The 665,509-nt window shown below is 63.0% G+C and carries 615 protein-coding genes, 10 tRNA genes, 26 pseudogenes and 2 riboswitches (1 of these 653 cut by a window edge); of the genes and pseudogenes, 342 read left to right on the top strand and 309 right to left on the bottom strand.

What is annotated here, in order from left to right; translation table 11 throughout:
• Window positions 1–548: 548 nt before the first annotated feature.
• The 3 genes from rpsT to mutM all read right to left on the bottom strand — a co-directional run bounded on the left by rpsT (window position 549) and on the right by mutM (window position 2,715).
• Window positions 549–812 (bottom strand): 30S ribosomal protein S20, encoded by a 264-nt coding sequence (gene rpsT, locus OKQ63_RS21050; protein ID WP_264211959.1) that lies wholly within the window; start codon window positions 810–812, stop codon window positions 549–551.
• Window positions 813–1,023: 211 nt separating this feature from the next.
• The gene (acuK, locus tag OKQ63_RS21045) at window positions 1,024–1,800 is read right to left on the bottom strand and encodes an acryloyl-CoA hydratase (RefSeq protein ID WP_264211958.1); all 777 of its coding nucleotides are present in this window, start codon (window positions 1,798–1,800) and stop codon (window positions 1,024–1,026) included.
• Between the two features lie 63 nt (window positions 1,801–1,863).
• Window positions 1,864–2,715 carry a bifunctional DNA-formamidopyrimidine glycosylase/DNA-(apurinic or apyrimidinic site) lyase gene (mutM, locus tag OKQ63_RS21040; protein WP_264211957.1) on the bottom strand — a complete coding sequence of 284 codons (852 nt, stop codon included), beginning with the start codon at window positions 2,713–2,715 and terminating at the stop codon, window positions 1,864–1,866.
• A gap of 86 nt (window positions 2,716–2,801) precedes the next feature.
• On the opposite strand from mutM, the gene ubiE reads away from it, so the two are divergent.
• From ubiE to OKQ63_RS21015, 5 genes are all read left to right on the top strand, one after another.
• Window positions 2,802–3,554 (top strand): bifunctional demethylmenaquinone methyltransferase/2-methoxy-6-polyprenyl-1,4-benzoquinol methylase UbiE, encoded by a 753-nt coding sequence (gene ubiE, locus OKQ63_RS21035; protein WP_264211956.1) that lies wholly within the window; start codon window positions 2,802–2,804, stop codon window positions 3,552–3,554.
• A gap of 3 nt (window positions 3,555–3,557) precedes the next feature.
• Complete coding sequence (gene ubiB, locus OKQ63_RS21030) at window positions 3,558–5,087, top strand: 2-polyprenylphenol 6-hydroxylase (RefSeq protein WP_264211955.1); 1,530 nt, start codon at window positions 3,558–3,560, stop codon at window positions 5,085–5,087.
• A 285-nt stretch (window positions 5,088–5,372) separates the two neighbouring features.
• Window positions 5,373–5,762: a response regulator gene (locus OKQ63_RS21025; RefSeq protein WP_264211954.1), complete on the top strand. Its 390-nt coding sequence runs from the start codon at window positions 5,373–5,375 to the stop codon at window positions 5,760–5,762.
• A 95-nt stretch (window positions 5,763–5,857) separates the two neighbouring features.
• Window positions 5,858–9,157, top strand: coding sequence for a chemotaxis protein CheB (locus tag OKQ63_RS21020; RefSeq protein WP_264211953.1), 3,300 nt, complete (start codon window positions 5,858–5,860; stop codon window positions 9,155–9,157).
• A gap of 304 nt (window positions 9,158–9,461) precedes the next feature.
• The gene (locus tag OKQ63_RS21015; RefSeq protein WP_264211952.1) at window positions 9,462–10,439 is read left to right on the top strand and encodes a sensor histidine kinase; all 978 of its coding nucleotides are present in this window, start codon (window positions 9,462–9,464) and stop codon (window positions 10,437–10,439) included.
• Between the two features lie 147 nt (window positions 10,440–10,586).
• Here OKQ63_RS21015 and OKQ63_RS21010 read toward each other — a convergent pair whose 3' ends face one another.
• Together OKQ63_RS21010 and OKQ63_RS21005 are read right to left on the bottom strand one after the other, a co-directional pair.
• Entirely contained in the window at window positions 10,587–10,973 is a 387-nt protein-coding gene (locus OKQ63_RS21010; RefSeq protein ID WP_264211951.1) for a response regulator, read from the bottom strand.
• Between the two features lie 265 nt (window positions 10,974–11,238).
• The gene (locus tag OKQ63_RS21005; RefSeq protein ID WP_264211950.1) at window positions 11,239–12,414 is read right to left on the bottom strand and encodes an acetyl-CoA C-acyltransferase family protein; all 1,176 of its coding nucleotides are present in this window, start codon (window positions 12,412–12,414) and stop codon (window positions 11,239–11,241) included.
• A 200-nt stretch (window positions 12,415–12,614) separates the two neighbouring features.
• Between OKQ63_RS21005 and OKQ63_RS21000 the strand changes: the two genes are divergently transcribed.
• Entirely contained in the window at window positions 12,615–13,181 is a 567-nt protein-coding gene (locus OKQ63_RS21000; RefSeq protein ID WP_264211949.1) for a helix-turn-helix domain-containing protein, read from the top strand.
• A gap of 20 nt (window positions 13,182–13,201) precedes the next feature.
• On the opposite strand, the gene OKQ63_RS26305 is transcribed toward OKQ63_RS21000, so the two are convergent.
• A complete protein-coding gene (locus tag OKQ63_RS26305) occupies window positions 13,202–13,399 on the bottom strand; it encodes a hypothetical protein (RefSeq protein WP_491546750.1) in 198 nt (65 codons plus the stop codon).
• Between the two features lie 81 nt (window positions 13,400–13,480).
• Between OKQ63_RS26305 and OKQ63_RS20995 the strand changes: the two are divergent.
• Window positions 13,481–14,723, top strand: a pseudogene (locus OKQ63_RS20995) (integrase core domain-containing protein).
• A 199-nt stretch (window positions 14,724–14,922) separates the two neighbouring features.
• On the opposite strand, the gene OKQ63_RS26300 reads toward OKQ63_RS20995, so the two are convergent.
• Window positions 14,923–15,063: a hypothetical protein gene (locus tag OKQ63_RS26300; RefSeq protein ID WP_491546753.1), complete on the bottom strand. Its 141-nt coding sequence runs from the start codon at window positions 15,061–15,063 to the stop codon at window positions 14,923–14,925.
• A gap of 334 nt (window positions 15,064–15,397) precedes the next feature.
• Here OKQ63_RS26300 and OKQ63_RS20985 point away from each other — a divergent pair, with 334 nt between their 5' ends.
• The gene (locus OKQ63_RS20985; protein ID WP_264211947.1) at window positions 15,398–15,604 is read left to right on the top strand and encodes a cold-shock protein; all 207 of its coding nucleotides are present in this window, start codon (window positions 15,398–15,400) and stop codon (window positions 15,602–15,604) included.
• Between the two features lie 64 nt (window positions 15,605–15,668).
• Here OKQ63_RS20985 and OKQ63_RS20980 read toward each other — a convergent pair whose 3' ends face one another.
• Window positions 15,669–16,070 (bottom strand): VOC family protein, encoded by a 402-nt coding sequence (locus OKQ63_RS20980; protein ID WP_264211946.1) that lies wholly within the window; start codon window positions 16,068–16,070, stop codon window positions 15,669–15,671.
• A 160-nt stretch (window positions 16,071–16,230) separates the two neighbouring features.
• On the opposite strand from OKQ63_RS20980, the gene OKQ63_RS20975 reads away from it, so the two are divergent.
• The gene (locus OKQ63_RS20975) at window positions 16,231–17,418 is read left to right on the top strand and encodes a glycine C-acetyltransferase (protein WP_264211945.1); all 1,188 of its coding nucleotides are present in this window, start codon (window positions 16,231–16,233) and stop codon (window positions 17,416–17,418) included.
• Window positions 17,419–17,432: 14 nt separating this feature from the next.
• Window positions 17,433–18,461 carry an L-threonine 3-dehydrogenase gene (gene tdh, locus OKQ63_RS20970; RefSeq protein WP_264213965.1) on the top strand — a complete coding sequence of 343 codons (1,029 nt, stop codon included), beginning with the start codon at window positions 17,433–17,435 and terminating at the stop codon, window positions 18,459–18,461.
• A 79-nt stretch (window positions 18,462–18,540) separates the two neighbouring features.
• Here the strand turns inward: tdh and OKQ63_RS20965 are convergent, their stop codons facing one another.
• On the bottom strand, window positions 18,541–19,269 hold the full coding sequence (locus OKQ63_RS20965; RefSeq protein ID WP_264211944.1) for a metallophosphoesterase family protein: 729 nt from the start codon (window positions 19,267–19,269) through the stop codon (window positions 18,541–18,543).
• Window positions 19,270–19,424: 155 nt separating this feature from the next.
• On the opposite strand from OKQ63_RS20965, the gene OKQ63_RS20960 reads away from it, so the two are divergent.
• Entirely contained in the window at window positions 19,425–19,817 is a 393-nt protein-coding gene (locus OKQ63_RS20960; RefSeq protein WP_264211943.1) for a hypothetical protein, read from the top strand.
• Window positions 19,818–19,879: 62 nt separating this feature from the next.
• On the opposite strand, the gene serA is transcribed toward OKQ63_RS20960, so the two are convergent.
• The gene (serA, locus tag OKQ63_RS20955; protein WP_264211942.1) at window positions 19,880–21,475 is read right to left on the bottom strand and encodes a phosphoglycerate dehydrogenase; all 1,596 of its coding nucleotides are present in this window, start codon (window positions 21,473–21,475) and stop codon (window positions 19,880–19,882) included.
• 63 nt (window positions 21,476–21,538) lie between these two features.
• Window positions 21,539–22,693 carry a phosphoserine transaminase gene (locus OKQ63_RS20950; RefSeq protein WP_264211941.1) on the bottom strand — a complete coding sequence of 385 codons (1,155 nt, stop codon included), beginning with the start codon at window positions 22,691–22,693 and terminating at the stop codon, window positions 21,539–21,541.
• A 279-nt stretch (window positions 22,694–22,972) separates the two neighbouring features.
• Between OKQ63_RS20950 and serB the strand changes: the two genes are divergently transcribed.
• From serB to OKQ63_RS20930, 4 genes are all read left to right on the top strand, one after another.
• On the top strand, window positions 22,973–23,848 hold the full coding sequence (gene serB / locus OKQ63_RS20945; protein ID WP_264211940.1) for a phosphoserine phosphatase SerB: 876 nt from the start codon (window positions 22,973–22,975) through the stop codon (window positions 23,846–23,848).
• Window positions 23,849–24,109: 261 nt separating this feature from the next.
• Window positions 24,110–24,430: an ArsR/SmtB family transcription factor gene (locus OKQ63_RS20940; protein ID WP_264211939.1), complete on the top strand. Its 321-nt coding sequence runs from the start codon at window positions 24,110–24,112 to the stop codon at window positions 24,428–24,430.
• 13 nt (window positions 24,431–24,443) lie between these two features.
• Window positions 24,444–24,881 (top strand): SRPBCC family protein, encoded by a 438-nt coding sequence (locus tag OKQ63_RS20935; RefSeq protein ID WP_264211938.1) that lies wholly within the window; start codon window positions 24,444–24,446, stop codon window positions 24,879–24,881.
• A 33-nt stretch (window positions 24,882–24,914) separates the two neighbouring features.
• Window positions 24,915–25,235 (top strand): YciI family protein, encoded by a 321-nt coding sequence (locus OKQ63_RS20930; RefSeq protein ID WP_264211937.1) that lies wholly within the window; start codon window positions 24,915–24,917, stop codon window positions 25,233–25,235.
• Between the two features lie 36 nt (window positions 25,236–25,271).
• Here the strand turns inward: OKQ63_RS20930 and OKQ63_RS20925 are convergent, their stop codons facing one another.
• Complete coding sequence (locus OKQ63_RS20925; protein ID WP_264213964.1) at window positions 25,272–26,270, bottom strand: asparaginase; 999 nt, start codon at window positions 26,268–26,270, stop codon at window positions 25,272–25,274.
• A 179-nt stretch (window positions 26,271–26,449) separates the two neighbouring features.
• Here OKQ63_RS20925 and OKQ63_RS20920 point away from each other — a divergent pair, with 179 nt between their 5' ends.
• From OKQ63_RS20920 to rlmN, 3 genes are all read left to right on the top strand, one after another.
• On the top strand, window positions 26,450–26,980 hold the full coding sequence (locus OKQ63_RS20920) for an invasion associated locus B family protein (RefSeq protein WP_264211936.1): 531 nt from the start codon (window positions 26,450–26,452) through the stop codon (window positions 26,978–26,980).
• A 102-nt stretch (window positions 26,981–27,082) separates the two neighbouring features.
• Window positions 27,083–27,478 carry a lysozyme inhibitor LprI family protein gene (locus OKQ63_RS20915; RefSeq protein WP_264211935.1) on the top strand — a complete coding sequence of 132 codons (396 nt, stop codon included), beginning with the start codon at window positions 27,083–27,085 and terminating at the stop codon, window positions 27,476–27,478.
• Window positions 27,479–27,587: 109 nt separating this feature from the next.
• Entirely contained in the window at window positions 27,588–28,775 is a 1,188-nt protein-coding gene (gene rlmN / locus OKQ63_RS20910) for a dual-specificity RNA methyltransferase RlmN (protein WP_264211934.1), read from the top strand.
• Window positions 28,776–28,828: 53 nt separating this feature from the next.
• Here the strand turns inward: rlmN and OKQ63_RS20905 are convergent, their stop codons facing one another.
• A complete protein-coding gene (locus OKQ63_RS20905; RefSeq protein WP_264211933.1) occupies window positions 28,829–30,070 on the bottom strand; it encodes a reprolysin-like metallopeptidase in 1,242 nt (413 codons plus the stop codon).
• A 331-nt stretch (window positions 30,071–30,401) separates the two neighbouring features.
• Here OKQ63_RS20905 and OKQ63_RS20900 point away from each other — a divergent pair, with 331 nt between their 5' ends.
• The gene (locus tag OKQ63_RS20900; RefSeq protein ID WP_264211932.1) at window positions 30,402–30,611 is read left to right on the top strand and encodes a hypothetical protein; all 210 of its coding nucleotides are present in this window, start codon (window positions 30,402–30,404) and stop codon (window positions 30,609–30,611) included.
• A gap of 31 nt (window positions 30,612–30,642) precedes the next feature.
• Here OKQ63_RS20900 and OKQ63_RS20895 read toward each other — a convergent pair whose 3' ends face one another.
• Window positions 30,643–31,491: an LOG family protein gene (locus OKQ63_RS20895; protein WP_264211931.1), complete on the bottom strand. Its 849-nt coding sequence runs from the start codon at window positions 31,489–31,491 to the stop codon at window positions 30,643–30,645.
• 149 nt (window positions 31,492–31,640) lie between these two features.
• Between OKQ63_RS20895 and OKQ63_RS20890 the strand changes: the two genes are divergently transcribed.
• From OKQ63_RS20890 to OKQ63_RS20875, 4 genes are all read left to right on the top strand, one after another.
• Window positions 31,641–32,561, top strand: a complete 921-nt coding sequence (locus OKQ63_RS20890; RefSeq protein ID WP_264211930.1) for a threonine/serine dehydratase — start codon at window positions 31,641–31,643, stop codon at window positions 32,559–32,561.
• A 38-nt stretch (window positions 32,562–32,599) separates the two neighbouring features.
• Window positions 32,600–33,199: a GntR family transcriptional regulator gene (locus OKQ63_RS20885; RefSeq protein WP_264211929.1), complete on the top strand. Its 600-nt coding sequence runs from the start codon at window positions 32,600–32,602 to the stop codon at window positions 33,197–33,199.
• Between the two features lie 110 nt (window positions 33,200–33,309).
• Window positions 33,310–34,137: a 2,3,4,5-tetrahydropyridine-2,6-dicarboxylate N-succinyltransferase gene (dapD, locus tag OKQ63_RS20880; protein WP_264211928.1), complete on the top strand. Its 828-nt coding sequence runs from the start codon at window positions 33,310–33,312 to the stop codon at window positions 34,135–34,137.
• Between the two features lie 254 nt (window positions 34,138–34,391).
• Window positions 34,392–35,759 carry a formimidoylglutamate deiminase gene (locus OKQ63_RS20875; protein ID WP_264211927.1) on the top strand — a complete coding sequence of 456 codons (1,368 nt, stop codon included), beginning with the start codon at window positions 34,392–34,394 and terminating at the stop codon, window positions 35,757–35,759.
• Here the strand turns inward: OKQ63_RS20875 and OKQ63_RS20870 are convergent.
• On the bottom strand, window positions 35,756–36,289 hold the full coding sequence (locus OKQ63_RS20870) for a HutD/Ves family protein (protein WP_264211926.1): 534 nt from the start codon (window positions 36,287–36,289) through the stop codon (window positions 35,756–35,758). The two genes, OKQ63_RS20875 and OKQ63_RS20870, sit on opposite strands and share 4 nt — an antisense overlap.
• Before the next feature lie 144 nt (window positions 36,290–36,433).
• On the opposite strand from OKQ63_RS20870, the gene OKQ63_RS20865 reads away from it, so the two are divergent.
• Window positions 36,434–36,781, top strand: coding sequence for a DUF8846 family protein (locus tag OKQ63_RS20865; RefSeq protein WP_027235759.1), 348 nt, complete (start codon window positions 36,434–36,436; stop codon window positions 36,779–36,781).
• Between the two features lie 9 nt (window positions 36,782–36,790).
• Here OKQ63_RS20865 and OKQ63_RS20860 read toward each other — a convergent pair whose 3' ends face one another.
• The 3 genes from OKQ63_RS20860 to OKQ63_RS20850 form a co-directional block, all read right to left on the bottom strand.
• Window positions 36,791–37,861 carry a transporter substrate-binding domain-containing protein gene (locus tag OKQ63_RS20860; protein ID WP_264211925.1) on the bottom strand — a complete coding sequence of 357 codons (1,071 nt, stop codon included), beginning with the start codon at window positions 37,859–37,861 and terminating at the stop codon, window positions 36,791–36,793.
• A 108-nt stretch (window positions 37,862–37,969) separates the two neighbouring features.
• Window positions 37,970–39,043 carry a Hint domain-containing protein gene (locus tag OKQ63_RS20855; RefSeq protein ID WP_264211924.1) on the bottom strand — a complete coding sequence of 358 codons (1,074 nt, stop codon included), beginning with the start codon at window positions 39,041–39,043 and terminating at the stop codon, window positions 37,970–37,972.
• 4 nt (window positions 39,044–39,047) lie between these two features.
• Window positions 39,048–40,619 carry a Hint domain-containing protein gene (locus OKQ63_RS20850; RefSeq protein WP_264211923.1) on the bottom strand — a complete coding sequence of 524 codons (1,572 nt, stop codon included), beginning with the start codon at window positions 40,617–40,619 and terminating at the stop codon, window positions 39,048–39,050.
• Window positions 40,620–40,928: 309 nt separating this feature from the next.
• On the opposite strand from OKQ63_RS20850, the gene dapE reads away from it, so the two are divergent.
• The 4 genes from dapE to rnr are packed head-to-tail and all read left to right on the top strand — an operon-like array spanning window position 40,929 to window position 45,504.
• A complete protein-coding gene (gene dapE, locus OKQ63_RS20845; RefSeq protein WP_264211922.1) occupies window positions 40,929–42,074 on the top strand; it encodes a succinyl-diaminopimelate desuccinylase in 1,146 nt (381 codons plus the stop codon).
• The gene (locus tag OKQ63_RS20840; RefSeq protein WP_264211921.1) at window positions 42,071–42,496 is read left to right on the top strand and encodes a GNAT family N-acetyltransferase; all 426 of its coding nucleotides are present in this window, start codon (window positions 42,071–42,073) and stop codon (window positions 42,494–42,496) included. The genes dapE and OKQ63_RS20840 overlap by 4 nt, the downstream gene beginning before the upstream one ends.
• Entirely contained in the window at window positions 42,493–43,173 is a 681-nt protein-coding gene (locus OKQ63_RS20835) for a TIGR04282 family arsenosugar biosynthesis glycosyltransferase (RefSeq protein ID WP_264211920.1), read from the top strand. Before OKQ63_RS20840 ends, OKQ63_RS20835 begins: the two co-directional genes overlap by 4 nt.
• Window positions 43,174–43,224: 51 nt before the next feature.
• A complete protein-coding gene (gene rnr, locus OKQ63_RS20830) occupies window positions 43,225–45,504 on the top strand; it encodes a ribonuclease R (RefSeq protein ID WP_264211919.1) in 2,280 nt (759 codons plus the stop codon).
• A 34-nt stretch (window positions 45,505–45,538) separates the two neighbouring features.
• On the opposite strand, the gene OKQ63_RS20825 is transcribed toward rnr, so the two are convergent.
• Both OKQ63_RS20825 and OKQ63_RS20820 read right to left on the bottom strand, forming a co-directional pair.
• A complete protein-coding gene (locus OKQ63_RS20825) occupies window positions 45,539–45,961 on the bottom strand; it encodes a DUF1801 domain-containing protein (RefSeq protein WP_264211918.1) in 423 nt (140 codons plus the stop codon).
• Entirely contained in the window at window positions 45,958–46,656 is a 699-nt protein-coding gene (locus OKQ63_RS20820) for a glutathione S-transferase family protein (RefSeq protein WP_264211917.1), read from the bottom strand. The genes OKQ63_RS20825 and OKQ63_RS20820 overlap by 4 nt, the downstream gene beginning before the upstream one ends.
• An 84-nt stretch (window positions 46,657–46,740) precedes the next feature.
• Here OKQ63_RS20820 and OKQ63_RS20815 point away from each other — a divergent pair, with 84 nt between their 5' ends.
• Complete coding sequence (locus OKQ63_RS20815; protein ID WP_264211916.1) at window positions 46,741–47,454, top strand: helix-turn-helix transcriptional regulator; 714 nt, start codon at window positions 46,741–46,743, stop codon at window positions 47,452–47,454.
• 62 nt (window positions 47,455–47,516) lie between these two features.
• Window positions 47,517–48,854: a lytic murein transglycosylase gene (locus OKQ63_RS20810; RefSeq protein WP_264211915.1), complete on the top strand. Its 1,338-nt coding sequence runs from the start codon at window positions 47,517–47,519 to the stop codon at window positions 48,852–48,854.
• Between the two features lie 125 nt (window positions 48,855–48,979).
• Here OKQ63_RS20810 and OKQ63_RS20805 read toward each other — a convergent pair whose 3' ends face one another.
• From OKQ63_RS20805 to OKQ63_RS20780, 6 genes are all read right to left on the bottom strand, one after another.
• Window positions 48,980–50,155, bottom strand: coding sequence for an ABC transporter permease (locus tag OKQ63_RS20805; protein ID WP_264211914.1), 1,176 nt, complete (start codon window positions 50,153–50,155; stop codon window positions 48,980–48,982).
• Window positions 50,156–50,160: 5 nt separating this feature from the next.
• Window positions 50,161–51,432 carry an ABC transporter permease gene (locus tag OKQ63_RS20800; RefSeq protein WP_264211913.1) on the bottom strand — a complete coding sequence of 424 codons (1,272 nt, stop codon included), beginning with the start codon at window positions 51,430–51,432 and terminating at the stop codon, window positions 50,161–50,163.
• 127 nt (window positions 51,433–51,559) lie between these two features.
• Complete coding sequence (locus OKQ63_RS20795; protein ID WP_264211912.1) at window positions 51,560–52,663, bottom strand: extracellular solute-binding protein; 1,104 nt, start codon at window positions 52,661–52,663, stop codon at window positions 51,560–51,562.
• A gap of 79 nt (window positions 52,664–52,742) precedes the next feature.
• On the bottom strand, window positions 52,743–53,843 hold the full coding sequence (locus OKQ63_RS20790) for an ABC transporter ATP-binding protein (RefSeq protein ID WP_264211911.1): 1,101 nt from the start codon (window positions 53,841–53,843) through the stop codon (window positions 52,743–52,745).
• A 367-nt stretch (window positions 53,844–54,210) separates the two neighbouring features.
• Window positions 54,211–55,605 carry an aspartate aminotransferase family protein gene (locus tag OKQ63_RS20785; RefSeq protein WP_264211910.1) on the bottom strand — a complete coding sequence of 465 codons (1,395 nt, stop codon included), beginning with the start codon at window positions 55,603–55,605 and terminating at the stop codon, window positions 54,211–54,213.
• Window positions 55,606–55,671: 66 nt separating this feature from the next.
• Window positions 55,672–56,358: a GntR family transcriptional regulator gene (locus OKQ63_RS20780; protein WP_264211909.1), complete on the bottom strand. Its 687-nt coding sequence runs from the start codon at window positions 56,356–56,358 to the stop codon at window positions 55,672–55,674.
• Window positions 56,359–56,500: 142 nt separating this feature from the next.
• On the opposite strand from OKQ63_RS20780, the gene OKQ63_RS20775 reads away from it, so the two are divergent.
• The 5 genes from OKQ63_RS20775 (at window position 56,501) to OKQ63_RS20755 (ending at window position 62,078) form a co-directional block, all read left to right on the top strand.
• Window positions 56,501–57,589, top strand: a complete 1,089-nt coding sequence (locus tag OKQ63_RS20775) for a polyamine ABC transporter substrate-binding protein (protein WP_264211908.1) — start codon at window positions 56,501–56,503, stop codon at window positions 57,587–57,589.
• A gap of 115 nt (window positions 57,590–57,704) precedes the next feature.
• Complete coding sequence (locus OKQ63_RS20770) at window positions 57,705–58,832, top strand: ABC transporter ATP-binding protein (RefSeq protein WP_264211907.1); 1,128 nt, start codon at window positions 57,705–57,707, stop codon at window positions 58,830–58,832.
• Between the two features lie 185 nt (window positions 58,833–59,017).
• The gene (locus OKQ63_RS20765; protein WP_434086027.1) at window positions 59,018–59,947 is read left to right on the top strand and encodes an ABC transporter permease subunit; all 930 of its coding nucleotides are present in this window, start codon (window positions 59,018–59,020) and stop codon (window positions 59,945–59,947) included.
• Complete coding sequence (locus OKQ63_RS20760; protein ID WP_264211906.1) at window positions 59,944–60,759, top strand: ABC transporter permease; 816 nt, start codon at window positions 59,944–59,946, stop codon at window positions 60,757–60,759. Before OKQ63_RS20765 ends, OKQ63_RS20760 begins: the two co-directional genes overlap by 4 nt.
• The gene (locus tag OKQ63_RS20755) at window positions 60,759–62,078 is read left to right on the top strand and encodes an NAD(P)/FAD-dependent oxidoreductase (protein WP_264211905.1); all 1,320 of its coding nucleotides are present in this window, start codon (window positions 60,759–60,761) and stop codon (window positions 62,076–62,078) included. Before OKQ63_RS20760 ends, OKQ63_RS20755 begins: the two co-directional genes overlap by 1 nt.
• On the opposite strand, the gene OKQ63_RS20750 is transcribed toward OKQ63_RS20755, so the two are convergent.
• The 3 genes from OKQ63_RS20750 to fliK all read right to left on the bottom strand — a co-directional run bounded on the left by OKQ63_RS20750 (window position 62,051) and on the right by fliK (window position 65,430).
• A complete protein-coding gene (locus OKQ63_RS20750) occupies window positions 62,051–62,827 on the bottom strand; it encodes a phosphotransferase (RefSeq protein WP_434086064.1) in 777 nt (258 codons plus the stop codon). The genes OKQ63_RS20755 and OKQ63_RS20750 overlap by 28 nt on opposite strands.
• Before the next feature lie 148 nt (window positions 62,828–62,975).
• Entirely contained in the window at window positions 62,976–63,653 is a 678-nt protein-coding gene (locus OKQ63_RS20745; protein WP_264211903.1) for a flagellar hook capping FlgD N-terminal domain-containing protein, read from the bottom strand.
• Between the two features lie 4 nt (window positions 63,654–63,657).
• On the bottom strand, window positions 63,658–65,430 hold the full coding sequence (gene fliK / locus OKQ63_RS20740) for a flagellar hook-length control protein FliK (RefSeq protein WP_264211902.1): 1,773 nt from the start codon (window positions 65,428–65,430) through the stop codon (window positions 63,658–63,660).
• Between the two features lie 128 nt (window positions 65,431–65,558).
• On the opposite strand from fliK, the gene OKQ63_RS20735 reads away from it, so the two are divergent.
• From OKQ63_RS20735 to flbT, 5 genes are all read left to right on the top strand, one after another.
• Window positions 65,559–65,852, top strand: a complete 294-nt coding sequence (locus OKQ63_RS20735; RefSeq protein ID WP_264211901.1) for a rod-binding protein — start codon at window positions 65,559–65,561, stop codon at window positions 65,850–65,852.
• The gene (locus OKQ63_RS20730; RefSeq protein ID WP_264211900.1) at window positions 65,845–66,204 is read left to right on the top strand and encodes a flagellar biosynthesis protein FlgN; all 360 of its coding nucleotides are present in this window, start codon (window positions 65,845–65,847) and stop codon (window positions 66,202–66,204) included. The genes OKQ63_RS20735 and OKQ63_RS20730 overlap by 8 nt, the downstream gene beginning before the upstream one ends.
• Before the next feature lie 201 nt (window positions 66,205–66,405).
• Window positions 66,406–67,215, top strand: a complete 810-nt coding sequence (locus OKQ63_RS20725; protein ID WP_264211899.1) for a flagellin N-terminal helical domain-containing protein — start codon at window positions 66,406–66,408, stop codon at window positions 67,213–67,215.
• Between the two features lie 78 nt (window positions 67,216–67,293).
• Window positions 67,294–67,665, top strand: a complete 372-nt coding sequence (gene flaF / locus OKQ63_RS20720) for a flagellar biosynthesis regulator FlaF (protein WP_264211898.1) — start codon at window positions 67,294–67,296, stop codon at window positions 67,663–67,665.
• 2 nt (window positions 67,666–67,667) lie between these two features.
• Window positions 67,668–68,072 (top strand): flagellar biosynthesis repressor FlbT, encoded by a 405-nt coding sequence (flbT, locus tag OKQ63_RS20715; RefSeq protein ID WP_264211897.1) that lies wholly within the window; start codon window positions 67,668–67,670, stop codon window positions 68,070–68,072.
• A gap of 267 nt (window positions 68,073–68,339) precedes the next feature.
• Here the strand turns inward: flbT and OKQ63_RS20710 are convergent, their stop codons facing one another.
• The 4 genes from OKQ63_RS20710 to OKQ63_RS20695 form a co-directional block, all read right to left on the bottom strand.
• Window positions 68,340–68,798, bottom strand: a complete 459-nt coding sequence (locus tag OKQ63_RS20710; RefSeq protein ID WP_264211896.1) for an IS110 family transposase — start codon at window positions 68,796–68,798, stop codon at window positions 68,340–68,342.
• A 795-nt stretch (window positions 68,799–69,593) separates the two neighbouring features.
• Window positions 69,594–69,920: a hypothetical protein gene (locus OKQ63_RS20705; protein ID WP_264211895.1), complete on the bottom strand. Its 327-nt coding sequence runs from the start codon at window positions 69,918–69,920 to the stop codon at window positions 69,594–69,596.
• A gap of 13 nt (window positions 69,921–69,933) precedes the next feature.
• Window positions 69,934–70,062, bottom strand: a complete 129-nt coding sequence (locus OKQ63_RS20700) for a hypothetical protein (RefSeq protein ID WP_264213970.1) — start codon at window positions 70,060–70,062, stop codon at window positions 69,934–69,936.
• Between the two features lie 568 nt (window positions 70,063–70,630).
• Complete coding sequence (locus tag OKQ63_RS20695) at window positions 70,631–71,959, bottom strand: FliI/YscN family ATPase (protein ID WP_264211894.1); 1,329 nt, start codon at window positions 71,957–71,959, stop codon at window positions 70,631–70,633.
• Between the two features lie 88 nt (window positions 71,960–72,047).
• Between OKQ63_RS20695 and OKQ63_RS20690 the strand changes: the two genes are divergently transcribed.
• Genes OKQ63_RS20690 through OKQ63_RS20650 form a run of 9 tightly spaced genes read left to right on the top strand, consistent with a single transcriptional unit; the run spans window position 72,048 to window position 76,627 of the window.
• On the top strand, window positions 72,048–72,437 hold the full coding sequence (locus OKQ63_RS20690; RefSeq protein WP_264211893.1) for a FlgB family protein: 390 nt from the start codon (window positions 72,048–72,050) through the stop codon (window positions 72,435–72,437).
• Window positions 72,438–72,450: 13 nt separating this feature from the next.
• Window positions 72,451–72,843 carry a flagellar basal body rod protein FlgC gene (gene flgC, locus OKQ63_RS20685; RefSeq protein ID WP_264211892.1) on the top strand — a complete coding sequence of 131 codons (393 nt, stop codon included), beginning with the start codon at window positions 72,451–72,453 and terminating at the stop codon, window positions 72,841–72,843.
• A gap of 22 nt (window positions 72,844–72,865) precedes the next feature.
• Window positions 72,866–73,168 (top strand): flagellar hook-basal body complex protein FliE, encoded by a 303-nt coding sequence (gene fliE / locus OKQ63_RS20680; RefSeq protein ID WP_264211891.1) that lies wholly within the window; start codon window positions 72,866–72,868, stop codon window positions 73,166–73,168.
• A 3-nt stretch (window positions 73,169–73,171) separates the two neighbouring features.
• Entirely contained in the window at window positions 73,172–73,444 is a 273-nt protein-coding gene (locus OKQ63_RS20675) for a flagellar biosynthetic protein FliQ (RefSeq protein WP_264211890.1), read from the top strand.
• Entirely contained in the window at window positions 73,444–74,160 is a 717-nt protein-coding gene (locus tag OKQ63_RS20670) for a flagellar hook-basal body complex protein (RefSeq protein WP_264211889.1), read from the top strand. The genes OKQ63_RS20675 and OKQ63_RS20670 overlap by 1 nt, the downstream gene beginning before the upstream one ends.
• A gap of 10 nt (window positions 74,161–74,170) precedes the next feature.
• Window positions 74,171–74,956 (top strand): flagellar basal-body rod protein FlgG, encoded by a 786-nt coding sequence (gene flgG, locus OKQ63_RS20665; protein ID WP_264211888.1) that lies wholly within the window; start codon window positions 74,171–74,173, stop codon window positions 74,954–74,956.
• The gene (gene flgA / locus OKQ63_RS20660) at window positions 74,956–75,378 is read left to right on the top strand and encodes a flagellar basal body P-ring formation chaperone FlgA (RefSeq protein ID WP_264211887.1); all 423 of its coding nucleotides are present in this window, start codon (window positions 74,956–74,958) and stop codon (window positions 75,376–75,378) included. The genes flgG and flgA overlap by 1 nt, the downstream gene beginning before the upstream one ends.
• Window positions 75,378–76,118, top strand: coding sequence for a flagellar basal body L-ring protein FlgH (flgH, locus tag OKQ63_RS20655; protein ID WP_264211886.1), 741 nt, complete (start codon window positions 75,378–75,380; stop codon window positions 76,116–76,118). Before flgA ends, flgH begins: the two co-directional genes overlap by 1 nt.
• A gap of 8 nt (window positions 76,119–76,126) precedes the next feature.
• On the top strand, window positions 76,127–76,627 hold the full coding sequence (locus OKQ63_RS20650; RefSeq protein ID WP_264211885.1) for a flagellar basal body-associated FliL family protein: 501 nt from the start codon (window positions 76,127–76,129) through the stop codon (window positions 76,625–76,627).
• A gap of 83 nt (window positions 76,628–76,710) precedes the next feature.
• Here the strand turns inward: OKQ63_RS20650 and OKQ63_RS20645 are convergent, their stop codons facing one another.
• The 9 genes from OKQ63_RS20645 to OKQ63_RS20605 form a co-directional block, all read right to left on the bottom strand.
• On the bottom strand, window positions 76,711–77,109 hold the full coding sequence (locus OKQ63_RS20645; RefSeq protein WP_264211884.1) for a hypothetical protein: 399 nt from the start codon (window positions 77,107–77,109) through the stop codon (window positions 76,711–76,713).
• Window positions 77,106–78,194 carry a flagellar type III secretion system protein FlhB gene (gene flhB, locus OKQ63_RS20640; RefSeq protein WP_264211883.1) on the bottom strand — a complete coding sequence of 363 codons (1,089 nt, stop codon included), beginning with the start codon at window positions 78,192–78,194 and terminating at the stop codon, window positions 77,106–77,108. Before flhB ends, OKQ63_RS20645 begins: the two co-directional genes overlap by 4 nt.
• Window positions 78,191–78,970 carry a flagellar biosynthetic protein FliR gene (locus tag OKQ63_RS20635; RefSeq protein WP_264211882.1) on the bottom strand — a complete coding sequence of 260 codons (780 nt, stop codon included), beginning with the start codon at window positions 78,968–78,970 and terminating at the stop codon, window positions 78,191–78,193. Before OKQ63_RS20635 ends, flhB begins: the two co-directional genes overlap by 4 nt.
• Window positions 78,967–81,000 carry a flagellar biosynthesis protein FlhA gene (gene flhA / locus OKQ63_RS20630; protein ID WP_434086026.1) on the bottom strand — a complete coding sequence of 678 codons (2,034 nt, stop codon included), beginning with the start codon at window positions 80,998–81,000 and terminating at the stop codon, window positions 78,967–78,969. Before flhA ends, OKQ63_RS20635 begins: the two co-directional genes overlap by 4 nt.
• Window positions 81,001–81,471: 471 nt before the next feature.
• On the bottom strand, window positions 81,472–83,925 hold the full coding sequence (locus tag OKQ63_RS20625; protein ID WP_264211880.1) for a hypothetical protein: 2,454 nt from the start codon (window positions 83,923–83,925) through the stop codon (window positions 81,472–81,474).
• Window positions 83,922–84,791 carry a flagellar motor stator protein MotA gene (gene motA, locus OKQ63_RS20620; RefSeq protein WP_264211879.1) on the bottom strand — a complete coding sequence of 290 codons (870 nt, stop codon included), beginning with the start codon at window positions 84,789–84,791 and terminating at the stop codon, window positions 83,922–83,924. Before motA ends, OKQ63_RS20625 begins: the two co-directional genes overlap by 4 nt.
• A 78-nt stretch (window positions 84,792–84,869) precedes the next feature.
• A complete protein-coding gene (locus tag OKQ63_RS20615; protein WP_264211878.1) occupies window positions 84,870–85,475 on the bottom strand; it encodes a MotE family protein in 606 nt (201 codons plus the stop codon).
• Window positions 85,475–85,921: a hypothetical protein gene (locus OKQ63_RS20610; protein ID WP_264211877.1), complete on the bottom strand. Its 447-nt coding sequence runs from the start codon at window positions 85,919–85,921 to the stop codon at window positions 85,475–85,477. Before OKQ63_RS20610 ends, OKQ63_RS20615 begins: the two co-directional genes overlap by 1 nt.
• Window positions 85,922–85,930: 9 nt before the next feature.
• Window positions 85,931–86,455: a flagellar basal body-associated FliL family protein gene (locus OKQ63_RS20605; RefSeq protein WP_264213962.1), complete on the bottom strand. Its 525-nt coding sequence runs from the start codon at window positions 86,453–86,455 to the stop codon at window positions 85,931–85,933.
• Between the two features lie 119 nt (window positions 86,456–86,574).
• On the opposite strand from OKQ63_RS20605, the gene fliF reads away from it, so the two are divergent.
• The 4 genes from fliF to fliP are packed head-to-tail and all read left to right on the top strand — an operon-like array spanning window position 86,575 to window position 89,873.
• Window positions 86,575–88,245, top strand: a complete 1,671-nt coding sequence (gene fliF / locus OKQ63_RS20600) for a flagellar basal-body MS-ring/collar protein FliF (protein WP_264211876.1) — start codon at window positions 86,575–86,577, stop codon at window positions 88,243–88,245.
• Window positions 88,245–88,844, top strand: coding sequence for a FliH/SctL family protein (locus tag OKQ63_RS20595; protein ID WP_264211875.1), 600 nt, complete (start codon window positions 88,245–88,247; stop codon window positions 88,842–88,844). The genes fliF and OKQ63_RS20595 overlap by 1 nt, the downstream gene beginning before the upstream one ends.
• Window positions 88,837–89,133, top strand: a complete 297-nt coding sequence (locus tag OKQ63_RS20590; RefSeq protein ID WP_264211874.1) for a FliM/FliN family flagellar motor C-terminal domain-containing protein — start codon at window positions 88,837–88,839, stop codon at window positions 89,131–89,133. Before OKQ63_RS20595 ends, OKQ63_RS20590 begins: the two co-directional genes overlap by 8 nt.
• Window positions 89,130–89,873, top strand: a complete 744-nt coding sequence (gene fliP, locus OKQ63_RS20585; protein WP_264211873.1) for a flagellar type III secretion system pore protein FliP — start codon at window positions 89,130–89,132, stop codon at window positions 89,871–89,873. Before OKQ63_RS20590 ends, fliP begins: the two co-directional genes overlap by 4 nt.
• A 434-nt stretch (window positions 89,874–90,307) precedes the next feature.
• Here fliP and OKQ63_RS20580 read toward each other — a convergent pair whose 3' ends face one another.
• From OKQ63_RS20580 to OKQ63_RS20560, 5 genes are all read right to left on the bottom strand, one after another.
• Entirely contained in the window at window positions 90,308–91,414 is a 1,107-nt protein-coding gene (locus OKQ63_RS20580; protein WP_264211872.1) for a flagellar basal body P-ring protein FlgI, read from the bottom strand.
• Entirely contained in the window at window positions 91,411–92,418 is a 1,008-nt protein-coding gene (locus OKQ63_RS20575; protein WP_264211871.1) for a flagellin, read from the bottom strand. The genes OKQ63_RS20580 and OKQ63_RS20575 overlap by 4 nt, the downstream gene beginning before the upstream one ends.
• 3 nt (window positions 92,419–92,421) lie before the next feature.
• The gene (flgK, locus tag OKQ63_RS20570; RefSeq protein WP_264211870.1) at window positions 92,422–93,870 is read right to left on the bottom strand and encodes a flagellar hook-associated protein FlgK; all 1,449 of its coding nucleotides are present in this window, start codon (window positions 93,868–93,870) and stop codon (window positions 92,422–92,424) included.
• Window positions 93,871–93,916: 46 nt separating this feature from the next.
• Window positions 93,917–95,206 (bottom strand): flagellar hook protein FlgE, encoded by a 1,290-nt coding sequence (locus OKQ63_RS20565; RefSeq protein WP_264211869.1) that lies wholly within the window; start codon window positions 95,204–95,206, stop codon window positions 93,917–93,919.
• A gap of 124 nt (window positions 95,207–95,330) precedes the next feature.
• Window positions 95,331–96,167 (bottom strand): flagellar motor protein MotB, encoded by an 837-nt coding sequence (locus OKQ63_RS20560; RefSeq protein WP_264211868.1) that lies wholly within the window; start codon window positions 96,165–96,167, stop codon window positions 95,331–95,333.
• A gap of 296 nt (window positions 96,168–96,463) precedes the next feature.
• Between OKQ63_RS20560 and nirK the strand changes: the two genes are divergently transcribed.
• Together nirK and OKQ63_RS20550 are read left to right on the top strand one after the other, a co-directional pair.
• A complete protein-coding gene (gene nirK, locus OKQ63_RS20555; RefSeq protein WP_264211867.1) occupies window positions 96,464–97,588 on the top strand; it encodes a copper-containing nitrite reductase in 1,125 nt (374 codons plus the stop codon).
• Between the two features lie 75 nt (window positions 97,589–97,663).
• Window positions 97,664–98,458 carry an SUMF1/EgtB/PvdO family nonheme iron enzyme gene (locus tag OKQ63_RS20550; protein WP_264211866.1) on the top strand — a complete coding sequence of 265 codons (795 nt, stop codon included), beginning with the start codon at window positions 97,664–97,666 and terminating at the stop codon, window positions 98,456–98,458.
• Window positions 98,459–98,798: 340 nt separating this feature from the next.
• On the opposite strand, the gene hemN is transcribed toward OKQ63_RS20550, so the two are convergent.
• Window positions 98,799–100,154, bottom strand: coding sequence for an oxygen-independent coproporphyrinogen III oxidase (hemN, locus tag OKQ63_RS20545; protein WP_264211865.1), 1,356 nt, complete (start codon window positions 100,152–100,154; stop codon window positions 98,799–98,801).
• 217 nt (window positions 100,155–100,371) lie between these two features.
• On the opposite strand from hemN, the gene OKQ63_RS20540 reads away from it, so the two are divergent.
• Window positions 100,372–100,458 (top strand) — tRNA-Leu (locus tag OKQ63_RS20540).
• A 112-nt stretch (window positions 100,459–100,570) separates the two neighbouring features.
• Here the strand turns inward: OKQ63_RS20540 and OKQ63_RS20535 are convergent.
• Together OKQ63_RS20535 and OKQ63_RS20530 are read right to left on the bottom strand one after the other, a co-directional pair.
• A complete protein-coding gene (locus OKQ63_RS20535) occupies window positions 100,571–102,058 on the bottom strand; it encodes a flavin-containing monooxygenase (protein WP_264211864.1) in 1,488 nt (495 codons plus the stop codon).
• An 11-nt stretch (window positions 102,059–102,069) separates the two neighbouring features.
• Window positions 102,070–102,513: a cupin domain-containing protein gene (locus tag OKQ63_RS20530; protein ID WP_264211863.1), complete on the bottom strand. Its 444-nt coding sequence runs from the start codon at window positions 102,511–102,513 to the stop codon at window positions 102,070–102,072.
• Window positions 102,514–102,639: 126 nt separating this feature from the next.
• On the opposite strand from OKQ63_RS20530, the gene OKQ63_RS20525 reads away from it, so the two are divergent.
• Complete coding sequence (locus tag OKQ63_RS20525) at window positions 102,640–103,686, top strand: AraC family transcriptional regulator (protein WP_264211862.1); 1,047 nt, start codon at window positions 102,640–102,642, stop codon at window positions 103,684–103,686.
• Between the two features lie 135 nt (window positions 103,687–103,821).
• Here the strand turns inward: OKQ63_RS20525 and OKQ63_RS20520 are convergent.
• From OKQ63_RS20520 to OKQ63_RS20510, 3 genes and pseudogenes are all read right to left on the bottom strand, one after another.
• Window positions 103,822–103,961, bottom strand: a pseudogene (locus OKQ63_RS20520) (IS3 family transposase); the annotation flags it as partial.
• A gap of 298 nt (window positions 103,962–104,259) precedes the next feature.
• Window positions 104,260–104,335, bottom strand: a tRNA-Thr gene (locus OKQ63_RS20515).
• 15 nt (window positions 104,336–104,350) lie between these two features.
• The gene (locus OKQ63_RS20510; protein WP_264211861.1) at window positions 104,351–104,590 is read right to left on the bottom strand and encodes a hypothetical protein; all 240 of its coding nucleotides are present in this window, start codon (window positions 104,588–104,590) and stop codon (window positions 104,351–104,353) included.
• Between the two features lie 467 nt (window positions 104,591–105,057).
• Here OKQ63_RS20510 and OKQ63_RS20505 point away from each other — a divergent pair.
• A tRNA-Leu gene (locus tag OKQ63_RS20505) sits at window positions 105,058–105,144 on the top strand.
• A gap of 6 nt (window positions 105,145–105,150) precedes the next feature.
• On the opposite strand, the gene OKQ63_RS20500 is transcribed toward OKQ63_RS20505, so the two are convergent.
• On the bottom strand, window positions 105,151–105,390 hold the full coding sequence (locus OKQ63_RS20500) for a hypothetical protein (RefSeq protein ID WP_264211860.1): 240 nt from the start codon (window positions 105,388–105,390) through the stop codon (window positions 105,151–105,153).
• Here OKQ63_RS20500 and OKQ63_RS20495 point away from each other — a divergent pair.
• From OKQ63_RS20495 to OKQ63_RS20460, 8 genes are all read left to right on the top strand, one after another.
• The gene (locus OKQ63_RS20495) at window positions 105,389–107,308 is read left to right on the top strand and encodes a M10 family metallopeptidase (protein WP_264211859.1); all 1,920 of its coding nucleotides are present in this window, start codon (window positions 105,389–105,391) and stop codon (window positions 107,306–107,308) included. The genes OKQ63_RS20500 and OKQ63_RS20495 overlap by 2 nt on opposite strands.
• A gap of 173 nt (window positions 107,309–107,481) precedes the next feature.
• A complete protein-coding gene (locus tag OKQ63_RS20490; RefSeq protein WP_264211858.1) occupies window positions 107,482–108,096 on the top strand; it encodes a ribonuclease D in 615 nt (204 codons plus the stop codon).
• On the top strand, window positions 108,093–109,061 hold the full coding sequence (locus OKQ63_RS20485; protein WP_264211857.1) for a KpsF/GutQ family sugar-phosphate isomerase: 969 nt from the start codon (window positions 108,093–108,095) through the stop codon (window positions 109,059–109,061). The genes OKQ63_RS20490 and OKQ63_RS20485 overlap by 4 nt, the downstream gene beginning before the upstream one ends.
• A 22-nt stretch (window positions 109,062–109,083) precedes the next feature.
• Window positions 109,084–109,683, top strand: a complete 600-nt coding sequence (locus OKQ63_RS20480; protein ID WP_264211856.1) for an LPS export ABC transporter periplasmic protein LptC — start codon at window positions 109,084–109,086, stop codon at window positions 109,681–109,683.
• Window positions 109,684–109,686: 3 nt separating this feature from the next.
• Window positions 109,687–110,199: a lipopolysaccharide transport periplasmic protein LptA gene (lptA, locus tag OKQ63_RS20475; RefSeq protein WP_264211855.1), complete on the top strand. Its 513-nt coding sequence runs from the start codon at window positions 109,687–109,689 to the stop codon at window positions 110,197–110,199.
• Window positions 110,199–110,957: an LPS export ABC transporter ATP-binding protein gene (lptB, locus tag OKQ63_RS20470; protein ID WP_264211854.1), complete on the top strand. Its 759-nt coding sequence runs from the start codon at window positions 110,199–110,201 to the stop codon at window positions 110,955–110,957. The genes lptA and lptB overlap by 1 nt, the downstream gene beginning before the upstream one ends.
• 270 nt (window positions 110,958–111,227) lie before the next feature.
• Complete coding sequence (gene hpf / locus OKQ63_RS20465; RefSeq protein WP_264211853.1) at window positions 111,228–111,785, top strand: ribosome hibernation-promoting factor, HPF/YfiA family; 558 nt, start codon at window positions 111,228–111,230, stop codon at window positions 111,783–111,785.
• A gap of 52 nt (window positions 111,786–111,837) precedes the next feature.
• Window positions 111,838–112,302: a PTS sugar transporter subunit IIA gene (locus OKQ63_RS20460; RefSeq protein ID WP_264211852.1), complete on the top strand. Its 465-nt coding sequence runs from the start codon at window positions 111,838–111,840 to the stop codon at window positions 112,300–112,302.
• A gap of 309 nt (window positions 112,303–112,611) precedes the next feature.
• Here OKQ63_RS20460 and OKQ63_RS20455 read toward each other — a convergent pair whose 3' ends face one another.
• The 8 genes from OKQ63_RS20455 to cysQ all read right to left on the bottom strand — a co-directional run bounded on the left by OKQ63_RS20455 (window position 112,612) and on the right by cysQ (window position 121,674).
• The gene (locus OKQ63_RS20455; protein WP_264211851.1) at window positions 112,612–114,048 is read right to left on the bottom strand and encodes a sulfotransferase family 2 domain-containing protein; all 1,437 of its coding nucleotides are present in this window, start codon (window positions 114,046–114,048) and stop codon (window positions 112,612–112,614) included.
• A 6-nt stretch (window positions 114,049–114,054) separates the two neighbouring features.
• Window positions 114,055–115,755 (bottom strand): DUF5927 domain-containing protein, encoded by a 1,701-nt coding sequence (locus tag OKQ63_RS20450; RefSeq protein WP_264211850.1) that lies wholly within the window; start codon window positions 115,753–115,755, stop codon window positions 114,055–114,057.
• Window positions 115,752–116,738: a glycosyltransferase family 2 protein gene (locus OKQ63_RS20445; protein ID WP_264211849.1), complete on the bottom strand. Its 987-nt coding sequence runs from the start codon at window positions 116,736–116,738 to the stop codon at window positions 115,752–115,754. The genes OKQ63_RS20450 and OKQ63_RS20445 overlap by 4 nt, the downstream gene beginning before the upstream one ends.
• Window positions 116,739–116,922: 184 nt before the next feature.
• Window positions 116,923–117,972: a glycosyltransferase family 2 protein gene (locus tag OKQ63_RS20440; protein WP_264211848.1), complete on the bottom strand. Its 1,050-nt coding sequence runs from the start codon at window positions 117,970–117,972 to the stop codon at window positions 116,923–116,925.
• Window position 117,973: 1 nt separating this feature from the next.
• Complete coding sequence (gene galE / locus OKQ63_RS20435; RefSeq protein WP_264211847.1) at window positions 117,974–118,957, bottom strand: UDP-glucose 4-epimerase GalE; 984 nt, start codon at window positions 118,955–118,957, stop codon at window positions 117,974–117,976.
• Between the two features lie 46 nt (window positions 118,958–119,003).
• Window positions 119,004–119,897, bottom strand: coding sequence for a UTP--glucose-1-phosphate uridylyltransferase GalU (galU, locus tag OKQ63_RS20430; protein WP_264211846.1), 894 nt, complete (start codon window positions 119,895–119,897; stop codon window positions 119,004–119,006).
• A gap of 179 nt (window positions 119,898–120,076) precedes the next feature.
• Window positions 120,077–120,877 carry a 3-deoxy-manno-octulosonate cytidylyltransferase gene (locus tag OKQ63_RS20425; protein ID WP_264211845.1) on the bottom strand — a complete coding sequence of 267 codons (801 nt, stop codon included), beginning with the start codon at window positions 120,875–120,877 and terminating at the stop codon, window positions 120,077–120,079.
• Entirely contained in the window at window positions 120,877–121,674 is a 798-nt protein-coding gene (gene cysQ / locus OKQ63_RS20420; RefSeq protein WP_264211844.1) for a 3'(2'),5'-bisphosphate nucleotidase CysQ, read from the bottom strand. The genes OKQ63_RS20425 and cysQ overlap by 1 nt, the downstream gene beginning before the upstream one ends.
• Window positions 121,675–121,786: 112 nt before the next feature.
• Here cysQ and OKQ63_RS20415 point away from each other — a divergent pair, with 112 nt between their 5' ends.
• Complete coding sequence (locus tag OKQ63_RS20415) at window positions 121,787–122,608, top strand: ABC transporter permease (RefSeq protein WP_264211843.1); 822 nt, start codon at window positions 121,787–121,789, stop codon at window positions 122,606–122,608.
• Window positions 122,605–123,210 (top strand): COG3650 family protein, encoded by a 606-nt coding sequence (locus OKQ63_RS20410; protein ID WP_264211842.1) that lies wholly within the window; start codon window positions 122,605–122,607, stop codon window positions 123,208–123,210. The genes OKQ63_RS20415 and OKQ63_RS20410 overlap by 4 nt, the downstream gene beginning before the upstream one ends.
• 90 nt (window positions 123,211–123,300) lie before the next feature.
• Here the strand turns inward: OKQ63_RS20410 and OKQ63_RS20405 are convergent, their stop codons facing one another.
• Window positions 123,301–123,903, bottom strand: a complete 603-nt coding sequence (locus OKQ63_RS20405; RefSeq protein WP_264211841.1) for an alpha-ketoglutarate-dependent dioxygenase AlkB family protein — start codon at window positions 123,901–123,903, stop codon at window positions 123,301–123,303.
• Window positions 123,904–124,117: 214 nt separating this feature from the next.
• Between OKQ63_RS20405 and dnaK the strand changes: the two genes are divergently transcribed.
• From dnaK to radC, 3 genes are all read left to right on the top strand, one after another.
• On the top strand, window positions 124,118–126,040 hold the full coding sequence (dnaK, locus tag OKQ63_RS20400; protein WP_264211840.1) for a molecular chaperone DnaK: 1,923 nt from the start codon (window positions 124,118–124,120) through the stop codon (window positions 126,038–126,040).
• Between the two features lie 78 nt (window positions 126,041–126,118).
• Complete coding sequence (gene dnaJ / locus OKQ63_RS20395; protein ID WP_264211839.1) at window positions 126,119–127,276, top strand: molecular chaperone DnaJ; 1,158 nt, start codon at window positions 126,119–126,121, stop codon at window positions 127,274–127,276.
• A gap of 351 nt (window positions 127,277–127,627) precedes the next feature.
• Entirely contained in the window at window positions 127,628–128,392 is a 765-nt protein-coding gene (gene radC / locus OKQ63_RS20390; RefSeq protein ID WP_264211838.1) for a RadC family protein, read from the top strand.
• Between the two features lie 100 nt (window positions 128,393–128,492).
• Here the strand turns inward: radC and OKQ63_RS20385 are convergent, their stop codons facing one another.
• The 3 genes from OKQ63_RS20385 to secA form a co-directional block, all read right to left on the bottom strand.
• Entirely contained in the window at window positions 128,493–130,046 is a 1,554-nt protein-coding gene (locus tag OKQ63_RS20385) for a phosphate ABC transporter substrate-binding/OmpA family protein (protein WP_264211837.1), read from the bottom strand.
• A gap of 23 nt (window positions 130,047–130,069) precedes the next feature.
• Window positions 130,070–130,975, bottom strand: coding sequence for a hypothetical protein (locus OKQ63_RS20380; protein ID WP_264211836.1), 906 nt, complete (start codon window positions 130,973–130,975; stop codon window positions 130,070–130,072).
• Window positions 130,976–131,258: 283 nt separating this feature from the next.
• Entirely contained in the window at window positions 131,259–133,958 is a 2,700-nt protein-coding gene (gene secA / locus OKQ63_RS20375; RefSeq protein WP_264211835.1) for a preprotein translocase subunit SecA, read from the bottom strand.
• A gap of 177 nt (window positions 133,959–134,135) precedes the next feature.
• Here secA and OKQ63_RS20370 point away from each other — a divergent pair, with 177 nt between their 5' ends.
• Genes OKQ63_RS20370 through mutT form a run of 3 tightly spaced genes read left to right on the top strand, consistent with a single transcriptional unit; the run spans window position 134,136 to window position 136,611 of the window.
• A complete protein-coding gene (locus OKQ63_RS20370) occupies window positions 134,136–134,987 on the top strand; it encodes a peptidylprolyl isomerase (protein WP_264211834.1) in 852 nt (283 codons plus the stop codon).
• Between the two features lie 2 nt (window positions 134,988–134,989).
• Complete coding sequence (gene argJ / locus OKQ63_RS20365) at window positions 134,990–136,216, top strand: bifunctional glutamate N-acetyltransferase/amino-acid acetyltransferase ArgJ (RefSeq protein WP_264211833.1); 1,227 nt, start codon at window positions 134,990–134,992, stop codon at window positions 136,214–136,216.
• Entirely contained in the window at window positions 136,213–136,611 is a 399-nt protein-coding gene (gene mutT / locus OKQ63_RS20360) for an 8-oxo-dGTP diphosphatase MutT (protein ID WP_286672686.1), read from the top strand. The genes argJ and mutT overlap by 4 nt, the downstream gene beginning before the upstream one ends.
• A 666-nt stretch (window positions 136,612–137,277) precedes the next feature.
• Here mutT and infB read toward each other — a convergent pair.
• The 6 genes from infB to pip form a co-directional block, all read right to left on the bottom strand.
• Window positions 137,278–139,764 (bottom strand): translation initiation factor IF-2, encoded by a 2,487-nt coding sequence (gene infB, locus OKQ63_RS20355; protein WP_264211832.1) that lies wholly within the window; start codon window positions 139,762–139,764, stop codon window positions 137,278–137,280.
• Between the two features lie 8 nt (window positions 139,765–139,772).
• Entirely contained in the window at window positions 139,773–140,393 is a 621-nt protein-coding gene (locus OKQ63_RS20350; RefSeq protein ID WP_264211831.1) for an RNA-binding protein, read from the bottom strand.
• Between the two features lie 26 nt (window positions 140,394–140,419).
• The gene (gene nusA / locus OKQ63_RS20345; RefSeq protein ID WP_264211830.1) at window positions 140,420–142,036 is read right to left on the bottom strand and encodes a transcription termination factor NusA; all 1,617 of its coding nucleotides are present in this window, start codon (window positions 142,034–142,036) and stop codon (window positions 140,420–140,422) included.
• Window positions 142,036–142,626, bottom strand: coding sequence for a ribosome maturation factor RimP (gene rimP / locus OKQ63_RS20340; RefSeq protein WP_264211829.1), 591 nt, complete (start codon window positions 142,624–142,626; stop codon window positions 142,036–142,038). The genes nusA and rimP overlap by 1 nt, the downstream gene beginning before the upstream one ends.
• A gap of 183 nt (window positions 142,627–142,809) precedes the next feature.
• Entirely contained in the window at window positions 142,810–143,655 is an 846-nt protein-coding gene (locus OKQ63_RS20335) for an ABC transporter substrate-binding protein (RefSeq protein WP_264211828.1), read from the bottom strand.
• On the bottom strand, window positions 143,652–144,632 hold the full coding sequence (gene pip, locus OKQ63_RS20330; RefSeq protein WP_264211827.1) for a prolyl aminopeptidase: 981 nt from the start codon (window positions 144,630–144,632) through the stop codon (window positions 143,652–143,654). The genes OKQ63_RS20335 and pip overlap by 4 nt, the downstream gene beginning before the upstream one ends.
• 50 nt (window positions 144,633–144,682) lie before the next feature.
• On the opposite strand from pip, the gene ubiG reads away from it, so the two are divergent.
• Window positions 144,683–145,429 (top strand): bifunctional 2-polyprenyl-6-hydroxyphenol methylase/3-demethylubiquinol 3-O-methyltransferase UbiG, encoded by a 747-nt coding sequence (ubiG, locus tag OKQ63_RS20325; RefSeq protein ID WP_264211826.1) that lies wholly within the window; start codon window positions 144,683–144,685, stop codon window positions 145,427–145,429.
• A 304-nt stretch (window positions 145,430–145,733) separates the two neighbouring features.
• Here the strand turns inward: ubiG and OKQ63_RS20320 are convergent, their stop codons facing one another.
• From OKQ63_RS20320 to OKQ63_RS20305, 4 genes are all read right to left on the bottom strand, one after another.
• Window positions 145,734–146,174 carry a MarR family winged helix-turn-helix transcriptional regulator gene (locus tag OKQ63_RS20320; RefSeq protein WP_019295272.1) on the bottom strand — a complete coding sequence of 147 codons (441 nt, stop codon included), beginning with the start codon at window positions 146,172–146,174 and terminating at the stop codon, window positions 145,734–145,736.
• On the bottom strand, window positions 146,174–147,004 hold the full coding sequence (locus OKQ63_RS20315; RefSeq protein ID WP_264211825.1) for a carbon-nitrogen hydrolase family protein: 831 nt from the start codon (window positions 147,002–147,004) through the stop codon (window positions 146,174–146,176). The genes OKQ63_RS20320 and OKQ63_RS20315 overlap by 1 nt, the downstream gene beginning before the upstream one ends.
• Before the next feature lie 15 nt (window positions 147,005–147,019).
• Window positions 147,020–147,277 carry a glutaredoxin 3 gene (gene grxC / locus OKQ63_RS20310; RefSeq protein ID WP_264211824.1) on the bottom strand — a complete coding sequence of 86 codons (258 nt, stop codon included), beginning with the start codon at window positions 147,275–147,277 and terminating at the stop codon, window positions 147,020–147,022.
• Between the two features lie 82 nt (window positions 147,278–147,359).
• The gene (locus OKQ63_RS20305; RefSeq protein ID WP_264211823.1) at window positions 147,360–148,088 is read right to left on the bottom strand and encodes a ComF family protein; all 729 of its coding nucleotides are present in this window, start codon (window positions 148,086–148,088) and stop codon (window positions 147,360–147,362) included.
• 13 nt (window positions 148,089–148,101) lie between these two features.
• Here OKQ63_RS20305 and OKQ63_RS20300 point away from each other — a divergent pair, with 13 nt between their 5' ends.
• The 3 genes from OKQ63_RS20300 to OKQ63_RS20290 all read left to right on the top strand — a co-directional run bounded on the left by OKQ63_RS20300 (window position 148,102) and on the right by OKQ63_RS20290 (window position 153,170).
• Window positions 148,102–148,923 carry a methyltransferase domain-containing protein gene (locus OKQ63_RS20300; protein WP_264211822.1) on the top strand — a complete coding sequence of 274 codons (822 nt, stop codon included), beginning with the start codon at window positions 148,102–148,104 and terminating at the stop codon, window positions 148,921–148,923.
• A gap of 105 nt (window positions 148,924–149,028) precedes the next feature.
• A complete protein-coding gene (gene hemH, locus OKQ63_RS20295) occupies window positions 149,029–150,090 on the top strand; it encodes a ferrochelatase (protein WP_264211821.1) in 1,062 nt (353 codons plus the stop codon).
• Between the two features lie 71 nt (window positions 150,091–150,161).
• Entirely contained in the window at window positions 150,162–153,170 is a 3,009-nt protein-coding gene (locus tag OKQ63_RS20290) for an aminotransferase class III-fold pyridoxal phosphate-dependent enzyme (protein WP_264211820.1), read from the top strand.
• Window positions 153,171–153,247: 77 nt separating this feature from the next.
• Here the strand turns inward: OKQ63_RS20290 and OKQ63_RS20285 are convergent, their stop codons facing one another.
• A complete protein-coding gene (locus OKQ63_RS20285; RefSeq protein ID WP_024092111.1) occupies window positions 153,248–153,430 on the bottom strand; it encodes a hypothetical protein in 183 nt (60 codons plus the stop codon).
• Window positions 153,431–153,568: 138 nt separating this feature from the next.
• Entirely contained in the window at window positions 153,569–154,186 is a 618-nt protein-coding gene (locus OKQ63_RS20280; RefSeq protein WP_264211819.1) for a L,D-transpeptidase, read from the bottom strand.
• 171 nt (window positions 154,187–154,357) lie between these two features.
• Between OKQ63_RS20280 and dalA the strand changes: the two genes are divergently transcribed.
• Complete coding sequence (gene dalA / locus OKQ63_RS20275; protein ID WP_264211818.1) at window positions 154,358–154,840, top strand: divisome-associated lipoprotein DalA; 483 nt, start codon at window positions 154,358–154,360, stop codon at window positions 154,838–154,840.
• Between the two features lie 59 nt (window positions 154,841–154,899).
• On the opposite strand, the gene OKQ63_RS20270 is transcribed toward dalA, so the two are convergent.
• The 8 genes from OKQ63_RS20270 to hslO form a co-directional block, all read right to left on the bottom strand.
• Entirely contained in the window at window positions 154,900–155,427 is a 528-nt protein-coding gene (locus OKQ63_RS20270) for a L,D-transpeptidase family protein (RefSeq protein ID WP_264211817.1), read from the bottom strand.
• 65 nt (window positions 155,428–155,492) lie between these two features.
• Window positions 155,493–156,302, bottom strand: a complete 810-nt coding sequence (locus OKQ63_RS20265; RefSeq protein ID WP_264211816.1) for an ion transporter — start codon at window positions 156,300–156,302, stop codon at window positions 155,493–155,495.
• Window position 156,303: 1 nt separating this feature from the next.
• Window positions 156,304–157,551: a class I SAM-dependent RNA methyltransferase gene (locus tag OKQ63_RS20260; protein WP_264211815.1), complete on the bottom strand. Its 1,248-nt coding sequence runs from the start codon at window positions 157,549–157,551 to the stop codon at window positions 156,304–156,306.
• 54 nt (window positions 157,552–157,605) lie between these two features.
• Window positions 157,606–159,453 (bottom strand): ABC transporter ATP-binding protein, encoded by a 1,848-nt coding sequence (locus OKQ63_RS20255; protein ID WP_264211814.1) that lies wholly within the window; start codon window positions 159,451–159,453, stop codon window positions 157,606–157,608.
• Entirely contained in the window at window positions 159,450–161,288 is a 1,839-nt protein-coding gene (locus OKQ63_RS20250; protein WP_264211813.1) for an ABC transporter ATP-binding protein, read from the bottom strand. Before OKQ63_RS20250 ends, OKQ63_RS20255 begins: the two co-directional genes overlap by 4 nt.
• A gap of 213 nt (window positions 161,289–161,501) precedes the next feature.
• On the bottom strand, window positions 161,502–162,653 hold the full coding sequence (locus OKQ63_RS20245; protein ID WP_264211812.1) for a CCA tRNA nucleotidyltransferase: 1,152 nt from the start codon (window positions 162,651–162,653) through the stop codon (window positions 161,502–161,504).
• Window positions 162,629–163,279 (bottom strand): CoA pyrophosphatase, encoded by a 651-nt coding sequence (locus tag OKQ63_RS20240; RefSeq protein ID WP_264211811.1) that lies wholly within the window; start codon window positions 163,277–163,279, stop codon window positions 162,629–162,631. The genes OKQ63_RS20245 and OKQ63_RS20240 overlap by 25 nt, the downstream gene beginning before the upstream one ends.
• Window positions 163,254–164,240 carry an Hsp33 family molecular chaperone HslO gene (hslO, locus tag OKQ63_RS20235; protein WP_264211810.1) on the bottom strand — a complete coding sequence of 329 codons (987 nt, stop codon included), beginning with the start codon at window positions 164,238–164,240 and terminating at the stop codon, window positions 163,254–163,256. The genes OKQ63_RS20240 and hslO overlap by 26 nt, the downstream gene beginning before the upstream one ends.
• Before the next feature lie 77 nt (window positions 164,241–164,317).
• Between hslO and OKQ63_RS20230 the strand changes: the two genes are divergently transcribed.
• Window positions 164,318–164,761: an NUDIX hydrolase gene (locus tag OKQ63_RS20230; RefSeq protein WP_264211809.1), complete on the top strand. Its 444-nt coding sequence runs from the start codon at window positions 164,318–164,320 to the stop codon at window positions 164,759–164,761.
• Window positions 164,762–164,852: 91 nt separating this feature from the next.
• Here OKQ63_RS20230 and OKQ63_RS20225 read toward each other — a convergent pair whose 3' ends face one another.
• Window positions 164,853–166,124 (bottom strand): PP2C family protein-serine/threonine phosphatase, encoded by a 1,272-nt coding sequence (locus OKQ63_RS20225; protein ID WP_264211808.1) that lies wholly within the window; start codon window positions 166,122–166,124, stop codon window positions 164,853–164,855.
• A gap of 169 nt (window positions 166,125–166,293) precedes the next feature.
• Here OKQ63_RS20225 and OKQ63_RS20220 point away from each other — a divergent pair, with 169 nt between their 5' ends.
• Window positions 166,294–166,617: an Hpt domain-containing protein gene (locus tag OKQ63_RS20220; protein ID WP_264211807.1), complete on the top strand. Its 324-nt coding sequence runs from the start codon at window positions 166,294–166,296 to the stop codon at window positions 166,615–166,617.
• Between the two features lie 15 nt (window positions 166,618–166,632).
• Here the strand turns inward: OKQ63_RS20220 and ilvA are convergent, their stop codons facing one another.
• Together ilvA and OKQ63_RS20210 are read right to left on the bottom strand one after the other, a co-directional pair.
• The gene (ilvA, locus tag OKQ63_RS20215; protein WP_264211806.1) at window positions 166,633–167,859 is read right to left on the bottom strand and encodes a threonine ammonia-lyase IlvA; all 1,227 of its coding nucleotides are present in this window, start codon (window positions 167,857–167,859) and stop codon (window positions 166,633–166,635) included.
• Window positions 167,860–167,931: 72 nt separating this feature from the next.
• Window positions 167,932–168,705: a hypothetical protein gene (locus OKQ63_RS20210; protein ID WP_264211805.1), complete on the bottom strand. Its 774-nt coding sequence runs from the start codon at window positions 168,703–168,705 to the stop codon at window positions 167,932–167,934.
• A gap of 137 nt (window positions 168,706–168,842) precedes the next feature.
• On the opposite strand from OKQ63_RS20210, the gene OKQ63_RS20205 reads away from it, so the two are divergent.
• From OKQ63_RS20205 to OKQ63_RS20195, 3 genes are all read left to right on the top strand, one after another.
• Window positions 168,843–170,069 carry an argininosuccinate synthase gene (locus OKQ63_RS20205; RefSeq protein WP_264211804.1) on the top strand — a complete coding sequence of 409 codons (1,227 nt, stop codon included), beginning with the start codon at window positions 168,843–168,845 and terminating at the stop codon, window positions 170,067–170,069.
• A complete protein-coding gene (locus OKQ63_RS20200; RefSeq protein ID WP_264211803.1) occupies window positions 170,066–170,530 on the top strand; it encodes a DUF1810 domain-containing protein in 465 nt (154 codons plus the stop codon). Before OKQ63_RS20205 ends, OKQ63_RS20200 begins: the two co-directional genes overlap by 4 nt.
• Window positions 170,531–170,609: 79 nt before the next feature.
• Window positions 170,610–170,894 (top strand): SCP2 sterol-binding domain-containing protein, encoded by a 285-nt coding sequence (locus tag OKQ63_RS20195; RefSeq protein ID WP_264211802.1) that lies wholly within the window; start codon window positions 170,610–170,612, stop codon window positions 170,892–170,894.
• Window positions 170,895–170,968: 74 nt separating this feature from the next.
• On the opposite strand, the gene OKQ63_RS20190 is transcribed toward OKQ63_RS20195, so the two are convergent.
• Together OKQ63_RS20190 and OKQ63_RS20185 are read right to left on the bottom strand one after the other, a co-directional pair.
• Entirely contained in the window at window positions 170,969–171,682 is a 714-nt protein-coding gene (locus OKQ63_RS20190) for a sulfotransferase-like domain-containing protein (RefSeq protein WP_264211801.1), read from the bottom strand.
• Window positions 171,682–172,590 (bottom strand): D-amino acid aminotransferase, encoded by a 909-nt coding sequence (locus OKQ63_RS20185; protein WP_264211800.1) that lies wholly within the window; start codon window positions 172,588–172,590, stop codon window positions 171,682–171,684. The genes OKQ63_RS20190 and OKQ63_RS20185 overlap by 1 nt, the downstream gene beginning before the upstream one ends.
• A 149-nt stretch (window positions 172,591–172,739) precedes the next feature.
• On the opposite strand from OKQ63_RS20185, the gene msrA (OKQ63_RS20180) reads away from it, so the two are divergent.
• Complete coding sequence (msrA, locus tag OKQ63_RS20180) at window positions 172,740–173,405, top strand: peptide-methionine (S)-S-oxide reductase MsrA (protein ID WP_264211799.1); 666 nt, start codon at window positions 172,740–172,742, stop codon at window positions 173,403–173,405.
• A 79-nt stretch (window positions 173,406–173,484) separates the two neighbouring features.
• Here the strand turns inward: msrA (OKQ63_RS20180) and OKQ63_RS20175 are convergent, their stop codons facing one another.
• Together OKQ63_RS20175 and OKQ63_RS20170 are read right to left on the bottom strand one after the other, a co-directional pair.
• Window positions 173,485–174,357: a ribokinase gene (locus OKQ63_RS20175; protein WP_264211798.1), complete on the bottom strand. Its 873-nt coding sequence runs from the start codon at window positions 174,355–174,357 to the stop codon at window positions 173,485–173,487.
• A gap of 6 nt (window positions 174,358–174,363) precedes the next feature.
• Window positions 174,364–176,619 (bottom strand): NADP-dependent malic enzyme, encoded by a 2,256-nt coding sequence (locus OKQ63_RS20170; RefSeq protein WP_264211797.1) that lies wholly within the window; start codon window positions 176,617–176,619, stop codon window positions 174,364–174,366.
• A gap of 301 nt (window positions 176,620–176,920) precedes the next feature.
• On the opposite strand from OKQ63_RS20170, the gene OKQ63_RS20165 reads away from it, so the two are divergent.
• Entirely contained in the window at window positions 176,921–177,754 is an 834-nt protein-coding gene (locus tag OKQ63_RS20165; RefSeq protein ID WP_264211796.1) for a flagellin, read from the top strand.
• 101 nt (window positions 177,755–177,855) lie between these two features.
• Window positions 177,856–180,486, top strand: coding sequence for a DNA mismatch repair protein MutS (gene mutS / locus OKQ63_RS20160; RefSeq protein WP_264211795.1), 2,631 nt, complete (start codon window positions 177,856–177,858; stop codon window positions 180,484–180,486).
• Window positions 180,487–180,579: 93 nt separating this feature from the next.
• Here the strand turns inward: mutS and OKQ63_RS20155 are convergent, their stop codons facing one another.
• Complete coding sequence (locus OKQ63_RS20155) at window positions 180,580–181,143, bottom strand: nucleotide exchange factor GrpE (protein ID WP_264211794.1); 564 nt, start codon at window positions 181,141–181,143, stop codon at window positions 180,580–180,582.
• Between the two features lie 9 nt (window positions 181,144–181,152).
• Complete coding sequence (hrcA, locus tag OKQ63_RS20150; protein ID WP_264211793.1) at window positions 181,153–182,217, bottom strand: heat-inducible transcriptional repressor HrcA; 1,065 nt, start codon at window positions 182,215–182,217, stop codon at window positions 181,153–181,155.
• A 143-nt stretch (window positions 182,218–182,360) separates the two neighbouring features.
• On the opposite strand from hrcA, the gene rph reads away from it, so the two are divergent.
• Genes rph through OKQ63_RS20130 form a run of 4 tightly spaced genes read left to right on the top strand, consistent with a single transcriptional unit; the run spans window position 182,361 to window position 185,190 of the window.
• On the top strand, window positions 182,361–183,074 hold the full coding sequence (gene rph / locus OKQ63_RS20145) for a ribonuclease PH (protein ID WP_264211792.1): 714 nt from the start codon (window positions 182,361–182,363) through the stop codon (window positions 183,072–183,074).
• Window positions 183,071–183,685, top strand: a complete 615-nt coding sequence (gene rdgB / locus OKQ63_RS20140) for an RdgB/HAM1 family non-canonical purine NTP pyrophosphatase (protein ID WP_264211791.1) — start codon at window positions 183,071–183,073, stop codon at window positions 183,683–183,685. Before rph ends, rdgB begins: the two co-directional genes overlap by 4 nt.
• Window positions 183,678–184,832: a radical SAM family heme chaperone HemW gene (gene hemW, locus OKQ63_RS20135; RefSeq protein ID WP_264211790.1), complete on the top strand. Its 1,155-nt coding sequence runs from the start codon at window positions 183,678–183,680 to the stop codon at window positions 184,830–184,832. Before rdgB ends, hemW begins: the two co-directional genes overlap by 8 nt.
• Before the next feature lie 4 nt (window positions 184,833–184,836).
• Window positions 184,837–185,190: a YbaN family protein gene (locus OKQ63_RS20130; RefSeq protein ID WP_264211789.1), complete on the top strand. Its 354-nt coding sequence runs from the start codon at window positions 184,837–184,839 to the stop codon at window positions 185,188–185,190.
• Here the strand turns inward: OKQ63_RS20130 and OKQ63_RS20125 are convergent.
• From OKQ63_RS20125 to OKQ63_RS20095, 7 genes are all read right to left on the bottom strand, one after another.
• On the bottom strand, window positions 185,180–186,073 hold the full coding sequence (locus OKQ63_RS20125; protein ID WP_264211788.1) for a ParB/RepB/Spo0J family partition protein: 894 nt from the start codon (window positions 186,071–186,073) through the stop codon (window positions 185,180–185,182). The two genes, OKQ63_RS20130 and OKQ63_RS20125, sit on opposite strands and share 11 nt — an antisense overlap.
• Before the next feature lie 26 nt (window positions 186,074–186,099).
• Window positions 186,100–186,909, bottom strand: a complete 810-nt coding sequence (locus OKQ63_RS20120) for a ParA family protein (RefSeq protein ID WP_264211787.1) — start codon at window positions 186,907–186,909, stop codon at window positions 186,100–186,102.
• Window positions 186,902–187,519 carry a 16S rRNA (guanine(527)-N(7))-methyltransferase RsmG gene (gene rsmG / locus OKQ63_RS20115; RefSeq protein ID WP_264211786.1) on the bottom strand — a complete coding sequence of 206 codons (618 nt, stop codon included), beginning with the start codon at window positions 187,517–187,519 and terminating at the stop codon, window positions 186,902–186,904. Before rsmG ends, OKQ63_RS20120 begins: the two co-directional genes overlap by 8 nt.
• Window positions 187,516–189,390 carry a tRNA uridine-5-carboxymethylaminomethyl(34) synthesis enzyme MnmG gene (gene mnmG, locus OKQ63_RS20110; protein ID WP_264211785.1) on the bottom strand — a complete coding sequence of 625 codons (1,875 nt, stop codon included), beginning with the start codon at window positions 189,388–189,390 and terminating at the stop codon, window positions 187,516–187,518. Before mnmG ends, rsmG begins: the two co-directional genes overlap by 4 nt.
• A gap of 13 nt (window positions 189,391–189,403) precedes the next feature.
• Window positions 189,404–190,690 carry a tRNA uridine-5-carboxymethylaminomethyl(34) synthesis GTPase MnmE gene (gene mnmE, locus OKQ63_RS20105; RefSeq protein WP_264211784.1) on the bottom strand — a complete coding sequence of 429 codons (1,287 nt, stop codon included), beginning with the start codon at window positions 190,688–190,690 and terminating at the stop codon, window positions 189,404–189,406.
• 30 nt (window positions 190,691–190,720) lie between these two features.
• Complete coding sequence (gene rho, locus OKQ63_RS20100; protein ID WP_264211783.1) at window positions 190,721–191,992, bottom strand: transcription termination factor Rho; 1,272 nt, start codon at window positions 191,990–191,992, stop codon at window positions 190,721–190,723.
• A 173-nt stretch (window positions 191,993–192,165) separates the two neighbouring features.
• Window positions 192,166–192,621, bottom strand: a complete 456-nt coding sequence (locus tag OKQ63_RS20095; protein WP_264211782.1) for a CopD family protein — start codon at window positions 192,619–192,621, stop codon at window positions 192,166–192,168.
• A 410-nt stretch (window positions 192,622–193,031) separates the two neighbouring features.
• Here OKQ63_RS20095 and OKQ63_RS20090 point away from each other — a divergent pair, with 410 nt between their 5' ends.
• The 4 genes from OKQ63_RS20090 to dnaQ are packed head-to-tail and all read left to right on the top strand — an operon-like array spanning window position 193,032 to window position 195,769.
• The gene (locus OKQ63_RS20090) at window positions 193,032–193,631 is read left to right on the top strand and encodes a Maf family protein (RefSeq protein WP_264211781.1); all 600 of its coding nucleotides are present in this window, start codon (window positions 193,032–193,034) and stop codon (window positions 193,629–193,631) included.
• Window positions 193,628–194,461 carry a shikimate dehydrogenase gene (locus OKQ63_RS20085; RefSeq protein ID WP_264211780.1) on the top strand — a complete coding sequence of 278 codons (834 nt, stop codon included), beginning with the start codon at window positions 193,628–193,630 and terminating at the stop codon, window positions 194,459–194,461. Before OKQ63_RS20090 ends, OKQ63_RS20085 begins: the two co-directional genes overlap by 4 nt.
• Entirely contained in the window at window positions 194,458–195,051 is a 594-nt protein-coding gene (gene coaE, locus OKQ63_RS20080; protein ID WP_264211779.1) for a dephospho-CoA kinase, read from the top strand. Before OKQ63_RS20085 ends, coaE begins: the two co-directional genes overlap by 4 nt.
• Window positions 195,044–195,769: a DNA polymerase III subunit epsilon gene (gene dnaQ, locus OKQ63_RS20075; protein ID WP_264211778.1), complete on the top strand. Its 726-nt coding sequence runs from the start codon at window positions 195,044–195,046 to the stop codon at window positions 195,767–195,769. The genes coaE and dnaQ overlap by 8 nt, the downstream gene beginning before the upstream one ends.
• A gap of 73 nt (window positions 195,770–195,842) precedes the next feature.
• Here dnaQ and secB read toward each other — a convergent pair whose 3' ends face one another.
• Both secB and OKQ63_RS20065 read right to left on the bottom strand, forming a co-directional pair.
• Window positions 195,843–196,331, bottom strand: a complete 489-nt coding sequence (secB, locus tag OKQ63_RS20070) for a protein-export chaperone SecB (protein ID WP_264211777.1) — start codon at window positions 196,329–196,331, stop codon at window positions 195,843–195,845.
• 56 nt (window positions 196,332–196,387) lie between these two features.
• Window positions 196,388–196,888 carry an FxsA family protein gene (locus OKQ63_RS20065; RefSeq protein ID WP_264211776.1) on the bottom strand — a complete coding sequence of 167 codons (501 nt, stop codon included), beginning with the start codon at window positions 196,886–196,888 and terminating at the stop codon, window positions 196,388–196,390.
• 115 nt (window positions 196,889–197,003) lie between these two features.
• Here OKQ63_RS20065 and OKQ63_RS20060 point away from each other — a divergent pair, with 115 nt between their 5' ends.
• Genes OKQ63_RS20060 through OKQ63_RS20050 form a run of 3 tightly spaced genes read left to right on the top strand, consistent with a single transcriptional unit; the run spans window position 197,004 to window position 199,297 of the window.
• Window positions 197,004–197,660: a Tim44/TimA family putative adaptor protein gene (locus tag OKQ63_RS20060; RefSeq protein ID WP_264211775.1), complete on the top strand. Its 657-nt coding sequence runs from the start codon at window positions 197,004–197,006 to the stop codon at window positions 197,658–197,660.
• Window positions 197,657–198,709, top strand: a complete 1,053-nt coding sequence (mltA, locus tag OKQ63_RS20055) for a murein transglycosylase A (protein ID WP_264211774.1) — start codon at window positions 197,657–197,659, stop codon at window positions 198,707–198,709. Before OKQ63_RS20060 ends, mltA begins: the two co-directional genes overlap by 4 nt.
• On the top strand, window positions 198,710–199,297 hold the full coding sequence (locus OKQ63_RS20050) for a Smr/MutS family protein (protein ID WP_264211773.1): 588 nt from the start codon (window positions 198,710–198,712) through the stop codon (window positions 199,295–199,297). It abuts the gene before it with no gap.
• A gap of 1 nt (window position 199,298) precedes the next feature.
• Here OKQ63_RS20050 and OKQ63_RS20045 read toward each other — a convergent pair whose 3' ends face one another.
• The 4 genes from OKQ63_RS20045 to hslV form a co-directional block, all read right to left on the bottom strand.
• Complete coding sequence (locus OKQ63_RS20045) at window positions 199,299–200,414, bottom strand: alpha/beta hydrolase (protein WP_264211772.1); 1,116 nt, start codon at window positions 200,412–200,414, stop codon at window positions 199,299–199,301.
• Window positions 200,415–200,492: 78 nt separating this feature from the next.
• Window positions 200,493–201,800, bottom strand: coding sequence for an ATP-dependent protease ATPase subunit HslU (gene hslU, locus OKQ63_RS20040; RefSeq protein WP_264211771.1), 1,308 nt, complete (start codon window positions 201,798–201,800; stop codon window positions 200,493–200,495).
• A gap of 13 nt (window positions 201,801–201,813) precedes the next feature.
• Window positions 201,814–202,884, bottom strand: coding sequence for a hypothetical protein (locus tag OKQ63_RS20035; protein ID WP_264211770.1), 1,071 nt, complete (start codon window positions 202,882–202,884; stop codon window positions 201,814–201,816).
• Between the two features lies 1 nt (window position 202,885).
• The gene (gene hslV, locus OKQ63_RS20030; protein WP_264211769.1) at window positions 202,886–203,449 is read right to left on the bottom strand and encodes an ATP-dependent protease subunit HslV; all 564 of its coding nucleotides are present in this window, start codon (window positions 203,447–203,449) and stop codon (window positions 202,886–202,888) included.
• Between the two features lie 222 nt (window positions 203,450–203,671).
• Between hslV and OKQ63_RS20025 the strand changes: the two genes are divergently transcribed.
• Complete coding sequence (locus OKQ63_RS20025; protein ID WP_264211768.1) at window positions 203,672–203,863, top strand: DUF1127 domain-containing protein; 192 nt, start codon at window positions 203,672–203,674, stop codon at window positions 203,861–203,863.
• Between the two features lie 53 nt (window positions 203,864–203,916).
• On the opposite strand, the gene OKQ63_RS20020 is transcribed toward OKQ63_RS20025, so the two are convergent.
• The 10 genes from OKQ63_RS20020 to regB all read right to left on the bottom strand — a co-directional run bounded on the left by OKQ63_RS20020 (window position 203,917) and on the right by regB (window position 216,684).
• The gene (locus tag OKQ63_RS20020; RefSeq protein ID WP_264211767.1) at window positions 203,917–204,288 is read right to left on the bottom strand and encodes a Lin0512 family protein; all 372 of its coding nucleotides are present in this window, start codon (window positions 204,286–204,288) and stop codon (window positions 203,917–203,919) included.
• On the bottom strand, window positions 204,285–204,632 hold the full coding sequence (locus OKQ63_RS20015; protein WP_264211766.1) for a Lin0512 family protein: 348 nt from the start codon (window positions 204,630–204,632) through the stop codon (window positions 204,285–204,287). The genes OKQ63_RS20020 and OKQ63_RS20015 overlap by 4 nt, the downstream gene beginning before the upstream one ends.
• A gap of 151 nt (window positions 204,633–204,783) precedes the next feature.
• Window positions 204,784–205,104 carry a thioredoxin gene (gene trxA / locus OKQ63_RS20010; RefSeq protein ID WP_019295334.1) on the bottom strand — a complete coding sequence of 107 codons (321 nt, stop codon included), beginning with the start codon at window positions 205,102–205,104 and terminating at the stop codon, window positions 204,784–204,786.
• A 62-nt stretch (window positions 205,105–205,166) separates the two neighbouring features.
• Window positions 205,167–208,520, bottom strand: coding sequence for a double-strand break repair helicase AddA (gene addA / locus OKQ63_RS20005; protein ID WP_264211765.1), 3,354 nt, complete (start codon window positions 208,518–208,520; stop codon window positions 205,167–205,169).
• Window positions 208,517–211,450 (bottom strand): double-strand break repair protein AddB, encoded by a 2,934-nt coding sequence (gene addB / locus OKQ63_RS20000; RefSeq protein WP_264211764.1) that lies wholly within the window; start codon window positions 211,448–211,450, stop codon window positions 208,517–208,519. The genes addA and addB overlap by 4 nt, the downstream gene beginning before the upstream one ends.
• Complete coding sequence (locus tag OKQ63_RS19995) at window positions 211,440–212,132, bottom strand: nucleotidyltransferase family protein (RefSeq protein WP_264211763.1); 693 nt, start codon at window positions 212,130–212,132, stop codon at window positions 211,440–211,442. The genes addB and OKQ63_RS19995 overlap by 11 nt, the downstream gene beginning before the upstream one ends.
• Window positions 212,132–213,130 carry an aminoglycoside phosphotransferase family protein gene (locus tag OKQ63_RS19990; protein ID WP_264211762.1) on the bottom strand — a complete coding sequence of 333 codons (999 nt, stop codon included), beginning with the start codon at window positions 213,128–213,130 and terminating at the stop codon, window positions 212,132–212,134. Before OKQ63_RS19990 ends, OKQ63_RS19995 begins: the two co-directional genes overlap by 1 nt.
• Complete coding sequence (gene tsaE / locus OKQ63_RS19985; RefSeq protein WP_264211761.1) at window positions 213,127–213,603, bottom strand: tRNA (adenosine(37)-N6)-threonylcarbamoyltransferase complex ATPase subunit type 1 TsaE; 477 nt, start codon at window positions 213,601–213,603, stop codon at window positions 213,127–213,129. The genes OKQ63_RS19990 and tsaE overlap by 4 nt, the downstream gene beginning before the upstream one ends.
• A gap of 49 nt (window positions 213,604–213,652) precedes the next feature.
• Window positions 213,653–215,200 (bottom strand): PAS-domain containing protein, encoded by a 1,548-nt coding sequence (locus OKQ63_RS19980; RefSeq protein WP_264211760.1) that lies wholly within the window; start codon window positions 215,198–215,200, stop codon window positions 213,653–213,655.
• A gap of 89 nt (window positions 215,201–215,289) precedes the next feature.
• Window positions 215,290–216,684, bottom strand: coding sequence for a sensor histidine kinase RegB (regB, locus tag OKQ63_RS19975; protein WP_264211759.1), 1,395 nt, complete (start codon window positions 216,682–216,684; stop codon window positions 215,290–215,292).
• A 116-nt stretch (window positions 216,685–216,800) separates the two neighbouring features.
• On the opposite strand from regB, the gene OKQ63_RS19970 reads away from it, so the two are divergent.
• Window positions 216,801–217,421, top strand: a complete 621-nt coding sequence (locus OKQ63_RS19970; protein ID WP_264211758.1) for an SCO family protein — start codon at window positions 216,801–216,803, stop codon at window positions 217,419–217,421.
• A 78-nt stretch (window positions 217,422–217,499) separates the two neighbouring features.
• Window positions 217,500–218,054: an ActR/PrrA/RegA family redox response regulator transcription factor gene (locus OKQ63_RS19965; protein WP_039126394.1), complete on the top strand. Its 555-nt coding sequence runs from the start codon at window positions 217,500–217,502 to the stop codon at window positions 218,052–218,054.
• A 3-nt stretch (window positions 218,055–218,057) separates the two neighbouring features.
• Here OKQ63_RS19965 and OKQ63_RS19960 read toward each other — a convergent pair whose 3' ends face one another.
• Window positions 218,058–218,654, bottom strand: a complete 597-nt coding sequence (locus OKQ63_RS19960; protein WP_264211757.1) for an HD family hydrolase — start codon at window positions 218,652–218,654, stop codon at window positions 218,058–218,060.
• Between the two features lie 224 nt (window positions 218,655–218,878).
• Here OKQ63_RS19960 and OKQ63_RS19955 point away from each other — a divergent pair, with 224 nt between their 5' ends.
• A complete protein-coding gene (locus tag OKQ63_RS19955) occupies window positions 218,879–219,193 on the top strand; it encodes a hypothetical protein (protein ID WP_264211756.1) in 315 nt (104 codons plus the stop codon).
• A gap of 151 nt (window positions 219,194–219,344) precedes the next feature.
• Window positions 219,345–220,733 carry an adenosylhomocysteinase gene (ahcY, locus tag OKQ63_RS19950; RefSeq protein WP_264211755.1) on the top strand — a complete coding sequence of 463 codons (1,389 nt, stop codon included), beginning with the start codon at window positions 219,345–219,347 and terminating at the stop codon, window positions 220,731–220,733.
• A 75-nt stretch (window positions 220,734–220,808) separates the two neighbouring features.
• On the opposite strand, the gene OKQ63_RS19945 is transcribed toward ahcY, so the two are convergent.
• The 6 genes from OKQ63_RS19945 to tsaD all read right to left on the bottom strand — a co-directional run bounded on the left by OKQ63_RS19945 (window position 220,809) and on the right by tsaD (window position 224,978).
• Window positions 220,809–221,450 (bottom strand): DUF899 family protein, encoded by a 642-nt coding sequence (locus tag OKQ63_RS19945; protein ID WP_264211754.1) that lies wholly within the window; start codon window positions 221,448–221,450, stop codon window positions 220,809–220,811.
• A 332-nt stretch (window positions 221,451–221,782) separates the two neighbouring features.
• Window positions 221,783–222,178 (bottom strand): DUF1761 domain-containing protein, encoded by a 396-nt coding sequence (locus OKQ63_RS19940; protein WP_264211753.1) that lies wholly within the window; start codon window positions 222,176–222,178, stop codon window positions 221,783–221,785.
• A gap of 47 nt (window positions 222,179–222,225) precedes the next feature.
• Window positions 222,226–222,648, bottom strand: a complete 423-nt coding sequence (locus OKQ63_RS19935; protein ID WP_264211752.1) for an EVE domain-containing protein — start codon at window positions 222,646–222,648, stop codon at window positions 222,226–222,228.
• Complete coding sequence (locus OKQ63_RS19930; protein ID WP_264211751.1) at window positions 222,648–222,920, bottom strand: YciI family protein; 273 nt, start codon at window positions 222,918–222,920, stop codon at window positions 222,648–222,650. Before OKQ63_RS19930 ends, OKQ63_RS19935 begins: the two co-directional genes overlap by 1 nt.
• A 1-nt stretch (window position 222,921) precedes the next feature.
• The gene (locus OKQ63_RS19925; protein WP_264211750.1) at window positions 222,922–223,884 is read right to left on the bottom strand and encodes an NAD(P)H-dependent glycerol-3-phosphate dehydrogenase; all 963 of its coding nucleotides are present in this window, start codon (window positions 223,882–223,884) and stop codon (window positions 222,922–222,924) included.
• Window positions 223,881–224,978: a tRNA (adenosine(37)-N6)-threonylcarbamoyltransferase complex transferase subunit TsaD gene (gene tsaD / locus OKQ63_RS19920; RefSeq protein WP_264211749.1), complete on the bottom strand. Its 1,098-nt coding sequence runs from the start codon at window positions 224,976–224,978 to the stop codon at window positions 223,881–223,883. The genes OKQ63_RS19925 and tsaD overlap by 4 nt, the downstream gene beginning before the upstream one ends.
• A gap of 74 nt (window positions 224,979–225,052) precedes the next feature.
• Here tsaD and OKQ63_RS19915 point away from each other — a divergent pair, with 74 nt between their 5' ends.
• From OKQ63_RS19915 to OKQ63_RS19905, 3 genes are read left to right on the top strand one after another with little or no spacing between them, the layout of a single operon-like run.
• Window positions 225,053–225,778, top strand: coding sequence for a uroporphyrinogen-III synthase (locus tag OKQ63_RS19915; RefSeq protein ID WP_264213960.1), 726 nt, complete (start codon window positions 225,053–225,055; stop codon window positions 225,776–225,778).
• A gap of 51 nt (window positions 225,779–225,829) precedes the next feature.
• On the top strand, window positions 225,830–227,137 hold the full coding sequence (locus OKQ63_RS19910; RefSeq protein WP_264211748.1) for a COG4223 family protein: 1,308 nt from the start codon (window positions 225,830–225,832) through the stop codon (window positions 227,135–227,137).
• A 10-nt stretch (window positions 227,138–227,147) separates the two neighbouring features.
• Entirely contained in the window at window positions 227,148–228,623 is a 1,476-nt protein-coding gene (locus OKQ63_RS19905) for a heme biosynthesis protein HemY (RefSeq protein ID WP_264211747.1), read from the top strand.
• A gap of 121 nt (window positions 228,624–228,744) precedes the next feature.
• Here the strand turns inward: OKQ63_RS19905 and OKQ63_RS19900 are convergent.
• A tRNA-Leu gene (locus OKQ63_RS19900) sits at window positions 228,745–228,831 on the bottom strand.
• Window positions 228,832–228,930: 99 nt separating this feature from the next.
• A complete protein-coding gene (locus OKQ63_RS19895; protein ID WP_264211746.1) occupies window positions 228,931–229,341 on the bottom strand; it encodes a globin domain-containing protein in 411 nt (136 codons plus the stop codon).
• Between the two features lie 229 nt (window positions 229,342–229,570).
• Between OKQ63_RS19895 and OKQ63_RS19890 the strand changes: the two genes are divergently transcribed.
• Window positions 229,571–230,560, top strand: coding sequence for a complex I NDUFA9 subunit family protein (locus tag OKQ63_RS19890; protein WP_264211745.1), 990 nt, complete (start codon window positions 229,571–229,573; stop codon window positions 230,558–230,560).
• 62 nt (window positions 230,561–230,622) lie between these two features.
• On the opposite strand, the gene OKQ63_RS19885 is transcribed toward OKQ63_RS19890, so the two are convergent.
• Entirely contained in the window at window positions 230,623–231,429 is an 807-nt protein-coding gene (locus tag OKQ63_RS19885) for an undecaprenyl-diphosphate phosphatase (protein WP_264211744.1), read from the bottom strand.
• Window positions 231,430–231,670: 241 nt separating this feature from the next.
• Between OKQ63_RS19885 and OKQ63_RS19880 the strand changes: the two genes are divergently transcribed.
• The 7 genes from OKQ63_RS19880 to OKQ63_RS19850 all read left to right on the top strand — a co-directional run bounded on the left by OKQ63_RS19880 (window position 231,671) and on the right by OKQ63_RS19850 (window position 243,069).
• Window positions 231,671–233,110 carry an NAD(P)-dependent oxidoreductase gene (locus tag OKQ63_RS19880; protein ID WP_264211743.1) on the top strand — a complete coding sequence of 480 codons (1,440 nt, stop codon included), beginning with the start codon at window positions 231,671–231,673 and terminating at the stop codon, window positions 233,108–233,110.
• A gap of 86 nt (window positions 233,111–233,196) precedes the next feature.
• Window positions 233,197–233,631, top strand: a complete 435-nt coding sequence (locus OKQ63_RS19875; protein WP_264211742.1) for a GFA family protein — start codon at window positions 233,197–233,199, stop codon at window positions 233,629–233,631.
• Entirely contained in the window at window positions 233,628–238,160 is a 4,533-nt protein-coding gene (gene gltB, locus OKQ63_RS19870; RefSeq protein WP_264211741.1) for a glutamate synthase large subunit, read from the top strand. The genes OKQ63_RS19875 and gltB overlap by 4 nt, the downstream gene beginning before the upstream one ends.
• A 240-nt stretch (window positions 238,161–238,400) precedes the next feature.
• Window positions 238,401–239,138 carry a monofunctional biosynthetic peptidoglycan transglycosylase gene (gene mtgA, locus OKQ63_RS19865; protein ID WP_264211740.1) on the top strand — a complete coding sequence of 246 codons (738 nt, stop codon included), beginning with the start codon at window positions 238,401–238,403 and terminating at the stop codon, window positions 239,136–239,138.
• A 65-nt stretch (window positions 239,139–239,203) separates the two neighbouring features.
• Complete coding sequence (gene fzlA / locus OKQ63_RS19860) at window positions 239,204–239,869, top strand: FtsZ-binding protein FzlA (protein ID WP_027235874.1); 666 nt, start codon at window positions 239,204–239,206, stop codon at window positions 239,867–239,869.
• A gap of 77 nt (window positions 239,870–239,946) precedes the next feature.
• On the top strand, window positions 239,947–240,990 hold the full coding sequence (gene queG / locus OKQ63_RS19855; RefSeq protein WP_264211739.1) for a tRNA epoxyqueuosine(34) reductase QueG: 1,044 nt from the start codon (window positions 239,947–239,949) through the stop codon (window positions 240,988–240,990).
• Window positions 240,991–241,062: 72 nt separating this feature from the next.
• On the top strand, window positions 241,063–243,069 hold the full coding sequence (locus OKQ63_RS19850; RefSeq protein ID WP_264211738.1) for a hydantoinase/oxoprolinase family protein: 2,007 nt from the start codon (window positions 241,063–241,065) through the stop codon (window positions 243,067–243,069).
• 151 nt (window positions 243,070–243,220) lie between these two features.
• Here the strand turns inward: OKQ63_RS19850 and msrA (OKQ63_RS19845) are convergent, their stop codons facing one another.
• From msrA (OKQ63_RS19845) to ade, 8 genes are all read right to left on the bottom strand, one after another.
• Entirely contained in the window at window positions 243,221–243,736 is a 516-nt protein-coding gene (msrA, locus tag OKQ63_RS19845) for a peptide-methionine (S)-S-oxide reductase MsrA (RefSeq protein WP_264211737.1), read from the bottom strand.
• Window positions 243,733–244,182, bottom strand: coding sequence for a peptide-methionine (R)-S-oxide reductase MsrB (msrB, locus tag OKQ63_RS19840; protein ID WP_264211736.1), 450 nt, complete (start codon window positions 244,180–244,182; stop codon window positions 243,733–243,735). Before msrB ends, msrA (OKQ63_RS19845) begins: the two co-directional genes overlap by 4 nt.
• Before the next feature lie 101 nt (window positions 244,183–244,283).
• Window positions 244,284–244,847: a DUF4202 domain-containing protein gene (locus OKQ63_RS19835; protein WP_264211735.1), complete on the bottom strand. Its 564-nt coding sequence runs from the start codon at window positions 244,845–244,847 to the stop codon at window positions 244,284–244,286.
• A gap of 111 nt (window positions 244,848–244,958) precedes the next feature.
• The gene (locus tag OKQ63_RS19830; RefSeq protein ID WP_264211734.1) at window positions 244,959–245,864 is read right to left on the bottom strand and encodes a DMT family transporter; all 906 of its coding nucleotides are present in this window, start codon (window positions 245,862–245,864) and stop codon (window positions 244,959–244,961) included.
• A gap of 61 nt (window positions 245,865–245,925) precedes the next feature.
• Window positions 245,926–246,549, bottom strand: a complete 624-nt coding sequence (locus OKQ63_RS19825; RefSeq protein ID WP_264211733.1) for a LysE family translocator — start codon at window positions 246,547–246,549, stop codon at window positions 245,926–245,928.
• Between the two features lie 169 nt (window positions 246,550–246,718).
• Complete coding sequence (locus OKQ63_RS19820) at window positions 246,719–247,006, bottom strand: HU family DNA-binding protein (RefSeq protein ID WP_019297532.1); 288 nt, start codon at window positions 247,004–247,006, stop codon at window positions 246,719–246,721.
• 140 nt (window positions 247,007–247,146) lie between these two features.
• Window positions 247,147–248,613: an AMP nucleosidase gene (locus tag OKQ63_RS19815; protein WP_264211732.1), complete on the bottom strand. Its 1,467-nt coding sequence runs from the start codon at window positions 248,611–248,613 to the stop codon at window positions 247,147–247,149.
• A complete protein-coding gene (gene ade / locus OKQ63_RS19810; RefSeq protein ID WP_264211731.1) occupies window positions 248,610–250,412 on the bottom strand; it encodes an adenine deaminase in 1,803 nt (600 codons plus the stop codon). The genes OKQ63_RS19815 and ade overlap by 4 nt, the downstream gene beginning before the upstream one ends.
• A 142-nt stretch (window positions 250,413–250,554) precedes the next feature.
• On the opposite strand from ade, the gene OKQ63_RS19805 reads away from it, so the two are divergent.
• Together OKQ63_RS19805 and OKQ63_RS19800 are read left to right on the top strand one after the other, a co-directional pair.
• Window positions 250,555–250,977: a VOC family protein gene (locus OKQ63_RS19805; RefSeq protein ID WP_264211730.1), complete on the top strand. Its 423-nt coding sequence runs from the start codon at window positions 250,555–250,557 to the stop codon at window positions 250,975–250,977.
• Between the two features lie 80 nt (window positions 250,978–251,057).
• Window positions 251,058–252,248: a hypothetical protein gene (locus OKQ63_RS19800; protein WP_264211729.1), complete on the top strand. Its 1,191-nt coding sequence runs from the start codon at window positions 251,058–251,060 to the stop codon at window positions 252,246–252,248.
• Here OKQ63_RS19800 and OKQ63_RS19795 read toward each other — a convergent pair.
• Entirely contained in the window at window positions 252,245–253,186 is a 942-nt protein-coding gene (locus tag OKQ63_RS19795) for a GlxA family transcriptional regulator (protein WP_264211728.1), read from the bottom strand. The two genes, OKQ63_RS19800 and OKQ63_RS19795, sit on opposite strands and share 4 nt — an antisense overlap.
• A 79-nt stretch (window positions 253,187–253,265) precedes the next feature.
• Between OKQ63_RS19795 and OKQ63_RS19790 the strand changes: the two genes are divergently transcribed.
• From OKQ63_RS19790 to OKQ63_RS19775, 4 genes are all read left to right on the top strand, one after another.
• On the top strand, window positions 253,266–254,429 hold the full coding sequence (locus OKQ63_RS19790; RefSeq protein WP_264211727.1) for an acyl-CoA dehydrogenase family protein: 1,164 nt from the start codon (window positions 253,266–253,268) through the stop codon (window positions 254,427–254,429).
• Window positions 254,430–254,432: 3 nt separating this feature from the next.
• Window positions 254,433–254,729: an Rdx family protein gene (locus tag OKQ63_RS19785; RefSeq protein WP_264211726.1), complete on the top strand. Its 297-nt coding sequence runs from the start codon at window positions 254,433–254,435 to the stop codon at window positions 254,727–254,729.
• Window positions 254,730–254,970: 241 nt separating this feature from the next.
• Entirely contained in the window at window positions 254,971–257,001 is a 2,031-nt protein-coding gene (locus OKQ63_RS19780) for an acetate--CoA ligase family protein (RefSeq protein ID WP_264211725.1), read from the top strand.
• 50 nt (window positions 257,002–257,051) lie between these two features.
• Window positions 257,052–257,837 carry a carnitinyl-CoA dehydratase gene (locus OKQ63_RS19775; RefSeq protein ID WP_264211724.1) on the top strand — a complete coding sequence of 262 codons (786 nt, stop codon included), beginning with the start codon at window positions 257,052–257,054 and terminating at the stop codon, window positions 257,835–257,837.
• Between the two features lie 292 nt (window positions 257,838–258,129).
• On the opposite strand, the gene OKQ63_RS19770 is transcribed toward OKQ63_RS19775, so the two are convergent.
• A complete protein-coding gene (locus OKQ63_RS19770; RefSeq protein WP_264211723.1) occupies window positions 258,130–258,765 on the bottom strand; it encodes a class I SAM-dependent DNA methyltransferase in 636 nt (211 codons plus the stop codon).
• Window positions 258,766–258,838: 73 nt separating this feature from the next.
• Between OKQ63_RS19770 and OKQ63_RS19765 the strand changes: the two genes are divergently transcribed.
• A complete protein-coding gene (locus OKQ63_RS19765; protein WP_264211722.1) occupies window positions 258,839–259,708 on the top strand; it encodes an SDR family oxidoreductase in 870 nt (289 codons plus the stop codon).
• Window positions 259,709–259,711: 3 nt separating this feature from the next.
• Window positions 259,712–260,032, top strand: a complete 321-nt coding sequence (locus tag OKQ63_RS19760; RefSeq protein ID WP_264211721.1) for a hypothetical protein — start codon at window positions 259,712–259,714, stop codon at window positions 260,030–260,032.
• A 71-nt stretch (window positions 260,033–260,103) separates the two neighbouring features.
• Here the strand turns inward: OKQ63_RS19760 and dxs are convergent, their stop codons facing one another.
• The 6 genes from dxs to OKQ63_RS19730 all read right to left on the bottom strand — a co-directional run bounded on the left by dxs (window position 260,104) and on the right by OKQ63_RS19730 (window position 265,428).
• Window positions 260,104–262,032 carry a 1-deoxy-D-xylulose-5-phosphate synthase gene (dxs, locus tag OKQ63_RS19755; RefSeq protein ID WP_264211720.1) on the bottom strand — a complete coding sequence of 643 codons (1,929 nt, stop codon included), beginning with the start codon at window positions 262,030–262,032 and terminating at the stop codon, window positions 260,104–260,106.
• 51 nt (window positions 262,033–262,083) lie between these two features.
• The gene (locus OKQ63_RS19750) at window positions 262,084–262,968 is read right to left on the bottom strand and encodes a polyprenyl synthetase family protein (protein ID WP_264211719.1); all 885 of its coding nucleotides are present in this window, start codon (window positions 262,966–262,968) and stop codon (window positions 262,084–262,086) included.
• A 3-nt stretch (window positions 262,969–262,971) separates the two neighbouring features.
• Window positions 262,972–263,214 (bottom strand): exodeoxyribonuclease VII small subunit, encoded by a 243-nt coding sequence (locus tag OKQ63_RS19745; RefSeq protein ID WP_264211718.1) that lies wholly within the window; start codon window positions 263,212–263,214, stop codon window positions 262,972–262,974.
• Complete coding sequence (locus tag OKQ63_RS19740; protein ID WP_264211717.1) at window positions 263,211–264,137, bottom strand: histone deacetylase family protein; 927 nt, start codon at window positions 264,135–264,137, stop codon at window positions 263,211–263,213. Before OKQ63_RS19740 ends, OKQ63_RS19745 begins: the two co-directional genes overlap by 4 nt.
• A gap of 80 nt (window positions 264,138–264,217) precedes the next feature.
• Complete coding sequence (locus tag OKQ63_RS19735; protein WP_264211716.1) at window positions 264,218–264,919, bottom strand: response regulator; 702 nt, start codon at window positions 264,917–264,919, stop codon at window positions 264,218–264,220.
• On the bottom strand, window positions 264,916–265,428 hold the full coding sequence (locus OKQ63_RS19730; RefSeq protein ID WP_264211715.1) for a MarR family winged helix-turn-helix transcriptional regulator: 513 nt from the start codon (window positions 265,426–265,428) through the stop codon (window positions 264,916–264,918). Before OKQ63_RS19730 ends, OKQ63_RS19735 begins: the two co-directional genes overlap by 4 nt.
• Before the next feature lie 162 nt (window positions 265,429–265,590).
• Between OKQ63_RS19730 and OKQ63_RS19725 the strand changes: the two genes are divergently transcribed.
• Both OKQ63_RS19725 and OKQ63_RS26175 read left to right on the top strand, forming a co-directional pair.
• Window positions 265,591–266,457, top strand: a complete 867-nt coding sequence (locus OKQ63_RS19725; RefSeq protein ID WP_264211714.1) for a branched-chain amino acid aminotransferase — start codon at window positions 265,591–265,593, stop codon at window positions 266,455–266,457.
• A gap of 713 nt (window positions 266,458–267,170) precedes the next feature.
• Window positions 267,171–267,365, top strand: coding sequence for a hypothetical protein (locus tag OKQ63_RS26175; RefSeq protein ID WP_350356290.1), 195 nt, complete (start codon window positions 267,171–267,173; stop codon window positions 267,363–267,365).
• A 72-nt stretch (window positions 267,366–267,437) separates the two neighbouring features.
• On the opposite strand, the gene OKQ63_RS19715 is transcribed toward OKQ63_RS26175, so the two are convergent.
• A complete protein-coding gene (locus OKQ63_RS19715) occupies window positions 267,438–268,274 on the bottom strand; it encodes a LysR substrate-binding domain-containing protein (protein WP_264211713.1) in 837 nt (278 codons plus the stop codon).
• 96 nt (window positions 268,275–268,370) lie between these two features.
• Here OKQ63_RS19715 and OKQ63_RS19710 point away from each other — a divergent pair.
• Both OKQ63_RS19710 and OKQ63_RS19705 read left to right on the top strand, forming a co-directional pair.
• Window positions 268,371–269,074: pseudogene (locus tag OKQ63_RS19710) on the top strand (SDR family oxidoreductase).
• Window positions 269,064–269,318, top strand: coding sequence for a DUF6552 family protein (locus OKQ63_RS19705; protein WP_264211712.1), 255 nt, complete (start codon window positions 269,064–269,066; stop codon window positions 269,316–269,318). Before OKQ63_RS19710 ends, OKQ63_RS19705 begins: the two are co-directional and overlap by 11 nt.
• Window positions 269,319–269,325: 7 nt before the next feature.
• Here the strand turns inward: OKQ63_RS19705 and OKQ63_RS19700 are convergent, their stop codons facing one another.
• Window positions 269,326–270,261, bottom strand: a complete 936-nt coding sequence (locus OKQ63_RS19700; protein WP_264211711.1) for a DMT family transporter — start codon at window positions 270,259–270,261, stop codon at window positions 269,326–269,328.
• Window positions 270,262–270,356: 95 nt separating this feature from the next.
• On the opposite strand from OKQ63_RS19700, the gene OKQ63_RS19695 reads away from it, so the two are divergent.
• Window positions 270,357–271,859, top strand: a complete 1,503-nt coding sequence (locus tag OKQ63_RS19695) for a malonate--CoA ligase (protein WP_264211710.1) — start codon at window positions 270,357–270,359, stop codon at window positions 271,857–271,859.
• Between the two features lie 15 nt (window positions 271,860–271,874).
• On the opposite strand, the gene OKQ63_RS19690 is transcribed toward OKQ63_RS19695, so the two are convergent.
• On the bottom strand, window positions 271,875–272,513 hold the full coding sequence (locus OKQ63_RS19690; protein WP_264211709.1) for a cation efflux transmembrane domain-containing protein: 639 nt from the start codon (window positions 272,511–272,513) through the stop codon (window positions 271,875–271,877).
• A 73-nt stretch (window positions 272,514–272,586) separates the two neighbouring features.
• Here OKQ63_RS19690 and OKQ63_RS19685 point away from each other — a divergent pair, with 73 nt between their 5' ends.
• Window positions 272,587–273,003 carry a MerR family transcriptional regulator gene (locus OKQ63_RS19685; RefSeq protein ID WP_264211708.1) on the top strand — a complete coding sequence of 139 codons (417 nt, stop codon included), beginning with the start codon at window positions 272,587–272,589 and terminating at the stop codon, window positions 273,001–273,003.
• A 71-nt stretch (window positions 273,004–273,074) separates the two neighbouring features.
• Here the strand turns inward: OKQ63_RS19685 and aroC are convergent, their stop codons facing one another.
• Window positions 273,075–274,175: a chorismate synthase gene (aroC, locus tag OKQ63_RS19680; protein ID WP_264211707.1), complete on the bottom strand. Its 1,101-nt coding sequence runs from the start codon at window positions 274,173–274,175 to the stop codon at window positions 273,075–273,077.
• Window positions 274,176–274,407: 232 nt separating this feature from the next.
• Window positions 274,408–274,499, top strand: a riboswitch (TPP riboswitch).
• Between the two features lie 32 nt (window positions 274,500–274,531).
• On the opposite strand from aroC, the gene thiB reads away from it, so the two are divergent.
• From thiB to OKQ63_RS19665, 3 genes are read left to right on the top strand one after another with little or no spacing between them, the layout of a single operon-like run.
• Window positions 274,532–275,509 (top strand): thiamine ABC transporter substrate binding subunit, encoded by a 978-nt coding sequence (thiB, locus tag OKQ63_RS19675; protein ID WP_264211706.1) that lies wholly within the window; start codon window positions 274,532–274,534, stop codon window positions 275,507–275,509.
• A complete protein-coding gene (locus OKQ63_RS19670; RefSeq protein ID WP_264211705.1) occupies window positions 275,485–277,041 on the top strand; it encodes a thiamine/thiamine pyrophosphate ABC transporter permease ThiP in 1,557 nt (518 codons plus the stop codon). Before thiB ends, OKQ63_RS19670 begins: the two co-directional genes overlap by 25 nt.
• Window positions 277,028–277,720 (top strand): thiamine ABC transporter ATP-binding protein, encoded by a 693-nt coding sequence (locus OKQ63_RS19665; RefSeq protein ID WP_264211704.1) that lies wholly within the window; start codon window positions 277,028–277,030, stop codon window positions 277,718–277,720. The genes OKQ63_RS19670 and OKQ63_RS19665 overlap by 14 nt, the downstream gene beginning before the upstream one ends.
• A gap of 79 nt (window positions 277,721–277,799) precedes the next feature.
• Here the strand turns inward: OKQ63_RS19665 and OKQ63_RS19660 are convergent, their stop codons facing one another.
• Complete coding sequence (locus OKQ63_RS19660) at window positions 277,800–278,237, bottom strand: 6,7-dimethyl-8-ribityllumazine synthase (RefSeq protein ID WP_264211703.1); 438 nt, start codon at window positions 278,235–278,237, stop codon at window positions 277,800–277,802.
• A 78-nt stretch (window positions 278,238–278,315) separates the two neighbouring features.
• Window positions 278,316–278,464: riboswitch (FMN riboswitch) on the bottom strand.
• Between the two features lie 50 nt (window positions 278,465–278,514).
• Window positions 278,515–278,811: an antibiotic biosynthesis monooxygenase family protein gene (locus OKQ63_RS19655; RefSeq protein WP_264211702.1), complete on the bottom strand. Its 297-nt coding sequence runs from the start codon at window positions 278,809–278,811 to the stop codon at window positions 278,515–278,517.
• A gap of 118 nt (window positions 278,812–278,929) precedes the next feature.
• Between OKQ63_RS19655 and OKQ63_RS19650 the strand changes: the two genes are divergently transcribed.
• From OKQ63_RS19650 to OKQ63_RS19635, 4 genes are all read left to right on the top strand, one after another.
• The gene (locus OKQ63_RS19650) at window positions 278,930–279,532 is read left to right on the top strand and encodes a glutathione S-transferase (protein ID WP_264211701.1); all 603 of its coding nucleotides are present in this window, start codon (window positions 278,930–278,932) and stop codon (window positions 279,530–279,532) included.
• 212 nt (window positions 279,533–279,744) lie between these two features.
• The gene (gene petA, locus OKQ63_RS19645; protein ID WP_264211700.1) at window positions 279,745–280,305 is read left to right on the top strand and encodes a ubiquinol-cytochrome c reductase iron-sulfur subunit; all 561 of its coding nucleotides are present in this window, start codon (window positions 279,745–279,747) and stop codon (window positions 280,303–280,305) included.
• A gap of 12 nt (window positions 280,306–280,317) precedes the next feature.
• Window positions 280,318–281,652 (top strand): cytochrome b, encoded by a 1,335-nt coding sequence (petB, locus tag OKQ63_RS19640; RefSeq protein WP_264211699.1) that lies wholly within the window; start codon window positions 280,318–280,320, stop codon window positions 281,650–281,652.
• A gap of 19 nt (window positions 281,653–281,671) precedes the next feature.
• The gene (locus OKQ63_RS19635) at window positions 281,672–282,460 is read left to right on the top strand and encodes a cytochrome c1 (protein WP_264211698.1); all 789 of its coding nucleotides are present in this window, start codon (window positions 281,672–281,674) and stop codon (window positions 282,458–282,460) included.
• Window positions 282,461–282,618: 158 nt separating this feature from the next.
• On the opposite strand, the gene OKQ63_RS19630 is transcribed toward OKQ63_RS19635, so the two are convergent.
• From OKQ63_RS19630 to dapF, 3 genes are all read right to left on the bottom strand, one after another.
• On the bottom strand, window positions 282,619–283,056 hold the full coding sequence (locus tag OKQ63_RS19630) for a glyoxalase superfamily protein (protein WP_264211697.1): 438 nt from the start codon (window positions 283,054–283,056) through the stop codon (window positions 282,619–282,621).
• 662 nt (window positions 283,057–283,718) lie between these two features.
• Window positions 283,719–284,981 (bottom strand): tRNA (N(6)-L-threonylcarbamoyladenosine(37)-C(2))-methylthiotransferase MtaB, encoded by a 1,263-nt coding sequence (gene mtaB, locus OKQ63_RS19625; protein ID WP_264211696.1) that lies wholly within the window; start codon window positions 284,979–284,981, stop codon window positions 283,719–283,721.
• Entirely contained in the window at window positions 284,978–285,820 is an 843-nt protein-coding gene (gene dapF / locus OKQ63_RS19620; RefSeq protein WP_264211695.1) for a diaminopimelate epimerase, read from the bottom strand. Before dapF ends, mtaB begins: the two co-directional genes overlap by 4 nt.
• A 187-nt stretch (window positions 285,821–286,007) precedes the next feature.
• Between dapF and OKQ63_RS19615 the strand changes: the two genes are divergently transcribed.
• Window positions 286,008–286,083, top strand: a tRNA-Lys gene (locus OKQ63_RS19615).
• Window positions 286,084–286,367: 284 nt separating this feature from the next.
• On the opposite strand, the gene OKQ63_RS19610 is transcribed toward OKQ63_RS19615, so the two are convergent.
• From OKQ63_RS19610 to OKQ63_RS19600, 3 genes are all read right to left on the bottom strand, one after another.
• Window positions 286,368–286,640 (bottom strand): DMT family transporter, encoded by a 273-nt coding sequence (locus OKQ63_RS19610; protein ID WP_264211694.1) that lies wholly within the window; start codon window positions 286,638–286,640, stop codon window positions 286,368–286,370.
• 33 nt (window positions 286,641–286,673) lie between these two features.
• The gene (locus OKQ63_RS19605; RefSeq protein WP_264213959.1) at window positions 286,674–287,138 is read right to left on the bottom strand and encodes a DMT family transporter; all 465 of its coding nucleotides are present in this window, start codon (window positions 287,136–287,138) and stop codon (window positions 286,674–286,676) included.
• Window positions 287,139–287,201: 63 nt separating this feature from the next.
• The gene (locus tag OKQ63_RS19600) at window positions 287,202–287,387 is read right to left on the bottom strand and encodes a hypothetical protein (RefSeq protein ID WP_264211693.1); all 186 of its coding nucleotides are present in this window, start codon (window positions 287,385–287,387) and stop codon (window positions 287,202–287,204) included.
• A gap of 189 nt (window positions 287,388–287,576) precedes the next feature.
• Between OKQ63_RS19600 and OKQ63_RS19595 the strand changes: the two genes are divergently transcribed.
• The 5 genes from OKQ63_RS19595 (at window position 287,577) to OKQ63_RS19575 (ending at window position 292,264) form a co-directional block, all read left to right on the top strand.
• Complete coding sequence (locus OKQ63_RS19595; protein ID WP_264211692.1) at window positions 287,577–288,275, top strand: fumarylacetoacetate hydrolase family protein; 699 nt, start codon at window positions 287,577–287,579, stop codon at window positions 288,273–288,275.
• A 323-nt stretch (window positions 288,276–288,598) separates the two neighbouring features.
• On the top strand, window positions 288,599–289,642 hold the full coding sequence (locus OKQ63_RS19590; protein WP_264211691.1) for a TRAP transporter substrate-binding protein: 1,044 nt from the start codon (window positions 288,599–288,601) through the stop codon (window positions 289,640–289,642).
• 81 nt (window positions 289,643–289,723) lie between these two features.
• The gene (locus OKQ63_RS19585; RefSeq protein WP_264211690.1) at window positions 289,724–290,305 is read left to right on the top strand and encodes a TRAP transporter small permease; all 582 of its coding nucleotides are present in this window, start codon (window positions 289,724–289,726) and stop codon (window positions 290,303–290,305) included.
• Window positions 290,302–291,807 carry a TRAP transporter large permease gene (locus tag OKQ63_RS19580; protein ID WP_264211689.1) on the top strand — a complete coding sequence of 502 codons (1,506 nt, stop codon included), beginning with the start codon at window positions 290,302–290,304 and terminating at the stop codon, window positions 291,805–291,807. The genes OKQ63_RS19585 and OKQ63_RS19580 overlap by 4 nt, the downstream gene beginning before the upstream one ends.
• 10 nt (window positions 291,808–291,817) lie before the next feature.
• Window positions 291,818–292,264 carry an acyl-CoA thioesterase gene (locus OKQ63_RS19575; RefSeq protein WP_264211688.1) on the top strand — a complete coding sequence of 149 codons (447 nt, stop codon included), beginning with the start codon at window positions 291,818–291,820 and terminating at the stop codon, window positions 292,262–292,264.
• Here the strand turns inward: OKQ63_RS19575 and OKQ63_RS19570 are convergent.
• Window positions 292,250–293,467, bottom strand: a complete 1,218-nt coding sequence (locus OKQ63_RS19570) for a winged helix-turn-helix domain-containing protein (protein ID WP_264211687.1) — start codon at window positions 293,465–293,467, stop codon at window positions 292,250–292,252. The two genes, OKQ63_RS19575 and OKQ63_RS19570, sit on opposite strands and share 15 nt — an antisense overlap.
• The gene (locus OKQ63_RS19565; protein WP_286672685.1) at window positions 293,467–294,492 is read right to left on the bottom strand and encodes a LacI family DNA-binding transcriptional regulator; all 1,026 of its coding nucleotides are present in this window, start codon (window positions 294,490–294,492) and stop codon (window positions 293,467–293,469) included. Before OKQ63_RS19565 ends, OKQ63_RS19570 begins: the two co-directional genes overlap by 1 nt.
• 147 nt (window positions 294,493–294,639) lie before the next feature.
• Here OKQ63_RS19565 and OKQ63_RS19560 point away from each other — a divergent pair.
• The 3 genes from OKQ63_RS19560 (at window position 294,640) to OKQ63_RS19550 (ending at window position 298,366) form a co-directional block, all read left to right on the top strand.
• Window positions 294,640–294,716: transfer RNA gene (locus OKQ63_RS19560), tRNA-Arg, on the top strand.
• Between the two features lie 429 nt (window positions 294,717–295,145).
• Entirely contained in the window at window positions 295,146–297,335 is a 2,190-nt protein-coding gene (locus tag OKQ63_RS19555; RefSeq protein ID WP_264211686.1) for a thiamine pyrophosphate-dependent enzyme, read from the top strand.
• Window positions 297,332–298,366 carry an ACP S-malonyltransferase gene (locus OKQ63_RS19550; RefSeq protein ID WP_264211685.1) on the top strand — a complete coding sequence of 345 codons (1,035 nt, stop codon included), beginning with the start codon at window positions 297,332–297,334 and terminating at the stop codon, window positions 298,364–298,366. The genes OKQ63_RS19555 and OKQ63_RS19550 overlap by 4 nt, the downstream gene beginning before the upstream one ends.
• Window positions 298,367–298,600: 234 nt before the next feature.
• Here the strand turns inward: OKQ63_RS19550 and OKQ63_RS19545 are convergent, their stop codons facing one another.
• The 3 genes from OKQ63_RS19545 to OKQ63_RS19535 form a co-directional block, all read right to left on the bottom strand.
• Entirely contained in the window at window positions 298,601–300,175 is a 1,575-nt protein-coding gene (locus OKQ63_RS19545) for a DUF427 domain-containing protein (protein WP_264211684.1), read from the bottom strand.
• Window positions 300,176–300,306: 131 nt separating this feature from the next.
• On the bottom strand, window positions 300,307–301,008 hold the full coding sequence (locus tag OKQ63_RS19540; RefSeq protein WP_264211683.1) for a winged helix-turn-helix domain-containing protein: 702 nt from the start codon (window positions 301,006–301,008) through the stop codon (window positions 300,307–300,309).
• The gene (locus tag OKQ63_RS19535) at window positions 300,980–301,273 is read right to left on the bottom strand and encodes a hypothetical protein (RefSeq protein ID WP_264211682.1); all 294 of its coding nucleotides are present in this window, start codon (window positions 301,271–301,273) and stop codon (window positions 300,980–300,982) included. The genes OKQ63_RS19540 and OKQ63_RS19535 overlap by 29 nt, the downstream gene beginning before the upstream one ends.
• Window positions 301,274–301,443: 170 nt before the next feature.
• On the opposite strand from OKQ63_RS19535, the gene OKQ63_RS19530 reads away from it, so the two are divergent.
• The 4 genes from OKQ63_RS19530 to OKQ63_RS19515 all read left to right on the top strand — a co-directional run bounded on the left by OKQ63_RS19530 (window position 301,444) and on the right by OKQ63_RS19515 (window position 305,478).
• On the top strand, window positions 301,444–301,959 hold the full coding sequence (locus OKQ63_RS19530; RefSeq protein WP_264211681.1) for a hypothetical protein: 516 nt from the start codon (window positions 301,444–301,446) through the stop codon (window positions 301,957–301,959).
• 104 nt (window positions 301,960–302,063) lie between these two features.
• Window positions 302,064–302,681: a ribonuclease HII gene (gene rnhB / locus OKQ63_RS19525; protein ID WP_264211680.1), complete on the top strand. Its 618-nt coding sequence runs from the start codon at window positions 302,064–302,066 to the stop codon at window positions 302,679–302,681.
• A 107-nt stretch (window positions 302,682–302,788) separates the two neighbouring features.
• The gene (locus OKQ63_RS19520; RefSeq protein ID WP_264211679.1) at window positions 302,789–303,892 is read left to right on the top strand and encodes a site-specific DNA-methyltransferase; all 1,104 of its coding nucleotides are present in this window, start codon (window positions 302,789–302,791) and stop codon (window positions 303,890–303,892) included.
• Between the two features lie 194 nt (window positions 303,893–304,086).
• Window positions 304,087–305,478, top strand: a complete 1,392-nt coding sequence (locus OKQ63_RS19515; protein ID WP_264211678.1) for an adenylate/guanylate cyclase domain-containing protein — start codon at window positions 304,087–304,089, stop codon at window positions 305,476–305,478.
• A 3-nt stretch (window positions 305,479–305,481) separates the two neighbouring features.
• On the opposite strand, the gene OKQ63_RS19510 is transcribed toward OKQ63_RS19515, so the two are convergent.
• Window positions 305,482–306,615: an alkane 1-monooxygenase gene (locus OKQ63_RS19510; RefSeq protein ID WP_264211677.1), complete on the bottom strand. Its 1,134-nt coding sequence runs from the start codon at window positions 306,613–306,615 to the stop codon at window positions 305,482–305,484.
• Window positions 306,616–306,699: 84 nt separating this feature from the next.
• Entirely contained in the window at window positions 306,700–307,764 is a 1,065-nt protein-coding gene (gene mutY, locus OKQ63_RS19505; protein WP_264211676.1) for an A/G-specific adenine glycosylase, read from the bottom strand.
• An 84-nt stretch (window positions 307,765–307,848) separates the two neighbouring features.
• Between mutY and OKQ63_RS19500 the strand changes: the two genes are divergently transcribed.
• The gene (locus OKQ63_RS19500) at window positions 307,849–308,376 is read left to right on the top strand and encodes a DUF721 domain-containing protein (protein ID WP_264211675.1); all 528 of its coding nucleotides are present in this window, start codon (window positions 307,849–307,851) and stop codon (window positions 308,374–308,376) included.
• Window positions 308,373–309,044 (top strand): DsbA family protein, encoded by a 672-nt coding sequence (locus OKQ63_RS19495; protein ID WP_264211674.1) that lies wholly within the window; start codon window positions 308,373–308,375, stop codon window positions 309,042–309,044. The genes OKQ63_RS19500 and OKQ63_RS19495 overlap by 4 nt, the downstream gene beginning before the upstream one ends.
• A gap of 84 nt (window positions 309,045–309,128) precedes the next feature.
• On the opposite strand, the gene lpxK is transcribed toward OKQ63_RS19495, so the two are convergent.
• From lpxK to OKQ63_RS19470, 5 genes are all read right to left on the bottom strand, one after another.
• Entirely contained in the window at window positions 309,129–310,130 is a 1,002-nt protein-coding gene (gene lpxK, locus OKQ63_RS19490; RefSeq protein ID WP_264211673.1) for a tetraacyldisaccharide 4'-kinase, read from the bottom strand.
• Window positions 310,117–311,310 carry a 3-deoxy-D-manno-octulosonic acid transferase gene (locus tag OKQ63_RS19485; protein ID WP_264211672.1) on the bottom strand — a complete coding sequence of 398 codons (1,194 nt, stop codon included), beginning with the start codon at window positions 311,308–311,310 and terminating at the stop codon, window positions 310,117–310,119. Before OKQ63_RS19485 ends, lpxK begins: the two co-directional genes overlap by 14 nt.
• 113 nt (window positions 311,311–311,423) lie before the next feature.
• Complete coding sequence (locus OKQ63_RS19480; protein WP_264211671.1) at window positions 311,424–312,227, bottom strand: inositol monophosphatase family protein; 804 nt, start codon at window positions 312,225–312,227, stop codon at window positions 311,424–311,426.
• Complete coding sequence (locus OKQ63_RS19475; RefSeq protein WP_264211670.1) at window positions 312,214–313,560, bottom strand: TldD/PmbA family protein; 1,347 nt, start codon at window positions 313,558–313,560, stop codon at window positions 312,214–312,216. Before OKQ63_RS19475 ends, OKQ63_RS19480 begins: the two co-directional genes overlap by 14 nt.
• Window positions 313,561–313,681: 121 nt before the next feature.
• Window positions 313,682–315,205, bottom strand: coding sequence for a DUF2125 domain-containing protein (locus tag OKQ63_RS19470; protein WP_264211669.1), 1,524 nt, complete (start codon window positions 315,203–315,205; stop codon window positions 313,682–313,684).
• Window positions 315,206–315,340: 135 nt separating this feature from the next.
• Between OKQ63_RS19470 and OKQ63_RS19465 the strand changes: the two genes are divergently transcribed.
• Genes OKQ63_RS19465 through OKQ63_RS19455 form a run of 3 tightly spaced genes read left to right on the top strand, consistent with a single transcriptional unit; the run spans window position 315,341 to window position 317,381 of the window.
• Window positions 315,341–316,090, top strand: a complete 750-nt coding sequence (locus OKQ63_RS19465) for an SDR family oxidoreductase (protein ID WP_264211668.1) — start codon at window positions 315,341–315,343, stop codon at window positions 316,088–316,090.
• A complete protein-coding gene (locus tag OKQ63_RS19460; protein ID WP_264211667.1) occupies window positions 316,087–316,698 on the top strand; it encodes an enoyl-CoA hydratase/isomerase family protein in 612 nt (203 codons plus the stop codon). The genes OKQ63_RS19465 and OKQ63_RS19460 overlap by 4 nt, the downstream gene beginning before the upstream one ends.
• Window positions 316,695–317,381, top strand: coding sequence for a VOC family protein (locus OKQ63_RS19455; RefSeq protein WP_264211666.1), 687 nt, complete (start codon window positions 316,695–316,697; stop codon window positions 317,379–317,381). Before OKQ63_RS19460 ends, OKQ63_RS19455 begins: the two co-directional genes overlap by 4 nt.
• 847 nt (window positions 317,382–318,228) lie before the next feature.
• Here OKQ63_RS19455 and OKQ63_RS19450 read toward each other — a convergent pair.
• Window positions 318,229–318,360 (bottom strand): annotated as a pseudogene (locus OKQ63_RS19450) (HNH endonuclease); the annotation flags it as partial.
• Window positions 318,361–318,428: 68 nt separating this feature from the next.
• On the opposite strand from OKQ63_RS19450, the gene OKQ63_RS19445 reads away from it, so the two are divergent.
• Window positions 318,429–319,628, top strand: coding sequence for a TIGR03862 family flavoprotein (locus tag OKQ63_RS19445; protein ID WP_264211665.1), 1,200 nt, complete (start codon window positions 318,429–318,431; stop codon window positions 319,626–319,628).
• On the opposite strand, the gene OKQ63_RS19440 is transcribed toward OKQ63_RS19445, so the two are convergent.
• The 5 genes from OKQ63_RS19440 to OKQ63_RS19420 all read right to left on the bottom strand — a co-directional run bounded on the left by OKQ63_RS19440 (window position 319,601) and on the right by OKQ63_RS19420 (window position 324,935).
• Complete coding sequence (locus OKQ63_RS19440) at window positions 319,601–320,191, bottom strand: glutathione S-transferase family protein (RefSeq protein ID WP_264211664.1); 591 nt, start codon at window positions 320,189–320,191, stop codon at window positions 319,601–319,603. The genes OKQ63_RS19445 and OKQ63_RS19440 overlap by 28 nt on opposite strands.
• Window positions 320,192–320,266: 75 nt before the next feature.
• Complete coding sequence (gene holA, locus OKQ63_RS19435; RefSeq protein ID WP_264211663.1) at window positions 320,267–321,295, bottom strand: DNA polymerase III subunit delta; 1,029 nt, start codon at window positions 321,293–321,295, stop codon at window positions 320,267–320,269.
• Window positions 321,292–321,807 (bottom strand): LPS assembly lipoprotein LptE, encoded by a 516-nt coding sequence (gene lptE, locus OKQ63_RS19430; RefSeq protein ID WP_264211662.1) that lies wholly within the window; start codon window positions 321,805–321,807, stop codon window positions 321,292–321,294. Before lptE ends, holA begins: the two co-directional genes overlap by 4 nt.
• Window positions 321,794–324,358, bottom strand: a complete 2,565-nt coding sequence (gene leuS, locus OKQ63_RS19425; RefSeq protein ID WP_264211661.1) for a leucine--tRNA ligase — start codon at window positions 324,356–324,358, stop codon at window positions 321,794–321,796. Before leuS ends, lptE begins: the two co-directional genes overlap by 14 nt.
• Before the next feature lie 88 nt (window positions 324,359–324,446).
• Window positions 324,447–324,935 carry a DUF3576 domain-containing protein gene (locus OKQ63_RS19420; protein ID WP_264211660.1) on the bottom strand — a complete coding sequence of 163 codons (489 nt, stop codon included), beginning with the start codon at window positions 324,933–324,935 and terminating at the stop codon, window positions 324,447–324,449.
• A 320-nt stretch (window positions 324,936–325,255) separates the two neighbouring features.
• On the opposite strand from OKQ63_RS19420, the gene OKQ63_RS19415 reads away from it, so the two are divergent.
• Both OKQ63_RS19415 and OKQ63_RS19410 read left to right on the top strand, forming a co-directional pair.
• A complete protein-coding gene (locus OKQ63_RS19415) occupies window positions 325,256–326,260 on the top strand; it encodes a porin (protein ID WP_264211659.1) in 1,005 nt (334 codons plus the stop codon).
• Between the two features lie 123 nt (window positions 326,261–326,383).
• Window positions 326,384–327,034: a YggS family pyridoxal phosphate-dependent enzyme gene (locus tag OKQ63_RS19410; RefSeq protein ID WP_264211658.1), complete on the top strand. Its 651-nt coding sequence runs from the start codon at window positions 326,384–326,386 to the stop codon at window positions 327,032–327,034.
• A gap of 54 nt (window positions 327,035–327,088) precedes the next feature.
• Here OKQ63_RS19410 and OKQ63_RS19405 read toward each other — a convergent pair whose 3' ends face one another.
• Window positions 327,089–327,601, bottom strand: a complete 513-nt coding sequence (locus OKQ63_RS19405) for a L,D-transpeptidase family protein (protein ID WP_264211657.1) — start codon at window positions 327,599–327,601, stop codon at window positions 327,089–327,091.
• Complete coding sequence (gene ribA, locus OKQ63_RS19400; RefSeq protein WP_264211656.1) at window positions 327,598–328,686, bottom strand: GTP cyclohydrolase II; 1,089 nt, start codon at window positions 328,684–328,686, stop codon at window positions 327,598–327,600. Before ribA ends, OKQ63_RS19405 begins: the two co-directional genes overlap by 4 nt.
• A gap of 173 nt (window positions 328,687–328,859) precedes the next feature.
• Between ribA and OKQ63_RS19395 the strand changes: the two genes are divergently transcribed.
• The 5 genes from OKQ63_RS19395 (at window position 328,860) to OKQ63_RS19375 (ending at window position 332,565) form a co-directional block, all read left to right on the top strand.
• On the top strand, window positions 328,860–329,546 hold the full coding sequence (locus tag OKQ63_RS19395) for a response regulator transcription factor (RefSeq protein WP_264211655.1): 687 nt from the start codon (window positions 328,860–328,862) through the stop codon (window positions 329,544–329,546).
• Between the two features lie 233 nt (window positions 329,547–329,779).
• Window positions 329,780–330,568, top strand: a complete 789-nt coding sequence (locus OKQ63_RS19390) for an exodeoxyribonuclease III (protein WP_264211654.1) — start codon at window positions 329,780–329,782, stop codon at window positions 330,566–330,568.
• A 213-nt stretch (window positions 330,569–330,781) separates the two neighbouring features.
• Complete coding sequence (locus tag OKQ63_RS19385; RefSeq protein WP_264211653.1) at window positions 330,782–331,708, top strand: tetratricopeptide repeat protein; 927 nt, start codon at window positions 330,782–330,784, stop codon at window positions 331,706–331,708.
• 27 nt (window positions 331,709–331,735) lie between these two features.
• Window positions 331,736–332,380, top strand: a complete 645-nt coding sequence (locus OKQ63_RS19380) for an LON peptidase substrate-binding domain-containing protein (protein WP_264211652.1) — start codon at window positions 331,736–331,738, stop codon at window positions 332,378–332,380.
• Window positions 332,377–332,565, top strand: coding sequence for a Trm112 family protein (locus tag OKQ63_RS19375; RefSeq protein WP_264211651.1), 189 nt, complete (start codon window positions 332,377–332,379; stop codon window positions 332,563–332,565). Before OKQ63_RS19380 ends, OKQ63_RS19375 begins: the two co-directional genes overlap by 4 nt.
• 261 nt (window positions 332,566–332,826) lie before the next feature.
• Here the strand turns inward: OKQ63_RS19375 and OKQ63_RS19370 are convergent, their stop codons facing one another.
• Entirely contained in the window at window positions 332,827–334,053 is a 1,227-nt protein-coding gene (locus OKQ63_RS19370; protein ID WP_264211650.1) for an FAD-dependent monooxygenase, read from the bottom strand.
• Window positions 334,054–334,163: 110 nt separating this feature from the next.
• Between OKQ63_RS19370 and OKQ63_RS19365 the strand changes: the two genes are divergently transcribed.
• From OKQ63_RS19365 to OKQ63_RS19350, 4 genes are all read left to right on the top strand, one after another.
• Window positions 334,164–335,495 carry an amidase gene (locus OKQ63_RS19365; protein ID WP_264211649.1) on the top strand — a complete coding sequence of 444 codons (1,332 nt, stop codon included), beginning with the start codon at window positions 334,164–334,166 and terminating at the stop codon, window positions 335,493–335,495.
• Between the two features lie 109 nt (window positions 335,496–335,604).
• Window positions 335,605–336,783 carry an aminotransferase class I/II-fold pyridoxal phosphate-dependent enzyme gene (locus tag OKQ63_RS19360; protein WP_264211648.1) on the top strand — a complete coding sequence of 393 codons (1,179 nt, stop codon included), beginning with the start codon at window positions 335,605–335,607 and terminating at the stop codon, window positions 336,781–336,783.
• A gap of 117 nt (window positions 336,784–336,900) precedes the next feature.
• Entirely contained in the window at window positions 336,901–339,930 is a 3,030-nt protein-coding gene (locus OKQ63_RS19355) for a DNA translocase FtsK (RefSeq protein ID WP_264211647.1), read from the top strand.
• An 80-nt stretch (window positions 339,931–340,010) separates the two neighbouring features.
• Window positions 340,011–340,595 carry a LolA family protein gene (locus OKQ63_RS19350; RefSeq protein WP_264211646.1) on the top strand — a complete coding sequence of 195 codons (585 nt, stop codon included), beginning with the start codon at window positions 340,011–340,013 and terminating at the stop codon, window positions 340,593–340,595.
• Between the two features lie 214 nt (window positions 340,596–340,809).
• Here the strand turns inward: OKQ63_RS19350 and OKQ63_RS19345 are convergent, their stop codons facing one another.
• Window positions 340,810–341,397: a transglycosylase SLT domain-containing protein gene (locus OKQ63_RS19345; RefSeq protein ID WP_264211645.1), complete on the bottom strand. Its 588-nt coding sequence runs from the start codon at window positions 341,395–341,397 to the stop codon at window positions 340,810–340,812.
• Between the two features lie 67 nt (window positions 341,398–341,464).
• Window positions 341,465–341,653 (bottom strand): annotated as a pseudogene (locus OKQ63_RS19340) (AEC family transporter); the annotation flags it as partial.
• A gap of 147 nt (window positions 341,654–341,800) precedes the next feature.
• On the opposite strand from OKQ63_RS19340, the gene hspQ reads away from it, so the two are divergent.
• Window positions 341,801–342,127 (top strand): heat shock protein HspQ, encoded by a 327-nt coding sequence (gene hspQ / locus OKQ63_RS19335; protein WP_039147423.1) that lies wholly within the window; start codon window positions 341,801–341,803, stop codon window positions 342,125–342,127.
• Between the two features lie 36 nt (window positions 342,128–342,163).
• Here the strand turns inward: hspQ and OKQ63_RS19330 are convergent, their stop codons facing one another.
• Window positions 342,164–343,738: a gamma-glutamyltransferase family protein gene (locus OKQ63_RS19330; protein WP_264211644.1), complete on the bottom strand. Its 1,575-nt coding sequence runs from the start codon at window positions 343,736–343,738 to the stop codon at window positions 342,164–342,166.
• On the opposite strand from OKQ63_RS19330, the gene OKQ63_RS19325 reads away from it, so the two are divergent.
• Window positions 343,737–343,859 (top strand): hypothetical protein, encoded by a 123-nt coding sequence (locus OKQ63_RS19325; RefSeq protein ID WP_264211643.1) that lies wholly within the window; start codon window positions 343,737–343,739, stop codon window positions 343,857–343,859. The two genes, OKQ63_RS19330 and OKQ63_RS19325, sit on opposite strands and share 2 nt — an antisense overlap.
• 192 nt (window positions 343,860–344,051) lie before the next feature.
• On the opposite strand, the gene OKQ63_RS19320 is transcribed toward OKQ63_RS19325, so the two are convergent.
• Both OKQ63_RS19320 and OKQ63_RS19315 read right to left on the bottom strand, forming a co-directional pair.
• Window positions 344,052–344,501 carry an ATP-binding protein gene (locus OKQ63_RS19320; RefSeq protein ID WP_264211642.1) on the bottom strand — a complete coding sequence of 150 codons (450 nt, stop codon included), beginning with the start codon at window positions 344,499–344,501 and terminating at the stop codon, window positions 344,052–344,054.
• 35 nt (window positions 344,502–344,536) lie between these two features.
• Window positions 344,537–344,881, bottom strand: a complete 345-nt coding sequence (locus OKQ63_RS19315) for an STAS domain-containing protein (protein ID WP_264211641.1) — start codon at window positions 344,879–344,881, stop codon at window positions 344,537–344,539.
• Window positions 344,882–344,976: 95 nt separating this feature from the next.
• Between OKQ63_RS19315 and OKQ63_RS19310 the strand changes: the two genes are divergently transcribed.
• The 10 genes from OKQ63_RS19310 (at window position 344,977) to OKQ63_RS19265 (ending at window position 357,193) form a co-directional block, all read left to right on the top strand.
• Window positions 344,977–346,149: a thiolase family protein gene (locus OKQ63_RS19310; RefSeq protein ID WP_264211640.1), complete on the top strand. Its 1,173-nt coding sequence runs from the start codon at window positions 344,977–344,979 to the stop codon at window positions 346,147–346,149.
• A gap of 94 nt (window positions 346,150–346,243) precedes the next feature.
• Window positions 346,244–346,699, top strand: coding sequence for a GAF domain-containing protein (locus OKQ63_RS19305; protein ID WP_264211639.1), 456 nt, complete (start codon window positions 346,244–346,246; stop codon window positions 346,697–346,699).
• Window positions 346,700–346,900: 201 nt separating this feature from the next.
• Complete coding sequence (locus tag OKQ63_RS19300; RefSeq protein WP_264211638.1) at window positions 346,901–347,470, top strand: helix-turn-helix domain-containing protein; 570 nt, start codon at window positions 346,901–346,903, stop codon at window positions 347,468–347,470.
• Window positions 347,471–347,479: 9 nt separating this feature from the next.
• Window positions 347,480–347,851 carry a GFA family protein gene (locus OKQ63_RS19295; protein WP_264211637.1) on the top strand — a complete coding sequence of 124 codons (372 nt, stop codon included), beginning with the start codon at window positions 347,480–347,482 and terminating at the stop codon, window positions 347,849–347,851.
• A 15-nt stretch (window positions 347,852–347,866) separates the two neighbouring features.
• Entirely contained in the window at window positions 347,867–350,317 is a 2,451-nt protein-coding gene (locus tag OKQ63_RS19290; protein ID WP_264211636.1) for a GcvT family protein, read from the top strand.
• Between the two features lie 192 nt (window positions 350,318–350,509).
• Complete coding sequence (locus OKQ63_RS19285; RefSeq protein ID WP_434086063.1) at window positions 350,510–351,502, top strand: GlxA family transcriptional regulator; 993 nt, start codon at window positions 350,510–350,512, stop codon at window positions 351,500–351,502.
• An 83-nt stretch (window positions 351,503–351,585) separates the two neighbouring features.
• A complete protein-coding gene (locus OKQ63_RS19280; protein WP_264211634.1) occupies window positions 351,586–354,036 on the top strand; it encodes a GcvT family protein in 2,451 nt (816 codons plus the stop codon).
• Window positions 354,037–354,294: 258 nt separating this feature from the next.
• Entirely contained in the window at window positions 354,295–355,416 is a 1,122-nt protein-coding gene (dnaN, locus tag OKQ63_RS19275; protein ID WP_264213957.1) for a DNA polymerase III subunit beta, read from the top strand.
• 62 nt (window positions 355,417–355,478) lie between these two features.
• Window positions 355,479–356,576 (top strand): DNA replication/repair protein RecF, encoded by a 1,098-nt coding sequence (gene recF / locus OKQ63_RS19270; RefSeq protein ID WP_264211633.1) that lies wholly within the window; start codon window positions 355,479–355,481, stop codon window positions 356,574–356,576.
• On the top strand, window positions 356,573–357,193 hold the full coding sequence (locus tag OKQ63_RS19265; protein ID WP_264211632.1) for a LysE family translocator: 621 nt from the start codon (window positions 356,573–356,575) through the stop codon (window positions 357,191–357,193). Before recF ends, OKQ63_RS19265 begins: the two co-directional genes overlap by 4 nt.
• Here OKQ63_RS19265 and OKQ63_RS19260 read toward each other — a convergent pair.
• Window positions 357,190–357,783, bottom strand: coding sequence for a TetR/AcrR family transcriptional regulator (locus OKQ63_RS19260; RefSeq protein ID WP_264211631.1), 594 nt, complete (start codon window positions 357,781–357,783; stop codon window positions 357,190–357,192). The genes OKQ63_RS19265 and OKQ63_RS19260 overlap by 4 nt on opposite strands.
• A gap of 108 nt (window positions 357,784–357,891) precedes the next feature.
• Here OKQ63_RS19260 and OKQ63_RS19255 point away from each other — a divergent pair, with 108 nt between their 5' ends.
• On the top strand, window positions 357,892–358,485 hold the full coding sequence (locus OKQ63_RS19255; protein WP_264211630.1) for an NAD(P)H-dependent oxidoreductase: 594 nt from the start codon (window positions 357,892–357,894) through the stop codon (window positions 358,483–358,485).
• Between the two features lie 84 nt (window positions 358,486–358,569).
• Window positions 358,570–360,987 carry a DNA topoisomerase (ATP-hydrolyzing) subunit B gene (gene gyrB, locus OKQ63_RS19250; protein ID WP_264211629.1) on the top strand — a complete coding sequence of 806 codons (2,418 nt, stop codon included), beginning with the start codon at window positions 358,570–358,572 and terminating at the stop codon, window positions 360,985–360,987.
• Between the two features lie 183 nt (window positions 360,988–361,170).
• On the opposite strand, the pseudogene OKQ63_RS26170 reads toward gyrB, so the two are convergent.
• The 4 genes and pseudogenes from OKQ63_RS26170 to OKQ63_RS19235 all read right to left on the bottom strand — a co-directional run.
• Window positions 361,171–361,641 (bottom strand): annotated as a pseudogene (locus OKQ63_RS26170) (M48 family metallopeptidase); the annotation flags it as partial.
• An 87-nt stretch (window positions 361,642–361,728) separates the two neighbouring features.
• Window positions 361,729–362,004 (bottom strand): annotated as a pseudogene (locus OKQ63_RS19245) (transposase); the annotation flags it as partial.
• A gap of 57 nt (window positions 362,005–362,061) precedes the next feature.
• Window positions 362,062–362,640: pseudogene (locus OKQ63_RS19240) on the bottom strand (permease); the annotation flags it as partial.
• 163 nt (window positions 362,641–362,803) lie between these two features.
• Window positions 362,804–363,121, bottom strand: coding sequence for an ArsR/SmtB family transcription factor (locus tag OKQ63_RS19235; RefSeq protein WP_264211628.1), 318 nt, complete (start codon window positions 363,119–363,121; stop codon window positions 362,804–362,806).
• Window positions 363,122–363,981: 860 nt separating this feature from the next.
• On the opposite strand from OKQ63_RS19235, the gene napE reads away from it, so the two are divergent.
• Genes napE through OKQ63_RS19205 form a run of 6 tightly spaced genes read left to right on the top strand, consistent with a single transcriptional unit; the run spans window position 363,982 to window position 368,591 of the window.
• Window positions 363,982–364,131 carry a periplasmic nitrate reductase, NapE protein gene (gene napE, locus OKQ63_RS19230; protein ID WP_264211627.1) on the top strand — a complete coding sequence of 50 codons (150 nt, stop codon included), beginning with the start codon at window positions 363,982–363,984 and terminating at the stop codon, window positions 364,129–364,131.
• A gap of 12 nt (window positions 364,132–364,143) precedes the next feature.
• Window positions 364,144–364,659 carry a ferredoxin-type protein NapF gene (napF, locus tag OKQ63_RS19225; RefSeq protein WP_264211626.1) on the top strand — a complete coding sequence of 172 codons (516 nt, stop codon included), beginning with the start codon at window positions 364,144–364,146 and terminating at the stop codon, window positions 364,657–364,659.
• Complete coding sequence (locus OKQ63_RS19220; protein WP_264211625.1) at window positions 364,656–364,934, top strand: chaperone NapD; 279 nt, start codon at window positions 364,656–364,658, stop codon at window positions 364,932–364,934. Before napF ends, OKQ63_RS19220 begins: the two co-directional genes overlap by 4 nt.
• A complete protein-coding gene (gene napA, locus OKQ63_RS19215) occupies window positions 364,931–367,429 on the top strand; it encodes a nitrate reductase catalytic subunit NapA (RefSeq protein ID WP_264211624.1) in 2,499 nt (832 codons plus the stop codon). Before OKQ63_RS19220 ends, napA begins: the two co-directional genes overlap by 4 nt.
• A gap of 8 nt (window positions 367,430–367,437) precedes the next feature.
• On the top strand, window positions 367,438–367,923 hold the full coding sequence (locus tag OKQ63_RS19210) for a nitrate reductase cytochrome c-type subunit (RefSeq protein ID WP_264211623.1): 486 nt from the start codon (window positions 367,438–367,440) through the stop codon (window positions 367,921–367,923).
• Window positions 367,923–368,591 (top strand): NapC/NirT family cytochrome c, encoded by a 669-nt coding sequence (locus OKQ63_RS19205; RefSeq protein WP_264211622.1) that lies wholly within the window; start codon window positions 367,923–367,925, stop codon window positions 368,589–368,591. The genes OKQ63_RS19210 and OKQ63_RS19205 overlap by 1 nt, the downstream gene beginning before the upstream one ends.
• Window positions 368,592–368,672: 81 nt before the next feature.
• On the opposite strand, the gene trhO is transcribed toward OKQ63_RS19205, so the two are convergent.
• Window positions 368,673–369,584 carry an oxygen-dependent tRNA uridine(34) hydroxylase TrhO gene (gene trhO / locus OKQ63_RS19200; protein ID WP_264211621.1) on the bottom strand — a complete coding sequence of 304 codons (912 nt, stop codon included), beginning with the start codon at window positions 369,582–369,584 and terminating at the stop codon, window positions 368,673–368,675.
• 178 nt (window positions 369,585–369,762) lie between these two features.
• On the opposite strand from trhO, the gene pncA reads away from it, so the two are divergent.
• From pncA to pncB, 3 genes are all read left to right on the top strand, one after another.
• A complete protein-coding gene (gene pncA, locus OKQ63_RS19195) occupies window positions 369,763–370,359 on the top strand; it encodes a bifunctional nicotinamidase/pyrazinamidase (RefSeq protein ID WP_264211620.1) in 597 nt (198 codons plus the stop codon).
• A 69-nt stretch (window positions 370,360–370,428) separates the two neighbouring features.
• Window positions 370,429–372,702 carry a PAS domain-containing hybrid sensor histidine kinase/response regulator gene (locus OKQ63_RS19190; protein WP_264211619.1) on the top strand — a complete coding sequence of 758 codons (2,274 nt, stop codon included), beginning with the start codon at window positions 370,429–370,431 and terminating at the stop codon, window positions 372,700–372,702.
• Between the two features lie 63 nt (window positions 372,703–372,765).
• Window positions 372,766–374,055, top strand: coding sequence for a nicotinate phosphoribosyltransferase (gene pncB / locus OKQ63_RS19185; RefSeq protein WP_264211618.1), 1,290 nt, complete (start codon window positions 372,766–372,768; stop codon window positions 374,053–374,055).
• Between the two features lie 155 nt (window positions 374,056–374,210).
• Here the strand turns inward: pncB and OKQ63_RS19180 are convergent, their stop codons facing one another.
• Genes OKQ63_RS19180 through OKQ63_RS19165 form a run of 4 tightly spaced genes read right to left on the bottom strand, consistent with a single transcriptional unit; the run spans window position 374,211 to window position 379,018 of the window.
• Window positions 374,211–375,662, bottom strand: a complete 1,452-nt coding sequence (locus tag OKQ63_RS19180) for an aldehyde dehydrogenase family protein (RefSeq protein ID WP_264211617.1) — start codon at window positions 375,660–375,662, stop codon at window positions 374,211–374,213.
• The gene (locus OKQ63_RS19175; RefSeq protein WP_264211616.1) at window positions 375,655–377,262 is read right to left on the bottom strand and encodes an ABC transporter ATP-binding protein; all 1,608 of its coding nucleotides are present in this window, start codon (window positions 377,260–377,262) and stop codon (window positions 375,655–375,657) included. The genes OKQ63_RS19180 and OKQ63_RS19175 overlap by 8 nt, the downstream gene beginning before the upstream one ends.
• A complete protein-coding gene (locus OKQ63_RS19170) occupies window positions 377,259–378,074 on the bottom strand; it encodes an ABC transporter permease (RefSeq protein ID WP_264211615.1) in 816 nt (271 codons plus the stop codon). The genes OKQ63_RS19175 and OKQ63_RS19170 overlap by 4 nt, the downstream gene beginning before the upstream one ends.
• Window positions 378,071–379,018 (bottom strand): ABC transporter permease, encoded by a 948-nt coding sequence (locus OKQ63_RS19165; RefSeq protein ID WP_264211614.1) that lies wholly within the window; start codon window positions 379,016–379,018, stop codon window positions 378,071–378,073. The genes OKQ63_RS19170 and OKQ63_RS19165 overlap by 4 nt, the downstream gene beginning before the upstream one ends.
• A 215-nt stretch (window positions 379,019–379,233) precedes the next feature.
• Between OKQ63_RS19165 and OKQ63_RS19160 the strand changes: the two genes are divergently transcribed.
• Window positions 379,234–380,352, top strand: a complete 1,119-nt coding sequence (locus tag OKQ63_RS19160; RefSeq protein WP_264211613.1) for an acetoin utilization protein AcuC — start codon at window positions 379,234–379,236, stop codon at window positions 380,350–380,352.
• 40 nt (window positions 380,353–380,392) lie between these two features.
• Here the strand turns inward: OKQ63_RS19160 and OKQ63_RS19155 are convergent, their stop codons facing one another.
• Window positions 380,393–381,871 carry an ABC transporter substrate-binding protein gene (locus tag OKQ63_RS19155; RefSeq protein ID WP_264211612.1) on the bottom strand — a complete coding sequence of 493 codons (1,479 nt, stop codon included), beginning with the start codon at window positions 381,869–381,871 and terminating at the stop codon, window positions 380,393–380,395.
• 163 nt (window positions 381,872–382,034) lie between these two features.
• On the opposite strand from OKQ63_RS19155, the gene panB reads away from it, so the two are divergent.
• The 3 genes from panB to glpK all read left to right on the top strand — a co-directional run bounded on the left by panB (window position 382,035) and on the right by glpK (window position 385,292).
• Window positions 382,035–382,865, top strand: a complete 831-nt coding sequence (gene panB, locus OKQ63_RS19150) for a 3-methyl-2-oxobutanoate hydroxymethyltransferase (protein ID WP_264211611.1) — start codon at window positions 382,035–382,037, stop codon at window positions 382,863–382,865.
• An 8-nt stretch (window positions 382,866–382,873) separates the two neighbouring features.
• The gene (gene panC, locus OKQ63_RS19145) at window positions 382,874–383,734 is read left to right on the top strand and encodes a pantoate--beta-alanine ligase (RefSeq protein WP_264211610.1); all 861 of its coding nucleotides are present in this window, start codon (window positions 382,874–382,876) and stop codon (window positions 383,732–383,734) included.
• A gap of 67 nt (window positions 383,735–383,801) precedes the next feature.
• Window positions 383,802–385,292 (top strand): glycerol kinase GlpK, encoded by a 1,491-nt coding sequence (gene glpK, locus OKQ63_RS19140; RefSeq protein ID WP_264211609.1) that lies wholly within the window; start codon window positions 383,802–383,804, stop codon window positions 385,290–385,292.
• 283 nt (window positions 385,293–385,575) lie between these two features.
• Here the strand turns inward: glpK and OKQ63_RS19135 are convergent, their stop codons facing one another.
• The 12 genes from OKQ63_RS19135 to OKQ63_RS19080 all read right to left on the bottom strand — a co-directional run bounded on the left by OKQ63_RS19135 (window position 385,576) and on the right by OKQ63_RS19080 (window position 395,684).
• The gene (locus OKQ63_RS19135) at window positions 385,576–386,832 is read right to left on the bottom strand and encodes a flavin-dependent oxidoreductase (RefSeq protein ID WP_264211608.1); all 1,257 of its coding nucleotides are present in this window, start codon (window positions 386,830–386,832) and stop codon (window positions 385,576–385,578) included.
• Window positions 386,833–386,926: 94 nt separating this feature from the next.
• Window positions 386,927–387,469 (bottom strand): isopentenyl-diphosphate Delta-isomerase, encoded by a 543-nt coding sequence (idi, locus tag OKQ63_RS19130; protein WP_264211607.1) that lies wholly within the window; start codon window positions 387,467–387,469, stop codon window positions 386,927–386,929.
• 152 nt (window positions 387,470–387,621) lie between these two features.
• Window positions 387,622–388,083 carry a c-type cytochrome gene (locus tag OKQ63_RS19125; protein WP_264211606.1) on the bottom strand — a complete coding sequence of 154 codons (462 nt, stop codon included), beginning with the start codon at window positions 388,081–388,083 and terminating at the stop codon, window positions 387,622–387,624.
• A 110-nt stretch (window positions 388,084–388,193) separates the two neighbouring features.
• Window positions 388,194–389,216: a P1 family peptidase gene (locus OKQ63_RS19120; protein ID WP_264211605.1), complete on the bottom strand. Its 1,023-nt coding sequence runs from the start codon at window positions 389,214–389,216 to the stop codon at window positions 388,194–388,196.
• A gap of 85 nt (window positions 389,217–389,301) precedes the next feature.
• Window positions 389,302–389,655 (bottom strand): cupin domain-containing protein, encoded by a 354-nt coding sequence (locus OKQ63_RS19115; RefSeq protein ID WP_264211604.1) that lies wholly within the window; start codon window positions 389,653–389,655, stop codon window positions 389,302–389,304.
• On the bottom strand, window positions 389,652–390,398 hold the full coding sequence (locus tag OKQ63_RS19110) for an SDR family oxidoreductase (protein WP_264213956.1): 747 nt from the start codon (window positions 390,396–390,398) through the stop codon (window positions 389,652–389,654). The genes OKQ63_RS19115 and OKQ63_RS19110 overlap by 4 nt, the downstream gene beginning before the upstream one ends.
• Before the next feature lie 66 nt (window positions 390,399–390,464).
• Entirely contained in the window at window positions 390,465–390,884 is a 420-nt protein-coding gene (gene arfB, locus OKQ63_RS19105) for an alternative ribosome rescue aminoacyl-tRNA hydrolase ArfB (protein WP_264211603.1), read from the bottom strand.
• 258 nt (window positions 390,885–391,142) lie between these two features.
• The gene (locus OKQ63_RS19100) at window positions 391,143–391,778 is read right to left on the bottom strand and encodes a queuosine precursor transporter (protein ID WP_264211602.1); all 636 of its coding nucleotides are present in this window, start codon (window positions 391,776–391,778) and stop codon (window positions 391,143–391,145) included.
• A gap of 192 nt (window positions 391,779–391,970) precedes the next feature.
• Window positions 391,971–392,882, bottom strand: coding sequence for an esterase-like activity of phytase family protein (locus OKQ63_RS19095; protein ID WP_264211601.1), 912 nt, complete (start codon window positions 392,880–392,882; stop codon window positions 391,971–391,973).
• On the bottom strand, window positions 392,855–393,724 hold the full coding sequence (gene mepA / locus OKQ63_RS19090) for a penicillin-insensitive murein endopeptidase (protein WP_434086020.1): 870 nt from the start codon (window positions 393,722–393,724) through the stop codon (window positions 392,855–392,857). Before mepA ends, OKQ63_RS19095 begins: the two co-directional genes overlap by 28 nt.
• Window positions 393,721–395,085, bottom strand: a complete 1,365-nt coding sequence (locus tag OKQ63_RS19085; protein WP_264211600.1) for an MFS transporter — start codon at window positions 395,083–395,085, stop codon at window positions 393,721–393,723. The genes mepA and OKQ63_RS19085 overlap by 4 nt, the downstream gene beginning before the upstream one ends.
• A gap of 50 nt (window positions 395,086–395,135) precedes the next feature.
• Window positions 395,136–395,684, bottom strand: coding sequence for an acyl-CoA thioesterase (locus OKQ63_RS19080; protein ID WP_264211599.1), 549 nt, complete (start codon window positions 395,682–395,684; stop codon window positions 395,136–395,138).
• A 134-nt stretch (window positions 395,685–395,818) separates the two neighbouring features.
• On the opposite strand from OKQ63_RS19080, the gene OKQ63_RS19075 reads away from it, so the two are divergent.
• From OKQ63_RS19075 to yaaA, 3 genes are all read left to right on the top strand, one after another.
• The gene (locus OKQ63_RS19075) at window positions 395,819–396,106 is read left to right on the top strand and encodes a YggT family protein (protein WP_264211598.1); all 288 of its coding nucleotides are present in this window, start codon (window positions 395,819–395,821) and stop codon (window positions 396,104–396,106) included.
• A 128-nt stretch (window positions 396,107–396,234) separates the two neighbouring features.
• The gene (gene recQ, locus OKQ63_RS19070) at window positions 396,235–398,292 is read left to right on the top strand and encodes a DNA helicase RecQ (RefSeq protein ID WP_264211597.1); all 2,058 of its coding nucleotides are present in this window, start codon (window positions 396,235–396,237) and stop codon (window positions 398,290–398,292) included.
• A gap of 30 nt (window positions 398,293–398,322) precedes the next feature.
• Window positions 398,323–399,087, top strand: coding sequence for a peroxide stress protein YaaA (gene yaaA, locus OKQ63_RS19065; protein WP_264211596.1), 765 nt, complete (start codon window positions 398,323–398,325; stop codon window positions 399,085–399,087).
• Window positions 399,088–399,441: 354 nt separating this feature from the next.
• On the opposite strand, the gene OKQ63_RS19060 is transcribed toward yaaA, so the two are convergent.
• A complete protein-coding gene (locus OKQ63_RS19060; protein WP_264211595.1) occupies window positions 399,442–401,736 on the bottom strand; it encodes a response regulator in 2,295 nt (764 codons plus the stop codon).
• Window positions 401,737–401,886: 150 nt separating this feature from the next.
• Between OKQ63_RS19060 and OKQ63_RS19055 the strand changes: the two genes are divergently transcribed.
• Together OKQ63_RS19055 and pbpC are read left to right on the top strand one after the other, a co-directional pair.
• Window positions 401,887–407,334, top strand: a complete 5,448-nt coding sequence (locus OKQ63_RS19055) for an alpha-2-macroglobulin family protein (RefSeq protein WP_264211594.1) — start codon at window positions 401,887–401,889, stop codon at window positions 407,332–407,334.
• A gap of 128 nt (window positions 407,335–407,462) precedes the next feature.
• Window positions 407,463–409,478: a penicillin-binding protein 1C gene (gene pbpC, locus OKQ63_RS19050; RefSeq protein ID WP_264213954.1), complete on the top strand. Its 2,016-nt coding sequence runs from the start codon at window positions 407,463–407,465 to the stop codon at window positions 409,476–409,478.
• Window positions 409,479–409,679: 201 nt separating this feature from the next.
• On the opposite strand, the gene OKQ63_RS19045 is transcribed toward pbpC, so the two are convergent.
• The 4 genes from OKQ63_RS19045 to OKQ63_RS19030 are packed head-to-tail and all read right to left on the bottom strand — an operon-like array spanning window position 409,680 to window position 416,409.
• Window positions 409,680–411,722: a hypothetical protein gene (locus tag OKQ63_RS19045; protein ID WP_264211593.1), complete on the bottom strand. Its 2,043-nt coding sequence runs from the start codon at window positions 411,720–411,722 to the stop codon at window positions 409,680–409,682.
• Window positions 411,723–411,731: 9 nt separating this feature from the next.
• A complete protein-coding gene (locus tag OKQ63_RS19040) occupies window positions 411,732–414,515 on the bottom strand; it encodes a DUF4159 domain-containing protein (RefSeq protein WP_264211592.1) in 2,784 nt (927 codons plus the stop codon).
• The gene (locus tag OKQ63_RS19035) at window positions 414,512–415,405 is read right to left on the bottom strand and encodes a DUF58 domain-containing protein (protein WP_264211591.1); all 894 of its coding nucleotides are present in this window, start codon (window positions 415,403–415,405) and stop codon (window positions 414,512–414,514) included. Before OKQ63_RS19035 ends, OKQ63_RS19040 begins: the two co-directional genes overlap by 4 nt.
• Window positions 415,402–416,409, bottom strand: a complete 1,008-nt coding sequence (locus OKQ63_RS19030; RefSeq protein WP_264211590.1) for an AAA family ATPase — start codon at window positions 416,407–416,409, stop codon at window positions 415,402–415,404. The genes OKQ63_RS19035 and OKQ63_RS19030 overlap by 4 nt, the downstream gene beginning before the upstream one ends.
• A 64-nt stretch (window positions 416,410–416,473) precedes the next feature.
• Between OKQ63_RS19030 and OKQ63_RS19025 the strand changes: the two genes are divergently transcribed.
• The 3 genes from OKQ63_RS19025 (at window position 416,474) to OKQ63_RS19015 (ending at window position 418,329) form a co-directional block, all read left to right on the top strand.
• Window positions 416,474–417,058, top strand: a complete 585-nt coding sequence (locus tag OKQ63_RS19025) for a DUF1285 domain-containing protein (protein ID WP_264211589.1) — start codon at window positions 416,474–416,476, stop codon at window positions 417,056–417,058.
• Window positions 417,059–417,168: 110 nt separating this feature from the next.
• Window positions 417,169–417,921, top strand: coding sequence for a hydroxypyruvate isomerase family protein (locus OKQ63_RS19020; RefSeq protein WP_264211588.1), 753 nt, complete (start codon window positions 417,169–417,171; stop codon window positions 417,919–417,921).
• A gap of 174 nt (window positions 417,922–418,095) precedes the next feature.
• Window positions 418,096–418,329 carry a DUF2798 domain-containing protein gene (locus OKQ63_RS19015; protein WP_264211587.1) on the top strand — a complete coding sequence of 78 codons (234 nt, stop codon included), beginning with the start codon at window positions 418,096–418,098 and terminating at the stop codon, window positions 418,327–418,329.
• Between the two features lie 337 nt (window positions 418,330–418,666).
• Here OKQ63_RS19015 and polA read toward each other — a convergent pair whose 3' ends face one another.
• From polA to OKQ63_RS19000, 3 genes are all read right to left on the bottom strand, one after another.
• Window positions 418,667–421,468: a DNA polymerase I gene (gene polA, locus OKQ63_RS19010; protein ID WP_264211586.1), complete on the bottom strand. Its 2,802-nt coding sequence runs from the start codon at window positions 421,466–421,468 to the stop codon at window positions 418,667–418,669.
• A gap of 131 nt (window positions 421,469–421,599) precedes the next feature.
• A complete protein-coding gene (locus OKQ63_RS19005) occupies window positions 421,600–422,085 on the bottom strand; it encodes a flavodoxin family protein (RefSeq protein WP_264211585.1) in 486 nt (161 codons plus the stop codon).
• Between the two features lie 43 nt (window positions 422,086–422,128).
• Window positions 422,129–422,323 (bottom strand): zinc-finger domain-containing protein, encoded by a 195-nt coding sequence (locus tag OKQ63_RS19000; RefSeq protein ID WP_264211584.1) that lies wholly within the window; start codon window positions 422,321–422,323, stop codon window positions 422,129–422,131.
• Between the two features lie 71 nt (window positions 422,324–422,394).
• Between OKQ63_RS19000 and OKQ63_RS18995 the strand changes: the two genes are divergently transcribed.
• A complete protein-coding gene (locus OKQ63_RS18995) occupies window positions 422,395–423,324 on the top strand; it encodes an ABC transporter ATP-binding protein (protein ID WP_264211583.1) in 930 nt (309 codons plus the stop codon).
• Window positions 423,325–423,455: 131 nt separating this feature from the next.
• On the opposite strand, the gene OKQ63_RS18990 is transcribed toward OKQ63_RS18995, so the two are convergent.
• Window positions 423,456–423,920, bottom strand: coding sequence for a DUF1203 domain-containing protein (locus OKQ63_RS18990; RefSeq protein WP_264211582.1), 465 nt, complete (start codon window positions 423,918–423,920; stop codon window positions 423,456–423,458).
• Window positions 423,921–424,154: 234 nt separating this feature from the next.
• Between OKQ63_RS18990 and OKQ63_RS18985 the strand changes: the two genes are divergently transcribed.
• The 6 genes from OKQ63_RS18985 (at window position 424,155) to OKQ63_RS18960 (ending at window position 433,577) form a co-directional block, all read left to right on the top strand.
• Window positions 424,155–427,082, top strand: coding sequence for an error-prone DNA polymerase (locus OKQ63_RS18985; protein ID WP_264213953.1), 2,928 nt, complete (start codon window positions 424,155–424,157; stop codon window positions 427,080–427,082).
• A 222-nt stretch (window positions 427,083–427,304) separates the two neighbouring features.
• On the top strand, window positions 427,305–428,822 hold the full coding sequence (gene gpmI, locus OKQ63_RS18980) for a 2,3-bisphosphoglycerate-independent phosphoglycerate mutase (protein WP_264211581.1): 1,518 nt from the start codon (window positions 427,305–427,307) through the stop codon (window positions 428,820–428,822).
• Complete coding sequence (locus OKQ63_RS18975; protein WP_264211580.1) at window positions 428,819–429,952, top strand: murein hydrolase activator EnvC family protein; 1,134 nt, start codon at window positions 428,819–428,821, stop codon at window positions 429,950–429,952. The genes gpmI and OKQ63_RS18975 overlap by 4 nt, the downstream gene beginning before the upstream one ends.
• Window positions 429,953–429,959: 7 nt before the next feature.
• Complete coding sequence (locus OKQ63_RS18970; protein ID WP_264211579.1) at window positions 429,960–431,291, top strand: S41 family peptidase; 1,332 nt, start codon at window positions 429,960–429,962, stop codon at window positions 431,289–431,291.
• Window positions 431,292–431,772: 481 nt separating this feature from the next.
• Window positions 431,773–432,837 (top strand): bifunctional transcriptional activator/DNA repair enzyme AdaA, encoded by a 1,065-nt coding sequence (locus OKQ63_RS18965; RefSeq protein WP_264211578.1) that lies wholly within the window; start codon window positions 431,773–431,775, stop codon window positions 432,835–432,837.
• Window positions 432,834–433,577 carry an isocitrate lyase/PEP mutase family protein gene (locus tag OKQ63_RS18960; RefSeq protein ID WP_264211577.1) on the top strand — a complete coding sequence of 248 codons (744 nt, stop codon included), beginning with the start codon at window positions 432,834–432,836 and terminating at the stop codon, window positions 433,575–433,577. The genes OKQ63_RS18965 and OKQ63_RS18960 overlap by 4 nt, the downstream gene beginning before the upstream one ends.
• An 18-nt stretch (window positions 433,578–433,595) precedes the next feature.
• Here OKQ63_RS18960 and OKQ63_RS18955 read toward each other — a convergent pair whose 3' ends face one another.
• The 3 genes from OKQ63_RS18955 to OKQ63_RS18945 form a co-directional block, all read right to left on the bottom strand.
• Window positions 433,596–433,973: a hypothetical protein gene (locus tag OKQ63_RS18955; RefSeq protein ID WP_264211576.1), complete on the bottom strand. Its 378-nt coding sequence runs from the start codon at window positions 433,971–433,973 to the stop codon at window positions 433,596–433,598.
• An 11-nt stretch (window positions 433,974–433,984) separates the two neighbouring features.
• Window positions 433,985–434,746, bottom strand: coding sequence for a DUF6478 family protein (locus OKQ63_RS18950; protein WP_264211575.1), 762 nt, complete (start codon window positions 434,744–434,746; stop codon window positions 433,985–433,987).
• A gap of 97 nt (window positions 434,747–434,843) precedes the next feature.
• On the bottom strand, window positions 434,844–435,665 hold the full coding sequence (locus OKQ63_RS18945) for a hypothetical protein (RefSeq protein WP_264211574.1): 822 nt from the start codon (window positions 435,663–435,665) through the stop codon (window positions 434,844–434,846).
• A 156-nt stretch (window positions 435,666–435,821) separates the two neighbouring features.
• Here OKQ63_RS18945 and OKQ63_RS18940 point away from each other — a divergent pair, with 156 nt between their 5' ends.
• The 3 genes from OKQ63_RS18940 to OKQ63_RS18930 all read left to right on the top strand — a co-directional run bounded on the left by OKQ63_RS18940 (window position 435,822) and on the right by OKQ63_RS18930 (window position 439,089).
• On the top strand, window positions 435,822–436,712 hold the full coding sequence (locus OKQ63_RS18940) for a CPBP family intramembrane glutamic endopeptidase (protein WP_264211573.1): 891 nt from the start codon (window positions 435,822–435,824) through the stop codon (window positions 436,710–436,712).
• Between the two features lie 63 nt (window positions 436,713–436,775).
• Window positions 436,776–437,726, top strand: coding sequence for an acetyl-CoA carboxylase, carboxyltransferase subunit beta (accD, locus tag OKQ63_RS18935; protein ID WP_264211572.1), 951 nt, complete (start codon window positions 436,776–436,778; stop codon window positions 437,724–437,726).
• A gap of 91 nt (window positions 437,727–437,817) precedes the next feature.
• Window positions 437,818–439,089, top strand: coding sequence for a bifunctional folylpolyglutamate synthase/dihydrofolate synthase (locus OKQ63_RS18930; RefSeq protein ID WP_264211571.1), 1,272 nt, complete (start codon window positions 437,818–437,820; stop codon window positions 439,087–439,089).
• Window positions 439,090–439,212: 123 nt separating this feature from the next.
• On the opposite strand, the gene OKQ63_RS18925 is transcribed toward OKQ63_RS18930, so the two are convergent.
• Window positions 439,213–440,118, bottom strand: coding sequence for a bestrophin family protein (locus OKQ63_RS18925; protein ID WP_264211570.1), 906 nt, complete (start codon window positions 440,116–440,118; stop codon window positions 439,213–439,215).
• Entirely contained in the window at window positions 440,115–441,191 is a 1,077-nt protein-coding gene (gene zapE / locus OKQ63_RS18920) for a cell division protein ZapE (protein WP_264211569.1), read from the bottom strand. Before zapE ends, OKQ63_RS18925 begins: the two co-directional genes overlap by 4 nt.
• 185 nt (window positions 441,192–441,376) lie before the next feature.
• Here zapE and OKQ63_RS18915 point away from each other — a divergent pair, with 185 nt between their 5' ends.
• Window positions 441,377–442,627, top strand: a complete 1,251-nt coding sequence (locus OKQ63_RS18915; RefSeq protein WP_264211568.1) for an MFS transporter — start codon at window positions 441,377–441,379, stop codon at window positions 442,625–442,627.
• Window positions 442,628–442,697: 70 nt separating this feature from the next.
• Here the strand turns inward: OKQ63_RS18915 and OKQ63_RS18910 are convergent, their stop codons facing one another.
• From OKQ63_RS18910 to fghA, 7 genes are all read right to left on the bottom strand, one after another.
• Window positions 442,698–443,633: an alpha/beta fold hydrolase gene (locus OKQ63_RS18910; RefSeq protein WP_264211567.1), complete on the bottom strand. Its 936-nt coding sequence runs from the start codon at window positions 443,631–443,633 to the stop codon at window positions 442,698–442,700.
• Window positions 443,630–444,547 (bottom strand): ornithine cyclodeaminase family protein, encoded by a 918-nt coding sequence (locus OKQ63_RS18905; RefSeq protein ID WP_264211566.1) that lies wholly within the window; start codon window positions 444,545–444,547, stop codon window positions 443,630–443,632. Before OKQ63_RS18905 ends, OKQ63_RS18910 begins: the two co-directional genes overlap by 4 nt.
• A 33-nt stretch (window positions 444,548–444,580) precedes the next feature.
• Entirely contained in the window at window positions 444,581–445,201 is a 621-nt protein-coding gene (locus OKQ63_RS18900; protein ID WP_264211565.1) for an HAD family hydrolase, read from the bottom strand.
• A 5-nt stretch (window positions 445,202–445,206) separates the two neighbouring features.
• A complete protein-coding gene (locus OKQ63_RS18895; protein ID WP_264211564.1) occupies window positions 445,207–446,169 on the bottom strand; it encodes a DMT family transporter in 963 nt (320 codons plus the stop codon).
• Between the two features lie 212 nt (window positions 446,170–446,381).
• Window positions 446,382–446,837, bottom strand: a complete 456-nt coding sequence (locus OKQ63_RS18890; protein WP_264211563.1) for a YaiI/YqxD family protein — start codon at window positions 446,835–446,837, stop codon at window positions 446,382–446,384.
• Window positions 446,834–448,327 carry a Si-specific NAD(P)(+) transhydrogenase gene (gene sthA / locus OKQ63_RS18885; RefSeq protein ID WP_264211562.1) on the bottom strand — a complete coding sequence of 498 codons (1,494 nt, stop codon included), beginning with the start codon at window positions 448,325–448,327 and terminating at the stop codon, window positions 446,834–446,836. The genes OKQ63_RS18890 and sthA overlap by 4 nt, the downstream gene beginning before the upstream one ends.
• An 18-nt stretch (window positions 448,328–448,345) precedes the next feature.
• On the bottom strand, window positions 448,346–449,179 hold the full coding sequence (gene fghA / locus OKQ63_RS18880; RefSeq protein ID WP_264211561.1) for an S-formylglutathione hydrolase: 834 nt from the start codon (window positions 449,177–449,179) through the stop codon (window positions 448,346–448,348).
• A 228-nt stretch (window positions 449,180–449,407) separates the two neighbouring features.
• Here fghA and OKQ63_RS18875 point away from each other — a divergent pair, with 228 nt between their 5' ends.
• Window positions 449,408–449,749, top strand: coding sequence for a cupin domain-containing protein (locus OKQ63_RS18875; protein ID WP_264211560.1), 342 nt, complete (start codon window positions 449,408–449,410; stop codon window positions 449,747–449,749).
• A 7-nt stretch (window positions 449,750–449,756) separates the two neighbouring features.
• On the opposite strand, the gene OKQ63_RS18870 is transcribed toward OKQ63_RS18875, so the two are convergent.
• Window positions 449,757–450,680 (bottom strand): AEC family transporter, encoded by a 924-nt coding sequence (locus tag OKQ63_RS18870; RefSeq protein WP_264211559.1) that lies wholly within the window; start codon window positions 450,678–450,680, stop codon window positions 449,757–449,759.
• 593 nt (window positions 450,681–451,273) lie between these two features.
• Window positions 451,274–452,248, bottom strand: coding sequence for an iron exporter MbfA (mbfA, locus tag OKQ63_RS18865; RefSeq protein ID WP_264211558.1), 975 nt, complete (start codon window positions 452,246–452,248; stop codon window positions 451,274–451,276).
• A 137-nt stretch (window positions 452,249–452,385) separates the two neighbouring features.
• Between mbfA and OKQ63_RS18860 the strand changes: the two genes are divergently transcribed.
• Window positions 452,386–453,003 carry a TetR/AcrR family transcriptional regulator gene (locus tag OKQ63_RS18860; RefSeq protein ID WP_264211557.1) on the top strand — a complete coding sequence of 206 codons (618 nt, stop codon included), beginning with the start codon at window positions 452,386–452,388 and terminating at the stop codon, window positions 453,001–453,003.
• Between the two features lie 30 nt (window positions 453,004–453,033).
• Here OKQ63_RS18860 and OKQ63_RS18855 read toward each other — a convergent pair whose 3' ends face one another.
• On the bottom strand, window positions 453,034–453,510 hold the full coding sequence (locus tag OKQ63_RS18855) for a c-type cytochrome (protein ID WP_264211556.1): 477 nt from the start codon (window positions 453,508–453,510) through the stop codon (window positions 453,034–453,036).
• Window positions 453,511–453,622: 112 nt separating this feature from the next.
• On the opposite strand from OKQ63_RS18855, the gene OKQ63_RS18850 reads away from it, so the two are divergent.
• From OKQ63_RS18850 to OKQ63_RS18840, 3 genes are all read left to right on the top strand, one after another.
• Window positions 453,623–455,311, top strand: coding sequence for a Y-family DNA polymerase (locus OKQ63_RS18850; protein WP_264211555.1), 1,689 nt, complete (start codon window positions 453,623–453,625; stop codon window positions 455,309–455,311).
• Between the two features lie 76 nt (window positions 455,312–455,387).
• Window positions 455,388–456,077, top strand: a complete 690-nt coding sequence (locus OKQ63_RS18845) for an ArsR/SmtB family transcription factor (RefSeq protein WP_264211554.1) — start codon at window positions 455,388–455,390, stop codon at window positions 456,075–456,077.
• 115 nt (window positions 456,078–456,192) lie between these two features.
• Window positions 456,193–456,537, top strand: a complete 345-nt coding sequence (locus OKQ63_RS18840; RefSeq protein WP_264211553.1) for a DUF2794 domain-containing protein — start codon at window positions 456,193–456,195, stop codon at window positions 456,535–456,537.
• 86 nt (window positions 456,538–456,623) lie between these two features.
• Here OKQ63_RS18840 and OKQ63_RS18835 read toward each other — a convergent pair whose 3' ends face one another.
• The 3 genes from OKQ63_RS18835 to OKQ63_RS18825 all read right to left on the bottom strand — a co-directional run bounded on the left by OKQ63_RS18835 (window position 456,624) and on the right by OKQ63_RS18825 (window position 459,281).
• Entirely contained in the window at window positions 456,624–457,448 is an 825-nt protein-coding gene (locus tag OKQ63_RS18835; protein ID WP_264211552.1) for a C40 family peptidase, read from the bottom strand.
• A 5-nt stretch (window positions 457,449–457,453) separates the two neighbouring features.
• Entirely contained in the window at window positions 457,454–458,836 is a 1,383-nt protein-coding gene (locus tag OKQ63_RS18830) for a leucyl aminopeptidase family protein (RefSeq protein WP_264211551.1), read from the bottom strand.
• Between the two features lie 85 nt (window positions 458,837–458,921).
• Window positions 458,922–459,281: a hypothetical protein gene (locus OKQ63_RS18825; RefSeq protein ID WP_264213952.1), complete on the bottom strand. Its 360-nt coding sequence runs from the start codon at window positions 459,279–459,281 to the stop codon at window positions 458,922–458,924.
• Window positions 459,282–459,459: 178 nt separating this feature from the next.
• On the opposite strand from OKQ63_RS18825, the gene OKQ63_RS18820 reads away from it, so the two are divergent.
• On the top strand, window positions 459,460–460,110 hold the full coding sequence (locus tag OKQ63_RS18820; RefSeq protein ID WP_264211550.1) for a carbonic anhydrase: 651 nt from the start codon (window positions 459,460–459,462) through the stop codon (window positions 460,108–460,110).
• A gap of 2 nt (window positions 460,111–460,112) precedes the next feature.
• Here the strand turns inward: OKQ63_RS18820 and OKQ63_RS18815 are convergent, their stop codons facing one another.
• Window positions 460,113–461,276 (bottom strand): DUF3095 domain-containing protein, encoded by a 1,164-nt coding sequence (locus tag OKQ63_RS18815; RefSeq protein WP_264211549.1) that lies wholly within the window; start codon window positions 461,274–461,276, stop codon window positions 460,113–460,115.
• 102 nt (window positions 461,277–461,378) lie between these two features.
• Here OKQ63_RS18815 and OKQ63_RS18810 point away from each other — a divergent pair, with 102 nt between their 5' ends.
• The 4 genes from OKQ63_RS18810 (at window position 461,379) to OKQ63_RS18795 (ending at window position 465,879) form a co-directional block, all read left to right on the top strand.
• On the top strand, window positions 461,379–462,551 hold the full coding sequence (locus OKQ63_RS18810) for an MFS transporter (RefSeq protein WP_264211548.1): 1,173 nt from the start codon (window positions 461,379–461,381) through the stop codon (window positions 462,549–462,551).
• An 82-nt stretch (window positions 462,552–462,633) separates the two neighbouring features.
• Entirely contained in the window at window positions 462,634–463,656 is a 1,023-nt protein-coding gene (locus OKQ63_RS18805) for an aspartate-semialdehyde dehydrogenase (RefSeq protein ID WP_264211547.1), read from the top strand.
• 123 nt (window positions 463,657–463,779) lie between these two features.
• Window positions 463,780–464,106: a hypothetical protein gene (locus OKQ63_RS18800; protein ID WP_264211546.1), complete on the top strand. Its 327-nt coding sequence runs from the start codon at window positions 463,780–463,782 to the stop codon at window positions 464,104–464,106.
• A 111-nt stretch (window positions 464,107–464,217) separates the two neighbouring features.
• Complete coding sequence (locus OKQ63_RS18795; RefSeq protein ID WP_264211545.1) at window positions 464,218–465,879, top strand: DUF4139 domain-containing protein; 1,662 nt, start codon at window positions 464,218–464,220, stop codon at window positions 465,877–465,879.
• Between the two features lie 198 nt (window positions 465,880–466,077).
• On the opposite strand, the gene OKQ63_RS18790 is transcribed toward OKQ63_RS18795, so the two are convergent.
• The 7 genes from OKQ63_RS18790 to OKQ63_RS18760 all read right to left on the bottom strand — a co-directional run bounded on the left by OKQ63_RS18790 (window position 466,078) and on the right by OKQ63_RS18760 (window position 472,950).
• Window positions 466,078–466,848: an HpcH/HpaI aldolase family protein gene (locus OKQ63_RS18790; protein WP_264211544.1), complete on the bottom strand. Its 771-nt coding sequence runs from the start codon at window positions 466,846–466,848 to the stop codon at window positions 466,078–466,080.
• Between the two features lie 15 nt (window positions 466,849–466,863).
• Window positions 466,864–467,664, bottom strand: a complete 801-nt coding sequence (hpaH, locus tag OKQ63_RS18785) for a 2-oxo-hept-4-ene-1,7-dioate hydratase (protein ID WP_264211543.1) — start codon at window positions 467,662–467,664, stop codon at window positions 466,864–466,866.
• Window positions 467,661–468,527, bottom strand: a complete 867-nt coding sequence (locus OKQ63_RS18780; RefSeq protein ID WP_264211542.1) for a fumarylacetoacetate hydrolase family protein — start codon at window positions 468,525–468,527, stop codon at window positions 467,661–467,663. The genes hpaH and OKQ63_RS18780 overlap by 4 nt, the downstream gene beginning before the upstream one ends.
• A gap of 2 nt (window positions 468,528–468,529) precedes the next feature.
• Window positions 468,530–469,939 carry a pyridoxal phosphate-dependent decarboxylase family protein gene (locus tag OKQ63_RS18775; protein ID WP_264211541.1) on the bottom strand — a complete coding sequence of 470 codons (1,410 nt, stop codon included), beginning with the start codon at window positions 469,937–469,939 and terminating at the stop codon, window positions 468,530–468,532.
• Window positions 469,940–469,978: 39 nt separating this feature from the next.
• Window positions 469,979–470,959, bottom strand: coding sequence for a 3,4-dihydroxyphenylacetate 2,3-dioxygenase (gene hpaD / locus OKQ63_RS18770; protein ID WP_264211540.1), 981 nt, complete (start codon window positions 470,957–470,959; stop codon window positions 469,979–469,981).
• An 87-nt stretch (window positions 470,960–471,046) separates the two neighbouring features.
• Window positions 471,047–472,558 (bottom strand): 5-carboxymethyl-2-hydroxymuconate semialdehyde dehydrogenase, encoded by a 1,512-nt coding sequence (hpaE, locus tag OKQ63_RS18765; protein WP_264211539.1) that lies wholly within the window; start codon window positions 472,556–472,558, stop codon window positions 471,047–471,049.
• Complete coding sequence (locus tag OKQ63_RS18760; protein ID WP_264211538.1) at window positions 472,558–472,950, bottom strand: 5-carboxymethyl-2-hydroxymuconate Delta-isomerase; 393 nt, start codon at window positions 472,948–472,950, stop codon at window positions 472,558–472,560. Before OKQ63_RS18760 ends, hpaE begins: the two co-directional genes overlap by 1 nt.
• A 113-nt stretch (window positions 472,951–473,063) precedes the next feature.
• Between OKQ63_RS18760 and hpaR the strand changes: the two genes are divergently transcribed.
• From hpaR to OKQ63_RS18735, 5 genes are all read left to right on the top strand, one after another.
• Window positions 473,064–473,504, top strand: coding sequence for a homoprotocatechuate degradation operon regulator HpaR (gene hpaR, locus OKQ63_RS18755; RefSeq protein ID WP_264211537.1), 441 nt, complete (start codon window positions 473,064–473,066; stop codon window positions 473,502–473,504).
• 272 nt (window positions 473,505–473,776) lie between these two features.
• Window positions 473,777–475,027, top strand: coding sequence for a sarcosine oxidase subunit beta family protein (locus OKQ63_RS18750; protein WP_264211536.1), 1,251 nt, complete (start codon window positions 473,777–473,779; stop codon window positions 475,025–475,027).
• A 16-nt stretch (window positions 475,028–475,043) separates the two neighbouring features.
• Window positions 475,044–475,331 (top strand): sarcosine oxidase subunit delta, encoded by a 288-nt coding sequence (locus OKQ63_RS18745; RefSeq protein WP_264211535.1) that lies wholly within the window; start codon window positions 475,044–475,046, stop codon window positions 475,329–475,331.
• Window positions 475,332–475,342: 11 nt separating this feature from the next.
• On the top strand, window positions 475,343–478,354 hold the full coding sequence (locus OKQ63_RS18740) for a sarcosine oxidase subunit alpha family protein (protein ID WP_264213951.1): 3,012 nt from the start codon (window positions 475,343–475,345) through the stop codon (window positions 478,352–478,354).
• A complete protein-coding gene (locus OKQ63_RS18735; protein ID WP_264211534.1) occupies window positions 478,347–478,928 on the top strand; it encodes a sarcosine oxidase subunit gamma in 582 nt (193 codons plus the stop codon). Before OKQ63_RS18740 ends, OKQ63_RS18735 begins: the two co-directional genes overlap by 8 nt.
• 35 nt (window positions 478,929–478,963) lie before the next feature.
• Here the strand turns inward: OKQ63_RS18735 and OKQ63_RS18730 are convergent, their stop codons facing one another.
• On the bottom strand, window positions 478,964–479,908 hold the full coding sequence (locus OKQ63_RS18730) for a LysR family transcriptional regulator (RefSeq protein WP_264211533.1): 945 nt from the start codon (window positions 479,906–479,908) through the stop codon (window positions 478,964–478,966).
• 100 nt (window positions 479,909–480,008) lie between these two features.
• On the opposite strand from OKQ63_RS18730, the gene OKQ63_RS18725 reads away from it, so the two are divergent.
• The gene (locus OKQ63_RS18725; protein ID WP_264211532.1) at window positions 480,009–480,989 is read left to right on the top strand and encodes a sterol desaturase family protein; all 981 of its coding nucleotides are present in this window, start codon (window positions 480,009–480,011) and stop codon (window positions 480,987–480,989) included.
• Window positions 480,990–481,014: 25 nt separating this feature from the next.
• Here OKQ63_RS18725 and OKQ63_RS18720 read toward each other — a convergent pair whose 3' ends face one another.
• Both OKQ63_RS18720 and OKQ63_RS18715 read right to left on the bottom strand, forming a co-directional pair.
• Window positions 481,015–482,019, bottom strand: a complete 1,005-nt coding sequence (locus tag OKQ63_RS18720; RefSeq protein ID WP_264211531.1) for a GlxA family transcriptional regulator — start codon at window positions 482,017–482,019, stop codon at window positions 481,015–481,017.
• Between the two features lie 92 nt (window positions 482,020–482,111).
• Window positions 482,112–483,458 (bottom strand): trimethylamine monooxygenase, encoded by a 1,347-nt coding sequence (locus tag OKQ63_RS18715; protein WP_264211530.1) that lies wholly within the window; start codon window positions 483,456–483,458, stop codon window positions 482,112–482,114.
• 163 nt (window positions 483,459–483,621) lie between these two features.
• On the opposite strand from OKQ63_RS18715, the gene OKQ63_RS18710 reads away from it, so the two are divergent.
• Complete coding sequence (locus OKQ63_RS18710) at window positions 483,622–484,938, top strand: ABC transporter substrate-binding protein (RefSeq protein WP_264211529.1); 1,317 nt, start codon at window positions 483,622–483,624, stop codon at window positions 484,936–484,938.
• A 179-nt stretch (window positions 484,939–485,117) separates the two neighbouring features.
• On the opposite strand, the gene OKQ63_RS18705 is transcribed toward OKQ63_RS18710, so the two are convergent.
• A complete protein-coding gene (locus tag OKQ63_RS18705) occupies window positions 485,118–485,843 on the bottom strand; it encodes a FadR/GntR family transcriptional regulator (RefSeq protein ID WP_264211528.1) in 726 nt (241 codons plus the stop codon).
• 477 nt (window positions 485,844–486,320) lie between these two features.
• Between OKQ63_RS18705 and OKQ63_RS18700 the strand changes: the two genes are divergently transcribed.
• The 7 genes from OKQ63_RS18700 to OKQ63_RS18670 all read left to right on the top strand — a co-directional run bounded on the left by OKQ63_RS18700 (window position 486,321) and on the right by OKQ63_RS18670 (window position 492,447).
• Window positions 486,321–487,610, top strand: a complete 1,290-nt coding sequence (locus OKQ63_RS18700; protein ID WP_264211527.1) for an ABC transporter substrate-binding protein — start codon at window positions 486,321–486,323, stop codon at window positions 487,608–487,610.
• A gap of 75 nt (window positions 487,611–487,685) precedes the next feature.
• Window positions 487,686–488,555 carry a branched-chain amino acid ABC transporter permease gene (locus OKQ63_RS18695; RefSeq protein WP_264211526.1) on the top strand — a complete coding sequence of 290 codons (870 nt, stop codon included), beginning with the start codon at window positions 487,686–487,688 and terminating at the stop codon, window positions 488,553–488,555.
• On the top strand, window positions 488,548–489,528 hold the full coding sequence (locus OKQ63_RS18690) for a branched-chain amino acid ABC transporter permease (protein ID WP_264211525.1): 981 nt from the start codon (window positions 488,548–488,550) through the stop codon (window positions 489,526–489,528). Before OKQ63_RS18695 ends, OKQ63_RS18690 begins: the two co-directional genes overlap by 8 nt.
• A complete protein-coding gene (locus OKQ63_RS18685; protein WP_264211524.1) occupies window positions 489,525–490,292 on the top strand; it encodes an ABC transporter ATP-binding protein in 768 nt (255 codons plus the stop codon). Before OKQ63_RS18690 ends, OKQ63_RS18685 begins: the two co-directional genes overlap by 4 nt.
• Window positions 490,282–490,989: an ABC transporter ATP-binding protein gene (locus OKQ63_RS18680; RefSeq protein ID WP_264211523.1), complete on the top strand. Its 708-nt coding sequence runs from the start codon at window positions 490,282–490,284 to the stop codon at window positions 490,987–490,989. Before OKQ63_RS18685 ends, OKQ63_RS18680 begins: the two co-directional genes overlap by 11 nt.
• A complete protein-coding gene (locus OKQ63_RS18675; RefSeq protein WP_264211522.1) occupies window positions 490,940–491,548 on the top strand; it encodes a tetratricopeptide repeat-containing protein in 609 nt (202 codons plus the stop codon). The genes OKQ63_RS18680 and OKQ63_RS18675 overlap by 50 nt, the downstream gene beginning before the upstream one ends.
• 242 nt (window positions 491,549–491,790) lie before the next feature.
• Window positions 491,791–492,447, top strand: a complete 657-nt coding sequence (locus OKQ63_RS18670) for a helix-turn-helix domain-containing protein (protein ID WP_264211521.1) — start codon at window positions 491,791–491,793, stop codon at window positions 492,445–492,447.
• Between the two features lie 310 nt (window positions 492,448–492,757).
• Here OKQ63_RS18670 and OKQ63_RS18665 read toward each other — a convergent pair whose 3' ends face one another.
• From OKQ63_RS18665 to OKQ63_RS18650, 4 genes are all read right to left on the bottom strand, one after another.
• Window positions 492,758–493,804: a heme-dependent oxidative N-demethylase family protein gene (locus OKQ63_RS18665; RefSeq protein WP_264211520.1), complete on the bottom strand. Its 1,047-nt coding sequence runs from the start codon at window positions 493,802–493,804 to the stop codon at window positions 492,758–492,760.
• A gap of 11 nt (window positions 493,805–493,815) precedes the next feature.
• Window positions 493,816–494,781, bottom strand: a complete 966-nt coding sequence (locus tag OKQ63_RS18660; protein WP_264211519.1) for a PDR/VanB family oxidoreductase — start codon at window positions 494,779–494,781, stop codon at window positions 493,816–493,818.
• Window positions 494,778–495,389: a dimethylamine monooxygenase subunit DmmA family protein gene (locus OKQ63_RS18655; RefSeq protein ID WP_264211518.1), complete on the bottom strand. Its 612-nt coding sequence runs from the start codon at window positions 495,387–495,389 to the stop codon at window positions 494,778–494,780. The genes OKQ63_RS18660 and OKQ63_RS18655 overlap by 4 nt, the downstream gene beginning before the upstream one ends.
• 72 nt (window positions 495,390–495,461) lie before the next feature.
• Window positions 495,462–496,598, bottom strand: a complete 1,137-nt coding sequence (locus OKQ63_RS18650) for an aminomethyl transferase family protein (RefSeq protein WP_264211517.1) — start codon at window positions 496,596–496,598, stop codon at window positions 495,462–495,464.
• A gap of 549 nt (window positions 496,599–497,147) precedes the next feature.
• Between OKQ63_RS18650 and OKQ63_RS18645 the strand changes: the two genes are divergently transcribed.
• The 9 genes from OKQ63_RS18645 (at window position 497,148) to folD (ending at window position 506,549) form a co-directional block, all read left to right on the top strand.
• Window positions 497,148–498,524: an ammonium transporter gene (locus OKQ63_RS18645; protein WP_264211516.1), complete on the top strand. Its 1,377-nt coding sequence runs from the start codon at window positions 497,148–497,150 to the stop codon at window positions 498,522–498,524.
• Between the two features lie 10 nt (window positions 498,525–498,534).
• Window positions 498,535–498,750 (top strand): hypothetical protein, encoded by a 216-nt coding sequence (locus tag OKQ63_RS18640; RefSeq protein WP_264211515.1) that lies wholly within the window; start codon window positions 498,535–498,537, stop codon window positions 498,748–498,750.
• 133 nt (window positions 498,751–498,883) lie between these two features.
• Window positions 498,884–499,780 carry a class II glutamine amidotransferase gene (locus OKQ63_RS18635; RefSeq protein WP_264211514.1) on the top strand — a complete coding sequence of 299 codons (897 nt, stop codon included), beginning with the start codon at window positions 498,884–498,886 and terminating at the stop codon, window positions 499,778–499,780.
• 1 nt (window position 499,781) lies between these two features.
• A complete protein-coding gene (locus OKQ63_RS18630; RefSeq protein WP_264211513.1) occupies window positions 499,782–500,465 on the top strand; it encodes a GXGXG domain-containing protein in 684 nt (227 codons plus the stop codon).
• Between the two features lie 17 nt (window positions 500,466–500,482).
• Window positions 500,483–501,814: an FMN-binding glutamate synthase family protein gene (locus OKQ63_RS18625; RefSeq protein WP_264211512.1), complete on the top strand. Its 1,332-nt coding sequence runs from the start codon at window positions 500,483–500,485 to the stop codon at window positions 501,812–501,814.
• 75 nt (window positions 501,815–501,889) lie between these two features.
• Complete coding sequence (gene glnT, locus OKQ63_RS18620) at window positions 501,890–503,221, top strand: type III glutamate--ammonia ligase (RefSeq protein WP_264211511.1); 1,332 nt, start codon at window positions 501,890–501,892, stop codon at window positions 503,219–503,221.
• A 299-nt stretch (window positions 503,222–503,520) separates the two neighbouring features.
• On the top strand, window positions 503,521–505,197 hold the full coding sequence (locus OKQ63_RS18615) for a formate--tetrahydrofolate ligase (RefSeq protein ID WP_264211510.1): 1,677 nt from the start codon (window positions 503,521–503,523) through the stop codon (window positions 505,195–505,197).
• A gap of 59 nt (window positions 505,198–505,256) precedes the next feature.
• A complete protein-coding gene (locus tag OKQ63_RS18610; protein ID WP_264211509.1) occupies window positions 505,257–505,562 on the top strand; it encodes a chorismate mutase in 306 nt (101 codons plus the stop codon).
• 96 nt (window positions 505,563–505,658) lie between these two features.
• Complete coding sequence (folD, locus tag OKQ63_RS18605) at window positions 505,659–506,549, top strand: bifunctional methylenetetrahydrofolate dehydrogenase/methenyltetrahydrofolate cyclohydrolase FolD (protein ID WP_264211508.1); 891 nt, start codon at window positions 505,659–505,661, stop codon at window positions 506,547–506,549.
• A 152-nt stretch (window positions 506,550–506,701) separates the two neighbouring features.
• Here the strand turns inward: folD and OKQ63_RS18600 are convergent, their stop codons facing one another.
• Window positions 506,702–507,541, bottom strand: a complete 840-nt coding sequence (locus OKQ63_RS18600; RefSeq protein ID WP_264211507.1) for a DMT family transporter — start codon at window positions 507,539–507,541, stop codon at window positions 506,702–506,704.
• A 180-nt stretch (window positions 507,542–507,721) separates the two neighbouring features.
• On the opposite strand from OKQ63_RS18600, the gene OKQ63_RS18595 reads away from it, so the two are divergent.
• Both OKQ63_RS18595 and OKQ63_RS18590 read left to right on the top strand, forming a co-directional pair.
• Window positions 507,722–510,091, top strand: a complete 2,370-nt coding sequence (locus OKQ63_RS18595) for a trimethylamine N-oxide demethylase (RefSeq protein ID WP_264211506.1) — start codon at window positions 507,722–507,724, stop codon at window positions 510,089–510,091.
• 29 nt (window positions 510,092–510,120) lie between these two features.
• Window positions 510,121–510,537 (top strand): group II truncated hemoglobin, encoded by a 417-nt coding sequence (locus tag OKQ63_RS18590; RefSeq protein WP_264211504.1) that lies wholly within the window; start codon window positions 510,121–510,123, stop codon window positions 510,535–510,537.
• Window positions 510,538–510,622: 85 nt separating this feature from the next.
• On the opposite strand, the gene OKQ63_RS18585 is transcribed toward OKQ63_RS18590, so the two are convergent.
• The 3 genes from OKQ63_RS18585 to OKQ63_RS18575 form a co-directional block, all read right to left on the bottom strand.
• The gene (locus tag OKQ63_RS18585) at window positions 510,623–511,885 is read right to left on the bottom strand and encodes a glycerate kinase type-2 family protein (protein ID WP_264211503.1); all 1,263 of its coding nucleotides are present in this window, start codon (window positions 511,883–511,885) and stop codon (window positions 510,623–510,625) included.
• 81 nt (window positions 511,886–511,966) lie between these two features.
• Window positions 511,967–512,944, bottom strand: a complete 978-nt coding sequence (locus OKQ63_RS18580; protein WP_264211502.1) for an HpcH/HpaI aldolase/citrate lyase family protein — start codon at window positions 512,942–512,944, stop codon at window positions 511,967–511,969.
• A 151-nt stretch (window positions 512,945–513,095) separates the two neighbouring features.
• Window positions 513,096–513,710, bottom strand: a complete 615-nt coding sequence (locus OKQ63_RS18575; protein WP_264213950.1) for a response regulator transcription factor — start codon at window positions 513,708–513,710, stop codon at window positions 513,096–513,098.
• 298 nt (window positions 513,711–514,008) lie between these two features.
• Here OKQ63_RS18575 and OKQ63_RS18570 point away from each other — a divergent pair, with 298 nt between their 5' ends.
• From OKQ63_RS18570 to OKQ63_RS18530, 9 genes are all read left to right on the top strand, one after another.
• On the top strand, window positions 514,009–515,259 hold the full coding sequence (locus OKQ63_RS18570; RefSeq protein WP_264211501.1) for a pyridoxal-phosphate-dependent aminotransferase family protein: 1,251 nt from the start codon (window positions 514,009–514,011) through the stop codon (window positions 515,257–515,259).
• A 24-nt stretch (window positions 515,260–515,283) separates the two neighbouring features.
• The gene (locus OKQ63_RS18565; protein ID WP_264211500.1) at window positions 515,284–516,483 is read left to right on the top strand and encodes a malate--CoA ligase subunit beta; all 1,200 of its coding nucleotides are present in this window, start codon (window positions 515,284–515,286) and stop codon (window positions 516,481–516,483) included.
• Window positions 516,480–517,373: a succinate--CoA ligase subunit alpha gene (sucD, locus tag OKQ63_RS18560; protein WP_174149633.1), complete on the top strand. Its 894-nt coding sequence runs from the start codon at window positions 516,480–516,482 to the stop codon at window positions 517,371–517,373. The genes OKQ63_RS18565 and sucD overlap by 4 nt, the downstream gene beginning before the upstream one ends.
• A 99-nt stretch (window positions 517,374–517,472) precedes the next feature.
• Entirely contained in the window at window positions 517,473–518,444 is a 972-nt protein-coding gene (locus OKQ63_RS18555) for a 2-hydroxyacid dehydrogenase (RefSeq protein ID WP_264211499.1), read from the top strand.
• The gene (locus OKQ63_RS18550) at window positions 518,444–521,104 is read left to right on the top strand and encodes a phosphoenolpyruvate carboxylase (protein ID WP_264211498.1); all 2,661 of its coding nucleotides are present in this window, start codon (window positions 518,444–518,446) and stop codon (window positions 521,102–521,104) included. The genes OKQ63_RS18555 and OKQ63_RS18550 overlap by 1 nt, the downstream gene beginning before the upstream one ends.
• Window positions 521,105–521,118: 14 nt before the next feature.
• Window positions 521,119–522,402, top strand: a complete 1,284-nt coding sequence (gene glyA / locus OKQ63_RS18545; RefSeq protein ID WP_264211497.1) for a serine hydroxymethyltransferase — start codon at window positions 521,119–521,121, stop codon at window positions 522,400–522,402.
• 419 nt (window positions 522,403–522,821) lie between these two features.
• Window positions 522,822–523,580, top strand: a complete 759-nt coding sequence (locus tag OKQ63_RS18540) for a DeoR/GlpR family DNA-binding transcription regulator (RefSeq protein WP_264213949.1) — start codon at window positions 522,822–522,824, stop codon at window positions 523,578–523,580.
• Window positions 523,581–523,740: 160 nt separating this feature from the next.
• The gene (locus OKQ63_RS18535; RefSeq protein ID WP_264211496.1) at window positions 523,741–525,417 is read left to right on the top strand and encodes a Na/Pi cotransporter family protein; all 1,677 of its coding nucleotides are present in this window, start codon (window positions 523,741–523,743) and stop codon (window positions 525,415–525,417) included.
• Between the two features lie 41 nt (window positions 525,418–525,458).
• Window positions 525,459–526,298 (top strand): DMT family transporter, encoded by an 840-nt coding sequence (locus OKQ63_RS18530; protein WP_264211495.1) that lies wholly within the window; start codon window positions 525,459–525,461, stop codon window positions 526,296–526,298.
• A gap of 55 nt (window positions 526,299–526,353) precedes the next feature.
• On the opposite strand, the gene OKQ63_RS18525 is transcribed toward OKQ63_RS18530, so the two are convergent.
• Both OKQ63_RS18525 and OKQ63_RS18520 read right to left on the bottom strand, forming a co-directional pair.
• Window positions 526,354–529,305: an ATP-binding protein gene (locus tag OKQ63_RS18525; RefSeq protein ID WP_264211494.1), complete on the bottom strand. Its 2,952-nt coding sequence runs from the start codon at window positions 529,303–529,305 to the stop codon at window positions 526,354–526,356.
• A gap of 205 nt (window positions 529,306–529,510) precedes the next feature.
• Window positions 529,511–531,850, bottom strand: coding sequence for a methyl-accepting chemotaxis protein (locus tag OKQ63_RS18520; protein ID WP_264211493.1), 2,340 nt, complete (start codon window positions 531,848–531,850; stop codon window positions 529,511–529,513).
• Window positions 531,851–531,930: 80 nt separating this feature from the next.
• On the opposite strand from OKQ63_RS18520, the gene OKQ63_RS18515 reads away from it, so the two are divergent.
• Window positions 531,931–532,086, top strand: a complete 156-nt coding sequence (locus OKQ63_RS18515) for a hypothetical protein (protein ID WP_264211492.1) — start codon at window positions 531,931–531,933, stop codon at window positions 532,084–532,086.
• A gap of 234 nt (window positions 532,087–532,320) precedes the next feature.
• On the opposite strand, the gene OKQ63_RS18510 is transcribed toward OKQ63_RS18515, so the two are convergent.
• Window positions 532,321–532,395 (bottom strand) — tRNA-Thr (locus OKQ63_RS18510).
• An 85-nt stretch (window positions 532,396–532,480) separates the two neighbouring features.
• On the opposite strand from OKQ63_RS18510, the gene OKQ63_RS18505 reads away from it, so the two are divergent.
• The 5 genes from OKQ63_RS18505 to hisD all read left to right on the top strand — a co-directional run bounded on the left by OKQ63_RS18505 (window position 532,481) and on the right by hisD (window position 536,362).
• The gene (locus OKQ63_RS18505; RefSeq protein ID WP_264211491.1) at window positions 532,481–532,636 is read left to right on the top strand and encodes a hypothetical protein; all 156 of its coding nucleotides are present in this window, start codon (window positions 532,481–532,483) and stop codon (window positions 532,634–532,636) included.
• A 6-nt stretch (window positions 532,637–532,642) separates the two neighbouring features.
• Window positions 532,643–533,911: a UDP-N-acetylglucosamine 1-carboxyvinyltransferase gene (gene murA / locus OKQ63_RS18500; protein ID WP_264211490.1), complete on the top strand. Its 1,269-nt coding sequence runs from the start codon at window positions 532,643–532,645 to the stop codon at window positions 533,909–533,911.
• A complete protein-coding gene (locus tag OKQ63_RS18495; RefSeq protein WP_264211489.1) occupies window positions 533,911–534,387 on the top strand; it encodes a DUF2948 family protein in 477 nt (158 codons plus the stop codon). Before murA ends, OKQ63_RS18495 begins: the two co-directional genes overlap by 1 nt.
• A 93-nt stretch (window positions 534,388–534,480) precedes the next feature.
• Complete coding sequence (locus OKQ63_RS18490; protein WP_264211488.1) at window positions 534,481–534,903, top strand: GNAT family N-acetyltransferase; 423 nt, start codon at window positions 534,481–534,483, stop codon at window positions 534,901–534,903.
• A gap of 157 nt (window positions 534,904–535,060) precedes the next feature.
• Complete coding sequence (gene hisD / locus OKQ63_RS18485) at window positions 535,061–536,362, top strand: histidinol dehydrogenase (RefSeq protein ID WP_264211487.1); 1,302 nt, start codon at window positions 535,061–535,063, stop codon at window positions 536,360–536,362.
• Window positions 536,363–536,607: 245 nt separating this feature from the next.
• Here the strand turns inward: hisD and OKQ63_RS18480 are convergent, their stop codons facing one another.
• Complete coding sequence (locus OKQ63_RS18480) at window positions 536,608–537,366, bottom strand: SDR family oxidoreductase (protein ID WP_264211486.1); 759 nt, start codon at window positions 537,364–537,366, stop codon at window positions 536,608–536,610.
• A gap of 159 nt (window positions 537,367–537,525) precedes the next feature.
• Between OKQ63_RS18480 and OKQ63_RS18475 the strand changes: the two genes are divergently transcribed.
• The 4 genes from OKQ63_RS18475 to OKQ63_RS18460 are packed head-to-tail and all read left to right on the top strand — an operon-like array spanning window position 537,526 to window position 539,446.
• Window positions 537,526–538,005: a UPF0262 family protein gene (locus OKQ63_RS18475; protein ID WP_264211485.1), complete on the top strand. Its 480-nt coding sequence runs from the start codon at window positions 537,526–537,528 to the stop codon at window positions 538,003–538,005.
• Between the two features lie 3 nt (window positions 538,006–538,008).
• The gene (locus OKQ63_RS18470; protein ID WP_264211484.1) at window positions 538,009–538,467 is read left to right on the top strand and encodes an arsenate-mycothiol transferase ArsC; all 459 of its coding nucleotides are present in this window, start codon (window positions 538,009–538,011) and stop codon (window positions 538,465–538,467) included.
• Entirely contained in the window at window positions 538,464–538,859 is a 396-nt protein-coding gene (locus OKQ63_RS18465) for a ketosteroid isomerase-related protein (RefSeq protein WP_264211483.1), read from the top strand. The genes OKQ63_RS18470 and OKQ63_RS18465 overlap by 4 nt, the downstream gene beginning before the upstream one ends.
• Entirely contained in the window at window positions 538,859–539,446 is a 588-nt protein-coding gene (locus OKQ63_RS18460) for a GNAT family N-acetyltransferase (RefSeq protein WP_264211482.1), read from the top strand. Before OKQ63_RS18465 ends, OKQ63_RS18460 begins: the two co-directional genes overlap by 1 nt.
• Window positions 539,447–539,485: 39 nt before the next feature.
• Here OKQ63_RS18460 and OKQ63_RS18455 read toward each other — a convergent pair whose 3' ends face one another.
• Window positions 539,486–540,406 carry a hypothetical protein gene (locus tag OKQ63_RS18455; RefSeq protein ID WP_264211481.1) on the bottom strand — a complete coding sequence of 307 codons (921 nt, stop codon included), beginning with the start codon at window positions 540,404–540,406 and terminating at the stop codon, window positions 539,486–539,488.
• A gap of 261 nt (window positions 540,407–540,667) precedes the next feature.
• Between OKQ63_RS18455 and OKQ63_RS18450 the strand changes: the two genes are divergently transcribed.
• From OKQ63_RS18450 to OKQ63_RS18415, 8 genes and pseudogenes are all read left to right on the top strand, one after another.
• On the top strand, window positions 540,668–541,546 hold the full coding sequence (locus OKQ63_RS18450; RefSeq protein ID WP_264211480.1) for a carbon-nitrogen hydrolase family protein: 879 nt from the start codon (window positions 540,668–540,670) through the stop codon (window positions 541,544–541,546).
• 83 nt (window positions 541,547–541,629) lie between these two features.
• The gene (gene infA / locus OKQ63_RS18445; protein ID WP_005978431.1) at window positions 541,630–541,848 is read left to right on the top strand and encodes a translation initiation factor IF-1; all 219 of its coding nucleotides are present in this window, start codon (window positions 541,630–541,632) and stop codon (window positions 541,846–541,848) included.
• Between the two features lie 181 nt (window positions 541,849–542,029).
• Window positions 542,030–542,611 carry a Maf family protein gene (locus OKQ63_RS18440; RefSeq protein WP_264211479.1) on the top strand — a complete coding sequence of 194 codons (582 nt, stop codon included), beginning with the start codon at window positions 542,030–542,032 and terminating at the stop codon, window positions 542,609–542,611.
• Window positions 542,608–543,630, top strand: coding sequence for a ribonuclease E/G (locus OKQ63_RS18435; protein ID WP_264211478.1), 1,023 nt, complete (start codon window positions 542,608–542,610; stop codon window positions 543,628–543,630). Before OKQ63_RS18440 ends, OKQ63_RS18435 begins: the two co-directional genes overlap by 4 nt.
• A complete protein-coding gene (locus OKQ63_RS18430; protein ID WP_264211477.1) occupies window positions 543,627–543,830 on the top strand; it encodes a DNA gyrase inhibitor YacG in 204 nt (67 codons plus the stop codon). The genes OKQ63_RS18435 and OKQ63_RS18430 overlap by 4 nt, the downstream gene beginning before the upstream one ends.
• A gap of 81 nt (window positions 543,831–543,911) precedes the next feature.
• A tRNA-Phe gene (locus OKQ63_RS18425) sits at window positions 543,912–543,986 on the top strand.
• A 94-nt stretch (window positions 543,987–544,080) separates the two neighbouring features.
• On the top strand, window positions 544,081–544,842 hold the full coding sequence (locus OKQ63_RS18420; protein ID WP_264211476.1) for a DUF6538 domain-containing protein: 762 nt from the start codon (window positions 544,081–544,083) through the stop codon (window positions 544,840–544,842).
• A 191-nt stretch (window positions 544,843–545,033) separates the two neighbouring features.
• Window positions 545,034–545,195 (top strand): annotated as a pseudogene (locus OKQ63_RS18415) (integrase core domain-containing protein); the annotation flags it as partial.
• A gap of 133 nt (window positions 545,196–545,328) precedes the next feature.
• On the opposite strand, the gene OKQ63_RS18410 reads toward OKQ63_RS18415, so the two are convergent.
• From OKQ63_RS18410 to OKQ63_RS18380, 7 genes are read right to left on the bottom strand one after another with little or no spacing between them, the layout of a single operon-like run.
• Window positions 545,329–546,060, bottom strand: a complete 732-nt coding sequence (locus OKQ63_RS18410) for a GNAT family N-acetyltransferase (RefSeq protein WP_264211475.1) — start codon at window positions 546,058–546,060, stop codon at window positions 545,329–545,331.
• Window positions 546,057–547,208, bottom strand: a complete 1,152-nt coding sequence (gene menC, locus OKQ63_RS18405; RefSeq protein WP_264211474.1) for an o-succinylbenzoate synthase — start codon at window positions 547,206–547,208, stop codon at window positions 546,057–546,059. The genes OKQ63_RS18410 and menC overlap by 4 nt, the downstream gene beginning before the upstream one ends.
• 26 nt (window positions 547,209–547,234) lie before the next feature.
• The gene (locus tag OKQ63_RS18400) at window positions 547,235–547,993 is read right to left on the bottom strand and encodes an ABC transporter ATP-binding protein (protein WP_264211473.1); all 759 of its coding nucleotides are present in this window, start codon (window positions 547,991–547,993) and stop codon (window positions 547,235–547,237) included.
• Entirely contained in the window at window positions 547,990–548,724 is a 735-nt protein-coding gene (locus OKQ63_RS18395) for an ABC transporter permease (protein WP_264211472.1), read from the bottom strand. Before OKQ63_RS18395 ends, OKQ63_RS18400 begins: the two co-directional genes overlap by 4 nt.
• Before the next feature lies 1 nt (window position 548,725).
• Window positions 548,726–549,433 (bottom strand): ABC transporter permease, encoded by a 708-nt coding sequence (locus OKQ63_RS18390; RefSeq protein ID WP_264211471.1) that lies wholly within the window; start codon window positions 549,431–549,433, stop codon window positions 548,726–548,728.
• Between the two features lie 42 nt (window positions 549,434–549,475).
• Window positions 549,476–550,252, bottom strand: a complete 777-nt coding sequence (locus tag OKQ63_RS18385) for an ABC transporter substrate-binding protein (protein ID WP_264211470.1) — start codon at window positions 550,250–550,252, stop codon at window positions 549,476–549,478.
• A 30-nt stretch (window positions 550,253–550,282) separates the two neighbouring features.
• Window positions 550,283–551,161 (bottom strand): MurR/RpiR family transcriptional regulator, encoded by an 879-nt coding sequence (locus OKQ63_RS18380; protein ID WP_264211469.1) that lies wholly within the window; start codon window positions 551,159–551,161, stop codon window positions 550,283–550,285.
• A gap of 482 nt (window positions 551,162–551,643) precedes the next feature.
• On the opposite strand from OKQ63_RS18380, the pseudogene OKQ63_RS18375 reads away from it, so the two are divergent.
• Both OKQ63_RS18375 and OKQ63_RS18370 read left to right on the top strand, forming a co-directional pair.
• A pseudogene (locus tag OKQ63_RS18375) lies at window positions 551,644–552,572 on the top strand (tyrosine-type recombinase/integrase).
• A 12-nt stretch (window positions 552,573–552,584) separates the two neighbouring features.
• Window positions 552,585–553,847, top strand: a pseudogene (locus OKQ63_RS18370) (IS91 family transposase).
• A gap of 491 nt (window positions 553,848–554,338) precedes the next feature.
• Here the strand turns inward: OKQ63_RS18370 and OKQ63_RS18365 are convergent.
• Window positions 554,339–555,379 carry an IS110 family RNA-guided transposase gene (locus OKQ63_RS18365; protein ID WP_264211467.1) on the bottom strand — a complete coding sequence of 347 codons (1,041 nt, stop codon included), beginning with the start codon at window positions 555,377–555,379 and terminating at the stop codon, window positions 554,339–554,341.
• A gap of 530 nt (window positions 555,380–555,909) precedes the next feature.
• Between OKQ63_RS18365 and ampC the strand changes: the two genes are divergently transcribed.
• From ampC to OKQ63_RS18335, 7 genes and pseudogenes are all read left to right on the top strand, one after another.
• Window positions 555,910–556,983 carry a class C beta-lactamase gene (gene ampC, locus OKQ63_RS18360; RefSeq protein WP_264211466.1) on the top strand — a complete coding sequence of 358 codons (1,074 nt, stop codon included), beginning with the start codon at window positions 555,910–555,912 and terminating at the stop codon, window positions 556,981–556,983.
• Between the two features lie 61 nt (window positions 556,984–557,044).
• Entirely contained in the window at window positions 557,045–557,371 is a 327-nt protein-coding gene (locus OKQ63_RS18355) for a hypothetical protein (RefSeq protein ID WP_264211465.1), read from the top strand.
• A 177-nt stretch (window positions 557,372–557,548) separates the two neighbouring features.
• Window positions 557,549–557,599: pseudogene (locus OKQ63_RS26165) on the top strand (hypothetical protein); the annotation flags it as partial.
• Window positions 557,600–557,659: 60 nt separating this feature from the next.
• Window positions 557,660–557,983 (top strand): LysR substrate-binding domain-containing protein, encoded by a 324-nt coding sequence (locus OKQ63_RS18350; protein WP_264211464.1) that lies wholly within the window; start codon window positions 557,660–557,662, stop codon window positions 557,981–557,983.
• Window positions 557,984–558,419: 436 nt separating this feature from the next.
• Window positions 558,420–558,782 carry a hypothetical protein gene (locus tag OKQ63_RS18345; RefSeq protein ID WP_264211463.1) on the top strand — a complete coding sequence of 121 codons (363 nt, stop codon included), beginning with the start codon at window positions 558,420–558,422 and terminating at the stop codon, window positions 558,780–558,782.
• 429 nt (window positions 558,783–559,211) lie between these two features.
• Entirely contained in the window at window positions 559,212–559,745 is a 534-nt protein-coding gene (locus OKQ63_RS18340; protein WP_264211462.1) for a helix-turn-helix transcriptional regulator, read from the top strand.
• 247 nt (window positions 559,746–559,992) lie between these two features.
• On the top strand, window positions 559,993–560,247 hold the full coding sequence (locus OKQ63_RS18335; RefSeq protein ID WP_264211461.1) for a hypothetical protein: 255 nt from the start codon (window positions 559,993–559,995) through the stop codon (window positions 560,245–560,247).
• 66 nt (window positions 560,248–560,313) lie between these two features.
• On the opposite strand, the gene OKQ63_RS18330 is transcribed toward OKQ63_RS18335, so the two are convergent.
• The 3 genes from OKQ63_RS18330 to OKQ63_RS18320 are packed head-to-tail and all read right to left on the bottom strand — an operon-like array spanning window position 560,314 to window position 563,694.
• Window positions 560,314–561,549 carry an ABC transporter permease gene (locus tag OKQ63_RS18330; RefSeq protein WP_264211460.1) on the bottom strand — a complete coding sequence of 412 codons (1,236 nt, stop codon included), beginning with the start codon at window positions 561,547–561,549 and terminating at the stop codon, window positions 560,314–560,316.
• Window positions 561,536–562,342, bottom strand: a complete 807-nt coding sequence (locus OKQ63_RS18325; RefSeq protein WP_264211459.1) for an ABC transporter ATP-binding protein — start codon at window positions 562,340–562,342, stop codon at window positions 561,536–561,538. Before OKQ63_RS18325 ends, OKQ63_RS18330 begins: the two co-directional genes overlap by 14 nt.
• Before the next feature lie 5 nt (window positions 562,343–562,347).
• On the bottom strand, window positions 562,348–563,694 hold the full coding sequence (locus tag OKQ63_RS18320) for an efflux RND transporter periplasmic adaptor subunit (RefSeq protein ID WP_264213948.1): 1,347 nt from the start codon (window positions 563,692–563,694) through the stop codon (window positions 562,348–562,350).
• A gap of 676 nt (window positions 563,695–564,370) precedes the next feature.
• On the opposite strand from OKQ63_RS18320, the gene OKQ63_RS18315 reads away from it, so the two are divergent.
• On the top strand, window positions 564,371–564,796 hold the full coding sequence (locus tag OKQ63_RS18315; protein WP_264211458.1) for a hypothetical protein: 426 nt from the start codon (window positions 564,371–564,373) through the stop codon (window positions 564,794–564,796).
• On the opposite strand, the pseudogene OKQ63_RS18310 reads toward OKQ63_RS18315, so the two are convergent.
• From OKQ63_RS18310 to OKQ63_RS18265, 10 genes and pseudogenes are all read right to left on the bottom strand, one after another.
• Window positions 564,705–565,058: pseudogene (locus OKQ63_RS18310) on the bottom strand (hypothetical protein); the annotation flags it as partial. The gene OKQ63_RS18315 and the pseudogene OKQ63_RS18310 sit on opposite strands and share 92 nt — an antisense overlap.
• 40 nt (window positions 565,059–565,098) lie before the next feature.
• Window positions 565,099–565,416 (bottom strand): annotated as a pseudogene (locus tag OKQ63_RS18305) (IS66 family transposase); the annotation flags it as partial.
• Between the two features lie 60 nt (window positions 565,417–565,476).
• A complete protein-coding gene (tnpB, locus tag OKQ63_RS18300; RefSeq protein WP_264211457.1) occupies window positions 565,477–565,638 on the bottom strand; it encodes an IS66 family insertion sequence element accessory protein TnpB in 162 nt (53 codons plus the stop codon).
• A 230-nt stretch (window positions 565,639–565,868) separates the two neighbouring features.
• Window positions 565,869–566,000 (bottom strand): annotated as a pseudogene (locus tag OKQ63_RS18295) (IS66-like element accessory protein TnpA); the annotation flags it as partial.
• A 265-nt stretch (window positions 566,001–566,265) separates the two neighbouring features.
• Window positions 566,266–566,870, bottom strand: a pseudogene (locus tag OKQ63_RS18290) (transposase); the annotation flags it as partial.
• A 70-nt stretch (window positions 566,871–566,940) separates the two neighbouring features.
• Window positions 566,941–567,639, bottom strand: coding sequence for a copper-binding protein (locus tag OKQ63_RS18285; protein WP_264211456.1), 699 nt, complete (start codon window positions 567,637–567,639; stop codon window positions 566,941–566,943).
• A gap of 40 nt (window positions 567,640–567,679) precedes the next feature.
• A complete protein-coding gene (locus OKQ63_RS18280; RefSeq protein WP_264211455.1) occupies window positions 567,680–569,038 on the bottom strand; it encodes a multicopper oxidase family protein in 1,359 nt (452 codons plus the stop codon).
• A 14-nt stretch (window positions 569,039–569,052) separates the two neighbouring features.
• Window positions 569,053–570,510 carry a TolC family protein gene (locus tag OKQ63_RS18275; RefSeq protein WP_264211454.1) on the bottom strand — a complete coding sequence of 486 codons (1,458 nt, stop codon included), beginning with the start codon at window positions 570,508–570,510 and terminating at the stop codon, window positions 569,053–569,055.
• Window positions 570,510–570,734: a hypothetical protein gene (locus tag OKQ63_RS18270; protein WP_264211453.1), complete on the bottom strand. Its 225-nt coding sequence runs from the start codon at window positions 570,732–570,734 to the stop codon at window positions 570,510–570,512. The genes OKQ63_RS18275 and OKQ63_RS18270 overlap by 1 nt, the downstream gene beginning before the upstream one ends.
• Window positions 570,735–570,817: 83 nt before the next feature.
• Window positions 570,818–571,429 carry a hypothetical protein gene (locus tag OKQ63_RS18265; protein WP_264211452.1) on the bottom strand — a complete coding sequence of 204 codons (612 nt, stop codon included), beginning with the start codon at window positions 571,427–571,429 and terminating at the stop codon, window positions 570,818–570,820.
• Between the two features lie 391 nt (window positions 571,430–571,820).
• Between OKQ63_RS18265 and OKQ63_RS18260 the strand changes: the two are divergent.
• A pseudogene (locus OKQ63_RS18260) lies at window positions 571,821–573,048 on the top strand (IS3 family transposase).
• 827 nt (window positions 573,049–573,875) lie between these two features.
• On the opposite strand, the gene OKQ63_RS18255 reads toward OKQ63_RS18260, so the two are convergent.
• A tRNA-Arg gene (locus OKQ63_RS18255) sits at window positions 573,876–573,952 on the bottom strand.
• Between the two features lie 365 nt (window positions 573,953–574,317).
• On the opposite strand from OKQ63_RS18255, the gene OKQ63_RS18250 reads away from it, so the two are divergent.
• Window positions 574,318–574,905, top strand: coding sequence for a GNAT family N-acetyltransferase (locus tag OKQ63_RS18250; protein ID WP_264211451.1), 588 nt, complete (start codon window positions 574,318–574,320; stop codon window positions 574,903–574,905).
• A gap of 49 nt (window positions 574,906–574,954) precedes the next feature.
• The gene (locus OKQ63_RS18245; protein WP_264211450.1) at window positions 574,955–576,724 is read left to right on the top strand and encodes an adenylate/guanylate cyclase domain-containing protein; all 1,770 of its coding nucleotides are present in this window, start codon (window positions 574,955–574,957) and stop codon (window positions 576,722–576,724) included.
• Window positions 576,725–576,817: 93 nt separating this feature from the next.
• On the opposite strand, the gene OKQ63_RS18240 is transcribed toward OKQ63_RS18245, so the two are convergent.
• From OKQ63_RS18240 to OKQ63_RS18225, 4 genes are all read right to left on the bottom strand, one after another.
• The gene (locus tag OKQ63_RS18240; protein ID WP_264211449.1) at window positions 576,818–577,363 is read right to left on the bottom strand and encodes a hypothetical protein; all 546 of its coding nucleotides are present in this window, start codon (window positions 577,361–577,363) and stop codon (window positions 576,818–576,820) included.
• A 146-nt stretch (window positions 577,364–577,509) separates the two neighbouring features.
• A complete protein-coding gene (locus OKQ63_RS18235) occupies window positions 577,510–578,808 on the bottom strand; it encodes a gluzincin family metallopeptidase (RefSeq protein WP_264211448.1) in 1,299 nt (432 codons plus the stop codon).
• Window positions 578,809–578,849: 41 nt separating this feature from the next.
• On the bottom strand, window positions 578,850–580,196 hold the full coding sequence (locus tag OKQ63_RS18230; protein WP_264211447.1) for a TfuA-like protein: 1,347 nt from the start codon (window positions 580,194–580,196) through the stop codon (window positions 578,850–578,852).
• On the bottom strand, window positions 580,193–581,398 hold the full coding sequence (locus tag OKQ63_RS18225) for a YcaO-like family protein (RefSeq protein WP_264211446.1): 1,206 nt from the start codon (window positions 581,396–581,398) through the stop codon (window positions 580,193–580,195). The genes OKQ63_RS18230 and OKQ63_RS18225 overlap by 4 nt, the downstream gene beginning before the upstream one ends.
• An 86-nt stretch (window positions 581,399–581,484) precedes the next feature.
• Here OKQ63_RS18225 and OKQ63_RS18220 point away from each other — a divergent pair, with 86 nt between their 5' ends.
• From OKQ63_RS18220 to OKQ63_RS18170, 13 genes and pseudogenes are all read left to right on the top strand, one after another.
• On the top strand, window positions 581,485–581,829 hold the full coding sequence (locus tag OKQ63_RS18220) for a hypothetical protein (protein ID WP_264211445.1): 345 nt from the start codon (window positions 581,485–581,487) through the stop codon (window positions 581,827–581,829).
• 184 nt (window positions 581,830–582,013) lie between these two features.
• Window positions 582,014–582,466: pseudogene (locus OKQ63_RS18215) on the top strand (IS21 family transposase); the annotation flags it as partial.
• A 12-nt stretch (window positions 582,467–582,478) separates the two neighbouring features.
• Window positions 582,479–582,712 (top strand): acyl-CoA dehydrogenase family protein, encoded by a 234-nt coding sequence (locus OKQ63_RS26160; protein ID WP_350356313.1) that lies wholly within the window; start codon window positions 582,479–582,481, stop codon window positions 582,710–582,712.
• Window positions 582,713–582,831: 119 nt separating this feature from the next.
• Entirely contained in the window at window positions 582,832–583,872 is a 1,041-nt protein-coding gene (locus OKQ63_RS18210; RefSeq protein WP_264211444.1) for an aromatic ring-hydroxylating dioxygenase subunit alpha, read from the top strand.
• Window position 583,873: 1 nt separating this feature from the next.
• Window positions 583,874–584,971: a 2Fe-2S iron-sulfur cluster-binding protein gene (locus OKQ63_RS18205; protein ID WP_264211443.1), complete on the top strand. Its 1,098-nt coding sequence runs from the start codon at window positions 583,874–583,876 to the stop codon at window positions 584,969–584,971.
• A gap of 150 nt (window positions 584,972–585,121) precedes the next feature.
• A pseudogene (gene hutU / locus OKQ63_RS18200) lies at window positions 585,122–585,958 on the top strand (urocanate hydratase); the annotation flags it as partial.
• Window positions 585,933–586,103: a hypothetical protein gene (locus OKQ63_RS26155; protein WP_350356289.1), complete on the top strand. Its 171-nt coding sequence runs from the start codon at window positions 585,933–585,935 to the stop codon at window positions 586,101–586,103. The pseudogene hutU and the gene OKQ63_RS26155, both read left to right, overlap by 26 nt.
• A 46-nt stretch (window positions 586,104–586,149) precedes the next feature.
• The gene (locus tag OKQ63_RS18195) at window positions 586,150–587,106 is read left to right on the top strand and encodes an ABC transporter permease (protein WP_264211442.1); all 957 of its coding nucleotides are present in this window, start codon (window positions 586,150–586,152) and stop codon (window positions 587,104–587,106) included.
• Window positions 587,107–587,176: 70 nt separating this feature from the next.
• Window positions 587,177–587,971, top strand: coding sequence for an ABC transporter permease (locus tag OKQ63_RS18190; protein WP_264211441.1), 795 nt, complete (start codon window positions 587,177–587,179; stop codon window positions 587,969–587,971).
• A 4-nt stretch (window positions 587,972–587,975) separates the two neighbouring features.
• Window positions 587,976–589,589, top strand: coding sequence for an ABC transporter ATP-binding protein (locus tag OKQ63_RS18185; protein WP_264211440.1), 1,614 nt, complete (start codon window positions 587,976–587,978; stop codon window positions 589,587–589,589).
• Between the two features lie 623 nt (window positions 589,590–590,212).
• Window positions 590,213–590,623, top strand: coding sequence for an IS66-like element accessory protein TnpA (tnpA, locus tag OKQ63_RS18180; protein WP_264211439.1), 411 nt, complete (start codon window positions 590,213–590,215; stop codon window positions 590,621–590,623).
• On the top strand, window positions 590,617–590,970 hold the full coding sequence (gene tnpB, locus OKQ63_RS18175) for an IS66 family insertion sequence element accessory protein TnpB (RefSeq protein ID WP_264211438.1): 354 nt from the start codon (window positions 590,617–590,619) through the stop codon (window positions 590,968–590,970). Before tnpA ends, tnpB (OKQ63_RS18175) begins: the two co-directional genes overlap by 7 nt.
• A gap of 54 nt (window positions 590,971–591,024) precedes the next feature.
• Window positions 591,025–591,796 (top strand): annotated as a pseudogene (locus OKQ63_RS18170) (IS66 family transposase); the annotation flags it as partial.
• 69 nt (window positions 591,797–591,865) lie between these two features.
• Here the strand turns inward: OKQ63_RS18170 and OKQ63_RS18165 are convergent.
• Window positions 591,866–593,387: pseudogene (locus OKQ63_RS18165) on the bottom strand (transposase).
• A gap of 56 nt (window positions 593,388–593,443) precedes the next feature.
• Here OKQ63_RS18165 and OKQ63_RS18160 point away from each other — a divergent pair.
• A pseudogene (locus tag OKQ63_RS18160) lies at window positions 593,444–593,828 on the top strand (IS66 family transposase); the annotation flags it as partial.
• Between the two features lie 9 nt (window positions 593,829–593,837).
• Here OKQ63_RS18160 and OKQ63_RS18155 read toward each other — a convergent pair.
• Genes OKQ63_RS18155 through OKQ63_RS18145 form a run of 3 tightly spaced genes read right to left on the bottom strand, consistent with a single transcriptional unit; the run spans window position 593,838 to window position 596,075 of the window.
• On the bottom strand, window positions 593,838–594,428 hold the full coding sequence (locus OKQ63_RS18155; protein ID WP_264211436.1) for a hypothetical protein: 591 nt from the start codon (window positions 594,426–594,428) through the stop codon (window positions 593,838–593,840).
• On the bottom strand, window positions 594,395–595,924 hold the full coding sequence (locus tag OKQ63_RS18150; RefSeq protein ID WP_264211435.1) for a recombinase family protein: 1,530 nt from the start codon (window positions 595,922–595,924) through the stop codon (window positions 594,395–594,397). The genes OKQ63_RS18155 and OKQ63_RS18150 overlap by 34 nt, the downstream gene beginning before the upstream one ends.
• Window positions 595,917–596,075, bottom strand: coding sequence for a hypothetical protein (locus OKQ63_RS18145; protein ID WP_264211434.1), 159 nt, complete (start codon window positions 596,073–596,075; stop codon window positions 595,917–595,919). Before OKQ63_RS18145 ends, OKQ63_RS18150 begins: the two co-directional genes overlap by 8 nt.
• 52 nt (window positions 596,076–596,127) lie before the next feature.
• Here OKQ63_RS18145 and OKQ63_RS18140 point away from each other — a divergent pair, with 52 nt between their 5' ends.
• The 3 genes and pseudogenes from OKQ63_RS18140 (at window position 596,128) to OKQ63_RS26150 (ending at window position 597,161) form a co-directional block, all read left to right on the top strand.
• Window positions 596,128–596,394 carry a hypothetical protein gene (locus tag OKQ63_RS18140; RefSeq protein WP_264211433.1) on the top strand — a complete coding sequence of 89 codons (267 nt, stop codon included), beginning with the start codon at window positions 596,128–596,130 and terminating at the stop codon, window positions 596,392–596,394.
• A pseudogene (locus OKQ63_RS18135) lies at window positions 596,379–596,594 on the top strand (transposase domain-containing protein); the annotation flags it as partial. The gene OKQ63_RS18140 and the pseudogene OKQ63_RS18135, both read left to right, overlap by 16 nt.
• A gap of 324 nt (window positions 596,595–596,918) precedes the next feature.
• Window positions 596,919–597,161 (top strand): hypothetical protein, encoded by a 243-nt coding sequence (locus tag OKQ63_RS26150; protein ID WP_350356288.1) that lies wholly within the window; start codon window positions 596,919–596,921, stop codon window positions 597,159–597,161.
• A 129-nt stretch (window positions 597,162–597,290) separates the two neighbouring features.
• On the opposite strand, the gene OKQ63_RS18130 is transcribed toward OKQ63_RS26150, so the two are convergent.
• Both OKQ63_RS18130 and OKQ63_RS18125 read right to left on the bottom strand, forming a co-directional pair.
• Complete coding sequence (locus tag OKQ63_RS18130) at window positions 597,291–598,463, bottom strand: IS5 family transposase (RefSeq protein ID WP_264211432.1); 1,173 nt, start codon at window positions 598,461–598,463, stop codon at window positions 597,291–597,293.
• A gap of 296 nt (window positions 598,464–598,759) precedes the next feature.
• Window positions 598,760–599,701: a LysR substrate-binding domain-containing protein gene (locus OKQ63_RS18125; protein ID WP_264211431.1), complete on the bottom strand. Its 942-nt coding sequence runs from the start codon at window positions 599,699–599,701 to the stop codon at window positions 598,760–598,762.
• Window positions 599,702–599,887: 186 nt separating this feature from the next.
• Between OKQ63_RS18125 and OKQ63_RS18120 the strand changes: the two genes are divergently transcribed.
• The 4 genes and pseudogenes from OKQ63_RS18120 to OKQ63_RS18105 all read left to right on the top strand — a co-directional run.
• Complete coding sequence (locus OKQ63_RS18120) at window positions 599,888–601,450, top strand: ABC transporter substrate-binding protein (RefSeq protein WP_264211430.1); 1,563 nt, start codon at window positions 599,888–599,890, stop codon at window positions 601,448–601,450.
• Between the two features lie 293 nt (window positions 601,451–601,743).
• Window positions 601,744–602,874 (top strand): aromatic ring-hydroxylating oxygenase subunit alpha, encoded by a 1,131-nt coding sequence (locus OKQ63_RS18115; protein WP_264211429.1) that lies wholly within the window; start codon window positions 601,744–601,746, stop codon window positions 602,872–602,874.
• 69 nt (window positions 602,875–602,943) lie between these two features.
• Window positions 602,944–604,080, top strand: coding sequence for an S-(hydroxymethyl)glutathione dehydrogenase/class III alcohol dehydrogenase (locus tag OKQ63_RS18110; RefSeq protein WP_264213947.1), 1,137 nt, complete (start codon window positions 602,944–602,946; stop codon window positions 604,078–604,080).
• A gap of 375 nt (window positions 604,081–604,455) precedes the next feature.
• Window positions 604,456–604,761 (top strand): annotated as a pseudogene (locus tag OKQ63_RS18105) (IS3 family transposase); the annotation flags it as partial.
• A gap of 75 nt (window positions 604,762–604,836) precedes the next feature.
• On the opposite strand, the gene OKQ63_RS18100 reads toward OKQ63_RS18105, so the two are convergent.
• Window positions 604,837–605,457, bottom strand: a complete 621-nt coding sequence (locus OKQ63_RS18100; RefSeq protein ID WP_264211428.1) for a TetR/AcrR family transcriptional regulator — start codon at window positions 605,455–605,457, stop codon at window positions 604,837–604,839.
• A gap of 118 nt (window positions 605,458–605,575) precedes the next feature.
• Between OKQ63_RS18100 and OKQ63_RS18095 the strand changes: the two genes are divergently transcribed.
• From OKQ63_RS18095 to OKQ63_RS18075, 5 genes are all read left to right on the top strand, one after another.
• The gene (locus OKQ63_RS18095) at window positions 605,576–606,541 is read left to right on the top strand and encodes a BMP family protein (protein WP_264211427.1); all 966 of its coding nucleotides are present in this window, start codon (window positions 605,576–605,578) and stop codon (window positions 606,539–606,541) included.
• A 74-nt stretch (window positions 606,542–606,615) separates the two neighbouring features.
• On the top strand, window positions 606,616–608,142 hold the full coding sequence (locus OKQ63_RS18090) for an ABC transporter ATP-binding protein (protein ID WP_264211426.1): 1,527 nt from the start codon (window positions 606,616–606,618) through the stop codon (window positions 608,140–608,142).
• Window positions 608,139–609,248 carry an ABC transporter permease gene (locus OKQ63_RS18085; RefSeq protein ID WP_264211425.1) on the top strand — a complete coding sequence of 370 codons (1,110 nt, stop codon included), beginning with the start codon at window positions 608,139–608,141 and terminating at the stop codon, window positions 609,246–609,248. The genes OKQ63_RS18090 and OKQ63_RS18085 overlap by 4 nt, the downstream gene beginning before the upstream one ends.
• Window positions 609,248–610,186 carry an ABC transporter permease gene (locus OKQ63_RS18080; RefSeq protein ID WP_264211424.1) on the top strand — a complete coding sequence of 313 codons (939 nt, stop codon included), beginning with the start codon at window positions 609,248–609,250 and terminating at the stop codon, window positions 610,184–610,186. The genes OKQ63_RS18085 and OKQ63_RS18080 overlap by 1 nt, the downstream gene beginning before the upstream one ends.
• Complete coding sequence (locus OKQ63_RS18075) at window positions 610,187–611,098, top strand: polysaccharide deacetylase family protein (RefSeq protein WP_264211423.1); 912 nt, start codon at window positions 610,187–610,189, stop codon at window positions 611,096–611,098.
• Window positions 611,099–611,357: 259 nt separating this feature from the next.
• On the opposite strand, the gene OKQ63_RS18070 is transcribed toward OKQ63_RS18075, so the two are convergent.
• Complete coding sequence (locus OKQ63_RS18070; protein ID WP_434086062.1) at window positions 611,358–611,585, bottom strand: transposase; 228 nt, start codon at window positions 611,583–611,585, stop codon at window positions 611,358–611,360.
• 618 nt (window positions 611,586–612,203) lie between these two features.
• Between OKQ63_RS18070 and OKQ63_RS18065 the strand changes: the two genes are divergently transcribed.
• From OKQ63_RS18065 to OKQ63_RS18020, 10 genes are all read left to right on the top strand, one after another.
• Window positions 612,204–613,766, top strand: coding sequence for an ABC transporter substrate-binding protein (locus OKQ63_RS18065; RefSeq protein WP_264211422.1), 1,563 nt, complete (start codon window positions 612,204–612,206; stop codon window positions 613,764–613,766).
• A gap of 144 nt (window positions 613,767–613,910) precedes the next feature.
• Window positions 613,911–614,891 carry an ABC transporter permease gene (locus OKQ63_RS18060; RefSeq protein WP_264211421.1) on the top strand — a complete coding sequence of 327 codons (981 nt, stop codon included), beginning with the start codon at window positions 613,911–613,913 and terminating at the stop codon, window positions 614,889–614,891.
• Complete coding sequence (locus OKQ63_RS18055; protein WP_264211420.1) at window positions 614,888–615,838, top strand: ABC transporter permease; 951 nt, start codon at window positions 614,888–614,890, stop codon at window positions 615,836–615,838. Before OKQ63_RS18060 ends, OKQ63_RS18055 begins: the two co-directional genes overlap by 4 nt.
• Before the next feature lie 4 nt (window positions 615,839–615,842).
• Window positions 615,843–616,838, top strand: coding sequence for an ABC transporter ATP-binding protein (locus OKQ63_RS18050; RefSeq protein WP_264211419.1), 996 nt, complete (start codon window positions 615,843–615,845; stop codon window positions 616,836–616,838).
• Window positions 616,835–617,878, top strand: coding sequence for an ABC transporter ATP-binding protein (locus tag OKQ63_RS18045; protein WP_264211418.1), 1,044 nt, complete (start codon window positions 616,835–616,837; stop codon window positions 617,876–617,878). Before OKQ63_RS18050 ends, OKQ63_RS18045 begins: the two co-directional genes overlap by 4 nt.
• 14 nt (window positions 617,879–617,892) lie before the next feature.
• Window positions 617,893–618,813: a LysR family transcriptional regulator gene (locus OKQ63_RS18040; protein ID WP_264211417.1), complete on the top strand. Its 921-nt coding sequence runs from the start codon at window positions 617,893–617,895 to the stop codon at window positions 618,811–618,813.
• A 521-nt stretch (window positions 618,814–619,334) separates the two neighbouring features.
• Window positions 619,335–620,540, top strand: coding sequence for a PAS domain-containing sensor histidine kinase (locus OKQ63_RS18035; RefSeq protein WP_264211416.1), 1,206 nt, complete (start codon window positions 619,335–619,337; stop codon window positions 620,538–620,540).
• 509 nt (window positions 620,541–621,049) lie between these two features.
• On the top strand, window positions 621,050–622,069 hold the full coding sequence (locus tag OKQ63_RS18030; protein ID WP_264211415.1) for a putative 2-aminoethylphosphonate ABC transporter substrate-binding protein: 1,020 nt from the start codon (window positions 621,050–621,052) through the stop codon (window positions 622,067–622,069).
• Window positions 622,070–622,199: 130 nt separating this feature from the next.
• Window positions 622,200–623,315, top strand: coding sequence for a putative 2-aminoethylphosphonate ABC transporter ATP-binding protein (locus OKQ63_RS18025; protein ID WP_264211414.1), 1,116 nt, complete (start codon window positions 622,200–622,202; stop codon window positions 623,313–623,315).
• A 5-nt stretch (window positions 623,316–623,320) separates the two neighbouring features.
• Entirely contained in the window at window positions 623,321–625,336 is a 2,016-nt protein-coding gene (locus OKQ63_RS18020; RefSeq protein ID WP_264211413.1) for a putative 2-aminoethylphosphonate ABC transporter permease subunit, read from the top strand.
• Window positions 625,337–625,355: 19 nt separating this feature from the next.
• Here the strand turns inward: OKQ63_RS18020 and OKQ63_RS18015 are convergent, their stop codons facing one another.
• On the bottom strand, window positions 625,356–626,348 hold the full coding sequence (locus tag OKQ63_RS18015) for a LysR substrate-binding domain-containing protein (protein WP_264211412.1): 993 nt from the start codon (window positions 626,346–626,348) through the stop codon (window positions 625,356–625,358).
• Between the two features lie 29 nt (window positions 626,349–626,377).
• On the opposite strand from OKQ63_RS18015, the gene OKQ63_RS18010 reads away from it, so the two are divergent.
• From OKQ63_RS18010 to OKQ63_RS17990, 5 genes are all read left to right on the top strand, one after another.
• Window positions 626,378–627,565, top strand: a complete 1,188-nt coding sequence (locus OKQ63_RS18010) for a 2-aminoethylphosphonate--pyruvate transaminase (RefSeq protein ID WP_264211411.1) — start codon at window positions 626,378–626,380, stop codon at window positions 627,563–627,565.
• 33 nt (window positions 627,566–627,598) lie between these two features.
• Complete coding sequence (gene phnA / locus OKQ63_RS18005; protein WP_264211410.1) at window positions 627,599–628,849, top strand: phosphonoacetate hydrolase; 1,251 nt, start codon at window positions 627,599–627,601, stop codon at window positions 628,847–628,849.
• Between the two features lie 11 nt (window positions 628,850–628,860).
• Window positions 628,861–630,309, top strand: coding sequence for a phosphonoacetaldehyde dehydrogenase (gene phnY / locus OKQ63_RS18000; protein WP_264211409.1), 1,449 nt, complete (start codon window positions 628,861–628,863; stop codon window positions 630,307–630,309).
• 75 nt (window positions 630,310–630,384) lie between these two features.
• On the top strand, window positions 630,385–631,731 hold the full coding sequence (gene pbfA, locus OKQ63_RS17995) for a (R)-1-hydroxy-2-aminoethylphosphonate ammonia-lyase (protein WP_264211408.1): 1,347 nt from the start codon (window positions 630,385–630,387) through the stop codon (window positions 631,729–631,731).
• A 102-nt stretch (window positions 631,732–631,833) separates the two neighbouring features.
• On the top strand, window positions 631,834–631,998 hold the full coding sequence (locus tag OKQ63_RS17990; RefSeq protein WP_264211407.1) for a hypothetical protein: 165 nt from the start codon (window positions 631,834–631,836) through the stop codon (window positions 631,996–631,998).
• 54 nt (window positions 631,999–632,052) lie between these two features.
• On the opposite strand, the gene OKQ63_RS17985 is transcribed toward OKQ63_RS17990, so the two are convergent.
• On the bottom strand, window positions 632,053–635,925 hold the full coding sequence (locus OKQ63_RS17985; protein WP_264211406.1) for an amino acid adenylation domain-containing protein: 3,873 nt from the start codon (window positions 635,923–635,925) through the stop codon (window positions 632,053–632,055).
• Window positions 635,922–636,119, bottom strand: coding sequence for an MbtH family NRPS accessory protein (locus OKQ63_RS17980; protein WP_264211405.1), 198 nt, complete (start codon window positions 636,117–636,119; stop codon window positions 635,922–635,924). Before OKQ63_RS17980 ends, OKQ63_RS17985 begins: the two co-directional genes overlap by 4 nt.
• A 153-nt stretch (window positions 636,120–636,272) precedes the next feature.
• Between OKQ63_RS17980 and OKQ63_RS17975 the strand changes: the two genes are divergently transcribed.
• From OKQ63_RS17975 to OKQ63_RS17950, 6 genes are all read left to right on the top strand, one after another.
• On the top strand, window positions 636,273–637,613 hold the full coding sequence (locus OKQ63_RS17975; RefSeq protein WP_264211404.1) for an MATE family efflux transporter: 1,341 nt from the start codon (window positions 636,273–636,275) through the stop codon (window positions 637,611–637,613).
• Entirely contained in the window at window positions 637,610–638,800 is a 1,191-nt protein-coding gene (locus OKQ63_RS17970) for a PLP-dependent transferase (RefSeq protein WP_264211403.1), read from the top strand. The genes OKQ63_RS17975 and OKQ63_RS17970 overlap by 4 nt, the downstream gene beginning before the upstream one ends.
• Window positions 638,797–639,666: an alpha/beta hydrolase gene (locus OKQ63_RS17965; protein ID WP_264211402.1), complete on the top strand. Its 870-nt coding sequence runs from the start codon at window positions 638,797–638,799 to the stop codon at window positions 639,664–639,666. The genes OKQ63_RS17970 and OKQ63_RS17965 overlap by 4 nt, the downstream gene beginning before the upstream one ends.
• Before the next feature lie 205 nt (window positions 639,667–639,871).
• Window positions 639,872–640,942, top strand: a complete 1,071-nt coding sequence (locus OKQ63_RS17960; protein WP_264211401.1) for a GNAT family N-acetyltransferase — start codon at window positions 639,872–639,874, stop codon at window positions 640,940–640,942.
• The gene (locus OKQ63_RS17955; protein ID WP_264211400.1) at window positions 640,942–642,243 is read left to right on the top strand and encodes a lysine N(6)-hydroxylase/L-ornithine N(5)-oxygenase family protein; all 1,302 of its coding nucleotides are present in this window, start codon (window positions 640,942–640,944) and stop codon (window positions 642,241–642,243) included. The genes OKQ63_RS17960 and OKQ63_RS17955 overlap by 1 nt, the downstream gene beginning before the upstream one ends.
• Window positions 642,244–642,455: 212 nt before the next feature.
• Complete coding sequence (locus tag OKQ63_RS17950) at window positions 642,456–643,010, top strand: sigma-70 family RNA polymerase sigma factor (protein ID WP_264211399.1); 555 nt, start codon at window positions 642,456–642,458, stop codon at window positions 643,008–643,010.
• Between the two features lie 77 nt (window positions 643,011–643,087).
• Here the strand turns inward: OKQ63_RS17950 and OKQ63_RS17945 are convergent, their stop codons facing one another.
• The 5 genes from OKQ63_RS17945 to ubiT are packed head-to-tail and all read right to left on the bottom strand — an operon-like array spanning window position 643,088 to window position 647,275.
• The gene (locus tag OKQ63_RS17945; RefSeq protein WP_264211398.1) at window positions 643,088–643,618 is read right to left on the bottom strand and encodes a DUF2478 domain-containing protein; all 531 of its coding nucleotides are present in this window, start codon (window positions 643,616–643,618) and stop codon (window positions 643,088–643,090) included.
• A 28-nt stretch (window positions 643,619–643,646) separates the two neighbouring features.
• Window positions 643,647–644,855 (bottom strand): NnrS family protein, encoded by a 1,209-nt coding sequence (locus OKQ63_RS17940; protein WP_264211397.1) that lies wholly within the window; start codon window positions 644,853–644,855, stop codon window positions 643,647–643,649.
• Window positions 644,852–645,757, bottom strand: coding sequence for a ubiquinone anaerobic biosynthesis protein UbiV (ubiV, locus tag OKQ63_RS17935; RefSeq protein ID WP_264211396.1), 906 nt, complete (start codon window positions 645,755–645,757; stop codon window positions 644,852–644,854). The genes OKQ63_RS17940 and ubiV overlap by 4 nt, the downstream gene beginning before the upstream one ends.
• 4 nt (window positions 645,758–645,761) lie before the next feature.
• Window positions 645,762–646,739: a ubiquinone anaerobic biosynthesis protein UbiU gene (gene ubiU / locus OKQ63_RS17930; protein ID WP_264213946.1), complete on the bottom strand. Its 978-nt coding sequence runs from the start codon at window positions 646,737–646,739 to the stop codon at window positions 645,762–645,764.
• Window positions 646,739–647,275 carry a ubiquinone anaerobic biosynthesis accessory factor UbiT gene (gene ubiT, locus OKQ63_RS17925; protein WP_264211395.1) on the bottom strand — a complete coding sequence of 179 codons (537 nt, stop codon included), beginning with the start codon at window positions 647,273–647,275 and terminating at the stop codon, window positions 646,739–646,741. Before ubiT ends, ubiU begins: the two co-directional genes overlap by 1 nt.
• Window positions 647,276–647,376: 101 nt before the next feature.
• Here ubiT and OKQ63_RS17920 point away from each other — a divergent pair, with 101 nt between their 5' ends.
• From OKQ63_RS17920 to OKQ63_RS17905, 4 genes and pseudogenes are all read left to right on the top strand, one after another.
• The gene (locus OKQ63_RS17920) at window positions 647,377–648,924 is read left to right on the top strand and encodes a UbiD family decarboxylase (RefSeq protein WP_264213945.1); all 1,548 of its coding nucleotides are present in this window, start codon (window positions 647,377–647,379) and stop codon (window positions 648,922–648,924) included.
• Complete coding sequence (locus OKQ63_RS17915) at window positions 648,921–649,499, top strand: UbiX family flavin prenyltransferase (RefSeq protein ID WP_264211394.1); 579 nt, start codon at window positions 648,921–648,923, stop codon at window positions 649,497–649,499. The genes OKQ63_RS17920 and OKQ63_RS17915 overlap by 4 nt, the downstream gene beginning before the upstream one ends.
• A 269-nt stretch (window positions 649,500–649,768) precedes the next feature.
• A pseudogene (locus OKQ63_RS17910) lies at window positions 649,769–649,904 on the top strand (helix-turn-helix domain-containing protein); the annotation flags it as partial.
• A gap of 57 nt (window positions 649,905–649,961) precedes the next feature.
• A pseudogene (locus OKQ63_RS17905) lies at window positions 649,962–651,483 on the top strand (transposase).
• A 1,187-nt stretch (window positions 651,484–652,670) separates the two neighbouring features.
• On the opposite strand, the gene OKQ63_RS17900 reads toward OKQ63_RS17905, so the two are convergent.
• From OKQ63_RS17900 to OKQ63_RS17865, 8 genes are all read right to left on the bottom strand, one after another.
• Window positions 652,671–652,747 (bottom strand) — tRNA-Pro (locus tag OKQ63_RS17900).
• 172 nt (window positions 652,748–652,919) lie between these two features.
• Window positions 652,920–654,023 (bottom strand): 3-isopropylmalate dehydrogenase, encoded by a 1,104-nt coding sequence (leuB, locus tag OKQ63_RS17895; protein ID WP_264211393.1) that lies wholly within the window; start codon window positions 654,021–654,023, stop codon window positions 652,920–652,922.
• A 113-nt stretch (window positions 654,024–654,136) separates the two neighbouring features.
• Complete coding sequence (locus OKQ63_RS17890; protein ID WP_264211392.1) at window positions 654,137–655,180, bottom strand: endonuclease/exonuclease/phosphatase family protein; 1,044 nt, start codon at window positions 655,178–655,180, stop codon at window positions 654,137–654,139.
• Entirely contained in the window at window positions 655,177–656,013 is an 837-nt protein-coding gene (locus OKQ63_RS17885) for a hypothetical protein (protein WP_264211391.1), read from the bottom strand. The genes OKQ63_RS17890 and OKQ63_RS17885 overlap by 4 nt, the downstream gene beginning before the upstream one ends.
• Window positions 656,014–656,384: 371 nt before the next feature.
• Entirely contained in the window at window positions 656,385–656,990 is a 606-nt protein-coding gene (leuD, locus tag OKQ63_RS17880) for a 3-isopropylmalate dehydratase small subunit (RefSeq protein WP_264211390.1), read from the bottom strand.
• Window positions 656,990–657,817 carry a glycosyltransferase family 32 protein gene (locus OKQ63_RS17875; protein ID WP_264211389.1) on the bottom strand — a complete coding sequence of 276 codons (828 nt, stop codon included), beginning with the start codon at window positions 657,815–657,817 and terminating at the stop codon, window positions 656,990–656,992. The genes leuD and OKQ63_RS17875 overlap by 1 nt, the downstream gene beginning before the upstream one ends.
• A gap of 17 nt (window positions 657,818–657,834) precedes the next feature.
• A complete protein-coding gene (gene leuC, locus OKQ63_RS17870) occupies window positions 657,835–659,238 on the bottom strand; it encodes a 3-isopropylmalate dehydratase large subunit (protein ID WP_264211388.1) in 1,404 nt (467 codons plus the stop codon).
• A 52-nt stretch (window positions 659,239–659,290) separates the two neighbouring features.
• A complete protein-coding gene (locus tag OKQ63_RS17865; protein WP_019297357.1) occupies window positions 659,291–659,404 on the bottom strand; it encodes a hypothetical protein in 114 nt (37 codons plus the stop codon).
• Between the two features lie 191 nt (window positions 659,405–659,595).
• Here OKQ63_RS17865 and OKQ63_RS17860 point away from each other — a divergent pair, with 191 nt between their 5' ends.
• From OKQ63_RS17860 to rlmH, 3 genes are all read left to right on the top strand, one after another.
• The gene (locus OKQ63_RS17860) at window positions 659,596–660,972 is read left to right on the top strand and encodes a mechanosensitive ion channel family protein (protein WP_264211387.1); all 1,377 of its coding nucleotides are present in this window, start codon (window positions 659,596–659,598) and stop codon (window positions 660,970–660,972) included.
• A 167-nt stretch (window positions 660,973–661,139) separates the two neighbouring features.
• Window positions 661,140–661,520: a ribosome silencing factor gene (gene rsfS / locus OKQ63_RS17855; protein ID WP_264211386.1), complete on the top strand. Its 381-nt coding sequence runs from the start codon at window positions 661,140–661,142 to the stop codon at window positions 661,518–661,520.
• Window positions 661,521–661,581: 61 nt separating this feature from the next.
• The gene (gene rlmH, locus OKQ63_RS17850; protein ID WP_264211385.1) at window positions 661,582–662,052 is read left to right on the top strand and encodes a 23S rRNA (pseudouridine(1915)-N(3))-methyltransferase RlmH; all 471 of its coding nucleotides are present in this window, start codon (window positions 661,582–661,584) and stop codon (window positions 662,050–662,052) included.
• 71 nt (window positions 662,053–662,123) lie between these two features.
• Here the strand turns inward: rlmH and OKQ63_RS17845 are convergent, their stop codons facing one another.
• Window positions 662,124–662,480 (bottom strand): hypothetical protein, encoded by a 357-nt coding sequence (locus OKQ63_RS17845; protein WP_264211384.1) that lies wholly within the window; start codon window positions 662,478–662,480, stop codon window positions 662,124–662,126.
• A 35-nt stretch (window positions 662,481–662,515) separates the two neighbouring features.
• Window positions 662,516–663,238: a DUF599 domain-containing protein gene (locus tag OKQ63_RS17840; protein WP_264211383.1), complete on the bottom strand. Its 723-nt coding sequence runs from the start codon at window positions 663,236–663,238 to the stop codon at window positions 662,516–662,518.
• An 80-nt stretch (window positions 663,239–663,318) separates the two neighbouring features.
• Between OKQ63_RS17840 and OKQ63_RS17835 the strand changes: the two genes are divergently transcribed.
• The gene (locus OKQ63_RS17835) at window positions 663,319–664,767 is read left to right on the top strand and encodes an FAD-linked oxidase C-terminal domain-containing protein (protein ID WP_264211382.1); all 1,449 of its coding nucleotides are present in this window, start codon (window positions 663,319–663,321) and stop codon (window positions 664,765–664,767) included.
• Window positions 664,768–664,812: 45 nt separating this feature from the next.
• Window positions 664,813–665,509 carry the 5' portion of an FAD-binding protein gene (locus tag OKQ63_RS17830; RefSeq protein WP_264211381.1) on the top strand. The gene runs 404 nt beyond the window's last position, so 697 of the gene's 1,101 nt are visible here — the first part of the coding sequence; its start codon is at window positions 664,813–664,815; its stop codon lies beyond the right edge, outside the window.

Raw genomic sequence — 665,509 nt, 5'->3', positions numbered from 1 at the left:
GCTGCGCCTCACGCGTCCCCAAAAAAGCAGCGGCCCATTTGCCGGGCCAGTTCTATCGCTACCCCCAACCACCCGGGGGGCATTCACGCACAGGGTCACCGTGTGCGGGCCAGCAGTGGCCGCATTACCCAAAGGTAAACGTTCGTCTGGAAACAGCAAAAACAGCCGCGGCAGGCGGCGGGTTTGCCGTCACGAACAGTGTCGCACACAATTGAGACAAGGCCGCTGACCATAACCGATACAGCAGTGGCTTCCGGCCAGAACAAAGCACGCAAATGCCGTCTGTACCGGACAACCTGACAACCTTGATGCCCGTCAAGATTGCCGCGAGCAGCCTGTCCCCCCAGCGAGTGAATCGCTGACTTAGTGGTAGCAATTTGACAGGGGCAGCAGCAACGAAACTATGATGTTGACTCTGCCTTTGGCCGCAAAGAATCTCTCGCTCCCGCAGCAGCCCGCCAAGGCTTTCCTAAAAAAACAAGGCGCTGCAATCTGCAGCGCCCTGACAACTTTTCAACAGGTCTTGAGCCCGCTCAGCGGGGCGAATCTCAGGCCAGTGCCTTCACCCGCGCAGCCAGGCGCGAGATTTTTCTGGAAGCGGTGTTTTTGTGATACACCCCCTTGGTGACGCCGCGCATCAGCTCGGGCTGAGCCGCGCGCAGAGCAACGGTTGCAGCGTCCTTGTCGCCGGAAGCGATGGCTTCTTCAACTTTACGCAGGAAGGTGCGGATGCGCGAACGACGGGCTTTGTTGACGGCAAAGCGCTTTTCGTTCTGACGTGCGCGCTTCTTGGCCTGGGGCGAATTTGCCATGGTGTCTGACCTTATCTTCGGGTTCTGTTTCTATCGGACGCAATGCCAGCCAAACCCGGGTCGGACCACCGGTGTGATTCTAGCCTGAGCGGGCTGCACGCGCATGTATGAGGGCGGCGTTTATCCAACTCCGTGCAGAATTGCAAGGGCGCCGGGCCTGAAAGCAAAACGGCGGGCTGTCCGGCCCGCCGCTCTAAGGGGTTTCCGGCGATTACTTGTCGCGGAACTGTGCTTCGCGCTTTTCCAGGAAGGCGGCCATGCCTTCTTTCTGGTCTTCGGTGGCAAACATCGAGTGGAACACCCGGCGCTCGAACAAGAGGCCTTCGTTCAGCGGCAGCTCGTAAGAGCGGTTCACCGATTCCTTGACGGCCATCGCTGTCAGCAGTGATTTCTCGGCGATCTTCTGCGCCGCGCCAGTGGCTTCCTCGATCAACTTCTTGGCCGGCACGACCCGCGACACCAGGCCCGCACGTTCGGCTTCTTCAGCGTTCATGAAGCGGCCGGTCAGGTTCATGTCCATCGATTTGGACTTGCCCACGAAACGGGTCAGGCGCTGGGTGCCGCCGATACCTGCGACCACGCCGAGATTGATTTCCGGCTGACCGAACTTCGCGGTTTCCGCAGCGATGATGAAATCGCACAGCATCGCCAGCTCGCAGCCGCCGCCCAGCGCATAGCCCGCCACCGCTGCGATAATCGGTTTGCGGATGGCCGAGATGCGGTCATTGGCATCGGCAAACAGGTTGGTGGAGAACACTTCGGTGAAGCTCATCTCCGACATCTCCTTGATGTCGGCACCGGCGGCAAAGGCCTTTTCCGATCCGGTCAGCACGATGCAGCGCACCTTGTCGCTGGCATCTGCCTCTTCCAGAGCGGCGCACAGCTCACCGATGAGTTCCTGGTTGAGCGCGTTCATCGCCTCTGGGCGGTTCAGTTTTATGAGGCAAACGTGGTCCTGCACATCGACGTTGATCGTCTCGTAGGCCATGATTTCTCTTTCGGTTGTTCCGTTCAGATCCGAGTCCTTACCAAAAGGGTCTCTCTGATCAAGCTATCTTTGACACTTTACACAGTAGAAGGAAGAGCGCCCGGATTGGGTGATTCTGGCAATTGACCCTGCGCAACCGGCTCGGCGGCAGGGCTCCCCCTCGCGCCCGTAGACATCGAAGGAGTGCTGGAAATATCCAAGTTCGCCAGAGGCTTGCCGGAAGTCCTTCAGCGACGATCCTCCGGCTTGGATGGCATCCTGCAGCACTTGGCGGATGACCGGCACCAGCGCTGCCACCCGCTGCGTGGCAATCTGCCCGGCCTTGCGGCGTGGCGAAATTCCCGCACGGAACAAGGCTTCGCAGACATAGATGTTACCAAGGCCCGCGATGATTCCCTGATCCAGTAATGCGGATTTCACCGGTGTGTTGCGCCCCTTGAAGGCGGCAACCAGGTGATCCTCGTGGAAATCATTGCCCAGCGGCTCCGGCCCCAGCACAGCCAGCAGCTTGTGGGAGCCTGCACTGGCGGTCTCCAGCAGATCCATCGCCCCGAACCGGCGCGGATCATTGAAGGTAATGCGGGCGCCGTTGTCCATGTCCAGCACCACATGGTCGTGCTTCTCCGCCTGCGGGTGCGCATGCGCGAACTGCCCCAGCGGATCGCCAGACACCGTCATCCGCCCCGACATCCCCAGATGAATGAGCAGCGTCTCGCCGGTATCAAGATCTGCCAGGATGTATTTCGACCGCCGCCTGAGCCGATTGACCCGCGCGCCGGTCAGCCGCTCCGCCATACGATCCGGAAACGGCCAGCGCAGATCCGGACGGTTCACCGCCGCCTTCACGATCACCGCGCCTTCCATCGCAGGTGCCAAACCGCGTTTCACCGTCTCGACCTCGGGCAATTCTGGCATTACACCCCTCCTGAACCAACGGGCCGCATTGTGCCTGCCCCACAGCGCCTTATAACAAGGGCCAAACTCAGCAAACGGCAAGTGGCATGAGCAACACCAGCGACAACACCACCCATTTCGGCTTTGAAACTGTGCCGGAAGGCGAAAAGGCAGGCCGTGTGCAGGGGGTCTTCAACTCGGTCGCCTCGAAATACGACATCATGAACGATGTGATGAGCGTCGGCATCCACCGGGTCTGGAAAGACGCGATGATGGACTGGCTGGCGCCGCGGCCCGGGCAGCGGCTGCTGGATGTGGCAGGCGGCACCGGCGACATTTCCTTCCGTTTCCTGAAACGCGCAGGCCACGGGCATGCCACCGTGCTCGACCTCACCCGCCCGATGCTGGAGGAAGGCCGCAAGCGCGCCGAAGCCGAGCAGATGGCCGGCAGCCTTGACTGGGTGACGGGCGACGCGATGAAGCTGCCGTTCAAGGACAACACCTTTGACGTCTACACCATCTCCTTCGGGATCCGGAACGTGACCCGGCCGCAGGAGGCGCTGAACGAGGCTTACCGGGTACTGCGCCCCGGCGGGCGGCTGATGGTGCTGGAGTTCTCGCAGCTGCCGAATGACGGGCTGCAAAAGCTTTATGACCTTTATTCCTTCAACGTGATCCCGCGGATGGGGCAGATGATTGCGGGCGATTACGACAGCTACCAGTATCTGGTGGAATCGATCCGCAAATTTCCGGATCAGGAGACCTTCCTGGGCATGGTCAAACAGGCGGGGTTTGAGAACGCCAAATACCGCAACCTGTCGCTGGGCATTGCCTGTCTGCACTCGGGCTGGAAAATCTGACCCATGCGCGGCCCTCACAACATCCTGCGCCTGATCCGCACAGGCGCCACTTTCGAGCGCACGGGCGCCATGCACTCGGTGCTGGAAGCCTTTGAAGCGCCGAAACCGCTGCGCATCCTCGCCCGCACCCTGGGCTGGCCGTTCAAATGGCTGGGCTACAAGGGCGATCCTTCGATGCCGCCGGAAACCCGCGCGCTGAACGCGCTGGGACCGGCCTATATCAAGTTCGGCCAGGTGCTTTCGACCCGCCCCGATGTGGTGGGCAAGGATCTGGCCAACCAGCTGCGGGTCCTGCAGGACAAGCTGCCGCCGTTTTCCCGTGCCGAAGCCCTGGCCGAGGTGGAAAAGGAGCTGGGCCGGCCGGTGTCCGAAATTTTCTCGGAGTTCAGCGACCCGATCGCCGCCGCCTCCATCGCCCAGGTGCATCGGGCGACACTGGCTGAAAGTGGCGACGAAGTTGCCGTCAAGGTGTTGCGCCCCGGCATTGAGCGCGCCTTCAACCGCGATGTCGACGCCTTCTATTTCGCCGCCCGCATTGTTGACCTGTTTGCCCCCGGCGCCCGCCGCTTGAAACCGATGGACGTGATCGAGCATTTCGACGGCGTGGTGCAGGGCGAACTGGATCTGCGGCTGGAAAGCGCCGCGGCTTCGGAGTTTGCCGCTAACACGGCCAAAGACGAAGGTTTCCAGCTGCCGGAGATCCGCTGGGGATATTCTGCCCGCCGGGTGATGACCATGGGCTGGGCCGACGGTGTTCCGCTGGGCGACAATGACGCGCTGGACGCGGCCGGACACGACCGCAGAATCCTGGCCGACCGGGTGCTGTCCCTGTTCCTCCGCCACGCGCTGCGCGACGGCTTTTTCCACGCCGATATGCATCAGGGCAATCTTAAGGTCGCGGCCAATGGCGATATCATCGCCTATGACTTCGGCATCATGGGTCATATCGACGAATACACCCGCCGGGTCTATGCCGAGATCCTGTATGGGTTCATCAAACGCGACTACAAACGGGTGGCCGAGGTGCATTTCGAGGCCGGTTATGTCCCCGCCAACCGTGACGTCGACGAATTCGCCCGCGCCCTGCGCGCGGTGGGCGAGCCGATCTTCGGCATGGATGCCTCGCAGATCTCGATGGGGCGGCTGCTGAACTACCTGTTCGAGGTGACCGAGCGCTTCGGCATGGAAACCCGTACCGAACTGATCCTGCTTCAGCGCACCATGGTCGTAGTCGAGGGCGTCGCCCGTTCGCTCGATCCGCATATCAACATCTGGGAAGCGGCCCGGCCGGTGGTCGAGGATTATATCAAGAAATCCATCGGCCCGCGCGCCGTCGTAACCGACCTCCTGGACACTGCCAAGGTGATGGCCCGTTTCGGCCCCCGCCTGCCCGCTCTGGTTGAACAGGCGCTGATCGCCCAGGCCGCGCAGAACAGCGTGCGGACCCGCGCCGGAAACGGCTGGATCATACCCGCGATGCTGGGAGCCGCCGGCGCCGCCACGCTCATTGCGGTCCTGGCACTGCTGGTCTGACAAGGTGGCGCAGCCACATTCAGACTGGCCTTCTTCGCGTTTTGCCAGCCCGATGCACGAGAGCTGAAATTCGTGCAATCACCCTAAAGCTGTTGCACGGCCGCGCCGGGCACATTGACCCCAGGTTGAATCAACAGCATGATGGGTCTGGGCTCAGGCTGGCCATTTCCTCCGAAATTTCGGACTTGATGGGAGGATCACTGGAACGGTTTGAATGCCCCAGAGACGGTTAAATGACCGAATTCCTGTTTCTGATCCCAACCGAAACAACAACGGAACCGGCCAATGAACAATCCGCGGAAAGTCCTGCTTGTCGAGAACGACGAGTTCACGCGTTACATGATGCGCGAAATAATTCTGGCACTCGGCGTGAATGTGGAAATTGCCGAGGACGGGCAGGAAAGCGTTGAAATACTCACCAACGCGCCTAATGAATTCGGCCTGGTGCTGATGGACCTGCACATGCCACGGGTGTCAGGGATCGAGGCAACCCGGCAGATCCGCCAGACTCCGCTGAACCCGCCCAGCAATGTCCCGATAATCGCGGTGACGGCCGACGTGTCCTACCACGACGATACGATTGTCAAGGAACTAGGTATGAACGGATTTGCCTCCAAACCGGTGACGCCAGGCCAGCTTCTGAAGCTTATCGACAAATTTTGCGCCGCAGCCTAACCGGGCATGCAACCACTGCGGGCATCGGCGGCTGGTAAAGCTATTTGACAAAGACTTTTGAGACGGCTTTGAGCATGGAAGACTTGGAACAGGAAATGACAGCCGGCAATACCGGTCCCCTGGCGGAAAAAAATGACCCTCAGAAAGCGACTGGAAGCAGCCAGCTGCGCGTGGTCGGCATTGCCGCCTCCGCCGGCGGTCTGGAAGCGGTCTCGCTGCTGGTGCAGAATCTTCCCCGTTCGGCCAAGGCCATCTACGTGATCGCCCAACATATGTCGCCGACTCACAAAAGCGTGCTGACTTCGTTGATTGCCCGGGAAACCACACTGCCGGTTGTGGAATTGGGCCGCGAAACCGATCCTGAGCCCGGCACGATCTATATCACCCCGCCCGACAACGATGTGGTGTACGAAAACGGCAAGCTGCGCCTCCGCAATCCCGCCGGCCACCATGCCACGCCCAAACCGTCCGCAGACCGGCTGTTCAAGAGCCTGGCCGAGGAATGCGGTGAAAGCTGCGTCGGCATCGTGCTGTCGGGAACAGGCAGCGATGGCAGCTATGGCGTGCAGTCGATCCGTGAAAACGGCGGCATCACCATCGCCCAGGAACCCAGCTCAGCCAAATATGACGGCATGCCGGCCTCGGCGATTGAAACCGGCTGCATTGATCTGACCCTGACACCGGAGCAGATCGGTGAGCACTTCGAGAAAATTCTTGCCCAGCCGCGCAATCTGGAGCTGCTGCGCCCGGCCGCCGACGAGCCCAGCAAGCTCAGCGAACTGTTCGGCATCCTCTTGGCCCGAACCCAGGTGGATTTTGCCAACTACAAGGAAAACACCCTGAACCGCCGCATTGCGCGGCGAATGTCGGCGCTGGGAATCGATGACTACGAGAAATACGTCGACTACTGCCGCTCGAGCGTTGATGAGGTGGACGCGCTGCACCGCGACCTGCTGATTTCCGTCACCCGCTTCTTCCGCGACCCGGAGCAGTTCCGCAAGCTGAACGAACAGCTGGAAAAGCTGCTGTCGGAGCGCGGCCCGGGTCCGATCCGGGTCTGGGTGGCCGGCTGCGCAACAGGTGAGGAAGCCTATTCCATCGCCATCCTGATCGCCGATATCCTCGGCGGCATTCACGCCCTGACCAAAAACAATGTGCAGGTAATTGCCACCGATATCGACCAGAACGCCATTGAAGTGGGCCGCAAGGGGATCTACCCGATCGCCGCGGCACAAGATATTCCGCCCAATTACCTGAAAGAGTATTTCGTTGTCGGCGAGGGCGACATCACGGTGCGCCAGGAGTTGCGCAATGTCACGCTGTTCTCGCGTCACAATGTGTTCCAGGACCCTCCCTTCATCAACGTCAACCTGATCACGATCCGCAACGTGCTGATCTACTTCAACCTGGCGCTGCAGGAACGGGTCCTCACCCGGCTGCATTACTCCCTGGCGGCAGGCGGGCTGCTGTTCCTGGGCACCTCCGAGAGCGTCGGCGAAATCAGTATCTATTTCGAGGCCCGTCAGGGTGCCGACAAGATCTTTGGCAAACGCCGAGGGATTTCCGGGGAACTGTCCGTTTTCCCCGGAACACAGGGCAACGCCTACCTTCGATCCCTCAGCCGGCGGATGTCCGCCGCGCAGACGGCAACCGAGCAGGCCGCACAGGCGGACCTGTCACTGGCCCGCGCTGTCGCTCCGAACGGCATGATCTGCACCAGAAACGGCGACATCATCGAGGTTCTGGGCGATATCAGCGTCTACAGCGAAATCCGGGCCGGCATGTCGACCTCGCTGAACGTCAAGATGCTGATCGATCCATTGCGCACCGAGGCCTCCAGTTTGATTGCCGTGGCTATCCGCAACGAGGAGCGCAGGGACGGCCGCTGGCATGATGTCTCCCTGCCAACCGGCAACCGGGTCCAGCTGCAGGCCTTCCCCTTTTTCAACCACAAGGGCGGTGAAATGCACTGCCTGCTGTCGATCACCTCAAGGTTTGAGGAACAAAAAGAAATCAACTTTGACGTGGCTTCCAACCGCGGCCAGCGCGACTATGTCGAGCGTATGGAACTGGAGATCCGCTCCACCCAGGAGGCGCTGCAGCAAACCATCGAGGAATTGCAGACCGCCAATGAAGAGCTGCAATCCGCCAATGAGGAACTGCAATCCACCAACGAGGAATTCCAAGCCACCAATGAGGAACTGGAAACTTCCAATGAAGAGCTGCAATCCACCAATGAAGAACTGCTGACCGTCAACGAAGAACTGCAGATCAGCTCGGCGGAGCGCCAGGCGCTGGCTTCGGAGCTGGAAGCCACGCTTGCCTCATCGCCCTATGCGGTTGCGCTTGCAGACCAGGCACTGATCATCCGCCGCCTGTCGCGGGTGGCTCTGGACGTGCTTGGAATTGGCGAACTTCCTCCAACCGGCCTGCACCTCAGCCAATGCAATCTGCCGCGCGGCTTTCCGGCCCTGGCACCTATTGCAAACACGGTGCTTCGGCTGCAAGAAACCCGGCGCATTCCGGTTTTGTCCGGTGGCGATTATTACTCTCTGGTGATGTCCCCGGTGCTGGACTTGCATCACAAGCTGATCGGCATCTCGATCACCATCACCCGTTTTGACAATGAACCTTTTAACAATATCCTGCGGCTGGTCGGACAGGTCGCCAAGGTCGGTTTCTGGACTCATAACCTGGATACAACGGAAACCCATTTTTCACCCGAAGCCCAGGCCGCCCTCGGAGTGGAGGATGCACCCTCCGTTCTGTCACTCGATGATTTCCTGGCCCGCGCCCACCCCGCGGACCGGCCGGGCTTGCAAGCATCATTGGACAAGCTGCTCAAAGAAGGCGGCTCCTTCGAATTCGAGGCCCGGTTCTTTGACGACGCCCGCAGCACCCGCAACCTCAAGGGCAGCATGACGGTATTCCGGGATTCGCATGGCGAATCCGTCCAGCTGATTGGTGTGTGCTGGGACAAAGCCCGGCAGGAAGAACGGGAACTTCTGCTGGAGTGCAGCGCGGCAATCCAGGGCCATCTGTCCATTGGGGTCTTTTCCTTTGACGTGCTGAATAACGTGCCGGTCTGGACCCCTCCGATGTACGAACTGCTCGGCTATGAGCAGGGAAAGGACGTTCCCTCCGTGGAAATGCTACTGAACCGGATCCATCCTGAAGACCGCAGTTCTGCCAAGGACGGGCTGCAGAATGTGCTGGTCCAGGGCCAGACCTGCCACCGGACCGTGCGGTTGCTGGCCAAGGATGGCGCATCTGCAGAAGCCAACCTGTTTGCCCAGGCCATGCAGGACAAGACTGGCCAGACAACCCATGTGTTCGGCGGCCTGCAACTGTTCAGGAGCGCTCTGGCACGGCAGGGCACGCAGGCAAGCCTGTAACGCCAGCCGCCAGGGAGGGACCACAGTATGACATTCCGTCTGACAGCTGATCGGCAGCGATCGGCGCGCAATGCAGCTCTCAGCCTGCATACTGCCAGCCGCCGCCCGGGTTGCAGTTTCAGGCCGCAGGCTGGTGATACCAGTGCCGCCTGAGCCGGCCGGCATGGACGCGGACGTCCTAGGCAATGCGTTTCTTGCGTCCCCTTACGCATCATTCATTCTGGATTGGCACGGCCTCATCCTGGTCTGCAATCGGCGGGCTGAACGCAGCTTCTGCCCCCCCGCACCGGCCGGCAGCAGAGACTTGACAGGAACGTGCATCAGCGAGCTGACCTTGTGGGAACGCGACACAGTGATCGCCCGGCTGAGGAAAGGCGCCGCCGCTGGCGCCACCTCGTTCCCGATGGCAGGCAGCAACCGGTTGACGCCGGCGCCGGAAACAGAATTCCGCGTGTCTCTTCTGAAATCGGCCACCAAAGGCGAGCGGCTGATCCTGCTGACACAGGACCAGTTGCGGATCACTGCGGACTCGCTGCGGCAGATGAACGAGCTGCGCGGCAAGCTGCGCGGCGAGTTGCGCAGCGCCAAGGATGCCAACCTGAAGCTGCAGGAAACCCTGCTGACAATGGAGGCCTTTGCCCATGCCGCCTCGCATGATCTGCGCACGCCAATCAACACACTCATCGGCTCGCTGCAGTTCTTTTCGGAACATTACAGCGGCGGGCTGCCGGACACCGCCCAGGAATTCCTGCAGCATATGTCCCGGGCTGCCCGGCAGATGGACCGGCTGACGACCGAGTTGCTGGAGCATTCAGTGTCGACATCCTCCAAGATTACCTTTCAGGATGTCGACATGCGGGAGGCTGTTTCCGAAGCCTGTGCCAGCCTGTCCCGGGAAATGCAGGCCTGCGGTGCTGTAATCAGGATCAGCGGCCCCGGCATTGTGCTTCACGCCGATCCGACTTTGCTGCAACTGGTATTGACCAACCTCTTGTCCAACGCGATCAAGTACAGGAACCACGCCCAGCCGCTGGAGGTCACAATCAGGATGTCCGGCACCGGCCGAGAACAGTGGAGACTGTCCGTCGCCGATAACGGAACCGGCTTTGATCCGGTAGACAAACACCGGATCCTCCAGCCCTTCCACCGGTTGCACCGCGAGATCGAAGGCAACGGGATCGGGCTGTCGACCTGTGCCGAGATCTGCCGCCGCCACAATTGGCAGCTTACCGCTGATGCGGAACCCGGCAAAGGCGCCGTCTTTACCATCGCCTTCGGCTGAGACCGTATCCGCACTTGCCCCGCCTGTGCACGCCCGCATGGCCGCACCCTGGGTCCGCTTACCCTGCGGCGGGCATGTCCTTGCTCTGCAGGAAATTGCCCTTTCAGCATTCAGGCCGGCCTGGGCCCGCAGCCCTGAGCCTCCGGATCAGCTTGCCGCGGCGGCGGCAACCCGGCCGGTCACGTGATCAACCATACTGAGGAGATCGGCCAGATTGACCGGCTTGCGCAGCACCCAGCGTATGTTGCGGCTCAGGGTGAACAGCTCGCCGCCGGCAAACAGCCGGCTGCCGGTTATATAGACCACCGGGATATCCGGACGGAGCAAAGCGGCGTAATCCGCCACCGGCAGCGACATTTCCTCACCTATCTTCAGGTCCAGCACCAGCACGTCGGGCAATGTCTCGGACAGAGCGGAAATGGCATCAGCACAGTTGGAGACAGCCCGCACATCATATCCTGCTTCCTGCAACGCCATATTAAAGGTGAAGCGGACACCGATATCATCTTCTAGAAGCAGAACCTTGGCTGTCACATTGACCCCTTCCCCGGCGAATGCACCGCACCGGGATAACGCAAGCACCACGCATTCCCGCCGGTTTTCCAAACCCCGAACAGGTCAGTTCTAGCGTAATTTCCGAAAGACACTGTGAATCGCCAAACGCTCTCAAGGGATAATCATCTCTACTTTAAATTGCATATTTTGTACACGGAAACGGCATTAATTTTTCACAAAAGCCCTGCCGCCGTAAGCTATTGCGGGCAGGGGTGCTGCACTATTCAGCCCCCTGCTTCCGCGATCAAAGCCGCTCGATCGCCAGTGCGATGCCCTGTCCGCCGCCGATGCACATCGTGATCAGCCCTTTGGTTCCGCCAATACGTTCCAATTCATATAGCGTTTTCAGAGTGATAATCGCACCGGTGGCGCCCACCGGATGGCCCAGCGCAATCGCCCCGCCATTGGGGTTCACCCTGGCCGGGTCCAGCCCCAGTTCCTTGTTCACTGCCAGCGCTTGCGCGGCAAAGGCTTCGTTCGATTCGATCACGTCGAAGTCTTCCGCCGACAGGCCGGTTTTCTCCAATAGATTGCGCACCGCGGGAACCGGGCCGATCCCCATCACTTCCGGCCGCACGCCGGCATGGGCATAGCCCAGGATCCGCGCCTTGGGCTTCAGTCCCGCCTTTTCTGCCGCCGTCGCCGTGGCCAGCACCATCGCCGCCGCACCATCGTTGATTCCGCTGGCATTTCCAGCAGTTACCCGGCCGTCCTTCTGGAACACCGCCTTCAGTCCGGCCAACGCCTCCGGCGTGGTGGCCTTGGGGTGCTCGTCCACCTCGAACGGCACCAGACCGCGTTTCACCTTCACCTCGACGGGGGTGATCTGTGATGCGAAATACCCTGCCTCGATCGCTGCCGCCGCACGGGTCTGGCTGGTGAGGGCAAACGCGTCCATCTGCTCGCGGGTGATATCATGCTCATCCGCCACGTTCTCGGCCGTCACCCCCATATGGCCGGTGCCGAACGGGCAGTTCAAGGCGCCCAGCATCATGTCGAGCGATTTCACATCCCCCATCTTCGCGCCCCATCGGCTTTGCTGGATGATGTAGGGACTGCGCGACATGTTTTCAGCGCCACCGGCAAGGGCGAACTCCGCATCACCCATCGCAAGCGATTGAAAGGATGAGATAATGGCTTGCACGCCAGAACCGCAAAGCCGGTTTACGTTCATCGCCGGCACCACCTCAGGCACTCCCGCCTGCATCGCGGCAACCCGGCTCAAGTACATGTCGCGAGGCTCTGTGTTGATGATATGACCAAAGACCACATGGCCGATCTGGCCGCCCTCGACGCCGGAACGTTCCAGCGCCGCCTTGGAGACGGTGGTGGCCAGATCGATCGGTGCTGTGCCCGCCAAAGCGCCGCCAAAAGTGCCAATGGCAGTACGGGCGCCGTCCAGGATCACGATGTCATTCATAATCTCTCTCCTCGTCAGATTTGCCCTATCATGCACCCGCAGCATAGTTCTGTCTGCTGATACGTGCCGTCATCAAAACGCCGCGTCAAACGCGCTCCCCCCCGTGCAACCCTGGTGCCCCCTCTGTACCGCTGCGGCGCAGCATGGCTTTGACACCGGAGCATTTGACAAACCGACGCCAACGGCGCAGAGAATCCGTCATGACGGAAAACACAGACGATATCCTGACCCTGCTGCCTGCCCGCCTGAAAGAGGCGCGCCGCGCCCAGGGTCTGAGCCTGGAGGCGGTGGCCAATCTGTCGGGCGTATCCCGCTCGATGGTGAGCCAGATCGAACGCGGGGAAAGCTCCCCCACCATAGCGACGCTGTGGAACCTGACACGCGCGCTGCAGGTGGATTTTGCCGGCCTTCTGGAAGCGGGCGACATGCAGGACCGGATCGAAGTCTTGCGCGCATCGGACGTGCCCAAGATCGAGAACATGGGCCAGGGCTGCCGCATCCGCATCCTGTCGCCGCCGGAAGAGGCCGGCGGGCATGAAGTCTATGACATCCGCTTCGACCAGGGCGGCGCGCTGATCAGCCAGCCCCACACCCGCGGCGCGCTGGAGCAGCTGACGGTTCTGGAAGGGGAGATCGCGGTGGCGTCCGGCAATGCCAGGGACCAGCTGCGGGCCGGCGACACTGCACGCTATGCCGCCGACGTGGCGCATTCGATAGCAGCGCCTGAAGGGCCTGCGCGGGTGTTTCTGATTGTGAAGAATGCCTGACAGGCGGGTAGAGTTTTCCATTACCCGGACGCTCTGGCTCTCACCTCATGTTTCACCGGCCTGCCACCTTCGAACTGGCACCGCAGCTCTTGTAACTTTTGAATCAGTTCAAGTTCGCCCGAAACATCCATCGCTTTCAGGCGCCGCTTGCCCAGCCTTCGGTCAGACATCCCGAGGGCGCGGGTTAGTGTGTGCTTTGAAGCAACAATTACTTCCATCGACAGGCTTAAGTAGTGACATGCTCCCCTGAAATGTCCGCGATTTGAAGTTAGCCTGTTCTCCAAGCGAGGAGGCAGACGATGCGGAAAAGCCGTTTCAGTGAGGAACAGATCATTGGCATCCTGAAGGAGCACCAGGCCGGAATGGGGGCGAAGGAACTGTGCCGGAAGCACGGCATCAGCGATGGCACGTTCTACAAGTGGCGTTCGAAGTATAGGGGCATGGAAGTGTCCGAGCCAAAAGGCTGAAGGCCCTGGAGGCAGAGAACGCCAAGCTCAAGAAGATACTGGCCGAGCACATGCTTGCGCTGAAAGAGATGCTGGGAATGGCAGCAGGCGAACGCCATGCGTTCGAGTGAGCCTGCGAACCCTTCTGAAGCCCGGTGCAAGGCGACGAGCTGTGGACTGGCCCATGACAGAGAAGAACTACAGAACTACAACCAGCGGCGGGCCTGTGCCCTGGCCAGGATCGATCCGCGTATCTACCGGCGGCAGCGGGCCCGGCCTGAGGACACCAAGTTGCGCGAGCGGCTGAAGGAGTTGTCCGGTGAACGGCGGCGGTTCGGCTATCCACTGCCCGGCAGTGGTTTGCTTGCAAACCATGAGAGGGGCGGCTGCACCTGCTGCTCGGCCGCGAGGGGTGCCGGATCTGCCGCGACGAGGGCCTGACGGTGCGCAAACGTGGCGGCCGCAAGCGCGCCATCGGAACGCGTGCGCCCATGGCGATCCCGCTAGGGCCGAACCAGAGATGGCCGCTGGACCCTCGCCATTGTCTCTCGGACCAATGGCGTTCCAATGGCTCGATGCCGGACAGCCTGTCCCCCTCTCGGGACATTGCTGCGCAATGCCCTGCCGGGCAAGGGATGGCCGCCGATTCCGGGTGCTGTGCGTCATAGACGACTTCAGCCGGGAATGCCCGGCCTGTGTGGTCGGCACATCGCTGTCGGGTCAGCGGGTTGCGCGGGAACTCGACAACATCGCCCGGCTACGCGGCTAACCCTGCATGGTGGTCAGTGACAATGGAACGGAGCTGACATCGAACGCCATCCTGAAATGGCAGGCGGAACGGTCCGTCGAGTGGCACGACACCGCACCCGGTAAACCCATGCAGAACGGCTTCGTGGAAAGCTTCAATGGCCGCCTGCGGGACGAGTGCCTGAATGAGCACCTGTTCCCCAACCTGCACCACGCACGGGAGCTGATCGCGGCCTGGCGCGACGACTATAATCACCACCGCCCCCGCACGAACCTCGACGGGCTCACCCCGTGGGAGTATCACCAACGGTCAAGAGAGGACCAAACCCTGAACAGAGCGAACGAATAACCGCGGACTCTACGGGGAACACGTCAGCAGCCGAAGAGATTCCTGCTGAAAAGTAGTGGTCAATGCTTCCGGATTGCCTGAGTGAGTCATCCGCTTCAGTAACAGCCGCCAGGTATCCACCGTACTGCTCCGGATCCCTGCAATCCTCGCAGCGCCGCTCTTCTTGCAGGCGCACGCTCTGCAAATAGCGCTGTCTCAATTAAGTGTACGGCCTCACCGAATGAATCCGCCGCTTGCCCGCTGTAATCCAGTCTTCACCCTGCCGGTCATGAGCGCGGCGGTAGCGGCAATTCCAAACGTCGCCCCGGTCGCGAACACTGCCAGCGAAGCCATCTTCAATGCGCAGTTTCAGTTTTCTCCACCACGAATGATCTCCAATAGCTTCGGCGGCTGACCTTAGATCGGGCTTAAAATTTCCGTTATCCTGACAATGAACGATAGCTATGCACTGTCTTAGGAACGAGAGCAGCAGACCGGCAAGAAAACCCCCTCTTCTTAGCTTTCCCGAACAAACCTCTTGAAAGACTCAGCCCATCGGACCATATGTGGATCGCTAACGTTATTCTTGTCGATCCACTGTCTCCCGCTCTGCGGCGTTTTCAGTCTCTCGATCCAGACCGACTACGCCAGGCTGCCGCACTTCCGCGGGCAGCATCTACTAGGAGACTACGGATATGGCCACCGGCACCGTAAAATGGTTCAACACCACCAAAGGCTTCGGCTTCATCGCACCCGACGGCGGCAGCAAAGATGTGTTCGTGCACATCTCCGCTGTTGAGCGTTCCGGCCTGACCGGCCTGGCGGACAACCAGAAAGTCACTTTCGACATCGAGCCCGGCCGTGACGGCCGCGAGTCGGCGGTGAACCTGCAGCTGGCATAAGCCGCGCAGCAGTGCAGATCGGAAGCGCGGTCCCTGGAAAGGGGCCGCGTTTTCTTTTGGCCTGTCAGCCCTTGTTCTTCTCGTCCCAGAGTTTGGGCTCCCACAGCTCCACCTTGTTGCCCTCGGGGTCCATGATCCAGGCGAAGCGGCCGTTTTCGTGGGATTCCGGCCCCTGCAGGATGGGGATGCCAGAGCCCGCCAGCTGTTCGAGCATGCCGTCCATATCATCGACCCGGTAGTTGATCATGAAACCGGCGGTGCTGGGGTCGAACCAGGTTCCGTCCGGATCGGCAGTGCCCCAAACGGTGAGGCCGCCGTCCTCTGCCTGATCCTGCTGCCAGTTGAGAATGACGCCGCCGAAGTCCGTCAGCTCCAGCCCCAGGTGGTCGCGGTACCATTCTGCCAGTGCCTTTGCGTCGCCGCGCGCTTTGATGAAAACTCCGCCTATTCCAGTGACCCGTGCCATGGCTGCATCCCCCTGTTTCCGGATCAGATAGCCCGGTTTGCCCGAATTTCCGCCGCAGATCCGGTTTCACGGATTTTTTTCCGCGATACTGAAATCCTGTATTTCGGAAACGTATCCGCTATGCTAGACGTGCGAGTCGAGACATCCAGGGAGTTTGCTCATGTCCAACGCATTTCTGACCGACATCTCAAACACGCTGGCCCGGATCGAGGCCGAGGGGCTGTACAAGCGTGAGCGAATGATCACCTCCCCGCAGGGAGGCGAGATTACGGTTGGAGACCGGCAGGTGATCAACCTCTGCGCCAACAACTATCTGGGTCTGGCCGACCACCCTGCCCTGATCAAGGCAGCGAAGGACGCAATGGAGCCGAAGGGGTTCGGCATGGCGTCTGTGCGGTTCATCTGCGGCACCCAGGACATTCACCGGGAGCTGGAGCAGCGGCTGGCAAAGTTCCTCGGCAAGGATGACGCGATCCTGTTTGCCGCCTGTTTCGACGCCAATGGCGGGTTGTTCGAGCCGCTGTTGGGGCCGGAGGATGCGATCATCTCCGATAGCCTGAACCATGCGTCGATCATCGACGGCATCCGGCTGTGCAAGGCCAAGCGCTACCGCTACCTGAACAGCGACATGAACGATCTGGAGGCCTGGCTGAAACAGGCGCGCGAGGACGGCGCGCGGCACATCATGATTGCGACGGACGGCGTGTTCTCGATGGATGGATATCTGGCCAAGCTGCCGGAAATCCGGTCGCTGGCGGACAAATACAATGCCATCGTGATGGTGGATGACTGCCACGCCACCGGCTTCATGGGCGCAGGCGGTGCCGGCACGCCAGAGCATTTCGGGGTGGATGTGGATATCCTGACGGGAACTTTGGGCAAAGCACTTGGGGGGGCCATCGGCGGTTACATCGCCGGGCCGCAGCCAGTGATCGACCTGCTGCGGCAGCGGGCGCGGCCCTATTTGTTCTCCAATTCGCTGCCGCCGTCGATAGTTGCTGCCGGGCTGGAGGCAATCCGGCTGGTGGAGGAAGGGGACGGGCTGCGGGCGCAGCTGTTCGAGAATGCGCAATACTGGCGCGCGGGGCTGGAGACGCTGGGGTTCGATCTGCTGCCCGGTGAACACCCGATCATCCCGGTGATGCTGGGAGAGGCGCAGCTGGCGCAGGACATGGCGGCCCGGCTGTTCGACGAGGGAGTCTATGTCTCTGGCTTCTTCTTCCCGGTGGTTCCGCGCGGCCAGGCGCGGATCCGCACCCAGATGAATGCGGCGCTGACACGGGACGAGCTGGACCGGGCCCTGGCCGCCTTTGGCAAGGTGGGCAAGGACCTGGGGGTGATCTCATGAGCCGCCCGAACACGATGAAGGCGCTGGAGAAGAGCCACCCGCAGGAAGGCCTGTGGATGGTGCAGGCGCCGGTGCCGGAGATCGGCCCGGACGAGGTGCTGATCAGGGTGAAGAAGACCGGCATCTGCGGTACCGACATCCATATCTGGAACTGGGACGACTGGGCGGCGCACACCGTGCCGGTGCCGATGATCACCGGCCATGAGTTCGCCGGGGAGATCGTCGAAATTGGCCGCGATGTAACCGGGCTTGAAATTGGCCAGCGCTGTTCCGGTGAAGGGCACCTGATCGAGCATGACTCGCGTCAGAGCCGGGCCGGCAAGTTTCATCTCGACCCCGGCACCCGCGGCATCGGGGTGAATGAACAGGGCGCCTTTGCCCAGTACCTGCGCCTGCCGGCCTTCAATGTGGTGCCGCTGCCGGATGACATTCCAGACGAGATCGGTGCCATTCTCGATCCCTTGGGCAATGCGGTGCACACGGCCTTGAGCTTTGACCTTTTGGGCGAGGATGTGCTGATCACCGGTGCCGGCCCCATCGGCATCATGGCCGCGGCAGTGGCGCGGCACGCGGGCGCGCGGCATGTGGTGATCACCGACATCAACCCGGATCGCCTGACGCTGGCGGCGCATGTGGTGCCTGCGGTGCGCGCGGTGAATGTTGCCCAGGAAGACCTGCAGGATGTGGTGCGGGAGCTGGGCCTGAAACAGGGGTTTGACGTTGGCCTGGAGATGTCCGGCAGTCAGGCGGCGCTGGATCAGATGGTGGAGGCGCTGGTGATGGGCGGCAAGATCGCCCTCTTGGGCATTCCGCCGGGCAAGTCGCCGGTCGACTGGTCGCGGATCGTGTTCAAGGCGATCACCATCAAGGGCGTCTACGGGCGCGAGATGTTCGAAACCTGGTACAAGATGATCGCGATGCTGCAGAACGGGCTGGATGTGAGCCGGGTGATCACCCACCGCTTTGGCGTGGATGATTTTGCCGAGGGCTTTGCCGCGATGAAATCAGGCTCCAGCGGCAAGGTTGTGCTGGACTGGGCATGAGCGCTGTTTGAGGGGGCGTTGCCCCCTCGCGCCTATGGCGCTCGCCCCCAGAGTATTTCCAGAAAGATGAAAGGGCCGATCAGGGAGCCAGCGGCACCCTGCCCTGTTCTGTCAGCAGCCAGCAGTCGCGGCCCTCGAAAACCGCAGCGGTCAGCGGACGGCCGTAGCCGGCGCCGCTGTCGAGGTTGATGCGGTTGCCGTAATGGCTGGGCTTGTCCACTGGCGTATGGCCATGCACGATCAGCTTCGGATGCGCGCCAGTGTGCTCGTGAAAGGGCTGCCGGATCCACATCAGATCGTTCTCATTCTGCTGGGACAGCGGCACGCCGGGACGAACCCCGGCGTGCACGAAGGCTAGATCCGGCGTTTCGTAGAGCGCGGGAAGGCCGCGCAGGAATTCAGCGTGCCGCACCGGGATCATCTCCTTGGCCCGGGCGTGCAAAGAGTCGAGCCGGGTGCGGTCTTCGAAGGTCAGCCCATAGCTGGCCAGGGTCTCAACCCCGCCGATCCGCTCGTGCAGCCAATGGTAGCCGATCAGCAGATGCGGATCGTGCCGGGGCGTTTCCTCCAGGAACCACTCGAACATCCGGTCGTGGTTGCCCTTGAGGCAGGTCCAGTCCCGGCCTTGCGCCTGTCCGGCGATCAGCCGCTCGAGCACCCCGCGGCTGTCGGGGCCGCGGTCGGTGTAGTCCCCGAGGAAGACGATGCGGGCGTCCGGCCCGCCGTCGGCCGCGATCCGGGCCAGCGCCTGCTCCAGCATCTCCAGCTGGCCGTGGATGTCTCCGATGGCGTAGAGTGGGGCGGACATGGCGGCTCCTTTGCGCGGGCTTCGGCGGAGTAATGGTGGATTACGGCACCGGGTTCAACCCCGGCAAAATCGGGCAGGCGGCTGGCAATCCGGCACAGGCGCTGCATTTTACAGGGCAGGACTCATGCAGACAGTCAGCGCCGGGAGGGTTGATCATGGAAGGAATTGCACGGTGGTTCATGCTGGCAGCGGTGGTTTCGGCGCTTGGCGGAATGGTCTGGGGCATTCAGATGACGGCAAGCCAGGACCATTTGCTGTCGCCGGCGCATGGGCATCTCAACCTGCTCGGCTGGGTCAGCTGCGCGATCTATGCGTTTTACTACCACCTGCTGCCCGCCGCCGCCGGAGGCGTGCTGCCGCGGCTGCACCTGGCCGCGGCGCTGCTGGCGCTGGGGCTGCTGGTGCCGGGCATTCCGCTGGCCATTCAGGAGCGGACGGATGTGCTGGCGCAGACGGGATCGCTGATGGCCCTGCTGTCGATGCTGATCTTTGCGGCGGTGGTTCTGCGCAGCCGCCCGGAAAAACCGGTGTTCGCACGTCAGCGCTGAGGCTGCGAAAAAACGCCCCCGCAGGTGTTGCGGGGGCATTCTTCATGGTCTTGCACGCGGCGTCAGGCGACGTCGAATTCCAGCGGCTTGATCTGGTTGAACAGCCCGGTTTCGGCTAGCTTGGCACGGGCTTCGGCCGGGACCTGATCATCCACATACAGCAGCGCAATGGCTTCGCCGCCGGCTTCGGACCGGCCCAGGGTGAAATTGGCTATGTTGACGCCGCTGTCGCCCAGGGTATGGCCCAAGGTGCCGATGATGCCCGGCACGTCCTCGTTGGTGGTGTAGAGCATATGCGCGCCCACATCCGCCTCGATGTTGATACCCTTGATCTGGATGAACCGCGGCTTGCCGTCGGAGAACACCGTGCCCGCCACCGAGCGTTCGCGCTTGGAAGTGACGGCCGTCACTTTGACGTAGCCGTCAAAGGCGCCGGATTTGTCCTGGTTGGTGGTGGAGATCTGGATGCCGCGCTCCTTGGCGACCACCGGGGCGGAGACCATGTTCACCTCGGGGTTGGCGCGTTTCATGATGCCGGCAATCACCGCGCAGTTCAGCGCGTCCAAGTTCATCTCCGAGGCCACGCCATCGTAGAGGATGTTGATCGCCTTGATCGGCTCATCCGTCATCTGACCCACGAAAGAGCCCAGATGGTCGGCAAGCTTGATCCAGGGGCCCATGACCTTGGCTTCCTCGGCGGTCACCGAGGGCATGTTGAGCGCGTTTTCCACGGCGCCGGTCAGCAAGTAGTTGGACATCTGCTCGGCCACCTGCAGGGCAACGTTCTCCTGCGCCTCGGTGGTAGCGGCGCCCAGGTGCGGGGTGCAGACCACGTTGGGCAGGCCAAAGAGGGCGTTTTCCTTGGCCGGCTCCACCGAGAACACGTCAAAGGCAGCACCGGCCACATGGCCGGAGGTCAGCAGTTCAGCCAGCGCGCCCTCGTCCACCAGACCGCCGCGGGCGCAGTTGATGATGCGCACCCCCTTCTTGGTCTTTTCCAGGTTCTCCTTGGACAGGATGTTGCGGGTCTGCTCGGTCAGCGGCACATGCAGGGTGATGAAGTCGGCGCGCGCCAGCAGCTCGTCCAGCTCCACCTTTTCGACGCCCATCTTGTCGGCTTTCTCGGTGCTCAGGTAGGGGTCATAGGCCACCACCTTCATCTTGAGGCCGCGGGCGCGGTCGCAGACGATGCCGCCGATATTGCCGGCGCCGATCACGCCCAGGGTCTTGCTGGTCAGCTCGGTGCCCATGAACTTGGACTTTTCCCATTTGCCGGCATGGGTGGAGGCGGAGGCCTCCGGCAGCTGGCGGGCGACGGCAAACATCATTGCAATCGCATGTTCGGCGGTGGTGATCATGTTGCCGAAAGGCGTGTTCATCACAATGACGCCGCGCTTGGAGGCGGCTTCCTTGTCGATGTTGTCGGTGCCGATGCCGGCGCGGCCGATCACCTTGAGGTTATCGGCATTCTCCAGGATTTTTTCCGTCACCTTGGTGGCGGAGCGGATGGCGAGGCCGTCGTACTGGCCGATGATTTCCGCCAGCTTGTCCTTGTCCTTGCCCACGTCGGGCAGAAAGTCGACGTCAATGCCGCGGTCGCGGAAGATCTGGACGGCGGCCTCTGAGAGTTTGTCGGAGATGAGAACTTTGGGAGCCATGTCTGTGGTCCTTAGAATGTCTATGCTGGGGCGGCGGGCGCACTCGCCCGCCCTAAAGGTTGCTCAGGCCGCTTCGGTCTGCGCGGCGATCTCGGCCTCAAAGGCCCATTTGATCCAGGGCATCAGCGCGGCCACGTCGGCGGCCTCGACTGTGCCGCCGCACCAGATGCGCAGGCCCGGAGGCGCGTCGCGGTAAGCGCCGATGTCAAAGGCTACGCCTTCGCTCTCCAGGCGCTTGGCCACGGCCTTGGCAAAGGCGGCGCCGTCACGGATGCGTTCGTCGGTGAACTTGAGACAGACCGAGGTGTTGGAGCGGTATTCCGGCTGTTCCGCCAGGAAGGCGATCCAGGGGTTGTCCTGCACGAAGCTCTGGACCGCGGCCAGGTTGGCATAAGCGCGTTCGCGCAGGCCCTCCATGCCGCCCACCGAACGTGCCCAGTCGAGCGCCAGCAGGTAGTCCTCCACCGCCAGCATCGAGGGCGTGTTGATGGTGGCGCCCTGGAAAATGCCGTCGATCAGCTTGCCGCCCTTGGTCAGGCGGAAGATTTTGGGCAGCGGCCAGGCGGGGGTGTAGCTTTCCAGCCGCTCCACCGCGCGGGGGCTGAGGATGATCATGCCGTGCGCCGCTTCACCGCCCAGCACCTTCTGCCAGGAGAAGGTGGTCACATCCAGCTTGTCCCAGGGCAGGTGCTGGGCAAACGCCGCGGAGGTGGCGTCGCAAATGGTGAGGCCTTCGCGGTCCGCCGGGATCCAGCCGCCGTTGGGCACCCGCACGCCAGAGGTGGTGCCGTTCCAGGTGAAGACGACGTCATTGCTGAAATCGACAGTGCCGAGGTCGACAATCTCGCCGTAGTCCGCGGTCTTGACGGTGGCATCCAGTTTCAGCTGTTTCACCGCGTCGGTGACCCAGCCGGAACCGAAGCTTTCCCAGGCCAGCATCTCGACGCCGCGGGCGCCGAGCAGGTTCCACATCGCCATTTCGACAGCGCCGGTGTCGGATGCCGGCACGATGCCGATCTTGTAATCGCCGGGGATTTTCAGGATCTCGCGGGTGCCTTCGATTGCCGCCTTCAGCTTCTCCTTGCCAACCGCAGCACGGTGCGAGCGGCCCAGTGGTGCGCCGGACAGTTTCGACAGTTCAAAGACGGGAGGTTTGGCGCAAGGCCCCGAGGAAAAACGCGGATTGGCCGGCCGCGTGACCGGTTGTGCAATAGCCATAAATGCTACCCTTCCAGATAAGCGCCCCTCGTTGGGGAGGGGTGTCCCGGTTACAGAGCTAGGCTGCTGCAGCGCGGCATGCAACAGAAAAATCAGCAGAATCCGGCTGAATGGATGCTTTTTGCGACACGTTTTTCCACCATCGGAAACTGCCGCGTCGAAAAGGCCGGAAGGAGGCCGCCTTATAATGGCCCCGCTTTTCAGCGGCATCGCGCAAGCTGGCCGTTCGCTTGGCGACCCGTTATGACAAGGTGAATCCCGACCAAACGGAGCCTGCCGATGTTTGTTGCCACCCTGCTTTGCAATCCTGTCAGCCCGGTGCTGGAACCAGCCCTGCCCGAATCGCTGCGCAACGCCTGGGGCGGCGGCGACGCGGTCTGGCTGGCGCCGGGGATAGCGGCGGAATTTCCTCTGGAACAGAGGCCGGATAACCAATGGGAGGTCTGGGCAGATCTGCAGCAAACAGGCGTGGATCTTGTGATCCAAGCGAACGGCGGACGCAGGAAGAAGATGCTTCTGGCCGACATGGACTCGACCATGATCCAGCAGGAATGCATCGATGAGCTGGCTGAGGAAGCGGGCGTCGGCGCACGGGTCAAGGAGATCACCGCGCGGGCGATGAACGGCGAGCTGGATTTTGAAGGCGCGCTGATTGAACGGGTCGGGCTGCTGCAGGGGCTGCCGGAGACAGTGATCGGAAAGGTTCTCGACGAACGCATCACCCTGATGCCCGGCGGCCGGCAGCTGCTGGCGGTGATGAAGGCAAATGGTGCTTATGCGGCGCTGGTCTCGGGCGGGTTCACGGCCTTCACTTCCAGGGTGGCGGCGGAGCTGGGCTTTGACGAGAACCGCGCCAACACGCTGCTGGCGGAAGACGGCAGGCTGACCGGCGAAGCGGCACGGCCGATCCTGGGCCGCGAGGCCAAGGTCGAGGCGCTCGAGCAAATTACCGCCCGGCTGGGAATTGGGGAGGCGGATGTGATTGCAGTGGGCGACGGCGCCAACGACCTTGGCATGCTGAAACGCGCGGGCGCAGGCGTTGCGCTGCACGCCAAACCCTCGGTTGCAGCGGAATGCGATATCCGCATCAACCACGGCGATCTGACGGCGCTGCTCTATATTCAGGGCTATACCCAGGACGATTTCAAAATCTGAAACCACCCTCTGGATCAGAGTCCGGGGGAGCTCCCGTGCCCGCAGGTGTGGCTGCTGCCGCAGCCACACCTTGGCGGCCTTGGGCCAGGCACCGCGCACGCGCGGTGCCTGGCCCAAGGGGAGGAGGCTTGTTCGCAGAACAGGCTGACGACGGGCGGGAGCCCCTCTCTGGCGGCAACCTGCAGCTGGCGGTTTCTGCCTCATTCCGCTGGAATTGGATTTTACGCTTCCATTAATTAACAAAAAAGTTAATAATAGGGCATGTCTCCGCTTCTGAAATCCTTTGCCGCCTTGTCGGACGAGACCCGCATGTCGATTGTCGACCAGCTGATCACGCAAGGCGAGCTGCCTGCAGGCGATCTGGCACCCGGCGCGGGCATCTCGGCGCCGGCCATCTCGCGCCACTTGAAGGTGCTGCGCGAGGCCGGCCTGATCACTCAGCGTGCCGACGGCACCAAGCGGCTCTATTCCGCCCGCCCTGAGGGGCTGCGGATGATTGCCGAGTGGACCCACTCCCGCAAAGCCTTTTGGCAAGGCAGCCTGGACCGGCTGGAAGCGGCCCTGATGGAGGATAACGCCTGATGGAGAAAACAGAATGAGTGATCTGCAGCTGCAAAGGATCTTTCCCGTCAGCCCGGAAAAGCTGTTCGATTGGGTGACCACTCCGGACAAGCTGCTGAAATGGTGGGGGCCGGAAGGCGTTCATATTCCGGAACACGATCTGGACCTGAGCCGCACCGGCCCGTGGTATTCCATCATGCAGAACCGCGATGGCCAGCGGTTTCATGTCTCCGGCCAGGTAACCCATGTGGAGGTACCGAAATCGGTCGGCTTTACCTGGGCCTGGCATGACGAGGACGGCAGCCGCGGCGCCGAAAGCCATGTGACCTTCACCATAACCGCTGCCGGGGACGGTGCCATGCTGCTGGTCGATCACCGAGAACTGGGCGGCGATGAGATCGCCGCGCGGCACGAAGAGGGCTGGACCTCGACCCTGCGCAAGCTGGAGGCCCTGCTCGCTTCAGAGTCCTAAGTCACCATCCACCGCAACCAAGGGAGAAGACCAATGCCACAGTACATTTTTGCCTATCACGGCGGCAAGACCCCGGAGAGCGAGGAGGAAGGCGCCAAGGTCATGGAGGCCTGGAAAAGCTGGATGGGCTCCATGGGCGACGCGCTGAAGGTGCCGGGCGCGCCAGTGGGCCTGTCCAAGACCGTCAGTGCCGGCGGCGTGGCGGACAATGGCGGTGCAAATCCGGTCTCGGGCTATTCGGTTGTGGAAGCGGCCGATCAGGACGCGGCTTGCGAAATCGCCAAGGGCTGCCCGATGGTGGCGGACGGCAGCGGCTCGGTCGAAGTGGCCGAAATCATCGATATGGAGATGTGATCGGGCGGCCCCGGTTCTTGACCGGGGCAGCCGGGTTCAGAACAGCAGCTCGGCTGCGGGGCGGACCGAACCGCACTCCAGCCCGCGGCGGCTGCAGAGCGTCTTGTTCATGTATTTGCGGGTCTCCGGGTGATCCGCCTCCAGCACGCCGAGGCTGACCATCAGCGCCGCAATCGCGCATTCGCTGGCGCGGGTGGTGCCATCGGCGATCTTCAGCGCGACGCCCAGCTTCTGCTCCGGCAGGATGGCGACGAACACCGCCTCGGCACCGGTCTTGATTGCCGCCTTGCCGCCCATCGCACGCATCAGGTTGGTGCAGCAGCGGGTCTCGCCGGCCACCAGATCGGGATGCGCGATCATTGCCGCCACCAGCTGCTGCGCCGCTTCTGATGCACGGTCGGAGCGGTCGCCTGCGCTGGCAAACCAGGCCATGGAACGGGCCAGCCCGGTGACCGTGGTGGCAAAGTTCGGCGCCGAGCAGCCGTCGATGCCGTAGCCGGGGCTGTCCTCGCCGGTGGTTTCCTCAAACGCCGCCAGACAGGCCTGCTGCACCGGATGGTCGACTTCGATATATTCCGCCCCGGCACCAAGATACTGAGTCAGGGTCAAGAAGCCCGCGTGTTTGCCGGAGCAATTGTTATGCACCTGGCAGGGGCTGCTGTCGGATTTGATCAGCTCATTGCGGGCGGGGATGTCGTCCGGCAGCTGCGGGCCGCAGCGGAAATCATCGTCCTTCAGCCCCAGCTGATCGAGCCAGGTGTTCACCCGGTCCGTGTGGATATGGGCACCGTTGTGGGACGCGCAGGCCAGCGCCAGCTGCTCGGACGTCAGGCCATAGCGCGCAGCGGCGCCGGAGGTGATCAGCGGCAGCGCCTGGATCATCTTGGCCGAGCTGCGCGGATAAATCACCGCATCCGGATCGCCCCAGCTGCGGACCACCTGCCCCGAGGCATCGCAAATGACGGCATGGCCCAGATGCAGGCTTTCCAGCAGCGGGCCGCGCCAGACTTCGGCCATGGGCACAGGTTTCGGCATCATGTCTCCCCTCATGTGTTGTTGGCGAAATCCTGCCAAAACGCTCTTTCGCCCGTGGTGCTTGTTACGTTAGTGTGCTTGTGTAGCGCAAGCGAGGGGATCGGGACCAGACAGCGGTTGAACGCTGCGGGCCCTTTGCTTGAATTTGAGGTAAAAGAACAGTCTTGGAGTCGGGACAAATGGCATTGAAACTCGCCCGCGTGGCTGCGGGCCTGAGTCTGGCAGCGTTGGCAACCACCGCAATTGCGCAGGAAACGTCGAACAACCGGGTCGCCGCCAAGGTGGACTGGAGTGTATTCGAAGGCGAAAACCCGGTCGAGTGCTGGGGGGTTTCCGCGCCGAAGGAAACGGTGAACACCCGCGACGGCCGTGTGGTTGCGGTGCGCCGCAGCGAGATCCAGCTGTTTGTCACCTTCCGCGATGCGACACCTCCCAAAGGGGAAGTCAGCTTTACCGGCGGCTACCCGTTTGCGCCGGGCTCCACCGTGAACATGGCGATTGGCGAGTCCGAGTTCGAACTGTTCACTGAGGATGAATGGGCCTGGCCGGCCACGCCGGCGGATGATGCCAAGATCATTACCGCAATGAAGCGCGGGTCAGATGCCGTGCTGACAGCCCGTTCAGCCCGCGGCACCCAGACCAAGGACACTTTCTCGCTACTGGGATTCACCGCTGCTGTTGAAGACGCGGAGAAACGCTGCAGCAAGTAAGCGCTGCCCCCGTGCGGAAACAAACCAGACCCCGGCCCCCGCCGGGGTTTTCTTGTTTGAAATCCGTAAGCGGCGTAGCATGAGTTGCAGGAGGTGCCTGCCATGTCAAACGCTGCCATTCTTCCATTCGCCTGCCTTGCAGTTGCACTGCTTGCCCCGCCTGCCTTTTCCAATCCGGCACTGGAGTGCGGTGACGGCAGTCAGGAAGAAGTCGGCTCCTGCGTGGCTGACGACGAAGAAGGCGTGGAAGCGGCTCTCACCAATGCGCTGCAGGCAGCCATGGTGACAGCTGCAAAAATCGACGCGGACAACGGCAGCAGCGAGGCCGTGCCGGCGCTGAAGGACGGCCAGACCGCCTGGGAGGCCTATCGTGTCGCGCATTGCAGCTTTGTCGGGGCTGCTCACGCCGTGCGCGAAGAGGCCGGGATCGCCACGCGGGCCTGCTGGACGACGCTGGGACGGGCGCGCGTGGAAGAACTGGTCCGGCTGAGCAAGTAGCCCCTGCCCGGACGGCCGCCTGAAAACCCGTGTTCACGGATTCCTTTTGATCTTCCGCCGAAATCCTATATAGAGCCGCATCCACCCATCAGCATCGAGTCTCAAGCCCATGACCGCCAGCACGCCGATCACCCAGGACGTATTGACCCTGCCCCGCAAGGAGCCTGAGGGCGGCAAGATCAATCTTGTGGGCCTCACCCGCGCGCAGATGCGCGATGCGCTGATCGAAAACGGCACCCCGGAAAAGCAGGCCAAGATGCGTGTCGGCCAGATCTGGCAATGGATCTATCAGTGGGGCAAGCGTGACTTTGGCGACATGACCAACCTCGCCAAAGCCTACCGCGCGCAGCTGGCTGAGACGTTTGAAATCCGTATCCCCGAGGTGGTGAGCAAGCAAGTCTCGACCGACGGCACCCGCAAGTACCTGGTGCGGATTGCAGGCGGCCATGAAGTCGAGGTGGTTTACATCCCCGAAGACGGCCGCGGCACCCTGTGCATCTCGTCCCAGGTGGGCTGCACCCTGACCTGCTCGTTCTGCCACACCGGCACTCAGAAGCTGGTGCGCAACCTGACCCCGGCCGAAATCGTCGGCCAGGTGATGATGGCGCGCGACGATCTGGAGGAGTGGCCGGTGCCCGGCGCGCCCAAAGAGGAGACCCGTCTGCTGTCGAACATCGTGCTGATGGGCATGGGCGAGCCGCTCTATAACTTCGAGAACGTCCGCGACGCGATGAAGATTGCGATGGATCCCGAGGGCATCTCGCTGAGCCGCCGCCGGATTACGCTCTCGACCTCCGGCGTGGTGCCGGAAATTGCCCGCACCGCCGAAGAAATCGGCTGCCTGCTGGCGATTTCCTTCCACGCCACCACCAACGAGATCCGCGACGTGCTGGTGCCGATCAACAAGCGCTGGAACATCGACGAGCTGCTGCAGGCGCTAGCGGATTACCCCAAGGTGTCGAATTCCGAGCGGATCACCTTTGAGTACGTGATGCTGGATGGCGTGAACGACACGGATGAGGACGCGCACCGGCTGATCGAGCACATCAAACGCTACAAGATCCCGGCCAAGATCAACCTGATTCCCTTCAACGAATGGCCTGGCAGCCCTTACAAGCGGTCGTCGAACAACCGCATCCACGCCTTTGCCAATATCATCTATCAGGCCGGCTATGCCTCGCCGATCCGCAAGACCCGCGGCGATGACATCATGGCCGCCTGCGGCCAGCTGAAATCAGCCACTGAACGCGCGCGCAAGAGCCGCAAGCAGATTGAGGCCGAAGCCGGGATGAAGTAACCCGGCCCCGGCCCCGCTGCGGCAGGGTCCCCGGCTGCCTTTTCCGATGCGCTTCAGGTGAACAGGAAATCGTCTGTGGTGACCGGGCCGGTATAATCGGCCAGCTTGATGTCGTGGTTGCCGTAATAACTGATGAAGGTATGACCGCCCTGCTGGGTGATGGTCAGATCGCTGAACTCATCCACTGAAGTGCCGGAGAACTCGATCCTGTCATTGCCGCTGCCGAAGTCCTTGATGACGTTCTCTTCCCAGTAGTCAGCTGACACAAAGACAAAAACGTCCGCGTGCTTTCCGCCGATCAAGACATCGGATCCATCGCCGCCGACTAAGCGGTCGTTGCCGTTGCCGCCATAAAGCGTGTCATCCCCGCGGCCGCCGAAAAGCTTGTCCTTCCCGGCATTGCCCCGCAGAACATCCGCTTCGCCATTAGCCCCCGAGTAATCGGACTTGTCCAGCCCGCCAATCAGAACATCCGCGCCATCGCCGCCCTTGAGAATGTCTGCGCCATAGTTGCCGGTGAGCCGGTCATCGCCATTGCCGCCGTCCAGATGATCATCCGCTTCGCGGCCGATCACCTTGTCCTTGCCGCCCCTGGCAAAAATCTTGGTGTCCTGGCCGGTCGCCAGGACCGTTTCAGACCGGCTGCTGGCCTTGATCACCACAACCCCGTCCGAGTTGGTGTAAGCGTTCCACCCCTTCGTGCCGCCGGTGCCGCCATAGAGGTGGCGCAGGGCCTGCACGTCAAACGAACCCAGTTCAGTGGCGTTGTAGCCGCCATAGTTATACGTCATCACGGTGTGCGCCTGGTCGTCCAGGTGGTCTGCCAGCGTCGCTTCGCCATCATGCGGGTGTTCTAGCCCCACCGCGTGGCCGATTTCGTGCAGAACCGTTTCATAACCATAGGATCCTGGCGCCATGTTGCTGCCTTCGATCGCCAGTTCCCCATCATTGGTGGAATAGGCGCTCGCCCAGGCAAGATCCGCCCAGCCCGCAGCGGAACCGCCGTTGTAGCCGAAAACATTGATCATGGCCGGTTCGTCTGTTTCGACAAAAATCAGCCCCGTGGCTTCCTCGAACTCGGCCAGGGCCTGACGGAAATAGCCGCGCTGGGTGCTATTGAACGCCCAGTAGCTATTTGCCCCATAGGGATCGTCGGCTGGATTGCCCAAGTCTCCGTTGCGGACAAAGCTATAAGTCACCACAGCCTGGGTGCCGAGCTTGACCTGGCTGTTCCAGCGGAAATTGCTGTTCGACGTATAGGCCAGAAGCGCCGTATAGTCTGTTACCTCAGCCATCAATTCTCTCCACTATTCCACCGCTGATAAGTTTTTGTTTGCAAATGCGGCCAAGTTTGGCCCGTTTCGCGGCGCGAACCGCGCAAAGACACGACAGTTTTCTGCAAATGGCAGGTTTCTGCGTGAACACAGCATAGCAGAGCGCGGTTTTCCGCCAGAATTCCTGACCCGACGGCAGCAGCCTCACTAGCCTGCCCGCTTGTTGCACTGCGGGCACAGTGCCTGTCTTAGCCCGGCCCGCCCCATTGTTTTCACATTGCGGCTCAAATTCCGCCGCTTGCTAGGGACAGTTTCCAGATCACGGACAATCATTTTTCAGAAGGAAGCACCAATGGCTCCGATGGAACACAAGTCTGCTGCGATTGAACCCAGTCTGCTGGACCTGATCCGCAGTGAACGGGAAAAGGCACTCAGCCCGCGGGAATGGAAATTCCGCCTGCGCGGCTATGGCTATGCCGTGAAAACGGTGGAAGGCACTCAGATCCTGACACGGCTGACCACTGGCGGCACTCTTGGCACGCTGCCGCCGGAATTCACCTGATCCCGGCCGCAGCTGAGTAATGCATGCCCGTTCAGCGCTCGCGTCCGGGCAGGCTGTCGCGCGGCGGCGCCGGCTCCCAGTTGTCGATGATCTCCACCGCCTCCTTGGCGGTGTCGACAAAGCGGAACAGGTCCAGGTCCTGATCCGAGATGGTGCCGGCATCGGCCAGCGCGTCCCAGTTGATGATCTTGTCCCAGAAGTCCTTGCCGAACAGCAGGAAAGGCACCCGCTCCATGCGGCCCGTTTGAATCAGGGTCAGGCTCTCGAACAGCTCATCCAGGGTGCCAAAGCCGCCCGGGAACACGCTGATCGCCCGCGCCCGCATCAGGAAATGCATCTTGCGGATCGCGAAATAGTGGAAATTGAAGCTGAGGTCCGGTGTGACATAGCCGTTGGGCGCCTGCTCATGCGGCAGCACGATCGACAGCCCGATGGACTGGCCGCCTGCATCCAGCGCACCGCGGTTGCCCGCCTCCATCACGCCGGGCCCGCCGCCGGTCACGATGACATTCTTTCGGCCGCCGCTTTGCTTTGACTTCTCGGTCATCAGCCGGGCGAACTCCCGCGCCTCATCGTAGAAATGCGACAGATCGGCCAGGGTCCGGGTCCGCGCCTGATCCTTGTGCTGCGGGTCCGGGATACGGGCGCCGCCGAACATCACGATGGTGCTTTCGATGCCATGCGCATTCAGCATCAGTTCCGGCTTCAACAACTCCAGCTGCAGCCGCACCGGACGCAGCTCCTCGCGGCACAGAAACTCCTCATCCGCAAACGCCAGCCGGTAGGCAGGCGCCTGGGTCTGCGGGGTGGCGGGCACATGCTCCGCCCGGTCCCGGTCGGAGTGGGCATCGCGTAAACGGCTGTGGCGGTCTTCAGTCATTGGCAATCCAAGTATAAAAATAACAGGGCTTCCTTTGTAGCCGCCCTTGGCTGTCCGCGCCAATCAAGAATGCAGAAATTGCCGCAATCCGCTTGCACGCTGCAACCGCGCAGCTAAGGTTCCGGCGCAGCAGACAGGGAGGATTGCGCATGAACTGGCAGCAGGACATCAAGGCAGCAGCAGAGCGCATTCGCCCCCATGTGCAGCAAACCCCGGTGATCCACACGCAGGGCTTCGGGCTGGCGTTTCCGGTGGAGCTGAAACTGGAGCACATGCAGCACACCGGAAGCTTCAAGGCGCGCGGCGCCTTCAACACGCTGCTCAGCCAACCGGTGCCTGCCGCCGGGCTGGTGGCCGCCTCCGGCGGCAATCACGGCGCCGCGGCCGCCTATGCCGCGCACCAGCTGGGCCACAAGGCGCGGATCTATGTGCCGGAAATGGCAGGCCCCGCCAAGATTTCCCTGATCGAACGCACCGGCGCCGATCTGCAGGTGGTGCCCGGCGCCTATGCCAATGCACTGGAGCAGGCGCAGGCCTATGAACAGGAGACCGGTGCCATGCAGGTCCATGCCTATGACGCGCCCGCCACCGTGGCAGGCCAGGGCAGCTGTTTTGCCGAATGGCAGGCGCAGGGGCTGGAGGCCGATACTCTGCTGATTGCCGTCGGCGGCGGCGGGTTGATTGGCGGCGCTCTGGCCTGGTTTCAGGGCGCAAGGAAGATCATCGCAGTGGAACCCGAAACCTCTTGCGCGCTGAACGCGGCTCTGGAGGCGCGTCAGCCGGTTGACGTTGAGGTCTCCGGCGTCGCCGCCAACGCCCTTGGCGCCAAACGGATCGGCAGTATCTGCTTCGAGCTCGCAGCGGCCCAGAACGTGACCGCGCTCACCGTGCCGGACAGCGCCATCACCAGCGCGCAGGCAGCGCTCTGGCGCGAGCGGCGGATCTTGGTTGAACCCGCGGGCGCCACCGCCCTCGCGGCGCTGATGTGCGGCGCCTACCGCCCTGCCCCGGGCGAACGCGTGGCGGTGCTGATCTGCGGCGGCAACATTGCCCCGGATCCGCTGGGATAATCCTTGCGGGCTGCAAGCCGCGCGGGTATCGCCAATACATGTCCGCAACCATCGCCGATACGATTTATCAGAGCTTGAGCGAGCGCATCATTACCGGCAGCCTGCCTGCGGGCGAGAAACTGCGGCAGGACCACATCGCACGCGCGTTCGAGGCAAGCCACGTGCCGGTGCGCGAAGCCCTGCTGCGGCTGGAGGCGCATGGCCTCGCCAAATCCGAACCCCGCCGCGGCACCCGCGTCAGCGCCCTGGACCCGTCCGAAATCCGCGAAGTGATCGAAATGCGGGTGGCACTGGAGGTGCTGGCCCTCACCCACGCCTTTGCCCGCCTGACGCCAGAGGATATCGAGGCGGCCGAGGCGGCCCGCCTCGCCTGCGACGCGGCAGAGGACATGGCCGGCTGGGAGCGGCTGAACCGCGCCTTTCACCGGGTGATCCTGGCGCCTTGCGCGATGCCACGGCTGCTGGCCTCGATCGACGATCTGCACATCGCTGCCGCCCGCCATCTGTTCGCCAACTGGCAGCACCAATGGACCCGCCGGGTGGATACGGATCACGCCGCCATCGTCCAGGCGATGATGCGCCGCGACCCGTCCGCAGCTTGCGACATCCTGCGCCGCCACCTGCGCCGGGTGCGCTGAAGGATGGCAAAACGCCGTCGGGGGCGGCAATTTGGACGCAATCCGGACATGACCTGCGGACAGATAGCCGCTATGAAGCTGCGAATCTAACGGATGCCGGAGGAATACCCATGTCCAACGCCCAGCTGGAAGCAGCGATCGAAGCCGCCTGGGAGGCGCGCGACACCATCACCCCCGCCACCACCGGCGAGCAGCGTGAAGCCATCGAAGACACCCTGAATGCGCTCGACAGCGGGTCCCTGCGGGTGGCCGAAAAGCTGGACAGCGGCAACTGGCATGTGAACCAGTGGGCCAAAAAGGCGGTGCTGCTGGGCTTCCGCATCAAGGACATGGAAATCCACGAAGGCGGCCCGCAGGCCGGCGGCTGGTGGGACAAGGTCGACAGCAAGTTCACCGGCTGGGGCGAAGCAGACTGGAAATCCGCAGGTTTCCGTGCGGTGCCGAACTGCGTTGTCCGCAAATCCGCCTATATCGCCCCCGGCGCGGTGCTGATGCCCTCTTTCGTGAACCTCGGCGCTTATGTCGATGAAGGCACCATGGTCGACACCTGGGCCACCGTCGGCTCCTGCGCCCAGATCGGCAAGAACGTGCACCTGTCCGGCGGCGTCGGCATCGGCGGCGTGCTGGAACCGATGCAGGCAGGCCCCACAATCATCGAGGACAACTGCTTCATCGGCGCGCGTTCCGAGGTGGTCGAAGGCTGTATCGTGCGCGAAGGCTCGGTTCTGGGGATGGGCGTGTTCATCGGCAAGTCGACCAAGATCGTCGACCGCGAAACCGGCGAAGTGATGTACGGCGAAGTGCCGCCCTACTCGGTCGTTGTGGCCGGCTCGATGCCCTCCAAGAACAATGTCAGCCTCTACTGCGCGGTGATCGTGAAGCGCGTCGACGAAAAGACCCGCTCGAAGACCGGCATCAACGAGCTGCTGCGCGACTGATTGACGTTGCGCTGCTGAAACAAGAAACGCGCCCCTAGCCGGGCGCGTTTTTCTTTTGCCTCCGGCAGCTGGGGCTTTGCCCCAGACCCCAGGATATTTTGAGCCAGATGAAGGCTGGATCCATCCTTGATCTGGTCCGAAAATACCCCGGGGTGAGGCCGCCAGGCCGAGGGGCAGCGCCCCTCCTCTGCAAAACCCTTGCCGCGCAATAAACATGCCGCTAATAGTATTACATCTACACATATGAGGGTCAGATGCAGACAATATTTGCCCAGCGCGCCCATTTGCCCCTGGGATGGGCCGAGAACCTCCGGCTGACGGTCAGTGACGGCCGGATCACATCGCTGGAAGCCAACACTCAGCCGCAGGCCGGGGACGCACGAGCGGATGTGCTGCTGCCGTCGCTGGGCAATCTGCATTCGCACAGCTTCCAGCGTGCGATGGCGGGCATGACCGAGTACCGCGCCGCCGGGAGGGACAGCTTCTGGACCTGGCGCGAACTGATGTACCGGTTCATGGACCGCATCACCCCAGAGCAGTATGAGGCCATTGCCGCGCTGGTCTTCGTGGAGATGCTGGAGGCCGGCTATGCCTCGGTGGGCGAATTCCACTATGTCCACCACCAGCCGGGCGGCGTGCATTTTGCTTCGGTCACTGAACTCAGCGAGCGGGTCTTTGCCGCCGCCGGGCGGACCGGCATCGGCCTCACTCATCTGCCGGTGCTTTATACTTACGGCGGTGCCGGAAAGCAGGCGCTGGATGGCGGCCAGCAGCGGTTCGGCAACTCGGTTGCGGAGTTCTCCCAGCTGGTCGCCCGCGCCCGTGACATCGCAGCCCGGGACCTTCCGTCCGACGCCCGTGTCGGCATCGCGCCGCATTCGCTGCGGGCCACCTGCCCCGGCGACCTGGCCGAGGTGCTGCAGATCCAGAACGGGCTGCCGGTACACATCCATATCGCCGAACAGCCAAAGGAAGTGGCCGATATCAGCGGATGGCTGGGCGCGCGGCCGGTAGAATGGCTGCTGGAGAACGCGCCCGTCGATAGCAAGTGGTGCCTGATCCACGCAACCCACATGACAAGTGCAGAAACCTCCCGCATGGCACGCTCGGGTGCGGTGGCGGGGCTTTGCCCGATCACCGAAGCAAACCTGGGCGACGGGCCGTTCAACGGGGTGGAATATCTCGCCCATGACGGTGCCTTCGGGGTCGGATCAGACTCCAACGTGCGGATTTCGCTGCCCGAAGAACTGCGCACACTGGAGTATTCCCAGCGCCTGCGCGATCTCGCGCGCAATGTGCTGGTGCCCCGCGAAGGCTCGGTTGGCGAGACTCTGTACCTGGGTGCCGCCAAGGGCGGGGCGCAGGCCCTGGGCCGGGATGCCGGGCGGATCGAGGAAGGCGCCTTGGCCGATCTGGTGGCGATTGACAGCAGCCAGCCGGCCCTGTGCGCCCTGAAACCGGAACAGCTGCTGGACGGGCTCTGCTTTGCCGCAGGTGACGACACGGTGACCGATGTCTGGAGCGCCGGCCGCCATGTGGTGCAGCAAGGCCGCCATATCGCGCGGGACAGCGTGGTTGCCGCGTACAGGACGGCAATCAAAGAGCTGCTCAACAGTCTCTAAAAAGGCAAAAACTGCACTTGAATGACCACACCGCCATGGGAGATTGCTCCCGTGGCGGTGTTCTCCGTCACGATCCCTTCCCCAGCTATGAAGCGGCCGGCCTCCCCTAGGTCCAAGCTGCCTGATACGACAAACAGCACATGCACGCCATTGACGGCAGGCACATCGCAGGCGCCAAGGATACCGGCACTGGCCGTCACCCGTGCCGGATCATAAATCACATTGAACGCCTTGCAGGGTCCGTTTCGCAGGCGGGTCTCCAGCTGCAAACCGCCGTCAAAGGACAAAGGTTCCAGCGGACGGGCCTCCAGCCGGGTCTTGCTGTTTGACAGGGTGTGGCCGTCTCCCTCCACGATGCAGTGAATGCGCGCAAGGCCGGGGAAAGCGGAAAACGGGCCGTCCCGGGTGATATCCGCAAGGCTGAGGCGCCAGATCATCTGGCCGTCTTTTTCGCGCAAGGCCAGTTCGCGGGTCACCCCGCCGCCGTTCTTCCAAGACACCGGCCGGGCAGCAAGGGCAGAAATACGCATTGGCTTGTCCTCTCGGAGACAGAATAAGCATAGACATAATATCTGGGACCAATAACTTGCAAGCCTTCGGATTTCAAACTCTCAAACCCAGGCACCACCGCAATTTGATTGACCATCCCCCTGCCCCGGCGCTATGGCGGCGGCATGGAAAAGAAGAAACCCTCCCGCCAGCAAGTCTATACCCTGCTCGTCCAGATCGGACGCAAGGACGGGGACGGGCTGCCCGACGGCGCCACCGGTGCGGCGCTGATGATCTATGCCTCCGGCGTGGATGAGGCCGAGGCGGTGCGGGAGACCGTGGCGATCCTCAAGCAGGCCGATACCGCGCCGCTGGATGTGACCGGCTATGGCACGCTGGAAGAGCGCGAGTCCGAAGGCCATGAAATCGGTGATGAGGAACGCGCGCTGATGCAGCGGGCGCTGGAGGAAAACGCGGTGATCGTCGCCCAGATGACACCGTTCTTCGACGGCGAGGAACCGGTTTTCCACTAGGGGCCGACGTCAGTTCTGGCTGCCGAACCATGTGCGGTAGAGGGCGTCATAACTGCCGTCCTCCTGCATCGCCAGCAGCGCCTGGTTGACCTCTTCCACCAGCGGCGAACCGGCCGGGAACACCAGACCGTAATTCTCGCGCAGGAACGGCTGTCCAATGGTGCGGCCGTATTGGTGGCCGCCCTGCTGAACATAGAAATTCAGCACCGGCGCATCAAAAACCAGCGCTTTCACTTCACCGCTTTCGAAAGCCGCCAGCATCCCCTCCAGACCGGCAAAGGCGGAATAGCCGATATCGCGCCGGTCGAGGAACCCCGCCGCTGTCGACCCGCCGATGGTGCCGACAGATTTTCCATAAAGGTCGTTCACCGAGTTCACGGACCCGCTGATCGCCTCCACCGTCATCACCGCGGTGATCTTGGCGACAAAAATTGACACGATGAACAGCGAGGACACCACCAGCACCACGCCGAACATGCGGCCCACGGGCGTGCGCGGCACCCGTTCCTCGAATCCGCCATTCACCACCAGGTTCAGCGCCCACCAGAAGGAGGGGAACCAGGCCTCTTTCAAGGGCCGGTCGAAATAGGGCTGGGCGCGGCGTTCAAACGCCCACATCAGCATGCCGCCGCCAAACAGCAGCAAAAATGCAATCCCGATAGCGGCGGCCAAGTCCCAGGACAACAGCGCCCGCAGCAGCGACGGCTGGCGGATCTCATCCGCTTGCACCAGGATCTGCAATCCGCTCTCGAAAATCGGATGACTGAAATCCATCTCCACTTCCCGAGAGGCGGTGATCGAGATATTGGCGGCAGCCAGATCGGCCTCACCATTGCGCACCCCGTCCAGCATCTCTGCAAAGCTGGCGGTGCGGTTTATCCGGATATCCCAGTCCAGACGCTCGGCGATGATCTTAAGCAATTCCAGCGAGAAACCAGTGTCACGCCCGCCTTTGTCACGCCCGCCTTCCATCATCGAAAACGGCGGTCGGGTGACAGTGTTGACCGTCAGCACCTGCGCAGACAGCAATTGGCCCCAAAACAGCAGGATGGCGGCGGTGATCAGGCGGAGAAACAGCACGGAAACGCTCGGGTCGGGCCTCGGGGACGGTTTCAATGTCTTTAGGTGCTTCACCTTTTTCACGCAAGCGCCATTGGCCTCAGTGCCGGATATGCGGATACCGCTGTGTCAGGCAGTCCGCCGTTCTGCCAGCACAACGGCGTCAAAGGCGCGCAGCACCGGAAATTTCGGCTGTCGGTGTTCGGGCAGCGCTGCGGCACCCAGCGATGCCAGCAGGCTGGCAGCCAGCCGCTGCGGGTCTCGGCGCAGGCGGCCCAGAAACAGGCTCTCGGTCATCGCGCCGGCTGCCAGCAGCGGCTCGTGATCCGGCAGAACCGCCTGGCGGTAGGTGATCAGCGGCGCTGCTGCCGTCCCAGGCAAGGCGGTGCCGGTTCCCAGCAGGTTGCCGGCAGGCACCAGGACAGCGGGCTGGCCGAACAGGTATTCGACTTCGGACCCGGACAGAACCAGCCGCTGGAACGGCGCCACATGAATGTCCTGCAGCAGCCCGAAATAGGGCGCCCGCAGACGCACCGGCGCAAAGGAACCAAGGGCCGGGACCTGCCGCTTCACCACTTGCAGAACGGGCACAGCAGCGCCGCCGCTGGTTAAAACCAGGTCGCCCCGCTGCAGGCCGCCAAGCACGCGGTAGCCATCGGGGGTGGCAATGGGGGTGGAAGGCAGCAGCGCTGGAGCCGGACCTGCGGGCTCTATGTTGCAGGACAGGGCCAGATACTCCACCGCCGGCGCCAAGTAGCCCTGCGGTCCGGACAAAGCCTGCAAATCACGCCGCCGCCAGGGCTTGGGTGCCGCAAGTGCCGCGGTCTGCATCTGGCTTCCGTCCGGCTGCTCGAGTGTCAGCAGCCCAATACGGGCGCGTGCGTCCCAGGCATAAGTCAGCCGCAGCCGCCCGGTACGTCCCAGGCCGGTCGGGTTCAGTGTCTGGTGCAGAACAGCACCGTTTTGCTCAAGGACAAAACTCAGCCCGCCGCCCGGCACCGCCTGCAGCGCCAGCCGCAGTGACCAGTCGCCATCCTGCGAATACAGGAGCAACGGTTCCGGCCGCGCGGTTTCCGGCAAGTGGAATTCCAGCATCATGGTTCCGCGAACCAGCAGGCTGTCGCCGTCAGGTACACCGGCCGACCGCAGCACCTGCGGATCAAACCAATTCAGCCCGCTGCCGGAGACCGCAAACCAGGACATGCGGTCAGGCTGCCTGGATTGCAGCCAGCAGCCGGCCTTCAAACGCTTTGAGAGCAGGACGCGCTGCTGCGCTGTAGCCCGCTCCGGTATCCGGGTCGAGTTCCGGGAACAATGCGCAGATCTCCTCCGCCACCGGCTGGTCGAACAGATTGACGATCTGCGGTCCGGGCAGGAAACTCTCGGTTTCCAGCCCTTCGGAATAGATCACTTGGTGGCGATCGAACATCAGGTGCACATAGGTGACCTCACCGCCCGGGCTACGGGCAATGCTGCGCCCGTTGACCAGATCCTTGGCCGCCACCAGCACTTCTTCCTCGCCAAAGAACAGTTCAGCATGGGCGCCGCGCACCAGCACCCGGTGCTGCGGCGAGACCATCAGCTCGCCATGCAGCCCGAAGGTGTCTGCAGCAATGCGGATGGGGGCAAAATCCCCTTCTGCCACGACTGATCGCCCGCCGGTCCAGCACACGGGCTGCGCACCTCCGTCACGGGTTTCCACCAGGTCGCCGGGCAGCAGCTCCTCTACAGGCACCTCGCCATCGGGCGTACGGATCCGGGTGCCCGCGACGAAACAGGGAATCGAGCTTGCGTTGACAAAGCCGGTGTCGGAGTTGACCCCGTTGTTCACCTGATAGGTGAAATTGAAATCCTCGATGTCGCCGTCACCAACCAGAGTCAGCGTGCCATCCGCATTCAGCTGCACCTCCTGGCCGGTATTCAGCGTCACCACCGAGCCCGCTGCAACTTCGCTGCCATTGATATGGGTGATGGTCAGGGTGCCGCCGGAATTGTTCACATCATTGGCCAGCACATCAATGGTCTTGCTGCTGTCCGGCGCCACATAAACGTTGTCGGTCATCGCCACGAGATCAGTCTGCACCGAGTCCGCAGCGATCAGCAGATTACTGTCGTAGCTGCTGTCGCTGACATCGGCGATGCCGATGCGGATATCGTTCTCCTCCCCCGGATTGACGCGCATCGTCAGCGTCATGGTGAGCGTGAGACCGTCCATCTCGGTGTTGTAATCGTCATTCGCGTTGTCGAGATAGAGGTTTTCGTTGATCGACGAACTGATGTTGCTGGGGTTGGCCTGGCCGTTGCCGATCTCCATCTGCACCTGCTCGCCATTGACCCAGACAGTGACCACGTCCTGATAGACCGAATTCTGGAACTCCGGGAATTCTTCGGAGGAGAAGACGAATTGCATCGTCATGACATCCGAATCGGGAATGAAGCGCACATCCAGATAAGAGGCATCGTAGGTATTCGTGCCCGCTGCGGCGTTGAAGTCCGGGTTGTTGTTTTCGCCTGACGTATTGGTCGAGGTCTGCGTGGACCGGTTGGGATCGCCGCCGGAGCGGGTAAAATGGCTGGCGCGCCCGGTCGACAGGATCACCCCGGAATCGCTGGGCGTGGCGCCCGGTGCCAGGGCATCGCCACCCGAATAGATCGCCGAAGACTGGCTCCATCCCGAATAGGAGGCACCGGTGACGGTGGCACCGTCACCGAAAATGGTCTGCGCCATCTGCTCTGCAGAGGCATTTGTCTGGTAGTTAAGCTCGCGTGCCCTGACCATTGTTCCCGCTGCTCCCGCAATACGAGCAGGTTCCCCCGCAGACAGGCTGGCCGTCTGCGTGGCCAGCGGCTCCACCGCCGGTCAAATGCGTGCGCCCCGCTGTTACGGTGGTGCTGCTCTCGGAGTACCCTGCCTCGGGTTTATCTTGATTAACATTTGCTTAACATGATTCTAGCCACACGGGCAGGGCTTGCGCAGCCCAATCGCAAAACCGCAGCTTTTGCGCCACATCTGCGGCATGACCTGTGAATTGCGCCGCGCCGCGATCCGCGCTAGGCCAGTTCAGACCAAAAGCTCAGGAGCCCGCCCATGCCGCAGACCGATCCCGCCCGCCTGACCGCCGATCTGATCCGGTGCCCTTCGGTTACGCCGGATGAAGGCGGCGCGCTGGTGCTGCTGGAAAACCTGCTGAGCGCGGCCGGTTTTGATTGCACCCGCACCGACCGCGGCGAGGTCTGCAACCTGTTTGCCCGCTGGGGCGCCAAGGGCCATGCCAGGACCTTTGGCTTCAACGGCCACACCGATGTGGTGCCCCTGGGGGATGAGGCCGCCTGGACCATGCCGCCATTCGGTGCCAAGGAGAAGGACGGTTTCATGTACGGCCGCGGCGCCACCGACATGAAGTCAGGCGTGGCCGCCTTTGCCGCAGCCGCCATTGATTTCGTGAAGGACACGCCGCCGGACGGGTCCATCATCCTGACCATCACCGGTGACGAGGAAGGCGATGCGGTGGATGGCACCACTGCGCTGCTGGACTACATGAGCCGCGAGGATGAGCGGATGTCCGTCTGCCTTGTGGGGGAGCCCACCTGCCCCAACGAGATAGGTGAAATGATCAAGATCGGCCGCCGCGGCTCGCTCACCGCCTGGTTTACCGTGACCGGGGTACAGGGGCATTCGGCCTACCCGCACCGTGCCAACAACCCGCTGAACGCGATGGCACGGCTGATGGACCGGCTGGCGAGCCATGAGCTGGACCAGGGCACCGCGCATTTCGACGCCTCCACCCTGGCGGTGGTCACCATCGACACCGGCAACACCGCCACCAACGTGATCCCGGCGCAGGCCACCTCTGCCGTCAACATCCGCTTCAACGATGCCCACTCCGGCGCCAGCCTGACGGAGTGGCTGCAGGGCGAGGCAGACAAGGTGGCTGCGGAATTCGGCGTTGAGATTGGAATGAACGTGAAAGTCTCCGGCGAAAGTTTCATCACCCCGCCCGGCGCGCTATCGGATCTGGTCTCGAAAGCGGTTGAGACAGAGACCGGCAGGACGCCGGAACTGTCGACCACAGGCGGCACTTCGGACGCGCGGTTTGTGAAAGACCACTGCCCGGTGGTGGAATTCGGCCTGGTCGGCAAGACCATGCATCAGGTGGACGAACGGGTTGAGGTTGCACAGATCCACCAGCTGAAGGCCATCTATACCCGTATCCTGCAGGATTATTTTGCATGAGCCTGCGCATCTCGGTCACCAAGGACCTGGAAACCTGTCTAGCCCTGCGCCACCAAGTGTTTGTCGAAGAACAGGGCGTGCCGGTGGAAGAGGAACAGGACGCGCTGGACGCCACTGCCACCCATCTGCTGGCGGTGCAGGACGGTATCCCGGTGGGGACGGCACGGATTGTCTTCAAGGAGGATACCGCCAAGATCGGCCGGGTCTGCGTGCAGCCCTCCGCCCGTGGCACCGGGCTGGGCGCCAGGCTGATCGAGGCGGCGGTCGAAACGGCTCAAGCCTGCCCCGGCATTGCCAGGGCCAAGCTGGGCGCGCAGGTTCATGCCATCGGGTTTTATGAAAAACTCGGCTTCACCGCCTTTGGCCCGGTCTATGACGATGCCGGCATCGATCACCGCGACATGGTGCTCAGCTTCACGTGAAACGCACCCTGGTGATCATGGTCAAGGAGCCGCGACCAGGGCGGGTGAAGACCCGCCTGGGACGGGACATTGGCGTGATCCCGGCAACTTGGTGGTTCCGCCACCAATCCGCCCGGCTGATCCGGCGTCTGCGCGACCCGCGCTGGCAGATCGTGCTGGCGGTCGCGCCGGACAGGGCTGTGGCTTCCAAGGTTTGGCCTGCCGATCTGCCGCGCCAGGCGCAAGGCGATGGTGATCTCGGCCAACGGATGAAACGGATGCTCAGGACAGCGCCCGGTGTTGCGACGTCCGGGCCGGCCGCTGGCCGGGCCGCGCCCGGCCCTCCCCCCGGGAGGGCGCCTACCCACCTACCCAGTGACAAGCGCGCTCCTTGGCACGTCAACACCCCCGTTTGCCTGATCGGCGCCGACATTCCCGCCATCACTCGCGCCCATATCGCCCGGGCCTTTGCCGCCCTTGGCGATCATGACGCGGTCTTTGGCCCGGCAGCGGACGGCGGCTATTGGCTGGTGGGCGCCAAACACCCGTCCCGCCTGCCCCAATCACTGTTTGGAAATACCCGCTGGTCCACCGGACATGCGCTGGCCGACACCTTGCAAACCCTGCCCGGCTGGCGCATCGCACTGACCGATACCCTGCACGACGTCGACACCGGCGCCGATCTGCCGCAGCGCTGAGCGCGCGCTTTTCACCATGACGCCGCCCCCGTGCCATGCTACGCGGAGTGTATGAGCCGTATTCCCTCCAAGGCCGAAATCCTCGACTGGATCTCCGCCAACCCGACCCATACCTCCAAGCGCGATATCGCCAAGGCCTTTGGCATCAAGGGTGCCGACCGCATCGACCTCAAGCGCATCCTCAAGGAGCTGGAGGGTGAGGGCCACTTGCAGAAACGCAAGAAGACCTACCGCGACCCGGATCAGCTGCCCCCCGTGACCGTGCTGCAGGTGAAAGCACCGAACGCGGACGGCGATCTGTATGGCCGGCCGCTGGAATGGCATGGCGAAGGAGTGGAACCGGTCATTCTGATCCTGACCCGCGCCTCCGACCCGGCGTTGGGTGAAGGCGACAAGATCCTCGCCAAGCTGCAGATGGTGCCGGATCAGGACCACAACTACGAAGCCCGGCTGATCCGCCGTATCGGCAGCAACCCGAAACGGGTTCTGGGGATCTTCCGCACCGGATCTGAGGGCGGCCGGATCGTGCCGATCGACAAGGCGGCGTCAACCGAATGGATGGTGGCCCCGGATGCCATCAATGACGCCAGGGACGGCGAGCTGGTCGAGGCGGAACAGGCCGGCCCCAAGGGCCGCATGGGCCTGCCGCGTGCGCGGATTGTTGAACGGCTGGGCGACCCTGCGGCGCCCAAGGCGGTATCGCTGATTGCGATTCATCAGCACGGCATCCCCGATCAATTCCCCGACAAGGTGATGGCGGAGGCGGATGCCGCCAAGCCGATGGGGCTGAAGGGCCGCGAGGATCTGCGCGAGCTGCCGCTGGTCACCATCGACCCGGCGGACGCGCGCGACCATGACGACGCCTGCTATGCCCATGCCGATGACGATCCCAGGAACCCCGGCGGCCATGTGATCTGGGTGGCGATTGCCGATGTGGCGGCCTATGTGCGCTCCGGCTCGGCGCTGGACCGCGAGGCGAGGAAACGCGGCAACTCCAGCTATTTCCCCGACCGGGTCGTGCCGATGCTGCCGGACCGGCTGTCGGGCGACCTGTGCAGCTTGCACGAAGGCGTGCCGCGCGCCTGTGTCGCGGTGCGGATGCAGGTGGATGCCGAGGGCAACAAGATCACCCACAAGTTCGTCCGCGGGCTGATGCGCTCCGTGGCCTCGCTGAATTACGCCGAGGTGCAGGAGGCGATGGACGGCGATCCGAACGAGAAGACCGCACCTTTCCTCAATGATGTGATCAAGCCACTTTACGCCGCTTATCAGGCTCTAACAACGGCAAGAGCCGAGCGCGAGCCGCTGGATCTGGACCTGCCGGAACGCAAGATCGTGCTGGATGACGATGGCCATGTCACCTCGGTTGCCTTCCGCGACCGGCTGGATGCGCACAAGCTGATCGAGGAATTCATGATCCTCGCCAATGTTGCCGCGGCAGAGACGCTGATCCAGAAACGCTCGCCGCTCCTGTTCCGGGTGCATGAGGAGCCGGCGCCCGAGAAGCTGGAAGCGTTGCGGGAAACCGCGCGCGCGGCAGGGCTGAACCTGGCCAAGGGACAGGTGCTGCAGACCCGGCATCTGAACGCGCTGCTCAATCATGCGGCGGGGACGGATGATGCGGAGCTGATCAATATCTCCACCCTGCGGTCGATGCAGCAGGCCTATTACAACCCGGAGAACTTCGGCCACTTCGGCCTGGCGCTGCGCAATTACGCGCATTTCACCTCGCCGATCCGCCGCTATGCCGACCTGATCGTGCACCGCTCATTGATCTCGGCGCATGGCTGGGGCGATGACGGCCTGACTGCGGAGGAAATCGAACGCCTGGAAGAGACTGCAACCCATATCTCCGATACCGAACGGCGCTCGATGATTGCCGAGAGGGACACCACGGACCGCTATCTTGCGTCCTATCTGAGCGAGCGGGTCGGCAACGAGTTTGCTGGCCGGATCAGCGGCATTGCCCGCTTCGGGGCCTTTGTGAAGCTGGATGAAACCGGGGCCGACGGGCTGGTGCCGGTACGCTCGATCGGGCGGGAGTTCTTCCATTTCGACCCCCAGGCCGGCACGCTGACCGGGTCTGACACCGGCATGACCCTGGCGATTGGCCAGCGGGTCACGGTGCGGCTGACCCAGGCGGCACCGGTGACCGGCGGGCTGGAGCTGGAGCTGCTGGCCATCGAAGACCAGCAGCTGCCGGAAGGCGGCGGAGCCCGCAAGGGCGGGCGGCGCAGCCCGGCAGGACGCACCCTGAAGCGCAAGGCGGCGAAGTCCAAGCACAAGGCCGCCAAGGTGAAGCGCAAGGTGGAACGCAAACGCCGGAAATGAGCGCCTGTCCCCGCGGGGACAGGGCAGTATTTTCTCAGACCGGGGTCTCCAGCGGCGGCCGGATACGGTAGGTGAGCGCCCGCCTGATCAGCCAGCCGTGGCGGATCGGCTCCACGTCCCGGGGGTCATTGAACAGCACCGCCCGGGTGCCCTCGAACCGGTCCCAGGCCGGGAAGGCCGCGGCGAATTCCGGGATCAGCCGGCTTTGACAGTGCACAAACAGCGCAAAGCGCGCATCCTTGGGCACGCCCAGCCGGAGGGTGGAGCCGGTCTTGCTCTCCGGCGTGAGATAGGAAGGCTGGCCCCAGCGCAAGGATTCCTCGATCCGGCCCGCTTCCGGCGTCTGGGCGGCGGTGTCAAAGATAAGCCGGCGCAGCGCCAGCAGGCCCGCGCGGGCCTGCCGGTCCGGGAAATCAAAGGCTGCTTCGACTTCGCGGCTGGCAAAAGGCGGGGTCATGGCAGGGGCACCGTTTCGAACACCCGGTTAACGTAACGCTTGAGCACCGCATCGTCGAGGATACGGGACACCAGCGGCGTGCGGACCGGAGTTGTCCCCATCGCCTGCAGCATCGAGGAAACGCTGAAATCGGCGCTGGAGATGTGTGCTCCGAACAGGAAATCCTGCCCCTTCAGCAGAGCGGTGATGGCCTGCAGATCCTGATCGATACGCTGGATCCGTTCCTCCTTGCTGAACCGCGCGGTGCCTTGGAACATCAGCCCCTTGTGCACCGAGCGGCGGATGGCGCCGGCGACCGGGCGGCGGATCAGGGCGGGAATCTCATGGAAGTACTTGTCGCGGATCGTGGGCCAGACGGCGTCATTGTCCCAGCGGTTGCACACCACATGGAAGTACAGCGTATCCTCGGCCATGCGGATAAGCATCCGCGCCTGCGCCCGGTCCCGCGTGCCGAGCGAAGCGTCGAAGTTGGTGCCCCGCCGTTCCAGCCAGGCGCGGATGGCGCTGCTGTCCGGCACCAGACCGCCAGGGGTGCGCAGCACCGGCAGCTTGCGGTGCGGCATCCCGCGCGGGTCGCTCAGGTCTTCGCGGGTCCAGCTTTGGCCGGAAAAAGCCAGTAACAGAGCCGCTTTGACGCAAAACGGGCTAAGGCTGAAGACGGCGCCGTTGCGGGGATAGGTCAGAAGGGTCAGCATGGGTGGCTCCTGTCGTTTCGGATCGGGGGCACCCTAGATCCGCATGGTGACAAAAACTGTCATCAGGCGTAGAGAGAATAGGCCATGTCCCGCACCCACCGCCTTTTTCAGCTGATGCAGTCCCTGCGCCTGGGCCCCGGTCCGCACACCGCGGCAGAGCTGGGCCGCGGCCTGGGTGTCTCGGCCCGCAGCATTCACCGCGATATCGCCACTCTGCGCGAGATGGGGGCGGTGATCGACGGCGAGGCGGGGTATGGCTTTACCCTGATCGAGGACAATGCGCTGCCCCCCATGGGGTTTCGCGATACCGAACTGGAGGCGCTGGTGCTGGGCCTGCGCGAGGTGGAGTTGATCGGCGACCCGGAACTGGCCACTGCGGCCTCCGAAGCGCTGCGCAAGCTGCAGGCGCGGCTGCCGCCGCGGCAGGCGCACCGGCTGCGCCATGCGGTGCTGGCCCCCTACCGGTTCGAGCGCCCCGTGCCGCCGGCGATTTCCGCACAGGACCTGCGGCAGGCGGCCTGGGACGAGGTGGAGGTGCGCTTTGGTTATACTGACGGCTATGGCGCGGTGACAGAGCGGCAGGTGAAACCCCTGAGCGTGGTCTATTTCGACCGCTCCACCGTGCTGATTGCCTGGTGCGGCCTGCGCGATGCGGTGCGGGTGTTCCGGCTGGACCGGATGCGGGGGCTGCAAGTGACCGGGCAGAGCTTCCGCCCGCACCGGGTGCCGATGCTGCGGGACGCGCTGGAGCAAATGCAGAAGGAGCGGCAGGCGGCGGCCCGCACATGCAGGGAGTGACCTCTTTACCCGGGCTCCGCCTCCGCTAGACTGGCGGGGAGCAGTGTATAATGAGGTGCATCATGCGCAGATGGGTTGCAGCGTCCCTGGTGGCAGGCGGAGCCATGGCGGCACAGGCCGCACCGGACAATACCGTGAGGCCCGCCCAGCGGCCGGAAGCGGTCACGCAGGAGGGACAGGATGAGAGCTATCGGCTTGCGTCCGCGGCCACGGCCACGGCCTTGAGACCGGCGGCGCGCCCCGCGGCCCATAAAGAGGTGGCGCCGGAGCCGGCAGCGGCAGAGCTGAATTTCCAAGGGTGGATCCAGGGCTTCCGGGACCGCGCCCTGGCCCAGGGCATCAGCGCACCGGTGCTGGACCGCGCCTTTGGCGGCGTCAGTTATGATCCGGAGGTGATCCGGCGCGACCGCAACCAGTCGGAATACACCAAGACGATCTGGGAGTACCTGGACAGCGCCGCCTCGGAGCTGCGGGTAAAGAACGGCCAGGCGGCGCTGCGGGACCACCAGGCGCGGCTGGAGCAGATCGAAGCCGAATATGGCGTCGAGAAAGAAGTTGTGGTGGCGGTCTGGGGGCTGGAAAGCAGCTATGGCACTTTCCGCGGCAAGATGGATGTGATCCGGTCGCTGGCGACACTGGCCTTTGACGGGCGGCGCGGGGAATTCTTTGAGGGCCAGCTGGTTGCGGCGCTGAAGATCCTGCAGGCGGGCGACGTCGCCGCCCGCAAGATGACCGGCAGCTGGGCCGGCGCCATGGGGCACACCCAGTTCATACCGACCTCCTACCTGGAATACGCGGTGGATTTCACCGGCGACGGCAAGCGCGACATCTGGTCGGACAATCCAGCCGATGCGCTTGCCTCGACCGCGGCTTACCTCAAGCAGTTCGGCTGGGTGAAAGGGCAGCCCTGGGGCGTGGAGGTAACTCTTCCCAACGAGTTTGATTACACGCTGGCAGACCGTGAGATCGAAAAACGCCCGTCGGACTGGGCCGCACTTGGCGTCCAAGGGCTGGACGGGCGCGCGGTGGCCGATCACGGCCCGGCTTCCATCCTTCTGCCGGCTGGCCGCGAGGGGGCAGCCTTCATGATCTTCGGGAACTTTGCTGTGCTGGAACGCTACAACACTGCCGATGCCTATGTGATCGGTGTCGGGCATCTGGCCGACAGGATCAGGGGCGGTGCAGCGATCCAAAGCGGTTGGCCGCGCGGCGACCGGGCTTTGACCCTGGCGGAGCGGGAAGAGATGCAGAGGCGGCTGACCAGCGAGGGCTTTGACACCGAAGGCATTGACGGCAAGATCGGTCCCAAGACAATCGGAGCGGTGCGCGCCTACCAGGCGGCAAACGGTCTGACACCGGATGGCTACGCGTCTCCGCAGCTGCTGCATCGCCTGCGGTAGCACGGACGCTGGGGAGCCAGCCCCCTCATGGCCTCACGGCCAATTCACCCCCGCGTTTTTTCATTGCAATGCATAGCAAAAGGCCCCGCAGAACGGGGCCTTTTCGATTGGGCATTTGCAGCGGATCAGCTGGGGGACATGCCGCGCAGCCGCTCCGACCGCCGGCGCAGCATTTCCACCGTGGCCAGCAGCAGGATTGAGATGGCCACCAGGATTGTCGCCACTGCCAGAATGGTCGGCGATATCTGCTCGCGCAGGCCCGTGAACATCTGCCACGGCAGGGTTTTCTGCCCAGCTGAACCCACGAACAGCACCACGACAACCTCATCGAAGGACGTGATGAAGGCGAACAGGCTGCCCGATATCACCCCTGGAAGGATCAGCGGCATCTGCACCCGGAAGAAAGTGGTGACCGGACCGGCGCCCATGTTGGCCGCGGCACGGGTCAGCGAGCGGTCAAAGCCCACCAGGGTTGCCGTTACCGTAATGATCACAAAGGGGATGCCCAAGGCGGCATGCGCCAGCACGACGCCGAAGTAGGTGCCTTGCAGACCGATACGGCTGTAGAAAAAGTACATGCCGGCAGCCGAGATGATCAGCGGCACAATCATCGGCGAGATCAGGATTGCCATGATCGCCCGGCGGAACGGCACATGCGGCTGGCTGAGGCCGATTGCGGCCAATGTGCCAAAGCTGACGGACAGGATCGTCGCCATCGGTGCAATCTTGATCGAGTTCCACAAGGCATTCTGCCAATCATTGTTGGTGAAGAAGTCATTGTAGTGCTTCATCGAATAGCCGGCCGGATCAAAGCGCAGCATTTCCGGGGTGAAGGTAAAGAAATCCTCAGCGTTGAAGCTGAGCGGCATCACCACCAGGATCGGGGTGATCAGGAACACGAAGATCGCGCCGCAAATCACCCGGAAGGCATAGTGCCACAGCACTTGGCCAGGTGTCAGATAAGGAGCCAGGTAAATCCGGTAGCGTGAAGCGGCAATCCAGAAGATGAACCATCCGGCAAACCAGCCGAACAGCGCGCCGATGACCGCAGCCGGGAGCCCGCCCGACAGATAGCCAAAGACCGCAAACACTGCGAAACTCGCCCAGCGCAGGGGCCTTTCCTGGCTCATCATCGACGCGAAGGCAAAGCCGATGACCGCCAGCACCGCCGCACCGGCAACAGCCCCGATCAGACCAGCGTCATTCGCGGTACCCACGAAGAGGCCGAAGATGGCCCCGGCGCCCGCAGCAACCGCTGCGGTAAAGCCGGGAGTTTGATTTTCAACAGGTGTCAGTGCCATGTGTCTTATCCAAGCTTCACGTTGTCGATGCCGACGATCTTGTCATAGGTCCAGTAGAGCAACAGGACGACCGCCAGCAGGATGGTGCCCAATGCCGCCGCCAGGCCCCAGTTGAGCGAGGATGAAATATGGTAGGCGATCCGGTTGGAAATGAAGACGCCTTTGGTGCCGCCGACAATTTCCGGCGTGATGTAGTAGCCGATAGCAAGAATGAAGACGAGGATCGAACCCGCGCCTATACCTGGCACCGACTGCGGGAAATATACCCGCCAGAATGCAGTCCAGTTGGTGGCGCCCAGAGATTTTGCCGCGCGCAGGTAAGTCGGCTGGATGGTCTGCATTACCGAGTACATCGGCAGGATCATGAACGGCAGCAGGATGTGGGTCATTGCCACGATGGTGCCGAACTGGTTGTTGATCATCACAAGGCGGGCGTCATCAGCCACGAAACCGAGCCACACCAGCACGTCGTTGATCACCCCCTGCTGCTGCAGCATCACCTTCCAGGCCGATGTCCTCACCAGGAGCGATGTCCAAAACGGGAGCAGCACCAGAATCATCAGCATGTTCGCGGTTCGGGACGGCAAATTTGCCAGAATCCAGGCAACCGGATAACCAAGCAGAATGCAGGACCCGGTAATCACCAGTGACATTACAAGTGTACGCATGAACAGCGTGATATAGATCTGCTGGTTTTCAGGCCGCATCTCGGCGCCGTCCGGCCCCTTCTGCATGTCAACAGAGTTCAGGAAATAGCCGTTGGTGTACTTCGGGGTGTAGGTGCTGATGGTCCGCCAGACTTCGATGCTGCCCCAATCCTTGTCGATGCTGAGGAACTTATCCTTGAAGGGCGCGTCTGCCGCCAGATCCCAGCGGCTGACCTTGCGGCCCGATTTTCGGAACAGCGAAGAGATACCGGTCAATTCGTAGTTCAGCCTGGTGCCAAGCCGGGTATGGGTTTTTTCCTTCGCGGCAACCTGCATATCAGCTGCAAGTGCGGTAAAAACTTCTTCGCCCGGCGCCTCGCCGCTGTCCGGATCCCAGTCCTGCAAGGCAACAACGGTCTTGGGCAGGGTATCGGCGACGATCCCGTTTTCAACGGAACGGAACAGCATATCCGCAATCGGAAAAATGAATGTCAGAAGGATGAACAATAGCAGCGGTGCGATCAGCATCAGCGCGCGCAGTTTCTGCATCCTGAGGGCACGGGCCAGGCTTCGCTTCAGCGGTGTCCCGTCTGCCGCAAGAACCGGGCCGGATTGGGTGATGTCACTCATGGTATTCCCTGTTGTTTGCCTGCCGTAAGACAAGCGCAGTCGAGCTCTTCGAGCCTTGCACGGCTCTTTTTGTGAAGGGCCTAAGCCAGGGGGCATCTGCTGCCCCCTGGCATCTTTTCAGAGTGGCTTACTTAGCCAGCCATGCCTGGAACTTGCCTTCGATATCATCACGGTAATCTGCCCAGAACTCATAGTTGTAGAGGAAGGTGTTCTGTGCGTTCGCCGGATCGGTCGGCATATGCGGCGCCATGTCGATGCCAAGGTCTGCATGCTTGCCGACCAGAGGAGCGGATGATGCACGTGCCGGACCGTAGGAAATGTAAGCTGCCTGGTCCGCCAGACGCTGGGTGTCGGTGGCAAACATGATGTAGTCCAGCGCGCGGGCTTTACGCTCCTCGCTCAGGCCGGCCGGGATGATCCAGCCGTCCAGGTCGAAGATCTGCGCATCCCACAGCATAGCAACCGGCTGCTTCTGCTCTTCGATGACAGAGAACAGGCGGCCGTTATAGGTGGAGCCCATCACGATTTCGCCGTCAGCCAGCAGCTGCGGAGTATCGGCGCCCGCAGACCACCAGATCACGCTGTCCTTGATGGTGTCGAGTTTTGCCAGCGCACGTTCCTGGCCTTCCTCGGTTTCCAGCACATCATAGACTTCGTCCTTGGCAACGCCATCGCAGAGCAGAGCCCATTCCATGTTGTTGATCGCACGTTTCTCCAGCGCGCGCTTGCCCGGATAGGCCTCCAGATCGAATACCGCGCAAACGTTAGTCGGCGGGGTGTCACCGACCAGATCTGTGCGGTAGCCAAAGGTGGTGGAGTAAACAATCTGCGGAATGAAGCATTCCGAAACCAGAAGATCGCCGAAATCTTCGGTCGCGGGGGTGCCGTCCGGCGCCGCCGCCAGTTGAGTATCGGCGTCGATTTCCATCGCCAGGCCTTCGTCGCACAGGCGCATCGCATCCGCAGCCACAACGTCGACCACATCCCAGGTGACATTGCCGGCTTCATTCATCGCACGCAGCTTGGCCACCGCCTCGGCAGAGGATTCATCGTTGATGATCTTGACGCCGGTCTTTTCCGAGTAGGGTTCGTGATAAGCCTTGAGCTGCGACTTGGAATAGGCGCCGCCCCAGGACACGATGGTCATTTCATCTGCCATGTCGGCTGCAAATGCCATCGGTGCGCACAGCGCAGTGGTTGCGGCCAAGGCAGTCAGTTTGGTGAGTTTCATGAACACTCTCTCCTTGTTGAATCAGGTTATTTAGTTGTTACCCCCGGTCATTACCTGCCGGGGGTTCGGCGCACGCGGGTCAGGCGTCCAGCGCGCGGCAGTCTTCCGGCAGCCAGCCGATTTCGATCTGCTGACCGGGCTGCAGCCGGACCTGGTCCGGGGCGTTCCGGGTCTTGATGATGAACTCATCATTGCCGGCAACCCGCAGACGGGTGCGGAAGATGTCGCCCATATAGATGAACTCCAGCACTTCCGCTTTGAGTGTATGAACGCCTTTCTGCAGGCGTTCCTTGTTATATTCCACCCGTTCCGGCCGGATCGACACGCGGGTACGCTCGCCCGGCTTTGACACGTTGACCGGTTTGCAGTCGATCAGCCCGCCATCATCCAGCTGCACCAGCGCGATACCCTTGTTGATTTCCTTGACGGTGCCTTCCAGCGTATTGTTTTCGCCGATGAACTGCGCAACAAAGCTGTTTTCCGGGCTTTCGTACAGCTGATCCGGCGGCGCGATCTGCTGGATTCGGCCGTCGTCAAACACCGCAACGCGGTCCGACATGGTCAGCGCTTCTGTCTGGTCGTGGGTCACATAAACCACTGTGATGCCCAAGCGGTGCGCCAAGTGGGTGATCTCGAACTGCATCTTTTCGCGCAGTTGCTTGTCAAGCGCGCCCAGCGGCTCGTCCATCAGAACCAGTTCCGGTTCGAACACCAGCGCGCGGGACAACGCGACCCGCTGCTGCTGGCCGCCGGACAACTGGGCCGGGCGGCGGCCGCCGAAGGCGCCCATTTCCACCATGTCCAGCGCGCGCTTCACTTTTTCCTCGCGTTCGGACTTGCCCATCTTGCGGACTTCCAGCGGGAAGGAGAGGTTTTCCGCGATCGTCATATGCGGGAACAGCGCGTAGTTCTGGAACACCATACCGATGCCGCGCTTGTGCGGCGGGATGTTGTTGATCGACGTCCCGTCCAGGCGGATGTCGCCATGGGTCGCGGTTTCAAAACCGGCCAGCATCATCAGGCAGGTGGTTTTGCCCGATCCGGACGGGCCAAGCATGGTCAGGAATTCGCCCTTGGGCATAGTGAGGTTGAGATCTTTGACAACGAGATTTTCGCCATCATAGCTCTTTTGGACGCGTTCGAATTCAACGAACGCATCAACGTTTGACGCATCAGCCAAAGCAGGCTCCCCGTAGTTTTGTCATTCTGGCAGATTTGCTCTGCACTTATTTGAAGTTAATCACACCAAAGCTATCAAGCGCTAGATATGAAAAAAATATTCTTTCAATGGCGAGCGTACGAAATTCATACTTCGGCCCTCTCCCCACGCGAAAAAGAATATCCGTGGAGAACTCTAGTCCTGATCCTGCAGACCGGATCGGACACTTTGCGGCACCCTTCGGATGTTTTGCGCCGCACTTGGCAAAACCAAGCACAAAAACGACGCTTTTGCCCCCGGAACCGAATGAATTGGCCCGGCAACGCTGTTGCCGGGCCGGGATGAGTCGCGGGCTGAAACGGCGCGACCGCGGTGCCTGAGAAATGGATCAGGCGCTGTGCAGCAAATCTTGCGCCTTCAGTTCGGTATAGCATTCATTCAGCGACGTTTCCGCACGTGCGATCAGAACGTCGATCTGCTCAGGGGTAATTACCAGCGGCGGCGAAATGATCATCCGGTCGCCGACATGGCGCATCACCAGATTGTTGGCAAAGCAGCGCTCGCGGCAGATATAACCGACAGTGCCCGCATCCGAGGCGAATGCCGCGCGGGTTTCCTTGTTCGGGGTGAGCGCGATCGAGCCCATCATGCCGACGATTTTAGCTTCGCCGACGAGCGGGTGCTCCGACAGCGCCTCCCATTTCTCTTTCAGGTAGGGAGCCGCCACATCGCGCACATGGCCCAGGATGTTTTCCTCTTCCAGGATGCGCAGATTTTCCAGCGCCACCGCGGCGGCCACCGGATGGCCGGAATAGGTGTAGCCGTGGTTGAATTCACCCCCCGCAATGACAGAGGCAACCTCGTCGCTGACAATCGAACCGCCGATCGGCGCGTAGCCGGAGCTGAGGCCCTTGGCGATGGTCATGATGTCGGGACGGATGTTCAGCGTCTCGCTGCCGAACCAGTTGCCGGTTCGGCCGAAGCCGCAGATCACCTCGTCGGCAATCAGCAGGATTTCATACTTGTCGCAGATCCGCTGGATTTCCGGCCAGTAGCTGTCCGGCGGCACGATCACCCCCCCGGCGCCCTGTACCGGCTCAGCAATAAAGGCAGCGACTCGGTCTTCGCCGAGCTCCAGAATCGCCTCTTCCAGTTCGCGGGCGCGCTGCAGTCCGAAATCTTCTGGCGGCATGTCGCCGCCTTCGGCCCACCAATTCGGCTGATTGATATGGTGGATATCCGGGATCGGCATGCCGCCCTGGGCGTGCATGCCGCTCATCCCGCCCAAGGATCCGCTGCCGACCGAAGAGCCGTGATAGGCATTCTTGCGGCTGATGATCACGGATTTCGACGGTTTGCCCTTCAGTGCCCAGTAATGGCGCACCATGCGGATGTTTGTGTCATTGGCCTCGGAACCGGAGCCGGCAAAGAACACATTGTTCAGATCGCCCGGTGCCAGTTCGGCAACCTTCGCCGCCAGCGCGATGGCCGGCACGTGGGTGGTCTGGAAGAAAGTGTTGTAATAGGGCAGTTCGCGCATCTGGCGCGCCGCCACCTCGGCCAGTTCATCGCGGCCATAGCCGATGTTGACGCACCACAGGCCGGCCATCGCGTCGAGAATCTGATGGCCCTCACTGTCGGTGAGATGCACGCCGTCGGCGCGGGTGATGATGCGCGCGCCCTTCTGCGACAGCTCGCCATTGGCGGTGAAGGGATGCATGTGGTGGGCAGCGTCCAGCGCCTGCAGCTCGGCCGTCGGCATGTGGTTGGTGATCACGGTCATGGGAGTCGCTCCTGAGAAAGACTGATTTGCCCCAGAATATGATCAAATTCTGAAGTGTCAATCGAATCAGTTAGCCCCTTTCAGCCCGTCGACCACATGCTCCATGCCCTGGCAGACGTCCCGATCCATCGCCAAAGCGGCCATTTCCGGATCCTGCCGCCGCAGCGCCTCCAGGATATCCTTGTGCCGGTCCGGAAAGCTCTGGGTTCCAAGCCGCCCGCTCACCACCCGCAGCGACGGGCCGAAGCGCAGCCACAACCGGTCGGCAATGTCGCTGAGGATCGGGGCATCCGCATGGGAATAGAGGGCGGTGTGGAAGCTGTAATTCTGCACCAGGTAACCCGCCACATCGCCGGTTGTGATGGCCTTGTCCAAGGCGTTGTCGATCCCCTCCAGCTCCTTTATGTGGGCTGCGCCGATGCGCATGGTTGCCCGCCGTGCAAGCTCACACTCTATTGTTTTTCTTGCAAAAATCAGCTCCTCCAAGTCCTCCGGCCCCAGCAGGGGCACTGAAACGCGGCGGTTGCCCTGGAACATCAGAGCACCGTCCGAGATCAGCCGCCGGATCGCCTCGCGCACCGGTGTCATGCCGGCCCCCAGCGTCTCCACCAGGCCCTGGATTGTCACCGCCTGGCCAGGCACCAGTTCTCCGAACAGAATCTGCGCCCTGAGGGTCTGATAAACGATCTCATGCGCGGGCTGCTTTGCCGGGCTTTCCTGTACCGCAGCGGATGGTGATTTCGTCTCTGCCACCTGTGGATTTCCTCCTCAATTTTGGCCAGCTTGCACCATCCTGAGCCAAGTGAAAACATAAAGAGTATTGCCGAACGCGGCAAAACTTGATCAAATCCTCTCACAGCCGGACCCGGAAACCGGCACGCACAGGGAGAAATTCATGACACTGAAAACGATGACCATGACCGCCGTCGTTGCCCTTGGCACGGCCGCCGCCGCATCCGCGGAAGAGGTGCGCGTCTACAATTGGTCGGATTATATTGATGAAAGCCTTCTGGAGAAATTCGAAACCGAAACTGGCATCGACCTGATTTACGACGTCTTTGACAGCAACGAGGTTCTGGAGACCAAGATGCTGGCGGGCGGCTCCGGCTATGACGTGGTGGTGCCGACCGGTTCTTTCTTGGCGCGGCAGATCCAGGCAGGCGCGTTCCAGAAGCTCGACTTCTCCAAGCTGCCCAACTCGGAAAACATGTGGGATGCGATCCAGGAGCGGACCGCCCGTTATGATCCCGGCAACGCCTACTCGGTCAACTACATGTGGGGCACCACCGGCATCGGAGTGAATGTCGGCAAGGTCAAGGAAGTGCTGGGAGAAGATGCCCCGATCGAATCGCTGGAACTGGTCTTCAACCCCGAAAACATGGCGAAATTGGCCAGCTGCGGTGTGCATTTCCTGGACGCGCCGGACGAAATGATCCCGGCGGCCTTGCAGTACATCGGGGAAGATCCCAACAGCGCGGACCCGGACGTTGTGGCCAAGGCCGAGCCGGTACTACTGGGCGTCCGGCCCTATATCACCAAGTTCCACAGCTCCGAATACATCAATGCGCTGGCAAATGGCGATATCTGCGTGGCCTTCGGCTGGTCCGGCGACATTCTGCAGGCCCGTGACCGTGCGGTCGAGGCGGACAATGGCGTCGAGATTGAGTTCAACGCACCCAAGGAAGGCGCGCTGATGTGGTTCGACCAGCTGGCCATCCCGGTTGACGCCCCGAACCCGGAAGGCGCGCACAAATTCCTGAATTTCATCATGGATGCGCAGAACATGGCGGCGGCATCGAACTATGTCTATTACGCCAACGGAAACAAGGCGAGCCAGGAGTTCCTTGAGGAGGATGTCATCGGCGATCCGGCAATCTACCCCAACGAGGACACCGTCAAGAACTTGTACATCAAGGAAAGCTACCCGGCGAAATTGCAGCGCAAGGCCACCCGCATGTGGACCAAGGTCAAATCCGGCACCTGATCAGCCGCACATGGCCGGCGGGGCGCAACTGCCGCCCCGCATTTCCCGACGCGCCTGGGCACTCCGGCGCGGCCAACCGAGACATTCGCGCACAACTTCGCAGAAGAGGCCCGGCTTGACTACTTCAGTCTTCGAACCCTGGAATGATCCTGAGGCTAAACCCCTGATTCACTTTCAGAACGTCACCAAACGCTATGGTGAGTTCACCGCTATCGACAACTTGACCATCGACATCTACGAGCGGGAATTCTACGCGCTTCTGGGCCCGTCAGGCTGCGGCAAGACCACGCTGATGCGGATGCTGGCCGGGTTTGAAACCCCGACCGAAGGCAAGATATTTCTGGCCGGGCAGGATATTGCCCCGGTTCCCCCCAACAAACGCGCCGTGAACATGATGTTCCAGTCCTATGCGCTGTTCCCGCATCTGTCGATCTGGGAAAACATCGCCTTTGGCCTGAAGCGAGGAGGTATGCCCAAGCATGACATCAACGACCGGGTCGAAGAGATGCTGCGTCTGACCCGGCTGGAGAAATTCGCCCGCCGCAAGCCGCATCAGATCTCCGGCGGCCAGCGGCAGCGGGTGGCACTGGCCCGGTCGCTGGCAAAGGCGCCGAAACTGCTGTTGCTGGACGAACCGCTGGGCGCACTGGACAAAAAGCTCCGCCAGGACACTCAGTTTGAACTTATGGACATCCAGGAAAAGACCGGCACCACCTTTGTGATCGTGACCCACGACCAGGAGGAGGCAATGACCGTAGCCTCCCGCGTGGCCGTGATGGACCACGGCAAGATCATCCAAGTGGCAACCCCGGACCGGATCTACGAGACGCCGAACTCGGTCTATGTCGCTGACTTCATTGGCGACGTGAACCTGATCGAAGGCACCGCCAAACCCAATGGCGGCGATACTTACGCCATGTCGTGGCACGAATCCCACCCGCCGCTGAGCGTGCAGTCGCCAAACGGGTTTTCCGATGGGCAGAAATGCCATCTGGCAATCCGGCCGGAGAAAGTCTCGATCAGCGCCGAACAGCCGGCCGGGGCGGACAACGCCGTTCAGGGCCGCATTCTCGACATCGCTTATCTGGGCAATATCTCCACCTATCATGTGGAACTGCCCACCGGCGCGGTAATCAAGGCGCAGACCGCCAATACCCGCCGCATCGCCCGCCGCGCCTTTACCTGGGAAGACACTGTCTGGCTGTCCTGGACCGCCACGGCAGGCGTTCTGCTGGCAGAATGATGCGCCGTTTTAATAATATTCTGATCGCGCTGACGCTTGCAGTTTTGGTACTCGGCTCCGCCTTGGGTCTGTTTTGGCTGATGCTCACCCTTTTGGGGGCAACCCACTTTGGCTTTGTGCCATCAACTGCTATCTTCTTGACACCACTGCTTGAGTATTTTGCTCAATCACTCATCCTAGGTGGGTTGGCATACCTGCTTTGGCAGTCACTCAGCGAATCTCAGAGATCTGCTGTATCCAAGAACCTTCTTATCGGGACACCTTATGTCTGGCTCCTGGCGCTGTTCCTGGTGCCGTTTGTCATCGTCCTAAAGATCTCGCTGTCGGACGCGGCCATCGCCCGGCCGCCCTATTTCCCGCAGTTCGATTGGGCCGAAGGGATTGCCGCCTTCATTGCGGAACTCGATTTCGAGAATTTCATCTGGCTGACCGAAGATGACCTCTACTGGAAAGCCTACCTCAGTTCATTGAAGATTGCCGTCATCTCGACCTTCTTCACCCTGCTGGCGGGGTATCCGATTGCCTACGGCATGGCCCGCGCGCCGGAGGAATGGCGGCCCACGCTGATGATGCTGGTGATCCTGCCGTTCTGGACGTCCTTCCTGATCCGCGTCTACGCGTGGATGGGGATTCTGTCGAACGAAGGTTTCCTCAATCAACTCCTGATGTGGACCGGGGTAATTTCGGAACCGCTGACCATCCTCAACACCAATTCCGCGGTCTATATCGGCATCGTCTACACCTACCTGCCGTTCATGATCCTGCCGGTGTATTCCGCGCTGGAGCGGCTCGACGGCTCGCTGATCGAAGCTGCCGAAGACCTCGGCTGCTCACGCCTGACGGCTTTCTGGCTGGTGACCATACCGCTGTCGAAAAACGGCATCATTGCCGGCAGCTTCCTGGTCTTCATCCCGGTGCTGGGTGAATTCGTGATCCCGTCGCTGCTGGGCGGTTCCGACACGCTGATGATCGGCAAGGTGCTGTGGGAGGAGTTCTTCTCCAACCGCGACTGGCCGGTAGCATCCGCCGTGGCAGTGGTTCTGCTGCTGCTGCTCATCATCCCGATCGTTCTGTTCCAGCGCAATCAGCAAAAACAGCAGGAGGCAGAGCAATGAACCGTATGAGCTGGTTTAACGCCGTATCGCTGACCCTTGGCTTTGCCTTCCTTTACATCCCGATGGTGATCCTCGTCATCTTCAGCTTCAATGAAAGCAAGCTGGTGACTGTCTGGGCCGGTTTCTCGACCAAATGGTACGGTGAACTGCTGCAGAACGAGGCGTTCCTGAACGCCGCCTGGGTGACCATCAAGGTTGCCGTGTTCTCCTCCACCATGGCCACCGTGCTGGGCACCATCGCAGCTTATGTGCTGGTGCGCGGCGGGCGGTTCATGGGGCGGACGCTATTCTCCGGCATGATCTATGCGCCGCTGGTGATGCCTGAAGTGATTACCGGCCTGTCGCTGCTCCTGCTGTTCATCGGCATCGGACTGGACCGCGGCGTGTTCACTATCGTGCTGGCGCATACCACATTCTCCATGTGTTATGTCTCGGTGGTGGTCTCCTCGCGGCTGGTGAGCTTCGACCGCTCGCTGGAGGAAGCGGCGCTGGATCTGGGCTGTTCGGCGGCCGAGGCCTTCCGCTTGGTGACCCTGCCGATCATTGCGCCCGCGGTGATTTCCGGCTGGCTCCTGGCCTTCACCCTGTCGCTCGATGACCTGGTGATTGCTTCCTTCACCTCCGGCCCCTCGGCGACCACCCTGCCGATCAAGATTTTCTCGGCCGTTCGCCTGGGCGTCAGCCCCGAAATCAACGCGCTTTCGACGATCATGATCAGCATCGTCACCATAGGCGTCATCACCGCCTCGCTGGTGACCAAGCATCAGGTGACCCGCCAGAAGCGTGAAGAACAAGCCGCAGTGCGCGCCTGATGCGGCGGATCTTTTCCGACTACGCCTATGGCCCCGGCCCGCGCAATAATTGCTGGTGGGACGAGACCATCGCAGCACCGGACTGGCCGGTGCTGCAGGGCGACGCCGTTGCCGATGTTGCCATCATCGGCGGCGGTTTCACCGGCCTGTCGGCGGCGCTGCACCTGGCGGAAAGCGGCGTCTCTGCCGCGGTGCTGGAGGCGGAAACACCGGGTTGGGGTGCCTCTGGCCGCAATGGCGGCTTCTGCTGCCTCGGCGGCTCCAAGCTCTCCGGCAGCGCCATGCGCCGCCTCTTCGGCAGTTCTGCGGCCGATACCTATGATGCCAGCGAGGTAGCCGCCGTTGATCTGGTGCGGGATCTGCTGGACACGCATGGCATCGTGGCAGACACCCATTCGCAGGGGGAAACCCGGCTGGCGCATAGCGAAAAGGCCGCTCGCCGCCTGCGGGCGGAAGCGGAGATGATGCGAAAGGCCGGGCAGACGCCGGATTTCCTGACCCGCGAGCAACTGGCGGGCAAGGGGCTGAACGGCAGTTTCCACGCGGCGCTGACAATGCCCGCAGGCTTTGCGCTCAACCCGCGCAAGTACCTGTTTGGCCTAGCCGGCGCCGCGCAAAAAACAGGCGCCGAACTGTACCAGCGCAGCGCTGCGCACGCCGTGGGGCAGATCGGCGGCGGCTACGAAACAGAGACTGATCAAGGGGTTTTGCGGACCTCCAAGGTCGTCATTGCCACCAATGGCTATTCCTCCGAGGACCTGCCCGGCTGGCTTGCCGGGCGCTACATGCCTGCGCAGTCCACGGTCATGGTGACCCGCCCGCTGGCTGAAGCAGAATTGCAGGCGCAGGGCTGGTTCTCGCATCAGATGGCCTATGACACCCGCAACCTGCTGCACTATTTCCGCCTGATGCCGGACAAACGCTTCCTGTTCGGGATGCGCGGCGGGTTGCTGGCCTCGCCCCGGGCCGAAGCCGCGATACGGTATAAGCTGCGGCAGGATTTCGAGGCCATGTTCCCGGCCTGGAGCAGCGTCGAAACCACGCACTGCTGGTCCGGCATGGTCTGCCTGTCGCGCAATCTGGTGCCCTTCATCGGCCCCGTTCCAGAGCATCCGGGGATGTTCGCCGGGCTTTGCTATCATGGCAATGGGGTGGCAATGGGCAGCTATGCCGGCAGGCTGCTGAGCGATTTGGTACAAGGACGCACTCCCGGCTTACCCTATTCTCCCGCAGTCCGGAAAATGGCGCGCTTCCCGTTCGGAAGGGCGCGCCGTGTTGTGATGCCGCCGGCCTATGCGGTTCTGGGCCTGATGGACTGAAGCGCTGCGCGCTCCAGCTCAAACGCCTGCCAGTCTTTCGCACCTCCGCGCTCGGCCCGCCACAGGCAATAGGATGCCATACGCCAATGGAACCAAGGCTTCAGGGCCAGGGTCCGTCCAGCAATCCGCGGATCGGGATAAGCCCGGAGAAACGCGTCTTCCTCCGCCTGCGACAGCGGCGCCCCCCGATACATCAGCTGCATAGCCGGCGACAGAAACAGGGACAGATCCTCAGCCGGATCACCGATTTGCGGGCATTGCCAGTCAATCAATGTCAGGGTGCCGTCATGCGCCAGCAGGTTGCCGGGCACCGGGTCGCCATGAATGAGCACCGGCTGCGGCAAAGGCGGTACCCGGCCCAGCGGGCGCAACGCCGCCAACTTTTCCCGGTTACTGCAATTTTCAAGGATTTCAACAGTTTGGTTTTCCAACGCCGTACTGCCATTTACCCCCAGCGGCAGCCCGGGCGGCGGTGCCAGATCGTGCAAACGCCCCAGAAGCTGCGCCACATGGCCGCTATCCTTCTGCCAAGGGCTGCCGTTCACATGCGCGTAACCCAGCCACCGCCGGCCCTCAAAGTCGCCAGTCTGCACAAGCGGCGGCACCATGCCGGTACCCGACAGTGTTGTCAGCACTGCAATTTCACGCGCAGGATCATTGGCAAACAGCGGGTTGGCGCCATCTCCTGCATATAGCTTTATCACCAGCCCGCCTGCCCGCCAGACATGGTTGGAACGCCCGCCCGCCAAACGCCGGGGAGCTGGCACATGCAGCCCAGATGCAGATAAATGCGCAAAAAGGCGGGCTTCGAACTGGTCAGACAGTTGTTGCAGGGCGGTCTCCGGTTTTATGCCGCCCTGTTCTTAGACAGTTTTCCCGCCCGCGCATACTGCCAGATCAGGTCTCAGGCTCGCGAAGCGCACTTACCGACGACGCCAGAACCACCGAACCGCCTTCGGTGATCAGGCCGACTTCACCGCCCTGCATCCGGGTTTCGTTCACCTTGAAATAAATCTCGGCATACTCCTGCAGCAGCAAGTCATCCCCCTTCCTGCTTTCGATGACAAAGGCATATTCGCCTGTCTCAAGCGGGTTGCCATCATCATCCAGCCCATTCCACCGATACGGCTCGGCCGAAACCGGCAAGGTGACGCGCTGAACTTCGGTACCGTTTTCATCCTGCACCACCAATGTTACCGAATCCGCGGCAGCAGCCGGATTAGGCGCAATGGTAACCGCGTTGCTGCCGTCGAAATAGCCAGGCGCCACGGCGCGTGCCTCCATCCCGACCCAGCCCGACAGCGCCGCCATATTGGCCAGTCCAAGCTGCGACTGCAGCCCCTCCAGAAGCGTGTTGCTCTTGGTCTGCTGTTCAACCATCGAGAATTGCGCCAGCTGCGCTGCATATTCGGTCGAATCCATAGGTTCCAAAGGATCCTGATTGGTCGCCTGCGCGGTCAGCATCTTCACGAAAGTTTCGAAATCCGAGGTCAGACCGGCAGTCTGCTGGGACGCGGCCCGCTGCGTAGAAGTTTGCCCTGCGGAGTAGCCCGCGGATGTTACTGCAGTTGTCATGTGATCAGACCCTCATGTCCACGCCGGCACTGCCATGCCGGAGGTTTTGTATTGCTGGTTCCCGGGTATCCGCAGCACCGGCACCAGGCGCTCCTGCCTCACCGCCGGCCTGCCCGGAGCCGCCATCCGGTTCTTGGCCCGACCGGTCGCCGCCGGTTTGGCCGCCACTGAATTCAAACGAAATATCCTCATACCCCATGCGGCGGAACTCTTCCGCCAGCTCATGTATGTGCCTGCGCATCAGGTCACCGGTTTCAGGGCGTTCCGTTTGAACAACCATGGTGATGCCTGTTTCGCTGGCCACCACGCGCATTTTGACATGGCCAAGCTCCTGCGGATTCAATGACACCTCAACCTTTTGTTTCCCCTTGGCCGCAAAGGCCTCGGCCAGTTGCGCCGCAATCATCCGCGGCACTTCCGGCCGGTGAGCAGCCTGTGTGCCGATGGACGCTTCCGCCAGCAGCTGCGTCAGCCCGGGCGCTTCGCTGGACAGGCCAAACGGTCCCGACAGCAGATCAGCGGATCTGGAAAACAGCTCCGCTTCCGCCGAGCCGCTGGCCAGCCCGCCCGCCATCAGAGGCTGCAGGACAGCAGGGCTCTGCGGAAACACGTGCCGGGCCGCCGGTACCTGCGCAACCTGTATGCCATCGCTGGAAGGCACCGCTGATCTCAGTCTGCCGGACGTGGCCGTCTCAGCTCCTGCCAAGGCCTCTCTTCTCAGCACCGGTGCGACAGGATCCGGCTTCTGGCTCGGCCCCTTAGGTGCAGGCAAACTTGCCGGAGTCGCCTGTGCCGCGGCTTGAGCCGCAGGCATGGCCGCCTGCGGCGTGCCGTCAGGCCGCCAATCTGCCTGCTGGGCCCCTGCCTGCATATTTACTGAACTGGAATTGGCTGGGGTGGAACCGGCAGGTATTTGGCTGCCCTTCGTGACCATGCTTTCCCGCCCTGAGGCAACAGCAGATTGCATCTGAGCGGTCTCACCCCGTGTTTTGCCCGGCCCCGCCGTCTTTGCCGAATCTTCTGGCTGCAAGGGGCCGGCACCGTCACCAGATTTCCCGTTTGCCGCCGACAGACTTGCATCTCCAATCTCCCGCACGGCTGCGCGCAATCCGGTCCCAGCCTCACCTTGCACTTGGTCCGCAGACAGTGCTTGGCCGGTTTCTGAACCCTTCCCAGCCTGGACTGTGGTTTGGCTGCCGCCGGCTGCCGCCAGATCCTGCTGCGAGGCAACTGCAGCAGCCCCGCCCGCGTCTTGGTTGGAACCGCCAGCTTCCGGCCGCGCAGCGGAGCCGTTTGCTTTGGACGGCAGCACGATGGCTGCCTCAGAATCCTCTGCAACGGGCTGTTCTTCAACTGGAAGGGACTGGTGTTCACCAACAGACACTCCCGCAGGAACAGACGCCGCCGGTTCCGCCGCAACATCTGTAGTGGAGATGGCCGGGATTTCTGATCCCGGCTCCGGTTCGTCTTCCGCCAATTCGGTCTCAGATCCGGATATTACATGTTCGGCATCATGTTCCGCCGGACCCATTTCGGGTTTTTCGCCAGATGCGCTCCAGCTTTCCGCACCAGAGCGGGAGCCTGCCTTGAGATCAGCTGCTGCAGATTCGCCGGCGCCTGGAGACTTCTCCGGAGACGAATTTTCTCGGTTGGAATCTGCAGATACGAATTCAGAGAAGTCACTGGAATTTGGTGATTTATTTGACGACTCTGCGATGGCAGGCGGCGCCTTGCCAACAGAGCGGGCTTCAAAGCCAAGGATCGAATTCATGTTCATGATCACTTTCCGGACATTCTATCTCGACCCGGACACACTTACCCAAAAGCGGTTACGGCAATTTTAACCGGTTCCTGCGCAGTCTTGGAAAAATCGATGCAATTCGACTTTTAACCGGAGAACCGGACATGCCAGATCTTCTGCCCACCTCGCTGCAGACTTCGTCTGCAGTTTCCCCAAAGCGGCCGACAAGCAGCGATCCGCTGCGCGAGGCCGCGATTGAGCTGGAAGCATCCTTTCTCGCCCAAATGCTGAAATCCGCGGGCCTCGGCGAATCCCGCGAAGGCTTTGGCGGCGGCGCCGGCGAGGAACAGTTTTCCAGTTTTCTCATCCGCGAGCAGGCCAATCAGATTGCCCGCGCCGGCGGCGTCGGCCTCGCCGAATCACTATATCACGCATTGAAGGAGACCCAAGGTGAGTAACCCGAAACCGCAGCAGCTCATTGACGAGCTTGATCAGATCCTTGACCGCGAACGCGCCGCGCTGATGGCCGGCGACCTCGGAAAACTGGAAGAGCTTCTGGCCAAGAAGGAGAAAGTCATCGGCAAGCTGAACGCAGTGACAGAGCTTGAACGCGGGGCGCTGGAGCAGGTTCAATCGAAGGTATCCCGCAACCAGCAGCTTCTGGACAGTGCAATGGACGGCATCCGCGCCGTTGCTGCCCGAATGGCGGAACTGCGCCGCATCCGCAAGGGATTGGATGTCTATGACCAGGCCGGGCGCAAGACCCGCTATCGCACCCGTGGTGCCACCAGACTCGAAAAACGGGCCTGAGCGCAATTTGGGGAAAATTCTAAAAAACCAAATCCCTGCATTAGCACTCCCTTAGCAACTCCTGCGCCAAAGTCGCCTTGCACCTCATGAGGGGTGGCGCGGAAGCCGGTCGGCGGAACGCACAGTCAGAAAGACGTCAATCAACGCCCAATGGGCACAGAATACCGGGGCTAAAACGCCTCACAGCTAAAGGAAAAAGCTATGACCAGCATTCTGACAAACAACGGCGCAATGGTTGCTCTGCAGACCCTGAAGTCTGTGAATAACAACCTGGAAGAGACCCAGAACCAGATCTCGACCGGTAAAGAAGTCGGCATGGCCAAGGACAACTCCGCTGTCTGGGCCATCTCCAAATCGATGGAATCCGACATCCAGGCCTTCGAATCTGTCTCCGACGCGCTGGATTTCGGCGAGGCCACTGTCGCGGTTGCCTCCTCGGGCATGGAACAGATCGTGGAAACCCTGAAGGAAATGCGTGAGCTGACTGTCGCAGGCGTTTCCCAGAACGTGGATCACGCCAAGATCGAAGCCGACCTGGCCAAAAAACGTGAACAGATCGACTCGATCATCAGCTCCGCGAACTTCAACGGTGCAAACCTGCTGGACACCGGTGTGACCTCGCAGCTGGACGTTCTGGGTGGCCTGAGCGCGACTGCCGACGTGATCTCCATTACCGGGATCAACTCGACGAATGCCATTTCCGGCACCATGGGGACCACGCTGGACTCGACCAACGCTGCCACCGTTCTGAGCGAAATCGAGGCGGCTCTGACCTTCGCGATCGACGCTGCGGCTCAGCTGGGTGCCGACAGCAACCGTCTGAGCGATCAGAACGATTTCGTGTCGAAACTGACTGACTCGCTGAAATCCGGGGTCAGCACCATGACGGATACGAACATGGAAGAAGCGTCGGCGCGATTGAAGGCCTTGCAGACTCAGCAGCAGCTGGCGGTGCAATCGCTCTCAATCGCGAACCAGGCGCCATCGACCCTGCAGCAGCTGTTCCGCTAACAGCCTGATCCGGGGCGCTGACGGCGCCCCGGTCTTCCCCTCTCAGAGAACCTGAAGAATAATACGTTAGGAAAACACGTGAATGCCCTTCTGAAGGCGAAGAGTGCCTATTCGGCGGCAAAGGCCCCGACCCGGACAGCAAAAAATTTCGAATATGAAGTGGTCGCCCGCGTCACCCGTCGGCTGATCACGGCGGCGAAAAACGGCCGCGATGATTTCAATGAACTTGCATCGGCATTGAACGACAACCGCAAGCTCTGGTCCATATTCACCGCGGATCTCGCTTCGAAGGGCAATTCCCTGCCCGACGATCTCAAGCGGAACCTGTTCGAACTGGCGGAATTCACGAGACAGCACACCAGCAAAGTGCTTCAGCGCAAGGCCAATGTCCGGCCTCTGGTGGAAATCAATACGGCCATCATGCGTGGCCTCCGCAGCGGAGCATCTTGAATATGAGCGGACTTGTCCTGAAACTTGCCCCCAAGGAGCGTGTCCTTGTGAATGGCGCGGTGATTGAAAACGGCGACCGCCGCAGCCGCCTGTCCATTGTTACCCCGGATGCCAACATCCTGCGCCTGCGCGATGCGATCCATCCGGAAGAAGCCAACACACCGGTGCGCCGGGTGTGTTATGCCGCGCAGTTGATCCTGTCCGGCGACGCCGATCCCGAGGAAGAGCGCCTGCCGATGCTGCGCCGGATCGAGGAGCTGAGCCAGGTTTTCACTGACCCGGACAGCCGTGCGTCGCTGGCCGAGGCAACGGACGCCCTGATCAGCAACAACCACTACCGCTGTCTGAAGGCGCTGAGGACCTTGCTGCCGCGGGAGGACCGCCTGTTTGCTGTCCGGCCCTCCTGACATTCAGCTCCTCTTGCCGGCAGCTGGAAATGAGGGCGGGACTTCCCTTCACGCCACATTTGACAAGCGGTTCGATGAACTTGCAAAGGGTGCGGTTTTGCAACGCGGGACAGTAGTAACCTTCCTGGAGCAGGTTCTCCAGGAAGGCTTCGGCATGAAGGGTAGCCCATTCAGCAGCTTGGACAATGCCTGATATTTGCAAGTCGGCAAGGCGTTCGAAATTGGTTCAGTGCCGTTACCCAAGACTGGCACTGGCCCCTCAATTCTTCAAAAGGGCTGAGATGCCCCTTTCTGGCGGGATATGCAGAGTGGATTGACGATTGCCATGCGCTTGCGGGCGGCGGAAATGATGAAGACTTTGCACGGCCTTCCCGCCTTCCGCAGCCGGTCTGCGAAGGGCTTCAGGACCGGGTTGCGATGCGCGGCAATGAGTGCGGCCTGGAACATCACGTGCCGCAACAACCGCCGCCCACTGCCGATGCTGCACTTTCCGCGAACAAATCTGCCGTTTCTTGCCTTCCGTGCGGCTTTATCAACGCCAGGAGCCGCTTGCGTTTCAATAAGTTGCCCCCGCTTGGACGCCAGAGCCCTGAGAGGGCGCAGCTGTTCATTAGAAAGGGCTCGCCCGGCCTCAGGGCGGAAGACGGTGAAGCGGGCGGTCAGCCCGGCATCAATCCGGTATAACTTTGTTCGGGGACCCCAGCTGGCCCCAAACGCCTTCGCCATCGCGCTCGAACCATTGGCGCATCCATGGCTCACTTCGTGCGGGTGGCAACTAGCCGGGTGGATATGCCCGCGGCATCCCAAACGGACCCGAGGCGCCGCTCCTGCCCGCTGGCCGCCTCAAAGCGGGCCGCAGCACATCTTATCTGGGCGGCCGCCGTTTGTTGCGCATGACCTTTCCGTGAATTCGGCAATCGAGGCAGGTGCCGGTCAGAAAGACAGTGGATGTACAGCCCGTCTCGGGAGCCATCAAAACCAATGATCGTCGAATGCAAAATTCTGCTCGTGCTCTCTTCCTTCTGGCCAGCGGTCCAGGCTGGCCGCATTCAATTGTTCGGATCAGTGAAAAGAGGCGGTGCTGGCTTGCTACGAAACGGGGTCAAACCCGCAAGGCACAGACCCCCCCGCGGCCGGCCTCCGCCAAGGCCAGCGGCGGGGGGGAGAATAACAAAGCTGAAAAACAACAAGGTCAGACTTCGTCACGGGACGATCTCAATCAAGCAGTTTAGCGCATGAGCAGTGATTCCGCCGAGACTGGGGATCGGCATTTGCCCCTGTCCGCAACAGGCTTTGACGCAGCCTCGCGCTGAGACCCCTGGGGCTCATGCTTCGGTCCGTGGCCGGCGCAAAGGACGCCAATCTGATGCTGGTTCGATGCAATTCCGGTGTGCCCATCTCATTGGCGTGCTTGGCGGATGCCGGCCGCAGTCCTGACCATGGCATCATCAGGCGGCAGCAAACCGGATCATCCTGTGCGAACTGGCGGACCTGTTCCTCAAGGCCAGCCAGTTCCTGACTTCACGCGGCCCTGGCGCGCAGCATGGGGGCTGTCGCCATCTCCAGCATGGCATTGCCACCCGACCGTTCCAGAATGCGGCTCCTGAACCGGCCGGAGACAACCACCGTGAAGCATATGCGGGAGCCCCAAGACATCCCGGCGACACACATCGTCTGCGCGCTCCCGTGCGCATCATTGCGGCCGGTCTTGTTCACTTGCGCCTGAGGAAGGCCTGCGTGTGGCGTGCCTCGATACAGACCACCGGAAGACGCGCACGCCAGACCTTCGAACACCCCTTGCAGCAGGGGGCCGGCTGCCAACCCGATCCGCTCGACATGGCTCGACATGGCTCCCTATGCCTCAGAATGCCAGAGCGAGATCTTCACGGTGGCTCGCAGCCCTCATTTCCAGGCAGATTTGACCGTCTTCGCCGGCAACGCAAATGGCGGTCTCTTTTGCTGACACATCCAATCCGGCATAATGTTTCACGCAGCATCTCTTTCCCTAGTGCTTGTGGCTGCCGCACGCAGACCACGTATTACCGTCAGTTCGAGATACAGCACCTTCCGGAGACCGAAGCTGGAAGAAGGTGCACGCCGAATACCCAATCTGACCCTGCCAAGCCCACGTCTGATCACATCTGCACCAAGCAGATACATGCCTTTGCGGTGGATATTGGTGAGCCAGCCCCCTTGATCCGTGCCGCAAGGCCCTATCCCGCCGCAGCCGACTATGCGGCAACATCATTGATCCGTCATCATGGATCAACCTGAGCTGCGCAGACGATCTGGAGCCATGTTGAATTGCCGCCGGGCCTTGCCCGGACTAGGGGCGGAGACAAGCAGAAAACGGTATTCGGCACCGGCGGTATTGCTGTATTTCCATTCAGGAGGGAAGGGCAAAACAGATCAGTACCTTTCTGGTCTGGCGGAGCATGGCCGGTTGCCAAAACCGAACACAGATGCTTCTGTTGCAAAGCAATTTGCTTCTACAATGGGCACTTCCGGTTCGGACTGGAAGCGCAGTTTCTTGTTTGAAATTCGAAATGGCCGAGGTTCTACCGGCCCGCCTTCGACCTGCGCAGAAGCAGAAGCAAGCGGTTGAAACTGCTGGTGATTCCTTCAGGATCCTCACGGCCGAAAAACGCATCCAATTCGGGCCACAATTTCACCGCCTGGTCCAGAACCGCGTCATTGCCTTCGGCATACAGGCCGGCCCGGATCATCACTTCCGACTGCTCATAGGCGCCCAGGAATTTGCGCACGTCTTTGATTGCTTCGTTCTCATCAGCAGTGGCAGCTGCCGGCAGGCTGCGCGACACCGACCGCGAGACGTCGATTGCAGGGAACCGCCCGCGTTCGGCAATTTCCCGGTTCAGCACGATATGCCCGTCCAGTACACCGCGCAGGATATCTGCAATCGGCTCATCCATATCGGAACCAGCCACAAGAACGCTGAATACCGCGGTGATATCTCCCTGCCCTTCAGCACCCGGCCCGGCCCGTTCGCACAGGCCGGTGATCAGCGGCGTCACCGAGGGCGGGTATCCGCGCAGCGCCGGCGCTTCGCCAGAGGCGGCCGAAATCTCCCGATGCGCCTCGGCAAACCGGGTTACCGAATCGGCCAGGAACAGGACATTCTTGCCCTGGTCGCGGAAATGCTCTGCCACTGTCATCGCGGACCAGGCGCAACGGCGGCGGACCAGCGCAGACTGGTCCGAGGTCGCAGCCACGACAACCGCCCGGCGCATGCCTTCTGGCCCCAGGACCTGTTCGACAAAATGGTTCACCTCGCGGCCGCGTTCGCCGATCAGGGCCATCACCACCACATCGGCCTCCATGCATTGGGCCAGTTTGGCCAGCAGCGAGGATTTACCCACCCCGGAACCGGCAAAAAGGCCGACCCTCTGGCCGCGGACAATCGGGAGAATCGTATTCAGCACCGCCTGTCCGGTGGCCAGCCGCTCCCCCATGGCCCGCCTGCCTGCCGCCTTGGGCGGTGCCGCCATCAGGTCCCGCGGCACGGCTCCCGCCAGCAGGGGGCGGCCGTCCAGTGGCTCGCCAAAGGGATCGATCACCCGACCGATCCAATGATCGCTGGGTGAAAATTCTGGCGAAGGGCGCAGAAGAACCGGATCGCCAATGGCGGCGCCATCCGGCGCCCTGTCAGGCAACATGCTGATATGATTGCCACTGATCTTCAGAACTTCACCATGCAGCTCATCCTGCGGACCGCGGCGCAATACCAACCTGTCACCGATTCGTGCGGCCTTGGCCAACCCGCCGATTTCGATTTCCCCGCCCGAGATCCCGGTCACCCGGCCCATCTGCGTCGCCAGGCGTTTGCCGGCAATTTGCCTGGTCAGTGCTTGCAGCTCTGCTTTCATTGCAGCGGCCTCCATTGATGTCCTGAAAACAATTTCTAAAGGAATCGGGGTTAAGCCTTGGTTGAAATCGATCAAGGGAGAAGCCCTGGTGTTCACAGAACTGAACGTATTCAAAATTGCCTATTCAATGGCGACCCATGCCGGCAAGCGCCAGGCATTGGTGTCCCAGAATATCGCCAACGCCGATACCCCCGGTTACCACGCCAAGGACATCAAGCCCTTTAAAGAAGTCTTTGCCGCCGGTGCCCGGCCAAGCAGCATGATCGCCACCCGCGGCAGCCATTTGAACGGCTCTGCAGGCAGCGGCATGGACTGGGCGGTTATCTCCACCGAGGCGGGCAGAGACCCCAACGACAATTCGGTCTCCGTCGAAACGGAACTGTTGAAAGGGGTTGAGGTCGAACGTCAGCACAAGCGTGCCATGGCCATCTACAAATCCTCCATGAACGTCCTGCGCGCCAGCCTGGGCAAAACCTGAGGGGGATTGAGCAATGAGTGAGTTTTCCAGAGCCCTTTCCGTTACCGCCAGTGGCCTCAAGGCGCAGGCTGCACGGCTGCGCCATGTTTCCGAAAACATCTCCAACGCGGATACGCCGGGCTACCGGCGCAAGACCGTGCCATTCGAAGCGGTGCGCGAACTGCAGACCGATGTCGAGCATGTACGCACAGGCCGGGTCACACTGGACCGCCGCGATCTGGAGGAAGTCTATGACCCCTCGCATCCGCTGGCCGACGACAGCGGTCATTACGAAGGCTCCAATGTCGACCTGATGATCGAAATCGCCGACGCCCGCGAAGCCCAGCGCAGCTACGAGGCCAACCTGAAGATGTTCGAGCAGACCCGCACGATGTCGGCTTCACTTATGGACCTATTGAGACGTTAACCAAAACTTTTGGAGATCCAGAATGGATATTCGCAGTCTTTCCGCCGCAAGCGGCTATACCGCCGCTCGTCCAGCAACCAAAGCTGATCCCAACCATGATGCCGCCGGCACTGGTGCGGGCGCCCATCTGAAGCAGAGCTTCGAAGATTTCGCCACGACCCTTCAGCAAAGCGAGCAGATCTCCGTGCAGGCGATGACCTCGCAGGCAGATCCCCACGCCCTGGTGCAGGCGCTGGCACAGACCGAACTGGCGGTCGAGACGGCTGTCACCGTACGCAACAAGGTCGTTGAGGCCTACCAAGAAATCCTGAGGATGCCGGTCTGAGCCATGATGAGCGAAAGCCTGTTTTATGACACCCTGCGCCAGGCCCTGTGGGCCGCCGTCACCATGTCGACGCCGATCCTGGCTGTCGCACTGGCGATAGGTCTTGCCGTCGGTCTGTTTCAGGCCCTGACCTCGGTGCAGGAAATGACCCTGACCTTCGTGCCGAAACTGGCAGCGATCCTGGTCGTTTTCTGGGTGACCATGGGTTTCATGACACAAACGCTGGTGGCCTTTTTCGACGGCCACATTGTTCCGATGATTGCTGGAGGTTCGTAATGGAAAATGCAGGCTACGCCACCCTTTCACGCCAGTCGGGCCTGATGCGGGAAATGCGCGTCATCGCAAACAATATCGCAAACTCCGCCACCACCGGTTACCGCCAGGAGGGGTTGATCTTTTCGGAATTCGTGCAGTCGTCGCCCGGGCAGCAGTCGCTGTCGATGTCGCGTGCGAATATCTTCAACACCTCGATGGAGCAGGGCCAGCTTACCAAAACCGGCGGGACGTTTGACTTTGCCGTGGAAGGCGATGGCTTCTTTATGGTCGAGACACCGCAGGGTGAACGGCTGACCCGCTCCGGGGCGTTTTCCCCGAATGCCGATGGCGACCTGGTGACCATGGATGGCTACAGGGTGCTGGATGCAGGCCGTGCCCCCGTTTTCGTGCCGCCGGACGCCGGCAAGATCGAAGTGGGCGCGGACGGCTCGATGAGCGCAAATGGACTCCTGCTGGGGCAGCTGGGCCTGTTCAAGCCGATGGAACAGCACACGCTGGTGCGCGAGGACGGTGTGATGTTCCGCGTCGACGGCGAGATCGAGGATTCATTCGATTCGAAGGTGCTGCAGGGTTTCCTGGAAGGCTCCAACGTAAACGCGATTTCAGAAGTCACCCGGATGATCGAAGTCCAGCGCGCCTATGAGATGGGCCAGAGCTTTCTGCAGGCGGAAGACGAGCGCATCCGCAATGCCATCAAAAACCTGATCAAGTCCTAGGAGAATCCAGATGCGTGCTTTGAAGATCGCAGCAACCGGCATGAGCGCCCAGCAATTGCGGGTGGAGACAATCTCCAACAACCTCGCCAATATGAACACCACCGCCTACAACGCGCGGCGCGCAGAGTTCGCCGATCTGCACTACCAGCAGATTTCGCGGGCCGGCACCGTCAATGCATCCGACGGCACCGTGCTTCCGACCGGTGTGCAGGTTGGCCTCGGCGTGCGCCCGGCCGCCGTTTCCGTGCATCTGTCGCAAGGAGCGCTGCAGCAGACCAACAATGATCTGGATCTTGCCATCGACGGCAAGGGCTACTTGGAAGTGACGCTGCCTTCAGGCCAGACCGCCTACACCCGCGACGGCGCCCTGAAGCGCTCTGCCGAAGGGCTGATCGTGACCTCGGACGGGTTTGCGGTATCGCCGGAAGTCACTATCCCCGACGATGCCACCAGCATCTCGATCAATGCTGAAGGCGAAGTCTACGGATACTTTGAAGAATCTGCCGAAGGCCAGCTCCTGGGCCAGTTCACCCTGGCAGGATTTACCAACCCCAAAGGGCTCGAGGCGATCGGCAGCAATCTGTTCACTGAAACTGAAGCCTCCGGAGCCCCTACGGTTTCCAACGCCGGCGAAGACGGGCTTGGTACCCTGCGCCAGGGCTATCTGGAAGGAAGCTCGGTCGACGCAGTGCGCGAAGTGACCGAACTGATCGAAGCACAGCGCGGCTATGAAATGAATGCCAAGGTCATCTCGGCTGTCGACCAGATGATGGGTGCAACGACACAGGTGCGCTGATGAAACTTGCCCTCGCCTTTCTGACCGCTGCCGCGCTGAGCGCACCGCCCGCCTGGGCGGAATACCTGATCCCGCTGCGCACAATCCGCGCAAAGGAGATCGTCAATGCCGAAGACCTGGCACTCAAGAAAGGCGAGATCCTTGGCGCGCTGTCGGACCCGGCAGCGGTTGCGGGCATGGAAGCCCGCGTCGCGCTGTATGCCGGACGGCCCTTGCGGCCCGGGGATATCGGCCCGCCGGCCATTGTTGAACGCAACGACCTGGTCACCCTGATCTTCCGCCAAGGCGTGCTGTCCATTGCCGCAGAAGGCCGCGCCCTGGGCCGCGGCGCTGCCGGCGAGGCCGTCCGGGTCATGAATCTCTCTTCCCGCACCACCGTCACCGGCCGGATCACGGAAGACGGCTCCGTAGAGGTAAACTGATGACAAAGAATTTCTCCCCCGTCACACCATTGCTGTTCGGACTGGCGCTGCTGACCGCCTGCGGCCGGATGGACCACTTGGGCAAAGCACCGTCCTTCACCCCGGCCAATGAAACACCGGAACATGTCGCGATGCTGTACCAGGGGCTGCCGGCACAGACCCAGACCCGGCGCACTGTCGATGGCGCCTCGCTGTGGAGCGGTTCGCAGCAATCGCTGCTGGGAGACCGACGTGCAATCAAGCGCGGCGACATACTGACAGTGGTGATCGAAATCGACGAGGAGGCGGAGATCTCCAACGACACCCAACGGTCGCGGTCGGGCTCCGAAAGCCTGAACATGCCGCACCTTCTTGGCCTGCCGCAGCGGCTGGACAGGAAGCTGCCAGACGGAGCCACATCCGCCGATGCCGTTGAGCTTGGCAGTTCCAGCGCGTCCGGCGGCAAGGGATCCGTCAAGCGCAGTGAAAAGCTGGAGCTGCGGGTTGCAGCAACTGTGGTCGACGTTCTGCCAAACGGCGTGCTGGCGATAAGCGGCACCCAGGAGTTGCGGGTGAACTTCGAACTGCGCGAGCTTCTGGTAACCGGCTATGTCCGGCCCCAGGACATCAGCCGCCAGAATGAGATCACCTATGACAAGATCGCCTCGGCCCGGGTGTCCTATGGCGGCCGCGGTCAGATCACCGATGTTCAGCAGCCGCGCTACGGCCAGCAGCTGCTCGACGTTGTCCTGCCGTTTTGAGGGTAGCCATGCTGACGAAACTCCTGCCAGTCATTCTGCTGATCATCGGGACCGGAGGCGGCATTGGCGCCGGCATCATGCTGGCACCTCCTCCCGAAGAAGAACACGCTGCCCCCGGAAGCAGCCAAGCCGCGCCTACGCCTGAAGAGGCCAAAGAAGAAGTCGCCGAAGAAAGCGAAGAGAATCAGCGCGAATACATCAAGATCACCAACCAGTTTGTGGTGCCTGTGGTGGAACGCGATCAACTGACATCGCTGGTGGTGATTTCGCTCAGCCTGGAGACCAGGAAAGGCACCAGCGAAAAGGTGCACGCCTATGAGCCCAAACTGCGTGATGTCTTTCTGCAAGTCCTCTTTGATCATGCCAATATGGGCGGCTTCCGCGGAGCGTTCACCCGCTCGGATGTGCTCGAGCCGCTGCGCACTGCCTTGCGCGAAGCCGCGCAGAAACAAATTGGCAAAGGTGTTTATGACGTTCTGATCATGGAGATTTCCCGCCAGGACGTCTAACCGGATGCAGCTGCCCAAATGGAAAAATTGAAAGCCGGTCCCTTGGGGCCGGCTTTCATTATTTACGTTGCAGCCCGGAGGTTTCAGCCTTCCAGCAGCCGGTCCAGGAAAGTCTTCGCCTGCTCAGCCTTGTGCCGCCTGCGTTCTACAGAAGCCATGGTATCCACCGCCTGCTTGCGCCCAAAGGCCTTGCGCAGCTGATCCATCATCCGCAGCTTTTGCGCGGTGGCCTGTGCCAGCTCCAGGTTCAGCTGCCGCCGGGCCCGGGTATGCCAGCCCTGCCATAGCAGGTCCGCCCCCACAGCCTTCATCGCGTGATCGCCGCCGGCTTGCTCCCGTGCGGCCTGCACCTGGGTGTTCAGCTTGGCCAGCTGCCCGCGCAGCTCTGCTTCACGGGCCAGCACAGGCTGTATCCGTGCATGCTCCTGCATATATAGCGCTGCGGTCACCGCCGCCATCTGATCCAGCATTTTCTGCTTCATGTGACCTTTCCTTTTGCACGCTTGCGCATCTCTTCGGCAAAGCGGATTGCCGCCGCCACCGGTGCATAATGCTCTTCCAGAATCTCATCGCCGATCTCGACCGCGGCATGCAGCGCCCGTGCCGTCGGCGGATCGCTGTGGATTGGCACAGCGTTTTCGCTTGCGACGCGCCGGATCGCCGCAGCGATTTCATCAACCCCCTTGGCTACACAGACAGGCGCTGCGCCTTTCTCGCGGCTCCATTGCAGGGCAACCGCGTAATGAGTGGGGTTGACGATCACCACATCCGCCTTGGGAACATCGGCCAGCATCTGCCCCATCGCAATTTGCTGCCCGCGCTGGCGCCGCTGGCCTTTCATGTGCGGGTCGCCCTCGGAATCCTTGATCTCATCCTGGATTTCCTTGCGCGACATCATGTTCTTGCGGCGGTGTTCGGCATGCTGAAAGGCGGCATCCACAACACCGATCGACAGCGCGATGACCAGAGCCAGAAACAGGAACTCCATCGCCAGCTGCGCCAGCATCAGGACCACCGATTGGGGGCCGGTACCGGCGGAGGCAATCATCTCAGGCAGCCGGTAGGACAAGTAGACACTCAAACATACCGAATAAAGAAGAAGCTTCACAAAGCTCTTGAAGAACTCGAACAAGCCAGAACGGCCGAACTTGTTCTTGGCATTGGAAATGACGGATATGCGCGACAGCTTCGGCTCGAGCTTGCTGGGAGCAAAGACCATCGCCCGCTGGCCGACAATCGACAGCAGCACCAGCGCAAAAGGCACCAGGAACCAAGGCATCACCGGACGGAAAGCACTGCCGATGAAACCACCTACGGGCGCCGCGGCAGACCCCTCGAAGAACAGAGGTGCCAGCCGGTCCGGCTGGTCCAGAAAGGCCATCAGCGCTGTACCGATCCCCTCGACGCTGCCGCTGCCGGACGCGTATAACGCGATGATCAGGCCCAGATAGGCCGCGGCCACCGAGAGGTCGGTGGATTTGGCTACTTCACCCTTTTCACGGGCCTTTCGGAGCTTCTGTTCCGTCGGCTCGAATGACTTTTCAGAATCGTCGTCCTGACCGCTCATGGCATTCCGCCCCCCGGATCCGCAAAAAAGGCCATCAGGGACCAGGACCAGACATTCAGGATCGTCGGGCTGCCGACCATCAGGATAAACAGCCCGATGAAGGTAATCACCGGTGCTCCAACCATTGCCACCATCAGCTGCGGCATCGCCCGGTTGATCACTCCAAGAGTCAAGTTATAGATCACCGCAGTGACCACGAACGGGGCCGCCAGCGTGAACGCCAGCGAAAAGCTCTGCGACACCCGGAAAACGCCCCATTCCGTCAGTCCGGCCGCGGCCGGGAACTGGCCCGCGGGAAACATCTGGTAAGAGCGGATCAGCAACTCCGCCACCCGTACATGCAGCCCCATCATGACGGCCAGGGCCACACCGGAGATCATCAGAACAGCGCCAAGCGCCGGCATCGGTTCAGCCCCGATACCGCCCAGAACCTGCGACAAAGAGGTGCTTTGGGCCGCCATCGCGCCTGCAGTCTGCAGCGCAAGCACAAAAATCCGGACACCGATGCCCAGGGCCAGCCCGATGAGAGCTTCAGTCACCGCAAACCGGGCGAAGGCCATGACACCATCCGGTTCGGGAAACGGCGCCAGCGCGGGGGCCACGACGAAGGTGAAGGCCGCTGCGACGGCCAGCTTGACCCGGGTGGGGACATACAGTTCGCCCATTGCGGGCAGCACCGATACCATTGCGGACACCCTCAGGAAGACAATAGCAACATGCCAGAATCCTGCCCCCGCCAGCAAAACGAGTTCTGGCGGCAGGAAATTCAGATTCATGCTTGCACCATCCCCACCAGGGAAGGCCGGGCCTCCAGTCCGATTTCCTCGAAGGACAGCACCGGGTTGGAGATGCCGCGTGATTTCAGAATGGTCCTGAGATAGCGGCGCCTGCGGGTCGACGTCACCACCGCGGCAAACACGCCCTGATCAGTGATCACCGACAATTTGTCTGTCAGACCATCGGCAAGCCGGTTGAACAGGTCGGGCGGCAAGGCGATATCCAGACCCGCACCTTGTGAGTCGACTTGGTAGGTCGAGAACTTGTCCTCCCATTCCGGTGCCAGCTGGACCAGCGGAATAGTGCCGTCTTCGCGCTTCATCTCGGCCACCAGCTGGAAGCCCAGGCGCTGACGCACATGTTCGCAGATCAGTTCAGGCTGGGTGGTGTGAAGGCGCGCTTCCGCAATCGATTCCAGGATCAGCGGCATGTTGCGGATAGAAACCCGCTCCTCCAGCAGAAGACGCAGCACTGCGTGCAGCGTATCCATCGGCACCTTGTCCGGCACCAGAGCATCAAGCAGCTTGCGGTTGGCCTCGGAACGGAAGCTGTCGGACAGCTGCGTCATTTCATCCAGCAGGCGGCGCAAGGATTTGAGCGTCAGCAGGCGGGCAAAATTCTGTTTGATAATCTCCAGAAGATGCGTCGCCAGGATTTCCGGCGGCGAAACAACGGTGGCCCCGGCCAGCGCCGCTTGTTCCTGTGACTTGGCGGAAATCCAGCGTGCCGGTGCGCCGTAAACCGGCTCGGTTACATCGGTTCCGGCGGGCAGCGCGTCGTGATTGTCCGGCATCAGCGCCAGAACCATTTCCGGGTGCAGAATTCCGCGTACCTGCTCGACCCCCTGCACCTTGATGACATAGGTGCCCCGGTCCAAGTCGTGCTGGTCGGTCAGCCGGATCTCCGGCAGGATCAAGCCAAAGGTGGTGGCGATATGCGAACGCATATTGGAGATCCGCGCGTCCAATCCGGTGCCCGCATCCAGTACCATGCTGACTAGGTCCGGCGCAAATTCCAGATGCAGATCGTCAAGATCCAGGATATCCCCCAGCGGCCGCGGCGCAGACAGGTCCGATGCTTCTTCGATCTTTCCCTCAATCTCGGCTTCCTCGTCATCCTGCTTCTTCTTTGCCATCCGGATCGCCGCATAGCCGAGCACACCGCCGCCGATTACAAAGGGCAGAAAGGGCAGCCCCGGCACCAAGGCAAACATCAACATCAGTACAGACACGGTGGTCAATGCCGCAGGGTGACGGCCGAATTGATCGAACAGCGCGGTATCAGTGGCGCCGGTGGTGCCGCCGCGCGCCAGCAACAGGGCCGCCGCAATGGAAATGATCACCGACGGGATCTGCGACACCAGACCATCGCCCACCGTCAGGATGGCATAAGTTTCAAAGGCGCTGCCCACTGGCATGCCATGGATCAGAACGCCCATGATCAGCCCCATCACCAGATTCAACAAGGTGATCAGCAGGCCGGCAATCGCGTCGCCTTTGACAAATTTCGAGGCACCGTCCAGCGAGCCGAAGAAGGTGGTTTCCTGCTGCTCTCGCTCGCGGCGTTCTTTGGCGGTCTGGTGGTCGATGGCGCCGGCGGACATGTCTGCGTCGATTGCCAGCTGCTTGCCCGGCATTCCATCCAGGGCAAAGCGGGCGCCGACTTCAGCCATCCGCGCGGCACCCTTGGTGATCACCATGAAGTTGACAATCAGCAGAACCCCGAAAACGACCAGCCCAAGAAACACACTGCCGCCCATCACAAACTGGGCGAAGCCTTCGATCACATCGCCGGCCGCATCGGTGCCGGAATGCCCCTGGCCGATAATCAGCTTGGTCGACGAGACGTTCAGCGACAGCCGCAGCATCAGCGATGCCAGCAGGATCGTCGGGAAAGACGAAAAATCCAGCGGCCGTTCGATGAACAAGGTGATGGTGAAAATCAGAATGGCGAGCGCGAAGGAAGCTGCCAGGCCGATGTCCAGCACCCAGGCCGGCATTGGCAGGATCATCATGACAATGATCGCCATCAAAGCCAGTGCCAGCAGGACAGTCGGGCTGAAAAGTTGTTCAGTGGTCAGCTTAGGCACTGTTCAAGCCCCATATTCTGCAAATATTCGTTTTGTTAAGCGCGTGGCCCGCCGCCGATGTTGTGATCCTTGGGCGCTTCGCCTTTCTGCGCCGCAAGGACGGCGCCAGCGGCACGTCAACAGCCCGAACCGCGGTGAAAGGCTCGGGCAGTGCAGGCCGGCGGTGAAAAAATGTGTTTAAAAGTTTCCGGGCTGAAACGGCCAGCGCTGCAGCTCCGCACTCTGGGCCAATTGCGCGCAGAATCGGCCCTTTCAGGCAATGTTTTGAGTAGTCTTCTGGCATTCTGCCCATTCCAAATCAGGATTCACCTGATCTTCAAGTTACCGGCAGCCCGTTGACAAAGAGTTATCACCACGACGCAAAAGCCGCCTCGAACAGGGCGGCTGCTACACTGCTAACGGAAAGTCTGATCACTGATCTTCTACGGAACCGCCCAGGTTTGTGCCGACCTTGTTCAAAAGGTCGGAGATACCGCCCCGTGTCCCCTGGCTGCTTTCAACCAATGCCCGGGCGTGGGCCAGCGGCGTCAAACCTTCCGGATCCTGCGCAGTTTCACTGATCTGCGTAGTGGCGGATGCAACGGCACCGAATTGCGCGTCATTGCCAGCTGCCATCGCTTCGATGGCGCCCAGATCCTCGGAATGCCAGAATCCGCGGGCCGCCGCGTTTGTCTCCTCTTCGGCCAGAAGATACTCTCCGGCACGGCCATATTCGCCATTGCGCCACAATGCTTCCGCACGCATCCGGTTGGCCTCGGAGCTTTCCAGCCCCATCAGCTCAACGAGTGCTCGGTGCGGTTTGTCCAGCATGAGCGCGGCTTCGGCCATCATCACGCGGCGGGTTTCGTTCTCCGTTTCCAGCGCAAGCTTGTTGAGCAGCTCCTGCGCCTGTTCGGCAAACCCGAGATCCAGCAGCCGGCGGGCCACAGCCGCGGCAACCGGTGCTGCCTCCGCCGAAGTTGACCGGCCTGAAAACACCAGTGAATACTGCAGGAAAGTCACGTCGTCCGCACGTTCTGCCAACAGCAGCATCAGCGGTTCCAGCGCCGCTGTCCGGGCATTCGGTCCATCCCGTTCCGTCAGGCTATTCAGTTCCAGGAACGCGTCGTGGAATTGCCCCATCAGCGCCAGAGAGGCGACCTGAGCCTGGCGCAGTTCTGCCCCAAGTTCCGTCTCGCGGCTTTCCAGCTCGTAGGAGGCAATCAGATCCGGCACATCCGGGGACAGCGCCTTGCGCTCCTTGACGCTGAGGGCAACCAGATCAATGAGCGCTTCCGGTGCATTTCCAGTCCGTTCGGCAACTTCGCTGGTCAATTCTTCAGCCACTTTTTCAGTGTCGCCCTCCAATTCGGCAATTGCCGCTTCGGCAAGGTTGATTTCCGGAACTTCCTCAACTCCGGTCCGTCCCACGGCTCTGAGCACGGCTTCGGCGGCGTGGTGATTTCCGGCTTCCGCAAACATCTTGCTGACACGCGGTCCCAAATGCACCCGCAGATGCGCCGGCATCCTTGAGAAAGCCTGCTGAACAGCATCAGTATTGGCGCTTTTCTTGATCACGCCATCCGCCAAAGCGCCCCAGAAAGCACTGTCGCCTTCACAGCTTTGCTGCCCGGAAAACGGGTGGTTGACCGGCAGCGTCGCGCCATCCATCAGCATCGCCATTGCCTGCAGCAAAGCGACATTCGGTGTGCTTTGCTCTTCCGGCGGCAGGATTGTCAGAATTGAACGGGCTTCCGCGCCGAATCCGAAATAGAGGTAGATCCGGGCCAGAGCGTAAACGCTCGCCGGGTTTACGTCATCGAATTCCCGGACCAGCGCGCTGCGCAACGGGCCGACCTGATCAGCAAAGCGGCTCTCATTGCCCCAGAAATGAATCGCAACATTCTGGTCCGGCAAGCAGTGTTCCGCCTCGCCGTTGCCATCCATCAATGCCGCCATCAGCCCGGTTTCACGGTCGATTGCCGAAGTGACAGATATGTGGTCAAGCGGGTTCAAGGGACGGTCCGATCGGCCTAGGGGATCCACCCCCGCCGCAATCTCTGCGCCAGGCAGCCCATCTGCCGCCACACTCAAAAGCCCCTGGTTCGCGGCACGTCCGATCTGCTGCAGCAACCGTTGTTCAGACTCGTTTACCACAGCCGCGCGTTCGGTTTCCTCCATGTTGAGCAAAATTCCGGTTTCGGGGAGCCCGGGAGCCGCATTGCCGACTTCAGCAGCTTCCAATGCCGGCAGCTTGCCGCCATCCAGCGGCAGCGCTGTAAAATTCGTCTGCTCTTGCCCCGGTGCGGAAGCTTTGCCGGCATTCGGCGCCTCATTGCTGACCTGAAGCCGGGCCGTTTGCGTCCGAGACGCTTGTCCGGCGCCAGCTGCTGCCAGCTCCAGTGCCATCCGCGCATCCGCAGCAGCTGATTGGGAAAAACTGAAGCGGTACCCGGTCCCGGATGCGGGCGTTGTAAGCGGCAGAATGCTGCCCGCCGCAGAAAACTGAGGCTGTGGTGCCGGCATTCCGCCATCCCGGATGTCGACGACCAGGTAACCATCCTCCTGCACATAGGAGGTAACCGTACACTCGCAGCCCAGCTGCAGCCGCAACGGCTGGCCTGGGCCGTTCTGCGCCAAAGATTGCAATCGGGTACGGGGGATCAGATTGAAGACACGTGATGTATCAAAAACCGCATCCGGAGCATCAATGTTCACAATCGCGGTTTTGCCGCTTTGCGTCAGCGACCAATCCGCCCCGCCCGGCAAACGCATCACCAGGCGCGTAAACCCTCGATGCTCGCCCGAGCGCGTCACAATGGTTTGTGCCTGAACGGTTACGGCCGTGAGAAGAGCAGCCGCAATGGCAAATACTCGCCAGATCATGCTGCGTCCTGTTTCACCGATTTGAGGGCTTCTTCAAGTTCCGAAAAGCCGGGGCGGAAATGCGATGGCGTATTCTGGCGGCCGACTTCGATACAGATGGCGGCCGCGTGGTTGTGCAGATTGGCGACCAGCACCTCGCGGATCAGCTGATAGAAATGGGCGTCTTCTTCAACCACGGCTTTCACCTTGCCTGCAAAGGGCGCAACCAGGCCATATGACAGGAACACACCGAGGAACGTGCCCACCAGAGCGCCGCCGATCAGCTTGCCCAGAACCTCAGGCGGCTGGTCGATCGAGCCCATGGTCTTGATCACACCCAGAACCGCCGCAACAATCCCGAGTGCCGGCAGGCCGTCGGCCATGGTTTGCAGCGCGTGGCTGGAGTGCAGCGCGTGATGCAAATTGGCTTCCATCCGCTTTTCCAGAACTTCCTCGACTTGATGCGGGTCGTCATAGTTCATCGAGGCCGAGCGCATGGTGTCGCAGATCAGGTTCACCGCTTCCTTATCCCCGAGGATCTTGGGGTATTTGTTGAAAACCGATGAGTTCTCCGGGTCTTCGATATGCTGTTCCACCTCAACCGGGTTGGCCCGTGCGATCCGGATCAAGGCAAACAGAAGGCACAGCAGGTCGCGGTAATCATCCGGCTTCCACTTGGGCCCTTTAAACACCTTGCCGATGTCCTTGATCGTGTGCTTGACGCCGCCCATATCATTGGCAATCAGGAACGCCCCTACAGCGGCGCCGCCGATCATCATCATTTCAAACGGCAGCGACTTCAGAATGATCGCCATCTTGCCGCCGGCCAGAAGGTATCCGCCGAACACCATGGCAAAGATCACCACAATGCCTACAATCCCGATCATAGGTCCACTCCGAATTCCGTTGCTTTTTATAAGTTTAGGCGAGTCTTCCTAAGGAAAGACTAAGCCACCGCGCCCAAGTTACTCCTTGGGCACGGAACCGTTGCGCCCAGCCAGGACCACACTGATGGTATAGGCTGCTTCCGGGCTGAGGCCCGCCATGATTCCCGCCGCAGCCTCGGGCTGCATCCGGGCGAGGAAGCCTGCCGCAAAGGCCGGGTCCATCTCCTCGAACAAGGCCGCGGCCTCCTTGGGCTTCATCTGCTCATAGACCGTTGTCAGCCGGGTCACATCCGCCTCGGTCGCGCCATCCGCCAAGGCTAAGGTCGCACGCAGTTTCTCTTCTGCCTGTTCCAGCGCCGCCAGCTTTTTTTCGATGGCCTGATCGGCAATCTCCAGCGCTTTCATCCGGTCTTGGATGTCCGCTTCGCGTGCGGCCAACGCCCGCTCCCGCTCCTGAAATGCAGCCAGCATTGTCTGCAGCTCCGCGGAGGTCGGCATCGAATCGCGCTGCGGCTCACCCTTGTGCGCCACCTCTTCGCCGCCCGGCTTTTGCAGGCTCGCCACTTCGCGGGCAATCGCAGGCCCGGCTTCAAGGCCCAGCCGCACGGCGGCAGAGCCCATTAGCAGAACCGCCAGCATCATCAGCGTACCGCCGCGCCGCAAACGCTTGGATTTCTTCGCCATCACGCCACCCGGTTCTGGCTGCGGCTATGGCGGACGAACATCAGGCCGGAGGGCTTGACCTCATCCTGCTCTTCCGCGGTTGGCTGCGATTCGGCCTCATAGGCGGCTGCCATCGCCTGGTCTTCGGCAGCGGACACGGCTGCTGGCGCCGCGGTGCCGGCCTCGGGGATGTCATGCATGGACGCCATCATCAGCTCCAGCCGCTGCGCCACCGTTTCGGCTCGTCCCGTCAGCTGCTGCAGCGCCTTGCTGGAGCCGTCCGATACCTGCTGTGCAGCCTGCAGCGACTTGTTCAGATCATCCACCTGAGCAGACAGAACGGCAACCGCGCCGCCCACACCTTTTTCCAGGTCGTTGAAACGCTTCAGCCGGCGCGACAGCACCAGGCAGTAAAACCCGGCGCCCAGCGCTCCTGCCGCAAGCAGGATATCAGCGATAATGTCCATCCTGTCCTCCTAGTTCAGTACGAAATCCATGATCAGCAGATCACGCACCCGGCCCTGGCCGGTGGCAATATTGATCCGCCGCAGCATCTGCGCCCTCAGTTTCGGCAGCGCCATCGGATCGGTCAGATCCTCAAGCTCCAGTGCTCTCAGGTAGCTGTTCAGGACATCGATTACCCGCGGGAGGATTTTCTCGACCTCGGCCTGATGGACAAGATCAACCTCTAACTGCGCACGGAACCGCAAATGCTTGATACCGCTGGCTTTGCGCAGGGTAATCACAATCGGGTCCATTTCGATAAAGGCGAGATTCGCGATATCCTCCGCCGTCTCACCTGTGTCCACGCCTCCTGGCGCCTCTTTGGCCGCATGCGCCGGTTCTGGCGCTGCCTTCCGACCAAAGGGAAGAAGGCCTGACTGTACGGCAAAGAATCCTCCGCCCGCCCCTGCCAGCGCCAGCACCACCCCGATGATCAGGGGCAGTTTGCTTTTCTTGGCCGGGGCTTCTGCTTCCGTATCTACTGCAGCGTCTGTCATGGCTATCCCTAAAACGTCGTGCATCATCTTCATAACCTGCGAGGGACTAACCGAATGTTAAGGCCGATCCGTCAAAAAGGTTGCACGCCGGAGAGAACGCCGGTGCGACGGAGGTTAATGTGCAGCAGATCAAGAATGTCTGGGCTGAAATGGACATGCGGAAGCGTCTGATTGCCGTGGGCGCCACGGTAATCATGTTTCTCAGCGTCATCGCGATGTCCCATGTGGCAAGCAAGCCATCAATGACACTGCTTTATGCCGGGCTGGAAAGCGGTTCGGCCGGAGACGTGGTGCGGGCGCTGGAACAGCGCGGCACCCAATTTGAAGTGCGTGGCGGCTCTATCTATGTACCGTCAACGCAGCGGGACGAACTTCGTATGACCCTGGCCAGCGAGGGCCTGCCGGCGAATGGCGGCAAAGGTTATGAGTTGCTCGATTCGCTCAGTGGATTCGGCACCACATCGCAAATGTTTGATGCCGCATACTGGCGCGCAAAAGAGGGCGAACTGGCCCGCACAATTGTCGCCAGCCCGCATGTGAGCCAGGCCCGGGTCCATATTGCCAATACCGGCTCGAATCCGTTTCAGCGCACAGTTGAGCCCACCGCTTCGGTCTCGATCGTGCCGATGGGATCGCCGATCACACCTGCACAAGCCAATGCCATCCGCTTCCTGGTTTCGTCCGCAGTGACCGGCCTTGCCGTAGAAAATGTGGCCGTGATCGACGCCAATGGTGCCTTGATCGGTTCTTCAGATACAACTGCGGCAGCCAACGCCGGCACCGATGACCGCTCGCAGACGATTCGCGAACGTGTCATGCGGCTGGTGGAGGCACGCGTCGGCCAGGGCAATGCAGTGGTCGAGGTAAGCGTCGAAACCGTCACCGACACCGAATCGATCCGTGAAAAGCGGGTGGACCCGAAAAGCCGCGTCGCTGTCAGCACAGACGTTGAGGAGCGCGCCGATTCCTCGACCAATCAGTCAGGCGAGGTCACGGTTGCCTCCAACATTCCCGATGGCGACGCCGCCTCCGGCCAGGGATCCAAGGCAAACACCAGCGCAACCCGGGAACGGATCAACTATGAAATCTCGGAGACCGAAAAGGAAATCCTGCGTGGTCCCGGTGCCATCAAGCGCCTGACCGTCGCAGTCCTGATCAACGGTACCGCCGTGACGAATGACGCTGGCGAAACTGTCTTCCAGCCCCGGCCGGAAGAAGAGCTGGCCGCCATGCGGGAGCTGATTTCCGCCGCTGTTGGTTTCGACGCGGACCGCGGCGATGTGATCACACTCAAGTCGATGGAACTGCCTGCGGTCGAGCCGCAAGGCTCCGTGGCAACTGCGTCTTTCATGGACCACCTCAATTTTGATGCGATGTCGCTGATCCAGATCGCGGCTTTGGCCCTTGTCAGCCTGATCCTGGGTCTGTTCGTTGTGCGCCCGATCCTGTCGAATCAATCAGCGCCGGTGGCGGCACTGGCCGGCCCGGATGAAGGCGGGCTGCCCGGCCTTCCAGGGATGGGCGGCGACGGCTTCATGACCGCTCCGGATCTGGGAGCGGGCCTCGCGCTCGATGGGGAAATCGAAAACAATGAGACCGGGCAATTCGAACCGATGGGCGGTTTGCCGGCCATGGGTACTGGCGACATGATGGGGGCAGCCGGCTTGCCGGGAATGGGCGGCGGCATGGATGATCCAGTCGACCGTCTGCGAAGCTTGATCGGCGAACGGCAGGAGGAAACCGTCCAGATCCTGCGCGGCTGGCTGGAAGAAAACAAGGAGCAGGCCTGATGACGATTGCACATTTGCTCGAAGACTTCGGAATGAACACTTCGGTGGAGCCGGCTCTGCCTGCCGTGTCCGAGGAACTCTTGGAAGAACAGCGGCTGGTGTCCTTTGAAAACGGTTACAGTGCCGGCTGGGACGACGCGGTAACCGCAAAGGACCAGGAAGTCAGCCGGATTTCGACTGAACTGGCCAGTTCGCTGGAGGATCTCAGCTTCACCTATCACGAAGCGCAGAGCCAGCTGCTCGAGTCGCTGGACCCGATGTTCAAGGTGCTGACCAGTGCCGTCCTGCCCGACGCAATGGCCGCGTCCTTCGGGCATCACATTGTCGACCAGCTTTCCGGGATGGCCAAAGGCCAGACCGACCAGCCGATGCAGATCGTGGTCTCCCCGGGCGAGGCGGCACCGGTGCGCAGCTTGCTGCCGGAAAACTTCTCTGTCCAGGTCACCGTGCGGGAAGACAGCGTGCTGACTTCGGGCCAGGCCTATCTGCGCGTCGGAAGTACCGAATGCGAGATCAATTGCGACGCCCTTCTAGAATCGATCCAGGACTCGATTGAGGCCTTCACCTATCACGCGAAAGAGGACAGCCAATATGGATGATGCTGCCGATCTGAACCTGAAATCCGCCGACGCAAACAATCCGTTTGTCTCGGTTCCTGTCGAAGTGGTTGTCTCGGTCGGCAAGGCCCGGCCGCTGATCCGCGACCTTGTCAACCTCGGCGAAAACGCCATCCTGACCTTGGACAAACGCGTCGAAGACCCGGTCGACCTCTATGTCGGCGACAGGCTGGTCGCCCGCGGCCAGCTTGAAGAGCTGGAAGGGGACCAGGCAGGCCAGCTGGCCGTGCGCCTGACGGAAATTGCCGATCTGCAAAGCGGTTTGGGATGACATACACGACCTTTGTGCGGGCGGCCTTGGTCTCAGCGCTGCTGCTGGCCCTGCCGCACACCGCCCTGGCTCAAGAACTGAGCCTTTCGCTGGCAGACGGCGAATCGATTTCGGCCCGTTCTATCCAGCTGATCCTGCTGATCACCGTGCTCAGCCTGGCCCCCGGCCTGCTGATCATGATCACCTGTTTTCCCTTCCTGGTGACGGTTCTGTCGATATTACGGCAGGGCATCGGATTGCAGCAGGCACCGCCCAACATGCTGATCATCAGCCTGGCTCTGTTCCTGACCTATTTCGTGATGGAGCCTGTCTTCACCGAAGCCTGGACCACCGGGATCAATCCGCTGCTGGAAGAACAGCTGGAACCGGGCGAAGCCATCACCCGCAGCCTGGAGCCGTTCCGCGCCTTTATGGCGAACCGGCTGGACCCGGACACGTTTTACGCCATCGCCGATCTAAGGCCGGAAACCCAAGGCATGGACCCGGTTCCCGAAGCGCCGCTGTCAGCACTGATACCCAGCTTCCTGCTGTCGGAAATTTCGCGCGCCTTTCAAATCGGCTTCCTGGTCTTCCTTCCCTTTCTCGTGATTGACCTTGTGGTCGCCGCAATTCTCATGTCGATGGGGATGATGATGGTGCCCCCGGCCATCGTGTCCTTGCCGTTCAAGCTGGCGTTTTTTGTGGTGGCGGACGGCTGGAGCCTGATCGCTACCGCTCTGGTGCGCAGCTACTACCCCTGAATATCCTATCTGAACCCTAGCAAAGCCCGGGCGCCCGCCGAGCCCGGGCTTTGTTGCTGCCGGTCGTTCGTCTCGGTGCGCTCAGCGGCATGCCAGCAGCTCCGCTCCTGAATCAAGCCGGACGGTATGCTCTCTCCGCTGCATCCGATTCAGGCAAGGCTTGCTGAAGCCAGGGCCTGACACGCCAAGCGGCATGCCCCATGCCGGGCCAGCAGGGCGCGCATCCCTGCCCTTTCCAGGCCAAAGACTCTTCTCGGCAGCATGCTTGGCTGGCGGAAATGCCATCTTAAGAAGTGTCCGGAAAAGATCATGGTTTCAGACTTGCCCATCAGGCCAGGCAATCGTGTCAGGCCAGGCAGCCCGGAGACCGGACACAGAAAAGCCCCGGCTCCAACAAGCAAAGCCAGGGCGTTTTGGAGTTTCTGTTCCAAGGATCAGCGGACCACGAACTCCGCGTGCAGGGCCCCGGCCGCCTTCAGGCTTTTTAGGATGTCGATCATGTCCCGCGGCGACACGCCCAAAGCGTTCAAACCAGAGACGACTTCAGAGAGCGAGGTCGTCTCCGGAACTTCTGCCAGCTGGATGCCCTCTTCTTCCTCGATTGCAGCACCTGTACGCGGGACGACAACTGGTTCGCCATTGGTAAAGGGATTTGGCTGGACCACCAGCGGCGTCTCTTCGATCCGCAGGGTAAGATTGCCCTGGGCAACTGCCACACGGGAAATCCGCACGTCACTCCCCATCACAATGGTGCCGGAGCGCTGATCCACCACAACCCGCGCCTTGCGCTGCGGCTCTACCAGGATATTCTCGATCCGGCCTACGGCATGTGCCGTCGATCGTGTATTGGTGCGGCGGATATCAACTTCCACGGTTCCGGAGTCCCGCATCAGCGCGACATTGCGGCCAAACTCATTGTTGATAGCCCGCTCGATCCGTCCGGCAGTGGTGAAATCCGGCTCCCGCAACGCCAGCCGCATGGAACTGAGCGATGCCAGGTCAAAGTCGATCTCGCGCTCTACCCGGGCACCCGAGGGGATCACACCTGCTGTCGGCACGCCTTGAGTCACCGTCGCCGCTTGCCCCTCAGCCACCGCTCCGCCCGCCAGGATTGTCCCTTGGGCCACCGCATAAATCTGACCGTCAGCGGCGTTGAGCGGCGTCATGATCAGGGTGCCGCCCAAAAGACTTTTGGAATCTCCGATGGCCGAAACCGTTATGTCGATGGTGCTTCCGACGCGGGCAAAAGGCGGCAGCGTGGAGGTCACAAAGACCGCCGCCACATTCTTCGGCCGGAATTGCTCGCCGGTCACATTGACGCCCAGCCGCTCCAGAATGTTGGACATGATTTCCTCGGTGAACGGCGAATTCCGCAACCCGTCACCGGTGCCGTCAAGGCCCACGACAAGACCGTACCCGACCAGGTCATTGCCGCGGACACCGTCAAATTCAACCAGATCCTTGAGCCGGATAGTATTGGCCTGTGCCGCTGCGGGCAGCAGAAACAGGCAAGTGAAGAGGAGGCGAAGAAAGACCATCATGAGATATAATTCAACAGGGAAAGCTGGGAGCTGCGCGCGGTGACCGTGTAGAGCCCCTCAAGCTGCGTCTGCGCCTCCTGAAGCCGGGTGTAGGTCTCATACGGATCAGCGGAGACCAAGTTGTTCTTGACGATGCTCAGGCTGGTTTTCGAAGCTTCGTTGCGGGTATTGACCGCCTCAAGCTGCCCTTCGATAAAGCCGACATCTGCCTGCAGCTGGATCAGCCGGTCCTCACTTTCGGAAAGCTCGCTGCTGGCCTGGAGGACCAGATCGATCTGCACGTCTTCGGCCAGGCCGAGGCTGGGTTCATCCGCCAAAGCCGTGATGACGTAGCTTTGCAGCGCATGTTTGACATTGTCGTCATCAGCCCGGATGCCCAGCGTAACCTGCTCGCCTTCGCCTACGGTGACAGGCTGAAGCGAGGTTGCGGACCCTTTGTACATGACAGTGTCGAATCCGGCCGGATCGTCGAACCAATCCTTGACGGCCTGAATGATGTCATTACTGGTTGTCAGGCCCGATACCTCCGTGAGGATGGCGCTCATCAGCGTGCCGGAGTCATTGAGCGGCTTGGTGTCCGTGGCCGTGCCCGCAAAAATCGTCCTGCCGCCCACGGACGTGTTCAACAAGTTTATGGCGCTGGACATTCTCTGCTTGGCCTGGCTTCCAAATTGCTCTGCGTTGCCGACATCCATGGCCGGCGACAGGGTCAGGATATCGTTCCGCATCGCCTGCACCTGGTTTTGCACCTTTTCGAGGCTGCCCTGCGTCGTGGTCGCGAACAGCTGCACCTCGCCATTGGCGACCATATAGCTTTCAATCCGGTTCAGGTTGTTTTCGAGATCGGCCAGATAAGTGAAATCACCGCCCAGCCGCTCAACCAGATTGGCCGATTTTCCGGTGGCAAACTCTTCGGACAGGGTGGTGATATTGTTCTGCAGTTCAGTGTTGCGGCTACGCAGAAAGAGGTGCTGAGCCATATCGCCATAGGAATTCAAAATCATGCGTCAGATCCTCAGAAGTGTTTCCATTAACTCGTCGACGACAGACAGTACCCGGGCGTTGGCGGCATAAAATTTCTCCACCAGCATCAGGTTCTGCAGTTCGGCATCAGTGTCGACACCCATCGCCAGTTCCGCCTGGCTCAATTCGTTGAAACTGGTGGCGGCAAAGGTCGCGCTGCGTGACGCCGTTTCATTGTCCTGGGCAAACCGCGACAGCAAGTTCGCGCCCAGCGTCGCGGCCGTCATATCTGCGGTACCCAACCCCACCGACGACACTGTCCGGGTGGTGTTCAGCGCGTCGGAATAGGCCTGCAGCAGGCTGGAGTCGCCAGGATCGCCAGGCGCCGCAGCATAAAGCCCATCACGGAACCTCCATGTTTCTCCGGTACCGTCCAGGGCAACCAGATCATTCAGTTCGATCCGGTTGGAGATGCCGACAGTGTTCACTGGGTCGAAGAACCCGCCGTCATCTGTGAAAATGCCTGCGTCGGTGGCGCCGATCGTGGCATCCAGCGCCGGGTCCTGGAACCGTTCGATCAGATCGGCGGCCATTGCATCCAGATCCTCTTGGGCCTCCACAGCGGTCACATCGCGGATTTCGAACTGCGCCGTCAGCGCACCGCCGCGCAGCGGGCCATCCGGGCTGGTATCAATGGCCTTGCCATTGACTTCGAGCCCGGAAATCAATCCGTTGCCCAGTGTCATATGCGGCATGATATCCCGCGACGGTGTAAAACTCAGTTCCGCCGCCTTGTGGTCCAGCAGCATTACCCCGCCGGTGGAATAGAGCGTCACCTGGCCGTTGTCGCGCCGGACAGCATTGACCGGAATGATTTTGTTCACCTGATCGATCAGCTGATCCCGCTGATCATGCATCGAAACGGCGTCCATACCGCCTGCCTCTACCACCATGATCCGGGCATTGAGCTTTTCGATTTCCTTCAGCGCCTGGTTCACGGTGTCAACCTGGGAACCAATCGCATTGTCTGCGTTTACCCTCAGATCGCGCAGCCCTTCGGCGGTGCGGGAGATCGAATCCGCCAGCGAGTTCGCCTTGACGGCCAGGTCGTTCAGCCGCGGTTGTGAATCCGGGCGCGAAACCGCTTCGATCAGGGAAGATTCGAAATCCGACAGCTGCGAGGCCAGCGACCTTTCGTCGTCCACCGAGCCCACCAGGTTTGACATCCGGTCAAAAAAATCGGCCTGTACCTTGGCAGAACCGTACTCGGCCTCTGCCACCCTGCGGTTGGAAATCAGCACCGGGTCATTGATGCGCTGAACATGCCCGACCCGGACGCCGGGTACCCCGGCACCGGGGCTGTTCAGGTCCAGAACCCGGCGCGTGTAGCCCGGCGTCAAGGCGTTGGCGAGATTCTCGGACACTACCTGCGAGGACCGGCTGGCCGCGCTCAGCCCGCTCATCGCGCTGTTCAAGGCGGAATAGATAGACATGTTCAGCCTGCTTTCGTGAAGCCAAAGTCAGGGGGCATCAAGCGCTTCAGCGCTTGATGTTGGTGGTTTCCTGCAGCATCTCGTCCACGGTCTGGATGACCTTGGCATTGGACGAATAGGCCCGCTGGGTCCGGATCATGTCGGTCAGCTCAGTCGCGACATCGACCGCGGATTCCTCCTGCGCATAGCCCAGGATTTCGCCAGTCGGCCCGTCACCCGCGTCCCACAGATAGAAATCCCCGGATTCGTCAGTGGGCATGTAGGTCTGGGAGTCCAGGGCCCGCATGCCGTTGATGTTGGAGACATCCGCCAACGGAACCTTGTAGATCACCTTGCTGTCGCCGGAGTCATACTCGGCAATCACTTCCCCGGCTGCGTTGATCTCGACCGCAACAAAGGAGCCAACGGCGTTGCCGTCCTTCACGGTGGTGCCCGGCACAAATTCATCGCCAAGCTGACTCAGGCCGGTATTGCCGCCGATTGTGCCGATGTTGATTTCGACCGGGCCGCCCGCGACGTTGATGGTCACCGAACCAGCGGTCGCATCATAGGCACCGCCGGTGGTGGTTACCACGCCCGCCAGAGATCCGCCGGTGGTGCTGCTATCGTCAAAGGTCAGCGTATACTCGCCAATGTTTGCCGCACCGGTTGCGGAGTCCACGATCTCCACGGTCCATTCATTGTCCAAGACACCGGTCGGCGTATAGGTGATGGTCAGCTCTTCTGACCGGCCCATGTTGTCAAAATACTGAACCACCTGCTCCACGGCAGCACCAGGAGAGGCTGCCAGAGCGCTGTCGGCGGGAAGGTTCGCAGCCAGGCTGATTTCGGTCGTCGGTTCAGCCGACAGACGGTTGAGGTCGATGTGGATGGGCTCCAGCGCATCGTCCGTATCACGCGCCGCGTCCGGAACAGTGCCGTCTGCCAGCGCGGGCCAGCCGAGCAGCACCAAACCGGATTCCGTCGTCAGATACCCGTTGGAATCGGTCCTGAAGGATCCAGTCGTGGTCAGCATCATGGACGGGTCGTTGCCGCTCTCCACCTCAGTGATCGAGGCGACCGGCAGCATGCCGCGGCCGCGCACCGCAAGGTCGGTTGCATTGTTGGTAGAGACCAGCGGGCCGCGCTCATCAATCAGGCGGACATTGGTGGTGCGCACACCACCCGCCGAATAGGTGCCGCCGGAGCCGGACAAGACCATGGAATGGAAATCGGTTTGCACCCGCTTGTAGCCGCGGGTCGCGGAGTTGGCGATATTGTCGGAAATGGAGGCCAACCGGCTGGCGTTGGCGCTCAATCCTGAAACGCCCGCGTTCAGCGACGAAGAAATGGTCATAGCACGCCTTTCTGCTGCATCTAATCATTCTGAGTGCAACAGCTAGCGCAGGAGCGATTAACGGGCGGCTAACAGATAAAATATGACCTATCTGCCAGCCGCCTGTTTCAGTGTTTCCGGGGGGTTATTCACGCAATAGAATGATTTCGATCCGGTCATTGCGGGCCGCCATCGGGTTTCCGACGGCCAGCTTGCGGTCGGCATGGCCCGTCACACGGTGAATGCGCCCCGTGGCCAGCCCGCCCGATTCGAGCAAGATGCGGGTCCGGTCTGCCCGGTCATGCGACAGTTCCCAAACCGGGTTCTTTGCCAGCACTACCGGATGCGAGCGGATATGGCCGCCAATGGCGATATTGCTGGTCACGCTTTCAGACACCCGGGCAATCATCCTGACCAGGTCACGGAACAGCGCTGTCGGCTCGGCCTGACCGTCCTTGAACAGCGGCATCTCCTCGGTTGCGAACAGCTCGATAATCAGCCCTTCGTCCGTAACCCTGGTGACGATATGCCGGGCCATTTCTACGGACACCATGCTCTCGCCGCCACGCCCGGAAAGCTGTTCCTCAATGGCGCGGAATTTGTCGTCTGCTTCCTCGCGTTTCTCACTGGATTCGACACCGGTTTCGCCCTGCGCCTTTTGAGCATCCATCGGATTGATATCCGTGGCCCCGGTGCCGGACTGCGGCTTGATTTCCTCGGTGAACATGCTGTCCCCCTGGAAGGCACCGTTGCCGCCGCCGGACACCCGGCTGAGCGGGATTGACGGCGAGAAGTAATCCGCCAGCCCTTTGCGTTGTTTTTCTGTCGTCGCGTTCAGCAGCCACATCAGCATAAAGAAGGCCATCATCGCGGTCACGAAGTCGGCATAAGCCACCTTCCACGCGCCACCGTGATGGCCATCGCCACCACTGACTTTTTTCTTCTTGATGATAATGGGCGCCACATTGCTCTGTGCGCTCATATCCACCACCACTATTTTCACCCACCACCGGAATAACAGGCGGCCCGTTAAACAGGGCTTAACAATTAAATTTGCCGGCAGTTCAGGGTTCAGCGGAACCTCTGGCTGTCGGTGGCTGGCGGGCAGCCGGCCGCGCCGGTGCGCAACCGGGCATCAAAATAATACCTGCATCTTAAAAACCACTTATCTCGACATCGAAGAATTTTATCGAAGGTTGATCGAGAGCAACCAAAGGCGACGAGGCCGGCGCTAGAGTCGGCTCGACACGGCACATGGGACACTGAAAGGAGAACATCATGCTGACCCGCAGAGCCGCACTGATGGGGGCTGCCGGCGTAGCAGCGCTGCCCGCACTTGCCAAAGCCGCCAAGGCCGAAAGCACCACCGTTCACGAGACCGCCGCGCCGGCGGACCTGTCCAGCCTGCAGCGCATCAAGCGAAAGCTGGTCGCGCCGCCTTTTGTGCATGAACACGAGCAGGTGGCACCTGGCGCGCCACGCATCGTCGAATTCGAGATGAAGATTGCCGAGAAGGAGATCGAAGTCGACCAGGGCGCCTATCTTCAGGGCATGACCTTTGACGGCTCCATTCCGGGTCCGATGATGGTGGTGCATGAGGGCGACTATGTCGAGCTCACCCTAATCAACCCGCCCGAAAACATGCTGCAGCACAATATCGATTTCCACGCGGCCACCGGCGCTTTGGGCGGCGGCGCGCTGACCCTGGTGAACCCGGGGGAGAAGACCGTGCTGCGCTTCAAGGCCACCCGCCCCGGCACCTTTGTCTATCACTGCGCCCCGGGCGGCCCGATGATCCCCTGGCACGTCGCCGCGGGCATGGCCGGCACTATCATGGTGCTGCCGCGCGAAGGGCTGTCGGACCACAATGGCAATCCGGTCAAATATGACCGCGTCTACTACATCGGCGAAAACGAATTCTACATTCCAAAGGACGAAAACGGCGATTACATCCGGTATCAGGATGTCGGCGAAAGCTATCCCGACACCCTGGAGGTCATGAACGGGCTGATCCCCAGCCACGTGGTGTTCAATGGCGCGGTTGGCGCCCTCACCGGCGAAAACGCCATGAAGGCGAAACAGGGTGAAAAAGTGCTGTTCGTGCACAGCCAGGCCAACCGCGACAGCCGCCCGCACCTGATCGGCGGCCACGGCGACCTGGTCTGGGAAGCCGGCAAGTTCAACAACGTGCCGGACCGCGACCTGGAAACCTGGTTCATCCGCGGCGGCTCGGCCGGGGCGGCGCTCTATGAGTTCCTGCAGCCCGGGGTCTATGCCTATGTGAACCACAACCTGATCGAGGCGGTGAACCTCGGCGCCACCGCGCATGTGGTGGTCGAGGGCGAATGGAACAACGACCTGATGGAACAGGTGGTCGCCCCGACTGAGTACACCGGCGCCTGACCTTCGGCCGGAGCGGAAACAGGACAGGGCGGCCGCACCACGCGGCCGCCCATTTTGCCCAGAGGGGATGCAGACATGAAAGTTGAGCTGATTGCTGCCGGGCTTGCCGGCGCCATTGGTCTGCCGGGGTTGTGGTTTACCGCAGCCAGGGAGCCGGCGCCGCTGACGGAAACCGTATCCATTGCCGCGGATAACATTGCCTACCGCCCGATCGGCAATTTCCACCGGAATGGCAAAAGCGTGTCAGCGCCGGAACACCAGCGCCACGTCGCAGCGTTCGAGATCATGAAACACCAGGTCTCGGCTGCGGAATATGCTGCCTGCGTGGCGGACGGTGCTTGCAAGGAGGCAGACGCCACGCCGGCAGAGCGCAGCCAGCCGCAAACCCATGTCAGCTGGCATGACGCCACCGCCTATGCCCAATGGTATTCCAAGAATACGGACCAGAACTGGCGGCTGCCGGACGACGCCGAATGGCAGCTGGCCGCAGCCGAAGTCTTTGCGGACGAAGCGGTTGAAAGTGACGATAGCGATCCGGCCCAGCGCTGGCTGCGCCAGTATGCCCGCGGGGTCACCCTGCGCGGCCTGCCGGGACCGGCGCAGAACCCCAAAAGCGAGCCCGGCGCCAACAGCAATGGTCTCACCGGCCTCGGCGGCAATATCTGGGAATGGACCGGCGGCTGCATGCAGAACGGCGAGGTGCAGAAGGACGGCAGCCTCAAGCTTGGCGACCCCTATTGCAGTGCCCGGATCACTGGCGGCCGCCACCGGGCCGTTGTGATCGATTTCATCCGCGATGCCAGCGTCGGCGGCTGCGCCGTCGGGCTGCCACCGGATTACCTGGGCTTCCGGCTGGTGAAAGGCAGCTGACAGAACTGCATACGGGACACTCCCGCGCCCGCAGGATCCCCGGCTGCGCCGGAACCCCTTGGCGGCCTTGGGCCCGGCAGCTGCGCTGCACCTTCTGCTGAGCGTCCGTTCAACGGCAAGCCTGCCGTAAACGGCCTTTCCAAGTGCTGGTTTGCCATCTCCCCTTCTCAAGGGAAAACCGCGCCGGAACGCGGCCGCCTGCGCGGCCCTCGCCTTGGCGACTGCGCGTGAGGCCCATGATGCGGAGAGCCGCGCTGTGCTTCGGCACAGCGCCATGCCCAACTGTGAGAGACCTCCCGCAGGAGGCCTCGGAACAGGCGGGAGCGCGCCGGAACCGTTTTCATGACGCCCGGCTGTAACGCACCCCTTCCGGCACATGCGCGTCCAAGCAGCTGGCGATGATCCGTGTCAGCGGGCGGCCCGCGGGCAGGATCTCCAGCGCCGCGCCGTCCAGTTTCACCAGATCGCCAAAGCGGGCCGCGATTTGGGCCATGTCCGCATCAAGCGTTGCCGCAAGATCACCGAACCGCTGCTGCAGCTGTTTCCGGTCCAGCCGGAAGTCGCACATCAGCATCTCGATGGCGCGGCCGCGCAGCAGGTCTTCCTGGCTCATCACATGGCCGCGCGCTCCGGTCAGCACCCCGGCCTCGACCCGCTGCACATAGGCAGGCGTGGCCGCGGCATTCTGGATGAAGCCGCCGGAAAAGCGGGAGATCGACGACGCGCCAAAGCCGATCAGCGCCGGGCAAGTATCGTCCGTGTAACCCTGGAAGTTCCGGCGCAGATGGCCGGTGCGGGCCGCCGCCTCAAGCCCGTCGCCAGGCTTGGCGAAATGGTCGATGCCGATTGCGGCAAAGCCCGCCTCGGCAAACTTTTCAGCTGCCAGCCCTGCCAGGTAATAGCGCGCCAGATCGTCCGGCAGCGTCTCTTCCTTGATCAGCTTCTGCCGCTTGGCCACCCAAGGCACATGCGCGTAGCCGAACAGCGCCAGCCGGTCCGGGTTCAGGCTCAGCACCTTTTCCACCGTGTCCGCCATCCGCGCCTGCGTCTGATGCGGCAGGCCATAGACAAGATCAGCATTGAGAGAAGTGACCCCCGCCGCACGCAGATCCTCGATAGAGGCCTTTGTCACCTCAAACGGTTGTTCCCGCCCGATTGCCTGCTGCACCAGCGGATCGAAATCCTGAATGCCGATGCTGGCACGGTTCATGCCTTCCGCCGCCAGTGCCGCGATTTTGCCCCGGTCGACCATGGTCGGATCGATTTCCACCGAGAATTCCCAGTCATCAGTCTGCGGAAAAACCGCCTTCACTGCCTGCGCCAGCCGGTGGATCAAAACGGGTGGCAGGATGGTCGGCGTGCCGCCGCCCCAATGCATCCGCCCCATCCGCAGCCCCTTTGGCAAGAGCGGCGCCACCAGCCGCAGTTCCTGCTCCAGCGTGCCGATGTAGTTTTCCACCGGACTCAGCGTCTGGGTGCCTTGCGTGCGGCAGGCACAGAACCAGCACAGCCGCTCGCAGAACGGGATATGCAGATAGACCGAGACCGGCACCTCCGGATCCAATGCCTGCAATTCGCGGGCCTGATCCGCGGCGCCCACGTCAGCAGTGAACACCGGCGCGGTCGGATAAGAAGTGTAGCGGGGCACCCGGCTGTCGAACAACCCAAGGGCTTGGAAGCGGTCAATCTGTTTCATGACTTTGCTATGCGCCTTTTAAGAAGGCCGTACTTTGCGCAGGATCAAACCGGTGCGCATTTTGCCACCCGCGCCAGCCTCGGGGAGATTGCGTCAACACACTGGAAAAGCTTGAGAAAACGAGTGGAGTACGAATTTCCCGGAAAATCCCCGATGACGCGCATTTTCCGTTTGACGCTGCCCGCGACTCCGCTTATACGCCCTCCTCACGACACCTGCCCAGGTGGCGGAATTGGTAGACGCGCTAGCTTCAGGTGCTAGTGTCCGTATGGACGTGGAGGTTCGAGTCCTCTCCTGGGCACCATCCCCCTCACTCGACATTCAAGCTGGTTCGGCAGGCCCGATAAGCCTCCACTGACTTGCTGCGCCCGCCGCAGTACGGCAGGCGCAGGCCAGGATTTTGCAGCTGGCGGCGCTCAGGCTGCGCTATATTGCGGCGTGGAGGCCAGAAAGCGGCCGTAAGCACCGGCATCAGGCGGCGCGAATTGCTCCGCCAGCGGGTTCGCGCGCTTCCACTGCGCCGCTCCCATATCCATCAAGAGCTCGTCGAAATGCTTGAAATGGAACGGCGCCGAACACAGCCCGCCATAGATTTGCGCGGCCGGGCGCTCCTTGCGGCGCCAGTCGAGCATCATCTGGATGTTCTCCTCCATTTCGCCGCGCGCGGGCTGCCGCGCCAGCTGGCCGTCGGCGTAGCGCACCAGCCAGTTCGCCACCATCTCCGCGGACAGAATCGTACAGAAGCTGGAATTGAAACCGACGAATCCCATCTCCGGGAGGTCCGGGTTCACAGCTAGCCGGTAGATGCGGTACTGGCCGTCCGGTTCGATCAGCTTGTCCAGGTGCCGCTGAGCCAGATAGGGGATCCCCAGTTTCCATCCCACTGCCGAGACCACCAGATCGGCGCCGATGCGCTGGCCGTTCTCCAGCACGATCTCATCGCCTTCATAGCGCGCAAAAGTGGAGCGGATGGGGACTATGGAGCCATCCTTGAAACCTTCAAACAGGCCCGGCGTCACAATCGGAACCGAGCAGGAGACGTCCTTTTCGATCGGCACATCGGGCACCATGTCCCATTTCCTCAGCCCCAGCTGCAGCTTCAAAAGCGTCTCTAATCCGCGGAAATTGGCCCAGATCAGCGGCTTGGCCATGCCATAAACCGCCCTGTGCAGCCAGCTGCGGCCCCAGCCGTTGAACTGCATCTCCTGCGCCCGCATGTAGAGCAGTTTCTTGAAGTTGATGCCGCCGACGAAATAGGGCACCCGCCAGACGTTCTGGCGGTAGACCAGATGCACCTGCCTGGCGCCATGCTGGGCCGCGTTCACCGCCACATCGGTGGCCGATTTGGAGCCGCCCAGTACGACCACCCGCTTGCCGCGCGCATGTTCCGGGTCGAGATACTCCGAAGAATGCACCACCTCGCCGCCTTGGGCGGTGAATTCCTCCTGCCCCGGATGACTGAGGATGTTCTTCTCCGAGAACTGGCCGGTGCAGACCACGGCAAAATCCACGTCCTGGACCCGGGTCTCGCCCCCTGCTTCAAGCATCAGCCGCCAGCCCGGCTGCCCGTCCGGACGCCGGTCCATCTCCAGCACATTGGTGTTCAGCCGGAAAAGGCGGTGCAGATCATGCTTGGCCGCATAAGAGTGCAGATAGGCATGCACCTGCGGCCCCTTGGGCCATTCAGGGTAATCCGCGGGCATCGGGTGGTCGGTGTAGCAGTACAGCTCCTTGGGCGATTGTGTCTGCACGCCGGGATAAGAGCGCGACAGCTCCCACACCCCGCCCAGATCGTGGCTGCGCTCGAAGCCAAGAACTTCATGCCCCTTTTCGGCAAAGGCTTTGGCCGCAGCCAGACCGCTTACTCCGCCGCCGATGACGGCGACCGTCTTGCGTTTTACCATGTCCGCCTCCCTTACTCAGACGGGGGCGGCAGGAAGTCGACTTCATGCAGCGCCGACAGCCGCACCAGCTCTTCCGGGTCGGTCACCCCGTCCAGCGCACAGAAGAGCTCAAACAGCTTTCGCGAGGGCGCCACCCCGAACACGCAGACGGCCTGCGCGCCGGAGCGGTTGAAAATGCCATGCGCCACGCCCATCGGCATCCGCACGGTGTCGCCCGGGCCGGCCTGATGAACCTCGCCGCCGAACTCCACCTCCAGCGTGCCGTCCAGCATGGTGATCCACTCATCCTGGGTGGGGTGCACATGCGGCGGCACAAATGTGCCGTCCGGAATGACCGCATGCCAGATAAAGGCGTTTTCGCTGTGCAGCTTGGGCGTGTAGATGTGCCCGACAACATTCCAGGACAGGCCTTCAAGCCCGCCGGACGCCTTGGTGATTCCCTGATCCAGAGCCATGGTTTCCTCCCTTGTCAGCTCGCCTCCCAAGCCTAGGGGCAGGTCCGCAAAAGGATTATCCAGAATGCGCAAAATAGCGCAGAACAGCGCGATTGCCTGACCGGGGATCCATGTTACGCTGCGAAAATGACCAGGCAGCAGGCAGAACACAAACGCGAGCCTTTGCGCGCGTGGCGGCAATTTCACAGCCGCGACGTCGACGAGGCACGCGCGCTGGTCGCGCGGAAATTCTGTGATCACCGCCTGCAGCCAAAGGGCCAGAGCCGTGGTTTCGGCACGCGTCACAACCACGTGCCCGGACGCAGCCTGTCGCTAAATTTCCTGAGCTACGGCGCTGCTGTGCAGATTGAGCCGGGCGAACTGCGGAATTTTTACCTAGTGCAAATGCCTCTCAGCGGCCGTGCCCGGGTGGCCAATGGTGCGGCAGCAGTGAACTCGGACCGCGGCCGGGCCACCGTGCTCAACCCGACACGGGAAACGCGGATGGCCTGGCACCGGGACTGCCGGATGCTGCTCCTGCAAATCGACCGGGACGCGCTGCACGGAATTGCCGAACACGCCGCCGGGCTGCCGCTGTCTGAGCCGGTGGTCTTCGACACCGCGGCGCCCATTGGCGCAGGCCCTCTGCAGGGCTGGGCCCAGCAGTTCATGGCCTGTGTCCACGCCACCGATGCAGAGGCCGGGTTTGGCAACTGGGGCGCCTTGCAGCAGCAGGTCATAGAAGAACAGCTGATCCTCGGCCTGCTGACCCATCAGCAGAGCAACATCCGCCATCTTATGAGCCAGCGCGCGCCGGAAGGCAGCTGTCTGCAGATCCGCCGCGCGCAGGACTATATCCATGCCAACGCCAGTGAGCCGCTGACCGTCTCTGCGATCGCCGCCGAGGCCGGCTGCAGCCTCCGCACCCTGCAAGCCGGTTTCCGCCAGCATTTCGGCCTGACACCGCTGGAGTACCTGCGCGACCTGCGGCTGGACCTGGCCCGCTACCTGCTGCTGTCCCGGCCCAGCGGAACAGCGGTCAGCAGCATCGCCTATGACAGCGGCTTCTCCCACTTGGGCCGCTTTTCACAACTCTACCGCACCCGTTTTGGCGAGTTGCCCAGCGCCACCCGCTCTGCCTCCACCAGGCAAACCGCGCGGTCCCCAATTGCGCGGCACAAACGCAGTGCTTAAGCCGCCACCACATGTTTTCCGCGCTGGCGGAGGACGGAACAGCTGCAGTTCAGCTGGGACAGGACGTCGTTTGTCTTGAGTGATAACTTTGACATTTCACCGAAAATGACGTGCTTCACTAGGTGTCCGCGTTTTTCAGTTCGCTCTGTTCAGGGTGCGGTCCTCTCTTGACCGTTGTGATGCTCCCGCGGGGAGAGCGCGTCGAGGCTCAACTGCGGGCGGTGATGATTGCAGCCCTCGCGCCAAGCCGCGATCAGGTCCCGGGCGTGGCGCAGATGGATTTTACGAGGGACCCGGCAGCCGGGTTTGAACTCAACGGTACCCGGAAAAGCCTGGGTCTGGATTTTTGCCAAGCGTGACGCCGTGCCTGTTATCGCCTGCATAGGTTCATGCAATCTGCAGAAAGCCTTCCCTCACTTCAACTTAGCAGGAAAGCGATCAGGTCCCCGCCGGATAAGTCCCAGACGCCCCTGAAATGCCCGGCATCAGGAAACAAACGTAAGGCTCTTGGCGGGGAAGGAAAATCCGAAACGATCGCAACACACTGTCTTTACAGCACATTTTCCGTAAAAATGGTGCCTCAAGAGGGACTCGAACCCCCGACCTTGTCCTTACGAAGGACCTGCTCTACCAGCTGAGCTATTGAGGCGATGCGACCGTCCGTTTAAACGCAACGAACGGCCCGATCAAGCAGATTCAAAAATGGAATCGTGTCTTGGGCATCCTTGGTGGATAGGCAGGCGAAAACCTCATCTTCGATCGGAATGCCGCTGCTGGTGGAAGCGATACAGTTCCAGTCACCACGCATACGGTTTAGCTTCCAGGGGATGGCTCCTGGTTTCCACGGAATATGCACGCCGCCAAAATCGATCGTCCAGATTTCCACCCTGCCGTCGATAATCACCTATGCCCCCTCATCGTTGAATTCGGAATCCTCACTGGCAGATGCCTTTTGCTTTCCGGGTTCAGGGCCTTTGTAACTTCGCCGCACCACTGGCAGAGGCCATGGCTTGACAGGCCCACAGTGGTTCAGAGTTTCCAGCCTCGCCCTGCCGGGCATAATGCCGGTGGCGCCGCCGGTGCGGAAGATCGCCCGGGCGCCAGGTCCGGCAGAAAGACGGTGCGGTACTTCGCGATTTCAGCCCCGGTTTGTCTGCTCTGTGTCCGGACAAACGCGTCTTCTTGACAGACCCGTGACAGCGTCAGTTTCCTCAGCCTGGCATCGACGCAAATGGCTTGGCTCCGGCCGGAAAGGATTGTGCGCCCCGTCCGCCGCCGCAAGTCCAGACGGCCTCTTGGTTCACCTTCCGGCCATGCCTTTTCCGTTTGACGCCCTAGGCGAACCGAATTATACGCGCCCACACGACACCTGCCCAGGTGGCGGAATTGGTAGACGCGCTAGCTTCAGGTGCTAGTGTCCGTATGGACGTGGAGGTTCGAGTCCTCTCCTGGGCACCAGTCTTTTCAGCAACAGCCTGTTTCCGAAAATACCTCAATAGCTGCTGAGGCAGTTTTCCCTGTATTATCAATCGGTTTAACGGCCCGGCCGGCGCTTGAGGTCAGGAAAAACGGGCTTTGAAAAATCCGCGGGAAACGATTAAAAGCCTTTAGATTGCGGCGATAATCGATATTTCCACCCTGAATTGCCGTCCATATGCAGCTCCAGCCGGCTGTTCGCGGCTGTTTGGGAGGATTTGTTTTCATGCGTTTCGATCACACCGGAAATACGGAAGTGCTTTCCGCAGCTACGGCTGAATTTGCCAGCATCCAAGAAACCTCGGACGCAATCAATGGGACAGGGACACGTTACAGCATGGCTGCCGGCGACACGTTTCAAGGCTCCCTGTCCAGCTCCGGCGACCGCGATTGGGTCGCGATCGAACTGACTGCAGGCGAAAGCTATACCATTGAAATGAGCGGCGCGGTCAGCGGCGGCGGCACGCTCGGCGACCCCTACCTGCGGCTGCACTCCGCGAACGGATCCCAGCTCCGCTATGACGATGACAGCGGACCCGGGTATGAAGCCGCGATAACCTTCACCGCATCCTCGACCGGCACCTATTACATCAATGCCGGCTCCTACCGCGACTCCGGAAGTGGCAGCTATACGGTTTCGGTTTCCGAGTACACACCGCCGGACCCCGGAACCCTCAATGACCTGGCCGGATACCTGACGCATGGCTTCTGGGAGGACCGCTCCCTGACTGCCAGAAGCTTTGACACATCAAGTGACAACGTTATCACCGTAAACCTGACAGGGCTGACTTCCGCGGGCCAAAAGCTGGCCCGCTGGGCGCTCGAGACCTGGGAAATGGTCGCCGGCATAGAGTTTTCCGAAACCCGGCAGGGCGCGGATATCAACTTTGATGACGGCGGCAGCGGCGCATATGCGAATTCCTCCGTATCAAACGGAAACATTCTTTATTCAACCGTGAACGTCTCCCAGGACTGGCTCGCCACCTATGGCACCAGCATCGACAGCTACTCGTTCCAGACCTATGTCCACGAAATCGGGCACGCATTGGGCCTGGGGCATCAGGGCAACTACAACGGCAGCGCAACCTACGGCATTGATGAGGAATTCCCCAACGACAGCTGGCAGTTGTCGGTGATGTCCTACTTCGACCAGGGCACCAACACCAGCGTGGACGCCAGCTCCGCGCTTCTGCTGACGCCGATGATGGCCGACATTATCGCGATACAGGACCTCTACGGAGCGCCGGACGGGGATGGTGCAACGGCCGGCAACACAATCTGGGGCCGCGGCAGCGGCCCGACCAGCGTGCTGAATGATTTCTTCGGCGATCAGGAAAAGTATGGGGGCTCTCCAGTCGCCTACACCATCTACGACCAAGGCGGCACCGATACCCTGGATGTCAGCCGGCATAACGAGAACAGCCGCATGGATTTAAGGGCGGCTCATTTTTCCGACGTGAACGGGCTGACCGGAAATATCGGCATTGCACGCGGAACTGTTATTGAAAACCTGATTTCTGGCTCCGGGCGTGACAGGGTCACCGGCAATTCTGCCGACAATTCCATCCGCACGCAGGCGGGCAACGACACTGTCAATGGCCGGGGCGGGAATGACACGATAAAAGGCGGCAGCGGGCATGATAAACTGTCCGGATCCTTCGGCGATGACAAATTAATCGGCGGGGCGGGCGGCGATCAGTTGTTCGGCGGCAGCGGCCGCGACAGGCTGGAAGGCAGCGACGGCAGCGATGGCCTCTACGGTGAAGAAGGCACAGACCGGTTGTACGCAGGCAAGGGCAGTGACAAGCTGGTCGGCGGCCTGGGAGACGACTTTGTATTCGGTGGAAAAGGCAGCGACCGCCTGAACGGAGGTTTCGGGAACGATGTGCTGACCGGCGGCCGGAATGGCGATGTGTTTGTGTTTCGGGGCAACCACGGCGACGACCGGATCACCGATTTCGACAGCGGAGCCGATCATGAAGCCATTGACCTCTCCAGCATCAGCACGCTGAACAGCATTGCCGATGTGCGCGCCGCCTCAGTCAATACGGCCGACGGCATGCTGATCACAACCGGCAGCGAAAGCTCGATCCTGCTGGAAGATGTGAGGATCAGAGACCTCGGGGCGGATGATTTCATCTTCTGATCTGCCGCCGGGCGGATCCTTGCCACTGCAGGCTGCAGTTCCATGCCCTGCAGCGCGGGGTGCTTGATCCTGCGCCGGCAGTTGCCTTTTGATGCGCAGTTGAGTTTGGCGGCCAAAGTACCTATTTCGTCTGCAGCACACCCCGGCGCAGTGTTCATCAAAAGGGAAATCCAGTGGCAAACCACCTGTACAAAAACGACCTGCCCGACGGGCTGGACCTCGGTCCCGTTGTCGCCATCGACTGCGAGACCATGGGCCTGAACCCGCACCGCGACCGGCTTTGCGTGATCCAGATGTCGGGCGGTGACGGCGACGCCCATATCGTGCAGGTGGAAAAGGGCCGGACCACGGCGCCAAACCTATGCCGGATGCTGGAAGACCCGGACGTGCTGAAGCTGTTCCATTTCGGCCGTTTCGACATTGCAGCCATGTATCACGCATTCGGCGCCCTGGCGGCTCCGGTCTATTGCACCAAGATTGCCAGCCGCCTGGTGCGCACCTACACCGACCGGCACGGGCTCAAGAATCTGACCCAGGAACTACTGGGCATCGACATCTCCAAGCAGCAGCAGATGAGCGACTGGGGCGCGGAAGAGCTGACCGAAGCCCAGCTCGACTATGCCGCTTCCGATGTCCTCCACCTGCACAAGCTGCGCGAGGCACTGGACAAGCGGCTGGCCCGCGAGGGCCGCACCGATATGGCGCAGGCCTGTTTCGGCTTCCTTCCCATGCGCGCCAAGCTGGACCTGGCCGGCTGGCCCGAAATTGACATCTTTGCCCACTCATGACCAATACAGAAAAATTCCTCGTCACCGCGCGGCAGGTGATCACCGATGAGGCCCAGGCGCTGAACACCCTGGCCGGGAGCCTCGACGCGCGCTTTGCCGAAGCGGCGCAGCTGATCCTGCAGGCCAAGGGCCGCATCATCGTCAGCGGCATCGGCAAATCCGGCCACATCGGCCACAAGATTGCGGCGACATTGGCCTCCACCGGCACGCCGGCCTATTTCGTCCACCCGGCTGAGGCCAGCCATGGCGATCTGGGCATGCTGTCAGAAGGCGACGTGGTGCTGGCGATCTCCAACTCGGGCGAGGCGCCGGAGCTGGCCAATCTGCTGGCCTTCACCCGCCGCTTTGCCATTCCGCTGATCGGACTCTCCAGCAAGATGGACAGCACCCTGATGAAACAGGCCGACGTGCATCTGCAGATCCCCTCGCTGGGCGAGGCCTGCGGCTTTGGCATGGTGCCGTCGATCTCCACCACGCTGACCCTGGCGATGGGCGATGCGCTGGCGATTGCGCTGATGAAGCACCGCGACTTCCGTCCCGAGAACTTCCGCGATTTCCACCCGGGCGGCAAGCTGGGCGCGCAGCTCAGCAAGGTGCGCGACCTGATGCACGCGGGCGACGCCCTGCCGCTGGTTGGCGCGGACACCCCGATGGCCGACGCGCTGATCGAGATCAGCCAGAAGGGCTTTGGCGTGGCCGGCGTTGCCGCCGCCGACGGCTCGCTGGCCGGCATCATCACCGACGGCGACCTGCGCCGCCACATGGACGGGCTGCTGGGCAAGACTGCGGCGGAAGTCATGACCGCCAGCCCCGCCACCATCCCCCCCGGTGCAATGGCGCAGGAGGCCGTTGCGGTGATGAACCAGCGCAAGATCACCTGCCTTTTCGTTGTTGATCCGGACAATGGCCGCAAGGCAGAGGGTCTTTTGCACATCCACGACTGCCTGCGCGCAGGCCTGGGCTGACTCGGGGCCTGGGGAACAGCAAATGGACAGCCACTCCAGAGCCGTCGCCTACCTAAAGGTACTGCTGCCGCTGACAGCCCTTGTTCTGCTGTCGACGCTGTTCCTGATCTCGCGCGGGGTCGACACCGAAGCGGTGATCCCGTTTGCACAAAAGGAAATCGAGGATCGGATGAAGGGTCAGCAAGTAACCGCCCCCTTCTTTTCCGGCACCACCGCACAGGGCGATGAGATCATGGTCACCGCCGCGCTGGCCAGGCCTGGCGGTAACGGCGCCCCCGCGGTTGCCAGCAGCCTTTCCGCCGACTTCAAACTTGCCCAAGGCGGCCGGATCACGCTGGCCTCCGAAACCGGCGCCATTTACCCGGGCCAGGATATGGCGCGGTTTACCGGCAGCGTGACAATCACTTCCGCCGACGGGCTTGTCGTCGAGACCGAAGAGCTGAACACCGCACTCAGCGGGCTAGAGGCCGACAGCCCCGGCCCGGTCCGCGCCACCGGCGCAATTGGTGAGCTGACCGCGGGCAATATGCGCATTGGCGTCAAAACCGAAGGCGGCCCGGTCCATATGCTGTTCAAAAACGGGGTGAAGCTGCTATATGATCCCCAGCAACCGGAAAGATAACCTGTGTCCTATTTGCGCGCTTTGATTTTCTGCCTGCCGCTGGCGCTTCTTCCCGGCCCTGCGGCAGCGCAAACGGCCTCCGTCGCCTTTGGCGCCGTCAAAGCCGACCCCAGCCAGCCCGTTGAAGTCACCGCCGACACCTTGGCGGTCAATCAGACCGATGGCTCTGCCGAATTCACGGGCAATGTGCTGATCGTCCAGGGCATCATGCGGCTTTCGGCTGACAAAGTGCTGGTGATTTACAAGACAGCAGGCGATGACGGCGCCAAGGCCGGCATCGAACGGCTGGAAGCCACTGGCAATGTGGTTCTGGTCAGCGGCCCCGACGCGGCCGAGGCACAGCGCGCCGAATACACCATCGACCAGGGCACCATCGTGATGACCGGCAATGTGCTCCTCAACCAGAAAAGCGGCACCCTGGCCTCGAACCGGCTGGAGGTGAACCTGACCTCGGGCACCGCAAGGATGGCCGGCCGGGTGAAGACCATCCTGAACCCGAACGGCGGCAGCAACTGATGGCGAAACCGAAACTGACCGTGACCGAAGGCTCCTCCGGGCTGCGTATCGAGAAACTGCGCAAATCCTACCGCAAGCGGGTGGTGATCCGGGATGTCTCGATGTCGCTAAACCGCGGCGAAGTGGTGGCGCTGCTGGGCCCCAACGGCTCCGGCAAGACCACAAGTTTCTATGCCATTGCCGGGCTGGTCTTCCCCGAAGCAGGCACCGTCAGCATCGACGGCCAGAACGTCACCGGCCTGCCGATGTACCGCCGCGCGCGGCTGGGCATCGGCTATCTGCCGCAGGAAATGTCGATCTTCCGCGGCCTGTCGGTGGAGGACAATATATCCGCCGTGCTCGACATCTCGCAAAAGCATGAGCACAAGCGCCGCGAACGGCTGGAAGAGCTGCTGTCGGATTTCTCGATCGAGCACCTGCGCCGTGCGCCCGCATTGGCGCTGTCCGGCGGGGAGCGGCGCCGGGTGGAAATCGCCCGCTGCCTGGCGGCAGACCCCAAGTATCTGCTGCTCGACGAGCCCTTTGCCGGGGTCGACCCGATCTCTGTCGGCGACATCCGCCACCTGGTCGCGGACCTGAAAAAGCGCGGCATCGGCGTGCTGATCACCGACCACAATGTGCGCGAAACCCTGGAGATCGTGGACCGTGCCTACATCCTGCACGACGGCCAGGTTCTGATGTCCGGCAGCCCCGAGGAAGTGGTGGAAAACGAGAACGTCCGCCGGGTCTATCTGGGCGACAATTTCCGCATTTCCTGAGCCTCCGCGCCGCGCGCAGACAACCGGAAAATATACCTGAAAGCCCCGGTTCTTTTTCAGCGATATCCATTGACTCTCCCGCTGTCTTGCCGTCGAATTGGCCCATGGCATACGCGCAGTCCGATGCAATCCGCTCTTCGGCCTTGGCAACAAGGCCCGGATGGATGCAGCCGGACGGCTGGCCTGCCCCCCGGTTCCGGACCTGACGTGACAGCGCCAAGGATTGCCTTGGCGGCGGGCCCGGCCGCAATAATTCGTGAAGGAGATCACATGCGTTACAAAATCAGCGGCAAACAGATCGACATCGGCGAAGCTCTGCAGACACATGTGCAGAATGAGCTGGGTTCGGCCGTTCAGAAATATGCCGAACGGCCGACCGACGCTGCCGTGGTCTTTTCCCGTTCGGCGCATGAATATGTGTGTGAAGCCACCGTCCATCTGTCGACCGGATTGAGCGCTCAGGCCAAAGCACATGCAACGGAGATCTATGCCGCGTTCGAGGCCTGCTGCGAAAAAATGGAAAAGCAGCTGCGCCGCTACAAGCGCCGCCTGAAGGACCACCACAAGGACCGCAGCGAGCCGGTTGAACATCTGGGCGCCAACTCGTATATCCTCGCCTCTGAGGAAACGGATTCCGAACCGGACTCCCTGCAGCCGATCATCGTTGCTGAAATGGAAACCCGCATTCCGTCTCTGTCGGTCGGGGAAGCGGTGATGCAGATGGAGCTGGCAGGTGCCCCGGTTCTGGTCTTCCGCAACGAAGGCAAGGACGGGTTGAATGTGGTCTACCGCCGCGAAGACGGCAACATCGGCTGGATCGATCCGTAAACACATCTAAGGCATCGGCGCCCCGCGGGGGGCGCCGGAACGGAGCAGACATATGCAGATTTCCAGCATCCTCAAGCCAGAGGCCGTCCGGGTGATCGGTGCGGCCTCGAGCAAGAAGCGCTTGTTCCAAGAAGTCGCGGATATAGCTCAGACCGCCTATGGCCTGGATGCCCAGGCCACGGTCGAGGCATTGCTGGACCGTGAAAGCCTCGGTCCGACAGGGGTTGGCCACGGCGTTGCCCTTCCCCATGCCCGTCTCGACAGCATCAGCGAGGTCTGCGGCGTCTTTCTGATCCTGGAAAAGCCACTGGATTTCGGCGCCGTTGACCGCCAGCCGGTTGATATCGCTTTTGCTCTGTTTGCCCCGGAAGATGCGGGTGTCGAGCACCTGAAAGCCTTGGCGCTGGTCTCGCGCACCCTGCGCGAGCAAAGCTTCTGCACCAAGCTGCGCGCCAACCACGACCCGGCCACCCTGTACACAATCCTGACCGAGGATCAGTCCGTCCAGGCGGCGTGAGACGTTTCCAGCAGTTCCGGCGGCCACTTTCCAGACCCAGCAGCACTACGTGCTGAGTATTCTGCTGCCAAGGGGCTGCCGCCCATCATCCACCGCCTGGCGGCAGCCCGCTTCCCGTTAGGCCGGACACGATCCGCGGCCAGCGGACCCGTACGGCTGCGCCCCATATCCAAGCCATGACTGGTCACAGGCCACGCCAAATCACGGCAAACCAGCGTCAGGCCCAGGCTGTTCCAGTTGTTTGGTCCCGCCAAACCGGCGGCGGTGGCAAGAAGTCCGCACCGGTTCCTGGGACAACCGGCGCCACATTTACCCCGTACGCCAAGGACCATATCCGAAGGCCAAATAATCGCGCTGGTAAACCGAGGCAATCTGCGCCTCCAGCTCCGCATCATAGATGTCCTGCAAGGCAAACGGCGCATCCCGGTCAGCCTCTGGCAGCGCAGCGGGCTCCATCCGCCCCAGCTTGCGTGCCAGGGCCGGCAGTTCCTCGCCCATCTCCGTCTCACGGATCAGAAGATCAGGGGAGCCAAGTTCGGCGAACCCTGCCAGCGCCTGGCTCTGAGTGGCCCATTCCGTATCCAGGCGGACCGAAGTCTGCCCCGCCAGATTTGCTTTGAGAAAGGCCAGGAACCCGGCAAAACACTCCCTGTGCTGTGCCAGCGAGTAGCCCGCATCCGGCCCTTCCTCCGGCAACTCCAGGCCAAACTGCCGTCGCAGCGTATTGCGGACCGGCCGGTAACTGCCCACACCGGCATTCAGGATCCGGCGGCAGAACACCGCATGTGCCCGCGCTGCCGGATGGCGCAGCACGGTGAAACTGCGGAATCCCTTGTTGCTGCGCTTCCACTGGCGCAGCTGTTTTTGATTCATGCCCTGAATCAGCCCTTCCGGCGCCACATGGTCCAGCCCGGCCATCCACTGCACAACCTCAGCCTCCGGTCCGCCCTTGAGCGGCAGATACAAAAGCGGCGTCACCACGCCCGCAACATACCCGGGCACCGCCGGACCGCGGCGCGGCTCGAAATTCGGCGTGCGGGTCAGATTGAACCGGTCCATGCCCGAGAGCGCCTCCTGCATCTCACCGGGGTTGGCCACCTTGCTCAGCACCGGCGCCGGGTTTTGCCGTTTGAGGCTTTCATCCAGACCGTCCAAACGCCCGGACAAGCCCAGCCAGCGGGCCAGCCCGTTCATGACCTCGACGCTCTGCAAATCTTCATACGCCAGGTAAAACGCTGTCTGACCCAGCGTCTGCAAACGGTTCAGAAGCGTGACCTGAAAATCCTGCAGCACTTCCACATGGGAGGAAAACTCAGCCGCATCGAACCACGGCTTGGCATCCTTGCGGCGCTTTACATTGGTCAGCTTCCACTGCCCGGTTTCCTGAGCAATCTTCCATGACACATAGCTGTCCAGCGGATTGCGGGTCAGCACGATCTTGGCGCAGCGCGGGTCCTCGAGCATCGGGTTCAGAATCCGCGGATCATGATCATGGAAATATCGGAAGCCCCCCAGCACACCGGTCTGCGCCTTGATCCCGTTGATCAGCCGCTCCGGATCCGCCTCCCGCATGGCCTGGGTCACTCCCAGCAGCTCTGTCTTGTTCGGATATCCGATGAAATGCGGATTGAACGCCTCGCCGTGACAGCTGAGCCCGTCAAACGCATTGAGGTTGGCCTCCAGAAAATTGGAGCCCGTCCGCATTTCAGCAAAGACAACGAAGTAGTCGAATGAGGAATCAGGCATCAGAATTCATCGCACCAGATAAGGTTTGCGCTGCGGTTTGGAGAGACTGACAGGGTTTTGCTCCACCGGGAAGTCCCCCATCAGATAAGGGTGCATGCCCTGGTTTTTCAAATTCTGCAGAAACTGCCCGAACCCTTCAAGGTTCGTCATCTTGGGCGCCTCGCTCAGATGCCGTGCAGCCAGAAGACCGATCTCATCGACGATGGTTTGCAAAGGCTCCATCGGCGCCTCCACAAACTCCGCCATGGTCCAGATCCGCACCCGTGCCTTGGTCCACTGCGAGCGCAGGATCTGCAGCTGCTCGGCCTCGACCTGCTGCAGCCTTGCAGCCTCTTGCCGGAGGTCCGCAAAGTTACGGTTGGATTTGAACAGCGGCACCGCCCAGGCGCCGCTGATCACCGAAACCTGGGCATTGGAATCCCGTGCCGCCAGCCAGTTCACAGCCTGGTTGTCGCGCGGCCCGAATTGGTAGCATTGGCGCTCGCCGCGGGTGTTCCAGATCAGACTGGTGAGAAAGCTCTCCGGATTGTAGTCACGGACCTTGGCATTGCCGTTGAGGCAGCCATTGACCAGGCTTTGCCCCTCGGAGAACTCCGCCCCTTCCGGCGCAAAGATATGGCCGTGCACCCGGGCGCCGGTTGTCCTGGCCAGCCAGGTCTCAAAATCCTCGAACAGTTCAGCAAACCCCTGAAACACCGAATACGGGCTGGAAGTGATGCCGTTTTCCGACCCATGGCCGGGAAAGCGGCTTTGCATGTACAGGCCGGGCCGCCCCCGCGTGCGCCGTTCCACCGCTTTGGCAAAGATCCGGTCGATCTTGCCCGGGTTCGGCTCGGTCCGCTTCATCGCGCCGGCGGGGTCGGTCAGAAAGGTTTGGTACAGCCGCTCTGCATGCGGCCAGATCTTGCGGGCAACAAAGCAGTCGGAACGGCGCAAAAGCTGCAGATGGTCGTCGTAGAAAATATGCGGCTTGCCCTGGAAGTCGAACTTCGACAGCGTCAGCGAGCGGCTTTCGATATTGCTGGAGTACTGCCGCACCAGGGTCTGGAAATAGCTTTCGTCCGGGATCCAGACCTTGCGGAAATAGGCATCATAGACCGGGCGCTCCGGATCTTCCAAAATGGCAGACAAAGTCTGCCGGGTCAGGCACCACCACTGGCTGCCCATGTGCGGCACCAGACCCGCCGGGATCCTGCGCTTGAAGCCCAGCTTGCGCTGCAGCGCCACATAGCGGTCGAACAGGTAGCGGTGTTTCTTCCAGGAAAACGGAAACCGCAGGGTGAATCGTTCATGGCTCAAGCCTCCGACAATCCAGGGCACATCGGCGGTGGTGGCGCTTTCGATGAAATCTGTGCGCGGACGGGCGGCCAGGTAACTGGTCAGTTCCTGGACCGGCCTGAGCGGCAGGCAGGAACCCGAAGCAAGGTAGACGTGGCGCACCCCGGGAAACTCCGCCAGCATCACTTCTGAGGCCGATTGCGAAGCGGCAACGATCCCCCAGGTGCCCCATTCGCAGCGGTGGCGGGCGGAAAAGCGGACAAGCGGATCCGCCGCCAGCGACTCGCGGAAGCGGGTGAACACCTGGCGGTCCACATTGCGGTCCACATGCAGCACCACCGGGCAGCCGCTGGCGGTCCAATGGCGCACCACCTGTGCCGCCCGCTCCAGCGCGGTGTGGACCAGCATGACAACCCCAACGGTGCTCATGCCCAGTTCCCCTTGGACATCAGCCCCAGGATCTCAAGCTGGCGCCAATTGATGTATTTCTCGCTCCACTTGCACCACAGTTCCGGCTGCTCTGCCAGCTTGCCGGCATAGGCCTTGTATTCCAACGATCCGGCATAATGCTGACCACGGTCCATTTCCTCCCGCGCCTTGGCGGTGAAGGTGTCGAGGAACTTGGTATGCAGCAAAGCGCCGCTGGCCTTCTCGCCGCCATCACTCTCATAGACCTGGTTCAGTCCCCGCGGCAGCAGCGCATGGGTGGAACTGGCATAGGCATAACGGCGGTGCCATTTGACCAGCGGGATCTTGTTCAGCGCCGGCGCCTTTTCAGGCTGGTCGGCAAAAAACACCCGTGCCCTCGGCCCGCCCTGGATCCACAGGTTGCCGTATTCCGGATTGCGGGTGATTGAATAATTGCCGCTGTCGAACCAATGGGCAATCTCCAGCGGGTTCTGCCCGGCCTGGTACGGCACCTCTTCAATCCGGCCTTTGGGATAGACATCCAGCAGCATCGCCGAAAAACTCCGGATCGCCGAGTTGTCCAGCCAGTCGGTCAGTGCCCGGATCGGGCGGGTGTCGCAGAACGGGTAGACAAAGAACTCATCCGGATCGACCACCAGCACCCAATGGCCATGCGCGTACTTGCGCTTGAGATAGTTCATCCAGTCGATGCCGAATCCCGCCCGCTTGTAACCGGCCGTGGTGTGCCACAGCGAGACATCCGCCATCCCGCGCAGGTAGTCCGCCGTGCCGTCGGTGGAGCCGTTGTCCACCAGCAGGAAGTGGTTGATTCCCATGCCGCGGTAGTACTGCAGGAAATATGGCAGCCGGATCTGCTCGTTGCGCATGGTGCAGACCAGCAGGATATCGCCCCGCTGGATTGCCCCGGTATGATCCTGAACAGGCGTCAGTTCACCGGATTTGCGCACCGCGCGCACAAGCCGCCGCTTGCGCCGCAACCGCATCCGGTAAGAATCCCAAAGCCCCACGTTTACTCCAAACCATTATCCAAGGAGCGCGCCCGACTGCCCAGGCCGCCCCGGACCTGTGGCAAGTTTCCGCACAATATGTCACGAGCACATTGTATTAACAACGAATTTAGAAACAGTTACGCAGTTCCAAGGCCCGGCTGCAACAGTTCTGCGGCCGTCAGGCGGCTCCCCAGTCCAACGGTGTCATCAGCCCCAGCTCCGCCAGCTGCTCAGGATCCTGGTACCGTACAGACCCGGGATGCCACAAGTCCGGCGCCGCTGCGATCCCATCGTAATAACCATCAAACTGCTGTGGTGTGTGGAAATGCTGCTGCCGCTGCTTCTCGGTTGCGGATTTGGAAACAATTTCCGGCAGGAATTTTGTGTGCAGAAGCACTCCCGAAGGCGAAGCGCCCCCCGGTCCGTCATAGAGAGCATTCATCTGCGGCGGCAGCAGGGAATGCGTGGAGTTGATGTAGGCATAGCGGCGGTTCCACCGGATCAGCGGCAGCTTGTTCAGCGTCGGCGAGCGCTCCGGCTGCGAATGGAAAAACACCCTCTCCCGAGCGCCGCCCTGAACCCACAGGTTGCGCATCGGCTGCTGTCGCACCGCCCGGTAAGGCCCGGTGTCAAACCAGTGCAGCACGCCGCGGGGATCCTGCCCTGGCGTGTAACTTTGGTCTCCCAGCGGCCCTTTGGGATAAAGATCCAGCATCAATGCGCCCAATCCCAAACAACCCTGCCGTTCCAGCAGCATTGTCAGGCTGTCCAGCCCGTGATCCTCCATCCCGGAATAGACCAGCAGCTCATCCGCATCCACCGTCAGGCACCAGCGCCCATGCCCATGGCGGATCAGCAGCCAGCCCAGCCAGTCGAGGCCAAAGCGCGAATTCCGGTAGCTGGCCGCGGTCTGCCAAAGGGAGACATCCGGCTGCTCTGCCAGCAGGTCCGCACTGCCGTCATCGCTGCCATTGTCGACCACCAGAAAATGCGCAGCACCCAACCGCCGGTAATAGTCGAGGAAGAAGGGAAGCCGGGTGATCTCATTGCGCAGCACGATGAAGGCAAGAACCCCCTCATCAGGGATCTGCGCGGTATGGCCTGCCACCTTGGCCATCTGACGGCGCGCCCGCAAAGCCCGCCACAGCATCCGCCGCCGCTTCCACCGCAACCGGTAGGCCCCGGTCAGGCCCAGCGGCGGCAGATCAGGGGCGGCCGGTTCTGACACTTCAACCCTCGTAATGGCCGGTCTTATGCCATTCCCAGGCGTCCGCGATCATCACTTCCAGGGTGGAACGCCGCGGCTCCCATCCCAGATCGGCGACTGCACGGGTCGAGCCCGACACCAGCTTGGTGCAATCTCCAGCACGGCGAGGACCGGTGCTGCAAGGCACTTTCCGGCTGGTCACGTCCTCGGCTTTGTCCATCACTTCACGCACCGAAAAGCCGGATCCGGTACCCAGGTTGAACACTTGGCTGCCCTTGCCGTCTTCCAGCCACTTCAAGCCCAGCACATGCGCGTCCGCCAAATCGCAGACATGAACATAGTCGCGGATGCAGGTTCCATCGGGCGTGTCGTAATCGGTGCCGAAAATAGTCAGCGCGTCGCGCTTGCCCGCAATCGCATCCAGCACCAGCGGCACCAGATGGGTCTCGGGGCGGTGGAATTCACCGACCTCGGCCTCGGGATCGGCGCCCGCCACGTTGAAATAACGGAAGATCACCGAACGCAGCCCATACGCGGCCCCGAAATCCTTGAGGATATCCTCCACCGCGCGCTTGGAGGCGCCATAGGCATTCAGCGGCAGCTGCGGAGTGTTTTCATCCAGCACCACATTGTCATGCTCGCCATAGGTGGCGCAGGTCGAGGAGAACACGAAGTCCAGGCAGCCCGCGGCCACCGCGGCCTCGATCAGGTTGAGCGAGCCGCCGGTGTTGTTGGCCCAGTAGCTACCCGGCGCGCTCATCGCTTCGCCTACCTGGCTGAGAGCTGCGAAATGCATCACTGCGGCCGGCTGATACTTGGCAAACACCTCATCCAGCCGGGCGCGGTCAAGCAGGTCGCCCTTCTCGAAGGGGCCGAATTTCACCGCGTCCTGCCAGCCGGTCACCAGGCTGTCATAGGTTACAGGAGTGTAGCCCGCCGCCTTCAGTGCTTTGCACGCATGCGAGCCGATATATCCGGCACCGCCGGTCACGAGTATGTTCACCACTGCCTCTGCCCCATGCTGGGCCGCCCAAAATGGGCGGCCAAAGTGGTTACTGCGCGGCTTGGCCGACCTGCGCAATCTCGGTGATGTAGTTCATCAGATCTTCCCGCAGTTCATCACGCGCCAATGCAAAGGCAACAGTCGCCTGCAGGAACCCAGACTTGGAGCCGCAATCGAACCGCTGGCCGCGGAAGCGGTAGCCGTAGACCGGCACATCCTTGGTGATATCCTCGGCAATCGCATCAGTCAGCTGGATTTCGCCGCCCGCGCCCTGCTTCATCTTGTTGAGATTCTTCAGCACCGACGGTGCCAGGATGTAGCGGCCAATCACCGCCAGGTTCGATGGCGCCTCTCCGGCTTTCGGCTTTTCAACCATGCCATTGGCCAGGACCACCTGGCCCATGTCCTCTTTCACATCCAGCACGCCATAGGAGGAAGTCTTCTCCGGCGGAACTTCCATAGCCGCAACCATGTTGCCGCCGGTTTCCTCATAGGCTTCTACCATCTGCTGCAGGCAGGGCTTTTCGGCCGCGATCACATCGTCGGGCAGGATCACCGCGAAAGGCTCATTGGCAATCAGCCGGCGGGCGCACCAGACCGCATGGCCCAGGCCCAGCGCCTTGTGCTGGCGCAGATAGGCGATTGCCCCGGATTCCATATCTGTGCTCTTCAGCACTTCCAGAAGCTCATCCTTGCCCTTCTTGCGCAGTTCCTGCTCCAGAACCGGCGAATGGTCGAAATAATCTTCCAGCGCGCCTTTGCCGCGCGAGGTGACAAAGATGAACTCCTTGATTCCGGCGGCGCGCGCCTCGTCGATGGCGTATTGCACCAGCGGCCGGTCGACCAATGTCATGATTTCCTTCGGGACGGACTTTGTTGCCGGCAGGAATCGGGTCCCCAGGCCTGCAACCGGAAAAATTGCTTTGGTTACTTTTCTGCGCATGGCGTTCTCTCAATACTCAAATTCCGGGACCGGCGGCGGGCTCCCGCGCACCGCGCGGGGACGCTGGCGCGCATCATGCCCGGCTATCTCCAACAAAATGTAAAGCAGCTGCCCGCTGCCTCCGGCTGCCGCTTCGCAGCTGCCGGCTGGTTGTTCTGTTTCTCATTACCATAATCCAGTCACTCGTGCCCCATTTTCTTCATCATGGCCTCCAGGCGTGGCACATCCTCAGGGTTGTTCAACTCCCAGAACTCACGCCCGCGCGCTTCAACCTCAACACACAGTACCTTGCGCCCGTTTTCCAGGAAGCGCAGCTGCTCCAGTCCTTCGAGTCTCTCCAGCGGCCCGGTCTGCCAGTCAGGATACGCCGCCAGAGCATCCGGGCGGTAGGCATAGACTCCGACGTGGTGAAAGACTGGCGTATTTTCGCCATCCTCAAAGACCTGTGCGCAAAAAGGCACCACCTCCTTGGAGAAATAGAGCGCACTGCGGTCTTCGGCAAATACCGCGGTCGTGCCGCCAACCCGACCGGCCTTGCGGTCAGCCAGGAGGCTGTTCAACGTCTCACCGTTGCAGCGCAGCACCGGCGTTGCCAGCCCCATGCCGGGCGCGGCACGCAGGCCCGCCACCAGGTCCTCGACAAACCAGTGCGGGGTCAGCGGCGCATCGCCCTGCAGGTTCACCACGATCTCGTAGCCGCCGCCCAGCGCCGCAAGCGCCTCGGCGCAGCGTTCGGTGCCATTGGCGCAGGATTCCGAGGTCATCACGACCTCGGCCCCGAATGCTTCCGCAGCCTGCTTGATGCGATCGTCATCCGTCGCCACAACCACCCGGTCCGCGCCCTGCACCGAGCACGCCGCCCGCCAGGAGCGCTCTACCAGCGAGCGTTTCTCGCCGGTGGCACCGGTCAGCGGCACCAGCGGTTTGCCGGGATAGCGGGTCGAGGCATAACGGGCGGGGATGACGATCAGGACAGACATCAGGCTTTCTTCAATTCCACAGCCGGTGCATAGGCGATGAAGAAGGGGTTCGCATAGCCCTCTTTACCGTAAACAAGCGGGGAATGATCGTCAAAACGCACCACTTTGCCGCCAGCCCCCGCGAGCACCGCGTGACCGGCAGCAGTGTCCCACTCCATGGTGCGGCCGACGCGCGGGTACAGATCCGCCTCGCCAGTGGCCACCAGGCAGAACTTCAGCGACGAGCCGGCGCTCTTGCTGTCCTTCACGCTGTACTTGCCGATGTAATCATCGGTCGCCTGGTCGCGGTGCGATTTCGACGCCACCACCATCAGTGCGGAATTGTCACTGTCCGCAACCCGGATCGGGCGGGTCTCGCCGATGGCCTCGGGATCAAAGGCTCCGGTTTCCTCGACTGCGCTGCCATCCGCCAGGGTAAAGAACATGCGCTGCTTGGCCGGTGCATAGACCACACCGCGGGTCGGCACGCCCTTTTCCACCAGTGCGATGTTGACGGTGAAATCGCCGCGGCGGTGGATGAACTCCTTGGTGCCGTCCAGCGGATCGACGATCAGGAAAGTATCGCCGCGCTCCTTGTGCGAAGCCGACTGCTCTTCGGTGACCAGCATCATGTCCGGGAATGCCGCCCGCAGGCCGGCCGAAATCAGCGCATCAGCAGCTTCATCCGCTGCCGTTACCGGGCTTTCGTCGGATTTCACCTTCACGTCGAAATCATCGGAGTTATAGATCTCCATGATCTTCGCACCGGCTTCGATGGCCAGGCGGCGGATCACGGGCACCAGGTCTTGATAAGTCACGCAGGTCTCCCTAACACGGGTTTAATTGAAAATTTGCCTCTTGCCCCTTATGATGCGCTGATAACAGAACGGCAAGCAGCCGCATCATTATCGAGCAGAGAATGCAGGTCTCATGTTTCAGCAGCGCACCCAGCAATCCTGGATTTCCGGATTTCTCACCCTCGGCGAGGTGGTGTTCCACTCGGTGGTGCGAAGTGTCCGCTCGAAGCACAACAACGCATTCCTGGCCCTCGGGCTGAACATCCTGCAGGCGATCCTTTTTGTCGGGGCCTTTTATGCCATGTTCGCCCTGCTGGGCCTGCGCGGCTCCGCCATCCGTGGCGACTTCCTGCTCTATGTCATGTCCGGCATCTTCCTGTTCATGGTCCACACCAAGACTGTCGGCGCCGTTGCCGGCGCCGAAGGGCCCAGCAGCCCGATGATGCAGCATGCGCCGATGAACACGATGGTGGCCATTCTGTCCGCCGCAATTGGCGCCCTTTACATTCAGGTGCTGTCGCTGTTCATCATTCTGTTTGTCTATCACGTCGCCTTCACACCCGTGCATATCGAGCAACCGATACCGGCTTTCGGCATGGTCCTGCTGGCCTGGGTCACCGGCGTGGGTGTGGGGCTGGTGTTTCTTGTTCTGAAACCCTGGGCGCCCGGCCTGGTCAGCATCCTGACCATGGTCTATCAACGTGCCAACATGATTGCCTCGGGCAAGATGTTTCTGGCCAACACGCTGCCCAGTTTCATGCTGGCGATGTTCGACTGGAACCCGCTGTTTCACTGCATCGACCAGTCCCGCGGTTTCGTCTTCATCAACTACAACCCGCATTTCAGCTCCTGGCAGTATGCCGCCTGGGTGGCACTGGTACTGATCGTGATTGGCCTTATGGGTGAATTCTATACCCGCCGCCACGTTTCCATCAGCTGGAGCGCGCGGCGGTGAGGCAGCTTGCCCCAGCTGCGCTGTTCTGGTTGCTCAGCACCATCCTGCCTGCCCTTGCGCAGGATTACCCTGCGCTGTTTCAGGTTACCGGTGTTGCCGCAAATGACGTGCTGAACATCCGCAGCACACCGTCCGCCAGCTCTCCGGTCATCGGCGCCTATTCTCCGGATCAAAGCAGCATCGAGGTCGTGGCACCGGACGGTTCCGGCACATGGGGGCAAGTAAACACCGGCGAAACCTCTGGCTGGGTAGCCCTGCGCTATCTCACGCGTGAACAGGCCGTTTCGGAACACCTGCGCTCCGCTCCGTTTGCTTGCTTCGGCACCGAACCTTTCTGGTCCCTGAATGTCTCTCCTGGCGGCACGGCCAAGTTCTCCACGCCTGAAAGCGTCGGAACACTGGACACTGGCGAGCTGAAAACGGCCGCCGGACGGCTGGACCGTTACGTCCTTGGATTGGCCAGCGGACAGGCTGCCGTGATCAGGCACGAAACCTGCAGCGACGGCATGTCGGACCGGGTTTATGGCCTGTCAGCAGATCTCCTGCTGCAACAGGACGGTATTGAATTGCTATCCGGCTGCTGCTCCCTCGCCGAACGCTGAGGCATTGAAGCCAAAGCCGCAAAACGCTCCCCCAAGACTTTTCAAAAAGTCTTGGCAAAAGTTTTTCAAAACTTTTGCACCCCGCCAGCGTCACGTGACCACGCGAAGCGTCAGGTTGATCCGCCCGCCCTTCGGCAACAGCCGCGAGGACTTGAACCGGATCCGGTCCAGACCATGATAGGCAAGCCGTGCCTCGCCGCCCATCACCACCACGTCTCCCGAATTGAGCCAGACCGACTCGGTCTTGCCGCCGCGGGCACGGTTGCCGATACGGAACAGCCCGTCATCGCCCAAGGAGATGGACACCACGGGATAAGAGAAGTCCGCCTCGTCTCTGTCCTGGTGCAGCCCCATCCTGGCGCCCTCGCCGTAGTAGTTCAGCAGGCAGCAATCCGGCTGCCGTTCCAGCCTGGTCAGATCCCGCCAGACTTCCAGCACCGCCTCCGGGACCGCTGGCCAGTCCAGACCTGACGGGTGCTGCTGCGCGTAGCGGTAGCCGGAGGCATCGGAATACCAGCCGAACCGCCCGGCCGAGGTCATCCGAACCGACATCCGACCGCCGCCCGGCACCTTGGGCGAAAACAAGGGCGCCGCCTTCAGCACCGGCCGCAAGCTGCCGATCAGCGCGGCTTGCCGGGCCGGGTCCAGATACCCCTTGTGAACATCAAATCCGCGCACCTTCAGCAGAGTCATCGCCGTTCATCCATCCTTAACCATAGCCCTTGCAAAAAAGCGCATTGAATCGCGGTTCCGGGCGCCTCTGAGCGCTTGCAGGGTCGTTTTCTGCTCCCTATATACGCCGGGACGCGGCAAGGTGCAGACCAAACCGCAACTTCAATCGGGGCCGGGATGCCGCAACGGGTTCAGGCCTCGGGTAATCGCCTTGAGTAAAAGTAAGGGATCGAACATGAGCAAAGTTATCGGCATTGACCTGGGTACCACCAACTCCTGCGTGGCCATCATGGATGGCTCCCAGCCCCGCGTGATCGAAAACGCCGAGGGCGCGCGCACCACCCCGTCGATTGTCGCCTTCACCGACGACGAGCGCCTGGTCGGCCAGCCCGCCAAGCGCCAGGCGGTGACCAACCCGGACAACACCATTTTCGGCGTCAAGCGGCTGATCGGCCGCCGGTTCGACGACGCGGCCGTCGCCAAGGACAAGAAAATGGTGCCGTTCGCCATCGTCAACGGCGGCAACGGCGACGCATGGGTGGAAGCGAAGGGTGAGAAATACTCCCCGTCGCAAATCTCCGCCTTCACCCTGGGCAAAATGAAGGAAACTGCGGAATCCTACCTGGGCGAGGAAGTCACCCAGGCGGTGATCACCGTTCCGGCCTACTTCAACGACGCCCAGCGCCAGGCCACCAAGGACGCAGGCAAGATCGCCGGCCTCGAAGTACTGCGCATCATCAACGAGCCGACCGCGGCGGCGCTGGCCTATGGACTCGATAAGGAAGACACCCAGACCATCGCGGTTTATGACCTCGGCGGCGGCACCTTCGACGTCACCATCCTGGAAATCGACGACGGCCTGTTCGAAGTGAAGTCGACCAACGGCGACACCTTCCTGGGCGGCGAAGACTTCGACATGCGCATCGTCAACTACCTGGCGGACCAGTTCAAAAAGGAAAACGGCGTCGATCTCAGCAAGGACAAGATGGCTCTGCAGCGCCTGAAAGAGGCGGCTGAAAAAGCCAAGATCGAGCTGTCCTCCACCTCGCAGACCGAAATCAACCAGCCGTTCATCTCGATGGACCCGTCCTCGGGCCAGCCGCTGCACATGGTGATGAAGCTGACCCGCGCCAAGCTGGAAAGCCTGGTCTCCGACCTGATCAAGCGTTCGATGGACCCGTGCAAGGCTGCGCTGAAGGACGCAGGCCTGTCCGCTTCCGACATTGACGAAGTGGTCCTGGTCGGCGGCATGACCCGGATGCCGAAAGTCATCGAAGAGGTGACCAAGTTCTTCGGCAAGGAGCCGCACAAGGGCGTGAACCCGGATGAGGTGGTTGCCATGGGTGCGGCCATCCAGGCCGGCGTTCTGCAGGGCGACGTCAAGGACGTGGTGCTGCTCGACGTGACCCCGCTGTCGCTCGGCATCGAAACCCTCGGCGGCGTCTTCACCCGCCTGATCGACCGCAACACCACCATCCCGACCAAGAAGAGCCAGGTGTTCTCGACCGCGGAAGACAACCAGAACGCCGTGACCATCCGCGTGTTCCAGGGCGAGCGTGAAATGGCGGCCGACAACAAGATGCTCGGCCAGTTCAACCTCGAGGAAATCCCGCCGGCACCACGCGGCATGCCGCAGATCGAAGTGACCTTTGACATCGACGCCAACGGCATCGTGTCGGTCGGCGCCAAGGACAAGGCGACCGGCAAGGAACAGCAGATCACCATCCAGGCATCGGGCGGCCTGTCGGACGAGGACATCGAAAAGATGGTCAAGGACGCCGAGGAGAACGCCGAGGCCGACAAGGAACGCCGCGAGCTGATCGAAGCCAAGAACCAGGCCGAATCGCTGATCCACTCCACCGAGAAATCGGTGGAAGAGCATGGCGACAAGGTCGACCCCTCCACCGTCGAGGTGATCGAACTGGCCGTGGCTGCGCTGAAAGACGAACTGGAGAACGAGAAATCGACTGCCGAGAAGATCAAGTCCGGCATCCAGAACGTGACCGAAGCCGCCATGAAACTGGGCGAAGCGATCTACAAGGCGCAAGCTGAAGCGGATAGCGAAGACGAACCTGCAGCCGCTGACGAGGCCGCCGGCCCGGCGGATGACGATATCGTTGACGCGGAATTCGAAGACCTGGACAACGACAAGCGCTAACGCCTGATACTCAGGCCATAGCGGGCCGGTCCGGACCCCGGACCGGCCCATTTTCGTTGGGGCAGATGGGGTTATCCGATGTCAAAACGCGACTACTACGACGTTCTGGGCGTGGCCAAAGGTGCCACCGCAGACGAAATCAAAAAGGGCTTTCGCAAGAAGGCCAAGGAACTGCATCCCGACCGGAATTCCGATAATCCGAACGCAGAGGCGCAGTTCAAGGAAGCCAACGAGGCTTATGACGTCCTCAAGGATGCCGAGAAGAAGGCAGCCTATGACCGCTTTGGCCATGCCGCCTTTGAAAACGGCATGGGCGGTGGCCAGCGCGGCGGGCAAGGCCAGGGCTTTGGCGGCGGCGACTTCTCCTCCGCCTTCTCAGATGTCTTCGACGACCTGTTCGGCGACTTCATGGGCGGCCAGCGCGGCGGCGGCGGGCGGCAGCGGGCCTCCCGCGGGGCCGATCTGCGGTATAATCTGCGGGTCTCGCTGGAAGACGCCTTTGGCGGGTTGCACAAGACGATCAAGGTCCCGACCTCGGTCTCCTGCACCTCCTGCGAGGGCACCGGTGCCGAAGGCGGGGTGGAACCAACCACCTGTCCGACATGCTCCGGCATGGGCAAGGTGCGCGCGCAGCAGGGCTTCTTCACTGTTGAACGCACCTGCCCGACCTGCTCGGGCCTGGGCCAGATCATCAAGAACCCGTGCAAATCCTGCCACGGCCACGGCCGGGTGGAAAAGGACCGCTCGCTGTCGGTGAACATCCCGGCAGGCGTGGAAACCGGCACCCGCATCCGCCTCGCCGGCGAAGGCGAAGCCGGCCTGCGCGGCGGCCCTCCGGGCGACCTCTACATCTTTGTCGAGGTTGGTCCGCACAGCCTGTTTGAACGTGACGGCAACAACCTCTATTGCCGCGTGCCGGTCAGCATGGCCAAGGCTGCACTCGGCGGCTCCATCGAGGTGCCGACCATCGACGGCGGCCGCGGCAGGGTGCAGATCCCCGAAGGCAGCCAGTCCGGCCGCCAGATGCGCCTGCGCGGCAAGGGGATGCCGGCACTGCGCGGCGGTGCCACCGGCGACATGTTCATCGAACTGGCGGTGGAAACCCCGGTCAACCTCACCGCGCGCCAGAAGGAACTTCTGCGCGAGTTCGAGGAAATGTCCGAGGACAACACCAACCCCGAATCGCGCAGCTTCTTCTCTTCGGTGAAAAGCTTCTGGGATGGAATGAAGGGGTGAGGAACACCCTGAAAACCATCCCGTGGATGGTTTTCAGCGACGAACGGGCGTTGCACCGGATTTTGCTGCAACCAGCTCACTCAAAAGCGCCCTCCAACCGGGGCGCTTTTCTTTTACCCCGGCCCGGTGGCGCTTTGGCTGCCTCTGGAGCACTCACTTACCGTGGATGTGCTTGGCCGGAATAATGCGGGCTCCAAAAACGAAGCAGCGCCACCCCGCGGGCAACCGCTGCCCCTCCTCTCACGCCGCACTGCAGTGGTGCATAGGGGGCACGCATGCCGCCCCCACTCTGCCGCCGCGTCGCGGCGTACGTTAACACTTCCTCAACCAAGGTGGCGGCACCATGGCGCCATGGCACAGGGCCCCTCATTTCAGGACATCTCCCTGCCGTTGTTTCCGGACAGCGGCGAAGCGCCTGCGGCCCCGCTCTCCCCCGGCCGCCTGCCGTCCTACATCAAGGACCATCGCGCCCGCTTGCGCGACCGTTTCATGCAGGGCGGCGCCGCAGCGATGCCGGATTACGAGCTGCTGGAACTGGTCTTGTTCCGCTCGATCCCCCGCCGGGATGTAAAACCTCTGGCCCGGCAACTGCTTGACGCATTTGGTGATTTCAACCGCGTGGTTGCGGCTTCACCGGAACGGCTGGCACAGGTCAAAGGTGTCGGCGACGCAGTGATAACAGACCTCAAGGTGCTGGAAGCAGCCGCCCACCGGATGGCCCGCGCCCGGGTGCTGCAACGGCAGGTCATCGCCAGCTGGGACGCGCTCCTGGACTATTGCCATACCACCATGGCCCACCGCGAAACCGAACAATTCCGCATTCTCTTCCTGGACCGCAAGAATGTGCTGATCGCCGACGAGGAACAGGCCCGCGGCACCGTCGACCACGTCCCCGTCTACCCGCGCGAAGTCGCCAAGCGGGCGCTGGAACTAAATGCCAGCGCCTTGATCCTGGTCCATAACCACCCTTCCGGTGACCCGACCCCGTCGGACAGTGACATCACCATGACCGACCAGATTCAAGCCGCCCTCACGGCCCTTGGAATCATCCTGCACGACCATCTGATCATCGGCAAATCCACCGAGCTCAGCTTTCGCGCTCACGGGTACCTTTAACGCCGCCGCACCGCACGCCCGTGCGGTGCATCGCCCAAGGGTTTGCAGGGCATCTTTGATGCCATGCCAAACGCGCGGGAGCCCGCCGCTGCCGCAGGGCCTAACGCACCCAGACCTCAACGCGCCGGTTGATCTGACGGCCCCATTCGCTGTCGTCGCAGGCCATCGGCAGCGCCTCTCCAAAACCTTCAGTGCGGATCTCTACCCGGCTGACGTCCGCCGTCTCCGCTGCCCTGATCACCGCCTCCCGCACCGCACCGGCCCGCTTCAACGCAATCTGCCGATTGCCCTCCGCCGGTCCGACACCATCGGAAAATCCTGCAAACACAAGGACCTTGGCGTCAAACTCCCCGGCTTCCAGCGCCCGGGCCAGCTGTTCGATATTGCTGCGCGACTGCGCATCGGGGCGCGCGGATCCCGGCTCGAAACGGAATGAGACCGTCAGCCGGCGCATGCCACCCAACGTTTCCACCAGACGTTGCAGTTCTGACAGTCCCGAATTCCGGTCCGCGGCCAATATCGCATTGGCCAGGCGGCTGCCCTGGCGGCTGACCGGAATCAGTTCCGGTGCCTGATCCACGAAACCTGCCCGGCGGATCACGGCCTGCGCGGCGGGCCCGCGCACATAGGCCAGGAAATCCCGCGCCACCTTGGGCAGCCGGCGGGCCGGCAGGTAAAGGAACATGGGAACCGTCAGCGGATAATCCTCGGTCTTTACCGCCCAGCGATTGGCCTGCAGCGAAAATCCGCACGTCCCTGTCAGCGTCAGAACCCGCGCCGCTCCCTTTTCGGCATAGCTGGCAATGCCGATTGCAAACGGATCTATCAGAACCCGGCGGACCAATGTGCTGCTGCGATCGTGGCGGCGGATTTCAGCTGATAGACCAGCCCCGAAAGGCACCATCAGCTTGTCCTCGACAGCCTGGGCAAGACCGGAACCGGACACCGGCATATGCATCGAAATCGGCGCATCAGGACCGTCAAGCTGCTGCCAATTGGTGATCTGGCCGGAAAATATCCCGGCAAGCTGCTGCAAGGAAATATCCCGGACCGGGTTGCTTGGCGCCACCACAGGCACGAAGGCGTCCAATGCCAGCACCCGGCTGCGGCCCGGTCCGGTCAGATCACCCAGCCCTGCTGCACGGGCGGCCTTTTGCTCGAGCGGCCGAATTTCCCGCAGGGCCATCGCCACATCCGCTTCATCCGCGACAAGCGCCGCGAACCCGGCGTCAGTATTGCTGGCCGCAAAGGTGAACCTCGCGGCCGGCTTCTGCCCGCGCAGCAGGACATGGCTGAAATTCCCCTCTGGCAGCGGTTCCCGGCGGGTCTGATAGCCATTGCGCAGCGCAAAGCCTTCTATCAGTGCGGGCAGCAGCACTTCGGACATGGCAGAGGAACCCGCCAGGGTGATCTCCGCAACAAAGCCGGACAGGCTGGGGCAGCCTGGTCCATCGCAAGTAACGCCTGAACCATCGACGGTGAGTTCGCCGAATTGGGTTTCCACCCGGTAAAATTCGCCATCGAAACCCAGCAGAGTGCCAGTGATCTCAACAGCACCATCTGGGGAAGACAGGGTGACATCCTGAGCGGCAAGCCCGCGCGCCAAAGCTGCCAGAAAAAGTGCGGCGCAAACGGCCGCACGAAAGAAGGTCATGTTGATACCTGAAGTTACCGCAATCAGTTGGCGGCGATTTTCAGGTCTTCCACCAGATTATTCAACACCAGAAAGCTGCCCAGAGCCTCGCAATCGGGCATCGCCAGCACCAGATCCCGGTTGCTGAGCTGCCCGCCGCGCAGTTGCAGCGCCTGGGCAGAGATATCGCGCCCGCAATTGATGCCGGTCACCTCGGCCTCAGCGGTCAGGGACACGATGCCGGATCGGCCCGGCAGTCTGACGGGCAGGCTGTATATCTCGACAACACGCGGCGCCAGCAGGCTGTCGTCGCCCAAACGCACAACCTGCCCGGCACCGGCCTTGGCTGCTGCCCCGTGCCAGACGTGGCCTGAATTTCCGTAGGCTGCGCCGAACTCCCGGGCGTGGAGTTCGAATCCGCTGTTGCCGCTCCATTGCAGGACCACGCGCTCGATCGCCTCCAGCCCGTCCACTTCAGCGACAGCGACAGCACCGCTGCCGCTTGCGGTCTCGGCGATGAAAACGGCTGTGCGCGCCAGCGCGGGGATCATAGCTGAATACTGTCCGGTATCGTCGAGTGCGGCAGTAAAGGACATGCCGCTGTGATGCACGGTCAAGCGCTCGTTGGCCCGGCAGGAAGCCTTGACGGACAAGCTGACCATAGCCAAGGCGGCCGCCTTGGCCGTGGCAGCCATCCGGCAGGTGGCCGGCGGCGCAATCTCGGCCGACTGACGTTCCGGCTCCGCCCGGGCCGTTTCAGGCGGCGCCGAAGTCAAAGTGATTTTTTCGATCAGCAACTGCGCCGCTTCCGGTTCACCCGGAAGTTCCGGATCAGCCGCTGCGGTTGACCTGGCCAGCCAGCCGGAACCCGAGGTCTGCATGAAAAACCCGATTCCCAGAGCGCACGCCAGCGTCATTCCGCTTGTCAGCATTGCCTGTTTGCTCAGCATGAGATCCTCCTGAACCTGCTTGGTTGAGGAAGCCTGCCCGGAAATGCCGGCCAGTTTGTGGCCGCCAGCTGAACAAAATCCGGCAATTGCGGCAACCCCGCCACTTTGGTTGCGCACCGGGAAACAATCCCGGGGACACTTTCGTGCCCGCGGGCGTCCTGGCCGCACCGGCAGCCCCCAATGGCAGCGGTCTTTGCAAAAATACCGCTGCCGCGCGGCAGGTCATCCGGCCGTGCAGGGCGCAGGCCCCGGGAGACCGGGCTCTGCCTTGGCAAAAAGGATATCAGGCGTGGCTGCCATGGCAGTGCTTGAACTTCTTGCCCGAGCCGCAAGGGCATTTGTCGTTGCGCGAGGGGTTGCCCCAGGTTGACGGATCATCCTCGGCAAACCCCGGAGCAGCATCCCCTGCCGCTGCTTCAGCAAGTGCGGGCTGGGCAGCCATCTGTTGCATGGCGGCCTGGCGGGCTGCCATCTCCATCAGCATCTGCTGCTGCTCTTCCTCGGTCATCGGGCGCACGCGGCTGAGTTGCCGGGAGACTTCTTCACGCAAGGAGTCGAGCATGCTTTCAAACAGCTGGAAGCTTTCGTTTTTGTACTCATTGAGCGGATCTCGCTGCGCGTAGCCGCGGAAGCCCACAACCGAGCGCAGATGTTCCAGCGTCAGCAGATGCTCGCGCCAATTCTTGTCAATTGTCTGCAGCAGCACCTGTTTTTCGATGTTGCGCATATTTTCCGGCCCGAACGCCGCGGCCTTTTCCGCCATCATCTTATCGGATGCTTCCACCAGGCGCTCGCGGATCTGTTCGTCATCGACGCCTTCCTCGGCAGCCCATTCGGCCACCGGCGCATCGATCGACAGCATCTCGCGCACCTGCTCCTGCAGCCCTGCGGTGTCCCACTGGTCGGCGTAGGTCTTGGGCGGCATATGGGTATCGAGCAGGTCGTCGATCACCTCGTGGCGCATGTCGTCGACGATCTCGGACAGGTCCTCGGCGGCCATGATCTCGCGGCGCTGGCTGAAGATCACCCTGCGCTGGTCGTTCATCACGTCGTCGAACTTCAGCACGTTCTTGCGCATGTCGAAGTTGCGGCCTTCGACCTTGGCCTGGGCGCGCTCCAGCGACTTGTTCACCCAAGGGTGAATGATCGCCTCGCCCTCCTTCATGCCCAGTGACGACAGCAGCTTGTCCAGCCGCTCGGAGCCGAAGATCCGCATCAGGTCGTCTTCGAGGCTGAGGTAGAAACGGGTACGGCCCGGGTCGCCCTGTCGGCCGGAACGGCCGCGCAGCTGGTTGTCGATGCGGCGGCTTTCATGGCGTTCGGAGGCCATCACGAAGAGACCGCCGGCATCCAGTACCTTCTGTTTCTCTTCGGCGTGCTTGGCTTCTTCAGCCGCCCGCAGCTCTGCCGGATCAGCCTCCGGGCTTGCTGCCAATGCCTCCAGCACTTTCATCTCGACGTTGCCGCCCAGCTGAATATCGGTGCCGCGGCCGGCCATGTTGGTGGCGATAGTGACCGCGCCATGGCGTCCGGCATCGGCAACGATCTGCGCTTCCTGCTCGTGGTGGCGGGCGTTCAGCACGTTGTGCGGGATGCCTTCCTGCTCCAGCATCTGGCTCAGCAGTTCGGATTTCTCGATCGAGGTGGTGCCCAGCAGGACCGGCTGGCCTTTTTCGTGCGCCACCTTGGCTTCCTTGATCATCGCCTCGTATTTCTCGCGGGCGGTGCGGTAAACCTGATCGTCCTCATCCACCCGCGCAATCGGGCGGTTAGTCGGCACCTCGACCACTCCCAGACCATAGATCTCGGCAAATTCCTCAGCCTCGGTCATCGCGGTGCCGGTCATGCCCGACAGCTTGTCGTAAAGGCGGAAGTAATTCTGGAAAGTGACGGAGGCCAGCGTGGTATTTTCCGGCTGGATCTGCACTTCTTCCTTGGCCTCGATGGCCTGGTGCAGCCCTTCGGACAGACGGCGGCCCGGCATCATCCGGCCGGTGAATTCGTCGATCAGCACCACCTGGCCATCGCGGACGATATAGTCCTTGTCACGCTGGAACAGCTTGTGGGCACGCAGCGCCTGGTTCACGTGGTGGACAACGGTGGTGCTTTCCGGATCGTAAAGAGAAGCCTCTTGTTCCAGCAGCCCCTGCTCGCGCAGCGTCTGCTCCAGATACTCGTTGCCGTCCTCGGTAAAGGTCACGCCGCGGGTCTTCTCGTCGATCTCGTAGTGCTCCTCCGCCAGCAGCGGGATCACCTTGTCGATGGTGGAATAGAGGTCAGAGCGGTCTTCGGCCGGACCGGAGATGATCAGCGGGGTGCGGGCCTCGTCGATCAGGATCGAGTCCACCTCGTCGACGATGGCAAAGTTGTGCTGCTTCTGGAACACCTGGTCCAGCGACGGCTTCATGTTGTCGCGCAGATAGTCAAAACCCAGTTCGTTGTTGGTGGCATAGGTGACGTCGCTGTTATAGGCAGCCATTTTTTCGGCGTCGGCCTGGCCGGACCAGATCACCCCGGTGGTCATGCCGAGCTGGGCAAACACCTTGCCCATCCATTCGCTGTCGCGCTTGGCCAGGTATTCGTTCACTGTGACCACATGCACGCCCTTGCCGGTCAGCGCGTTCAGATAGGCCGGAAAGGTCGCGACCAGGGTCTTGCCCTCGCCTGTCTTCATCTCGGATATGTTGCCCTGATGCAGGAACACGCCGCCCATCAGCTGGGTATCAAAGGCCCGCAGACCCAGCGCCCGCTTGGCCGCTTCGCGCACGTTGGCAAAGGCTTCGGGCAGCAGCGCGTCCAGGCTCTCGCCGCCCAAGGCGCGCCTGCGCAGCTCTTCGGTCTTGCCGGTCAGGTCTTCATCGCTGAGCTTCGCGAACTCCTCCTCCAGCGCGTTGATCTGTGCAATCAGCGGCCGTGTCGCCTTGACTTTACGGTCGTTCGGTGTGCCGAAAACCTTTTTGGCGATTGTTCCGAAACCCAGCATGTTTTCTCCAGCAATCCTATGTCCGGCCTGTGCATCGGGCAGGCTTGCCCGCCGTGTCCGCAACCCATAAACAATGGGGGAAAGACGATCCTGCCAATGGCCTCAAGGCGATGTAAGCGGCAGGGTATAGAGTGTCAACGGCAGGCCCCCTTGCGGCCAGGGAATAGGAAGGTTTCAATGCGTAAAGGTATCACTTTTCTGCGCAGCATGGCAGTGGCGGCTTTTGCCGCTATGCCACTGGCGGCAGCAGCAGCGCCCCATGCCAATACGGTGGTGGCCTCAGTCAATGGCGAGGAAATCACCATCGGCCATATGATCATGGCACGCGAAAACCTGCCGGCGCAGTACAAGCAGCTGCCCGATGACGTGCTGTTCAATGCGATCCTCGATCAGCTGGTGCAGCAAACGGCGCTGAAGCAGCAGCTGCACGGCGAGGTACCGCACTATGTGCAGCTTTCGGTCGAAAACGAAAAACGCGCCATGCTCGCTGCAAGCGTGATCGAGACGGTCATGGACAAAGCCAGCAGCGAGGACCAGCTGCGCACCGCATATGACGAGAAATATTCTTCAGGCGATGGCGGTGACGAATTCCATGCGGCCCACATCCTGGTCGAAAGCGAAGAAGACGCGCTGGACGTCAAGAAGGAGCTGGACGCCGGCGCCGATTTCGCAACGCTTGCCAAGGAGAAATCCACCGGACCCTCCGGCCCCAGCGGCGGTGACCTGGGCTGGTTCACCACCGGCCGCATGGTCCCGGAATTTGAAGACGCAGTTCTGAGCCTTAAATCGGGTGAGGTGTCCGGCCCGATCCAGACCCAATTCGGCTGGCATATCATCCTTCTGAACGAACGCCGGAAAACCGAAGCGCCCGAGTTTGAGGACGTGCGCACCGAGTTGGCCGACGAACTGCGCCAGAAGGCGGTGGAGGAACGGGTGAATGAGCTGACTGCCGCCTCTGAAATCGAACGGCCCGACATCGAGGACCTCGATCCGGCCATTCTCCAAGACCTGAGCCTGGTAAGGAACTGATCATGGCAAAATCCATGCCCGTCTCGCCGCTTGCACCTGCCGGTTTCCCCGATCTTCCGGTGATCAAAGGTGTGCGCTTTGCCTCTGCCTCCGCCGGTGTCAAATACCAAGGCCGGACTGACGTGATGCTGGCGGTGATGGATCCTGGCACCTCGGTGGCCGGTGTCTTCACCCGCTCCAAGACCCGCTCTGCTCCGGTGCTGGACTGCCAGGCCAAGCTGGGCGGTGCCGCGGATGCCGGTGCAGCCATCCTGGTGAATTCAGGCAATTCCAACGCCTTTACCGGCCATTACGGGCAAACATCCGTGGCAGAGATCACCGCAGCTGTCGCGGCAGAAACCCGCGTCCCGGCTGAGCGTGTTTTCACTGCCTCCACCGGCGTTATCGGCGAACCGCTTCCGCATGACCGCATCGTGGACAAGATCGGCAGCCTGAACGGTGCCTTGGATGAAGGCGCACTGGAAGGTGCCGCCAAGGCAATCATGACCACCGACACCTTCGCCAAAGGCGCCAGTGCCACCGTCGAGATTGATGGCAAGACCGTCAAGATCGCCGGCATCGCCAAGGGCTCGGGCATGATCGCGCCGGATATGGCGACGATGCTGGTCTATATCTTCACCGATGCCAAGGTCGAACAAGCGGCGCTGCAGGCGCAACTGGCGGAGATCTGCAACCGGACCTTCAACTGCATCACCGTGGACAGCGACACTTCGACCTCGGACAGCCTGATGCTGTGCGCGACTGGCGCCTCGGGCGTGGATGCCACCGGCAACGCGGAATTTGCAGCAGGGCTGGAGAAGGTCATGCTGGACCTGTCGCACCAGGTGGTGCGGGATGGCGAAGGCGCAACCAAGTTTGTGGAAATCCAGGTCACTGGCGCTGCTTCGGACGCGGATGCCAAGGTGCATGGCATGGCGATTGCCAACTCACCGCTGGTGAAAACCGCGATTGCCGGCGAGGACCCGAACTGGGGCCGCGTGGTGATGGCAATCGGCAAGTCCGGCGCGGCAGCGGACCGGGATCTGCTGTCGATCTCATTCGGCGATGTGCTGGTGGCCGAAAAAGGCTGGGTCTCGCCCGCCTACAAGGAAGAGCTGGGCGCTGCAGAGATGAAGAAGCAGGAAATCACCATCAAGGTGGACCTGGGCCTTGGCAGCGGTCTGGCCACTGTCTGGACCTGCGATCTGACGCACCAGTACATCTCCATCAACGCGGACTACCGGTCGTGAAGGTTGTTTTGGTTTCCGCCGTCGCGCTCATCGACGTGGACGGGCGCGTGCTGCTGGCGCAGCGCCCCGAGGGCAAGTCGATGGCCGGCCTGTGGGAGTTTCCCGGCGGCAAGGTCGAGCCGGGCGAAACACCGGAGGCGGCGCTGATCCGCGAGCTGCACGAGGAACTGGGGATCGGCACCTGGGCGTCCTGTCTGGCACCACTGACGTTTGCCAGCCACGCCTACGAGGATTTCCACCTGCTGATGCCGCTGTTTGCCTGCCGCAAATGGGAGGGCATCCCGCAGGCCCGCGAAGGCCAGACACTGAAGTGGGTCCGCCCGCAGGATCTGCGCGACTATCCTATGCCGCCTGCCGATATCCCGCTGATCCCAATTCTGCGCGACTGGCTTTGATTGCTTCCGCGTCCCCAAGCATGCGGGGACGCGGCAATCCTGGATTTGATTTTCGCTGCTTTGCCGGGCATTTAACTCCCCCGGAAGGACTGCGTGAACACTTTGTTAATCATTCTGCTCAAGCATGAAGGTACGAACGAAACGTACCACTCAGAATTGCAGCAGGGCGGATAAGACCATGCTTAGAACAATCGCAATAGGCAGTTTCTCTCTGGTTCAGGGCATTTTCATACGGGCACTCCCGGACGGGAAAATAGCGGTGCGGGTAGGCAAAAAAACATATGAAGGCCGACCAGTGCCATCAGTTGCCTGAGCCGCCACTCACGTAAGTCAGGCAAGGAAGGGGCAGCCGCATGGGCTGCCCTTTCGCCGTACCCGCGATTATGATCGGCATCGCACAGCAAACGCACCTGAAGAATGGGACACCCCCTCCTCTTGCCGCCGGAATCCGCCTTATTGTCAGCTGATTTTTGCCGCGCTCCGTTGGTATGATCAACCTGCAGCAGCGAAGGGCCTGCGTTGTGAAAACCGCTGCGACGGCATCCAGCGCAAACGCTTCGTCAGCTGCTGCACGAGATTGCACACGCCCGCTCTGCCCCGCAGACGCAAGAAAACAGGCCCTGGCAGCTGTGCCAGGGCCTGTTTTTCATCGCAAGTCCGTAAAAGTCAGTCCAGCGTGCGGGTGACTTCTTCACGCTCGAATATTTCGATAACGTCGTTCGGGCGGACATCGTCGTAGTTCTCAAACGCCATGCCGCATTCCTGACCGGATTGAACTTCGGACACTTCGTCCTTGAAGCGCTTCAGGGTCTTCAGCGTGCCTTCGTGGATCACCACGTTGTCGCGCAGCAGGCGCACGCCGGCCGAGCGGCGGGCAATGCCTTCGGTGACCAGACAGCCGGCAACTTTGCCAACGCCGGTGACCTTGAAGACTTCCTTGATCTGAGCGTAGCCGATGAAGTTCTCGCGGATCTCCGCCGACAGCAGACCGGAGGCCGCCGCCTTCACGTCATCCACCAGATCGTAGATCACCGAATAGTAGCGGATCTCGACGCTCTTCTGGTTGGCCGTGTTGCGGGCCGAGGCATTGGCCCGGACGTTGAAGCCCATGATCGGCGCACCGGAAGCTTCGGCAAGACCAACATCGGTTTCGGTGATAGCACCAACGCCCGAATGCAGCACGCGCACGCGCACTTCGTCATTGCCGATCTTCTCCATCGCCTGAACAATGGCTTCGGCGGAGCCCTGCACGTCAGCCTTGACCAGGATCGGCAGCTCGGAGACATTTTCGTCTTCCTTGGCCTTGGCCATCAGCTGTTCCAGCGTGGTCGCGGCACCGGCAGCGGCGCGCTTGTCCTTGGCGGCCTGCTCACGGTAGGCGGCGATCTCGCGGGCCTGCGCTTCGGTTTCGGTCACGTTCAGAACGTCGCCTGCCTCCGGAGTGCCGTTGAGGCCCAGGACCTCGACCGGGACCGAGGGGCCTGCCTCCTGCACGCGCTCGCCCTTGTCGTTGATCAGCGCACGGACCTTGCCGTATTGCTCACCCACAACAAAGATGTCGCCCTGGCGCAGGGTGCCGGTTTGAACCAGAACAGTTGCCACGGGGCCGCGGCCCACATCCAGCTGCGCCTCGATCACGGCGCCTTGGGCGGCGCGGTCGGGGTTGGCTTTCAGTTCCAGGATTTCCGCTTGCAGCGCAATGGCTTCCAGCAGTTCGTCCAAGCCCTGGCCAGTGACGGCGGAAACTTCGACGTCCTGCACTTCGCCGGACATGGCTTCCACAACCACTTCGTGCTGCAGCAGGTCGGTGCGGACCTTGGTCGGGTCTGCGGCCGGCTTGTCGATCTTGTTGATCGCCACGATCATCGGAACCTGCGCCGCCTTGGCATGGTTGATCGCCTCGACGGTCTGCGGCATCACCGCGTCGTCTGCGGCGACAACCAGAACCACGATATCGGTCACCTGCGCACCGCGCGAACGCATCGAGGTAAAGGCCGCGTGGCCCGGCGTATCCAGGAAGCTCAGCACGGTGCCGCTTTCGGTCTTCACCTGATAAGCACCGATGTGCTGGGTAATGCCGCCGGCTTCGCCCGCCACAACACGGGCATCGCGGATCGCATCCAGCAACGAGGTCTTGCCGTGGTCGACGTGGCCCATGATGGTAATGACGGGCGGACGCGGCTTCAGATCCTCTTCCTTGTCCTCGACCTCCTTGATCACGTCTTCGACGTCGGAGTCGGACACCCGGACCACTTTGTGGCCGAATTCTTCGATGATCAGTTCGGCAGTGTCAGCGTCGATGGTCTGGTTCTGAGTGACCATCATGCCCATGTTCATCAGCGATTTGACAACCTCGCCAACCCGCTCCGCCATACGGTTGGCGAGCTCCGAAACCACAATGGCTTCAGGCAGCTGGACATCACGGATGACCTTTTCGCGCTCGACCTGGCCGCCCATGGCCTTTTGCCGGGCACGTTCCTGCTTGCGCTTCATCGACGCCATCGAGCGCTGGCGGTTGCCACCGCCGCCGGTCGCCTGGCCCAGAGTCAGCTTGCCCGCCCGGCGCCCGTCGTCCTGGCCCTTGCCACGGTTCTGGCGCTGCTCGCGCTCACGGTCCGCCTTGCGCGGAGCCGCAGCGGGGGCCGGTTTGCTCGGAGCCGGGCGTTCTGTGCGCGGTGCATCCTTGACCGGAGCAGCCGCGGCGGCTGCGGCCCGTTCGCTCGCAACTTCGGCTTCGCGCTTCTTGCGCTCTTCTTCTTCGGCCTTCGCCTTGGCGCGCTCTTCGGCTTCGCGCTGCTCGCGCTCCTTGGCTTCCGCCTCGGCACGGCGGCGGTTGCGCTCTTCTTCACGCGCTTTTTCTTCCGCGGCCCGGGCAGCCGCTTCTTCGGCCTCACGGGCCTTGGCAGCTTGCAGCGCTTTCAGGCGGCGCTCCATCTCTGCGTCACTGATGCCGGCAGGCCGGCGCGATCCGGATGAGGAAGGCGCAGCACCGCCGCCGCCCTTGGCCGCACCCGGCTTGGGAACCACAACGCGTTTGCGCTTGGTTTCCACCACGACATTCTTGGTCCGTCCGTGGCTGAAACTCTGTTTCACGTTCCCCGGACGGGAACCCCCACGCAGACCCAGTGTCTTTTTGCCGTCACTATCGCTCATAAAGCTACTTATCCTTCCGTGCGGCCGTCGCCGCCCACCATTTCGCGCAAACCTTGCAGTCGTTGCGCCTCATCTACAACACGTTTGCTGAGTCCGCCAGAGGCGAGGGCGGCATGTATTGCAGTTTGGCGCCCAAATGCCATTCCCAGCTCGTCCGCCGTGAGGCAGCCGATGAATTTACCCTTGTAGGGCGTGCTCAGCTTCGACTTTCCGCGTCCGGATCCGTCGGAGGCCTGGATCAGCACCCGGGCCTCTTCCTTGGACAGCCAGTCCTTGACCCGTTCAAATCCGGACACTGCATCGCCCGACTTGCGCGCCAGGCTGATCAGTTCGACAAGCCGACGGGCAATCTGCCGTTCGACTTCCTGAACCAGTTCGGCAGACACCTGCACCTGAGCCTTGAACCCGCGGGCAAACAGCTTCTTCTTGACCGCGGTTTCCAATGCGCCCCGGCTGGAAGCCACATAGACACCGCGGCCCGGCAGCTTGCCCATCACATCGGGCACGACCTGCCCGTCAGGGCCCATCACAAAGCGGATGAGGCCCTGTTTGGGCTGGGTCTCGCCAGTAGCGATGCATTTGCGCTCGCTGCCGTCGGACCGGTCTTTTGTGGCGCCACCACGTGTCATTCAGCTCTCCTATGCAACGCCCGGGATCAGGCCTCGCCTTCCTCTTCGCCAGCGTCTTCGTCCTCGGACGCTTCCGCTTCCAGCTCCGCCGGATCGACCCAGCCCAGCATGATGCGGGCGGTCATCACCATGTCCTGAGCTTCTTCCAGCGACATGCCGAAAGGCTCCAGGATACCGTCGTCCTTGACCCGCTCGCCACCATCGTTGGTCCAGCCGCCAGCCAGTTCCCAGTCGGCGCAGGTGGCAAAATCTTCCAGCGATTTCACGTCGTCCTTGGCCAGAGCCTCGACCATCTGCGGGGTCAGGCCTTCGAACTGGATCAGGCTGTCCTCGGCGCCCAGTTCGCGGGCGGCATCCAGGGCTGCCTTGGCCTGGGCTTCCAGATAGTCGCGGGCACGGGCCTGCAGCTCCTGAGCGGTGCTTTCGTCGACACCATCGATGACCAGCAGCTCGTCGAGTTCGACATAGGCGACTTCTTCGAGGTTGGTAAAGCCTTCGGAGACCAGCAGCTGGGCAAAGAATTCATCCAGATCCAGGGTTTCCATGAACAGCTTGGTACGCGCCTCGAATTCCTTCTGGCGGCGGGCCGACTCTTCTTCCTCGGTCATAATATCGATGTCGAGGTTGGTCAGCTGCGAGGCCAGGCGCACGTTCTGGCCGCGGCGGCCGATGGCCAGGCTCAGCTGCTCTTCGGGCACCACGACTTCGATCTTGCCGGCTTCTTCATCCAGCACAACCTTGGTGACTTCTGCGGGCTGCAGCGCGTTCACCAGGAAGGTCGGCTGATCCTCGTTCCACGGGATAATGTCGATCTTTTCGCCCTGCAGCTCGTTCACCACGGCCTGCACGCGGGACCCGCGCATGCCCACACAGGCGCCGACCGGGTCGATCGAGCCGTCGTAGGAGATAACGGCAATCTTGGCACGCGAGCCAGGGTCACGGGCAACCGCTTTGATCTCGATGATGCCGTCATAGATTTCCGGCACTTCCATCTTGAACAGCTCGGCCATGAACTCGGGCGCGGTACGGCTGAGGAAGATCTGCGGACCGCGCGGCTCACGGCGCACATCCTTGATGTAGCAGCGCACGCGGTCGTTCGGACGGTAGCTTTCGCGGCCGATCTTCTCGTTGCGGCGCAGGATCGCTTCGCCCGCGCCCACATCGACGATGACGTTGCCGTATTCCTCGCGCTTGACCAACCCGTTGATGATGGTGCCGGCGCGGTCCTTGAATTCTTCGTACTGGCGGTCCCGCTCTGCTTCGCGGACCTTCTGCAGGATCACTTGCTTGGCCGACTGGGCGGCGATCCGGCCCATTTCAACCGGCGGCACCTCCTCGACGTAGGTCTGGCCCACTTCGGGGTTCGCCATGTACTGGCGCGCCTGCGCAACAGTCATTTCGGCCTGGTAGTTTTCCAGCTCCTCATCCGCCACCACGGTGCGCACGCGGGTAAACGTGGCGCGGCCGGTTTTACGGTCAATCGAGACACGGATATCCATCTCGGCGCCGTAGCGGCTTTTGGCGGCCCGGGCGAGACTCTCTTCCATCGCCTCGATCACCAGACCGGGGTCGATCATCTTTTCGCGCGCCACGGCCTCGGCGGTTTGCAACAGCTCCAGCTGGTTTGCAGAGGTGATAGCCATTACTTTTTCTCCTCTTCGGACTCTTCGGTCTCGATTTCGTCGAATGCGTCTTCGTTGAGCGTGCCCGCCTCTTTGCGCTGGCGCAGCATTTCCTTGATCAGTTCATCGGTCAGGACCAGCTTGGCATCGCTCAGCCAGTCGAATTTCAGGCCGATGGTCACGATCCCGCCCTGATCCTCGATGTTGATCAGAACTTCATCATCTTCGGTGCCCGCCAGCTCGCCCTTGAAGCGGCGGCGGCCGCCAACCATCTCGGCGGTTTCCAGCTTGGCCTCGTAGCCTTCGAACATCTCGAAGTCTTTCATCCGCGTCAGCGGACGGTCAATGCCGGGGCTCGACACTTCCAGAGCATAAGCATCGATGATCGGGTCCTCGACGTCCAGTGCCGCGCTGACCGCGTTCGATATCTCGGCGCAATCATCCACCTCGATCCCGCCGTCGGGCTTGTCGGCCATGATCTGCAGCGTTGTCGACTTCCCAGACATCAGCCGGATGCGCACAAGCTCATAGCCCAGATCCTCGATCACCGGGGTGACGATCTCGGCCAAGCGCCGGTCGATGGCGGCTTTGGCAATCAGGTCGTTGGTCATCAGACCTCCACTTGGAGCGTGCAGACAAGGGGTCTGCAAACACAAAAAAACGGGCGCGCGGCCCGTCGAAATTCCCGGTGGAGCCTTGAGCCAGAGGTTCAACGCGCCGCTGTTGTCAAAGCCATATAGGGGGGATTGGGGAAAACTGCAAGGCTTGTCTTTAGCGAGAGCCGCGCGGAGGCGTCAGACCCGCCACCAGCGTTCGGCGATGCGGCCGTCATCCAGCGGCGCGCTCTGGCCCACCTTGCGCGGAATACCAACATCGTGCCGGGCCGCCAGCGCCATGTCGCTGGACGAAGGGTGATACAGGAATTCCCCCCGCCGCAGCAGGCCGCGCGGTTCCGGCAGGGCTGCCACATCGACATAGCCGTCCCGCAGAGCTTCTGCGCGGACAGCGGCGTCGGGGATCACGATGATCTCCACCGTATCCGCCCAGCCTGCAGTGCCGGCCTTGTAATGATCCGCGGTTCTGGAGGCCCGGAAATGGCGGCCCTCCTGGGCGCGCTCCACCCTGTAGCATCCGGTGCCGACCGCTTCGGACAACGGCACTGGCAAGTCCCCGCCGGGGGCAATCACATGATCCGGGCCGGCCAGCAGATAAGGCAGATGCGGGTTGGGCCGCGTCAGCTCCAACAGCAGCTGATGACTGCCCAGCGCCGTGACTGAACGCATCTCTGCTCCAGTGATTCCCTGGACAGTAAGCGAGGCGGCGGCATCATCCGCAGTCAGCGGGGCACCGTCATGAAATGCCACGCCCTCACGCAGGTTGAAGGTCCAGGTCCGGGCATCCGCTGTGGAGTGCCAGCCGGTGGCCAGCTCGCCGCGCAGCAGCCCGTCGGGGGCAATTTCAGTCAGCCTGTCATAGATTGCGCCGCGGGCAGCCTGTTCCAGCATCCCGCCGTCGCGCGGAACCGCAAGGCGCAGAACTCCGCCTGACTTGGGAGAGGCATCGACCGACCCGCCAGCGGCGGCCAGCAAGGCAGCAGCAGCACCCGAGGTGAACAGCGCGCGGCGGTCAATGCGCGTCATGGCACAAGCTCTCCTGCAATCCGGTCCATCGCCCGGACCAGTTCTGCGCTGATTCCCGGCTCCGACAGAGCATGGCCGGCATTGCGCACCATCTTCAACTCCGCATTTGGCCACAGCTCGTTCAATCGCCAGGCGGAAGACGGCGGGCAGATCATGTCATAGCGGCCCTGAACGATCACGCCGGGGATATGGGAAATCCGCCCCATATTGGCAAGGATCTGGCCATCATAGTCGAGAAAGCCGCCATTGATGAAATAGTGGTTTTCGAGCCGGGCAAAGGCACGGGCATAATCGCCGGGACTTTCGCCGCTCTGGCCGTTGGAATGCACCGAAGCCAGCGCGTTTTCCCAGGCGGACCAGGCGCGGCCATAGCGGACTTCCTCATCCTGATTGCCGGAAAAAAGCCGCTTTTGATAGGCGGCGATCATGTCGCTGCGCTCACCATCGGGGATCAGCGAGACAAATTTGGCCCAGGTTTCAGGCCAGAATTTGCCGGCGCCGCCGCCATAAAACCAGTCCAGCTCTGCCTTGGTCATCAGGAAGACGCCGCGCAGAATGATCTGCTGCACCCGGTCCGGGTGGGTCTGCGCATAGATCAGCGCCAGGGTTGCCCCCCAGCTTCCACCGAACAGAATCCAGGAGTCGATGCCGAACTGACGGCGAATCAGCTCCATGTCGGCGACCAGATGCCAGGTGGTGTTGTCCTCGCAAGACGCATAGGGGCGCGACCGGCCGCAGCCGCGCTGGTCGAACAGGATGATTCTGTAGACATGCGGATCGAAATAGCGCCGCATCGCCGGGCTGCTGCCGCCGCCTGGGCCGCCATGGCACACGATCACGGGAATGCCATTGGGGTTGCCGCTCTGCTCGGCATACATGCGATGGCCCTGGCCTGCATCGATCATGCGCTGGTCAAACGGCTCGACCGGCGGGTAAAGATAATGCACAGCGCGCTTTTGGTCCGGGTATCTATCCATTACTGACCTTAGTGAAACGTCAGACTACAAAAGAGCACACGGAGACAGGAATGCAAGCGCCTCAGTCCACGGTCGACCCTGCGGAAATCGCCAAATTCGAGGCGATGGCAGCGGAGTGGTGGGATCCGAACGGCAAGTTCAAGCCCCTGCACATGCTGAACCCGTGCCGGCTGGACTATATTACCCGCCAGATCGCCGGAGAATTCGGCCGCGACCTGACGTCACAGCACCCGTTCGAGGGGCTGCGCCTCTTGGATATCGGTTGCGGCGGCGGGCTGCTGAGCGAGCCGATGGCGCGGTTGGGCGCAACAGTGGTCGGCGCGGATGCAGCTGAGGGCAATCTGCCGGTCGCACGCATCCATGCAGAGCAATCGGGCTTGGAGATCGACTACCGCCACACCACTGCCGAAGCGCTGGCAGATGCGGGGGAACAGTTCGACGTGGTCCTGAATATGGAAGTGGTGGAACATGTCGCCGACCCGCTCAGCTATCTGACCGCCACGCAAGCGCTGCTGAAACCTGGAGGCCTGGAGATCTGCTCGACGATCAACCGCAATCCCAAGAGCTTTGCGATGGCGATTGTCGGCGCCGAGGTGATCATGCGCTGGCTGCCGCGGGGCACTCATGAATGGTCCAAGTTCATCACGCCGGACGAGCTGTTCGAGCTGCTGCGCCAGGCCGGGCTGAAGCCGGCCGACCGCAAGGGCTTCGTGTTCAATCCGATTACCTGGAACTGGTCGATTTCCGAGCGGGACCTGTCAGTGAACTATGTGACCGCTAGCACAAAACCCGTCTGACCCCGCAGAATACCCAGGCCAAGCGGGCCGCCTATCCTAAAGGATAGGTGGTAATCCTTATGCGCTCTTTAGCCGCCGCGTCCTGCTTGCTATCGTCAGATAGCGGATTTGGAATACTTTCCGGTCTGTTTCGGGGCAAAGCCCCTGAACCGAGTGAATGCTTGCCACTGTTTCTGGTGGGTCCATCCCATGGGTTGCCGCGACCGCCACTCACGGACAGATGGGGACTGATGGGGAAGAAGGGCGCCTGCTTGCAGGCGTCCTTCTTGTTTTACAGGTACACAGCTGCCGTTCGCTGCTGGGCTCAGCCGCTTTCTTCCAGCTTGCCGCGCAGTTCGCGCAGGATCGGCAGGGTGGCGCGGACCCGGTCGCTGCCCAGTTCGCCCACAACTTCGGAAATGACCGGAATAATTCCCGCCAGCGCCGCATCGCGCGCCTGTTTGCCGGCCGGGCTGATCGCCACCATTTTGCGCCGCGCATCATCCCAATCGGGGCGGACGTGGATGTAGCCTGCCACCTCCAGCTTGTTCAGCGTGTTGGTCATCGCGCCGCGGGTCACGTGGAAGGCCTTCGCCAGCTGTGCGGGCGAACGCTCCAGCCCGGCGCGGGCCAGGTGGTTCAGCACCGAGAAATGCGACAGTTCCATCCCCTTGGGCAGCACTTTGCTGAGACGTGACCGGGCCAGCTGGTCAGCCATGAGTATCTCGCTGAACAGCGATACCGCCAGGGAATGGGTCTCGTCCATCAGGGTCCGTCAAACTCCCGGTCGTGGGTCAGGGAAGGCACGCGCTTGCGTGCTTCTGCCACTTTTTCGAGGTCGAGATCAATGTAAGTCACACCGGGCTCCTGGCCCGCGTCTGCCAGCACTTCGCCCCAGGGAGCCACAGCCAGAGAATGGCCATAGGTCTGTCGGCTCGGCCCGCGGGAGGCCGGGTGTTTGCCGGTTTGCGCTGGCGCCAGCACGTAACAGCCGGTTTCAATCGCCCGCGCGCGCAGCAGTGAATGCCAATGGGCGGCCCCCGTGACATAAGAAAACGCCGCCGGCGCGGTGAGGATCTGCGCGCCACCCTTGGCCAGCGCCCGGTGCAGATGCGGGAAGCGCACGTCATAGCAGATAGTCATGCCGATATTGCCAAAGGGCGTTTGCGCAACGACGGCTTTTGTGCCCGGGCGGTAACCATCGGACTCGCGGTATGTTTCCTCCGGTGTCACCTCCACATCGAACATATGGATCTTGTCATAGCGTGCTTTGATCTCGCCCTCGGGGGAAATCAGGAACTGCCGGTTGGCAAAGCGCCCGTCATCGCCGTGGGTCTTGATGCCCAGCGAGCCCAGCAGCAGCCAGATGCCCTGCTTGGCGGCTTCGTCACGCAGGGCGGCCAGGGTCGGGTCGTCCTCCTCATGGCACAAGACACCATTCTGATGCGTCCGGCTGCCGGAGAGGCAATTGGTGACCTCCGGCGTCAGCACAAAGCCTGCCCCTCCGCGCACAGCTTCCGCCATCATCGCCTTCACCGTCTCCAGGTTTTCGGCCGGGTTGTCGCTGGATGTCATCTGAAGCAAAGCTGCGCGCATATCTGTTCTCCGGGTTCAGGCCGCCAGCAGCGGGTCGAGCTTGCCCGCCTGCTCCAGCGCAAACAGGTCGTCACAGCCGCCGACATGGGTGCCGCCAATAAAGATCTGCGGCACGGTGCGGCCGCCATTGGCGCGCTGGATCATCTCTGCCTTGCGCTCCGGCTCCTCCAGCACGTTGACTTCCGAAAAGGCCACACCCTTCTGATTCAGCAGCCGCTTGGCAGCGTGGCAGTATCCGCACAGCGGCGAGGTGTAGATTTCGACCGTTTTCATTCAGGACCCCATAGTCTGGTTTCGAAGGTTGTGGAGGAATTGGGCATTCAATGCAACAATTGCCAGAGGCGGCCGGGCGGCCTCACGCTTGCGTGACCCGGGCCAGCACCGCCACCCGCACCTCTGCCGCGCCCGCCTGCAGACAGGCATCGGTGCAGGCGCTGAGAGTGGCGCCGGAGGTCATCACGTCATCCACAATCAACACATCGCGGCCCTTGATCCTGCCCTGCCGCCCCGGATGCGCCCCGATGGCCGAACCCAACAGCTGATAGCGCTGGTCCCGCGTTTTGCCCTCCAGAGCCGGGGTCTGCCGGATGCGGCGCAGCAGATCCGGGCAATGCTCCAATCCGGCACGGCGTGCCAGCGCTTCTGCCAGCAAGGCGGACTGGTTGTACTTGCGCTTGAGCAGCCGGGTCCAATGCAGCGGCACCGGGCAGATCAGCGGATTCTCCTGCAACAGCGGCTGCGCGGCGCGTTCCAGCCAGCCAGCCGCCGTGCGGGCAATCTCGGTCCGGTCACCGTGTTTCAGCCCCAGCACCAGTTTGCGCCCCTGTCCCTCATAGAGCAGCGCGGCACGCCCCTGGCTCCACGGCCGGGGCTGGCGCAGGCAGCTGTCGCACTCCAGGCGGAACCCGTCCGCCTCCCCCGGCAGCGGGGCGCCGCAGCCCTCGCACACGGTACCGCTGATAAAGTGCATGTCAGACCAGCACGTGCCGCACAGGCCAAAGTCGCTGCTCACCAGCCCGCCGCAGCCCAGGCATTGCGGTGGGTAGATCAGCGAAACAGCGGTTTGAATCCTGGCCAGCAGCATCTAAATAGCCTCCATGACACAAGCACCCGCACAGCTCTTCGACCGCCGCGCCCTGGCGGCCCGCCGCGCCCGGCGGCGGGCGGACGCCCTGTTCCTGCACCAGATGGCACGGGATGAGGCCGAGGATCGCCTGAGCCTGGTTAACAGAACCTTTACGGCACCTGCCGTGGTTGCCCCCTTCCCGGAGGTTTGGGAGGGATTTCAGCCCCGTGCCACAGTGGTGTCCGATGACGAAGTGCTGGCGCTTGAGGAAGGTGCGCATGATGTGGTGATCCACGCCATGTGCCTGCATTGGGCCAATGACCCGGTCGGCCAGCTGATCCAATGCCGGCGTGCGCTGAAAGAGGACGGGCTGCTGCTGGTCATCCTGCTGGGCGGCCAGACCCTGCACGAGCTGCGGGCCGCCATGGCCGAGGCTGAAACCGTGGTGATGGGCGGGCTGTCGCCCCGCGTCGCACCGATGGGAGAAATCCGCGACCTGGGCGGGCTGCTGCAACGGGCTGGTTTTGCCCTGCCGGTTGCGGATCTGGTGCCGCTGACGGCTGAGTACCGCGACCTCTCCCATTTGATCCACGATCTGCGCGGCATGGGTGAGACCAACGTCCTCGCCCAGCGCCTGAAACGCCCGGCGCCGCGGGGACTGTTTCAGCTGGCCGACCACATCTACCGCGCGCATTTCGCCACTGCCGACGGCCGGCTGCCGGCAACCTTTGAGCTGGTCTGCCTCACCGGCTGGTCGCCGTCGGACAGCCAGCAGAAACCTCTGCGCCCGGGATCAGCGCAAATGCGCCTGGCCGATGCGCTGAAGGTGCCGGAAACCAAACTCGAGCCTTGATAAGTTTGCGCTATAGCTGCGCCAATGTGATCCAATTGGCCTTCTAAGCGTAAAGACAGTAATTTCCCGCCAACTTCCGAATTCTCAGCCCCACAGGACCTGCCCATGCTGGACGCCGCCCGGACCGCCAAATGCCCTGCCCACGCCCCTGCCGATCACCCCAAGATCCCGGCAGAAAAGGTTGGCATCCTGCTGGCCAACCTCGGCACCCCGGATGATTATTCCTACTGGCCGATGCGACGGTACCTAAGCGAGTTCCTGTCGGACAAGCGGGTGATCGACTATCCCTCGTGGAAGTGGCAGCCCCTGTTGCAGCTGATTATTCTCACCAAACGCCCCTTCTCCTCCGGCGCCGCCTACAAGTCGATCTGGAACCACGAAAGGGGCGAAAGCCCGCTTATGACCATAACCAAGGACCAGACCGCCAAGATGGCTGAGGCGATGAAGACGCGGTACGGTGATCAGGTGATGGTCGATTTCTGCATGCGCTACGGCAACCCTTCGACCAAGTCCAAAGTGCGGCAGATGGTTGAGGCCGGATGCCAGAAAATCCTGTTCGTGCCGCTTTACCCGCAATATGCCGGCGCTACCTCCGGCACCGCCAACGACCAGTTCTTCCGCGCCCTTATGGAAGAGACCAGGCAGCCCGCCGCCCGGACGATCGAACCCTATTTCGACCAGCCCGCCTATATCGGCGCGCTGGCCCGCTCGGTTGAGGACGCCTATACAAAAGCGGACAAACGCCCCGATATTCTGGTGGTCTCCTACCACGGGATGCCGAAACGCTACCTGATGCAGGGCGACCCCTACCACTGCCAGTGCCAGAAGACGACGCGCCTGCTGAAGGAGCGGCTGGGCTGGGACGACACCCAAATCACCTCAACCTTCCAGTCAGTGTTCGGACCCGAAGAGTGGTTGAAGCCGTACACTGTGGATCACGTTGCGACACTCGCCAAGGAGGGTAAGAAGAACATCGCGGTGATCGCACCGGCCTTCTCGGCCGACTGCATCGAGACACTGGAAGAGATCAACGAGGAAATCCGCGAGAGCTTTGAGCACGCAGGCGGTGAGAACTTCCTCTATATCCCCTGCCTCAACGATGATGATGACCATATCGCTGCACTGGCCGGGGTTATCGGGCAGAACCTGAAAGGCTGGCTGGACTAAACCGCCGCTCCGGTCCAAATAGGATCCAATATTGGATCGCCGGGCGCACCGGCAAGCCGGGGAGAGATTGGATGACGCTTGCGCATTGGGCCGCTGCCCTCAAACAGCATTGGGGCATCGAGGCGGAACTGAGCCGTCTGGATGGGGAATACGACCTGAATTTCCTGGCCAAGGCGGCTGAAGGCGAGGGGTTTATCCTCAAGGCGATGCGCCCCGGCTGCGAGAACTGGCTGGTCGACATGCAGGTGAAAGCGTTTGAACATATCGCTGCGCGCCAGCCAGATCTGCCCTGCCCGCGCGTGATTTCCTCTGTGGATGGCGAATCACTGCTGACACTGCCGGGCGAGGACGGTCAGGACCGGCTCGTCTGGCTGCTGAACCAGCTTCCGGGGCGCTGTTATGCCAAAGCCGAGCCCAAAAGCGACGCGCTGATCCATGAGGTCGGCCAGGTGCTGGGCGGCTCAGCCAAGGCACTGGCGGATTTCCGGCACGAGGGTCTGGAGCGCGATTTCAAATGGGACTTGATGCGCGCGGGCTGGATCAAGGATCAGCTCTCCTGCGTCACAGCCCCTGCGCGTCGTGCGATCCTTGAAGGAATTTGCACGAACTACACCCGATTAGAGCCTGTTTTGGCGACACTGCCCAAACAGGCGATCCACAATGACGCCAACGATTACAACATCGTGGTGGCGGGGCAACTGGGAGAGCCGCGCCAGGTATCGGGCCTCATCGACCTGGGCGACATGTGCTCCGCACCGCGGATCTGCGACCTGGCGATTGCCGCGGCATATATCGTGCTGGACCATCCGGCGCCGGAGGCCGCGCTTGCAGCATTGGTGGCGGGTTATCACGAGACCTATCCGCTGACACCCGCCGAAGTGGACATGGTCTGGCCGCTGCTGCGTGCCCGGCTGGCTGTGAGCGTGGTGAACTCCACTCTGATGGCTGCGGAGAACCCGGAAGATCCGTATGTGACCATCTCGCAAGCCCCGGCCTGGCGGTTCCTGGAGGGCACCACGCTGCACGGCGGGCTGCTGACAGCCGGGCTGCGCGCGGCTTGCGGCATGCCGGTGGTGGACGGCGCCGACCGGGTAATGGCCTGGCTGGAGCGGGAACGCGGCAGTTTTGCCCCGCTGATGGGGCAGAACCTGGCGGAGGCACCCTTGGGGTCTCTGTCGGTGGAGCACTCCACTTGGCCGCAGAACCCCTTTCACATGCCGTTGGAGGAGGCCGCCAGGGTTGGCGAAGAATTTGAGGACAACGGCCGCATCTGGCTGGGCTGCTATCACGAGCCGCGGCTGATCTACACGGATGCAGCTTTCCGCAAAGGACCATGGAAAGCCAGCAACAGGCGCTCCGTTCATCTGGCAGTGGACGCCTTTGCCCCGGCTGGCACGCCAATGTTTGCCCCCTTGCACGGTGAAGTCTTCGCGGCTGAATACCGGGACGGGCATCTGGACTACGGCGGGGTGATCATCCTGCGCCATCAGACGCCGGAGGGTGATCCGTTCTATACTCTTTATGGCCATCTGGATCCGGAATTCCTCGGCCGCCTGAAGCCCGGTGACGTCGTGGAGAAGGGCGAGGAATTCTGCCGCCTGGGCAACCCCGGCCAAAACGGCGGCTGGGCGCCGCATGTGCATTTCCAGCTGGCGCTGACCACAGAGGGGATCGAGGCCGACTGGCCCGGAGTTGGCGATCCGGACGAAATGTACCTGTGGCGGGCACTTTGCCCGAATCCGGCGTCGCTGCTGAATCTGCCGGATGAAAAGGTGCGCTATCGCCCCACCAGCAAGGAAAAGGTTCTGGCCGGCCGCCGCGCGCATTTTGGCGGCAACCTCAGCCTCACCTACACCGATCCGGTGATGCTGGTGCGCGGCTGGAAGCACCACCTGTTCGACGAATGGGGCCGCCCCTATCTGGACGCCTACAACAACGTGCCGCACGTTGGCCACGCGCACCCGCGCATCCAGGCAGCCGCCGCCGACCAGCTGAAACGGGTGAACTCCAACACCCGCTATCTGCACCCGGCACAAACAGCCTTTGCCGGTAAGATCCTGACCAAGCTGCCCGGTCATTTTGAGGTCTGCTTTTTCGTGAACTCCGGCACTGAGGCGAATGAGCTGGCCCTGCGCCTGGCCCGTGCCCATACCGGCGCCAAGGGCATGGTGACGCCCGATCACGGCTACCACGGCAATACCACCGGGGCGGTCAGCATCTCCGCCTATAAATTCAACAAGCCCGGCGGTGTAGGCCAGGCGGATTGGGTGGAGCTGGTCGAAGTGGCCGACGACTACCGCGGCTCCTTCCGCCGCGGCGATCCGGACCGGGCGCAGAAATTCGCAGATCTGGTGGATCCGGCCATCGAAAACCTGCAGCGCAGGGGGCACGGCCTTGCCGGCTTTATCGCAGAAACTTTTCCCTCGGTCGGCGGTCAGATCATTCCGCCCAAGGGCTACCTGCCTGCGGTTTATGAAAAGATCCGCGCCGCAGGCGGTATCTGCATCGCAGATGAGGTGCAAACCGGCCTCGGCCGCCTTGGCGACTGCTACTTCGGTTTCGAGCACCTGGGTGCGCTGCCCGACATTGTGGTGATGGGCAAACCGATCGGCAATGGCCACCCTCTGGGCGTGCTGGTCACCACCAAGGAAATCGCTGAGAGCTTTGACAATGGGATCGAGTTCTTTTCCACCTTCGGCGGCTCGACCTTGTCGTGCCGGATCGGCAAGGAGGTGCTGGATATCGTTGATGACGAAGGGCTGCAGGACAACGCCCGGGTGATGGGCGGCAGGCTGATAAAGGGTCTGAAAGCACTGGAGCAAAAATACGCCTGCGTTGGCGATGTCCGGGGCATGGGGCTGTTTCTGGGGCTGGAATTGATCAACCCGGACGGTTCGGAAGCTACGGAGCTCTGCTCATACGTCAAAAACCGGATGCGCGATCACCGGATCCTGATTGGCAGCGAAGGCCCCAAGGACAACATCCTGAAAATCCGTCCGCCCCTGACCATCGAATCCGAAGATGTGATGATGATCATCAGTGTTTTGGACAAGATCCTGCATGAGACAGTACAGGGTTAGGTTAGGCTCCGCTTACCCTTCAGCCCACAAAAAAGGCGGTGGAGAACCACCGCCTTTTCTGTAACTGTGTGTCGAATTTAGTTCGATGCAACAGCTGCGCCAACCAGAACCAGCAGCAGCAGCGGCAGCAGGATGCCGCTGGAAGAACCCTGAGCTTCTTCCACGATGACCGGCGGTTCAACAACCGGCTCGGACAGGTTGCCAGCAGTGGCGGTCGAAGCAGCAGCAGTCAGCGCAGCAGCGATAACGAGTTTTTTCATGTTAACCTCCAGAATTTGCGCGGATCAAACATCTGAACCGCGCACCCAAGACTTACCTCGTATTTTTTTCTAACCAGCAAAACTACGGGATTGCAATTGCTTGTTATAGTTAACAGCTTAGCGCCCGCGCGCGTGTCGTCAAATTAGCAACACCTGAGTGCCGACTTTGGCCAGGCTGAACAACTGCGCGATATGCTCATTGTATAGCCCGATGCATCCGTTCGAGGACTTGCGGCCGATCTTGCGCGTATCATGGGTTCCGTGGATCCGATAAAACTTCCAGCTGAGGTACAGCGCATGGGTACCAAGCGGGTTATCCGGGCCCGGCGGGATGTAGGCGGGCCACTCCGGATTGCGCTTGCGCATGTTGGGAGTCGGTGCCCAGCCCGGCCCTTCCACTTTGCGCACGACTTTTGTTCGGCCGCGGCGGGTGAGATCATCAGACAACGGCACGGAAGACGGGAACAGCTTGTAGGTGCTCTCGTCTGGGGACCAGTAATGCAGCGCCCGGCTGTCGATATCGACGAGAATCGCCCCATTTCGCAGGTTGTCGAAATAGGGTTTCCAGGATTTGGCGCGGAAAGCGGAAATATTGCGCTGGACCGGCGGTTCCGGCTCCGGAGGCGGGCGCAGCGGATCGAAGGCCTGCTGAGCCTCATCGCCCTCCTCCTGCGCCAGGGCGGAGGAGGAAATTAGAGCAGCGCCGCCGGCAAGAAATTGCCGCCTGCTGAAGCTGTCAAATGGGATTCGGGGCATTGTTCATTCCAACTTGCGCAATCAGGATCCAGAGTGGCGCCATTTTATGGCCGGAAAGCCGCAGTCGCAAATCAATCCGTCAGGTGGATCTGCATATTTCTGCCGGTCTGTTTGCACCTGTGCCACAGGAAGGATAAATGCATCAGCAACTGACAGAGCGAGAGAGCAAAGATGAATCGCGTTTTTCTGCTGATGGCTGCTGCAATTCTAACCGTGGCGGCGGCCTGTACCCCTGCGACAGAATCCGGTGGATCTTACCGCATCAGGAATGCAGACAAGGTGCAAATCCGGATGCTCGATTCCGTTAACGCACTGCGTCAGGCTGCCGGCGCGCAACCGGTCCAGCTGAACGCCGAACTGACCGCGGCGGCTGCCACACATTCGCGCGATATGTCGGTTCAGAACCGGCCCTGGCATTTCGGCTCCGACGGCTCCTCGCCGCTGGACCGGGTCGCCCGTGCAGGCTACACAGGCAATCTGCTGGGCGAGAACATTTCGGAAACCTATGAAAACGAGCAGCAAACGCTGACCGCTTGGCTGGAACGGCCTGCCACCCGTGCGGTGATCCTCGACCCCAAGGCGGCGAACATGGGCTTTTCCTGGTTTCAGGAACCGAGCGGCAAGATCTGGTGGACAATGGTAATGGGGAGCTGAACCTCAGGGCGCCGGCATTGCCGGCGCAACTGCAGGCGCGGGAGCGCTCGACTGCCCGTTCAAGGCCGCAATGCGATGGCAGTGCCGTCCTGGACCATGGCGTAGATCTCTTCGATCGCTTCGTTTGACACTGCGATACAGCCCGCGGTCCAGTCATCCACCCGCGCCGCCCGCTTGCGCTCCTTAGCGTTGTTCGGCTGCCCGTGGATGAATATCTCCCCGCCAGGCCGTTTGCCCTGCGCGCTTGCGTTCGCCCGGTCCTGGGTGTTCGGATAGGAGATCCCTACCGACAGGTGATAGCGGCTGTTGGGGTTGCGCCGATCGATAACGTAAGTGCCTTCCGGGGTTTTTCCGTCACCTTCGACCTGCTTGTGCCCCAGCGGAGCAAAGCCCAACTCGACCTCATATTCCCGCAGGACTTCGTCATTGTGCAACAGGTACAGCTTGCGCGCCCCTTTGTTGATCACAACCGATGTGACCTTGGGGCCCTCATAAAATTGAAACCTGTTCACCGCGTTGCCCGAGCTGCTGCAGCCTGCCAGTGCAAAGCTCGCAGCCGCACTGATACCAAATGCCCTTCTGTTCATTATTAAGCCTGTTTTTCTTATTTGCCTCTAACCAGCCCATACCGCGAAACCGGCATTAAGAAAAATCACATTTTCCTGTCGGAAGCGGCCAAACCCGAAATCTTCTGCTCAATGGTTTCCAGCCTGCTCAGCACTTCGTCCCGGTAGGCATCGGTGCGCTCACCCTCTTCTTCGCCATGCGCATCCTGCATCGAATTCACAATCAGGCCGACCAGCAGGTTCACGACCGCAAAGGTCGTCACCATGATGAAGGGCACAAAGAAAGCCCAGGCGTGCGGATGCACCTCCATCACGGGGCGCACAATCCCCATCGACCAGCTTTCCAGCGTCATGATCTGGAACAGGGAATAGGCGCTGAGGCCCAGATCGCCGAACCATTCCGGGAATTCCTGGCCGAACAGCTTGGTGGCGATCACCGATCCGATATAAAAAATGATCGCCATCAGCAGGAAAACCGACCCCATCCCCGGAAGCGCGGTGATGAAGCCTTCGACCACCCGGCGCAGCCTCGGTGCAACCGAAATCACTCGCAGCACCCGCAGGATGCGCAGCGCCCGCAGCACCGAAAGCCCCTGGGTTCCTGGCGCCAGTGCGATACCGACGATCACGAAGTCGAAAACGTTCCAGCCGTTCAGAAAAAACCGCAGCCGCCGCACGAAAAGCTTGGCCAGAATCTCCACCACGAAAACCGACAGGCAGGCATAGTCGATAAGATGAATCAGCCCGCCGACCCTGGCCATGACTGAGGGTGCAGTCTCCAACCCCAGCGTGACCGCATTGACCAGGATGACAGCAGTGATAAAGCGGCCGAACCATTCACTGTCCAGTATGGCCGCCAGACGGCGGGTCGGAGGAGTTGCTTGGGTATCTGTCATCTCAGTCTTCCAGGGTGAATTGTGCAACCAGTTCCGTATGGGCCGACCAGCGGAACTGGTCAACAACCTGGACCCAGTCAAGGCAATAGCCCGCCGAGATCAATGCCTTGGCATCCCGGGCAAAGCTCACCGGATTGCAGGACACATAGGCGACCGCCGGGGTGCGCGCCTTGGCCAGCTGCGCAATCTGCGCCTCGGCCCCGGCCCTAGGCGGGTCGATCACCGCCGCCTCAAAGGCGGCGCCGAACGGGTTCAGGTCTTCCGGCAGCAGCGGATTTCGGAACAGGTCGCGGGTGGCGGTGGTAACTTTTTTCAATCCCTTGGCCTTGCGCCAGCCGGCATCCAGCGCGTCTAGCATACTGCGCTCGCCTTCCACCGCATGAACCTCGGCCGCCTGTGCCAATGGCAGCGAGAAAGTTCCGCAGCCGGCAAACAGATCGACAATCCGCTTGGCGCCCCTGGTGATTTCCAGCACGCCTGCCAGCAGGGCCGCCTCGCCCTCGCGGGTGGCCTGCAGGAAAGCGCCCGGCGGCGGGCAGACCCGGGCCGCGCCAAAGGACTGCACCGGCGGCTGCTCCATCGCAACCGGTTCATCCTCCCAGGTCAGCCGGGCAATCCGGTGCTGTTCGGCCAGTTGCGCCAGTTCTATACGCAGTCGCCCGTCCAAAGGCTTGCCATTCCGGACCAGCATATCAAGACCGGCGTCCGACGCGGTGACCGTCACCGCCAGCGGCGCCTTGCGGCTGGCTCCGGCCATGGCCAGCGCCTCCGCCACCGGGAGCGCCGCCAAAAGGGCCGGTTCCAGCAGCTGGCAATCGGGGATTTCTGTAATGACATCCGACGCCTGGCCATGAAACCCGGCCATAGCCCCCTTCTTGGTGCGCCGCACCGCAAGAGTAGCCCGGCGGCGGGACTGGGGCGGCGAAGTGTGAATGGGGCGGAATTCCGTCGCCAGCCCCTGCGCACTCAGCGCATTGCGCACTACATCCGTCTTCCACGCCGCCACAAAGGCATCGCTGGCATGCTGCAACTGGCAGCCGCCACAGGATTTGTAGTGGCGGCAGGGCGGCTGTACCCGGTGTTCCGAAGGTGTCTCGATGCGGACATTGGTCAACCGGCTGCCCTCGGCAATGCCGGAGACGGTCTCCCCCGGCAGGGTGCGCGGGGAAAACAGGGGGCCATCGGCGACGCCATCGCCCTGATGGCCCAGCCGGCTGATCGTTGCTGTGGTTCTGGCTGCGTCAGTCATGGCCGCTCAATAGCGCGGCACGGGGATCAGCAAAAGCAAAATGCGCCGGAACTTTTATTCAGCCGCCGCAGTCTGCTCTTCCTCGGTGCAGATGAAGCCTCCCGACTGGCGCGCCCAGAAGGTGGCGTAGAGCCCGCCCTTGGCCAACAGCTCTTCGTGGCTGCCGCTCTCGGCGATCCGGCCCTTTTCCATCACGATGATCCGGTCCATCTCGCTGAGCGTCGACAGCCGGTGGGCAATCGCCAGCACCGTTTTGCCTTCCATCACCCGGTGCAGCGCTGTCTGGATCGCGGCCTCAACCTCGGAATCCAGCGCCGAGGTGGCCTCATCCAGCACCAGAATGGGCGCGTCCTTGAGGATCGCCCGGGCCAGCGCAATCCGCTGCCGCTGCCCGCCAGAGAGTTTCACCCCGCGCTCGCCCAGGTAAGCGTCATAGCCGACGCGTCCCTGCCCGTCTTGCAGCTCCATGATGAACTCATGCGCCTCGGCCTTCTCCGCCGCAGCGAGCAGGTCTTCTTCAGATGCATCCGGCCGCCCATAGAGGATGTTCTCCCGCGCCGAGCGGTTGAACATCGCCGTTTCCTGGGTGACCATGCCAATCTGGCTGCGCAGCGAGTTCTGGGTGACCGTTGAAATATCCTGGCCATCGATCAGAATCTGGCCATTTTCCCCTTCATAGAGCCTGAGAAGCAGCGAAACGAGTGTCGATTTCCCGGCCCCGGAGGCACCGACAATGCCCAGCTTTTCGCCTGGGTGAATGGTCAGGCTGATGCCCTGCACCCCGCCGACATCACGCCCATAGGCAAACTCCACCTGGCCAAACTCAATCCCGCCTTCGTTCACTTCCAGCGGCTGGGCATCAGATGTGTCTTCCACCCGGTCGCGGACCGACAGGGTCTTCATGCCATTCTCGATCTCGCCAACGTTGGAATAGATCGCCATCAGCGTGAAGCTGACCCAGCCTGTCATCTGGGCAATGCGGATCGAGACCGCGCCGGCGGCCACAATGTCGCCCTCCGTTGCCGTGCCGGACTGCCACAATAGCAGGGTGGCTCCAATCAGCAGCACCGGCAGGATGCCGGCCAGGCACATCAGGCAGAACCGGAAACCGGCAGCCAGATAACCGAAATGAAGCGCCTTTTCGCGGAAGGTGACCATCGCGTCCTGGGCCGTGCGTTCCTCGTGGTCGGCATGGGCAAACAGCTTGACCGTCTTGATGTTGGTAATCGAATCCACGACCTGCCCGGTGACCGTAGCCCGCGCGCCGGCGCGGGCGCCGGACCGTTTACGGATGCGCGGCAGATACCAGCGGATCAATACAAAATAACCGGCCAGCCAGACCAGAAATACCGCGGTGATCCGGGCATCAATTGAGCCGAGCAGAGCCAAGGAGCCTGCCAGAGACGCCAGCGCAAAAGCAACAACGTTGATGACCTCCGTCGTCACCGAAGTCACCGCATTGGCCGTCTGCATCTGTTTCTGGGCAATGCGGCCGGCAAAGTCCTCGTCAAAGAATCGTACCGACTGGCCCAATGTCCAGCGGTTCAGACGCGACAGCACCAACGGGTTTACATTCGGGCCGACGATGATCGAGTTGGACGCCGCGGACAATCCGAACAGCACCGGGCGCACAAACAGGAAGAAACCCAGTGCCAGCGCAATCACCGCAACATTGCCAGCCGCGAAGAACTGCTCCGGGCCGCTGGCAATTGCGGTGTCGATCACCAGGCCCAGGATAAAGGCGGTGCCCGCCTCCATCCCGCCGGCCAGCGCAGAAAACGCCGCCGCCAGCAGCAGCATCGGCCAGGCGCCGGCCAGGCACCAGCGCAGGAAGGCCCCCAGCTGCTGCGGCGGCGGGCCCTCTGCCGGGCGGAAGGCGTCGATCAGGTTGCCAATGTTCATTCTGCTGCCTCGATGTTCAGGAAGCCGCCGGATTGGCGCGCCCAGAGCTGTGCGTAAAGCCCCTGCGCCTGCAATAGCGTTTCATGGGTGCCTTCTTCAACTATACGGCCCTGATCCATCACCAGGATACGGTCCATCTGCGCGATGGTGGACAGCCGATGTGCAATGGCGATCACCGTCTTGCCCTGCATCATGCCGTAAAGCGTTTCCTGAATCGCCGCCTCGACCTCGGAATCGAGCGCAGAGGTGGCCTCGTCCAGCACCAGAATCGGCGCGTCCTTCAGGATCACCCGCGCCAGCGTCACCCGCTGGCGCTGGCCGCCCGACAGTTTCACTCCACGTTCGCCCACATGGGCGTCATAGCCCTTGCGGCCCTGCGGGTCCTCCAAATCGAGAATGAACTCATGCGCCTGCGCCTGCTTGGCGGCAGCAACCATCTGCTCTTCGGTTGCGTCCGGACGGCCATATAGCAGGTTGTCCCGCACCGGCCGGTGCATCAGCGCGCTGTCCTGCTGCACCATGCCGATATGACTGCGCAAGCTGTCCTGCGTGATGCCCCGGATGTCCTGGCCGTCGATCAGGATCTGGCCGCTCTCAGCGTCGTAGAACCGCAACAGCAGCTTCACCAGGGTCGATTTGCCGGCACCAGAGCGTCCGATCAGGCCGATTTTTTCGCCCGGCCGGATGGTCAGGCTGATCCGGTCCAGCCCGCCGGCCTCGCGCCCGTAATGGTGCGAAAGGTTGCGCAGCTCGATTTCCCCCTCGGTGAGCCGCAGCGGTTCCGCATTGGCGGCATCCACCAGGTCGATGGGCTGGGCAATGGTTTCCATGCCTTCCGCCACAACCCCCAGCTGGCGGAAGAAAGAGGTCAGCGCCCACATGATCCAGCCGGTCATCGCATTGAGCCGCAGGGTCAGCGCAGTGGCCGCCGCCACCAGCCCCACAGAGGCGGTCCCTTGCGTCCACAGCATCACCGCCCAGCCGACGACGCCAACGATCAGCAGTCCGTTCAGCGTGACCAGCGCCGCATCCATGATGGTGAAGATGCGCATCTCTGTCTGGAACGTCTTCCGGGTGTTCTCGATCGCATCGCGGGCATAGGTCAGCTCGCGGTCGTGATGGGCAAACATCTTGACCGAGTGGATGTTGGAATAGCTGTCGACCACCCGCCCGGTCACAGTGGAGCGCGCATCAGACGACGCCTGGCTGGCCGGCCCGACCCGTTTAACGGTCCACATCACCAGGACGGCATAGAGGGCAAACCAGATTGCCAGCGGCAGCATCAGCCGCGCATCAGCGACCCACAGCAGCACCGCGGCGCCCGCCAGGTAGGCCAGCGAAAAAGTGATAGCGTCAAAGACCTGGAATATCACCTCCCCCGCGGCGGGCGGGGTCTGCATGATCCGGTTGGCGATCCGGCCGGCAAAATCATTCTCGAACCAGCCCACCGACTGGCGCAGCACGTGTTTATGCGCACGCCAGCGGATCAGCGTGCCGAAGTTCGGCAGGATCGCGTTGTTCAGAAGCACCACGTCCATGAACTGTATCAGCGGCCGCAGCAAGAGGATGAACAGGGCGACCAGGATCAGTTCAGTCCCATGCTCCTTCCAGACTTCGGCGGGCGTATCGGACATCAGATCGACAATCCGGCCCATGTAATAGATCAGCCCGACCTCAATCCCGGCGACCACCACCGACATCAATGCAGTCAGGATAAAGACGGTTTTGAACGGCTTGGAGTAGCCGCGCAGGAACGGCCACAGCCGCGTCGGCGGCGTGTTGGTCTCGGGGTAGGCGCAATAAGGGTCAATGAGGTTTTCAAAAAAACGAAACATGCGGGTGCTCCAGGCGTTCGAGCAATTCAGAAAACAGATGCAGACAGCGGGCCGCCCAAGGCTCCCACGTCACACGGGCAGGGTCTCAGGCGTTAGAGAAACCAGATCCCGTAATACATCAGCATTCCTCCGTCATGTGGTGGCTGCCCTATGGCTACGCAAGATTTTCCGTTTTGTCACCCCCCAAGGTTGTGACGCTGCTGACACCTCCTGTCAGCGGAGGGTGGCCAGCAGTTGAGCGCGGCTGAGAGTGAACCCTGATGCAATCCAATCCGCCTCCAGTTTCTTCAACGTTGCTCCCAGTACCGCCCCCTTGAGATCTGGCAGCAGATCCCGGGCTTTCACCGGGAAAACCGCGCCTGCGCCCACGGCAATATAAGTCTCGAAACCAGGAGAAAGCGGCTGTTCCAGCAGGGCAGCACGCAGCAGCAGCGCATCCATCGCCTGCTCCGCGCCCAGCCTGTAGCCCAGTTCCCCTGGCCCGGCAGTGCCAGCCGCGGCATTGCGGATTACCTCCAGATGAGAGGCCTGCGCCTTGCTCAGCCGCAAGGCCTCCTGCAGGCCGTCGCCGCCCAGCGCGGCAAGGCGGCGGATGCCGGATGCTGCACGGCCGGACTCCAGATGAATCAGGGGCGCCAGAGCCCGGTCGTCAGCACCGGGCAGAATCTGCGCCAGGACGCCAGTCTGACGCATCGCCGCAACCGAAGGCGCAGGATCGGGTGCCGCCAGCAGCTTAAGCAGCTCAGCCCCGACCCGCTCCTTGGACAGCGAGGCCAGCCCGTCCAGATTCGCCGCAATCGCAGCCAGCGCATCCGGATCAAAGCGTTCTGCGTGGTCGCCATACCAGGCGTGAAAGCGGAAATAGCGCAAGGAGCGCAGGTAATCCTCTCGGATCCGGTTTTGAGCAGTGCCGATAAAACGCACTCGGCGTTTGTGCAGATCCGTCATGCCACCCAGCGGGTCGACGACCTCCCCATCGGGGCGCGCATAGATCGCATTCATGGTGAAATCCCGGCGGCGGGCGTCCTCGGCAATATCGGCTGAAAACGCCACCACCGCGCGGCGGCCGTCAGTCGCCACATCCTTGCGGAAAGTGGTGATCTCATGCGGGATGCCGTTTTTGACCAGAGTCACGGTGCCGTGGCCGATCCCGGTCGGCACCGCCTTGATCCCGGCCCGGGCAGCCAGTTCCATCACCTTCTCAGGCTGCGCATCGGTGGCGATGTCCATATCGGACACCGGCTCACCCAGCAGCGCGTTGCGCACGCAGCCGCCGACAAACAAAACCTGCGCGCCCTCTGCCGCAACGGCCTCGCATACTGCCTGAGTTGCCCGGTCCTTCAACCAGGGCTGGTCAATCCGCATTCGTTCTCCATCCGTGCCGCAAAGCCGCGCAGCATCCGCGCAGTGGCACCCCAAATGTAATAGGGCCCATAGGGTACGGTATAATAGCGGCGGCGGCGGCCGCGCCAGCGGCGCGATTCGATAATGTAGTTTTCCGGCTTCAGGACATGCGCCAACGGCACGGAAAAGACCTCCGCCACCTCCCCCGCTTCCGGACGCGCGGTGAAATCCTGCCGGATCAGCGCCACCACCGGCGTCACCAGAAAGCCGGTTACAGTCTCATGCTCTGGCAGGCAGCCGATGATCTGCGGCAGGTCCTGCGGCAGACCGATTTCTTCCCAAGCCTCGCGCAGGGCGGCGGCGCAGGTATCCGCGTCGCCCGCGTCTACCTTGCCGCCGGGGAAGGCGATCTGGCCCGGATGATGCTTAAGCGCCGACGAGCGTTTGGTCAGGATCAGCCGCGGTGTGCCGGACGCGATGGTGATAGGCACCAGCACCCCGGCCGGCCGCAGTTTGCGCCCTTCGGGCAGCTCGGTACCGGGGTTGAGATCAAAATCGGACGAGCCGCCGCCCTGATGTTTCAGCGCGGCGGTAATTCTGTCCGTAAGATACCGTGCAGCCTTACTCACCAGACGGCTTGTCCGCATCAAAACCCACGCTTGCCGGATCCAGGTCATAATGCGCACCGCAGAACTGGCAATCGGCCGTCACCCGGCCATCCTCATTCGTCATGGTGCCTATGTCCTTGGCTGAATAAATCGAAAGGCTTTGGCGAACACGGTCCTCGGAGCAGGTGCAACCGAAACGGACTGCCTGAAAGTCATAAACCCGCGGTTGTTCCTCGTGAAACAACCGGATCAACAGGTCGGTCGGGGATACCGATGGCCCGATTAGCTCCAACGGCTCCACGGTATTCAGGAGAATGGCGGCCCGATTCCAATTTTCCTCCTGGTCGCCGGAGACAAGATCGCTCGCCTTCAGGACCTCTCCCGACCCTTTTCCTTGCGCAGCAAAGGGAGATGCTTTTGGCATGCTCTGAAGCATGATGCCGCCGGCGCGCCAATGCTCTGCCACACCCGGCTCGGAGGACTTGCCAAAGCTGAGCTTGAACATTGTCGGCAGCTGTTCAGACTGGGCAAAATATGCCTCGGCACAGGCGCGCAGCGAGCCGCCTGACAACGGGGTGATGCCCTGGTAGGGCTTGGAGCCATTGCCCTGATCGATCAGGATGGCAAAATACCCCTCGCCAACCTGCTCAAACGGATCGCCATCGGTCAGCCGGTCGCGGTCAAAGCTGGCGTAAGCGCGGATCTGGCCGATCTCGCCTTCCTTTTGCGGCGCGTAGTAATCGGTTGCGATCATCCGCACCGCGCCCTTGGACTGCACCTGCAGCGACAACTTCCAGCGCAGCGAAATGGTCTGGCCGATCAGCGCCGTCAGCAGCGCCATCTCGGCGACCAGCGCCTCAACCACCAATGGATAATTATGCTGTTTCAGAATACCATCCAGAACACCGTCCAGACGTGCCACACGGCCACGCATGTCCGATGCATCGAGCTGGAAGGGCAGGACGGTGTCGTCCCACGCGATTTTCGAACCAAGAGTCATGGGGTTTCCTTACGCGCCGGGGATTGGCATACCGGGGCTATATAGGAAAACTGACACCAGAGTGAAGAGGCCGAGCCGTGATCAGGCGATTTGGCGAGACCCCCAAAAGGGGCCAATACTACCGGAGACGGCCAGGGGCCTACGCGCTGCTGCCGCGGGACGGCAAGCTGCTGATCACCTGCCAGTACGACCCTGGTCCCGACCTGCAACTGCCGGGCGGAGGCATCGACCCCGGCGAATCGCCGATTCCCGCCCTGCACCGCGAGGTGTTTGAGGAAACCGGCTGGAAAATCTCCGCCCCGCGCAAACTGGGTGTATTCCGGCGCTTTGCCTATATGCCGGAATACGATCTTTGGGCCGAAAAGCTGTGTCATATCTATGTTGCCCGCCCGCTGCGCCGGATCGGTCCGCCGTTGGAGGCCGGCCATGAAGCGCTATGGATGGATCCGCAGGAAGCCGCCCTCCGGCTCGGCAATGCCGGCGACCGCCATTTCGCGGCCCGGATGGCAGCACACCTGTAACCTGCGTGTTTGGGCAGCTGCCCGACCAAACTCCGAAAGCACATAATCCCAGCCTAGGCCGGGATATCTTCGGACAGGATGTGGCGGCGGTTCAAGGGCCCTGGTATTCGAACAAGGTGGCCGAGACATCGTCCTCAAGACCGTGTTCCTTGCTCATCACCTGGGTCAGGTGCCAGTAGAGATCATCAAGAAACTCCTTGCCGCTCTGCCCGGCCCCGCATTTCTGAACCAGTTCGAGCAGGCCTTCGGGTTCGAGCATCGAGCCGTCCTCCAGCCGCGCTTCGGTAAATCCATCAGAAAAAAGCAGCAGGCGGTCGCCGCGTTCCATGATGAATTCCTCCTGACTGTAGCTGATATCGGGAACCAGCCCCACCGGCACGCCGCCCTTGCCGATGAACTCCAGTTCACCAGTCTTGCGCAGCAGCAGCGGATGCGGATGGCCGGCCTGCACCATCTTGACGACACCGCTGCGCAGGTCAGCGATGCAGTACGCCATGGTGAAGTATTCCTCGATGCCGGTATCTGCGATCAGCCGTGCATTCAGCAGGCTGGCCACATCCTCCGGCTGGCGCAGGGCATAGAAGCGATTGAACCGCTTCTCCATCCCGACATTCTGGTCGAAGTAATTCGAGGACAGGTAGCCACCCAATCGCGCCGTCATCATCGCAGAGGTGATTCCGTGGCCGGAAACGTCAATGGAATAGAAGCCGATCCGGTTAACACCCGGGCAGAACATCCCCACCAAATCGCCTCCGATATGGCCGCAGGGTTTCAGCAGCAGGCTGACGGTTGAAGAACCAAAGCTTTTGGAAAGTTCCGGCACCAGAGATTCCTGGATCTTTCGCGCCTGGATCAGATCCTTGTCGATCGCGTCATACACCCGCTGCAGCTCTCCCAGGGTTTCGGACACGATGCGGTTTTTTTCGGACAGTTCCCTCTGCATCCTGAGGATCCGCTCGCCCGCGGAGATGCGTGCGCGCAACTCGTCCGAGCTGACCGGTTTGGTCAGAAAGTCATCGGCGCCGGCGTCAAGCCCCTCGGCTACCTCGTTCTTTTCGCTCTTGGAGGTCAGTAGAATGAAATAGGCGTAGTCCTCGCTGGAGCGGGCGCGGAAGGCACGGCAGAAATCCAGCCCGTTCATGCCCGGCATCATCCAGTCGCTGAGGATCAAGTCCGGCGTTTCCCCCCGGCAGATCTCCATCGCCGCCTCGCCGCTCTCGGCCTCAACAACCTCAAAACCCCATTTTTTGAGTGAAGCCACAAGGATGCGTCTTTGCAGGCGGCTGTCATCAACAACCAGCACACGGCGTATTGATCCGGCCACTGTCTGGTCCTCGTCGTCAATCGAACGTTCTGGCAGCACCGAGGGCACCTCACAAATGGCAAAATCTGTTGAACTTGTGATACTATCGGTCCAGAAATTTAACAGGCGGTGAAACCTAAAATTTGAGCTTCCTCCTTTATTTCACTATATTTTTACTGCATTCAACTTAAGAAATTGCACAAGGCGACTGACCGTAAGGACGAGACACATGATTGACTGGCCGCGTGTTACCGAGCTGCGGGAAGAAGTTGGGGCCGAGGATTTCGGGGAAGTTGTTGAAATCTTTCTCGAAGAGGTTGAGGAGGTTATCGGCAAGCTGCATGACGGCGACCGGAGCCAGCTCGAACAGGATCTGCATTTTCTGAAGGGCAGCGCCCTCAACCTGGGGTTTGAGGACTTTTCCGCCTTGTGCCTGGACGGCGAGCGGAAGTCCGCACAAGGTCAGGCTCAGGGCGTCGACGTTGCCTCTATCATTGCAAAATTCCAGGATTCGAAGTCCGCTTTTCTGGCCGGCCTGTCGGAAAAATTCTGATCCCCGCCTTGGGCCTCAGATCACGAATTGCGCCAATGTCTCGTCTTGGGTGATATCCGTGAAAGTCATCCCGGCGGCATCCAGCCGCGCAAACAGCTGCTCAAAGTTCTCCGGCCGCTTGGTTTCGATCCCGATCAGCACCGATCCGAAATTGCGTGCCGACTTTTTCATGTATTCAAAACGGGCAATGTCGTCTTCCGGGCCTAAGATACCCAGGAACTCTTTCAGCGCGCCGGGCCGCTGCGGCAGCCGCAGGATGAAGTATTTCTTCACGCCGGAGTAGCGCTGCGCCCGTTCCTTGACCTCAGGCAGGCGTTCAAAATCGAAATTCCCGCCGGAGGTCACACAGACCACGGTCTTGCCGCGGATCCAGGAGCGCACATCCTGCAGCGCCTCAACCGACAGCGCGCCGGCCGGCTCCAGCACGATACCCTCGACGTTCAGCATCTCGATGATGGTGGCGCAGATCCGGTCTTCGGCAATGGCCAGCACATCCGGCAGCGGCACATCCTTCAGGATATCATACGGCAGATCGCCGATCCGCCCCACTGCAGCGCCATCGACAAAAGTGTCGACCCTATCCAGCGGCACCGGCTTGCCCGCCACCAGCGCCGCCCGCAGGCAGGCGCCGCCGTCAGGCTCCACAAACAGGCTGTGCACCTGGTCACCGAACCAGGAGGAGACTCCCGCCGACATGCCGCCGCCGCCAACGGGCAGCAGCACATGATCCGGCACCTTGCCCAGCTGCGCCTCGATCTCCACCGCGATTGAGGCCTGTCCCTCGATCACATCGGCATCATCGAAAGGAGACAGGAAATGCCCGCCTTCCTTGGCGCACCACTCCTGCGCAGCAGCCAGGCAGATGTCAAAGTAGTCGCCCACCAGATGGATCTCGATATTGCCGCCGCCAAACATCCGCGTCTTCTGGATCTTCTGCTGCGGCGTGGTGACCGGCATGAAGATCACCCCACGCTTGCCCAAGTGGCGGCACATGAAGGCAACGCCCTGCGCATGGTTGCCGGCCGAGGCGCAGACAAACAGCTCCTGATCCGGCTGCTTGCGCATCGCATTCAACGCGCCGCGGATCTTGTAGGAGCGGACCGGGCTCAGATCCTCGCGCTTGAGGTAGATATCGGCGCCGAAACGCTCGGACAGGTGCACATTGCGCTGCAGCGGCGTTGCAGGGAACACATCGCGCATCGCCTTTTCAGCGGCGCGGGCCTGGGTCTTGAAATCGCTCATGGCACATTCAGTGGCGCAACCCCGCCCCCAAGGCAAGGGGCGGCTGCACCGCATACATAAGAATACCGGATGTCAGACCGGGCGGCCCTCGACGTAGTGGCCATAGAATGTGGTTAAGACACTGACATTGACGAGAGTCATCACCAGCATGGTGAGCCCGGCAAAGGCAAACCCAAGCGGTGCAAAGACGGCTATCGACAGCCCAGTTACAATTTGCAGCGCAAACTGCATGGCACCCAGCAGGACCATAACCAGAATAATCGTTCCTCCTGAGCCGGTTGTCGCTTGCCAAGCTTCTTTAATCTTGAGTGGTTTTCCAATAGCCGCCGCCGGTAAAATCGGGGAAAACCGGTACATCGCGATGAGGAGAAAGATGATATAGCCAAAGGCAAAAAGCATCGACAGTCCGCTCCCTGTCTCTCCCGCTGCCATAGCTAAAGCAAAGAAGACCGCAAACATTGGAATCATGAGCAGGACCGCAAGCAGACCCATGAGCAAGCCGTGCCCTAGATAGGAGAGTATCCGACCACCCCGGAAACGGGGAAACCAGCCTTCTGGATACTCTTCCAGCAAAATGAACCTGTGCCAGGACACGAAAACCCAAAGCTCGACCACGAGCAGGATTAATGTCGCCAGAAAGAATGACGTCCCGAGTGTTCCAGACAGCATGGCCTCCCGCACCGCATCCTCGTCAGCCAGGACAGCAATCGACATGCCGGCCGAGCTGAGAACCGCATAAATCAGCCCGAACCCGACCAACACCGGTACCAGGGCAATCCGCACCGCCCATCTAATGTTCCGCGTCACCATTCCCACTGAATGGACGAAAATACTCCAGCCTTTCATACGGGCCTTCTCCAAAAGATTGTTCCGTTTTGACGCACACGTTATGCGTGCCCAGCTGATTAGGAAACCCCGGAAAACCTTGCCCTTCCGGGCAAAACCCGCTACGCCGCAGGCGTTCTGACCTGAGAGGGAATTCCATGTCCGCGCCCAAGAAAGTTGTGCTCGCCTATTCCGGCGGCCTCGACACCTCGATCATCCTGAAATGGCTGCAGACCGAATACGGCTGCGAAGTTGTCACCTTCACCGCCGATCTCGGCCAGGGTGAGGAGCTGGACCCGGCCCGCAAGAAAGCGGAAATGCTGGGCATCAAGCCGGAAAACATCTTCATCGAGGATGTGCGCGAGGAATTTGTCCGCGACTTCGTCTTCCCGATGTTCCGCGCCAATGCGGTCTATGAGGGGCTCTATCTGCTGGGCACCTCGATTGCCCGCCCGCTGATCTCCAAGCGTCTTGTCGAGATTGCCGAAGCCACCGGCGCCGATGCGGTTGCCCATGGCGCCACCGGCAAGGGCAATGACCAGGTGCGGTTCGAACTGGCGGCCTATGCGCTCAACCCCGACATCAAAGTGATCGCGCCCTGGCGCGAATGGGACCTATCCTCGCGCACCAGGCTGCTGGAATTCGCCGAGGCGCATCAGATCCCGGTCGCCAAGGACAAACGCGGCGAAGCCCCCTTCTCGGTCGACGCCAACCTCTTGCACACCTCCTCCGAAGGCAAGGTGCTGGAAGACCCGGCGCAGGAAGCGCCCGATTACGTCTACCAGCGCACCGTGCATCCCGAAGAGGCGCCGAACACTCCCGAATACATCGAAATCGGCTTCGAAAAGGGCGACGCGGTCAGTATCAACGGCGAGGCGATGAGCCCGGCAACCATCCTGACCGAACTCAACGAATACGGCCGTAAGCACGGCATCGGCCGCCTCGACCTGGTCGAGGGCCGCTTCGTCGGCATGAAGTCCCGCGGCATCTACGAGACCCCGGGCGGCACCATCCTGCTGGAAGCCCACCGCGGCATCGAGTCGATCACCATGGACCGCGGCGCGATGCACCTGAAAGACCAGCTGATGCCGCAGTATGCCGAGCTGATCTACAACGGCTTCTGGTACAGCCCCGAGCGCGAAATGCTGCAGGCCGCCATCGACAAGAGCCAGGAGTTTGTCTCCGGCACCGTGCGCGTGAAGCTTTACAAGGGCCTGGCCTCCACCGTGGGCCGCTGGTCGGACAACTCGCTCTACTCCGAGGCGCATGTGACCTTTGAAGAAGACGCCGGCGCCTACGACCAGAAGGACGCCGCAGGCTTCATCCAGCTGAACGCCCTGCGCCTCAAGCTGCTGGCCGCCCGCGGGCGCCGGATCAAGAAGTGAGCGATCACGAAGGCATGGACGGCGAATTCGAGGACGATTTCGCGGAAGAGCTGGATATGTTCGTCGAGGCTCAGGACACCGTCTGGGCGGCGGTCCTGAGCGAACTCTCGGCAGGACAGAAGACGAGCCACTGGATGTGGTTCGTCTTTCCCCAGCTGGCCGAGCTCGGACGCTCCCACATGGCGCAGCTTTACGGGATCGAGGACCTGGCGGAGGCCACCGCCTTTCTGAACCACGAAAAACTGCGCGCCCGCCTGATCGAGGTCAGCCAGCTTATGCTGTCCCACAAGGACAAAGCGCCCGAGCAAATCCTCGGCGGCGTCGACGCCAAGAAATTGCGCTCTTCGATGACGCTGTTTGCTGCTGTACCCAGCGCGCCGGTGGAGTTTCAGCAGGTGCTTGACGCCTTCTACGATGGCCATGCCTGCCCGCTCACCCAGAACGCGCTTGCCGGCGGGTAATCCGCCCGCTTCTCCCCAGGTAAACATTGCCCGCACCGCCCTGCCTGCCTAACGCTCACGTCAGGCAAGGGAGGAAAACATGGCGCTTCAAGATATCGCAGAAGGCATCCGCGAAGGATTGGCTGGTAAAAGCTTCGACGGCTCACTGAAATTCGATTGCGGCGGCGACGGCGTCATCGTGCTCGCCCAAGGCGATGCCACGACACTGGACCGCGACACCGATTGCACTCTTCGCCTGTCCGCGGACAACCTGCAAAAATTGCTCGCCGGCAAGCTGAATCCGATGACCGCCGTGATGATGGGCAAAATCAAGGTTTCCGGCGATATGGGGGTCGCCATGAAGCTGAGCAAGCTGATCGGCTGAACATCTTCTTCTGGCTGGAAATATCCTGGGGGGTGATCGCTGCAGGCGCGAGGGGGCAAAGTCCCCTCTTTCTATCAGATCTTCACGGCTTTCATCTGCTCATAACAGGGCATCGCCGCTTTCAAAACCGGCTGCAGCTCCTCCGGAACCTCCGGCAACGGGCCCTCGGCGCCGGCAAATCCGGTGGAATTCCAGACCGCGCCATACCAATGCGACGCCCACACGCCGTCATCCTTGTGGCCGCCCTTGGGCCAGTTCAGCATCTTTGGCGAATAGGGCAGCCCGATCGCCTCGCACAGCTGCTCGAGCTTGGCCGCCGGGTCGGCGCGGATATCGTGGCTGTCCACCACCACCGGCGCCTGCCCCCAGCCGCGCACCAGTTCAAACAGCTCTGCCTGCTGGCGGAAGCCGATATCCTCCAGCGTAGGGTTCTCCCGTTTCGCTGCGTAGGAGGCGATCACCCGCGCCGGATGGCGGATCAGAAAGACATTGGCCGCCTCGCGCATCCAGTCCCGCGGCACGCCGGGGATCATGTGCTGGGTCATGTGCTTCTGGTAGTAGTACGGCTTGGCCCCCGGCACCGGCCCCTGCAGCGCTTGGGCTACCGTTTCGGGATCCTGCGGCTGGCTGTCCAGAATTTCACTCCGCATCGGGTGGTCGAGACCGGTCATCGCCAGATAGGCAGCATAGAACGGCTCATCGACCACCGCGCAATCGCCGCGGTTGCCAAAGGCATACATCATCGCCGTCGACAGGTTCCGCGGGCCTGACCACATGGCAATCCGCATCACGCGCACTCCTTTTCAATCAGTTGCTTGTAAAGGCCCCGGAGGCGCTCTGTCACGGGACCCATCTGTCCACTGCCGATCTGCCGCCCGTCGATTTCCCCTACCGGGGTCTGTGCGCCGAAAGTGCCGGTGAGAAAGGCTTCCTCCGCTCCGTAGGTGTCCACCAGAGAATAATTCCGCTCATATACCGGGATCCCGTTTTCACGGCACAGATCGATCACCTTCTGACGGGTGATTCCGTTCATGCAATAATCCCCGGTCGAGGTCCAAACCTCGCCCTTGCGCACAATGAAGAAATTGCAGGCGTTGGTGGTGTTCACAAAGCCATTCACGTCCAGCATCAATGCCTCATCCGCACCGGCTTTCTCCGCCGCGATACAGGCGAGGATGCAGTTCAGTTTGGAATGCGAGTTCAGCTTGGGATCCTGGGTCATCGGCAAACCGCGGATATGTGGGACGGTGGCCAGCTTGATCGGGCGCGGCAGATCGGGCCGCGAGTGCTCCATGATGATGGTCATGGTCGGACCCTGCCGGGATAGCGAGGGGTGCTGGAACGGACGGGTCTTTACGCCCCGCGTGACCATCAGACGGGCATGGGCGTCCGTCGTCATGCCATTTGCTTTCTGTGTCTCTAACACTGCGTTTTTGACACTTTTCCGGTCCAGAGCGATGTCCAGATCAATGGCCTTGGCGGCCTCGAACAGCCGGTCCAGGTGCTCGTCAATGAATGCCCAGCTGCCATTGTAGAGACGCAGCCCCTCCCAGACACCATCGCCCAGCATGAAACCGCTGTCATAAACGCTCACCTTGGCCTCGGCCTTGGGAACAATTTCACCGTTCAAATAGATCATGATCTCCTCGTTGCGCTGATCTTCTTCGGCTTGGTGAGTGCTCATCTTTTTGGTCATGGAAACCTCCTGCTGGCAGCACGTTAGTAATATTGGATCCAATTTCCAAGCAATAACGTGATGTCACCTGTCCGTGAAAGCCTGCGCTGCCGGCTTGAGCGAGGCGGATACTGCCGGCAGGGTGGCATCAAAGCAGGATGGAGGCGGAGATGCGTGTTCTGGAGAGACTGAAACCCTTGACCCTGATGGGGCTGATTGCCATGGGCATTGTGGCGCAAACCAATCCGCTGCAGGCTCAGCCCACCAAAGTGCTGACCGTGGCCGGCGGCTGCTTCTGGTGCGTGGAAAGCGATTTTGAGGGCGTGCCGGGGGTGATTGAAGCCGTTTCCGGCTACACCGGCGGCACTATCGAGAACCCGACCTACAAGGACGTGACGCGCGGCGGCAGCGGTCATTACGAGGCGGTGCAAATCATTTTCGACCCGGCAAAAGTGTCCCGGGAGCGGCTGCTGGAAATGTTCTTCCGTTCGGTTGATCCGACTGACGGGGGCGGCCAGTTCTGCGACCGCGGCGAAAGTTACCGGACAGCAGTTTTTGTCTCAAACAAGGCCGAAGAAGCACTGGCCAGCAGGGTCAAAGCCGCGGCGCAGAAGGTTCTGAGGCAAGAGATCGTGACGCCGGTTTTGCCGGCGAAGACCTTTTATGAGGCCGAAGACTATCACCAGGACTACTACAAGGGGGAGAGTCTGGTGTTCACCCGATTCGGGCCCAAGCGGCAGGCGGAAGCCTATAAACGCTACCGCCAGGCTTGCGGACGGGACGCAAGGGTGGCGCAGCTATGGGGCGACGCAGCGCCGTTTGCCAGCGGACATTGAAACGGGGCGCTGCCCCCCTTGGCCTTCCGGCCAATTCCCCCGGAGTATTTTCAACCAGAAAGAAGCAGGCCGTTCCGGTTCAGAAGCGGGCGGTCTGGACTTCCTGCAGGTCCGGAATCACATCCGCGGTGCCGCGGCGGGTGACCATCAGCGCTGCGGCTCGGCTGGCCTGGGTCATCGCCTCTGCCATTGGCAGCCCGCGGTCCAGAGCTGACAGGACGTAACCTGTGAAGGTGTCGCCGGCTCCGGTTGTGTCAACCGCGGCGACCGGCAAGGCCGGTATTTCCAGAACGGCCCCGGTCTCCCCGTCGATATGGCGCGCGCCTTTGGCGCCAAGAGTGACGATCACATCCTTGACGCCGATTTCACCGGGGGTGTCGCCGGTGGCCTGCTGAAGCTGCTGGGCCTCGACCTCATTCAGGATCAGGAAGTCCAGATACGGCAGCACAGCCTGCACCGCTTCAGCATCGAACGGAGCTGCGGCATAACACACCCGCAGGCCCAGTTGGCGGCCCAGCTGCGCCGCCTCGGCCTGCAAGCTGGTTTCGTTCTGCATCACCAGAATGTCGCCGGCGTCTGCTTGCGTAAGCGCTTGGTCCAGCCGATCCCTGTCGAGCACGCGGTTGGCGCCGGGAAACAGGATGATCTGGTTTTCACCGCCAGGCTCCACAGCGATGATGGCATGGCCGGTGGGCGTCTCGACCTGGGCAATGTGGCCGGTGCCCGCGCCATAGGCCTGCAGCCGCGCGACCGCCCAAGCCCCATCGGGCCCCACCGCGCCGATATGATGCACCTTGCTGCCGGCGCGGGTGGCGGCGACGGACATGTTGGCGCCCTTGCCGCCGAGAAACCGGTCGAGGCGCAGGGCGGCCAGGGTCTCCCCGGCCGCCGGCAGATGCGGCATGGCATAAACCATGTCCGCGTTGATCGAGCCGAGATTCCAGATCGCCATATCAGATCACCCGATGTTGCAGGCCGCCAGCACCGCCATGTTCAGAATGTCATTGGTGGTCGAAGTGGTCGAGCAGATCTGGACCGGCTTGTCGATGCCCGACAGGATCGGACCGACCACGGTGGCGCCGCCCATCTCCTGCATCAGCTTGACCGAGATCGACGCCGAGTGGCGGGCCGGCACGATCAGGATGTTGGCCGGGCCGGTCAGACGCTGGAAAGGGTAGTACCGCTGCGCGCGCTCGTTCAGCGCCACGTCGACGGTCATTTCACCCTCGTATTCGAAGTCGACGCCGCGCTTGTCCAGCACGGTGGGGGCGACATGCATCTTTTCGGCCCGTTCCGACACCGGGTAGCCGAAGGTCGAGAAGCTGACAAATGCCACCCGCGGCTCAAGCCCCATGTGGCGGGCGACACCGGCAGCCCGCTCGGCGATGTTGGCGAGATGGTTCTCGTCCGGCCATTCGTGCACCAGTGTGTCGCCGATCAGCACGATCCGGCCCTTGTGCAGCAGTGCGGTCACACCGGCAACGCCATGATCGGCGTCGGCATCAAAGACATGGTTGATCCGTTCCAGAACATGCGCGGACTTGCGGGTTGCCCCGGTGACCAGGCCGTCACCATGCCCGTGTGCCAGCATCAGACTGGAGAACACGTGGCGGTCACGACCGACCAGACGGTGAATGTCCTTGTGGTCAAAACCCTTGCGCTGCAGGCGGTTGTACAGGAAATCCTTGTACAAGTCGAAATGCGGTGTATTGGCGGCGTTCACCACTTCCAGCTCGCGCACGGCGTCGCCAAGGCCGGCCTTTTCCAGCTTGGCGCGTACATCTTCCTGACGGCCCACAACCAGCGCCTTGCCGAAGCCGGAACGCTGATACATCACCGCGGCGCGTAGCGCGCGGGGGTCGTCGCCCTCGGCAAAGATCATCCGCGACTGGGCGGAGCGGGCCCGGGCGTTCAGGCCGCGCAGGATCGACGCGGTGGGGTCCATGCGGGACTTCAAGCCGACCTCATAGGCGTCCATGTCGACGATCGGACGGCGGGCCGCACCTGTGTCCATGCCTGCCCGGGCCACTGCCGGCGGGATCCGGTGGATCAGGCGCGGGTCAAACGGGGTCGGGATGATGTAGTCGCGCCCGAAGGACAGAGACTTGCCATAGGCCAGCGCCACCTCGTCCGGCACATCCTCGCGCGCAAGTGCGGCCAGGGCATGGGCACAGGCAATTTTCATTTCGTCATTGATGGCGCGGGCGTGGATATCCAACGCGCCGCGGAACAGGTAGGGGAAGCCCAGAACGTTGTTGACCTGGTTCGGGTAGTCCGACCGGCCGGTGGCGACGATGGCATCCACCCGCACTTCATGCGCCTCCTCCGGGGTGATCTCCGGATCCGGATTGGCCATCGCAAAGATCACCGGGTTATCGGCCATCGAGGCGACCATTTCCTGGGTCACTGCCCCTTTGACCGAGACACCGAGGAACACGTCCGCCCCGCGCATCGCCTCCTCCAGGGTGCGCAGATCGGTCTGGATCGCATGGGCCGATTTCCACTGGTTCATGCCCTCGGTGCGGCCCTGGAAGATCACCCCCTTGGTGTCGCAGGCAATGCAGTTTTCATGCCGTGCGCCCATGGCTTTCAGCAGCTCGATACAGGCGATGCCGGCAGCACCGGCACCGTTCAGGACGATCTTCACGTCCTCGATCTTCTTGCCCGACAGATGCAGCGCGTTGATCAGGCCGGCCGCGCAAATCACCGCGGTTCCGTGCTGATCGTCATGGAAGACAGGGATATCCATTTCTTCCTTGAGCTTCTGCTCAATGATGAAACATTCTGGCGCCTTGATGTCTTCCAGGTTGATGCCGCCAAAGGTCGGCCCCATCAGCTTGACCGCCTCGATGAACTTGTCCGGGTCTTCGGTGTCCAGCTCGATATCGATCGAGTTCACATCTGCGAACCGTTTGAAGAGAACCGACTTGCCCTCCATCACCGGCTTGGAGCCCAGTGCGCCCAGGTTGCCCAGGCCCAGCACGGCGGTGCCGTTGGAAATCACCGCCACCAGGTTGCCCTTGTTGGTATAATCATAGGCGGTTTCCGGGTTTTCCGCGATCGCTTCGCAGGGCACCGCAACACCCGGAGAGTACGCCAGCGACAGGTCCCGCTGCGTGGTCATCGGGACGGTGGCATTGATCTCCCATTTGCCCGGAGACGGCTCCAGGTGAAACGCCAGGGCTTCTTCATCGGTGATCTTGTTCTTGGGCATTAAATCAGTGTCCTCTCCTCGTCGCGGACCGTCTTAGCCCAGCCCACCGCGCCCCTCAATCCGGGGTTTCAAGAATCTGTATAGCCAGAATTAAGATAAATGCGGCTAAAAGGCGATGGATACCGTCAGGTTTTCGCCTTAAAGCAGACCACTGGATGCTGTATTTTCTTAATAGGTTTTAACCCGCACCTGCATGCAGGTGGCGCTGCGGCTCGACTCCAAAAGCCAGGGAAGCACACGTCAGAAGGACAACTGTCCGCCCGTACTCCGGGCATTCGGATCAAGAAAGGAACCTTGCGGAATGATAAGCTTCCACAATAATTCCGGTGCACTTGTTGCCTTGCAGACATTGGGTGGCGTCAATAGCCAGCTGAACACCGTCCAAGACAGCATCTCCACCGGCCAGGACGTCAATACAGCCCAGGACAACGCCGCCCTCTGGGCGATTTCCGAGCTGATGAATTCGGATATCTCAGGATTGAGGTCGGTCTCCGATTCCCTCTCGATGGGCGAAGCCACCGTGGCGGTGGCCTCCGCCGGGGCGGAACAAATCACCGAAACCCTGACCGAGATGCGGTCGCTCGCAGTGATGGCCAGCAGCGGCATGGGTGACTTCAGCAAATTCGAAGCGGCCATGGCGCAGAAGACCGAGCAGATCAATTCGATCATCTCCGCCTCCGGCTTCAACGGAGTGAACCTGCTGAAAACGGATGTCGACGGTGCCGGCGGAACCTCGCTGACCGTTCCCTCCGGGCTGTCGGGCACAGGCAGCCTGTCGACTCTGAGTGTTGATGGCGTGGACTTCGAAGGCAGCCCGCAATTCGACCTTGGCAACCGCACCGCGATCACCGACGGCGCCAGCGCGCTGACGGCCCTAGGAGAGATCGAAGGCTTTCTGTCCTACGCGATCGACAGTTCGGCCGCATTGGGCGCCAGCGCCAATCAGCTTGCTGATCAGGGGAGTTTTGTCAGCAAGATGTCGGATTCGATTACCCAAGGCGTCAGTTCCACGATCGACACCAGTATGGAGGAAGCAGCGACCAAGCTGCTGGCCCTGCAAGCGCAGCAGCAGCTGAGCACGCTGTCGCTTTCCATTGTCAATACGATGCCTGACACCCTGCGCAACCTCTACTGACAGCAGGCTGCCGCCGGCGCACCCGGTGGCAGCCACATCCGGGTTTTCCTCGGACCGCCCCCATTGTAGATGTCTGACAACGACGACCCGGGGGACCTTTCATGACCGTAACGCCCATGATGGCGCAATATCTGGAGATCAAGGCATCGCATCCGGACGCGCTGCTGTTCTACCGGATGGGCGACTTCTACGAGATGTTCTTTGAGGACGCCGTGAACGCGGCGGAAGCGCTGGACATCGCCCTGACCAAACGCGGCAAGCACAATGGTGACGACATCCCGATGTGCGGCGTCCCGGTCCATGCCGCCGAGGGCTACTTGCTGACGCTGATCCGCAAGGGCTTCCGCGTGGCCGTGGGGGAGCAGCTGGAAAGCCCGGCTGAGGCCAAGAAACGCGGCTCCAAATCGGTGGTAAAGCGCGATGTCGTGCGGCTGGTGACACCCGGCACCCTGACCGAGGATTCCCTGCTGGAGGCGCGGCGCCACAACTTCCTGGTCGCCTATTCCGAACTCAGGGACGCGGCCGCCCTGGCCTGGGCCGATATCTCCACCGGGGCGTTCCACGTGATGCCGGTTGCGCGGGTCCGCCTGTCACCGGAACTCGCGCGTCTGGCCCCGTCCGAGCTGATTGTCGCCGATGGCCCAGCCTATGACGCTGCCCGCCCGCTGGCCGATGAATACAAAATCCCGCTAACGCCGCTTGGCAAGGCCAGCTTTGACAGCACCGCAGCCGAGAAACGTATCTGCAGCCTGTTCAATGTCAGCGCGCTGGACGGCTTCGGCAGCTTTACCCGCGCCGAGGTCTCAGCTATGGGCGCGCTGATCGACTATCTGGAGATCACCCAGAAGGGCAAACTGCCGCTGCTGCAGCCGCCCCAGCAGGAAGCGCAGGACCGGGTGGTTCAGATCGATGCCGCCACCCGCCGCAATCTGGAACTGACGCGTTCGCTATCCGGCGGCCGAGCCGGCTCGCTGCTGTCGGTGGTCGACCGGACCGTTACCCCCGGCGGCGCCCGCCTGCTGGAACAAAGGCTCTCCAGCCCGTCGCGCAGTCTGGACACCATTCAACGGCGCCTTGCCGCCCTGGACTTCGCGGTGGAGCACACTCAGACCGCCGAAGACCTGCGCGCCGCTTTGCGCAAGACACCGGACCTGGACCGGGCTCTCTCCCGCCTGGCCCTGGAACGCGGCGGGCCGCGCGACCTGGCGGCCATCCGCAATGGCCTGTCCCAGGCAGAGGTGATCGCGGAGCTCTGCGCAGGCAAGGACCTGCCCGCGCTGATCGCCGGTGCGATCTCGGATCTGCAGGGCTTTGACGATCTGCTCTCTCTTCTGGACGCCGCGCTTGTCGCCGAACCGCCCCTGCTGGCACGGGACGGCGGTTTCATCGCAGCCGGTTATGACCTGGACCTGGACGAAGCGCGCACCCTTCGCGACGAAGGCCGTTCGGTCATCGCCTCCATGCAGAAGAAGTACGCGGAACATACCGGCGTCGCGTCTCTGAAGATCAAGCACAACAACGTGCTGGGCTATTTCATCGAAACCACCGCAACCCACGCGGACAAGATGATGTCGCCGCCGCTGAATGAAACCTATATCCACCGCCAGACCACCGCCAACCAGGTGCGTTTCACCACAGTCGAGCTGAGCGAGATCGAAACCCGCATCCTGAACGCCGGAAACCTGGCGCTTGAGATTGAAAAGCGGCTCTATGCGAGGCTTTCCAGCGCCATTATGGACGCAGCCGCCCGTCTCAGCACCGCAGCGCGCGGGCTGGCTGAGCTGGACCTTCTGACCGGGTTGGCCGACCTCGCCCGGGGGGAAAACTGGACCCGGCCCAGGGTCGACAACAGTCGCGCCTTCCACGTGGAAGGCGGCCGCCATCCGGTTGTGGAACAGGCCCTGCGCCAGCAGGCCGGCGAGACTTTTGTGGCCAATGACTGCGACCTCACTGCCCAGGACGGCGCCGCCGTCTGGCTGCTGACGGGTCCCAACATGGCCGGTAAATCGACCTTTCTGCGCCAGAACGCACTGATTGCCCTGCTGGCGCAGATGGGCAGTTACGTCCCGGCAGAAAACACCCATATCGGTCTGGTCAGCCAGCTGTTCAGCCGTGTCGGTGCCTCCGACGATCTGGCCCGCGGCCGCTCCACCTTCATGGTGGAAATGGTCGAAACCGCCGCCATCCTCAACCAGGCAGACGACCGCGCCCTCGTTATCCTCGATGAAATCGGCCGCGGCACCGCCACATATGACGGCCTCTCCATCGCCTGGGCCACGCTGGAACACTTGCACGAAGTGAACCGCTCCCGCGCACTGTTTGCCACCCATTACCACGAGCTGACCCAACTCGCCGCCAAGCTGGAAGGTGTCGACAATGCCACTGTCGCGGTCAAGGAATGGGAGGGCGAAGTGATCTTTCTGCATGAAGTGCGCAAAGGCGCTGCCGACCGTTCCTATGGTGTGCAGGTGGCACAGCTCGCAGGTCTCCCCGCCACGGTCGTCGCACGGGCCCGCAACGTGCTTGACATGCTGGAACAAGGCAGCCGCGAAGGCGGATCGAAAATCCGGATCGACGACCTGCCTCTCTTTGCCGCTGCCCCGCCGCCGCAGTCCTCCCCCCCTTCCGGACGTTCCCCTGCCGAAGAAATGCTTGCAAGCATCCACCCCGACGACCTCTCTCCACGGGAAGCGCTGGAGGTGCTCTACAAGTTGAAAGAAGCGGCAGTCTGAAACCAGAAACAGCGGCCCCGAAACGGAACCGCTGTTTCATCTTTCCGAAAATTCTCCCGCCGAAGGCACAGGCCCGTCAGGGCCTGTTCACAATCAGCTTGCCGGTGTCGAAGACACACCGACCTGCGCCGCCCGCAGCAGCCGGTCGTGCAGCATGAAGCCTTCAGCGGAAACCTGGATGATGTCGCCTGCCTTGGTTCCCGGCACCGGCGCCTCGAACATCGCCTCATGCACCTGCGGATCAAACTTGTCGCCGACCTCGGGCGAAACAATCCGGACGCCGTGCTTTTCAAACACGCCCAGCAGCGAACGCATGGTCAATTCCACGCCCTCGATCAGCGCCGCGGACACCTCGCGCTGCTCATCAGTTGCGGCCTCAATCGCGCGTTTCATGTTGTCATAGACCGGCAGCATGTCGCGGGCCAGTTTCGAGCCGCCATACTGCTCTGCTTCCCGCCGCGCCTTGTCACCGCGCTTGCGGGCGTTTTCGGCATCCGCCAGCGCCCGCATGAAGCGGTCCTTCAGCTCATCCCGTTCCGCCCGGAGGGCATCGATTTCCAGCGAGGCATCGTCGAATTCCTCGGTCTGCGCCGCCAGCTCTTCAGCCTCCGCGGCGGCGATGTCATCCAGAAAGTCTTCGTCCTTGAGCTCTGCCATGTTTCACCTCTAACTCCGGTCCGACAACAGTTTGCCGACCAGTTGCGCCGTGTAGTCCACAATCGGCACAATCCGTCCGTAATTCAGGCGCGTCGGGCCAATCACACCCACCGCGCCGATGATCTTTCGATCCGCGTTCATATAGGGAGACACCACCAAAGAGGAACCCGAAAGTGAGAAAAGTTTGTTCTCCGAACCAATAAAAATGCGCACGCCCTCGCCTTCCTCGGTCAGTTCCAGAAATTCGGCGATATCGCGCTTGCGCTCCAGGTCATCAAACAGGGTCCGTATCCTCTCCAGCTCCTCCGCCACACCAGTTTCTGCCAGTAGATTCGCCCGGCCGCGCACAATCAGCCGGGCCTGCTCGCTGCCGTCATCTTCCCAAACCGCCAGCCCGCTTTCAATCATTGCGTGTGCGAGACTGTCGATTTCCTGCCGCCGCGCCGAGATCTCCTTTTGGATCTGCCGCTGCACTTCACTCAGAGTTCTGCCCTCGATCAGCGCATTGAGGAAATTGGCCGCCTCCCGCATCGAGCTGGGCGTCTGCCCCGGCGGCGGGGTGAACAGGCGATTCTCCACATGCCCGTCCGAGAACACCAGAACCACCAGCGCCCGATCATGCGCCAGCGAGACAAACTCGATATGGCGGATTTCGGCCTCATGCTTGGGGGTCAGCACCAGCGAGGCCCCCTGTGTCACCCCCGACAGCGCAGCCCCGACCCGGTCCAGCATTCCGCCCACGTCGCCGGCATTTTTGCCCAGCGTCGCATCAATCTTCTCACGGTCCTTCATGTTGAGGTCGCCAACCTCAAGCAAACCATCGACGAACATTCGCAGCCCCATCTGGGTCGGCACCCGCCCCGCACTCACATGCGGGCTGTCCAGAAGGCCGAGATATTCCAAGTCCTGCATGACATTGCGCACGGTTGCCGCGCTCACCTTCTCGCTCAGCGAGCGGGTCAGCGTCCGGCTGCCCACCGGATCGCCGCTCTCCAGGTAGTTTTCCACCACCGCCCGAAACACTTCCCGGGAGCGGTCGTTCATGTCCTGCAGAATGTTGATCGCATCGCTCATGGGTCTTCCAGCATTTTCTGGGGATTCAACATATGAACCCGGCATCAGGATGTCATTAAAGAGCACAGCGGCAAAAGGTCAATCGGGCTTGCATAGCCCTGCGCCCGGGGGATATCCCCAAGCCAACAGAAAAAGGATCTGCCATGCGACCCTCAGGAAGAGAACTGAATGAAATGCGCCCTGTCTCAATCGAGACCGGATTCACCAAACACGCCGAGGGCTCCTGCCTGATCAAAGCGGGCGACACCCACGTTCTATGCACCGCCACTATCGAGGACCGGGTGCCGCCCTTCATCAAGGGCACCGGCTTGGGCTGGGTCACCGCTGAATATGGCATGCTGCCGCGTGCCACCAACACCCGGATGCGCCGCGAAGCCGCTTCTGGCAAACAGGGTGGCCGCACCGTCGAAATCCAGCGCCTGATCGGCCGCGCCCTGCGGGCAGGCGTCGACCGTGTGGCTCTAGGCGAGCGCCAGATCACCGTCGACTGTGACGTGCTGCAGGCGGACGGCGGCACCCGCTGCGCCTCGATCACCGGCGGCTGGGTGGCGCTGCGCCTGGCGGTCAACAAGCTGATGAAAGCCGGCGACGTGCAAATCGACCCGCTTCTGGATCCGGTCTCAGCGGTGTCCTGCGGTATCTACGCCGGCCAGCCGGTGCTGGACCTGGACTACCCCGAAGACTCCGAGGCCGGCGTTGACGGCAACTTCATCATGACCGGCTCCGGCAAGCTGATCGAAGTGCAGATGTCCGCCGAAGGTTCCGTCTTCTCCCGCGTTCAGATGGAGCAGCTGATGGACCTGGCCGCCAAGGGCACCGCCGAACTTGCTGAAATGCAGAAGGCCGCCTGCAAATGACCCGAAAACTGGAAGGCGGCAAGCTGCTTGTCGCCACCCACAACCAGGGCAAGCTGAACGAGATCGCCGAGATCCTCGCCCCCTATGGTGTGACTGTGATCGGGGCCGGCGAGATGGATCTGCCGGAACCGGAGGAGACCGAAGACACCTTTGTCGGCAATGCCCGGATCAAGGCCCATGCCGCGGCCAAGGCAACCGGCCTCCCTGCCCTGTCCGATGATTCCGGCATCACCATCGACGCCCTGAACGGTGCCCCCGGCGTCTATACTGCTGACTGGGCGGAATCGCCGGAAGGCCGCAATTTTGTAATGGCTATGAACCGGGCAAACGATGAGCTGAACGCGGTCGGCGCGCACGCCCCCCGTACCGCCCAGTTCCGCTGCACCCTGGTCATTGCCTGGCCGGATGGTCATGACGAGGTATTCGAAGGCGTGATGCCGGGCCAGCTGGTCTGGCCGATCCGCGGCGAAAACGGCTTTGGCTATGACCCGATGTTCCAGCCGGACGGCTACAGCATCACCTGCGCCGAAATGGACCCGGCGGAAAAAAACAAGATCAGCCACCGCGGCCAGGCCGTTGCCCACTTTGTCCAAGGCTGTTTCGGTGGATGACTGGCGCAATGGGGGCTTTGGCCTTTACGTGCATTGGCCCTATTGCCAGGCCAAGTGCCCCTATTGCGACTTCAACAGTCATGTCTCCGCAAAAATAGACCAGAAACTATGGGTTCGGGCCTATCTGGCTGAGCTGGACAGACTCTCGGAACAACTTCCGGGACGATTGCTGAACACGGTTTTCTTTGGCGGCGGCACCCCCTCTCTGATGCAGCCCGAAACCGTGGCCGCGATTATCGGCCGTGCACGTGAAATTTGGCCCTTTGCCAATGACATGGAGATCTCACTTGAGGCGAACCCCGGATCTGTCGATGCCGGCCGCTTTGCGGGATACCGTGACGCAGGGGTCAACAGGGTCTCCATGGGCATTCAGGCTCTGAACGATGAGGACCTGCGGCGGCTTGGCCGCATCCACAGTGTCTCAGAGGCCAAGGCCGCCTTTGACATCGCCCGAAGCTGTTTTGACCGGGTCAGCTTTGACCTGATCTATGCCCGTCAGGGGCAGACACTGGACGCCTGGAAAACAGAGCTGCACCAGGCCCTTTCCATGGCGATTGACCACCTGTCCCTTTACCAGCTTACAATCGAAGACGGCACCGCATTCGGTGACCGCTATGCCCGTGGCAAACTGCGCGGACTGCCGGAAGACGACACTGCAGCGGACATGTATCTGGCCACCCAGGAGATTTGCGCTGGCTTCGGCATGAATGGGTATGAAATTTCCAACCACGCCAGGCCCGGGTCTGAATCCCGCCACAACCTGATTTACTGGCGTTATGGCGACTACGCCGGGATCGGCCCCGGAGCCCATGGCCGCCTGACCTTGGGCGGTACTCGGTATGCCACCGAAACCCACTTGGCACCCGGAGCATGGCTGGAAGCGGTTAACAAAGGCAACGGAGAATCCCTGCGAGAGTCCCTCTCCCCCGTAGATGCTGCGGCAGAATACCTGATGATGGGGATGCGCCTTTCCGAAGGACTGGATATGGGGCGCTATACCCAGCTTTCGGGCCAGAAACTGCCAGAGAGGCGGCTCGAAGACCTTGTACAGTTGGGCATGGTCACTATCTCTGACCAGAGGCTTCGCGCGACGGATCAAGGCCGCGCAGTATTGAATGCGGTGCTCCGCGAACTGTTGACGGATTGATGCTATGCGTTTTCTTTATGCCGGCTTAGGACTGCTCTGTGTCGCCTTGGCCGTCATTGGGATAGTCCTGCCTCTCCTGCCCACTGTTCCTTTCCTGCTCCTCGCTGCGTTCTTCTTTGCCAATTCCTCGGAGCGGCTGCATGCCTGGATCGTTGATCACAATATTTTCGGCCCGATGATCATGGATTGGCGGGACAGGGGCGCTATTCGGCCAGGCGCAAAAAGGGCGGCAACCTTTTCGATTGCCGCCGTATTTGCAGTATCTTTGTTGCTTGGCGCCCCCAATACCGTATTGGGCATTCAGGCAGTGGTTCTTTCAGCCGTGCTTATCTTTATCTGGAGCAGGCCTAGCGGCTAAGCAGATTGCACAGCGCATCCAGCTGATCCAGGTTTTCATAGCTGATCGTTACCGAACCAGCCTCCCCGCCCGCCTTGTGGTCGATGGACACTTTCATCTTCAGCATCGCCGACAGGTCGCCTTCCAGCGCCCGGGTGTCCGAATCTTTCTCCGGCGCTTTCCGAGGCTTCTTCGCTGTCGTGCTTTGAACACCCGCGGCGTCCTTCTTGACCAAAGCTTCCGTTGCCCGGACTGACAGCCCGCCTTTGACAATCTTCACTGCCAGGTCGGAAGCGTTGTCCGAAGTAATAAGCGCCCGCGCGTGGCCGGCCGACAACTTGCGTTCATGCACCAGGATCTGCACATCCTCCGGCAGATGCAGCAAACGGACCAGATTGGCAATGTGGCTGCGGCTCTTACCAAGTGCCTCTGCCATCTTTTCCTGTGTATGGCCGAACTTTTCCATCAGCTGCTTGTAGCTCTGCGCCTCTTCCATTGCGTTCAGATCCGAACGCTGGATGTTTTCGATGATGGCAACTTCCATCATCTCAAGGTCAGAGTAATCCCGGATCAGAACCGGAACTTCATGCAGCTGCGCCGCCTGGGACGCCCGCCAGCGGCGTTCGCCAGCCACGATCTCGTATTTCCCGCCAGACCGCGGCCGCACGATCAAAGGCTGCAGAACGCCCTTTTCCTTGATGGATGCGGTCAGATCGTCCAGATCTTCCTGCAGGAACTGCCGGCGCGGCTGGTTCGGGTTGGCAACAACATTTTCGATCGGCACCAGAATTTCCGCATTCCGCGGTGCCTCAGCCTGCGTGCTCACCGGCGCAGGGTTCACATCTGCCATCAACGCTGACAATCCCCGGCCCAGCCCGCGTGGTTTTGTTCTTTTGTCTGCCATGGTTGCCTCCGGTAAGTGTTCTGCATTTACGCCGCTATCTTGTGATGTTTATTCAGGATTTCTTCCGCCAGAGCGCGGTAGGCCTGTGCGCCCAGGGAGTTTGTATCGTAGTTCAGAACGGGCTGCGCATATGACGGCGCCTCGCTAACCCGCACATTGCGCGGAATCTTGGTTTGGAACACCAGATCTCCCAGATTCTCCCGGGCGTCCTGCTCAACCTGCTGCGACAGATTATTCCGGCGGTCGTACATCGTCAGGACAATTCCCTCGATCCGCAAATTTGGATTCGCAGACTGCCGGACTTCTCGGATCGTCAGCATCAGCTGGGTGACCCCTTCCAATGCAAAAAACTCGCTTTGCAAAGGAACCAGAACTGAATGCGCTGCCACCATCGCGTTGACCGTCAGAAGGTTCAAAGACGGCGGGCAGTCGATCAGAACATAATCCCAGTCATAATCGTCCATTGCGGTCTGACGGAGTGCATCATGCAGCAGAAAACTGCGCTTTTCATTGGTGAACAACTCAATATCCGCAGAGCTTAGGTCCACCGTCGCCGGGATGATGCACAGATCTTCGATCTCTGTCCGCCGGATGACATCGGTCAGAGAAGCATCCTCTACGAGAAGATCATAAGTGGTCAGATCCCGGTCCGAAGGCTCAATCCCCAAACCAGTGGAAGCATTTCCCTGCGGGTCCAGATCCACAACCAAAACCCGCAGCCCGCATTCCACCAGAGCGGCCGCCAGGTTTATGGCTGTCGTTGTCTTTCCCACCCCGCCTTTTTGATTTGCCACCGCGATAATACGAGGCCCCTCCGGGCGGGAATAATCAGACACGTGCCACTCCCCAAATTTTCAGGATTACTGCTTCTGGTTCTGTCAAACTTTTAACCGGTTCCGCGTTGAACTGCCATCGCTGCCGCGCGTTATCCACTTCTTTTTTCCATCTTTCCCCTTTCGGGAAAAGGGCAACTCCGTCCCGGTCCAAGTGCCGCTCGGAAAACTCCAACAGCATCGGCAGATCGGCCAGAGCGCGGGCAGACAGAACCCCTGCCTGTTGCGGTTCAGCCTTCTCAATCCGCTGCGTCAAGACATTCACGGCCACTCCGCATTCGCGCGCGGATGTTCTCAGAAACGCAGACTTGCGCTGATCGCTCTCGATCAACGTCATTCTCATCCCTGGCGCTTCTTCCGCCGCAATTATCGCAACGATCAACCCGGGAAATCCGCCACCGCTACCAATGTCCACCCAATGGCTTGGAGCATCCGTGCAGCGGAATATCTGAATCGAATCAGCGATATGCCGTGCCCACAGGTGCTCCAAACTGGCTTTGGACACCAAATTGATCTTCGGGTTCCATTTCCGGATCACTTTCTCAAAGACTTCTAGGCGCAGCATTGTTTCACGTGAAACATCGAGCGCTCCAAAAATTTTCTCGAGATTCATGCCGATTTTTCCTGCCTGGCCGCATCCCGTCTCAATCGTGCGAGGAGCAAAGCCAATGCCGCAGGCGTCATCCCGTCAATACGCGCCGCCTTGGCCAGAGTTTCCGGACGCGCGCGGATCAGTTTCTGCTGCAGTTCTTTTGACAGCCCTTCAATCCCGTCGTAGCGGAACTCCCGGGGAATCACATACCCCTCATCCTTCTTCAATGCCGAGACCTCACGCTCTTGCCGTGAGATGTAATTCGCGTACAGGGCATCGCGTTCCACTTGCCGGCGGATCTCTCCTGTGACATCGCTCAACTCCGGAACCAGGGGCAGAAGATCTTCAAAAACCACGTCGGGGAAGGCGAGGATATCCAGGCCTGTCCTCCGGTTTCCGTCCTGATTGACGCGAATTCCCGCTTCCAAGACCTGCTTTGGAGTAAAGCTTTCCGCCTCCAACACACCTCGGGCTGCAGCCAGTTGCTCACTTTTTCTCAGAAACGCGTTCCGGCGGTCTTCGCCGGCGCAACCAAGGCCAATAGCCAAAGGCGTAAGACGCTGATCCGCATTGTCAGCGCGCAAAGACAGGCGGAACTCAGCACGGGAGGTGAACATGCGGTAGGGTTCGGTAACACCATTTGTTGTAAGGTCATCAACCATGACACCGATATAGCTGTTTGAGCGGCTAAAGGTGACTGGCTCCTCCCCCCGGGACCTCCGGGCGGCGTTTAGGCCGGCCACCAGACCCTGAGCAGCGGCTTCCTCGTATCCCGTTGTCCCATTGATCTGACCGGCAAGGTACAACCCAGGCACATCTTTGAGGGACAACTCACGAGTCAGCGCCCTCGGGTCAACATAATCGTATTCAATCGCGTATCCGGGTTGCAGGATGACGGCCTGCTCCAGCCCCTCGATCGAACGGACATAGGCCTCCTGCACGTCCTCGGGCAGACTGGTGGAAATGCCGTTCGGATAGACTGTATGATCCGAGATGCCCTCCGGCTCCAAGAAGATCTGGTGCGACTCCTTATCTGCGAAGCGGACAATCTTATCCTCAATAGACGGGCAGTACCGGGGCCCCACCCCCTCGATATGACCGCCATACATGGCCGAACGTTCGAGGTTCTGTTGAATGATTTCATGCGTCCGGGCGTTGGTATGGGTGATTCCACAGGAGACTTGCCTGGCGCTCAGGGACTTAGTCAGGAAGGAGAAGAAGACGGGGTCCGCATCGCCGGGCTGTGCATCCAGGATGTCCCAGTTGATTGTTCTTCCGTCCAATCGTGGCGGAGTTCCGGTTTTCAATCGGCCCAGTGGCAGCTCGAAACTGTCGAGGCGTTCAGCGAGTTTAACCGATGGGTTGTCTCCCATCCGGCCGCCGGGCTTCGAAACATCGCCGATGTGAATAACCCCGCGCAGGAAAGTTCCCGAGGTCAGAACAACAGATTGACTAGAAATTCCGCTGCCATCAGCCAGGATCACACCTGAGACGGTGTCAGCATTCATGATGAAGTCGACAACTTCACCTTCAATTACGTCCAGGTTGGGTTGCGCGTTCGTCAGCCTCAGCATCTCTCTGCGGTAGATAGACCGGTCGGACTGCGCCCGCGGCCCTTGCACTGCGGGCCCCTTGCGTCGGTTCAAAAGCCGGAATTGAATGCCGGCCAGGTCAGCCACACGCCCCATGACTCCGTCAAGCGCGTCAATTTCCCTGACAAGGTGCCCCTTCCCCAATCCGCCAATGGCTGGATTGCAGGACATTACACCGATCCCCTTATGGTCCAACGTCACGAGAGCTGTCCTGACCCCCATGCGGGCGGCAGCATGGGCCGCCTCGGTGCCGGCATGGCCGCCGCCAACAACTATCACGTCATATGCTGAATGTTTCACGTGAAACACTCCTTCATTTTCCCAGGCAGAAACTCGAGAAAATCTCATCCAGGAGATTTTCAACCCCAATCCGACCAACCAGCATTTCCAGCGCCCGAATGGCTGAGCGCATTTCCTCGGCTGCTATATCATAGAATTCCGGGCCGCGCCGCAGGATATCCTGCGCATCCGTCAGGTTGGCAAGCGCCAGCAACATTGCATCTCGGTGCCGCGCCCGGGTCGCAATACTGGCCTGGCCTGAACGGTTTTTCAGAACCGATGAGACATGATCGACAAGCCTGTCGACCCCCTGCCCCGAGCGTCCGGAAACAGCACCCTCGTCGTCGGACCGCAAGTCAGCCTTGGGACGCAGCCGAATATCGCCAACGCGCATTTCCACATCGAGGATTTCGTCATCCTCCGCCAGAAAGACACGCAAGTCCGCGTCCTCTGCCCGTTTCCGAGCAAGCGCGATTCCGATGCCCTCGACGTGATCCTCAGTGTCGCGCAGGCCGGCAGTGTCGAGCAAAGTGACCGGCAATCCGGAAAGATCCATACGCACTTCGATAATATCCCGGGTGGTGCCGGCGTACTCCGAGGTGATGGCTGCCTCCCGCCCGGCCAACGCGTTCAGAAGCGTGGACTTGCCAACATTCGGTGCTCCTACAATTGCCACTTCAAACCCGCTGCGGATCCGTTCGGCAATCCTCACGCCAACGGATTCTTTTTCGAGGCCGGCCTGAACATCTGCCAAAAGCGCAGTGACTTCGGGTGTGACGTCTACCGGAACCTCTTCATCTGCAAAATCGATGGTTACTTCGATCAAGGAAGCCGCACGGATCAGTTTGGCTCGCCACCCCTCGGCCAGCTCCCCCAACGCGCCGGCAAGAATGGCCTGCGCCTGTTTGCGCTGTGCTTCGGTTTCGGCATCAATCAGATCGGCAAGCCCTTCGACCTGCGCCAGATCGAGGTTGCCGTTTTCCAGCGCCCTGCGGGTGAACTCGCCGGGTTCGGCCATCCGCAATCCATCGGTTCGGCCCAGCGAATCCAGCACTGCAGCCACCACCGCAGTACTACCATGTGTCTGAAATTCAACGGTATTTTCACCGGTAAAACTGTTGGGAGACGTAAATGTCAGGACCAGGGCTTCGTCCAGGCGTTCACCTGCCTCATTCTTGAGAATTCGCAGGCTTGTGCCCCGTGCCGGCAGTTCATTGCCGCAAAGCTGCGCGCCGGCCTCAAGCGCCAAGGGGCCAGAGACGCGGATCACCGCGACCCCTGCCTTCCCCTGGGCGGAGGCCAGCGCAAAGATCGTGTCCATCGGGTGGCCCTTCTCTCTTGCCGGCCCGGATCAGGTATTCATCGAGTCGAAAAACTCAGTGTTCGACTTGGTCTGCTTCAGCTTGGATAGCAGGAACTCAATTGCGTCCGTAGTCCCCATCGGGTTCAGGATCCGGCGCAGAACAAAAGTTTTGGCCAGGTCGACCTTGTCGACCAGCAGGTCTTCCTTGCGGGTGCCGGACTTGAGGATGTCGATGGCCGGGAAGACGCGCTTGTCGGCAATCTTGCGGTCCAGCACGATTTCCGAGTTACCGGTGCCCTTGAATTCTTCGAAGATCACTTCGTCCATGCGGCTGCCGGTGTCGATCAGCGCGGTTGCGATGATGGTGAGCGAACCACCCTCTTCGATGTTCCGCGCGGCACCAAAGAAACGCTTGGGGCGCTGCAGGGCGTTGGCGTCGACACCACCAGTCAGAACCTTGCCGGAAGACGGCACAACGGTGTTAAAGGCCCTACCAAGTCTTGTGATAGAATCGAGAAGAATCACAACATCTCGCTTATGTTCTACCAGGCGCTTGGCTTTCTCAATCACCATCTCGGACACCGCAACGTGGCGCGTTGCCGGCTCGTCAAAGGTCGAGGACACGACCTCGCCCTTCACCGAGCGCTGCATGTCGGTTACCTCTTCCGGGCGTTCGTCGATCAGCAGAACGATCAGATAGCATTCGGGGTGGTTCTTCTCAATCGAGTGGGCGATGTTTTGCAGAATCACAGTCTTGCCGGTCCGCGGCGGTGCCACGATCAGCGAACGCTGGCCCTTGCCGATGGGGGCCACCAGGTCGATCACCCGGGCGGAGCGGTCTTTGATGGTAGGATCCTCGACCTCCATCTTCAGACGCTCATCCGGGTAGAGCGGCGTGAGGTTGTCAAAGGCGATTTTGTGGCGCGCCTTTTCCGGCTCTTCGAAGTTGATCATGGTGACATTGGTCAGCGCAAAATAACGTTCGGTTTCCAGCGGCGCTTTGATCTGGCCTTCCACCGTGTCACCGGTGCGCAGGGAGTACTGGCGGATCATGTCCGGGGAGACATAGATGTCGTCCGGACCCGGCAGATAATTGGCTTCAGGCGACCGCAGAAAGCCGAAACCGTCCTGAAGCACTTCCAGCACCCCGTCACCGCCAATGTCCCAGCTTTCATCTGCACGTTCGCGCAGGATCTGGAACATCATCTCGCCCTTGCGCATGGTCGAGGCGTTTTCGATCTCCAGCTCCTCGGCCATTGCCAGCAGCGCTTTGGGGCTTTTCGCCTTGAGATCGGACAGATTCAGGGATTGCACGGTCATATGGATACGGCCTCTACTCCCCGCTCACCCGGGGGTCGGTCACACGACAAGTTTGGAAAACACGGTTGCCCGGACGGGCCCGTTGAGAGCCATACATAAGGACTCGTTCCTGGTGAGTCAAACGCCGGCTGCGAACATTCGGGCACTGCTGGGCCTGTTTCTGCACCTCTGCGTCAGAATTTGAAGATCACGGACACAACAATCACCGCCATCAGCACCGTGGGCACTTCGTTCATCAGTCTGAACTGCCGCCCCGTCAGTCTGTTCCGCCCTTCTTTGAAGTCGCGGTGGCGGAACAAAAGCCAATGATGGAACCAGGTCATGGCTATTACCGACACCCCTTTGGTCCAAGGCCAGAGATAGGTCCAATCGACAATCCCAGGCGTCAGCACAATGAACAGCCCCGCCGCCCAGGACACGTACATGGCGGGACGCATGATGACCCTGAGAAGCTTTTCTTCCATCTGCAGGAAGATTGGCACGGTGTCCTGCACATTCACAGCTTGCTCCACGTGATACACGAACAGACGCGGGAGATAGAAGAGACCTGCCATCCAGCTGAGTACAGCCATGATATGCAGAGACTTGGCATATGGGTAGAGCGTGAACATCACGTGGCTCAGGTCCATGGGCAGTTCTCTCCGATCTGGTCTGATCACCCTAATAAATAAAGAAGTATTAGAAGGATGATGTTTTTGTAGTGTGCATGGATTCCGGTGGATAAGTGAATCCTCCTCCGCTTATCCCCAGCAAGGATAAGATTCCAGCGTGGACGGGACAGGAGGAGAGGAATTTCCGCCGGCGCCAAGAAAATAAGGCGCATTAGGGATGTCTTAACTTTCCCGTGCTTGGGGATAACAGCGGGATGATCCGGGGAGAGCCGGCATATCCACGAAAACAAAGTTATCCTGACTCACAAAGGACGACTCAGCGGGCTGAATCCTGAGATTTGCGTCAACCCCTGGAGTCTTTACTTAACCGCCGAAAACCATACAAAACGTTCTGAAACCGTCTGCTTCTTTCCCACGGGGTTTTCCACATGACTGCCCACATTGTGCTGGCTTCTGGTTCTGAAATCCGGGCGCATCTGCTGCGTCAAGCGGGGGTCGATTTCGATATTGACGTACCCCGTCTGGACGAGGAGGCGATCAAGGCCGCGCTGCTGGCCGAAGAGGCGCCGCCGCGGGACATCGCCGATGCGCTTGCAGAGGCCAAGGCGCGCAAAATCAGCGGAAAGCATCCTGGAAAACTTGTTCTTGGATGCGATCAAGTTCTTGATTTTGATGGTAAAATTCTTTCAAAATCGGTGAATGCCGAGGTTGCGTTGACTCAGTTGAAGGAGATGCGGGGCAAGCGTCATATGCTGCTGTCAGCGGCTGTCATCTATCGCGATGGTGAGCCCGTCTGGCGCCATGTTGGACAGGTCCGGCTGGTCATGCGCAGATGCACGGACGCGTATCTGGAAGACTATGTTGCCCGGAACTGGGACAGCATCCGCCACGCGGTGGGGGCTTACAAGCTGGAGGAGGAAGGCGTGCGGCTGTTTGCCAGCATCGACGGCAGTTACTTTAATGTCTTGGGATTGCCGTTGATGGAGCTTATCAGTTACCTGGGTCTGCAAGGGGTAATCGAGCAATGACAGAAGCAAAAATCCCGCTCGCCGGCGTGATCGGCTGCCCGGTTGCGCATTCCAAATCCCCGCAGCTGCACCGGCACTGGCTGAACACCCACGGCATTGCCGGCCATTACGTGCCGATGCACGTGAAGCCGGAGGATCTGGCCGACACCATCCGGATGATGCCGAAAATGGGGTTTGTTGGCGCCAATGTCACCATTCCGCATAAGGAAGCAGTGATGGGGATCGCCGACAAGGTCACCGACCGGGCCAAGCTGATCGGCGCGGCAAACACTCTGATCTTTCGCAGCGACGGCACTATCCTGGCCGATAATACCGATGGTTACGGCTTTATCACCAATCTGCACCAGGGCGCGCCGGAGTGGGATCCGCAGTCCGGCCCTGCTGTTGTGCTGGGGGCTGGCGGTGCTTGCCGCGCGGTGGTTGCCTCTCTGATGGAGGCCGGCGTGCCTGAGATCCTGCTGTCCAACCGCACCCGGGAGCGGGCGGATCAGCTGCACAATGAATTTGGAAGCCGCATCCGCGTGGTGGAGTGGGTTCAAGCCGGCAATGTCATTGAGGAAGGCGCGCTGATCGTGAATACCACCTCGCTCGGCATGATTGGCAAACCGCGTCTGCGGGTGCCGCTGGACGGGCTGCAATCCAATGCAGTGGTGACGGACCTGATCTATGCGCCATTGAAAACCGGCCTGCTGCAAGCAGCGGAGAACGCCGGCTGCACCGTGGTTGACGGGCTGGGCATGCTGCTGCACCAGGCAGTGCCGGGGTTCGAGCGCTGGTTCGGACATCGTCCCGAGGTTGATGCGGCTACAAGGGCAGCGGCGCTGAGATGAGTTTCAGTCTCGGCCTCACCGGCTCCATCGGCATGGGCAAGAGCACAACGGCAAGGCTGTTTGCCGATCAGGGTTGTGCGGTTTGGGATGCGGATGCGGCCGTTCACCGGCTCTATGGCAAAGGCGGCACAGCTGTTGCACCCATGCAGGCCGCCTTTCCCGATGCCATTGATGATGGCGAGGTCAGCCGCGCCGCGCTGAAACGGATCATTGGCGCAGACCCGGAGGCGCTGAAACGGATCGAAGCCATCGTGCATCCCCTGGTCGCGAAGGACCGGGCAAAATTCCGGGCTGACGCGCAAAGCGATATCCTGGTCTTTGACATTCCGCTGCTGTTCGAAACCGGCAGCAACGCGGAAATGGATGCAGTTGCTTGCGTGACCGTGGATGCGCAGACCCAGCAGGAACGGGTGCTTGGCCGCGGGACAATGATGGTTGAGCAATTCCGCCATATCCTGCAGAAACAGATGCCGATCGAGGAGAAGATGGCCCGCGCCGACTATGTGATCGAGACTGATACGCTCGAACATGCCGCGGCGCAGGTGGCTGAGATCCTCGCAGAAATCAGGAGCAAACTGAGCCATGCGTGAAATCGTTCTTGATACCGAAACCACCGGGTTCGATCCTTTCTCCGGCGACCGGATCGTGGAGATTGGCGCGGTGGAGCTCTACAACCACATGCCGACCGGCAAGACGTTCCACGAGTACATCAACCCGGAACGCTCGATGCCGGCAGAGGCGTTTTCGGTGCATGGCATTGGCCCCGACCTGCTGGAGCCGCCGCAGAAACCGCAACCGGGTGCGGTGACGCTGCGGGACAAGCCGGTTTTTGCCAAGATCGGACGGAAATTCCTGGATTTCGTGCAGGACTCCAAGCTGGTCATTCACAATGCCAGCTTCGATATGAAGTTCTTGAACGCGGAACTGGATTGGATGGGGCTGCCCAAGCTGCCGATGGATCAGGCGCTCGATACGCTGGCGATGGCGCGCAAGCGGTTTCCGGGGTCGCCGGCGACGCTGGATGCGTTGTGCCGCCGCTTCAATATCGACAACACCAACCGGACCCTGCACGGGGCGCTGCTCGACTCCGAGATTCTGGCGGACGTATATCTGGAACTGATCGGCGGGCGGCAGCCGGATTTCGGCCTGTCAACGCAATCCTCGTCCAGCGCAACGCAGATGGAGGACGACTGGCGCCCTGCCCCGCGGCAGACGCCGCTGCCCGCGCGGATCACGGCTGAGGAGCAGGCCGCACATGAGGCTTTTGTGGCCAAGCTGGGCGATGAGGCACTGTGGAAAGCGTCCTGACTTCAGGCCATGCTGCAAAAAGAAAAACGCCGCTGAAACCCAGCGGCGTTTTCTGTTTCGAAGGCCCGAGACCTTACTGCGTGGGCGCTGCTGCTACCGCTTCTTGCTGACGGCGGGCCAGTTCGTTGCGGTAGATGGCCACAAAATCGATGTTGTCCAGGTTCAGCGGCGGGAAGCCGCCGTCGCGGGTCACGTCCGACACGATGCGGCGCAGGAACGGGAAGGTCATCCGCGGGCATTCGATCAGCAGGAACGGATGCAGCTGATCTTCCGGCACACCGGCGATGTTGAACACGCCAACATACTCCAGCTCCAGCACAAACAGGACGTTGCCGCTTTCCTTGTTCTTGGACTCGACGGTCAGCTTGGTGACAACTTCATACTGGTTCTCGGTTGAGCGTTTTTTCGCATCCAGGTTCACCTGCACACTGACATCGGGTTGAACCTCGCCGCCGGTGCCTTTTTGCGCCATCACGTTTTCGAACGACATGTCGCGGATGAACTGGCCCAGAATGTTCATCTGGACCTGCGGCTGCTGCTGGGCGTCGCCGTTTTCGGCCATCGGAGTACTCCTGAAAATATGCTTTTGACCGTGCTTAGCAGCTTGGCGGGGCTTGCTCAACGGGGGCCGTCAACCCAGCCTGACGGGCCGATGGGGCGCTGACCAGGGGTCACGTCTTTGCAATCGCCGTCGATGATGTCATCAGGCTGGCCCGAGGTTCCGGGATAGTGGCGGCCATGCATGCTGCCCGGTCCCATCTGGAACTGCGCCACTGTGACACGGGCGCGCAGGTAGCGGTAAACTGCCAGCCTCACTGGCGGCATCAGCAGGGCAAAACCGAAAGCATCGGTAAAGAAACCCGGGGTCAGCAGCAGCGCGCCGGCAAACAGGATCATGGCGCCATGGGCCAAAGGCTCCGCCGGATCAGACAATTGCTGGAACGAGGATCTCAGCTGCCCCATCGCCATGCGTCCTTGGGTTTTAACCAGCCAGGTGCCCAGCACCGCGGTCAATACCACGATGGCCAGGGTCGGCCACAGGCCGATGGCACCGCCGACTTGAATAAACAAAGCGATTTCAATGATGGGAACCATCAGAAAGGCCAGGAAGAGATACATGCGGGTTTCCTTGCGATCATACACCCGGGCGGTAGACTTGCCCCCGCCCGTCACCTACATAAGGTCTGACCGCTTTGGTTTCAAACAAAGCACGAACGCCTAGCATGAGGTATCCATGGAGTCGCCTGTGATTCAGCTTTTGGTTCTGGCCGGTATCGCTGTGTTTCTGATCCTGCGCTTGAAAAGCGTTCTAGGAACACGCGAAGGTTTTGAAAAGCCGCCGCTGCCGCAATCGGAAGCGCGGAGCCGCCGTCCTGATCTGGAAGTTATCGAAGGCGGTCCGGACCGGGACATCACCGACTATGTGGCCGAAGGAAGCGCCCAGGCCCATGCCTTGGCCGCGATGAAGCGGATTGAGCCGTCCTTTCAGGTGCAGGAATTCGTTCAGGGCGCACGCAGCGCCTACGAGATGATCCTGATGGGATTTGAGCATGGCAACCTGGATGACATCCAGCCGTTTCTGGCCGAGGATGTTTTCGAGAGCTTCGTTGAAGCCGTCGCGCAGCGCGAGGACCAGGGCTACAAGATCGAGGCTGACTTCATCGGCGTGCGCGAAACGACTGTGGCGGATGCCACGTTTGACACGCAGTCAGGCCGCGCCGAGATCACCATGCGCTTTGTCGGCGAGATGACGTCCGTAGTGCGCGACCGCGGCGGCGACATTGTCGAGGGTGACGCCAAAGCGGTGAAGCGGCAGAAGGACACCTGGGTGTTTGCCCGCAACATGGGCAGCGACGATCCGAACTGGCAGCTGGTCGCGACGGACGCATGATTGCGGCGCTTCGGGGGGCACTTGGGGCGGCTGCAATTGCAGGTGCCGCGATGACCGCCTCCGGGGCGCACTCTGAGACCGTGTCCAGCATCCTGGACTTTGCCCAGCTGGATGGCTGGGCGGAGGACGACCATGCCCAGGCGCTGAAGGTCTTTCTGGGAACCTGCAAGGACCTTAAAGATCCCGACTGGGCTGCTCTGTGCAAGGCGGCGCAGTCGCAGACGCCGGAAGGTGCAAAAAAGTTTTTTGAACTGTTTTTCCGTCCGGTTCTTATTGAGGACGGCAACCCGGCGCTGTTCACAGGCTATTTCGAGCCGGAGCTGAACGGTTCCCGCTATGCCACAGGCCGCTTCCGCTATCCGGTCTACAAGATGCCGCCCGAGGCCCGCCGCACCGATTTGTGGCTGCCGCGCAGAGACATTCTGAGCAGCGGCGTGATGGATGCCCGCGGGCTGGAGATTGCCTGGGTGGATGACCCGGTGGAGCTGTTCTTTCTGCAGATCCAGGGGTCCGGCCGGATCCGCTTGCCGGATGGCTCGACCATTCGGGTCGGCTATGGCGGGGCCAACGGCCACCCTTACAAATCCATCGGCAAGGAACTGGTGCGCCGCGGCGTCTACAACGCGCATCAGGTGAGTGCCCAGGTGATCAAGTCCTGGGTGCGGCGCAATCCCGCAGACGGCAAGGAATTGCTGTTTCACAACCCGTCTTATGTGTTTTTCCGCGAAGTGCGCAAAGTAGCTGCCTCAAAGGGGCCGCTGGGCGCGATGAACCGTTCGGTCACGCCGATGCGCACCATTGCCGCTGACCCCGTCTATACCCCGCTGGGGGCGCCGGTCTGGGTGGAAAAGGACGGGGTTTTGCCCCTGCGCCGTTTGATGGTGGCGCAGGACACCGGCTCGGCCATCAAGGGCGCGCAGCGGGCCGATATCTTTGTCGGCACAGGCGATGAGGCCGGCGAAACTGCAGGAACGATGAAAGACCCGGGACGGATGGTGGTGCTGCTGCCGATCCAGAGGGCCTACGCGATGCTGCCGGAAGACCTTTGAATGACACGGCGGAAATTGACAGAAGACGAGATCGACCTCTGGCAAAAGGTCGTGAAACAGACTGAACGTTTGTCTCCGGGAGCGCATTCCACACCGCCCTACCCGCCAAAGCCAAAACCGAAACCGACCAACCAGCTCGAACCGCGGCTGGATCCGTTCGAGGTCGGCAGCCGGGCGAGGTCCAAGCCGGAAAAACACGATCTGAAGCCTTCGATTGCCAGCAGCCTGGCTAGCGATCCGCTTCAGATGGACAAAAAATCCTTCCGCCGGATGAAAGGCGGCAAACTGCGGCCGGAAGGCAAGTTGGACCTGCACGGCATGCGTATTGACACAGCACACCCCGCACTGACCAGATTCATCCTCTCTGCCCAGGCCGCTGGAAAACGTCTGGTTCTGGTGGTGACCGGAAAAGGCAAGGAACGGGACGAGCCGGGCCCAATGCCGGTTCCGCGCGGGGTGCTGCGCCACAAGGTGCCGCAATGGCTGTCGCTGCCTCCACTGTCGCAGGCTGTAATGCAGGTCACACCTGCTCATTTCAGCCATGGCGGCGAAGGTGCCTATTACGTCTACCTCAGGCGCCGCCGCTGACTTACCTGTTGTCCGCAGGATGAATTTCCAGCGCAACTTTGACCGTATTGTCTCGAATAACGATCTGCCCTGGCAGGATCTTCTGCCGCACGTCCCTTCCACGTCCGAATGTGTCTGCTGTTTGCCGCGCACCATTCAGCAGGGCAATCAGCGCCGGCGACGAAGCCGCCACAAAATGCTGTGATTCCGCTTCATCGGCAAACGCCGTGGTGTCGATCACTTCAACCGGCAGGCCGCGAACTGCTTCGATGTTGTCCAGATTGCCCAGCCTTTCACGCCCGTTCAGCCCGCGCAGCCGTTGGGACAGTGTCAGGATATTGTCTTTGCGAGAGACAAAGATGAGGAACGGCTGCGGCACTTGGGTAAAGCGCCGCATCTGGGATTTGAACACATCAACGTCCAGATCCGGTGACATCAGAATGACACCGCCCAAATTTCCTGCGGTCCAGCCCGGGGTTTTGATCTCGATCTGGCGCAGAGCTTCCATGGTCAGCAGTCCGCCCATGGAATGGGCAACCACCACAATCCGCCTGGCCCCCGATGACCGCAAGTTGCGCAGCAGCAGCTCCAGCCCGTCACGGGCAAACAGCACGCTGTCAGCATCATAGGCATAGCCAAGCGGCCTGCCCTTGCTGGGCCAGGAGTAAATTAGAGTGGCCCCTGGAATATCAATGTCGTGGGTCAGCTGTGCGGCTCGGAACGCCGTTTCCGCTTGGGTGGAGTTGAAGCCATGCACAAAAACCGTGACATCGCGCTCCTTAGGCGGGAATTTGGCAAGCTCCTGCCGCAGCCGGGCCGAGAATGCCGCTTCGGTCCCGAACTTCTTGCGCCCGGCCATGGTGAATTCCTTGGACGGATCCGGGTTCCTGTAGCCGAATTTCAGTGAACCGGGTTTATGGTCCGGCGGGATCGAGACGGTAAGTTCCAGAAGGCTGACGCCCTCGGTGCGATCCGACCCGAATGTGCCATCGGGCAGCGGATCACGGTTTGTGGCAGCAAAGATAGTCTTAGCTGTGCCCAATTCCAGAGCTTCTGGAACGGTCGGTGTGAAGGACCTGTCTGTGCAGGCGGCCAGAAGTACCAGCATCACACCGTAGATCAGGCGCAGCCCTTGCATATTGTCCACCTCGCCCATTTGGCGGCAGGCTACTGCACCTGCCGCCAATGTCCAGAGACTGCTAACAGTGCCGGCGGTTTACAGCACGTAGCGGCTGACATCAGCGGAGCGGCCAAGCTCGCCCAGATTCTTTTTCACAAATGCTGCATCCACCGTCACCGCTTCGCCTGAACGGTCCGGCGCGGTGAACGACAGTTCCTCGAACACCCGCTCCATCACCGTGTACAGGCGCCGTGCGCCGATGTTTTCCACGCTCTGGTTTACTTCGGCCGCGATTTTGGCCAACGCGGCGATGCCGTCTTCTGTGAAAGTAACCGCGACGTCTTCCGTGCCCATCAATGCCGTGTACTGGAGGGTCAGCGCGTTGTCGGTCTCGGTCAGGATGCGCACAAAATCCGCTTCGGTCAGCGCCCGGAGGCTCACGCGGATCGGCAGACGGCCCTGCAATTCCGGCAGCAGATCCGAGGGTTTGGCGATATGGAAGGCGCCGGAGGCGATGAACAGGATGTGGTCGGTCTTGACCGGGCCATGCTTGGTGCTGACGGTGGTGCCTTCGATCAGCGGCAACAGGTCGCGCTGCACCCCCTCGCGGCTGACGTCACCGCCGCGGGTTTCCTGGCGCGCGCAGACCTTGTCGATTTCGTCCAAGAAGACGATGCCGTTCTGCTCCACAGATTCCAGCGCGGTGCGGGCAACCGTTTCATCATCCAGCAGCTTGTCGGCTTCCTCGCCGATCAGCACTTCGTAGCTTTCCGAGACGGTCATCTTCTTGCGGGTGGTGCGCCCGCCCATGGCTTTGCCGAACAGATCACCGAGGTTCAGCGTCCCCATGTTGCCGCCGGGCTGGCCGGGAATTTCGAACATGCCCATCGGGTTGGAGGTATCGGCCACATCCAGCTCGATCACGGTATTATCCAGCTCACCCGATTTCAGTTTCTTGCGGAACATTTCGCGGGTGGCTTCCCGGGCGTCGCTGCCGGCAATGGCCTCCACGACCCGGTCCTCTGCGGCCTTGTGGGCATTGGCCTTCACATCTTCGCGCATGAAATCGCGGGTCTGGGCAATCGCGCTGTCAACCAGATCGCGGATGATCTGTTCCACATCGCGGCCGACATAGCCGACTTCGGTGAATTTGGTTGCTTCCACCTTGATGAAGGGTGCCCGCGCCAGTTTGGCCAGGCGGCGGGAGATTTCCGTCTTGCCGACGCCGGTAGGGCCGATCATCAGGATGTTTTTCGGATATACCTCGTCACGCAGATCGTCGGCCAGCTGCTTGCGCCGCCAGCGGCTGCGCAGAGCAACGGCCACGGCACGTTTGGCTTCTTTCTGGCCGATGATGAAACGGTCCAGCTCAGAAACGATTTCGCGAGGGGTCAGATCAGTCATGGGTTTTTCCGTTTCAGTGTGAAGGCGGCAGCCGGTCAAGCGGCAGCACGCCAGACAAAAGTGACAGCAGCACGGCGCGGATACGGCTCCAGAAGGCTCCCAGAGCCACTAGAAACACGCCGAGCGCCAGAACCGTAATGGCCGTGCCCTCTCCATTGAAGACTGTGCCTGCAAGCGTAACGCTGTAGCCGATGGCGGCAATCAGGAACGAACGCCTGTCAATGATGATTGCGGTGACCGCAAAGAGCAGCAGGACACCCATCAGCAGCATGTTGGCTTCAGGGGTGCCCGCGTTTAGAAGGCTAAGTGCAATTGTATTTACCAGTGCCGGCGCCGCAACGACGTGCAGCCAGAATCCTTGGGCTGACCGCCTGGTGACCCGGTGGGGATCACTGAGGTCAAAGCCCATGGCTGCAGCAAATACGGCAAATCCCACGGCCAGGGTAATCCAGGCAAACGGCCCGCTGGCGGACAGCAGAAACAGGTCGCTCATGCCGGCGGGCGTTCCTGCCTGAATTGCACCCGACAACAGGGCAAGAACAAACACACCCAAAGCGATCAGCGCCATCGCAAAGGGAACGCGAAAGCGAAACCAGAATACGGCGACAGCGGCTGTCGCCAGGGCAAAGGGAACTGGAAGGCTTGAAAAGTCGCTTTGCGCTATCATGAAGGGCTGGGAATACTCCGCCGAAAACCCGGCTCCGGCGTTGGCGGCCCAAAGCAGGGAAAGCGCGATGGCAGGCGCAACCATCCGGCGGCGGCGAATGAAGTATTCAGACAGGATCCAGAGGACGGCAGCGGCGGCAAGGGCGGAAATGACAGCCTTGTCCTGATAGCCGCCTATTGTTCCAGCAAGATCAATCGCCGAAAAAGCCATCCAGCCGGAGGCAAGGATCAAAAGCCCGATCACAATGAAAATTTCATTGAATCCTTTGAACAATTCAAAGGGCTCGTCACCTGCGGCAAGGTTCTCCCTTGCGCCTTTCCGGCTGTGGGCCAGAGCCAGAAGCGAGGCAGCTTGTGCCTCGGACAGCAACCCGGACCCAACGGCAGCGCGAAGATCATTTTGGTCAATCTCAGTCACTTCAGCGTTCCTGACCAATACTCTCAACAGTCAGATTGCCATTGGTATAGACGCAGATGTCGGCGGCGATAGCCATCGCATCACGTGCCACTTCCTCAGCGGATTTGCTGCTGCCCATCATGCCGCGGGCGGCAGCCAGGGCAAAATTTCCGCCGGATCCGATGGCGGCGACATCATGTTCCGGTTCCAGCACGTCGCCGGCGCCGGTGATCACAAACATGTCCGCACCGTCGGTGACGATCAGCATCGCCTCCAGCTTCTGCAGGTATTTGTCGGTGCGCCAATCCTTGGCCAATTCCACGCTGGCCCGGGCCAGCTGGCCGGGCGTTGCTTCCAGCTTGGCTTCCAGCCGCTCCAGCAGGGTGAATGCATCCGCGGTCGAGCCGGCAAATCCGGCCACCACGTCAAAGCCGCCGGGCGACAGGCGGCGCACCTTGCGGGCGGTGCCCTTGATCACTGTCTGCCCCAGCGACACCTGGCCGTCGCCGGCGATGACCACCTGGCCATCCTTCTTCACACCGATGATGGTGGTGCCGTGCCAGCCGGGGAATTGATCGTCTGCCATTTATGCCTCCGTGTGGTTGCCCCTTATATGGAACCATCCCCCCGCAGGCACAAGTCAGCGCGCGGGAAACAAGGAACAGCCGGCGGCTGCGGGGCTGTCTGCCGCTATGCAGCAATTGCAGATCGGGGCTGATGAACCGGCAATTGTGGGACTCAGCCGCACATCCTACATGAGGCTCACAACCGGCACAGGGTCGGCTGTTTCTCAGAAGGATATGCGCACATGACGACCGCAAACATCTACGCGCCGCTCGGAGCAGTCACCGTTCTCCGCGTGGTCGACGCATTGATCAGCGTGAAAAACACCGTGGTGGAATGGAACGAGACCCGTGAAACCCGCAAGGCTCTGTCGCAGCTGACCGACGCTCAGCTGGAAGATATCGGCCTGGACCGCTCTGACATCGCCAAGCTCTGACACCCCGATGATCCAGAGTCCTGAATGAGCCGCCCTGCTACGGGCGGCTTTATTCATTTCGGAGTGCTGGTTTTGTATTTGCCGGCCTGATCCGGCAGCCAGGCTTCGATCGCAGCGGTGGCAACCACATGGCGGGTGCCGGCCCCGGCGTCCTCCACATCCAGCCCGCCTTTGACCGCGCACACGCTGGCCCGGCCCCGGGGCAGATCCTGTGCCACAAGACCGCAGTCCACCGCCTCAGGCTGCTGCACACCGATGGTCACCTCCACCCGAATGTCGCCGTGGCTGATCCCCAGTTTTGAAAACAGGGTGATTGAGGAATGATGCAAGGCGTCCTGCACTGCACGGCGGGCGGCCTTGGTATAGTCCTGGCCATAAAGGTCGTTGCCGGTGCCCATTTCCAGAATGATGCGTTTTTCACTCATTCCGCGGCCTCCATGTCAAACGACACAATCACCGCCGCATTGGCGATCACCGTGCGACCGCCATGGGGTTTTTCAATGTCGAGCCCGCCTTCCACAATCCGGATGCTGGGCCGGCCGTAGGGGAAGATCTCCAACAGCGCGTCCTGGTCTACCGCTTCCGGTTTCCGGACCCCGATCTCAGCGTCGATGATCATGTCTTCTTTCGAGAAATCAAACAGTTCCGCCATACTGACGGAGTTGTGCCACAGCGCATCCCTGATCGCGCGGCGGGCGGCTTCGGTGTAGTCTTCGCGCCTGAGCGATGTGCCCATGCCGAATTCCACCAATACCCGTGTCTTGGCCATGTCGCCTCCTCTACCCGTTCCCGGGCGGAGCGTTGCAGGCAAAGGGTGCAAAGGAAAGAGCCAGTTTGAGGCCGGCTGTCGCCCCAGACAGTAGAGACAAAAAAGCTGCCCCCGCGGGGACAGCCCTCTGAAATCCGAAATGGGATCAGGCTCAGATCGATTCTTCGATCCAGCTCTGCAGCGCGGCTTTGGGAGCGGCGCCGGCACGGTTCGAGATCACCTGACCGTCCTTGAAGATGAACAGCGCCGGGATGCCGCGCACGCCCATGGCGGCAGCAGAATTCGGATTGCTGTCAACGTCGACCTTGGCAATCTTCACCTTGCCGCCGAATTCTGCGGCAAGCTCTTCCAGAGCCGGGCCGATCTGCTTACAGGGACCGCACCACTCAGCCCAGAAATCCACCACAACGGGGATATCGGAGTTCTTGACTTCGGCGTCAAAAGTGGCGTCGGTGACGGCTACGGTGGACATATGCATGTCTCCATGAGTGTGTGGCAACTGGAGTCGGAACCTAGGTACGGCTTAACCGATCGTCAAGGTTCCAGGCGCCGCATCAGGGCGCCTGTCACAAGATCGTGCGGCAACTGCATCAGGACCGCGTTCCGGGTCCAGAGCAGCGCGGTTTCAATGGTGCGGCCCGGGTAGATCTGGGCCAGCGCATGGGCATAGGCGCCCATCTGCCGCAGCAGCCCCTCGGGGCACTGCTCCGGTGTTGCCGGCACGGTGGCGTTGGATTTGAAATCCACCGCCAGGACCTTGTCCGGCGTGACGATCAGCCGGTCGATGATGCCATGCAGGCGGGTGCCGTGCAGGTCTGCAGTGATGGGCACCTCCGCCAGCGTATCCGGGCGGAACACATTGGAAAGGAGGGCATTTTTCAGAACGGCTGAAGCCTCTGCCAGCAGCTCCGCGCTGTCGTCGGCTTTCTGCAGCAGGTTCTGCGCCAGCTGCGGCCAGTCCGCTTCCGGCCGGCCGGGCAGGTGCTCCAGCAGCAGGTGCAGACGGCTGCCGCGGGCCTTGGCGGTGTCCTCATCCATTCCCTGGTCGCCGGGCAGAGCCTTGGCCCCGCCCAGGTCAGAGGGGCTGAGTGCCGGCGCCGGCGCTGTGTAAGGACCGGCCGGGCGGGTGAAGACGCTGGGCAGAGTATGTTTTTCAACGTCAGGAATGGCGGGCTCGACCAATGGCAATCCGTCCCAGTCGCCATGCTGCAGGCGCAGGCCGGTGCCACCTTCGGTGATCAGTTCCACTGCGCCGCCGTCTTGCATGGCGCGTTCCGTCATGCGGTACCAGCTGTCGCCTTGTTCACCCACTTCGCCGGCAGCGGCGACGATCAGCCACTTTTCCGCCCTGGTCAGTGCCACATACAACAGCCGCAGCCGTTCATTCTGCAATTTTTCCTGGGCGGCCTCACGGGCCGCCAGCATGGCAGCAGGCATCTGCTCCTTGGGAAGTTTCCAGACCGGCGTGCCATTGGCCAGCATGATTTCGGCGTCCCGCGGTGGCTGCCGTTTGGCAGTGTCCGGCAGGATCACGATCGGCGCCTCCAGACCCTTGGAGCCATGCACCGACATCACCCGGATCATATTGCCGGCCGCACCCATCTGGCGTTTGATTTCCAGATCGTCGGTCTGCATCCAGACCAAAAAGCCGGTGAGGCTGGGCACATCGGTTCGCTCATAGGCTAGCGCCTGTGACAGCAATGCGTTGATACCGTCCTCAGCCTCCGGGCCCAGCCGGCCTAGCAGTTTCTGGCGGCCGCAGTGACGGGTCAGAATACGTTCGATCAGATCATAGGGACGCAGGAAATCCGCATTGGCACGCAGATCGTCCAGCACCGTCATGGTTTCAGGAAATTCCTCTGCCCGCTCGCGCAAAGCCGGCCAGAGATACATCGCCTCACGCCGGTGGGCGAGATCAAACAGCGCTTGCTCGCTCCAGCCGAACAGCGGCGATTTCAGAGCCTCTGCCAGCGACAGAGAATCCTCCGGCAGCGCCAGGAACCGCAGCACCGCGGCGATATCCTTCACCGCCAGTTCCGCGCCTACCTTGAGCCGGTCGGCGCCGGCAATGGGCAATTCGGCCTTTTTGCAGGCGCGGATGATTTCCGAAAACAGGTCGGAGCGGCGCTGCACCAGGATCAGGAAATCGCCGGCCTGCACCGGGCGGCGCTGGAAGGTGCCGCGCTCGGGGCCGTCCTCGGGAATGGTGACGCCGGAGTTGATCATCTGTTTGATCGAGTGCGCGATGCGCTCCGCCAGGATCACCGCGTGATGGCGGCTGCTGGGGCGGTCGACCGGGCTGGTCCAGTCAGGATCCTCGTCATCCTCGACCTTGCCGACCACCGGCCACAGGTCCACCCGGCCCGGCAGATCGGATTTGAAGGCCCGGTGCAGTGCGTCCTTTCGGAAACCGGCGCGCGGGCTGTCGCGGAACACCAGATCGACCAGCTTCAGGATCGCGGCGGAAGAGCGGAAGGAGAAATCGAGCGAGGCATCCTGCAGCCCTGCCCCGGTTTCCGCCAACCGGTGGCCGAACTCCTGCTGCATCCGGTCAAAGGCGTCGGGATCGGCGCCCTGGAAGGAATAGATCGACTGTTTCTTGTCACCGACCACAAAGATCGTGCGCTCCACGTCCGAGCGCGCGCCCTCGCCGGCGGTGAATTCCTGCGCCAGCTTTTCGATCACGTCCCATTGCACTGGGCTGGTGTCCTGCGCCTCGTCCACCAGAATGTGGTCGATGCCGCCGTCCAAGCGGTACAACACCCAGGCGGCAACGCCCGGGTCGTTCAGCAATTGCCGCGCCTTCAGGATCAGGTCGTCAAAGTCGAGCCAGCCGCGCAGCTGCTTGCGGCGCTCGTATTCCGGCAGGAAGGCAGCGGCAAAGCGGTGCAGATCGTGGCTCTTGCGCGCGGCGGCGAGGGCCAAGCGCTTGGCCCGCGCATCCTCCACCCGCCGCATCAGCGGTTCCAGCTGATCCATTAGCGGCAGATGGGCTTCGCGCAGTTTCTTGGTCGGGAACTTGTCTATCTTGGCCGTGAACGGTTCCTTGGCGCCGGCCCCGGTCAGAAAGACGCTTTCAAGCGTGCTCAGATCGGCGAGCCCGGGCTTGCTGATGCCCGCGAGTTTTGCCGCCGCCTTCTGGTCCGTGGTGCCGCCCTGCCCCAGCATTTCCCGGGTCCGCTGCAGCAGCTCTTCCTCGCCGCCCAGAAGTACCAGCGCCTCCAGCGCGGTCTCGTCAAAACCTCCGGGCAGCTCGAACAGCTCCAGCAGCCCGTTCCAATTCAGCGGCTGGCCGAAATCGGCGCGGCGCTGGCAGATGGCAGCAGTGAGCGTCTCGAAATCGCTGTCACTGACATGGCGCGCCAGGACATCGACCAGCGGCGTTTCCGGGCCTTGGGCAAAATCCTCCATGATCTCTGCCCGCAGCAGCTGGCCCGCGCGGTCGTCCATCTCGGAAAACTGCGGGCTGACGCGGGCCTCCAGCGGGAAGCGGCGCAGCAGCGAGGCGCAGAAGGAATGGATGGTCTGGATTTTCAGCCCGCCCGGCGTCTCGATTGCGCGGGCAAACAGGGTGCGGGCCTGGGCCAGATCTTCGGCAGCGGTGTTGACCTCCCCCAGCTCGGTCAGCGCCGCGATCAGCGCCGGATCGTCCAGCATCGCCCATTCCCCCAGCCGTTTGAACAGCCGGTTCTGCATCTCGCTGGCGGCGGCCTTGGTGTAGGTGAGGCAGAGGATATGCTGCGGCTGCACACCCTGCAGCAGCAGCCGCGCCACCCGGTCGGTCAGCACCTTGGTCTTGCCGGAACCCGCATTGGCCGCCAGCCAGGTGGAGGCATCGGGCCGGGCGGCGCGGAACTGCGCCTCAGAGGCGGCGTCGCGGATGGTCATGTCAGATCCTCCGGCTGCGGTTCGGCGCTGCGGTCCCATTCGCCATAGCGTGCGAGGTGGTCGTAATCGCCGGCGATGTCATCCCGGTGCACCATGCGGCGGCTCGAATATCCTTGATCAGGCTCGAAATAGGCCCCGATTAATGTGCGCAGTTCATCCCAGATCTTGCAGGGCGGCTCGTCTTCCAGCGGCGCGCGCACTTCGCTCAATTTGCTGCCCAATCCTATGAACAGCGCGCGGGCAACCTCCGCCGGGCCAAATTCCTCAAAGGCACCTTCTTCGGCCATTGCGGCTTCGATCAGCAGCTGTTTTTCGAATTTCTTCTGCTGCGCCTCGCTGGGCGGGGTGCCGGTCTTGTAGTCGTAGAGGTGCAGAAAACCGCGGTCGTCCATGTCGATCCGGTCGGCGCGGCAGGCGATGGTGAAATCCAGCGGATCCAGCCGGGCACTGCCCTTGGCTTCGAACGCCACAGGTTTTGCGCGGGCCTGGCGCTCTTGCTCGGCGAGCACGAAATCGCTGGCAATCTTGCGGATGCGGCTGTGCCACAGAATGCGGGCGACGGGCCACGGTACATGGGTTTCCAGCAATTCGCGGGTCTTCTCGACCAGGTGGCTGGCGGTCAGCACGCCCGGGTTGGCCTGGGTTTCCTTGATGAAATGCTCAAACACCTCATGCACCACGATGCCGCGCAGCAGGGCATCCGGCTCCTGCACCAGAGGGTTAAGCGGTTTCAGCCGCAGCACATGTTTGGCGTAGATCGCATAGGGGTCGCGGATCAGCCGCGGGATTTCGGTGATGGTGAGACGGCGCGGGCGGGCTGCCACCGGCGGGCAGGGGGACGGGCGGGGATACTGCGGGATCGGCGTGGGTTCTTCCAGCGCCTCCGCCCAGCCGAGCCACTGGCGGCCTTTGGTCCGCATCATGTCCAGCGCATCACGGCCGCCTTGCTGCGGCAGCCCGGACAGCAGGTTGGTCAGCCGGTTCAGCCAGCGCGAGGGCACGGTGTCGGCTTCTTCCGAGCGTTCGGCGCGGGTCAGCCAGACCTCGGGCGCGGCGATTGCCTGCTGGAAGTCATGCGCCGACAGGCCGATGCGGCGTTCGGGCAGCAAAAGGCCCGCCTGGTTGCGCAACTGGCGGTTCAGCCAGGGATCGGGGCTGGCGGCTTCGGGCCAGCTGCCTTCGTTGAGGCCGCCGAGTATCACGAGATCGGCGCCCTGCACACGCGCCTCCAGCGTGCCCCAGATCATGATCGAACCATAAGGCGCATCGCGGTCGCGGACCTCGCCCTGGCTCAGCAGCGCGCCCAGCAGGTCGGCAAAATCGCGGGCGGACATCTCGCCGCCATAGGGGGCCTCAGCCTCCAGGTTTTCGATGCAGGCAAGCGCGGCCTGGCCGGCTTTTTTGTCCCACAGCGTGCCGGGACCCTCGGCCTGGCTGCCGGCAGCTATGCTTTCGGCCAGTGTGCGCAGACGCTGGATCCAGCCTGTCAGGGGCAGGGTGCCGGCAGTCTCCTGGCCGGTAAAACAGTTGCTCAGCCAGCCTGTCCAGCCAGGCGTCAGCCCACGTCCGTGTTCAAAAGCAGCAAAGGCAGCGGCATCGGGGAAGGGCGGGCCGTTGCGGCGCAAGGACAGCTCCAGCTCCCGAGTCTGGCGCAGATGGTTGCCGCGGTCCGCGCCGTCATGGGTGAGCGGGTGTTTCAGCAAGGTCAGCAGGCTGTCGCAGGCCAGCGGTTTGCAGAACAACCCCGCCACATGGCGCAGGAACCGGCCCGGCGGTGACAGCTGCAGCGGCTGGCCGGCAGAGTCATCGGGCAGAATGTCCCAGCGGTCCAGCGCCGCGGCGATCTGGCGGGTCAGCATCCGGTCCGGGGTGATCAGCGCCGCGGTCTGACCGTCCTCCGCTGCCTGCCGCAGACGCAACGCAATGGCCAGCGCCTCGGAACGAGGGCTGGGGGCCTCGACCAGAGTGACGTTTCCGGTGGCCTTGTCCAAGCCGGTCAGCTGCGGACCCTCGCTCATCCAGGCGTCGGTCACCGGGGCAGGGCGCAGGGCCAGCGACACCAGACGGTTGCGCTCGGGCGAGGCTGGCGGGGCAAGTGTCCAGGGCTGCACGTCGCCCGGGGCAAGCTCCAGATCCTTCATCAGCCTGTGGAACCGGTATTGCGGGTGATCCTCGGACATCATCGGATCATCCAGCCCGCTCCAGACGCGGTCCGGTTGGTCAAAGTCGAACCCGGGCAGCACCACTGCACCCTGCGGCAGCCGCGCGATTGCCTGCATCAGCATCAGCGTTGTACCGCGCGAACCGGTGGAGCCTGCCAGGATCACCGGATGCTGCGGCGGGGTGTGCTGCCATTGTCCGATCAGGTTCAGCACCACCTGGCGCTGCCGTGCCTGAGCGTCCATCGCGCCCTCGTGCAGGCCGGCGAACTCGTCCGCAATGCCGATAAAGGCCTGTGCGCGTGCCCAATGGCCGGACATGTCAGAAACATCCAGATCGCGGATCACATCGGTGCTGACGCCTTCGCCCTGCATTTCATCGATCAGCGCGGCGAGGCTGTCGGACAGGTCATAGAGAGAGGCGCGGGAGGCCAGGTCAGGCTGTGCGTCCAGCAGCTTCGCAATCAGCTGCGACAGCTCCAGCCGGCGCCGCAAAGGGGGCAGGGCGGGCGGCAGGCCGTCCATCGCGGCGCGCTGGTCCAGATCGGCCAGCAGCAGCATCCGCGGCAGCAGCATGGCAGGGCCCGCATCAAACAGGCTGCGTACCCGGCGCGCCATACGGGAGGTGTTGACGATCAGTTCAGTCCGCGCCAGTGCCTCCGGCGGCAGATCCTGGCTGCGGCTGCGCAGGCCTTCGACCAGAGCACACGGAAAATCGACGCCGCAGGGCACGGCAAACAGGCGCGGTTTGGCGGATGGTTCAAACATCATCTGCGGCAATCAGGTCCTCGGCCATTATGATCCCTTCAGGATGGCCCACATCGCACCAGCGGCCGGGATATTCCAGCGCAAACAGGCGGTCGGCCGCCGCCATTTGGTTCCAGAGCACGTTCAGTGAGAAAACCCGGTCCTCCACCTGATGCAGCGTGTCCGTTTTCAGGATCTGCACCCCGCCATAGACCAGTTGGCCGCCGCGGCTGATCCGGCCTTCGGCATCTGCCGAGAAATCGCCGTCACCAGCACGGCCCACGGCACGCGCCAGCGGCACGCAGACCAGGAGTGCGTCCATGCGCTCCGGATCCCAAGCCTCCCGGGCCAGTTGCAGCGGGTTCGGTCCTTTCCAGATGGCATCGGTGTTCATGGTGAAGACCGGGCCGTCCCCGAGTAGCGGCAGGGCATGGCGCAACCCGCCGCCGGTGTCGAGAATGTCTGGAGTCTCAAAGCTGAGGCGCACGTTTTCAGGCTCCAAGAAGGCCTTCAGCGGCTCAGGCCTGTAATGCAGATTTGCGGCGATCCGGACCGGTTGGATCGCCCGGGCGAGCTCCAGCGCATGGGCGATCAGCGGTTGGCCAGCTACCTTGATCATCGGTTTCGGTGTGTCGCGGGTCAGCTCACGCATCCGGGTGCCAAAGCCTGCGGCAAACAGCATGACGGCGTCGGGAGAGTGCCGCATCAGGGTCTCAACCTGTCCAGGTTTTCAGGCGTTGGCGCCGGCAGGCAGTCCTGCAGGAGCCCCGCCACCGGAGCCAGAGCCGGGTGGTCCAGCCCGCGGACGAAATGGTCCCACACCCGCGGGATCAGGTCGACGTAATGGGGCTTGCCGTATTCCTGGCTGAGCCGGGCAAAGACGCCGAGGATGCGCAGGTTCCGCTGCACCCCGAGCACGGCATAGGCGGTGCGGAAGCCCGACTCGTCCACGCCGGCGGCCGTGATGTAGCGGCTCATCATATGCATCTCGATTCCGGCCGGCACGTCGCGGCGGGCATCCTGCAGAAGCGAGACCAGATCATAAGCCCGGTGGCCTGAGCGGGCGTCCTGAAAATCCAGCAGGCCAACGCGGGCCACCCCGGTGCGGTCCGGCAGCCACAGCAGGTTTTCAGCGTGATAGTCCCGCTGCACCAGCACGGCATCGCACTTGACGGTTTCACGCAGGATATCTTCAAACAGGTCCTCGAAGCGGGACTGCAAGTCCGCGTCATGGCCGCCAAGAATGCCGTCGCGGTACTTCGACAGCACCAGCCCTGCCATTTCGGACATCATCCGCGGCCCGTAAGGTTCCAGATCTGGCATCGGCGCCCGGTGCAAGGCCACAAGAACATCGGTTGCTGCCTCGTAAAGGGGCTTCTCAAGGGCCGGCTCGCGCAGGACCACGCGGGCAAATAGATCATCGCCCAAGTCTTCGAGCAGCAGGAAACCGTGTTCGACGTCCTGTGCCAGGATTGCCGGAGCGCTGAGGCCTTGGGCGCGCAGGTATTCGGCAATGCGGACGAAGGGACGGGCATCCTCGCCCTTTTCCGGCGGCGCGTCCATCAGAACAGCCGTTCCGCCGCGCGGCCCCGCAAGCCGTTCGTAGCGGCGGTTGGAGGCATCGCCGGCCAGCGGGCCGCGCTGCCACTCTGCATACGGGGTGGCGGAGAGGAAAGCCCCGCACAGGGTTTCGCGGTCTGTCATGCCCAGAGGCGCTCCATCAGGGGCTGCCATTTCGGATCGCTCCAGCGGAGCGTCAGATGGCGGCGGTCTTCGTGTTCCGGGTCCAGTGCCAGCGTCAGGTGCAGGGCGTGCGCAGGTGTCAGCTCGGCCAGCCGGCCGGGCCATTCGACCAGGCATATTGCGGTCTCGAATGCCTCGGTCAGTCCCAGTTCCTCCAGTTCCTCCAATGCGGATAACCGGTAGAGATCGGTGTGCCAAAGTTCTCCCGCAGGCACGTCGTACGTCTGTACCAGCGTGAAAGTCGGCGACGGCACGTCTTCCGGGACCTCCATCAGAGTTTGGATCAGATGCCGGGCGAAATGGGTCTTGCCTGCGCCGATAACCCCGTCCAGCAGCAGGCAATCGCCGGGGCGCAAGGCCTCGGCGATCCGTGCGGCCAGCAGGGCCGTGTCATCCGGTGAGTTCAGCGTGCAAGCCGCGGTATCCGTGGTCATGCCGGTACAATGGCGCCGCCAGAAGGCTGCTGCAAGCCGGTTTCCCGGCTCAGCCCTGGCTGATGGCAGGGAAGCGCTCCTCGCCTGCCGGCAGCGCCGCGGTTTCCGGGGTGCGGAAGCTGATCATAGTGGCACCATTCTGAATGGCGGAAACCCTGCAGAGCAGCGGTTTGCCATCACGCAGATGCACACGGGACCACCAGGGATCGCGGGTTTCGCAGCCGGCAACAAAGTCGCGGATCTCGCCCCAGACCGGAGTCGGCGCGCAGGTGTCCTGCCAGATCCGGCTGGCATCCATGATCGACACTTTGGCAAAGCTGGCTTCCGGGTCCATCTGCCAGAGGCTGCGGTATGCACTGTTGGAAAAGCTCAGGCTGCCGTCGTTGGCAAAGACAGCAATGGCTTCCTCCATCTGGTCGAGGATCGACTGGCCCACTTCCAGCTCGGAGCGGAACTGGCGGGTGAGTGTGACCTCGGCGGTGATGTCCTCGAACAGGAAGGCAATGGCGCCGTCCGGGTGCGGCCTTCCCGACACCTTGTAGACGGAACCCGATGGCAGCGACCAGGTTTCCTGGTACCGCCCCTCGGCGGCTGCCTCCAGCAGGTCAGCCATCTGGTGGCGCCAGCTGGAGTAGCTTTTGGGTTCCGGCATCATCCGCTGGTCGCGCAGCCGGTCAAAGAAGGTGAGCAGGTTCGGCCGCGAGCTGAGAAAATTTGCGGGCAGGGCGGTCAGGTCGATCAGAACCGGGTTGAACAGCACCAGTTGGCGGTTGCGGTCAAAGATAGCGAGACCGATCGACAGCTGGGCAAAGGTTTTGGCTAGAGTCTGCACGAAGTTGCGCTGGGCAACCTCGGCGTCGACCACGGCGTTCACGTCGACCGCATGGCACAGCCAGCCGGCCTCGGTTTCGGTGGTCGAGACGTTGTACCAAAGTTTCTTGCTGCTTTCCGGCAACGGGATGTAAATTCGTTCCGGCTTGCCGCTGGTCATCGGATCATGGAGATCGGTGAACAATGGGTCGGAAAAATCGGCATTGCGGCCGCGGATCTTCTGGCGCAGGTCGTCATAGGCGAGATTGGACCAAGTGACGTTGCCTTCTTCCGACTGCAGCCACACGGGGTAGGGCGCCTGATGCACTGCGGCACGCAGGGTGGTTAGCTCCTGATCGAGAGATTTGTTCTGTTCTTCCAATGTGCTGCGGCGCAGCTGCACACGGGTGACCCCGTCGATCCATTCGCAATGCGCTTCGCGGCTTTCAGCAGACGCGGTACCCGAGAGCACCAACGGGCCGACATCCTTGAGGAATCCCGGCGATTGCGGCAGGCCCGGGTAGCTGCGGGCGAGCTGGTCGCGCAGCATGCCCCAGTCAAAGTTTTCCGCCTGATCGCCGATGAATCTGCGCGCGCCCGAGGACCAGCCGATCAGGCTGTTGTCATCGAAAAGGAAAACCGCATCGGTGCGTCCGTCGCCGGCCAGCAGGTCGTGCTCCATGCCGTGGCGGCGCGGATTGGGCGACAGCCACCAGACCGCAGCCGCCGCTGTTGCAGCGCACAGTGCCGCCAGTACAAACCATTCGATCGAAGCGAAGTCCTGCATGTTGTCCTGTCCAGTTCAGCTCTCGTTTACCCGCATGGTTCCCTAATAATGGTTAAATGAAGTTTAATTGGTTGCCCAAAAGTGAATAGTTAAATTTCTAAAGGTAAATTTTTTCCGATGACAGGCCCCCCGTCCGCCATGGCGTCGATCTTATTGCGCGGCCAGGCGACCTCGACAATGGCGCCGTGCCGTTCGCGGTAGGGGCTGAGGGTCTGGAACGGGTCCGCCCCATTGGCGAATCTCAGTTGTGCCCCGGTGCGCTGCAGAAGGGTTTTAGCTATGAATAGGCCCAGGCCCATGCCTTCATATTCGGGCCGCTGCTTAAGCTCGCTTTCCCCCCGGCGGCGGCGCACAAAGGGATCGCCGATGCGGCCCAGCAGGTGCGGCGGGAATCCTTGCCCGTCATCGCAGATCCGCAGGACAATCCGGTCGTCGTTCCAGGCAGCATCAATCCAAACGGTGGACTGGGAAAAATCGACCGCATTCTGCACCAGATTGCGCAGGCCATGAATTATTTCCGGCTTGCGCATGACAGTCGGCTGCTGGAAATCACCGCCCTCCAGCGGCTCTTCGTGGTAGATGACGGTTTTGCCGCGGTTCATATGCGGTTCCGCGGCCTCGGTTATCAGCGAGGAAAACGGTGCCTGCCGCAGGTGCAGGTCGTCTTTGCCGGCCCGGCCCATGCCGCGGAGGATATCGCGGCAGCGGTCGGCCTGTTCGCGGATCAGCGCGGCGTCCTCGCGCAGGTCGGGGCGGTCGTCCAGCTCTTCGATCAGCTCGGCGCTGGCGAGCTTGATGGTGGCGAGCGGCGTGCCCAGTTCATGCGCGGCGGCGGCTACCACACCGCCCAGGTCGGTCAGCTTCTGCTCGCGTGACAGGGCCAGCTGGGTGGCGCTCAGCGCATCCGACATCGACCGCATCTCGTTGCTGACACGGAAGGAATAGGCGCCGATGAACAGGATGGCGATGACGATGGCGATCCAGTTGCCGAAGATGAACACATCGGGGATGCGCAGGACAAAGCCCTGTTCGGTGCGCAGCGGCAGGTGAAACTCCGCCATCAACGTGACCAGGATGATGGCAGTGGCGCCGATGATCAGAGTGGACCGCAGCCCCATCACCGCGGCGGAAATCGTCACCGGCCCCAGCACCAGCAGCGCAAAGGGGTTGTTCAGACCGCCGGTCAGGTACACGAGGAATGCCAGCTGCAGCAGGTCGAACAGCACCATCAGGAAGTTTTCGAACTCGGTCAGGCGCTTGTTTTCCGGGAAGGCGAAGATGGCGATCAGGTTGCCCGCGGCCGAGATGCCGATGGCCAGGTAGCACAAGCCAAGCTCCAGTTGCAGGTTGAACCGGTACTGCGCCACCGCAATGGCGGTGACCTGTCCGGCAATCGCTACCCAGCGCAGCAGGATCAGCGTCCGCAGCCGGATCCAGTGGCTTTGGCCGTGGCCGCTCATCAGCCTGAAGATGCGATCGCTCATTTGGTCCGGTGCTCCCGCAGATGTGACGCCGTGCGCCAGTTGCATCGGCTGTATTTCTTGATAGGTCTGGCACCGCAAACGATCAACAACCCTTCCCTCACGAAAAGTGTGATCTCATGACCCGCGTTTATGCTCTTTTTGCTGCTGCTTTTGTTGCTGCCCTGGTGGGCGGCGCCTGGTTTCTGACGCAGGGAGGCAATGGGGGTGACAAATTCGCACAGTGCCGCAGCAGCCAGATCGCCGGCGGTACCGATACCATTGGCGGGCCGTTCGAGCTGGTCAACGCCAGGGGCGAGACCGTCACCGACAAAGATGTGATCACCGAGCCGTCAATTGTCTATTTCGGTTACACCTTCTGCCCCGACGTCTGCCCGATGGATTCAGCCCGCAACGCCGATGCCGTCGATGTGCTGGCCGAGCGCGGCATCAGTGTGACTCCGGTGTTCATTTCCATCGACCCGGACCGCGATACCCCTGAAGCTGTTGGTGATTTTGCGGAAAACCTGCACGAAAAGATGATTGGCCTGACGGGTTCCCTGGAGCAGGTAAAGGCGGCCAGCAAGGCCTACAAAACCTACTTCAAGAAGAATGAGGGTGATGAGGATTACTATCTGGTCGACCATTCCACCTTTTCCTACCTGGTGCTGCCCGAAGAGGGGTTCGTGGAGTTCTTCCGGCGCGATGAAACGGCAGAGCAGATGGCTGACAAGACCGCCTGCTTTGTCGGGAAAATCTGAAGCAGGATAGCTGTTTGACCTTTCCCCTTGCCCGGACATATTCTTGCGTGAACTGAAAAACTTCGCGGAGGACCGGGCATGGCCGAAACTGCTCTGCAGGACATTGGACCCGACAAGACGCTGCTGCTGGTCGATGACGACGAGCCGTTTCTGCGGCGTTTGGCCAAGGCAATGGAGAAACGCGGCTTCGAGGTGGAGACTGCTGGCTCCGTTGCCGCAGGCAGCGCTATCGCCACCGCCCGCCCGCCGGCCTATGCGGTGGTTGATTTGCGGCTGGAAGACGGCAACGGCCTGGATGTGGTCGAGGTGCTGCGCGAGAAACGGCCCGACAGCCGGGTTGTGGTGCTGACCGGCTATGGCGCCATCGCCACCGCGGTCGCCGCGGTCAAAATCGGCGCAACCGACTACCTGTCCAAGCCCGCCGATGCCACCGACATCATGAATGCGCTGCTGGCCAGCGGCGATGAGCTGCCGCCGCCGCCGGAAAACCCGATGAGCGCCGACCGGGTGCGCTGGGAGCATATCCAGCGGATTTATGAGCTGTGCGACCGCAATGTCTCGGAGACCGCACGGCGGCTGAACATGCACCGCCGCACGCTGCAGAGGATCCTGGCCAAGCGCAGCCCCCGCTGACCGTCAGAGCTGTGCCATCAGATCCGCGTGGCGACCGAGAAATGCCATCCGGGTTTCGACTGGCGGACGCAGCACGATGTCCAGGCCGTCCACGATCTCCGGTTTCGGGCGGCCGAAAAAGCGGCCCGCTTCCTGCTGTGAAAACCCGGCGATCTGCACAGCCTCCATCCAGGCGCTGACCTTGTCGGCGCGCTTGATCTGCGCCTTCACTGTCTTGGGCAGGGCTGCGGGCAGCCCGAACCGCAGATGGATGGCTGCGGTCAGCCGCTGGTCCAGCTCGCCATAGCCCGGACCCACTGCGGCTTTCACTGGCGAAATCATGTCGCCGATCACATACTCCGGCGCATCATGCAGCAGTGCCGCCAGCCGCCATTTGACCGGAGCGTTGGGGTGCATCCGGCCATAGATGTCCTCCACCAGCAGCGAATGCTCAGCCACCGAATAGGCAAAATCGCCCATCGTCTGGCCGTTCCAGCGCGCCACAAAGGCCAGCCCGTGGGCAATATCCTGGATCTCTATATCCACCGGTGTCGGATCCAGCAGATCCAGGCGGCGGCCGGAGAGCATACGCTGCCAGGCGCGGGCGGGTTTGGCGGGCATGTGCGTGTCCTGTCACTGTAATCTCCTTTCTGACTACCTGCTGAAGCAGGGCCGGGCAATGCCTGCTGCTGTGGCACGAACACGGATGGAAACGGGGTGTTTACGCCCCGCGGGTTTGAAAAAGATGCCGCCTGCACCAATATTATATGTATCCAAGGGGCACCGCCCCCACCCTGCGGCAAACCCCTTTTCGTGATGTGACACGCAACAGAAAGGAGTTTGTCATGTTCAAGCGTCTACTTGGTCTTTCCCTGTTGTTCGGCATGGCTGCAACAGCGCCGCCTGTCTGGGCAGCCAGCTGCGGCGACCGTGAGATCATGACCCAGAAGCTGGAAAGCGGATACTCCGAACGGCTGACCGCCGGCGGATTGCAGAAAAGCCGGCCCGAAGCCACTGTGATCGAGGTCTGGTCGTCGGATGAAACTGGAACCTTTACCGTTTTGGTTACACATGCAAACGGGATCAGCTGCGTTGTTGCAACCGGTTCCTCCTTTTTCCACATTACGGACAAAGCGCCGGATCCAGGCACGCCAAGCTGACTTTGGCAGCCTGACAGGCTTCCCCCTACAGCCTGACCGACAATAAAAAGCCAGGGCCTGAGGCTCCGGCTGCGGGTATCTTCGTTGAATATCAACAATTGCAGTGTTACGCCCTGCTGCAAGTGTACTCGTAACCGGAATGGAGCAGACTATGGCCGGGGATTATATCGTCAAGGACATCGCGCTGGCAGGCTTTGGCCGCAAGGAGCTGGACATTGCCGAAACCGAAATGCCGGGACTGATGGCCCTGCGCGAGGAATACGGCGAAAGCAAACCGCTGAAAGGCGCGCGCATCGTCGGCTCGCTGCACATGACCATCCAGACGGCGGTGCTGATCGAAACGCTGGTGGCGCTGGGCGCGGATGTGCGCTGGGCGTCCTGCAACATTTTCTCGACACAGGACCACGCCGCCGCAGCAATTGCCGAAGCCGGCATTCCGGTTTTTGCCATCAAGGGCCAGTCTCTGGAAGAGCATTGGGATTACCTCGACAAGTCCTTCATGTTCCCGGAAGGCGCCAACCTGATCCTCGACGACGGCGGCGACGCCACGCTTTATGTGCTGCTGGGTGCGCGGGCTGAAGCCGGCGAGGACATCATCCCGGTGCCGCAGTCCGAGGAAGAGGCCGTCATCAAGGCGCAGATCGCCAAGCGCATGGAAGCCTCGCCCGGCTGGTTCACCAAGACCCGCGACGCGATCCTCGGCGTTTCCGAGGAAACCACCACCGGTGTTCACCGTCTGTATGACCTGCAGAAAAACGGCCAGCTGCCGTTCCCGGCGATCAACGTCAACGACTCGGTCACCAAATCCAAGTTCGACAATAAATACGGCTGCAAGGAATCGCTGGTCGACGGCATCCGCCGCGCCACCGACACCATGATGGCCGGCAAGGTTGCCGTGGTCTGCGGCTATGGCGACGTGGGCAAAGGCTCTGCCGCCTCCCTGCGCGGTGCAGGCGCCCGGGTGAAAGTCACCGAAGCCGACCCGATCTGCGCGTTGCAGGCCGCGATGGACGGTTTTGAAGTGGTGCTTCTCGAGGACGTCGTGTCCTCTGCCGATATCTTCATCACCACCACCGGCAACAAGGACGTGATCCGCATCGAGCACATGCGCGAGATGAAGGACATGGCGATTGTCGGCAACATCGGCCACTTCGACAACGAGATCCAGGTCGCGGCGCTGAAGAACCACAAGTGGACCAACATCAAGGACCAGGTGGATATGATCGAGATGCCCTCGGGCAGCCGCATCATCCTGCTGTCCGAAGGCCGCCTGCTGAACCTCGGCAACGCCACCGGCCACCCGTCTTTCGTGATGTCCGCCTCCTTCACCAACCAGGTTCTGGCCCAGATCGAGCTGTGGACCCGCGGCGACCACTACAACAATGACGTCTACATTCTGCCCAAGCATCTGGACGAGAAAGTCGCCCGGCTGCACCTGGGCCGCATCGGCGTCAAACTGACCGAACTGAGCGCCGAGCAGGCCGCCTATATCGGCGTCAAGCCGGAAGGCCCGTTCAAGCCGGAGCACTACCGCTACTAAGCTGGTGTGTCAGGAAAAGTCAGCGCCGCTGGAGCGGTCCGGCGGCGCTTCTTCTTTGCGGTCAGCCTGTCGGCCCTAGCTGGGCATGTGGCCGCCGCGGCCTTCGGGCGTGAGGTCGAACAAGTTCCACATCGGCCACAGGGCATCGATATGGCGCGGTTGCCATGGGCTGGGCTCAAAGAACATTTCAGACCCCCAGAAATGCCGGATGCCATCCTCGGACTTTGCGAAGACGTGCAGCATCGGCAGCTGCGCGCCGCCGTCGTCCTCTGCCAGATAGTCCCGCTGGTAGCTGGTGGCCTCTGCGGAATAGAGCGGCAAGTCCTGCCAACCTTTTTCCGCCTGCAGCATGGCCAGCCGCTTCGGCGAAGATTGTGCGACAACCGCAAAACCCATACGCGCCTCCACGTGGGAGATCTGCCCGCGCATGCCGTCCAGAAAGGCGGAACACATCGGGCAGGCCTTTTTGGCGCTTGGCCCGTACATAAGTGAGTAGATAGCCAGCGTGTTGCGGCTGCCAAACAGGTCCTGAATGGACATTGCAGTACCGCTGGTGCTGCGGAATATGTAATTCTCCGCAATCTTGCCGCCGGAAGGAAGGGCACGGCGCAGTCTGGCAACTTCTTCGGTCTGCGCCCGCAGTGCGAGTTCAGCCTCCAGCAAATTTTTGCGGGCGGCTCGGTAGGCGGCGCTTTCGTTGGGGAGGCTAACAGACATGACGTGCCCTTCCTGGCTGGCAAGCAATATAATTAACTATATTGTTAAATATAGGCGCTGCCTGTCAAGAGGCGCGCTGCTGCCAGAAGGGTCCCTTAAGAATCGCCGAGCCCTGGAGGCGGTTCCGATTTAACTCGCATTGTCCGGGTTATTGCTTTGCGGAATCGGGCACAGAGCGCCTATACCTAAGACACCGGCCAGGACGGCCAGGAACCAGATTTTCATACGCGTGTGGTGGATTGTGGAGCACGCGGGGTGGAAGGGAAGGTCCTGATTGTCCTCAGGTCCTTCCCTTTTTCATTTCAGACCCCTGACATTTTAAACCTGTCACCTCAAAACAGGGTCAGCACCAGGCCGGCGGCTGCGCAGGCCAAAGTAGCATAGCCGCCGTCGATCAGCGTCAGCTTAACGGGACGCATCCCATACATGTTGTTGAGTGCAATCCAGGGGCTGATGAAGAACAGCCCGATGCCGGCGCCGCCAATCAGCCCGGCGCCCAGGGTGTCGATGCCGGACAGGGTGAACACGTGGCGCATCATGCCCGCCACGATCAGCTGCAGAACAAAGGCCAAGGCAAAGATCACCGGGCTCTGGCCGCCCTTCGGTCTGCCGGTCTCGTCACACTCGACACCGGACGCCTCGACCCAAGGTTTGGCCAGGGCGCCATAGTAGCCGGCACCCAAGGCAAATGCCGCCGCTGCCGCCGCAATCACATTCAGAAATTCCATGATGCTCCTCTCAATGGTGTCAGCCACTTGAGGAGCAGATTGGCAGATCAGCCGGGATCTGTCTCCCCCAGCGCGCAGACGGCGGCCCACTCGGCCTCGCTCACCGGCTGCACCGACAGGCGGGAATTCTTGACCAGAACCATCTCCTCCAGACGCGGATCGGATTTGATCTGATCAAGACTCACAGGCTTGCTAAAAGGGCGCACCGCCTTGATGTCGACGCATTCCCAGCGGTCGTCAACGGTTGTGCTGTCGGGATGGGCCTCGGCGCAGACCTCGACAATGCCGACCACTGCTTTTTCCTTCTGCGAGTGATAAAAAAAGCCGCGGTCGCCAATTTTCATTTCGCGCATGAAGTTGCGCGCCTGGTAGTTGCGCACGCCGTCCCATTCCTCACCCGCGCTGCCTTTGGAGACCTGGTCATCCCAGCTCCAGGTGGAGGGTTCGGACTTGAACAGCCAGTAGCGCATCAGCCGATGACCTTTTTCCAGGTGATCAATTCGACAGCTTCAAAGAGGCCCGCCTTGCTGTAAGGGTCGTTTGCCGCCCAAGCCTCGCCGGCTGCCATGTCTTCGACGTCAAGGATAACCAGAGATCCCGCCATATTGCCATCCTGATCCAGCAGCGGGCCTGCCTGCGCCACGGCTCCGGTGTCGTTGATATAGGCCAGATGGGCGTCACGGTTGTCCAGGCGGGTCTGCAAATGGCCGGGTTTGTCGCGGGCGATCAATGCGATGAGCATTTTATTCCTCTTTTAATGGTCTTTTAAGCAAATGTGCCGCAGCTTCGCTGATCGTCAAGCGCTGATCGAGCAAATTGGTTACCGTCTGGGTGACCGGCATGTCCAATTGCATCCTGTCTGCCTTTTCCGCCACGGCCCGCGCTGTGGCAGCGCCCTCCACCGTAATACTGGAATCAAAGGGCTCTCCCCGTCCGATGGACAGGCCCAGCCGGTAGTTGCGGGACAGGTCGGAGCTGCAGGTCAGGGCCAGATCGCCAAATCCTGATAGCCCGGCAAGTGTTTCGGGTTTGGCGCCGCAGGCCAGCGCCATACGCTGCATCTCCGCGTAGCCGCGTGTCATCAGGGCTGCACGGGCGCTGTCGCCCAGCCCGGCGCCGATCACCGCGCCGCAGGCAATGGCCATCACGTTTTTCAAAGCGCCGCCCAGCTCCGCACCGATGATATCAGTGGTGCGGTATAGCCGCAGGTTGGCTGTTGTCAGCTGTTCCTGCAATATCTTTCCCTGGTCTGCTTCGCTGCAGGCAAGGGTCAGCGCGGTCGGCAGACCACGGGCGATATCCGCCGCAAAGCTCGGTCCGGTCAGCAATGCCGCAGAGGCGTCAGGAAGGACATTCCGGATGACCGCTATCGGGCCAAGTCCGGTGTGCAACTCGATTCCCTTGCAGCAGGCAACCAGCGTTTTTCTGGTCAAGTGATCCTTGTGCTCTTCCAAGGAACTGCGCAGCATTTGCATTGGAACCGCCAGCAGCAGAATGTCAGACCGGCAGGCTGCCGCAATATCAGCAGTAATGGAGATGGCTTCAGGCAGCGCAACGCCAGGCAGGCGGGTTCCGTTGCGGCGGCTGTCCTGCATCGCTTGCGCCTTCATCGCATTGCGTGCCCACAGAGTCACCTGGCTGTTGCCGGCCAGAGATATCGCCAATGCGGTGCCAAAGGCTCCGGATCCCAATACCGAAACACTCATGCTTTGGCTCCTTTGCGGCCGGATCCAATCAAGGCCGGACTGCTCTGATCCAGCGGCCAGCGGGGGCGGGCGGCCAGGTCCATCCTGTCGCGCGCGCCGGCCTTGAACCGCTCCAGCCCGGCATAAGCGATCATTGCCGCATTGTCGGTGCACAAACGCAGTGGCGGTGCGGTGAAGGCGGCGCCTGCCTCCGCGCAAACAGCCTCCAACGCTGCGCGAATGGCACTGTTTGCCGCAACGCCGCCGGCGGCGGCAACGGTTGGCTGCTCAGGTTGCTCTTCCAAATACAAGCGGATCGCACGGCGGGTTTTTTCAGCCAGCGTGTCGACAACCGCGGCCTGAAAACCGGCACACAGGTCCGCCCGGTCTTGGCGGGTCAGTCCGCCTTTCTCTGCGGTGATTTGATCCCGCATCCGCATCAGCGCGGTTTTCAGGCCCGAAAAGGACAGGTTGCAGTCCGGACGGTCAAGCAAAGGCCGCGGAAAGCGGAAGCGCTTTGGATCGCCGGTTTCCGCTTCCGCCTGCACCGACGGGCCGCCCGGCTGCGGCAGACCCAGCAGGCGGGCAGTTTTGTCAAAGGCCTCGCCCGGCGCATCGTCGATGGTGCCTCCCAGGCGGGTGAAATCCTCAGGTCCGCGGACCAGCAGGTACTGGCAGTGCCCGCCGGAGACCAGCAGCATCAGATAGGGATAGGCAGTCCCGTCGGTCAGCCGCGGGGTCAGCGCATGGCCAGCCAGGTGGTTCACGCCGACCAGCGGCAGCCCGGTGGCCGCGGCAATGCCCTTGGCGCACATGACACCGGACATCACCCCGCCGATCAGCCCTGGGCCGGCGGTCACCGCTACCGCATCGATATCCTTCAGCGTCAGCCCGGCCTCTGACAGGGCATCGCGGACGCAGATGTCCAGTTTCTCGGCGTGGGCGCGGGCGGCGATCTCCGGCACCACGCCGCCAAAGGCGCTGTGCAGTTCGGTCTGGCCGAAGACGACCGAGGACAGAACTTCGGGCGTGGCACCGTCAGCCTGCCGCACAACCGCGGCGGCGGTGTCGTCGCAGCTGCTTTCCAGCCCCAGAATGGTCAGGGTCTTTGTCATGGTCTTACCGTTGCATCGAATTGCCGCCGGGGCTACCACCTAAGCGGCCTGCAAACAATCCCGGGAGCCACGCGATGGTGCCTTTGCTGATGACACGACCGCTGGCGGCGGCGGAGCGGTTTGTCGCCGGTCTCCCCGGGCCGGAGCGGGCCGGGCTGCGGGTGATCTTTGCGCCATTGATGGAAATCCGGCCTGCACAGGCGCCGATTGCCATGAACGGTGTAACAGGCGTGATCTTCACCTCCGCCAACGGGGTGGCGGCCGCTTCACGTGAAACCGAAACGCGCCTGCCGGCCTATTGCGTCGGGGAGCGCACCGCTCGGGCTGCGGCTGAGGCGGGTTGGAAGGCGGCCTGCCTGGGGCATTGCGCAGACGATCTGGTTGCAGCGCTGCTCAGCCAGCCTCGGGCAGGGCCGTTGCTGCATTTGCGCGGAGCCCATGCCCGTGTCGCAATAGCCGCGCGGCTCGCAAATGGAGGTATCCCTTGCCGTGAGCAAATCGTGTATGATCAGGTGCTTCTGCCGCTTCCAGCGGAAGCACAGGCGGTGCTTTCAGCGCAATCTGACGTGATCGTGCCGCTTTTCTCGCCCAGAACTGCGCGTCATTTTGCCAATTTGTGCGGAGATGCCTCGCATTTGCATCTGATTGCTTTAAGCCAGGCCGTTGCGGAACCGCTGAAAATATTGAATTTCAAAGTGTTGCGCGTAAGTAAGGTGCCGGATGCACTGGCCATGACGGAGGCAGTCCTTGATGCCGCAGCGCAGCTGTCCCGGCTTGAGGGCAAGGGGCGCGCAGAGTAGTGTCCGGCGTGTTCGCAGGAATAAATTTTAGGAATCGAGGGGGAGGCCGGCGTGGCTGACAAGAAAACTCCGGAAGACGTGATCGAGTCTGGCCCCGGTGAAACTCAGCCGGCAGAGGATGCCGCGGAAACCCTTGAAGGGGATCTGACCGGCGGTAGCACTGCCGAGGCGGTTGACTCATCTGAGGAAACTGATCCCTTGATTTCCGAGACCGAGACCGAGACCGAGACCGAGACCGAGACCGAGACCGAGACCGAGACCGGGGAGATGCCCACCGGATGGGATGCCGCAGCGGAAGACAGATTCTCCAGTGAACCGGCAGCACCTGCTGCCGCAGCGGAACCGCGCGAAATCGAACGTGTGGTTGAGAAACGGGGCGGATTCGGTTCCGCATTCCTAGGCGGCGTGGTGGCGGCGGCTGTTGGTTTTGCGGCCGGTCAGGGCGGCTGGCTCGACAGCATCCTGCCGCCGTCGCTGCAGGGAAACGGCACTAAGCTGACCGATCTGGAATCCAATCAGTCAAACCTGCAGGCAGAGCTTGCGGAATTGAAGCTGCAGGTTGACGCCAACAAGGCCCCGGACCTTGCGCCGCTCTCCAGCCGCGTTGAGGCTCTGGCCGCAGACATCGAACCTCTGAAAGCTGCCCGGGCCTTGCAAACTCCTGATGAGGCATTGCGTGCGGATCTGGGGGCTTTGGCTGCTCGGGTGACTGCGCTGGAAAGCCGGCCGCTGGAAGGCGCGACGCCGGAGGCCGTGGCGGCCTTCGAAGAAGAACTGGGCAAGCTGCAGGAAAGTCTTGCAGCACAGCGCTCCGAGGTGGAACAGATGCTGGCGGATGCTCAGGCGATGGATGCGGCGAGCGCCGAGGCCGCCCGGATTGCCAGTGCTCAGACTCAGCTGGCTCAGCTGCGCTCAGCCCTTGACAGCGGCAACAGCTACGCGGCGAGCGTGCAGGAACTCGGAAGTCTGGGTGTTGAGGTTCCGGCGGCCCTGTCCGGTCCGGCAGACAGCGGGGTTGCCACAATCTCTGCCCTGCGCGACGGTTTTGCCCCGGCGGCGCGTGAGGCTTTGTCCGCGGCTCGTGAAAAAGCAAAGGCGGGCGGCGGGCTGCTTGATTATGTGAACCGCCATCTGGGGGCCCGCTCGGTCACCCCGCGCGAAGGCGATGATCCGGATGCCATTCTGTCCCGCGCCGATGCGGCAGTGGCGGCCGGCAAGGTGCAGGACGCGCTGGAGCAGTTGTCCGCCTTGCCGGAGGCCGCGCGTGAGCCTCTGTCCAGCTGGGAAGCTGCTGCCCGCGCGCGGGTGGCCGCCGTGGCCGCGGCCGTTGACCTGGCCCAAAGCCTGCAAGCCAAATAAGGAAGCCGATATGCTCTGGTCGTTGTTGAAAGTCCTCGTTTTCCTTGCCGTTGTCGCACTTCTGACTTTTGGCGGGTATTTGCTGAAGGACATGGCAGGCGGAATGCAGGTCACCGTTGCCGGCACCGAGTACACATTGAGCCTGCTGCAGTCGGTGATTGCGCTGGGTGTATTGGTTGTTTCCCTCTGGCTGTTCCTGAAGCTGCTCTCGCTGCTGGTTGCGACCTTGCGCTTCCTGAACGGCGATGAAACCGCTTTGTCGCGTTTCTGGGACAAGGGTCGTGAGCGCAAAGGGTATCAGGCACTGTCCGATGGGTTGATGGCGCTGGCGTCGGGCGAGGGGCGTTTGGCTCTGACCAAAGCGGCGCGGGCGGAGAAATACCTGCAAAAGCCCGAGTTGACGGACCTTCTGGTGGCCCAGGCGGCGGAGATGAGTGGCGACACTCACAAGGCTGCCGAGGCCTATAAGCGCCTGCTGTCGAACCAGCCGACCCGCTTTGTCGGGGTGCGCGGGATCATGAAGCAGAAGCTGTCCGAAGGCGACACCGACACCGCCCGGCAGCTGGCGGAAAAAGCGCTGGCGCTACGCCCCAGGAATGAGGAAGTGCAGGACACTCTGCTGCGTCTGCAAGCACAGGCCGAGGATTGGGCTGGCGCGCGCAAGACACTGTCGACCAAGCTGAAAACCGGCACCTTGCCGCGCGATGTGTTCAAACGGCGTGATGCGGTGCTGGCATTGTCGGCCTCCAGAGTGATCCTGGATGAGACCGCTGCGGTCGAGCAGCAAGAGCAGGCGATCGAGGCCAACCGCCTGTCTCCGGATCTGGTGCCCGCCGCAGCAATGGCAGCCCGCGCCTATATCGCCAAAGGCAAGAAACGTCCGGCAGTCCGGCTGCTGAAAAAGACCTGGGAAAGCCAGCCGCATCCCGACCTGGCCCATGCCTTTGCCGAGGTTGAACCGGAGGAAAGCGCCGCGGAGCGCGTCAAGCGGTTTGACCAGCTGGCCCGGCTCAAGCCGGTGAATGACGAAACCCGGCTGGTGATGGCCGAACTGAACATCGTGGCGGAAGACTTCCCAGAGGCCCGCCGCTGGCTGAGCGATTTGGCAGAACGGGCTCCGGATGCGCGGGCGCTAACCCTGATGGCCGCGATCGAACGCGGCGAAGGCGGCAGCAGCAAAGTGGTGCAGGGCTGGCTGACCAAGGCGCTGAGCGCGCCGCGCGGCCCGCAATGGGTGTGTGATAGCTGCAACCACATTCACGCGGAATGGGCGCCGGTCTGCGAACACTGTTCCAGTTTCGACACCCTGACCTGGAAGCGCCCGGAAACACCGGAATTGGCAAGCCTGGCAGCCGCCCATATGCTGCCGCTGATCACTGGCGCGCTGGAAGACAGTGCATCGGAAACGGTTGCAGAGGCGGAGGTTTTGGATACGGATCAGGAAGCAGTGTCACAGCCGCAGGATCCGGTCAAAGAGCCGAACTGATTTAAGCCTGCGAGCATCAAAGGGCGGCAGCGCGGTCCTGCCGTTCTGCCTGCCGTGAAAACGGGTTGGAACCGGCAATACGGAACCGGCCTGTTCCGGTTTGGAGGAGATAATCGGGGGATGGTGCCCAGGAGAGGACTCGAACCTCCACGTCCATACGGACACTAGCACCTGAAGCTAGCGCGTCTACCAATTCCGCCACCTGGGCAGGTGTCGTGAGGAGGGCGTATAAGTCGGTTCGCGAGAGGCGTCAAATGGAAATCGGCCGCATTTCCGGCGGCGCGCAGATGGCGTTTTCCGGGTTGGCCTAGCGCGGCGTCAGAAAGCTCATCTTGCCCGCGACATTAGTCAGGAACCGGGTCCAGGCCTGTTCCGTCTCCGCACTCCAGTCCGGCCTGAGTGTTTCCGACAGGGCACCGGTGAAGCTGCCGATGAAGCCGTTGAAATGGGTATCCGACGCCTCCAGATTGCGGTGCATTGCGCCTTGCTGCTCGGGGATCGCGTCCAGCCTTGCGGAATCGCCCAGTGCCTCGGCAATATGCGCCAGAGAGGCCAGACGTTTTTCCTCCTGCTGGGTCGTATCCCAGGAAAACAGCGGCCGGATTTCCGGGCAGGCGGCAAAAAACTTGGCGTAGAACGCGGCCGCAAAGGCATCGAGATCCATCCGCTCGCTTTCGAAGCTCCGCCGGATCCGGGATTTGTCCTGCGCGCTGACCATTGGAACCGGCCTCCTGAACAAGCGCCGAAACAGGTGTTTCGGGTGCATCAATTTGCCTTAGTTGGGCGGGGCTGAAGGCAGGGTTAACCAAGCCAGCGGATTTCACGCAAACGCTTAACGGACCTTGCGGATTCAGCGGTCATTGTGGCTGTAATCCCACGTTTTGCGCCTTGTTTGGCGCCCCTTGCGGCGCTACAGCATAGAGGCAGCTAAGTTCAGGAGCCAAAAGATGTCCAAACTGGTCACGATCTATGGCGGATCCGGATTCGTGGGCCGCTACATTGCGCGCCGCATGGCCAAGGAAGGCTGGCGGGTGCGGGTGGCGGTGCGCCGGCCCAATGAAGCCATGCATGTGAAGCCCTACGGCGTTCCGGGCCAGGTGGAGCCGGTGTTCTGCAATGTCCGCGACGACATGTCGGTGGCCGCGGTGATGCAGGGCGCGGATGCGGTGGTGAACTGCGTCGGTGTGCTGAACGAGCTGGGCAAGAACACATTCGGCGCCGTGCACGCAGAAGGCGCGGGCCGCATCGCCCGCATCGCATCGCAGGAGGGCGTTTCCAGCCTGGTGCATATCTCGGCGATTGGCGCCGATGCGGATGCGGCCAGCGACTATTCCCGCACCAAGGCCGCGGGCGAAGCGGCCGTTCTACAGCATTTCCCGGGCGCTGTGATCCTGCGACCGTCGGTGATCTTCGGGGCCGAAGACGGGTTCTTCAACCGCTTTGCCGGCATGACCCGTCTGTCACCTGTGCTGCCGATTGCCGGCTGTGCCACCGGCTTCCAGCCGGTATTTGTGGACGATGTGGCCAAGGCTGCGGTCAAGGGCGCGCTGGGCGATGCCGAAAGCGGCATCTATGAGCTGGGAGGTCCTGAAGTCAAAAGCTTCCGGGCGCTGATGGAGCAGATGCTGGAGGTGATCCACCGCCGCCGCCTGGTCCTGTCGCTGCCGCGTCCTGCTGCCTGGCTGGTGGCCTTCGGGTTCGACATGCTGCAGGCGGCCAGCTTCCAGCTGATCGAAAACAAGGTGCTGACCCGCGACCAGCTGCGAAGCCTGAAGACGGACAATGTGGTCCATGAAGGCGCCAAGGGGTTTGGCGATCTGGGCATCAGCCCGGTCAGCCTGGAGGCGGTGCTGCCGGACTATCTGTGGAAATTCCGCCCCTCCGGCCAGTATGACGAGATGACCAACTCAGCCCGAAATCTGCGCAACGGTGCCTGATCGGCTGATCGGTTCAAGGAATGGAAAGCGCGGGGATTTCCCCGCGCTTTTTTGTATCCGGCTCAGCTGCCGTAGGCGATGGCGAGCAGGATAACCCCCAGGATCACCCGGTAGATCACATAAGGTGTGAAGCTGACCGAGCGCAGCAGCCGCATCATCAGGCTAAGCGCGGCCAGGGCTGACAGCATCGCCAGAACCGCTGCAATTCCTGCGTCCCGCATCAGGGCCGTGTCCGCCTCCAGCGCCACCTCGGTGCCCAAGAGCACCCCTGATGCGATGATGGTTGGGACCGACATCAGCATGGCAATGCGGGCACCGTCTTCGCGGGTGTAGCCAAGCTGGCGCGCGCCGGTGATGGTGATGCCGGAGCGCGAGGTGCCGGGGATCAGCGCCAGCATCTGCCACAGCCCCATGATCAGCGCATCGCGCAGGCCCCAGTCGCCGGCCTGCTTCACCTCGGCACCTTTCTGGTCGGCCCAGTACAGCACCAGCCCGAACCCCAGCATGGTCCAGCCGATAACCGTCATCGACCGCAGCGCATCGCTGAGCCCGGTGAAATGCAGCACCGCGCCGAACAGGACCGTGGGAACAGTGGCGACGATCAGCCCCATGGCGAGCTTGGAACCGGGCGTGTCGCTGCGGCCCGTCAGGGCTCGGGGCAGGCCGATCAGGCCCTGGCGGACATCGGCCCAGAAATAGATCATCACGGCGGCCAGGGTTCCCACATGCACGGCGACATCAATCACCTGGCCTTGGTCCTCCAGCCCGGTCAGCCCAGGCAGCAGAATCAGGTGGCCAGAGGAGGAAACGGGCAGAAATTCAGTGATGCCCTGGATCAGCGCAACCAGGATCAGTTGGAAAAGCGGCATCCTGAAATCATCCTTCGCTGGCCGCGGACGGGCCGTAAACTGTCGTGACTCTGTATAAATCCCGGCTCCGGATTGGAAAGTCCATATTAAGGTCCGGTACGGACCTAAAATACCTGTACATTTCCGCTGAAGACGGTATCAGAAATAAAGCGCTGACAAAATAGGTCAGTATAGTTGACATAAAGCGTGCCTGTACCTGAAAAGGTACCCGCGCAGCCAGACAAACGATGGAGTCCAGCCCGTGGCCAAGCAACCGATGCTGAAATTTGTGCAGATCGAACGCGACATGCCTCAAAAGCGTGACGCGAGCGTACGCAAGGAAGACTTCAACGAGATTTACGCGGAGTATGCGGCCGCCAAGGCAGAGGAGCAGGCCAGCCGCTGCAGCCAGTGCGGCGTGCCCTATTGCCAGAGCCACTGTCCGCTGCACAACAATATCCCCGACTGGCTGCGCCTGACCGCCACCGGCCGCCTGGAAGAGGCCTATGCCACCTCTCAGGCTACCAACACCTTCCCGGAGATCTGCGGCCGCATCTGCCCGCAGGACCGTCTGTGCGAAGGCAACTGCGTCATCGAACAATCGGGCCACGGCACTGTCACCATCGGTTCGGTCGAGAAATACATCACCGACACCGCCTGGGAAAACGGCTGGGTCAAGCCCGCGGCGCCGCTGGCAGAACGCAGCGAGAGCGTTGGTATAATCGGTGCCGGTCCCGGCGGTCTGGCCGCGGCGGACATGCTGCGAAAGGCCGGGGTGCAGGTCACCGTCTATGACCGTTACGACCGCTCCGGCGGGCTGCTGATGTACGGCATTCCCAGCTTCAAGCTGGAAAAGGATGTGGTCGAGCGCCGCAACAAGCTGTTGGCCGATGGCGGCGTCACCTTCGTGATGAACTGCAATGTCGGTGAGGACATCACCTTTGACGAGATTCGCAGCAAGCATGATGCGGTGATCATCGCCACCGGCGTTTACAAATCGCGTGATCTGGCGATGCCGGGCAGCGGTTCCGAAGGGATCGTCAAGGCAATCGACTTCCTGTGTGCCTCCAACAAGAAGAGCTTTGGCGACGAAGTTGAGGAATTTGACAACGGCAGCCTGAACGCCGAAGGCAAGAAGGTTGTGGTGATCGGCGGCGGTGATACCGCGATGGACTGTGTGCGGACCTCGATTCGCCAGGGGGCGACCAGCGTCAAATGCCTCTACCGCCGCGACCGGGCCAACATGCCGGGCTCGCAGCGTGAGACCCAGAACGCCGAAGAAGAAGGCGTGATCTTCGAATGGCTGTCGGCACCCAAGGGTTTCACCGATGATGGCGGCAAGGTTGCAGGCGTGATGGTTCAGAAGATGCGCCTGGGCCAGCCGGATGCCTCGGGCCGCCAGGCGCCGGAGGTGATCGAGGGTGCGGATTACGTCGAAGAGGCTGATCTGGTGATCAAGGCATTGGGCTTTGAGCCGGAAGAGCTGCCGGTCCTGTGGAACCAGCCGGAGCTGCCGGTGACCCGTTGGGGAACCGTCAAGGCCGCATTCAAGACCGGCGCCACCGAGCTGGACGGTGTCTATGCGGTGGGCGACATCGTGCGGGGCGCGTCGCTTGTGGTCTGGGCAATCAAGGACGGCCGCGACTGCGCCGAGGCGATTCTGGAGAATTTCAACAGCAGGGCCGTGGTGGCCGCGGAATAACACGGCACCCACAGTGCAGCGGCGCAGCAGCAGTGAAGCGCAGCAAGGTCAGTACAGCTGGCCCAGCCAGCAGAAGGACAATGGACATGAGCGAATTGCAGGGACAATGCATGTGCGGCGCAGTGAGCGTCACTGCCACCCCGGTTCAGGCGTCCGTTTCCGCCTGTCACTGTGAAATGTGCCAGCGCTGGGCCAGTGGACCCTACCTGAGCTTTCAAGCTGCCCCCGGCTACGCCGCGTTGGGTCCGGTTCAGACTTATCGGTCGTCGGACTGGGCAGAGCGGGCGTTCTGCAGCCAGTGCGGCTCGGCGTTGTGGTACCGGATGACCGCAGGAGACCATAAGGGCCAGACGCAAATGTCGGCTGGCCTGTTTGAAAACGCAGGCGGCAATGAATTGCGCCTGGAACTTTACATCGACAAGAAGCCAGAGGGCTACGCGTTCAACAGCAGCTGCCGGAAACTGACCGGCGCTGACGTGATCGACATGTTTGCCCCTTCCGGAGAAGGAATCAGCCAATGACCAAATATGATGCCGATTGGGTGCGCGCCGAGGAAGCCAAGCGCAAGTGGATGGCTGAGAACGGCCTGTATTCCGAGGAGGAGGAGCATTCCTCCTGCGGCGTGGGCCTGGTGGTCTCGGTGGACGGCAAGGCAAGCCGCAAGGTGGTTGAGGCCGGCATCGATGCACTGAAGGCGATCTGGCACCGCGGTGCGGTGGATGCCGACGGCAAGACCGGTGATGGCGCGGGCATCCATGTGCAGATCCCGGTGCCGTTCTTCTATGACCAGATCCGCCGCACCGGCCACGAGCCGCGCCAGAATGAGCTGATGGCGGTGGGCCAGGTGTTCCTGCCGCGCACCGATTTCGGCGCCCAGGAACGCTGCCGGACCATCGTCGAGACCGAAGTGTTGCGCATGGGCTACTCGATATATGGTTGGCGCCATGTGCCGGTGGACGTCACCTGCCTGGGCGAAAAGGCCAATGCCACCCGCCCGGAAATCGAGCAGATCCTGATCTCCAACGCCAAAGGCGTGGATGAGGAAACCTTTGAGCGCGAGCTCTATGTGATCCGCCGCCGGATCGAGAAGGCGGCCAACGCCGCCGCGATTTCGGGCCTCTATATTGCGTCGCTGTCCTGCCGTTCGATCATCTACAAGGGGATGATGCTGGCGGAGCAGGTGGCGGTGTTCTACCCGGACCTGATGGATGAACGGTTCGAGAGCGCATTCGCGATCTATCACCAGCGGTATTCCACCAACACCTTCCCGCAGTGGTGGCTGGCGCAGCCGTTCCGGATGCTGGCGCACAACGGCGAGATCAACACGCTGAAGGGCAACCTGAACTGGATGAAGAGCCATGAGATCCGCATGGCGTCGGCGACCTTTGGCGACTATGCCGAGGACATCAAGCCGATCGTGCCGGGCGGCGCGTCCGACTCTGCGGCGCTGGATGGCGTGTTCGAGGTTCTGGTGCGCGCGGGCCGGTCGGCGCCGATGGCGAAAACCATGCTGGTGCCGGAAAGCTGGTCCAAGCAGGCGGTGGAGCTGCCGCAGGCTTGGCGCGACATGTATTCCTACTGCAACTCGGTGATGGAGCCCTGGGACGGCCCCGCGGCACTGGCGATGACCGATGGCCGCTGGGTTTGCGCGGGCCTGGACCGCAACGGCTTGCGCCCGATGCGCTATGTGGTCACCGGCGACGGGCTGGTGATTGCCGGTTCCGAGGCGGGCATGGTGCCGATTGACGAAGCGACTGTGGTTGAAAAAGGCGCGCTGGGTCCGGGCCAGATGCTGGCGGTCGACATGCAGAAGGGCAAGCTGTTCCGCGATACCGAGATCAAGGACAAGCTGGCGCGGGCGCTGCCGTTCGGCGACTGGGTCAAGCGGATCAACGATCTGGACACAACCCTGGCCAGCGTCACCGAGCAGCCGCTGTTCACCGGCGAGGAATTGCGCCGCCGCCAAGTTGCGGCCGGCTATTCGATTGAGGAGCTGGAGCAGATCCTGACGCCGATGGCCGAGGACGGCAAGGAATCGCTGGCCTCGATGGGCGATGACACGCCCTCTGCCGTGCTGTCGAAGATGTACCGCCCGCTGAGCCACTTCTTCCGCCAGAACTTCAGCCAGGTGACCAACCCGCCGATCGACAGCTTGCGCGAATACCGGGTGATGTCGCTGAAGACCCGGTTCGGCAACCTCAAGAACGTGCTGGACGAGGACAGCTCCCAGACCGAAATCATCGTGCTGGAAAGCCCGTTTGTGGGCAACGCCCAGTGGGACAAGCTGGTGCAGCAGTTCAATGCGCCGCTGGCCGAGATCGACTGCAGCTTTGCACCGGGCCGCGGATCGCTGAGTGCGGCGCTGGAGCGGATCAGGGCCGAGGCTGAGGAAGCCGTGCGCTCGGGCGCGGGGCATATCGTGCTGACCGACCAGTTTTCGGACGCCGGCAAGGTGGCGATGCCGATGATCCTGGCAACCTCCGCCGTGCATTCGCATCTGACCCGCAAGGGGCTGCGGACCTTCTGCTCGCTGAACGTGCGCTCCGCCGAATGCATCGACCCGCATTACTTTGCGGTTCTGATCGGCTGCGGCGCCACCGTGGTGAACGCCTACCTGGCCGAGGATTCGCTGGCCGACCGCATTGAGCGCGGCTTGCTGGACGGCAGCCTGACCGAAAACGTCGCGCGCTACCGAGAAGCCATCGACCAGGGTCTGTTGAAGATCATGGCCAAGATGGGAATCTCGGTGGTGTCCTCCTACCGCGGCGGGTTGAACTTTGAGGCGGTGGGCCTCAGCCGTGCCATGTGCGCCGAATATTTCCCGGGCATGACCAGCCGCATTTCCGGCATCGGCGTGACGGGCATCCAGACCAAGACAGAGGAAATCCACGCCAAGGCCTGGAAGACGCAGGAAGGCATCCTGCCGATCGGCGGTTTCTACAAGGCGCGCAAGTCAGGAGAGACCCACGCCTGGGAAGCGACCTCGATGCACATGATGCAGATGGCTTGCAACCGCGCGTCTTATGAGCTGTGGAAGCAGTATTCTGCCAAGATGCAGTCGAACCCGCCGATCCACCTGCGCGACCTGCTGCAGATCAAGCCGCTGGGCAAGGCGATTCCGCTGGAGGAAGTGGAGAGCATCACCGCAATCCGCAAGCGGTTCGTGACCCCGGGCATGTCGCTGGGGGCACTGTCGCCTGAGGCGCACAAGACGCTGAATGTGGCGATGAACCGGATCGGTGCCAAGTCGGACTCCGGCGAGGGCGGCGAAGATCCGGCGCATTTCGTGCCGGAACCGAACGGCGACAACCCCTCTGCCAAGATCAAGCAGGTAGCGTCGGGCCGCTTTGGCGTCACCGCGGAATATCTGAACCAGTGCGAAGAGCTGGAAATCAAGGTGGCTCAGGGTGCCAAACCCGGCGAAGGCGGCCAGCTGCCGGGGATGAAGGTCACCGACCTGATCGCCCGCCTGCGCCACTCCACCAAAGGCGTGACCCTGATCTCGCCGCCGCCGCACCACGACATCTATTCGATCGAGGATCTGGCGCAGCTGATCTACGACCTGAAGCAGATCAACCCGCGCTGCAAGGTGACGGTGAAGCTGGTGGCCTCCTCCGGTGTCGGCACGATCGCGGCAGGCGTCGCCAAGGCGAAAGCCGACATCATCCTGATTTCGGGTCACAACGGCGGCACCGGGGCGTCACCGGCGACCTCGATCAAATACGCGGGCCTGCCTTGGGAGATGGGGCTCACCGAGGCGCATCAGGTGCTGGCGATGAACAACCTGCGCGAGCGGGTGACCCTGCGCACCGACGGCGGCCTGCGCACCGGGCGTGATATCGTGATGGCGGCAATGCTGGGGGCCGAGGAATACGGCATCGGCACCGCGGCACTGATCGCGATGGGCTGCATCATGGTGCGCCAGTGCCAGTCCAACACCTGCCCGGTGGGCGTCTGCACCCAGGACGAATCCCTGCGCGCCAAATTCACCGGAAACGCCGACAAGGTGGTGAACCTTATCACCTTCTACGCCCAGGAAGTGCGGGAGATCCTTGCCTCCATCGGCGCGCGGTCGCTTGACGAGGTGATCGGCCGCGCCGACCTGCTGGCGCAAGTGTCGCGCGGTTCTGCCCATCTGGATGACCTGGACCTGAACCCGCTGCTGATCACCGTCGATGGCTCCGCCAACATCGTCTACAATCGCGACAAGGAGCGCAACGCGGTGCCGGATACGCTGGATGCGGAAATCGTGCGGGATGCCGCCCGCTTCCTGCAGGACGGCGAAAAGATGCAGCTGTCCTACGCGGTGCAGAATACCCACCGTACCGTCGGCACCCGCACCTCCAGCCACATCGTGCGCAACTTCGGCATGCGGAACTCGTTCCAGCCGGACCACCTGACGGTAAAGCTGCAAGGCTCTGCAGGCCAGGCGCTGGGCGCCTTTGCCGCGCCGGGTCTGAAACTGGAAGTGTCGGGCGACGCCAACGACTATGTCGGCAAGGGCCTGTCGGGCGGCACCATCGTGGTGCGCCCGCCGCAGGTCAGCCCGCTGGTGGCCTCGGAAAACACTATTATCGGCAACACCGTGCTGTATGGCGCCACCGACGGCTACCTGTTTGCTGCGGGGCGCGCCGGTGAGCGTTTTGCGGTGCGCAACTCCGGCGCATCGGTGGTGATCGAGGGCTGCGGCTCCAACGGCTGTGAATACATGACAGGCGGCGTTGCGGTGATCCTCGGCTCGATTGGTGCCAACTTCGGCGCCGGCATGACCGGCGGCATGGCCTATCTCTATGACCCGGAGGGCAAGGCCGGGACCCTGATGAACATGGAATCGCTGGTCATCTGCCCGGTCACCGTGGCGCATTGGGAGGCAGAGCTGAAGAGCCTGATCGAACGCCACCACCAGGAAACCGGCAGCCGCAAGGCCGCGGAGATCCTGCAGCACTGGGACATCGAAAAGGCCAGCTTCCTGCAGGTCTGCCCGAAGGAGATGCTCGACAAGCTGACGCATCCGGTGATGCAGGAGCAGGCTGCCGTGCCAGCGGAATAAGCCTGGTTAGAGACCGAATAAGAGCCCTGCAGGCACTGCTTGCGGGGTTTTCTTTCACCTGTGAGCCGCCTCGCTGCCGGATCCGGTCTTCATCTGGCCAAAAATATCCCGGGGTGAATTGAGCCGCAGGCTCAAGAGGGGCAGCGCCCTTCCCTGTTGCCGCGAAACTTGGATCAGCGGATTGCGGCGGCTGCCAAACTGACCCTTTGTGAATACCCCTCTGCCGTCCTATAGAGAGTCATGGCCAAGGCAGTTGCAAAAAAGAAGAATGCCAAGAGCAGCAAGAAGACAGCGAAGCGGAAGATTCAGCCGATGCGCTGGCTGCAGCGCTGGGTCTTGCGCGCGGTGCTTGCGGCGGCGGCGGTCTTCCTCTTTCTCATTCTGTTGTTTTCGGTGGTGAACCCGCCGATCACCCACACCATCTGGGCCGAGCAGCGCCGGTTGGGCGAGGTGGACCGGATGTGGGTGCCGCTGGAGGAGATCGCCCCGGTGCTGGCACGCTCGGTGGTGGCGGCGGAGGATGCGCAGTTCTGCCGTCATTGGGGCTTTGATGCCCGGGCAATTCAGGCGGCGATCGAGGCGGGCGGCGCCCGCGGCGGCTCGACCATTTCCCAGCAGGTGGTGAAGAACGTGTTCCTGTGGCAGGGGCGCAGCTGGCCGCGCAAGGTGCTGGAGACACTGCTGACTCCGGCCGTGGAGGCGGTCTGGAGCAAGCGGCGCATCCTGGAGGTCTATCTGAATGTTGCCGAAATGGACGAGGGCGTGTTTGGCGCCGAAGCCGCGGCGCGCAAGTATTTCGGCGTCGGCCCGGATCAGCTGAGCGCCCGGCAGGCGGCACTGATTGCGGCGGTGCTGCCCAATCCCAAAGAGCGCTCGGCCCGCCGCCCCAGCGGTTTTGTGCAGCGCCGTGCGGGGCAGATTATGGACGGAGCGGCCACCATTCGCGTAGACGGGCGGGCGGATTGTTTCGAGGATTGAATCTTTCTCCCGGTCAAGGCATTGCTGGGTATCCGTAGTAACGTTTCTGGAGATCCCTTGTAGCCATGGCGCGCCTGTACCACGTTCCCCTGTCACCCTTTTGCCGCAAGGTGCGGCTGTCGCTGGCGGAGAAGAAGATCGAGGTTGAGCTGGTCGAAGAGCGCTATTGGGAGCAGGATCCCGATTTCCTGCGCCGCAACCCGGCGGCCAAGGTGCCGGTGATCCGGCTGGACGGCCAGATGATGGCCGAAAGCGCTGCGATCTGCGAATATCTGGAGGACACCCGGCCGGAGCCGCCCTTGATGCCGAAGGATGCCGAAGGCCGGTACGAAGTGCGGCGTCTGGTAAGCTGGTTTGACGACAAGTTCCACCACGAGGTGACCTCCAAGCTGCTGTATGAGCGGGTGAACAAGAAGATCACCGGCGAGGGCTATCCCGACAGCCGCAACGTGAAAGCCGGAGCCAAGGCGATCAAATACCATCTGGACTACATGGCCTGGCTGCTGGACCACCGGCGGTGGCTGGCCGGAGATATGATGACGCTGGCGGATTTTGCTGCTGCCGCGCATCTGTCGTCGCTGGATTATATCTCGGATGTGGATTGGAACCGGTCGGCGGTGGTCAAGGACTGGTATGCCAAGATCAAGTCTCGGCCCGCGTTCCGGTCGATTCTGGCGGATCAGGTGCCGGGCTTCCGGCCGCCGCCGCATTACACTGATCTGGATTTCTGATATCAACGGGGTTAAGGGGCTGTCTGCCCCCTCTTGAGCCTGCGGCTCAATTCACCCCCGAGGATATTTTCAGCCAGATGAAGACCGGATCCGGCATCAAGGAAAGATTGGTAGCGCAAGCGCTGGCAGAGGGGTTTGTCTCCTGCCGGATCTGCCGTCCCTGGGATGTGCCGCAGGTGCCAGAGCGGCTGAATGCGTTTCTGGAGGCCGGGTATCATGGGCAGATGGGCTGGATGGCGGAACGGACGCACTGGCGCGGCGATCCGAGCCAGCTGTGGCCGGAGGCGCGATCCGTGATCATGCTGGCAGAGAGCTATACGCCGGACGAGGATCCGATGGCGGTGGTGGGGCAGGCAGACCGGGGGGCGGTCTCGGTTTATGCCCGGAACAAGGATTATCATGATCTGGTCAAGAAGCGGCTGAAGCGGCTGGCACGCTGGCTGATTGCGGAAGCCGGAGAGGCCTGCGAGGTGAAGGTCTTTGTCGATACCGCGCCGGTGCCGGAGAAGGCGCTGGGCCAGGCGGCAGGTCTGGGCTGGCAGGGCAAGCACAGCAATCTGGTGAGCCGGGATTGGGGCAACTGGGCCTTTTTAGGCTCAGTTTTCACCACTTTGGATCTGCCTGCGGATAAGGCGGAGCGGGACCGCTGCGGGTCCTGCCGGGCCTGTCTGGACAGCTGTCCAACCGATGCCTTTCCGGCGCCCTACCAAGTCGATGCGCGGCGCTGCATTTCCTATCTGACCATTGAGCACAAGGGGCCGGTGGAAGAAGAACTGCGCGGGAAGCTGGGCAATCGGATTTATGGCTGCGATGACTGCCTTGCGGCCTGCCCCTGGAACAAGTTTGCGGTGGCGGCCAGCGACATGCGCTATGCCGCGCGCGACGAGCTGAAGGCGCCGCGGCTGGCGGAGCTTGCCGCCTTGGATGATGCGGGGTTCCGGGCAATGTTCTCCGGTTCACCGGTCAAGCGGATCGGACGGGACCGGTTTGTGCGCAATGTGCTTTATGCCATCGGCAACTCCGGGCTGCCGGGGCTGCGGCCGGTGGCACAAGGGCTGACTGGCGATCCGGATGCTGCGGTGGCGGATGCGGCGGCCTGGGCGGTTCGAAGGCTTTCGTGACGCAAACAGGATGGACGCGGCGCAAATAGGCGTTACACCCGGTCCGGCGAACAGAGTTTGAGAGGACCGGGCATGGCGCTGTTGCTGGGAGTGGATACAGGCGGAACCTATACCGATGCGGTGCTGATCCGCGACGAGAAGGAGGTGATCGCCTCGGCCAAGTCGCTGACCACGCGGCAGGACTTGGCGATTGGCGTTGGCGGCGCCATCCGGGCGGTGCTGGAGCAATCCGGGGTGCGGCCGCAGGACGTGTCACTGGCGGCGCTGTCCACGACACTGGCCACCAATGCGCTGGTCGAGGGTCAGGGCGGCCGGGTGGCGCTGATCTATATCGGGTTTGCTGAAGGCGATCTGGACCGGCACGGGCTGAAGGATGCCTTGAAGGGGGATCCGGCGCTGGTGCTCGCGGGCGGCCATACCCACGCGGGCAGCGAGGCGGCGCCGCTGGATGTGGAGGCGCTGGAGATGTTCCTGCGCACCGAGGGGCAGGGGGTGACGGGCTTTGCTGTTGCCGGGGTCTTTGCCACCAGGAATCCGGCGCATGAGATGGAAGCCGCGCGGATCATTCATGAGCTGACCAGTGCACCGGTCACCTGTTCGCACCAGCTGTCGGCCAAGCTGAACGGGCCCAAGCGGGCGGTGACGGCAGTGCTGAACGCGCGGCTGATCGGGATGATCGACCGGCTGATCGGGCGGGCGCAGGACACGCTGCGCGACCTCGGCATCGAGGCGCCGATGATGGTGGTGCGCGGTGACGGGGCGCTGATGAGCGGCGAGCAGGCGCGGGAGCGGCCGATCGAAACCATTTTGTCGGGGCCTGCAGCCTCGATCGTCGGCGCGCGCTGGATGACTGGTGTGGAACATGCGCTGGTGAGCGACATCGGCGGCACAACAACCGATGTGGCGCTGATCAAGGACGGCAAGCCGGCGATTGACCCGGCTGGTGCGCGGGTCGGCGAATTCCGTACCATGGTCGAGGCGGTGGCGATGCGCACCACAGGATTGGGCGGTGACAGCCAGGTGCATCTGAATACCAGCGGCCTGGCGGGCGGGCTGACCCTGGGGCCGCGCCGGGTGGTGCCGGTGTCGCTGATTGCCACGGACGCGCCGGACGTGGTGCATGCGGCGCTGGACGAACAGCTGCGCAATACAACGGTGGGCGAGTTTGACGGCCGGTTCGTTCGGGCCGTGCCGGGGGTGCCGGTGGCGGGGCTCAGCGAGCGCGAGGCCGGGCTGCTGGCGCGGATCGGCATGCAGGTGCACCCTCTGGGCCAGATCCTGCGGACCCGGATGGAGCATGGATCGCTGAACCGGCTGGTCGACCGCGGACTGGTGCAGGTGTCGGGAGTGACGTCCTCGGATGCGAGCCATGTGCTGGGCCGGGTGGAGGCCTGGGACCGGGAGGCGGCGGAAAAGGCGCTGACCCTCTTTGCCCGCCGCCGGGTAGGCAGTGGCGACATGGTGGCGAAGGATGCGGAAACGCTGGCGCAGATGATCATCGATCAGCTGACCGAACAGACCGCTTTGGTTCTGTTAGAGTCTGCTTTTGCCGAAGAAAGTGAGAGCTTTGGCCTGCCGGAAAAAGAGCTGGCGCGGCATGTACTGCTGCAAAAAGGGCTTGCGCGGCATCGTGGCCTGCTGGCGCTGGATGCCGCGATGAATGTCGATGTGGTGGGGCTGGGGGCGTCGGCGCCCAGCTACTACCCGGCGGTGGGGGAACGGCTGCATTGCAACATGATCCTGCCGGAGCACGCGGGCGTCGCCAATGCCATTGGTGCTGTTGTGGGCCGCGTCACCATGCGGCGCAGCGGCACCGTGACCTCGCCGGCGGAAGGCAAGTACCGGGTGCATCTGGAGAGCGGCCCTGTGGATTTCCCGGCCTCTGATGAAGCGCTGGCAGCGCTGGAAGCGGCGTTGGCGAAGGAGGCGCGCGGTGCTGCCGAAGTGGCTGGCGCGGAGGATATCCACGTGCATGTGGAGCGGGATATCCGCACGGCGCAGGTCGAATCGCGGCAGGTGTTTGTTGAAGGTTCGCTGACGGTAGAGGCCAGCGGGCGGCCGCGGGTGGCGCACGGCTAGGCGTCTTTTGGCTGTGAAGCGGGTTTCCGGGGAAAACCCGCTGCCTCCGGCGGGGATATTTTTGGCCAGATGAAGCATGGATACTCCCGGGGAACTGGCGAATGAAGAAGCCCCGCCATACGAGCGGGGCTGAAAATGGCTTTGTTGGAACCTATTCTGCGGCGGCGCCGCGTTTGGGCAGCACCCAGTCGGGCCGCGGGAAATGGCAGGTGTAGCCGGTGGGCAGCCGCTGCAGGTAGTCCTGATGCTCCGGCTCCGCTTCCCAGAAATCGCCCACGGGTTCGACTTCGGTCACCACTTTGCCGGGCCAGAGTCCGGAGGCGTCGGCGTCGGCGATTGTGTCCTCGGCCACCGCTTTCTGGGTATCGTCCGCATAATAGATCGCGGAGCGGTAGCTCATGCCGGTATCGTTGCCCTGGCGGTTCAGGGTGGTCGGGTCGTGGATCTGAAAGAAGAATTCCAGCATCTCCCGGAAGGATGTGACGGCGGGATCGAAAATGATCTCGATCCCCTCGGCATGGGTGCCGTGGTTCCTGTAGGTGGCGTTCGGCACGTCGCCGCCGGTATAGCCGACGCGGGTGCTGATGACGCCGGGGCGGTTGCGGATCAGCTCCTGCATGCCCCAGAAGCAGCCGCCAGCCAGAACGGCGCGTTCGGTGGTGCTCATTTCACGACCTCCACTTGGTTGATATAGGCGCCATAGCCCTCTGCCTCCATGTCGTCCAAATGCACGAAGCGCAGGGAGGCTGAGTTGATGCAATAACGCAGCCCGCCGCGGTCCATCGGCCCGTCGGGGAAGACGTGGCCCAGGTGGCTGTCGCCATGGGTCGAGCGGACCTCGGTGCGGATCATCCCGAGGGTGCGGTCCTCCAGCTCCTGGATATGGGCGGTTTCGATTGGTTTGGTGAAGCTGGGCCAGCCGCAGCCGGATTCATACTTGTCGGAGGAGGCAAACAGCGGCTCGCCCGAGACGATGTCCACATAGATGCCCGGCTCCTTGTTATGGAGCAGCTTGCCGGTGCCGGGGCGCTCGGTGCCTGCGTTCTGGGTCACGTGGAATTCTTCCTCGGAGAGGGCGGCAATCGTGTCCGGGTCTTTGAAGTATTTGGTCATGGTGTCCTCCCGCCAGTTTGCGTTGCTGCAGAACATGGGGTCTGGGTGCAAAAATGCAACGCCCTGTTACAGGCGGCTCGCAAAGCCGTGTGCTGGGCTGTTCAGGCGGCGAAGGCGCCGGCCAGGTCTCCGGGCAGATCAAACTCCCGCAGCACCCGGGCGCGGGCGTCTGCCGACATCTTGCGGGCGGTTTTTTCGACGATGCGCTGGACTTTGTCCGCCGGGTGTTTGGCGGCAAAGGGGGTGAAATACCACTTGAGGAAAACAAGGCAGATGACGTCCTCCAGCGCTTGCACCTGATCGTCGCGCTTGATGTCTTCCTTGCGCAGCATCTTGGCGGCGGTCTCCATGTCTTCCGTGCTGTAGCCTGCATCGCGCATCAGGGCGGTGACCACACCGGCGTGGTGCTGAGCTTCGGCCTTGCGCCAGGTGAGATAGCCAGCCCGGCCTTCGGGGAAGGCTTCGCGGGCCATCTTCCAGCGTTCCACGTGCTGGCCGCGGGCGGCGATCTGCAGCACTTCGGAGGCGTCGGGAAACAGACGTGCCTGTTCCTGGCTCATCCGCTGGCCGTATAGCAGCGCGGCGGGCTGGCCGTCTTCCAGATTGGGGTCCTGGGCGTTGGCGGCGTCGATGGCGTCCAGCACCTGGGTCAATTGCGCGCTCATCCGGTGGTCTCCTGTCAGGTCGTTGACGTACAGGTTACGGCGGAAGCGCCAAGGGTTGCAACGGGCCTGCACGACGTCAGGCGTGCCGGGCCCAAGGGGCAGGGACGGGCGTCAGCCCGGCTTTGCCGCGCGGGAGAGCGCCGCTGTCGGCAGGCTGGGCTGGCGGGCGAGCTGGACGGCGAGAATGCCGGCTGTGACGATGGCGACGCCAAGCACATCCAGCGGCCCCAGCTTTTCCCCCAGCAGCACACTGGCGACGGCGACCCCGAAAACCGGGTTGAGGAAGTGGAATGTGGCTGCCCGCACCGCGCCGATGCGGTTCAGAAGCAGTACCCAGATGAGCGTGGCCATCAGCCCAGGCACCACGGTGGTATAGGTGAAGGCGGCGGCCAGGCGCCAGGTCGGGGTGACGAAGATGTCCTCGGTCAGCGGCGCGGCCACAAACAGCACCGCCGAGCCGATCAGCATCTGCAGGCCGACAACCATCATGAAATTGCCGCCCGAGGTGGCGCCGCGCAAGGCGAGGGTGGCAGCGGTCAGTGCCAATACGCCAATGACGCAGAGACCCACGCCCAAGAGGTCGACACCAGCGCTGAGCCGTGTGCCCATGATCAGCCCCACGCCGAGGATGCCTGCCGCAAGCCCGGCGTATCCCAGCGGACGCAGCCGCTCGCCGAACAGCACCCATCCCGCCAGCGCCACCAGCAAAGGCATGGTGGAGGCGATGATGGCGGCCAGTGAGGCCTCGATCCACTGCATGGCGACGAAGTTCAGGCCGAGGTACAGCGCGTTCTGGCAGATGCCGAAGATCACGGTGGCGCGCCACTGGCCCGGCGTCAACCGCCAGGTCTGGCCCATGGCGCGGGCGATGATGACGCCGATCAGGCCGGAGATCAGGAACCGCACGGCGAGGGAAAACAGCGGCGAGGCATCCTGCACAATGATCCGGGCCGAGGTGAAGGCCGACGACCACATCAGGGCAAAGGCCAGCCCCATGGCAATAGCGCGTCCGTCCATCACGATACCCTCTCTCTTAGTCGCGGACCTTCCGGAAATTGTGCCGAAGGTTCAAGGCCTGTCAGCTGAGTCTGGCTGCAAAGATCTGCCAGCTTGCGGTGGCGAAGGCGGCGGCAAAGACTGCCTCGAAACCGCGGCGCAGGCGCAGGTAGCTGCGGGCGGCCGCTGCACTGGAAAACAAGAGTGCATAGCCATGAAAGATCAGCGCGCTCTGCACTGCTATGGCACCCATGACGGTCAGCAGTTCCGAGGGCGGGGTGCCGGGCGGCAGGCCGATGGCATACAGTGCGCCGAAGAACAGAACTGCCTTGGGATTGGTCAGGTGCAGGGCCAGCCCCTTGGCATAGGCGGCACGCAACGCGGGTGCCGGGGCAGCACACAGCGCTGCGGTGCCGGGGCGCAGCGCGGAACGGGCTGAGCGCAGGGCGAGATACATCAGGGAGCCTGCACCGGCATAGCGCACCATCTCGATGATCCAGGCATTGGCCAGCATTACTGCACCGAGGCCGAAGGCGGCGGAAACCGACCAGATCAGAGAACCGGAACACACTCCGGCGGCAAGCGCCAGGCCCGGTTTGCGGCCATGCCGCATAGCGGTGCCGGCGATTGTCAGTGTGGCGGGTCCCGGGCTGGCGGCGCCCAGAAAGGCGGCGCCCAGGATCAGCATCAGATTCACATCAGCCATGCGGCAGCCCTCCTCCGGCTTGGCGGCAGAGTGCGCTCGAAGGGAATCATTGGCAAGCATCAACGCTGCGGCCGCGGGCGAACCAATTTCGCGGCCGGGGCGCATCCGGGCAAATGAAAAGGGCCGCCCGCGTTGGGCAGCCCTGAAACCGTCCGGATCAGGTCCGGTATCAGCCGTTGACGCTGTCTTTCAGCGCTTTGGCGATGGTCATCTTCACCACCTTGTCGGCTTCCTTGGTGAATTTCTCGCCGGTGGCCGGGTTGCGCACCTCGCGCTCCGGGCGCTCACGGCAGTAGATCTTGCCGACGCCCGGCAGGGTCACGGCGCCGCCGCCCGACACTTCGCGGGTGATCAGCGAGCATACCGCTTCCAGGGCGGAACCTGCGACTTTCTTGTCGCTGCCCATTTCCTCTGCCAGAGCGGCAACAAGCTGGGTTTTGGTCATCGGTTTGGACATTCTTCGTCTCCTTAAAGCTGCCCGAACTCTGGGGCCTCATCGCGAGACATTATCGTTATGTTGTATGATAACACAACTTCTTGTGTGCTCTGGGCAGGCGAAAATAGGCATTTTTTCCCGGAAATCCGCGAAAAACGGCCTTACAGGAAGGCGGTTTCATCGAACGAGCGCAGTTTCCGGCTGTGCAGCCGCTCCAACGGCATACCGCGCAGACGCTCCATCGCTCTTATGCCGATTTGCAGATGCCGTGCAACCTGGGTGCGGTAAAAGTCCGAGGCCATGCCCGGCAGCTTCAGTTCGCCATGCAGCGGTTTGTCCGAGACGCAGAGCAGCGTGCCGTAAGGTACCCGGAAGCGGTAGCCGTTGGCGGCGATGGTGGCGCTTTCCATGTCCAGGGCGATGGCGCGGGACTGGCTGAGACGCTGCACCGGGCCGGACTGGTCGCGCAGTTCCCAGTTGCGGTTGTCGATGGTGGCGACAGTGCCGGTGCGCATGATCCGCTTGAGGTCATAGCCCTCGTATTCGGTGATCTCGGCCACTGCTTCTTCCAACGCGACCTGGATTTCCGCCAGGGCCGGGATCGGGGTCCAGATCGGCAGGTCATCGTCCAGCACGTGGTCCTCGCGCAGGTAGCCATGGGCCAGCACGAAGTCCCCCAGCGCCTGGGTGTTCCGCAGCCCTGCGCAATGGCCGACCATCAGCCAGGCATGCGGACGCAGCACCGCGATGTGGTCGGTGGCGGTTTTGGCGTTGGATGGGCCGACGCCGATGTTGACCAGGGTGATGCCGTTGCCGTCCGGCCGTTTCAGGTGGTAGGTGGGCATTTGCGGCAGCTTGCCGTTTTCCGGGATATCTGCCGCGTGATCGGTGATCTCGTGGTCGCCAGGGCTGACAAAGCTGGTGTAGCCGGATGTCGGGTCGGCCAGCTGGGCGCGGGCATAGGCTTCGAACTCGGCGACATAGAACTGATAGTTGGTGAACAGCACGTGGTTCTGGAAATGCTCGGCGCTGGTGGAGGTGTAATGGGACAGCCGTGCCAGCGAGTAGTCGATGCGCTGGGCGGTGAACAGAGACAGCGGGCCGGTGCCGTCGGCGGGCTGATAAGTGCCGTTGACGATATCGTCATTGGTGGTCGACAGGTCCGGAACGTCGAACACGTCGCGCAGGGTAAAGCCGGCCGCGCCTTCCTGCGGCACGGTCAGGTCGGGCCGCGAGGCCACCGCGAAATGCACCGGAATCGGCGTGCTGGAGACACCGATGATCACCGGCTGGCCGTGGTTGCGGATCAAGAGGCCGATCTGCTGGATCAGGTAATTGCGGAACAGATCGGGGCGCGACACCGTGGTGGCATAGGTGCCCGGTGCCGAGACATGGCCAAAGCTGAGCCGGCTGTCCACCTGGGCAAAGCTGGTGGTTGAAAAACGGATCTCGGGGTAATAGGCGCGGATGCGCTGATTGTCCGGCGCGCCGTCGGCCATCGCCCGGGAGAATTCCTCGCAGATGAAGCCGGTGGCCTGCCTGTAGAGCAGCTCCAGCCGGTCCACGGCTTCGGTTGCGTCATTGAAACTTTCGGTCGGCGGGTGGCCGGGGTGTTTTGTTGTTATCATTGAACGGGCTCGATCACCGGAATTTTCTGGAAGGTTCGCACGTCTACAAGGCCAAGGTCGGAGATCCGGAGTTCCGGGATCACCACCAGCGCCAGCAGCGAGTGCTGCATATAGGCGTTGTTCAGGCTGCAACCGCAGGCCTGCATTGCTTCGACCATTCTTTGCGCCTTGGCGGCGACCTCGGTGGCGGGGCTGTCGGACATCAGGCCGGCAATCGGCAGCTCGACCAAGGCCAGTTCTTCGCCGTCCTTGTAGAGGGTGATGCCGCCGCCGACTTCTGCCAGGCGGTTGGCGGCCAGCGCCATCTGTGCGCGGTCGGTTCCGACGACGATCATATGGTGGCTGTCATGCGCCACGGTGGAGGCCATCGCCATCTTGCCGCTGTAGCCAAAGCCCTGCACGAAGGCGTTGGTGACGCCGCCAGTGGCGCGGTGGCGCTCGACCAGGGCGATCTGGCAGACATCGCCGCTGCCCTCGACCAGCCCGTCCACCACCGGCAGCTCCGCCTGAAGCGCCTTGGTCGGGGCCTGGTTCTCGACCACGCCGATCACATTGGCGGTGACCGCATTGGCGCCTTCGGGCGCGGTGAGTTCAAAATCCTGCGCTGTCAGCTCATGGCCCAGATGGACGGTGCCGCGGGCGCTGGCGGGCCAGTCGTAATGCGGGCAATCCACCTTGATAGAGCCTGATTCCGCCACGATTTTCCCGCGGGCGATCACCACTTCGATGGGCAATTCGCGCAGGTCCGAGGTCAGGATCACATCGGCCCGCCGTCCCGGCGTGAGGGAGCCGATCTCGCGTTCCAGCCCGAAGTGGGTGGCGGTGTTGATTGTAGCCATCTGCAGCGCGACGACCGGATCGCAGCCGCAGGCAATCGCGTGGCGCACCACCCGGTTCATATGGCCGTCATTGACCAAAGTGCCGGAGTGGCAGTCATCCGTGCACAGGATGAAATTGCGCGGATCCAGCCCCTTTTCCGTCACAGCGGTGATCTGGCTTTCGACGTCGTACCAGGCCGAGCCCAGCCGCATCATCGAGCGCATCCCCTGGCGCACCCGGGCGATGGCGTCGGCCTCGCAGGTGCCCTCGTGGTCATCCGCCGGACCGCCTGCCACATAGGCCGCAAAACCGGGACCGAGGTCGGGGGAGGCGTAATGGCCGCCAACCGTCTTGCCCGCCCGCTGGGTGGCGGCGATTTCGGCCAGCATCTTGGGGTCGGCAGCCGCGACACCGGGGAAGTTCATCATCTCGCCCAGCCCGATGATGCCGGGCCAGCTCATGGCCTCTTCGACATCGCAGGGGGTGATTTCATGGCCGGTGGTTTCCAGTCCCGGCGCAGACGGCGCGCAGGAGGGCATCTGGGTGAAGATGTTGACGGGCTGCATCAACGCCTCGTCATGCATGTAGCGCACGCCGTCCAGACCCAGCACGTTGGCAATCTCATGCGGGTCGGTGAACATCGAGGTGGTGCCGTGCGGGATCACTGCGCGGGCAAATTCGGCGGGCGTCAGCATGCCGCTCTCGATATGCATGTGGGCATCGCACAGGCCCGGGATCATGTAGCGGCCATTAGCCTCGATGATCTGTGTCTCCGGCCCGGTGCAATAGGAGGCATCCGGCCCGACAAAGGCGATGCGGCCCGCCACTATGGCAATATCATGGTCCGGAAGCTGCTCGCGGGTATGGACATTGACCCAAATGCCCTGCCGGATCACGGTATCCGCCGGCGCGCGGCCTGCGGCGACTTCGATCAAATTCGGGGCGGTTTCGGGCCAGCTGGGGAAAATCTGCTCTGACATGGTCCAATTGTTCCGATTGCGGACGGGAAGGCAAGGGGCTTCGGCGGATTGCCATCAAAGCTTCATGCCAGAGGTGAAAGGGCACCGAAAGCGGACGCTTTTCGCATTGCCGCGCTGGCGGTTCCGGGGAACACTGCGGCTCATGGATTATGAAACGACGGATGCGGATAGTTTCGGCCGCTCCCTGCGCGGGATCGGCATCAATCTTCTAGTGCGGGATGTCCCGGCGGAAATCGCTTTTTTAGAGGCTGTTTTTGATATGAAAGGCCATCAGGTGATGCAGGATTTTGCCATTGTCACCTATGGCGGCCAGTTGTTTCAGCTGCACAGTGATGGCACCTATGCGGAAAACCCGCTGCTGGGGCTGCTGCCGGAAAACCCGCCGCGCGGGGCCGGAATCGAGATCCGGCTTTATGACACTGACCCGGATGACGCTGCGGCACGGGCGGAGGCGGCTGGGTATACCGTTCTGCAACAGCCCGCGGATAAGCCGCACGGCCTGCGCGAGGCCTATGTGCTGTGTGAAAACGGCTATGCCTGGGTGCCAAGCCGGCCCAAGGGCTAAGCGGCAGGAATTCCTCCCCTTTCGCCGGCGCGCCCACCAGTCCATGCTGGGTGGAAACGCAAAAATGCGAGGGACCGCTGATGCATGCCATTGCCGATACAAATGCCCTGGTTGATGAGGGCATCCTGAGCGCGGATCAGGCCCGTACCATTGAGGCGCGCTCGCGCGAGACGATGGTGTCGCTGGCGGTGAACGCGATCCTGTGTTTCGGGATCATTGCGGTGACCGCGGGGTTCATCTTCTGGCTGGCCGATCCGCTGGCGGTGGCGGTGACCGGCATCCTGATGCTCGGCGGCGGGCTGGCAGTGCTGGCGCGCGGCGGCGAGATGCTGCGGATGTTCGGCAATTCCGCCACCCTGATCGGTGCGGGGATGCTGATGGGCGGCGCCGGGATCGAGCTGGTGGACAAATACGAAGAGACCGCAGGTTGGGTGATGCTGCCTGCCGGTGCGCTGGTGGCGCTGATCTGCACCTGGCGCTGGCGCCACGGGGCCTGGTCGGCAGGTTTCGTGCTGGGGGCGATCCTGCTGATGGGGTTGGCGCTGCATCTGGCGGGGATCGAACTGCTGCTGCAGCAGTTCGGCATTGGTTCGCCGCTGCGGAACCTGGCGCTGCTGTATTATGCTGCAGCGCTGGCGTTGGCAGGCTGGCAGGTGGATGTGCGCTTGGTCACCGCGCTGGCGATTGCACCCTTTGCCCAGATGCTGGAGACTGGTACCAGCTATTTCCACGCGGCCTATGTGTTCTACTCGCCGGAATCGACGCTGACGATCCTGCAGATGGTGCTGCTGATCGTGCTGTGCGTCTGGGGTGCGTCCCGGCTGGCAGAGCGCGACGCCCGGCATCTGCGGATTCTGGCGATCCTGGGGTTTGTGGTCGCGAACCTTTGCGCGCTGGTCGGCTCGCTGTGGGGCGACGTGGTGGGCGAAACCGTCTGGGGGCCGGGCCGTTACAGCGATGGTTACGAGGACTGGGAGAGCTACTCTGCCGCCCGTGATGCCTTCCGTGACAGTGCGCTGTTCATTTCTGAGAACGTCTATTCGGTGCTCTGGGCGGCGGTGCTGGCGGCGGTGATCTTCTGGGCGGCGCAGCGGCACCAGCGCGGGCTGTTCAACGCGGGGCTGACCTTTGCCGCGATCCACGCCTATACGCAGATGTTCGAATCCTTCGCCGATGAGCCGCTGGCCTATGTGATCGGCGGTCTGGCGGCGATCCCGCTGGCCTGGGGGCTGTGGCGGCTGAACCAGTGGATGGCGGCCAGGCAGGGCTAGCCGCTGCTGCGCAGGGTTCGCGGGGTTGTTCCGAATTCTGTCTTGAAGGCCCGGGTCAAGGCGCTGGGGTCGTCATAGCCGCAGCGCAAGGCAATTTCGGAGATGCTCAGAACAGTCTCTAACACGAGCTTTCTGGCCTGGATTAGCCGCAGCCGCCGGTAGACCGCTTGCGGGGTTGCGCCGAGTTCGGCTTTCATCCGCATCTCCAGATCTTTCTGGCTGCGCCCGGCCTTGCGGGCGACTGCGGCGATCGGCAATGGGGCTTCGAGATTGGCCTGCATCACCGCCACGGCCCGGGCAACGGATTTGCCGCGCACCAGTAGCGGGTCTTGCGTTTCGGTGGCCTCAGGCGCCATGAACAGCGCGGCCACTTCCAGCCGCAGCGCGGCTCCGTGCTGCTGGCCGATCAGCTCCATCATGGTGTCAAAGGCGGCCAGCGCGCCGGTGCAGGTGATACGGTTGCTGTCCCAGACCTGCCGGGCGCGTTCGGTCTGCACCTCGGGGAAGGCTTCGGTAAAGCGGCTGAGTTCTTCCCAGTGAATGGTGGCGCGCTGCCCGTCCAGCAGTCCCGCCTGCGCCAGCAGCCAGGCACCGGTGTCAAAGCCTGCCAGCACCTTGTAGCGGCGTGCTGCGGACTTCAGCGCGCGGGCGGTGGCCACCGTAGCATGCCGCAGGAAATCGTAGGAGGGCATCGCAACCAGCAGGTCACCGGAGCAATCCCCCAGCCGCCCATGCGCCCGCACCTCCATTCCGGAAGAGGACACGGCAGGCCTGCCGTCCAGTGTCAGGAACCGCCAGGCATAGACCTGCCGCCCGGCAAAGGTATTGGCGGCGCGCAGCGGCTCTACCGTATTGGCCAGGCAATGAGCCGAGAAAGCGTCGAACAGCAGCACATCCGCTTGCTGCGCTGCAGCATTATCTTTCACCCAACTTCGCATGATTTCTTCTAACTTCGCATGGTGGGGGTCCGCAAGCGGTCTAATCTGACTGGTAACAGATTTGCAAAGGAAGACCGCCATGCAGTTCGGGATGACCGAAGAACAGTCGATGATTGTCGAAACCACCCGCGCCTTTGTGGAAAAGGAGCTGTACCCGCATGAGGCGGAGATCGAACGCACCGGCCATTTGGACATGGATGTGATCCGCGATGTGCAGAAGAAGGCGATGGAGGCGGGGCTTTATGCGGCCAACATGCCCGAGGACGTCGGCGGAGCCGGTCTCGATACCCTCACCTGGCTGATGTATGAAAAGGAGCTGGGCCGCGCCAATTATGCGCTGCACTGGACCGGTGTTGCGCGCCCGTCGAACATCCTTCTGGCGGGCACCGAAGAACAGAAAGAAAAGTATCTGTTCCCCTGCATGAAGGGCGAGAAATGGGACTGCCTGGCGATGACTGAGCCGGATGCAGGATCGGACCTGCGTGGCATGAAGGCAACCGCGCGCCAGGACGGCGATGACTGGATCCTGAACGGCACCAAGCATTTCATCAGCCATGCAGACATTGCTGATTTCGCCATCTGCTTCATGGCCACCGGGGTCGAGGACACGCCGCGCGGGCCGAAGAAGAAGATCACTGCCTTCTTTGTCGACAAGGGCACCCCGGGTTTCGAAGTGCGCGACGGCTACGGCAACGTCAGCCACCGCGGCTATACCAATGCGGTGCTGGAGTTCGATGACTGCCGCCTGCCGTCGTCGGCGATCCTGGGTGAGGCCGACAAGGGCTTCGAGGTTGCCAATACTTGGCTGGGGGCCACCCGCCTGCAGGTGGCGGCCACTTGCCTGGGCCGGGCCGAGCGCGCGCTGCAGCATTCGGTGGAATACGCCGCCGAGCGCAAGCAGTTCGGCCAGCAGATCGGTAAGTTCCAGGGCATCTCGTTCAAACTGGCGGATATGGCGCTGGAGCTGAAGGCGGCGAACCTACTGACCTGGGAAGCCGGCTGGAAGTTCGATCAGGGCACCGTCACCGAAAGCGACATGTCAATGGCCAAGCTGAAGGCCACCGAGATGCTGGCCTTTGTCGCCGACGAGGCGATCCAGATCCACGGCGGCATGGGGCTGATGGACGAGCTGCCTCTGGAACGCATCTGGCGCGACGCGCGGGTCGAGCGTATCTGGGAGGGCACCAGTGAAATCCAGCGGCACATCATCAGCCGCGAGATGCTGCGCGCCGTCGGAGGCTGATCCATGACCCGATCCGGGAAACCGGTTGTTACCATTACCTACTGCACCGGCTGCAACTGGCTGCTGCGGGCGGGCTGGATGGCGCAGGAGCTGCTGCAGACCTTCCAAGGCAGCTTGGGCGGAGTGACACTGGTTCCCGGGGATTCGGGCGGGATTTTTGAGATCCATGTTGATCAGGAACTGGTCTGGGAACGCAAACGGGACGGTGGCTTTCCTGATGTGAAAGAGCTGAAGACCCGCGTGCGCGACCGGATTGACCCTGAGCGGGATCTGGGTCATCTCGACCGGCCGGAAACTTGAAACCCTGCAGTTATTTCGCCTTCGGCGAGGATACTTTAAGGCCAGAAGAAGAATGTCATCAGATCCAGCCCCCGGAGGGCAGTGCCGCAACCGGGGGCCTACTCCTGGCGCGGTCATCGGCGTCCCCGCCTGTACCGCTCGGCTAGCTTGCCGATTCTGGTTAATGAAAACTTATCCTTCTTCTGGCTGAAAATATCCCCGCCGGAGGCTCCTGAACTCTCAACCAGCGGAACCGCTTAGAATGACACGTGACCTTTCCCGCCTATTCCGCCCCAAAACCATTGCCGTGATCGGCGGCGGCGCCTGGTGCCGCCTGGTGATCGAGCAATGCCGGAAGATGGGTTTTGAGGGCACCATCTGGCCCGTCCATCCCAAGGCCGAAGAGGTCGCGGGTCTGCCTGCCTTCAAGGAAGTGGGCAGCCTGCCGGAAGCGCCCGACGCGGTCTTTGTCGGGGTGAACCGCTTTGCCACCATCGAGGCAGTGCGGGCGCTGTCGGCACGTGGTGCCGGCGGGGCGGTGTGCTTTGCCTCCGGTTTTCTGGAGGCTGCTGCCGAGGACGCCGAAGGCGCGGGCTTGCAGGAACAGCTCTTGGAAGCGGCGGGTGATATGCCCTTCCTCGGCCCCAATTGCTATGGCTTCATCAACTATCTGGATGGGGCGCTGCTGTGGCCGGATCAGCATGGCGGTACGCGGGCGGGAAAGGGCGTGGCGCTGGTCACCCAAAGCTCCAACATCGCCATCAACCTGACCATGCAGAAGCGCGGGCTGCCGGTGGCTTATGTGGTGACAGCCGGCAATCAGGCGCAGTCGGGGATTGCCGCGATTGGCGAGGCGCTTCTGGAAGACGAGCGTGTCACCGCGTTGGGCCTGCATATTGAAGGTTTTGGCGACTTGCGCGCGTTTGAGGCTTTGGCTGCGCGCGCGCGGGATCTGGGCAAGCCGATCGTGGCGCTGAAGGTGGGCAGATCCGCCGAGGCCCAGGCCGCAACTGTTTCTCATACCGCCTCGCTCGCGGGCGGTGACGCGGGTGCAGAGGCTTTGCTCTCACGCCTTGGCATTCCGCGTCTGGATGATCTGCCATCCTTCCTGGAGACGCTGAAGCTCCTGCACGTGACGGGGCGCCTGGCCTCGAACCGCATCGCAACCATCAGCTGCTCCGGCGGGGAGGCAAGCCTGGCCGCGGATACCGGCCATGCGCGCAACGTCGAGTTCCCGCCCCTGAATGAACGCCAGAAGGAAGACCTGCGGGAGGCGCTGGGGCCGATGGTGGCACTTGCAAACCCGCTCGACTACCACACCTACATCTGGCGTGATGCCGAGGCGATGACCCGGGCTTTTTCGGCGATGATGGATCCGCAGCTGGCAATGACCATGCTGATCGTGGATTTCCCCCGTGACGACCGCTGCGATGCAGCGGACTGGGAATGCGCCATTCTGGCGGCCATTGGATCGCATCAGAATACCGGTGCAAGTGTCGGCCTGGTTGCCACCTTGCCGGAGCTGCTGCCGGAAGACGTGGCAGCACGACTGATGGCGGCCGGAGTCGTGCCGTTCTGTGGATTGAGCGAGGCAATTGCAGCTTGTGAAGCGGCCAGCACTCCGCTGCCTGAACCCGCTGCACCGCTCTTGCTGCCAACACCGGTTGTCGAGCCCGATCTGGTGCCCGAAGCCGAGGCCAAGTGGCAGCTGGCCGGATATGGCCTGCGCATTCCGCGCTCCAAGCGTGCGGCCTCCGCCACCAATGCCCGTGCTGTGGCCGTAGATGTCGGCTTCCCCGTTGTATTGAAGGGCGAAGGCGTCGCGCATAAAACAGAAGCAGGCGCAGTGGCGCTGGACCTGAATTCAGGCCAGGAGGTGAGCGATGCCGCCTTCAGCATGCCTTCTACACGCTTTCTGGTTGAGGAAATGGTCACCGGAGCGGTGGCGGAACTGCTGATCGGCGTGGTCAAAGATCCGGCGCATGGGTTTGTCATGACTTTGGCCGCGGGCGGTACCCTGACTGAACTGATGGAAGACAGCGCTTCCTTCCTGCTGCCCGCCTCGGATGCGGAGATCGATGCCGCACTCAAGTCGCTGCGGATATCGAAGCTGCTGGACGGCTACCGCGGCGCCCCAGCGGCGGACCGGGACGCGATTCTGCGGGCCATCAGGGCGGTGGAAGCCTATGTGATGGAAAACGCCCTTGGGCTGGAGGAAATTGAGATCAATCCGCTCTTGTGCACCCCCACCGATGCGGTGGCAGCGGATGCGCTGATGCGCCGGAAATATTGAGGCTTTGGCCTGAAACAGGAAAGGCATGAACCATGCCAGGAGGAATTGAGATGAGCGACAACCCTGTGAAAACCCGCCGTGACGGCGCCATTCTGGAAGTGAAGCTGGACCGGCCCAAGGCCAATGCCATCGACCTCAAGACCAGCCGGGTGATGGGCGAAGTTTTCCGCGAATTCCGCGATGATCCGGAATTGCGGGTGGCCATTCTGACCGGCGGCGGCGAAAAGTTCTTTTGCCCGGGCTGGGACTTGAAGGCAGCCGCCGATGGTGATGCTGTGGATGGCGACTACGGTGTCGGCGGCTTTGGCGGGCTGCAGGAGCTGCGCGACATGCACAAGCCGGTGATTGCGGCAGTGAACGGCATCGCCTGCGGCGGCGGTCTGGAGCTGGCGCTGTCGGCAGATATGATCATCGCCGCCAATCATGCCACCTTTGCGCTGCCGGAAATCCGCTCCGGCACCGTTGCGGATGCCGCCAGCGTCAAATTGCCTAAGCGCATCCCCTATCACATCGCCATGGAGCTCTTGCTCACCGGGCGCTGGTTTGATGCCGAAGAAGCCAACCGCTGGGGTCTGGTGAATGAGATTGTCGCGGCGGACCAGCTGATGGACCGGGCCTGGGAGCTGGCACGTCTGCTCGCCTCCGGTCCGCCGCTTGTCTATGCGGCGATCAAGGAGATCGTGCGCGATGCGGAAGACTCAAAGTTCCAGGATGCGATGAACCGGATCACCCGCCGTCAGCTCAAGACTGTGGATGTGCTCTACGGCTCCAAGGACAATCTGGAAGGTGCCCGCGCCTTTGCCGAAAAGCGCGACCCGGTCTGGAAAGGGCGCTGACGCGGCGCGCCCAAAGGCGCGCTGCCGGGCCCAAGGCTGCGGGTGGCATCAAAGATGCCGCCCAAAGGCGCGGGAGCTCCCGCCTGCCCCGAAACATCTGAAGATGTCCGTGCTCAGTTGGGCCGGGCGCCGCGCTCCGCGCGGCGTCTGTCCCGCCAAGAAGCTCTTGCGGAGCAGGTCCGCTCTTCAGGCAGCCAGCTCCATTGCGGCTTCCGCCAACCGCGCCGCATGGGCAAGCCGCGCGCGCCGCGTGGAGGCTCCGCCTCCCTTGACCTGCTGCTGGCGGAAGATGTCAAACCTTCTGGAACACGGCAATCAGCGCAGTGTCGTCCTTGTGCGTGCCGGTTGCCCGCGGGCCGTAGATCCGCGTCTCGGGCAAGGTCAGGTGTTTGATCCATTGCCCGCGCCGCAGCCTTTCAAAGGCGGCGGCAAAACCGGCTTTCCCGTAAAATCTGGTGTTCACCGACAGCGCAAACCAGGTATCCGGCGCAGCCACCCGCAGCAGAACGGGCAGCACCTCCGGCCCGAGATGACCGTGGGTGAAGGTGCCGGAAGAGACCACGCCGCGATAGGAACCGCGGGGCACCGGGATGCCTTCCAGCAGGTTGGCCTCGATCACGTCGCGGTAGACGTCCTTTCGAAGCGCCTCGGCCAGCATGGCAGCGCTGATGTCGGTGGCGTCGACGGGCTCAACCCCAAGCGCCCGCAAGGCCTGCCCGCAGAGGCCGGTGCCTGCGCCCACGTCCAGCACCGGGCCTGTTCCGCCGGCGGCGGCAAAGGCTTTGGCAGTCAATCCGGGCAGAAGGTAATCCTGCCCGGCGGCGAAATCCTGATCATATGTGCCGGCCCAATCCGCATAGAGCCGCCGCGAATGCTCGGGCGTGCTCAGCGCATAGGCATCAGACAATCCGGGTGTTTGTTTTTTCATCGGGTCATCAAAGGCGCTGGGGAGATTCGAATCAACCCTTGCGCCCCGGACGCGGCCAACGCATCTAGGAGCCATGAGGAAAACGCTGCTTTGTCTTGGATTTGGCTATACTGCCCGGGCGCTTGCGCCACGCCTGCTGGCGAAAGGATGGCGGGTGATCGGCACTTCGCGCGAAGCGGTTGAGGCCGAGGGCGTGGAGATGATTACCTGGCCGGGGCAGGAGGTGCCGCTGGACGGGGTGACGCATATTCTGAACTCGATCGCTCCCGATGCGGAGGGAGACCCGGTGCTGGCCGCGCTGGGAGACCGGATTGCCGCGGCAGAAGGTCTGGAATGGGTTGGATACCTGTCGACTACCGCCGTTTATGGCCACCATGATGGCGCCTGGGTGGACGAGGAAACGCCTGTCGCGCCTTCCAGCCAGCGCGGCGACTGGCGGGCCAGGGCTGAGGCCCAATGGCAAGCCCTCCCCGGCCTGCCGCTGGAAATTTTCCGGCTGGCCGGCATCTATGGTCCCGGCCGCGGCCCCTTTGCCAAGCTGATGGCAGGCAAGGCGCGGCGGATCATCAAGCCGGGACAGGTGTTCTCGCGCATTCATGTGGAGGACATCGCTCAGGTGCTGGCGGCCTCCATCATGCACCCCCGCCCCGGGGCCATTTACAACGTCTGTGACGACGACCCGGCGCCGCCGCAGGATGTGCTGGGCCATGCGGCGGAGCTTCTGGGTCTGCCAGTGCCGGCCGAGGTGCCCTTTGACGAGGCCGGCATGACGCGCATGGCGCGCAGCTTCTACGGCGAGAACAAGCGGGTCAGAAACCGCCGGATCAAGGAAGAGCTGGGGGTGGAGCTGCTCTATCCCACCTACCGCGAGGGGCTGCGGGCGGTGCTGGAAGCTGAGGATATGGAGAGTTTCGTGCCCCCGGCGGAGCCGCCGGGGGTCTAGCGGGTGGGCATTCTGCATCTGGTCTTTGTGCTAATTGACTTCCGGACGCTGGGCCGGCTTTATGCGCGGATCAACCAGCAGTTTCCTGGTGCCATGGATCAGCTGTGGGAGCAGCAATCCTTTGCGCGAAAGATCGATGTTGTTTTTGGCTTCGCAGTGTTTGCCAAGCGGGCGATGCTGATGAATTTCGCCGTGATGAATCTGGAAAAACTGCCTGTCTATATGCTGGGGGATGGCCAGATTGCAGCGTATGTTCGCAAGCTGAACGAGAGCACGTCAGCGGGCATCTACCGTTTTTTCTGCAAAATAACTGGGTACAGATAGCACAAGGCAAACCCAATGCGGGCGCGATTTCCTATAGTCCAGTAACCACAAGAAGCAGGTGTGAATGCGGGTTAAGCCCGCTTTTCCCCAATTGTCGCGACGCCCAGAACCTCCAGCACCTTGGCTTCGATCTGCGGCGCGTTCATTGCAGCCGCTTCATACATATCCGGCGGGCTGGCCTGGTCGATGAAGATATCGGGCAGCACCATGGACCGGAACTTGAGGCCTCTGTCGAACACGCCTTCCTCGGCCAGCATCTGCGCGACGTGGGAGCCGAAACCGCCCACTGCCCCCTCCTCGATTGTAATCAATGCTTCGTGATCAGCAGCCAGCTGCAGGATCAGATCGCGGTCCAGCGGTTTGGCAAAGCGGGCGTCGGCAATTGTCGGGGTGATGCCTTTGGCGGCCAGTGCTTCGGCAGCTTTGCGGACCTCGCCAAGGCGGGTTCCGAAGGACAGCAGGGCGACACGCTTGCCTTCCTGGATCATCCGGCCCTTGCCGATCTCCAGCACTTCCGGAGTTTCGGGCATTTCAACGCCTTCACCCTCGCCGCGCGGGTAGCGGAAGGCGATGGGGCCGTCGTCATGCGCGGCGGCGGTGGCAACCATATGCACCAGCTCGGCCTCGTCAGCGGCGGCCATCACCACCATGCCGGGCAGATTGGACATAAAGCCGATGTCGAAGCTGCCGGCGTGCGTCGCCCCGTCGGCGCCCACCAGCCCGGCTCGATCGATGGCGAAACGCACCGGCAGGCGCTGGATCGCAACATCGTGCACCACCTGGTCATAGCCGCGCTGCAGGAAGGTGGAATACATCGCGCAAAACGGTTTCATGCCGCCGGCTGCCAGGGCCGCGGCAAAGGTCACGCCGTGCTGTTCGGCAATGCCGACATCGAATGTGCGCGAGGGGTAACGTTCGGCCATCAGGTTGAGGCCGGTGCCGTCTGGCATCGCGGCGGTGACGGCGCAGATCTTGTCGTCCTTGGCGGCCAGCTTCACCAGCTCGTTGCCGAAGACCGACGTGTAGGAGGGCGCGTTGCTGGGCGCTTTCTTTTGCTCGCCCGTCACCATGTCGAACTTGGCGGTGGCGTGGCCCTTGTCGCGGGCGCGCTCGGCGGGGCCGTAGCCCTTGCCCTTCCTGGTGAGCACATGGATCAGGATCGGTCCGGTGGCGCGGGCCTTGACCGTGCGCAGGACCGGCAGCAGCTGGTCCATGTCATGGCCGTCGATGGGGCCGAGGTAGGAGAAGCCGAGGGCTTCGAACAGAGTGCCGCCGACGGCCATCCCCTTGAGCAGGTCTTTGGCGCGTTTGGCGCCTTCGCGGAAGGGACCGGGCAGCAGTGAGACCGCGCCCTTGGCGGCGGCCTTCAGCTCCTGGAACGGCTCGCCGGCGTAAAGCCGCGACAGGTAGGAGGACAGCGCGCCGACCGGCGGCGCGATCGACATTTCATTGTCGTTCAGGATCACGATCAGCCGCTTGCCCAGGTGGCCTGCGTTGTTCATCGCCTCAAACGCCATGCCGGCCGACATCGAGCCGTCGCCGATCACCGCAATGGCGTCGCCATTGCCCTCGGGGATCACCCCGCCGAGGTCACGGGCGACGGCAAAGCCGAGCGCGGCGCTGATTGAGGTGGAGCTGTGGGCGGCGCCAAACGGGTCATAGGGCGACTCGGAGCGTTTGGTGAATCCGCTGAGGCCGTCCTTCATCCGAAGGGTGCGGATGCGGTCACGGCGTCCGGTGAGAATCTTGTGCGGGTAGCACTGGTGGGAGACATCCCAGATCACCTTGTCCCGCGGCGTGTCAAAGACCGCGTGCAGCGCGGTGGTCAGCTCCACCACGCCGAGGCCCGCGCCCAGATGGCCGCCGGTGACGGAGACTGCGGCGATGGTTTCCTGCCGCAATTCCTGCGCCACCTGCACCAGCTGCGCATCGGTCAGCCCCTTCAGGTCCGCCGGGCGCGTGATCTGGTCCAGAAGCGGGGTATTGGGCCGGTCGGGCATGGTGTCTCCTTGGGCTGCGCCGGGCAGGGAGCCGGGGCGTGGCGCGCGGGGTTAGCTGTCGCGCGCAATAACGAAACGCGCGGCTTCCTTCAAGGTTGCAGCCGCCTCGCCATAAGGGGACAGCGCGGCGCAAGCTTCCGCGCAGAGATCCTTTGCGCGGGCTTTTGCCTCAGCCAGCCCCAGCAGCGAGACAAAGGTTGCCTTGCCGGCATCGGCATCCTTGCGCACGGCCTTGCCAACCTTTGCGGCATCGCCTTCCACATCCAAGATGTCGTCGGCAATCTGGAAGGCAAGGCCCAAGGCCCGTGCGTATTGCCGCAGCGGGGCGGAATCGCTGCCCGCCAGCACCGCGCCGGCGGTGGCGGACCATTCGATCAGGCAGCCGGTCTTGCGGCCTTGCAGCCGGGTGATCTGGTCCAGCGTCAGCGGCCCGGCGGCGGTTTCCGCAGCGATGTCCAGCATCTGGCCCGAGACCATGCCGTCCTTGCCGGAGGATTGCGCCAGACCGCGGATCAGGGACAGTGCATGCGGGCCGACCTTGGGGTCCGCCAGCAATTCAAAGGCAAAACTTTGCAGGCTGTCGCCGGCCAGAACCGCCATCGCCTCATCCCATTTCCGGTGCAGGGTGGGCTGGCCGCGGCGCAGGTCGTCGTCGTCCATGCAGGGCAGGTCGTCATGCACCAATGAATAGGCGTGGATGCATTCGATGGCGAGCGCGGCCTCGATGGCGGCCCCCTGTGGCACGCTATGCAACCGGGCGCTCTCCAGCACCAGGAAGCCGCGCAGCATCTTGCCGCCGGAAACGGCATAACGCATGGCGGCGTGCAGATCGTCGCTGCCCGCCAGCCGCATTTCCATATGTGCGCGGATGCGGGCCTGTGCGTCCTTCAGCGCATCATCAAAGGGGCGTGTTCGGGCTTCGGCTTCGGCACTCATGGCTTATCCGGCGTCCAGCGGCTGGGTGCCTGTCGGGGTGCCGTTGGCATCCAGCGAGATGGCGGCGACCTTTTCCTCGGCGCGCTTCAGCTCATCCTCGCAGCGTTTCTTCAGGGCTGCGCCCCGTTCATAGAGCGCAATCGAGGCGTCAAGCGCCACGTCGCCGCGTTCCAGCTGGTCCACCACGCCTTCCAGCTCGCGCATCGCCTGTTCAAAGCTCATCTGGTCTACGGGGGTCTCAGTCATGCCGGTGCCTTCATCAATTCTTCCACATGCGCGCGCGTTGCGGCGGCCAGCGCGTTCAGATCATATCCGCCTTCCAAAGTCGAGACGATACGGCCCCCGCAGAGCTCACTTGCGAGTTTGCACAGTTCCGCGGTGATCCAGGCGAAATCCGCGGTGGCCCAGTTCAGGCTGGCGAGCGGGTCGTCCTGATGGGCGTCAAAGCCGGCAGAGATGATGACCAGCTCCGGCTTGAAGGCGCGCAGGCGGGGAAAGGCCTGGGTTTCATAGGCAGACTGCATTTCCGCCCGGCCCGACCCCGGCGCCAGCGGCATGTTGAGGATATTACCGTGGGCACCGTCCTCTTCCGGGCGGCCCGATCCGGGCCACAGCGGCATCTGCTGGCTGGTGATCACCAGGGCGCGCGGCTCGTCCCACAGCAGGTCCTGGGTGCCGTTGCCGTGATGCACGTCGAAATCCACCACTGCGACGCGGCTCAGGCCGTGATGGTCCAGCGCGTGTTTGGCCGCGAGCGCCGCATTGCCGAACAGGCAGAAGCCCATGGCGGTATCGGTCTCGGCGTGGTGCCCCGGCGGGCGGACCGCGGCAAAGGCGTTCTGCACGTCGCCGCCCAGCACCATATCGACGCCGCGCACCACCGCGCCGGCCGCGCGGAAGGCCGCATCCAGCGAGCCGGGGGACATGAAGGTGTCGCCATCGATCTGGACCCAGCCCTCGGCCGGGGAGGCCTTGCGCAGATCTGCGAGATAGGAGGCCGGGTGGATGCGCAGGATGTCATCTTCGGCGGCCATCGGTGCGGTGACCCGTTTCAGGTCCAAGGGCTCCAGCGCGTGCAGGATGTGTTCCAGGCGTGCGACCTGTTCGGGGTGTCCGTCCGGTGTCACGTGAGACAAGCAGTCTGCGTGGGTAATCAAAGCGGTTGCCATAAAGATCCCCTGTTCATCTGGCTGAAAATATCCCTGCCGGAGGCTTGAAACCGCCGCACAGCGGCTCCCGGCCTGTCAGCTCAGTCCGGCGCCAGCATATAGCCCGCGCCGCGCACCGTCTGCAGGTATTGCGGCTGTTTCGGGTTCGGTTCTATCTTGCGGCGCAGGCGGGTGATCTGCACATCCACCGCCCGTTCCTGCGCCTGGCCACGGTCGCGGCCCAGATCCTCGACCAGCTTGGTGCGGGAGACCGGCTCGCCGGGCTGGGTCGAGAAGATCTTCATCAGCTGGCTTTCAGTGCCGGTGAGGCGGATCAGCTCATCGCCCTGCCACATTTCGCCGCGTTCGATGTCATAGCGGATGGCACCCAGGTGCAGAACCTTTGGGGCGCTTTCCTGCGCCACGGTGTCTGGCATCCTGCGCAGGATCGCATTGACCCGCAGCAGAAGCTCCTTGGGCTCAAAGGGCTTGGGCAGGTAGTCATCCGCGCCGGCCTCCAGCCCGGCGATCCTGTCCTCAGTGTCACCCTTGGCGGTCAGCAGCAGGATCGGGGTGGTCATGGTTTCGCGCAAAGAGGTGGTCAGTGAAATGCCGTCTTCTCCAGGCATCATCACATCCATGATGATCAGGTCGAATTCCAGTCCCGCCAGCACCCGGCGGGCATGGGCGGCATCGCGCGCCGCAGTCACCAGAAACCCGGAACGCATCAGGAACTTCTTCAGCAGGCCGCGGATGCGCTCGTCATCATCCACAATCAGCAGATGGGCATCGTTCGTGCTCATGCACCGGTTTCCCTCAGCTTGGCATAGGCGCGGCGCATGTCGGCATCCATCATCGCCTCTAGCACCTTCTTGAAGCCCTGCACTGCCTCGGGGCCGGCATCCTTGTAGGCCGCCCGCATCCGGGCGCGCTGGGCGTCCGACAGGGTCGCCTCCAGCGCTGCGCCCTGATCGGTCAGGTAGAGATGCCGCTCGCGCTTGTCCAGCTCGCCGACCTTGCTTTCCACCAGACCGTCGCCGATCAGCGTGCGCAGCACCCGGTTCAGCGACTGTTTCGTGACTCCCAGAATGCTGAGGAGGTTGTTGACTGTTGTGCCGGGCGAGCGGTTGATGAAGTGGATCGCCCGGTGATGCGCCCGGCCATAGGACAGTTCTGCCAGGATCCGGTCCGGATCGGCGGTAAAGCCGCGGTAGGCAAAAAACATTGCCTCAATCCCCTGGCGCAGCTGCTCATCGGTCAGAAACAGCAGGCTTTCACCGCCGTATCCCTGCCCTGTCCGGCCTTCAGGCATTTGGTGCCCCCTCGTCTGTCCTGGCGGCCAGTTTATGTCAGTGTTGTTGACATTCCAAGGGTGAAGATGTATCGAATCGCAGCTTTGACGCAATATTATGTCCGCTCCGGTCATAATTGGCGCAATAAATGGAAATCCCGCAGAGTTTCAGGAGGGTGCGGCATGGCAGGTTATGACGACCGCGACGGTGTGATCTGGATGGATGGGGAGCTGGTCGATTGGCGGGATGCCAAGGTGCATATCCTGACCCATGCGATGCATTATGCTTCCTCGGTGTTCGAAGGGGAACGCGCCTACAACGGCAAGATCTTCAAAAGCCGCGAGCATTCCGTGCGCCTGATCGCCTCGGCCGAGGCGCTGGACATGCCGATGCCCTACACGGTGGAGCAGATCGAGGCAGCCAAGGAAGAGGCGCTGAAAGCCTCCGGCCTGCAGGACGCCTATGTGCGGGCGCTGGTGTGGCGGGGTTCGGGCGAGGACATGGGGGTGGCTTCGGCCGCCAACCCGGTGCGGATGGCGGTCGCAGTCTGGGGCTGGGGCGCCTATTACGGCGATGCCAAGATGCAGGGCGCCAAATTGGCGATTGCCGAGTGGAAACGCCCGTCGCCGGAAACCATTCCGGTCCACGCCAAAGCCGCCGGACTTTACATGATCTGCACCATCTCCAAGCACAAGGCGGCGGCGCAGGGCTGCTCGGACGCGCTGTTCATGGATTACCGCGGCTATGTGGCCGAGGCCACCGGTGCCAACATCTTCTTTGTGAAGGGGGGCGAGGTTCACACTCCGCTGCCGGATTGCTTTTTGAACGGCATCACCCGCCAGACCGTGATCGGCATGCTCAAGGACAAGGGCATCACCGTGCACGAACGCCACATCATGCCGGAAGAGATGGAAGAGTTCGAGCAGTGCTGGCTAACCGGCACCGCCGCCGAGGTGACCCCGGTCGGCGAAATCGGCCCCTACAAGTTCGAAGTCGGCGCTCTGACCCGCGAGATCGCCGAGGACTACGAAAAGCTGGTCCGCTCGTAAGCGAACGCCCTTACTTTCCTTACTGGATTGAAAACCCCCGCCTTCGTGCGGGGGTTTTCTTTGCAGGAGTTGCCATCTGATTGTCACTGCGGATAGCGGCCGATCTCTATTCCCTGCACTTTTCCCGGTACTGCTCCCTGGTTTGGCAAATGGCTTATTAACCATTCCGGGGCAAGCTGCGCGCTGGTGCCCGCAATGGCGGAACGGGTATGCGCTGGACCTGAGCATTGCCTATGTGGGTTATTATGACCTGAGCCGCCGCCTGTATTGGCGGTGACCTGATTGCGCTGAAGCTGTCGGAGGTGCTGTTTGGCCAGGCGATCCGCGCCTGTCTTGAGCGTTGAAGGTCAAGCTGCCCGGTGCTGGCGGGCGTACCGCTATGCCTCCGAGGCGGCTTTTTCCCGCGTGTTCCGCAATCAGGTGGGCATGTTACCATCGGCCTACCGGCAGCTGTACAAGACTGCCTGAACGGCTGCGCCCTCCTTCGTTTTAACGATTTGCAGGATTTACGGGAGGACCGGAAATTCACTGTCCGGTCTGAGCAAGCCGTTCTGGGGCCATTACTGCGAACCGCGGTCTAGATGCCCTCAGTTGCAAGGGCCTGACCAAGCCTCTCTGTTTTGTGGCCCGCACCATCCATGCCTGTCTCGACTGCCCGTGGCCATCGCCCTGATGGGATTGTCCTGCCTGCTGGGCCTGGGTGGAAGCAATCATTGGCGTTTTGGCTGCTGGTGGGGACCGGCATCGCCGCCTTTACTCTGACGGTGCTGACCGGCCACCACCTCGGCCTGATCCGGGTGCTGCCCTGCAAGCTTCTTCTGACCGTCGACCTGATTGCCGGCCTCGCTTTCCTGGCGGAGCTTATTGTCTTTGGTTTTGCCGGGTGGATGCGGTCTTTTAGTGGCTGAATGGGGCTGTTGCAGTGGCGGAGATCTCGCTCAGCGCGCCGGAAGAAACTGAAACGGCCCTCCGTCTGAGCTCTATTGGCGCAGCAGCCAGTCCACCACTGCCTTGGACCGGCCCTGTGCGCTGGGCCACAGCACGTAAAACCCCTGATCCTCCAGCCGCGGCGCCTGCCACAGGATCTCCAGCGGCTGGCTGCCCAGGAATATGCGCGGCACCAGTGCGATACCCTGGCCGTTCACGGCCGCATCCATCGCCAGCGCTGTCTGGTTGAATTGCAGGACCCGACCGACTGCTGTGAGCCCCTCCTGCCGCAGCAGAAGGTCCCAGTGCCTGTGCCCGTCCTGGATCAGTGTGTGCCGGGCCAGGTCTGCCAGTTCCAAGGTTTTGTCCCGTGTTAGAGCCGAATCCGGCCGGGCCACAGCCACCAGGTCCACCAGCGACAGCAGAACAGAATTCAGCCCGCTGTCCTGCGGCTTGCTGCCTTGGCGGATGGCAATGTCGATGCCGTCCCGCTTGAAATCTGTCAGGCTCTCCTCTGCCACCACCCGCAGGTCGATATCGGGATGTGCGGCCTCGAACTCCGGCAGCCTCGGCACCAGCCATTTCGATGCAAAGGAGGGCGGCACCGACAGCGTCACCCGCTGTACCGCCGGTGCCAGCTTGTCTGTTGCCCCGCGGATCAGCGCCAGCGCTTGGCTCACCGGCGTGTGGTAGCTGCGCCCGGTATCGGTCAGTGTCAGCCCGCGTGCGTGGCGGTGGAACAGCTTGTGCCCCAGATCCGCCTCCAGCCGGCGCACTTGCTGAGCCACTGCGCCTTGGGTCAGGTGCAGTTCCTCTGCCGCGCGGCCGAAATTCAGATGGCGGGCGGCGGCATCGAACATTCGCAATGCATTGAGGTTGGGCAGGCGCATCAGATCCTAGCCAGTAGTTTTTCTGCAGTCTGGCGCGATGAGACATGATTGGTCAAGCGCGCCCTTGTCCGCCATCCTGGGAGCAAGCAAAGGAGTATGCAGATGACCAAAGTCGCACTTTTCACCGCTGCAGGCAGCGGCATGGGCGCGGAAGCCGCCCGCCACCTTCATGAACAAGGGTATGAGGTCGCCATCCTCTCCTCCTCGGGCAAAGGCGAGGCCCTGGCGCAGGAACTGGGCGGGGTGGGGTATACCGGCTCTAACCAAGAGCAAATGGACCTGCAGGCGCTGGTGGACAAGGCGATGGACCGATGGGGCGGATCGACGTTCTGGTCAATTCCGCGGGTCACGGACCCAAAGGCGACATCATGGAAATCAGCGATGACGACTGGCATCTGGGAATGGAATACTACCTTATGAACGTGATCCGCCCCACCCGGCTGGTGGCGCCGGTCATGGCGGCGCAGGGCAAGGGGGCGATCATCAACATCTCCACATTTGCGGTGTTTGAGCCGGATCCGCTGTTTCCTACCTCTGGTGTGTTCCGGGCCGGGCTTGCCAGCTTTACCAAGCTGTTTGCTGACAAATTCGCGGCCCAAGGCGTGCGGATGAACAACGTGCTGCCGGGCTTTATCGACAGCCTGCCCGAAACCGAAGACCGCAAGGCGCGCATCCCGATGGGGCGCTACGGCTCTGCGCGCGAGGTTTCGGCGCTGATTGCCTATCTGGCCTCGGATGATGCCGCCTATACCACTGGCCAGAACATCCGCGTGGACGGGGGACTGACCCGTGCAGTCTGATGTCCGGACCCTGCCAGGCGCTGTCGCGGTCAACCCGGCCTTCGTTCTGAAATGGGCCGCGTCGATCATCCAGATCCTCGGCTATTCCGCGACTGCTTGGGGGCTGCATCCTTGGAACATATATATGTTCCTGGCCGGACTCACTGGCTGGTTCCTGGTTGGGGTTCTGTGGAACGACAGGGCGATCATGCTGATCCATGTGGTGGCGCTTGGCGCGATGATTGCGGGCTTGTGGTCCAGTTAGAGCCTGTTTATCCACCCTTCGGGTCAATCAGCGGCTTCGCCTTGCCGCGCCGCAGGCCGAGCCGGTGCTCGCGCCAAATCACCAGTACATTGCCGGCAATCACCAGCGCAGCACCCGCCAGCATCACCAGTGTCGGCCATTCATCGAACCAGACGTAACCGATGATGATTGCAAAGATCATCGAGGCGTAGTCATAAGGCGCCAGCATCGAGGCCGGGGCAAACCGGTAGGACGAGGTAACCAGGATCTGGGCCACACCGCCGACCAGCCCGGCACTGATCAGCAGCGCGGCCGTTTGCGGATCTGGCATCACCCAGCCGAAAGGCGCGGTCAACAGCGCCAGCCCGGACGCGGTCAGCGAGAAGTAGAATACGATCGCTGCGGTGTGCTCGGACTGCACCATGCGGCGGATGTGGATCTGCACGAATCCTCGGGCGACCGTAGCGCCGACCACAAGCAGCACGCCCAGCATCGCGCCATTTTCCAGATCGCCGCCCAGCCGCGGCCAGATCATGATCAGCACCCCCAGAAGCCCGATGGCCACCGCCGATATCCGCACCAGCCGGATGGTTTCCCCCAGGAACATTGCTGCCAGGATCAGGGTAAAGATCGGTGTCGCATAGCCAATAGCGGTGACTTCGGGCAGCGGCAGCAGCGCCAGTCCCATGAAGGTCATGCCCATCGCCGAAGTGCCGACCAGCCCGCGCCACACGTGAAACATCGGTTTCTTGGTGATCAGCCCGTGCCGCAGCTCTCCGCGCGCGGCCAGCCACGCCACGATAACCGGGATCGCAAAGAAGGAGCGGAAGAACACTGCCTCCCCCGCAGGCACAGTTTCAGAAGTGGCTTTGATGATCCCGGACAGCGCGGTGAACAGCGCGATGGCGGTCACTTTCAGCAGGACCGCCAGCACAGGCCGATGCGATGTTAAGGATTTCGCCATGGCGCGACCCTGCGCCCAAGCGCCGCAAAGATCAATGGCTTGATTTCGGCGGGCCGAGGCGCGCAAATGGCGCCGCCAGAACAAGGAGTCCGCCAATGTATGACGCCAATCACCTGATCCGCCAGTTGCGCGAATCCTCCCTGGGGCGCGAGGTGGATGTCTTTGCCCGGCTTCCCGGCGGCGGCACGGTGACCTTTGGCGCGCTGTTTGCGGGGGCAGAGCGGATGGCGGCGGCGCTGGCGGGCCAAGGCGTGCAGCCGGGAGACCGGGTGGCGTTTCAGGTTCAGAAAACCATTCAGGCAATTGAAGCTTACCTGGGCACGGTGATGGCCGGCGGTATCTTCCTGCCCTTGAACACTGCCTATACCGGGCCGGAGGTTGCTTATTTTGTGGGCGACGCAACGCCCCGGGTGGTGGTCTGCGATCCTGCACGGCTGGCGGAGATCAGTGCCATCTCAGGGAAGGCGGAGGTGCTGACACTGGATGCGGCGGGGCAGGGATCCTTGCGTGATCTGTCGGATGGCCAGTCGGGGTTTGAACCTGTTTCTCGGCAGGCGGGTGATCTGGCGGCGATCCTTTACACCTCCGGCACCACCGGCCGCTCAAAAGGCGCGATGCTAAGCCATGACAATCTGGCCTCCAATTCGCTGACTTTGCGGGACTATTGGCGGTTCACCAAGGACGACGTGCTGATCCATGCGCTGCCGATCTTCCACACCCACGGGCTGTTTGTGGCAACCAATGTGGCGCTGTTTGCAGGCGCCCAGGTGGTGTTTCTGCCGGGCTTTGATGCGGATGCCATCCTGGAAGCCATGCCCTCGGCCACTGCGCTGATGGGGGTGCCGACCTTCTACACTCGCTTGCTGGCGGAAGAGCGGCTGACCCGGGAGCGTGCAGCGAATATGCGTCTGTTCATTTCCGGTTCTGCGCCCTTGCTGGTGGACACCCATGAGCAATGGGAGGCGCGTACTGGCCACCGCATTCTGGAACGCTACGGGATGACCGAAACCAATATGAGCACGTCGAACCCCTACGATGGAGACCGCCGGGCCGGCACGGTCGGTGTTCCGCTGCCAGGAGTGGAGGCGCGGGTGATGCTGGACCGTGCCGAAGTGCCGCCAGGGGACATTGGTGTGCTGGAGGTGCGCGGGCCGAATGTATTCAAGGGATACTGGCAGATGCCGGAGAAAACCGCCGAGGAGCTGAGGCCGGATGGCTGGTTCGTCACCGGTGATATGGCGAAAACCGATGCGGATGGATACGTCACGATCGTCGGGCGAGAGAAGGACCTGATCATCACTGGCGGCTTCAACGTCTATCCCAAGGAAGTGGAAAGCCTGATCGACGATCTGCCTGGCGTGCTGGAATGCGCGGTGATCGGCGTGCCGCATCCCGACTTCGGCGAGGGCGTGGTGGCCGTGGTGGTGCCGGAAGGAAAGGGCACCAGTGGCGAGGCCATCAAAGCGGCGCTTTCCGGCCACCTGGCCAAGTTCAAGCAGCCCAAGGAAATCATCCTGCTGGACGCGCTGCCGCGCAACACTATGGGCAAAGTGCAGAAGAAAGCCCTGCGCGAAGAATACGCAGGGCTGTTTGTTTAAGGGATCTCTATGCCCTCAGTGCTGATGAGCCGCTGTGCGCGTCTCTTCCTCGCGTCTTTCACGGACCGCTTGCACCAGGATCTGGAAGGCAGAACTGAGGAAAAGCCCGGCCATGATCCCCGCCACAATCAGGTCCGGCCAACCGGTGCCCGTACCCCAGACTCCCAGCGCCGCAAACATCACCGCCACATTGCCGATCGCATCATTGCGCGAACACAGCCAGACCGAGCGCACGTTGGCATCGCCGTCCTTGTAGCGTGCCAGGATCAGCACCGAGATCAGGTTGGCCGCCAGCGCCATGAAGCCGATCACGCCCATGATATGCGCCTGCGGCACACCGACGTAGAACACCTGATAAGCGGTGGAGCCGAACACCCATAGCCCCATCAGCAGCAGGCTGATGCCCTTGCCCAGTGCCGCTAGCGCCCGGGTGCGCAGGGTGGCACCGATCACTGCCAGCGAGATACCATAAGTCAGCGCATCGCCCAGAAAGTCCAGCGCGTCCGCCTTCAGCGCCTGGCTGCCGGATAGCTGGCCCGCGCCCATTTCCACCGCGAACATGCCTGCGTTGATGGCGATCACCAGCCAAAGCCTGCGTTTGTAGTCCGCAGATACCCCGTCAAACCGGGCGTTGTGGTTGCAGCAGCCTGCCATTGCTCTTGTCCTCATTCCTGATTCGGGATCAATGTAAGGCCTCTAGTCACTAGAGCATCAAGAGGTCTTGCGCATGTTTTCCATCGGCCAGTTGTCCAAGGCCACCGGGGTCAAGGTCCCGACCATCCGCTACTACGAGGAGATCGGTCTGCTGCCGGAGCCGGGCCGCAATGCCGGCAACCAGCGCCGTTACGGGCAGGATGGCATTGATGCGCTGGGCTTCATCAAACACGCGCGCGATCTCGGGTTTTCGCTGGAGGACATCAGGGCGCTTATGGGGCTGGACGGCAACTTGGGCAATGATTGTGCCGAGGCTGACCGGATTGCCCGCAGTCAGCTGGCCAATGTCCGCGCGCGCATCCGCAAACTGGAACAGCTGGCGGCGGAACTGGAGCGGATCAGCCAACTATGCGACGGCGGCAACGGCGGCTGCTGCAAGGTGCTGACCGCGCTGGGAGACCACAGCCAATGTGCAGGCGAGCATGCGTGACGTCTTTTGCCTGACCTGGGGCAGACGCGGCTGGCAATATTAGGAAATACGCCCTTATCAGAGCCTGCTCCTCAGCCGATCCGGCCCTGGTTTTCGCCAATCTGGCCGCGGTGCAGCAGCAGGTGGTCCAGGATCACGCAGGCCATCATTGCCTCGGCCACAGGCACCGCGCGGATGCCGACGCAGGGGTCGTGGCGGCCCTTGGTGATCACCTCGATGGCGGAGCCGTCCTTGCGGATCGACTTGCGCGGGGTGAGGATCGACGACGTCGGCTTGACGGCAAAGCGCACCACCACGTCCTGGCCGGTGGAAATCCCGCCGAGGATGCCGCCGGCGTGGTTGGAGGAATACTCTACCCCGTCGTCGCCCATGAAGATCTCATCGGCATTTTCCGAGCCTTTCAGCCATGCGGCATTCATGCCCTCGCCGATCTCGACGCCCTTCACCGCGTTGATCGACATCATCGCGGCGGCCAGATCGGTGTCCAGCTTGCCATAGACAGGCGCGCCGATACCGGCGGGGACGCCGCGGGCCACAACCTCGACCACGGCGCCAACCGAGTCATGCGCCTTGCGCAGGCCTTGCAGGTAGTCTTCCCACTCCTGCACGGCGCCCGCATCGGGTATCCAGAAATCATTCTGGTCGATCGCGTCCCAGTCGAACCTGCTGCGGTCGATCTCCAGCTCCCCCATCCGGGTCATGTAGCCCTTGATCTCCAGCTCCGGCACCAGTGCCCTGATTGCTTCACGTGCAACACCGCCCGCAGCCACCCGCGCTGCGGTTTCACGCGCCGAGGAACGCCCGCCGCCGCGGTAGTCGCGGTTGCCGTATTTCTGGAAATAGGTGATGTCGGCATGGCCCGGGCGGAAGGTTTGCGAGATCTCGCCGTAATCCTTGGACCGCTGGTCGGTATTCTCGATCATCAGCTGGATCGGGGTGCCGGTGGACATGCCGTCGAACACGCCCGACAGGATCTTCACCGCATCCGGCTCATTGCGCTGGGTGGTGTTCTTGTTCTGGCCGGGGCGGCGCTTGTCGAGCCACTGCTGCAGCATCTCCGGCTCCAGCGGCACGTTGGGCGGGCAGCCGTCCACGGTGGCGCCAAGTGCGGGCCCGTGGCTCTCGCCCCAGGTGGTGACGCGGAAGAGGTGTCCAAAGCTGTTCATCGACATGCGGCGCGGTCTCCTTTGCGGGACGTGCTTAGCGGGCAGGGGCCTGTCCCTCAAGAGGATTCCTGTGCGGCGGACCGGGCCGGGGGCGCTGCCCCAACCGTTTGCAGCGGCTCCCCCGGGATTTTTTCAGCCAGATGAACAGGGGATCTTTGCCGGCAGCGGTCGGGTTTGCCGAAGCCATAGGCCATGTTTTGAGTTTGGCTTGTGTTTGCTGCGCCTGAGGCATAATGTCCGCGCCACCTCGGGGTGCGCGGCAGCGCTGAGATGACACCCGTTGAACCTGAACCGGATCACACCGGCGGAGGGAAGGTACTGGACAGCCTCCACCCTTGCCCAAAGCCGCAAAGGAGGATGGCATGAAACATCTTGCATTTGCAGCGGGACTGCTCGGCGCATCGGCAGCTTTTGCCGAAACGTCCGAACTGATCGTTTACACCTATGACAGCTTCGTATCCGACTGGGGTCCCGGCCCGGCGGTGGAAAAAGCCTTTGAAGAAGTCTGCGGCTGCGATCTGAAACTGGTGGGCACCGGCGACGGCGCGGCGCTGCTGGCGCGGGTCAAGCTGGAAGGAGAACGCTCGGATGCTGACGTCGTTCTGGGCCTCGACACCAACCTGACCGCGGCGGCCAAGGAAACCGGTCTGTTTGCGGATCACTCGGTCAGCGCCGACTTTGCGCTGCCGGTTGAATGGAATGACGCGACTTTTGTGCCCTATGACTGGGGTTATTTTGCCTTTGTCCACAACGCCGATGCAGCTGCGCCTGCGGACTTCAGGGCGCTGGCCGCCAGCGACCAGAAAATTGTGATTCAGGATCCGCGTTCCTCGACCCCGGGCCTGGGCCTGCTGCTGTGGGTCAAGGCGGCCTATGGCGACGAAGCGCCGGAGATCTGGCGAGGCCTGTCTGATAATGTCGTCACTGTGACCAAGGGCTGGTCGGAGGCCTACGGCATGTTCCTGGAAGGCGAGGCCGACATGGTCCTCTCTTACACCACCTCGCCTGCGTACCACCTGATTGCTGAGGAAGACAGCTCCAAGGCGGCCGCCGCCTTTGACGAGGGCCATTACATGCAGGTGGAAGTGGCCGGCAAGCTGGCGGCCAGCGACCAGCCGGAGCTGGCAGACCAGTTCCTGGCCTTCATGGTGTCGGATGCCTTCCAGTCGATCATTCCGACCACCAATTGGATGTACCCGGCAGTGACCCCGGCAGCGGGCCTTCCGGAAGGTTTCGGCACCCTGATCGCGCCGGAAAAATCCCTGTTGCTGGATGAGACTGAAGCGGCAGACGTGCGGGAGGCGGCGCTGGGCGAATGGCTGGACGCGCTCAGCCATTAAGCGCGTTTTCCGGGGTCAGCGCGGCCCTGCTAGTGGCGGCGCTGATTCTGGGGACCCTTGGCGCTGTGGCGTTCAGGGCAGAGGCCGGAACCGGCCTCGCCGCCAGCGATTGGGCCGCGCTGCAGTTCACGCTGACACAAGCCTGCCTGTCGGCGCTGTTGAGCGTCGGGTTGGCGGTGCCGGTTGCTCGTGCATTGGCCCGGCAGCGGTTTCCGGGGCGGACGCTGCTGGTTGCCCTGCTCGGTGCGCCTTTCATTCTTCCGGTCATCGTGGCAATCCTTGGCTTGCTGGCGGTGTTTGGCCGGGCCGGCTGGCTGAGCGGTTTGCTTGGCCTTTTCGGGCTGGAGCCGGTGCAGATTTACGGATTGCACGGGGTGGTGCTGGCGCATGTTTTCTTCAATCTGCCGCTGGCGACCCGGCTGTTCCTCCAGGGGTGGCAGGAAATTCCGGCAGAGCGTTTCCGACAGGCGGCACAACTGGATGCCGGGCCGCTGGCGATGTGGCGGCTCTTGGAAGGGCCAATGCTGCGGCGGGTGGCGCCCGGGGCTCTGGCCGTTGTCTTTGCCATCAGCCTGTCCAGCTTTGCTGTGGCGCTGACCCTGGGCGGCGGGCCGAGGGCCACCACCATTGAGCTCGCCATCTATCAGGCGTTCCGGTTTGATTTCGATCTTGGCCGCGCTGCGCTGTTGTCCGGGATGCAGCTGCTTCTGACTGGTGCCGCCGCATTGGTGGCGCTGCGGGTGTCGTCAGGAGAGGGCTTTGGCGCCGGCCTTGACCGCGCGGTGCGGCGCTGGGACGGGCAGGGTGCATTGGCGCGCAGCATGGACTGCTTTTGGATTGTCCTTTCCGGCGCCTTTCTGCTGCTGCCGCTGGCGGCGATCGTGCTGGCCGGGCTGCCCGGTGCCGCATCGTTGAATGCGTCCGTCTGGCAGGCCGCAGGGAATTCCATTCTGGTGGCGGCGCTCAGCACAGCCATTCTGCTGATGCTGGCCCTGCCGATGGCGGCTGCAGTTGCTGCGGGGCGGAGCGGCGTGACCGAGCTGTCGGGGATTCTGGGGTTGGCGGCCTCGCCGCTGGTGATCGGCACCGGGCTGTTCATTCTGATCTATCCCATTGCCGACCCGTTTGCGCTGGCACTGCCGGTAACAGCGCTGGTCAATGCGGTGATGGCGCTGCCTTTTGCCATGCGCATCCTGGTGCCGCGGGCACGGGACGTGCTGCGGCGCTACGGGCGCCTGTCGCTGTCGCTGGACATGCAGGGCTGGGCCTTTGTCCGCCGGGTCTACTTGCCCCGGATGCGGGCGCAGACCGGGTTTGCTGCCGGGTTGGCGGCGGCCTTGTCGATGGGGGATCTGGGCGTGGTAGCGCTGTTTGCGGATCCGGAGTTCGCGACGCTGCCCTTGCAGATCTACCGGCTGATGGGAGCCTACCGGATGGAGGCGGCGGCGGGTGCGGCGCTGGTCTTGCTGATGCTCTCGATGGGGGTGTTCTGGATCCTGGACCGCGGAGGGCGCTGGCATGCTGAGGCTTGAGAATTGCCGGATCATGAATGGCGGCTTTGCCGTGGAGGCCGATCTGGAGATAGCGCCGGGTGCCTGTGTGGCGGTGATCGGGCCTTCAGGTGCCGGGAAGTCGACACTGGTTGAGGCCGTTGCCGGATTTTTGCCGCTCGCACGCGGACGGATCAGCTTGAATGGTGCGGATCTGAGCGGCCTGCAGCCGGGCAAGAGGCCGATTGCGATGCTGTTTCAGGACGGCAACCTGTTTCCGCATCTGACCGTGGCACAGAATGTTGCGCTGGGAGTGAGTGCCAATCTGCGGCTGGCGGAGGCGGACTGGCGCCGGGTGGCGGATGCTCTGGAGCGTGTGGGCCTGAATGGAATGGGCGCCCGCAAGCCTGCGGCGCTGTCTGGCGGGCAGCAGAGCCGGGTGGCTTTGGCGCGGGTGCTGGTGCAGGGGCGGGAAGTCCTGCTTCTGGATGAACCCTTTGCCGCGCTGGGACCTGCACTGAAAGCGGAGATGCTGGATCTGGTGGCGGAACTGGCCAGCGAAAGCGGTGCCACCGTGCTGATGGTCAGCCACGATCCGGATGATGCCCGCCGGATTGCGGGCCTGGTGGTGCTGGTGGCAGAGGGCAAGGCGCACCCGCCGCAAAAGACGGCGGAGCTGCTGGATAACCCGCCGCCTGCGTTGAAGGCGTATCTGGGGTAGCCCGTCTTGGGACCTCTTGCCCGGCCATTTGGCCGGGCTGCGCCTGCCTGCTCCCCCAAGGCAGGCGCAGCTCTCAACTTTACGCTGCCAGCGCAGCTTTTCGCGTCTTGCCGATCATCAATGCAGCATTTGCCGCCTCGCGCCCCTTCTCCACGAAATGCGCGCGGTAGATCGCGTTGTGATGTTCCGTTTCCTGGTACTGATGCGGTGTGAGCGAAACCGACAATACCGGCACTCCGGTCTCCAGTCCGGCGCGCATCAGCCCGTCTACCACGGCCTGGGCGACGAAATCATGCCGGTAGATGCCGCCATCCACAACAAGAGCGGCACAGGCCACAGCGGCGTATTTTCCGGTCTTGGCCAGCTCCTGTGCCAGAAGCGGCATTTCGAAGGCGCCGGGCACGTCGAAGACGTCGACCTGCTCTGCCGGGACCAGCTGCAGGAAACCCTCCAGCGCCCGGTCCACGATATCTGCATGCCATTGCGCCTTGATGAAGGCATAGCGGGTGTGTGTCATGTCGTAATCTCCTTTGGTTCTGACACGTCACCCAAGGCGATCACGAACAGACGGGCGCGCATTTCCCGCGGCCCTTCTGCACGTTCTCTTCCATCCGGACTGTGACCGTCGGCTCTGGAGTCGCACCAGATCTGCTGACACTTCCAAAATTTGGAAGCCGCTCGCGGGCTTGCGGGACGCGCCCGCTTACCGCCGGTGGGGAATTCCGCCCCGCCCTGAGAACGGCGGAACTGTGCCAAGCGGAGAAGGTTCCTGCAAGCGGGAACTGCGGGACAGGTCAGGATTCAACCAGATCGTAATGCTTGATGGTGCGCGACTCGACCAGTTCAGCCTCGGCGGGGTCGATATGCGGGCTGGTGTAATGATCACCAACAAAGGCCTTTAATGAGGCCAGATCCTTCCAGACCATGACAAAGCTGAACTCCCGCGGGGTTTCGGCACGCGGCGCGCCCGGCAGGACCGAGACGATGCCGTCGGTGCCTTTCATCAGCGGGATCGCGGTTTCATGAAAGAATCTGCTGAACTCGGCCTCTTTGCCCGGCCGGACGACCACCTGGAATATCCGCATAATCATTGGTTGAGCCTCCCTGTGCTTCTGGCGGGCTTGTACCCAATATAGCACAGACAGAGGCTTGGCTCTTTTCATTGGTGCGGCTTGCAGTAGGCTGCAGCAAAACAGCGGAGGATTTTCCATGAAGCTCACCTACTCCCCGGCGTCGCCCTTTGCCCGCAAAGTCGTGGTGCTGCTGCATGAAACCGGGCAGCTGGATGATGTTGAAATGCTCAATGTTGCGACCACACCCGTCAGCCCCAGCCAAGAGGTGAAGGCCAGCAACCCGCTGGCCAAGATCCCGGCGCTGGAGCGCAATGACGGGCCTGCGCTGTATGACAGCCGGGTAATCTGCGCCTATCTGGACGCGCGCGCGGGCGGCAGGCTGTATCGCGGCGGCTGGGACAGCAAGGTGCTGGAAGCAACCGCCGACGGGATCATGGATGCAGCGGTTCTGATGTCTTACGAAAAGCGGCTGCGGCCGGAAGAAAAGCAGTGGGACGAGTGGCTGGAAGCGCAGCGGGGCAAGGTGCTGGGTGCCTGCGCGGCACTGAATGCGCGCTGGATGAGCCACCTGCAGGGACCGCTGGACATCGGTCAGATCGCGGTCGCCTGTGCGCTGGCCTATGTGGACTTCCGCCACCCGGATGCGGGCTGGCGCCAAGGCAACGAGGCGCTGGCGGAGTGGTATTCGGAATTTGATTCGCGCCCCTCGATGCTGGCAACAAAACCGCCTGCGGGCTGAGCTCGGCTCTTGAAACGGACGGGGGCCGCACCGAGATGGGTGTGGCACTGTCACACAGGCGAGACAGAAATCCCGTCCTGCGGCTTTCTGCGCGCCTATGAGCGCTGGACGAAAGCCATTCTCCCCGCTAGACACGCGCCAGAGTCACTGCGAGCAATCGCGGTGCATGCGCATGTTTGCCCTAAACGGGCGCTGGAATTGGAGAAAACCTCGTGTCCCACGCAGAAGACCACGAAGGAACCCGGAGAGATTTCCTCTACTACGCCACTGCCGGCGCCGGGGCAGTGACCGCGGGTGCCGCCGTATGGCCCCTGGTCAACCAGATGAACCCCTCTGCCGATGTAAAAGCGCTGTCCTCGATCCTGGTCGATGTCAGCGGCGTGGAAGTTGGAACGCAGATTTCGGTCATGTTTCTGGGCAAGCCGGTGTTCATCCGCCGCCGCACCCAGGAAGAGATCGACGCCGCCCGTGCCGTGGAAATGTCCGAGCTGATCGACCCGCGGTCGGAAAACCCGAACAAGCCGGGGACCGATGCGGCGGACGTGAACCGCACCATGGACGAGGCCGGTGAATGGCTGGTGATGATGGGTGTCTGCACCCACCTCGGCTGTGTGCCGCTGGGCGACGGTGCCGGTGATTTCCATGGTTGGTTCTGCCCCTGCCACGGGTCGCATTACGACACCGCAGGCCGCATCCGCAAAGGCCCGGCGCCTGAGAACCTGCACGTGCCGGTGGCTGAGTTCACCGACGCCAACACCATCAAGCTGGGATAAGGAAACGCGCTCATGTCCGGTATTCCGCACGACCATTACGAGCCGAAGACAGGTGCAGAAAAGTGGCTGCACAGCCGCCTGCCCATTGTCGGCCTGATCTATGACACCATCATGATCCCCACCCCCAAGAACCTGAACTGGTGGTGGATCTGGGGCATCGTCCTGGCCTTCTGCCTGGCGCTGCAGATCGTCACCGGCATCGTCCTGGTGATGCATTACACTCCGCATGTCGACATGGCCTTTGCCTCGATCGAGCACATCATGCGCAACGTGAACGGCGGCCACATGCTGCGCTACCTTCACATGAACGGCGCCTCGCTGTTCTTCGTTGCTGTCTACATCCACATCTTCCGCGGCCTGTACTACGGTTCCTACAAGGCGCCCCGCGAGATCACCTGGATCGTGGGCATGCTGATTTACCTGATGATGATGGGCACCGCCTTCATGGGTTACGTGCTGCCCTGGGGCCAGATGTCCTTCTGGGGCGCCACCGTGATCACCGGCCTGTTCGGCGCGATCCCGTTCATCGGCGAGTCGATCCAGACCTGGCTCCTGGGCGGACCGGCGGTGGACAACGCCACGCTGAACCGCTTCTTCTCGCTGCACTACCTGCTGCCCTTCGTGATCGCAGCGCTGGTGATCGTGCACATTTGGGCCTTCCACACCACTGGCAACAACAACCCCACCGGTGTTGATGTCCGCAAGGGCTCCAAAGCCGAAGCCGAGAAAGACACCCTGCCGTTCTGGCCGTACTTCGTGATCAAGGACTTCCTGGGCCTGGCCGTGGTGCTGGTGATCTTCTGGGCGATCGTCGGCTTTATGCCGAACTACCTGGGCCACCCGGACAACTACATCGAAGCCAACCCGCTGGTGACACCTGCGCACATTGTTCCGGAATGGTACTTCCTGCCATTCTACGCGATCCTGCGTGCCTTTACTTCGGAAGTGTGGGTGGTGCAGTTCGCCTCCTTCGTGACCGGCGGCATTGTTGACGCCAAGTTCTTCGGCGTGCTGGCGATGTTCGGTGCAATCGCGGTGATGGCGCTGGTGCCCTGGCTGGATACGTCGCGCGTCCGTTCGGGCCGTTACCGTCCGATGTTCAAATGGTGGTTTGCGCTGCTGGTGGTCGACTTCTTTGCCCTGATGTGGCTGGGCGCGATGCCGGCAGAAGAGCCCTATGCATCGTTCTCGCTGATCGCATCGGCCTATTGGTTCGGCTACTTCCTGGTGATCCTGCCGCTGCTTGGTGTGATCGAGAAACCGACGGCTCAGCCTGCCACCATCGAAGAGGATTTCGACGCCCACTACGGCAAGAAGTCTTCTGCTGAAGCCACTCCTGCCGAGTAAGAAGAAGGAACACCTCGCAATGTTCAAGAAACTGGCAACCGGTGCCGCCTTCGCTCTGGCCATGATCCCTGCTGCGTCTTACGCAGCAGGCGGCGGCGAGCAGCACATCACCGACTACGCCTTCTCGTTCGAAGGCCCGTTCGGCACCTACGACCGCAACCAGCTGCAGCGCGGCCTGCAGATCTACACCGAAGTCTGCGCAGCCTGCCACGGGCTGAAGCTGGTGCCGATCCGCACCCTGTCGGACGAGGGCGGCCCGCAGATGCCTGCGGATCAGGTGCGGGCCTATGCGGCAGACAACTTCAGCGTCTATGATCCGGAACTGGATGAGGACCGCCCGGCCAAGCCGGTCGACAACTTCCCGGAGAACAACGGTGTTGGCGCCCCGGACCTGAGCATGATGGCCAAGGCCCGCGCGGGCTTCCACGGGCCTTATGGCCTGGGTCTGAACCAGTTGTTCAAGGGCATGGGCGGTGCCGAATACATCGCCTCGCTGCTGGCGGGCTACACCGGCGAGACCAAGGACGAAGCCGGCACCACCTTCTATGAAAACACCGCCTTCCCGGGCGGCTGGATCTCGATGGCGCCGCCGCTGTCGGATGAGCAGGTGGAATTTGCCGACGGCCATGCCAATGATGTGGAGGCGATGTCGCAGGACGTTGCAGCGTTCCTGATGTGGACTGCTGAGCCCAAGATGATGGCCCGCAAGCAGGCCGGCTTCGTGGGTGTCCTGTTCCTGACCGTCCTGTCGGTGCTGCTGTACCTGACCAACAAGAAGCTTTGGGCACCGGTCAAGGGCAAGGACTGAGCCCTGGCTGACTGACAGCGTGAAACAACCCCCCGCAAGTGCCGCTTGCGGGGGGTTTTCGTTTTGGCCGCGGGTTCGGGGCGCCGCCCCTCTGCGCTTTGCAGCGCATTCACCCCGGAGTATTTCAAACCAGAAAGAAGCCGGCGGGGCCCGGTGTTCTAGGCCAGCGGGCTGACTGTCAGGTGCGGAAGCCCGTTCGAGGTCTTCTGCGGTGAACGGTCGTCCGCATTGATGACCGCGGACACTCGGTGGCGCCAGGAGGAGAAGCTGTCGAACTGCACCACATCCACCGGCGTGTCGAATTGCAACGTAATCCGCCGATGGCCATTGCTGCCGCAGGCTGCAAGCCCGTGAACATAGCCGGTGAAGGGCTGGCCCAGATAGAACCCTTCGACCCGCATCCCCACTTGCAGCTCCGGCGCGTTGGAGGCGCGGGCGCTGAGGGTGTTCCAGTCACGGAAGCCGTAGTAGCTGGCGATCCGTTCCAGCGCGGTGCTGTGGCTGATGGGCTGGCCCTGGGCCTGTGAATGCCTGCGCAGCAGCCGGGCTTCGGCCTTGAGCTGCGGCACGGGAGGAAGGGCGGAGGGAGTCTGCATGGGGATATGCCTTTCGCGAAAGGGCGCGGTGGGGATGCAGATAGGGCTCGCATTGCTATCCGGACCTGCGCCCAGGCGTCAGGAATGATGCAGATCCGGACTTCACCATAGCCAGAGGCTGCGAGCGGCAGGTGTCCGGGACCTTGGCTCCTTCATAGCGGCTCAAAGCCCTGGGGGCAAATGTGCAAGGAGCCGGGCGCCTGCGGCAGTTGCGTCTTCGCCACTCCGTTGCGGCTGGCTGTGTTGCAAAGCGTGCGTGTCCTGGCCACGCTTGGCGGAACAGGCGGCTGAAATGCCTGGACAGTCGAATGCGGAAATCCGGCGCGAAGAAATGGGCCGGTGGAAGGCCTGCAAGGCTGCTAACCCGGCTATGCGGGACAATTATACCAGTGAGAGCATGTGCCTGCGGAGAGGATGCACACGGCATTGAATTCAGCGCAGCGCGGGGCGGGAGCGAGGAGCTGCACACGATCTGACAGCAGTGAACAGCGTTTTCGAGATGGGGTATTGGGCGCTGGAAGGGACCGTTTCTGAAGGCAGCCGTGTGGTCGGGCCTGGCCTGCAGCCTGGACCAGCAGGGCCACTGGCTAGCGGATGGTGGCGCCGGCAGAGGTTGTCTGCCGGGTCCGGGGCGGGCGCATCTGCGACCTGTTGACATGGGTTCAGGCCGTCAGCTGGCTGCCGGCCGTGCCGGTGATTGCGGTGGTGACGATCCGGCCTTCCTCCTGCGGTATGGCAAAGGCCACCTCAGTGAACTGTTCGGTGCGGCCCATGTGCGGGTTTTCCATCAGGATGCGGTGGGTTCTGCCGATCTGCTCTGCCAGATGGCGTTCCACCTGGGCGTCACCGGCGGCGCGCAGGCGCGCGGCGCGTTCCTTGATCACATTGCCGTTCACCTGGTTGGGGATTTTTGCTGCCGGGGTGCCGTCGCGTTTGGAATAGGGGAAGACGTGCAGCCAGGTCAGGCCGCAGTCGGTGACCAGCTTCAGCGAGTTCTCGAAATGGGAGTCAGTCTCGGTCGGGAAGCCTGCAATGATGTCGGCGCCGAAGGTCATGTCCGGGCGCAGGCGGCGGGCTTCTTCGCAGAAGGCGATGGCATCGTTGCGCAGGTGGCGCCGTGCCATGCGTTTCAGAATCAGGTCGTCGCCATGCTGCAGCGACAGGTGCAGATGCGGCATCAGCCGCGGCTCTGTGGCGATGGCCTGCATCAGGTTGTCGTCCGCTTCGATCGAATCGATCGAGGAAATGCGCAGGCGCGGCAGGTCCGGCACCAGCTTCAGAATCCGCATCACCAGATCGCCCAGGCGCGGCTGCGCGGGCAGGTCGGCGCCCCAGGAGGTGAGGTCGACGCCGGTCAGCACCACCTCGTTGTAGCCCTTATCCACCAGCCGCTTGATCTGGTCGATGACCACGCCCGCCGGGACCGAGCGGGAGTTGCCGCGGCCATAAGGGATGATGCAGAAGGTGCAGCGGTGGTCGCAGCCGTTCTGGACCTGCACATAGGCGCGGCTGCGGGTGCCGAAGCCGTCGATCAGATGGCCCGCAGTCTCTGTCACCGACATGATGTCGTCGACCTGGACCTTTTCCGTGGCGCCGATGAAATCCGGCCCTCTGGCGATTTCGTTCCAGGTCTCGGCCTGCATTTTCTCGGTATTGCCGATGATCCGGGTGACCTCTTCCATCGCGGCAAAAGTCTCGGGCTCGGTCTGGGCGGCGCAGCCGGTGACGATGATCGGCGCCTCCGGGTTTTCCCGGCGCAGCTTGCGGATTTCCTGGCGCGCCTTGCGCACGGCCTCGGCGGTCACCGCGCAGGTGTTCACCACCACCGCGTTTTCAAGTCCCGCCTGCTGGCTCAGCTCCTTCATTGCTTCAGTCTCGTAAGCGTTGAGACGGCAGCCGAGCGTGGTGAATTTGGGGGCGCTCATGCCAGTGCCTCCAGGAATGCACGGGTCAGGCTGCCGGTAAAGACATGCATGGTCGGTCCGGTCATCCAAACGCCATCCTCGGCCCAGTCAATCCACAGGGTGCCGCCATCCAGATCGATCTGCACCTTGCGGCCTGTCAGCCCGCGGCGGGCGGCGGCAACGGCGGTGGCGCAGGAGGAGGATCCCGAGGCCAGAGTGACACCCACTCCGCGCTCCCACACGCGCATGCGGATACGGTCGGGGCCGGTTACCTGGGCGACCTGCACATTGGTGCGCTGGGGGTAGAGCGGGTGGTGTTCGTAGCGGGGGCCGAATTCCGTCAGCGGGATCAGCTCGGCATTATCCACGAAAAAGGTGCAATGCGGGTTGCCCATGCCGGTGGCGGTTGGGCCGCCCTCGATCGGCAGCTCCAGTGTGTCGGTTTCTTCGGCCAGGGGGATCTCCTGCCAGTTCAGTTGCGGCGCGCCCATGTTGACGGAGGTCAGGCCATTGCCCGCATCACGGGCATAAAGGTCGCCGCGGCCTGTGGTCAGGTGCAGTTCGGGTTTGCCGCTTTCGAGGATCAGGTGGCGCGCCACGCAGCGGGTGGCGTTGCCGCAGGTGCCTGAGGTGGAGCCGTCGGCATTGTAGAAGGTCAGATGCGCGTCACCCGGACCGTTCGATATCACGGTCAGCTGGTCAAATCCGACGCCGAACTGCCGGTGGGCGATTCCCTTGGCCATTGCCGGGGTGATGGCAATGTCCTGCGCGCGCGCGTCGACAACGACGAAGTCGTTGCCCAGCCCGTGCATCTTCATGAAGGGGAGTGCGGTATCTGCCTTGGTGCTCATGGCGGGCATATAGACCTCGGGCCGGGATGAATCCAGCCTTCGGTGAGAAAAGTTGAAAAAAGGGGTTGACCCCCCGTCGCACTGGCCCTAGATACGCCGCCTATCGGGACAGCGCGACACACGCTGCCAAGCAGTTCCGAGGCTAAATAAGTGCTTGAACCTCTTGGGAAAAACACTTAGACAGCAGCGAAGAAGTGGGCCGTTAGCTCAGTTGGTAGAGCAACTGACTTTTAATCAGTGGGTCGCAGGTTCGAATCCTGCACGGCTCACCACTTCCTCATATGTTTCCCTGCCCCTGCTGGGGTTTGATGTCAGATTTGACGAGCCTTCCAGAAGGGTTCGTCAAGGTTCGCTCGTCATCAGGGCGGGCAATGAGTGTCTCAATCTCAGAATTGGCCATGCCTTCGCGCCCTGCAGCTTCGCTGCAACGCTGTACCTGTGCCAGTGTTCAACGGCCCGTAACAGCGCCTATATTGTGGCTGGTGGCACCAGCTTCGGCCAAGCGGCGGGTGCAGGCCTTGCGCAGCCCGGACTCGCAGGCCTGCCCATGGTCTCATCAGCGCTGGCGCAGGATGCCGAGGCCCTTGCGGCGGCCCACACGGAGGCCCATTACGGCTTCGCGGAAGACGATCAGCAGGCCGGCGCCGACGATCATAGAAAGACCGATCCAGGTCGTGAATCCGGGCAGGCTGCCGAAGATCATCCAGGCCCAGAATACCGACCAGGGCAAATAGGTGTATTCAAAGGGGGTGACGACCGAGGCCTCGGCCAGCCGGTAAGCCTGAGACAGGGCGAAGAAGCCGATACCTGAAATTCCCCCAAGCGCCATCAGCAGCAGCCAGTCATTCGGTGCCGGGGGGGGCTACTCGCGGTAGAGAAAGGCGAGGCTGGGGTGGGGCGACTCTGTCTGGAGGTTGGAGAAGATCAGGCCAAGAACGGCGCCGGCGGCAATGAAGAACACCAGCGTGAACAGGGTCATTGACCCGCCGTTGGTGCGTTTGCCCAGCTTGCGGGTGGTGATGATCGAGATGGCATAGGCGATGGCGGCCAGCAGTGCGAGCACGGCAGCGGGCTCGAACACACCGGAACCAGGCTGCACTATCACCAAAACCCCGGCAAGGCCGATGAAGACTGCGATCCAGCGGAACAGGCCGATCCGCTCGCCCAGGAAGACGGTGACAAGAACTGTGACAAAGATCGGTGTGGAGAAGGTGATGGCGGCGGTCTCTGCCAATCCGATCGCCGCCAGCGCCATGTAGTAGACCAGGTACGAGCTGAAACCCGCAGTGGCCCGCGGCAGCTGCAGAAGGACCGAACCCAGGCGCAGCGGCCACAGCGAGCCTTCGAACCAAGCGATAGCGGCGACAATCGGCAGCGCAAAGACACCGCGCTAGAATATGATCTGATGCACTGCAAAACCGCCGCTGAGGCTTTTGATGATCACGTCCTGAATGGGGAACAGAGTGGTGGCCAGAAGCAGGAACAGAATTCCGTCCATGGGCCGCAAATCGGCAGCGTCCTGGAGAAGGCTGGCCTGCTGAGCATATTCAGTGGTGTCTGCGTTGGTTGCCGCCATTGCGCACCTCCTGTGTTGAGGAAACAGACTGCCGCTCCAGGCCTGCGTATCTGGCGGAACTGCGACAAGAGCGTCGCTGGCAAACGCGTGGGGGTGAAAATTCAAACCGTTGCAAGCCGAATGCAGGGTTTACAGGCTCTTGGTTTGGGGGTCTCACTGGGAGTGCGGAAGATCAAAAGGACTTTTCAGATGGGTGAGGTTCTGTTTGCACTGACGGAAACCCCGGTGATTCCGATTGCTGGGGAAGCGGCCGGATATCCTGTGGGGCGGATATTTTGCGTCGGGCGCAACTATGCGGCACATGCCGCAGAGATGGGCAATGAGGTGGACAGGGAGGCGCCGTTCTATTTCACCAAGGCAGCGGTCAACGGGGTGCTGTCAGGTGCCGAAGTTCCCTATCCGCCCGGCACGGAGAATTTCCATTACGAGATGGAGCTGGCAGTGGCCATCGGGGCACCAGTGTTCCAGGCACCGCCCGAGCAGGTGCGGGCTGCGGTCTTCGGCTATGGCTGCGCGCTGGACATGACCCGGCGCGATCTGCAGATCCGCGAACGGCAGAAGCAGCGGCCCTGGGATCTAGGCAAGGATCTTGAAAACGGCACGGTGTTTGCGCCGCTGACACGGGCGGCGGATTGGAGCGGGCCGTCCGGGCAGCGGATCTGGCTGGAGGTGAACGGTGAGGCCAGGCAGGACGCCGCGCTGGAGGAGATGATCTGGTCCGTGGAGGAAATTATCTGCCACTTGTCCGGGTTCTATCACCTGCGGCCGGGAGATCTGATTCTGACCGGCACACCTGCAGGGGTCGGTCCGGTGCGCAGCGGCGACCGGATCCGTGGCGGGATTGACGGGCTGGCACCTGTTGCGCTGGCTTTGACTGGAGCGGAATGACGCGAGATGGAGTAAACGGATGATTGTTGTTGCCTTGCACCGGTTTCCATATGTATCAATTTGAATGCGAATGCGGGGGTCTGCGTAACATATCAATCGGAACATTTGCCTGCGGCATCACCAGAAGGCAGATTTCATGAGTGAAAAATGCATAATCTGCTGTTGATGGTTACAAACGCACCTAATAGCAGGAAAGCAAGCGGTTCGTAAAACGAACCTTTGACGGGGCTCTGACAGCAGAAACATAAAGATTATTGCCGGAATCCGCAGCAAAGTTGCGAACGCGGATATCCGGCAAATGATAAGGTCAAAGGGAGGACAACATGACCACTCGGAGAAAGCTATTGGGCGCTGTTGGCGCGGCAGCGGTCGCAGCATTCTGTGCGGCACCGGCATTTGCGCAGGAGGTGACGCTGAAACTGCACCAGTTCCTGCCGGCGCAGGCCAATGTGCCGAAACTGATCCTGGATGTCTGGGCGGACAACGTCGAGGAATCCTCGGGCGGGCGCATCAAGGTCGACCGCTTCCCGTCGATGCAGCTGGGCGGCAAGCCGCCGGAACTGATGGACCAGGCCATCGACGGTGTTGCGGACATCGTCTGGACCGTGGTCGGCTATACCCCGGGCCGCTACCCCTCGACCGAAGTGTTCGAACTGCCCTTCATGATGACCAATGCGCGGGCTGTGTCGCACGCTTATTGGGAGATGTTCGACAAGCACATGAAGGATACCGAGTTCAAGGATGTGCACATCCTGGGCACCTGGGTGCACGGGCCGGGCATGATCCATACGTCTGAACCGGTGGAAACGCCGGAAGACCTGGAAGGCATGAAAATCCGCGGCGGCGGACGGTCGGTCAACGCATTGCTGACCGAGCTGGGTGCAACCCCGGTGGGGATGCCGGTTCCGGCAATCCCGGAGGGCCTGTCCAAGGGCGTGATCGACGGCACCACCATCCCGTGGGAAGTGACCGCAGCACTGAAGGTGCCGGAACTGGTGGAAAACCACACCGAGTTCACCGGCAAGGCGCTTTATACCCTCACTTTCGTCCTGGCGATGAACAAGGAGAAGTATGAAAGTTTGCCGGATGACCTGAAAAAGGCGATCGACGATAACTCGGGCCTGGAATTCTCGGTCTTTGCCGGCGGCACCCAGGCGGATTCAGACGGCCCCTCGCGCGAGATGGCGCTGGACCTGGGCAACAACGTCATCACCCTGGACGAAGAGCAGACCGCCATCTGGCGTGAGCGCTCGCAGCCGATCTATGACCAGTGGATCGCTGACATGAAGGAAAAGGGCATCGACGGTGCCGCGCTGATCGAGGAAGCCAGCGCGCTGATCGAGAAATACACGCCGCAGTACCAGTAAGGCGTTTTGATTGATAAACGTGAAGGGCCGCGCGGCATTGGCACTGCGGCCCTTTGCATACCGGAATAAGGCAACTGAACCATGCACAAGCTCATGACGCGGCTGGCCAACTCCATGGCCTACCTGGGCGGTGCGGTCCTCACTCTTCTGATCATTCTGACATGTGTTTCGATCGCCGGGCGTTTGCTCAATGGCTTCTTCCATGGCGAAATGATGGAGCGGATCGCACCGGGGTTTTCGAAATGGATGACGGGCTGGGTCGGGCCGGTCAACGGCGACTTCGAGCTGGTCGAAGCCGGGGTGGCCTTTGCCATCTTTGCCTTCCTGCCGTTGTGCCAGATCACCGCGGGCCATGCCTCGGTTGACGTGGTCGCCAATGCGTTTCCGCGCGGCGTGAAGCGGTTTCTGCGGATGGCGACCGAAGTGGTCTTTGCCGCCGTTCTGGTGCTGATTGCTTGGCGGCTGGGGGACGGGCTTGCGGGCAAGTATTCCAATGGCGAAACGTCCTTCCTGCTCGAGTTCCCGGTCTGGTGGGCCTACGCCATCAGCATGGTGGCGGCGGTCGTAGCGGCCATCGTTGGCATCTACATGGGTGCAATCCGAACTATAGAATTTTTTACCGGCCGGATCCTGATCTGGGACGGCGTGGAGGGCGAACAGTGACGGCTCTTGAAATTGGCATCGCCTCCTTCCCGGTTCTGATGCTGCTGATCTTTCTGCGGGTGCCGATCGGGCTTTCCATGTTCCTGGTTGGCCTTGGCGGGTTGATCTGGGTGACGGATGGCACCCAGGTGGCATTCGGACGGCTGAAAAGCGAGACCTATACCACCTTCTCCTCCTATTCTCTGACCATTGTGCCGATGTTCCTGCTGATGGGGCATTTCGCGACGCTGGGCGGCATGTCCACCGCGCTGTTCAAGGCGGCCGAAGGGTTCCTGGGCCACCGCAAGGGCGGAGTTGCGATGGCAGCAATCGGCGCCTGTGCGGGTTTCGGCGCGATCTGCGGCTCGTCGCTGGCAACCGCGGCCACCATGGGCCGGGTCGCGCTGCCGGAGCTGAAGCAGTATGGCTATGCCGGCGGGTTTTCGACCGCGACGCTGGCGGCAGGCGGCACGCTTGGCATCCTGATCCCGCCCTCTGTGGTACTGGTGATCTACGCTATCCTGACCGAGCAGAACATCGCCAAGCTGTTCCTGTCGGCCTTCATCCCCGGCCTGCTGGCGGCACTGGGCTATGTGATTGCGATCTCGGTCTATGTGCGCCTGTTCCCGGAAAGCGCGGGCACCCGCCCGCCGGTGCCGATGCGCGAGCGTTTTGCCGCGCTGTTCCATGTCTGGCCGGTGCTGCTGGTCTTTGGCCTGGTTGTCGGCGGCATCTACCTGGGATGGTTCACCCCAACTGAAGGCGCTGCCGTAGGGGCCTTTGGCACCGGATTCATCGCCTGGACCAATGGCGGGCTGACCCGTGAGACGCTGGCGGACAGTTTCCTGGTGACCGCGCGGTCCACCGCGATGATCTTCTTCATCGTGTTGGGCGCGGGCTTTTACAACGGCTTCCTGGCGCTGACCAGGGTGCCGCAGGAACTGGCCGATTTCGTCGTGAGCCAGGGCCTCAGCCCCTGGATGGTGCTGGCGCTGATCCTGGCCTTCTATCTGGTGTTCGGCTGCCTGATGGACAGCCTGTCGATGATCCTGCTGACCATTCCGATCTTTTTCCCAGTGATCTCGGTCATGGACTTTGGCCTGCTGTCGCTGCCCGCGATGCAGGCGGACGCCGCGATGGAGGTGTTGAAGGCTGGGGTGCCTGAAGGCATGGGGGCTGAGATGCTGGCCTCAATACAGGACGCCATTGCCGCCGGAGCGGAACTTACACGCGAGCAGATGAAGGAGTTGGGCATTCGGGTGACCGAAGGCCGGGTGAACCGGATCGAGGCGGAATATGTCGCCATCTGGTTCGGGGTGCTGGTGCTCATCGTGGTGGAGGTAGGCCTGATCACGCCGCCGGTGGGCATGAACCTGTTCATCATCAACGCGATGGACCGCAAGACCCGGATGATTGATACTTACAAGGCGGTGATGTTCTTTGTTGCCTCCGATCTCATCCGGGTGGTTATCCTGGTCGCTTTCCCGATCATCACTCTGTTGCCTTTGATGCTGACGCAATGAGGAGGCTGGCATGACTGGACATCCCTCCGCTCCGGCGCAGCCGGGGTTTACCCATGAAATCCGTGTCGGCTGGGGCGACTGCGACCCGGCCCGGATTGCCTTTACCGGACGGCTGCCCGTCTTTGCGCTGGAAGCGATCGACGCCTGGTGGGAGCATCACTTGGGCGGCGACGGCTGGTACCAGATGGAGCTGGACAGGGGCACGGGCACGCCATTTGTGCATATGAGCATCGATTTCAGGTCTCCGGTGACCCCGCGCCACCGGCTCGTGTGCGAAGTCTGGCCATCGGCGCTGGGAAGCAAATCCGTGACGTTCCGGGTGCATGCGCGCCAGAACGGGCAGCTGTGTTTCGAGGGTAAGTTCGTCTGCGTTTTCATTGCGCCGGAGAGCTTCACAACAAAACCCGCACCGGAAGATTACCGGCAGGTGATCGTAGCGCAGCTACGGCCTGAGTAATACCGGCCGGCACAGCCAGCCGTCTGTGAAATGCACGCTGCCAAGGCCAGCAAAGCGTGCAACCCGGTCCAGTTCCGCCTCCAGCCGTTTGGCGCGGGCCGGGGACCATTTTACATCCTGCTCGGGCCAGACGGCGGATACACGCAGGATGTCTGCGTCCCGGTCCGCCTTCATGTCGATCCGGCCAACCAAACGCGCGCCTTCCAGCAGCGGAAAGACATAATAGCCGTATTGGCGCTTGGGTGCGGGTGTGAAGACCTCAATCCGGTAGTAGAATCCAAACAGCCGCTCGGCCCGCTTGCGGTCGCGCAGGACGGGGTCAAAGGGGCTGAGCACCCGCATCCGCCCCGGTGCCGGACCCAGTTCCGCGGCGGCCTCCACTGTACCCGGGCGGGTGAACACTTTGCGCAGCTTGCCGTCCGCTTGCTCGATCTCAATCTCTTCCAGCTCGCCCAGACGCAGCTGGCCGGCACACCAAGCCTTGGCTTCCGCCGGAGAGGCAGTGTCCCAGAAAGCGGCGAGTTCGCCGGAAGTGGCAAAACCCAGCCGGCCCAGTGCAGCGGAGCAGAGCCAGCTGATCGTTGCCTCTGCATTGCAGGGCGCAGTTCCGGGCCGCAGATGTTCCTCGATCACCCGCTCGGTCAGGTCATAGCGTTTCTGAAATCCGTCGCGACCCACCACGGTCAGAGCCCCGGAGCGCCAGAGATACTCCAGCGCGGTCTTGGACGGGTGCCAATCCCACCAGCCGCCGGAGCCTTTCTTTTCGTCTTTTCCCACATCAGAAGAGCTGGCCGGCCCATGATCCCGCACATGGTTCAGGACTGCCTCGTACTGCGCCTCAAACCCGTCGCGCCGCCAGTTGCGCCAGCGCTTGCGCAGCAATTCCGCATCGCGCTGAAACCGCAGGTGCCAATGCGGATAAAACGCCATCGGGATCATTGCTGCGTCGTGCGTCCAGTGTTCAAACAGCCCGCGGCCGCGTTCATAGAGCTGTTTCAGATGCTTGGCGCGGAAGCCAGGCCGACGCGCATAAAGGATCACATCATGGGCCCGCGCAACTGTGTTGATGCTATCAAGCTGTACAAACCCCAACCGCTGGATGAGCGCCAGAAGATCGGCGCCCTTGGCCGGGCCTGCGGGCTGCTCCAGCAGGGCGTGGCGGTCCAGGAACAGCCTCCGCGCTCTTTGATTGTCCAGCCGCATCAGCGCCGTTTCAGCGTGTCCCCATAGGATATGGTCGGGGTCAAGGTAACGTGTTTTTCGATCTCGGCGTCGGGGTCTTCCAGCTGTGCGGCAATGATTTCGGCCGCTTTCCGGCCTATTTCCAGGCGGCAGGCGTCCATGGTGGCGAGCTTGCGGGGAAGCCCCTGCAGCAGCTCAACCCCGTTGAAGCCTGCAAGGCCGATCTGGCCGGGAACACTGATGCCCTGGTCCTGCAGATACAGCAAGCCGCCTGCGCCGATCATGTCGTTTGAGTAGTAGAGAAAATCAAGCTCAGGCGAGCGCTCCAGCATGGCCTGGGTCATTTCACGCCCCTTTGCCAGGGCCGAACCGCCGGAATAGAACTCTCGGTCTTCAATCTCCACGCCTTCTTTGGCCAGCGCTTCTGTGAAGCCTTCGAACCGTTTGCGCGCCCGGTGGTCGAGCGGCATCTTGGTGCCCATGAAGCCGATATGCCGGTAGCCGGCCTTAAGGATCGCCTTGGCCATTTCACGGCCTGCACGGCGGTGCGAGATGCCGACCATCGCATCCACCGGCTTGCCGTCGGTGTCCATGATCTCCACCACCGGGATGCCAGCGCTGCTCAGCATGGCACGGGCGGCATCGGTGTGCTCAAGGCCGGCAATGATCACGCCGGAGGGGCGCCATGAGAGCATCTCGTACAGCACCTTTTCCTCTTTCTCGGGCTGATAGTCGGTGACACCGACCACCGGCTGCAGCTCGGTATTTTCCAGCACCTTGTTGACGCCGGTCAGCACCTCAGGGAACACCATGTTCGACAGCGACGGGATGACTACCGCCACCAGGTTCACCCGGTTCGAGGCCAGCGCGCCGGCAATCTTGTTGGGGACATAGCCCAGCTCCTTGGCGGCGCTCAACACTTTGGTGCGGGTCTTTTCCGAGACGTCGCCGCGGTTGCGCAGCACACGGCTCACGGTCATTTCGGAAACACCGGTCGCTTCGGATACATCGCGGAGGGTGAGAGGGCGCTTGCTGTCCGTGGTCACGTTCCTGAGCCTCTTGTTATTGCTGCGTGCAACGTTAGCGCAGACATCGGTGGCTGCACAATGGAAACTGCGCGCGGCAAATCTGCATTCGGCCGCCTCCATGCCATTGTGATCGCAGGGGGGATTTGCTATCGCGTAAACAGGCGCGGCCCCGTGGCTCAACTGGATAGAGCAGCCCCCTCCTAAGGGGCAGGTTGCAGGTTCGAATCCTGCCGGGGTCGCCAAAAACATCAGAACCGAACCCGGAACGGGGGCTGCAGCGGCCGGGGTGCCGGGGCCACCCCTGCCGAACACCAAGCGCGTATCGCCGTCCTGAACGGCGACACAGCTCGCGGCATAGCTGTCAAACAGGCTGTCGCATAAGTCTGTCCGGGGCAAGGGGAACCCGGGCTATCTGCCGATTTGTGCAGCAGAGCCGGTGCGCCGCCGTTTTCCATGCCGCAAGCGGCGAAGATTTAAGGTGAAAACAGGGGGCTCTGGTTTCAAATCAAAGAAGCGTGCCTTCTTATGCCTTTTGGGCAGCCGATGTGAATAACTGGACTGATTTGCCGGTCTGTCATTCCATTTTGGAATGGCATCAGTACGCAATCTAATTGGCGTCAACCTTCGGATTCGCGGATAAACGCGCACAGTTATTGTTCCAAGGAGGCCGCATGGACCGTGCCCAGATCGTGCATCAGAATTTCCTGGACCGGGTTCAGGCTGCAGACTTCCCCGCCGGTGCGGCGCCCGCCGGTCCGCTTGAGGCCTCTGAGGCCGTCGGCACCTTCCGCGCGCAGGTGCTGAGCCGGGCGCTGGACCTGACCAGCCGGGCAATGCAGAAGGCGGGCGAGGGATTTTACACAATCGGCTCCTCGGGGCATGAGGGCATGGCGGCTTTGGCGCGGGCGCTGCGCCCCGCCGACATGGCGTTCCTGCACTACCGGGATGCGGCGTTCCAGATCGCCCGCGCCGATCAGGTGCCGGGGCAGCGGATAGCCTGGGACATGCTGCTGTCCTTTGCCTGTTCCAGCGAGGATCCGACCTCTGGCGGCAGGCACAAGGTGCTGGGCTCAAGAGCGCTGATGATCCCGCCGCAGACCTCGACCATCGCCTCGCATCTGCCCAAGGCGGTTGGCGCCGCCTATTCCGTCGGTGCGGCCAGGCGGCACAAGCCCGAACATCAGACGATGCCGGACGATGCCATTGTCATGTGCTCCTTTGGCGACGCCTCCGCCAACCATTCGACCGCGCAGGGGGCGATCAATACGGCGGGCTGGACCGCGGTGCAGTCGACGCCGCTGCCTTTGCTGTTCGTCTGCGAGGACAACGGCATCGGCATATCGGTGAAGACCCCAAAGGGGTGGATCGAGGCTTCTATGGCCGGGCGGCCGGGCATCAGGTATTTCAAGGCCGATGGTCTGGATATTTACAACACCTACGCGGTGGCGCAGGAAGCGGCGGAGTATGTGCGGACCCGCAAAAAGCCTGCCTTCTTGCATCTGCGCACCGTGCGGCTTTACGGCCATGCCGGTGCGGATGTGCCCACCACCTATATGAGCAAGGCTGAGGTGGAAGCTGATGAGGCCAATGATCCGCTCTTGCATTCGGTGCGGCTTTTGGCAGAGGCCGGAGCCTTGCAGCCGGCGGATGCGCTGAAGATCTACCAGGAGACCTGCGCGCGTGTGGAGCGGATCCGGGCAGAGGCGGTGAAGCGTCCGCACCTGAAGACGGCAGAGGATGTGGCGGCCAGCTTGATTCCGCCGAGGCGCAGTTGCGCATCCGCCAACGGTACAGATACCGCGGCGCGCGCGGCGGCTTTCGGCAGCGACATGCGGGCAATGGAGGAGCCGCAGCCGATGTCGCGGCTGATCAACTGGGCGCTGACGGACCTGATGCTGGAGCATGGCGAGATTGTCGTGATGGGCGAGGATGTCGGGCGCAAGGGCGGCGTTTATGGTGTCAGCCAGAAGCTGCAGCAGCGGTTCGGGCCGGACCGGGTGATCGATACGCTGCTGGATGAGCAGTCGATCCTGGGGCTGGCCATCGGCATGGGGCACAACGGCTTTGTGCCGATCCCCGAGATCCAGTTCCTGGCCTATCTGCACAACGCCGAGGACCAGCTGCGCGGCGAGGCGTCGACGCTGCCGTTCTTCTCCAGCGGACAGTTCACCAATCCGATGGTGGTGCGGATTGCCGGACTGGGTTACCAGAAAGGCTTTGGCGGTCATTTCCACAACGACAATTCGCTGGCGGTGCTTCGGGATATTCCGGGGATCGTGGTGGCCTGCCCATCGGACGGGGCGGAGGCCGCGATGATGCTGCGCGAATGCGTGCGGCTGGCGCGCGAAGAACAGCGGGTGGTGGTGTTTGTCGAGCCGATCGCCCTGTACCCGATGCGGGATCTGCATGATGCGAAGGATGGCAGCTGGATACGGACCTATCCCGCACCGGACCGGCGGATAGCTTTGGGCGAGGTCGGGGTGCATGGGGACGGCACCGATCTTGCCATCGTGACCTATGGCAACGGACGCTACCTCTCTGCTCAGGCACAGGCGGAGCTGGCGGCGCAGGGCGTGGCGGCGCGGATTGTGGATTTGCGCTGGCTGGCACCAATGCCGGAAGCGGCTCTGCTGGAGGCGGTCAAGGGCTGCGAGCACGTGCTGATCGTTGATGAATGCCGTATCACCGGCAGCCAGTCGGAGGCGCTGATGGCGCTGTTTGCCGAACAATCGGACGTCCCGGCGGCGCGGATAGCGGCCAGCGACTGCTTCATTGCAACCGGGCCGGCCTATGGCGCGACACTGCCGTCGAAAGACAGCATCATTGAGGTTGCCCTCAAACTGACCGGAGGCCGGACATGACCCGCACCGCTGTTCTGATCTGCCCGGGACGGGGCACCTACAACAAGGCAGAGCTGGGCTATCTGCACCGCCACCATGCGGACAAGGCGGCACTGTTTGCCGGATTTGATGCGCAGCGCAAGGCAGGCGGGCAGGAAGAGGTGACAGCGCTGGACGGGGCCACCCGGTTTTCGGTGTCGAAGTATTCCCGCGGGGATATTGCTTCGCCGCTGATCTACGCTTCGGCACTGGCAGATGCGCAATCGCTGGCAGAAGACATCGAGGTGGTTGCGGTCACTGGCAACTCCATGGGCTGGTACATCGCGCTGGCCGCCGCCGGAGCGCTGAGTGCGGCGGATGGGTTCAAGGTGGTGAACACCATGGGCACGCTGATGCAGGAGCAGCTGATCGGCGGCCAGCTGGTTTATCCCTTTGCTGGTCCCGACTGGCAGCATGACCCCGTGCGCAGGGCGGAACTGCTGGCAGTGGCGGCTGAGGTCAATGCGCGCGAGGGGCAGGACCTGGCGTTGTCAATCGATCTGGGCGGAATGCTGGTGCTGGCCGGGAACGAAGCCGGGCTGACAGCCTTTGAGGCGGCGGTGCCAGCGGTGGAGGAGCGTTTTCCGATGCGGCTGGCCAATCACGCCGCCTTCCATACCAGCCTGCAGGCGCCAGTGGCTGAACACGGGCGCAAACGGCTGGGGCAGGAGATGTTCAGGCAGCCTGATGTGCCGCTGGTGGATGGGCGCGGGCAGATCTGGTGGCCTGGTGCCACGGATACTCAGGCGCTATGGGACTACACGCTGGGGCACCAGGTGGTGGAACCCTATGACTTTACCCGTGCGGTGCAGAATGCGGCCTGCGAGTTTGCACCGGATTTGTTCATCGTGACCGGCCCCGGCACCACGCTGGGCGGCGCAGTGGCGCAATCGCTGGTGCAGGCCGGCTGGCGGGGCATGTCCGGGAAGGAGGCCTTCAGGGCACGTCAGACGCAGGCGCCGCTGCTGATCTCGATGGGGGATGAGGCGCAGCGCGGGAGTGCAACCGGCTGACTCCGGGACAGGGTGAGCTCCCGCGCCTGTTGCCTGCATCAAAGATGCCGGCAAGGCAGCCTTGGGCGTGGCACTGCCCTTCGGGCAGTGCAGAAGGATTGTTTTGCTGACAAAGTCTTCAGGGGGGCAGGTTTGCCCTGAAGACCGGTGTCCATTGTGAATGTCCATCCCCGCCTCAAGGGTGAACCGCGCAAAGCGCGGCCTATGATCCGGGGCAGAACACGGGGGCAGAGATTATTCTGCCGCAGCCTGCGGTTCGGTTCTGGCGGGGACGGCAAAACAGGTCACCGGCTGGGAGACGTTATGCAGCCTGACCGCGCCCAGCGAAATGCCCTGTGACGGATCGCTCAGGATATCGCGGCTGACAACGACCGGATGATTGACCGTCTTGCCGTAGTCGCCCAGCCGGGCAGCAATGTTGGCAGCCTGGCCGATCACCGTGAAATCCAGCCGTTCACGCGAGCCGACATTGCCGTAAGTTACACGTCCATAAGCAATACCGATAGCGGCCTCGCAGCGGTGGCCGTCTTCCTCGCTGGCAATTTCCTCCAGACGGGCCACGATGGCGCGCGCGCTGTTCAGGGCCTGGCGGCGGGCGTTCTCCGGGTCGCTCCCGGCCGGAAACACCGCGAGAACAGCATCACCGATGAATTTCAGCACCTCGCCGCCGTGGTCGTGCACGATGGTCGAGCCTGTCTCGAAAAACTGGTTCAAAAGTGCGATATAGTCCTTCCGGCCCAGCTGCTCCTCCAGCCGGGTGGAGCCGCGCAGGTCGCAGAACATGATGGCCGCGTCGATCTCGTCGCCGTCGCCGCGGCGGATTTCGCCGCCGAGCACCCGGGCACCGGTGCGCTTGCCGACGTAGGTTTCCAAGAGCGACTGGGCGTTTTCGCGCTGCATGAAGATTTCATAATAGCGGGCGATCACGCCGGAACATTCGAAAATGAGCCCAAGGTTGGCAGTGGAAAAGCCGTTCGGATGGTCGCTGGTCAGGGTCAGCACATTGATGCGCCCGTCGGAAAAGCGCAGCGGCATGGCGACGTAATCTGTGGCGCCCTCCTTGCGCAGGTCTTCGAGGATCGGAAAGGCGTCCGCGGACCGGCAGCAGCCGAGCCGATGGCGCACACCGCCCAAACCGTTGGAGACATGACGCAGCGGGCTGTTCTGATAAGCCGGGTGGTCGTGAATCTCGTAAGATGGCGCATAGGTGGTGACCTCGCCGGTCTTCTTTTGCCAGATGTAGTTCTTGCCGGCGATCAGCGGGTGCAGCGACCAGGCCATGACCGAGAGGCGGGAAAGGCGGATACCCTGCTCCACAAACTTGCGGGAGAGAGCCGCCGTCAGCTCTTCCGGTGTTGGCACCAGGGCGGCATCGCGCAGCAGCCAGTCGATCACAGGGCCGGAGATATTTCCGTAGCACGGCATCTCCACCTTGTTTTGCCCCAGATCGAATTCAGCCCCTGTGCCAGGCATGAAGCCGATATGGCCGGAAATGGCCGCGGCCTCGGGCATGGCCTCCTCATAGGCCCAGACTCCGTTCTGCAGGCCGTCGCCGGGCAGCAGGATGTCGCGGTAGCTGGCGGTGCCCTTGAAGGGGCAGAAGGTCTGCAGCGGGGTAGGGGAAGACAGCGGCGCCTTCACGTCTTCTGCCGGGAAATAGACCGCCGGTGGAAGGCGGGTTTCATACATCACCTTGGCACGGGAGCTTTGCGCCAGAAGGGTGCCATTGCGCCGGGCGGTGACCACCCCCTGCAGAGGCTCGACAACAATGCCGTAGCCCCGGTTCGGTGCTTGCACCTGTGCATCCATCCCTGAGGTCCTTGTCCTTGTGGCGAAAACCGGGACCGGCCGGCGCGGGCCGGTTCTGGACTATCTGGGGTCTGCGGACAGGAATTCCAGAGCAGAACACATGATGTTGAGCGACGCGGAGCGACGCCGGATCAGACCATTCGGATCACGTCTTTGCTGATGGCCAGCACATACCCGCGTTTGGCGATGTTCTTGACCAGCAGTTCACTGACCATCTGGTTGCCCAGCGTGTCCCGCAGCCGTTTGATGCGGGTGGCACCGGCGGCTTCTTCGCAATCAGCTGCAGTGCGGCCTGAAATCACCGCTTCGATTTCGGCACCGGACAGCACATCGTCGTCCAGGCGGGCCTCGGCCAGGACCGACAGGGTTTCCATTGCGGCGGGTGTCAGCTTGAACCCCATGTTGTTGAGGTAGACGGTGTTTTCGTCGCGGCTGATCAGCAGTTCGTTCACTTGTATGCCGGAGCGCTCGATCTGCGCCATGCGGCGGTTCAGCATCACCAGCATGCCCAGTACCGTCAGTGCCGCGACCATCATCGCGGTGGCAAAGACCAGCAGCACAAAGATCACCATCCGGTAGCTGGTCAGCATGTCGGCAAAGGCGGTGCCGGACTGGGCCAGGATTTCCAGCAGCTTGATCTCGGCCTGGGTTGTCAGGTCGTTTTCTACAAACAGCCGCTCAACCCTGGCGTTGAAGGCGTTGGCATCTGGCAGCGTCAGCAAAAGCACGGTGCCGGCGATTGCCAGCAGCGCGACGATGGCGGCGATGCCAAGTGCGATCACCCTGCTGCCGGCGGCGCGGGCCTCAGAAACGGAGATAGTAGGATCCGGCATTCGCCCTCCTTTGCTGCAGGCCTTCGGGGCCGAAGACGGACAGGACATTCAGGAGCGTCCAGCCGGCTGGCGCGATACGGGCCTGGATTTCGCGCCGGGCGGCCTTCTCCTTGCAGGCGCCGGAAAGCTGTATCACACCGTAGTGGAGGCGCAGCGGGTTGTCCTGCTTGGCCTTGTAATCGGCATAGCAATCAGCCGCCAGAGCCGGCGGGGAGAACGCCAGAAGGGCGGCCGCAATAGCGGGTATCAGGAGGTGTTGTTTCATGCGGTCATACTGCGGTTCTGCAGCGTGAAATTCAATAACCGCAGGGGGTTGTGGCGGCTGATATTCGATAACATCGCGCCGATATTGCCTGTCTGGAGGGGCCGCGGGCAGGCTGGATCCATCAAGCGCAGAAATTGCGTTCCGGATATTCAGTACAGAAAGGTCCCGATATGGCCCAGACACACCGCCCCCAGCCGCACCGCAAATTCATTGCATTGGTCGTAGCCGCATCCATTGCAATCACCGGATTTGCGGCAGCACCTGCCCGCGCCGATGAAGATGTCGCAAAAATCCTTGGCGGCTTGGCACTGCTTGGTATCATTGGCGCGGCCATAAAGCATTCCAGAGATGACGATCGTGTGGTGACGCGCCACTACACGCCACCGCCGCAAAGCCACTCGTATGGCGGCCACAAGCATCAGGGTCACAACCGTCATGGCGGCCATGTCAAACCGCTGCCGCCCAGTGTGCGCCGCTATAACCTGCCGTCCCATTGCTTGAAGTATTTCCCGAGCTACAGCCGCAATCACGCGCTGGTCGGAAAAGGCTGCCTGGAACGCAATTATGGCTACTCCAAGTCCTTGCCGCAGTCCTGCCGGGTGACTTTCTGGAATGGCAAGCGCCATCGCACTGGCTACAAGCCGGGCTGCCTGAACAGCCACGGCTACCGGCTGGTGCGGCGCTGAGCCTGACCGCAGATTCGAGCAGCAGCAAACTAGGGGGCTTCTGGCCCCCCTTTTTTTGTTCTGGAGGACTTGCATAAGCGGCAGGCATTGGTTTTGTCGGGGGGATGACACAGCCCGACTACAGCCTGGAAGCCGCCGCCCTGTCCCAAGGGTATCTGAGGATCGCAGGAGTGGACGAAGTGGGCCGAGGGCCGCTGGCCGGACCGGTGACGGCCGCGGCCGTGGTCCTGGATGCCGCGGCCATGCCCGAAGGCCTTAACGACTCCAAGAAACTGAGTCTGAAGAGACGCGAGGCACTGGAGGGCAAGATCCTGTCCTCTGCGCAGGTGGCCATAGCCCATGCCTCGGTGGAAGAGATTGATTCCCTGAATATTTTGCGCGCCTCGCATCTGGCGATGGAACGTGCGGTGGCGGCGCTGGATCCGGCGCCGGACTATCTGCTGATTGACGGCAACCTGATCCCCAAGGGGCTGGCCCTGCCGTCCGCGGCGGTGGTCAAGGGCGACGCCAAGTCAGTCTCCATCGCGGCGGCCTCGATCATGGCCAAACTGGCGCGCGACCGGATCATGGTGGATTTGGCGCAACAGTTCCCGGGATATGGCTGGGAGAAAAACGCAGGCTATCCCTCGAAACAGCACCGTGAAGCGCTAGTTCAGCTTGGAGTGACCCCACATCATCGGCGCTCCTTTAAGCCGGTACACAATATCTTGTATCAAGAGTGAACCGTAGGGTCTTGTTATAATAAACAAATTGACCTCGAATCCGCGATGACTCATCCTGTGGACAACCTAATGAGCGCAAAAATGCGCCGCGGTTATGAGGCAGAGCAATGAATAAAACCATGACAAAGGGCGCGGCAGCGCTCCCTTTAAACACGATTATTGGCGGCGATTGCGTCGAAGCGATGAACAGTCTGCCGGCCAATTCGGTCGATCTGATCTTTGCGGATCCGCCGTATAACCTGCAGCTGAAAGGCCAGCTGCACCGCCCCGACAACTCCAAAGTCGATGCCGTTGATGATCACTGGGACCAGTTTTCCAGTTTTGCGGTCTACGACCAATTCACCCGCGAATGGCTCAAGGCGGCGCGACGGGTGCTGAAGCCGAACGGCTCGATCTGGGTGATCGGCTCCTACCACAACATCTTCCGGGTCGGAGCGGTGCTGCAGGACGAAGGCTATTGGGTGCTGAACGACGTGATCTGGCGCAAGTCGAACCCGATGCCGAACTTCCGCGGCAAACGTTTCACCAACGCGCATGAGACGATGATCTGGGCATCGAAATCGGAAGGCGCGAAATACACCTTCAACTACGAAGCGCTGAAAGCATTGAACGAAGGCATCCAGATGCGCAGCGACTGGGTGCTGCCGATCTGCACCGGGCATGAACGGATCAAGGACGATAACGGCGACAAGGCGCATCCCACCCAGAAGCCTGAATCGCTGCTGCACCGGATCCTGGTCGGCGCGACCAACCCGGGCGACGTGGTTCTGGATCCGTTCTTTGGCACCGGCACCACCGGTGCTGTGGCCAAGATGCTGGGGCGCGAGTTCATCGGCATCGAGCGCGAGGAGGCCTACCGCAAGGTGGCGGAAAAGCGGATCAAGGCGGTGCGCAAGTTCGACCGCGAAGCGCTGGAGGTTTCTGCCAGCAAGCGTGCGGCACCGCGGGTGCCGTTCGGCCAGCTTGTGGAGCGCGGCATGCTGCGTCCAGGCGAGGAGCTCTATTCGATGAACCGCCGCCACAAGGCCAAGGTGCGCGCCGATGGCACCCTGATCGGCGACAACATCAAGGGCTCGATCCATCAGGTGGGCGCGCATCTGGAAAACGCGCCGTCCTGCAACGGCTGGACCTACTGGTGCTTCAAGCGCGACGGCAAGACGGTGCCGATCGACGTGCTGCGCCAGCAGATCCGGGCCGAAATGCAGAACTGAAGCCCGCGCAGCACATCGACCATCAAAGTCTATTGCAGGCGCCCGTGCTGTCAGCACAGGCGCACACCTTGCCCCGCCTTGCCAAGGCGGGGTTTTTTGCGCGTGTGCGGCCCGATACGCTATTCCCTGTGCAGTGCGGGGCAGTTATCTGAATTGTCGGCGCTGCAGCAGCCTGCGGGCAGGGGGAAGAGCCGATGACCGATACAGCCTTTGCGTCCGGAACCAGTGCCGCCCAGGCGGCGGAGACCGGCAGCCAACTGCAGACCTCCCCGGCGGAAAGTAGATTCGCAGAGGCGGCGCTCGATGCGCACAAGCGGCGCGGGCTTCAGCTTGCGGTGCGGGCCCGCTGGATAGCATTGCCCATTATTGCGGTCTTCATTGTCTTTCTGAATCCTGTTTGGAGCGTGCTCTACTACCACGGTATTCTTGCGCTCTTGTGCCTCAATGGATGGTTCATCAGCCAGGCGGGCAAAGTCGGCAGGTCGCGTCTGGAGCTGTTCCTGATCTTTCTCGATCTTCTCATCATGACCTACGGCCTGATTGTGCCCAACCCTTTTGACAGCCGTGAAATACCGGTGGCCATGCAGTACCGGTTCGATAATTTCCAGTATTTCTTTGTCATTCTCGCTGCAGGCACCATGGCCTATTCCTGGCGTACGGTGATCGCGATCGGCACCTGGACGGCAACAATGTGGCTCAGTGCGCTGGGGCTGGTCTGGTGGTTCTCCAGCCCGGTTCCCGGCCTGACCGAAGCCATCAACGCCGCCCTTGGCTTTGAGCCGGAGCTGGCAGAGTTTTTCGATCCTAACAGTTTTGTGGTTCAGTTGCGGGTGCAGGAGGCCGTGGTCTTTTTGCTGGTGGCGGTGACGCTGGGCTTTTCCGTGCGCCGGTTCAACGGGCTGCTGAAGCGCAATGCCAGCCTGACACGGGAGCGGGCCAATCTGTCGCGCTATTTCTCGCCGAATGTGGTTGAGCAGCTGTCGCAGAACGACGAGCCGCTGAAACAGGTCCGCAGCGAAAATGTGGCGGTGCTGTTTATCGACATCGTTGGCTTTACCCGGTTGTCGGCCGGGATGGATCCGCGGGCGGTGATTGACTTGCTGCGCGAATTTCACGGCCGGATGGAGCGTGAAGTGTTCCGCCACCACGGCACGCTGGACAAATACCTGGGCGACGGGCTGATGGCGACATTCGGCACGCCGGTTGCAGGCCAGCAGGATGCCGGCAACGCGCTGGCCTGTGCCCATGCCATGCGGGTCTCACTGGAGAAATGGAACAAGGAGCGCACCCGCCAGGCCATGCCGGAAATCCGCGCAGGGATCGGCATTCACTATGGCGAGGCACTGCTGGGCGACATCGGCGCCAACCGGCTGGAATATGCGGTTCTGGGCATGACAGTGAATGTCGCCGCGCGGCTGGAGAACCTGACCCGCAAGCTGCAAGCCCGGATCGTGGTCAGCGAAACGCTGGCGCAGCAGGTCAAGGCTGAACAGACGGGACAGGACTTGCTGGACGGCAGCACCCGTCACCCCGGTCAAGAGGTGCGCGGGCTGGACCAGCCGATGACGGTGCTGATCTGGAAATAAGCTTCAGCGAGGCATCGGGTTTTCTGCTTTGTTGTAGGCGTGCCAGTCGGTGATCTCGGGATAGTATGTCTGCCTCCAACGCCGCACCCGCGGGTTCATCACCCGGCGCCACAGGGGCGGGATCATGGCGGCAATGGTCATCACCGGATAGCCGTAGGGCAGCTGCGGCGCGTCAGTCTCGGTATAATTTTGCAAGAGCGGAAAGCGGCGGTTCGGTTTGTAGTGATGATCCGAATGGCGCTGCAGGTTTATCAGCAGCCAGTTCGACGCCTTGTGGGCGGCATTCCAGGAGTGGCGCGGCTGCACGGGCTCATATTTGCCGTCGCCCAGATGTTTGCGGGTCAGCCCGTAGTGCTCGACATAGTTCACCACCTCCAGCTGCCAGATCGCAACGCCGGCCTGCACCAGGAACAGCAGCACGCCGCCGGCCCCGCCCAGCAGCAGCGCCAGCAGCAGCATGGCCGCCTGCAGTGCCCAGTAGCGGAAGAACGGATTCGAACGATCGCTCCAAGGGCGGTTCTTTTTTGCCAGCTTTTCCTTCTCGGCGCGGAAGGCCGAATGCCAGCACTGCCGCAGCACCCGCGGATAAAAGCGGTGAAAGCCCTCGTTATAGCGCGCGGTCACCGGATCGCGCGGGGTTCCGACATAGCGGTGATGCACCAGCAGATGTTCGGAGCGGAAATGGGAATACATCACCATCGCCAGCAGGATGTCTCCCAGCCAGCGTTCGACCCGGCTGGATTGGTGCATCAGCTCATGGCTGTAATTGATGCCAACGGCCCCTGTAACCACGCCTACGCCAAAGAAGGCTGCGAATTTTTCGAAGGCACTGAGGTGCTCTGCGCCGCTGACGTACCAGATCAGCCAGAACAGCGTGACGAACTGCAGCGGCACCCAGGCTGCGGTCAGCGCCTTGTACCATTTCAACGCGCTGTCCGGCGTTTCCGGGTCTGCGTTTTCCACGTTGAGCCCGAACATTCCGTCCAGCACCGCAAACAGATGCCAGGTCACCAGCGGCGGCAGCAACAGCATCCAGCCGCCCTGCAACGCGGCAATCCAGACCAGCGGCAGCAGCAGAAAGGACATCCAGAACGGCAGGGCGCTTTGCCAGCGGGCGAGGGTTTCGGGGGCGATCATGCCGGGTCTCCCAAATCAGTCAGCGCGCGTTTGCAGAGACCCTATGACCTAACATCCGAAAACCCAAGAGGGGTGCAGCCTGACCTAACGGCCCTGGTACAGGTCAAAGGCCTTGCGCATGACCGTTGGCAGGCTTGAGGGGCGGAAATCATGCCGCGGGATCAGTTCCTGCGCAGGGTTTGGATTGAACCCTGCGGGCAATTCAGCCGTCATCACCTGCAGGATCAAGTGGAAATGAGTGAAGGTATGGCGCACTTCGCTCCCTATGCCCTGCCAGTCCGCCGCAAACGGCGGATTGGCGGCAGGGGTTTCGTTCCACTCTGATCCGGGCCAGCCGAGCATGCCTCCCAGAAGCCCCTTGTCCGGGCGCCGTTCCAGCAGCCAGGTTCCATCAGCCGATTTTGCCAGGTACACGATGCCGTTCCGGGTCGGCTTAGGTTTCTTGGGCGTCTTCCTGGGGAGTTCAGCGGCGGTGCCGGCCGCCCGCGCGGCACAAGGATCGCGCCAGGGGCAGATGCCGCAGGCCGGGTTGCGGGGGGTGCAGATGGTGGCGCCAAGGTCCATCACCGCCTGGGCGTAATCGCCGGGCCGCTGCGCCGGGGTCAGTTCCGCCGCCCGGTCCGTGAGCACGGGTTTCACACCGGGAAGCGGCTCGTGGATGTTATGCAGCCGGGCCATCACCCGCTCGACATTGCCGTCCAGCACGGTCTCGGGACGGTCAAAGGCGATCGAGGAAATCGCGGCGGCGGTATAGGGGCCAATGCCGGGCAGTTTGAGCAGGCCTTCATAACTGTCCGGGAAGGTTCCGCCGAAATCACTGGCAACCGCGCGGGCGCATTTCAACAGGTTGCGGGCGCGGGCGTAGTAGCCGAGGCCGGCCCATTCGCTCATCACGTCGGCATCTTCTGCCGCGGCGAGGTCCGGCACCGCCGGCCAGCGTTTGGTGAAGCGCAGGAAATACTCGCGGACCGCGGCCACCGTGGTCTGCTGCAGCATGACTTCGCTGAGCCAGACCTTGTAGGGATCGGGGCGCTCACCTGCCGCGCGCTTTGCCGGGCCGACCCGCCAGGGCATTTCGCGGGCATGGACGTCATACCAGGCAAGCAGGTCTCTGATCATTGCGGCACAATCACTGTTCAAGTCACGCATTCGTTATTCCTTGGGCGGCGGTTTGGCTGGCGCCTGCATTCCGGCTCTTTACAATAGGGCAGGCAGTCGAGCAAAAGCTAGATCATGGCATTCAGGCGTAGCACCACACGCGGGTTCGCACGAACCTCCAAGCTCCTCAACGAGCAAATCCGCAAGGCGGGGGAAAGCCGGGGATTCGCAGTGTCGCGGCTGCTCACCCATTGGGAAGAGATCGCCGGGCCGGATATCGCTGCCATGGCGCGGCCGGTAAACGTCGGCTATGGCCGCGGCTCCTTTGGCGCCACGCTGACGGTGCTGACCACCGGCGCCAACGCGCCGATGCTGGAAATGCAGAAGGAACGTCTGCGCGAGCGGGTAAATGCGGTCTATGGATTCAATGCCATCTCCAGGGTGCGGATCACGCAAACGGCACCGACGGGATTTTCCGACGGCCGCGTGGAATTCAAATATGCCCCCAAAGTGCAAGCGCCGCTTCAGCCGGACCCGCAGGATGCGGCAGAGGCCAGCAAGGCAGCGTCCGGGGTGGAAAACGAAGATTTGCGCGCCGCCCTGGAACGCCTGGGGCGCAATGTGCTGACAAAACAGAAAACGCAAGGAAAGGGGTTCAAATGACCCGTCTCATGTCTGGTGTCTTTGCCGCTGTTGCGGTTGTTGCGGGTGGTTATGCCCTGTCCGGTTTCAACAGCCAGAGCAATCTGCCGCAGAACCCGCTGGTGGGCGCCGCCGTTGCGCAAGAGGCTGACGTGGACACTTCGGCCATCACGGAAATGACGCTTGGAGCCGAGGATGCGCCGGTCACGCTGATCGAATACGCCTCCTACACCTGCCCGCATTGCGCCAATTTCCACAATGAAACCTTTAAGAAGCTGAAGGCTGATTACATCGACACCGGCAAGGTGAAGTTCATCTACCGCGAGGTCTATTTCGACCGCTACGGGTTGTGGGCGTCGATGATTGCACGCTGCTCCGGGCCGGAGAAATTCTTTGGCATTTCCGACCTGATCTACAAGGGCCAGTCCGAGTGGGCACGCGCGGGCGGCGCATCCGAGATTGTTGACGAGCTGCGCAAGATCGGCCGCCTGGCGGGGATCGAAAACGAGGAGCTGGAAGCTTGCCTGCAAGATGGCGAAAAGGCACAGACGCTGGTGGCGTGGTATCAGGAGAACGCAACCGAGCACGGGATCGAGTCGACGCCGTCCTTCATTCTGAATGGCGAGAAGGTCTCGAACCAGTCCTATGAGGACTTCAAGAAGCTGATCGACGCCGAGCTGGCAGGTTGAGAATTTTCAGCTGCAGTGATGGAATGCCCGGGCCGCGCGCCCGGGCTTTTTCGTTTGGGACCGCAGCGCATGCCGGGCGGATTGTCAGGGCGCAGGCGCAGCTTTTTTCAGCAATTCTTTCAACGCGTCATCTCCGGCAACCCGCAGACGTACCGGCAGGGTAATCACCTTGGAGCGGAATTTGTCCGGCAGGCGCACGGCGTCCTTTTCCGTGGTAACGAGCTGCGCATTCATCAGCTTTGCTTCACTTTCCAGCCGGTTCATCAGCGCCGGAGCAAGCGGCTGATGATCGTCCAGCGCCTCGGCCCGGGCGATGTCAGCACCGAGACCGCGCAGGGTGTTGAAGAATTTCTGCGGATGGCCGATGCCGGCGAAGGCCAGCACGCGGGTGCCATTCCAGGGCATTCCGGTCTGCAGCGGCTCCAGAGCGCCAGTGAAATGCGGCAAGCGTTGCAGCTGGCTGCCCCAGGCGGCGGCAAATTTCTGTTGGGCGGGCTCCGGTCCCAGAGACAGAATGGCATCAGCCCGTTTCAGCCCGGTGGCGACTGGTTCACGCAAGGGGCCGGCAGGCAGGCAGCGGCCATTGCCGAACCCGTGCCTGGCGTCCACCACGATCAGCGATAGATCTTTGGTCACGGCAGGGTTCTGGAAACCGTCGTCGAGCACGATCACCGTCGCCCCGGCAGCGGCAGCGGCCCGGGCACCGGCAGCCCGGTCCTTTGCAACCCAGACCTCGCCAAAGGCAGCGAGCAGCAAAGGCTCGTCCCCCGTCTGTGCCGCTTTGTGGCGGCCCGGAAAGACCTGCTCCGGCCCTTCCAGCGTGCCGCCGTAGCCGCGCGTGACTACATGCGGCTCATGCCCCAGGCGGCGCAGGGTTTCCAGCAGCCAGATCACAGTGGGGGTCTTGCCGGTGCCGCCTGCGTTCAGATTGCCGACGCAGATCACCGGCACGCCGGGGGCTTGCGGGCTGCCCTTGGCCAGCCGCGACGCAGTTGCGCGCGCATAGGCCCAGCCAAGCGGCGCCAGCAAGGCGGCCCGCAGGTCGAATTCGCCAGGCGGCTTGTGCCAGAAATCAGGTGCCCGCATCGGTATCCTCGCGCCGATCTAGCAGATCCTGGACCTTTTCCAAGAGTGTGTCGGTGGTGGCTGCGCTTTCGGTCACGCTCTGCCAGCCGGCCAGGGCCATTTCGGCGGCTCTGTCCGGAGCGGAAAGCGCAACCACCGCATCCGCCATGTCCGCTTGCGTCTGCACCGGTTGAGCGGCGCCGGCTTTGGCCAGGCGTTCATAAAGATCGCGGTGGGCATGGATGCCGGGCCCGTGCAGCAAGGCAGAGCCCAAGGCAGCAGCATCCAGCGGCGACTGACCCTGGGCGGCGGGGTCCAGGCTGCTGGCAATAAATGCGACCGGGCTCAGGCGGTACCAGAGGCCAAGGTCTTCGCCGCCGGTCAGCAGCACTTGGGTAAGATCGTCCGGCTCAGCCCCGTCGTCCCAATCAGTAAAAGACAGCCCGCTGTCCTGAAGCAGGCGGCGGGCGGCGTCCAGCTCCGAATAGTCATCCAAGGCAATCACCAGCAGCAGCCGGTGCAGCAGCCGCAGAGCAGCCCTGTGGGCTTCGAGGACGCGGGGAAGTTCGCCGGGTTTGACATGGGCCGCCAGCCAGACCGGGCGGCTGCCCAGGGTCTGCTGCATTGCGGCAAGCTCATCATTGTTGCAGCCGGGCGGAACCGCCGATACCCGCAGCTTGCCGGCCAGTTCCACCCGCTCGGCCGGGAAGCCCGCGCGGGTCAGCTGGTTCTGTACCGCCCTGGACGGCGTCAGGATGCAGGTCAGCCCGTCCAGCAGCCGCCGCCGCTGATCCGGCAGCCAACGGCTGGCGCGGTTGGGCATCTCGTCCTCAAGCAGGTCGGCCAGCAGCACGCCCGTACCCTGCTCGCGCAGCTGCCGGAGCAGATTCCGCCGGGCAGGAGTGCCAGTCCAAATGCAGGCATCAGGCTGCCAGTGGTTCAGAAACTCACGGGCCTCCGCCATGGTGTCCTCGGCAAGCGGACCAACGGGAATATCGCAGCCGACAGTTCCGGTCAGGCGCAGGCCGGGTTCCCAGCTGGCCAGCACCGACAGGTCCGGGCGCAGGGATTTGAGCCGCCGGCCGATATCGCAAAGAGCCAGATAACGTTCAGGCGTTGTCGCATGAATCCACAGCAGCTCGCCCTTGGGACGGGGCTGCAGTACGGAAGAGCGGCTGGAAGCTGTGGTTCGCCGTTGCATCTGGTTCGATCTGAATATTCCGGCCCAAGGTATCTGCAACATGCGGGTTTGTCTGTGAAAAATTTGCCTCCAGCGGAGACGGAGCTGCCGGAACGGCTTAAGGCCAGACAGGCTCAATGTCCAGAGAATGCAGGGTTGTCCGGGTCCAGCGCATTCAGCAGCCCCTGATGCAGTGCAGGGCTGCCGGCGACCACCCCGTTCAGTCGCGGCTGCGTGTTGTTGAAGCGCAAAGGGCTGCCGGACCTGTCGGTGATCATGCCGCCCGCCTCCCGTATCAGCAGATCGCCTGCAGCGATATCCCATTCCCAGCTTGGCCGCAGGGTCAGCATGGCGCCGAACCGGCCGTCGGCCACCTTGGCGAGGCGGTAGGCGAGCGACGGGCGGTAGCAGCGGATGAAGGCGGGCGGCGTGCCGCCCAGCCAATGGTGGGCTTGCAGGTTGGGCTTGGCTGCCAGTACCTCGGCACTGGCAAGCTCCGCGCCCGAGGATACTTGGATCAGGCTGCCATTGCAGGCGGCACCCTGGCCTTTGGCCGCAGTATACATCAGGTCCCGCTGCGGCAGATAGATCACCGCAGTGGTCACCTCGCCTCTTTCCGCAATGGCGATGGAATGCGCCCAGGTGCGGGAGCCTTCGGCAAAGCTGCGGGTTCCGTCGATCGGGTCGATGATGAACACACGGTCGCGCGTCAGGCGCGCGGCACTGTCCTCGGTTTCCTCTGACAGCCACCCGTAGCCGGGCCGCGCCTGCTGCAGCATGTCTTCGAGCATCGTGTTGACGGCCAGGTCCGCTTCCGTCACCGGGCCTGCACCGCCGGGCTTGTCCCAGCGCCTGGCTTCGGGACCTGTGTAGCGGCATGCGATGTCTCCGGCCTGTTCCGCCGCTTTTACAAGCAGGGAAAGGTCAGTTTCCGGCAAGTGTCATCCCCTCGACCAGCAGCGACGGCACCACCGTGGACAGGTGCTGGCGCGCGTCATTGGCGGGCACGATCCGGCGCAGCATGTCGAGCAGATTGCCAGCAATGGTGCATTCGTTCACCGGATAGGAGATCTCGCCGTTCTCCACCCAGAAACCGGAAGCACCGCGGGAATAATCGCCAGTGTTCGGATTGATGGTGGAGCCGATCATCGAGGTGACCAGCAGGCCGGTGCCCATCTGGGCAATCAGATCCTCGCGGCTGGCCTCGCCTTGGGTCAGCGCGATGTTCCAGGTCGAGGGGGAGGGCACTCCGCCGATGCCGCGGGCGGCGTTGCCGGTGCTTTCCAGTCCCAGCTTGCGGGCCGACGCGAGGTCCAGCGTCCAGCCTGTCAGCACGCCGTTGTCCACCACGGTGCGGCGGCGGGTCGGCAGCCCCTCGCCGTCAAACGGGCGGGAGCCGGAAATGCGCGGGCGGTGCGGGTCCTCGACGACCGAGAGGGTTTCGGGCAGCACCTGCCGGCCCAGCGAATCCTTCAGCCAGGAGGAGCCGCGGGCGATTGCGGCGCCATTTGCGGCGGACAGCAGATGTCCGATCAGGGAGGAGGAGATGCGTTCATCAAACAGCACCGGAAAGCTGCCGGTCTTGGGCTTGCGCGCGCCGACACGGGCAATTGCCCGTTGGCCGGCGGTGCGACCGATTTCCTGAGCGCTGCGCAGATCGGCTTGATAGGTGCGGGAATCCCCATCGTGGTCACGTTCCATTCCGGCGCCGCTGCCCGCGATTCCGGTGCAGGACAGTGACCGCCCAGTGCGCCGGTAGCCGCCGGAAAAGCCGTTGGTCGCAGCCATATGCACGACATGGCGGCCATAGCCTGCGGCTGAGGATTGAACCTGGGTGATGCCATCGATTGCCTGACAGGCGGCTTCGGCGGCAAGGGCGTCGGCCTGCAAGGCCGCGGGTTCCGGCTCGCCGCTCGGGTCCTCCAGCTCCAGGGCGGCCAGGTCCCAGTCCTTGGCCAGCTGTGAAGGGTCAGCAAGGCCTGCATACGGGTCTTCAGGCGCTTCCCTGGCCATCGCCACGGCGCGTTCCGCCATCGCGCGGATGGTTTCGGGCCGCATGTCGGAAGATGAAACCAGCGCCTGCCGTTTGCCGACAAACACCCGCAAGCCCAGGTCTGTGCCTTCCGAGCGCTCCGCATGCTCCAGTTTTCCGGTCCGCACTTCGATGCTGAGGGAGCTGCCCTCGGCCGCCATCGCATCGGCGGCATCTGCGCCGGCCTTGCGGGCGGCGTCAATCAGGGCGTGGCAAAGCGCTTGGGGGGACTGGGTCATGGGCACCTTCTGTTCTGCTCTATAAAAGAGCTATCCAGTGAGGCGGCCTGCCGCAAGAGCGGGTTGCAAAAAAGGGGCCGCATGCGGCGGCCCCTTTGCACAACCGGTCAGGGTTTGACGGTTACTTGATGCGCTGGCCATTGGCGTGGATCTGGCCGTCCTCGGAGATTTCGATCTTCGAGGTCAGAGTGTCGTCGCCGTCGCCCGGCACGGCCAGCATACCCATCATCATCCGCGCGCCCATGGCGTCGCTGTCGGACATCAGGCCCATCTGGATCAGCTTGTCGATCAGGGTGTTGGCGCCGGTCAGCTTGAGGTTTGCTTCGCCCGAGGGCGCGGGCATGCCGTCAAAGCTCACCAGGTCCTCATTGTTGAAGGTGAAATCGCCAGTACCGGTCAGCTCAGCTCCTGCCGCGGAAACCTGCAGTTGCTTTACCGTCAGCGCGTTCAGCTCACCCGGCTGTTCGTCGCCCGTTTCCACCGCTTCCATGGCTTCCGGGTCAAAGAGATCGAACAGCACCTTGCCCTTGCCGACCAGCTCCAGCACCACAGTGGCCGGATCATGCGGCAGCTGGCCGGTCGGGTCGACCATGCCCCAGAGCATGTCCGGAACCGCAAAGTCGCGCAGGGTGACGCCCAGGGCAAAGTCCTGCTCTTCGTTGGATTTTGCAAGCGGCATCATCAGTTTGAAACCGGTCTCGGCCATGCTGAGAGCCAGCGGGAAAGGGATCTCGGAACCGGAAATGTTCACATTGGTGTTGATCTGAGACACATCATAGGTCAGCTGCTGCTTATCCATCGCCACCGCGATAGAGCCGCCTTGCGAGTTGCTTTCCATAGCGAAGCTTTCACTGCCGTCGACGCCGGATACCGCCCCGTTGCCGCCGGCAAACGTGAACGTGCCGTCAAAGGCAAAGCCGGCTTCCAGCAGCGCCGCCATGTCGGGACCTTCCAGCCCGGTGGGGACGGTGCTGGTGCCGGCAAAGCGCAAGCCTTGAAGCGCACCCTTGAAGGAGCCGCTGCCGTTGCTTTCCGGATCATTGAAACCCATGTCGTAGTTGAAGCTGGACGCGGTCAGGGACTGCTCATATCTGCGTGCGCCGGCGATTTTCATATCGGTCCGGGTGGCAACATCGTGCAGGGTGATCTGAGCCTTAGCAATATCCGCCGGCACCGCCTCGCCATCCGCGGTCAATCCGTCCAGCGTCATCGTGACTTTGGAGGAGCTGTAATCATAGCTCATGCTCTCAGCGTCGCCGGTCACCGTCATCGGGCTGCCGTCGTGGGCATAGATCAGCTTGCCCGAAAAGCTCTCTCCATCAGCCGAGAAATCAAAACCCATCGGGAATTCCTTGGGCAGCAGCACGTTGACGGTGCCATCACCGTTTTCCACGAACTGGATTTCCGGAAAGTTCACGGTGCCGGTGCTGTCCTCTTCCGGGATCGGCATCACCATCGCCACGTCGGAGACCGTGAGGGTGCTGCCGGAAATGGATTCGGTGCCGGAAACGGTGTAGCCGGTGCTGGTGAGATACGCTTTCCAATCGGCCCAGACGTCCTGGGCGCTGAGATCGGCCAGGGCGCCTTGGGCGGAAACAATCAAAATTGCCGCTGCAGCGCTGCCGCGCGCAATAATAACGGACATAAGAGAACCTTTCTCTGTGAGATAATTGAAATCATCGTCGGCCTGGCGGGCAGTGCCGTCAAGGGGGCCTTGGGCTGGACCGTTCCCCCTAACCGCTTTACCACATGGCTTAGCAGCCACTTGGAGGGACGGCGGATGGATTTCAACGGAAAAACAGTTGCAATTACAGGGGCCAGCCGCGGCATCGGCGCGGATGCCGCCCGGGTGTTTGCCGCCGCCGGGGCCAATCTGGCCTTGCTGGCAAGGAACGGCGGGGCTTTGCAGGCGCTGGCGGAGGAGATCGGCGGAAATGTGCTGACCTTTGCCTGCGATGTGTCTGACTACGCTGCGGTCGAAACCGCGCTGGCCAAGGCCTGGCAAGCGTTCGGCAGCCTGGATGCCCTGATCAACAACGCCGGCGTGATCGAGCCGATTGCCCGCTTGGAGACTGCAGCGCCTGGCGACTGGAGCAAGCTGATAGATATCAACCTCAAAGGCGTGTTCAACGGGATGCGTGCGGCCTTGCCGCTGATGAAGCCTGCAGGCGGCGGCACTATTATCACCGTCAGCTCCGGTGCGGCGCACCGTCCGCTGGAGGGATGGAGTGCTTATTGTTCCTCCAAGGCAGGTGCAGCAATGCTGACCAGCGCGTTGGACCTGGAAGAACGCGCCAATGGTATCCGCGCCATGGGGCTGTCGCCAGGAACGGTGGCAACCCGGATGCAGCGCGAGATCAAGGCCAGCGGCATCAACCCGGTGAGCGAACTGGATTGGGAAGACCACATCCCTGCAGAGTGGCCCGCGCGGACATTGATGTGGATGTGCACAGCAGATGCGGATGACTATACCGGCCAGGAAGTTTCTCTGCGTGAAGACAGTATCCGCGTGCGGGTTGGTTTGACATGATCGGGCTGGAGATTGCAGAGAACGGCCTCTGGACCATCACTATCAACCGCCCGGACAAGGCCAACTCGCTGACCGAGGCGATGCTGACCGAGCTGGTGGAAATCGCTGACCGCGCGCAGGACGCCCGCGGGCTGATCCTGACCGGAACCGGCAAGGTGTTTAGTGCGGGTGCTGACCTGGACGAGGCGCGGGCGGGTCTGGCGACCTCGCCGGTGTGGGAGCGGCTGTCGGCTGCGATGGCTTCCATTCCCTGCCTCAAGGTGGCAGCGCTGAATGGCACCTTGGCAGGTGGTGCCAATGGCATGGTGCTGGCCTGTGATATCCGCCTAGCAGTGCCTTCGGCCAAAGTCTTCTACCCGGTGATGAAGCTCGGTTACCTGCCGCAGCCGTCGGATGCCGGACGCATGGCGGCACTGATCGGGCCGGCGCGTACGAAGATGATCCTGGCGGCCGGGCAGAAGATTACCGCGCAGGAGGCTTTGGCTTACGGGCTTGTGGACCGGATTGTGGAGCCGGAGGAACTGATCGGAACGGCGCAGGATCTGCTGGCGCATTCGCTGGAGGCCAAGCCTGAGATTGCTGCGGGCATCCTGGGGATGTGCCGGTGAAACGGCTGTCTGGCTTGCGTCTGCAGGTCGAAAATCCTGAACAACTCGCCCGTTTTTATGCGGACGTGCTCGGCATGGATGCATGGGCCGAGGACGAGGCTTGGCGTGCGGGTTATGCAGGCGAGGATGCGGATCTGATCTTGTTGCCTGGCGGTCGCCGGGTTCAGCATTCACGCGATGAACGCTACTGGAAAATCGGGATCTGCCTGCCTGATCTGGACGCCGCGTGCGAACAGCTGCGCCGGAAGGGAGTGGATGTTTCGGCCCCGCATCAGTTCCGCGACATCGGTTATATGGCGCATTTGCATGACCCTGAAGGCTTTGCCATCGAACTGCTGCAGCATGATTTTCTCGGCCGCCGACCGGATGATGCAGGTGATCCAATGCTGCCGCTGGGCGGCGGGGCGCATCTGGGCCAGATCACCTTGCGGACGGGAGACATCGCGGCGGAGCTTGCAGCACGCGCAGACATGGCCCTGCTGTCTGTTCAGGACGTTGCGGAGTTCGGTTTCGATCTGCATTTCCTAGCTTACACACGGGAAGCCCCGCCGGTCCCGGATCTGCGGGCGGTGGGCAATCGCGAATGGCTGTGGAGGCGGCCATATACCACACTGGAGTTCCAGCACCTTGCCGGAGCGAAGCTGCGGGACAGCCCGGCCTTTCTGGGGTTGGAATTAACCTAGCGCTCGCGACGGTTTCCGGACATGCGAGAACGGAACTCAGACGAGTGTTTTTTTGCACCAGGGTGGCGGATCTGGCCAGGCGTGGAAGCGCTTGCAAGGCTTCGGGTGTGCTGGAAACGCGCACCAGTTCCGCTTCGGTCAGCGTGGCGTGGACCTCAGTTGAATTTAGAGCAGGAAATAGTACGAGTTTCATCGCTTAGCCCCTATCCACGGAAAACCCGCTGCCGACGCCGGCATTGTTGGGAACTGAACGCTTCTACCGTGCATCACATGGCTGGATGCCGGCTGGTCAGCAGCTGGAAAACTGACATCGCTCTAGAGCCAATTGATACTGTCCTTCGCATTCGGAATGTTGCTGGCGCGGCATGCGCTGATGGCGGGCCCCAGCTCGCGGACTTGGCGGAACGGATTGTGACAGCCGCTGAATGCGTCACCCCGAAGCACCCCCGTTGACAGCCGCTAAGTGCAAGGCGGAATGCCGGCACCATTGCGCCAAAGCTGTTTGATCGGGTCGCCCTAGCACTCGCGATCTTCACACGCATCCCCGCGACTTCCGCTGCCATCGTGCAGTGGCCTGAAAATTGCTCTGCCACGATCCGGATGTTGCCCGCTTCGCTCCGGTGCCGTCGGCGCGCGGGATCAGTTGCAAAAATGACCTTCGATCTTGGGTTTGAACGAACGGCGGGCCATAGGGCAGGGCCTAGCGCCGGTATCGAAATCCCTTCAGATACCGCCCGACGCAGGGCGGCGAAGTCCGGCAGTCGTTTCAGAAACACAATTAGCCGTTTGTTTTTGTTAGACTTTCAACGCGTCTGGGGAAAGAAGAACGCAGCTATCTCTATACGCAGTGGTAGATGCCATGCCGCCACACAGCCGACCCGCCCTTGCCTCCTTTCGGTTTTGGGATCAGATGGTGCAGGCTTTGCGCAGCGCCCTCGGGAACGGGGCGGCCGCAATGTGGGCAGACCGGATCGGACATGTGCGGGCCTGTTGCGGTTTCGTGCGATGAGTTGAAACGTCGGCAGCGGGTGTTGGCAGGGAGATGGCATGATGGAAACTTGGGACGCAGTGGTGATCGGGGCCGGGCCTGCCGGGCTGATGGCCGCAGAAGAACTCGGCCGGGCAGGGCACCGTGTTCTGATCGCCGAGGCCAAGCCATCGGTCGCGCGCAAGTTCCTGATGGCCGGCAAGTCTGGGCTGAACCTGACCAAGGATGAACCCGTTGAAACACTGATCACACATTTTGGCGAGGCGGCGGACTGGCTGAAGCCGATGATTCAGGCCTTCGATGCACAGGCTGTGCAGGACTGGGCGCGGAACCTGGGGAGCGAGCTGTTCACCGGCTCGACGGGCCGGGTATTCCCCGCCGCGATGAAGGCCTCTCCACTGCTGCGCGCCTGGCTGGCGCGGCTGGATGGACACGGCGCTCAGTTCCGCACCCGCTGGCGCTGGGCCGGCTGGGAGGGCGCAGCACTTATTTTTGAAACGCCGGGAGGGGTGCAGCGGGTTGCAGCCACGACCGTCGTGCTGGCGCTGGGCGGGGCAAGCTGGGCACGGCTGGGCTCTGATGGTGCCTGGCAGCCCTTGCTGTCGGGAAAAGCTGTGGAGACTGCGCCGTTCAAACCGGCGAATGCGGGGCTGCTGGTGGAATGGTCCGATCACATGGTGCCGCAGTTCGGCCAGCCGCTGAAAGGCATTGCGCTGCACGCCGGAACCCTTTCCTCGCGCGGAGAGGCGGTGATTTCGCAGCGCGGGCTGGAAGGCGGTGGCATCTATTCCATCTGTGCGGCGGTGCGGGAAGGTGCGGCGCTGCATTTGGATCTGCTGCCTGATCTGGCGGCGGCGGACATCACCCAGCGCCTGTCCCGCCCGCGCGGCAAGGCGAGCTTTTCCAACCATCTGCGCAAGGCGCTGAAGCTGGGGCCCGCGCGGACGGCTGTTCTGCAGGAATTCGGGCGCCCGCTGCCGCAGGAGGCGCAGGCTCTGGCGCGGCTGGTCAAGGCACTGCCGGTGCAGCACGCAGGTCTGCGCCCGATGGATGAGGCAATCTCTACTGCTGGCGGCGTGCGCCGGGACGCGCTGGACGGAAATCTGATGCTGACCCAACTCCCCGGCACCTTCTGTGCCGGGGAAATGCTGGATTGGGAAGCGCCGACGGGCGGGTACCTGCTGACCGCCTGCCTGGCAACCGGGCGCTGGGCGGGACGGGCGGCCGCGGATTACTTGGCCAGTGCTGCAACCCGCTGATAAGCTTCGCGCTGCCGCATCCGCTTGCCGTAATCCAGCAGCTTTTCGCCCTCGACCGGGAACTTGGCGCTGAGGGCCCAGTTCAGGCAGTGGGTGCAGATGATATCGGCGATCGTGAAGCCGTCCCCCATCAGGAAGGGGCCGGCCATCTTGCCTTCGAGCCGTGCCAGATTGTGGGCAAACTCCCATTTCAGGCTGCCCTTCACCTCCGGTACCCGCTGGTCTTCGGGCAGGATGAAGCTGTGGCGGGCGGCGGCCCACAAGACGGCATCGACCTCGTCCAGCAACAGATGGGTGATTGCGTCCTGTTTGGCGCGGGCCACTGTGCCGGCAGGCGCGGTCAGCGCACCGTGCTTGTCAGCCAGATAGGTAAGGATGGCGGTCGAATCGGTGATGACCTCGCCCTCCGCCTGCAGCACCGGCACCTTGCCCGAGACGTTCAGCGCCTGGACTTCCGGGCTGCGGGGGCCGTGCTGATTGAGCTCGTAAGCTTCGCCAAGCTCTTCAAGCGCCCAAAGCACCCGGAAGGTGCGGGTGAGCGGGATGCCGGTGACGGTATACATCGTCTCTCTCCTGTTGTGCCTTCTTAAGATGGGCGGCGCAGCGGAGAGGATCAAGCCGGACGGTGTGTTGCAGTCTCAGCGGGCCCGGCCCAGCATCGCAAGGCGGATCAACGCGCGCTCCATCAGTGCCAGAGCCGGCGCAGTCTGCCCGGCAGAGCGCAGCTGCAGATCGGTATCGGTGATGATCGTCAGCGCAGTTTCCAGCCGGTTTGCGCCCCAGTTCTGCGCTTGCCGCAGCATCCGGTCGCGGCGCTTGCCGTAAAGCGGCGGGCGCAGCTGGCCGATGCCCTGGGCCGGGCCGCCGGGGGCAGAGGCGATGGTGTAAAGGGTGCGGAAATGCCGGGTGGCGCCAATGCAGAGCGTGACTGCGTTGGTGCCTTGCGCCTGCAGGCGGCGGATCAGCGGGCCGATTTCCGGGCTGCGTCCCTCGGCCACCACATTCAGCACGTCATCCAGCGCGGCCTCGGTCGATTGCGGGGCAACGGCGCCAATGTCTTCCAGCGTCAAGGGGGCGCTGTCGCCGTGCTTATACAATGCCAGCTTCTCGATCATGCGGGAGAAATCACCGGGCCCGATGTCATTGGCAATGTCCGTGAGCGCCGACATGCTGTCGCCCGGCACGTCGCGGATGCCCGCCTCGCCCAGGATCCTTTCGATCTCAGCGCGCGAGGGCGGGTCGTCGTAGATGCCAACGGCATAAGCGTTGCTGTGGCTCTCAAACGCCTTGCGCAGTTTGGAAGAGGCCTTGAGCTGGCCGGCCGTGACAACGATCTGAGCATCGCCCGGCTGCCATTCTTCCAGCGCTGCCGTGATGGCCGGGGTGGCGGTGTCATTGGCGCCTTCGACAAAGACCGCCCGGACACCGGGAAAAAAGCCCACTGCCTTCACGGCGTCCAGCAGCTGTGCGGGATCCTTGCGCAGATCGCTGCCGGGCAGGCGGCTGAGGCGCATCTCCTCTTCAGCGCCGGGGCCCAGCAGGGCGGCCAGGACCTGCTGACGCTTCAGCGACACACGCATCGCATCGGCACCATAGATCAAAATGCCAGTCTTTCCCGGATCGGGCTTGGCAAAATATCCATCCGCCTCGCGCGGGGAGAGTTTCATTCCTCTGGCGCGGAGAGATCCGCAGTTGCCAGGATCTGCGCAGTGATCTGGTCGGCCAGGATCACCATCAGCCGCTCATGCGCGTCTCGCTCGCCTGCCAGAGTTTCCACCGTGGAGCCGGTGGCGGAGTAGCCAGTGAAGTTCCGCACGGTGCCGCTTGAGGCGATATTGCCGTCTGACAATCTCGTTAAGGAGTAGCCGACGGTGCCAATCACAGAATAGCGGGTGATCTCATTGCCTGCGGTGATCGCCTGGCCCTCTTCCCGGGTGCTGAGCGTCAGGTCCAGTTTGTATGCTGCGCTGCCGCCGCGGCCCAGCCGCTGTTCGAGATTCTGCACCAGGAAATAGGCGTCGGTGCCGCTGGCCCCCTGGATCTCCTCCGGCGCCTGAACCTCGATCTGCCCATAGAGAGCGGACCCGGTGCCGCCAGGGGCGTACACCGGGGTAAAACCGCAGGCCGCTGCCAGCAGGGGCAGGGCCAAAAGCAGGGTGCGGCGGTTAAGCAACGACATTCACAATCCGGCCCGGAACCACGATCACCTTTTTCGGAGCGCTGCCATTCAGCGCCTTCTGCACAGCTTCATGCGCGAGGGCGAGTTTTTCAACCTCTGCCTTGTCCAGGTCCTTGGCGACTTCGAGCTCGCCGCGGCGTTTGCCGTTGATCTGGATCGGCAGGGTGATCGTGTTCTCGACCAGCATCGCTTCATCGGCAACCGGCCAGGGGGCGGTCGCCACCAGGCCTTCGCCGCCCTGATGGTTCCAAATGTCCTCGGCCAGGTGCGGGGTCATCGGCGCCATCAGCTGCGCCAGGGTCATGATCGCCTGTTTCTGAACCTTGGCGCCGGCCTTGGACTTGGCGAGCGTGTTGGTGAAGGCATAAAGTTTGGCAATCGCGGCGTTGAAGCCGAAGGAATCGACCCCCAGCGTCACGTCACGGATGCATTTGTGCATCTCGCGCAGCAGCTCCTCATCGCCTTCGCCAGCAGCCTCCGGGTCCATTTCTCCAATGCGGTCGCACAGGTTCCAGACCCGGTTCAGGTGCTTGAAGGCGGCTTCGGCGCCGGCCGCGGTCCACTCCACGTCGCGCTCGGGCGGCGAATCGGACAGCACGAACCAGCGCGCGGTATCGGCGCCAAACGACGAGATGATGTGCAGCGGGTCCACCACGTTGTTCTTGGACTTGGACATCTTGGCGGAAGGGATGACTTCCACCTCGGTGCCGTCCTTGAGGAAGCCCTTGCCGTCGCGCAGCTCCACTTCCTCGGGATAGTGGTAGACCGGGCGGTGATTGCCGCCGGTGGTCTTGTAGATCGCGTGGGTCACCATGCCCTGGGTGAACAGCGCATCGAATGGCTCGATGGATTTCTCCGGAAGGTGCCCGCAAATCTGCATCGCGCGGGCAAAGAAGCGCGAATAGAGCAGGTGCAGAATCGCGTGCTCGATGCCGCCGATGTATTGGTCGACGTTCATCCAGTATTCGGCTTCGGCCATGTCGGTCGGGGTTTCGGCGCGCGGGGCCGTGAAGCGGGCGAAGTACCAGCTGGAATCGACGAACGTGTCCATGGTGTCGGTTTCACGCTTTGCCGGCTTGCCGCAGGACGGGCAGGCGCAGTCGCGCCAGTCCGGGTGGCGGTCCAGCGGGTTGCCGGGCACCGAGAAGTCGATCGGCTTGCCGCCCTCGTCATAGGGCAGGGCAATCGGCAGGTTTTCTTTCTTCTCCGGCACAACGCCGCAGGCGTCGCAATGCACCACCGGAATCGGGCAGCCCCAATAGCGCTGGCGGCTCAGCCCCCAGTCGCGCAGGCGGTATTTGGTGACGCCCTGGCCCCAGTCGGCCTTTTCGGCGAAATCGACGGTGGCGTTGATCGCTTCCTCGCCGGTGGCCTCGGTCAGCCCGGCAAAATGGTTGACCCAGCGCACCTTCTCGGTTTTCGGCGGTACCAGGGCCTCCGTGGTGACCGGCGCGTCATCCCCCAGCGCAAAGAAGGCGTTGGTGACCGGCAGATCGTATTTGCGGCAGAAATCGAGGTCGCGCTGGTCATGCGCCGGGCAGGCAAAGATTGCGCCGGTGCCGTAGTCCATCAGGATGAAGTTGGCGATCCAGACCGGCAGCTCCCAGTCGGGGTTCAGCGGGTGCTTCACCCGGATGCCGGTGTCATAGCCCAGCTTTTCGGCGGTCTCGATGGCTTCCTCGGTGGTGCCGCCCTTGCGGCATTCGGCAACAAAAGCAGCAACCTCTTCCGATTCCGCCTCAAGCTGCTTGGCGATCGGGTGATCGGGCGAAATGCCGACAAAAGACGCACCCATCAGCGTGTCGGGACGGGTGGTGTAGACCTCGATCGGCTCACCGTCGTCGGTGCGCTCGAAGGAGAATTGCAGGCCGCGCGACTTGCCGATCCAGTTTTCCTGCATCAGCCGCACCTTGGCGGGCCAGTTTTCCAGATTGTCCAGTGCCGACAGCAGCTCTTCGGAGAAATCGGAGATCTTGAAGAACCATTGCGTGAGCTCGCGCCGTTCCACCAGCGCGCCGGAGCGCCAGCCGCGGCCGTTTTCGACCTGCTCATTGGCCAGAACGGTCATGTCGATGGGGTCCCAGTTCACCACCGCGTTCTTGCGGTAGACCAGACCCTTTTCCAGGAAGTCCAGGAACAGCGCCTGTTGCTGGCCGTAATATTCCGGGTCGCAGGTGGCGAACATCCGGCTCCAGTCCAGCGACAGGCCCAGCGGTTTCATCTGCTCGACCATCGTGTCGATGTTCGAGTAGGTCCAGTCCTTCGGATGCCCGCCCGAGGCCATGGCGGCGTTTTCGGCCGGCATGCCGAAGGCGTCAAAACCCATCGGATGCAGCACGTTATGGCCGGTGGACAGCTTGTAGCGAGCGATCACGTCGCCCATCGTGTAGTTGCGCACGTGGCCCATGTGCAGCTTGCCCGACGGGTAGGGGAACATCTCCAGCACGTAATACTTGGGCTTGCCGCCGGTACGCTTGGCCTGGAAAATTCCGGCCTCGTTCCAGGCTTTCTGCCATCGTGCTTCGATTTCAGGAGCTATGTAACGCGGCATCAGAGCGGTCCTTTGCATGAAAACGCCGGGCAGGTGGCCCGGCGCTTCTGATAATGGGGTTTGGCAGGCGTTTCCAGAGGGGAGCGGTTCAGAGTTTCTTATCCGCGATCCGCAGCTGCCGCGCACGGGAGAGAATCGCATCCTCGACCGCGCGGGTGGTGCTGGCGCTGACCGGGCCGCCCTTCGACTGCAGCGACAGGTTCAGCGAGCGTGCATCCAGTGCCGGATCCTTGATGTGAACGGTTGCCCGGTAGGACCGGCCGCCGCCCGGCGGCGTGCCGTAGCCGGTCACGATGACGCCAGTGAAAGGGTCGACCGATTGCACGGGCAGAAAGTTCAGCACATCCAGGCTGGCAGCCCAAAGGTAGCGGTTCACTTGCACATTCTGATCAGGCTTGCCGCGGAACACATCCCAGATCGAAGACGGGTTGCTTTGCGCGGCGACTTCGTCGACCGCCCGGCGGTCTTTGCCCAGCAGAGTGCCGTCCTGGCTGCGGTCCTTGTTACCGCCGCATGCGGCAAGGCTGAGACATAGTGCAACGGCCAAAGTTGCCTGCAGGGTCTTTGTTCTGTTCATAACCGCTCCCGGAGCCAATTTTCTGCGCGAACACCTAACGCAAGCGGCATCGGCGGAGCAAGAGCTTTGCCCGTTGCAGCGTCCGCCTCGGAACCGGCAGGCCGTTGGTTCCCCGGTGCGGGCGTCCCCACGCGGGTTCTTCGGCTGCCTGCCTGGGCTGGGACAGGCAGACTGTGGCAAAGCTGCACCATCCCGGCCCGCATCGTTTCACCTGACTTTCCGAAGACTTGCCAAAACGGGGGCGAAAGAGCGAAACCCCTTGGCATACCCACGCCGGATTCCCCGGTTTGGGCTGAGGAATAGAAAACCGAGGGAAAAACATGAAAAAGGTTCTCTTCGCGACTACCGCGCTGATCGCCACCGCAGGCATGGCCGCGGCCGAAGTCAACATCTCCGGCTATGGCCGTTTCGGTCTGGACTACAACGAAGCCAACGACACCGCTGCGCTGGACAACACTTCGTCGACCAACATCACCAGCCGTCTGCGCTTCACCTTCGACGCGACGACTGAAACCGATGGCGGCGTGACCGTTGGCGCACGTGCCCGTGCCCAGTTCGAAAACCGTGACGGCGCACCCGGCACCGGCGTATTCAACGGCGCACAGTTCCACGTCGCATACGGCGGCCTGCGTGTGAACGTTGGCAACATCTGGGGCGCAATCGACAACATGCCGGGCTTCTACCTGGAAACCCGTTCGGTTGGCATCGGCATCGACGGCGCCGGCTTCAACTCGCTGGTGGCCAACGTTGCCGGCAACGGCTTTGACTGGGACACCTACACCTCCGCAGGAGCCGGCCGTAACGGCATCGAAGCTCTGTACTCCGTTGGCGGTTTCTCGGGCCACCTGTCCTACTCGCAGGCAAACGGCGGCGCTGTCCCCGCCACCTCCGCAAACGGCACCGAGCGCACCGCTGTGCACGTTGCCTACACCTTCGGTGACTGGACCGCCGCTCTGGGCTACCAGGACTCCAACGTTGCAACCGAAGACAAGCTGATCTTCACCGTTGCAGGCGACCTGGGTCAGTTCGGTGTTCGTCTGGCATACGGCAACAACCAGGACGCAGTGACTGTTGGCGGCGTTGCACAAGACGTCGACAAGATCACCCTGGCTGGTAACGTTGAGCTGGGCGCAGCCTCCACTCTGGTTGCCTTCGTGAGCGACGAAGACAACCCGGCAGGCACCGGCGTTGGCGGCACCGACGGCACCGCCTTCGGCATCAACTACTCCTACGATCTGGGCGGCGGCGTGTCGTTCGAAGCAGGTGCGGTTGAATCGTCCACCGACTTCACCACCGTTCAGGCAGGCCTGTACTTCAGCTTCTAAGCTGAAGCACGCCTAGCGTGACTTCGGGGCGGGTTCTTTCGGGAGCCCGCCCTTTTCTTTTGGCTCTTAACATTTGCGGGCAAACAGTGTTTTTTGCGGCCAAACAGCAATGAGGCCGGACCCATGCCGCTTGAAGAGATAAAATCCAGGATTGCCAAGGCTGAACACAAGGCGGGCCGTGCGCCGGGCAGCGTGCAGCTGATTGCGGTGTCCAAGGTGCAGCCGAACGAACGGGTCGAGGCGGTGCTGCAGGACGGCCACCGCTGTTTCGGCGAGAACAAGGTGCAGGAGGCAGCCGGCAAATGGCCGGGCTTTGCCGGGCAGTTTGACGGCATAGACCTGCATCTGATTGGCCCGCTGCAGACCAACAAGGCACGCCAGGCGATGGATCTGTTTGACAGCATTCATTCCGTGGACCGGCCCAAGCTGGCCAATACGCTGGCCCGGATTGCGCAGGAACGGGGCAATTGTCCTGAACTGTTTGTTCAGGTGAACACCGGCGAGGAAGAGCAGAAGGCGGGCGTGATGCCGGCAGAGGCTGATGGTTTCATAGCCGAATGCCGCAGGCTGGATCTGCCGGTCCGCGGGCTGATGTGCATCCCTCCGGTGAACGAGGAAGCAAGCCTGCATTTCGCACTGCTGGCCAAGATCGCCGAGCGCAACGGGCTGCAGGGGCTGTCGATGGGGATGAGCAGTGATTTCGAAAAAGCCATAGCGCTGGGCGCCACCCATGTCCGGGTCGGTTCCGCCATCTTTGGTGCCCGCACCTACTGAACCGCAAAGGGGCAGGAATAACACTGCCCGGAATTTCCGCCGGTCTTGGCGGCGTCAGCCGCCAGCCAGCGGCGGAATGACGATCCGTGTGCCTGGCTGAACCCGGGCAGCCAGCCAGCGGAGATCTACTCTGGAAAAGGCGATGCAGCCCTCGGTCGGGAATCCGGGGCGCCGCCATTGGTGGATAAATATGGCTGATCCATGGCCGGGAACGGATTCCGGCCAGTTCCAGTCAGTGATCAGGACCAGATCATAGAGGGGATCGGCGCGGCGCAGCTTTTCATGGCTGAAAGCATAAGGCGCGCGTACATGGGTATTGTATCTTTCATCGCTTGCGTCATCCGACCATAAGTCCCCGGGGCCGATCGGTTCAGCCCAGGGCACAGGCCGCGGCAGGCGGTCCGGGCGGTACAGCATGCCTGCAACGCGATGCACGCCAATGGGCGTTGCGCCGTCGCCTTCGCGCTTGCCCGCGGACAGCCCGCCTTTGCCGATCGTGCAGGGCAGCCGCCGCCCCAGGAAGCGGACACCGCGCGGGGTGAGAACCAAATCGGCAGGCGATGTCACAGCATGTGGCCTGACTTGCGGGCCTTGGTGGCCAGGTAATGCTGGTTATGAGCGTTTTCCCCCACTTTCAGCGCCACCCGTTCCGTCACATGCACGCCAGTCTTCTCCATCATCGCGATTTTGTTCGGGTTATTGGTCAGCAGCCGCACTTGGGAAAAGCCCATCTTTTGCAGGATAGCTGCGCCGAGGCGGAAGTCGCGCTCGTCATCTTCGAATCCCAGCCGGTGATTGGCTTCCACCGTATCGAATCCTTGGTCCTGCAGCGAATAGGCCCGCATCTTATTGGCGAGGCCGATGCCGCGGCCCTCCTGATTGAGGTACAGCAGCACGCCCGCGCCTTCCGAACCCATCTGCGCCAGCGCGCCGCGCAGCTGCGGGCCGCAGTCGCATTTGAGCGACCCCAGAACGTCACCGGTGAAACAGGCGGAGTGCAGCCGCGCCAGAACCGGTTTGGTGCGGTCGGGGCGGCCGATTTCCACTGCGTAATGCTCCTCCGCGCCATCTTCCGGGCGGAAGATATGAAGCCGCCCGGCTTCGGCAGCGTCCATCGGCAGCCGGGCCGCGGCGACCGGATGAAGGGGGGAGCTTTCGCTGAGCAGCGGTTCGGCTGCTTCTCGTGAAACGGAAGTGAGGGCGTGAGTCGCGGCAAATCCGGCCGCGCCGCCGAGAGGGACAAGGGCGGCGGCCGGCAGCAGACGGGCAGATTTCACCAGCGCAATTGCCAGCCGGTGCAAGTCCGCGCTGCCGCCTCGCAGGCTGGACAGCGGGCCCTTCATCGGCGTGTTCAGATCATCTGCCGGATCCGCCAGCGCCTGGATCCACTCAAGCCCTTCGGATTCGGGAACCGCGACACGGGCGATGTCTTCGTCATAGACCCGAGCCTTCAGTGTCTCTGCGCGGCGGGCGGTCAGGGCCAGCGATAAATTTCCCAGCGCCCGCATGTCTGCCAGGCGGGTATCCGAAAGTGATTCCACGGCAATCGCCAGCGCGGCATCGCCACCGCCGGTCAGAACCACGGGCAGCCCCATGCGCAGATCGACCCGGGCGCGGGCCAGCAGTTCGATCATCGTGGGCATCAGGCTCATACGGGGCATCCGGTGTTATTGTGTAACAAAGGCTCGCTGTCTTTACGCCTAAATGCAACGGATGTGAAATATTTTCCATGCGATAGACACGACGGCGTGAGGCATTTGCAGCAAATCTTGCCGCGGGCGCAAGGGATGCGCATTTGTGATCATGTGAACAGGAGGGCGAGCCGATGGCGCAACTGAAGAAAATTCTGCTGGTTGATGACGACGACGACCTGCGCGAGGCGTTGAGCGAGCAGCTGGTGATGACCGAAGACTTCGATGTTTTCGAGGCGGAGAACGGTCAGAGTGCGATGGAGCGCGCCAAGGAGGCCCTTTATGATCTGATCATTCTGGATGTGGGCCTTCCGGACACAGATGGCCGCGAGTTGTGCCGCCTGATGCGCAAGCAGGGCGTGAAGGCGCCGATCCTGATGCTGACCGGCCATGACAGTGATGCCGACACCATCCTCGGGCTGGATGCCGGCGCCAATGACTATGTCTCCAAGCCGTTCAAGTTTCCGGTTCTGCTGGCCCGGATCCGCGCGCAGTTGCGGCAGCACGAACAATCTGAGGACGCGGTTTTTGCGCTGGGGCCATACACTTTCAAGCCGTCGATGAAGCTGCTGATCACCGAGGATGAACGCAAGATCCGGCTGACCGAGAAGGAGACCAATATCCTTAAGTACCTGTACCGTTCCAGCGACGGGGTGGTGCCGCGCGATGTGCTGCTGCACGAGGTCTGGGGGTATAATGCGGGTGTCACCACCCATACGCTGGAAACTCACATTTACCGGTTGCGGCAGAAAATTGAGCCCGATCCGTCGAATGCGCGCCTGCTGGTGACGGAATCGGGCGGGTATCGTCTGGTCGCTTGATGCCATTGGTGTTGAGCCAGATCAAAGAAGAGCCTGCAGTTCTTCTTCAGAACGATCCTATCCCGCGTATATCCGGGTCATGATATGCACTTCCCTGTTGGACTTGGCCGGGTAATTTGCCCGGCCTCTTTTTGTCTGGCCGGGCAGATGCCGCTGCGCGATTCACCTCTGGCCCTTCCCGGCCCGTGCAGGCAGTATCGCGCCGGAACCCGGATTTCACGATGAGGCGCGCGATGCCATTTACCCTTGCCACCTGGAATATCAACTCGGTCCGCCTGCGCGAGCCGATTGTGCAAAAGCTCTTGCAGGAGGAAGGGCCGGATGTGCTCTGCCTGCAGGAATGCAAGAGCCCGGTCGAGAAGATCCCGATGGAGGGGATCGCGGCGTTAGGCTACCCGCATATGATTGCGCGCGGACAAAAGGGCTATAACGGGGTGGCGATCCTGTCGCGGCTGCCGATAGAGGATGCGGGCGACAAGGACTTCGCCGGCCTTGGCCATGCCCGCCATGTGGCCGGGCGGCTGGAAAACGGGGTGGTGATCCACAATTTCTATGTGCCTGCGGGCGGCGATGTGCCGGACCGCGAACAGAATGTGAAATTCGGACAGAAGCTGGACTACCTCACGGAGATGCGTGACTGGTTCCATGCGGAGAAGCCGGAGAGATCCATCCTTGTGGGCGATCTCAATATTGCGCCGCGGGAAGAGGATGTCTGGGATCACAAGAAACTGCTGAAGGTGGTGAGCCACACGCCGGTTGAGGTGGAGCATCTGGCGCAGACCCAGGAGGCAGGCGGCTGGACCGACATCACCCGGCGGGACATTCCGGACGGGAAGCTTTACAGCTGGTGGTCCTACCGCGCGCGCGACTGGGATGCGGCAGACAAGGGGCGGCGGCTGGACCATGTCTGGGCGACACCGGACATTGCGAATGCGGGTCATTCCAGCCGGATCCTGCGCGCGGCCCGCGGCTGGGAAAAACCCAGCGACCACGCACCGGTTTTTGCAACCTTCGATCTGTAACCGCAGGCGGCGCGCTCCCGCCTGATCCGGAACATCCGCTGGATGTCCCTTCTCAGTTGGGCAAGGCACTGCGCTGGCGCGCAGTGCGGGCACGCCGCGAGGGGGCGGGTGCTTCCAGGGGCGGGCGGCGGCGGCTGATCGGCAAACTCCTCTCTTGGTTTCCGGCGCGCAGGATTCCATATAGGGAGCAAGTTCCAAGCGGAGAACAAACTGATGACCGAAATTCTTGGCAGTGCTGCCCCGGCAGGCGATCTGATCAAAGACGTGACCGAAGCCACCTTTATGCAGGACGTCGTGGAGGCGTCGATGCAGGTGCCGGTGATCGTCGATTTCTGGGCGCCCTGGTGCGGCCCGTGCAAAACCCTGGGCCCGATGCTGGAGGCAGCAATCACCAAGGCCAAGGGCGCTGCCACCATGGCCAAGATCAACGTGGATGAAAACCAGCGCCTGGCCCAGGCTCTGGTTCAGCAGGGGCTGCCGCTGCAATCTATCCCGACGGTTGTTGCCTTTGTCCAAGGCCGGCCCATCGACATGTTCCAGGGCGCGCTGCCGGCATCGGAAATCGATGCCTTCGTCAAGAAGGTGATCGAGGCCGCGGGCGGGTCCGCAGACGGCGGCCTTGGTGACGCGCTCGAAGCGGCGGAACAGATGCTGACTGAAGGTGCAGTGGCAGATGCCGCCCAGACCTTTGCCGCGATCCTGGGCGAGGATGACAGGAGTGCTGCCGCATACGGCGGGCTGGCGCGTGCGCATATCGCGCTGGGCGACCTGGACCAGGCAGAAGCCGTTCTGAATGGCGCGCCGGCAGAGATTGCCGGTGCCGCGGAAATCGAAGCTGCATTCGCGCAGATTGCATTGGCGCGCCAAGCGGAAAATGCCGGGCCGGTGGCTGAGTTGCGTGCGGCGGTGGACGCCAGCCCGGATGACCTCCAGGCCCGGTTCGATCTGGCGCAGGCGCTGCATGCGGCTGGTGAGACCGAGGCTGCCGTGGCCGAACTGCTGGAGCTGTTCCGCCGCGACCGCGAGTGGAACGATGGGGCCGCCAAGACGCAGCTGTTCACCATTTTCGACGCGCTCAAGCCCAATGACCCGGTGGTCCTGAACGGGCGCCGCAAGCTGAGCTCGATGATATTTGCCTAAGACCGGGGCAGCACTACACTCTGTCCCATGATCCAGCCTGCTGATCTGCCGGACACGATTGCCGTGTTTCCCTTGCCCGGGGCGCTATTGCTGCCCCGGTCGCGCCTGCCGCTGCACATCTTCGAGCCGCGATACCTGCAGATGCTGGAAGACACGCTGAAAACACGGCAGCGGCTTATCGGCATGGTGCAGCCTTTCCCGGGACCGCAGGGGACGGGGGAGGATCTGCACAGCATTGGGTGCGCCGGGCGGGTCACGCAGTTTTCTGAGACCGAAGATGGAAGATATCTGGTGACGCTTTCGGGCATCTCCCGGTTCCGCATTACCCGCGAGGCCAGCGGCTTTACGCCTTACCGCCGCTGCGATGTCAGCTGGACGGGGTTTGACAGGGACCTTGGCCGTTCGGAGGCGGATGAAACCCTGGACCGTCCGTCCTTCCTGGATTTGCTGGAACGCTTCTTTTCTGCCCGGAGCCTGTCGACCGATTGGGAAGCTCTGAAGGATGCGGATGACGAACTGCTGATCAATTCTCTGGCGATGCTGCTGGAATTTGACCCTGAGGACAAACAGGCCTTGCTTGAGGCACCCTGCCTTGCCACAAGGCGGGAAACGCTTGTCACTTTGATCGAATTCGCCCTGCGCGGCGGCTCTCACGAGGAAACCCTGCAATGACCGAACCACAGGCGCCTGCCTTTGAGCGGCGGATGCTGGAAGCGCTGGTTTGCCCGCTGACCCAGACGGTGCTGGAATATGATGCCGAGGCGCAGGAACTGATTTCCCGCGCCGCCAATCTTGCCTTCCCGATCCGCAATGGAATTCCCGTGATGCTGGTGGATGAGGCCCGCGCGCTGGATTGATCCCGGCTATAACGCAGGCAGTTGCTGGCAGCCGGGGCCGGAATGCTCCCGCGCTTTCAGGTGTGCCGCCTCCAGCGGCCGCCGCGCAAGACTTGGGCCCGGCGCCGCGCAGACGCGCGGTGCGGCAGGATTGCACCGCCATGTTCCGGGAATGCAGGAAAGAGTGTTCCGTGGCACGCATCTGCAGCTGCCAATCAAACTGCCGGATGTTCCGCGTCAGGCGGGAGCACGGGCGGCAGCATAGAAGTCAACGCGCCTGCTTCAGATTGGCTGGCCTTTCAGCAGGCGTGGCAGGTCGCCGGTCAAACCCGCCGCTTCGCGCACGAAATTGCGGCGCAGGCCAGGAACGGCACCAGCCAGCCCCATGCCGATGTCACGGCCCAGCCGCAGCAGCGGGTTGTCGTTGGAAAACAGCCGGTTGAACACATCAGTTGCCGCCGCCAGCGACGCCGTGTCGAAACGGCGCCATTGCTGGTAGCGTTCCAGCACCAGTGGTGAGCCGATATCTTCCCCGCGGCGGGTGGCTTCCGTTATCACCTCGGCCAGCGCGCCGACATCGCGCAGGCCGGCATTCAGCCCTTGGCCGGCGATGGGGTGCATGCCATGTGCCGCATCACCGACCAGCGCCATCCGGTCACCGATGAAGCTGTTGGCGATAGTCAGGTTCAACGGGTAGGTGAACCGCTTGCCGGCCAGGGAAATCGCCCCGAGGTAATCTCCGAACCGCGGCCGCAGCGCCTGAATATACTCTGCGTCATCCAGCGCGTGGATGGCTTTGGCTGTCTCTGTCCGCTCGCTCCACACGATGGAAGAGCGGTTTCCGGGCAGCGGCAGGATTGCCAGCGGTCCGGGCGGCATAAAGAACTGGTGCGCGATACCGTGATGCGGTTTCTCATGGTCGATGGCGCAGACCAGCGCAGTCTGGCCATAGTCCCAGCCGGTGCGCTTGATCCCGGCCCGCAGGGCTGTGCCGCTGCGGCGCCCGTCTGAGCCGACCAGAATCTGGCCCCGCAGCTCTCCGCCATCGTCCAGGGTGACGGTCACACCGGTCTGGTCCGGAGACTGCGCCACCACGGTGCGGCCGGACACCAGGGTGATGCCCGGCGCGTCCTGCATCGCCTGCAGGAAGGCACGGCGCAGAAAGCGGTCCTCGATCATATAGCCCATCGGGCCTTCTTCCAGCTCGGCATGATCGAAATGGATGAAGAACGGTGAGGGGCCTTGACCTGCGTGGCCGTCGGTCACCTTGATCTCCAGCATTGCCTGGGCGTTGTCCCCGACATGCTGCCAGACGCCGGTCTGTTGCAGCAGCCGCTGAGACGCCAGCGCCAGCGCATAGCCGCGGCCGTCAAAGGCGTCATCGGCAAATGTGCCAGGGGTGAGCGAGTCGATCACGGTGACGCTGTGGCCGGTCTGCGCCAGGGCCAGGGCCAGCGCGGGGCCATTCAGCCCGCCGCCCACGATCAGGATATCGGACGCGTTTTTCATGCCCCGCAATATGCGCTTGCCGGAGGGATTGTCCATGCAGGAAGCGCGGCATTGTGCCTGCGTCCTGCTGCCGCTACCGTCACCGGCGACTGCTTATGGAGAGAAGGCTTATGCAAGACTGGCTGACGATGACCGCCGCCGACCTGGGGCGCGGGATTGAGGCGGGTGAAATCAGCCCTGTGGAGCTGACCCGCTGCTACCTGGAGGCCATCGACTCGCACCCTTTGAAGGACCGGATCTACACGCAGGTGACGCATGACCGCGCCTTGGCCGAGGCAGAGGCCGCCTGGCAGCGCGCGGAACTGGGCCTTCGCCGCTCGCTTCTGGATGGTGTGCCGGTCAGCTGGAAGGACCTGTTCGACAGTGCCGGCACGGCAACCGAATCCGGTTCGGACCTGCTCAAGGGGCGGGTGCCGGAACAGGATGCAGCCGTGCTGTACACTGCCTCTCTCATGGGTACCGTCTGCCTGGGCAAGACCCATATGAGCGAGCTGGCTTTTTCCGGCCTCGGCTTCAATCCGGTCAAGGAAACACCGCCTTGTGTGAACGGCCAGGGCGCAGCGCCTGGCGGCTCTTCCTCCGGAGCCGCGGCCTCTGTGGCTTATGGTCTGGCGGCGGCGGGCATCGGATCGGATACCGGCGGTTCTGTCCGCATCCCGTCAGCCTGGAATGATCTGGTGGGGCTCAAGACCACCTCGGGCCGGATCACGCTGGAAGGCGTGGTGCCGCTGTGCCTGAAATTCGACACCATCGGTCCGCTGGCCCGTTCAGTCGAGGATGCCGGTTTGCTGCTGGGCGTTCTGGAAGGCCGGGCCGGACCCGATCTGCGCAATCCGGCGTTCCTCAAAGGACGCCGTTTTGCCGACTTGCAGACAGTGGCGCAGAACGATCTGGAGCCGAGGGTTTCAGCGGCCCATCGTGAAACCCTGGACCGGCTCAGGCAGGCCGGCGCGGAGATCGTGCCGCTGGAGGTGCCTGAACTTGAGGAGGCCATGGGCCTCAGCCCGATTCTTTACACGACCGAGGCTTATGGTCTTTGGAAAGACGTGATCGAGGCCGCGCCGCAGCTGATGTACCCTGAAATTCTAGAGCGCTTCCGCTCCGGTGCACAGTTCAGCGGCGCGGATTACGTCGCTGCCTGGGGCAAGCTGGAGCAGTGCCGGATGGCCTGGGATCAGACTGTGGCGGGGTTTGACGCGGTGCTCAGCCCGGTGTCGCCGATCCTGCCGCCGGATCTGGAACGGCTGCAAAGCGACCATGACTATTACGTGCAGTCAAATCTGCTGGCATTGCGGAATACGCGGATCGGCAACCTGATGGGTCTCTGCGCGCTGTCGCTGCCGACCGGCACGCCCAGCTGCGGGCTGCAGGTGCTGGGGCAGCCGGGCTGCGAAGAGGCCCTGCTGCGCACCGGCGCCGCGATCGAGGCCGCCTTGGCCTGAAAGCCACATCTGGCCCATGGGCCGCATCACCGGGTGGACGCGTCCGCCCGCCCCCTGTAACCTGAGGCGCAAACGGGGCGCCAATGATCCCGTGACCGAGGCACAAGATATGGATTTTCCTGAGCGGTTTTCGAACCTGCCAGCCTATGCTTTCCCGCGCCTGCGGGCGCTGTTGGACCATCACTCTCCCGGCGGGGATGTGGTGCATATGACCATTGGCGAGCCGAAACATGCGTTTCCGGCCTGGGTCGCGGATGTCATCGCTGAAAACGCTGCCGGGTTTAACCAGTACCCGAACAATGACGGCACGCCGGACCTGCTCGGTGCCATCGCGGACTGGATCAGCCGCCGCTATGGCGTGACAGCGGATCCGGAGACGCAGATCATGGCGCTGAATGGCACCCGGGAGGGGCTGTACAACGCTGCCATGGCGCTGTGTCCGGAGCAGAAGAACGGGCAGAAACCCGTGGTGCTGATCCCCAATCCCTTCTACCAGGTCTACATGGTGGCCACGATCTCGGTCGGGGCGGAGCCTGTGTTCGTGCCGGCAACCGCCGCCACAGGGCATCTGCCGGACTATGAAAACCTGCCCGAAGACGTCCTGAACCGCACTGCTGTGGCCTATATCTGCTCGCCAGCCAACCCGCAGGGCGCGGTGGCTTCGCGTGACTACTGGACCCGGCTGATCCAGCTGGCCGAGAAATACGATTTCCGCATCTTCGCGGATGAATGTTATTCCGAGATCTACCGCGGCACGGCGCCAGTCGGCGCGTTGACAGTTGCGCAGGAACTGGGCGCCGACCCCGAGCGGGTGGTGCTGTTCAACTCACTGTCGAAGAGGTCGAACCTGCCCGGCCTGCGCTCCGGCCTGATTGCGGGCGGGGCGGAGACCATCCGCCGGGTGAAACAGCTGCGGGCCTATTCCGGTGCGCCGCTGCCGGGACCGCTGCAGGCCGCCGCCGCCAAGGTTTGGGCCGATGAGGCGCATGTGGCGGAGAACCGTGCGCTGTACCAGGAAAAATACACGATCGCTGACGAGGTCTTTGACGGCCTCAACGGCTACATGGCGCCCGAAGCGGGCTTCTTCCTGTGGCTTCCGGTGGACAATGGCGAGCAGGCCGCCCTGAAGCTTTGGCAGGAGACCGGCGTGCGGGTGCTGCCCGGTGCCTATCTGGCGCAGGGCGCACCTGGGCAGAACCCGGGCGAGTGCTACATCCGGGTGGCGCTTGTCGCCCCCGCCGAGGACACCCGCAAGGCGTTGACGACTCTGCGCGCGTGTCTTTACTGAATTTTGCTGCACGGCGCCTGGCTGGGCGCCGTGCAGCCAAGACCAAAAAACGGACAGGCGCGTGACCCTGCGGATAACAGCGGGGCGTGTACCATATGAAACGGAACTGAGGTAGGCATGGCATTTCAAACCCGCAGCCGCGATCCGCTGCTCGACAGCAACATGCAGGCGGCCATTGAAAAGCGCGGCAAGGAGCTGATCGGGATTGCCCTGATCCTATTGGGGCTGATGGTTGCTGCCATGCTTGGCTCCTACACGCCCGAGGATCCGAACTGGACCGTGTCGACCGACGCGCCGGTGCAGAACTGGATGGGCCGCCCCGGCGCATCGGTTTCCTTCATTCTGATCACCCTGTTCGGCAAGGCCAGCTGGGCGCTGCCGCTGTTCCTGTCAGCCTGGGGCCTGCGGTTCGTGCTGCACCGGGGCGAGGACCGGGTGGTCTGGCCGCTGCTGTTGTCGGTGCCGTGGCTTCTGGTTGTGGCGCTCCACATGGAAACTCTCAACGCCAGCTCCGCCTGGCAGCAGAACTATGACTTCGGTCTTGGCGGCATGGTGGGCTACACCTTCCTCGGGGCACTGCTGGCACTGCTGCCGGTCGGCCTGCATTTCATGGTCAAGATCATGTCGCTGCTGAGCGCGGCCGGCATGCTGGCACTTGGCTGCACGGTGCTGGGCTTTACCTGGCCCGAAGTGAAGAAAGGCCTGCACAAGGTCATAATAGGGCTGATCCTCGGTTATGGCGCAGTTGCCGCGCTGCTGGGCCGCGGGGCGTCAAGCGGCCTGCAGGCAGCCATGACCTATCGTCAGGCACGGGCAGCGCGGGCTGGCGATGCCGCTTATGACAGCGCTGAAGAAGAGCCCGAGATGTTCGAGGATTATCCCGAGGACGCTTATAACGCTTTTGCAACGGGCACTGTCGCGGAAGACCCGGAAACGCCCGCAAAAGGCGGCCTGCTGTCGCGTGTGCCCGGGCTGATCCGCCGTGCCGCATCTGCACCAGAGCCGGAAGACGTTTACGCGGCCCGGACCCAATACGCGGATGATGCGGAAATTCCAGCAGACGGCGATGCCGGTGAAGACCGGATTTCCCAGAAGATCGCCAATGCCGTACGGGTCCGCCGGGCCGCCGAAGTGCCGCCGGAACAGGATCCGAATTTTCCGCTCACCAAGGGCCGCGGCCAGCGCCCGGCGCCGCTGATCTTCAATCCTTCTGCCGGTCAGAACGGGCTGCCTCCCGAACCGCCGCTGACAGCCGCGCTGGCACCAGTACCGCCGATGCCGGAAGAGCCGCCATTGTCCTGGCAGGGATCCGCGGAAGACACCTATGGCCGCGAAGCGCCGGTTGCAGACCTGCGGGAAGATCCTGCGGCTGAAACTTTCGCTCCTGATCACAGTGCGATTGACCCGGACAACGTGCCGTCCGAAGCCCTGCCCGAGACTGTTGACGCATCGGTTCAGGTTGCTGATGAACCAGAGATGCGCCCGTCGCCAGGGCCGCGCCTGACCGTTGATCTGCCTGTAGCCGAGCCGCGCAAGGCCGTTGTCGAAAAAACGGTCCGCAAGACGGTGCAGCCTTCGGCACGTGCCAAGGCGGAAGCCCAGCCCAATCTGGCCTTTGACGACAGCGGCAGCGATTTCGAATTGCCGCCGCTGAGCCTTCTGACCAATCCAACGGGCATTGAGCGCCACCACCTGAGCGATGAGGCGCTGGAAGAAAATGCCCGAATGCTGGAAACCGTGCTGGATGACTATGGCGTCAAGGGAGAGATCGTCTCGGTCCGCCCCGGCCCCGTCGTGACCATGTACGAACTGGAACCGGCACCGGGCCTCAAGGCCTCCCGTGTGATCGGCCTGGCCGATGATATCGCCCGTTCGATGTCGGCACTGTCGGCGCGGGTCTCGACCGTGCCGGGCCGCACCGTGATCGGCATCGAGCTGCCGAACGAGAAGCGCGAAAAGGTGGTTCTGCGCGAGATCCTGTCGTCCCGAGACTTCGGTGACGGCAACCACGCGCTGCCGCTTGCGCTGGGCAAGGATATCGGCGGCGATTCCATGGTGGCAAACCTGGCCAAGATGCCCCACCTGCTGATCGCCGGCACCACCGGCTCCGGCAAGTCGGTTGCGATCAACACCATGATCCTATCGCTGCTCTACAAGCTGACGCCGGACGAATGCCGCCTGATCATGATCGACCCCAAGATGCTGGAACTCTCCGTTTATGACGGCATTCCGCATCTGCTCTCGCCGGTTGTCACCGACCCGAAAAAGGCGGTTGTGGCCCTGAAATGGGTGGTGGGCGAGATGGAAGACCGCTACCGCAAGATGTCCAAGATGGGCGTGCGCAACATCGCGGGCTTCAACGGCCGCGTGAAAGAGGCGCTTGCCAAGGGCGAGATGTTCTCGCGCACGGTGCAGACCGGGTTTGACGACGACACCGGCGAGCCGGTGTTTGAGACCGAAGAGTTCGAACCCAAGGCGCTGCCCTATATCGTTGTGATCGTCGACGAGATGGCCGACCTGATGATGGTTGCGGGCAAGGAGATCGAGGCCTGCATCCAGCGCCTGGCGCAGATGGCGCGGGCGAGCGGAATCCACCTGATCATGGCCACCCAGCGCCCCTCGGTCGACGTGATCACCGGCACCATCAAGGCGAACTTCCCGACCCGGATTTCCTTCCAGGTGACCTCCAAGGTCGACAGCCGCACCATCCTGGGCGAGATGGGCGCCGAGCAGCTCTTGGGCATGGGTGACATGCTCTACATGGCGGGCGGCGCCAAAATTACCCGCTGCCACGGTCCGTTCTGCTCGGATGAAGAGGTCGAGGAGGTGGTGAACCACCTCAAGCAGTTCGGCCCGCCGGACTACGTCGGCAGCGTGCTTGACGGCCCGGACGACGACAAGGCCGACAATATCGACGCGGTTCTGGGCCTGAACACCGGCGGCAATACCGATACCGAGGATGCCTTGTACGACACGGCGGTTGCCATTGTGGTCAAGGACCGCAAGTGCTCCACTTCCTACATCCAGCGTAAGCTGGCAATCGGCTACAACAAGGCCGCCCGGCTGGTGGAGCAAATGGAGGACGAGGGGGTCGTCTCGGCGGCCAACCATGTGGGCAAGCGGGAAATTCTTGTTCCTGAACAATAAGCTGACAAATATCCGCCGATGCCGGAGCCGTGAAGGCCCCGGCATCTTCACTTCTGCGGCCGCATGCCTATGTTGAAGCCATGAAACGGATTGCACTTGCCCTTGCGCTGACCTTTGCTGCTCCGGCCTCTTGGGCGGCGGAACAGCTGAGTCTGAATGATATTTCCCGCTATCTGAACGGGATCAGCACGGCGTCCTCGCCGTTCACCCAGATCAACGATGACGGCAGCCTGTCGACAGGCAAGCTGTACATGCACCGGCCGGGCCGGATGCGGTTTGAATATGATGGCAAGGGCGGCGGCACCGTGGTGGCTGGCGGCGGAGCGGTGGTGATCCATGATCCCAAGTCGAACCAGCCGCCAGAGACCTATCCGTTGAAGCGGACGCCGCTGTCGATCATTTTGGACCGCAGGGTGGATCTGGGCCGTGCCAATATGGTGGTGGGGCACAGCTTTGACGGAACTTCGACCATTGTGCGGGCACAGGATCCGGAGCATCCGGACTATGGCAGCATCGAAATGATGTTCACTGGTGAACCGGTTGAATTGCGCAAATGGGTGATTCATGACAGCGCGGGCGGCAAGACAACCGTCATCCTCGGGGGGATGGAAACCGGCCAGAAGCTGTCGTCCAGCCTGTTCAGCACCAGCGGCAGATCCCGCTAGCCCGGAAGCGCAGGCTTTGCCGCGCCCGCGGCAGCTCCTGCTTTCCGGAACCGCCTGATGGTTCTGAGCCGGCAGCACAACCGGTTAAAAGCACCTGTCACCGGACATCTGAATGACATCCGCACCGCGCGTCAGCGCGGTGCCATGCCCAACGGTTGAAAGCCTTTCGCAGGAAAGGCCTTGAGGCGGGCGGGAGAATCCCGCCTGGGCGCCTTCAGCGGAACTTGCGGCACGTGGCGAGCTGGGCCTGATAGGTTTGGGAGCGGGTTTCGACTTGCCCGGCAACCCGCATCAGCCAAGGCTTGCTGCGGTAGCTGCCGCGGGAATAGCCATAGTGGCCCTCGTGGTAGGCCAAGTACTGGTTGCGGGCGTCATAGAGCGGGATGCCGTTCTTGTCCTGGCTTTTGCGCATGTACCAGCCCATGAAATCAGCGGCATCGCCGATCCGGTCGCGTTTGGCCCGGCGCCGTCCTGTATCACGGCGGTAATCATCCCAGGTTCCGTCCAAGGCCTGGCTGTAACCATAAGCACTGGACTGCCGCCCGACCGGGATCACGCCCAGCAGGTACTGGTGCGGGGTGCGGGCATCGCCGCGGAAGCGGCTTTCGTGATAGATCGTTGCCATCTGCACATGCACGGGCACGCCCCAGCGGCGCTGCGAGGCGCGGAACGCTTTCAGATATTCAGGCCGCTGCTGGATGATGCTGCAGGCGTTATCCAGATTGCGCGGCGGCGCTTTGTACCCGCCTCCGCATGACGCTACCGCCAAGAGGAGGACGAGGACGCTGATGAGTCTGCTCATTGCCTCTGCCCATTTTTGTATTGGGTTTGTTTTGGGACAGTTTAGCGGATTGCGGCAGGCGAGGAAATCACAATTCAAGAAGCTGGGTCAGCAGCAGTGGCAGAAAAATTGCCGACAACAGGATTGAGACCACGACAAGCCCGGCCGCCGCGCTGGAATCCGCCTCGAATTTCTCGGCCAGCAGATAAGCGGTCACCGCCACAGGTGTCGCCAGCTGCAGAATCAGCACCCCCGATGCCGTCGCCTCCAGACAAAACCGGCCAGGGCCAGCAGGAACACCGGAGCGGTGATTTCGAGCACTGTCAAAGCGAGGTTCACAGTCTGTTTCCCTGAAAATTTACGTCAACAGTTGGACAATTGCCTGGCAGGCGCGCTATTTACAAAAGACGGGGGCTGCAAGACCATGATGAGAACGCGAGCAAAATACAATCTTGGACAGGTCGTCCGCCACCGGAAGCACCCCTTCCGCGGGGTGGTCTTTGACGTCGATCCCGAGTTTTCCAATACCGAGGAATGGTATGAGGCGATCCCGGAAGACAGCCGCCCCGTGAAGGACCAGCCGTTTTACCACCTTCTGGCGGAAAACGACCAAAGCTATTACGTGGCTTATGTCTCGGAACAGAATCTGGTCGCAGATTATTCGGGTGAACCGGTAGGCCATCCGGATGTCCCGGAAATGTTCGGCAATTTCGATGGCGGGGCTTATGCGCTGCACTATCAGCTGAACTGAATTCCAACACTGTCGAACTGCCGGGCGGACCCCGCATCAATACCCCAGCGCACAACCGTCTTTGCGCGGGTCGCTGGCACCTTCCAGGACGCCGGAAGCATGGATTAGGATCGCTTGCGCACCGCCGAGCGGCGTATCCGGCACTTCAATCCTATGCCCCATGTCCGCAAGCAACTGAAGGACCGGTGCTGCATAGCCGCGCTCCATTTTCAGCACGCCGCCATCGGCAAAACAGCGCGGCGTGTCGATGGCGGATTGCAGATCCATGCCGAAATCCGACAGGTTCGACACAAGCCGGGCATGGCCGGTGGGCTGGTATCCGCCGCCCATCACCCCGAAGGGCATGATCACCTCTCCGTCCTGTTGCAGCATGGCGGGGATGATTGTGTGCATTGGCCGTTTGCCTGCACCAAGTTCATTGGGGTGGCCTGCCGCCAAATTGAAGCCCGCACCGCGGTTCTGCAGCAGGATGCCGAACTTCTCGGAGGCGATGCCGGAGCCGAAACCATGGAAGATCGAATAGATCAGCGACACCGCCATGCGGTCTTTGTCCACAACTGTGATATAGACGGTGTCCTTGTGCACCGCTTCGGTCAGCGGTGCGGCAGCGGGCAAGGCGCGTTTCGGGTTGATCAGCGCAGCAAGCCCGGCTGCGGTTTCAGGTGCCAGCATATGCTGCAACCGGGTGGTGTGGTTCGGATCAGCCAAAAACCGGTTGCGCGCATCGTAGGCAAGCTTGGCAGCTTCCGCCTCGATATGCGCGCGCTCGGCGCCAAGGGGGGCTGTCCCGGCAATGTCGAAATGTTTGAGAATGTTCAGCAGCAACAACGCCGTAGCCCCCTGACCGTTGGGCGGATGCTCGGCCAGGCCCAGGTCGTTGTATTGGCCCTCAACCACTTGCGTTGCAAAGCTGCGTGCCGCGGCAAAGTCCTCCAGAGTGTGGACGCCGCCGAGTGCGGTCAAGGCAGCGACCATGTCTTCAGCCACTTCGCCGGTGTAAAAGGCGTCCCGCCCATGTTTGGCGATGCGGCGCAGGACTTCGGCCTGACCGGGCGAACGGAACACATCTCCCGCGCCAAGGGACCGTCCGTTCCTCAGGTAGTGGCGCCGGGCCGCGCCGCGCAGGGTTCCCGCACTGTTCTGCCAGTCAAATCCCGTGCGCGGCGCCACCGGCACGCCTTCCTCGGCATAGCGGATGCCGGGTGCCAGGAGCGCGTCGAGCCCGAGGCGTCCTTCGCTTTCTGCCAAGCGGCAAAAGGCATCGACGGCACAAGGGATAGTGACCGCATCCGGCCGGTCCGACGGCACGGAGGCCAGGCCCTGTGCCCGCAAGGCTTCAGCGCTGGCCGCAGCGGGGGCGCAGCCGGATCCGTTCAGCGCTTGAATTCCAGTGCCCGGACGGGAAAAAAGCACAAAACAGTCGCCGCCGATCCCGGTCATCTGAGGTTCGCAGATGCCGAGCAGAACTGCCCCGCCCAAGGCTGCGTCCATCGCGTTGCCGCCGCGTTTCAGGATATCCACCGCCACGCCGGCCGCCAGCGGGTGGGAGGTTGCGCACAGGCCGTTTTGGGCAAAGACGGCTGAACGGCCGGGAAGATGGAAGTCGCGCATGATCCTGCTCCTCGCTTTTGCCGGACAGACGGTAGGCATGCGCCGCCGCGAAGCAACACAATTTCGCTGCCAGCAATGCAGAACGGAGCGTAAAAGATTGGCGGAAGGAGAAGCAGGCTGAAGCAAAGGTCCCCGGCGCCGCGCACTGGTGGGGGCTAGGATACGCGGCACCAGGGGAAGCTCGTTTCAGCTACAGGTAAGTTTTTGCATATCTGTTGGGCTGCGGTTGGCCGGGAATGCGGCGCCATTGTGGCAAAGTATTAAAAATGCAGATACCGGAAATGGCGGTTGCTGCCCTCGGCCATGGCCCGGCTCAGGCCTTGGCCGAGGGGCTGGTGACCTTGATTTCAAAGCAGAGCGAGAGATTGTTGCCCTCTTCCGAGCGCTCGTACTGGACCTGGCTTGCCAGTTCGCGGATCAGGAACCAGCCAAAGCCGCCTTCCGGCAGGCTGTCGGCCGGGACACTGACGTCGGCGGGTTTGCCTTCCGGCAACTCCCCCCTGGGGAAGGGGGCGCCGGCATCCTGGATGCTGATCCACAGGCGCTCCGGATACAGCTCGCCCCGGATCCGCACATCACCCGGCGCCGCGGCCTCATAGGCGTGCTCGACCACGTTGTTCACGGCTTCGGTCAGGGCAATTTGCACCTCGTCCACACGGGCGCCCGGGATCCCCAGGGACCGCAGTTGCGCCACGACAGAGGAGATGCCGGAGCGGGCATCCAAATTCGTGGCCGTGAACGAGCAGGCAAAGGTTTTTACCATCGGATTCTCGCTTTGCGCCGCCAGCGCATTCGTCTTCAGGAGTTCGCGTTGGCCGGTGCGGTTGCGTCGCTCAGCGAACTGTAGAGATCAAAGACCGTATCCATGCGGGTCAGCCGGAAAACCTTCTCCACCATCGGGGTCAGCCCGGCCAGATCCAGCTTGCGGCTGCCGCCCAGCTGTTTCATGGCTGCGACAATCGCACCAAGCCCGCTGGAATCGATGAACTGCACTTGGGACAGGTCGAGGATGACACGGTCCGGACCGCTTTCGGTTTCCGCGCGCATGTCTTCCTTGAACTGGATGGCCATGGCGGCATCAATGCGCTCGGCATTGACTTTGACGATCTGCGCATCGTCCGTCATGGTGGTCGTCAGGCTCATTTTGCTCCCCCGGGATGTAACGTCATTTGCCAGCACTCTAGACCGCAAAGCTTACTTTTCTGTAGGTATAATTTTGACGATTGGAGGAAAATTGCATGAAAGATGTTGTTATCGCCGGAGCAGCCCGGACGCCGATGGGCGGGTTCCAGGGAATGTATGACGGGGTGACGGCTTCGGAGCTGGGCGGCGCGGCCATCCGGGCGGCTCTGGAAGGGGCCGGTGCTTCCACCGTTGATGAGGTATTGATGGGGTGTGTGCTGCCGGCCGGGCAGGGCCAGGCGCCTGCCCGCCAGGCGGGCTTCGCGGCCGGCCTGGGCGAAGAGGTGCCCGCCACCACCCTCAACAAGATGTGCGGCTCGGGCATGAAGGCGGCGATGATCGCCTTCGACCAGATCGCCTTGGGCCATGCGGAGACGATGATTGCCGGCGGCATGGAGAGCATGACCAATGCGCCCTATGTACTGCCCAAGATGCGCGGCGGCGCCCGCATCGGCCATAGCCAGGTGATCGATCATATGTTTCTGGACGGGTTAGAGGATGCCTATGACAAGGGCCGCCTGATGGGCACCTTTGCCGAGGATTGCGCGGAAAAATACCAGTTCACCCGCGAAGCCCAGGACGAATATGCGCTGAAATCGCTGTCCAACGCTCTGGAAGCGCAGCAGAGCGGCGCCTTCGACGGGGAAATCGTCTCCGTTACCGTGAAAACCCGCAAGGGCGAGGTGGTCACGGATGCCGATGAACAGCCGAAGGCGGCCCGGCCCGAAAAGATCCCGGCGCTGAAGCCTGCTTTCCGTAAGGACGGTACCGTGACCGCGGCCAACGCCTCTTCCATTTCAGATGGCGCGGCGGCGCTTGTGCTGGCCTCCGCCGAAGCTGCCGAGGCACAAGGATTGAAGGTCCGCGCGCGCATCCTGGGCCACGCCAGCCATGCCCAGGCACCAGGCTGGTTCACCACCGCGCCGGTTCCGGCTGCGCAGAAACTGCTCAAGTCCATTGGCTGGCAGGTGGAAGATGTCGATTTGTGGGAGGTGAACGAGGCCTTTGCCGTGGTACCGATGGCCTTCATGCATGAAATGGGACTTTCGCGCGACAGGGTGAACGTGAACGGCGGCGCCTGTGCGCTGGGCCATCCGATCGGCGCCTCCGGCGCGCGGATCATGGTCACCCTGCTGAACGCCTTGGAAAAGCGCGGCCTGAAACGCGGCGTGGCGGCGATCTGCATCGGCGGCGGCGAAGGCACCGCGATCGCCATTGAGCGGGTGTGAACTTCACCTTTGGAAAATACTCTCGGGGGTGAATTGACCGTCAGGTCAAGAGGGGGCAGACAGCCCCCTCTGCTGCGTTGAAGGAGGGCTGTTCATGCGAGCCGATTACGAAACCCTTGCCAAGACCATTGCGTCGCTCACCGGCGGCGAAACTGACGAGGTCGCGCTGATGGCCACCGTCGCTTGCGAGGTGCATCACGCAGACGACCGCTTTGACTGGACTGGTTTTTACCGCGCCGTTGCACCGGAGCTGCTGAAGATCGGCCCCTATCAGGGCGGGCATGGCTGTCTGCAAATCCCGTTCTCCCGCGGCGTCTGCGGTGCAGCGGCGCGTACTGGAGAGGTGCAGCTGGTCGCGGATGTGGAGGCCTTTCCAGGCCATATCGCCTGCGCCTCCTCGACCCGCTCGGAACTGGTTTTGCCGGTCTGGAGTGCTGCCGGCGCGCTGATCGGGGTTTTTGATATCGACAGCGACCAGCCGGACGCCTTTGCCCAGGAAGACGCGGAGCAGCTGGCTGCGATCTTGCGGCAGGTCTTCGGCCGCCGCTGATTCGCAGGTTCAGGGGCTTTGCCCCTCGGCCTGCGGCCTCACCCCAGAGTACTTTCAAACCAGAAAGAAGCAGCCCGGCGCCTGAAGGCACTGGGTTTTTTCTTGGCTTGCTGCGATCTCGTGAAAAAAAGCTTGGAAATTTCACGAACTCAGGGCATCGTGAAAAACGAGAGATATTTTTCACGAGCGGGGAGAGCGGCGGTGAACGATCAGGCGCTGGCAGCGGCGACACTGGGGGCGGACATCCGGGCCCTGCGCAAGGCGCGCGGGCTGACGCTGGCGGATATCGCGGCGATGCTGAACCGCTCGGTCGGCTGGCTGAGCCAGGTCGAGCGCGACATGTCAGAGCCCTCGATTTCCGACCTGAGGCAGATTGCCGAGGCGCTTGGGGTGCCGATGTCGATGCTGTTTGCCCATTCCGGCGCCCCGGCGGATGAGCATGGCTATATCGTGCGCGCAGGCTCTCGCCGTCCGATGGGGTCGGGCGAGGAAGGGCTGATCGAGGAGCTGCTGTCACCCGACCTGACCGACGATTTCGAGATGGTGCATTCCACCTTCCGGCCCAATTCGCGGATGCAGACCCCGGCCAACCGGCCGACACAGGAGGTCGGTTACATGATCTCGGGCAAGCTGGATCTTTTGATCGGCGGCCGCAGCTTCACTGTCGGTCCCGGCGACAGCTTTCGGATCAGGCATGAACCGTACCAGTGGTCGAACCCCTATGACGCGCCCGCGGTGGCCGTCTGGGTCATCGCGCCGCCGGTTTATTAGGAGGGGACGATGATCAGGGGATCCTGCCTGTGCGGTGATATCCGCTTTGAAACCGCGGCGCAGCCGCAAGGGGCCTCGATGTGCCACTGCAGCCAGTGCCGCAAGCAATCCGGCGGCATCTGGGCCTCGGCCTATGTCCGCAATGAGGACCTGACCATAACCGGACTGGTGCGCTGGTTTGAAGCCACCGCCAAGGCCCGGCGGGGCAGCTGCCCGCGCTGCGGCGCCTTTCTGTTCTGGCAGGGCAAGGGCGAAGACACCATCAGTTTTGCTTTGGGCGCTGTCGACGGGAACACCGGTCTCAGCGTCGAAAAGCACATCTTTACCGCCTCCAAGGGCGACTACTACAAGATTGCGGACGGCGTGCCGCAACAGGACTGAGATTAGGGAGCGAACATGTCTGATTTTCCAACCAGGGCCCGTGTGGTCATTATCGGCGGCGGCGTCATCGGCTGCTCGTCGCTTTATCATCTGGCCAAGAAAGGCTGGACCGATTGTGTGCTTTTGGAAAAGAACGAGCTGACGGCCGGCTCGACCTGGCACGCGGCCGGCAATGTGCCGACGTTCTCGACCTCCTGGTCGATCATGAACATGCAGCGCTACTCGACCGAACTGTATTCCCGTCTTGGCGAAGAGGTCGACTATCCGATGAACTACCACCAGACCGGCTCGATCCGTCTGGCGCACACCAAGGAGCGGATGCAGGAGTTCGAGCGCGCCTGCTCGATGGGCCGTTACCAGGGCATCGGGATGGAGATCTGGACGCCGGAGCAGGCCAAGGAGAACTACCCGTTCCTGGAAACCCATGACCTGGAGGGGGTTCTGTGGGATCCCTCGGACGGCGATATTGACCCGGCGCAGGTGACTCAGGCACTGGCCAAGGGGGCGCGCGACATGGGCGCGAGGATCATCCGCTTCTGTCCCGCCACGGGTGTCACCCAGAAGGAAGACAAAACCTGGATCGTGCACACCGAAAAGGGCGACATCGAATGTGATTATGTCGTGAATGCTGCCGGGTATTATGCCCAGCGTGTGGGCGAATGGTTCAAGCCCTTCGGCGGCCGTACCGTGCCGATGATGGTGATGTCGCATCAGTACCTGCTGACTGAGCAGATCCCGGAAGTCGAAGCCTGGAGCAAGGAGCACGGCAAGAAGCTGCCGCTGATCCGCGACGTGGATGTGTCCTATTACCTGCGTCAGGAAAAGAACGGCTACAACCTTGGGCCTTACGAGCCGAACTGCAAAGGCCACTGGATGACCGAGGACGACCGGATGCCGGACGACTTCTCGTTCCAGCTGTGGTCGGATGATCTGGACCGGATCGAGGACATCGTGACCGATGCGATGGAACGGGTGCCGCTGATGGCGTCTTCCGGTGTGTCCAGCGTGATCAACGGACCGATCCCCTATGCCCCCGACGGGCTGCCGCTGATCGGTCCCATGCCGGGTGTCGACAATGCCTTCGAGGCCTGCGTTTTCACCTTCGGCATCGCCCAGGGCGGCGGCGCCGGCAAGGTGCTGGCGGAATGGATCGTCGACGGCCAGACCGAGTGGGACATGTGGGCGGTCGATCCGCGCCGCTATACCGACTACACCGATCAGGACTATTGCGACCAGAAAGGCATGGAAGTTTACGGCAACGAATACGCCATGCACTTCCCGCACCACGAATGGCCGGCTGCGCGCGGCAAGAAGGTCAGCCAGGTGCACGGCAGGATCAAGGAACTGGGCGGTGTGATGGGGGCCTACAACGGCTGGGAACGCGCCAACTGGTTTGCACATCCCGGTGACGACACCTCCGAGGAAGCCACCCATACCTGGGGCCGCTCCGGCCCGTGGCAGCAGCGCATCAAGGAAGAATGCGAGGCGGTCCGTGACGGCGTAGGCGTGCTGGACCTGCCGGGCTTCTCCCGATTCAACCTCGAGGGCGAAGGCGCCGCAGAATTCCTGCGCGGACTGGTCGCTGGCGGTCTGCCCAAGGTTGGCCGGATGAACCTGGTCTATATCTCCGATGACCGCGGCCGCATCCTGACCGAGATGTCCTGCATCCGTCACGGCGAGGATTTCTTTACCTTGATCACCGCGGGGTCGGCCCAATGGCATGATTTCGAGATCCTGCGCAAAGCCCTGCCCGCGGGGCTGCGCCTGACCGATCACACCACCGAATTCGCCACCATGATCGTGACCGGTCCCAAGGCGCGCGAATTGTTTCAGTCCATTGGCACCGAGGCCGACTTGTCGCTGCCGTGGCTGTCACATCAGCCGACCACCGTGGCGGGCCACCCCTGCGCTCTGGCGCGGGTGTCCTTTGCCGGCGAACTGGGCTGGGAGGTGCATTGCGCCAATGCGCACCAGCCCGAGGTATATGAGGCCATCCTGGCTGCAGGCGCCAAGCCGTTCGGCATGTATGCTCTGAACAGCCTGCGCATCGAAAAGGGCTACCGCACCTGGAAGGGCGACCTGTCGACCGATTATTCGCTGCTCGAAGGCGGGCTGGAGCGGTTCGTCAAACTGGACAAGCCGCAGGACTTCCCGGGCAAGGCGGCGATCCGGAACGAAAAGCAGCAGGGTGTGAAGAAATCCTTCGTGACACTGATCGTTGAGGCGGGCGATGCGGATGCGCCTTACATGTCCTGCATCTGGAAGGATGGCGGGATCGTGGGCGAGACCACCTCGGGAGACTGGGGCTACCGGGTGAACGCCTCGATCGCGCTGGGCATGGTGCGCAGCGACCTGGCAGTGCCAGGCACCGAACTGGAGGTCGAGATCTACGGCGAGAAGTGCCGTGCGGTGGTTCAAAAGGATGAACCGCTGTGGGATCCGGCCAACGAGCGCCTGCGCGCCTGACAGGCCGGCACCGGCCCGCAATTGCGCCGCGGGCCGGACGCTCGGGACAGGCGCCGTGACAGCGGTTCCGGGAACCGGCCTTTCCGCGGATGCTCCGCGGAAAGGCCGGATTTCCAATTTGATGCGTTTCCGGGCAAACTGGTCCCGACCCCCCAAGGAGGCATGCGCGTGGCCATCGACAGGAAACTCGGCATGGAGCCGGGCCAGAACAAGGTCTGGTCAATCGACATCATTGTCACCGAAGGCTTTGTGCTGATCGAGATGTCGGCAATTCTCGAAGTGCTGCGGATTGCAAACCGGGTGCTTGCCCAGCCGCCGTTCAAATGGACGGTGCGGTCCCTGCAGGGCGGACGGGCCGGCTGCCGGGCGGGGCTCAGCGTCGATACCGAGCCCTTTGCCGTCAAGCCGGACGCGGATTTCGCCTTTTTCCTCGGCAACTCGGACCCGGATCATCCGGGCCTGTCGCTGGGTCGGGTGATTTCCAGCTACACAAGCCGCGGCATCAAGGTCTATCTGCTGGCCGAGGCCGCAGCACGCTACATCCGCGATCAGGGCGGTGCCGCGGGGCGGTTCACCACGCATTGGGAAAACTCGGCCCTGCTGCGCGAGCGCATGGGGCTGCATGACGCAAGCCATGCGCTGGCCAGCGAAGACGGGCCGATCGTCACCTGCGCCGGCATGGGCGCCACCATCGATGTGATCCTCGACCTTGTCGGGCGGCTTACGTCGGCAGCGGCGCAGATGACGGTCAGCAACATCATGCTGCATGAACAGGTGCGCGACTTCGCCTCACTGCAGCCCTTTGCCGGCGCCAAGCCGACCATCACTGGCGACAGCGATCTGGACCACTGCATCCGCATCATGCAGCACAACATCGAAGAGCCAGTGCCGATCAGCGATATCGTCGATGAACTGGGCATCTCGACGCGCTCGCTGGAGCGCAAGTTCAAGACCTTCCTGGGCACCACGCCCAACGGGTTCTACCGCGAAATGCGGCTGTCCAAGGCCAACAACCTTCTGCTCAACACCACCATGAGCGTGCGCGAAATCGGGCTGGCCTGCGGCTTTCCCAACGGGTTTTCGAGTCTCTACAAAAGCTTCTTCGGCATCACCCCCTTTGCCCTGCGCAAGCGCCGCAGGCTGGGGGAGGCGGGCGGCGAAAATATCCTGAAGGCGGGAGAATAACCCGGCGCTCCTGACGTTTTTGATGCATTTTCCGCCGCCTGCTCGTGATAATCAGGGTCAGACACTGATTGTGGAGCGATGAGATGAGCGATCTTCCCAACAAGGCCCGCGTGGTCATTATCGGCGGCGGTGTGATCGGCTGCTCGGTGGCCTATCATCTGGCGAAACTGGGCTGGAAGGATGTGGTGCTGCTGGAACGCAAGCAGCTGACCTCCGGCACCACCTGGCATGCTGCCGGCCTGATCGGGCAGCTGCGCGCCTCTTCCAACATGACCAAACTCGCCCGGTATTCTGCCGAGCTGTATCTTGGCCTCGAAGAAGAAACCGGGGTGGCCACCGGCCTGCGGCAGGTCGGCTCGGTCTCTGCCGCGCTCACCGAGGAACGGCGCGAAGAGCTGTTCCGCAACGCCGCAATGGCCCGCGCCTTTGGCGTCCCGGTCGAGGAGCTGTCGCCGAAAGAGGTCAAGGAACGCTACGAGCATATCAATCTGGACGGCGTGACCGGCGGTGTCTGGCTGCCGACCGACGGCCAGGCGGACCCGGCCAATATCGCGCTGGCCCTGGCCAAGGGCGCCCGCCAGCGCGGCGCACTGGTCAAGGAGCGGATTAAGGTCACCGGCATCTCCAAGCAGGGCCGCCGTGTGACCGGCGTGGATTGGGCCAGCGACGATGGCCAGGCGCAGGGGCACATCGAAGCCGACATGGTGGTGAACTGCGCCGGCATGTGGGGTCATGAGGTCGGCCGCATGGCGGGCGTCAACGTGCCGCTGCACGCCTGCGAGCATTTCTACATCGTGACCGAAGGCATTTCCGGCCTTGGCCAGATGCCGGTGCTGCGGGTCCCGGACGAATGCGCCTACTACAAGGAAGATGCGGGCAAGATCCTGCTGGGCGCGTTCGAGCCCAACGCCAAGCCGTGGGCGATGAAGGGCATCCCCGACAGCTTTGAATTCGATCAGCTGCCCGAGGACTTCGACCACTTCGAGCCTATTCTCGAGGCTGCCTGCAACCGTATGCCGATGCTGGCGGAGGCGGGGATCCACACCTTCTTCAACGGACCTGAGTCCTTTACCCCGGACGATGCCTACCACCTGGGCCTGGCGCCGGAGATGGACAACTTCTGGGTCGCCGCGGGCTTCAACTCGATCGGCATCCAGTCTGCGGGCGGGGCCGGCATGGCGCTGGCGCAGTGGATGGAAGATGGCCAGAAGCCGTTCGACCTGGGCGATGTGGACATCAGCCGGATGCACCCGTTCCAGGGCAACAAGCACTATCTGTTCGAGCGTTCGAAAGAGACGTTGGGCCTGCTTTACGCCGACCACTTCCCCTACCGGCAAAAGGCCACTGCCCGCGGCGTGCGCCGCACTCCGTTCCATCATCACCTGAAGGAGCAGGGCGCGGTATTCGGCGAAATCGGCGGCTGGGAACGCGCCAACTGGTTTGCCAATGAGGGCCAGGAACGCGAGTATCAGTACAGCTGGAAGCGCCAGAACTGGTTCGAAAACTCTGCCGCCGAACACCGTGCCGTGCGCGAAAACGTTGGCATGTACGACATGTCCTCCTTCGGCAAGATCCGCGTCGAAGGCCCCGATGCGGAAAATTTCCTGAACTACATCTGCGGCGCCAATGTCTCGGTGCCGGCAGGCAAGATCGTCTACACCCAGTTCCTCAATCCGCGCGGCGGCATCGAGGCGGATGTGACCGTCACCCGCCTGTCGGAGACCGCTTATCTGGTGGTGACCCCGGCGGTGACCCGGCTTGCCGATCAGACCTGGATGATGCGCCATGCCGGCGACCGCCGTGTGGTGATCACCGATGTGACCGCAGGCGAGGGCGTGCTGGCGGTGATGGGACCAAATGCGCGCAAGCTGCTGCAGAAGGTCTCGCCCAACGACTTTTCCAACGAGGCGAACCCGTTCGGCACCGCGCAGGAAATCGAGCTGGGCATGGGCCTCGCCCGGGTTCACCGCGTGACCTACGTGGGCGAGCTTGGCTGGGAGATCTATGTCGGCGCCGACATGGCGGGCCACGCGTTCGAGACCCTTTGGGAAGCCGGCCAGGACATGGGCCTCAAGCTGTGCGGTATGCACATGATGGACAGCTGCCGGATCGAGAAGGGCTTCCGCCACTTCGGCCACGACATCACCTGTGAGGATCACGTGATCGATGCAGGGCTCGGTTTTGCGGTGGCCACTGGCAAGGACGACTTCATCGGCAGATCCGCTGTGCTGGAGCGCAAGGAAACCGGCCCCAAGAACCGCATGGTCCAGTTCAAGCTGACCGATGCCGAGCCGCTCTTGTTCCACAATGAACCGATCATCCGCGACGGCAAATATGCGGGCTATCTCAGTTCCGGCAACTACGGCCACACGCTGGGGGCCGCCATCGGCATGGGCTATGTGCCCTGCGAGGGCGAAAGCGCTGCGGATGTGCTGGGCTCAGCATACGAGATCGACGTCTGCGGCGTGAAGGTAAAGGCCGAGGCTTCGCTGAAGCCGATGTACGATCCGAAATCGGAGCGGGTGAAGGCCTAAGCACCTCTCCAGTGTTTTCACCTGCCCCTGTCACGCCCCGGCTGCACCGCCGGGGCGTTTTTTGTGACTGTCCCCTCGGGAACAGCTTCGGGTTCTGCTGCAACGTTTCCCCGGGTTTCGCCGTTTGGCCGTCCGCCGCCTCTTGACCCCGCCGGAAATCCCTTGGAGAAATCCATAAAAAGCCTTGTGTGGCAGGGGTAAACGGGTAGGTTGCTTGTCCCGGCCACTGACACGGGCATGACGAAGAGGATTTGGGACATGAAGATCAGCATAGAACGCGGCACGCTTCTCAAGGCTGTGGCTCAGGCACAGTCTGTTGTCGAGCGCCGCAACACCATTCCGATCCTGGCGAATGTGCTGATCGAAGCCGAGGGCGACAGCGTCCAGTTCCGCGCCACTGACCTCGATATCGAGGTGGTCGACAAGGCTCCCGCCCAGGTGGAGCGCGCCGGTGCCACCACGGTGGCTGCCACCACTCTGCACGAGATTGTCCGCAAGCTGCCCGACGGCGCGCTGGTCACGCTGATCGCGGATGCCGCAACCGGGCGTTTGACAGTGGAGGCCGGCCGCTCGAACTTCTCGCTGGCGACCCTGCCGCGGGAGGATTTCCCGGTGATGGCCTCCTCCGAATACCACTCGAACTTCGCCGCCAAGGCTGCGGTGCTGCGGCGCCTGTTCGACAAGTCGAAATTCGCGATTTCCACCGAGGAAACCCGCTATTACCTGAACGGCGTCTACCTGCATGTCTCAACGGGTGCTGAGGGCGGCAAGGCGCTGCGCGCGGTGGCCACTGACGGCCACCGGCTGGCGCGGATTGATGCCGAACTGCCGCTGGGTGCCGAGGACATGCCGGGCGTGATCGTGCCGCGCAAGACCGTGGGCGAGCTGCGCAAGCTGCTGGATGACGATGACATGGACATTGCAGTGTCGGTCTCGGAAACCAAGGTGCGCTTTGCCACCCCGAACATCACCCTGACGTCAAAAGTGATCGACGGCACCTTCCCCGACTACACCCGGGTGATCCCGGCCGGCAACACCCGCCGCCTGGAAGTGGACGCGTCCGAATTCGCACAGGCGGTTGACCGGGTGGCGACCGTGTCCTCGGAGCGGTCCCGCGCGGTGAAGCTGCAGCTGGAGGAGGACCGGCTGATCCTGTCTGTGAACGCGCCCGACAGCGGCGCCGCGGAGGAAGAGCTGGCGGTGGCCTACAACGACGAGCGGCTGGAAATCGGCTTCAACGCCAAATACCTCTTGGAGATCGCCAACCAGGTGGACCGCGAGAACGCGGTGTTCATGTTCAACTCCTCCGGCGATCCGACCCTGATGCGCGAAGGCAACGACGAAAGCGCTGTCTATGTCGTGATGCCGATGCGGGTGTGAGCGCCTGACGGCGCTGCCTCCGGCGGGGATATTTTAGGCCAGAAGAAGTAGGGAGCTCCCGCGTGCTGGCTTTGACCTCACTCGTATTGTCTCATTTCCGCTCGCATTTGCGGGCGGAATTGCATTTGGACGGGCGTCCGGTGGCCATCCACGGCAACAACGGCGCGGGCAAGACCAATATCCTGGAGGCGGTGTCGCTGTTTTCTCCCGGGCGCGGTTTGCGCCGGGCCAGCGCGGCGGAGATGGCACGTCAGCCGGAAAGACTGGGGTGGAAGCTAAAGGGGGAGCTGCGGGCGTCCTCGCAGGTCTATGAAGTGGAAACCTGGTCCGAGGGCGGCAATGCCCGGCAGGTGAAGATCGACAATAAATCCGCAAGCCAGCTGGCGCTCGGGCAGGTGGCGCGGGTGGTCTGGCTGATCCCGGCGATGGACCGGCTGTGGATCGAAGCAGCCGAAGGGCGGCGGCGGTTTCTGGACCGGATTGCGCTGAGTTTCGAGCCCGGCCATGCCGAGGCTTCGCTGGCCTATGAGAAAGCGATGCGCGAGCGCAACCGGCTGCTGAAGGAGCAGATACGTGACGCCGCCTGGTACCGGGTGCTGGAAGACCGGATGGCCGCGGCCGGGCATCGGATCCACGCCGCACGGATGCAGGCGGTGGATCTGCTGCAGCTGGCGCAAGCCGAAGCCGAAACCGCCTTTCCGGCGGCCGAGCTGGAGATGCTGCAGTCGGAAGGCAGCATGCCTTCCACCGAAGCGGATTTCAAAGAGGCCCTGGAGGAAAGCCGGTTCCGCGACCTGGCGGCCGGGCGGACGTTGGTCGGGCCGCACCGCACTGATCTGATCGGCACTTACCGGACCAAGGGCATTCCGGCCAAGGATTGCTCCACCGGCGAGCAGAAGGCGCTGCTGGTCTCGCTGATCCTGGCCAATGCGCGGGCGCTGGCGCAGCGCGAGGGCGCGCCGCCGATCCTGCTGCTGGACGAGGTGGCTGCGCATCTGGATGCGGCCCGCCGCGCCGCGCTTTATGACGAAATCTGCGCCCTTGGCACCCAGGCCTGGATGACCGGCACCGGGCCTGAACTGTTTGGCGAGCTGAAAGCCCGCGCGCAGGTGATTGAAGTTTCCGACAGCGGCGGAGCGTCGAAGGTAGTGCAGAAATGACAGTCTCTTCCTGGGATCTGGTGCTTTATGCAGGGGCCCTGCTGATCCTGTTTCTGACCCCTGGCCCGGTCTGGCTGGCGCTGGTAGCGCGCTCGGTCTCCGGCGGTTTTCCGGCGGCCTGGCCGCTGGCGCTGGGGGTGGCCTGCGGCGATATCCTGTGGCCGCTGATCGCTGTTGCGGGGATGTCCTGGGTGGTGTCGGAATTCACCGGCATCATGACTGCGCTGCGCTGGCTGGCCTGCCTGATGTTCCTCGGCATGGGCTATCTTCTGATCCGCCACGCCGGGGAGGCGGTGCAGGAGAACCGGGCGCTGACCCGGCCCGGCGTCTGGGCCGGGTTCATGGCGGGGATTGCCGCCATTCTGGGCAATCCGAAGGCGATTCTGTTCTACATGGGCGTGCTGCCGGGTTTCTTTGACCTGTCCGGCACCTCCTGGCCGGATGTGGCCGCCATTGTGACGCTGTCCTTCGTGATCCCGCTGAGTGGCAACCTGGCGCTGGCGGGCATGGTGCACCGGGTGCGCCGGGCGGTTGCCTCGCCCCGGGTTCTGCGGCGCATCAACCTGGTGTCGGGCGGGCTGCTGATCTGCGTGGGCATTGCGATCCCGGTCTTCTAGGCAGGCGGCAGCAGCCAGGCCTTCAGGTAAGGCTCCAGCGTCCGGGCAGGCGGTGCCTCGTTCTCATGCTCCATGCAGAACCAGACACCCAGCACGTGGTTCAGGAAGGCCTGAATGCCTTCTGCCAATAGCTGCGGCGGCGGGCTCTGGCGAATGCTGCCGGCGGCCTGCATGTACTGCAGCCAGCGGGCCAGCAGCGCGACCTGCCGGGTGAAGCTTGCGGTGACCACCTCATCCGGTTCCGCCGCCGTGGTGCCTGAGTAGCGCAGCAGAAGATCGAAAATCACCCGGTCCTGCACGACATAGTCGAGATGCGGTGCGAGGCGGGCGGTCAGGCCGGGAATATCCGATGGGGCCCCGGCGGCTTCCATCCCGTCGAGCAGCCGCGTCACCTCCTCCCCGATCAAGACTGCCAGCAGCCCGTCCTTGTCCTTGAAATGGGAAAAAAGAGTGCCCTTGGCGACCCCGGCCCGGGCAACCACATCTTCGACCCGCAAACCGCTGTAGCCCTGCTCCTGCACGATGGCTGCCGCCACATTCAGCAGTTTTGCCCGGGTTTCCAGCCGCCGCTTCTGGGGTGCGCGTGTCATTTCTGTGCCTCGAATTGAATTTAGTGACCGCGGTCAATTTTATATTTGACCGCGGTCATTTTTGAGTCGATAAAGTGACCGTGGTCAACTTAACCTGTGGAGCCCGAAATGTCTGCCCGGAAAATCCTTATTCTCAACGGCCATCCCGGCCAAACCTCTCTTTCGAAATCCCTGTGCGACGCCTATCGCACAGCGGCAGAGAAAGAAGGCCACGAGGTCCGCAGCCATGATGTTTCGGCCATGCAATTCGACATGGACTACGGCCAGAGCGGTTACCGGAACCCCAAGCCGCTGGAGCCGGATCTGGAGGCATTTCTGAAAGATCTGGAGTGGGCCGGACATGTGGTGATGGCGGCCCCCCTGTGGTGGGGGGCGGTGCCGGCCAAGCTGAAGGCGGTGTTCGACCGGGCGCTGCTGCCGGGGCGCGCCTTTGACACCCGCAGCGTCAATTTCATGGGGCTGCCGGCGCCGATGCTGACCGGCAAGACCGCGCGGGTTCTGCTGACGTCGGACACGCCTGCGCTGTGGCTGCGGCTGTTCTACGGCAACGCCGTGAAGACCTTCATCAGCCGTCAGATCCTCGGATTTGTCGGCATCAGACCCACGCGGTTCACCACATTTGCGCCGGCCACGGATGCGCCGGAAGCCAAGGTTGAAACCTGGCTCAGGACGGCGGCCGCCCTTGGGGGCAAAGCGGTCTGATTCCGGCAAGAAAAAGGGGCCTTGCGCGTGACAATCCCGGCCAGACTTCGTATAAAATCCCGAAGCAAAGACAGGAAGATGCGAATGTCCGGAAACGAGCAGGCCCCCGCAGAATATGGCGCGGATTCCATCAAGGTTCTCAAAGGGTTGGAGGCGGTTCGCAAACGCCCCGGCATGTATATCGGGGACACGGATGACGGCTCGGGCCTGCACCACATGGTCTATGAAGTCGTGGACAACGGCATTGACGAGGCGCTGGCGGGCCACGCCGACCACGTGACGGTGAAAATCCACGCCGATTCCAGCGTCTCCGTCAGCGACAACGGCCGCGGCATTCCGGTGGGCATCCACGAGGAGGAAGGCGTCTCGGCGGCCGAAGTCATCATGACCCAGCTGCATGCGGGCGGTAAGTTCGACAGCAACTCCTACAAGGTCTCAGGCGGCCTGCACGGCGTGGGTGTGTCGGTGGTGAACGCGCTCTCCGACTGGCTGGAACTGCGCATCTGGCGGGACGGCAAGGAGCATGTTGCCCGGTTCGAGCGCGGCGAAACCGCCCGGCATCTGGAAGTGGTTGGCGACTGCGGCGACCGGACCGGCACCGAGGTGCGTTTTTTGGCCTCGACTGACACGTTCTCGAACCTGGACTACATCTTCGAGACGCTGGAAAAACGCCTGCGCGAACTGGCCTTCCTGAATTCCGGCGTGCGGATCATCCTGATCGACGAACGCCCGGCCGAGCGGCTGGAGATTGAGCTGTTCTATGAGGGCGGGGTCAAGGAATTCGTCAAATATCTGGACCGCCACAAGACTCCGGTGATGGATGCCCCGGTTTACATCATCGGCGAACGGGACGAGATTGTCGTCGAAATCGCCATGTGGTGGAATGACAGCTATCATGAAACGGTGCTGCCCTTCACCAACAACATCCCGCAGCGCGATGGCGGTACCCATGTGGCAGGCTTCCGCGGTGCGCTGACCCGGACCATCAACAACTACGCGCAGACGTCCGGCATTGCGAAGAAGGAAAAGGTCTCTTTCACCGGCGATGACGCCCGCGAAGGCCTGACCTGCGTGCTGTCGGTCAAGGTGCCGGACCCGAAGTTCTCCAGCCAGACCAAGGACAAGCTGGTGTCGTCAGAGGTGCGCCCGGTGGTCGAAAGCCTGGTCGGCGAAAAATTGGCAGAGTGGTTTGAGGAAAACCCCAACCAGGCCAAGCAGATCGTCGGCAAGATCGTCGAGGCCGCGCTGGCCCGCGAGGCCGCCCGCAAGGCGCGCGAACTGACCCGCCGCAAGACGGCGATGGACGTCAATTACCTGGCCGGCAAGCTCAAGGACTGCTCCGAGAAGGACCCCTCCAAGACCGAAGTCTTCCTGGTCGAGGGTGACTCGGCCGGCGGTTCCGCCCAGACGGGCCGGGACCGGATGACCCAGGCCATTCTGCCCCTGCGCGGCAAGATCCTGAACGTGGAACGGGCGCGGTTCGACCGGATGCTGGGCAGCCAGGAAATCGGCAACCTGGTGATGGCGCTCGGCACCGGCATCGGCCGCGACGAATTCAACATTGAAAAGCTGCGCTACCACAAGATCGTCATCATGACAGACGCCGACGTCGACGGCGCCCACATCCGCACGCTGCTGCTCACCTTCTTCTACCGGCAGATGCCGGAGCTGATAGAAGGCGGGTATCTCTATATCGCCCAGCCGCCGCTCTACAAGGTGGCGCGCGGCAAGTCCGAAGTCTACCTCAAGGACCAGGCGGCGCTGGATGACTACCTGATCAACCAGGGTGTCGATGGTGCGGTTCTGAAGCTGGGCGATGGCTCGGAGATGGCAGGCGCCGATCTGGCCCGTGTGGTGGACGAGGCGCGCCAGCTGAAGCGCGTTCTGGATGCTTTCCCGACCCATTACCCGCGCCATATTCTGGAGCAGGCGGCTGTGGCAGGCGCATTCATTCCTGGCGCGGTAGATTCCGACCTGCAGGGTGTGGCCGACAAGGTTGCCGCCCGTCTCGATGCCATTGCACTGGAATATGAGCGCGGCTGGCAGGGCCGGATCACCCAGGACCACGGCATCCGCCTGGCCCGGATCCTGCGCGGCGTCGAAGAAGTGCGCACGCTGGACGGTCCGATGCTGCGTTCGGGCGAAGCCCGCAAGACCGGCAGCTTCACCCGGAGCCTGCAGGAGGTTTACGGCACCACCTCGCAGCTGGTCCGCCGCGACCGCAGCCAGATCATCCACGGGCCGCTGGGGCTGCTGAAAGCGATTCTGGAGGAGGGCGAAAAGGGCCTGGCGCTTCAGCGTTACAAGGGTCTGGGTGAAATGAACCCCGACCAGCTGTGGGAAACCACCCTGGATCCGGACGCCCGCACGCTGCTGCAGGTGCGCGTCGACGACATGGTCGAGGCGGATGATCTGTTCACCAAGCTGATGGGCGATGTGGTGGAACCCCGCCGTGAGTTCATTCAGAAGAACGCGCTTAGCGTGGAAAATCTGGATTTCTGATATGCTGTAGGATCGCGCATATTCGTGCGCGATCCCCATAAGTTTGCGCGATTTTCCCAAAGGTTTGCGCGGCGGCGGCGCGGAGCGTCGCACATTTCTGTCGATCCATGCCTCCAGGGGAAGAGCGTTGAGCTCTTTGCGCACATTGCGCCACCGCGGCATTTCCCGGTCGAGAACGGCAGTGAAGCTCTGATCGTGCTGAGGCGAAATCAGGTGAGCGAGCTCGTGCAAGATCACATAGTCGATCATGCCCTCTGGCTTTTTCACGAGCGAAGAGTTCAACCAGATGATCCGTTTTTCGGCGTTGCAGCTGCCCCATTTCGTTTTCATGGGGCGGATGCCCCACCAATCTGGATGCGCTCCCAGCCGTGCGGTCCAGGCGTCGAACCTCGGAAGCGCCCAGTCACGAAGACGGTTCTTCATCCAGGAGGCCATCCAGCGTTCCCGTTGAACGGAATCTGTCTCGGAAGGAACCTTGAGGATCAGTCGGTCGGACCCGGATCGCATGTTACGATGGACCTGCTTGTCCCACTCCTCAACTTCGAGCCGAAGCGGACGACCAAAATAGAAATGCGTTTCGCCTGAGACATACTTCCGAACTGGCTGACGAGGCTGGCCTAGGAACTGAGCCTGCTTCCTTCGAATCCAGGACATTCTTGTTAGCACGGCGACGCGAATGGCTTCGCCACTTACCCGTTCCGGGGCAGCAAACCGTCAGGCCTCGCGCAAGGCGACGGGTATGTGCCGACGGAAAGCCACCACCAATGCCTCCTCAGCCTCGCTGAGAACGGTCGACCGAGGCTCCTTCGGACCGGTCTTGCAATCCTCGGCCGTCTCGCGCTTGCGCCACTTCGCGGCCGTCTTCGGGTTGATACCGAGGTCCCGGCTCAACGCTGCGGTCGAAGCTTGCGGTCGCTGTATTGCAGCTCGGAAGGCGTGCGTGCCCTATCGGCAGATTGCTCCGCAATCGCCTGCCGGGTGACAGTGCGTGGCGCTGCCGTGACGAACTTGTCCCATAGTGCTTCCTTCCATTCCGACGAATGGATCGCACCAGCAAACCGTGGGATCAAACACTAGGAATAGGGTGGTGGACCGGGCGGTAGTGGCAAATTTCTTCCGGCGCTCCGCCTCGTGCCAGAATTTCCAGACCACCGGCTTGGGCGCGCGCATCTTCGGGCCGCCGCAGCCGCCGTTGCCGACACCGTCGCGCAGCGGGTTTTGCAGGGCGCCGCCGTGGCTCAGCAGATGGACTGTGAGGCCGCCGAACAGGCCGAGGCCAACGGCAGCAAGGGTCTTGGCCATGGCAAACTCGACACCCAGCACCCCCGCGGTCAGGAAGAACATGGAGGGGTCCATGATCGGCGACGCCAGCCAGAATGCCATGACGGCGGACAGCGGCATCCCCATCGACAGAAGCGCCGCAATCAGCGGGATCACACCGCAGGAACAGAACGGCGACAAGCCGCCTGCCAGCGCGCCCAAGGCGATCATCAGGAGCGGCGAGCCGGTGAAGGCCTTTGCCACCAGATTGTCCGCGCCGGTGGCCCCGGCCCAGGCCGCGACGGCAATGGAGAACAACAGTTAAGGCGCGGTATGGGCCAAGGCCGCACCGGCGAAGGCTGCGCTGTCCGCGGATTGCGCAGGGGCGAACAGGGCCAGCAGCAGCAGGATGGCCGCGGAGACCGCTCAGATCCGCTGATCCTTGGCGAACCGCCAGACAGCAGCGCCGGGTCTCAGGGAGATTTCGGTAGTGCTTGTCATTTCTGAATAACCAGTTTTGTAGTTTCTTTTGATCCAAGAAAAGGCCGCCTGCATCTCAAGCGGTCTCCTCCTTTGCGGTCAGGGTCACACCCGCGCAGCATTCCGATGTCAGAAAGTTCACGACGGACAGCATGACGGGATAGTCGACCCTGTTGAACACTTCGCGCCCCCGTTTTTCCTGCAGCACCAGCCTGGCATCGACCAGCGTGGACAAGTGATGCGCCAATGTGGAGGCCGCAAGGCCCAGATGCTCGGCAATGTCGCCAACCCTCAGCCCGTCCTCCCCTGCTTTGACCAGCAGCCGGAAGATGGCCAGCCGGGCGTCGTGACCCAGGGCGGCAAGAGCGCGTGCGTTAGAGCTTGATATCGTCATGACATCAAAAATAACTAAAAAACCGGTTTTATCAAAATGACATCCTTGATGTCTCACCAGGGCAAGGAGTGAAAGTGTCAAAGTGCTAGTGCCAGGCCAAAAAAGGGGCGCACCGCCAACATGGTCAGCTTTGCGCATCAGGACCAGTTCGAAACCCGCGCTGTACTTGGTTGAGGAGGCGGTGGGCAAGGAACGCATGATCCACTGGCATCAAGAGAATGCTGCAGTCATCGCAAAGCGACAGGCATGGTTCGAGGGCCAGGGCCTGTCCGTTGCCATCATACAGGTGATGCGCAACCGATCCGCCGGCTCAGGGAGCTTGGCTAAGAAATCTTGGGGACCTTTCAGGACGGGAAGGCATGGCGGGGGCACCACGTCGCCCAGTTCGCGTTGACAGGCGCAGTGCTTGGTAACGGGCAGCCAGGCGGTTAGCCACAGCTCGGTTTGCGCTTTGCTACACACAGATTACCGGGCAGGTGCAGCATCATCGGAAACGGCCGCAAAGCCGGTCAGCCGCAAATTCGGCCCCGCACTATAACGTCCTGATCCGCCGAGTCGCCGTGTCTCGACAACGGTCCTACTCAGAACTCAAGGTCGATGGCCGGGCCCACCATGCCTCGGGATCTCCTGAAGGCAAATGGAAAGCCGTCGCCGGCCACAAGGCCGCCCATTTTCTGTTTCCGAACACGCCGTTTTCGGAATCAACCTCTCCGCGATATGATTCAGATCAATGCGCGGCCTGCTTCTCCCGCGCATTGTCCTGCCAGCGAACAGATGCTGTTCAGGACACCCGGAATCAGGACCTCCCCTATTCCGCCTGACTCTCTGCGCTGCATTAGTAAGAGCCAAGGAGGACAAAGATGTCCGAACAGCCAAGCAAAGCCGAAGAGCGGAACACATTCCTGTTCCTCGCTGTGATTCTGGCGCCGGTTCTGGCGGTGGGAATTGTCGGTGGCTACGGCCTGATCATTTGGATCTCCCAGATTTTCCTGGGCCCGCCTGCAGGATAAGGGCTCACGCCGATGCCAGCACATGCCAGCACTGCCCCGTCGCGGCGCGCCTTCCTGACTGGAAGAGTGGCCCGCCCGGATCCGGAATTCCGCCCGCCCTGGACGGATGAAGCCCGGGTCCTGGCGCATTGCACCAGCTGCAATGCCTGCGGGGAGGCCTGCCCGCAGGACATCATCGGCTTTGACAGCCATGGCCGCCCGCGGATCGAATTCCGCGGCAGTGAATGCATTTTTTGCGCGGCCTGTGCCGAGGCCTGCCCGGAGCCGGTGTTCGACCTCGAACAGCCCGCACCCTGGCCGGTCACGGTTTCCATCGGCGGCAGCTGCCTGCTGACGGCCGGCATTGCCTGCCAGCTGTGCACCGACACTTGCGATCCGCGCGCGCTGCGGATGGACTTGTCGGTCCGCCCGGTCGGCGCCATCCGGATCGATGCCGGGGCCTGCACCGGCTGCGGCGCCTGCCTGTCCACCTGTCCCAACAATGCCATCGCGATCCGCGATCCCCGCCAGCAAAGGAGCCACGTGTGACAGAGGAGCTTCATATCTCCAGTCTGCTGGTGCGCAGCAATCCGGCCTGCATGGAGGCCGTTCTGGAAACCATCCAAGCCATGCCCGGCGCCGAGATTTCGCAACGTGATCCCTCGGGCAAGATCGTCGTCCTGTTCGAAGCGGACAGTGACCGTGCCATTGGCGATGCCCTGGCCAAAATCCAGCTTCTCGACGGCGTCGCCAGTGCGGCGCTTGTCTTCCATCAGACCTGCGATGCCCAGGACCTCGCCCCTGAAGAAGGAACCCCCCAATGACCGGACTTACCCGCCGTGACGCTATCAAGGCGCAGGCCGCCGCCGCTGCGGCGCTTGCGGCCGGCCTGCCGATCCCTGCCGCCGCGCAGAACCTTGTCACCGACGCCAGCCTGACCGAACTCAAATGGTCCAAGGCGCCCTGCCGCTTCTGCGGCACCGGCTGCTCGATCATGGTCGCCACCAAGGCGGGCCGCGTGGTCGCCACCCACGGCGACACCCAGGCCGAGGTCAACCGCGGCCTGAATTGCGTCAAGGGCTACTTCCTGTCGAAGATCATGTATGGCGCCGACCGCCTGACCCAGCCGCTGCTGCGCAAAACCAACGGCGTTTACGACAAAGAGGGTGAATTCACCCCGGTCAGCTGGGATGAGGCCTTCGACATCATGGCCGAGAAATGGAAGAAGACCCTGGCCGAGAAGGGCCCCGAGGGCATCGGCATGTTCGGCTCCGGCCAGTGGACCGTCTGGGAAGGCTATGCGGCGTCCAAGCTGATGAAGGCGGGCTTCCGCTCCAACAACATCGACCCCAATGCGCGCCACTGCATGGCCAGCGCCGTGGGCGGCTTCATGCGCACCTTCGGCATCGACGAGCCGATGGGCTGCTATGACGACTTCGAGAACGCCGACGCCTTTGTGCTGTGGGGTTCGAACATGGCGGAGATGCATCCGATCCTGTGGACCCGCATCTCGGACCGCCGCTTCAGCCATCCGCATGTCAAGGTGGCGGTGCTGTCGACCTTCACCCACCGCAGCTTTGACCTTGCCGACATCCCGGCAGTGTTCACGCCGCAGACTGACCTGGTGATGCTCAATTACATTGCCAACTACATCATCCAGAACGGCGCGGTGAACGAGGATTTCGTTGCCAGGCACGTCAACTTCAAACGCGGCAACCAGGATATCGGCTACGGCCTGCGGCCCGAGCATCCGCTGGAGCAGATGGCCGAAAACAATGACAAGGTTGGGGGAGCCTCGGACATCACATTCGAGGAATTTGCCGAGTTCGTTTCCGAATACACGCTTGAAAAAGCGTCGGAAATGTCCGGTGTCCCGGCCGAGACCCTCGAAAAGATCGCCAAGCTTTATGCCGACCCGGACACCAAGGTGATGTCGCTCTGGACAATGGGCGTGAACCAGCACACCCGCGGGGTCTGGGTCAACAACATGATCTACAACATCCACCTTTTGACCGGAAAGATCTCCACCCCCGGCAACTCGCCGTTCTCGCTGACCGGCCAGCCGTCCGCCTGCGGCACCGCGCGCGAGGTGGGCACATTCTCGCACCGTCTGCCCGCCGACATGGTGGTGAATAACCCTGAGCACCGCGCCTATGCCGAAAAGATCTGGAAGCTGCCCGAAGGCACCGTGCCCGGCTGGATCGGCTCCCATGCGGTGAAGCAGAACCGCGACCTGAAGGACGGCAAGATCAACTGCTACTGGGTGCAGGTGAACAACAACATGCAGGCCGCCCCCAACATGATGGAGGAAGGGCTGCCGGGCTACCGCAATCCCGACAACTTCATCGTGGTGTCGGACGCCTATCCGACAGTGACCGCAGAAGCCGCCGACCTGATCCTGCCCGCGGCCATGTGGGTGGAGAAGGAAGGCGCCTACGGCAATGCCGAGCGCCGCACCCAGTTCTGGTACCAGCTGGTCAACGCGCCGGGTGACGCCAGGTCCGACCTGTGGCAGCTGGCGGAATTCTCCAAGCGCTTCACCACCGACGAGGTCTGGCCGGCCGAGCTGCTGGAGGCCAACCCGGAATACAAGGGCAAGACGCTTTTCGACGTGCTGTACGCAAACGGCAAGGTCGACCAGTTCGAGCTGACCGAGAAGGCCAAAGAGTACGGCAACCACGAATCCGAGGACTTTGGTTTCTACATCCAGAAAGGCCTGTTCGAGGAATACGCCGAGTTCGGCCGCGACCACGGCCACGATCTGGCGCCTTTCGACCGCTACCACGAGGAACGCGGCCTGCGCTGGCCCGTCGTCGACGGCCAGGAAACCCGCTGGCGCTTCAAGGAGGGCTCCGACCCCTATGTGACCCCCGGCTCTGATTATGAGTTCTACGGCAAGCCCGACGGCAAGGCGGTGATCTTTGCACTTCCCTATGAGCCGCCGGCGGAAAGCCCGGATGACGATTACCCGATGTGGCTGGCAACGGGGCGCGTGCTGGAGCACTGGCACTCCGGCTCGATGACCCAGCGGGTGCCCGAGCTCTATCAGGCGGTCCCGGATGCGCTCTGCTACATGCACCCGGACGACGCCAAGGCCCAGGGCTTCCGGCGCGGCACCGAAGTGCGGATCATCTCGCGGCGCGGCGAAATCCGCACCCGGGTCGAGACCCGCGGCCGCAACAAGCCGCCCAAGGGGCTGGTGTTTGTGCCCTGGTTCGATGCGCGCCGCCTGATCAACAAGGTCACGCTGGATGCCACCGACCCGATCTCGAAACAGACGGACTACAAGAAATGCGCAGTCCGTATCGAAGCAGTGTGAGGCCCGTCATGAAACATCTCCGTCTCGCCATCCTGGCCGCTCCGCTCCTGCTGGCCACAGTCTTTATGGCGTCATCAGCCTTTGCCCAGAACCAGGTTGCCACGCTGCGCAACAACGTGCCGCTGGACGAGCAGGGTGAAGCCACCCAGATCCCTGGCATCGTCAACACCGACATCCGCCAGGTGCGCAACTACCCGGATCAGCCGCCGCTGATCCCGCACAAGACCGACAATTATCAGGTCGATCTGAACTCCAACAAATGCCTGACCTGCCACAGCCGCACCGCGGTGGAAGTCAGCCAGGCGCCGATGATCTCGGTCACCCACTTCATGAACCGCGAAGGCCAGACCCTCGGCGCGGTCAGCCCGCGGCGCTATTTCTGCACCCAGTGCCACGTGGTGCAGACCAACGCCCGGCCGCTGGTCGAGAATGAGTTTGTGGATGTCGACAAGGTGCTCGACTACGTGCACTCGAAACAGGGCGGGGCGGACTGATGTGGAGATTCATCAAACGCGCCTGGTGGATCATCACCCGCCCCAGCGCCTTCTTCTCGCTCGGCTTCCTGACCATGGGCGGCTTTGTGATGGGGATCATCTTCTGGGGCGGCTTCAATACCGCGCTTGAGGTCACCAACACCGAGGCCTTCTGCACCAGCTGCCATGAGATGCGCGACAACGTGTTCGAGGAGCTGAAGCCGACGATCCACTATTCCAACCGTTCAGGCGTGCGGGCCTCCTGCCCGGACTGCCACGTGCCGCACAACTGGACCAACAAGATCGCACGCAAGATGCAGGCCTCCAAGGAGGTCTGGGGCAAGATCTTCGGCACCATCAACACGCGGGAAAAATTCCTGGAGCACCGGCTGGAGCTGGCGCAGCACGAATGGGCACGGCTTGAGGCCAATGACTCGCTGGAATGCCGCAACTGCCACTCGGATGAGTCGATGGACATCACCCGCCAGTCCAAGCGGGCGGCAGAGGCGCATGAGCGGTTCCTGTTCACCGGTGAGAAGACCTGCATCAACTGCCACAAGGGCATCGCCCACCAGCTGCCCGACATGAGCGCGGCAGAGGGGGAGGATCACGCAGGCCTGCTGGCCCCGGCGCATGGCGAGGGCCTCCTGGCCAGCACCCGCAGCTACCTGGGCTTGAGCAGCGACTGACGCTGCCAGCCCCGCAGAACCACTAAAAAGGCCGCTGTCCATCAGGACAGCGGCCTTTTTAGTGTCTGCTTTCCTCTTGGATCAGAGCGGGATGCTGCCCAGATGATCCTCGCCGCGCTCCCGCGCCAGCTTCATCTGCTTCTGACGCTCGCGGAAACGGGCCTTGTCCGCGTCTGAGGTCTGACCGATGCACAGGTGGCAGCTCACGCCCTGCTCGAACTCCGGCCGCGCCTTGTCCTCCGGCAGGATCGGGCGGCGGCAGCCGTGGCACAATTCATGCGGGCCTTCGGCCAGCCCGTGGCCGACCGACACCCGGTTGTCGAAGACAAAGCATTCGCCTTCCCAGCTGCTGTTCTCAGCGGGCACTTCCTCCAGATAGCGCAGGATGCCGCCCTTCAAGTGATAGACATCCTCGACCCCCTGGCCCAGCAGGTAGTTGGTGGATTTCTCGCAGCGGATGCCGCCGGTGCAGAACATCGCAACCCGCTTGTTGTGAAAGCGGTCCTTGTTTTCTTCCCACCAGGCGGGGAAATCGCGGAAAGACTCGGTCCTGGGGTCGATCGCGCCCTCGAACGTGCCGATTGCCACTTCGTAATCGTTGCGGGTGTCGATCAGCACAACATCGTCCTGCCGGATCAGGTCGTTCCACTCCTCGGGCTCGACGTAATGGCCGACCGACGCACGCGGGTCCACGTCCGGCTGGCCCATGGTCACGATCTCTTTCTTCAGCCGCACCTTCATCTTGCCGAAGGGCGGCTCGGTGGCCGCCGCCTCTTTCCACTCCAGCGCCGCGCAGCCGGGCAGCGCCCTGATATGCGCCAGCACCGCATCAATGCCTGCGCGCGGGCCGGCGATGGTGCCATTGATCCCCTCCTGCGCCAGCAGGAGCGAGCCTTTGACACCCTGCGCCTGGCACAGCTCCAGAAGCGCCGGACGGATCGCGCCGGGATCGGGGAAGCGGGTGAAGTGATAGAGGGCAGCAATCGTGTACATGCCCCGCCCTTAGAACCATGGCGCGGGGTTTTCAAGAGAAAGAACCGCCAGCGCTGGGCCAGTAAAACAAGGGCTTTGGATGTATGTTTTCCGCGGCACCGGGCGGCCCCGGCCAGCGGGAGTTCCCAAGACGCAGCTGGAGCGCTACAAATTGTGCAGGCCAGCAAAGGAGTTGCCGATGACCGAGGCGCTGATCGTTGTCGATGTGCAGAATGATTTCTGCCCCGGAGGTGCGCTGGCGGTGCCGGGCGGGGATGAGGTGGCGGCCCCCATCAATGCGATGATGGAACGGTTCGACGCCGTGATCCTGACCCAGGACTGGCACCCGCAAGGGCATTCCTCCTTTGCCTCGTCGCATCCGGGCAAAAACCCGTTCGAGAGCGTGGAAATGCCCTATGGCACCCAGGTGCTCTGGCCCGATCACTGCGTGCAGGGCAGCGAGGGGGCGGCGTTTCACAAGGATCTGCGCACTGATGGCGATCTGGTCCTCCGCAAGGGCTTCCGGCCCGGAATCGACAGCTATTCGGGTTTCTTCGAGAATGACCAGACCACCCCGACCGGGCTCGACGGCTATCTGCGCAGCCGTGGCATCTCCCGGCTGACGCTGGCCGGGCTGGCCACCGATTTCTGCGTCGCATTCACCGCACTGGATGCGGCACGGCTCGGGTTTGCAGTGACGGTTGAGCTGGCCGCCTGCCGTGCGATTGACTTAGACGGCTCGCTGCCGGCGGCTCTTGCAAAGATGAAGGAGGCAGGCGTTGCCATTCAATCCTGAGTTGTTTTGCCGAAATATTAACATTAGCTGGCCTATGCTGCGCGGAGACCCAGACGGCAAGGCTGATTGATGGACACTTCGGACGGGGCCGGCAGCGGCCCGCTGGCCAGTTACTACCGGCGGTACGGCTCGCTTGAGCTGATGCTGCGCTACGCCCGTGGCCGCGTCCGCCTGTTTTGGGGCCGCCAGCTGTTCATGGCCCTGGCGTTTCTGGCTCTGGGTCTGGTCGTCCCGCCGCTCTATGCGCTGCTGGCCTTTGCCATCACCCTTGCCGGGGATGCGGCGGACTGTCTGCTGCTGCGCCAGGCAGACCGGCTGGCGGTCCGCGGATTGGGCCACAGAACCCTGCGGCTGCTGACCGCCCTTACGGCTCTTTTGCACGCCTTGTCGCTCTGCGCGGCTGCATCGGTTCCCTATTGGGCTGAGCTGCCGGCACTGCAGATGCAGGCGCATAATGAACCGCTGTTCACCATCGGCCTGCTTCTGGGGTCTGCGATCAATGCCGGGCTGGTGCTGCCGTACCATCCGTGGGCCGTCATCGCAAAACTTGCCGCCTACGCAGCGCTGCCCGTCGCCGTTTTGGCGATGGAGATTCTGGAAGCCCCGGAACTGGCGGCGACCTACAAGCTGCACCTGGCGGGGCTGGTGGTGCTGTATACCTCCTATCTGTGGTTTCTTGCCTTCGTCATGCGCAACTTCAGCCGGACCCGCAGCAGCATGCTGGCCCAGGTCCTGCAGCAGCAGGAGCTGGAAGCCGCCTATGCAGATCTGACCGATCAGCAGATGGAGGCCAAACGCCTGGCGCTTGTGGCGCAAAACGCAAACGACAGCGTGATGCTGATGGACCGGGAGGGCCGCATCACCTGGGTCAATGACAGCTTCACCCGCCTCACCGGATATTCCTATGGCGAAGCGCTGGGCCAGCTGCCCGGCGACCTGCTGAACAGCGGCAGGACCGATCCCGCCACCATCCAGCTGCTGCAGGACAGTGTCCGCCTTGCCCGCCCCGTGCGGGTAGAAATCTGCAACCGGCGCAAGGACGGGCAGCACGTCTGGATCGAAACCAGCCAGGTGCCGATGCTGAACAGCGCAGGCGAACTGGAAACCCTGATCGCGGTGGAGCGGGATATCTCAGCCGCCAAGGAACACGCCCGGCAACTGGAGCGGGCGCGCATCGCCGCCGAAGAAGGCGCCCGTGCCAAATCGGAATTTCTGGCCACGATGAGCCACGAGATCCGCACCCCGATGAACGGGGTGATCGGCATGGCGCAGCTGCTGCGCGACAGCGGCCTGAACGAGGAGCAGCAGAGCTATGCCGGTGCCATCCTCAGCTCGGCGGATACCCTGCTGGCGCTGATCAATGACGTTCTTGATTTTTCCAAGATGGATGCCGAGGGGATTGCCCTTAGCCGGATCAATTTCGATCCGCGCGCCTGTTTCGGAGAAACAGTGCAGCTGCTGCAGGCCCAGGCCGAGGCCAAGGGCCTGGGGCTGCTCTTGGACATCAAGGAGCGTGTGCCCGGGCAGCTGCGGGGCGATGACCGGCGGATCCGGCAGATCCTGATGAACCTTGCCGGCAATGCCATCAAATTCACCGAACGGGGCCGGGTTCTTGTAACGCTGGATGCAGAACCGGCGGAGGGTGGCTTTGACCTGGTGTTTTCGGTGGCCGATACCGGGATCGGCATCCCCAAGGATATGCTCGGCAAGGTGTTCGAGCGTTTCTCGCAGGCCGATGCCGCGATCAGCCGCCGCTTTGGCGGCACCGGCCTGGGCCTCGCCATCTCCCGCCGCCTGGCCGAGGCGATGGGCGGCAGCATTGCCGTCACATCTGAACTGGGGCTGGGGTCCTGCTTTACCGTCCGGCTGCGTCTGAGCCCGCCCAAGGCGGAGCCCGTGGCAATGCCTGCTGCCGTTCCGCCGCAACCGGACGCCGCACCGGCGCTGGAAGGGCTGCGGGTGCTGGTGGCAGAGGACAACGCGGTGAACCGGGTGCTGCTGGAGAAGTTCCTGCAGCCCGCCCCGGTGGAGCTGGCCTTTGCCCAGGATGGCCGCGAGGCGGTGGCGCAGTTCGAGGCGTTTGCACCCGACATTATCCTCATGGACATGTCGATGCCGGAGATGGACGGGCTGGAGGCCACCCGCGCCATCCGCTCTTTGCCTCGGCCGCAGCCGGCGATTATTGCACTGACCGCCAATGCCTTTGAATCCGACCGCGAAGCCTGCCTTGATGCGGGCATGGATGAATTCATGAGCAAACCCGTCAACCGTGGCAAACTGCTGGAGCTGCTGGTGCAGCTGGCGCAGCTGGCGCCGCAGGCGCAAGCGCGGCGGGCGGGCTGATTTCCTTTGCCCCTGCCGGCCGGCTGTCCTATCAATCGGTGACCCTGATGCACGAGGCCGCCGGTGGATATCGCAACCCGCGTATACAATCACAAATGGAAGATTGATCCGATCATCCGGTCCCTGATCGACACGGATTTCTACAAGCTTCTGATGTGCCAGTCGGTGTTCCGCAACAAGCCGGACACCACCGTGACCTTCTCGCTGATCAACCGTTCCGCGCATGTGCCGCTGGCCCGGCTGATCGACGAGGGCGAGCTGCGCGAGCAGCTAGATCACATCCGCTCGCTGTCGCTCAGCCGCGGCGAGAGCACCTGGCTGCGCGGCAATACCTTCTATGGCAAGCGGCAGATGTTCCGCCCGGATTTCATGGAGTGGTTCGAAGGCCTGCGCCTGCCGCCCTATCACCTGGAGCGCAAGGGCGACCAGTACGAGCTGACCTTCGAAGGCAAATGGCACGAGGTCATGCTGTGGGAAATCCCGGCGCTCGCGGTGCTGATGGAGCTGCGCAGCCGCGCGGTGATCAACAGCATGGGCCGGTTCGAATTGCAGGTGCTCTATGCCCGCGCGATGACGAAGGTCTGGGAGAAGATCGAGCGCCTGCGCGAAATCGGCGGCCTGACGATCGCCGATTTCGGTACCCGCCGCCGCCATTCCTTCCTGTGGCAGGACTGGTGTGTGCAGGCGATGCTCGAGGGGCTGGGGGACAAATTCACCGGCACCTCCAACTGCCTCATCGCCATGCGCCGTGAGGTGGAGGCGATCGGCACCAACGCGCATGAGCTGCCGATGGTCTACTCGGCGCTGGCCGGCAGCGATGCGGAACTGGCGCAGGCGCCTTATGACGTTCTGTCCGACTGGCACGACGAGCATGAGGGCAATCTGCGCATCATCCTGCCGGACACCTATGGCACCAAGGGGTTTCTGGACCGCGCGCCGGACTGGCTGGCGCGCTGGACCGGCATCCGCATCGACAGCGGCGACCCGGTCAAGGGCGCCGAGGTGGCGATCGACTGGTGGAAGCAGCGCGGCGAGGATCCGGCGGACAAGCGGGTGATCTTCTCCGACGGCCTCGATGTGCAGCAGATCCAGGATCTCCATGCGCAGTTTTCCGGCCGTACCAAGGTCTCGTTCGGCTGGGGCACCCTGCTCACCAATGATTTCCGCGGGCTGGTGCCGGATGACGCGCTGGCGCCGTTCTCGCTGGTCTGCAAGGCCGTGTCCGCCAACGGCCGGCCCACCGTGAAATTGTCGGACAACCCGGAAAAGGCAATGGGCCCGGCGGATGAAATCGCGCGCTACAAACGGGTGTTCGACGTGGGCGAACAGGAACGGCAGGACGTCATCGTCTGAGGCCCTGTTCCGGCGAATTGCCGGGCCGCTCCCGCGCGTTGCCCCTGCTTTGAAAAGCACGGGCGCCCCTTGGGCCCGGCAGGCCGCGCCGAAGGCGCGGCCTGCCCCCTGGCGATGTGCAAGGCACAGCGCAATACCTCTTGCGTCTGACGGACCTAGCCGTGATGCGCCGCGACGGTCTTCAGCTGCGAGAACCCGTAGAGCGCTTCAAAGCCTTTTTCCCTCCCGTGACCGGATTTTCCGACACCGCCAAAGGGCAGCTCCGCGCCGCCGCCGGCCCCGTAGTTGTTGACGAAGACCTGGCCTGCGCGCAGCTTTTTCGCCAGCCGCATCTGGCGGCCGCCGTCGCGGGTCCAGACGCTGGCGACCAGCCCGTAGTCGGTGGCATTTGCAATCCGCAGGGCGTCTTCCTCGGTGCTGAACGGAATCAGCACCTGAACCGGGCCGAAAATCTCGTCCTGCGCCAGCAGATGATCCGGCGGCACATCGGCAAACAGGGTGGGACGCACATAGGCGCCTTCCGGCGGCGCATGAGAGACGATTTCGCCCTGTGCCGCGAGCTGCAGATCCGCCCCCTTGTCCAGAAACCCTTCGACGATCTGCTTCTGCCGGGCCGAAATCAGCGGACCCAGGCGCAGATCTTCCGTGGCCGGCCCCGCCGTCAACTGCCTGTAGGCCGCAGCCATGCGCCGCTTCACCTCATCGTAGACACCGCGCTGCACCAGAATGCGCGAGGACGCCGAGCAGGTCTGGCCGGCATTCTGGATGCCTGCGTTCACCAGGAACGGCAATGCGGCATCCAGATCGGCATCGTCGAACACCAGCTGCGGGGATTTGCCGCCCAGTTCCAGCGTGACGGGCACCACATTGGCGCCTGCTGCCTGCTGCACCAGCGCCCCGGTCCGGACCGACCCGGTAAAGGAGATATGCTGCACGCCCGGGTGCCCCGCCAGCGCCGCTCCGGCCTCGGCCCCAAGGCCCGGCACCACGTTCAGCGCCCCGGCCGGCAGCCCGGCCTCGATCGCGATACGGGCAAAGGCCAGCGCCGTCAGACAGGCTTCCTCGGCCGGCTTCAGCACGCAGGCATTGCCCATCGCCAGCGCCGCGCCGACCGAGCGGCCGATGATCTGCATCGGATAGTTCCAAGGCACGATATGGCCCGTCACCCCGTGCGGTTCGCGCAGTGTATAGACGGTGTAGCCGTCGAGATAGGGAATGGTTTCGCCTGTCACCTTGTCCGCCGCGCCGCCGTAAAATTCACAGTAGCGCGCCAGCGCCAGGGCATCGGCGCGGGCCTGGCTCAGCGGCTTGCCCACATCCAGTGCTTCCAAGGCGGCCAGATCCTCGGCCCGTTCCAGCACCAGCTGGCCGATCCGGGTCAGGATGCGGCCGCGTTCCAGTGCCGTCATGGCGCCCCATTTCCCGTCCAGCGCCGCGCCGGCGGCCTGCACGGCGGCGTCAATCTCGGATGCGCCCCCGCGGGCAATCCGGCAGATCTCGCTGCCGTCGGACGGGTTCACCAGCGGCAGGGTTCCGCCGCCTGCGGCGGGCACCCAGCTGCCGCCGATCAGGCAGAGCGCGGGATCGAACCAGAGGGGATTATGCATGCTGTGAACTCCTTACCAGGTCCGCCTGACCGGGCAGCACGGGGGCGGCGGCGATCAGCTGGCGGGTGTAGGGGTGCCGGGGATTGTCAAAGATGTCTTCCGTTGCGCCCTGTTCGACGATCTCCCCTTTCTGCATCACCAGGCAGCGGTCGGTAATGGTGCGCACCACGCTCAGATCGTGGCTGATGAACAGATAGGTCAGGCTGCAGGCGCCGCACAGCTCCGCCAGCAGGTCGAGGATGCGGGCGCGGACCGAGACGTCGAGAGCAGAAACCGCCTCGTCAAAGATGATCAGCTCGGGCCGGGTGATCAGCGCGCGGGCAATGGCGACGCGCTGGCGCTGTCCGCCGGAGAACTGGTGAATGTATTTCCCGGCATCGTCAGGCTGCAGCCCGACGGCAGACAGGGTTTCGGCAATCAAATCGGACCGTTCGCTGCCGGCGGGCGGGTTCTCCAGCGTGTGAAAGGGCTCGGTAATCAGCCGCTCCACCCGGTGGCGCGGATTGAAGCTGCCGTAGGGGTCCTGGAACACCACCTGCATCTTGCGCCGGACTGCCGGGCTGAGCCCGGTCGACACGGGCGCTCCATCGAGCAGGATGTCCCCGCCCTGCAGCGGCTCCAGCCCCAGAATCGCCCGCGTCAGGGTCGATTTTCCGCAGCCGGACTCCCCCACCAGCCCCAGCCGCTCGCCGCGATTCAGGGTAAAAGAAACATCATTGACGGCGCGGAATGTGCCGGGTCTGGAGAACAGCGAGTCGCGCGGCGTCTGGTAGTCGCGGATGGCCCCCCTGACCTCCAGCAGCGGGACCGGCGGCGGCGGCTCCGGCAGCGCTACCTGATGGTTCGAAGCCGCAAACAGCATCCGGGTATAAGGATGGCGCATGTTGCGCAGCAGCCGGCTGGTATCACCAGTCTCCACCACCTCGCCATGCCGCATCACCACGATCCGGTCGGCCAGCCTGGCCACTACCGCCAGGTCATGGGTGATGATCAGCAGCCCCATGCCGTAGTCCTGCACCAGGTCCCGCAGCAGGTCGAGGATCTGCGCCTGGGTGGTCACGTCCAGCGCGGTCGTCGGCTCATCGGCAATCAGCAGTTTCGGGCGCAAGGCGATGGCCATGGCGATCACCACCCGCTGGCGCTGGCCGCCCGACAGCTCGTGCGGGTAGCGGGTCAGGGGGAACCGGTCCGGCGGCAGCCCGACCCGCTCCAGCATCTCCTGCGCACGGGCTTCGGCATCGGCGCGCGGCACCGCCTGGTGGATCAGGATGGTCTCCATCACCTGCTCGCCGATGGTCTTGACCGGGTTCAGCGCCGTCATCGGCTCCTGGAACACCATGCCGATGGACTGGCCGCGGATGGCGCACATCTGCGCCTCGCTCTGCTCCAGCAGCTGGGTGCCGTCCAGCGTGATGTATCCCTTGCACGTTGCCAGATCCGGCAGCAGCTGCATCACTGCCAGCGCCGTCATCGACTTGCCGGAGCCGCTTTCGCCGGTGACGGCCACGATCTCGCCGGGTCCGATATGAAAGGAGACATCCTTCAGCACCGGAAAGGCGCCGATCGTGAGCGACAGGCTGGTGACGTCCAGCAGGGTCATGCGCGGGCCACTCTCAGCTTGGGATCCAGATGATCGCGCAGCCCGTCGCCCAGCAGGTTCAGGCCCAGCACGGTGAGGATGATGGCGCAGCCCGGCACCAGCGCCAGATGCGGAGCAAAGCTGACCATGGTCTGCGCATCGGCCAGCATCCGGCCCCAGCTGGGGGCCGGCGGCTGGGCGCCAAGCCCGACATAGGACAGCCCCGCCTCGGCCAGGATGCCCAGCGAAAACTGGATGGTGCCCTGCACGATCAAGAGGTTCGCGATGTTGGGCAGGATATGCTCGGCAGAGATGCGGGCGGCGTTCTTGCCCGCTACGCGGGCGGCCAGGATGAACTCCCGCTGCCACCAGGACAGCGCCGCGCCGCGGGTGACGCGGGCAAAGACCGGGATGTTGAAGATGCCGATGGCGATGATCGCGTTCACGGCGCCGGCCCCCAGCACCGCGGTGATCAGGATGGCAATCACCAGCGACGGGAAGGCAAAGATCAGGTCATTGCCGCGCATGATCAGCTCATCCAGCCACGACCCCTTGCGCGCCGCCGCCGCCAGACCCAGCGGCACCCCCGCGCCCATGCCGATGCCGACCGCCACCAGCGCCACCGCGATGGAGGTGCGGGCGCCGACCATGATCATCGACACCAGATCGCGCCCGAAATGGTCGGTGCCCAGCCAGTGCTGCGCGTTGGGCGTCTGCAGCTTGGCGGGGATGTTCATCGCGGTGTGATCGAAGGGCGTCCACAGGAACGACACCGCCGCTGCCAGCAGCACCAGCGAGGACAGCAGGCCGCCGATGAGCAGGTTGCGGGTCATGTCCGGCTCCTAAGGCGCGGATCCACCAGCGCATAGGCCAGATCGACCAGGAAATTCACCGTGATGACGGCAAAGACCAGCAGCATCACCACCGATTCCACCACGATCAGATCCCGCGCGGAAATCGCCTGGAACACCAGCCGCCCGAGGCCGGGCAGGTAGAACACCTGCTCGATGATGATGGCGCCGGCAAGCAGGAAGGAAAACTGCAGCCCGATGATCGTCAGCACCGGGATCAGCGCGTTGCGCACCCCGTGCCGCCACAGCGCCTGGCGCCGGGTCAGCCCCTTGGCGCGGGCCGTGCGGATGAAATCTTCGTCCAGGATGTCGAGCAGGGAGGAGCGCATCACCCGGGTCAGGATCGCCGCCTGCGGCAGCGCCAGCGCGATGGCGGGCAGGGTGAGCGCATGCAGCCCGGCCCAAAGCCCGGCCTCCCAGCCCGGAAACCCGCCGGCCCCGAACCAGCGCAGGTTGATGGCAAAGACCAGCACCAGCATCATCGCAAACCAGAAATTCGGCACTGCCACGCCCAGCTGGGTGGCGCCGGTCACCGCCATGTCGCCCGGCTTGCCGCGGCGGGCAGCAGCATAGATGCCTGCCGGAAAGGCGATCAGGGTCGACAGCGCCAGCGCGTAAATCGCCAGCGGCAGCGACACCCACAGACGGTCGGCGATCATCCCGGCAACCGGCGTGCGGTAGGTGTAGGAGGTGCCGAAATCCCCGCTCAGCATCCCCCCGGCCCAAGCGAGGTAGCGCGCGGCCTTGCCCTGGTCCAGCCCCAGCTCGGCCCGCAGGGCCGCGACGGTATCGGCCTGCGCGTTGACCCCCAGCATGAAGGAGGCGGGATCACCCGGCGCCACCTCTACGACAAGGAAGATGACCAGCGAGGCAGCGGCCAGGCTGAGGATCAGCGACAGGAGGCGTTTCAGGGTGTAACGCAGCATGGCCGCCACGTTAGGAGCGTGCAGCCGCGCGGTCCAGAGGGAAGCGGGCAATGCGCCCCATGAGGGCAAAATTCCGTCCCGTTCCCAGCGGGTTGAGGGGGACAGGACCGGACTTTGCGCGGGTATCGCACGGCCCCTGCAGGCCGGACAGGCCTTTCTGGGTGTTTCCGGGCGGCGGCTTCCGCAGGACGGGTGAATTCGTCTATGACTGTTTCATGCTGGCACGTCCCCTGTTCATCGGATCGGAAATCTACCGCGGGTCGTCCTACGGGCGCACGCACCCCTTGCGGGTGCCGCGGGTTTCGACCGTGATGGACCTGTCGCGGGCGCTGGGCTGGCTGCCGGATGAGGTCTATGTCAACTCCCCGCGGGCGAAGCCGGCAGCGCTGACCGCCTGGCACACCCCGGAATATGTCGCGGCGCTGCAGGCGGCAGAGGCCGCGCAAGCGGTGAGTGAAGAGGTGCGGGCGCGGCATCATCTGGGCACCATCTCCAACCCGGTTTTTACGGAAATCTTCCGCCGCCCCGCCACCGCAGCGGGCGGGTCGATCCTCGCAGGGGAGCTGCTGGCAAAGGGCGGCATCGTCTACAACCCGGCGGGCGGCACCCATCACGGGATGCCGGACCGGGCCAACGGGTTCTGCTATCTGAACGATCCCGTGCTGGCGATGCTGTCACTGCGCCATAACGGAGCGCGGCGCATCGCCTATGTGGACATCGACGCGCATCACGCCGACGGGGTGGAGCATGGCTTTGCCGGTGATGCGGACATGCTGATGATCTCCGTGCATGAGGAAAACCTGTGGCCCAAGACCGGGCGGCTGGAGGCGGACGCGGGCGGCTCCGCCCTGAACCTGCCGGTGCCGCGCGGCTTCAACGATGACGAGATGGCCTTCATCCGCGAGGAACTGATCCTGCCCGCGGTCGCGGCATTTGCGCCGGATGCCATCGTGCTGCAATGCGGGGCGGATGCGGTGACAGAAGATCCGCTGCCGCATCTGGACCTGTCCAACAACGCCCATTGGGCGGTGGTGCGGGCGCTGATGGGGATGGCGCCGCGGTATCTGGTTTTGGGCGGGGGCGGCTACAACCCGTGGTCGGCGGGGCGGCTCTGGACTGGAGTCTGGGCCGCGCTGAACGGGTTCGATGTGCCGGCAAGGCTGCCAGCGGCGGGCGAGGGCGTTCTGCGCGGGCTGGAGTTCACCGGCCACCGGATGGGCCGCAATCCGCCAGAACATTGGTTCACCACCCTCCGGGACCAGCCGCGCGGCGGGGAAGTGCGGCACAAGATCCGGGAGCGGGTGGCCTATCTGCGGGCAAGACGGGGGCTGTGATGCCCGGCCTGGCGGCCGGGCGAAAAAGTTTAAACAGGCTTTACTCCGCCCAGCTGAGCGCGCTCAGGTCGATGGCGGCGGTGGGGGCATTCTCCCACAGCCCTTGCAGCCCGGCCTTGGCGACGCCCAGCTTGGCCAGCTGGAACAGGTAGCCGTTGACGTACTCCGCCGCGAGCATCTCCTGCGCCTCCTGCAGCAGCGCGGTGCGGCTGTCCGGATCAGTGGTGGTGTCCAGCCGGGCCATCAGCTCCTGAAAGGCACTGCTGTCGTACTGGAAGTAGTAATCGGGCCGCCCGTAGATGCCGATGTCCATCGGCTCGGTGTGGCTGACGATGCTCAGGCCGAAATTCTTGCCGCGGAACACCGTCTCCAGCCATTGCGCCCATTCCACATTGATAATCTCGGCCTTGATCCCCACCGCGGCCAGCTGCGCGGCAACAATCTCGCCGCCGCGGCGGGCGTACGACGGCGGCGGCAGGTGCAGGGTGGTCTCGAAACCCTCGGCAAGGTCGGCTTCAGCCAGCAGCGCCTTGGCCTTTTCCGGATCATAGGAGGACGTGCCGGTCAGATCCTTGTAGGCCGGGTTATGCGGCGCGAAATGGGTGCCGATCGGGGTTCCGTAGCCGAACATCGCGCCGTCGATGATGGCCTGCCGGTCGATGGCATGGGCCACGGCCTGGCGCACCCGGATATCGTCAAACGGCGGCTGCTTGTTGTTGATGGACAGGATCGTCTCGCCCTCGGTGGAGCCGACCAGCACCTGGAACCGCGGATCGGCCTCGAACTGCGGCAGGTTTTCCGGCGCCGGGAAGTTGTCGAAGGCGTCGATATCCTCCGCCATCATCGCGGCAAAAGCGGCGGTGGGGTCCGAGATGAACTTGAAGGTGGCCGAGGCCAGCGCCGGCTGCTCCCCCCAGTAATCGGGGTTGCGGGCCAGGGTGATGCGGTCGCCCTGCACCCATTCCTGGAACGTGTAGGCGCCGGTGCCGACAGGGTGTGTCTTGATGTCGTCAATGCTTTCGGGGGCCACGATCACCGCGTCGCCCCAGGCGAGGTTGAACAGCAGGCTGCCATTCGGCGCCGCCAGCGTGATCCGCACGGTCTGCGGGTCCACCGCATCGACTGACATGATCCCCTCGAACAGCGCCTTCTGCGCGTTGGTGCTGTCTTCGGCGCGGGCGCGGTCGAGCGAGAATTTCACGTCTTCCGCATCCATCGCGCTGCCGTCGTGAAAGGTGACGCCGTCGCGCAAGCGGAAGGTATAGACGGTGCCGTCTTCGGAAATTTCCCAGCTTTCCGCCAGCCCCGGCACCACAGAACCATCGCCCATGAACCGGGTCAGCCCCTCGAAGATATTGCTGTAGACCACCGAGTCGATGGCCTGCGCCGCGGCACTGGTCGGGTCCAGATGCGGCGGTTCCAGCTGCAGGGCGATGATGGCGCTGTCCTTGGCCCAGGCGCTACCTGCGGCCAGCGCCAGCGCGGAACCGGCCGCAAGAACAAGTGATCTCAATGCCATTGGAAAACTCCCCATGTACAATATGCGGGCCGGAAACGGCGCCTATTGGAAACGAGTTTCCCTGTTTCCCAAGCGTAATCAAGGGCGGGCGGCATTTCGCGCACTGGAAGCACGCCGCGTTAATTGGTAATCCGTGCGCCATTCGAACCGCGGACAGGACACCATGAGCGCAACAGCCAAGAAACAGGCGCCCAACGCCGAAGACATCCGGGCCCGCAAGGGCGGCACGCCTTTGGTGAGCCTTACCGCCTATACCACGCCGATGGCGCAGCTGATGGACAAGCATTGCGACTTTGTCCTGGTCGGCGACAGCGTCGGCATGGTGCTGCACGGGCTGACGTCTACCCTGGGCGTGACGATGGAGATGATGATCCTGCACGGCCAGGCGGTGGCGCGCGGCCTCAGCCAGGCCATGCTGGTCATCGACATGCCGTTTGGCTCCTATGAGGAAAGCCCGCAGCAGGCCTTCCGCAATGCTGCCCGGCTGATGGCCGAAACCGGCTGCGCCGCAGTCAAGCTGGAAGGCGGCGTCGAGATGGCGGAGACCATCCGCTTCCTGGTCAAGCGCGGCATCCCGGTGATGGCGCATATCGGCCTGACGCCGCAGTCGATCAACACGCTGGGCGGATACAAGGTGCAGGGCCGCGATACCCAAGGGGAGGCGGTGCTGGCGGACGCCCGTGCGGTGGCGGAGGCCGGGGCGTTCTCGGTGGTGCTGGAAAAGGTGCCGCAGAAACTGGCCGACAAGATCACCGCCGAGGTGGCGATTCCCACCATCGGCATCGGCGCCTCTGCCGGCTGCGACGGGCAGATCCTGGTGGTCGATGACATGCTGGGCTTCTTCTCCGCCTTCAAGCCGAAATTCGTGAAACGCTACGCCGATCTTGGCCCGCTGGCCGAGGCCGGCATTGCCGAATACGCCGCCGAAGTACGCGCCCGCAGCTTCCCGGCGGCGGAACATGTCTTTGCCGATCAGGCGCCCTCCAAAGGATGACTTCCGATATGACTGCTCCTATCCTGCGCCGCCTGCCGGACCTGCGCGCCAAGACGGCAGAGTGGCGCCGCGCCGGTGAAACCATTGCCGTGGTGCCCACCATGGGGGCGCTGCACGCGGGCCACCTGTCGCTGGTGGCGGCGGCCAAGGACGCCTGTGACCGCGTGATGGTCACCATCTTCGTGAACCCTAGGCAGTTCAACAGCCCGGAAGACCTGGCAAACTATCCCCGCACCGAGCACGAGGACGCGGACAAGCTTGCGCCCTTCGGTGTCGATTTGATCTATGTCCCGGACCCGGACCAGATCTACCCGGACGGCTATGCCACCAATGTCTCGGTCGGCGGCAGCATCACCGAGGTGATGGAAGGCCCTTTCCGCCCCGGCCATTTCGATGGCGTGGCGACGGTTGTGGCCAAGCTGTTCCTGCAAACCAGTGCGGACAAGGCGTTCTTCGGCCAGAAAGATTACCAGCAGCTGATGGTGGTCACCCGGATGGCACGGGATCTGGACATCCCCATCAGGGTGATCGGCTGCGAGACAGTGCGCGAGGCTTCGGGGCTTGCCATGTCCTCGCGCAACCTGCTGCTGTCGGAGCGCGCGCTGGCAAAGGCCGCTGCCCTGAATGCAGCAATGCGGGAGGCCGCGGCCAAGGCGTCGGCCGGGGAGGCTTGGCCGCCGCTGGAAGCGGCCGCGCGGCAGGCGCTGGCGGAGGCCGGTTTCGGCGACGTCGAATACTTTGATCTTCGCTGCGCGGAAACCCTGCAGGCGCTCGGCACGCCGTCCAAACCCGCCCGTCTGCTGGCCGCCGCCTGGATGGACGGCGTCCGGCTGATCGACAATATCGAAGTTCCACAACTAAATTTTTAGTAGGGACTGGTAGCGATAGCACCTTTGCGTTTATTGTCCCCGGTCAGAGGAGACTGGAGGGCAACAGATGACCTATATTCTGGCAATTGATCAGGGCACCACGTCGACCCGGGCAATCCTGTTTGATGCGGGAATGCGGGTCGCGGGCACCGCGCAGCAGGAATTCACCCAGCATTACCCGCAAGCGGGCTGGGTCGAGCATGACCCGGAGGAGATCTGGGAGACCACCGTAGCCGTCTGCCGCAAGGCGATGGCGGACCTGGATGTCTCCGCTTCGGACATCGCGGGCATCGGCATCACCAACCAGCGCGAAACCACCGTGGTCTGGGACAGGGCCACCGGCAAAGCCATTCACAACGCCATTGTCTGGCAGGACCGCCGCACCGCCGCCATCTGCGAGGCGCTGCGCAAGGCGGGACATGAAGAAATGGTCACTGACCGCACCGGGCTGCTGCTTGATCCCTATTTCTCCGGCACCAAGGTGAAATGGATCCTCGACACCGTTCCGGGCGCGCGCAGCCGGGCCGCGACGGGGGATCTTCTGTTCGGCACCATCGATACCTTCCTGATCTGGCGCCTCACGGGCGGCGCGTCCCATGCGACCGACGCCACCAACGCGGCGCGCACGCTGATGTATGACATCCGCAAGGGCCGCTGGAGCCGCACCATCAGCGACCTCCTGGAGGTGCCGCAGCAGATGCTGCCGGAGGTAAAGGACAGCGCTGCAGAGTTCGGCGTGACCGATCCGCGGATCCTGGGCGGCGCGATCCCGATCCTGGGCGCGGCCGGCGATCAGCAGGCCGCCACCATCGGCCAGGCCTGTTTCCAGCCGGGGATGATGAAATCCACCTATGGCACCGGCTGTTTTGCCCTTCTGAACACCGGCGATGCGCCGGTGGTGTCCAAGAACCGGATGCTGACCACCATTGCCTATCAGCTGGACGGCAAGCCGGCGTTTGCGCTGGAAGGCTCGATTTTCATTGCCGGTGCCGCGGTGCAATGGCTGCGCGACGGTTTGGGGATCATCGAACAGGCCTCGCAATCGGGGGAGCTGGCGCTGCGGGCCGATCCGGGTCAGGACGTGATCCTGGTGCCCGCCTTCACCGGTCTTGGCGCGCCTTACTGGCAGCCGGATTGCCAGGGGGCGGTCTTTGGCCTCACCCGCAACTCGGGCCCTGCGGAATTTGCCCGCGCCGCGCTGCAAAGCGTCGCCTACCAGACCCGCGATCTCTATGAGGCGATGCGCGCCGACTGGGAGGACGACAGCCACCACACTGTGACCCTGCGAGTCGACGGCGGCATGAGCGCCAGCGACTGGACGATGCAGAGCCTCTCGGATCTTCTGGGCGCTGCCGTTGACCGCCCGGTGATGCAGGAAACCACCGCGCTGGGCGCCGCCTGGCTGGCGGGGATGCGGGCCGGGATCTATCCGGATCAGGCGGGGTTTGCAGAAACCTGGAAGCTCGACCGCCAGTTCACCCCGATGATGCAGCCCGAGGTCCGCGAAGCGGCCTATGCCCGCTGGCAGCGCGCGGTGCAGGCGGTGATCGGAGTGTGACACAGCGGGCGGGCGGCTCCCGCCTGTTCAGCCCCATTCAAAGAATGTGCCTTCGCAGTTGGGCCCGGCGCCGCGCTTCGCGCGGCGCTTCTCCATACTGAAAAGCCATCGGATATGCGCCCGGCCGTCCGCGCGTTCAGGAACACCGCGCTGCTGGTGCGGCGGCTGAGGCGGACCTTGGCCCGCGGCCGGCCGCATGCGCACGCCGCCCGGCAGGGCGGCGCCGGGCCCAAGGCTTGCCGCGGCATCTTTGATGCGGCGGCACAGGCGCGGGAGCGCTCCGTCAGCCGATGCGCGCACCGGGCGGGATGGTGCTCGGCCGGGCATTCAGGCCGCTGATGGAAAAACCGGCGATGGATTTGTACTTGGCGGCATGGGCCGCCAGATCCTCCTGCGGGAGCACCTGGCCGATGTCCCGGAAGTCTCCGCCGCAAAGGTCTTCGACCCGCTGCAGGATGGCATCCGGACCGCCGCCCGCGCGGTTGGCGAGACCCACGGCGGTGGTCAGCGGCCGCACGTCAGCTTCGTAAGCCCTGAGGGCGCCGGCGTTCAGCCCGTGCTCCAGCAGCTTCGCCCCGATCACCCTGGCATCCACGATGGCCTGGCTCGCCCCGTTGGAGCCCACCGGATAGGTCGGATGCGCCGCATCGCCCATCAGCGTCACATTGCCCGCTGTCCAGGTCGTCAGCGGGTCGCGGTCCACCATCGGATATTCATAGACCGTCTCCGCCCCGCGGATCAGGGCCGGCACGTCGATCCAGCCGAACCGCCAGCTTTGGAAATCCGGCAGGAACTCGCTGATATCCGCGGGCCGGTTCCAGTCTTCCTTGCGCCAGGCCGCGGAAGGATCAAAACGCTTCTCCGCAATCCAGTTCATTTCCGCCCGCCCGCCGGGGCCGGGCGCCGAGATCGGATAGGCCACCAGCCGCAGATGGTCATGGCCGATCATCGCCATCGCCGCGCCGCCCTTGAATTCCGGCGCGCGGGTGGTGGCGCGCCACAGGATGCGGCCGTTCCAGACCGGGGCGCCCTCGTCCGGCACCATCTGCGCGCGCACGGCGGAGTGAATGCCATCGGCCGCCGCCGCCAGCCGTCCTTCGATCCGCTGTCCGCCCTCCAGCCGCAGCGCCGCGCCGCTGCCGGTGGACTCAAAACCAAGGACCCGCGCCCCGGTGCTGAGGCAGCTTGGCCCGGCGCGTTCCATCAGGGCCCGGAACAGCATCATCTGCAAGGCGCCCCGGTGCACCGAATACTGCGGCCAGGCATAGCCCGCCCAGGTGCCGCGCGGCTCCTCCCAGATTGGTTTGCCCAGCTTGCTGTAAAACCCCAGCTGGCGGGTTTTCACCCCGATGGCATCCAGGTCCCGCGCCAGTCCCAGGTCATGAAGCTCCCGCACCGCATTGGGCTGCAGGTTGATGCCCACGCCCAGCGGCTTCAGCTTCCGGACGGTCTCGAAGATATGGAAGGGCACGCCGGTCTGATGCAGGGTGAGGCCGAGTGCCAGGCCGGCAATGCCGCCGCCGGCGATGAGAATGGTCATAGTAAGCATGCCTCCTAATATTCCGGGCAGATAACCACAGCCTGCAGGCTGGAGCAACTGGATGCGGAGGCAGGCGGAAGGGCGGGGGGCCGGTTCAGCCCCGGCCGGCGATGATCAGGTCGGGTCCGAAAATCACATCGGCATAGGTGTGCAGGTAGATCTTGAGCCAGGGGGTGAACCGTTCGGGGTGGCGGCTGACTTCGGCAAGCAGATCGTGGTAGTCAACCCAGCGGGTTTCCATCACCTCATCCGGGTTGGGGGCGATCTTCAGGGGCCGGTGCACATGGGCCAGAAAGACGTCGACCGCCTCATGCTCAACCAAGCCGTTGCCGACGTCGGCGCGGTATTCCAGGTGGTGGCGGAATTCCGGGTACAGCCCGGTAATTCCCAGCTCCTCCTGCATCCGCCGCACCGCGCAGGCCGAGGGCTGCTCCTCCCACATCGGGTGGGTGCAGCAGGTGTTCGCCCAGAGGCCGGGGGTGTGGTACTTGCCCATCGCCCGGCGCTGCATCAGGATTTCCACGCCTTTCACCACAAAGACGGAGACCGCCTTGTGCTTCAGCCCGCGCTCATGCGCGGCCAGCTTGTCCACCGGTGTCAAATCGCCGTTCACCCAGGCGGGGATCATGTGGCTCATGCTGTGTCCGTGACGGTTTTTCTGGCGCGGCCTGCCGCAAATGCGATGACCTGGCTCCCACCGCTAACGCCTGCAGGCTGCGAAAGCAATTACGCGAAAAGCCGCGGCGAAAATGCCGCGGCTTTGATGCAGTGCTGCCGGCAATCCGGGCGTTATTCGGAGACCGCTTCCGCGCTGTCTTCGGTGGCGGCGTCCCCGGCCGGAGCCGGGCCGTGGCTGGCCAGGAAGGCAAAAATGTCCTCGCCGCCCTTTTTCAGGCGGAACGACATTTTCGACTTGGCCTTGGCGTTGCCGGTTTCGGCCTGCAGGAATTTCTTGGGGTCGGTGGTGAAGGCGACGAATTTCTCTTCGTCCCAGGTGAGGCCGGCTTCGCCCGCGGCGGCCAGGTCGTCGCTGTAGTTGAAATCCTCCAGGCTGCCGGCGGTGCGGCCGGCCAAGCCCCACAGGTTGGGGCCGGTCTTGCCGCCCTTGACGATCACGTCACCGGCATCGGAGGTGATGGTGTGGCAGGATTTGCATTTGTTGAACCCCTTCTCGCCGGCTTCCGGGTCGCCTTCGGCAAAGGCGGGGGCGGCGAGGAGGCCGAAAACGGCGGCGGTTACGAGAGGTTTCATGTTGCTTGCTCCGGTTTCTGAGTTGGCACGTGTGACTCATGATCCAATAGCCGGCAGTGTCAACCGGCAGTTTGACGCGCATCAACGTCCCGGCGGAAAGTTGCGGCCGTTCAAGGCGCTGCCCAGCAGGGCAGCAGGTCGCCCGGTTCCGGCCGGGCGTGATAGACGGCGCGGGCGATGGCGCGGCTCAGGCACAGGGCGGCGGCATGGCAGAGCGGGCCGAGGCCCGCGTCCGGCTGGGCCAGGGCGCGGGCACCGGTGCTGGCGGCAAACACCAGGTCGCCGTCGCCGGGTGCATGGGCCGGAACGATGGCGCGGCCGATGCCGTCATGGGCGGCCGTGGCCAGGCGCTGGCATTGCGCCTTGGTGAGGGCGGCATCGGTGGCGACGATGGCAATGGTGGTGTTGGCGTGCTCCGCAGGCAGGGCCGCACCGCCCAGTGTCTGCATGGCGGCCAGCTTGCGGCTGTCCAGGCTGCGGCCCAGCCCGGCAGAGGGGTCGGGGCCGAGACCGCCGTACTCGCCGCCGATTTCATACGGGGCGGCCCAGAAGTGCCGCTCTCCGGGCGTGGTGACGGCGCCCATCGGATTGGCGGCCACCAGCGCGCCCACGGTCACGCCGCTGTCCAGCACCAGCGAGGCCGAGCCGAGCCCGCCCTTGAGCATGGCGGTCAGGGCACCGGTGCCTGCGCCGGACGAGCCGAGGGCAAACGCCTCTGCCGCGCCGTCAAAGGCTGCCCGGCCAAGCGCACGGTAGGGGTTCTGCTCCCAGTCTTTCCGGCCGCCGTTCAGCAGATCGAACAGGATTGCGCCCGGCACCAGCGGCACCCGCGCCGGGCCGGCCGGAAAGCCGCGGCCCTTGGCGCGCAGCGCATCCATCACCCCGGAACAAGCATCGAGCCCGAAGGCCGAGCCGCCGGACAGCACCAGCGCGTCGATTCTGGCCACCGATTTGTCCGGTGCCAGCAGATCCGTCTCCCGGGTGCCCGGTGCGCCGCCCATCACATGCACCGCGGCGGTGAAGGGGCTGTCTGATGTCAGCACGGTTGTGCCGGATTTCAGCGTGGCATCCTGGGCATTGCCGACAAGGATGCCGGGCACGTCGGTGATCAGATTCCGGGGGCCGGGGATCATAACAAGCAGTCCTTCGCGTGGCCGAAGCGCGCTGGCGCGCGCTGCCTCCGGCGGGAGTATTTCTGCAAAGGTGAAAACGCTGGCGTCATATCCGCGGCTTGGGGGCTGCGGTTGCCGGATCGCCGGTGTTCGGCTCGCCCTTGGGTTCGATCAGCAGCACCTTGCATTCCTGTTCGGCGCGGGGGCGGTGGCTGGCGCCCTTGGGGACCACGAGCAATTCGCCCGCGCGGACGGTTTGCGGCGGCTGGCCTGCGATGTCCATCACCATTTCACCGTCAAGGACCAGGAAGAAATCATCGGTGTCCGGGTGGTGGTGAAACGGGAACTCGCCCTGGAACTTCACCACCATCACGTCGTTGCCATTGTAATCCGCCACCACATGCGGGTCCCAATGGCTGGAGAAGTGCCCGAGTTTTTCCGCCAGGTTCACGGTCTTCATATGCAGCGCCCTCCGTCCACTTCCATTGCAACGCCGGTCACCATGCCGGCCTCGTCCGAGCACAGGAAGCAGGCGGCGTTGCCCATGTCCTCAGGCGTGGAAAACCGGCCGATCGGGATGGTCGACAGGAACTTGGCGCGGATTTCCGGGGTATCTTCGCCCATGAAGGATTTCAGCAGCGGGGTTTCCCCCGCCACCGGGTTGATCGCGTTGACCCGCACGCCGTGGGGGGCGAGTTCGATTGCCATGGTCTTGGTCGCGGTGATCATCCAGCCCTTGGAGGCATTGTACCAGTTGAGGCTGGGGCGCGGCGAAACGCCGGCGGTGGAGGCGACATTCAGGATCGCGCCGGACTTGCGCGCCTTCATGTGCGGAACCAAGGCGCGGGCGGTCAGGTAGACGGATTTCATGTTTACCCGCATCACCCGGTCGAAATCGTCTTCGCTGATGTCCTCCAGCGGCGCGGGCAGATGGGTGACACCGGCGTTGTTGACCAGGATGTCGAGATGCCCGAAGGCCCGCAGCGCGGCCTCGGCCATCGCATCGACCGAGTCACCCTCGGAAACATCCACCGCCTGCGCCAGGACGCTGCCGCCCAGCCCGGCAGCCATCTCCTGCGCCGCGGCCCCGTTGATATCGGCAATCATCACCCGGGCGCCTTCGGCCAGGAACTTGCGCGCAATGCCTGCGCCAAACCCCGAAGCGCCGCCGGTCACGATGGCGGTTTTCCCGTCCAGCCGCATGATCTGATCCTCCCGGTTGTCTGGCGCCAGCATGGGCCGGTCAGGCCGCGGGTGCAATCCGCCGGATCAATCCGGGTCGATTTTACCGCGCGTCGCTTTCAGGCCGCCGCGCTGCTTCTTGGCCTCCAGCCGCCGCTTGATGGACCCGCGGGTGGGTTTGGTGGCGATGCGCCGCTTGGGCGCCACCAGCGCCTTGCGCACCAGGTCCGCCAGCCGCTCGCGCACGATCTCGCGGTTCCTTTGCTGCGACCGGGTCTCGTCGCATTGCAGCAGGATCGCGCCCTCCTTGGTCCAGCGGCGGCCCGCCAGCCGTTTCAGCCGGTTCTTGACTGCGGGCGCCAGCGCCGGCGAGCGCGCCGCCTCGAACCGCAGCTCGACCGCGGTCGCCACCTTGTTCACATTCTGCCCGCCGGGGCCCGAGGCGCGGATGAAGCTCTCGGTGATTTCCCAGTCCTGCAGGGTGATTTGCTCGTTGATGCGGATCATGGCTCTTTATGAAACGCGCTTTACGAAATCGAAAGGGCTGTTCCACACGCGGGGAACAGCCCTTCGAGATGATAGGAGGTGCACCGGTTAGGTCAGCACCAATTCAGGGGTCTATACGTACCAAGGGCTGCCTCGGCCGCACTCCTTCTGAACTGTTCCGGCACTGCTCTCCATAGCTTCTCTAGACAATGGGCACCTCCTTTCTGATGTTTCGTGTGCCCCCAGCCTGCCACAGATTCGGTTAATGTCAAAACAAAATCATGTGGTCTTTTTGGTCAGTTTACGCACGATGATGCGGAAAGGCACAAGTGCGGCCAGGGCAAGCGTCAGTTTCACCAGCCAATCGGCAAATGCCAGGGAAACCCAATACGGCACAACCGGCCCCTGTCCGATCAGCGGCAGCATGTCTCCCGCCCAGGAGACGTCGTTGGCCGGCTCCAGCCCGCGCAGGGAGACGGAAAAGGCCACGGTAAAGAAGATGGCAGTGTCCGCCGAAGAGCCGATCAGGGTGGAGGCCAGCGGCGCACGCCACCATTTTCCCTCGCGCAGGGCGGCAAAGACCGCGATATCCAGCATCTGTGCCGTCAGGAAGGCCAGGCCGGAGCCAAGCGCAATCCGCAGGGTGACGGCCGGATAGGTGAAGCCGTCGCCCTGCAGCATGATCCGGGTGCCGATCAGCGAGCAGATCACCCCGGTGATGAACCCGGCCAGCACCACCTTGCGCGCAGCGGCGGCGCCGTAGACCCGGTTCATCACATCGGTGACCAGAAAGGCGGCCGGGTAGGTGAAGGCGCCCCATGTCAGCCACTGGCCGAACAGGAATTGCACCAGGACGTTGGAGGCCAGCACCACGGCGGCCATGGCAAGGATGCCGGGAATATGCGTGCGGGTCATGGGTCGGATCCGTTTGTTTCGGGGCGCGCAGACGCAGTCCGCGGCAGCAAAAGACCGGCCCCTTTAAAATGTTCCGGCCTCAAGGGCAAGTTGTCCGGTTTCAGGAAAGGCTCCCGCCCGCTCGCGGTGCATTCGGCGAACGCCCCCTCCCGGTTGGGCGTGGCGCCGCTGGCGCGGCGCGGGCGCCTGCGGTCAGCGGGGCAGGGCGTATTCCACCAGCTCGGTGCGCTGCAGCGGCAGGAAATTGTCGTCCGACACCATGGTGGCGCGCAGGCGCCCGGTGTCATCGGCCCAGACCGACAAGCCCTCAAGGTTGTCGTGGGTGCCGGGGCCGGTCTGCAGCAGGATGGCTTCCTTCACCGGGCCTGCGGCGGTGATGTCCCAGCGGCGCAGGCGGCTGCGGAAACCGAGCAGGGTGAAGTCGCGCTCCAGCAGGTAGAACCGGCCGTCGGGGCCGAAGTCGGCATCCACCGGCAGGAAGTTGCCCTCGGGCGGCAGGCTGAAGGGGCGCGACCAGCGGCGGCCGTTCCAGCGCCACACCGGGATCTGCCCGTGTGTGTCCAGCGCCCGTTCGGGCAGGGTGTAAAGATGCCCGCGGGAATCGATTGCCAGGGTTTCCAGCGATTTGTTGGGCGGCAGCCTGCGGAAGGCCTTGGGGCGCGGCAGCACCTTGGCGCGGCCTTGCGCGGTGCGGTAGCGGGCGACACGCGCAGCTCCTTCGAAGGAGATGTAGCGGCTGCCGTCCGCGGCCACGGCCAGGCCCTCACTGTCGCCGGACCGCCCCTTAAGCGGTTTGCCGGTGGAGGCGCGCAGGCCATGGGCGCTTTGGGCCGTGACACCGGTAATGGCGCCCCGGCTGCGTTGGATCTGCGCTGCCACCAGCGTCGCGCGGTCGCTGAGCACGGTCATGGACCTGCCGCCGTCGCTGAGATCGAGCGCCGAAAACCCGCCGAACCACGGCTGGTTCAGCTTCCAGGTATAGCTGCCGAGGTACCGCGCCTTGCCAGCCGCTGCCGGGGGGCGGTTGGCCGCATAGGCGGCGGCGGCCAGTCCGGCAGCCGCCGCCAGGGCCAGGGTCAGTTGGATTGCAGAACGGAGGCGCATTGCTTGGGCAGGTCCGAAAGGGTGTAGTCCCGCCGCGGTTTAGGCCTTGGCGCGTTGGGGTCAACCGGTTTCGGCGGCGGCGGGTTCAGGATGTTGTTCACCCACTGCTGCGCCTCGGCGCAGCCGTCGCCCTTGGGCGGCGCGGCCTGATCGACACAGCCGCGCGCGCCGCGCGGGCAGGCCAGCCGCACATGGAAGTGGTAGTGGTGCCCCCACCAGGGCCGGATCTTGCGCAGCCAGCGGCGGTCGCCCTTCTCGTCATTGCACATCTGCACCTTGGCGCCGGGAAAGACAAAGATCCGCGCCACCCGCTTGTCCTGGGCCGCGGCCTTGAGGATCTCGTGGTGCGCCCGCGTCCAGCCCGCGTTCACATAGGCGCCCTTGGCCCGGCGCATGGAGATCGAGGAGATGTTCTCGCGCGCACTGCGGCTGAGGTTCAGCCGGTCCGGCGGCCGCATCCAGATGTCGATATCCAGGCCGATCTGATGGCTGCGGTGGCCCGACAGCATCGGCCCGCCGCGCGGCTGGCTGATGTCGCCGATGTAAAGCCCCTTCCAGCCGCGCTGCCTGGCGGCAAACCGGCTGAGATCCTGAACAAAATCAATTGCTGCGGGGTGGCCCCAGTTGCGGTTGCGGCTCAGCCGCATCGCCTGCCAGGTGGGGCCGGTTTCGGGCAGCTGGGCCGCACCGGCAACACAGCCCTTGGCGTAGGAGCCGAACGGCGCGGGGCGCTGCTGCGAGGCGCTGGGCTTGGCTCCGAACAGGGCCTTGGCGGGGGTTTGTGCGCTTGCCGGACTACAGAAACCCGCAACCGCTAAACAAAAGGCAAGTAACAGTCTCAACCCTGATCTCCTTCTCCTTGAACCCAGAATAACAGTATCAATCCGATCAGAAACAGCCCGATCACCGGGGCAATCCCCAGCCGGGCGCTGCCCGTCACCGTGGTGGCGGCGCCGATCAGCGCCGGGGCCAGAAAGGCCGTTGCGCGGCCCGACAGGCCATAAAGGCCAAAGCTCTCGGTGGCGTCCGCGGGGCTGGTGTGGCGCACCATCAGGCTGCGGCTGGCCGCCTGCAGGATGCCGCCGAAGCCGCCGATCAGCACGCCGCAGCCGAAGAACACCGCATCCGGCAGCGTCGAGCCTTCGGCCAGCGGGATGCCGAAAATCTGGTCGCGCGACATGCTGACGATAACCAGGCAGACAAAGGCCAGGATCAGGATCGAGGCGATGATCACCGGTTTCGGGCCCAGCCGCCGGTCCGCCTTGCCGCCGAGCCAGCTGAACAGGGTGGCTGCCAGCGCCGCGACAATGCCGAACACGCCGATCTGGGTGATCTCCCACTCCAGCACCAGCTTGGCGTAGACACCGCCAAAGCCGTACAGCCCGTTGAGCGCGTCGCGGTAGAACATCGAAGACCCCAGGTAGGTCGCCAGGCTCAGCCGGTGGCGCAGGCCGGAGACCAGCTTGACCACCATCTGCCAGGCCTTGCCCGGGCTGGCCTTCCGGCCGGTGGCACCGCGGTCCTTCACCCACAGGAAATAGGGGATCATGAAGACGGCAAACCAGACCGCGGTAAAGGGGCCGACGGCGCGGGTGCCCTCCTTTGCCTCCGGATCCAGGCCGAAGGCCGGGCTGAGGCCGATCAGCGTCCTGCCGGAACTTTGCTCGACAAACAGCAGCAGCATGATGAACAGCGCAATCACCCCGCCGAGATAGCCGAAGGCAAAGCCCGACCCGGAGATGTCGCCCACATCCTCGCGGCTGGCGAGCGTGGGCAGCTGCGCATTGACAAAGATCAGCGCGAATTCGGCGCCGATGAAGCCAAAGCCGAAGCTGACCAGCATCCACCACAGGTTGCTGCCCGCGGGATCCATGTGCCACAGCCCCCAGGCACCGATCAGATACATCAGTGAAAACATCATGATCCACGGCAGACGGCGGCCGGTGATATCGGCCATCGCCCCCAGGAACGGCGCGCCGAAGCCGATGATCAGCCCGGTCACGGTCAAACACATCGACCAGATGGTCTGCGCCTGCGCCTTGGCGGCCTCGTCCGCCAGGCCTTCGGCCATGAAATACTCCGCCGCAACGGCGGCAAAGAACGGGCTGAACACAAAGGTGACCAGCAGTGTCTGATAAGGCTGGCTGGCCCAGTCGAAGAACCACCATCCCCAGATCCGCTTGCGCGTGGAAACCTGCTGCATGCCCGGCCTCTTGTTATTGTTGCCTTCAGGTATGGCAGGCGGGCAGGGGCCTAGGCAAGCCCGTCCTGCATCGGCGGCCAGGGGCGGCCGGCATCCGCCCGGCACCAGTCCTTGATCCAGCCGGGCAGCTCGGGCGAGGCCGCGGTGTCCTGCCCCAGCGCCGCCAGCACCTTGGCCGGCGGCACGATGCCGTTGCGGTCCGTCACCGCCGTGCGCAGCATCACATGGCTGGCGCAGTCGCCGTTTTTCTTCCACATCGACTGCTCGACATAGATGAAGCGGTCATCCCAGCCCGCGGCGCGGCTGCGCATCTCGAACCGCTCGAACCCGCGGATGCGGCGGCGGTAGCGCACCGAGGATCCCGCCACCGTCAGCCCCCAGCGGTTCCTTTTCAGCGCGCCGATCAGCCCGGCCCGCTGTGCCAGCATGGTGCGGCCCAGGTCATACAGCGTCATGGTGCGGCCGTTGTTCAGCTCCATCCACATGTCCAGGTCCCAGGGCCAGCAGATGTGATGCGAGACATGCAGCCCGGTGATCGGCAGCCGCTCCATCCGGCTGGCCAGAACGGTATCCTTGATCAGGCGGAAAATCGGGTACATCGGCGCGCGCTCCTTGATGCCATGTGCCCGTGATGCCACCCGTTTACAGCGCGTCAACCGCAACCTCGCGGAAGCCTTGCGCATTCCGCCGCGTCTGCTTACCTGTGTGGCTGTTCGAAAGAGGGAAATATGAGATGGTCTCGCTGTTCCAAATCCTGATGCTGATCCTGGACATCGTCTGGTTCTTCATCATTGCCCATGTGATCATGAGCTGGCTGATCAACTTCCAGGTGCTGAACCTGCACCAGCAGCTGGTGGCGCAGATCTGGTACGGGCTGAACCGGATCCTGGAACCGCTCTATGCCCCGGTGCGCCGCCTGATACCGAACATGGGCGGGCTCGACCTGGCGCCGCTGGTGGTGCTGGTTGCCGTCTACGCGCTGCGCATTGTCCTGATGAACAATATGGCTGCGTTCTACTGATCTGAGCGCGCCCGGCCCGGCGGCTTTCGCCGGGCTTTTGCGTGGCAGCCCTTGCCGCCCTATGCCTCCTGTGGGATTGTGCCTGCCAAGACGAGCAGACCACCACCACATTGAGGCCCCTTGCCCCCATGACAGCCCCGGCAGCCCTGACAGGCGCGTCCCCGATCCTGCGCGAGATCTTCGGCTTCGACGCCTTCCGCCCCGGGCAGGAGGAGATTGTCGATGCCGTGACCGCTGGGGAAAACGTGCTGGCGATCATGCCCACGGGCGGCGGCAAGTCGCTGTGCTATCAGCTGCCGGCACTGCTGCGCGACGGCATAACGGTGGTGATCTCGCCGCTGATCGCGCTGATGCGCGACCAGGTCCGCGCCCTGCAGGAGGCCGGCGTCAGCGCCGGCGCGCTCACCTCCGGCAACACCGATGAAGAGACCGAAATGGTCTGGGAGGCGATCGAGGCCGGGCGGCTGAAACTTCTCTACATGGCGCCGGAACGGCTGGCTTCGGGCGCGGCGATGGGCATGCTGCGCCGGATCGGCGTCAGCCTGATCGCGGTCGATGAGGCCCATTGCGTCAGCCAGTGGGGCCATGACTTCCGCCCCGACTACCTGCGCATCGGCGAACTGCGGCAGACCCTCGGCGTGCCGCTGGCCGCCTTCACCGCAACGGCGGATCAGGAAACCCAGGAAGAAATCGTCCAGAAGCTGTTCGACGGCGCGGCGCCGCGCAGCTTCCTGCGCGGGTTCGACCGGCCCAACATCCACCTGGCCTTTGGCGCCAAGGACAGCCCGCGCCGCCAGATCCTGGAGTTCGCCGCCGCCCGCAAGGGCCAGTCCGGCATCGTCTACTGCGGCACCCGCGCCAAAACCGAGGCGCTGTCCGCTGCATTGCGCGAGGCCGGCCATTCCGCCTGTTTCTATCACGGCGGCATGGACGCAGAGGACCGCCGCCAGGTCGAAATCCGCTTTGCCCGCGAGGACGGGCTGATCGTGGTCGCCACCGTGGCCTTCGGGATGGGCATCGACAAGCCCGACATCCGCTGGGTGGCCCACGCCGACCTGCCGAAATCCATCGAAGCCTATTACCAGGAGATCGGCCGTGCCGGCCGGGACGGGGCGCCTGCCGAAACCCTCACCCTGTTCGGCCCCGATGACATCCGCCTGCGCCGCTCCCAGATTGACGAAGGCCTTGCCCCGCCCGAGCGCCGCGGCGCCGATCACGCCCGGCTCAACGCGCTCCTGGGGCTGGCCGAGGCGCTGCGCTGCCGCCGCCAGAAGCTGCTTGCCTATTTTGGCGAGGAGGCTGCGCCCTGCGGCAACTGCGACCTCTGCGACAGCCCGGCTGATGTGTTCGACGGCACCACCGTGGTGAGGAAGGCGCTGTCGGCGGTGCTGCGGACCGAGGAATGGTTCGGTTCCGGCCACCTGATCGACATCCTGCTGGGGGCCGACAATGAGCGGATCCGGGCCAAGCGCCATGACCAGCTGTCGGTTTACGGCTGCGGCAAGGAGTTCGGCAAGCGCCAGTGGCAGGCGGTGTTCCGGCAGATGATGGGCCACGACCTCTTGCGCCCCGACCCGGAGCGCCACGGCGCGCTGCGCTTTACCGAGGCGGCGCTGCCGATCCTGCGCGGCGAACAGTCGATCGAGCTGCGCCGCGACACCATCAAATCTGCCGACCGCCGCCCGGCAGTGAAGGCGCTGGTCTCCGAGGAAGACGCGCCGCTGCTGTCGGCGCTGAAGGCCAAGCGCCGCGCGCTGGCCGAGGCGCAGAAAGTGCCGGCCTATGTGATCTTCCCCGACCGCACCCTGATCGAGATGGCCGAGATGCGCCCGGAAACCCTCGACCATATGGCGCGGATCAACGGCGTCGGCGCCAAGAAGCTGGAGCGCTACGGCGACGACTTCCTGTCCGTGATCACCGGCGCGGCGGAACAGCTGCACCCGGCACGGCGCAAACTGGCGGGGCGCGGCTCCGGGTCCGTCTATGACGCGCTGCTGGAGGTGCAGGCGCAGCTGGCGCGTGGGCACTGCGGCACGCTGAAGCCGCTGACCTGCTCGGCCTCGCTGCTGGCCAAGGTGGCGCAGATGCGCGCGGATGACGAGACCGGTGTTGCGCGGCTGCTGGGGGAGCGCCGCGCCGAACGTTTCGCTGCGGCGTTTCTGGACGTCCTGCGCGGCGCGGGGTAGGGTCGCGCCAAGATCAAAAGGGGGCAGAACATGCTGGCAGTGACCTCTCCGGCCAAGAAGCTGGACTGGGCGGAACGGGATCAGGAGATGACCTGGCCCGCGCTTCACGACGACGCGGTGGCGCTGGCCGCCGTGGCGCGGGAACAGTCGGTGGCGGATCTGATGAAGCTGATGCACATCAGCGAGGATCTGGCCAGGTTGAACTATGGCCGCTTTCAGGACTTTGCCGCCGATCCGAAAACCGGCGCCACCCGCCCGGCGGCGCTGGCCTTTGCCGGCGACACCTACCAGGGGCTGGAGGCGTCTTCGCTGGACGCGGACGAAATGGCCTGGGCGCAGGACCATCTGCGCATCCTGTCGGGGCTTTACGGCGTGCTGCGGCCGCTGGATGCGATGCAGCCCTACCGGCTGGAGATGGGCTCGCGGCTGAAGAATCCGCGCGGCAGGAACCTCTATGAGTTCTGGGGCCGCAAGATTTCGGACGCCTTGAACGCGCAGGCCGAGGCCGCCGGCACCAGCGTGCTGGTCAACTGCGCCAGCCAGGAATATTTCGGCGCGGTGGATCTGGCCGCGCTGAAGCTGCGGGTGTTCACGCCGGTCTTCATGGAAGACAAGAACGGCAGCCCCAAGGTGGTGAGCTTCTATGCCAAGCGCGCCCGCGGCGCGATGGCCCGGTTCATCATCCAGCAGCGGCTGACGGATGCGGAAAGCCTCAAGGATTTCGATTCCGGCGGCTATGCCTATCAGCCGGCGATGTCGGCACCGGACAAGCCTGTCTTCCTGCGCAGCGCCTGAAGCAAGGGGCGCGGGCTCCCGCCCGCTCCGGCACATTCAAGAGAATGCACCGTCCCGGTTGGGCCCGGCAGCGCGCCTTGCGCGCTGCCGGGCCCAAGGCCGCACAAGGGCCGTGCCGGCGCAGCCGGTGCGCCCGCGGGCGCGGGAGAAGCCCGCAGCCGTAAGCGCCTGGCTGCAAGGGTCAGCTGCCGGAGTGGGTCCCGATGCCGCGGTTTCGGGCCGGAAAAACGCTTGCGAGCGGCCCCCGGCATCCGGCCGCGATGCCTGCCGAGTTTTGCGTGCGGCCCTGCCGCGGCGATCGCGCTGCGCCTGTCTTCGCCAGAGGCCGAAGCGGCAACCGGCAGCGCCAGCCGCTCAGCCCCCGCCGGCCGCCGCTTCGGCCGGCGGGCCGTCCAGGTCCAGCGGCTGGGTTTCCGGCGGTGCAAAGGCCCGGATCTTTTCATGGATCAGCGCCTTGCGCAGCGGCTTGGTCAGGTAGTGGTCCAGGCCGGCGGCAAGGATGCCCTCGGAATCGCCCGCCATGGCGTGCGCGGTCAGCGCAATCACCGGGACATGGCCGCCGGAAACGGCCTCGATCCTGCGGATCTGCGCGGTGGCTTCCTTGCCATCCATCATCGGCATCGAGATATCCATGAAGATCAGATCCGGGTGGAAGGTTTTGAAGACCTCCACCGCCTCCAGGCCGTTGTTGGCAAATTCCAGCTCGATGTTCAGCTCTTTCACCATCTTGCTGAACACCAGCTGGTTGGTCTTGTTGTCCTCGGCCGCAAGCACCCGCACCCGGCGGGCTTCGGGCCCGGCCGGGCGGCCGGGCGGTTCCGGTGCCGCTGCCGCGGGCGGCCCGGGCCGGGCAACGGCCCCGGCCGCTGCCGGTGGCTCCGGGGCGGCCTGCTCCGCGGCGTCTCCGTCCGGCCCGGGGGCACTGCCGCTCAGCCTGGCCAGCTGGCTGAACAGATCGGCACGCAGCACCGGGTTCTGCAGCACCCCGTTCACCAGCTGGCGGATTTCAGGATCATTGCCGGCATGCGGGCTGGAGTTCAGCAGCAGCACCGGCACCCCGCTCCAGCGGCCGGACTTGAGATCCCTGGCCAGTTGCAGCCCGTTCAGCTCAGGCAGGTTGTGGCCGCTGATCACCAGGTCGATGCTGTCCTGCATCGCGGCCAGGGCGGCGGCGGCGGAGTCCGCCGCGGTCACCTGAATGCCCAGCATCAGCAGGTGCTTTTGCAGGATCCCGCAATTCAGCGGCATGTCGTCCACAATCAGCACGTGGCGCAGCGTGCTGGGCAGTTCCGGAACCGGCTGTTCCGCCGGGCCTTCGATCGGCAGCGGCAGCCGGAAGCCGAAGCAGGAGCCCTTGCCCTCGTCGCTGTCGACCCAGATCTCGCCGCCCATCAGCTCGATCAGCCGCTTGGAGATCGCCAGCCCCAGACCGGTGCCCTCGAATTTGCGGTTGCGTTCATCCTCGACCTGGTTGAATTCGCCGAAGATGTGCTCGAGCTTCTCGGCCGGGATGCCGATGCCGGAGTCTTCGATCGAGATATGCACCGTGCATTGCTTGTCATCCGGCGAGGTGATGCCGGTCACCCGCAGCGTCACATGGCCCTCTTTGGTGAATTTCACCGCATTGCCGGCCAGATTGGTCAGCACCTGCCGGATCCGGCCCGGATCGCCCACAAACCGCGTCGGCAGGAACAGGTCGTAATCGACCAGCAGCGCCAGCCCCTTGTCCCGGGCGGTGGGCTGCAGCAGCATCACCACCTCATGCAGGCTGCGCTCCAGGTCGAATTCCTCGGGGTGCAGCTCCAGCTTGTCGGCCTCGATCTTGGAATAGTCGAGCACGTCATTGATGATGACCAGCAGCGCCTCGCCCGAATTCTTGATGGTGCTGGCGTACAGCCGCTGCTCTTCATCCAGCTGGGTGTCGCACAGCAGTTCCGCCATGCCCACCACCCCGTTCATCGGCGTGCGGATCTCGTGGCTCATGTTGGCGAGAAAGGCGGATTTGGCGCGGTTGGCGGCCTCGGCGCGGGCGCGCGAGGCGCGCAGCTCCTTCTCGTAGCGCACGGTCGAGGTGATATCGAGCGCCAGCGTCACCACGTCGCCGCCATGGCCGCGCTGGTCGATCAGCCGCAGATAGCGCTCGTCCCACAGCTGGACCACCACCGGCGCGGGCGATGGCGAATGCCAGCGGTCGTTCATCATCTCCCGCCAGTCCGCCGGCGGCACCTCCCCGGTATTGATCAGCCCTTCATCGGTGAGCAGCTGCAGGATGCGCATGTAGGTGATCCCCGGCGACACTTCCTCCAGCCCGTCGAAGATGTTGAGATAGGCGGTGTTGGCACCGATCAGCCTGCTGTCGGCATCAAAGAAGGCAAACCCGTCCTGGAACGCCTGGATCGAATGCCACAGCCTCCGCTCGGCGGTTTCGACCTTGGCGTGGGCGGTGCTGAGATCGGATTTCACCTTTGCGTTTTCATCGCGCACCGTGGCCACCTCGGCCTGGGTCTGGCCGATCTGCTTGGTCAGCGCCAGCGCGTGGCGGCCCAGCTTGCGGTTGGCAGCGGAAAGCTCGGCCTGCTTCAATTCAAGCAGCCGCTCGGCGGCCAGCCGGGCCCGCCTTTCTTCCGCTAGTTTTTCTGCAAGGCTCATCCCTGCGAACTCCGGCAATAATTTAACACAAACGGCGCATGGCAAATTCCCAGCGCTTGCGGCAGCAGGGCTGCTGTTAAACTGTTACGCGGGGGAATCTTGCTATGACGTTAAGCCCGTGTCAGCCTGCCCCCAGTATTGGAGGGTGCCATGCCGCGTCTGTTCTTTGTTTTCTGCATTTTCTGCCTGACGGTTTTCGTTTCACAGCCTGCCGCGCTGGCCGGGCCGCATCTGCCGGATTTCCGGTACAAGTCCTTTGCCGGCACTGATTTCTTTGGCTCCGACCTGCAGCCGCTGTTCGAGACGGATCTGGAGTCCTGTGCCCGGGCCTGTTCCGCACAGACGGCGTGCGCGGGCTTTGTGTTCAACCAAAAGGCAAACGCCTGTTTCCCGAAATCCGGCCTGCAGCGGCCCAGCCCCTATGAGGGCGCGGTGTCGGCGCTCAAACAGGCGGTGCCGGCCGGGCTGGCGGCGGCGGCCGCCGGCCGGGCAGAACGCCTGCGGACCGTCTCGGAACAGGATTTCGGGCATGCGGCGGAATTCGCCCGCACCCTGGGGCTGGATTATCCGCTGGCGACGACGGATGCTGCCGAGGCGTTCTCGGCGGCCCGGTCGCAGCTTCGCGGCGGCGACCCGCTGGCTGCGCTGCGCTGGATGGGGCAGGCGGTTGTGCTGTCGGATTCCGCGCAGGACTGGACCCGGTTTGCCGGCTACCTGCTGCATGCGGCCAAGGAGGCCGGCAGCAGGCCGCAGCAGCAGCGCCTTTGGCAGCAGGCCTATTTTGCAGCGCTCAACGGCTATCTTCGCGCCGGCCCGCCCGGCGGGCAGGCTGAAGCCCTGGCAGCAGCGGCCGATGCGCAGGCGCTGCGGGGCCGCGGGCGGGACATGCTGCCTCTGCTGCGTCTGGCCGAAGACATCGCCCCCGGTTCGCTGCCTGCCGGCAGGCTGGAGGATGCAATCGCCAAATACGGCTTCCGTGTCACATCCAGCACGGTTGAAAGCGACAGCGCCGCGCCGCGCATCTGCGCCGAGTTCTCCGAAAATCTGGAACAGGCCGGCTCCGGTCTGGAACACTACGTGCGCACGGCCGATGGCAGCCTCGCCGTCACAGCCGAGGGCCGCCAGCTGTGCCTTGACGGGGTGGAGCACGGCAAGCGCTACCGGATCACCCTGCGCCGCGGCCTGCCTGCCGCAAGCGGCGAGCAGCTCTTCAAGGATGTGGAGCTGACCCACTATGTGCGCGACCGCGCCCCGCAGGTCCGGTTCCCGGGCCGCGCCTATGTGCTGCCTGCAGGCGGCGAAGCGGCGCTGCCGGTGGAGACGGTGAACCTCACCGGCCTGGACCTGCGCCTGCGCCGGGTCAGCAGCCGCAACGTGCTGCGCACCCTGCAGGAGGGCTATTTCGCCCGGCCGCTGTCGCATTGGGAGGATGAGCATTTTGCCGCGGATATTGCCGAGGAGATCTGGCAGGGCAGCGCCGAGATCGGCACTGCGCTCAATCAGGCGATGACCAGCCGCCTGCCGCTGGATCAGGCTCTGACAGGGCAGAAGCCGGGTCTTTATGCGCTGACCGCCCGGGTGCCGGGCGCCGATCCCTATGACGATGCCGGCGCCACCCAGTGGTTTGTGCTGACCGGTCTGGGCCTCAGCACCATGTCCGGCAGCGACGGCCTGCATGTGCAGGTGCAGGGACTGGCGGATGCCAGGCCGCAGGCGGGGGCCGAGGTCAGCCTGATCTCCGGCGCCAACGAGGTGCTGGCCACCGAAACCAGTGACGCCAGCGGCTATGTGCGCTTTGCACCGGGGCTGACCCGCGGTTCGGGCGGCGCGGCGCCTGCGTTGATCACCGCGCGCGCCGGAGAGGACGACTTCACCTTCCTGCCGCTGACCGATGCCGCCTTCGACCTGTCGGACCGCGGTGTTGCGGGCCGTCCCGCGCCGGGGCCGGTGGATGTGTTCCTTGCCACCGCCCGCGGCGCCTTCCGTGCGGGTGAAACCGTGCATGTGACGGCGCTGGCCCGCGACAGCAGGGCACAGGCCATCGGGGATCTGCCGCTCACCGCAATCCTGCTGCGGCCCGACGGTGTGGAATACACCCGCCAGACTTCCGCCAGCGGGCATCAGGGCGGCCATGTCTTTGCCCTGCCCACCGGCCCCGCCGCCCCGCGCGGCACCTGGCGGGTTGAGATCAAAAGCGACCTCAAGGCCCCCGCGCTCGCCAGCCGCCAGATCCTGATCGAAGACTTCCTGCCCGAACGCATCGACTTTGAACAGGAGGTCGCCAATGCAGACGCCCTCCAGCCCGGCGGCGCCGCTCAAATCGCGCTGCAGGCCGGCTACCTGTTCGGTGCGCCGGGCGCTGGCCTGAAGGTGGAAGGCAGCATCCGCCTCACCGCCGCCGGCACTCTGGTGCAATGGCCCGGCTTCCGCTTTGGCCGCTACGATGAAGCCTCCTCCGCCCAGACCGAATACTTCGGCGGCCAGGAAACCGGCGCCGATGGCAGTGCGGCATTCTCCGCAAACCTCCCCGCTGCCACCCCGGCAGAAGGCAAGCCGCTGCTGGCCACCCTCACCACCCGCGTCGCGGATGGATCTGCCCGCCCGGTAGAGCGCTCGCTTGAGCTGCCGGTCCGCCCCGCCGGTCCGGTCCTCGGCATCAAGCCGCAGTTTGACGAGGTCGCGGCAGAAGGCTCCGAGGCAGGCTTTGAACTCATCGCCCTGGCCCCGGACCTGACGCCCATGCCGATGCGCGTCAAATGGACCCTGAACCGGGTCGAAACCCGCTACCAATGGTATCAGCTCTACGGCAACTGGAACTGGGAGCCGATCACCCGCCGCACCCGCATCGCCACCGGCGAGGCGCAGCTGGGCAGCGATCCCCTGCCGCTGTCGCAGCCTGTGGATTGGGGCCGCTATGAGCTGGTTGTGGAACGCCTCGACGGCGCCTATGCCTCTGCTGCCTATGACTTCTATGCCGGCTGGTACGCGCCCGAGGGCAGTTCCGAGACCCCCGCCCGCCTGGAGCTGTCGCTGGACCGCGAAACCTATGCCCCCGGCGGCACCGCCCGCCTGCGCATCGTGCCGCAGGCGGCAGGTACTGCGCTGGTCTCGGTGGTCTCCAGCCACCTGATCCACCGCATGGCGGTGGAGGTCCCGGCCGGCGAAACCGTGATCCCGCTGGAGGTCACACAGGACTGGGGCAGCGGCGCCTATGTGACCGCAACGGTGATCCAGCCGGTGGCTGGCGACCGCGGCCGCACCCCGCTGCGCGCATTGGGTCTGGCCCACGCCGGCGTCACCCAGCCCGGCCAGCAATTGAAGGTTGCGATTGATGTCCCCGAAGTGGCCCGCCCGCGCGGCACTTCAGTTGCAAAAATCCATGTGGATGGCGCGGCGGAGGGCGAGGAGGTCTGGCTCACCGTGGCCGCAGTGGACCTCGGCATCCTCAACCTGACAGGCTTCGAAAGCCCCGACCCCAGCGCGCATTACCACGGCCAGCGCCGGCTGGGGATGGAGCTGCGCGACGTCTATGGCCGCCTGATCGACCCCGGCAACGGCGCCCTGGGCCGCGTCCGCTCCGGCGGCGATGCCGACAGCGGCATGAAGATGCAATCGCCGCCGCCGACCCAGGACCTTGTGGCGCTGTTCTCCGGCCCCTTGCAGGCGGATGCCAACGGCGCGGCCGAGTTCCCGATGGTGTTGCCCGCCTTCAACGGCACCGTGCGGCTGATGGCTGTCGCCTGGTCCGGCCGCGCTGTCGGTCAGGCCGAGGCTGACATGCTGGTGCGCGACCCGGTGGTGGTCACCGCCTCGCTGCCGCGCTTCCTGGCGCCCGGCGATGAAAGCCGCGCAAAGATCGAGATCGTCCATGCCGACGGCCCTGCCGGAGACATAGCGCTGACCGCCAGCACCGCAGGCGGCCTGGCACTCGGCAGCCTGCCCGCCTCCGTCACCTTGGCGGAACAGGGCAAGACAGTGCTGGAACTGCCGGTGACGGCAGAAACCGTTGGTGACCACGAACTGACCCTCACCCTCACCACCCCGGACGGGCAGGTGCTGCGCCAGGACCTGCGTCTGCCGGTGCGCGCCAATGACCCGGTGACCTCCCGGACCCGCCGCTTCACCCTGGCGGGCGGCGACACCTTCCTGTTCAGCAAGGACGTCTTCACCGGCCTGCGTCCCGGCACCGCACGCGCCGCCATCTCCTCCGGCCCGCTCGCCAAGTTCGACGTGCCGGGCCTCCTGGCACAGCTGGACCAGTACCCCTACGGCTGCACCGAGCAAGTGGCCTCCAGGGCGCTGCCGCTGCTCTACCTCAGCAGCGTGGCGCAAGCGGCGGGACTGGGCGATGGCCCGGCGGTGGATGCGCGCGTCAATGCCGCGGTCCGCAAGGTGCTGACCCGGCAGGCCCCCAGCGGCGCCTTCGGCCTGTGGCAGGCCGGCAGCGGCGAGTTCTGGCTGGATGCCTACGCCAGCGACTTCCTCAGCCGCGCCCGCGCGCAGGGGTACGACGTGCCGCAGCAGGCCTTTGCCCAGGCGATGGACAACCTGCGCAACCGCATCAGCTACGCGTCCGACTTCGACAAAGGCGGCGAGGAGATTGCCTATGCCCTCCTGGTGCTGGCCCGCGAAGGCGCGGCCCAGATGGGGGATCTGCGCTATTACGCGGATGTCAAGGGCGAGGCCTTTGCGACGCCGCTGGCCGCCGCCCAGCTGGGCGCCGCCCTTGCGGCCTATGGCGACCAGCGCCGGGCCGACCGGATGTTTGCCCGCGCCGCGCAGATGATCGGCGCTGAGGCGCAAAATGAGGCCCGCCTCTGGCGCGCCGACTTCGGCACACGGCTGCGCGACACCGCCGGCGTGCTGGCGCTGGCGGCGGAGGCCGGGTCGGAAGCCGTGGACCGCGCCAGCCTGTCGGCGCGGCTCTCCAATGCGGCCGGCACCCGCTCCACCCAGGAGGCCGCCTGGACCCTGATGGCGGCCCATGCACTGGCCCGGACCCCCGAAGACTCCGGCCTCTTGGTCAACGGACAGCCGGTCCAGGGCCCGTTTGTGCAGGCTGCAGACGGCCAGGACATGCCGGAACTCGCCCTGACCGCCGCCAATGGCCGCACCGCGGACATCACCCTGACCACGCTCGGCGTGCCAGAGGTCCCGCCCGCCGCGGGCGGCTTCGGCTACACGATCGAGCGCAGCTACTACACGCTGGAGGGCCGGCCGCTCGACGCGCAGTCCGTCCGCACAGGCGCACGCTTTGTGGCGGTGCTGCGGGTGAAGCCGCATGAGAAGACCGGTGCGAGGCTGATGATCAGCGACCCGCTGCCCGCGGGGTTTGAGATCGACAACCCGAACCTGCTGCGCTCCGGCGATCTGCGCGATCTCGACTGGCTGAACCCGGCCGAGGCCGAACACGCCGAATTCCGCAGCGACCGCTTCCTGGCGGCGGTGAACGTGCGCGATGCCGCGCAGGTGACGCTGGCCTATGTGGTCCGCGCGGTGACGCCCGGCGTGTTCCACCACCCGGCCGCCTCGGTCGAGGACATGTACCGCCCCGCCTACCGCGCCCGCACCGGCACCGGGCGCGTGGAAGTCAGGTGAGACGCTGGCTGAACAGCTCAGAGGGCAGCGCCCGTCCGCGGGGGGGCGAGTATCGCCCGCCCGGGGGGGCGGACGGGCGATGCCCGGCCTATCGGCCAGGCAAAAGATGGAAATGGAGCGCTTCGGCCATAGCATTGCTGATTGCGGTAACGCTCACCGCATGGCGCAGCTTCGACACTTGGATCGGCAACACAAACCTCCCCCTCACCCTCGCGGAAACCTCCACCGAAGTCCTCGACCGCAACGGCAAGCTGCTGCGCGCCTACCCCGTGGGCGACGGCCTCTGGCGCCTCGCCGTTAAGCCCGCCGACGTCGACCCGCGCTTCCTCGACATGCTGCTGCGCTACGAGGACAAGCGTTTCCGCTCCCATGCCGGCGTCGACCCCATCGCCCTCCTGCGCGCTGCGGGCCAGGCGCTGTGGAACACCCGCGCGGTGTCCGGCGGCTCCACCCTCACTATGCAGGTGGCGCGGCTCTTGGAGGACGGCACCACCGGCCGCTGGGCGGGCAAGCTGCGCCAGATGCGGGTGGCGCTGGCGCTGGAACGCCGCCTCAGCAAGGAAGACATCCTCACCCTCTACCTGACCCACGCCCCCTATGGCGGCGCGGCGGAGGGCGTCCGCGCCGCGGCCTACAGCTGGTTCGGCAAGGAGCCGGGACGCCTGACCCCGGCCGAGGCCGCGCTGCTGGTGGCCCTGCCGCAATCCCCCGAACGCCGCCGCCCGGACCGTTTCCCCGAGGCCGCCAGCCAGGCCCGCGACCGGGTGCTGGCGCGGATGCAGCGGCAGGGGGTACTCAGCGCCGAAGACGCCGAAGCCGCCCGCCACACCCCGCTGCCGCACCGCATGGCCGCCTTCCCGCGCCTGGCACCGCATCTGGCGGACCGGGCAAAGGCCCGCCATCCCGGCAGACGCCAGCTGCGGCTGACCCTCGACGGCGCCATCCAGGCACGCATGGAAAGACTGGCCGCTGACGCCGTGCGCCGCGGCGGCGACCGGCTCTCTGCCGCCCTGATTGCCGCCGACCACCAGACCGGCGAGGTGCTGGCGCTGGTCGGCTCGCCCGGCTATTCCGACGCCGGCCGCCGCGGATTTGTCGATATGACCCAGGCCATCCGCTCGCCCGGCTCCACCCTGAAGCCGCTGATCTACGGGCTGGCCTTCGACCAGGGCCTGGCGCATCCCGAGACCCTGATCCACGACGGCCCGGCCGATTTCGCAGGCTACGCGCCGCAGAACTTCGACGGCAGCTTCCGCGGCGACATCCGGGTGCGCGAAGCGCTGCAGCTGTCACTCAACATTCCGGTGGTGAAGCTGACGCAGGAGCTGGGTCCGGCGCGGGTGATGGCTGCGCTGCGCGCCGGCGGCGCCCGGCCGCAGCTGCCGGGCGGCGCGCCGGGGCTGGCGGTTTCGCTTGGCGGCGTCGGCCTCAGCCTGCAGGATCTGGTGCAGCTTTATGCCGGGCTGGCGGCAGGCGGGCAGGGGCCGCGGCTGCGCGTGATGCAGGGCGCGGCGCTGCAGCCCGCCGACCGGCTGATCTCGCCCGAAGCGGCGTGGCAGGTCGGCAGCATCCTGCGCGGGCTGCCGGTGCCGCCGGGGGCGCGGGCCGGAGCAATCGCCTACAAGACCGGGACCTCCTACGGCCACCGCGATGCCTGGGCGGTCGGCTGGGACGGGCGCCATGCGATCGGCGTCTGGATCGGCCGCGCCGATGGCACTCCGGTGCCGGGCATCTTCGGCGGCAGCCTGGCCGCGCCGGTTCTGTTCGAAGCCTTCGGGCGCTTGAAACCCGCGCTGGAGCCGCTGCCGCCGCCGCCGCCGTCCGCGCTGATTGTCAGCTCTGCCGAACTGCCGCTGCCGCTGCGGCGCTTCCGTCCGCGGCAGGCAGCCTTTGCCGCCGGCGGAGACGCTCCGCAGCTGATCTTTCCGCCGGACGGTGCCCGGCTGGCGCTGGAAGGGGCGTCCCTGACCCTCAAGCTGCGCGGCGGCACTGCCCCGTTTCTGGTGCTGGCGAATGGCCGCCCTGTGCTGGCGGGCCAGCGCCGCCGTGAATTCTCCCTGCCCAGCCCCGGCCCCGGCTTCTCCTCGCTGGTGGTGGTCGATGGCGCGGGCCGCTCGGACCGGATTGACCTGCGGATCGATTGATCCCGTCTGCCGCGGATCCGGGATGCGGAAACCGCGCCTTGCCGCCTGCGCCGCCGCAGTGGCCGCCGCCGCGGCCGGGACCGCCTGCGCCACGGATGCCGGGATTGCCGCTTTGGCGGACAGCCGCCTTGCCAGGCCCGCGCAGGCGCGTGTCGCGGCCGCCGGATCTTTGGAACGGTTGCTTTTCCGGAACCGGCGCGATCAGCGCCGCCCTTCGCGCAGCCAGCCGGCCACCAGGAAAAAGGCCGCCATCACAAGCGCCAGCCAGGCCGGCAGCAGCGGGCCCTGGGACACCGACAGCGTTTCATAGGCCTCGCGCGGGGTGAGGCCGATCCAGCCGCGCCCGGCGGCAGGCCGTCCGGCGCGCACGTTGCGCAGCGAGGGCATCCCCTCCTCCAGCCGCAGCACGCCGCCGCGCAGAGGTGCCAGCACCGGCGCCAGCACACCGCCGGTGGCAATGGTCTCCTCGAACTCCTTCGGCGCGGCAGGCCCCAGTCCCGCCACGGCGGTGCGGCCGCCTTCCTCCAGCCGGTACAGGCCCTGCTCCGGGCCTTCATAGCGGGTCTCCCATTGGCCCGGCGCGGTCTGGCGCAGGTCCAATTGCACCGTGGAGCCATCCGGATTGGTCACTGTCACCGGCCCCGCCTGACCGGCCAGCGTGCGGCGCAGGATCCGCATCCGCTGGCCCGAGGTTTCGGCCCACAGCGCCTCTTCCTCCAGCTCCGGCTCCTTCATCATCCAATGCGCCAGCCGCCTGAGCAGCTCCAGCTGCGGCCCGCCGCCCTCATAGCCGCGGCTCCACAGCCAGGCATGATCCGAGGCCAGCAGCGCCACCCGGCCCTCGCCGACCCGGTTCAGCACCAGCAGGGGCCGTTCGCCGGCGCCGCTCATCAGCACATGGCCCTCGGGTGTGCGCAGCTCGACCTGGCGCAGCCAGCGGCCCCAGTCCGCCGCGCCCTCCAGCCCTGCAGTCACCGGATGCTGCTTGCCCAGGTCCGTCACTTCCGGGCGGTAAGGCTCCTCCAGCACCCGCGCCGAGGGTTCGGCCGGCAGGATCAGCGACAAGGGCGAGCGGTAGATGCTGTCGGCGCTGGCGAAATCCGGCCCCGCCGCCACCAGCACCGCGCCGCCGCCCATCGCGTAATTGGCCACATTGTCCAGATAGACCGCGGGCAGGATGCCGCGCCGCTTGTAGCGGTCGAATATGATCAGGTCGAAATCCTCGATCTTCTCCAGGAACAGCTCGCGCGTCGGGAAGGCGATCAGCGACAGCTCCTCCACCGGCACGCCGTCCTGTTTTTCCGGCGGGCGCAGGATGGTGAAATGCACCAGATCCACCGCGCTGTCGGATTTCAACAGGTTGCGCCAGGTGCGCCCGCCCGCATGCGGCTCGCCCGACACCAGCAGCACCCGCAGCCGGTCGCGCACCCCGTTGATCTGCACCAGCGCCGTGTTGTTGCGCGCGGTCAGCTCGCCCGGCTCCTCCGGCACGCTGAACCGGATCACGTTGCGCCCGCCGTGCTGCAGCACCATCGGCAATTCGAAATCGACCCCGACCGGCAGGGTGAAACGCTGCGGCGCATCGCCGCCGACCGAGATGTCGAGATCGGCAAAGCCGCCCTGCACCGGCACCGCGCCCTGGTCCTCGATCCTCAGCGTCAGCTTCACCGGCTCGCCGATGATGGCAAAGCCGGGGGCGTTCTTCACGATCAGGCGGCGGTCCCAGTCGTCCTCGCGTCCGGTCAGCAGCAGATGCATCGGGGCGGGCAGGTTCAGCACCTGCTCCGCGTCATGCACCTGGCCGTCGGACAAGGCGATGATGCCGGCCACCCGCGCCCGCGGCTCGTCCGCCAGCGCCCCGGCAATGGCGCTGAGCAATCTTGTGCCCTCATCGCCCGCGCCATCCGCCACGGTGACCCAGCGCACCTCAGTTCCCGGCCGGTCCGCCAGCGCCGCCTTCAGCTGGGTGCGCGCCCGTGCCATCTGTTCGGGCCGGTCCCGCAGCTGCTGGCTGGCGGTCCGGTCCTCGGCCACGATCACGATGTCGCTGAGCGGGGCGCGGTCCTCGCTCTGATGCACCGGGCCGGCCAGGGCGGCCAGCAGCACCAGCGCCGCCAGCGCCCGCAGACCCCAGCCCGACAGCCCCTTCCACAGCGCCAGAACCAGCGCCGCCAGGGTGACGCCGCCGGCGGCCCAGATCACCGGCCAGGGCACCAGAGGGTCAAACAGGATCGTCTGTGTCATCGCGCGCTCCTATTGCCCCAGCCGGTCCAGCAGGGCCGGCACATGGACCTGATCGGATTTGTAGTTGCCGGTCAGCACATGCATCACCAGGTTGACGCCGAACCGGAACGCCAGCTCGCGCTGCCGCTCGCCGGCATAGCCGCGCCCGACCGGCAGCAGCGGGCGGCCGTTTTCATCCACCGCCCAGGCCGCGGCCCAGTCGTTGCCGCCGATCACCACCGGCGTCACCCCGTCGTTGAGGTTGCGGAACGGAATGCCCTCGGCCTGTTCCGCATCGGGCGGCGCTGCCTCGACCCAGACCGGGCCGCGGCTGTAACGCCCGGGGAAGGCCTGCAGCAGGTAGAAGGCGCGGGTCAGCACATGGTCCTCCGGCACCACCTCCAGCGGCGGGATGTCCAGCGGCAGGGCAATCTGCTGCAGCCGCCGCGCCGCCGGGCTGGTGGCCCCCGAGGCGGACAGATCCGCATCGCGGGTGTCGAACAGGATCATGCCGCCTGCCCGCAAATAGGTGTTCAGCCTGCTGTAGGCCGCGGAGGAGGGCAACGGCTGGTCCCGGGTCACCGGCCAGTACAAGAGCGGATAGAACGCCAGCTCATCCCGCTCCAGATCGATGCCGGCCGGGTTGGCCGGCTCCACCGAGGTGCGGAAGAACAGGGTGTCCGACAGCCCGCGCAGGCCGGCTCCGGCGATGCGGTCGACCTCCGGGTCGCCGGTCAGCACATGCGCCAGCACCAGTTCCGACGCAAGCTCGGCAGCCCTGTAATCTTCCGGCGCCGGGATGTCCTGCGCCCGCGCCTCCCGCGGAGCCGCCAGCGCCGCCAGCGCCAATGCCGCGGCCAGCGCGGCGGTGCGCACCCCGCCCAGCAGGCCGGACACCGCCAGCGTGCCCAGCACATCCAGCGCCAGCAGCCCCAGCGCCAGGGTCAAGAGCGCGCCGCCCAGCGGCAGCTCCTGCGGCGCGTCATAGCCGCTGACTTCCACCGTGGCCGGCCAGCGCGCCGCCAGCAGCTCGTCGCCCGCGCGCAGCACGTTGCGCGCCAGCATCCGCCGCCCGCCGGCATAGATCCCGGGCCGCAGCTCAGGGCCGGCAGGCGCCGCCACCAGGTCCGGACCCTTGACCCCCGGCAGCGTCTCCGTTGCGTCCAGTGTGCCAAAGCCGTCCAGCACCTCGACCGGCGTCCAGGTGGTGCCCTCAAGGTCTTCGGCTTTTGGCGCGGCCGCCGACGAGGACACCGCCAGCCGCTCCAGCATCGACACGAACAGCCCCGACAGCGGCAGGCTGCTCCATTCCGCATTGGCGGTCACGTGAAACAGCACCACCTGGCCCTGGCCCAGCGTCTTGCGCGTCACCAGCGGGGTGCCGTCGGCCAGTTCGGCAATCACCCGCTCCGCCAGTTCGGGATCGGGCTGCGCCACCACCTGCGAGCCGACCGAGACCTCGGCCGGCACCTCCAGCCCGTAAAACGGCGAGCTTTCGGCAAAGGGCGCCAGGGTTTTCGGCTCGCCCCAGCTCATGGCGCCGCCGATGCTGCGGCCGCCGATGCGCAGGCGCACCGGCATCAGGGGCTCCTCGCCCGCGCGGGCGGTGTCGCTGGCGGCCAGCCGCGGCCCGGCAAAACGCAGCAGCAGGCCGCCGTTTTCCACCCACTCGATGACCGCGTCTTCCTGCGCGGGCGCCAGCCGCGCCACGTCCGCCAGCACGATCACATCCGGATTGGCCGGCAAGAGATCCGCCAGCGCGCCTTCCAGCAGCTCTGCCGAAGGCGCCAGCGCCTGGCGCAGGTAGTGCAGCGGCGACAGCAGCGCCAGCCCCTCGTCGGCGCTTTGCGAGGACACCAGCGCCACCTCGCGGCGCCGCAGGCTGTCATCGGTCAGCGCCACCGCGCCGGCGGATTTCATGCCGCGGATTTCGAACCGCGACAGCCGTGCCCGCAGCTCTGCCGGCAGCAGCAGTTCTGCCGAGGCTGTGCGGGCGCCATCGGCAAAGCGCAGCGGCAGGGCCGCCAGGCTGCGCGCGGTGCCGCCCGGGTCCTTGCCTTGCGCCAGCACCGTCACTTCCTGGGCCGGCCCCGCCCGGCTGCGCTGCACCGTCACTTCGATTGCGCCGCCGGTATAGGCGGCTGGCATCAGCCCCAGCACCGGCGCAGGCTGTTCAAAGACTTCGATACCGCCGCGGCGGCTCAGCGCCCCGATCAGGCCTTCGCGGCCCGAAAATTCCAGCCCGTCGCTGAACCAGATGGTGTCAAAGCTTCCCTCCGCACCGTCAATTGCCGCCAGCGCGCCCTGCAGCTGATCCGGCCCCGGCTGCCAGGGCAGCGGCACCAGCCCGGCCAATTGCCGCTGCCAGCTGCTGGCGGCGCGGAACTGCAGCGGCTCCGGCGCGCTCAGGCGCAGCACCGCCACCGGACGCTCCGCCCGGCCGGCCTCTTCCAGCTGGACGGCGGCCTGGGCGCTGGTCTGCTTCCAGCCCGCGGCACCGCCCCAGCCGGCATCCATCACGATCAGCAGCGGCCCGCTGCCGCCGGTCTCCTCGGTCGCGGGGTTCAGCACCGGCCCCGACAGCCCGATGATCGCCGCCGCCACCGCCAACATCCTGAGCAGCAGCAGCCACCACGGGGTGCGGTCCGACAGGCTCTCGTCATCCTTCAATCCCAGCAGCAGCGTCACCGCCGGAAACGGCTGGCGCTTGGGGGCGGGCGGCACCGCGCGCAGCAGCAGCCACAGCACCGGCAGTGCCAGCAGCCCCAGCAAGAGCCAGGGCGCGGTAAAGCCGATGCCCGCAATCATCGTCATGGCGCGGTTCTTTCCAATGCGTGATAGAGCCACATCAGCGCGTTCTGCGCCGCTGTGCCGGTATGATGCTGACCGAACCGCCAGCCCGCCTCATGGCACAGCCGCTCCAGGCCAGCGCGCCGTTCCGCCAGCCGGTCCAGATAGCGCTCCTGCAGCGCCGAGGCCTTCAGTGTTTCATGTGTGACACCGCCCGCGATGCTTTCGAACACCGTGCGCCCGGCAAAGGGAAACGCCTCCTCCGCCGGGTCCAGCACCTGCAGCAGCACCCCGCGCACGCCGCGCGCGGCGGCCTTGGACAGCGCCTGCTCCACCGGCTCGTACGGCCCCAGGAAGTCGGAGATGAACAGGGCGCGGGCATGCGGGATCAGGGCGCGGCCGTTGGGCGGGGCGTAATCCTCTGCCGCATCATCCGACAGCGCCTCGGCCAGCCGCAGGATCTGCACATTGCCGCGCCGCGGCGGCAGGCTGCCGCCGGTGAGACCGACCCGCTCGCCGCCATGCACCATCAGCACCGCGGCGGCGAGGCCCAGCAGCCGGGCGCGGTCCGCCTTCTGCGGCAGCCTGGGCGAGGAGGCAAACCGCATCGAGGCGCCGGTATCCACCCACAGATGCACCGTCTGCGAGATATGCCATTCCCGCTCGCGCACATATTGCACATCGCCCATCGCCGAGCGGCGGTGGTCGATCATCCGGCGGCTGTCGCCGGCCTGGGCCGGGCGGTACTGCCAGAAGTCATCGCCGGTGCCGGCCCGGCGGCGGCCATGCTCGCCCATCAGCACCGATCCGGCCAGGTGCCGCGCCTGCACCAGCAGCGGCGGCAAGGCGCTGGCCTCGGCCTCTGCCCGGTGCCGCAGTCCGGCTGCAGCCTGGGAGGCGGCAGGTCTGGTCACGCGGCGGCCCCGGTCCGGGCCAGATCCGCGGCGGTTTCCTCGATCAGCGCGGCCAGGCTGTCGCCGCGCGCGCGGGCGGCGAAGTTCAGCTGCATCCGGTGGCTGAGCACCGGCTTTGCCATGTCCAGCACATCCTCGGCATTGGGCGCCAGCCGCCCCTGCAACAGCGCCCGTGCCCGGACCGCCAGCATCAGCGCCTGGGCGGCGCGCGGACCCGGCCCCCAGGCCACGGTCTGCGCCACATGATCGGACACGCCGGGTTCTTCGGGGCGGAAGGCGCGCACCAGGTCCAGAATCATCTCCACCACCGACTCGCCCACCGGCATCCGCCGCAAAAGGGTCTGCGCCGCAATCAGCTCGGCAGCGGTGAACACCTGATAGGCTTCCGCTTCCTCGGCGCCGGTGGTGGCCAGCAGGATATCCCGCTCGGTCGCGCGGTCCGGATAATTCACGTCGATCTGCAGCAGGAACCGGTCCAGCTGCGCCTCCGGCAGCGGATAGGTGCCTTCCTGCTCGATCGGGTTCTGGGTCGCCAGCACATGGAACGGCGGACCCAGCGGCCGGTCCTCGCCCGCCACTGTCACCACCCGCTCCTGCATTGCCTGCAACAGCGCCGACTGGGTCCTGGGGCTCGCGCGGTTGATCTCATCCGCCATCAGCAATTGGCAGAACACCGGCCCCGGCACGAACCGGAACGAGCGGTGGCCGTCGGCGGCGGTGTCCAGCACTTCGGAGCCCAGAATGTCGGCGGGCATCAGGTCGGGGGTGAACTGGATGCGGTTGCCGTCCAGCCCCATCACCGTGCTCAGGGTTTCCACCAGCCGGGTCTTGCCGAGGCCGGGCAGGCCGATCAGCAGCCCGTGGCCGCCGCACAGCAGCACCGACAGGGTGAGATCGACCACCCGCTCCTGGCCGATGAATCGCCTGGTGATCGATGCGCGCGCTTCCTGCAGCTTGGCTTCCAGCGCTTCGATGCCGGCCAGCAGATCGTCGGGTTCGGGCATGACATTCCTCGTTTCACGGATATATTCTGTTACTCTATCGTGCTGACAGGAAATGGCAAAAGCAATGAGCGGACAAAAACCTGTGACACCCGATGCCGAGGGTCTTGCCGCGGCGGCGAAAGCGGCGCGCAAAGACAAGGGGTTGCCGCCCGTGCACCTGTGGAATCCGCCGTTCAGCGGCGATCTGGACATCCGCATCGCGCGCGACGGCAGCTGGCATTATCTCGGCACGCCGTTCACCCGGTTCGAGCTGGTCAAGCTGTTCGCCTCGATCCTCAAGCTGGAGGACGGCAAGTATTTTCTGGTCACGCCCGCAGAGAAGGTGGGGATCACCGTCGAGGACGCGCCCTTTGTGGCGGTCGATTTCGAGGCCGAGGGGCAGGGCCGCGACCAGGTAATCACCTTCACCACCAATACCGGCGACACCGCCGCTGCGGGCGCGGACCACCCGATCCGGGTGGAGCGCGGCACGGACACCGGCGAACCGTCGCCCTATGTCATGGTGCGGGCCGGCCTGGAGGCGCTGATCGACCGCAAGAGCTTCTACCGGCTGGTGGACCTGGGCGCGCACCATGACGGCTGGTTCGGGGTCTGGTCGGCGGGCCGGTTCTTCCGGGTCATTCCGTCGGATGAGCTGGATCCCGGCTGAGCAGGGATCCCGGCGGGGTTAAATAAACCTTAATACGAAGAATCTGTTCTTTTCATCCCTTGGCGGCCCTGCGGAGCAGGGTTAGATCATCAGCCAAGAAGGAGACTCCCATGCCCCGGTTTGCGGCCAATATTTCCATGCTGTTTGCCGAACTGCCGTATCTCGACCGGTTCCAGGCCGCATCTGCGGCGGGGTTCGAGGCGGTGGAGATTCTCTACCCCTATGAGCTGGCGGCCAAGGAAACCCAGCGCGCGCTGCTGGCCAACGGGCTGCAGCTCCTGCTGATCAACGCACCGCCCCCGAATTACACCGGCGGCATGCCCGGTTACGCGGCGGTGCCGGAAGGCGTCGACCGGTTCCAGCGCGACATCCGGCGGGTTCTGCGCTATGCCGAGGCGCTGAAGGCCGGCCGGATCCATGTGATGGCGGGCTACGCCAAGGGCGCGGCGGCGCAGCATACTTTCATTGAAAACCTGCAATGGGCCGCCGACCGCGCGCCGGAGCAGCAGTTCACCATCGAACCGCTGAACAGCGGCGACCAGCCCGGCTATTTCCTCGATGACTACAACCTGGCGGTGGAGGTGCTGGAGGCGGTGGACCGGCCCAATGTCGGCCTGCAGTATGACGCCTACCACGCGCAGCTGATCCACGGCGATGCGGCCAAGGTCTGGGACACCTTCGGCAAGCACGCCGAGCATGTGCAGATCGGCGCCGCACCGGGGCGCTGCGAGCCGGGCACCGGGCCGGTGGATTTCGAGCAGCTGTTCGCCGCCATCGACGCCAGCGGCTACGACGGCTGGGTCAGCGCCGAATACACCCCCTCGACCCGGCGCACCGAGGACAGCCTGGGCTGGATGCGCTGAGCCGCGTCCCGCGCGCCCTGCCTCCTTGCGGCAGATGGCCGGGCCCCCCGAATGAGGCCGGCTGCGCAGTGACCTGTGTGCTGGCGCAGTTTTCCTGGCGGCCCCCTGCGTGCATATGGCGGAGGCATCCGTCATATGCGCCCCTTCGGATCTGCCGGCAAGGAACCTGCCGTCATGTTGCCCGCCCGTTTTGCTCCTGTACTGTTTGCGCTGCTGCTGTCCGGGATGATGTCCTGCATCGTCTCGGGACTTTCGACCCTGCGCGTCACCGGGTCCGGGACCTTTCTGTCCGGCTGGATGGCCGCCTGGGGCTTCAGCCGGCCGGTCGCCTTCCCGGCCGTTCTGGTGGCCGCGCCGCTGGTGCGCAGGCTGGTGGCGCGGCTGGTCAGGCAGCCCACGGGCAGCTGAGACCGGGCAGGGGGGAGGCTCCCGCCCGCCGCAAGCCGCATCTGCGATGCAGCAGCGCCGGTTGGGCGTGGCGCCGCTGGCGCGGCGCAAAGGTCTTGCTGAGAAGCCCCTAAGGGCAGGTCTGCCCTTGAGGGGCGTTGCCAAGTCTTTCTCTGTTCCGAGTCGCGTCAAGGACAAGCCGCGCCAGAGGCGCGGAGCCTGGCGGCTTCCTTGACCCGAATCGGAACGGCTGGGGCGAGAGCCGCCCGCGCCGCGTCAGCGGCGCCCGGCCCAACGGGATGAGATCGTCAGATCGAAGCCGGGCGGGAGCACCACGGTCTGCACTGCCGGGTCTGCCTTAATGCGCCTCGGCCCAGTTGCGGCCTCGGCCCGCGTCGACCACCAGTTTCACGTCCAGATGCACCGCCGGATCGGCCGCGCTTTCCATCACCTGCCGGGCCGCTGCGATGGTGTCCTCCACCGCCGCTTCCGGCACCTCGAACAACAGTTCGTCGTGCACCTGCAGCAGCATCCGCGCCGGCAGGTGCGCAATGGCCTCCGGCATCCGGATCATCGCCCGGCGGATCACGTCGGCGGCCGTGCCCTGGATCGGCGCATTGATCGCCGCACGCTTGGCAAAGCCCGCCTTCGGCCCCTTGGCATTGATCTCCGCGGTGTGGATCCTGCGCCCGAACAGGGTCTGCACGTAGCCGTGCTCCTTGGCGAATTCCACGGTGGAATCCATGTACTTGCGGATGCCCGGGAAGCGCTCGAAATAGCGGTCGATGAAGCCCTGCGCGTCCTTGCGCGGGATGCGCAGGTTGCGCGCGAGGCCAAAGCCGGAAATCCCGTAGATCACACCGAAGTTGATCGCCTTGGCCTGGCGGCGGATCTCCGGCGTCATCTCCTCCAGCGGCACGCTGAACATCTCCGAGGCGGTCAGCGCGTGGATGTCAACGCCTTCCGCAAAGGCCTGTTTCAGCGCGTCGATCCCGGCCATGTGGGCCAGAATGCGCAGCTCGATCTGGCTGTAGTCGAGCGATAAGAGCACGTTGCCCTCTTCCGCCACGAACGCCTCGCGGATGCGGCGGCCTTCCTCGCTGCGGACGGGGATGTTCTGCAGGTTCGGATCGGTCGAGGCCATGCGGCCGGTGCTGGCGCCGGTCTGGGCATAGGACGTATGCACCCGGCCGGTGTCCGGGTTGATGTGGTCCTGCAGCGCATCGGTGTAGGTCGATTTCAGTTTCGACAGCTGCCGCCAGTCCAGCACGCGGGCGGGCAGGTCGTGTTCCGTCGCCAGATCCTCGAGGATATCGGCGCCGGTGGCATAGGCGCCGGTCTTGCCCTTCTTGCCGCCCTCCAGCCCCATCTTGTCGAACAGGATCTCGCCCAGCTGCTTGGGCGAGCCGACGTTGAAGGTCTGCCCCGCCAGCTCGTGGATTTCCGCCTCCAGCGCCGCCATTTTCTGGGCAAAGGCGTTGGACATGCGGCTGAGCGTGTCGCGGTCCACCTTGATGCCGTTGCGCTCCATATCCGCCAGCACCGGCACCAGCGGCCGTTCCAGCGTCTCATAGACCGTGGTCACCCGCTCCTGATGCAATTGCGGCTTGAACAGCTGCCACAGCCGCAAGGTGATGTCGGCATCCTCCGCCGCATAGGGCACCGCGTCGTCAATCGGCACCCGGTCAAAGGTGATCGCCGATTTGCCGCTGCCCAGCAGCGGTTTGATCGGGATCGGCGTGTGGTCGAGGTAGCGTTCGGACAGCGTGTCCATGCCATGCCCGTGCATGCCCGCATGCAGCGCATAGGACATCAGCATGGTGTCGTCGATGGGCGCCACGTCCACCCCGTAGCGGTGCAGGATCTTGGTGTCGTATTTCATGTTCTGGCCGATCTTGAGGATCGCCGGATCCTCCAACACGCCCTTCAGCATCGCCACTGCTTCCTCCAGCGGCATCTGCCCCTCCGACAGCCCCTCGCCGCCGAACAGATCATCGCCGCCCGCCTTGTGCGCCAAGGGGATATAGCAGGCCTCGCCGGGCTCGACGCACAGCGAGATGCCGACCAGATCCACCACCATTTCATCCAGGCCCGTGGTCTCGGTATCCACCGCCACCCAGCCGCGGCGGCGGATGCGGTCGACCCAGGTTTGCAATCCCGCCCCGTCGCGGACGCATTCGTATTTTTCCTTGTCGAACGGCACCGCTTCCGGCGCCGCGGCCGCCGCCGCTGCGGCGGGCGCTTCCGGGATGGCCGGCGCGTCCATGCCCAGCTGGTCGGCCAGCCGCTTGGTCAGGGTGCGGAATTCCATTTCCGACAGGAACCCCAGCAGGGTTTCCGCGTCCGGCTCGCGGATCTCCAGATCATCCAAGGTAAAGTCCAGCGCCATGCCGCAGTCCAGCTGCACCAGCTTCTTGCTGAGCTCGATCTGTTCGCGGTTCTCGATCAGGGTCTGGCGGCGCTTGGGCTGCTTGATCTCTTCGGCGCGGTCCAGCAGGCTCTCCAGATCGCCGAACTCGTTGATCAGCAGCGCCGCTGTCTTGATCCCGATCCCCGGCGCGCCCGGCACGTTGTCGACGCTGTCGCCCGCCAGCGCCTGCACATCCACCACCCGGTCCGGGCCGACGCCGAATTTCTCCACCACCCCGTCGCTGTCGATGCGCTTGTTCTTCATCGCGTCCAGCATCTCGACGCCGCCGCCGACCAGCTGCATCAGGTCCTTGTCGGAGGAGATGATGGTGACCCGCCCGCCCGCATCGCGCGCCTGATGCGCCAGGGTGGCGATGATGTCGTCGGCCTCGTAGCCCTCGACCTCCTTGCAGGCGATGTTGAACGCCTTGGTCGCCTCGCGGGTCAGCGGGAACTGCGGCACCAGATCCTCCGGCGCGGGCGGGCGGCTGGCCTTGTAGAGGTCATACATCTCGTTGCGGAACGACTTGCCGGAATAGTCGAAGATCACCGCCACATGGGTCGGCGCATCGGGGCCCTTGTTGTCCTCGACCTGCTTGAACAGCATGTTGCAGAAGCCGGCAACCGCGCCGATCGGCAGCCCGTCGGACTTGCGGGTCAAGGGCGGCAGCGCGTGATAGGCGCGGAAGATGAAGGCCGAGCCGTCGATCAGATGCAGATGGCAGCCCTTGCCGAATTGTGTTCCGCTCATGGCCTGTCGCGCTCCTTCTGGGAATTCCGTTCGTGTTCCGTTTCCCGGTTATCGGTGATCCGCGAGGGGAGGGCAATTGGAGTTTCGGGCCTTGGCACGGGTGCGGCCCGCCGCAGCCGGCAGCAGGTTCGTCAGAACGCCCCCATCGCCAGACCCGCGCCCAGTGCCAGCCCCAGCTCGCGGCAGCGCTCCAGCTCGTTCTCCGGGATCACTTTCTGTGCCAGAATGGCCTCGGGCGTCTGCGCATGGGTGCAGACGATCATGGGCGGCTGCACTTCCTTCAGGCGCCAGCCGGTGGCGATCCGCGCGCATTGCCGCGCCGCGTTTTCGCCGTCCGACCCGGCACAGACCATCTGGGCATAGGGGCGCCCGTTGAGCCGCCCCAGCACCGGGTAATAGCAGCGGTCGAAGAATTCCTTCATCTGGCCGGACAGGGCCGCCAGGTTTTCCGGCGCGCAGAAGAGATAGCCGTCGGCGGCCAGCAGATCCTCCGGCCCGGCATCTTCGGCCCGTTTCAGGACGGTTTCGATCTCGCCCCGTGCCGCCTCCGCCGCGGCCTCCGCCATCCGGCGGCTGCCGCCGGTGCGGCTGTGATAGACGATCAGAAGCTGTGCCATCAGCAGCAGCCTGCGCTGTCAGGAAGAGCGCCGAAAGCCCGGATCACTCCGCCGCCTTGGCCGCGTCCTTGTGCACAAATCTGCAGTCGCAATAGGGGCATTCGACCCAGCCCTGCTGTTCCGCGATCTGCAGGTAGACCCGCGGATGCCCCAATGCGCCCTCGCTGCCGTCGCAGGCCACGCGGTAGCTGTCCACGATCTTGGTTTCCGGCGCTTCAGGCGGCGTGGCGGTGCTCATGGCTGGCAGTCCTTTCACTTTTCGGCTAGGCGCTTTTATGAGCCAAGCAAAAACCGGGGGCAAGAGCAGCGATGACAGGCGATGCAATCCGTATCGAAGCTTTGCGCAAAATCTACAAGGGCGGCAGGGGCCAGCCGGAAAAACACGCGCTCAAGGGTGTCGGCCTGACGGTGCCGCGCGGCTCGGTCTTCGGGCTCCTGGGGCCGAACGGCGCGGGCAAGTCGACGCTGATCAACATCCTCGCGGGCCTGGTGCGCAAGACCTCCGGCAAGGTGACGATCTGGGGTTTCGACCAGGATGAAAACCCGCGCCAGAGCCGTGCCGCCATCGGGGTGATGCCGCAGGAGCTGAACCTCGATCCGTTTTTCACCCCGCGCGGCGCGCTGGAGGTGCAGGCGGGCCTCTACGGGGTGCCCAAATCCGAGCGCCACAGCGACGAGATCCTGGCGATGATCGGCCTGTCGGACAAGGCGGAGGCCTATGCCCGCACCCTGTCGGGCGGCATGCGGCGGCGGCTTTTGCTGGGCAAGGCGCTGGTGCACCATCCCAGCGTGCTGGTGCTGGACGAGCCGACGGCGGGTGTCGATATCGAGCTGCGCCAGATGCTGTGGGAAAACATCCGCAAGCTCAACGCGCAGGGCATGACCATCATCCTCACCACCCACTACCTGGAGGAGGCCGAGGAGATGTGCGACGAGATCGCCATCATCAACCAGGGCCAGGTGGTCGCGCGCGACAGCAAATCCAGCCTCTTGGGCCGGCTCGATGCCAAGACCATGGTGGTGCAGCCTGCGGTGCCTGCTGCGGTGCTGCCGCAGGGCGAGGGGATCGAGGCCGAGCTGCGCGCGGACGGCGCCGTGGCGCTGCGCTACCGCAGCCGCGCAACCAGCGCCGAGGAGGTGCTGGCCGCGGTCCATGCCGCCGGGATCAGCATCCGCGACGTGAAGACCGAGGAGGCGGATCTGGAGGATGTCTTCCTGTCGCTGACCAAATCCGCCTGAAGGGCCGGGCTGCCGGGCCGCGCCGCGCCTGCCTGCCCCCCGGCAGGCGCGTTTGCGCCTCCCCGGTCAGGCGCAGCCCTTTGTGCTTTGAGCGGCCAAGGGGAGCCATTCTGCCCCTCGCCAAGCTCCGCTCACTCCCGGTCAATCCGCGCCTGATAGCAGTTGTTGCGGGCTGAGCGGATGTGGATGTAACTTACACGCTGATCCGCAAAGAGCGCCTCGGCCTGCGCCATCATCTCCGCCTGCGGGATCACGATGCCGGTGCCATAGACGATCCGGTGGCCGGCGCTGTAGCCCTTGATCAGGTAATCGGGAGAGCCTTCCAGAGCCTCCGGCATGGCCTCGCCGTCATGCCGCGCGCAAGGATCGGCGCAGAGGAAAACCGGCCCGGTCTCGGCATAGGGCTGTGCCGCGGGAAAGGGGCGGTGGGCGAGGATCAGCATATCCGCGCCTTCGGGGATGTACCGCAGGCAATGGCGGCAGGGGTTGCCGCCGCCATCCGACACCGCGCGCTCCGGCATCTGGCCGTGGGCGTCGGCGCCGCCATCCTGCAGCGCGCGGACAATCTCTGTGGGCAGGGCGGTGATTTTCAGCATGGCGTGTCTCCTTGTTGCTGCTCCGATCCTGCCGGAACCGGCTGTCCCGGATCGACCCGGATCCTGCGCATCCCGCAGCGGGGCGTGGGGCTCCCGCCAGCCGGGCGGGCATTGAAAATGCCCTTTGGCCTGTTGGGCCGCGCGCCGCGCTGGCGCGCGGCGCGGGGGCGCATTCCGGCAGGCCTCTCCCAGCATGACTCCACATGGGAACAAAACGGGAATATCATGCGACTCATGTTCGCCGAATTCGCCTGTCTTTCGAATTTCACCTTTCTCACCGGGGCCTCGCATCCGGAGGAATACGTGCGCCGTGCGCTGGAGCTCGGGATCAGCGCGCTGGCCATTGCCGATGAAAACTCGGTGGCGGGCATCGTGCGCGCCCATGCGGAATGCCGCGACATCGCCCGAAGGGTGCGCGAGCGGCAGGCCTGGGACCGGCAGAACACCCCCATCGGCCCGCCGCGCCCGGAGGGCATCCCGCAGCCGCCCTCTTTCCCGGTCTATGGCACCGTGCGGCTGATCCCGGCGGCAAAGCTCATATTCACCGACGCGCCCCAGGTCATTGCCCTGCCCGTGACCCGCACCGGCTGGGGCAGCCTGACCCGGCTTCTGTCCACCGGGCGGCTCAGGGCGGAGAAGGGCAGCTGCACCCTCCACTTGTCCGACCTCTTGGAGTTTGCCGGCGGGCTGCACCTGCTCTTGCTGCCGCAGGCGGGGCATCCGCCCTGCGGCGCGGGCGGATGGGGGCCGCATATGGACGGGCTGACGCGCCGCTTTGCCGGGCGGATGCACCTGCTGATGACGCCTGCCTATGACGGCGGCGACCGGGCGCGGTTTGCGGCATGGGCAGACCTCGCCGAACATCTGAACCTGCCGCCCCTGGCCAGCGCCGCGCCGCGGATGCACCACGGCCGCCGCCGCCGCCTCGGCGATGTGCTGACCGCCATCCGGCTGCGCTGCAAGGTCGAAGCCCTGGGCCGCGCCGCCATGGCCAATGGCGAGCAGCGTTTGCGCTCCGAAGGAGAGATGCGCCGCCTGTTCCGCGATCATGAGCAGGCGGTGGACAATGCCGCCCGGCTGGCGGACCGGCTCAGCTTCTCGCTGGACGCGCTGCGCTATGACTACCCGGACGAGGGCCGCGGCAGCGAAACCCCGCCCCAGCGGCTGCGGCGGCTGGCCGAAGAGGGCCTCAGCTGGCGCTACCCGGGCGGCGCGCCGGAGCGGGTGCGCGCCCTGCTGGAGCATGAGCTGGCGCTGATCGCCAAGCTGGAATACGACCCCTATTTCCTGACCGTGCGCGACATCGTCGCCTTTGCCCGCTCCCGCGGGATCCTGTGCCAGGGGCGGGGGTCCGCCGCCAACTCGGTGGTCTGCTACTGCCTCGGTGTCACCTCCGTCAGCCCGGAGCTCGGCACCATGGTGTTCGAGCGTTTCGTCTCCGAGGCCCGCGACGAGCCGCCCGACATCGACGTCGATTTCGAGCACGAGCGGCGCGAGGAGGTGATCCAGTGGATCTATGAGCGCTACGGCCGCCACCGCGCAGGGCTCTGCGCGACGGTGATCCACTACCGCGGCAAGCGGGCGATCCGCGAGGTCGGCCGCGCCATGGGGCTGACCGAGGACACCATCTCGGCCATGTCCTCGCAGCTCTGGGGGTTCTTCAGCGCCAAGGGGATGGAGGCGGAGCGGATGCGCGAGATCGGGCTGGACCCCGGCAGCCGCCGCCTGCAGCTGACGATGCAGCTGGTGGAGGAGATCATCGGTTTCCCCCGCCACCTGAGCCAGCATGTGGGCGGCTTTGTCATCACCCAGGGACGGCTGGACGCGCTGGTGCCGATCGAGAACGCCACCATGGAGGGGCGCACGGTGATCTGCTGGGACAAGGACGACATCGACACGCTGGGCATCCTCAAGGTCGATGTGCTGTCTCTGGGGATGCTCACCTGCATCCGCAAGGCGTTCGACCTGATGCGCCAGCACCACCAGCTGGACTATACGCTCGCCACCCTGCCGCCCGAGGATCCGGCGGTCTACACCATGCTGTGCCGCGCCGACAGCATCGGGGTGTTCCAGGTCGAAAGCCGCGCACAGATGAACTTCCTGCCGCGGATGCGGCCGCGCTGTTTCTATGACCTGGTGATCGAGGTCGCCATCGTCCGCCCCGGCCCGATCCAGGGCGACATGGTGCATCCCTACATCCGCCGCCGCAACAAGGAGGAGCCGGTGCATTTTCCCTCGGATGCGCTGGGCGAGGTGCTGGGCAAGACCCTCGGCGTGCCCTTGTTCCAGGAGCAGGCGATGCAGATCGCCATCGTCGGCGCCGGTTTCACGCCGGAGCAGGCCGACCGGCTGCGCCGTTCGCTCGCGACCTTCAAGAAGCACGGCTCGGTCAGCGAATTCCGCAGCCTGTTTTTGCGCGGCATGGCGCGGAACGGCTATGATGCGGAGTTCTCCGAACGCTGTTTCAGCCAGATCGAGGGCTTCGGCTCCTACGGCTTTCCGGAAAGCCATGCGGCGAGTTTTGCCCTGCTGGTCTATGCCTCCGCCTGGATCAAGTGCCACCATCCCGGCATCTTTGCCTGCGCGCTCTTGAACGCGCAGCCGATGGGGTTCTACGCGCCCGCCCAGATCGTGCGGGACGCCCGCGCGCACGGGGTGGAGGTGCGGCCGGTCTGCATCAACCGCTCCTACTGGGACAACGTGATGGAGCCGGACGGCCAGGGCGGGCTGGCGCTGCGGCTGGGGTTCCGGCAGATCAAGGGCTTGCGCGACGAGGACGCCGCCTGGCTGACCGCGGCGCGCGGCAACGGCTACACCGAGGTCGAGGATGTCTGGCGCAAGGCGGGGCTGGCGCCGCCGGTGATCGCGCGGCTGGCGGAGGCCGATGCCTTTGCCGCCTTGGGGATGAACCGGCGCGCGGCCTTGTGGGCGGCCAAGGCGATCACCGCCCGCAAGCCGCTGCCGCTGTTTGCCCGCGAGCTGGAGGGGGAGGGGATCCGCGAGCCGGAGGCCAGCCTGCCGCAGATGGGGCCGGGCGAGGAGGTGGTGGAGGATTACGTTGCCATGCGGCTGAGCCTGCGCGCCCATCCGGTGGCGCTGATCCGGCATCTCTTGACGCCGCAGAACAGGGGGGACGGCGCGGAAGGCGGGCGGGGGAAGTGAGTATTTGGACAAAGAAGAAGCGGGCAGGGGCCGCAGAGCACGGACGGCAGCTCAGGGCGGGCAGCGCGGAATTGAGTATTCGGGGGAAGATGAAGCGGCTGGCCGGGGGCGGGCTGCCGCCAAGCGGCCTGATAACGCCAACTGTGGCAGGAATGCCGGTTCACCCCGGCGCGGCAAGGCGTTAGAAGGCTTGCGAACCTTGCCTTGCCCCGGAGCTGACTCATGACCGCACCCAAACCCGTTGTCCTGTGCATTCTCGACGGCTGGGGCAGCGGCGAGCCGGGCAAGGCAAATGCGCCTTTTCTGGCCGAAACGCCTGTCTTTGATGCGATCATGGCCAGAGGACCGGCGGCCAGGCTGATCACCCACGGGCCCGATGTGGGGCTGCCGACCGGGCAGATGGGCAACTCCGAGGTCGGCCACACCAATATCGGCGCGGGCCGGGTGGTGGCGATGGACCTGGGCCAGATCGACCTGGCGATCGAGGACGGGTCGTTCTTTGAAAACGAGGCTTTGCAGGCGTTTATCAGGCAGCTGAAGGAAAGCGGCGGTGCCGCGCATCTGATGGGGCTGGTCTCGGACGGCGGCGTGCACGGCCATATCAACCATATCCTGGCGGCGGTGACGGCGATCACCGATGCCGGCGTGCCGGTCTGGCTGCACGCGATCACCGACGGCCGCGACGTGGCGCCGAAATCGGCCTTCCGCCACTTCCGACGGCTGGAGGAGAAGCTGCCCGCAGGCGCGCGGATTGCCACCGTTACCGGGCGCTATTTCGCGATGGACCGCGACAACCGCTGGGGCCGGGTGAGCGAGGCCTATGACGCGATGATCCACGCCCGGGGGCGGCCGGGGCTGAATGCCCATGGCGCGGTGGACCATGCCTACAACCAGTCGGAAACCGATGAATTCATCGCCGCCACCGTGCTGGCGGGCTATGACGGCGTGAAGGATGGCGACGGGTTTTTCTGCCTGAACTTCCGCGCCGACCGGGCGCGCGAGATCCTGCGCGCCATCGGCGAGCCGGGCTTTGCCGAGTTCGACACCGGCGCGCGGCCCAGGCTGGCGGGGCTGCTCGGCATGGTGGAATATTCCGATGCCCATAATGACTACATGACCACCGCCTATCCCAAGGCGGCGATTGTCAACACGCTGGGCGAATGGGTCGCCAAACAGGGCAAGCGCCAGTTCCGCCTGGCCGAGACCGAGAAATACCCGCATGTGACCTTCTTTCTCAACGGCGGCAAGGAAGAGCCGGAAGAGGGCGAGGACCGGGCCATGCCGAAATCGCCCAATGTGGCGACCTATGATTTGCAGCCGGAGATGTCGGCGCCGGAGGTGACGGCGAAATTCGTCGAGGCGATCGAGGCGGGCTATGACCTGATTGTCACCAATTACGCCAACCCCGACATGGTCGGCCATACCGGCGATCTGAAGGCGGCGGTGCGGGCCTGCGAGGCGGTGGATCAGGGGCTGGCCAAAGTGGTGGCAGCGCTTGAGAAGGCGGGCGGCGCGATGATCGTCACCGCCGACCACGGCAATTGCGAGGTGATGGTCGATCCCGAAACCGGCGGTGCCCATACCGCGCATACGCTGAACCTGGTGCCGGTGGCGCTGGTCGGCGGGCCGCCGGGCGCGCGCTTGCGCGACGGGCGGCTGGCCGATCTGGCGCCGACCATCCTGGAGCTGATGGGGCTGGAGAAACCGGCGGAGATGACCGGGGAGAGCCTGCTGTCATGATCCTGCGGGCGGGCCTTTTGCTGCTGGCGCTGCTGGCCGTGCCGCTGCAGTCGGCGGCGGACCCTGCGCAGGCGGCCCGCGACGCGGCCGCGCAGCTGGAGACTGCCTCGGTGCACTTGCAGGAGGCTGCCAGCTCCCGCGACCGGGTGAAGGCGCTGACCACCACCGTGCAGGCCTTTGAGGCCGGGCTGGCGGCGATGCGCGACGGCCTGCGCCGGGTGGCGCGGCGCGAGGCGCAGCTGAGCGCGCAGCTGGCCGCCCGCGGGGAAGAGGTCTCGAGCCTGCTCGGCATCATCCAGACCATCGAGACCTCGCCGCCGCCGGTGCTGATGGTGCATCCCTCGGGGCCGCTGGGGGCGGCGCGCTCGGCGATGATGCTGGCCGAGGTGACGCCGGCGCTGCAGGCCAGGGTGCAGTCGCTGAAGGCGGATCTGGACGAGGTGCAGCGTCTGCGGCTCTTGCAGCAGAACGCGGCCAGGACGCTGGAGGAAGGGCTGGCCGGGGTGCAGTCGGCGCGGGTGCAGCTGTCGACCGCGATTGCCGACCGCACCACGCTGCCGCGCCGCTTCACCGCCGATCCGGTGCGCACCGCGATCCTGATTTCCTCGACCGAGACGCTGTCGGGCTTTGCCGACGGGCTGGCCGAGATCGCCGGCGGCGAGATCACCGCCAGCGAGGCCGACATCAGCGCCCTGCGCGGCAGCCTGCCCTTGCCGGTCGAGGGGCTGGTGCTGCGCGGCTACGGCGAGCGCGATGCGGCCGGCATTGCCCGCCCCGGGCTGCTGGTCGCCGCCCGCCCGCGGGCGCTGGTCACCGCGCCCACTGCCGCCACCATCCGCTACCGCGGGCCGCTGCTGGATCTGGGCAATGTGGTGATTCTGGAGCCGCAGCCGGAGACGCTGTTTGTGCTCTCCGGCCTGGCCGAGGTGTTTGGCGAGGCGGGGCAGGTGATCCCCGGCGGCACCCCGGTCGGACTGATGAGCGGAGAAAACCCCAAGCCGGACGCAATTCTGTCAACAAGCGGTGAAGGGGGTGGAACTGACCGGACAGAAACGCTCTATATAGAAGTGAGAATGGACAACAGCCCGGTGGACCCGGAAACATGGTTCCGCACTGGAAAAGGTGGATGAAGGCTTGATGAGAAAATTTGCGATGGCCGCCATTGGCGGCACGCTGGCAGGGATCGTTGCAACAACCTATGTCGCAGGCCCCTTGCTGGCGCAGGAAGGCGAGCGCGAGGCCAATGTCTATGAGCAGCTGGACCTGTTCGGCGACATCTTCGAGCGGATCCGCGCGCAATATGTCGAGGAGGTCGACGAGAAGGAGCTGATCGAGGCGGCAATCGGCGGCATGCTGACCTCGCTGGACCCGCATTCCAGCTATCTCTCGCCCGATGATGCCAGCAAGATGCGGGTGCAGACCCGCGGCGAATTCGGCGGCCTGGGGATCGAAGTCACCCAGGAAGAGGGCTTTGTCAAAGTGGTGTCGCCGATCGACGGCACCCCGGCGGACGAGGCCGGGGTGGAAGCCGGCGATTTCATCACCCATGTCGATGGCGAAAGCGTGCTGGGCCTGTCGCTGGACGAGGCGGTCACCCTGATGCGCGGGCCGGTCGGCTCGGAGATCGTGATCACCGTGGTGCGCGAGGGCGAGGATGAGCCGTTCGACGTTTCGATCATCCGCGACACCATCAAGCTGACCGCGGTGCGCGCCCGCACCGAAGGCGACACCGTGGTGATGCGGATCACCACCTTCAACGACCAGACCACGCCGAACCTCGAATCCAACCTGAAGGAACAGATCGAGGACGCCGGCGGCATGGAGAATGTGAACGGCATCGTGCTGGACCTGCGCAACAACCCGGGCGGGCTGCTGACCCAGGCGATCAAGGTGGCCGACAGTTTCCTGGAGTCGGGCGAGATCGTCTCCACCCGCGGCCGCAACCCCGAGGACGGCGAGCGCTTCAACGCCACCCCGGGCGATCTGGCCGGCGGCAAGCCGATTGTGGTGCTGATCAACGGCGGTTCGGCCTCGGCTTCGGAAATCGTGGCCGGCGCGCTGCAGGACCACCGCCGCGCCATTGTGGTCGGCACCAAGTCGTTCGGCAAGGGCTCGGTCCAGACCGTGATGCCGCTGAAGGGCGAGGGCGCCATGCGGCTGACCACCGCGCGCTATTACACGCCGTCGGGCCGGTCGATCCAGGCGCTGGGCGTGTCGCCCGACATCGTGGTCCAGCAGCCCCGCCGCACCGCCGCAGCCGAGGACGAGGACAGCCCCGCCCGCCGCTCGCGTTCGGAAGCCGACCTGCGCGGCAGCCTGAACAACGACAGTTTGAGCGAGGATGAGATCCGCCAGATCGAGGCCGACCGCGAGAAGGCCGAAAAGGCCGCCGAGCTGCGCGAGCAGGATTACCAGCTGGCCTATGCCATCGACATCCTGAAGGGCCTGGTGGCGCTGGGTCCGAAGTAAGCCTGCCGCAGGCACGCAGCGCACAGCGCAGCACAAAGGGGCCGTCCGGTTGGGCGGCCTTTTTCATTGCGGCATTGCCGCCGGATCCGGCGGGGCTGGTGCCGTTTGTCTCGGGGGGCCGGTTAAGAAGGGGGGCGGCGCCGCCGGTTAGAGAATGGACAGACCCCGCGGGGCCTGCTCGGACAGGATTTCCTGAACGACCCCCTTATTATCGGGGCCGGTCTCCGGGTGTTGCGCAGGCAGCACCACAGATGCCTGCGCCTTGTATCATGGCCCTTGCGCGGGGCCATGGCGGGGGATCGATCGGAAGACAGCTTGGCATGGCGGCATGAGGATTGCGTGAAGGCGGCGTGCGCCGGGTGCGCAACACCTTGCCCGGCATCAAGCCGCAGGCGCCGGGCCAGTTGCATCTGGCGGGAAATTTGCAATCAACGCCCGTTCTTCGGCGCACAGAGCGCAGGCGCTGTTCTATGATCTGCCCATGATGTTTGACCTGCCTGATTCCCGGACGCTGTATCAAGCGCTGCTGAACCGCGATGACGCATACGAGGGCCGTGCCTATGTCGGCGTCACCTCCACCGGCATCTTCTGCCGCCTGACCTGTCCGGCGCGCAAGCCGAAGTTCGGGAACTGCCGGTTCTTCGCCGCCCCCGGCGACTGCATCGAGGCGGGGTTCCGCGCCTGCAAGCGCTGCCGGCCGCTGGCGGCCGCCGCCGGAGACGATCCGCTGGTGCAGGGCCTGCTGGCCAAGCTGGAGGAGCGCCCCGCCTACCGCTGGGGCGAGGGCGATCTGGCGCGGATGGGGCTGGAGCCATCCACCGTGCGGCGCGCCTTCAAGCGGCATTTCGGCATGACCTTCCTGGAGATGGCGCGGCAGCGGCGGCTGCGCGAGGGGTTCACGGCGCTGAAGGCGGGCGAGCCGGTGATTGCGGCGCAGATCGATGCCGGCTTTGAAAGCGCCAGCGCCTTCCGCGCCGCCTTCGCCAGGCTGGTGGGGATTGCGCCGGGCGCGTTCCGCCGCGAGGCGCTGCTGCTGGCCGATTGGATCGACACGCCGTTGGGCGCGATGATCGCGATCAGCTGCCAGCACCAGCTGCATCTGCTGGAATTTGCCGACCGCAAGGCGCTGCCCCGCGAGGCGGCCAGGCTGCAGAAGGCCCAGCCCGGCGGCCTGGGTTTTGGCCGACCTGCGCCGACAGAGCAGATCGCCGGAGAGCTGCGCCGGTTCTTCGCGGGCGAGGGCGCGGAGTTCCAGACTCCGCTGGCGCTGCATGGCACCGCGTTCGAGCGCGAGGTCTGGCGGTATCTGCTGACCATCCCGGCCGGCGAGACCCGCAGCTATTCGCAGATCGCGCGGGAATTGGGCCGCGCCTCTGCCACGCGCGCCGTTGCGCGCGCAAACGGCGCAAATCAGCTGGCGCTGGTGGTGCCCTGCCATAGGGTGATTGCAGCCGATGGCGCGCTCACCGGCTATGGCGGCGGCCTTTGGCGCAAGCAGCGGCTCATCGAGATTGAAACAGGCTACAGACAGAGGATTTCAGCATGAATTATTCCGACCGCGCAGCGGCTTTTGCGGCGCTGCACCAGCCGGGCAATCCGGTGGTTCTATACAACATCTGGGACGCGGGCAGCGCCCGGGCAATTGCCGGGGCGGGGGCCAGGGCGCTGGCGACCGGCAGTTTCCCGGTGGCGGCGGCGCAGGGGTTCGCGGACGGCGAGAAGGTGCCGCTGGAGTTCGTGCTGGGCAATGCGGAACGCATCGTGGCCGCCACGGAGCTGCCTGTCACCATTGATTTCGAGGGCGGCTATGCCCGCGAGCCGGACCAGCTGACCGCCAATGCGAAGCGGCTGGCAGAGACCGGCGCGGTGGGGCTGAACTTTGAGGATCAGGTGGTCGGCGGCGGCGGCTTTTACAGCATCGAAGAACAGGCCCGGCGGGTGGCCGCGGTGCGGGCGGCCCATGCGGATCTGTTCGTGAACGCGCGCACCGATCTGTTTCTGAAGGAAAAAGATGCCGGGAAGCACGCAGGCTTGCTGCCGGAAGCGCTGGAGCGCGCGGCGGCTTATGCCGAGGCCGGCGGCAACGGGTTCTTTGTGCCGGGGCTGTCCGATCCGGATCTGATTGCGCAGGTCTGCGAGGGGTGCCCGCTGCCGGTCAACACGATGATGCGCGGCATCACGCTGGAGACCGCGCGGCAGGCCGGAGTGGCCCGGGCCAGCTATGGCCCGATTCCGCATGCCCGGCTGATGCAGGTGCTGGCGGAGCATTTCCAGGCGCTGGAATAACGCTCAGGCCGGTTCCGCTCAGGCGGTTTCCAGGCAATGGCGGCGGAAGGCGCGTTTCAGCATGTCCAGCTCGGCGCGCAGAAGCTCCACCTCGGCGCGCAGGTCGTCGGCGACCGCCTCGCCGGCGATCAGGGTGAAATCGCCCAGCCGCGTGCTGTCCGACGCGTCGAAGATCACAAAGGTCTGCACCCCGTCGGCCAGCGCCTCGGCTGGGACCGGCACCGACACCAGCCATTCGCCGCCGGTCTGGCCTTCGGCCAGTGTTGTTGCCGCCACCGGCTCATCCTGGAACATCACGGTGATGTCGGGGCGCGCGCCGCTGGCCGGGGCATTGCTGATCTTGCCCTCCCAGATGCCGTTGCGGAAGCGGATTTTGGTCAGTGTCAGGTCGCTCATGTCGGGGCTCCTCAGATCGCCGCGCGGCGGTGGCGCGAGAAGGTCAGGTCGCGCAGGATCACCTGGTTCATGTCAGGCGCCTCGAAGATCAGATCCAGCCAGATCTTCTCGATCCGCTTCTCGTTCAGCTTGGAATAGGCGAGGTCGAACTCCACCACGATGTTCTGTTCCTCCATCGGCAGCTCGCGCACGATCTGCTCGGTGTTGGGGCCGTGCTGGATGTTGAGCCGGGCGAAGATCTCGATCGGCTTTTCCGATTCGATGATGCTGTCGACCCGCAGCAGGTGCTGGCGGGTCATGCCGTCGGCGGCGGCGGGCGGCAGGTCCACCACCAGCGACAGGAAGGAGCCGTCGAACTTGAACACGTCCATGCGCAGGCCGAAAGGGGCGAGATCCTCTTCGCGGGTGTTGCGGAGCTGGCGCAGGGTGAGTTCGGAGAAGGCACAGTCGTGGAACAGCTGCACCTCATCGCCGAGCCGGGCCTTGGTGGCGACCGAGGACAGCCCGCGTTCCGGCAGCGGCCCGCGCCACAGTTCCGGCCGCCAGGACCAGTCGGTGCCATGCGGGCGCGGAAAGAAGGAGGAGCCGATCAGCGGCAGCGCCAGGCGGCCGTCGGCGGTGTGGATCAGCCGGTCCAGATGGGTGCGCAGCTGCCGGGCCTGATTGCGCTGGCGGCGCAGCTCGGAGAGCGGTGCGCGCGCCGAGTCTTCTGCCGCAGCGCGCCAGCGGCGCAGGCTGCGCAGGTGCAGCAGCCGGTCCATGATCCTGCCCATCGTGCCCCTCTTGCCCCGTGATACCTGTTGCCTGTCCCGGTCCGCGCTGCCGTCAGCGGGAGTCAGCGGCTCCTGGCGGCAGTGTAACCGCTGGCGGCTATTGAAATAAACCGGCAATCCGCTGGCCCAGCCCGCGTTTTTTGCGCGGCGTGTCTGCCTGCGGGCCATTCCCGGGGCGCGCGGGCCGCGGCAGCGGCCGCAGGGCCGGTTCAGGCGCTGCGGACGGAGCGGCGCTTGCCTCCTCCAGAGCCGGCAGGATCGAGGCCTCCAGCGTGCGGTGGGTGGTCTCGTTCAACAGCGCCGCGCCCTGGCTGCCCAGGGACCGGCTGCCCTCCGGGGCATAAAGCGCCAGCGCGATCAGGTAGCGGTCGAGCACAAAGGCGCCGCGCCAATGGATGGGGCTGGCGCCGTCCGCCACGGCGTCCGGGAATTCCAGGCGCACCAGCGGCAGCAGCTGGTCCTCGCGGGTTTCCAGCAGTTTGGCCTTGGGGAACATGGCCGCGATATCCGCCGCTTGCGGCGCCGCGGCGTCCTGTTTCGCCGGGCCGATCGAGGCGGTCAGCACCGCCGCATTGCGGGGGCCGAACCAGCTGCGCCCGTCCAGCCGGCTGCAATGGGCGATCAGGGCAAAGCCGCCGTCCGCTTCGGCAGTGCTGCTGCGGCGGTCAAAGCAGTAGGAGGCCGGTGCGGCCAGCAGCACCTCGCCGCCGGCAAAGGACATCACCTGGCCGCTGAGGCGCGGCGCCTGGCCGGGGCCGCCGGCGGCGAAGGACAGGCCCTTGGACGCAGGGCTGCACGCGGCCAGCGCCAAGCCCGCCAGCGCCGCCGCCGCGGCAGCCTTGCCAAATCGCCCGCGCCTTGGCGCGTTTCCGCCGGGGGGCGGAAAAGACGCCGGATTTCCGATGTTTGTCGTGGTCACTGCTGCCCCTGCCGGTCCTGTTTTTTGGCAATTTTCTTACGGGCGGGCCGGCAAAGCGGCAAGAGCGAACAGCCCTGCGGCGCCGATGCCTTGCCTTGGCGTTGCAGCAATGCATAACGTGGGCGGCATTTGGCGGCGGGCCGGAAGGGAGCATTCATGCAGCACAAGCACCGCTACAGGGCGCATGAAGCGCTGGTGCGCTGTGCCCGGGTGCAGCCGGCGCTGTGGCGGCTGCTGCTGGGGCTGGTGCTGGTGGCGGCGGTGAGCTTTGCGATGACGGCGGCGCTGCAGGCGGCGGTGGCGGGCCTGTTTCCCGGGGCCTGGCTGCAGGGGCTGGCCAACGGCAGCAACCCGGGCGCCATGCTGGTGCTTCTGGGCAGCTTTGCCTTCCTGTCGCTGGGCGTTGCCATCGCGGCCCGGCTGCTCCACCAGCGCGGCTTTGCCTCCGTGACCGGGCACCTGCGGCCGCTGGTCTGGCAGTTCCTGCGCGTCAGCCTGTATCTGCTGGGCCTGAGTGTGCTGCTGATGGCCCTGCCGCCCTACAGCATGGGGCCGCCGATGACCGCGAATCTGCCGCTCTGGACCTGGTTGGGCATCCTGCCGCTGTCGGCGGCCGGGGTGCTGGTGCAGACCAGCTCGGAAGAGATCCTGTTCCGCGGCTACATCCAGCAGGCGCTGGCGGCGCGGTTCCGCAGTCCCTGGGTGTGGCTGCTGGCGCCTTCGGCGCTGTTTGCGCTGGGCCACTACCTGCCCGCCGAGGCCGGGGAGAACGCGCTGCTGATCACGGCATGGGCCGGGATGTTCGGGGTGCTGATGGCGGATCTGACGGCGCGGGCGGGCACCCTGGGCCCGGCGATGGCGGTGCATTTCTTCAACAATGCCGCTGCGCTGCTGCTGTTTGCCTCGCCCACCAGCCTGAACGGCCTGGCGCTGTATCTGATCCCCTTCGACATGTCGGACACCGGAAACCTGCGGCCCTGGATGGCGGTCGACTTTGCGCTGATGCTGATCAGCTGGCTGACAGCGCGGCTGGCCATACGCCGCTGATTGCAATTGCGGCCAAGGGGCCTTATCTGGGGGTCAAACCGCGCCCCCGGAGAGGCAAGCTCAATGAACTGGATCACCAATTACGTCCGGCCCAAGATCAACTCGATCTTTTCGCGCCGCGAAGTGCCCGAGAACCTTTGGCAGAAATGCGATGAATGCGGCACCATGCTGTTTCACCGCGAGCTGAGCGACAACCAGAACGTCTGCACCAGCTGCGGCCACCACATGCATATCTCGCCGCGCGACCGGTTCACCGCGCTGTTCGACGGCGGTGTCTTTGCCGAGGTCGCGGTGCCGGAGCCGCTGGCCGACCCCTTGAAGTTCAAGGATCAGAAGAAATACCCCGAGCGGGTGAAGGCGGCGCAGAAGAAGACCGGCGAGAAGGAAGCGATGCTGGTGGCTGCCGGCGAAATCGGCCGCACCCCGATCATCGCCGCCGCGCAGGACTTTTCCTACATGGGCGGCTCGATGGGCATGTATGTGGGCAATGCCATCATCGCCGCCGCCGAGGAGGCGGTGAAGCTGGGCCGCCCGCTGGTGCTGTTCTCGGCGGCCGGCGGCGCCCGGATGCAGGAGGGCATCCTGTCGCTGATGCAGATGCCGCGCACCACGGTGGCGGTGCAGATGCTGAAAGAGGCGGGGCTGCCCTACATCGTCGTGCTGACCCACCCGACCACGGGCGGCGTTACCGCCTCTTATGCGATGCTGGGCGATGTGCATATTTCCGAGCCGAACGCGCTGATCTGCTTTGCCGGCCCGCGGGTGATCGAGCAGACCATCCGCGAGAAGCTGCCCGACGGCTTCCAGCGCGCCGAGTACCTGCTGGACCACGGCATGCTGGACCGGGTGACGCCGCGCACCGAGATGCGCGAAGAGCTGATCACCATCACCCGGATGCTGATGGGCCTGCCGCCGCAGGTGGTGGGCGATCTGCCGTCGCCGCAGGCGGACGCACCGGCCAAGGCCGCGAACAAGGCTGCGGATGCCGCAGAACCGGCAGCCGCCGAAGGCTGAACCTGCCAGAATGCCTAGCTGCGGCCTGCCTGAGTCCGGGCGGGCCGTTTGCGTATCAAGCCCCAGAACCCCGTTGCCAGAGAGCCCCCGAATGACCCAGACGTCCGACGCGATCCTCGCCCGCATGATGGCGCTGCACCCCAAGATCATCGACCTGACGCTGGACCGGGTCTGGCGGCTGCTGGCGGCGCTGGACAACCCGCAGGAAAATCTGCCGCCGGTGATCCACCTGGCGGGCACCAACGGCAAGGGTTCGACCCAGGCGATGATCCGGGCGGGCCTTGAGGGCATGGGCAAATCGGTGCACGCCTACACCTCGCCGCATCTGGCGCGCTTTCATGAACGCATCCGGCTGGCGGGCGCGCTGATCTCGGAGCCGCATCTGACCGAGGTGCTGGACGAGTGCTATGCCAGGAACGGCGGCGAGAACATCACCTATTTCGAGATCACCACGGTGGCGGGGCTCTTGGCGTTTTCGCGCACGCCCGCGGATTACACGCTGCTGGAGGTGGGCCTGGGCGGGCGTCTGGACGCCACCAACGTGATCGGCAAGCCCGAAATCAGCGTGATCACCCCGATTTCCATCGACCACGAGCAGTTCCTGGGCAACACGCTGGCCAAGATCGCCGCGGAGAAAGCGGGCATCATCAAGCGCGGTGTGCCGGTTGTGGCCGGCCCGCAGCCGGAGGAGGCGATGGAGGTCATTGAGGCCACCGCCGCCCGCCTCGGGGCGCCGCTGATCGCCTGCGGCCAGCAGTGGCATGTGCATCAGGAGCATGGCCGCCTGGTGTTCCAGGACGAAAACGGCCTGCTGGACCTGCCGCTGCCGGCCCTGCTGGGCGCGCATCAGGTCCAGAACGCCGGCGCGGCGCTGGCGGTGCTGCGCCATCTGGGCGCGGATGAGGCCGCCTGCGAGGCGGCGATGGTGAACGCCGAATGGCCCGCGCGGATGCAGCGGCTCAAGACCGGCCCGCTGGTGGCGGCCGCGCCGGAGGCCGAGCTGTGGCTGGACGGCGGCCACAATGCCGCCGCCGGCATTGCGCTGGCCGACGTGCTGGCGGGTCTGCCCGGGCGCCCGACGCATCTGATCTGCGGCATGCTGAACACCAAGGACGTGAGCGGCTACATGCGCCCGCTGGCGCCGCATGCGGCGAGCCTCACCGCGATCTCGATCCCGGACGAGGTGAACACCCTGAGCGCCGAAGAGACCGAGGCGGCGGCCCGCTCGGCGGGCATCGAAGCAGGGACCGCGGAGAGCGCCATGGCGGCGCTGAAGGCGATTGTTGCGAAAGATCCGCAGGCGCGGGTGCTGATCTGCGGCTCGCTGTATCTGGCAGGCCATATCCTGCGCGAAAACGGCTGAGGCCTTGGCCCGTGGCGGGGGAGGCTCTCCCGCCCGGCTTCGATCCGGGGATCTCATCCCGTTGGGCCGGGCGCCGCTGGCGCGGCGCGGCCGCATTTCATCTTTGCGGAAATCCGCGGGCCTCTAGTCCAGAACGTAGTTCACCGGCTCCAGCCTGGGCGGCACCGGGCGGCCGAGGGCGTTGCAGACCGAGATTTCCATCACACGGCACATGGCGCTGAGGGGGACGGAATTGGCCTGTTTGCGGAACGGGTGCTCCAGCTCATGCGTCACTTCGGCGAGACCGAAGAAGACATAGGCCGCCACCGCCGCCACCAGCGGCTCGAACCAGCCGGCGCTGCCAAGCAGGGCAAAGGGCAGGAGCAGGCAGTAGAGGTAGGTCGTGCGCCAGACCAGCAGCGAGTAGACAAAGGGCAGCGGCGTGGTCAGCAGCCGCTCGTTGCCGGCCTGGGCCGCGGCGAAGGCGGCCAGCCGTTCCGCCAGGGCGCGCTGGCCGAAGCCGTCGATGCGGCCGTCCTCTGCCATTTCGCGCAGCCGGGCGGCGATGCCGCGCAGGGCGGCGTTGGGGCTGTTTTCCGTCTGCATCAGCTGTTCTGCCGCCGCAGGTCCGACCCAGTGCCGCACGGTATCCGCCACCTCGTCGCCGCGCAGCTGGGCGCGGTGCAGGTGGTGAAAGGCGAGGATGCGGGTCAGGATGTATTCCTCGTCCGGGCCCTGGCCCGCAAAGATGCGCAGTTCCTGCGCCAGGCTGCGCACGTCAGAGACCATGCGGCCCCAGATCCTGCGCGCCTCCCACCAGCGGTCATAGGCGGCGTTGTTGCGGAAGCCGAGAAACAACGACAGCGACAGGCCGAACACTCCCATCGCCCCGATCGGGATCTGCGGCACCGCCATCACATGGCGGTCCAGCATCAGCACGAGGGCCGCCCACAGCGCGGCGCCGATGATATTGGGCAGGATGCGCGGCACCACCGACCCGTTCAGGATCAGGAAGATTTCCCACCGGCGGGGCGACTGGCGGACGATCACGGCGCGGCGGCTCCCCAGTCCTTGTCCTGCATTTCGCGCAGGCGCGAGGCGGTGCGTTCGAACTCGAACGTGCCCTCGCCCTCGACATAGAGCATTTCGGGCTGCGCCGCTGCCGAACAGATCAGCCGCACGCGGGATTCGTACAGGGCGTCGATCAGGGTGACGAACCGCTTGGCCTCGTTGAAATTGTTGCGGCTGAGGCGCGGGATGTCCTCGAGCACCAGGACCTTGACCGCTTCGGCGATGGCGAGATAGTCGCCGGGCCCCAGCATCTTGCCGCACAGGTCATAGAAACTGGCGCGCGCGACGCCGTTGCGGAAGGCGGGCAGGGTCACCTCGCGGCCCTTCACCTGCAGCGTCAGCGGCGGGGCATCGCCGCCGCCGGAGAGGTCCCGCCAGATCGCCCGGATCAACGCGCGGGCCTCTGCGTCGATGGGGGAGAAATAGACCTGCGCGCCGGTCAGCCGGTGCTGGCGGTAGTCGGTGGGGCTCACCATCTCGTGCACCGCCATCTTCTCTTTGATCAGATCGATGAAGGGCAGGAACAGCTGCCGGTTCAACCCGTTCTTGTACAGGTCATCCGGTGCCCGGTTGGAGGTGGTGATCACGGTGACGCCGGCGGCAAACAGCGCCTCGAACAAACGCCCGACGATCATCGCATCGGTGATGTCGATGATCTGCATCTCGTCAAAGGCCAGCAGCCGCACCGTTTCCGCGACCTCTGCCGCGGCCGGCGCCAGCGCGTCCTCGGCGCCCTGCTGGCGGGCGGCATGCATGCTGGCGTGGATCTCCTGCATGAAGGCATGGAAATGCACCCGGCGGGCGGGGATGCCGTCCAGGCTTGCGACGAACATGTCCATCAGCATCGACTTGCCGCGGCCCACCCCGCCCCAGAGGTAGAGCCCCCGGACCGGTTCATATTCCGCCTTGCGGAAAAAGCCGCGTTTCACCGGCGGCGCCATCAGCCCCTCGGCGATGCGGTCGAAATGGGGAAGCACGGCTTCCTGGGCCGGGTCGGGCTTCAATTCGCCCGCGTCAATCTTGTGCCGGTAAAGCGCGCTGAAATCGGTCATGGGGACAGGGATAGCGCGGGGCGCGGGGGATGGGAAGCGGGGGATGCCATTTCCGCGGCGGCGCCGCAATCGCGTCTGCGGCCTGTGGCGGACACATCAGATATCCTTAACACAGCGCGCAGAAATCCTGATTTGACGGCTTGGGGAATATGCGTAGTGTCGCGCTGATACTCAGGAGAGAGCCCATGGACCGTTCCGCGCCGCTGTTCACCCCCGTTCTGATCGTGGGGTGCGTCATCATCATGGTGAGCTTTGCGGTGCGCGCGTCCTTCGGCGTGTTCCAGATCCCGATTGCAGAGGAGTTCGGCTGGCTGCGCTCGGAGTTCTCGCTGGCGATTGCGATCCAGAACCTTGCCTGGGGCATCGGCCAGCCGATTTTCGGCGCCATTGCCGAGAAGATCGGCGACCGCAAGGCGATCATCATGGGGGCCCTCGTCTATGCCGCCGGGCTGGTGCTGAGCGCGGCTTCGACCACGCCGTTCGAGATGCAGGCCTATGAATGGCTGGTGGGGTTCGGGATTGCCGGCACCGGCTTCGGCGTGGTGCTGGCGGTGGTCGGGCGGGCAAGCTCGGACGAGAACCGCTCGATGTCGCTGGCGGTTGTCACCGCTGCGGGTTCCGCTGGGCAGATCTTCGGCGCGCCGGCGGCGGAATGGATGCTGACTTTCCTGCCCTGGCAGACGATTTTCGTGATCTTTGCCGGCCTGGTGCTGGCACTGATCCTGACGCTGCCGCTGATGCGGGCGCCGGAGGCCGCCTCCAAGGCGGAGCTGGAAGAAAGCATGGGCACGATCCTGATGAAGGCGTTCAAGGATCCCTCCTACACGCTGATATTCCTCGGCTTTTTCAGCTGCGGCTACCAGCTGGCCTTTGTCACCGCGCATTTCCCGGCGTTCGTGACCGAGATGTGCGGGCCGATCCAGCCGGGCGGCGCGCTCTATTCGATGGGCATCACCTCGACCTCGGCGCTGGGGGCGGTGGCGATCTCGCTCATCGGCGCGGCCAACGTCGGCGGCACGCTGCTGGCGGGGTATCTGGGCAAGCGCTATTCCAAGAAATACCTGCTGGCGGCGATCTATACCGGGCGGACGCTGGCGGCGGCGGCGTTCATCCTGTTCCCGATCACGCCGATGACGGTGATCGTGTTCTCGATCGTGATGGGCTCCTTGTGGCTGGCGACGGTGCCGCTGACCTCGGGGCTGGTCGCGCATATCTATGGCCTGCGCTACATGGGCACGCTCTATGGCATCGTCTTCTTCAGCCACCAGCTGGGCAGTTTCCTGGGCGTGTGGCTGGGCGGGCGGATGTATGATGCCTATGGCGACTACACCCTGGTGTGGTGGATCGGCGTGGGCATCGGCGCCTTCAGCGCGATTGTGCACCTGCCGGTCAGGGAACGGCCGCTGGGGCAGGCGGCGGCCCCGGTGGCGGCGTAACGCCCGAAGGGAGCCGGGACGCGGGCAGCGCCCCGGAGTATTTCCAGAAAGAGGAAAAGGGCCGGGCGGATCAAAGCAGGCCGCGGCGGTGGTTGCGGGCGATGATGCCCAGCACCTCATCGGTGTGGGTATAAGGCAGCCCGTGGCCGGCGCCGGGGATTTCCTCCTGGCGGATCGAACGGGCGTGTTCGGCGAGGCGGCCCGGCGAGGTCGGCGGGATCACCGCGTCCTGTTGGCCCCAGATCGCCATCACCGGCACGCTTTCCGCATGCAGGCGGCGGTGGTCGGTGGTGAAATCCTCGGCCAGTATTCCGCGCAGCGAGGCGAGGACGGCGGGGATGAAGCCCCGGTAGCTGAGCTCCCTTTGCTGCAAATCAACGATGCCGGGCACCGAGCTGGGCAGGGGGCGCTCGCGTTCTGTGCCGCGGATGTGCAGCGCCGGGTAGAGGGCCTGCATCAGCCAGTCCCCCAGCAGCGGAACCTGGCGGATCACCCGTGTCAGCCGGCCGCTGCTGCTGCCGAACCCGGCCGGCGCCAGCAGGATCAGCTCCCGCAGGCGGCCGGGATGGGCCGCGGCATAGGCGGTGGCGATGGCGCCGCCCATGGAATAGCCGATCAACGTGAAATCATTGCCCACCTGCTGATCCTCCAGCAGTTCCTCCAGCTGGGCGACAAAGAAGCCGCGGTCCTGCGGCCCGCCAGGACGGTCCGAAAAACCGCGCCCGTAGAGATCGTAGCTCAGCACCCGGTAGCCCATCGCGGCCAGCCCCTGCGCCACCCCGTCCCAGACGAAGGACGGCGTGGTGAGACCGTGCACGCAGACCGCGACCGGCCCGCGCAAGGGGCCGGTCCAGCGGTAATGGGTGAGTCCGCCGGACAGCGCGGCAAAGGCGCCGGGGGCGGCTTGCCGTTCCTGCGCGTTCATCGGCTTGCGCAGCCGCTCGCGCAGGAACGGGATGACAATCAGGACCAGGAGGACAACGCTCAGACCCGGCAGCCAGCTCATGCCCTGGCCTTCCACTTCTGCAGGACGTGGTGGCTGGTCATCAGGTCGAGATGGGCGCCGCCGCCGTTCTTGAACAGGGTGATCTGCGCGGGATCAAAGGCGGGAAAACGGTCGAGGCCGTAGAAGTCCGCCAGCACGTCGCTGCGCTGGATGGCGCCCGCGGCCAGCGGGATCTTGAACTCGCCGATGTGGTCCAGGGTGGTGTCGAAACTGTCGCAATAGATCTGCGCGCGCTGCAGCGCCGCATCATCGGCCTCGCGCATGTCGGGGCGGTAGGCGCCGATCATGTTGAGGTGCTGGCCGGGGCGCAGCCATTCGCCCTTGATCACCGGCTGCGAGGACATGGTGCAGGTGACGATGATATCGGCGGCGCGCACTGCCGGTTCCAGATCGGCGGCGTGCAGGGTGCCGGGGTACTGGGCGCAAAGTTCCTGCGCCTTGGCGCCGGTGCGGTTCCAGACCCGGATCTGCGCCTGCGGGAAGCCGGTGCCGAACGCCTCGATCAGGGAGGCGCCGACGGTGCCCGCGCCGACGATCAGCACCTCCTGTGCGTCCGGGTTTGCCAGCCGCAGCGCGCCCAGCAGGCTGTCGCCGGCGGTCTTCCACTTGGTCACCAGATGGAAGTCGACGAGGGCTTCGAGCGTGCCGTCCGCGTCCGAGTAAAGACAGACCGAGCCGTTGATCATCGGCTTGCCGGCGTCCGGGTTGCGCGGGAAGATGTTGGCGGTTTTCACCGCCAGCCCCAGCCCGTCGATCCAGGCGGAGCGGCTCAGCAGCGTGTCGGGATCGCGGTAGAGGAAGGTGTCGCCGATTTCCGCCTTGGGCAGATCGTGGCTGGCGGCCAGCGCCTCTGCAAAGCCGACCCAATCGAGCAGCGCCTCGCCCTCTTCGAAGCCAATGTAGGGAATGCTCATCCGTGCCTTATCCTGTGTCTGTTGCGGGCCGTGTCAGGCGGCCTCCTGTTCCGTCAACAGCCCCTCCTGCACCAGCCGCGCGGCAAAGGCGCCGGGGGCGGTGAACAGGTGGGTCTGCCAGCCGCGCAGGCGCGCGGCCTCGATGTTTTCGGGGCGGTCGTCGGTGAACAGCAGGTTCTCCGGAGCAACCCCGGTTCCGCGTTCCAGAATGGCATAGATTTGCGGCTCTGGCTTGATGGTTCCCAGATGCGCGGAAACACATGTGTGGTCGAAGCCACGCAAGGCAGGGTAGGCCCCGCAGGCCAGTTCAAAGGTCTCGGCGCCGAAGTTGCTGAGCGCGAAGACCGGGATGCCGCGGGCCTGCAGCGCCTGCATCAGGCGCACTGTCCGGGGGATTTCGCGCGGCACCATCTGCAGCCAGCAGTCGTGCCACCAGCGGATTTCCTCGCGCCACTGCGGATGGGCGTCCGCCAGGGCATAGACGGTTTCGCGGAAAGGGGCGCCGCGGTCGACGTCGAGGTTCATCGCGTGCAGCGGCACCTGTTCGAACAGCTGCTGGCGGCGCGGCGCGCCGATGCGGCTGTCGTAGAAGCGTTCGGGTTCCCATTCGATCAGCACGCGGCCGATGTCGAAGACGACGGCATTCACCGGCATGGGCATTATCCTTCTGCACGCGGACGGGGCCGCGGGACGGGCCGGTCGCGGCGGGTTTCGCGCCAGACCGACACCAGCCCGGAGGCGATGATCAGGCTGCTGCCGGCCCAGACCGCCGTGTCAGGCCATTCGCTGAAGATCAGCACGCCCCAGAGAACCGACATCGGCATGGCGATGTATTCAAACGGGGCGGCCAGCGCGGCCTCGTTCATGCGGTAGGCCTGGCTGACCAGGTAGCCGCCCACGGAGCCGGCCAGGCCGACGCCGATCAGATAGGGCCAGTCCTGCGGCGCGGGCCAGATCCAGGCGCGCAGGATGAAATCGAGCGCGGCGCTGCCGCCGGTGGCAAAGCGGCCGTCGCCAAGCGCCAGGCCGACCAGGGCGCTGACAACCAGAAAGCCCAGCATCGGATAGAAGGCCAGCGTGGCGCCGCTTTCGGTACTGCCCGCCCGGCGGGTCAGCACATGCAGCGTGGCATATCCGCAGGCGCCGAGAAAGGGCAGCAGCGCGGCGGCCTGGAAGGTGCCGGGGCCGGGCCGCATGATGATCAGCACGCCAAGGAAACCGGCGCAGACTGCGCCCCAGCGCCACGGGCCGGGGCGTTCGCCCAGGAACAGCGCCGACAGGATGGTGACGATCAGCGGGGTGGCAAAGGCAATCGCCACCGCTTCGGCCAGCGGCAGGATGGCAAGGCCGGTGAAAAAGCAGATGTTGGCAAACAGCACCACGGCGCAGCGCCAGACGTGCAGTTTCGGCTGATGGGTGCGCAGGTGATGATAGCCGCCTTCCAGCGGCATGATGACGGCAAGCATGACGGCGAGCGCCACCACCGAGCGGAACAGCACCACCTCATAAAGCGGGTAGTCGCCGGACAGGAACTTGAAGATCATGTCGATGACGGAAAAGGCAATGCCGGCACCGGCGGCGGCGAACAGGCCGGGGACGCTGATCTTCACCTCTGCGGTCATGTTTGCCCTCCTGTTGCCTGCCTCTGATCAGTGGCGGATTTGGCACGGTGCGGCAATGGGGCTGGGGCCGGAAAAATGCAATTTTTCCGGGCAAAATTCCGCGCCGGAATTTTGGGCCGCAGAACACCGGGGACAGGGTTCGGGGGAAGTGTCAGGGATCGGCTGAACCGCGCCTGCCCGGTTGTCTGCCGGCGCGGAGCCTTGATCCGGGGTCAGGCCTGTTTGGCGGCCCTCAGTTCCCGCTCCAGCGCGTCGAGGAAGCGCGAGCGGTCGGCCTTGGTGAAGCCCTTGCCGCTGCCGCCGGCCCCCAGCGGGTTGGCGGCGCGCAGGTCCGCCATCAGGTCGCGCATCGCCAGCTGCTGGCCGATGTTGGCTTGGGTGAACCGCTCGCCGTTGTGGCGCAGCACGCGGGCACCGGCCTCGATGCATTTGGCGGCGAGGGGAATGTCGCCCGTCACCACCACGTCGCCGGGGCCGCAGCGCTCGGCGATCCACATGTCGGCGGCATCGGCGCCCTCGGAGACGATCACGTTTTCCACCAGCGGGTTCTGCGAGGGGCGCAGCCCGCCGTTGGAGACCACGAACATGCGCAGGCGGTGGCGGGTGGCAACCCGCTCGGCCTCCTGCTTCACGGGGCAGGCGTCGGCGTCGATGTAGAGCGCGGTCACTCCGCCGCCTTCTTGGGTTCTTCGGCCGGCTTTGCCTCCGCCTTGGGGGCGGATTTGGCCTTGCGGGCGGGCTTCTTGACCTTGAACTCCTCCGGGATCGGCATCCGGTTGAAGGCGTCGAGGCCGGCGATCTTGTACGCCTCGGCCAGGGTCGGATAGTTGAAGGTGTTCTGCACGAAGTAGTCCACCGTGCCCTTGAGGTTCAGAACCGCCTGGGCGATGTGAATGAGCTCGGTGGCGCCTTCGCCGACGATCTGAACGCCCAGCACCCGGCGGGTCTTCAATGAGAACAGCATCTTGAGCATGCCGTGCTCCAGCCCCATGATGTGCCCGCGCGAGGTTTCGCGGAAACGGGCGACGCCGACCTCGTAAGGAATGCCGCGCTCCTGCAGCTCTTCTTCGGACATGCCGCAGGTGGACATTTCCGGCACCGAGTAGATGCCATAGGGGTACCAGGGGCTTTCCGGCAGGGTCGGGGTTTCCAGCGCGTGGCAGGCGGCGACGCGGCCCTGCTGCAGCGAGGTGGAGGCCAGCGACGGGTGGCCGATCACATCGCCGGTGGCATAGATATGCGGCACCTCGGTCTGATAGGTCTTGCGGTCGACGCTGAGGCGGCCGCGGTGGTCGGTCTTGAGACCGGTGGCCTCGAGGTTGAGCGACGCGGTGGCGCCCAGGCGGCCGGCCGCAAACAGCAGCATTTCAGCACGCACATGGCGGCCGTTGTCGAGGATGACTTCGATATGCGCGCCGCGGTCCTCGATGCTTTCGACCGCGGAGCCGAGCCGCAGGTCGACGCCGTTTTCGCGGATCTGATGGGTGAATTCCTGGATCAGGGTCTTGTCGATGAAATCAAGGAAGGTCTCGCGCGGCTCGATCAGGGTGACGCGGACATCGAGGGCGGAGAACATGGTGGCATATTCCACCCCGATCACGCCGGCGCCGATCACCACCAGCGAGCGCGGGATCTCGGCCATTTCCAGGAAATCGTCGCCGTCCACCACGGTCTTGCCGTTGAACGGCACATAGTCCGGGCGGTAGGTGCGGGTGCCGGTGGCGATCAGGAATTTCTCGGCCGTCAGCCGGGTGGTTTCGCCGGCTTCGGTGGCGACTTCGATCTCGTTCTGGCCGACGAATTTCGCCAGCCCGTTCAGCGATTCCACGTGGTTGCGGTTGAACTGGTGCTCCAGCACGTCGACCTCGTAGTCGAGGGTCATGTGCAGGCGCGCCTTCAGGTCCTCGGCGCCGATCTGGTCCTTGACCCGGTAGGAGCGGCCATAGAACGACCGCTCGCGCCAGCCGGAGAGGTTCAACACGGTTTCGCGCAGGGTCTTGGAGGGGATGGTGCCGGTGTGCACCGACACCCCGCCGAGACGGTCCTTGCGGTCGATCACCAGCACCCGGCGGTGCAGCTTGCCGGCCTGAATGGCAGCGGAGCGGCCCGAGGGGCCGGAACCGATGATGATCAGGTCATAATCAAATTCGTCACTCATGGCCGCGTCCTTTGTTTCTTAGTTCTGGTACAGCGCGTCGGCATGGAAGGAGACATGCTCCTCCATGAAGGTCGACACGAAGAAATAGCTGTGGTCATAGCCCGGCTGCAGCCGCAGGGTGGCCTGCTGGCGGCGTTCGGCGACCGCCTGGGCCAGCGCTTCGGGCTTCAACAGGTCGATGAACTGGTCGGAGGTGCCGGTGTCGATGAGGATCGGGCCGTCGAAGCCTTTTTCGCGCATCAAGAGGGTGGCGTCATGCCGGGCCCAGGCGGTTTCATCATCGCCCAGATAGGCGCCCAGCTGCTTGCGGCCCCAGTCCGACGCGGTGGGGTTGCAGATCGGCGCAAAGGCGGAGACCGACTTGTAGCGGCCCGGCAGGTTCATCGCCAGCGTCAGCGCGCCGTGGCCGCCCATCGAGTGGCCGGTGATCGCCTGGCGGTCCAGGTCGATGGCGAATTTGTCGCCCAGCAGCGCGGGCAGTTCTTCGGCCACATAGTCCCACATGCGGAAATGCGGCGCCCAGGGGGTCTGCGTGGCGTTCACGTAGAAGCCCGCGCCCTGGCCCAGGTCATAGGCGTCATCATCGGCGACGCCTTCGCCGCGGGGGCTGGTGTCGGGGAAGACGATGGCGATGCCCTGCTCGGCGCACCAGGACTGGGCGCCTGCCTTGGTCATCGCGTTTTCGTGGGTGCAGGTGAGGCCGGACAGGTACCACAGCACCGGCACCGGGCCGTCCCTGGCCTCTTCCGGCAGGAACAGGCCGAATGTCATGTCGCCGCCGGTGGCGCTGCTGGCGTGTTTGTAGACGCCCTGGGTGCCGCCAAAGGCGCGGTTCTCGGAAACGGTTTCCATCGGTGAGGCTCCTTGAATTCTGTTAGCCCTATCGCTATCCGCAGTTGGCCTCAGGGTCCAGCGGCCGGGCGGCAGCAAGTCCGGTTTTTGCGGCACAAGGCTTGCCAAATCGCAAACATCCGGGGTTTTGGGCGCGCTGCGGCTGCCGCATTTGCGCAGGCGTGTGCTGGACAGCGGTGGCGAAAACCGGGACAGTCCGCCGCCAAAGCAAAAGGGAGGCACAGGGCCATGAGCGATTTTCTGAGACTGACACCGGAGGCCGCGGCGGCGGAGGTGGAGCGCCCGGCGGCGGAGAAAGTGATTGCGGGCGATCCGGTGTTCACCACCTGGAACGCGGAAGAGCGGGACGGTCTTTACTGCGGCATCTGGCAGTCGACGCCGGGCAAGTGGCGGATTTCCTATGACGAGTGGGAATACTGCCGGATCCTGCAGGGGCGGTCGGTGATCACCAGCGACGACGGCACCGAATATCCGCTGGCAGCGGGTGACAGTTTCATCCTGCGCCCCGGTTTCAGCGGCACCTGGGAAGTGATCGAAATCACCCGCAAGGATTACGTGATCCGGCTGTGAGGCCGGGTCAGGAGACCCAGGAAATCACCGCCGGCACCGTGATGATCGACAGCACGGTGGAAATCAGGATGGTGGCGGAAACCCGGTGCGGCGCCACCCCGTAGTGCTGTGCCAGCATGTAGACATTGCCCGCCACCGGCAGCGCGGCGGCGGCAATGGCGACGGTGGCGGAAAACGGCGCGGCGGGCACCAGCCACAGCACGCCGATGGCCACAAAAGCCGGATGCAGCACCAGCTTGGCAAAGCTGAGCCAGCCGGCGATCTGCACCCGCTCGGCCGATTTCGAGGCCAGCGAGGCGCCGATGGCGAACAGCGCTCCGGGGGTGGCCGCGCCGCCGAGGATGGTGAGGAAGTCGTTTGCGGGCTCCGGGATCGGCAGCTCCGAGGCTGACCAGGCGAGGCCTGCGGTGATGGACAGGATCATCGGGTTCTTCAGCAGGCCCAGCCCGACCAGTTTCAGCGTGGCCAGGCCCAGCCCCTGGCCCCGGCCTGCGTTGATCAGGATGACGATCAGCGAGGAGAACACCACCAGATCGACGCTGAGCACCACCATCATCGGCGCGGCCGAGGCCGGACCGAACAGGATCGCCATCATCGGCAGGCCGAGAAAGCCGACATTGCCGATGGCGGCGCATTGCGCCTCGACCGCGGCGGTGGGCATGTCCAGCCCGCGGATCACCGCCACCGCCGTCACCAGCAGGTAGACCGCCAGGGTGCCCGCCAGGTAGCCGAGGATCAGGGCGGGGTCGAAGACCTCGGCAAAGGACAGGTTGGCGGCAAAGCCGAAGATCATTGCCGACAGCGGGAAGTAGAACACGAATTTGGTCAGAAAGGCGGTGGCCTCTTCGGTGAAGAAGCGGCTGCGTCCGGCCCAGTAGCCGAGACCGATGATTGCGAAGAAGGGCAGGGTTCTGAAGAAAATCTCGGCCATCGCGCGGATTGGTAACCTGATTTGACCAATTGGCAAAGCCCGATTTGCAGGCAGCGGCGGAAAACGGGCGGCTCCCGCCTGCTTATGGGCATTCTGAAGAATGCCCTTCACAGTTGGGCGTGGCAGCTGCGCTGCGGGCGGGAATGGCTGCGGGGGTATGGCAGAATGGAAGGCCTTCGGGCCGCGGCCGCAGCCGCGGTCCCCGGGCAGCCCGCCGGCGCCCGGACGGCTGCACGGCAAAGCCCGGCCATCTTGCGGACAAAGGTCCCCTTGTCGCTCCAGCGCTTGCAGCGGTTGCCGAGCGTTCAACGGGCTTACGCCGCGCCACTGGCGCGACGGTTCCGCTGCACCATGCGGAGCCTCTTCCCTGGGAGCCTGGGAGCGTCACTCCGGCGCCCCCCATGGCGCTTTACGGGGCAGGTATCAGCTGCGAAGCGCGTCAAGGGCAGGTCCGCCCTGAAAGCGCCCCGCCGGTTGTGAGACGGGCGTTCAGCCGCAGACGCCGCCCGCAGCGCGGCAGCGCTGCCCGGCCCAACCGGGGAGGGGCAGCCTGCGGCTGTTCCGGACCGGGCGGGAGGGCTCCGTTTGCGTGTTCAGCCGCTGCCGATCAGCATGCCCGCTCCCAGCACCAGGGCGCCGCCGAGCACCACCTGCAGCGTGGCGCGCCAGAACGGGGTTTCCATGAACCTGTTCTGGATCCAGGCGATGGCCCAGAGCTCCACAAAGACGACCAGCAGCGCCAGCGTGGTGGCGGTCCAGAACTCCGGGATCAGATAGGGCAGGGCGTGGCCGAGGCCGCCGATAGTGGTCATCACGCCGGAGGCCAGGCCGCGCTTCAGCGGCGAGCCGCGGCCGGAAAGCTCGCCGTCGTCGGAGGCCGCCTCGGTGAAGCCCATCGAGATGCCGGCCCCGACCGAGGCCGCCATGCCGACCAGAAAGGTGGTCCAGGTGTCCTGGGTGGCAAAGGCGGTGGCAAAGATCGGCGCCAGGGTGGAGACCGAGCCGTCCATCAGCCCGGCGAGGCCCGGCTGCACCCAGGTCAGCACGAACTGGCGGTGGGCGGCGCGGTCCTCGTCCGCAAGGGTGTCCGCATCCAGATGCGTGGTGCGGATCTCGCCCGCAAGGGCCTGGTGGCCTGCCTCGGCCGCAGCCAGATCGCCCAGCAGCTTGCGGGTGGCGGCGTCCTGGGTGCGGGCGGCAGCGGCGGTGTAGAAGCGTTCGGCGTCGCGTTCCATTGCGCGGGCCTCGCCGCGGATGCGGTCCAGGCTGAGGTTCTCCATCAGCCACACGGGGCGGCGGGCATAATAGCCTGCCACATGCTCGCGCCGGATCAGCGGAATCGCCGGGCCGAAACGCGACTCGTGCAGGGTGATCAGCTGGGCGCGGTGATCGTCCTCTTCCGCCGCCATGCCGAGGAACATCGCTGCGGTGGCGGGATAATCGCTTCGCAGCCGTTCGGCGTAGCCGCGGTAGATGCGCGCATCATCCTCCTCGGACGAGATCGCCAGGGCCAGGATTTCCTGCCCGCTCAGATCCGAAAACTGTTTGCGCTGTGTGAAAAAACGCATCTGCCGCTCCGCAAATTAGAATAATTCTAAACATAACGGTTCCGCGAGGGACCGCAAGATGCTGCGGCTTATGCTGTTGCAATGCCGCGGCAGGGGCTACATTAGGCCCAGACCCGCACGCCGCCCAAGGAGCCCGCATGAACCAGCAAGCCAGCGTCCTGCGCACCGGCCGGAAATTCGACCAGGTCCTGGAAGGCGCGCGCGACGTGTTCCTGGCGGACGGTTTCGAGGGGGCAAGCGTCGACAAGATCGCCAAGGCGGCGGGCGTGTCCAAGGCCACGCTGTACAGCTATTTCCCCGACAAGCGGGTGCTGTTCATGGAGGTGGTGCGCTCGGCCTGCGTGCAGCAGGCGGATGCCTCGCTGGATCTGGCGGCGGGCTGCTGCGGGCCGCGGGACGTGCTGCGGGCGGCGGCGGAGCGCATTCACGGCGCCTTGCTGGGCGGGTTCAGCCTGCAGCTGTTCCGCATCTTCGTGGCCGAGGCCGACCGGTTTCCCGAGCTGGGGCCGATGTTCTACGAAAGCGGGCCGATGGTGATGCACGCGGAGATCCGCGATTACCTGGAACGGGCTGCGGAACGGGGCGAGCTGGCGATTGCCGATGCCGATCTGGCCGCCGCGCAGTTTGCCGAGCTGTGCAAGGCGGATCTGTTCCTGCGCTTCCTGTTCAAGATCGACGAGACCTTCAGCGCGGCGGAGCGCGAGCGGGTGATCGGCGGCGCCATCGACACCTTCATGGCGCGGTACGGCGTCTGAGCGGACCCGCCCGGCCGCAGGCCGGACCGGTCAGTGGGTGATGAAGGCGTTCGGCGTGTTGCGGTAGGTCTCGTGGCAGCTGAGGCAGCTTTGCATCAGGCCGGGCAGGGTGCGGCGCAGCGCGGGCAGGGAGCGGGTGTTCAGCCCTTTGGCGGCCGCTTCGGCAGTTCCGGCGCGGGCCTTGAAATCTTCCCAGGCGTGCCAGATCAGCGGCCGGGCGTTGGAGCGCGGATCCAGCCGCGGCTTCTTGAAATGCTTGCGGATGCTGCCGGTGGAGCGGATCAGCTGCCGCCGGGCGCTGCGCGCCTTGTCCCGGTCGAAGGCCGTGCGCCCGGCCATCATCCCGGCCAGCACATCCATCGCCGCCTTTTGCGAGGTCATCAGGGCCATCCGCCGGGTGACATGCTTGCTGATGCCGTCCCTGGCGGTGGCCGGGGCGGTGCTGCCGATGGCCAGGGCGGCGAGGATTGCCAGGAAGGCGAAGGTTTTGAACAGGCGCAGGGACATCACGCGGCCTCCGTGCCGGTTGACCGAATCACATGACAGGAACAAAATAAGAACATATGCTGTGGAACTCCTGTAATCCGCCGCCTGCCGGCCCCTGCTGCCTGTTCTGCCCATGACCTGCCGCCGCATCCTGTCGCTCTGGTTTCCGCGCCTTGGCGCCGAACGCATCATGCGGGCAGAGCGCGGCGGCAGTGCCGGGCCGCTGGCCGTTGCGGAAGAAGTATCGAACACTCAGGTTATTTCTGCGTTAAATGCGGCCGCTTCGGCGGAGGGCCTGCATCCCGGCCAGCCGCTGCGCGATGCCCATGCGATGTATGCGGCGCTGATGGTGCGGCCGCGCAACCGCGCTGCCGAGGCGGTGTTTCTGGCCGCACTCAGGCGCTGGGCGGGCAAGTTCAGCCCCTGGGTGGCCGAGGCCGGGGAGGACGGGCTGGTCCTCGACATCACCGGCTGCGCGCATCTGTTCGGCAGCGAGGCGTCGCTGATGGAGACGGCGGGGCAGGATTGCGCGGACATGGGGCTGAGCGTGCGGATGGGGCTGGCCGATACCCTGGGCGCGGCCTGGGCGCTGGCGCGTTACGCGGGGGAAGACGCCGCGCCGGAGCGCAGCGGCGATGCCATTGACCAGGAGGCCCGCGCCACCCGCGCCCGGGCGCAGAAACGCAGCCCGGGGCAGGGCGCCGGACGCCGCCACTGGACCCGCGGCGGGGCGGCGCCGCAGCTGCAGGCGCCGCCGCAGATGGGGCGGATTGCGGAGCCCGGGCAGGCCTATGGCGCGCTTGGCCCCCTGCCGGTGGCCGCCTTGCGGCTGGACGCGGCCACGGTGGCGCAGCTGAACCGGCTGGGGCTCAGGCGGATCGGCGATCTGCTGGAGCAGCCGCGGGCCGGCCTGGCGCGCCGGTTCGGCCGCGGCCTGGTGCTGCGGCTGGACCAGGCGATGGGCAGCGCGCCGGAGCCGGTCTCGCCCGCGCGCAGCCCGGACCGGTTTGCGGTGCGGCTGACCCTGCCGGAGCCGATCGGCCTGATGGAGGATCTGCTGGCGGGGATCGACCGGATGCTGCCGCGGCTGTGTGCCCGGCTGGAGGAGCGCGGCAAGGGCGGGCGCGTCCTGCGGCTGGAGGCGCACCGCTGCGATCAGGAAATGGAGGCGGTGACCGTGGGCCTCGCCCGCGCCACCCGCGACCCGGCCCGCATCCGGCCGCTTCTGGAGATGAAGCTGGAGCAGATCGATGCGGGCTTTGGCATCGACATGCTGCGGCTGGAGGTGCTGCAGGCGGAGGCGATGCATGACCGCACCCCGGCGGGCCATATCCAGGCGGGCGCCGCGGCGCGGGCGCGGCAGGAGGAGCAGGAGGAGGCCGCGGCGCTGGAGGATCTGATCGGCCGCCTGGGCGCGCGGCTGGGGCTGGAGGCGATCACCCGCTATCACCCGGCGGAGAGCCACATTCCGGAAAAGAGTTTCACCGTGCAGGCCGCCGCCTGGTCGGAGCCTTGGGCGGGCGAATGGCCGCGGCCGCCGCGGCCGCGGCCGCTGCTGATCTGGCCGCCCGAGCTGGTCCATGCGCCGGAGCGGCCGCAGGTGCCCGAACATTTCCGCTGGCGCGGCCGCGACTGGGAGCTGGCCGGGGCGGAGGGGCCGGAGCGGATTGCCCCGGAATGGTGGCTGGAGGATCCCGGCTGGCGCAGCGGCGTGCGCGATTACTGGGTGGTGGTGACCGCCTGCGGCGCGCGGCTGTGGCTGTTCTTTGCCCATGGCGGGGCGCTGTCGCCGGGCTGGTTCTGCCATGGCTCGTTTGCTTGACCGGATGCCGGACAGTTCGGCATGCGGCGAAGGGTTTTGCTTGGGAGCGGCTGCGGAAACCGCATAGGGTAGGCGCATGATCACACCGCGTTTCGACATTCTGGGCCAGGCCATTGCGGACGCCAGCCGCACCCGGATGCTGTGCGAGCTGATGGAGGGCCGGGCCTATACCAACAAGGAGCTGGCCGCCGCCGCCGGGGTGACGCCGCAGACCGCCTCGGCGCATCTGCGGCTGCTGCAGGATGCCGGGCTGGTGGTGGCCGAAAAGCGCGGCCGCTGTGTCTATCACCGGCTGGCGGGCGCCGAGGTGGCGCATGCGCTGGAGCAGCTGGCGGCGATTGCCCCGGCCGAGAGCCTGTACCGGGCGCAGCAGCGCAAGGCGGGCGGGCTGGCGCAGCTGCGCAGCTGCTACGACCATCTGGCGGGGCCGCTGGCGGTGGCGATGACCGGCGCCTTTCTGGACCGCGGCATGCTGGTCGAGCAGCACGGCGCCTTCCGGGCGGAACCGGACGCCGCCTGGCTGAAGCTGGGGGTTGTGCTGCCGGAGCGGCCAAGCCGCCAGCCCTTTGCCCGGCCCTGCCTCGACTGGACCGAGCGCAGGCTGCATGTGGCGGGGCCGATGGGGCGGCAGATCCTGGACCACGCGCTGGACAGCGGCTGGGTCAAGCGGCACCGGCACAAGCGCGGCCTGATGCTGACGGCGCCGGGGCGGGTGGCGCTGGAGCAGATTCTGGGCGTGCAATGCGGCGGGCTGGCGGCGGCCTGAGGCGGGACGGAACGGGGCGGAACCAGGGGGCAGAGCCTGTGCGGATCCGGCACCACACGGAAATTCGAACGCGATTACCCTTGATTTGCCCGGGAAATGGCGCAACCTTTCAGGTATGAGCTTTGATCAGGTGCAGCCTTTTCCCGGATCTCCCATTCCTCAGCAAGTCGCGTTTGACCGGCGGGAACTGTCCGTCATTCTTTCGCTTTACGGGCGGATGGTGGCTGCGGGGGAGTGGCGCGATTACGGGATTGCGAGCCTGCGCGATCTGGCGGTGTTCTCGGTGTTCCGGCGCACGGCGGAGCATCCGCTGTACCGGATCGAAAAACGGCCCAAGCTGCGCCAGCGGCAGGGGCAGTATTCGGTGGTCGGCATGGACGGGCACATCCTGAAGCGCGGCGCCGATCTGAAGACCGTGCTGCGGGTGCTGGAGCGCAAGCTGATCCGCCCGATCGACTGACGGCCACCGCAGGGGAACCGGAAAATTCAAATTTTCCGGCCAAAAATCCTGCCAGGATTTTTGCCGCCTGAGGCGCCGGGCGGGCTTTACAGCAGCCTTTTATGCGCGGTCACCGGGCCGTCGCCCTGGGCTTCGATCCGCGCGATGGCGGCCGCGATGGGCTCTGCTGCCACCGCCATGTGATGGGCGTTGGCATGGATCAGGGTGTCGGCGTCGCGCACCAGCGCCACATGGCCTTTCCAGAACAGCAGGTCGCCGCGCTGATAGTTGTCTGAAGACACCGCCTCGCCCAGTTCCGCCTCCTGCATATCGCTGTCGCCGGGGCAGGGGATGCCGCAGGCCAGCAGCGCCGCCTGCACCAGGCCGGAACAGTCGATGCCAAAGCAGCTGTTGCCGCCCCAGAGGTAGGGCGTGCCGAGAAACAGGCCGGCCACCGCCGCCGGATCACTGGCATGGGCGCCGAGGGCGGACAGGTGCCGGGCCGGGATGAAGCCGAGAGTGGTTTCCAGGAACCGTCCGGTGCCGCCCAGGACCTGCACCCGGCTGCCGTGGCTGAGGGCGTGCGATTCGGGGGATTTGAAATCATCCGCCGAATAGGCATGGGTGGCGGGCGCACTGATCCAGTGGGTGGCCTCGAAAGGGGCGGTGACAGCGGAACTGGGCACATAGCCCACGTAGCCATCCTTGGCCGCCTGCAGGAAGGACCAGCCGCCGCGGTCCTCATAGACCGTGACCGGCTCGCCGTAGACCAGCTGGCGGTCGCGCGGGCCGTCAGGGGCGCGCAGCAGGTCCGCAACCGGCACGCCGATGCGGGCGGCGGTGCCCTCCACCGGCTGCAGCCCTTCCGGCACATCGCTCAGATGGGCGGCGGCGACGCGGTCATTCACCGGTGTGCGGCGGCGGTCGGCCATAATGCTCAGAGCTCCAGCAGGTCCGGCAGCGCGGCAAACAGCGCGCGGGCGCCCTGGCCCGTGCCGCCCTTGGGGCGGCCGGGGGCGGCGCCGGGGGTCCAGCCATAGATGTCGAAATGCATGTAGCGGCAGTCTCCGGCAAAGCGGCGCAGGAACAGCGCGGCGGTGATGGAGCCGGCAAAACCGCCCGCAGGCGCATTGTCGAGATCGGCAATGCCGGGTTCGATCATCGGCTCGTAGGGCGCGTGGAACGGCAGCCGCCAGACCGGGTCCGCAGTGCGCCCGGCACCGGCCGCCAGCGCGGCGGCGTCGCCATCGTGATCGGTGTAGAAAGGCGACAGGTCCGGCCCGACGGCAACCCGCGCCGCGCCGGTCAGCGTGGCCATGGAGATCAGCAGCTCCGGCGCCTCCTCCGCCGCCAGCGCCAGCGCGTCGGCCAGCACCAGGCGGCCCTCGGCGTCGGTGTTGTTGACCTCGACCGTCAGACCCTTGCGGGAGGTCAGCACATCGCCGGGGCGGAAGGCGGGGCCGGAGACGGAATTTTCAACCGCCGGGATCAGCACCCGCAGCTGCAGATCCAGACCGGCGGCCATGATCATCCGCGCCAGCCCCAGCACGTTGGCGGCGCCGCCCATGTCCTTTTTCATCAGCGCCATGCTGTTGCCGGGCTTGAGGTTGAGCCCGCCGGTGTCGAAACAGACGCCCTTGCCCACCAGCGTGAGCCGGGGGCCGGAGCGGCCCCAGCGCAAATCGATCAGCCGCGGCGCGCGGTCCGAGGCGCGCCCCACGGTGTGGATCAGCGGGAAGTTCTGCTTGAGCAGGTCTGCGCCCGGAATGGTGGAAACCTCGGCGCCGAAGTCTTGTGCCAGGCCCTCGGCGGCGGCTTGCAGTTCGGCCGGGCCCATGTCGGAGGCGGGCGTGTTGATCAGGTCGCGGGTCAGGCATTCGGCGGCGGCAAGAGATTCGATGGCGTTGGCATCGATGCCGTCGGGGGCCGTCAGCGCGGCGCCGGCCGCCTCTGCGGCCTTGTAGCGGTCAAAGCGGTAGGCGGTCAGCAGCCAGCCCAGAGATTCGGTGGCGGCATCCTCGGCCGGCAGGCCGGAGGCAATCCGGTAGGTTCCGGCGGGCAGGTTCTGCGCGGCTTCGGCGAGCACGAAACGGCGGCGCGCCCGCTGCGCGGCGCAGCCGTAGCCGGCCAGGGCCATTTCGATGGTGCCATCGGCGCCCGGCACCGTCAGCGCCTGGCCGCAGGCGCCGGAAAAACCATGTGCCGAGACCCAGGCCTGAACGCGCTGCGGCTGGCCTGAAAGCCAGCTTTCGAAAGTGCCGCTTGCGACGGCATGCACGGGACAGGCGTCCGGGCTGGGGACGGCAAAGACGGGCGGCATTGGCATACTCCGGATGCGGATCAGTGTTGATGCGCCAGAGTAGCTGCCGCAGCGGGGCCTGCAAGCCCCGCAGCCTGCGGAAAGGTCAGATTGTCATGTCCTGCTGGTCCCAGACCGCGGTCAGCGAACGTTCCCCCACCCGCATCAGCCGGAACAGGATCGCGGCCACCGCCGGAAAGTCCTCGGCATCAATGGCTTCGGTCACGTTGTTGGCGATCGATGCCAGCGCCGTCATGCCGATCTGATCGGCAATCGCAATCAGCGACCGGGCGCTTTTGCGCAGATTCATCATGTCATTCTGCCGCCACAGACGCTCGCAATGCGTCAGGCGGACCGCCATTTCTTCCACCGCCCGGCAGACGACATCCTCGGCACCGGTTTCGCCAAGCTGGTCGTACAGCGCAGAGAGTTTGCCAGGATCCAGGCGCACTTTTTCGGAGTGCATTACTGTTAGTATATTGGCCACCACATTCACCCAAGTTCTTTATGCCCCCACGGCACGTCTGCCAATTTGACCCCCACAGGTTTTCAAAAGGTTTCCGCCGGGTGTTCAAATCACTCGAATTTGCGGACAATGCAGGGTAACACGTCCGCCAACGCGCAAACGATCGGAGGATTCGACAATGGAATTTGCCAAACCTCTCCCCAGTTATCTGGTGACCCGCTATCACGGCTGGAAGGCCACATCCTATGAGGAGAACCAGGGCTGGTACCGCCGCCTGGCGACCGAAGGCCAGCGGCCGCGGGCCATGGTGATCTCCTGCTGCGACAGCCGGGTGCATGTGACCTCGATCTTCGGGGCGGATCAGGGTGAATTCTTCATTCACCGCAATATTGCCAACCTGGTGCCGCCGTTTGCACCGGACGGCGACCACCACGGCACTTCGGCGGCGGTGGAATATGCGGTCACCGCGCTGAAGGTGTCGCATCTGATCGTGCTGGGCCACTCGCAATGCGGCGGCGTGCAGGGCTGCATCGACATGTGCAAGGGCAACGCGCCGCAGCTGGAAGAGAAAACCAGCTTTGTCGGCCGCTGGATGGACATTCTGAAGCCCAAGTTCGCAGGGGTGTCGGATATCGAGGACCCGGTGGAGCAGGCCCGTCAGTTTGAACGCCAAGCCGTTGTTGCATCGATGGAAAACCTGATGACCTTCCCCTTCATCGAATCGGCGGTCAAGGCCGGCGGTCTGAGCCTGCACGGGCTGTGGACCGACATCGGCGAGGGCGGGCTGGAATGCTATGACGCCAAGGCGCATGCCTTTGTGCCGGTCTGAGCTCAGCCGGTTTTCCTGCTGACACCAAACGCAGCCGCCAGATTGGCGGCTGCCTGCGTATAGCCCCCCTGCGCGCCGTCGACGAAATGCACGTGATCGTCCGCGACCGGCGAGGGCACGATGCAAGTGACCATGGCGGCGTCCTGCTCGTGCAGCCCGAAGTGCACCAGCCCGGCGTCTGCCGCCTGCTGCAGGTGATGGCGGATGCGGTCGCGGATGGCCGGCGTGCAGTCCAACGTCATCTTCAGCCCGTCGTCGAATTTGCGGAAGTCGGAATTGGCCTTGAGAACCGACAGGTAATGCACCGGGTCGAAAGCGCCCACGGGACGTTTGGCGGCAAAGATCAGACCGGTGAAGGCGCTATGGGCCAGAAGATACAGCTGCCGCAAGATCAGAGGGGTCCGGCCGCGCGAGGACTTCGCCTCCAGGGTCAGCCCGGCCGGGGGGAAGCGCAGTTTCGGCCCGGTTGCAGGGACCGGGTGGCCGTTGCTGTCCAGCTCGCCCGCCAGGTCCACAAGCTGCGAGGTGAGCCGGGCAAAGGCCTGCGGATCCGCATCCGGTGCAGGCTGGGCGACCACCGACAGGATGATGCCGTTGCGCGCTGGCGTGTTGCTCCAGCGGCAGGACAGCCCCGAGAGGTCGGGCGGCCCGGCCCCGGGCGCGGGCGGCACCTCGAAGGCGCCGGCCTTCATCTGCGCCTCGGCCCAGGCCAGGCCGCCGCCGCTGAACATGGCGAAATCGGCGTGTTCCGACACCGCATAGCGGGCGATCCGCACTTCCAGCCCCTCGGCCCGGATCCAGCGGAGCGGCAGCATGGCGGCGCGCAGGGTGATGCCATACTCCGCCTCGGTCCAGCTGCGCAGGCCCGCCAGCACCTGTTCCGCGGCTTCGCGGTGGCGCGGCGGCACCGCAAAGGAGGCACCGTCGCCGCCGAAGATATAGGGGAACGCCTCGCCCTGCAGCGCGTTGCGCATGGCGGCAATCACCGCGGCGCCGATCATGTTCACGGTCTTGTAGCGGCCGGCGGCGGCCAGCCCGGTCGAGTTCACGATATCGGTGCAGCCCAGATGCCAGTCCGGCGGCAGCGGAGCAAAGGACTCCGGAGCGGACAGGCTGGCGAAAGCCCGGTTCCTGGGAAGGTTGGCGTAGAAACTGTCTGTGTTCATGCTGGTCCCGTCTCCGGCCGCCTGCCTTTACTCCCTAAACGAATTGTGCCCCCGGGCCAAACATGCAAGCTGTGCGGCGGACACAAATAACGGGGACACAAGATGCAGGCGGGATTGATAATGTTGTGCCTGGCCTATGTGCTGAGCCAGTTTTTCCGCGCCTTCCTGGCGGTGCTGTCGGGGGTGCTGGGGCAGGACATCGGCGCGGCGCCGGACGATCTCGCCTTTGCGTCCGGCATGTGGTTCCTGTCCTTTGCGGCGATGCAGCTGCCGGTGGGCTGGGCGCTGGACCATGCCGGGCCGCGGCGCACCGCCGCGCTGCTGCTGCTTTTGGGCGGCGGCGGCGGCGCGGCGCTGTTTGCCGCGGCTGCGGCGCCGCTGCACGTGAGCATCGCGATGTTCCTGATCGGCATCGGCTGCTCGCCGGTTCTGATGGCCTCCTATTACATCTTTGCGCGCCAGTACCCGCCCGCGCGCTTTGCCACCCTGGCGGCGCTGATGCTGGGGGTGGGGTCGGCGGGCAACCTGGTGGCCTCCTACCCGACGGCGCTGGCGGTGGACCTGTTCGGCTGGCGGCAGACGCTGGCCGGGCTGGCGGCCATTTCGGTGGCGGTGGCGGCGGGGATCTTCCTGACTGTGTCAGATCCGGACATGCCGGACGGGGAGCACAAGGGATCGGTTTTCGATCTGCTGAAAATGCCGGCGATGTGGGCGGTGTTTCCGCTGATGCTGGTGGCCTATGCGCCTTCGGGCGCCCTCCGGGGGCTGTGGATCGGGCCCTACTTGAGCGACCTGTACGGGCTCAGCACCCAGCAGATCGGGCTGGCGACGCTGGTGATGGGGGCGGCAATGATTGCCGGCACCTTTGCCTATGGGCCGCTGGACCGGATTCTGGGCACCCGCAAATGGGTGATCCTGGGCGGCAACCTGCTGGCCTGCCTGGCGCTGGGCGGGCTGATTTTGGCCGCCGGCCTGCCGGTCTGGATACCGGTCGTGCTGATGGCGGCGGTCGGGTTCTTCGGGGCCTCCTTCCCGGTGATCATGGCGCATGGCCGTGCGTTTGTGCCGCCGCATCTGGCCGGGCGCGGAGTCACATTGCTGAACTTTTTCGGCATCGGCGGGGTGGGAATCATGCAGTTTGCCACCGGGCGGATCCATTCAGGTATGGCCGGACCGGACCCATTCCTGCCCTATACGGGCATTTTCAGCTTCTTTTTGGTCTGCCTTGCGGCCGGATGCGCAATTTATCTGCTCAGCCGGGACAGCATGGACTGATCCGCCCCTTTAAACTTGTCCGCAGAGGCATTATCACTCCGGCGCCGGCCATGAGGCCAAGCAATACTGGAGAAACAGACAAATGGGCTACCGCATCGTCGTCGTTGGCGCCACTGGCAACGTGGGCCGCGAAATGCTGAACATCCTGGCCGAGCGCCAGTTCCCTGTGGACGAGATCGCTGTGCTGGCAAGCCGCAAATCTCTCGGCACTGAAGTCAGCTTTGGCGATAAGACACTGAAGACCCAGGATCTGGACACCTTCGATTTTGCCGGCTGGGACATGGCGCTGTTTGCGGTCGGTTCCGCCGCGACCAAGGATTACGCGCCCAAGGCCGCCGCTGCGGGCTGCGTGGTGATCGATAACTCCTCGCTGTACCGCTATGATCCGGACATTCCGCTGATCGTGCCGGAAGTGAACCCGGACGCCGTGCACGGCTATGCCAAGAAGAACATCATCGCCAACCCCAACTGCTCGACCGCGCAGATGGTCGTGGCGCTGAAGCCGCTGCATGACCGCGCCAGGATCAAGCGCGTGGTGGTCTCGACCTATCAGTCGGTGTCCGGTGCGGGCAAAAACGGCATTGATGAGCTGTGGGACCAGACCAAGTCGATCTACAACCCGACCGATGACAAGCCGGCCAAGCAGTTCACCAAGCAGATCGCCTTCAACGTCATTCCGCATATCGACGTCTTCATGGAAGACGGCTCGACCAAGGAAGAGTGGAAGATGGTCGCCGAGACCAAGAAGATCGTCGACACCTCGATCAAGGTCACCGCGACCTGCGTCCGGGTGCCGGTGTTTGTCGGCCATTCCGAGGCGATCAACATCGAGTTCGAGGACTTCCTGGACGAGGACGAAGCGCGCGACATCCTGCGCGAGGCGCCGGGTGTCATGGTGATCGACAAGCGCGAGGACGGCGGCTATGTCACGCCGGTGGAATGCGTTGGCGATTTTGCCACTTTCATCAGCCGGATCCGCCAGGATTCGACCATCGACAACGGCCTGAACCTGTGGTGCGTATCGGACAACCTGCGCAAGGGCGCGGCGCTGAACGCGGTGCAGATCGCCGAGCTGCTGGGCCGTGAGGTCCTGAAGAAAGGCTAAGCCTTGTATCCTTTTGGTGAGGGGGCTGCTTCGGAAGAGGCGGCCCCTTTTCTTTTGCACGGCTGCCCGGGGACAGGCGGCGCCGTTAGTCTGAGGGGGACAGCAGGCAAAGGGAGTGAAGCCATGATCGCTTTGGAGAATTTCAGCACGGGTGTTGCGGTTGCCGCCGGGCAGGGGCAGCAGATGCCGCTGGGCGCCATCCTGGCCGGGGCCAAGCTGAACCGCGGCAGCATCGAGCGGCTGCAGGAACATCTGGCTGCGGATTTCAGTACCTCCGGTGACTGGTTTTCCCTGTGCCGCGGGCTGCGCCGCAAGGGGGTCTGCCTCAAGTTCAGGGAGGGCACGCTGTGGCTTTACGATGCAGTGACGCATGCGGCGGTTGCCGCCTGCGAGGATCTGGGCATTGATCCGGACGAGCTGGAACTGCGTTTCGGCCCGTCGCAGCCGTGACACATGCTGCCGGCAGCACCGGTGCAGCTGGCCACCTGGCGGGCTGAAGGCTAGGCTTGGCATCAGGCGGGCGTTTCCGGCCCGCCCCGTTTTCCTGATCGAGAGATGCCAATGCGATTTTCACTGATGGCTTGCGCCTTCGCCGTATTTGTTCAGGCAGCGGCAACTGCCGCGGCCGCCGATACCATTCCCCTCAGCAGCCGCGTGTCCGAAGTGACCCTTTATCCGGGGCTTGCCGAAGTGACCCGGCGCGCTGCGGTCACGCTGCCTGCAGGGCGGCACCGGCTGATCCTGCAGAATGTGCCGAAGTCTGCGCTGCTGGAGACCCTGCAGGTCGAGATCAGCGGCGCCCGCCGCATTGCCACCCTGCTGCGCGGGGAGCACGTGCCGCCGCGTGCTGCGGATGATCCGGAGATAGACGCCGCGGAGGCACGGATCCGCGATCTGGAGGCGCAAATCGCCTCGGTCCGGGACGAGGCTGCAGGCGCCCGTGCCGGGGTGCGGGCGGCTGAGGTCTCTATCGGGTTCCTGCAGCAGCTTGGCGCGAATGAAGGCCTGGCCCAGGCCGATGCAGCGGCACTCCGGGCAATTGCCCGGATGATTTCCGGCGAAGCCGCCAGCGCCGGCCAGGCCGCCGTGACAGCGGAGGCGGAAGCACGCCGCATCGAACTGCGCCTGGCGGCGCTGGACGAAGACCTGGCAGAGGCCCGCGCGGCGCTGGCGGCCATCACGCTGGAGGACAGGGACAGGCTGTATATTGCAGTGGACGTTGACGCCGAGCAGGCGGGCGAAGGCGCGGTAATGCTCAGCTATTTCACCGCCGGAGGCGGCAATACCGGCTGGCAGCCGGCTTATGAGATGCATCTCAGCACCGGGGAGGCGGTTGAGGTTACCCTGAAACGCGCAGTGACGCTGGTTCAGGATACCGGCGAGAACTGGCAGGATGTGGCTCTGACACTGTCCACGGCAAAACCTGCAGGGCAGGGGAGCCCGTCAGGACTGCGCCCGTGGCTGCGCCGGATTGCAGAGCCGGCCCCGCCGCCCTCGGCGAAACAGCTTCTTGCCGACGCGGATGGGGCCGGCACTGTGTCTGAAGCCTTTGCAGAGCCGCCAATCGTTGCAGAAGAGGTCCGGCGCTGGGCGGCAAATCTGGATGGCGCGGCTGCGGCATACAGGTTCGGCCTGCCGGTTTCGGTCGCGTCCGGCGCCGATGTCCTGAGGCTGGAAATGGATGCGCTGACTGCCGCTGCCGAAGTGGAAGCGGTGGCGGTGCCGCTGCGCGATGCCGCGGCCTACAGGGTGGTGACGTTCACCAACAGTTTTGGCGAACAGCTGCTGGCCGCGGATGCGGTGCCGCGCTTTGCCGATGGCAAGCTGGTTGCCTTTGAGGCCTTCGCCGGGCTGGCGCCGGGGGCAGAGATGGCGGCGGGCTTTGGCCCGATCGAAGGCCTGCAGGTGCGCCGCGATGTGCTGGATCAGAGCGAAGGCGGCCAGGGGCTGATATCGCGCAGCAACGAACAGGTGCAGAAGGTGGAGATCGAGGTGGCGAATCTGACCGCGCAGGACTGGCCTGTCCGGGTGCTGGACAGGGTGCCCTATTCGCAGCAGGACGATTTGGAGATCAGCTGGAGCGCATCACCGCGGCCGGACGAGGAAAGCGTGGAGAAACAGCGCGGCATCCTGGCCTGGAATATGGAGGTCGCCGCAGGCGGGACCCGTGCAATCCGGCTGGAGACCAAACTCAACTGGCCGGACGGCATGGTCCTGCGCTGAGGGGGCCGCAGCGGTCAGCCGCAGGCGGGGGGCTCCCGCCCGTCGTCGGGCATGAAAAATACCCTCCTCCCGTTGGGCGTGGCACCGCGCTTCGCGCGGTGCCACGCCCAAGGCCGCTGCCGCTGCTCTGGCGAAGCCAGGGCTGCGGCCGGGCACGGGAGTGCTTCCGGTTGAACGGGGCGGTTGAACGGCGCAGGTTTAGTCCGCGTTCCAGCGGGCGGCGAGCTGGCGGGCGTTATTGGCAAGGATCATCACGTCGATGCCGACGGCGAGAAATTGCGCCCCCATGTCCGAATAGGTCCGAGCTGCCTCATCCGTAGTGCCCAGGATGCCCGGCGCCAAACCTGCCGTTCTGATCCGTTGCAGCGCGTCGGCAATTACCGCCCGGACCTCGGGATGCGCGGAGTTGCCCTGGTGGCCCATGTCGGTCGACAGGTCGGCCGGGCCGATGAAGACGCCGTCGATGCCCTCGACCTGCAGGATTTCGTCCAGCGCGGCCATGCCGGCCCGGTTTTCCACCTGCACCAGCAGGCAGATCTCCTGATCCGCGGTCGGGATATAGTCGCTGACCGAGCCGAACAGAGTGGCGCGCGCCGCCGTGGCGCCGACGCCGCGCACGCCTGTTGGCGGGTAGCGGCAGGCGCGCACCAGTTCGCGGGCCTGTTCCGCGCTTTCCACGATCGGCACCAGCACCGTCTGGGCGCCTGCATCCAGCACCTGCTTGATCATCCAGGTCTCCCCCACCGGCACCCGCACCACCGGGTGGCTGGGCGAGGCCGCCAGCGCCATCAGCTGGTCGCGGATCGAGCGGATGTCATTTGGCGCGTGCTCGCCGTCGATCACCAGCCAGTCGAAGCCGCAGGTGCCCATGATCTCGGCGATCTGGCCATCGGCAAAGCTCATCCAGCAGCCGATCTGGCGCTCGCCCCTGGCAAGCGCTTCCTTGAAGGTGTTCTTGGGGGCGGGCATGGTTGGTGCCTCCTGTCAGGCGAAATGGATCGAAACAGAGCCGAATGCGCCGAAATCGGCGGTGATTTCCGTGCCCGGCGGGCATTCGACGGGGCGGATGAAAGAGCCTGAGAGCACGATATCCCCGGCGTCGATCCGTTGTCCATATTCCGCCATCCGCCGCGCCAGCCACAGGACCGAGGTGACGGGATCGTTCAGCACGCCTGCGCCCAGCCCGGTTTCCTCAACCGTGCCGTTGCGGCTGACGATCGCGCCTACCCAGCGCAGGTCGCAGGCGTCCGCCGCGCGGCGTTCCGCCCCCAGCACCACGCCGGCATTGGCGGCGTTGTCGCTGATGGTGTCGGTGATGATGCGGGCCTGGCCGGTGGCCGGATCCGTCCGCAGGATGCGGGTGTCGAGGATTTCCAGCGACGGCGCGACATAGTCCGTCGCGGCCAGCACGTCCGCGCGGGTGCATTCGGCGCCCGCAAGGGCGGATTTCATGACAAAGGCGATCTCTGCCTCCACCCGCGGCTGGATGAAGCGGCCCGCCGGGACGGTGGCGCCGCACTCAAACGCCATGTCATCCAGCAGCACGCCGCTGTCCGGTGTGGTGATGTTCAGCGCCTGCTGCATGGCGCGGCTGGTGAGGCCGATCTTCCAGCCGATTTTCCGGCGTCCCGACGCCAGCTTTTGCCTTATTAGAGCCTGTTGAACCGCATAGGCATCGTCCAGGGTCATGCCGGGATAGGCCCGCGAGAGCAGGCCGCATTGGCGGCCGGTTGCCTCGGCCGCCAGCAGGGTTCCGGCGGCCTCCTGATGCTGGTCCGGGGTCATGCCTTGCCCCCGTTGAACTCGTCTTCAACCGTATTGCGCAGGAGGCCGATGCCCGCGACCTCAACTTCGACCACGTCGCCGGGCGCCAGGTATTTCGGCGGATCGAACCGGGCGCCTGCGCCGGTTGGGGTGCCGGTGATGATCACGTCGCCGGGCTGCAGTGTGGTGAAGGTGGAGATATAGGCGATCTCCTCGCGGATCGGGAACATCATGCGGGCCAGGGTGTCGTCCTGGCGGACCTCGCCGTTCACGCGGGTGACAATGCGCGCCTCATCCAGCTGCGCGGCGTCGGTGAAGGGCACCAGCCAGGGGCCGATAGAGCCGGAATTGTCCCAGTTCTTGCCTTGGGTGACGTTAAATTTCGCATGCCGCACCCAGTCGCGAATCGTGCCCTCGTTGCAGAGCGTCAGCGCGGCGATGTGATCATAGGCGTCTTCCGGTTTGATCCGGCGGCCTGCCTTGCCGATCACAACCGCGACCTCGCCTTCGTAATCCAGGGTGTGGTTCTCCGGCGGGCGGATCAGCGGGCGGTCTGCGCCGGTAAAGGAGCGCGGGAAGCGGGGGAACAGCGACATGTGCTTGGGCTGTGCGGTGCCGTCCCTGTATTCCGCGTTGCGGTCCGGGAAGTTGACGCCGACGCAGATGATCTTTTCCGGGTTTGGGATCGGGATTTCGTAAGAGAAATCTGTGTGGGTCACGGGCTTGCCTTCGGCGGCCTGTGCCAGTGCGGGCAGGCCGTCTGCTGCGATCACGTCGCGCAGGGTGGGCCAGTGCGGGAACTGCGGCGACAGGGCGATCATGCCCGCATCCGTGACTGCCCCATAGAAGGTCCCGCCATTGGCGGAGTAGGTGGCAAAGCGCATGGTCAGAGCCCTCTTGCGATTTCGGTGATGACGTCGAAGGCCATCATCACGTCTGCTTCGGTGGTTTCAAACTGCCCGGCCTGGAAGCGGATCACCAGCTGGCCGTCAACGCGGGTCTGGGTCAGGTAGATGCGGCCGTCGCCGTTGATCGCATTGACCAGCGCGAGGTTGAGGTCGTCGAGGTCCGCAACGCCATCAGGGGTGTAGCGGAAGGTCCAGAGCGACCACATCGGCGGGGTCACGATCTGGAAATCAGGCTCTAACTTGAGCTTTTCGTGCAGCTGGTTCGACCAGTTGATGTGGTTGCGCAGGCGCTGCCGCAGCCCCTCCAACCCGTAGGTGCGGATCAGGAACCAGATCTTGAGCGCGCGGAAGCGGCGGCCCAGCGGCACCGACCATTCGGAATAATTGATGATGCCGTCACGGCCGTGGGTCTTGAGGTACTCCGGGCTGATGGCAAGGGTCTGCACCAGATCGTCTGGGTTCTTCAGGAAATGGGCGGAGCAGTCGAACTGCACGCCGAGCCACTTATGCGGGTTGAAGACAATGCTGTCGGCGCGCTCCACCCCTGGCCAGTAGTGGCGGTATTCGGGGCAGATCATGGCGGAGCCGGCCCAGGCGGCGTCCACATGGGTGTATAGCCCGTATTTTTCGGCCACTTCCAGTACTTGGTCCACCGGGTCGGTGGCGCCGGTGCCGGTGCCGCCGACGCAAAGGATCACACCGGCGGGCTGGTGGCCTGCGGCGATGTCTTCTTTGATGGCGGCTTCCAGTGCTGCCGGGTCCATGCCCCGCCAGCCGCCCTTGATCGGCACCCGGATCAGGTTCTGCTGGCCGATGCCCGCGACCCAGATGGCACGGTCGATGGAGGTGTGGACCTCCGACGAGCAGTAGATGCGCAGCGCTTTCTGGCCGAACAGGCCCTGGCTGTTGCCCTGCCAGTTCAGCGCCCGCTCGCGCATGGTCAGCACGGCGGCCAGAGTGGCGGAGGAGGCCGAGTCCTGGATGACGCCCTGGAACTGCTGTGGCAGGTCCAGCGCCTGACGCAGCCAGTCCATCATCCGTGTTTCCATCTCTGTCGCCGCGGGCGAGGTTTGCCACAGCATGCATTGCGGCGCGATGGCGGCGGTCAGGAACTCTGCCAGCACCGAGGGTGCTGCGGCATTGGAGGTGAAATAGGCAAAGAAACGCGGGTGCTGCCAGTGGGTGATGCCGGGCATCACGATGTTTTCGAAATCTCGGAAGACCGCCTCCATCCCCTCGCCTGTTTCGGGCGGGGAGGCGGCCAGCGCATTCAGCACCTCGCCAGGTTCCGTTCGGGCCCGTACCGGGCGCTCGCCGACGGTCAGGTGGTAGTCCTGTGTCCAGTCCGCGACCCGGCGGCCCCATTCGGAAAAATCATCCCATTTCATTGTTCTTACCTTGCTTCCGCCAGGGCGCGGCCATGATGTTTAGGGTGCAATAATCGGCTGCGCGTCCAGGGCGCTGGGTTTCGGAGTGGCGCCTTCGAAGACGGAGCCTTCCTCGAACCAGCTGCGCGGCGCCGGGGCGCCCCAGAGGGTCTGGCGCTGCGGGTCGGTGAGCGACCATTTGATTGGCTCCAGGTCCGGGTCCACGGTCTGGTAGTCGGAGCAGTAAATCTCGATCCGGTGGCCGTCCGGGTCGCGGACATAGAGGAAGAAGGCGTTGGAGATGCCGTGGCGGCCGGGGCCGCGTTCGATGTTGCCGACGTAGCCGGTGGTCGACATCAGATCGAGCAGGTCGATGATATTCAAGGGGGTCGGCACCCAGAAGGCAGTGTGGTGCAGACGGGGGCCGAGCCCGTTGGTGAAGGCCACGTCGTGCACGCCGCCTTTGCGGTGCATCCAGGCGGCCCAGATCTTGCCGCTGTCGTCATCCTCGGTGAACTCGGTGACGCGGAAGCCCATCTCGCCGTAGAAGGCGACGGCGGCATCCACATCCGCGCTGAACATGTTGAAATGGTCGATGCGCAGCGGTTTTACCCCTTTGTAGAGCCTGTATTCCTGGTGGATCGGCGGCAGGCGGTCCATTTTCACATAGAATTCCAGCGGCACGCCCCAGGGATCGCGGGTGCGCAGGGTTCTGCCCATGCGGGGACGGCTGACCCACTCCACCGGCAGGCCCTTGGCGGCGAAGAACTCCGCAGCCTTGTCCAAGTCCGGCTCGTCGTAAAGCTTGAAGCCGAGAACGCCCGCGGAGGCTGCGTCCGCCTTGGCCAGCACGATGCAGTGATGGCCGCGTTCCTCCATTGCGCGCAGATAGATGCGCCCGCTGTCCTCATGCGTCACCTGCAGGCCGAGCGTGTCCGCATAGAAGGCGCGGGAGGCGGCGAGGTCGGTCACATGGTATTCCACATGGCTGAGCCGCACGATGTTGAACGGCGGATAGAGGTTCGGGGCGGGGACGGGCATGGTTTGAACCTTTCACTTGGGGCCGGGTGCGGGAGCGAGGGGCCGGCCCCTCGCGCTCCCCGGAGTATTTGGACAAAGAAGAAGGGGTCAGGCGCCGAGGCGCGGGATTTTGTGGTGGCCGGTGGCAAAGCCGATGTGTTTCTGTTCCATGTAGAACTCGAAGCTCCAGTCGCCGCCGTCACGGCCGATGCCGCTGGATTTGACGCCGCCGAACGGGGTGGGCAGGTGGCGGACGTTTTCCGAGTTCACCCAGATCATCCCGGCCTCCAGCGCGTTGGTGAAGCGCAGGGCGCGGGTGAGGTCATTGGTCCAGACGTAGCCAGTGAGGCCGTATTGGGTGTCATTGGCCAGTGTCAGAGCCTCATCTTCGTCCTTGAAGCGGATCGCGGTGAGGACCGGGCCGAAGATTTCCTCCTGCGCGATGGCCATATCGCTGGTGGCATTGGTGAACAGGGTGGGGCGGACAAACCAGCCCTTGTCTCCGGCGCGGGTGCCGCCGGCGGCGATGGTGGCGCCCTCGCGTTTGGCGGTCTCGAAGTAGGAGGTGACCTTGCCGAAATGCACCTTGTGGATCAGCGGGCCGACCTCGGTGGCCGGGTCCAGCGGGTGGCCGACACGGATGCTGTTGACGCGGTCAATCAGCCTGGCCTCGAAATCATCGGCGATGCTTTCCTGCACCAGCAGGCGCGAGGAGGAGGTGCAGCGTTCGCCGTTGAGAGAGTAGATCATGAAGATCGCGGCATCCAGCGCGCGGTCGAGGTCGGCGTCGTCGAAGACCACCACCGGGTTCTTGCCGCCCAGTTCGAAATGCACGCGCTTCAGTGTGTCGGCGCCCTGTTTCATGATCATCGAGCCGGTTCTGGACTCTCCGACAAAGGCGATGGCCTTGATGTCCGGGTGTTCGGTGAGGGCTTTGCCGGCGTCTTCGCCAAAGCCGTTCACCAGGTTCCAGACGCCCGCGGGCAGGCCCGCCTCATGTGCGATTTCGGCCAGGATGCGGGCGGTCAGCGGCGAGAATTCGGCCGGCTTGTGGACCACTGTGCAGCCGGCGGCCAGCGCAGGTGCGATCTTCCAGGTCGACAGCATAAAGGGCGTGTTCCAGGGGGTGATCACGCCCACCGGGCCGATCGGCACCCGGGTGGTCACGTTCATCAGGGTTGGCGACTGCAGCTGCTGGCCGTCGCGGGCGGCGGTGGCCTTGTCCGCGAAGTAGCGGAAGTTTTCGGCGCCGCGCAGCGCGGCCTTGGACATGAAGCGGATGGCCTGGCCGGTGTCCCAGCATTCGCAGAGCGCGATCTCTTCGGCGCGTTCCGCGATCAGATCGGCGATGCGGTGCAGGATGGCCCTGCGCTCCAGCGCCGGCAGGTCGCGCCAGGCGGGAAAGGCATCCCTGGCGGCCTGGGCGGCGGCGGCGATATCCGCGGCACCGCCCCTGGCGACAGTGCCGATCACGCTTTCATCCACCGGCGAAGAGGTTTCGAAGGTGGCGCCGGAGGCGGCCGGGCAGCTTTTGCCTGCGATCAGGTTCTGGATGCCGGCCTTGCGGAAACGGTCGAGGCGGCGGTTCAGCGTTTCGATGTTGGTGGCCAGGTCGTTCATCACGGGTCCGCCTTCTGCATGTGGTCGCGGATGGTGCCGCATTTGAGGGAAAGCTCGGGGTCTATGCCGCGCATCTCCAGCGAGAGTGCGATGGAATGCTGCTGCATCGCCGGTTCGAGGAACGCCCGGGCGGCGTCGAACACCGCGCCGGCCGCGCGTTTGCGGGTGTCCATGTCACGGCCGTCCCGCAGCCGGATGGAAATGTCGATATAGCCGTGCCGGGGATCGCCGTTGGCAATCGAGACGTGACTGGCTGCAAACGCACGGACCCGGATGCCAGCCAGCGGAAACACACCGGTGGCCGCTGCTGCCTGCCTCAGGCGGCTGCACAGGCCGCCAATGTCGGTGCGCTCCTCCATGTTGGGGGAATAGTCCAGCGTGATGTGCGGCATATCCGGCGCTCCCATGATTTACTTAACATGTGTAGCAAATATGCAGCCTTGTGTCAAGCAGAAGAAATCCAAGCGGCAATTGCGTTTACCGGGAAGCGGGGTGATAATCGGGCATGACAAAGATGATGCCGGCCACAGACCGTTCCCTGCCGATTGCCCTTCTCAGGGCGCGCGAGCGCGTGATGGGGCCGATCCGTGCCCTGCTGAGCGGTGCTGATCTGACCGAACAGCAGTGGCGGGTGCTGCGGGTGGTGCAGGAGTCCGGGCCGATCGACCCGACTCAGATCGCCGACAAGGCCTGCCTGCTGCTGCCGAGCCTGACGCGGATCCTGCAGAAGCTGGAAGAGAAGCAGCTGATCAGCCGTGCGCGCGACCAGGAGGACCGCCGCCGCCAGGTCGTGCGGATCACCGCGGGCGGAGAGCGGGTCATTGCCGACAACATTGACGCGAGTCTGGCGCTGATGGACCGCACCCGGGCCAGGATGGGGCCGGAGCGCTATGAGGCGCTGCTGGACCTGCTGAATGAGCTGGACCAGATCGACCTGTCGGAGTGAGTCGCCGCTGACGCATATGGCGCGGATGCCGGGGCGGGTGACGCAAACCGCGCGGCGGCCGTTGATTGGCTGAATTCCCAAACTCACCCATGTTTTTCTTTTTATTCCAGTTGTTTGCGCGTTGTGTAGCGCAGGGGTTGCGCCGCGGGGCATGCTGCACCTGCATGGGTGAATTCCTGCCGATGGCGCAAATGGCGCAGCCGGTGTCCGAAATCGCTCTGTGAATTGCCGCATTTCTCAACAAACCTGTCGGGGACAGTTGAGAGGACATCATGCGGTATTCCGGCCTGAAAGTGATCAAGGAGGCCCTGACGGGCCACAAGGGATGGCGCCCGACCTGGCGCGATCCGGAACCCAAGAAAAGCTACGATGTGGTGATCATCGGCGGCGGCGGGCATGGGCTGGCGACAGCCTATTACCTGGCCAAGAACCACGGCATCACCAATGTTGCGGTGATCGAGAAGGGCTGGATCGGCGGCGGCAACGTCGGCCGCAACACCACCATCATCCGCTCCAACTACCTGCTGGACGGCAACGAGCCGTTCTACGAGCTGTCGCTGAAGCTGTGGGAAGGGCTGGAGCAGGACTTCAACTATAACGCCATGGTCAGCCAGCGCGGCATTCTGAACCTGGTGCACACCGATGCGCAGCGCGACGCGGCACGGCGCCGGGGCAACGCGATGATCCTGAACGGGTCGGATGCGGAGCTGCTGGACACCGACGGCGTCCGCGCGATGTATCCGTTCCTGAACTTCAACGACGCGCGCTTCCCGATCAAGGGCGGCCTGCTGCACCGCCGCGGCGGCACTGTGCGCCATGACGCGGTGGCTTGGGGTTATGCCCGCGGGGCGGATCTGCGCGGCGTCGATATCATCCAGAACTGCGAAGTGACCGGCTTCAAGATCGAGAACGGCAAATGCCTGGGTGTTGAAACCACCAAGGGCTTCATCGGCGCCAACAAGGTGGCGAGCTGTGTTGCCGGCTCGTCGAGCCGGGTGATGGAGAAGGCGGGCATGCGCCTGCCGATCGAGAGCCACGTGCTGCAGGCGTTTGTGTCCGAGGGGCTGAAGCCGGTGCTGGACGGGGTGATCACCTTTGGTGCGGGCCATTTCTACTGCAGCCAATCGGACAAGGGCGGGCTGGTGTTCGGCGGCGACCTCGACATGTACAACTCCTATGCGCAGCGCGGCAACCTGCCGGTGGTCGAGGACGTGATGGAGGGCGGCATGGCCCTGATCCCGGCGCTGGGCCGGGTGCGCATGCTGCGCAGCTGGGGCGGCATCATGGACATGTCGATGGACGGCTCCCCCTTCATCGACAAGACCCATGTGGACGGACTCTATTTCAACGGCGGCTGGTGCTATGGCGGGTTCAAGGCGACCCCGGCCTCGGGCTGGTGCTATGCGCATCTGCTGGCGACGGACACACCGCACAAGGTGGCCTCGGCCTACCGGCTCGACCGGTTCCGCCGCGGCTGCATGATCGACGAAAAGGGCCAGGGCGCCCAGCCGAACCTGCACTGAGGAAAGGAAGAAGACGATGATTATCAACCATCCTATCCTCGGGCCGCGGGACAGCCAGGAGTTCACCTATCTGGGTGACGCGGCGCTGATCGACCGGCCCGACTGGCAGGCCGAAGACGCGGCGGATCAGTTTCACGATTACCTGTACCTGCGCGACAACCCGGCGGGCGAGCACCGCGAACTGTGGTTCCACGAGCAGGGCGACCGGTCCTGGCTGGTGGTGACCCGCAATACCGTGACCCATGAAATCCTGAATGTCGAACTGGCCCGTGATGCGGCCCGGGCGAGGGGGCGCAGCAAATGACTGAAGCAGTGATGAAAGCCGGAATCGCGGCCTTTCAGGCCGATGGCAGCACCGGGGCCCGCAAGGGCACCCAGGTGAACCGCCTGGACGGCGGGCTGATCAAGGGCAGCAAGGCGCTGACCTTCACCTTTGACGGCAAGAGCTACAAGGGGTTTGAGGGCGACACGCTGGCCTCGGCCCTGCTGGCCAACGGCGTGCGGCTGATGGGCCGCTCGTTCAAGTACCACCGCCCGCGGGGCGTGCTGACCTCCGGCTCGGAAGAGCCGAACGCATTGGTCGAGCTGCGCAGCGGCGGGCGGCAGGAGCCGAACACCCGCGCCACCACCGCTGAGCTGTACGATGGTCTGGAAGCCAATTCGCAGAACCGCTGGCCGACGCTGAAGCATGACTTCATGGCGGTGAACGACCGGTTCTCGAACTTCCTGACCGCGGGCTTCTACTACAAGACCTTCATGTGGCCCGCGGCGTTCTGGGAAAAGCTGTACGAGCCCATCATCCGCAAGGCGGCCGGTCTGGGCAGCATCAGTTTCGAAGCGGACCCGGATGCCTATGACAAGGGGTTCCTGCACTGCGATCTGCTGGTGATCGGGGCCGGGCCGACCGGCCTGATGGCGGCGCTGACTGCGGGCCGGGCCGGCGCGCAGGTGATCATCGCGGATGAGGATTTCCTGCTGGGCGGGCGCCTGAATGCCGAGACCTTCGGTATTGGCGATCTGACCGGATCAGCCTGGGTGGCAGGCGTGCAGGCCGAGCTGGCGGCGATGCCGAACCTGCGGGTGATGCCGCGCACCACCATCATCGGCGCGTTCGACCATGGCATCTATGGCGCGGTGGAGCGGGTGGCCGACCACGTGCTGGCGCCGGAAGCGGGCAAGCCGCGGCAGATCCTGTGGCGGATCTATTCCAAGCGGGCGATGCTGGCAGCGGGTGCCACCGAACGGCCGATCGCGTTTGAAAACAACGACCGTCCGGGCGTGATGCTGGCCGGTGCGGTGCGTGCCTATGCCAACCGCTGGGCGGCAACGCCGGATCAGACGGTTGCGGTTTTCACCAACAACGACGACGGCCACCGCACCGCGGCGGACCTGATCGCCAAGGGCGTCAAGGTGACGGCGGTGATCGACACCCGCCCGGATGCGCCCAAGGTTGAGGGGGCTGAGCTGTTTGCCGGCGCCCAGGTGATCGACACCAAGGGCCGGCTGGGGCTGGAATGGGCGCGCGTGCGCCTGGCCAACGGCAGCACCCGCGACGTGCCCTGCGGCGCGCTGGCGGTGTCCGGCGGCTGGAACCCGAACGTGCATCTGACCTGCCACCAGCGCGGCCGCCCGGCCTGGCGCGAGGATATCGCGGCCTTTGTTCCGGCGGGCGAGCTGCCGCAGAACATGTCCGTGGCGGGGGCCGCCAATGGCGATTTCTCGACCGCTGCCGCGCTGCGCGCCGGGGCCGAGGGCGCGGTGGATGCGTTGTCGAAACTGGGGATCAGCGCAAAACCTGCCGATCTGCCGGAGGCCGAGGATGCGCCGGTCAACGTAACCCCCTTCTGGTACGTGAAGGAAGGCAAGGGCCGCGCCTGGCTGGACCAGCAGAACGACGTCACCGTCAAGGACGTCAAGCTGGCGCATCAGGAGAACTTCCGCTCTGTCGAGCACCTGAAGCGCTACACCACGCTGGGCATGGCGACCGATCAGGGCAAGACGTCGAACATGGGCGGCCTGGCGATCATGGCCGAACTGGCGGGCAAGCAGATCCCCGAGGTCGGCACCACCATGTTCCGCCCGCCCTATACGCCGGTGTCCTTCGGGGTGATGGCAGGCCGCTCGGTCGGCGAGGAATTCCGCCCCACCCGCAAGACCCCGAGCCACAAGTGGGCCGAGGAGCAGGGCGCGGTGTTTGTCGAAGTCGGCCAGTGGCTGCGCGCCCAGTGGTTCCCCAAGCCGGGTGAAACCCACTGGCGCCAATCGGTGGACCGCGAGGTGCTGCAGACGCGCAACTCTGTCGGGGTCTGTGATGTGACCACGCTGGGCAAGATCGACGTGCAGGGCAAGGACGCGGCCGAGTTCCTGAACAAGATGTACGCCAATGCCTTTGCCAAGCTGCCGGTGGGCAAGGTCCGCTACGGGCTGATGCTGCGCGAGGACGGCATTGCCTATGACGATGGCACCGCGGCGCGCTTTGCCGAGGATCATTTCGTGGTGACCACCACCACCGCCAACGCAGTTCTGGTCTACCGCAACATGGAATTTGCGCGCCAGTGCCTGTTCCCGGACATGGATGTGCAGCTGATCTCGACCACCGAGGCCTGGGCACAGTTCGCGGTGGCCGGTCCCAACGCCCGCAAGCTGCTGCAGAAAGTGGTGGATCCTGAGTTCGACATCTCGAACGAGGGCTTCCCCTTCATGGCCTGCGGCGAGATCACCGTGGCGGGCGGCTGCCGGGCGCGGCTGTTCCGGATCTCCTTCTCGGGCGAGCTGGCCTATGAAATCGCGGTTCCGACCCGCTATGGCGATGCGCTGGTGCGCAAGCTGATGGAAGCGGGCGAGGAATTCGGCGTGGTGCCTTACGGCACCGAGGCGCTGGGTGTCATGCGGATCGAGAAGGGCCATGCCGCCGGCAACGAGCTGAACGGCACCACCTCGGCGCTGAACCTCGGCATGGGCAAGATGGTCAGCAAGAAGAAGGACTGCATCGGCAATTGCTTAAGCGAACGCGAAGGCATGAACCAGGAGGATGCGCTGAAGCTGGTTGGCTTCAAGCCGGTGAACGCGGCGGATCCGGTGCAGGCCGGGGCGCATCTGATGAATGCCGATGGCGAGGTCAGCGCGGCCACCGATCAGGGCTATATCACCTCGGCGGCCTATTCGCCGGTGCTGGGCTGCGCGATCGGGATCGGCTTCCTGAAGCGCGGCGACGCGCGCAAGGGCGAGGTGATCCGCGCGGTCAACCCGCTGGAAGGCAAGGAAGTCCAGGTCGAAGTTGTCAGCGCGCATTTTGTGGATCCGGAAGGGGAGCGTCTCCGTGGGTAAGTTTGACGGACATAATCTGAAAGCAATCCCGCCGCTGGGCGGGGATGAGCCGCGGGCGGACGCCTTTACCGGGCTGCTGATCCGCGAGGTCACCGACCGGGCGCTGGCCTCGCTGGCGGCGCGCCAGGGGCAGGGCGATGCACTGCAATCGGCGGCGCAAGCCTATCTCGGCGGCGCCCTGCCGGCCCCGGCCAGCTGGAGCGAAACCGGTGCCTATGCCGCCTGGTGGATGGGGCCGGACCTGTGGATGGTCTCTGCGCCGCATGACAGCCATGAGCTGATGGCGGGCGATCTGAAACAGGCGGTCGGCGACGCCGGATCGGTTGTCGAGCAGACCGACGGCTGGTGCCGTTTCGACATCGAGGGGCCGCGCTGCTTTGACGTGCTGGAGCGGCTGTGCAACGCCAACATCCGGGCAGGCAAGGCGGGCGACGCCACCCGGACCTCGATGGAGCATCTGGGCGTCTTCCTGCTGTGCCAGGAGCCGGGGCAGAAATACGCGGTTATCGGGCCGCGTTCCTCGGCGGGCTCGCTGCATCACGCGCTGGTGTCGGCGGCGAAATCGGTGATCTGACCAGACCCCCCGGAAAAATGCGCAGGCGCTCCCGCTCAGGGGGCGCCTGTTTCGTTTGGCGGCAGCACGACAAAATCCGCGGCTGCCGGGCTGGCGGCCCAGGCTTTGCAGCCCTGCACAAACGCGCTGACGATACGGCGCGGGTTTTCGCGGTGGTAGCCGGCCGCCAGCTGCAACGGCGCGCCGGCGTCGCGCAAGGGCCGGGCAGTCAACCGCTGCCCGCCATAGCTGAGGTCGGTGGCGGGGCGCATGTTCAGCACCGCGCAGCCGTGGCCGGCGGCCACCATGCCGCGCACCATTTCGGTTGTATTGGCTTGCACAACGGTGCCCGGGCGGCGGCCCAGGGTTTCGAAAAGACGCTGCTGGTAATCGCTGACCATGGGCCTGTTCAGCGCGATCAGCGGCTCGTCGGCCAGATCGGCGAGACTGAGGTCCGTGCGCGCAGCCAGCGGGTGGCCGGGATGGAGCAAGGCATAGGCCGGGGCTTTGAGCAGCACTTCGTATTCGATCTGCGGGCAAGTGCCGTCGGGGACAAACAGGATCGCGTCAAAGCGCCCGTCCTGCAGGCCGGCCTGGGCGGCGTCGTTATGGCATTCCTCGAGATTCAGGCTGACCTGCTGGCCGGAGGCCAGAAACGGAGCCAGGATCTGCGGCAGGAAGCCCGGCGCCACCGGCGCATAATACCCCAGCCGGAAACTGCCGCTGAATTCGTGCTTCAGCTCGGCGCCTTCTGCAAGGACGGTGTCATATTCCTCCAGCAGGCGGGTGAACTTGCGTGCCATTTCCTGCCCCGCGCGGGTCGGCGCGATGCCGCGGGCGCGGTGGCGGGTGGCGAGCTGCAGCTGGAACCGGGCTTCGACCTGATCGATGGCCGCTGACACCGCCGAGGCGGCGACATGCAGTTCCTCTGCGGCGCGGCTGATGTTGCCGTGGCGCAGGGCGGTGGTGAAGTACCGCATCGCTTTGAGTGTGACGGGCATGCCTATCCTCTGAAATTCCGGGGAAGGTTAGCGAAAAGTTCTGTTTTATAAAGATGAAAAACCGCGTCAGGCTGTCCGGACCCCGCAGGAGGATGGATTGATGAGCGAACAAGAGCTGAAAGGCTGGCACCACTTGCCGCCGCTGCCGCTGCAGACGTCGCCGCTGTTTCAGTGGCCGCCGCGCCCGGTTGCAGCGCTGAAGTGGTGGCTAAGCGGCTGGTTTCTGATCTCGGAGAAACTGATCATCGCCGGGATTGCGTTGATCTCATTCTGCTGGTTTCAGCCGCCGCTGGAGCAGAGCCGGCACTTGGGGCTGGACTGGATCCTGCCGGTGTACCTGCGCAACCTGGTGCTGATGGGCGGGGTGGCCGGGCTGCTTCATGTGTATTTCTACAGTTTCACCGCGCAGGGGAAGCGTCTGAAGTACGACCCGCGGCCGCTGATGAAGAGCGGCCGCCAGTTCACCCTGGGCGGGCAGGTCCGCGATAACATGTTCTGGACGATGACCAGCGGCGTGTTATTCTGGACCGCTTATGAGGTGCTGATGTTCTGGGCCATGGCCAACGGCTATGCCCCAATGATCACCTGGGCGGCGCATCCGGTCTGGTTCATTGCGCTGTTCTGGCTGATCCCGATCTGGGAGAGCTTCTATTTCTATTGGATCCACCGGCTGCTGCATCTGCCGTTCTTCTACAGGCATGTGCATTCGGTGCATCACCGCAATATCAATGTGGGCCCCTGGTCGGGCATGTCGATGCACCCGGTGGAGCATGCGATTTTTCTGGGGTCGGTGCTGATCCACTGGCTGGTGGCGGCGCACCCGGTGCATATCCTGTACCACCTGCAGTTCAATGCGCTGACCGCGGCGACCACCCACACCGGGTTCGAGGGGCTGCTGATGAAGGACCGGAACCGGCTGAATCTGGGCACCTTTCACCATCAGATGCATCACCGGTATTTCGAGTGCAATTACGGCTCGCTCGAGGTGCCGTGGGACAAGGTGTTCGGCTCATTCCACGACGGCACGGTGCAGGCGGATGCGGAGATCAAAGAGCGCCGGAAACGGATCACGGGCGGCTGACACCTGCGGCCTTCCGGGGCAGGTGTCAGGCCGAGGGGATAGGCCGGTTGTCCTGCACCCGGAACAGGTTCACCTTGCGGCGTTCCTCCTGCGGGGTGACGCCGAAGCTTTCGCGGTAGTGCTGCGACAGGGTGGAGGAGGTCGCATAGCCCACCGCGTTGGCGATCGAGGTGATCGAGTCGCGGGAATACATCACCAGCTGCCGCGCCGCGTTCATCCGCAGGGTGCGGTAATAGATCGCCGGGCTTTGGCCAGTGGCGGATTTGAAGCTGCGTTCAAGCTGGCGCGGCGAGACGCCGATTTCGCTGGCGGCGTCGCGGATCGAGACCGGATGTTCGAGGTTGTCGGCAAACAGTTCCACGGCCTTGGCCACCGGCGGCGGCAGGCTGTCGGCGGTGCTGTCGGTCTTGAACGCGGGGATTTTCTGGCGCACGCCTTCGGCCCGGACCATCGGGTGCTGGAACCAGCAGGCGACCTCGGTCATCACCGCGTCGCCCATGGCCTGTTCGATCAGCTTCAGGGACAGGTCGAACATTGCCGCGGCACCGCTGGCGGTATAGCGGCGGCGGTCCAGCACGATCACATCGTCAACGGTGGCGAGCGACGGGAATTCGGCGGTGAAAGCGGCCTTGTAGCACCAGTGCACCGAACAGCTGTGCCCGTCCAGCAGACCGGAGCGCGCCAGCGGAAACACCCCGCCCGAGACCGCGCCCATGGTGCTGCCGTGGCGGGCCAGGTGGCGCAGCTTGCCGTTGGAGCTCTTGGGGTCTTCGAATTTGCCCTGCGGGCTGGACAGCAGAAAGAGCGTGTCGACGTCGTCGGCCTGGTCCAAAGAGCAGTCGGGCTGAAACGCCACATTGGCGGAGGCGTTGACGCTGGCACCGGTCTCGGAAACCAGTTTCCAGTGAAACGTCTCGGTGCCGGCAATTTCATTTGCCGCCCGCAGGGGTTCGATGGCCGACGTCAGGCAGGCCATTGGGAAGCCGGGAAAAATCAGAAAGCCGAGTGTCATGGTGCTATCGCGCTGCATAGGGTGGATATTAGCTTGCGAAGAGGGATTCGCACAGCAGCGAAGGGGTGCCTGCGCCGTACAGGAAGGGAAAACGGCGCAGGCGTATCTGCCTAGTTTTGCAGATATGCTTCCAGCGAGTCGTCCAGGGCGTCCTTCCACGGGGTGTGGTGCAGGGGCGCCATGGTGCCGGTGATGACCGATTTGTAGGAGTGGTTGCGGAAGGCCATGATGTCTTCGGCCTTGTGGCCTTTCCACTCGTAGAACGCCTGGCAGGCGCCCGCCACGTCGAAGGTCGGGTAGTCGGTTTCCTCGATCAGCTCCAGCACGTAGTCGCCCTGGTACTTGATCGCGTATTTGACGTCGTCCGAGGCTTCCTCGCGCTCGACGCGCTCCTGGACATCGGCCAGCATGGTTGCCTTGTCCGAGGGGATCTCGATCTTGCCCATGATCGCGTCGCGGACCCACCAGGCCTGGGCGTCGAACATGTTGAAGGTGAACCACTGGTCCTGCATGCCGAGGTAGAACATCTTGGGGTTATGGGCAAAGACCACGCCCTTGTAGAGATCGGCGGTTGCCAGGCGGTTGGAGGTCTTCAGGCGCAGATCATCCGGCAGGAAGCTGAAGAAGTGCTTGTAGCCGGTGCACAGGATGATGGCGTCGAAATCCTTCTGGGAGCCGTCGACGAAGGTGGCTGTGTTGCCGCTGACCGATTCCAGCCCGGGCTTTTCTTCCCAGTTGTCCGGCCATTTGAAGCCCATCGGGGCCGAGCGGTAGGAGGAAGTGATGGAATTGCAGCCGTATTTCCAGCACTGCGAGCCGATGTCCTCTGCCGAATAGGAGGCGCCGAGGATCAGGATGTCCTTGCCCTTGAATTCGCGGGCGTCGCGGAAGTCATGCGCATGCAGCACGCGGCCGTTGAAGGTGTCGAAACCGGGGTAGAACGGCACATTCGGGGTGGAGAAGTGGCCCGAGGCGCAGATCACGTGGTCGAAGTCTTCCTTGTAGGTGCTGTCCTTCTCGTGGTCGTGCACGGTGACGGTGAAGTTGCCCTTGTCCTCGTTGTATTCGACCCAGCGGATCGGCGAGTTGAAACGGATCCACTTGCGCACATCGGCCTTTTTCACCCGGCCCTCGATGTAATCGAACAGCACCGCGCGCGGCGGGTAAGAGGCGATCTGCTTGCCGAAATGCTCCTCGAAGGAATAGTCGGCGAATTCCAGGCCCTCCTTGGGGCCGTTGGACCACAGGTAGCGGTACATCGAGCAGTGCACCGGCTCGCCGTTTTCATCCAGGCCGGTGCGCCAGGTGTAGTTCCACAGGCCGCCCCAGTTGTCCTGCTTTTCAAAGCAGACAATGTCCGGAATCTCTTCGCCGTTGTTGGCGGCGGACTGGAATGCGCGAAGCTGGGCCAGGCCGGAGGGGCCGGCGCCGATGATGGCAATACGTTTCTTGGTCATGTGGCTCTCCTATTGGTATGGACCAATATTATGGTTTGGTTCTTTTGGTCTGGTCCAATTAGGTCCAAAATTGCACCGCCGAGTCAACATATTTTCACGCAAGGAATATGATTTTTCTCGGATTGGACTGGCGAGGCAGAAAATTATTGTTAGGATTCAAAGAATGAAGACGACGAGTTTTGCGCATCAGCTGGCCGCCCGCGCGGCGCTGCCCCGGCTGTCGGTCGGGATGACAGAATCAGTGAACATCGGCTTTCTCGGTCCGCTTTCGGGCCGGGTGGAGAGCTGGGGGCTGCCCGGATTGAACGGCTGCCGGATCTGGGAGGACGGGCTGAACAAGGCCGGCGGGCTGCTGATCGGCGGCCGCCGCTACCCGATCCGCATCCACTCCTATGACTGTGGCTACGACCCGGAACGGTCGCTGGAGGGTGCGGTGGAGCTGGTCGAGAAAAACAAGGTCAAGCTGATGCTGATGCTGGGCGGCGACACCTTTGCGCCGGTGCGGGATTTCCTGATGCGCAGCAAGGTGCTGACCTCGACGCTGCTGCCGACCGACCTGTCGCCGGACACGCCGTATCTGATTGCGCCGAGCGAGGCGCATCCGATCCAGAACGTGACCGGGGTGGCCTGGCTGGCGGAGACCCGGCCGGAACTGCAGACCGTGGCCCTGTGCAGCCAGGCCGACCTGCTGGGGCTGCCCGCGCAGGCGGTTTACCGGGCGGCGTTCAAGGCCGCGGACAAGACGATCCTGCGGGAAGTGCAGTATGATCCGGGGTCCAGCGATCCGGGGCCGGTGGTGGACCCGATGCTGGAGAGCGGCGCCGATATCCTGTGCTGGTGCTCGTCCTATGCGCCGATGGTGCATGCGATGACGGAATATGCCTACGCCAAGGGTTTCAAGGGCCAGATCATCAGCTGCACCATGGATGGCTATGACCAGCTGATCGAGCGGACCTCGCCGGAGTTCATGGAAGGGGTGGTGTTCCAGTTTCCGGATTTCGACGATCCGATGCTGCGGGAGAAGGCGTTTTTCTTCAACCGGCCGCATGTGTTTTTCGAGGAGTACAACCGCCGTTTCCCCGGCAGCTGGTCGGCGGTGAGCTGGGAATATGTGGCGATCCTCGACATCTGGCACAGCGCGGTGGAAAAGGCGGGCTCGGTGGCGCCGCTGTCGGTGCTGGCGGCGATGAAGCAGCTGGGCCATGTGACCCATGCCTTTGGCCATGCGGAATGGTGGGGCGAGGATATCTTCGGGATTTCCAATGCCTTGGTCGGCGACTGGCCGGTGGTGACCATCCAGGAGGGCAAGGCGCGGATTGCCGCGTTCAAGTCGATCCCCGGCTGGCTGGCGCAGCATTCGAGCCTTCTGAAGGCGGAAATGTCGGCGCTGGGCCAGCTCTGGCACCAGCGCCTGGAGAGCGGAGCGCCGGGCAGCGAAGTGAGTTCGCGCGCGGTGCGGAGCTCGGACGCGGTCTCATAGTCCCCGCACCGCTGGTTCGGCAGGCCTTTCGCCAGCGTGCAGCGGCGGCGCCGTAGGTGCCGCCGGTTCCAGGGGTATCGGGATGCGGCCGGCCGGAGCAAAGACCGTTACGTTCAAATGGCAAGGGCTGCGGCGGCAGACCAGCCGCGCGCGGCGCAGGGGGGAATGGCTGAGCGGGCTCAAATCTCCTGAAGCAGCAGTTTCTGCTCGTCGATCAGGTGCAGCTTGATGAATTCAACCGCGGATTCCACATCGCGCGAGGCGATGGCGTTGAACAGCGTGTTATAGCGTTTCTGGTATTCCTGCATCCGCTGCGGCGTCAGGTGGCGGCGGCGCAGCGCGGTCCGGTAGGACAGGCGGCAGGCCTCGATCGTCAGCTCGTAGCAGGAGTGCAGCAGCGGGTTGCCGGAGCCCTCGGCGATCTTGCGATAGAGATCCTCCTCGGCCTCGATGAATTCGCCCGGATCGGTGCGCACGGCTTCCACCCGGGAAAGGATCTGGTCCAATTCATCGATCTGCCGCGGTGTCATGTTGATCACCGCCAGGCGGACCAGTTCCGGTTCCAGAATGCCGCGCACCACCAGGTGGTCGAGCGGCGACACCTCCCTGGCGAGGGAGGAATAGGAGGTCTCGGGCTTGGGATCGGAGCGGAATTTGACAAAGCTGCCGGAGCCCGGGCGGCGGTGGATCACGTTCTGGCTGGCCAGAACATCCAGCGCCTCGCGCACGGTATTGCGGGCAACGCCCAGTTCCGAGGCCAGCGTGCGTTCCGATGGCAGGCGGGTGTCGACCGGGTAGGTGCCGGCCTTGATGCGGGCAAACAGCGTGTCGATCACCACCTGCACGGTAGCGCCCACCGAATGGGTGGTCAGGATTTGCGAGGTGGTCTCTTCCGCTGAGCTCATGATCTGTTTTTCCGGGCCGGCCGAGCGGGAGAATCCCCTGCTCCTGATTGCTGTGACAAGGGTGCAAATACCGGTTTAGGCGGCCGGAGCGCAACCGTTTGACACAGCTGTGTTTGGCTTTCAGCCTAGCGGTTCCTGCGCCGGACGGCAAGAAATCTGACGAAATTGGTTCTTAAATTGGTTTCTTCCCTGCGTTTTTAAGATGAGCCGCAAGGGCATGTTTTTATGCCGTTTTTGGGACGCATACTGCCGCAAATCCGTGCCCGTGGTTCAATTTTGGTGCCTTTTCGGCCCGCAAAGTGAAAGAAAATTTCTTGGAGGTGAACCATCCTGCTGCTAGCCTTGGTCCAGGATGGGTCCAATTTGGGCCAATTGGTTCAACGGTGTTGGGCTGGCATCAAGATCCCCGCGAGGGAGGATCCGTCCCGCAGAACACACCGCCGGAAAAAACGGGCGGGTCCAACATGGGAGAGAAAAATGATTTCCAAGATCGTGAAATCGGGGCTGACCCGCAGGACGTTCCTCAAGTCGACAGCGGTCACCGCGCTGAGTGCCGGGCTGCCGGGCGCGTCGCGGGCGGCGGGCAGTACCATCAGGATTGGCTTTCTGGCGCCGCTGACCGGCGCGGTGGCAGCCTGGGGCAAGCCCGGGCTGGACGGCTGCCAGATCTGGGCGGAACGGGTGAATGCCGCCGGCGGCATCAAGCTGGGCGACGGCAGCCATGAAATCGAGTTCGTGTCCTATGACAATGAATACGACCCGGCCAAGGCGCGCACCGGCGCCACCAAGCTGATCCGCGAGGATGGCGTCAGCTTCATCATGATGCTGGGCGGCGACACCTGGCCCGGCGTGCAGCCGGTCGCGGACAAGACCGGGATGCTGTTTTCGACGCTGCTGCCGTCGGACCTGTCGCCCGACACCAGCACGCTGATTGCGCCGGCCGAAGTGCATCCGATCTACAATGTGACCGGGGTGGAATGGCTGGCCGAGAACAAGCCCGAGCTGAAGACCGCGGTGATGTGCGCGCAGGATGATGCGCTGGGGCTGCCCTCGGTTGCGACTTATCTGGCAGCGTTCGAGGCGGCGGGCATCGAGATGCTGGACGCGCCGCTGCTGTTCGATCCGGCAACCACCGATTTTGCGCCGGTTGTGACCCGGCTGATCAGCAAGGATCCGGATATCGTCTGCCTCGACACCTGCTACAGCGACTATGTGCACCCGATTGCCGAGCAGCTGTTCCAGCAGGGTTTCAAGGGGCAGATCATCTCCTGCACCGCGGATTTTTATGATCAGATGATTGCCAAAACGTCGGAAGAGTTCATGGAAGGCTTTGTCTTCCAGTTCCCGGATTTCGATGATCCGGCGCTGAATGGCAGCAACATCAACTTCACCGATCCGAACGGGTTCTATGCCGAGTACAACAGGCGGCACCCGGGCCAGTGGGGCGCGGTGAGCTGGGAATATGCCTCGATCATGGACCTGTGGAAGGCGGCGGCGGAGAAGGCCGGGTCGGCCAGCCCGGACGCGGTGGCGGCTGCGATGAAAGACGGCAAGGGCAAGCATGCATTCGGCGATGCCGATTGGTGGGGCACCGAGCTGTTCGGCATCGACAACGCGCTGGTCGGCGACTGGCCGGTGGTGGCGATCGAACAGGGCAAGGCCCGCATCAAGGACTTCCGCTCGATCCCTGACTGGTATGCCAAACACGGTGACCTGCTGGTGAAGCACATGCAGGCCTACGACCAGATGTGGGATCAGCGCAGCTGATCCTTGCAGGCAGGCAACCCCGCGGTGCGGGCCCTCTCCCCGCACCGCAGACCGACTGATCAAAGAGACAATCCGATGCTGGACCTTCTGGCGCAGACCGGCCTCAACGCCGTGTATGCTGCGAGCTATATTTCCCTTGTTGCTGTGGGACTTGTGCTGATTTTTGGCGTCATGGGGGTGATCAACTTTGCCCATGGCGAACTGTTCATGGCGGGCGCCTATGCAGTGGTGGCGCTTTATGCCGATCTGAATGTGCCGTTCTTTGCCGCGGTGGCCATCGGCCTGCTGTTCGTGGGCTGCCTGGGCCTGTTGATGGAGAAGGCGCTGTTCCGGCCATTGAAGACCAACCCCCTGGGCGGGCTGGTGGCCTCGATCGGCTTTCTGATGATCCTGCAGGCGCTGGCGGTGATGGGGTTCGGCGTGCGGATGGAGCATATCCCGCCGGTGACACAGGAGGTGATTGCCTTCACTGACAAAGTGCGGCTGCCGGTGGCGCGGCTTTATGTGATCGTGGCTGCCGTGGTGCTGCTGTCGGCGCTCTGGTATTTCCTGAAGCGGACCAGGTTCGGCTGGGCGCTGCGGGCCTCGGCGCAGGATCCGGAAGCGGCGGCGCTGCAGGGGATTTCGATCGTCCAGACCGCCAAGATCGCCATGTTCATCGGCGCGGGGCTGGCGGGGATCGCCGGAGCGCTGACCGCGCCGCTGGTCTCGGTCAATCCGCATATGGGCCATTCGGTGATCGTCACCGCCTTTATCGTCATCATCGTCGGCGGGGTCGGCTCGCTGGAGGGGGCCATCGTCGCGTCCATCGCCTATGCGCTGGTGCATACGTTTGTCACCACCTTCTATGACGGGGTGCTGGCCGACATCGTTGGGCTGTCGCTGATGCTGGTTGTGCTGATCGTGAAGCCGACCGGCCTGTTCGGGAGTGCGGACCGTGCCTAAGTTCCTGATTTGGACCGCGGCGCTGGCCGCGCTGATCGCCCTGCCGCATGGCCTCAGCTTCTCGCAGCAGGAAATCCTGGTGTTCCTGACCATCAACGTGCTGCTGGTCGCCAGCTACCGGTTGCTGACCCTGACCGGCGAATGGTCATTGGGGCATGTGGTGATCATGGGGGTCGGGGCCTATTCCTCTGCCCTGCTGACCAAGAAGCTGGGGGTTTACGTACCCGTCTCGATGCTGCTGGGCGGGGTGATTGCGGCGCTGATCGCGGTGCTGCTGTCGTTCCCGCTGTTCCGGATGAAGGGGTTCTATTTCCTGATCGGCTCCTTTGCCGCGGGTGAAATCATCCGTCTGCTGTGGAAGCGGTTCCGGGATCCGTTCGGCGGCGCCAAGGGGATCAAGGGGATCGATCCGATGCCGGATTTCTCGGCCGGCTTCTACCAGTTCGATTTCTTCGAGCCGGCCTCATACTACTATTTCGCGGGTGCTGTCGTGGCGGTCTGCCTGTGGATCCTGTGGCGGATCGAGAAATCGCCGGTCGGCCTGACCTTCCATGCGGTGCATTGGCAGGACAAGCTGGCGCAGGCCTCAGGTGTGAATGTGCGGGCCTACCGGACGCTGGCCTTTGCCATTGCCTCGGGCTTTGCCGGCATCTCGGGGGCGCTGCTGGCGCATTATGTGGGCACCATCAATCCCAACGCCTTTGACATCGACCTGATGGTTTATGTGCTGACCTGGGCGATTGTTGGCGGCACCGCCACTTTCTATGGCCCGATCCTGGGCTGTGTGGTGCTGACCGTCATCAACGAGATTGTGCTGCGCGAGCTTGGACTCGAGCAGATGCGGCCGCTGATCTATGGCGCCATCATGATCCTGTCGATCCTGTTCCTGCCCAATGGTCTGGAAAGCATCGTGCAGAAATTCACTCAGAGACGCGCCGCGGGCGGCGCGCCCGAACGGAGGCCGGCAGAATGACCGATTTTCTCGAAGTCAAAGATCTGACCATGCGGTTCGGCGGCCTGACGGCGGTGGACAATCTGTCGTTCAAGGTGGCGCACGGCACCATTCACGGGCTGATCGGCCCCAACGGGGCGGGCAAGACCACGACCTTCAACATGATCTCGGGCTTTTACAGGCCCACCGCGGGCCAGGTGCTGCTGCGCGGCGAGGACATCTCCGGCCTGCAGATGCATGAGGTGGCCCGGCGCGGGGTGGTGCGGACGTTCCAGCATTCGACCCTTTTTGCCGAGCTGACGGTGCTGGAGAATGCGCTGGTCGGCACCCATATGCCGTTCCGCCCCAACATCTTTGCCGCCATCATCGGCTGGGACAAGGAGGACCGCAGCGGCGCCGGGGCGCGGGCCAGGGAGGCGCTGGAGTTCTTCGGCCTGGATCATGTGATGCACGAACGGGCCGGCGATCTGAGCCACGGCCACCAGCGGGCGCTGGGCATGGCGGTGGCCTATGCCAGCCACCCGGATGTGATCCTGCTGGATGAGCCGTTCACCGGGATGAACCCGGAGGAGACCCGGCAGATGATGGACCTGATGGAGCGCTTGAAGAGTGACGGGATCACCATCCTGATCGTCGAGCACGACATGCAGGCGATCATGGGGCTGTGCGACAACATCACCTGCATGAGCTTTGGCAAGTTCCTGGCCGAAGGCGGCCCGCAGGAGATCCGCAACCACCCGGCGGTGATCGAAGCCTATTTGGGAGGCGCGCGCCATGTTGCTTGAGATGAAGAGCGTCGCCGTCAACTATGGCAAGATCAACGCGATCCGGAACATCTCGGTTGCGGTGCCGGAGGGCAAGATCGTCACCATCATCGGCGGCAACGGGGCCGGCAAGACCACCACCCTGCGGGCAATGTCGGGAATGCTGCCGATCACCGCGGGCAAGATCACGTTCGAGGGCAGGCGGATCGATCATCTGCCTGCGCATAAGGTGGTGGCCAACGGTATCGCCCATGTGCCGGAAGGTCGGCGGATCTTCCCGGACATGACGGTGGAGGAGAACCTGCGCACCGGGGCGTTCCTGCGCAAGGACAAGGATGCGGTTGAGGAGGATCTGGAGGATGTTTTCAAACGGTTCCCGCGTCTGCGCGAACGCCGTACCCAGATGGCCAGGACCATGTCGGGCGGCGAGCAGCAGATGCTGGCGATCGGCCGGGCGCTGATGTCCAAGCCGCGGCTGCTTTTGATGGATGAGCCCTCGATGGGGCTGGCGCCGGTGATTGTCGAGGAGATTGCCCGGATCGTCGAGGAGATCAATGGCAACGGGTTGTCGGTGGTGCTGGTCGAGCAGAACGCCGAACTGGCGCTGGAACTGGCCGATTACGCCTATGTCCTGGAAACCGGAAATGCAGCAATGGAGGGCCCTGCAGATGAGCTTCACGGCAATGAACACGTCCGCGCCGCGTATTTGGGGCTTTAAGGCCGACGCAGAGATGCGGGCCGCGCGCGAGGCTGGATGGTCCCGTGCAGACCTGGCCTGGGAGCGGCTGATGGAACGGGCGCTGGCGGAGGAAGGCGCGGGCCGGCCGCACCAGGCGGTGCGGCTGTTCCAACTGGCGGATGTGCTGGCGCGGGTGGTGTTTCCGGCGGCTGACCTGCGCCGGGCTGCGGCGCCCGCCAATCTGGCTGTGCTGCAATTCCGGGCAGGCGCTCCGGCAGCGGCGGAACAGCTTCAGGCCCGCGCCCTGCGGGTCTGGGCGGCGGCGGAGGGGCAGGTTGCGCGCATGCATATCGCGCCGCGCAGCCGGTCCTCGCTGTTTCACCTGCGGATGGAGGCGCTGCACCGGGATACCTACCATGCCAACCTGAAAACCCGGGTGGGGCGGATTGCAGCGGAAACCGGCGAAACGCTGCGCAGCCTGACCTCGGGCCGGGCGGCATTGCACCGGCACGCCAGCCGCTGGCGCGGAGAGAAACCCACGGTGTTTGACGGCACCCGCAAGGTTCTGGGGGCCTGCCTGCTGCTGCTCGACAAGTGACATGCCCCGGGCCAAGCGCGCCTGTCTGCAGAAACCCGGGTCCGGCGGCCCGGGTTTCCGTGTCTCCGGCTTTGCGACCGGGGCAGCGGGGCAACTAATTTGTTTCCTCTGACGGTGAGGGCTTGGGAAAAACTGGTAATGGCAGTAAAATAATTTTATCAGGGTTTCTTGTGCCCTGAAAAGATTTTGCGTATCGCGCCGCTGCGCGCTTGCCAGAGGACGTCAATAAGGAAGATAACACAGTGGCTAAACCCAAAGACGATACCGACGCAGTGGCACATAACTTGTCTCAAGATCCGCACCGTGTCCGCGAAGGCTCGGAAAAAGTCCTGGAAGTGGCCATCGGCCGCGAAGTGCGGTCGTTCCGGCGCCAGCAGGGCATCACAGTGGCGGATCTGGCCAATCTGACCGGTTTGTCGATTGGCATGCTGTCGAAGATCGAAAACGGCAACACCTCGCCGTCGCTGACCACGCTGCAGCTCCTGGCCAATGCGCTGAGCGTGCCGATCACATCGTTTTTCCGCCGCTTCGAGGAAACCCGCGAGGCTGTGCATACGCCTTCAGGCAAAGGGGTTGAGACCGAGCGGGCTGGCACCAGGGCAGGCCATCAGTACCAGCTGCTGGGGCATCTCGGCGCCAACGCCTCGGGGGTGATGGTGGAGCCCTATATGATCACCCTGACCGAGGAGTCGGATATCTTCCCGACCTTCCAGCATGACGGCATCGAGATGCTCTATATGCTGGAGGGCGAGGTGGACTACCGCCACGGTGACAAGGTGTTCCCGCTGCAGCCGGGGGACACGCTGTTTTTTGATGCCGATGCGCCGCACGGGCCGGAAGAGCTGATCAAGCTGCCCGCGCGCTACCTGTCGATCATTTCCTACCCGCAGTCGAGCTGATCCGCGGCGGGGCGGGGCTCCCGCCCGCTCCGGAACATCTGAAGATATTCCTGCACAGTTGGGCGTGGCGCCGCGCGATGCGCGGCGCGGCGGCGTCATGCAGCGGGCATTCCGTTTGCGGCCGGGGCAGCGCGCGAAGCGCGCTGCCCGGCCCAACGCTGCGCTGGGGGCAGGCGGAGCCTGCGGTCTGATGCAGGGGCGGGAGGCCTGCCGGCCGCGAAAAAAAACTGCCGGGCCAGAGGCGGCGGCAGTCAGTGAGGCGGGCCATAAGTGACAGGGGGTAGGGACGGCCCGCCAAGTCCGCTCGGGATCAGTCGTCGTCGGCCCAGATGCCGTCGGAAGTCGGGCTGCCGTCGTCATATTGCGAGAGCCATTCGACCATCATCGGCCGGTTGTCGATGAAGCCCTTGTAGGTCGCCAGCTCCTCGGGCAGATCGCGGATCACCCGGTGCAGGCGGCGGCCCCATTTCGGCACCGTCACCAGATCGTTGAAGCTGATCAGGTAGCAGCGGATCGGGAATACCAGCGCGTTGGAGCGCGGCAGCCGGAAGAAGGTCTGCAGTTCGACCCGCAGGTGCTGCTTGCTGCCCAGGTTCTCCATCGTGAGGTCCTGCTTCATCTCGCCCCACTTGTGGTAGTTCTCGGGGCTGGTGTCGAGCAGCGGGTTCACGGTCATGGTCCAGTTCAGGCGCCGCGCGGGCTGGCCCTGCTGGATGTTCAGGAGGAACTTCAGGGCGCGCACGAAGATTCCCATCTCATGCGCCTTCGGCACCGGGGCATGCCATTCGAAGAAGTTCATGCCGATGTCGAAATCCAGGCTCCAGTCGGCCTGGGTGGTGACCATGCCGGCATCCATCCACAGGTTGTCGTCGCGCTGGTCCAGCATCGCAAAGTCGCCCTGGGTCTGGCGGGTGATGTATTCCATCGGGCCGTAGGGCAGGGTGCTCTCATCGAGGAAGGTGAAGGTGTCGTCGATGCCCAGGGGCTTGTTCACCCAGCGCCAGCGGTTGCCGTTCTTGTGCAGCTCGAACAGGTCGGGGTATTCGCGCGCCTTGGCTTCCATGATCAGCTCGACCAGGTCCCAGCCTGCCAGCGTCATATGCGGCAGCGACTGGCAGCGCAGCGGATCGTCCGCCAGCACCTGGGCACGGTCCTTCATCTCCGAGACATAATGCTCGTCGACGTCGAAGGTGCGCTCGAACACCGAGCCGGGCCGGTAGGAGGTGTGCGGCTCCATGTTCACCGAATACATGTAGCTGTCTTCGTGGAACGGGAAGGGGAAGCGCTTGATCGCCCATTCCGAGTTGCGGAAAGTGAAGTCCCCGCGGAAGGTTTCGTCGTTGAATTGGATCGTCATTTCTCTCTCCCTCAGCGGTCCAGGACCAGAGTCTTGCCCTCAAAACGCGACACGCAAGGCATGATATGCTTGCCGCCGGCCTTCTGCTCGTCTGTCAGCCAGTGATCGTGGTGCAGGAACTTGCCGTCATAGCCGATCACATTGGTCTCGCACTGGCCGCAGGCGCCGCCGCGGCAGAGATAGGGGGCGTCGATGCCGGCCGCTTCCAGCGCTTCCAGCAGCGACTGGTGCTCGCCCACCTGGACCACCTTGTTGGAGACCGCGCATTTCACCTCGAACGGCTTGCCGGAAGCCGGGGCCAGGAATTCCTCGGAATGCACCGCCTCGCGCGGCCAGCCCATTTCCGATGCGGTGCCATGCACCCAGTTGATCATGCCCTTGGGGCCGCAGACGTAGACATGAGTCCCCAGCGGCTGGTTGGCGAGAAGGGCGGGCAGGTCGATCGCCTCCTTCTGGTCGTCATGGTAGACATGCACCTTGCCCGGGTAGCGTTCGGTCAGTTCCTTGGCGTAGGTGCCCAGCGATGCCGTGCGGACCGAATAGTGCAGCTCGAACCGGCCGCCCATCATGGCAAGCTGGTGCATCTGCGCCATGAAGGGGGTGATGCCGATGCCGCCGGCCAGCATCAGATGCTTCTTGGCGCGCAGATCCAGCGAGAACAGGTTCACCGGGTTGGAGATTACCATCTCCATGCCCTCTTTCACCTTGCTGTGCATGAACTTGGAGCCGCCGCGGCCCTGATCGTCGCGGCGCACCGAAATCGTGTAGGCGCCGCGGTCGGCGGGGTTGGACATCAATGAGTAGGCATTGAGCCGGGTGATATCGCCGTCCTGCATCTCGACCACGGTGTGGGCGCCGCCCGAGAAGGTGGGCAGGCCGCCGCCGCCGGTGCGGACGAATTTGAAACGGGTGACCAGATCGTTGATCGGTTTGACCTCGGCCACGGTGACATTCAGTTTTGCGGTGCCAGCACTCATTTGAACAGCTCCACTTTCTCGGGGATATTGCCCGGATCTTCGGCATCCACCCGCACGCCCTGGAAGGCGGCAATGCGGCGCGAATAGTGGTCGCGCACAAACAGGCTCAGGCCGCAGTGGCTGCATTCGAAGGGATCGGTGGTGACGTCCTCGGTGATGCCCTTGCAGTGCACGCATTGCATGCGCCGCGCGGTCGAGCCGCGGTGTTCGGTCTGGATCGCGGTATGCGGGATGCCGGCCGAAGTGGCCTCGTACATGGCCTGGCCCATCAGGCTCTCGGTGCCGGTCAGATAGACCTGGGTGCCCATGTGGCAGTCCTGCAGGGCGCGGCGGATGCGGCTTTGCGCGGCCTCGTAGGACGGGCCGCAGTAATACTGGCCGGCACCCAGCGCTTCCAGCTGGCTGCTGTATTTGGTGCCGGTCTTCTTGGGGATGTAGATGATGTGGGCCTTGGCCCAGAAGTCCTTGTCCACGGTTTTCGCGAGGTCAAGAATCGCCTCGGCGCCCTCGGCGTCGGCAATCATCAGGTGGCCGCCGCCGGGGCGGGCTTCAAGCTCGCCGTAGACGGGGCGGCTTTTGATCGAAGGGGGGAATTCGGTCTTAGACATGTGGGTCGCTTTTCCTGCAGTCCGGGTGAACGGAAGCGGGCGCCCCCGGAGTGGGGACGCCCGGGATTCGGCTCAGCCTTTTGCGGTCCGGCGTTTCTTGTCCGGATCATGGAACGGCATTTCCGCTGCAACGCAGGGGATCTCGCCAGTGGAGTTCTTGACGGTCAGCTGGACGCCGGGTTCGGCGCAGTCGACCGGCATGCGGGCAATGCCGACGTTGTGCTCGTTCAGGGGCGAGTACATGCCGATGGTGACAACACCCACCTGCTTGCCGTCCTTCAGCAGCGGCGCGCCTTCTTCAGCCGGTTCGGTGCCGTCCAGTTTGACGCCGTAGATCTTGAAGCGCTCCTTGCCTTTCAGGCGGTAGTGCTCCTCGGCGCCGCGGAAGCCGGTCTTGCCCGGAGAAACGGTGAAGTCGAGGCCGAGCTCCCACAGTGTATCACCGCATTTCTCATTCTCGAAGGGGTACATCTCCGAGTTGTCATAGGGGAAGAACAGCAGGTAGCTTTCCGCCCGCAGCAGGTCCAGCGTGGTGAAGCGGGTCGGGATGATGCCCATCTCGGCGCCTTTTTCCACCAGGTTGTCCCAGATGTGCGGCGCGTCCTGGCCGCGGCAGAAGATTTCATAGCCGCGCTCGCCGGTGTAGCCGGTGCGGGAGATGGTCACCGGCTTGTCGAACAGGGTGGTGTGGATGTGGCTGAAGTAGACCACATCGCGGATGCCGGGAACGCCCTGCTTTTCCAGGAAATCGACGGCGGCGGGGCCTTGCAGCGAAATGTCATGCAGGTTGTCGTCGAAGCGGATGTCGACGTCGCGGCCCTGCGCCGCCATGGTCAGGGTCTCGTGGCCCTGGCCGGAGCCGTGCACGACCATCCAGCTGTTCGGCCCCATGCGGTAGATGACGCAGTCGTCGATGAACTTGCCGTCGTCATTCAGCATGCAGGCATAGGTGCTGCGGCCGGGTTTGATCTTTTCCGGATTGCGGGTGGTCGCCCGGTCGATCACATAGCTGGCGTGCGGGCCGACGAGGTGCACTTTCTTGAGGCCGGACACGTCCATGAAGCCCGCCTTGGTGCGGATTGCCATGTATTCCTCGGTCTGGTCCTTGTCATAGGACCAGGCGGTGCCCATGCCGCTCCAGTCTTCCAGGTCCGAACCCATCGCCCGGTGGCGGTCAGCAAGGGTTGAGAAGCGCCAGGATGCAGTCATTTTCTAGATCTCCCTATTGGTGCGGACCAAAATTCTTGATTTGGTTCCATTGGTCTGGTCCAGTTAGCCAAGAGAGGGGGCCCTCTGTCAACGATTATTCCTATCAGGAAAAAGATTTTGCTTAAAAGGCCGGTTCCGAACGGCTTTGCGGCATGAGTCGGCCTGAATCGGTCATTTCCGCGGGTTGCTTGGGGTTGCGGGGGCAGGCAGATGACCCGCTCAGAGTGAGAATCGGCTGGTCCCGTGCCGGAGATTCGAGTGATTCCGCCGCAAATTGGCTGCCGCGGCATGGATTCGGCGGCGGTCCCGGAAAGAAACTGCGGTCCGCGGCCGGGGACTGGCAGGGCGCACTTAGCCGTTCGATGTCTGGGGCTTACGGGCGGCGGAAGAGCAGGGAGGCCACCGGCTCGGGCCGGAGGGAGTTTCTCCAAAGGTAACTAATTTTCACATGATTATTGACAGCTCAGCCCTCCGGGACACAATAATAAGGAAAATAATATTCCCAAGAGGCAAAAAGCCCGGGAAAACTGCCAACAGGAGGGCATAAAATTGGACGGAAATCTGAACGCGTTAACAACGGTGTTCACCGAGTTCTATTACTGGGTGACCGTTGTCTTCATGTTCCTCATTCACGTGGGGTTTTGCATGTACGAGGTCGGCGCAAGCCGCCATCGTAACCACATGCACACACTGATGAAGAACATCATGATCATTCCGCTGGTCACGGTGACATTCTTCTTCTTCGGCTGGTGGATCTACTGGTCCTTCCCGAACTTCCCGTTCTTCGGCGGGCTGAACCATGAAGCCGCTTCCGCGAACCTGCCGTGGTCGCAGAACATGGCCCCCAACCTTTCGGACCGGATCACCGGGGTTTTCTGGGCAGCGTTCCTGCTGTTCTCCTGGACCGCGGCGTCGATCGTTTCCGGTGCGGTGATCGAACGGATCCGTTCGTCGGCCCTGTGGGTTCACGCGGTGATGATCGGTTCGGTGTTCTGGATCATCGATGCGGCCTGGGGCTGGCATGCCGAAGGCTGGATGGTGAAATACCTGGGCTACCACGATGCCTACGCGTCCGGCGTGATCCACGCGATTGCGGGCGGCTACGCGCTGGGTGTGATCATGGTGCTGGGGCCGCGGATCGGCAAGTTTGCCGCCGATGGCACGCCGCGCGATATTCCGCCGCATAACCCCTGGATGCTGACCATCGGCATTTTCCTGATCTATTCCGGTTTCTGGGGCTTCTACGCAGCCTGCAACATTCCGGCGATTTCGCCCGAAGGCATCGGCGGCTTGCTGACCGGCGAAACCTGGACGGCCACCAACATCTACCTGGCGCCGACCTCGCTGTCCGCGATCACCTTCAACTTCCTGATGTCGATGTCGGGCGGGCTGATGGCGGCTTATCTGGTGTCCAAGGGCGATGCGTTCTGGACCTTCTCCGGCGGTCTGGCCGGCATCATCACCGCATCTGCCGGCAATGATCTGTATCACCCGATCCAGGCGATGCTGGTGGGCGCTGTTGGCGTGGTGATTGTCTACAAGCTGCACCACTGGGTCGAACGCACCTTCAAGCTCGACGATGCTGTCGGTGCTGTGGCCGTGCACGGCTATTCCGGTGTTGTGGGCCTGATCATCGCGGGCTTCCTGCTGTGGGGCGCGCCGAGCTCGCCTTATGAAGGGTTCGCAACCGTCAATCCGGTGGGCCAAACCCTTGGCGCGGTCATCATGTTCGGCGTCCTGGGCTGGCTGCCGGGCTATGTGATCTCGCGGATCCAGGCTGCGGCAGGCGTGCTGCGGATCCCGGTCGAGGTCGAGCTGCAAGGTCTCGATTACGCCGAGCACCATGCCTACGAAGACGCCAAGGCGGCCATCATCGAGGCTGACAAGGCAGCTTTGATGGGCAGTTCCAAAGTCCCCGCAGAATAAGGAGAACGAAATGTCGACCATTGGTTATGACAGCTGGGCCGTGGACCTGGCGGAGGTTGGACCGGTCTACCCGTTCCAAGGATACGAAATCCTGATGGTGGCCCTGGGGGTGATCTTCTGGATTGGCTGGCACCGGGCCCAGTTTGTGCGGGAAAGCCAGCACCTGGAGAAGGCCAAGCGTATGGGAGATACGGAAAAAATAAACGCCCTTCTTGAGAAGTACTGAGCCGGAGCTTTGGAAGACGCGCCCATGTGGCGCGTCTTTTCCTTCCGTCAGAGGAAAAAAAGTTTCATAAGAGTTGAACGGTCGCTCGCAAGGTGCTAGCGTTGATTCGAGATGAAAAGTAGGAGGCACACCCATGTGCGGGATTGTCGGTCTTTTTCTAAAAGACAAATCACTTGAGCCTAAGCTGGGCGATATGCTCACCGATATGCTCATCACCATGACGGACCGCGGTCCGGACAGCGCCGGTATTGCCATCTATGGGGCTGATACCGCAGGGCGGACCAAGCTTACGGTTCAGTCCGATACGCCGGATCAGGCGTTCGAAGGGCTGGACGGCGCGCTGGCCGAAGCCCTGAGCGGCGATGTATCGATCCGGGTGATCGATACCCATGCGGTTCTCGAGATGCCCGCGGGCAAGGAAGAGGACGCGCGCAACGCCCTGGCCGAGCTGCGCCCCGGCATGCGCATCATGAGCGCCGGCGAAGCGATCGAGATCTACAAGGAAGTGGGTCTGCCCGAAAAGGTCGCCGAGCGCTTCAACGTGCGCGGCATGAGCGGCAGCCACGGCATCGGCCACACCCGTATGGCCACTGAATCCGCCGTCACCACCGAGGGCGCCCACCCGTTCTCGACCGGACTGGACCAGTGCCTGGTGCACAACGGTTCGCTGTCCAACCACAACGCGCTGCGCCGCCGCCTGAAGCGCGAAGGCGTGCGCATCGAAAGCCAGAACGACACCGAAGTCGGTGCCGCCTATCTGACCTGGAAGATGCAGAACGGTGCCACCTTGGGTGAAGCCCTGGAAGGCACGCTGGAGGATCTCGACGGTTTCTTCAACTTTGTCGTTGGCACCAAGGACGGCTTTGGCGTGGTCCGTGACCCGATCGCCTGCAAGCCGGCCGTGATGGCGGAAACCGACCAGTATGTGGCATTCGGCAGCGAATACCGCGCGCTGGTGAATCTGCCGGGCATCGAAGACGCCAAGGTCTGGGAGCCCGAACCCGCAACCGTTTACTTCTGGAACCACTAAGATGCAGACATATGATCTTGAAGCAAATGGCCTGCGCGGTCTGAACTCGGCCCTGCAGGAACTGAACGGCAGCTCCAACAAGACTGCCTGGGAAATCGTCAACCCCAAGGGCAGCCATGCGATTGCCGTCGGCTTGAACTCGCCCGTTGACGTCACCGTCAAGGGCTCCACCGGCTACTACTGCGCCGGCATGAACCAGCAGGCGACCGTCAGGGTCGAAGGCTCGGTCGGCCCCGGGGTTGCGGAAAACATGATGTCCGGCACCGTGATCGTCGAAGGCGACGCCAGCCAGTACGCCGGGGCGACCGGCCAGGGCGGGCTGCTGGTGATCAAGGGCAACGCGTCCTCGCGCTGCGGCATCTCGATGAAGGGCATCGACATTGTCGTGCACGGCAACATCGGCCACATGTGCGCCTTCATGGGGCAGGCCGGCAACCTGGTTGTGCTCGGCGATGCCGGGGATGCGCTGGGCGACTCCTGCTACGAGGCGCGGTTCTTTGTGCGCGGTTCGGTCAAGAGCCTGGGTGCCGACTGCATCGAAAAGGAAATGCGCCCCGAGCATATCGAGATCCTCAAGGATCTGCTGGCGCGCGCCGGTGCAGACGCCAAGCCGGAAGAGTTCAAGCGCTACGGTTCGGCCCGCAAGCTCTACAACTTCGATGTCGATAACGCGCAAGCGTACTAAGGACAGGGATCACAAACATGGATAGCACTAAAATCCCCCGCACGGTCCCGATCCAGTCGGCGACTTTCTCCAACCCGATCAACGCGGAAATCCGCCGGGCTGCGGCCACCGGGATCTACGACATCCGCGGCGGCGGCGCCAAGCGCCGGGTCCCGCATTTCGATGACCTGCTGTTCCTCGGCGCATCGGTTTCCCGCTACCCGCTCGAAGGCTACCGCGAGAAATGCGAAACCAAGGTGACGCTGGGCACCCGTTTTGCCAAAAAGCCGATCGAGCTGGACATCCCGATCACCATCGCCGGCATGAGCTTCGGTGCGCTTTCGGGCCCTGCCAAGGAAGCCCTGGGCCGCGGTGCGTCCGCAGCCGGCACCTCGACCACCACCGGTGACGGCGGCATGACCCCGGAAGAGCGCGGCCATTCCACCAAGCTGGTCTACCAGTACCTGCCGTCCCGCTACGGCATGAACCCCGACGATCTGCGCAAGGCGGATGCGATCGAGGTCGTGGTCGGCCAGGGCGCCAAGCCGGGCGGCGGCGGCATGCTGCTGGGCCAGAAGATTTCCGACCGCGTGGCGCATATGCGCTGCCTGCCCAAGGGTATCGACCAGCGTTCCGCCTGCCGCCACCCTGACTGGACCGGCCCGGATGATCTGGAAATCAAGATCCTCGAGCTGCGTGAAATCACCGACTGGCAGGTTCCGATCTACGTCAAGGTCGGCGGCACCCGTCCCTACTATGACACCGCCCTGGCGGTGAAAGCCGGCGCCGACGTGGTGGTGCTGGACGGCATGCAGGGCGGCACCGCTGCCACCCAGGACGTGTTCATCGAGCATGTCGGCCTGCCGACGCTGGCCTGCATCCGCCCTGCCGTGCAGGCGCTGCAGGATCTGGGCGTGCACCGCGAAGTGCAGCTGGTTGTCTCCGGCGGCATCCGCACCGGCGCCGACGTGGCCAAGGCCATGGCGCTGGGGGCTGACGCGGTTGCCATCGGCACCGCGGCGCTGATCGCACTGGGCGACAACGACCCGAAATGGGAATCCGAGTACCAGAAACTGGGCACCACCACTGGCGCCTATGACGACTGGCACGAGGGCAAGGACCCGGCCGGGATCACCACCCAGGACGCCGAGCTGATGAAACGGGTCGATCCCGTTGATGCCGGCCGCCGCCTGCGCAACTATCTCAAGGTGATGACGCTGGAGGCGCAGACCATTGCCCGCGCCTGCGGCCACAACCACCTGCACAACCTCGAGCCCGAGGACCTGTGCGCCCTGACCATGGAAGCCGCCGCAATGGCGCGCGTGCCGCTGGCCGGTACCGACTGGTACCCCGGCAAAGCAGGGTTCTGATCATTGCCGGGACGCGGCCCGATGCGGCGCCGCGTCCCACGACAAACACCTTCAACAGGGAAAGGAAGTAGGACCATGACGACAGATCTGGCTGCTTTCGCTAAAGAAAAAGGCGTCAAATACTTCATGATCTCCTTCACCGACTTGTTCGGTGGCCAGCGCGCCAAACTGGTGCCGGCCGAGGCGATCGCGGACATGCAGGAAGACGGGGCCGGCTTTGCCGGTTTTGCCACTTGGCTTGACCTCACCCCTGCGCACCCCGACATGCTGGCGGTGCCGGATCCGTCGTCGGTGATCCAGCTGCCGTGGAAGCCGGAGGTTGCCTGGGTGGCGGCCAACTGCGTGATGGAAGGCAAGGACGTGGCCCAGGCGCCGCGCAACGTGCTGCGCCGCCTGATCAAGGAGGCCGCCGCCGAGGGCCTGCATGTGAAGACCGGCATCGAAGCCGAATTCTTCCTGCTGACCCCGAACGGCGAGGAAATCTCGGACCCTTACGACACCGCGGAAAAACCCTGCTACGACCAGCAGGCGATGATGCGCCGCTATGACGTGATCCGCGAGATCTGCGACTACATGCTGGAGCTGGGCTGGGGCGCCTACCAGAACGACCACGAGGACGCCAACGGCCAGTGGGAAATGAACTGGGACTTCGACGACGCCCTGGCGACCGCCGACAAGCACAGCTTCTTCAAGTTCATGGCTAAGGCTGTTGCTGAAAAGCACGGCTTCCGCGCCACCTTCATGCCCAAGCCCGTCGAGGGCCTGACCGGTAACGGCTGCCATGCGCATATCTCGGTCTGGGACGCGCCGGGCAAGGATTCCCGCGTCAACGTCTTTGCCGCTGAAAAAGGCCAAGGCCAGATTGCCGAACTGGGCCTGTCCGAGCAGGGCGGCTACTTCCTCGGCGGCATCATGAAGCATGCCTCGGCGCTGGCGGCGATCACCAACCCGACGGTGAACTCCTACAAGCGCATCAACGCGCCGCGCACCATGTCCGGTGCCACCTGGGCGCCCAACACCGTGACCTGGACCGGCAACAACCGCACCCACATGGTGCGCGTCCCGGGCCCCGGCCGGTTCGAGCTGCGCCTGCCCGACGGGGCGGTGAACCCCTACCTGCTGCAGGCGGTGATCATCGCCGCAGGCCTCTCCGGTGTCCGCACCAAGGCCGACCCGGGCCCGCGCCGCGACATCGACATGTATGCCGAAGGCCATTCGATCACCGACGCGCCCAAGCTGCCGCTGAACATGCTGGACGCGCTGCGGTTCTACGACAAGGATGACGGTCTGAAATCGATGATGGGCGAGGAGTTCTCCGGCGCCTACCTGAAGATGAAGCAGCAGGAGTGGAACTCCTTCGTCAACCACTTCTCCCGCTGGGAAAAGGACAACACGCTGGATATCTGATCCGGTAGTGATTCCCCCTGTCCGGTCTTCGGCCGGACCTCGACGGCCCGGGCTCTGCCCGGGCCCTTTTTTTGTTTGCGGCAGCCCTTGCCGTATTTGCGCCGTTTTCACCCGGGGTGAAATTCCGCCTGTTTCCGATCGGCGCCGGAAACACCGGAAACACCCTGTTTTTCTGGTGAATCTGCTCAGGAATGTGTTGACGTTGAGGAAAAAAATTTGAGTAATAGGAATATAACTTGCCTCGCAAGGAACACTTGCCGCGGGGCCCGAACCGGAACAGATGGCAAAGGGAGACGGCCATGAGCTACAAGAGTGACATTGAGATCGCGCGGGAAGCGCAGAAGAAACCGATCCAGGAGATTGGTGCGAAGATCGGGATTTCCAATGACGATCTGCTGCCCTACGGCCACGACAAGGCGAAGGTGTCGCAGCGGTTCATCAACTCGGTGCAGTCGAAGGACGACGGCAAGCTGATCCTGGTGACGGCGATCAACCCGACGCCGGCGGGCGAAGGCAAGACCACCACCACCGTGGGCCTCGGCGACGGGCTGAACCGGATCGGCAAGAACGCGATGATCTGCATCCGCGAAGCCTCCCTCGGCCCGAACTTCGGCATGAAGGGCGGCGCCGCGGGCGGCGGCTATGCCCAGGTGGTGCCGATGGAGGAGATGAACCTCCACTTCACCGGCGACTTCCATGCCATCACCTCGGCGCATTCGCTGCTCAGCGCGATGATCGACAACCACATTTACTGGGGCAATGAGTGCGACATCGACACCCGCCGCGTCGCCTGGCGCCGGGTCGTGGACATGAACGACCGCGCCCTGCGGGTGATCACCGCCAGCTTGGGCGGCGTGTCCAACGGCTTCCCGCGCGAAGCCGGCTTTGACATCACCGTGGCCTCGGAAGTGATGGCGATCCTGTGCCTCGCCAACGACCTGAAGGACCTGGAAAAGCGCCTCGGCGACATCATCGTGGCCTACCGCCGCGACAAGACCCCGGTCTACTGCCGCGACATCAAGGCCGAAGGCGCGATGACCGTGCTCTTGAAGGACGCGATGCAGCCGAACCTGGTGCAGACGCTGGAAAACAACCCGGCCTTCGTGCACGGCGGCCCGTTCGCCAACATCGCGCATGGCTGCAACTCGGTGATCGCCACCAAGACCGCCCTGAAAGTGGCCGACTACGTGGTCACCGAAGCCGGCTTCGGTGCCGACCTGGGCGCCGAGAAGTTCATGAACATCAAGTGCCGCAAGGCAGGCATCGCGCCGTCGGCGGTGGTGCTGGTGGCCACCGTGCGCGCGATGAAGATGAACGGCGGCGTCGCCAAGGCGGATCTCGGCGCCGAGAATGTCGACGCGGTGAACAACGGCTGCGCCAACCTCGGCCGCCACATCGAGAACGTCAAATCCTTCGGCGTGCCGGTGGTGGTTGCGATCAACCACTTCGTCACCGACACCGATGCCGAAGTGCAGGCGGTGAAGGACTACTGCGCCACCCACGGCGTCGAGGCGGTGCTGTCGCGCCACTGGGAGCTGGGGTCGGAAGGCTCTGCCGATCTGGCGCAGAAGGTTGTCGAGATCGTCGACGCGGGCCAGGCCAACTTCTCGCCGATCTACCCCGACGACATGCCGCTGTTCGAGAAGATCGAAACCATCGCCAAGCGCATCTACCGCGCCGACGAGGTGCTGGCGGACAACAAGATCCGCAACCAGCTGAAGGAATGGGAAGAGGCGGGCTACGGCAATCTGCCGGTCTGCATGGCCAAGACCCAGTACTCCTTCTCGACCGACCCGTCCTTGCGCGGTGCGCCGGTGGGCCATTCGGTGCCGGTGCGCGAAGTGCGGCTGTCGGCCGGTGCCGGCTTCATCGTGGCGGTCTGCGGCGAGATCATGACGATGCCCGGCCTGCCGCGCAAGCCGGCCTCGGAAACCATCCGCCTGAATGACGACGGCCAGATCGAAGGCTTGTTCTGAGCCGCGATATGCGCAATTCACGGCCCGGGACCATCCCCGGGCCGTGAGAGTTTGAAGACATGACCAAAGTGACACCGCCGCAGGATTGCCAGTCGATGGCGGAGCTGCGGGCGCAGATCGACCACCTGGACCGGGTGCTGGTGCAGATGCTGGCGCAGCGGGCGGGCTACATCGACCGGGCGATTGCGCTGAAGCAGCAGAACGGCTGGCCGGCGCGGATCCCGGAACGGGTCGAGGAAGTGGTCATGAATGCCCGCGCCGCGGCGGAAGGGCAGGGGCTGGACCCCGCTCTGGCAGAAGATCTGTGGCGGCAGCTGGTGGAGTGGTCGATTGCCCGCGAATCGCGGGTGATCCGGGAAGAGTGATGCCGGGCCGGGATCTGCGCGGGGGCATCACGGCCAAAGGTAAGGACTGATGGCGCGCGCAGGGCCTGCGGGGCGCCCGCAAAAGGAAGAGAGCAAATGGCAGCAACATTGATTGACGGCAAGGCCTTTGCGGCCAAGGTGCGCGGCCAGGTGGCCGAGCATGTGGCGCGGCTGAAGACGGAGCACGGCATCACCCCTGGGCTGGCGGTGGTGCTGGTGGGCGAGGATCCGGCCTCCCAGGTCTATGTGCGCTCCAAGGGCAAGAGCACCGTCGAGGTGGGGATGAACTCCTTCGAGCACAAGCTGGCGCCGACCATCTCGGAGCAGGAGCTGCTGGGGCTGATCGATCAGCTGAACAATGATCCCGCCGTGCACGGCATCCTGGTGCAGCTGCCGCTGCCCAAGCACCTGGACGAGGACCTGGTGATCAACTCGATCGCGCCGGAGAAGGACGTGGACGGCTTCCACATCTCCAACGTCGGCCTGCTGGGCACCGGCCAGAAGTCGATGGTGCCCTGCACGCCCTTGGGCTGCCTGATGATGCTGCGCGACCACCACGGCTCCCTCTCGGGCATGGATGCGGTGGTGATCGGCCGCTCCAACATCGTCGGCAAGCCGATGGCGCAATTGCTGCTGGGCGACAGCTGCAGCGTGACGATTGCGCATTCGCGCACCAGGGATCTGCCCGATGTGGTGCGCCGCGCCGACATCGTGGTGGCCGCGGTGGGCCGCCCGGAAATGGTGCCGGGCGACTGGATCAAGGAGGGTGCCACGGTGATCGACGTCGGCATCAACCGCATCGAGCGCGACGGCAAGACCAAGCTGGTGGGCGATGTCGATTTTGCCTCGGCTGCCGAGCGCGCCGGCGCCATCACCCCGGTGCCGGGCGGCGTCGGCCCGATGACCATCGCCTGCCTGCTGGCCAACACCGTCACCGCCTGCTGCCGTGCCAACGGCCTGGCCGAGCCGGAAGGGCTGACCGCCTAAGCGGCGCCGCAGACCAGCAACGCTCAGGTTAGATACTCCCGCCGGAACGCCTCCGGCGGGAGTGTTTTTTGGGAAACGTTCCAGTGGAGCGTTTCCCCCGCGAACGGGCGGAACCCTTTTGGAATGAGGAGGGGGCGGCGTCAGGACAGCTGTCAGAAACCGAGATAGGCAATGCCGCCGAAAGCGACGGCCACGCTGATCCACTGCACCCGGTTCATGTTTTCGCGCAACAGGAGCCAGGCCAGAACAACTGTGACAAGTCCGAAAAGCGACGCGCTGACCGAAGCGAATTCGGGGCGGGGCAGGCTGCCGGAATAGATCACCAGACCGAGCGCGACGGCATCCAATGCGCCCATCAGACCCAGAAGCGGCAGCAGCTTGCGGGAGGGAAGCCGCACCATCCGGCTGAGATGCGCCAAGCTGAGCAGGAGCAGAATGGCGGCAACGCGTGTCACAATCAGGACCGGAAGTTCGGCTCCGGCCTGGGTTGCTGCCTGGCCGATGGCAAAGGTCAACGCAAAACCAATGGCCCCCGCCAGCCCCCACCCTGCGGCTTCCAGCTTCACCGGGCCGCCGTCATCAGAAGAAAAGAATGCAATACAGCCAACCCCGCCAATTACTGCGGCCACGGCAAGCCAATGGCCGGGACCGATGGGTTGGCCTTGCAGCATCGCCATGCCAAGCGACAGCGCCGGGTATGCGCCGACCAGCGGCGCGACCAGTCTTACCGGCCCCAGCGCAAAGGCGCGGTAAAGCGCATATGATCCTAGGGCAAAAATGGCGCCCGACAGTCCGGCCAGCCAGGCGGCGGTCAGGGTCATGGCCTGCCAGTCTCCTATGGTCAGGGCGGCCGCTGCAACCAGAATCGCCCCGGTGGCAAACACGATCAGCATGGCAGGAAGAATGCTGGTTTTCTGGGACACAAACCGCACGCAAAGATCGTGAATTCCCCAGGCCAGTGCCGCGGCCAGGCCAAGTAGCAGCGAGTGCATGGCGGTTATCCTTTCGTTTGCGGCATTCACCCCCAGGAAAATGACGCATCCCGGGCATTTGCCATTTTTCCGCAGAAAATCAACATGTTTGTTGATTAGAGTGGAGGAACGGAATATTCTTTTCAATAAATAAATATTCCGACTGTGCAAGTTTTGCCGGAGTCCAACAGGAGATGCGAGATGAATGACATGAGCTTCCCTGAAGTTGTCAAAGGGCCGCCGAAGCCCTCTGGTTTGTACCAGCCATCGGTGTTTTCGCTGCCCAAGGGGACCGAACGCTATGTGGTGGAGGGTTGCGGTGCAATCCTGATCCGGGTGGAAACCGGCGATAGCGTTACGGTGATCAACGAGGAGGGCGGCCAGCCCTGCGAGATCGTTGCAGCGGAGGACAAGGGACGGATCGACGCGGGGCTTATTGGTGCCGCGGCAAACAGTGATGCAGGCGGATTGAAGGCGCTGCTGACCTCCTCGGACCAGTCCCTGCGCGGTTTGCGCATGGGGATGGAGGCGCGCGGTATCGACCTGGCTCAGGGCGGCGCTGTGCGGTTGTTTGACAGCAGCACACCGGCCAGGACAGAGGAGAGCTTCACCGCGCAGCGCGACGGGGTCGTGATCATTGCCGCCCCCGGCGGGATCATGGATTTCGAGCGGCAGGACACGGCGACGCCGCTGACCGTCATGGTCAAGCGCGCGGTGATCAAGCAGGTGGCGCGGTTTGAACTGCCCGACCCGCTGGCCGATCCGGTGAGCGAGGTGCGGGTGCACAGCGCGACCGCGGAAAGCTATTTCGTGAAGGCGGGCGACTATATCCAGATCATCGACGTGGACGGCCGCCAGTGCACCGACTTCCAGTGTTTTGCCGCGCGCAAGCTGGACAAGGGGATCGAGCATGCGCTGGATGTGACCACGACGCGGACGCTGATGGGGCATGCCTATCCGATGCCGGGGCTGCATGCGAAATACTATGATCAGGACATGCTGCCGCTGGTCGAGGTGGTGCAGGACACCGTGGGCCGCCATGATGCTTTTGCCCTGGCCTGTGCGGCAAAGTACTATGACGATATCGGCTATCCCGGCCATGTGAACTGTTCGGATAATTTCAATCGCACGCTGGCGCAGCATGGTGTCACGCCGCGCGCGGGCTGGATGGCGATCAACTTCTTCTTCAACACCGGTCTTGATGAACACGGCGTCATGTATGCCGATGAGCCCTGGACCCGGCCCGGCGATTACGTGCTGCTCAGGGCGCTGACCGACCTGGTGTGTGTCAGCTCCGCCTGCCCGGATGACACCAGCGCCGCCAACGGCTGGAACCCCACCGACATTCACGTCCGCACCTACAGCGGCCAAGAGACCTTCAAGCGGGCGATTGCGTTCCGCGCGACCCCTGAATCGGAGCCCAAGATGACCAAGGAAACCGGTTTCCACGACCGCCTCAGCAAGATGACCCGCAATTTCATTGAGTATAACGGCTATTGGCTGGCTAACTGTTATGCCGAATCCGGACCGCTGGAGGAATACTGGGCCTGCCGGGAAAAATGCGTGGTGCTGGACCTGACGCCCCTGCGCAAGTTCGAGATCACCGGACCGGATTCCGAAGCACTGTGCCAATATATCTTTACCCGCAATATCAAGAAGCTGGCGGTGGGGCAGGTGGTTTATACCGCGATGTGCTACCCGCATGGCGGCATGATCGACGACGGCACCGTGTTCCGTCTGGGCAAGGACAACTTCCGCTGGATCGGCGGCTCGGACTATGGCGGGGAATGGATCCGCGAGCAGGCCGAGAAGCTGGGCCTGAACGTGCTGATCCGCTCGTCCACCGACATGCAGCACAATATTGCCGTGCAAGGCCCCGAAAGCCGGGATCTGCTGAAGAAGGTGATCTGGACTGCGCCGCACAATCCGACGCTGGAGGAGCTGGGCTGGTTCCGCTTCACCCCTGCGCGGATCGGTGATGAGCACGGCGTGCCGGTGGTGGTGTCGCGGACCGGTTATACCGGCGAGCTGGGCTATGAGATCTTCTGCCACCCCAAGCACGCAAGCGAAGTCTTTGATGCGGTCTGGGGCGCGGGCAAGGCCCATGGCATCCGCCCGATGGGGCTGGAGGCGCTGGACATGGTGCGGATCGAGGCCGGGCTGATCTTTGCCGGCTATGATTTCAGCGACCAGACAGATCCGTTTGAGGCCGGCATCGGCTTTACCGTGCCGCTGAAGTCGAAGGAAGATGACTTCATCGGCCGTGACGCGCTGATCCGGCGCAAGACCACGCCTGCACGCAAACTGGTGGGGCTGGACATCGACTCGTCCATTGACGTGGAGCATGGCGATTGCGTGCGGATCGGACGGGCGCAGATCGGTGAAGTGACCTCGTCGATGCGGTCGCCGCTGCTGGGCAAGAACATTGCACTGGCACGCGTGGATGTGGCCTGTGCCGAGCTGGGGACCGAAGTGGAGATCGGCAAACTTGACGGACATCAAAAACGCCTGCCTGCCAAGATTGTACCCTTTGCCCATTACGACCCGAAGAAGACCCGGCCTCAATCCTGAGGCCGGCCGTTCCGGGGCAGGGAGGTGTTATGGTTGAGAAACTGATTGAGAAGATTGGCGGCGAGGAGGTGCTGCGCGCCCTGGTCGAGCGGTTCTATGACATCGTCGAAGAGACGGAGACCGGTGCCCGGATCGTCAAGCTGCACAAGCGCGGGCACGGCATGGATCATGCGCGCATCGAGCAGTTCAACTTCCTGTCCGGTTTCATGGGCGGACGGCGGTACTACGAGGAAAAGCACGGGCACATGGACGTGAAACTGATGCACGCCCATGTGCCGATAACCGAAGAAGACGCAGAAAACTGGCTGAAATGCATGGATCAGGCGCTGGCGGATTTGTCGCTGGAGGGGCCGCATGTCGAGCGGCTGCGCCAGGTGTTCCGGCGGGTGGCCTTGATGCTGGTGAACGATCTGGCGGAATGGGGCGAGGCGCGCGCGTCAGCTTGAGTCGGCGTCTGCCGCATCTGTCGCATCTGCCGGGCCTCCGGCACGAGTATTTTCCGAAAGATGAACGCGCCGCCGGTTGCCTGTTTCAGTCCGGCAGCCGGAGGAATACCTGAACATCCGCGACGTTGGTTCCGGTTCCGCCGGTCACCAGCAAAGCGCCGGCGGCCTTGAGAGCCGCGTAGCTGTCGTTGTTGGCCAGCAGGGCCTCGGGGTCCTTGCCGGCGTCCCGGATCGCCTGCCAGGTGGACGGTGCGGCGATGCCGCCCGCCGCGTCCGTCGGACCGTCCCGGCCGTCGGTGCCGCCGGAAAGAAACAGCCAGTCGCCGCTCAGCCGTTCGGCGCCCAGTTTTGCAACCCGCAGTGCCAGTTCCTGGTTGCGCCCGCCCAGGCCGCTGCCGGTCAGCTGCACCGTGGTTTCCCCGCCGAAGATCAGGGCGACGGGACTGTCCTTTGGTGCGGCCTCAGCCGCGGCCACAACAGTTTGCGCAGCATCGGCCACGTCGCCCACCAGCCGGTGCGAGACCAGCTTTGCGGACCAGCCGGCCGCGGCGGCGGTCATCATGGCCTTGAGGCTGTGGCGGTTGGAGCCGATCAGGGTGTTGGAGGCCGGGGCAGGGGCGGTTTGCGCCTGTTCAGCCGCGCTCAGGTGGCTTCTGACGGCTTCGGGGGCGCTGTCCCACACTCCGGCCCGCTGCAGGATGTCCCGCGCCTGTGCGCGGCTTCCGATGGGGGATACGGTGGGGCCGGAGGCAATGGCGCGCAGATCGTCGCCGATCACGTCGGACAGGATGAAGGCCTGCACCTGTGCGGGTGCGGCGTGGCGCAGCAGCCCGCCGCCCTTGATATCCGACAGCTGCTGGCGGATCAGGTTCATTTCGTTGATTTCCAGACCGGACGCGAGCAGCAGCTTGTTGACAGCCGTCTTGTGGGCCAGGGTCAGGCCCGGCGCAGGGGCTACCATAAGGGCGGAGCCGCCGCCGGAAATCAAGGCGATCAACCGGTCATCCGGGCCGAGCGAGGCGGCCAGTTCAATTGCGGCCATACCTGCTGCGGCGCTGTTTTCGTCGGGCACCGGGTGGCTGCCGCAGATGACCGTGGCGCCGGGGATTTTCGTGTAATTTTCAGGGTTTGTGATGGCCAGCGCCTGAGCGGGCCGGGGCAGAAGAGCGAGCGCCTCACGCATCATCGGGACGGCGGCCTTGCCCACCGCCAGCAGCACGTTTCTGCCGCCCGCGGGCAGGGGGGGCAGCGGCGAAGCGGTCAGCTGGGCCCGCAGCGCCTGTGCCGGATCGGCGCGGTCGACAGCGGCCTGAAACAGGGTCTTGGCGGTATCCATCAGGTCGGTCATCTGCAGCTCCCGGGCGCATCGTCATTCGGCCGCCCCGGCCGGAAGCCGGGGCGGCGTAAAGTCTGGCAAAGAATCAGCGGCTTAGTTGCCGGCGATCTGCTTGGCCTTTTCCACCAGAACTTCTGCCTGACGGATGGAGGCATAGTCAATCAGGCGGCCGTCGAGCGAGACTGCGCCTTTGCCGGCGGCTTCGGCCTCGGCCATCGCTTCCAGAATGCGGTGCGCCTTGGTGACTTCGGCGTCGGAGGGCGACATCACCTCGTTGGCCAGTTCGATCTGGCTCGGGTGGATTGCCCATTTGCCTTCGCAGCCCAGAACCGCGGCACGTTTGGCAGCGGCCTTGTAGCCTTCCTTGTCCTGGAAATCGCCGAACGGGCCGTCGATCGGGCGCAGGCCGTTGGCGCGCGCTGCCACAACCATGCGGGCCAGCGCATAGTGCCACATGTCGCCCCAATGCACATCGCGCGAGCCGTCCGCAGCCGGGTCGGTCAGCACCGAGTAGTCGGGGTTCACGCCGCCGATGATGGTGGTGCGGGCGCGGGTCGACGCCGCGTAGTCGGCAACACCGAAATGCAGCGATTCATTGCGCTTGGAGGCTGCGGCAATTTCACTCACGTTCTGCATGCCGAGCGCGGTCTCGATGATGTGCTCGAAGCCGATCCGTTTCTTGTAGCCCTTGGCGTCTTCGATCTGAGTCACCATCATGTCGACGGCGTAAACGTCAGCTGCGGTGCCCACTTTGGGGATCATGATCAGGTCCAGCCGCTCGCCGGCCTGCTCAACCACATCGACCACGTCGCGGTACATGTAGTGGGTATCCAAGCCATTGATTCGAACCGACATTGATTTGTTGCCCCAATCAATGTCGTTGAGTGCCTGGATGATGTTCTTGCGGGCCTGATCCTTTTCGTCCGGCGCGACGGCATCCTCGAGGTCGAGAAAGATAACGTCTACGTCAGATTTTGCAGCCTTTTCAAACATTTGCGGCTGCGATCCGGGGATGGCAAGCTCGCTGCGGTTGAGGCGTGCGGGGGCTTGTTCAATTGCGTGAAACGACATGGGTTTCCTCCTTGTCCGTGGTGATTTGTTGTCCTCTCCCCTCTAGGCATTCCCTACTCGGGTGTTTCCTGTCAAGAAAAAAAATTTCATTTAAATACATTTGCGCGGGCGTGCGCATACGCGCGTGCCCGCACGCGCGAGGGCGGCGGGCTCATTCCTCGGCCCGGAAGCCGCCCTTGGCAGCACGGTTGGCGTAATAGAACGCGATCGCCTGGGCGCGGTTTTTGACCGCAAGTTTCTCGTACAGGTTCGACAGGTGGAACTTGACCGTGTTGGTGGAGATGCCCAGCTCCTTGCTGAGCTCCTTGTTGGTGAGCCCCTTTGACAGGGCCTCGAGCATGGCGCGTTCGCGGCGCGACAGCTGTTCGATCGGGTCTGTCTGCAGGTCGCGCACGTCGAGGAAGGGGAAGACCATCTTGCCTTCCGCCACCGCGATGCAGGTGTCCAGCAGGCCTTCGACGGCACTGGAACGCGGTGCAAACCCCGCGGCTCCGGCGCTCATCGCCTTGCGCGGCACCTCGCTGCCCTCGTCGGCATAGACCACCAGCCTCGGGGCGTTGGCCTGGTCGCGCAGAACCTCGATCAGCTTGGCGCCGCCAAGCGCGGGGAGGTTCCAATCGATGATCCCGACCTGAACCGGCACCCGCATCACGGTGCCGAGAAAGCCTTCGGCGGTGGCGGAGGTCGCAACCAGCGAGAATCGCGGGTCCCGGTCGAAAATTTCTGACATCGCCGACAACACCAGCGGGTTTGCGTCAGCAAGCATGACCGAAATCGGGGAAACTTTGTCGCTTATCGGTGCCATTTAGTGCCTTTTAGTAGTAAACTACCCAAATGGGTAGGGGTGTTTTCGGTATACAACGGTATTTTTACCAGTATGGGTAGGTTTTTTCCCGTCCTTTTAGATACCCAAAAGCAGGATATAGGAATGTTGCGGGTTTTGTCGACCTAGGGTTTCCTTGGGTTAACAGATGTTGCATGCCAGGAAACAAACCTTCCCGAAGCGTAGAAGGCCCAATCCCGTCAGAACATCGTTGAATTGAAACCAGCGAGGTCCGACCCCGATGACTGAACCCACGATCTTCCCCAGCCTGGAAATCCCGGAAACTCTGGCCGCAGGCCCTGGCCCGGGCAATACCGACCCGCGCGTGCTGCAGGCTTTTGCCAACACCGGCCTGGCCGACCACATGCAGGCGGACGTGCTGCGCGGCATGATCGAGTGCAAGCAGATGCTGCGCGACCTGTGGGGCACCGCCAACACCTACACCTACGGCGTCGGCGGCACCGGCTTCTCGGGCCTGGACTGCATGCTGAACGCTATCCTGCCGGGCGATACCGTGGTTGCCTTCCAGAATGGCACCTTCTCGGGCATCGACGCAATGACCATCCGCATGAAGGCCGCCACCCGCGAGGAGCTGGCCGCCGACGCGATGAACCCGCAGCCCGCGTCCGTCACTGTGATCGACGTGCCGCACGGCGAGTCGGTCTCCGGCAAGCTGGTCGAGCAGGTGCTGGCCGAGAAGAAGCCGAAATGGGCCTTCATGGCGCATTGGGAAACCGGCTCCGGCCGCATCAACGACCTCAAGGGTTTCTCTGACGCCTGCGTCAAGCATGGTGTGATGGGTCTGATCGACGCGGTGTCTTCGCTGGGCATCGAGGATTTCTCGATCGACGATTACCCGGGTGTTGCCGGCTGGGCGTCCTGCCCGCAAAAAGGCGTGCTCTGCCTGCCGCTGACCTATGCGCCGGTGTCCTTCACCGACCAGTACATCCAGACCGTGCGGGAAAACGGCTGCCACTCCTATGTGCACAACCCGATCCTGGAAGCCCGCCACTGGGGTATCGTGGACGGCGAGGACGTTGCCGCCGGCACCTATCACCGCACCCATTCCGGCTATGCCGTTGCCGCCTTCCACGAAGCACTGCGCATCACCCTGCAGCATGGCCGTGCGCAAAAAGCCCGCGACTATGCCTTCCACGAGAAAGCGCTGCGCGATGCCGTGACCGCGATGGGCTGCGACGTGACCAGCAACATGACCAGCCTGGTGGTTCTGAACCTGCCCGGCGATCTGGCAGGGCGCGAAAAGGAACTGGTGGGCAACTGCCGTGCCGTCGGTTTCGGCATCTGGCCGACCCTGTCGGAGCCGGTCCAGGTCCGCATCGGCATCCTGAACCAGATCACCCCGGCCGCCATCACCGACATCGTCAACCGTTTCGGCAAGGCGATGAACGACATGGGCGCAAATGTCGACATGGATGCAATCAACACCCTGCTCGACAAGCATTACGCAGCTGCGCTGGCAGCCGCCGAATAAAAGCTCCACGAGGAGGAGAGAACCATGGATATCCATGAATATCAGGCCAAGGAAGTTCTTAGCAACTTCGGCGTGACCGTACCGCCGGGCGCGCTGGCCTACAGCCCCGAGCAGGCAGCCTACCGCGCGCGGGAACTGGGCGGCGATAAATGGATCGTCAAGGCCCAGGTCCACGCCGGCGGCCGCGGCAAGGCGGGCGGCGTCAAGCTGTGCAACTCGGAAGCCGAGATCTATGAGGCGACCGAGAACCTGTTCGGCAAGAAACTGGTGACCCACCAGACCGGACCCGAAGGCAAGGGCATCTACCGTGTCTATGTCGAAGGCGCGGTGCCGATCGCCCGCGAGATCTACCTCGGCTTTGTGCTGGACCGCTCCAGCCAGCGGGTGATGATCGTGGCCTCGTCGGAAGGCGGTATGGAGATTGAGGAAATCTCTGCCGAGCGCCCCGAGTCCATCGTGCGTTCGACCGTTGAACCGGCTGTCGGCCTGCAGGACTTCCAGGCGCGCGAGATTGCGTTCAAGCTGGGCATCGAACCGGCGATGACACAGCAGATGGTGCGCACGCTCAAGGGCTGCTACCAGGCGTTTTCCGAACTGGATGCCACCATGGTTGAAATCAACCCGCTGGTGGTCACTTCGGACAACCGGGTCATCGCGCTGGATGCCAAGATGACCTTTGACGACAACGCCCTGTTCCGCCACCCGCAGATCGCCGAACTGCGCGACAAGAGCCAGGAAGACCCGCGCGAAAGCCGCGCCGCCGACCGCGGCCTGTCTTATGTCGGTCTTGATGGCAATATCGGCTGCATCGTGAACGGCGCGGGCCTGGCGATGGCAACCATGGACACCATCAAGCTGGCCGGCGGCGAGCCTGCCAACTTCCTGGACATCGGTGGCGGCGCCACCCCGGAACGGGTTGCCAAGGCCTTCCGCCTGGTGATGTCCGACAGCAACGTTCAGGCGGTGTTGGTCAACATCTTCGCCGGCATCAACCGCTGCGACTGGGTGGCTGAGGGCGTTGTTCAGGCATTGCGGGAAGTCGAAGTGGACGTGCCTGTGGTGGTCCGCCTTGCAGGCACCAACGTTGAGGAAGGCCAGAAGATCCTGGCCCAGTCCGGCCTGCCGCTGATCCGCGCAACCTCGCTGATGGAAGCCGCTGAGCGGGCCGTCGGTGCGTGGAAGAACGACCTCGACCAAAACACTCGTGTGAGGGCAATCAAATGAGCATCCTTCTTGATCGCGAAAGCCGTGTCATCGTCCAAGGCATCACCGGCAAGATTGCCCGGTTCCATACCAAGGACATGATCGAATACGGAACCAACGTCGTTGGCGGCGTGGTTCCCGGCAAGGGCGGCGAAACCGTCGAGGGCGTGCCGGTCTTCAACACCGTCAAGGAAGCGGTTGAGGCCACCGGCGCCAATGCTTCGCTGGTGTTCGTGCCGCCGCCGTTTGCAGCCGATTCCATCATGGAAGCGGCTGATGCGGGCATCCACTATTGTGTCTGCATCACCGACGGCATCCCGGCCCAGGACATGATCCGCGTGAAGCGTTACATGTACCGCTATCCCAAGGAGAAGCGGATGATCCTGACGGGTCCGAACTGCGCGGGCACCATCTCGCCGGGCAAGGCACTGCTGGGCATCATGCCGGGCCACATCTACCTGCCGGGCACCGTGGGCATCATCGGCCGTTCGGGCACTCTGGGGTATGAGGCTGCGGCACAGCTGAAAGAGCTGGGCCTGGGGGTTTCCACCTCGGTCGGCATCGGCGGCGACCCGATCAACGGCTCCTCCTTCAAGGACATCCTGGAATGGTTCGAGAAGGATCCGGAGACCGAGGTCATCGCGATGATTGGTGAAATCGGCGGCCCGCAGGAAGCGGAAGCGGCGGATTACATCAAGAACCATGTGACCAAGCCGGTTGTGGCTTATGTCGCGGGTCTGACCGCACCCAAGGGCCGCACCATGGGCCATGCGGGCGCGATCATTTCGGCCTTTGGCGAATCCGCCTCGGAAAAGGTGGAAATCCTGTCGGCGGCCGGTGTGACCGTTGCCGAAAATCCCGCCGTGATCGGCGAAACCATCGCAAGCGTGATGAAAAAGAACGCCGCCTGATCCGGCAACGGACCAGGCGCAACGCTCCACCCCTGGCCCGGGGCAATGGCGGGGGTGGAGCGCATTAATAAAGCATAAGCACGACAGGGAGATGAAATCATGGCAAAGCCAAAGGTTCTGGTGACCCGCCGCTGGCCGGCCGCAGTAGAAGCGCAGCTGTCCGAAGCCTTCGATGCCGTGCTGAACACGAATGACAAACCGCTGAGCGAGGCAGAGCTGCGCGAGGCGATGCAATCCTATGACGCGGTTTTGCCGACCGTGACCGACAAGATCTCGGCCAAGGCGTTCGACGTTTCCAAGCCTCAGGCCCGTATCCTCGCCAACTACGGTGTTGGCTACTCTCATATAGATATGCATGGCGCAGCCGGCCACGGCATGACCGTGACCAACACGCCGGACGTTCTCAGCGAATGCACAGCCGATATCGCCATGACGCTGCTGCTGATGGTGGCCCGCCGTGCCGGCGAGGGCGAGCGCGAGCTGCGGGCTGGCGAATGGACCGGCTGGCGCCCGACCCATCTGATGGGCACCAAGGTCTCCGGCAAGACGCTGGGTATCGTCGGATTTGGCCGTATCGGCCAGGAAATGGCCCGGCGCGCGCATCACGGCTTTGGCATGAAGATCATTGTGCAGAACCGCTCCCGCGTGTCCCCCGATGTTCTGGCCCGCTACAACGCCACCCAGGCCGATAGCTTGGAGGAGCTGATGCCGCAGTGCGACTTTGTCTCGCTGCACTGCCCCGGCGGCCCGGCCAACCGGCATCTGATCAACACCCGGATGCTCAATCTGATGAAGCCGGATGCATTCCTTATTAATACGGCCCGCGGCGAGGTGATCGACGAACTGGCGTTGTCCCGTGCTTTGTGGTTCGAAACCATAGGCGGCGCCGGGCTGGATGTGTTCGATGGCGAGCCGCGCATCAATCCCGATCTGATGGACTGCGGCAACCTGGTGATGCTGCCGCATCTGGGCAGCGCCACCCGCGAGGCGCGCGAAGCGATGGGCTTCCGCGTGCTGGATAACTTGACCGATTTCTTTGCAGGGCGCGAGCCGCGCGACCGGGTGATGTGATGGGAGATCCTGCCGAAACCACCTTTGCCAGTGTCGAGGACACGGGATATGCCGCTGAGCTGCGGAATAAACTCCACGCCCTGTGGCTGGATGTCCTGCGCCAGCGCGCCCCCGGGGTTGCGGAACGGGCCGCAGGCGAGTCTGCCTGGGACCTCTCTGATGGCCAGCCGGCGACCGCCTATCTGCAGGCCTTCAATATCTGGTTCCAGCTGCTGAAGATTGTCGAGGAAAACGCGGCCATGCGCGACCGCCGCATGGCTGAGACCCAGGACGGCCCGGAAGTGGTCGAAGGCAGCTTTGCCCGCGCTCTGGATCTGGCCGGCGAGCTGGCCACGCCGGAGCGGCTGCAGGAAGTCGCCAGCCAGTTCTCGATCGGACCGACCCTGACGGCGCATCCGACAGAGGCCAAGCGGGTTACCGTCCTGGAAATCCACCGCCGTATCTATCGCGGTCTGGTGTCGCTGGAGGCCAAGCGCTGGACCCCGCGCGAACGCGCGGATTTGCTGGAGGATCTGCGCTCGGAAATCGACCTGCTGTGGATGACGGGTGAGCTGCGCCGCGACCGTCCCAGCCTGCAGGATGAAATCCAATGGGGCCTGCAGTTCTTCCGCGACAGCCTTTATGAGGCAGTGCCGCAGCTGTTCGAGCGCTATATTGCCGCCGCAGAGCCTCTGTTGGGCGCGACAGCCGATGCGCCCTGCCTCAAGTTCCATTCCTGGATCGGCGGCGACCGCGATGGCAACCCGAACGTGACGGTTGAGGCCACCGCTGCCGCGCTCACGGCGAACCGCGCAGCCATCCTCAAGCGCTATCAGAAGGCTTTGACTGCCGCGGCTGAGCGGATCTCGATTTCGGCTGCCGTGTTTGCCCTGCCGGAGAGTGCATCGGCACGGCTGGCCAAGATCATTGACGCGGCGCCAGGTGCAGCGGCGCTGTCGGCCCGCAACCCGGGCGAGGTCTTCCGCCAGGCGCTGACGGCGGTCCTTGCCCGTATCAAGGCGACGGCTGCCGAAGAATCCGGCGCCTATGTGCATCTGGGCGATTTCGTCAGTGACCTCACACAGGTTGAGGACGCGTTGGAAGAAATCGGCGCGGGCCGGCTGGCGGCCCGCTACGTGCGCCCGATCCGCTGGCAGGCCGATGTCTTCGGCTTCCGCACGGTGACGCTGGATGTCCGCCAGAACTCCACGGTGACAACCGAAACGCTGACTGAAATCTGGGCGCGCTCCGGGGAAGTGCCGGAATTCGGCAGTCCTGAATGGTCGGCCCGGCTGCGCTCTGAACTGGGCAGTGCTTCGCTCGCTTATGTGATGCCGGATGAACTCAGCCCGCAAAGCGGCGAGCTGCTGAAACTCCTGCGCCTGATGCGCGATGCCGGGGCCGGCGAAGACCCGCAGGCGATGGGGCCGTTCATCCTGTCGATGACCCGCTCCACTGATGACTTGCTGGGAGTCTATCTGCTGGCACGCTACGCGGGCTTCGGCGCCGAAAAGGCGGCTCTGAAAGTGGTGCCGCTGTTTGAAACCATCGGCGACCTGCGCGCAGCCCCCGGCATCCTGAACGGGTTGCTGGACGTTCCTTTTGCCCGCCGCTCGCTGAAATCGGGCGACAGCCGGATCGAGGTGATGCTGGGCTATTCCGACAGCAACAAGGACGGCGGTTTCCTGTGCTCTACCTGGGAATTGGAGAAGGCGCAGCGCCTGATCACCCGCACCCTGGCCGCGCACCGGATGAAGCCTGTGTTCTTCCACGGCCGCGGCGGCTCTGTCTCCCGCGGCGGCGCCCCCGCCGAGCGCGCCATCGCCGCCCAGCCCGCGGGCACCATCGCAGGACGGATGCGGATCACCGAACAGGGCGAGGTTGTCAGCTCGAAATACGCCAACCGCGGCACCGCGCTCCACCAGCTGGAGCTGATGGCCTCCTCCGTGCTGCGCCATTCGCTGCAGGAAGACACGCCGCCGGTGAACCCGGATTACGACGACGCCTTCGAGGCCCTCGCGGGCATGTCCCAGGCGGCCTATTCCAACCTGCTGAATGCGCCCGGTTTCCTGGACTACTTCCAGCAGGCCAGCCCGGTGGAAGAGCTGGCGATGCTCAAGATCGGTTCCCGTCCGGCGCGCCGCTTCGGCGCCGGGTCGCTGGATGACCTGCGTGCGATTCCCTGGGTTTTTGCCTGGTCGCAGAACCGTCACATGATCACCGGCTGGTACGGTTTCGGCTCAGCAGTGGCCAGCTTCCGCAAGTTCCGCGGCGAGCCGGGCGAGGCAGTGCTGCAGGAGATGTTCGCCAATTCGCCATTGTTCCGCCTGGTGGTGGATGAAGTGGAAAAGACCCTGCTGCAAAGCGACATGGCGATCGCAGCCGATTACGCAACTCTGGTGCAGGACCCGGATATCCGCGACCGTATCTTCGGATCGGTCCGCAGGGAATACCAGCTTGCCTGCGAGGCGATCCAATTCCTGACCGGAGACGGCAGCCTCGCAAACCGCTTCCCGCGCCTGCGTGCCCGCTTTGGCCGGGTCGAGACCATGCTGAGCGAAATCCACAAAACCCAGGTGCGCCTTCTGCGGAATGAGCGCGCCAGAAAATCTTCTACAGTGCCGGTCCCGCTGATGCAGTCGATGAACTGCATTGCCGCGGGGCTTGGCTGGACAGGATAGACAGGAGCCCCGGAATGTCCAAAGACCTCTTTTTCACCCAATCCCTCGCCGAGCGCGATCCCGAGCTTTATGCTTCGATCACCGCCGAGCTGGGCCGCCAGCGCGACGAGATCGAGCTGATCGCCTCCGAAAACATCGTCTCCGCCGCGGTGATGGAAGCCCAGGGCTCCGTGCTCACCAACAAATACGCCGAAGGCTACCCGGGACGCCGCTACTACGGCGGCTGCCAGTATGTCGACGTTGCCGAAAACCTCGCCATCGACCGCGCCAAGCAGCTGTTCGGCTGCGAATTCGCCAACGTGCAGCCGAACTCCGGATCGCAAGCCAACCAAGGCGTGTTCCAGGCGCTGCTGCAGCCCGGCGACACCATCCTCGGCATGGATCTCGCCTCCGGCGGCCACCTGACCCACGGCGCCGCGCCGAACCAGTCGGGCAAGTGGTTCAACGCGGTTGCCTACGGCGTGCGCCGCGACGACAACCTGATCGACTACGACCAGATCCAGACACTGGCGACCGAGCATCAGCCCAAGCTGATCATCGCCGGCGGCTCGGCCATCCCGCGCCAGATCGACTTTGCCAGGTTCCGGGAAATCGCGGACCGCGTCGGCGCCTACTTCATGGTCGACATGGCCCATATCGCGGGTCTGATCGCGGCCGGCGAGCACCCCTCGCCGTTCCCGCACGCCCATGTCGCCACCACCACCACCCACAAGACCCTGCGCGGGCCCCGCGGCGGCATGATCGTGACCAACGACGAGGCGATCGCCAAGAAGGTGAACTCGGCGATCTTCCCGGGCATCCAGGGCGGCCCGCTGATGCATGTGATCGCCGGCAAGGCGGCGGCCTTCGGCGAGGCGCTGAAGCCGGAGTTCAAGGCCTACCAGCAGCAGGTCAGGGCGAACGCGGCGGCGCTGGCGGACCAGCTGATCCAGGGCGGCCTCGACATCGTCACCGGCGGCACCGACACCCATGTGATGCTGGTCGACCTGCGCCCCAAGGGCGTCACCGGCAACATCGCCGACAAGGCGCTGGGGCGTGCCCATATCACCACCAACAAGAACGGCATCCCGTTCGACCCGGAAAAGCCCACCGTGACCTCCGGCCTGCGCCTCGGCACGCCCGCAGGCACCACCCGCGGCTTCGGCGAGGCTGAGTTCCGCCAGATCGCGGACCTGATCATCGAGGTGATCGACGGGCTGGCCGCCAACGGCGAAGAGGGCAATGCGGAGGTGGAGGCCGCGGTGCGCGCCAAGGTGGCGGACCTCTGCGCCCGCTTCCCGCTGTACCCGAACCTGTAAGCCGCTTCCGGCCTGCGCAAGAACCACCGCCGCGGCCCGCGAGGCTGCGGCGGTTTTCCTTTGCCGCACAGGCGGAGCTCCCGCGCCCCGCCTGTGCATCGAAGATGCCCCGGCACGGGCCTTGGGCCCGGCAGCGCCCCTGCGGGGCGCTGCCCGCGCCGTGCCCCCGCACGGCGCCACGCCCAACGCTTTCGGGACTGCCAAGGCAGGCCCCAAAGGGGCGGGAGAACCCGGCTGTTGGACAGAAGTATGCCCGTTTGGCCAGAATTTCCCGCACTCATGGCGGAATAGTTCAGAAATATGTGGGAAACTGTGGGGCGCTGTTGTAATGCGGCGGCGGGCCATGCCTAATCGCGTGAAGACTGCAGTTGCAAACGGGTTACCTCTTGCCGGACTCTCTTTCTCTTTCCCACCGTGAAATGGAGCTTGTGGACGCCTTGCGCCGCCTGGGCGGTTCGGCCCGCAGTGCGGAGCTTGCCAAAATGCTCGATGTTTCCGAGGAAACCGTGCGCCGCACCATCAAGGCCTTGCATAAGGCCGGCGCTGTTCAGCGGGTGCATGGCGGTGCCTTTCTGGCCGGGCCGCAAAGTGCAACCAGCTTCGCACGGCGCATATCCGAAAACCAGAAAGAAAAGGCGCGCATTGCGGCCCGCGTTGCCGCCTATGCCCGTGACGGGATGGCGCTGTTCCTGGATGTGGGCTCTACCACTGCCTTCGTCGCCGAGGAACTGCGGCAGAAATCCGGGCTGGTGGTGGTGACAAATTCCATCGGTGCTGCGCAGACACTGGCCAACCACAATGGCAACCGGGTGCATTTTCTGGGCGGCGAATTGCAAAGCAACGAGCGCGGCACCTTCGGCTTTGTAACCGAACAGCAAGTGCGCCGTTTTGCGCTGGACCTGGCCATCCTGTCGGCGGACGGCTTTTCCGCCAAGCAGGGCGTGTTGTATCATTGCGCCGCCGAAGCGCAGCTGGCAGGTGTGGTGGCCGAATGTGCAGAGCAGGTTGCCGTGGTCATCACCCATTCCAAATTTGCGGAATCCGCGCCGCATTGCGGGCCGTCTCCGCGCAAAATCGATCTTTTTTGCACGGATCACAGCCCTGGCAAGAAACTTGCCTCTGCGCTGGCTGGATGGGGCGTGACGTTGGAAGTTGCTCCGGGTGGAAAGGATGAGTGAGCAACATTTCTTCTTCTTTCCGATGCGGCGTGGAAAGCCCGGCTTGTGATGGCGGTCCTGCGGAGTTACCTGTCATTGCTATGGCCGGGGAGGGCCAAGGCTGCCTTGTCACTTTGGGGGATCGATGCGCCTCAGCTGGAGGCCGTAGGCGGAAACTGAAATGGCAATTCTAACGTTCCTGATCAGCCTGGCAGGTGCCACGATGCTGCTGCTTTACGCGGTGCGGATGGTGCGGACCGGGATCGAGCGCAGCTATGGCGCCTCGTTCCAGCGGCTGCTGACGGGCCGCCAAAGCCATCTGCAGGCAGGCCTCATGGGGCTGATCCTGGCCATCGTGCTGCAAAGCTCGGCGGCGGTGGCGCTGCTGACCTCCGGCTTTGCCGCCAGCGGCTACCTGGCGTTTCCCACCGGGCTGGCGATCGTGCTGGGCGGCGATCTGGGCTCGGCGCTGATCATCCAGATCCTGTCGTTCAAGCTCGACTGGCTGGTGCCGGTGCTGCTGGCGGCGGGCGGCTACCTGTTTGTCAAGACCGAGGCCAAGAAGGCGCGCCAGCTGGGGCGGATCCTGATGGGAATTGCCTTCATATTGATTTCGCTCAGGTTTCTGCGCGAGGCAATGGATCCGATCCGCGACAGCGCCTTCCTGCCGGCCGTCGCAGGCTACCTGGCGCGCGATTATGTCACCGCCTTCCTGGTCGGCGGCGCGCTGGCCTTTGTGATGCATTCCTCGGTGGCGGCGATCCTGATGTGCGTGACGCTGGTGCAGATCGGCGCGATCCCCTTTGCCGCCGGGCTGTCGCTGGTGCTGGGGGCGAATTTCGGCTCCGCCTTCATTCCGGTGTGGCTGAGCCGCGGCATGGATCTGAAGGCGCGGCGGATCCCTTATGCCAACCTTGCGCTGCGCGGAACCTGGGCGGTGCTCTGCCTGTTCGGCGCCAATCTGGCGTTGCGCCAGGGACTGCTGGGCGATCCGCAGGGCGGCCAGATGCTGGTCAACGCGCATCTCGCCTTCAACGCATCCCTCCTGGCGCTGGCGCTGCCGCTCTGCACGCCATTGGGGGGCGTTTTTGCCCGTCTGTTTCCCGATCCGGCACCAGCGGTGGCTAATCAGCCGGGGCAGCCTGTCAGCGCGCTGGAGCAGGGCAATTACGGCTCAGCAGCCCAGGCAGTATCGAACCTTAAGCGCGAATTGCTGCGGATGTCGGACCAGGTGAACGCCATGTTCCGCCCCGTTCTGGAGCTGTACCAATCCGGCAGCAAAGAGCGCATCAAGGCGGTCCAGGCAATGGATGATGAGGTCAATGCCTGCCTCTCAGGCATCCGCAGATACGTGGCGGCGATTCCGGAGGAGGTCTTTGGCAAGGAGCAGTTGAAAACCGCCCGTGGCCTGATGGAATATGCCATCCGGCTGGAAACGGCAGGCGACGTTGTGGCGCGCCGGCTGATGGTGCTGGCTGGCGACCTGAACAAGAAAGACCTGAGATTCTCCAAGGACGGCTGGCTGGAGATTACCCGGATGCATGAGGCGATCCTGGCCAATATGCAGCTTGCGTCGAACGTCCTGATCTCTGATGACCTGGAAAGCGCGCGCCTGCTGAGTCTGGAAAAAACCGAGCTGAAACGGATGGAGCATGACAGCCGGAAACGCCACCTCAAGCGGTTGCAGAACGGTACCGGGGAAAGCTTTGACACCTCTGACATCCATTTGGAAACGCTGCGCGCCTTGCGGGAGTTCAACAGCCATATAGCGGCAGTGGCCTACCCGGTTCTCTACCAGAACGGCCAGCTTCTGGAGACCCGGCTGATCAATGAAATGCGGCCGGAAGACGCCGATTGAGGCAAGAAATCCGTTTGCCTGCCTAAAGACCTGTTTCTGATATGACCCTCTCGATGATTGCTATCATTCTGTCAGCAGCGCTGTTGCACGCGGTGTGGAATGCAATTGTGAAAACTGCTGCCGACCGCACCACCACGCTTGGGCTGGTTGCCTTTGGCCAGGTCATCCCCAGCGCCGCTATGGTCGTGCTGCTGCCGCTGCCGTCGGCGGAAAGCTTTGTCTATATCCTGCTCTCCACGGTTGTGCATTTCGGCTATTACTACATGCTCGGACGGGCCTATCAGCATGGTGACCTCAGTGTAGTCTATCCGATTGCCCGGGGCATTGTACCGGCGCTGGTAGGTATCTGGGCGATGATCTTCGCCGGTGAGGTGCTGCCGCTGCAGGCCTGGGCCGGGATTGCGGTGATTGGACTTGGAATTCAGCTAAGCAGCTGGAAAGCCCTGCGCTCCGGCGTGGGGCGTGCTGCATTGGGCTTTGCGGCAGGAACCGGGTTCTGCATCTCGGTCTATTCTCTGCTCGATGGCATGGGAGTCCGCCTGTCCGGCAATACGCTCAGCTATTGGGCTTGGGGCGCCTTCCTGCATATTTTCATTGCAGGGTTCATTGCCATACGCAAGCGCAACACCCTGGCGGCCTTGCCCGGGCGGACCTGGGCATTGGGCATTGCCGGCGGACTGGTATCGATGTCGGCCTATGGGCTGGTGCTTTACGCCAAGAATTTCGCCCCGCTCGGGGCGGTGTCCGCGCTGCGCGAAACGTCTGTCATCTTTGCGGCGCTGATCGGGTTTGTCTTCCTTAAGGAGGGCTATTGGGTGCGGCGTCTGGGCTCAGCGGTTTTGATGGCTGGCGGTGTGGCACTGATCGGGATGGCTGTCTAGTCAGGCTGCCAGCGTTCCCGCCGGCCGCCGGAACGGTCTGATTTGGCCAGGGGGCTCAAGCTCTGGCGCGGGGCTGCTGCTGCGCTGCGGCCGTCTCTTCCAGGACAGTTGCCAAAGTGTGCAGCAGCACCGCCTTTTTCACCGGCTTGGCCAGAAAGTGATCCATGCCCGCGTTCAGGCAGGCATGCCTGTCGCTTGAAAAGGCGTTGGCGGTCAAGGCCACGATGACGGGTTGGGGAACGGGAAGATTGCGGATTTCCCGTGTCGCCGCGATGCCATCCAGTTCCGGCATCGACATGTCCATCAGGATGATATCCGGCTGCAGCTCATGGCACATCTCCACCGCAACCCGGCCGTTGCCAGCTTCGGCCAGCTCAACCGGCTGGCCGCGCAGGTATTTGCGGATCAGCAGCCTGTTGGTCTGATTGTCCTCAGCCAGCAGTATCCGGCATGGCGCCAGTTGCGGAGCAGCCTCCAGGGCGAGGGCGGTAGCCCGGCCTTGCGCCTGCCTGGCTGGCGCCATCTGCACTTCCAGCCGGAAGCAGGAACCCTGACTCAGCTCTGACTCAACCGAAATGCTGCCGCCCATCCGCTTGGCCAGCATGCTGGAAATCGTCAGCCCCAGCCCGGTGCCGCCAAACGCTTTTGTGGTTGCAGCATCCGCCTGCGTAAAGCGGTCGAAAACATGGCGGGCCTGGGATGCGGAAATCCCAATTCCGCTGTCTTCAACTTCGACCACAAGCCGGAAGGGGTCCTCTGCGGTGTGCGAGACGCGCACGGCGACCTTGCCTTCCGGCGTGAATTTCACCGCATTGCCGATCAGATTGACCAGAATCTGGCGCAAGCGCCCGTCGTCGCCATACAGCTGTTCGGGCAGGCCTTCTGCGTAGCTCACCTGCAGTGCCAGCCCCTTTTCCAGTGCTTTCGGGTGGAACAGATCCGCGGCGCTGCTGATGCAGTCGCGCAGATTGAATTCCTCTTTGGCGATGGAAAACTTTCCTGCTTCCAGCCGCGACAGGTCGAGAATGTCATTGATGATTTTCAGAAGCGCTTGGGCCGAGCTGCGGATGGTCTCCACGTTCTGCAGCTCATCCGCAGCCAGTTCAGCCTCGGCCAGCAGGTCAGCCATGCCGATGATGCCATTCATCGGCGTGCGGATTTCATGGCTCATATTGGCCAGAAATTCCGATTTGGCCCGGTCGGCCTGTTCGGCGGCCAGCTTGGCCTCGGCGAGTTCGCGCTCGCGCAGTTTGCTATGGGTGATGTCGCGCTCGATGCCGATGATCAGGTCCACCTTGCCGTCTGCACCAGTCACAGGCACAATATTGGTGTCAAACCAGACCTCTTCTCCCGACTTGGTGCAATTGAGCACCTCGTTGTGATAGCGGATGCCGAGATCCTTGTGCCGGTTCATCTCCCTGATCACGTCCAGATCAGTGTTGGGGCCGTCCAGCAAATCCGACGGGGTCTGGCCGATGGCTTCGCTGGCGGTATATCCCGTTGTGCGGGTGAAGGCATCGTTGACCCAGAGGATTCGCCGGTCCGCGTCTGTCAGAATGATGCTGTCGGAGGCGTGTTTGGCTACCAGCGACAGACGATGGAGCTCGGCCTGCTGCTTTTGCAGCTCGGCATGGGCTTGTTCCAGCGCCCGCTTGCCTTCCTTCAGTTCCGTGTTCCGTTCGGAAAGTGTCCTGTTGGCCCGGATCAGTTCTTCGCGCAAATGGACGTCCTCTGACACATTCCAGTTGACGCCGATCATCCAGTCGCGTTGCTGCGCATCGGTAAACGGGCTGGCCAGCGCCCTGATGTGCTTGACTGTGCCATCCGCCAGAACGATCCGGAAATCCGAGGCGAAATGCGTCTTTCGCTGCTCTGCGGCTTGCAGAGCATCGGCAACCCGGCCCCGATCCTCAGGATGCAGCATGGCGGCCCAGTCCTGCCCTGCCAGCGGACCGTGTTCAATCGGGATGCCGTAAAGCTCATGCATCCGGCTGTCCCAGCTCACCCGCTGATTTCCGGCATCGCATTCCCAGATGCCGACCCTGGACGTTTTAACCGCAATTTCCAATCGCCGTGAAACAGCTTCAAGTTCCGTCTCCCGGCGCCGCAGTTTGCCGATTACGGTCTGCCGCGCTGCAGACAGCCTGCCGGCCAGAAATGTCGGGAACACAATCAGCATGCCAGCCGCCAGCAAGGCCAGCCTCAGTTTCCACAGGTTTTCTGGGCGGCTCTGCCAACCGCCCGGCGGGCGGGCGGCCAGCTGCCAGAAGCCGACGGGCAAATTCACATTCAGCAGGACAGGCGTGCCGGCAAGGGTGTCCGGGGTGCCAAAGAACTGCCGGCCTTCAGCGCCGGTTCCATCCTGACCGGTCAGCCCCAACTCAAGGCTGCTGCCGTGCAAGCCAGTGGCTGCATAAAGGGTCTCTGTCGGGACAACGGCGGACAGGATCCCCCAGAACTGCCGCTCGGAACCGGAACCTGTGTAAATCGGCAACCGGTAGATGAAACCGGAACCGCCCTGCACTAGGTCTACCGGGCCGGCCAGCACCATTTCTCCGCTGTCGCGCACCCTGTGCGCCGCCTCACGCTGCGCAGCATTCTTGTTGTAATCCAGTCCGACCGCGGGTTCGTTGCCTTTCAGCGGGTAGATCAGTGAAACCACCAGTCCGGGGGCCGCAGCGATATGCTGTATCGCGGTTTCCCCTTCCAGCACCTGAGCCGCGAGCCGGCTGAACCGTGTCTGCGGCATGTCCGGCTCGGTAGCCAGCATGGCTGCCAGCCCCCGCAGCCGCTGGTAGTCGCCGTTCAGCTGCCCCTCCAGGCGGGATTTTATCAGCCCGGCCTGCTGCTGAACCCTGGCGCGCTCGGACTGATGGTGGATCGTGGTGTTCTGCCGTTCGGCAAAATAGCCTGCGGCGCACACAACAGCGAAGGCGAGCAGGGCGGGAAGGTAAGTTCGGTTGCTCAGAAAACGCAGCCAGCCGACTGGAATTTTTTTCAGGGCCATTTAGCCACCTTTGCATGAGCACGAACCATCACTGGCAGCGGCGAGCAGTATGCCTGCCAGTTGTTCTGTTCTGCACTAAATACTCCTTAAAGTCTGAAAAACAGGTTTTCGCAACGTCAGCCGTGGCGGAAGCAGTCGGCAACTGGTCGTGACCGCGGCAGAGGGATGAGAGCGTTGAGAAAGTCATCCAGACCTCATTGGGGGATCAGAAATCCTGCCATTTAACCAAGGCCGCCGAGCTGCCTGCGGCGGGAAGGGCCACAGGTTCCGCGGGCACGTCATCCCAGTTGCCGCCGTGCAGGGCCTGCAGGTCGGGCTGTTGGGGCGGAGCCATCTCCAGCCCGACATCGAACCGCGCCACCAGCCCGGCCAGTTTGGAGGCGTCGCCGTTCAGCAACTGGCCCGCTGCGGTCATCTGTTCCACCATCGCAGCGTTCTGCTGGGTCACCTGATCCAATTGCATCACCCCGGTATTAATCTCGCCAATGCCGGTGGATTGTTCGGCTGCCCCTTCGGCGATGCCCGAGACAAGTCCCGAGATATGGGTGACCTGGGAGACAATGCTGTTCAGCGCCTCGCCGGCCTTGCCGACCAGGACCACGCCTTTCTCGACCTGTTCGCCGGAGTTGGAGATCAGCGCCTTGATCTCCATCGCCGCATCCGAAGAGCGCTGCGCCAGCGCCCGCACTTCCGAGGCGACAACTGCAAAGCCGCGGCCGGCATCGCCCGCCCGCGCGGCCTCAACGCCCGCATTCAGCGCCAGAAGGTTGGTCTGGAAGGCAATGTCGTCGATCACCCCGATGATCTGCGAGATGTGGCTGGCCGATTCCTCAATCCCGTTCATCGCGGCAACTGCATTCTGTACCACCTCGCCGCTGGCCTCGGCCTCGTCCCGGGCTTCGTTCATGGCGTTTTCAACCCGGCGTGCGCCGTCGGCGGCGGCCTTGACGCTGGCGGTCATCTGATCCAGCGCTGCTGCTGTCTCTTCCAGCGTCGCGGCTTGGCTTTCCGTGCGCTGCGACAGATCATCCGAAGCCTGACTGATCTCCGAAGTGCCATTGCGGATACCGGTTGTGGCTTCGACCACCTCGCGCACGGTTGCGTTCAGCGTGTTGACCGTCTGATTGAAATCGAGCCGCAAGCCTTTGTAGGCTTCGGGGAAGGGCGCTTCAATCGTGCTCGAGAAATCACCGTTCGCCAGATGCTTCAGGCCGGCGCGCAGTTCGTTCACCACATGATCCTGCTGGCGCTGCGCCTCAGCCCGTTCCTGCTCGGCGGTCCGGGCATTTTGCAGATCGGTTTTGAAGCCTTCGAGGATGCCGGCGATATTGCCGAACTCGTCACCGGTGCCATGGCCCGCAACCGGGTGGCCATAGTCCTTGGCCGCGATATGTTCGACACTGTCGGACAGCGCCGACACCTTGCGGGCAATGCCGCGGGCGGCGATCCAGGACAGCAGCGCCACGGCAAGCGCGACGCCAACGGCCTGCAGCATGGCGGCGTTGGACAGGCTTTTCTGCGCGGCCAGGGCTTCCGCGCTGTCCACCTCCAGAACTATCCCCCAGGTCCGGTCCTCAAGCCCTATGCCGGCCGCCATCGCCTCAACCGGCTGTCCGGACAGGCCCGGTGTGCCCGAGAAGCTGGCTTCGCCGCCGCTGATGGCAGCAGCAATCTGCTGCAGCTCCGGCAGCTGCGACAGGATCCGATGGCCGCCCGCGCGGTCTGACGCCGTGAGGGCGATGCCGTCACCGCGCACCAGATAGGCCTGGCCGGTTTCGCCAAGCAAAGCGGAGCGCGACAAGATCCCGGCAATATCCCTGACCGGCGCACGCAGCACCAGCGCGCCCATGATCGCACCTTTCTTGAAGACCGGCGAGGCAATGAACATCGCCGCTGCGCCGCCGTCGGCCTCATAGGCGGCCATTTCCGACAGGAAGACGCTGCCTTCCTCCAGCTCCAGCGCCGCCCGGAAGGCTCTCCCCAACCCGCTGTCCTTGAGCGGCCCGTCCAGGTAGTTCAGTGCAAAATCGTCACTCTTCTGCACCGAGTAGACCATGTTGCCCTGCACATCCAAAAGATAGGCGTCCAGGAACCCCTGTTCCTCCAGGAAGGTGACAAAGCCGGTGTGGTTCATCTTGTGGCGGATCGACCAGGCGGACTTGTCCTTGGCATCCAGCAGTTTGTAGCGTTCTCCTGCAGGATTGGGGTTGCCGTCTGTGTACGCGGCGCGCAGATATCCGCCGGGATCGTCGCCCAGAGAGTAAAATCCGTTGGAAAAGTCACGCAGCGCCGTTTCGACGGCCTTGCTGGCGACCAGGGTGCGGGTCTGCGAGCGCAGGTTTGCCACCCAGCTTTCCAGCGCTTCCTTGCGCTCTTCCAGCAGCGTTGCATAAGCGGCTTCGCGGTTGACCTTCAGCGCCTGCCCGGCTTCCCAGGCGAAGAAGAAGCCCGAGGCGAGTGTCAGAAGAATTGTCGGCGCAGCAATAGAAAGGGGCAGCTTGCGCCCCAATCGCATATTGCCCCAGAATTTCATCAATCGAGTCATAGCAGCGTAGTTCCCATCAACAATTCAGTCTGCCGGCAGCCTGTGAACGGCCGCCGGCGATGCCAGCTGGGTGGTGCCGGATGGAAAAACACTCGGGGGGATTCATTTCCGGGGCGTTAAAAAACGGCTCCAGAGCTCCCGATTTGCGTCATTTGGCGCGGCGGCGGGCGCAAAAAACCCATTCATTTTTATCTGCAGACCTGCGGCGACGCCGCGAATCGCTGCTGCACCGCTGATTCCCGCTGCCGAGTGTGCGGAGGGCGCGAATCTGCGGTGCGAATGCTCTTGCTGCTGTGAGGGACTGGTTCTGGACGGAATAGCCTCGCAGGCTGCCGGCCATCCCTTGCCCGGGAAAATGCCCCATCCTTCGGGGGTTTCCGCTGGCAGGCAAGTGCAGCCAATCATGCCGGGCTGCAGCAGAAATGCAGGCTGGCGTTGTAAGGCCTTGTAAACACTTGTTTCTCTGGAGATGGTGCTGCTGGAGAGAATTGAACTCTCGACCTCTCCCTTACCAAGGGAGTGCTCTACCTCTGAGCTACAGCAGCGCCGGTGAGGGGGCTTTTAGGCATAAACGCGGAGGGGCGCAAGTGCATTCTGGACGGTTTTTTCGCACTAAGTTACAGAAGTCTTATGGCAGAGAAGAAAACACCGAAAAACGACGGATCTGCGGCTTCCCGCGAAGACCGGCTGAAGGCGGCGCTCAAGGCAAACATGGCCCGGCGCAAGGCTCAGGCCAAAGCGCGGGCGGAAAAACAGGACCAGGATACGGGCAAGGACGGAGAGTAAGGGCAGATGGATTCAATTCTGGTAACTGGCAACGGCCCGCTGAGCGGGCAGATTCCGATCGCAGGGGCCAAAAACGCCTGCCTCACCCTGATGCCGGCCACGCTGCTGAGCGAAGAGCCGCTGACACTGACAAATGCGCCGCGGCTGAGCGACATCAAGACCATGACGCTGCTGCTGCAGTCATTGGGGGCGGAGGTCTCCAGCCTGCAGGACGGCCAGGTGCTGGCAATGTCGAGCCATGACCTCACCAGCCACGTCGCCGACTATGACATCGTGCGCAAGATGCGCGCTTCCAACCTGGTGCTGGGCCCGATGCTGGCGCGGCTGGGCCAGGCGGTAGTGTCGCTGCCGGGCGGCTGTGCAATCGGCGCGCGGCCGATGGATTTGCACATCCACGGGCTTGAGGCGCTGGGCGCGGAGATCGAACTGAAAGATGGCTATCTGCACGCCAAGGCCCCCAGAGGCCTGAGGGGGGCGGTGATCGAGCTGAGCTTCGCCTCGGTCGGGGCCACCGAGAACATCCTGATGGCGGCGACGCTCGCCAAAGGCACCACGGTTATCAAAAACGCTGCGCGCGAGCCGGAGATCGTCGACCTGGCCGACTGCCTGCGCAAGATGGGTGCCCAGATCGAGGGCGACGGCAGTCCGGACATCACCATCCAAGGTGTCGACCGCCTGCATGGCGCCACCCATCAGGTGGTGACCGACCGGATCGAGCTTGGCACATATATGCTGGCGCCGGCAATCTGCGGCGGTGAGGTGGAGCTTCTGGGCGGCCGCATCGGCCTGATCGGCTCCTTCTGCGAGAAGCTGGATGCCGCGGGGATTCAGGTGACGGAGACCGAAAAGGGCCTGCAGGTCAGCCGCAAGAACGGCCGCGTCCGGGCGGTGGACGTGGTGACCGAGCCGTTCCCGGGCTTCCCGACCGATCTGCAGGCGCAGATGATGGCACTGATGTGCACCGCTGAAGGAACCTCCGTGCTGGAAGAGAAGATATTTGAGAACCGTTTCATGCACGCGCCGGAACTGGTGCGGATGGGCGCGCAGATCGAGGTGCATGGCGGCCATGCCACGGTGACCGGCGTAGAGACGCTGAAAGGCGCCCCGGTGATGGCCACGGACCTGCGCGCGTCGGTCTCGCTGATCCTGGCCGGTCTGGCGGCGGAAGGCGAAACCAGGGTGAGCCGGGTCTATCACCTGGACCGCGGCTATGAGCAGGTGGTGCGCAAACTGTCCGGCGTCGGCGCCAAAATCGAGCGGATCAGGGAACAGTGATGACGGATGCAAGCTTTGAAGACGGCCGCGAAGGCCCGTTGAACCTGGGTGCGCTGGAGGAAGAAGACCTCAAGGTGCTGTCTTCGCTGCTGCAGGACGCGGTGTTTCCGGCTACTGAAATGACCTGGCGCGCGTCCCAGCGCCGCTTTGCGTTGCTGGTGAACCGCTTCCGCTGGGAGGACCGTGACGCTGCCGAACGCCGCGGCCGGGCTTACGAGCGGGTGCAGTCGCTCCTGGTTGTGGACAATGTTCTGGGGGTTGCCTCGCAAGGAGTCGACCGCAAGGACCGGGACCTTATTCTGTCGCTTCTTTCGATCAGCTTCGAACCCGGGGAGGAAGCCGCCGGCCATGTGCTGCTCACCTTGGCAGGCGATGGCGCGATCCGCCTGTCCGTCGAGGCGCTGGAGGTCTCTTTGCGCGATGTGACCCGGCCTTACCGGGCCCCATCGGGCCAGGCCCCGGAGCACGGTACTTGAACTGTGCAGAACAAGCGCGGCATTTCCCAGGCCTTTGCCCGCCCGCCAGTGCCATTCCAGATCCGCCCTGCCACTCTTTTTGATGTCTTTGCCATGAGCCGGGTGCTTACCGCCTCTTTCCGGGATTTGTGCGAGGCCGACCACCAGGACGACCCAGAACGGATTGCCGTCTGGACTGCGGATAAGTCACCGGGCCAAATCCGGGCTTGGTTCGGTGGTTGCGGGTGCTATTGGCTGGCTGAACGGAATGGCGAAGCCGAGGCTGTGGGCGGCCTGGAACCGGGTGGCACAATAGCCCTGCTTTATGTTTTACCCAGCGCTGCAGGGCAGGGCGCAGGGTCTGGGATGCTGTCACACCTCGAGACGGAGCTTCATGGCGCAGGCCGCAGCGAAGGGCGGCTGAACGCCAACCGCACTGCGCGGAGTTTTTTTCTGAAGCATGGCTGGCAGCAGCTGGGCGGTTCAGCGGAGGGCCGCGGGACGCCTTGCACGCCGATGCGCAAATCCCTGACCTGAAGACAGCGGCATCTTTCCGGCTGAAATACTCCGGGGCAAGCTGACCGTGAAGCCAAGAGGGGAGGCACCCTTCTGTTGCGTCCATTTGCACCGCCCCGCACCATAAATCTTGAGGCTCCCCGGTCTTGCCGCTATGCGGGGCGCAAAGGAGACACAGATGCCGCAGTTTCTGAACACCCGTGACACCGGTTTCGAACAGTCCTTCACCGCGCTCTTGGGGGCCAAGCGCGAGGACAGCCCGGATGTGGATGCCATCGTTGCCGGGATCATCGCCGATGTCCGCGCCCGTGGCGATGCTGCGCTGGTGGAGCTGACGGCGAAATTCGACCGGTTGCAGTTGGAAGCCGCGCAGCTGCGTTTCTCGGATGCGGAGGTGGATGCCGCCATCGCTGAGGTCTCCGCGGAAGAGCGCGAGGCGTTGGAGCTGGCGGCAGAACGCATCCGCGCCTACCACGCACGCCAGATGCCGGAAGATGCGCAGTGGACGGACGAGACCGGCGCAACATTGGGCTGGCGCTGGTCGGCGGTTTCGGCGGCGGGGCTTTACGTGCCGGGCGGGCTTGCGTCCTATCCTTCCTCGGTGCTGATGAACGCCATCCCTGCCAAGGTCGCGGGTGTGCTGCGGCTGGCGGTCACCGTGCCGGCGCCGGATGGCCGGATCAATCCGCTGGTGCTGCTGGCGGCAAGGCTCGCAGGAGTTGATGAGATCTACCGCGTTGGAGGCGCCCAGGCCGTGGCGGCGCTGGCCTATGGCACGGAAACCATCGCTCCGGTGGACAAGATCACCGGTCCCGGCAATGCCTTTGTGGCGGCTGCCAAGCGGCGGGTCTTTGGCAAGGTCGGCATCGACATGATCGCGGGGCCTTCGGAAATCCTGGTGATTGCGGACAGGGACAACAACCCGGATTGGATCGCGCTCGATCTGATGAGCCAGGCCGAGCACGACGAAAGCGCCCAGTCGATCCTGATCACCGATGATGAAGGCTTTGGCCGGGCGGTGGCAGAGGCAGTGGACAAGCGGCTGGAAACACTGGAACGCCGCGCCATTGCCGCCGCGTCCTGGCGGGATTTCGGGGCGGTGATCACCGTGCGGGACCTGGAGGAAGCCGCAGCGCTATCCAACCGCATTGCGCCGGAGCACCTGGAACTCTGCGTCGCGGATCCGGCGGGATTGTGCGAAAAGACGGTGCACGCAGGTGCCATCTTCCTGGGCCAGTACACGCCGGAAGCGATCGGTGATTATGTCGGCGGACCGAACCACGTGCTGCCGACGGCCCGCTCAGCGCGGTTTTCCTCCGGCCTTTCGGTGATGGATTTCCTCAAGCGTACGACGCTCAGCCGGATGACCCCGGATTCGCTGCGGGCAGTTGGTCCGGCGGCAGAGGTTCTTGCGAAAAGCGAAAGCCTGGAAGCGCACGGGCTGTCCGTCACGGCCCGGCTGGATTCGCTGAACGATTGAGCGCCGCAGGGGCGCTGCCCCTCTGCGCGCGGTGCGCGTATTCACCCCGGGATATTTTCAGCCAGATGAAAGGGATCCGCACCCCGGACCGGCCGGGGCGCTTCACCTGGCGCGGTCATCGGCGTCCCGGCCTGTACCGCAGGCGCGAGGGGAGCTGGCGTGGTGAAACATCCGTATCTTTTTCTGGCCCCAAGTATCCCCGCCGGAGGCATCAAGTCATTTTTTTCGGAAAAATGACGCAGAATTCAGTAGTGGGAGGTGTAGCCGCCATCCACTGCCAGCACTTGCCCGGTAATGTAGGAGGCGGCAGGGGAGGCGAGCAGGAGGATGGCCGGTGCCAGTTCTTCCGGCTCGCCCCAGCGGCCGAGGGAGGTGGCCGCCTTGAGTTTTTCCGTTATCGCCGGGTCGGCTGCCGCGGCCATGTTCGGGGCAGTTTTGAAAAAGCCGGGGGCGATTGCATTCACGGTGATGCCCTTGGGGCCAAGCTCTGCCGCCAGCGCCTTGGTCATGCCGTTGATGCCGGCCTTGGCAGTGGTATAGGCGGCGTCGCCTGCCTGGGCAATGAGGCCTGCGATCGAGGAGATATTGATGATCCGGCCATAGCCCTTGGGGGCCATTTGTGCGGCCGCCAGCTGGCACAGGCGGAAGGGGGAGACCAGATCGGTCTCCCACAGTGCCTGCAGATCGGAGCGGCTGAATTCCGGCAGGCTGCGGCGGTCGCGCTGGCCGACATTGTTGACCAGGATGTCGAGCCCGCCTGCTGCGGCAATTGTTGCCATGGCCGCAACACAGTCATCCTCCGCGGCTACGTCCAGGACCAGGGGGCGGGCGGTTTCCGGCATCCGGGCCAAGGCGCCTTCGACCCGTTCCCTGCTGCGCCCGTTCACCCAGACCTCGGCTCCGGCTTCAGCCAGCAGCCTGGCGGCGGCAAAGCCGAGCCCGTCCGTGGATCCGGTTACCAGCGCACGCTGGCCTGCGAGGGAAAACTGTTTGAGCCCTGTCATCATCCTGTCTCCTGCTGCGGGCAGGCTGAGCGGGCAGAGGCAGCCTGTCAAGCGCTGCCGCAAACAGCCCTTGCCTTGACGCCTGCTGCTGCATTGCCCCGGGCGCGCCGGTGCGATACTCATGGCCGGACGCCTCAGCGCATTTAGAGACAAAGACCCATGAGCCGCATCAGCCACATTGAACTGGACGACCGCAACCTGCCGCCTCCGACGCCTGAGATCGAGCAGGAGCGCAAGGTGGCGATCTATGACCTCATCGAAGAGAACAGCTTCACCTTGCCGTCCCGTGAGGACCGCGATCTGCCGGACGGCCCGTACCATCTGGGCCTGGCGATCCGCGACAAGCGGCTGGTCTTTGATATCAACACCGAAACGGGCGAGAAGGCCGCGGAATTCCACCTGTCGCTGTCGCCGTTCCGGCAGGTGGTGAAAGACTACTACCAGATCTGCGAAAGCTATTTCACTGCCGTGAAGACCATGCCGCCCAGCCAGATCGAGACCATCGACATGGCCCGGCGCGGCATCCACAATGAAGGCAGCCGGGTGCTGCAGGAGCGGCTGGAGGGCAAGGCCGAGGTCGACACCGACACCGCCCGCCGGCTGTTCACCCTGATCTGTGTCCTGCATTTCGGAGGCTGACGGGTGGAGGAGCTGCCGCAGTCCGTTCTGTTCTGTTGCGACCACAATTCGGTCCGCTCTCCGATGGCTGAGGGCATCATGAAGAAATTCTACGGCACCGGCACCTATGTGCAGTCGGCGGGTGTCAAGAACGATATGGAGATCGACGGTTTCTCCATTGCGGTCTGTCAGGAAATTGATGTCGAGCTGTCCCGGCACCGGTCGCGCTCCTTTGACGAAATGGAACGCTGGGGGGACGATCTGTCGTCCTTTGATCTGGTGGTGGCGCTGTCGCCCGCCAGTCAGCGCAGGGCGCTGGAGCTGACCCGTTTTTTTCACCTCGATGTCGAATATTGGCCAATTATGGACCCTACCGGGCTCGGCGAAACACGGGATGCCAAGTTAAACAGCTACCGGCAAACCCGGGATCAAATCATCCAGCATCTGAAAGACCGCTGGGGCGAACCGACGGAGAGAACATGACCGACACCATCGCGCGCTATTTCGCAGCCTTCAATGCAGGCGACACGGCGACCATGCTGGACTGCCTGGACGACAACATCGCCCATCACGTGAACGAGGGGCAGGTCCGCGTGGGCAAGGAAAAATTCGCTGATTTCTGTGCCCACATGGACCGCTGCTACAAGGAAGAGCTGACCGACATGGTGATCTTTTCCGCCGCGAACGGCACCCGGGCCGCGGCCGAGTTCATCGTGAACGGAACCTATCTGGCAACCGACGAGGGCTTGCCTGAAGCGAAAGGGCAGACCTACCGGCTGCCTGCCGGGTCGTTCTTCGACCTGAAGGACGGCAAGATCTCCCGCGTGACCACCTACTACAATCTTGCGGACTGGACCGCCCAGGTGTCCGCCTGATGGCCATTCGGGTCGAGGCAATGACCGGCGCGGCATTGGAGGCCGCGCTGGATGATGTCGCCCGTCTGCGGATCAAGGTGTTCCGGGCCTGGCCGTATCTGTATGACGGCGGCCTCGCCTATGAGCGCGCATACCTGCAAAGCTACCGGGACAGCCAGCGGGCCGTGGTGGTTGGCGCCTTTGACGGAGACGTTCTGGCGGGCGCTTCCACAGGGGCACCGCTCGCCGACCATGCGGACGATTTTGCTGCCGCCTTCGAGGGCGCCGGCATTGACCTGGAAGAGGTCTTTTACTGCGCCGAATCCGTGCTGCTGCCGGAGTACCGCGGGCACGGAGTAGGCCATGGCTTCTTTGATGCGCGCGAGGCGCATGCCCGCAAGCATGGCTTCAGCAAATGCGCTTTTTGCAGCGTGCAGCGCCCGGCAGACCACCCGTTGCGGCCCGCGGATTATGCGCCGCTCGATCCGTTCTGGCGCAAGCGTGGCTACGCGCCGCTTGAAGGGGCCGTCGCGCATTTTTCGTGGAAGGATGTGGATCAGGCCGAGGAAACGCGCAAACCGCTGCAATTCTGGATCCGGGACCTGTAAAGGAAGCAGGCGCTTGAAAATGCGCCTGCTTTGTTGCTGTCAGACGCCTTCGGGGCGCGCGGCCTGCACCTCCTCCAGCGCGATTTTCTGCTGGGCGGCATACAACTTCACGGAATCGCGGGCGTCATCAAAGGCGCGTTTGGCGCCTGTCACTGCTCGGGCAGCCGAGGACATGGCTTTCTTGTTGTAGTCCTCCTGCTTGAACTGTTTGAAGTTTTCGCTGACTTCCTTGAACAGCTTGGGCAGGGCGTCCTTCACATTCTTGGCGTGCACGTTGATCTTGAAGGCCTTGTTCAGCTCGCGGATGCCCTTATCGGCCTGGGCTTCAATTTTGGACCGGTCGGCGCCTTCCTTGCCATGAGCGGTTTTCCAGGCCTTTTTAATGGCTTCCAGTTTGCCGAGTGCATTGTCGATGTCGTTGGAAATATCCTGACAGGCTGCTTCGATCTTCTTGGCGCGCACTTCGGCCGCGTTGATCTCCTTGAGGATCAGTTTTCGGTTTTCTTCATGCTCCGTCTTGAGCTTGGCCAGGTGCTTGTCGGTTTCCTCATTGGCCTTTTCGCGCTTCAGCTGCTCTTTCATCTGCTGAACTTTGATCTTGTCCGCATTGCGGGCCAGCTCAGCGGCCGCGTCTTCGCGCTTTTCGATCAGCTTGGCATAGGCCAGGCACAGATCCCGGCTGTGCGATTGCAGCTTGCCGCACTTGCCGCGGGCCTTAAGCATTGCATTCGCCAGCATGCTGAAGGCCTGAACAATCTCAGGCATTTTGTCGAGATCCGCCTTGGCCGGATTGCCGGATGGCGGAACGCCCATTTTTTCAAGCAAATCCATACACTTGCCAACGCCGCTGCCCTTGCAGGACCCGGCGCGGTATTCGCGCCAGAACTTGGTGCGGAAGCCCTTCTTGGGGAGGTCGGCAATAACACTCTTCAAATTCTTGTCATCAAGCTTGGTTGCCAAGGGAGTGATCCTTTTCAATAAGTTAAATGGGCAGCTGCGCCTGAGAATGGCCAAATTGGCGCGCAGCACCAAGATATAACGCAGCCCGGAGATAATTCCGTTGCAAAAATGTGATCCGCTTTCGAATACAATTGCAAACCCTCTCAGAGGCCGGGGCAAGGCGGGCTGTTCAGCACGCCTTGCGCAGGGACAGATTGCAGGGCAATGCTTCTGTTACGCCGGACGCCCGGAGCGGCTGAGGATGCCTGTTGGAGACCGCTGATGAAAATCGCCACTGCCGCTTACCCGCTCGACTGGCTCGACAGCTGGGCACAGTACGAAGACAAACTGGCCGCCTGGGTGGCGGAGGCCGCCGGCAACGGGGCAGAGTTGCTGGTGTTCCCGGAATACGGTGCGATGGAGCTATCCACGCTCGATGGAGCTGCGGTTGCAGGCGACTTGGAGCAATCCATCCATTCGGTCTCGGAAAAGATGGAGGAGGCAGCGGCGCTGCATCTGAAACTTGCGGCCGGACACGGCGTGCACATCCTGGGCGCTTCCGCGCCGGTGAGCGGCGGGCTGGACCGCCCGGTGAACCGGGCAGAACTTTACACGCCGTCCGGTGCCCGTGATCACCAGGACAAGCAGATCATGACCCGCTTTGAACGGGAGGACTGGGGCATTGCCGCGGGCGGGCCGCTCAAGCTGTTTGACACCAGCCTGGGCAGAATCGGTGTGCTGATCTGCTATGACAGCGAGTTCCCTCTGCTGGGCCGTGCGCTGGCGGAGGCGGATGTGATTCTCGTGCCCTCCTGCACCGAGGCGCTGGCCGGCTACTGGCGGGTGCGCATCGGTGCCATGTCGCGGGCGCTGGAGAACCAGTGTGTCACCGTCATGGCATCGATCATCGGGGCCAATGAATGGTCCGAAGCTGTGGATATGAACACAGGCATGGGCGGCATTTTCGGCCCTCCGGACAAGGGCTTCCCCGGAACCGGGGTGCTGGCCGAGGGCAGCCTGAACCAGCCGGGCTGGACCTATGCCGAAGCCGACCTGGAGGCGATCGCCCATGTGCGGGCCGATGGGGGGGTGCTGAACCGGCTGCACTGGGAGGAGCAATTGCCGCGGGCGAAAACGGTCACAAAGGCCGCTCTTTCCTGATTGGGCCCTTGAAATATTGGAAAAATGACCCCATTTAAGCGCACGTCCCGCAGTTTGCGGGTTAACCCAATGATGGAGACAACATGGCCAAGGAAGATACGCTCGAATTTCCCGGTGTCGTGAAGGAACTCCTGCCTAATGCGACGTTTCGGGTCGAGCTGGAAAACGGCCATGAAATCATCGCGCATACGGCAGGCAAGATGCGCAAGAACCGCATCCGTGTTCTGGCCGGCGACAAGGTCCAGGTGGAAATGACCCCCTATGACCTGACCAAGGGCCGGATCAACTACCGCTTCAAGTAAGCCGTTGACCGTCCAAGAAAAACCAAAGCCCGGCTCCGTGCCGGGCTTTGGTTTTTCAGGGCGGCCTTGGGGCTGCTGCCTCCGGCGGGAGCATTTCCGGCAGCGTGAAAGAGCAGGGCGCTCTTTCACGCTGCCGGAATTCACCGTATGACAGGCGGAAACGGTATAAGAGGGCCACGGCATGGCGTTCATTTTGGGATCCGGCAGCCCGCGGCGGCTGCAACTGCTGGCGCAGCTTGGAGTGCGCCCTGATGCGGTGCGCCCGCCGGAAACAGACGAGACGCCTCTGAAGGGCGAACTTCCGAGAACTTATTGCGCGCGGGTGACACGGGAAAAAACGCAGGCTGTAGCTGCGGGGGCAGAAGATATTGTTCTGTGTGCCGACACCACCGTGGCTCTGGGCCGCCGTATCCTCGGCAAGCCGCGCGACGCAGGCGAAGCGGCTGAGTTTCTGCTGGCCTTGTCCGGGCGCCGCCACCGGGTCATCACTGCTGTGGCTGTGCGCCGCGGCGGCCGGGTGTGGGAGAAGGACGTGGTGAGCCAGGTGAAGATGAAGACCCTCTCGGATGAGGAGCTGAACGCCTACCTCGCCTCTGGCGACTGGGAAGGAAAGGCCGGAGCCTATGCCATCCAGGGGGCTGCCGGAGCGTTCATTCCCTGGATCAGCGGCTCGTTCACCGGGATAGTCGGGTTGCCGCTGTCCGAAACTGCAAATCTTTTGCGCGCCGCCGGGCTGCAGTTGTATCAGGAGGCTGCCGCATGAAAGGCCGCACCATCATTCTCGACCACATCCAGGACCGTGAAGCCGCCGCGCTGATGGTGGACGGCAGGCTGGAAGATTTCCTGATCGAAAGCGATGCGCCGGCCCCCGGCACCATCTACCGCGCGCGTGCCGACCGGCCGGTAAAGGGGCAGGGCGGTATGTTCCTGACAACACCTGACGGACCGGCTTTCCTGCGCCAGGTCAAGGGCTTGGCGCCGGGGCAGATGATTCTGGTTCAGGTCTCCGGCTATGCCGAGCCGGGCAAGGCCATCCCGGTCACCCAGAAGCTTCTGTTCAAGAGCCGTTATGCCATCGTCACCCCGGAGGCGCCGGGGCTGAACATCTCGCGCAGCATTCGCGACGAGGACGAACGCGACCGGCTTCTTGAGATTGCGCATGAGGAAATGGACGCTTCGGGCTACGGGCTGATCCTGCGCTCGGCCTGTGCAGGGGCGGACAGCGGCGATATAGCCGAGGACGTCGCGGCAATGGCGGCGATGGCGGCGCAGATCATGCAGGATGACGGTTCACAGATTGAGGTTCTGGCCGAAGGCGACACACCGCATCTCCTGGCCTGGCGTGACTGGGTGGAGCCCGCGGAGGTGGAGCGCGATCCCGGCGGGTTTGAACGCCTTGGTGTGATGGACGCGCTGGAAGTCGCCCGGGGCATCCGCGAGCCGCTACCGGGCGGCGGCTTCCTGTACATCGAGCCGAGCCGTGCCTTGATTGCGGTGGATGTAAACACAGGCCTGGACACTTCGCTGGCAGCAGGGATCAAGGCCAACATGGCGGCGGCCAAAGCTTTGCCGCGGGCCTTGCGTGTCCGGGGTTTGGGTGGTCAGATCGTGCTGGATCTGGCGCCGATGCCGAAAAAAGACCGCCGCGGCTTTGAAGCGGCCCTCCGCGCGGCATTCCGGGCCGATACCGAGGAGACGGTGCTGGCCGGCTGGACCAATCTCGGAAATTACGAACTGCAGCGCAAACGCGGCCGCATTGCCCTGCGGGAAGTGCTGAAATGAGCTGTCCGATTTGCGGCGGCGAAACGCAGAAGGTGTATCGGCCATTCTGTTCCAAGCGCTGTGCTGATATCGATCTGGGTAGATGGTTCAATGGCGTCTATTCAGTGCCCAGTCAGGCTCCTGAAGACACTGAAAATATAGTGGAAGAAGCGGAGCTAAGGCGGGCTGGAAGAGAAAAGCCGCCTCAGGTCCGCCATTAGTGATTTTCTTTCAAATAGCCTCTGGACACCATCATTTTTAGAGCATAGAAGGCCCCCACCCAAGGCGAACAGCCTTCCCATGCCCGGGTAGCTCAGGGGTAGAGCAGTGGATTGAAAATCCTCGTGTCGGTGGTTCGATTCCGCCCCCGGGCACCATTACTTCAGCTAACACATTGGTTTTGCTCCAGCTTTTTGAACATGCAAGGAGCCGTAGACCATGTCGTAGACCATTTCGCCTGCGTTCACCTTCGTGAACGATGGCGTTTTCTACTTCAGCCGCCGCATCCCCAAAGACCTGAAGAAGCACTACACCTCACCTCGCATTGCCTACTCATTGCGAACGCGGTCTGCTCGCATCGCTGAAGCGCGGGCCAGAAGAGCCGCCGATCGGTTGGATGAGTACTGGTATCACCTCCGCTCAAAGGATGTGGAACTGCCGGGCAAGCATATGCTGAGAATGCAGTCAGAGGGACGTGTCGTAGTCAGTGCAGCAGCTCCTGAGATTTCCTCTTCATCTGTTCTTTTGTCCGAAGCTGTCGGCATCTACCTGTGCCTGAAAGGGCAAGGACGACCAGAGACATTCCATCGTGCAGCGGAACGATCTTGCGGTTATGTCATCGACGCCTGTGGTGACAAACACCTCGACGCCTTCACCAAGACCGATGCCAACAAGTTCAGGGATGCGCTCATCGAACGTGGATTGGCTGGCAGCAGTATAACACGCATATTTGGGACCGTTCGCGCGGTCACAAACTTCGCAGCCAGTGAGCTTGGCCTGACCCTGACCAATCCTTTCAACGGGGTCTACTACGACCGAGAGGCTGGCGTAAGTGATCGCAACCCAATCCCAGCGGATGCACTCAAAGTGGTTCAGGGCCAGTGTCGCCAACTGGACGATGACATGAGGTGGCTTGTAGCGCTCGTTTCGGACACGGGAATGCGGCTTGCTGAGGCCGCAGGAATGGCGAGACAGGACATTGAACGGCGGTCAGACGGTTCTCTGGTTGCCTGAGTGCGTCCACACCCGTGGCGGCGTCTGAAAACCAAGGGCGGTGAGCGTGTCGTCCCGTTGGAGGGGCAAGCCAAGTGGGCTGCAGAGCGTTTGCTGAGCGAGGTCGTTGAAAGCGATTTCCTCTTCCCGCGGTACAACAGAAAGCCTCAAACAAATGCCAACGCTGCCAGCGCTGCACTGAACAAATGGATAACCGGACGGTCCGGTATGAGTGGCTCGACCTCTACATCTTCGAAAGCATCGACGCGGTGCAGCAGATTGCCACCGCATGGCTGTGGTCCTGCAACAATGAGCGCCCCAATATGGGCAATGGCGGGATGACCCTCGCCCAGAAGCTGAAGATGGCCGCGTAAATTCTACGACCAAGCCCCCGTAAAAATGAGGGGATTAGCGTCCGTCCCGCGCATTATCACCCCTGCCGAAATTGTGCTCAGATTGAAGCATGTTCCTCAGACCGCGTCGAGAGCCGACTTCTTCAGCGGCCTGTTAGGGCTTGGTCAAAAGATAACAGCAGGTCTCGACGTCGAATCCATCGACTTTGTATCCCTTCGCGAAGGCTGAAGTCATTTCTTCCCGCACACGAAGCCGCTCGGAAATTGCTGCGTCAAGATCTGAAACCAGCAGCCTGTCCAGGTTTTTGGGAACTTCTACTGTCATGGTTTCTTCTGCCGCGTAGGGAGTGACAGTTTTCCGACCTTTTGCCTGTGCGTCAACGCGGGGAGCAGTGAGGTTCCAGTCGACCAGAAGGCGGTCCGAGGGAACACCAGCATTTATGCCTGCCATTTCGCCGTAATAATCTTCGTAATAGGTGCTGGCTGAACCGCCCAGGCGGGCGATATTCAGCCCGGCGTTGATACGGCGCAGCGGATCGAACGTCCAGCGCACCAGTGTGATGCCGCGTTCCAGGCACCAGTCGCGCTGGAACCATTTCAGCCTCATCCCCAGGCCAAGGCCCCGGCTGTCGGGATGCACGGCCAGCCGGTGCGAATGCTGGATATGCGGCTGGCTGGTCGGAAACCCGAATAGGAACCCCAGCATGCGCCCATCCTTGAAGGCACCCGCGACAAGCCCGCCTTCGTGCTGGATCGCCAGCATCAGATCAGAGTTGTCCGGCGGGTCGTCCTTGCCCCAGACCTCTTTCTGAAGCCACTCCGCGTGCTTCAGTTCGGCCACGCCGTGCAGTTCGCGCAGAACCAGGCCAGAGTTCACCATGTTCATGCGGTTATTTCCTCGGCGTGATCCGTGACAGACCTGAGGTAGTCCCGGTCCAGAGTTACTCCTATGCCCGGCCCCTGTCTGGGCACCGGCATTTCGCCATTGTGCGCCTCGAGCGCTTCGTTGGTGATGTCGCGGTCGAAATAGCGGCTGGCGCTGGAGGTGTCGCCGGGCTTAGTAAAATTGGCGAGCGTTGCCAGGTGGATGTTGTGCGCCCGGCCAATGCCGCTTTCCAGCATGCCGCCGCACCAGACCGGCACGCCGAAGGCGGCGCAGGTGTCGTGGATGGCGCGCGCCTCGGCAAAGCCGCCGACGCGGCCGACCTTGATGTTGATGACCCGCGCGGCGCCGGTTTCCAGCGCCTTGCGCGCATCGCCGGCGCTGCGGATGCTTTCATCGAGGCAGATCGCGGTTCTCAGCTGGCGCTGCATCTTGGCGTGATCGTGAATGTCGTCATGGGCCAGCGGCTGTTCGATGTAATCCAGCTGGAAGCCGTCCAGCGCCTGCAGAACCGGAAGATCCGCCAGCCCGTAGTCGGTGTTGGCATCGACGGTCAGCTTGATGTCAGGGTATTCGGCCCGCACCGCCTCGACGATACCGACATCGTGGCCCTGCGCGATCTTCAGCTTGGTGCGCTTGTAGCCTTGCTCCAGCGCCGCGCCGACCCGCTCCAGCGTGGTCTCCACCGGCGCGATGCCTAGGCTCACGCCGACGTCGACATGATCGCCGGTGCCACCCAAAGCCGCCTGCAAAGGCAAGCCGAGGCTTTTTGCCCAGAGGTCCCAGAACGCCATCTCGACCACCGCCTTGGCCATGCGGTTGCCTCGCCAGGGCGACAGGACCGGCTGCAGATCATAGGGCGAGGCAAAGCGCTTGCCGACGATCTGTGGCAGCAGCACTTCGCGCAAAAAAGTCATCGCGCCGGAAATGGTCTCCTCCAGGTAATCCGGCGCCGGGTCCATCACCGCTTCGGCCACGCCTTCGATCCCTTCGCCCTTCAGCACCAGCAGCGGAAAGGTCTTGGCGGTCATGGTGCCAGAGGAAATCACGAAGGGGGTCAGCAGTGGCAGACTGACGATGCGCAGCTCGGCGCTCTCGATGCGGATGCCCTGGTGCAGCGGGGCGGGAGAAATGGGGGCGTCACTGGACATATCTGAAACCTGAATAAGGGCCGGGATTACATCGCCTTGGCGATGAACCGGCGGAATTCTTCTGTTTTGGGATTGGTGAACATCTCTTCGGGCGGGCCTTGCTCAGCGATGCGGCCCTCGTGCAGAAAGACCACCTCAGAGGACACCTCGCGGGCAAAGCCCATCTCGTGGGTGACGACGATCATCGTGCGTCCCTCGGCGGCAAGATCCTGCATCACCTTCAGAACCTCGCCCACCAGCTCCGGGTCGAGCGCCGAAGTCGGCTCGTCGAACAGGATCGCGTCGGGCTCCATCGCCAGGGCGCGGGCGATCGCCACGCGCTGCTGCTGGCCGCCGGACAGCTGTGCGGGGTACATCTGCATCCGCTCCTGCAAGCCAACCCGCCTCAGCAGCATTTCGGCGCGGTCGCGGGCTTCAGCCTTGCTCTCGCCCTTGACCTGGACCGGTCCTTCCATCACGTTTTCCAGCACCGTGCGGTGGGTCCACAGGTTGAACTGCTGAAAGACCATGCCCAGCCGGGCACGGATTGCCTCGATGTGGCGCGCGTTCCGCGGCTTGCCGTTCCTCACCAGGATCTCTTCGCCGTGCACGGTCACCTTGCCCGAGGTCGGTGTCTCCAGAAAATTCAGGCAGCGCAGGAAGGTCGACTTGCCCGAGCCGGAAGACCCGAGGATCGAGATCACGTCATGGTTCCTGGCTTCCAGAGAGATCCCTTTCAAAACCTCGAGATTGCCAAAAGATTTGTGGATGCCTTCGGCTTTCAGAATGGTATCCGGAGCGCTCATGCCCGTGTCTCCTTCAGGGGCTGGACGGCGGCTGGGACGGGGTGCCGGACGTCGATGTGGCGGCTAAGGCGGCGTTCGGCCTGCCGCCAGAGCAGGACAAAGATCGCGGTGATGCAGAGGTAGATCAGCGCGGCCCAGAGATAGACCGAGAAGTCGAAGGTGCGGGAAAACACCTGCCGGGTGCGGCCCATCAGGTCAAAAACGGTGACGACGCTGGCCAGGGCGCTGGCCTTCATCAGCAGGATCACCTCGTTGCCGAGAGCAGGCCAGGCGATGCGGTAGGCATGCGGGAACACCACCCGGCGCAGCGTCTTGAACCGGCTGAGGCCGATGGCCCTGGCGGCTTCGATCTCGCCGCGGGGCACGCCTAGGATGCCGCCGCGCAGGATTTCGGTCTGATAGGCGGTGGAGTTCAGCGCAAAGGCCAGCAGCGCGCAGTTGAACGGGTCGCGGAAGAAGCTCCACAGCCCCCAGTCCTGCAGCAGCGGCCGGAACTGGCCGGACCCATAGAAGATCAGGAACAGCTGCGCCAGGATCGGAGTGCCGCGCATGAACGACACATAGATCCGCAGCGGCGCCTGTGCCATTGGTGCCGCATGGACACGGACCAGCGCAAAGGCCGGGGACACAACCGCGGCGATCAGCGCGCCTAGCAGCGTCAGTTTGATCGTCATCAGGGTGCCGTCCATTAGCCGGGGCCAGTATTGCGCAAGTATTTCCAGGGGGTTCATCTCAGGCCCTCCGGATGCCGCGGTTGGCGCGGCGTTCCATCTGCGCCAGCACCAATTCGGACAGAACGCACATTGCCCAGTAGATCAGGCAGGCCAGCAGGTAGAAGGTAAAGGGCTGTTTGGTCACGCCCACGGCCACCTTGGTCATCCGCATCAGATCATCCAGCGCAATGACCGAAACCAGCGCGGTATCCTTCAGCATGTTGATCCACAGGTTGCCCAGCCCCGGCAGGGCAAAGCGCCAGACCTGCGGCAGCTGGATACGCAGAAAGATCTGGCGGCCGGTCATGCCGATGGCCCGCCCCGCTTCCACCTGGCCCTGGTCCAGCGACTGGAACGCGCCGCGCAGGACTTCGCCTGCAAAGGCACCGAACACCATGCCGAGCGCCACCACACCAGCTGCAAACGGGCTGAAGCCGATGGGAGAGGCCTCCGGTGCCCACCACCGCAGGGCCGCATTGATCAGCAAGCCGGCGCCATTGTAGACCACAAACAGCGTCAGGATCTCGGGCAGGCCGCGCATGATGGTGGTATAGCCGACCCCCAGAAACCGCAGCGGCCGCGCACGGGACATCGAGGCAAAGGCGGCCAGAAAGCCAAGGCACAGGCCGACGGGCAGGGTGGCGATGGCCAGCTGCACCGTGATCGCCAGCCCCTGCAGGATTTCGTCCCCCCAGCCGGCATCACCGTATGAGAACAGTTCAAACATGGATGACCTTTTCAGGCTGGAGGGACCAGGCAGGCGCCCCGGTTACTTCATCGTGTAGACATCGATGTCGAAATACTTGTCGTTGATCGCCTTGTAGGTGCCGTCGGCGCGGATCTCCGCCAAGGCGGCATTCAGCTTCTCGCGCAGCGGGTCATCCTCCTGGCGCACGGCAATGCCGACACCGTCTCCGACAAAGGCCGGATCAGTGATCGGCTCGCCCGCCAGTTCGCAGCAGCTGCCGTCGTTGCTCTTGGTGGTCCAGTCCAGCATCGGCAGCATGTCCCCGACCTGCAGGTCGATGCGGCCCGAGGCCATGTCGAGGTTCACCTCGTCCTGGGTCGGATAGAGGCGGATGTCGGCATCGGGATATGCGGCTTCGATGTAATCGGCCTGGGTGGTGCCCGATTGCGCGCCGATCACCATGCCGGACAGCGCATCGTTGGTGAATTCGGTGACTTCAGAGCCTTTCGGCATAACATGGGTCATCGCGGCCAAGTAATAGGGATCGGTGAAATCGACCTGCTTCTTGCGCTCTTCGGTGATGAACATCGAGGCGATGATGAAGTCATACTTGTCGGCCAGAAGACCGGGGATGATGCCGTCCCAATCCTGCGCCACCACTGTGCATTCCTCGCCGATGCGCTTGCACAGCTCCAGACCGATCTCAACATCGAAGCCGGCAATCTTGCCGTCGGATTCGATGTAGTTGAACGGCGGGTAGGCGCCCTCGGTGCCCAGCCGCAGCCCGTCCGCCGAGGCTGTGCCGACGGCCATCGCGGCGGACGCCAGGGCGAGGGTCAGTGTCGTCTTCAGTGTCATGGGGGTCCTCCTGTCGTTCCCAAGTTCTGCTTATTTTTCGATGGCGGCGACTGGATCGCCGACATGGCCGGTGAAGCGGCCGTAAAGTCCGGCAATCCGGTTCAGGCGTTCTTCGACCTGGGGTCCCAGTTCCATGCACACGCCGTTGATGATGAGATTGGACAGGCTTGCCATCTGCGCCGTGGAATCCCAGAACTGATTGAATTGGGTCGGCACGGCAAATACCTCGTCGGCGGCTTCGCGGCCCCAATCGCAGAACACGTCAGTGATCAAGGTCACCGGAATGCCGAAGTTCTTCGCGTCGCGAGCCAGAAGCTTGGCCAACCGGGAATAGCGGCGGGCCTCAAAGATCACCAGACAAGCCTCCCGGTCGGAGGCCAGTATTTCGGCAAAGTTCCCTCCCGCCAGGTCAATCAGGGTTACCTGGTCGCGAAGGTATTGCATCTGGTTGGCAAAATACTGGGCAAGCCCGCGCTCGGTCTGGAAACCGGCCACATAAACGTGTTGTCTTCTGGCCAGCCTGGCAACAACATTCTGCCATTCGGGGGACCGGGCATATTCATAGATCCGCACGACTGCCGCGATTTCCAGTTCCATCCCTTGAGAAAGATGGCCTTCGTCATCGCGGGCGGTTTCCCGCAGTTCATTCAGCCGGTCGCTGACCAGCCAGGGGTGGTCGCCCAAATCGTCCTTCAGATGTTCCTTCAGGTCCTTGAAGCTGGCGTAGCCGATGCCGCGGCAGAAGCGGCCGACGGTGGCTTCGCTCACACCGACTATTGCGGCTAGGCTTGCTGCGGTCTCGAACGGCACCTGCTCTAATGCGCTCAGCATGTAATTGGCAATCGCCCGCTCGGCTTTCGAACCGGTTTCGAGGGCATGGGTCAGTTTGGAGCGGACAGGGGTGGGCAAAATAGCGGACCTTGCGATGGTGATGAGCCGTAAAGTCGATTTGCAAGAAAGCTATCATTTATTCAATTTATGTCAATAAACTTGCATAATGTTTCGAAAGCATTCGGGTAAGTCGTTGAAAATTTTCAATCTTGTCGGACCAGATTCTCTGGTGTTCTGCAGCCAGGCGCAGCGACGGTGCCGTTTCCGTACTCGGTTCTGTTGCGTTATTTGGGACGTTTTTGGAGCCCGTTGCGGTCCCGACTGCCCTTCTGGCGTAAAGCAAGCAGCTTTCTAACAGCAGACGTTGGTTATCAGCGCTGCGAAAGCCTGCGAGCCGCCCAAACCACCGAGCCTGACGCAACCGGCCCATGGACAAAGCCGCTCCGCGGCATTGGCGCGGGTGACTGGTGTTCAGCGAGGATTCTGACAGTGGTGCATTTGGGAAACGGCATTTCTGCCTGACGATTGAGGCCTTCTCAATCATCAGACAGGAGGCTCCCATGGCAGAGGAGAGATCGACTCCGCTTCGAGAGCGGATGATCGAGGACATGCGCATCCGCGGGATGGGCGCCAAGGCGCAGAAAGCGCATATCCGGGCAATCAAGGATCTTGCCATTTTCCTCGGGCACCCGCCGGATACCGCCACACCGAAGGAACTCCGCGCCTATCAACTGCACATGACGGATTCAGGGGTAGCGCCGGCGACTTTCAACGCCCGGATCGTGGCGCTCAGGTTCTTCTTCGGTATGACTTGCGGGTGCGAGGAGATGAAGCGCTACATGCAGTTCCGCACCCAGCCCAGGAAGTTGCCTGTTGTCTTCAGCGTGGAAGAGATATCGGACATCCTGATGGCGGCGCCGGGGCCCGGGCACAAATACCGTGCCGCGCTCAGCATCTCCTACGGCGCGGGGCTGCGGGCCGCCGAGGTCTGCAACCTCAAGATCGGCGGTATCGACAGCGACCGGATGCTGATCCACGTCGAACAGGGCAAAGGGCGGAAGGACCGGAACGTGATGCTGTCACCCGGGCTTCTGAGCTTGCTGCGCGACTACTGGCGCGAAGCGCGGCCGGAAGGCTGGCTGTTCTCGGGCAAGCCGAAGATCAATCCGATCTCGCCGCGGCAGCTGAACCGCGCCCTCACGTCAGCGAAGAACTTGGCCAGCATCAAAAAGGCCGCCTCTCTGCATGCCCTGCGGCACAGCTTTGCGACTCATCTGCTGGAGGCCGGCACCCCCTCTCGGCGGCATCCTGCGGATGCGCCTGCCGGGCAGCGGATGTCCGGGTCATTCAGGTGCTGCTCGGCCATGCCAAGCTGAGCACGACGGCCCAATACACCCACGTCGCCACCAAGACTATCCGTGACACGGTCAGCCCCTACGAGATGCTGGCGCAGTTGCAGGATCAGACATTCAAGAGAAGCCTGAAGTGACGGGGCGCCGAGGTGTCCCGCCCGGGGCTGGAGATTGCTGATATATTCCGTGCCCATGGTCCCGCGTGGCGGCGGGCCAATGCAGGGCATGCCAGCCTGACCCAGCTCAAGGTGATGGCGGCCATCGAAGCCTGCAGGACCGAAGCGCTCGGCGGGCATGTGGCCGGGCGCGCCGAACGCGGCCATCGCCACATCGCCTATAATTCCTGCAAGACACCATTGCGCTGCAGGCGCATGCAAAGCATGCTGCCGGGAGTGGGGCACTGCCCGAAGTGCCAAGGACCAGCGGCGCGCGACTGGATGGAAGCCCGCGCCGAGGATCTGCTGCCCGTGGAGTATTTCCACCTGGTCTTCACCCTGCCGGCAGAGATCGCCCGGATCGCCTACTGGAACAAGCGGGCGGTCTACGGTCTGCTGTTCCGGGCGCCGGCACAAACGGTCATGACCATCGCTGCGGACTCCAAGCGCCTTGGCGCACGGGCGGGCATGGCCAGCGTGCTGCATACCTGGGGATCGGCGCTGACCCATCACCCCCACATCCATATGATCGTGCCCGGCGGCGGCCTGTTGCCGGGCGGCACAAGAGGGATCGCCTGCCGGCCTGGGGTCTTCCTGCATGTGCGGGTCCTGTCGCGCTTGTTCCGGCAGCTGTTTCTGGAGGGGCTTATGGCGATTCACCGCGCCGGGGAACTGGCCTTATTCGGCGGCCTGGAACTGCTGGCGCAGGCCGATGCCTGCGCAGGGTGGCTGGCTCCTTTGCGCAAGTCCGAATGGGTGGTCATCGTGCCGGAGGCGCGTCTTTGACACGACGCCAAACCGCCCTTCGGAGGCCCTGAAGCCGTGCTCGCCTATCTCAGCCGGTACACCCACAGGGTGGCCATCTCGAACCGCCGCCTCGTCAGCGCCGACGCGGGCACCGTGGCATCCCGTTGGCAGGACTACCGCATCAAGTCCGGCGACCGGCAGAAGGTCATGCGTTTGGCCACGCCCGAGTTCATCCGCCGGCTCCTGATCCACGTGCTCCCCGATGGGTTCCACCGCATCCGGCACTACGGCTTGCTCGCCTCAGCGCAGCACAAGGCCAACATCGCCCGGTGCCGTGCCCTGCTCGGAGCAATGAGCCCGGCTCAAGAACCGCCAGAAGCCGCCGAGGTCCTCCCGCTCACCCTGCGTGAGCCATGCCCGTGCTGTGGCGGCACAATGCACATCATCGAGATCTTCCGCCGCGGGCAAAATCCCAGGTCCCGCGCACCACCATGGGAGGAGGCGGCATGACGAAACGCCCGTCAGCCCGGTATTGGGAACACCGTGCAGCCGCAGTGGCCCGGCTGCCTCCAACCGCAGGCCCCTCCGTCAGCGCTCTTTCCCAATAGACAGCCCCAAGAGCCCCGCGGCTTCCACCTTGGGAGGCTTTCCAACTTGGGCCGATGTCGCGCCAAGCCGCACCCTCACACCGCAGCCCGCATCAGAAAACCTTCACCATACCGGACTTTCGCCCAACCCTCAGGCTCCGCACTGCAGCTTCACCGAACCGGTTCTCTGTTTGCGGGATCGTCAAGCACGGGTTCTATTGCCGTTCGGGGTCCTGGTTCTCTACGAAGTCGGTGTTTCCGCTTCCTGATGGCGTCCGGGAGCTGACCAGCCAGAATGTCATTCGCGAAGTGAGCAACGTGCTCCTTCAACCGCTTATGACTGGCTTGATCCGCCGCCGTCCCGAAGGACGCTGAACCCGCCCTGTCTCTTGTGGGCGGGGTCTCAGTTGGCTGTCAGGTAATGAGCTCCCTTTCTGGTTCAAAGATCGTGCCATCGCGCCAGATGGACATCATGACGACGGCGAGTTTTCGGGATGCCGCGACAGCAGCTTTCTTGAAGCCTTTCCGGTCTTGCAGCCTCTTGGCCCAAGCGCGCAGCTGTGATGGCTTTCTGACCTGGGTGATCAAGGTGGTGGCCGCGGAGCAGAGCAGTCTTCGCAGATCACGATCTCCGCATTTTGATATCCGGCCGGACCAGTCCATGTCTCCGGATTGGTGCCGCCGCGGCGTGAGGCCGAGAAAGGCGCCGACGTCCCTCGATCTCCGGAAACGCTCCGCATTGTCGAGGGTAGCGATAAAGGACAGCGCGACGACAGGCCCAACGCCCGGGACGGTCATGAGGCGGCGGGCAAGGCCGCTCTGGCGCGCGATGAGCCTGAGATCGCCGTCCATCGCTTCCGCGGCTGCGCACAGCACCCTGTGGATCGGGATGAACATATCCGCCATCAGGCCGAACGCCGGGTCGGCCTGGCCTGCCTCTGCGAGCTGGTCGCGGAAGCCCTGCCGCAGGTCTGCCCGGCCTACTGGCCCCATGCAGATCCCGAAAATCTTCAGCACGCCGCGAACATGCGCTTCAAGGTCCTTGCGCATCCTGATCAGGCGCTCCCGTGCGCCAATAAGAACGCGAACCCGCTCCGACGCCTCGCTTCTGATGTGAACCCGGCTGAACCAGCCCGTGCGGGCCAGATGCGCCAGCTCTTCGGCATCACCGGTATCGGACTTGTTGATCCGCCCAGACAGCGCCTTGTGCGCCAGACGGGCATCAATGCAGATGATCGGAAGGCCGCGTTTCTCCAGCTCGCGGGAGAGCCAGATGGCCAGGATGCCGCTCTCATGCACGATCCGCTCGGGCTTGGCGGAATGTTCGGAAATGAACAATGCAATCTCGTCCGGATCCGAACTGGTTTCGCCGCGCGCAAGCACCTCGCCATCTTCATCGACAACACAGATCGACACGGATTTGACGGACACGTCCAGACCAACATAATGCAACATGGTCGTTCTCCTTCACGGCTGGTTTTGCTGAGGCCGATCTTATCGGACCTCGTTCGCCCTGGGAGAGCGGCCGCCGCAAACACACCATGTCATTCGCCGCATGTGCGAGGTTGGCAAATCAATGGAAGCCCGCGCCGCGGGACTTTCCTGCCATTCGCTGCGGGTGCTCAGTTTCCGCTGCGGTCGCGAATCGCTGTGAAGAAGGGAGAGAAGCGGTCCCTCGCCGCGCGCGCGAGCCAACCATTTCGCAACATCGGAAGCCGCCATTCAAGCCCCCCCGAAGCTTGGCTGCCTTCTGCACTGCCGAAAGCCCATCTCGGATGCAGACGAAACGCCAGCATGGGTATAGAAAAACTAATGGCGCGAGCGACAATTTCTCGTTTGAGTGGTGTGTTCTCTGCCTGTAGAGCCGCTCCAGCCCAAGTGAGGGCTCAGAGAATGAGGCAGACATGAATTTTTTTATAGCCGCAGCAATCACGCTGCTGTCATTCCCAGCCGCGCTTGCCGCCGCGCCCCGGACCGACGCACAAATGCAAGAGCTGGCTGAAAGCAGCTTCGCTTCCCTTATCGAGGAATACAACGTGCCCGGGCTGGTTGTCGGTGTGACGCACAGCGGGCAGACCTACTATTATGCGGCGGGCCTTGCCTCCCGTGAGGGCAATATTGCTGTGTCCCCGGATACACTTTTCGAGCTTGGATCGGTGAGCAAACTGTTCAACGTCAGCCTGGCCGCCTTGGCCGAAGCGCGCGGCGATATGGACCTGAACGAGCAGGTTTCCGAACGGTTGCCGGACCTTGAGGGCAGCCCTTTCGGGAACTTGTCGCTGATGGATCTCGCAACCCACGACTCCGGAGGGCTGCCCCTGCAGGTGCCTGGAACCGTAGCAAGCTCCGAAGGCCTCGTGGAGTGGCTGGCCGATTGGCAGCCAAGCGACACAGGCTCCCGAAGCTACTCGAATATCAGCATCGGTCTCTTGGGGCATATCACAGCCAATGTCTTGTGTATGGGATATGCGGATACGGTGGAGCAGGACCTGTTTCATGAAATGGGCCTGCAAAACACCTGGGTGAATGTCCCTGAAGAAGATATGGATCGCTACGCCTATGGCTACGACCGCAAGACGGACCTTCCTATCCGGGTCAATCCCGGGGTTCTGGATGACGAAGCTTATGGCGTGAAATCCAGTGCGCGCGACATGATGCGTTTTCTGGACCTCAATTTGGGGCACGCTGAGGCTTCCGGCGACCTCAGCTCTGCTCTGGAAAGAACCCGGCAGGGGCTGGCCCGGACTGACGCCTACGTTCAGAACATGATCTGGGAGCAGTATCCCTGGCCGGTCAGCATGGAACAGATGATCAAGGGCAACAGCTATGCCTATATCCTGAAGCCGCAGCCGATGGAGAAGCTCGATCCGCCTTTGCCGCCGCAAGAGAATGTCATCCTCAACAAGACCGGATCGACCAATGGTTTCGGCGCCTATGTTGCCCTCCTGCCGGGAGAGGATCTGGGGGTGGTTGTTCTGGCAAACCGGAATATCCCGAACGAAGCACGCATCCGGGCGACCTACGCCTTCATTCAGCGCATACTTGCAGATCAGCGGTGATGTGAACTGTACCACCGCTTCACCAAGTAGCGGCGGCGCCGGTTTTGAAAGGGGTGTGTGAATGAAAAAAGTGTTTCTCGGGCTTGTCCTGCAGCTGGCTTGTGCCCCGCCGCTTGCTGCGCTCGATGCGTGGTCTTTGGAGAAATGCAGCATCTACACAAAGGCTTGGCGCAACTATGATGCGGGGCGCCCTGAGCTCGGCACGGAATTTCGGGCTTCAAACGAAGCGTTCATCGCAAGCGGCTGCCAGGCGCGGGTTTTGGCTTGTCCCGAAAATGATACCGAATTCGAAGTTGCAGATCAGCTCAGCTGGATCATGGTCATCGAGGGTGCGCCGGGTTCATTCCTGCCCTTTTCCTGCAGCCGGTCTGCGCAAGAAATCCGCTGATGCCGTTGCGGCTTCTCAACTTGCAGTCGCGGATCGGAAAGGCGAGGCTGATGCCGTCTGCACAATCGATCCGGAAGTCAGGAATGCCAGCGCTGGACCGCCCCAATCTGCCCTTGAACGCCCTGCGCCTTTGAGGTCGCCGCACGGCAGGGGAGTTTTACTCGGGCGGCTGTTGAACTGCGGGTCAGCCAGGCAGCCGTCAGCCATCAGATCAAAGGGCTGGAAGACCAGGTTGGAGTGCAGCTTTTCACCTGGGCGCCGAGGGGCCTGCTCCTGACGGATGAGGCCATGGCACTGTTCCCCGGGATCAACGACAGCCTCGACCGGGTTTTCGATGACTTTCTGGACGGGAGGCACCAGAAGGCGCTGCATGTGGGGGGCACGACCTTTGCAGTCGGGTGGCTGATGCCGCACTTGGCTGCCTTTTGCATCGCCCATCCGGGGATCGGCCGCCGCATTAGGACCAACATCCACCGGGTGGACATATCCAAGGAAGATTTGCATATGGCAATCCGTTTCGGCGCAGGACGCGGGATCGGTCTGGAGGCCGTTCCTCGTATGGATGCAACGTTGACGCCGCTTTGCTCTCCGCAGCTTGCAGAAAATCTGTAGAAGCCTGCCGACCTGCACTGACACGTTCTCTTGCGTTCTTATCGGGCGGATGAGTGTCCGCATGACTTGAAAAAGCCGGTACTGTCTGCCCGAACCTGTGCGACCCGATATTTGACAGCTCCATCGCCATGGTGGACATTGCCGAAACGGGGACTGGGGTTGCGCTGTTGTCCCGGCAATGTTCGGTGTGATGTAGCCCCCCGAGGGTGGTCCACCAACTAGTCCCGAGGACTATGATGTCCTGGGCGAACAGGAGGACCACCCTCAGAGGGCTGCATCAGATCAGGGCCCTGATGGTGTGTTTCAACCTAGTAACCCTTCCCGGTCTCTAACGCATTTTTGGTAGGACACGGAGCAAATCACTCCCTTCAGTGAGTGATGCGGCGGCACCCTAAAAACTGATAGTTTTAACATCTCGCCTTGAGGGCGAATTCAGATGGAGGTCAAATTGAAACGGGTGCTTATATCGGCTGCTGCGGCATTGTCTTTAACCGCCACTGCGGCATTCACGGGTCCTGGGGCAAAAATCAACAGGTGCTGGGGGGAACTGGCTGCTCACATGGGGCAGAATGGCATTATGGGGAAGCACTCTTCTTCCCATGGGTTTTTTACACCTGATCCGGGTGAAGGCGGGCGGCGCGGTGTCGGCAACGTGTCCAAGGAAGAACATGGGCCATTGTCCGAAGGCGGGCAGGGCCAGCATGCCATCGAGGTTGGACATTTGCTGGGCGCCCCGTTTTTTGCTCATTTGCCAGAAGGGCAAATCGAGCCAATGGATTGCAGTGTTGCTCCGGATTGAGGGCATCCGGAACAAAGCAAAGCGGCGGCCGGGACAGGCCGCCGTTCTTGTGCTGGAACGCGATTTTTTGCTCATCTTATTGAATTTAAAAAATAAATTCGCCTCGTCCCGCAATTCTGGCGGAAAAGCGCCTGTTTCGCTTGATTTACATTTCCGTGCATATGAAGTATGGAATATGTAAGAAGTGCATATGGATTGCAGGGCTTTGCTGCCACACGCATGAACCTGCCCGTTGACTGCGCTTGGGGCAATGATCAAATATCTCTTCGTCAAATATCTTTAGCCGCAGCGGTTTCCCTATAGCATTTCACCTGCGAGGCCAGTTCGAGCCAGTTACGGTGATTTTGAAACGTGGTGGGGGGCTGTGCGGTGGCGTCAGTTTGGCTGGAACAATGGACCGATCTTCTCGGCGGCAAGAGCCATGGCCTGATGGCGTTGGATGAGACCGGAAATTTTGCCTTCTTGGACATTTTCCTGAATGGCAGCCCGGCATGCCAGCTGGCGGTGAATTGGCAAAACATCCATGTCCGGGATCCCTTGCAGAACGCAAAACTGTCCCGGCTGATCCGGGCCGGCATAGCCTATGATGAAACCTCCGGGCAGTCGCTGCCGCCCCCGGTCAAGCTGCAAGTTTCAAAAGAGAAATTTCTCTACATTGACGTTATTCCGCTGCCTCCTGCGTTCCGCAGCAAATTGGGCGGCGCCGCAGCTCTGCTGAATCTCCGGGAAGTCGAGAACCCGTCTGACGCCAGCGTGGAACTGCTGCAGCATGAGTTCCATCTGACACCGGCCGAAGCAGCTGTTGCTGCTGAGCTCGCGCAGGGGAACAGTCTCAAGCAAGCGGCCAGGGAGCTGAACATTTCGATTTGGACAGCCCGCAGCCATTTGCGCGCGATTTTTCAGAAAACCAATACCCATCGCCAGGCCGAACTGGTCTCGCTGCTGGCCCACATCGGCCAGTAGCCGCAGCTGGCAGATCAGCTCAGTTTTCTTTGGCTGTGCAGCAATTCTGTCAAACCTGCTGACTGATTCCAGCCGGGCAGCATTTCTTTCAACTCATGAGGAAGGCATGTCTGAAGTTTCCCGGTTGCGGAGAAAGACACCGCTCAAACGAGCGAGGCGTGACGGTGTGACCGCCGACCAAGCGAGCGATGCAGTGCCGCTGCAATTCTGGTTCAGTAGCGGAGTTCGTTAACTGGTGGAGGCTGTCATGAAGAAGCTACTCGTTGCTACGGCGCTTGTAATTGGGTTCAGCGCACCCGCGGCAATTGCCGACAAGGGCTTGAAGGTTGGCCAGGATCCCTATCTGCTGGCCATCGCCAAATGCACCAACCGTGGTAAAGGCAACGGCGCGGAAAGGGTCATTCACACCTATCATGGCTTTAAGTGCATTAAGGGGCCGGATGTTTCTGAAGACCACCCGCAGGATCAGGACCCTGGAAATTCAGCTAACGTGCCGGATTAATAGCCGCCGGACGTTGCTCGCGCCCTCCGCCAATCCGGGGGGCGTTTCCTTTTTGGGCGGAATTCCTCACTCTCCCCGCAAGGCTGTCACCGGATCCAGCCGGGAGGCGCGGCGGGCGGGGAAGAAACCGAAGAACACCCCCACGGCCGAGGCCAGGCCAACTGCACCGATCAGCGACAGCGGGCTGAGGAACACCGGCCAGCCCGCCAGCTTGCCCGCGGCAAATGCCACGCCTGCACCTGCTGCCAACCCGATCATCCCCCCAAGGAAACACAAGAGCACCGCCTCCATCAGGAACTGGAACTGAACATCCTTGGATCGCGCGCCCACAGCAATGCGCAATCCGATCTCGCGGGTTCGTTCGGTGACCGACACCAGCATGATGTTCATGATGCTGATCCCGCCCACGACCAGGGATACGCCGGCAATCCCGGCAAGCAGCCAGCCAATGGTGCGGGAAGCCGCATGCTGGGCTTTCATCAGGGCCGCGGGATCGACAATTCGGAAATCGTTTGACCGGCTGGCCTGGATGCGGTGCCTTTGACGCAGCAGGCTGGTGATTTCGCGCTCTGCCAGCTTCACGGACCCGGTCGAGGACGCCTTGGCAAGAATATAGTCGACAGACCCGCGGTGAACCATGTTTGCGCTGCCGAACAGCCGTCTTTGCGCGGTGCTGATCGGAATGAAGATAATGTCGTCCTGGGCACGCCCCGCGCCGGAAGTTCCCTTTTCGGCCAGGATGCCGATGACCTCAAACGGCACCGAGAGGATCCGGATCGTCTGGCCGACCGGCTCGCTGTCACCGAACAGTTTTTCAGCAGTGTCGGTTCCCAGCAGTGCCACCTTGCCGCCGTTTGACTGCTCCTTGCCGGAGAACGGCCGGCCGCGGCTCAAAGGCCATTCGCGAATGGGGAAATACCGTGCGGTTGTGCCGTTGACGGTCACCCAGGTGTTCCTGCTCTTGTGAATCACCTGCAATTCGGCCCGGACAGATGGCGCCGTGGCAATGACCTGAGGGACATGCACATCAATCGCATCTGCATCAGATTCCCGCAGGATGGCGGCCTGGTACAGGCCCGCCTTCGCATCCGCCCCCCGGTTCAGTTCCGGAACGATCATCAGGACATTGGCTCCAAGCGTCTCGATCTGGCGGTCGATCTCCCGCTGTGCTCCGCTGGCAAAAGCCACCATTGCCACGACCGAGGAAACCCCCACTATGATGCCCAGCATGGTCAGGAAACTGCGCAGGAGATTTGCCCGGAGCGCCCGCAAGGCTATCTTCAGGCTTTCATAAATCGGCATCACCGCCTCCGATCCGGGCGGCGTGCTCCGCAGCCTCGCCGCTGGCTGTGCCTGATAGGCCTGGATGCCGCAGGGGCTGTGCAGCGGTGCTTGCTTCTGTCCGGGTGAGCGGATGTGCCACTCTCTCATCTGCGATGATCCGGCCATCCTTCATTCGCAGGATGCGGTTTGCGCGGCGGGCGATATCCTCGTCATGGGTAATGACGGCGACGGTCCGCCCGGTCTGGTTGATTTCCTGAAACAGGGAAAGAACCTGCAAGCCCTTTTCGCTGTCAAGGGCTCCCGTCGGTTCATCAGCCAGGATCAGCCGGGGGCCATTGGCCAGCGCCCGCACAATTGCGATCCGCTGCTGCTCGCCACCGGAGAGCTGATTGGGAAAATGGGTTCCACGGTCCGCGAGGCCAACCGTATCCAGCAGCTCGAGCGCCCGTTTCCTGCGCCTGCCCGCCCGCACTCCGGCATAGACCATCGGCAGTTCCACATTCTCCAGCGCCGTCAGCCGTGGCAGCAGGTTATAGGACTGAAACACAAAGCCGAATTCCCGGTTCCTAAGCTTCGCCCTGGTGTCCGCCGGCATGGTCTCGGTGTTGCGGCCGAAAACCCGGAAGGCGCCGGAGCTTGGGCGCTCCAGCAACCCCAGAATGGCCATCAGGGTTGATTTGCCTGAACCGCTTGGGCCGGTTATGGCCAGAAATTCACCCTCCGCTATGGAAAAAGAGCAGTTCTTCACAGCGTCGATGCGCGATTTGCCGCTTTGGTAGCTTCTGCAAATGTTCACGGCCTCGACGAACATCCGATCTACTGCCAGTTCCGCATGAACCGCGTCAGGCGGCTGCCGGATTCTGTCCTGATTTCACTGCTGATGACCAGATCGCCGTCCTGCAGCCGATCTGAGGCAACTGCCGTATGGCTTGCGTCCTGCTCACCGGCAATGACTTCCACCGGCTCCGGCCTGCCTGACGGATCCAGGCGCCAGATAACCGATGCTCTGCCGCCGCTGGCGGCCAAGGCTTCCTGAGAGGGGTGGAAGGCAAATACGCTGGTCGGCACTTTCAGCGCAGGAGCGGTTTCGCGGATTGTGATATCCACTAAAGCAGTCATGCCGGGGAACAGCAGCTCATCCGGGTTCTCTGTATTCAGGACAACCGTATAGGTGACGATATTCTGGAATACTCTGGCCGATTTCCTGATCTCGCTCACGGTTCCCGAGAACCGCTGTGCAGGATAAGCGTCAACGGAAAAGACTGCGGATTGACCAGTCCGAAGGCGCCCGATATCGGTTTCGTCGACGCTGACATGCACCACCATCCTGCTCAGTTCCTTGGCAATCGTGAATAGTTTAGGCGCTTCAAGTGTTGCAGCAACCGTCTGTCCTTCATCGATACTGCGGTCAATGACCACCCCGTCGATCGGTGCCCGTATTGTCGTGCGTTCCAATTCGACCAGCGCAAGCTGCAAAGCCGCCTGGCGCTGGGGCACATTCGCGCGTGCGCCAGCGAGTTCCGCTTTGGCCCTGGCATGTTCCGCCCTTGCGGCCTCGACTCTCGGGCCGCTGGCCGCCAGCTGCGCCTCCGCTTCGCGCAGCCGCGCTTCGGCGCTTTGTACAGCACCCTGATCATCTTCCACTTCAGCGGAAGCGACATTGCCATTTCTCCGCAGGGCTTCCTTTCGGGCCAGCCGTGCTTGCGCAACCGATAAGTCGGCAGAGGCCTGATCGATCCTGGCCCGGAATACCTCCTGCTCAAGCGTGGCGGCCTTGATCTCTACTGCCGCCTTTTCCTGGGTCGCGCTTTGCACATCAACTGCAGCCATGGCGATTTCGACCGCGGCCCGGGCCTCTTCCACGCGCGCCTGAAATCCTTCCCGGTCAATTATGGCCAGGGGCTGTCCTTTTGCCACGCGGCTGTTGAACCCGGCTTTGACTTCTGCAACCCGGCCGGAAACCTGCGAGCTGATATCGATTTTCACCAAAGCGTCCAGCGTGCCGGTTGCTGTCACACTCTCGGCCAGCGGCCCGTACTCGACAGGATGAGTGAGGTAAGCCGTTTCCGTGCCAGGTTCCGGCTGCAGCGAAACAAAGGCACTTAAGGCCAGCAGGGCCAAAGCGAATGAGAACAACTTCAGCATAATGTCTAACCATGCCATTTCGGGCACGAACTTTCAACGAAACCTCTGTTTTGCCGCTATGTGGGCTCCTTCAGGCAGGTTTACGTTTCCACTGGTTTGGCAAGCAGGAACACCGGCCTGGTCCATGTGGCTTCGGACCCTTTCTTGCGCAACCGGCTGAAGTCCGCTTCGGCGGCGCGATCGGGAACGTGGGGTCCGTCGAACATCAAGATTGAGCAGCGCCACTGTATGCGCTGGCTAACATCATGGCTCATGGCAACGGCTTTATGCCCTCGGCGTGTGAGTTTGTCACCGCCTCAACTTTGCAACCGCGGCGAATGGCCGGTCTGGCGAAGCTGTGCCGGGGCGCGCGACAGGGGGGCGAATGTCCGCAATGGGCCGCAAAAGCCGCCATTCAGCAGGTGGCCGGGGCCCTGGGTGATGCTGCGTTCGTCAGCATAAAAGACATCACCGGCCTCGCGACTGAGCGTCTTTACCGGACGTGTGTGAAGGGCCGAAGTGACGAGCCTCTTAACCGAATATAAGAGCAGCTGCCACATTATGGAAAAGGCGCCACCGCATTCCGGTCGTGCGCGCGGTTCAACATGCGTGAAGATTGTGTATTGGCGCACTTCAAGCAGGCTGCTTGAGAGCTTTGTGGCTGAAACCGGCAGCGTGCAGGTGAATATAGAAATTTTATCTGAGGTACTCATCCATGGGAAAAGTGAATGTTAAAATCGGCGGGATTGGGCATAGCGACCAATACGACCCGCTTGAGACATCGAGTCTGGGAGATTGCGTCTGTCTTGTGGCGTATGACAAGAACAAGAAAGTCGGCTCAATGTACCATCTGGTAACGACTTCCTGCCGCAGTGGCCCGGCTGAGAACATAACTATCGACGCGAAGCCGTTAAAAGCGGCGAAAGGGAAGCTGGACAAGGCCTTTAAATCAGTCCACGCAAAAGGAGCTAAGGTGACGAGTTACCATATTAAACTTGGCAAAGAGTGGACCGCCAATTCGTTTTTGAAAGGTGAACCCAACAAGGCATTTACGGCCGCATGCAAAAGTGTCTTCTCGGTGGCTCCGAAGCTCTCAGGCACCAAAGCCACGTTTCACCCCGGCACCGGAAAGCTGACATGACCCGGGCTACACAGCTGGCGCTCCTGTGAGCGCCAGCTGTGCAGCCATTTGTGGCGCGCCGGTTTTCCCAATGCGAGTAACCATCCGGTGTGGACCGCGGACGTGGGCAGTTCTCAGGTCGTGCCCTTGGGGGGGGGGGCCGCGGCGCCGCTTTCTTTGCAAGCTGGTTAAGCCGCTCGACGATCCTGTCGGCCTTGGCATCGTCGGGATCAAAGGCCCCGCCCGGCCAGCGGATCATGTCCTCGTGTTGCGCGTGGCCGGGATCGGCGGGGGCTTCGAGGAACTCTTCGTAGCCCCAGGCGCCGGCGGCGTTCGAAGCCGGCCACGGCCGCGGTCTTCGTCAGCCTCATCGCCGCGATCTCATCCTCGGCGGCCGCAGCTTCGAGCTCCTCGAGCGGCATCTCCATCTGGCCGGTCAAGCGGGCACGCCGTTCCGAGCTGCGGCCATATTGTTCGCGCCGGAGTTTGGCGATCTCGCGCCGGAGATGCTTGATCATCGCCTCGGAGGCCGAGACCGCCGCCCGGACCTGCGCAAATTCGGTCCCGGCAGCTTCGGCACGTGCTTCCGATGCCGCAAGTGCGGCGCGCAATCCGGCAATCTCGGAAGCGGCATCTGACATCGCCGGGACCTGCCACGCGCGCCCCGCAAAACCTATGTAAATAAGGCTGATGAGACCAATTTATCCCGCCTTTGCAGGGCGTTGTGTCCAGCGCGGATTGCGCCGGCCGATCCCCTCCAGCAGGTATCCGAGCTGGGCCGCGGAGATCTGCACCGCTTCGCCGGTCCCGCTGGCCGGCCGGATGAACTTTCCCGTTTCCAGCCGTTTGGTGTAGAGCGGCATGCCGGCACCATCGTGCCAAAGCAGTTTGACCAAGTCGCCCTTGCGCCCCGGACGCAGAAGATCTCACCCGCATGCGGGTCGCGTCCGAGACCCTGCTGCACTGCTGGAGCCGCCGCAGGCGCTTCAGCGAGATCGACAGCGGGATGAACGCAGGCGCCGTCTTGCCGCCCAGCTCGCCGCCGCGATATTGCCAGCAGCGAACGCGACACACCGTGCCGCCGCGCAGTTGCGGCCACCTGACGGTGCCCCACAAAGCTCTCCTCCACGATCCGGATCTTGCCGGCATCGCTCCAGTGCCGCCGGCGCGGCGTATCCGCGGCGGAAAGGACGTCGATCTCAGGTCTGAACTTATGGCCGACCATAGGGCCGGACTTATCACCAGCACCGTCATCTCGTCAGACGGCCTCCGCCGGTGGCATACCAATGCGAGTCTGCACTTCCGCTTTCTGACATTAAGTGGACATCGGCGCTGGGGAGAAAAAGCCTGGTTTGGCCCGACTCCGTGAGTTCGCTTGGTTAGGGATCGTGCCGTCGCAGCAAACGGCGGATGAGACGGGCCTCGCAGCAGCATTCTGAAGCCGATTTGGCCGGGCAGGCGGTTTCAGAAAGAAATCTGCCGAGAGGGACGCCGATGCTCGCCGGTTTCCGGGGCCTGGCGTTCTTGCGCGGCGGCAGCAAGCCATTGAGGCGCCATTGGTTCAAGCCCAATGGCGAGCGGCATCGGCGTTCCGGACAGCAATCGCCTCGTGGTAATTGCGGGTGTCGCAGGCCCCGTCCGCTGTGACTGAGCCGATCTGCTGTTCTGGCGGGATTTGATCCAGAAGCTCCGGCAGCACGGGAGCATCTCCGACGGTGCTGCTGGTGATCTCGACAGCCCGCGTTAGCGTTTCCTCGTCGATCCCAAGGTGTCTCTGGCGCCAAATACGGCGTTTGGGACCACGCGCTGCCCGGCAGCACAGGCTCGGCATGTGCGAGAGGGTGCTTGCGGGCATTCCATTCACGTCGCCCACGGCTTTGATGCCGGTGCTGTCCGCTGCCCGGCAGGGCAATGCGCAGCAATGTCCCGAGAGGGGATCAGGAGATTCAGAGGACCCTCGGCGCCACGATCCTGGAGGTTCACGTTCAGCCGTGTTTTGACGGCGGCACAGCGTGCTGAAGTCCGGAACAGACCAATTCAACCCGGTCAAGCGCAAGAGGCTCGCGGCGAAGCCGGGCGTTTGCCTCAGCGGCAAGAGCCCCTCAGGCATCCGAAATCTCTGGTCCGAAATCCGGGAGGCGGGATGGCCCGCCTCCCGCCCTAACTTATTTCAGCGCCGTCACGGTCAGCTTGCCCTTGATCCGCTCGGCAACAAACTCGATGGCCTCGCCAGCCTTCAGCTGGTCCAGCATCGCGTCATCGGCGACCCGGAACACCATGGTCATCGCGGGCATGTCCAGGTCCACCAGTTCTTCGTGCAGGATGGTGACCTTGCCGGATTTGGCGTCGACTTTTTTCACCGTGCCCGCGGTAAAGGTGCCGCCCCCATCCGCCAGCACGGCAACCGGTCCATGCATGCCGGCTTCATAATGGCCGGGGATCAGGCAGGCAAACTCGAATGTGCCGGGGTTGGAGAAGGTCCAGACGATTTCACCGGCGGCACCCGGATCCAGGCGCACCGAGTTCGGGTCGTCATGCTCCATGTCCATCTTGGCCATCAGCTCCTTGTGGAGAACATTGCGCTCTGCCGTGTCCAGCACGAACTCATGCTCCAGCTCCCCGGCGTTGGTGATCACGAATTGCACCGTCTCGCCCTTGGCAAAGGAGAAGCTGGAGGGCTCAAACAGCATCTCGCCGTCATCGGTCTCCTTCATGGTGACGGCGATTTCGCGGTCCGCACGGGCGGCCTCGCCGGGCTTGCCGACTGCCATCTCGTCATGGTGGCCGCCGCCGTGGCTGCCGGCGGCAAAGGCCGGTGCAGCTGTCAGGGTTGCAAGCAGGGCTGCCGATAGGAACTTGGTCATGTCTGTCTCCTCATAAAGTTTGGTTGGGTCCTGGGGCCGGTCAGCCCTTGGCGGTTGGTTTCGGGGAAATGCGGGTTTGCGCGTCCTCGGCGCGGGCAGGCTCCGGCAGTTCGCCGGTCCATTCGTACGCCTCGGTGCCCGGCGGGTTTTCGTACCAGCCGGGATCGCTGTAATCGCCGGCCTCGATGCCCTCGCGCACCTTCACGACCGAGAACATGCCGCCCATCTCCAGCGGCCCGTGCGGGCCCCAGCCGGCCATCATCGGCACGGTGTTGTCGGGCAGCGGCATCGTCATCTCGCCCATGTCGGCCATGCCGGCGGTGCCCATCGGCATGTATTCCGGCTGCAGCTTGCGGATCTGGCCGGCCAGCTTGCGCTTGTCGGTGCCGATGAAGGTCGGCACGTCGTGACCCATCGCATTCATCGTGTGGTGCGACTTGTGGCAGTGGATCGCCCAGTCCCCCGGATGCACGGCGTCGAACTCATAGGCCCGCATGGCGCCGACCGGGATGTCGATCGACACCTCCGGCCAGCGGGCGTTTTCGGGCACCCAGCCGCCATCGGTGCAGGTGACCTCGAAGTCATAGCCGTGCATGTGGATGGGATGGTTGGTCATGGTCAGGTTGCCGACCCTGACCCGCACCCGGTCGCCCTGATTGACCACCAACGGGTCGATGTCCGGGAAAATCCGGCTGTTCCAGCACCACAGGTTGAAGTCCGTCATCTCCATCACCCGCGGCACGTAAGAGCCCGGGTCGATGTCGAAGGCGTTCAGCATGATCAGGAAATCCCGATCCACCGGCATGAAGGACGGATCCTTGGGATGCACGATGAACATCCCCATCATCCCCATCGCCATCTGCACCATCTCATCCGCGTGCGGATGGTACATGAAGGTGCCGGACTTGATCAGGTCGAACTCATAGACATAGGTCTTGCCCGGCGGGATGCCGGGATGGCTGAGCCCGCCGACCCCGTCCATGCCGGAGGGCAGGATCATCCCGTGCCAATGCACCGAGGTATGCTCCGGCAGCTTGTTGGTCACAAAGATGCGGACCCGGTCGCCCTCCACCGCCTCGATGGTGGGGCCGGTGGACTGGCCGTTGTAGCCCCACAGATGGGCGATCATGCCCTCGGCCAGCTCGCGCTCGACCGGTTCCGCGACCAGGTGGAACTCCTTCACCCCGTTGTTCATCCGGAACGGCAGGGTCCAGCCGTTCAGGGTCACCACCGGGGTGTAATCGGGACCGGAGACCGGGGCCAGCGGCGGCTGGGTGGCGGCCGTGTCCATCGTGGCGGCTTCGGGCAGGCCCATGTTGGAGGTCTGGCCCCAGGCCTGGCCGGAGACCAGCGCAGCACCTGCAGCGCCGGCCCCAAGCATTTGACGTCTGTTCATCATGTCCTTTGATCCTTTCAATGGCCTGCATCGCCGCCAGCGGCGATTTCGGCACTGCCGTCTTGCGGGGATGAACTTGTGCCGCCGCCGTAGATCGCGGCACTTACATTCGCCTGGGCCAGCCAGAAATCGCGCTTGGCATTGGCCGCCTCCAGCGAGCCCGTCAGCTTTTCGCGCACGTCCGTCAGCAGTTCGAAGGTGCTGGTGATCATGCCGTTGTAGCTGAGCAGGCCTTCCTCCTCGATTGTCTTGCGCAGCGGCACCAGCACATCGCGGTAATGGCGCGCGATCTCATAGGAGGAGTGATAGGCCAGCTCTGCACTGCGGGCCTCTGAGCGGACATTGACTGCCCGTTCCGCCAATGCGTTGGCCGCCTGCAAATAAGCGAGCTCCGCCTTGCGCATCCGTGCCTTGCCGGTGTCAAAGACCGGTATGGCGAACTCCAGTTCCAGTTGCGGCAGGGTCTCGGTTTCCGTCGCCCCGTCCTCGCGTTCACGCTCGGCCTCGAAGCCGGCAATCAGCTCCAGGTCAGTGACCAGCCGGGTCCGGTCTGTCAGGCCGAAGGCGCGGGCCTGCGCTTCCAGCCCGAGCCTGGCGACCTTCAGATCGACGCGGTTTGTCAACGCCGCCGCTTCGATCGACGCAACCCGCGGCTGCGACTTTGGCAATGGCGGCAACGCATCCGGAACATAGTAGTTGGCATCGCTGCCCCACAGGCCCATCAGGCGCGTCAGCTCCTCCTTGGCAAGCTGCGCCTCCAGCCGGGCACGGGCCACTTGCCCCGCAAGCTCGGCATTGAAGGCAAACTCCCGCGCCTGTCCCGCCTTGTTCAGTGCGCCGGTCTTGCCGAGCTGGCTGGCCAGCTCTGCTCCCGCTGCCGCTGTTCCGCTGGCCTGGCGCAGATAGCTCAGCCGCTCAAAGGCCGCCACCGCATTGATCCAGGCCCGCCGGGTCTGCCCCGCAAGCGCCAGAGTATCGTTCACCGCGTTCAGCTGCGCCTGCTGAAACTGCGCCTCGGCTACAGCAATACGCTGCTTGCGGGTCTGCACGTCCAGCAGGTTCACGGCGATGGTGGATTCCAGCGCCCGGTACAGGCCCAGCTCCGGCGCGCCGATCCCCATCAGGCCGATCGAGACCACCGGGTTCTCTGGCGTCATCTGCTGCCAGACGCCGACCGCCGAAAGCCCAACCGCGGCATAAGACACCTGCAGCCCCTTGTTGTTCAGAAGCGCGGCCTGCACCGCAGTTTCAGCCGAGATCGTCTTGCCGTGGACCAGCAGGCGGACTTCCTTGGCCAGCGCCTGGTTCTGGGCCTGTGTCTGGGCAAAGGCCGTGCGCTTGCCGATAGCGGCCGAGGTCTGGCTGGCGACCTCTTCAAACCCGGCCTGCGGACTGGTGAATTTCTCCGGCACCGCAGCCGTGCAGGCAGCCAGCACCAAGGGCAGCGCCAGGAGGCGCCAAGTTTTCGCTGACATCAATTGTTCTCCTGCTGCTGCTCGTTGACGCCTCGCCAAGATGCAGGGCCGCTTGGGTCGTAAGTTTCAAAACCCGAGAGGGGAGATTGGTAATTCAGGGCGCGGTATGGGCCGGATTGCGCGGCGGTAGTTTGCAGAGCTGTGGTATCGGGCAGCGCAGCCGGTGTCCTGGCGCACGCCCCCAGCAGCAGGGCGCCTGCCCCGGCCAGAAAGAGAGATTTCATGTGGTTTTCCTGAGGAATATCTGCACGGTTCCTGCAATTGCGTGCAGGAGATGGTTAGTACCCGTTGAAACGGTTTAGATGCCTCAGGCTCTCGGCGGGCGCAGGAGTGCGAGCTGTTCGCGAGACGGCAGCTGCGCATTCTTCTGCTTCCACCGTACAGGTTCCGCCAGGGAGGTTTTCCCCGGCAAAAAGGTCAGCACCGCATCCGCCATGCAGGAGCCTGAACAGCAGCTCCCGATGTCGCTGGTCTGAGATTTATCCTGGCCATGGTGCGCGCCGGTCTGGGTTGCGTCATGCCCCGTGCCATGCCTGGCTGCACCGGCATAGCTCTCCCCGGTTTGCGAGACCGCGGCATTGCCGTGATGGCCCGCGATGGTGTGCGCGGCGGATGGCAGAGAAAATCCCAACGCAAGGATCATTGCAAATGCAGCAGTCACCCTGATCAGCTGGAAAATATGTGCCAGAAACGCCATGAGGGTATTTCTCATGACGGGACTGCCGCGCGTCAAGACGGCAATCATGCATTTCGAGCGCAAATTGGCGTGTTTCAGAGGCGTTTCCCCTCCATCTCCCGGCCGGATCGCAGGCGCCAGGAAAGATCCGCAAACCTTCCAGCGCAGGAAGGGCACGGTTGGCCGCAGGTGGTGATTCGGTTGCTGAACTGATCGACAAGGTGGGCAATCATGCAGCCACAAAAAACGCCTGCTTAAGTGAACTTGCAAGCGCAGGAAACCATGCGGGGAATTTTGGGAGCAGTCCAGTTTCGGGCCGCTCTCACATCCATTCAATTGCTGTCAGAACGTCGTCCGGCCACCGGCATTTCCAATGTCGGTCCAAGAAAAACCGGTACGTAACTTCAAGTTCTGAATTAACGCCCGTCATCCTTGATGCATAAGTTTCTTCTCAAACAGTACTGGACCGAGCTCCAATGATAAGATCGGCTGGCCATGCCATGATTGCCAAAATGCTAGGAGAACTGCGGTAGCGGGTCAAAACCACTGCGGCCAATGGTGGCTTTAGCGCGTGACCTGCCAGGGGGTTTTCCTCCACCTTCGATTGGAGTCCAGCCCAACCTGAGGACGGACACTGACGCGGACAAGGTTCTCGGACGAGCAGATCATCGGCATCCTGGCCGGGCACGAGGCAGGCGCCAAGTGCGCTGACCTGTGCCGCAAGCACGGTATGCCGGAAGACACTTTCTGCAACAGGAAGGCCAAGTCCGGCGGCATGACGGTGCCCGAGGCGAAGCGGCTGAAGGCGCTCGAAGACGAGAACGCCAAGCTGAAGACGCTGCTGGCCGAACAGAAGCTTGATCCCGCCGCGATGAAGGAGCTGGGTTCAAAACAGTGGTGACGCCTGCCGCGAAGCGCGACGCAGCCGCGCACCTGAGGTCCCTGCCTGGGCTCTCGGAACGGCGGGCGTGCCGGAGTGCCGGGGCGGATCGCAAGATGGTCCGCGCCCAGGCCCGGCGTGCGCCGGACAGGGTGCTGCGCGGCCGGTTGCGGGACTTGGCCAATGAGCGCCGCAGGTTCGGCTATCCACTGTCCGGCAGTGGTTTGCTTGCAAACCATGAGAGGGGCGGCTCTCCGTGCTGTTGCGCCGAGAGGGAGAAGCTTCGGGGATCAACCGGATTTATCGGCTCCGCCGCGGGGAGGGGCTGGCCGCGCGCCAGCGAAAGGCCCGGCGCAAGGCGGCCGCCACACGAGCCCCGATCCTCGTTGAGGCACGGCCCGACGCGCGCTGGTCATTGGATTTCGTCCAGGATCAATTCGCCGCCGGCCAGCGCGTCCGCGTTCTCGACCTGGTCGACGATGGCACCCGCGGCTGCCTGGCAGCGATCCCGGATACCTCTATCCCGGACCGCCGTGTGGCGCGTGAATTGACGGTCCTGATCGAGCGCCGCGGCAAGCCCGGGATGATTGCCGGCGGCAACGGGACGGAACTGACCTGTAATGCCATCCTGCGGTGGTGTTCCGGGCACCGGGCTGAATGGCATTGCATCGCGCCAGGCAGGCCGATGCAGAATGGCTTCGTGGACAGTTTCAACGGGCGAATGCGCGATGCGTTGCTCAACGAGACCATGTTCCGCGACCTGGCCCATGCGCGTGCCGTGATCGCTGCCTGGGCGGCCGGCTGCAACACGGAACGCCCGCATTCGGCATTGGACTGCCTGACCCCGGCCGATTATGCGCGCACCCTCGCCACCGCAACCGCCCGCCCCGCTGCGCGGGATGAAAGCTCCGCGCGCCGGGCGATTGCTCAACCTGCGCCGACCGGCGTAAAAAGCAACCCGGCTCCGGTCGCGGCTGGATGAACGTTCAGTGGCAGGTCACCGGCGCCCCTTAGAGATGCGGACCATCGAAGGCCGGAGGGAGCTCCGATCAACGTCGGCACCTCCCAAACTGCACCGGGCCTTGTTTGACCGAAGCGAAGACACGCTTTCTCTGCTCGTCCCGCTTCTCCGGCTACTGCCCAGCGAACGGACGGTTTGCAGTCGCCCCACAACGTGGACTTGAATGTCTGGTCTGGGGAAATCTGCCGCGCCGCCGATATCCTACAGCAGCGGGCGCGAACAGAGTTTTAGGCTTCCTGCACCTGCACCCGCTGCTGGCGCGTAAGTCCGGTATGTCCGGCTGTGTGTGAGTTCGTGATCCGCGTGGCAAATGGCAGTTGAAGATCTCGCCGGCTGCTTTCTTCCTGGCCCTCCTGCCTAATTTAGAATGTGATTGCGGACGAGACCGCGATCGCTTGCACAGATGCCAGCCGCGCCTCCGCTCCGCTCTAGCGCGCCCGGCATTTTCCGTTTAATTGGTCCGCCTGCCGTCCGGTCGGCAATCTGAGCACGGGTTCTGATGCCGCTGCGCGTCAGCCTCCACGGAGAAATCCGGTTCTTCCCGCGCCAGGCGCGGGCCCCTCCCAATTTCACCGCTCCGGCCCCGTGTGTCAGATCACCGTCCGGCCGCAGTCCGGGCTGCGCCCACCCTGCTTTGCCCTCCGGCAGACACGAGGTCTTCCGAAGTGAAATCAGCGAAGGCTTCGCCACTGGCGGAACAGGCGGCGTGAGCGGGGATGTTGGAGACACTAAAAAGGAAAGGTTCTGCCGCAAATGGCAAAACTATGGTCGCCCGACAATTTGGGAAGTGGCGGACCGAGGAGGATTCGAACCCCCGACCCCTTGATTCGTAGTCAAGTACTCTATCCAGCTGAGCTATCGGTCCACTGCGGCGGGGTTTAATCACAGCACCGCAAAGGCGCAACCCCAAAAGGCATCTCTTGCTGCAATTCTTGCCTGCTCCCTTCAGTCAGAGAGGCAAGGTCCCGGTCTGGCAGCTTTCCTTCAAATGACCTGCGCGAAATTTGGACGTGACTGCCCCATGCCGAAGCGGCAAGCCCTTTCCTGAGCCTGTCTCCCGCGCCCCCGGACCGGCCGGAAATGTGGTATAAAGCCAGCAACCGCTCTTCTCCCGGCTGCATCGGGCGCCAGAAATGCGGCATGTTGCAAAGTAAAAGAGGACAGCCCATGCCGAACAGGCAGTCAGTAGGTTTTCGGCTCCGGCCGCTGGAAACGGGGGACCTCCCTGTAATGGCCGGCTGGTTTCGGAATATCGCCGATCTGGCCTGTTTCGACCGCTCAGCGCGGGTGCCGCTTAACGCGGCCGGTATTGAACAGGCTTGGAACCCGCTAACGGATGCGGCAGCAGATGCCGGGAAGTGCTGGTTTGCAATTGTCTCAGAAACAGGCGGGCTGTGCGGCATCGCCGGGCTGGAGAATATTTCTGCGGTGAACCGTGATGCCGTCGTCGCCGTCTTTATCGATGAGCCCTGGCGCAGGCACGGCATCGGCATCCGGTCGATTGCGCTGCTTCTGGACTTTGCCTTCCGCCAGATCGGGCTAAATCGCGTTACATCCTACTACCGGTCCGACAACACCCGCAGCGAGGAACTGACAGCACGGGCCGGTTTCCTAACCGAAGGCAGGATGCGGACAGCTTGGTTCGCAGAAGGCCGGTTTTTCGACATGGTCGCGGTTGGAATCCTGCGGGAAGAATGGGAGGCCAGCCGCAGAACGCTGGCGCGGGACCTTGACGCCAGGCTGCGCGTTCGTTTCCGCGGCGCAGACGTTTCCGGCTGGGCTTGGCCGCCCGGTCCGGCAGACCCGCCCGCAGGCTGACCGGATTCCCCGGCGGCTTCAGCCCGCACTCACAGGAGGAGGACAGCTTGTGAGCAGCCACAACAAGACAACATCGGTCCGGCGTCAGCTTGGTGCAGTGCTGTTTGCCGATGTCGTCGGATATGCCCGGCTGATGGGCAATGACGAGATTGACACCTACAGCGCGCTGAAGTCCCTGCTGGAACAACTTGAAGCGGCCTGCCAGAACCATGACGGGCAAGTGGTCGCGGTCCGCGGTGACGGGGTTCTGGCACTGTTTGAGACCGCCACAAATGCCGTCAAATTCGGCGTCGAGCTGCATCGCATCGCACACCGGGCCAACAGCGCGCGGCCGGAAGGGCAGCGCCTGCGGTTCCGCGCCGGTGTGCACATGGGCGAAATCCTGGTCGATGACCGCGGCATTCATGGCGATAATGTCAACATTGCCGCCCGGCTGCAGGAAATAGCCGAACCGGGCCGGGTCTTTGTCAGCGCAGCTGTCTATGAGCAGATCCGCAACAGGCTGCGGTTTGGCTTCGAATTCCTCGGCCCGCAACGGCTCAAGAACATTGCGGAGCCGGTGGCCGCCTATTGCGTGCGCAGCGAGGTCGCCGGCGCGGCGATGGCTGCCACCCGGCGCCCGGATCCGCCGCCCGCGGGCCAGCCGCCGCCTGATATTCCTTCAGTTGCCGTGCTCCCCTTTGCCAGCCTCGGCGGGGAACAGTCCGACAGCTGGTTCGCCGACGGGCTGACGGAAGACATCATCCTGAACCTGTCCAAGTTCAAGAACCTCTTTGTCATTGCACGCAATTCCTCATTCTTCTTCAAGGCCCGCTCGATGCCGCCGCAGGAGGCCGCGCGCGAACTGGGGGTGCGCTATGTGGCCCGCGGCAGTGTCCGGCGGGCCGCAGCACGGGTCCGGATCGCCATCGAACTGATCGACGCAGAGTCCGGCCGGACCATCTGGGGCGAACGCTATGACCGGGATATCGACGACATATTCGCCATTCAGGACGAGGTGACCGAAGCCATCGTGGCGGCAACCGCGGTGCTGATCGAGGCCCAGGAACGCAAACGGTCAACGCAGACGGCGCCCGCTGACCTTGCCGCCTATGGCTATGTCCTGCGCGGGCAGCAGTTCATTTTCCGCTACACCCGGCAAGACAACCACGAAGCGCATACTCTGTATGAACGGGCGCTGGCCCGTGATCAGGATTATGCCAGGGCATCAGCAGCAATCTCACGCACGATGAACATCGATTGGCGCTATTCCTGGGCCAAAGACTCCGAGCACGCGTTGGACACCGCCTTGACCTTTGCGCAGAAGGCGGTGGAACTTGATCCGACCGATGCCCGCGGCTTTGGCGAACTCGGCTTCGTGCATCTTTACCGCAAGGAACACGACGCTGCGATCGGCGCCTACCGGCGCGCCCTCGCACTGAACCCGAATGATGCCGACCTGCTGTCGGATTACGCCGATGCGCTGGCTCATTCCGGCGAGAACGAAACCGCCATCGAGCACCTGCAGCAGGCAATGCGCCTCAACCCCTATTTTCCCGACCAGTACCTCTGGCATCTGGGTGGGGCCTACTACAATCTCAAGCAATATGATGCGGTGATTGAAACTCTCACCAGAATGAACAACCCGACCGAGGGCCAGAGAATGCTGGCCGCCAGCTATGCGCAACTGGGAAAGATGGAGTTGGCCCGCGACATGGCTGCCAGGCACCGCGAAGCGCATCCGAATTTCTCGCTGGACCGCTGGACCAAGGTGCAGCCCGACCGGCTGGAAGAAGACACTCGCCACTTTGTCGACGGTCTGAAGAAGGCCGGGTTCTGACAACAGCTGCATGCCCTGCGGGCGAAGCCGATCAGGCAGCGGGCCTGCCGCCGCAGACCTGGCAGACCATCAAGAGCAGCTCGCTGAAACCGCTCAATCGCCGGAACCGCGGGCTTTGGCACCGCTGACCTTGGCACCACTCACTTTTGCACCGCTGACCTTGGCGCCGCTCACTTTGGCACCGCTGACCTTGGCTCCGCTGACACCGGGTCCGCCAGCAAAAAAAACATCCAGCAGAACCTGCTCGAACATGCCTGTCATCAGGTCCATACGGATCGTGAAATCTGCCTTGTCATATTCCCAATACATGACGTCGGCTGACATTTGGAAATCGGCTGCCGCCACGCCGGACTTAGACGGATCCATAGGAGCGATTGCCTGCCCGCCGCATTCATTGAAGCTTTTTTCGCCCTCGCCATGCACCAGCAGGATCAACGGTTCCGGCAGTTGATAGAACGCGCCTTCGTAGGCAAAACCATAAATCCGCGCGAATCTTGGATCTTTCTTGTCCGCAAGCTGTCTGGCGAGGAAACCGTTGGCACCCAGTCGTCCCTTGCGGTTCGCCTTCTTTATTTTCAGGTCTTCGACCAGCCGTCCGAACAGTAACACTTCTGAAAAACTGAGTAACGTCTCTGCCACCTTACTCACTCCTGTGGCTATGGAACAAACACCGGAAGATCCCTTCGCAAAGCCGGGCCAAAAAGCTTGCCGGTCTCATATTTGGAAAAGTCCCCCTAAAACAGGAAATACCACAAAACGAATAAAATTTATAGCCAAATGGCAATTCAGCTGCCCGGCACCCGCGTTCGCACGGAATGGGCATGACTGTCCTCATCCGCTTTGGCCAAGCGCGGACCTGCCTGGACCAGGCCAATCCCGCGCATCCGGAAGTTGCCTGCAATGATCGTCTGAAAAGCGCCGCCGGTTGTTTCCAGATCAACTGCCAGAAGTGCGTCTCCGACCGCCGCATAAGTGAGGTTTTCTGCGTCCAGACTGCTCCAGGCTGCTGCCAGATAAGCGCCCAGGAAATCACGCGCTTCCAATAGCGCAACACGAAACCCTTCAGGGTCAAGTGCATAGCGAGCATCAAACAGCACCTGCATGACATCGCTGTAGAAAGGGGTTTCCTCCAGTTGGTCGGACAAATCCTCCATTTCGGGCGTGATCAAACCATGCACCAGAAGCCGTTCGTGGAAAATGTCGACGAGAATATCGAACATCGCTCCGGTCAATGGTTCAGACAGCGCGTGCTCGCTGCTCCAGCCCCGGGCAAATTCTTCCAATGTCCGTGTATTCGCCGCCATCCGGATCTGCGCGCTTCCGGCAAGTTCTGCAAAACGGTTCAATTGATTGAACGTATACAGATTGCCTTTGGTGGTCTCGAGCAGTTCCTCGACAACCGAGCCGAAATGGAGCGAAGCGATCAGCGCCACCATATCTGCCGCAGATTCGTGAAATCCGTAGTACTCGCCCGGCACAGCTTCGGACGCCGGCATTCCGGCAACGCTGTAAATTATGGCATGGCCGATCTCATGCGCGACCACGTCAAAATTCAGACTGTAGGCCCGGTATTCCCCGCCGTATTCGCTGGTGCCGCCAGTCTCCAGAAACCCCCAGCCGATATGCGCGTTGTCCAGACTTGGCAACAGCGACAATTCCAGCCTGTCGTAGTCGCGGGCGAAATGCCAGGGAATCGGATGGCCGAAGTACTCCTCCCACACATCCAGTGTGAAATGGGCGGCGGCAAACAGGTGTGCCGCCTCGAATCCAGGGTCGGTGGGAAGGATATGGGCAAAATGACCGTCCTCATCCGGCTCCGGAGGCCGCTGCATCTCACCATGCCATGGCGGCAGGTACATGCCAGCCCCGTCAGGCCCGGGAACAAATGCGCCATAAGGGACAGTCTTGCCCAGCGGATTGACCACATACATCCGCGGCCCGGAAGGTCCCGGCCCGAGTGATCCGGGCGGGGCAGAAATTTCGACAAGCTCCGGCACCGGATCCGCCGTCCTGAACGGGGATTGCGGAAATAAAAGAAAGCGGGTTCCCGGTGCTTCCCCTAACGTCTCATAAAGGTCGTCCATGCGCTCCTCCTGAACTGCGGAGGCTCTCCCGTTTGCCCTGCCTAGTCCCTGCTTTCCGGTGCGGGCTGTGTTTTGCACCCCTGATGATACATGAATTCGCGCCGGATCAGCTCATAGAATTCATCATGGCTCCTGCAGCCGACCGAATTCAGGTATTCCTCAAGGCGGTCCGGGATCTCCCGCTGCAGCAGCATTTCAAAGTACCAAACCGTCAAGCGCAGCCGCTCCGGTTCCGTCAACGGCCCAGCCAGCGTGTCCTGCGCTGCCAGATAACGCTTCTTTGACGCGGCCCTCGTTTTCAGCCCGGCATAGACGCCCGCCAGCCGCAGTTCCGCCAGAAGGTGCGGGCCCAGCTGACTGTTCAGGGTGTTCAACGCAGCCCCGGCAAGGGCATTTTCACCGAGCAGTTTCTCATACGCGGCACCCGACAGCCTGTTTTCCTTCAGCCATTGCCGCAGTTTGCTTCCGCTGAACAATGCAAGTGTTCCGCGATGCGCGGCCATTTGGGCCTGCAGCGCTTCCCGCTCCACCGTGCGGCCGGCCTTTCCCGCCTGCCGCAAAGCCAGATGGCGCAGCGCGGCCCGGGTGTGGAACTCTCTGTAACGGTCCGGTGTCAGCCGCAGCTCATCCAGAACCCGCCGCTCTTCACTATGCGAGCAACAGTCCTCTGTCTCGATCCGCCGCACCAGGCCCTGCCAGGCAAGCGTGCGTTCAACTTTTTCAGGCGGCACCGAGCCGGCCGTCTGCCCTCCCTTCAAAAATGCCGCCATATGCTGCAGCATTTCCCGTGCATCATCGCGCTTGGCATCCACGCTCCCGGTATTCAGCCATGCCGAAAACCGGGCATGCCAGGAGGCGTTCTTGAACGCCGCAAGGATCTGCTCCCAGTTCCTTTCCTGATAGAACAGTCCCTTTGCCGTGCTGAGCAACTCCGCGGCATGTTCCGCCTCCAGCACCTCTTGTCCTTCTGCCGCCGCCACAGTGGCCCGAATCGACACCATCGGTTCGCTGAGCGGTGCAAAACCCAGTTCCGCAGGGCCATGCAGCACTGCAACCTCATCATCGTCGCATATCGCGCCGGACGCGTAAGCCGCGTAAATACTTCCAACACCAATCATGCCGAACGATGACAGCTCTGCCGCCCGCAGCGCGCCCATGCTGGCGCTTCCGAACACCGCAATTCCCTGTTCCAGCGCCCAGAGGATTTCCTTGTGCCAAACCGAGGGCACGCCTTCGAAATACCCGTCGATCAGGCCGATGGCCTGCGCCCCGCGCCTGGCGGCCCGGTAAATGTCCCCTTGCGCGGCCGGAGGCAGAACGGTTGCGTCCAGAAAGGTCCGCACCTCCTCTGCCCCGATTGTCGGTCCGGCGAAGACAACTGCCTTCATGGCCGCCCCACGCCTGCCGCCAGCGCCCTATGACCGGGCATGAAGTCTGCGTCATCATGCGGTGCTTCCAGTCCCGGGATCACTGCACGCACTACAGCAATGTCCAGGCCTGGGCGCGACAGGTCTACGGTCAGAACCTGGGTCATTCCGGCATCAACCAACCGCTCCAGAAGCCAGGCCAGATCGTCTTCGAATGACGGTGATGAAAACGAGGGGGTCTTTTGAAACCGGTCCGTTGGCTCCGTCTGCTCAAACAAGCCGCGGACATATTGTGCGCGTTCCGCTGACGCCTTGGCAGTAAATTCCTCGGGGTCCAGATCATCGCGGGCGCCGGAGATGTAGGTCAGCCGGGTCTGCGCTGCCTCAGTAAGCGCCCGCAGCAGGGCAATCGCCCGGTCCGGATGGCACCCGCTGCCAATTCCGATATGGCCGGGCCGGCTGCCATCTTCGCAGATCATACACAAAAATGCGGCCACACCAATGTCCGCGGTGATACCCCAGATCCCGGCTTCCAGCCCCGCTTTGGCAAACCTGTCCAGAACTTTCCGGCAGCGCGGATCGTCACAGGTTTCCGGATCAATGCGCGGGCCGGGCTGTGCATGATGCCACAGGGTCAGCGCGTCCCTTTCGACCAGTTCGCAGATGGCATGGCATGTGGCCTCTATCAGGCTATTGCCTGAGGCAAGCCCGTTGGTTGTTCGTGGAAACGCCCCTTGGCCGCCGCATGGCCTGCCGGTGTAGTCAGTATCCACCATTTCATAGGGCAGCCAATGCGCCTCACCGGACGCAAGTTCCTTCCCTTCGACCCACAGCATCCTGAGGAGTGGGTCAAAGCTGGCGCCTGTCACGCGGGGCAGGCGTTCGACATCCGCAACCAGCGCGTCTTGCCGCAAGTCCTGGTAGCTTGCGGCGCGCACTGGCAGAGTGATGCGTTCAGCATGCCAGGATTCGACCGCTTCCATCACGCCGGACGTCTGAGCCGCCTCCAGCGTCAGCCCCTTGCCCAACGCCACAGCAACGGAGCGGGAATTGGGCCGGGTGACCATCACCGTAGGCAGGCCCACCCGGTCCAGGCCGGTCAGATTGGCGATACGGGTGATGCCCATGCCAGCCAGATGCGGCCGGATCGCCGCCAGTGTCCGCGCCGGATCGCACAGACGGTGCGTGTCGAACACATATCCTTTCCGCTGCATTTTGGGCATGGGGCTGGCCTCACTGTCATGACCGCCACGGGTTGGCTGCCGGCCGCTTTTCTGCAACTGGCAAGCACCTCCAAGGATGGTGGATCATGCGCTGCAGGTCAACAACACTGCCCGCATCCGTCTTGCGTCAATCCATTGTCACGGTGCCGCCGCGGCTGAAAATCGAAGACCGGCACAAAATTCGCCGGCGCCAAAGACTGCCCCAGCACTTCCTCTCCCATTGTGTTGGGGTCAAAGACACCGATTTCCGGCACGGCATGCTTGACCTGCAGCTATCCTTCGATGGGCCGCACCGCCATTTCCACCGCCTGCCGCCCTTGCAGCACCGGGAAATCCGAAGGCGCAGCGATAATGCGGTTGCGCAGAACGCCATGGGTATTCGGAGGTTTTTTCGAGGGAAGACGCGCCGGACCACGGTGCCTGGCATGTGAACAGCTATGTGGCTTCGACCCCTGTAGCGGAGTAATTGGCGTCCCAAAATGCCCCCTTGCACTGATGTGAATGATGGTCCCGAGGTTATCGGGGGGGCACCCATTAGGATATTGACCGTGGAGACGGTAGCAAAGATCCAGGGGGGTGTATTTTCAGCATTGAGCCGCCATTGGTCCGAGGCTAATGCCGCACAAGTCGGTCAAGCAGATCTGCCGCGAGCGGCGGGTATCGCGGAACACGGTGCGGAATGTGATCCGGTCGGGTGCGACGGAAACGACCCGCGAACGCAGCGCACAGCCTCTGCCAAAGATCGGGCCAGGGAGGGACAAGCTCGAAGAGATGCCGGCGGCGAATGCGAGGAAGCCAAAGTGCGAGCGGCTAACCCGCATCCGGATCTTCGAAGAACTGAGAGCCTTTGGATATTACGGCGGATATGATGCCGTCCGGTGTTACGCCGCCACATGGTTCAATGAAGAACAGAAGGCCTCTGTGGCCGCCTATGTCCCGCAGATCTTCGATCCGGGCGAGGCCTGCCAATTTGACTGGAGCGACAGGGGTGTGGTGATCGACGGCGCGACCACTGCTGTGAAGGTGGCGCATGTCCGGTTCTGCTACAGCCGCATGCTGTTTGCCCGGTGACCTGCTCCCCTGAAAAGTCCGAGATTTGAAGTTAGTCTGCGGAGCATTGCTGCGTACACCAAGCTGTTTGCATCGGAACCGGCCAGGGACATCGCTGACACGGCGCTGCAGATCCACGGCGGGTGCAAAGATACGCGGGTCTTCCCGCTGGAGAGCTATCTGAGCAATGTGCGGATATTCCGGGTCCGGGCAGGCAATTCGGAAATCCGGCGCGCGGTTATTGCGCGTGGACTGATGGCCTGAAAAGGGCTGCTGCAGTTGCTTTAGCATTCCTAAACAAAGCTATAGGCGGCTGAACTGTACTTCCGCACCCTTCTTCCCTGAGATGGAGCCAATCGAATGCTGTAAAAGGGAAAGTCGCAATGTTCCTCAAAAACGCCTGGTATGTCGCAGCTTGGAGTTCAGAGATCACAACAGATCTCAAGCAAGTCATTGTTTTAGGCGAAAAAATTTGCATGTACCGTGATCAGGCTGGAAAGATCGTCGCTCTGGAGGATGCCTGCCCCCACCGTAAACTGCCTCTTTCCATGGGCCGGATTGCCGGCGGCAACGTGGAATGCGGCTATCACGGGCTGACCTTCGACTGTTCGGGGGCGTGCGTCGCCGCGCCGGGCAAGGGACGGATTCCATCCAATGCCGTCGTGCATTCTTACCCGGTGGAAGAAAGTTACGAACTGATCTGGATATGGATGGGAGATCCGGAGCTGGCCGACACGTCGGAAATTTTCAAAATTGAGAATTACGACAACGCTGATTGGGGGATCAATCGCGGCGCCGCAATGGAAATAAAATGCAACTACAAACTGATGACCGACAACCTGCTGGATCCTACGCATGTTGCCTGGGTACACCAAACCTCCTTTGCACAGGACGCGGCCCGGGACACTCCGCTTACGCTGAGCAAGAATGACGACGGAGTCGTTGTGCATCGTTGGATGATGGATGTAGAGCCCGCCCCGTTCTACAAGCACATCGTCCAATTCGAGGGCAATGCCGATCGGCTTCAGAAATACGAAGTGCGGTATCCCTGCCATGCCTTGATCCGCTCGATATTTACTCCGGCCGGCACCGGTGGATCGGAAGATGCATTGCATAAAGATGCGTTTGTCATGGACAGCTACAACTTCATGACGCCGACAACGGAAGATGAAACCAGATATTACTGGTTCCAGCTGCGAAATATCCGTGCTGATGACGACGAATTGTCAGCCCGAATGAGTGACGCTGTGAAGGGCGTATTTGAAGAAGACATCGTCATTCTGGAAGCGGTGCAGACCGGTCTGTCCGAAGAACGCAATCCGCATATCGACCTGAGCATAGACGGCGGACCGCTGCGGTTCCGCCGCGAGCTGGAGGCATTAATCGTCGCGGAACAGCAGTCCGGCGCTGCGGCGGAGGCCTGAAATGGCGGCGAATTTCCGTCGGTTCCGAGTTTTTCGCAAGAAACGGGAAAGCGACAGCATCACGTCTTTCGAGCTCGTCCCTATCGACGGCGGACAACTGGCGCGCTTTCGGCCTGGCCAGCATTTGACACTGAAAATCCCCGGCGCAGATGGAGAGATTGCGCGCAACTACTCGTTGTCCGGTGATGCCAACCGGACCGACCTGTATCGGCTGACGATCAAGCGGGAGACCGCATCGCCGACTGTGCCGGGTGCGCGTGACGGAATTGGTTCGTGTTATATGCATGATCAGCTGAACGAAGGGGACGAAATCACCGCCACCGGCCCGCGCGGCGATTTCCTTCTCGACTTGGAAAGCACGCGCCCCGTTATTCTTCTGAGTGGCGGGGTCGGCCTGACACCGGTTGTTTCGATGCTGCATAGCCTGGCTGCGGCCGGCAGGCCCGCATGGTTCATCCATGCCTGCGACAGCGGCGCACATCATGCTTTGCGTGACGAGGTTCTGAGGCTTGCCGAGGCCGAAAACGTGGAAGTGCGTTTTGCCTATCGGAGCCCCACGGAAGAAGACCGCACAGCGAATGCGTTTCATTTTGAGGGCATGATCACGCGCGATATCCTGCGGAACCTGCTGCCTCTTGATGATTACGAAGTCTACATGTGCGGGCCTGTGCCGTTCATGAGGGCGATGTATCAAATCCTGCAATCACTCGGGGTCGCCAAGGACTGTATCAACTATGAGTTCTTCGGGGATGCGCGCACTCTCGAAGATGCAAACGGTGCAGCGCCATCGCCTCCAGTCAAAGCGGCGGCTGTTCCGGATCGGTCAAATGGTGCGGTAAGCGACGGCATACCCGTCACCTTTGCGAAATCCGGCGTCTCGGTTGTCTGGGACGGAACCTCTGACTCCCTTCTCGATCTGGCGGAAAGGTCTGGCCTAGAGCCGGAATTCAGCTGCAGAACCGGGATCTGCAACACCTGCCTTTGTGACATTAGCGCAGGTGAAGTGGAGTATACCGAGGACCCCTTGGACGATCCTGAACCCGGCCAAGTTCTGCTGTGCTGTTCCAAACCAAGAGGCCCGGTGGTTCTGGATATCTGATGGCGGCCGCCTCGGCAGCCGCAATGGAACCGGCCCAATCCGCCTGCACAATCGAACGCGCACCCTGGGATTGTGCGCCTGAAAAAGGACCGCCCGTCAAGGCATCCATCTCAATACAAATCTTAGAAACTTGATCCAACGGAAACCCGAATGACCGACCCTCGTCATAAGCTGCGTACCATCTACCCGCCCACTGGCGTCGAGATCACCGCCAAGAACTGGCGATCCGAGGCCGCGATGCGGATGCTGATGAACAACCTGCACCCGGACGTGGCCGAAAACCCGCATGAACTGGTTGTTTATGGCGGCATCGGACGCGCGGCTCGGACATGGAACGACTTCGACAAGATCGTGGTGTCCCTGAAAGACCTCGAAGCGGACGAAACCCTTCTGGTTCAGTCCGGCAAGCCGATCGCAGTGGTCCGCACTCACACAGATGCGCCACGTGTTCTGATTGCCAACTCGAACCTCGTGCCCCATTGGGCAACTTGGGACCATTTAAACGAGCTAGATAAGAAGGGCCTGATGATGTATGGCCAGATGACGGCCGGCTCCTGGATCTACATTGGCACCCAGGGCATCGTGCAGGGAACCTATGAAACCTTTGCCGAAGCCGACCGCCAGCACTATGGCGGCGATCTGACTGGTAAGTGGATTCAGACCGGCGGCCTTGGCGGCATGGGGCGCGCCCAGCCTTTGGCAGCAGTGTTTTTCGGAGCCTGCTGCCTGGCGGTGGAATGCGATGAAACCCGTGCCGATTTTCGCATCCGCACAAGGTATTGCGACGAGAAGACCCGTTCGCTTGACGAAGCGCTGGAGATGATCCAGCGCTGGTCCAAGGCGGGCGAGGCGAAATCCGTGGCGCTGATTGGCAACGCTGCCGATGTGTTCCCGGAAATCCTGAAGCGCGCGCAGGCAAGCGGCCTGCGCCCGGATATCGTCACCGACCAAACCTCGGCCCATGACCCGGTACATGGATATCTGCCTAACTCCCGAAGCCGCGCAGCGATTGGGGCGGGTGTTGTGGAACGATCCTGCCTCAGGAGTTTGGAGGCATGCCGATGCCGGATATGATACCGCGCTTGAGTGCGCCAAAGAATATGGCCTCAAGTTGCCGGGGATCCTTGGCTGATGGCTGGTCGAGCAAGATTCTATTCACAACATCTGGGAGAAAGCGCATGCAAAGCATCCTCCGTCTTGTAGCCGGGCGTTTGGGGCTTGGTCTGGTCACGCTGGTTGTCGTTTCGGCTATCATCTTCTTTGCAGTGGAGATGTTGCCCGGAGATATTGCTGACGCCATGCTGGGTCAGTCGGCGACCCAGGAAACCACCGACGCACTGCGCCGGGAACTTGGGTTGGACCGGCCGGCCATCGTTCGATACTTTGATTGGATCCTGAATGCGTTCCAAGGCAATTTCGGCATGTCGCTGGCGACCAAAAGGCCGATTGCAGAACTTGTCGGGGTTCGCGCCTGGAACACGTTCTTCCTAGCGGGTTATGCTGCGGCGATTGCGGTCCCGCTGGCCGTTACGCTGGGTATTCTGGCCGCGCTATACCGAAACTCCTGGTTCGACAAGCTGGCTTCCTATTCAACACTCGGCGCGATTTCATTTCCGGAATATTTCATCGCCTATGTTCTGTTGATCATCTTCTCGGTTCATTTCGGCATCTTCCCCAGTATCGCACAGGTCGACCCTAGTACGCCCTTCATGACAAGGCTCTACGTTTGTTTCCTTCCGGCAATGACGCTGGTTCTGATCGTCGTCGCGCACATGATGCGGATGACGCGCGCTGCCATCATCAATCTCCTTGCTCAGCCCTATATCGAAATGGCGCATCTGAAAGGTGCCAAACAGTGGTGGGTGATTGTGCTGCATGCGCTCCCCAACGCACTGGCCCCGATCATTAACGTGATTGCGATCAACCTCGCTTTCCTGATCGTTGGCGTCGTTCTGGTCGAGGTCGTCTTTGTCTATCCTGGGCTGGGCCAGCTGCTGGTCGACTCGGTCGCGAAACGGGACGTAACGATTGTTCAGTCCGCCTGCCTGATCTTCGCCGCCGTCTTCATCACGCTGAACCTTTTGGCGGATGTACTGGCCATCGTTACCAATCCCCGCCTGATCCATCCGAGGTAAGACGATGTTTCCAACATTGAGGAAATTGCTGAAATCAGCACCCGTTTCGGCTTGGATCGGAATTACGATCGTGGCTCTTGTTGTCTTTCTAGCCATCTTCGCCCCGGTCATCGCGCCTTTTGCAGAGCGCGAGATCGCGGGGCAGCAGTACGAACCCTGGGCTGCCCCCTACTATTTAGGCACCGATGCCCTCGGCCGGGATGTCCTGTCGCGCCTGATCTACGGTGCCCGAAATACAGTCGGGATCGCGATGGTCACGACAATGCTGTCCTTTGGGTTTGGCACTTTCGTGGGATTGCTCGCCGCTACTCTCGGAGGAAAAGTGGACCTGTTGGCCAGCCGGGTTGTTGATATTCTGATGGCGATTCCGCCGTTGATCTTCGCCCTCCTGGCGCTGTCGATCACCGGCACCTCAATCGTCGCTTTGATCCTTGTGATCGGCCTGCTCGACAGTACGCGCTTGTTCCGTCTTTCCCGGGCACTGGCCCAAAATATCCTTGTGATGGACTACATTGAGGTCGCGCGCCTGCGCGGGGAAAGCCTTTGGTGGCTGATCCGGCATGAGGTGCTGCCGAATGCCGCGCCTCCGCTGGTTGCGGAATTCGGGTTGCGGTTTTGTTTCGTCTTCCTGTTCATCACGGCGCTGTCTTTTCTGGGGCTAGGCATTCAGCCGCCGACGGCGGATTGGGGCGCGATGGTGCGCGAAAGCGCAAATTTGATTGCCTATGCCGATTTCAGCACATTTGACGGTGCCACATTCGGGCTGGCGCCGTTGCTGCCCGCTGGTGCCATCGCTTTGCTGACCATCGGGGTCAACTTAATCGTGGACTGGTTTCTCCACAATTCCAGCGGACTGAAGGAGTAAGACAATGGGAGAAGCGTTGTTGGAGATCCGGAATCTGAAGGTCGACGGTTATTCTGAAGAACACTGGCATCAGATCATCAGGGGTGTCGATCTGACACTGAACAAGGGCGAGATCCTAGGTCTGATTGGTGAATCCGGTGCCGGGAAATCCACGCTTGGGCTGGCCGCGATGGGGTACATCAAGGGCGGTTGCAGGATCAGCGGCGGTTCAATCAGGTTCGGCGGCCAGGAACTCGTCGGGGCGCCGCAAAAGACACTGCGAAAGCTGCGCGGCGCCCGAATTGCCTATGTTGCACAATCGGCGGCGGCTTCGTTCAATCCTGCCTACAAACTGATCAGACAGTATGCCGAAGCGCCATTGCGTGAGGGCGAGATGTCCCGCTCGCAGGCCGAAGCCGACGCGGTGGAGCTTTATCGCCATATGCAGCTCCCCGATCCCGATCAAATCGGCTTTCGCTACCCGCATCAGGTCTCGGGCGGGCAACTTCAGCGGGCGATGACAGCCATGGCGATGGCCTGCCGGCCTGATCTGATTGTCTTCGACGAACCGACGACCGCGCTGGATGTGACCACGCAGATCGAGGTTCTGAGCGCCATACGAGGTATCGTCGAAAAGTATAATACAGCCGCGATTTACATCACTCATGATCTGGCTGTGGTGGCGCAGATGGCTGACCGCATCAAAGTCATGCGCTACGGCGAAGAGGTCGAGGAAGCGCCGGCCCGGGAGATGCTGTCCGATCCGAAACAGGACTATACAAAATCATTGTGGGCTGTACGGGATTTCAAGCGTTCGGCCCGCACGGATGTTTCGGAAGCCGGCCCGGTTATCGAACTGAAAAACGTCTCCGCCGCCTATGGCGCGGTAAAGGTGCTTAAGAACCTCGATTTCACGATCCGTCGCGGTCAGACCGTAGCGGTTGTCGGCGAGAGCGGCTCAGGCAAGTCGACGACCGCGCGGTGCATGACCGGTTTACTGCCTCCAAGCCAGGGCGAGATCTTGTTCGACGGAGTAGCCCTGCCGCCGGAGTTGAGCGCGCGTAAAAAGGAAACCCTGCAGAAAATTCAGATCATTCACCAGATGGCTGATACGGCGATGAACCCCAAGCACAAGATCCGCAAGCTTTTATCGCGGCCTCTGGAATTCTTCACTGGACTGAAGGGCGGCGCAAAAGAGGCGCGGTTGCGCGAACTCATGGAGATGATCGAACTTGATCCTGACCAATTTCTAGATCGTTACCCGGGCGAATTATCCGGTGGTCAGAAACAGCGGATCTGCATTGCACGTGCCTTGGCGGCAAATCCGGAATTCATAATCTGCGACGAAGTGACCAGTGCGCTTGATCAATTGGTTGCCGAAGGCATACTCCGTCTTTTGGACAAGCTGCAATGCGAGCTGAACCTGACCTACATGTTCATCACGCATGATCTGGCCACGGTCAGGTCGATTGCCGACGAAGTTGTGGTGATGCTGAAGGGCGAAATCGTAGAACGTGGGCCGGTTAGCGAAGTGCTCACGTCGCCGCGTCACGACTATACCGTCAAACTGATGTCGTCAGTTCCGGAAATGGATCCGGATTGGCTTGACCGGGTTTTGGCCACACGGCAGCCGGCATAGACGAGGCCTCGGGTATCTCTCGGCGGTGGTGACGCTTCCCGGCGCCATGGCCGAGAGATTTTGGCAATTGGCTTGAGTACTCGGAATTATGTTGGCGGGGACGTCGTTCGCTTATGTTCACCCTTCCGAAACTGCTACTGGCCGGTTGATATCGCGGCTTATGCCTGTGGCGCCCAACTCCAGGGAAGAAGCATCCTCAATGCGATTGACTGTATGATCGTGGATACGGTCGAGCACGTCGGCCTGTCAGTCTTGCGGATCGATGCCGCTCATCTTTGCGGTTTCGGCAAGAGGGCTTGCCCCGGGAAAAGTGGAGAGCACCAACTGAGGAACCAGGAGGTGTGCTATGTCCCACGGAAAACGACCGGCGCCGGGGTTCAGGGCGAAGCGGTATAGCTGGCGCTGACCTGCGGACGCACGCGGTCCGAAATCTCAGATGGTCCTGATACCGGTCTGCCAACGCAGACACGCTGGGTCCGAGAGGACCGGGATGCTGAAGACCCCCGCGACGAGCAGGTTGATCCGCACGCTGAGTTGCGTAACCGGCGTCTGCGCCCCACGTTGTAGCGCCCATCCCGTGCTGCGAGATCTTGCACATCTCACACTGGGGAGTGCGTTTCGCAATGTGCGCTACAAATTCGTTTCTCAAATCGTTGGGCGTCGAGAACTACGCGTCGGGCCACCGGCGGTGGCCGGATGAAGCCAAGGCCCGGGCGGTGGCGGATACGCTTGAGCCGGGCGCGACGGTGAATGGCGTGGCGGCGCGGTATGGGGTCTTAGCGAACCAGCTGTCGGCCTGGCGTCGGCTGGCGAAGCAGGGGAAGCTGGTGTTGCCAGCGGCGGAGCCGGACGAACCGATCTTCGCCCCGTTGGTGGTCTGCGCCGCGCCGGAGGTGTCGCCGGAGCCGGACATTGCGGCATCGGAAGAGGTGATCCGGATCGTCTCGGGCGAAGTTAGGATCGAGCTGGCACCAGGCACGCCCGCAGCGCGGATCGCCGAGATTGTGCATGCGCTCGGGGCCACGACATGCTGATGCCCTCACAGGGCGTCCGGATACTGGTGGCAACGAAGCCCGTGGATTTCCGCAAAGGCCATGACGGCCTGGCGGCGCTCGTGCAGTCAGCGCTGGCGGAAGATCCGTTCACGGGCACGGTCTTTGTGTTCCGCGCCAAACGGGCGGACAGGATGAAGATCCTGTTCTGGGACGGCAGCGGGCTTGTTATGGCATACAAACGGCTGGAGGAAAGCACGTTCACTTGGCCCGCGATCCGCAATGGCGCGATGACGCTGAACCGCGCCCAGTTCGAGGCGCTGTTTGCCGGGCTGGACTGGCGGCGGGTGCGGTCCCTGGAGGCGCGCTGCCCGGCTGTGGCAGAGTGACTCGGGCAGCCGAAAGCCTGCGTCCAGAGGGGCAGATCAGGGTATGCTCCGGCCATGTCCAGCGCCCCGCCCATCGACCTTTCTGCCATTCCCGAAGACCAGCGTGACGCCGTTCTGGCAGTGCTGCGCGAGCGGGATGTGCTTCGGGAGGCCAACAAACGCCTGGAGCATCTCGTTGCCGAGCTGAACCAGGTCGTGCATGGCAAGCGGTCGGAGAAGCTGAGCGAGGAGCAAGCCATTGATGCGCCATTGGTTCGAGCGACAATGGCGGCCGGCAGCTGGCCTTCGAGGATCTCGAGACCGCAGTGGCCGAGGCCGAGGCGCAGCAAAACGCGCAGACGTCCACCGGTCCGGCGCCGCGCAAGCCAGCCCGCCGCAACCGGGGCAATCTGCCCAAGGACCTGCCGCGGATCGAGAAGGTGATCGAGCCGGACAGCCTGGACTGCCCATGCGGGTGCGGCGAGATGCACCGGATCGGCGAGGATCGCACCGAGCGGCTGGATATTATTCCCGCGCAGCTCCGTGTCATCGTCACTGTCCGGCCCAAGTATGCCTGCCGCGCCTGCGCCGAGGGTGTCATCCAGGCACCGGCCCCGCGCATCTGATCGAGGGCGGTCTGCCGACCGAGGGCGCCATCTTGCATGTGCTGGTCAGAAAGTTCTCGGATCATCTGCCGTTATACCGCCAGAGCCAGATCCTGGCCCGCGCCGGGATCGACATTCACCGCAGCACGCTCGCCGATTGGGTTGGCATCGCCGCCTTCCACCTCGGTCCCGTAGTCGACCGGCTCGCCGAGCACCTGAAGGGCTCGGGCAAACTGTTCATGCCCTCTCGGCAGCATGCTTCGCATGCGCCTTGAACCGCACCGGGTTTGCCGGAGGCTGATTTCAGTTAGTTACGCGGCAATGTCCTCAGTTTCCAGAGCGGCGTAGAAATTGGCCTCTGCTTCTGCCGGCGGGATGTTCCCAATGGGTTCAAGCAGGCGGCGGTTGTTGAACCAATCCCCCCATTCGAGCGTTGCGTATTCCACGGCTTCGAAGTTGCGCCATTGGCCGCGGCGGTGAATGACCTCAGCCTTGAAAAGGCCATTGATCGTTTCAGCCAGCGCGTTCTGCGCCTTCAAATGATCCCCCCGGATCATTTGATCCGCTGCGCAGACCCGCTTGAACTCATAGCTGTCCCCAACGCTGCCGACGGAAGGTTCGATGCCAGCTTCGCCCAACCGTTCTGTGTATTTGATCGAAAGGTATTGGCTGCCGCGGTCGGAGTGATGAACAAGCCCCATCGCCTTTGTCCGCCGCCGCTCGTGAACAGCCTGTTCCAGGGCGTCGAGAACGAACCCGGCATGCGCCGAAGTGCTGACACGACCCATTGACCGGCAGGCGATTTGGCCATGCCAAATCTGCCGAGAGGGGGCCGACAATCTTGCGGGCATAGGCGTCAATGAGCGAGCCATTGAAGGCGCCATTGGTTCGAGCCCAATGGCGAGCGGCGACATAGGCGAACCCTTTCCAGGTGGCGACATAGGTGAAATCGCTGACCCAGAGCATGTTGGGCGCGGGCACACGGAATTGCCGGTTTACCTTGTCCATCCACTGCCCGGCAGCACATGCGCAGCATGTGCGAGAGGGGGCACGGGGCTTTCTTGTCGGGCACCGTGGTTTTGTGCGGCTTGCCCCGGAGCGAGCCTTTGTCCGCCATTGGTCCGAGGACAATGGCGAGCGCCTTGAAGCCCCATACTTTTCATCAGCCGGGCGACCGTGCAGCGGGCGACGTCAAAACCTTCCCGTTGCAATTGCCGCCAGATCTTCCGCACGCCATAGACCCGCCAGTTCTCTTCGAAAACACGCAGGATCTCGGGCCGCAATGCCGCGTCACGCCGGGCACGGTCCGACAACCGGGCCGGATCGGCCCGCTTCGCCAGATGCTCGTAATACGTGGAAGGGGCAATCGGCAGGAAGGAGCCATTGGAACGCCAGTGGTCCGAGAGACAATGGCGAATGCAGATCGGCTCGACCCCATGCTCACCGCGATGCATGTCCCCTCTCGCACATGCTGCGCATGTGCTGCCGGGCAGCGGATAAATGACACCATCACTTCGACCGGCGGTCGAGCTCCGCCATCGCAAAATACGCCGATGCCTTGCGGAGGATCTCGTTCGCCTGGCGCAGCTCGCGGTTCTCCCGCTCAAGCGCCTTCATCCTGTCGGCGACATCAGTTGGAACACCCGCCCGCTTGCCGCTGTCGACTTCCGCCTTCTTCACCCACTCATTCAGCGTGTGCGCCGAACAGCCGATCTTCGCGGAGATCGACATGATTGCCTGCCAGCGGGAACTGTGCTGGCTCTGGTTGTCCAGCACCAGACGCACCGCACGCTCGCGGACCTCAGGAGAATACTTGTTTGTTGTCTTGCTCATTGTGGCTTCATCCTACTCAGGAGTTGAAGCCTCCGGCAAACCCGGTGCGGTTCACCGTCGCGCATTGCTGGGCGCATGCCCGAAGGAAGCTGAAGGAGGTCTTCGACCGCGACGGCGTCGTGCTGGAAGCGCGCCTCCGGCATGACGATCGCCGCCGAGGGACTGCGCCGGATTGCGGAGCTCTACCGCATCGAGGGTGAGATCCGCGGCATGGGCCCCGGCCAGCGGCTGTCGGCCCGACAGGCCCGCACCGCGCCGCTGGTCGCCGGGTTCGGAGAATGGCTGCAAAGCCAGCGCCGCCGGATCTCCTCAAAGTCGCGTCTCGGAGAGAAGCTGGCTTACATCCACCGGCAGTGGGACGGGCTGCAGACCTTCCTCCACGACGGCCGCGTCGAGATCGACTCCAATGCTGTCGAGAACCTGATCCGCCCAATCGCAGTTGGTTGGTCATTATGCACCCCCTTCATAAGTGCTTGGAAACATTGATAGCTGGTCGTCGAGGCCAGCGCGACACGGGCGCCCTTTTCGTGCGAGAGCGTCTTTGACCTTATCCGAATGCAGGTCAGCCGTCCGGATTTGGTGCGGTGCGCCATCGACCACCTGATTTGCGGGCAGAATACCGTCCTTTATCAGCTTGCGGATGACGTGATTGGTCACACCGAGCTCTTTCGCTGCCTCGGTCATTGCGCGCCACGGGCCATCCTTGTCAGCAGACGGGTATCCGTGAATGTCATTCACACGCCGGATGGATGAAACGCGTTTCGCATTCCAGGTCTTGCCCTGGCCAGTCGGCATTCCCATGCGGTTGAGACAGGCAGCAATCGACTCATCGGGCCAGCGTCCCGCCATCTCGCGGATGACCCCCAGCGCCTCTTCACTGGTGCGGGCATTGTGTTCGCTGCTCTTCGGCTTCTTGACGCGCAATTCCGTGTGCCGGCCGCCCTTCCAGTGGACGACCAGAACGATTTCGCCTGTATCGTCGTCGATATCCGCCACGATGTCTTCGATCAGCGTTCTGAGCAATCGTTGCTTGTCGCGCATGGATGTCGCCGGAGCCGCCCAGCGGCCTCAAGGTCCTGCGCCAGCCGCTCCAGGCGGGTGACATCCACGTCCGGGACTGCGGCAATCTCCATATTCAGGCGCTGCTCGAAGCTTCGAACGCGTCCCAGAGCCTCTTCCCATCGTTTCTCCAATTCCGCTGCGATGAGACGGTTATCCGGGTCACAGGCGTCGTAGCGCCGTTCCACCAGAGATGCGTCGTACCGGGCCTCCTGCAACTCCATTTCGAGCACCAGCCGCTTGTCTTCCACGGCTTGGCTCAACATGGCACGTGCCTCGATAGCGGCGTCGATGGCAAATGGCGCCACGGCCTCAAGAACGGCCTCGGTGATGAGCTTGTCGGCCCGGAACCCGCCGAAGGTGATACAGCGCTTCTGTCCCAGAAGAAGGTTGGGGGTGTCACAGCGGTAGACAGGGCGTGGATTGCGGCCGGTATAGACCACATGCAGCCGCCGACCGCATCTCGAACAGCAGAGGAGGCCGGCCAGAAGTGCGCCGCCGCCGCGGCCGGATTTGACCCCGCCCGCGCGCCCGAAAGCGTTTCTGGCCAGCTGTGCCTGATTGCGCTCATATTCCTCCCAATCGATATAGCCGGGGTGGTGATCCCTGATCACCACATCCCAGTCTTCGGGGGACTTGCGGTTCTTGTAGGTGACATGCGCGCGCCCGTCCCGGATTTCTGCTTGCCGGCCGGTCTTACCATAGGCGTAGACGCCCGCATAAAACATGTTCTTCAGCACGTTGATCACGTTGCGGTAGCGAATGGGCTGCCATTCGAAGCTCGTCAATCTGATACCATCGGAGGGTCTGGGGAAATGAACGCCCTCGGCAGACATGGCCAGAAGAACCTGCCGGGCACTTCCAAGCTCGCGAAACCGGCAGAAGATCTGCCGGACGGCTTCCTGGATCCGGAGATCGGGATCGAACATCACCCCAGCGTCACGATCCCACAGATAGCCGGTCGGCGGGGTATAGCGCAGCTCTCCGCGGCGCGCTTTAGCGCGGGCGGCTTCAACCATGCGTGTGCGCAAGACGCCAGGCTCGAACTCGCTGATGCTGCCTTTCATGCCCAGAAGCAGCCGGTCATTGGGATGACGCGGATCGTAGACGCCGTCATGATCCACGACACGCGCATCTACCAGGCCGCAAAGCTCCAGCATGTGATGCCAGTCGCGCCCGTTGCGGGCCAGACGCGATACTTCCAGGCAGAAGACCGCGCCGATCGAGCCCGAACACAGCATGGCCACGAGCCGTTCGAAGCCGGGGCGGGCGTGACAGCCACTGGTTGATACACCAAGGTCGTCGTCGATGACATCGATCCCGGCAAATCCATATCCGCGGGCCATCTCGACAAGATCGTATTGCCGGCGCTGGCTTTCGAGGTTCGTCATGACCTGGCTCTGCGTCGACTGGCGCACGTAGATCACCGCCTGACGCTTCAGCAGTTCCGGTGGAAACGTGAGGGCCATGTCATTCATTGCTGTGCCCTCCCAGACCGGCTGTTGCCGCGGTCAGCAGCAATTGCGCCAGGGCTGTCACCATCGACCGGTATTCCGGTTCCGTCAGCAATGGTGCCGGCGCCAAAGGCAGCGGCAACTGGGTCGGTGTCAGGGATCTGAGATGCTTCATTCGGGGCCTCCATGGGTGACTCGTCGCTATTCAACCCTCGCCGGAAACCGAGGTGCCCGAGAACCGTATGAAGTTCGGAAAGCGCATCCGCGGAAACCAATGGTGCGCCAAGCTCGAAACCCTGACAAACCGAAGCATCCAGAATCCAGGCGGGCGCGAGGATCGCGACCCCCGCATCGCGCTCGAGCCCAACATGTTGGCCATCACCGCGATTGAGCGTGCGGAAAACCTTCACATCCGCGCCAAAATTGGCATGCCAACGATAATGAACCCGGTAAACTTGTCCGACATGGGCAGAATGAACGGGAACTGGCTCTGACGGGAAAGAACGCCCTCTTCGCCGGCCATGATGAAGGCGGCCGCGCCCGGGGCCGCATCGCTTCGTTCATCACCACAGCAAAGATCAACGGCGCTGAGCCCTTCGCCTACCTCAAGGCCACCCTCGAAGCCATCGCTGCAGGTCACCCTGCCAGTCGGCTCGGCGAACTCCTCCCCTGGAATTTCCAGCCGTCAAGTTGAAAGGCCGGTGCCCTCCAGGCGCCGCTTACTGAGTTGCAGCGCTTGCGCAGGGATGTCGCCGTCCTCAAGCAGGATCGCGACACCGTTAAAAAAGTCGCGGCCTTCTGCGCGAAAGATGCAAGTCGATGAGCTTTGATTTCATCGAGGCGGAGAAAGCGAGCTTTTCCATCAGCCGGATGTGCCGTGCCCTAGGCGCCAGTCCGAGCGGGCTCTTTGCCTGGCGCGACCGTCCGGTCTGTCAGTGCCAGCGGCAGGGCAGGGTGGGTCTGGGCCCATATCCGCACGGCGTTTGCGCTGTCGAACGGCAGCTATGGCAGCCCGCGGATGCACCGTGACTTGATTGATGACGGTCACAAGGTCGGCTGTTATCGCACAGCCCGGCATATGCGCGCGAACGGTCTCGTTGTCCGCCCGAGGCGCCGCTTCAAGCGCACTTCGGGCAGCGAGCACGCCTGGATCATCGCGCCAAGCCTGTTCCGCCAGAACTTCAACCCCGTCAGACGCCATTCATCATTTGGTTGCCTGCGCCCCGTCGCCTTCAAGCGCAGGGTCCGCGAAGCGAGCTAAATGCTCTCCTCTAACAGGCCGCTGAATTAGTCAGGCCAGAGGGACGCTGTTCTCCGTGGTGGAATGAGTTCTCTCATCGGTCTTCCGGATTGGGTGGCTGGAAGCAGGCCTGCGTCCCCCCCTCGAGCCTCATTCCGCCAGCAACCGGGGCAGCCGGGCGAGATTTCCGGCTGCGAGCGTCAGGATGAAGCGCGACCGCACCCGTTCGACGCCGCGATAGACGGTCTGGGACATGCCGCCAACAGTCTTGGCCCAGCCAAACGCCTCCTCGATCCGTTTGCGGTGCTTCTGGTACAGGGCATAGCCTTTGTGCCGGGTTGTGCGCCCGTCGATTGCTGACTGCCGCGCCTTCCTGGCGACGTGCGGGGTGACGCAGGCCTGGCGGAGACCTGCGACGAATTCGGCCGCATCGTATCCCTTATCGGCTCCCAAGGTCAGCTGCCGGGTCGATCCGGGGGAGTGGCGGTGCAGCATGTCCAGCGCAGCCTTTCGCTCGGCGCGGCCGTCAGCGCGGGTCAGGTCGCCTTGCACAACCAGCCCGTGCCGGTTCTCCATCAGCGCATGCCCCATGAAGCACAGCACCGCACCTGTGCCAGGGGATTTCTTATAGAGCCGTGCGTCCGGGTCGGTGACCGAGGCATGGGTCGCATTCGAACGCTTCTCGCCCTTGAAGTTGACCTCGGGATTTCGGGTGCGGCGGCTGTAGCGGGGCATTGGAGAGGTCTCGGGTTCGGTCTGGGCGGGTTGTGCGGCAGGGGCAATGGATGTCGCGGGCGGGTCACCCGGCCCATCATCGCCGGGCGGCGTGCCCGCCGACTTCGGCTGGAAACTCTTCATCGACGCCCAGGCCTTTATGAGCGTGCCATCGACCGAGAAGTGGTCGTCCGACAGTAGCGGCGCGACCTCGCGATGCGCCAGGATAGCCGCCATCACCTTGCGCGACATGTCGGCCGTCAGCAGCCGGTCGCGGTTCTTGGTGAACACCGTCGGCACCCATACCGGATCGTCGATCCCGAGGCCCACGAACCAGCGGAACAGCAGATTATACTGCATCTGTTCCATCAACTGCCGCTCGGAGCGGATTGAGAACAGGATTTGGATCAGGCTGGCCCGGATCAGCCGTTCCGGCGGGATCGAGGGGCGGCCGAAATCGGTGTAGACCGCGTCGAAATCGGCATCCAGACTGGCCAGCGCGTCGTTGACCACCTGCCTGATCTTGCGGAGAGGGTGCCGTGCTGGGATGCGCTCTTCCAGATCGACATAGCTGAAAAGCGATCCGCTCGCTTCGTCCGTCCCGCGCATCACCAACCCCCGCCGAAATTGTGCTGAGGGTGAATCATGTTCCTCAGGCCGCGTCGAGAGCCGACTTCTTCTGCAGCCTGCTAAAGCCGGGCAAGTCCAATACCTGCATTGCCCGGCAGGTAATTGCGCCGCATTCTGCCGAGAGCTTAGGGCCCGTATTGCCGAAATGAACGGATACGCCGCGCCCGGCATACCAGTCACTGAAGCCGTGGAATGGGCCCATCCGGGGAGAGGGACATCCTGGCCATCATCTGGTTGGTGCACCAGAGTCCGGCGTATGTGACACTTGCTCTTTTCTAAAGTTGAGCTTTTGGGCCGGCGAACAATTTATTCCATCGTTTTCCTTCCGCAAGAAGCCAGTCGAGGAAATTCTTGACGGATGGGTTCTGCAAAGTTCCTTCACCCCAGCACACATAATAAGGTTTTGGGAAAACCAGAAGATCTTCTGAAAGGCGAATCAGCCGGCCTTTCTCCAATTCTTTCCCGATTACTGATGCGTGCCCAAGGATAACACCCTTGTCTTCCAGGGCGGCTTCCAGAGCCAGTGAGAATAGCGAGAATACCCAAGAAGAATTACCTTTCGGACGAGGCGCATTCACATATGTGAACCAATCGGCCCAACTAGGCAGATCGACGTTATGAGAGCCCCAATCGGTGTAGATCAGCGGTAAGGTTGAAAGCACTTCGGGATTGCCGGCATCAGGATATTTTTCAAGGAATGTCGGCGTGCAGATAGGGAAAACGGCGTCTGTGAATAGCTGTGCCTGGTGAGGATAGGCTCGTGCATGATTCCCAAGCGTAATCCGGAACGTCGTTGTGGCCAGGTGGCGGTCGGGTTCCCGCACATTGGATTGTATGTGAACCGGAATATCGGGGTATCCGTCGTGAAAATCGTTCAGCAGCGGGTATAGCCATTTCGACGAAAGTGACGGGAATGCGCTTATTGAAATCTGCGTATGCTTGCCAAAACTGTCGAGGTGGTTTTGTGCCAGATGCAGAAGTTCAAAGGCTTCGCTGATCAATTTGTGATAGGAAGAGGCTTCTTCGCGCAGGAACAACCCTCTTCCCCGCCGCGAAAACAAAGACTGGCCGGTCTGCTCTTCCAATACCTTGAGTTGCTGGCTGACGGCGCCAGGTGTGATGTTCATTTCACGTGCCGTTTCCGACACGGACATCGTGCGCCCGAAGATCTCAAACGTCTGCAGGGCGCGCAGCGAAGGCAGAGATTTGGCAGCCAACCGTGTTAACCCTCCGTCTGCTTAGCAAAACTAAACGTTTGTATAGCTCGGCCAACTTGCCTTTCAAGATATATGGCCGCATCGTCTATTTGCCTAGACCTAATGCGCAAATGTCTGCGTTTTGCAGGCGCAAAATCAGGGTTCAGCCCGGCGGATTTTGGTCGACGACAGCAACAGGGAAAAACCATGAACCATTATTTCACACGACGGTCGCTTCTTGCTGGTGCCGGCGCGATTGGAGCAGGTGCGCTTCTGGGGGCCAATGGCCTGCCGATGCCGGCATATGCAAGCACTCCGAAGTCCGGCGGGACCTTCCGGATTGGCACATCGGATTCCAGTCTGTCGGACTCGCTCGATCCACAGCTCATCGAGACCCGTTTCATTTCAATGCTGCAGATGCAGGTGCGCAACTGCCTGATCGAGGCTGGCCCCAATGGTGTGCTGCAACCCGAACTCGCGGAAAGCTGGGAGGCCGCGGCTGACCAGAAGACCTGGGTCTTCAAACTCCGCAAGGGTGTAGAGTTCCACAACGGCAGGACGCTGACCGCAGCTGATGTTGTCTACTCGGTCAATCTGCACCGGGGCGACGATACGAAATCTTCCAACAAGGCACTTCTGGCCCATATCGAAGAGATTTCTGCGACCAGCCCGCATGAGGTGACGATCAAATTGTCAGCTCCCGACGCGGGCTTTGCCCACCTGATGTCCATCGAGTGGATGCCGATCATTCCAGAGGGTGACACCGACTACAATGCGGGCAACGGCACCGGCGGCTATATCCTCGACTCTTTCGAGCCCGGGACCAAATCCGTCGCGACCCGCAACCCGAACTACTGGAAAGAAGGACGCGCGCATTTCGACTCCGTCGAGATCCTGGCCATTGCAGATGTTACGGCGCGTACCACCGCGCTGCGCACCGGCCAGATTCACGCCATGAACTTCGTGGATCCCAAGACTGCGAGATTGCTCAGCCGCCAGCCGGGCATTGACCTGATCCAGACGCCGGGCAAGGCCCACTATGCCTTCGCAATGCGGACGGATACTGATCCGTATACGGATGTTAAGGTCCGCCAGGCCTTGAAATACGCCATCGACCGCGAGGACGTCCTGCAGAAAATCCTGGGTGGCTATGGATCGATTGGTAACGACCACCCGATTTCCACGGCGTATCCGAACTGCAACGCCAACCTTGAGCAGCACGCCTATGATCCTGAAAAGGCGAGAGCGCTGATGAAGGAAGCCGGCGCCGAAGATGTCACAGTCAAGCTGCATGTTTCGGACACGCCGTTTACCGGTGCGGTGGACATGGCGCAGCTGTTTAGCGAGCACGCAGCCGCTGCCGGCATCAATATCGAAGTCGTGCGCGAACCTGAAGATGGCTACTGGTCCAGCGTCTGGTCGGTGAAGCCGTTCTTCGCAACACGCTGGTCCGGTCGTGTCACCGAGGATGCTATGCTGTCGTCAGCCTATTCCGAAGCCGCGATTGCGAGCGGTTGGAATGAGACCAAATGGTCGACTGAGCGGTTGGAAGCCATTCTGAGTGAAGCCCGCGGCGAAGGAGATGCAGAACGCCGCGAAGCGCTCTACCATGAAGCGCAGGCGATTATTCATAACGACGGCGGCATCGTTGTTCCGGTCTTCGCCGACTTCATCGATGCCAAGACCTCGAACGTCGCCCATGGTGAACTGTCGAACGGCTGGGATATGGACGGTCTGCGCTGCTCGGAGCGCTGGTGGTTCGACTCCTAGGAACGAACGCCACTTCGGGGAACTTCCCGAAGTGGCTATCCTCTGAGGCAGTTTCAATGCACAGCGCAAAAAACAGACCCCGGCTCAAGCTGCCATTGACCGGTCAGGCCGTCTATCGACGATGCCTGCAGCCCATTTGTTTCTGAACGGACCGCGAATGCGCGTCCCGAAACCTCGCCAGCGAAAACCGATATCGATCGGACAAACGCGGCCAAAACTCTCAACACTGCGGATTTCCAACCAACTTATCCGCCTTATTTCTGCAGGATTTTGCAATGGGACACGAAAACCCAATGACGATCGAGAAGATCCGGGCCGATCTGGCTGATCTGCAAAACACGGATCAACTGGATGCACGGGCCATGTCCGGTGCCTTCTACACCTCCGAGGCGTTCCTTGATTTTGAAAGAGAGCATCTGTTCCACAAGGACTGGGTGTGTCTCGGTCATGTCGATGAAGTACGCGAGCCTGGCGACTTTTTCACAACTGAGCTGGTCGGCGAAGAGCTGCTTGTCACCCGCGATCAGGACGGCGAAATTCGTGTTCTGTCAAATGTCTGCCGCCACCGCGGCAATCTTGTCGAAACGGAGGCCAAGGGAAACCGCAAGCGATTTGTGTGCGGCTATCATGCCTGGACCTACGGTCAGAACGGAGAATTGAAAACGGCGCCTCTGATGAAGAAGGTCCGTACCTTTGATCAGAAAAAATGCGGGCTGAAGCAGTTCAGGATCGAAATCTGGGAAAACTTCATCTTCGTCAACCTTGACGGCGAGGCGTCGCCATTAGCACCGCGAGTGCAGGCGCTTTCGGATCTGATGACCAACTATCATCACGAAATGCGCCACGTGGTCTTTACCGATGAAGCAGTGTGGAACACCAACTGGAAAAGCCTGATGGAGAACTTTCTGGAAGGCTATCATCTGTCGGCAACCCACCTGAAGACTTTGCACCCGATCACTCCGACCCGGTTGTGCCGGAAATTCGAAGCAAAGGGGGAAGGCTTTACGGGTTACCATTCCTTCTATGATCCCGAATGGCCGGATCGCGGCCCCTTTCATGAGGATCTGACGGAAGACGAACGCCGCAATACGCTTTTGACCTGCGCCTTTCCAAACCTGCTGATTTCGGTGGCCACTCACTTTACCTTGTACCTGTGCCTTCGGCCGGTAGGTGCGGACCGCGTGGCGATCCGCTGGGGTGTGGCCGGGTTCAACCCGGATCCGGAAAACCAGGAGGCAAAGGATTACGTTGCGCTGGCCAACGCTTTCAATGCCGAGGACAGGGCCAAGCTGGAAACCCTGACCCGGGCCATCAAGAGCAAGTATTACGAACCGGGTCCCTTGGCCGGGGACGATTACGAAGGCACTGTCTGGGACTTTCTTCAGTATATTGCCAGCCGTTTGTCTTCCAACGCCGGGATTTGACACTTCGAAAAAAGCGGCTGCGGTCCTCTCCCGGCGGTAGCCACTTAGTGGATTAAAGGAACTGACATGATGAGAACGCGCGCGGCGGTGGCCCTGGAAGCCGGAAAACCGCTTGAAGTTATGGACGTGAACCTTGAAGGCCCGAAAGCGGGCGAGGTTCTGATTGAAGTTAAAGCAACCGGAATCTGCCATACAGATGAGTTCACCCGCTCGGGAGCTGATCCTGAAGGGCTGTTTCCGTCGATCCTTGGCCATGAAGGCGCGGGAGTTGTGGTTGAGATCGGCGAAGGTGTGACCACACTGAAACCCGGGGACCATGTGATTCCGCTCTACACGCCCGAATGTCGCGAATGCCATGCCTGCCTGAGCGGCAAGACCAACCTCTGCACCGCCATTCGCGGTACGCAAGGCCAAGGCTTCATGCCCGATGGCACCAGCCGTTTCTCGATGCTGGATGGCACCCCGATTTTTCACTATATGGGGTGCTCGACCTTTGCCAACCACACAGTTCTGCCGGAAATCGCGCTGGCCAAGGTTCGCAAAGACGCTCCGTTTGACAAAATCTGCTACATCGGTTGCGGCGTTACAACCGGCATCGGCGCGGTGATCAACACCGCAGGTGTTGAGATCGGATCCTCTGCGGCAGTATTCGGCCTTGGCGGAATTGGTCTGAACGTAATCCAGGGCCTGCGTATGGCCGGGGCGGACATGATCATCGGCGTCGACCACAGCAACGACAAGGCTGAGATAGCCAAAAAATTCGGCATGACTCATTTCGTGAACCCGAAAGAGCTGCCTGAGGGCCAGTCGATTACCGAGGCGATTGTCGAACTGACAAAGACTGGAAAAGATCACTTCGGAGGCGTGGATTATTCCTTTGACGCAACCGGCAACGTGCAGGTGATGCGTGACGCGTTGGAGTGCTCGCACCGCGGCTGGGGGGTGTCGGTCATCATCGGCGTGGCCCCGGCGGGCGCCGAAATCTCGACCCGCCCGTTCCAGCTGGTTACCGGCCGGGTCTGGAAAGGCACGGCGTTTGGCGGCGCAAAAGGCCGAACTGATGTTCCGCAGTTCGTCGACTGGTACATGGACGGCAAGATCGAAATCGACCCGATGATCACACACAAGCTGACACTGGATGAAATCAACAAGGGTTTTGACCTGATGCATGCCGGAGAAGCGATCCGGGCCGTTGTCGAGTTCTAGGAAAGGCAACTGCTTGAAAGCATGGCCTGTTTCGCGGGAAAGAACGCGGTATGCTGGCAGTCGCCCGATGCTTGCGACTGAAATTGGACCTTTGGTCTCCACCTTCTGCCCCAGGCCGAAAGCACGTCGGCTCCTGTTTTATGGTGCCTCCGGGAGCTGACCTGCACGCCTGCCGTCCGCGCTTGCCGTTTGGTGGGGGCACCCAGATCATCTCTGGATCAAACCAGATCGAACCGATCCTCGCTGTTTCGGCGCATCATTGTAAGACGACCAGTTCTTGATCTTGTACGTCGTGGGGGCCAGCTGCTCGTGCTTTCCAATTATCATACTTGTTTCTTAAAGAGAATCCGTCTCGTCGTTTGTGCAACATAGCCCCTCGACGCATTGAAACAGGCCGATCACGAGTGCCGGCCCACGAAGGCAATGGGGCTTATTCCCCACTCCGGCCGCGGCAGCCAATACCTGTCGATCAAAGACACAGAGCGCTCTGGCCGAGACAATCAACGGCTTGTTCAAAGCCGAAGCCATTCACCGCCGGGGACCGTGGCATAGCTTCGAGGCCGTGGAATATGTTACACTTGATTGGGTGGACTGGTTCAACAGCCGCCGCCTGCTCGAGCCGACAGGGGCATCCCGCCGTCAGAAGCAGAGGCCAATTGCTGCGCGGCTCTGGCAAGCTGAGGGCATAGTTGCTTAACTCACTGAAATCAGCCTCCGGCAAACCCGGCGCGGTTTATGGGTCGACGTGCCAAAAGTCTAACCTGAATACGCGGCTTGCAGGGACGCCAGATCTTGCTGGAAATTTTTGTCCGCTGCATCCATGCCAATGGTGTCATCTGCTATGAATTGAAAGAAGCGGATGTTCTGCAGCGAGAAGAGGCAATCAGCAAGCGCTCTTGAATCCAGGTTCCGGGTGACCTTGCCCTGCTCTTGCAGATTGAAGATAAGCGCCTCCATCTTTTCTATCAGGGCGTTGTCGAGATCGTTATAGGTCCGTCCGAACTCCTTGCTCCCTTCAGATATCGAAGCAGAGATGACCTCCCTCCAGGTTGGTTTCTGCAGATAAGTCATCGCGTGCTGCCGCATGATCCGCCCGAACGCGAGGACACCTTCGGTAAGGCCCTGATGGGGAGTATTCACGCATTCATCCAGCTTCTGGATCAGGAAAAGATCACTCTGCCTGACCAGTGCCAGAAGGATACCCGCCTTGCTGCCAAAGTACTTGTAGATCGTGACCGCGGACAGCTCTGCCTCTGCCGCGATGTCCTCTATTGTGGTGACTGCATACCCCGAGTCCTGAAACTTCCGCCGGGCGATTTCCACAATACGAGCACGGCGCGTTTCCTTCTGCCGCTCTCTAAGTCCCTTTGTTGCCATCAGAAAAACCTCTTGCTGCCCTGCAGTATCGCACGCTGTGCTAAGAGCCACAATAAATTTATTGACTCAAAAAGATTAAGTGACTTAAGTTTTTAATGACATAAACAGGGAGGACGCAATGAAACAGTCCAAAGTTCTTACTGCCGCGAAAGCGGCCGCAGTCTGCGCAGCCTTGAGTGCTGCATCGGGTGCCGCGCTGGCAGACGACTTCAAGGTGGCAATTGTCTTGCCCGGGGTGATCACTGACCGCTCCTTCAACCAAGCGGGATTTGAGGGGGTGCAGCGGGCAGCTGAAGAGCTGTCGATTGAATTTGCCTATTCTGAGAAAACGGCGCAGCCGGACCAGCCGCAAGCCCTGTCCGACTATGCCCGCCGCGGGTACGATCTGGTGATCGGCCACGGCGGCGAGTTTCAGGAATCCGTCGGCCGGGTTGCCGGGCGGTTTCCCGATACGCAATTCTTGATTGTGAACGGAACCGAAGCTGGCGAGAACATCTCGACCATGAGTTTCGACTTCCCTGCATTGGGCTACGTGATGGGGCATGTAGCGGCGCAGGCATCTGAAACCGGTAAAGCCGGGTACATCGGCGCCCAAAAGCTTCAATTCTATGTTCAGCTTGGTGAGGGCTTTGAAAAGGGCTTTCTGGATTCCCGGCCGGACGGCGAGGTTTTCACCGCCTGGACAAACGACTGGGATGACGTCGCCAAGGGCAAGGAGGCGGCTCTCAATCTGATCAGCCAAGGCGCTGACGTCATTTTCCCATCGATGGACAATGCAGTCGTTGGCAGCCTGCAAGGTGTCCGCGAAAAGGGCAAGATGGGTATCGGCATCTATTACGACGCGATTGCCGACTGGCCCGAAACCGTCATCCAGTCTGCAATCTTCGATATGCGCAGTGCGCTGGTGGAAGTGATTTCCACCGCCAAAGCCGGTGAAATGGAAAGCAAGCCCTATATCTTCGGTCTGGAAACGCCCGCAGTTGCCCGCATCGGCAGCTATTCCGACCGGGTATCGGCGGATGCACAGCAATCCGCCCAGGATGTCATCGGCAAGATCATCGCGCGAGAAATAGAAACCCACTGACACAAGGTCTCCTCCCGGGGGGAAGGGCGCAATGCTCTCCCCCACTTGGGTTTACGAAGAAAATGGAGGTTTCTATGCCTGAAGCTGCGCTTGAACTCACTGGGATCGCGAAACTGTTTGGAACGTTCCGGGCCCTGGATGGAGTGCATCTGAAAATCGAGCGAGGATCCATTCACGCGATCCTTGGCGAAAACGGCGCTGGGAAGACGACTTTGATGAACGTTCTTTTCGGCCTGTACCAGCCGGAAGAGGGCGTGATCTCCCTCAATGGAAATGTGACGCAGATACCCTCGCCAAGAAAGGCAATGGAAATGGGGATCGGCATGATCCACCAGCATTTCATGCTGGTCGATACCCTGACAGTTGCCGAAAATGTTGCCCTCGGCTTGCCCGGACAGGGGGCCACGCTGGATCTGGAGAGTATCGCCGAGCGACTGCGGGAACTGTCGGAAGAATACCAGTTCGATATCGATCCCCACGAAGAAGTTTGGAAGCTGCCCATTGGCATGCGGCAACGGGTAGAAATCCTCAAGGTCCTGTTCCGGGATGCGGATATTATCATTCTGGACGAGCCAACCAGTGTTCTGGCTCCGAATGAGATCGCCAATTTCCTGGACGGCATGGCGCGGCTGAGGGACGCCGGTAAAACGGTGATTTTCATTACTCACAAGCTCGATGAAGTCGAAGCAATCGCGGACAACGTCACCATCATGCAGCACGGCAAGGTCAGTGCCGAGGTGAAGGTCTCGGAATCCGACGCGCGGGAGATGGCCCGCCTAATGGTCGGACGCGAAGTCGTTCATGACGAGATGGACCGCGGGGACCGGAAGCCAGGCGCAGTCATTCTCAAGGCCGAGGGCCTGCGGGCACGCAACAGCCGGGGGATTGAGGCACTGAAGGATGTGTCCTTGGAGATCCGTGCCGGTGAAGTGCTGGGTGTTGCCGGCGTTGATGGCAATGGCCAAGCTGAACTCTCCGAGGTCATAACCGGCCTGCTGGCACCGGATGCCGGGACGATATCGGTCAACGGCGCCGACATCACTTACAGTTCGGTGCATGCGCGCCGCCACCAGCATCATGTTTCCTTTGTACCGGAAGACCGGCATCACACGGGCCTGGTGCTCGATTTCTCAATTTGGCAAAACGCGATGCTGCGTGATTTCCGGGTCCGGCCGTTCTCCGGAAGCGGGGTGATCAGCAAGGGCACGGTCCGGCAAAAAGCCAGGGACTGGGTTGAACGCTACGACGTGCGTATGCGCAACATCGACCAGCACGTCCGGTTCCTGTCCGGGGGCAACCAGCAAAAGCTGATTTTTGCCCGTGAAGTGGAATGCGATCCGCAGGTTCTGGTGGTGATGCAGCCCTGCAAGGGTCTTGATGTCGGCGCCATCGAAGCGGTGCAGCGCACTGTCATGGCGGAACGCGCCGCTGGCAAAGCTGTGCTCTATATTTCAACTGAGCTCGAACACATCATGACTGTGGCGGACCGCATAGCGGTCATGTGTGCAGGCGAAATCACCGGCGTTCTAACCCCTGATCAGGTCACCGATGAGCGTATCGGGGCATTGATGGGCGGTATCAAAGAGAAGGAGGCCGTATGATGCTGACAGCCATCCGCTATTTCTATGTTCTGCGCCCTGTGTGGGCGGTTCTGCTCGCCCTGTTTGCCGGGTCCGGCCTGATCCTGATTGCAGGTGTTTCGCCGATCACCGCCTATGCCGAGCTTTTCAAGGGGGCCTTTCTGGATTACTGGGGCCTGGCTGGCACGCTGGTGAAGACATCTCCAATCCTGCTGGCCGGCCTGGCCGTGATTTTGCCCTTGCGTGCCGGTTTGCTGAACATCGGTGCTGAAGGCCAGATTTACATGGGCGGGTTGTTTTCTGCCATGGCGGCTCTGCTGCTGCCCGCGATGCCGCCGCTGATACTGGTTCCGATCTGTGTATTGGCTGGAGCATTGGGCGGCGGCCTGTGGGGGATGATCCCGGGATACCTGAAAGCCTATCACGGCATGAACGAGGTAATCCTGACGATCCTGCTTAACTTCATTGCGATCAATATTGTCAGCTACGTCGCGGGCGGCCCGATGATGCAGGAAGGTGCGCCTTATCCATATTCCGAAGAAATCCGCCAGGAGCTATGGCTGCCCTGGATCATGGATGGCACCGACGCGCATGCTGGTGTTGTTGTCGGCCTTGCGCTGGCAATGGTGATGTATTTCGTCCTGAAGTACTCAACCATCGGCTTCGCCCTCGATACGATCGGCAAAAACGCGACAGCTGCACGCTATGCTGGGGTTCCGGTCAGGCCCTATATCGTCTGGGTGATGTTCGCCGCCGGCGCCTTGGGCGGATTGGCCGGCACCTTCGAGGTGCTTGGGTTGAAGTACCGCCTCTATCATCACTTCTCTCCTGGCTATGGTTTTGACGGGATTGTTGTTGCCTTCCTTGCAACGGTGAACCCGCTGGTCGCGCCTATCGCCGCATTCTTCCTGTCGGGACTGAAGGCCGGGGCCCTGGTGATGCAGCGTGCCGTCGGCCTGGAAAGCACAGTTATCGAAGCCATTCAGGGGCTAGTGATCATCTTTGTCGCCGCAAGCCTGGGCTTCAAGTTCAACGCAACCAGATGGTCCCTTTTCCTGCAGCGGCGGCGCAAGCTGGATGCTGAGGTCGGCGATACATTTGCGACATTCCGAAAAGGAGAGGAATAATGGATTTCCTTCTCGATCCGCAGGCCCTGAGTGATTTCCTCTCGACCAGCTTGCGGCTGTCCATTCCGATCATCTTTGCCGCTGTCGGCGGTGTCATTTCCGAGCGCTCCGGTGTATTCAACATTGCTCTGGAAGGGTGCCTTTTGGGCGGGGCCTTTGGCGCGGCAGTAGGGGCCTATGTCACGGGCACCCCCTTTGGCGGCCTGTTCCTTGGCCTCGCAGTGGCCAGCCTGGCCGGCCTGATCCTGGCTGCCCTGGCGGTTGGCCTGGCGATCAACCAGCTGGTGGCCGGAATTGCGATCAACATCCTGATGATCGGCCTTACCTCGTACCTGGCGCGCCTCATCCTCGGTGCCGATGCGACGGAGACTTTGCCCGGATTTGCTCCGCTTACCATTCCGTTGCTGTCTTCGATCCCGGTTTTGGGTCAGGTGCTGTTCACGCAAGACCTGCTGACTTACCTGATGTATCTTTTGGTGCCGCTGACCTGGTGGGTGATGTACAAGACCCCGTGGGGCCTGAACCTGCGCGCCATCGGCGACTATCCCGTGGCGGCGGACAGCGCCGGGATCAGCGTATCGCGGGTCCGCCTGATTGCCGTGCTGATCAGTTGTGCGATGGCCGGGCTCGGCGGATGCTACCTGGTGCTCAGCCAAGTGTTTGTCTTCACTGAGCACATGAGCGCAGGCAAAGGCTTTATTGCTCTGGCAGCCCTGATCCTTGGCCGCTGGAACCCGGTCGGGGCGCTGCTTGCCTGCCTGTTCTTCGGAATGTCGGACGCTCTGCAGCTGCGTCTTCAGTTCGGCAGTCCAGACGTGCCTTACCAGCTGTTCTCCATGGTGCCATTCATCGCATCATTCCTGGCTCTTGTCCTGTTCGCAGGCAAGGTCCGCCCGCCTGCTGCAATTGGCATCAAGTATGTGCGTGGAGGCAAGTAAGTGAAGGATTTTCAAACAATGATCAGCAACCCGGTGCCTTGGCCAAACGGTGCGAAATGCGCCTGCTGCGTAACTTTCGACATGGATGCCGACAGCCTGATCCATCTGGACCATCCGCTGGATGGGTACAAACGGGCTTCCGCGATCTCGATGCTTCAATATGGGCCGCAGGTTGCGATACCGCGTATCTTGGAAACCTATCGCAGGCTTGGCATCCGGCAGACATTCTTCATCCCGGCGTGGTGCATGGAAACATATCCGGAAACCGTTGAACTGATCCTGAACGGCCGTCACGAAATCGGCCATCACGGGTATTTACACGAGAACCCAGTACAACAGAGCCGGGAGGAACAGGCGGCCTGGATGGACAAAGCTATCAGCGTGATAGAGTTCATGACCGGTGCGAAACCGCGAGGCTGGCGCGCTCCGCTTTACAACTTCTCCAATGAATCGGCCGAATTGCTGGTAGAGCGCGGCTTCAAATATGATGCGTCCCTGATGGGGGACGATGTGCCTTACATCATAGAAGCCAAAGATGGGGCGCTCATTGAGCTGCCATCGCATTGGGGCCTGGATGACTGGCCGCAGTATGTTCAGTCGATGGATCTCGATTACATGATGCCGGTTCGGTCACCCAGGTCCGGGTGGGAACCTTTTGTCCAGGAGTTCGAAGCGGCTTACCGCCACGGAGGACTTTGGATCCCTGTGGTTCACCCATTTGCTACAGGGCGCTTGTCCCGCTGGGAAATTGTCGCGGCCTTTCTGGAAAGTGCGTGTGAGCGTGGTGATGTCTGGTTTGCGCCTATGGAGGAGATTGCCGGACACATCGAGACAGTGACCCGGAACGGTACCTACGTGCCAAGGCGCGTGGCCATGCCGCAATATGCGGCTCCGGTGAAGGCAAAGATCTGAGGAGAAAACTGCCTAACCACGGCAATGAAACCGGCGGCCGAATTTGCCCTTTATAGGCATCGCGGCCTTCGGCAAGAAGCCCTATGCCGAGGATTGCGCCCGGAACGGTCCGATCCACGTGGTGCAGGTCGGTGCATCCGGGCTTTGTTGATGAGCGCAAGGGTGTCACCGGCGGCCATGGCAATCCGGCACTCCCGCCGTGCTGAAAGCCCCAGCAGGGCATTCAGGTGCGCGGCAGCCGCGCGCATCACAGCGGGTGCTAGCACTTTTTTGAAACCAGCTCCTTCATTGCGGCCAGATCAAGCTTCTGCTCCAACAGCAGCTTCTTCAGCTTGCCGTTCTCATCCTCGAGTGCCTTCAGCCCGCTGGATTCCGATGCCGTCACTCCGCCGGAATTGACCTTCCAGTTGAAGGAAATGTCGTCCGGCAGGCCATGCTTACGGCATAAACCGGCATATTTTGCATCGGATTCATGCTCCGACCGGATGCCGATGTTCTGTTCGTCCGTAAATCTCGCTCGCTTCTGGGTTTGTCTTCAAGTCGGCCCGGACTCTTTACGCTGATGGAGGAAAAATCCCGCGCGGGATTGCCCGGAGCGGAGGCGCGGCTGACGAGTGGAATGGCGATCGCGGTTTCGCCCGCGATCACATTTTCCAACAGATTCGGAGTTTGGGCGGGAACTGACAGAGTGGAGCCAGTTGCTGAGGCCTGCTTGGGGGGTCTGCCGGCGCTGTCTTCCATCACCGAAGGACGGGTTTATCCAGCTCGGCATGGTATTGAGTGGCGGCATGTAACAGCCCCGGACGGTGTGTAGGCTGTGGTGCGCAAGCTGTTCATGCGGGGGCAGGCACCTGCGGTTTTCCATGCCGCAGACGTGGTGCAAGAGACCTGCAGCGGGGTTTGGCTGCCGGAAACAGTTCAGGATAATATCCGTCAAGTAACGGGACACGTCCGGTGTGTGGTCCATAAGCTGTTGCAAAGGAAAAGATATTCCGAACACGCATAGCCCCGATGTGTGTCCTGCATACCCTATGCGATATCGGCATTTCACAGCGCACGCGCCGCAGGATAGCGTTCCCGCCATAATCACAGGGGAGAATGCCTAATGACGAAATTTGTCAGAAGCCTGGCGGCTGCTGCGGTGGTGGCGATGGCGCCGGTTGCCTATGCCGAGACCACCGTGCGTGTTGCCTATGACGCCGACCCGGTATCGCTGGATCCGCATGAACAGCTGTCCGGCGGCACGCTGCAGCTGTCGCACATGGTCTTTGACCCGCTGGTGCGCTGGACCCAGGACCTGCAGTTCGAGCCGCGCCTTGCCGAAAGCTGGGAGCAGATCGACGACACCACCATGCGCTTCAAGCTGCGCAGCGGAGTCACCTTTCACAGCGGCAACCCGCTGACCGCGAATGACGTGGACTGGACCTTCGACCGGCTCAAGCAAAGCGACGATTTCAAGGGCATCTTTGCTCCCTTCACCGATGTCGAAGTGGTCGATGACATGACCTTCGACCTCAAGACCGCGGAGCCCTATCCGCTGGTGCTGCACACCGCGACCTACATCTTCCCGATGGACAGCGCCTATTATTCCGGCACCACGGCCGACGGCAAGGACAAGACCGAGATCGTCAAGCACGGCGACAGCTTTGCCTCCCGCAACGTGTCCGGCACCGGCCCCTTCATCGTGTCCGAGCGTGAGCAGGGCGTGCGCGTCGTGTTCGACCGCTATGCCGATTACTGGGACAACGGCAGCGGCGGCAACGTCGACAAGATCGTGCTGACCCCGATCAAGGAAGACCCGACCCGCGTCGCGGCGCTGTTGTCCGGCGATGTTGACTTTATCGCGCCGGTTCCGCCGACCGATCTGAAGCGCGTGGCCGATGCCGACGGCGTTGACCTGATCACCATGCCGGGCACCCGCATCATCACCTTCCAGATGAACCAGGAGCGCGTCGAAGCCTTCAAGGATGTCCGTGTCCGCAAGGCAATCGATTACGCCGTGAACAACGCGGGCATCGTCGACCGCATCATGCGCGGCTTCGGCACCGTGGGCGGCCAGGCCAGCCCGGCCGGCTATTTGGGCTACAGCGAGGACTTCGCACCGCGTTTTGACCTGGAGAAAGCAAAGGCGCTGATGGCCGAGGCTGGCTATGCCGACGGGTTCTCGATCACCATGATGGCGCCGAACAACCGCTATGTGAATGACGACAAGATCGCCCAGGCGGTGGCCTCGATGCTGGCACAGATCAACATCAAGGTGGATCTGCAGACCATGCCCAAGGCGCAGTACTGGCCGACCTTCGACGAGCGCGCGGCGGACATGATGATGATCGGCTGGCACGCGGATACCGAAGATTCCGCCAACTTCCACCAGTTCCTGACCGCCTGCCCGGATGAGGCAACCGGCAACGGCCAGTACAACTCGGGCAATTACTGCAACGAGGAAGCCGACAAGCTGATGCTGCAGGCCAACGCGGAAACCGATCCGGACAAGCGTGCGGAACTGCTGCAGAAGCTGGAAGGTATCCTGTATGAAGACGCGGCCTTTATCCCGCTGCACTGGCAGAACCTGGCATGGGGCGCCAAGTCCGGCATGAACGCAGCCGATATCGTGAACGCGCTGAACTTCCCCTACTTCGGTGACCTGATCGTGGAAACCGGCAGCTGACAAACCTGAAAGACCCGGGCCGGCCGCTGGGGCCGGCCCGGACAACCCACTGAACAGGCGGCCCTCAGGCTGTATTCGCAGGATCGGCGGTTCCACAGAAGACCGCGTCCTGCACTGTCATCGAACTCTACAAAGGTCAGGAAGATGTTTGCCTATCTCGCAAAGCGAGTGATTCAGGCGGTTGCGGTGATGTTCGTCATCTCGCTGATTGCCTTTGCCATCCAGGGCAACCTGGGCGACCCGCTGCGCGAACTGGTCGGGCAGTCGGTCTCGGAAGAAGTGCGCCAGCAGCTGCGCGATGAGCTGGGGCTGAACGACAGCTTCGTGACTCAATACCTGCGGTTCGCGGGCAATGCGCTGCAGGGTGATCTGGGCACCTCCTATTTCTTCAAGGAGCCGGCGCTGGATGTGATCCTGAAGAAGCTGCCCGCGACGCTGGAGCTGGTGTTCGGTGCGACGCTGATCATCGTCGGCTTCTCGGTGCCGCTGGGCGTCTATACCGCGATCAAGCCCGACAGCATCATCAGCCGGATCATCATGGGCCTGTCGATCGTCGGCATCTCGATCCCGGTGTTCCTGACCGCCATCCTGATGATCTTCGTGTTCTCGGTGGAATACGGCTGGTTTCCTTCCTACGGGCGCGGCGACACCGTGCATGTCTGGGGCTACTGGCAGACCAACTTTGCCACTGCCGACGGCTGGATGCACATCATTCTGCCCTCCTTTGCGCTGGCGTCGATCATGCTGCCGCTGTTTGTCCGCCTGATCCGGGCCGAGATGATGGAAGTGCTGCAGTCGGAATACGTGAAATACGCCAAGGCCAAGGGCATCAACCCGTGGCGGATCTACTTTGTCCACGCGTTGAAAAACACGCTTCTGCCGGTGATCACCGTGGGCGGTGTGCAGATCGGCACCATGGTGGCCTACACCATCCTGACCGAGACGGTGTTCCAGTGGCCGGGCATGGGGTTCATGTTCCTCGAGGCGGTGAATCGCGTCGATACCCCGCTGATCGTGGCCTATCTGATCGTTGTCGGCTTCATCTTTGTGGTCACCAACACCATCGTTGACCTGATCTATGGCCTGGTGAACCCGACCGTGAATATTGCGAGGATGGGCGCATGAGTGCCGAAACGCTTTCCCCGAAATCCGAACCGTCGCGCTGGTCCAGGGCCTGGAATTCCAACATGGGCTACAGCTTCCGCCGCAATCCGGTGGCGGTGGTGAGCATGATTGTCTTCCTGCTGATTGCCGTGGCGGCCTTTCTGGCGCCGGTGATTGCGCCCTATGATCCTTATGATCCGGGGTCCATTGACATCATGAACTCGGAATACCCGCCGGTCTGGATTAACGGTGCGCTGCCGGAGTTCATGCTGGGCACCGACGACCAAGGCCGCGACCTGTGGTCCACGATCCTGTACGGCACCCGGCTGTCGCTGCTGATCGGGATCTGCGCGGTGGCACTGCAGGCCTTTCTGGGCATCTCCATCGGCCTGCTGGCCGGCTATGTCGGCGGCCGCCTGGACAGCCTGCTGATGCGGCTCGCGGATATCCAGCTGTCGTTCTCAACCCTGATGGTGGCGATCATCTTTCTGGCGGTGACGCAGGCCATGTTCGGCTCCGACACCTTCAACCGCTATGCCGTGGTGTTCCTGATTGCGGTGATCGGCGTCGCGGAATGGCCGCAATACGCCCGGACCGTGCGTGCCACCGTGCTGGCGGAGAAGAAGAAGGAATATGTCGACAGCGCCCGGGTGCTGGGCTTCGGCCCGATGCGGATCATGGTGCGGCACATCCTGCCGAACTCGCTGTCGCCGATCTTTGTCATTTCCACCGTGCAGGTCGCCAATGCGATCATCTCCGAGGCGTCGCTGTCGTTCCTGGGCCTGGGGATGCCGCCAAGCCAGCCGTCGCTCGGCTCGCTGATCTCCTCGGGCTTTGACTACATCTTCTCGGGCAGCTGGTGGATCACCGCCATTCCCGGCGCGGTCCTGGTGGTTCTGGTCCTTGTCATCAACCTGCTGGGCGACTGGATGCGCGACGTCCTGAACCCGAAACTCTACAAGGGGTGACGCGATGAGCCTTCTTTCCGTACGTGACCTGACCGTGAAATTCGCCATGCGCGACCAAACGGTGACCGCGCTGAACGGCATCTCCTTCGACCTTGCCAAGGGCGAGCGTCTGGGCATCGTCGGCGAAAGCGGCGCAGGCAAGTCGATCACCGGCTTTTCGCTGATGAACCTGCTCAGCCGCCCCGGCTACATCGACAGCGGCCAGATCCTGTTCGAGGGCGAGGATGTCGTCAAGATGTCCGACAAGCGCCTGCGCAATCTGCGCGGCAACCGGATGGCGATGATCTTTCAGGATCCGATGGTGACGCTGAACCCGGTGCTGACCATCGGCCAGCAGATGATCGAAACTCTGATGGCGCACCGCAAGCTCAGCCGCGAGGAAGCGCGCCAGATTGCCATCGTCAAGTTGCGCGAGGTCTATATCCCCTCGCCGGAAGAACGGCTGGAGCAGTACCCGCACGAGCTGTCGGGCGGTATGCGCCAGCGGATTATCATCGCGATTGCGCTTTTGCTCGATCCGCAGCTGATCATCGCGGATGAGCCCACCACGGCGCTGGACGTGACCATTCAGGCCGACATCATGGAGCTGATGCTGGAGCTGTGCCAGTCCAATCAGGTGGGGCTGATCCTGATTACCCATGACCTGGGCGTGGTCAGCCAGATGACCGAGCGCACGCTGGTGATGTATGCCGGCCGGATCATCGAAGCGGGCCGCACCCGGGAGATCATCAACGACCCGCAGCACCCCTATACCCAGGGGCTGATCAACGCGCTGCCGCAGCAGACGGTGCCGGGCCAGCGGCTGAAGCAGATCCCCGGCAACATGCCGGGCCTGGCCAGCATCCCCCAGGGCTGCGCCTTCAACCCGCGCTGCAAATACGCCACCGACCTGTGCCGCAGCCGGATTCCGGAAATCGTGCAATACGGCGAGGTCGCGGTCGCCTGCCACGAGGTGCAGCGTCTGCACAGCGATGAAGACCGTCAGGAGGCACGGGCATGAAGGACGCAAAGACAGACCGCCCGCTGCTGGAGATCAGGAACCTGGAAAAGCGGTTCGACCTCGATCACGGCCTTCTGGAAACCCTCAAGTTCAAGAAGGGCAAGATCGTGCGGGAAACCCGCTCGGTCCATGCGGTGAACAACATCTCGCTGGAGGTGGGCCGCGGCGAGGCGCTGTGCGTGGTGGGCGAGTCGGGCTGCGGCAAGTCCACCGTGGCGCGGCTGGTGGCCGGGCTGCTGACCCCCACCGCGGGCGAGATCCGCTATGACGGCCAGCGCATCGACAGCCTGTCGCGTGCCGGCATGCAGCCCTTGCGCAAGAAGATCCAGATGATCTTCCAGAACCCCTATGCCTCGCTCAACCCGCGCATGACCATCCGGCAGGCGCTGGAAGAACCGGTGCGCCACCACTTTCCCGATGCCTCGGCGGCAGAGGTGCGCGACAAGGTGACCGAGGTGATGCTGTCGGTGGGTGTCGATCCCAGTTGGGCAAAACGGTATCCGCATGAGTTTTCCGGCGGCCAGCGGCAGCGCATCGCGATTGCCCGTGCCCTGACGGTGGACCCGGAGTTCATCATCGCGGATGAGCCGATCAGCGCGCTCGACGTCTCGATTCAGGCGCAGGTGCTGAACCTGATGCTGGAAGCCAAGGAAAGCCGCGGCCTCACCTATCTGTTCATCACCCACGATCTGAGCGTGGTGGAACACTTCGGCACCCGTGTTGCGGTGCTTTACCTTGGGTCGGTATGCGAGGTTGCGGACACCGCGACATTGTTCTCCAGCCCCAAACACCCTTATACTCGGGCCTTGCTGTCCGCGGTGCCGCAGCTGAAGGACGACCGGCCGAACCATATCCGCCTCAAGGGCGAGATCCCGACGCCGATCAACCTGCCGACAGGTTGCCCGTTCCAAAGCCGCTGCGCCTTTGCGGACGCACGTTGCAAGAGTGAAAAGCCGAAAGCCATTCACCAGCCCGATGGCAGCCTTGTGGCCTGCCATGCTGTCGAGGAAGACAGGCTGGATGCGGTGGCGGCCGGCTAGGACAGGGCGCCCGGTTGGACATCATCTGGCTCAAGGATTTCGAGGCTTTGGTCGCGTGCAAGAATTTCTCGCGCGCGGCCGAAGAGCGCAATGTCAGTCAGCCGGCCTTCTCCCGCCGCATCCGGGCGCTTGAGAATGAAATCGGCGTGCGGCTGATCAACCGCGAAACCCTGCCGCTGACGCTGACCCCGGCCGGCGAGGTGTTCCTGTCCCAGTCCCGCATCATGCTGCGCACCTATGAGGAAACCATCGAGCGTTGCCAGACGATTGATGCAGCCAGCGAGAACGTGATCCGTTTCGCCGCATCCCAGTCGCTCTACATGACGCATTACAAGTCACTGATTGCGCCGCTGGCCTGTGAAGGCGGGATCGACACCGACCTCAACTCCACGTCCTGGGCCGCCGACCAGTTCGTCAGCGCGCTGCAGCAGGGTTACTGCGACGTGATCCTGACCTACTGGCACCCGTCGATGGATTTCCTCGGCCCGTTAGAGGTCGCCAATTTCGAGTATCTGACCCTGTCCACGGATCGCTATGTGCCGGTGTCGCGCAGCACTGCGGACGGCGCACCGGAGTTCAGCTTTGCAGCGGGCGGCAAAGATGCGGTGCCGCTGTTGTCCTACGGCGCGGTCTCGGCCCTGCGCTCGGTGCAGGAATTTGCCCTGGCGCAGCTGCTGCCTACACAGAAGGTCTTCGTCGTCAACCAGAATGCATTGGCCAACAGCGTCAAGGCGATGATCCAGGAGGGGTTCGGCATGGGCTGGCTGCCGCTGAGCCTGTGCCGCGAAGAGATCAGGCAGGGGCGTTTTGCGGTGGTGGATGAACGGCTGGCCACCGACCTGGAGATTCGCCTCTACCGCGACCCCCGCAGCACCAAGCAGACGCTTGACGTGCTGTGGAAGCAGCTGAAACGCTCCGCCATGGAAATTGCCTGATCCAGGGCAGGCCGACGCTCTGGTTGCCGGCTGGGAGGCCGAACCATTCGGGAACTTCCCATTTGGGCATCTTGCCTGCGGGGAGATCTCCCTGAGGTTGAGTGAGATGTTTCGTCCCGCGGTGTGGCGGTCCATGGCTTTATTTTCGGACAAGCCCGCACCGGGAACTGTCATCGGCTGGTGAAGATCGGCCATCCACGGACATAGTCAGGTTGGGCGGACGAACCGAACGATCACGGAGGCGGCGGTCAAGCGGTTTCACCACGAGACCCGTACTGGGTTGGGCAAACCGCATTGACGTGCTCATGTCACCCTGCAACTGCGCGCCGTTCGAATGCAAATGTGAAATCCGGAATACGAACCGCAGCGGCTCATCACCAATCCAACCCGCCGTACTCCGGGACTAAACGCCTAGCGTGCTTGAACTAAATCTGGCATTTCTGAAGCGGCTTTTGCGGATCGCCGAAGAGAAACGCTCTGGCAAAGGTTGTTGGCCCAAGGACCGGCGGAGACGGTTGGATATGCATTATCTTAAACGTGAACTTTACGATCTGGTCAAAAAAGAAGACGTTATCTTTGACTTCTTGCAAATCGGCTCGCTGGACGGCCTCTGGTATTGGGATCTGGAGAATCCGGAGCACGAGTGGATGAGCCCCGAGTTCTGGCGCTTGTTCGGAGTGGACCCGGACTCGAAACAGCATTTCGCCTCAGAATGGCAGGACCTGATCCATCCTGATGATTTGGCGGTTGCGCTGGAAAACTTCCAAAAGCATCTCGCAGACCCGGATCACCCTTATGATCAGATCGTGCGCTACCGCCATACCGCGGGCCATATGGTCACAGTGCGCTGCCGCGGTATGGCAATCCGGGATGAGGCAGGAAAACCGTTGCGTATGCTCGGCGCGCACAATGACCTTACTGAGCTCAAGGCCAGCGAGGCCAGCAAGGCCAAGTTCGCCAAACTGAACGCCCGTCTCGAGGCCGAAGTCGTGCGTGCCAATTCCGCCGTAGAAGCCCGCACCGCCTTTCTGGCAACGATGAGCCATGAGATACGGACACCTTTGAATGTCATTCTCGGCCTGTTTCATTTGATCAAGACAGATGAAACGGCTTCCGCCAAAACCCGAGAACGGGCGGATGTGGGACACCGTGCAGCCGAGCAATTGCTGGCCCAGCTTGTCAATGTGGTCGAGGCCGCACGTCTTGATTCCGATGCTTTGGAGTTGAGGCGGCAGCCAGTGCTGGTGGAGACTATGGTCTTGCAATGGCGGGAGGCGCTGCAAGCCAGTGCAACCCGTTACGGCAAGGCCCTGGAGACTGGAGTTGCTGTTGCCGATGGTGTCCCGGAATGCCTCATTCTCGACGGTGCCAAAGTCACACAGATCATAAACAACCTTGTCGACAATGCCGTGAAATTCACCGACGAGGGGCGCGTTTTTGTCTGGCTGGCACATGATGCCTCTGCTCAACATCCAATCTGCATAACAGTGCTGGACACCGGACCAGGCATTCCAGCTGCAGACCGCACACGCGTGTTCGAACGCTTTACCCAGCTCGAGAGCACGCGGTTGCAGCACAAGGGCGGTTCCGGCCTGGGACTGTCGATATGTCACGAGCTGGCGACTCTCATGGGCGGGAAGCTGACAATTCTCGAGCTCCCGCCGGAAGGGTTCAGCTTGTGCGTCAGGCTCTCGCTTCCGGATGGGGAAGCGGATCGGGCCGGCTAATTCTGCGCAGTCAGAACTGAGTTGACAGAGTTTTGAGTTGGGTGTGCAGCCCCGCTTGGGACGCATAGGCAGTCTGTGCTCATAACTGGCAGGGGATCTGTATCAGATCGAACCTGTGTCAGAAAATGGCCAGTGTCCGGGTGCATCACATCAGGCGCCACTGTCCGTCCGTGCACAGGGCATCGGGATGGGTGTTGCCGATGTGACTGATTGGCTGATTGTCGGAAAAACATAACTTTTACGCGGATTGCAGAACTGTTGAAGTCATTGCCGCTGGCAAACTCTTAGCCGTCGCAGGCGCGCCCAAGCGCCTCGGAGGGCAGGCAGAATGGCGTCTCAAGTTGGAAATTCCAACGGCCCATTGCATAGGTTCAGCTTATGATGTGATGGGTATATTCGATTTCTCTTGATGAATAATTCTGTCAAAATGCCAGTCACCCAAAAAAATAAGTCCAAAACGCCTCGTGAGAAGGCGACCGGTCGCGACATCAAACCAACAGAGGACACGCATGAAACAGAAAACATCATTTATAACCGCCTTGGCCTTCTCTGTCTCAACCGCCTGCGCTGCAGTGGCCGGGACTGAACTGACGGTTTATACCGCCGTCGAGGCAGAGGACCTTGCCCGGTACGCGGAAACCTTCAATCAGACCCACCCGGATATCAAAATCAACTGGGTCCGGGACTCGACCGGAATTATTACCGCCAAGCTGCTGGCGGAACGCGACAACCCGCAGGCCGACGTGGTGTGGGGGCTCGCCGCGACCTCACTGCTGCTGCTGAAATCCGAAGGGATGCTGGAAGCCTATGCACCCGCAGGTATTGAACAGCTGGACCCAAAATTCGTGGACAAAGACAACCCGCCCAGCTGGGTTGGCATGGACGCTTGGGTGGCCTCGGTCTGCTACAATACCGTTGAGGCCGAAAAACTTGGCCTGACACCGCCGGCCTCGTGGAAAGATCTGACCGATCCTCAGTACGCGGGCCATGTGATCATGCCGAACCCCAACTCTTCCGGCACCGGCTTCCTGGATGTTTCCAGCTGGCTGCAGCTGTTCGGAGAGGAGGGCGGCTGGCAGTACATGGATGCGTTGCATAACAACATCGCGCGCTACACTCATTCCGGTTCCAAGCCTTGCAAACTGGCGGCCTCGGGCGAGATCCCGATCGGCATTTCCTTTGCCTTCCGCGGCGCCAAATCCAAGGCGGCCGGCGCGCCGCTGGAGATCATCGTACCTTCGGAGGGTGTTGGATGGGACATGGAGGCAACTGCGATCGTGGCCGGCACGGCCAATCTGGAAGCGGCGCAGAAGCTTGTCGACTTTTCCGTCACGAAGGAAGCCAGCGAAATGTATAACACCGGCTACGCGGTCGTTGCCTATCCTGGCGTCGCCAAACCAGTGGAGCATTTCCCCGAAGGGCTTCTGGATGCCATGATCGACAATGACTTTGAGTTTGCGGCCAATAACCGTGCGGCAATCCTCAAGGAATGGCAGTCCCGATACGACGGCAAGTCGGAAGTGAAGTAAGCCCGGGGGCGGAAGGGGCCCGTCCCCTTTGCCCACCCTCCTGTCTCTTTCCAATCGCCCGATGCCCGCAGCTTTGCTGTTCCTGAATGAGAGACCGGGCGCAGCTCAGGCATATGCAAGGACCGACCACGTGCTTCAATTGACCCCGCCAAAAGAAACCTACCTGAGCATCCGCGACCTGTGGAAAGCCTTCGGCAGCTTCATAGCGCTGAGAGATATCTCCCTGGATGTGAAGGAAGGCGAATTCATCTGTTTCCTTGGCCCCTCCGGATGCGGCAAGACCACGTTGCTGCGGGCCATTGCCGGCCTGGATCTGCAATCCAAAGGCACCGTGACCCAAGGCGGGCAAGATGTGTCAAACCTGCCGCCTTCCGAGCGTGATTTCGGTATCGTGTTCCAGTCCTACGCGCTGTTCCCGAACCTGACGATCGAAAAGAATATCGCCTTCGGCCTGGAGAACGCAGGCCGCAGCAAAGTTGAAATTTCCACCCGCGTGCGGGAGCTTCTGGAGCTGGTCGGCCTACCGGATCAGGGCCGCAAATATCCGGCGCAGCTTTCGGGCGGCCAGCAGCAGCGCATAGCGCTTGCCCGTGCAATCGCAACCAATCCCGGCCTGCTGCTGCTGGATGAGCCACTGTCGGCACTGGATGCAAAGGTGCGCGTGCATCTGCGCCATGAGATCAAGGAGCTGCAGCGCCAGCTGGGGGTCACCACCGTCATGGTGACCCACGATCAGGAAGAAGCGCTGGCCATGGCCGACCGGATTGTCGTGATGAATCACGGCGTGATCGAGCAGGTCGGCACGCCCACCGAAATCTACCGCGAGCCTGCAAACCTGTTTGTTGCCGACTTCATCGGCGAGATGAACCAGATCGGCTCTTCGGTTGCCAAAGGCGGGCGCCTGGCGGTCGGCGAAAAAACTTTTGCCTGCCTGCCGCATGATTTTTTGGATGGCACCCCTGTTATTGCTGCAATCCGCCCGGAGGATGTGATCCCGCATGAAGCCGGCTATCTGGAAAGCAGCGGCAACCGCAACAGCATCGGCGTGCAGCTGGCGGAGATGGAATTCCTTGGTTCCTTCTGGCGCTGCCGCCTGACGAATGACCGATTTGGCGGCAAGGAGCTGATTGCCGACTTCTCCATCAACGCTGTGCGCCGACTTAGGCTGGAGACCGGATGCCAGATGGAAATTGAACTGCCTGAAAACCGTCTGATGGCTTTCGGGTCTGCAAGGCAGGAGGCGTAATGCAAATGGCTGATACCACACAATCCGTCATGCCACCTGGTCCAGTTACCAAAGGCAAGCTGAGCCGGGATGACATCATCATGCGCGGCAGCATGATCATTATCGCGCTTTATCTCGTCGTGACGCTGGCCTTTCCGCTGTACGCGATGCTGTCGAAGTCCTTCTCCACTTACCGGATGGAGCTTTCGCAGTTCGAATTCCAGGTCAGTGATGAGGCAGGCCAGTTCGATGGCGCCATTCTGACCGGCGCCGAGCTGAACGCGGCGGTCGGCACCTTTGCGGATGCCGACCTGTCCACCGGCGCCGATGGGCGGCTGCCGGTCACCGGGTTCTTCCCAGACTTCAGTTTCCGCAGCCCGGTCATGTACCAGATCCGCAATACTTCGGAGACTGGCCGCTTCCTGATCGGCTCCAAGCTGCAGACCGGCACGGATTGGGTCACACTGGACTCCAATACCTTCCGGCGGGTGCAGCTGCGGCCCGTTCAAGCGCAGGGGCTTGACAACTTCGTGTCCTATTTCTCGACACCGGCCCTGTTCAACTCGATCAAGAACTCGCTCTGGATTGCGGTGCTCAGCACGGTTGTAACGGTGTCGCTTGCCTTCTGGTTTGCCTACGCACTGAACCGCAGCTGCATGAAATACAAAGGCATGTTCCGCCTCATCGCCATGGCTCCGATCCTGGTGCCCTCGCTGCTGCCAGGCATCGCGCTGGTCTATCTGTTCGGCAACCAGGGCATGATCAAGGAACTGTTGTTTGGCGCCAGTATCTATGGCCCCATCGGGATCGTGGCCGGTTCAGTCTTCTTTACGTTCCCGCATGCGTTTATCATCATTTCGACCGCGCTGGCGATCTCTGACGCCCGGCTTTACGAGGCCGCGGCCAGCCTGCGCTCCACCCCATGGCGCACCTTCTGGACTGTTACGGTGCCGGGTGCGCGTTATGGCCTGATCTCGGCTGCCTTTGTGGTGTTCAACCTGGTGATCACCGACTTCGGACTGCCTAAGGTGATCGGCGGCCAGTACAACGTTCTGGCGGTGGACATCTACAAGCAGGTGATCGGCCAGCAGAACTTTGAAATGGGCGCGGTGGTTTCGGTGGTGCTGGTGATCCCGGCGATCCTTGCTTTTGCTATCGACCGGATGGTGCAGTCGAAACAGGTCGCGCAGCTTTCGGCCCGTTCGGTTCCGTTTCAGCCGCAGCCGAACAAGAAGTTGGACCGTATCTTCCTGGCCTACTGTACTCTCATTGGCGTCTTTATCGCCGGGCTGCTGGCGGTCTGCCAGTTTGCCGCTCTGGTCAAGTTCTGGCCCTATGACCTCAGCCTCAGCCTCAACAACTATCAGTTCGGCAAGATGGATGGCGGCGGCTGGGGGTCGTATGTGAATTCGATCAAACTGGGGCTGATGACCGCGGTTGCCGGCACATCTGTGGTGTTCTTCGGTGCCTATCTGGTGGAGAAGTCCAAGGGCTTCCGCACCGGACGCGCGGTCTTCCAAATGTTTGCGATGCTGCCGATGGCAATTCCGGGCATGGTGCTGGGGCTGGCCTATATCTTCTTTTTCAACAACCCGGCAAATCCGCTCAATGCGATCTATGGCACCATGGCGATCCTGGTGGTCTGTACCGTGACACACTTCTACACCGTGTCGCATCTGACCGCGGTGACCGCATTGAAACAGATGGACCGGGAGTTTGAATCGGTCTCCGCCTCGCTCAAGCAGCCCACCATGAAGCTCTTTGCCCGGGTGACAGTGCCTGTCTGCCTGCCAGCGGTGCTCGACATATCGATCTACCTCTTCGTCAATGCAATGACGACGGTGTCTGCGGTGGTGTTCCTCTACTCGCCCAAAACCACGCTGGCCTCGATTGCGGTGCTCAATATGGATGACGCGGGTGACATTGCCCCGGCTGCGGCAATGGGGATGATGATTTTCTACACCAATGCTTTTGCCCGCGTCGTCCACCTGCTGGCCTCCCGCGGCATTCTGCGAAAGACCCAGGCCTGGCGCAGCCGCTAGCGCAGTTCTTTTCTCCCCGTTACTTCTCCCGCTGTGCAGTGCCGGCGGGGGAGGCTTTTCCGGCCTGGATACCCTCTGCAAAATCCATAAAGGCCCGGATGACCCTGACATCCCGCCGCTGGGTGAGAAAGATTATGCTCTCGCTCATTGCCAGTTCGGCATCGCGCAGCGCGTATTGGACCAGCCGGTCGTCATGCCCGAATTCCGCCTGAGAAACAAAGCCGATGCCGGCGCCGGAGGCGACAAGCTCCCGCACCGCTTCCCGTCCCTCGGCGACAATTGCAGGCTTGAGCGTGATACCCTGCTCGCGGGCCGCCATCTCCACCTTCTCACGGGTTTTGGAGCCCTCCTCGCGGAAGACCAGCGGCAATTGCGCCAGTTCCTGGAACGACAGGCTTTGCTGGGAGGCCTTCAGCAGGCCGCGCGCGGCAAAGGCCAGAATGCCAGTGGAACCCAGGTTGAGCACGCTCATGTCCTTACCGGGGGACAGGCTGCCCACAACGCCGATTTCAGCGTTGTAGGCGCGCAGCTCATCGATGATCTCACCGGTATTTCCCGCTCGCAGCGAGATGACGACATTCGGGTACCGCTTCTGGAAGGGCCCGAGAAATCCGGTCATATGCTGGGCCGAATCCGCGATGATCCGCAATTCTCCTTCGATCGCTGCACTGGTCGCCGAAAGAAATTCCTCAATCTGTGTTTCCACTTCGAAGTACCGCTTGGTCTGCTGCAGCAGCTCCTCGCCTTCGCGAGTCAGAAATACCCGCTTTTTCTCCCGCCTGAACAGCAGCACATCATGGTCCTGTTCCAGTTTCCGGACCTGTTCCGAGATTGCTGGCTGCGTCAGGTGCAGCGCCTCGGCCGCGCGGGAAAAGCCGCCAAGGAGTGCGACATGGTGAAAGGCCTTGAGCTGTGAGTGGCGCATTTTTGATCTCTCTTGATGTTTATAGGTTTGGCCTATGATTGGATTGTTTTTTGCAATTTTACATATGGGTTTATCTGGCGCAATCATGCATCTGGAACATGTTTTGGAGACAGGCAATGACCGCTTCGGCACCGCAGATTGATCCGCCCTTTCTGGGTGAGCCCTATCTTCTCACGCCCGGGCCGCTGACCACTTCCTATGAGGTGAAACAGGCGATGCTGCGGGACTGGGGCAGCTGGGACGACGACTTCCGGGCGATGACCCGCGAGATGCGCCGCCGCCTGCTGGCGCTGCTGGGCGACGGTGCCGCGGAGTTTGACTGCGTGCCGATGCAGGGCTCCGGCAGCTTTGCGGTGGAGGCGATGCTGGCGTCCTTCGTGCCGCGCGGCGGCAAGGCGCTGGTGCTGGCCAACGGCGCCTACGGGCTGCGCTCGGCGCAGACGCTGCACTACCTGGGCCGCGCCTATCAGCTGCTGGACAAGGGCGACTACCTGCCGCCGCGCGGGCCGGAGGTGGCGCAGATCCTGGCGGAGGATCCCTCGATCACCCATGTGGTGGCGATCCACTGCGAGACCTCTTCGGGCATCCTGAACCCGGTGGAGGAGATTTCCGAGGCGGTTTATGCCGCGGGCCGCAAGCTTCTGATCGACTCGATGTCGGCCTTTGGCGCGATTGAATTGAAGCCCGCGCAGATCCGCTACGAGGCGATGGTGTCCTCGGCCAACAAATGCATCGAAGGGGTGCCGGGCTTCGGCTTTGTCATCGCCCGCAAGGCGGAGCTGGAGGCGGCCAAGGGCAACAGCCATTCGCTGTCTTTGGATGTGCATGCGCAATGGGCGCATATGGAAAAGACCGGCCAGTGGCGGTTCACGCCGCCGACCCATGCGGTGGCGGCCTTCCTGGAAGCGCTGAAGGCGCATGAGGCCGAAGGCGGTGTCGGGGGGCGCGGCGCGCGCTACCGGCGCAACCGCGATGCGATGGTGGCGGGCATGCGCGGGCTGGGGTTCGAGACCCTGCTGCAGGACCGCTGGCTGTCGCCGATCATCGTCACCTTCTTCTGCCCCGCGGATGAAAACTTCGTGTTCAGCCGCTTTTACGAGCTGATGAAGGCGAAGGGCTTCATCATCTACCCGGGCAAGCTGACGGTGGCGGACAGTTTCCGCATCGGCTGCATCGGGCAGATGGATGAACACGTGATGCGGCAGGTTGTTGCTGCCGCCAAGGAAACTCTTGCCGAAATGGGCGTCGCCAGCGCGGCCCCGCCCGCCGCGGCGCTGGCAGAACGCGCCAAACTGGCCGCCTGAGAAGCAAGCCTGAGAGATAAGGACGTCAAAGACATGACCATTCACTCCCCCGTCGTGGCCAACGGCCGCGCCTACGCCGTGCCCGGGACCTGCGCGATTGCCATCTGCCTGGACGGCTGCGAGCCGGAATACCTGGACAAGGCGATTGCCGCCGGGCTGATGCCCACGCTCAAGCGGATGCGGGAGACCGGCACCGACCGGCTGGCGCATTCGGTGATCCCGTCGTTCACCAACCCCAACAACCTCAGCATTGCCACCGGCCGCCCGCCGGTGGTGCACGGGATCTGCGGCAATTACCTGATCGACCCGGACAGCGGCGAAGAGGTGATGATGAACGACGTGCGCTTCCTGCGCGCCCCCACCGTGTTCAAGGCCTTCCATGATGCCGGCGCGCGGGTGGCCGTGGTCACCGCCAAGGACAAGCTGCGGGCGCTGCTGGGCGCAGGCCTGTCGTTTGATGACGACCGCGCCAAGTGCTTCTCGGCGGAGAAATCCGACACCTCGACCGCGGCGGAGCACGGCCAGGAGAAGGCCAGCGAGTGGCTGGGCATGGCGCAGCCCGAGGTCTATTCGGCAGAGCTGAGCGAGTTTGTCTTTGCGGCCGGGGTGAAGCTGCTGCAGGAATGGGCGCCGGACGTGATGTATCTGACCACCACGGATTATGTGCAGCACAAGTACAGCCCCGATCAGGCCGAGGCCAAGGCCTTCTACGCGATGTTCGACAAATACCTGACGGAGCTGGACGCGCTGGGGGCCGCCATCGTGGTCACCGCCGACCACGGCATGAAGCCCAAGCACCATGCCGACGGCTCGCCCAGCGTGATCTACGTGCAGGACCTGATGGATGACTGGCTGGGCGCGGGCCAGGCGCGGGTGATCCTGCCGATCACCGACCCTTACGTGGTGCACCACGGCGCGCTCGGCTCCTTTGCCACCTGTTATCTGCCCGAGGGCGCGGACCGGGCCGGGATCATGGCGCGGCTGGCGGGCTATGACGCGATCACCGATGTGCTGACCCGCGAGGAAGCGGTGGCACGGTTCGAGCTGCCGGGCGACCGGATCGGCGACATCATCCTGGTCTCCGGCGGGAACATCTGCATCGGCACCTCGGAGCACCGCCACGACCTGGCGGCGCTGAACGAGCCGCTCAGGAGCCATGGCGGGCTGACCGAACAGGAAGTGCCGTTCATCTGCAACCGCGTCCTGCCGCTGCCGGAGCGCCCGGTGCTGCGCAACTTCGATGCGTTTTTCTATGCGGCGCAGGCGGCGGCGCTGCAACCATGAAGGAGCAGATCATGAGCAGCATCGAAATCCGCAATGAGGGCATGCGCATCGGCGGCGAGGTTGTCTTTGCCAAGGACACCGTGCCGGTGCATTACCCCTATACGGGCGAGGTGGTGGGCCATGTGCCCGCAGGCCAGGCGGAACACGCCCGCATGGCCTTTGAGATCGCCGCGAGTTACACGCCGAAGCTCACCCGTTACGAGCGCAGCCGGATCCTGCAGCGGGCCGGGGAGCTGATCGGCGAGAAGCGCGAATGGCTGGCCGAATGGCTGGTGCTGGAGCTGGGCATCTGCCACCAGCACGCCATTTACGAGACCAGGCGGGCCCAGGATGTCTATCAGTTCGCCGCGGCCGAGGCGCTGAAGGATGACGGCGAGATCTTCTCCTGCGACCTCACCCACAACGGCAAGCCGCGCAAGATCTTCACCAAGCGCGAACCGGTGAAGGCGATCTCGGCGATCACCCCGTTCAACCACCCTTTGAACATGGTCAGCCACAAGATCGCGCCCGCGATTGCCACCAACAACTGCATGGTCTGCAAGCCGACGGAGCTGACGCCGCTCACCTGCATCGCGCTGGCCGACATTCTGTACGAGGCCGGGCTGCCGCCGGAGATGTTCCAGGTGGTGACCGGCTGGCCGCAGGACATCGGCGAGGAGATGATCACCAACGAGAACATCGACATCATCACCTTCACCGGCGGCGTGCCGGTGGGCAAGCTGATTGCCGAGAAGGGCGCCTACAAGCGCCAGGCGCTGGAACTGGGCGGAAATGATCCGCTGATCGTGCTGAACGACCTCAGCGACGCCGACCTGGACAAGGCCGCCGCCATCGCCGTGGCAGGTGCCACCGGCAACTCCGGCCAGCGCTGCACCGCAATCAAGCGCATCCTGGTGCAGGAGAGCGTTGCGGACAGGTTCGTTCCGCTGGTTCTGGAAAAGGCGAAGAAGATCAGGTTCGGCGACCCGCAGGACCCGGAAACGGAACTGGGCTGCGTGATCCACGACAAGGCGGCAGAGCTGTTTGAAAACCGGGTTCTCCAAGCCGAAAAGGAAGGTGCCGAGATCCTGTATCACCCGCCCCGCCAGGGCGCGCTCCTGCCGCCGATTGTCGTCGACAGGGTGCCGCACGGCAGCGAACTGGTGATGGAGGAGACCTTTGGCCCGATCATTCCCATCGTCCGGGTGCCGGATGACGACGCCGAGGTGATGAAGATCTCCAACTCCACCGAGTTCGGCCTGTCCTCGGGCGTCTGCACCAACGATCTGAACCGGGCGATTGCCTATATCAACGGCCTGGACGTGGGCACCTGCAACATCTGGGAACAGCCCGGCTACCGCATCGAGATGTCTCCTTTCGGCGGCATCAAGGATTCGGGCAACGGCGTCAAGGAAGGCGTCATCGAGGCGATGAAGTTCTTCACCAACGTCAAGACCTACTCCCTCCCCTGGCCGGAATAACCCCGGCCCGCCGGGGCCGGCGCCGTGCCGCCCCGTTTTTTTTCCTTTTCTTTGCCCCTTGAACGGAGGCGGCGCATGCTCGTCCACACCGAAGGTGAATCCAACACGTCCCAAGCCCGCCAGGCCTGGCTCACGACATCCACCGGTGCAAACTCGGCACCGCTGCTGGCGCGCGACGCCAAGGCCTTTCTGCACCAGAGCCTCTCCAGCCCCTGCGTCAGCACCATCGCCAAGGCCGAGGGCATCTGGATCGAGGATCTGGACGGCCGCCGCTACATGGATTTCCACGGCAACTCGGTGCATCACCTCGGCTATGGCCACCCCAGGCTGGTGGCGGCAATCAAGCAGCAGCTGGACGAGCTGCCCTTTGCGCCGCGCCGCTTCACCAATGAACCGGCGGTGCAGCTGGCCGAAAAACTGGCGCAGATCACCCCCGGCGATCTCGGCAAGGTGCTGTTCACCACCGGCGGGTCCGATGCCAATGAGGTGGCGCTGAAGATCGCCCGCGCCGCCACCGGCCGCTTCAAGACGCTGAGCTTCTGGGATGCCTTCCACGGCGCGGGCTTCGGCGCCGCTTCGGTCGGCGGCGAGGCCACCTTCCGCAGCCATATCGCCGGGCCGCTGCTGCCGGGCACGGAACATGTGGCGCCCTACAGCCCGTCGGACTGCCCGTACGGCCACGGGACACTGGAGGCCAGCGCCGAAGCCTGTGCGAAGATGATCGACTACGTGCTGGGCCGCGACGGCGATTACTGCGCCTTCATCGCCGAGCCGATGCGGGCGGTGCCCGTCGTGCCGCCGCCGGGGTTCTGGAAAGCGGTGCGCCAGATCTGCGACAAGCACGGCGTGCTGCTGATCCTGGACGAGATCCCCACCGGCCTCGGCAAGACCGGGCGGATGTTCTGCTTCCAGCATGACGGCATCGTGCCGGACATTGTGACACTCGGCAAATCGCTGGGCGGCGGCATCCTGCCCATTGCGGCTTGTGTCGCCCGCCGCGATCTGGACGTCTGTGGTGATTTTGCCATCGGCCATTACACCCACGAAAAGAACCCGGTGACCGCCCGTGCCGCCCTGACGACCCTGCAGATCATCGAGGAGGAAGGTCTGGTGGAGCGCGCCGGGGAATTGGGCCGCCACGCGATGGCGCGCTTGCGTGATGCGCTGGGGCATGTGCCCCTTGCCGCAGACATCCGCGGCCGCGGCCTGATGTTCGGAGTGGAGATCGCCGGCGATGGCGGCGGTATGGTCCAGGCCCGCGCCCGGGCCGAGCAGATCTACTACGCCTGCCTCGACGCAGGGCTCAGCTTCAAGATCAGCCAGGGCAATGTCCTCACGCTCTCCCCGCCGCTGACCATCGCCCGCGAAGATCTGGACAGGGCGCTGGATATCGTCAGCGCGGCCATCAAGACCGTCCGGTAGGCCGCCGCGCGGCGGGTCGTGGGACACCGCCGGGTGAATTTAAACGACCGCTCGGAACGGAAGACCAGCAATACCGTAACCCGATCCGGGGAGGTCCAGACCATGCCGGTGATCGAAACCCGCCAGCTGCGCCTTCGCTTCAACGCGGCGAAATGCCATGGTTTCGGCCAATGCCGTCTGACCCTCTCCCAAGTGATCCGCGCCCTTTCCGGCCGGGAGGATGCAACCGGGGACCCGGAGCGGCCGAGATGGCTCTGGTATGTTTGAGGGCGTGCGCGCCGGGCGATGCCCCGGCGCGCGCCTTAATATCCTGCGGACGGATCAGCCCAAGAGCGCCCGGTCCAGGTCTTCCTTGAACCGGGCGTGGAACAGCCGGTCGCCGATGATGTGCAGGTGATTGGTGCCGGGAACCACCGAGGCAGGTGCCGCGCGCGGTGACAGCCGGCGCCAATCAATCAGGTTGAGGCCGCGGCTAAGGCTGTCGCCGGCGCTGTAGGACGTGACGGGAACATCCAACCGGGCCGGCTGGTACCTGCGGAACACCAGCGCGTTGTCGATCAGCACCCAGAAGGTGTGCTCGCGGCTGGAGACGTCCGGCCCGTCAAACGGCAAGGGCTCCGCCTCGTTGCCGATGAAGCGCAGGAACTGGTCGTAGCATAGCGGATCCATCGCGCTGATCAGCGCATCCCATTGCGCCCGCATCCGGGTTTTGCCCAGCCATGCCAGCATCTCCGCTTCCAGCTGCGCGCGTTCACCGGGGGCGAATTCCGGAACCGCGCCGGGGGCGAAGTCGCGGCCCAGATCGCAGACATCGACCATGCCGGCCATGCGCAGGTCGATTTCCCCCTGCAGCTGTTTCGCCGCTTCCCAGGCCAGCAGCCCGCCCCAGCTCCAGCCCAGAAAGGCGCAGGGCCGCCCGGCGCTCTCCCGGCGGATGTGGTCGGCGTATCCCGCCACTACCTCCGGCACCGAGACATTCAGCTGCTTGTCCTCGTTCAGCGAATGGCACAGGAAGCCGGTCACCGGCTGATCGCCGCCCAGATAGGCCGTGAGCCGCATGTATTCGCGGGTGGAGACCAGCAGCCCCGGAAAGCAGTAGAGCATCGGTTTCGAACCGGTGCCGCGCAGGGCGATCGCCTGCCGTCCGGTCGCATTGCCGGCCTCGATCCGTTTGGCGAGGCCGCGCACGGTGGGGGCATCGAACAGATCGGCGATGGTCAGCGCGGTGTCAGGCCAGTGTTTGCGCATCTGCACCAGCACCTTCAGCGCGGTCAGGGATTTTCCCCCCATCGCAAAGAAGTCGTCGGTGACGCCCATCTCCGCAGTGCCGGTTTCCCTGCGCCAGATGTCCAGTATGGCGGCCTCGGTCTCCCCCTGCGGCGGCACGCCTACGGCGCCGCGCTGCCGCGTCCCGGGCAGCGGCAGCGCGGCGCGGTCGAGTTTGGCGTTGGGGTTGGTCGGCATCTTTTCCAGCACCACGATGGCCGAGGGCAGCATGTGCTTGGGCAGGCGCGCCTCCAGCGCCCGCATCAGATCGTCCTCTTGCACCTGCGGCGGGGCAACCGCGTAGCCGACCAGCCGCTTGTCGCCGCCATCCCCGCGCAGCAGCACCAAAGCTTCGGAGACGCCGGGCTGTTCCAGAAGTGCTGCCTCGATCTCACCGGGTTCAATCCGGTAGCCATTGAGTTTGACCTGGTGGTCCACCCGGCCGAGGAATTCGATGGTTCCGTCCTCGCGCCAGCGGCCCAGATCGCCGGACCGGTAGAGGCGCGCGCCCTGCCGCCCGTCCAGTTCCGGCGCAAAGGGGTCAGGGATGAAGCGGTCCGCGGTGGTGCCGGGCCGGTTCACATAGCCGCGCGCCACGCCTTCGCCTCCCAGATGGATTTCCCCTGTCACGCCGATCGGGCAAGGCATCATGCGCTCGTCCAGAACATAGGCGCGGCGGTGGCCCACGGCCCGGCCCAGCGGCGCATAGGCGCCATCGAAGCGGGTGCCCGCGCGTACCTTCCAGACCATTGGGGTCATGATAGTCTCGGTCGGCCCGTAGCCGTTGATCAGCAGGGGCGCGCGCAGTTCCCGCGACAACAGGTCAAAGGTAGTTTGGGCCAGCCCCTCGCCGCCAAAGGAATACAGGCGCATGTCCGGCGCCTCGCCGGTTTCCGCGGCCCATTCCGCCAGCTGCTGAAGATATGTCGTCGGGATCGAGGCATTGTTGCAGCCGTATTTGCGCATCGCGGCAAAGGTCTGTTCCGGCGTCCACAGCGGCCCGTCGGGGATCACGGCCGATCCGCCCATCATCAGGGGATTCATCCAGCGCTCGTGCCCCCCGTCCGAGGAGAACGGCAAAAACGGCAGCTCGCGGCTTTCGCTGCTCATCTCATAAACCCTTGCGGTGTCCTGCAGGTGATCGCTGAGCGGCCCGTGTTCGACCGCCACGCCCTTGGGTTTACCGGTCGAGCCGGAGGTGTACATGATATAGGCCATCTGGTCCCGGTGAATCGTGACCTCCGGATCGGTCTCCGGCTGGCCCGCGCCGGGGTCGCCGTCCAGGCAAAGAACATGGGCGCGGGTGCCTTCCGGCAGCCGGGCCAGATAGCGTTGGCGGGTGATCACCACCTGCACGCCCGCGTCGGTCAGGATATGGTGGTTGCGGCTTTCGGGGTGGTCCGGCTCCACCGGAATATAGGCGCCGCCCGCCTTCAGGGCCGCAAGGATCGCCATCACGGCCTCGTTGCCGCGCTCGACCATGATTGCGACAGGCGTTTCGGTGCCCACGCCCAGATCCAGCAGCCGGTGCGCCAGCCGGTTGGCGCGGCGGTTCAGGGTGCCGTGGCTCCAGTGTTCGCCGCCGCAGATCAGCGCTGTCTTTTCCGGCGTTGCCTTTGCATGGGCGGCAATGATCTCGTGAACTGCGCCCGGGTTGTTGCAGGCGGTGTCCTCGTACGGGGCGGAAAGCAGGTCCAGTTCTTCCCGTGCCAGCAGCGGGATCCGGCCGGCGGGCAGGCCTGGTTCGCTCAGCCCGGTGTCCAGAATGCGCGCGACATGAACCAGAAAACGCTCGATCAGCGCAGGTTCGAACAGGCCGCGGGCATAGTTCGCGTTCAGTTCCAGCGAACCGTCTGAACCCAACCGGGCCAGCAGCAGGCATTCGCCCTGGGCGGCCGGCTGCGGCAAGGCTGCAAACCGGAGGCCTGCGGGCAGGGCGGCTTCCTGGTGCACATGCAGGGTGACCGCCCCCAACGGGTGCCGGTCGGCGCCGTCCCGGCGCAGCATGTCCTGCACCAGCATTTCGGAGGGCAGGGCGTGTGCCTGCATCGCGGCCAGTGCCCGGGCGGTTTCCGCGACTGCAGCGGTGAACGGCTGACCTGGCTCCAGTGCAAGGCAGAGCGGCAGGATATCCTCGCTGCGCCGGGTGCCAGCGGACGCGGTCCGGCCGAGGGCAAACCGCAGGCTGCCCTGGCCCGTGTAGCGCATCAGTGCGAGCCCAACGGCGGCCGGCAGCAGGATGCCGGGAGGTACCTGACTTTGGTGCAGTTTTGCGGCTGCTGCGGCTTCAATCAGAAGGCTGGCTGCGCCGCGCTCCATCCCCTCCGCCCCGCTGCAGCGGGGCGGAAGCTGCGCGTTAAGGCAGCTTTCGCTCTTCAGCAGGGGGCGCCAGTGTTCCAGACGCGCGCGCTGTTCCTCTGCCGGGATTTGCGGCGCGCAGCCCAGCGGCTGAGGGTTCAGAGCGGCCCCTTGCAGCGCGTCTGCAAACGCTGCGGCAATAGCCCCGATGACTCCGGCGTCGCCAAGCGCAGGGTGTAAAGCAACGCCGAACAGAGTGCTGCCGTCACTGGGGGCGGTCAGCGCCAGTGCGCAGGGACCGCCGTCCAGATGGAAACGTGCAGCTGCCAGCCGGTTTTCGGCGTCGGCTTCCGGGACTTCTGTCAGGGAAATGCGGTCTTGCATGTTCTGGCTGCGGGCCAGCTCGCCGCCCGCCCTGCGGTGAAAGCGGGCTGAAAACACCGGCAGGGCGGACAAAACCGCCTCCGCCGCCGCGCGGACCTGTCCGGGGCTCCAGCGCGCGCCGGCTTCGATCAACAGCTTCTGGGTGCCATAGGGCGCAAGCTGGCCGACCTGGTCGTGCGCGCAGATCTGCTTTTCACCGGGGGTCAGAGCCAGCAGGCCGGGCGCGGGGCCGGAAACGGTGCTCATGCCATCACCTCCTGCAACGCGGCGGGGCGCGGATCAGTCCAGCGGGTTTCGATCATGGTGAGGCAATCCTCGCGCGCAGCGGGGGCGCTTTCCGCATGCCAGCCGGCCGGTAACGGCAGCTCCGCGGGCCAGACGGACCAGCGCCCTTCGGTGTTCTGCACACACATCCATTGGCCGGGATCAGATCGGGTCATCGGGGTCTCCATCAAGGTCGTGTCCCCTGCTTGACGCACATCAGCGCGCGGAATTCACAGACCGGCACAAAAAGTTTCGGTGCGCTGGTGAATTTCCGCGGCCGCAGCGCGTCAAATCACGGACAGCAACTTACAGCCGGAGCAACAGCTGCAATGACGCCAATCGATTTGGGCAGCCCCGCCCTGATGCAAACCCTGCTGCGCACGGCGCTGCCTGCGGTGGGCGGGCTATCCATCAATGCAGCGCATCAGGGGGTGGACGCCTATTTTGTCGGCAAGCTGGGGCCGGAGGCTCTGGCAGCGGTCAGTCTTGCGCTTCCGCTGACCGGATTGACTGCTGCAGCGGGGGTCGGCTTGGGTGTTGGCACTGCCTCTGCCGCCGGACGCGCCCTCGGCGCTGGGCGGAGGTCTGACGCCGATGATCTGGCCTCGGCCGCGATGGCGCTGTGCCTGATGCTGGCGGCAGTGTTTGCCGCCCTGCTGTGGTCTGCGCGGCTGCCGGTGCTGGACCTTCTGGGCGCGGCACCGCAGGTGCGCGGTCCTGCATTGGACTACCTGTCAGTCATGGCCTTTGCGGCAGGGCTGGGGATGGTCCAGATCCTGTGCGACTTCACGGCTATCGGTGAAGGCAACGCCCGCTTCAGCCTGCTGAGCCTTGTGCTCTGCTTCAGCCTCAACATGGTGCTGGACCCGGTTCTGATCTTCTGGGCCGGTTTCGGCGTCAAGGGCGCGGCGCTGGCAACCGTGCTGGCGCAGCTTGTGACACTGGCCCTTTACGCCGTCTACTTCGCCCGGGGACGCGGCGCCATCCGGCTGCGCCCGCGCTTGACGCGGGATGCTCTGGCGCGGCTGTGGCCGGTGCTGCGCGTGGGTTTGCCTGAGGCTGGATCGGTGCTGCTGGCAAGCGTTGCCTTTCTGCTGCTGTACCGGCTGGCCGGACACCTCGAAGGGGCAAGCGGCCAGGCGGCAATGGGGATTGCGCTGCGCCTGTGGGTGCTGGCCAGCCTGCCCATCGAAGGCTTCTGTCTTGGTGCCCAGCCGGTGCTGGCGCATGCGGCGGGGGCGGGCAATGGCCCGCGTCTGAACAGCGCGGCTGTGGCCACGGCCGCAATCGCCGCCGGTGCTGCGGCACTTTTCATGGCAGCTGGGCTGCTGGCGGCAGTTCAGCTCAGCCAATTGTTCGCGGACGATGCGGCCGTGCTGGCGCTGGCCCCTGCCGCGGTGTTCGCCCTGGCGCTGTCGCTGCCCGCCACAGCGCTGCGCCATGCAGCCCAGGTGACGCTGCAGTCGACGGCCCGCGCCCGGCTTGCCGCCGTTCTGGGGCTGGCGCCGCTGGGCTGGCTGTTCCTGCCGCTGCTCATCCTCTTCACCCGGCTTTGGGGGTTTGACGGGCTGGCCGCCAGCCTGACTGCCGCTGCGCTGCTGACCGGCATCGGTGCTGCGCTGATCCTGTGGCGTCTGCCGCGCTTTTCGTTGAAAGGACTTCCTGCATGAAAGACCAGCATATCCCGGTTTCCGCCCCGGCCTCGGACCGGATGACGGCTGACCTGATCGCCCCTCATGATCCGATGCCGCACGCTGCAAGTTCGGTGCCCATTTTCCAGACGTCATCGTTTCTGTTCGACCGCTACGAGGACATGGCGGCGGTCTTTGCAGGCGAGTCGGAGCGCTACGTCTACAGCCGCGGCGACAACCCCACGGTGGCCGAATTGGAAACCCTGATTGCCCGGATGGAGGGCGTGGAGGCCGCGCGCGGCTTTGCCTCGGGCATGGCGGCAATTGCGGCGGCTGTCATGCCCTTTGTGCAGGCAGGCGACCGGGTGGTGGCGGTGGAGAACCTCTATTCCGACGCCTTCCGCCTGTTCGAATGCGTGCTGAAGAAATTCGGGGTTAGCACCGAATATGTGGATGGCACAGATACAGAGGCGGTGGTCGAGGCGCTGCCCGGCGCCAAGCTGGTGTATCTGGAAAGCCCTGCGTCCTGGAGTTTCACCACCCAGGATTTGCGCGCAATCGGTGCGGCCGCGCGGAAGGAAGGCGTGATTTCGGTGATCGACAACAGCTGGGCTACACCGCTGTTTCAGCGCCCGGCGGACTACGGCATCGACCTGATCGTGCATGCTGCCTCGAAATACCTGGCGGGCCATTCCGATACCATCGCCGGGCTGGTTGCAGGACCGAAAGAGCTGATCAGCCGGATCAACCATGAATCCTACCATTACCTTGGCGGCAAGATGTCCCCGTTTGACGCCTGGCTGGTTCTGCGTGGTATGCGGACGCTGAACCTGCGGATGGCGCGGCACATGCAGAACGGGCTGGCGCTGGGCCGGGCGCTGTCTGCGCATCCGGCTGTCACCCGCGTGCGCCACCCGGCGTTCGAGGCCAACCCCGGCAACGCCTGCCTGTCGGGCTATGGCGGGCTGTTTGCCTTTGATCTGGATGCCAGCGTCGGCATTGCCCGTTTCACCAATGCCCTGAAAGTGGTGAAGATCGGCGTCAGTTGGGGCGGGCCGGAAAGCCTGGTGATCCCGGCGCAGGCCGCGCTGGGGCTGTCGGGGACTGCCAATGTGTTCCAGCGGTTCGGCACGCCTGCCGGATCGGTGCGGATCGCCGCCGGGCTCGAATGCGGCGAGGCCTTGGTGGAAGACGTGCTGAACGCCATAGAGGAGGGCCGCAAGTGACTGAAAGCAAACCCGTTGCCGAGGGGGATACCTGGACCGGAGCCCGCTGGTATGACCTAGCGGATACAGAAACTGGCGCGATCCGCCGGATCTTCCTGTGGGTGCCGCCGGGCGAGCCGCCTGCCGGGGGCTGGCCGGTGCTGTACATGACAGACGGAAACGCGGTGGTCGGCACCGCGATCGACGCGATGCGCGCGCAGGCCTGCTACCCCTCGGGCACAAATGTCGGATGGGGCGTGCTGGTCGCAGTGGGTTATCCAACCGGTGACGCCTATGATCCATTCCGCCGCAGCTGGGACCTTGGCCCGCCGCCGGGGCAAAGCTATCCGCCGTTCTGGGACGGCGGCGATGAGGTGCGCACCGGAGGCGGCGCGGAAATGGCGCGTTTCCTGCTTGATCAGGCCCGTCCGTTTGTGGCGGAAAAAGTTCAGCTGGATCCGCACCGCCAGGGCTTGTTCGGGCATTCCTTTGGCGGGCTGTTTGCGCTGTGGCTGATGTTCCGCCGGCCTGATGCTTTCAGCCACTGGATTGCGGCCAGCCCGGCAATCACCTGGGAGGACAGCTTTTTGCTGGCACATCAGCAGCGGTTCGATCCCGGCGCCTGCCGCCTGTACGTGCATCTCTCTGCAGGCGAATGGGAAGGCGACCGCCTGGCGCCGTTTCAGGAGGGAGCAGCGGATGCTCCGGCACGGCTGGCGGAGAAGGCCAAGACCCGCACGATTGCAGCAGCAGAGCAGATGGCGGCGGATCTGGCGGACTTGCCGGGTGTGGCCGCCGAGTACGAGACCTATGCCGGCGAAAATCACATGTCTGTGCTGCCAGTTGCGGTAAACCGCGCCATTCAGAAGGTTTTTGCGCTTAGCTGACAGCGTGAACCCGGCCGCAGCCTGCGTGACCCCGGCCCCCGCCATTCCGGCGGGCCGGGCTTTTTGCTGTGCCGTCCCGATAGACCCGATCACGGCAAAAAAATCGGAATTCCTGATCTTTTTTGTAAATTTCCGGGCCGCAGCTTCGTTCCCTTCAACAGACCCGGCGCAAGAAACCGCGCGCCGCATTGAATGGAGGGACCGCGTGTCACTGGATACAACCGCAACTGCAGAGCTGCCCTGCTGGGCGCGCCGGAACGGCAACAGAGTGACCGTCTATGCCAGCGGCCAGCCGCAGGAACTGGCCGTAACAGACTTGGGCGGCGGGCGGCTGGAATTGCAGCCGCCGCAAGGGAGGGCGGATGTTCCCAGCGTGCTGGCCGCTTGCGAAGCGCTGAGCAATTGGGCCGCCGAAGAAGTGCTGGTAATGCTGAACCGGCAGCACTGGCAGGCGCTGGAGCCGGACCTTCTGGCGCGTGGCGCGGCACAGGTTCTGGACGGCGAATGGCTGGGGGTGTTTCCGGAACTGCTGTGGCAATTGCCCGACCTGTGGCTGCCGCAGGGCCGTGACAGCTTCCCGCAGAGCATGGTGTCCGGCCCGCACGGCCCGCACCCGCTGCGCCCGGTCAAAGCCGTCGGCACTTTGTATCACCGGTATATTCCCTGGTTGGACCAAGTCTTTTCCCTGCGCGCACTGGACCAGGAAACGGATCTGGACCTGTTTCATCAGTGGATGAACGACGAGCGTGTGGCCGCCTTCTTTGAGGAATCCGGCACGCGCGACTACCATCGGACATATCTCGCGCGGATGGCATCCGACCCGCATATGATGCCGGTTCTGGGCTGCCTGAACGGCCGCCCGTTCTGTTATTTCGAGCTCTACTGGGCGCGTGAAAACCGTATTGGCGCCCACTATGGCGCCGGCGCCTGGGACCGGGGCTGGCATGTTCTGGTAGGGGATGAAACCGCGCGCGGCGCGGACTACATCACCACCTGGCTGCCCTCGCTGATGCACTACATGTTTCTGGCCGAGCCGCGCACCCAGGCATTGGTGGGGGAACCCGCCGCCAGCCACACTCAGCAACTGCGCAACCTCACCCGCTCGGGCTTTGCCAGGGTCAAGGAATTCGACTTTGCCCACAAGCGCGCGGTGCTGGTGCGGCTGGAACGCGACTATTTCTTCAAGGCGCGTCTGTGGTCCAGACCGGAACCTGCTGATCCCGGCCGCCCGCTGCAACTGTCCCTTTCTGCCTTTCTGCAATCCGGAGAATCCTGATGAGTGAACAACTGTCGCGCCATGATGTGATCGGCGTGGGCTTTGGCCCGTCCAACCTGGCCCTGGCCATCGCCCTGCAAGAGCGCAAGGCACCGCTGCAGGCTGTCTTCCTCGAGGCCAGACCAAGCTTTGCCTGGCATCCGGACATGCTGCTGGACAATTCCGACATGCAGGTTTCCTTCATCAAGGATTTGGTGACATTGCGCAATCCGGCCAGCCCGTATTCCTTTCTCAGCTACCTGCACGCCAAGGGCCGGATGGAACGGTTCATCAACCGCAAGACCTTCTATCCCAGCCGCCGGGAGTTCAATGATTACTTCACCTGGGCTGCAATGCAGATGCAGGACAGCTGCCAGTACGACCAGCGGGTCGTTGGCGTCGAACCGGTTGCGGGCGCAGAGGGCTGCATCAGTCAGCTGGATGTGATCTCGGAAAACAGCAAGGGTGAACAGGTCCGGCGCCGTACCAGCGACCTGGTTCTGGCCGTCGGCGGCAAACCGGTGGTGCCGGAGGTGTTTGCGGGGCTCAAGGATCATCCGGCGATCATTCACAGCTCTGCCTACCTGAGCACCGTAAAGCCGCGCCTGGCCGCTTCCGACCGTCCGCTGAAAATTGCGGTGATCGGATCGGGGCAGAGCGGGGCGGAGATCTTCTGGGACCTGGCCAATGATCCGGCCCGGCCGCAGGTGGATTTCATCTTCCGCAGCCACGCCCTGAAACCTGCGGATGACACCCCGTTCGTCAACGAGATCTTTGACGCCAGCTTCACGTCCTTTGTCTTTGATCAGCCCCGCGAGCAGCGCCGCGCCTTGCTGGCGGAATATGCCAACACCAACTACTCGGTCGTTGACGGGGATTTGATCTCGCAGATCTACGGGCTGTTCTATGAACAGGACGTGACCGGAGGCGATGCCTATGGTCTGATGCGCGGCACCCGGGTCGCGGCGGCAGAAGCCCGTGGCAGTCAGGTCGGACTGTCCCTGTCCCCTGTGCAAGGCGGGGCAGGGACTGCCCGGACGTATGATCTGGTCATCCTCGCGACCGGCTACCAGCGGCGCGTCGGAGAGACGCTGCTGGCGGGCCTCAAGGGCTATCTGGAAGGGACGGAAACTGACCGCAGCTACCGGATCGGCACCGTGCCCGGGTTCCGGCCGCGGATCTTTCTGCAAGGCTATTGCGAGGACACCCACGGGTTGAGCGACACGCTGCTGTCCGTCCTACCGGTCCGGGCGGATGAGATCGCCGCCGGACTGCTGGCTCCGCACGGCGAAGATCCCGGGATGCTTACGGCTGCGGAGTGATGACGGTCTGCGCAGTAGCGCGGCCACCTGCCGCCTGCAGGCAGCAGGACTCAGCCATGTCAGGTGCATCTTAACCAAGTTGCATTTGACCTGATCAGGACGGTCCGGCATAAAGGAGGGGCAACCAATGGCAGATTTTGCCTTAGGCAGTCCCCCCTTCAAATCCATTCAATGCCGGTGTCTTCCGCCGGCTGATTGCCGTTGGAAAAAACATGCCGAACCACTCACCGCTGCCGGTGTGCGAGGTGCTCATCCGTGAGTTGATCTCGCGCCGCAAACTGCATCTGTGCGAGGCCCTCAGAATCGTGGGGCGCCCCGATGCCGCCGAAGACATTCTGCAAAACACTGCGGTTAAATGCCTGACCTGCCCGCCGCGGCACCAGCCGGAAAACCCGGGCTGCTATGTGTCGCGCATGGTCCGCAATGCCTCCATCGACTACCTGCGCAAACATGCCAAGGAAATCGCCACCGCCTTTGATGGGGAAGACCAGATTGCCAGTGCCGGCACGACGCCGCTTTGCGGGCTCACCCATCTCGAGCGCAAGCAGGAGTTGGCCGCGGTGGCGAGGGCTCTGTCGGGCCTGTCTGAGCGCAAGCGCGAGGTCTTTCTTCGCCACAGGCTGGCAGATGTGCCTCAAAAGAAGATTGCCGAGGAGATGGAGGTTTCCAGGGCGCTGGTCAATGTCATGATCAAACAGGCCGAAAGCCACTGCGCACGGGCGCTGGCCGGGGAAGATGATGGGCGTGCTTTGGCCTTGAACGCCTGAGGCCTGCGTGTATGCCGGCTCCGGAACGATGAGCATGTCAAACAGATTGGCCCGACGCCGGACTTGCTGATTATGTGTCAAGCCGGTGTGTGTGTCTTCCGGTCCGGGATCACCTTCGCGCACCAGTTCCGAAGCTCGGCAGGATCGTCAGGAAGTGCCTCTGCCAGCCCGCCTGAGAATGTTGCAAATGCTGCTTCGCAGGTAGTGCTTACGCCCAAAAGGACCGGAATGCCGGCCTCCATTGCAGTGGCGATCAATGTGTAAAAACCGCGTCCTGAGCATTCTTCCGGGCCGAATTTGTTCAGGATGAACAGATCGGTATCGCCCATTAAGTTGGCTTCGGCCCGCGCGGCGGCTTCAGTGATAGCCGCGGGATCCAGCCGGCAGGCATCAGATCCTTGGCCCAGGTTCTGTGTGATCCTGATTACCGGCCCTGCAGGCAGCACGCGGATTTTCATGTCGCAGCCGTTGGCATAATGGCCCGCATAGCTTTGATCCTTGACGATGCCGGTCAGACGCCGACCCTCAGCCCGCAGATCCTCGGCAAGTTCAGCCAGCAAGCTGTCCGATCTGCCCCGCTTGGCCGATGTGACATAGGCAATTTTCATCGTGTGCCCCTTTCCTCCTAAATCGTGATCATTGAAACTTGGCCTTCCGCCCGCTCAGAACCGGGCGGCGGACCGGGCCGGAAAGCGCAGGCAAAAACGCTGCGGTAAAGACCAGCCACCCGGCGCACCAAAGCAGTGCAGCGGCTGTCAGGATACCATCCGAATAAGCCGGAATGAGCGGACCGGCCAGACGCAGGCAGGTCGTGATCCAAACCGCCAGGGTTCCGGCCATGAACCCGGTGCCGGCGCGCATGATGCCGTTTTCAGAACGACAGGCGGCCCGTCCGGCGATGGCCAAGATCAGCCCGGACATCGCGCCGATGGTGATAGAGTGAAGGGCATCAGCCATCGGATAGCGGACAAAGCCAAGTCCCGTGGCACCCAGGATCAGAGCCCCTACCGGCAGCCAGAGATATGCCAGATGCAGCGCCACCAGCAGCGGGTTGGAAAGAACTGCCTTGGTTCTCCACCCCTGCATGGTGCAGAGCAATGCCATTGCCGCTGCGATCAGTGCGGCATGAGCTGCGTCGGCATAGTTGGCAAGTTTTAACGCGAAAACGAGCGCCAGCAATCCACTGGCTGTATTCCTCAACCGGGCGCGCTCTGCGACCGGCGGCCCGGCGTAGCCCGTCTGGGCGAGCCAATTGCGGGTAAACGCGGGGATTATCCGCGCACCGGTGCTCGCCAGCATCAGGACGAGCCCGGCCAGGACGGCTTGGATAATGTCGGGAGCATACCAAGTCCGTCCTCCAGCGGCTTCGCTCAGGAACAGAGCTTCGCCCACACCCAAAGCCAAAACCGCAACCCCGAAACCCAATTTCCGGTAAGCGCCGGAAGTGACGGCCTGATGGCAAATGAACCAGGCCAGTCCCAGGAAGTAGGCCGCGTTGAGGGCAAGAGGCACCGCAAACGGCAGTGTCATAGCTTTTGCCGTGACGATCCGGGCCAGAAACCAGATCAGCACCAAGGCTTTTAACCCCGCGCCGCACAGAGAAGGCCGCGCCGTCCAGGCGGGAAGCGCTGTCAGCAAGTAGCCGCCAATTGCAGCGGCGCCAAACCCGAAAATCAACTCATGAACATGCCACGCAACGGCCGGCGCCAGCTCCGGGGCAGGCAGCCCGAACCGCACGCCCAGTGGCCACCAGGCTATGGATAGAATGGCCCATAGGAATGCTGCGAAGAACAATGGGCGGTACGGGGCAGCCCAGAACGTGCCGAAGTTGCGGAACGGGATCATGGAATGGCTGGAGCTGCAGACCAAGATACACCGCTCGGCCCTGTCAGAAACCCGTCACTCAGACGGGTTCCTGGCAGCCTGCGCAGCACTTCGCTGGCGATGGTGCCAGCGGGCGAAGTGCCGTTCAACCGCTCGCGGTAAGTTTGGCAGAGGCGGAAAAAACCCTGTGATTGCGGCGACAGGCGCAGGGCCGCGACGCCCGCCGCGGCAAGGGCCTCGATTTGGTAATCGGCGCAGGCATAGCTGTCTGACAGGGTCTGCACCCCGTTCATCGCCATGAAGGGCTGGCCGTCCAGTGTCCGCACCTCCAGCCCGTCCGAATCATCCTCGCAGGCAAACTGGCAGTTGTCCTTGGTCCGCTTGTGCAGGCGCGCGTGGTAGCAGCGCCCCGAAATTGCCAGCGGCAGCCGCCCATGGCCCCAGACTTCGATGGCAACACCCAGACCAGCCCCCGCGCGGGCCAGCGTCTCAACCGAGGCGAGCGGCAATTCCGGCGGCAGGCAGATGCGCTTGGCGCCCAAAGAGGCCAGCCACGCCAATGTGCCTTCGTTATAGACATTGACCAGCGGACCAACATGAAACCCCAGGCCCTTGGGCAGATGCGCCAGGGCCGTCAGGTCGTTGACTTCAACCGTCACGCCCATAGCGGCCAGATCCGCGGTCAGCTTGCGCTCGCGGTTGAGGGTGACAAGCGCGAGACTGGTCAGCACCGCCTCCTTGCCTGCCTCAGTCAGGGCTGCCAGCGCCTCCGGGATGCAGTCCTGATAGAACGGCAGGCGTTTGGAGCACACAAGCTCGCCCAGAACAACACGGTCGACGGGGGCCTCGGCGAGATCGCGGTAGAACGCGCTCCATTTCTCGGCCGGCCAGAAAAATTGGTTCGGTCCGACAGTCAGTTCCATGCTGTTATCTCCAGGTTTTCTTGTAGGCGCCCGTGGTCATGGCCTGCCCCTCGGACAGCCGCGTCAGCATGCCCTGCGGCAGCGGCCGGCCAGCCTCCAGCGCGTCAACGGCGGTGCGGAAGTTGCGCACGACTTGCGCCACATAGGATTTCGAGCGCTGGCGCCCTTCGATCTTCAGCGCCGTGACCCCGGCCTTTTGCAGCTGCGGGATCAATTGCTCGGCATTCAGGCTGACCGGGTCTTCGAACAGGTGGCCGGTCTGGCTGCCGGCGGAAAAGCAGCCTTTGCAAAGGGTCGGGTAGGGGGCCGGTTCATCCTTGGCCACGCGGTGGATCGTATATCCGCCCAGCTGGGCATCCAGCGCCCCGTTGTCGTCGCGGTATTCCACATGGCTGGCCGGCGAGCAGACGCCGTTCATGTTGGGGGACAGACCGGTGGCATAAGAGGACAGCGAACAGCGCCCCTCAGCCATTACGCACAGCCCGCCAAAGACAAAGACTTCGGTTTCCACCTCGGTTTCGGCATTGATGGCAGCGATTTCCGGCACCGACAGGACACGCGGCAGCACAACGCGTTTGACGCCGAAAGTGCCGGCATAGAAGTTGATGATGTCGGCATTGGCGGCCGCGGCCTGCACCGACAGATGCAGGCGCAGGTCCGGGTGCGCGCGCGCGGCATAGGCCAGCAGGCCGGGATCCGCCAGGATGATTGCATCGGCGCCGGAGTGCCTGGCATCGTCAATGGCGCGGTGCCAGATCGATTGATCGCCCGCGCGGGGGAAGGTGTTTATCGCCACCAGGACCTTGGCGCCATGGGTGTGGGCAAAGGCCACGCCCATGCGCATTTCTTCTCGGTCGAAGTTGAGCCCGGGAAAGTTGCGGGCGTTGGTTTCGTCGTTGAAGCCGCAGTAGACTGTATGCGCCCCGGCCTTGACTGCGGCCCGCAGTGCGGCGGGCGTGCCGGCCGGGCAGACAATTTCCATCACCATGCCGCGTCCTCCGCCGGCCGGGCCAGGCAGACACCTGTGCGCCGCCCGGCAAAGTCAGCGGCCTGCAAAATAAACCGCGCAAACGGTCCGGACATGGCAGCGATCTCCTGTGACAGATCCAGTTCGGCATCATCCACCGCATTGCGCAGGGCCAGTGCCGCAGCCGTATCGCCTTCAATCACCAGGTCGCGCGAAAAAAAGAGCGCATCCCCGTCATAGGCCCCGTGAACCAGCCCCAGCAGGGCCGCAAGCGGGCCGGAAATCCGGGCCGCTCCGTCACACCTTCGGCGCGTGACGCGGATCGTCGGGCAGCCGTTATTGGGATCCAGGCAGAGCACAACGGGCAGATCGGCCGGATCCAGCACGAACCGCGTGCGGCCATGTTCGCCCAGGCGGCGGAACAGTCCGGGGTGGCGCCTGGCGATCCGGCGGGAGCAGGCCGTGAGCGAAAGAGACAATGGCCCAAGGGGCACCACCCGCAGCAGGCGCGCAAGCGCTGCAGGGCAAATGGGGATCAGGGGCTGGGGCAATAAAGAATTCCTTTCCCGCCGGTGGCTTCGGTGGCAGGGGCATTTCTATGCCCAGGCCGGCGGTTCAAGTTTGTTGCGCGTCAAATTCGCAGCGCGAAATTCTGCTAGGGGTCAGCGGAAGTCAGCCTTGGAGCAGTCCCGTTCGTACACTTCCGCCATATCCCAGCCTGCGCCATTTCCTTGATTGGTGTTCCGCAAACGGTCAGTTCCAGCAGATTCCGGACCCGGTTTCCGTGCGCCACCAGATGACGGCCGTGCATCGCACTGTTCTGGAAGCCGGAGGGCCGGTGCTGCAATTCGACCATCCGGTTCTGGAAGACGGCCGGGCTTCGGACATTCCTGTTGTCGTGAACCTGTTTGGCACCGCTGAACGCGTGGCGGCAGGCCTCGGGGTGGCTCCAGACCGTTTGGATGATCTGGGCGCCTTTCTGGCAGCACTTCGATCTCCCGCGCCGCCGGACGGTCTGCGTGATGCACTGTCCCGCTGGCCCATGCTCAAGGCGGCCTTGTCCACCCGGCCGAAGGTGGTGAAATCCGCACCTGCACAGGCGGTTGTGCGTGAAGGGGTGAAAGCCTGCTTGTCGGATTTGCCGGTGCAGACCCATTGGCCGGGGGATGCCGCGCCGCTGATCACCTGGCCGGTGGTGATCACCCGTCCGCACGGCAGCGCGCCGGAAAACGTCAACAGTTGCAACGCGGGCGTTTACCGGACGCAGGTTTTGGACAGGTCTCGTCTGATCATGCGCTGGCTGCCGCACCGCGGCGGCGCTGCGCATCACCGAAGCTGGGCGCAGCGGGGTGAAAAAATGCCGGTGGCGGTGGTCCTGGGGGCTGACCCCGCGACGCTGTTGTCAGCGGCGCTGCCTTTGCCGGAAACGGTCTCGGAACTGACCTTTGCCGGTGCCCTTGGCGGTGCCCGCCCGCGCATGGTCCCGTGCAAGAGCATTCCCCTGATGGTGCCCGCCGATGCCGAGATCGTCCTGGAGGGCTGGGTGTCCGCCTCCGAGACCGCACCCGAAGGGCCGTTTGGCGACCACACCGGCTACTACAACCCGGCGGAACCCTTTCCGGTGATGCAGCTCAGCGCAGTCACTCATCGCGAGACCCCGCTCTACCTGTCCACCTATACCGGCCGCCCGCCGGACGAGCCCGCCATCATTGGCGAGGTTTTCAACCGGCTCGCCTTGCCCGCGATCCGCGCGCAGATCCCCGAAATCCGCGATCTGTGGCTGCCGCCGGCGGCCTGCTCCTACCGCATCGCCATCGTCAGCATCGACAAGCGCTACCCCGGCCAGGCGCGCCGGGTGATGATGGCGCTTTGGGGGATGCTGCCGCAATTCAGCTACACAAAGATGATGATTGCGGTGGATGCCGATACCGACCCGCGGAATTGGGATGACATTGCCTGGGTGCTGGCCACCCGCATGGACCCCTCCCGCGATGTCATGATTCTGGAGAATACGCCGATGGACTACCTGGATTTCGCATCACCGCTGCCGGGGCTGGCCGGCAAGATCGGCATCGACGCCACAACCAAAACCGGCAGTGAAATAAGCCGCGAATGGGGGCGGGTCATGCAGGGCTCTGCCAAGGATCAAGCCTTTGCCGCAGATCTGGTTGCCCGCCTGATGCCAGGATTGCAGGCATGAGCGTGCGGCGTGTCGTGCTGGGTGTCTCAGGCGCGTCGGGTGCCATGCTTGGTCTGGCCGCGGCCCGGCATCTGTCGGCACAGGGGGTGGAGATTGATCTGGTCGCCAGCGCCGCCGCGGAACGCACTCTGGCCGAAGAATGCGGCCCGGGTGCCTTGGGAACGCTCAAGGCACTGGCCGCGCGCAGCCACGCGATCAATGACATCGGCGCAACCATCGCGTCAGGATCGGTTCCGGTGTCGGCGATGATCGTGGCGCCCTGTTCGATGCGCACCCTGGCTGCGATTGCGCATGGGCTCGATGACAATCTGCTGACGCGGGCGGCCGGCGTGCAGCTCAAGGAACGCAGGCGACTGGTTCTGCTGGCACGCGAAACCCCGCTGACGCTGGCTCACCTGCGCAACATGGCTGCGGTGACCGAGATGGGCGCCATCGTCATGCCGCCGGTCCCTGCATTTTACCTGTCGCAAAAATCCCTGGCAGAGGCTGCAAGCCAAATTGCTGCCCGTGCCGTAGATATCATGGCATTGTCGGCGCCCTGCGCGCAGGCTTGGTCGCCGGACAGCGCTGGGTGAACGCTTGGCTGTTCTTAGGGAGGCGGCAGCAAAATCTCCACCGGGGCAATGCAGTGCTGTATGGACCTTCCCCCAGTCCGGCCGTTTGATCCAGGTGCGGCAAGCCGGTTGCCTTGTGCTGGAAATGAGAGCCTGCCGCAGCGCCGCCGCAATGCCCGCCTTTGAGACCGGGTTCGATGCCGTCATTATGCAGCCATTGCGACAGCTGGTGGAGGTTCCAATTTTGATGGAACGCTCCCAAGCAGTCCGGCAAGCTTGAGAAGTTTGTTGTGGTGGCAAGAGCAGGGCACTTCGGCCGCGGCGGCAGCGTTTGGCATGACCCAGCCAACACTGTCCGCTGGCATCAAACAGCTGGAGGACCAGATTGGTGTGCAGCTGATTTTCTGCGGCTTGCGGTTCGCCGGTCAGTGAACCGCACCGGGTTTGCCGGAGGCTTCAACTCCTGAGTAGGATGAAGCCACAATGAGCAAGACAACAAACAAGTATTCTCCTGAGGTCCGCGAGCGTGCGGTGCGTCTGGTGCTGGACAACCAGAGCCAGCACAGTTCCCGCTGGCAGGCAATCATGTCGATCTCCGCGAAGATCGGCTGTTCGGCGCACACGCTGAATGAGTGGGTGAAGAAGGCGGAAGTCGACAGCGGCAAGCGGGCGGGTGTTCCAACTGATGTCGCCGACAGGATGAAGGCGCTTGAGCGGGAGAACCGCGAGCTGCGCCAGGCGAACGAGATCCTCCGCAAGGCATCGGCGTATTTTGCGATGGCGGAGCTCGACCGCCGGTCGAAGTGATGGTGTCATTTATCCGCTGCCCGGCAGCACATGCGCAGCATGTGCGAGAGGGGACATGCATCGCGGTGAGCATGGGGTCGAGCCGATCTGCATTCGCCATTGTCTCTCGGACCACTGGCGTTCCAATGGCTCCTTCCTGCCGATTGCCCCTTCCACGTATTACGAGCATCTGGCGAAGCGGGCCGATCCGGCCCGGTTGTCGGACCGTGCCCGGCGTGACGCGGCATTGCGGCCCGAGATCCTGCGTGTTTTCGAAGAGAACTGGCGGGTCTATGGCGTGCGGAAGATCTGGCGGCAATTGCAACGGGAAGGTTTTGACGTCGCCCGCTGCACGGTCGCCCGGCTGATGAAAAGTATGGGGCTTCAAGGCGCTCGCCATTGTCCTCGGACCAATGGCGGACAAAGGCTCGCTCCGGGGCAAGCCGCACAAAACCACGGTGCCCGACAAGAAAGCCCCGTGCCCCCTCTCGCACATGCTGCGCATGTGCTGCCGGGCAGTGGATGGACAAGGTAAACCGGCAATTCCGTGTGCCCGCGCCCAACATGCTCTGGGTCAGCGATTTCACCTATGTCGCCACCTGGAAAGGGTTCGCCTATGTCGCCGCTCGCCATTGGGCTCGAACCAATGGCGCCTTCAATGGCTCGCTCATTGACGCCTATGCCCGCAAGATTGTCGGCCCCCTCTCGGCAGATTTGGCATGGCCAAATCGCCTGCCGGTCAATGGGTCGTGTCAGCACTTCGGCGCATGCCGGGTTCGTTCTCGACGCCCTGGAACAGGCTGTTCACGAGCGGCGGCGGACAAAGGCGATGGGGCTTGTTCATCACTCCGACCGCGGCAGCCAATACCTTTCGATCAAATACACAGAACGGTTGGGCGAAGCTGGCATCGAACCTTCCGTCGGCAGCGTTGGGGACAGCTATGAGTTCAAGCGGGTCTGCGCAGCGGATCAAATGATCCGGGGGGATCATTTGAAGGCGCAGAACGCGCTGGCTGAAACGATCAATGGCCTTTTCAAGGCTGAGGTCATTCACCGCCGCGGCCAATGGCGCAACTTCGAAGCCGTGGAATACGCAACGCTCGAATGGGGGGATTGGTTCAACAACCGCCGCCTGCTTGAACCCATTGGGAACATCCCGCCGGCAGAAGCAGAGGCCAATTTCTACGCCGCTCTGGAAACTGAGGACATTGCCGCGTAACTAACTGAAATCAGCCTCCGGCAAACCCGGTGCGGTTCAATTCGCTGGCCCAATGTTTTCACAAATTTCCGCCTTTGTGTCTGTGAACGTGTTCGTTTGGGGTGATGGTGCAAGTGCCGTCAACTGCAATAGAGAGCGTCAGCCTGCCTCTGGAATTCGCACCTGCTCCCACCTCAAAGAAAGTATGGCCTCGCGTCTCGCAGCAGAGCAAAGGCCGATGAGGAGAAAGCCGAGGACGTGTAGCCTGTCAGGGCGCGTGCAGCACCTGTGCAGGACGCGTCGCATTTGCTCTTGGGTTATCCAATCTGTGCGCGTACCTGCGACCAAGCCTCTGATCTCAATTCGGCATTCGTAGGGCACGATGCGGTTTAGGTGTGCATGGCGCAAAGCTGCTCGTAGGACTTGCAAGTCTTTGATGATGGTGCCGTCGCTGAGGCTCTTCCGTTTTTGGTTCCAAGCGGTCAACGTTCTCGCGTGATCGATGTAGTTCTCGACGTCCAACTGCGAGAATTCCTGCCCCTCTAAAGGTCCCAGAAAGCTCTTTAGACGGGTCACTTTAGATTCGTATGGTACCGTGGTCTTGATCGTGTATTTGCGCTTTAGGTGATGAAGGTACAAGTCCAGCAGGAAACCGATCCGAACGTCAATCGGGACATCGAAGGTACCATTTGAGAAAAGCAGTGACAGCTTTCTTGCCGCGACAGCCTCTGTGCGAGTGCTGCAACTCTTTCGAATGCGCTTTCCGGTTTCTGGGTCGCGCCACACGATTTCCCAGATGCCATCTGTTCTACGCCGAAGTCTGTACTTGGAAGGTCGACCACTCATCCAAATAGGGTACACTGAGCGGACACCGCATCAAGTATATGATATTAAATGACAAAAGTCATTCTGAATGTCACTTTGAATTACGCCGCCGGAAGGTTTTACGCTTCAAGTTGGCGCTATCCCTCCGGTTTTTTGGTGCATTGGGCCGATGCTAACAATTCTAGCAAGGGGCAAGCAGGCCTTTGCTTTTGTCCTCTGGTTCTGTCGAAGGAAAAATTTTCACGTAGCCCTGCATTCCGCGTTTCTGGAAGACAGTGGTACAAGAAGCATACTGGGAGGAGTTTAGTGTGCAAATCTTACACACTAAGCACAGCGCTAATTCAGCGTCCTGGAATTTAAGCTATTGATTTCACTCAATAAATTGGTCGGAGTGAGAGGATTCGAACCTCCGACCCCTGCCTCCCGAAGACAGTGCTCTACCAGGCTGAGCTACACTCCGACCGTGGAGGGCGGGATAGCTCAGGGCGCGGGGTTTGACAAGGGCGATTCCGTAGAAAGATGCGGTTTTTGAGAAAACTTTTCCGGCGCCGGGCGCAGATGGATCAGCCATACAAAAGCCCCGCGCTGGCAGTCAGGCGGGGCTTAGCAGTTTCTAGACAACGTCTTGAGTATCAGAGGCTTGCGTCCAGCGCGGCAATCACCGCGTCGCCCATCCGGCTGGTGGAAACAGGCTCAACCCCCTCGCTGGCCAAGAGGTCTGCGGTGCGCACGCCGTCAGCCAGCACCTTCTCCACCGCGGTCTCCAGCCTGCCGGCCTCGGCGCCCTGGTCAAAGCTGTAGCGCAGCGCCATCGCAAAGCTCAGGATGCAGGCGATCGGGTTGGCCTTGCCCTGGCCCGCGATGTCGGGGGCGGAGCCGTGCACCGGCTCATAGAGCGCCTTGGGGCGGCCGTTTGCCATCGGCGCGCCCAGGCTTGCGGAGGGCAGCATCCCCAAGCTGCCGGTCAGCATCGCGGCGCAGTCGGACAGGATGTCGCCGAACAGGTTGTCGGTCAGAATGACGTCGAACTGCTTGGGCGCGCGCACCAGCTGCATCGCACCGTTGTCGGCATACATGTGGCTCAGCTCGACCTCGGGGTAGTCCTTGCCGACGCGGGTCACCACCTCGCGCCACAGGATGCCGGATTCCATCACGTTGGCCTTCTCCATCGAGCAGAGCTTCTTGCCCCGGCGCATCGCCAGCTCGAAGGCCGACCGGGCGGCGCGCTCGATCTCGCTCTCAGTATAGCGCTGGGTGTTGATGCCGACGCGCTCGTTGCCTTCCTCGAAGATGCCGCGCGGCTCGCCGAAGTAGACGCCCGAGGTCAGTTCGCGCACGATCATGATGTCGAGGCCCGCGACGATGTCCTTCTTCAGCGAGGAGAAATCCGCCAGCGCGTCAAAGCATTGCGCCGGGCGCAGGTTGGAGTAGAGGTCCATCTCCTTGCGCAGGCGCAGCAGGCCGCGTTCGGGCTTCACCGAGAAGTCCAGATCGTCATAGGCCGGGCCGCCCACGGCGCCGAGCAGCACCGCGTCGGCTTCCTGCGCCTTGGCCATGGTCTCATCCGCCAGCGGCTTGCCATGCTTGTCATAAGCCGCGCCGCCGACCAGATCCTCGCTCACATCGAACTGCAGGCCGCGTTTGTCGCCGAACCAGGAGATGATCTTGCGCACTTCGGCCATGACCTCGGGGCCGATGCCGTCGCCGGGCAGAATCAGAATCGATGGGTTGGGCATGGGGATCCTCCTAAAAACAGCTGGCACGGGCGTAGCGGGACAGCGGGGCAGGGTCAATAATGGGCCCTGAAAATAAAGGGGTTTGCCAGAGATTTGCGCAGGCTTGACCCGGGTCAGTCCAGCGCGATATCGACCCAGACCAGCCGGTGGCGGCTGGCGGTGGCAGCCGCGGCATCAGGACTATCGGGCCAGACGACGCCGCTGCCGGTGACCGCCAGCCCGGCAGAGGGCAGCACGTAATCCACCCGTTTTTGTCCTGCACCTTGCCAGTCGACCGTCGCGACGCCGCCCTCATGGCTGTGCGGGCGCGGATCCTGCAGGCGCGGATCCGCCAGCAGGCTGCGGATGGCGTCTTTTCTGCCTTCCCCTTGGTCCGGGTCGAGATTGGCATCGCCGGCAATGACAAAGGCGCCTTGGAGCGCAGGCCCCAGCTTCCCGTCCAGCAGCAGCTGCCACAGGCGGATTTCGTCGCGGTTGCGCCGTCCGTTGCGGTCTTCCGGTCCGTCAAATACGGGCGGCGTGGCATGGAAGGTCATTACGTTCAGCCAACCGCCGCCGGGCAGCCTCATCGGCACCAGCCAATGCGCGGTTGCAGAGAGGCGCTGTACGGCCTGGGCCTCAGCAGAGGGAAACGGGCTGCCGTCCGGGTGCTGCGGCAGCCGGGCTCCGGGCAGGTCCTGCCACAAAAGCGTAGAGAAATCGCGGATCGCTGTATGGTCCACCGGCAGCCGGGACAGCAGCGCGATGCCGCCCTGGCCGCGGAACCGTCCATAGCCCTGGTTGTCGCGGGGGCCGCCGGATCTGCCATCTCCATCAAGGTCCATCAGGGCAGGGGGCGGCAGGCCGGCGTTGGGCTGCAGCGCGACAAGATACGGGTAGCTGGCGCCAGCTTTGCCGAGCCTGGCGGCCAGCGCGGTGAGGGCACGGTTCTCGAAATCCCAATCGACCCCCTGCAGCGCCAGCACGTCAGGCTGCACGGCCGCGATCACGTCCACCACCGCGGCAATTTGCGGATCCTGGCCGCGCTCGATATCGCGCAGCAGCAGTCCCGGGCCGTCGCGGGAAAGTTCGGTGTTGAAGGTTGCAAAGCGGAGCGTCTCTGCCTGGCCCGCCACGGCGGCAAGGATCAGAAACAGACCTGCCGCCAGCCGGATCATGCGGTTTGCAGCGCCTCATCCGGATCGCTGCAGGCCGTGCGGCGTTTCTGAGCGATCAGTTCCGCGATGCGCAGCATGGCCAGGCCGCGCATGATCATCGATGCCGGCACCAGCGCCCAGCCGCTGATTACCCAGATCATCATATGCGGCGCCGCCAACAGCCCGGGATCCACGAGGCCGGAGGCCAGCTTGACCGATGCGGGCAGGGCGAAGGGCAGCAGCACGCCGCCAATGATATTGATGCGACCGTCCCGCTGAAGCCTCTGCACCACATCGCCGCCGGTAGTGGGGTCGAACAGCGGCAGGTTGACCCAGACGTTGAAGGCGCCACTGCCTACGGGCCAGTTGCCGACCCGGATCACCAGCGCAAAAACGGCAATCGCGGCGCCAGCGGCGGCGCTGGCCAGCCCGGCGGCATCGCGCACCATCAGCACCGTTGCCTCCGGCACCTGCGGCGGCATCATCAGGACCGTCAGCTGCACCGGAGAATAGGCAAAATCCAACAGTCCGCCCAGCCAGCTGCCGAGCTGCTGTACCAGCGCTGTCAGCCCGGTCGGCGCCAGCGGATGCGCCGCCAGCAGGCTCAGCGCTCCTACCGAGGCGGCGCTGGCAGCAAACCGCATGCGGTTGATCGGCGGCGCGTTGCGGAACTCCACGAAGCTGGGGAAGTGCGAATAATATTCGGTGAAGGCCAGGACAGAGCCCAGAAGCGCGATGAACAGGATGATCTCGGGCGAATCGGTGGCGGATGCCGGTAGGATCAGCGTCGGCAACGCAAACAGCATGGCCACAAGTATGCCGCGGAACGCCGCGCCTGATATGCGTGCAAACACGTCTTTGTTTCCCTTCAAACTGGACCGGGTGTTTTTCCCCCTGGTTCCAGATTTGAAGCCCCCCGGTTCACCTGGGGCGCTCTGCCTCAATTTTGCCCCATTGTTGCCCGCAGGCAGCATTCCGCTCAAGGGCTGGCGGCAGGGCATAGGGTATATTCGATGCCGGACTGGTGCGGGATTGCATCAGCGTTTTGGTTGAATTTTAGGGGGTTGGCAGAGGGTTCACTAGATGCTGTAGCTGCCGGCTCAACACACACAAGGCGCCGCCGCTTCCGGATTGCGGCGAAAATGCGGCGCAAATCTGGCGGCCGCAACAGAAGAGAGCCGCCCGGGGTGGGGCGGCTCTGTCGATTCCAGCGCTCAGGTCCGGATCAGACCCAGGGGCGTTCCTGCGACGCCTTTTCTTCGAAGGTCTTGATCGATTCCGCCTTCTCCATGGTCAGACCGATGTCGTCCAGCCCGTTCAGCAAGCAGTGCTTCTTGAAGGCATCCACTTCGAAGGCGATCACTTCTCCGTCGGAGGTGGTGATTTCCTGCGCTTCCAGGTCCACGGTCATGCGGGCGTTTGCGCCCTTTTCCGCGTCAGCCATCAGAATGTCGACTTGGCTCTGCGGCAGCACGATCGGCAGGATGCCGTTCTTGAAGCTGTTGTTGAAGAAGATATCGGCAAAGGAAGTGGAGATGATGCACTTGATGCCGAAATCGGCAATTGCCCAGGGCGCGTGCTCGCGCGAGGAGCCGCAGCCGAAGTTGTCGCCTGCCACCAGGATCTCGGCGTTGCGGTATTGCGGTTTGTTCAGCACGAAATCCTCGATCTCGGTGCCGTCGCGGTTATAGCGCATCTCGTCGAACAGGTTCTTGCCGAAGCCGGTGCGCTGAATCGACTTCAGGAACACCTTCGGGATGATCATGTCGGTGTCGATGTTCACCAGCGGCATCGGGGCTGCGATGCCCTGCAGTTTCTGGAACTTTTCCATTACTCGTTTCCTTGTTTCTGGTGCTTCAATCCGCTGAGATCAAAACCGATCTCCTGCGCGTGGCGTGCGATGAAGCTGTGTTTTTCGGGCCGGTGCGCCTTGTGGTAGCGGCGCACCATGGATGCGTAGAGATGAACGGCCAGCGTGTTTTCCGTCAGCCATCCGTCTTCCTGGCAGCTGCCGCTGAACAGCACGTCGGTCAGAACGCCGCGGATCGGGTAGAAGACGTCCGGCTCGCGGACGTGTTCGACCTCGCCGGTCAGGTTCAGCGTGTAGTCCAGCGCACGGGGGCCAAGCGACGGGCGCTGCAGCTCGAAGGCTGTCAGCAGCCGCTTGCCGGGCGGGGCGGCCTCCACGTCCTTGCGGATCTTGCGGCCCAGCCAGGGCGGCACGAATTCGGGGTCCTCGAACCAGTCCAGCAGGTGGTTCAGCGTTGCCGAGCTTTTCGGCAGCCGCAGCACCGCGCCGTTGATCGACCGTGTCGGCTCGTAGCCGACGTGATAGTCCACGTCCGGCAGGGGCCGGACGCAGAGCATATCGGTGTCGATCCAGATCATGTCCGTCTTCTTCAGCAGATAGAGACGGAACAGATCCGACAGCATCGAGGCCGGGGCATCGCCGTGCCCTGCCGTGGCAGGGTCCCAGATTTCTGCTGCTGGGCAGGTGCGGACACCTGCCGGCACCGGCGGCGGCTCAAACCCGGTGTGGAACAGCACCACCTCGTGACCACGCTGCACGAAGCTTGCCAAAGACAATTCGTGCAGCCAGTTCAAGGTGTCACCGATCCACAGGCTGGCAACCGCTGGAAGGGAAGTGCTGGACGGCATCGGCAGCCCCCTCACGCTCAGATCAGCTCGCGCACATCCGTCAGCTTGCCGGTCAGCGCTGCGGCAGCGGCCATGGCCGGGGACACCAGATGGGTGCGGCCCTTATAGCCCTGACGGCCCTCGAAGTTCCGGTTCGAAGTCGCCGCGCAACGCTCGCCCGGGGCCAGCTGGTCGGGGTTCATCGCCAGGCACATGGAGCAGCCTGCAAGGCGCCACTCGAAACCGGCGGCTTCAAAGATCTCGGCCAGGCCTTCTTCCTCCGCCTGGGCGCGGACGAGGCCGGATCCCGGAACGATCATGGCCCGCATGCCGTCCTTGATCTTCTTGCCCTTTACCACCTCTGCCACGGCGCGCAGGTCCTCGATGCGGCCATTGGTGCAGGAGCCGATGAACACGGTGTCGATCTCGATGTCGGTCAGCTTCTGGCCGGGGGTCAGCCCCATGTATTCAATCGAACGGCGCGCCGCTTCGACCTTGCCGCCGGTGAAGTCCTCCGGGTTCGGCACCACGCCGGTGATCGGCAGCACGTCCTCCGGCGAGGTGCCCCAGGTCACGACCGGCTGGATGTCTTCGCCCTTCAGGGTGACAACCTTGTCGAAATGCGCGCCTTCGTCGGTGTAAAGGGTCTTCCACCAGTTCAGAGCCGCTTCCCACTGGGCGCCCTTGGGGGCGTGCGGGCGGCCTTTGACGTAATCAAAGGTGGTTTCGTCCGGTGCAATGAGGCCGGCGCGGGCGCCGCCTTCGATCGCCATGTTGCAGACGGTCATGCGGCCTTCCATCGAAAGGTCACGGATCGCTTCGCCGCAGTATTCGATGACATAGCCGGTGCCGCCGGCGGTGCCGGTCTCGCCGATCACGGCCAGGGTGATGTCCTTGGCGGTGACACCCGGCTTCAGCTTGCCGGTGATCTCCACCTTCATGTTCTTGGACTTCTTCTGGATCAGCGTCTGGGTGGCCAGCACGTGCTCCACCTCGGAGGTGCCGATGCCATGCGCCAGCGCGCCAAAAGCGCCGTGGGTGGCGGTGTGGCTGTCGCCGCAGACCACAGTCATACCGGGCAGGGTCCAGCCCTGTTCCGGGCCGACGATATGCACGATGCCCTGGCGGATGTCATCCACCGGATAGTAATGCACGCCGAATTCGCGGGCGTTCTTGTCGAGCGCCTCGACCTGGATGCGGCTTTCCTCGTTCTCGATGCCTTTGGCGCGGTCCAGCGTGGTCGGCACGTTGTGGTCCGGCACCGCGATGGTTTTGTCCGGGGCGTGCACCTTGCGGCCGGCCATGCGCAGGCCTTCGAACGCCTGCGGGCTGGTCACCTCGTGGACCAGGTGGCGGTCGATATAGAGCAGGCTGGTGCCATCCTCGGCTTCATGCGCAACATGCGCATCCCAGATCTTGTCATAGAGTGTCTTGGGGGACATGGGTCCTCTCCCGTATGTATTGGGTATGCTGGCTTTGGGCTGGGCAGGCACCTTATAGGCGCGCCAGGACCGTGCGGGCGGCGCCAAAGAACCGTTCACGCAGGCGGGCGCGGTCTTGCAGTTCGATCTTTTGGGCCAATACGAGGGTCATAGCTGTCAGATACATCCGCAGGCTCCGGCAATCAAGATTCGTTCTGTTGGATTAGAGGCGTATCCAAGTGCCGTTCAGCCCGGCCGGCAGGCCGGGCGCTGCCCCGGCTGTTTTCATTCGAAAGCGCGGCCGGGCCCGCGCTTTCGGCGGTGCGTTCTTGATTGAAACCATACGGGGCGGCACACTGCCGGAAAAAGGGGGGCGCAATGGAGCCGGATGAGCAGATCCAAACCAAGGACGCGCTGGCGGAAAGCGCCGCTGACGCGATCGAACTCGGGCAGCAGCTGTGGGAGTTTGCCGCGACCAGCGCCGAACTGCTGCTAAGGCCCTGGAACGCCTATCAGGTCGGGATTGCGCTGGCGGTCTTTGTGCTGGCGGCCCTTCTGGCGCGGCCGCTGAGCGCTGCGTTCCACGACTGGTTGCGCAGCCGCGAGGGCTGGCCGCGCTGGCGGATGCGTCTGGGGCTGGTAGTGCACAAGCGGATCCGGGGGATCCTGTTCGTGCTGTTGATCTGGCTGGTCGTGCTGGTCATGCTGGAGGCCACTTGGCCCAGCCGCTCGCGGCTGCTGGCGGTGATCGCCAACCTGTCGCTGGCCTGGCTGATCGTCTCCCTGGCCACCCGGCTGGTCGGCAATCCGCTGCTGCGCAACCTGGTCAAATACGGCGCCTGGATCTGGATCACCCTGCGCATCCTGGGCGTCACGGCGGAGGCCACGGCGCTGCTGGACAGCATCGCCATCGATTTCGGCGATCTCAGGATCTCACTGTTTCTGGTGGTCCAGGCGGCGGTCATCCTTGGCGTGATGCTGACACTTGCTCGGGTGATCTCTTCGGTGGCGGCAAACCGCATCCGCACCAATCCCGATATCTCCCCGTCGATGCAGGTGCTGGGCGCCAAGCTGGCGCAGATCCTGCTCTTCGGCGGGGCGTTCTTCATCGGCTTGAAAGCCATCGGCATCGACCTCACCGGGCTGGCAGTGCTGTCGGGCGCCATCGGCGTGGGGCTTGGCTTTGGCCTGCAGAAAGTGGTGTCGAACCTGGTGTCCGGCCTGATTATTCTGTTGGACAAGTCGATCAAGCCCGGGGACGTGATCTCCCTTGGCGATACCTTCGGCTGGATCAATTCACTCGGGGCCCGCTATGTCTCGGTGGTCACACGGGACGGGCGGGAGTATCTGATTCCAAACGAGGATCTGATCACCTCGCAGGTGGTGAACTGGTCGCATTCCAACAAGTTCGTGCGGCTCGACCTGAATTTCGGCACTGGCTACGGCGACGACCCGCACAAGGTGCGCAAGATTGCGATCGAGGCGGCATCGGGCGTGAACCGGGTGCTGCAGGCGGGCAGCCTCAAGCCGGTCTGCCACATCACCGGCTTTGGCGACAGCAGCGTCGATTACGTGCTGCGGTTCTGGATCGACGACCCCACCGGCGGGCTCACCAACATCCGCGGCAATGTCTATCTGGCACTTTGGGATGCGTTCCAGGCCGAGGACATTTCCATCCCCTTCCCGCAGCGCGAAGTGCGGCTGCTGAACGAACCGCTGCCGGTCAGGGTTGCACCTGCCGAAGATGACGGATAAAGCACATGGCTTGCATCGCGGGGGTGGGCTTTCATTGAAAGTTTACCCGCTGGTTGCTACATTATTAACAGGCCCGGCGCCGGGGCTTGGCGGCGCGTTGCAAGGAGGACTATGTCCTGTCACCCGTACCTCAAGCGGCGGATGCCGCTGTTACTGGGGCAGCCGTGATGGCCGCCCGGTCCCAGCCCACCAGCGAACAGCTGCTGGAGCGGATTCTCTCCTCACTCAGCGATGACAAAGCCGAAGATGTTGTGCAGATCGACCTGCGCGGCAAGACGTCGATCGGCGATTACATGGTGCTGGCCTCCGGCCGCTCCACCCGCCAGGTCGCGGCGATGTCGGAAAAGCTGATGGACCGGCTCAAACAGGAGTTCCGGGTCAGCTGCAAGGTCGAAGGCAAGGATGCAGGCGACTGGGTGCTGATCGACACCGGTGATGTGATCGTCCATATCTTCCGCCCGGAAGTGCGCGAGTTTTACCAGCTCGAGAAGATGTGGATGCCCGCAGGCGCCGCGGCGGCTCCGGCAGCGCAGGCGGCCGAGGACTGATCCAAGGCTGAACCGATGCAGGCCCGTGCATGGGTGCGGGCCGGTTTGTTTCAGGAACGTCATGCGTCTGCATATATGTGCGGCCGGCCGGTTGCGGGCTGGCCCGGAAAAATCCCTCATCGACGACTACCTCGCCCGGTTCGACCGGACCGGCCGCGCGCTGGGTCTGGGGCCTGCGCGGGTGGTGGAGATCGAGGACAAGAAAAACGGCGGCATGTCGGCCGAAGCCGCACTGCTGCGCAAGGCGCTGCCCAAGGGGGCGGTGATCTGCACTCTGGATGAGCGCGGCAAGGCAGTCTCCTCCCCCGGATTTGCGGACAAGCTGGCAGCCTGGCGCGACAGCGGCCGCCAGGACCTGGCGCTGATCATTGGCGGGGCGGACGGGCTGGACCCCGGCTTGCGGGCCGAGGCCGATTTCTCAATCTCCTTCGGCAAGATGGTCTGGCCGCATATGCTGGTGCGGGTGATGCTGGCCGAGCAGCTCTACCGGGCTGCCACGATTTTGGCTGGCAGCCCGTACCATCGGGTGTGAGCCTTCTCACCGGGCTTGAATGCGCCTTGCAGCGCATGCCTGCGGCGCGAGTATTTTTGGAAAGATGAAATTCAATGCAGGGTGAGAACGTAGGCACCCTGGCCCCAGCCGTCCACCAGGCAGCGGGCCTGTATTTGAACCCTCGTTGCGCCCTGCGGGATTTGCACGCCGCTGAGGGAGCGGGTGAACGGTTGCTCCTGCTCATGCGGATGTGCCAGCACACGCAGTCCCAGTTCATTGCCCTCAATGTCCAGAATCCGCCAGCCATCGGCGTAATGCTCCCAGCCGGTGTCAGGGTGGGAGAGGGTGACGCTGAAGGTCCAGCCGTCGCCGGACGGGCGGGCGGTGGCCCCCTCGACCACCGGTTCCGCCGCCAGGGCAGGCAGGGCAGCGGTGCTGAAAATGAGGGGCAAAAGCAGAAATCTCATGGCCCTACCTTAGCCTTGCACGGGCACAGAGCTGGTCACGAAACTGTGTCCCCATGGCTTTCGGGCGGGATGCGCAGCAGGATCGTGCGGGAGTGCGAGGCAAATTCCCGCCGGTAAAGCACTGCAAAGGTGACCAGCGCGGCACCGGCCAGCGGCACGGCGCCTGCCAGCCAGGCCACCGCTGCCAGCGCAAAATAGGTTGCCCGCATGCCGCGGTTGAAGCTGCGCGCCGCGGTGATGCTGATCTCGGCGGCCTGTGCGGCGCGTGGATAGGCCAGCGCGTCCCCACGGTCATTCGGTACCGCCGCCATCAGCACCGAGCAATAGCCGAACAGCCTGTGCGCCCAGACGTATTTCAGGAAGGCATTGGACAGGAACAGCAGCACGACCAGGATCTTCACCTCCCAGACGAAGGCAGGAACGCTGTTCTGAATCAGGTCTTGGGCGATTCCGGCCAGCTGTTCGGTATTGCCGATAAGAGCCAGCCCGCCGCCGATGGCGATCATCGAGGCCGAGGCGAAAAAAGCGGTGCCCTGGCGCAGGTTGCCAACCAGCTGGGCGTCGAAGATGCGCGGGTCGCGTTCCACCATCCGCTTCATCCAGTCGCGCCGGAAGTCCGCCATCAGCCAGGATACCGAAGGCCGTCCCGCCGGCGGGTTCTCTATCCGCCAGCTGATCCACAGCCAGCTGGCGACCAGAAGGCTTAGGGCGGCGAGATCAAGCAGTGAAAACTGCGCAAGGCGTGTGGTCCAATTCATGGCCTGACCCTAGCGCGGCAATCCGCCCCTTGCCAGATGGGATAAATTGGTAATATTATTTTACCAAAGAGGAGAGCCCGATGGAGATGCCATCCCCGAACCCCGCCATTCTGGCCCGCAAGGCAATGCTGGCAGCGCGGCTGCTGGCTGTCCTGCCTTCCGATGCGGTGATCCAGGACGAGGCCGAAACCCGCGTTTACGAATGCGATGCGCTGACGGCCTACAAATGCCCGCCGCTGCTGGCGGTGCTGCCGCGCAGCACGCAGGAGGTCTCGGATGTTCTGCGCATCTGCCATGAGGAGGGCGTGCCGGTGGTGCCGCGCGGGGCGGGCACCTCGCTGGCGGGCGGGGCGCTGCCGACCGCGGATTGCGTCATCCTTGGCGTGGCCCGGATGAACGAGGTGCTGGAGACCGATTACGGGAATCGCATCATCCGGGTGCAAACCGGGCGCACCAACCTGAGCGTCTCCGGCGCGGTGGAGGAGGAGGAGTTCTTTTACGCGCCCGACCCCTCGTCGCAGCTGGCCTGTGCGATCGCCGGCAATATCGCGATGAACTCCGGCGGGGCGCATTGCTTGAAATACGGCGTCACCACCAACAACCTCTTGGGCGTGACCATGGTGATGATGGACGGCACCGTGGTGGAGATCGGCGGTGCCCATCTGGACGCGGGCGGGCTGGATCTTCTTGGGGTGATCTGCGGCAGTGAAGGCCAGCTGGGCGTGGTGACCGAGGCCACCCTGCGCATCCTGCGCAAGCCCGAGGGCGCGCGCCCGGTGCTGATCGGCTTTGACAGCAACGAGGTCGCAGGCGCCTGTGTCTCGGACATCATCAAGGCAGGCGTGTTGCCGGTGGCCATCGAATTCATGGACCGCCCCTGCATCGAGGCCTGCGAAGCCTTCGCCAAGGCGGGCTACCCGATGTGCGAGGCGCTGCTGATCATCGAGGTCGAGGGCAGCGCAGCAGAAATCGCCCACCAGCTGGGGCTGATCACGCAGATTGCCCGCTCTCACAACCCGGTGGAGCTGCGCGAGGCGGGCGATGCGGATGAGGCCGCCCGCATCTGGCTGGGGCGGAAGTCAGCCTTTGGCGCCATGGGGCAGATCAACGATTACATGTGCCTGGACGGGACGATCCCGGTGTCCTCTCTGCCGCATGTGCTGCGGCGCATCGGCGAGATGAGCCGGGAGTTCGGGCTGCAGGTTGCCAATGTGTTCCACGCGGGCGACGGCAACATGCACCCGCTGATCCTGTTCGACGCCAACAAGCCCGGTGATCTGGAAACCTGCGAGGCTTTCGGCGCCGAGATCCTGAAGCTGTGCGTCGAGGCGGGCGGCTGCCTGACCGGCGAGCATGGGGTGGGGATCGAGAAGCGCGATCTGATGCTGCACCAGTACACGCCGGCGGACCTGGAGGCGCAGTTGAAGGTCAAGGATGTGTTCGATCCCAAGTGGCTGCTCAACCCGGCCAAGGTGTTCCCGCTGCCGGTGACAGAGAGTCGGCGGGCGGTGGCCCTGGCGGCTGAATGATTGGGGCTTTGCCCCAAACCCCAGAGTATTTGGACAAAGAAGAAAATGCTGACACCAGGGAACGAGGCCGAGCTGGCTGAAATCATCGCAGATGCAAGCGGGCCGCTCTGCATCCAGGGCGGCGGCACCCGCGGGCTTGGCGTCGAAGGGGACGTGCTGAGCACGACCGGGTTGTCCGGTATTGAACTCTATGAACCCGGAGCGCTGACGCTGGTGGTTAAGTCCGGTACGCCGCTGTCAGAAGTGGAAGAACTGCTGGCAGCGGAGAACCAGCGGCTGGCCTTCGAGTCGATGGATCACCGGGGTCTGCTGGGAAGCGAGGGGGAGCCGACCATTGGCGGGGTGGTCGCGGCCAATATTTCCGGCCCCCGGCGCATCCAGACCGGGGCCGCCCGTGATCACCTGCTGGGGGTGCGCTTTGCCGACGGCACCGGCCAGACGATCAAGAACGGCGGCCGGGTCATGAAGAACGTGACCGGCTATGATCTGGTCAAGCTGATGTGCGGCGCCCATGGGACCCTGGGGGTGCTGACGGAAGTGTCGCTGAAGGTGCTGCCGCGGGCCGAGGCAGCTGTCACTGTGACCGTCACCGGCGTCGATCTGCCCGGCGCGCTGCGGGCGATGGCCGCGGCGCTGGGGTCGCCTTTTGACGTGACCGGTGCGGCCTATGACCCCGAGAGCCAAATCGTTTGCATCCGGGTTGAGGGGTTTGCGGATTCGGTCGATTACCGCAGTGCCCGGC

The organism is Leisingera thetidis, from assembly GCF_025857195.1.
GTDB classification, from domain to species: Bacteria; Pseudomonadota; Alphaproteobacteria; order Rhodobacterales; family Rhodobacteraceae; genus Leisingera; species Leisingera thetidis.
Note: the sequence above shows the minus strand (reverse complement) of the source record. Positions and strands in the feature narration are given on the sequence as shown.

Bases quoted from the DNA above. Each gene is read 5' to 3' on its own strand.
- OKQ63_RS20250 (WP_264211813.1), bottom strand. From the start codon at position 161,288: ATGTTTCGTTTTTTTGAAAACCTCATTGACCCTTATTGCGCCTACCCC.
- OKQ63_RS20800 (WP_264211913.1), bottom strand. From the start codon at position 51,432: ATGAGTGACATCACCCAATCCGGCCCGGTTCTTGCGGCAGACGGGACA.
- OKQ63_RS19550 (WP_264211685.1), top strand. From the start codon at position 297,332: ATGACCCGCACCGCTGTTCTGATCTGCCCGGGACGGGGCACCTACAAC.
- OKQ63_RS18530 (WP_264211495.1), top strand. From the start codon at position 525,459: ATGACCCTCTCGATGATTGCTATCATTCTGTCAGCAGCGCTGTTGCAC.
- OKQ63_RS18710 (WP_264211529.1), top strand. From the start codon at position 483,622: ATGAAGACGACGAGTTTTGCGCATCAGCTGGCCGCCCGCGCGGCGCTG.
- OKQ63_RS19875 (WP_264211742.1), top strand. From the start codon at position 233,197: ATGAGCGAATTGCAGGGACAATGCATGTGCGGCGCAGTGAGCGTCACT.
- OKQ63_RS19765 (WP_264211722.1), top strand. From the start codon at position 258,839: ATGAGGAAAACGCTGCTTTGTCTTGGATTTGGCTATACTGCCCGGGCG.
- OKQ63_RS20930 (WP_264211937.1), top strand. From the start codon at position 24,915: ATGCCACAGTACATTTTTGCCTATCACGGCGGCAAGACCCCGGAGAGC.
- OKQ63_RS19190 (WP_264211619.1), top strand. From the start codon at position 370,429: ATGGACACTTCGGACGGGGCCGGCAGCGGCCCGCTGGCCAGTTACTAC.
- OKQ63_RS19255 (WP_264211630.1), top strand. From the start codon at position 357,892: ATGTCTGCCCGGAAAATCCTTATTCTCAACGGCCATCCCGGCCAAACC.
- OKQ63_RS19905 (WP_264211747.1), top strand. From the start codon at position 227,148: ATGCTCTGGTCGTTGTTGAAAGTCCTCGTTTTCCTTGCCGTTGTCGCA.
- OKQ63_RS20370 (WP_264211834.1), top strand. From the start codon at position 134,136: ATGCGTAAAGGTATCACTTTTCTGCGCAGCATGGCAGTGGCGGCTTTT.
- dxs (WP_264211720.1), bottom strand. From the start codon at position 262,032: ATGCCCGACCGGCCCAATACCCCGCTTCTGGACCAGATCACGCGCCCG.
- OKQ63_RS20625 (WP_264211880.1), bottom strand. From the start codon at position 83,925: ATGATCTGGCGAGTATTTGCCATTGCGGCTGCTCTTCTCACGGCCGTA.
- OKQ63_RS19290 (WP_264211636.1), top strand. From the start codon at position 347,867: ATGTCTGATTTTCCAACCAGGGCCCGTGTGGTCATTATCGGCGGCGGC.
- pbfA (WP_264211408.1), top strand. From the start codon at position 630,385: ATGCTCGTCCACACCGAAGGTGAATCCAACACGTCCCAAGCCCGCCAG.
- OKQ63_RS18580 (WP_264211502.1), bottom strand. From the start codon at position 512,944: ATGTCGTTTCACGCAATTGAACAAGCCCCCGCACGCCTCAACCGCAGC.
- OKQ63_RS19655 (WP_264211702.1), bottom strand. From the start codon at position 278,811: ATGATTATGCGGATATTCCAGGTGGTCGTCCGGCCGGGCAAAGAGGCC.
- OKQ63_RS18460 (WP_264211482.1), top strand. From the start codon at position 538,859: ATGGCCATTCGGGTCGAGGCAATGACCGGCGCGGCATTGGAGGCCGCG.
- OKQ63_RS18090 (WP_264211426.1), top strand. From the start codon at position 606,616: ATGCCTGAAGCTGCGCTTGAACTCACTGGGATCGCGAAACTGTTTGGA.
- OKQ63_RS18650 (WP_264211517.1), bottom strand. From the start codon at position 496,598: ATGACTGCATCCTGGCGCTTCTCAACCCTTGCTGACCGCCACCGGGCG.
- OKQ63_RS18270 (WP_264211453.1), bottom strand. From the start codon at position 570,734: ATGAAATCTCTCTTTCTGGCCGGGGCAGGCGCCCTGCTGCTGGGGGCG.
- fzlA (WP_027235874.1), top strand. From the start codon at position 239,204: ATGGCGCGCCTGTACCACGTTCCCCTGTCACCCTTTTGCCGCAAGGTG.
- OKQ63_RS18185 (WP_264211440.1), top strand. From the start codon at position 587,976: ATGGGAGAAGCGTTGTTGGAGATCCGGAATCTGAAGGTCGACGGTTAT.
- hpaH (WP_264211543.1), bottom strand. From the start codon at position 467,664: ATGACCCCGGACCAGCATCAGGAGGCCGCCGGAACCCTGCTGGCGGCC.
- rsfS (WP_264211386.1), top strand. From the start codon at position 661,140: ATGGCCGCCCGGTCCCAGCCCACCAGCGAACAGCTGCTGGAGCGGATT.
- OKQ63_RS18965 (WP_264211578.1), top strand. From the start codon at position 431,773: ATGATGTTTGACCTGCCTGATTCCCGGACGCTGTATCAAGCGCTGCTG.
- hpaD (WP_264211540.1), bottom strand. From the start codon at position 470,959: ATGCCCGTCCCCGCCCCGAACCTCTATCCGCCGTTCAACATCGTGCGG.
- OKQ63_RS20950 (WP_264211941.1), bottom strand. From the start codon at position 22,693: ATGGCTATTGCACAACCGGTCACGCGGCCGGCCAATCCGCGTTTTTCC.
- OKQ63_RS18030 (WP_264211415.1), top strand. From the start codon at position 621,050: ATGAAACAGAAAACATCATTTATAACCGCCTTGGCCTTCTCTGTCTCA.
- OKQ63_RS18340 (WP_264211462.1), top strand. From the start codon at position 559,212: ATGGCGTTGGATGAGACCGGAAATTTTGCCTTCTTGGACATTTTCCTG.
- OKQ63_RS19280 (WP_264211634.1), top strand. From the start codon at position 351,586: ATGAGCGATCTTCCCAACAAGGCCCGCGTGGTCATTATCGGCGGCGGT.
- OKQ63_RS18540 (WP_264213949.1), top strand. From the start codon at position 522,822: ATGGAGCTTGTGGACGCCTTGCGCCGCCTGGGCGGTTCGGCCCGCAGT.
- OKQ63_RS20635 (WP_264211882.1), bottom strand. From the start codon at position 78,970: ATGAATCTGAATTTCCTGCCGCCAGAACTCGTTTTGCTGGCGGGGGCA.
- napA (WP_264211624.1), top strand. From the start codon at position 364,931: ATGACCGGACTTACCCGCCGTGACGCTATCAAGGCGCAGGCCGCCGCC.
- secB (WP_264211777.1), bottom strand. From the start codon at position 196,331: ATGGCCGAAAACGGCGACGCCCAGCAGCAGCCGCAGGTCCAGATGAAC.
- OKQ63_RS18775 (WP_264211541.1), bottom strand. From the start codon at position 469,939: ATGAAATGGGATGATTTTTCCGAATGGGGCCGCCGGGTCGCGGACTGG.
- OKQ63_RS18475 (WP_264211485.1), top strand. From the start codon at position 537,526: ATGAGCCGCATCAGCCACATTGAACTGGACGACCGCAACCTGCCGCCT.
- OKQ63_RS18970 (WP_264211579.1), top strand. From the start codon at position 429,960: ATGAGAAAATTTGCGATGGCCGCCATTGGCGGCACGCTGGCAGGGATC.
- OKQ63_RS20925 (WP_264213964.1), bottom strand. From the start codon at position 26,270: ATGCCGAAACCTGTGCCCATGGCCGAAGTCTGGCGCGGCCCGCTGCTG.
- OKQ63_RS20815 (WP_264211916.1), top strand. From the start codon at position 46,741: ATGTCCCGCACCCACCGCCTTTTTCAGCTGATGCAGTCCCTGCGCCTG.
- OKQ63_RS19350 (WP_264211646.1), top strand. From the start codon at position 340,011: ATGAAACGGATTGCACTTGCCCTTGCGCTGACCTTTGCTGCTCCGGCC.
- msrB (WP_264211736.1), bottom strand. From the start codon at position 244,182: ATGACCAAATACTTCAAAGACCCGGACACGATTGCCGCCCTCTCCGAG.
- OKQ63_RS18695 (WP_264211526.1), top strand. From the start codon at position 487,686: ATGCTGGACCTTCTGGCGCAGACCGGCCTCAACGCCGTGTATGCTGCG.
- OKQ63_RS20025 (WP_264211768.1), top strand. From the start codon at position 203,672: ATGACGACCGCAAACATCTACGCGCCGCTCGGAGCAGTCACCGTTCTC.
- OKQ63_RS20890 (WP_264211930.1), top strand. From the start codon at position 31,641: ATGAACTGGCAGCAGGACATCAAGGCAGCAGCAGAGCGCATTCGCCCC.
- rnr (WP_264211919.1), top strand. From the start codon at position 43,225: ATGAGCCGTATTCCCTCCAAGGCCGAAATCCTCGACTGGATCTCCGCC.
- flbT (WP_264211897.1), top strand. From the start codon at position 67,668: ATGAGCGGACTTGTCCTGAAACTTGCCCCCAAGGAGCGTGTCCTTGTG.
- hpf (WP_264211853.1), top strand. From the start codon at position 111,228: ATGCGTTACAAAATCAGCGGCAAACAGATCGACATCGGCGAAGCTCTG.
- ahcY (WP_264211755.1), top strand. From the start codon at position 219,345: ATGGCCGGGGATTATATCGTCAAGGACATCGCGCTGGCAGGCTTTGGC.
- OKQ63_RS19990 (WP_264211762.1), bottom strand. From the start codon at position 213,130: ATGACAGACCGCGAAACCCTGTGCGGGGCTTTCCTCTCCGCCACCCCG.
- OKQ63_RS20940 (WP_264211939.1), top strand. From the start codon at position 24,110: ATGTCTCCGCTTCTGAAATCCTTTGCCGCCTTGTCGGACGAGACCCGC.
- OKQ63_RS20455 (WP_264211851.1), bottom strand. From the start codon at position 114,048: ATGCCTGATTCCTCATTCGACTACTTCGTTGTCTTTGCTGAAATGCGG.
- OKQ63_RS19995 (WP_264211763.1), bottom strand. From the start codon at position 212,132: ATGCGGCACTCTCCCGACGCCGTCATGCTGTTTGCCGCAGGCTTTGGC.
- panB (WP_264211611.1), top strand. From the start codon at position 382,035: ATGAGCGCAACAGCCAAGAAACAGGCGCCCAACGCCGAAGACATCCGG.
- OKQ63_RS18600 (WP_264211507.1), bottom strand. From the start codon at position 507,541: ATGCACTCGCTGCTACTTGGCCTGGCCGCGGCACTGGCCTGGGGAATT.
- dnaQ (WP_264211778.1), top strand. From the start codon at position 195,044: ATGCGTGAAATCGTTCTTGATACCGAAACCACCGGGTTCGATCCTTTC.
- OKQ63_RS20125 (WP_264211788.1), bottom strand. From the start codon at position 186,073: ATGGCAGACAAAAGAACAAAACCACGCGGGCTGGGCCGGGGATTGTCA.
- OKQ63_RS18205 (WP_264211443.1), top strand. From the start codon at position 583,874: ATGGCGGCGAATTTCCGTCGGTTCCGAGTTTTTCGCAAGAAACGGGAA.
- OKQ63_RS18730 (WP_264211533.1), bottom strand. From the start codon at position 479,908: ATGCCCGTCACACTCAAAGCGATGCGGTACTTCACCACCGCCCTGCGC.
- holA (WP_264211663.1), bottom strand. From the start codon at position 321,295: ATGAAACTCTCCCCGCGCGAGGCGGATGGATATTTTGCCAAGCCCGAT.
- murA (WP_264211490.1), top strand. From the start codon at position 532,643: ATGGATTCAATTCTGGTAACTGGCAACGGCCCGCTGAGCGGGCAGATT.
- OKQ63_RS19015 (WP_264211587.1), top strand. From the start codon at position 418,096: ATGTTGCCCGCCCGTTTTGCTCCTGTACTGTTTGCGCTGCTGCTGTCC.
- OKQ63_RS20175 (WP_264211798.1), bottom strand. From the start codon at position 174,357: ATGGCGATCTGGAATCTCGGCTCGATCAACGCGGACATGGTTTATGCC.
- rimP (WP_264211829.1), bottom strand. From the start codon at position 142,626: ATGACCAACGACCTGATTGCCAAAGCCGCCATCGACCGGCGCTTGGCC.
- OKQ63_RS18630 (WP_264211513.1), top strand. From the start codon at position 499,782: ATGCAGACATATGATCTTGAAGCAAATGGCCTGCGCGGTCTGAACTCG.
- OKQ63_RS20130 (WP_264211789.1), top strand. From the start codon at position 184,837: ATGCGTTTTCTTTATGCCGGCTTAGGACTGCTCTGTGTCGCCTTGGCC.
- OKQ63_RS20590 (WP_264211874.1), top strand. From the start codon at position 88,837: ATGGATGATGCTGCCGATCTGAACCTGAAATCCGCCGACGCAAACAAT.
- OKQ63_RS20850 (WP_264211923.1), bottom strand. From the start codon at position 40,619: ATGGTCAGGGCACGCGAGCTTAACTACCAGACAAATGCCTCTGCAGAG.
- lptE (WP_264211662.1), bottom strand. From the start codon at position 321,807: ATGTCGTTGCTTAACCGCCGCACCCTGCTTTTGGCCCTGCCCCTGCTG.
- OKQ63_RS19815 (WP_264211732.1), bottom strand. From the start codon at position 248,613: ATGATAACAACAAAACACCCCGGCCACCCGCCGACCGAAAGTTTCAAT.
- OKQ63_RS19390 (WP_264211654.1), top strand. From the start codon at position 329,780: ATGCCATTTACCCTTGCCACCTGGAATATCAACTCGGTCCGCCTGCGC.
- OKQ63_RS19935 (WP_264211752.1), bottom strand. From the start codon at position 222,648: ATGCGCTACTGGCTGTTCAAGTCCGAACCCTCCACCTGGAGCTGGGAT.
- OKQ63_RS19515 (WP_264211678.1), top strand. From the start codon at position 304,087: ATGACCGATACAGCCTTTGCGTCCGGAACCAGTGCCGCCCAGGCGGCG.
- OKQ63_RS20085 (WP_264211780.1), top strand. From the start codon at position 193,628: ATGACAGAAGCAAAAATCCCGCTCGCCGGCGTGATCGGCTGCCCGGTT.
- OKQ63_RS18960 (WP_264211577.1), top strand. From the start codon at position 432,834: ATGAATTATTCCGACCGCGCAGCGGCTTTTGCGGCGCTGCACCAGCCG.
- OKQ63_RS18095 (WP_264211427.1), top strand. From the start codon at position 605,576: ATGAAACAGTCCAAAGTTCTTACTGCCGCGAAAGCGGCCGCAGTCTGC.
- OKQ63_RS19030 (WP_264211590.1), bottom strand. From the start codon at position 416,409: ATGCCCGAACCCGACGATCTGCTGGCCGGCATCGAAGCGCTGGAAGCC.
- OKQ63_RS18035 (WP_264211416.1), top strand. From the start codon at position 619,335: ATGCATTATCTTAAACGTGAACTTTACGATCTGGTCAAAAAAGAAGAC.
- OKQ63_RS20285 (WP_024092111.1), bottom strand. From the start codon at position 153,430: ATGAAAAAACTCGTTATCGCTGCTGCGCTGACTGCTGCTGCTTCGACC.
- OKQ63_RS19805 (WP_264211730.1), top strand. From the start codon at position 250,555: ATGGATTATGAAACGACGGATGCGGATAGTTTCGGCCGCTCCCTGCGC.
- OKQ63_RS17840 (WP_264211383.1), bottom strand. From the start codon at position 663,238: ATGAATTGGACCACACGCCTTGCGCAGTTTTCACTGCTTGATCTCGCC.
- OKQ63_RS18535 (WP_264211496.1), top strand. From the start codon at position 523,741: ATGGCAATTCTAACGTTCCTGATCAGCCTGGCAGGTGCCACGATGCTG.
- OKQ63_RS20530 (WP_264211863.1), bottom strand. From the start codon at position 102,513: ATGGCTCTGGATCAGGGAATCACCAAGGCGTCCGGCGGGCTTGAAGGC.
- OKQ63_RS18555 (WP_264211499.1), top strand. From the start codon at position 517,473: ATGGCAAAGCCAAAGGTTCTGGTGACCCGCCGCTGGCCGGCCGCAGTA.
- OKQ63_RS19660 (WP_264211703.1), bottom strand. From the start codon at position 278,237: ATGACACACACCCGCTATGCCTTCATCAAGGCGCAATGGCATGCAGAT.
- OKQ63_RS19940 (WP_264211753.1), bottom strand. From the start codon at position 222,178: ATGGAATTTCTGAATGTGATTGCGGCGGCAGCGGCGGCATTTGCCTTG.
- OKQ63_RS20450 (WP_264211850.1), bottom strand. From the start codon at position 115,755: ATGAGCACCGTTGGGGTTGTCATGCTGGTCCACACCGCGCTGGAGCGG.
- OKQ63_RS18615 (WP_264211510.1), top strand. From the start codon at position 503,521: ATGAGCTACAAGAGTGACATTGAGATCGCGCGGGAAGCGCAGAAGAAA.
- OKQ63_RS18870 (WP_264211559.1), bottom strand. From the start codon at position 450,680: ATGGCCGAGATTTTCTTCAGAACCCTGCCCTTCTTCGCAATCATCGGT.
- OKQ63_RS19600 (WP_264211693.1), bottom strand. From the start codon at position 287,387: ATGGCGGCAACCAACGCAGACACCACTGAATATGCTCAGCAGGCCAGC.
- OKQ63_RS20165 (WP_264211796.1), top strand. From the start codon at position 176,921: ATGATAAGCTTCCACAATAATTCCGGTGCACTTGTTGCCTTGCAGACA.
- yaaA (WP_264211596.1), top strand. From the start codon at position 398,323: ATGCTGGCAGTGACCTCTCCGGCCAAGAAGCTGGACTGGGCGGAACGG.
- OKQ63_RS19775 (WP_264211724.1), top strand. From the start codon at position 257,052: ATGAGCGACAACCCTGTGAAAACCCGCCGTGACGGCGCCATTCTGGAA.
- OKQ63_RS20205 (WP_264211804.1), top strand. From the start codon at position 168,843: ATGTCCGCGCCCAAGAAAGTTGTGCTCGCCTATTCCGGCGGCCTCGAC.
- OKQ63_RS19410 (WP_264211658.1), top strand. From the start codon at position 326,384: ATGCCGCTTGAAGAGATAAAATCCAGGATTGCCAAGGCTGAACACAAG.
- tnpB (WP_264211457.1), bottom strand. From the start codon at position 565,638: ATGCCGCTCTACACCAAACGGCTGGAAACGGGAAAGTTCATCCGGCCG.
- OKQ63_RS18020 (WP_264211413.1), top strand. From the start codon at position 623,321: ATGGCTGATACCACACAATCCGTCATGCCACCTGGTCCAGTTACCAAA.
- OKQ63_RS19530 (WP_264211681.1), top strand. From the start codon at position 301,444: ATGGCCCAGACACACCGCCCCCAGCCGCACCGCAAATTCATTGCATTG.
- OKQ63_RS19695 (WP_264211710.1), top strand. From the start codon at position 270,357: ATGTATGACGCCAATCACCTGATCCGCCAGTTGCGCGAATCCTCCCTG.
- OKQ63_RS17985 (WP_264211406.1), bottom strand. From the start codon at position 635,925: ATGAGCACCGTTTCCGGCCCCGCGCCCGGCCTGCTGGCTCTGACCCCC.
- OKQ63_RS20255 (WP_264211814.1), bottom strand. From the start codon at position 159,453: ATGAACATTGGCAACCTGATCGACGCCTTCCGCCCGGCAGAGGGCCCG.
- OKQ63_RS19315 (WP_264211641.1), bottom strand. From the start codon at position 344,881: ATGAGCCTGACGACCACCATGACGGACGATGCGCAGATCGTCAAAGTC.
- flgA (WP_264211887.1), top strand. From the start codon at position 74,956: ATGAAACTTGCCCTCGCCTTTCTGACCGCTGCCGCGCTGAGCGCACCG.
- dapE (WP_264211922.1), top strand. From the start codon at position 40,929: ATGCCGCAGACCGATCCCGCCCGCCTGACCGCCGATCTGATCCGGTGC.
- gltB (WP_264211741.1), top strand. From the start codon at position 233,628: ATGACCAAATATGATGCCGATTGGGTGCGCGCCGAGGAAGCCAAGCGC.
- OKQ63_RS20985 (WP_264211947.1), top strand. From the start codon at position 15,398: ATGGCCACCGGCACCGTAAAATGGTTCAACACCACCAAAGGCTTCGGC.
- mltA (WP_264211774.1), top strand. From the start codon at position 197,657: ATGATTGCGGCGCTTCGGGGGGCACTTGGGGCGGCTGCAATTGCAGGT.
- OKQ63_RS19310 (WP_264211640.1), top strand. From the start codon at position 344,977: ATGAAAGATGTTGTTATCGCCGGAGCAGCCCGGACGCCGATGGGCGGG.
- OKQ63_RS20705 (WP_264211895.1), bottom strand. From the start codon at position 69,920: ATGTCGAGCCATGTCGAGCGGATCGGGTTGGCAGCCGGCCCCCTGCTG.
- OKQ63_RS19345 (WP_264211645.1), bottom strand. From the start codon at position 341,397: ATGAGCAGACTCATCAGCGTCCTCGTCCTCCTCTTGGCGGTAGCGTCA.
- OKQ63_RS19330 (WP_264211644.1), bottom strand. From the start codon at position 343,738: ATGCGCGACTTCCATCTTCCCGGCCGTTCAGCCGTCTTTGCCCAAAAC.
- OKQ63_RS18065 (WP_264211422.1), top strand. From the start codon at position 612,204: ATGACGAAATTTGTCAGAAGCCTGGCGGCTGCTGCGGTGGTGGCGATG.
- hspQ (WP_039147423.1), top strand. From the start codon at position 341,801: ATGATGAGAACGCGAGCAAAATACAATCTTGGACAGGTCGTCCGCCAC.
- OKQ63_RS19040 (WP_264211592.1), bottom strand. From the start codon at position 414,515: ATGACGATGATTGCGGGCATCGGCTTTACCGCGCCCTGGCTCTTGCTG.
- rph (WP_264211792.1), top strand. From the start codon at position 182,361: ATGCGACCCTCAGGAAGAGAACTGAATGAAATGCGCCCTGTCTCAATC.
- OKQ63_RS19780 (WP_264211725.1), top strand. From the start codon at position 254,971: ATGACACGTGACCTTTCCCGCCTATTCCGCCCCAAAACCATTGCCGTG.
- OKQ63_RS20240 (WP_264211811.1), bottom strand. From the start codon at position 163,279: ATGCGGACAAGCCGTCTGGTGAGTAAGGCTGCACGGTATCTTACGGAC.
- OKQ63_RS18680 (WP_264211523.1), top strand. From the start codon at position 490,282: ATGTTGCTTGAGATGAAGAGCGTCGCCGTCAACTATGGCAAGATCAAC.
- fliK (WP_264211902.1), bottom strand. From the start codon at position 65,430: ATGAACATGAATTCGATCCTTGGCTTTGAAGCCCGCTCTGTTGGCAAG.
- OKQ63_RS20015 (WP_264211766.1), bottom strand. From the start codon at position 204,632: ATGGCCAAGACACGGGTATTGGTGGAATTCGGCATGGGCACATCGCTC.
- OKQ63_RS19415 (WP_264211659.1), top strand. From the start codon at position 325,256: ATGAAAAAGGTTCTCTTCGCGACTACCGCGCTGATCGCCACCGCAGGC.
- OKQ63_RS20735 (WP_264211901.1), top strand. From the start codon at position 65,559: ATGCCAGATCTTCTGCCCACCTCGCTGCAGACTTCGTCTGCAGTTTCC.
- msrA (WP_264211799.1), top strand. From the start codon at position 172,740: ATGCGTGTTCTGGAGAGACTGAAACCCTTGACCCTGATGGGGCTGATT.
- OKQ63_RS17975 (WP_264211404.1), top strand. From the start codon at position 636,273: ATGACGCCAATCGATTTGGGCAGCCCCGCCCTGATGCAAACCCTGCTG.
- OKQ63_RS19685 (WP_264211708.1), top strand. From the start codon at position 272,587: ATGTTTTCCATCGGCCAGTTGTCCAAGGCCACCGGGGTCAAGGTCCCG.
- OKQ63_RS18990 (WP_264211582.1), bottom strand. From the start codon at position 423,920: ATGCTGAAAATCACCGCCCTGCCCACAGAGATTGTCCGCGCGCTGCAG.
- rlmH (WP_264211385.1), top strand. From the start codon at position 661,582: ATGCGTCTGCATATATGTGCGGCCGGCCGGTTGCGGGCTGGCCCGGAA.
- OKQ63_RS20615 (WP_264211878.1), bottom strand. From the start codon at position 85,475: ATGGCGAAGAAATCCAAGCGTTTGCGGCGCGGCGGTACGCTGATGATG.
- OKQ63_RS17860 (WP_264211387.1), top strand. From the start codon at position 659,596: ATGGAGCCGGATGAGCAGATCCAAACCAAGGACGCGCTGGCGGAAAGC.
- OKQ63_RS18285 (WP_264211456.1), bottom strand. From the start codon at position 567,639: ATGACCAAGTTCCTATCGGCAGCCCTGCTTGCAACCCTGACAGCTGCA.
- OKQ63_RS19120 (WP_264211605.1), bottom strand. From the start codon at position 389,216: ATGATCCCCGGCCCCCGGAATCTGATCACCGACGTGCCCGGCATCCTT.
- OKQ63_RS18050 (WP_264211419.1), top strand. From the start codon at position 615,843: ATGAGCCTTCTTTCCGTACGTGACCTGACCGTGAAATTCGCCATGCGC.
- OKQ63_RS18895 (WP_264211564.1), bottom strand. From the start codon at position 446,169: ATGACCGCAGAGGTGAAGATCAGCGTCCCCGGCCTGTTCGCCGCCGCC.
- OKQ63_RS18915 (WP_264211568.1), top strand. From the start codon at position 441,377: ATGGACCGTTCCGCGCCGCTGTTCACCCCCGTTCTGATCGTGGGGTGC.
- OKQ63_RS19735 (WP_264211716.1), bottom strand. From the start codon at position 264,919: ATGAGCACGAACGATGCCCATCTGCTGATTGTGGATGATGACGAGCGC.
- OKQ63_RS19420 (WP_264211660.1), bottom strand. From the start codon at position 324,935: ATGAACAGAACAAAGACCCTGCAGGCAACTTTGGCCGTTGCACTATGT.
- OKQ63_RS19955 (WP_264211756.1), top strand. From the start codon at position 218,879: ATGTTCAAGCGTCTACTTGGTCTTTCCCTGTTGTTCGGCATGGCTGCA.
- OKQ63_RS19795 (WP_264211728.1), bottom strand. From the start codon at position 253,186: ATGCGAAGTTGGGTGAAAGATAATGCTGCAGCGCAGCAAGCGGATGTG.
- OKQ63_RS18315 (WP_264211458.1), top strand. From the start codon at position 564,371: ATGGGAAAAGTGAATGTTAAAATCGGCGGGATTGGGCATAGCGACCAA.
- pncA (WP_264211620.1), top strand. From the start codon at position 369,763: ATGACCGAGGCGCTGATCGTTGTCGATGTGCAGAATGATTTCTGCCCC.
- OKQ63_RS20065 (WP_264211776.1), bottom strand. From the start codon at position 196,888: ATGTATCTCTTCCTGGCCTTTCTGATGGTTCCCATCATTGAAATCGCT.
- OKQ63_RS20975 (WP_264211945.1), top strand. From the start codon at position 16,231: ATGTCCAACGCATTTCTGACCGACATCTCAAACACGCTGGCCCGGATC.
- OKQ63_RS18975 (WP_264211580.1), top strand. From the start codon at position 428,819: ATGATCCTGCGGGCGGGCCTTTTGCTGCTGGCGCTGCTGGCCGTGCCG.
- OKQ63_RS18850 (WP_264211555.1), top strand. From the start codon at position 453,623: ATGACCTGCCGCCGCATCCTGTCGCTCTGGTTTCCGCGCCTTGGCGCC.
- tsaE (WP_264211761.1), bottom strand. From the start codon at position 213,603: ATGACCACGGATACCGCGGCTTGCACGCTGAACTCACCGGATGACACG.
- OKQ63_RS20270 (WP_264211817.1), bottom strand. From the start codon at position 155,427: ATGAACAGAAGGGCATTTGGTATCAGTGCGGCTGCGAGCTTTGCACTG.
- OKQ63_RS19800 (WP_264211729.1), top strand. From the start codon at position 251,058: ATGCATGCCATTGCCGATACAAATGCCCTGGTTGATGAGGGCATCCTG.
- OKQ63_RS19930 (WP_264211751.1), bottom strand. From the start codon at position 222,920: ATGCTCATCGCATTGATCGCCCGCGACAAACCCGGCCATTTGCAGACC.
- OKQ63_RS18550 (WP_264211498.1), top strand. From the start codon at position 518,444: ATGGGAGATCCTGCCGAAACCACCTTTGCCAGTGTCGAGGACACGGGA.
- glnT (WP_264211511.1), top strand. From the start codon at position 501,890: ATGACGACAGATCTGGCTGCTTTCGCTAAAGAAAAAGGCGTCAAATAC.
- OKQ63_RS18635 (WP_264211514.1), top strand. From the start codon at position 498,884: ATGTGCGGGATTGTCGGTCTTTTTCTAAAAGACAAATCACTTGAGCCT.
- OKQ63_RS20210 (WP_264211805.1), bottom strand. From the start codon at position 168,705: ATGAAAGGCTGGAGTATTTTCGTCCATTCAGTGGGAATGGTGACGCGG.
- OKQ63_RS18225 (WP_264211446.1), bottom strand. From the start codon at position 581,398: ATGCCCAAAATGCAGCGGAAAGGATATGTGTTCGACACGCACCGTCTG.
- OKQ63_RS21025 (WP_264211954.1), top strand. From the start codon at position 5,373: ATGAACAATCCGCGGAAAGTCCTGCTTGTCGAGAACGACGAGTTCACG.
- OKQ63_RS20350 (WP_264211831.1), bottom strand. From the start codon at position 140,393: ATGACACGTGGTGGCGCCACAAAAGACCGGTCCGACGGCAGCGAGCGC.
- OKQ63_RS18700 (WP_264211527.1), top strand. From the start codon at position 486,321: ATGATTTCCAAGATCGTGAAATCGGGGCTGACCCGCAGGACGTTCCTC.
- OKQ63_RS20170 (WP_264211797.1), bottom strand. From the start codon at position 176,619: ATGCCCAAGAACAAGATCACCGATGAAGAAGCCCTGGCGTTTCACCTG.
- OKQ63_RS18810 (WP_264211548.1), top strand. From the start codon at position 461,379: ATGCAGGCGGGATTGATAATGTTGTGCCTGGCCTATGTGCTGAGCCAG.
- OKQ63_RS20855 (WP_264211924.1), bottom strand. From the start codon at position 39,043: ATGTCCTGGTTTGCGGTCTCCGGCAGCGGGCTGAATTGGTTTGATCCG.
- OKQ63_RS19055 (WP_264211594.1), top strand. From the start codon at position 401,887: ATGCCGCGTCTGTTCTTTGTTTTCTGCATTTTCTGCCTGACGGTTTTC.
- OKQ63_RS19890 (WP_264211745.1), top strand. From the start codon at position 229,571: ATGTCCAAACTGGTCACGATCTATGGCGGATCCGGATTCGTGGGCCGC.
- OKQ63_RS20650 (WP_264211885.1), top strand. From the start codon at position 76,127: ATGCTGACGAAACTCCTGCCAGTCATTCTGCTGATCATCGGGACCGGA.
- idi (WP_264211607.1), bottom strand. From the start codon at position 387,469: ATGAGCCACATGATCCCCGCCTGGGTGAACGGCGATTTGACACCGGTG.
- serB (WP_264211940.1), top strand. From the start codon at position 22,973: ATGTTTGTTGCCACCCTGCTTTGCAATCCTGTCAGCCCGGTGCTGGAA.
- OKQ63_RS18940 (WP_264211573.1), top strand. From the start codon at position 435,822: ATGCAGCACAAGCACCGCTACAGGGCGCATGAAGCGCTGGTGCGCTGT.
- OKQ63_RS19135 (WP_264211608.1), bottom strand. From the start codon at position 386,832: ATGACCATTCTCATCGCCGGCGGCGGCATTGCCGGCCTGGCACTCGGC.
- OKQ63_RS18860 (WP_264211557.1), top strand. From the start codon at position 452,386: ATGAACCAGCAAGCCAGCGTCCTGCGCACCGGCCGGAAATTCGACCAG.
- radC (WP_264211838.1), top strand. From the start codon at position 127,628: ATGGCACAGGGCCCCTCATTTCAGGACATCTCCCTGCCGTTGTTTCCG.
- secA (WP_264211835.1), bottom strand. From the start codon at position 133,958: ATGCTGGGTTTCGGAACAATCGCCAAAAAGGTTTTCGGCACACCGAAC.
- OKQ63_RS19165 (WP_264211614.1), bottom strand. From the start codon at position 379,018: ATGCTGCGTTACACCCTGAAACGCCTCCTGTCGCTGATCCTCAGCCTG.
- OKQ63_RS20195 (WP_264211802.1), top strand. From the start codon at position 170,610: ATGGCGCTTCAAGATATCGCAGAAGGCATCCGCGAAGGATTGGCTGGT.
- OKQ63_RS20755 (WP_264211905.1), top strand. From the start codon at position 60,759: ATGCGGCGGATCTTTTCCGACTACGCCTATGGCCCCGGCCCGCGCAAT.
- OKQ63_RS18705 (WP_264211528.1), bottom strand. From the start codon at position 485,843: ATGAGCTCAGCGGAAGAGACCACCTCGCAAATCCTGACCACCCATTCG.
- OKQ63_RS17875 (WP_264211389.1), bottom strand. From the start codon at position 657,817: ATGCCGTCCAGCACTTCCCTTCCAGCGGTTGCCAGCCTGTGGATCGGT.
- OKQ63_RS19085 (WP_264211600.1), bottom strand. From the start codon at position 395,085: ATGCAGCAGGTTTCCACGCGCAAGCGGATCTGGGGATGGTGGTTCTTC.
- OKQ63_RS19160 (WP_264211613.1), top strand. From the start codon at position 379,234: ATGCTGGCACGTCCCCTGTTCATCGGATCGGAAATCTACCGCGGGTCG.
- OKQ63_RS20870 (WP_264211926.1), bottom strand. From the start codon at position 36,289: ATGCGTATTTCTGCCCTTGCTGCCCGGCCGGTGTCTTGGAAGAACGGC.
- OKQ63_RS20300 (WP_264211822.1), top strand. From the start codon at position 148,102: ATGACACAAGCACCCGCACAGCTCTTCGACCGCCGCGCCCTGGCGGCC.
- OKQ63_RS20090 (WP_264211781.1), top strand. From the start codon at position 193,032: ATGACTGCCCACATTGTGCTGGCTTCTGGTTCTGAAATCCGGGCGCAT.
- OKQ63_RS18515 (WP_264211492.1), top strand. From the start codon at position 531,931: ATGGAAAAACACTCGGGGGGATTCATTTCCGGGGCGTTAAAAAACGGC.
- OKQ63_RS17845 (WP_264211384.1), bottom strand. From the start codon at position 662,480: ATGAGATTTCTGCTTTTGCCCCTCATTTTCAGCACCGCTGCCCTGCCT.
- fghA (WP_264211561.1), bottom strand. From the start codon at position 449,179: ATGGAAACCGTTTCCGAGAACCGCGCCTTTGGCGGCACCCAGGGCGTC.
- OKQ63_RS18465 (WP_264211483.1), top strand. From the start codon at position 538,464: ATGACCGACACCATCGCGCGCTATTTCGCAGCCTTCAATGCAGGCGAC.
- OKQ63_RS19915 (WP_264213960.1), top strand. From the start codon at position 225,053: ATGGTGCCTTTGCTGATGACACGACCGCTGGCGGCGGCGGAGCGGTTT.
- regB (WP_264211759.1), bottom strand. From the start codon at position 216,684: ATGAGCGATCGCATCTTCAGGCTGATGAGCGGCCACGGCCAAAGCCAC.
- OKQ63_RS19370 (WP_264211650.1), bottom strand. From the start codon at position 334,053: ATGAAAAACGCGTCCGATATCCTGATCGTGGGCGGCGGGCTGAATGGC.
- dnaJ (WP_264211839.1), top strand. From the start codon at position 126,119: ATGTCAAAACGCGACTACTACGACGTTCTGGGCGTGGCCAAAGGTGCC.
- lpxK (WP_264211673.1), bottom strand. From the start codon at position 310,130: ATGCGGGCACCTGATTTCTGGCACAAGCCGCCTGGCGAATTCGACCTG.
- OKQ63_RS18955 (WP_264211576.1), bottom strand. From the start codon at position 433,973: ATGAGCGACCTGACACTGACCAAAATCCGCTTCCGCAACGGCATCTGG.
- OKQ63_RS20525 (WP_264211862.1), top strand. From the start codon at position 102,640: ATGACCAGGCAGCAGGCAGAACACAAACGCGAGCCTTTGCGCGCGTGG.
- OKQ63_RS20500 (WP_264211860.1), bottom strand. From the start codon at position 105,390: ATGAAAACAAATCCTCCCAAACAGCCGCGAACAGCCGGCTGGAGCTGC.
- OKQ63_RS20380 (WP_264211836.1), bottom strand. From the start codon at position 130,975: ATGCTGAGCAAACAGGCAATGCTGACAAGCGGAATGACGCTGGCGTGC.
- OKQ63_RS17940 (WP_264211397.1), bottom strand. From the start codon at position 644,855: ATGATCCCGTTCCGCAACTTCGGCACGTTCTGGGCTGCCCCGTACCGC.
- gyrB (WP_264211629.1), top strand. From the start codon at position 358,570: ATGTCCGGAAACGAGCAGGCCCCCGCAGAATATGGCGCGGATTCCATC.
- OKQ63_RS18725 (WP_264211532.1), top strand. From the start codon at position 480,009: ATGAGCGAACAAGAGCTGAAAGGCTGGCACCACTTGCCGCCGCTGCCG.
- OKQ63_RS20920 (WP_264211936.1), top strand. From the start codon at position 26,450: ATGGCATTGAAACTCGCCCGCGTGGCTGCGGGCCTGAGTCTGGCAGCG.
- OKQ63_RS18820 (WP_264211550.1), top strand. From the start codon at position 459,460: ATGGAATTTGCCAAACCTCTCCCCAGTTATCTGGTGACCCGCTATCAC.
- OKQ63_RS19750 (WP_264211719.1), bottom strand. From the start codon at position 262,968: ATGAGTGCCGAAGCCGAAGCCCGAACACGCCCCTTTGATGATGCGCTG.
- napF (WP_264211626.1), top strand. From the start codon at position 364,144: ATGCCAGCACATGCCAGCACTGCCCCGTCGCGGCGCGCCTTCCTGACT.
- OKQ63_RS18950 (WP_264211575.1), bottom strand. From the start codon at position 434,746: ATGGGCAGGATCATGGACCGGCTGCTGCACCTGCGCAGCCTGCGCCGC.
- OKQ63_RS19180 (WP_264211617.1), bottom strand. From the start codon at position 375,662: ATGCATAATCCCCTCTGGTTCGATCCCGCGCTCTGCCTGATCGGCGGC.
- OKQ63_RS18385 (WP_264211470.1), bottom strand. From the start codon at position 550,252: ATGACACTGAAGACGACACTGACCCTCGCCCTGGCGTCCGCCGCGATG.
- OKQ63_RS18355 (WP_264211465.1), top strand. From the start codon at position 557,045: ATGAAAAAAGTGTTTCTCGGGCTTGTCCTGCAGCTGGCTTGTGCCCCG.
- hrcA (WP_264211793.1), bottom strand. From the start codon at position 182,217: ATGAGCGATGCGATCAACATTCTGCAGGACATGAACGACCGCTCCCGG.
- OKQ63_RS20785 (WP_264211910.1), bottom strand. From the start codon at position 55,605: ATGACCGTGATCACCAACCACATGCCGACGGCCGAGCTGCAGGCGCTG.
- ribA (WP_264211656.1), bottom strand. From the start codon at position 328,686: ATGAGCCTGATGCCCACGATGATCGAACTGCTGGCCCGCGCCCGGGTC.
- OKQ63_RS18325 (WP_264211459.1), bottom strand. From the start codon at position 562,342: ATGTTCGTCGAGGCCGTGAACATTTGCAGAAGCTACCAAAGCGGCAAA.
- phnY (WP_264211409.1), top strand. From the start codon at position 628,861: ATGAGCAGCATCGAAATCCGCAATGAGGGCATGCGCATCGGCGGCGAG.
- OKQ63_RS19485 (WP_264211672.1), bottom strand. From the start codon at position 311,310: ATGCAACGGCGAACCACAGCTTCCAGCCGCTCTTCCGTACTGCAGCCC.
- OKQ63_RS20695 (WP_264211894.1), bottom strand. From the start codon at position 71,959: ATGAAAGCAGAGCTGCAAGCACTGACCAGGCAAATTGCCGGCAAACGC.
- OKQ63_RS18010 (WP_264211411.1), top strand. From the start codon at position 626,378: ATGACCGCTTCGGCACCGCAGATTGATCCGCCCTTTCTGGGTGAGCCC.
- OKQ63_RS18395 (WP_264211472.1), bottom strand. From the start codon at position 548,724: ATGAACCCCCTGGAAATACTTGCGCAATACTGGCCCCGGCTAATGGAC.
- infA (WP_005978431.1), top strand. From the start codon at position 541,630: ATGGCCAAGGAAGATACGCTCGAATTTCCCGGTGTCGTGAAGGAACTC.
- ade (WP_264211731.1), bottom strand. From the start codon at position 250,412: ATGTCAGAGCAGATTTTCCCCAGCTGGCCCGAAACCGCCCCGAATTTG.
- recQ (WP_264211597.1), top strand. From the start codon at position 396,235: ATGACAGCCCCGGCAGCCCTGACAGGCGCGTCCCCGATCCTGCGCGAG.
- OKQ63_RS19540 (WP_264211683.1), bottom strand. From the start codon at position 301,008: ATGCCGGATCCTACTATCTCCGTTTCTGAGGCCCGCGCCGCCGGCAGC.
- serA (WP_264211942.1), bottom strand. From the start codon at position 21,475: ATGGCTCCCAAAGTTCTCATCTCCGACAAACTCTCAGAGGCCGCCGTC.
- queG (WP_264211739.1), top strand. From the start codon at position 239,947: ATGAAGACCGGATCCGGCATCAAGGAAAGATTGGTAGCGCAAGCGCTG.
- hslO (WP_264211810.1), bottom strand. From the start codon at position 164,240: ATGACTCTTGGTTCGAAAATCGCGTGGGACGACACCGTCCTGCCCTTC.
- OKQ63_RS19500 (WP_264211675.1), top strand. From the start codon at position 307,849: ATGGCATTCAGGCGTAGCACCACACGCGGGTTCGCACGAACCTCCAAG.
- OKQ63_RS20965 (WP_264211944.1), bottom strand. From the start codon at position 19,269: ATGTCCGCCCCACTCTACGCCATCGGAGACATCCACGGCCAGCTGGAG.
- OKQ63_RS18110 (WP_264213947.1), top strand. From the start codon at position 602,944: ATGAGAACGCGCGCGGCGGTGGCCCTGGAAGCCGGAAAACCGCTTGAA.
- zapE (WP_264211569.1), bottom strand. From the start codon at position 441,191: ATGACCGATTTCAGCGCGCTTTACCGGCACAAGATTGACGCGGGCGAA.
- nusA (WP_264211830.1), bottom strand. From the start codon at position 142,036: ATGGCTATCACCTCTGCAAACCAGCTGGAGCTGTTGCAAACCGCCGAG.
- OKQ63_RS20385 (WP_264211837.1), bottom strand. From the start codon at position 130,046: ATGACCTTCTTTCGTGCGGCCGTTTGCGCCGCACTTTTTCTGGCAGCT.
- OKQ63_RS20605 (WP_264213962.1), bottom strand. From the start codon at position 86,455: ATGACAGACGCTGCAGTAGATACGGAAGCAGAAGCCCCGGCCAAGAAA.
- OKQ63_RS18335 (WP_264211461.1), top strand. From the start codon at position 559,993: ATGAAGAAGCTACTCGTTGCTACGGCGCTTGTAATTGGGTTCAGCGCA.
- OKQ63_RS18760 (WP_264211538.1), bottom strand. From the start codon at position 472,950: ATGCCGCACATCACGCTGGACTATTCCCCCAACATGGAGGAGCGCACC.
- OKQ63_RS17835 (WP_264211382.1), top strand. From the start codon at position 663,319: ATGGAGATGCCATCCCCGAACCCCGCCATTCTGGCCCGCAAGGCAATG.
- OKQ63_RS20670 (WP_264211889.1), top strand. From the start codon at position 73,444: ATGGAAAATGCAGGCTACGCCACCCTTTCACGCCAGTCGGGCCTGATG.
- msrA (WP_264211737.1), bottom strand. From the start codon at position 243,736: ATGAGCACCACCGAACGCGCCGTTCTGGCTGGCGGCTGCTTCTGGGGC.
- OKQ63_RS20725 (WP_264211899.1), top strand. From the start codon at position 66,406: ATGACCAGCATTCTGACAAACAACGGCGCAATGGTTGCTCTGCAGACC.
- OKQ63_RS20260 (WP_264211815.1), bottom strand. From the start codon at position 157,551: ATGACTGACGCAGCCAGAACCACAGCAACGATCAGCCGGCTGGGCCAT.
- leuS (WP_264211661.1), bottom strand. From the start codon at position 324,358: ATGCCGCGTTACATAGCTCCTGAAATCGAAGCACGATGGCAGAAAGCC.
- OKQ63_RS19820 (WP_019297532.1), bottom strand. From the start codon at position 247,006: ATGTCCAAACCGATGACCAAAACCCAGCTTGTTGCCGCTCTGGCAGAG.
- OKQ63_RS18640 (WP_264211515.1), top strand. From the start codon at position 498,535: ATGTCGACCATTGGTTATGACAGCTGGGCCGTGGACCTGGCGGAGGTT.
- OKQ63_RS19520 (WP_264211679.1), top strand. From the start codon at position 302,789: ATGAATAAAACCATGACAAAGGGCGCGGCAGCGCTCCCTTTAAACACG.
- OKQ63_RS26150 (WP_350356288.1), top strand. From the start codon at position 596,919: ATGCACCGTGACTTGATTGATGACGGTCACAAGGTCGGCTGTTATCGC.
- OKQ63_RS18720 (WP_264211531.1), bottom strand. From the start codon at position 482,019: ATGCAGCGCGATAGCACCATGACACTCGGCTTTCTGATTTTTCCCGGC.
- OKQ63_RS18520 (WP_264211493.1), bottom strand. From the start codon at position 531,850: ATGACTCGATTGATGAAATTCTGGGGCAATATGCGATTGGGGCGCAAG.
- OKQ63_RS18660 (WP_264211519.1), bottom strand. From the start codon at position 494,781: ATGAGTGCTGGCACCGCAAAACTGAATGTCACCGTGGCCGAGGTCAAA.
- petB (WP_264211699.1), top strand. From the start codon at position 280,318: ATGTCCGGTATTCCGCACGACCATTACGAGCCGAAGACAGGTGCAGAA.
- OKQ63_RS19155 (WP_264211612.1), bottom strand. From the start codon at position 381,871: ATGGCATTGAGATCACTTGTTCTTGCGGCCGGTTCCGCGCTGGCGCTG.
- OKQ63_RS18715 (WP_264211530.1), bottom strand. From the start codon at position 483,458: ATGACCAAGAAACGTATTGCCATCATCGGCGCCGGCCCCTCCGGCCTG.
- OKQ63_RS19885 (WP_264211744.1), bottom strand. From the start codon at position 231,429: ATGCCGCTTTTCCAACTGATCCTGGTTGCGCTGATCCAGGGCATCACT.
- sucD (WP_174149633.1), top strand. From the start codon at position 516,480: ATGAGCATCCTTCTTGATCGCGAAAGCCGTGTCATCGTCCAAGGCATC.
- OKQ63_RS20820 (WP_264211917.1), bottom strand. From the start codon at position 46,656: ATGCTGACCCTTCTGACCTATCCCCGCAACGGCGCCGTCTTCAGCCTT.
- argJ (WP_264211833.1), top strand. From the start codon at position 134,990: ATGGCAAAATCCATGCCCGTCTCGCCGCTTGCACCTGCCGGTTTCCCC.
- OKQ63_RS18435 (WP_264211478.1), top strand. From the start codon at position 542,608: ATGAAAGGCCGCACCATCATTCTCGACCACATCCAGGACCGTGAAGCC.
- OKQ63_RS19630 (WP_264211697.1), bottom strand. From the start codon at position 283,056: ATGCAGACTCCCTCCGCCCTTCCTCCCGTGCCGCAGCTCAAGGCCGAA.
- OKQ63_RS19470 (WP_264211669.1), bottom strand. From the start codon at position 315,205: ATGTCCGTTATTATTGCGCGCGGCAGCGCTGCAGCGGCAATTTTGATT.
- accD (WP_264211572.1), top strand. From the start codon at position 436,776: ATGAACTGGATCACCAATTACGTCCGGCCCAAGATCAACTCGATCTTT.
- OKQ63_RS18875 (WP_264211560.1), top strand. From the start codon at position 449,408: ATGAGCGATTTTCTGAGACTGACACCGGAGGCCGCGGCGGCGGAGGTG.
- OKQ63_RS19460 (WP_264211667.1), top strand. From the start codon at position 316,087: ATGATCGGGCTGGAGATTGCAGAGAACGGCCTCTGGACCATCACTATC.
- OKQ63_RS20020 (WP_264211767.1), bottom strand. From the start codon at position 204,288: ATGAGTGAAAAACGCATCATTCTGGAAATGGGCACCGGCAACGACCTT.
- polA (WP_264211586.1), bottom strand. From the start codon at position 421,468: ATGAGCGGAACACAATTCGGCAAGGGCTGCCATCTGCATCTGATCGAC.
- dalA (WP_264211818.1), top strand. From the start codon at position 154,358: ATGAATCGCGTTTTTCTGCTGATGGCTGCTGCAATTCTAACCGTGGCG.
- nirK (WP_264211867.1), top strand. From the start codon at position 96,464: ATGCTGACCCGCAGAGCCGCACTGATGGGGGCTGCCGGCGTAGCAGCG.
- coaE (WP_264211779.1), top strand. From the start codon at position 194,458: ATGAGTTTCAGTCTCGGCCTCACCGGCTCCATCGGCATGGGCAAGAGC.
- lptB (WP_264211854.1), top strand. From the start codon at position 110,199: ATGGCGAAACCGAAACTGACCGTGACCGAAGGCTCCTCCGGGCTGCGT.
- OKQ63_RS20905 (WP_264211933.1), bottom strand. From the start codon at position 30,070: ATGGCTGAGGTAACAGACTATACGGCGCTTCTGGCCTATACGTCGAAC.
- OKQ63_RS20425 (WP_264211845.1), bottom strand. From the start codon at position 120,877: ATGTCTGTCCTGATCGTCATCCCCGCCCGTTATGCCTCGACCCGCTAT.
- OKQ63_RS20535 (WP_264211864.1), bottom strand. From the start codon at position 102,058: ATGGTAAAACGCAAGACGGTCGCCGTCATCGGCGGCGGAGTAAGCGGT.
- OKQ63_RS19125 (WP_264211606.1), bottom strand. From the start codon at position 388,083: ATGAAACCTCTCGTAACCGCCGCCGTTTTCGGCCTCCTCGCCGCCCCC.
- OKQ63_RS17915 (WP_264211394.1), top strand. From the start codon at position 648,921: ATGAGCGTGCGGCGTGTCGTGCTGGGTGTCTCAGGCGCGTCGGGTGCC.
- OKQ63_RS20915 (WP_264211935.1), top strand. From the start codon at position 27,083: ATGTCAAACGCTGCCATTCTTCCATTCGCCTGCCTTGCAGTTGCACTG.
- OKQ63_RS19395 (WP_264211655.1), top strand. From the start codon at position 328,860: ATGGCGCAACTGAAGAAAATTCTGCTGGTTGATGACGACGACGACCTG.
- aroC (WP_264211707.1), bottom strand. From the start codon at position 274,175: ATGTCGATGAACAGCTTTGGACACCTCTTCCGCGTCACCACCTGGGGC.
- OKQ63_RS19445 (WP_264211665.1), top strand. From the start codon at position 318,429: ATGATGGAAACTTGGGACGCAGTGGTGATCGGGGCCGGGCCTGCCGGG.
- OKQ63_RS18625 (WP_264211512.1), top strand. From the start codon at position 500,483: ATGGATAGCACTAAAATCCCCCGCACGGTCCCGATCCAGTCGGCGACT.
- OKQ63_RS18795 (WP_264211545.1), top strand. From the start codon at position 464,218: ATGCGATTTTCACTGATGGCTTGCGCCTTCGCCGTATTTGTTCAGGCA.
- OKQ63_RS18995 (WP_264211583.1), top strand. From the start codon at position 422,395: ATGACAGGCGATGCAATCCGTATCGAAGCTTTGCGCAAAATCTACAAG.
- OKQ63_RS20960 (WP_264211943.1), top strand. From the start codon at position 19,425: ATGGAAGGAATTGCACGGTGGTTCATGCTGGCAGCGGTGGTTTCGGCG.
- addA (WP_264211765.1), bottom strand. From the start codon at position 208,520: ATGACCATCCGCGACGCCGCCTCTGAGGCGCAGTTCCGCGCCGCCCGG.
- OKQ63_RS18365 (WP_264211467.1), bottom strand. From the start codon at position 555,379: ATGTTGCATTATGTTGGTCTGGACGTGTCCGTCAAATCCGTGTCGATC.
- OKQ63_RS20775 (WP_264211908.1), top strand. From the start codon at position 56,501: ATGACACTGAAAACGATGACCATGACCGCCGTCGTTGCCCTTGGCACG.
- OKQ63_RS20760 (WP_264211906.1), top strand. From the start codon at position 59,944: ATGAACCGTATGAGCTGGTTTAACGCCGTATCGCTGACCCTTGGCTTT.
- mutS (WP_264211795.1), top strand. From the start codon at position 177,856: ATGACCGTAACGCCCATGATGGCGCAATATCTGGAGATCAAGGCATCG.
- OKQ63_RS19745 (WP_264211718.1), bottom strand. From the start codon at position 263,214: ATGACTGAGACCCCCGTAGACCAGATGAGCTTTGAACAGGCGATGCGC.
- OKQ63_RS18080 (WP_264211424.1), top strand. From the start codon at position 609,248: ATGGATTTCCTTCTCGATCCGCAGGCCCTGAGTGATTTCCTCTCGACC.
- OKQ63_RS18150 (WP_264211435.1), bottom strand. From the start codon at position 595,924: ATGAATGACATGGCCCTCACGTTTCCACCGGAACTGCTGAAGCGTCAG.
- OKQ63_RS20900 (WP_264211932.1), top strand. From the start codon at position 30,402: ATGGCTCCGATGGAACACAAGTCTGCTGCGATTGAACCCAGTCTGCTG.
- ubiB (WP_264211955.1), top strand. From the start codon at position 3,558: ATGCGCGGCCCTCACAACATCCTGCGCCTGATCCGCACAGGCGCCACT.
- OKQ63_RS18910 (WP_264211567.1), bottom strand. From the start codon at position 443,633: ATGAGCTGGCTGCCGGGTCTGAGCGTTGTCCTCCTGGTCCTGATTGTC.
- OKQ63_RS19965 (WP_039126394.1), top strand. From the start codon at position 217,500: ATGGCCGAAACTGCTCTGCAGGACATTGGACCCGACAAGACGCTGCTG.
- OKQ63_RS17955 (WP_264211400.1), top strand. From the start codon at position 640,942: ATGAGTGAACAACTGTCGCGCCATGATGTGATCGGCGTGGGCTTTGGC.
- OKQ63_RS17990 (WP_264211407.1), top strand. From the start codon at position 631,834: ATGCCGGTGATCGAAACCCGCCAGCTGCGCCTTCGCTTCAACGCGGCG.
- OKQ63_RS20460 (WP_264211852.1), top strand. From the start codon at position 111,838: ATGCAGATTTCCAGCATCCTCAAGCCAGAGGCCGTCCGGGTGATCGGT.
- OKQ63_RS19850 (WP_264211738.1), top strand. From the start codon at position 241,063: ATGGCGCTGTTGCTGGGAGTGGATACAGGCGGAACCTATACCGATGCG.
- OKQ63_RS18740 (WP_264213951.1), top strand. From the start codon at position 475,343: ATGAAAGCCGGAATCGCGGCCTTTCAGGCCGATGGCAGCACCGGGGCC.
- OKQ63_RS20580 (WP_264211872.1), bottom strand. From the start codon at position 91,414: ATGATGGTCTTTCTTCGCCTCCTCTTCACTTGCCTGTTTCTGCTGCCC.
- OKQ63_RS18575 (WP_264213950.1), bottom strand. From the start codon at position 513,710: ATGCTTGCTGACGCAAACCCGCTGGTGTTGTCGGCGATGTCAGAAATT.
- OKQ63_RS19925 (WP_264211750.1), bottom strand. From the start codon at position 223,884: ATGAGTGTTTCGGTATTGGGATCCGGAGCCTTTGGCACCGCATTGGCG.
- OKQ63_RS19670 (WP_264211705.1), top strand. From the start codon at position 275,485: ATGGCTGGACGCGCTCAGCCATTAAGCGCGTTTTCCGGGGTCAGCGCG.
- OKQ63_RS19440 (WP_264211664.1), bottom strand. From the start codon at position 320,191: ATGTATACCGTCACCGGCATCCCGCTCACCCGCACCTTCCGGGTGCTT.
- OKQ63_RS17890 (WP_264211392.1), bottom strand. From the start codon at position 655,180: ATGATCCGGCTGGCGGCAGGTCTGTTTCTGATCCTTGCCGCCGTGGCG.
- flhB (WP_264211883.1), bottom strand. From the start codon at position 78,194: ATGAGCGGTCAGGACGACGATTCTGAAAAGTCATTCGAGCCGACGGAA.
- OKQ63_RS17970 (WP_264211403.1), top strand. From the start codon at position 637,610: ATGAAAGACCAGCATATCCCGGTTTCCGCCCCGGCCTCGGACCGGATG.
- rsmG (WP_264211786.1), bottom strand. From the start codon at position 187,519: ATGAATCTCGAGAAAATTTTTGGAGCGCTCGATGTTTCACGTGAAACA.
- OKQ63_RS18930 (WP_264211571.1), top strand. From the start codon at position 437,818: ATGACCCAGACGTCCGACGCGATCCTCGCCCGCATGATGGCGCTGCAC.
- OKQ63_RS19465 (WP_264211668.1), top strand. From the start codon at position 315,341: ATGGATTTCAACGGAAAAACAGTTGCAATTACAGGGGCCAGCCGCGGC.
- OKQ63_RS19945 (WP_264211754.1), bottom strand. From the start codon at position 221,450: ATGTCTGTTAGCCTCCCCAACGAAAGCGCCGCCTACCGAGCCGCCCGC.
- OKQ63_RS18060 (WP_264211421.1), top strand. From the start codon at position 613,911: ATGTTTGCCTATCTCGCAAAGCGAGTGATTCAGGCGGTTGCGGTGATG.
- phnA (WP_264211410.1), top strand. From the start codon at position 627,599: ATGACCATTCACTCCCCCGTCGTGGCCAACGGCCGCGCCTACGCCGTG.
- OKQ63_RS18830 (WP_264211551.1), bottom strand. From the start codon at position 458,836: ATGCCGCCCGTCTTTGCCGTCCCCAGCCCGGACGCCTGTCCCGTGCAT.
- OKQ63_RS19495 (WP_264211674.1), top strand. From the start codon at position 308,373: ATGACCCGTCTCATGTCTGGTGTCTTTGCCGCTGTTGCGGTTGTTGCG.
- OKQ63_RS19730 (WP_264211715.1), bottom strand. From the start codon at position 265,428: ATGCCTGAAGGCCGGACAGGGCAGGGATACGGCGGTGAAAGCCTGCTG.
- rlmN (WP_264211934.1), top strand. From the start codon at position 27,588: ATGACCGCCAGCACGCCGATCACCCAGGACGTATTGACCCTGCCCCGC.
- hslU (WP_264211771.1), bottom strand. From the start codon at position 201,800: ATGACTGATCTGACCCCTCGCGAAATCGTTTCTGAGCTGGACCGTTTC.
- arfB (WP_264211603.1), bottom strand. From the start codon at position 390,884: ATGATCCGCATCAACGAGCAAATCACCCTGCAGGACTGGGAAATCACC.
- trhO (WP_264211621.1), bottom strand. From the start codon at position 369,584: ATGTACACGATTGCTGCCCTCTATCACTTCACCCGCTTCCCCGATCCC.
- rho (WP_264211783.1), bottom strand. From the start codon at position 191,992: ATGACCGTGCAATCCCTGAATCTGTCCGATCTCAAGGCGAAAAGCCCC.
- hisD (WP_264211487.1), top strand. From the start codon at position 535,061: ATGCCGCAGTTTCTGAACACCCGTGACACCGGTTTCGAACAGTCCTTC.
- OKQ63_RS19060 (WP_264211595.1), bottom strand. From the start codon at position 401,736: ATGAGCCTTGCAGAAAAACTAGCGGAAGAAAGGCGGGCCCGGCTGGCC.
- OKQ63_RS19075 (WP_264211598.1), top strand. From the start codon at position 395,819: ATGGTCTCGCTGTTCCAAATCCTGATGCTGATCCTGGACATCGTCTGG.
- OKQ63_RS19095 (WP_264211601.1), bottom strand. From the start codon at position 392,882: ATGCGCCTCCGTTCTGCAATCCAACTGACCCTGGCCCTGGCGGCGGCT.
- rpsT (WP_264211959.1), bottom strand. From the start codon at position 812: ATGGCAAATTCGCCCCAGGCCAAGAAGCGCGCACGTCAGAACGAAAAG.
- OKQ63_RS18840 (WP_264211553.1), top strand. From the start codon at position 456,193: ATGAGCTTTGATCAGGTGCAGCCTTTTCCCGGATCTCCCATTCCTCAG.
- OKQ63_RS18045 (WP_264211418.1), top strand. From the start codon at position 616,835: ATGAAGGACGCAAAGACAGACCGCCCGCTGCTGGAGATCAGGAACCTG.
- OKQ63_RS19025 (WP_264211589.1), top strand. From the start codon at position 416,474: ATGAGCGGACAAAAACCTGTGACACCCGATGCCGAGGGTCTTGCCGCG.
- OKQ63_RS19385 (WP_264211653.1), top strand. From the start codon at position 330,782: ATGACCGAAATTCTTGGCAGTGCTGCCCCGGCAGGCGATCTGATCAAA.
- OKQ63_RS21000 (WP_264211949.1), top strand. From the start codon at position 12,615: ATGACGGAAAACACAGACGATATCCTGACCCTGCTGCCTGCCCGCCTG.
- OKQ63_RS20675 (WP_264211890.1), top strand. From the start codon at position 73,172: ATGATGAGCGAAAGCCTGTTTTATGACACCCTGCGCCAGGCCCTGTGG.
- grxC (WP_264211824.1), bottom strand. From the start codon at position 147,277: ATGAAAACGGTCGAAATCTACACCTCGCCGCTGTGCGGATACTGCCAC.
- OKQ63_RS19170 (WP_264211615.1), bottom strand. From the start codon at position 378,074: ATGACCCGCAACCTGCTCATCGGCGGCCTGCTGTCCTCGCTGGTGCTG.
- OKQ63_RS18210 (WP_264211444.1), top strand. From the start codon at position 582,832: ATGTTCCTCAAAAACGCCTGGTATGTCGCAGCTTGGAGTTCAGAGATC.
- OKQ63_RS20415 (WP_264211843.1), top strand. From the start codon at position 121,787: ATGTTTCAGCAGCGCACCCAGCAATCCTGGATTTCCGGATTTCTCACC.
- mutM (WP_264211957.1), bottom strand. From the start codon at position 2,715: ATGCCAGAATTGCCCGAGGTCGAGACGGTGAAACGCGGTTTGGCACCT.
- OKQ63_RS20485 (WP_264211857.1), top strand. From the start codon at position 108,093: ATGACCAATACAGAAAAATTCCTCGTCACCGCGCGGCAGGTGATCACC.
- OKQ63_RS20595 (WP_264211875.1), top strand. From the start codon at position 88,245: ATGACGATTGCACATTTGCTCGAAGACTTCGGAATGAACACTTCGGTG.
- OKQ63_RS19770 (WP_264211723.1), bottom strand. From the start codon at position 258,765: ATGAAAAAACAAACACCCGGATTGTCTGATGCCTATGCGCTGAGCACG.
- OKQ63_RS19175 (WP_264211616.1), bottom strand. From the start codon at position 377,262: ATGACCCTGCTGGACGTCACCAGCCTGTCGCTCACGATCGGCGCCTTT.
- OKQ63_RS19650 (WP_264211701.1), top strand. From the start codon at position 278,930: ATGAAGCTCACCTACTCCCCGGCGTCGCCCTTTGCCCGCAAAGTCGTG.
- OKQ63_RS19260 (WP_264211631.1), bottom strand. From the start codon at position 357,783: ATGACACGCGCACCCCAGAAGCGGCGGCTGGAAACCCGGGCAAAACTG.
- OKQ63_RS19785 (WP_264211726.1), top strand. From the start codon at position 254,433: ATGACCCGATCCGGGAAACCGGTTGTTACCATTACCTACTGCACCGGC.
- tnpA (WP_264211439.1), top strand. From the start codon at position 590,213: ATGTGCGCTACAAATTCGTTTCTCAAATCGTTGGGCGTCGAGAACTAC.
- OKQ63_RS18115 (WP_264211429.1), top strand. From the start codon at position 601,744: ATGACGATCGAGAAGATCCGGGCCGATCTGGCTGATCTGCAAAACACG.
- glyA (WP_264211497.1), top strand. From the start codon at position 521,119: ATGTCCAAAGACCTCTTTTTCACCCAATCCCTCGCCGAGCGCGATCCC.
- OKQ63_RS18570 (WP_264211501.1), top strand. From the start codon at position 514,009: ATGACTGAACCCACGATCTTCCCCAGCCTGGAAATCCCGGAAACTCTG.
- OKQ63_RS19100 (WP_264211602.1), bottom strand. From the start codon at position 391,778: ATGACCCGCACGCATATTCCCGGCATCCTTGCCATGGCCGCCGTGGTG.
- OKQ63_RS18525 (WP_264211494.1), bottom strand. From the start codon at position 529,305: ATGGCCCTGAAAAAAATTCCAGTCGGCTGGCTGCGTTTTCTGAGCAAC.
- OKQ63_RS20825 (WP_264211918.1), bottom strand. From the start codon at position 45,961: ATGACCCCGCCTTTTGCCAGCCGCGAAGTCGAAGCAGCCTTTGATTTC.
- ilvA (WP_264211806.1), bottom strand. From the start codon at position 167,859: ATGAGCGATTTCAAGACCCAGGCCCGCGCCGCTGAAAAGGCGATGCGC.
- OKQ63_RS18780 (WP_264211542.1), bottom strand. From the start codon at position 468,527: ATGCGCTTTGCCACCTACTCCGCCAATGGCGGGACCTTCTATGGGGCA.
- OKQ63_RS21005 (WP_264211950.1), bottom strand. From the start codon at position 12,414: ATGAATGACATCGTGATCCTGGACGGCGCCCGTACTGCCATTGGCACT.
- OKQ63_RS20550 (WP_264211866.1), top strand. From the start codon at position 97,664: ATGAAAGTTGAGCTGATTGCTGCCGGGCTTGCCGGCGCCATTGGTCTG.
- OKQ63_RS18410 (WP_264211475.1), bottom strand. From the start codon at position 546,060: ATGAACATGGTGAACTCTGGCCTGGTTCTGCGCGAACTGCACGGCGTG.
- OKQ63_RS18130 (WP_264211432.1), bottom strand. From the start codon at position 598,463: ATGCGCGGGACGGACGAAGCGAGCGGATCGCTTTTCAGCTATGTCGAT.
- OKQ63_RS20875 (WP_264211927.1), top strand. From the start codon at position 34,392: ATGCAGACAATATTTGCCCAGCGCGCCCATTTGCCCCTGGGATGGGCC.
- OKQ63_RS19205 (WP_264211622.1), top strand. From the start codon at position 367,923: ATGTGGAGATTCATCAAACGCGCCTGGTGGATCATCACCCGCCCCAGC.
- OKQ63_RS18685 (WP_264211524.1), top strand. From the start codon at position 489,525: ATGACCGATTTTCTCGAAGTCAAAGATCTGACCATGCGGTTCGGCGGC.
- OKQ63_RS18985 (WP_264213953.1), top strand. From the start codon at position 424,155: ATGTTCGCCGAATTCGCCTGTCTTTCGAATTTCACCTTTCTCACCGGG.
- OKQ63_RS20810 (WP_264211915.1), top strand. From the start codon at position 47,517: ATGCGCAGATGGGTTGCAGCGTCCCTGGTGGCAGGCGGAGCCATGGCG.
- OKQ63_RS18275 (WP_264211454.1), bottom strand. From the start codon at position 570,510: ATGTCAGCGAAAACTTGGCGCCTCCTGGCGCTGCCCTTGGTGCTGGCT.
- OKQ63_RS18155 (WP_264211436.1), bottom strand. From the start codon at position 594,428: ATGCGCGACAAGCAACGATTGCTCAGAACGCTGATCGAAGACATCGTG.
- OKQ63_RS18480 (WP_264211486.1), bottom strand. From the start codon at position 537,366: ATGACAGGGCTCAAACAGTTTTCCCTCGCAGGCCAGCGTGCGCTGGTA.
- OKQ63_RS19585 (WP_264211690.1), top strand. From the start codon at position 289,724: ATGCACAAGCTCATGACGCGGCTGGCCAACTCCATGGCCTACCTGGGC.
- OKQ63_RS19265 (WP_264211632.1), top strand. From the start codon at position 356,573: ATGACAGTCTCTTCCTGGGATCTGGTGCTTTATGCAGGGGCCCTGCTG.
- OKQ63_RS18800 (WP_264211546.1), top strand. From the start codon at position 463,780: ATGATCGCTTTGGAGAATTTCAGCACGGGTGTTGCGGTTGCCGCCGGG.
- OKQ63_RS19005 (WP_264211585.1), bottom strand. From the start codon at position 422,085: ATGGCACAGCTTCTGATCGTCTATCACAGCCGCACCGGCGGCAGCCGC.
- gpmI (WP_264211581.1), top strand. From the start codon at position 427,305: ATGACCGCACCCAAACCCGTTGTCCTGTGCATTCTCGACGGCTGGGGC.
- OKQ63_RS18230 (WP_264211447.1), bottom strand. From the start codon at position 580,196: ATGAAGGCAGTTGTCTTCGCCGGACCGACAATCGGGGCAGAGGAGGTG.
- dapF (WP_264211695.1), bottom strand. From the start codon at position 285,820: ATGCCCGCCATGAGCACCAAGGCAGATACCGCACTCCCCTTCATGAAG.
- OKQ63_RS20245 (WP_264211812.1), bottom strand. From the start codon at position 162,653: ATGCGGATTGACCAGCCCTGGTTGAAGGACCGGGCAACTCAGGCAGTA.
- OKQ63_RS18585 (WP_264211503.1), bottom strand. From the start codon at position 511,885: ATGACCGACCTGATGGATACCGCCAAGACCCTGTTTCAGGCCGCTGTC.
- OKQ63_RS19115 (WP_264211604.1), bottom strand. From the start codon at position 389,655: ATGAAGACCGTGAACCTGGCGGAAAAACTCGGGCACTTCTCCAGCCAT.
- menC (WP_264211474.1), bottom strand. From the start codon at position 547,208: ATGTCCAGTGACGCCCCCATTTCTCCCGCCCCGCTGCACCAGGGCATC.
- OKQ63_RS18495 (WP_264211489.1), top strand. From the start codon at position 533,911: ATGACGGATGCAAGCTTTGAAGACGGCCGCGAAGGCCCGTTGAACCTG.
- OKQ63_RS18220 (WP_264211445.1), top strand. From the start codon at position 581,485: ATGCGCTGCAGGTCAACAACACTGCCCGCATCCGTCTTGCGTCAATCC.
- OKQ63_RS18400 (WP_264211473.1), bottom strand. From the start codon at position 547,993: ATGAGCGCTCCGGATACCATTCTGAAAGCCGAAGGCATCCACAAATCT.
- OKQ63_RS19960 (WP_264211757.1), bottom strand. From the start codon at position 218,654: ATGCCCGCCAAACCCGCCCGCGCCTGGCAGCGTATGCTCTCCGGCCGC.
- OKQ63_RS18195 (WP_264211442.1), top strand. From the start codon at position 586,150: ATGCAAAGCATCCTCCGTCTTGTAGCCGGGCGTTTGGGGCTTGGTCTG.
- OKQ63_RS20565 (WP_264211869.1), bottom strand. From the start codon at position 95,206: ATGACCATTTCTTCGTCGCTGAACGCGGGCGTTTCAGGATTGAGCGCC.
- OKQ63_RS18235 (WP_264211448.1), bottom strand. From the start codon at position 578,808: ATGGACGACCTTTATGAGACGTTAGGGGAAGCACCGGGAACCCGCTTT.
- OKQ63_RS20495 (WP_264211859.1), top strand. From the start codon at position 105,389: ATGCGTTTCGATCACACCGGAAATACGGAAGTGCTTTCCGCAGCTACG.
- OKQ63_RS18430 (WP_264211477.1), top strand. From the start codon at position 543,627: ATGAGCTGTCCGATTTGCGGCGGCGAAACGCAGAAGGTGTATCGGCCA.
- OKQ63_RS20405 (WP_264211841.1), bottom strand. From the start codon at position 123,903: ATGACTCTGCTGAAGGTGCGCGGATTTGATGTTCACAAGGGGTATCTG.
- leuB (WP_264211393.1), bottom strand. From the start codon at position 654,023: ATGCCCAACCCATCGATTCTGATTCTGCCCGGCGACGGCATCGGCCCC.
- tsaD (WP_264211749.1), bottom strand. From the start codon at position 224,978: ATGACAAAGACCCTGACCATTCTGGGGCTGGAAAGCAGCTGCGACGAC.
- OKQ63_RS18595 (WP_264211506.1), top strand. From the start codon at position 507,722: ATGAATGACATGAGCTTCCCTGAAGTTGTCAAAGGGCCGCCGAAGCCC.
- OKQ63_RS19610 (WP_264211694.1), bottom strand. From the start codon at position 286,640: ATGGCGCTTGGGGGAATTTCAGGTATCGGCTTCTTCGCCCTGTCTCAG.
- OKQ63_RS18015 (WP_264211412.1), bottom strand. From the start codon at position 626,348: ATGATTGCGCCAGATAAACCCATATGTAAAATTGCAAAAAACAATCCA.
- OKQ63_RS19575 (WP_264211688.1), top strand. From the start codon at position 291,818: ATGACTGGACATCCCTCCGCTCCGGCGCAGCCGGGGTTTACCCATGAA.
- flgH (WP_264211886.1), top strand. From the start codon at position 75,378: ATGACAAAGAATTTCTCCCCCGTCACACCATTGCTGTTCGGACTGGCG.
- OKQ63_RS19380 (WP_264211652.1), top strand. From the start codon at position 331,736: ATGATCCAGCCTGCTGATCTGCCGGACACGATTGCCGTGTTTCCCTTG.
- ubiG (WP_264211826.1), top strand. From the start codon at position 144,683: ATGCAAGCGCCTCAGTCCACGGTCGACCCTGCGGAAATCGCCAAATTC.
- infB (WP_264211832.1), bottom strand. From the start codon at position 139,764: ATGAGCGATAGTGACGGCAAAAAGACACTGGGTCTGCGTGGGGGTTCC.
- OKQ63_RS20840 (WP_264211921.1), top strand. From the start codon at position 42,071: ATGAGCCTGCGCATCTCGGTCACCAAGGACCTGGAAACCTGTCTAGCC.
- OKQ63_RS20935 (WP_264211938.1), top strand. From the start codon at position 24,444: ATGAGTGATCTGCAGCTGCAAAGGATCTTTCCCGTCAGCCCGGAAAAG.
- OKQ63_RS18665 (WP_264211520.1), bottom strand. From the start codon at position 493,804: ATGACGATCCAATTCAACGACGAAACCTTCCGCGGGGACTTCACTTTC.
- mtgA (WP_264211740.1), top strand. From the start codon at position 238,401: ATGGCCAAGGCAGTTGCAAAAAAGAAGAATGCCAAGAGCAGCAAGAAG.
- OKQ63_RS20185 (WP_264211800.1), bottom strand. From the start codon at position 172,590: ATGACCAAAAAGATGAGCACTCACCAAGCCGAAGAAGATCAGCGCAAC.
- ubiE (WP_264211956.1), top strand. From the start codon at position 2,802: ATGAGCAACACCAGCGACAACACCACCCATTTCGGCTTTGAAACTGTG.
- OKQ63_RS19545 (WP_264211684.1), bottom strand. From the start codon at position 300,175: ATGGATGCACAGGTGCAAGCACCGAACCGGGGCTACGGCATTGTTGTC.
- OKQ63_RS19825 (WP_264211733.1), bottom strand. From the start codon at position 246,549: ATGGCTGATGTGAATCTGATGCTGATCCTGGGCGCCGCCTTTCTGGGC.
- mtaB (WP_264211696.1), bottom strand. From the start codon at position 284,981: ATGAGCGCCCCCAAATTCACCACGCTCGGCTGCCGTCTCAACGCTTAC.
- OKQ63_RS18450 (WP_264211480.1), top strand. From the start codon at position 540,668: ATGAAAATCGCCACTGCCGCTTACCCGCTCGACTGGCTCGACAGCTGG.
- OKQ63_RS18655 (WP_264211518.1), bottom strand. From the start codon at position 495,389: ATGTCTAAGACCGAATTCCCCCCTTCGATCAAAAGCCGCCCCGTCTAC.
- OKQ63_RS20710 (WP_264211896.1), bottom strand. From the start codon at position 68,798: ATGGCGAAGGCGTTTGGGGCCAGCTGGGGTCCCCGAACAAAGTTATAC.
- OKQ63_RS18610 (WP_264211509.1), top strand. From the start codon at position 505,257: ATGACCAAAGTGACACCGCCGCAGGATTGCCAGTCGATGGCGGAGCTG.
- OKQ63_RS18440 (WP_264211479.1), top strand. From the start codon at position 542,030: ATGGCGTTCATTTTGGGATCCGGCAGCCCGCGGCGGCTGCAACTGCTG.
- OKQ63_RS19740 (WP_264211717.1), bottom strand. From the start codon at position 264,137: ATGGCAACCGCTTTGATTACCCACGCAGACTGCTTGTCTCACGTGACA.
- hpaR (WP_264211537.1), top strand. From the start codon at position 473,064: ATGACAAAGATGATGCCGGCCACAGACCGTTCCCTGCCGATTGCCCTT.
- hemN (WP_264211865.1), bottom strand. From the start codon at position 100,154: ATGAAACAGATTGACCGCTTCCAAGCCCTTGGGTTGTTCGACAGCCGG.
- OKQ63_RS18745 (WP_264211535.1), top strand. From the start codon at position 475,044: ATGATTATCAACCATCCTATCCTCGGGCCGCGGGACAGCCAGGAGTTC.
- OKQ63_RS20560 (WP_264211868.1), bottom strand. From the start codon at position 96,167: ATGAGCGCACAGAGCAATGTGGCGCCCATTATCATCAAGAAGAAAAAA.
- OKQ63_RS19635 (WP_264211698.1), top strand. From the start codon at position 281,672: ATGTTCAAGAAACTGGCAACCGGTGCCGCCTTCGCTCTGGCCATGATC.
- OKQ63_RS18790 (WP_264211544.1), bottom strand. From the start codon at position 466,848: ATGCCCGCCCCCAAGAACACCTTCAAGGAAGCGCTTGCCAGGGGCGAG.
- OKQ63_RS19830 (WP_264211734.1), bottom strand. From the start codon at position 245,864: ATGGACGGACGCGCTATTGCCATGGGGCTGGCCTTTGCCCTGATGTGG.
- OKQ63_RS19295 (WP_264211637.1), top strand. From the start codon at position 347,480: ATGATCAGGGGATCCTGCCTGTGCGGTGATATCCGCTTTGAAACCGCG.
- OKQ63_RS18100 (WP_264211428.1), bottom strand. From the start codon at position 605,457: ATGGCAACAAAGGGACTTAGAGAGCGGCAGAAGGAAACGCGCCGTGCT.
- leuD (WP_264211390.1), bottom strand. From the start codon at position 656,990: ATGGAAAAGTTCCAGAAACTGCAGGGCATCGCAGCCCCGATGCCGCTG.
- flhA (WP_434086026.1), bottom strand. From the start codon at position 81,000: ATGGCGATCATTGTCATGATGATCCTGCCAATGCCGGCCTGGGTGCTG.
- OKQ63_RS18750 (WP_264211536.1), top strand. From the start codon at position 473,777: ATGCGGTATTCCGGCCTGAAAGTGATCAAGGAGGCCCTGACGGGCCAC.
- OKQ63_RS18145 (WP_264211434.1), bottom strand. From the start codon at position 596,075: ATGAAGCATCTCAGATCCCTGACACCGACCCAGTTGCCGCTGCCTTTG.
- OKQ63_RS19320 (WP_264211642.1), bottom strand. From the start codon at position 344,501: ATGGTAAAAACCTTTGCCTGCTCGTTCACGGCCACGAATTTGGATGCC.
- OKQ63_RS20480 (WP_264211856.1), top strand. From the start codon at position 109,084: ATGGACAGCCACTCCAGAGCCGTCGCCTACCTAAAGGTACTGCTGCCG.
- OKQ63_RS19510 (WP_264211677.1), bottom strand. From the start codon at position 306,615: ATGATCGCCCCCGAAACCCTCGCCCGCTGGCAAAGCGCCCTGCCGTTC.
- panC (WP_264211610.1), top strand. From the start codon at position 382,874: ATGACTGCTCCTATCCTGCGCCGCCTGCCGGACCTGCGCGCCAAGACG.
- OKQ63_RS19535 (WP_264211682.1), bottom strand. From the start codon at position 301,273: ATGAAACAACACCTCCTGATACCCGCTATTGCGGCCGCCCTTCTGGCG.
- OKQ63_RS19360 (WP_264211648.1), top strand. From the start codon at position 335,605: ATGGATTTTCCTGAGCGGTTTTCGAACCTGCCAGCCTATGCTTTCCCG.
- OKQ63_RS19690 (WP_264211709.1), bottom strand. From the start codon at position 272,513: ATGGCAGGCTGCTGCAACCACAACGCCCGGTTTGACGGGGTATCTGCG.
- folD (WP_264211508.1), top strand. From the start codon at position 505,659: ATGGCAGCAACATTGATTGACGGCAAGGCCTTTGCGGCCAAGGTGCGC.
- OKQ63_RS18085 (WP_264211425.1), top strand. From the start codon at position 608,139: ATGATGCTGACAGCCATCCGCTATTTCTATGTTCTGCGCCCTGTGTGG.
- OKQ63_RS18845 (WP_264211554.1), top strand. From the start codon at position 455,388: ATGATCACACCGCGTTTCGACATTCTGGGCCAGGCCATTGCGGACGCC.
- pip (WP_264211827.1), bottom strand. From the start codon at position 144,632: ATGGATAGATACCCGGACCAAAAGCGCGCTGTGCATTATCTTTACCCG.
- leuC (WP_264211388.1), bottom strand. From the start codon at position 659,238: ATGTCCCCCAAGACACTCTATGACAAGATCTGGGATGCGCATGTTGCG.
- OKQ63_RS17945 (WP_264211398.1), bottom strand. From the start codon at position 643,618: ATGAAAATTGCCTATGTCACATCGGCCAAGCGGGGCAGATCGGACAGC.
- OKQ63_RS19365 (WP_264211649.1), top strand. From the start codon at position 334,164: ATGCAAGACTGGCTGACGATGACCGCCGCCGACCTGGGGCGCGGGATT.
- sthA (WP_264211562.1), bottom strand. From the start codon at position 448,327: ATGAGTGACGAATTTGATTATGACCTGATCATCATCGGTTCCGGCCCC.
- galU (WP_264211846.1), bottom strand. From the start codon at position 119,897: ATGCGCAGAAAAGTAACCAAAGCAATTTTTCCGGTTGCAGGCCTGGGG.
- OKQ63_RS19980 (WP_264211760.1), bottom strand. From the start codon at position 215,200: ATGCAGGACTTCGCTTCGATCGAATGGTTTGTACTGGCGGCACTGTGC.
- OKQ63_RS20320 (WP_019295272.1), bottom strand. From the start codon at position 146,174: ATGGACGAGACCCATTCCCTGGCGGTATCGCTGTTCAGCGAGATACTC.
- OKQ63_RS19235 (WP_264211628.1), bottom strand. From the start codon at position 363,121: ATGACGATATCAAGCTCTAACGCACGCGCTCTTGCCGCCCTGGGTCAC.
- tnpB (WP_264211438.1), top strand. From the start codon at position 590,617: ATGCTGATGCCCTCACAGGGCGTCCGGATACTGGTGGCAACGAAGCCC.
- OKQ63_RS19305 (WP_264211639.1), top strand. From the start codon at position 346,244: ATGCGAGCCGATTACGAAACCCTTGCCAAGACCATTGCGTCGCTCACC.
- OKQ63_RS26155 (WP_350356289.1), top strand. From the start codon at position 585,933: ATGACCCGGTACATGGATATCTGCCTAACTCCCGAAGCCGCGCAGCGA.
- OKQ63_RS18900 (WP_264211565.1), bottom strand. From the start codon at position 445,201: ATGCCGGTGAATGCCGTCGTCTTCGACATCGGCCGCGTGCTGATCGAA.
- mnmE (WP_264211784.1), bottom strand. From the start codon at position 190,690: ATGGACACGATCTTTGCGCTGGCCTCCGCCCAGGGGAAGGCAGGGGTC.
- OKQ63_RS20335 (WP_264211828.1), bottom strand. From the start codon at position 143,655: ATGACGCGCATTGACCGCCGCGCGCTGTTCACCTCGGGTGCTGCTGCT.
- OKQ63_RS19020 (WP_264211588.1), top strand. From the start codon at position 417,169: ATGCCCCGGTTTGCGGCCAATATTTCCATGCTGTTTGCCGAACTGCCG.
- OKQ63_RS19970 (WP_264211758.1), top strand. From the start codon at position 216,801: ATGACCCGCGTTTATGCTCTTTTTGCTGCTGCTTTTGTTGCTGCCCTG.
- OKQ63_RS19725 (WP_264211714.1), top strand. From the start codon at position 265,591: ATGGCAGGTTATGACGACCGCGACGGTGTGATCTGGATGGATGGGGAG.
- dapD (WP_264211928.1), top strand. From the start codon at position 33,310: ATGTCCAACGCCCAGCTGGAAGCAGCGATCGAAGCCGCCTGGGAGGCG.
- flgC (WP_264211892.1), top strand. From the start codon at position 72,451: ATGAGTGAGTTTTCCAGAGCCCTTTCCGTTACCGCCAGTGGCCTCAAG.
- OKQ63_RS19570 (WP_264211687.1), bottom strand. From the start codon at position 293,467: ATGCGGCTGGACAATCAAAGAGCGCGGAGGCTGTTCCTGGACCGCCAC.
- tdh (WP_264213965.1), top strand. From the start codon at position 17,433: ATGAAGGCGCTGGAGAAGAGCCACCCGCAGGAAGGCCTGTGGATGGTG.
- rnhB (WP_264211680.1), top strand. From the start codon at position 302,064: ATGACACAGCCCGACTACAGCCTGGAAGCCGCCGCCCTGTCCCAAGGG.
- OKQ63_RS20885 (WP_264211929.1), top strand. From the start codon at position 32,600: ATGTCCGCAACCATCGCCGATACGATTTATCAGAGCTTGAGCGAGCGC.
- OKQ63_RS19110 (WP_264213956.1), bottom strand. From the start codon at position 390,398: ATGCGGCTGGACGGGAAAACCGCCATCGTGACCGGCGGCGCTTCGGGG.
- OKQ63_RS19475 (WP_264211670.1), bottom strand. From the start codon at position 313,560: ATGACCCAGTCCCCCCAAGCGCTTTGCCACGCCCTGATTGACGCCGCC.
- flgG (WP_264211888.1), top strand. From the start codon at position 74,171: ATGCGTGCTTTGAAGATCGCAGCAACCGGCATGAGCGCCCAGCAATTG.
- rdgB (WP_264211791.1), top strand. From the start codon at position 183,071: ATGACCCGAAAACTGGAAGGCGGCAAGCTGCTTGTCGCCACCCACAAC.
- OKQ63_RS18350 (WP_264211464.1), top strand. From the start codon at position 557,660: ATGGCACTGTTCCCCGGGATCAACGACAGCCTCGACCGGGTTTTCGAT.
- acuK (WP_264211958.1), bottom strand. From the start codon at position 1,800: ATGGCCTACGAGACGATCAACGTCGATGTGCAGGACCACGTTTGCCTC.
- OKQ63_RS19045 (WP_264211593.1), bottom strand. From the start codon at position 411,722: ATGACACAGACGATCCTGTTTGACCCTCTGGTGCCCTGGCCGGTGATC.
- OKQ63_RS20575 (WP_264211871.1), bottom strand. From the start codon at position 92,418: ATGATTTTGAATTCCTATGGCGATATGGCTCAGCACCTCTTTCTGCGT.
- OKQ63_RS20610 (WP_264211877.1), bottom strand. From the start codon at position 85,921: ATGGACATTATCGCTGATATCCTGCTTGCGGCAGGAGCGCTGGGCGCC.
- mbfA (WP_264211558.1), bottom strand. From the start codon at position 452,248: ATGCGTTTTTTCACACAGCGCAAACAGTTTTCGGATCTGAGCGGGCAG.
- OKQ63_RS21020 (WP_264211953.1), top strand. From the start codon at position 5,858: ATGACAGCCGGCAATACCGGTCCCCTGGCGGAAAAAAATGACCCTCAG.
- OKQ63_RS18320 (WP_264213948.1), bottom strand. From the start codon at position 563,694: ATGGCATGGTTAGACATTATGCTGAAGTTGTTCTCATTCGCTTTGGCC.
- napE (WP_264211627.1), top strand. From the start codon at position 363,982: ATGTCCGAACAGCCAAGCAAAGCCGAAGAGCGGAACACATTCCTGTTC.
- motA (WP_264211879.1), bottom strand. From the start codon at position 84,791: ATGATCGGGATTGTAGGCATTGTGGTGATCTTTGCCATGGTGTTCGGC.
- flgK (WP_264211870.1), bottom strand. From the start codon at position 93,870: ATGTCTATCTATTCCGCCTTGAACAGCGCGATGAGCGGGCTGAGCGCG.
- OKQ63_RS18390 (WP_264211471.1), bottom strand. From the start codon at position 549,433: ATGTTTGAACTGTTCTCATACGGTGATGCCGGCTGGGGGGACGAAATC.
- OKQ63_RS20445 (WP_264211849.1), bottom strand. From the start codon at position 116,738: ATGCGGTTGCGGCGCAAGCGGCGGCTTGTGCGCGCGGTGCGCAAATCC.
- hslV (WP_264211769.1), bottom strand. From the start codon at position 203,449: ATGGCAGACGATCAATTCCCCGGCTGGCACGGCACCACCATCATCGGT.
- OKQ63_RS20265 (WP_264211816.1), bottom strand. From the start codon at position 156,302: ATGACAGATACCCAAGCAACTCCTCCGACCCGCCGTCTGGCGGCCATA.
- OKQ63_RS20645 (WP_264211884.1), bottom strand. From the start codon at position 77,109: ATGAAGCAGAAAATGCTGGATCAGATGGCGGCGGTGACCGCAGCGCTA.
- OKQ63_RS19595 (WP_264211692.1), top strand. From the start codon at position 287,577: ATGGGTGAGGTTCTGTTTGCACTGACGGAAACCCCGGTGATTCCGATT.
- ubiU (WP_264213946.1), bottom strand. From the start codon at position 646,739: ATGGAAATTGTCTGCCCGGCCGGCACGCCCGCCGCACTGCGGGCCGCA.
- OKQ63_RS18250 (WP_264211451.1), top strand. From the start codon at position 574,318: ATGGCCGGCTGGTTTCGGAATATCGCCGATCTGGCCTGTTTCGACCGC.
- OKQ63_RS20280 (WP_264211819.1), bottom strand. From the start codon at position 154,186: ATGCCCCGAATCCCATTTGACAGCTTCAGCAGGCGGCAATTTCTTGCC.
- OKQ63_RS18490 (WP_264211488.1), top strand. From the start codon at position 534,481: ATGAGCCGGGTGCTTACCGCCTCTTTCCGGGATTTGTGCGAGGCCGAC.
- OKQ63_RS18505 (WP_264211491.1), top strand. From the start codon at position 532,481: ATGGCAGAGAAGAAAACACCGAAAAACGACGGATCTGCGGCTTCCCGC.
- OKQ63_RS18805 (WP_264211547.1), top strand. From the start codon at position 462,634: ATGGGCTACCGCATCGTCGTCGTTGGCGCCACTGGCAACGTGGGCCGC.
- OKQ63_RS20290 (WP_264211820.1), top strand. From the start codon at position 150,162: ATGACGCTTGCGCATTGGGCCGCTGCCCTCAAACAGCATTGGGGCATC.
- OKQ63_RS20095 (WP_264211782.1), bottom strand. From the start codon at position 192,621: ATGGACCTGAGCCACGTGATGTTCACGCTCTACCCATATGCCAAGTCT.
- OKQ63_RS18120 (WP_264211430.1), top strand. From the start codon at position 599,888: ATGAACCATTATTTCACACGACGGTCGCTTCTTGCTGGTGCCGGCGCG.
- OKQ63_RS17865 (WP_019297357.1), bottom strand. From the start codon at position 659,404: ATGTATCTGACAGCTATGACCCTCGTATTGGCCCAAAAGATCGAACTG.
- OKQ63_RS19080 (WP_264211599.1), bottom strand. From the start codon at position 395,684: ATGTACCCGATTTTCCGCCTGATCAAGGATACCGTTCTGGCCAGCCGG.
- OKQ63_RS18565 (WP_264211500.1), top strand. From the start codon at position 515,284: ATGGATATCCATGAATATCAGGCCAAGGAAGTTCTTAGCAACTTCGGC.
- thiB (WP_264211706.1), top strand. From the start codon at position 274,532: ATGAAACATCTTGCATTTGCAGCGGGACTGCTCGGCGCATCGGCAGCT.
- OKQ63_RS19665 (WP_264211704.1), top strand. From the start codon at position 277,028: ATGCTGAGGCTTGAGAATTGCCGGATCATGAATGGCGGCTTTGCCGTG.
- OKQ63_RS19325 (WP_264211643.1), top strand. From the start codon at position 343,737: ATGATCCTGCTCCTCGCTTTTGCCGGACAGACGGTAGGCATGCGCCGC.
- OKQ63_RS18905 (WP_264211566.1), bottom strand. From the start codon at position 444,547: ATGAGCATTCCCTACATTGGCTTCGAAGAGGGCGAGGCGCTGCTCGAT.
- glpK (WP_264211609.1), top strand. From the start codon at position 383,802: ATGACCTATATTCTGGCAATTGATCAGGGCACCACGTCGACCCGGGCA.
- OKQ63_RS19375 (WP_264211651.1), top strand. From the start codon at position 332,377: ATGACCGAACCACAGGCGCCTGCCTTTGAGCGGCGGATGCTGGAAGCG.
- OKQ63_RS17950 (WP_264211399.1), top strand. From the start codon at position 642,456: ATGCCGAACCACTCACCGCTGCCGGTGTGCGAGGTGCTCATCCGTGAG.
- OKQ63_RS19355 (WP_264211647.1), top strand. From the start codon at position 336,901: ATGGCATTTCAAACCCGCAGCCGCGATCCGCTGCTCGACAGCAACATG.
- OKQ63_RS20805 (WP_264211914.1), bottom strand. From the start codon at position 50,155: ATGGCACTGACACCTGTTGAAAATCAAACTCCCGGCTTTACCGCAGCG.
- OKQ63_RS19700 (WP_264211711.1), bottom strand. From the start codon at position 270,261: ATGGCGAAATCCTTAACATCGCATCGGCCTGTGCTGGCGGTCCTGCTG.
- dnaN (WP_264213957.1), top strand. From the start codon at position 354,295: ATGAAGATCAGCATAGAACGCGGCACGCTTCTCAAGGCTGTGGCTCAG.
- OKQ63_RS19000 (WP_264211584.1), bottom strand. From the start codon at position 422,323: ATGAGCACCGCCACGCCGCCTGAAGCGCCGGAAACCAAGATCGTGGAC.
- OKQ63_RS20050 (WP_264211773.1), top strand. From the start codon at position 198,710: ATGACACGGCGGAAATTGACAGAAGACGAGATCGACCTCTGGCAAAAG.
- OKQ63_RS20190 (WP_264211801.1), bottom strand. From the start codon at position 171,682: ATGCGGATTGCCATGTGGTCAGGCCCGCGGAACCTGTCGACGGCGATG.
- ubiV (WP_264211396.1), bottom strand. From the start codon at position 645,757: ATGGAACTGACTGTCGGACCGAACCAATTTTTCTGGCCGGCCGAGAAA.
- OKQ63_RS19715 (WP_264211713.1), bottom strand. From the start codon at position 268,274: ATGCGCCTGCCCAACCTCAATGCATTGCGAATGTTCGATGCCGCCGCC.
- dnaK (WP_264211840.1), top strand. From the start codon at position 124,118: ATGAGCAAAGTTATCGGCATTGACCTGGGTACCACCAACTCCTGCGTG.
- OKQ63_RS20305 (WP_264211823.1), bottom strand. From the start codon at position 148,088: ATGCTGCTGGCCAGGATTCAAACCGCTGTTTCGCTGATCTACCCACCG.
- OKQ63_RS18280 (WP_264211455.1), bottom strand. From the start codon at position 569,038: ATGATGAACAGACGTCAAATGCTTGGGGCCGGCGCTGCAGGTGCTGCG.
- OKQ63_RS26305 (WP_491546750.1), bottom strand. From the start codon at position 13,399: ATGGAAGTAATTGTTGCTTCAAAGCACACACTAACCCGCGCCCTCGGG.
- fliP (WP_264211873.1), top strand. From the start codon at position 89,130: ATGACATACACGACCTTTGTGCGGGCGGCCTTGGTCTCAGCGCTGCTG.
- OKQ63_RS20745 (WP_264211903.1), bottom strand. From the start codon at position 63,653: ATGACAACTGCAGTAACATCCGCGGGCTACTCCGCAGGGCAAACTTCT.
- ampC (WP_264211466.1), top strand. From the start codon at position 555,910: ATGCAAGAGCTGGCTGAAAGCAGCTTCGCTTCCCTTATCGAGGAATAC.
- OKQ63_RS19835 (WP_264211735.1), bottom strand. From the start codon at position 244,847: ATGAGCGCGCAATTGACCCAGGTGCTGGACGCCATCGACGCCGCCAAC.
- OKQ63_RS19790 (WP_264211727.1), top strand. From the start codon at position 253,266: ATGCAGTTCGGGATGACCGAAGAACAGTCGATGATTGTCGAAACCACC.
- OKQ63_RS19210 (WP_264211623.1), top strand. From the start codon at position 367,438: ATGAAACATCTCCGTCTCGCCATCCTGGCCGCTCCGCTCCTGCTGGCC.
- trxA (WP_019295334.1), bottom strand. From the start codon at position 205,104: ATGTCCACCGTAGCCGTCACCGACGCCACTTTTGACGCCGAAGTCAAG.
- addB (WP_264211764.1), bottom strand. From the start codon at position 211,450: ATGATGTTTGAACCATCCGCCAAACCGCGCCTGTTTGCCGTGCCCTGC.
- OKQ63_RS19590 (WP_264211691.1), top strand. From the start codon at position 288,599: ATGACCACTCGGAGAAAGCTATTGGGCGCTGTTGGCGCGGCAGCGGTC.
- OKQ63_RS19285 (WP_434086063.1), top strand. From the start codon at position 350,510: ATGGAGCCGGGCCAGAACAAGGTCTGGTCAATCGACATCATTGTCACC.
- OKQ63_RS18330 (WP_264211460.1), bottom strand. From the start codon at position 561,549: ATGCCGATTTATGAAAGCCTGAAGATAGCCTTGCGGGCGCTCCGGGCA.
- OKQ63_RS18825 (WP_264213952.1), bottom strand. From the start codon at position 459,281: ATGCACTCCGAAAAAGTGCGCCTGGATCCTGGCAAACTCTCTGCGCTG.
- OKQ63_RS18835 (WP_264211552.1), bottom strand. From the start codon at position 457,448: ATGGCCGACCGCCGCCGCACACCGGTGAATGACCGCGTCGCCGCCGCC.
- OKQ63_RS20155 (WP_264211794.1), bottom strand. From the start codon at position 181,143: ATGGCAGAGCTCAAGGACGAAGACTTTCTGGATGACATCGCCGCCGCG.
- OKQ63_RS20980 (WP_264211946.1), bottom strand. From the start codon at position 16,070: ATGGCACGGGTCACTGGAATAGGCGGAGTTTTCATCAAAGCGCGCGGC.
- OKQ63_RS20045 (WP_264211772.1), bottom strand. From the start codon at position 200,414: ATGCAAGGGCTGCGCCTGATCTACGGTGTGATGCTGGTACTTCTGGCC.
- OKQ63_RS18815 (WP_264211549.1), bottom strand. From the start codon at position 461,276: ATGAACACAGACAGTTTCTACGCCAACCTTCCCAGGAACCGGGCTTTC.
- OKQ63_RS18055 (WP_264211420.1), top strand. From the start codon at position 614,888: ATGAGTGCCGAAACGCTTTCCCCGAAATCCGAACCGTCGCGCTGGTCC.
- OKQ63_RS20315 (WP_264211825.1), bottom strand. From the start codon at position 147,004: ATGCGCGCAGCTTTGCTTCAGATGACATCCAGCGACAACCCGGCCGAA.
- hpaE (WP_264211539.1), bottom strand. From the start codon at position 472,558: ATGAACGACCTGGCCACCAACATCGAAACGCTGAACCGCCGCCTCGAC.
- OKQ63_RS20895 (WP_264211931.1), bottom strand. From the start codon at position 31,491: ATGACTGAAGACCGCCACAGCCGTTTACGCGATGCCCACTCCGACCGG.
- OKQ63_RS20795 (WP_264211912.1), bottom strand. From the start codon at position 52,663: ATGAAACTCACCAAACTGACTGCCTTGGCCGCAACCACTGCGCTGTGC.
- OKQ63_RS18675 (WP_264211522.1), top strand. From the start codon at position 490,940: ATGAGCTTCACGGCAATGAACACGTCCGCGCCGCGTATTTGGGGCTTT.
- OKQ63_RS18345 (WP_264211463.1), top strand. From the start codon at position 558,420: ATGGAGGTCAAATTGAAACGGGTGCTTATATCGGCTGCTGCGGCATTG.
- OKQ63_RS20220 (WP_264211807.1), top strand. From the start codon at position 166,294: ATGATTGACTGGCCGCGTGTTACCGAGCTGCGGGAAGAAGTTGGGGCC.
- OKQ63_RS19895 (WP_264211746.1), bottom strand. From the start codon at position 229,341: ATGGTCAGCGCGCAGGACAAATCCCGGATCCGGCGGAGCTTCGAAAGC.
- hemH (WP_264211821.1), top strand. From the start codon at position 149,029: ATGCTGGACGCCGCCCGGACCGCCAAATGCCCTGCCCACGCCCCTGCC.
- OKQ63_RS18590 (WP_264211504.1), top strand. From the start codon at position 510,121: ATGGTTGAGAAACTGATTGAGAAGATTGGCGGCGAGGAGGTGCTGCGC.
- OKQ63_RS20060 (WP_264211775.1), top strand. From the start codon at position 197,004: ATGGAGTCGCCTGTGATTCAGCTTTTGGTTCTGGCCGGTATCGCTGTG.
- OKQ63_RS19555 (WP_264211686.1), top strand. From the start codon at position 295,146: ATGGACCGTGCCCAGATCGTGCATCAGAATTTCCTGGACCGGGTTCAG.
- OKQ63_RS20865 (WP_027235759.1), top strand. From the start codon at position 36,434: ATGGAAAAGAAGAAACCCTCCCGCCAGCAAGTCTATACCCTGCTCGTC.
- OKQ63_RS18855 (WP_264211556.1), bottom strand. From the start codon at position 453,510: ATGTCCCTGCGCCTGTTCAAAACCTTCGCCTTCCTGGCAATCCTCGCC.
- OKQ63_RS17980 (WP_264211405.1), bottom strand. From the start codon at position 636,119: ATGACCCGATCTGATCCCGGCCAATGGATGTGTGTGCAGAACACCGAA.
- mutY (WP_264211676.1), bottom strand. From the start codon at position 307,764: ATGCGTGACTTGAACAGTGATTGTGCCGCAATGATCAGAGACCTGCTT.
- fliE (WP_264211891.1), top strand. From the start codon at position 72,866: ATGGATATTCGCAGTCTTTCCGCCGCAAGCGGCTATACCGCCGCTCGT.